This window comes from Nocardioides candidus, from assembly GCF_041321175.1.
Classification (GTDB): Bacteria; Actinomycetota; Actinomycetes; order Propionibacteriales; family Nocardioidaceae; genus Nocardioides.
The window spans coordinates 1-904330 of sequence record NZ_JBGGWC010000001.1; the positions used below are offsets into that span (position 1 = coordinate 1).

Genomic DNA, 904330 nt, shown 5'->3' on the forward strand with positions numbered 1-904330 from the left:
CGATCGCCTGCTGGGCGCAGGAGGTGATCGGGTGCGGCTGCTGGACGAGCTCTGCGACCACCGATCCGACCTTCCCCCGAGTTGATACCCCAATCGTACACGTGTTCGATCCCAAATGCAACAACCGATCACGATTCCACCCTCGTCAACCACCGCGAGACGTCAGGCGTGAAAGGGGTGTCCCGACGAAGGAGGACCCGATGAACCTCACCACCAACCCCCGACGCCTCGCCGGCGCGGCCGCCCTCGCGCTCGCACTCGCCGCCACCCCGGCGGCCGCCCTCGCGTGCGGCGGCGGCGAAGGAGATGGCGGAGCCGGAGGCGGCATGGTCGACAAGCAGGCCTGCTCGACCCCGTGGGGATCGCTCGTCAAGGAGGGCGTCCGCCACCACATCAGCAAGCAGGTCGTCGACGTACGCTCCGGCCAGCATGCCTGCTTCGACCGCCTCGTCATCGACCTCGGCGGGGACGGCTCCGGCACCACCGGCTACCGCGTGGAGTACGTCGACCACGTCGTCGCCGACGGCTCCGGCCTCCGCGTCCCGCTCCGTGGCCGCGCCCAGCTCCAGCTCGTCGTCGACGCGCCGGCGTACGACGCCCAGGGCGACCCGACCTTCACGCCCGCGCACCCGCGCGAGCTCGTCGCGGTCGACGGCTATCGGACGTTCCGCCAGGTCCGGTGGGTCGGCACGTTCGAGGGGCAGACGGCGATCGGGATCGGCGTGCGCGCCCGGCTGCCCGTGCGCGCCTTCGTGCTCGACGACGCGAGCGGCCGGCGGTTGGTCATCGACGTCGCCCACAAGTGGAGCTGACTCGACCCGACCCGATCGATCCAGCGACTGATCCCGTGACGGCGCCGCCGCACCTCTAGTCGAACGGGTGCGGCGCCCCTGCGGCGGTACGAGTCACGGTGAACGCCACGGTGGCCGTGAAGGACGGGACAGGCTGGGCGCTGTACTCGTCGGTCGCGTCGTCGTACGTGTAGCAGATGACGACCACCGCCAACCGTGACGGCTTGTCGGCCCGGAGCTGCACGTCGTCCACGGAGATCCGGCGCGCCGCTTCCTCGCCCTTCAACCCATCGACCTGCCCGACCGTGTCGAAGTAGCCCCAGGGCTTGTTGAAGGACCCCGCGGGCCTGAAGACCCCCACCATGAGGCTCGGATACGTGCAGCCACTGAAGTCGCCCGTCACCGACACGTCGACGCCCTGGACATGGGCGCGGGCGGGCAGCGTCCGGTCCGACACGTACAGCGGCACGTAGCCCCGACCGTCGTCGATCAGCCCCAAGGTTCCGTCCGCGGTGAACGACGACGTCCACTCGTAGGCCGTCGGCACCGGCGCCAGGCCGCCCCGGACGTCCACGCTCTTCAACGAGTGGTTGTGGACGTCGATCGACCGGATGCTGTCGTTCGCGATCTCCTTCGAGCCGATCAGCTGGCTGGCGACAGCAGCGCCGCCTCCCGCACTCACCCCGAGCATCGCGACGAGCGCCACGAGGAGGAGCCACCGACCGCGAAGAACCTCTGCCATCTTCATGCGGCAAGGCTTTCATCGCCGCCTCGCGACGTCCCGCGAACGCCTCAGGACGCCCCCGCCCTAGGGGTACTGCAGCCCCACCGTCTCCTCGCTGATCTCCCACAACCGCCGCGCGGCCTCCTCGTCGCGCGCCAGCTTGGAGCGACCGACGATGCGCGGCGTGCCGGTCATCTGCCGGAAGCCGTCGGGGCCGACGTAGGTGTTGCCGGGGAGGTCGTCGGTGGCGGCCATCAGCGACGGCCAGGCTCCGGCGTACGCCGGCTGGGAGACGCCCTTCACCGCGGCGTCGAGGATCGAGGCGATGCCCCCGGACGAGCGGCCCGTCTGGCCGTTGGCGACCAGGTGGGTGCCGGCGAAGCCGGGGTGGGCGGCGACCGCGGTCACCGGCTTGCCGGCCTCGCGGAGGCGTCGGTCGAGCTCGGCGGTGAAGAGCAGGTTGGCCAGCTTGCTCTGGGCGTAGACCGGCCAGCGCGCGTAGCGTCCCTTCTTCCTCGTCGGGTCGCCGAGCGGCGCCTTGCGCGCGACCGAGTGCATCAGCGACGACACCGTGACCACTCGGCCGTCGCCGCTCTCCGCGAGCTGTGGCAGCAGCAGGCCGGTGAGCAGGAACGGTCCGAAGTGGTTGGTCGCCATCTGCAGCTCGAGGCCGTCCTCCGTCCGGGAGTACGGCGTGCCCATCACCCCTGCGTTGTTGACGAGCACGTCGATCGGTCCGAACACAGCGGCCGCGGCGGCGGCCTTGCGCACCGACCCGAGGCTGGCCAGGTCGAGCTCGAGCGTCTCGAGCTGGGCGCGGGGCACCTCGGCGCGGATCGCGGAGACCGTCTCGTCGACCTTCGTCAGCGTGCGGCCGGCCAGGACGACGTACGCACCCTTGCGGGCGAGCTCCAACGCCGTGTGGTGGCCGAGGCCGCCGACCGTCGGACCGGTCACCAGCACCGTGCGCCCGCTCTGGTCGGGGACGTCGTCGACCCGCCAGGTCGCGCTCACGGCGTGGTGCCGAGGTTCGCCACGATCGCGCGACCCAGCTCGGCGTCGCCCTCGATCGTCACCGCCCCCGGCTCGGCGGCGCGACGGCCGCCGGCGAGCACGATGAACGCCTCGCGGCCCATCGTCAGCCGCACCGTCGGCGACGCGGGCGCCTCGGTCAGCCGCCGGCCGCGGCCGTTGTCGTCGACCTCGACGGCGACGACGGGACTGCCCTCGACCTCGAGCACCGCCGTGGTGCCCACGGGAGGCTTGACCTTCTTGCCCACGACGAAGCCGAAGCCCTCCGACAGGTAGTCGGCGGTGTGCTTCGCCGGCGCGGTGTCCATGCCGCCGGGCAGTCCGACGGCCCGCCGTACGTCCTGCTCGTGCATCCACACGTCCAGCGGCCGGTTGCGCAGCAGCGTCTGCGTGCTCCAGCCGATCAGGCCGAAGAGGCCGGGCGCCGGTGCTGTGGGATCCGTCGGCGGCGCCGCGAGCAGCGCCTCGTGGCGGATCGCCGTCGCCTTGCGGATCTCCTCGACGATCGACGCGGCGTCGCGGTCGCGCCGGGTGACGACGCCGATCTCCGTGAACTGGCTCATGGGCGACGTCACGTGCGGCGCCTCGCCGATGTCGGCCTGCTCGTCCGGACCGCCGGCCAGCAGGCTCTCGAGGTGCGCCGTGTGGGCCGCCACGGCCTTGACGTCCCAGCCCGGCAGGTCGGTCGGCAGCGTCCACGCGTCCGCCGGAAGGCTGTCGAGCAGGGCGGTGAGGTCACCGATCGCCTGCCACCAGGTCTCGACGTAGGTCGCGAGTCGCTCGGCATCGCTCATGGCCGCGATCGTAGCGACGGCGGCGCGGCCCGATCGGCCCGTGTCAGTGCGTGAGGTAGCCCGTGACCCGGGGCACGTCGTCGACGAAGCGCAGCCGCGCGCCGTAGAGCACCCGGTGCGCGGGACGTCCCGGCGGACCGGCGACGAACGGCGGGTCAGGCGGCCGCAGGCCGCGGTCGAGGACCCAGCCGTGGAAGTACATCAGCGGTCGCGCCGGGCGCGCCGGATCGACGAGCACGTCGGCGCCACCCGGGCCGCAGAGCCCGTTGGTCGTGGCTCGCGACAACAGCACGCGCCGCGGCCGGAGCGGCCAGGTCAGCAGGTCCGTCGACCGCCGCCAGACCGTGCGATAGCTGCACTTCGACCAGATGTCCTCGGAGGTGAAGAGGTGGTAGTAGTCGCCGCGGTGCACCACCACCGGGTTCTCCATCACCCACCCGGCACGCACCAGCTCGGTGCTGATCGCACCGTCCGCGGGGCGCAGCCCGTCGGCCGCGAGCGGCAGCAGCCGGATCGAGGAGGGCCGCCCGTCGGTCTTGTAGAGGAGGTACGGCGTCGCGTCGTCGTCCACGAACACCGACGGGTCGATCAGCCCGTGCCGGGGCAGGCCGCCTTTGGCGGGCACGGTGTCGTACGCCGTCGGCGTCGCCGCCCGCGGGAAGCAGACGAGCGGGCGCGCGTCGACCGGCTGGAACCGGTCGTACGCCGTCGGCGCCGTCGCCATCCCGATGCACCGCCCCGTGGGGCCGAGCCCCCGCACCGGCGCGGAGTAGTAGAGCACCCACTGGTCGCCGAACCGCGCGAGGTCGGCCGCCCATACGTCGCCCCGCGCGGCCGCCCAGTGCGGCAGCCGGCTCAGCGGCGCGCTGATCCAGCGCCACCCCTCACCCGGGTCCCACCGCGCGCGGCGCAGCAGCGGCCCCGTCGCCACCATGACCCGACCGTTGAGCGTCGGCACCACGCTCGGGTCGCCGGTCCGCTCGCTGGTGAGGATCGGGTCCGGGTACGGCGCCCGTGCCGTTGCCGGAGCGGCGCCGGCCACCGGACCGAGCAGTCCCACGAGCCCGAGCAGGATCGGTCCGAGCACGAGGCGGAAGAGGCGCGGCACGCGCCGGACTCTAGATCAGGACAGCGCCAGGGACAGGGCGATCGCCAACATCGTGATGCCGATGAGCACGTCGAGCAGCTGCCAGGAACGCGGCGTCGCGAGGAGGCGCTGGCCGGCCCCGGCGCCGTACCCGAGACCGGAGAACCACAGCACGCTCGCCAGCGCCGCGCCCACGGCGAACCACCACCGCCCGCCGTCACCGTGCTGGTTGGCGATCGAGCCGAGGAGGAGCACGGTGTCGAGGTAGACGTGGGGGTTGAGGTAGGTGAGCGCGAACGCCCGGCCCACGGCCGCGCGGCGTGACGGCACACCGGCCCGGGCGGCCTCCAGCGTCTCGGGCCTGCGCGCGCGGAGCAGGGACAGGACGCCGTACGACACCAGGAACGCGACGCCCAGCCACCGCACCACCTCGAGCACCCAGGCCGCGTGCTCGACGATCGCGCCGATGCCGCTGACGCCGGCCGCGATGAGCACGGCGTCCGAGAGCGCGCAGACGAGGACCACCGGGCCGACGTGCTGCCGGGCCAGGCCCTGCCGCAGCACGAACGCGTTCTGCGCCCCGATCGCGACGATCAGGGACAGTCCGGTGAGGAGGCCGGCGCCGGCAGCGGTGAGCACGCGACGACCGTAGGTGCTGGACGGGCCCAAGCCCAGCGAATGTTTCTGCGTATCCCTTAGCGTTGCTTCATGACGCCGCAACCCGCCCAGCTCGAGGCGCTCGTCGCGATCGCCGACCACGGCTCGTTCGAGGCGGCTGCCCGGGTCCTTCACGTGACGGCCAGCGCCGTGAGCCAGCGGATCCGCGCACTGGAGTCGACCGCCGGGCAGGTGCTGGTCAGCCGGCAGGCACCGTGTCGGCCGACGACCGCCGGCGAGGCCTACGTCCGGCTGGGTCGCCAGACCCGGCTCCTCTACGCGGAGGCGCGGCTCGCCGCCGACGACGGCGACCATGTCGTCAGCCTCCCCGTGGCCGTCAACGCCGACTCACTGGCGACCTGGTTCCGCGACGTGCTGTCCGCCGCCGCGGGCTGGGAGGACGTCGCCCTGCGGCTACGGGTCGAGGACCAGGCCTACTCGGCCGGGCTGCTGCGCAGCGGGGAGACGCTGGCCGCCGTGACGAGCGACCCCGTGCCCGTGCAGGGATGTGGCGTCGAGCCCCTCGGCACGCTCCGGTACGGCGCCGCCGCCTCTCCCGCGTTCGTCGAGCGCTGGCGGCGCGGCCGCTCGATGGACTGGGCCCGGATGCCGGTGCTCGTCTTCAACGACAAGGACGAGCTCCAGCACTCGTTGCTCGCCGCCCGCGGCGTCACGGCGCGGGTCGCGCACCAGGTGCCGACCTCGACCGACTTCCACGAGGCCGCGCGCCGCGGCCTGGGCTGGTGCCTCGTGCCGGAGCCGCAGCTCCTTCCCGACCTGGCGTCCGGGCGGCTGGTCCGTCTCCCGGGGCGTGAGCACGTCGACGTACCCCTCTTCTGGCAACGCTGGCGGCTCGCCTCCCCCGCGCTCTCCCGGATCACCGACGCCGTCCACGCCGCCGCCCGGACCCACCTTCGTCAGCCCGCAAAAATGCGTCGTACCTGACCTCCGGGTCGAGAATTCAGAGAATTCCGACGCGTAGGTCAGGTACGACGATGGATCAGATCAGAAAGCGGCCTCGTCGAGGTCCATGATCGCCAGGTCGCTCGCCTGGGCGATCGCGACCTCGGCGCTGATCTTCGGCAGCACCTCGGCGGCGAAGAACTGCGCCGCGGCGACCTTGCCCTGGTAGAAGGCCTTGTCGGAGCCCGGGTCGCCGCCGAGGGCGGTGAGGGCCACCTCGGCACCCCGGAGCAGCAGCCACGCGACGACCACGTCACCGAGCGTCATGAGCAGACGCGAGGTGTTGAGGCCGACCTTGTAGATGTTGCGCAGGTCGCCGCCGGAGTTGACGTCGGCGCTCATCAGGTCGTTGACCAGCTGGCCGACGAGGGTGTTGGCGTCCTCGAGGGCCTTGGCGAGCAGCGCGCGCTCGTTCTTGAGCTCCGGGTTGGCCGCCTCGTCCTCGACGAACGACTTGATCTCGGCCGCGATGCCGCCGAGGGCGACGCCGCCGTCCTTGACGATCTTGCGGAAGAAGAAGTCCATGCCCTGGATCGCCGTGGTGCCCTCGTAGAGGGTGTCGATCTTGGCGTCACGGACGTACTGCTCGATCGGGTACTCCTGCAGGAAGCCCGACCCGCCGAGCGTCTGCAGCGACTCGGTGCCCAGCAGGGTCCACGAGCGCTCCGAGCCGTAGCCCTTCACGATCGGGAGCAGCAGGTCGTTGAGCGCGAGCGCGGACTTGTACTCCTCGCTGCCCTTCTCGGCCAGCTGCACGCGGTCCTGCACGGTCGCGGTGTAGAGGACGAGCGAGCGCATGCCCTCGGCGTACGCCTTCTGCGTCATCAGCGAGCGGCGTACGTCGGGGTGGTGGGTGATCGTCACCTTGGGCGCCGTCTTGTCGGCGGCCTGGGTGAGGTCGGGGCCCTGGACGCGCTCCTTGGCGTACTCGAGCGCGTTGAGGTAGCCGCTCGACAGCGTCGAGATGGCCTTGGTGCCGACCATCATGCGGGCGTTCTCGATGACGTCGAACATCTGGGCGATGCCGTCGTGCACCTCGCCGAGCAGCCAGCCCTTGGCCGGCTCGCCGCCGCCGATCTGCGGGTCGCCGAAGGTGACCTCGCACGTGTTGGACACCTTGATGCCCATCTTGTGCTCGACGTTGGTGACGTAGGCGCCGTTGCGCTCGCCGGTCAGCTCACCGGTCTCGTGGTCGAAGTGGTACTTCGGCACGAGGAAGAGCGAGAGGCCCTTCGTGCCCGGGCCGCCGATGCCCTCGACGCCCTTCGGGCGCGCGAGGACCAGGTGCATGATGTTCTCCTGCAGGTCCGACTCGGCGCTGGTGATGAAGCGCTTGACGCCGACGATGTTCCACGAGCCGTCGTCGTTGGGCGTCGCGTACGACGTCCCGGCACCCACGTCCGAACCCGCGTCGGGCTCGGTGAGCACCATGGTGGCGCCCCAGAGCCGCTCGACCATGATCTCGGCGATCCGCTTGTCGCGCTCGGTGCCGTTCTCGAAGACGACCTTCGCGAAGAACGGGCCGGCGCCGTACATCCACACCGGGGTGTTGGCGCCGAGGATCAGCTCGGCCGTGGCCCACACGAGCGAGGACGGGGCCGGCTGACCGCCGATCTCCTCGGGGGTCTGCAGGCTCCAGAAGCCCGACTCCATCCAGGTGTCGTAGCTCTTCTTGAAGCCCGGGGGCACCGGAGCCGTGTTGGTCGCCGGGTCGAACACCGGCGGGTTGCGGTCACCCTCCTCGAAGGAGGCGGCGAGGTCCTCGCGGCAGATCCGGTCGACCTCGGCCAGGATCTCCTTCGCGGTGTCGACGTCCATCTCCTCGAACGGCCCGGCGCCCAGGATCTCCTGGCGCCCGAGGAGCTCGAACAGGTTGAAGTGGATGTCCCGCAGGTTGCTCTTGTAGTGGCTCATGTCCCACCAATCCTCGCTGATAACAGGGAACGGGCTTTCGAACCTACTGATCAGTTCTACTCGCCAGTAACTTAATGATACGAGGGGTGCTTGCTCTGGGCAAGCACGGACCCATGTGAAGTAAGGCGACCGAGAAATCTGAGACACTGGTGCTATGCGAGTTTCCGCCAAGTCCGACTACGCGCTCCGCGCCCTGATCGAGATGGCGGGACGCGCGGACGGACGCGCCGTCAGCGCCGAGGAGCTCGGCCGGCTGCAGGACATCCCGCACGGCTTCCTCCAGGCGATCCTCGCCGACCTGCGCCGAGCGGGCGTCGTCATGTCGCAGCGCGGCCAGTCAGGCGGCTGGCGGATGGGGCGTCCCGCGACCGACGTCTCCGTCGCCGACGTGATCCGCGCCGTCGACGGCCCCCTCGTCTCGGTCTACGGCCTGCGCCCCGAGGCGGTCAGCTACAACGACTCCGCCGACGTGCTCCAGCACGTCTGGATCGCCGCCCGCAGCTCGCTGCGGGAGGTGTTCGAGGAGGTCTCGATCCAGCAGCTCGCCGACGCCGACCTGCCCCCCGCTGTGACCAAGCGCACGGCCGACGAGGACGCCTGGAAGGCGCACTAGTCCCACCGGCCTCAGGAATCCCCGGTTGACCGGGGATTCCTGCACTTCGAGGGGTTTGCAAACCCCGGCAAGTGCCAGTTTCCCCGGTCGACCGGGGATTCCTCGCGGGTCAGGCCGCGTCGCCCCGCATCCGCCTGGTGAGCTTCGGGCGCTTGTTCTCGCTCTCGGCGCGCCAGCGCTCGAGGCTGCGGTTGCGGCGGGCCAGGCGCTCGATCTCCCGGCGGGCCTCGTCGAGCGAGGCGGGTGGCCGCGCCCCCAGGGGCTCCGGCACGGCGGCGAGGCCGAGCGACGCCGTACCGAAGCCGACGACCTTGCCGAACGCCTGCCACACCGCCGCGGGCGTGGGATCGTCGAGCCGGATGACGTGCAGCCGTTCCGGCTTGCGTACGGCGGCGCCCCACCGCGCGACGACGTCGACGACGTCGTCCGCGGGACCCGCGGTGACGACCGCGTGGACCTGCAGACCCGCGAGGCCGTCGAGGAGCAGGTCGATCTCGGGACGGCTCGCGGTGGCGAGCAGCGGGAGGCTGAGCGCGACCGTCTGCCGTGACTTCCAGGCCCGCCGGCAGAGCGTGGCCCACTGGCCCTCGACCTCCTTGCGGGCGAACCCCCAGGCCTTGTGCTCGCGCAGGATCTCGACCGCGGACAGGAACGTGTCCTCCGCCGCGTGTGCGGGCACGTCGACGCCGAGCTCGACGAGGGCGTCCCGGTGGTGGACCAGCGCCACCTCGACGACCTCTCCGACGCCGGGCATCCCGACGTGCAGGTAGGCCTTCCGCTTCTTCGCCATGTCCCTACGGTCGGCGGTCGACCTGACCGCGAGGTGAACATCCACCCAACCCCGGGCGAGCGCTACCGGTCGCGGCCATCACTAGAACCTGTTCCAGTTTTCGTCGTACGATCGCGGCGTGATCACCTCCGACGCCATCGCATGGAACGCGCCCAACGACCCGCACCCCGCGCGCGCCGCCTCCCAGCGCTCCTACTCGGCCGTCGCGAAGGGCGACCTGGCCGAGTGGCTCACCGTCTACGCCGAGGACGCCGTGCTCGAGGACCCCGTCGGCCCGTCGATGTTCGACCCTGAGGGCAAGGGCCACCACGGCCACGCCGGCATCTCCGCGTTCTGGGAGAAGGCGATCGCGCCCATCGCCAAGTTCGAGTTCGACATCTACGACTCCTTCGCCAACCCGGGCAGCAACACCTGCGCCAACATCGGCCGGATCAAGACGTCCTTCCCCGACGGCAGCTACACCGTGACCGAGCTGATCATGGTCTACATCGTCGACGACGAGGGACGCGTGAAGTCGATGAAGGCGTTCTGGGAGCCCGACCGCACGATGGCGAGCTTCACCAAGCCCTGATCGGGTGTGACCTCGGCGGCGCGCACGGCGTCGTACCTGGTGTCATCCGACCCCAGGAGAGAGATGATCGAGACCGTGCCGCACGACGCGTTCGAGGAGTTCGCCCGCGCTCGCGCCCCGCACCTCTACCGCGCCGCGTGGCTGCTCAGCGGCCAGCGCGCCGAGGCCGAGGACCTCGTCCAGGAGACGCTCGCGAAGGTCTACGTGCGCATGCACCGTCGCCTCGCGCCGCCGCTGGACAACCCGGCCGCCTACGCGCAGGTGACGCTGACCCGCACCTACATCAGTGCGCGGCGGCGGCGGAGCAGCGCCGAGGTGCCGTACGGCGACCTGCCCGACGTCGTCACGAGCGACACCGCTGACCAGGCGATCGCGCGGGTCGACCTCGAGGAGGCGCTCGCGGCGCTGTCGCCGACCGACCGCGCGGTCGTGGTGCTGCGCTACCTCGACGACGTGGCGGTCGACGAGGTCGCACGGACCCTCCGGCTCTCCCCTGGGGCCGTCAAGAACCGGAGCATGCGTGCGCTCGCCCGTATGCGGGAGAGGACCACGCGATGAACGACACCGACCTGCGGGCCATGCTCGACGGCGGGACCAGCACCCTGCAGCCCGACGTCGACCTGCTGGTCGCCGGTGGCGCGGCCCGGGGCCGGAAGCGGCTGCGCCGCCGGCGTACGACGACCGCGGCCGTCTCCGTCGCGGCGACCGTGGCGGCCGTCGCGGCGACGAGCGTGGGCACCGGCCTGCTGTCCGACGACGCCCACCTCGGCCGCGATCGGGGACCCGGCTTCGCCGAGCACAGCTCGACCTCCCCGACCACCGCCGCGGAGCGCCTGCAACGGCAGCCCGCGCACCCCGACCGGCCGATCACGGTGGCCGCCATCGACGTGCCGGCTGCCTTCGCGGCGGTGCTCCCGCACGCGGTCGGCGCGCCGATCCACGACGAGATGTACCGCACGAGGCAGTCCGCCCACGAGCTCGTGGTCAGCTTCCACTACGACGGCACGCTGACCTCCTTCCACATCGGGCCGGCCGCCGGCAACTTCCCCTGCGACCAGCTCGAGGGACGCGACGACCCGGTGACGACCTGCTCCGTCGTCGACGGCCTCGCGGTGGCGACGATGCACGGCGCGCGCGACGGCGTCCGCAACACCGAGGTGTCGGTGTGGAACCACGGCTACATCGTGTCGGCGATCTCCTACGACGCCCGCGAGACCGGCTACGGCGACGGCTCCTTCGAGGAGCCGGTCACCGACGCACCACCGATCGACGTGGACACGCTGCTGGAGCTGACCTCGAGCGAGGCGTGGTTCGCGCAGTAGTCAGTCGAGCTGGTTGGCCATCCAGCTGACCAGCGGTCGCAGCTTGCGCCAGTCGTCGCGGATCCGGTCGAGGAGCTCGGGGGTGTGCACGAACGGCTCGAAGCCGTACTTCTTCATGCCCATCAGCGACTTGTGCCGCAGCAGGTCGATGCGCGGGTGGTCCTTGTCGTAGCCGCGCGGCGCCGTCCTGAGCCGGTCGCCGCCGATCTCGAAGCCCCCTCGCTCGAGGTCGCGCAGGATCCGCTGCAGCAGCTTGCCGGTCTTGTCGGCGGCCATGCCCTCACGGATCAGCGCCAGGTGCGCGCTCTCCGCGCGGTACATCCCGCCACCCACCCGTACGCCGGCAGCCGACACCTCGACGTACCAACCCGTCGCCGGCGCGACGCCCACGAACGCGCCCTGGTGGGTCTTGTACGGCGTCTTGTCCTTCGCGAACCGCACGTCGCGGTAGGGCCGGAACACCTTCGCCTCGCCGAACTCCTGCCCCAGCGCGTGCGTGAGCGCGAGCATCGGCGCCTTCACCTGGTCGTCGTACACGCTCTTGTGCGCGTCCCAGAACGACTTGGTGTTGTCGACCTCGAGGTCGTCGTAGAAGTCGAGCGCAGCGACGGGGAAACCGGAGAACTCCACCCGCGAGAGGGTACGCGCGCGGCCGGACGGGTCGCGCGACGCCAGGACGGCTCTTCCGCGATGCCGGGTGACCGGGCGATAGTGGTCGCCATGACCGACGGATCCACTGAGGCCCTCGGGGTCGATTTCTGGGCGACGATGTTCGACGGCCTCGCCGACTCCTACGACCAGTCCGGCGTCGCCTACTTCGAGACCATCGCGCGAGGCCTGGTCGACCGGCTCGCGCCGCAGCCCGGCGAGCGGGTCCTCGACCTCGGCTCCGGGCGCGGAGCGGCCACGGTCCGGCTGGCCGAGGCGGTCGGTCCGGCCGGATCGGTGACCGCGGTCGACGCCTCGGCCCGGATGGTCGAGCTGCTCGGCGAGACGGTCCGCGCGCAGGGGCTCGCCCAGGTGACGACCCTCCAGGGCGATGCGACGGCACCGCCCGAAGGTCCCTACGACGCGGTGTCGGCCTCGCTCGTGGTCTTCTTCCTCCCCGATCCCGTCGCCGCGCTCAGCGCCTGGCGCTCGCAGCTCGCACCGGGCGGTCGCCTCGGCATCTCCACCTTCGGCCCGTGGCCCGACGACATCCGGGCGATCATGGAGGTGGTGAGCGCCTACCGGCCGGACGACGGGATGGACCCGACCCAGATGCCCGAGGCGTTCCGGTCCGACGAGAGCGTCGAGGGGCTCTTCCGCGCGGCCGGGCTCGACCGGGTCCGGACGGAGCGGGCGACGTACCCCGTCGACTTCCGCGACGTCGACCAGTGGCTCGAGTGGGCGCTCGGGACTGCCGTGCAGGGCCTGTGGATGCAGGTGCCGGACGAGAAGAAGCCCGAAGCGCTCGACCGGATCGCCTCCGAGCTCGCCGCCCGCGACAACCGGCTGCACGTCGAGGCCCGCTACACGCTCGCGTCGTTGCCAGAGTGACCCATAGGTCACTCTCACAACGACGCGGCCGAGCGGACGACGAGGTTCGAACTCGCGACATTCAGCTTGGGAAGCTGACGCTCTACCAACTGAGCTACGTCCGCATGCGCCCGGGAGCGCGTCGCGAATGCTACCTGATCGCTACCGGCCGACCCACCTGCTGGTCGCGCGGGTGCGCACCACCATGACCAGGTCGTCCGGGTCGTCGGCGGCCCACCGGCTGCTGGTGGCGAGCCCGCGGCGGTCGACGCACGCGAGGGCCGCGCCGGGCGGCGTGCCGTTGGTGAGGCACGTCGCCAGCCAGGAGTACGACGTCCCGCCCGTCGGCAGCCGCCCGATGTCCATCGTGGCCGGCGTCTGTGCCGCGAGCAGCGACCCGTCGTAGCGCAGCTCGATCACGGCCGGCGCCGTGGCCGAGGCGGTGAGCTGGGTGGCGTGGAGCGTCACCGGGTTGCCGACGGCGCCCGCGGGGAGGAAGGGGTCGCTGCCCGTGTACTCGCTGACGGTCACCGAGGCGCCGTCGGTGTCCGCGGCGGGCACCCGCAGCGTCGCCGCCTGGACGTCGACCCCGGGATCGGTGACGGTCGCGCACGAGTAGGTGCCGTCGTACACGCAGGTGGCGGTGCCGTAGCGCTTCCCGGCACCGACCGTGGCCGGTCGCACGGCGCCGTCGGGGAGGACGACGGTCCCCGCGGCGACGCGCGTGCTCGAGGAGGCGGTCGCGCTGTAGTCGGCCGAGATGACCGACGTCCCGGCACCGGCGGACTTCAGGACCAGACCGTCGTTGACGAACCTCGACAGGCCATCGCCGGCAGGTGGGGTCGCGCCCTCGTAGTAGCCGCCGTCGTTGGCCAGCTGCAGCGTGCCGACACCGCTGCCGCCGTCCGTGGCCGGCGCGAGCTCGAAGCGGGTGCCGTGGTCGGCGGCGATGTAGCCCTGGTTGCTCAGCCGCACGAGGCCGTGCACCTCGACCCGGTAGTAGTCGAGGATGTTCATCCCGAGCACGTCGACGAGGAGCTTGCCGGAGTTCGCGACCACCAGGAGGCCGCGCGCCGTCGCGGCGGTCTGGCACGCGGTGGCCTCGGTGTTGCAGCGGCGGGTGAGGAAGCCGGGAGCGAAGCTCTCGTTGCTCCGCGCCTGGATCGTCCCGCGCAGCTCGATGCGCCCCGGCCCGCCGAGGCCGCCGTTGAGCAGCGTCGTCACGTTCTGCCGGAGCACGGACGGTCGCGACGACTGCGCGCCGAAGACTCGCAGGTTCGCGCCGAAGTCCACGTGGACCGACGTCGGCTGGCTCGGGGTGCCGACCACGTCGAAGGCCTGGATGCGGACGTTCCACTCGTCGTCGCCGCCGAGGTGGACCGTGGAGCCCGGCGGGACGCAGACGTAGTCTCGGTTGCGGCTGGTGTTGACGACCGGGTAGCCGGACAGGTCGTTGGGCTGCTCCCTGCCGTCGCCGCCAGGAGCCGGCTGGCCCACGGTCAGGGCGACGCCGTTCTTCGTCCAGTTGAGCGGGTTGCCCCACTCGTCGTCGACGGCGCCCGTCCACCGGAAGGTGTCGATGCCGGCCTGACCCGCGTAGCCGCAGTAGCCGCCCGGGACGAGCGAGGCCGGCGCCGCCGATCGCGCCGCACCGCACGGCAGCACCAGGACAGCGAGCGCGAGCGCCGCCGCTGTGCGCAGGATCCGGTGCACGGGGCGCTCCTGGAGGTGACAGTGCCGAGACGGTCGGGACCGACCGACACTAACCCGGCCGACCACCGCCCGACGGACGAATGGGACGACCTACCGGATCGGCGTGAGGCCCGGCCGCTTCGGCAGCACGCCGTCGCCGGAGGACCGACCGGTGATGCGGCGCTGCACCCACGGCACGAGGTGGGCACGCGCCCACGCGAGGTCGGCCTGGCGCTGCGCGCGCCGGGCGAGCACCGGCGCGGCCGGGACCGCGAGCGGGGCCAGGTCGTGCGGCACGCCGAGCGTGTCGAGGACGGCCATCGCGATGGCGTTGTGGCCGACCGGGTTGAGGTGCAGACGGTCGTCGTCCATCACCTCGCTGACCTTCCAGTCGCGCATCCGCCACATGTCGACCACGGTGGCGCCCCGGTTCTCGGCGATCTCGCGCACCCACTCGTTGAAGATGGCGGTGCGCCCGCGGATCACCTTGATGACCGGGTTGAGGCCCGGGTCGGCGATCGTGAACATCACGACGTGCGCGCCGGAGGCGGCGAGCCGGCCGACCGCTTCGTCGTACGACGCCGCGAGCCCGTCGAGGTCGACCTTGGGCCGGAGCACGTCGTTGCCGCCGCCGTGGATGGTGACGAGGTCGGGCTCGAGGGCGACGGCCGCATCGACCTGCTCGTCGATGATCGCGGGCAGCTTGCGGCCGCGGATCGCGAGGTTGGCGTAGCCGAAGTCGGGCGACCTGGTCGCCAGCACCTCCGCGACGCGGTCGGCCCAGCCACGCCAGCCGTTGGGCCGGGTCGGGTCGGCGTCGCCGACCCCTTCGGTGAAGGAGTCGCCGAGCGCGACGTACCGGTGGAAGCTCACCCCACCATTGTGCGCGCGGGCACTCGCGGACCGGCGACCGCCCACGACCCGAACTGGGTAGGGTGCCTGCGTGCTGCTGAGCGACCGCGACATCGTTGCCGAGATCGACGCCGGACGGATCGCGATGGATCCCTACGACCCGGCGATGCTGCAACCCTCGTCGATCGACGTGCGGCTCGACCGCTACTTCCGGGTCTTCGAGAACCACAAGTACCCCCACATCGACCCCGCCGCGGACCAGTCCGACCTGACCCGCGTCGTGGAGCCCGAGGGCGACGACCCGTTCATCCTGCACCCGGGCGAGTTCGTGCTCGGCTCGACGTACGAGGTCGTCTCGCTGCCCGACGACGTCGCGGCCCGCGTCGAGGGCAAGTCGTCGCTGGGCCGGCTCGGGCTGCTCACCCACGCCACGGCCGGCTTCGTCGACCCGGGTTTCTCCGGGCACGTGACGCTCGAGCTGGCCAACGTGGCGACGCTCCCGATCAAGCTCTATCCCGGCATGAAGATCGGCCAGTTCTGCTTCTTCCGGCTGACCTCGCCCTCGGAGCACCCCTACGGCTCGGCGAAGTACGGCTCGCGCTACCAGGGACAGCGCGGCCCGACGCCGTCGCGGTCCTACCTCAACTTCCACCGCACGCAGATCTGACGGCGGGCGGCGTGAGCCGCCTCACTCCGCTTGCATAGGTAAGCCTTACCTTAGTACGGTCCCCGGGTTCGCACTCCAGCTCCCGAAGGACCCTCGTGACCCACCGCACCGCCCACCGCCGTACGGCGCTCGCCCTCGCCTGCCTCCCGTTCCTGGCCGCCTGCAGCACGGGCTCGGCGTCGTCCGACGTGGCCGCGCCGACCGCAACGACCAGCGCGGAGGCCGACGCCTTCCCCGTGACCGTCGAGTCGGCCCTCGGTGACGCGGTCATCGAGGACGCACCCGAGCGCGTCGTCACCGTCGGCTACGCCGACTCCGACGTGGCCCTCTCCCTCGGGGTCGTCCCGATCGCCTCGGAGAAGATCACCTGGGGCGGCACGGCCGGGGGGTCGACCGTCTGGTTCGACGACGCGCTCGCCGAGATCGACGGCGCCCGGGCTCCCGAGCGGCTCGACACCACCGACGGCATCCCGGTCGACGAGATCATCGCGCTCGAGCCCGACCTGGTGCTCGGCACCAACTCGGGCCTCACCCAGCAGGACTTCGACAAGCTCACGAAGGCCGGCATCCCCGTGGTCGCCTACCCGGGCGACATGTGGTTCACCACGTGGCAGCAGTCGCTGGAGCTGGCGGGCCGGGCGCTCGGCCGCACGGCGGTGGCCGACCGGGTGGTCGCCGACACCGAGCAGGTCATCGCCGACACCGCGGCGAAGTACCCGCAGCTCGACGGCGCCACGATCGCCTACACCTACCTCAACCCCGCCGACACCTCGCAGATCGGCATCTACAGTGCCGAGGAGAACCGCCCGGTCCTCCTCGCGCAGCTCGGTGCGGTGACGCCCGCCATCGTCGACGAGGTGTCCGAGCCCGGCGTCTTCTACACCACGATCTCCGCCGAGCGGGCCAAGGACGTCGAGGCCGACGTGCTGCTGACCGACGCCGAGTCGGAGGCCGACATCGAGACGATCGAGACCGACCCGCTGCTCTCGCAGGTCCCCGCGATCGCGTCGGGCCACTGGTACGCCTCGACCGACCACGTCGCCTCGCTCCCGATGTCGGCCCCGTCCGCGCTCTCCCTCCCCTACGCGATGGAGAACTACATCCCCCACGTGGCTGCAGCGGTCGACGGTGACGGTTCCTGAGCTCACCCGGCCCGCGGTGGTGCCGGCGGGCGTCGCGCTCATGCTCGCGTCGCTCGCCGCCGTCATCGCCGTCTCGGTCCTCGTGGGGTCGACGTGGGTCTCGCCGGCCGCTCTGCTCGACCCGGGCCACGTCGACCACGCGGTGCTCGTCAAGCGCTGGGAGCGCACGCTCCTCGGGCTCGCGGTCGGCGCCGCCTTCGCCCTGGCCGGCGCGTGCATGCAGGGCCTCACCCGCAACCCGCTGGCCGACCCGGGGCTGCTCGGTGTCAACGCCGGGGCTGCCTTCGCGATGGCGACGGCCATCGCCTACCTCGGCGCGCACAGCCTCGGGCAGTACCTCTGGTACGGCTTCCTCGGCGCCGCCCTCGCGGCGGTCGTGGTGCACGCGGTCGCCAGCGTCGGCCGCGAGGGCGCGACCCCGGCGAAGCTGACGATCGCCGGTGCGGCACTCACCGCCGGCCTCTCGAGCTGGACGACCGGCGTCCTCCTGCTGGACCGCGAGGCCGTCGAGCAGATCCGGCGCTGGCAGGTCGGCACCGTCGCCGGCCGCGACACCGGCGTGCTGCTGACGGTCGCGGCACCGCTCGTCGTCGGCGCCGTCCTCGCGCTGGCGATGGCCGGCGCGCTCAACACGCTGGCGCTCGGCGACGACCTGGCGCGGGGGCTCGGCCGTCGTACCGCCGTCGACCGCGCCCTCGTCGGTCTCGCGGTCGTGCTGCTCGCGGGCACCGGCACGGCCGTCGCCGGCCCCATCGCCTTCATCGGCCTCGTCGTCCCCCACGCCGTCCGCCGCCTGGTCGGGGGTGACCACCGACGCGTCCTCCCCCTCAGTGCGGCGTACGGCGGCGCGCTGGTCGTGCTCGCCGACACCCTCGGCCGCGTGGTCCTGCCCCCGGCGGAGGTCCAGGTCGGCGTGATGGCCACGGTGATCGGCGTGCCCGTCCTCGTCTGGGTCGTCGCGCGCGGACGGGGGGTCGCGCTGTGAGCGCCCCACCCGTCGAGGCCGCCCCGCCGCCGGTCACGGCCGTCGAGACCGTCCGCCGCGCGCGTCGCGGCCCTCGCCGCCGCCACCTCGGTGTGGTCGTTGGCCTGACCGCGCTGGCCGTCGCCGCGTTCGCCGTCAACGTGCTGCTCGGCGACTACACCTACACGGTCCCCGACTTCTTCCGGATCCTCCTGGGCGAGCAGCTGCCGGTGGCGACGTACCTCCTGATGGAGTCCAAGCTGCCGCGCGCGGTTCTCGGCGTGCTGGTCGGTGTGTCCTTCGGCGCGGGCGGCGCGGTCTTCCAGACCACGCTGCGCAACCCGCTCGCGAGCCCCGACGTCGTCGGCGTCACCTGGGGCGCGAGCACGGCGGCCGTCGTCGCGGTCGTCACCCTCGGGTTGCGGGGCACACCCGTGTCGGTCGCGGCGATCGCCGGCGCCGTGGCGGTCGCCGTGCTGATCCGGGCGGCCGGCGGCTCCGTCGGCTCGCACCGGATCGTCCTGGTCGGCGTCGCGGTGACGGCCGCGCTGGCGTCGTTCATCCAGTACCTGCTCAGCCGGGCGGCGATCTGGGACGTGCAGGTCGCCCTGCAGTGGCTCGCCGGCAGCCTGCACGCCTCGGACTGGTCGACCGTCCGCGCCGTCGCGATCGCCACCGCGGTCCTCCTCCCGCTGCTCGCCCTGCTGGCGCGAGGCCTGCGGATCACCCAGCTCGGCAACGACCTCGCGACCGGGCTCGGGGCCCGCCGTCACACGCCCGACCTGCTGCTCCTCGTGGCGGTGCTGCTCGTCGCCGTGGCGGTCGCGGCCAGCGGGCCGATCGCGTTCGTCGCCTTCATGGCAGGCCCGACCGCACGTGCCCTCAACGGGGGCCGGCCCACCATCACCGGCGCCGCGCTCGTCGGCGTCGTCCTCGTCCTCTCCGCCGACTTCGTCGGCCACTACCTGATCGGCGACGTCACGGTGCCGGTCGGCGTGCTGACCGGCGCGTGCGGCGCGCCGTTCATGCTGTGGCTGCTGACGCGCGGCACGTCCTCCAGGAGCGCCTCGTGACCACCGTCCGACCGGCGCGGCTCGTCGCCGCCGACGTCACCATCGGCTACGGCGAGCGCGTCGTCGTCGAGGGTCTCGACCTGGCGGTCCCCGACGGCCGGGTCACCGTGATCGTGGGTGCGAACGCGTGCGGCAAGTCGACGCTCCTGCGCGGCATGGCGCGCCTGCTGCGACCGCACTCCGGCGCGGTGCTCCTCGACGGCGAGGCCGTCCACCACCGCTCCACCCGGGAGCTGGCGAAGGTGCTCGGACTGCTCCCCCAGCAGCCGGTCACCCCCGACGGCATCACCGTCGTGGACCTCGTGGGCCGCGGCCGGCACCCCCACCAGGGTCTGCTCGGACGCTGGACCAGCGACGACGAGCGCGCGGTGACCGAGGCGCTGGTCGCGACGGGCACCCTCGACCTCGCGGACCGGCCGGTGGACGAGCTGTCCGGCGGCCAGCGGCAGCGGGTGTGGGTGGCGATGGCCCTCGCGCAGGAGACCGACGTCCTGCTCCTCGACGAGCCGACGACGTACCTCGACCTGGCGCACCAGGTCGACATGCTCGACCTCCTGACCGACCTCAACCGCAGCCGTGGCACCACCATCGTGATGGTGCTCCACGAGCTCAACCTGGCCGCGCGCTATGCCGACCACCTGGTCGCGATGAAGGCCGGGCGGGTCGTCGCGGAGGGCGCCCCCCGCGACGTCGTCACCGAGGAGGTCGTGCGCGACGTCTTCGGGCTCACCAACCGGGTCGTCACCGACCCCGTCTCCCTCACCCCGCTGGTGCTCCCCGCGGGCCGCCACCACCCTCCCGTCCCCGAGCCCGAAGGAGCACTGCGCCCATGACCACGACGACCGACGAGCACGCCGCGAGCCTGCCCATGGTCCTCGACGAGGTCGAGGTGCACAGCGCCTCGCGGGTGTCGCCGTCGTACGTCCGCGTCGAGCTGGCCGGCCCGGCCCTCGCCGACTGCGGCACCGACGGGCCGCTGCTCGACCAGCGGATGAAGATCGTCTTCCCCAGCAGCACCGGCGCGCTGCCCGACCTCTCCGGAGCCGACGCGTCGTGGTGGGACACCTGGCTGGCGATCCCCGAGGACCAGCGCGGCTCCATCAGGACCTACACGATCCGGGACCTGGTCCGCTCGGGGGCCGGGACCCGGATCGTGGTGGACATCGTCGTGCACGACCCCCGCGAGCACACCGGGCCCGGCAACGAGTGGGCCCTGCGCGCCGCACCCGGCGACCGCATCGTGGTGGCCGCCCCCCGCCGCGGCCACGCGTTCGGCGGCATCGAGTGGTCACCCGGCGACGCCAGCCGGCTGCTGCTCGCCGGCGACGAGACGGCCCTGCCCGCGGTCCGCGGCATCCTTCGTGACCTGCCGGCGGACGCCGTGGGCGCCGCGTTCGTGGAGGTGCCGGCCGCGGGCGACATCCAGCGCGACGTCCTCGCCCCCACCGGCGTCGAGGTCACCTGGCTGCCCCGCGGTGACGCACCCCGCGGCGCGTCCCTCCACGCGGCGGTCGTCGCCTGGCTCACGGGCAGCGCCGAGCAGGCGCCGGCGGTCGACGACGCGGAGATCGACCCCGACCTCTGGGAGACCCCGGTCCACTCCTCCTCCGGCGAGCAGGTCGCGCCCTACACCCAGGTCCCCACGGGCGACAGCCCGTACGCCGGCCTCTACGCCTGGATCGCCGGCGAGTCCAAGGTCGTGACCGGCCTCCGACGCCGGCTCGTCAGCGACCTCGGCGTCGACCGGGCCCAGGTCGCCTTCATGGGCTACTGGCGCGAGGGCGTCGCCATGCGGTCCTAGCGGACGGGGAGGGTCAAGACCGAGGGGTGGTCGGGACCGGTGTAGACCTTGATCGGCAGGGCTTGCCCCGGGAGGTCGGGGACCGGCGCGAGCAGGTGCGGGACGTCGTAGCCCTGCACGGTGACCCGGAGCCGGTGGCCGCGCGCGATCATCGCGCCGGTCGGGAAGACCTCGACGTCGACGGGCGCGATGGTGCCCGGCGCCAGTGGCGTGCGGGCCGCCTTGGTGAACGGGTGCCAGGGCTGAATCAGCCGGCCGTCGAGGTACCGCGACTGCGCGGGCACCAGCTTGCGCTGGGAGATCACCTGCCAGCCGCCGGTGATCCGGTGCACCGAGCCGTCGGGCGCGACGTCCTCGACGACGACCGAGAGCATCCCGTCGCCGGCGGTCGTCGACACGAAGAGGTGCGCGTTGATCGGCCCCTGCATCCGGACCGGCCGGGTCACCGGCGTGGTCTCGAAGGTCAGCCCGGAGTAGTCGTTGAGCGCGTTGTTCGTGAAGCACGGGTTGTCCGGCCAGATCGCGTTCATGACGCCGGCGGTCCACTGGTTGGCCGACCGGGTGCACAGGCCCGAGACGGGCAGCGGCAGCAGCGTCGACGTGCCCGCGGCCGGGGTGCCGGTCGTGAGCCCACCGGCCCGCCCGCCCATCGCGGACGAGCCGGACAGCGCATAGCTGCGCGCGTGCAGGTCGTCGGCGATCCAGCGGGGCCGCTTCACCCAGCGGTCGGCGCCCTGCTCGTAGTAGGTCACGGGCGGGATCTCCCCGAGCCTGGTGTCCATGCCCTTGATCCAGTGGTCGAACCAGCGCAGCTGCAGCTCCTCGGTGGTGCCGTACCCGGCGTCGGCCACGAGCGCGCCCGACGAGCCCTGCAGGTGGTCCCACGGGCCGATGATCATCTTCACCGGAGCGCCGTTCTGCTGGAGCTTCTCGAAGACGAGTGGCGTGCCGCGCTGGAACAGGTCGTACTCGCCGCCGATCAGGAAGGTCGGCACCGTGACGTCGTCGAGGTAGGAGATCGCCGACCGCTCGCGGTAGAAGGGCCCGTCGTACATCGGGTCCTGGCCCAGCAGGGCCTGCAACGCGAGGGTGAGGGTGAAGGAGCCGCCGCCCACGAGGTGGTCGAGGAGCACGCCGAGCGCGGCGGTCGGGTCACTGCCGACGTAGGCCGGCGGGACCAGCGCCGCGCCGTTGACCAGGTCGAGCCACAGGGGCATGAAGCCGACGTCGAGCTGGCCTCCCGAGGCGACGATGTCGCGGTAGACGTCGGCGCCCGGGACCTGCGGGAAGATCGCCTTCAGGCCGGGCGGGTGGTGGCCGGCGGCCATCAGCTGGCTGATCCCCATGTAGGACGCGCCCGCCATACCGACCTTGCCGTTGCTCCACGCCTGGTCGTGCGCCCAGGCGACGACCTCGCCGGAGTCCTTGTTCTCCCGCGCGCTGAAGGCACCCCAGCTGCCCCCGGAGCTGCCGGTGCCCCGCGCGTCGACGACCAGGTAGTTGTAGCCGCGCTGGACCAGGTACGACGGCCCGGGACCCGCCAGCCCGCCGCCACCGCCGGCGATCACCGACTTGTTGTAGGCCGTGATCATCACGATGACCGGCAGCCGCCGGTCGACAGCCGCCCCGCTCGCGTCGGCCGGCTGGATCAGGTCGCCGCGCAGCACGACCCCGTCGTCCATCGGGATCTTCAGGTCGGTGGTCTTGACCGTGCCCGGGTAGTCCTCCGGCCGTGGGATCCACCCGCTCGTCGGTGCACTCGCGGGTGCCACGGTCGGCGCCGCCGACGGGGCGGCGCTCGAGGTCGGTGCGGTGAGGCCGGTCGCGACGACCGCGGAAGCGGCGGTGGCGACGACGGCGAGCAGGGTGCGACTGCGCAGGCGCTGGTTCATGGGGCTCCCTCGAGGCGGTTCCCCCTGGTCAACGACAAGTCAGGTGCCTGGTTATCGGACGCGTCACAGACCCTGTGCTCGACGACATTTGGGGTATCTCACCTGTTCGGGCGCCGCCGCGGCGCCGGTACGGACCTGAGGGAGGACCAACGCGTGGTGGAGACCTGGCCGGGAGCGGCCTACCCGCTCGGAGCGACGTTCGACGGCAGTGGCACGAACTTCGCACTCTTCAGCGAGGTCGCCGAGCGCGTCGAGCTGTGCCTGATCGACGTCGACGACGACGGCGGCACCCGCAAGGAGACCCGCGTCGAGCTCACCGAGGTCGACGGCTTCGTCTGGCACGCCTACCTCCCCGAGGTCCAGCCCGGACAGGCCTACGGCTACCGCGTCCACGGCCCGTGGGACCCGGCACAGGGGCTGCGCTGCAACCCCAACAAGCTGCTGCTCGACCCCTACGCCAAGGCGACGCGCGGCGAGATCGACTGGCAGCAGTCGCTCTTCGGCTACGACTTCGGCGACGAGGGCTCGCGCAACGACGAGGACTCCCTCGACGCGACGCTCCTGGGCGTCGTGATCAACCCCTACTTCGACTGGGAGGGCGACCGGCCGCCGGGGACGCCGTACGCCGAGTCGGTCATCTACGAGGCGCACGTCAAGGGTCTCACCGCGACCCACCCCGACGTGCCCGAGGCGCTGCGGGGCACCTACGCCGGGCTCGCCCACGAGTCGGTCATCGAGCACCTCCAGAAGCTCGGCGTGACCGCCGTCGAGCTGATGCCGGTGCACCAGTTCGTGCACGACGACGTGCTGCTGCAGCGCGGGCTGCGCAACTACTGGGGCTACAACACCATCGGCTTCTTCGCGCCGCACGACGGCTACACGAGCTCGGCCCTGGCCGGTCACCAGGTCCAGGAGTTCAAGTCGATGGTCCGGACCCTCCACGCCGCCGGCATGGAGGTCATCCTCGACGTGGTCTACAACCACACCGCCGAGGGCAACCACCTCGGGCCGACGCTCAGCTTCAAGGGCATCGACAACCCGGCGTACTACCAGCTCGTCGACGACGACCGGCAGTACTACATGGACTACACCGGCACCGGCAACTCGCTCAACGTCGGCCACCCGCACTCCTTGCAGCTGATCATGGACTCGCTGCGCTACTGGGTGACCGAGATGCACGTCGACGGGTTCCGCTTCGACCTCGCCTCGACACTGGCCCGCGAGTTCTACGAGGTCGACCGGCTCGCGGCGTTCTTCGAGCTGGTGCAGCAGGACCCGATCGTCAGCCAGGTGAAGCTGATCGCCGAGCCGTGGGACGTCGGCCCGGGCGGCTACCAGGTCGGCAACTTCCCGCCGCAGTGGACCGAGTGGAACGGCGCCTACCGCGACACCGTCCGCGACTTCTGGCGCGGCGCCGCCAACCTCGGAGAGTTCGCCAGCCGGATCGCCGGCTCCTCCGACCTCTACGAGCACTCCGGGCGCCGCCCGGTGGCGAGCATCAACTTCGTCACCGCCCACGACGGCTTCACCCTGCGCGACCTGGTCTCCTACGAGAGCAAGCACAACGAGGCCAACGGCGAGGACGGCCGCGACGGTGCCGACGACAACCGGTCGTGGAACCACGGCGTCGAGGGCGCGACCGACGACCCCGGCATCAACCAGGCGCGCGCGCAGGACCAGCGCAACCTGCTGGCCACGTTGCTGCTGAGCCAGGGCGTCCCGATGGTGCTGCACGGGGACGAGCTCGGCCGCACCCAGGACGGCAACAACAACACCTACGCCCAGGACTCCGCGCTCAGCTGGATCGACTGGGAGCGGGTCGACCGGCCGCTCACCGAGTTCGTCGCCGAGCTCGCGCGGCTGCGCCGCGAGCACCCGTCGCTGCGGCGCCAGCGCTTCTTCACCGGCACGTCGGTGCGCAAGGCCGAGGGCGGGCTCAACGACATCGTCTGGCTGCACCCCGAGGGCCGTCCGATGGAGGACGGCGACTGGGAGAGCGGGCTGCGCACCCTGGGCATGTACCTCAACGGCGGCGGCATCGCCGGCCGCGACCGCCGCGGCCAGCGGATCCGCGACGACCACTTCCTGCTGCTCTTCAACAGCGGCGACGCGGCGACGGTGACCCTCCCCGAGCAGGAGTACGGCGAGCGCTGGCTCGTCGCTGTCGACACCACCGGCAGCTGCGACACCGAGAAGCCGGTCGACGCCGGCAGCACGTTCGAGCTGCCGCACCGCAGCGTCGTCGTGCTGCAGCAGTGGCACGGGGAGGACCCGGAGGTGGACGTGAGCCCGGCCGCCTCGGTGGCCTCGATGGCGGAGTCGGGCGACGCCGGCAGCTCGGGCGACGCATGACCGCCGAGCGCATCCCCGCGCGGGTGCCGACGAGCACCTACCGCCTGCAGATCAACGCCGACTTCGACCTCGACGCGGCGCTGGAGGTGCTGCCCTACCTCGACGACCTCGGCGTCGGCTGGCTCTACCTCTCCCCGCTGCTGGAGGCGCACCCCGGCAGCGACCACGGGTACGACGTCGTCGACCCGAGCCGCGTCGACCCGGCCCGCGGTGGCCGGGACGCCCTGGCCCGGCTGGCCAACGAGGCGCACCGGCGCGGGATGGGCGTGGTCGTCGACGTGGTGCCCAACCACGTCGGCATCGAGGCCCCGTCCGCCAACCGGTGGTGGTGGGACGTGCTCGCGCACGGGCGCGCGTCGCGCTACGCGCACTACTTCGACATCGACTGGGACGCGGCCGACGGGAAGGTCGTCGTACCCCTGGTCGGCGACGACGACCTCACCACCGAGGGCGGACCGATCCGCAACCTGCACCTCGTCGACGGGATGCTCGGCTACCACGAGCACCGGTTCCCGCTGGCACCCGGCAGCGCCGAGGGCACCGACGACCCCCAGCTGGTGCACGAGCGGCAGCACTACCGGCTCGTCGGCTGGCGGGCCGCGGACCAGCACCTCAACTACCGGCGGTTCTTCGCGGTGAACACCCTCGCTGGTGTGCGGATCGAGGACCGCGACGTCTTCGAGGACACCCACGACGAGATCGCCCGGTGGCTGCGCGAGGGCTGGGTCGACGGCCTACGCGTCGACCACCCGGACGGGCTGCGCCACCCCGCTGCGTACCTCGACGACCTCGCCGCACTGACCGGCTCGGGCTGGGTGGTCGTCGAGAAGATCCTCGAGCCGGGCGAGGAGCTGCCCGCCCGCTGGCGCACCGCCGGCACCACCGGCTACGACGTGCTCGGCCTCGTCGACCGCGTGCTCGTCGATCCCGCCGGGGCGGGTCCGCTCGGCGAGCTCGACGCCCGGCTCCGCGGCGGGGTGCCGCCGTGGAGCGACCTGGTGCACACCAACAAGCGCGAGGTGGCCCGGACCATCCTCAACGCGGAGGTACGACGGATCGCCCGTGAGCTGGCGCGCGAGCTCGACGTCGCGCCCGACGAGGCGTGGCGGGCGGGCGTGGAGGCCGCGCTGGTGGAGCTGCTGGCCGCGTTCCCGGTCTACCGCAGCTACCTCCCCGACGGCGTCGCCCACCTCGAGCAGGCGGCGGAGACCGCGCGCCGCGAGCGGCCCGACCTCGCGGAGTCGCTGGACCTCGTCGTACCGCTGCTGTCGGACCGGCTGCGCGCCCCGGCCCTCCGGTTCCAGCAGACCAGCGGGATGGTGATGGCCAAGGGCGTCGAGGACCGGGCGTTCTACCGCTGGAGCCGGCTGTCGTCGCTCAACGAGGTCGGCGCCGACCCCGACCACTTCTCGCTCCACCCCGACGACTTCCACGCGGCGATGGCCCGGCGCCAACTCCTCGCCCCGGCGGCGATGACGACGCTCACCACCCACGACACCAAGCGGTCCGAGGACGTCCGGGCGCGCCTCGCCGTGCTCGCGGAGGACCCCGCCGGCTGGGCGGAGGCGATGGACGCGCTCCTCGAGGCCGCCCCCGCTCCCGACCCCGGCTTCGCCAACCTGCTGTGGCAGGCCGCCGTCGGCGCCTGGCCGCTCTCGCGCGAGCGCCTGCACGCCTACGCCGAGAAGGCGATGCGCGAGGCCGGCGACCGGACCTCCTGGACCGACCCCGACCCGACGTACGAGAAGGGCGTGCACGCACTCGTCGACGCGGCGTACGACGACCCGGCGGTCACCGCGGTCCTCGACCGGGTCGCGGCGCGACTGGCGGCCCCGGGCTGGAGCAACGCCCTCACGGCGAAGCTGCTCAGCCTGACCGTGCCGGGCGTGCCCGACGTCTACCAGGGCAGCGAGCTGTGGGAGCTCAGCCTGGTCGACCCCGACAACCGCCGGCCCGTCGACTACGGCCGGCGCGAGGCGCTGGTCGAGGCGGGCGGGACCCCGGCCCGGCCGACGTCGATCGACGACGTGGGTGCCGCGAAGCTGCACCTCGTGCGGACCGCCCTGCGCCTGCGCCGCTACCGGCCCGAGCTGTTCGTGCGCTACGAGCCGGTGCCCGCCTCCGGCTCGGCCGCCGGTCACGTGCTCGCCCTCGACCGCGGCGGCGTGGTCGCCGTCGGCACCCGGCTGCCGCTCGGCCTGGTCGAGGGCGGTGGGTGGCGGGACACCCGCCTGGACCTGCCCTCGGGCACCTGGCGCGACCTGCTGACCGACCGCCCGGCGGCGGGCGACGTCGGCTCGCTCCTCGACACGCTGCCCGTCGCGCTGCTCCTGAAGGAGGACGCGTGAGGTTCGAGGTGTGGGCGCCGCGTCCGGACCGGGTCCGGCTCAGCCTCGGCGCCGAGGTCGTCACGATGGTGCCTACCGGCCGCGGCTGGTGGGCGACCGAGGACGACCTCGGCACGGTGGCCGCCGGGACGTCGTACGGCTATCTCCTCGACGACGACCCGACGCCCCTCCCCGACCCGCGCTCGCTCCGCCAGCCCGACGGGGTCCACGAGCGCTCGGCGACCTACGACCCCGCCGCTCATGCCTGGCAGGACCAGGAATGGACCGGACGCGCGCTCGCCGGCACGACGATCTACGAGCTCCACGTCGGGACCTTCACGCCGGAGGGCACCCTCGACGCCGTGGCCGAGCGGCTCGACCACCTGGCCGCGCTCGGCGTCGGGTTCGTCGAGCTGATGCCCGTCAACGCCTTCAACGGCACCCACGGTTGGGGCTACGACGGCGTGCTGTGGTCGGCGGTGCACGAGCCGTACGGCGGGCCGGCCGCCTACCAGCGGCTCGTCGACGCCTGCCACCGCGCGGGCATCGGAGTGATCCAGGACGTCGTCTACAACCACTTCGGACCGTCCGGCAACTACCTGCCGCGGTTCGGTCCCTACCTCAAGGACGGCCGCAACACCTGGGGCGACCTCGTCAACCTCGACGGGGAGGGCTCGCCGGAGGTACGGCGGCTCATCCTCGACAACGCGCTGATGTGGCTGCGCGACTTCCACGTCGACGGGCTGCGGCTCGACGCAGTGCACGCGCTCGTCGACGAGTCCGAGACCCACCTCCTCGAGGAGCTCGCCGTCGAGGTCGAGGCGCTCTCCACGGAGCTCGACCGGCCGCTGACCCTGATCGCGGAGTCGGACCTCAACGACGCCCGCATGGTGACCCCGCGCGAGGACGGGGGCCTCGGTCTCGACGCGCAGTGGAGCGACGACTTCCACCACGCCGTGCACGTGGCACTCACCGGCGAGACGAGCGGCTACTACGCCGACTTCGCCCCCCTGGCCGCACTCGGCAAGGTCCTCGACCGCGGGTTCTTCCACGACGGCACCTGGTCGTCCTTCCGCGGGCGCGACCACGGCCGGCCGATCGACACCGACCGGGTGCCGGCCTGGCGGCTCGTCGTCTGCGCCCAGAACCACGACCAGGTCGGCAACCGCGCGCGAGGCGACCGGACCGCCGAGCTCCTCGACACCAGCCGGCTGCTCTGCGGGGCACTGCTCACCCTCGCGTCGCCCTTCACCCCGATGCTCTTCCAGGGCGAGGAGTGGGCCGCGAGCAGTCCGTTCGCGTTCTTCACCTCCCATCCGGAGCCCGAGCTCGCGAAGGCGACGGCCGAGGGCCGGCTCGCGGAGTTCGAGCAGATGGGGTGGGACCCCGAGCAGGTCCTCGACCCGCAGGACCCGGCGACCTTCGAGAGCAGCAGGTTGCGCTGGGACGAGGCGACGACCGGCCGCCACGCGGAGGTGCTGGCGGGCTATCGCCGGCTAGGAGCGCTGCGCCAGGAGCACGCCGAGCTCACCGAGCCCACCTTCGGGCGGGCGGACATCGACGAGGAGGCCCGTCGGGTGACCCTCGACCGGGGCCGGCTCGCGATCCACGTGAACCTCGGGGACAGTGCCTGGGCGGTGCCGGCGACCGAACTGCTGTTCAGCACGACAGCCCCGGTCTCCGTGGAGGCCGAGGCTGTCGAGGTCCCGCCGGGGGCGGGAGTGCTGGTGGTCAGAGGAACTCCAGGCCCGCACGGCGAGCCCGGCGCCCGGACTTGATCCGGGATGCGGCCCGGTGCCGGTCGGCGCGGACGAGGCGCTCGGCGATCTCCTGACGGACGCGGAGCGTGGACGTCGGTTCGATCATGGTCGGTACCTCCTCTCGGGGGGCTCGGAGCTTCTTCGACTGCTGCTACTCAACCATCGGCCACCGACAGTGACCCTGGCCTGATCGTGCTTGCGGTGGCCGCCGGCGGACGGCCCCGGACCTGCTCTCAGGCAGGAACCAGGTGGATGTCGCCGGAGACCGTGGTGGCCCGGATCTCGACGTAGTCGGCACCCGGCTCGGGCTCACCGACACCCTCCACACCGGAGCGCACGGCGCCGCTCAAGGTGGTGAGGTCGGTCCAGACCGGGGTGCCGGCCGGCACGCCGATCCGCACGTCGCCCGAGGCGCCCTTGCTGGTGATCCGACCGCGCGCCGCATGGCGCACGACGACGTCGCCGGAGCCGGTCGTCATCGTCACGTCGGTCTCGGCACGCTCGACGTCGAGGTCGCCCGAGCCGGTCTTCACCAGGACCGGGCCCCCGGAGCGGGCGATCCGGATGTCGCCGGAGCCGGTCGAGATCGTCGTGGTCCCGGCGAGGTGCTCCGCGTTGACGTCGCCGGATCCGCTGCGGATCCGCAGGTCGCCCTCGACCCCGCGCAACGACACGTCGCCGGACCCGGTGTCGATCGACCCCGCACCCGCGATCTGCTCGACGCTGACGTCACCCGAGCCGGACTTCACCGACGCCTCGCCGACCGACCCGGTGACCCGGATGTCGGCGCTGCCGCCGCGGAGCACGACCGAGCTGCCGGCCGGCACGACGATGTCCATCGCGAGCTTCTGGTCGCCGAAGAGCCCGCGCGACTTCGGGGCGATGACGCTGACCCGGTCGCGGTCGTGGTGCACCTCGACCTGGTCGGCGTTACGGCCCTCGACCCGCACCTCGGTGGTGCGCACGTCGGCCGCGCTGACGGCGATGTGGCCGCTGCCGTTCTCGACGTGCAGCTGGATCGGTTCGGGCGTCTGGAAGGTCTGCTCGGGCATGGCGGTGCTCCTCGAGAGGGTGGGAGTGGGAAGGGACGGGTGTCAGAGCCAGCCGGTGACCCGCTTGTTGGAGCGCTTCCCGAAGGGGAAGTCACCCCCGAACGGGAGGCTGGACAGGTCGACGTCGACGTGGATGGCGCGGTCGTTGGTCGCGCCGCGGACCAGGTTGACCAACCAGGTGTTGAGCGACTGGCCGGCCGCGGCGGCGGCCTCCTCGGCCTTGACCTTGACCGACTCGGGCATCCGCACGGTGATCCGGGCGAGGCCCTCCTCGCCGAGCTCGCCCGGGGCGGGCGGGGGCGGCGGAGCGGGCGGGGCCGGAGGTGCGGGAGGCGTGGGTGCCTGGACGACGAACTCGAGGTCACGACCGTCGAGCCGTACGTCGACGCCCCCCGCCGGCATCGCCGCCGTGATCTCCGCGGCGGCCTGGCTGATCGCCTCCATCAGGGCGAGGCGGGCGGCCGGGTCGAGCGCGTAGCCGAGCCGCTCGGCGGTCTGCCGGGCGGCCTCGCCGGCGCTCTCGGCCGCGGCCAGCAGGTCGCGGCGGAGGTTGTCGACGAAGGGGGTGATGTCCATGTGCACCACTATGACGTCAGTATGACGTCATGTCAACCCCTGAATGATGTCATCTGGCGTCACGCGGTGTCATCCGCTGATCGGAGCGGCCGTGTCCACCGCGTAGATCGCGCCCGCGTCGTCGATCCAGAGCTCGACCGACCACGCGTCGGCACATCCCCTCGGCTCAGGCTGGTCGAGGCGCACCACGTCCTGCTCTGCCGCGAGCCGGAGCTCCTTCGGAAGCGCGCCCGGGTGGGCCGAGCAGCCGCTGGCCAGCGTCGGCGACTGCACCACCGGGCCGTCGTACGCGTCGAGCACGTCGAGGGCCGAGCGCGGGCACGGCGCCGACATCGTCGGCGGGCACGCGAGGCGCCATGCGTCGCGATCGGCCGGGTCGGTCATCGGGTCGCGCGCCTCGTAGCCCCCGAGCATGACCCGCACCTCGTCGGCGAACCGCGGAGCCGGTCCGCCGCCGCGCGCCCACGCGACGAAGGCGGTGGCGGTCGCCTCGGCCGCCGCGTCGTGCGCACCGGCCTCCTGGTCCGCCTCGTCGTCCGCCGCGGTCCGCGTGGCGAGGATCGACACCTCGGCCACCGCCCCGCGCACCAACCGGATCCCGAGCACCGGCGGCGTGACCCCGTCGCAGTCGGCAGCGTCGGCCGGACGGAGGTAGACGGCGTAGTCCCACGTGCGCGTCGCGTCCGCTCCGTCCTGGTCAAAGCAGGTCCACGGCATCGACGCTCCCGGCCACCGGAGGTCCTGCACGGTCAGGTAGGGCGAGCCGTAGACGAAGCCCGACGGCACGCCGCCGTACGACGGCCGCGTGAGCATCTCGGTGATGGCGGCGAGGGCCGAGTGGCACGCCTCGTCGTCGCAGACCGTCCACCTCGACGGGTCGGCCGCGTCCGCGGCGCTGAGGGTGCTCGTCGCGGCGCCGCGGAGGGACAGCTCCACCTCGGGTGCGAGAGCGGGCGGGCCGGCGAGTCCCTGGGCGAACCGGACCAGGTCCCACACCACGGCACCCGACGCCCGGCAGGCGGCCATGATGGGGCCGCCCTGCCGCGCACTCTCGTCGGTGACGCTCAGCCGGACGGTCCGGCCGGGAGCGACCGGCCGTCCGACGGCGGGCTCCGTCAGCACCACCGTGCCGTCGGGCGCGCAGGTGCTGTTGTCCCGGCGCGCGTCGACCCGGAGGCCACGCGCCTCGAGGACGTGGCGCGCCTCGGCCACGGTCATGCCGATCACCGCCGGCATCTCTCCGCCGGAGATGGGGTGGGGCCGCTCCACCACCGACCGGTCGGCCGGACCCGGCTCGACGTCGCCGGTCCGCTGCGCGACGAACCACCCTCCCCCGGCCGCCACCAGCACGGCCGCTGCCGCGGCGAGCACCGGCCAGCGCCGGGCGCGCGGCTCGGGCAGGCCGGTGAGGGTGAGCGGGGCGGCCGGCGCCACATCGATCGTCTCGGCCGCACGCGCCAGCAGCACGCGCGCCCGGGTCTCCTTCGGGTCTTCAGCGGGCATCGGGGGCCTCCACCAGAGGGGCGAGCGCCGCCAGGGCGCGGGCGGTGCGGGACTTGACGGTGCCGGCCGCGACGCCGAGGGCGACGGCGGTGTCGCGCTCGGAGAGGTCGGCGTAGTAGCGGAGCACCAGCACCTCACGGTGCTCCGGGGAGAGCGCGGCCAGCGCACGCCGTACGGCGATCCCGCCTGTCGGGTCGTGGTCCTCGACGTCCTCCGGCAGCACCTCGGTCGGGATCTCGCCGTGCCAACGACGGGCACGGACGTCGCTCAGGGTGGTGACCAGCACGCGGTGCACGTAGGCGTCGGGGCGGTCGGCGCGCGCGACGCGGCGCCAGGAGCGGTAGCACTTCAGCAGCGCCGCCTGCACGACGTCCTCCGCGTCGACGGCCGGGCAGCCGAGCAGCACGGCGGTCCGCACGAGGCGGGCTCGGCGGTCGGCGACGTACGTCGTGAAGTCCATCGGGCTCCTTGTCGGTCACCCTAGAGACCGGCGAGGGCCCCCGACCGGTTCCGTTGGGGTGTGCAACGATGGCAGGGCCGGGACTCCAGTACAGCGGTCCTTCGAGGTCACGAGATCCGGGAGCCCCACGTTGACCATTGCGCAACTGTCGATGCAGGACACGATCGACAACGTCCGCACGACGATGAGGTCCGACACGGCGACCCTGCTGCTCCTCGACGAGTCGGGCACGGTGCTCGAGCCCGCCGCGTCGGCCGGTCTCGGCGGTCGCTGGCGCGGCGCGCCGCACATCCGCGTCGGCACGGGCTTCGCGGGCAGCGTCGCAGCGCGCGACGAGCCCGTCGTCATCCAGGACGTCAACGAGGCGTCGGTGATCAACCCCATCCTGCGCGGTTTCGGCGTGCACCGGTTGCTCGGCGTGCCCGTCCACGGCACCGAGGGCCTGCTCGGCGTGCTCCACGTCGGCACCTTCGCCTACCGCGACTTCTCCGAGACGGAGGTCGAGCGGCTCCAGCGGATCGCCGACGACATCGGCGTGCGCCTGTCCGACCGCCGCCAGGACGACGCCCACCTCGCCGCGCTCATGCTGCAGCGGAGCCTGCTCCCCGCCGCTCCCCCGGAGATCCCCGGCCTCGACGTCGCCGTGCGCTACCTGCCCGCAGAGGGCGACCTGGGCGGCGACTGGTACGACGTCTTTCCCCTCCCCGACGGCAAGGTCGGCTTCGTCATGGGCGACGTCGAGGGCCACGGCCTCTGGTCGGCGATCGTGATGGGCCGGCTGCGCAGCGCGCTCCGCGCCTACGCCCTCGACCACGACGATCCCGCCGAGGTGCTGCACCGGCTCGATCGCAAGCTGTGCTACTTCGAGACCGACATCTCCGCCACCGTCCTCTACGCGGTCACCGCGCCGCCGTACGACACCATCACGATCTGCAACGCCGGCCACCCCGCTCCGCTCGTCGCCCGCGCGGGCGAAGAGATCGCCCAGACGGCCGAGCTCTCCGCGGGCCTGATGCTCGGCGTCTCGCCCGACGCCGTGCGCACCAGCGACGTCGTGCGCCTGACACCCGGCAGCTCGGTGGCGATCTTCACCGACGGGCTCGTCGAACGGCGCGGCGGCGACGCGTCCCAGGACCCCTACGGCGAGCGTCTCGAGGTCGTACGGCGGGCGTTCCGCCCCGAGCACGACGCCGAGGCCGCGTGCAGCCACATCGTCGCTGCCGGCCTGGGCGACGACGCCGCGGAGGACGACGTCGCCCTGGTCGTCATCCGCCGGGTGCCCGGCTGAACCCGACTGCCCTGCTCAGTCCTCGCGTGCGATGTGCTCGAGGCCCTCGAGCCGCGCGAGCTCTGCAGCGGTCTCGTCCCGCACGGCCCGAAGCTGCCGGAGGTCGCGCCGCGGCGCCGGGGTGGTGGTCGTGCGCCAGCTGTCGACGACGTCGACCATGGCGTCGACGGCCCTGATCTCGCCCTTCAGCTGCTCCCAGAGCATCGCCGCGGTGGCGCTGACGATGTGCAGACGGCCGGGGAACGGACCGTCACCGCGCAGGTAGCCGTCCATGAGCTCCAGCCCCGTCCGCAGCTGGTCCACGAGCTGGCCGCGGCGCACCAGCAGCTGGCGGCGCAGGACCTCGCGGTCTCCGTGGTCGGCGAAGATGACGCGCAGGCCGATCTCCGAGGCCAGCTCCGTCGGCGCCACGTCGCGCTCGAGCCAGCGCCGCAGCACCGCCCGGCCCTCGGGCGTGGCACTCCACCGTCGTTTGGCGCGACTGCCGGGCTCGGGGGGGACCTCCTCGACGAGGCCACGCGCCGCGAGCCGCTGCGGCTCCCCGAGCAGCAGCCGGCGGCTGATGGTCCAGTAGTAGCCGAGCGCGCGCTCGAGCTGTTCGGCGAGCCCGTACGCGGTCATCGGGGCGGTGGCCAGCAGCGCCAGCACCGCGAGGGCGTTGGTCGAGGGGAGATCGGAGAAGTCATCCTCGCGGGGGTTGACGTCGGCGCTCACGACAGTGCAATCTACACCTCACCGATAACAGTGCAGATTGCACCTTGCGAGGATCCCATGACGTACATCACGACCGATCGCGACGAGCTCCTCCACCGCCTGGCCGAAGCTGGCCAGAGGTTCACCCGGCTCGCGGGCAGCGTGCCGCCGGACACGCGGGCGCGCGCGTCGGACTGGACCGCCCGGGACGTCGTGGCCCACGTCCTCACCGTCGTGCGGCGCTACACGACCCGCGACCTCGACAGCTGGGACGGTCTCTCGTCCACGCCGGCAGAGGTGAACGAGCAGAACGCGGCAGAGCTCGCCGCCCTGGTCGACGTCGGCATGGACGACCTGGTCGCCGAGCTGCGCAAGGAGCTCGAGACGCTGACGGCGATCTACCGCGAGGTGGATCTCGACGCGTCGTACCGCTTCCACTTCCGGACGGAGATCGACGGCTACGGCGGCCTCGGGAACATGATCGGCGAGCTGCTCGTCCACGGCTACGACATCGCACGGGGCGCAGGACGCCCGTGGCCCATCGACGACCGCGACGCCCAGCTCGTGCTCAACGGCATCCTCCAGGTGGCGGACGGTGTGCTCGACCCGCTGGCGACCGCGGGTCTCGACCTCAGCGTGCTGTGGCGGATCGGCGAGGCCAGGGCGATGCTGCACCTCGAGCACGGCCGCGGCGGCTTCATCGACCCGGCGGACGGTCCGGCGCGCCCCGATGTCGTCATCGGCGGGCCACCGGCGGCGACGCTGCTCAGCCTCTACGGCCGCATCGGGACCTTCGAGGCCGCCCGCCGCGGCGTGCTGGTCCGTGGCGGGCGGCGTCCGTGGCGAGCGCTGGGGATCGACCGCCTGTTCCTGAGGTAGGCCGCTTCAGGCGAGCCTGCGGGCGACGTGGTCGGCGAGCACCGACAGCGGCAGCGCTCCCGAGTCGAGGACCGCGTCGTGGAACGCCTTGATGTCGAACCGGTCGCCCTGCCGCTGCTGCGCCGCCTCGCGGATCCGGAGGATCTCCAGGCGGCCGATCATGTAGGACAGCGCCTGCCCGGGCGTGACCGCGTAGCGATCGATCTCGGCGGTCGCGTGGCCGACCGACTTCTCGGAGTTGGCGAGCAGGTAGTCGATCGCCTGCTGGCGTGACCATCCGAGCGCATGCATGCCGGTGTCGACCACGAGGCGGCAGGCGCGCATCGAGTCGGCCGCCAGCATGCCCATCCGGTCGAGCGGGGACGCGTAGAGCCCCATCTCGTCGGCGAGCCGCTCCGTGTAGAGCCCCCAGCCCTCGCTGTAGGCGGTGACGAACGCCGTCTTGCGGAAGTCCGGCAGACCCTCGAGCTCCTGGGCGATCGCGATCTGGAGGTGATGGCCGGGGATGCCCTCGTGGTAGGACGTCGACTCGATCTCGTAGCGGCCCCAGCCCTCGGGGTCGGAGACGTTCATGAAGAAGACGCCGCCACGGCTGCCGTCCATCGCCGGTCGGAAGTAGTAGGCGATCGCACCGCTCGTCGTCGGCTCGACCTCGCAGTCCGACTGCGGCAACCGGCCGAACCAGTCGCCCATCACCCCGCGGGCCTTCTCCATCGCGGCCACCGAGGCGGCGACGATCTCGTCGCCGTCGGTGTGGTGCAGGGAAGGGTCGTCGCGCAGTGCGGCGAGGATCGCCGGCACGTCGTCGGTGCCGACGACCTCGGGCCCGAGCTCGGCGTACTGCCGCTCCAGCTCGGCCACCTGCTCCAGCCCGATCTGGTGGATCTCCTCCGGGGTGAGGTCGGTCGTCGTGTAGTAGCGGGCGAGCGTCGCGTAGGCCTCGTCCCCACCCTCGAGGTGCATCAGCCCCACCTCGTCGTCGTCGCGCGCCACCGGCATCACGTCGTCGTGCAGCACCGCGCGATAGGTCGCCACCGCAGGCCGTACGACGTCCTCGACGACCCGCTGCAGGCGGGCCAGCAGCTGCTCGCGGTCGACCCCGGCCGGGGTGGGAGCGATGTCGAGCAGCCGGTCGTCCGCGATCGGGGTGGTCAGCCACTCGTCGAGCTGCGCGATCGTGTCGGCCGCGGCGAAGGCGGCCGGGGCGCGACCTGCCGCAACCCCGTCGCGGTGCCGGTCGGCCAGGTCGCTGAAGTAGGTGCCGATGCCGCGGAGCTTGTCGACCATCGCCTCGGCGACCTCGGCCGTCGGCAGCGACAGCTTCGGGAGGTACATCCCCAGGGAGGCCTGTGCGCCGAAGATGGGGTTGGCGCCGTACTCCATCGAGCGGAGCTCGCCCAGCTCCGCCGTCGACCGCGCGTCCCAGACCAGCATCGACCGCGACAGCCGCTCCTGCTCGTCCAGCCCGTCCTCCGGGATCGCCTCCGCGCGCTCGGCGAACCCGCGCGCCTCCTCGACCGCGGCCGCCTCCCCCGCGGCACTCACGTCGGTGTAGGACCCGGCGAAGCCGTACTCCCCCGACATGTGCGCCCACAGCGGGCTCTGGCGGTAGCGGAACTGCTGGTAGTCGTCGGCGAGCTTCGCGATGTCTGCGTTGTCGGCTGTCACCCCCCATTCCTACGAGATCGGCGGTGATCCGATCAAGCGGGTTGATCGGACCCGCGCCGATGAGGCTCAGGCCAGGCCCAGCGCCTCGGCGGTCTCCTCGCGCATCTGCACCTTGCGGATCTTGCCGGTGACGGTCATCGGGAACTCGTCGACGACCATGACGTAGCGCGGGATCTTGTAGTGCGCGAGCCTCCCGGTCGCGTACGCGCGCACCGCGTCCGCGTCGAGCGGGTCCGCGCCGGCGCGCATCCTCACCCAGGCGCAGAGCTCCTCGCCGTACTTCTCGTCGGGGACACCGATGACCTGGACGTCCTCGATGTCGGGGTGGCCGTAGAGGAACTCCTCGATCTCGCGCGGATAGATGTTCTCCCCGCCGCGGATGACCATGTCCTTGATCCGGCCGACGATGTTGCAGTAGCCGTCGTCGCGCATGACCGCGAGGTCGCCGGTGTGCATCCAGCCGTCGAGATCGATGGCTTCCGCGGTCTTCTCGTCGTCCTCCCAGTAGCCGAGCATCACCGAGTAACCGCGCGTGCAGAACTCGCCCGGCTCGCCGCGCTCGACCGTCTCGCCCGAGACGGGGTCGACGATCTTGATCTCGACGTGCGGGGCAGCCCGGCCGATCGTCGCCGTACGCCGCTCGAGGTCGTCGTCGCTGCGCGTCTGGCACGACACCGGGCTGGTCTCGGTCATGCCGTAGGCGATCGACACCTCCGCCATGTGCATGTCGTTGACGCAGCGCTTCATCACCTCGACCGGGCAGACCGCACCGGCCATGATGCCGGTGCGGAGCGAGGAGAGGTCGTACGACGCGAAGTCGGCGCTGCTCTGCATCGCGATGAACATCGTCGGCACGCCGTAGACGCCCGTGCAGCGCTCGTCCTGGATCGTCCTCAGAGTGATCGCCGGGTCGAAGCCGGGCGCCGGGATCACCATCGTCGCGCCGTGGGTGATGCACCCGAGGTTGCCCATCACCATGCCGAAGCAGTGGTAGAAGGGCACCGGGATGCAGAGCCGGTCCTCCTCGGTGAAGTCGATCAGCTCGGTGGTGAAGTAGCCGTTGTTGAGGATGTTGCGGTGGCTCAGCGTCGCGCCCTTGGGCCGGCCGGTGGTGCCGGAGGTGTACTGGATGTTGATCGGGTCGTCGAGCGTGAGGCCGTGGGCCCGCCGGTCGACGACGTCGGCGGCCTGGCTCTCGCCGGCGGCCACCAGCGCAGCCCAGTCGTCGGTGTCGACGTAGATCGCTCGCTCCAGCCCGGGGCACTCGCCGGCGGTCTCCTCGACCATCGCGCGGTAGTCGCTGGTCTTGAAGCTCGTGGTCGCGAGCAGGAGGCGCATGCCGGACTGGTTGACCGCGTAGGCCAGCTCGTGGGTGCGGTAGGCCGGGTTGACGTTGACCAGCACGGCGCCGATCTTCGCGGTCGCGAACTGCACGATCGTCCACTCGGCACAGTTCGGCGCCCACATGCCGACCCGGTCGCCCTTCTCGATGCCGGAGGCGATCAGGCCGCGGGCGACCCCGTCGATCGCGTGGTTGAGCTCGCGCCAGGTCCAGCGCCGTCCGGTCGCGACCTCGACCAGGGCCTCCCGGTCGGGCCAGGTGCCGACCGTCCGCTCGAGTCGGGCGCCGATCGTCTCGTCGAGAAGGGGCGTGGTGGTCTCACCGGCCGCGTAGGACTCCATGCCTCAGTCCTACCCCGACCGCACGTCCGGAGCCACCCCGAAATGCCACGCACCTGACGTGCGGGTCGCATATCCGAGGATTTCCGACCCGTACGTCAGGTGCGTGCGGTGCTCAGAGGTCGAAGAGCGACCCGGAGTCGTTGATGTTGACGTCGGTGCGGGGCTCGTTGGTCTCACCCGACGACTTCGGCGCCTCGGCGGCCGGCTTCGGCTTCTCCTCGGCGGCGGGCTCCTCCTCCGCGGGCTCCTCCTCCGCGGACTCCTCCTCGGCGGCGGGCTCCTCCTCCGCGGACTCCTCGGCGGCAGGCTCCTGCTCGACGGCGGGCTCCTCCTCCGCAGCAGGCTCCTCCTCGGCCGGGGTGGACGCAGCGGGCGCCGGCTCCGACGCGGCCGGGATGTCGAAGAGCGACCCGCTCAGGTCGACGGCCTCCGCGGGCTTCGCCTCCGCCTTCGGCTTCTCCTCAGCGGACTTCTCCTCCGCCTCGGCGGGCTTCTCCTCCGCCTGGGCGGGCTCCTCCGCCTTCGGCTCCTCCTTGGCCGGCGCGGCCGGCTCGGACGCGGCCGGGATGTCGAAGAGCGACCCGCTCAGGTCGGCCGACTCCGCGGGCTGTGCCTCCTCCTTGGCGGGCTCCTCCTTGGCAGGCTCCTCCTTGGCGGGCTCCTCCTTGGCGGGCTCCTCCTTGGCGGGCTCCGCGGGAGCGGCGTCGAAGAGCGATCCGGAGTCCGCGGTCTTCTCGGCCTTCGGCTCCTCCTTGGGCTCCGGCTCCTTCTCCGGCTCGGCCTTCGCCTCGTCGGCGGCAGGTGCGTCGTCGAAGAGCGAACCGCCGGACGACTCGGCCTTGGCGGCCGGCGCGTCCTTCTCGGCAGGAGCCTCGTCGGCATCGCCGAACAACGAGCCCGACCCACCCGAGGGCGCGTCGCTCGAGGCACCAGCCCCGGCCCCGACGGCGGCGGGCTCGTCGAGCTCCTCCTCGGCGGCCTTCTTGGCCTTCGCGGCCTCGGGCTTGGCGCCCTCGCCCGGCTTCAGCTTCGTGGCGACCTCGCCCTTGACCGACGCGAGCAGCATCTGCGCGACGTCGAGGACCTCGACCTCCGCGCGGGCGCTGCCGTTGTCCTGGGCCTCGGTGAGGCCGTCCGCGAGCATGACCCGGCAGAACGGGCAGCCGACCGCGATCTGGTCGGCGCCGGTGGCGACGGCCTCGTTGGTGCGGTTGACGTTGATGCGCTCGCCGATGGTCTCTTCCATCCACATGCGCGCACCGCCGGCGCCGCAGCAGAACGAGCGCTCGCCGCTGCGCTCCATCTCCGCCAGCTCGGCACCCGGCATGATCTGCAGCAGGTCGCGCGGCGGCGTGTAGACCTGGTTGTGACGACCGAGGAAGCACGGGTCGTGGTAGGTGATCTTGCGCTGGTGGGCGCCGTCGCCGGTCGCGACCGGGGTGAGCTTGCCCTCCCGCACGAGGCGGTTGAGCAGCTGCGTGTGGTGGATGACCTCGAGCTCGATGCCGAGGTCGCGGTACTCGTTCTTGAGCGTGTTCATGCAGTGCGGGCAGGTCGAGACGACCTTCTTGGCCTTCGCCTCGGTCAGCGTCTCGATGTTCTGCTGGGCCAGGCCCTGGAAGACGAACTCGTTGCCGGCCCGGCGCGCGGAGTCACCGGTGCAGGTCTCGCCGTTGCCGAGCACGCCGAAGGAGACGCCGGCCTTGTCGAGCAGCTCGGCGACGGCCCGGGTGGTCTTCTTCGCCCGGTCCTCGTAGGCGCCGGCGCAGCCGACCCAGAACAGCCAGTCGACCTCGTCGAGCGACTCGATGGTCTCGCCGACGACCTTGACCTCGAAGTCGAGGCCCTTGGCCCAGTCCATGCGCCCGCGGGACGACATGTTCCAGGGGTTGCCGTTCTGCTCCAGCCCCTTGAAGAGGCCGTTGAGCTCGGACGGGAAGTTGGACTCGACGAGCACCTGGTAGCGGCGCATGTCGGTGATGTGGTCGACGTGCTCGATGTCGACCGGGCACTGGTTGACGCACGCGCCGCAGTTGGTGCACGACCACAGCACGTCGGTGTCGATGATCGCGCCGCCCTCGGGCTCCCAGGCGAGACCCTCGGTCTCACCGACGAGCGGACGCTGGGCCTCGGCCACGACCGCCGGGTCGACGCCGTCACGCTTGTCCTCGGGCAGCAGGTTGTACGGCGCCGACGCGAACGCGTGGTCGCGCAGGTTCATGATCAGCATCTTGGGCGAGAGCGGCTTCTCGGTGTTCCAGGCCGGGCACTGCGACTGGCAGCGACCGCACTCGGTGCACGACGCGAAGTCGAGGACGCCCTTCCACGAGAAGTCGTTGATGTTCCCGATGCCGAGCGTGGCGTCCTCGTCGAGGTCGTCGACGTCGTCGAGGGTGATCGGCTTGCCGTCGTTCATCATCGGCTTGACCCTGCCGAGCGCGACCGTCTTGCCGTCCTCGCGCTCGATCGCGTCGGGCCGCTTGAACATGACGTTCAACGGCGCCACGAAGATGTGCAGGTGCTTGGAGTGGAGCACGTCGATGAGGAACACCAGCATGATGCCGATGTGCAGCAGCAGGCCGATGCCGATGAGCGCGTTGCTGTTGGGCAGCACGTGGCCCAGCGCGTGGGACACGAACGCCCAGCCGCCGTACCCCTCGTGGGAGTCCTCGTCGAGGGCCTTCGCCGCGACCGCGCCTCGGAAGAGGAACATCGTCCAGATGACGTTGAAGATCATGAAGAGGACGAGGTAGGCGCCGCCGAGGTGCGAGCCGGAGAAACGCGACGTGCGGCCGATCTTCTTCGGCTCGTTGCGCATCCGGATGAAGTAGAAGATCACCAGGCCGATGAGGCAGAGGACCGCGATCAGGTCCTGGGCGAAGCCCAGCGGGCCCCAGGAGCCGATGAAGAGGAAGTGCCACTCGGGGTTGGTGGACAGCAGCGCGCCGTAGGCCTCGACGTAGACCGTCGCGAGGATCAGGAAGGCGTACATCACGAAGGAGTGCGCGACGCCGGGGATCGTCCACTTCAGCAACCGGCGCTGTCCGAGCACCTCACGGAGCTGGCTGCCGATGGCGCCGGCGGTGCGCTTGGTGACGTTCTCGATGCGGTCCGGTGCCGGCTGACCGTGGGAGATCAGGCGGTAGAGGAACCACACGCGCTTCGCGGCCAGCGGCAGGATGATCGCGTTGAGCAGCAGGCCAACGATGAGCGTGACGGTCATGGCGTCCAACGTCATTACTCCAAGGTTCCGGGGAAATCGGGCTCAGACTACGGAACTTCTCGTCCGAGGGTCAGCACCGGGGCTGGTGGCCCAGGTGCTGGATCTTACCCGTAGGTAACTTCGGTCTCTGCGTGACGATCGCCTCACCGGCGACCGGGCCCGCTACGACACGACCCGGACCACGTGCCCCGACCTGTCGAAGACGATCCGCACCATCACCCGCGGCGAGGCGTCGGTCTTCGCACAGATCCCGTAGGCACTGCCCAGGCGCAGGTAGGGCTGGCCGACCTTCCTCATCACCTGGACGGTGCCCATCCCGGGGCTGACCAGGCTCCGCACCTGGTCGACCGTCCTGCGAAGCCCGGGGTTGCGGCAGGAGTCGGCCTTGATGCCCTCCGCCCGCTCCCACATCTGCAGGTAGGCCTCGGCGCCGCGAGCCATGTCGTCCTGGATGAGGGCACCGTCACCGGCGTGCTCGGCGTCCGCGACCTTGCCGAGGTCCTGGATCCAGTCGGGGTAGAGGCCGTACTGCGCGACGCCGTCGACGTTGATGTCGTAGACCCGCTCGCCGGCCTGCTGCCGGTCGATCTGCACGCCGTTGAGCCCCGTGAACGGATAGGTCACCGGGTTGGGCACGTCGGGTCCGCGCGGGTTGCCCTGCGCACCGAGCCCGTTCATGTCCGCGCCGTAGCCGATGCCCCAGTAGTAGCGCGGGTCCGCCCACTCCATGTGGCGGCGCCACTTGGAGACGAAGCCCGTCGAGTCACCGGCGTACGGCGTGATGAAGCCACCCGCACGATAGATCCGCGGGTAGGCGTCCGGCGTCGACCACGAGTGGCTGGAGATCACACCGGGGTAGTCGATGTCCTCGATCAGGTCCATCGACGACTGCCGGGCCTTCACGCTCATGTGGTCGGGGTCGAAGATCATGTGCCGCTGGGCCATCGAGCGGATCAGGTGGTCGCCGAGGCCGGTCAGGCCGCGCTTGTTGCAGTGCGCGGGCGGCGGGTAGAGCGGCAGCGCCGGCAGCGAGATCGCCCCGCCGAACAGCTGGAAGATCGCGCCGAAGATCGCGTCCTGCGCCGGCAGTGTCGGCAGCGTGGTCTGGTTGTTGTCGTGGCTCTCGCCGTCGGGCGGGTCGCAGTGCTGCATCTGCCAGAACGACCCGGTCTCCAGGAAGTTGGCCGAGTTGACGAGCAGCCCGACCTCGCCGGAGTCGCCCGCGACACCCGAGAGGGCGTTGTCGAACTTGTTGACCAGCTCCATCTGGCGCACGCCGAGCGCGTGCATCTCGTCGAGGCCCGCGTCGATCTCGGCGGGGTCGCACGCCGGCTGGTCGTGACCCAGCACGTTCTTGTACGTGCAGCCGAACGGGATGCTGGTCTCGATGCCCATCACCACGGCCATCTTCCCGCTGTTGATGACCCGTCTGGCCTCGAAGGGCGTCTTGACGATGCGGTAGAAGCCCTTGCCCGGACCGCCGAACTGGGCGTCGATGTAGTCCTGCATCTCGTACATGTCGTGCGCCTGCAGGCGGATCGAGTCCATGTCGTCACAGGAGTTGCGCTTGATCGGGTAGATCTGGCACAGCTTGTTGTTCTCGACGAGCAGGTTGACGAACAGCCGCTGCCCGCCGCGCCACGAGCGCTCGAGCCACCGGTAGTAGGTGCCCTCGTGGGTGAGCGACTCCGGCGCCGGCCAGTCCTTGAAGGTCGGCCAGCCGACCGGGTCGTGGTGCGTGGTGCCGGACAGGAAGTCCTCCATCACGGCGCCGTACCCGTTGGTCAGCGAGTGGTCGGGACAGTCGACCAGGGCGTACGGCGCGCCGTACTCGTGCCAGGGCCGCCCGCAGTGCACGTCGCCGCCGAGGAACTCGAAGGCCATGCCGTGGGTGTGCGCGTCGACGTAGCCGCGCACCTCCTGGTAGGAGGTGACGCCCGCGTGGGGGTCGCCCTCGACGTCGATCTGCGACTCGGGGTAGGCGGTGCACTCCGCCGACCCCAGCCGGAGGCGGTACGGCGTCGCGACCGTCCCGCCGACCAGGTCGGCGCCGCTCGCGGTCAGCGCCTGGTCGTGGCCGAGGGTGCGGAAGTGGAAGAGGCCGTCGGCGTCGCGGGTGACGGTCCAGTCGGCGTCGGGGCTGGGCTTCACGGCGACGGCGACGTTGCCGCGCACGCTCGCGAGCTCGCCGTCAGGGGTGTGCACCAGGTAGCCGCCGAGGCGGGTCGCCTTGAAGTAGAACTCGGCGGCCTGCGACGCCGGCACGGCGGCGAGGCTGACGTCGGCGCCCTCGCGCACCACGTAGGCGCCCGACGGCGCCTGGATCGTGTAGCAGGCCCCGGCCATCGCGTAGCGGGTCTGGGGCACCGTCGTGCGGGCCGGGTAGGGCGGCACGGTGGTCAGCTTCGGGTCGGGCAGCTGGCGCTCGCGCTGCACGTAGGCGACGGAGGCCTGACGCTCCACCGCGGTGGTGGGGTCCTGCGTGCCCTCCTCGAAGCCGGCGCGCGAGACCAGGTTCTTGGTGCGGGGGTCGTTGTGGTTGTGCGGCGGCGTGCCCGGAGGATCGACGTGCGGCAGCCCGCGCGCTCCCTTGTCGAGCTCGGAGGCGCCGGCCAGGGTCAGCGCGCCGCCGCCCCCGGCGGCGGGCACCGAGATCGCCGTCGCCACGACGGCGGCGGCAGCCACCACCGTCAACCCGATCCGGATCGATTGCTTGCGCTCCACAGCGACCCCGTTCGTCCAGCCCGACGGCCCGCGTGACCGTCGCCACATCCTCAACGACGCAACGGTCGCGGGGGAACGCCCATCAGGTCAAGTGTCCTGATTTTGCGGGGACGAACGCGCCCGGCCGGAGAAATGCAACGGCGGCCGCTCCCCTGCCGGGGAACGGCCGCCGTCGGAGGTGCTCAGGCGATCAGCGGATAGCCTTCTTGACCTGGGCCCGGGCGACGCCGAGGTCGATGACCGCGCCGGTGCCGTCGAGGAGGGTCACCTGCAGGGCGATCACCTCGATGCCGCCGCGCACCATCGTGGTGACGCCCTCCTGGATCTTCACGACACCCGGGATCTCGATCGTGCCGAGGGGCGGCAGCGACTGCGGCTCCCCGTTGACCGTGATCGTCAGTGTCTTCGTGCCTCGCGTGTTGCGGACCAGCTTGCCCGGGACCCGCTTGACGTTGGCCCGCGCCTGGATGCCGTCGATCTCGATGGCGCCGTCGGCGATCGAGACGTGCGCGATGGAGGCCTGGCTCCACGCCTTGGCGCGGCGGCGGCCCCACTGCACGCCGTAGACGGCGGCGTTGGCGGCTCCCACGTTGAGGGCGGCCGGGATGTTGAGGCCCACGGTGTGGGTCTGCTTCACGACGCCCCCGGTGCCCTCGCAGGGGAGGTCCTTCGACGGGGTGCGGCCGATCGTCAGCAGCGAGGAGTCGCCGGTGTTGAGGACCTTGCCCTTGAGGCCGGCGGCGTAGCCGCTCATGATCGAGTTGACGACACCGTCGGTCATCCGCGCCCGGGAGAGCGCGATCTTGACCCGGGTGTTGGTCGGGAGGATCTCGATCAGCAGGGCCTGGGCCCGGGCGAAGATCGAGTGCTCCTTCTTGACCTCCTTGGTCTCACCGAGGGTGATCCGGAGCAGGCCCGGGATCTCGATCGGCTTGCCGAGGGTCGGGATCGCGATGACCTGCGGGTCCTGGCCCGGCAGCGTCAGCACGATGCCGGCGATCTGCGTGTCCACCTGGGAGTGGAAGCCGCTGGCGTCGTGCCAGACCTTGGCGCTCGAGCTCACCGCGCCGAGGGAGAGGCTGCCGAGCGCGGTCTGGAGCAGCGTGATGCCGGCCAGCTTGTGCTCGGAGGTCGCCGTGACGACCTTCCCCTTCTTGATGGTCGCGACCTTGGTGGTCAGCGCGTCGATGGTGCCGAGGCCCGGCAGGTCGACGTTCGCGACGCCGTTGGACCGGTTGAGGCCGGCCAGCGTCGTGCAGGTGATGTGGGCGAAGCCGGTGGCTCCGGACGCGAGCGGGATCTGGCCGCCCTTGATGGCCGTGCCGTAACCCATCGCGTGGAGACCGAAGTCGGTCGGACGCGGGGCGGAGGCAGCGGCCTTGGTGGGCACCACGGGCGCGGCATGGGCCGGGCCGCCCGGGAGCAGGATCACGCTGCTGGCCATGGCAAGCAGCGCACCCCTCAGGGCAAGACGTCGCATAGGGGAAAGCTCCTTAAAGAAAATGAAATCCCGACGGGCATCCCTCGTGACCGCCAGGTGGTGCACTGGATCGTATCGGCTGGTCTAGTCGCGTGGTGCTCAAATGGATAACGGTGGACTACGTGTTTGGAAACGCCTTGAGTGCATGATGTGGCAGTGCCACGTCGATATCGGACAGCACGCGCCGCTGCCGCCGTGCTCGCCCTGACCCTCTCGGGCTGCGGCATCTTCTCCGTCGACGGGTCCGACGACCGGCCGAAACCGGCTCCCGAGGGCACCGCGACGCCCGCGGACCCCACCCCGGCGACCGACGACCTCGACGCGGCCGAGAGCACGCCGCGCGAGGACTCGGTCTACCCCGAGGTCGGCGACCCGCTCGTCGACGCGCTCCACTACGGCCTCTCGCTGGCCTGGACGCCGGAGACCGACACCCTCGACGCGACCGAGGAGCTGACCTTCCGCGCGACCGCCGTCGCCGCGGACGTGCGGCTCGACTTCGACGACGTGCTCGACATCTCCTCGTTGACGGTCGACGGCGACGACGTCCCCTACGACCGCGCCGACCACGACCTGATCGTCCACTACGCCGTGCGCGAGGACGAGGAGCACACCCTCGCGATCACCTACTCGGGCACGCCCCGGCCCGCCCCGGCGCCGACCGAGCGCTCCGACTTCCGCGAGGGCGAGGGCTGGCACGTCACCCCGGAGCACCAGACCTGGACGATCCAGGAGCCCTACGGCGCCTTCACCTGGTACGCCGTCAACGACCAGCCGGCCGACAAGGCGTTCTACGACTTCACGCTCACGGTCCCGGAGCCGTGGACCGGGATCGCCAACGGCGCGCTGACCGACACCTCGGAGGACGGCGGGCTGCGCACGACGACGTGGCACCTCGACGAGCCGGCGTCGTCGTACCTCGTCACGGTGGCGTTCGGCGACTACACGCCGACGCACCTGGAGTCCGAGAGCGGGGTGCCGGTGACGATCTGGGGCCCGACCGACGACCCGTCGGCCCTCGGCGAGACGGAGTACGCCGGCGAGGCGATCGACTGGCTCGAGGGCATCCTCGGGCCCTACCCGTTCGACACCGCCGGGATCTTGATCTACGACGGCTCGAGCGGCATGGAGACCCAGACCATGATCACGCTCGGCTCGACGCCCTACGCGACGTCGCGGGCCGTCGTCGTGCACGAGCTGGCCCACCACTGGTACGGCGACACCGTCACGCCCTCGGACTGGCGCGACGTCTGGATGAACGAGGGCATGGCGATGTACCTCCAAGGCATGTGGGAGGCCCAGCAGGAGCGCATCTCCGTGGACGAGAAGATGGACGCGTGGGCGTCCTACGAGCGCGAGTCGCGCGACTACTCGGGGCCGCCCGCCGACTACGACCCGAGCAAGTTCGGCGACGGCAACATCTACTACGGCCCCGCCCTGATGTGGAACGAGCTGCGTCACAAGATCGGCGACGAGCCGTTCTACGCGCTGCTGGAGGCCTGGCCCGCCGAGCACGCCTACGGCAACGCGGACCGGGAGGACTACCTGTCGTGGATCGAGCAGCAGACCGGGCTGGAGCTGACGTCCTTCTTCGACGACTGGCTGCTCGGAAGGACAACTCCGCCGCGAACAGGTGACGGATAACTAGAACAAGTTCTATGCTTCGAGACGCTCGTTCGTTCCTCGCGAGCTCCTCAGCAACCGTTTCGAGACGCTCGTTCGTGCTCCGCGAGCTCCTCAGCAACCGAAAGAATCCCATGCGCGTGCTCCCCGTCGCGCGACTGGCCGCTGCCGCGGCCGTGCTCGCGCTCGTCACCTCCGCGACGACCTCCGCGCGGGCCGACGACCCGGCGGTGCCCGCCGGACCCAGCCTGCCGCCGATCCCGGCCCTTCCCGGCCTGCCGATCCCTTCGCTGCCGACCGACCTGCTGGTCCCGCACTTCGAAGGCACCCCGGCGTTCAAGAAGCCGCTCGCCGCGCCGCCGGTGCCCCAGAACCCCTACCTGGCGACCAACGGCACGAGCAGCATGCACGACGACCCCTACAGCACCGACGCGTACGACGTCAGCGGACCTCTCGGCCGCAAGCTGGTGCTGAAGTCGCGCAGCTACGGCGTGCGGGAGTGCGCGACGATCGCCTTCGACTCCCGGCACCGCATCGTCGGACTGTGCGGCGGCCTCGAGGGCTTCACGATGATGGTCATCGACCCGGTGACGCTCGGCGTGGTCGACGAGCTGCGCATCTCCGAGCGCGACCTCGCGAGCGGCGCCAACCCACTGACCGACATCTGCGGTGGCACCTACTTCTTCCTCGACGCGCACGACCACGCGTTCGCGACGACGACCGACTCCGGGATCGCCGAGGTCGCCGTGGCCGGCGACGGCACCCTCACCCGCGTCCACGACTGGCCGATGGCCTCCTACCTGCCCGAGGGCGACTGCCTCGTCGCGACCGGCGTCGACTGGGCGGGGCGGCTGTGGTGGTTCAGCCAGCAGGGCGTCGTCGGCACCCTGGACCGCGCGACCGGAGACGTGCACGCGACCCGACTGCCCGAGGGCGAGGGCATCTTCAACTCGATCTCCGGTGACGAGACCGGCGGCATGTACCTCGTCACCACGCACGCGACCTACCGCATGGACGCCGACGCCTCCGGGGCGCCCGCGGTGACCTGGCGGATCCCCTACGACCGCGGCACCGTGACGAAGCCCGGCCAGCTCTCGCAGGGCTCGGGGACCTCGCCCACCCTCATCGGCAAGCGGTGGATCGCGATCGCCGACAACGCCGAGCCCCGCGCCAACGTGGTCGTCTACGACCGCCGCAAGGGCGTCAGCGACCGGCTGCACTGCTCCGTGCCCGTGCTCGCCGACGGTGCGAGCGCGACGGAGAACAGCCTGGTGGCAGCGGGCAATTCCTTGATCATCGAGAACAACTACGGGTACGCCGGCGTGCAGTCCACGCTGCTCGGGAAGTCGACCACCCCGGGCATGGCCCGGGTGCTCGTCCAGGCGAGCGGCTGCCGGGTCGCCTGGACCAACTCCACCGTGATCGCGCCGACCTCCGTCGCGAAGGCCTCGCTCGGCAACGGGCTCGTCTACGCCTACACGAAGCCGGTGCGCAAGGACCTCATCGACGCCTGGTACATCAGCGCGATCGACATCCGCACGGGCAAGGTCCGGTGGAGCCGGCTCACCGGCACCGGCATCCAGTGGAACAACCACTACGCGGCCATCTACCTCGGCCCCGACGGGACGCTCTACGTCGCGACGGTGGCCGGGCTGATCCGGCTGGCTGACGGCTAGGACCGGAAGAGGCAGGACGCACTCGCCTCGACCACCTCGCCGAGGAGCCGGGGACCGGCCGCGGTGCGAGCGAGCACCGCGAGGTCGTCGTCGAGCACGCCGGCGGCCCGGAGCCGGTCGACGCCTTCGGACCGCACGAGGGCGCCGGCCGCGCACGCGGCCTGGTCGGCGGTGAACCCGGCGCCGGCGACGAGCGCAGCCGCGAGGTGCGCCGCCGCCACCTGCTCGTCGGCCCCCGCGTCCGCCGTGCCGGACGTCGTCGCCGGTCCGCGGACCACGGCGACGGCGCCCACCGCCAGCGCGGCCGCGACCAGAGGGGTCAGGACGCCGTACCGACGGACGGTGGGGGCGCGCTCGGCGCGTGCCGCGGCCCGGCGCAGGTCGTCCCGCAGCGCCGCGGCCGTGGGGGGCCGCGCGGCGGGATCGTCGGCGAGCGCGGTGCGCAGGAGGCGTCGTACCCGTCGGTCCGGCCGTCCTCCGACGGCGGCGAGGAGCAGCCGGGCGAGGGCCTCGACGTCCGCCGCGGCGCTCTCCTGGCGTGCCTCGGGCGATGCCCGCGCGGCGACGCCGAAGTCGGCCAGGTAGGCGGCGAGCCGCCCGCCGCGCTCGCGCAGCAGCACGTTGGAGGGCTTGATGTCGCGGTGCACGAGACCGGCCGCGTGGGCGTCGGCGAGGCCGTGCGCGACGTCAGCCACCACGGCGAGAGCGGTGCGGGTCGGGAGCGGACCGCGCGTCCGCAGCCGCCCACGGAGGTCGCCGTCCGGGAGGTACGGCGACACGAGGTAGAGCACGCCGTCGACCTCACCGTGGGCGAAGACCGGCAGCACGTACGGCGAGTCGAGCGAGGCCTGCACGCGCGCCTCCGTGGTGAGGTGCGCGCGGAAGACCGGGTCGCCGGCGAGGGCGGGCGAGACCACCTTCAGCGCCACCCGCCGGTCGAGCGAGGTCTCGACGGCCTCGTGGACCACGCCCATGCCGCCGCGCCCGAGCTCGCGGACGATCGTGTAGGGACCGATCCGCGTGCCCGGCCGCAGCAGCGCCTCGGGCGGGGACATGCCCCGTTCCTACCGGCGCTCGCCCCTGCCGCCAACCCGCCCTCCACAGGCGGGACGGCGTCGGGACGACCGCGTCAGAAGAGCAGCGCCGTCGCCGGGTCGGCGATGATCCCCGCCACGTCGGCCAGGAACTGCGAGCCCGTCGCTCCGTCGATGTGACGGTGGTCGAAGGACAGCGCGAGCGTGGTCACCTGGCGCGGCACCACCTGGTCGTCGACGACCCACGGCATCGGCTTGATCGCGCCCATGCAGAGGATCGCGGACTCGCCCGGGTTGATGATCGGCGTGCCGACGTCGACGCCGAACACGCCGACGTTGGTGATCGTGAAGCTGCCGCCCGCCATGTCGGCCGGCTGGGTGCGGCCCTCGCGGGCCGTCGCGGTCAGTCCCTCGATGGCCTGGGCGAGCTCGACCAGACTGAGGTCCTGCGCGTCCTTCACGTTCGGCACGACGAGCCCCCGCGGGGTGGCGGCCGCGATGCCGAGGTTGACGTAGTGCTTGACCACGACCTCCCCGGCGGCCTCGTCCCAGTAGGAGTTGATCATCGGCGTGCGCCGCATCGCCAGGATCACGGCCCGTGCGTAGACGAGCAGGGGCGAGACCTTGACGCCGCGGAACTCCCGGCGCTCCTTGAGCCGCGCGACGAGCTCGACGGTCGCGGTCGCGTCGATGGTGACCCACTCGGTCACGTGCGGCGCGGTGAAGGCCGACTGCGTCATCGCCGTCGCCATCATCTTCCGCACGCCCTTGATGGGCTCCCGGGTCTCCCGCTCCCCTGCTGCGACCTGGGCGGGCCGGACCGACCCCCCGGTCGAGGAGGGTGCGGCCTCGGCGGAGGAGCGTGCGCCCTCGACGTCGGCCCGGGTGACGGTGCCGCCCGGACCGGTCGGCGTGAGCTGGCGGAGGTCGACCCCGAGGTCCTTGGCCAGCTTGCGCACGGGCGGCTTGGCGAGGACCCGGACGTCACCGGTCCCGACGTCCGCGGCGTCCGCGGCGTCCGCGGAGGGGTCGGCGGGCGCCGGCGCCTCGACCCCGCCCGGCTCACCGGCTGCCCGGGCCTGGTCCTCGGCGGTGTCGAGCACCGTCGAGACCAGCTGGGCCACCTTGCTGTGCTGGTCGGTGGCGTTCTGGTTGAAGACGTCGTGCACGTCGGCGAGCGCGGTGCGCTGCCCGGCCGCCTCCGTCAGGGGGCGGCGCGCGCGCCGGGTGGCGCCGCGGTCGGCCTTGATGCGGCCGACGAGCGACTCCCCCTCCCCGCTGCCGCTGGCGGCGGGGTTGGACAGGTCGATCTCCATCGGCGCGTCCGGGGCTCCCCCGGCGGTCGCCTCCGCCGGCTCGCCGATCGCGATGATCGGGGTGCCGACCGGCACCGTCTCCCCCTCGGGCACGAGGATCGCGGTCACCGCGCCGGCGTACGGCGTCGGCAGCTCGACCAGCGACTTCGCGGTCTCGATCTCGACGACGACATCGTTGATGGCGACGACGTCGCCGACCTTGACCTTCCAGGTCACGATCTCGGCCTCGGTGAGGCCCTCACCGACGTCGGGAAGCAGGTACTCGGGCACGGTTCAGACCTCCAGGCTGCGGTCGACGGCATCGAGGACCCGGTCCAGGTCGGGGAGCCAGTCCTCCTCCAGGCGCGAGGCCGGGTAGGGCGTGTCGAACCCGCCCACCCGCAGCACCGGGGCCTCCAGGGAGTAGAAGCACTCCTCGGTGATCCGGGCGGCCAGCTCGGCGCCGAGGCCGAGGTTGACGTGGGCCTCGTGGACGACGACCGCGCGGCCGGTGCGGCGCACGGAGTCGTAGACCGGGCCCATGTCGAGGGGCGAGAGGGTGCGCAGGTCGATGACCTCGAGCGACTTGCCCTCGCCTGCTGCCGCCTCGGCGGCCTTCATCGCGGTCTTCACCGTCGGCCCGTAGGCGAGCACGGTCGCGTCGCTGCCCTGCCGGACCACGCGCGAGCTGAAGAGCGGCTGCGGCGTGGCGTCCTCGTCGAGCTCGGCCCTCTCCGCGTGGTACTGCCGCTTGGGCTCCAGGAAGATCACCGGGTCGTCGTGGGCGATCGCCTGCTGGATCATCCAGTAGCCGTCGACCGGGTTGGAGCAGCTGACGACCTTCAGCCCGGGCGTGTGCGCGAACTGCGCCTCGGGCGACTCCGAGTGGTGCTCGACCGCGCCGATGCCGCCGCCGAACGGGATCCGGATCACCATCGGCATCTTGATGCGGCCCTGGCTGCGGAAGTGCAGCTTGGCCACCTGGCACACGATCTGGTCGTAGGCGGGGTAGACGAAGCCGTCGAACTGGATCTCGACGACCGGGCGGTAGCCCCGCATCGCCATGCCGACCGCGGTGCCGACGATCCCCGACTCCGCGAGCGGGGAGTCGATGACGCGGTCCTCGCCGAAGTCCTTCTGCAGGCCGTCGGTGATGCGGAAGACGCCGCCGAGCGTGCCGACGTCCTCACCCATGAGCAGGACCTTGTCGTCGGCCTCCATCGCCTTGCGCAGGCCCATGTTGAGGCCCTTGGCCAGGGTCACCTTCTGCGTGGCCATCAGTGCACCGACCCTTCGAACGAGGCGAGGTAGTCGGCGAAGCCGTCCCGCTGCGCCGCCAGCTCCGGCGGGATCTCGCTGTAGACCCGGTCGAAGATGTCGAGCGGCCGGGGGTCGGGCATCGCCTTGCAGCCCTCGCGCAGCGTGTGCCCGATCGCGTCGGCCTCGGCCGCGACGTCGGCGAAGAACGCGTCGTCGGCGGATCCGCTGCGCTTGAGGAAGACCTCCAGGCGCGCGATGGGGTCGCGGAGCTTCCAGCTCTCGACGTCGGCGCTCAACCGGTAGCGCGTCGGGTCGTCGGTCGTGGTGTGGGCACCCATCCGGTAGGTGTAGGCCTCGATGAAGGTCGGGCCCTGGCCGTCGCGGGCGCGCTGCAGCGCCGCCTGGGTCACCGCGTAGGTCGCGAGCACGTCGTTGCCGTCGACCCGCAGGCCGGGGAAGCCGAAGCCGAGGGCGCGCTGGTAGAGCGGGATCCGGCTCTGCCGCTCGATCGGCTCGGAGATGGCCCACTGGTTGTTCTGGCAGAAGAACACCACCGGCGCGTTGTACGACGCCGCGAAGATGAAGGACTCGTTGACGTCGCCCTGGCTGCTGGCGCCGTCGCCGAAGTGGGCGAGCACGGCGGCGTCGCGCTCTGGGTCACCGGTGCCGACGACACCGTCGCGCTGCATGCCCATCGCGTAGCCGACCGCGTGGAGGGTCTGGGCCCCGATGACGATCGTGTAGAGGTTTAAGCCGAACTCCTTCGGGTCCCAGTCGCCGTGGTCGACGCCACGGAAGAGGCCGAGGAGCTTCAGCGGGTCGAGCCCACGGCACCACGCGACGCCGTGCTCGCGGTAGGTGGGAAAGACGAAGTCGTGCGGGCGCAGGGCGCGGCCGGCGCCGATCTGCGCGGCCTCCTGGCCGAGGAGCTGGGCCCAGATGCCGAGCTCGCCGTGACGCTGGAGGGCGGTCGCCTCGACGTCGATGCGGCGCACGAGCACCATGTCGCGGTAGAACCCGCGGAGCTGCTCGGCGGAGAACTCCATGTCGAACTCGGGATGGTGGACCCGCTCTCCCTCAGGAGTGAGGAGCTGGATCAGCTCCGGTCCGCCGTCCTCGTGCTTGGGCCCGAACACCTCGACGAGGTCCGGTCCGAATCCAGTGTCTTGAGGGGTCACAGCACATCCTTCGTCTCGCCGGACGGCGGGGTCTCCGCTGTCCGGTGGCCGGTGTTGTCCGCTCACGGGCCACGGGGGTGGTGCGGCCATGTGATCGGGGCCACAAGCGTAGCGGCGCACACGCTAGCGGGGCGTATCGACGCTGGCGAATCAACTAGGAAGACCGATATTCGGGCCTCCGACAGTCGGAACTCCTACCACTTCTCCGCTGGTCGTCCGGCGAGAAATGCGCGGGTGGCGGGCCCGGTGTCCGGACCCGCCACCCGTGCGGTGCTGGTGTCGCTCAGGCGAGCAGGAAGAAGCCCACCAGCCAGTCGGAGCCGTCGTCGTTGGGCACCAGGCTCCACGTCGCGGTGAACCCGTCGGTCCCGGGCGCGGTGACCTTGGCGACCAGCGTGATCGAGCCGTCGCCGTTGTCGGCAGCGGGCTGGAACTCGTACTCCGCGGCCGACATGTCGGCGTTCGGTGAGGCCTTCTTGCAGCCCTTCTGGTTGCCGTACTCGCTGGAGAACCACTCGGGGGTCGACAGCCCCTCGACCGCGAGGCAGTCGCCCGTGACGAGGGAGTCCAGGTAGGCCCGCGCCGTGATCTGCGGGTCGGCGGCCGGCACGCCGCCGGCGGTCGACGACGTCACCTCGGTCGGCGTCGTGACCTCGGTCGGTGCCGAGGTCGCGGTGCTCGCGCTGAGGTCGGTCGACGGCGCCGTCGGGGCGGTGCTCGTGATGGTGACCGTCTTCTTCGGCGAGTCGTCGCTGTCGTCGCCGCCGAAGGCCGCCACCGCGGCCCAGGCGCCCCCACCGATCAGCAGCACCAACAGCACGACCAGGCCGATGATCAGGCCCACCTTCTTGCCGCCGCCACCTCCGGTCGGGGGCGCGCCGTAGCCGCCGCCCGGAGGCGGGGGCGGCGGGGCGCCGTACGGCTGCTGCGGCGCACCGTACGGCGACTGCTGCGGCGGGGCGCCGTAGGGCTGCTGCGGGGCGGGGGGTTGCTGGGGCGGCACGCCTCCGGGCGCGACCTGGGTCGGAGGGAGTTCGCCGGGTTGGCCGGGTCCGGGGTACTGGTTGCTCACGGTGAGGAGGGTAAACGCCGTTCACCGCGCCTGAGGGGCATTTACCGGGAGTCGGCCCTCAGGCGTACGACGTCCGCGACCGCCGTGGCAGCAGCGAGACGGCCATCAGCAGCACCGCGACGAGCAGCCCGACCACCACCAGCGTCAGGGCCTCGTTGCGCAGCGTGTCGAGCACGACGTCGATTACGAGCCGTGCGAGGTCGCGCTTCTCCGGCTCGACGTGGTCCACCACGAGGCTCTTGAGCGGCCCGATCGCGGCGATGACGAGGGCACCGCCGATCACCAGCCCGACCATCGCGGCGGCGAGGGTGCGCAGCCGGCCGCGCCACCCGGGCACCGCGACCACCGCGAGGAGCACCAGCACCGCCCACAGCAACGGCACCCAGAACGACAGGCCGTCGAGCAGCTGGTAGAGGGTGCGTCCCTTCTCGAGGTCCGGCTCGCGGATCACCGGCAGCGGCAGCGGCGTCGAGGGCAGCGTGATCCGGTCGCCGCCCGGGATGCTCGCCAGCACGTCCTCCAGCACCTGGTCGAGGAGCGGGCGCAGGTCGACGACCACCCAGCCGCTCGTGTCGACGTGGCCCTTCTCGTCGTGCACGACCGCGAGGAACTCGCGGTGGGTGTCGGCGTTGGCCTTGCGCCAGAACTCCGGGAAGCCGTCGCTCTCGACGATGGTCTCCGTCGAGGTCCGCACCGTGGCCTCCAGCGAGGCGGGCAGGCCGACCGGCACCTTGCTCTGCAGGGTCGCGACCGCGGCACCGGCCACCTCGTCGGCGAGCCGCGCGCGCAGGTCGGCGTTGTCGGCCAGTGGCGCGACGGTGTCGACGTAGGCCTGGGTGTCGTCGACGCGGAGCGCCAGCCAGGTCGAGCCGATGCCGAGCGGCACCAACAGCGTGGCGAGCAGCACCGCGAAGACGGCGAAGGCGTGCCTCATGCCGGGTCCTCCCCCGAGATCAGCGCGTCAGGAGAAGATGCCGGCGCCGTCGAACTTCTCCGCGTTGACCTTCCAGTCGCCGTCCTCCTTGACGAGGTAGATCGTGCCCTTGCTCTCCTCGTTGTCGTCGTAGTAGCTGGCGATGTCCTCGTCGTCGCCGGTGTACTCGGTCTTCGAGGTGAACTTCACCTCCGCGGTCTTGTCCTTCTCGTCGACGTCGCCGATCTCGAAGTCGGTCTTGAAGTCGTTCTGGTAGTCCTCGAGGTCGCTCTGGTCGAAGTCGGGGTCGTCCTTGATCGCGTCGTCGACGTCGTCACAGCTGTCGATGTCGAGCTCGTCGAAGAACGTCTTCTGGTCCTCCTCGCGGACGAGCTCGCAGATCCTCTCGAAGTCACCGTCGACGCTCGCGTTGAGGTAGTCCTCGGCGACGTCGTCCGGGTCGCCTCCCGTGACCTTGCTGATGACGAACCAGCCCCCGGCGACGAGCACCAGCAGGAGGACGAGACCGCCGCCGATGATCGCGATCAGCTTGCCGTTGGCGCCACCGCCGCCGACCGGGGCGCCGCCGAAGGACTGACCGTAGGCGCCGGGCTGGCCGTAGCCGGGCTGGCCGTAGCCCGGCTGACCGGCCGGGGCGCCGTACACGCCCTGCGGCGCCGCGGGCTGGCCGGGCTGGCCGGCGCCGGGCTGGCCCGGCTGCTGACCCGGCTGCTGGGGCGGGTAGTCGGCCGCGCGGTTCGGCGCGACCATCGTCGGCATGTCACCCGGCGGCGCGGACGGTGGGGGCGTGGCGGGTGCGGCCGGAGCTGCCGGCGCCGCAGGAGCGGCCGGCGCACCGCCCGCGGGGGGCTGGGTGTGCTCGGTCCACTGGGTGCCGTCCCACCAGCGCTGACCGCCCTGGCCGTCGGGATACCACCCGGGAGGGACGGAGGGCTGGTTCGGGTCTGACATCGCGTCTCCTGACGACTGGGACGACCCGCGGTGCGCGGGTGACAACGGCGGGCATCATTCCACGACTTCTCGTCCGCGAACCCTGCGGACGAGGAGATCGTCAGTCGAGCTTGCTGATGAGGAGCACCAGGAGGACGAACCCGAGCAGCGCGAAGGTCGTCAGGAAGCCCATCAGCAGCCCGACCGTGCGCTTCTTGTTGGGCGGCGGCGGGGGGAGGCCCGGACCGGCTGCGTACGCCGGCGGGTAGCCCTGCGGCGGCGCAGGCGGGTAGCCCTGCGGGGGCGCGGGCGGGTAGCCCGGCTGCGGGACCGGCTGGCCTTGCTGCGGCGGAACACCGTACGGCGGCTGGCTCATGGCAACACCCTAGGTTCGGCTCACGGTGTGTCGGTGAAGAACTCCGAGAAGTCCGAGAAGTAGTCGGAGAAGTAGGACTCCAGCTCCGAGGGGTCGGTCGGGAAGTCCGAGAACAGGTCGGTCGGCAGGTCCGAGAACAGGTCGGTCGGGATGTCCGTGAACAGGTCCGTCGGTGCGTCCGTCGACGTGTCCGACGGGACCGACGGCGCGGTCGGGGTCGCCTCGGTGGAGGCGGACCCGTCCGAGGACGAGGAGTCACTCGGTGCCTCGCTGGACGTCGCGTCGTCGCTGCTGCTCCCGCCGCTGTCGTCGTCGCGCAGGAAGATCGCCCATGCCAGGACCGCGAGGATGGCGACCAGCACGACGGCGCCCACGATCGCCAGCAGGACCAGCAGGCCGCGGTTGCCGTCGCCCGAGGGCGGCGGGTAGCCGGGCCCCCCGGGGCCGCCCGGCTCACCGGCGCCCGGGCCGCCCGGGAAGGACGGCTGCGGGACGGCGCCGTAGGGCGTCGGCGGCGGGCCCGACGGCGGCGGGCTCGTCGGTCCCTGCCCGGGCCACCCCTGCTGCTCGAGCGGACGGGTCGGCTCGGGGGTGCCGGGCTGCACGAAGGTCGCCTCGGAGCCGGTCGCGCCGGAGCCGGGCTGGACGTGGTCGGTCCAGGCTGCGCCGTCGTACCAGCGCATCTGACCGTTGTGGTCGGGGTACCAGCCGGGCTGGCTGGGGGTCTCTCCGGGCACCGGGACTCCTGGGACGTCGTGCGGGACAGGACAACCGTAGTCACCCCGGAGTCCTGGGTCGATCAGTCAGGCGGGTGGTTCGAGCGTCTGCAGCAGGTCGACGAGCCGATCGGTCGCCTCCGGCTCCCCGACGCTGACCCGCACGCCCTCGCCGGCGAAGGGCCGCACGGCCAGGCCGGCCTCCCCCGCGGCGGCGGCGAACGCGGCGCTGCGCTCCCCCAGGGCGAACCAGACGAAGTTGCCCTGCGGGTCGGGCACCGACCATCCCGCGGCGACGATGCCCTCGACCATCCGCGCGCGCTCGTCGACGAGGGAGTCGACCCGGGCCTGCAGAGCGTCCTCGCTCGCCAGGGACGCGACCGCTGCCGCCTGGGCGACCGATGAGACACCGAAGGGCAGCGCCACCGCGCGGAGCGCGCCGGCGACGTCCGGGTGGGCGACGGCGTACCCGACCCGGAGACCGGCCAGGCCGTAGGCCTTCGAGAAGGTCCGCATCAGGACCACGTTGGGGTGGGCGCGGAGCAGGGCCGGCCCGTCGACCGGGTCGGCCATCCGCACGAACTCGAGGTATGCCTCGTCGACGACGACGAGGACCCGGTCGGGCACCGACGCGACGAAAGCGGCGACCTCGCTGTGCGTCAGCGCGGGGCCGGTCGGGTTGTTCGGCGTGCAGACCAGCACCACCTTGGTGCGGTCGGTGATCGCCGCCGCCATGGCGTCGAGGTCGTGACGGCCGTCGGCGGTGACGGGCACCTTCACGCCGGTCGCGCCGGAGGCCGTGATCGCGATCGGGTAGGCCTCGAAGGACCGCCAGGCGTGCACGACCTCGTCGCCGGGTCCGCAGTAGGCGGTGAGGAGGTGGTAGATCGAGGCCACCGAGCCGGTCGCTGCCGCGAGCTGGTCCGTGCCGACCCCGAGCCGGGTCGCGAGCGCGTCGTAGAGCGCGACGCAGCCCATGTCGGGGTAGCGGTTCATCGCCGACGCCGCCTGCTCCGCGGCGCCGAGGACGCCCGGCAGGGGCGGGTAGGGGTTCTCGTTGGACGACAGCTTGTAGGCGGTCAGCCCGGGACGGGCCGGCGGTGGCTTGCCCGGGACGTACGGCGGGATCTCGCGTACGTGCGGCAGGGGCTCGAGCATGGGATCGACCCTACGCGGCGGGGAGGTCCTCCGAGGGCGGCAGGAGGACCCGTCCACCGGCCACGGGCTCGAGCTCGCGGCCGATCGTGATGTCGAGCGGGTTGGTCATGCACCGGATCGAGCCACCGCCGAGGTGGAACTCCGTCACGTCGACCAGCACGACCTCGAAGCCCCAGGCCTCGAGCTGCTCGCGCACGTGCGGCGGGCATGCGGGCATGACGACGGTGCGGCCGATCACGACGGAGTTGGCGCACAGCGTGCCGATCGCCTCCTCCTCGGAGATCACGATCGGCTCGGGCACCAACGCCAGCAGCGCCTCGGCAGAGGCCGGGTCGAGGGCGTCGGGGCACACGATCGCGCGCCGCTCGTCGAGCGGGCAGAAGGCGAGGTCGAGGTGGTACATCCCCGGGTGCGTGATCCGCAGACCGCGGACCCCGATCCCGAGGTCGGTCGCCAGGTGCTTGAGCGCCAGCTCGTCGGTGCGCGGCCCGACGCCCACGAGCAGCTCGCCCCCGAACGGGAAGGCGTCGCCGGCCTCGAAGTGCGCGCCGACGCCGTCGCGTCCGACGTACGACGTCGTGAAGCCCTGGCCCGCGAACCACTCCCGGGCGCTGGGCGTCTCGTTGCGGCGCTGCGGGAAGCGCATGTGGGACATGACCACCTGGCGGCACACGCCCTCGGCCTCGGGGCGCACCAGCGCCAGACCGAGGTTCATCGCGTAGACCATGTCGGGGCTGTCGGCCCGACCGGGGATCACGTCGACCGTCGCGCCGGCCGCGCGCAGCGCCTCCACCAGGGTCTCCCACTGGAGCGTGGCGCGGGCGAGGTCGGGCTGCACGGCCGGATCCATGAAGGGGTTGATGGCGTAGTCGATGCGGAACTGCGACGGCTCGACCATCGCGTAGTGACGACCCCAGCTCAGCACTGTGTGGCTCCCCTCTGGATCAGGTCTCGGCGGCGAGAAATAATTGTCTGACAATCTGACAATGGTCAGAGCATACAGGCATCCGCCGGATGCGCGAGAATGGGCGCATGCCTGCGCCCCCAGCACGCTTCGACTCGCTCAGCGTCGAGCACGCCTCGACCGTCGAGCGGGTGACCGCCGAGCTGCGGCGGGCCGTCTTCGAGGGCGAGGTCGAGAGCGGCACGCCGCTGCGCGAGATCGCGCTCGCGGAGTCCCTCGGGGTCTCCCGCCCGACCGTCCGGGAGGCCCTGCGCGCTCTGGTCGCCGAGGGTCTCGCCACCCGTGAGCCCAACCGCGGCGTCACCGTCGCCACGCCCCGCGCGGAGTCGGTCCGCGACGTCTGCGCGGCGCGCTGGGTGCTGGAAGGCGCCGGCATCGAGGCGTGGGCGGCGGCCGACGACGACGCGCGCAAGCGGGTCCGGCAGACGCTCGAGGCCTACACGACCGCTGTTCGCAGCGGCCGGGCCTCCTACGAGGAGCTCAACGAGCGCCACCTCGCCTTCCACGTCTCGCTCGTCGAGCTCACCGGCAGCCCACGCCTGGTGCAGATGGCCGAGAGCCTGATGGACGAGCTGAAGCTCGCACTGGCGCAGGTCGACCGCGTGCGACGCAACGCCCACGACCAGGCGGAGTCGCACGAGGCGCTGGTCCGGCTGCTGGAAGTCGACGACGTCGCGGCCGCCCACGAGTTCCTGCGCCACCACATCGACGACGCCGCCGACGAGATCGTCGAGGCGCTCGCGCTGACCTGACAGACTCCGCGTCATGGTCGAGTTCCTCGCCCGCTGGGCGATCACCAGCATCGCCCTCGCGGCGGCCGCACAGGTCATGGACGGCATCGGGTTCAACGGACCCGACCACGGCCAGGCCGAGCTCGAGCACAAGCTGGTCCCGCTCCTCGGGGTCGCCCTCGTGCTCGCCGTCGTCACGGCCCTCGTGAAGCCGGTGCTGGTCGTGCTGTCCTTCCCGCTGATCCTGCTCACGCTCGGGCTGTTCCTCATCGTGGTCAACGCCCTGCTGCTGCTGATCACCGACTGGCTCGCCGACCTCCTCGACGTCGGCTTCCACGTCACCGGCTTCTGGCCGGCGGTCGGCGGCGCCATCATCATCAGCATCACCACCTGGGTCCTCGACGCGATCGTCGGCGTCGAGGAGAAGGAGTGACCCCGGCCCTCCCCGCACCGCGGACGCCGGGTCGCTACCGCATCGCGCTCGTCTGCCTCGGCAACATCTGCCGCTCCCCCATGGCCGACGTCGTGCTCTCCGAGCGGGTCGCCGCCGCCGGCCTCGGCGCGTCGGTCGAGGTCGTCAGCGCCGGCACGGGCGACTGGCACGTCGGGGAGCCGATGGACGAGCGCGCCGCCGTACTCCTGACGAAGGAGGGGTACGACGCCTCGGCCCACCGCGCCCGTCAGGTGGACCCCGCGTGGCTGACCGACAACGACCTGCTGCTCGCGATGGACAGGCAGAACCTGCGCGACCTCCGAGCGCTCGGCGGCGCCGGCGCCGGCGCCGACCCCGAGCGGGTGCGGCTCTTCGGCGACTTCGACCCGCGGGAGCCGGGCGCCGAGGTCCCCGACCCCTACTACGGCGGGGACGACGGGTTCGCCGAGGTCCTCGCGATGGTCGAGCGGACCGCCGACGCGCTCGTCGCCGCGCTGCGCGACCGGACGTGACGGGGATAACACCGGCTCGATTGGCTATTTAGTTGGATGTCCTACTATTTTGCTAGGACGTCCTACTAAATCGCCGACTGAACGAGGTGACCATGGTCCGCGAGCCCCTCCACTCGCCCACCAACCCCATCCGGCTGGTGACGGCCTCGAGCCTGTTCGACGGGCACGACGCCGCCATCAACATCATGCGGCGCATCTTCCAGGCGCAGGGCTGCGAGGTGATCCACCTCGGCCACAACCGCTCGGTGGCGGAGGTCGTCGAGGCGGCGCTGGAGGAGGACGTCCAGGGCGTCGCGGTGTCGTCCTACCAGGGCGGCCACGTGGAGTACTTCGAGTACCTGGTGCAGCAGCTGCGCGACCGCGGCGCCGGGCACGTCAAGGTCGTCGGGGGCGGCGGGGGCGTCATCGTGCAGGACGAGATCAACCGCCTGCGCGACTCCGGCGTGACCATCTTCTCCCCCGAGGACGGCCAGCGGATGGGCCTGCCCGGGATGATCAACTCCGTGGTCCGCGACTGCGACCACGACCTCTGGGTCGCCGGCGCCGCGAGCGCCGACGACGTGCTGGCCGGCGGACGGACCGCGCTCTCCCGGATGATCACCGGCATCGAGACCGGCCAGGTCGACGAGGCGGAGCTCGCGCGGCTGCGCGAGGCGGCCGCCTCCCGCGAGGTCCCCGTGCTCGGCATCACCGGCACCGGCGGCAGCGGCAAGAGCTCGCTCACCGACGAGCTGGTGCGCCGGATCAGGATGGACCAGGGCGACCGGCTCCGCGTCGCGGTGCTGGCCGTCGACCCGACCCGCCGCAAGGGCGGTGGCGCCCTGCTGGGCGACCGGATCCGGATGAACAGCCTCGACCTCGACGGTCCGGGGCTCAGCCGCGACCAGGTCTTCTTCCGCAGCCTCGCCACCCGCGGTGCGCACGAGCTGCCCGAGCACCTCAGCGACGTCATCACCGCGACCAAGGCCGCGGGCTTCGACCTCGTCATCGTCGAGACCCCGGGCATCGGCCAGGGCGACGCCGCGATCCTGCCCTACCTCGAGGGCCGGGGCACGAGCCTCTACGTCATGACGCCGGAGTACGGCGCCGCCTCGCAGCTCGAGAAGATCGACATGCTCGACTTCGCCGACGCGGTGGCGATCAACAAGTTCGAGCGACGCGGCGCGCAGGACGCGCTGCGCGAGGTGGCCCGCCAGCTGGTCCGCAACCGCGAGGCCTTCGGCCAGCGACCCGAGGACATGCCGGTCTTCGGCACGTCGGCGGCGACCTTCGACGACGACGGCGTCACCGCGCTCTACCAGTTCCTCCGTGACGAGCTTGCCGGTCACGGCCTCCGCGTCGGCGGGAGCAGCCTCGCGCCCGTCGACCACAAGCTGTCGACGCGCATCCAGCAGGTGCTGCCGCCCGAGCGGGTCCGCTACCTCTCCGAGATCGCGGGCACCGTCCGCGACTACCACGCGACCACCGACGAGCTGGTCGACCAGGCCCGTCGCGCGCAGCGGTTCGCCGTCGTCGCCGCCGAGGTGCCCGAGGCCAAGGAGCTCGCCCAGCAGGCCGTGCACGCGCTGCCCGACGCGGTCCGCGACCAGCTGGAGTCCTGGCCCGAGGTGAGCGCGCGGTACGCCGAGGACGCCGGCCGCGAGTCCCTCTCCGGCAGCCGCATCCCGCGGGTCGCCGTACCCCACTTCGACGACCACGGCGAGCTCGTGCGCTTCTGGCGGCGCGAGAACCTGCCGGGCTTCTTCCCCTACACGGCCGGCGTGTTCCCCTACAAGCGCGAGAACGAGGACCCGGCGCGGATGTTCGCCGGCGAGGGCGACCCGTTCCGCACCAACCGGCGCTTCAAGCTGCTCGCCGAGGACCAGCCGGCGACGCGCCTGTCGACGGCCTTCGACTCCGTCACGCTCTACGGACGCGACCCGGCCGAACGGCCCGACATCTACGGCAAGATCGGCACGTCCGGTGTCAGCGTCGCGACGCTCGAGGACATGAAGGCCCTCTACGACGGCTTCGACCTGACCTCTCCGACGACGTCGGTGTCGATGACGATCAACGGCCCGGCGCCCACGGTGCTCGCGTTCTTCCTGAACACCGTGATCGACCAGGCGCGCGAGAAGGGCATGGACCCCGAGGAGGCGCTGCGCACGGTGCGCGGCACCGTGCAGGCCGACATCCTCAAGGAGGACCAGGGCCAGAACACCTGCCTGTTCTCCACCGAGTTCTCGCTGCGGTGCATGGCCGACATCCAGGAGTGGTTCATCGAGAAGGGGGTCCGCAACTTCTACTCGGTCTCCATCTCCGGCTACCACATCGCCGAGGCCGGGGCGAACCCCATCAGCCAGCTCGCGTTCACCCTCGCCAACGGCTTCACCTACGTGGAGTCCTACCTGGCGCGGGGCATGGACATCGACGAGTTCGCCCCCAACCTCTCCTTCTTCTTCAGCAACGGAATGGACCCCGAGTACACGGTGCTCGGCCGCGTCGCCCGTCGCATCTGGGCGGTCGCGATGAGGGAGCGGTACGGCGCCAACGACCGCTCGCAGAAGCTGAAGTACCACGTGCAGACCTCTGGTCGGTCCCTGCACGCGCAGGAGATGGCGTTCAACGACATCCGCACCACCCTGCAGGCGCTGTGCGCGATCTACGACAACGCCAACTCGCTGCACACCAACGCCTACGACGAGGCCGTCACCACGCCCACCGACGAGTCGGTGCGCCGGGCGCTCGCCATCCAGATGATCATCAACCGCGAGTGGGGCCTCGCCATGAACGAGAACCCGCTGCAGGGCTCGTTCGTCGTCGACCAGCTCACCGACCTCGTCGAGGAGGCCGTGCTCGCCGAGTTCGACCGGATCTCCGAGCGCGGCGGCGTGCTCGGCGCGATGGAGACCGGCTACCAGCGCGGCCGCATCCAGGACGAGTCGATGCTCTACGAGCACCGCAAGCACGATGGCTCGCTGCCGATCATCGGGGTCAACACGTTCCGCAGCCGGGAGGCCGAGGACGGCACGCCCGAGCACGTCGAGCTCGCCCGCGCGACCGAGGACGAGAAGCGCTCGCAGCTCGACCGGGTCGAGACGTTCCGCGCGACCAACGCCGACGCCGCCGACGCCGCCATCGCGCGCCTCAAGGAGGCGGCCACCAACGGCGACAACGTGTTCGCCGTGCTCATGGACGCTGCGCGGGTCTGCTCCCTCGGCCAGGTCACCGAGGCCTTCTTCGAGGTCGGGGGCCAGTACCGACGCAACGTCTAGGCGGACTCCTGGCTGAGCAGGTAGATGAAGCCGGCGCAGATCCCACCGAGCACGATCATCGTGAGCGCCGCTCCGATCAGGATCCCCACCCCCCAGGGTCGGGTGGCGGGCCTGAACAGGAGCGGGACCGGGATCAGCAGCGGCAGCAGCAGGCCAGCGATGATGCCGATCGCGATCGGGGTGTCGCTGTAGTCGTTGCTCTGGGTCGACGCCGACCCACCGACGACCACGCCGAGGAACGGGCACCCGACGGCCAGGATCGGGCCGATGACGAGCCCGCCCAGCAGGTATCCGAGGACCTTGTTGGTCTTGTCAGGCTGGTTCACCGCAGCCACCACACCCCTCCGACGACGAGTCCCACCAGCAGCAGGGCCAGCAGCAGAACTGCGGTGATCCGGGTGCGGCACCAGTAGCGGTGGGCACACGCATCGGCTCCGTCCGCCGACGGCACCACCCGCTGCGGCTCGACCAGGCGCGGATCGCTCATCGACCCACCGCCGTCGACAACCGCGTCCGCGACAGCGGGGCCCACGCCTGCAGTGCGCAGAAGGGCGCGCACTGGTGGCCGCCGTCCTCCTGGTTGACCGTCGCGACGTGCACGCAGCACTGGGTGAGCCGCTCCTCGATCATCGTGTTCATGTCCATGAAGGGCTTCACGGTGACCCGGAGCACCCGTTCGCCCAGCAGCCGTCGCAGGCGCTGGTGCTGACCGGGTAGCCGCGCCGACGCCAGGGTGGCCAGGGTGCCGATGCCGAGGTCGCAGTGGGTGCAGATGTCGCGCCAGATCGTGGCCATCGACGGGTGGCTGAGGCTGGACTGCTCCGACAGCAGGTCGAGCAGCGAGTCCTTCACGATCGTGCGCATCGCCGCGGGGATGGTGTCGTCGGCGATCCGGTTGGCGAGGAGGTCCGGTTCGAGGTCGAGCCACTGCCTGAGCCGGTCGTGGCCGATGAGGGACACCAGGGAGCGCCAGCTGCCGGAGTCGTCCTTGAGGAGGTAGCCGACCGAGCAGCAGTGCGGGTGGCTGCACGGCAGCGCCGTCAGGTCGCGCCACGTCACGAGACCTGCGGTCTGCTCACCGAGGCGGGCGAGGACGCCGGTGTGGGTGAGCCGGTCCAGGGGGTCGATCCCGGCGCTGCGCCCACTGCCGAACACCGGCTGGACCGTGACCCCACCGACGTACGGCGTGTCCAGCGCGCGCTTGAGGACGAACCCGATCTCGTCGTCGTTGACGCCGAGCGCGGCGGTCATGGTGAGGGTGGTGAAGATGCCGCGCGAGGACAGCCGGTCGATCGCGACCTCCTTGAAGCGGCGGATGTCCGCACCACGGTGGTGGGTCGATGCCTCGGCGGAGTGGCCGTCGTACTGCAGGTAGACCTCGACGCGCTCCCGGTGCCGGGTGAGGAGGTCGAGCAGCGCGTCGTCGCGGGCGACGAGCAGCCCATTGGTGTTCACCAGGATGCGGACGACCGGCCTCCGGGCGACCTCGTCGAGGAGCTCGGCCAGCCACGGGTAGAGGGTCGGTTCGCCGCCGGACAGCATGAGGACGTCGATCCGGCCGTTCTCGCGGGACAGCCTGGCGTCGATCGAGGCGAGGACCCGGTCCAGCGGCGCCACGCCCGCACGGGCCGGTGCGGACTCGGCGAAGCAGGTGGGGCACTTGAGGTTGCAGTGGTCGAGCAGGTCCTCGAGCAGGATGCAGGTGTGCTGGGACTGCATCTCCGGCAGCCCGTCCTCGTAGGCCGCGGGCACGGGCTTGAAGTTGCCCGTGCGGTCCGGCGTGTGCACCTTGGTCGGCGCGGTCCACTGCTCGAGGTAGGCGAGGATCTCGGGGGACTCGTCGTAGAGCGTGCGGACCAGCCCGTGGACCTCGCAGCCACGCTCCAGCCAGACCCGGTCGTCCTGGATCGACAGCCAACCGGACAGTCGCCGGACCTCGGCGAGCGCCCGGTCCGGCTGCTCCTCGTGGCACAGCGGGCAGAACGCGTTGACGTAGCGGTGGACCCGGCCGTCCCGGAGGGGCATCCCCGGACCGCGACGCGTGCTCAAGCGGGCACCTCCGCCCCGACGGCCGGGCGCAGGCCACGGTAGGCGCCACGGTGCACCTGCACGCCGATCCGCAGCAGCACCAGCGGGATCGTGCAGAGCAGGAACAGCTGCGGACGCGTCAGGCCCATCCACGCGACCTCGTTGCCGCGGACGAACTCGACGAGGAAGCGGAACACGCCGTACGCAGCGACGTACCAGACGAACGTGGTGCCCGCCGGCAGGTCGGCGTGGCGCAACCACAGCCACAGGACCAGGAACGCCGCGAGGTGGAAGGCGATCTCGTAGAGGAACGACGGGTGCCGCCCGTGGACCGCCCACGGCAGGTCGGTCGGCGTGCCCGGCAGCTCGGTGAGGAAGCACCCCACCCGGCCGACCGCCATGCCGAGAGCCACGGCCGGCGCGAACAGGTCGCCGGTGCGGAACGGGTAGCGACAGATGCGCTTCGCGACGTGGACGCCGAGCCACGCTCCCACCAGGCCGCCGAGGATGGACCGGTTGCCGTAGAGCCACTGCTCGGCGAGCGTGGCGTTGTCACGCAGGTCGACGTGCTGGGCCCAGGTGCCGAGCCGCATCAGCAGCGCGCCGCCGACCAGGGCACCCGCGACGACGTAGATCAACCGCTCGTCGGTCTGTCCCCGGCGACGCGCCTCGGCCACGAACACCACCACCGCGACCGCGACCCCGAGCCCCACGAAGAGATCGTGGCTCGGCACCGGTCCGATCCGCTGCAGCAGCATGCGCCACATCCTCACACGACGACGTGTCGCACCGGAGGGGTCCGAGCTACTCCTCCACCAGCACGCGGACGGTGGGCAGGAGCGCCAGGGCGTTCACGACGACGGAGAAGACGAGGAACATCCATGCCCAGGTCTCGTGGCCGGAGTCCCACAGCGCCAGCGTGGCCAGCGTGAAGACGCCGGCCTTGGCGACGGGACGGGTGACCGGACCGCCGTAGCGGGCCTGCGGCGAGGCCATGAAGAACCAGCCGGCCATCGCGATCGCGGGGAGCGCCCACACGAGCAGCCACCGGGGATCGTGGTCCCACCCCCACACCCCGAAGGCGGCCATCGCGAGCAGCTCGTCGACGAACACCAGACCCAAGACCGTCCAACCGAAAATCGCCACGTGCAGATGATGCACCCCCGGCATCGGCCATGCTGGCAGGGTGCGGATCGGCGTGGTGGGTGCGGGGCTGGCGGGCATGGCGTGCGCGTGGACGCTCGCGCGCCAGGGGTACGACGTCGTGGTGCTCGAGGCGCGGGACCGGGTCGGTGGACGGACCTGGTCGACGGTGTTGCCGAACGGCGTCGTCGTCGAGCGGGGCGGGGAGTGGATCGACGCCGACCAGCACGTGATCCGGCGCGTCTGCGCCGAGCTGGGCCTGCCGCTCGCGCCGCACGGGGTGCGCTTCCACCGGCGACGCGTCGACGGCGCGGTGCAGAGCCTCGCTGAGCTCGAGGAGACCCTGACCGCGGTGGCCGCCCGGGTCCCCGAGGATGACTGCTCGGTGGCTGCGGCGTTCGCGGCGGCGATCGGCACCGCGTCGGGCGATCCTGCGTTCCTGAGGATCTGCACCTCGACGGCCGGCGACCCGAGCCGGGCGAGCGCGCGCTTCCACGTCGCCCGGGCCGAGGGTGCCCGGATCGATGCCGCGGCCCGGGTCGTGGGCGGCAACCAGAGCATCACCTTGGCGATGGCCGACGAGCTCGGCGGCCGGGTGCGGCTGTCGACGCCGGTCACCGCCATCGGGGTCGAGGGCGAGCGCGCCGTGGTGACCACCCCGGAGGACGTGCTGGTGCTCGACCGGCTCGTGGTCGCCGTACCCCTGGCCCTGCTGGACCGGCTCTCGTGGGATCCGGGCTTCCCGGACACCTGGCAGCGGGGCCTGGAGGGCCTGTCGACCGGGGTCGCGGTGAAGCTGTCGGTGCCGACCACGATCGGCGCGCCGCCCGACGGCGTGCAGCACCCGGGCCTGCCCTGGTGGTCCTGGAACTCGCTCGACCCCGGGGGCGATCTCGGGGTGGCTGCCGTCTCGTGCTTCGCGGGAGGACCGCTCGCGCGGGAGGCGCTGGCCGTGGACGACGGACCCGCCACCTGGCTGGCGGCGTTGGCGGGGCTGCGGCCCGACCTCGACCTGCTGGCCGACCAGGCGCTGCTGACCGACTGGGAGACGGACCCGTGGTCGTGCGGCGGCTACTCCTTCGTGCTCGCCGGGCGCGCGACGGACGCCTCCGCGCTCCTGCAGCAACCTCAGGGGCCCCTGGTCCTCGCAGGCGAGCACACCGCGGGCGCCGGCTCGGGGACGATGGAGGGCGCCCTGCGCAGTGGCCTCCGCGCCGCGGAGACCGTGAGCGCTACCTGACGGACCGCAGCGCCGGTCCGGCGGCCTGCTGGACGATCTCGTCGACGAGCGCGAGGAAGGCCGGCCTCCAGCGCTCGAGGTCCAGGATCAACGACACGTGCCCACCGGGCGACTCGCGCACCACCGCGTCGGGGATCCGCGCCGCCAGCTGCCGTTGGCGCTCCGTCGGGATCGCGTGGTCACGGGCGGTCACGAGCACTCCTGTCGGCACGTCGACGTCTCCGATCCAGGCGTTGGAGTCGAAGCGCCCGAGCTCGGCCATCACGACCGGGAAGGCCCACAGGCTGGTCGTGCGCAGCTCGGCGAGCGCCCAGTCGCGCAGCGCCATGAGGGAGGCCTCGTCGACGGGGAGCAGTGCCTCGCCGTGCCGGCGCACCTTGTCGGCGGCGATCGTCAGCAGACCGGTGTTGATCACGCGCAGCATCTGGAAGAAGACCCGCTCGCCGAGGTGTCCTTCCCAGTGGGACGAGGTCGAGCAGAGGACGAGACCGGCGACGCGCTCGGGATGGCGCTGCCACATCACCTGCGCGCTCGCGCCACCCATCGAGTAGCCCACGACGACCGCGCGGTCGATCCCCAGCGCGTCGAGCACGGCGGCACCGTCGTCGGCGCAGTCGTCGAGCAGGAACCGCGGCGAGCGGATGCCGCGACCGTGCCAGCGCTGGTCGAAGGTGACCACGCGGTAGTGCCTGCTGAGCTCGTCCAGCACGGTGAACCAGGTCAGCGGCCCCGTCGTGGCGATGCCGTGCATCAGGAGCAGGACGGGCGCGTCGGCGGTCGGCCCGGGGATGTCGAGCACGTGGGTGGTCCCGCGGCCGGGGAGGTCGAGCGGCCGGGCGGGCGGCGGGATCGGGACGTCGGGGGTCGCCTCGTCGGTCGCGGCCCGCAGCGTGCGCAGGGCGACCCGGCCGCCGAAGCGCGCCGCCCTGCCCCCGGCGCGAGCGGTGTGCCGGCCGATGGTCTTGAAGGTCATGCGCTCTCCTGGTCGTCGGCGGCGCTCTCGGCGCGCGCCTCTGCGCTGTCGTCGGGGTGGTCGAGCAGCTCCGCGAGCGCCGCGGGGAAGTGGGCGGCCAGCCGCTCGACGTCCGGGAGCAGGTCGGGGCAGGCGAGGAGGGAGAAGTTCATCCGGTCCATGTAGGACCACACCGTCATGTTGAGGCCGATGCCCTCGGTCAGCGGACCGACGCTGAAGACGTCGGCCAGCTGCGCGCCGGCGATCTTCACGCGCTCCCGCGGTCCGGGCACGTTGGAGACGATCGCGTTGAACGCGGCCGGATGGAACCGGGCACCGCGCAGCCGCGAGTAGGCGCGCACGGCTGCGGCGAACGGCGCCGGCGGCGCGAACTGCGACCAGTCCATCAGCGACGAGCCGAGCCGCTCGTTGATCGCCTTGGCGTGGCGGGTGGTGGTCGAGATGGCACGCAGCCGGGCGCCGGTGTCGTCGACGTCCGTGGCCAGCGTGGTGAAGAGGTTGGAGACGTTGTTGCCCATCAGCCGCGGCTCGATGTCGTTGGCGTCGAGCCCGACGGGCACGCCGGCGAGCAGCGAGCCGCGCGGGTGCTCGTCGTGCTCCTCCAGCCACCGGCGCAGCGCGCCGGAGGTCACCCCGAGCACGATGTCGTTGAGCGTGAGGCCGGCGATGTCGGCATGCGCGGCTCGCGCCCGCTTGAGGTCGGCGAGCGGCAGGGTGACGGTCGCGAAGGTCCGGCGCGGGGTGAGCGGTCCGTTGAACGACGTCCGCGGCGCGTCCCTGACCGGCATCGGCACCCGGGCGTCCATGCCGCGGCGGTAGCGGAGCACGGCGCGCAGCCTGCGCGCGGTGGTGGCGAGGAGGCCGGGGAGGTCGAGGAGCTGCCGGGCACCGTCACGCAGGGCGTGGCGGACGAGCAGGCTGTCGCTCGGGTCGTCGACCCCGTCGTGGTCCTCGCCGCGCACGCTCGCGCGCAGGTCGGTGGAGCTGACGTCCATGACGTTCGCCAGCATCGCGTTGGCGGCGAGCCCGTCGGCGAGCGCGTGGTGGATCTTGCCGACGATGGCGACCTTGCCGTCGGCGAGGCCCTCGCAGAGGTGCAGCTCCCAGAGGGGCACCGACCGGTCCAGCGGCGTGCTGCAGATGCGGCCGATCAGCTGCTCGAGGTCGCGCATGGTGCCCGCGCCGCCGACGTCGTGGCGGAAGAAGTGCCGCTCGGGGTCGATCCTGCGCTGCGTGACGAGGACCGGGTGGTGCAGCGCGAACGGCACCGGCACGACGCGGCGGCGCATCGGGGGCAGCAGCCGCAGCCGCTCGGTCATCTTCTCGACGAGGGTGTCGAAGGTGTTGTCGGTCGACGGCTCCAGCACCGCGATCTTCAGCGTGTGCATGTGCATCGACGGGGTCTCCATGTAGAGGAACCCCGCGTCGAAGCCCGACATCCGCGTGATGGAGGCCATCAGCCGGCCCCCGGCAGGTCGCGCACGACGACCTTGCCCGACGCGTTGCGCGGCAGCTCGTCGAGCAGCACGACGTCGCGCGGCACCTTGTAGCCCGCCAGCCGCGACTTCACGTGGCTCCGCACGGCGTCCGCGTCGACCGCACCGGCACTCTCCGGTACGACGTACGCCGCGAGCCGCTGCCCGAAGGACTCGTCGTCCACCCCGACCACCACGACCTCGCGGACCGCGGGCAGCTCGCCGATGGCTCGCTCGACCTCGACCGGGTAGACGTTCTCGCCGCCCGACACGATCATGTCGTCGTCGCGGCCCACGACGTAGAGCCGGCCGTCGGCGTCCATCCGCCCGACGTCCCCGGAGACCATGTAGCCGTCGAGCGACGCCTTCGTGTCGCCTGCGGTGTAGCCGTCGAACTCCGACGCGCCCCGCACGACGATCCGGCCGACCTCACCGACGGCGACGTCGACGCCGTCGTCGTCGACCAGCCGCACGCTCGTACCGGTCACCGGGCGGCCCGCCGTGTCGGGCGCGTGGCGGAGGTCCGCCGGCCCGGCGACGCTGATCTGCCCGGCCTCGGTGGCGTTGTAGCTGTTGTAGACCTTGTCCCCGAAGCGGTCCATGAAGGCCACCACGGCCTCCGGTCGCATCCGCGAGCCGCTGGCGGTGACGAACCGGACGCTGTCGAGCGAGTAGCGGTCGAGGACCGCCGTCGGGAGCTGCATGATCCGTTCGAGCATCACCGGGACGACGGCGATCCCGGTGGCCCGGTGCTCGTCGGCCATCGCCAGGGTGGCCTCGGGGTCGAACCTCCGGCGCAGCACCACGGTGCAGGCCATCGTCGCGCCGATCACGAGCTGGCCGAAGCCCCACGCGTGGAAGGTCGGGGCGGCCACGACGACCGTCTCCTCACCGTGCCACGGGATCCGCTCGAGCATCGCGGCGAGCTCGTCGGAGCCGCCGCCCCCGCGGTTGGCGCCCTTCGGGGTGCCGGTCGTCCCCGAGGTCAGCAGGACCACCCGGCCGGGGCGGCGCACCGGGGGCCGCCGGCCGCGGTGCCGGTCGATGAGCTGGTCGGTGGTGCGCAGCGCGCGCGGCGCGGTGGTCTCGTCGACCCACGCCAGCACCTCGGTCACGCCGGGCAGCCTTGCGCGGGCGTCGGCGACGAGACCGGCGAACTCCTCGTCGTACACGATCAGGGAGGCCTGCTCGCGCTCGAGCACCTCGGCGAGCTGCGGTCCGGAGAAGCCGGTGTTGAGCAGCAGAGCCGGCACCCCCAGCCGGCCGGCGGCGAGGAGTGCGTCGACGAAGCCGCGGTGGTTGCGGCACAGGATCGCGACCGACGTCGGCTCGCCCTCTGCGGCCGCGGCCAGCCCGACCGCGAGCGCGTCGGCCCGGTCCTGGATCTCGCGCCACGTGAGCGAGCCGCGCTCGTCGACCAGACCGATGCCCTCCGGCCGCCGGTTGGCGGCGAGCGCGAAGCCGGTCGTCGCGTGCGCGCCGTAGCGCCGCAGGATCCGCGCCATGCCGACGTAGCGGTCGGGGCGCATCGGCCCGATCATGCGGCTGCGGAGCAGGTGCCGGGTGGCCCACAGCTGCGTGCGCAGCGGGCCCCGGTCTGCCGTGGCGCGCGTCATCCCAGCACCGGGAACCTGCGCTGCCGGGCCAGCTCGTCGAGCGCGTCCTGCATCCGGGCGCGGACCAGCGCGTCGACCTCCGCGACGGTCTCGGCCTCGTCCTCGAGCCCCAGCTCCTCCGCGACCTGCGCCGGGTCGATCGGGTCGAGCACCTGGGTGACGATCTTGGTCGGCAGCGGGATGTTGCCGACGCCGGCCGCCGTCAGGCCGAAGGGGAAGCCGAAGGTGATCGGCAGCAGGTCGGTGCGCATCACCTTGCGCAGCGGCGACAGCCGGCCGAGCCACTGCCCGCGGGTCAGGTGGAACTGCGCCTCCTGGCCGCCGATCGAGACGACCGGGACGATCGGCACGCCCGCCCGGATGGCCGTCCGGACGTAGCCCTTGCGTCCCTCGAAGTCGATGACGTTGGCCTTGAGCGTCGGGCGGAAGACGTCGTAGTCGCCGCCGGGGAAGACCATCGTCACCGCGCCGGACGCGAGCACCTCGTGCGCGCTCGCGCGATCGGCGGGCACGAAGCCGAACTTGCGGAAGAGCGGACCGGCGGCACCGGTGAAGAGCATGTCGTGGGCGAGGCAGAAGAGCGGTCGCTCGGCACCGAAGGTGTCGGCGAACGCCACGGCGACGATCGGCACGTCCATGGCCATCAGCCCGCCGGAGTGGTTGCCGACCATCAGCGCACCGCCGTCGGGCACGCGATCGATGTCGCGCACCTCGGAGCGGAAGTAGCCGCGCATCGCCAGCTTCAGGAAGGGCAGCGCCTTGGCGATGTACGCCGGGTCGCGCTCGTCCAGGGGACCGGTCATGCCGCACCCCACTTGGCCAGCAGCGCCGCACGCCACGAGAACCCGCGCCACTCCGCGGGGTCCTGGCAGAGCCGGTCCACGACGACGTCGAGCACGAGCGGGTTGGCGACCATCCCGACGTGACTGCTCGGTACGACGACGTTCTCCGCCACCGGCTGCACCGACTCGTCCACGGCGCAGCCACGCCAGGGCACGATGCCGTCGGTCTTGGAGTAGACCGCCGTGCACGGCACCGGCACCGGCCCGCGCAGCAGCTCCATCATCGGCCGCGCCCGGTCGGACATGCCGTGCTTGCGCCGGGACCGCTCGAACATCGCGGTGGCGTGGGTCCGCTCCCCCTCGGCGCGCCACGGCGAGCCGAGGCACACGATCTGGCGGACGTCGTCGGGATAGGTGTGCGCGAGCCAGCGGGCGAGCACGCCCCCGAAGCTCCAGCCCACGATGCTCACCGGCTCGTCGTGCTCGGCGCGAAGCTGCTCGAACCGGGTGACCAGGCCGTCGATCCGCTCGTCGGTCAGGCCGATGTTGGCGCCCTGCGCCCAGCCGTGGGCGCGGAAGTCGTGGCGGGCGAGGTGGCCGCGCAGCCGGCCGGTCATCATGTCGGTGGCCTGGAAGCCGGGGACGACCAGCACGGGCCGTCCCTCGCCGCCGGGGCGGCGCGGCGCGACGAGGTCGACGGCGAAGGAGCTCGCGAGCTCGCCGACCAGCCGCGGCGCCTCGAGCAGCATCAGCGCGCGGTGCGGCGCCCCGCCGGGTCCACGGCTCGGACCGCGGTCCGTGCCGCCCTCGACGCTGTTCTCGCCCTCGAAGTCGTACACCCTGGTCTCCAAATCTAGAACACGTTCTACTTGTCGAGTATGGAGCAGACGGGCGCGCGCGCCAACCTTTCACGGATGTAAGCACGATCACGCACCCCGACACCGGTTCGTCACCTTCTCGTCACGGAAACCGCCCGAGCGGCCTGCACGCTGGACGACATGGACGAATCCACCTCCGCCGACACCGACCCGCGCCTCGAGCGACGGGCCCTTCTCCGCACCCGCCACGCGCGAGGCCTCACCCGACTGATGACCGAACGGGACGACCTGCGCGGCGTGCACGCGCTCGCCGACTTCGTCGACGACGCCGTCCGCTGGACAGCCTGACGGGAACGGGGCGGCAGGGTCCTCGGCGGAGGATTCCCGACCAGGGGCTCCTAGACTCCGACTCGTGATCTTCAAGCGCGTCGGGAGCGACCGGCCCTACCCCGACCACGGGCTGGGCTCGCGGGAGTGGGCCTCCGTGCCGCCGCGGCAGGTGCGCCTCGACGAGCTGATCACGACCAAGGACACGCTCCAGCTCGCGAACCTGCTCGACGAGGACTCGACGTTCTTCGGCGACCTCTTCGCCCACGTGGTGCTGTGGCACGACGAGCTCTACCTGGAGGACGGCCTGCACCGCGCCGTACGCGCCGCTCTCCAGCAGCGGAACGTGCTGCACGCCCGCGTCATCCGGATGGAAGACTGACGCGGTGGACACCAAGGCGCGCACCCGCTCGGCCGTGACCCTGGCCCTGCTCGCCCTCGTGTTCGTGGTCGGCGTCGCGTGGGCCTGGTCGTCGGTCACCGACCCCTTCCCGGAGAAGGCGGACGCGCCGGCCTGCACCGACGCGCCGGTGAACCGGGGCGACCGGATCACGCCCGGCGACGTGCTGGTCAACGTCCTCAACGGCAGCACCACCGAGGGTCTCGCGGGCGAGACGATGGACGCCTTGGTGCGCAAGGGCTTCAGCGAGGGAGCCAAGGGCAACACCAGCGCGAAGACCGGCGCGAGCGGCGCCATGATCTGGGCCGACGACCCGGACAGCACGGCGGCGAAGCTGCTCAAGGGCTACCTCGGCAAGGGCACCAAGATCGTGCAGCAGTCGACGGCCAACCCCGGGATCACCGTCGTGGTGGGCGAGGGGTTCCCCGGCGTCCGCGGCGGCAGGACGAGCATCAAGGCCACGAGCGACGGCTACGTGTGCAGCCCGCCCGCCCAGGCACCCTGAGACAGCGCGCGCGCTGACCGGCCGAAGCGCAGCATCATCGCCGCCGACGGCGTGACCAACCCGTTGGCATAGGTGGACATCCGCGAGGCCGACGTGCCGACGTGATGAGCGAAGTCCCGCTGGCTGCACCCGCTCAGCTCGATCAACCGGCAGATCTCGCGCGCCACCTCGCGTCGCTCGGCCTCCTCGAACCGGGCCCGGAACACCTGCGTGCACCACTCGACCGCCGCGACCGCCACCGTCAGGTCGGCGGCGCGCGCCAGCGAGCCGAGCAGCCCCACCTCGGGACCCCAAGGGTTCAGGGCGACCGGGGCCAGCGCTCGGCGCCACTCTGGGAGACCGCGGTCGTCGACCAGGGCGCGCAACCCTGCGACGTCACGGGGCAGGTCTGCGACGCGGCCGGGACGGAGGTCGTCGACCACGATCCGGAGCGCCGTGCGGCCGCACCCCGCGGCGGTCGCGCGGGCGACGCGGGCGCTGTCGCCGGCCTCCACCAGCCGACGCTCGATGCGCCCCGTGCGTGCGAGCTCGCGGCACAGCGCCGTCGCCAGCGGCAGGCCCGGGTCGGGGCCCGCCACCTCGTCGATCCGGCCACAGATCCGCGCCAAGCGCTGGCTGCCGAACCGACGTGCCAGCCGGGTGAGCAGCCGGAAGTCGTCGGCCTCACCGGCACCGCCGGCCACCCGCAGCCCCGCGGTCGTCGCGGCGACCCGGTAGGTGTCGCGCAGCGGCACCCGTTCCTTCGTCTCGATGGCGCTGACCCCCCAGTCAGCCGCGCGACGTCAGGTGCGCGGTCGGCCCCAGTCTCACCCCGCAGCGCGACCGGGCACAACGGCCCGGCCACGGACCGGGATCACCGCGAGCCGCCCGCCGCGGGGTCCGAGCCCAGCCACTGCGCGAGACGGCCTCCCAGGCTGACCTGGCGCAGCCGGCGCTCGGTCGACTCCCGGAGCTTGCGGGGTGTCACGACGAGCAGGTCGTCGCCATGGCGCAGCACGGTGCGTCGCTCCGGCACCAGCGTCTGGCCGTCCCGCACGATGAGGGCCACCGACGCGCCAGGTGGCAGCCGCAGCTCGCCGATCTCCACCCCGTGCAGCCGCGAGCTCGGGCTGATCGCCACCTGGAGCATGTCGGCCGCGACCCGGTCGAGCGGTGCGGCCTCGAGCTCGATGTCGCGTGGCTGCGAGCGGCGGGCCACCCGGAGCACCTTCGCGACCCAGGGCAGGGTCGGGCCGGTGATCAGGGTGTCGAAGACGACGAGCACGAACACGATGTCGAAGAGCAGGTCGGCCTTGTCCACCTGCTCCGCCAGCGGGATGGTGCTGAGCACGATCGGCACGGCGCCCCGCAGCCCCGCCCACGACAGGAACGCCAGCTCGCGCCACGCCATGCGTTGCGCGAGCGAGCTGACGAGCACCGAGAGCGGCCGCGCCAGCACGGTGAGGAGGAGGCCGGCACCGATCGCCATGACGACGGTGTGCCAGGTGATCCTGCCGGGCGACAGCAGCAGGCCCAGCATCACGAACAGGCCGATCTGCGCGAGCCAGGCAAGACCCTCCGAGAACGACCGGGTGACCGCGCGGTGGGGCAGCTCGCTGTTGCCGAGCACGAGCGCTGCGACGTACACCGCGGCGAAGCCGCTTGCGTGCACGGTCGCCGCGGCGCCGTACCCGATCATCGTCAGGCAGAGCACGGCGATCGGGTAGAGGCCCGAGGACGGCAGCGCCGCACGGCGCATCACCCAGGCCCCGCCGAAGCCGGCGGCGAGCCCCACGAGCACGCCGACCACCAGCTCGAACACCACGATCCCGACCAGCACGGCCGGATGGTGCTCGCTCGCCGCGCCGCTGGAGATGAGGGTGACGACCACGACGGTCGGGGCGTCGTTGAAGCCCGACTCCGCCTCGAGCGCGCCGGTGATGCGCCGCGGCAGCGGCACGACCCGGATGACCGAGAACACCGCTGCCGCGTCGGTCGGGGAGGTCACCGCACCGAGGAGGATGGCGAGCTCCCACGACATCCCCAACAGGAAGTGGGCGCCGACGGCGACGACGAGGATCGACACCGTGACGCCGACCGTGGCGAGCGAGAGACCGAGACGGACCGATGTCCGCGTCTCGCGCCAGTTGGTCGTGAGACCACCCTCGGCCAGGATCACCGCGAGCGCCCCGAAGCCGATCGCGTGGGCGAGCTCGGCGTCGTCGAAGCCGATCCCGATCACCGACTCGCCCAGCAGCACGCCCATGAGGAGGTAGACGAGCAGGCTCGGGAGCCCGGCCCGGGAGGAGACGCGCACCGCCAGCACCGCCAACAAGGTGACGGCCGACCCCACCAGCAGGAAGGAGTCGAGCTGGTGGACGTCGAAGGTCATCCGGGTGTCACCTCGGCGAGCGGTCGGGGCGCGGGTCAGCAGTCTATCGGCGTCGTGGTGTGCGGTCGCGGCGGACGGCCTCGCCCAGAACTGGAACGTGTTCTACATTTGCTCCATGACCGAGCCCGCCGGACTGGCGATCCCCGCTGCCGTCCCCGCCACCGACCTGCCCGCCGACACCGAGACGTACGACGTCGTCGTCGTCGGCTTCGGGATCGCCGGTGGCTGCGCCGCGCTCGAGGCGGCCCGTGCCGGCGCCCGGGTGCTGCTGCTGGAGCGCGCGGCCGTGCACGGCGGCACGTCGAGCATGTCCGGCGGCCACTTCTACCTCGGCGCGGGCACCGACGTGCAGCAGGCCACCGGGCACGAGGACTCGGTCGACGCGATGGTGCGCTACCTCATGGCCAGCACCAAGGACCCCGACGAGGAGAAGATCCGCGCCTACTGCGAGAGCTCCGTGGAGCACTTCGACTGGCTCGAGGCACTGGGGTTCCGGTTCGAGCGGTCCTACTTCCCCGGCAAGGCGGTGATCCAGCCCGGCACCGAGGGCCTGATGTTCACCGGCAACGAGAAGGTCTGGCCCTTCCGCGAGGACATCCCTCCGGCCCCGCGTGGCCACAAGGTGCCCGTGCCCGGCGACACCGAGGGCACCCGGATCGTGATGGACCTGCTGCGCGAACGGATCGACGAGGCCGGTGTCGAGGTGCGCTACGAGACCGGCGCGGCCCAGCTCGTCGTGACCGACGAGGGCGGGGTCGCCGGGCTCGCCTGGAAGAGCTTCGACGCCACGGGGTTCGTCCGCTCCGACGCGGTCGTCATCGCCGCAGGCGGGTTCGTGATGAACGCCGACATGGTCGCCCGCTACACGCCCGCCCTCGGCTCGAAGCTCTTCACCCTGGGCTCGACCTACGACGACGGCCTGGGCATCCGGCTCGGCCAATCGGTGGGCGCGGCGCTGGAGAACATGGAGGAGCCCTTCATCACCGCGCCGTTCTACCCGCCGTCCTCGCGGTGCAAGGGCCTCATCGTCAACCGCGACGGGCAGCGCTTCGTCGCGGAGGACAGCTACCACGCGCGGACGTCGTACCACGTCCTGCAGCAACCGGACGCCGTCGCCTACCTCATCGTCGACAGCGAGCACCTCGGCGAGGACCACATGCCGTTGGTGCCGCTCAAGGACGGCTACGAGACGGTCGAGGAGATGGAGGCCGGCCTGGGCATGCCCGCCGGTTCGCTGGTCGCCACCGTCGAGCGCTACAACGAGCACGCCGCGGCCGGCGAGGACCCCGACTTCCACAAGCACCCCGACTGGCTGGCGCCCCAGACCGCCGGCCCCTGGGCGGTGCTCGACCTCTCCCTCGGCGTCGCCCTCTACGCCGGCTTCACCATCGGCGGCATGGCCACCACCGTCGACGGCGAGGTGAGGCGTTCCGACGGCTCCGTCGTCCCCGGCCTCTACGCCGCCGGGGCCTGCGCCTCCAACATCGCCCAGGACGGTGCGGGCTACTGCTCGGGCACCCAGCTCGGCGAGGGGTCGTTCTTCGGGCGCAGGGCTGGGGTTGCGGCGGCGGCGCGGGCCGCGCGCCGCGCGACAGTTTCACCGTCCGGACGGTGAAACTGTTGCTGGGACGACGCAATTGCATCGTCCCAGCGACAGTTTTGTCGTCCCAGCCCGGCATGATCGGCGGATGAGGTCTCGACGATGAATCGGTTCGCCGCAGCCCAGCGGGCCGACGTGCCGCCGTTCCACGTGATGGACCTGCTCGCGCTGTCGGCCGAACGGCAGCGGGAGTACGGCGACCTGGTCAACCTGCTCGCGGGCCAGCCCAGCAGCGGTGCACCGCGCGCGGTCACCGAGGCGGCGGTCCGCCTGCTCGGCTCGGGCGACCCGCTCGGCTACACGCCGGCGACGGGCATCGTCGAGCTGCGGGCCGCGATCGCCGACCACCACCGCCGGCGCTACGGGATCGACGTGTCGGCCGACGACGTCGTCGTGACCACGGGGTCGAGCGGGGGCTTCCTGCTGGCGTTCCTCGCGGCCTTCGAGGCCGGCGACCGGGTCGCGATCGCGCGGCCCGGATACCCCTGCTACCGCAACGTGCTCGCGGCACTGGGGTGCCAGGTGGTCGAGATCCCCACCGGTCCGGACACCCGCTTCCAGCCGACGGTCGCGCAGCTGGCCGAGCTGCACGCGAGCGCGCCGTTCGCCGGCCTCGTCGTCGCGAGCCCGGCCAACCCGACCGGCACCATGCTGCTGCCCGACGAGCTCGCCGCGATCGCCCGCTGGTGCGAGGAGACGGGCATCCAGCTCGTGAGCGACGAGATCTACCACGGCATCGAGTACGCCGAGCCCGGCGAGACCCTGGCGCGCTGCGCCTGGGAGACCAGCCGCGAGGCGGTCGTGTTCGGGTCGTTCTCCAAGTACTTCTCCATGACCGGCTGGCGGCTGGGTTGGATGCTCGCTCCGCGGCACCTGGTGCGCGCGGTCGACGTGCTCACCGGCAACTTCAGCATCTGCCCGCCCGTGCTCGCCCAGCGCGCCGCGCTGGCGGCGTTCACGACCGAGTCCTACGACGAGCTCGACGGCCACGTGCGCCGCTACGCGCACAACCGCGAGCTGTTGATCGCCGGGCTCCAGCGCCTCGGTGTCGAGCGGCTCGCTCCCGCCGACGGTGCGTTCTACGCCTATGCCGACGTCGGCCACCTCACCGACGACTCGATGTCCTTCGCACGCGGGCTGCTGGCGCGCACCGGCGTCGCGGTCGCCACCGGCGTCGACTTCGACACCGTCGACGGCGGCCGCTACCTGCGCTTCAGCTTCGCCGGCACCGCTGACGACATCGAGGAGGCCCTGCGCCGCCTCGGTCCTGCTCTCACCTGAAGGGGCACGCAGTCCCGGACCCGACTACCGGCCGGGCTGCTGGCGCTGCTCCTGCAGCAGCGCCGACACCCGGCGGATCCGCAGCATCAGCGTCGCGGAGGGCGTGACCAGCCCGTTGACGTACGTCGACAGCCGCGACGCGGACGTGCCGAGCATGGCGGCGAACTCCCGCTGGCTGAGCCCGCTCAGCGCGACGAGCTCGCGGATCTCCCGCGCGACCAGGTCGCGCTCCGTCCGCTCGTTGCGCGACCGGTAGACCCGGACGCACTCCTCCAGCGCCTCGGCGAGCACTGCCCGTCCGGCGGTCTGCGCCAGGTCGCGCAGCTCCGTGCCGTACGGCGCCCACGGGTTGGCCGCGACGACGGCCAGCTGCGCGCGCCAGGCCGGCAGCCCGCCGCGGTCCCACGCGGCGAGGACGTCCTCCGCGGCGGTCAGCACGGGACCCGGCCGCGCCGGGTCGACGTCGACCATGACCAGCCGGAGGGCGGCGCGGCGACAGCGGTCGGCGACGACGACGGCGTCCTCCAGGGCACCTCCGGATGCCAGGACGAGCTCCTCGACGGAGACGTCGAACGTCAGCCTCGTGACCGCGCGCGTGGCCAGCGGCATCGTCTCGCCCGTGCCGAGCAGCCCGTCCACCGTGTTCTGCACCGTGGCGATCGTCGCGCGGCCGTAGTGCTCGGTCAGCCGGTCGAGCGCGACGAAGTCCTGCGGCTCGCCGAGCACCGCGAGCCCGATCAGGTTCGCCATCACGCCCGCCCGCCGCTCCCAGCCCGGCCGCCCGACGTCCTCGACCGCGGCGGCAGCGAACAGGGCCCACACGTCGCGGAACTCACCGGCGTCGGCGCGGTGGGCGCGATCGAGCACGCCGAGGGTCGCCGCGTGCGCGGCATCGTGCGCGGTGTCCTGCTCAGCTGCAGCGACGACCGCTCGGTGCAGACGAGCGAAGGTCCCGGCGCACGGCTCGGTGACAGGTGACAGCATCCCCCCGGATACCTCCTCCGCCGACCCGGGAGCAGGTGGGTCGGCAACAGCGCGGCACGCTCCGTCGGGGGGTATGTCCGGCCGCACCGGACACAACGGCTGCGAGCAGCGTAGCGGCAGAGAGCGCGCCGGAGCCCCGCGTCCGCCCTCAGAGCAGGTCGTGCACGAACTCCTGCAGCTGGGTCAGGTTGCGGCACTCGACCATCGGCACGATCTCGCGGTAGGTCTTGGCGGCCGAGTCGCCCGCACCCCAGCTCGTCACCGGCTCGGGGTTGAGCCAGTGCGCCCTCCGGACCGACCCGACGAGGCGGTCGAGGGTCTTGTCCTCCAGGTCGGTGTAGTTGCTCCGGGCATCACCGAGGATGAGCAGCGTCGTCTTCGGGTTGAGTGCGTCGGCGTACTGCTCCTCGAACTTCGCGAACGCCCGCCCGTAGTTGGTGCGGCCCCAGAGCGCCGCGTAGCTGCTGGAGGCGGCGAGCTTCTCCAGCACGTCGACCGGGTCGGCGCCCGGCTGCAGGTGCTCGGTGACCTCGTGCACGTGGTCGATGAACGTGAAGGCGCGCATGCTCTGGAACGACTCCCGCAGCGCGAAGACGAATAGCAGCGTGAACTGGGCGAAATTGGCGACCGAGCCGCTCACGTCGCACAGCACCACGAGGTCCGTGCGGTGCGGCCGCTTGGGTCGGTGGTGCGTGGTCAGCGGTACGCCGCCCGTGGCGATCGACGCCCGGACCGTCCGCCGGAAGTCGAGGGCCCCGCGACGGTGGGCGCGGTGCTCCTTGGTCAGGCGCGTCGCCAGCTGCCGTGCGAGGGGGAAGATCTGGCGGCGCATCTCCTCGAGGTCGGTGCGCCGCGCCGCGGTGAAGGCGAGCTTGTCGATGCTCGGCCGGATCGCCACGTCGGCGACGTGGTCGGGCCCCTTCTCCTCGGCGATCCGCCGCCGGGCGTCGTCCTCGACCAGCCGTGTGAAGCCGCCGACGCGGCGGTTCGCCAGCCGTCGTGCGTCCTGGAGCCGGCCCTCGTCGTCCATGTCCCCGGTCAGCCCCTGGGCGATCCGGTCGACCAGCTCCTGGGGGGCGACCCGCTGCAGCGCGGTGTAGGACGACCACGACGACAGCCCCGGGCCCCGGCCCGGCATCGCGCCGAACCGGCCGACCATCTCCGCCGCCAGCTGTCGCAGCAGCTGCTGGTCGCCGCTCTCGAGGGCCTCCGCCAGCCGGTCGCGGAACTCCTGCAGGGCCTCCCCGTTGTCGCGCACCCGGTCCGCCTCCGCGTCCCGGGGGATCTCGTCGCCGTCCGGGTCCGTGAGGGACGAGATCCCCCGTTGCGTGACACCGTCGCCGACGAGGGCCGGGAAGTAGACGTCGAAGAGCGCGTCGAAGGTCGTGCGGTGCTGCTGCCTCTTCATGAGGGTCGCGGCGAGCACGTCGCGCACGTGCTCGCGATCACCCCAGCCGACCGCGCCGAGAGCGGCGACGGAGTCGATGTCCTCGGCCAGGGACACGGACAGGCCGGCTCCCCGGAGCGCCTCGATGAAGGAGAGGTGCCGGTCGAGAAGCCCGCTGGTCGGTGTGGTCATCGGTTGAGCCGCAGCTCCTTGACGGCCCGCGCCTGGTCGGAGGCGTGCTTCAGCACGGCGCCCAGGGTGTCGGTGATCGCCTTGTCGTCCAGGTCGCGGATCTCCAGCGCGATCAGCGTGCGCGCCCAGTCGACCGACTCCGCGATCGACGGCGCCTTCTTCAGCTCCAGGTCGCGCAGCTTCCCGACCGTGGCGACGAGCTGCTCGGCGATCCTGTCGTCGAGGTCGGGCACCTGGGCCTGCAGGATCTCCCGCTCGCGCTCGGCGTCGGGATAGTCCAGGTGCAGGTAGAGGCAGCGCCGCTTGACCGCCTCGGACAGCTCCCGGCTCGCGTTGGAGGTGAGTACGACGAACGGCCGGCGGGTCGCCGCCACGGTCCCGAGCTCGGGGATCGTCACCTGGAAGTCCGACAGCACCTCCAGGAGCAGCCCCTCGACCTCGATGTCGGTCTTGTCGACCTCGTCGATGAGCAGCACCGTCGGCTCCTCGCGCCGGATCGCGGTGAGCAGCGGCCGGGTGAGCAGGAACTCCTCGGAGAAGATGTCGTCGTGGGTCTGGTCCCAGTCCACGCCCTCGGCGGCGCCGGTCTGCGCCTGGATGCGGAGCAGCTGCTTCTTGTAGTTCCACTCGTAGAGGGCCCGTGCCTCGTCGAGGCCCTCGTAGCACTGCAGCCGGACGAGGTCCGCGCCGGTGGCGCGCGACACCGCCTTCGCCAGCTCGGTCTTGCCCACCCCGGCGGGGCCCTCGAGCAGCAGCGGCTTCTCCAGCGCGCCCGCCAGGTAGGTGGTCGTGGCGGTCGCGTGGTCGGCGAGGTAGCCGGCTTCGGTGAGCAGGGCCGCGGCCTGCGTCGGGGACTCGAACCAGGTCATGGCGCCCATCCTGCCCGGGAACCGGCTGGCCAGATCACACTGTCTGGCTCGTGACCCGCGGGGCGGATGCTCGTTGAGGTGGCAGTGACCGATCACGAGGCGCGGGAGGACCCCCGCCTGTCGGTCGAGCCGATCATCCGAGGCTGCCTTCACGCGAGAGGAATCGACGTTGCCTGCCCTCAGCACGACGCTGCGCACCGCGGCTCTGTCGATCCGCACCGCCATGACCGCCGGCGCCCTCACGCTGCTCGTCGGCCTCGGGGCGCTCAGCGTGATCGACGGCCCGCACCCGACGCCTGACCATCTCGGCCTCTCGGTGCAGGACAAGGCGACGAGCCGGATCCTCGAGCGCAACAACTGCTCCCTGCACGGCTTCGACCCCGACGTCATCCCCTCGACGGCGGTGATCCGCGACTCGTCGGGACGCACCCGCGTGGTCTCCTTCGACCACGGCTGGGCGGTCTTCAAGAAGGAGCGTCCGGGCGAGCTGGTCGCGGTCTGCCTCGGGCGCGAGCAGCGCCGTCAGCGCTGAGTCCCGGCGTCCGGCCTAGGACCGCGTCGCGAGCTCGTCCACCGGCACCGTCGGGTCGAGCTCGACGCCGATCTCCCGCGCCTGACCGTCGATCTGGAACCAGATCCACCGGCTGAGCATGTGCGACAACGCCCGGTGGCTGAGGGTCTGCTCGGGCCGTCGTACCCACTGGTTGACGCTGCCGCGGACCTGGCCGATGAGACCGACGACCAGCACGTCGAGGGTCGTGGTCTGCTCCTCGTCGAGCTCCTGGCCGAGCATGGCCGCACCGGCCTGGAAGAGCGAGGCGATGTCCTTGCCGAGGTTGTCGACCGCCAGGTCGAGCTCGCCGGGCTGGCCGTCGCCCAGCGCGCGCTGCGCCATCTCGTGCAGCTGCGGGTGGTCGGCCACCCAGCTGACGTAGCCGCCGACCACGCCGTTGACGATCTGCTCGATGCTCCCCGAGAGCACGAGGGTCGAGTCGAGCTGGGTGCGGATCATGCCGACGATGTGCTGCTGGACCGCTCGGTTGAGGTCCATCCGGTTGCTGAACAGCCGGTAGACGACCGTGCGCACCAGCCCGGCACGCTCGGCGATCTGCTGGACCCGCAGCTGGCTGCCGAGCGGCTGCTCCTCGAGGAGCTCGACAGCGGCGTTGAGCACGTGCTGGCGACGCTCCTCGTTATGGCCTTCCCAGCGCAGCTGACGCCCGTCGAGCCCGGGGACGCGAGGGACGTGCGGCATGGCCCGCACTGTATCCGGGCGCGACCGGCGCGGCGGCCTCGCTCAGGGCGCGGCGGTCGGTGAGCTTGACCCGCGGCCGGCGGGCGGCGTCGCCGAGCGCGCGCTCGGCACGGTCGATGGCCAGCCAACCCTCGTGGTCGATCTCGTGGTCGAGGCGCTCCACCGCGGTCGTGGGAGCGACCAGCAGGCCGGCATCGAGGTCGTCGAGGAGGGCGGCGACGCTCTCCTGCGAGCACGTCTTGTTGGTGCCCAGGAAACCGGTCGCGCCGCGTTTGATCCAGCCGACGACGTAGAGCCCGGGCTCGACGCGGCCGCGGTCGTTGGGCACCCGCGCGCGCTCGTCGTCGAACGGCAGACCGACCACGGGGCGGGCGCGGTAGCCCACCGCGCGCAGCACCAGGCCGGTGGCGATCAGCTCGGACTCGTCGGTCGCGACGGCACGGCCGTCGACGACCTCCGTGCGGGCCACCTCGATCGCCTCGACGCGGTCGCCGCCGACGATCCGCACCGGCGCGGTCCGGAAGCGCAGCACGATCCTGCGGCGGCCCGGGGTCGGCGTGCGGCGCGCCAGCTCGGCGAGCAGCTCGGTCTTCTGCGAGGTGACGGCCACCTCGCCCTCGACCAGCACGTCGACGTCGTCGAGGGCGGCCAGCCCGATCAGCTCGGGCAACGTGAACGCGGCCTCGTCCGGTCCGCGCCGACCGAGCACCACCACCTCGCGCACCGCGCTGTCGCGGAGCGCCAGCAGCGCGCGGTCGGAGATGTCGGTCGCGGCGAGCCGGTCGGGGTCGGCGGTGAGGATCCGGGCGACGTCGAGGGCGACGTTGCCGTTGCCGATGACGACCGCGCGCTCGGTGTCGAGCGGCTGGTGCACCTCGTCGGCGTCGGGGTGCCCGTTGTACCAGGCGACGAGGTCGGTGGCCGAGATGCTGCCCGCGAGGTCCTCACCGTCGACCCCGAGCCGCCGGTCCGTCGCAGCGCCGATCGCGTAGACGACGGCGTGGTACGACGCCCGCAGCTCCTCCAGCGTCACGTCGGTCCCGGCCTCGACGTTGAGCCGGTAGCGGAAGCCGGGCTCGCGCTCGATCTTCGCGAAGAGCTCGAGGACGTGCTTGGTCCTGGGGTGGTCGGGCGCCACTCCGTAGCGGGCGAGTCCGTGCGGGGTGGGCAGGCGGTCGAACACGTCGACCTCCACCCCCGGCAGCTTGAGCAGCTCGTCGGCGGCGTAGAGCCCGGCGGGACCGGCTCCGACGACGGCGACGCGCAGCCCGGCGGTCGCAGAGTCGCGGTGGCGCGGCACCAGCGCCAGCGGCGTGCGGTCGGCGTGCGGGTGGTCGCGGTAGTACGTCGCATTGAGCTCCACGAACGGCAGCTGGTGGTCGGCGAGCTTGGTGTGCGGCACCACGGCGTCGACCGGGCAGGCCGTCGCGCAGGCGCCGCAGTCGACACAGCTCACCGGGTCGACGTACAGCATCTCCGCCGTGACGAAGCCGGGCTCGCCCGGCGCGGGGTGGATGGCGTTGACGGGGCAGGCGAGGACGCAGGCTCCGTCGCTGCAGCACGACTGCGTGACGACGTACGGCATCGGACCTCCTCGGTCAGGCGGCCTTCGGCGCCGGCTCGCTGCGGTAGCGCGCCGGGCGGCCGTCGATGCGGAGCCGCTTCCACAGCACGCGCGAGACGGGGTTCATCAGGCCGGCCTCCTCGGCGAGCACGCGGACGTCGGCGAACAGGTCGCGCAGCAGCTTCTCGGACTCGGGGTTGTCCCAGTAGAGGTCCTTGATGACGTCGTGGGGGATGTCGTACTGCTTGATGAACGCGCGGGTCGGCGTGGCGATCACGTCGCACAGCAGCCGCATGATCACCGGGTAGAGCACCGAGAGGAGGACCTTGCGCGGAAGGGGCAGCCGGGGCGCCTTGCGGGCGAGGTACTCGTGCGCGAAGGAGATGTGGCGCGCCTCCTCCGCGACGTGGATCTGCATGATCCGCTCCATCAGGGGGTGGATCGTCTCGCCGGACCGCAGGATCTGCTTCTGCAGGTGGTCGATCGGCTCCTCCCCCGCGAGGATGCCGGTGAAGAAGATCTCGGGGAGCAGCCGGCCGGCCAGCGGCAGCGCCGACTGGACCACGCGGAACCACCGCGCCGCACCCGGCACGTCGGCGCCCGTGCGGTTGACGAACTCCTGGAACATCTGGATGTGGTGGGTCTCCTCCGTCACCTCGTGCATGAGGTAGCGGAACTCCGGGTCGTTGTTCGGCAGGTCCATCAGGTACTCGAGGACGCCCTTGATCAGGACGTTCTCGAACTGCCAGCCGACCTTGGTGATGTTGGCCATCCGCGCCATGCCGATCTCGATCTGCCGCTCCCGCGACAGGCCCTGGTACCACTCGTGCCCGCCGAGCGGGTCGACGCTCGGGAGGATCCAGCGCTCGTCGTCGGGCACGACGGCGTAGGCCGGGTCGTCCCACGGGACGTCCTTGAACGCGTTGAAGGACAGACGCACGGAGCCCTCGCTCAGCGTCTGCAGCTTCTCCTCGTAGGTCTGCTCCACGGTCATCTCCCGATACCTCCTCGGCAACGCTGCCCACAAGTTAGCTGTACACGTTGTACAGGTATACGAGATGTGTACACGCCGTACCCGGCGGCCGCGAGGCTTTGTGACCCAGCCCACGCCTGGCCGCGCGGAGCTGAGCGTGGGGCGCATTCAAAGCCCTAAGCGGCGGGCGGGAATTGCGGCGGTTCCTCCCGCACCCGTCCGGCGATGAGCGTTCACTTCCCTCACAGCCGCCGGTGCATGGGGCACGCGGACAACGCAGGACCTCTCGGATCTCGGACCCTCTCGGGTCGATCCAGCACTTTCCCTCCTAAGGAGCACCGCCATGCAGAACATCCTCGCCACCCGTGCCCGCGACGTCCGCCGTCAGGACCAGGGCTTCACCCTCATCGAGCTGCTCATCGTCGTCGTGATCCTCGGCGTCCTCGCCGGCATCGTCGTGTTCTCGGTGAAGGGCATCAACGACGACAGCAAGGTCTCGGCGTGCAAGGCCAACGTCTCGACCGCCCAGACCGCCGTCGAGGCCTACTACGCCCAGAAGAGCGCCTACCCCGCGACCCTCGGCGCCCTGGTGCCCGACTACCTCAAGACCGACCCGAGCGACTCGGGCGTCGACGCCGCGATCCGGGTCGGCTACGCCGCCGGGACCGGCACGGTCTCGCCCGGCACCTCCTGCGACTGACCCCACCCGTCCGAGGGAGGGCCGCTCCGGGGGCGGCCCTCCCTGACAGCACCTCTCCGAAGGGGGCGCGGCCATGCTGCACTCAGCTCACCGCATCGGGTCCGGGATCGACGCACTGCTCGCCGAGCTGTGGGACGCTCGCGGCACGGACCTGCTGCTCACCGTCGGCCTGCCGCCGATGCTGCGCGTCGACGGCGACCTGCGACCGGTCCCGGGTCGCGCCGCGATGTCCGCTCAGGACACCGAGGCCCTGCTCATCGAGGCGCTCGCGCCCGAGCAGGTCGCCGCGTGGGGCACCCGGCACGAGTACGACTTCTCGTTCACCTGGCGCGAGCACGCCCGGATCCGCGGCAACGCCTTCACCCAGCGCGGGCTGACGGCGGCGGCCTTCCGGCTCATCCCGCGTCGCATCCCCTCACCCGACGAGCTCGGCCTGCCGCCGTCGGTGCGCGACATCGCGATGCGGCACCAGGGCCTGGTGCTGATGACCGGGCCCACCGGCTCGGGCAAGTCGACGACGCTCGCGTCGCTCGTCGACCTGATCAACACCCACCGCGGCTGCCACATCATCACCGTCGAGGACCCGATCGAGTACGTCCACGAGCACAAGCGCGCCGCGGTCAACCAGCGCGAGGTCGGCACCGACACGGCATCCTTCAGCGACGCCCTGCGCTCGGTGCTGCGCGAGGACCCCGACGTGCTGCTGGTCGGCGAGATGCGCGACCTCGAGTCGATCGCCTTCGCGCTCACCATGGCCGAGACCGGGCACCTGGTCTTCGCCACCCTGCACACCAACGACAGCGCCCAGTCACTGGGCCGGATGATCGACGTCTTCCCGGCCGAGCAGCAGGCCCAGGTCCGCGTCCAGCTCGCCGCGGCGCTGAGCTGCGTCGTCTACCAACGGCTGCTCCCGCGCACCGGCGGCGGCATGGTGGCCGCGCACGAGGTGCTCGTGGCCACGCCAGCCGTCCGCAACCTCATCAAGGAGGGCAAGACCCACCAGCTGCGCAACAGCCTCGTGACGGGGCAGCAGGACGGCATGGTCACCCTCGAGCAGTCGCTGTCGGCGCTGGTGCAGCACGGCGTCGTCAGCGAGGTCGACGCGGTGGCGCGCAGCCTCTACCCGAAGGACATCGACCTCCGGCCGCGGTACGCCGTCGGCGCCGGCCTGTGAGTCAGGGGAGCTCATGAGGATCGCCCGTCGCAACCGCGACACCGAGCACGGCACCGTCGAGCTGCCCGCCGAGGCCGACGACCGCCTGGCCCGCCTGCTCGTCGGGCTCGGCCTCGTCCAGCCCTACCAGGTGGACGCGGCCCGCGAGCTGTCGAGCGGCGGGTCGCTGGCGGAGCGCCTGGTCGCGGCGGGCGTGGTCGCCGACGACCTCATCGCCTCGACCCTCGCCGAGCACCACGCCGTCCCGCGCGTCGACCTCCGCACCCAGGCCGCGGACCAGACCGCGGCAGGCCTCCTGGCCCCAGACGCGGCCGTCCGCCTGCGCGCGCTCCCCTTCGCCGCCGCCGACGGCATCGTCGAGGTCGCCGTGGTCGACCCGTCCCCGGAGCACGTCGACGCGATCGCGTCGGCGCTCGGCCAGCCGGTCAACGCGCACGTCACCACCCACCGTGAGATCGACCGCGCCCTGGCCACCACCTACCGCGCGACCCGCGACGTCGGGAGCCACGTCGAGGCCTTCGAGGCACGCGACGTGCTGCGCAAGGAGGCGGCCGACCTCGCGTCGGCCGGACCGAGCGAGGACGCGCCGGTGGTCCGGGTCGTCCAGAAGATCATCACGCAGGCGCTGCGCGACCGGGCCTCCGACATCCACGTCGAACCGAGCGGTGACCGGGTGCGCGTGCGCTACCGCATCGACGGCGCGCTGTCGGAGGTGCTCGACCTGCCCGGCTCGATCGGACCGGGCCTGGTCAGTCGCGTGAAGATCCTCGCCGGCATGAACATCGTCGAGCGGCGGCGCCCCCAGGACGGCCAGATCAGCATGACGGTCGAGGGACGCGACGTGGACATCCGGGTCTCGACCACGGCCGTCGTCGGTGGCGAGAAGGTGGTGCTCCGGCTGCTCGACAAGAGCCGCCCGCTCTTCCGGCTGGAGCAGCTCGGCATGCCCGCCGACCTCGCCGCCCGCTACGGCGCCCTGATCCGCTCGCCGTTCGGCATGGTCATCTGCGCCGGGCCCACCGGGGGCGGCAAGACCACCACCCTCTACGCCTCGCTCGGCGAGCTGGACAGCCCCGAGCGCAACATCATGACGATCGAGGACCCGGTCGAGTACACCGTCGACTCGATCAACCAGATCCAGATCAGCGAGCAGGCCGGCATCACCTTCGCCGGCGGGCTGAAGTCGATCCTGCGCCAGGACCCCGACATCATCCTGGTCGGCGAGGTCCGCGACATCGACACGGCGCGGATCGCCGTGCAGTCGGCGCTGACGGGGCACTTCGTGCTCTCCTCGCTCCACGCGACCGAGGCCGTCTCCGCGCTCTACCGCCTGCTCGACATGGGCATCGAGGCTTTCCTCATCGCCTCGTCCGTGACCGCGGTCGTCGCCCAGCGGCTGGTGCGCAGGTCCTGCACGTCCTGCCTCGAGCCCTACCAGCCCACGCCCGACGAGCTCGCCTTCCTGAGGGAGTACGGCGGCAGCCCGCCCCTCGGCGGCTTCCGGCACGGTGCCGGCTGCAACTTCTGCTCCCAGACGGGCTACCTGGAGCGGGTCGGGGTCTACGAGATGCTCGTGGTGACCGACGAGGTCCGCGAGCTGATCGTCGAGCGCGCGCCGCACGACGACCTGCGCAAGCTCGCCCGCAGCCAGGGGATGCGCACGTTGCAGGAGCAGGCCGTCCAGCTCGTGCAGACCGGCGTGACGACCGCCGCCGAGGCGATGCGCTCGATCTACGTCGCGGGGGCCTGACATGCCGAGGTTCGCGTACGCCGGGATCGACCTCGAGGGCAAGGCCGTCAAGGGCACGCACCGCGCGCCCAGCCGCGGCGACGCCGAGGTCGCCCTCTTCGAGCGCGACCTGCGCAACCTGCGGGTCACCGAGAAGAAGAGCGTGCTGCAGTACGAGATCGCCGGGCCGCGCATCAAGCGCGTCGAGGTCATGCACCTCACCCGCCAGATCGCCGCCTTCCTCCGCGCCGGCCTGCCGGTGCTCGACGCGGTGCACTCGATCGGCGCGGAGAGCGAGAACTCGTCGGTGCGCCGGATGATGCACAGCATCGAGGACGGGCTGCGCACCGGCGAGCGCTTCTCCGACTGCCTCGACCGCTACCCGAAGGTCTTCCCGGAGTACTACCGCGGCATCGTCCGCTCCGCGGAGCTCACCGGTGAGCTCGACACCGTGCTCGGCAGGCTCTCGCGCTACATCGAGCGCGACCTCGAGGCCCGCCGGAAGATCAAGTCCGCCCTGATGTATCCCTCGGTCGTCGCCGCGATGTCGGTCGTGACCGTGGTCATCCTGGCGGTCTTCGTGCTGCCGCGCTTCAAGGACTTCTTCGAGAGCCTCGACGCCGAGCTGCCGCTGCCGACCCGGATGCTGCTCGCCGTCACCGACTTCGTCGGGGCCTGGTGGTGGGCCATGGTCGGCGGTCTCGTCATCGCGCTCGCGCTGGGCTGGCTGGTGACACGCTTCCAGCCCGGCAAGTACGCCCGCGACGCGTTCCTGCTGAAGGTCCCCGTCGTCGGCGAGACGATCCAGTACGCCCTCGTCGAGCGGTTCTGCCGCGTCTTCGCCTCGATGGTGTCGGCCGGGGTCACCCTGACGGACGCGCTGCAGGTCAGCACGAACGCGCTGCGCAACCGGGTCTTCATCAAGCGTCTGAGCGAGGTCGGCGACGCCATGCTCGAGGGGCAGGGCATCTCCGGGCCGCTCACCCGCACCCGTCTGTTCCCGAGCGCGGCCACCCAGATGCTCCGGGTCGGCGAGGAGACCGGCACCCTCGACAACCAGCTGGAGACGACGGCCGAGTACTACGAGGTCGAGCTCGACTACAAGATCAACAAGCTCACGGCGCTCTTCGAGCCGGTCGTGATCGTCGTGATGGGCCTCATCGTCGGCTTCGTCGCCGTCGCGCTGATCTCCGCGATGTACGGCATCTTCAACCAGGTCGACGTCTGATGGACCTGCCTCGGGGGCTGGGCGACGACACGGGCGAGACGCTCGTGGAGGCGCTGGTCGCGATCGTGATCCTCGGCCTGGCCGCGGTCGCGATCCTCGCGGGTGTGCAGCTGAGCAGCACCGCCTCCGACATCCAGCGCAAGCAGACGACCGGCGGCGCCTACGTGCGCAGCTACGCCGAGGCCATCGAGAAGTACGTCGACGCGGCGAGCGCCAACTACAAGCCCTGCGCCGGCGTCGACGCCTACAACGTCGCCGCGGTCACGAGCCAGCTCGCCCTGCCGGCCGGCTTCACCGCCACCCACGCGGCCGCCGTGCCCCTCGACCCCACGGGCGGGGAGGTCGGCTGCGCGAACGACAAGGGCGTGCAGAAGGTCGTCCTCACCGTCCGGAGCTCCGACAGCCGGGGCAGCGAGACGCTCACGCTCATCCTGCGCAGCACCTGCTCCACCGGGGCGACGTGCTGACGCGGCCGCGCTCCGACGACGGCTTCACGCTCATCGAGCTGGTCGTCACCGTGGCGATCGTCGGCATCATCGTCGCGGGGTTGGGCGGCGTGATCATCCGGTTCCTCCAGGACACGGTCGACACCCAGGCGCGGCTCACCGAGTCCCACGACGTGCAGTTCACGGCCGCCTACTGGCAGCACGACGTCGCCAGCATCGGGCTCAGGTCGTCGACGTACGACGCAACGACCCACTCCTTCGCCCTGACGCAGTCGGTCGCGGAGTCAGGCTCGCTCGCGACGTGCAGCCTGCCGACCGGGACGAAGGTCGTGACGTTGGCGTGGAGCGAGTACAGCTCGCTCGACTCGCAGGGATCTCCCGACAAGGTCACCGTCACCTACGTCGCCCAGCCCGACGGCGCGGTCTACCAGCTCCTCCGGGTCCGATGCGAGGGCGGGACGGTCGACTCCACCATCGAGGTCGCTCACAACCTGCGCGTCGTGCCGACGGTCGCCTGCGTGACCGCGTCGGGAGGCACCGGCTGCGCCGGAGCGGGCAGCGACGTCCCCGCCGTCGTGAAGCTGTCCCTGGACGCGCGGACGGCCGACGCGCACGGCAGCGCCTCCTACACCGCGACGCTCGTCGGCCAGCGGAGGCAGACATGATCCGGCGACTTGGCCAGCGGGTCCGGCTGCCCGTGCGTCTGCGCCGGCGCGACGACGGGGCGATCCTCATCATCGCCCTCCTCGCCGTGACCGTCGTGAGCCTCGTGGTCGGCGTCGTCCTGACGCGCGGCGACGGGTCGCTGCGCGCCACGGTCCAGCTGCGTCAGGTGGCGGGTTCGTCGTACGCCGCCGACGGCGCGGCCAAGCTCGCGCTCAACGCGCTGCGCACCGGCTACTCCCCCGGCGACCCCAACGGCGCCGCGGCCGACTCGGACTGGGCCTTCAACAACTCCTTCGACGGCACGGGCTGCTTCGGCAAGGACGGCAGCGGCACCGCGGTGAGCACCCTGGTGCTGCCGGGCTTCTACCCGCAGACCGGCGGCCAGTCGTCCGCGACGTCGGCAGCCGTCACCTGCACCGCCGAGGACGCCACCGGCGCCCAGGGGTCCCCCGTGCCGATCACCGACGGCAACAAGCCCGGCAGCGCGATCCTGACCCTCGGCACGAGCGGCGAGACCGGCTTCTACTCCAAGGCGCTCGGCGGCAACAGCTTCCGGGTGCACGGCGGGATCTGGTCCAACTCGACGATCGTCGCCGACACCGGCGCACTGGTGTCGAGCCAGAGCATCCGCGCCCACAGCGGGTGCACCGGCACCATGACGGCCCCCACCGTCGAGTGCAGTGCCGCGACCGTGGCCGATCCCGGCTACGCCAGCGACCTCGACATCGCCGGCACCGGGATCCCCGCCCTGCAGACGGTGCCGTCGTGCTCGGGCAACCTGGCGACCTTCGAGCCCGGCTACTACGACGACGTCGCCGCGCTCAACGCGCTGACCACCCCGAACGCGAACAAGAACTGCGTCTACTGGCTCAAGCCCGGCACCTACTACTTCGACTTCCACAACAACAGCGTCGACCCGCTCCATGACGACGACATCGCCGCTGCTGCCAGCGACGAGTGGACCATCTCGTCCGGCACGTTGATCGCAGGGACCCGCACCGGCACCTCCACTGTCCCGGGCGCCTGCGACAACCCGATCGACAAGACCACCGCCAACGGCGTCCAGCTCGTCTTCGGCGGCGACAGCCGGATGCTCATCGACAAGGACGGGCAGGCGGAGATCTGCGGGAGCTACCACGCCGACCGCCCCCCGATCGCCATCTACGGACAGAAGACCGGCACCACGCCGAGCGCGACGACGCTCAGCGGCACGACCGCACTGACGAGCAGCGGCAACGCGACGACGGACATGAAGGTCGGCACCGTCGCCCCGGCGACCGTCACCGCCGCGATCCTCAAGGACGTCGGCAACGGCCAGATGACGTGGACCCGCGACAACACCGGCGCGAACAGCGTGCAGACCGGCACCGTCACCATGACCGGTTTCGCACCGACGACCGCCATCCCCAAGGGCGCGGTCCTCACCGGGCTGAAGGCCTTCGTGCGCCACCAGGAAGGCACCAGCACGGCGGGCAACGCCTCGGAGATCTCCGTGACGCCGACGGGTTCCGGCACCACCCTGAAGAGCAGCAGCGCCCTCACGGTGAGGACGACGCTCGGCAACGACACCCAGGACCTCTCGGCGGCGACCGGGTTCGGAACCGTCCAGAAGTACGTCCACGACAGCGGGTTCAGCGGCGCGACCGTCGTCTTCACGGCCAAGCTGCCCAGGAGCGGCTCGTCGACGACCACGATCCAGTCGATCCTCGACGCGGTCCAGCTCGAGCTCACCTACTACGTGCCGGGCATCCGCGGCGAGACCACCACGGCGATCCCCAACAACTGCGTGGCCGTCGTCGCGAGCTGCTCGGTCGTCACCACCTCGGGCAACAAGAGCATCCTCTACGTGCAGGGCACGCACTACACGCCGCTCGCCAAGGTCGACGTGACGCTCAACAACGTGAGCCAGCAGATCTTCCGGTTCGGCGTGATCGCCAGGGCGATCGAGGTCAAGGAGACCGGCTCCTTCGCCTGGACGGGCCCCGTCATCGAGCTGCCCGACAACTCGCCCGGCTGGGGCTTCAGCGGGACCCTCGTGCAGCTGAAGGTCTACCTGTGCCCGTCCGCAGCGACGTGCAGCCCGTCGACGGGCGAGCTCTCGCTCAAGGTGCGCGCCCAGCTGTGGGACACCACCGGCACACCCCGGCCGCCCAGCCGCCAGGTGACGGTGCTGAGCTGGAGCGAGCAACGGTGAGCGCCGCGCTCACGGCCGGCCTGGCGGGCCTGCTCGGCCTGCTGATCGGCTCCTTCCTCAACGTCGTGGTGCACCGGGTGCCGCGCGGCGAGTCCGTGGTCTCCCCGCCGTCGGCCTGCCCGCGCTGCGGCACCCCGATCCGCAACCGTCACAACGTCCCGGTCCTCGGCTGGCTGCTGCTGCGTGGTCGCTGCTACGACTGCGCGGCCCCGATCAGCGCGCGCTACCCGGTGGTCGAGCTGGCGACCGCCGCGCTCTTCGTCATCATGGCGCTGCGCTTCGCGGACGACCGGTGGGCACTGCCCGCCTACCTGGTGTTCGCGGCCGCGGCACTCGCGCTGGCGCTCATCGACCTGGACGTCCACCGGCTTCCCGACGCGATCGTGCTGCCGGCGTACCCCCTGGTGGTGGTGCTGCTCGCCGCCGACCACGACGGGCCCGACCTGCTGCGTGCCGCGATCGGCTGCACGGTCCTCTTCACGTTCTACCTGGCCCTCGCCGTGGCCGCGCCGGGCGCGATGGGCGGCGGCGACGTCAAGCTCGCCGGGCTGGTCGGCCTGATGACGGCCTACGTCTCGTGGGGGACGTTCCTCACCGGCGCATTCCTCGCGTTCATCCTCGGCGCGGTCGCCGGCGTGGCGCTGATGGCGGCGGGCAGGGCGGGCCGTCGTACGGCGGTGCCGTTCGGACCGTTCATGCTGCTCGGCGCCCTGTCCTCGGTGCTCGGCGCCGGCTACCTCGGGGACTACTACCTGACGCTGATCGGGGCCTGAGCCGCGGCGCGCTTCGTGCTGCGGAACTGCAGGGCGGGGTCGGCGATCTGGCCCCGGCGCAGCATCGGCGCGTCGCGGAGGTAGTCGTTGCGGATCCGCCACGGCAGCCGCTTGCCCTGGCGCGGCATCACCGCGTCACCGCGCTGGATGTAGCCCGAGCGCATCGAGTCGCCCATCACCGAGACGTCGTCGCGGTCGTCGGGGTCGGCGACGGCGACGACCTGGTCGTGACCGGCGGCCGCCATGTGCTTCACGAGGCGGCAGAAGTACTCGCTGACCAGGTCCGCCTTGAGGGTCCACGACGCGTTGGTGTAGCCGATGACGAACACGGCGTTGGGCACGCCCTCCATGAGGACGCCCTTGTAGAGCATGCGCTCCCGGGTCTCGACGGGCTGCCCGTCCACCTCGATCCGCGCACCGCCGGCGAGCTGGATCTGCAGCCCGGTGGCCGAGACGACGATGTCGGCCTCGAGCTCCTCCCCCGACGCCAGCCGGATCCCGGTCTCCGTGAACGTGTCGATGTGGTCGGTCACGATCGAGGCGTCCCCGCGCCGCAGCACCCGGAACAGGTCGCCGTTGGGCACGACGCAGAGTCGCTCGTCCCACGGGTCGTAGGACGGCGTGAAGTGCTTCATGTCCACGCCGGGGCCGATCTGGCGTCGTACGGCCGCGAGCAGCACCTTGCGCGCCAGCGCCGGACGGCTGCGCGACAACTTGTAGACGGCGGCCTGCAGGGCGATGTTCCGCACCCGACCGGTGCGGTAGATGAGCCCCTGGGGCACGCCGAGACGCGCGAGCGGGGAGGCCACCGGGTCGTCGGCCGGCACGGTCATGACGTACGACGGCGAGCGCTGCAGCATCGTGACGTGCTCCGCCTCGGGCGCCATCGCGGGCACCAGCGTGATCGCCGTGGCACCGCTGCCGATGACGACGACCTTCTTGCCCGCGTGGTCGAGGTCCTCGGGCCAGAACTGCGGGTGGACCAGCTGCCCCTGGAAGCGCTCCTCGCCGGGGAAGGACGGACGGTACGCCTGGTCGTAGCTGTAGTAGCCGGTCGCGCCGACGAGGAACCGGCTCGTGTAGGTCTCGCGCTTGCGACCGACCCGCACCTCGACGGTCCAGCGGCCCTCCTCCGTCGACCAGCTCGCCTTCGTGACCTGGCGTCCGAAGCGGATGTGCTCGGTGACGCCGTGCTCCTCGGCCGTGTCGGCGACGTACTGCCGGATGCTCGGGCCGTCGGCCAGGACCTTCGTGCCGACCCACGGCCGGAAGTTGAACCCGAAGGTGAGCATGTCGGAGTCGGACCGGATGCCGGGGTAGCGGAAGAGGTCCCAGGTGCCGCCGACGGCGTCGCGACGCTCCAGGATCGCGTAGGACAGCCCGGTCCCCTCCCGGACCAGGTGGCAGGCGGCGCCGATGCCCGAGATGCCCGCGCCGACGATGAGGACGTCGAGGTCCGTGGCGCTCTCCGTCGTCGTGTTATCGCTGCTCATGGTCGCTCCCGGTTCAGGCGACGCCGACGTCGGCGATGGTCGAGCGCAGGCCGTGCGACGAGCCGCGCAGCAGCACGTCGACGACACCAGCGACGTCGTCGGACATCGGGACGTGGCCGCTGCCCTCGAGCCAGACGTGCTCGGCCGACGGGAGCTGCCGGCGCGCACGCTCGGCCTGGTAGGGCAGGAGCAGCCGGTCCTTGCTCCCCCACGCGACCGTCACGGGGATGCCCTCGCCGATCGGGCTCTCGAAGGGGAACGCGCCCTCCATGATCGTCTTGAGCGCGGGGCGGGCGCGCACCATGCAGGTGAGGTCGCCGACGACGCGGTCGCGGTCGAGCCGCTCGCCGTGGGTCATCAGCGAACCGAGCATCAGCTTGCGGGCGAGGCCGGAGCCGGCTAGCCGGGGAGCGACGGGCCGGGTCGCCCGCGCCGCGGTCATCAGGACCGCGAAGTGCGCGCGGATGTAGGCGAAGTCGCGGTCGCCCTTCCAGAAGCCCGCGGGCGAGAGCCCGGTCGCGCTGCTGACGAGGCCGTCGGCCGCCGCCTCGAGGGCGATCCGGCCGCCGAGGGAGTTGCCGGCGATGTGCGGGCGCTCCAGGCCGAGCTCGAAGAACAGCTCCAGCAGGTGGTCCTGGAGGATCTCCTTGACCGGGCGTCCGTCGCCCACCAGGTCGGGGGACTCGCCGTGGCCGGGGAGGTCGAAGAGGATGACCTCGCGGTGCTCGGCGAGCTGCTCGGCCACCGGGTACCACGCCTGTCGGCGGTGGCTGATGCCGTGCACCAGCACCAGGGGCTCACCGGATCCGAATCGCTCGTAGGCCAGCATTCCAACCACCTCACCCGGGCGTCGCTGCCCTTTGTTAGCTGTACAGCATGTACAGGGATGACTGAATGTCTACACGTCGCGCGGGCGGCGCCGCGAGGCTTTGTGACCCAGGCCACCCCCTGGGCACAAGGTCCCGGGTGCTTAGCGGGACAAACGCCGTGGCGCTCCGTTCGGCCCACCAGGTCATCCGACCCGCACTTCAATCGACCTACCCGCGCAATCGTGTGGGGAGGGACAAGCAGGAGCGGGTTCGGGTCGCTCTGACAAGTGGGAGCGATCATGAAGAAACTGCGCTGGGCTGCCGTCATCGCGGCTCCGGCCCTGGCCATCGGGGTCACCGCCCCGGCCTGGGCCGACAACATCTACAACAACGTCGACGGATCCATCGACGCGACCGTCGAGACCATGAGCCTGACAGCCGGTGGCGCTAACGGCACCACGACGCTGGCCATCCAGACCGCCAACGGCGACGGCAAGAACGGCTGCAACCTCAACCAGAACAACAACCAGACGCTCGACGTCTCGGTGAGCTCGTCGAACACGGGCGTCGCCACGGTGACCCCGTCGACCATCCACTTCACCTCCTGCGGCCAGACCCAGGTCCTCACGGTGCACCCCGTCGGCGCGGGCAGCTCGAGCATCACGCTCGCGGAGACCGCGAACGCCACCGGCGCGTCGTTCAGCTACTCGCAGGCCGCGTTCAACGTGAACGTCAGCGCCGCGAACACCGCCCCGACCGTCACGGTCAGCGGCGTCACGAACGGCTCCAGCTACGACAAGGGCAGCGTGCCGACCGCGATGTGCGACGTCACCGACGCCGAGGACGGCCCGTCCTCCTTCGCAGCCACACTGAGCTCCGTGACCGGCACCGACGCGGCCGACGGCATCGGCTCGCAGACGGCCGACTGCTCCTACACCGACGCGGGCGGCCTGACCGACACCGACGCGGCGACCTACGACATCGTCGACCCGAGCAAGCCGTCGATCTCCTACACGCTCGCCCCGGCCGCGCCCGACGGCGCCAACGGCTGGTGGACCGGCCAGGTCGACGTCGACTGGACCGCGGCCGACGCCGAGTCGCCGTCGTCGCTGTCGACCACCGACTGCGCCGACTTCAGCCTGACCGTCGACCAGACGGCGACCAGCTACACCTGCTCGGCGGACAGCGCCGGCGGCCACGAGTCGGTCACCACCTCCGACGTCAAGATCGACGGCACCAAGCCCTCGATCGACAGCGTCGACGGCGGCCCGGCGGACGGCGCGACGTACTACTTCGGCCTCGACACCGTGCCGGCCGCACCGACCTGCACCGCCAGCGACGCCACGTCCGGCGTCGACAGCAACGGCTGTGTCGTCACCGACTGGTCCGACCAGCTCGGCTCGCACACGGTCACCACGACCGCGACCGACGAGGCCGGCAACGTCCGGTCCCAGTCGGCGATGAGCTACGACGTGGTCGAGTGCAACGGCGACACCAGCGCGATCGGCACCTCCTGCGCCCCCAAGTGCAACGGCGTCCTGGCCACCATCAAGGGCGACAGCAGCGGCCCGATCCTGGGCACCCTGGGCGACGACGTCATCGTCGGCACCCTCGGCAACGACCAGATCAACGGCATGGGTGGCAACGACACCATCTGCGGCCTCGACGGGGACGACACCATCCACGGCGACGCCGGCAACGACGTGATCCTCGGCGGCACCGGCGTCGACACCATCAACGGTGACGACGACAACGACATCGTCCGCGCGGGCACCGGCGACGACGTCGTCTACGGCGACGCCGGCACCGACACCCTCAAGGGCGAGGCCGGCAACGACACCCTCAACGGTGGCGACGACGCCGACAACCTGCAGGGCCTGGTCGGCAACGACACCCTCAACGGCGACGGCGGAGCCGACCTGCTCTCCGGCGCCTCCGGTGCCGACACCCTCAACGGTGGCGCCGGCGAGGACAACGTCATCGGTGGCGTCGGCAACGACACCCTCAACGGTGGCGACGACGCCGACAGCCTCAAGGGCCAGGAGGGCCTCGACACCATCAACGGCGACGCCGGTGACGACACCGTCTTCGGTGGCGCGCACGCCGACACCGTCCACGGTGGCGAGGGCGCCGACATGCTCAACGGTGGTGACGGCGGCGACACGATGTACGGCGACGCCGGCAACGACACCCTCAACGGCAACGCCGACGACGACTCGCTCTTCGGCGGCGACGACGACGACCGCCTGATCGGCGGCGCCGGGACCGACGCCCTCGACGGCGGTGCCGGGACCAACTACCTGTTCCAGTGAGGTAGCCCCACGAGGGAGAAGGAAGACCCACCCCATCGGCACCCTGCGTTCCCTGCGCAGGGTGCCGATCGGGCTTCCGGGACACACGGGCAGGGCCCGCGGGACCGGGCGGTACGTTGGCCGCAACCACCAGACAGGAGACGTGGATGGATCGTCACGTCGAGGGCCGGATCTGCTCGTTCTGCGGCGAGCCGGGCAGCGCGAAGAGACGTCTCGCCGGTGGCCTCGGCGCGATGATCTGCTTCGAGTGCCTGGAGTCCTACTACGAGGACACCCGCTCTCCCGAGCGGGTCGAGGCCGGCACCCGCTCGGTGTGGGACGAGATGACCGACACCGAGCTGCTCGCCCAGCTGCCGCTCATCGTGCGGTCGGCCGAGCAGAACGCGGCGTTCGTGCGCGACTGGGTGGCGCTGATCCGCGAGCGCAAGGTCTCCTGGGCGCAGATCGGCAAGGTGCTCGGCGTCTCGCGCCAGGCGGCGTGGGAGCGGTTCGCGTCCCACGCGAGGTCGCGCACCTCCGCCTCCGGCGGCTGACGCCGCCGCGCCTGCCGACGCACCTTCCGGCGGGGCCTACCGCGCGGTCGCCCAGGCCTTCGCCTCGGCCTTGCTCAGGTCGGCCCTGCCCAGCTCGGACGACGGGTGGTCGCCGTGCGGCAGGTCGATGCCGCGCACCGAACCGACGCCGACGGTGACCGTCTGCGCGAGGACCGCGACCCAGTCGATCCGGTGACGGTGGACGCGCACGACCAGGGAACCGTTCGCGGGGACCCGCGCGTGGCCGTCGGGACGCGGCTCGCTGAAGCTGCCGTAGAGGAACGACACCGGGCGGTTGTTGTCGTTGGTGACCCGCAGTCGACCGGGGCGGTCGGCCTTGACCACCTGCACCTCGTGGACCTCGCGGAAGGAGATGGTGAGCGTCGCCGGCACGAGGGTCTCGTAGTCGCAGGCGTAGTAGGTGATGACGATGTCCTCGCTCGCGTCGCCGGTGAAGACGACGAGCTTGCCGCCGCTGATGTCGACGAAGTAGTTCGCGTCGTCGGGCGCGGGGGTGACCCGGCAGACGGCGAGGTCGTCGCCGTCGGGGTCGGAGTCGTTGGCCAGCACGTCGATCTGCCGGAACTGTCCGGGATACATCCACTTGTGGTCGTCATGGGTGACCGGCGCAGCAGCCGATGCCGGGCCGGCGAGGGCGAGGCCGGCGGCGGCGAGAGCGAGTGCCAGGGCGGCGCGGACGCCGGCGGGGCCGAGGGAGATCGACATGTCCGCCAACCTAGGGCGCGCCGGCGTCCTCCGCCCGCGATTCGCCGAAGGCGCGCGGGCGGCCCTCGCGCGCGATCCATAGAACGTGTTCTACTTTGATCGTGACCGTCACCCACGACATCCTCGGCGAGACCGTGTCCATGCCCGTCGACGTACGCGACGGGCAGAGCGCGACCGTCATCTTCGACGTCGACGTCGACGCCGCGCGCGCCCTGTGCCCCGCGGGCTTCGAGGTCGTGGAGACCGCGCCGGGTCGCGCGCAGTTCGCGCTCGCGCTCATCGACTACAAGGACAACGACCTCGGCGCCTACCTCGAGGTCGGCACCATCCTCTTCGTCCGGCCCCAGGGCGGCGGCGAGGACGGCACGTTCATCACCCACCTCCCGGTGACCGAGCGGTTCACCTGCGTGGCGGGCAACCAGATCTGGGGCTTCCCCAAGTCGGTCGAGTCGATCGAGCTCACCAACACCGACGACACCAGCCGCTGGGTGCTCACCATGGACGGCGAGCTCGTCGTCGACGTGACGGTGCCCCGCGGCGGCACCGACGAGATGCCGCCGATGCCGATGGCGGCGTACACGCTCATCGACGGCCGGCCGCACGTCACCCGCTTCACCCAGGGCGGCAGCGGCAGTGGCGTCCACGTCGGCGCCGACGTCACGCTGACGCTGGGCGACCACCCGATCGCCAAGGAGCTGGTGTCGTTGGGCCTCTCCGCGGAGTCCGTCGTGCTGACCACCTGGACCGAGCGGATGCAAGCACGTTTCGAAGAGCCCAGCGCGTTGTAGCGGCTGCTGCTACGTTCCGTGGCGACCGCACCCGGCAGCTCTCGCCGAGTGCGCCCCCTTGTCTGAGGAGCTGCCGTGAGCGACTGGATCCCCCTGCTCGTACGACGTGAGGACTACCCCGAGCTCGCCGCGGTCGTCGCCGAGCGGGAGGCCGGGCGCCCCGACGCCCAGCCGATCTCCGTGGTGGCCGCACCCGAGGCGACCGCCGCTGTCGCCACCCCCGTGCCCCAGGGCGAGGCGGCCGAGCTGGCGCGTCACGTGCCGTGGTCGGCCACCGACCTCGAACGGCTGGCGGCCTCCCCCGCGCTCACCGCTCACCGGTGGAAGGCCGCGATCGACGCGTGCGCGGCCGCGCCGGGCGTCTTCATCCCGACCGACCGGCTGGCGCTGCTGATCGGCGTCCGGACCGAGGACTGGGCCGACGCCGAGATCGGGATGCGGCGCCACCTGCGCGCGCAGTATCCCGACGTCCCGGGCCTGCCGCTCGCGACCGCGACCGGCACCACCCTGCTCCGCGACGACGACCAGCTCTGGTGGGCCGTCACCGAGACCCAAGCCCGCCGCTGGACGGAGATCCGCGGCTCCATGCCCCGCTCGCGACGCCCGCGCGCGCCGCTGCCGGTCGCGTCGGCGCTGGACTGACGCTCGCAGGGAAGCAAGAAGCTCCGCCCGGAGAACGGGCGGAGCTTCTGTGGCGGTGGCGGTGGGATTTGAACCCACGGTGGGTTTGACCCCACACATCATTTCGAGTGATGCACCTTCGGCCGCTCGGACACGCCACCGCCGGAGAGGGTACCGGAGCGCGGCGGCGTGGTTGAAATCGAGCGTGGCAGCGCCGGAGACCGATCCGCTCAGGCCCGACGACCCATCAGTCCGAGCAGGCGGACGAGCGGCGTGGCGTCGTCCGGGACCGGTACGACAGGGCCGAACCCCGGTGCGCGCATCTCCTGGGCCTCGGGCGTCGAGAACGGCTCGGCGAAGGTGAGGCAGGCCGCCACGTCCTCGTCACGTACGGCGTACGGCAGGCCGAGCGCGGTGGCCAGGTCCCACCCGTGGACGACCACCTCGTTGAGCGCGACGGCCGCCGCCTCCGGTGCCGGCATGTCGAAGGGGCCGGCCTTGGTCGTCCCGTCGAACGCGCCGTCCTCCTGCCAGGCGACCGCGAGGTCGGCCAGGTCCCCCTGGATCCGCTCGCGCCAGCCCTCCTCGAGCCGGGAGGCGTCACCGTGGCCGCCCTGCTCCGCGCCGGGCAGGGGTGCCTTGCGCGCCGCTCCGGCGAAGGCCTGCGACAGGCCGCCGATGTGCTCCACGAGGTCACCGACCGTGTACTCGGCGCAGGGCGTGGGGAGAGCGAGCTGCTCGTCGGTCACCGAGGCGAGGAGCTCCCGGACGGTCGCGGTGGCAGGGCCGAGGTCGAAGGCATCCATGCAGGGACCGACCGGTGGCGGCCGTCGTACTCATCGGCGGTCGGCGAAGAACTTCTCCAGCAGGCCGGCGGCCTCGGCCTCGAGCACGCCGGCGACGACCTCCGGCCGGTGGTTGAGCCGCCGGTCGCGGACCACGTCCCACAGCGACCCGACCGCCCCCGCCTTGGCGTCCCAGGCCCCGAACACGATCCGGTCGACGCGGGAGAGCACCGCGGCACCGGCGCACATGGTGCACGGCTCGAGGGTGACGACGAGGGTGCAGCCGTCCAGGCGCCACTCCCCCCTGTCCCGCGCGGCCGCGCGGAGCGCCACGACCTCTGCATGCCCCGTGGGGTCGGCTTCGGCCTCGCGGACGTTGCGTCCGGTGCCGAGCACCGTGCCGGCCGGGTCGACCACGACCGCACCGATCGGCACGTCTCCGGTCGCCAGCGCGTCCCGGGCGGCGTCGAGCGCCGCGAGCATCGGCTCGCGCCACCGGTCCGAGACGCTCACGCCGAGGTGAGGCCCACGGCGTCGTCGAAGAGCTCGCCGAACCCCAGCCGGCGCGCGACGTCGGACAGCATCTCGTCGGGATAGAGGTCGATGTCGTCGAGCAGCGCGGCGAGGTCCATCGCGTGCAGGCCGAGGTCGCCGAGCAGGTCGAGGTCGCCCGCCGCCTCCGGCTCGTCCTCGTCCTCGGGCATCGGCAGCTGGAGGAACTCCACCGCCGAGGCGGCCAGCTCCCACTCGCCGGCAGCGGTCACGTCGGAGAGGAGCACCCGGGTGTGCTGGCCCGCCACGCGGACGACGACGAAGAAGTCCTCGTCGATCGCGACCAGACCGACGGCGCCGTGGTCGCCCGGGAAGCGGCGCAGTGCCGAGGCCAGGGTCTCCACGTCGTCGACGTGGTCGTGGGTCAGCTCGGCGACCTGCCACACGCCTTCCTCGCGGTAGGCGGCCAGGGCGAAGTCGACAGCATCGGCTGCGGTCACACGACCAGAGTGACACCAACCGCCGGAACAGGCCAGGGGGTTAGGGTTCGGGCCATGCGCACCCTCGTCGTCGACCACCCCCTGGTGGCCCACAAGCTGACCGTGCTCCGCGACGAGACCACGGACTCCCCGACGTTCCGCAACCTCACCGACGAGCTCGTCACGCTCCTCGCCTACGAGGCCACCCGCGACGTCCGCGTCGACGCGCACGACATCGTCACCCCTGTGGCTCCGACGACCGGCGTGAAGCTCGCGTCGCCGCGCCCCCTCGTCGTACCCATCCTCCGCGCCGGCCTCGGCATGCTCGACGGGATGATGCGCCTGCTGCCCACCGCGGAGGTCGGCTTCCTCGGCATGGTGCGCAACGAGGAGACCCTCCAGGCGGCGACCTACGCCGAGCGGTTGCCCGACGACCTGAGCGGCCGGCAGTGCTACGTGCTCGACCCGATGCTCGCCACCGGCGGCACCCTCGCGGCTGCGATCCGGTTCCTCACCGACCGTGGCGCCGACGACATCACGGCCGTGTGCCTGCTGGCCGCGCCCGAGGGTTGCGCGCGGCTCGAGGAGCAGCTCACCGGCCTCGAGGTCCCGGTCACCGTGGTCGTCGCGGCGATGGACGAGCGGCTCAACGAGAAGGGCTACATCGTCCCGGGCCTCGGCGACGCGGGCGATCGCCTCTACGGCATCGTGGGCTGAGAGGCTCGTCACACGCTCGTCCGGGGAGCCGCCCGGGCGCGCTCCCGACGCCGGAACAGAGCGCGGACATCGTGCGGCAGGCCGTCCCGGTCTGTGTAGGTTGACGTGCGCTGGAACCCCGGACACCAGCCGGAAGCGAGGCAGTGATGCTCATCGGGATCCCCCGCGAGTCGAAGGCCGGCGAGACGCTCGTCGCCGCGACCGCGAAGACGGCAGGGCAGCTCAGCTCCCTCGGGTACGACGTCGTGGTCGAGTCGGGCGCGGGCGCGCTCGCCGACCAGGCCGACGAGGCGTTCGCCGACGCTGACGTGCGGGTCGGTACGGCCGACGAGGTCTGGAGCGCCGACATCGTCGTGAAGGTGAACGCCCCGACGGCCGAGGAGATCGGCCGGCTGCGGGCCGGTGCCACGGTCGTGTCGATGATGGCTCCCGCCCGCTCCCCCGAGCTGGTCGAGCAGCTGGCCGCCCAGGGCGTCACCGCGCTGGCGATGGACGCGGTCCCCCGCATCTCGCGCGCGCAGTCGATGGACGTGCTGTCCTCGATGGCCAACGTCGCCGGATACCGCGCGGTCGTCGAGGCGGCCCACGAGTTCGGCCGGATGTTCACCGGCCAGGTCACCGCCGCCGGCAAGATGCCGCCCGCGCGCGTGTTCGTCGTCGGCGGGGGCGTCGCGGGCCTCGCGGCGATCGGCGCGGCCGCGGCGATGGGCGCGGTCGTGCGGGCCTTCGACGTGCGGCCCGAGGTGGCCGAGCAGGTCGAGTCGCTGGGCGGCACGTTCGTCGAGGTCGACTTCGAGAGCGAGGTCTCGACCGACGGCTACGCCAAGGAGATGACGGCGGAGCAGGAGGCGGCCACGGCCGCGATGTACGACGAGGAGGCGCGCAACGCCGACATCGTCATCACCACCGCGCTGATCCCCGGACGCCCGGCGCCCAAGCTGATCCACGACGACACCGTCGCGGGCATGCGCCCGGGCAGCGTGGTCGTCGACATGGCGGCCGCCAACGGCGGCAACGTGGCCGGCACCCGGGTCGACGAGCGGGTCGTCACCGACCACGGCGTCACCATCCTCGGCTACACCGACCTCGCCGGCCGCCTGGCGGCCCAGACCTCCCAGCTCTACGGCACCAACATCGTCAACCTCTTCAAGCTGCTGACGCCTGAGAAGGACGGCACGCTGACCCTCGACATGGACGACGTCGTCCAGCGCGGCATCACCGTGACCCGGCACCAGGACGGAGGGGCCGCCGAGGTCATGTGGCCGCCCCCGGCGGTCACCGTCTCCGCCACGCCCAAGACCGTCGCGCCCGCCGCCCCCACCGCCAAGGAGGAGGGCCCGAAGCTCACCCCGCGCGGCAAGATCGCCGTGGTGCTCGGTGCCATCGCGGCCTTCTGGCTGGTCAACGCGACCGCACCCGCCCCGATCCCCCAGCACTTCACGACGCTGATGCTGGCGATCGTCATCGGCTACTACGTGATCGGCAAGGTCGCCCACGCGCTGCACACGCCGCTCATGTCGGTGACCAACGCGATCTCCGGCGTGGTCGTGGTCGGCGCGCTGCTGCAGGTCGCCAGCGACGACCACACGATCCAGGCGCTCGCCACGGTCGCGATCCTGCTCGCGTCCATCAACATCTTCGGTGGCTTCGCGGTCACCCGCCGCATGCTCGGCATGTTCAGCAAGGGAGCCTGACGAAAGCCATGGACATCCTCTCCATCACCGGCGCGGCCTACATCGTCGCCTCGCTCCTCTTCATCCTCTCCCTGGCCGGGCTCTCCCGCCACGAGTCGGCCAAGAGCGGTCTCACCTACGGCATGGTCGGCATGGGCGTCGCGCTGGCCAGCACCGTGGCGCTGGTCATCGACAACGCCAACGACACCGACAACTCCCTCGCGATCCTGCTGATGCTGGTCGCCGTCGCGATCGGTGCCGCGATCGGCCTCTGGCGCGCGCGCATCGTCGAGATGACCGGCATGCCCGAGCTCATCGCGGCGCTGCACTCGTTCGTCGGCCTCGCTGCCGTGCTCATCGGCTGGAACGGCCACCTCGAGGGCGCGCACTACTCCCTGGACAGCCTCAACAACATCCACGAGGCCGAGGTCGCGATCGGCATCTTCATCGGTGCGGTCACCTTCACCGGCTCGATCGTGGCCAACCTGAAGCTGTCGGCGAAGATGAAGTCCGCGCCGCTGATGCTGCCGGGCAAGAACTTCATCAACCTCGGCTCGCTGGCCGTCTTCGCCGTGCTGACGGCCTTGTACGTCGGCACCGACTCCAACGACAGCAGCACCGCAGACGTGCTGCTGCTCGTGCTGACCGCGCTCGCGCTGGGCCTCGGCTGGCACCTGGTCGCCTCCATCGGCGGCGGCGACATGCCGGTCGTGGTGTCGATGCTCAACAGCTACTCCGGTTGGGCCGCGGCCGCCTCGGGCTTCCTGCTCAACAACGACCTGCTCATCGTCACCGGCGCGCTCGTGGGCTCCTCGGGTGCCTACCTGAGCTACATCATGTGCAAGGCGATGAACCGCTCCTTCATCTCCGTGATCGCGGGCGGCTTCGGCATCGAGGCCCCGGCCTCGGGCGACACCGACTACGGCGAGCACCGCGAGGTCCAGGCCGCCGAGGCCGCCGAGCTGCTCGCCGGCGCGTCCTCGGTCGTCATCACCCCCGGCTACGGCATGGCGGTCGCCCAGGCGCAGTACCCCGTCGCCGAGCTGACCTCGAAGCTGCGGGCCAAGGGCGTCGAGGTCCGGTTCGGCATCCACCCGGTCGCCGGGCGCCTCCCGGGCCACATGAACGTGCTCCTGGCCGAGGCCAAGGTGCCCTACGACATCGTGCTCGAGATGGACGAGATCAACGACGACTTCCCCGACACCGACGTCGTCCTCGTCATCGGCGCCAACGACACGGTGAACCCCGCCGCCGCGGAGGACCCGACGTCGCCGATCGCCGGCATGCCGGTCCTCGAGGTCTGGAACGCGCGCAACGTCATCGTGTTCAAGCGGTCGATGGCCACCGGCTACGCCGGCGTGCAGAACCCGCTGTTCTTCCGCGACAACTCGCAGATGCTCTTCGGAGACGCCAAGGACAAGGTCGAGGAGATCATCCAGAACCTGCCCTGACCCTCCGGGAACGAGGGCCGGTCAGGAACGGGGGACGGGAGCCGTCCAGCCGCGCCGGATCGCGAGCAGCCGCCAGCCGGCGGTGAGCGCGGCCGCGGGCAGGGCGACGGTCGCCGGCTCCAGGCCGAGCTCGAAGCCGGTCGCGGCGACCGCGGACCCGGCGACGGCAGGGATGGCGTAGAGCTCGCCGAGGGTGAAGATCACCGGCACCCGGCCGGCCAGCACGTCGCGGATCACGCCGCCGCCGATCCCGGTCACCATGCCGAGGATCGCGGCGGGCAGTGGGTCGAGCCCGTGCTCGGCGGCCTTGAGCGCGCCGGCCACGCAGAACAGGCCGAGCCCGAAAGCGTCGAAGACGTTGACCACCCGCTCGATGCGGCCGAGCGCCGGGTGGAACCAGAAGGTGACCAGCCCGCCGCCGATCGCGGCCACGAGGTAGCGCCAGTCCTCCAGCGCCGCCGGCGGGGTGACGCCGATCAGCACGTCGCGCAGCCAACCGCCACCGAGGCCGGTCACCGTCGCCAGCACCAGCACCCCCACGATGTCGAGCTGTCGTCGTACGGCGACGAGCCCGCCGGAGATCGCGAACACCGACACCCCGCAGAGGTCGAGGATCAGCAGCAGCACGGCGTCACTGACCCAGCGCGATCTCGGCGAGGGTCTCGTAGCGCGGCCGGTTGCCGGGCCCCTCGCCGAGGTGCGACGCGATCACGGCCACCTCGAGGACCGGCCAGTCCGGTCCGGTGTAGGTCTCGAGCAGGCGCACCCAGCTCGTGGTGTCGGCCGGGCGCCGCAGGCGGGCGATCGTGAGGTGGGGGCGGAACCGCTGGCCGTCCACCTCGGTGCCCACGGTGACGGCGGCGTTGCGCGCGCGGCCCGCCATCCGCTCGAGCACGACGTCGGCCCCCTCGCTCTCGGGCAGCACCGCGACCGCGAGGGCACGGGTGCCGGCCGCGTCGGGGAACGCCACCGGACCGCCGAGGCGCAGCACCGGGACCGGCGTGCGCGCGAGGCCGTCGGCCAGCCGGTCGACGTACTCCTCGACGAGGTGCTCGGCGACGTCGGGGAGGAAGGCCAGCGTGACGTGGAACTGCTGCGCGAGCGTCCACCGGAACTCGCCCGCCTCGCGCCGTGGCTCGAGGAAGTCGTCGAGGTGCTCGACCGCGTCGGCGGGAGGCACGACCGCGGCGAAGAGTCGGGTGCCCACTCAGCCGATCCGGGTGCCTAGGAGGGAGCCGACGAGGAGCGTGACGCCCATCGCGAAGACGCCACCGACCACGTTGCGCGCGACCGCCGGGAGCGGCCGGGCGTAGCCCAGGCGGGCGGAGGCCCAACCGGTGAGGGCGAGGGCGAGCGCGACCGCGACCGCCGTGACGTAGAACCGCTCGGGCGACGGCAGCAGGATGGTGAGCAACGGCAGCAGCGCGCCGATCGAGAAGGACACCATGGACGACAGCGCCGCTCCCCACGGGTTCGTCACGTCGTCGATGTCGATGCCGAACTCGAGCTCGGCGTGCGTGCGGAGGACGTCCTTCGCCGTCATCTGGATCGCCGCCTGCCGGGCGACGTCGGGTGACAGCCCCCGGTCCTCGAGCATCTCGGTGAGGTGGTCGAGCTCCTCCTCGGGCATCCGCTCCAGGTCGTGACGCTCGGCCTCGATGAGCGCCAGCTCGGCGTCGCGCTGCGTCGAGACCGAGACGTACTCGCCCGCCGCCATCGACAGCGCACCCGCGACGAGCGCGGCGACCCCGGCGATGAGGATGGCGGGACGGTCGCCGGTCGCGCCGGCCACGCCCATCACGATGCCCGCGGTGGACACGATGCCGTCGTTGGCGCCGAGCACGCCGGCGCGCAGCCAGTTCAGCCGGTTGCCGAGGCCCTCGGTGTCGCCGTGCTCGTGCACCACTTCGGCAGCTGAGGTCATGTCTCTATCGTCCCTTCGCCCATGACGCGCCGCAAGCCAGGTGAGCCTGGGCTCAGGACCGCACCGACTCCCCCACCTGCTCGCCCGCGACGACCGTGCGGTCGGGCCACCGGGAGCCGTGCTCGACGCGGACGGCCACCTCCGGCAGCAACGGCTGTCAGGTCAGGTAGCCGCTGGGGTTCACGAGCGTGACGTCGACGTCGCGCCGCGCGCTCACGTCCACGCCACGCTGTAGTACTGGGTCTCCTGGAACTCGCGGATCCCCTCGCGGGCGCCCTCGCGGCCCAGGCCGCTCTGCTTGAACCCGCCGAAGGGGGCGGCCGGGTCGGAGACGATGCCGCGGTTGATGCCGACCATGCCGGCGTCGATCCGCTCGGCGATCTTCAGCGCGTCCTGCAGCCGTCCGGCATAGACGTACGCCGCCAGGCCGAACTCGGTGTCGTTGACCTGGTCGAGCATCTGCTGCTCGTCGTCCCAGACGACGACGGGCGCGACCGGGCCGAAGATCTCCTCGCCCAGGATGGGCGAGTCGGGGGCGACCCCGGTCAGCACGGTCGGCGGGTAGAACCAGCCGCGGGCGGGAGACTCGGCACGGTGCGCGACGGTCGCGCCGGCGGCGACCGCCGCGTCGACGAGCGCGCCGACGTCGGCGACCGCGCGGGCGCTGATCAGCGGGCCTATCTCGGAGGCGGGGTCGGCGCCCGGCCCGACGCGGAGCGCGTCGACGGCGGCGCCGAACGCGGCGACGAACTCGTCGGCCACGTCGGCGTGCACGTAGAACCGGTTGGCCGCCGTGCACGCCTGGCCGCCGCCGCGGAACTTCGCGACCATCGCGCCCTCCACGGCGGCGCTGATGTCGGCATCGGCGGTCACGACGAACGCGGCGTTGCCGCCGAGCTCCATGCTCGCGTTGAGCACCCGGTCGGCCGCCTGGTGGAGCAGCGTGCGGCCCACGCCGGTCGAGCCGGTGAACGAGATCTTGCGGACCCGTTCGTCCTCGAGCCACGCGGTGACGACGCCCGGAGCGTCGGTCGTCGGCACCAGGTTGACCACGCCGTCGGGCACGCCGGCCTCGCCGAGGATGCGCACGATCGCGAGCGCGGTGAGCGGGGTCTCGGCGGCCGGCTTGAGCACCACGGTGCAGCCGGCGGCCAGGGCGGGGGCGATCTTGCGGGTCGCCATCGCGGCCGGGAAGTTCCACGGCGTCACGAGCGCGGCGATGCCGACGGGCCGGTGGGTCACGAGGGTGCGGGTGCCGCTCGCGGGCGCGACGGAGTAGTCGCCCTCGCTGCGCACGGCCTCCTCGGAGTACCACCGGAAGAACTCCGCCGCGTAGGCCACCTCGGCGCGCGCGTCCGCCTGCGACTTGCCGTTCTCGGCGACGACCAGCGCCGCCAGCTCGTCGGTCGCAGCGATCAGCGCGTCGAAGGACCGGCGCAGGACCTCGGCGCGCTCGCGCGGGGTCCGCTCGGACCAGTCCGCCAAGGCCTTGGCCGCGGCGTCGACGGCCGCCGTCGCCTCGGCGGGACCGCCGTCGGGGACCTCGGCGATCACCTCGAGGGTGGCGGGGTCCTGGACGACGAAGGTGCGGTCGGCGTGGGTCATCGGGTGGCCTCGAGGATGCCGGCGAGGACGTCGAGCGCCTCGGTGAGCAGGTGGTCGGGGATCGACAACGGCGGCAGGAGGCGCAGCACGTTGCCGAAGGTGCCGCAGGTGAGGACGACGAGGCCCTGCGCGTGCGCGGCCGCGGCGACCTGCGCGGTGAGGGCCGCGTCGGGCTCGATCGTCCCGGGCCTCACCAGCTCGACCGCGATCATCGCGCCGCGGCCGCGGACGTCGCCGATCCGCGCGTCCTGCTCCTGCAGGGCGGTGAGCCGCGCGGTCACCAGCTCGCCGATCGCTCGCGCCCGCTCGACCAGGCCGTCGGCCTCGATCGTCTCGAGCACCGCGAGGGCCGCGGCGCACGCGATCGGATTGCCGCCGTACGTCCCACCCAGGCCGCCCGCGTGCGGGGCGTCCATGATCTCGGCGCGGCCGGTGACGGCGGCGAGCGGCAGGCCGCCGGCGATGCCCTTGGCGGTGACGATCAGGTCGGGCACGACGCCCTCGTGCTCGCAGGCGAAGAGGTCGCCGGTGCGGGCGAAGCCGGTCTGCACCTCGTCGGCGACGAACACCACGCCGTGGGCGCGGCACCAGTCGGCGAGGGCCGGGAGGAAGCCGGGAGCCGGCACGACGAAGCCGCCCTCCCCCTGGATCGGCTCGATCACGACCGCGGCGAGGTTGGGGGCGCCGACCTGCTTCTCGATGACCTCGATCGCCCGCCGGGCGGCGGTGGGGCCGTCGACGCCCTGCCCGCCGCCGGCACCGTCGCGGAACGGGTAGGACATCGGGGCGCGGTAGACCTCGGGCGCGAACGGACCGAAGCCGTGCTTGTACGGCATGTTCTTCGCGGTCAGCGCCATCGTCAGGTTGGTGCGGCCGTGGTAGCCGTGGTCGAACGCGACGACGGCCTGGCGGCCGGTGTGCGAGCGCGCGATCTTCACTGCGTTCTCGACGGCCTCGGCGCCGGAGTTGAAGAGGGCCGTGCGCTTCTCGTGGTCGCCCGGCGTCAGGCGGTTGAGCGCCTCGGCGACCTCCACGTAACCGTCGTAGGGCGTGATCATGAAGCAGGTGTGGGTGAAGGCCGCGGCCTGGGCCGCGACGGCCGCCGCCACCCGCGGGTTGCTGTTGCCGACCGTCGTCACGGCGATGCCGGAGCCGAGGTCGATCAGCGAGTTGCCGTCGACGTCGACGATCACGCCGCCGCCCGCCGCGACGGTGTAGACGGGCAGCATCGTGCCGACCGCACGGGTGACCGCGGCCTCCTTCCGGGCGGCGAGCTCGCGAGAGCGCGGCCCGGGGACCTCGGTGACCAGGCGTCGCTCCTGCGGCAGGTCCGGTCCACCCACGGCGGTCGGGGTGGTGGCGAGGTCAGCGGTCATGGTCGGCTCCTGTCGGACGGGCGGTCCTCCCGACGGTAGGAGCGACGCCTCGAGGTCTGCCATGGCAGATGTGCACAATCTGTTGTTCGACACTGTGCGAGACTGCTCCGATGGTGACGACGCCATGGTGACGATGGGGGACCTGCTGGACGAGCGCGACCTCGCGCTGCTGCCGGTCCACCTCGTCGCCCGGTCCGCCTCCGTGCGCTGGGTGGCCACCAGCGAGCTGGTCGACCCGACGCCGTACCTCGAGGGCGGCGAGGTGCTGCTCACGACCGGGTTGGAGACCAAGGGCTGGCGCAGCGAGTGGCGGGCCTACGCCGACCGGCTCGCCGCCGCCGGTGTCGCCGCGCTGGGCCTGGCGGTGGGCCTCACCCACGACCGGCCCCCGAAGGCCCTCGTGGCCGCGTGCGAGCGGGCCGGGCTCAACCTGTTCGAGGTGCCGCGACCCACCACCTTCGTCGCGATCTCCCGGACGGTCGCGCGGCTGCTGGAGGGCGAGCGCGAGCAGGCCGCCCGCCAGTCCATGGACGCCCAGCGCGCGCTCACCCAGGCCGCCCTCGAGGTCGACGACGCCGCCTCCGTCGTACGACGGCTGGCGACCCTCGTCGACGGCGCGGCCGTGACGGTGACCCGTGACGGCACCGCGGTGACCGGGCCCTACGGACCGCGCGCGGCCGCACTCGACCTCGCGGTCGTGCGCGTTGAGGTCGACCGGATCCGTCCGCAGGGCCTGCGCGCCGCGGCGAGCGCGTCGATCGGCGCGGGCACGACCGTCGTGCGCCCGCTCGGGGTCCGGTCGCGGCCCGAGGAGTGGCTCGCCGTGCTCGTCCCGGGCCGGAGCGGCGACGTCGACCGGGTGGCCATCACCACCGCCGTGTCGCTGCTGGGTCTCGGCCTCGAGCGCGCCCGGGAGCGGCGGGCGACCGCGCGCCAGCTGCGGGCGCGCGCGATCGAGCTGCTGCTCGCCGACGACCTCCGCACCGCGCGCATCGTGCTGGGCGCGGCCACCGCGACCGGCGGACCCGCACCGCGGCTGCCGCGGGAGGTGCGGCTGCTCCGTGCCCGCGGCACCGCCGACCTGCTGGACGACGCGCTCGGCATCCTCGAGGGCGAGCGGCTGCTCGCCGCCGCGGTCGAGGCCGAGCTCGTCGTGGTGGCCGGGGCCCGGCGCGCGCCGGCCATCGCCCAGGTCCTGGCCGAGCGCGGGCTCCAGGTCGGGGTCGGTCGCGCCGTACCGCTCGAGCAGAGCGCCGCCAGCCACGACACCGCCGGCCACGCGCTCGCCGCGGCCACCCGCACGGTGCCCCTGCGCACGTGGGACGACCTCGCGGGCACCGGCGTGCTCGGCCTGCTCGGCGAGGACCGCGCCGCGGCCTTCGCGGAGTCGTTCCTCGCGCCGCTCGCCGACGAGCCGGCGCTGGTCGAGACCCTCGCCGCGTTCCTGCGCCAGCACGGCTCCCGCGGCGAGACCGCCGCCGAGCTCGGCGTGCACCGCAACACCGTGCGCAACCGGATCGAGCAGGTCGAGGCGCTCCTCGGCGCCTCCCTCGACGACCCCCAGGTCCGGGTGGACGCGTGGGTGGCGCTGGCGGCTACCGGAAGGCGGGGATCCCCGTGAGCGCCTGGCCGAGCACCAGCGTGTGCATCTCCACCGTGCCCTCGTAGGTGAGCACCGACTCGAGGTTGTTGGCGTGGCGGATCACCGGGAACTCCAGGGAGATCCCGTTGGCGCCGAGCACCGTACGGGCGGTGCGGCAGATCTCCAGCGCGGCGCGCACGTTGTTGAGCTTGCCGATGCTGACCTGCTCGGGGGTCAGCGTGCCGGCGTCCTTGCGGCGGCCGAGGTGCAGGGCGAGGAGCAGGCCCTTGGTGTACTCCAGGTGCATCTCCACGAGCTTGTGCTGCGTGAGCTGGAAGCCGGCGATCGGCTTGTCGAACTGGGTGCGTTGGCCGGCGTACGTCACGGCGGCCTCGAGCGAGGAGCGGGCCGCGCCGAGCGATCCCCAGACGATGCCGAAGCGGGCCTCGGTGAGGCAGCTCAGCGGACCACGGAGACCGCGGACCTCGGGAAGCACCGCGGACGCGGGCAGCCGCACTCCGTCCAGCACCAGCTCGCTGGTGACCGAGGCGCGCAGCGACATCTTGTGCTTGATCAGCGGCGCGGAGAAGCCGGGGGAGTCCGTGGGCACGACGAAGCCGCGGATGCCGTCGTCGGTCTGCGCCCAGACGACGGCGACGTCGGCGATCGTGCCGTTGGTGATCCACATCTTCCGCCCGTCGAGCACCCAGTCGCCCGCGGCGTCCTGGCGCGCGCGGGTGCGCATGCTCGCAGGGTCGGAGCCGGCGTCGGGCTCGGTCAGGCCGAAGCAGCCGATCGCCTCGCCCGTCGCCATCCGCGGCAGCCACTCCTGCTTCTGCTCCTCCGAGCCGTGGCGCCAGATCGCATACATCGCCAGGGACCCCTGGACCGACACGAGGGAGCGGATCCCGGAGTCCGTGGCCTCGAGCTCGAGGCAGGCCAGGCCGTAGTCGACGGCCGACATGCCGGCGCAGCCGTAGCCCTCCAAGTGCATGCCGAGCACGCCGAGGGAGCCGAGCTCCTTGACGAGGCCGCGCACGTCGTCGATCTCGCCGCGCTCGAACCAGTCCGCGACGTGCGGGGCGATCCGCTCGGCGCAGACCTGCCGCACGGAGGCGCGCACCGCCTTCTCCTCCGGCGTGAGCAGGTCGTCGATCCCCGCGAGGTCGAGGTCCGGCGGGGGGTGCATGGTCATGGTCGGGTCTCCTCCTCCAGCCAGCCCGGATCTCGGCGCCGTGCTGGTCCAGCCGCGGTGGCGCAGCGTAGTCGGTGACGGGCGTGCGCCCGTAGCGGACATCAACGTCGAGGACGTCCCGCAGCCCCACCGCCTCGCCGAGCGCGGCTGGTAGCCCGGCCTGACCACGTCGGCCCGATCCGCCGTGACCTCCCCGGGTGGTCCGAACATGTCATTTCGGCCACACCGGTGGAAAACGCGAGACTTTGCGGCCCGTGGGGTCTCTAATGGTCGAACAGGTCGGCGATGGGGCGTGACCACAGGATCGGGCCCCGGCCGACAGACACGGGGGAACCGATGCCTTCAGATCCGCACCGCACCGCGACAGGCGTCGCGGCCTGCACCGTGGAAGCCGCCCACCGGCGCGACCACGAGCACGGCCTCGACAGCGACTCCTGCCATCCGCACGTCGTCGAGGTCATCCACCTCGGCACGCAGGCCATCTGCGTGTGCCACGACTGCCGCGCCGACTCGGGGTTCCTGCCCCGGCGCGAGGCCGAGGCGCTCGCCGCTGATCACCGGGTGGTCACGCTCGACGTGAGTGTCGAGCTCCGGAGCGCCTGACCCCACCTGTCGCGTCTCCGCGAGGCATCAGGAGGACCGGTTGCCGTCCTCGACCAGGATCAGGATGCCGGAGATGATGTTGCAGAAGAGGAGTGTGCAGACGCCGAGCGAGGTGTGCTTGCGGCGGTCGCGGGCTCCCTTGTGGATGTTGATCGTCATCGGGATGAACCAGGCGAGCGCGATGAGCCCGATGCCGCAGGTGGCCAGGATGATGACGCCGAGGTAGACCCAGTTGATGACCGCAGCCGCGACGTACATGCCGCTCGCCGACTGCTGCTGCAGCGCCTGCGGTGGGTATCCGTAGAAGACGGGCACGGCGGGATAGGTCGGGACGGCCGGCACTCCCGGTGGCGACGGCACGACCGGCTGCCCAGGCAGCTCGCCCCATGAACCCGGCACCGGAGGTTGCTGCGGGTAGGGCTCGTAGGGGCCTTGACTCATACGCGGAACGGTAGAGAGCCTCGATGGCGACCGCTGGGGAACAAGGAATCCCGCGTGGCTCGGCTCGTATGCGGAGATACCACCAGCCTCGCGGCACGACCGGCCAACAGAACGTGTTCGGACGACCGAGGTCAGGTCCGAGCCCACGCCCGCGGCGAAGTCACTCGGCGGCGTTGCTCGCCCTGAGCTGGTGCAGCTCGTCGGTCGTGACTCGGTGGGGGTCGGTGACCTTCCAGCCCGCTACCGCCGCGAGGGCGACCGGGATGACGAGGATGACGATGCCGGAGACGGGTGTCGGCACGGCCGCGATCGCGTCGCCCGCCTTGTCCGCCGACGAGTCGGCGTCCCAGAACACGACGCCGAGGACCCAGGTCAGCAGCGTCGTCAGAGCCGCCCCGAGGCCGGCCCCGGCCGTGGACGCGATCGCCTTGGGGCTGACGGGATTCTGCACGCTCATCGCTGGCCGACCTCTCGACCGCGGAGGTTGTCTCTCACGAAGGCATCCTGGCAGCAATCAGGTGCGGAGGTGGAGGTTGATGCGGGGTCCGTCGGTGTAGACCTCTCCGACGGGTCGGGTCTGGTCGGGGGTGTGGAGGAGCCGGATGCGGTGGGTGCCGGTGGGGGTGACCAGGCGTGCGAGGCCGTGGGGGCTGGACCAGCGGTAGACCGCGAGGTCGAGCTGGTCGCAGCGGTAGGCCAGGTGGGTCTTGGCCCGGTGGTGGCGTCGGGTCAGGGGTGCGTCGTTGTGGTCACCGGTCTGCCCGGCCGGCCCGTCGGGGTCGTAGGGGTGAGGGTGGTCGTGGTCCAGGCGTTTCAACCCTCGGCTGGTGGAGTGGGGGAACACGTCACCGCCGGTCCTGAGCAGGGTGCGTTGCTTCACGAGGGTGGGGTGCTCATAGCCGCTGACCCGGGTGGTCTTGTTGAGGTCGACCACCGGGAGGACCTCGACGTCGCGGTCTCGGAGGAGGTCGCCGAGCTGGTCGATGAGGATCGGGCCGAAGTCCTCCACCCGCGCGACCCCGGCCAGGATCCCGCACAGGACCAGGTCGGTGACGTGGACGATCACCTGCGCCGGACGACGATCACGTCGCCGCTTGACCGGCCGAACCTCGTCAGGACCAGGCTGCGACGGGTCGGGGTGGGTGGGGTCGGTGTCCTGGGTGGCCAGGAACGCTGCGGCCTTCTCCGGTGCGGTCAGCAACATCTCGAACGCCGCGGTGCGGCACTCCTGGATCGAGGGCCGGTCACCGGCGGCGTCGGCCTCGGAGTGCTCGTAGAGCGCTTCGGCGAGGTCCTCGACGTTCTCATGACCACGCACCGCGGCCCCGGTGGGCAGCTTCGCGCTGATCCGCCGCGTCGCCGGCTCCCCGGTCTCCTCCACCACCTCACCGGGACGCACCCGCGACAGCCACACCCCGGTGCGGCGGGCGTCCTCCTCCAACCGCGCCCGGTGCGCGGCGGGGTCGGCCTCGATGATCTTGGCCTCCGCGATCCGCAACAGCTCCCCCGGCGGCTGCAACCGCGCCCGCCAGATCGCCGCGTCCACCACCCCGACCCGGTCAGCGGGGAGCCTGCGGGTCATCCGGGCGATCTTGCGACCCACCCACGCATCGACCTCCAACCCCACCACCGCCGAGAGCAGCCGGGGAAGCCGGTGCCGCAGGTCCAACGCATCGGCCGCATCGTGCTCGGTCGCGACCACCCCCGCCTGCCGCGCCCACGCCAGCTCAGCGAAACACAGATCCGCCACCCCCGGCGTCCCCTCACCACCGATCCGCCGCAGGTGATCACCACCCCGCCGCTTCGACACCGCCCCCGGCGCCTCCTGCGGATCACCCGAGTGCAGGTCACACCACGCCAACAACACCCCCAGGTCCCCCACCTCCGCCCGACGCCGCTCCCGCACACACTCCTCCGATGCAGCGAGCACACCCGCAGCATCGAGATCGGAGAGATCAACGAACGCCATGTCCTGATTCTAATAGAACAATTGTTCGAAAGCAAGCAATGCGAAACGGCCGACGCGAGCGATCTCGGGTGAGAGATTGGACGGCATGCGGCGTACTCCTGCACTCCCGGTCCTCCTCGCCGGCACCCTCGCGCTCAGCCTCGGCCCCGCCCTCGCGCTCTCCGCCGCCAGCGAGGCCCGGGCCGGCACCCCCACCTGCCACGACCGGGCCGCGACCGTCGTCGGGACGCCCGGCGGGACGGTCCGCGGCACCGACGGACCCGATGTCGTCGTGACGAACGGTGCCGCGCGCACCGCGACCGGTGCCGGCGACGACCTCGTCTGCGTCACCGGCGGCTCGCGCAAGGAGGACGCGGACGTGCAGACCGACGACGGCGACGACGTCATCGACGGCAGCGCGGCGGGGACCGGTACGACGCGCGCCTACCTCGGCGAGGGCGACGACTCCTACACCGGCTTCCCCGGCCCCGACGTCGTCTTCGCCGGTGACCCGGGCGAGGGCCACGCGGGCGAGGGCAGTGACGTCGTGACCACCGGCGCCGGTGCCGACGTCGTGGTGACCGGAGGCACCTCGGCAGCCCCTGACCACGACAGCATCGACGTCGGCGCCGGTCGTGACGGCGTCCGGGTGGAAGGACCCGTCGACCCGGCCCTCTCGATGACGGGCGGCGCCGGCCGCGACGAGCTGACGCTGGATCGTGGCAGCCTGCGCCAGGCGCTCACGATCGACAACGCCGAAGGACGGGCGACCGCCGACGACGTGGCGGTGATGACCTGGTCGAGCATGGAGGACTTCCGCCTCACACCGTTCCCGCGGTGGGAGGCGCCCTCCTTCATCGGTGGTGACGGTCCCGAACGCGTCTGGACGTCGGTGCCCCTGGCCGAGGCCCGCATGGGCGGTGGCGACGACCGGGTCGACCAGGACGTCTGGGAGGGCCCGCTGCTCGCCGACGCGTTCTTCGACGGCGGCCGAGGAGAGGACACCTTCGTCCTGATGGCCGGCTCCGGCGACCAGGCCGAACGCGTCGTCTACGACCGGCGCAACGGGTCGATGCTCTTCGAGCGCGACCGGCAGCACCACAGCGACCTGCAGGTCGACGGCTTCGACCGGTTCCGGTGGTCGGCCGTCACCCTCGAGGTCCACGGCACCGCCCGCCCCGACCACTTCGAGTGGCTCGGCTGCCACGGCGTCGTCGCCGGGCGGGGTGGCGACGACGTGCTGCGACTGCGGAGCGACGAGGACGCCGGCTGCGGGACGTACGGCGCGGACGCCGACCTCGTCACCCGCGGCGGACCGGGTGACGACCGGTTGCTCGGCAACTTCCTGCCCGACATCCTCATCGGTGGCCCCGGCCATGACGTCACGCGCGGCGCCGGGGGCCAGGACCGGTGCGTCGCCGAGACCGAGGTCGACTGCGAGCGCTGACCTCCGCGACGCGACCTAACCTGGACACACCGACGTCCCAGGAGGCCCCCTTGATCTTCATCACCGCCAAGTTCCGCATCCAGCCCGAGCACGCCGACGACTGGCCGGAGATCTCGCGGTCCTTCACCGAGGCCACGCGCGCCGAGGACGGCTGCCTGTGGTTCGACTGGTCGCGCAGCCTGGACGACCCGACGGAGTACGTGCTCGTCGAGGCCTTCCGCGACGGCGCCGCCGGTGGCGCCCACGTCAGCAGCGAGCACTTCAGGGCGGCACAGGAGTCGCTGCCGCCGTACCTCGCCGAGACGCCGCGCATCGTCAACTTCGAGGTGCCCGGCACCGCGTGGTCCGAGCTCGGCGAGATGGCCGTCGACTGATCCGTACCCGGTGCGGAACGCGACGGTCGTCGCTACCGTCGTAAGACCGTGAAGCCGCGCACCATCCTGGCCGTCGTCGTCGCCCTCACCGCGGCGACGCTGGCCGCCTGCGGCGACGACACCTCGCGCGTGGCCCCGCGCGAGGTGGCCGCCACCTCGACCGACGGCCCGCTGCCGGCACCAGCACCCGGGTCCCGGTGGCTCTCGTGGCACGACGTCGCCGTGCAGGTCCCGGCCGCGTGGGACGCGGGCTACGAGCCGCAGACGGACTGGTGCGTGGGCCAGCCGAAGCCCGAGGAGCCCGCCCCCGCGCCCTACTTCGCGCTCGGCCCGTCGTCGGGAGCGGTCCTCGACATCTGGTGCGCGGACAGCGGTGAGAGCGGCCCCGAGGAGTTCGGACCGGCCCCCATGTTCCTGTGGGCACCGCACATCGTGCTCGAGCCGAGCGACGGTCGACCCGACAAGACCCTGGAGTACGACGGCTGGACGATGACGTCGCGGACCGTCGGCGACGTCCGCGTGCGGATGCTCACCCGCGACGCGGACGACGACGTCGATGCCGCCGCGATCCTCGCCAGCGCGCGTCAGTTCAGGCTCGACGACCACGGCTGCGCGCCCACCTCGCCGGTCCAGTCGCCCGACTTCGTCCGGCCACGTCCGTTCGACGTCACCGCCGTCACCGCGGCCGACTCGATCTCCCTCTGCCAGTACTCCCGGACGCACGAAGCCGAGGCGCCGGCGCTGGTCGGGTCGCGACGCATCGAAGGCGACGCGGCCCAGCGGCTGCTCCACGGTCTCCAGGAGGCCCCGGCCGGCACCGGTCCGGACAAGCCTCGGAACTGCGTCGACGACTACTACGGCGACACCGCCATCGCGATCCGGATCCACCACGACGGCCGCACCGACGACGTCCACGCCTACTACGACTGGTGCTTCGGCAACGGCACGGACGACGGCACGCAGCACCGCGAGCTCACCTCCCGGACCTGTGCTCCCCTCTTCGCCGGGACGGTGCGCCTGTTCAGCTACAGCTCGTTCCTCGCGCCGATCTGCCACCCGGACTGAGCACTAGGGGCTGCCGTCGGGCTCCGGCACCTCGGCCGACCACCGCGTACGGCGCTCCTCGTCGGTCTGCTCCCACCACGGCGGTGTGCCGCGCTCCCCGAGCGCGAGCTTCGCGGCCTGCACGCCGTCGCGCGCCGCACGTTCGCCGTCGGTGCCCTTCGTGCGGCGGACCTCCCGCCGCCACGCCATCAGGACCCGGACGAGCTGCTCCCGCCGTACCTCGGGGATCAGCGGGTCGGTCGCCCGCCAGCGCCGCCCGTCGATCACGCGGTAGCGCCCGTCGGGCGTCAGCGGAGGCCTCTCGCTCACCGGCCCAGCCTAGGCACGACCCGGCCCCTCGTTACGCGCGGACGTTGCGGGTACCTCCACCCCATGCCGACCGATGCCATCGTCCTGCTCAAGCAGGACCACAAGGAGATCCGCAAGCTCTTCCGCTCGTTCGAGGCCGCCGGTGAAGGCGCGAGGAAGGAGAAGGAGCGGCTCGTCAAGAAGATGATCGAGCTGCTCACGATCCACACCTACATCGAGAACGAGGTCATGTACCCGCGCGTGCGCGAGCTGCTCCCCGACCTCGAGGACGACGTCCTGGAGTCCTACGAGGAGCACCACGTCGCAGACGTGCTCGTCAGCGAGCTCTACGCGATGAAGCCGAGCCACGAGCGGTACGACGCCAAGACGACCGTCCTGATCGAGAGCGTGACGCACCACATGGACGAGGAGGAGCAGGACTGGTTCCCCAAGGTCCGTGAGGGTCTCGGGCGCAAGGCGCTGCAGGAGATCGGGGCGGACATGGAGAAGGCGCGCAAGAAGGCGCCCAAGAAGCCCACCCAACCGAGCGCGCTGAAGAAGACCGTCGACGCCGTCATCTCCTGACGGGCCTCGCGCCTGACCGATGACCAGCGACCTCGTCTACGTCGTCATCGGGGGCGGTCTGCTGCTCGCGATCGTGCTGCCGGCCCTGCTGGACCGGTGGGCGGTGTCGGCGCCGATGGTCCTGGTGGCGGTCGGCTTCCTCGTCGGGCTGACCCCCCTCCCCGACGGCCTGCCGCTCGACCCCGGGCACAACAGCGAGGTGATCGAGCACGTCACCGAGCTCGTCGTGATCGTCGCACTCATGGGCGTCGGCCTCGCCCTCGACCGACCGCTCGACCTGCGCAGCAGGAGCTCGTGGGCGTCGTGGGGATCGACCTGGCGGATGCTCGCCGTCGCGATGCCGCTCACGATCGGTGCGGTCGCGCTGCTCGGCGTCACCGTCGGACTGGGCGCTGGGACCGCCCTCCTGCTGGGGGCGGCCCTCGCGCCGACCGATCCCGTGCTCGCCTCCGACGTGCAGGTCGCGGGTCCGCAGACCGGCGACCACGAGGTCGACGAGCCCGACGAGCTCCGCTTCACCCTCACCAGCGAGGCCGGTCTCAACGACGCCCTCGCCTTCCCCTTCGTGTTCCTCGCCCTGCTCGTCGCGGCCGGCGGCATGTCCGGCCAGGACTGGGCGCAGTGGATCGGCTGGTACGTCGTCGGCAAGGTGCTGCTGGGCATCCTCGTCGGCGTCGTGGTCGGTCACGTGCTCGCGAGGTTCGCCTTCCGCTCACGCAGCGAGTCGCTGCGCGTGGCCGAGCGGGGCGAGGCGCTGATGTCGCTGGCGGCTCTCGTGACGGCGTACGGACTGACCGAGGTCGCCCACGGCTACGGCTTCCTGGGCGTCTTCGCGTGCGCCATGACCTTCCGCTCCGCGGAGCGCTCGCACGACTACCACGCAGCGATGCACGAGGTGACCGAGCGGCTCGAGCGATTGCTCACCCTCCTGGTCCTGCTCGTCCTGGGGATCGCGGTGAGCCGAGGCCTGCTCGCCGAGCTCGACTGGCGCGGCGTGCTGATCGGGCTCGCGCTCATCTTCGTCGTACGACCCCTCTCCGGCATCGTGGCGCTCCACCGCTCGCAGTCGCACATGAGCCGCGGCCAGAAGCTGGCGGTCGCGTTCTTCGGCGTGCGCGGCATCGGCTCGATCTACTACGTGGCCTACGCCTCCGGCCAGCAGCCGGGCCTGGGCACGGACGAGGTGTGGGCGACGATCGCCTTCACCGTCGTCGCGTCCGTGATCATCCACGGGACCCTGGCCTCGCCGGCGCTGCGCCGGGTCGACGCAGCGTCGGCGTAGCGGTCACGCGGCCGCGGTCGCCCCGGCCACAGCCGGCTCCAGCGCCGTCGCGAGGATCTCGCGCACGTCGGACACGACGTGCACCGTCACCGCGTCGAGCACCTCGGCGGGCACGTCGTCGAGGTCGGGCTCGTTGCGCTGCGGCAGGTAGACCTCGGTCAGCCCGGCCCGCTGCGCGGCGAGCAGCTTCTGCTTCACCCCGCCGATCGGCAGCACCCGTCCGGTCAGCGACACCTCGCCGGTCATGCCCACCTCGGCCCGCACGTTGCGGCCGGTGAGCAGCGAGACCAGCGCGGTCGTCATGGTCACGCCGGCCGACGGACCGTCCTTCGGCACCGCGCCCGCGGGCACGTGCAGGTGGATCGGCCGGTCCAGGAGCGCCGCGTCGAGGCCGAGCTCCGCCGCGTGCGATCGCACGTAGGAGAGGGCGATCTGCGCGGACTCCTTCATCACGTCGCCCAGCTGGCCGGTGATCGTCAGCCCGCCCTCACCGGGCAATGACGATGCCTCGATGAAGAGCACGTCGCCGCCCATGCCGGTGACCGCGAGCCCCGACGCGACGCCCGGCACGGCGGTGCGCTCGCGCGACTCGGGCGTGAAGCGCGGCCGCCCGACGAGGTCCTTCAACCCGTCGACGTCGACCACCGCCGGCAGGTCGCCGAGCGCGAGCTTGCGGAACGCCTTCGCGAGCAACCGCTCGAGCACGCGTACGCCGGCCTCGCGGGTGTAGTTGGCGGCCAGCTCCCGCAGCGCGTCGTCGCTGACGGCGACCTCGTCGGCCGTCACCGCGGCGCGCTCCAGCTGTCGCGGCACCAGGAAGTCGCGCGCGATGGCGACCTTCTCCTCCTCCGTGTAGCCGTCGATCGTGACGAGCTCCATGCGGTCGAGCAGCGCCGGTGGGATGGTCTCGAGCACGTTGGCCGTGGCGATGAACAGCACGTCGGACAGGTCGAGGTCGAGCTCGAGGTAGTGGTCGCGGAACGTGTGGTTCTGCGCCGGGTCGAGCACCTCGAGCAGCGCAGCCGCGGGGTCGCCGCGGAAGTCCGAGCCCACCTTGTCGATCTCGTCGAGCAGCACGACCGGGTTCATCGTGCCGGCCTCCTTCACGGCGCGGACGATGCGCCCGGGGAGCGCGCCGACGTAGGTCCTGCGGTGGCCGCGGATCTCCGCCTCGTCGCGCACCCCGCCGAGGGCGACCCGCACGAACTTCCGGCCCAGCGCACGCGCCACGGACTCTCCGAGCGACGTCTTGCCGACGCCCGGAGGCCCGGCCAGCAGGATGACCGCGCCGGAGCCGCGGCCGCCGACGACCGACAGCCCGCGCTCCTCGCGGCGGGAGCGCACGCCGAGGTACTCCACGATCCGCTTCTTCACCTCGTCGAGGCCGTGGTGGTCGGCGTCGAGCACCTCGCGCGCACCGACCAGGTCGGTGTTGTCGGCGGTCCGCTCGCTCCACGGGAGCTCGAGGACCGTGTCGAGCCAGGTGCGGATCCAGCCGCCCTCCGGGCTCTGGTCGCTGGACCGCTCGAGCTTGTCGACCTCGCGCAGCGCTGCCTCGCGCACCGCGTCGGGGAGGTCGGCGCCCTCGACCCGCGCCCGGTAGTCGTCGGAGCCCTCGCCGTCGGTCTCGCCGAGCTCCTTGCGGATGGCGCGGAGCTGCTCGCGCAGCAGGTACTCCCGGTTGCGCTTCTCGACCGACTCCCGCACGTCCTCGCTGATCTTGTCGCTGACCTCGGCCTCGGCGAGGTAGTCGCCGGTCCACTCGACGAGCAGCTCGAGGCGCCGCTCCACGTCGGGGGTCTCGAGCAGCTCGCGCTTGCGGTCGTTGGAGAGGTACGGCGCCCAGCCCGCCGTGTCCGCCAGCGTGGACGGGTCGTCGATCGCGTTGACGGTGTCGACGATCTGCCACGCCTCGCGCTTCTGGAGCACGGCCACGACGAGCTTCTTGTACTCCGCCGCCAGCTCCAGCACGCGCTCGCTCGGAGCGGCCTCCTCGACCGGCTCCACCTCTACCCAGAGCGCAGCGCCCGGACCGGTCACGCCGTTGCCGATGCGGGCACGCTCGCCGGTGCGCAGCAGCGCCGCCGGGACGCCGCCGCGGAACTTGCCGACCTTCTCGAGCGCCGCCACGACGCCGTACGACGCGTAGCGGTCGTCGAGACGGGGCGCGACCAGGATCTCGTCGAGATCCGCCGCGCGAGCGGCGTCGACCGCCGCCTGGGCCGGCTCGTCGAGCTCGATGGGGACGACCATGCCCGGGAGCAGGACGACGTCATCGAGGAGGAGGACCGGCAGCTGCTTGCGAACTTGAGTCATGTCGGCTCAACTCGCGTCGCGTCCACCACGTTCCCGCCGCTCGTTCGCCCTGGGCGAACGAGCCCACCACGGCTACTGCAGGCCGAGCTGGAGCATCGCCTGCCGCGCCATCTGTGCCTCGCCGAAGGCGTTGGGGTGCACGACGTTGTTGCCGCCCAGGAACGGCTCGACCCAGCGCACGCCGACCCGCTTGCACGCGTCGTGCCCGTCGGAGGCCACGCTCAGGTCGACGAAGCTGGCCCCCGTCGCGGCTGCCGCGCGCTCGATCGCGTCGTTGAGGGCTCCCTCGATGTGCCGCAGGTAGGGCACGTCGCCCGACGCGACGGGCATCTTGAGCAGGCAGCTGCCCGTGGCGGGCACCAGCCACGGGTAGCCGAGGATCGCGACCCGCGCGTCCGGCGCCTTCGCCCGCACGGCGGCGAGCGCCCGCACCAGGCTCGGGTAGGTCGTCGAGTCGATCGTGTCCTCGAAGGTGCTGCCGTAGCGGTCCTGGCACGGGTGCCCGCGACCGAAGCTCCCGATCGCGGCCGCGCCGCACTTCAGGACCGCTCCGATGAAGAGGTTGGAGTCGTTGCCACCGATCGTCATCGTCACCAGGTCGGTGTCGGCGGTGACCGCGTCGAGCTGCGGCGCGACGCCCTGGTACTGGCTGCTGAAGAAGTGGCTGGTCTGCGCGCCCCCACAGGTGACGTCGGTGAGCTGCGCACCGGTCGCGGCCGCGATGTCGTGGGAGAAGTTCCGGGTCGACTGCAGGCACTGCGGCGCGGTCCCCCTGGCGAGCGGGAAGACACCCGAGCCGGCGGCGTAGGAGTCGCCGAGCGCGACGTACTGCAGCGGGTCGGGCTCGGCCGCCCGCGACGTCGGCGCGAGGAGGGCAGTAGCCAGGACGGCGGTGGTCAGCATCGGGAGCAGGCGCTTCACGGCGTCCACTCTGGCGGCTGACCGGGCCCGCTGGCTACACCCCCGTGTCGCTGACCACGACCACGTGCAGCACGCGCGGCCCGTGCACACCCTCGACCCGGTCGAGCTCGATGTCGCTGGTGGCACTCGGCCCGCTGATCCACGTGAGGGGACGGACCGGGTCGAGGACGGCGATCGCGTCGGGCACGTCGGCGACGACCTGGTCGGCCCGGACGATGCACACGTGGCGGTCGGGCACGAGCGTGATCGCCCGGCGCCCCTGTTCGCTCGCGTGGTCGAGCACGATGGTGCCGGTCTCGGCGATGGCCACCCGGCAGGCGGTGACGACGGCGTCGACCCGGTCGAGGTCGGCGGCCGACAGGTCGTCGTCGGCGTGCACGGCCAGCCCGGCGACGTACTCCTCCGGAAGACCAGCGGGTACGACGACCCGCCCGCCGGCCGGCAGCGCGGCTGCGACCGCGACGCCCACCCCGTCGGGCGCGCAGTGCACGACGGTCGCGCGGTAGTCGGCGACCCGCTCCGCGAAGAGGTCGACCAGGTCGTCGGCCGCGGCGGCGCGCGGCGCGACCACGGGCACGGGGTCCGGCTCGACGGCGGCGAGGGCCGAGCGCACCCGGCCCAGGATCTCCTCACGGGCGCTCATCCCTGGCCTCCCGTCCGTCGCCACCAGTCGCGGAACGACTCCCGCGGCGCATCGGGGAGGTCGCGGGCGGAGGTCCACCCGGACGCACCGAACCGGCGGCCCAGCCCGAGGCCCGCACGCGTCATCCGCTCGGCCAGCCGCAGCCGGCCGCCCTTGGTGAAGGTCCACGCGGCCGATCGCATCGCGACCGCCTCGGGCTTCGGCACCCGGTCGTGGCGGTGCGCGTCGACCACCTTCATGCGCAGGTGCACCAGCACCTCGGGGATGTCGATGCGCACGGGACAGGCCTCGAAGCACGCCCCGCACAACGACGAGGCATAGGGCAGCGAGTCGGTCTGCGGGTCGCCGGTGCCCTTGAGGAGCGGGTTGAGGATCGCGCCGATCGGGCCGGGGTAGACCGACCCGTAGGCGTGGCCACCGACCCGCTCGTAGACCGGGCAGACGTTGAGGCAGGCCGAGCAGCGGATGCAGCGCAGCGCCTGCCGGCCGACGTCGTCGGCGAGCGCGCGCGTGCGGCCGTTGTCGAGGAGCACGACGTGCACCTCCTGCGGCCCGTCGCCGGGCGTCACGCCCGTCCAGGTGGACGTGTACGGGTTCATCCGCTCACCCGTCGACGAGCGCGGCAGCAGCCGCAGCAGCGGGTCGAGCTCGGCCCACGTCGGCACCACCTTCTCGATGCCGACCACGCTGACCAGCACCTCCGGGAGCGTCAGGCACATCCGGCCGTTGCCCTCCGACTCGACGACGACCAGGGTGCCGGTCTCGGCGATCGCGAAGTTCGCGCCGGACACCGCCATCCGGGCGCGCAGGAACTTCTCCCGCAGGTGCTCGCGAGCGGCACCCGCCAGCACGGCCGGCTCGTCGGTGAGATCGGCAGGCGCGGGCTTCCCGACCTCGGCCATCCGACGCCGGAAGATGTCGCGGATCTCCGCGCGGTTGCGGTGGATCGCGGGCACCAGGATGTGGCTCGGCAGGTCGCCGCCCAGCTGCACGATGAGCTCGGCCAGGTCGGTCTCCCAGGCCGCGATGCCGGCGGCCTGGAGGGCCTCGTTGAGCCCGATCTCCTGGGTGACCATCGACTTGACCTTGACGACCTCGTCGACGGCGTGCGCGCGGGCGACGTCGACGACGACCTGGTTGGCCTCGGCCGCGTCGCGCGCCCAGTGCACGGTCGCGCCGCGCGCGGTCAGCGCCTCCTCTAGCCGGACCAGCTGCACGTCGAGGTCGCGCAGGGCGCGGTCCTTGACCGCCGCCCCCGCCAGGCGGAGGTCCTCCCAATCGGCCACCTCGGCGACGACGCGGGCCCGCTTGTCGCGGATGGTCGCGGTGGCGTGGGCAAGGTTGTGGCGCAGCTGGGTGTCGGCGAGCGCGGCGCGCGCGGCCGTCGGGAAGGGCGGCATGCCCACGAAGGTGCCGGTCACCGGTCGCCCTCCGTCGCCGCCAGGACCTCTGCGAGGTGCATCACCCGCACGCCCGAACGGCTGCGCGACAGCAGGCCGCCGACGTGCATCAGGCAGGAGCTGTCCCCCGCCACCAGCACCTCGGCACCGGTCTCCCTGACGTGGCGGGCCTTGTCGGCCCCCATCGCCACCGACGTGTCGGCGTTCTTCATCGCGAAGGTGCCGCCGAAGCCGCAGCACTCCTCGGCGTGGGGCAGGTCGACCAGACGCAGCCCGCGCACCGCCTCCAGCAGCCGACGCGGTCGGTCGGCGACACCGAGCATCCGCAGCGAGTGGCAGGTCGGGTGGTAGGTCACCGTGTGCGGGAAGGACGCGCCGACGTCGGTGACGCCCAGCACGTCGACGAGGAACTCGGTCAGCTCGTAGGTGCGCGGCGAGGTCTCCGCCACCGCCGCCACCAGTCCCGGGTCACCGGACCGCTCCGCCACCAGCCGGTGCTGGTGGCGCACCGACCCCGCGCACGAACCGGACGGGGTGACGACCGCGTCGTAGCCCCGGAAGGCGTCGACGAAGTTGCCGACGAGCGGGACCGCCTCGTCGAGGTAGCCGGTGTTCACCATCGGCTGGCCGCAGCAGGTCTGCGCCTCCGGGAAGTCGACGTCGACGCCCAGCCGACGCAGCAGGCGTACGACGGCCGCCCCCGTGCCCGGGAACAGCGCGTCGTTGACGCACGTCACCATCAGCGCGACCCGCATGGGTCTCATCCTGCCCGGCGGGTGGCGCGGACCTCTGCAGCGGCCCAGTCGAGACCGTCGCGCGGCTCGTGGCGACGGACCTCGTAGGAGCGGCGCACGACCGCGCGCATCGCCGCCAGGTCGGGCAGGTCCGCTCCGAGCGCGCGGCCCTGCACGACCACGTTGCCGAGCGCCGCGGCCTCGACCGGGCCCGCGAGCACGGGCAGCCCGCAGGCGTCCGCGGTGAGCTGGCAGAGCAGCTCGTTCTGTGAGCCGCCACCGACCACGTGGACGACGTCCACCTCGTGGCCGGCGAGCTCGGCCGCCGTACGCACGTGGCGCCGGTAGGCGACCGCGAGGCTGTCGACGACGCAGCGGGAGATCGCGACCGGGGAGGCCGGCACGGGTTCGCCCGCCTCCGCCGCGATCATCGCGACGCGTTCGGGCATCGGGTCGGCGGCCGTGCTCGGGGCGAGCAGCCGCGGGTCGTTGATGTCGATGACGCTGCGCAGCGGGGCGAACTCGGCCGCGGCCTCGATCAGCGGGCGCAGCTGCACGTCCTGGTAGCGGCGCTCGCTCCAGGAGCGCAGGCACTCCGAGAGCACCCAGAGCCCGGTGACGTTCTTGAGGAAGCGCACCGTGCCGTCGAGGCCGAGCTCGTTGGTGAAGTCGGCCTGTCGCGCCTCCTCGGTCAGCACCGGGCGGTCGAGCTCGAGGCCGACCAGCGACCAGGTGCCGGAGGAGATGTAGGCGAACCGGTCGGTCGCGGCGGGCACGCCGACCACGGCCGAGGCGGTGTCGTGCGATCCGACGGCGACGACGGGCACGTCGGCACCGACGCCGAGCTCGCGCGCGACGTCCGGCAGCAGCGGGCCGAGCACGGACCCGGGGTCGCGCAGCGGCGGCAGGATCGACCACGGCAGCCCGAGCCGGCGGCACAGGTCGGTCGCCCACCCACCGGTGGTGATGTCGTAGAGCTGCGTGGTGGAGGCGTTGGTGCGCTCCGCACCCGCGACGCCGGTCAGCCAGTAGCCCAGCAGGTCGGGCAGCAGGAGCAGCGCGTCGGCCGCCTCGAGCGCGGCGGTGCCGCGGGCCGCGACCAGCTGGTAGAGCGTGTTGAACGGGAGCTGCTGGAGGCCGGTGGTCCGGTAGAGCTCGGCCGCGCCGATCTCCGCGACCACCTTCTCCGCGACCCCCTCGGTCCGCGCGTCGCGGTGGGAGTACGGCGAGCCGAGGAGCACGCCGTCGCGGTCGAGCAGGCCGTAGTCGATCGCCCAGGAGTCGATGCCGATCCCGTGCAGGGGGCCGGTCTCCGCGACCTTGCGCACGCCGGCCACCGTCTCGCGGTGGATGCCGAGCACGTCCCAGAAGAGCGAGCCGCCGGCGCGCACCGCCCCGTTGGGGAAGCGGTGCAGCTCGTTGATCTCGACCCTGGGCTCGGCGCCGCCGCTGATCCGGCCGGACATGACCCGGCCGGAGGTCGCACCGAGGTCGACCGCCGCGACGCGCACGCTCATCGAAGGAAGGCCGCGGCGACCCCGGCGTCGACCGGGACGTGCAGGCCGGTCGTGTGGGTCAGGTCCGGGCCGCACAGCACGAAGACCGCGTTGGCGATGTGGTCGGGCAGCACCTCACGCTTGAGGATGGTGCGCTGGGCGTAGAACTTGCCGAGGTCCTTCTCCTCCACTCCGTAGACCGCAGCCCGGTTGGCGCCCCAGCCGCTCGCGAAGATGCCCGAGCCCTGCACGACGCCGTCGGGGTTCACCCCGTTGACCTTGATGCCGTGCTCGCCGAGCTCGGCGGCCAGGAGCCTGACCTGGTGCGCCTGGTCGGCCTTCGCGGCGCCGTACGCGACGTTGTTGGGGCCGGCGAAGATCGAGTTCTTGCTGGAGATGTAGACGATGTCGCCGCCCATCTCCTGCGCGATCATCACCTTCGCCGTCGCCTGCGCGACCAGGAACGATCCCTTCGCCATCACGTCGTGCTGGAGGTCCCAGTCCTTCTCGGTGGTCTCCAGCAGCGAGCGCGAGAGCGAGAGCCCCGCGTTGTTGACGACCAGGTCGATGCCGCCGAAGGCCAGCACCGCCGCGTCGACGGCTGCCTGCACGGCGGCCGCGTCGCTGACGTCGACCTGGACGCCGACGGCCACGTCGGCACCACCCAGCTCCGACGCGGCTTCCCGGGCCTTCTCGAGCGAGAGGTCCGCGATGACCACGCACGCGCCCTCGGCCGCGAGCTTCGCCGCCGTGGCGCGGCCGATGCCGGATGCGGCGCCGGTGACGAACGCGACGCGGGTCGCGAGCGGCTTGGGCTTCGGCATCCGCTGGAGCTTGGCCTCCTCGAGCGCCCAGTACTCGATGCGGAACTTCTCCGCCTCGTCGATGGGTGCGTACGACGACAAGCCCTCTGCGCCGCGCATCACGTTGATCGCGTTGACGTAGAACTCCCCGGCCACGCGGGCGGTCTGCTTGTCCTTGCCGAAGCTGAACATGCCGACGCCCGGCACGAGCACCACGAGCGGGTCCTTGCCGCGGATCGCCGGGCTGTCCGGGGTCGCGTTGCGGTCGTAGTAGCCCTGGTAGTCCTCGCGGTAGGCCACGGCGAGCTCCTGGAGCCGCGCGATGCTGTCCTCGACCGAGGCGCTCGGCGGGAGGTCGAGCACGAGGGGCTTGACCTTGGTGCGCAGGAAGTGGTCGGGGCACGACGTGCCGAGCGCCGCGAGCCGCGGGTGCTCGGCGTGGGCGAGGAAGTCGAGCACCTCGTCGGTGTCGGTGAAGTGGCCGACCATCGGCCGGTCGGCACTCGCGATGCCACGGATGGTGGGGGCCAGCGCCGCGGCACGTGCGCGGCGCTCGTCGGCCGGCAGGGCGCCGTACCCCTCGAGGGCGGGTCCGAACGGCTCCGCCTTGCTGTTCTCCTCGATGTAGGACGCCGCCGTGTCGATGATCATCAGCGAGTGGGCCTCGGCCTCCTCACTGGTCTCGCCCCACGCGGTGATGCCATGGCCGCCGAGGATGCAGCCGATGGCCTGCGGGTTCTGCGCCTTGATCTCGGCGATGTCGAGGCCCAGCTGGAAGCCCGGCCGGCGCCAGGGCACCCACACGACCTTGTCGCCGAAGATCTCCTTCGTGAGCGCCTCCCCGTCGGCGGCGGTGGCGATCGCGATGCCCGAGTCGGGGTGGAGGTGGTCGACGTGGGCGGCGTCGACGAGGCCGTGCATGGCCGTGTCGATCGACGGCGCCGCACCGCCCTTGCCGTGCAGGCAGTAGTCGAAGGCCGCGACCATCTCGTCCTCGCGGTCGATGCCCGGGTAGACGTCGACCAGGCTGCGCATCCGGTCGAGGCGGAGCACGGCCAGGCCGCCCTCCGTCAACGTGCCGAGGTCGCCGCCGGAGCCCTTGACCCAGAGCAGGTCGACGGGCTCCCCGGTGACCGGGTCGGTCTCCGTGCCCTTGGCCGAGGTGTTGCCGCCCGCGTAGTTGGTGTTCTTCGGGTCGGCGCCCAGGCGGTTGGAACGCGCGATCAGCGCGGCCGCTGCGGGGTTGGTCATGGTGCCCTTCGTTTCGGGTGGTGGGGTCAGTTCCAGGAGAGCTGCGTGCCGCCGGTGCGGTCCGCCTCGATCGCGGCCTGGTAGCCGGACTCGGCGTAGGCGCGCATCGGGTCGGCCGGCAGGCCACGCTCCTCGCGCCACGCCGCCAGGTCGGCGCGGACGTCGGTGTAGAACGCGTCCATCAGCACTCCGTGGGCGCCGAGCACGTCGCCGGACTCCTGCAGCGCGGTCAGCGCGTCACGGTCGACGAGCAGCGCGCGGGCGGTCATCTCCTGGACGTTGAGGACCGACCGGATCTGGCCGGGGATCTTGTCCTCGATGTTGTGGCACTGGTCGAGCATGAACGCGACGTCGCTGTGCCCGTCGGGGTTGGCCGGGCCGTAGCCGCCGCCGCGGATCACCTCGAACAGGATCCGGAACAGCTGGAACGGGTCGGCCGCTCCGACGATCAGGTCGTCGTCGGCGTAGAAGCGCGAGTTGAAGTCGAAGGAGCCCAGCTTCCCCAGCCGGAGCAGCTGCATCACGATGAACTCGATGTTGGTGCCGGGCGCGTGGTGGCCGGTGTCGAGGCACACCACGGCGCGCTCGCCGAGGGCCGCGACCTGGGCGTACGACGTGCCCCAGTCGGGCACGTCGGTGTGGTAGAACGCCGGCTCGAAGAACTTGTACTCGAGCACCAGCCGCTGGTCGTCGCCGATCCGCTCGTAGATCGTCGCGAGCGACTCGGCGAGCCGGTCCTGCCGGCCGCGCAGATCGGCCTGGCCCGGGTAGTTGCTGCCGTCCGCGAGCCAGATCTTCAGGTCGCGCGAGCCGGTCGCGTCCATGACGTCCACGCACGCGAGGTGGTGGTCGATCGCCTTCCGGCGGACCTTCGCGTCGTGGTGCGCCAGGGAGCCGAGCTTGTAGTCGTCGTCCTGGAACGTGTTGGAGTTGATCGTCCCGAGCGCGACGCCGAGGTCCTCGGCGTGCTTGCGGAGGGCGGCGTAGTCGTCGACCCGGTCCCACGGGATGTGCAGCGCCACCGTCGGCGCGAGACCGGTGAACCGGTGCACGGTCGCGGCGTCGGCGATCTTCTCCTCGACACTGCGCGGGGTCCCCGCGGAGCCGAAGACCTTGAAGCGGGTGCCGGAGTTGCCGAACGCCCACGAGGGCAGCTCGATGGCCTGGCCGTCGAGCTGGTCCGCGATGGCGGCGAAGCTGGTCATGAGGCAGTGCTTTCTGCGCGAGTCGTGGTCAGCTGGTCAGCGAGGTGGAACACCTCGCGGAGGAGGACGAAGCCCTCGTCGGGGGCGCCCTCCAGGTCGACGAAGTACGGCGCCATCTCGGCCTGCCACCGGGCGTTGACCTCGGTGGCGGCCATGGCCTCCTGGGCGGCGGCGAGGTCGTCGGCCTCGACGTAGCCGATCAGCAGGCCGTCCTCCCGCAGGAACAGGGAGTAGTTGCGCCAGCCGGTGCGGTGCAGCGCCTCGAGCATGTCCGGCCAGACGGCGCGGTGCCGGTCGGCGTACTCCTCGAGCCGGTCCGGTCGGACCTGCAGCTGGAAGCAGTAGCGGGGCATGGGTGTTCCCTCCTCTCCCTGTTCCTGCGGTCGGGTGGGACCGATCAGAAGTTGAAGTCGTCGATGTTGTCGGCGTTGAAGCGGAACGGGTCGCCGAGCAGGACGGTGCTGTCGGCGCCGACCGTGAACTCACCGAGGTCGCCGGCCTTGAAGGTGTCGCCCTCGTCGCCCTTGATGTCCCCGTCGACGAGCGCCTTCGCGGCGTAGGCCGCCAGGTAGCCGAGGTCCTCGGGGTTCCACAGCGCGAACTCGGTGACGGTGCCGTCCTTGACGTAGTCGCGCATCTGGTTGGGGGTGCCGAGACCGGTCAGCGCGACCTTGCCCTTGAACTCCGAGGTCTGCAGGTAGCGCGCAGCGGCCGCGATGCCGACCGTGGTGGGCGAGATGATGCCCTTGAGGTCGGGGTGGTCGGCGAGCAGCGCCGCCGTCTTGTCGAACGACGTCTGGTCGTCGTCGTCGCCGTAGACGGTGTCGACCAGCTCGATGTTCGGGTGGTCGGCCGCCAGGTCGTCCTTCATGAGCTTGATCCAGGCGTTCTGGTTGGTCGCGTTGGCCGCGGCCGAGAGGATCGCGATCTGGCCCTCGTCGCCGATCTGCTCGGCGATCATGTCGACCTCGACCTTGGCGATGCCCTCGGCGGTCGCCTGGTTGATGAAGAGGTCGCGGCACTCCGGGTCGGTGTCGGAGTCGAAGGTGACCACCTTGGTGCCGGCGTCGCGCGCGGCGTCGAGGGAGTCGCAGAGGGCGGTCGGGTCGTTGGCCGAGACGACGAGCGCGTTGACGCCCTGCGCCGCCGCGGTGTCGATGAAGCTGACCTGGGCGTCCGGGCCGGCGGTGTCGGGGCCGACCTCGTCGTACTTGCCACCGAACTCCTTGACGGCCTTCTCACCACCGGAGTCGCTGGTGTCGAAGTAGGGGTTGCCGAGGTTCTTCGGCAGGAAGGTGACGGTGGTGTCGCCGCCGCCGCTGCTCGAGCCGCCGTCGTCGCTGCCGCACGCGGCGAGACCGAGGGACGCGATCAGCGCCACTGCGGCACCTGCGGCGAGCCGCTTGGAGTGGTTCCTCATTGAGCTACCTTTCGGGTGGGGTCGCCGGTGGTCGGCGTCTGTGGGGTGGCCGGATGCTGGGGATCGGCCACAGCCCGCCGCGGAAGCAGGGCCCGGATGCGCGGCAGGAAGTTCGAAGCGATCACCGAGCCGACGAGCAGCAGGCCGATGATGATCTGGATGACCTCGGAGCCCTTGCCGTCGAGCTGCAGGGCCGAGTTGAGGACGGCGATGAGGAGCACGCCGGCGACGACGCCGTGCAGTGCACCGCGACCGCCGAAGATGGACACGCCGCCCAGGAGCACGCCGGCGATGACCTTCAGCTCGAAGCCGTTGCCGGTGTCGGTGGCGACCGAGTTGGCCTTGAGGGCGACGTACACGCCGGCGAGGCCGGCGACCGCACCGCTCAGGGTGAAGAGGATCAGCTTGGTGCGCGCCACGTTGACGCCGGAGAAGTGCGCGGCCTCGTCGCTGCGGCCGATCTCGAAGACCCCCCGCCCGAAGCTGGTGAAGTGGAGCACCAGCCCGAACACCACGACCAGCACGAGCACCGGGATGACGATGTGGGGGTACTGCGACGTCCCGATCCGCTCGGTCGGCCAGTTCTGCCACTTCTCTGGGAAGCCGGCGATGCGGTTGTCCTGCACCAGGCCCTCCGCCAGCCCGCGGTAGAGCGCGAGACTGCCGATCGTCACCGCGAGGGAGGGCAGGCCGACGTACGCGACGAAGAAGCCGTTGAGCGATCCCAGCAGCGCACCGACCGCGACCGCCATCAGCGCCGCCGTGGGCACCGACATGCCGTGCTCGACCACCATCACGCCGGTGACGGCAGCGCTGGTGCCGAGCGTGCTCGCCACCGACAGGTCGATCTCGCCGGTGACGATGATGAGGGTCATCGGGAGCGCCATCAGCAGGATCGGCGCGTACTCCTTGGAGAGGTTGTAGATCGTCAGCGGCCCGTCGAAGAACGGCACGTTGTAGGTGGAGTAGACGAACACGACGACCAGGGCGACGATGACCGCCGCCTCCCGGGTGAGGAGCAGCCGGGCGAGCGGGTTGCGGGAGTACGACGGGTAGGCGCGTCCCGCCGGGGTGGACTCGACAGTGGTGCTCATGCGTGGTCCCTCGCTTCGACGAGCTGGTGGGCGCGGCGCAGGCTGAGCAGCCGGTCGAGCACGATCGAGCCGATGATCAGCGCGCCGACCACGGCGCCCTGCCAGAACTCGCTGATGCCGAGGATGGGCAGCGCGCGGTTGATGGTGACGAGGAGGAACGCCCCGATGGCGGCGCCCCACACGGTGCCGCTGCCGCCGAAGATGGCGACCCCGCCGATCACGACGGCGGCGACCGCCTGCAGCTCGATGCCCGAGCCGGTGCCGGAGAACGCCGTGGCGTAGCGGGCGGCGGAGAACACCCCGGCCAGGCCGGCGAGCGCGCCGCAGAGGACGAACGCGCCGAAGACCCGTCGGGCCGTCGGCAGGCCGTAGAGGTCGGCCGCGTCGGGGTCGGAGCCGATCGCGTAGAGCTCGCGCCCGCCGCGGGCGGTGTGCAGGTAGTAGCCGACGGCCGCGACCACGAGGACGGCGATGATCGTGAGCACCGGGATGGTCAGCACCTGCTGGGTGCCGAGCTTCTCGAAGTGCGCCGGGTAGTCGCCCGCGGTCATCCGGTCGCTGCCGACCTCGTGGGTCAGCACGCCCCGCAGGATGTACATCGTTCCGAGGGTGATCACCAGCGCCGGCACCCGGAAGAACGTGACCAGGACGCCGTTGAGGACACCGATCACGGCACCGATCGCGATGCCGGCGAGGAAGACCACGACCACCGAGGTGTCGGGGTTGTGGACGAAGATCTTGCCCGTCGCGTAGGCGGTGATGCCGAGGGTCGAGCCCACCGAGAGGTCGACGTTGCGGGTGACGACGACGACCATCTGGCCCACCGCGAGGAGCAGCAGGATCGACGGCGCCAGCAGGGTGTCGCGCCACCCGTCGTGGCTGAGGAGGAACGAGCTGCGCCGGGTGGTCGCGAAGAGGATCAGCAGCGTCAGCACGATGACGATGGCCAGCTCGCGGGAGCGGACCAGCGTCCGCACGCCGCGGGTGACGGCGCCCTCGCGCGACGGGTTCACGATGGCCGTGCTCATGCGACCGACTCCTTCTGGCTCGACCGCGTCGCGGCGGCCATCACGTTCTCGGGCGTGGCCTCCTCGCGGGCGATGTCGGCGGTGAGCCGGCCCTCGCAGACGACGAGCACCCGGTCGGCCATCCCGAGCACCTCGGGCAGCTCGGAGGAGATCATCAGGATCGCCAGGCCCTGGCCGGCGAGGTCCGACAGCAGTCGGTGCACCTCGGCCTTGGTGCCGACGTCGATGCCGCGCGTCGGCTCGTCGATGATGAGCAGCGACGGGGCGGTCGCGAGCCACTTGGCGATGACGACCTTCTGCTGGTTGCCGCCGCTCATCGTGCTGGCCCGCATGTCGAGGGCGCTGGTCTTCACCTGCAGCTTGCCGGCCCAGGGCCCGGCGGCCCTGTTCTCGGCGCCGGCGGTGAGCAGACCGCCGCGGGTGAGGCGGCCGCGGATGACCGAGGCGACGTTCTTCGCGACGGAGCCCTCGAGCACCAGTCCCTGGTGGCGCCGGTCCTCGGGGACGAACGCCATGCCCGCCCGGATCGCCTTCCGCGGGCTCTTCGGCGCGACCCGGTGGCCGTTGAGCGTGACCGAGCCGGCGTCGTACCCGTCGACCCCGAAGATCGCACGGGCGATCTCGCTCCGCCCGGCTCCGACGAGACCCGCCAGGCCGACGATCTCGCCGGCGCGGACCTGGAAGGAGATGTCGTGGAACTCCCCGGCGCTGCTGAGGCCGGCGACGTCGAGGACGACGTCGCCGATCGGCGCGACCGCCTTGGGGAAGAGCTCGGCGACCTCGCGGCCGACCATCCGCGCGACGATCTCGGCCTCGGTGGTCTCGGCGACCGCCGAGGTGGAGACGTAGGCGCCGTCGCGCATCACGGTGACGGTGTCGCAGAGGTCGAAGACCTCGTCGAACCGGTGCGAGATGAAGACGAGGGCGCGGCCCTCGTCGCGCAGGCTGCGGGCGACCGCGAAGAGCCGCTCCACCTCGACGCCGCTGAGCGCGGCGGTCGGCTCGTCCATGACGAGGAGCGCCGCGTCGAGGGAGATCGCCTTGGCGATCTCGATGATCTGCTGGTCGGCGATCGACAGGCCGCGCGCCGGGCGGCGCGGGTCGATCGTCACGCCGAGGCGGTCGAAGAGGGCGGTCGACTCGGCGTACATCCGCGGGCGGTCGACGCGGCGTGCGGACCGGAGCGGGTGGCGGCCCATGAAGATGTTCTCGGCGACCGAGAGGTCGGGGAAGAGCGTCGGCTCCTGGTAGATGACGGCGACCCCGGCGGCCTTCGACTCGGCGGTCGAGCCGAAGTCGACGTCCTCACCCTGCAGGCGCAAGGTGCCGCCGTCGCGGCGGTGCACGCCGGCGACGATCTTGACCAGGGTCGACTTGCCGGCGCCGTTCTCCCCCACCAGCGCGTGGATCGAGCCGGGACGGACCTCGAGCGTGCCGGAGCGGAGGGCGACGACGGCGCCGAACGACTTCGCGACGTCGCGCAGCTCGAGCGTCAGCGGGCTGCTGCCGGCTTCGGTTCTGGCTTGCATGAAAGTCCTCGACTTGCGGGTTGAAAGGTTTCAACCACGTTAAGTGACCGTCCTCACAGCCGTCAAGCCATTGGCCGAAACTGTTTTGAAACGCATCAAGAGTGCCGTCGCGGTCGACGCCGGACCCGTAGGCTGCTCGCACAGCGAACGGAAAGATTGGTCGACGACGTGGACAACACCGGTCAGCGCGAGTCGCCGGGTCGGAGCGTCTCGGTCAAGGACGTGGCGGCGGCGGCGGGCGTGTCCCTCGGCACGGTCTCCAACGTGATGAACCGTCCCGACATCGTCTCCGCGACCACCAGGGACCACGTGCTCGCGGTGATCGAGGAGCTCGGGTTCGTGCGCAACAACGCCGCCCGCCAGCTCCGCGCCGGCACCAACGCCTCTGTCGGCATGATCGTGCTCGACGTGCGCAACCCGTTCTTCACCGACGTGGCGCAGGGCGTCGAGACCCGGCTCGGGGAGCACCGCCGTCCCCTCATCCTCGGCAACTCCGGGCAGCAGCCGGAGCGGGAGTCGATGTATCTCGACCTCTTCGAGGAGCAGCGGGTGAGCGGGCTGCTGATCACGCCCGTGGGCCGGGTGCTCCCGCGGCTGCGTCGCCTGCGCGAGCGCGGCACCGCGGTCGTCGTCGTGGACCGGCGGATCGGCTCGCGCGAGTTCACCTCGATCGCCGTCGACGACAAGCGGGGTGGGCGGTTGGCCGCCGAGCACCTCGTCGGGTCGGGGCGCCGGCGGATCGCCTTCATCGGGGGCCCGCACGGCCTCAACCAGGTCAAGCACCGGCTCCAGGGCGCCCAGGAGGTCGTCGACGCGACTCCCGGCGTGCAGCTGAGCTCCGTCGAGACGGCGACCATGGACGCCGCCGCCGGGAGCAGAGCCGTCGCGGACCTCCTCGCCCTGAGCCGGAACGCGCGCCCCGACGCGCTCTTCGCCGCCAACGACCTGGTCGCGCTCGGCGCCCTGCAGGCACTGACCCTCGCCAGCGTGCGCGTGCCCGACGACGTCGCGATCCTCGGCTACGACGACATCGACTTCGCCGCCTCCGCCGCGATCCCGCTGAGCTCGGTCCGCCAACCGCGCGACGAGCTCGGGACCCTCGCCGCCGACATGCTGCTGGAGCTGATCGACAACCCGGGCACGAAGGTGCGCGACCGGGTGCTCGAGCCGGAGCTGGTCGTGAGGCGGTCGACCGGCGGCTGACCCGGCGGGCTCGTCCGGGACACACGGGGCACGGAGGATTGAACCGATTCACCCCTTCCGCGGATGAATCGATTCAACTACGGTGTGACCGCCTTCACTCCCCGCAGAGAGAACTCCCATGCTTCGTCGCTTCGCAACCGCCGTCCTCGCCGCGAGCGCCACCCTGGTGGTCCCGCTCGTCCCTGCCGCCGCCGCCGACGCGGCCCCCCGCGCGACCACGGCCGCGGTCGCAACCGCTACCGACGGCGCGCCCACGGGCCTGTCCGTCAACGGCATCGCCGCCCCGGTCGACGTCGAGGGCGCCCCGTCCTTCGGGTGGCACGACGCCGTGACCCGCCAGTCGGCGTACCAGCTGGTCGTCGCCTCCTCCCGCCAGCAGGCCGCCTCCGGCACGGGCGACGTGTGGGACAGCGGCAAGGTCCCCGGCGCGGACCAGCGCGGCATCACGTACGCCGGCGACGCGCTCGACACCCAGGAGCGCTACTACTGGGCAGTGCGCGTGTGGGACGCGAGCGACACGGCCTCGGCCTGGTCGGAGGTCGGGCAGTTCGGCACCGGCACCGACTGGTCGGGGTCCTCGCCGATCTGGGCGCCCAGTGCCGCGAACTGGACCGACTACACGTTCGACACCGACTTCACCGTCGTGGCCAATGCCGCCAGCGTGCTCTTCCACGCGACCAGCGCCACGTCGTTCTACCTCTGGCAGATCCGCAGCACGGGCGCCGCCACCGAGGCCAACACCCTGAAGACCCATACCGGCACGACCGCGATCGACACCACCGACCTGAGCCAGTTCGGCCTGACCATCGCCAACGGCACCACGCACCACCTCGAGGTCGAGATCGAGGGCGCGACCGTGCGCACCTACATCGACGACGTCCTCGTCCGCACGACGACGAACCTCACGACCTACACCAGCGGCGGCATCGGCTTCCGCACGGGCAGCACCGAGCAGGCGACCTTCGACAACGTGGTGGTGAAGGACCCGACCGGCACCGTGCTCTACAGCAACGACTTCAGCAGCGACGTGGCCGAGATGCCCACGCTCAGCGCCTCGGGGGGCAAGCTCGTCGTCGGCACGTCCAAGCTCGACTACATCGCCGGGTCCTGGGCCGACTACACCCTCCGCGCGGACGTGACGGTGTCCGCGGCAGCGGTCGGCCTCCGCTTCCGCTCCGACGAGTCGGGCAACGGCTACATGTGGCAGTTCCGCGGCGCCGACAACAGGATCGTCCCGCACAAGCAGACCTCCGGCACCTACGCCACCCTCGGCAGCGCGGTGACCCTGCCGGCCGGCACGCTGGCCATCGGCAAGACCGTGACCGTGCAGATCAGCGTGGTCGGCACGACCATCAGGACCACGATCGACGGGGTGCTGGTCAGCACCGTCACCGACGCCTCCTACCGCCGCGGCTACGTCGGCGTCCGCACCGGCAACTCGGAGTCAGGCACCGTGGACAACCTCACGGTCACCGACTACCGGACGGGGAGCTCGCTGCTCGCCTCTGACTTCTCCTCCGGCAGCAACGTCTTCGCCTGCGGCACGTCGTCGGGCGGGGTGCTCGACGTGCCCAACGCCGCGAACTGCCTGATCAGGGCGGCGACGGTCAACTGGGCGTTCCTGCGCAGCGACGTCGACCTCGCCGACAAGGAGATCGCCTGGGCGACGCTCTACGCGACCGGCGCCAACGCCAAGACCGCGCGGCAGTACGTCCACAAGGTCTACGTCAACGGCGACTTCGTCGGCCTCGGCCCGACGCAGCCCATCGCCTCGGAGACCCGCTACGACGGCTACGACGTGACGGGCCTGCTGCACTCCAGCCGGACCAACACCGTCGGCGCGCTCGCCTACACGACCAACACGCAAAAATTCCAGGCCCAGCTGGTGGTCGAGTACGCCGACGGCACGCGCGACGTCTTCGGCTCCGGCGCGAGCTGGACCAGCCTCGACGGAGGCGCGGTCTTCCCGAGCGCCGGCAGCATCGGCACCAGCTACTACGTCGCGCCCAAGGAGAACCTGGACGCCCGGGCCTACCCGTGGGGCTGGAGCGAGCCCGGCTTCGACGACTCCGCGTGGACGGCGGCCTCGGTGAAGTCCTCCCTCGGCACGCTGACGGCGACCCCGACCGACAAGGTGCGCGAGGAGCTCGAGGCCCCCTCGTCGGTGACCCAGCTCGGCGACGGCAGCTACGTCGTCGACTTCGGACGGACGTGGATCGGCGGCGTGCACTACACCGTCACCGGCGCCTCGGGTGCCCAGGTGACGCTGCGCTTCGGCGAGGTGAGGAACAGCGACGGCTCGGTGAGGTACGCCACCGCCGCGGGCAACAACTACTCCGACACCGTCACCCTGAAGGACGGCGAGCAGACCATCGACACGTGGGGCGCGCGGGTCTTCCGCTACGTGCAGGTGATCGGCGCACCGCAGGCCGTCACGGCCGACTCCCTCAAGGCGCTCGCCCTCGTCTACCCCTTCGACGAGGAAGCCTCCACCTTTACCGCCTCCGACCCCGACATCGTCTCGGTCTACGACCTCGCGAAGAACACCATCGAGGCGCTCAACCTCAACTTCTACACCGACTCCTGGACCCGGGAGCGGACGGACTACGAGGCCGACGGCTACCTCCAGCAGATGTCCACGCTCTACCTGATGGACGACCTGTCGCTGGCCCGCTACTCGATGGACTACTTCAAGAACAACCGGACGTGGCCCACCGAGTGGCCGATCTACATCGTGCTCGCGGTCCGCGACGCGTGGCGGCAGACCGGTGACCTCAGCCAGGTGGCCGACTACTACGAGACCCTGAAGACGAAGCTGCCGACGTCCTGGCTCGACCCCTCGACCGGGCTGATCGGCAAGACGAGCGGCGCCAACGGCTGCAGCAGCACGACCGACTGCGACATCGTCGACTGGCCGACGTCCGAGCGCGACGGTTACGTCTTCCGCAAGTACAACACCGTGGTGAACGCGCTGTCCTACCGCGCCTACCGCGACATGGCGGAGATGGCGACCGCCCTGGGGAAGGACACCGAGGCGGCGACGTACACCACGTATGCCGACGGCATCCGCGCGGCGCTCAACAACCGCCTCTACGACGCCACGTCCGGCAGCTACGACGACGGACTCGACGCCAGTCTCACGAAGACGGGGCACGCGTCGGTCCACGCCAGTGCGTTCGCACTCGCCTTCGGCGTGCCGACCGACGAGCAGCGTGCTGCGGTGGCCGACTTCGTCGCCGCCAAGGGCATGGTCTGCAGCGTCTACTGCGCCGCGTTCCTCGTCCAGGGCCTGTACGCCGGCGACAGCGGTCAGGCCGCGGAGGACATGCTGACCACCGGGACCGGCGTCCGCAGCTGGCTGCACATGATCGAGCAGGGCGCCGGCGCCACCATGGAGGCGTGGGACCCGTCGCTGAAGTCGAACCTGACCTACTCCCACCCGTGGGCGGCGTCGCCGGCCTTCAACGTGCCGTCCGGCCTGTTCGGCATCCAGCCCACGGCGGCGGGCTACTCGACCTTCCAGATCAAGCCGCAGCCTGGCGACCTGGACTGGGCGGCCATCACCACGCCGACCGTGCGCGGCAGCGTGGGCGCGGCGTTCGACCACGGCGACGGCGGTGACCTGCGGGTCGTCGCGTCGGTGCCGGGCAACACCAGGGCGTCGGTCAGCATCCCGACCGGAGACACCGGGGCGACCACGGTGTACGTCGACGGAGCCGCGCGCACGGTCACGCCCGCGGACGGCTACCTGACCGTCAAGCGCCTCGCCACGGGCTGCCACCTGGTGACCACCGAGGCGGGTGTCGTGGCGACCAGCCGGCTCACCGACGTCTGTCAGGCCGAGCTCGCCACCGGCGCCTCGGTGACGTCTTCCGTGGCACCCATAGGCGGTGACGGCTGGGCCGGCGCAGGAGCGGAGCTGACGCTCACCCCTGCGTACCTGCCCGAGGGCGCCGTCGTCGAGCTGCGCGTCGACGACGCGGACTGGAGCGCCTACACCGGCCCCGTCGCCCTCACCGAGGGTGAGCACGACATCTCCTACCGCGCGGTCGACGAGGGCGACGTCGTCGCCAGCGGGCGGACGACCGCCAAGGTCGACGCGACGGCGCCGACCACGACTGCCACGGTGACCGACGACCAACCGGCGATCGGTCGCACGACGGTGGAGCTCACGGCGTCCGACGCTCGCAGCGGTGTCGGCTCGACGAGCTATCGCATCGACGGTGGCGACTGGACCCTGCCCGACGGGGCGTCGTTCGTCGTCGACGGCCGCCACCTCGTCGAGTACCGCTCGGTCGACGTCGCGGGCAACGTGGAGCCGACGCAGCAGGTCACCGTCGGCAAGGCGGCCGCGACCGTCTCCGTCAACGAGGCCGACATGGCCTACGGCCTCGCCGGCACGCTGCCGGTGAGCGTCTCCGCCGACGGGTTCGTGCCCACCGGCTGGGTCGTCCTCACCTCCGGCGGCACCACGGTCGGCTCCGGCCAGCTCGTCGACGGCTCGACGGCCGCCCGCCTCTTCGCCAAGCGCCTCGCGCCCGGCACGCACGACGTGACGGTTTCCTACCTCGGCGACGGCTCCGTGGCGCCGGCATCGGCCACGGTCCAGGTGACCGTCACCAAGGCAGCGCCGAGGATCGTGCGGACCCGCACCGTCGGGGAGTACGGCGACGCCACCTCGATCCCCGTGCGCGTGACTGCGAGCGGGGTGACCCCGACGGGCACCGTCGAGCTCACCGTCGGCGACCAGGTCCTCGGGAGCGGCGCGCTCGTCGACGGGCAGGCCTCCGTCGACGTCGACCTCTCGGCGCTCCCACCCGCGAGCACCGCCTACACCGTGGTGGTCCACTACTCCGGTGACGACCTCGTCGAGGCGGGTACCCGCGACTCGGTGCTCGTCGTCCGCAAGGCCACCTCGACGGTGACGGGCACCGACGTCACGATGCGCGCCGGCAAGGTCGCCTCGATGCACGTCGAGGTCGATGCCGGCGACGTCGTACCGACCGGGCGGGTGGTCCTCTACTCGGGCACCACCGTGCTCGGCGCCGGCACCCTCACCGACGGCGCGGCCACGGCCACGATCGGCCGCGACAAGGTGCCGGCGGCGGCCACGCCGTACACCGTGACGGTGCGCTACGTCGGCGACGCCTTCACCGCCCCGGCCACGACGACGGCGCAGCTGACCGTCGACCCGTAGCCCGGGCGCGCCGCCCCCGTCGCACCAGACCTACCGGCTCTGAATTCGCGAAATCAGGACAGGTAGGTCAGGTGCGACGCGGGATCCAGCGTCAGAAGCCGAGCTCGCGCCCGATGAGCTCCTTCATGATCTCGTTGGACCCGGCCCAGATCTTGGTGACCCGGGCGTCGCGCCAGGCGCGGGCCACGCGGTACTCGTTCATGAAGCCGTAGCCGCCGTGGATCTGGACGCAGTGGTCGATGACCTCGTTCTGCATCTGCGACGACCACCACTTGGCCTTGGCGGCCTCGACCGCCGAGAGCTGACCCTCGGCGTGCGCGGCGACGCACTTGTCCATGTAGGCCTCGCACACCTCGACCTGGGTGACCAGCTCGGCCAGCAGGAACTTGATGTGCTGGAAGCGGCCGATGGACTGACCGAACGCCTGGCGGTCCTTCGCGTACTGGATCGTCTCCGCGAGGATCTGCTTGGCGTGGTGGGTGTTGGCGATCGCGCACGCGATGCGCTCCTGCGGGAGCTTCTGCATCATGTGGATGAAGCCCATGTTGAGCTCACCGATGATCTCGGCGTCGGTCACCCGGACGTTCTCGAAGAACAGCTCGGAGGTGTCGGACTCCTCCATGCCGACCTTGTCGAGCTTTCGCCCGCGGCTGAAGCCCTCCTGGGTCGCCTCGAGGGCGAAGAGGGTGATGCCCTTCGGGCCCTTCTCCGGGTCGGTGCGCGCGGCGGTGATGATGAGGTCGCCCGAGTAGCCGTTGGTGATGAAGGTCTTGGAGCCGTTGATGACCCACTCGTCCCCATCCCGCACGGCGGTTGTCTTCAACGCAGCGAGATCGGACCCTCCAGAGGGCTCTGTCATACCAATTCCGAGAAGGATCTCGCCGGAGGCGACGCCCGGGAGCCAGCGCTGCTTCTGCTCCTCGGTACCGAGCTCCACGATGTAGGGCGCGGTGATGTCGGCGTGGATGCCCACGCAGGTCGGCATCCAGGCGCCGACCTTGGCCATCTCCTCGGTGAGGACCGCGTTGAAGCGGAAGTCGTCGGCCCCCGCGCCGCCGTACTCCTCCGGGATCGCGAGGCCGAGCATGCCCTGCGCGCCGGCGTCGGTCCAGAACTCCCGCGGAAGCGACTTCTCCTGGATGTACTTCTCGGCGTTGGGGGTGACCGAGCGGTCGATCCAGGTCCGGGCGGACTCGCGGAACGACTCGTGGTCCTCGTTGTAGATGTCGCGCTTCATGGCGGCGACTCTACTCGCTGGTAGCCGGCTCCTGACCGGGTGCATTTGCACCACGAGACGGCATCAGCAGTGCAGCCAGCACCAGGAGCAGGGCGGCGCCCGCGACGGCGAGGAAGACCGTCTGCAGCGCAGGGTCGAGTACGCCGACGGGCAGGTCCTCGAGGTTCGCCGAGCCCGCTGCGGCGGCTCCCCCGAGCCGGTCGGCGACCACGGCGTTGGCGATGGCGCCGAACATCGCGACGCCGACGGCGCTGCCGACCGAGCGCGAGAACATGTTCGCGCCCGTGGCCACCCCGCGCTGGCGGAACTCGACGGCCGACTGCATCGCGACGATGCTCGGGCTGGCGACGTAGCCGAGCCCGAGACCGAGCACTCCGCACGCGAGCGCGAGCAGCCAGATCGAGCTGTCCGGGCCGACCAGGGTGAGGATGCCGGCGCCGATCGCGCCGAAGAGCGCGCCCAGCATCAGGCAGGTGCGGAAGCCGAAGCGCAGGTAGATCCGGCCCGAGGTGCTCGCGGCGATCGGCCAGCCGATGGCCAGCGCCGCGACCGCGAAGCCCGCGATGGTCGCGCCGAACCCGAGCACCTGCTGCGCATAGACGGGCACGTAGGAGGTGACACCGAGCATCACCATGCCGGCGACGAAGCTGCCCACCGCGGCGGCGTTGAGCACGCGGTGGCGGAAGAGCCACCCGGGCAGGACCGGGTCGGCGACCCGGCCCTCGACGCGGACGAAGAGCAGGGTGAGGACCGCGGACCCGCCGAGGATCACGGCCGTCTGCCACGACGCCCAGGGCCAGCGGATGCCTCCCTCGAGGAGCCCGAGCAGCAGCAGCGCGGAGGCCGCCGCGACGAGCAGGGCTCCCGTCCAGTCGATGGGCCGTCGCTCGTGCGCCTCGGCGAGCGAGGCCTTCTCGTCGAAGCGGAACCACAGCACAGCGGCGGCGAGCAGGCCGAGCGGCAGGTTGATCCAGAAGATCCACCGCCACGACAGGTGGTCGGAGAAGAAGCCGCCGAGCGTGGGACCGATGACCGCCGACATCGCCCACACGCTGGCGATGTAGCCCTGCGCGACGGCCCGCTCGGCGACGGAGTAGATGTCGCCCATGATCGTCATGCCGGCGGGCTGGATCGCGCCCGCCCCGAGGCCCTGCAGGGCCCGGAACGCGATGAGCGCTCCCATGCTCCACGAGACCGCACACAGCACCGAGCCGACGATGAAGGTCGCGATGCCGAAGAGCATGAGCGGCTTCCGGCCGAACGTGTCGGCGAGCTTGCCGTAGATCGGCGTGCTGATCGCCTGTGTCAGCAGGTACGCCGAGAACATCCAGGGGAACTGGGTGAAGCCCCCGAGGTCCCGGACGATCGCAGGCACCGCCGTCGCCAGGATGGTCGCGTCGATCGCGATGAGCGCGATCGCGATCATGACCGAGCCGAGGATGGGGCCGCGCTCGCTGCGCAGCCCCACCGTCGCACGGGTCGGAGGCGCAGTGGTCGTCACGACGAGCCGCAACCGGTCCGGGCCCCTCCGCATTCCCTCAGACGCCGGCGGCCATCCGCTCCTGCTCCGGGGCCGGGTCGGACCGGCCCTCCTCGCGGAACCCGTGCCGCTCCCACCAGCGGGCGAGCGGCGCGGGCGCCCACCAGTTCCACCGGCCGAGCAGCTTCATCGTCGCCGGCACCAGCAGGGCCCGGACGATCGTGGCGTCGACGAGCAGCGAGATCAGCATCCCGATGCCCATCATCTTCATGAACAGCACGCCACTGAGGCTGAAGGCGCCGATGACGACGGCGAGCAGGAGCGCCGCGCTGGTGATGATCCGCCCGGTCTTCTGCAGGCCGGTCGCCACGGCGACGTCGTTGTCGTGCGTCGCGTCCCACTGCTCGCGCACCCGGCTGAGGAGGAAGACCTCGTAGTCCATGGAGAGCCCGAAGAGCACCGCGAGCATCACGATCGGGTTGGTCAGGTCGAGGAAGCCCGCACTCGTGAAGCCCAGGAGCCCCGCGAGGTGGCCGTCGCTGAAGATCCACGTCACGACGCCGAAGGAGGCGGTGATCGAGAAGAAGTTCATCACCACCGCCTTGATCGGCAGCACCACCGACCCGAAGGCGATGAAGAGCAGCAGGAGCATGACGCTCACGACGATCAGCCCCATCCACGGCAGGTGCGACCTCACCGACGCGGCGAGGTCGACGGTGTCGGCGCTCAGGCCGCCGACGAGTGCCGTCGCGCCATCAGGACGCGGCACGTCGCGCAGGTCCCGCACCAGGTCCTGGCTGTGCCCGGTCTGGCTGTTGCCGTCCCACGAGGCGCGCAGGAGCGTGGTGTCCCCGTCCGAGGCCACCTCGCGCACGTCGACCACGCCGTCCACCGCGGCCAGTGCCCGGCGGTAGGTGGTGACGGCCGACGGGTCGGCGTCCTCGACGAGGATGTTCGCCGTGGAGCGCTCCGGGCCGAACTCGGTGTTGAGCCGTTCGGCCGCCTGGTGTGCGGTCGCGTCGGCGGGCAGCACCCGGTAGTCGACGCTCCCCCACTTCACGCCGAGGAACGGCGCTGCTACGGCGAGGAGCACGACGACCACGCCGGCGGCGACCAGCACCGGGCGTCGCATGACGCCCTGCGCCAGGCGGTACCAGGCGCCGTGCTCGCGGTCGACGGTGCTGCCGCGCTGCAGGAACGGGATCCGCAGCGAGTCGACCCGCTTGCCGAGCAGCGCCATCGTCGCGGGCAGGACGGTCAGCGCCGCGACCATCGCGACGAGGACGGCCGCGATGCCGCCGTACCCGATCGACTTGAGGAAGGTCTGGGGGAAGACGAGCAGCGAGCTCATGGCGGCCGCCACCGTCAGCGCGGAGAACATGACCGTGCGGCCCGCGGTCGACATCGTGCGCACCAGCGCGTGCCGGGTGTCGTCGGGCGTCTTCGCGATCTCCTCCCTGAAGCGGGAGACCATGAACAGCGCGTAGTCGATCGAGAGGCCCAGCCCGATCAGCGTGATGATGTTGGGCGCGAAGATGGAGACCTCGGTCAGGCCGTTGAGCCCGGCGATCGCGGCGCGGGCGCCGAGCACGGTGACGAGCCCGACGAGGAGCGGCAGGAACGACGCCGTCACGCTGCGGAAGATGAGGAGCGAGAGCAGCAGGACGATCGGCGCGGAGACCAGCTCGGCCATGGCGAGGTCGTCCTTGGTGTGGTCGTTGACGTCGGAGTAGACCGCGAACGGCCCGGCGAGGTCCACGTCGAGGTCGGAGCCGGCGAGGGTCGGCCGGATCGCGCGGTAGCTGTCCATGAACTCGTTCTGGCTGTCGCCGGCGAGCGAGATGTAGACAGCCGTGGCGTGCTGGTCGTGGCTCACCAGCGCGGGGTCGTCGGTCTTGTAGTACGTCTCGACGTTGGTGACGTCGCCGGCCGGCACCGCTGCGAGCGTGCGCTCGACCTCGGCGCGGAAAGCCGGGTCGGAGACCTGCGCCTCGGGGTCGGTGAAGATCGCGATCACGTCGATGGAGTTGTTGCCGAAGGTGGCCCGCTCCTGCGTGAGCTCCTGGGCCGACTGCGACGACGGGTCGTCGAAGCCGCCGGACGAGAGCTTGTCCTCGAGGCCGACTCCCGCGAACATCGCCGCAGCCGTGATCCCGAGGCCCACCAGCAGCACGACGACGGCCCGGCGGACGACCACGCCTCCCCATCGTTCGATCATTGTCTGCACCCTTCGTGATACGCCTTCATCTTGGTTAACGCCGTTAACGGTAAACGGTGTAAACTCGCCACGTCAACCGGCGGCGCGGCCTTACTCCTGTGGCCTGCGTCGCACCCGTGAGGTCGAGGAGTCGCGTGCCCGCACTGCAGCAGCCCACCCGCCGAGAGCGGCAGCGCGAGGCGACGTACGACGAGATCGTGCGGGCGGCGAGCGAGCTCCTGACCGAGGGCGCGGACCTCTCGCTGCGCGCGGTCGCTGCCCGGATGGGCATGACGGCACCGGCGCTCTACCGCTACGTCGCCAGCTACCAGGAGCTCGTCGACCTGGTCGCGTTCGAGCTCGACAAGGCGGCCACCCAGGGTTTCGTCGAGGCCGCCTCGCGGTACCGCGAGGACGACCCGGCCGCGCGCCTGTGCGCCGCTTGCGTCGCCTTCCGCCGGTGGGCGCTGAACCGCCCACGGGAGTTCAGCCTGGTCTTCGCCAACCCCATCGGCAGCGAGGGCTCCGACCGCCGCGAGCTGCTGACGCTCTCGACCTCGGGGCACTACTTCACCGACCTGCTCTACCAGATCTGGGAGCTCTACCAGTTCCCCTACCCCGCGCTCGACGAGCTCGACCCGATCGTGCGCGACGCCGTGCTCAACCCGCTGATCCCCGCGAAGGCCGAGCACATCGAGCCCGCCGACCGCGGCCTGCTGTGGATCTACATGCGCTCGTGGTCCGCGCTCTACGGCGTCGTCACCCTCGAGTCCACCGGCCACTGCGACCCGCGCGTCATCGAGAGCGGCGCCCTCTTCCGCGCCACGATCCTCGACTGGCTCGCCCCCCTCGGCCTGGCCGCCGAGGCACCCCGCCTGACGAAGCTCCTCGACGAGGAGCTCGCCCGGACCTAGACCGGTCCTAGCCCAGCCGGCTAGGCGAGGACGTAGCGCGGCGCCGCGAGCCGGACCTCGGCCGGGTCCCCGAGAGCTGCCAGCAGCGCGAGCAGCAGCATCCGGCCCTGGCCCGCTCGGAGGGTGCCGAGCGGCACCGCCCCGGCGGCGATCAGGTCGGCCCCACCGCCCCCGCCGCCGTACACGCCGGCGACCGGTCCGCTGTCGACGCGCGTCGTGAGCGCGACGACGAGCCCGCGCCGGGTCAGGTCGGCGACGGCGGCGACGATCGAGGAGTTGGCGTTGCCCGACCCCGTGGCGACGAGCACCACGCCACGCGCACCGGCCGCGGCGAAGGCCTCGAGAGCCGTGGCGTCCACCCCCGGGTAGATCGCGGCGATGTCGACGCGCACCGTCGCGATGTCCTCGCGCAGGTCGAGGTGCTCGCGGTGGGCCGGCGCCCTGTCGATCACCAGACCGCCGTCGACGACGCGACCGAGCGGTCCGCCGTCGGGCTGCGCGAACGCCGCGGTCTCGTGGGTGTGCACCTTGCGGGTCCCGCGCGCCGCCAGGACGAGGCCGTCGAAGACCACGAGCACGCCGAGCCCGCGGGCCGCGGGGTCCGCAGCGACCTGGAGAGCGTCGCGGAGGTTGGCGGGCCCGTCGGCGTCGGGCGCGTCGGCCGGGCGCTGCGCGCCGGTGAGTACGACGGGACGGTGGTCGGTGTGCACGAGGTCGAGGAGGTAGGCGGTCTCCTCTGCCGTGTCGGTCCCGTGCGTGACCACGACCCCGCTGACGGTCGGGTCGGCGAGCGCGTCGCGGACCCCCGCGAGGATCACCGCGTGGTCGGCGGTGGTCAGCGCGGAGCTGTCCTTGACGAAGAGGTCCCTGCCGACGACCTCGACGCCCCCTGCGTCGAGCCGGCCGACGAGGCCGTCGACGCGGTCGACGGGCTGCGCGGCGCCGTGCTCGTCCGTCCTGCTGGCGATCGTGCCCCCGGTGCCGAGCACCACCACCCTCACGCGTGCACCAGCTCGTCGACCCAGGCGGGGACCAGCTCCCCGGCGCGGCCGTGCCGTGCCTCGTGGAAGAAGTGGGTGCCGTCGCTCGGCTCGAGGTTGAGCTCGAGGGTGCGCGCACCGAACGCCCGCGCCTGCTGCACGAAGCCGGCCGCGGGGTAGACCGCACCCGACGTCCCGATGGAGACGAAGAGGTCGCAGGTCGTGAGCGCCTCGAAGATCTCGTCCATGAAGTAGGGCATCTCGCCGAACCAGACCACGTCGGGCCGCAGCACGCCGTAGCCGCAGTGCGGGCACTCGGCGGTGCCGAGCAACGGGCCCACCCAGGGGCTGCGCCGGTGGCAGTCGACGCAGAGCGCCGAGAGCAGCTGGCCGTGCATGTGCAGCACGCGGCGCGAACCGCCGCGCTCGTGGAGGTCGTCGATGTTCTGCGTGACGAGCAGCAGGTCCTCGCCCAACACCTTCTCGAGGTCGGCGAGCGCGACGTGCGCCGGGTTGGGCGCCACCGTCGCGAGCGCCGCGCGGCGGGCGTCGTAGAACCGCTGCACCAGCTCGGGATCAGCGGCGAATCCCTCGGGGGTGGCGACGTCGTCGATGCGGTGGTTCTCCCACAGCCCGTCGGCGTCGCGGAAGGTCGCCACTCCGCTCTCCGCCGAGATGCCGGCGCCGGTGAGCACGACGATCTTCACGGGGCGACTCTACGAACCCGGTGAGGTCGGCGTCACATCGCGTCGGAGGCCGCGACGGCGGCATGCACCACGTGCCAGCCCAGGCACGCCAGCGCACCGAGCGCGGCGAGGGCGATGAGGCTGTGCACGACGCCGTCGAAGGCCATGTCGATGAAGCCGTAGGCGCGGTGCCGGTAGGCGGCGACGAGGCCGACGACGAGCGCGGCGCCGACGACCGCCGGCAGTACGACGACAGGCAGCAGCCGCCGCGGACGCGGCTCGGGCAACGGCGCCAGCGACCGGAGGTGGAGCGCGGCGACCCAGGTCACGACGAGGAGACCGACGCCGCCCGAGACGTACTGCGCCCACTTCAGCCCGAGCAACGGCCCGTGCTCGTCGGCCAGCCACGCGATGTGGCGCGGGCCCCACTTCCCCACGTGGGTGAAGGAGTCCCAGACGAGGTGCGTGATCGAGCCGAGCGCGGCTGCCGGAAGCGTGAGCCACCACATCTCGGAGGTCGGCCGGATCCGGGGCTGCAGGCGCACACGGACCGCTGAGGGCGCCATGTCGACCACCGCCTCCCGCACCGCGAGGAACCAGAGCGCGGTGACGGCCACCGCCATCACCAGGTCGATCGTGAAGATCCCAGGCACGCTGTGGCTGAGCCGGTAGCCCTCGTGCCAGTTCACGAACACCGGGATGTCCGGCACCATCGAGCCGATCACCATCGCCGTCGTCGGCAACCCGAGCGCCCGCAACGGCAGGACAGCCGTCGGGTGGGCGAGAGTCATCGGCACCGCGAAAGCCTAGCCAGCGTCCACCTGACGGTGCCGCGTCGGACGCGCGGGCCCGGGCTCGTGCAGCACAATCCACGCATGAGGCACAGGAACTGGTCGCGGCTCGCGGCGTTCGTGGTGTTCGCGGCGACCGTCGGGCAGCTGCTCGTGGCCACGTTGTTGCCCGATCTCGACCAGTTCGAGGGCAAGGCGTTCGGGTGGCGGCTCCTGGCCTACCCGCTGATGATGCTGGCCGTGCCGGCACTGTGGTTGCTCGCCCAGCGGCGCTCGGGCGGGCGGGAGCCTGCGCCGTGGGGTGCGTTCACGCTCGTCATGGCGCCGTTCCTGATCGACGTCACCGGCAACAGCCTGGACCTCTACGACAGCCTCGCGTGGTGGGACGACGCCAACCACTTCGTGAACTGGATGCTGCTGTGCAGCGGCATCGGGCTCATCGCCTGCCGCCGCGTCGAGCCCGCGTGGGCCGTCCTGGTGGTGGTCACCGGCATCGGCGCGGTGCTCGCGATCGGGTGGGAGCTCGGGGAGTGGTTCGCCTTCATCCGGCACGGGACCGAGATCGACACCGCCTACGAGGACACCCTCGGCGACGAGGCGCTGGGCACGCTCGGCGCGTTCGTCGCCGCCCTCGGCGTGGTCCGCTGGCGTCCCCGCGCCGTCAGCGGTCGTGCACCGTGACGACGTAGCCGTCGCCGTCGTCGAACGGCGCCCCGTCCCACGTCGACCAGCGCTCACGGATCGTCAGGCCCGCTCGCTCCATGGCGACGTCGTAGTCGGCGAGCGGGGTCACCGGACAGCCGGCCGGGAGGTGGGCGGCGTCCAGGCCGAAACCGCAGACCACGAGTCCGCGCGCGTGGGCGGCGAGCCGGCGGGCGACGGCATCGAGGGTCCCCGCCTCGAGCAGCGGGATGATGTTGCCCGCCAGGAGCACCAGGTCGAACCGCTCGCCGAGGTCGAACGTGGCGAGGTCGTCGAGCCGCCAGTCGAGGTCGGGTGCCTCGGCCCGCGCCATCGCGAGCATGGACGCATCGACGTCCACGCCGGTGACGTCGTAGCCCATCGCGGTGAGCGCGATCGTGCTGCGGCCGGTGCCGCAGCCGGCGTCGAGCAGGCGAGCCGGTGCCGGCACCATCGCGGCGACGGCCAATGCCTCGCCGTTGATCTCCTTGCCCGCCTCGGCGAGCTCTCGGAACCGGCGGGCGTAGCTGACCGCGTAGGTCTCACCCGCCTGCGTCCGTGCGACGTCGGTCCACCTGGTCACGGCTCTCCCTCCTCCACTGCAAGGTGCGGCTCAAGTAGAAGTACGGCGTCAGGTCGTCGTGATATCAACGAGCCATGCACATCTTCTCTCGGGTCCGTGGTGTCCGCTGCCTCGCCGTCCTGGCGGTCGCGACGATGACCGTGCTCGTCTCTGCCGGCCCGAGCTCGGCGGGCTCCCACCGGGACCCGCGGTCCGACGTGTCCTGGCGCGTGGAGGGCGTTGCTCAGCCGACCAGCGCGGAGAAGGCGCGGGGCGACATCGTGAGGTTCACCTACACGATGGGCAGGCGGAACATCTTCCTCACCTACAAGTTCCGCAACTGGGCCCCGTGCCCGGCGACCGGCGAGTGCGCCAACCACGAGCTCCGCGCGATGTTCACCAACCGCGCGGAGAGCAAGGCGATCACGGTCTGGGTCACCGCCTACGGCCGCAACCCCGACCTCAGCACCCATCTCTGGTTCGACGACGACACCACCGGCGCCTCGGGCGCGCTGTGCGACGCGGGTCAGATCACCCGGCAGGCCTCCAACAGCGACGACACGTTGTCGGTGAAGGTCCCCCGCTCCTGCTTCAAGCGCGGGTGGCGGTTCGCCACGATCGATGCCTTGGCAGCCCAGTCGTGGCACTCCGGCGACGCGTACCGCGACGGCTACGACTTCGTCGACCAGGTCGCCATCGACTGGACGCCGAGGCACTGACGACGGGGCCGGACCCGGCTCAGTAGTACCAGGGGTACGGCGACCAGTCCGGCTCGCGCTTCTCGAGGAACTGGTCGCGACCCTCCTGCGCCTCGTCGGTCATGTAGGCCAGGCGCGTGGTCTCGCCGGCGAACAGCTGCTGGCCGACCAGACCGTCGTCGGGCAGGTTGAAGGCGTACTTCAGCATCCGCATCGCCGTGGGGCTCTTGCCGTTGATGATCCGGCCCCACTCCAGCGCGACGGCCTCGAGCTCGGCGTGCGGCACGGCGCGGTTGACGGTGCCCATGCGCATGCCGTCGGCGGCGTCGTACTCCTCGGCGAGGAAGAAGATCTCGCGGGCGTACTTCTGGCCGACCTGGCGGGCGAGGTACGCCGAGCCGTAGCCGCCGTCGAAGGACCCCACGTCCGCGTCGGTCTGCTTGAAGCGCGCGTGCTCGGCACTGGCGAGGGTGAGGTCGGAGACGACGTGGAGGGAGTGGCCACCGCCGGCCGCCCACCCCGGCACGACGCAGATGACGACCTTCGGCATGAAGCGGATCAGGCGCTGGCACTCGAGGATGTGCAGGCGCGCGAGCTTGGCCTTGTCGATCGCGCTCGGCTCCTCGGCACCGGTGTCGTCCGCACCGATCGTCCCGTCCTCGTACTGGTAGCCGGCCTTGCCGCGGATCCGCTGGTCGCCGCCGGTGCAGAAGCTGCGCTTGCCGTTCTTGGCGCTCGGGCCGTTGCCGGTGAGGATCACGCACCCGACATCGGCGGAGGTGCGGGCATGCTCGAGCGTGCGCAGCAGCTCGTCGACGGTGTGCGGGCGGAACGCGTTGAGCACGTCGGGCCGGTCGAACGCGATCCGCACCGTGCCGTGCGCCTTCGCGCGGTGGTAGGTCAGGTCCGTCAGGTCGTCGAAGCCGGGGACCTCGTCCCAGGCCTGCGGGTCGAACGTCTCGGACACGCCCTCGATCGCACTCATGCGTGGAGGCTATCGACCCCCGGAGACCGGCTGACCCCGAGCCTCGAGGAGGAGTCGCCCTAAGAGGTTGACCTTGCCCCTGGGGTCAAGGTCTACGGTCGTCCTCGTGCAGATCAAGGAGCTGGCCGACCGGGCCGGGGTCACCGTCAAGGCGGTGCGCTACTACGAGTCGCGCGGGTTGATCACACCCGACCGGGCGAGCAACGGCTACCGGGAGTACGACGCCGCCGACGTGCAGGTCGTGCGGGAGATCCGGGCGCTGCTCAGCCTCGGCCTCACCGCCGACGAGACCGTGCCGTTCGTCGACTGCCTCCGCGCCGGCAACGACCGGGCCGACGTGTGCCCCGCGTCGCTGCAGGCCTACCGCTCGCGGATCGCGGAGATCGACCGCCGCATCAGCGAGCTGTCCTCGCTGCGCGACGAGCTCACCGAGCTGCTGCACGACGCCGAGTCCTACCGAACCGAGGAGACCGCATGACCAGCCCCACGCCCGCCACCCACGCAGGCCGCGTCACGACCGACACGACGGACGCCGACTTCCAGACCGACGTGCTCGACGCGGCGACGCCGGTGCTCGTCGACTTCTGGGCCCAGTGGTGCGGCCCGTGCCACCAGATCGCCCCGGTGCTGGAGCAGATCGCCGCCGAGCGGCAGGGCGAGCTGAAGGTGGTCAAGCTCAACAGCGACGACCACCCCGTCACCGGTGCGCGCTACCGCGTGCTCGGCCTGCCCACGCTGCTGGTCTTCGACCGCGGCGAGCTGGTGCTCGAGCTGCGCGGGGCCCGGCCCAAGGCGGCGCTCGACCGCGAGCTCGACAAGGTGCTCAGGCGCTGAGTGGTTCCAGGACGAAGACCGGGATCTCCCGGTCGGTCTTCTTCTGGTACTCCGCGTAGGTGTCCCACGTGTCCACGGCGAGGTCCCACCACTGCTGGCGCTCCTCGCCCTCGACGAGACGGGCCTCGTAGAGGGCGGGCTCGGGCCCGTCCTGCAGCTGGACCACCGGGTGCGCGACGAAGTTGGCGTACCAGCTCGGGTTGTCGGGGGCGCCGCCCTTCGAGGCGATCGCGACGTACTTCCCGTCGCGCTCGACGCGCATCACCGGGTTCTTGCGGAGCTTGCCCGACTTCGCGCCCTTCGAGGTGATCACCACGATCGGCCAGTCGGGGTGGCCGCGCAGCACGTTGGCCTCGCGCCCGCCGGTCGCCTCGTAGGTCTCCACCTGCTCGCGGACCCAGTCCGCCGGGCTCGGCTCGTACTCACCCTCGAGAAGTTCAGTCATACCTGTGGCAATGCCCGACCGGCCGCCGCGCATTCCCGGCGAACGGACGGCTCAGGTGCGGGCGATCGTGACGGCCAGACCCGTGAGATGACCCAGGCGGGCGATCTCGGAGTCGACGAACTCGGGACCACCGCGACGGCCGATCACCACGACCTCGTTGCCGTCGAGCCGCGCCGCCGCGTAGAGGGTGACGTCGTCCTCCGTCGGCGGCTCCAGCCGGCTCGCGGACTCGATCTCGACGAACTCCAGGTCCTCCGGCGCGGCGCTCGTGCCGCTGACGACGCCCTTCGCACGGTGCACCCGCGCGGCCCAGTCGGCACGGAACGTCACCGGGAGCAGCTCGATCAGCTTGTCGAGCACCTCGGGTGCAGCGGTCAGCTCCTCGACCGCCTCCAGGTCCAGCACCAGGTTGCCGCCCGCGGGGTAGCGGCTGATCCAGACCACCTTCACGCCGTCGAGCGCGTTGCACGCCGACACGATCGAGTCGGGCATCGTGCCCTCCGCCGTCTCCAGGAGCACGTCGTCGAGGGCGGTGCCGTCGGAGCGCTTCTCGACGATCTCGATCGCCTCGATGTCGCCGCCCGACATACCGATGGCGGTCGCGACACGACCCAACGACCCAGGGACGTCGGGCAGCTCGACACGCAGCAGGAACGGCATGCCTCGAGGCTACTTGCCCCTCAGTCGACGGCGAGCCGACGGGTCAGTCCGCTGGCGCGTTGTGCCCGCCGCTCCACGGCGGCGACCACCGACTCCGCCGTGCCGACGACGCGGACCCGCTCCTTGGCGCGCGTGACCGCGGTGTAGAAGAGCTCGCGGGTCAGCAGGGGCGAGTCGGCGGGCGGCAGGAGCAGCGTCACCTCCGCGACCTGGCTGCCCTGGCTCTTGTGGATCGTCATCGCGTGCAGCGTCTCGACCGCGCCGAGCCGGGCGGTGGCCAGCCACAGGTGGGAGCGCACCCCTGCGATGACACCGCGCAGCCGGTCGCCCTCCCGCACCACGACGCCGGTGTCGCCGTTGAACAGCCCGAGTCCGTAGTCGTTGGCGGTCACCAGGATCGGCCGGCCGGCGTACCACTCCTGGTAGACCGACGGGTCGTGCTCGGCGACCAGGCGCTCGGTGAGCCGGTTCCAGTGGGCGACGCCGTAGGGACCGTCGCGGTGGGCGCAGAGCAGGCGGTGGGCGTCCATCGCGGCGAGCGCGGCCTCGGCGTCTCCCGCCAGCGCGGCAGAGCGTACGGCGAGCGCGTGGTCGCGCAGGCGGGCGCGGAGCGCCTCGGCGCCGGTGACGGCGTCGACGAGACCGACCCGGTCGTCGCCGGTCGTCAGGCACTCGAGGACGCCGTCGGGATCGCCGCGACGCAGCGCCTCGGCGAGCGCGCCGATGCTCTCGCCGTAGCGGTGGGTCGTGCGGAGGCCCGTGACCGCGCCGGGCGCACGGTCGGCCAGGCCCTGCACCAGGTCGGCCAGCACCGCCCCCGCCTCGACACTCGCGAGCTGGTCGGCGTCGCCCACCAGGACCAGCCGGGCGTCGGGCCTGACCGCCTCGAGGAGCCGGGCCATCATCGTCAGCGACACCATCGAGGTCTCGTCGACGACGACCACGTCGTGCGGCAGCTTGTTGCGCCGGTGGTGGCGGAACCGGTTGCGGGAGCCCGGGGTCCAGCCGAGCAGCCGGTGCAGCGTGGACGAGCTCGTGCCGCTCAACCGCGCACGGTCCTCCGGGGCGAAGCGTGCCTCTGCCTGCGCCTCCTCGACCGCCTGCTGGAGCCGGGCGGAGGCCTTCCCGGTCGGGGCGGTGAGCGCGATCCGCAGGGGCCGGTCGGACTGGGCCGCCAGCAATGCGAGGAGGCCGGCGACCGTCGTGGTCTTGCCGGTGCCCGGTCCGCCGGTGAGCACGGTCGTCCACTGGTGGGCGGCGGCGAGCGCGGCGGCCCGTTGCTCCTCGTAGCCCTCGGGGAAGAGCCGGAGGGCCTCGGTGTCGAGCCCGTCGTCGACGACCGGCGGCGGGGCGGTCACCCGCGTCAGCAGGTCGTCGCGGACCTGGCCCTCCTCGCGCCAGAACCGGTCGAGGTAGAGCAGCTCGCCCTCCTGGCGCAGCACGCCCGACGTCGCCAGCGTGCTCGAGGCGATGCTCTGCTGCCAGCCGGAGGGGTCGGGCCACGTCAGCTCCTCGGCGCCCTCGCCGGCGGCCAGCGCCGCCAGGTCGACGCAGACCGATCCGTGCCTCGCGGCGCGCACGGTCAGCGCGACGGCGAGGGCGACCTCCGGGTCACCCTCGCCCGCGAGCGCGCAGACACGCCGGGCGGCGTGCACGTCGGCGCTGGTCAGCAGTCCCGCCTGGTTGAAGGTCGCGAGCAGGCCCTCGGCCCCCGTGGCGATGCGGTGGTCGGCGCGCTCCTCGACCTCGAACAGCTCGGTCACGACGTCCCCTCCTCGAGCAGGTCGGACAGCGCGGCCACCAGCGCGACGGGCGGCTGCCAGCTGAAGACGCCGCACGGGACACCCTCGACCTCCGGGGTCTCCGGGCCGCACATCCCCCGGACGTAGAGGTAGAGCACGCCGCCGAGGTGGGTCGCGGGGTCGTAGCCGGCGAGCCTCCACCGGAGGTAGCGGTGCACGACCACCGCGTAGAGCAACGCCTGCAGGGGGTAGTGGGAGTGCAGCATCGCGTCGGCCAGCAACGGCGGCGCGTAGTCGGCGGCCGTGACCGGCCGGCCGATCTCGCCCAGCCGGTTGGTCTTGTAGTCGACGACGACGAACCGCCCGCTCGGCAGTCGCAGCACCGCGTCGATGCTGCCGGAGAGATAGCCGCGCAGGGTCTGGTCGGCCAGCGGCGGCACCTCGAGCCGGTCGGCGTAGGCGACCAGCGGGTCGTCGGCCGGCAGGTGGGCGCGCAGCACCGGCGCCAGGTCGCGCAGCCGCGCCTCCCCCGTGCGCCCCCGCACCAGGTCGCCCCCGGCCAGGGGGATCTCGAAGTCGAGCTCGCGCAGCCGGTCGCGCAGCGGGATCTCGCCCAGGGTGAGGCCGCCGGCGAGCGGCCCCAACGAGGTGCGGTGCAGGGGCACCAGCGCCTCGGCGAGCGCCTCGGGGGTCGCCTCGGACGGCCACCACCGCTGCTGCTCGGCGGCGCGCCGACGAAGCTCCGCCACGAGGTCGGGCGCCTCGGGGTCGGCGTGCTCCAGCACGGCGTGCACCAGCGAGCCGAAGCCGGCGCCGGCCGGCAGGTCCGCCATCGGCGAGGGCAGGTCGAGCGCCGGGTCGATGGCGCTCGCTGCGACCGACAGCTCCTCGCCGTCGTCGTCGCCGGGCTCGTCGTCCTTCCCCGGCACCTCGGGCTCGCTCGTCGCGATCGCCTGCTCCTCGACCCGGATCAGCCCGGAGTAGGAGGTCCGCCGCCACTCGGTGTCGATCGAGCGCGCGAAGACCCGTGCCGCCATCGGCTCGTCGCCCGCGGTGGCCACGGACAGCCGATCGCGGGTGGAGACGTCGGCGACCTCGGCGGCCGGGCCGTCGTACTCCTGCTCGATGAGACGCAGGATCTCCCGCGCGCGCTCGTCGTCGCCGATCGGTGCGACGCGCTGGACGTCGCGGGTCCCGGGCCGCCGGCCGAAGAGCATGCGGTGCAGGGCGCCGGTCGCGGTGCCGTCGTCGGGCGCCCACCACGCGACGACCTGCGACTGGGCGCGGGTCAGCGCGACGTAGAGCTTGCGCAGCTCCTCGCCCGCCTCCTCGGCGCGGTGCGCCTCGACGCTCGACGCCCACTGCCGGCCGCTGCCCGCGACGTCGATGAGCCGCCGCAGCCGGGCGGGGTCGGAGCGGTCGTGGAAGAGCGCCGTGGCCAGCTCACGCTCGTAGCAGGCGTAGGCGTAGGGCAGGTAGACGACGGGATACTCGAGGCCCTTGCTGCCGTGGATGGTGACGATCTGCACCGCGCGGGCATCGGAGTCGAGCCGCCGCGGCCGCTCACCGGCGGCGGTGCGGAGCCGCTCGTCGCGGTACCACTCCAGCAGCGCGGTCAGCCCCAGCCGCTGGCCCACCGCCTCCTGGTGCAGCAGCTGGCCGAGGTGGCGCAGGTCGGTGAGCAGCCGCTCGCCACCGACCCGGGCGAGGATGCGGCTGCTGAGGCCGCGCTCCTCGAGGATCTCGACGAGCGCGGCCACGCCGCGGGTGCGCACCAGGAGCGCACCGTCGCGCAGCGCGTCAGCCACCTCGCCGGTCAGCGTGTCGCCGCCGGCGACGAGGTCGGCGACGTCGTAGCCGAAGAAGCAGGTGAGCGCGGCGGACCGCACCAGCTGGGACCGGTGGGGCGCCTCGAGCGCCTTGAGGAGGGCGAGCCAGTCGTCGGCCGCCGGCGTCAGGAAGACGTCGCCCCCGCCGTTGAGCACGACGGGCACCCCGCGCTTCTGCAGTGCCGCCTCGACCATCCCGCCCTGGTAGCGGTCGGAGACGAGCACCGCGACGTGGTGGGCCTCGACCGGGTCGCCGGCCCACGTCGCACCGGAGTCGAGCAGCGCGACCACGTCGGCGGCGAGGTCGGCGGCGATGCGCTGCCGCGCGGGCCACCACGGGATCAGGCCGTCCTTGAGCTTGAAGTCGTCGCGTGGCAGCTGGCGCACCCGGAAGGGTGCCGGGTGCGGGGCGCCGACCAGCCGCGTCTCCTGGTGCGCGGCGTCCACCGGACGCACCACGATCTCGGCCGAGCCCAGCCCGGCATTGCCGAGCGCCGCGTTGAACCTCGCCACGAGCGCCGCGTCGGAGCGACGGTTGGTGCCGAGCGTGGCCCGGGTGCCGGCCTCGCGGGAGGCCGCCAGGTAGGTGTCGACGTCGCCCCCGCGGAACCCGTAGATGGCCTGCTTCGGGTCGCCGATCAGGATCAGGGTCGACTGCCCGTGGAAGGCGCGCTCGAGCACCTGCCACTGGACGGGGTCGGTGTCCTGGAACTCGTCGACCAGGACGATGCGCCACCGCTGTCGCATCCGCGCGCGGGCCGGGGCGTCGTCGTGCTCCAGGGCCGCCGCGAGGCGGGCCAGCAGGTCGTCGTAGGACTGGACGCCGAGCCGCTGCTTGCGCCGCTCGACCTCGTCGCGCACCCGCTGGGCGAAGTCGGCGCGGGCGGCCGCCACGGGGTGGGAGGAGTCGGGTGGTGCGAGCTCGACGTTCTGGTGGAGCACGGCTTCGCGGCCGATCGCCAGAGCGACCTCGCGGGTGATCACCGGCGGCGTCTCCCGATGACCGTGGTCGGCGAGGTAGAGATCGTCGACGACCTCGAGGACCAGCTCGTCGAGGGACTCCACCAGGGTCGCGGACGTGTCGCTCTCGCCGGCGACCCCGAGCGAGCGGAGCACCACGTGGCAGAACTGGTGGGTGGTCGCGATCGTGGCGCTGTCGAAGGCGGCGAGCGCGTTGCGCAGCCGCTCCTGGCGGGCGACCAGCTCGGCGGGACCGACCGAGAGCAGGTGGGCCACCACCTCGTTGTCGGCGTGGACGTCACCGGTCGCCAGCTGGCGGGAGACCGCCCGCTCGGCCGCGGTGAGCTGCTCGCGCACCCGGGACCGCAGCTCCTGCGTCGCCGCACGGCTGAACGTGATGACGAGCATCTCGTCGAGGGTCGCCACGCCCTCCGCGACGTAGCGGGTCACCAGCGCCCCGACGGTGAAGGTCTTGCCGGTGCCGGCACTCGCCTCGAGCAGAGTCGTGCCGGTCGGCAGCGGCCCGACGAGGTCGAAGGCCGGCAGGTCGGCGGGGTCGGGGGCATCGGTGGTGCTCACCAGCTCCCCACCTCGCTCTCCAGCAAGGGGCTCCACACGCGCATCGCCAGCGCGCCGAAGCGGTGGGGCTCCTCGCCCTCCCCCGGCTCCCCGACGCCCGGCAGCGCAGCCTTGTCCCCCCACACCAGCACGTGCTCGGGCTCCAGGCGCTCTCCGTCGAAGCGGCCGTCGTACCTCCAGGACTGGAAGTCGGCCCGGTCGAGAGCGGCACTCGCATCGGTGTGGGTGCGCCGGGCCCGGGCGTACTTCAGCGACGTCTTCAGCGGCAGCGGGAGGGGCTCGACCAGGCCCTGGTCGCGGATCGCGACCAGCTCGCGCAGCCAGTCGGTCGCCCGGTGGTCGAGCGGCGCGAGCCGCGAGACGTCGAGGTCGGCGCGCGCCTGCTCGGCGCGGCCGATCGTCAGCGACCGCCACGGCCGGTCCGCGTCGCTCGCGGTGAGGGCCAGCAGCTTGATCCAGGAGTGCAGCCGGTGCTTCGGGCCCAGGCGGGAGTAGCTCACCCGCACGAGCAGGTCGCCGTGGACCTCCGGCACCGTGCCACGCAGCCGGCGACCCCCACCGAGGTCCACGTCGACGTCGACCGTGCGCGGCGCGGACCCGGTGTGGGCCAGGGCCTCCCGGGCGAGCGGCTTGGCCCGACCGGCGACCTTCTGGAGGAGACGGTCGCCCAGGGCTCCGGGCGGTACGACGCCGCGCCGCCTCTCCCTGGCCACGGCGGCGTCGGGGTGGTGACCCCGCATGAGGTCGCCGAGCACCCGGTCGCCGACGGCCCACTCCTCGAGCGGCTCGAGCGCGATCGGGATGCGGTCGTCGGCCGGCTCGTCCTCGCGGGGCAGCGCGATGCCGAGCCGTTGCTTGAGGAAGCCCTTGACCGGCGCACCGAAGAAGTCGACGAGGTCGTCGAGCGCCACGTCGGCGGCGGGTGGCGGCGGCAGCGGGCCGGTGAGGAACGGGGGCGCCGGCACCCGCTCCCGCTCCACCGCGCGTGCTCCGGCCAGCGCGAACCGGTCGAACGCGAACGCCGCACCTGGCACGAGGGTGCCCTCCGTCAGGTTGCGACGGTCGAAGGGCTGCAGCGGGTGGTCGATGCGGACCTGCTCGGAGACCGCGCCCCCGCTCGGGGTCGTCGCGGTGAGGTCGAGCGCGTCGAGCAGCTCGCCGACCGGCACGGCCGGCGGGCGGGTCTGCCCGGTGTACTCGTTGGCCCCGGTGTAGGTGATGACGAGGGTGTCGGTGGCGGCGAGCACGGCGTCGAGCAGCAGCTGCCGGTCCTCGCTGCGCGGATCGCGCTCGCCGGTCAGCGGGGCGCGGGCCAGCACGTCGTCGCCGTCGGTCACGCCGACCCGGGGGAAGACCCCGTCGTCGAGACCGAGCAGGCACACGACGCGGTGCGGCACCGACCGCATCGGGACCAGCGTGGAGACCGTGAGGACGCCGGTGCGGAAGTTGGCGCGGGTCGGCCGTCCGGAGAGACGGTCGCCGAACATCGCCCGCACGTCGGGCAGGCGGAGCTCGACGTCGCCCCCGGCGGAGGTGCGCAGCCCGTCGAGCTCGCGCTGCACCTGGCCGAGCTGCCACGCGTCGCCGGAGCGCACCGACGTCAGCGCGGCGACCCCTCGCTCGATCGTGTCGAGCCAGTGGTCGAGGGGATGGGTGCCGACCAGCTGGTCGGTCACCGCCTCCAGGCGGGCGACCAGCTCGGCGAGCCGCCCGATGAGGTCGATGTCGCCGCTCCCGACGTCGTCGAGCGGCAGCACGTCGCCCAGCAGCACGTCGCTGTCGTCGGAGAGGGCCACGCCGGCGAGCAACCGGTCGAGCCCGGCGCGCCACGTGTTGTCGCCGTAGTCGGCCAGGCCGAACTCGGTGCGGTGCTCGGCGTCGAAGCCCCACTTCACCCCGGTCTGCTGCACCCAGGTCGCGAGGAGGTCGAGGTCGTCGTCGCGCAGGCCGAAGCGGCGTCGCACCGGATCGGCGTGCGCCAGGTCGAGGACCGCCCCGACGCCGGCCCGGCCACCGGCGAGGTCGAGCACGCGGGCGACCACCGCCAGCACGGGGTTGGTCCGGTCGAGCGCCCGGTCGGCGAGGCTCACGCGCAACCCGTGGGCGGGATGCCCGCCGGGACCGACCACGTCGGCCAGGCCGAACGCCGCCGACAGCAGCGGCGCGTAGCCCTCGATGTCGGGGCACATGACGAGAACGTCGCGCGGCTCGAGGGTCTCGTCGTCGGCCAGCAGCCCGAGCAGCACCTCGCGCAGCACCTCCACCTGCCGCGCCGGACCGTGGCACGCGTGCAGCTGCACCGACCGGTCGGTGACAGGCACCGTGCGGGTGTCCGGGTGGCCCGGGGCGTTGGCGCGGAGGTCCTCCTGCAGCCAGGAGAGCAGCGTGCCGCCGCGCGCCGGGGGCGCGGCCACCGCGTCGTCGGTGCGGGCCAGGCCGCCCAGTGCTCGCTGCAGCTCGCGGGTGTCCCGGCCGAGGGTCGCGAGCAGCGGGTGACCGACCTGCAGGTGGGATCGGTCGTCGGTGCGGCGGACCGCCCCCGAGAGGTCGTCGAGGCGCGACCACAGCGCGGGCGAGGGGTGGGGCAGCCAGAGATGGACCTCGCGCCCGGCGCCGAGGGCGTCGAGCAGCGCGAGGTCACCCGCCGCGAGACGGGTGTGCCCGAAGAGGCTGACCCGCTCCGGGAGATCGACCGCGGCCGGGTCGGCACGCAGCCGCTCGAGCGCCTCCGCCTGCCGCCGCACGGGGTCGGGGCCGGGGACGACCTCGGCCAGGCGGCGCCACAGCCGGGGCTGCCAGGCCAGGTCGGCGGGGACGGGCGCGCCCGCTCCGTCGGTGTCGCTGCCCGCGGCCCAGTCGGCGACCAGCGACGGCCGTTGGGCGGCGTACGACGCGAAGAGGGCCGCGAGCCGGCGCGCGGTCGCGAACCGACGACCGCGCCGCAGCTCGCCGTCGTCGCCCGCGACACCATGGCCGAGGTGGCGCGCCAGGGTCGCCGCCCACGGCTCGTCGACCACCGCGTCGATCACCTGGAGCAGCGGCCACGTCAGGGCGTCGGCCGTCCACGGGTCGTCGTCGCCGCGCGCCGCGACCACGGAGAAGAGCGAGCGCGGGCTCCGGAAGTCGACCCCGGCGCACACCCCGTCACCGCGGCCCGGCGCGGTGCCCAGCCGGTGGGACAACCGCTGCGAGAGCCAGCGCTCCACGCCCTTGGCGGGCACCACCACGACCTCCGCGGCGAACGGGTCGGCCAACGGCGCGGCCAGCAGCTCGCCGAGGCGGTCGGCGAGCTGGTCGGTGCGCGTGGCGCGGTGGAGGTGGAGAGTCATCGCGGGCCGAGGCTAGCCGGAAGGTCGGACGGAACGTCCGCGGAGGGCGGCATTCACCCGTGGTCGCGGTGAAGGCTCTCCTTGAGGTCCTCGTCGGCCTCGTCCAGCTGCTTCGAGAGCGCCTCCACAGCGTCCGGCTTGCCGTAGAAGCGCCGGAACGAGTAGACCAGCAGCGCGAGTGCCAGCACGCAGGACACCAGCATCGTGACTCCGGTCCACGTGCCGCCGGCTAGCCACCACCGGTCGTCCATCGGCCACCACGAGGGGGCTCCCGGGCCGACGATCCACAGCACTCCGAAGGCCCCGATGGCGAGCGCGAAGACGGTCGAGGCCGCGACGCGCGCCGGCGTCTGGACGGCCTGGGCCGCGCCACGGAGCGCCCGCAGCTCGACGGGATCGAGGAAACGCTCGGCCCACTCGTACTGCGTCGACAAGACCTTGACGCCGGCGTAGAGCAGCATCCACCCCGGACCCGGCAGCGGGATCGCCGCGATGCCCACGACGACGATGAGGAAGCCGGCGGCTCCGATGAGGTGTCGTTTGGCAGCGCCGGTCATGCCAGCATCCTGCCCGAGGGATCAACCACCGAACCGCTGCAGGTAGCCGACCACGTCCTCGTCGGCCCGACCGTGCGCCACCGCGATCCGGGCCCAGCGCATCGACATCTCGTGGAAGCGCAGCGGGTTGTAGACGTCCTCCTCGCGGGAGAAGAGCCCGTCGCCGGCGTACGTCATGATCGTGATGTTGGGCTCCTCCAGCACCGTCCCGTCGCCGGGATCGGGCATCGGGTTGCGCACCTCGCAGACCAGCCGCGCGGCATCGGCGTCGACGACCTGCCAGCTCAGCGGGAAGCCCGTCATCAGCCGTCCGGGATAGGACGTCATCGTGCGCACCGACCAGGCGCGGATCTCCTCCCTGCCGCGGAAGGTGCCCATCGCGTGCTCGACGTACTCGGCGTCGGGCGTGAAGAGGTCGGCGTAGCCCGTCCAGTCCCCGGTCTCGACGAAGCCCGAGACCTCGGCATGGAAGGCCGCGTAGGCCTCGGTGATCTCGTCGGCGGTGAAGCTCACGGCACGAATCAAACCACTCCGAGCCACTAGGCTCGCCGCATGTCGCGCTCGACGACCGCCCACCAGCGGAGTCCCTTCGGCGCGCGCATCCTCGGGCCGCGCGAGCAGGACCCCCGCAGGCTGCGGATCCGGATCCAGGTGCTGCTGACCGCCGTGGCCCTCAGCACCAACGTCTTCGGCGCCGGCCTGGTGTTCGTCGTCAACAACTTCGCCGTGCCCGCCCCGGCGCCCGACCACGACATGTACGTCGCGCTGGCGATCGCCGTCCCGACGTACGTCGTCGTGGCGGCCGTCGTCGGCGTCATCTGGGGTACGGCGGCCAGCCTCCGTGCGCTCCGGTGGGCGACCCAGGGCCCGGAGGTGGTGCCCACGGACAAGCAGCGGCGCGAGGCGCTCAACGTGCCGCTCCACCTCACCGTGATGCAGCTGACCCTGTGGCTCGCGGGCAGCTGCCTGTTCACGGTGCTCACCCTCGTCGTGCAGCCCGAGCGCGCGGTGTCGACCGGCCTCACGGTGGGCATCGGCGCGCTCGTCGTCGCGGGCGTCTCCTACCTGCTGACCGAGTTCACCCTGCGGCCGGTCGCGGCGCGCGCGCTCGAGGGCACCGAGGTCACCGACCGGGTGCGCTTCGTGGGCGTCGGCCCGCGGATGGTGCTCTTCTGGGCGATCGGGACCGCTGTGCCGCTGGGTGGGCTGCTCGTCGCCGCGATCCTCGCGCTGACCTCCCCGAAGGACACCAGCCTCGACCAGATGGCCGTCGTCACGATCGCCACGTCGACGGCCGTCCTGGTCTTCGGCCTCCTCCTGACCGACCTCAACGCCCGCTCCGTCGTCGCGCCGATCACGTCGGTGCGGGAGGCGCTCCGCGCCGTCGAGGAGGGCGACCTCGACACCGACGTCGTCGTCTACGACGGCACCGAGCTCGGCGCGCTGCAGAGCGGCTTCAACCGCATGGCCGCCGGCCTGCGCGAGCGCGAGAAGCTGCGCGACCTCTTCGGCCGGCACGTCGGCCACGACGTCGCCGCGGCCGCCTTCGACGTGGAGACCGGCGAGGTCAAGCTCGGTGGCGAGACCCGGACGGCGTCGGTGCTCTTCGTCGACCTGACCGGCTCGACGGGCTTCGCAGCGGGTCACTCGCCGGCCGAGGTGGTCGGGGTGCTGAACCGGTTCTTCGGCGTCGTGGTCGACGAGGTCGACCGTCGCGGAGGCCTTGTCAACAAGTTCATGGGCGACGCCGTGCTCGCCATCTTCGGGGTGCCCTCGGCCGACCCCGACCACGCCGCGGCGGCCCTCGGCGCGGCCCGGGCGATGGCGGAGCGGCTGGCCGAGGAGCTGCCGGAGATCGGGGCCGGCATCGGGGTCGCCACCGGCACGGTCGTGGCCGGCAACGTCGGGCACGAGCTGCGCTACGAGTACACCGTGATCGGGGACGCGGTGAACTCCGCCTCGCGACTCACCGACCTCGCCAAGGAGACCGGCTTCGGGGTGGTCGCGACCTGGGACACCGTCGTCGCCGCGGCCGAGCGCGGCCACGCGGAGGAGACGATCCACTGGGAGAAGCACGGCTCCGTCCTGCTCCGGGGACGCACGGAGAAGACCGCGCTGGCGGTGCCGGTCTGATACCTCGCGCCGCGGCGGTCAGACGGTCGCGGCGCTCGCCGGGTCGACGAGGATCTTCGCGTGCCGCTCGGGGTCGCGGAGCGCGTCGAAGGCCCCCGCGACACCGTCGAGCCCGACGGTGCCGGTGACGAGCGGCGACACGTCGACCTTCTCCGAGCCGATCCACTGCAGGGTCTGGTGGAACTCGCTCGGGTCGTAGGCGAACGCGAAGCGCAGCTCGATCTCCTTGTTGATCGCCATCGACGGCCGGAAGGAGTCGGTCGCCATGCACACGCCCACGACGACGACGCGGGTGAGGAGCGGCGCGGAGGAGACGACGTGCTCGATCATCCCCGGCACCCCGACGCACTCGAAGACGACCGGCCCGCGCGGCGTGGCTCCCGCCTTCTCCGCCGCGCGCATGACGTGCGCCCACGGCAGCAGCGGCACGGCGCGCAGCTTGTCCATCGCGTCCAGGCCGAGCTCGGCCAGCGCGATCGGGTTGGTGAGGTAGCGCTTGGAGTCCTCGAACGAGCTCCAGGGCGACTCGGTCGCGGGGTCGACCACCACGTCGGCGCCGCACAGCCGGGCCAGCTCCCGCCGGCCGGGAGAGTAGTCGCTCGCGATGACGTGGCGCACCCCGGTCGCCTTCAGCATGAGCACGACGGCCAGCCCGATCGGGCCGCAGCCGACGACCACGGCGGTGTCCTTCGCACCGACCCGTCCCTTGCGCACGGCGTGCAGCGCGACCGCCATCGGCTCGGTGAGCGCCGCGTGGTCGGCCGCGAGGCCGTCGGGTACCTTCATGGTCATCGACGCGGTGGCGAGCACCTGCTCGGCGTACCCGCCCGGGGCCTGCTCGCTCAGGCCCGTCAGGTGGACGGCGTCGCCGGCGCGCAGCACCGGGAGCGAGACCACCCGGGTGCCGACCGGCCAGGTGCGCTTCGTGCGCGGGCCGTAGTCGGCGACGGTGCCGACGAACTCGTGGCCCATCACCACGCGCTGGTCGGAGCGCATGAACCCGTCGTAGCCCAGCGCCGCGACGTCGTCCGCCGTCTCGTCGCAGCTGGTGCGCGCGTGCAGGTCGGACCCGCAGATCCCGCACCGCTCCACGTCGATCAGCACCTGCCCCCGCTCCGGGACCGGGTCGGCGACGTCCTCGACCTCCAGCTCCGCCCGGTGACAGGTGACAGCGCGCATGGGTCGGACCCTAGCCAAAAATCACGAGCGCCCGATCCACTGGTCGGCCGGTGGATCGGGCGCTCGCTCGCGATCAGGCGTCGTCGAGTGCCTTGGCGACCCGGCGGTGGGCCTCCCAGATCTCCTCGGGAAGGCCGTCGAACTGGGCGAGGTGCTTCTCGCGGTGGCCCATCTCCTGCTGCCAGCGCTCGGTGTCGATCGTGAGGATCGTGTCGAGGTCGGCCAGGCCCTGCTCGTCGAGACCGTCGAGGTTGAGCTCGTCGCGGGCCGGGATCACGCCGACCGGCGTCTGCACGCCCTTGACCTCGCCGTTCTTGTACTGCATCAGCCAGAGCAGCGGGCGGAGGTTCTCGCGGTAGCCGGGCCACAGGAAGCGACCGTCGTCGCCGCGCTGGAACCAGTTGACGTGCGCGAAGACGGGCTTCTCCGTCGCGGCGCCGATCACCTTCAGCCAGTGCGCGGCGTAGTCGGCCTCGGGGTAGGACATGAACGGGCGCATCGACATCGGGTCGTAGCGGAGCACGCCCTCGAGGCCGTCGGCCGCGGCGGTCGCCTCGGCGCCGAGCGTGAGGCCGTCGTAGACGCCCTCGGCGACGTCGTCGATCGCGCGGATCAGCGGCTCACGGTCGCGGGTGCGGCCACCGAAGATGATGCCGTGGATCTCGACGCCTGCAGGGTCCTCGAAGTCCTTCGCCACGTTGGGCACGTTCTCCAGCGTGGTGGTGAACCGGCTGTTGGGGTGCGCCCACGGGTCGTCGGCGTTCTCCTCGGCGCGGTCGGCGATGCGCTCGCCCTTCCAGTCCAGCCAGCCGTCGAGGTCGGTCGGCTTCTCGCCGCGACCCTCCCACCAGACCTGCTGCGTCTTCTCGTTGTAGGCGACGTTGGTGAAGATCGCACCGGTGCCCGGGACGATCGAGTCGATCGCGGTCGGGTTGGTCTTCTCGTTGGTGTCCTTCGCGACGCCGAAGACGCCGTTCTCCGGGTTCATCCCGTAGAGCTTGCCGTCGTCGCCGACCCACAGCCACGCGATGTCGTCGCCGTAGAACTCGACGTAGTAGCGGTCGCCGAGGGCGTCGGGAGCCAGCGTCATCGCGAGGTTGGTCTTGCCCGAGGCGCTCGGGAACCCGCCGCAGATGTTGTACTTCGCGCCGGTCTCCTTGTCGGTGATGCCGAGCAGCATGAACTGCTCCACCAGGAAGCCGTTCTTCCAGCCGTCGTAGGAGCCCTGGCGCAGGCCGTGGGCGATCTTGCCCAGGAGCGCGTTGCCGCCGTACGACGAACCGAAGTGCAGGATCGTCCGCTCGTCGGCCACGGTCACGAAGTAGCGCTTGTCGTCAGGCGTGCCCTGGCCGAGGTTCTCCAGGTCGCCGGTCACGTGGACGGCCTTGACGAAGGAGTCGCCGAGGTCGTTGATGTACTCCACGCCGACGCGCGCCATGCGGATCATCTGCAGCACGACGTTGCGGTTGTCGGTGAGCTCGACGCCCGCGGCGAAGTTCTCGAGCGGGGAGCCCTTCGGCGCCATCAGGTAGGGGATGACGTACATCGTCTTGCCGGCCGACGCGCCGGTCATCAGGTCGACGAGCAGCGGCTTCATCTCCGCCGCCGGCCGCCAGTTGTTGTAGGTGCCCTTGTCGGACTCGTTGCTCGTGGCGACGATCGTCCGCTCCTCGGCGCGCGCGGTGTCCTTGAAGTAGGAGCGCGAGTAGTAGAGGCCCTCGCCGGCCGGCAGCAGCTCGCCGGCGTCGAGCGCCTCCTGGACCAGGCGTGCGTCGTCGGACGCGGAGACGACCTCGATCCGGTCGGCGCCGGTCACCCCGGCCCAGTGGGCGACGTACTCACGAACATAGGTGTTGGAGAGCCCCGCTTCGTCGAGAACCCGCTCCACATCGACCATCGTCTAAAGCCTTTCGCGTCCGATTGGTGGGGGCACGCTACCTCACGCTCAGGTGCCCGAAATCCCAGGTGGGTGAATGCCTGAACCGTGGACACCGTCGTCCGCGACGAGAGCCACCATGACACTCGACGAGGCTCGTTCGCACATCGGGGGCGATTGGAACGATCGAAGCAGCTACTCGCCGATGTAGCTCATGACGTGCTTGATCCGGGTGTAGTCCTCGAGGCCGTACATCGACAGGTCCTTGCCGTAACCGGAGTGCTTGAAGCCGCCGTGCGGCATCTCGGAGACGAACGGGATGTGGGTGTTGATCCACACCACGCCGAAGTCGAGCTTGCGGCTCATCCGCATCGCGCGGCCGTGGTCGGAGGTCCACACCGAGGACGACAGGCCGTACTGCACGCCGTTGGCCCAGCGCAGCGCCTCGCCCTCGTCGCTGAACCGCTGCACCGTGATGACCGGCCCGAAGATCTCGGTCTGCACCTGCTCGTCGTCCTGGCGCAGGCCGGACAGCACGGTCGGGGTGTAGAAGTAGCCCGCGTCCCCCTGCCGGCTGCCGCCGGCGTCCACCGACGCGTGGTCCGGGAGCCGGTCGACCATCCCGGCGACGCGCGACAGCTGGTCGGCGTTGTTGAGGGGCCCGTAGAGGACGTCCTCGTCGGGCATGCCTGTGCGGGTGTTGCCCGCCTGCTCGGCGAGGGCGGCGACGAAGTCGTCGTGGATCCCGGGGCCCGCGAGCACGCGCGTCGCCGCGGTGCAGTCCTGGCCGGCGTTGTAGTAGCCCGCGCCCGCGATCGCCTCGGCGGCCTTCGCCACGTCGGCGTCGTCGAAGACGATCACCGGCGCCTTGCCGCCGAGCTCGAGGTGCACCTTCTTGAGGTCGGCCGCCGCGCTGCCCGCGACCTCCATCCCGGCGCGCACCGAGCCGGTGATCGCGACCATCTGCGGCGTCGGGTGGGCGACGATCGCGCGACCGGTGTCGCGGTCGCCCGTCACCACGTTGAGCACCCCCGGCGGCAGGAACTCCTGGCAGATCTCCGCCAGCAGGGTCGAGCTCGCCGGCGTGGTGTCGCTCGGCTTCAGCACGACGGTGTTGCCCGCCGCCAGCGCCGGTGCGATCTTCCAGATCATCATCATCAGCGGGTAGTTCCACGGGGTCACCTGGCCGACCACCCCGATCGGCTCCCGGCGGATCCAGCTCGTGTGGTCCTCGAGGTACTCCCCCGCGCTGCGTCCCTCCAGCACCCGGCTCGCGCCGGCGAAGAACCGGAAGTGGTCCGAGCTCGGCGGCATCTCGTCGTCGAGCATCGCCTGCATCGGCTTGCCCGTGTCCTTAACCTCGACGGCCGCGATCTCCTCCTTCCGGGCGTCGATCGCGTCCGCGATCCGCAGCAGCGCCGTCGCCCGGTCCTTGGGCGTCCTCTCCGACCAGCCCTCGAACGCGGCGTCCGCGGCGGCGTACGCGCGGTCGACGTCCTCGGCCGCGGACATCTGCGCCCGCGCGTACACCTCGCCGGTGGTCGGGTCGATGACGTCGTACGTCGCGCCACTGGCGGAGTCGACGAGCTGTCCGTCGACGACGTTGCGGAAGGTGAGGTCGGCCATGGAGCCGACTGTAGCGCCGTCGCCACGAAATCAGGCCCCACGAGCGCGAGAAGCGTGACGGAATCCGTCGTCGGAAGGCAGGTTGGCGACGGATTCACTTGCGACAGGCGGTCCGATCCCTCACCATGGAGGCATGGACCACGACGATCTCCAGCGCGCTGCCAAGGACCACCTCTGGCTGCACTTCTCCCAGCACGGGCGCTATGCCGGCGAGGGGCCGGAGCACGAGGTGCCGGTGATGGCGCGCGGCGAGGGCGTCTACCTCTACGACAGCAAGGGGAAGCGCTACCTCGACGGTCTCGCCGGCCTCTTCGTGTCGCAGCTGGGGCACGGCCGGCGCGAGCTCGCCGACGCCGCGGCGAAGCAGGCCGAGACGCTGGCCTTCATGCCGCTGTGGTCCTACGCGCACGAGCCGGCGATCGAGCTGGCCGCCAAGATCGCGTCGTACGCACCGGGCGATCTCAACCGGGTGTTCTTCACCTCGGGCGGCGGCGAGGCGGTCGAGTCCGCGTGGAAGCTGGCCAAGGACTACTTCAAGCGCGTCGGCAAGCCGATGAAGCACAAGGTGATCAGCCGGGCGATCGCCTACCACGGCACCACCCACGGCGCCCTGTCGATCACCGGCCTGCCGGGCCTCAAGCAGCAGTTCGAGCCGCTGGTGCCCTCGACCTTCCGGGTGCCCAACACCAACCACTACCGCGCGCCGATCCACGCCGACGACCCGGTGGCGTTCGGCCGGTGGGCCGCCGACCAGATCGAGGTCGCGATCCTCAACGAGGGACCCGACTCCGTCGCCGCCGTCTTCCTCGAGCCGGTGCAGAACGCCGGCGGCTGCTTCCCGCCTCCGCCCGGATACTTCGAGCGGGTCCGCGAGATCTGCGACGAGTACGACGTCCTGCTGGTCTCCGACGAGGTGATCTGCGCCTACGGACGGCTCGGCTCGATGTTCGGCGCCTCGGCGATCGGCTACCAGCCCGACATCATCACCTCGGCCAAGGGACTGACCTCCGGCTACGCACCGCTCGGCGCGATGATCGCGACGGACCGGCTGTTCGAGCCCTTCGCCAAGGACAAGGCGATGTTCGCGCACGGCTACACGTTCGGCGGCCACCCGGTGTCGACCGCCGTCGGCCTGCGGAACATGCAGATCTTCGAGGACGAGAAGATCATCGAAGGGGTCCAGGAGCGCTCGCCCGCCCTGCGCGCCACCCTCGAGCGGCTGCTCGACCTGCCGATCGTCGGCGACGTCCGAGGCGAGGGCTTCTTCTACGGCATCGAGCTCGTCAAGGACAAGGCCACCAAGGAGTCGTTCACCGCCGAGGAGTCCGAGCGGATCCTCTACGGCTTCGTCTCCAAGGGGCTCTTCGAGGAGGGTCTCTACTGCCGTGCGGACGACCGCGGCGACCCGGTCATCCAGCTGTCGCCGCCGCTGGTCTGCACCCAGGAGCACTTCGACGAGATGGAGCAGATCCTCCGCTCCGTCCTCGACAAGGCCTACACCCTGATCTGAGCACTACCTCGGAGCTGCGTGCCGGGCGAGCGCCGGGCCGTTCCGCGTGTGCGGTGCCGCGGGTCAGGTGAGCGCCCGCGCGCGGCGGCGGGCGTTGATCTCGCCGCTCAGCACGATGACGAGGGAGACGACGAGCATCAGGGTGCCGACGACGTTGACCTGCATGGGGAGGCCGACGCGGGCGACACCCCAGACGTACATGGGGAAGGTGACCTCGCTGCCGGAGTTGAGGTTGGTGATGATGAAGTCGTCGAAGGACAGCGAGAAGCTGAGCAGCGCCGCGCCGAAGATGCCCGGCAGGACCAGCGGGAAGGTCACCCGCCAGAACGTCTGCGCCGGGGTGGCGTAGAGGTCGGAGGCGGCCTGCTCGAGGGTGTCGTCCATGCCGGCCAGGCGCGAGCGCACGGTGACGATGACGAACGACAGGCAGAACATCACGTGCGCGATGAAGATCGTCATGAAGCCGAGCTGTCCGGCGAAGCCGCCCTGCACGAAGAGGGTGAGCAGCGAGGAGCCCATCACGATCTCCGGCGCCGCCATCGGCAGGAAGATCAGCAGGTTGGACTGCGAGCGGCCCGCGAAGTCCCACCGCACGAGGGCGAACGCCGCGAGGGTGCCGATGACGGTGGCGACGAGCGTCGCGAGGAGGCCGATCTCGACGCTCAGCGCGAGCGAGTCGCACATCGCGGGGTCGGCGCACGGGTGCAGCCAGTTGTCGAAGGTGAACCCGTCGAACTTGTACACGTTGCGTGTCGCCGGGTCGTTGAAGCTCATCAGCACGACCAGGAAGATCGGCACGAAGAGGTAGACGAGCACGACACCGCCGACGAGGGCGACCAGGTGTTCCCGCAGCCAGCGCATCAGAGCAGCTCCTCGGTCCCGACGCGACGGACGTAGACCAGCACCATCGCCACGATGAGGAACATCAGCATCATCGAGAGCGCCGCCGCGATGTGCGGGTGGTTGGCGGTGGTGGCCTGGAGCTGGATCACCTTGCCGATGACGGTGGTGTCGGCGTTGCCCAGCAGCTCGGCGTTGATGTAGTCGCCCGCCGCGGGGATGAACGTCAGCAGCGTCCCGGAGACGACGCCGGGCAGAGAGAGCGGCCAGGTCACCTTGAAGAACCCGACGAACGGGTTGGAGTAGAGGTCGCTGGACGCCTCGATGAGTCGCGGGTCGATCTTGTCGATGCTCGCGAAGAGCGGCAGCACCATGAAGGGCAGGAAGTTGTAGGACAGTCCCATCACGACCGCGAAGTCGGTGGCGAGCAGCTTGTCGTCGCTGCCGAGGACGTGCAGGAACTGCAGCGTGTCGACCACCCAGCCGTCGTCGGCGAGGATCAGCTGCCACGACAGGGTGCGCACGAGGAAGCTGGTGAAGAACGGCACGATCACCAGCACCAGCATCAGGCTCTTCCACCGCCCGGCCTTGAAGGCGATGGTGTAGGCGAGGACGTAGCCGAGGACCAGGCAGATGAGGGTGGCGGCCAACCCGTAGAGCAGGGAGCGCACCAGCGGCTGCCAGTAGTTCTCGATCGCCGTCCAGTAGTTGGCCAGGTGGTAGGTCATGTCCCACCCGTTCTTGTCCGACCCACCGGGGTCGTACAGGCTCGCCGCGACGAGCGAGTAGAACGGGATGACGAAGAACAGCCCGAGCCAGACGACGGCCGGCGCCATCAGGAGGTACGCCGTCAGGCCCCTCCGGCGTCCGGCGTCGGCCATCAGCTCGCCTCCTCTGCCCCGGCCCGGACGTCCTGGGCGTGGTCGAGGAGGAAGGCGTACTGCGGGCGCCAGGAGAGCTCGACGGAGTCGCCCGAGCGGAAGATCTGGTCGCGGCCGGTGTTCTGCGCGAAGACCTGGATCTCCTGTCCCCACGGCATCTTCACGAGGTACTGCGTGCTGACGCCGATGAAGCTCACGTCGGTCACGATGCCGCCGGGGATCGTCTCGCCGGGCGCGTCGAGCTGGGCGCCGGCCTCCCCGATGAGCACCTTCTCGGGCCGGATGCCGATCCACCCCTTGCCCTCGCGGGTGTGGGCGCGGTGCGCCGGGATCGACACCCCGATGCCGTGCATGTCGACCGAGACGACGTCGCCCGAGGTCCCCGTCACCGTGCCCTCGACGAGGTTGGACTGGCCGAGGAAGTTCGCGACGAACGTGCTCTCCGGGTTCTCGTAGAGCTCCGCGGGCGTGCCCATCTGCTCAATAACGCCCGCGTTCATGACCGCGACCGTGTCGGCCATCGTCATGGCCTCCTCCTGGTCGTGGGTGACGTGGATGAAGGTCAGGCCGACCTCGGTCTGGATGCGCTTGATCTCGATCTGCATGGACCGGCGCAGCTTGAGGTCGAGGGCGCCGAGCGGCTCGTCGAGGAGCAGCACCTCGGGCTCGTTGATCAGGGCCCGGGCGAGCGCGACGCGCTGCTGCTGGCCGCCGGAGAGCTGAGCGGGCCGCTTGCGCGCCTGCGCCTCGAGCTCGACGAGCTCGAGCATGTCCTTGACCTTGGCCTCGACGTTGCCGGTCTTGCGACGTCGCAGCCCGAAGGCGACGTTCTCGAAGATGTCGAGGTGCGGGAAGAGCGCGTAGCTCTGGAAGACCGTGTTGACCGGACGCCGGTAGGGCTTGGCGTGGGTGATGTCCTGGCCGGCCAGGGTGATGGTCCCCGACGTCGGCGTCTCCAGACCGGCCACCATCCGCAGCGTGGTGGTCTTGCCACAGCCCGACGGGCCGAGCAGGGCGAAGAACGAGCCCCGTGGGACGTCGAGGTCGAGGTCCGTCACCGCGTGGAAGCTGCCGAACGACTTGTGGAGGTTGCGGATCCGCAGGCCGTCGTACGACGTCGTGGTCGGCGCGGCGCGCGCCGGATCCTCCGGCTGCACCGTCTCAGCTGGAGATGACATCGGCCCACTCCCCTTCGTACTTCTGCTGCTGGTCCTCGCTGAGCGTCATGAACGACCAGGTGTTCGACAACATCTCGGAGTCCGGGAAGATCAGCGGCTGGTCGACCAGGGTCGGATCGATCTTCTCCATCTCCTCCTGGGCGCCGGCGACGGGACAGATGTAGTTGACCCACGAGGCGAGCTTCGCGGCGACCTCGGGACGGTAGTAGTAGTCCATCCAGGCCTCGGCGTTGGCCTCGTGCGTGGCGAAGTTGGGCACCATCATGTTGTCGCTCCAGATGGCCAGGCCCTCGTCCGGCGTCACGAACTTGAGGTTCGGGTTGTCGTACTGCGCCTGGATCACGTCGCCCGACCACGCCTCGCAGGCCACCAGCACCCCCTGCGAGAGCTGCTGCAGGTAGTTGTTGCCGGCGAACTGCCGCAGCTGCCCGTCGCTCTTGACCTGCTTGAGCCGGTCGATCGCGTTGGCCCAGTCGTCGTCGCTGAAGTCGGCGGGGTCGGCGCCGACCACCTTGAGGAAGAACCCCATCGTGTCGTTCATCTCGTCGAGCAGGGTGATCTTGCCCTTGAGGTCGTCGCGGGAGATCAGGTCCTCGAAGCTGCCGACCTCGTCGACCAGGTCGGCGTTGTAGGCGATGCCGGTCAGACCCGACTGCCACGGCGCGTGGTAGGTCAGGTCCGGGTCCCACGGCCGGTTCTGCAGCGAGGGGATGAGGTTCTTGTGGACGTTGGGGATCTTCGCCGGGTCGAGCGGCTGGATCCAGCCGAGCCCGATCATCTTGGCGGCCATCCAGTCGGTGAGCACGATCATGTCGCGGTCGATCGGCTGGCACGCCCGGGCCTGGTCGCGGATCTTGGCGTAGAACTCGGCGTTCGCGTTGATGTCGACCTGGTAGGTGACCTCGATGCCGGTCTCGTCCTGGAACTTCGCGAAGGTGCCGTTGGGGTTCTTGCGCGGATCGATGTAGCCGGTCCAGTTCGACACGATCAGCTTGTGGTCGGAGGCCGAGACGTCGGTCGCTGCCCCGCCGTTGCCGCACGCCTGGATCCCGTCGATGCCGAACATGGGCAGCTTGAGCGCCGCGACACTGAGGCCGCCGAAGGCGACCGCGCCGCCGCCCTTCAGCAGGCCACGGCGCGACAGCGTGGAGCGACGCGCGGGCTGGGCGGACTGGCTCACGAAAACCTCTCGGAGAATCGACGAGTGGCCTCGGATCCTGCCACCGGCCCGCGCCGGTGACAAGGGAAACAGTGGGCCCGTAACACATCGGCAACGGAATCAGTGTTCCCGGACATCGTTGAGCATCGAACCCGTGACGTGCGAACATCGCCCGCATGGCTGGCTCTCACTCGTCGCGCCCCATGCTGGACGACGTATCGAAGGCGATCATCGAGCAGCTGCAGGAGGACGGGCGCCGCTCCTACGCCGCGATCGGCAAGGTCGTCGGCCTCTCCGAGGCCGCCGTCCGGCAGCGGGTGCAGCGGCTGTCGGAGTCCGGCGTGATGCAGATCGTCGCCGTCACCAACCCCCTGGAGCTCGGCTTCGCGCGCGCGGCCATGATCGGCGTCCGCGTGAGCGGCCCGACCTCGCCGGTGGCCGACGCGCTCGCCGAGCTCGACGAGGTCATCTACGTCGTCGTGACGGCCGGCAGCATCGACATCGTGATCGAGATCGTGGCCCAGTCCGAGGACGACCTGCTGGCGATCTCCGACAAGATCCGGCGCATCGAGGGCGTCCGTGCGACGGAGACGTTCGTCTACCTCGACATCCGCAAGGAGACCTACAACTGGGGCGTGCGCTAGCCGGTCAGCCCGTGGCGAGGTGGTCGTCGAGCCACGCCGGGAACTGACCGAGGTGGTCGAGCACGACGTGGGTGCCGGCGTCGTACAGCTCCTGGGCGGTGCACCCGCCCGTCAGCACCGACACGCTGAGCGCCCCGGCCGCGAGCGCGCCCTCCACGTCGTGGAAGTGGTCGCCGACGTAGATGCTCGCGCCCTCGCGGCGCAGCACGTCGGCCTTCCCGACGCCCCAGACCTTGCCCTCGAGGTGGTCGACGTCGAGGCCGACGTGGTCGATGTGCAGCTGGGCGTTGGGCGTGAACTTCCCGGTGACCACGACGACCCTGCCGCCGTGACGGCGGACGGCGGCGAGGGCCTCGTGCGCGCCCGCCATCGCCGCGACGCTCTCGATCGCGTGATCGGGGTAGAGGGCGCGGAACCGGTCGACCGCGGGGGCGATGGCGTCCTCGGCGAGGTGCGGCCGGAGCATCAGGTCGAGCGGCGGGCCGAGGTTGGCCGTGAGGTCGTCGACGGGGAAGTCGACGCCGAGCTCGTCGCCCAGTGCCACCAGGACGTCGCGGAAGCCCGGCACCGTGTCGATGAGCGTCATGTCGAGGTCGAACCCCACGACCAGCCGGCCGCCGCCGGCGTCCTCAGCTGTCATAGCCGAGGCCCAGCCGGTCGAGGGTGCGGAGCCACGGGCCGCGCCGCCCGGTCTCGTCCTCGCGTGCCAGCGCCCGGCGGGTGAGCTCGATGCCCGCCCACGCGACCGGCTCGGGCGGGAAGGGTACGGCGGGCCGGCGCACCATCTCCAGCCGCGTCCGCTCGGTCTCCTCCCCTGCCAGCAGGTCGAGCATCACGTCGGCGGCGAAGCGCGTCGCGCCGACCCCGAGCCCGGTGAAGCCCAGGGCGTAGGCCGACCGACCGCCGTGGGCGGTGCCGAAGCTCGCGCTGAAACGGGTGGACGTGTCGATCACACCGGCCCAACGATGGGTGAAGCGGATCCCTTCCAGCTGGGGGAAGGTCTCGTGGAAGTGCTGCGCGAGCACCTCGTAGGTGGCCGGCCGGTCCTCGTGCGCGGCGTCGATCGAGCGGCCGAAGTGGTAGATCGCGTCGTAGCCGCCCCACAGGATGCGGCGGTCCGGCGTGATCCGGTAGTAGTGGAACTGGTTGCCGGTGTCGGAGACGCCGAGCGCCGGGTCCCACCGCAGCGCCTCCAGCTGGGCGGGGGTGAGCGGCTCGGTCGCGAGCACGTAGTCGTAGACGGGCACGGTCGTGAGCCGCAGCCGCCGGAGCAGCGGCCGGAACACGTTGGTGGCGAGCACGACCTGGCGCGCCCGCACGGTGCCGTGCGGGGTGGCGACCTCCATCCGGTCGCCGGCGCGGCGGACCCGGCCGACCGGCGACCGCTCGGCGATGCGCACGCCCTGCTGCTCGGCGACGTCGGCCAGACCCCACGCGAGCCGGGCCGGGTCGAGCACCGCGCACTCCTCGGCACCGGACAGTCGGCCCGCGAGGTAGGTCGGCGAGTCGATCACCTGCCGCACGGCGGTCTCGTCGAGGAACCCTGCGACCTCGGGCTCGAGGAGCGCCACCTCGTGGGGGCGGGTGGCGACGGCGAGGGTGCCGCCGCGCAGGAAGCCGCAGTCGATGTCGTGCGCACGGACGGTCGCCTCGATCGCGTCGAGGTTCTCGATGCCGAGACGGACCAGGCCGTCGTACTCCTCGGGCCAGCGGGCCGTGCCGTTCGCCTCGCCGTGCGTCAGCGACGCCTCGCAGAAGCCGCCGTTGCGGCCCGTCGCGTGCTCGGCGAGGCGGTCGCCCTCGAGCAGGAGCACCGACCGTCCCGGCTCACGCTCGACCGCGCGCAGCGCCGTCCACAGCCCGCAGAAGCCGCCGCCGACGACCACCAGGTCGGCGTCCGTGGCCCCGTCCACCGCCGGTCGCGGCTCCGGGCGGAGCGGGGTGTCCAGCCACAACGGGCGGAGCACCGAGCCGGCGAGCGATCGCATGGGCAGAGGCTAGAGGAGGGCCGGCGTGTAACGCTCGGGGGAGGATCGGCGAAGGACGGACGTGAACCAGATCAGAGACGACGAGGTGCGTGCCATCGGGCGCGACCCCGACCTCCTCGAGGCGTTCTACGGCGAGCACCACGCGTCGGTGAAGGCGTTCTTCGTGCGCCGCGTCGACGACCCGCACCTGGTCGCGGACCTGGTGGCCGACACGTTCCTCGCGGCGATGACGGCGGCACCGCGCTACCGCGCCGACAGGGGGACGCCGGGCGCGTGGGTCACGGGCATCGCCCGCAACACCCTCGCCGATGCCGTACGGCGACGGGCCCGCCGGCTCCGGGCGGAGAGCCGCATCCGGGGCCGTCGCCTGCTCGACGACGACGCGATCGCCGCGATCGAGGACCGGATCGCCGCCGAGCGCGCCACCCGCGCCCTCTACGCGGCGCTGGCGGCGCTGCCGGGCAGGGACCGGGCACTGATGGAGCTGGTGGCCGTCGACGGGATGCCCGTCGTGGAGGCCGCCGCGCAGCTGGGGATGAAGCCGGGGACCGCGCGGGTCCGGCTCCACCGCAGCCGCGCCCGGCTCCAGCAGCACCTCGACGCCCACCAACCCACGAGAGACGACGCCGAGGGCGTGGCTGGAGCCGCCCTGGCGCAGGAGGTCACACCATGAACGAGAACAGGAGCATCGAGCTCGACGGTTTCGACCGCGCCCTGCTCACCGAGCTGCGCCTCGTCGCGGCCGAAGGAGCGCCGGCCCCCCGTCGTACCCGCCGCATCGCGCTCGCCGGCACCGGCGCGGCCGCTGTGGCGGCGACGGTCGTCGGCGTCACCACGCTCGGTTCGCCGGCCGCGGCCTACGCCGTCGCGGAGACCGGCGACGGCGACGTCGTCGTCACCATCCGCGAGCTCGAGGACGCGTCCGGCCTCGAGGACGCCCTCGCCGACCACGGCATCGACGCCGACGTCGACTACGACAGCAGCGACGGCGGCCTGACGATCGAGGGGCCGGACGGCGAGGCCGGGCAGCTGCCGGAGGGGACCGACCTGCCCGACGGGGCCGACGAGGGCCACGTCATGAAGGGCCGGGCGCACGTCGAGGCCGAGAGCGGCTCCGGCCCCAGCCTCGACGCGTCGGGAGGTCCGCTCGGCAAGGACGACCCCTGCGGCGGACCCGACCGGATGCCCTTCACCACGGACCTCTCCGCCGACGCCTACACGATCACGATCCCTGCCGACTCGGTGCTCCTCGACCAGGACGCCGCCCTGCAGATCACGACGAGCGGCGACATCGACGACCAGCTCGCGGGCCTCGAGGTCGCGTTCTCCGTCGGCGACGTGTCCTGCGGCTTCGGCACGATGACCGCGACGGCACCCGGCGTCGGCTGACCAGCAGCTACGGGACCAGCACGACCTTCCCGACGTTGCGGCGCTCGGCGATCATCCGGTGCGCGTCGCCGGCGCGGTCGAACGGGAACGCCTCGGCGACGACCGGCCGCACGGTGCCGTCCGCGATCAGGGCCCGCAGCGGCGTGATCCACGGCTCGAGCGTGCCGGCGTCGTCCCAGAGGGACAGCATGTTGAGGCCGATCACGGCCTTGGACGCCGACATCTGCTTCACCAGGTTGAAGCGCGGCATCCGCACCATCGTCCTGGCGGCCTGGAGGAAGTTGCGGCCGGCGCCGTCCATCACCGACGAGGCGCCGAAGGCGACCAGGCGGCCTCCCGGTCGCAGCAGGTCGTAGCTGGTGCGGAAGCTCGGGCCGCCGATGGCATCCATCACCAGGTCGAAGGGCGGCAGGCCACGGTGCCAGTCCTTGCGGGTGTAGTCGTGCGCGACGTCGACGCCGAAGCCACGGATCGCGTCGTGCTTCCCGGGCGAGGCGGTGCCGTGGACCTCCGCCCCCGACGCCTTCGCGATCTGGGTCGCGGCGATCCCGACGCCGCCGGCCGCCGCGTGGATGAGCACGCGCTCACCGGGCTGCACGTTGCCGTACCTGAGCAGGCCCGCCCACGCCGTCGCGTAGTTGACCGGGATGGCGGCGCCCTGCTCGAAGGACAGCGCGTCGTCCAGGGGTACGACGTCCCGCTCGCCCACCACGACGCGCTCCGCGTAGCCGCCGAAGTGCGTGCCCGCCATGACGCGCTGACCGACGGTGGGTCCCTGGACGCCGTCGCCGACCGCGGTGACGACGCCGGCGACCTCGTAGCCCACCACCATCGGCGGCTTCGGGGCGTCGGGGTAGAACCCCACCCGCGCCATGGTGTCGGCGAAGTTCACGCCGGCGGCACGGACGTCGATCGCGACCTCGCCGGGCCCGGGCGGCCCGGGGTCGGGCCGGTCCTGGACCTTCAGGACGTCGAGACCGCCGTGACGGGTGATGACGACAGCACGCATGGGTCGCAGGCTAGTGATGCAGGGCCGACCGCGGCATCCGCCCAGGGTCGGAGGTCAGTGCGCGAGGCTGGGGTCCCACCGGTTGGCGATGAGCTTGAAGCTCGGGGTGTCCTCGAGCGAGGTGACGGCCTCGTAGATCCGCTCGTAGCCGGTCGAGGCGATCCGCCACTTCCCGTCGGGGTCCTTGCGGTAGGTGTCGTTGTAGTAGCCGCCGCCGCGCACCTGGACCTTGAAGTCCGGCACGATCACGGTGTCCTCGAAGCCCCACGAGCCGGTCGCGGTGTCCCCGCTGTCACCGTCGACCTGGATCTCCGGGTGGCTGGCGATGTGGATGGTGACGATCGACGTGCCGAGGTTCTCGGCCATGTAGGCCACCACGGCGGCGCGGTTGTCGAAGTGCAGCGGCTCACCCATCGCCTGGGTGCCGTAGCGCGCCACGACGTCCTCGGCGAGGCAGTCGCCGAACTCGTCCCACAGCTTGAGGTCGAGGGTGCGGAAGTAGCGGTACTTCAGCTGGCGGATCTCTTCGATCGCGGTCAGGTCCATGCGCTGATAGTAGAACGTGTTCTCATTCTGCGGGGAGGGCGAGCGCACGGTCCTTGATCTGCGCCCACGGGTGGCGCTGTCGCAGCGTCGCACCGCTGGGCACGTCGGCCTGGTCCCTGGCCCACGCCGAGTAGTCCGCGAACGACCCGGTGCTGCCCGGCGAGCGCAGGTAGCGGGCGACGATCCGGGCGACGTCGTCGTCGCTCCACCGGCGGCTCGTCGAGCGGGTGGCGTTCGTGGCGACGCCCGCAGCCGCGCAGGCCTGCTTCCACGACCCGAAGCGCCGGACGAGCAGCGCGGGCGAGGCGGCGTCGTCGCGACCGCGCTGCCAGGCGTCGTACGCACCGACCGTCAGCGGCTCACCGAGCTCGGCGGACGCGGCGGCGACGGCCGCGGCCAGCTGGCGGTCGGTGAACTCCTGGGGACGCGCCACCCTCACTCCTCGCCGCGGATCGCGGCGGCGACGGCGCCGGGCACGTCGGGGTGGAAGACGCTGGGGATGATGAAGCTCGCGTGCAGCTCCTCGTCGGAGACCACCGCGGCGATCGCCTGCGCGGCGCGCAGCAGCATGTCGATCGTCACCTGCGAGGCGCGGGCGTCGAGCAGCCCGCGGAAGACCCCGGGGAACGCCAGCACGTTGTTGATCTGGTTGGGGTAGTCCGAGCGCCCGGAGGCGACGACCGCGGCGTACTTCGCCGCCTCCACCGGGTCCACCTCCGGGTCGGGGTTGGCGAGCGCGAAGACGACCGCGCCCTCGGCCATGTCCTGGATCCACTCGGCGTCGAGGACCCCGGGGCCGCTGACGCCGATGAAGACGTCGGCGGCCCTCAGCCCGTCGCGAAGTCCGCCGCGCACGCGGCGTGGGTTGGTGATCGAGGCCAGCTGGCGCTTGGCGGGCGGCAGCGACTCGTCGTCGTCCGAGAGGAGGCCCTCGCGGTCCCACACCACCACGTCCTCGGCGCCGCCGGCGATCAGGAGCGCGACGATGGCCGAGCCGGCCGCGCCACCACCGGCGACGACGATGCGCGCGGCCGAGAGCGACTTCCGCACCACGCGCAACGCGTTGGTGAGCGCAGCCAGCACCACGATCGCGGTGCCGTGCTGGTCGTCGTGGAAGACGGGGATGTCGAGCCGCTCCCGCAGCCGGGCCTCGACCTCGAAGCACCGGGGCGCGGCGATGTCCTCGAGGTTGATGCCCCCGAACCCGGGCGCGATCATCTCCACCGCCTGGACGATCTCGTCGACGTCCTGGGTGGCCAGGCAGATCGGCCACGCGTCGATGTTCGCGAACCGCTTGAAGAGCGCGGCCTTGCCCTCCATGACCGGCAGCGCCGCGCCCGGCCCGATGTTGCCGAGCCCGAGCACGGCCGACCCGTCGGTCACGACCGCGACCGCGTTGCCCTTCACCGTCAGCTTGGCAACGTCCTCCGGGTGCTCGGCGAGCGCCATGCAGACCCGGCCGACGCCCGGCGTGTAGGCCATGGAGAGGTCGTCGCGGTTCTTCAGCGGCACCTTGCTGGTCACCTCGATCTTCCCGCCGAGGTGCAGCAGGAAGGTGCGGTCCGACACCTTGTGCACGGTGATGCCCGCGATGGCGGCCACCGCCGCGACGACCCGCTCGCTGTGCCCGGAGTCGGTCGCGCTGCAGGTCACGTCGAGCACCAGCCGGTCGTGCCGCGACTCCGCGACGTCGATGGCCGTGGTGATGCCGCCTGCCTCCGCGATGGTCGTCGCGACCGTGCCGACCACGGCGTAGTCGGGCGCGGCGTAGAGCCGCATGGTGATGGAGTACGACGACGGGGTGACGCTCATGCCACCCACCCAAGACCTCTCCGTCGGGTACTCGCAAGTAGCGGTCGTTGTGGTCTCGACCGGTGTCGCCGACGTTTCGGACCGGCCCCGGGGTGGCAGGCTGGTGCGGGGCAGGCGGGGGGTCTGCCCAGAGGGGCGCAACCGCGATGACACAGCTGGCGGCCGCACTGCGGCGTCTGGGGCTCAGCGAGCAGGCGACGACGGTCTACGAGGTGCTGCTGCGCAGGGCACCCGTCACCACGACCGAGGTCGCGCGGACACTGGCGATCGACCGCGCCAGCGTGCTGTCGGCGCACGCGGAGCTGGCGAGCCGCGGCCTGGTGCACGCGCTGGTGTCCGACGACGACCTGCTCTCGCCCATCCCGCCGACCGCCGGGCTCGACCTGATGGCGCAGCACCTGGCTACCGGCATCGACGAGTCCCGGCTCGCGGTCACCACGGCCTACGAGGCGTTCCGGCGCACCAACCTCGCCAGCAGCCGCGAGGAGGTGATCGAGGTGGTCACGGGCGAGGACATCGCCGCCCGGCTGCGGACCAGCTGGCTCACGGCCCGCCGGGAGATCCGGCAGTTCGTGTCGCCGCCGTACGTCATCGTGCCCAACGCCCTCGCCGACGCCTTCTCGACGCTGGAGCGCGGCGTCCGGCAGCGGGTCGTCTACTCGCGCGCGTCGCTGATGCGACCGGGCTACCTGGAGGAGGTCGTCCACCCCTGCATCGAACGTGGCGAGCTGGTGCGGGTGGTGGAGTCGGTGCCGGTGAAGCTCATCGTGATCGACGAGGACTTCGCCATGGTCTCCCCGTCCATCCGTGAGTCCGACGTGCACAACACGATGTTCGTGGTGCACCCGTCCGGGCTGCTGACCGCCATCATCGGCCTCTTCGACCAGACCTGGGAGCACGCGCTGCCGTTCGCGGGCACCGAGCCCGGCACGTTCCGGCTGCCCCGGGCCGACCGGGACCTGCTCATCCTGCTGTCCAGCGGCATGACCGACGAGGAGGTCGCCGGGCGGCTCTCGATCAGCCGGCGCACGCTCTCGCGCCGGATGGAGATGCTGATGGCGCGCAGCGGCGCCGCGACCCGCTTCCAGCTGGCGCTGCACGCACGGCAGCGAGGGTGGCTCTGACCCGCCGCCCCCCGACGGCAGGTCAGAGCCGGCTTGTCGGCGGGCCTGCTCCGCTGAGCTCCCGCGCGCGCCCCGAGCACGACAAGAGCGCATCTTGTTCGACCGGGACGGCCGGCGGCGCGCGATCCGGCCACTGGCACGATCTGGCCTTTTCGCGACCGCGTGCAACCGATCGGCCCCTCGCGGCGTCTGTAGTGGCGTGAGGAGGCTCGGGGTGGCTGGCATGGTCGCGCTCGCTGTGGCCGCCGTGCTCATCAGCCCGGCGCTCGGGCGCGCGGTGCCGTCCGGGAGCTACCGTCCCGATCTTCCGCCCGACCCGCTCCGGCTCGGCTGCTACCCGCTGCCCTCCGGCCTGGTGCTCGACTTCCCCTACCAGGTACGCACCGACGGGAACGTCGACGGCCACCGGTTGCTCACGCTGCAGTGGGACGAGCTCGACCCCGCCGAGGTGCGCGCACGGCTCGACGCGGCACTCGCGCGGGCCGGGCTGCCCCGGCGCGCGGCGCTGGTGACGCCGTACGCCGACGACGCGATCGTCCGCGGCACCGTGGTCCTCCACCTGCCCGTCGCCCGGCTCGCGAGCAGCGACCCCGCCTGCCGCGACCCCCGCACGACGAAGCGCTTCCCGCCGGACTGGGCGCCGTCGACGGCGTACGGATGAGGGGACGCCTGGCCCGCGCCGACCCGCTCCTCACGGTCGCCGTCGCGGTGGCGCTCGCCGTCAAGGCCGTGCTGTTCGCCCGGATCGCCGACCTGCCCTTCCGCGGCGACGAGGTCGCCTACCACGACGCCGGCTGCGCCCTCGCCAACCTGGTGCGCGACCTGGTCGCGCTGCGCGGGCCCGACACGTCCGAGCTGGCGCGCAACGTCGTGGGCAACGGGTGGTTCATGCCCGGGATGGGCGTGGTGCTCGCCCCCTTCTACCTCCTCGCGCCGCACGCGGGCGACGGCTGGGCCCGGGCCTGGCTCGGCGTCGTCTCGGCCGTCGTCTTCGTGCTCGCGGTGCGGTCGACGCAGCGCACGCTCGGCCGCGGGTACGCCCTCGCCCTCTGCCTCTTCCCCGCCCTGGTGCCGGTCTGGGTGCTCCTCTCGCTGACGGCGTACGGCGACCTGCTGGCCGGCCTCGTCCTGGTGATCCTGCTCGGGCGCCTGGTCGAGACCGTGCGGTCGGCGCGGGCGGGCGACGCCCCGTCGCCGCGCGACGGCGCCGTCCTCGGCGTCCTCGGCATCACCGTCGTCTACCTGCGCTCCAGCGCGTCCCTCGCCGTCGCCGCGGTGGCCGTGCTCGCGGCGGTGCTCCTCGTGGCGCAGCTGCGCCGGGCGGCCGCCCTACCGGTGCTCGTCGCGGGCGCCGCCTTCGTCGCCCTCCTCCTGCCCTGGTCGATCAGCGCGTCGGTCGCCCTCGACGACCGCGTGGTGACGACCACGTCGGTGCCCACGTCGCTCGCCAACACCTTCGGCGACCGGTCCGAGGTCTGCTTCGGGCCGTGCGACCCGGGCAGCACCGTCTGGTTCGCACCGGTGCGCTACGCCCGCGAGGTCGCCCGGGCGACCGGCCAGGGCGAGGTCGGGGTCCTCGACGAGATGTCCGACCACGCACGCGAGGACGTCACCGCCCACAGCTACGCACGCGACGTGGTGCGCAACTTCGACCGCTACCGCCGCATCGACGGCTTCGGGTCCCTGCTCAAGCCACCGGACGCCCCCTACGACCAGGGGTTCTGGCAGTGGCTGGCCCGCGACGTGAGCCTGCGGATCTTCACACCGGTCTCGTGGCTGGTCGCCGCGGCCCTGCTGGTGGTGAGCCGCCGCCGGTTCGGCGACCAGGTGCTCGCGGTGCTCCTGAAGGTCGGCCTGCTCGCCCTGCTGACCCAGCCGTTCGCGCACCTGGCCGGCTCGCGCTACTGGACCACCGCGGGCGCGCTCGGTGGTCTTGCGGTGGTGCTGCTGGGTCGCACGGTCGTCGACGCCGTACGACGCGCTCCGCCGGAGCCGGGGGACGAGCCGTCGCGACTGCTGACCGTCGCGCAGTGGGTGCTCTCGGTCGCCACCGTCACCGTCGTCGCCGGGATCGCCGTCCTCGCCGCGTGACCCACGAGGTTGCGGGGATGCCCGGCCTCTCCCTGTCCTCCTTCTCCTTCGAGGACGTCCCGACGAGCGAGGTGGATGCCGCCGAGGAGCTCTACGGCGGCCTCGCCCAGGACGTGCGCGACCTCAACGACGTCTCGATCCGCACGCGCGTCGACGCGGGGGCGGTCGAGCGAGCCCGCGACCTGGTGCGCCAGGCGGCCGAGATCCTCGCGGCGGATGCCGCCGAGGGACCGGCCGGCATCCACTTCAACGCCGAGGGCCGCTCGTGGAACTGGGGCAACGCCGTCGTCGGCGTCCGCAACGCTGTCGCCCCTCCGGTCCGCCTGGAGTGGCACGACGACGGCACGGTGAGCTCGAGGCTCGAGCTCGGGACGCCGTACGAAGGGCCGCCCGGCAGCGTGCACGGCGGCGTCTCGGCGATGGTGCTCGACCACCTGATGGGCGAGACGGCGAGCGAGCGGCACACCCGGGTCACCGTGACCGGCACGCTCACCCTGCGCTACGTGCAACCGCTGCCCCTCGGGCCGGTACGGATGGCGGCGCGGGTCTCCGAGGTGTCCGGCCGCAAGGTCACCGTCACCGCGTGGATCGCGGCCGACGAGGACGACGCGACCCCGGCGGTGGAGGCGACCGGGTTGTTCATCACCCCGCGCTGGGCGCAGGAGCCCGAGACCCCGAGCGGCATCGGCTCGCTGGACTGACCGAATCGCCCACGCGCGCGGCGCGGCCGACCTAGGCTGCCGACCATGTTCGTGGGCGTCCTGGGCCCGACGGTCGTCACCGATCCGTCGGAGGGTGGCCGCACCGTCACCCTGGCGGCCGCCAAGCACCGAGCGCTGATCTCGGCGCTCGCGCTCCACGCGGGACGTCCGGTGTCGGCCGAGGTGCTGGTCGACGCCATCTGGGGACCGGAGGCGCCGCCCAGCGCGCTGGGCACGCTGCAGACCTACGTCTCGGTCGTACGACGGGCGCTCGAGCCCGACCTCCCCGCGCGCACGCCGAGCAGCTACCTCACGAGCAGCAACCTCGGCTACGAGCTGCGGGCCGAGCTCGACACCGCTCGCTTCACCTCCGCGGTGCGGTCGGTGCACGCGGCGATCGGCCCGCTCACGACGAGCGCCGTGCCGGTGGCCGGCGACCCCGCCCACGCCGCCGAGCAGCTGCGCCTGATCGACGCGGCGCTGGCGCAGTGGCGCGGCACGCCGTACGCCGACCTGCCGGACTCCGACGTCGTGCTGCCCGAGCGCGGGCGGCTCACCGAGCTGCGGCTGCTGGCGCTCGAGGACCGCGCCACGCTCCTGGTCGCCACCGGCCGGGACGCCGAGGCGGTCTCCGACCTCGAGGCGCTGACGACCGAGCACCCGCTGCGCGAGCGGCTCAGCGCCCTGCTCGCCGTCGCACTGGCCCGCACCGACCGGCAGGCCGACGCACTCGCGGTGCTCGAGCGACTGCGCACGACCCTCGACGAGGAGCTCGGGCTCGAGCCGGGGCCGGCCAGCCGCGAGCTGCAGACCGCGATCCTGCGCCACGAGGTGGCGAGCGGGCCGGTGGCGGCACCGGTGGTCGTCACGAGGCCTGTCGAGGAAGCGCCGCTGCCCGAGCCCGAGCTGAAGGTGCCGGACTGGCCGATGGTCGGGCGCGACGCCCACCTCGAGGTCCTCACCTCGCTCCTCGCCCGCGCCGACGCCGGCCGACCCCAGTTCGTCTCCATCGTCGGCGAGCCGGGAGCGGGCAAGACCCGGCTCGCGGCGGAGTTCGCCCTGCGCGCCCGGGCGGCGGGCGCGGTGGTGCTCGTCGGGCGGTGCTCCCAGGAGGAGGACGCCCCGCCGCTCTGGCCGTGGACCACGGCTCTCGGCGCGCGGATGCCTGCCGAGCCGACCGCCGACGAGGACGACCACGACGCCGCGCGCTTCGCGATCGCGGAGAGCGTGCGGCAGACGCTGACCGACATCGGCCGCGACCGCACGGTCGTCATCGGCCTGGAGGACCTGCACTGGGCCGACGCGTCCTCGCTGCGGGTGCTGCGCCACCTCGCGGCGCACGCCGACACCGGCCGGCTGCTCGTCGTGTGCACCTGGCGTCGCGGGACCTACGAGGGCCCGCTGGCCGAGGCGGCCGAGACGATGGCGCGCCGGCACGCCACCACGCTCGACGTCGACGGCCTGTCCGCCGACGAGACCGCCCACCTCCTGACGGCCCTCACGGGCGACAACGACCCGGGGCTCGCCACCACGGTGCACCGCCGCACCGAGGGCAATCCCTTCTTCCTCATCGAGTACGGCCGGCTCGCCCGCGACGAGCACCGCGACCTCCGCGAGGTCGTCGCGGCGCTGCCACCGACGGTCGCGGCGGTCGTCGAGCGGCGCATCTCCCAGCTCCCGGAGGCCTCTGCCAAGGCACTGACGGCGGGCGCGGCGATCGGGCGCGAGTTCGACCTGGCGCTGCTGGCCCGCGCGATCAACGAGGACGAGCTCGGCACCCTCGACCTCATCGAGGCCGCCGTCGACGTCGACCTCGTGCAGGACCTCGGCGGCGACCAGTTCCGGTTCGTGCACGCGGTGGTGCGGGACACGGCCTACGGCGTGCTCTCCCCCTCGCGCCGCGAGCGGCTGCACGCCCGGCTCGCGGTGCTCGTGCACGGCTGTCCCGACGCGGAGCGGCGGGCGCCCGAGATCGCCCGCCACTGGACCGCCGCGGGCAGCCGCTTCGTGCGGGAGGCGCGCGAGGCGGCGGCGCGGGCCGGCGAGCTGGCGATGGCAGCCCACGCGCCCGACGAGGCCCGGGTGCTGCTCGACCAGGCCCTCGGCCTGCTCCGCGAGGACCCCTCCGGCACCCAGCGGGAGCGCTACGAGCTGCTCGTGCGCTACGCCGAGGCGTGCCGTTGGAGCACGCGCCGGCTGGAGATGCACGCCGCCGTCGACGAGGCGATCGTGATCGCCGGCGGCCTCGGCGAGCCCGAGCTGGTCGTCCGGGCCGCGGCGACCGCCACGACCGACGCGCTGTGGCCCGCCCGCGCGTACGGCGAGGCCAACCACGCCGTCATCGACGTGATGCGCAGCGCGCTGACCGTGCTGCCCCGTGACAGCGAGGTGAGGTGCCGGCTGCTGCTCGCCCTCGCGGCGGAGGCCTACTACGCGACCACCCCGGACGAGATCGACGCGTTCTGCGAGGAGGCGATCGCGATCGCCCGCACCTCGGGCGACGAGCGGCTGCTGATGACCGCGCTCATGGCGAGCGCCGTCGCCACCTTCCGCCGCGACTGCGCCGAGCGACGCCGGCTCTGGATCGAGGAGGCACTGGTGCTCGCGCACCGCTCCGGCGACGTGGCCGCGCGGACGAACCTCCGGGCCCTGCTCGCGCCGACGCGCTGCGAGCTCGGAGACCTCGCCGGCATCGAGGAGGAGCTCGCCGACATCGTGCGCGAGGCGCACGAGGCCAAGCAGTACTTCGTGGAGATGGTCAGCCTCAACCTTGCCCACTGCTTCGCGTGCATGCGGGGCGACGAGGCCGCGATCGCCGACAACTTCGCCCGGCTCCACGTCGCCTTCGAGCGGGTGTCGACCGCGCACAAGGTCGACACCGTGCGCGGCGCGCAGCTCTACGAGCCGCTGTGGAACCCCGAGGCGGAGCTGCCGAAGGAGGACGAGGTCGCCGCGTTCATGACCGAGTCGTCGATCCCGGCCGGTCCCGCGGCAGCCGTGCTCGCGCTGCGCCACGGCCAGCGCGACGTCGCGCGCCTGGTGTACGACGTCTACGGCATCGACCTCGAGACCAACAACTGGTTCTCGCCGTTCGCCTGGGCGCTCGGCGCCGAGCTCGGGCTGGAGCTCGCCGAGCCGGAGCTGGCGGCGGCGTCGTACGCCAAGCTGGCGCCGTACCGCGGGACCTGCGTCGCGGCCGGGACCTCGCCGGCCCACGGACCCGTCGACGCCTACCTGGCGCTGGCCGCGGCCGCGGCCGGCGAGCGGGCGCTCGCCGCCGAGCACGCCGAGCACGCACTGGAGCTCGCCGCGGCCTGGGAGCTCCCGCGGGTCGAGAAGTGGTTCCTCGACCTGCGGGACCGCTACGGGTTCTAGGTCCCGGCGGGGAGGTGCGCGAACGCCGCCCGGTCCAGCCTGCGGAACGCCAGCCGTGCGCCCAGCCAGTTGACCACCCGCATCGGCAGGCCCTCGTCCTTCAGGACCGCGGCGATCACGGGCGCCGGCAGCTCGTCGGCGATCCAGGGCACGACGTAGAGCAGCTCGCCCAGCGCGGGCTTCGCCTGGAAGTGCTCCTTCTCGATCCGCTCCCAGTCCTCCGGCGTCATGTGGCGTTGAAGGATGACCATCGCCTCGGTCTCCTCGTGCTTGAGGTGCTCGGCGAGCAGCTGCCGCGCCTCCGCCAGTCGTACGGCGAGAGCGGCCCGCAGCTCGGGTGTGCCTGCCGCGGCGAGGGCCGCGAAGCCCTCGCCGCAGGACTGCAGCAGCGGGTCGATCTTCTCGTGCTCGGCATCCATCGCGAGCAGCGTCTGCCGCTCCGAGGGGTGGGCGCGCTCGAGGAGGAACGGCCAGATGCCGGCGTCCTCGCCGCTGTGGTGCTTGTGCAGCACCTCGGCGAAGCGCTCCCACCTCGCGGCCAGCGCCACCCAGGTGGCGCGGTCGTCGACCGGCGTCCGGGGCACCGCTGCGCCGAACTTGCGCAGGTCGCGACGGAAGGCGTGGTGCATCAGGTACATGTTCCGCATGTCGATCGGGCCGCCCGGTGCAGCGGTCTGACCGGGGAGCATCAGCTGCTCGGGGTGGGCGGCGCTTCCGGCGTTGGTCGTGCTCATGGGTGGACTCCTCAGACGTGGGTGGGTTCGGGCTCGAGGTCGTCGACCTCGGCGGTGGTGGGGCGCGGTCGCGAGGCCCCCGGCAGCCACCAGTTCCACCTGCCGAGCAGGGTCATGGTGGCGGGCACGAGGACCATCCGGACGACGGTGGCGTCGAGCGCGACGGCGGCCGCCAGGCCGACGCCGAGCATCTTCACGACGACGGCGGGCTCGGTGGCGAAGCCGAGGAAGACGGCGACCATGATGGCCGCGGCCACCGAGATCACCCGGCCGGTCGAGGCGAGGCCCCGCACGACCGAGCCCTTGGCGTCGCCGGTGTCGAGCCAGTCGTCGCGGACGGCCGAGAGCAGGAACACCTCGTAGTCCATCGACAGCCCGAACAGGACCGCGAACATCAGGATCGGCACCCAGCTCGAGACCGGGATCGCGTGGTCGACGCCGAGCAGTCCCGAGCCCCAGCCGTGCTGGAAGACGAGGGTGACGACGCCGTACGCGGCACCGATGGAGAGCAGGTTCATCGCGGCGGCCTTGACCGGCACCACGACCGACCTGAAGAGGAAGGTCAGCAGCACGACGGAGACCAGCACCACGAAGCCGACGACCAGCCACAGCCGCTCCTGGAGCAGGTCGGAGATGTCGCCGAGGATCGGCGTGTAGCCGGTGGCCTCGACGCCTTCGGGCAGCACGTCGGTGCGCAGCTCGTCGAGCAGCACGGTGGTCTGCTCGTCGACCGGCGCGGTGGTCGGCTCGATGTCCCACACCGCGAGGCGGCCGTCGGGCGAGACCGCGACCGGCGTCGACGACGCCACGCCGTCGAGCCGTTCGACCCGCAGGTGCAGGTCGGCCACGTCCTCCCGGCCCACCTCGTCGAGGTCGGCGACGAGGGTGATGGGGCCGTTGGCACCGGGGCCGAACCCGTCGCTGATCAGGTCGTACGCCGCCCGGGTGGTGCTGCTCCTGGGGTCGGAGCCGCCGTCCTGCGGCCAGGTGCGCATCCCCAGCGCCGGGGCGGCGAGCGCGACCATCACGGTGAGCGCGAGCAGCGCCCACGCGACCGGCCGCCTCGCCACCGTGGCCGCCCAGCGCCCCGTGAGGGTCTCCGCCCCGGCCCTGCCGGTCGAGGACGTCGCCCTGGCGGCCGTCACGAGACCTCGCTCCTTGCGCGGCACCAGGCGCCTCCCGGCGAGCGCGCAGAGCGCGGGCACCAGCGTGACTGCGGCAGCCATCACGCAGACGACCGTGATGCCGGTGGCGAAGCCGAAGGCGTCGTACGTCGGCAGACCGGCCAGGCGCAGCCCCATCAGGGAGACCAGCACCGTCAGCCCCGCGCCCAGGACCGAGCGGCCGGCGGTGCCGGTGGCCCGGGCCGCGGCCTCGACCGGGCTGTCGCCGGCGCGCAGCCGCTCGACGTGACGGGTGACGATCAGGAGGGCGTAGTCGATGCCCACACCGAGCCCGACCATCGTGGCGATCGTCGGTGCGGAGGTGGAGACGTCCGCGGTCGCGGCCAGCAGGGCGACGCCGGACGACCCGGCGACGAGGCCGCCGACAGCGGTCGCGATCGGAAGGCCCGCCGCGACGACCGACCCGAAGGCGAGCACCAGCAGGGCCAGCGCGACCAGGATGCCGATCAGCTCGCCGCGACCCTCGATGGTGGTCGCAGTGCCGGGGAGCTCCCCGCCCAGCTCGACCTGGTAGTCCGCGGCGTCGGCAGGAGCGACGGCCTTCTCGAGCGGTGCGACGGACTCGTAGATGTCGGGGTCGGTGGTCGGGACGTCGTAGCGCACGGTGAGCAGCGCGGTGTCGCCGTCGTCGGACAGGCGGGGCGTCACGCCGGCGACGTGGTCGGTCGCCTCGAGGCGCGCCACGACGTCGTCGACGACCTTCGCGTCGAGCCGGCCGTCGTCGTGGATGACGACCTGCGCACTGCTGCCGCCGGCGTCGGGGAAGTGCTCCCGGAGCTGGTCGACGCCGTGCTGGGCCCGCGTGTCCGGGACGTTCCAGTTGTCGCGCAGCTCGCCGCCGAGGGTGCCGGCCATCGCGCCGAGCGCGGCGAGGACGAGGAGCCAGGCCGCGATCGTGCGCCAGGGGTGCCGGGCGGTCGCGAGCCCGACGCGCTGCAGGGGGTTCATCGGTGGGTCTCCTTGATCGGTGGATCGTGGGACCCACGTTCGGGGAGAGCCCTTGGGGCGTGCTTGAGGCCGACTTGAGCGGCTACTCCAGCGGTCGGTCCAGCGCGGCGGCGACCAGGTCGGGCCTGGCCTCGGCGAGCACGGCGGCACGGTCCTCGACCAGCAGGAAGCCCGCCGCGATCGCGGCATCGGTCGCGGCGGCGTACTCCTTCAGGTAGGCCTCCACCGACGCGTACCGCTCTCGCAGGACCTTCCCCGGCAGGTCGTGCGTCGTGCCGAACAGGCTGCAGAGGATCGGGGCGTCCGGGCTCGGCAGCCCGCTCAGCGCCTGGGCCGGCACCTCCACGCACGGCGTCCGTACGCCGCCGAGGACGTTGCCGACCTCGTCCAGCTCGAACGCGCCCTCGGCCGACGTGGCGAGGACCGGCGCCCGAGGGGGCGCGCCCTCGCCCGACCAGGTCTCGAGCCACCGCAGGGCGGCGCGGAGGACGTAGGCCTGCTGACCGCGGTTGACCGGGTCCGGACAGCCGAGGAGGTCCTCGAGGTCGCCGATCTGCCAGCGGTCGGCGTGGGCGGTGCCGGCGACCTCCCAGGTCCGGAGCAGCGGCCCGTCGGCCTGGCGCGCGTCGACGTAGCGGAACCGGGGGGACAGCACGTCGGTCTCGGTCTCCACCACGATCACCGGCACAGCGAGGTCGTCGCGGATCGGGACCGCCTCGCCGAAGCGGACGGTCTGGAGGTCAACGGGCCCACCCGCGCGTCCGAGGCCGAGCGCGAAGCGGCCACGGCTGTGCACCAGGTAGGCGTCGAAGACGCCGGCGGTGGGAGCGACCTCGTTGAGGTACGTCGTCAGCGCGAACGCCGACTGCGACTCCCCCACCGCGATCCGGCGGTCGACCCGGCGGTCCGCCAGGGGGCCGCCCGGTGCGGACAGCGCCGCGCCCACCTGGCTGAAGATGTCGTAGGCGTAGCCGTCGCCAGGGTGCCGGAGGTCGCCGTAGCGGCCGGGGTCGGTGCCGCGCAGGCCGACCGAGGGATCGCCCCCGATGGACGGCGGCCCCCCGACGACGCCGACGAGCTGGGCGGACACCCCGACCCAGGCATGTCCGCGCCGCACGACCTCCTCGCCGAGGTAGGTGTAGTCGGGCGCGGCATCGGCGCCGCTGCTGACGTTGAGCCACTCGAGCACGGCGACGCCGCTGAAGTGCGCGGGGTCGACGGGCGCGCGGACCACCACGCGGGTGCGGTACGGCGCCGGGTCGGTCGGCACCGCGGCGCCCGCGCCGCTCGCACCCCCTGCAGCCGGCTCGTAGCGGAGCGCGGTGCCGGCGACGGCGTACTCCCGCTCGGCGAAGCCGGCGGCGGCCAGGTCGGGGCCCGGCGAGACGGCAGCCAGCACGGGCGTGCCCGGGGCCAGCGGCGTGAAGGTCGGCGGCATCCCGCCATCATGCCCAGCGACCACCCCGCGCGGGTGGACCGGGCGTCAGGAGGCCTGGTGGCCGGGGCACCACTCGTCCGCGGGCACGACTGCCGCGACCTCGTCGACGTGGTCGCCGCAGCCGGCCCAGGTCGTCTTGCCGCAGGTCCGGCACGGTACGGGGTAGCACACGCCGTGGATGCTAGTCGGCCGCCGACGTATCACCAATGTCGCGCGACGGTCCGGAGGTGGTGACGTGCGCGACTCCTCAGCAGAACCGCGGGTGCGCCCGCCCCGCGATGAGGGGCAGGTCGAGGTAGCTCAGGTGGCCCGGCCGGGCCTCGCAGACGTAGGGCACCGAGCTGACGAGGTGGTTGGCCGTCGCGACGATGCCGGGATTGCGGACCCACCCGTCCTCCGGCGTCGGCGGCTGGAAGCCCCGGATGGTGGTGAACGTGCTCGGGTCGCCGGTGATCTCGACCTCGTAGCGCTCGCCCTCCGGCCCGAACTCCCACGGCGGGTCGAGGTGCTCCTCACCCATCAGCCAGTTGACGGCCAGGCGCGCCACCACCTCGTCGCCGACCACGGCCTCCCACGCGAACCGCTGCGCGGCGACCTGCCCCGGCTCGATGACGCCGATGGGCGTGTCGAGCGGCCGGGTGGCCACGGCGACGGCCTGGTCGGTGCGCACCTCGGCCTCCGCCGGGAAGCCCAGGCCGTCCAGCAGCATCCGGATCGACTGGGTGAAGCCGCCGGTCAGCAGCCCGATCATCGGCCCGCTCATCGCCGCCTCCGGCGTGCCGCCGAAGAGCATGATGTGCCGCACCACGTCCGGGGCGTCGTAGGTCCGGATGTCGGAGAACTCCTCGACCCGCACGTGCGTCACCCGAGCCGTCATCGACGAGAGTACGAGCGGCACGAGCTCGGTGATCCCACCGGGGTCGATCCCGGTGCCGTGGAGGGTGACGCCCGCCTCCTCCGCCGCGCGCGTCATCCGGTCCTCGCCGGGCATCGGGTAGAACCAGCCGACCGGGGTGACCACGTTCTTGCCCGACCGCAGCAGCGCCTCGACGTCGGCCGGGTCGGGCAGCAGCGGCGCGTAGAGCACGCAGTCGGCCTCGAGCGCGAGGATCGCGTCCTTGTCGTCCGTCGCGGTCACGCCGATCGGGTCACGGCCCACCAGCTCGCCGACGTCCCGGCCGGCCTTCTCGGCCGAGTGGACCCAGCACCCCGCCAGCTCGAGCTCGGGGCGCGCGAGCACGCCCTCGATCGCTGCCCGGCCGACGCCGCCGGTGGCCCACTGCACGACGCGGTACGGCGTCCGCTGCCTCTCGCTCACCCGGCGAGACTAGAACAGGTTCTAGCGCGCGGCTACCGGTCGGACAGCACCGACCTGATGCCCGAGGTGTCGAAGCTGGCGGCGAGATCGGCGATCGTCGTGGCGTCCAGGGACGCCCGCCACGCCTGCTCCGCCCGGGCCATCACCACCGAGATCCCGCAGGGACGACGGCACTGCTCGGGCGGGGCGGCGAGGTCGCCCTGCTGGCGGATCTCGGTGCAGCGGAAGGCCGGCTCCGGGCCGTCGACCGCGCGGACGACGTCGAGGACGGTGATCCGCTCGGGCGCCCGCATCAGCACGTAGCCGCCGTCGCGGCCCTCGCTGGGCTGGATGATGCCGGCCTTGGCCAGGGACCCGAGGTGCTTGGCGAGATAGGTGCGCGAGACGCCGTGGAGGTCGGCGAGGCGGGCGCTCGGCACCGGCTGCGCGGCCTGGCTCAGCACGACGCAGCAGTGCAGCGCCCACTCGACGCCGGCGGAGAGCTTCACGCGGTCATTCTCGCAGCCAGTCCTCGAGGGAGGTCGGGGCGATCCACGTGCCCGCGCCGGGCGTGGCGACGAGCGCGGTGTCGTCGAGCTGCGCGCCGAAGTAGCCCGCAGCAGGGTCGGTCACGACCGGGCGGTCGTCGTCGCGCGCGGCGAGCAGTCGCCGTACGGCGTCGTCGATCCCCATCGCCTCCGGTCCCGCGACCTCGACGATCCCGCCGGCCGGGGACCCGGTGACCACCTCGGCGAGGTGGGCGACGACGTCGTGCGACGCGATCGGCTGGATCCGGCCGGGCGTCGCGCGCACCTCGCCATCGACGGTCGCGGCGTCGGCGATGCCGGGCAGGAACTCGAAGAACTGCGTGGAGCGGACGATCGTGAACGGCACCGAGCCGGCCCGCACGCCCTCCTCCTGCGCGAGCTTCGCCCGCATGTAGCCGGAGTCCGTGAGCCGGTCGGCGCCCACGATCGACAAGATCACGTGGTGCCCGACGCCGGCCTCGGCCCCCGCGGCCACGAGATGACGCGTGGAGTCCCGGAAGAAGGCCAGCACGTCGTCGTCCGCCCAGGACGGCGAGTTGGTCAGGTCGACGACGACCTCGGCCCCGGCGACGGCCTCGGCCACGCCCCGACCGGTGGTGGTGTCGATGCCGGCCTCCCGGCCGAGCGCGACGGCGTCGTGGCCGTCCTTCACGAGCCGGTCCCGCAGCTGGGCGCCGATCAGGCCGGCACCGAAGATCACGATACGCATGGGAGTCTCCTTACTTGGACAATGTAAGGAGCAGTTTACTTCGATATCTTATGTCTGAGTCAAGCGTGCGCGAGCCCGCAGCCGGACCGGCACCCGACGATCAGCCTCGCGCGATCCGCCGGAGCCGCCCCCGCGCCGAGGAGTCGGACCCGATCGGCACGACCCTGCTCGCCTTGGCGAGCCCGTGGGGCGGCATGTTGCCGTAGACCGCCTCGTACTCGCCGGCGCGCACCAGGAAGGTCTCGTGCCAGATGCCCGACCTCGCATCCCTGCCCACTCGCTTCCAGTAGTTGCGCCACGCCCGGAGGTGCGGGTCGGAGTCGTCACGGGCGAACCGCTCGAGGTCCTCGAAGGAGCGCCAGTACTGCACGTTCATCGTGAGCCCGTAGGTCTCGTAGCCCAGCAGCCCCTTCTCCGGGTGCTCGGTCAGGTACTTGAGCATGGAGGGCATGCCGCGCATCCCTCCCAGGTCGCGCAGCGACCGGATCGGATGCCGTTTCTCGGGCCGGGCTCCGATGAGGAACACGACGAAGTCGCCCTCGATGTCCGCGCCTCGTCGACCCTGGTTCACCTCCACCATGGGCTCAGTGTGCACCTCGCCGCACGGCGCGTCCCGACGTTGGGAGATCGGGCCGGAGCTCACCAGTCCCGCGCGAGCTCCTTCTCCGACTCCAGCGTCGTGTCGTCGCCATGACCGGTGTGGACCACGGTGTCGCCGGGGAGGTCGAACAGCCGCGCGCGGATCGAGTCCTCGAGCGTCGGGCGGTCGCTGAAGGAGCGCCCGGTCGCGCCGGGACCGCCGTTGAAGAGCGTGTCGCCCGTGAAGACGCAGCCCAGGTCGGGGGCGTAGAGGCAGACCGCACCGGGGGCGTGGCCCGGCGTGTGGAGGACCCGCAGCGTGGTGCCGGCGACGGCGATCTCCTGCCCGTCGGCCAGGTCGACGTCCCAGAGGTACGCCGACACGTCGTCCGGCCCGCCGTGGGTCAGCTCCCACAACGGGCGGTCGTCGGGGTGCAGCAGGATCGGCGCGTGCGTCGCCTCCCGCAGGGCGGGCGCGACCCGGCAGTGATCGTCGTGCGCGTGGGTGAGCACGATCGCGCGCACCCGGCGCCCGCCCACCACGGCGAGGATGTCGTCGACCGAGTGGGGTGCGTCGATCACGACGCACTCCCGGTCGTCGCCGACGACCCAGATGTTGTTGTCGACGTCGAAGGTCTCCCCGTCGAGGCTGAACGTGCCGCTGCTGACCGCGTGGTCGACGCGTGCCGTCACGGGAGCACCACGACCGATCGCAGCACGTCGCCGTGGTGCATCCGCTCGAACGCCGCCTCGACGTCGCCGATGCCGATCTCCTCGGAGACGAACGCGTCGAGGTCGAGCCGGCCCTGCTGGTAGAGGTCGACGAGCATCGGGAAGTCGCGCGTGGGCAGGCAGTCGCCGTACCAGCTGGACTTCAGGGCCCCGCCTCGGCCGAACACGTCGATCAGCGGCAGGTCGGGGACCTTCATGTCCGGTGTCGGCACGCCGACCAGCACCAGCACGCCGGCCAGGTCGCGGGCGTAGAAGCCCTGCCTCCACGTGTCGGGGCGGCCGACCGCCTCGATCACGACATCGGCGCCGTCGGCCCCCTCGTAGGTCTCCGCGCAGATCCGCTTGATCTCCTCGACCGGGTCGGTGGCCGAGGAGTCGACGGTGTGCGTCGCACCCATCCGCTTCGCGGCGTCGAGCTTCTTCGCGTCGATGTCGACGGCGATGATCGGGCTGGCACCGGCCAGCGCCGCGCCCGCGATCGCGGCGACACCGACGCCGCCGCAGCCGATCACCGCTGCACTCCTCCCGCGCGTGAGGGCGCCGGTGTTGATGGCGGCACCGAGCCCGGCCATCACGCCGCAGCCCAGGAGACCGACGGCGGCCGGGCGGGCCGCGGGATCGACCTTCGTGCACTGTCCGGCGGCGACGAGCGTCTTCTCGGCGAACGCACCGATCCCCAGCGCCGGGGACAGCTCGGTGCCGTCGTCGAGCGTCATCCTCTGGGTGGCGTTGTGGGTGTTGAAGCAGTAGTGCAGGTCGCCGCGCCTGCAGGCCCGGCACTCACCGCAGACGGCGCGCCAGTTGAGCACGACGAAGTCGCCCGGCTCGATGCCGGTCACGTCGGGTCCGACCGCCTCGACGATCCCGGAGGCCTCGTGGCCGAGCAGGAAGGGGAAGTCGTCGTTGATCCCGCCCTGGCGGTAGTGGAGGTCGGTGTGGCACACGCCGCAGGCCTGGATCTTGACCACGGCCTCACCGGGTCCGGGGTCCGGCACGTTGATCGTGACCACCTCGACCGGCGCATCCTTCGAACGGGCGATCACGGCTTGCACCTGCTGCACGGGGACTCCTCCGGTGAAGGGACTGTGCTCCCGATTCTGAGGTAGGACGCAAGCCGCGGTCACGCATCGGCCCGCGGCGGTCGGGTACTGGGACCCGCATGGAAGACGACCTCCTCCACTACGCCCGGCGTCTCCTCAGAGACCTCCAGCCGGGAGACCTCGAACAGACGCTGTCGCGCATGACCGCCGCCGCGGTCGAGGTGCTGCCCGACGTGACGATGGCCAGCATCACGATCCGCCACTCCGACGATCGCCTGGAGACCTTCGCGCCGACCGACGACGTGCTCCTGCCCGTCGACGCCGCGCAGTACCAGTTCCGCGAGGGGCCCTGCTACGAGGCGGCGACCGACGAGGCGTACGTCGTGTCCTCCAACCTCGCTGCCGACGACCGCTGGCCGAACTACTCGAAGGTGGCGCTCGCGTCCCACATCCGCGCCCAGGCGGGGATCTCGCTGTTCGACTCCCCGCGCTTCCAGGGCGCCCTCAACCTCTACTCGAGCAAGGTCGGCGCGTTCGCCGACCTCGAGCCGCTCAGCGAGCTGTTCTCCCACCAGGCCGCGGTGGTCATCGGCTACGCGCGCGAGATCTCCGACCTGCGCCAGGCCATGCTCACCCGCCAGCAGATCGGCCAGGCCATCGGGATCGTGATGGAGCGGTACGGCCTCGGCGAGGAGCGGGCGTTCGCCTTCCTCGCGCGGCTCTCGCAGAACCGCAACGAGAAGCTGTACGTCGTCGCGCAGGAGTTCAGGGAGAGCGCGGGCGAGACCGGGAGCGCGGATGTCGAGGGATGACCCACCCGAGCCTGGCCACCTGGGCGTCGACCCCGCCGGCGCTGAAGGACTCGCCATGGAGCCGCTCGGCCCCACGCGCGAGGCGATGGACAGCCTCGACCCGGGCGGCGACCTAGCCCTGCTCGACCGCCTGCAGACGAAGGCCGGCGGCGTGCGCCGGCTCGTGCCGGACTGCGTCGGCCTCAGCGTCACCCTGGTGTCGGAGGACCTGACCTTCACCTTCGTCGCCACCGGGTACGACGTCGCCACCCTCGACGCCGTCCAGTACGTCGACGGCGGCCCGTGCGCCAACGTCGCGAACGACCCCCAGGTGCGGGAGTTCACCAGCCGCGAGCTCTCGGAGCGGGACTGGCAGCTGTTCGCCGACGCGACCTCCGCGGCCGGGGTGGCCAGCACCCTCACGATCCCGCTGCGCGACGGCACGGGACGGGTCACCGGCAGCCTCAACTTCTACGGCGCGAGCGCTCATTGCTTCGACGGCCACCACGACGCCCTCGCCGGCCTCTTCGCCGGCTGGGCCCCTGGGGCGGTCACCAACGCGGACATGTCGTTCGGCACCAGCGAGCGCGCTGTCGGGGCACCCGACAGGATCCGCGCCCAGATGCAGATCGACATCGCGGTCGGCATCATCGCCGCGCGCAGCGCCATGACCACCGACGAGGCGTCGGAGGCGCTGCACAGTGCCGCCGTGCGCGCCGGCGTCGACGCGGCGGACCTGGCCGAGACCGTCGTCCGCACCCGCCGCGGCAAGCGCACCTGACGCACGGCCGGCCACAGCGGCCCCTGTCAGCGCCTCCTGCTCGTCAGCGGGTGTCCTGGTCGCGGTGCGGGTCGGCGTTGGGGCCGGCCTCCGGCTCGGGCTCCTGCGCGTCGCCGCTCTCGCTGTCGGGGTAGCCGGCCGTGGCGTCACCGTCGACGACCGGCGTGTCCGCGTCGTCCGGCTCGAGACGGCCGACCTCCGAGACCTCTCCGGCGTCCTGCTCGGGCTGCTTGTTCGACTCAGTCATCGCACGGCGGTACCCGCAACGACCGCCCCGAGCCAGGGGCAGCCGGCGTAGTCGGACGGGATCGCTGGAGCCGCTGGGACCGGTGTGACTCAGGAGGCGGGTCATCGAGGACTCGCGGGCATCTGCTCCCGTCCGGCTACGAACGGCCCGAGGCACGAAGAAGCCCCCGGCCGACGGCCGGAGGCTTCGATCTGCGCGCCCGTAGGGATTCGAACCCCAAACCTTCTGATCCGTAGGCACATGCGTTCGTGACGCCGGGTCCGCGCTCGTGTTGCGATCTGCCGCTCTACGCGGGCGATCCGGCGCGTTCGTGTTGGTTGCTGCTTCTCACTGCCGGGCCGTCTGTGAGAGGCGTGTGAGGTCTCGCGCGCGCACGCGTGGGAGGCGGCCACCCGCGGACATCTGCGGACGGCTGTATCAGTAGAGAGCACTCTCGTCTCCGCCGATTTCGGCTTGCCCAGGGGGGAGATCCCCGGTCATGTATCGGTAGAGGAACGTTGCGGCCCGGCGCTCGGCGTACTTCTCGTTCGTCGGCTCGCCAGCGTCGTCCAGCTCTAGGTTGTTCACGAAGATCGCGAACAACGTCTCCATCGCGCTCGGCTCATCTCCGAGGATCCTCAAGTAGTGCTCGACATCGGGACGACCTTCCGGCCGACCTCCGTCGAAGAGCGGGTACCCGACGGAACCCCGGCCGACCCATCCGGCGAATCGCCTGATCGCTCCGGACGCTCCGTGGCTGATGCGCGTCGTCATGACCGCAATCTAGATCGCACATCCCCAAGCGCGCGATCCGGTCACGGGGTCGTCTGCTCGGCCCGGTCGCGCAGCTCGGCGGCTAGCGCAGCGGTGCGGGCGCGGTCTGCCGGCGGGCGTCGGCGCACGATGCCGTTGAGGCCGTCGAGCAGGTCGGCGCACTCGTGGAGCACGGCGTGGCTGATCCGATCGCGGGTGGTGGCGGGCACGGTCTCGTCGTTGGTGATCCGCACGAGGTCACCGAGCACGGTGTCCAGGTCGACCAGCGCGTCAGCGACCGCAGCGCGGCCCGCGGCGGTCGGTGGCTTCCGACCAGCTCGACGGGCGATCGCGTCGACCTGCCGGCGGCTGATGCTCATGCCGTGTCCCTGCTCGCGTGGCTGTGGAGCAGGTCGAGCACGTCGCGGAGCCGTTCGCTGGTCACGGTGGTCTCGCGGTGCTGGCGGGCCTCGGCGAGCACGGCGCGGCAGGCGCCCACAGCATCACGGTCGGTGCCCTGGTCGATGATCCGGGCCAGACGCTCGACGGCCTGCGCAGCCTGCGCCACGAGCAGGTCAGCGACCATGCACGCGTTCTCGTCTCGCTGGTCCTGCACGGCGTCGCGAAGCGCGGGGTCGGCAGTGAGTCGTCGTCGTACAGTCCGGCCGCTGATGCCGACCAGCGCGCCGGCCGCGTCGTGGGACAGTCCGGAGGCGAGCGCGACCACGAGGGCGCGTTGCTGCGGGTCGAGCGTGGTCGTGGTGCTCATCGGGCCTCCGACCGCTCGATCACGGCCGACGTGCGCGACGATGCGCCAGCGGCCGCGATACGGGCAGCAGCGGCACGGACGCGGGCCTCACGCTCGCGGACAGCAGCGGGTCGGGTCTGTGGGGCGAGCTGGTGCAGCCGGGCTCGGTCCTCGTCGCCGATGTAGCCGTACCGCTCGGGGTGGCCGGGTGCGTCGGTCGGTGCGCCGTCGGTCAGCTCGCCGTAGAACCGCACGACCGCGGGCAGCGCGAGCGTGACCGGGACGCCGAACAGGTCGGCCAGCACGCGGCGCCGGTGGCGGTCGCTGCCCACGATCCCGCCAGAGGATGCGAGCACGGCCGCGCAGTCCGAGCACAGCGGCCAGCGCACCGCGGGGCCGGTGGTCATCGTGGTCGGCCGGATCTGCCGCGGGCGGTGCCACTGGCACGAGACGTTCACAGAGCAGATTCCGCACACTCCGCGGCGCGAGCGACGCGGCCGGGGAACGCGGTTCGCGTTGCGCTGCACGGTCTCGACTGCCTCGCGGGCCTCGGTCGGGCTGACGTGCTCCCATGGGGTCGCGGCGGGCGCACCGATGCCGACCTGCGCCCAATGCCGGGCGATCGCGGTCGGGGAAGCCTGCTCGATCGGATCGGGCGCGTTGATGCGCTCGTGCGCGACCTGCGCGCGCCAGCGCAGCCGCCGGGCGATCGCACCGAGCAGCAGCGGGTCGTCGGGGTGCTCGACGCCGGCGGCGGTCAGCGCACGGCTGACGAGCTGCACGGCCGTCGCGTTGCGGCAGTCGTCGCAGCGGCGCCAGCGGGCATCGCCGATCAGGGTGCCCGCGCCCACCGACACGCGGAGCACGCCGGTTCCGCAGTCGGGGCAGCGGTCGCCTCCGTCGGTCACGGTGCCTCCGGCACGGTCGGCGCTCGGCGTCGGCGTGGTCGCCGGGCGCTCGGTCGCGGGGTCGCGTCGTCGCAGTCTCATCGGTTCTCCCTTGTGGGTTGGGCCGGTGGGCGTCGTGCCCACGTCGGCAAGCGGTCAGCGCAGCGCGGGCACACTCGGCCCGCTCGGGTGTCGCGGAGCCGTCGGGTCGGAACGTGCCGACTGCACCGGTCGCAGCGCGGTTGATCGGCGGCGCTCACCGGTCGGCACCTTGCTCGGCGCTCTGGTCGAGGAACGCGGCCAGGGCCTCGCGGCCACGGCGTCCGCGGCGGTCAGCGCCGGTCGCGCCGGGGATGCGGGGCAGCCGGGAGCGCGGCGGGTGGCAGCACGTCGAGCAGCAGCGGCAGCGGTTCGGGTCGGTGCCGTTCACGATGCCCTCGGCCTTGCCCGCGTCGCACGCAGCCTTGGTCGTGCCGCAGGTCCAGCACCGTTGCGGCGGCGGGGTCGGGAGCGGCGCCGTGCTCATCGGGTCCGCGCCCGCATCGAGTCGAGGCGCCGGCGCGCAGCTTGCACGCGTGCCCCGCACAGCCCGGCCGGCCACGACCAGCACGGGGCGCCGGCCGCTGCCTCGTGCCGCGTGCACGGCGTCTCGATTACGACCGACCAAGCGACGTGCGGCGGGGTCGTGGTCGGGTGGCTCATCGGTCGGTCTCCTGTCGTTGGTTGAGGGCGTACCCCTGGCAGATGCACGGCGCTCGGCGGCACTCGCCCGACGCGCCGTCACGGGCGTAGTGGTCGCGGCGCGCGTGGCCGCAGATGCATCGGTCTTCGGCGTGCTCGGCGCGGAACGCGGCGAGGTCGAGGTCGGCCACGTCAGATCACCCGCCACGAGCTGGGCCAGCGGAATCCGTCGTCGTCGTCCTCGCGCGCGCGGTCTGTGGTTGCGGTCGCGCCGATGGGCGGTGTCGGTGGTGACGGGTCGGAGCGGACCGGCGGCAGCGTCGTGCTCGACGTGGTGAGCTGCCGACGGGGCGAGGAAGTCGGGTCGTCAATGTCGTCTCCCGACGTACGGTCGGCCGCGCTGATCGCGGCCACGATCGACGCGTAGGTGTCCCGCTGCGGCGCGGGTGCGCCAGGGGTACTTACAGGGGGTGCATCCCGGTCGTTGGAAAGGGAGTAGTGCGTGCACCCGATCTGCGCGCCGATCTGCACCCCTTTCGCATGCTCGACCTGCACCCCTTCTGCGGCGGTCGGTCCGCACTCGGAGCACGGCCACGGGTCGTCCGGGGTCGTGTAGTGGAACACGGTTTGGTGCCCGCGTCCCTGCGCGCGCTGCTGACCCCGATCACCCTTCTCGTGCATCACGAGATAGCCGGCTGCCTCGGCCGTCCGGTACGCGCGGCGGATCGTAGCCTCGTGCTTCCCGGTCACGGCCGCGAGCCGGCGCCGAGAGAACGCGTGCTCGTTGGTGCCCTCGTCGTGGTGGTGACCAGCACCGCGCTCGCTGTGCGTCAGCAGCACGAGCTTGACGCCGGCGGGTAGCCGCGGGTCTCGTCTAACGGCTCGGCGCCAGGTCATGCGCTCGGTCACGCGGTCGACTCCGATCGACGGTCGCGCGCACCGTTGGCGGCCGGGCGCTGTGAGAGCTGGGAGCGTGAGGCTGTGAGAGGTCGGCCCGATTCACGCTCAGAACGTGGGCGTGCATCTGATCGACCGTCAGACCGCGCCGTCGATAAGGGCACGGAGCCTCGCGACGCTGACCACCTTCCGCTTGCCGAGCCGGAGCACGGGCAGGCGCCCGTCGGCGGCCATGGCGTAGATCAGGGATCGGCCGACGCCGAGCACGTCCGCGGCGTTGGCCTTCGTCTCGTGGTGGACCGGGACGACAGCGACGCCGGCTGCCTCCAGCTCGGCGAGGGTCGATCCTCGCGGCAGCTCAGTCCTCGGCTGCGGATCGGTCCGCGTGGTCTCGGGAGGTGTTGCGGTCTGCGTTTCCATGCGTCGATCTAACGACATGTGCCATGGAGTGGCGTATCGTTACTGCTATGAGTCAGCGACACACCGATGCACGGCACTTCGTCGGCCGCGAGGTCACGGCGTGGGAGGCGTGGGGGGTCAGCTGGCAGGTCGAGATCGACTGGATCACCGACGAGAGCGGCAAGGCGGTGCCGGTCCGTCTGGCGCTCAACGGCGCGCCGTACGCGGCGTACGACGATGAGTCGATCCTTGATCTGCCGTGCACAACGGAGCCGATCGGGGTGATCCGCCGCGAGGTGCTAGAGCGGTTGCCCCTGCGCGAGCTGCTCGATCACTCGCGCGAGGTGATGATCACGAGCGGCAAGATCGAGCTGCCGTGCGTCGACCCTGACGCGTTCGTGGACACCAGCACGCACGTCGGTCGCCTGCGTCGCGCGGCGCTACTCCATGCGCAGTACGTCGAGAGCGGGTCGCGCAATCCGTCTCAGGACACCCGCGACGCACTCGACCGCGAGGGCGTGCGGCCGGGCCGGATCGGCAGCAGCGATCCGGCCGACGTAGTGCTGACGGTCGGCCGCGTCCGTACGTGGATCACCGAAGCCAGGAAGCGGGGGCTCTACCCCGGAGAGGAAGGAAGCAAGTGAGGATCACACAACCGAGAGAGGGCGAGCCGATCAGGCTCGTGCCGACCAGCACCGGGCACCGCTATCGGGTGGTCGTGGACACGGCGCCAAAGGGCGCTCCGCGGAAGCAAGTCACGCGCACGTTTGACACGTTGCGCGAGGCGCGCGAGTTCGTGACCGAGACCCGCGAGCGGGTCGCGAAGGGCACCTATTTGGCGCCGTCGAGGGTCACGCTGGGCCAACTGACCGACGACTGGCTGCGCACGCGCAGAGACGTGCGTGAGGTGTCCCTGCGGGGCTATCGCGGCGTGCTCGACCCGATCGTTGGGCACATCGGCGAGCGCACCGTGCAGAGCATCACCCGGCGCGACGTGGAGGCGCTGGTGGAGTGGATGAGCACCGGCGGCGGCGCACGAGGTCGGGGCTGGTCGCAGCGGTCGACGGTGTACGCGCTCGGCGCTCTGCGGCAGGTGCTCGCCTACGGCGTGGCCGACGGTGTGATCGTCGCGAACCCCGCTGAGGGCGTGAAGGCACCGCGGCGGCGCAAGGGTGATCGGCGGTCGGTGTCGGTTTGGGAGCCGGCCGATCTGGTCGCGTTCCGCGAGGTGGCCGACCGCGACGAGTGGGCCGCAGCGTGGAGGCTGACGCTGTGCGGGCTGCGTCGCTCTGAGGTGCTGGGGCTGTCGTGGTCGTGCGTCGATCGCGACTTCGGGACGGTCACGGTCGAGGCGTCACGCGTGGTCGTCGGCAAGGGACGCACGGCGCTGGACGACGCGAAGTCGGAGGCGTCGCACCGGACGGTGCCGGTCGAGCAGATGCACCCCGGCACCATGGCCGTGCTGCGGTCGCTGTCGGCCGCGCAGGCGGCGCACCGGGTCGCAGCTGGGTCGGCGTACGACGCGAGCGGTCTCGTGGTCGTGGACGCGCTGGGGCACGGCGTCTCGCCGGACGCGTACTCGGATCGGTTCCGCGCGCTGTGCGTCGAGGCGGGCGTGCCCACGATCCGGCTGCACGAGGTGCGGCACACGCTCGCGCTGATGCTGCACCGAGCGGGCGAGGCGCCGGCCGACGTGGCTGCGCTGCTCGGTCACACGGTCGCGACGCACCTCGCTCACTACGTCCCTCGGACCGAGCGCGGTGCGGCGTCCGCAGCGAGTCGGTTCGGTGAGGTGCTAGCAGCGGTCCGGTAAGCCGCTGCAAGCACACGCCCGCTGACTGGGAATCTCGGACGTCGCGCATTGCCCGCGCCTACACTCGGGCAATGCGCGACAAGGACGTACGGGACGCGCTCCACGTCCAGCTGCTCGGGGAGCATGCGTCCGAACTCGCTGACACACTGTTCGTGGATGAGCTGGGCCTGTGCGGCGAGGTGCGAGTCGACGTCGCGGTCGTCAACGGATCGCTCTCGGGCTACGAGTTGAAGTCGGCCCGCGACACGCTCAGGCGGCTGCCGACACAGGTTGAGGTCTACTCGCGCGTCTTGGACTACGCGACACTCGTTGTCGCCGAGAACCACGTAGACCACGCGAAGGGCATTCTGCCCGCATGGTGGGGACTCATTGAGGCGAAGGGCGACGTCGGGTCCGTCAGCCTCGTCGGTCGTCGCCACGCAGCCCAGAACCCCGCGGTGGATCCAGAGTCGCTAGCGCAGTTGCTGTGGAGAAGCGAGGCGCTGCGCGAGCTTGAGACCAGGGGACTCGCCGCCGGCGTGCGCAGCAAGCCTCGCGTCGAAATCTGGCGACGACTCGCAACCGAACTTGCGATCGAAGACCTCCGCGCAGTCGTTAGGGCATGCCTCAAGGCGCGCCAAGACTGGCGATCTGCGGCACCGTCTTCGTGATGTGATGGTGAGTCGCGTAACGGCGCCACGCCTCCGGATTCGACCCTGATTGTCCAGCCGCCACCGGTGCCAGCCAGTCTTCGAACGCGCAGTGACCGGCCTCGTACGACGGGTGGGACACAAGCAGGCTCGCCGCAGGCGGCACAGCCATGCCTCCCTGGCTCTTTCCGCCGTGGGCCTTGAAGAGACCGCCCTTTGCGACCAGCCATTCGTTGTCCGTCGTGTATCTCAGGGTTGCTGAGATCTGCATGACGGCCGGATTGATGTCGACACCCAGGCTCGCTCCGTTGACCGCGTAGTCGCCGAACGTCGGCTGCCGCGGCAGCGGAGGCGCTACCGCTCCCGATCGCAGTGCGGCGTAGATGCGCCAGTCGTGTCGGGGGAGAACATGAAGACCCGACCCCGGCGGCATGCTCTCGGGGATCGCTGTCGACGCGACAGTCAGGGAGCGCCAGTCGTTCAGGTATGGGAGCGTCCTCAGCTCGGCCAGCGCGAGTCGGGCGGCCGCCGCACCCACGTCATCACGCATGTCGAGCACCAGATGACACTCAGCGGGGGAAGTGCCGAGATGCGCGAGAAGTTCGTCGATGTCGGCTGGACCCGCGCCGGCAGGCCACTCATCGACCGCCAGGCGAACACACACGTCCGAACCGTCTGCAACAAGACCCTGCGCTGCGTCGAGGTAGGGGTCGGTGCTGATGGTCGAGACAACCGGCGTCAACTCCAACCCCTGCGACGCGGCTTCACCGTGGAACCAGGACAGCGGATGCACGCCACTGGCAAGAGGGCCGTCTCCCAAGTCATTCATGTCGATGAACGCCGGCCGCTTCCAGGAGCCGGCAAGGTCGCTCGGCAGCGCGCTCAGGTGCTCATCGAGCGACTTCTTCGGTTGACCTAGGTCGTAGTCCCAATCAGCCTCGTGGACGACGAGCAGCGGCCGCACCTCGTCACCGATCACCGGGTCCAAGCTCTCAAGCGCCCGACGCTCGCCGCGCTTCGTCAGCAAGATCGGCACGTACTTGTCCGCCCCGAAACCCAACATGCCGGACTGCTCCTATCGCTCACCAACAAGGGGGACCACGATAGGAGCGGTTCCTAGCGGGCCGTCGGCTTTTCGCGAGAACGACGACCGCCGTCAGGAAAGAGGTAACGCGTGATCACAAGCAGGACCGCGATGACCTGGATCACGGTCGCACCAAGCCATGCCGCGATCGCCTCGGTCGGCACCGACCACGACACCCCCCACCACGCGTACATCACGAACACTGCATCGGCGATCCCGATCTGCACGGCGGTCGCTACGTACGTGTACTTGGCAACCCTTTTGCGGAGGTCATGCTCGTCGATCTGTCGCTGGAGCTTGTGTTCGCGCTTGCGGTCGCGGTACGGCTCCTTGGGGACGGGCTTCGCCCCTGCGAGGAGCGCCTCCACCTCGGCTGCCGAAGGCCTCCCAGGCGCCGGGTCGGTGGGCGTCGCAGGCTGAAGCGCCGCCGACTTAGGGACCGGCGCGGCTCCCGCCAGCAACTCGTCGGCAGACGCACCCGCGGGCACTCCGGGTTGCCCGTCGTCGGTCGGGTGCCCCAGCTCAGTCACGGGCGATCCGGAGGGTCGCGAGACGGTTGTTCATTGCTTCGAGGGAGACACCAAATGTGTAGGCCAGGGCCGCGGCGTCGAACTTCTTCGCTTGACTCCTGACCTCGTGCTCCGGCATCAGCAACTGTGCCGCGAAGCCGTTCGCGTAGCGTTCCTCCGGGTCCGTTCCGGCTGAGGACAACTGATCACGACGGTCGACGTACTCCCATCCCTCATCGTCGTTGCCAGACCTGCGGATGTAGTGACCAAGCTCGTGCGCGCAGGTGAATCGCTGGCGATTCTCACTGTCGTTGGCGTTCAGGTAGATGGCCGGATCCTGGCCGGCACGCTTCACGAGCAGGCCGGCAACGCCCATATCCAGGTTCGCCGTGAACACGTCGACGCCCAAAGAACGTGCGATCGACACGGGATCGACGGGTACGTCGACTCCGAACGGACCCGCCCATGCGCGATCGAGAAGTTGGGACGCGTCGCGCGTCGCGTCGGCCGCGATGTTCTGCACGTCGTCTCCTTCCTGTGAAGCTTGCGCCCATCATGGCCCCAGGGGCCGACGGAACGTGCGCAGATGACCCGTTCGCGAACGCAGTCCGTGAGACATCCGTGAGAGCAGGAAGGCCCCCGAGCCGGTAAGTCTCGGGGGCCTTCGCCTGTTTCCGCAGGTCAGACCGCGGATGCCTGTGCGCGCCCGTAGGGATTCGAACCCCAAACCTTCTGATCCGTAGTCAGATGCTCTATCCGTTGAGCTACGGGCGCATGCCGCCCTCGCGAGCGACCGGTCGAGAATAGCCGAGGCCGACTCCCAATGCCGAATCGCCCCGTTGTGCGACCATGATGCCGTGGTGTCCGGGTACGAACCGGAGGATCGCGAGCTGTTCGAACGGGCAGCACTCGACCTCTACGAAACGCTGGTCCAGGAGGGGGGTCTCGCCCCGGACGACGCGCGCCTCGAGGACGGCACCGACACCAAGGCCGCGCTGGAGCTGCTGAACGAGCTCAACCTGGTCCAGCTCGACCAGCGCGCCAACCAGTGGCGTCCGCTCGAGCCCGCCACCGTGCAGTCGCGGGTGGTGACGCCGCTGAGCACCGAGGGCGCGCGCCTGCTGGACGAGTCCGCCCGGTGGGCCAAGGCGTTCCAGTCGCTGAGCCACACGTGGCGACGGTCCCCGGTCGCGCAGAGCTCGGGCCCGTTCACCTACCTCCACAACGAGGCGATCAACCCCTACCTGACCGCGCTCGTCGGCGATGCCGAGGAGGAGCTGCTCACTGCGCAGCCGCAGACCGGACGCGACGCGCAGTCGATCGCGACGGCGGCCCTGCGCGACACCGAGGCACTCGACCGCGGGATCTCGATGCGCACGCTCTACCAGCACAGCGCGCGTCGCAGCGCGATCACCCAGAAGTACGTCGCCGCCGTGACCGCTCGTGGCGCGGAGGTGCGCACGCTCGACGAGTTCTTCAACCGGATGATCGTGGTGGACCGCCGCGTGGCCGTGATCCCGGCAGCCGACACGCTGGCCACCGCGGTCGTCGTGCGCGAGCCCGCCGTCGTCGCCTACCTGATCGACGTCTTCGAGCGGGCGTGGGCACGGGCGCGGCCCTTCGCGGTCGCGGAGGAGACAGCCGTCAAGGAGATCGCCGTCGAGCAGCGGTCGATGACGATCCGGATGCTGATCGCCGGGCATGCTGATGCGGTGAGTGCGAAGCGGCTCGGGGTGAGCCCGCGGACCTACGCGGGATACGTCGCCGACCTGAAGGCGGAGTACGACGCGGACACCCGGTTCCAGCTGGGCTACATGATGGGCAACGCCGGGATCTCCGGCAACGAGACAGCCGACGACCCGGCTGGTCCGCCAGCCGGGAAGTAGCGACCGCCAGGTCTGTGGGTCAGCGTGGTGCGTGGTGGTGCGGCGCGACGCGGCAAGCGCCCCCGCAGCCCCAGCCGGTGTCAGCACCGGCGTGCGCCGACGGTGCGGTGACCGCAGTGAGCCCCACTGTCGCCACCGTCGCCGCGAACAGCAGCGCCGCCCTTCGTCCGAACTCCCTCATCACTCCGCCTCCGATTGGGTGTCGGGGTCGCACGAGCCCCCATACGACAACGAGTCGTGTGCTGCCTAGCCAAACATCCCGACCCCTCAACGCGCAACGCCAAGGAAATTTTCTTTCCCGTACGCCGATCGCCCGGACGATCGCCCGCGAAATGCAAGGACCCCCGGCGAGGTGCTCGCCGGGGGTCGACGCGGAGGCGGAGGGATTTGAACCCTCGATGGGGTTGTAGCCCCAAACCCGCTTAGCAGGCGGGCGCCATAGACCGGACTAGGCGACGCCTCCCCACCGACCGGTGGCCGGTCGGCAGGGACAGGCTACAAGGCGCCGACCGGCGCCACCGAATCGGCCCGTCAGCGCGCCGAGCGCTCGAGGTGGGCGCGTACGTCGCGCGCGAAATCGTCCTTGTCGCCGGCCAGGATCTCGACCGGGATCGTCGTGGACCGGCCGTCCTTCAGGCGGAGGACGACGCAGGGCACGTCCTGCGGCTGGGTGGCCACGGCGTCCTCGACCTCGCTCCACCGCGCCTCACCGACCCCCGCGCCGCGCACCAGTCGGACGCGGTAGCCCTGGGCGGTCAGCCGCACCACGCTGACCCGGGTGCGCAGCCACCACGCGAGGACGACGAGCCCCAGGAGGCCGGCGGCGAGGAGCACGACGAGCAGGTCGGGCCCCAGGCCCGCGGCCGCGACACCGACGGTGCTGACGAGGATGACCACCGCGAAGAGGATGAGGTAGGCGCCGACGAACCGGGCCACGACCAGAGGAGCCATCCGGTAGTCGACGGGAGTGGACGGTTCGGTGCTGCTCACACGCGAACTCTAGACTCGGCCTCCGGAGACCCGGCCCTCGGTGGGGTCTGCCGAGGAGGGGTGCCGGAGTGGCCGATCGGAACCGCCTTGAAAGCGGTCGTAGGGAGACCTACCGCGGGTTCGAATCCCGCCCCCTCTGCTGCAGGCGGCCGGCTTCGTCCTCGTCGAGGCAGGCGAGCCGGTCGCAGAGGACGTCGGGATCGACGGCCAGCTCGGCGGCGGCCTCCTCGACCGAGCTGGCCCAGGTGAGCACCTCGGCCACCCGCGCGATGGAGGGCAGCAGGAGGCGGGCGGTCTCGCGTCGTACGCGGAGCTCCTCGCGCGCCGCCAGCACGCCGACCAACGTCGGACCGCGCTCCGCATGGAGGCACTCGTGCAGGACGGTGCAGCGGCGCTCCTCGAAGGTGAGGTCGCTGCGCAGGCTGATCACCTTCTCGTCGAAGAGGGTGAAGCCGCGGTCGGGGTCGTCCTCCGGGTCGTGCCAGCGCAGGGTCCAGTCACCGAGAGCGCGCAGGCGGTGCCAGGGATTGATCACGCCCGCACGGTAGGCGCGACGCCCGTCACTTCTCCTTGGCCGATGACTTCCCGGACCGACCGCGCGCGGCGCGCTTCTGGACCATGGGGGTCGCCTTCTTGCGGGCCCGGCGGTCCTCGAGGTCACCGACCTTGCGCTTGCGCTCGAACGCCTGCAGGTCGCCCGCCCAGTCGCGCGCGTCGAGGTCGAGCGCGATCGCGATCCGCACCAGCTGACTGACGTGCACCAGTCGTGGCTCGGCGTAGGGCGACAGGATGTTCGCGAGGGTGCTCCGGGGGATGCCGGACGCCTGCGACAGCTTCTCCTGGGTCAGGCCCGAGTCGAGGAACGCTCGACGGACCATCTTGGTGGCTTCGACATTGATCGGATCTGAGGCCTGTTCTCTCTGTCCCACGGGCGCATCCTATTCCAATTTGAACAGATCGGCCAGCCGGTCTTGCATTTTGTCTTATACCGAACTAGTGTCGCGTCCTGTGTCCTACCTTGAACAGCGCGGAGAGCGCGTCCACCAGGCTGCAGTCGGCGCGGTCAACGCGGAGATCGCCCGCCAGGGCGTGACCGTCTCGGAGGTGGCGAAGGCCGCCGCCATGCCGAGGACGACGCTGCACAACAGGTTGCGCGGCAAGGGCGACATGACCGTCTCCGAGCTGGTCCGCGTCGCGATCGCGCTCGACGTGCCGGCGGCCGCCCTCCTCACCTCGGCGATGGAGGCGGCACAGGTCGAGGAGGAGCGCGACTAGGGTCGGGGCGTGAGCAGCGCCTCCGCCGATCCCCCACGGACCCGCCGTAGCCAGGCCGAGCGCCGGCAGTCCACGCAGGCCCAGCTGATCGCCGCGACGATCGAGAGCCTGGTGGAGGACGGCTGGAGCGGCACGACGACCCGGTCGGTGGCCCAGCGCGCGGGCGTGAGCCAGGGGGCGCAGCAGCACTACTTCCCCACGAAGCGCGCGCTCGTCGAGGCCGCCCTCGGCGCGATCCTCGAGGAGCAGGCGACCATCGCCGCGACCTGGGACGTGCCCACGACCCAGTCCGAGCGCCTGGAGTTCCTCCTCGACCGCCTCTGGGACATCCACTGCCTCCCGGTCAACCTGGCGATCCAAGAGCTGCTCACCGTCGCCCGCACCGACCCGGAGACGGCCGCGGGGATCGCAGGGCTGCACGTGGCTGCCGAGACGGCGGCGATCGACGCGGCGCGGGCGCTGGTGCCCGAGCTCGCCGACCACCCCGAGCTCGCCCTCTGGGTGCGTGCCTCGGTCGCGACGATGCGCGGCCTCGTCGGCGTCGCCGCCGTTGCCGACCCGGCCGACAGCGACGTCTGGCCGCACGCGCGCGCCGTGCTGCTGCGCGGACGCCCCCGCTAGCCGGGAGTCAGCCCAGCTCGACCAGGAGGTCGCCCTCCTGCACCACGTCGCCGGTCGAGACCTTGATCTCCCGCACGACGCCACCGACCTCGGCGATCACCGGGATCTCCATCTTCATCGACTCCAGCAGCAGCACGGTCTCGCCCGCGGCGACGGTGTCCCCCACGGACACCTCGACCTGCAGCACGTTCGCGACCATCTCGGCTCTGATCTCCGACGCCTGACTGCGCATGACGGTGACGCTACGGGTTACCCGTCGGTACCGCGCCATCGGCTCACGGGCGTCACAGCAGCGCGGAGGTGCGCCGCGGCTCCGGTCGTACGGCGGCAGCCTGCTCCGCCGTACGACGTCGTCGTCCTGCGTTGCCGGTCATCGCGAGGTCGAGGCGGATCACCACGAACGCGAGCACCAGCCCGACCACGAGCCCGTAGACCGCCGAGAGCACGACCTCGCCGAGGTCCACCGCGGGGTTGCCCAGCGAGGTCGCGACGGGCGAGGTCGCGGCGACCCCGAACGCGCAGACCCACCAGCCCTGCCGGCGCCGGGCCCGCATGTGCGACCCGTAGGCCAGCGCCGGCACGCCGAGCACCGCGACGATCGGGCGGGGGAAGGCGCCGAGGTGCTCCCGGCTCCAGTCGACGCGCTCCAGCAGCCAGTCGACGAGACCGGTCGAGCCGTAGCGGCGGAGCAGCTCGGCATAGAGCAGCGTCGCGAGGAGCAGGGCCGCCCCGACCGCGACCACGATGACGCCGCGGCGACCGAGGCCGTGCAGGCCCGCACCGAGCCGGAAGACGAGGACCACAGCGCCGACGAGCGCGAGACCGAGGCCGAGGTACTCGAACCGGGTCACGTCGATCGCCGGCTCGAACCCGACGGCGGCCATCGCGCCGACGCCGGCCAGCACCATGCCGACGAGGCACTCCCGCACGGCCGCGGGGAAGGTCTGGGCAGGCACGGTCGCCATCACCCCGAGGACGGCTGCCACGACCGTGGTGAGGACCGCGGCGCCGGTGGAGACGACGTCCTGGTCGACCCAGGTGGCGAGCAGGCCGATCGCCAGCGCGAGCATCCCGAAGATCACCGGCCGCCCGCCCGTGCGCGCCGCCAGTGCCCAGGAGTAGGACGCCGCGATCGCGACAGACCCGGTCGCGCCGAACCAGTCCGGACCCACCGGCACCATCGCGCAGACCAACGCGGCCGTGCTGGCGAGCACGAGGACCGCCCACACGACCAGCGGCAACCGCGACGTCGCGATGCCGGAGACGCGTCGCTGCACCCCGCCCAGAGCGGGCCGAGCGGCGACGCGGGTGGCGTGACGGGACACGACCGGCAACCCTACAAGCGGCGGTTGGCCAGCGACGGGTTGGTACGACGCGCGGCGTCGAGCACGGCACGATCGATCTCGGCCGTCACCACGACGGGCTCCGCCGCATCGCCGGCGTCGGCCTCGGCGACGACGTCGCCGAGCGGGTCCACGACCATCGAGTGGCCCGTGTAGCGGGGAGCGGGCTGGCCGACCGCGGCGACGTACACCGTGTTCTCGATGGCGCGGGCGGTGACCAGTGTGCGCCAGTGGTGCACCTTGCGGGGGCCGGCCACCCAGGCCGCCGGCACCACCACGAGCTCGGCGCCCTCGTCGACGAGCCGCCGGGTGAGCTCGGGGAAGCGGAGGTCGTAGCAGGTCATCAGACCGACCCGCCAGCCGGCGACGTCGACCACCGTCGGCGCCACCGGACCGGCCGTGAGGCGGTCGGACTCGCGGTGGCCGAAGGAGTCGTAGAGGTGGACCTTGCGGTACGAGGCCTCGGCGCTGCCCCTCATCACGAGGGTGTTGTAGGGACGCGCCGGGTCGTCGCTGCGCTCGAACATGCCGGCGACGACGGCGCCTCCGCGGGCGGCGGCGACCCGCGCCACCTCCGTGGCGAACGGCCCGCCGAGGTCCTCGGCATCGTCGCTGACGTCGGAGCCCACCTCGCCGAAGTCGCGGGCGAACGCCTCGGGGAAGACGACCAGGTCCTGACCCTCCGGCGCGAGCCGGTCGAGAGCGGACCTGTTGGCCGCGGGGTCGAGGCCGGACGCGGCCTGCACCAGCGCCAGGCGCAGGCTGTCGCTGGGCTCATCGGCGTGGCTCACCCCACCAGTGTCCCCGACCGGCCCCCGTGCCGCCGTACGCCGTCGTTTGCGAGACTCCTCGGGTGATCGAGCCCGGCCTCACCAGCTTCGCCGCCATCATCCTGGCCGGCGGCCAGGCGACCCGCCTCGGCGGCGCCGACAAGGCGTCCATCGAGGTGCACGGGCGCACCCTGCTCGAGCACGCGCTCGACGCCGTCATCGACGCGAGTGAGGTCGTCGTGGTCGGGCACAGCGTGCCGACCGAGCGGCCGGTGACGTTCGTCGTCGAGGACCCCCAGTACGGCGGCCCCGTCGCCGGTTTGCTGACGGGCCGTGACGCGCTCCTGCGCTCCTTCCCCACGCTCGCGGTGCTCGCGGTCGACATGCCGTTCCTGACCGCGGCGACGCTGCGACGGCTGCAGGACGCCGCTGTCGACCACGACGGTGCCGTGCTCGCCGATCCCGACGGCCGGCGACAGCTGGCCTTCGTCGTCGCGTCCGCGGCGCTCGACCGGGTCCGTCCCGACCACGAGGCCCAGCACGGCCACGCGCTGTGGCCGATGCTGGACCAGCTCGACGTGGTCGTCGTGCCGGCGCACGCCCGGGAGCACCGCGACGTCGACACGTGGACCGACCTGCGCGACCTGGCCGACGACTGAGACACGCCGGCCGCAGGCTGATCGGCAAATCGGGTCTTGTCAGGGGCCCGCGCCGAAGTTCACTCTTGAGGAGTGAACCTCCACGACTGGATCGATGAGCTCTGCGACCTCCTCGACGTCGAGAGCGAGGCCGACGAGGCCCTGCTGGGAGACCTCGCCGAGGTGGCGCACGACAACGTGCACCCGACCGCGGGACCGGTGACGGCCTTCCTGCTCGGCGTCGCGGCCGGTGCCCGCGACGCGGGCCCCGACGCCGTCGAGCGGATGGCGGCGAAGGTGCAGGCGCTCGCCGAGGCCTGGGACCGGCCCGCCGGCGCGGCGGACGAGACCGAGGAGGACAGCGAGGCGGACCGCGAGGTCGACGACGACCTCAGCCACCTCGACGAGATCGACGAGGACGACGACGACGTCGACGAGGAGGAGGAGCAGGAGCAGGACCTCCTGGTCTGACCGGGCAGGATGGGCACATGCGTGCCGTGACGACGACCGAGCCCGGCGGTCCCGAGGTACTGACCCTCAGCGAGCTTCCCGACCCGGAGCCCGGCAGCGGCGAGGTGGTCATCGACGTCGCCGCGACGGCGATCAACAGGGCGGACCTGCTGCAGCGGAGGGGCTTCTACCCGCCCCCGCCGGGTGCCTCGGACATCATCGGGCTGGAGTGCAGCGGCACGATCACCGCCGTCGGCGACGGCGTGACCGGCTGGGAGGTGGGCGCGCAGGTGTGCGCCCTGCTCGCGGGCGGCGGCTACGCCAGCAAGGTCGCCGTACCTGCCGGTCAGGTGATGCCGCTGCCGGAGGGCGTCGACCTGGTGACCGCGGCCGCGCTCCCCGAGGTCGCCTGCACCGTGTGGTCCAACGTGTTCATGGTCGCCCGGTTGCAGCAGGACGAGGTCTTCCTCGTCCACGGCGGCGGTGGCGGCATCGGCACCTTCGCGATCCAGCTGGCCGCGGCCGCCGGCGCGCGCGTCTTCGCGACGGCCGGCAGCGAGGAGAAGCTCGAGCTGTGCCGCTCGCTCGGCGCCGAGGTCGCGATCAACTACCACGACGAGGACTTCGTCGAGGTGGTGCGCTCGCACACCGACGGCCGCGGCGCCGACGTGGTCCTCGACAACATGGGTGCCCAGTACCTCCAGCGCAACGTCGACGTGCTCGCCGACGAGGGCCGGCTGGTCATCATCGGGATGCAGGGCGGGGTGAAGGCCGAGCTCGACATCAGCGCGCTGCTCGGCAAGCGCGGCGCCGTCATCGCGACCGCCCTCCGCTCGCGACCGGTCGACGGCAAGTCCGCGATCTGCGCGTCGGTCGTCGAGCACGTGTGGCCGCTCGTCGCCGGCGGCGAGGTCCGGCCCATCGTGCACACGGTGCTGCCGCTCGCCGAGGTCGCCGAGGCGCACCGCATCGTGGAGGCGAGCAGCCACAGCGGCAAGGTGCTGCTGACCCCTTGATTAAGGTGGGGGCCATGAGCGAGTCACCCGACGCCCCCGAGCAGCAGATCGTCGTCATCGGCCCCGACGGCCAGCCGGTCGCCTCGATGCCGGCGAGCGCCGCGGCCGGTGAGGCGGACGACGGCGGCGAGGAGGGCGAGCGCGCCCTGACCGACCTGGTCGAGCAGCCCGCGAAGGTGATGCGGATCGGCAGCATGATCCGCCAGCTGCTCGAGGAGGTGAAGGCCGCGCCGCTCGACGACGCGAGCCGGCAGCGTCTCCGCGACGTCCACCAGGCCTCCATCAAGGAGCTGGAGGCCGGGCTGGCTCCGGAGCTGGTCGAGGAGCTCGACCGGCTCTCGCTCCCGTTCACCGACGACGCGACGCCCTCGGACGCCGAGCTCCGCATCGCCCAGGCCCAGCTGGTGGGGTGGCTCGAAGGTCTCTTCCACGGCATCCAGACGGCGATCTACGCCCAGCAGATGGCAGCGCGTGCCCAGTTCGAGCAGATCCGGAAGGCGCTGCCCCCGGGGGTGCAGCCGGGTGCGGCACCGGGCATGCCGCCCGAGCAGGCCGGCGCGGGCGAGGAGAGCCGCAGCGGCGGCGGGATGTATCTCTGAGCGCTACGCGCGCCGCTTGCCGACCCGCGAGAGCAGGAGCAGGCCCAGCACGCCGACGAGCGCGACCGCAGCGCCGGGCGCGGCCAGCCGGCCCAGGTCGGGGACCACACGGGTGCCGTCGGACGGGGCCGACAGGTCGACCTCGGGCGTCTCGGCGACAGGCTCGCTCGCCAGCGCGGCCTTGAGCGCGCTCTGCTGCTGAGCACTGAGCCCGCCCCGCAGCAGCTGGGTGCCGGAGCACGCGGGGGTCGCGAAGTGGTCCATGCCCTGCTCGGTCGTCACGAAGAAGAGGTAGGTGCGCCCGATCACGAGCTTGGCGAGCCCGCCCTCGGCCGTCGGCGTCGTGGTGACCTGCACGCGGTCGCCGGGACGCAGGTCGGTGCGGAAGGTCGCGGTCACCTGCACGGTGTGCGTCCAGTCGCTCGGCTTGCGGGGCTTGTCCTCCCGGCCCGCCCGCCCGGTGCCGCCGTCGACGGACTGGAGCGCCTTGGCGGAGCGCACCTTGCCCGCGAACACGTCGGTGGCGTCGTCGGCCTTGGCCCGGACCGCCGTCGTGCTGGCGAGGTCGAGCGGCTCGCACACGGCCGCGCGGTTGCCCGACGCGATCGCGCCGGCAGAGGCCTGGAGGCCCGGCAGGACCGAGGAGGCGAGGACCGCGAGCAGCAGGGCCAGGGTCGTCCGGGTCGCCGCGATCATCCGTCCAGGGTAGGGCGTCGTCGCGCTCATCCGAACCAGCGGTCCAGCTCGTCGGCGGCCCCGTCGTCGTCCACCGTGCCGGTGACCGCGTCCGCGGCGTCCTGCACCTCCGGGACCGACTGGCCCATCGCGACGCCGCGGCCGGCCCAGGTCAGCATCTCGATGTCGTTGCGGCCGTCACCGATCGCGAGCACGTCCGCGGCGTCGATCCCGAGCCGCTCGGCGACGTACTCCAGGCCGGAGGCCTTCGACACCCCCACCGGCGCCAGGTCCAGCCAGGCGGTCCACCCGACGACGTAGTCGGTGCCCTGCAGCCCGAGGTCGGCGGCCATCGCGACGAAGTCCTCCGCGGTGGCCTGGGGGTCGCGGATGATGACGCGACTGACCGGCGCGGACACCAGGTCGTCCAGCCGCGTCACGATCAGCTCGCCGCCGAGCTCCCCGTCCGGGAACGGGGCGGACACCCGGTAGCCGACGCCGCGCTCCTCGATGGCGACCAGGGCGTCCGGATGACGTTGGAGTACGGCGTGCACGGCCGGCGCGGCGTCGAAGGTCACCTCGTGCACGATCTCCGTCGGCGGGTGGCGCACGATGACCGAGCCGTTGGAGGCGACGATCCACAGGCGACCGTCGGCGTCGACCGGGTCACGGAGCCCGAGCTGGTCGGCGATCACCGTCATGCTGTGCGGCGCCCTGCCGGAGGCCAGCACGACGTGCGCCCCCGCCGCGAGGGCACGCTGCACGCTGTCGCGCACGCGCGCGGGCACCTCCTCGTGCGTGGTGCCCCGACCGCCGACGACCCACTTCAGCAGGGTGCCGTCGATGTCGAGCCCGACCAGCCTCGGCTGCCACCCCGGCATCGGATCAGACCGGCTTGATCAGCTCGAGGCCGCCGAGGTAGGGCTGGAGCGCCTGTGGCACCCGTACCGAACCGTCGGCCTGCTGATGGGTCTCGAGGATCGCCACGATCGCCCGCGTGATCGCGGTGAGGGTGCCGTTGAGCGTCGCCACCGGGCGGACCCGGCTGTCCGGCCCGTCGGCGCGGCTGCGGATGTCGAGGCGGCGCGCCTGGAACTCGGTGCAGTTGGAGGTCGAGGTGAGCTCGCGGTACTTGCCCTGGGTCGGGATCCACGCCTCGCAGTCGAACTTCCGGATCGCCGAGAGCCCCAGGTCACCCGCGGCAACGTCGATGACCCGGTAGGCGAGCTCGAGCTTGTCGAGGAACTCCCGCTCCCAGGCGAGCAGCCGCTCGTGCTCCGCGGGGGCCTCCTCGATCGTGGTGTAGACGAACATCTCCACCTTGTCGAACCAGTGCACGCGGATGATGCCCTTGGTGTCCTTGCCGTGCGAACCGGCCTCCTTGCGGAAGCACGGGCTGAAGGCGGCGTAGCGGAGCGGCAGCGCACCCTCGTCGAGGATCTCGTCGGAGTGGTAGGCCGCCATCGGCACCTCCGAGGTGCCGACCAGGTAGAGGTCCTCGCCCTCGATCCGGTAGACGTCGTCCGCGGCCTGCCCGAGGAAGCCGGTGCCCTCCATCGCCCTCGGCCGCACCAGCGACGGCGCGATCACCTGGGTGAAGCCGGCCGCCCGGGCCTGGTCCATCGCCATGTTGACCAGCGCGAGCTCGAGCTGCGCGCCGATGCCGGTCAGGAAGTAGAAGCGGCTGCCGCTCACCTTGGCGCCGCGGTCGAGGTCGATCGCACCGAGCAGCTGGCCGAGCTCGACGTGGTCGCGCGGCTCGAAGCCCTCCGCCGCGAAGTCGCGCGGCGTGCCGACGTGCTCGAGGACGACGAAGTCGTCCTCACCGCCGGCCGGCGCCTCGTCGGCGGCCAGGTTGGGGATCGCCTTGAGGGTCTCGGTCCACTCCTCCTCGGCGGCCGCGCGCGCGGCCTCGGCGGCCTTCACCTCGACGGCGAGCGACTTGGTGCGCGCGAGCAGGTCCTGCCTCTCCTCCGGAGAGGCCTTCGGGATGAGCGCACCGAGCGACTTCTGCTCGGCCCGCTTCGCCTCGAAGTCCGCGATCGCAGCGCGTCGCGCGGCGTCGGCGGCCAGCCCCCGGTCGACCACGTCGTCGGACAGCCCGCGCTTCGCCTGGGCGGCGCGGACGCGGTCGGGCTCGTCGCGGAGGGTGCGCGGGTCGATCATGCCCGCGAATCTATCGGGCGGGTGCAGCGCGCACCCAACTGAAAGGAGCTCAGAAGGCCGCGATCGGCTCGGGGGTCGGGAAGATCTCGTCGAGCTCGGCCAGGTCCTCCGCGCCCGGCACCCAGGCCGCGGTGGCGGCGTTGGCCCGCACCTGCTCCGGGCTGGTCGCGCCGGCGATGACGCTGCTGACCGGTTCCTGGGCGAGCAACCAGCCGATCGCGACGGTGACCTCGCTGACCCCACGGGCCGCCGCGAACTCCGCGTAGCGCTTCAGCTGGGGCGACGCGGCCACCTCGAGCAGGTGCTGGCGACTGCGGGTGAGCCGGCTGCCCGCCGGGGCGGTGCCGCCGGCGTACTTGCCGGTCAGGAGGCCGTTGGCGAGCGGGAAGTACGGCAGCAGTCCGATGCCGTAGGCGCGGCACGCGGGCACGACCTCGAGCTCGGCTCGACGGTCGATGAGGTTGTACTGGCTCTGGCTGCTGACGAACCGCTCGGCGCCGAGCTCCCGGGCGACGAGCTCGGCCTCGGCGATCCGCCACCCGGCCCGGTTGGAGTGGCCGACGTAGCGGACCTTGCCGGAGCGGACCAGGTCGTCGAGGGCCCGCAGCGTCTCCTCGATCGGGGTGGCGGCGTCGGGGGTGTGGAACTGGTAGAGGTCGATCCGGTCGGTGCCCAGCCGCCGCAACGAGGCCTCGACCGAGGCGACGATGTAGCGCCGGCCGCCGCGGGCGCCGAAGTCCGGCCCGTTGGCACCGCCTGCGTCCATGCCGAACTTCGTGGCGACCACGACCTCGTCCCGCCGTGCCCCGAGCGCGGCGCCCAGCCGCTCCTCGGCCAGACCGGGCCGGGAGCCGTAGGTGTCGGCGACGTCGAAGAGGGTGATCCCGGCGTCGATCGCCGCGCCGACCACGCGGTCGGAGCCCTCCTGCGACTCCGTCGCCGCGCCGGGCCGGCCGAGGTTGTTGCAGCCCAGGCCGACGGCGGAGACGGCCAGGCCGGAGCGGCCGAGGCGGCGCAGGGGCGGGTGCGGATCGGTGGTCACGGCTACGACGTTAACGGTCGGAGGAAGTAGCCTCACCCGCGTGCTGGACCGCCCTCGTCAGACTCCCCTGATCTTCGCGGTCGCCTGCCTCGTCGTGTTCGGCGTGCTCGCGGCCGGGGTCCAGGCCGACTGGGCGTGGATCAAGGACGTCGACGACACCGGCCGGTCGCTGCACCGGTGGGCGGACGACCACGGCGGCCTGGTCGACGTGCTGCGCGGGATCGAGATCGCGTTCGACACCATCGCCACGCTGGTCTGGACGGCGGTGCTGACGATCGCGATGTACGCCAAGGGGCACCGGCGGGCGGCCGTGCTCGTGCTCGCGGTGATGGCGGCGACCCTCCTCGCCACCTACCTGACCAAGGCGGCCTTCGGACGGCACCGGCCGCTCTGGCAGGAGCGGCGGTGGTCGCTGGACAACGGCTCCTTCCCGTCCGGCCACGCGACCTACATCACCGCGCTGGCCGGTCTGTGCCTGGTGCTGGCCGTGATGCTGGTGCGCCGCTCCAACATCCGCCGCCTGATCGGCGTCGGTCTCGTGGTCGTGGTCGTGGTCGTGTGCCTCGACCGGGTGCTCCTGGGCCGCCACTACTGGTCCGACGTGACGGGCGGTGTGCTGATGAGCGCCGGCCTGGTGCTGCTCGGCGTGACGCTCTACAACCCGCTGCCGCGCAGCCACGCCCTCAACGCGCTGCCGCTCCCGCAGGCGCTGCCCTCCTCCAACGACCTCGCCGTCGTGCTCAACCCGATCAAGGTCGAGGACGTCGCGCAGTTCCAGGCGATCGTCCACCAGATGGCGTCGGAGTCGGGGTGGAAGGAGCCGCGGTGGTACTTCACGACGGCTGACGACTCCGGCACCGGCCAGGCCGAGCAGGCCTCCGTCGACGGCGCCGACCTGGTCGTCGTCTGCGGCGGCGACGGCACCGTGCGCGAGGTCTGCGCCGAGCTCGCCGGGACGGGCATCCCGGTCGGCATCATCCCCGCGGGCACCGGGAACCTGCTGGCCCGCAACCTCGACATCCCGCTCTTCCTCCGCGCGGCCGTCGACGTCGCCCTCAACGGCCAGGACCGCGCCATCGACATGGTCCGCGTCACCGGCGACGGCGTGGGCGACGACACCCACTTCATGGTCATGGCCGGCATGGGCTTCGACGCCGCGATCATGGAGGGCGTCAACGAGGACATCAAGAAGAAGGTCGGCTGGCTGGCCTACGTCCTGTCGGCGCTCAAGGCGCTGATGTTCCCGACGATGCGCCTCGAGGTCTCGATCGACGCCGGGGAGTTCACCAAGCACCGCGCCCGCACCTGTGTGGTCGGCAACGTCGGCAGCCTGCAGGGCGGCATGAACCTCATCCCCGACGCCGCGATCGACGACGGGCAGCTCGACGTGGTGCTGCTCTACCCGCGGCGGTTCCTCAGCTGGATCCCGCTCGTCGTCCGGGTCCTCAGCCGCCGCGAGGAGCGCGCCGGGGAGTCCGTGGCCCGCTTCAAGGGCCGCTCGGTCGTCGTACGCGCGTCGCAGGAGGTGCCGCGCCAGCTCGACGGCGACTCCATCGGCATGGGCCAGGAGCTGCACATGGAGTGCATCCACGGCCGCCTGCTGGTCCGCGTGCCGCGCTAGGAGCTACGGCCGGGCGTGGCTGATCGCCTCGGTCTCCTCGGGCGAGAGGTCCTGGTCGCTGCGCCACGCGGTGACGCTCTTGGTGTAGGTGCGTGCCTCGTTGCGGCCGCGGATCGAGGTCAGCACGACCCCGTTGCCGTCGTCGTCCAGGAGGGCGAGCGACCACGACAGCCGGCCGCCCATCTCCTCGAAGGCGTCGTAGCGCACCACCGCGAGGTGCCGCAGCGCCCCGGCCGCCTCCTTGCGGAGGGCGGCGACCTCCTTGCGCAGCCCGAGTACGTCGACCGGCAGGTCGGCATCGGCCGTCGGCCTGATCCTCAGCCAGGTCAGCAACGCGAGGAGGAGGGCGGCAGCGGCGACGACGAGGGCGAGGGCCGCGAGCAGGGTGGGCACCTTGGCAAAGGTAGGTCGTCCCGCCGGTGAGAATGCGGCGGCAGGCCGCAGGGCGGCGCCATTACCCTGAGGACATGCCCCGCATCGCCTACCAGGGGGAACCCGGCGCCAACTCCCACAACGTCTGCAACCAGCACTACCCGGACTGGGAGTCGGTGCCGTGCGCGTCGTTCGAGGACGCGTTCGCGGCGGTGACGAGCGGCGACGCCGACCTCGCCATGATCCCGATCGACAACTCGATCGCCGGCCGGGTCTCCGACATCCACCACTTCCTGCCGGAGTCCGACCTCCACATCGTGGCGGAGCACTTCCAGCGCATCGAGTTCTCCCTGATGGCCGTGCCGGGTGCCGGGCTCGACACCATCCGCACCGTGCACAGCCACGTCCACGCGCTGGGCCAGTGCCGCCGGGTGATCCGCGAGCTCGGTCTGACCCCCTTGATCTCCGGCGACACCGCAGGGGCGGCCCGGGAGGTGGCCGAGGCCGCTGATCCGACCCAGGCGGCCATCGCTCCCCCGCTCGCGGCCGAGATCTACGGCCTCGAGGTCCTGCGCGCCGACGTGGAGGACGAGGACCACAACACGACCCGCTTCGTGGTGCTCTCCCGCGACTTCGTGGCCGCGCCGGCCGGCAACGGTCCGGTCGTCACCAGCTTCGTCTTCAACGTGCGCAACCTGCCGGCCGCGCTCTACAAGGCACTCGGCGGCTTCGCGACCAACGGGATCAACATGACCAAGCTGGAGAGCTACATGGTCGGGGGCCACTTCGCCGCGACGCAGTTCCTCGCCGAGGTCGACGGACACCCCGACGACCCGGGCCTCAAGCGGGCGCTGGAGGAGCTGGCCTTCTTCACCACCGACATCAAGATCCTCGGCGTCTACCCCGCCGACCCGTTCCGGGGATAGCGCGGACGTCATACGGTGGGAGCCGCCGGCGGCTCGGAGCGTACGACGTCCGCGACCGCCGATCGCCAAGATTGTCTGACAATCCGTTAGGGTGCCCGCCATGACCGACCAGCAGAGCAACCCCGGTGTCGACAGCGAGGTGGGGCGCCTCCGCACGGTGATGCTGCACCGTCCCGGCGGCGAGCTCCAGCGGCTGACCCCGCGCAACAACGACCGCCTGCTCTTCGACGGCGTGCCGTGGGTCGCGCGGGCCCAGGACGAGCACGACGCCTTCGCCGACGCGCTGCGCGGCCGCGGGGTCGAGGTGCTCTACCTCACCGAGCTGCTCACCGAGACCCTGGCCGATCCCGAGGCCCGGCAGATCGCCATCGAGACGGCGCTGACCGACCTCGACCTCGGCGAGACCCTGCGCGTCTACCTGCGTGGCTTCCTCGGTGACGCCACGCCCGAGGAGCTCACCGACTACCTGACGGCGGGCATCCGCAACGACGAGGTGCGCGGTGGGTTCGGGCTGGTCACCAGCCTGCTCGCCTTCGACGACTTCCTCGTCGACCCGCTGCCCAACCTGCTCTTCACGCGCGACTCGTCGGTCTGGGTCCGCGACCGCGTCGCGATCACCTCGCTCGCGATGCCTGCTCGCAAGCGCGAGACGCAGCTGACCGAGCTCATCTACGGGCGTCACCCGCGCTTCGCCGCCAGCCCTCGGATCCTCGGTCACCACTTCGAGCACGTCGAGGGCGGCGACGTATTGCTGCTGGCGCCGGGGGTCATCGCCGTCGGCGTGGGCGAGCGCACCACCCCGGCGGGCGCGGAGCGGTTCGCCCGGCAGGTCTTCGAGACCGGCCTCGCCGAGACCGTCCTCGCGGTGCCGATCGCGCAGGAGCGCGCGACGATGCACCTCGACACCGTCTGCACGATGGTCGACGTCGACAAGGTCGTGATGTACCCCAACGTCGCGCACACCCTGACGGCGTACGCCGTCACCCGGCGTCCCGACACCGACCCCACCGCGCTCGACCTCGACGTGGCCCCGCCCGAGCCGTTCCTGGTCGCGGCCGCGAAGGCGATGCAGCTCGACACGCTGCACCAGATCGACACCGGCCTCGACCCGGTGACCGCCGAGCGCGAGCAGTGGGACGACGGCAACAACACGCTGGCCCTCGCGCCCCGGCTCGCCGTGGCCTACGAGCGCAACGACGGCACCAACAGCCGCCTGGAGGCGGCGGGCATCGAGGTGATCCGGATCGCCGGCTCCGAGCTGGGCTCCGGGCGGGGCGGGCCCCGTTGCATGAGCTGTCCGATCGCGCGTGACCCGATGCCATGACGGCGCGTTGCCGATAAGGTCGAACCAGCGCGAATTGCCGCGCACATGGGGAGACCTCACCGAAAGGGTCAGCATGGCAACGTTCTTCGAGCACTTCACCCCGAAAGAGGTCGCAAAGATCAGCGGCCTCGGACGCCGCGTGCACCTTCCTGAGGGCTGGTCCCCGATCTGGAAGGACACCCCTGCGGACAAGGCCTACATCATCCTCGACGGCACCGTCTCCGTACGCCGTGACGGCGAGGAGGTCGCCCAGCTCGGCCCGGGCGACATCGTCGGCGAGGCCGCGATCATGGGCCACTCGCTCCGCACCGCGACCATCGTCGCGCTCACGGAGCTCGACTGCATCCACCTCACCGACGAGACGCTGATCCAGCTCGACAAGGAGATGCCGAGCTTCCACGACGCGCTGGTCGAGGTCGCCCAGTCCCGCGTCAACCCCTGAGCCCTGCGTGACCGCACCCGAGTCGCCGGCCGACTCCTCCGACGGAGCGGCCGGCCAGGGTGAGCTCGAGGACCTCGAGGAGCACCTGCTCCGCGAGCGTCCGTCGCTCACCCAGGCCGAGGTCGCCGAGCAGGCCGGCCTGCCGCTGGAGGTCGCGCAGAAGATCCGGCGGCTGCTCGGCTTCGCCCAGGCCGACCCCGACGACCGCGCCTTCACCCAGGCCGACGTCCGCGCCTACACGCTGACCCGCGACCTCATCGAGCTCGGCATCCTCTCCGAGGAGCGCCAGGAGGGCCTGGTCCGCACCTGGGGCCGCAGCTTCGCGCGCCTCGCCGAGTGGCAGATCGCGCTCGTCGCCGACATCGCGCTCGAGGCCGGCATCGAGGAGCCCTCGGGCCTGCTGGAGCTCGCCGACGAGATCATGCCCAAGGTCGAGGAGCTCCAGAGCTTCGTGTGGCGCCGCCACCTCGTGACGGCCGCGACGCGGCTCCTGACGACCACCGGCGACGACCCGGGCTCGATGCAGCAGGCCGTCTGCTTCGTCGACATCGTCGGCTACACCTCCCGCTCACGCACGCTCTCCGACCGCGAGCTGGTCGGCTGGCTGGAGGACTTCGAGACCGCCGCCCTCGACATCGTCGTCGAGCACGAGGGCCGCATCATCAAGAACATCGGCGACGAGCTCCTCATCGTCGCCGACTCCGCGACCGCCGCCGCCGACATCGCCCTGGAGCTGACCCGCCGCGGCGCCGACGAGGACGACGACTTCCCCGCGGTCCGCGCCGGCGTGGCGTACGGCGACGTGGTCATCCGGCTCGGCGACGTCTTCGGGCCCGTGGTCAACATCGCCTCCCGGCTGACCAGCGTCGCCCGGCCGGGGACGGTGCTGGTCGACCTGGGGATGTACTCCGCGATCACCGGCCGGTCCGGTGACGACGACGACCACCACGACCCGCGATCGGGCGACTCGCCCTACCGCCTCCGGCGGCTGCGCCGGGTGTCGGTGAAGGGATACTCGCGGCTCAAGGCCTGGGCGCTGCAGCCGGCCTGAGGCCGACCTGGCACCGACCTCGCGCCAGGGTCAGCGGATGGTGACCTGGCGGTTGGCCAGGCCCGAGCGCGCGGAGCGCTGCTCGGTGGTGAGCTCGCTCTCGTCGGCGAGTGCCGCGTCGAGGCGCGTGCGGAGCTCGGCCGCGCCGTCCTCCACGCCCTCGACGCCCGTGCCGTCGGGCAGCTCCCACACCGGGGCCACCACGCCGTGCGCGCGGAACATGCCGATGAGCCGGGCGCCGTCGATCACCCTGTCGGCACCGTCGACGTGCAGCCGGGCGAAGGCGTCGAGCAGGGCGTCCTCCGGCTCCGGCATGACCCAGCGGAGGAACTCCCGCTCGCCCAGCTGCGTCCAGTAGGCCGCCTCCACCGAGGCGAGCCGCGCCGTCGGGGCTGCCGCGCCGTCCGCCTGCTCCAGCGCCGCCGCCACCTCCGGGGATTCCTCCACGTCGGCGACCCAGAAGTCGAAGCCCTCGTGCACCTCGACCCGCAACGCCTCGTCGGCGACGAGGTCCTGGAGCCGCGGGCCCTCGCCGGGTGCCTCGGTGAGGCCGACCATGGGGGTGCCGGGCTCGGCCTCGAACGCGGCCAGCAGCACCGCGGCCAGGTCGCGCGACGGGTCGCCGAAGGCGTGCTGCACCTGCAGCCCGAGCCAGACCTCGCCGCTCTCCCGCACCATGGCAGGGGCCGCCATCGGCAGCAGCGTGCAGACCCGGACGGTCCGGCCGGCGTACTCACCGGTGAGGGGGAGCAACGCGGTCGCTGCCGGCACCAGCTCGCGCATCGCGACCAGGTCGCACTCCGACGCTAGGCCCTCGAAGGGCCGCTTCACGAAGACGGTGCTGCCGCCGGGCGCGCCGTGGCAGGCCTTGTAGCGCTTGCCCGACCCGCAGGGGCAGGGCTGGCGGGGGCCGACCTCACCGGACGTCGTGGTCTCCGCGGGGCGCCCCTTGGCGCGGTTCTTCTTGGCCATGGCCCCAGAACCTATCCGGCGACCTCACCCTTGGCGTCGAGCAGGTCGAGGAGGTGGGCCGGCCGGTCGGTGATCACGGCCTTCACGCCCAGCTTCAGGCACAGGTCGAGGTCGGCCTCGTCGTTGACCGTCCAGACGTGCATCCGCCGGTCGTGGCGGGCCATGCTGTCGACCACCCTCGGGTGCTCGCGCAGCAACGCGATGCCCGGGCCCATGATCGTGTCGCGTCCGACCACGCGCTTCAGCATCGGCCAGGCCGCCGGCTTGTCGATCAGCTGCACCAGCTGCACCTCCGGCGCCAGCCGCTCCACCCGCTGGAGGGCCGTGAACGAGAAGCTCATCACGCGCACCTGCGCGCCGGCGGAGTGCCAGCCGAACTCCTTGAGCATCTCCACGAGCCGCTTCTCGACGAGGCCGCCGAACCGGGTCGGGTGCTTGGTCTCGATCGCGACCTCCACCCGGCGCTCGTAGTCGGCCACGGTCTCCAGCAGCTTGCGCAGGGTGAGCACGCGGTCCAGGGCGTCGTCGCGTTCGGGCGCCTCGTCGTCGAGGTCGGCCCACGGGTTCTTCCATGCCGCGAAGTCGAGCTCGTTGAGCTCGGCGAGGTCCATCGTCGAGACGAGCCCGCGGTTGCTCGCCGTACGCCGCAGGTCGCGGTCGTGCACGCAGACGAGGTGGCCGTCGGCGGTGAGCCGCACGTCGCACTCGAGCGCGCCGGCGCCGGCGTCGAGGGCCTCGAGGTAGGCGCCGAGCGTGTGCTCCGCCTTCTCATGACTCGCGCCCCGATGGGCGACGACCTGCGGTCGCATGGAGAAGATGATGCCAGCCGTACGCCGGCAGCGAACGCGTCTTTCCCTCGCGCCGTGCTCGGCCTAGCGTCGCGCCATGGGTGAGGTGCTGCGATTCCCCGTTCCGTCCGCTGCGGTCCCGCCCGCTCCCGAGGCGGCCCCGGTCGAGCCGCTGTGGCGCGAGGCGGCCGGCGCCGAGCTGCGCCGCGAGCGGCACCGCGTCGAGCGCACGATCGCCGACGTGGCCGAGCACGCCGGCATCTCCGAGCAGTACCTCTCCGAGGTCGAGCGCGGCCGCAAGGAGCCCAGCTCGGAGGTCCTCGCCGCCGTGGCCGGCGCGCTCGGGCTGCGGGTCGCCGACCTCGCCCTGCGGGCCGCGCGCCGGTTGCACGGCCCCGTCTGCCTGGCAGCCTGAGCGCACGTCACGGCGTCCCGGTACGGCCTAGGGGACCGGCTTCCGCGACGTGAGGACGGCGTCGGCCAGGCCGTAGGCGACCGCGGCCTCGGCGTCGAGGATCAGGTCGCGGTCGGTGTCGTCGCGGAGCTTCGCGACGCTCTGGCCGGTGTGCTGCGCGAGCACCCGCTCCATCGTGCCGCGCAGCCGCACGATCTCCTTCGCCTGGACCGCGAGGTCCGGCAGCGTGCCCTGCCCGCCGCCGGAGGGCTGGTGCAGGATCACCCGGGAGCTCGGCAGCACCGACCGCCGACCCGGTGCCCCCGCGGCCAGCAGCACGGCCGCCGACGACGCGGCCTGCCCGATGCACGTCGTGGAGATCGGCGCCCGGATGAACTGCATCGTGTCGTAGATGCCGAGCATCGCGGTCACCGAGCCGCCGGGCGAGTTGAGGTAGAGGCTGATGGGGAGGTCGGGCTCGTCGGCCTCGAGGTGGAGCAGCTGGGCGATGACGACGTTGGCCACGCCGTCGTCGATCTCGGTGCCGATCGTGATGATGCGGTCGGTCAGCAGCCGGCTGTAGATGTCGACGGCCCGCTCGCCGCGCACGGTCCGCTCGACGACGCTCGGGATCGTGTACTGGCTCATCGCAGGCCTCCGAAGGCGGCGGAGGGCCGCGAGGGAGCGACGGCCCGCACGTCGGTGAGGATCTCGTCGACGAAGCCGTAGTCCTTGGCCTCCTGGGCGGTGAACCACCGATCGCGCAGGGCGTCCTTCTCCACCCGCTCCACGGGTTGCCCGGTGTGCTCCGCGATGAGGCCCATCAGCACGCCCTTGGTGTGCTCGAGGTTCTCCGCCTGGATCTCGATGTCGATGGCCGAGCCCCCGATGCCGGCCGACCCCTGGTGCAGCAGGACGCGCGCGTGCGGGAGGACGTAGCGCTTGCCGGGCGTGCCGGCCGACAGCAGGAACTGGCCCATGCTCGCCGCCAGCCCCATCGCCAGGGTGCTGACGTCGTTGGGGATCATCCGCATCGTGTCGTAGATCGCCAGCCCGGCGGTCACCGAGCCACCGGGACTGTTGATGTAGAGGCTGATGTCGCGGTGCGGGTCCTCGGCGGAGAGCAGGAGGAGCGCCGCGCACAGGCGGTTGGCGACGCGGTCGTCGACCTCCTGGCCCAGCACGACGATGCGCTGCTGGAGGAGCCGGGAGGTGAGCTGGTCGTCGACCATCATGAGGGGCGGTTCGGGTGCGTGGGTGGTCATGGCTCCACGGTGCGGGGCGGGCGGCCCGGGGCAAAGGGTTCGCTGCCCACAGCAGATCCGCTCACGGCGGTAGGGTCCCGTCGTGGCGTACGACGAGCTGGTCCGTCGGCTCCGTGCCGCCGGGTGCGTCTTCGCGGAGGACGAGGCGCGGTTGCTGCTCGGGGCCGCCGAGGGCGACGTGCTCGAGGGCCTGGTCGCCCGCCGGGTGGCCGGTGAGCCGTTGGAGTACCTCCTCGGCTGGGTCGACTTCGCCGGCGTGCGGGTCACGGTGACGAGCGGGGTCTTCATCCCCCGCCAGCGCACCGCCCATCTCGTCGAGCTCGCCGCAGCGGCGCTGCCGGCCGCCGGCGTGGCGGTCGACCTGTGCTGCGGGTCCGGCGCGATCGCGCTGGCCGTCCTCGCCCAGCGACCGGACGCCGAGGTGCACGCCGCCGACGTCGACCCGCTGTCGGTCGCGTGCGCCCGCGAGAACCTCACGCCGGTCGGCGGCACCGTCCACCTCGGTGATCTCGACACTCCGCTGCCGGCCAGCTTGCGCGGCCGGGTCGACGTGCTCGTCGCCAACGTGCCCTACGTGCCGACCGCGGCCATCGCCCTGATGCCGGCCGAGTCGCGCGACCACGAGCCCCGCGGACTGGTCGACGGCGGGACCGACGGCCTCGAGGTCGTACGGCGACTGGCGGCCCGGGCTCCGCGCTGGCTCGCGCCCGCGGGTCGGGTGCTCGTGGAGACGGGCGCGGCCCAGGCCGCGGTGGCGGCGGACGCCTTCGCGCGCGCCGGACTGGCGGCCGGGGTGCACCACGACGACGAGCGCGGCGCGACGGTGGTGTCGGGCACGATGCCCTCATGAGAGAGGCACTGGTCCGACAGGTCTGGACGGGGCTCGGCGCCCCGCACGCGCTCGACGGTCTCGAGCTCACCGGCCCGGAGGTCGTCTGGCCGTCGGCCTTCGACGTGACCGGCCTGGCCGTGGCATCGGTGTCCGCTGCGTCGCTGGCGGTGGCCGACCTCGCCGGCGCTTCCCGCGTCGCGGTCGACAGCCGCGAGGCCTGCGCCGCCTTCCACTCCGAGCGGCTGTTCTCCCCGATCGGGTGGGAGCTGCCCCCTCCGTGGGACCCGATCGCCGGTGATTACCCCACAGCGGACGGCTGGATCCGGCTGCACACCAACTACGCCCACCACCGCACGGCTGCCACGGCCGCCCTCGGGCTCGGCGACGATGCGTCCCGGGAGAGCGTGGCCGCGGCCGTGCGCGAGCGCGCTGCCGACGAGCTCGAGCAGGCGGTCGTGGACGCGGGCGGCTGCGCAGCCGCGTTGCGCGACCGCGCGGCCTGGCTCCAGCACCCCGCGGGTGCGACCGCTGCGGCGCTGCCGCTCGTGGACCTGCGGGCGACGGGTGCGCGCACCCGTTTCGAGCCGGTCCCCGACCGGCCGCTCGACGGGCTGAGCGTCCTCGACCTCACCCGCGTCATCGCCGGTCCGGTCTGCACCCGTCTGCTCGCGGCCCACGGAGCCGACGTCCTCCGCATCGACCCGCCGGGCTTCGCCGAGGTGCCCGCGCTGCTCCCGGTGACGACGGAGGGCAAGCGGTGCGCGGCGCTCGACCTGAGCACCCCGACCGGCCGGGAGACCTTCCTCGCCCTCCTCCACGACGCCGACGTGCTCGTGCACGGCCTCCGCCCCGGCGCGCTGGACCGGCTCGGGCTCGGCGCCGACGTGCTGGCCGACCGCTTCCCGCACCTCGTGACGGGGCAGCTCAGCGCCTACGGCACCGTCGGGCCCTGGGGCGGCCGGCGCGGGTTCGACAGCCTGGTGCAGATGAGCGCCGGCATCGTCGCCGCCGAGTCGGCACGCGCCGGAGGCCCCGGCCTGTCGGCACTGCCCGCCCAGGCACTCGACCACGCCACCGGCTACCTCCTGGCTGCCGGGATCTGCCGGCTGCTGGCCGACGCGACGTCCGGCACCGCGACCGCGGCCCTCGCTGCGACCGCCGAGCTGCTCGCCACGGCGCCGGCGCCGGACGCCGAGCCTGCGGGGCTCGGCGAGCCGCGGCGTCCGGAGCGCTCCACGGCCTGGGGCCCGGCCGGCGTCGTACCGGTCGCGGGGCGGGTGGGCGACCTGGTCACCGACCTGCCGCGGCCTGCAGGCCCGCTCGGCCGGCACGAGCCGGTCTGGAGCTGACCGGCCGGTCGACCGCGGCTAGCGGTTGACGAACGCCAGCCACGACCCGATGACGACGCCGCCGACCGCGACCTCGACGCGGCGCGCCCAGCGTGCCGGGTAGATCCGGTCCTCGAAGTAGTGCGCGATGAATCCGCGCTCGTGCAGCGCCGGCCGGCCCGCACCCGAGCGGCCCCAGTCCTCCAGGCGCGAGAGCGGACACTCCGCGTCGGTGGCCGCCATCCGGCCGCCCCACAAGGCTGCGCCGAGATGCGGCAGGAACACCCAGGGGACCATGCAGGCGAGGAAGCCGCCGAGCACGGTGAACGCCACGAACACCAGGTGGGTGACCAGCGCCCCCAGCGCCACGACGCGATGCACCCGGCCGAGTGTAGGCGGCGCCGTTCAGGCCTGCGTGCGCAGGTAGCGCCCGAAGTGGGGCACGGTGAACGCGATGCGGCCCCGCTCCCCCGAGTAGATGAGCCCCTTCTTCAGCAGGCTGTCGCGCGCGGGCGAGAGCGACTGCGGCTTCTTGCCGAGCACCAGCGCCACGTCGGCGGTGGACACGGCGTCCACGAGCGGCGGTCCTGAGGAGCCGGGCGACGAGGCGTCTCGGAGCGCGGCGTCGGCCATCGCCCGCAGGTAGTCGCGCTCGCCCGGCGTGGCCCGGTCGTAGCGGGAGCCGAAGAACCCGACCGCGAGCTCGCGCTCGGCCTCGGGAGCGGCGACCGCGACGTCGTCGGCCGTGATCGGCGAGCGGGTCGCCAGGTCCCACACGGCCTTCCCGTAGGCCTGGATGAAGTAGGGGTAGCCGCCGGTGGCGTCGTACATCGCGGCGAGGGCCGCGTCGTCGTACTCGGCGTCCTCCTCGGCGGCCGGCGCGGCCAGTGCGCGGTCGGCGGCCTCACGCCCGAGCCGGTCGATGCGCTGGTAGGAGAACAGCCGCTCGGAGTAGGACTTCGACGCCGACAGCACCGCCGGCAGGTGCGGCAGACCGGCACCGACGACGATGACCGGGAGCCCGCTCTGGCTCAGCTCGTGACAGGCCGCGCAGAGCGCGGAGACGTCGGCCGGGCCGAGGTCCTGCATCTCGTCGACGAAGACCGCGACGCCCAGGCCCTTGTCGGCGGCGAGGCCGCCGACGTCGGAGAGCAGCTCGACCAGGTCGATCTCGACGTCGCCGGAGTCGGCCCGCCCCCGGACGGCGGGCGCGGCGATGCCCGGGCTCCACTTGTCCTTGAGCTTCGCATCGGTGCCGGCCTCGCGCTCGGCGAAGGAGCGGATCACGCCGAGCACGTGGTCGACCTCGTCCTCGTTGGGGTGACCGAGCTCGCGCACGGCCTGGTGCAGCGCGCTCGACAACGGGCGGCGCAGCGACTGGTCGGGCCTCGCCTCGAGCTTGCCGGTGCCCCAGCCCTTCCGCACCGCCGCCGAGCGCAGGGCGTTGAGCAGCACCGTCTTGCCCACGCCCCGCAGGCCGGTCAGCACCAGCGACCGCTCCGGGCGTCCGCGCGCCACCCGCTCGAGCACGACGTCGAAGGCGGCCAGCTGCTCGTCGCGGCCCGCGAGCTCGGGCGGACGCTGCCCGGCGCCGGGGGCGTAGGGATTCCGGATCGGGTCCACGATCGGACCGTATCGAGGTGTCTAGCCCGATCCCTAGACCCGGCTAGCGTGTCGCATCGTCAGCCGTCCTGAGCGGTGTCGACGACCGGCTTCCTCGGCTCCTCAGCCGACATCGTCGAGGACCGGGCGCACCGGCCCTCCGACCCGGCGCTGCCGCAGCGAGTCGACGAGGGTGTCCACGAGGTCGGGCACCTCGTCGGCGGCGAGCCGGAACGTCGCCGTACACACGTTCTCGCGCCACAGCGAGACCACGACCAGGTCGGCGTCGTCGTGCCAGCTCACCCGCAGCGCGCGCTCGTCGCCGCGGGCGTCGAAGAAGACGGAGCCCGTGCGCGGCAGGGGGCGGACGGCGGTCATCGACTCATCATGCGCCCGCGGGAGCGCCCTGTCACTAGCTGTGCGTGGGTACGCTGAGCCGCGTGCCCGAGCTGCCCGAGGTCGAGGCGCTGGCCCAGGACCTGCGCGGCCGGCTGGCCGGCCGTGCCATCACGAAGGTGCACATCGCCGCCTTCAGCGCGCTGAAGACCTACGACCCGCCGCTGGCGGCGATCGAGGGGGCGCTCGTCGACGACGTACGGCGGCACGGCAAGTTCCTCGACGTCGAGGCGAGCGGTCTCCACCTGGTGTTCCACCTCGCCCGGGCGGGATGGGTGCGGTGGAAGGACGACGTGCCCGCCGTCCCGCCACGCCCCAGCAACAAGTCGCCGCTCGCCGTGCGCGTGGTGCTCGACGAGGCCGACGGCCTCACCCCGGGCCTCGACGTGACCGAGGCCGGCACCAAGAAGTCCCTGGCGCTCTACCTCGTCCGCTCCCCCGGCGAGGTGGAGGGCATCGCGCGTCTGGGGCCCGACCCGCTCGCCGAGAGCTTCACCCGGGACGTGCTCGCGGGGATCCTCGAGACGGAGGGGCGCAAGCAGATCAAGGGCGTGCTGCGCCACCAGGGCACGATCGCGGGCATCGGCAACGCCTACTCCGACGAGATCCTGCACGCCGCGCGGATGAGCCCCTTCAAGCCGGCCTCCTCGCTCACCGACGACGAGCTCACCACGCTCTTCCGGGCGGTCAAGGACACGCTGGGAGACGCGGTCGAGCGCTCCCGCGGCCTGGCCGCGAGCGAGCTCAAGGCCGAGAAGAAGTCCCACCTCGCCGTCCACGGCCGCACCGGGCTGGCGTGCCCGGTCTGCGGCGACACGGTGCGCGAGGTCTCCTTCGCCGACTCCAGCCTGCAGTACTGCCCCACCTGCCAGACGGGCGGCAAGCCGCTCGCGGACCGCCGGATGAGCCGGCTGCTGAAGTGAGGCCTGCGCGCTAGAGGCCGCAGCTCGAGCGGAACCAGTCGGCCGCATCCTCGGCGGCGGCGCGCTGGTCGGAGGTCAGCCCTTCCTGCACCGCCTTGATGTCGTCACTGGTGGGATGCGGCGGGAGCGCGCGGATCCGGTCGGCGAGGGCGGCCACGCCGGCCCACGTCGCCGCGCTCATGCTCGACGGCTTGCCGAGCGCGGCCACCTGGGCCGCGAACCGGCGCATCACCGGCGCGATCGCCGCCGCGATCTCCTCCGGGTCGCTGGTCCGCTGTGCTGCGTGCTCGACGGCACGGACCATGACGGCGTACGGCGCGCACACCTCTGCCACCTCCGAGGTCGGCGTGGCGCGGTCCGCCCCGCCGGTGGGGGTGGTCGCGGCCTGCTTCGGCGCCGAGGAGCCGTGCGGCCCGGTCGCGACCACCGCCGGACCGGCGTCGTCGGCGTCGCTGCCGCCCGAGCAACCGGTGAGCAGCGAGCCCGTCGCGGCGGCGACGACTGCCAGAAGCAGCAGCTGCAGCAGGGGCGGTCGGGCAGGGGGAAGCATCAGCCTCCATGGTCCCACCCCGCTCAACCGGGCGGCTCAACCGCGGGCCGCGGCGCGTGCGCTCCGCGTCAGCCGGAACCGCACTTCTCGGACCTGTAGTCGGTGAGCGCGTCCACCTTGGCCTGGTCGTCCTCGGACAGGTCGCCGGTGACGCCGCGGAGGTCGTCGGGGCTGTCGAAGTCGTCGGGGTCCAGGTCGTGGAGGGTGTCGATGGTGATCTCGAATCCCTCGCGCGCGTCGTCGGGGATGCCGTCGGGCGTGCCGGTCTCCTCGAGCTCGTCGGCCCACTTGCCCAGCGCGTCGACGATCTCGTCGCCCGAGGAGTCCGGGTCGAGGCCGTCGACCCACGACCGGTCGGTGACCGCGGAGCAGAAGTCGGGCACCGAGGCGTCCCGGGGCGGGCCGCCGCAGGCCGTCAGGCCGGCGGTGAGGAGCGTGGTCGTGGCCACTGCGGCTGCGAGGCGGGTCGACGGCATGCGGGTCATCATCTCGGTCGGTCCTCGACCGACGAACGGCCGGCCCCGTCGGACGGGGCCGGCCGTCGCCGGTGTCAGGACGTCAGTGCGTCAGGACGTCGGGATCTCGGTGAGGTCCGAGAAGTCCGACGGCAGGTCGGTGAGGTCCGAGAGGTCCGTCGGCAGGTCGCTGAGGTCCGTCGGCAGGTCGCTCAGGTCCGTCGGGAGGTCGCTGGGCAGCTCGAGGTCGTCGGCACCACCGCAGGTCTTGCTCTCGTACTCGGTGTAGGCCGCGATCTTGTCCTTGTCGTCGCTCGAGAAGTCCTTCTCGAACGAGTCCGGGTCGTTGATGTCGATCTCGTCGGGGTCCAGGTCGTCGATCGCGTCCAGCTGGATCTCGAAGCCCTTGCGGGCGTCGTCCGAGATGTCGTCGGGCGTGCCGACGTCCTTGAGCTTGTCGGCGTACTTCTTGAGCGCGTCGACGAAGTCCTCGTTGCTCGGGTCGTCACCGAGGTCCTCGAAGAACGACTGGTCGTTGACGACGTCGCAGTAGTCGTCGGTCGAGGCGTTGTCAGGAGCGTCGGAACCACCGCCACCGCAGGCGGTGAGGGAGAACGCGAGGAGCGCTGCCGCACCCACAGCGGCGGCAGGGCGCTTGATCCGGGTCATTCAGGTAGTCCTTTCGCGGGTGACCCGGCGCCGCGTGCGCTGGGTCGGGGAGCTGGCGGGCCGAGGCCCGCCAGAAGCAGACTATTGAGGGCCGTCCGGTGCCGGAAGTGGTCCTCCCCCGCTGGCGCGTCGCGCAAACACGTCCGGTAGTGGGGTCGCGAGCAGAGCGGGCAGTCGTTCGACGTACGCCCGGCGGGGGATCTCCTCGACACCGAGGGTCGCCAGGTGCGGCGTCGACCACTGCACGTCGACCAGGCGGTCGGCCGCGTGCGCGTCGCTGAGCAACCGCACGAGAGCGACCAGCGCGACCTTCGAGGCGTCGCGGACGTGGTGGTACATCGACTCCCCGGCGAAGAGCCCGCCGATGGCGACGCCGTAGAGGCCGCCGACGAGCCGGCCGTCCTGCCAGGTCTCGACCGAGTGCGCCCAGCCGAGCCGGTGGAGGTCGCCGTACGCCCGGCGGACGCCCGCGTCGATCCACGCACCGGGGCGCCGCGGGTCGCCGCAGGCCATCACGACCTCGTCGAAGACGGTGTCGACCCGGATCTCGAAGTCGCGCAGCGAGCGGCGCAGCGACCGTGACACCCGCAGGCCGTCGAGGCGGAGCACGCCGCGCTGCGCCGGGCTCCACCAGCCGATCCGCCGTCCTTCCGGCATCGGGAAGAGCCCGCGGCGATAGGCGGCGAGGAGGGTGCCTGGCGCGAGGTCGGCGCCGACGGCGAGCAGGTCGTCGTCGGCCGTGAGCGCGGCGACCTGCTCGCGCGCAGGCAGCTCCCACGGCGTCGGAGGCGGCTCGATCGGGCCCTGTTCGTCCATCCCTCTAAGGTTTTCCCATGCGCACTGGCTTGAAGCGAGGGCTCGCCGTCGAGGCGGCACGCGTCGTCGTGCCCAAGCTGACCGAGCTCGCGCCCGGGCTCACGTCGAGCTTCGTGCGCGAGGCGCTGCACCGGGCGATCGTCGGCTTCGGTCCGCTGCCGCCCGCGGCGCGCGCCGCGGAGGCGCAGCTGCGGGAGCAGAAGGGCGACGTCGACCGCGCCATCCACGAGATCATCGAGAACCACGTCCGCTACGCAGGCGTCGGCGGTCTCGTGACCAACCTCGGTGGCCTCGTCACCGCGACGCTCGTCGCCCCCGCCAACATCACCGAGCTCGCGCTCGTCCAGTGCCGGATGGTGGCCGGGATCGCCCACCTGCGTGGTTACGACCTCGAGGACCCCCGGGTGCGCAACGCGATCCTGGTCTCGGTCCTCGGCGAGGACGCGGTGCGCAAGATGGTCAAGCGGATGGCGCTTCCCGCACCCCCGATGGCCATCGCGACCGCGCCCACGCACGACCCCGCCCTCGACGCCACCATCACCACCGCCGTCGCCGGCGACCTCGTCAGCCGGGTGATCGGCAAGCGCCTCGCCACCACCGTCGGCAAGCGTGTCCCGGTCGTGGGCGGTCTCGTCGGCATGGGCGCCGACGGCTACGGCACGTGGAAGGTCGGGCGCTACGCCGACCGGGAGTTCCTGCCGAGGGCGCGCTGACCGTCCGAGGGACCAGGACGACCTACGGCTCGAGGCGGCGCTTGAGCTCGCGGGTGGCTCGGACGGCCAGGCCGTGGGGGTCGGGGCGCCGGGCGGCCTCGGCGGTCATGCTGCTGAGAGCGCTGACCGCGGCGCGGGTGATCGCCTGCTTCTTGACCCGGTCGGGGTTGTGCCAGCGCGCGTCGGGGTCGGGCCGTCGGGGCCGGAGCTCGTCGAGGTCCCCGACGACGTCGATGCCGCTGGCGCGGATCCATTCCAGCGACCGCTCGGTGCGCTCCTCGACCCAGTCGTAGTTGTCGGGCCGCAGCGTGACCGGCGCCGAGCGGTGGTGGAAGAGCGAGCCGTCGGCGACCATGCGGCGCAGGAGGTCGTCGTACTCACCCTCGCGGGCGACCTTGCGGCCCAGCTCCTGGTTGAGGTGGCGCAGCACCTGGGTCTCGGCGACCCCGAGCGAGGCGTTGGTCGCATCGCTGTCGAGCGGCGCCCAGGCCGGGTCGATGTCCAGCGCCCGGCACATCCGGACCCACAGGTCGTCGGCGGAGGATCCGCCGGCCTGGGCCGGTACGACGACCAGGTGGATGCGCTCCGGCGGGACCGCCACCCCCCACGACGACAGCACGTCGGGGATGTCGAAGGCCTGCATCATGAACGGCTTGCCCATCCGGGAGCGCCGCAGGAACTTGCGGAAGGTCCACGCCCGGCCCTGCTTGACGCTCTCCTGCCACGCGGCGGCGAGCTGACGCGCGAGGTCGCGGGCGGAGTAGACGATGTGCACCTCGCTGCCGGCGAGGTCGTGCATCGCGCGCTCGATCATCCGGGCCCGGGCGGGGGCGAGGATCTCGTGGCTGATGATCACGTTGCCGTCGAGCCGGCGGACGCGGCGCATCAGGGCGTCCCACGCGCCGTCGGCGTGACCGGGCGCACCGCCCCAGTCCTGCTCGGTCAGGTCGAGAGCCGCCCGGAACTGCGAGAGCTCCGGCCGCGCCAGCCGACCGGTCGACGGGAAGTGCACGCCGTGCTCCGCCAAGGTCTTGGTGTTGCGTCCCAGGCGGGTCTGGATGTAGGTCGTCCCCGTCTTCGGCGCACCGATGTGGAGATGAACGACCCTGGTCACAGGGGTGATTGTGCCAGCGCGCGCACCACGGCAGACGGGCTGGGCCGTCCGAGCTCGGCCGCCATCCACACACTGGCGTCGACGACCGCGCGCAGGTCGACCCCGTGCTCGATCCCGAGGCCGGTGAGGAACCAGACCAGGTCCTCGGTCGCGAGGTTGCCCGTCGCGCTCTTGGCGTAGGGACAGCCGCCGAGCCCGCCGGCCGAGGCGTCGTACGTCGTCACGCCTGCCTGCAGTCCCGCGTGCACGTTGGTGAGCGCCTGTCCGTAGGTGTCGTGGAAGTGCAGCGCCAAGCGATCGGTGCCCACCCCCGCCGCCTCGAACGCACCCACGAGCGCGCGCACGTGGCCGGCGGTCGCGACGCCGATCGTGTCGCCCAGGCTGAGCTGGGCGCAGCCGAGGGCGAGCAGCCGTCGGCCCACCTCGACCACCTGCTCGACCGGCACCGGGCCCTCCCACGGGTCGCCGAAGCACATCGAGACGTAGCCGCGGACGTCGACGCCGCCGGCGAGGGCGCGCGCGATCGTCGGCTCGAACATCTCGAACTGCGTGGTGAGCGTGCGGTTGAGGTTCTTGGCCGCGAACGTCTCGGTAGCCGACGCGAAGACGGCGACGTGGCGCAGCCCGAGCGCGAGCGCGCGATCGAGGCCACGCTCGTTGGGCACGAGGACGGGGAGAGCCCGCGCCCGGTCGCCGAGGTCGGCCACCAGGCCGGTCATCAGCTCCGCGGCATCGGCGAGCTGCGGCACCCACTTCGGGTGGACGAAGCTGGTCGCCTCGACGATCGGCAGCCCGGCGTCGAGCAGCCGGCGCACGAAGGCGGCCTTCACCTCGGTGGGCACGAGCGCCTGCTCGTTCTGGAGCCCGTCGCGCGGCCCGACCTCGTAGATCGTCACCTGCGACGGGAGCCCGGGCTCGGGCACGACCACCGGCAGCGTCTCGGGACCGCCTTCGCGACCGACGGTCATGATTCCTCCACGGTGAACAGGGGGGCGCCGAGGGCGACCTGCGCGCCGGCCGTCGCCGAGACGCTGGTCACCACGCCGTCGTACGGCGCCTTCAGCGCGAGCTCCATCTTCATCGCCTCCACCACGCCCAGCACGTCGCCGGCCGCGACGGTCGCGCCCTCGGCGACCCGGACGTCGAGCACCGTGCCCGGCATCGGTGCGACCACGGTGCCGTCACTCGCCTCCGCCGCGTGGTCGGCGGCCGCGTCGGGTCGTTCGAAGACGTAGCGCTGGCCGCGGTGGGCGAGCTCGACGCCGTGCTCGGTCACGATCGCTGCGTCCCGTCGTTGTGAGGGTGACCCAGGGGTCACTCTCACAACGACGCCACCGATCTCGACGAGCGTCGGGGCGGCCGGACCGCCCAACCGGAAGCCGTCGGACGCGAAGGGACCGGACGTCGTGGCGCGCTGCTGCTGCCAGAGGTGGGCGGCGAGCTCGCGGGCCGGCGCCGGGTCGGGCGCCACCGGCGGGTTGCGGTCGAGCCAGGCCGTGTCGATCTCCCCCGTGGCGAACGGCTCGCTCGCGGCCAGCTCGCGCAGGAAGCCGGTGTTGGTGGTGAGGCCGAGGATCACCGTCTCGTCGAGCGCGGCGACGAGCTCGCGGCGGGCATCCTCGCGGTCGGACCCGTAGCCGATCACCTTGCCGAGCATGGGATCGAAGGCGGTGCTGACGACCTGGCCGGACTCGAGGGCGTGGTCGATGCGGACGCCCGGCCGTCCGTGGGGCCAGCGCACCAGCGTCGCGCGACCCGCTTGCGGCAGGAAGCCGTTGTAGGCGTCCTCGGCGTAGACCCGCGCCTCGATGGCGTGCGTCGCGGCCACCACCTCGTGCTGCTCGAACGGCAGCGGGTGACCCGCCGCCACGAGCAGCTGGAGCTGGACCAGGTCGAGCCCGGTGGCCTCCTCGGTGACCGGGTGCTCCACCTGCAGGCGGGTGTTCATCTCCAGGAAGTAGAAGTCGCCGGTCGCGGCGTCGAGCAGGAACTCGACCGTGCCGGCGTTGGTGTAGCCGACGCTCTCGGCCAGCGTCACCGCGGCACCGTGGATGCGCTCGCGGACGTCGTCGGCGAGGTACGGCGCCGGCGCCTCCTCGATCACCTTCTGGTGGCGGCGCTGCGCGGAGCACTCGCGGGTGAGCAGGTGGACGACGTTGCCGTGGCTGTCCCCCATCACCTGCACCTCGATGTGGCGGCCCCGCTCGACGTACTTCTCGATCAGCATCGTGTCGTCGCCGAAGGCCGCGAGGGACTCGCGCTTCGCCGCGGCGATGGCCTCGTCGAGCTCGGCGGCGGAGCGCACGATGCGCATGCCCTTGCCGCCGCCGCCGGCGGCGGCCTTGACGAGCACCGGGAAGGCCGCGTCCGTGCCCTGCGGCACGACGGGAACCCCTGCCGCCACCGCGATCTCACGGGCGGCGTCCTTGCGGCCCATGCGCTCGATCACCTCGGGGGTGGGGCCGATCCAGGTCAGGCCCGCGTCGGCCACGGCGCGCGCGAAGCCGGCGTTCTCGGACAGGAAGCCGTAGCCGGGGTGGACCGCCTCGGCGCCAGCGGCGAGTGCCGCGGCGACCTGGGCGTCGGCGTCGAGGAAGGCGTCCGTGCCGGCGACCGCCCGGATGCCGAGCCCGGAGCACGTGCGGGCGACGCGGGCGGCGATCTCGCCGCGGTTGGCGATGTAGACGGTGCTGAACAACGGCTTCATGCCCATCACATCCGGAAGATGCCGTAGGAGGGGTCCGCGACCGGCGCGTCGGCCGTCACCGCGAGCGCCATGCCGAGGACCCGGCGGGTGTCGGCCGGGTCGATCACGCCGTCGTCCCACAGCCGCGCAGTGGCGTAGTAGGGCGAGCCCTGGGTCTCGTACTGCTCCCGGATCGGCTCCTTGAAGGCCTCGTCGTCCTCGCGGCCCGCCACCGTGGCGAGCACGTTGGCCGCTTGGTCGCCGCCCATCACCGAGATGCGGGCGTTGGGCCACATCCAGAGGAAGCGGGGGTCGTACGCGCGGCCGCACATGCCGTAGTTGCCCGCACCGAAGCTCCCGCCGATCACCACCGTGAGCTTAGGGACGACGGAGCAGGCGACGGCGGTGACCAGCTTGGCGCCGTCGCGGGCGATGCCACGGTTCTCGTAGTCCTTGCCGACCATGAAACCGGTGATGTTCTGCAGGAAGAGCAGCGGGATCCCGCGCTGGTTGCACAGCTCGACGAAGTGCGCGCCCTTGAGCGCCGACTCGCTGAAGAGGATGCCGTTGTTGGCCACGATGCCGACGGGATGGCCGTGGATCCTGGCGAACCCGCAGACGAGCGTGTCGCCGTAGAGCTGCTTGAACTCCTGCAGCCGCGAGCCGTCGACCAGGCGGCGGATGACCTCCCGGACGTCGTACGGCGTCCGGGTGCTCGCCGGGACCACGGAGTAGAGGGACTCGGGGGGCTCGTGGGGCTCCTCGACCTCGGCCGGGGCCGTCGCCTGCGGGCTCGGCAGCGTGCCGACGATCCCTCGAAGGATCTGGAGCGCGTGCGCGTCGTCCTCGGCCAGGTGGTCGACCACCCCGGAGGTGCGGGCGTGCACGTCGCCGCCGCCGAGCTCCTCCGCCGTCACGACCTCGCCGGTCGCGGCCTTCACCAGGGGCGGGCCGCCGAGGAAGATCGTGCCCTGGTTGCGGACGATGACGGTCTCGTCGGACATCGCCGGCACGTAGGCGCCGCCCGCCGTGCACGACCCCATGACCGCCGAGAGCTGGGGAATGCGTCGGGCGCTCATGTTCGCCTGGTTGAAGAAGATCCGGCCGAAGTGCTCCCTGTCGGGGAAGACGTCGTCCTGCATGGGGAGGAAGGCGCCGCCGGAGTCGACGAGGTAGACGCAGGGGAGGTGGTTCTCGGCAGCGATCGTCTGCGCACGGAGGTGCTTCTTGACGGTGATCGGGTAGTAGGTGCCGCCCTTCACGGTCGCGTCGTTGGCCACGACCATGCACGTGCGGCCCTCGATGCGGCCGATGCCGGCGACGACGCCCGCTGCGGGGACGGCGTAGTCGTCGCCGTCCTTGCCGTACATGCCGAAGGCGGCGAGCGGCGCGACCTCCAGGAACGGGCTGCCCGGGTCGAGCAGCCTGTCGATCCGGTCGCGCGGGAGCAGCTTGCCGCGGTCGGTGTGCTTCTTGCGGGCGGCCTCGCTGCCGCCCTCACGCACCCGGGCCAACCGCTCGCGCAGCTGTGCGGTGAGCTCCTCGAGACTCGTCATGCCCCCAGGTTAACGATCATTAACCTGACCGGTCAACGGGTGGGCACGCGCCGCCCGGGTACTGCGCTCCCGAAGAAACCCCACGAACAGAGGAGCGAACCACCATGTCGACCGTCGGCACTCTCAGCAAGCTCGCCACCGGAGTCATCGGGAAGACGGCGCACGCGGTGACCCACCCCGTCGCCACCGTGACGTCCGCGGCCGGCCAGGTGCACAGGGTCGCGAGCAGCCTCACCGGTTCCGGCGCTGCGCCGGCGGCCGAGGAGGAGCGGGTCGACGACCGCCCGGAAGACGCCCGTTCGGGCGAGGCGCCCCCTGAAATCATCACGCCCGACCCCCACGCCGCCGCCGAGGCGGCGGTGGCGGCCGAGCTCGCGCGCGACGTCGAGCCCGAGCCGGGCCTGCCCGAGGCCACCGAGCCGAAGGCGGCGTCCCGCGAGGCCGCCCACGGTGGACGCGCCGACGAGCCGACCGACGACTGGCACGACGAGCTCGACGACGGCAAGGAGGTCGAGACCGCGGCCGGCACGACAGGGGTCTCGCCGGAGATCAACCCCGCGACCGGCCTTCCGCACCACGCGCCGGGTGAATGAGCATTAACCTGGGCGGGTGACGACGACAGCGGAACCCACCCGGCGTGAGCAGATCCTCGCGGCCGCGGCCGAGCTGTTCGCCGCACGAGGCTTCCACGGCGTCTCGGTGTCCGAGCTCGGCGCGGCCTGCGGGATCTCCGGACCCGCGCTCTACAAGCACTTCTCGAGCAAGCAGGCGATGCTCGCCGAGATGCTGGTGTCGATCAGCGAGGAGCTGCTCGCCGTCGGTCGCGAGCGGGTCACGTCGGCGCCGGACCCTGCTGCCGCCGTACGCGCGCTCGTGGACTGGCACGTCGACTTCGCGCTCGGCCACCGGCCGCTCATCATCGTGCAGGACCGCGACTGGGAGTCGCTGCCCGAGGAGGCGCGCGCACAGGTCCGCCGGCTCCAGCGGCAGTACGTCGACCTGCTCGCCACCCAGCTCAGGCTGCTGCGCCCCGGGCTCGGCCATGGTGCTGCCCACGCCTCCGCCCAGGCCGCCTTCGGCCTCCTCAACTCCACCCCACGCGCCGGCCACGCCATCTCCGACGACGACCTCCGCACGCTGCTCGCCGAGATGGCTGTCGCCGCGCTGGGGGCCTGAGGCTGCGACAGTTTCACCGTCCGGCCGGTGAATCTGTTGCTGGGACGCTGCAATTGCGTCGTCCCAGCGACAGATTCACCGCCCGGACGGTGAAACTGTCGCTGGGACGGTGAAACTGTCGCTGGGACGGTGAAACTGTCGCTAGGACGGTGAATCTGTCGGGGGCTGGAAGGCACCACCCCGACCGGCACCGTCGCGGAAACGGGCGGCACCGGCCATGGCCTCGAGCAGGGAGCGGCCGCCGTGGACCCACTCGACGTCGAGCGCGCGGTCGAGGGGCAGGCCGTGCTGCTCGTACGACGACAGGCGGTCCTGCTGCAGGCAGAGCTGCGGGAACGCGGCGATCTGCTCGGCCAGGGCGACCGCCTCGTCGAGGGCGGCGCCGGGTGCGCTGACCCTGTTGGCGAGCCCCATCCGCAGTGCCTCGTCGGCGCCGACCGCGCGGCCGGTGAGGATCAGGTCGAGCGCGTGGGAGTGGCCGATCAGGCGCGGTAGGCGGATGGTGCCGCCGTCGATCAGCGGCACGCCCCAGCGCCGGCAGAACACGCCGAACACGGCGTCGGGATCGGCGACCCGCAGGTCGCACCACAGAGCCAGCTCGAGCCCGCCGGCGACGGCATGACCGGACACCGCGGCGATGACCGGCTTCGAGAGCAGCAGCCGTGACGGGCCCATCGGGCCCGGACCGTCCGTCCCCGGCGGGTCCGCCCTCATGGTCCCGGACGAGACCGCCTTCAGGTCCGCGCCGGCGCAGAAGGTCCCACCCGCACCGGTGAGCACCGCGACCGACGACGACGGATCCGCGTCGAAGGCGAGGAAGGCGTCGTAGAGGGCCTGCGCGTGCTCGGTGTCCACCGCGTTGCGGACCTCGGGCCGCGCGATGGTGACGACCGTGACCGGCCCGTGGCGCGAGACCTCGATGCTCATCCGGGGAAGCCCGTGCGGGTGCGCTCGAGGATCGGCGCCAGGTCGAGCCCCGTCGGCAGCGTGCCGAACGCACCGCCCCAGTCCCGCCCGAGCCGAGAGGCGCAGAAGGCGTCGGCGACCGCGGCAGGCGCGTGCCGGAGCAGCTGGGAGCCCTGGAACACCAGCGCCATCAGCTCCACGATCCGGCGCGCCCGCAGCTGGATGTCGTCGAAGGAGGTGAGCTCCTTCTTGAGCCGGTCGACCGCGTCGTCGTAGTGCGCGTCGGCGCCCAGCGCCAGCTCGGCCTCGCCGAAGAACGCGTCGAGGGACTGCGGCTCCCGCGCGATCGCGCGCAGCGCGTCGAGCGCGGCGACGTTGCCCGAGCCCTCCCAGATCGACAGGAGCGGCAGCTCGCGGTAGATCCGCGCGAGGTCGAAGTCCTCGATGTAGCCGTTCCCACCGAGGCACTCGAGCGCCTCACCGGCAGCGATCGGCGCACGCTTGCAGACGTAGTACTTCGTCACGGCGAGCGCGATCCGGCGCAGCGCGGCCTCGCCCTCGTCGCCACGGATGGCGCGGTCGTTGGCCCCGGCCAGCCGCAGCATCGCGGTCGTCGCGGCCTCGGACTCCACCTGCAGGTCGGCCAGCACGTTGCGCATGGCGGGCTGGTCGATGAGCAGCTCGCCGAAGGCCGACCGGTGCCGCGCGTGGTGCGCGGCCATCGCGAGCGCGGTCCGCATCCCGGCCGACGAGCCGATCACGCAGTCGAGCCGGGTCATGTTGACCATCTCGACGATGGTCCGCACGCCGCGGCCCTCCTCGCCGACGAGCCAGCCGACGGCGGCGTCGTACTCGATCTCCGACGACGCGTTGGACCGGTTGCCGAGCTTGTCCTTCAACCGCACGAAGCGCATCGCGTTGGCCGCACCGCCGGGCAGCACCCGCGGCACGAGGAAGCACGTCACGCCGGCGTCGGTCTGGGCGAGCGTCAGGAACATGTCCGACATCGGCGCGGAGGTGAACCACTTGTGGCCGCGCAGCACGTAGCTGCCGTCGTCCTGACGCACCGCGGCCGTCGTGTTGGCCCGTACGTCGGAGCCGCCCTGCTTCTCCGTCATCGACATGCCGGCGATGAGGCCCCGCTTGGTCGCGGGGTCGCGCAGGCCGGGGTCGTACTCGCGGTTGGTCAGCAGCGGCTCGAACCGCGCCGCCAGCTCGGGGTTCGCTCGCAGCGCCGGTACGACGGCGTAGGTCATCGAGATCGGGCAGCCGTGCCCTGCGTCCACCGACCAGACCATGAACTTCGCGGCCCGCGCGACGTGCGCGCCCGGCCGGTCGTCGGCCCACGGGGCGCCGTGCAGGCCGTGCGAGACGGCGGTCGTCATCAGCTGGTGGTACGCCGGCACGTAGTCGACCTCGTCGACGCGGTGCCCGTAGCGGTCATGGGTGAGCAGCCGCGGCGGCACCCGCTCGGCCAGCCGGCCCCACGACTGCGCCTCCTCGGTGCCGGCGAGCGTGCCGAGCTCGTCGATCTCCGGCAGCGCCCAGCCGGCGCCCTCGCGCTCGACCCCCTCGCGCAGCGCCGGGTCGGCGGCGGTGCTGTGCCCCACCAGCGGCGGGACCTGGTTGAAGACCTCGTGCGTGCTCGTCATCTGCTCATCCCTTGTTGGTGGAGGGTCCGAAGTCGTCGTACGGCGCCCCGTCGCGCTCCTGCACGGCCTGCTTGAAGCCGGCCTCCATGGCACGCGCGGCGAAGGAGTAGCCCTCGCGGGTGTGGCGGGAGATCCCGTCGAAGACGGTCGACACCATCTGGCTGTTCTGCACGCCCTGGGCGAAGAGCGCGGAGTTGAGGGCGAGCTTGACCATCATCAGCTGGTTGATCGGCATCGCCGCGATCCGCTGGACGAGGTTCTCGGTGCGCTCGTCGAGGTCCTCGGGCTCGGGCGCCTCGATGGCGAGCCCCCACTCGAGCGCCTCGCGACCCGACAGGCAGTCGCCGGTCAGCAGCAGCCGTTTCGCACGCTGGTCGCCGAGGCGGTGCGCCCACATGCCGGCGCTCGGCACGCCCCACACCCGGGTGGGCGGGTAGCCGATCTTGGCGTCGGCGGCGATGAGGATCTGGTCGCAGTGCAGCGCGATGTCGGTGCCACCGGCGACGCAGAAACCGTGGATCTTGGCCACGGTCGGCTTGTTCGCGTGCAGCAGCGACGCGTAGCCCTTCGTGAAGCGGCTCATCATCGCGTAGTCGACCATCGGGTCCCACGTCTTCGAGGGGTCGTGGTTGGGGATGGCCTGCTCGGCGAAGGCGCCGAGGTCGTAGCCACCGCAGAACCCCTTGCCCCGGCCGCTCACGACGATCACGTGCACCCGCGGGTCGAGGTCGGCGCGCTCGACGGCGTGCGCGAGGTCGAGCGGGGTGTCCGGGGTGATGGCGTTGCCGTGCTCGGCCCGGTCGAAGGTGATCCGCGCGACCCGGCCGTCCACCTCGTAGGTCAGCGTGCGGTAGTCACGGGTCTCGTCGGCCTGCGGCAGCCCGGCGTACGGCGAGTCGGGGCCCTCGTGCGCGTCGCGCCGCCACGGCGCTGCGTCGGTCATGTCCACGACGTTACAGTTTCGGCTACAGTTGTGTCCATGCCTGTAGCGCAACTCAAACCGCTGCCGGCCCGGTCCGTGGTGCTGTCACTCCTGCTCGGCTCCCATCCCGACCGGATGTCGCCGGCCCAGGTGACCCGCGCCGGGGAGCACTTCGGCATCCCCGCCTCAACGTTGCGCGTCGCGCTCACCCGGGCGGTCGCGGCCGGCGACCTCGTCCGCGAGCACGGCGACTACGTGCTCGGCGAGCGGCTCGTCGCCCGTCAGCGCCGGCAGGACGAGGCGGTCGAGGACGCCGGTACCGCCTGGGACGGCGACTGGGAGATGGCCGTGGTGGTGGTCACCGGCCGTTCGGGCGCCGAGCGCGCCACCCTCCGCGAGAAGCTGACGACCGCGCGGCTCGCCGAGCTCCGCGAGGGAGTGTGGACCCGGCCCGCGAACCTGGGCCGCGGCCCGGCGTACGCCGGCGACCCCGTCCTCGCCACCTTCCGCGCCCGCCCCGACGACGACCCCGGGCGGCTGGCCCGGGAGCTGTGGGACCTCCGCGGCTGGGCGAAGGACGGCCGCGACCTCCTCGACCAGCTCGCACGCACCTCCAAGCCGGCGCCGCGCCTCGCGGTGGCCGCCCACGTCGTGCGCCACCTCACCGACGACCCGCTCCTCCCCCCGGAGCTGCTCCCCCGGGACTGGCCCGGAGCCGCCCTGCGCGAGGCGTACGCCGCCTACCAGGCCGAGCTGCGCGCGCTGACGATCACCGGCCCCGCCTCAGCTCGTTGATCCACGCGCGCGCGGCGGGCGTGACCGACCTCGGCCTGAGCCGGTCGAGCCGCCCTACTGCTCGATCTCGGTCCTCCAGAGCTCGATGCCGTACTGGCTCGAGGTCGCGGCGTAGTACAGCGACAGCTGGAAGTCGGTCAGCTCCGTCGGACTGGTGACCAGGTTGGGGTTGACCGGGAGGGTCCCGGGACCGGTCCCGTCGGACTTCCACAGCTGGTCGCCTGCGGGCGTCGTCGCCCGGAAGAACATCAGCCCGCCGGACGCCGTCAGGTCGACGGGGCTGCTGCTGCCCGAGGCGTTGATGTTCTTCACCCGCACCGTCCCGGCAGCGGTGCCGTCGGTCCTCCACAGCTCGGTGTCCCCGCCCTGGGTAGCGCCGAAGTACACGGTGCCGCCCAGGGCGGCGAACCCGGTCGGGGAGCTGCTGGCGGCCGGATCGATGTCGCGCACCCGGTGCGTGCCGGCGGCGGTGCCGTCGGAGACGTAGAGCTCCCGGTCGCCGCCGGTGTCCCGCGCGCTGAAGTAGAGCTTGCTGCCCACGGCGGTCAGCTCGGTCGGCGCGCTGGCGACGGAGGCGCCGAGGGCGATGTCGCGGACCATGTGGGTCCCGGCAGCGGTGCCGTCGGAGACCCAGAGCTCCTCGCCGTGCGTGGGGTCCTGGGCGGCGAAGTAGAGCTTGCCGCCGACCGCCGTGAGGTGCTGGGGGAAGCGCGCGACGTTCTGGACCCGCACGGTCCCCGCCGTGGTCCCGTCGGTCTTCCACAACCGGGAGCCGGTCGTGTCGAAGGCGCGGAAGTAGGCGGTGCTGCCGATCACCGTCAGCTCGCTGGGCGAGCTGTTGACGTTGGGGTTGATGTCCTTGACCCGCACGGTGCCGGGTCCGGTGCCGTCGGAACGCCACAGCTCCTGGTCGGCGCCGACGACCGCGGAGAACAGCAGCGTCCCACCGAGGTCCACCAGATCGGTGGGCGCGGAGTCCCCCGCCGGGTTGATGTTCCGCACCCGGCGGGTGCCGGCCGGCGTCCCGTCGCTCCTCCACAGCTCGCGGTCCTGACCTGCCGCGAAGAAGATCGACGACCCCACGGGAGTGATGGAGCGCGGACTGCTGCTGTCGCTGCCCGGCTCGATGTTCCGCACCAGGCTGGTGACGCCGGCGGCGGTCGTCTTCCAGAGCTCGGTGCCGAGGACCGGCGTGTTCGCCTGGAAGTACAGCGTCGAACCCGCGACGGTCAGCTCGGCCGGGAAGCTGTTGGCCGCAGCCGGCCTGATGTCCCGCACCAGGCTGGTGTGCGTGTCGCCGGGCGCGGCGTGGGCGACGGGGGCGAGCACGCCGAGGGCCACCGCCACGGCGACGGGCGCGACGAGGCGCAGACGGCGCAGGTCCGTGCTCACGGCTCGACCGTGACCTTGTAGAGCTCGGTCCCGTAGGGGTTGTCGGCCGCGTCGAAGCTGTCGCGGAGGTAGAGATCGCCGTTGAACGCGGTCAGGTCGCCCGGCGAGAGCTCGCTCGACTCGCTGACCTGGCCGACGGCGTGGGTGCCGCCGGTCGTTCCGTCGGTGACCCAGAGCTGGTCCTGGCTCGCGTTGATCTTGGCGCGGTAGAACAGCAGGTCGCCCAACGCGGTGAGCTCCTTCGGGTCGGTGCTGCCGGCGGGGTACGCCGGCGTGACCCGCTTCGTGCCCGCGAAGGTGCCGTCGGTCCGGTACAGCTCGACCCGGAAGTCGTCGCCCTGCGCGGAGAAGTACAGGACGCCGTTCACGTCGGTCAGCTCGGAGGCGAAGCTGTTGCCGGCGGACCGGATGTTGCGCACCCGCCGGGTGCCGGCCGTCGTACCGTCGGACCGGTACACCTCGCGGTCGAAGCTGCTGTCGCCGGCGACGAAGTACAGCATGTTGCCGCCCACCGGAGTGAGGTACTTGGGGTCACTGCCCTGACCCGGTGTCGTGTTGATGTTCCGCACCAGGTGGGTGCCGGCCGCGGTCCCGTCCGAGGTCCACAGCTCGGAGTCGCTGGGGTTGCCGGCCACCAGGGCCGAGAAGTACAGCTTGCCGCCCATCGACGTCATCTCCTGGGTGACCAGGTTCTGGCGCTTGATCGGCACGGTGCCGGCCGCGGTGCCGTCGGACCTCCAGAGGTACCTCCCGGCAGCGGGGCCGGGCGGGTCGAGGAACGCGGTGAAGTAGAGGAGGCCGCCCATCTCGGTCAGGTCCTGGGGACGGGGGTCCTGCAGTCCGTGGAAGGGGTGGACCACGTGGGTGCCGCCTGGGGTGCCGTCGGACTTCCACAGCGAGTGCACGCCGATGGAGTCGGTGAGGACGAAGTACAAGGTGTCGCCGACGGCGGTCATCTCGGAGATGTCGGCGTCGTCGAAGGGGTTGAGCTCCTCGACCATCCGGGTGCCTGCCGCGGTGCCGTCGCTGACGTAGAGCTCGGAGTCCTGGGTCGCGTCGTTGCCCATGAAGAACACCCGCGAGCCGACGGCGATCAGGCGCTTCGGGCTGGCTCCCGCGAAGCCGTCGGTGTCCGGCACCAGGTTGCGCACCATCTTGGTGGTGCCACCGGCGGTCGTCATCCACAGCTCGTTGCCGTACGCCGGGTGAGAAGCGCTGTAGAAGAGCTTGTCGCCGGCCACCGTCAGACCGAACGGGAAGCTTCCGAGGATGCCCGGATAGATGTCCCTCACCACTCCGTAGTGGGTGTCGCCTGGCGCGGCGTTCGCGCTCTGCCCTGGCACGAACGTGGCGGTGAGCGCGAGCGCGCTCAGTGCTGCCAGCAGGGAGAACCATCGATGCCGTGCCGTCATGGCCGACTCCGTCCGGGTCGAGCATCCGACGCTGCGGGAGCTGCGTGCCGGACGCCCGTCGAACCTAGGGCGTCAGGAGCCGCCTGTCCGGCGAACGGTGAAACCCGTTCCAGTCGTAGCCCGGGGCGTGCGATCTCGCCGATCAGGCAGGGGTCTCGAGCGCGTAGAGGTTCTCGAGGTCGACGGGCCTGGTCCACAGGTAGCCCTGGCCGGAGTCACAGCCCAGGTCCCGCATGATCTCGAGCTGGCGATGCTTCTCGATGCCTTCCGCGACCGTGCGGAGGCCGAGCCGGTGGGCGATCTCGATGACGCCGCGGACGATCGAGCGGTCCTCGTGGCTGTCGATCACGTTGCGCACGAAGGACCGGTCGATCTTCAGGATGTCGACGGGGAAGCTGCGCAGGTGGGTGAGCGGCGAGTAGCCGGTGCCGAAGTCGTCGAGCGCGATCTGCACGCCGAGCTCCTTGAGCTCCTCGAGCCGGGCCACGGCGCCCGTCAGGTCGCTGACGGTCGCCGTCTCGGTGATCTCCAGGACGAGGCGGTCCGCCGGGAGACCGGACGACTCCAGCGCGTCGGCCACCACCTCGGCGAGGTGCGGCAGTCGCAGCTGACGGGCGGAGATGTTCACGCTGGTGTAGACGTGCTCGGGCAGCCGCGCCGTCGCCGTGCAGGCGGTGCGCAGGGCCCACTCGCCGATCGGGCCGATCTGGCCGCTCATCTCGGCCTGGTCGATGAAGTCCGCCGGCTTCAGCAGGCCGCGGCCGGGGCGCTTCCACCGGATGAGCGCCTCGACCCCGAGCCGCTCGTTGCTCCGCAGGTCGACGATCGGCTGGTAGTGCAACCAGAACTCGTCCTGCCCGAGCGCGAGGTCGAGGTCCATCCGCACCCGGGAGCGCTGCTCGGCCGCGACGCGCATCTCCGGCCGGAACGACTCGTAGCAGTTGCTGCCGCGTGCCTTGGCGGCGTACATCGCCGCATCCGCCTCGGCCAGGAGCACGTCGGTGTCGTCGTGCCGCGCCTCCGAGACGGCGATGCCGACGCTCGCGTGGATGACCACCTCGACGTCGCCGAGGTCGACGGGCACGCTGATCGCCTCGAGCAGCCGCTCGACGACCACGGTGGCGGTCCGCAGGTCCGTGCGCTCCAGCAGCAGCGCGAACTCGTCGCCCCCGAAGCGGGCGACGGTGTCGCCGGGCCTGACGCTGGCCGTGAGCCGCTCCCCGATGCTGCGCAGCAGCGTGTCGCCCGCACCGTGCCCGTGGGCGTCGTTGACCGCCTTGAAGTCGTCGAGGTCGAGGAAGCAGACGACGAGCTCCTCGCGGTCGCGCCGGCCCAGCGCGCGGTTGGTCCGCTCGAGGAACAGCACCCGGTTCGGGAGCCCGGTCAGCTCGTCGGAGTGTGCCCGGGCGCGGAGCTCGTCCTCGAGGCGGCGGCGATCGGTGACGTCATGAGTGTTGAGCACGAGCGCCTCCACGGCGGGATCGTCCGAGAGATCGGTGACCAGGGTCTCCGCGTAGCGGAAGGACCCGTCGGCCTGCATGAGCCGGCACTCCACGCGGCACTGGTCCTCACGGACCGCCCGTTCGAGAGCGTCGTCGAAGAGGGCGCGGTCGCCGGGGTGGACCCACTCCCGGATCGGCCGTCCCACGAGCCCGACGGCCGGCAGCGCGAAGACGCGCGAGGCGGCCGAGCTCTGGTAGGTCACCACGCCTGCGCGATCGACCAGGGTGAGCACGTCGCTGCTGTTCTGACCGATGGCGCGGAACCTCGCCTCGGTGCCGGCCAGGTGCTCGAAGGCGGCGCCCGCGAGGGTCGCGACGAAGCTCGCGAGCTGGACCTCCTCCTCGCCGAACAGCTCACCGAGCTGGCTGTGCGTGACGTAGAAGCACCACAGCGCCTTGCCGTCGACCGTGATCGGCGCGACCAGGACCGAGCGGATCTCCGAGAGGAGCAGGCTCTCCGAGCCGTCCGCCGAGACGTCTCCGGCGACCACGGGCACGCCGGCCTCGATCGCTCGGGTGAGCAGGGTGTGGCTGATCGCGTCCGCCCGCTCGCCCGAGACCGTGACGAGGTTCTGGTTGCGCACGTCCTCGACGCTGATGATGTGGCAGCGCTCGCCTCGCAGCAGGGTGAGGGCGGCGTCGCGGATCACCGCCTCGAGCGCGGTGGTCGTCGGCGCGGCGGCGATCTCGCGACCCACGCTGAGCAGCGTGGTGAAGCGATCGAAGAGCGACATCGTCGGATCGCGCTCGGGATCGGCGACCGCTCCCTCCAACGACCGCTCGAGCTCGAGCACGACGTCGGTGGCGTCGGTGAGCAGGTCGGCCGAGCCGCCGCGCGCCACCAGCACCCGCGCACGGGCCTGGCGGCTCAGGGCCGCCTCGTAGCGCGCGCCCTGCTCGTCCGCGATCGCGGCACTGCGCTCCAGCAGGCGGACCGCCTTGTCGGGCCGGCCGCGCAGGCCGGCGAGGAGTCCGGCCTCCCGCAGCGCGTGCGGCAGGTTGTTGCGATAGCTCGCCGCCCAGAACCGCGCGCGGCGCACCTGGACCCGCAGGTCGCGCAGCTGCCGGGCCCGGCCGGCGGCGTCGTAGGCCGACACCTCCTCCAGGGCGAGCCTCGCGATGGTCGCCCGCCACGGCGCGATCGGGGCGGCGTACTCCTGGCGCAGGCCGCCCTCGCGCACCAGCTCGGCCGCCCTGTCCGCCTGCTCGGTCGCGCCTGCCAGGTCGCCTGCGCGCAACGCGCACAGCGCGGCCGCGAACCGCAGCTCGGCAGCCGTGCTCACGTCGGAGCCGTTGCGCGCCAGCTCGGCGTCGATCAGGGTCGGGTCGACACGACCGCCGCTCGCGCGGGTCCAGACCGACAGCGCCACGCCGGCCGAGGTCTCGTCGCCGATCGCCATCGCCGAGGCGTACGTCGCCCGCGCGACCTCGACCGCCTCGGCGAGGTCGCCCTTGCGGTGCAGGCACATCGCGAGGTTCCAGCTCGCGGTGTTGACCTCCCACTGGTCACCGGTCGACTCCAGCAGCCGGATGGCCTCGCGGCACGCGTCGACACCCTCGTCGTAACGCGACGCGGCGTAGAGCGTCACGCCGGCGAACCCGAGGCTCTGGCCCTGGCCCCACGGGTCGTTGCGGGCCCGCCGGATCTCCAGCGAGCGCTGGGCGTAGCGCAGCGACCGCTCGTACCACGGCAGCATCGTCATCACGGGCGCGTGCTCGGAGCAGGCCTGGCCGAGCTCGGCGCTCGGCGGGTAGCGCTCGGCCAGGTTCAGCCCGCGGAAGTGCGCCCAGGCGCACTGGAACTTCCCGCTCGAGAACCAGTGCACGTAGGCGAGCCGGCTGAAGAGCCGCATCGCGAGGAAGTCCCGGTCCCGGCCGTCGGGGGAGCGACGGCCGGTGGTCCACCGCGGCAGCAGGCTGTGCAGCGCCTGCACGAGCACCTCACACAGCAGGCACGCGACGACCACCGGCGTACGACGGGGCACCCGCCGGCCGAGCAGCGCCATCGCTCCCTCGAGGTGTTCGCGTGCGGTGCCGAGGTCGCCCTGCTTGAACGCGAGGCCACCGAGCTTCTCGTCCAAGGACGCCTTCTCCAGCGGATCGGAGACCAGCGACTTCGCGGTCACGAGCGCCGACTTCGCGTCGGCGTACGCCCCGCGCAGGGTGAGCACGTCGCCCATCCCGGTCGCGATCCGCGCGCGCGTCGCGCGGTCATCGTCGGTGACGCCGCGCTCGGCCATGCGGTAGTGGGCGAGCGCGGAGTCGAGGCCGTACTGCGCGCGGGCCAGCTCGGCCGCGCGGAGGGCGTGGGGCAGCGCGTCGGCGTGACGGCGGGCGGCATCGAGGTGGTAGGCGACGTCGAAGACGGCCGTGTCGTCGACGGACGCGGCGCCACCCTCGAGCAGCGCGTCGGCGATCCGGCTGTGCAGCGACTCCCTCGTCCCCACGTCGAGCCGGTCGAGCAGCGCCTCCCGGATCCGGTCGTGGAAGAACGTGCACCTGCCCGAGCGGTTGTCGACCCACAACAGCCGCCGGCGCAGCGACTGCTCGAGGATCGAGGCCGCCGACTCGGCCTGACCGGCGAGCCCGACGGCCTGCACGATGTCGAACTCCTTGCCGAGGACCGCGCCGACCGACAGGGCGCGGACCACACCCTCCGGGAGGAGGTCGAGGCGGCGCACGAGCACGGCGGCCGACCGGCGCTCGGTCTGCACCTCGGCGAGGGCGGCGTCGTCGACGACCCACCCGTCCGGGCCGGCGGTCAGCGCGCCGCCCTCCACCAGGCCACGAAGGACCGCCGCCCCCATGAAGGGGCTGCCGTCGGCCAGGCGCGCCACGGTCGCCACGGCCTTCTCGGGCAGCGGACCCGCCATCGACTCCGTCAGCAAGGTCATGGCCTGGTCGCTGAGCCGGCCGAGGTGGAGCGACTTGGCCACCGCGATGGTCCGCAGCGGCGCGTCGTCGGCGACCTCCTCGGAGCGGAACGCCGCGACGACACCGAGGTACGGCGGCAGCTCCCCCTCCGTGGCGAAGGTCGCCGCGAGCAGCCGGATCGTCAGCGCGTCGGCCCACTGGCAGTCGTCGAGCACCAGCAGCACCGGGCTCTCCGGGGTCGCCAGCACCATCAACAGCTGACGGAGCGCGGCGAGGCTGCGCTCCTCACCGAACGCGTCCGGCCCGAAGGCCTCCAGCCCCGCGACGTCGTCGGGCAGGCCCAGCAGCGGGCGGAGCGCCGGCAGCACCTGGCCGGTGACCTGGGCGCTGTCGCCCAGCCGCTCACCCAGCTCCGCGCGGACCGCCTGGGCGTCCTCGCTGTCCGCGATCTCCCGCGCCACGCCCTGGATGAGCGCGAACGGCAGCTGGACACCGTCGCGGACGCCCTGGCCGTGGAGCACGGTGATCCCGTGCCCGACGGCGTGGGACCCGAGCTCGGCGAGCAGCCGGCTCTTGCCGCCCCCCGACTCGGCGTCGAGCAGCACCAGGCCGCTGCCGCCGCCGTCGATCTCGGTCAGCAGGCTGCGCAGGCTCGCGAGCTCGGCGTCGCGGCCCACGAACGCGGGGTCGGTGAGGTGTTGCCGGTGGTCGACCCGGCCGATGGTCAGGCGCGGGTCCGGGTCGCCGTCGTCCATCGCGGTCCGCAGGGCCTCGAGGTCGTAGGCGAGAGCGGCCGCCGACTGGTAGCGGTCGACGGGGTCCTTGCGGAGCAGTCGCTGCAGCACCGCGTCGAGCGCCCGCGGCACGTCGGACCGCAGGTCGCACACGGACGGGGCCTGCACCGAGAGGTGCTGACGGAGCAGGTCGCTGACCCCGGGGCCGGGGAAGGGGGGCGCCCCGGCCAGGCACTCGAAGAGGACGATGCCGACCGCGTACAGGTCGGAGCGCTCGTCGGGCGTCGCCGACAGCAGGCCCGCAGCCTCGGGCGCGAGGTAGCGGATGGTGCCGACCAGGTCGTCGCGCACCGACTCGTCGAGGTGCGCACTGCGCGCGAAGCCGAAGTCGATCAGGGTGACGGCACCGGCAGGATCGTCACCCTCGGCGATCACGTTGGCCGGCTTCACGTCGCGGTGCACGATCCCGGCCTCGTGGGCGACGCTGAGGGCGCGGGCGATCTCGATGCCCACGCGCAGGGCGTTGCCGACCGACAGCGGACCTGCCTGCAGCAGCACCTCGAGGGTCTGCCCCGGCACGAGCGGCTGCACGAGGAAGAGGCGACCGTCGTACTCCCCCGAGGCGTAGAGCTCGACCAGCCCCCGGCCGCTCAGGCGACGCAGCACGGCGGTCTCGTGCTCGAAGCGCAGCCGCGCGGCGGCGTGCACCGCTCGCGCGTCGATCGCCTTGACGACGACCTCCGCTCCCGTCTCGCGGTCCTCGGCGACGTAGGTGTCCACACCGTTCCCGCGCTTCAGCACGCGGCCGAGGGCGAAGCGTCCCGCGAACAGCTCGCGGGTGCTCCGCGCACTCACGGCCCCCGAGGACACGGCTCCCCCCGCATCCATTCCTCCAGGCTAGGTCGCCACGGCGCTCCCCGCCCGGGGTGCTTAGGGGTTCAAACGAGTCCTTCGGGCAGCTCGGCCCCCGCCTCCATCAGCTCGACGAGCCGGCGCGCGCGCAGCATCGCGTCGGCGGCGACCTCGACGTCGTCGGCGAGGTCGACGACACCGGACGTCGAGAGGGCTCCCGATGCCCGTTCGTGCAGGGCGTGGAGCAGGCTGTCGCGGTCGAGACCGCGCAGCGCGAAGAGCACGAGCGGGTCGGCGTCCACCAGCCAGCCGGTCTGCACGAGCACCGCGAGCGCGTGGCGGCACGGGTCGAGGTAGGCGTCGCAGGTGCAGCCGGCCGACAGCTCGCCGCCGAAGGGCAGCAGCTCGATGCCGGCCTCCTCGGCGTGCTCGACGAAGTCGTAGGGGAGCTCGCCGGCCAGCAGCGCCGCGATCCGGCCGGTCTCCGCGGCCACCACGTCGACCAAGGCGCGGCGCTCCTCCTCCGGCAGAGCGGGCAGCCCGATCTCGACGGTCCACGTGTCGTCGCCCTCCCGCACCGCGGCGAGGAGCGAGCCGGCGTCGACGCTGATGCCGCCCACGTCTCCCCGCCGGGCGGCGGTGCGTCCGGCGCGGAGGTCCTGGTCGACGTACGCCGCCTCCTCGACCGCGCGCTGCCACGCCTTGCCCCACCACGACCGGATGCCGGAGCGCGGCGCCGAGAGCCGGCCGTGGGTCACCCTCACGGCGTCTCCCGCAGGTAGGCCTCGCGGCGCGCCTCTGCGCGGAGCGTGACGAGGTCGCGGAGGTCCTCGTTGCTGAGCTCGGTGAGGGCGGCCTCGCCGCGCGCGAGCACGGCGTCGGCGAGCGCCCGCTTCCGCTCGAGGAGCGCTGCCACGCGCTCCTCGATGGTGCCGCGGGTGACCATGCGGTGCACCTGGACGGGTCGGGTCTGCCCGATCCGGTAGGCGCGGTCGGTGGCCTGCTCCTCGACAGCGGGGTTCCACCAGCGGTCGACGTGCACCACGTGGTCGGCCCGGGTCAGGTTGAGGCCGGTGCCGCCGGCTTTGAGGCTGAGCAGGAAGACCGGGACCTCCCCGTCCTGGAAGCGACGCACCATCGCCTCGCGCTGGGCGACCGGTGTGCCGCCGTGGAGGAACTGGTGCGCGACCCCCGCCCCCACCAGGTGCTGCTCGACCAGCCGGGCCATCGCGACGTACTGCGTGAAGACCAGCACCGCTCCGTCCTCGGCGACCACGGTCGCGAGCAGCTCGTCGAGGAGGTCGAGCTTCTCGCTGCGACCGGCGAGGCGCACCGCCCCCGACTGCTTGAGGAACTGGGCGGGGTGGTTGCAGATCTGCTTGAGTCCGGTCAACAGGGCGAGCACCAGGCCGCGCCGCGCGGGGTCGTCGCCGCCGAGCCGCTCGATGCGCTCCATCGTGTCGCGCACGAACGCCTCGTAGAGGACGGCCTGCTCGCGGGTGAGCCCGAGCAGGTGGTCGGTCTCCGTCTTCGGCGGCAGCTCCGGCGCGATGCCCGGGTCGGACTTGCGCCGCCGCAGCAGGAACGGTCCGATCAGGTCGGCGAACTGCCGGGCCTTGGTCGGCTCGAGGCCCGACTCGATCGGCGCTCCCCACACCCGGCGGAAGGCCTGCCGACTGCCCAGCAGGCCGGGGATCGCCCAGTCGAGGATCGACCACAGCTCGGTCAGGTCGTTCTCGACCGGGGTGCCGGTCAGCGCCACCCGCGCCCGGCTCGGGATCTGTCGCAGCACGCGTGCCGTCGAGGAGCGGGAGTTCTTGACGTGCTGCGCCTCGTCGGCGACGACGAGGTCCCACGTCACCTGGGCGAGGGCCGCGTGGTCGCGCCGCATGGTGCCGTAGGTGGTGAGCACGAAGCCCGTGCTGCCGCTCAGCTCGCGGGCCGCGCCGTGGAACCGGCGCACGGGCACGTCGGGTGCGAACCGCTCGATCTCCGCCTCCCAGTTGCCGAGCAGGCTGGCCGGGCAGACCACGAGCGTCGGCGCCCCCTCGGACAGGCCGTGCTCGAGCCGGTGCAGGTGGAGCGCGATCAGGGTGATCGTCTTGCCGAGGCCCATGTCGTCGGCCAGGCAGGCGCCCAGCCCCAGCCCGGTGAGGTCGGCGAGCCAGGTGAGCCCGTGGCGCTGGTAGTCGCGCAGCTCGGCCCGAAGGCCAGCCGGCGCCGGGAGCGGCTCGCGGGTCGGCGCCGCGAGGAGCTGCTCGCGCACCTTCAGCAGGCTCGCGCCGACGATCACCTCCGCCCCTCCGGCGTCGCCGGCACCCTCGTCGGCCTCGGGCAGGTCGGCGACCCCGCTCAACGCCGCGGCGAGTGCCTGGGGCCCGGTCGCCCGCCGGATCAGCCGCTTGCGCGCCCGCTCGGCGGTCGTGGGGTCGACGACCGTCCAGGCGCCGCGGAGCTTGAGGATCGGCCCCACGGCGCCCGCGAGCTGCGCCATCTCCGCGTCGGTGAGCGGGTCACCGTGGAGGGCCACCTGCCACGAGAAGGCGAAGAGGCCGTCGGCGGAGAGCGGGCTGTCCTGGAGCGGCAGCTCGGGGTTGCGCGGGTCGGGGCGGCGATCGAGGACGGCACGCGTGGTCAGGTCGCGGCCCAGCGAGCGGGGCCAGTGCACGTCGACCCGCGCCGCGCGCAGGTCGCCGACGTGCTGCAGCAGGCTGCCGACCTCGTCCCCGTCGAGGTCGAGCTGGTCGGGCACGGAGAGGGCCAGCAGCCGGTCGAGCACCGGCCACACCTCGGCCGCCGAGCGCAGCGCGATGCTGGCATGCACGCGCGCCCGTGCGCCGAAGCCGTGCGACTCCTCGTCGTCGGTCCACAGCACGGCCGCGTCGCAGACGTGCAGCGGGTCGCGCTCGTCGTGCACCTGGAGCACCAGGCGCACCGAGCCGGCGGCGAGCTCCTCCTCGTCGGCCTCCACCCGCAGCGAGATCCGGACCAGCTCGGGCAGGGCGGCGACCGACCGCTCCGCCCGCGCGCGCTCCTCCGCCCGGCGGCGGACGCGGTCGGCGAAGCTGACCGGCGCCGGTGCGGCCGGCGCGGCTGCCGCGGTGGTCGGCGCGGCCGGCGCCGCCGGCGCCGCCGGCGCCGATCGCCCCGCCTGGGTCGCTCCCGCGACAGGTGCCGCCCGCGGGAGCGCGTCGGCGACCGCGTCGAGCACCCGGTTGACGAGCTCCGTCGCCGCGTCGGGGTCGACGTCGTCGTACGCCCGCGCCTGCGCGAGCCGGTCGACCGCCTCGCGATCGCGCTCGTCGAGCCCGTCGATGCGCCAGCTCGCGCGTCCGCCGGCCTCGGCCGGGGCGAGCTTGCCGGCGGCGACGAACCGGCCCGCGAGCAGCGCCGCGCCGCCGAGCAGCGCCACACTCGGGTGGGCGTCGGGCTCCGTGCGTGCGCGGCTGAGCACCGGGAGCGCCGCCCGGATCGGCAGCACCACCGAGCGCTGACCGGCGGTGAACTCGATCGTCCCGTCGCGTGGGGGCTCGGCCGGCCGGAAGGTCGCCGGTCCGGTCACGGGCACGTAGCTCACATGGCGACGCTAACGGGCAGGGCCGACGAAGAGTTCCCCGTCAGGCGCGCCTGCGTGCGGCGAGCTGCTTCAGCCCGACCGCTGCCAGGACGATCGCGCCCGCTGCCGCGAGGCCCACGCCCCACCAGGTCGGGTGCTCGACGGCCAGGACGAAGGTCGCGATCGGTACGGCGATCGCCGGCATCAGGATCGCCAGGACCGTGAAGCCGGGGTTGCCCTCGAGCGAGGCCGCGAGGGCCCAGAGCAGGGTGAGCACGGCCGCGATCGCGAGCACGACGTAGACGTCGTTGTCGTAGTCGGGCCGTGCCGCGGGCGTGGGTCCGTAGGTCGAGAAGTCGCCTTCGGTGCTCATGCCGAAGTCGCCGAAGAAGCTCGCGATGAACTGTGAGACCGCCATCGCGATCAGCAGGGCGTTGATGCCGATCACGCCGACGACTCCCGCGACCACGCCGCTGAGCGCGCGCGTCGGGAGCAGCCAGCCGACCGCGGTGATGACGAGGACGAAGGCCGCGATGGTCGCCGCGCCGATGATCGCCCAGTCGTCGTCACTGCCGATGTCGAGGATCACGTCGTCGGAGAGCTGGATGTAGACGAGCCCGAGCCCGGCGATCGCCGTGACGACGAACGCCCCCCGCCGGACTGCGATGTAGCCGACCACGGCGAGCGCCACGACGACGCCGCCGACGAGGTAGGGCAGCCAGTCCTCGCTGTGCTTGATGCCGTCGAGGCCGATCCCGATCATCACGCCGACCCCGAGGATGCCGACCACGCCCGGCCAGGTGACCAGGTCCTCGCGACTGCGGCCGGCGCCGAGCACCATCGCGGCGAGCGCGATGACCAGCAGCACCGCCGTCGCCCCGAGCCCGACGGAGTAGTTGGACCAGTCGAGGTCACCGTCGGCGCGGGCGCGCGTCGACGCGACGGCGATCGCGGCGGCGAGGAGGCCGACGCCGATCGCGATCGGCAGCAGTCCCATGCCGGGACGCCGCGGCCTCTCCTTGGCCGGCACCGGCGGCGGAGGCGGCGGCGGGTCGGCGACCGCCGTGGTCGTGCCGGGCGGCGGCGGAGGCGGAGCGGTGGCGGTCACCGGGGTCGACCCGGTCGCAGCAACGGGGCCCGTGGCGGGAGCGTCCTCGGTCATGGATCGAAGGTACGACCAACAACGCCCGAACCCGGGGACCTACGGGCTCAGGCCGACACGCCCAGGGTCAGCGGCAGCACCGCCTCCGCACCTGCGGCGGCCAGGGCGTCCGACGCCAGCGTGAGCGACCAGCCGGTGACGACCAGGTCGTCGACGAGCAGGACCCGCAGGCCGGCCACGGCGTCGGGCGCGTCGAGCACCAGCCCGTGCCGGCGGCTCACGGCTGCGACCCGTTGCGCCGAGTTGGTCGCGCCCGCCCCGGGCGGGACGGAGGGGTCGGTCACGGCCCACCGGCCGACGACGGGGCGCTGGAGGTAGCGCGCGAGGCCCGCGGCCAGGTCGGCGACCAGCGCGGATCGGGTCATCGACTCGGCGACCACGATGACGTCGGGCGCCGGTCGCCAGTCGACGAGGGTGGCCACGACGGCCCGGACGAGCCCGACGGGTACGGCGTCCGGTGCGTCCGGTCCCGGCCGGAACAGGTCGCGCAGCGCCTGCCCGTGGCCGAGGTCGGTGAGCCGGGCGATCGCCCGGCCCTCCGCGGCCGGCTGCTTGATCCGCCCGGCCCGGTCGACCCCGAGCGACGCGAGCCCGGTCGGCCACAGCTTGCGCGGTTCGATCGGCACGCCCGGGCGCGCGAGGCGGTCGGCCGCGTCGGCGACCGCCTTCGACGAGACGTCGTCGGGGAGGTCGAGGCCGCCGCAGTTGTCGCAGCGGCCGCACGCACCGTCCGCCGCCGCATCGGGGTCGTCGAGCTGGTCGCGCAGGAACCACATCCGGCAGCGGTCCGTCGCGAGGTAGTCGAGCATCGCCTGCTGCTCGCGCTCCCGCGCCTCGGCGACCCGGCGGTAGCGCTCGGCGTCGTAGGCCCACTCCTGGCCGGTGCTCTCCCACCCGCCCTTCACCCGGCGCACGGCACCGTCGACGTCGAGCACCTTGAGCATCGTCTCCAACCGGTTGCGGCTGAGGTCGACCCGTGCCTCGAGGGCCGGCGTGCTCAGCGTCCCGCCCTCCTCCAGGGCGGCGAGCGTCTCGCGCACCAGCTGCTCGCGCGGGAACGCGAGCGAGGCGAAGTAGGCCCAGATGTCGCGGTCCTCCGTCGCCGGCAGCAGCACGACGGAGGCCGGCCCGGTCGTGCCGCGACCCGCGCGGCCGACCTGCTGGTAGTAGGCGACCGGCGAGCTCGGCGCACCGAGGTTGACGACGAAGCCGAGCGAGGCGTCGAAGCCCATGCCGAGTGCGCTGGTCGCGACCAGTGCCTTCACCTCGCCGTCGAGCAGCGCCTGCTCGAGGGCGAGCCGCTCGGTCTGCTCCGTCTGCCCCGAGTAGGCCCGCACCTGGTGCCCCTGGGAGCGCAGGTAGTCGGCGACCTGCTGGGTCGCGGCGACGGTGAGGCAGTAGACGATGCCGCTGCCCGGCTGCTCGGCGAGGTGGTCGGCGAGCCAGGCCAGCCGCTGCTCGGCGGTCTTCAGGCGCACGACGCCCAGACGGAGCGTCTCGCGGTCGAGGCTGCCGCGCAGGACGAGCGGCGCGCCCAGCTGCTCGGCGACGTCGTCGGTGACGCGCTGGTTGGCCGTCGCCGTCGTCGCCAGCACGGGGATGCCGGAGGGCAGCTCGTCGAGCAGCGTGCGGATGCGCCGGTAGTCGGGGCGGAAGTCGTGGCCCCAGTCGGAGATGCAGTGGGCCTCGTCGATCACCAGCAGCCCGCACGTGGCGGCCAACCGGGGCAGCACCTCGTCGCGGAAGCCCGGGTTGTTGAGCCGCTCCGGGCTCACCAGCAGCACGTCGACCTCGCCCCGTTGGATCGCCTCGTGGGTCTCGGCCCACTGCTCGCTGTTGGTGGAGTTGATGGTGACCGCACGGATGCCGGCCCGCTCGGCCGCCGCGATCTGGTTGCGCATCAGGGCCAGCAGCGGCGAGATGATCACGGTGGGGCCGCTGCCCGCCTCCCTCAGGAGCAGCGTGGCGACGAAGTAGACCGCGGACTTGCCCCAGCCGGTGCGCTGCACCACGAGCGCCCGCCGCCGCGCCACGACCAGTGCCTCGATCGCGGCCCACTGGTCGTCGTAGAGCTCCGCGCCGTCGTGGCCGACGAGTGCGCGCAGGTGCTGCTCGGCGCGACTGCGGACGGTGGCGTCGGTGGCTGCGGTCATGTCTCGTGTCTACCAGCGCCGCCCGACGCATTCCCGCAGCGGTCGTCGCTACGCTGACGACCATGCTCGGCTCGGACGGCTCCCGCGACCAGGGCGGGTGGTGACGGCGTGGGCGAGGTCTTCGCGCGCCGCTACGAGCTCCTCGAGCCGGTCGCCGACGGTGCCATGGGGTCGGTCTGGCTGGTGCGCGACCACACCGACGGCGACGTCAAGGCGGCGAAGCTGCTGCGCCAGAGCGACGCGGGCTCGCTGCTGCGGTTCATGCGCGAGCAGTCCACGCGCATCCACCACCCCCACGTGGTGACGCCGTTGTCGTGGGTCGGCGAGGACGACGCGGTGCTCTTCACGATGCCCCTGGTGCGCGGCGGCTCGGTGGCCACGCTCATCGGCGACTGGGGTCCGCTGCCCGAGGCCTGGGTGATCGCGGTGCTCGACCAGACGCTCGCGGGGCTCGAGGCGGTCCACGCGGCGCGCGTGGTCCACCGCGACGTCAAGCCCGCCAACCTGCTGCTCGAGCCGACCGGCCGCGCCGCTCCCCACGTGCGCCTCACCGACTTCGGGATCGCCGCCCCCATGGACGAGCCGAGGATGACCCACGCCGCCGTCAGCCTCGGCACCCCGGGCTACATGGCCCCCGAGCAGCGAGCGGGCGCCGACCCCGACCCCCGCCAGGACCTCTTCGCCGTCGGCACGGTCGGGCTCGAGATGCTGACCGGCCACCGGCCGCCGTTCGAGGCCGACGAGATCCCCCGCACCCCGCTCGGCGACCTCCTCGTCGCTGCCCGCTCCCCCGACCCGGCCGGCCGGCCGCCCTCGGCGGCCGCCCTGCGCGCCCGGCTGTCCGCGATCGCACCGTCCACCTGGCAGCCCGGCGAGGTCGAGGTGCTCGACCAGTTCGCAGGAGAGCCGCCGCCGTACGTCGGGACGGCGACGCTGGTCCTCCCGCCCACGCCCGAGCCGACCTCCGGCCCGGCCCGGCCCCTGCCCGTCCGCGGCGGTCCTGCTGGGCCGGCCGTCGTGCTGCTCGCGCTCGTCGGCGTGCTCCTCCTCGTCCTGTCGGCCGTGCTCGTCCTCCGCGGCTGACCCGTCCGCGAGGGCCCGCCCGATCGGGCCACCGACTGGGACCGCGGGCCCACGGCGAAGGCGCGCACCCGGCCTAGCGTCGCCGACGTGAACCCTCCTCGCGCCCCCCGCCTCGCCCTCGCGGCGCTCGCCGCGGCCGCGGCGCTCACCGCCTGCGGCTCGCCGGGCGACCTGATGAAGGACAGCGGGGACGACGACGGCGGGCTGCGGACCTCCGACCTGCTCATCACGAAGGCCGCCCTGCCGCAAGGCTGGCGCGACAGCAACAGCCAGGGGCTCGACTACCGCACGACCGTCTGCGGGGTCGACATCGAGCCGCAGGAGCCGGTCCGCGCGACGAGCATCCGGTTCGCGAAGGGTCCGCTCGGCCCGTTCCTCGAGCAGCACGTGCGGATCTACGACACCGACGCCGCCGCCACCGACGTCATCGCCGCGCTGCGCGACGCCCTCCCCGGCTGCCACGGCTACACCACCACCGGCACGGCGAGCGGCAGCCCCACCGCGACCTTCCGGGTCGAGCCGCTGACCGTGGCGGGCGCACCGCCCGACAGCGTGGCGTGGCGCCAGACCAGCCAGGGCGACCTGCCGATCACCGCCGACGTGCTGCTCGTGCGGCGCGGCACCGCCGCGGTCCTGCTGATGTCCTACGTCCTGCGCGGCCGGCCCGAGGCCGACGTCCTCACGAGCGCGGCCGCGGCCGTCCCCGAGGTCGACTGAGATGCCCGCCCAGCGCAGGTCCGAGCGCGGTGCCGGCACCTTGGAGTACGTCGGCGTCACCGTCGTCGCCGCGATCCTGGCCGGCGGCCTGCTCATCACCCCCGTCCACGAGCGGGTGGCCGGCGCGTTCACCCAAGCCGTCTGCGCGGTCATCCAGCGCGACGGGTGCACGGTCCCGTCCGGCGGCGGCGACACCCGCACGCCGCTCGAGCAGGCGACCAGTGGCGAGTACGTCGCGCTCGGCGACAGCTACTCCTCCGGCGAGGGCGCGTGGGACTACGAGGAGGGCACCGACTTCGACGACCGCGACGACCTCTGGCCCTTCAACGACGACGAGGAGGACCACAACCGCTGCCACCGCTCCTCCCACGCCTACTCGCAGATCCTCAGCCAGGACAACGACTTCGCGGGCGGCACCACGTTCGTCGCCTGCTCGGGCGCGGAGATCCCCGACCTCGGCAGCGCCAACGACGGCAACACCGGCGAGGACCCGCAGTACGACGCACTGAACGACGGCGTCTCCCTGGTCACGATCTCGATCGGCGGCAACGACCTCGGGTTCGCCGACGTCGTCAAGGACTGCATCATCAACGGCGCCGGCGGCGTGGGCTTCATCGACTCCTGCCAGGAGAAGCACGACCAGCGCATCGAGGACAAGCTGCCGGAGCTGGCGCAGCAGCTGCTCGACCAGTACGAGGAGATCCGGCGCCGGGCACCCAACGCCCGCATCGTCATCGTCGGCTACCCGCAGCTCTTCGTCGACAACCCCTCGGACAGCTACGGCAACCTCCTCTTCGCGGAGGACCAGGTCTGGATGAACCAGAAGGCCGCCGAGCTCAACGCGATGCTGCGCGACGTCGCCCACCAGGCCGGCGTGGAGTTCGTCGACCCGACCGAGGCCTTCCACGGCCACGAGATCGGCAGCGACGACCCGTGGATCAACGACCTCGACCTCGGCGGTCCCGGCTTCTCCATCGCCGATCCCAGCAGCTTCCACCCCAACGCCGCCGGTCACCAGGCGCTCGCCGACCTCGTGCAGCAGCAGCTGGAGAATCCGCGCTACCCCTGATCGAATGGCGACCATGACGCGCTCGGGTGCCCTGCGACCGGCGGCCCTGCTCTGCCTGGGCGCGTGCCTGGTCCTCGCGCTCTACGGCCTGGTCTACCTCGGCTTCGCGATCGAGCCGACGAGCAGCGCCGACGCGAGCGCGCAGCACGGGCAGGAGGTCGCCTTCCCGGCCGTCGTCGGCGCGATCGCCGCCGCGGTGGCGCTCGCGGCGGGCGACCGGCCGTGGGCGCGCCTCGGCGTGGGGGTCTCCGCCGTCGCGATCGCGGCGTCAGTCGCCCTCGCGCTGCTCGGTTGAGCCGATCGCGAGCCGCGAGCCCACCCGCACCCCCCATGCCGCCATCGACCCCTCGGCGGCCTCGATCGTGGCGCTCGCGCGCAGCCGGAAGCGGGTCATCCCGGTCCAGGCGCGCAGCGTGGCGACATGGATCACCACCCCCGCCCTGTCCACCACCGCGACGTCGATCGGGTAGCGCATGCCGACCATGTGGACCGAGGGCGCGCGGGTGATCCAGAGGGCGCCCTCGACGCCGGAGGTGCCGAGCAGACCCTTGCGGCGACTCCGCGCGGTGTCGGCCACCGCGAGCGGGGCCACCGGTCGGTCGTCGCAGAGCAGCACCCGGTCACCCGGGCCGAAGACGGGCCGTCTCGCCATCAGCGGGGCCGGCGTGCTGTGGCAGGATCTGCGCACCAGCTTCTTCTTCTCGGGGGGACCATGGACGTCCGCTTGGCCGCGCGGCTCACGCCGAGCCTCACGGGGTGCGCCCTCGTCGCGTGGGTCGTCGCCGTCGTACTCCTGCTGCCGGCAGGCAACGTCACGGCGATCGTGATCGTGCGGACCCTGTTGTGCATGGGATTCCTCGTGTTCCTCACCCGAGTGATGGTCCGCCGAGCCTACGCCGGAGCGGGCCTGCTCCCGGCGGTGCTGGTCTCCGCGGTGGTGTCCTACGCGCTCTTCCCGCCCGCCTGGGTCGGGCGCGGCCTCCTGGCACAGGCTGTCGTCGACCCGGGGTGGGTGACCGCCCTCCTCGACGCGATCCTCTGGGTGGCCGTGGTGGTGGTCGCCGCGCGGACCACCGAGCCGCAGGACGCGCCCCTGCCCTACCAGCCCTACCAGCAGGCGTGATCCGGCGTGACCGACAGTGGGCCCGCACCGGGGCCTGTGGGCCCAGGCGACCGGCGGCGCGCCGCGAGATCCTTCTCGGGCAACGTGGTGTTGCGCCGTCCGGACGTCCGGACGCACCGACAGGGGGAGCCCAGGATGCTCGGGTCCAGGACACGCGACGAAGGCGGCGCGGCCAGCCTCGAGACGGTCGCCATGACGATCGTCGCGGCGCTGCTCGCGGTCGCCGTGATCGTCGCCGCGACACCGCAGGGCAAGATCCTCGGTGAGACGTTCTCCTACGCGGTCTGCCAGGTCGTCACCGCCGGACAGGGTCCGTGCGAGGCGCCGTCGACCAGCCCGGAGGCCCACAAGCCCGAGGACCCCTGCGTGGTGACGCAGGACGGCATCGAGGCCAACGCCGAGGTCGCCGTGCTGTTCTTCACGACCTCCGACGGACGCCGGGTCGAGGTGCAGAAGCTGAGCAACGGCGAGTACCGCGTCACGGTCAGCCAGTCGGCCAGCGGCGGCGTGGAGGCCGGGGTCGGCGGCGGCATCACTGTCTCCGTCGGCGACGACGAGTACGGCGGCAGCGCGACCGCCGAGGCCAGCGCCTCGCTCGACATCAAGGACGGCGACGTCTACTACACCGACCAGGACGGCATCCAGGGCCTGCTCGACGCCATCACCGCCGACCAGGTCAAGGACGTCGCCGTGGGCGACGGCGGCCCGATCCGCTGGGGCATCGACCAGCTCAGCGACCTGACCGGCGTCGGCGAGAGCGACCTGCCCGACCCCGACGAGACGTTCGCCGAGGGCGGGGTCTCGCTCAACGCCAGCGCTGAGGCCACCGGGCTGACGACGTCGGCCAGCGCCGGCATCGGCGAGGCGGTCGCGCTCGGTGTCCGCAAGAACCGCGACGGCACCACGACCGTCTACCTCAAGGCCAGTGTCGAGGGCGAGGCCGGCTACGAGTCGCTCTCCGTCGGCACCGACGGCGGCATCGGCCGCAACGGGGCCGGCCTGGAGGGCAAGGTCGAGGTGCTGGAGGCGATCACCTTCGACAGCGAGGGCAACATGGTGCGCTACCAGTCGACGGCCGTCGCGCAGGGCGAGGCCAGCGGCCTGGCCGCCGCGATCTTCAACGGCCAGCTCGACGGGAGCGGCGACAACCAGGCCAGCGGCTACCGGATCTACCAGTCCACGCTCGACATCGAGAGCGACGCCGACGAGCAGGTCGTCGCCGACCACCTCCTCGCGCTCGGCATCGCCGGCGTCAACGGCTGGGTCCCGCCGGGCCTGCCCGGCGCGCCCGGGACCGCCGGGAACTTCTACGAGGTCGCCCGCGACCGCGGCACCGTCACCCAGACCGACTACGACGCCGACTCCAGCACCTACGGCGTCAAGGCCGAGGGCGAGCTGGGCGTCGAGCTCGGCGCCGGTGTCGACGTGCAGACCGACTCGCTCTCCGTGACCGGGGCGCAATACTGGGACGGCACCCAATGGGTCGACTGGGAGGAATGCGCCGCATGAACCGCGGTCTGGCGACGCTCGTCACCACCCTGCTCGTCGCGCTCCCCCTGTCGGGATGCGGCGCCGATGCGTCCAGCAGCGACGGGGGCGCGCAGCAGCGCGACCCCTACGCCGTCACCGAGGAGCCGACGATCGACGTCGACCAGCTCGACCCGCCGTCCGACTACTCCACGATCGAGGGGAGCGGCTTCACCATCGCCGCTCCCGGGGAGTTCCAGCAGCAGACGTCGACCAGCCCCAACGGGGAGCCGCGCCTGGTGCTCGAGAAGCCGTCGAGCGTCCAGCAGGTGCCGCAGCGCGTGGTCGTGATCCGCGACGTCGAGCCGGCCAAGGACGCCGAGGAGCAGTCCTTCGCGCTCGAGACGTGGAAGGCCGCCGGCGACAAGGACGAGGAGAGCACCGTCCACCGCTACCGGCTCGACGCACCCGACGGCCAGCAGGCCTTCCTCGTGACGTGGGACGAGGCCCAGGCCGGCCGGCGCACCAGCGACGTCCAGGTGACCTACTGGCAGCTGATGTGGCAGGTCGACGACGACCTGATCATCAACGTCGTCGCCTTCGCGCCCGCCGCGGAGTTCGAGACGTCCGAGGTGAGCCGGATCCTGCGCACCTTCCAGCCGAGCTCCGGAGCATGAGGCTCTCCTCGGCCCAGGTCACGATGCTGCGCCTCGGCGCGGCGCTGTGCCTGGTCGCGGTGGTGCCGCTGGTGCTGGCCGCGCTGCTCATCGACTCCGGTGACCCGTCCTCGGCCGACGTGACGGTGGTCGACGACCCGACGTCGTACTCGCTGCCCGACGCGGGTCCCCTCGGCGGCTCCGTCGTCGTGTACGGCGTCGCCGACTCGCCGAGCACACCGCCCTCCGACCTCGGCTGCGCCCTCCTCAGCGAGGACGGCGACGAGCTGAGCACGGCGAAGCTGTCCGACCTCGCGGTGCTGCGGGCCGGCACGCCCGGGGTCACGGTCGACGGCCGGCGGCTGCAGCCGCTCTTCGAGGTCAAGAGCTACCCGGATGGTGCCCGGCTCGCCTGCTCCGACGCCACGTCGGCGGAACCGCTGGCCGTGTCGCGGCCCGCGACGTTCGGGAGTGCAGCGCTCGCCGTGCGGGTCGTCGCCGGCGCCGGCGCGCTGCTCTTCCTGGTCGTCGGCGTGGTCGGCCTCCTCGCCTTCCGCCGACGCGCCTGACGACGCGCTCCGCTACTCGACCAGGCTGGGCTCGAGGCCGTCGAGGTCGACGTGCGACACGTGCAGCGCGCCGGTCTCGCCGTCGATGACGAAGTCCACCTGGAGCGGACCGCAGTCGAAGGAGGTCGTCGTGTCCGGCGGCGGCGGAGGCGGCGGGGGCGGACCGTCGGTCGGCTCGTCGGTCGGCTCCGGGTCGTCGGTCTCGTCGGGAGGCTGGGGGTCGGAGAAGCCGCAGCCGGAGAGGTCGAGGCCGGTCGAGGCGACGGCCGAGGCCTCGGCCGGACCGACGTCGTCGCTGACCGGCGCGTTCATCCGCACCGACGCGGAGACCCGGCCCGAGGCGAGGTCGAAGCAGTAGTCGGTCAGGGTCGCGCCGTTCTTGGCGGCGTACTCCTCCGCCGACTCACGCCCCAGGTCGCACCCGACGTGCGCGGCCAGGTTGTCGTTGAGCGAGTTGAGCAGCCCGACGAGGTTGGGCAGGGCGTCGCTCAGCACGCCGGCGCCCGCCAGGGCGGCGGCGTCGGCGGCCGTCTGCGCCTTGGTCTTGTCGTCGACGGCCCGGCCGATGAGCACGATGCCGAGCAGTCCCACCGCGAGGAGCGTGGCGCTGACGACGATGACGAGCATCGTGGTGACCTGGCCGCGTTGGTCCCGCGGCCGCGCGTCCCGAGATCTGTTCATGGTGCCCTTCCGTCCTCCGGAGCGACCTGCCGTGACATGCCGATAGCGGGCCCCGGGGAGTCCCGGGGCCCGCTGGGGGTCAGTGCGGCTGGTCAGCCACCGATGACCGAGTTGACGGCGTCGGTGAAGACGCTGCCGAGGTCGACGCCGCGGGCGGCGGCGATCACGGCGGCGGCGAGCAGCGCGGCGACGACGATCATGCCGACGTACTCCAGCGTGCCCTGCCCCTTCTCGTCGCGCTCGGCGACACGGGTCTGCAGGGCCAGCATCAGGGTGAGGAACTTCTCCATGGTGATCAGCTTCTTTCTTCTCCGAGAGCGGCCCGACCCCCGAGATGGTGGGCCGCAAGCCTGTGTGTGGTGGTGGTGCCTGTCGCCCCCCTGGCGACAACATGAAAGTTATCCGCGAACGGCTCCCCGGCCGGGGGCCCCGGGGCCCAACGTGGGGCCCAACCCCAGGCCCACCGGCAGGCCCACTCCGAGGCCCTCCCCCGGGCGGGTCAGGTGGGGTCGTTGGTGCCCATCCACAGTGCGATCGCCTCCGCCCGGTTGGTCACGACGAGCTTGCCGAAGATCGCGTTGACGTGGTTCTTCACCGTCTTCTCGGCCAGGAACAGCTCGCCGGCGATCTGGCCGTTGGACTTGCCCTGCACGATGAGCTCCATCAGCTCACCCTGCCGGTCGCTGAGGCCGAACCTCTCCTGCCGCTTCCGGCGCTCGGCCTCCGGGTCGCTGGCGCTCAGGCCCGTCGCGCGGATCGCCTCGAGCGCCTGGCGCGAGAAGGCGCCGGCACCGAGGGCGGCGCCCAGGATGGTGTGCACCAGCGAGTCGGCGTCGAACGAGCCGTGCACCAGGTAGCCGCTCGCTCCGGCCGCCAGCGCGGCCCGGATGTGCTCGGGCTCGTCGGTGAAGGTCATCATGATCACCGTCGTCAGACCGGCGATCGCCTGCGCGGTCTGCACGCCGTCACGGCGCGGCATCCGCACGTCGAGCAGCACGATCTCGGGGCGCAGGGTGTGCACCATCGACTCGGCCAGGATCCCGTCGCTGGCCTCGCCGACCACCTCGATGCGCTCGGAGGTCTCCAACAGGCTGCGCAGCCCCTTGCGGACCACCGGGTTGTCGTCCACGATCAGCACCCGCGTCGGCGCGTCCGAGCGCTCCGGCAGGGGGATCGTCAGGTCCTCAACCACGTGCTTCCTCCCTCAGTCCCATCAACGGCGCGACGAGCTTGACCCGCGTGCCCTTCCCCGGCCGGCTGGTCACCTCGGCCGCGCCGCCGATCAGCGCCAGTCGCTCGGAGTAGCCCCGCACGCCGAAGTGCCCGTCGAGCTCGCGCCCGGGCAGGATGTCCAACGAGAAGCCCCGCCCCTGGTCGACGACCTCGATGCACAGCTCCTCCTCCTCGCTGGACAGCGCGACGGTCACCTGGTCGGCGCCCGAGTGGGTCACCGCGTTGGCGATGGCCTCACGCGCTGCAGCGAGCAGCTCGTAGCGCACGCCCGGCGCCGAGACGGTCACCGGGTCGAGGTCGAGCTTCAGCCGGACGCCGGTGCCCTGCGTGCCGTCGCGCGCCAACGTCGCGAGCGACTCGTGGAAGGCCTGCTCGTTGTCGTCCTGACGCAGCGTCGACAACAGCGATCGCAGGCGTACGACGGCCTCGTCCGCCGACTCCGCGAGCTCCTTGGCCTCGGTGGCCGCGCGCGTGGGGTCGTGCTCGATCCAGTGGTCGAGGGAGCGCGCGGTCAGCACCATCCCCTGGAGAGTCTTCGCCGTGCTGTCGTGCAGCTCGCGGGCCAACCGGGCCCGCTCAGCGGCCGCCGCCGCGCCGGTGACCAGGTCGGCCATCGCCCGCTCGGACTGACGCTTGCGCTGCGCGAGGACCCGGAACACCTGACCGATCGCGACGACCGAGATGAACGTGATCGGGTAGCCGAAGTCGCTCATGAACATGCGCTCCTGGCTGTGGTCGGACAGCGACGCGGTCAGGTAGCCCGCGACCATCACGAAGGTCGACAGCACGGCGGGCACCAGCGGCAGCACCACGCCGAGGACCACGCAGCTGCTCAGGGCGCCGAGGACCAGGGGGTTGTCCGTGCCGAGGGCGACCATCAGGGCCGTCATCAGCAAGCCGTCGAGCACGACGAGGATCGGGTGCTTGTCGAGCACCTCCGGCGCGCTGGGGATCGAGATGCCCGCCATGCTCGTCAGGGTCAGGAAGATGATCGCCACCACGGCCTCGGGAGCGAGGGCCTGGTCGACGAAGCCGAGCATGCAGACGAGCAGCGTCAACATGCGCAGGAGGTAGGAGACCCGCACCAGTGCGTGGATCTCGGAGGTGACCACGAGCTCCGTCATCCCTTGAACCCCCCGAAGATGCTGCCGAAGTCGATCCCGGAACCCAGGATCAGCCCGACGAGCAGCACGATCAGGGTCCCGGGGACGAGCACCAGGCTGGTGACGAGCGTGACGCGCGGCGCGACCCGGGCGGCCTTGCGCCGCAGTCGCTGCGCGGCCTCGCGACGCTGGTCGAGCGCGATCTGGTTGAGCGCCTCGACGAGCGGCGCACCGAGCTCGTCGGACTGGAGGAACGCGGTGACGAACTCCGCCAGCGCCTCGCTGTCGCTGCGGTCGCGCAGCTGCTCGAAGGCGCCGCGGAGGGACGCACCGTGCTGGACCTGGCTCAGGGCGAGCTGCATCTCGGTCGCCAGCACGCCCTCGAACCGCTCGGAGACCCGCATGAGCGCAGCCCGGAAGCCGACGCCGGCGGTCACGGTGACCGCGAGGATGTCGAGGAAGTCGGGCAGGTCGCGGTCGAGGGCCTCCCGCCGCAGGCGGCGCTGCCGGTCCAGGCGGGCGAGGGGCAGGATCGGCGCCGCGATGATGCAGAAGATGAAGCCGACGAGGTTGCCGGTGGAGAGGAAGATCAGCGCGGCCGGCGAGAGCAGCAGCGCCCACACCAGGATGCCGCGGATCACGCCGTCGACGGTCAGGCCGTCGGGTCGCCCGGCCAGGTCCACCTGGGTCTGCAGCCAGGTCAGCACCCGCTGGGGGATCCGGCGGCGCACCGTCGGGGCGAGCCTCGTCGCGAGCCGCCCGAGCGGGCCCTCGCCCCGGGCCTCCCGGCGCTGCTCGCGGCGCAGGACCATGAGCTCCTCGAGCCCCAACCCCTCCGCGGGGTCGGCCCGCAGCAGCCGGTAGCCGTGCGCGGCCAGCAGCGCGGCGACGGCGAGCGCCAGGCCGGGGAGCATGATCGTGGGCGTCACAGCTCGAACCTCGTCATCCGGCGGATGAGGTAGAACCCGAGCGTGAAGAGCGACCCGGAGATCACCAGCGCGAGCTGGCCCACGACGTGGGAGGTCATCGCCTCCACGGAGCCCGGCTGGATCACGTTGAGCATGAAGAGCATGCCGAAGCCCATGACGATCACGAGGTATCCGGTCGCGACCGACTGGGCGAGCGTCGTCTTGATCTCGCGCCGCGTCTCCTTGCGGGCCTCCAGGGTGTCGGCGATGTCGCGCAGGGAGGTGACCAGCGAGCCGCCGCTGCGGGCGCTCACGACGAGGGTGGAGATGAGGACGGCGACCTCCCGCGAGGGCAGCCGCCGCTCCATGTCGTCGAGCGCCGACTCCAGGTCGGCGCCGAACTTGATGGCGTTGGAGACCTTCTGCAGCTCCGAGCGGGCGGGGTCGGCGAGCTCGTCGCCGGCGATGCCGATCGCCGTCGAGATCGACAGGCCGGCGTTGGTGGCGTTGGCGAGCACCCGCGCCAGCTCGGGCATCTGCACGATGAACGCCTCGAGCCGACGGTCCTTGGCCCGGCGGATGTAGGCGCGCAACGCGAAGCCGCCGCTCGCGAGCCCGATCAGGCCGAAGACCGGCGCCAGCGCCGTCCACAGCACGTAGGCGACCGTGACGCCGAAGGCCGCCGCCACGAGGAAGACCACGATGGGACGCTGGCGAATGCCGGCGAGCACCAGCTCGCGCTCGACCCAGCCGCCGAGCCGGGTGGACCGGAACGTCCGGTTGAGCCGGTCGAGGAACGGCTCCTCCTCGTCGGCGAAGCCGGCCGCGGCCGCGACGATCCGGCGCCGTTCGCCGGCCAGGCTGGCGAACTGGCTGATCCCGACCAGCGCGAGCATCACCGCGCCGATCGACCCGAGAGCGATCAGGACCATGCCACCCCTCCCCCGGCGTCCACGCCGCTGTGCTCGTCGGCGACGACGAACCCGTCCGGGAGCTCCTCGCCGCGTTCGACGAGCCGCGCCGCGAGCTGGTGGTGGAGGGGGTGCCGCACGAACGCGCGCAGCGGGTTGTCCCAGTGGACGATGCGGCTGAGGGCGAACTCCTCACGGCGCCGCGAGGACAGGTAGGCCACCTCGACGACGCGCCGGGTGCCGTCGGGACCGCGCACGAGCTGCACGATGAGGTCGATCGAGGAGTTCACCTGGTCGCGCAGGGCGTGGAAGGGGATCTCCACCTCCGACAGGGAGGCCAGCGTCTCCATCCGCGACAGCGCGTCGTCGGTGGTGTTGGCGTGCACCGTCGTCAGGGAGCCCTCGTGACCGGTGTTCATCGCCTGGAGCATGTCGAGCGCCTCGCCGCCGCGGACCTCGCCGACGACGATGCGGTCGGGCCGCATGCGCAGCGAGTTGCGCACCAGGTCGCGGATCGTGATCGCCCCGCGGCCCTCGACGTTGGCCGGGCGGGTCTCGAGCTGGACGACGTGCTCCTGCGCGAGCGAGAGCTCCGCCGCGTCCTCGATCGTGACGATGCGCTCGTGCTCCGGGATGTAGGCCGACAGCGCGTTGAGCATCGTCGTCTTGCCCGAGGCCGTGCCGCCGGACACGACGATGTTGAGACGCGCCCGGACCGCCGCGGCCAGCAGCTCGGCGGTCGCCTTGTCGACGGCGCCGCGGGCCATCAGCTCGTCCATGCCGTAGCGGCGCGGGAACAGCCGGATCGTCACCGTCGGCCCACGCAGCGCCAGCGGCGGGAGCACGACGTTGACGCGGGCACCGCGCGGGAGCCGGGCGTCGGGTGGGAGCCGGGCGTCGACCATCGGGCTGGACTCGTCGACGCGCCGGTTGACCGTCGACACGATGCGGTCGATGGTCTGCAGCAGCTGCTCGTTGCTGGTGAAACCCGACGGGATCCGCTCCAGCACGCCGAACTTCTCGACGTAGACGGTGTCGTGGCCGTTGATCATGATCTCGCTGACCGACGGGTCGGCCAGGATCGGCTCGAGCACGCCGAGACCGACCGCCTCGTCGACCACGCGCCGCACGAGGCTGGTGCGCTCGCGGGTGCTGAGGATGATGCCCTCGCGCGAGACCAGGTGGTTGAGGACCCGCTCCAGACGCGTGCGGCGGGTGGCCTCGTCGAGCCGCCCGAGCTCGTGGAGGTCGACCTCCTCCAGCAGGAGGCGCTTGAGGCGTCGTACGAGGGCCTCGTCGGAGCTCTCGCCGGCCGACGGCCCCGCCGTGCCGGGGCCGACCCCCGCGAACCCGAGGTAGCCGTCGGTCACGGGGTGCTCCGGATGGTCGCACTGCGGGTGACGTCGTCGAGCGGCAGGATGCCGAAGATCATCGGGATGCCGGTCCGCACCGTCACCCGGCCCGCCGCCGCGTCCGCGTCGACGTCGACCAGGTCGATGCCCCCGGGGAGCGCCCCGCGCGCCGCCTCCTCCGGGTCCTGCCCCAGGCTCTGGGCCCGCGCCGCCTGCCGGGCGGCCTCCTGCGTCTGGGCGACGGTCCACGCCGCGGCGCCGAGCTGCAGCGTGAGCAGGGCGATGAGCACCAGGAGCGGCACCAGGATCACGACCTCGATCGAGACCGTGCCGCGCTCGCTGCGCCGGCGGCTCACGGCTCCTCCACGACGTGGGAGGACTGGCTGATCTCGCCGAGCCCGCCGCACCCGGTGCACAGCACGGGCACCTGGGTCACGACCCGCACGGAGTCGCCGTCGACGGCGACCCTGACCGCATCGCGCATCCCGGAGGGGAGCGCGTCGCGCGCCGCCTCGTTGGCCTTGCCGAGGTCGCCGCTGACGGCGTACTCGCGGGCCGCGGCGTTGGCGGCGTTGCCGGCCCACGACAGGCTGAGGGCGGTGAGGCCCAGCTGCCAGACGAGCAGGCAGACGAAGATGACCAGCGGGACGAGCGCGACGGTCTCCACCGCGACCTGGCCGGCCTCGCTGCGCACCTTGGCGCGGGTGCCGCGGCGTCGCTTGGGCTTGTCCTTCGAGGAGGTCGGCGACGGGCCGGTGCGCGTCGGGGCGCCGTGGACGCCGATCTCACCGCCGATGCGCTCGAGGCCCTTCCACCACGACGCCTCGTTGACCTCGTCGGGGTTGCGGGCGTTGATGCCGCGCTCGAGGCGGCGGAACATCGCGGGGAGCGGCGTGCCGACCAGCCGCGCCGAGGTGAGCCGCCCGAGAGCGTCCATGTTGAGCACGTCGTCGCGGGAGACGCGGTTGACCAGGACGTGCAGCTCCTGCTCCGCCCGCACGCCGAGGCTCTCCCACGCCTCGACGGTGCGGCGGTAGGAGCGCATGGCGAGCACGTCGGGGGTGACGACGACGACGACCTCGTCGGCGACCTCCACCGCCGCGGCCTGTGCGGGCGTCGCGTGCGACCCGCCGTCGACGAGGATCACGTCGAACTCCTGGCGCAGCAGGCTGAGGATCGCGCGCACCGCGCTGGCGGTGACGTGCTCGGTCTCGGCGACCTGCACCGGCGTGAGCAGCAGGGAGATGCCGGACTCGTGCTCGACCAGCGCGTCGAGGATGGTGGAGGCCGACAGGTCCTGGGACACCTTGGCGACGTCGGCGATCGACACCCGGCGCCGCGCGTCGAGGATCGCCGAGACGTCGCCGGCCTGGAGGTCGAGGTCGACCAGGCAGACCTTGATCCCGGCCACCTTGCGCTGGAGGTCGATCGCCATGTGGGTCGCCACCGTGGTGGCACCGACGCCGCCCTTCGCTCCTGCGACGACGGTCAGCCGGCCGTGACGGCCCAGCTCGCGCGCGGAGTCGGCGACCGCACCGGTCAGCAGGCCCGACATCCGCTCGGACCAGCCCCGCGCCGCCTCGAACTTCGACAGCAGGTCGTCGAAGGCGAGCGGGTAGGAGAGGACGCCCTTGGCACCGGCCTCCATCGCACCGATCGCCCCGCCGAGATCACCCTTGGTGTTGACGACCAGGACGCTCGTCGCCGGCGATCGGAAGGTGACCTCGCGTACGACGTCGGCGGTGGCCTGCGGGCCGAGCCGGTCGTGCAGCAGCACCACGTCGGGGCGCACCCGGGCGACGTAGGCCGACAGCTCGGTCGTGGACTCGAGGTAGGAGATGATCTCCGCGCCCTCGATCTCGGTCGCCATCCCGCGCAGCTCGCTGATGATCGCCTGGTCGGCCGCGCCGACCACCACCTTGGTCACTGGGCCTCCTCGGGGATCGCCTTGCCGCCGAGGTCGCCGGCGTCGTACTCGTCGACCTCCTGGGACCGGTTGGTGCCGACGTCGCCGGGCAGCGCCACGAGCCGGACCTCCTCGGCGAACGCCCCTGCGTAGGTCACGGCGAGGGAGTCCTTGGGCTTGAGGGCCAGCGTCACCGGGACGATGTCCTGGGTCTCGCCCGCCGTGTCGGCCGTGTCGTCGGGCACGGTCTGACGACCGCCGATGGACACGATGCGGACGTTGCGCACGAGCACCCGCACCTGCTTCGGCAGACCCGGGACCTCGGAGAAGACCGCGACGATGTCGACCCGGTCACCGGGCCGGACGCGGCCCGCGACGCCGGTCACGCTGTCGACGTTGATCGCGATCTCGCGCTCGGTCGGGTCGAGGTCGGTCGACGGGATCAGCATGTCGGAGGTGACGATCGTGCCGGTGGCGAGCTGGAACCCGACCCGGCGGCCCTCGAGCTCGCGCAGGCTGGTGATCGCGGTCGGCGCGGCCCAGCGTCGCGGCACCTCGATCGCCTCGACGTTGGAGGCGCCGAGCGGGCTGTAGGGGTCGACCGGCTGGGTGACCTGGTAGACGGTGATCTTCGGTCCGACCTGGCTCTCCACCTGCGAGACGTAGCTGCTCACCGCGACGAAGACGGCGACGGCGAGGGCCGCCGCGGCGAGCAGGAAGAGGACGCCTCGACGCTGGCGGGGGTTCAACGGACGGCTCCTTGGGGCTCGAGCGCGACGCGTCGGCTGACGGTGGGCGCCACGCGGCAGAACGGGCAGTGGGCGCCGATGACCGGCTCCGAGCACGCGGGGCACAGCCCGCTGGGTGCCGGCAGCCCGATCGGCATGACGGGGTTGATCACGAACTCGACGGCCTTGGCCGTGCCCCAGGCGGGCTTCACGTCGGCGACGGGCTCACGGCGCACCGGACGGGTGGTGAGCCCCATCGAGAACAACGCCGCGATCGCGTGCTCGGGCAGCTCGCCGAAGGCGTGGCACTCGAAGCCCTGGTCGAGGTGTCCGCCGTGCGGCCGCTGGAGACGGCGCGAGGGGTCGACCTGGGACATCGGCAGCTTGCCCACCCACCCGGGCGATCCGTGGACGCCCAGGAACCCGGCGCCGCGGGTGAACCACGAGGAGACGTGCTGGCCCAGGCTCGGCGAGGGGGTGTCGAGGCGCGCGACCGAGGCGAGCCAGGCGCCCCACGTGATGGTGGTCAACGCGGCACCGATCGAGGCGTGCACGGCGGTCGCCTTGGTCAGCACCGACGGCACCCGCTCGACAGCGCGCACCAGCGCGGCGGGCGAGGCGGGGACCGGCTCGACGCGGACCGCGAGGTCGGGACGGACCGCACCGATCGTCGCCGCGGCGATCCGGGCGCGATCGACCTCGCTGGTCGGGGTGAGCAGGAGGACGTGGCGGATGTCGGGCTGGTGGACACCGGGGTGCTCCGCGAGCACGGTCGGATCACCGAGGGGGAGCACCTGCCAGGCGCCCCACTGCGCGACTCCACCGATGGTGGCCCGAGGTCGGAGACCCAGCACCGAGACGAACAAGGTCATGCAGCCACCCCTACCCGAGTTGAGGCCAAGTCAACCAAGGAGGGTCCCCGAGCGCCCGACCGCACGCCCCCGAGCGCGCGCCGGTATCGTAGACGATGGCCGTGGATCAGCCAACGGGCAGGTGGCACCGGGCACGGTCCTCAAGGGCCACTCAGGGGTGAGGATGTCGCTCGCGCGCCGCGCACGGGAGCTGTTCGGTGGTTCGGGGTCGAACCGGCGGCAGCGCCTCCAGGACTCCACGGCGATCCGCCGTCGCCGGAGCATCGCCGGCGTCGTGCTGCTCGTGGCCGGCGGCGCCACCATCGGGTACGGCGTCACGACCGCCCGCACGGATCCGCCGGTGCCGATCGAGATCGACTCCGACGGCACGACCGCGGTCCCGGGCACCCACTTCTACCAGCAGCCGTGGGTGCTCTACGCGAAGGTCGCCGACCCGCGCCGGGTGCCGGCGCTGACCGAGGTCGGCTGCCACACCGAGGGCGACCTCGCCGTGCCCCCGCAGCCCGACGACCTCACGACGTACGGCTCGCGGGTCGTCGACGACCAGTCCATCGCGGCCGTCGCGGTGCTCGGCAGGTCCGGCGACGAGGCGGCAATCACCTGCTCCGGCGCGGGGGCCTACGCGCCGATCTGGCTGCGGCCCGCTTCCGACGCGCCCCCCTTCACGCCCATCGCGATCGCGCTCCTCGGCGTGCTCGTGTTCATCGCAGGCGCGCTGGTGCACCCGTCGATCGTCGAGCTGCCCGGTCGGCTGCGCCGCGGCCGCCGCTCCGACTAGGGATCAGGTCGCGGCGCCGCCGGTGCCGCGGCGACGCCAGAGCAGGAAGGCCGCGACGAGGGCGGCGATCCCGCCGACGCCCGCCACCGCGGCGACCGCGACGGTCGTCCCCGACCCGCCGGAGTCGTCGGAGTCGTCGGAGCCGGACGGCCCGCCCGAGCCGTCGTCGGGCGACGCGCTCGCGCTCGGGTCGTCGGTCTCGTCGGTGGTGTCGCCCCCGGCGACACCGTCCTCGACGCTCCAGGTCGCGCCGTCGGCGTACGTCGGTCCGGCGACGGGCTCGCCCACGATCTCGACGCTGATCGTGAAGGGGACCTCGAGGTCGTAGTCGGCGGCCTGCATGCTGACGCCGAGGTAGTACTCGCCGGCCATGGAGGTGTCCTCCACGCCGTTGACGCTGCCGACGTAGGGCGAGACGTCGAGAGCGCCGCGGCTGACCGTCGAGGTGCCCGTCAGGAGCGTGCGCTGCTGGGTGACGACCGAGCCGATCGGCACCTGGCCGAGCTTCGGGTAGGCCACGGCGGCCTGCATCGGGTTGAAGAGGCCGAGGCGGGCGTCGGGCGGCGAGGTGCCGACGACGTCCTTCATCGCGGCCGTGCCGTCGGGGAAGTCGACACTGATCCGCGCCGACTGGCCGAAGTCGAGCCGGAACCCGTAGAGCAGCGACTCGCCCGGGACCAGCGTGCTCGACCACTTGCCGGTGCCGATCTCGTCGGCGTTGGCGAAGGACGCGCCGCCGGAGACGTCGCTCGCCGGGCCCGACACGTGGGGCGGGACGAGTCCGGGGTCCTTCGTCGGAGCGGGGCCGGGGTCGTCGACCGGCGGCTCCTCGCTCACCCGGAGCCCGAAGGGCACCTGGGTCTGGTCCCCGGTCATCCGGCTCACCGTGATCCGGTAGGCGCCCGGCGCGCCGCAGCCGTCGATGTCGGGGGTCGCGACCGCCTCGGCGGCGAGGATGTCGCGGGTGTCGAACTGGCGCGTCACCTGGCCGGCGTTGCACGTCTCGCCGTCGGGGCCGGCGATCTCGACCTTGATCCCGTCGTCGCCCTTCTCGCCCTGGGTCAGCGCCGCGACGCGGAGGGTCGAGCCGTCGGTGGTGCGGTCGAAGACGAAGCTGCGCGACTCCTCCGGGCTCCCCGTCGGGCCGAGCTCGTCGGTCCAGTCGCCCACGGTGATCGAGGTGGGCGTCGCCTCCGGTCCACCTTGGATCGGCGTGCCGGTCAGGGTGAAGGGCCGCAGCGCGCGCTCGGCGACCCGGGTCACGTGGCCCTCGATGTCGTCGGCGCTGTCGGCGTCGTAGTAGGAGCCGTGGCCGGCGTCGGCGATGCACTTGAGCTGGCCGCGGGCCTTGCCGGACACCGAGAGGCCCACCACGTCGATCTGCAGGTCGATGCCCTTGCCGGCGAGCTTGCGCGCGACGTCGCAGGGATCGGGCGAGCAGGTCGACTCACCGTCGGAGACCAGCACGATCGAGCGCGAGCCCTCGTCGCCGAGGTCGGCGGCCGCCTGCTCGAGCGCGTAAGGGATGGGCGTCTCGCCGTAGGGCTTGTAGTCGGCGACGGCGCCGCGGAGCTCGTCGCGGTTGTCGGTGCCGGGCGGCACCGCCAGCTGGCTGTCGGTGCACGCGCCGGCGTCACCGCGGGAGAAGACCGTCGCCCCGAAGACCCGAAGGCCCACCTGGGCGTCGTCGGGCAGCTGGTCGATGACCGTGCCGAGGGCCTGCTTCGCGGCCTGGATCTTGGTCTGTCCCCCGCCGGCCGGCTCGGCCATCGAGCCCGAGGAGTCGAGCAGCAGCATCAGCCGGCTGTAGTCGGGAGCGGCCTGCTGCGGGGCGGCGTGCTGCGGCAGGGGCGCCGCGGTGGCCGGCGCCGCGCCGCCGGCGGCGAAGCCTGCGGCGAGCAGCAGCGCGGCCGTGCCCGAGATCGTGCGGTGCATCCGTTGCATGTCGTCCTCCTCCGAGAAAGGGCGGTCGGCCCAGGCTAGAGGTTCGCAATTGCAAACGTCAACCTTGCGGGTGCGAACTTCCTCGGCGTAGCGTTCGCTCCCGTGAACGAAGCCGAGCCGGAGAAGGTGGCCGAGCAACGTCGGTTGTACGGCGAGCCCGTCGGCGACCTCGTCCGCCGGGTCACCACCGGCCTCGGGCTGACCCAGGCCCGCGTCGCAGGCGTCCTCGGGCTCAGCCCGGCGATGCTCTCGCAGCTGATGAGCGGGCACCGGGTGAAGATCGGCAACCCCCAGGCGCTCTCCCGGCTGCAGTCCCTCCTCGCGCTCACCGAGGAGGCTCCGTCGATGACCCGGGAGGCGATCACCAGGCGGCTGTCCGAGATCCGCGACACCCGGAGCTCGCTCACCACCAGCCAGCAGGCGACCACCCCGCCGGCCGACGCGGCCGACGTCGTACGACGGCTGCTGCACGCCGTGGCCTCCGGCCGTGAGCTCGACGCCGCCGCCCGCGCGCTCGCGGACGTGGCGCCCGGCCTGGCCGACCTGGTGCGGATCTACGGCACCGGGTCCCGCGACGACGCGGCCCGGCACCTGGCGGGCGTGGCCCACCTCCTGTGAGGTGGCGGTGCCGAGGGGCCCGAAAAAGCTGAATGCCGCCGCAGGCGTCTCGGGTCACCTGCGGCGGCACGACAGAATTTAGTAGCCGGCGCGCCCCGTGTCGACGGTTTCCGCGATGCGCTTAGGGAATTAAGCGCCCGGCCGGCCCGGCTACCAGATCCGCACGCGGTCGCCGGGGTCGAGCCAGAGGCCGTCGCCCTCGGTCGTCTCGAACACCTCGTGGAACTCGTCGAGGTTGCGCACGATGTTGGCGCGGAACTCCGGCGGGCTGTGGGGGTCGATCGTGAGGTACTGCCGCTCCTGCTCGGAGCGGCGCTTGGTGCGCCACACGTAGGCCCAGTTCATGAACAGCTTGCGCCGGTCCTCGGCCGAGGCCTCGCCGCCCGCCGCCTCCTCGGCGATGACGAACGCCCGGTGGCCGATCGTCAGGCCGCCCAGGTCGCCGATGTTCTCGCCGACGGTCAGGGCGCCGTTGACCTTCTCGTCGGGCAGGTTGCGGGGCGAGAAGCCGTCGTACTGCTCGATGAGCGTCTTCGACTTCACCTCGAACGCGGCCTTGTCGTCGGGGGTCCACCAGTCGTTGAGGTTGCCGGCGCCGTCGTACTGCGCGCCCTGGTCGTCGAACCCGTGGCCGATCTCGTGCCCGATCACGGCCCCGATGCCGCCGTAGTTCTCCGCGGCGAGCGCGTCGGGGCTGAAGAACGGCTTCTGCAGGATGCCGGCGGGGAAGCAGATCTCGTTGGTGCCGGGGTTGTAGTAGGCGTTGACGGTCTGCGGCAGCATGAACCACTCGTCGCGGTCGACCGGCGAGCCGATCTTCGTCAGGTGCCGGTCGGTCTCGAACGCCGAGGACGCCTGGGCGTTGCCGATCAGGTCGGTCGCACTAACCGAGAGCCCCGAGTAGTCGCGGAAACGGTCGGGGTAGGCGATCTTCGGGCGGAAGGTCGCGAGCTTCTCGTAGGCCCGCTCCTTGGTCGACTCCGTCATCCAGTCGAGCTGGCTGATCGACTGGCGGTAGGCGGCGAGCAGGTTGGCGACCAGGTCGTCCATCAGGGCCTTCGACTCCGGCGGGAAGTGCCGGGCGACGTACTCCTTGCCGACGGCCTCTCCGACGGCGCCCTCGACGAAGGACACCGCGCGCTTCCAGCGGGCGCGCAGCTCCGGCGTGCCGGACAGCGTGCGGCCGTAGAAGTCGAAGTTGGTCTCGACGAACTCGTCGGGGAGGTACGGCGCCGCGGACCGCAGCACGCGGCTGTACATCCAGTCGCGCCAGGTCTCCATCGGGGTGTCGGTGAGGACCGTCGAGAGGTGCTCGAGGTACGACGGCTGGCGCACGCAGACCTCGGCGATCGTCGCGTGCTCACCGGTGAGGTGCCCACCGAGGTTCGTGACGTAGGCGTCCCAGTCGAACGCCGGGCACAGCGCCTTCAGCTCCTCGGCGGTGTGCAGGTTGTAGGTCTTCTGCACGTCGCGCGTCTCCGCCCGCTCCCAGTGGCCCTTGGCCAGCTCGGTGTCGAGCGCCAGGATCCGCTGGGCCGCACCCTCGGGGTCGGGGTGCTCGCCGAGGGTGAGCAGCCGGCCGAGGTAGGCGACGTAGGCGTCGCGGATCTCGGCGAACTTGTCGTCGCGGTAGTAGCTCTCGTCGGGGAGGCCGAGGCCGCCCTGCAGGATGTGGAAGAGGTAGCGCTCGGAGTTACGGTCGTCGGTGTCGACGTAGGAGCCGAACACGCCGTAGCCGCCGATCCGCTCGAACTCGCCGAGGTAGGCGGCCAGGTCACGGACGTCGCGCAGGCCGGAGGCCGCGTCGAGCTGCGCCCGGATCGGACCGATGCCGAGCGTCGCGATGCGCTCGGTGTCCATGAACGAGTTGTAGAGGTCGGCGATCTTGCGCGACTCCTCGTCGCCGCTGTCGCTCGCCGCGACGTCGGTGATGATGTCGCGCACCTGCTGCTCGCAGACGTCGGCCAGCTGCACGAAGGGGCCCCAGCTGGAGCGGTCGGACGGGATCTCCGTCTCCACCAGCCAGCGACCGTTCACGTGGCCGAAGAGGTCGTCCTGCGGCCGGATGTCGGTGTCCATGCCCTCGCGGGCGTCGTCGAGGATGCTCACCCCGCCGAGCGTAGACGACCCCCGGTGCGACCAGGTGCGGGCGCCGCCCCCGGAGGTTTGGCCCGGACCGGCGCCGGAAGGATCATCGACATGCCGGTCACGACTCCTGCCGCCGACCCGCTCGCTCGACAGCTCCTCGGCGCGCTGCTCACCTCCCTCCTCCTGCTGCTGCCCCTCCGGGCTGCGATCGCCACGACGACGTACGCCGGGCTCTGGCTCTGCGTGTTCCTCGGGGTCGCGGTCACGGTCGGCTTCGGCCTGCTCCTCCGGTGGGCCGGGGTGCCCGCCGGCCTGCCGCTCTCGGTGGCCACCGCGGGCTGCTTCGCGCTGGGCTCCCTCGTGGCCCTCGAGGTCGTCGCGCTCCTGGGCGACCCGGGCGACGACACCGCGGTCGCGCTGGTCGCGGGCCTCACCGCCGCCGCGGTGGTCACGCCGCTCGCGGCACTCGGCATCAACAGCGCGGGCACCGCCACCACGGGCGCCGCGGCAGTGCTGTGCTCCGGCGGCATGGTCCTCGCGATCGCCATCGGCCCGACGGTCTGGCAGCAGGTCGACGACGCCCGCGACGACGCCGAGGCGATCGCGGCCTTCGAGGACGCGGGCCTGGTGCCGCTGCTCCCGGACCTCGGCGACCTCGAGGGCGAGTACGAGGGGCGCAGTCTCGCCGACGGCCGGCCGACCGGCTACAACCTGCTGTTCCACCCCGACGGGAACGCCTCGTTCGACGCCGCGCACCTCGAGGTGTGGGTCTCGGTCGAGCCGACGCAGCCGTGCATCGAGGTGCCCGGGTCGGTCACCTGCCGCGAGGCTGACGGCTACGTCGTGACCGAGCGCGACGGCGAGCCGGAGCAGGTGACGGCTACGGCCGGCTCGATCACGTTGACGGCCACCTACCGCGACGGGGAGGGCGACCTGCCGGACCCCGACGACGTCGGCGCGGCACTGCTCGCGAGCGACGACGTGGAGTGGGACGACGTGCTCGGCCTGGGTGGCTGAGGCCGAGCGCCGGCTTCATCCTGACGAACGAGTGACAGCCTCCGCACGTGGATCCACACTGAGGAGATGCGTACGACCCTCGCAGCCCTCGTCGTCAGCGCGGCGGCCCTCCTGGCGGTGCCGCTGCCGTCCGCCCACAGCGTGCCGGCGGGTGGTGCGGACCACGCCTCGACCCACCGCACCTCGGCCGCGCGGGTGGTCACGGTGCGCCAGCGGGTCATCGACATCACCAACAACAAGCGCCGAGCCCACGGTTGCCGCAACCTCAACGGCAACGCCGCGCTCGGGCGTGCGGCCCAGCGCCACTCCGTGCGGATGGCCGACTACTTCGGGTCCCACGCGTGGGACTCCGCTCTCGCGCACCGCCTCCCAGGCGAGGCGTACTTCACCGATCGCTTCGTGGCGGCCGGCTATCGCAACTGGACCCGGGCGGCCGAGAACGTCGCCTACGGCTACACGACGCCGTCCCAAGTGGTGAACGGATGGATGCACAGCACGATCCATCGCCGGAACATCCTCGACTGTCGCTTCAAGGACATCGGGGTCGGCTTCGCGCGCGCGGCGGACGGGACGCCGTACTGGACCCAGGACTTCGGCCGCCGCTAGCCCCGACGGGCCTCAGCCGGCGACGAACCCGTCGTCGCCGAGCACCGGCACGACGTCGTCGACGTCGAGGTGCGCGGCCACGGTGACGTCGGCGGCGTAGCCGATCGCGGCGAGCTCGCGTCCGCTCGCGAGGTCCACCAGCTCCGTGGAGTACGACGACGACGCATGCCGCGCCTCCGGGCTGACGTCCCTGCCGGCGAGGTCGAGCGCGGCCAGGACCGCGCCGGCGCCCCACAGGTCCTCGAGCGCGGGCCGCAGCGATCCGTCGGGCCACCGCTCGCCCGCCGGCACGAACGCGACGACCGCGCCCTCGTCGATGCGCGGCTGCAGCCACCGCGCGACCGCACCGCGGTTGCGGAGCGACGCCCCCACGACCACGACCCCCTCGAGCGCCGCGCAGATCGTCGACCCGTTGGGCGACGGCAGCACCAGCCGCTCGACGGGCGCCGCGCCGAGCAGCTGAGCCGGCGAGAGGCTCGGCGGCGGGTCGACGAGGCCGCGCGCCACGAGCCGCCCGACGGCCAGCACCGCGTGCTTCTCGGCAGCGAAGTCCGCGGCCCGCGCGTCCTTCCAGGGGAACGGGTGGACCCGCGTCCCCTGCGCCACCGCGATCGAGAGGGTCGTCGTGAAGGACAGCACGTCCACCACTACCGCGACGTCGGCGCCGGTCGCGACCGCGGCGCCGCCGGTCGGGCCCCAGTCGAGCCGGACCTGGAAGCCCGCCTGCCCGTGCGCAGGATCGATCACTGGGGCAGCACCCGCCGCAGGAACTCGCGCGTGCGGGGCTCCTTCGGCGCGACGAGCACCTCGTCGGGCGGGCCCGACTCGATGATCCGGCCGCCGTCGAGGAAGCACACCCGCGTCGCGATCTCGCGGGCGAAGCCCATCTCGTGGGTCGCGAGCACCATCGTCGTGCCGCCCGCCGCGAGGTCGCGCACGATGTCGAGCACCTCGCCGACCAGCTCGGGGTCGAGCGCGGCGGTGATCTCGTCGAGCAGGAGCAGCCGGGGCGAGGTGCACAGCGCGCGCACCAGCGCCGCGCGCTGCTGCTGGCCGCCCGAGAGCCGGTCGGGGTGCTTGTCGACGTGGTCGCCGAGCCCGAACCGCACGAGGAGCTCGCGGGCCCGTGCCTCCGCCTCCGCCTTCGCGACGCCGTGCACGCGGCGCGGCGCGAGCGTGCAGTTGGCGAGCACCGTCAGGTGCGGGAAGAGGTTGTAGGCCTGGAAGACCATGCCGATCGAGCGGCGCACCTCCCGCGGGTCGACCATCGGGTCGGAGACCTCGCGCCCGTCGAGCTCGATCACGCCGTCGTCGATGTCCTCCAGCAGCTCCAGGCAGCGCAGCAGCGTCGACTTGCCGGAGCCCGACGCCCCGATCAGGCACACGACGTCACCGGCCCCGATCGACAGCGAGACGTCGTCGAGGACGACGCGGTCGCCGTACGCCTTGCGCAGGCCGCGCACCTCCATCACCGGAGCCGAGGTGGCGCTCACAGGGCACCTGCCCGTTCGCGCCGGGCGAGCCGGACGGCGAGCCAGTCGCACAGACGGGCCAACGGGATCGTCATCGCGACGAAGAAGACCGCCGCGACGACGAGCGGCGCGTAGTTGTAGTTGTAGTTCGCGTAGTCGCGAGCGGTGAAGAGCACGTCGAAGATCGAGAGCGACGCCACGAGCGCGGTGTCCTTCTGGAGCGAGACGAAGTCGTTGAGGAGCGGCGGCACCACCCGGCGCACGGCCTGGGGCACGACGACGTGGCGCATCGTCTGGACCCGCGACAGCGCGAGCGCCTCGGCGCTCAGCACCTGCGAGGGGTGCACCGACTCGATGCCGGCACGGAACACCTCCGCGACGTAGGCCGAGTAGGAGATGACCAACGCGGCCGTCGCCCACACGAACGGGTCCTTGGGCAGCCCGGCGAGCTTGAGGGCCGGCACGCCGAGGCCGAAGAGGAAGACGAGCAGCAGGGTCGGGACGCCGCGGACGACGTCGGTGTAGACGACGGCGAGGCCGCGCAGCGGCACGAGGTACGGCGACCGAGCCTGCCGCACGAGCGCGATCGCCAGGCCCAGCACGAGGATCAGCGGCTCGGCGACCAGGAACATCTTGACGTTGATCCAGAAGCCCTTGACCAGGTCGGGCAGCGCGTCGCGCGCGTCGTCCCAGGAGAAGAACAGCGCGTGCACGCGCGGCCACCCCGGCGACAGGAGCACGACGGCCGCCAGTCCGCCGATCACGACGACGGTCGCGACCGTGGCCACCAGCACGCGGCGGCGCGCGAGCAGTGCGCGGGTCCGGCGCCGCTGGAGCTCCCGAGGGCTCGGCGACCAGCCGCGGTCCTCGCGGACCGTCACTTCAGCACGGGCACGTCGACCGTGTCGGACAGCCACTGCTGCTCGAGGTCGTCGAGCGTGCCGTCGCTCTTGAGGGTCTCGAGGGCGCGGTTGACGCACGGCAGCAGCTTGTTGCCCTGCTCGAAGAGCATCCCGAACTCCTCGGTCTGACCGCCCTCGACCTGGAACTGGCCCACGAGCTGGCCGTCGGGGATCTCGACCGCAGTGATGTAGAAGGCGGTCGGGAGGTCGGCGACGATCGCGTCGAGCTGGCCGTTCTCCAGCTCCTGCTTGGCGATGTTGGTGTCCTCGAGGACGGCGGGGTCGTCGTCGGGCTGGATGACGTCGCGGATCGCGGTGAGCGAGGTGGTGCCGGTCTGGGCGCCGAGCTTGAGTCCCTTGAGGTCGTCGAGGCTGGTCGCGTCGGCGGCCGGGCTGCCCTTGAGCGCGATCACGGCCTGCGAGGCGGCGTAGTAGCCCTCGGAGAAGTCCACGACCTCGTCGCGCTTCGGGGTGATCGAGATCTGGTTGATGTCGAAGTCGAAGTCGGTGCCGGCCGGCTTGAAGAGCCCGTTGAAGCCGACCTTGATCCACTTCACCTGGTCCTTCGAGAACCCGAGCTCGTCGGCCACCGCGTAGGCGACGGCCGACTCGAACCCCTTGCCGTTGCTGGGGTCGTTGCCGGAGAACCACGGCTCGTAGGCGGGCGAGTCGGTGCCGACCGTCAGCACTCCCGACTGCTTGAGGGGAAGGTCGGCGGTCGCGCAGTCGGCGGCGTCGGCGACCTCGCCGGTGCGGTCCTTGGCCTCCTCCTCGGGAGCGCAGGCGGCGACGGCGAGGGCGAGCGCGGCGGCGGTGAGGGCGGCGGCGGTGCGGGGATGGCGGTGCGGGCGCATGGCGCGATCGTAGGGCGCTCGGGCGGCCCGTGGCAGCGGTGCCGGCAGTTCGTCCGATCGGCGCTGCGCACCGCCGCGGCCGGGCGCGCCGAGCCGGCCGTCGCGAGCTGGTCGGGGTGACGTGCGACACGAGGTCTTGCAACTCGTTGCATAGGCAGGACACACTCCTCGCATGGCCCTCGAGCACGCGCTCCTCGTCGCCCTGCGCGAGCAACCGGCGTCCGGGCTCGAGCTGGCCAAGCGGTTCGGCCGGTCGATCGGGTTCTTCTGGAGCGCGACCCACCAGCAGATCTACCGCGTGCTCGGCCGGATGGAGACCGACGGCTGGGTGCGTGTGGAGACCGTTGCCCAGCAGGGCCGACCCGACAAGAAGGTCTACGACGTCACTCCCCTGGGCGCGGTCGCCCTCGCGGACTGGCTCGCGGAGCCGACGCCCGACACGCCGCTGCGCAGCGACCTCGCCGTGAAGCTCCGCGGGGCCTCGTTCGGCGACCGCGCGGCGGTGCTCGACGTCGTACGCGGCCGGGTCGTCGACCACCACGCCCGGCTGGACCACTACCGACAGCTGATGAAGCGCGACTATCCCGACGGCACGAGCGGCCTGGCCGGCCTCGAGCTCGACCAGTACCTCGTGCTGCGCGGCGGGATCCTCATGGAGGAGACCTGGATCGCGTGGCTCACCGAATACCTGGAGGCACACGCATGACCACCACGACGACGCCGTACCCGCACCTGCTCGAGCCGATCTCGCTCGGCTCGCTCACCCTGCGCAACCGCGTGGTCATGGGCTCGATGCACACCGGTCTCGACGACCACCGCTGGGACCTGCCGAAGCTGGCGGCGTTCTACGCCGAGCGCGCCCGCGGCGGTGTGGGCCTCATCATCACCGGCGGCTTCTCGCCCAACGTGCGTGGCTGGCTCAAGCCGTTCGGCTCGCAGATGTCCACCCGGATGCAGGCCGCCCGGCACCTCCAGGTCACCGACGCGGTGCACGCCGAGGGGGGCGCGATCGCGCTGCAGGTGCTGCACGCCGGCCGCTACGGCTACTCCCCGCTCAACGTCTCCGCGTCGAGCCGGAAGTCGCCCATCACCCCGTTCCGCCCGACCCGGCTCTCCACCAAGGACGTCGACCGCACCGTCGACGACTTCGCCCGCTCCGTCGTGCTCGCGCAGAAGGCCGGCTACGACGCCGTCGAGGTGATGGGCTCGGAGGGCTACCTGATCAACCAGTTCCTGGCGGCGCGCACCAACGACCGCACCGACGCCTGGGGCGGTACGGCGGAGAAGCGGATGCGCTTCCCGGTCGAGATCGTGCGCCGGGCCCGTCAGCTCGTCGGCGGCGACTTCCCGATCGTCTACCGGCTCTCGCTGATCGACCTCGTCGAGGACGGTCAGACCTGGGAGGAGACCGTCGAGCTCGCCCACCGGCTGGAGGACGTCGGCGTCACCGTGCTCAACACGGGCATCGGGTGGCACGAGGCGCGGGTGCCCACGATCATCACCCAGGTCCCGCGCGGCGCGTGGATCGACCTGACCGCCCGGCTCAAGGCCGAGGTGTCCGTGCCGGTGTGCGCCTCCAACCGGATCAACACCCCCGAGATCGCCGAGGGCATCCTGGCCGAGGGCAAGGCCGACCTGGTCTCGATGGCCCGCCCGCTGCTCGCCGACCCGGAGTTCGTCACCAAGGCCGCCGAGGCGCGCGCCGACGAGATCAACACCTGCATCGCCTGCAACCAGGCCTGCCTCGACCACGTGTTCAAGAACCAGAAGGCCTCCTGCCTGGTCAACCCGCGCGCCGGCCGCGAGACGACGCTCGTGCTCGCCCCGACCCGGGTGAAGCGCTCCGTCGCGGTCGTGGGTGCCGGACCTGCCGGGCTGTCGGCCGCCGTCTCCGCCGCCGAGCGCGGCCTCGCGGTGACGCTCTTCGAGAAGTCCCCGGACCTCGGCGGCCAGTTCCGGCTCGCCATGGAGGTCCCCGGCAAGGAGGACTTCCGCGACACGCTCCGCTACTACCGGCGCCGCCTCGAGGTGCTGGGGGTCGACGTGCGGCTCGGCACCGAGGCCACGGCGGCCGACCTGGCGTCGTACGACGACGTGGTGCTCGCCTCCGGCGTGAGGCCCCGCATCCCCGCCATCCCCGGCGTCGACCACGAGCGCGTGCTGCGCTACGACCAGGTGCTCTCCGGCGAGGTCGTGCCCGGCCGCCAGGTGGCCGTCATCGGCGCGGGCGGCATCGGGGTCGACGTCGCGGTCTGGCTGACCCACGACCCGGGCGAGACGCCGGAGGAGTGGATGGCGCACTGGGGGGTCGGCGACCCGAGCCTGCACCGCGGCGGTCTCGCCGAGCCCAAGCCGCGGGCCCCGCAGCGCGAGGTCACCCTCATCCAGCGCAAGACCACGCCCATCGGGGTCGGGCTCGGCAAGACCTCGGGCTGGGCGCACCGCGCCGTGCTCAAGCAGTCCGAGGTGCGCCAGATCAGCGGGGCGTCGTACGACCGCATCGAGCCCACCGCCTCCGGCGACCGGTTGCGGCTGCACCTCACCGTCGACGGGCTGGCCGAGGTGGTCGAGGTCGACCACGTCGTGCTGTGCGCCGGCCAGGAGTCGGTGCGCGACCTCGCCGGCCCCGGCCGCACGATCATCGGCGGCGCCGACGTCGCCGCCGAGCTCGACGCCAAGCGCGCGATCCGTCAGGGCACCGAGGTCGCGGCCGCTCTGTAGCCCTGTCGCCCTTCGGGCGCTCGCCTAGGGTGGATCGCGTGATCGTGGACCGCACCGACGAGGAGCTCCGCTACGCCCTGCCCTGCAAGTGGGGACTGGTCGACGAGGACGTGCTGCCCGCCTGGGTCGCCGAGAGCGACTACGCGTGGGCGCCGCCGATCGCGGCCGCGCTCGCCGACGCGGTCGCGCGGGGGCTCACGGGCTACCCGCCGTTCGACGAGGGCGGCGAGCTGGGCGAGGCGTACGCCGGCTTCGCCGCGCGGCAGTACGGCCACCGCCTCGAGCCGGCCCACGTGATCCCGACGTCGGACGTGACCGCCGGTGTGCGGCTCGCGCTCGACGTGCTGTCGGAGCCGGGGCCGGTCGTGATGCCGATCCCCGGCTACCCGCCCCAGCTGTCGATCGCGTCGATCACCGGCCGGGAGCGCGTCGACCTGGTCGTCGACCCCGACGCCGAGCGCGCCGAGATCGACCTCGACCGGCTCGACCGGCTCTTCGCCGACGGCGCCCGCACCCTGCTCCTCACCCAGCCGCACAACCCGTGGGGCCGGGTGTTCACGACCGCAGAGCTCGAGGGCATCCGTGACGTCGTGCTCCGCCACGGCGCACGCGTCGTCTCCGACGAGATCCATGCGCCGCTGGTGCTCGAGGGCGCGCCGCCGCACGTGCCCTACCTGTCGCTCGACGGCACCGCCGACCACGCCGTCGCGGTGGTCGCGGCGTCGAAGGCGTTCAACGTGCAGGGCCTGAAGTGCGCGCAGCTCGTCGCCACCGACCCCGCTGCCAACCGGGCGCTGCGCGACGTGCCGATGGCGCGCAACGACTCGTGGTCACCGCTCGGCGTCGTCGCCGGCGTCGCCGCCTACACCGAGTGCGACGAGTGGCTCGGCGCCCTGCGCGTGCGCCTGTCCGAGCAGCGCGACCTGCTCGTCGGCCTGCTCGCCGAGCACCTCCCCGACGCGCGGATGCGGCCGCTCGAGGCGACCTACCTCGCCTGGCTCGACCTGCGCGCCTACGGCCACGACGACCCGGCCGAGGTGGTGCTCGAGCGGGGCCGGGTGCGGCTCTCGGCCGGTCACGACTACCAGGAGGGCCTGCCCGGCCACGCGCGCCTCAACATCGCGACCAGTCCCGACCGCCTCACCGAGATCGTGCGGCGGATGGCGAAGGTCCTGGTCGCGTGACGGTCGCCCGGGCGACGTCCTCGACCAACGGTCGGTCGGTCAGTCGTTGCCGGCGCGGGTGGCGGCGATGAGGTCGGCGTACCACTCGAACGACCGCTTCCTCGTGCGCGCCTGGGTCGTCCGGTCGACGTGCACGAGGCCGAACCGCTGCTGCCCGAGCGTCCACGCGAAGTCGTCCAGCAGCGACCACGCGTAGTAGCCGCGCACGTCGACGCCCATCCGGATCGCCTCCTCGACGGCCTTGAGGTGGGCGGCGTGGTAGTCGATCCGCGCCTGGTCGTCGACCCGGCCGCCGGCGTCGGGCGCGACGTCGTAGGCGCAGCCCGAGGCCGTCACGAAGATCGGCGGTACGGCGGCGCGCAGCCGCGCGCGGAACATGATCAGCCACTCGCGCAGCGCGTCGGGCACGACCGACCACCCCACGTCGGTGACCGCGTGGCCGACGACCTCGCGGAACTCGAACGGGATCGGCGCGGTCTCGTCGGTCACGCCGATCCGGATCGGTGTGTAGTAGTTGACGCCGTAGAAGTCGAGGGGCTGGCGGATCGTCGCGAGGTCGCCGTCGTGGACGAAGCCGTCGAGCAGCAGCTGCAGGTCGGCCGGGTAGCGACCGAGCAGCATCGGCTCGAGGTACATCCCGTTCCAGAACGCGTCGAAGAGCTTGGAGGCGCCGACGTCGGCGTCGTCCTCCGAGGCCGGCCACACCGGCGCGTGGTTGTTGGCGCACCCGACGCTCGTCGCCCCCGCCGCGCGCAGCGCCATCGCCGCGCGACCGTGCGCCAGCAGCAGGTGGTGCGCCGCGGGGGTCGCGTCGAGGAGCAGCCGGCGGCCCGGGGCGTGCTCCCCCGTCGCATAGCCGAACGTGGTCACCACGCTCGGCTCGTTGACCGGCACCCAGTGCTCGACCCGGTCGGCCAGGCGCTCCGCGACCACGGTGGCGTAGTCGGCGAACCGGTCGACCGTGCCACGGTTGAGCCAGCCGCCGTCGTGCTCGAGGGCCTGCGGGAGGTCCCAGTGGTAGAGCGTCGCCATCGGCTGCACGCCCGCCGCGAGCAGCCGGTCGACGAGACGGTCGTAGTGGTCGAGGCCCTCCGGGTTGGGCGTGCCGCTCCCCGTGGGGAAGATGCGCGGCCACGCGATCGAGAACCGGTAGCCGCCGACGCCGAGGTCGCGCAGGAGGGCGACGTCCTCGTCGACGCGGTGGTAGTGGTCGGCCGTGGTGGTCGCGTCGCTGCCGTCGGCGATGCGGCCCGGCTCGGCCGCGAAGGTGTCCCAGATGCTCGGCCCGCGACCGCCCTCTCCGACGGCTCCCTCGACCTGGTAGGCGGAGGTGCCCACGCCGAAGCGGAAGCTTGCGGGCAGCCTGGGCCCGTGATCCCCCGCGGTCACGTGCACAATCCTGCAGTGTGAGCGTGGAGATCCGCAGGAGTTCGAGCCGGTTCGTCGAGCAGGAGCAGGGGCGGCGCACCCAGCACGCCTTCTCCTTCGGCCCGCACTACGACCCGGCGTGGTCGTCGTTCGGCCCGATGGTGTGCCACGACGACCACCTTCTCGGGTCGGGCCGCGGTTTCGACACCCATCCGCACGCCGACCTGGAGATCGTCACGACCGTCGTGTCCGGCTCGCTGGAGCACGCGGACTCGCTCGGCACCTCGGGCGCGCTGGCCCCCGGCGAGGTGGCGGTGCTGACGGCCGGTGCAGGCGTGGAGCACAGCGAGATGGCCTCTCCCGAGAGTGCCGCGCGGTTCGTGCAGGTGTGGCTGCGGCCGGACGTGGTGGGTGCTCCACCAGCCTATGCCCGCGGCTCCTCGGCGGCCGCGACCCCCGGCGCCGGGCTGGTGCCCGTCGCGGGCGAGGACACCGACCTGCCCCTCGGCGTCGCGGGCGCGGGGTACGCCGTCGCGCGGCTCGCGCCCGGGGAGTCGCTCGTGCTCCCGGCCCGTCCCCGGCTGCACGCCTACGTCGCCTCGGGCGCGCTGCTCCGCTCCTCGCTCGCCGAGCCGCTCCAGGCCGGCGACGCCTACTGCCTCACCGAGGAGCCGGACCGCGAGGTCACCGCGGCCGTGGACACCGAGCTGCTCGTGTGGACCTTCGCCTAGTCGCGGTCAGCGCAGGATCTTGATCGCACCAGGGCGCAGCTCGACCACCAGCGGGTCCGAGCCGGCGGCGGGCAGGTCGCCCAGCGCCTCGCCGTCCGCACCCACGGGGACCGGCGCGCCGGTGCCGCTGTAGCTGCCGGTGACCGTCACCCGGGTCCCCCGCCGCACACTGACCTCGTCGAGCGCGACGTGCCGGCCGTCGTACACCTTGGGCAGCGAGCGGATCAGGTCGAGCCGCCCAGCGGCCTCGATGACGACCACGTCGAGCTCGCCGTCGGTGACCGAGGCGTCCGGTGCGATCGCCATGCCCTTGCCGTAGAAGCGGGAGTTGGCGATGACGACGTTGGCGGCACGGTGCTCGGACCGGACGACGCCGTCGGCCCCCTCGACGGCGACGGTGATGTCGAGCGGACGGTAGGTGGCCAGGCCGCGGACCGACGCGAGCGGATACTGCAGCGCCTTGGGCAGCCAGTGGGAGCGGTCGACGATCTGGGCGACGCGGGCGTCCACGCCGGCGTACACCGAACCGGCCACCATCAACGGGGAGCGCCCCGACTGGGTCACCGAGAGCAGGTCCACCGGGGTCGGCACGCCGTCGAGGAGGAGTGCGGCCTGGGCCGCCTCGTCGGCCGGCACCTCGAGCATCCGGGCGAAGTCGTTGCCGCGGCCCGCGGGGACCACCGCGAGCTCACCGCCCGCGTCGACCACCGCGCCGGCGACCGACGAGAGCATCCCGTCGCCACCGACGGAGACGACGACCCGGTCTGCCGCGACGGCCACCCGCACCAGGTCGGGTACGACGGCCGGCGAGCTCGTGTAGCTGACCTCGACGTCGGCTCCGGCCTCCCGCAGGCGCCGGGCGAGCGGCACGACGACCTTCGGCGCCGCACCCCCGCCCGAGTTGGGGTTGACCAGGAACGTGAACGCGCGGTGCTGCCCGCGGCCTCGCGCTTCGGCCGCGGTCACGGGATCAGCACACCCGGGTTGAGGATCCCCGCAGGGTCGAGCTCGCGCTTGACGGCGCGGAGGATGTCCACGCCGACGTCGCCGATCTCCGGCGTCAGCCAGCCCTTGTGGTCGGTGCCGACCGCGTGGTGGTGGGTGATCGAGGCACCGCTCGCGACGATCGCGTCGTTGGCCGCGCGCTTCGCCTCCAGCCACCGCTCGAGCGGCTGGTCGCCGCCCGCGGCCGCGATGGTGAAGTAGAGCGAGCAGCCGGTCGCGTAGACGTGCGAGATGTGGCAGAGCACCATCGTGCCCTCGCCGAGCGCGCCCTCGAGCGCCGCCTTCACCGCGCCGTAGAGCCGATCGCGGTTCGACCAGAAGGTCACCGTCTCGAGCGTCTCGACGAGCACGCCGACGTCGAGCAGCGCGTCGCGGAGGTAGGGAGCGTCGAACCGTCCCGCCGCCCAGGCCTCGCCCGGCTCCGTGCCCAGCGGGGTGCCGCCGAGCGCGGCGAGCGCCTCCGTCACCGCCGCCTTCTTGGCGGCTGTCGCGGACGGCGTGCCCTCGTAGCCGGTGATCATGAGGCAGCCGCCCGCGCCTTCGCCGCCGATCGCGTCCGGACGCGCCAGGTTGATGGCGGTCTCGTTCTCGTCGGAGAGGCGGAGCACCGTCGGCAGCAGGTCGCCCTGTGCGAGCGCGCGCATCGCCGCGGCACCGGCCTCGAACGACGGCCACTGCCAGCCCTCGTACTCCTTCACCTCGGGCAGCGGCCGCACCCGCACGGTGACCTCCGTGATGACGCCGAAGGCACCCTCGGAGCCGAGGAACAGCTCGCGCAGGTCGGGGCCGGACGCGTTGGACGGCGAGGTGCCGCCGAGCCGGACCTCGCCCTTCGGGGTGGCGGCGCGCAGGCCGACCACCATCGCGTCGAACCGGCCGTAGCCGGCGCTGGACTGCCCGCTCGACCGGGTGGCAGCGAATCCGCCGATCGTCGCGAACTCGAAGCTCTGCGGGAAGTGGCCGAGCATCAGGCCGTGCTCGGCGAGGAGCGCCTCGGCCTCGGGGCCGCGCAGGCCGGGGCCGAGGGTCGCGGTCGACGACACCGGGTCGAGCGCGAGCAGGCTGCGCATCCGGCCGAGGTCGAGCGAGACGATCCCCGCGAAGCCGTCGCGCTGGGCGACCAGGCCGCCGGTGACCGCCGTGCCGCCCCCGAAGGGGACGACGGCGATCCGGTGCTCCTGGGCGATGTCGAGGATCGCCTGCACGTCGTCGTGGCTGCCGGGGCGCACGACCACGTCGGGGGCGTCGGCCAGGTCGCCGCTGCGCTGCCGGAGCAGGTCGGGGGTCGACTTGCCGCGGGTGCGGAGTCGCCGGGTCGCGTCGTCGAGGACGACGTGGTCGTCGCCGATCGCCGCGCGGAGCAGGTCGACCAGCTCGGGAGCGAGGTGCGAGGCGGGGACCTGGACGTCCTCCCGGGCGGGGGTGTCGCCGAGCGAGAACACCAGCCCGACGAGGTCGCGGACCCCCTCGGGAAGCGGGGCCGCGTGGGCCGGGTCGCCCCACCGCGTCGGCGGCATCTCGGGCTGGAGCTGGGTGGGGGTGCTCTCGTTCATGTGTTACATTGTGACACATCACGTCACAGTGTCACAAGCAGGAGCCTCCAATGAGCGAACGCGTCGCCGCAACCACCGAACGGAACCGGGTCCAGCACGACGACTACCTGGACGCCGCCCGGGCATGCATCCTCGACGTCGGCTGGCGGCGGACCACCCTCACCGAGGTCGCCCGTCGCGCGGGGGTCTCCCGGATGACGATCTACCGCACCTGGTCGGACATGCAGCAGCTGCTCGGCGACCTGATGACGCGCGAGTGGGGCGAGCTGGTCACGACGGCCCAGCCGACCGGTGGGTACGACGACCCGGCCGGCCCCGCGCCTGCCGACATCGCCGACGGCGTGCTCCGCGCGGTCGCGGTGCTGCGCGACAACGAGCTCTTCGTGCGGATCGTGGAGCTCGACCCCGAGCTGATCCTCCCCTACCTCCTGGCCCGTCGCGGCCGCTCCCAGGAGCTGATCCTCGGCCTCCTCGTGGCGGTCGTCGAGGCCGGCCAGGCGGCCGGCACCGTGCGCGACGGGGACCCGAGGGCGATCGCGCGGGCCGTCGTACTCGCTGCTCATGGGTTCGTGCTGTCCGCCCACACGATGGCCGACGACGACCTTCCCGTCGACGCCCTCGACGCGGAGCTGAAGCTCCTGATCGAAAGGACCCTGGCGCCATGACCTCGCGCATCACCCCCGGACTGGCCGGCGCCCCGGACGCCGTCGACGTCGTCGTCGTCGGGCTCGGCGTGACCGGCGCGGGCGTCGCCCTCGACGCGGCCAGCCGCGGTCTCAGCGTGCTGGCGGTCGACGCGTTCGACCTCGCGTGGGGGACCTCCCGGTTCTCCTCCAAGCTCGTGCACGGCGGTCTCCGCTACCTGGCGAGCGGCCAGGTCGGCATCGCCCACGAGAGCGCCGTCGAGCGCGGTCTCCTGATGGAGACCACTGCGCCGCACCTGACCCGCCCGCTGCCGACGATCGTGCCACTGGCCGCGGGCGTGACCCGCCCGATGGGCGCGCTGACCCGCGCCGGCCTGTTCGGGGGCGACCTGCTGCGCCGCGCCGCCGGCACCAGCGCCGACACCCTGCCCAAGCCGCGCCGCCTGACTGCCGCGGAGACCCGGCGCCTCGCCCCGACCCTGCGCGCCGACGGCCTGCGCGGCGCGATCCTCGGCTGGGACGGCCAGCTCGAGGACGACGCCCGGCTGGTCACCACCATCGCCCGCACCGCCGCGCAGCGCGGGGCGGCCGTGCACACGCACGCGCGGGTGCTCTCCGCGACCGGCACCTCGGTCACCCTCCGCGACGAGCTCACCGGGGCGACCCGCGCCGTGCGGACCCGCACGGTGATCAATGCCGCCGGCGTCTGGGCGGGCGACGTGGCGGCGGACGTGCGGCTGCGGCCCTCGCGCGGCACCCACCTGGTGCTCCGCGGCGACACCCTGCCCGGACTCGACGTCGCCGTGTTCGCGCCGATCCCGGGCGAGCGCAACCGCTACGTGCTCGTGCTCCCGCAGCCGGACGGCCAGCTCTACGTCGGCCTCACCGACGAGCCCGCCGACGGCCCCGTGCCCGACGTGGCCGAGCCGACCGAGGTCGAGATCGGCTTCCTGCTCGACGTCGTCGCCGCCTCCTTCTCGCGACCGCTGCGGCACAGCGACGTGGTGGGCGCCTACGCGGGGCTGCGTCCGCTCCTCGACACCGGGGGCCCCGAGGACGGGACGTCCAGCACCGCGGACCTCTCCCGCAAGCACGCCGTGCTCACCGGCCCCGAGGGCGTGGTCACGATCGTCGGCGGCAAGCTGACGACGTACCGCCGGATGGCGCAGGACGCCGTCGACGCCGCGGTCGCCCACGCCGGCCTGAGCGCAGGTCCCTGCGTCACCGCGACCCTGCCCCTGGCCGGCGCCGCGCCGCGGGTCGAGCTGGCCGAGCTGGCCCAGCGCGCGCCCTCCCCGGGCCACGCCCGGTTGGTACGACGCTTCGGCACCGACGCCACCATCGTCCTCGACTCCGCGCGCGAGACCACCGGACTCCCCGACGACGAGCTCCTCGCCCCGATCCACCCCACCGTCCCGGTCACGCTCGCCGAGCTCGTCTTCGGCGTCACCCACGAAGGTGCCGCCGACGTCGACGACCTGCTCGACCGCCGTACGCGCGTCGGGCTGGTCCCCGCCGACCGCCCCCTCGCCGTACCCGCCGCGGAGCGGGCGCTGGCGCTGGTTCAGGAATCCCCGGTCGACCGGGGAAACTGACACTTGTCGGGGTTTGCAAACCCCGATAAGTGAGGGAATCCCCGGTCGACCGGGGATTCCTGACGACGCCGCCGATGAGTTTTCCCGTCGACCCGAGTCCAACCATCAGGCAGACTCACAACATCTTCGGGGGCAGGCGATGGGAACGACGGTGACCGAGCAACTGACGGGCGAGCAGGCGATCGGCGACGAGCTCGCGGACTTCGACACCCTGACGGGCCGCTACCAGCGCGAGCTGATGGCGCACTGCTACCGGATGAGCGGGTCGGTGCACGAGGCCGAGGACCTGGTGCAGGAGACGTTCCTGCGCGCGTGGAAGGCGTCGGCGAGCTTCCAGGGCCGCAGCTCGGTGCGCACCTGGCTCTACAAGATCGCGACCAACGTCTGCCTGACCAACCTCGAGGGCCGCCCGCGACGGCCGCTTCCCGCCGGCCTCGGCACCGCCGACTCCGTGGCCGGCGACGCGCTCGAGTCCGACGCCGACATCCCGTGGCTGGAGCCGATCCCCGACGCCGCCGTCGAGGTCGCCGAGCGCGACACGATCCGGTTGGCGTTCGTCGCCGCGCTCCAGCACCTGCCGGCGCGGCAGCGGGCCGTGCTCATCCTCCGCGACGTGCTGCGGTGGTCGGCCGCCGAGACCGCGACGGCGCTCGACACCACGACGGCCGCGGTCAACTCCGCACTCCAGCGCGCGCACGCCCAGCTCGACGAGCGGGCGTTGACGCCGGACACCGTCCAGGCCGACCTCGACGAGTCGCAGCGACGGCTGCTCGACGCCTACCTCGCGGCGTTCTGGGCCAAGGACGTCGACCGGATCGTCCAGCTCCTGCAGTACGACGCCACGTGGGACATGCCGCCCTTCCTCAACCACTACAAGGGCGCGAAGAACATCGGCGACCTCATCGCGAGCCAGTGCCCCGGCGGCACCCACGACATGCCGATGCTGCCCACGGTGGCCAACGGCCAGCCGGCGTTCGGCCTCTACATGCGCCAGCCCGAGGGCCACTTCGAGCCGTTCCACATGCAGGTCCTCGACCTCAGCGGCGAACGGGTCCGCCATGTCACGGCGTTCTTCGGTGTCGAGCACTTCCGCCGCTTCGGCCTTCCCGAACGACTGCCCGCCGACTGGCAGCCCGCCGCGATCGGCTGACCCGATGTCCGCCCTCCCCGGTCCGGCAGCCGCCGCGGACCCGGGGGTCGCGCTGCTCGAGCGCGCGCTCGCCTACACCCGGAGCACGCTCGCCACCGTCACCCCTGCCCACCTCTGCCTCCCGACGCCGTGCGATCGGTGGCGCCTCGGCGACCTCCTCGCCCACATGGAGGACTCCCTCGACGCCTTCGCCGAGGGCGCGCTCGGCACGATCGGCCTTCACAGCGCCGCCCCCGCACCCCTCGACGAGCGCATCACCGCGTTGCAGACCAAGGCGTGCGGCCTGCTGGGGGCGTGGTCCGCGGCCACCACCGACGTCGTGGAGGTCGGGGGGCAGCCGATGGCGGTCGGCACGATCACCCGCCTGGCCGCACTGGAGATCGCGGTGCACGGCTGGGACGTCGGGCGTACGACGGACGCCGGACTGCCGCTACCCGAGGCCTTCGCCCGCGACCTGCTGCCGACCGCGCTCGCGCTGGCGATCGAGCACGACGGGGAGTTCGGTCCCGCCGTACCGGTGCCGGCCGACGCCGGTCCCGAACGCCGGCTGCTCGCCCTCCTCGGCCGCCGCTCACTCCCGCGGCGCTGAGCCCCGGGGCGGCTCAGGCCTGGTGCTCGACGACGTACTGCTCGAGGCGCCGGTCGGGGACCAGCCAGATGATCGCCACGGCGACGAAGAAGACGATGCCGACAGCCGGGTGCAGGAAGGCCGCGGCCACGATGCCGAGCACGTAGAGCACCGGCGAGAGCTTGCCCTTGAGGTCGGAGCCGAGTGCCTCGCGCAGCTGCGAGTCACCGCCCTCGGCGCGGAAGACGGCGAGCTGGAGCACGTAGTAGGCGAGGGCGGCGAAGAGCAGGTTGACGCCGTAGACGACGACCGGGGTGTGCTCGTCCCAGCCGTACTCGTTGATGGCGTCGTCCATCCACGCCGTGGTGAAGGGGTAGAGCGAGAGGGAGAGCAGCAACGTCAGGTTGGCCCAGAGGACCGCGCCGTCGACGCGCCTGACGATCTGGAACATGTGGTGGTGGTTGTTCCAGTAGATGCCGATGTAGACGAAGCTCAGCAGGTAGGTGAGCAGCCCCGTGCCCGTCTCGTCCCAGAGGGCGCGGAGGGTGGGCTCCTCCGGCACCTTCAGCTCCAGCACCATGATCGTGATGATGATGGCGAGCACGCCATCGCTGAAAGCCTCGAGCCGGCTCGTCGTCATGCCCGGCATTCTGTCGGAACGGTCGGGTCGGTGCGCCAGACCGCCGGGCGGTTCTGCCCGCCCTCGGCCGGGATACGATCCGTCTTCCACCGTCCGACGGAGAAAAATGACGCTCTTCCTGGTGCTGGGCTTCGCAGGCCTCGCACTGATCGCCCTGTCGGTCGTCGTCGGCGACCTCCTCGAGGGCGCGTTCGGCGGCGCGTTCAACATCCTCGAGTCCGACGTGTTCTCGACGGCCGTCCTCGGCGGCTTCGTGTCCGCGTTCGGGTTCGGCGCCGCCGCTGCCGACGGTGCCGGGCTGCCGACGCTGCCGGCGGTGCTCGTCGGCGGCGCGAGCGGCGTCGCGGTGGGCTGGTTCGCCTGGTGGCTGACGCGACTCATCAAGGACGGGCCGAGCGACGGCACCGTCTCCATCGGACACACCGTCGGTCGCGTCGGCCGGGTGCTGACCGACATCCCCGGCGGCGACGGCTACGGCGTCGTCCGGATCAGCGTCGGCGGCCACGTGCTGCAGTGCAACGCCATCGCCGTGCTGGCGATCCCCTCGGGCACCGAGGTCAGCATCACCGGAGTCCTGTCCCCCACCGCGGTCACCGTGGCCCCGGTCTGGACACCGTCCTAACACCTCCAGGAAAAGGGAACAGGTCAATGTCATTCGCTGTCGCGGGGCCGGTCATCGGCGTCGTCGTCCTCATCGTGCTGCTCGTCCTGCTCGTCACCAGCCGCTACAAGGTGGCCGGACCGAACCAGGCGTTCCTCGTCACCGGCCGCAAGGGCAAGGCGGTCATCAACCCCGAGACCGGCGAGCTCACCACCGACCTGTCCGGCCAGAAGGTCGTGCTCGGCGGCGGCGTCTTCGTGGTGCCGTTCATCCAGAAGCTGGCGACGATGGACCTGTCGAGCCGGCGGATCTCGGTGCACATCAGCGGCGCCGTGTCGGGACAGGGCATCAAGCTCAACCTCGACGGCGTGGCGATCGTCAAGGTGGGCGGCAACGCCGACCAGATCCGTCTTGCGGGCCAGCGCTTCCTCACCCAGCAGGCCGACATCGAGCCCTTCACCCAAGAGGTGCTCGCCGGTGCGCTCCGCTCGATCGTCGGCGGCCTCACCGTCGAGCAGATCATCCGCGACCGGGCGGCCTTCGCGCAGCGCGTGGCCGACGAGTCCGAGGCGTCGCTCACCGGCCAGGGCCTGATCCTCGACACCTTCCAGATCCAGGACGTCACCGACGACGGCACCTACCTCTCCGACCTCGGTCGCCCGGAGGCCGCGCGCATCAGCCAGGCCGCGTCGATCGCCGAGGCCAACGCACGGCAGGCCGCCGAGCAGGCCCGCATCGCGGCCGAGCAGGAGATCGCGATCGCACAGCGGACGCTCGCGCTGAAGCAGGCCGAGATCAAGGCCGAGACCGACGCTGCCGCAGCGCAGGCTGCGGCCTCCGGCCCCCTGGCCCAGGCCGAGCGCGACCAGGCGATCTTCACCGAGCAGGAGAAGGTCGCCGTACGCCAGGCCGCGCTCACCGAGCGGCAGCTCGAGACGCAGGTCCGCAAGCCGGCCGACGCCGAGCGCTACCGCGTCGAGCAGGAGGCCAACGCCCGCCGCTCGGCCGAGATCGCGGCGGCCGAGGCCAAGAAGGCCGCCACCATCGCCGCCGCCGAGGCCGACGCCGAACGGGCCCGGCTCTCCGGTGAGGCCGAGAAGTCCCGCCGTACGGCGCTCGCGGAGGCCGAGGCGATCGAGGGCGCCAAGCGCGGTGAGGCCGAGAAGGCCCGCCGTGTCGCGGAGGCCGAGGCGACCCAGGCCGAGGGTGACGCACAGGCCTCGGCGACCCTCGCGGTCGGCCAGGCCGAGGCGGCGGCGATGGACAAGCGCGCCGCGGCGTTCGCGCACTACAACGAGGCCGCGGTGCTGCAGATGCTCATCGAGGTGCTGCCCCAGATCGCCAAGGAGGTCGCCGCCCCGATCGCCTCGATCGACCAGCTCACCGTGCTCTCCACCGACGGTGCCGGCGCGATGCCCAAGCAGGTCGTGCAGAACGTCGCGCAGACCCTGGAGATGTTGAAGTCCACCACCGGCCTCGACCTCGAGGCGCTCCTGCACAAGGCGATCGACAAGGCCGACCCGGCCGCCTCGCCGAACCCCACGGTCGTCCCCGGCACCGCCGAGGACTCCGAGGGCTCCTGACCGTCGGGAGGGTCAGCGGGTGGGCGACCGCGTGGCGCCCCACCGGTGCACGCGGCGGTCAGCCGGCAGGAAGGGCAACGTACGTCGTGTCGAGGTACTCCTCGATGCCCTCGAACCCGCCCTCGCGACCGAAGCCGCTCGCCTTGACGCCGCCGAACGGCGCGGCGGGGTTGGACACCAGGCCGGTGTTGATGCCGAGCATGCCGAAGTCCAGCGACTCGGCCAGTCGGATCGTGCGGGCCAGGTCGCGGGTGTAGGCGTACGCCGTCAGGCCGTACTCCGTCGCGTTGGCGCGCTCGACCGCCTCGTCCTCGGAGGCGAAGGTGGTGATCGGGGCGACCGGGCCGAAGATCTCCTCGGCGTTGACGTCGGCGTCGGGCGGTACGTCGACGAGGACGGTCGGGCGGTAGAAGTACCCCGGGCCGTCGGGGGCGCTGCCACCGGTCACCACGCGAGCACCGGCGTCGACGGCCTGGTCCACCAGCGCGGTCACGCTCTCGACGGCCTTCTCGTCGATGAGCGGGCCGACGTCGACGCCGTCGTCCTGGCCGCGGCCGAGCGTGAGGGCACCCATCCGGTCGGCGAGCTTCCTGGCGAACTCCTCGGCCACCGACTCCTCGACGAGGAAGCGGTTGGCCGACGTGCAGGCCTCCCCCATGTTGCGCATCTTGGCGATCATCGCGCCCTCGACGGCCGCGTCGACGTCGGCGTCGGCGAACACCAGGAACGGCGCGTTGCCGCCGAGCTCCATGCTCACCCGCTGCAGCTGGTCGGCCGCGAGGCGCACCAGGCCCCGCCCTACCTCGGTCGACCCGGTGAAGCTGATCTTGCGCAGGCGCGGGTCGGCCAGCAGCGCCTCGCCGACCTTGCTCGAGCTCTTGGTCGTGATCACGTTGAGCACCCCGTCGGGGAGGCCGGCCTCCGCGAGGAGGTCGGCGAGCATCAGCATGGTGAGCGGCGTCTGTCCGGCCGGCTTCACGACCATCGTGCAGCCGGCCGCGATCGCCGGGCCGATCTTGCGGGTGCCCATCGCGAGCGGGAAGTTCCACGGCGTGATGAACAGGCACGGACCGACGGGCTTCTTGACGGTCAGCAGCCGCGAGCCGCCGGCCGGGTTGTGCATCCATCGCCCGTGGATGCGCACGGCCTCCTCGGAGAACCACCGCAGGAACTCGTTGCCGTAGGTGACCTCGCCCTTGGCCTCCTTGATGGTCTTGCCCATCTCCAGGCTCATGACCCGGGCGATGTCGTCGGCACGGTCGTTGACGAGCCCGAACGCGCGACGCAGGATCTCGCCGCGGTCCCGGGGCGCCGTCGCGGCCCAGTCGGCCTGGGCGGCGGCCGCGGCGTCGAGCGCGGCCATCGCATCGTCGACGGTGCCGTCGGCGACGTCGGTCAGCACCGACCCGTCGGCCGGGTCGATCACGTCGAAGCGGCCTCCCCCGGAAGCGCCACGCCACTCCCCTCCGATGAAGAGCTGGCGACGGTCGGCGGGCAACGGCTCGGTGCTCATGCGGCCACTCTGACACGCGGGGCCAGCGCACGGCCTCCCTCGGTCGTGATGACCTCGGTTCGACAAATGTTGTGCCGAACCTTGCGCGACGTCACCAGCCGCGGGTTATCGTGGGCACGTCGTTTCGGAGGGAGCACCGTCGAACCGACCGAGCCCCTTGACGTTGACCCCATGCAACGCGAGGGGCTCGTTTAGTTTTCGCGCAGGAACGCCTCGAGGATCGGCCCGGCGGTGTGCGAGCCGGACTCTCCGACACCCACGAACACCGCGACGGCCAGGTCGCCCTGGGCAGCGACCATCCAGGCGTGCGTCTGGACGCCGTCGTCGCCCTCGAACTCCGCGGTGCCCGTCTTCGCGATGACCGGATCACCCGGCACGTCGAGCAGCAGGCTGCCACTGCCGTCGGTCACCACCCCGCGCAGCATCTCCCGCAGCTGGTCGGCCTCCTTGCCCGTCAACGGGGTGCTGTCGTGGTCGGCGACGTCGACCTGCGTCACCAGCCGAGGTACGACGAGCGCCCCCTCCTGGACGGACGCGATGACCGCTGCCATCGTCATCGGCGAGGCCAGGACGGTGCCCTGGCCGATGAGGTCGGCGGCCTTCTCGGTCTCGCTGGCCGGCGGGTCCACCTGGCCGAAGTAGGCCGGGAAGCCGAGGTCGTGGTCGACCCCCAGCCCGAGGCTCGCCGCCGCGTCGGCGAGGTCGTCGTCGTCCAGCTGGTCGCGCTCGCCGATGAAGGCGGTGTTGCACGACTGCGCGAGCGCGGTGCGCAGGGGGATGTCGCCCAGGGCGCTGCTGGGGTAGTCGCTGTAGTTCTTGAACTGCTTGCCGTCGACGTCGAGGGTGGCGGGGCAGCTCACGGTCGTGTCGGGGGTCAGGCCGGCGCGCAGCAGCGCCAGGCTGCTGACGATCTTCATCGTGGACCCGGGCGGGAACTGGCCGTAGGTCGCGAAGTTCTGGCCCCCGTTGCCCGGGCCGTTGGCCGCGGCGAGGACCGCGCCGTCACTCGGACGGATGGCGACGAGCGCGCTCGACGGGCCGATGGCGGCGAGCAGGTCCTCCGCCTCCGTCTGCAGGTGGGGGTCGAGGGTCAGCTCGAGCGGCTCGCCGTCGACAGCATCGACCCGGAACAGGTCGCGGCCGCGCGCCCGGGTCGGCGAGACCGCCTCGACGACGCGGCCGGGAGTGCCGCCGAGCTGCTCGTCGTAACGCGCCTCGAGCCCGCTGATCCCCGCGGTGTCGCCCACGTGGTAGCGCTCCGGGTCGTCCTTCACCATCTCCGCGGTCACCGGACCGACCCGGCCGAGGATCGGCGCGGCGAACTCCTTCGTCGGGGCGAGCGCGAGGTCGTCGGCCAGTGCCAGCGCTCCGTCGATGTCGCGAAGACCTGCCTCGACGTCGGCGGGCACCTCGCCCTTGCGGTAGGTGATCGCCTCCACGAACGCCCGGTCGCCGGACGCCTTCACGGTCTTGACGTACGACGCCGCGTCGATGCCGACCAGCTCCGCCATCGCGCGTGCGGCCTGTGCGGGGTCGGCCTTCCCGAGCCCGACCCGGTCGATGCCGATCCGCACCACCGGCCGCTCGGTGACCAGCACGGATCCCTCCGCGCCGAGGATCTCGCCCCGCTTCGCGGGGACGGTCGTCGCGTCGAGGACCTCGTCCTTGCCGAGCCCCTCGACGACGATGCCGGGCCGCCAGACCACCTTCCAGTCACCGTGGTCCGGGGTCAGCTCGACCACGGTGTCGTAGGTCCACGGGTCCGCGCCGTCGACGACGGGCCAGGACCACGTCAGGCCCACGGTGTCGAAGTCCTTGCTGTCGTCGAAGTCACCGACCTCGATCGTGGGCGCTATCCCGTCCATGCCGTCGACGATCTCCGCGTAGCGCTTCGCCACTGCGGCGGCGTCCTCGTCGGAGAAGGCGATGCCGGCAAGGTCATCCGCGCGTGCATCGGCATCGGGCTCCGCCAGCGCTGTCGCGAGCGCTCCTGCGACCGCCTTCGCCTCGTCGCTGTCGTCGCCGGCCACGTCGTCGCTGCACCCGGACAGCACGAGCAGGCAGATCGGGAGCGCCACCGAGATCCGTCGCATGCGACGGTTCTACCAGCGACCCCCGACCCGCCTGCTCGCACCGTCGCTACGGCGCGCCGACCAGCAGCGGCGCCACCAGCGGGGTGTAGCCGGAGGAGTGGCCGAGCTTGTTGGGGTGGTAGCTCTCGCTGATCGGGTTGGACAGCCCGTTGAGCCACTCGGTGCTGTCGCAGACCGCGTGCCCGACGAACCTGCTCGTCGGGTTGGCGAACTTGAAGCCCTTGGCCGACGCGGCCGCCGACAGCTTGGCGTTGAGCAGGTCGGCGGTCTGGTTCAACCGGGTCTCCTCCGACGGCGAGAACCACGTCGCCGCGTTGCAGTCCTCGCCCATGAACAGGCGCGGGTAGCCGGTGACGACCACGACGGCGCTCGGCGCACGCGACTTGATCGACGCGTAGAGCGTGTTGAGCCGGCCGGGGAGCGTGTTGTTGATGAACGACTGGGCGGTGTTGATCGCGCCGTCGCAGTTCGACATCCAGCCCGGCTGGGCGCACTCGGTGATCACGTCGGTGAAGCCGGCGTCGTTGCCGCCGACCGAGATCGTGACGTACTTCGTCGTCGAGGTGACCGCGCTCAGCTGGCTGTTGGTGACCGTCGAGGTGGTCGCGCCCGAGCACGCCTTGAAGTTGAGGCTGTAGCCCTTCTGCTGGGCGACGAGGTAGGGGTAGGCGTAGACGGACCGCTGGCAGCTGGTGCCGTCGGAGATGTAGGTGCGGGTGCCGACCCCGGAGGCGTAGGAGTCGCCGAGGGCGACGTACGACGGTCCGGCGGCCTGGGCCGGGGCCTGGACCGCGAGCGGGACCAGGGCCGAGAGGACCGCGATGGTCCCGGCGAGCGCGAGACGAAGACGATGGCCGAGCGGCTGGGAGCGAGCGAGCTGGGGCATGGATGGTGACCTTCCCGGAGGAGCGCGGCTCTGGGTACGAGCCGTACCAATGTGACGCCGGTCACTCAACCACGGCCCCCGGCGTCCTGACCAGAGCCGTGGATGCTGGTCGTGGACGGGTCTCGCGGCGGCGTACGCCGGTGCGGGCTTAGCACCTGTCCCACTATCGTGCGGCCATGGCCTCCCTCCTCGATCCGTTCGGCCTGGTGCCCCGCACCGTCGCGGCCGCGAAGGTGGGCCTGAAGGTGGCGGGCTGGACCGAGCAGCAGGCCCTTCGTGTGCTCAGCGCGCGCCTCGCCGCTCCCGGCGTGGCACCGCGCGCGCTCGAGGGACCGAAGCCGACGGCCACGATCGACGAGAAGATGCGCAGCCTGCTCGACCGGGCGATCGACCAGAGCACGGGCGGCGGGCAGAGCGAGCTGTTCCACCGGCTCATCGACCAGCTGGTGCCCGACGAGGCGCGCATCATCAGCGCCCTGTCCGACGGCTCGACGGCGCCGCTGGTCAGCGTGCGGATGCGTACGGCCACCGGTGGCCCCGGCAGGCTCGTGCTCGCAAACGCCTCGCTGGTCGGCCGTACGGCGAACCTCGCGCTGCCCCACCTCACACCCAACTACGTCACCCACCTGCTCACCCTCGGGCTGGTCGAGCGCGGCCCGGAGGACGGGGCGATGAAGCAGGACTACGAGATCCTGATGGCGGAGTCCTACGTGCTCAAGGCGATCAAGGCCGCCACGCGCGGCCCGCTCGCGGCGCGGGTCGACAAGCGGACCCTGCGGCTGACCGCCCTGGGACGCGAGCTGTGGGAGGCCGCCGCGGGGATGCGGCGGTGACGGCCGGGCTGATCCCCTGGATCCAGACCTGGTCGGAGATCCGGCACGACTTCGGCGTCAACTGGCTGGTCTACCTGTCGATGCCGTTCGTCGCGGCCTTCGTCGGGTGGAGCACCAAGATCGTCGCGCTGGAGATGCTCTATCGGCCGATCGAGTACAGGGGCATCGGACCGTTCGGCTGGCAGGGCATCGTGCCCCGTCGCGCGGGAAAGGTCGCCGCGACCACGATCGAGCTGCTCACCTCCAACCTCCTCAAGCCCGAGGAGCTGCTCGACAAGGTCGATCCCAACGAGGCCGTCGAGGTGCTGCGCGAGCCGTTGGTCAAGGCCATCGCCGAGATCACCCCGGAGCTGGCCGAGCAGATCCGCCCGGGCTTGTGGGAGTCGCTGCCCGAGGCCGGCCGCCGGGCGATCCAGGGGCGGGTGCTCCGCCAGGCGCCCAAGGTCGGCGAGCGGATCCTGACCGAGATGCGCGGCGACCTGAGCCGCTACGTCGACATCCAGTTCCTCGCCGTGGTCACCCTGATCCGCAACAAGGACAAGCTCAACGACCTGATGCGCTCGCTGAGCACCGACGCGATGGCGTTCGTCCGGCGCAGCGGCATCTACTTCGGGCTCGGCATCGGCCTGGTGCAGATGGCCGCCTGGGCGGTCTTCCAGAACCCCTGGATCATGCCCGCGTTCGGCTTCGGGGTCGGCTTCATCAGCGACTACATCGCCCTCAACATGCTCTTCCGGCCGCTCCAGCCCACGCGCTACCTCGGCCTCTTCACGTTCCAGGGCCTGCTCCATGCCCAGCGCGAGAAGATCACCCGCGACTACGCCAAGATCCTCGCCGAGGACCTCTTCTCCCCCGAGAACCTCTTCGAGGGCATCTTCGACGGCCCCGGCGCCGACAAGCTCTACGCCCTGGTCGCCAAGGAGGTGCATGCCGCGATCGACGCCCAGACCGGCGTGGTCACCCCGCTGGTCTCGCTCGCGGTCGGCAGCCAGCGCTACCGCGACATGAAGCACGCCGCCGCCCAGCTGATCATCGACCGCCTGCCCGCGACCCTCGCCGACGCGCAGGACTACACGATGAGCGTCATCGACCTCGAGGGCACGATCGTGGAGAAGATGAGCCAGCTCGACAACGACGAGTACGAGTCGATCCTGCGCCCGGTGTTCAAGGACGACGAGCCCCTGATGATCGCCGTCGGCGCGATCCTCGGTGGGATCGTCGGGGAGATCCAGGTCCAGGTGATCGAGCACTTCGGGCACTGAGGCCGCGCGGCGTGGTGGTCGCGCGGCGTGGCGGCGCTGTAACTCAGTGTTAGGTCCGCTCGGTCGACGGAGCGTGCGCTCCCACGGTGCTGCGACTCGTCGTACCACCGAGGTAGTGCTCCGAACTCCCAGGTAGTGCGCCCGGTGCCGTGAAGCGCGCCGAGGCACTCGAAGCAGGTCCGCGCCCGCCCTGTGGAGAAGCACGGCGCCCCCTGTCCGTCGCCGACCGGGCCAGGCAGGGTCCCGAGCATGGATCCTCGGGTGATCGCGGCCTTCGGCACGCACGGCGGCGTGCTCTCGCGCAACCAGCTGCTCGACCTCGGCGTCGCCCCGTCGGAGATCCGCCGGATGGTCCGCCAAGGACACTGGGTCCGCGTGCGCCGCGGGGTGTACACGACGACCGCGATCTGGGAGGCGGAGGACGAGTACGTCGGCCGCCCCCGCCTCCGGTCTCGAGCGGCCATCCTCATGATGCGCCGCGGGTGGGTGCTGAGCCACGACTCGGCCGCGCACGAGCACGGGATGCCGATCCTGTACCGCCCGCTGCACCACGTCCACGTGACCCGTCCCGGGTTCACGAACGCCTGGACCGAGAACGGCGTCAAGCACCACCTCGCTCGGTTCTCCGAGCAGCAGCGCATCGTCGTCGACGGCCGGCCGGCGCTCGACCCGGCGCGCACCGCGGTGGACATCGCGCGCGAACGTGGGCTCAAGGACGGCCTGGTCGCCTGCGATGCGGCGATGCGCATGGGTGTCGCGCGCTCGGCGCTGCAGGTGGCTGTCGAGCCGATGGAGAACTGGCCCGGCAGCAGAGCGGCGCGCGCCTCTGTCAGCCTCGCCGACCCGGGTGCGGCCAACGTCCTGGAGTCCCTGGGGCGCGAGCTGGTCCTCGAGGCGGGCATCGGCGATCCGGAGACGCAGTTCCCGGTGCGCACCTCCGAGGGCGTCAAGTGGTGCGACATCCGGGTCGGCAACCACATCATCGAGACCGACGGCAGGGTCAAGGTCCTGCCCGCGGGCGGAGGCGGTGTCGCGACGAAGCCGGCCGCCGATGTGCTGTGGGACGAGCGCAAGCGCGAACGTCTCGTCCGCGACCGTCGGCTGCTCGTCACCCGCCTCTACTGGGAGGACCACTGGGGCGATCGGCGGCTCGCTGCCCTCCGCCGTCTCCGGGCCGACCACGCGGAGAGCGTCGCTCTCTACGGCGCGGCCCTCGACCCGCGGCTGGCGCGGGAGGCGGTGGGATCCGCGCGGCACGGGGCGGACGTCGTACGCCGTAGTCGCGCACCGCGACTACCACGGCGCTGGGTCTGCTCCCTCGGCGCTGTGACCGGTCACTACGCCGACCGAGCGGACCGAGCACCGAGGGAGCGAACACAACACTGAGTTACAGCAGCCGCACCGCGGTGGGAGCACCGCGGCGGGAGCAGCGCCGACCCGACGACCCGCCCGGGTCAGTACCAGCCGGTCTTCTGGCTGTGGGCCCACGCGCCCTCAGGAGTGCCGTAGCGGGCGGCGATGTAGGCCAGGCCCCAGCGGATCTGGGTCTCGGGGTTGGTGCGCCAGTCGTCGCCGACGACGGCCATCTTGGTGCCGGGGAGCGACTGGGGGATGCCGTAGGCGCCGGAGCTGGGGTTCTCGGCGAGGTGGTTCCAGCCCGACTCGCGGTGCCACAGGGCGTCGAGGTAGGGCCACTGCTTCTCGTCGAAGCCGAAGTCGAGCAGCAGGTGGTAGCCCAGCGCGCGGTTGGTGCCGGGGTCGACGTCGACGGGCGTCGGGGTCGGCGGCGCGGTGTAGTTCTGCGCGATCCGCTCGGCCGCGCGACGCAGCTGCTCGAGGATCACCGCGTCGGGCACGTCGTAGCGCGCCCCGCCACCCCGGGAGACCTCGTTCTTGCGCTTCGGGTCGGCCTTGTCCGAGCTGTCCGCGGACGGCTTCGCCGCGCTCGTGGACGGCGCGGGACGCGCCTCACCGGGGTCGTCGGTGGCGGCACAGCCGGTCAGCGCGACCGCCGCGGTCACGCCGATGAGTGCCGGCCTGATGCCCCCCACGCCCACGATCATCCCTCAGTCGCGCGGCTTGCGCTGCCCCTTGTTGGGCGGACCGTAGTCGCGCTGCAGCTCGATGAGCTTGCCGCTGATGCGGGTCTCCTTGAGCTTCTCCCAGACCGGTCCCGGCAGCTTGGCCGGGAGCTCGACGAGCGAGTAGTCGGGACGGATCGTGATCCGGCCGAAGTCGTTGCGGCCCAGGCCACCCTCGTTGGCCAGTGCGCCGACGATCTGGCGGGGCTCGACGCGGTGCCGCTTGCCGACAGCGATCTTGTACGACGCCATGGGCTTGTCGCTGCGCTGGCGCGGCCCGCGGTCGGGGCGCTCGCCCCGGTCGCGGTCGCCCTTGCCGGGGCGGTCGCGGTCGTCGTACTCCCTGCGCTGCGGCGCGGGGGCCTCCTCGAGCACCAACGGGGTGTCGCCCTGCAGGACGATCGCGAGCGCCGCGGCGACGTCGGCCTCGGGGACGTCGTGGTTCTTGACGTAGTGGCCGACGACATCGCGGAAGAAGCCGATCTGCGGCGACTCGAGCGCGGCGGTGATGCGGTCGTCGAAGCGCGCGAGCCGGGTGGCGTTGACGTCGTCGACGCTGGGCAGCTGCATCTGGGTCAGCGGCTGCCGGGTGGCCTTCTCGATGTGCTTGAGGAGGTAGCGCTCGCGCGGGGTGACGAAGGAGATCGCGTCGCCGCTGCGGCCGGCCCGGCCGGTGCGGCCGATGCGGTGCACGTAGGACTCGGTGTCGGTGGGGATGTCGTAGTTGACGACGTGGGTGATCCGCTCGACGTCGAGGCCACGGGCCGCGACGTCGGTGGCGACGAGGATGTCGAGCTTGCCGGCCTTGAGCTGGTTGACGGTGCGCTCGCGCACCGCCTGGGCGACGTCGCCGTTGATCGCGGCAGCGGCGAATCCGCGCGCCCGCAGCTTCTCGGCGAGGGTCTCGGTCTCGTTCTTCGTGCGGACGAAGACGATCATCCCCTCGAAGTTCTCGACCTCGAGGATGCGCGTCAGGGCGTCGACCTTCTGCGGGTAGCTGCAGATGAGGTAGCGCTGGGAGATGTTCTCGGCGGTGCGGGTCTTGCGCTCGATCGAGATCTCGACCGGGTCGTTGAGGTACTTCTGCGACAGGTTGCGGATCTGCTTGGGCATGGTCGCCGAGAAGAGCGCGACCTGCTTGGTGTCCGGGGTGTCGGCGAGGATCGTCTCGACGTCCTCCGCGAACCCCATGTTGAGCATCTCGTCGGCCTCGTCGAGCACGAGGTAGCGCAGCTCGGTGAGGTCGAGCGTGCCCTTCTCGAGGTGGTCCATGATCCGGCCCGGGGTGCCGACCACGATGTGCACGCCGCGGCGGAGCGCGGACAGCTGGACGCCGTACCCCTGGCCGCCGTAGACCGGCAGCACGTGGACGCCCTTGGTGGTGGAGGCGTACTTCTCGAAGGCCTCGCAGACCTGCAGGGCGAGCTCGCGGGTGGGCGCGAGCACGAGTGCCTGCGGGGACTTCTGCGAGAGGTCGAGGCGGTCGAGGATCGGCAGCGCGAACGCTGCGGTCTTGCCGGTGCCGGTCTGCGCGAGGCCCATCACGTCGCGACCCTGGAGGAGGTGCGGGATGGTCTGCGCCTGGATCGCGGACGGCGACTCGTAGCCCACGTCGGACAGCGCCTTGAGCACCTTCGAACCCAGTCCGAGGTCGGCGAAACCGGGGGCGTCGTCGTCGGTCTTCGGGTCAGGTGCTACATCACTCACCCGACAACGGTAGTGGCCGACGCCACTGATTGCGCATTTGTGAGCGCGGTGGGGTGGGTCACTCGCCCTCAGAGGTAGAGCGCGCGCAGCTCACGGTCGAGGCCGCCGGGCGCCTGGTCGGCCATGTCGGCGAGGACGGCGCGCATCGCGTCGATCGTGGCGGCCCCGTGCTTGCGGCGCATCCGCGTCTCGAACGACTTGTGGAAGGCGCGTGCGGCGGCGATCGCGGCCCGGCCACGGTCGCTGAGCTCCACCACGCGCGCCCGGGCGTCCGAAGGGTCCGGACGTCGTACGACGTAGCCGCGCCGCTCCATGTCCTCGATGATCTGCGCCGTGCCCTGCGGGCTGATCTCGAGCAGGCCGGACAGCTCGCTCACCTTGCGCCCGCGGGCGTGGACGACCCGCATCACGACGCCGTCGGAGCGACCGAGGTCGTCGAACCCCTGCTCCGCCATCGCGGCGTGGAGCTGGCGGACGAAGCCCTGGTAGGCCGTCAGCACCAGGATCCCGAGATCGGCAGCGGGTTGCGTCGAGGTTGCCATTCCTGCATGATAGCCAACTGCACTTGCACAAGTGCGCTTGTCTATCTAGGAGTTCACCATGCACGTCACCCGCGCCGCGGAGGCACCGACCTTCGAGCTGCCCGGCATCACCTTCACCGCCCTGGCCTCTCCCGGCCTCGGCGCCTCCGAGACCTGCGTCTGGAGGCTGACCGTCGCCACGGGCGTGGTCTCGGACCCGCACACGCTCGACAGCGACGAGGTCTTCACCGTCCTGGAGGGCCGTGTCCGGCTCACGCCCGACGGACCCGAGCTCCGGGAGGGCGACGCCGCCGTCGTCCCGGCCGGCGAGCCCATCGCCCTGACCAATGCCGGCGACGGCCCGGCACGCCTGCAGGTCGCGATCCGTGCCGGCTTCGCCGCGACCATGGCCGACGGCACCCTGGTCGGCACCCCGCCCTGGGCGGCGTGAGACCTACTCGACGGTGACGGACTTGGCCAGGTTGCGGGGCTTGTCGATGTCGTGACCCAGGTGGCGGGCCGCGTGGTAGGCCAGCACCTGCAGCGGGATCGTCAGCAGGATCGGGTCGAGCTCGACCTCCGAGCGGGGCACCACGATCCGCTCGGCGCCCTCGAGCCCGCCGAGGGCCACGTCGCCGTGGGTCACGACGACGAGCGGCCCGCGACGCGCCGCGATCTCGTGCAGGGCTCCGACGTTGCGCTCGACGAGCTCGTCGTCGGGCACGATCGCGACCGTCGGCACCTCGGGGCTGATGAGCGCCAGCGGGCCGTGCTTGAGCTCGGAGGTCTGGTAGGCCTCCGCATGGCGGTAGCTGATCTCCTTGAACTTCTGCGCCCCCTCGCGCGCGATCGGGAAGCCGCGCACCCGGCCCACGAAGAACAGGCTCTCGGCCTCGGCGAGCCGCTTCGCCACCGATGCGAGGTGGTCCTCGGTCGCGAGGATCTCCTCGATCTTGCCGGGCAGCGCCTCGAGCGCGCCGATGAGGCGGCGGCCGTCGGCGATCGACAGGTCGCGCACCCGGCCCAGCTGGAGCGCGAGCATCGCGAAGCCGAGGAACATGTTGGTCAGCGCCTTCGTCGACGCCACCGCGACCTCCGGCCCGGCGTGCAGGTAGATGCCGCCGTCCACCTCGCGGGCGATCGCGGACCCGACCACGTTGACCAGCCCGATGGTCCTGCCGCCCTTGCGACGGATCTCCTGGACGGCCAGGAGGGTGTCGAGGGTCTCCCCCGACTGGCTGACCGCGACGTAGAGAGTGTCGTGCTCGATGATCGGGTTGCGGTAGCGGAACTCCGAGGCCGCCTCCGCGTCGGCGGGGATCCGGGCGAGCTCCTCGATCAGCGTCGCGCCCATCTGGCCGACGTAGTACGCCGACCCGCAGCCCAGGATCTTGACACGCTTGATCGCGCGCAGCTCGCGGGCGTCGAGGTTGAGCCCGCCGAGGTGACCGGTCGCGAACCGCCCGTCGAGCCGACCGCGCAGCACCCGCTCGGCAGCGGCGGGCTGCTCGAGGATCTCCTTGCGCATGAACGACTCGTGCTCGCCGGCGTCGTAGGCGGCGGGGTCGATGTCGACCTGTGACGCGCGCCGGTTGGTCGCGGAGAGCCCGCTCGCCTCGAGGCGGTACGTCGTGAAGCCGGTCGCCGTCACGGTCGCCATCTCGCCGTCGTCGAGGTGCGCGACGGTCGTGGTGTAGCGGACCAGCGCCGCGAGGTCGGAGGCGACGTGCATCTCCTTGTCGCCGACGCCGATGATCAGGGGACTGCCGTTGCGGGCCACCACGATGCGGTCGGGGAAGTCGACGTGGACCACGGCGACGCCGTACGTCCCCTCGATCCGGCCCAGCGCCTCGGCGACCCTGGCCTCCAGGGTGTCGGCCTCCGACAGCCCGACCAGGTGCGCGAGCACCTCGGTGTCGGTGTCGGAGACCAGGTCGATCCCGGCCTCGGCCAGCTCCTCGCGCAGCGACGCGGCGTTGTCGATGATCCCGTTGTGGACCACCGCCACCCGGCCCTTGCCGTCGACGTGCGGGTGCGCGTTGACGTCGTTGGCCGGGCCGTGGGTGGCCCACCGGGTGTGGCCGATGCCGACCTTGCCGGCGAACCGCTTCGGCAGGTCGTCGCCGAGGTCGCGGACCCGGCCGGCGCGCTTGGCGACCTTGATGCCGGTCGCGCCGAGGACGGCGACGCCCGCGGAGTCGTAGCCGCGGTGCTCCAGGCGTCCGAGCCCCTCGAGGAGGAGCGGGGCGGCCTGGTGGGAGCCGAGGTAGCCGACGATGCCGCACATGGCCTAGTCCTTTCGGTTGGTCTATCCGTAGATGATCCGGCGCAGCTGGCGCTCGGAGAGGTCGGGCGCGGCGACCGGCCGGGCGGCCAGCTCCTCGCGCAGGGTGGTGAAGATGGCGGCGTTCCTGGCGCCGCGCTGCTGGAGCTCGGCGTGCCGCCGCCGTACGAAGTCCTCGACCGTCTCCTGGTGGAAGGCAAGGACGTCGCCGATGACCCGGGCCGCCTCCGCCGGACCGAGCCCGGTGGTCGCCACGACGTGGCGGACGAGGCGCGGATCGGCAGGCACGGCCCGATCATGCGCGCGCGACGGGGTGAAATCCAATTTCCTGCCCGAAATCGGGCAAAGGCGCGTGATCGACGCGGCTTCACGTGTCTTCGAGCAGCGCCGGGGCCTGTGCTGAGCCAGGCCGCCCAGCCGCCGTGGCGACCCAGGTGGAGCACAGGCGTCGCTTTCGGGACGTAGGACGTACCCGGGTGGGGCGACAGCGGGCGCCATGCGCGGAATTGTCGCCGCAGAGTGAGGGCCGTGATAGGTTGGTGAACAACAGATGAACAGGAGGTGTCCGATGACCAACGCACCGACCGCCGGCCGACCGCAGCTCGAGATGCGGTGGCTGCCCGTGACCGACGAGCGCGGCCGCACGCACATGGAGGCCACCTGGGTCGACGCCTCCACGCTGCACGCCGCTCCTCACCACGCCGCGTAGCTCGCTCGCTCCCGATCCACCCGAGGGTCGCGTCCGCAAGGACGCGGCCCTTCGGCTTTTCGCTGTGTGACCCGGATCACACGGTCGAGGGAATAGGACCATGGTCCGCTTTTGCTTACATAGTTGAGTCTTCAACCAATCGGGTCCAATCGCCCGTCAACCCAGGAGCAAGAGATGACCGAGACCTTCACGACCGCCCTGACCGACATCAGCGGCGACTACACCATCGACACCTCGCACAGCCGCCTCGGCTTCGTGGCCCGGCACGCGATGGTCACCAAGGTCCGCGGCTCGTTCGCCGCGTGGGAGGGCACCGCGCACATCGACGTCGCGAACCCCGCCGCCTCCTCCGTCAACCTGACGATCGACGCCGCCAGCGTCTCGACGGGTGTCGCGGACCGGGACGGCCACCTCAAGTCCGCCGACTTCTTCGACGTCGAGAACTACCCGCAGTGGACCTTCTCCTCCACCTCGGTCAGCCGCGACGGCGACGAGTGGACCATCGTCGGCGACCTGACCATCAAGGACGTCACCCGTCCGGTCACGATCGAGTTCGAGGAGGGCGGCTCGGCGAAGGACCCGTTCGGCAACCTGCGCGTCGGCTTCGAGGGCGAGACCACCGTCAACCGCAAGGACTGGGGCCTGGGGTGGAACGCCGCGCTCGAGACCGGCGGCATCCTCGTGTCGGAGAAGATCAAGCTCGAGTTCGACATCTCGGCGATCCGCAACAGCTGACGATCGTCGACGGAGCTGCGTCGATTTTCACTTAATCGTTCGCGGCGGACACCCGCGGGAGGCAAACTCCCGCGGGTGTCCGCCATTTCCGATGCCCCCGCGCTGCCCCCCGACCTGGCCACCCGCCCCCTGCGGGCCTCCGACTCCGCCGAGGTGTTCGAGGTGATCGCCGCGCAGGAGCGCCACGACATCGGCACCGTCGAGATCGAGGAGGAGGACCTGATCGCGGAGTGGCAGCGGCCGTCGTATGACATCGAGGCCAGCACCGTCGCGGTCCTCGAGCAGGCCGACGGCCGCGAGCGGATCGTGGCGTACGCCGAGCTGATGGGCCACGACCGCTACGACGCCGCCGTCCACCCCGATGTGCGGGGTCGCGGCATCGGCACCTGGCTCGCGGCCTGGGCCCGCGACCTCGCCCGCTCGCGCGGGGCGTCGGTCGTCGGCATGCCGGTGCCGGAGGGCTCCCCGGGCGACCGGCTGCTCGAGGGGCTCGGCTACCGCGTGCGGTGGACGAGCTGGGTGCTGCGGCTCCCGGCCGGCCAGACGATCGAGGAGCGGCCGCTGCCCGAGGGCTACGCGCTGCGGGTCGCCACCGAGGACGACCGCGAGCAGGTCTGGCACGTCCTCGAGGACGCTTTCCTGGAGTGGTCGGAGCGCGAGAAGCAGAGCCTCGACGACTTCGCCGCCGAGGTCTGGCTGCGGCCGGGCTTCGAGCCGTGGCAGCTCCAGGTGGCCGCCGGCCCCAACGGCGCGATCGCGGGGGCGGTGTTCAGCACCATGGCCGAGGGCAACGGGGCCAAGGAGACCTATGTCGCGCGGATCGCCGTGCACAAGGACCACCGCAACCGCGGTCTGGCCCAGTCGCTGCTCGTCGCAGCGTTCGAGTCCGGACGCGAGCACGGCGCCGTGAGCTCCTGCCTGTCGACCGACTCGCGCACCGGAGCGCTCACGCTCTACGAGAAGGTCGGGATGGTGACCGACTCGGTGTGGGTGAACCGGGCGGTCGATCTCTAGGCTCATCCCTGTGGGTGAGGTCTTCGCGGGGCGCTACGAGCTGATCGACCCGATCGCGTCGGGCGGCATGGGCACGGTGTGGCGCGTGCTCGACCGCGCCGACGGCCAGGTCAAGGCCGCCAAGATGCTGCGGCAGAGCGACGCGGCGATGCTGCTCCGCTTCGTGCGCGAGCAGTCGCTGCGCATCGACCACACCCACATCGTCGCGCCGCAGTCGTGGGCCGGCGTCGACGACCGCGTGCTGTTCACCATGCCGCTGGTCGCCGGCGGGTCGGTGACCCAGCTGATCCAGCAGTACGGCGCCCTCCCCCCGCGCTGGGTCGGGCGACTCGTCGACCAGACACTCCAGGCGCTCGAGGCGGTGCATGCGGCCGGGATCGTCCACCGCGACGTCAAGCCGGGCAACCTGCTGCTCGAGCCGACCGGCCGCGGTGTCCCCCACCTGCGGCTGACCGACTTCGGCATCGCGGTGCCGGTCAACGAGGCGCGGCTGACCCATGTGGCGATGGTGATCGGCACGCCCGGCTACATGGCGCCCGAGCAGGCGCTGGGCGCCGACCCCGCCCCCAGCGCGGACGTCTACGCGCTCGGCATGGTCATGGTCGAGATGCTCACCGCGACCAAGGTCCCGCGCGAGCCCGGCGAGCTCGACATCGACGCCCTCCGCACCGGCGTCCCCGCGCACGACGCGGTGCTCGACCTCGCGGCGGCCGCGTCCGCGCACGACCCGGCCGCCCGGCCGACGGCGGCGCAGCTGCGCACCCACCCGGCCCTGCAGCGGCTGCTCGCCCTGCCGGTCGACCCCGCCGACCCGATCGACGTGCGCGACGTCTTCCCACCGATCCCGAGCGGGATGCTCGCGGCGGAGCAGCCGACGACGTCGTACGCCCCGCCGGCGACGCCGACGCCGCACCTCCCGCCACCGCCGCCTCCGCCGCCACTCTCCTCGGGCGCGCCGACCTCCCTGCACACCCCGGCGCCGGTCGATCGCCGGGCGCGCGTGCTCGCACCTGCACTGCTGATCGTGGCGGGCCTGGTCGGCCTCGTCGTCAGCGGCTGGCTGCTCGTCGGCTGAGCCTCACGCCCGGCGACGACGGGTCAGCCAGCCGGCGCCCGCGGCGCAGCAGCCGAGGCTGATCACACCGAGGCCCAACCCGGAGAGGTGTCGCCCCGTCCACCACCCGGGCTCGTCGTCGGCGACCGGCGGCAGCGGGTTGCCCGACGCGACCGCGGAGAACTCCCCGTCGCCCACGAGGTAGGGCTTGTCGGCCGAGTAGCCCGCCGGCCCCGCGCCGCCGCCCTGCGCCAGGACGGCCGCCTGGTAGGTCGGCGGCTCGGCGTCGGTGGGGGTGACGGCGATGGTGAGCTCGACGGGCACGTCGACCGCGCTCCGGTCGGCGGGCGCCGCCGCCACGGCGATCGAGACCCACTCGTCGCCGGGCAGGACCGGGGCCTCGTCGGAGGAGTAGCGGTTGAGGTAGCGCAACGGGTAGCCCGCCACGACCAGGCGGCTGCGCTCGGTGCTGCCGTAGTAGCCGTAGGAGCCGTCGTCGCCCGTCTGGGCGTAGAGGTCGCGGGTCGGCTGGACGATCGCGAGCCGGGTGTAGCTGCTCGGGGAGCCCAGCTCGGTGGCCTCGTCGCTGTCGAGTGCGGGCAGGTCGACGCGCGCGACGAGCTGGTCGGACCAGGAGACCGGTACCCGCCAGAGCAGCTCGGTGCCCTCGGTGACGGTGGTGTCGATCGTGACCGCACCGTCGCGCGGGTCGACGAGGGGCGCGTCGGCGAAGGACGCCGCGCCCGCCGTCGTGACCGAGGAGTCGGCCGGCCTCGGCACCTCGAAGTCCAGGGCGTCGTCGTCGGGCGGCGGCTCCCCCTGGTCGGAGGTCGGGGCCTCCTCGACGATCTTCAGGGCGACCGGGAGGTCCTCGTCGTTGGAGCTGGAGTAGCGGCCGAGCGTGATGGCGATCGTGCCGGCCGACGTGCAGGTGGAGTCGGGTTGGTCGACCTCCTCGCCGACGACGACCTGCACGCCGACGACGGCCGTCGACGCCGAGGAGTCGGTGGTCGCGGAGTCGCTGCCGCAGTCGTCACCTTCGGGATCGTCGGGGTTCGCGGCATCGGTCGCCGCGAGCTGGAGCCCGTCGCCGGCCGAGCCGGCCGGGGCGCCGATCGCACCGATGTGGACCGTGCTCCCCTGGATCCGGCGGTCGTAGGTCAGCCGGAGCGGCTGGCCCTCCGCCCCGAGGTCGAGGCGCCAGAGGCCGGCGTCGAGCGACGTGGGGTCGCCCGGGTCGGTACTGGCACCGGGCACCGGCGTGCCGCCGATGTCCACCTGGCCGGAGCCGGCGGCCGGGGCGGCGGCGCGGGCGTCGTACGTCCATGCGCCGACGGCGAGCGCCAGGACCGCCGCAGCGGCGGCACCACGGACGACGGACCTCACCCGCGGCAGCCTAGCGAGGCGGCCGCGGGTGGGTCGTCGGCCGGTCAGGCCTCGCCGGTGCCGTCGGCCTCGTCGGTCTCGGCGGTCTCGTCGGTCTCGTCGCCGGCCGGGCCGTCGGCGAGGATGCCGTAGAGCCGGCGCCGGGCATCGACCAGCACCTCGACGGCCGCACGGCGCTGGGTCGCGTCACCGGAGGTGACGATCTGCCAGACGGCACCCATGACCTGCGGGATCTCCGCCTTGATGTCGGCGTGGTCGCCCGGCTCGGCCTCGGCCCGCTCGAACGGGCGCCAGACCGCCGCCAGCTGGTCGGCGTTGTGGGCGCAGTAGTCCGCGCCGGCCCGGGTGATCCGGAGGGTACGACGACTGCGCTCCCCGTCGGTCTCGACGAAGCCCTCGTCCTCGAGCTGCTGGATGGTCGGGTAGACCGATCCCGGGCTCGGGCGCCAGGCGCCGCCGCTGCGGTCGGTGATCTGCTGGATCACCTGGTAGCCGTTGAGCGACTCCTCGCGCTCCTGGGCGGCCCGAAGGACGTCGAGGATCGCGAAGCGGACGTCGCCGCGTCGTACTCGCGCTCCGCGCTGCCCCTCGGGACGACCCATGCCGAACAGGCCGGCCAGCCACGGCGGCGGACCGCCCGGCCCGCCCCCGCGGTGGTGCGAGCCGCGGTGCTCCCAGGGGTTGCCCCATGGGCCGGGGCCCGGGCGGTGCTGCGCGTGCTGGTGGTCGTGGTCGTGACCGCAGTCGGCCATGGCGGCCCAGAAGGGGCCGAAGTTCTTGTGTGGGTGATGCATGTGGGTTCCTCCCCCTGTTGTGCGACCTTCGGAATCATGTCGCGATATATCGCTAGTGTAGTGGCGATAGTCGCCCCGGGCAAGTGGGGGTAACTCAGTGTTCGGAACGCTCGGAGTGCGTTGCGTGCGCTCCCACGGTGCAGTGACCGGTCACAGCACCGTGGGAGCGGACGTACGGCGGCGGGAGCGAACCGAACACTGAGTTACCCCCGACGCGCCGCGCCGCGCCCCGCCCCGACGCCCCGCGCCGCGACCACCCCCAACAAGCGCGGGCGAAGGCCTAGCGAGCGAGCCAGGCGGCGTAGGAGTCGAAGGAGTACGGGCGGCCGAGGAAGTCGGCGACCAGGTCGGCGGCGTCCTTCAGGCCACCGGGGGCGAGGACCCGGTCGCGGTAGCGGGTGGCGACGTCGGGGGCGAACATGTCGCCCGCCCCGCCCGCGCCCGAGCCACTGTCGAATGCGCTGAACATGTCCTTCGCGATCACCAGCGACCACATGTAGGTGTAGTAGGCCGAGCTGTAGCCGCCGAGGTGGCCGAAGGAGGCGAACATGTGGGTGCCCTCGAGGTAGGGGAGGGCGCCGTACTCCTTCTGCAGGGCGATCATCCGGTCGGTGAGCGACCCGACCTGCTCGCCGGCCGCACGACGCGCCTCGTCGGCGTGGAAGTAGTAGGACATGGCGGCGTAGAACATCTGGGTGCGGGCGTAGATGCCCTTGCCGTAGTCGTCGGAGCGGCGCATCGCCTCGACCAGCTCGGTGGGAATGGGCTCACCCGCCTCGTCGGTCGCGAAGGTGCGGAGCACGGAGGGGTCCCAGGCCCACTCCTCGAGCATCTGGCTCGGGGCCTCCACGAAGTCCCACTCGGTGGCGACACCGGCGAAGCGGTACCACTCGCCGTGACCCGCGAGCACGTGGTGCAGCAGGTGTCCGAACTCGTGGAAGAGCGTCGTGACGTGGTCGTGCTCCATCAGGCCACGGGAGAAGTTGCAGACCAGCACGCCCTCGGGGAGCTGCTCCCCGGCGACGCCCTCGACGAGGGTGAACTGCGCGGCGTGCTTGTACTTCCCCTCGCGCGGGTGGAGGTCCAGGTGGATGCGACCGAGCGCGTCACCGGAGTCGGCACGGAACACGTCGTACGACGTCACGTCGTCGTGCCACGTCGGCACGTCGACCTCCTCGTAGCGCAGCCCGAAGAGTCGGCCGGTGACCTCGAGCAGGCCCTGGCGCACCTTCGGGAAGGCGAGGTAGGTGCGCACCCGCTGGGCGTCGACGTCGTACTGCTCCTCCTGCACCAGCCGCTGGTAGAAGAACGAGTCGTACAGCGGGATCTCGGTCGCCTCGGGGTAGTCGCGGCGGTAGCGCTCGAGGAGGACGGCCATGTCGGACTCCATCGGCCCCTGGGCCGCGGCGGCGATCTTGTCGATGAACTCCGGGATCGCCGAGCCCGTGCCGATCATCTTCACGTCGGCGTCGTAGGACGCCCAGTCGGCGTAGCCGACGAGGGTCGCCAGCTCCTGCCGCAGCGCGAACATCTCCTCCAGCAGCGGCTCGGCCTCCGGCCAGCCGCGCTGCAGGAAGGCGGTCTGGATGTCACGCCGGACGTCCTGGTCGAGGGCGAACATCCGGGCCGGGATGGCGTCGGGGTAGTCGGTGGTGACCTCGACCAGACCGTCGTCGCCGGCCGGGTGTGCGGCCAGCCAGTCGTCGGGCATGCCGGCGAGGCGCTCGGGGGCGACGCGGATCGTGCGTACGTCGTCGCGGGTGATCTTGCTGAACTCCTGGTCGAGGCCGGTCAGCCGGTCGCGGATCTTCGAGATCCGCTCGCGGGTCTCCTCGTCCTTGTCGACGCCCGAGCGCCGGAAGCCCTTGCGCACCTTCTCCAGCAGGCGCGTCGCCGCCGCGTCGTCGGCGACGACGGTGCCGTCGAGCGCGGCGAAGACGTCGTAGAGACCGCGGTCCAGGCTCCACTCGGTGAGCAGGCGCTGCGCGTCCTGCTCCATCGCGTCGGCGAGGTCGCGCACCGACTCGTCGGGGTGGACGTTGCCGATCAGGGAGCCGAGCGCCGCGAGGCCACCGACCTTCCCCGTCGCGCGGTCCCACGCGTGCAACGCCGACCGCGGGTCGTCGGGCGGCGACGTGCGGACCGCACGCACCAGCTCGCGCGCCGCGTCCAGCTCGGCCGCGGAGCGGGCGTCGAGCCACTGCGTCCAGGTCGCGGCGTCGGCAGAGGCAGGCAGGGAGATCGGGTCGAGAGTCACGCCGTCACCCTACGACGCAGGTTGTCGGACAACCTCGCTTCCGCCAGGAGCCCGTCTCAGACCAGCTCGCCCCGCCGCCGTTCCAGGTAGGCGCGCTCGGCGGTGTTGTCGCAGACGGCGAGCGCGGCGTCGTACGCCTCCCGCGCTTCGGCGCTCCTGCCGAGCCGGCGCAGGAGGTCGGCGCGGGTCGCGTGGAAGGCGTGGTACGACGCCAGCACCTCCGCCGACTCCCCCAGCCGGTCGACCTCGGCGAGCCCCACGGCAGGGCCGTCGAGCTCGGCGATCGCGACCGCGCGGTTGAGCGCGACGATCGGCGAGGGGTCGACGCGGAGCAGCTGGTCGTAGAGCGCGGCGACCTGCGACCAGTCGGTGTCCTCGGCCGAGGGCGAGTCGGTGTGGACGGCGTTGATCGCGGCGAGGATCTGGTAGCGCCCGGGGCGGTTGAGCTGCAGGCACTCCCGCACGAGGGCGTGGCCCTCCTCGATCAGGGCACGGTCCCAGCCCCCGCGGTCCTGGTCGTCGAGGCGGACCAGCTCGCCGCCGCGCACCCGCGCCTCGCGGCGCGCCTCCGTGAGCAGCAGCAACGCGAGGAGGCCGGTCACCTCGGGCTCGCCGGGCATCAGCGCGCGCAGGATCCGGGTCAGCCGGATCGCCTCCGCGGTGAGCTCGGCACGGATCGGCGCTCCGTCGCCGCTGGCCAGGTAGCCCTCGTTGAACACGAGGAACAGCACGGCCAGAACGGTCGCCACGCGGCCGGGCAGCTCCTCGGCGTCGGGGACCCGGTAGGGGATCTTGGCGGCGGCGATCTTCTTCTTCGCACGGGTGATCCGCTGCCCCATCGTGGTCTCCGGCACCAGGAACGCCTGCGCGATCTCCGGCACCGTGAGCCCCCCGAGCAGTCGCAGGGTCAGGGCGATCCTCGCCTCTGGGGCGAGCGCCGGGTGGCAGCAGGTGAACATCAGCCGGAGCCGGTCGTCCTCGGCGGGATCGAAGGGTCCCGTCGACTGGTGGGGCGTGTCGTCGTACATCTCAGCAGCCTGTCGGTGCTTGGTGTCGCGCAGCTTCTCGCGGCGCAGCCGGTCGATCGCCCGGTTGCCGGCGGTGGTGGTGAGCCACCCTCCGGGGTTGGGCGGCACGCCTTCGGCCGGCCACTTCTCGAGCGCGGTCAGCAGTGCCTCGCCGGCCGCCTCCTCGGCGATGTCGATGTCCCCGAAACGGCGGACGAGCGAGGCGATCAGACGGCCGTACTCCTCGCGGAAGACCCGCTCGATCGCCGCCGAGCCTGGTGACGGTCGCTGGGCGACCTCGTCGACCAACGGTTTAGGCGAGACCCTCGAAGGGACGGACCTCGACCTTGCCGCCGCAGGCCTTGGAGCCGGCCGCGGCGAGCTTGAGGGCGACGTCGAGGTCGGGGGCGTCGATGACCCAGAAGCCGCCGATGACCTCCTTGGTCTCCAGGTAGGGCCCGTCGGTCATGACGGGCGCGTCGCCGGTGCCGTCGACGACGGTCGCCGTGGTCGCGGATTGGAGGCCGCCCGCGAAGACCCAGTAGCCGTCGGCCTTCAGCTGGTCGTTGAAGCGGCCCGTGTCGGCGAACGCCTGCTCCATCTCCTCCTGGGAGCCGTAGTTGCCGAACTCCTCCATCTCGGCGGGGCCGTGGACGGAGAGCAGGTAGTGCGTCATGTCGATCTCCTCATGATGGGTGGCGGTCCCGACGACCGCCTCTCACCCTCACCACGAACGCGCGTGGTCCGGTACGACAACCTGCCACAGAATTCTTCGCCGGGTCCGTCACTACAGTGGCCGGCATGAGCGACTCGCCCGTCTACGTCGTCCTCGGCGCCGGTCCCGGCCTCGGGCTCGGGGTCGCCCGCCGCTTCGCGGAGGAGGGGTACGACGTCGTGCTGGCCGCACGGACAGCCGACGACGCCGCGCCGCTGGCCGCCACGCTCGCGACGGAGGGCCACCGCGCGGAGGGTGTGGGGATCGACCTCCACGACGCCGCCGACATCGAGGACGTGGTGCGCGGCGTCGGCGAGCGGCACGGCCGGATCGACGTGCTGCACTTCAACCCCAGTGCCTGGCGTGAGAAGAGCCCGCTCGAGCTGAGCGTCGCCGAGCTGCTCGAGGACGTCGCGTTCGGCGCCGGCGGCCTGCTCCCCGCGGTCCAGGCCGCGCACCCCTTCATGGAGCCGGGGGCGCGCGTCCTGGTGACCGGCAGTGCCGCCGCCGACACGCCGTCGCCGGGAGCGGCCACGCTCGGCGTGCAGAAGGCCGCGGTGCGCAACCTGGTGACCAGCCTCGACAAGACGCTGGCGCCCGAGGGCGTGCGGGCGGTCGCCGTACAGATCAACGGCGTGCTCGCCAAAGACGGCCCCTTCACACCGCAGCCCATCGCGGACGCGATGTGGGCGGCGGTCCGGCGGTCCGACGACGACTGGACGCCGCACGTGCCCTACAACGGGTAGCCTCCGGCCGTGACGTCACCGACCCCCGAGGGCGCCGGTGCCCCCGAGGCCACCGACGAGATCACCGAGCGCATCCTCGCGGGCGCCAGCGAGCAGTTCCGCCGGTTCGGCGTGCAGCGCTCGACGATGGAGGACGTCGCGAAGCGGTCCGGCGTCTCCCGGATCACGGTCTACCGGCGGTTCGCGACGAAGGAGCTGCTGGTCGAGCGGACGGTGCAGCACGAGTTCCGCAACTACTTCGCCGAGTTCGTGCGCGACATCGCCTCGGCGCACACCGTGGCGGAGCGGGTCGAGCTCGGGTTCCTGACCTCGCTGCGGGTGGTCCGGTCCAACCCCCTGATCAACGCGCTCTTCGTGACCGACGACGACATGCTCCTGTCGTCGGTGGTGGGCGACGAGGGCAGCACGCTCGACAACGTCGCGACCTTCGTGGCCGGCCAGATCCGGCGCGAGCAGGAGGCCGGCAACGTGGACGCGTCCGTCGATGCCGAGCTCGTCGCGGAGGTGATCGTGCGCATCTGCACGTCGTTCCTGCTCATCCCGAGCCACCGGGTCGACCTCGACGACGAGGACGCGTTGAGCGCCCTGGCGCGGACGATCCTCGTGCCCATGCTGCCCCCGCCTGCGGATCAGGACGCCGTCGCTCCGTAGCATCGCCGCGTGAGTGGACGGTCGTTGCGCAGCCTGACGGCTGACACCCGGCCGCTCGCCGACCCGCACTTCCGGCGGCTCTGGACGGCCAACATCGTCACCGTCGTCGGCGCCCAGCTGACGGTCGTCGCGGTGCCGGCCCAGATCTACGCCGAGACCGGCTCGTCGGCGTACGTCGGCCTCACCGGCATCTTCGGCCTGGTCCCGCTGGTCGTCTTCGGGCTGTGGGGCGGTGCGCTCGCCGACCACTTCGACCGGCGCAGCCTCCTGCTGGTGACGACGACCGGGCTCATCGGCACGAGTGCGCTGTTCTGGCTGCAGGCCGCGCTCGGCGCGAGCGACGTGTGGTTGCTGCTGGGGCTCTTCTCCGTGCAGCAGGCGTTCTTCGCCATCAACCAGCCGACCCGCAGCGCGGTGCTGCCGAAGCTGCTGCCCGACGAGCTGCTGCCCGCGGCCAACTCGCTCAACATGACGATCTTCCAGGCCGGCGCGATCGCGGGCCCGCTCGTCGCCGGCGCGCTGATCCCGGTGCTCGGCTTCTCCTGGCTCTACCTGATCGACAGCGTCTGCCTCCTCGCGACCCTGTGGGCGGTCGTGCGGCTGCCGCCGCTCCCCGTGGAGGGGGCGAGCGGCCGGCCGCCCGGGCTGCGGTCGGTCGTCGAGGGCATCGGCTACCTGCGCGGCCACCCGGTGCTGCTGATGAGCTTCCTCGTGGACATCATCGCGATGGTCTTCGGCATGCCCCGCGCTCTCTTCCCCGAGATCGCGCACGAGAGCTTCGCCGGCCCGTCCGAGGGGGGCATCGCCTTCGCGCTGCTCTTCGCCGGGATCCCGCTCGGCGCCGTGCTCGGTGGGGTGTTCTCCGGCTGGGTCTCGCGGATCGACGCCCAGGGGAAGGCCGTCGTGTGGTGCATCCTCGTGTGGGGCCTGGCGATGGTGGGCTTCGGCACGTCGGTCTTCGTGGCCGACCAGGCACCCGGCGCGGTGCACGTGATGCTGGTGCTCGCCGTGGTGATGCTGACGATCGGTGGCGCGGCCGACATGGCGTCCGCCGCCTTCCGGATGAGCATCCTGCAGGCCTCGGCGAACGACGCGGTGCGCGGCCGGCTGCAGGGCATCTTCATCGTGGTCGTGGCGGGCGGGCCCCGGATCGCCGACGTCGCGCACGGCGCCACCGCCGCGATGGTCGGGACGGCCGTCGCGGCCGCGGGCGGCGGGGTGCTGGTCGTCGTACTCACGACCGCGGCAGCGGTCGCGATCCCGGTGTTCTGGCGCTACCGGCTCACCCGTGAGGCCGACCGGCCGGTCTAGGAGACGCGCTCGGTCAGGTGGACGACGACCTCGTCACCGGCGCTCTTGCCGGTCTCGACGCGGAGGGCGTTGCCCACGGGGAGCTTGTGGTTGCCGTCCCCGAGCGCCATGAACGACGTCTCGAACGGCGCACCGTCGACGGTGCCGCGCACCTTCACGCGGCCGCGGGTGCCGAAGTACGCCGCCGACTCCGGCCACACGACATAGGTCCAGCCGCCCCGGGCCGGGCTCAGCCGCAGCGTCTCGGTGAACGTGACGTCGAGGGGTCCGACGCCGTGCTTCTGGGTGGTCATGCAAGGTCAGACCGGGCGTGGCGGGCGGACTCATCGCGGGCATCGCTTCGGGAGACGGTCACACGTCGCCACGGACCGCCCGGGCGCCCAGCACCCCTCAGCCGACCTCGATCGGCACGCTCACGGGGCGCCGGACATAGGCGCCCGGCGCCCAGACGATCGCGTAGGGATCGACGGAGAACTGCGGGATCCGGACCATCAGCTCCTCGAGCGCGACGCGGGCCTGGAGCCGCGCGGCCGCGGCGCCGAGGCAGTGGTGGTGGCCCTGGCTGAAGGTGAGGATCTGGGACGGCCGGCGGCGGATGTCGAGGTGCTCGGCGTCGGCGCCGTACTTGCGCCAGTCGCGGTTGGCCGCGCCGTAGAGCAGCAGCACCCGCCGCCCGGCGGGGATCACGGTGTCGTGCAGCTCGACGTCGCGCGTCGTCGTGCGGGCGAGACCCTGCACCGGGGAGGTCAGCCGCAACAGCTCCTCGACCGCGTCCGGCACGAGGTGCGGTGCCTCGGCGAGCTCCTCGTGCTGGTCGGGGTAGGCGGCCAGCAGCTCCATCGTGCCGCCGAGGAGCCCGGTGGTGGTGTCGTTGCCGCCGGTGACCATCGTGAAGACGAACCCCAGGATCGCGAGCACGTCCGTCGGCGCCACGGAACCGTCGCCCTCGTCGGCCGCCGCGACCAGGTGCGAGACGGTGTCCTCGCCGAAGCGCCCCGCGGCCTGCTCGGCCCGCCGTTGCTCGACGAGGGCCGAGAAGTACGCCATCAGCTCGGCGGTCGCGCCCGCTGCTCCGCCGACCGCGCCACCCACGCCCTCCGCGGCGTTGGCCGCCACGATCGCGTTGGTCCACTCGTCGAAGCGTGGCCGGTCCGCCTCGGGCACGCCGAGGTAGTGCGCCACGACCATGCTCGGCATCGGCTTGAAGAGCTCGGCGACGATGTCACCGCCTCCGGCCGCGCGCAGTCGGTCCAGGCGATCCACGACGAACGCGCGCACGGCCGGTTCGAGCTCGGCCACCTGGCGCGGGGTGAACCCCCGCGCGACCAGTCGCCGGAAGGCGGTGTGCACCGGTGGGTCGGTCATCACGAAGGGCGGGTTGTCGGCGAGCCCGATCTGCTCGAGCTCGCCGTACGACACCGTCAGGCCCTGCGCGCTGCTGAACGTCTCGGTGTCCACCGCCGCCGCCAGCACGTCGCGGTGCCGGGAGAGCACGTAGAAGTCGGCGTCCGGGTGACGGGGCGGCACGACGTGGTGGACCGGCTCGTCCTCGCGCAGGGCGGAGTACGACGGCCAGGGGTCACGCCACGCCGCGCCCCCACCGGGCACGTAGCGAGCGGCGGCCGACTCGATCCCCATCCGAGAAGAATGGAACACGTTCTCGCTTCCCGTCGAGCGGTCTCACCCCAGGCTCGACCCCCGCGGAGCGTTTAGAAGGACAAGCGGGACGAAAGGGCACGCTCCGTCCGCGGGACGACACGCGTGCCAACCTGAGGAGAAGTAGGACGAACGGGCTCTGGGAGGGGCAGCCTCGCGATCGCTGCGAGGCCAGGGGAAGGGACGTGGCAATGGTCGAGCTCGCCTGTGCCGGCGACGTCGAGACGTCATGAGTCGCGCACCCCTGACCGCGGTCCTCGCGGCATCCGCGCTGGTCGCGTCGACGACCTACGTCGCCGCCTCCACCCTCGGCTCGCCCGGCGCCCCGACGGCGCCTCCCCCGGCCGCGGCCTCCGCCGCGGCGCGGGCCCCGCACCGCGCACCTGCTCCGGTGGACCTGCCGGACCCGGCCAGGGTCCCGGACCCGCACCTGGCCAGTGGCATCGTCGTCCGGACGACCGCACGACCGACCCGTCTCGACGCCATCCCGCTCCGCGCCGTCCAGGCCTACCAACGGGCCGAGTCCGTCATGGCGGACGCGGCACCGCACTGCGGCCTGCGCTGGACCGTGGTCGCGGCGGTCGGCCAGGTCGTGTCCGCTCACGGCACGGCCGCCGGCAGCGACCTCGACCGACGCGGCGTCATGCTGCCCAGGTACGCCGGCAGGCCCCTGCGCCGCCGCGACGGTTCCCGCCTGCCCGACACCGACGCGGGCGAGCACGACCGCGACGAGAAGCACGACCGCCCCGTGGGTCCGATGCAGCTCTCGCCCGCGACCTGGGCACTGATCGGCGTCGATGCCGACGGCAACGGACGCCGCAATCCCTACGACATCGACGACGCCGCACTGGGCGTGGCGGTCCTGCTGTGCAGCGGGCGCGGGCACCTCGGCACCACCGCGGGGTTGCGCGCGGCCGTCCGTCACGTCAACCACAGCCCTGCCTTCGTCGCCGCGGTGCTCGCGGCGACCCGCACCTACGACCGCGCGCTGGCGACGGCCCGACCGGTGTTCACCGCGCTGACGCTGCCGCCCCCGACCGTCCTCGCCGCGGGTCCGGTCGTGGCGGTCGCACCCGCCGCGCGTCAGACCCGGTCCGCCCTCGACGCCTACCCGGGACCGAGCGCGCTCGCGACCGACCCCGTGACCTGGGACCCGGCGACGCCCACCTGGACGGAGCCGACCACCACCACGCCCAGCACCACACCGACCACGCCCACCGCCACGGATCCCTCGACGGCAGTCCCGACGCCGACCGAACCCGCGTCCACGACCGCGACGACCCCGACCGCTGCGCCGAGCAGCAGCTGGTCCGCCAGTCCGACCGAGGCTTCCACCTCGGCCGCGCCGTAGGAGGAGCTCAGGCGGTCTCGACGAGCTCGCCGTAGAGCCGGACCGGGAGCGCCTCGACGCCGTAGACCGCCGACAGCTTGCGGAAGTCGAGGTCGCCGATGTCGCCCGCGAGCGACAGGTCGGGGAAGCGCTCGGCGAGCATGCGGAGCGCGGTGCGCAGCTCCATCCGTGCGAGCTCGGCACCGACGCAGCGGTGCATCCCCCAGCCGAACGACAGGTGCCGTACCGGGTCGCGGGTCGGGTCGAACGTGCCGAGGTCCGGCCCGAGGCGCGGGTCGCGGTTGGCGGCGAGCAGCGAGACGCCGACCGCGTCGCCCTCCTTGATGAGCGCCTTGCCGACCCGGACGTCCTGCTTGGCGAACCGCAGGAAGGCCAGCTGTACGACGCAGAGGTGCCGCAGCAGCTCCTCGACCACCTTGTCCACCGACGCCGGGTCGGAGCGGAGCATCCGGCCGGCCTCCGGGTTGGAGGCGATCAGGTAGGTGCCGAGGGCGAGCATGCTCGCGCTCGTCTCGTAACCACCGAGGAACACCCCGTCGGCGATGCCACCCAGCGTGACGTCGTCCAGCTCGTCGCCGTACTCCTGGAGCAGCGCGCCGATCAGGCCGTCGCCCGGAGCGTCGCGCTGCTCGCGCACCGCGTTGATGAGGAAGTCGCGGGTGTGCGCCGCGGCACCGAAGACCCCGACCCCGCCCTCGCTGAGGTCGAACCGGGCGACGCCGAGCTCGAGGAAACGGCCACGGTCCTCGACCGGGAGGCCCAGCAGGTCGCAGATGACGTCGAACGGCACCGCGAAGGCGAACTCCTCGACGAGGTTGACGTCGGCACCGCCCACGCCGGCGGCCTCCATCGCGTCCAGGCGCTTCTGGACGATCGCCTCGATCCCCGGCTGCAGGCGGGCGAGCCGGCGCATCGTGAACTCGGGGGTGAGGTACTTGCGCAGCTGGGTGTGCAGCGGCGGGTCGGTCATGCCGAGCCCCCCGATCTGCTCCTCCTCCGAGCGGCCCTCCTGGGAGACGAACTGCCCCAGGTCGTTGGACCAGACCGACGCGTCGCCGGCGAGCACCGTCTTGGCCTCGTCGTAGCCGCTGACCAGCCAGACGTTGCGGCCGAACAGGGTGGCCAGCTTCTTCACCGGCTGGTCCGCCTGCACCTTCATCAGCGCCGGCAGCGGGTCGAGGCCGTCGCGCTTCAGCGGGAGCGTGAAGGAGTCGGGCAGGAAACGCAGCTTCCGGAGGTCGATGCCGTCCTTCATCGTGCGCTCCAGGAGGAGCTTGACGACCCGACGCTTGACCACGCCAGGAAGAGGGACGGAGAACGGCATGCCGCACATTTCATCAGACGGCCCCTCGGTGCCGCGTGAGTATCCGTACCCAACCGACCCCGAGCCATCCCTGGGAAGCCCCTGAGAGGGCGCCGATCGGTCCGGGGCGACCGTCATCGGCTCCGGTCCCTCGAGGGGCGCCGACGGTCGAGCCCGTCTCAACCCGGCCGTGGCTGGTTACTGTGGAAACCGTGGCCGACGTGAACTGGGACCAGTACGACGCTGCGCTCTTCGACCTCGACGGCGTCGTGACGCCGACCGCGGAGGTGCACATGCGCGCGTGGTCGGCGATGTTCAACGACTACCTCGAGGGCAAGCCAGGCCAGAAGCCCTACACCGACGAGGACTACTACGCGTACGTCGACGGCAAGCCACGCTACGACGGGGTCCGCACGTTCCTGCACGCCCGCGGCATCGACCTGCCCGAGGGGACCCCGGACGACCCCGCGGACGCGGACACCGTGATGGGGCTGGGCAACCGCAAGAACGACTACTTCTCGAAGGTGCTCGCCGACGAGGGGGTCGAGGCCTACCCCGGATCGGTCCGCCTCCTCGACGCGCTGAAAGCACGCGGCCTGCCGATGGCGATCGTGTCCTCGAGCCGCAACGCACCCGCGGTCCTCGAGACCGCCGGGGTGGCGGACTACTTCGACTTCGTCATGCACGGCGGGATCGCGGCCGAGCGGCACCTCGCGGGCAAGCCCGCCCCCGACACGTTCCTGGCGGCGGCGGAGGAGGTCGGTGCGACGGCGGAGCGATCCGTCGTCTTCGAGGACGCGATCAGCGGCGTCGAGGCCGGCGCGGCCGGGCACTTCGGCCTCGTCGTCGGGGTGGACAGGGGCGCGGGCGAGAAGGCGCTGACCGACGGAGGGGCCGACGTCGTCGTACAGGACCTCGCCGAGCTCGTGCCCGAGGACTCCCGATGACGTCACCGGCCGACGGGCCGTCCCACATCGCGCCGCCGATCGCCGACCCTCTCGACCGGAGTCGCTTCCCGATCGACGAGTGGCGCTTGGTCGAGACCCGCTTCGAGGCCGACGACGCGGGCACCACCGAGTCGATCTTCTCGGTCGGCAACGGCTACCTCGGCATGCGGGGCAACTACTCCGAGAGCCGCGACGCCTACGTCGAGGGCACCTACATCAACGGCTTCCACGAGACCTGGCCGATCATGCACGCCGAGGAGGCCTACGGGTTCGCGCGCGAGGGTCAGACCATCATCAACGCGCCCGACGCGAAGGTGATCCGGCTCTACGTCGACGACGAACCACTGCAGATGTCGGTGGCCGACCTCCTGGAGTACGAGCGCTCGCTCGACTTCCGCAGCGGCGTGCTGCGCCGCGAGCTCGTGTGGCGCACCCCGGGCGGCAAGGAGGTCCGGCTGCGCAGCAGGCGGATGGTGCCGCTCGCCCAGCGTCACCTCGCGGTGCTGGACTTCGAGGTCACCCTCCTCGACGAGAAGGCCTCGGTCGTCCTCTCCTCCCAGCTCATCAACCGCCAGGACGTCGACGACGGCCTCATCGTCTCCGACGTGCCGAAGACGACCGACCCGCGCAAGGCCGACCGCTTCGACCGGCGGGTCCTCGAACCCGTCCTCCACGGCGCCGACGAGGAGACCGGGCGGCTGCGGCTGGGCTACCGCGCGGCGCGGAGCCGGATGACGATCGGCGTCGTCGCGGACCACGAGCTGGAGACGGCCTCGCCGTACTCCGTCAGGGTCGAGGCCGACGAGGACCTCGCCAAGGTGATCTACCAGGTCGCGGCCGAGCCCGGCGTGCCGATCCGGTTGACCAAGCTGGTCAGCTATCACACGTCGCGGTCGGTGCCGCCGAGCGAGCTCATCGACCGCTGCGAGCGCACGCTCGCACGCACGCACGAGCAGGGCGTCGAGCACCAGTACGACGAGCAGCGTCGCTGGCTCGAGGACTTCTGGGCGCGCAGCGACGTGGAGATCTCCGGACGCCCCGAGCTGCAGCAGGCCGTGCGCTGGAACCTCTTCTCCGTGCTCCAGGCCTCCGCTCGTGCGGAGGCACAGGGCATCGCCGCCAAGGGGGTGACCGGCTCCGGCTACGGCGGTCACTACTTCTGGGACACCGAGATCTACGTGATGCCGTTCCTCACCTACACGATGCCGTGGGCCGCGCGGAACGCCCTGCGGTTCCGCTACTCGCTCCTCGACAACGCCCGGAGCCGTGCGCGCGAGCTCTCGCAGCGCGGCGCGCTCTTCCCCTGGCGCACGATCAACGGCAACGAGGCGTCGGCGTACTACGCGGCCGGCACGGCGCAGTACCACATCGACGCCGACATCGCCTACGCCCTCAGCCAGTACGTCGGCGCCACCGGCGACGACGACTTCCTCAACCGCGAGGCGATCGACATCCTCGTCGAGACCGCGCGACTGTGGGCCGACATCGGCTTCTGGCGCGAGGAGGAGCAGCGCACCTTCCACATCCACGGTGTCACCGGGCCGGACGAGTACACGACTGTCGTCAACGACAACCTCTACACGAACGTGCTCGCGCGCTTCAACCTGCGCCGAGCGGCCCACGAGGTGTGGCGGATCGAGCGCGACGACCCCGAGGCGCACGCCGACCTCGTACGGCGGACGGGGCTCCGGCCCGACGAGGCGGACGAGTGGGCCGCGTGCGCACAGGGGATGTCGATCCCCTTCGACCAGCAGGTCGGCATCCACCCCCAGGACGCGCACTTCCTCGAGCGCGAGATGTGGGACCTGGAGAACACGCCCACCGACAAACGGCCTCTCCTCCTGCACTACCACCCGCTGGTCATCTACCGCTTCCAGGTGCTCAAGCAGGCCGACGTGGTGCTGGCGCTCTTCCTGCAGGGTGAGGAGTTCACCGCCGAGCAGAAGCGCGCCGACTTCGACTACTACGACCCCATCACGACGGGGGACTCGACGTTGTCCGCCGTGGTGCAGTCGATCATCGCCGCCGAGGTGGGGTACGCCGACCTGGCCCTGCGCTACTTCCACGCCGCCCTCTTCGTCGACCTCGACGACCGCCACCACAACACCTCCGACGGCGTGCACGTCGCCTCGGCCGGCGGGGTGTGGAGCGCGCTCGTCCACGGCTTCGGCGGCTTCCGCGACCACGGCAACGACCGCGGCGAGGAGCAGTGGGCGATCGACCCCCGGCTGCCGCGCGGGTGGTCCTCGCTCGCCTACCGGGTGACCCTGCGCGGCACCCGGGTGCTGGTGACGGTGCGCAAGGACGAGGTCGAGCTCTGCGTCGAGCACGGCCCCGGCCCGGTGAGCCTCAACGTCCGCGGCGAGACCGTCACGGTGAAGCCCGACGCGCCCGTCGTCGTACCCCTGGAGCACCAGGGCCCCATGCTCGACGGCGAGCCGCCCAACCCCGACGGCATGCAGCGCGCGGACGGCACGGTCATCCACGCCATCGTCCCGTCCGGCGACGACGGCTGACCCCGCTCGTCGAGCCGGTCGCCGAGCCGGTCGTCGAGCCGGTCGTCGAGTAGGAGCGAGCGCAGCGAGCGACGTATCGAGACGCGGCGCGGTGCCCGCCGACGGTGGGGACGGTGGGTGGGTACGTCACGGGGTCTCGAGACGGTCGCTGCGCGACCTCCTCGACCAGCGGGGTGCGCGACCTCCTAGACCAGCCGAACCGGTCGTCGAGTAGGAGCGAGCGCAGCGAGCGACGTATCGAGACGCGGTGCGGTGCCCGCCGACGGTGGGGACGGTGGGTGGGTACGTCACCGGGTCTCGAGACGGTCGCTGCGCGACCTCCTCGACCAGCGGGGGCGCGCGACCTCCTCGACCAACGGGGGCTGCGCGACCTCCTCGACCAACGGGGGCTGCGCGACCTCCTCGACCAACGGGGGGTGGGCGACCTTCTCGACCAGCGGGGGCTGCGTTTCCTAGCGGCCCGCGAGCCCCTCGGTGGCGCCCGCGAGCTTCTGCGAGACCCAGATCGGGATGATCGAGAGCAGGATCAGCACCACGGCGACCACGTTGACCACCGGCGCCTGGTTGGGCCGGAAGAGGTTGTTGAAGATCCAGATCGGGAGCGTCTGCTCGCGGGCACCGGCGGTGAAGGTGGTCACGATGATCTCGTCGAAGGAGAGCGCGAAGGCCAGCAGGCCACCGGCCAGCAGGGCCGAGCGCATCATCGGGAAGGTCACCAGCCGGAAGGTGGTGAACGTCGACGCTCCGAGGTCGGCGGACGCCTCCTCGAGGTTGAGGCCCATCCGTCGCAGCCGTGCGATCACGTTGTTGAAGACGGTCACGATGCAGAACGTCGCGTGCGCGATGACGATCGTGAGGAAGCCCAGCTCCAACCCGAAGATGGTGCGGAACGCGTTGTTGAGCGCGATGCCCGTGACGATGCCGGGCAGCGCGATCGGCAGGATGATCAGCAAGGAGACGGCGTCGCGCCCGAAGAAGCGGTAGCGCTGGAGCGCCATCGCGGCCATGGTGCCGAGCACCAGCGCGAAGATCGTCGCGAGCGCCGCGACCTCGACCGACACCTTGACCGCCTCGCGCGCACCCGCGCTGTCGGCGGCCTTGCGCCACCAGTCGAGGGTCAGGTCGGTGGGCGGCCACGCGAAGGTCTGGCTGGCGTTGAAGGAGTTCACGACCACCAGCAGCAGCGGCGCGTAGATGACCACCAGCGCGAGGCCGGTGACGACGCGCAGGACGATGCGGAAGCCGGGCGACCAGGTCGCGCTCGGGGACAAGGGGCTGCTCATCAGACGTTCTCCAGGGCGCCGGTACGGCGCGCGGCGCCCAGGTAGACCAACATGATCACGACCGGGATCGTCGCCACGGCGGCCGCGAACGGCAGGTTGTTGGCGGCGCCGACGTTGTCGTAGACGACGTTGCCGAGCATCTGGTTGGCACCCCCGACGATGCGCACCGTGATGTAGTCGCCGAGCGACAGCGAGAAGGTGAAGATCGAGCCCGCGATCACGGCCGGGAAGACCTGCGGCACCACGACGCGGCGCACCGTGTGGCCCGTCTTCGCACCGAGGTCCATCGACGCCTCGAGAATCGAGTCGGGGAGTCGCTCCAGCCCGGCGTAGATGGGCAGGATCATGAACGGGAGCCACAGGTAGGCCAGCGTGATCACGACCGCGACGAGCCCGTACCCGGGGGTGTCGATGCCGAGCAGCCCGCCGAGGTCGCTGACCACGCCGTCCTCGCTCAGCATGATCCGCCACGCGTAGGCCTTGACCAGGTAGCTCGCCCACAGCGGCGTGAGCACCGCGATGACGAGCACCTGCCGCATCCGCGGCGAGGCGATCTTGGCCATGTAGAGCGCGACCGGGAAGGCGATCAGCACGTCGATCGCCGTCACCAGCGCCGCGATGCCGACCGTGCGGAAGGCGATCTTGCGGTAGACCTCGGACTCCCACAGGATCCGGAAGTTGTCGAGGTTCCACTCGCGGACGACGGTGCCGGTGAAGGAGTCCTGCCCCCACAGCGAGGTGATGAACAGCGCCCCGAGGGCACCCAGGTAGGCCACGCCGAGCCACAGCATCGGCGGGCCGATCAGGAGGCTCAGCCGCAGCCGCGGATGGCGGTGCAGTACGGCGGACAGCCCGTGCCGGGTGCCCTCGGAGGCGGTGCTCATCGGTCCTTGGTCAGCCCTTGATCTCGGTCCAGGCCTGGGTCCAGTCGCCGTAGTCGGTGCACTTCACGTCGGTGCGGCCGTCCAGGCACTGCTCGATCGGCGTGGTCCAGTACCAGATCTGCGCGGCGAAGTCGGCGTCCGCGGCCTTGTACTCGTCGCAGAAGCCCTCCGTCGCGATGTCGCAGGCCTTCGCGTTCGCCGGCGCCTCGCCGAAGTACTCCGCCACGGCGTCGTTGGCCTCGGGGCTGATGATGTGGTCCAGCCAGAGGTAGGCGCAGGTCTTGTGGTCGGACTTGCTCGAGACCATCCAGGTGTCCGACCAGCCCGTCGAGCCCTCCTCGGGCAGGATCGCCTCGACCGGCACGTCCTCGCCCTTCGCGACGCTGGCGATCACCTGCCAGGTGGTGCCGATGACGGAGTCGCCCGTGGTGAAGGCCTGGACCTCCTTGAGGTAGTCCGACCAGTACTCCGAGATCAGCCCGCGCTGGTCCTTGAGCAGGTCGACGGCGGCGTCGAGCTGGTCCTGGTCGAGCGAGTACGGGTTCTCGATCCCGAGGTCGGGCTCGTGCTTCATCAGGTAGAGCGCGGCGTCGGCGATGTAGATGGGCGAGTCGTACGCCGTCACCTTGCCCTTGTACGGCGAGTCGGTGTCGAAGACCGCGCCCCAGCTGGTCGGCGCGGGCGTCACCTCGTCGGTGCGGTACATGAGCAGGTTGGCGCCCCAGCCGTGCGGGATGCCGTACATCTGGCCGTCGACGGAGTTCCAGTCGCGGTCCTTGAGGAAGTCGAAGACGTCGGCGTAGTTGGGCACCAGGTCGGTGTTGACCGGCTCCACGTCACCGCCGGCGATGAGCCGCAGCGAGGCGTCGCCCGAGGCCGACACGACGTCGTACTCCCCGGTCTTCATCAGGCTGACGGCCTCGTCGGAGGTCCCGAAGTACTTCACGTTGACCTGGCAGCCGGACTCCTTCTCGAAGTCGGTGACCCAGTCGACCTTCGGGTCGGTCGAGCCGTCCTCGGCGTAGCCCGGCCAGGCCAGGATGTTCACCTCGCCCTCGGGGTCGCCGAGCTTCTGCAGCATCGGCAGGTCGGGGGCCTTGAACCCTCCGTCGGAGGCCTTGTCGTCGCTGGAGGTCGTGCCACAGGCAGCGGTCAGGGTCAGGGCCGCGCACGCCGCGACGATGCGGGGCCACCTGAGGTGTCGAGGGGTCATGACGGTTCCTTGCTGTTGAGGGAGGACGGGTCAGTCGGCGGTGGTGGGGACCGGCTCCGGAGCCACGGAGACGGTGTGCTCGCGCGACCAGCTGAGGTGGACGCGCGCGCCACGACCTGCGACGTCGCCCTCGTCGGGCGACAGCTGGTTCTGGCGGAGCACGATCAGCGAGCCGCCGAGGTCGAGGTCGACGATGCTCTGGGTCGCAGAGCCGAGGTAGACGACCTCGCGGACGACCCCGGCGGCGGTGACCGCGTGCGGGGACGCCGAGCCCGAGGCGTGCGGGTCGTCGAGGTGGAGCTGGATCTTCTCCGGCCGGACGCTGAAGATGCCGGGCTCGCCCAGCAGCGCGGTCGCGGCCTCTCCGTCGAGCACGTTGGAGGTGCCGACGAAACCGGCCACGAACGGCGTGGCCGGCAGCTCGTAGAGGTCGCGAGGGGTGGCGACCTGCTCGATGCGCCCGTTGTTGAAGACCGCGATGCGGTCGCTCATCGTGAGCGCCTCCTCCTGGTCGTGGGTCACGAACAGGAAGGTGATGCCGAGGTCGCGCTGGAGCTGCTTGAGCTCCACCTGCATCTCCCGGCGCAGCTTGAGGTCGAGGGCGCCGAGGGGCTCGTCGAGCAGCAGCACCCGCGGGCGGTTGACGAGCGCGCGGGCGAGGGCGACGCGCTGCCGTTGGCCTCCCGAGAGCTGGCCGGGTCGCCGTCCGCCGTACTGGCCCAGCTGGACGCGGTCCAACGCCTCCGCCGCGCGCTTGCGGCGCTCCGCACGGGGCACCCGCTTGACCCGCAGGCCGTACTCGACGTTCTGGGCGACCGTCATGTGGGGGAAGAGGGCGTAGTCCTGGAAGACCGTGTTGACGTCGCGGGCGAAGGGCGGCTGCCGCGTCACGTCGGTGCCCCCGAGCGCGACCGTGCCGGCCGTGGGCGTCTCGAAGCCGGCCACCATCCGCAGCACCGTCGTCTTGCCCGACCCGGACGGTCCCAGCATCGAGAAGAACTCGCCGTTGGCGATGTCGAGGTCGACCCCGTCGACCGCCACCACGCTGCCGAACTCCTTGCGCAGCCCGCGGATCGTGATGGCCGGGGCCTGCTCCGCCTGGTCGGGCTCGACCGCGTCCACTTCGGCGGCCGTCTGCTCGCTGATCGGGTGGCTCACCGGCCCACCGCCGACATCACGTGCTTGACCCGGGTGTACTCCTCGACGGAGTACGCCGACAGGTCCTTGCCGTAGCCCGACATCTTGAAGCCGCCGTGGGGCATCTCCGCGACGAGCGGGATGTGCGCGTTGACCCACACGCACCCGAAGTCGAGGTCGGCCGAGAGCCGCAGGGCGCGCTGGTGGTCGGCGGTCCACACCGAGGACGCCAGGCCGAAGGGCACGCCGTTGGCGAGCGCCACCGCCTCCTCCTCGGTCGCGAAGCTCTGGACGGTGATCACCGGCCCGAACACCTCCTCCTGGATGATCCGGTCGTCCTGCCGTACGCCGGTCACGACCGTGGCCTCGTGGTAGAAGCCCCCCTCGGGCAGGTCGGCGGGACGGCCGCCGCCGAGCGCGACGCTCGCGTGGCTCGGCAGGTCGGCGAGGAAGCCCTGCACCCGGGCCAGCTGGTGGGCGTTGTTGAGCGGTCCGAACAGGGCGTCGTCGTCCTCGGGGAGCCCCGGCCGGGCGTTGTCGCGGATCCACCCGGTCAGCGCTGCGACGAGGTCGTCGTGGACGTCCTCGTGGACGAGCACCCGGCACGCGGCCGTGCAGTCCTGACCGGCGTTGAAGAGCCCGCCGACCCCGACGCCCTCGGCCACCTCGGCCAGGTCGGCGTCGGCGAAGACGACCGCGGGCGCCTTGCCGCCGAGCTCGAGGTGGGCCCGGGTCACGCTGGCCGCGGCCGAGCGCGCGACCTCGATGCCGGCCCGGGTCGAGCCGGTGATGCTGACCAGGCCGGGGACCCGGTGCTCCACCACGGCCCGACCGGTGTCGCGGTCGCCGCACACGACGTTGAGCACCCCCGGCGGCAGCGCCTCCTGGGCGATCTCGCCGAGGAGCGCGGTGCTGGCGGGCGTGGTGTCGCTCGGCTTGAGGACGATCGTGTTGCCGGCGGCGAGCGCGGGTCCGATCTTCCAGACGGCCATCATCAGCGGGTAGTTCCACGGCGTCACCTGGCCGACGACGCCGATGGGCTCCCGTCGTACGAACGAGGTGAAGCCGTCCAGGTACTCCCCCGCCGCCCGCCCCTCGAGCATCCGCGCGGCGCCCGCGAAGAAGCGCAGCTGGTCGGCCGCGACGTCGAGCTCCTCGCTCCGGGTGAGCGAGCGGATCTTGCCGGTGTTGGCGACCTCGGCCTCGACCAGGTCGTCGGCGTGCTCGACGACGAGCTCCGCGAGCTTGAGCATCGCCTGCTGGCGCTGGGAAGGGGTGGCGCGACCCCACTCGGCACGCGCCTCGTCGGCCGCGGCGTAGGCGTCGTCCACATCGGCGGCCGAGGAGGCCGGGGCGGTCGCGAAGACGGTGCCGCGCACCGGCTCCACGAGCTTGGTGCGGGCTCCGCCGGCGGCCTCGCACGGCTTGCCCCCGATGACGTTGCGCACGACCAGGTCCGGAGTCATGGCACGAAAACCTATGAGATCAGTTTTCAAAGCACAAGGGGTGGTGCACAATTCGTGTGCCCCGCCGGAGCGGCGAGGTCGGACGGACGGGCGAGGGAGGCGGAGGGCAGTGGCGATCCAGTTCTACGGACGCGCGACCGCTGCCGTGTTCGCGCCGCTGGAGAGCACCAGCCGATCCGCTCGTGTCGCCCGGCGGCTCACCGACGCGATCGCCCTCGGCCTGCTGCCCGACGGCGAGCAGCTGCCGGGCGAGGCCGACCTCGCGCAGCAGTTCGGCGTCTCGACCGTGACCATCCGGGAGGCGCTGTCGGTGCTGCGCGGCGAGGGCCTCATCGAGACCCGCCGCGGGCGCGGCGGAGGCAGCTTCGTGCGGGAGCCCGCCGACGGACCCGCGGTCCTCGCCAAGCGGCGCCTGGCGGCCGTGAGCGTGCTCGAGCTGCGCGACCTCGGCGACCTCTATGCCGCCATCGCCGGCTCGGCAGCAGCGCTCGCCGCGCGCCGCAACGACGTCGAGGACGTGCGCCAGCTGAGGCGGGCCGCGGCACAGCTCGCCGACGCCCAGAAGCCCGATGCGCGACGCCGGGCCGAGGCGCAGTTCCACATCCAGGTGGCGGTCGCCGCCCAGTCCGCGCGGCTCTACCACGAGGAGGTCGCGATGCAGGCCGAGTTCGGCACCCTCCTGTGGCTGGCCTTCGGCGACGACGACAGCCACGAGCAGATGGTGACCAGCTGCGACGCCGTCGTCGACGCCATCGAGGCGCGCGACGAGGGGGCCGCCCGCCGTACCGCCGAGCAGCGGGTCGCCGACGCCACCGCACGTCTCATCGACTACCACCTCGCCCAGGAGCCGTGATGACCGCAACCAGGACCCCCGCCCTCGCTCCCGAGGTGGAGAAGGTCGTCGACGCCGTGGCGGCGATGGCCGGCGCCGCGTTCGAGGTCGTCGACGCCATCTCCGCGCTGGTGCAGGCGAGGTTCGCCTCCGGCGGCGCGCCGAGCCGCGGCACCCTCGGCGGCGTCGACGAGCTCTGCGCCGGCTACGTCGGCGACCCCGATCACCCCGTCCGCGGCGCCGGCTACGTCGCCGCGGTCGGCTACCTCGCCGACGAGCCGTGGTGGCTGGAGTGGTTCACCCAGGGCGAGGACGGACGCTCCCACCGGATGGTGTGCCAGACCGACCCCGACGGTGTCGGCTTCTTCGACTACGAGTTCCTCACCTGGTACGTCGTCCCGCGCGACACCGGCCGGCGCCACGTCACCGGCCCCTACATCGACTACCTCTGCACCGACGACTACAACATGACCTACACCGCGCCCGTGCTCGTCGACGGCCGGTTCGCCGGGGTCGCCGGGGCGGACATCGGGGTCCAGACGGCCGAGAAGCTGCTGCTCCCGACGCTCCGTGTCGCCGGCAGGCCTCTCGCCGTCGTCAACGAGCAGGGCCGCATCGTCGCCAGCAACAGCGGTCGCCACCTCTGCGGCGACCTCGTCACCGAGCTCGACGTGCCGGGCGCATGGCCCGCCTCGGCGCGGGCCGCGAGCGGGCTCCACGTCGTAGGCGAACTGCCGCTCGCCGTGCTCGAGCTCTGAGCGCACCCCGCCGCCCGCCGGGAAGCGGGTCAGGGGCGGACGGGGTGGTGGCTGGTGATCGAGATGCGGTTGAACGCGTTCATCGAGATCGCGGCCCAGGCGATCACGGCGTAGGCGTCGTCGCCGAGGACCTGGCGCGCGACCTCCTCGGTCGCACCGCGCTCGGCCGGCACGGGGATGCGCGTGATGCTCTCGGCGAGCTCGAGCGCGGCGCTCTCGACGTCGGAGAAGATGTCGGTCTCCTGCCACTCCTGCAGCACGGCGAGCCGGCGCGGGTCCTCGCCGAGACGCAGCGCCTTCTTGTGGTGCACGTCGAGGCAGTAGGCGCAGCCGTTGACCTGCGAGACGCGCAGGTTGACCAGCTCGAGCAGCAGCTCGCTGACCCCGGCCTCCATCGCGGCGGCCCCGATCGCCCGGGCGACGCCGCTCATCGCGGCGAACACGTCCGGCCGCGCCTTGTCGAGGTAGAGCGGATCGCCGGGTTCGGGTGCGGTCGGGCTCACCCGGGCAGCCTAGGCCAGCCGCGCGGCGCCCTCGCTGAGGAGCAGCTGTGCGGCGGTGTAGGTCGCCATCACGGCCCCCTCCAGGCGAGGGTCGGGATCGGGCAGCACGAACTTCCGCAGCCCCAGGATCGAGTCGGAGGCGAGGAAGGTCAGCGCGCCCGCCGCGACCAGCCGCCGCCCCGCCGGCCGCTCGGAGGCGTCGAGCCGGGTGGCGGCGACCACCATCGCGGTCAGGGAGGCGGAGTACGCCGCGACGACCGGCCCCACGCCCTCCCGTCGGGCGCGCCACGCCATCATCGGTGCGCTCGCCGCCCACACGCCCGCGAGGGCACGCGCACGCGGGTCGCTCGTCAGCCCGGGTGTGCGGCGCCGTCGCGGCACGAAGGCCGCCAGGTAGGCGGCGTGACCGAGGGCGAAGCCGGTCGTGCCGACCACGAAGGGCCGGCGCTCCTCGCTCAGCAGACCGACGTCACCCACCCAGCCCGCAGCCTGGGCCGCCAGCACCGGGAGCCGTGCCGACGACGCACCCGGCGCCATCGCCAGCGAGGCCGACAACGTGGGCATCAGCAACGGCTTCGTGAGGTAGCGGGCCTTGTGGGCAGCGGGGCGCGACGACATCGACAGCGCGGTGTCGGCGGCGGCCAGGGCGACGTACGCCGCCTTCAGCCTCGTGGCGGGAGCCATGCCCGGAGGCTAGCGCCCGGGGGGTACGGCGCGCGCGGGTGCTGTAACTCAGTGTTCGATTCGCTCCCTCGGAGCTCGGTCCACTTGGTCGGTGTTCTGACCGGTCAGACCGCCGTGGGAGCGAACGCACCACCGACCGAGCGGACCGAACTCTGAGTTACAGCCGAGCCGCGCGGCGCCCCCCGCCCCGGCTCCGCCCGCCGCTCCGACTGCACGGCAGCCAGCTACTTCACGACGGCCGCGTGGACCTGCTCGAGCATCGCCTTGAGCTCGGGCAGCTGCTTGACGAGCGCGATCTCCTCGGCGAGCTCGGCGAGGAGGCCCTGCACCTGGCCGAGGACCTCCTTGGTCTCCGTCAGCGTCTGGTCGACCGCGAGCATGCGCTCGTCGACGCTGGCGAGGGTGCCCTCGACGGTGGTGAGCGTGCCCTCGACCGTCGTCAGCGTGCCGCCGACCGTCTCGAGCGTCGCGTTGGCACCCGTCAGCGTCTTGTCCGCGCGCTTCAGGATCTCTCCGACCGGGTTGAGCCCCATGTCAGCCCCCTCGATTGTTGACTGGGGTGTAGTAAACACCAGCCCGCGGTCTCGCGGCTCGCTCCGCTCGCGCCCCTCAGCCGGCGACGGTCGGCTCGACCGCGGCGATGTGCACGAGGGCGTCTCCGGCGTTGACGATCGGCGCGCGGGTAAGCCCGATGACGATGCCGCTCCGGTCGGCCCGGACCAGGCGCACCCGCCGGCCGAAGGTGTCGGACAGCCCGCCGATGCGCTCACCCGCCTCGACCGTCGCGCCCAACCGGGTCTCCAGGTTGAGGATGCCGGTGCCGCGCGCCCGCACCCACCCGCTGCTGCGCGACTCCACGCTGACGGGCGTCTCGCCGGTCGGCTCGGGGTCGACCATGTCGAGGTGCTCGAGGATGCGCCGGATGCCGGCGACCCCGACGCGGATCGGCTCGTCGTCGAAGCGCAGTGCCTCGCCGCCCTCGTAGAGCAGCACCTTCGCCCCCACCTCGACCGCGGCCTGGCGCAGCGAGCCGTCGCGCAGCCGCGCGTGCAGCATCACCGGCGCCCCGAAGACCTCGGCGAGCTCGCGGGTGCGGGGGTCGTCGAGGTCGGCGCGGATCTGCGGCAGGTTCGCCCTCTTGTCGGCCGCGGTGTGCAGGTCGATGCCGACCTCGCACTTCGAGACGACCTCGGTCATGAACAGGTGCGCGATACGGCTCGCGAGCGACCCGCGCGGCGACCCGGGGAACGAGCGGTTGAGGTCGCGCCGGTCGGGCAGGTAGCGGTCACCGGCCATGAAGCCGAGCACGTTGACGACGGGTACGGCGACGAGGGTCCCGCGGAACTGCTTGGCCGAGAGCGTGGCGATCAGCTCGCGGATCACCTCGACGCCGATCACCTCGTCGCCGTGGATGGCCCCGCTGACCCACACGACCGGACCGGGGTCGCGGCCGTGCACCACGCGCACGGGCAGGCTCGCGTCGCCGCCCGTGACCAGCCGGGTGATCGGCAGCTCGACGTCGCGCTCCGAACCGGCGCGCACCCGGACGTTGCCGATGGCGAAGGACTCGCGGGGCATCCGCTCACACGCCCCTGTTGCGACGTCGTACGACGCGCTTCGGGCGACCGCCCAGGTAGCTGCGCGCGGGGTCCACGACGAAGCCCTGGCGCAGGGCCTCACGGCCGACGAGGAGCCGGAAGCCCATCTCGTCGCGGCGCGACAGGGTCACCTCGGTCCTGATGCGGCGGGTGCCGATGCGGATCGCCATGAGCACGACGTAGCGCTCCTGCACGTGTCCCGACGAGCTCCTCACGTGCCGCACGTCGTGCACCGGCAGCTCGGCCGTCACCGAGTCGGCCGCGCTGCGCTGCCACGGGTGGATCCCGAACCGGACCCACCGCGCACCGTCGCGCTCGAGCTCCTCGATGTCGAACGCGTGCAGCGACGACGTGCGGGCGCCGGTGTCGAGCTTGGCCTTCACCCAGTCGACGCCGAGCTCGGGGAGGCTCACCCACTCGCGCCATCCTGCGACGCTGGTTAGATGGGAGGTGGGCACCACCCCATCCAAGCAGGCCGGCCCGTGCACGTGTCCGTAGTCCGCTGGGCAGCCCACCAGAAACCCAGTCCAACACGACCGATCGGGCCCAGACGTGAAGCTGGCTATCCTCTCCCGCGCCCCCCGCAGCTACAGCACCCAGCGACTCCGCACCGCGGCCGTCGACCGCGGCCACACGGTGAAGGTGCTCAACACCCTGCGCTTCGGCATCGACCTCTCGGGGGACGAGCCCGACCTCCAGTTCCGGGGCCGACAGCTGTCGTCGTACGACGCCGTACTGCCCCGGATCGGCAATTCGATCACCTACTACGGCACCGCGGTGGTGCGGCAGTTCGAGCAGATGGACGTCTACACGCCCAACACGGCGGGCGGGATCTCGAACTCGCGCGACAAGCTGCGTGCCACGCAGATCCTGTCGCGGCACGGGATCGCGATGCCCGCGACGACGTTCGTGCGCGACCGCGCCGACGTGATCCCGGCCATCGAGCGGGTCGGCGGTGCGCCCGTCGTGATCAAGCTGCTCGAGGGGACCCAGGGCATCGGCGTGATCCTGGCGCCGACGATCAAGGTGGCCGAGGCGATCATCGAGACGCTGCAGAGCACCCGGCAGAACGTGCTGATCCAGCGCTTCGTCAAGGAGAGCAAGGGCCGCGACATCCGCGCCCTCGTCGTCGGCGACCGGGTCGTCGCGGCCATGCGCCGCTCCGCGCAGGGTGACGAGTTCCGGTCCAACGTGCACCGGGGCGGCAGCGTGGAGCGGGTCGAGCTCGACGAGGAGTACGAGCAGACGGCTGTCCGCGCTGCCCAGATCATGGGGCTCAAGGTCGCCGGCGTGGACATGCTGGAGGGCAAGAAGGGCCCGCTGGTCATGGAGGTGAACTCCTCCCCCGGCCTGGAGGGCATCGAGACCGCGACCCGGCTCGACGTCGCCGGCGCGATCATCGACTACATCGACAACCAGGTCGCCTTCCCCCACATCGACGTGCGCGAGAGGCTCAGCGTCTCGACCGGGTACGGCGTCGCCGAGATCGTCGTCCACGGCGAAGCCGACCTCGTGGGCAAGTCGCTCGCCGACTCCGGCCTCAGCGAGCGCGACATCACCGTCCTGACGCTCCACCGCGGCATCCGGCTGATCCCCAACCCGCGTCCCCGGCACGTGCTGGAGGACGGCGACCGGCTGCTGTGCTGGGGCAAGCTCGAGGAGATGCGCTCGATGATCCCCGCTCGGCCGAAGCGCCGCTCGCGGGTGAAGCGGCTGCCGAAGAACCCGATCCACGAGGACTGATCCCTGCCGCTGGCCGTGCCGTGGAGACCGATCTCACCCGCCACAGGGCGAGATCCGGTCCGCGCAGGCCTCACCGGCAGCGTTGACTGTGCCGGTGCCCTCTCCCACCCTGGGCGCCGACCACCCGTCCGCGCCACCTCGCACCGTGTCCGTACGGCGGCGCTGGGCCATGCTCGCCGTCAGCACCGCCGCGCAGGCGTCGTCGGCGACGATGGTGCACGGGCCCGCCTTCCTGATCCCTGTCCTGCACGACCGGGGCGGGATGTCGCTGGCCGAGGCCGGCCTCGTCGCGGCGGCACCGATGGCGGGCCTGATGTGCACCCTGGTGCTGTGGGGCGTCGTCGTCGATCGGCGCGGTGAGCGCCTCGCGCTGCTGAGCGGCATCAGCGGCGTCGTCGCGGCCGGCCTGGCCGCCGTGCTCGTGGACGGGCCGTGGCTCGTCGCCGCGGCCCTGTTCGTCGCGGGCGCCTCCTCCGCCGCGACCAACGCCGCGTCGGGCCGGATCGTCGTCGGCTGGTTCCCGCCCGAGCGGCGCGGCCTCGCGATGGGTATCCGCCAGTGCGCCCAGCCGCTGGGCGTCGGTCTCGGCGCGCTCACGATGGCGGTCCTCGCGGAGCACGTCAGCATCTCCGCGGCGCTCGCCGTCCCCCTGGTCGCTGCGGCGGTCGCCCTGGTGCTGGTCGCCCTGCTGGTCATCGACCCTCCCCGGCCGCCGGCCACCGAACGCTCGGGCGCACCCAACCCCTACCGGTCCGACCGCTACCTGGCCCGGGTCCACGGCACCTCGATGCTGCTGGTCGTGCCGCAGTTCGTCGTGTGGACCTTCGGCCTCACGTGGCTGGTCGACGAGCTCGGCTGGGCCGCGGGCTTCGCCGGGGTGGTGGTGGCGGGCACCCAGCTGATCGGCGCGCTGGGCCGCATCGGCGCCGGCCACCTCTCCGACCTCGTCGGCAGCCGCACCCGCCCGACGCAGTGGATCGCGTGGGCCGCCGCGGGCACCATGCTGGCCCTGGGGATCGCCGCCTCCGGGTCGGGTCCCGTGGTGGTCGCGGTCGCCGTACTCCTCCTCGTCGTGGCCTCCGCCGTCACCGTCGCCGACAACGGCCTCGCCTACGCAGCGGTCGCGGAGCGCGCCGGCGCCTTCTGGTCCGGACGCGCGCTCGGGATCCAGAACACGGGGCAGTACCTCGTCGCCTCCGCCGTGCCGCCGGTCGCCGGCGTGGTCATCACCGCCTGGGGGTATGGCGCCGCGTTCTCCCTCGCCGCCGCGTTCGGCCTCGTGGCCGCCGCCCTGGTGCCGGTGGCACAGGAACGCGCGCTCACGTGACCTCGGCCCGCGCGCTTCCGGAATAGCGCTCGGCGTGCGACCGTTCTCCCACCATGTCCACCATCGACCTGACTGCCGAGACCTTCGAGCAGACCGTGCTCGACAACGAGATCGTCCTCGTCGACTTCTGGGCGTCGTGGTGCGGCCCGTGCCGGATGTTCGCGCCGGTCTACGAGAAGGCGTCGGAGACCCACGCCGACGTGGTGTTCGCGTCGATCAACACCGAGGAGGAGCAGGCGCTCTCCTCGGCCGCGCAGGTGACCTCGATCCCGACGCTGATGGCCTTCAAGAAGGGTCAGCTGGTCTTCCGCCAGGCGGGCGCCCTGCCGGCGCCAGCGCTGGAGGAGCTGATCGGCGCCGTGCGCGCGATCGACGTCGAGTCGACCGCCCAAGGGCAGGCCGAGTAGGTCTCGTGAGGTCGCCGGCGCGACCTCCGCGACCACCCTCGCGGTCGCGCTGTCGGTGACGCACTGCACGATGAGGACGTGACCGGCATCCGCGGGTTCTGGGCCGCCCTTCCGCGAGAGGGTCGTTGGCTGCTGTCGACGGTGGCCATCCAGACGTTGGGGCGCGGCCTCACGCTGCCGTTCACGGTGATCTACCTGCACGAGGTCCGCGGCTTCGACCTCGGCCTGGCGGGCACCTTGATGAGCCTGATCGCCGTAGCGGGCCTCGTCGTCACCGGTCCCGGCGGGTCGCTGACCGACCGGCTCGGCGCGCGGTCGATCCTGCTCGCGGGCTGCGCGACGATGGTCGCCGGCAACGCGATCCTGGCCTTCGCCACGACCCCGGCCGTCGCTGCTGTCGCCCTGGTGCTGATCGGGATGAACTTCGGGGTGTCCTGGCCCGCGTTCAACGCACTCATCGCCGCCGTGGTCGAGGGCGACCTGCGGCAGCGCTACTTCGGGGTCAACTTCGCCCTGGTCAACCTCGGCATCGGGGTCGGCGGCATCGTCGGCGGGCTCTACGTCGACGTGTCCGAGCCTCGCACCTTCACCACGATCTTCCTCGTCGACGCCGTGACCGCGGCGATCCCTGCCGTGCTCCTCCTGGGTCCGCTGCGCCACGTGCACGGCCGCGCCGAGCACCCCGCCGACACCGAGACCGCCGGCGCGACGAGCTACCGCGCGATCCTGCGCCAGCCGGCGGTGCTGTGGCTGACAGGCCTGACGTTCGTCGCGGTGTTCGTCGGCTACGGCCAGTTCGAGGCCGGCCTCCCGGGCTACGGACGCAAGGTGGCCGAGCTGTCGACCCAGGTGATCGGGATCTCCTTCGCGGTCAACACGGTCGTGATCATCCTGATGCAGTTCCTCGTCCTCAACCGGCTGACCGGTCGGCGCCGCACCCGGGCGATGATCGTGATGTCGACCGTGTGGGGGCTCGCCTGGCTGCTCCTCGTCGGGGCCGGCCTGGTGCCCGGGTCGGCGCTCGCGGCCGCCGGCATGCTCGGGTTCATGGCGGTCTTCGCCTTCGGCGAGACGCTGATGCAGCCCACGATCCCGGCGATCGGCAACGACCTCGCCTCCGACCACAACCGCGGTCGCTACAACGCACTGAGCGCTGCGTCCTTCCAGGGCGGCGCGATCCTCGGCCCCGTCGCCGCGGGCTTCCTGCTCGAGCACGACCTCGGCGCGGTCTACGTCGCGCTCATGGTCGCCGGTTGCGTCGCCATCGGCTTCATGGCGCTCGCGCTCGAGCGGCGGATCCCCGCCGCTGTCAACGGCGTGACCGAGGAGTCCGCCGGCGTCCCGGCATGAGCGCGGCCGCCGTACGCAGATCGGCGTAGGGCGGAGCCGCTCGCCGTCAGATGTGTGCCGGCCGCCGGCCGACGAGGGTGGGGTCATCACCCACCGATCCGAGGAGACACCATGTCGACCACGCTCATCGCCGCAGCCGCCACCGCCGACCACTGGCACGACGGGCCGCCGCCGTTCTGGCCGGTCTTCCCCCTGCTGTGGCTGGCGTTCTTCGCCACGGCGGTGACGGTCGCCATCACCGTCCGGCGCCGCAGCTGCGGCTACGGGCCGCAGCGCGCAGGAGAGGCCCGGCTCGCGGAGCGGTACGCCGCCGGTGAGCTCACCGACGAGGAGTACCGCGCGCGCCGGGCCGTCCTGCGCGAGAAGGCCTGACCTCAGGCGGCGCGGACGGTCCGCATCGCGCCGGCCCAGCTCTCCAACTGGTCGAAGAGCGTCTCGAGCGCGTCATCGTGCAGCGCGCGCGGCTGGAAGTCGGAGTAGTCCTTGAAGTCGTCGAGGAGCGAGAGCGACACCTGCTGACGCACGTGGGCGAGCTGGACCTCGCTGGCGATGGCACGGAGGTGCTCGATCGCGCGCGACCCGCCGAGCGAGCCGTAGCCGACGAACGCGCAGGCCTTGTTGTTCCACTCGGCGTAGAGGTAGTCGATGGCGTTCTTCAGCGCGGCCGACGTCGAGTGGTTGTACTCCGGCGTCACGAAGACGAAGCCGTCGTAGTCCGCGATCTGCTGCGCCCACTTCTTGGTGTGGTCGTGCTCGTAGCGCCCCTGCGACGGCGGGATGGCCTCGTCGAGGAACGGCAGGTCGACGTCGCGCAGGTCGATCAGGTCGTACGACGCGTCGCGCGATGCCGCGGACTTGTGGACCCAGTCCGCGACCGCAGCGCCGTTCCGGTTGGGTCGGGTGCTTCCGAGGATGATGGCGATCTTGGTCATGTCAGAGGGGTACCCGACCATCCCCACGGGATTCGGGGGTCAGTTCAGCGCGAGGATGCCGGCGTTGAGCGCGCCCGCGTAGAGCACCCACGTGAGGTAGGGCAGGAGGAGCCACGCGGCCGGTCGGGACCGGGGAGCGAACAGGCCGATCGTGACGGCGACCCCGATCGCGAGCAGCACGATGTCGACCAGCGCGAGCGCCGACTTGTCCGCGCCGAAGAACAGCGGCGTCCAGACGGCGTTGAGCACCAGCTGCACCGCGTAGGCGACGAGCCCGGCGTCCACGTCCCGCACCCGGCGCCAGTAGAGCCAGCCGGCCACCGCGATCATCACGTAGAGCACGCTCCAGACGGGGCCGAACAGCCACGAGGGGGGCGCGTACGGCGGCAGGTCGAGGCTGGCGTACGTCGACCCGGCACCGCTGGTCGCGAGTCCACCCAGGAGTGCCGCGACCGCGACCGCGACGAGGAACGCAGCCAGCGCCCAGCCGTCCGTCCTCCTGCGCCCGGCGTCACGGGTGGTCGGAGCTGACGTCGTCATGTCGCAGCGGTGCCCGGTGAGCGGAGACGCATACCCGGCAGAGGCCTCAGGCCCCCGTCTCGGTGCCGCCTGGCGCATCGGTCGGTGCACTCGCGTCGACGGCCGAGGACGTGTCGGACGACGGGGCGTCGTCGTCGTTGGGGTCGAGCGCGCCTGCGGTCATCGCCGCGATCACGGCCGCCGAGGCGGCCCACCGCGAGGTCACCAGCACCGTGCGACGCCGGCGCCTCCGGGGCTGGGAACCGGCGCGCGGCGGTCCGGCGGGCGGCGTCGGGGCCGAGTCCGCGGCCGGTCCGGGGGGCGGTTCGTGGGGAGCGTCCGTCATGTCGTCCGAGAGTGACAGATGGTTCTGAACGACTCCTGAGAGCGGGGTAGAACACGTTATCGTTCGCGCTTGTGCAGCGATTCGCGGAGAAGGTGGTCCTGGTCACGGGTGCGTCGTCCGGCCTCGGTGCGGCGTGCGTGCAGCTGTTCGCGGCGCAGGGCGCGCGCGTCCTGGCCGTCGGACGGGACACCGGCCGCCTCGAGGCGGTCGCGCGAGAGGCGGGGAGCACCACCCCCCACGTCGCCGACCTCGCCGACCCCGACGCGTGCAGGGGCGCGGTGGCGGCCGCGGTCGAGACGCACGGGCGGCTCGACGTACTCGTCAACAACGCGGGGCGGCACGACTTCCGCATCACCACCGACGTGACCCGCGACCAGTGGTCGCACGACCTCGCCGTCAACCTCGACAGCGTCTTCTACATGAGCCAGGCAGCGATCCCGCACCTCCTCGAGACCGGCGGCAACATCGTCAACGTGGCGTCCGTCGCCGGCGTGATGGGCGAGTCCTACTCGGCCGCCTACTCGGCCGCGAAGCACGGCGTGGTCGGCATGACGAAGGCCCTCGCCGTGGAGTACGTGCGGACCAGCCTGCGGGTCAACTGCGTGTGCCCCGGCGGCATGGACACGCCCCAGGCCTCGACGATCGAGGTGCCCGACGGCGCCGACTGGGACCTGATCCTCCGGGTGGCCTCGCTGCGCGGCCTGATGTCGGCCGACAAGGTGGCCCAGGTCGTCGCGTTCGTCGCGTCCGAGGACGCCTCGGCGGTCAACGGCAGCATCCTCACCGTCGACCAGGGCCACACCGCCGGCTGACCGGTCAGGAGCCCTCGGGCGATCCCGCCCGGATCCCGAGCTCCCGCGCGGTCGCCGAGATCTGCCGCGCCAGCGCGACGTCGCGCTCGCTCAACCCGCTGATCTCGTGCGTGGACAGGCGGACCGTCACGCTGGGGTAGCGCAGGTCGACGTCGGGATGGTGGTTCGCGGCGTCGGCGAGCGCACCGATCCGGGCGATCAGGTCGACGCCCCGGGCGAACGACCCGGTCTCGAACGCGGCGCCGACCGTCGGGACGGCAGCATCGAGGACGGCCCAGTCCTCGACGCCCTCAGCAGCGGTGAACTCGTCGGGGGTGATCGCGGTGACCATGCCTCCGACGGTAGCCCCGGCCGAGCCACGGGCCTCAGGTGAGGCGGTCCTCGGGGCCGCGCGGCAGGATGACGGCCGCGATGCCGGGCCAGGCCTCGTCGATGAGCTCTGCCATGTCGAAGTCGGTGGCCCGTCGTACGTAGGGCTTCGACAGCTCGGTGCGCACCACCTTGACCAGGAAGCGCCGCAGCTCGGGCTCGAGCCGCGCGAGCTTCTGCAGCACGGCGCCGCGACGGGTGTCGCTCTGGAGCGTCAGCGCGACCTCGTCGTCGCCCGGGACCGTGATGTCGATGCGGATCCGCAGTGGCGCCACGGTGTGGACCGTCAGGACGATCGGCACGACCACGTCGGCGGTGAACCGGTGCTTGTCGACGCGCATGTCGATGTCGAACACGACGCTGATCGGGAGGTAGACCCGGTAGGACAGCAGCTCGCCGGGGATCTCCTCGCCCTTGCACGGGCGGAAGGTGCCGAGCGCGCTGACGGTGGCGGCCTTGCGGCCGGGGCCGGCGCCGATCGGGCCGAGCTGGATCTGCGGGCCGAGCAGCTCGTCGATCATCGTGAGGATGCGGTCCTTGTGGAGGACGCGGCGGATGTACTCCTTGCCGAACTCCTCGTAGGAGACCTCGCGCTCGCGCTCGCGGTCCTCGGCGGTGCCGCCCAGCGAGACCGGCGCTGTCGCCGCGTCGTCGTCGATGGCGGCGAAACCACTGAGCTCGTCGGCGCTGATGACGACGATGTCGAGCAGCTCGTCGACGTCGTCCTGCTGGGCTGCCTCGGTCACGTGCCCCCCGGTCTCGCTGTCCATGACCACCTCCCTCGTCGCGGGCCGAGCTGGCCAGGACGGACCAGTCACTCTAGCCACCGGGAGGAGAGAACCCGTACCAGGACTGGGGATTCTCGTGTGGCCGGAGCCAGGACGGTCGATGCGTCAGCGCACCGCGGGACCGGGCCGCACCGTGCCGCGCACCTCGCCCAGCTCGAGCGTGCCACCCCCCGGAGCCGGCGCTGTCGCGGTGATCACCACCTCGTCGCCGTCCTCGAGGAAGGTGCGCGTGGTGCCGTCGGGCAGCTCGATCGGCTCCTGGCCGGCCCACGAGAGCTCCATGAAGGAGCCGCGTTCACCCTTCTCCGGTCCGCTCACCGTCCCGGAGGCGTAGAGGTCGCCGGTGCGCACCGATGCTCCGTTGACCGTGAGGTGGGCGAGCTGCTGCGCGCCGGTCCAGTACATCGAGGAGTACGGCGGCGCGGCGACCCGGTGCCCGTTGAGGAGCACCTCGAGCCGCAGGTCGAGCCCGGCCGGCGCGGTCGTCGCATCGTCGAGGTAGGGCAGCAGCGGCTCGTCGCGTGGCGGTGGGGCGACCCAGGCCGCGTCGAGGGCCGCCAGCGGCGTCACCCAGGCCCCGATCGAGGTGGCGAAGGACTTGCCGAGGAAGGGCCCGAGCGGCTGGTACTCCCACGCCTGGACGTCGCGGGCGGACCAGTCGTTGACCAGGCAGACGCCGAAGACGTGGTCGCGGAAGTCGTCGAGCGGCACGGCGGTGCCGAGCGCCGACGGCGTGCCGACGACGTAGCCCACCTCCGCCTCGATGTCGAGACGCGTGGTCGGTCCGAAGACCACGTCCCCGTCGGGCGTGCGCCGCTGCCCGCTGGGTCGCACGACGTCGGTGCCGGAGACGACCACCGTGCCGGAGCGGCCGTGGTAGCCGACCGGCAGGTGCTTCCAGTTCGGCGGCAGCTCGGGCTGGCCGGGTCGCAGGATCCGGCCGAGGTTCCGGGCGTGGTGCTCGCTGGAGTAGAAGTCGACGTAGTCGGCCACGGTGAACGGCAGCAACCCCCGCCCCCCGGCGAGCGGGTGCAGGTGCTCGGGCCGGGGCTCGAGGTCCGCCACCGCGGCGTGAACCTGCTCCCACAACGTGCGGCCGCCGGCCAGGAGCCGGTCCAGGTTCGGGCCCGCCACCGCTGCGGCCAGGCCGGGCTCGAGGGCCGCGGCGAGGTCGAGCACCTGGTCGCCGTACCGCACGCCGACGCGGGCCTCGCCGTCGACGGCGAAGGCCCCGTAGAGGTGGGTCACCGACGCCCTCCGGCCCAGGACCAGGCGTAGGCGCCGTCGTCGCTCGCGCGTCCGGCCTCGCCGAGCTCCAGCGGACGGAAGGTGTCGACCATGACGGCGAGTTCGTCGAAGCTCTCCGCGCCGAGGCTGGCCTCGATCGCGCTCGGCTGCGGACCGTGCGGGTGGCCGCCGGGGTGCAGGGTGATCGACCCGATCCCGATGCCCGAGCCCTTGCGCGCCTCGTAGTCGCCGGCGACGTAGAACATCACCTCGTCGCTGTCGACGTTGGAGTGGTAGTAGGGCACCGGCACGGCGAGCGGGTGGTAGTCGACCTTGCGGGGCACGAAGTTGCAGACCACGAAGTTGTGACCCTCGAAGACCTGGTGGACCGGCGGCGGCTGGTGCACCCGGCCGGTGATCGGCTCGAAGTCGGCGACGTTGAGGACGTAGGGGTAGAGGCAGCCGTCCCAGCCGACCACGTCGAAGGGGTGCTGCGGCACGACGTGCACCGACCCGGTGATGCCGCCCGGGCCCGCACCACGGTGCTTGAGGAAGACCTCGACGTCGGTCTCCTCGACCGGATCGGCGTACGTCGGCAGGCGCAGGTCGCGCTCGCAGTAGGGCGCGTGCTCGAGGAGCTGCCCGTAGCGCGACAGGTAGCGCTTCGGCGGGGCGATGTGGCTGTTGGCCTCGATGGCGTAGAGGCGCACGGGCTGGTCGCCGTCGATGACCCAGCGGTGCGTGGTCGCGCGCGGGATCACCACGTAGTCGCCCGTGTCGACGTCGAGATGGCCGAAGACCGTCTCGACCCGTGCCTGCCCGCTCTCGACGAAGACCACCTCGTCGCCGATCGCGTTGCGGTAGAGCGGCGAGGTCACGCCGACCACGGCGTAGCTGATCCGCACGTCGCCGTTGCCGAGCACCAGCCGCCGGCCCGTGACCGCGTCGACGCCCTTCCACTCCTCGTCGGGGAAGAGCCCGTGCAGCGCCAGGTGCCGCGGCATCAGGGGCGCGTTGGGGACCGTCGTCTGGTCGGGGAGGTCCCAGGTGCGCGCATCGACCATCGCCGACGGCACGTGCCGGTGGTAGAGCAGCGAGGAGTCCGAGGAGAACCCCTCCTCCCCCATGAGCTCCTCGTAGTAGAGGTTGCCCCGGGGGTCGCGGTGCTGGGTGTGCCGCTTCGGCGGTACGTCGCCGGACCGCTGGTAGTGCGCCATGGGTCTACCTTCCTCGGAACTGGGGGTGGTGGTCGAGGGCGTCGGGGTCAGGAATCCCCGGTCGACCGGGGATTCCTGCACTTGTCGGCCTTTGCAAGCCCCGACAAGTGCCAGCAAACCCCCCGCAGTCCGGGTGATCTACAGGTTGCCGCGCTTGTCCTGCTCGCGCTCGATCGCCTCGAAGAGGGCCTTGAAGTTGCCCTTGCCGAAGCCGAGCGAGCCGTGGCGCTCGATGAGCTCGAAGAAGACCGTCGGACGGTCGCCGATGGGCTGGGTGAAGATCTGCAGCAGGTAGCCGTCCTCGTCGCGGTCGACGAGGATGCCGCGCTTCTGCAGCTCCTCGATCGGGACGCGGACGTTGCCGATGCGCTCCCGCAGCTCGGGGTCCTCGTAGTAGGAGTCGGGCGTGTTGAGGAACTCGATGCCGGCCGCGCGGAGGTGGTCGACCGAGGTGAGGATGTCGTTGGTCGCCAGCGCGAGGTGCTGGGCGCCGGGGCCGCGGTAGAACTCGAGGTACTCGTCGATCTGGCTGCGCTTCTTCGCGATCGCCGGCTCGTTGAGCGGGAACTTCACGCGGTGGTTGCCGCTCGCCACGACCTTGCTCATCAGCGCGGAGTAGTCGGTGGCGATGTCGTCGCCGATGAACTCCGCCATGTTCGCAAAGCCCATGACCCGGCGGTAGAAGTCGACCCAGTCGTCCATCCGGCCGAGCTCGACGTTGCCGACGACGTGGTCGAGCGCCTGGAAGAGGCGCTTCGGCGCACCCGCGGGCCGGACGAGCGTGGAGCGGCGCTCGACGTAGCCGGGCAGGTAGGGGCCGTGGTAGCGGCTGCGGTCGATCAGCGTGTGCCGGGTCTCGCCGTAGGTCGCGATCGCGGCGCGCCGGACCGTGCCGTGCTCGTCGGTCACGTCGTGCGGCTCCTCGAGCACGGTCGCCGCCTGGGATGCCGCGTGCGCGACGCACCGGTCCACGTCGGGCACCTCGAGCGCGATGTCGACGATGCCGTCGCCGTGGCGGGCGTGGTGGGCGATGACCTCGCTGTCGGGATGCACGCCGCCCTCGACGACGAACCGCACCGCACCGCTCTCCAGCACGTAGGACCTGCGGTCGCGGTTGCCCGTCTCGGGGCCCGAGTAGGCGACCAGGTCCATGCCGAAGGCCGACATGAAGAAGTGCGCCGACTGGGTGGCGTTGCCGACCGCCCAGACCACCGCGTCCCAGCCGGTCACGGGGAACGGGTCGTGGCTGTCGTCGTACTCGACCAGACCCACGAGCTGGTGCAGCTGCTCGAGGCTGAGCTGGGCGAGTCGTTCGGCGTCGGTGAGCTGGTCCAGGGTCATGCGCACAGCCAACCGCCTGACGGTTCTGCTGTTCAAACGAGCCAGTCAGTGCTGGCCTCCGTGGCCATCAGTGCGCAGCAGATGCCCGGTGAACTAGGCTCTGTGCCTAGCATGCACCTCGACCGCCTCGACCTGGCCCTCCTCACCGCCCTGCGCACCCACCCCCGCGCCGGCGCGCTCGAGCTGTCGCGCATCACGAAGGTCGCCCGGGCGACGGTGCAGTCGCGGCTCCAACGGCTCGAGTCGACGGGGGTGGTGACCGGCTACGGGCCCGACATCGACCTCGAGGCCGCGGGCCAGCACGTCTCCGCGTTCGTGACGCTGGAGATCGCCCAGGGCGCCCTCGACCAGCTGGCGCCCGAGCTCGAGGCGATGCCGACGATCCTGGAGGCCTACGTCACCACCGGCACGGCCGACGTGCTCTGCAAGGTCGCGGCGACCTCCCACGCCGACCTGCAGGAGACGCTGATCGAGCTCAACCGCACGCCGTCGGTCGTGCGTACGACGAGCGTCGTGGTGCTGGGCACCGTCGTCGCCCCCCGCGTGCTGCCGCTCCTCGAGCGCTCGGCCGAGGAGCGCGACGCCCGCGCGCCGGCGTACCGCTCCCGCTGAGACGGCGTGACCTCGTCCGAGTAGAACGCGTTATCGTCCCGACGGACCCCGGGAGGTCACCATGCGTCGTCGCACCGTCCGCTCAGCCCTCGCCGCCGGAGCAGCGCTCCTCGGCCTGACCGCGAGCCTCGCCGCCGCGCCGGCCGGTCACGCCGACAGCGCGGGCGGGGGCGACCTGCCGGTCAGCTACAACTTCCTCGTCGGCGCGATCGTCGCCGGCGCGAAGCTCGACGCCGACCCTCCGGGCGCCAACGACTGGGCCTGCAAGCCGACCGCGGCGCACCCGCGGCCCGTCGTGCTGGTGCACGGCACTCTCGGCAACAAGAACACCAACTGGCAGGCCTACGCGCCGTTGCTGAAGAACCACGGCTACTGCGTGTTCTCCCTGACGTACGGCGTCGTGCCCGGCGCGCCCGTGCCCGTCAACCAGTTCGGCGGGATGGCACCCATCCAGGACAGCGCCCAGGAGCTCAAGGTCTTCGTCGCGCGGGTGCTCCAGGCGACCGGTGCGCGCCAGGTCGACATCGTCGGCCACTCCCAGGGCACCTACATGCCGGAGTACTACGCGAAGTTCCTCGGCGGCGCCCGGTTCATCAAGCGCTACGTCTCGCTCGCACCGCTGTGGCACGGCACCGGGTCGACGCTGCCGATGAGCATGTTCGCCAAGGCCTTCGGCCTCGACGAGGACAGCTTCCCGATCTGCAACGCCTGCCCGCAGATGGGCTCGGACTCGCAGTTCCTCGCGCACCTGCGCGAGGGCGGGTTGCTCGCCGGCCGGATCGACTACACGAACATCATGACCAAGTACGACGAGCTCGTGCGGCCCTACACCAGCGGCAGCGAGCCCGGCATGCGCAACCTGGTCGTCCAGGACTACTGCAAGACCGACTACACCGAGCACTTCGAGATCGCGGCCGACCCGGTGGCGGCCCAGATCGTGCTCAACACCCTCGACCCGGCGCACCCGCAGCCGGTGCCGTGCAGGGTCGTGCTGCCGTTCGTCGGTCCCGTCGGAGGCTGACCCCGGGCGCGGCCGGCGGCTACCGTCGGCGGCATGCCGCTGTCCTTCCGCCAGGTCGACGTCTTCAGCAGCGAGCCGCTCCGGGGCAACCCGGTCGCGGTCGTGCACGACGCCGACGGGCTGACCGACGAGCAGATGGCGGCGTTCGCACGCTGGACCAACCTCTCGGAGACGACGTTCCTGCTCTCCCCGGCCACCGACGAGGCCGACTACCGACTGCGGATCTTCACCCCGGGTGGCGAGCTCCCGTTCGCCGGCCACCCGACGCTGGGGTCCGCCCACGCGTGGCTCGAGGCCGGCGGCCGACCGCGCGGCGAGGAGCTGGTGCAGGAGTGCGGGGTCGGCCCGGTCCGGGTGCAGCGCGGCGAGCGGCTGGCCTTCGCGGCTCCGCCACTGCTGCGGTCCGGGCCGGTCGTCGACGCCGACCTCGAGCGCATCGCCCGCGCGCTCCGCATCGACCGCTCCGACGTGGTCGACAGCCAGTGGGCCGACAACGGGGCGGGCTGGGTCGCCGTCCTCCTACGGGACGCGGACACCGTGCTCGCACTCTCCCCTGACTTCGGCGCGTTCGACGGCCTCGACATCGGAGTGGTCGGCCTGCACCCGGACGGCGGCGAGGTGCGGGCGGAGGTCCGCGGCTTCGCGCCGGACGCCGGCATCCCGGAGGACCCGGTCACCGGCTCGCTCAACGCCGCGCTCGCGCAGTGGCTGATCGGCAACGGCACCCTCCCGCCCACGTTCGTCACCGCACAGGGCACCGCGCTCGGCCGGGCCGGACGCGTCCACGTCGACACCGATGGCGACGGCACGATCTGGATCGGCGGCGCGACGGTCACCACCATCGCCGGCAGCGTCAGCCTCTGACGACACGGACCCGGGTGCCGATCGACCCGAAGTCCCACACCCGCGCCGCGAACGGCCCCGGCAGCCGGATACAGCCGTGGGAGACCCGGAGGTCGGTGCCGACCAGCCAGTCCGGGTGGATCTGGTGGCCGGTCGACATCCGGCGCGGGATCCGGTGGAAGCCGATGCCGCAGGCGGCGAACCGGGTGAAGTCGTCGAGCCACAGGTCGCCCGACGTGTTGTGCCGGATCTTCGCGGTGCGGCCGCAGTAGGAGCCGACCCGCTTCCAGCCGGGGTGCAGCACGTGCGGGTTGTCGACCATGCCGCTCTGCCCGACGACCTTCCCGCCGGCGCCGACCAACCACACCCAGTCCTGGCGCTGGCTGATCACGATGCGTCGACCGGTCCCCGTGCGCGGCGGCACCGGGCGCTGGTCACACCGGTGGGCGCGGTCGTCGTCGAGCCGCCGCACGGTGGCCGCCGTGAGTCGACCGGACCGCGGCAGCCGGTGGCGGGACTGGAACCGGAGGATCGCCGCCCGGGTGTGCCCGTCCATCGAGCCGTCGACCCGGCCGGGGTCGCAGCCGAGCTGGTGGAGCCGGCGCTGCGCGTCCTCGACCGCGGGTGACGTCGCGTCGGCAGGCGCCGGTGCCACCGCCGCCAGCGTGCCGGTGACGAGGAGCGCGACGAGGAGCGCGACGACCGTCCGCAGCATCAGGCCTCCGCCGCCGCCTCCGCCGCGATCCGCTCGAACTGCGCACCCATCGCGGCGGCGAGCACCGTGGCGCCCGAGAGCGGGCGCACCATCACCTTGAAGTCGTCGATCAGGCCGTCGGCGTCGACGTGGAGGAAGTCGGCGCCGTTGACCGCCTTGCCGTCGACCGTCGTCTCGAACTCCAGCACGTGGTCGGTGCCGTCGCTGACCGCCCGCACGTAGCGGAAGTCCTCGAAGACCCGCATCACGCCGCGCAGGATCGCAGCCGTGATCGCCTTGCCCTCGTAGGGCTTGAAGGCGACCGGGCTGGTGAAGGTCACGTCGTCGGCCAGGCAGGCCGCCATGGCGTCGGTGTCACCGGCCTCGACCGCGGCACGGAACTCCTGCGTGGGTCCTCCTGCTCACCGGGGAAAGGACGTCCAGTCTGTCGTGCCGGCCCGCCGCGTCAACCGCCCTGCGCGCTCTCGGTCGATCCGGTGGCGCAGGGAGGGCGTCCGGCGTACCTTGAGGCATCGCTCGACCTGAAGGCGGAACCATGCTCCGAGCCGCACTCGCAGGCGTCGCCGCCGCGGCGTCCCTGACGATCGTGCCCGCCCCTGCGGTGGCCGACGAGGTGGCCTGCAGCGCCCTCACCCCCACCATCGTGGGCACACCCGGCCCGGACCGGATCGTCGGCACGGAGTCGAGGGACGTCATCTTCGCCGGGGACGGCGACGACGTCGTGCTGGGCCACGGCGGCGACGACTACATCTGCCTCGGCGAGGGCGACGACCTCGCTCGCGGCGGCGCCGGCGTCGACGAGATCGACGGCATGGGCGGCGACGACACCCTCCAGGGTGAGAGCGGCACCGACTGGCTGCGGGGCCAGGAGGGCGACGACCGGCTCGTCGCCGGGCCGTCCGACTTCACCCCGCTCGCCAGCTACCTCAGCGGCGGGCCCGGCAACGACGTGCTCCTCGGAGGAGCATGGCCCGACCACCTCGACGGCGGCGACGGCGACGACCTGGTCCGCGGGGGCTGGGGATCCGACCAGATCTACGGCAAGGGCGGCGACGACGAGCTCCACGGCGGCTACGGGAACGACTGGATCGACGGCTACGAGGGCGTCGACCGCCTCTACGGCGAGAACGGCAACGACCGGCTGACGGCAGACATCCCGTTCGAACCTCCGACCGGCGAGACCGGCCAGACGGTGGTGGGCGGCAACGGCAACGACCGTTGCGACGGCGGCGCGTCCCCCGCCGAGCTGTCCTGCGAGGGCACGACCGCGCCCTGACGGCGGATCAGTCGGGGACGACGGCGCGGGCGAGCCGGGCCGCCCGCTCGGTGGCGGACCAGTCCGGCCCGACGGCGTAGGCCAGCTGGTCCTGCACGTTGCCGGCGTTGAGGTAGGCGTCGATCCGGAAGGCGTCGTCCGCCGGAGCGGGCGAGCCGGCGGTGGACAGCTCGGCCTCGAGGAGGTCGAGCCACTCCTGCTTGAGACGGCGTACGGCGTCGGCGACCGGGCCTCCGCGGTGGCCGTACTCCACCGAGGTGGCGGCGATGAAGCAGCCGCCCGGGAAGACGCCCGCGCGGACGTAGGCGACCCACGCGTCGAGGAGCGCGCGGAGCCGCGGGCCGCCCGGGGCCTCGCCCCAGGCCGGGGCGATGACGACCTCCCGGTAGATCCTCCGCGCCTCGGCCACGGCGGCGACCTGGATCGCCTCGCGGCTGGCGAAGACGGTGAGGATGCCGCTCTTGCTGACCCCGGTGGCCTCCGCGAGCCTGCCGACCGTGATCGAGTCGAGGCCGCCGACCGTGGCGATCATCGCCGCCTCGCGGGCCACCCGCTTGCGGGTCGCGTCGCCGCGCACCCGCCGGCCGTCGGTCGCGGGCTCCGGGGTCACCCGGCAACCTTACGTCCGACCGGACGCATAGCCCGCCTGGTCAGCGCGACGAGCGCAGGGTGAGGGCGAGCAGCCCGAGGGCGAGGGCCTGGAGCGCGCCCACGAGCACCGCCAGGCTGTCGACGTGGTCGGAGACCAGCGCCCCCGCGACGGCCCCACCCACGAGGGCGCCGACACCCTGCACAGCGGCGAAGACGCCGTACGCCGTCGCGCGGCGTCGCGCGGGGACCAGGTCGGCGACGTACGCCTTCACCGTCGAGTCCTGGATGCCGTACGCCGCGCCCCACACCACCACCCCGACGAGCACGAGCCAGAGCCGGTCCGCGAAGACGCACAGGGGCACCGCGGCGACGAGGACGGGTACGCCGAACAGGACCCGCGCGCCCCAGCGGTCGAACGGGCCGCCGGTCCCGAGCGCGGCGAGCGCCTCCACGGCCATCGCGAGGGCATAGACGAGGGGTACGGCGGCGAGCGCGACCAGGCCGTGGTCGACGAACCGGTACGAGATGACGCCGAAGGTCATCAGGCCCGCGGTCGTCAGCGCCGCCGAGAGCGAGAAGAGGTGGAACGTGGCGGGGAGGTCGACACCGAGCGTCGCGCGCAGGCGACCGGTCGCACGCGGCAGAGCCGGGACGGGTGTGTCGCCGGGCCCGTCGACAGGCACGTCGTCAGGCCCCTCCTCGGGGTCGGGCTCCGCGACCGACGGCACGTTGCGGCGCAGCTGCGCGAGCAGCAGCATCGCTGCCGCACCGGGGATCGCGAGCAGGGCGTAGCCCGGCCACAGCACGCCCGTCACCGCGGCGGCACCGGCCAGCAGCAGCGGACCGCCGAAGGCGCCGACCTGGTCCATGGCCTTGTGCACTGCGAAGCCCTTGCCGCGCCCGGTCTCCGTCGCCATCCGCGCGAGGAGCGCCGACTTCGACGGCGACCGGACCGCCTTGCCGGTGCGCTCGACCAGGATCAGCGCGGAGGCCACCACCAACCCCGCCGCTCCGAGGAAGGGTGTCACCGCCAGCAGGGGTACGGCGACCGCGGTCATCCCGTAGCCCACGACGGTCAGCCGCCAGTGCCTTCCGCTGTGGTCGGCCCAGGCACCCGTCGCCAGGCGCAGCACCAGGGCGACCGCCTCGCCCGCGCCGGTGACGAGACCGACGGTGAAGGCCGAGGCGCCCAGCGTGCCGAGGAACGGTCCCGCCGTCGCACGCATGCCTTCGTAGACCATGTCGGCGGCCATGCTGACCAGGCCGAACGCCACGACCGTGCGCCACGGCGTCCACCGCGTCGCCTCGCTGGTCGTCACGACCGTGGATCCTCGCACAGCGGTGGGGATGCCGGGGCGGACGAAGCGGGTCCGGCAACATAGCGTGATGGACCCGCACCCGAGCGGGACGAGAGAGGCGCGCTCATGACCGACCGACCCGGCAGCACCGCGGTCCACAGCACCGAGCTCGGCAACCCGTGGACGTTCGCCCAGCGCGGGCTGCTCGCGATCTGCGTGCTGCACGTGGTGCAGGCGATCGCCGGGTTCATCGTGGAGCCGAGCTTCGCGATCGGCCCGGACGCACCGACCGAGCCGCTGCTGGGCATGGACTACAACGGCTGGCACGCGGTCGCCGGGCTCGCGCTCTTCGCGCCCGGGCTCTACTTCGCGACCCGGAACTCGTGGGCGGTCGCCTACCTGCTGCTCGCGGCGGTGGCCGGGATGGCGCCGGGCGTGTGGGCGTTCTTCTCCCACAACGTCGCGTGGATCTTCCACTTCCCCAACAATCGCACCGACGGCGTCGTGCACCTCGTGACGGGCGCGGTGATGATCGCGGTCGCGGCCGTGCAGGTGCGCCGCGACGGCGGGCTGAAGGAGTCGCTCGCCGACCTCCGCGGCCGGCCCGCGGGCCGGACCGGCTAGATCTGGTCCAGGATGCGGGCCCGCGCGGCGTCGTACTCCTCACGACCGATGAGGTCGCGCTGCAGCAGGCCGTCGAGCTCGGCCAGCCGTTCTTCCACGGGACGCTGGTCGGGCGCGGCGGCCGGTGCGCCCGCGGCCTGCTGGGCGGCGAGGAAGGCAGCGCCCGGGGCGTACGCCGCCGGGCGGGCGGCGTCCCAGTCGAACTCCCACTCCTGGGTCTCGGGGTCGACGAGCACGGGCGTCGGCCCGGCGTAGAGCAGCGGCAGCCGGAAGTCCGGGATCACGCTCTTGGAGTGCGCCTCGAACGGCGCGATGTCGTCGCCGTGGATCCGGACGTGCAGGTCGAGCAGCGGCTGGTCGTTGATCCGCACGCCGGTCTGCTCGACCGAGACGATCTCGGCGACGCCGCGGCGGCCCACGCTGTGGAGCCGGTAGGACTTCTGGGCCGAGCTGGTCCGCGCCATCGCGACGAGGACCGCGATGCCGACGTCGAGCAGGGTCACGGCCAGGCCGGTCCACAACGCCCACGCGACGACCGGGTCGCGGCCGCTGGCGAAGTAGACCACCAGGAAGATCGGACCGACGATGCCGCACAGGAGCATGAAGGCCATCGTCTTGGCGAAGATGACCACGAAGGACGGAGGCGCGACGGCTGCCCGCTGGGGGGTGCTCACGGCCGGGATCGTAGTGCGCGTCCGCACCAGGTGGTCAGGAATCGAGAAGCCTTTGCCCGGCGCGCGGACCTAGCGTCGGTGCCATGAACAGCATCGACACCCTCACCCTCGACGTGGCCGACGCGGCCGCCGCCCGCACCTTCTACGACGCCGCCTTCGGCGCCTCCTTCGACACCTCCGTCCTCGACCTCCGCGAGAGCGCCCCGGCCCCGGGGTTCCGCGGCTTCACCCTCTCCCTGGTGATGGCCCAGCCCGGCGACGTCACCGCGGTCTACGACGCCGCGCTGGCCGCCGGTGGGCGCGCGATCAAGCCGGTCACCAAGTCGCTCTGGGGGTACGGCGGCACGCTCGCCGCGCCCGACGGCACGATCTGGAAGATCGCCTGCTCCGCGAAGAAGGACAGCGCGCCCGTCACCCACGCGTGCCAGGACCTCGTGCTCCTGCTCGGCTGCGACGACGTGGCGGCCACCAAGCAGCACTACGTGGCGCAGGGGATGGCGATCGCGCGCAGCTTCGGCAAGAAGTACGTCGAGTTCGAGTCCGGCGGCGGGGCGGTCAAGCTCGCCCTCTACGGCCGCAAGGCGCTGGCGAAGGACGCCGGCGTCCCCGACGACGGGCAGGGACAGCAGGGCATCGCGATCGGCGTCGCGTCCGGCGCGGCGTGACGGGCCCGGACCGGTGTGTGGTGCAGCGCGGGGATCACATCCCCTTCGCGCCCTCCCGGATCGCCTCGCGCAGCCGCGGGTAGGTGCCGCACCGGCAGATGTTGCGCAACCCGTCGAGGTCCGCGTCGGTGATCGCGCGTCCCTCGGCGCGCACCTTCTTGACCAGGTCCACGGCGGCCATGATCTGCCCGGGCTGGCAGTAGCCGCACTGGGCGACGTCGAGGTCGAGCCAGGCCTCCTGCATCGGGTGGAGCTCGCGGCCGACCGTGTCGGGCAACCCCTCGATCGTGGTGATCTCGTCGTCGGGCCCGATCTTCGAGACCGGCACCGAGCACGGGTTGAAGGCGCGTCCGTTGATGTGGCTGGTGCACGCCTTGCAGACGTTGATGCCGCAGCCGTACTTCGGCCCGGTGACGCCGAGCAGGTCGCGCAGGACCCACAGCATCCGGACGTTGCCGGCGACGTCGACGGTGACGCGCTCGCCGTTGAGGAGGAAGGTGTGCCGGGAGGTGGCGACTGCCATCGTCTCGCTCCGATCAGTACTGGGTCAGGCCGTTGACGGGCGACTGCGGGATGGGCGGCACGGTCGGCTTCACCGTGAAGTGCAGCGGGGAGTCGTGGTTGACCGGGAAGGACGTCGGCATGGTGCCGGTGGCCCGGGCGAGCGCGGTGGCGGTGGCCGCGGCCGACGGCGCGACCGCGAGCTCGCCCGCCCCGCCGGGGTCGCCCGTCGTCGGCGGCATCACGATCACGTCGACCTCGAAGGGCACGTTCCACTCGCGCGTGTAGGCGTAGTTGTCCCAGCTGCCCTCGAGGAAGTAGCCGTCGCGCAGGTGCAGGCTGGAGGTGAGCACCAGCGCGATGCCGTCGATGATGCCGCCCATCATCTGCGCCTCGAGCCCCTTCGGGTTGACGGCCAGCCCGGCGTCGACGGCGAGCACCACCTTCGTCACCCGGGGACCGGTGACCGCGTCACGGACCTTGCGCCCGACGGTGGTCGGGCGGCAGTCGATCTCGACGAGCGCCGCGGTGCAGCTGTGGTACTCGCTGTGCACCGCCAGGCCCTGGGCCCGGTAGCTGCCCATCCTCCGGCCCCAGCTGCCGCGCTCCGCGACCGCCTCGAGCACGCCACGCAGCCGCGCGTTGCGGGCGAACCGGTGCCGCAGCTCGTAGGGGTCCTTGCCCATGGCCTCCGCGATCTTGTCGACCGTGAGCTCGCGGGCGACCGCGGTGTTGGGCGAGTAGATGTGCCGCATGCTGCTCGTGTTGAAGCTGTGGTCGATCTCGTTGAGCAGCTGGGTCGTGACGCCGAAGTTGTAGTGCGTCGACTGACTCAGCTCGAAGACCGTCTGCGAGAAGCCGATGTCACCCACCGGCAGGGCCGCGCTGTAGGCGGTGATGATCTCGCCGAGTCCGTGCGAGAAGTCGGTCGTCAGGCTGGTGTGGCGCTGCTCGTAGGTGAGCACCTGCCCGGCGCCGATCGTGGCGCGGACCCGCGCGGTCGACATCGGGTGCACCCGGCCCTGGCGGAAGTCGTCGGTGCGGTGCCACATCAGCTTCACCGGCACGCCCATCGCCTGCGAGATCTCCGCGGCCTCGAGCGCGGCGTCGAAGAACAGCTTGCGCCCGAAGGAGCCACCGCCCTGGACGACGTGGAGCTTGACCTTGCTCGCGGCCATGCCGAGCAGGGCCGCGATCTCCTGCTGGGCGGTGATCGGCGACTTCATGCCGCCCCAGATCTCCGCACCGTCCGCGCGGACGTCGGCGATGGCGCAGTTGGTCTCGAGCGCGCTGTTGGTGGCGAACCAGAACGTGAACGCGGTGTCGATGGTCTTGGTGATGCCGGGCAGCTTCGGCACGACGAGCGGGATCTGGGCGCGCTTCAGCCTCTTCTCCACGTCGGCGTCGGACTGCCCCTCCGCGGTGCCGCCCTCCCAGTCGACCTGCAACGCCCGGACCGCGTCGATGCACTGGCCGAACGTGGCCGCGCGGACGGCGACGCCGGTGCTCACGACCGCGACGTGGGTGACGCCGGGCATCGCCTCGACGTCCGCCTGGTTGTGGACGCTGCCGACCGTGCCGTTGATGGTCGGCGGCCGGCAGATCATCGTCGGCAGCGCGCCCGGCACCTGCAGGTCCATCGTGTACTGCTTGCGTCCGGTGACCGCCTCGAGTGCGTCGGTACGGCGGTGCGGCCGGCCGACCACGGTGAAGTCGCTCGGGTCCTTCAGCTCCGCGGAGAACGCGCGGTCGGAGGACACCGCGGCGGCCTCGGCGAGCGAGGCGTAGCTGATCCGCCGACCGGCCGCGGTGACGACCGCGCCGTCCTCGGTCCTCAGGTCGCCCACGGAGGCGCCGGTCTGCTCGGCGGCCGCCTCGAGCAGCCGCCCGCGCGCCACCGCGGCCAACGTGCGGATCGGCTTCCAGGTCGACACGGTCGTGTTCGACCCGCCGGTCAGCTGGTTGAACAGCAGCTCGGGGCGTGCGTCCGACAGGGTGACCTCGACCTTGCCGACCGGGAGGTCGAGCTCCTCGGCGATGATCATGGCGGTGGACGTGACGATGCCCTGACCGTTCTCCGAGCGCGGCAGCTCGAAGTGGGCGGTGCCGTCCGGGCGCACCTCGAGCCGCATCAGCTGTGCAGTCGGCTTCGCGGCGAGCGTGAGCAGGTCGTTGAGGTCGAAGATGTCGGCCGGTCCCGGCGGGGTGGGGACTGCGCCGGCGATCTCGGGCAGCGCGCCGTCGAGGCCGACCCGCACGGCGACCGCGAGGGTCGGCGCGGCGAGCAGGTATCCGACGACTCGCCGACGACCGATCTCCAGGGGGGCTCTGGTTTCCGTCATCGAGGTCCTTCCGAGGGGGACGCGCGCCATGCGCAGACGTCTGCACGCTGCCACCCGCGCCGCGATGCCCGCCATGTGCCGATGTCCAAGGCCGGTTGGATCGCGCTACAAGCCGCCGGGCGGCGGGTGGCGGGTCTACGGGGTGTCGACGTCGGCGCCCGTCGCGAGGTCGCCGCACTCGACGAGCACCGGCGCGTGCGCCCGGAGGTAGCGGCTCGCCCCCTCGTCGGGGCGCAGGTCGGCGAGGACGGCCGCGAAGTGCGCGCCGCCGATGACGACCGGGTGGCCCGGCTTCCCGTCGTACGACGCCCGGGCCAGTGCGTCGGCAGCATCCCCCGCCGCGGCGAGCACCCGCCGGACGACCTCGGCGCCGACGTCGGGGAGGTCCACCAGCAGTACCACCGCGGCCTGGGCCCCGCGATCCGCCGCGGCGGCGAGTCCCGCCCGCAGCGAGGCGTGCTGCCCGTCGGCCCAGTCGGGCACGGGGACGGCGACGTCCGCCGGCAGGGTCGCGGCGACCTCGTCGCCGCGCGCGCCGACGGTCACGACCACCTCGTCGCAGCCGCCGGCCAGCAGCACCCGCCCCGCCCGCGCGGCCCAGCTCTCCCCGTCGTCGGTGCGCACCAGCCCCTTGGGCAGGCCGTAGCGACGGCCCTCACCCGCGGCCAGCACCACGCCCACGCACGGCCCGCTCACGGACCCAGTGTGCTCAGTCGCCGGTGACGATGACCAGCTCCTGGGTCGCGCGGGTCATCGCCACGTAGCGATCGACCGCACCCTCGACGCCGGTGCCGAACGCCTCGGGGTCGACGAGCACGACCAGGTCGAACTCCAGTCCCTTCACGTGCTCCGGGCTCGACGACCGCACCCGAGGGCGCGCCTCGAAGGCGGGGTCGCCGACCACGCACGCGGTGCCCTCGGCGTGCTCCGCGAGCCAGGCCGCGAGGATCGCGTCGAGCTCGGCGCGACGCGCGTGCCTGACCGGGCGCCCGCCCGCACGGATGGAGGTCGGCACGTTGGCGTCCGGCAGGACCGCACGGATCACCGGCTCGGCGGCGGCCATCACCTCCTCCGGGGTCCGGTAGTTCACGGTGAGCTGCATCCGGGTCACCCGGTCGATGCCGACGCGGGCGAGGCGGTCGTCCCACGACTCGGTGAAGCCGTGCCGCGCCTGCGCCCGGTCGCCGACGATCGTCAGGCTCCGCGACGGGCACCGCGCCAGCAGCATCTGCCACTCGGCGTCGGACAGCTCCTGCGCCTCGTCGACCACGATGTGCGCGAAGGGACCGGCCAGGAGGTCGGGGTCGACCGTCCGCGGCGCGTCGTCGACCAGCGCCTGCTGCAGGTCCGCGCCCCGGAGCATCGACATCAGCATCATCTCCGAGTCGTCGGTCGCGATGAGGTGGTCGACGACGCGGTCCATCTCCTCCCGCTCGGCGGCGCGCTCCGCGTCCTCGCGCCGGCGCCGGCGGGCCGCGTCCGGGTCGCCGAGCCGGCGGCGCGCGGCGTCGAGGAGCGGGAGGTCGGAGACCGTCCACGCCTGCGGGTGGGTCCGCTGGAGGAGCTGCACCTCCTCCGGCGCCAACCACGGCGCGCACCGGCGCAGGTAGGCCGGCACCTCCCAGAGGTCGCCGACGAGGTCGGCCGGGTCGAGGAGCGGCCACGACCCGCCCAACGCCTCGTGCAGCACGCCGTGGCGCAGGAGCGCGGCTCGGAGCACGTCGGGCGCGACCTCCTCGTCGTCGTACTTGTCGACCAGGATGTCGGCCAGTGCCTCGTGCACCTGGGCGCGCGCCTCGTTGTGCGGCGTGCCGGGGTCGGGCGCACCGAACGCCTCCGCCCAGTCGTCGGCGCTCAGCCACAGGTCCCCCCACGTCGTCTCGACGAGCATGCCGGCCGTGGGCGGTTCCTCGTAGAGCCGGACGGCGGGCTCGATCGCGTCGACCATCCGCGCCGTCGCCTTCAGCGCAGCGACCCGGGGGTCGGGCTCGGGCCGCGCCGCGGCGCCCTCGGGCACCAGCTCGGCGACGGTGCAGGTCTGGACGCCCTCCTCGCCGAGGCTGGGGAGCACGTCGGCGACGTAGGCGAGGTAGGGCTGGTGCGGGCCGACGACCAGGACCCCGCCGCGGCGGTGTCCCCGGTGGCCGAGGCGAGGGTCGGCGTAGAGGAGGTACGCCGCCCGGTGCAGCGCCACGACCGTCTTGCCCGTGCCCGGCCCGCCGTCCACCACGAGCGCGCCGCGCGAGCCGGCGCGGATGATCGCGTCCTGGTCGGACTGGATCGTGCCGAGCACGTCGCGCATCCGGGCCGACCGGCTGCTGCCGAGGCTGGCGATGAACGCGCTCTGGTCGTCGAGGGCCGCGTGGGCGGCCATGGTGGCGAGCCCCTCGGGAAGGTAGACCTCGTCCCAGTAGTCGCTGACCCGGCCGTTGGTCCAGCGGTAGCGACGCCGGCTCGCGAGGCCCGCCGGGTGGGCGTGGGTGGCAGCGAAGAACGGCTCCGCCGCGGGCGAGCGCCAGTCGACGAGGAGCCGCCGGCCGTCGGGGTCGGTGAGGCCGAGACGCCCGACGTAGACGGGCTCGCCGCCGTCGGCCGGGACCATCCGGCCCAGGCACAGGTCGAGGGTGAAGCGGCGCAGCGTGCGCAGCCGCGCGGTCAGCCGGTGCACCTCGAGGTCGCGGTCCATCGCCTCCTGCCCGTCGCCTCCCGGCGCCCGGCGGGCGTGGTCGAGACGGTCGGTCAGGTCGGCGATGGTGTGCTCGAGGCTGCGGGCGATGTCGGCGAAGTGCTGCTCGTCGGCGGCCAGGAGGGCGGAGTCGTCCTTGGCAGGGTGCTCGGTGAGGGCGAAGGCGGAGAGGGACGCGGGCAAGCTCAGATCAGCTCCAGGGATCGCGGGATCGTTGCGGTGGAGCGGTGATTCTGAGGCCTCACGGGGGCCTTGCCGCAAGCCCCCCTCTGCGCTATACCTTGGAAGTGGAGGGGCGCACGCGCCCCTCCTTCTCCATGTCCGGCCGCGCCGCGCTCAGCGGGCGCCGCTGATGACGAGGGCGATGCCGAAGATCGCGAAGAGTGCCGCGGCGCCGTACTTGATGACCTTCTCCGGGAGCTGGCGTCCGAGCACCGCGCCGAGGCCGATCGCCAGCGCGTCGGCCGCGACCATGCCGACCGTCGAGCCGAGCCAGGTGCCGAACCAGCCCTCCTGCGTGGCGAGGGTGATCGTGGCGAGCATCGTCTTGTCGCCGAGCTCGGCGAGGAAGAAGAACACCGCGACGACGAGGACCGCCCGGCCCGTCGCGGCATTGGCCTTGGCCGTGTCCTCGTCGGTGAGCTCGTCGCCACGCAGCGTCCACAGCGCGAAGACGAGGAAGGCCAGGCCGGCCCCGATCTCGATCGCACCCTGGTAGTCGGCGAACGCGTCGCCGATCAGGTAGCCGATGCCGACCGACACCAGGTGCACGACCGCCGTCGCGGCGGTCAGGCCGATCAGCACGTCCCGGGCGCGGTAGCGGGTCGCGAAGGTCATCGCCATCAGCTGGCTCTTGTCGCCGAGCTCGGCGACGAAGATGACGGCGGTGCTGAGCAGGAAGGCGTACATCGTCTGGTCCTCTCCTGTGCCGGCCGGAGGGCCCCGCCCTGCGATGGACGCGCCTTCGACCAGGCACGTCCGGATCTCACGGGTCGTGGTGCTGGTCGAAGGTCTCGTCCGCCACCTCGCGGTGGCCTGCTGCGCCGGGCCGGAACGGCCAGCATGTCGACACAGCTGTTGAGGACTACTCCCCTTCGACGCCCAGGCTACCGGCCGCGCCGGCGTACCCCCGCATCGCGGAAGCGGCCACCGGGTCGACCGCCCCCTGGCAGGATCGGGGTGTGAGCGCGATGCCCTCGGTCGTCGATGTCCTGAAGGCGCGCCGCGAGAGCGGCAGCCTCCCCGGTGCCCGCGCGGACGGCTACCGCGTGGCGCTCTCGATCGAGGGCGGCGGCAACCGGGCGGCGTACTCCGCCGGCATGGCACTCGGCATCGACGAGGCGGGCCTGACCGACTGCTTCGACGCGATCTACGGCACCTCGGGCGGCGCGCTCAACGCGGCGTGGCTGCTCACCGGGGAGGCCCAGCGGTGGCTGCCCACGTGGGCGTCGCCGGAGGTGATGTCGGCAGGAGTCACCGACCCGCGCCGGGTCCTGCGCGGCGGCGTGATGGTCGACCTGCGGCTGCTCGTCGAGCACGTCTACGAGCAGGTGACGCCGATGGACTTCGACGCGATCCTGGGCAACCCGATCTCCTTCCACCCCCTCGCGACCGACGCCCGCACCGGGCAGCCCGGCGACCTGGCGCCGCTGATCAAGGACCGGGCGACCCTGCAGACCGCACTGCGCGCCAGCGCGTGCCTGCCCCTGCTCAGCGGGCGGCCGGTACGGCTCGGGGGGCGCACCTGGGTCGACGGCGGGCTGTCGGAGGCGGTGCCGCTGCGGACGCCGCTGAGCGCCGGCGCGACGCACGTGCTCGTGCTGCGCACGCGGCGCGAGGACCAGCGGCTGATCCCGACGCGCGGCGAAGGGGTCATCCTGGCGCCGTACTTCCTGGCGTTCGCGCGGGGCGCGCGCCGCAGCTACGTCGTGCGGCACCACACCTACGCCGACGACGACCGCACGCTGTCGGAGACCGTGCCGCACATGGCGCAGGTCCGGCCCCCGCTCGGGTCGCCCGACGTCGGCCGCCTCTCGACCGACCTCGACTCGATCGCCGCGGCGATCGAGATCGGCCGCACGACGCTGCGGGGGCTTTTCTAGAACACGTTCTTGTTTCACCGGTCGCGGCGTGCTTCCATCAGCCGGTGAAGCTGCGAGTCATCCAGTGGACGACGGGCAACGTCGGCCAGCGCTCCCTCCAGGCCATCCTGCGTCGCCCCGACATGGAGCTCGTCGGGGTCTTCGCCCACGGCGCGGACAAGATCGGGCTCGACGCCGCGGAGCTCGCGGGGCGGGCGGACGAGCCCACCGGCGTACGCGCGACCGACGACGTCGACGCCCTCGTCGCGCTGGCGCCGGACGCGTGCGTCTACAACCCGCTGTGGTCCTCGACCGACGACCTGGTGCGGCTGCTCGAGGCCGGCATCAACGTGTGTACGACGGCCGGCTGGATCAACGGCACCAAGCTCGACCCCGCGGAGCGCGCGCGGGTCGAGGAGGCCTGCCGGCGCGGCGGCTCGTCGATCTACGGCAGCGGGGCGCACCCCGGCATGACGAACGTGATCGCGATGGCCCTCACCGCGAGCTGCGCCTACGTCGACCAAGTGCGGATCACCGAGTCCGTCGACTGCTCGACCTACGCCTCCGCCGAGACCCAGCGGGCGATGGGGTTCGGCTGCGACCCGGCGACGCCGGGACTCGCGGACAGCGTGCGGCGCGAGAGCGAGGTCTTCGCCGAGTCCGTCGCGGTGATGGCCGACGCGATGCGGGTCGAGCTCGACCGGATCGACTTCGACGTCACCTTCACCGCCGCGACCGGCCACTCCGACCTCGGCTTCATGGAGATCCCCGAGGGCACGGTCGGCAGCGTCCACGGCTACCACCGCGGCTGGGTCGGCGACCGCAACCTGATCAGCGTCGGCTTCAACTGGACGATGGGCGAGCACGTCGTGCCGCCGAAGCCGCTGAAGCACGGACACGACATCCAGGTCTTCGGCGCGCCGAACATGCGGACGACCATCCACTGCCTCCCGCACGAGGAGTGGGACGAGGAGGGGTTCATGGGACTCGGCATGATCTACACCGCCATGCCGGTCACCAACGCGGTGCCGTCCGTCGTCGCGGCCCCACCCGGCATCGTCACCCTCGCCGACCTCCCCGTGGTGACGGGCCGGCCCCGCTGAGGCCGCGCGCGTCGTCCTCGACCGCCCTTCCTAGACTGCGCGGGTGATGCGGGAGCGCTGGCAGGCACTCGGGATCCCCGGGGCGATCGACGTCCACACGCACTTCATGCCGGCCAACGTGATGGCCAAGGTGTGGGCCTACTTCGACCGCATCGGTCCGGTGCTCGGCCGGCCGTGGCCGATCGCCTACCGCTTCGACGAGGAGCGCTGCGCGGCGATCCTGGAGGACCTCGGCCTGGTGGCGCACACCGCGCTCAGCTACCCCCACCGTCCCGGCATGGCGGCCTGGCTCAACGACTGGGGCGCGGACTTCGCGGCGGCCCACCCGCTGTGCCTGAGGTCGGCGACGTTCTTCCCGGAGGAGTCGGCGTCGTCGTACGTCCCGGCGGTGATCGCCGCAGGCGTGAGGATCTTCAAGGCGCACGTGCAGGTCGGCGGCTACGACCCGAACGACCCGCTCCTCGACCCGGTGTGGGGAGCGATCGCCGACGCAGGCGTGCCGGTGGTGATCCACTGCGGGTCGGGCCCGCAGCCCGGCACGCACACCGGCCCAGCGCCGATCGAGGACCTGCTGCGGCGCTTCCCCGGCCTGCGGCTGGTCGTGGCGCACATGGGGTCGCCGGAGTACGCCGACTTCCTCGCGCTCGCCGCCGCGCACGAGGGCGTGCACCTCGACACCACCATGTCCTTCACCGACTTCACCGAGGCGAACGCGCCCTACCCCCGCGACCTGCTGCCGCGGCTGCGCGACCTCGGCGACCGGGTGCTCTTCGGCTCCGACTTCCCCAACATCCCCTACACCTACGACGTCGCGGTCGACGCACTCGAGCGGCTCGACCTCGGCGACGACTGGCTGCGCGCCGTGCTGCACGGCAACGCGGCGCGGCTGCTCGCCCTGGACTAGGACGCCCGCTCGTCGCCCGCCACCGGGTGTGCAGGCGCCCGGGGATTGACCTGGAGCGCACTCCAGGAGTGAGACTGGCCGGGTGACCGGACTGACGATCTCCGACGCCGCCGCACGGCTCGGCCTCACCGCCGACACGTTGCGCTACTACGAGAAGGACGACCTGCTCCTGCGCGCGGTGCCGCGCTCCAGCAGCGGGCACCGCCGCTACGAGCAGGCCGACCTCTCCTGGATCGAGCTCATCACCCGCCTCCGCGCCACGGGGATGCCGATCCGCGACGTCCGGCGCTACGCGGCGCTGGTGCGGGCCGGCGACGGCAACGAGACCGAGCGGCTCGCGCTGTTGCAGGCGCACCGGGCCGAGGTGCTCCGGCAGCTCGCCGAGGTGCAGTCGCACCTGGCCGCCGTCGACTACAAGATCGGCTTCTACGAGGAGATCCTGCGGTCCGCGCCGGTCCCCGCTTGACCTGGAGCGCGCTCCAAGGAGTTACCTGGTGGGCATGACCTCCATCAACACGACCACCACCCTCGGCACCACCGCTCCGCTCACCGTGTCGGCCCTCGGACTCGGCTGCATGGGCATGTCCGAGTTCTACGGCACGCCCGACGAGGCCGGCGGCATCGCGACGATCCACCGCGCGCTGGACCTCGGCGTCACCTTCCTCGACACCGCCGACATGTACGGCCCGTTCACCAACGAGCGCCTGGTCGGCAAGGCGATCGCCGACCGGCGCGACGCCGTGCAGCTGGCGACGAAGTTCGGCAACGAGCGTCGGGAGGACGGCACGCGGGTGGGCGTCAACGGGCGCCCGGACTACGTGCACAAGGCGTGCGACGCCTCCCTGGAGCGGCTCGGCGTGGACCACATCGACCTCTACTACCAGCACCGCGTCGACAAGACGGTCCCGATCGAGGAGACCGTCGGTGCGATGAAGGAGCTCGTCGAGGCGGGCAAGGTGCGCTACCTCGGACTGTCCGAGGCCTCGGCCGAGACGATCCGGCGGGCGCACGCGGTGCACCCGATCACCGCCCTCCAGTCGGAGTACTCGCTCTTCACCCGTGACATCGAGGACGCCGTCGTCCCGACGCTGCGCGAGCTCGGCATCGGCCTGGTGCCCTACTCCCCGCTCGGCCGCGGCATCCTCACCGGCGCTGTGCCGGCCGAGGGGTTCGGGGAGGGCGACAGCCGTTCGCTGTCCTACTTCCCGCGCTTCCAGGGCGACAACCTCGCCGCGAACCTCCGCCTCGTCGACGCGGTGAGGGCGATCGCGGAGGAGAAGGGCTGCACGCCCGGGCAGCTCGCGCTCGCCTGGGTCGTGGCGCAGGGCGACGACGGCCTCGGCGTCGCGCCGATCCCCGGCACCAAGCGGGTGCGCTACCTCGAGGAGAACGTCGGCGCGCTCGACGTGACCCTGACCTCGGCCGACCTCGCCGCCCTCGAGCAGGCCGTGCCGCGTGACGCCGTCGCCGGTGACCGGTACGGCGACATGAGCACCATCGACGCCTAGGCCGACGTCGGGGCCGACGTCGTCCGGGGGCCTGGGGCCATGGCCCAGCGGATCGTGCCGACGGCGCCCGCCCCCAGCGCGCGGACGACCGTGCGCTCGGCGACGGGCAGCCACGGCAGCCGCAGGTGGCGTCGGGTCCAGACGGGCAGCAGGGAGACCGCGGCCGCGACGAGGACGGCGTACGGCGCCCGCGCGGGCAGCGGGAGCGGGGGCCGGAGCAGCAGGTAGCGCGCCGCCTCCCGGGCCTCCGCGGTGGACCTGAGCTCGGGGCGGAACGCGGCGAGCGTCTCCCGCAGCCCGGCCTCGGTCGTCGGCGGGTCGACCACTCCGAGCCGGCGGGCAACCTCTGCGGTCTGCGCGACGTACTCGTCGCGCCCGGCGGCGTCGAGGGGCGCGGCGCCGTACGCCTGGTGCGCGGCGAGGAAGCTGTCGACCTCGGCCACGTGGACCCAGAGCAGCAGGTGCGGGTCCGTCGCGGAGTAGACCGTCCCGTCGGGCATCGTGCCGGCGACGCGCTCGTGGATCGAGCGGACCGCGGCCACCGCCTGCTCGGCGTCGCTGGCGCGGCCGAACGTCGTCACGGCGAGGAACCGGCTCGTGCGCGCGAGCCGCCCCCACATGTCGACGCGGTAGTCGGAGTGCTCCGCGACGCCCCGCATGGCGGCCGGGTGGAGCGTCTGCAGCAGCAGGGCACGGATGCCGCCGACGAACATCGACGCGTCGCCGTGCACCCGGGTGATCGGGCTGCCCGCCTCGAACCACCGCGGACCCTCCGCGTTGTGGATGCGGTCGGCGTGCCGCGCGCCGTCCTGACCGGCCACGCGCAGGAAGATCGCCTCGCCGAGCCGGTCGCGCACCACGCCCGCGGCGGCTGCGAGCCGCGCGTCACGAGGACCGATCACGGGCAGGCGCATGGCTCCAGTCTGCGGTCCCCGGGCAAGCCCGTGCACCGCTTCGGGGCCGGCCTCGGCGATCAGCGCGGTTCGAGGCGGAGCCGGTCGCCGTCCCACCGGCGGCGCAGCCAGCGGTCGTGCGACGCGACGACGATCGTGCCGGCGCTGTGGCCGATCGCCTCCTCGAGCTCGCCGACGAGCGTCAGCGACAGGTGGTTGGTCGGCTCGTCGAGGAGCAGCAGGTCGGGCTCGGCGGCCACCGCGATCGCCAGCGCCAGGCGGCGGCGCTGGCCGACCGACAGGAGCGCGACCGGCTTCGCGTGCTCGCGCGGGTGGAGCAGGCCGAGCGTGCGGAGCGGCCTGCGCTCGGCGAGGGCGGCTCCGACGGCGGCCTCGTAGGTGGCGGCCGCGCCGGCCACCGGGTCGGGGAAGTCGGGGTCCTGGGTCAGCTCGACGACGCGGTGCGCGCCGATGTCGACGGTCCCGCCGGTGGCGGGGACGCGGCCGGAGAGGACACCGAGCAGCGTCGACTTGCCGGTGCCGTTCGCGCCGGTCACCAGCAGGTGCTGGCCCGCGGGGACGTCGAACGTCGTCGGCGCCAGGCGACCGGCGACCTCGGCCCGTCGGACGGTGACGGCGCGGCCGCTGCTGCCGGCACCGGTGAGGGCGGTCCGGAGCCGCAACGGCGCCGGCGGCTTGCGCACCTGGTCGCGTTCGGCCTCCTCCAAGCGGGCCGCGGCGTCACGCTTGCGCCGGGCGAGGGCACGGTCGACCTTCTGGCCCTTGCCGTAGTAGATGAACTTGTCGTTGTCCGTCGGCCCGCGGTCGTGCGCGATCGCGCTGGTGTCGATGCGCGTCGCCGACCGCAGCTGCGCGAGCTCCTCCTGCTGCTGGGCGTAGGTCGCCTCCCACCGACGCCGGGCCGCGTCCCGGGCGGCTGCGTAGTCGGTCCATCCGCCGCCGTACCGTCTCCCGCCGCGGCCGTCGGTGCCGAGCCCCACCGGGTCGAGGTCGACGAGGTCGGTGCAGACCTCGTCGAGGAGGACCCGGTCGTGACTCGTGAGGAGCACGACGCCGGGCAGGTCGCGCAGGAAGGCGACCAGCAGCTCCACGGCCGCGTCGTCGAGGTGGTTGGTCGGCTCGTCGAGGAGCACGCAGGTGGGCCGGCGGGTCATCAGCGTCGCGAGCGCGAGCCGGGTCCGCTGGCCGCCCGACAGGGTGGCAACGGTGCGCTGCGGGTCGAGGCGGTCCACGCCGAGCTGCTCGGCGGCGAGCAGCGCGCGGCGGTCGGCGTCCCAGGCGTCGTGCGCGAGCGCGTGCTCGAGCGCCGCGGCGTAGGCGTCGGCGACGCCGGGCTCGTCGAGCCTGTGCGCCAGCTCCTCGACCGCCGCGACGGACTCCCGGAGCGGGCGCAGCGTCGTGGCGAGCACCCCGGCGACGGTGTCGGTGTCGGCGAAGGGCGGCTCCTGCGTGAGGAACGCCCGGTCGGCGGGCGCGTCGATGCTGCCCCCCACCTGGGCGGTCGCCGGGAGGGTGCCGGCGATCGCCCGCAGGAGGGTGGACTTGCCGGAGCCGTTCTCGCCGATGACCCCGATCCGGCGGCCCGGCTGGGCGAGCAGGTCGATCCCGTCGAGGGCGGTGCGCCGGCCGAACGTCACGGTCAGGTCGGCGACGATCACCGGGCGGTACGGCGTGCTGCTGGGGACTGCTGACATGGCGGCGCCTTCTGCTGGAGAAGAGGACTCGCCGGGCGGGGCCGCGGGCGCGAGTCGGGTCAGGCGTCGATCAGCATGATGTGCCCAGGCTACGCAGGCCCGCGCGCACGACGCCAATGATTTTCGAGGGGATTCTTCATCGCGGGTGTCGGAATCGGGCCGGCCCGTTCGTGGAGAGGACATGAGCGGGTCACAGGGGCCCGCCGCCGTACCGAGGAGAAGGCGATGTCCACCACCACCCAGGTCCCCGTCCCCACCACGACCAAGCCCGCCGCTGCGACCCGACCCGTCATCTGGAGGCACGGCGTCGTCGTCGCGGTCGCCGCCGCTGCCACGACGACGGCCCTCGCCGCTGTCGCCTCCGCCGCCGGTGTCTCCTTCGCGGACAGCACCGGTGCGAGCATCCCGGTCGGCGGGTTCGCGACCACGACGATCGCCCTGGTGCTCATCGGGGTCGCCATCGCCGCCGTGATGGCGCGGGTCGCCCGGCGGCCGCGATCGACGTTCACCCGCACCGCGGTCGTGCTGACCGCCCTGTCGCTCGTGCCCGACGCGACCTTCGGCTTCGACGCGGCCTCGGCGATCACCCTGATGACGCTCCACGTGATCGCTGCCGCGATCGTCGTCCCGGTGCTGGCCGGCCGACTGGTCAGCGAGCGCGCAGCGCGTTGACCACCGCCACCATGTCCGAGGCGCCCAGACCGAGCGCCTCGGACTCGGCGAGCAGTGCCTCGCAGGCCGCCACGAGCGGCACGGCGGCGCCCACCTCGCCGGCGGCGTCGAGGATCAACCGGCTGTTGTAGCGCACGTCGCTGACGGCCGCCTGCGCAGCCAGGTCACCGTCGACCAGCTTGGCCAGCTTGCCGCGCGAGACGGTGCTCGCCATCGGACCGGCGTCGAGGATCCGGCGCACCAGGTCACCGTCGACGCCCCGCCGCTCGGCGAACGCGAACGCCTCCGCCAACCCGGTCACCATGGCGATCAGGTAGGTGTTCACCGCGAGCTTGGTCTCCAGCGCCAGCGGCTGGGCACCGCACCGCACGACGGAGGCGCTGAAGGCCGCGAAGAGCCCCTCGACGCGGTCGATCGCGGCCGACTCGCCGGCCAGCATGGTGACCAGCTGCCCGGCCAGGGCCGGCCCCTTCGACCCCGACACGGGTGCCTCCACGAACTGCCCGCCGCGCCCGACGACCCAGGCCCCGAGGCCGAGGGAGTACGACGGCGCCACCGTCCCCATGTTCACCACGACGCGGCCCCGCACCGGCACCGCGGAGCCGTCGTCGTGCCGGCCGAGCACCGCATCGGTCACAGGGCCGTTCGCCAGCATCAGGAGCACGGCGTCGCAGGTCTCGAACACCTCCGCCGGTGAGGCGGCCACGCGGGCGCCGATCGCGGCGACCCGCTCGCTGGCGGGTGCACTGCGGTTCCACACGGTGAGGTCGACGCCGTGCCCGACCAGGCGCGTCGCCATCGGCTCGCCCATGTGCCCGAGGCCGAGGAACCCGACCCTCACGGCGACTCCCCGTCCGCCGGGACGTCCACCGGCTGCCAGAGCATGGCCGTCGTGCCGTCGTCGGTCAGCAGGAGCACGCCGTGCGCCGATGCCGCGAGTGCCATGGAGGTGTCGCCGGACGGCGCGACCTCGACGGGCAGTGCGACCCGCTGCCACGCGGCTCCGTCGGACGACCAGAGCTCGTCGTCGGTCCCGTCGGTGACCACGGCGTAGAGCGCGTCCCCGCTCGCGTCGAGGTCGAGCACGTCCGGCAGCCCGGACCCGTCGGTGCCGGTGTCCGTCGCGAAGGTCTCCTGCCGCGACCAGGACGTGCCGTCGGAGCGCCAGACGCCGAACCCGTCCGCCACGCGTCCCACCGCGACCAGGCCGTCGTCGGTCGCCACCACCCGGACCAGGTCGTCGAGCGGGCTGTCCGACGGCACGTCGTCGCGCTGCCACGTGCGGCCGTCGCGCGACGTCCAGGCCCGCGGCACCCGGTTCGCGCCGACGGACTCACCGCCGACGACGTGCCAGGCGCCGCGGTACCACGCCGCCTGCGAGGCGATCGCGATGTCGTCCGGACCGTTCGAGAGCCGCGCCGCGGCCTCCACGATCGTGAAGCGCCGCGGCGAACGAGCCACCCAGACCGCAGGGCCGCTCAGCCGGTTGCCCGCGATCAGCCAGCCATCGGCCCCGGACGCGACCGGTCCGACGTTGAGGGCGTCGGGGCCGCCGTACTGCTCGAAGGGCGCGCGCACGTCGGTCCACGTGCCGCCGGCCGAGCGGAAGGTGCTGACGCGCGCGTTGCCGTGCGCTCCGCCCGACATCGCCCCGACCGCCACCGGCACCTGCCCGACGCAGGCCACGCTGTGCAGGATCGCGCGCCGGCCGTAGTAGCTGCGCGGGTGGATCGGCACGGACCGCCAGGCCCGCCCGTCCGGCGACCTCCACGCGGCAGGGCGGGTCGTCCCGTCCGCTGCCCGCTCGGCGCCGACGACGAGCCAGTGGTCGCCGCACCAGGTGCCGTCCCGCAGCACGGCGCTCTCGCCTGCGCCCGTGGGAAGCCGGGTGCTGGTCCACTGCTGGGCGATCGGCGCCGCGGTCGGGGTCGGCCGCGTCATCGGGGTGTCGGTGCTGCCGGGGTCGTCGTCGCAGGCGGTGAGGAGGGCGAGCACCAGGACACCCGCTGCGGCGATCCAGTGCATGCCGGCCTCCCTCGTGCGTCGTGCTCGAGGACATTGCACCTCCGGCACCGGCCGCGGGTCGCGGGCCAATCGCGGAAAAGTGGTCTTCGCGGATGCCGGCCCCAGCGGAGTCGTGTGCCTCAGGACGCGCTGTCGGTCGGTCTCGGGCACACGACTCGTGTCGAGATGCAGGACTCAGTGCGCCATGTCGACGAAGCGCGAGTAGTGACCCTGGAAGGCCACGACGATGTCGCGGGTGGCGCCGTTGCGGTGCTTGGCCACGATCAGGTCGGCCTCACCCGGACGGGTGGACTCCTTCTCGAACACGTCGTCGCGGTGCAGCAGGATCACCATGTCGGCGTCCTGCTCGATCGAGCCCGACTCGCGAAGGTCGCTCATCATCGGGCGCTTGTCGGCGCGCTGCTCCGGACCACGGTTGAGCTGGGAGAGCGCGATGATCGGGACCTCGAGCTCCTTGGCGAGGAGCTTGATCTGGCGCGAGAACTCCGAGACCTCGAGCTGACGGGACTCGACCTTCTTGCCGGACGTCATCAGCTGGAGGTAGTCGATGACGATCAGCTTGAGGTCGTGGCGCTGCTTGAGGCGCCGCGCCTTCGCCCGGATCTCCATCATCGTCATGTTGGGGCTGTCGTCGATGAACATCGGCGCGCCCGAGACCTTGGCGACGTGGCGCGCCAGCCGGTCCCACTCCTCCGTCGACATCTTGCCGTTGCGGATGTGGTTGAGCGGGATGCGCCCCTCGGCCGAGAGCAGGCGCATCGTGATCTCCGACCGCGTCATCTCCAGGCTGAAGAACGCGCTGGTCAGGTTGTTGTGGACCGACGCCGAACGGCAGAAGTCGAGAGCCAGCGTCGACTTCCCCATGGCCGGCCGGGCCGCGACCACGATCATCTGGCCGGAGTGCAGACCGTTGGTCAGGTCGTCGAGGTCGGCGAAGCCGGTGGGCACGCCGTAGATCCCGGCCTCGCGGTTCTCGATCGCCTCGATCTCGTCGAGGACCGAGTCCATGATGTCGCTCAGCGGGGCGTAGTCCTCCGCCTTGCGGCGGTCGGTGACGCCGTAGACCTCGGCCTGGGCGGCGTCGACGATGTGGTCGACCTCGCCCTCGCCGGCGTAGCCGATCTGGACGATCTTGGTGCCGGCGTCGACCAGTCGGCGCAGGATCGCCTTCTCCCGGACGATCGCGGCGTAGTAGCCCGCGTTGGCCGCGATCGGGACGTTGGCCGCCAGCGTGTGGAGGTACGGCGCCCCGCCGATCTTCTGCAGCTCGCCCCGCCGCTGCAGCTCGCCCGCGACGGTGACCATGTCGGCCGGCTCGCCGCGGCCGTAGAGGTCGATGATCGTGTCGTGGATCGACTCGTGGGCGGGCCGGTAGTAGTCGACCCCGCGGACCGCCTCGAGGACGTCGGCGATCGCGTCCTTGGAGATGAGCATCGCGCCGAGCACCGACTGCTCCGCCGCCATGTCCTGCGGAGGTGTGCGACCCCCCGAAGGTGCGGCACCCGGTGCGTAGGAGACGGGGCCGTCGCCCCACTCGTCGTCCGGCGGCGGTACCTCGGCGAGGCTCACCCGGCTCCCCTCCTGTCGAAGATTGCGGTCGCGATCCGTGCGTTGCAGGGCAGGCTCGCGCCAGGGTCCGACACAACCCCTGACCGCGTCCCCGCTCGAGCCGTAGGAAAGACTCGACGTCCGAACCTACGCGGGCAACGGCACGACCCGGAACTCTTCGGGGGGTTTTGGCAGGGTGCTTGCCCACAGGTACGGAGCGGCGCTGGGGATAACCCGGGAGAGGGGGTGGACGACACGCGTGGACAGTGTGCACGGGCTGGGGACAAGTCTGTGGAACGACGGTGTCGAGACCAGGACACCCCCCTTGTGACCTGCGCAAACGCAACTCCGTCCCTGTGGAGTGAAAAAACCTCGGCCGCGATCTCGTTCACCCGGGCGTCATCTGCCCGTTGCCGGGTGGCCAGCGGCCGTCCGCTCCCCGCGCGCGGATATCCACAGTCAGGAGACCGTCCGTGCGCCGGCCGCGGCTGACGGCCGACGACCGGGAGATCGGCCGGCTCGCCGTGCCGGCCTTCCTGGCCCTGGTCGCCGAACCGCTCTTCCTCCTCGGCGACGCGGCGGTGGTCGGTCACCTCGGCACCGACGAGCTCGCGGGGCTCGGCATCGCCGCCACCGTGCTCCAGACACTGGTCGGGATCTGCATCTTCCTCGCCTACGGCACGACCGCGGGCGTCGCGCGCCAGCTCGGGGCCGGCCGACGGTCCGCGGCCCTCGCGCAAGGGGTCGACGGGCTGTGGCTCGCCGCCGTCATCGGGATCCCGGTCACCGCCCTCGCGATCGTGCTGACCGGCCCGCTGGTCGGCCTCTTCGGTGCCGGCGACGCGGTGACCGACCAGGCGGCGACCTACCTCCGGCTCGCGCTCCTCGGTGTGACCCCGCTGCTGCTCATGCTCGCCGCGACCGGCGTGCTCCGCGGGCTCCAGGACACCCGCACCCCCCTCGTGGTCGCCGTCGCCGGCAACGCGGTCAACCTGCTGCTCAACGCCCTCCTCGTGTACGGCGTCGGCCCCCTGCCCCGCCTCGACATCGCCGGCTCGGCGCTGGGCTCGGTGGTGGCGCAGGTGCTCAGCGCCGGGGCCCTGGTCGGCGTCGTCGTGCTCGCGGCACGCCGCGAGGGCGCGGCGCTGCGCCCCGACCTCCCCGGCATCCGCACGGCTGCGCGGGCCGGCGTGCCCCTCCTCGTCCGCACCCTGACCCTGCGCGCCTCGTTGCTGGTGACCACCTACGCCGTCGTGCTCACCGCAGGGACCGCCGGCGACGACGCGGTGCCGATCGCCACCCACCAGCTCGCCATGACGATCTGGGGCTTCCTCGCCTTCGTGCTCGACGCGATCGCCATCGCGGCTCAGGCGATCACGGGCCGCCACCTCGGTGCCGGTGACGTCGGCGCCGCACGCGCGGTGACGCGCCGGATGGTCGGGTGGGGTGTGGTCGGTGGGATCGTGACCGGCGTCGGCCTCGCAGCGCTCAGCCCGGTGCTCGGCGTCGTCTTCTCCGCCGACACCGCGGTCCGGGACGCGCTGGTGCCCGTGCTCCTGGTGGCGGCGCTCGCCCAACCCGTCGCCGGGGTGGTCTTCGTCCTCGACGGCGTGCTGATCGGCGCCGGCGACGGCCGCTACCTGGCCTGGGCCGGTCTGCTCGTGCTCGGCGGCTACGCTCCGCTCGTGCTGGGTGCCGCCGTGATCGCCGACGACTGGGTCGGCGGCGGCCTGCCGTGGCTCTGGGCGGTCTTCTCCCTCGTGTTCATGGGCGGTCGTTTCGTGACGCTGACCCGGCGGGCCGCGAGCGACCGCTGGCTGGTCACCGGAGCCGCCCGGTGAAGCCTCTCTACGCGACGGCGTTCGGGGTGGTCCTGCTCCTCCTGGGTCCGCGCGACGACCAGCCAGGCGTGTTCGATCCCGCTCCCGACCCGTTGGGGTGGCTCTTCATCCTGATCGGCGTCTACGGGCTGACCCGCGCGGTGGTCGTGCCGCGTCGAGGGGCCATCCTCGGCTTCGGGTCCGCTGCCTTCGTCTCGTCGTGCTGCCTGGTGGTACCGAGCGTGGACCGCTGGATCTCGACCGACCCGTCGCTCGGCTGGGCGGCCGGCCTGCCGTGGCTGGTGTGCCTGGCGCTTCTCTGCCACGGACTCGTCCCCCGGGCCCGCGAGGCCGGCAAGATCGGTGCCTTCGCCTGGCTCCAGTGGACCGCGATCGGCTTCACCGCGTCAGCTCTCGTGCCGGTGCTGGTCTTCGGGGCCGATACCGACAACCTCGAGTTCCTCGTCGGCACGCTTCCCGCGCTCGCGCAGCTCTCGCTGGTCGCGCTCTGCATCACCTACGGCAACAAGGAGTGGGCGGGCGCTCCGGTAGCGGTCGACGGCAAGGCCGACGACGTCCCGACCGGGTCCGACCGCGCGAGCGAGGACGACCCGGAAGGCTAGGCGAGCGCCGCGAGCACGACGCCCGCGAGCGCGATCGTCTGGGTCTCGGGGTCGCCCACGTAGTCGACGCCGTCCTCGTAGTCGAGCGTGATGTCGAAGTCGTAGTCCGGGGTGCACACCCGCAGCGACGCGCTCAGCGGCGTCCCGTCCTGCTTCTTCCACCACGCCCGGTCCCCCAGGCCGTCGACGCTCTCGACGCTCGCGGCGATCTCCGAGGGCGGCGGGCAGGCGAACTCACCGGAGAAGTCGTCAGGACCGACCAGCTCGAGCTGCACCTCGAGCAGCGCCTCGGCGGTGAACGAGCAGTCGTCGCTCTGCCACTCGTAGGTGCCCTCCGAGTGGCCGCCGCCACCCTGCTCGGCGGGGCCGAAGGCGACGCCGTACGCCGCCTGCAGGTCGCCGGGGTCCAGCACGTCGCACGCCGGGGGGATCCTGGGGACGCCCGGGGTCGAGCCCGTCGGGGTCGTGGAGGCGTGGGAGGGCGACGAGGTGGCGGACGCCGCGTCGGTCGTCGGCGTGGAGCTCTCGCCGTCGTCGTCGCCGCACGCCGCGAGGCCGGGTGCGAGTGCGAGCAGGAGGACCGGGAGCAGACGGAGGGGACCCATGGGCTGATCCTGCCGCGAACACGGCTCTCGAGCGAGCGTTCGCTCGGGCACGGTCCGGCAGGCGCACGCAGCGGCGGGGCCGGGCTCGCGCTCCGACCCCGCCGCTGGTCCTGCTCAGTAGTCGATGCCGTGGCTGTTGATGATCCGCTCGGCTTCGCCGGTGACCGAGTAGCCGTGCGCCGGTCGGTCGGTGACGTAGTACTCGCGGAAGTCGTCGCTGCCGTCCCGGCTGATCATGTCGAGGTCGCCGCTCCAGTCGCCGCCGGTCCCGCCGTCGAGCTTGAAGAGGTCGATCAGCGCCGCGGCGACGTTGCCCTCGGTCGCGTCGCCGCCGGGCCACGGTGAGCCGTCGGCCTGCTGGTAGGGGACCACGCTGCCGTCGGGCCGGACGTACCGCTTGTCGCCGAGGACGTAGCCGGCCACCGCGTTGGCGAAGCCCTCGGTCCAGGCGCAGGACACCGTGCTCTCCCGGTCGACGTAGTGCGGGTTGCAGCCGGTCACCTTCGGGAACCAGCCGTTGTAGAGCGCCCACTGGAACCAGTGGCCCGCCTCGTGGAGGATCAGGTGCTGCGACGCCGGGTCGTCCTTGGCGAGGTAGACGTAGGTCGTCGAGGGGCTCCAGTAGCCCCCGTCGGTCGTGGTGCTGTTCCACACCACGGTCAGCTCCTTGCAGGTGCTCGTGGTCGTCTGGTGCCACGTCCAGCACGGCGAGGTGGTGCCGCGCTTCCAGTAGAGCTTGTTGAGCGTGTCGACGATCTTGAAGGCCCCGGCGGTGCTGGCGGTGGGGCTGACGGTGCCGAGGTCCACGTTGCCGGTCACGTTCGTCTTGGTGGCCGTGTCGAACGAGTGCACCGCCCCGCGGTCGCTGGCGATGACCCGCCACATCTGGTTGCTCTGCGAGGTGAAGCGCACGGATGCGCTGGACAGCGCGGCGTAGGCCGCACACGCCTGGAAGGTGCCGTCGGAGGCGGAGGTCGTGCCCGTGGCGAGCGTCTTCGTGCTGCTCGATCCCGACGGGACCCCCCGCAGCTCCCAGCTGGCGTTGCGGACGGGCTGGACGCCTGCGGCGATCCCCTCCGCGTCGGCGAAGGTGTAGGTGAGACGACCGGTGAGACAGGTCTGGCTCGCTGCGTGGGCAGCGCCGCCGGTCCCGGCGACGACGACCGTCAGCGGGATCGTGCAGGCGAGGAGCGACCCGAGCAGCGCGACGCTGCGTCGGGCCGTGCCGGTGCGGGCGGGACGGGGGCGGGTGGATCCGGGGCGGATCGATCTGGACAGGTTCATGTTTCCTCCGGGTCGCCGCCGGTCCCAATGAACGGCGGATGCTGCAAATTACAATGTGACATGGCACACTTCAAGGGTTGTGCCATGCGACATGTCTCGGCGCACCGCGTGTAGCGTGACCCGCACTCCAGGGAAAGGTGGCCGTCGTGGTGGGACCCGGAGCGCCGCTGGGTGCGATCCGGCGCTCGAGCCTCCGCGAGGACGTGGCCGAGGCGCTGCGCGCCGCCCTGATCTCGGGCGAGCTGCAGCCCGGGGAGGTCTATTCCGCGCCCGCGCTGGCGGAGAGCTTCGGCGTCTCGGCGACGCCGGTGCGCGAGGCGATGCTGGAGATGGTGCGCGAGGGCATGGTCGAGACGGTGCGCAACAAGGGCTTCCGTGTGCGCCGGCCCAACGACGCCGAGCTCGACGAGCTGGTGGAGGTGCGGCTCCTGCTCGAGGTGCCGGTGATGGGACGGGTCGCGGCGTCGTACGACGACGCGATGGCGCCGGTGCTCGCGGAGCTCCGCGAGATCGCTGCCCGCATCGAGCAGGCGGCGAAGGACGGCCGGCTCGTCGACTACATCCAGCTCGACACCGAGTTCCACGCCCGGTTCCTGGGGCTGCACGGCAACGACACCCTCGTGCGCACGGTCCGCGACCTCCGGGCGCGCAGCCGCCTCTACGGGCTCAAGCACCTGGCCGAGAGCGGCCAGCTCGCCGACACGGTGCGCGAGCACTCCGAGATGGTCGACCTCGCCGAGCGCGGCGACGCCGCCGCGATCGAGCAGGTCACGACCCGGCACATCGGCCGGGTTCGTGGCGAGTGGGCGTCGGGCTGACCGTGCCTCAGTAGCGTCCCGCGAGGCTGCCCCACCCGGCCGACAGACCTGCCGGACTGCGTCGCTGCGGCACCGCCCAGGGATTGTCGTCCCTTAGCGCCGGGGGCAGTAGCGCCTCGGGAGTGCTCTGGAAGGCGACGCCGCGCACGAACCGGCCGATCGCCGCGGTGCCCACCGAGGTGGCGTCGGTCGTCGTCGAGGGCGAGGGCCCGCCATGCTGCATCGCCGCGGTCACGGCGACCCCGGTCGGCCAGCCGTCGACGACCACGCGGCCGGCGACACGGCTGAACGTCGCCAGCAGGGGTGCGAGCGTGGACCCGTCGTCGTCCGGCCCGGTCTGCACCGCCGCCGTGAGGTTGCCCGGGAAGAGGCGGTCGAGGAGGCCGGGGACCGTGTCGAGGTCGTCGTAGCGGACGAGCACGGAGAGGGGGCCGAAGGTCTCCTCCACGTCGGTAGGACGCAGGTCGTCGAGCGCGACCGCGAGCACCGTCGGGCTCGCGCTCACCAGCCCGCGGTCGTCGGTCTCCACCGTGCCCTCGGCCACCACCGCGAAGCGCTCGTCGGCCAGCAGGGCCGCCCGACGCTCGCGGTAGGCCCTCGAGATGCCGGGTGTGAGCAGGCGGTGCGGAGGCACTGCGGCCGCGGCTGCGGCCACGGCCTCGGCGAGCGGCTCCACGGCCGGGACCAAGCAGAAGCCCGGCTTCGTGCAGAGCTGTCCCGCGGAGCCCGACGCCGAGGCGACGTACTCCTGCGCCAGCTGGTCGGGCCGTGCTGCCAGCGCCGAGGGCGTCACGACGACCGGGTTGAGGCTGCCGAGCTCGCCGTAGAACGGGATGGGCACGGGTCGCCGCGCGGCGACCTCGGCCAGCGTCTGGCCGACCCGCGTCGAGCCGGTGAACGCCGCGGCGCGGATGCGTGGGTCGCGCAGCGCCTGCGCGCCGTCCTCGAGCCGCTCGACGACCGCGAAGGTGCCCTCCGGCATGCCGTGCTGCGCCAGCGTCGACCGCACCACGTCGGCCACGAGGGCGCTGAGCCGCGGGTGCCCCTCGTGCGCCTTGACGACGACCGGGCAGCCGGCGGCGAGGGCGGCAGCGGTGTCGCCGCCCGCGACCGAGAAGGCGAGGGGGAAGTTGGAGGCCGCGAAGACGAGCACGGGGCCGAGCGGCACGTTGAGCCGACGTACGTCGGGCCGCGGGCCGGTTGCGAAGTCGGGGTCGGCCGCGTCGATCCGGACGTCGAGGTAGCTGCCCTCGACGACGACCTCGGCGAACAGCCGCAGCTGGGCGGTCGTGCGGGCCAGCTCGCCGCGGAGCCTGGCCTCGGCGAGCCCGGTCTCCTCCTCGCCGAGGGCGACCAGGTCGTCCGCGCACGCATCGAGCCGTTCGGCGACGGCGACGAGCGCGCCGGCGCGTGCCCGGGGATCGGTGGCGGCGTACGGCGCGGCCGCACGCGCGGCTCGCGCCAGGACCTGGTCGAGGTCGGGGTCGAGGTGAATTTTCGGCTGGGTGCTCACGGGGTGCCTCTCAGAACTCGAAGCCTGCGGGGAACGGATCGGTCGGGTCGAGGAGGTACTGCGCCGTCCCGGTGATCCACGCGCGGCCGGTGATGAGCGGCAGCACCGCTTCGTGCGGTCCGACGATGGTCGTGCCGATGAGTCGGCCGGTGAACCGCGAGCCGATGAACGACTCGTTGACGAAGTCGGTGTCGAGCGCGAGCTCGCCGCGTGCGTGCAGCTCGGCCATCCGGGCGCTGGTGCCGGTGCCGCAGGGAGAGCGGTCGAACCAGCCGGGGTGGATCGCCATCGCGTGACGCGACAGCCGCGCGGTCGAGCCGGGCGCGATGAACTCCACGTGGTGCACGTGGTCGACCCCGTCGATCGCGGGATGCCGCGGAGGAGCCGTCTCGTTGACGGCGGCCATGATCGCCAGTCCGGCGTGGAGGATGTCGTCGCTGCGGCTCCGGTCGAAGGGGAGGTCGACGGCGTCGAGGTCGACGAGGGCGTAGAAGTTCCCGCCGAACGCCACCGAGTACGGCACCTCGCCGATGCCGGGGACGGAGACCACCTCGTCCAGCCGCTCCACGAAGCTCGGCACGCTGGCCAGGGTCACGGACCGCGCCCGGCCGTCGGTCACCGCGACCTCGGCCACCACGAGGCCGGCCGGGGTGTCGAGCCGGATCGTCGTGACCGGCTCGGTCACCGCGACCATGCCCGTCTCGACCAGCACCGTCGCCACGCCCATGGTGCCGTGGCCGCACATGGGGAGGCAGCCGCTCGCCTCGATGAAGACGACGCCCCAGTCGCAGTCGGGGCGGGTGGGCGGCTGCAGGATCGCGCCCGACATCGACGCGTGGCCGCGTGGCTCGTTCATCAGCAGCCGCCGGATGTCGTCGAGGTGCGCGATGAAGTGCAGCCTCTTCTCGTTCATCGTGGCGCCCGGGATGACGCCGACCCCACCCACGACGACGCGTGTCGGCATGCCCTCGGTGTGGGAGTCGACGGCATGGAACGTGCGGATCGATCGCATGGTCCCGTCCTGGTTCGTGGGTGGGGCGGCGGGCTAGCGGCGCTCGAGCGCGGCCAGCGCGCGCTCGGTGTCGGCCTTGACCTGGTCTGCCTTCTCGGGCGTCAGCGGCCCGCGCGGCGGGCGGGTCGGGCCGCCGTACGAACGTCCGCAGATGTCCATGGAGAGCTTGATCGCCTGGACGAACTCGGTGCGGGAGTCCCAGCGGAACACCGCCACGAGCTGTGAGTAGAGATCACGGGCGCGGGCGATGTCGCCCGACCGGCACAGCTCGTAGAGCTCGACCGCCTCGCGCGGGAACGCGTTGGGGTAGCCGGCGAACCAGCCCACCGCTCCGTCGACCAGCAGCTCGAACAGCACGTCGTCGGCGCCCGCGATGACGTCGATGTCGCACAGCTCCTTGATCTCGAAGACCCGGCGCACGTCGCCGGAGAACTCCTTGATCGCGACGACCTCGGGGATCTCGGCCAGGCGCGCGACCAGCCCGGGGACGAGGTCGACCTTCGTGTCGAAGGGGTTGTTGTAGGCCATGATCGGCAGGCCCACCTCGGCGACCCGCGCGAAGTGCTCGACGACCTCGTCGTCGGAGGCGCGGTAGAGGGTCGGCGGCAGCAGCAGCACCGCGTCCGCGCCCGCCTCCTGGGCCTGCTCGGTCCAGGCACGGGCCTGGTGCCAGCCGACCCCGTGCGCGCCCGCGACCACGAGACCGCGGCCGGCGACCGCGTCGACCGCGACCTCGACCACCTTGCGCCGCTCGTCGTCGGTGAGCGAGGAGTACTCGCCGAGCGAGCCGTTGGGCCCGACGCCGTGGCACCCGTTGCTCATTAGCATGTCGACGTGCTCGCCGAAGCGGTCGTAGTCGACGGCGAGCCCTCCGGGCGCGGAGTCGTCGGGACGGAAGGCCAGCGTGGTGGCGACGACGACGCCGCCGAGATCGATGCCGGTCATGGGTTGGTTTCCTCTCGTGGGTGGGTGCGGGGGGAGGCGAGCTCGCCGAGTCGGACGGGGAGCGCGATCGGCCGGCGGTCGGTGCCGGGTCCGTCGATGACGAGCTGGTGGCCGAGGAGGTCCTCGACCGTGCGCCCGCAGGTGCGGGCCTGGCAGGCGCCGAGCCCGGCACGGCTGGTGAGCTTGAGGGACCGGAGCCCAGTGGCGCCGGTCGTGTCGGCGACGGTGCGCAGGGCGCCGACGGTGACGTCCTCGCACCGGCACACTATCGTCGACGGCTCGAGCCACGCGGACCAGCCGGCGCCGATCCGGTGGGCGGCCGTGAGCCGGCCCGCGAAGCCGCGGAGCGTACGACGACGACGCCGTGCCGACGCGATCGCCGGCGCGTCGGGCGACCCGCCGGCCGCCATCCAGCCGGCGATCGTGCCCTCGGCGCGGGCGAGGTCGGCGCCACCGACGCCCGTGAGCTCTCCGGCGGCGTAGACGCGCGCGACGCTGGTGCGCTGGGAGTCGTCCACGTCGACGTACCGCTCCTCGGTGAGGTGGCACCCGGCCGCGATCGCGAGCTCCAACCGGGGCACGAAGCCGTGGCCCAGGCACACCGCGTCGCAGGCGATCCGCTCCTCGGTGCCCGGGACGGGCCGCCAGGCGTCGTCGACGCGCATGACGGTGACGGCCTCGACCGCGGCGGTGCCGTGGACGGCGACGACCGCGCGGCCGGTGCGGTAGGGCACCCACTCGCGGAGGTGGTGACCGACGTAGCCGGCGAGCTCGCGCGCCTTGGCGCCGACCCCGACCAGCTCGTGCGGCCGGCGCAGCCACTCCCGCGCGAGCCGCCGGTTGCCTGCCGCCTCGACGACGGCGACGACGCGGGCGCCGCTGCGGGCGAGCGTGGTGCTGACCGGCAGCAGGAACGGTCCGGCTCCCGCGACGACGACGCGCTCGCCGACGGCGACCCGCTCGCTCTTGGCGAGCGCCTGGGCGGCGCCGGCGGTGAAGACGCCGGGCAGGGTCCACCCCGGCACGGGCAGCACCCGCTCCTGGGCCCCGGTCGCGAGGACGACGCGGTCGGGGGTGAGCTGCTCGACGGGGCGGTCGGTGCCGTCGGGCACGCCGTGCGCCACCTGGAGGCGCAGGCCGTCGTCGCGCGCCTCGACCGCCCACACGTGGGCGCCGAGGTCGATCCGGACACCGCGGTCCTCGACCAGCTCGTGACGGAGGGCGACGTAGTCGTCCCACGCGTGGTGCAGCACCCGCTCGGCGCGGGCCGGTCGGCTACCGGGGAGGTGACGCCAGAACTGCCCACCGGTCTGGTCGGCCGCGTCGAGGATGCGGACGCGCGCGCCGGCGGCCCGGGCGGCGCGGGCTGCGGAGAGCCCGGCCGGGCCGGCGCCGATGATCAGCACCTCCACCTCAGTCCTCCTGCCTCTCGACGTGCTCGCCGCCCTCGACGCGGCGCAGGCAGGCGCGCACGTCGCGCTCCCCGTCGACCGTCACGACGCACTCGAAGCAGACCCCGATCCCGCAGAAGGCGCCCCGCGGCTCGCGGGCGACGGCCGACGTGCGCCAGGACCGCGTGCCGTGGGCCAGGAGCACGACGGCGACGGTCTGCCCGCGGACGCCCTCGAGCGACCGCCCCTCGAAGGTCAGCGTCACCGGGGACGACGGGCCGGGGAGGACGGGGTCGCCCGCTGGGTCGACGGAGCGCGAGCTCACGCGACCACCTCCAGGTGGGGCGCCAGGCTCGGCCGGTCGGCGGCGAACGGAGTGGGGTCGAGGACCGGATCGGCGCCCGTCACCAGGGCGGCGACCAGGTCGGCGGTGACGACCGACAGGCCGATGCCGGCGCCCTCGTGCCCCGTGGCGTGGAGGAGGCCTGGCACCCGTGGGTCGGGCCCGATCACCGGGAGGTGGTCGGGGAGGTAGGGGCGGAAGCCGACGTACGCCCGGAGGAGCTGTGCCTCGCGCAGGAACGGGAAGAGGGCGACGGCCTTCGCCGCCAGCGCCGCCGCCACGTCGACGTCGATGCGGTCGTCGAAGCCGACCCGCTCGCGGGAGGAGCCGATCAGGATCGTGCCGGCGGCCGTCGACTCCACGACCGTGGAGGTCTGCAGGTCCGCGTCGCCGGACTGGGTGGCGCCGACGTAGTCGGCGTCGTAGACCTTGTGCCGCACGACCTGCGGCATCCGCGTGGTCACCAGCACCATGCCGCGCCTCGGCAGCACGGGGAGGGGCGCACCGAGCGCCGCGGCGAGCTCGCCGGCCCACGGGCCGGCCGCGTTGAGGACCACGTCGGCCTCGTGGTGGCCGCGCTCCGTGCGGACCGCCCGCGCCGATCCGTCGGCACGGCGCAGGAGACCGGTCACGCGCTCGTGGGTGTGCACGACCGCCCCGGCCCGCCGCGCCGAGGCGAGGAGGGCCTCGGCGGCCGCGGTCGGTTGCAGCTGCGCGTCCTGCGGGTAGTGCGCCGCACCCGTGACGTCGGGCGCGAGGGCGGGCTCCAGGGAGTGCGCGTCGGCAGGGGTCAGGTCGTCGACGCGTACGCCGGAGGCGCGCTGCCCCGCGGTGAAGGATCGCAGCGCGACGGCGCCGCTGTCGGTGCGGCTCACGACCAGCCCGCCCTTGTGGAGGAGCTCGAGGTCGGGCGCGGCCGGACCGAGCTCGTCGAGCAGCTCGGCGGCGGTCTCGGTCCAGCGCCGGACCGCGGCTAGGGCGAGGTCGAGCTCGGGGCCCGGCGTCTTGTCGGAAACGAGCAGGTTGCCCTCGCACGCCGCGGAGGTGCCGCAGGCGGCCGAGCCTCGGTCGATGACGACGGTCTGCAGGCCGGCGCGGCTGAGGGCGCGCGCGCAGGCGGCGCCCACGATCCCCGCTCCGACGACCACGACCTTCATGATCAGTACAATATCACATTGTAGTAGATGGGCACCTCCACGCTGAGCCGGGCCGATCGGAGCGTCAAGCCCCCAGGTAAGCCTCGACGACCCGGTGGTCGTCGGCAAGGTCGCGGGCCGCGCCCTCCAGCGTCACCTTCCCGCTGTCGAGCACGTAGGCGCGGTCGGTGATGCGCAGCGCCGCCCGGGCGTTCTGCTCGACGAGCAGCACCGTCGTGCCCTCTTGGTTGATGTCGCGCACGAGGTCGAGGACGGTCGTCACCATCAGCGGGGCGAGCCCCATCGAGGGCTCGTCGAGCATCAGCAGCCGCGGACCCGCGACGAGGGCGCGCCCGATCGCGAGCAGCTGCTGCTCGCCGCCGCTCAGCGTCCCGCCCTGCTGCGACGATCGCTGCGCGAGCACGGGCAGCAGGTCGAGCACGCGGTCGATCCGTGACGCGACGAGGGCGGGGTCCCGCACCGAGTAGCCACCGAGCTGGAGGTTCTCCCGCACGGTGAGGGTGCTGAAGACGCGCCGCCCCTCGGGCACGTGCACCACGCCGTCGCCGACGACCTCCCACGGTCGCCCGGCGCGGACGGGTGCGCCGTCGACGCGGATCGAGCCGCGAGCGGGCGGCACCACTCCTGACACGGCGTTGAGGGTGGTCGACTTGCCGGCGCCGTTGTTGCCCAGCAGCGCGACCACCTCACCCTCCTCGACGCGCAGGGTGATGCCGTCGAGGGCGCGCACGGCGCCGTACGACACCTCGACGGCATCCAGCTCCAACAGGCTCATCGGACCTCCTTGTCGGGTTCGCTGCCGAGGTAGGCCTCGATGACCGCGGGGTGCTGCTGCACCTCTGTGGGCGGGCCGTCGGCGATGAGGCGCCCGAAGTTGAGCACGAGCACGCGCTCCGAGACCTCCATGACCAGCCCCATGTCGTGCTCGATCAGCACCACGGTGCGCCCGGCGTCGCGGATCTTGCGGATCAGCTCGAGCAGGACCGCCTTCTCGCCGTGGTTGAGCCCGGCTGCGGGCTCGTCGAGCAGCACGAGAGGGGTACAACGCGCCATCGCCCGCGCGATCTCGACGAGGCGCTGCTGCCCGTAGGCGAGCTGCCGCACCGGCACGCCGCGCGGTCCGTCGTAGCCGACGAAGTCGAGCCACTCGTGGGCCTGCTCGGTGAGCCGCCGCTCGTAGCGGCGGTAGCGCGGCGTGTGGAGCAGCGCGTCGAGAGCGGTCTCGCCGCGGTAGAGGTGCATCCCCGCGCGGACGTTGTCGAGCACGGTCAGCTCCGGGAAGACGCGGAGGTTCTGGAACGTGCGCGCGATCCCCGCCCGGGCGATCGAGAACGTACGACGGCCCGTGATGTCGCGGCCCGACAGCCGGATCCGGCCGGACGTCGGGCGGTAGAAGCCGGTGATGCAGTTGAATGCCGAGGTCTTGCCGGCACCGTTGGGGCCGATCACGGACAGGATCTCGCCTTCCCGGACCTCGAAGCTCAGGCCGTCGATCGCCCGGACGCCGCCGAAGGCGAGGTGCAGGTCGTGCACCTCCAGGAGCGCGTTCACGCCGGCACCTCCGCCTCGTGGTGGCGAGCCGGCCACAGCCCACGGGGCCGGACGAGCATCACCGCGATCAGCAGGACGCCGAAGAGGACGTAGCGCCAGGTGGCGAAGTCGCGCAGCGCCTCGGGCAGCAGGCTCAACGCCACCGCTCCGAGGACGATGCCGCGAGTGCTGCCCATGCCGCCGAGGACGACGGCCATCAGGACCAGCGCCGACTGCAGGAAGAGGAAGCTCTGCGGGGCGATGGCGGAGAGGTGCGCGGCGAACAGGACGCCGGCCACCGAACCCCAGATCGCGCCGAGCACGTACGCGAGCAGCTTGGCGACGTACGAGTTGACGCCCATCGCCTCGGCCGCGTCCTCGTCCTCGCGGATGAACTGCCAGGCGCGGCCGAGCCTCGACCGCGCGAGCCGAGCCGATCCGAGCACCGCGAGCGCAGCGACCGCCACGCAGAGGAAGTAGAAGGCAGCGGGTGTCGAGAGGTCGACCGACCCGAACGTCACCGACGGGATGCCGTAGATGCCGGTGGGTCCACCGGTGACCTCGAGGTTGTTGGCGGTGAGCCGGATGATCTCCCCGAAGCCGAGGGTGACGATCGCGAGGTAGTCGCTGCGCAGCCTCAGTGTCGGCGCGCCGATGACGAGCCCCGCCAGCACGGTCACCGCCAGCACGGCGGGCAGGGTGGCCAGGAGCGGCAGGTCCCACCGGGTGGTCATGATGCCCGAGGTGTAGGCGCCGACCGCCATGAAGGCGACGTAGCCGAGGTCGAGGAGGCCGCAGTAGCCCACCACGATGTTGAGACCGGCGGCGAGCACGACGAAGATCGCCGCGCTGGTCAGGATGAACAGCACGTAGGGCGAGGCGTTGACGAAGGGCGTGGCGACGGCGATCGTCAGGCCGATCGGCCCGACCCAGCGGCTCTCCAGGAGCTCACGGACCCGTGTGGTCATGCGGTCACACCCTCTCCGTCACGCGCTCGCCGAGGAGGCCGGTCGGCCGCACCGACAGGAAGGCGATCAGCAGGACGAAGGTGCACACGTCCCGCCACTGGCCGCCGAGGTAGTGGGCGCCCAGCGACTCGGCCAGGCCGAGGAGCAGCCCTCCGAGCATGGCGCCCCTCAGGTTGCCGATGCCCCCGATCACCGCTGCCGTGAAGGCCTTCAGGCCGATCACGAAGCCCATGAGGAAGTCGATCTTCCCGTAGTAGGCGCCGGCCATCACCCCTGCCGCACCGGCCAGGGACGCGCCGACGAAGAAGGTGCGGGAGATGATCGCGTCCACGTTGATCCCCATGAGATGGGCCGCGCGTGGGTCGAGGGCGATGGCCCGCATCGCACGACCGGTCGAGGTGCGCCCGACCCACGCGTCGAGACCGAGCATGAGCCCGACTGCGAAGAGCATCAGCAGCACCTGCGCGACCGTCAGGCGCACTCCCAGCACCTCGAGGGACTGGCTCTCCAGGCGCACCGGGAACACGCGGGGTCGGGTGCCGGCCGTGGCCGCGATGCCGTACTCCAGGGTGAAGGAGGCACCGACGGCCGTGATCAGGACGGCGAGGCGCGGCGAGCCCCGCAGCGGGCGGTAGGCCACCCGCTCGATGAGAAGGCCCGCCGTACCGGTCGCGGTCATCGCCACCACGAGCGCGAGCGCCAGCGCCCCCAACGACGTCACTGCCGTCAGCCCGCCGACGGCGGACAGCGCCACGAACCCGACGAAGGCGCCGAGCATGTAGAGGTCGCCGTGGGCGAAGTTCAGCAGGCGCACGATGCCGTAGACCATCGAGTAGCCCAGTGCCACCAGGGCGTAGAACGAGCCGACGAAGAGCCCGTCCCAGAGGAGCTGGGTCACCGCAGCGGGTCCTCGAGCACGAACTTGCCGTGCTTCACCACGAGCACCTGGAAGCCGCCCTCGCTCAGGGTGTGCTCCTCGGTGAAGTGGAGCGGTCCGGAGAAGATCTCGAAGCCGTCGAGGTCCTCCAAGGCCGCGATCACGTCGTCGCCGTCGGTGGAGCCCGCGTCCTTGATCGCTGCGACGGCCACCCGTACGGCGTCGTAGGACTGCGTCGAGTAGGGGCCCGGCTCGCTGTCGAACTCGTCGCGGTAGGAGGCGATCCAGTCCTCCGCGCCCTCGATGGTGTCGGGGGTCTGGGTCATCGTGGCGAAGACGCCCTCGGCGTTGTCGTCACCGGCGATCTTCACGAACGACGGATCGACGCTGCCGTCCGCGATCATCACGTCGCCGTCGTAGCCGGCGCGGCGGAGCTGGTTGACCAGCAGGCCGCCCTCCTGGAAGTAGCCCGTCCAGTACACGAGGTCGGGGTCCTCGGACAGCACGTCCGACACGGCGGAGCTGTAGTCGCTCTCGCCGGCGGTGACCGACGTGCTCGACGTGCTCACCCCGTCGGCCTCGACCAGGTCGCGGGTGCGCTCGGCGATGTCGACCGAGTACGAGGTGTTGTCGTCGACGATCGCCACCTGGTGCGCGCCCCGCTCGCCGATCCAAGGTGCGCGCCGCGTCGGCCTGCTGGCTGCCGGTCGGGTTGATGAGGAAGAAGTTGTCGAGACCCTGCTCGACGAGCTCCTCCGAGTTGGCGGCCGGGTCGACGACCGGGATCCCCGCCTTCGCGAAGACCGGCAGCATCGGGAGGGTCGAGCTGGAGCAGTAGCCGCCGACGACGGCCACCGCGCCGTTGCTGACGACCTTGTTGGCGGCCGCGACGGAGGTGGCCGGGTCGCAGGCCTCGTCCTCGACGTCGAGCTCCACCTTCCGCCCCAGCACGCCGCCCGCGTCGTTGATCTCGTCCACCGCGAGCTGGGCGCCGTTGCGCATCGAGGGGCCGATCGGCGCGCTCGAGCCCGAGAGGGGGACGACCAGCCCGATCTTCACCGGCCCGTCCTTGTCCTCATCGTCACCCAGCAGGCCGCTGCTGCACCCGCTGGCCGCGGCCATCGTCATCAGGGCGGCGCCGGCCGCGATCGTCCTTCTCATTGCCTGCTCCTCGGGGTTGCACGACGGGGGTTCGCACAACATGTCACATTGCAATGGTACTGACAAGAGTCAGCCGGGACCCGATCCCTCGCCACCTCGAGCGAGGGAGCAGTGCAGTGTGGGCTAGGCGGTCCGGTCGTCGTCCCAGACCGCGGCGCTGATCCGCCAGCCCGCGTCGGTGCGGACGAGGTGGATCGACTTCCTCCCGGTGCCGCCGTACGTCGTGCCGTGCATCAGGCCGCTCTTGGTGTAGCGGCCGTACCACTGCGCGATGTCGCCGAAGACGTCGATGCGGCCGCTGAGCGGCTCCTCCCGGAACTCGGTGAGGGTCCCGTCGGTCAGCAGGGTGCGGCGCGGCGCCAGGAACGCGTCGACGTCGTCGCTGCGCGGCGGCCTGCCGCACGTGCTGACGATCCGGGCGTCGGGCAGCGCCACCCGGCGCAGGGCGTCCATGCGCTCGTCGAGACCCGGCCCCGAGGTGAAGGCGTCGAAGAAGGTGTCGACGACCGCCTCGATCTCCCTCTGATCGGACGTGGGACCTGCGCGCCACCCGTCCTCCCTGAGGGCGAGGACCAGCTGGGTGACCCACCCGCCCTTGAACCACACGGCGTCGACGAGGCGGGCCTCCTGCTCGAACCCGAGGCGGCGCAGGAGCCGGGCGGAGGCGACGTTGCCCTCGACGCACACGGCGGTGATGCGGTGGAGGTCGAGGTCCTCGAAGCCGAGCCGGAGCACGGCCTCAGCGGCCTCGGCGGCGTAACCCTGGCCGTGGTGGGCACGACCGAACGCGAAGCCGAGCTCACCGCTGCGGTGCTCGGCGCTCGCCCACTTGAGCAGCACCTCCCCGATGACCACGCCGGTCTCGCGCACCTCGACGGCCAGCACCAGCCACTGGTCGGGACCGTCGAGGACGCCCTGCCCGAGCTTCACGTCGAGGGCGGCCCGGGTCGCCTCCCGGTCGCGCACGGGCCAAGGGATGTAGCGCACCACCTCCGGGTCGGAGTGGAACGCGAGCAGGTCCTCGAGGTCGTCGGGCCGGTGCGGCCGCAGCGCCAGCCGCGGGGTGAGGATCGGGTAGTCCGGGCGCAGCCCGCGCGCCCCGTCGTGCAGCTCCTCGGCGTCACCCATGTCCGGGAACCTACGTCACGGTCGAGGTGGGCCGGCTAGGAGCCGGCGCGGTCCTCCGCGCCGGGAGGGGGCGCGCCGTCCGGGGTCCGGTCCGTGCGGGAAGAATGCAGGACGTGACCGCCACGACCCGCGACAAGCTCCTCGACGCCACCATCCGCGTGCTGGCCGAGCAGGGCATCGCCAAGGCCTCCGCCCGCACGGTCGCGACCGCCGCCGGGGTGAACCAGGCGCTGGTCTTCTACCACTTCGGCTCGGTCGACGAGCTCCTCGCGGCGGCCTGCGAGCACGGAGCCCGCACCCGGGTCGAGGCCAACCGCGCCGCGCTGGACGCCGTGACCACGCTCCCCCAGCTGGTGGAGGCCGCACGGCACATCCACGCCTCCGAGCGCGACGCGGGACACGTCGCCCTGCTGGGCCAGCTGCTCGCCGGTGCGCCGTCGCACCCGTCGCTCTCGGCCGCGACGGCCGCGGGGCTCTCCTTGTGGATCGCCGAGGTCGAGCGGGTGCTCCAGCGGGTGCTCGCGCCGACCGTGCTGGCCGAGCTCGTCGACGTGCCCGGCCTGGCCCGCGCGATCAGCTCGTCGTTCGTCGGCCTGGAGCTCTACGAGGGCGTCGACCCCGACGGCGCCGACCAGGCCTTCGCCTCGCTCGACGCACTGGCCGCCCTCATCACCGTCCTCACCGAGCTGGGCCCGATCGAGGAGCGGGCGCTGCGCCGCAAGCTGCGCCGTCGCCCCTGACGTGCGGGTCGCGAATTGGCGAATTCCCGACCCGCTGGTCAGTGACGACGCGAACGGCCGGCCCCGAGACGACACGAACGGCCGGCCCCCGAGGGGACCGGCCGTTCGTCGATGCTCGTTGGTCGCGAGACCGTCAGGCAGGGATCACGTTGAGCGCGACCGCAGCCGACACGTCGTCGTGCAGCTTGACCGAGACCTGGTGCGAGCCGAGGCTCTTGATCGCGGTGCCGAGGACGATCGTGCGCTTGTCGATCGACTCGCCGGTGACCTCACCGAGCGCGGCGGCGACGTCACCGACGGTGACCGCACCGAAGAGGCGGCCGCCCTGGCCCGCCTTCACCTTGACGTCGACCGGGCCCTGCTCGAGCTTGGTCTTGATCTCGGAGGCGTGCGCCTCGTCGCGGACGGCGCGGGCGGACCGGGCCGACTTGATGGCGTCGGCCTGGCTCTGCGCGCCACGGCTCCACCGGATCGCGAAACCCTGCGGCAGCAGGAAGTTGCGACCGTAGCCGTCCTTGACCTCGACCACGTCGCCGGCGGCACCGAGGCCGTCGACCTCCTGGGTCAGGATGATCTTCATTGTTGCTCTCCTCCTCGTGCCCGGATCAGCGGCCGGCGGCCGTGTAGGGCAGCAGGGCGACCTCGCGGGCGTTCTTGACGGCGATCGCCACGTCGCGCTGGTGCTGGACGCAGTTGCCGGTCACACGCCGCGCGCGGATCTTGCCGCGGTCGGAGATGAACTTGCGGAGCAGCGTGGCGTCCTTGTAGTCGACGCCGGTCGCCTTCTCCTTGCAGAACTGGCAAACCTTCTTCTTCGGCTTGCGGATGACTGCCTTGGCCATTGTGGTGCTCCTCCTAAAGAAGCCCGTCCCGGTCAGTCGAACCGGAGCGGAATGGGTGGATGGATGGTGGTACTGCTTGTCAGAAGGGCGGTTCGTCGCTGCCGACGCCCGGAGCGCCCCACGGGTCTCCCGCGGGTGCGCCGCCGCCCTGGTTGCCCTGGGCACCGCCGCCGGCCGGACCGCCGGAGGCCCACGGGTCGGCAGCAGGTGCGCCGCCGCCGTAGCCGCCGCTCCCCTGGTTGCCGCCCTGGCTGCCGTAGCCGCCGCCACCGCCGGAGCGCTGAGCCCGGGTGACCTTGGCCGTCGCGTACTTCAGCGACGGACCGACCTCCTCGACCTCGATCTCGAAGACGGTGCGCTTCTCACCCTCGCGGGTCTCGTACTGCCGTGACTTCAACCGGCCCTGGACCACGACGCGCATCCCCTTCTGCAGGGACTCCGCGACGTTCTCCGCAGCCTGGCGCCACACCGAGCAGGAGAGGAACAGCGCGTCGCCGTCCTTCCAGTCGTTGCTCTGGCGGTCGAAGGTGCGCGGCGTCGACGCGATCCGGAAGTTCGCCACGGCCGCACCCGAGGGGGTGAAGCGCAGCTCCGGGTCGTCGACGAGGTTTCCGACGACGGTGATGACGGTCTCGCCTGCCATGTCAGGTCTCCCTAGCGTTCGTGATCGGTGATCGTGTGGCGCTCATCGTGTCGTGGCCGACCGACATTCGGTAGGCCTATCCACAGCGCCGCGCGGTCAGACCGTCGGACGCAGGACCTTCGTGCGCAGGATCGCCTCGTTCAGACCGAGCTGGCGGTCGAACTCCGCGACGGTCGCCGGGGTGGCCGTCAGGTTGATGACGGCGTAGATGCCCTCGGCGTTCTTGTTGATCTCGTACGCCAGGCGGCGACGGCCCCAGATGTCGACGTTGTCGACGGAGCCGCCGTCCTTGCGGACGACGTTGAGGTACTTGTCGAGCGAAGGCTCGACAGTGCGCTCGTCAAGGCTGGGGTCGAGGATGACCATGACTTCGTAAGCACGCAAAGCGGTCTCCACCTCCTCTGGACTAGGCGGCCACGGACTCTCCGTGGCAGGAGGGCTCTGCATCCGCACCTCCCCCTGTGGGAGGGCGACGGGACAGGCTAGCAACGGAGTACGGCGGCAGCCGAATCCGCGACCCGCCCGATGTTCGGCGGCGACCCCGCCGGCTACTGCAGGGTGACCTGGTTGTGCACCTCGAGCTCGCCGTCGGCGCCACCGGTCAGGACCGCGTCGATGCCCTCGAGCCCGGCGCCGCCCACGATCACCTGGTAGGAGAAGCAGCCGTCGGTGCCCCCCGCGACGACGGTGTCGCTGTAGAGCGAGGAGCCGTCGACACCGAGCAGGGTGAGCGACAACGTCGTGCCCTCGGGCACGCCGGTGAAGTCCCACTCGGCGTAGATCGCGTCCTGGCCGGCCGGGTAGGGCACCGTGGCGCTGTCGGCCGTGCAGCCCTGGCTGCCCTCCGCCGCCCAACCGAGCGCGGTGATCGTGGCCTGGTCCGGGACCTGCTCGTCCGGCATCTGGTCGAGGTAGGGCGACACGTAGTCGGTGCCCTGCTCGGCGGCGTCGAGCAGGCCGACGGCGAAGTTGGCCGGCCGCAGCCGCGCGGACCCGCCGGTGAAGCTGCCGCCCGCTCCCGAGTCGCCGACCGTCATGTCGGTGACCACGTTGTCGTTGATGCCGACGATCTCGCCGTCGTCGTTGATGGACGGGCCACCGGAGTTGCCGGAGCCGATCCGCACGTCGCTGTCGATCCACGCCCGCTCGGGGTCGATCGGGTCGTCACCGAGGAACGTCGAGACCACGCCCCGGGTGACGGTGAGGGCGTTCTGGGTGAAGTCCTCGGTGGTGGCGACGTGCGCGACGCCCGGGAAGCCGAGGGCCGTGATGTTGTCGCCGGTGTGGACGTCGTCGATGTTCCCGATCTTCAGGGGCTCGGGCAGGTCGAGCGCGCCCGGGTCGATCGGGTTGCCGTCGACGTCGCCGGTGATCTGCATGATCGTCAGGTCGAGCGGACCGTCGGAGACGACCGGCTCCGCGGTGTACTCCGGCGCGGCCGGCTTGTCGTCCTCGGCCGAGACGAGCGCGATCTGGTACGACGCCGGCGCCTCGCCCTCCTCCGGGAACAGGGCTCCGGGCGTCGTCGGGTCGCCGACGTGCGAGGCGGTGAGGATCTTGCCGTCGGCGCTGACGATCGAGCCCGAGCCCTTGCTGGTGACCTCCCCGCTGGAGTCGAGCGCGATGATCAGCACCGTCGCGAGCTTGGCCTTGGCCAGCTCCTCCGCCGTGAGCCCGGACGCCGGCGCCTGGCTGCTGCCCCCGCCGCCGTTGTCGTCATCGCCTCCGGCGAGCACGAGGGCCGCGGTCACGCCACCGCCGACGACCACCAGCGCCGCGACGATGCCGCCGACGAGGAGGGCGGTGCGCTTGCGCTTCTTGCCGGCGAGCTCCTTCTGCGCCTGGCGCGCCTCGACGATCGGGACGACCTCGACCTCGACGCCGGCCGTGGGGTGGCCGAGCATCAGACGGAGCGGTCCGGTCACCTTCCGCGTGGTCACCCGGTCCTCGTCCTCGAACGTGCCGGCGGTCGACCGGTCGACGTACCACCACCCGTCGGGGCGGCTCTCGACCACGGCGTGCAGCCGCGAGACGGACGCGTCGTCGGTGACGACCTCGTTGGCCGGGTCGCGACCGATGCGCACGGTCGTGCCCGGGACGAACCGGCGGCTCTGGCCTCCGGTGCGCACCAGCAGGGCCGGGCCCGGCACGAACGCGCCCGGCACCGCGCCGCCGGGGAGGACCGTCTGCTGCAGGCCGGCCGCGGGCAGGGCGGCGGGGTCGACCACAGGTGCCGGACGCGCACCTGCGAGCGCGTAGCGCAGCTCCTCGCCCTCGGCGCCACCGATCCGCACGGTGCCCTGCCCGGCCAGCCGCAGCTCGGTCACCCGGTTGCCCTGGTGGAAGGAGCCGCTGGAGCTGCCGACGTCGACGAAGGTCCAGCCGGTCTCGTCAGGACGGATCTCCGCGTGGCGGCGCGACACCGTGCCGCCCATGAGGGTGATGTCGCATGCGGGGTCGCGGCCGATGGTCACGGGCGCCGTACCGTCGAAGGTGAAGGTCTGGCCGGCGCTCTCGATCTGCAGGGGAGTCACGCAGGGAGGTTAAGGGTGGAGCCGCTCGTGCGGGCGGAAATCGGCCACGTCGGGACGGCGGACGAGCGGGATCACGGCTGCGCGTCCGGTCATCGTGGTGCACGCGGTGAGGACCCCGACCCCCAGCCCGACCACCGCTGACCCCGTCAGGACGGCCAACGTCGAGCCGACGACGATCACCGTCACCGCGCCGGTGGCGACGACCTGCCCGGCCTGCGTCTCGCACCGCTTCGAGAGCAGGTGGACCACCGGGATGGCGACCAGGGCGAACGGCGCCGAGCACACCGTGGTGTAGACCGCCATCACCACGAGGATCCCGAACAGCTCCTCCACGTGCACCGGTCCCGTGAGGACGGCCAGCGCGACCGGGAGGAGCGCGAAGCACGCCACGCTGACCACGTACGCCAGCAGGTAGCCGTCGATCCCAGGGGTCCTCGCTCGCGCCATCTCGCACCTCTCCGCCGTTTGAGCGGTCGCTCAAGAGCCAGTGTGCCAGATGTTTGAGCGATTGCTCAACTCCGGGGCGCGTCCGGCCGGCGGGAACGTCGGCGCGTGCTCCTAGGCTGGCCACATGAGCGAGCTGCGCATCGGTGCCCACGTCGAGCAGACCGACCCGATCGCGGAGGCCCAGGCCCGCGACGCGCCGCTGGTGCAGTTCTTCCTCGGCAACCCGCAGTCCTACAAGGGCCCCGTCCTCGCCTACGAGGGCGGGCCGGAGAAGCTGCGCGCCGACGCCGAGGCCGCCGGCGTCGACCTCTACGTCCACGCGCCGTACCTCATCAACGTCGCGACGACCAACAACCGCCAGCGGATCCCCAGCCGCAAGCTGCTCCAGCAGCACATGGACGCGGCCGCCGAGATCGGCGCCAGGGGGCTGATCGTCCACGGCGGTCACGTCACCGACGACGACGACCCGGCCAAGGGCTTCGACAACTGGCGCAAGGCGATCGCGGCGACCGACATCAAGATCCCGCTGCTCATCGAGAACACCGCCGGCGGCACCAACGCGATGACGCGCTACCTCGAGCGGATCGCCGGCGTCTGGGCCGCGATCGACGGCACCGAGGGGGCCGATCAGGTGGGCTTCTGCCTCGACACCTGCCACGCCCACGCGGGCGGCAACCCGCTCGACACGATCGTCGACGACGTCCTCAGGATCACCGGACGCATCGACCTGGTCCACTGCAACGACAGCCGCGACGACTTCGACTCCGGCGCCGACCGCCACGCCAACTTCGGCGCCGGCCGCATCGATCCCGACCTGCTCGCGGCCGTCGTGCGCGACGCCGGCGCCCCTGTGGTGTGCGAGACCCCCGGAGGCGCCGCCGAGCATCTCGCCGACTTCGCCTGGCTCAGGGAACGCCTCTAGGCGGGGCGCCAGCCGAGGTTGGTCGCGACCTTCTCGAGGGTGGCCAGCACACGTTCGCGGTCGTCGTCGGCCACGTCGGCGAAGGCCCGTCCCTGCAGGTCGCCGAGTGTCTGCTCCTCGACCTGGGCCACCCGGTCGAACCCCTTGTCGGTGAGGCGCCACTCGTTCGCCTGGTGCTGGACGAGGCCGGCCTTCTCCGCGGCCCGTACGACGTCGTCGACGGTGGCGTCCGCCGGCACGAACTGCGCGAGGCCCTCGTGCAGCACGTCGTCGGCGACGGCGCCGGTGCGCAGCCGCGTGAGCACCTGCCACTGCCCCTCGTCGATGCCGGCACCGTTCGCGGCGCGCGCGAACTCGTCCTGCATCAGCATGTCCAGCGTTCTCACCCAGAAGCTCAGCGGTTGCGGTGCGGTCATGGAAGGTCGGTACCCACATCGGGCGCGCCAACCGCCACCGCTCCCGCGCGCGGTCCCGGCCGCCGGTCCATCTCCCGCCAGCGCGGGTTGAGGGCCGGCAGCATGGTCACCAGGAAGTACGCCGCCCCGACCGCGAGCATCGCGAAGGTCAGCCCCTGCCACGACACCAGCGCACCGCCGAGGAGGCCGCCGAACGGCATCAACGCGAAGCACATCGCCGTCGTCAGCGACGACACCCTCCCGAGCAGGGCCGGGGGGATGCGCTCGAAGATCACCACACCGAGCACGGGGTTGAGGAAGCCCGACGCGAATCCGCTGGCCACGACGACCAGGCCCAGCAGCCACAGCGGCGAGTCGTAGGCGAGCACACCGAAGCGCGGTGCGCCGGTGACGAGGTAGGCGGCGAGGTAGACCGCGTAGCGCGGCAGTCGCACGGCCCACGTCGCCGCACACACCGAGCCCACCGCCGAGGCTCCCGCGAAGACGGCGAGCAGGACTCCGAGACCGGCCGCCCCGGCGCCGTACTCCTTGGCCCAGACGGGCAGCAGCACCGTGGCCCACGCCGTGTCGAGCACGTTGGTGAGCGCGACCATCACCGCGATCCCGAGGAGCAGCGGGTCGCGGCGGAGGAAGTCCCAGCCCTGCCGGAGCTGGTCGAGGTACGGCGACGGGTCCGCCTCCTCCTCGCTGGCAGCCGGACGCAGGGCGACCGTCGCCCAGGCCATGACGACGGCGGACAGGCCGAAGCTCGCGGCGTCGACGGTGATGGCGTTCGCCGGGCCCAGGGCGGCGACCAGCGCGCCCGCGGCGGCCGCGCCGACGAGGCTCGCGGACCGTTCGACGGTGCTCGCCAGGCCGGTGACGCGCTCCATCGGCACGCCCGCGGTCTCGGCGAGCCGCGGCACCAGCGCGTGCTTGGCGGCGTCTCCGGGTCCGCGCAGGGCGCCTGCGCCGGCGACGAGCGCGAGGAGGACCGGGAGGGTGAGGAGGTCGGCGGCATGCAACAGGGGGATCGCCCCGACCACCACCACGCTCGCGACATCGCAGGTGATCGCCACCCGCCGTGAGCCGAGCCGGTCGATCAGCGGGCCGCCGAGCACCTTGAGCACGACCATCGGGAGCATCTCCGCCAGCGCTACCAGCCCGGTCCGGGTGGCGCTCCCGGTCGTCGTCAGCACGAACCACGGGATCGCGATCATCGACACCCGGGTGCCGATCAGGGAGATCGCGTCGGCACAGAGCCAGCCGTAGAGCGGTCGCCTCACCCGTCGACCTCCTCCGCGGCGCCGGGCTCGGCTCCCAGCCGCCCGGGCTGGGGGAACGCGGCGATCTGGACGGCGTAGTCGACCGCGTCGTCGCCGTCCTCCTCGGCGGTCTCCTGGACCAGCTCGAAGATCGCGTCGAGCAGCGTGCGGGCACCGGCCGGCGAGAGCCGCACGACCCAGTCGCTGAGGGTCTCCGCGCGCCGCCACTCCGGCGGGAGCGCCGGACGCTCCTCGATCGCCCGCTGCAGCCGCTCGGTGTAGAAGGTCGCCACCGCCTGCACGTAGGCGTCGAGCGTCTCCTCGCCCTCGAGGTCCCCCGGCTCGGGAGCCGCGGTCTGGGTCGAGCGGTGCGCCGCCCGCCACCACCGGTCGCGTGCGTTGCCCCGCTCGGTGTCCTCGACGACGAACCCGTGCTGCGCCAGCTGGCGCAGGTGGTAGGACGTCGCCCCGCTGTTGAGCCCCATCCGGGCGGCGAGCGAGGTGGCGGTGGCCGGCCCGTCGATGCGCAGCAGTCCCAGCATCCGCAGCCGCACCGGGTGGGCCAGGGCCCGCAGCTCCGACGTCGACGGGGTGATCGAGGTGATCGGTTCGGGCTTCACGACACCCACCCTAGAACGCAAACGACTGTTTGCAAATAGTTCTTTGCGGTCAGTTCGATCGGTGTGAGGAATCCCCGGTCGACCGGGGAAACTGTCACTTGTCGGGGTTTGCAAACCCCGACAAGTGAGGGAATCCCCGGTCGACCGGGGATTCCTGACCGCCCGATAGCCTCGACCCATGCCGACCATCCGGGTGATCTCAGCCGACGAGCACCGCGACTACCTCGCGACCCTCCCGTCGGCGAGCTTCTTGCAGACGCCGGGCTGGGCGAAGGTCAAGAGCGAGTGGCGTTCGGAGCACCTGGCCTGGGTGGACGGCGACGGCACCACCGTCGGGGCGGCGCTGGTCCTCTACCGACAGCTCCCGCGGCTGAAGCGCTACCTGGCCTACCTCCCGGAGGGGCCGGTGATCGACTGGTCGACCGACGCCCTCGGCGACTGGCTCGACCCGTTGGTGCGGCACCTGAAGCGCGAGGGGGCGTTCGCCGTACGCATCGGGCCGCCGGTCGTCACCCGCCGCTGGTCGGCCGCACAGATCAAGGACGGCATCGCCGACCCGGCCGTCGACCGGCTCGGCCAGGTCGCACCGCTCGAGCGGTCGGCGGCCGGCGCGCGTGTCGTCGCCCAGCTGCACGAGCTGGGCTGGCGTCACCAGGGGGCCGAGGGCGGCTTCGCGGCCGGGCAGCCCCAGTTCGTCTACCAGGTCCCGTTGGTGACGCCCGAGGGCGAGCCACACACCGAGGAGTCGCTCCTCAAGGGCATGAACCAGCTCTGGCGCCGCAACATCAAGAAGGCCGCGAAGGAGGGGGTCGAGGTCGCCACCGCCACGCGCGCCGACCTCAAGGCGTTCCACGACCTCTACGTCCACACCGCCGAGCGCGACCACTTCACCCCGCGTCCGCTGCGCTACTTCGAGGTCATGTACGACGCCCTCAACGCCGATGCCCCCGACCGGCTCAAGCTCTGGCTGGCGCGCCACGAGGGCGACCTGGTCGCCGCCACGCTCGCGGTCCGCGTCGGTCAGCACTCCTGGTACTCCTACGGCGCCTCCTCCACCGAGAAGCGCGAGGTCCGCGGCTCCAACGCCGTCCAGTGGGCGATGATGCGCGACGCGCTCGCCGAGGGCGCGACCGTCTACGACCTGCGCGGCATCACCGAGACGCTCGACGCCGACGACTCCCACGTCGGGCTGATCCAGTTCAAGGTCGGCACGGGTGGCGAGGCGGTCGAGTACGCCGGCGAGTGGGACCTCCCGGTCAACCGGGCGCTCTACAAGGCGTTCCAGCTCTACCTGAGCCGGCGGTAGGGATGAGCCTCACCCTCACCGTCGACGGCGCGCGCTGGCGGGCCCACCTGGAGTCCGTCGCCGACGCCAACCCCGGCATCGTGCCGGTCGCCAAGGGCAACGGCTACGGCTTCACGACCGGCCGCCTGGCCCGCAAGGCGCAGTGGCTCAAGGACCGCGGCCACGACGTGACGGCTCTCGCCGTCGGGACGTACGGCGAGATCACCGATGTCGCCTCCCGGTGGGACGGCGACATCGTGGTGCTCACCCCCTGGCGCCCGTTCGTCGCGGCCCTCGATGCCGCACTGACCCGGCGGGTCGTCCACACGGTCAGCCGCCTGGAGGACCTCGAGCAGCTACTGACGCTCTCCCCGACCGCCCGCATCGTGCTCGAGCGCACCACGAGCATGCGCCGCCACGGCATGTCGGGTCGCGAGATGTGGGAGGCCGGCGAGGTGCTGCGCCGCCATCCCGACGCACGCCTCGAGGGCGTCGCGCTGCACCTCCCTCTCCAGCAGGGCAACCACCTCGGCGAGGTCGGTCGACTGCTCACCGACGCGATCGCGGCCGACTGCGGCATCGAGACCGTCTGGGTCAGCCACCTCACCGACGGCGAGCTCGCCACGCTCCGCGAGCAGTACGCCGACTTCCGGATCCGCCCGCGCATCGGCACCCAGCTCTGGCTCGGTGACCGGGGTGCGCTGCGCGTGACCGCCACGGTCCTCGACGTGCACCCGGTCGAGAAGGGGGACAGCTTCGGCTACCGGGCGCGCACCGCGCCGAAGTCCGGCCACCTGCTCGTCGTCAGCGGCGGCACCGCCCACGGGATCGGCCTCGAGGCGCCGACGGGCGAGTCGTCCATCAAGGCCCGTGCCGCGACCCTCGCGCGCGGCGGGCTCGACGCGGTCGGGTTCGTGCGGTCGCCGTACTCCATCGACGGCAAGCAGCGGCTCTTCGCAGAACCGCCGCACATGCAGGCCTCGATGCTCTTCCTACCGAACGGCGCGCGCGTGCCGTCCGTGGGCGACGTGATCGACGTGCGGGTCCGCTACACCGCGACCTCGTTCGACGAGATCGTCATCGCCTGACCCGGGCACCACCTCGGGCCGGTCCCGGGCCGGGTCGTGGTGGGGCAGCAGCATGTCGCGCACCACCATCACCACCAGGTAGAGCTCGCACGCCATCCGCACCACGATGCCGACCCAGTAGAACCCCGGGTCGCCACCACCGGCGGGCTGGAGGTAGCCGCCGAGGTACCACCAGACCGTGCAGAAGTAGAAGATCTCGCCGGCCTGCCAGATGATCTGGTCGCGCCAGCGCGGACGGGCGAGCACGGCCAGCGGCAGCAGCCAGAGGACGTATTGCGGCGAGTACACCTTGTTGACGAGGAGGAAGCCCGCCACGATCAGGAAGCCGAGCTGGGCCAGCCTCGGGGTCTCGGCAGGATCGCCGGGCGAGCTCCTCGACCACCGGTTGCGCATCGGACGGCCGGCGAGCAGCCCGAGCACGAGCACGCCGACGCACCAGGCGCCGAAGAACAACCACGACCAGGTGTTGATGGTGTGCACCTGGACGCCGTCGGCGCGCACCTGGTCGATGATCAGCCACACCGAGCCGAGGTCGGGGCCCCGGTCGGCGTTGAACGACCAGAAGACCTTCCACTCGGCTGCACCGCTGAGGTAGGCGGGCAGGTTCACCACGCCCCACGTCACCGCGGCCCACACGGCTGCCAGGCCGAAGGCGGCGTAGCGCCGTTGCCGGATGCAGATGACCAGCAGCGCGCCGAGGAGGAAGAGCGGGTAGAGCTTGACCGCGGCGCCGAGCCCGATGAGCGCCCCGGTCAGCACTGATCGTTCGCGTGACCAGGCGAGCAGTGCCAGCGCCACGAGCGCGACGGAGATGAGGTCCCAGTTGATGAGGCCGGTCAGCAGGAGGGTCGGGGAGAGGGCGAAGGCGGCGGCGTCCCAGGGCCGTCCGCGATCGACGCGCGAGAGCGCCCACCCCGCGGCCAGGGCCATCAGCGCGAACCCAGCGGCGTTGACCAGGACGAAGATCGTCAGCTCGCGGTCGACGTCCTTGTCACCGGACAGCTCGGTCACCGGTCGGTCGGCGCGCGCGTCGACATCGGGACTGCCGTCGATCTTCTGGGTCAACCACGCCGTTCCGTAGGCCCAGTAGGCGATGCCGACCGGGTACTCCATCACCTGGTAGCGGTTCCGGGTCTCGGTGTCGTCGCTGTAGGGCCACGACAGCTCGGCCAGCCCGCGCCCGACGTAGAGCGGGCGCAGGTCGGAGTAGCACATGTGGGAGTAGACCCAGTTCTGGTCCTTGCCCTCCGCCAGCGAGCAGGGAGCCTTCTGCACGATGCCGAGGGCGAAGACCACCGCGGTCATCAACAGCAGGACGCGGGTGGGGGTCCACCACCGGTGGCGGCCGGCGTGGTCGCCGACGGGTCCACCGACCACCTCGCTGACGGCGGCCACCACCCGGTCGTCCCGGGTGGGGTGGACGTGGGTCATCCCCGGGAGGCCCGGCGTCGCCGTTGCGTACGACGGCCGCGGTGACCGGTCGCCGTCGAGCGCGGCCCCCCGCTGGGCGCCCCGCTGGTGGTGCCCGTGTCCGTCGGCTGGGTGGGCGTGGTGTCCGTCGGGGTCGTCGGCTCGGTCGGCGTCGTCGGCGGCGCGGACGTCGGCTCCGAGCTCGGCGGCTGGGTCGTCGGCTCCGAGGTCTCCGGGGCCTGCGTCGTCTTCGTCTTCGTCGGCTTCGGCGGCGGCGGCGTGTAGGGCTCGTGGCCGGTGACCGGGGCCTCCCCGTCGACGTACGCCGGCGGCGGGAACGGGATCGGGTCGAGACCCTCCATGTCGCGTTCCATCACCGCGCGCCAGGTCTGGGCCGGGTAGGCGCCACCGAAGTACGACGGCAGCCAGCCCTTGAGCTCCTGGTTGCCCCGCCCACGGACGTACATGACCGAGGTCGAGAGCTGCGCGGTGAAGCCGGTGAACCAGGCCGAGGAGACCTCGCCGAGACCGTTGGTCGCCGTGCCGGTCTTGCCGGCGGCCGGCCAGGCGAAGCCGCTCAGCGACGAGGCGGCGGTGCCGGCCTTGACGACCTCCTGCATGGCGTACGAGACGTCGGCGTCGATGTCCTCGGGCAGGGCCCGATGCGTCTGCACCTTGTGGTCGTAGCGGGTGTCGCCGTTGGCGTCGACGACCTTCTCGATGATGAACGGCTCCGCGGCGACGCCGCCGTTGGCGATGGTGGCGTAGGCGTTGGCCATGTTGATCGGGCTGACCGTCTGGGACCCGAGCGCGACCTGCTCGTTGGCCTGGAGGCCCTCGGTCTCGTCGGGGAAGCCGAACTTGTCCTTGCCGGCCTCGGCCGGCGGGATCCCCATGTCCTCGGCGGTGTCGACGATCTTCTGGGGGCCGTCCTCCATCGACGTGGTCAGGTCGACGTACGCCGTGTTGATGGAGTCCTCGGTCGCCTTGATGAGGTTGACGCGGCCGTAGTCGTAGTCCTGCTCGTTCTCCACGGTGTAGCCGTTGTCGGTGGTGAACGGCGAGTCGCCGGTGAAGGTGTCCTTGAGGGAGAAGCCGTCCTTGATGCCTGCCGCGAGCGCGAACGGCTTGAAGCTCGAGCCGGCCTGACCGCCCTCGACCGCCCAGTTGAGCTGGGAGAGCAGGTAGTCCTGGCCCGCGTAGATGCCGCGCACCGCGCCGGTGCCCGGCTCGACCGACGCCACCGCGACGTGCAGGTTCTTGTAGCCGAAGCCGTCCGGGCGCGCCTCGCGCATGCCCTCCAGGGCGGCGTCCATCGCCTTCTTGGTGAAGGTGGTGGTGACCTTGAGCCCGCCGCCGTTGATCTCCTGCTCGCTGAACCCGAGCCGGAGCAGCTCCTTCTTGACCATCGCCAGGACGTGGCCCTTCTGCTGGCCGTAGGAGTCCTCGGCCGCGGGCGGGTCGAAGTGCGGCAGCTTCGGGTAGGCGCGCTGCTCCTGCTGGTCGGTGATCGTGCCCATCTTGGCCATGGCACCGATGACGTACTGGTAGCGGCCCTTGAGGGCGGCCTTCGCGTCCTTGCCGTTGGCGGGGTCGAGGTCGTTGGGGTCGTTGAGCACGGCGGCGAGCACCGCGCTCTGCTGGAGGTCCAGGTCCTTCGCGTCGACCTGGAAGTACGCCTGCGCGGCCGCCTGGACGCCGTAGGCACCCCGGCCGAAGTAGATCGTGTTGAGGTAGCCCTCGAGCACGTCCTGCTTCGAGAGCTGGTTCTTGATCTTGAGGGAGAGGATCGCCTCCTTGACCTTGCGCTTCCAGGTGCGCTCCTGGCTCAGGTAGAGGATCTTCACGTACTGCTGGGTGATCGTGGACCCGCCCTGGGTCACGTTGCCGGTGGCGTTGCTGAAGGCGGCGCGCAGGATGCCCTGCGGGTCGATGCCCGAGTTGGTCCAGAAGGTCTGGTCCTCCGCGGCGACGACCGCGTCCTTGATGGTGTCGGGCATCTCCTCGTAGTCGATCGTGTCGCGCTTCTGGATCGCGAAGTCCCCGAGGTCGGTCTTGCCGTCGGAGTAGTAGACGTGGGTCGTCTGCGTCAGGTACTCGGAGTTGGGGCTCGGGATGTCGATCGAGCGGTAGGCGACGTAGAAGAGGCCGGCCATGATCAGCACCAGCACCAGGCCGGAGATCGCGCCCCACTTGGCCACCCACAGCAGGCGCTGCTGCCAGGTCTTCGGCTGCTTGTCCTTGGCGGCGCCGCTCTTCGCGCCCTTCGCCCCACCCTTGGCGGAGGCGGTGGAGCCGCTCTTCGACGTCGACGAGGTCTTCGCCGAGTCCGCCTTGCGCTTGCCGTCCGCCAACGTCCTGCCTCACTCGATGCTTCGGGGGGTCGGCCGGTGCGCACGAACGGCACCGGCAATGCCGCAGATCAGGGTACGGGCCAGGCGAGAAGGTCCCCCATTCGCCACTCTTGATCCATCGAAAGTTCAGATTCCGCGGATATATCGCTACGATAGATCGCATGGCACGGCGTGGCGACACCATCGAGCTCGCAGTCCTCGGACTGCTGCACGAGGGACCCATGCACGGCTACGAGCTCCGCAAGCGCCTCAACCTGATGCTCGGGTGGGGCCGGTTGCTCTCCTACGGCTCGCTCTACCCGGCGTTGAAGAAGATGCTCCGCGGCAACCTCATCTCCGAGGTCACCGCACCCGTGAGCGCGACCTCACGCCGGCCCCGGATCACCTACCAGGTGACCGAGAAGGGCACCGCCGAGTTCCACCGGCTGATGTCGGAGGTCGGTCCCACCGCGTGGGAGGACGACAACTTCGACATCCGCTTCCGGTTCTTCTCCTCGACCGACATGGAGATCCGGTTGCGCGTGCTGGAGGGGCGTCGCTCGCGTCTGCAGGAGCGGCTCGACCGCGTCCAGCGCGAGCTGCAGATGACCCAGAAGGAAGTCGACCGCTACGCCACCGAGCTTCAGCGGCACGGGGTCGAGTCCGTGGAGCGCGAGGTCCGCTGGCTGTCCGACCTGATCAACGCCGAGCGCGGCGCCACCGGCGCGCAACCGGCCACCGCAGCAGAGAACGATTGATGGAAAACGACCAAGGAAGGAATCCCATGGGTTCGGTTCGAGTAGCGATTGCCGGCGTCGGCAATTGCGCCACGTCTCTCATCCAGGGCGTGCACTACTACCGGGACGCCGACCCCAGCGGCACCGTCCCCGGTCTGATGCACGTCACGTTCGGCGACTACCACGTGAGCGACGTCGAGTTCGTCGCCGCGTTCGACGTCGACGACAAGAAGGTCGGCAAGGACCTGTCCGAGGCCATCAACGCCTCGGAGAACAACACCATCCAGATCTGCGACGTGCCGACCATCGGCGTCGAGGTCCAGCGTGGCCCGACCCTCGACGGTCTCGGCAAGTACTACCGGATGACCATCGAGGAGTCCGGCGCGGAGCCGGTCGACGTCGTGCAGGCGCTCAAGGACTCCGGTGCCGACGTCCTCGTGTCCTACCTCCCGGTGGGCTCGGAGGAGGCCGACAAGTTCTACGCCCAGTGCGCGATCGACGCCGGTGTGGCCTTCGTCAACGCCCTGCCCGTCTTCATCGCCTCCGACCCCGAGTGGGCCAAGAAGTTCGAGGACGCGGGCGTCCCGATCGTCGGCGACGACATCAAGTCGCAGGTCGGTGCCACCATCACCCACCGGGTGATGGCGAAGCTGTTCGAGGACCGCGGCGTGGTGCTGGACCGCACCTACCAGCTCAACGTCGGCGGCAACATGGACTTCAAGAACATGCTCGAGCGCGAGCGCCTGGAGTCCAAGAAGATCTCCAAGACGCAGGCCGTGACCTCCAACCTCAACGGCCCGCTGGCCGGGGTCGGCGCGGACGACCGCAACGTGCACATCGGCCCGTCCGACTACGTCGCCTGGCTCGACGACCGCAAGTGGGCCTACGTCCGGCTCGAGGGCCGCGCGTTCGGTGACGTCCCGCTCAACCTGGAGTACAAGCTCGAGGTCTGGGACTCCCCCAACTCCGCCGGCATCATCATCGACGCCGTCCGTGCCGCGAAGATCGCCAAGGACCGCGGCATCGGCGGCCCGATCATCCCCGCGTCGGCGTACCTCATGAAGAGCCCGCCGGTGCAGATCGAGGACACCGAGGGCCGCCTCCTGCTGGAGAAGTTCATCTCCGGCGAGTGACGCCTCGTACCACCTGAGAGCCGCGGATCCCCCGGGATCCGCGGTTCTCGCTTTTTCATGGTCGTGGGCCCGTCACCGCGTCTCGATACGTCGCGCAGCCCCCGCTGGTCGAGGAGGTCGCGCAGCCCCCGCTGGTCGAGGAGGTCGCGCAGCCCCCGCTGGTCGAGGAGGTCGCGCAGCTTCCGCTGGTCGAGGAGGTCGCGCAGCGACCGTCTCGAGACCCGGTGACGTACCCACCCACCGTCCCCACACCCGAGGGAGCCGGGGCCTCACCCGAGTGCGTACGCCCGGGGCGTCCCGAGGCCTTTGAGCTCCAGGCCCTCGACCGGCGCACAGGCGACGGTGCGGTCCAGCTCGGCGTACGTCGCGTGGTCGACGAGCACCTGCCCGGAGGCCGCTCCGCCGCACAGCCGGGCGGCGAGGTTCACGACGCCGCCGAGCGGGGTGTAGTCGTAGCGGCCGTCGAAGCCGACGACGCCCAAGGTGGCGTAGCCGTAGGCCAGTCCGATGCCGTAGCTCAGGTCGTGACCACGGCGCTGCCACTCCGCCACCAGTGCGTCGAGCGGTGCGCGGAGGTCGGCGACCATCGCCACGGCGGCGCGGGCCGGTTCCGCGTGCGGCACCGGGTCGCCGAGGTAGGCCATGATCCCGTCGCCGGCGTAGCCCCCGATGGTCGCACCGTGCCGCTGCAGCACCTCGCCGACGGTCCGGTAGTACTGGTCGAGGTCGGCGACGACCTCCTCCGGCTCCGACTCCTTCGTGAAGGCCGTGAACCCGCGCAGGTCGCAGAAGAAGACCGCGATCTGCTGCCGGTGCGGGCGGATGAGCTCCTCGCCGTCCGCGGAGAGTACGGCGTCGGCGACCTGCGGCGTCAGGAACCGGCGCAGACCGCCGAGCCGCTCGATCTCCTCGACCTGGGTGGCGACCCGCTCCTCCAGCGTGCGGTTGAGCTCGGCGACCTCCAACCGTGCCGCGTGCTCGGACGTCGCGAGCCGGTCGGCGCGCTGAGCGATGACGCCGAGGATCCACGAGACCGCCACCACGGTGCTGGCGACGGTCGCCCACTGGACCACGGGACCGGCCCAGCCGTCCTGCGCGAACATGACCACCCCGCATCCGGCGATCGCGTTCGCGGCTGCGAGGAGGGCCCACCTCAGCTCGAACAGGTAGAAGGCGAAGGGCAGAGCCTCGAGGTAGAACACGGTCACGATGCCGAAGTGGGGGCCGACGGCCCACATCGCGGCCGACGACACGAAGCCCATCGAGAGCACGGCGACCAGCCCGGCGAGCGGCGAGTAGCGCCGGAGGACGCGCGGCGACGGCAGCAGGAGTCCGAGGAGCACCAGGACGCTGACCGCGAGCACGACGCACCCGATGACCCGCATCGCTGCCGGGTGCACCACTCCGGGCAGGCTGCCCGCGACGACGAAGGCGGCGCCGGACGCCTGGACGGACAGGACGACGGAGATCACCCACTGCTGCACGAGGACGCGCATCGGCACCGTGCGCATCACGCGCGCCATCGGGCCGTCCCACGGCTCGGCGTCGGCCGCGGCGACCTCGGGGGAGCTCAGGTCCCAGAACCGCATGCTCGAGGCTAGCGCCGCGCGGGCCTCCGCGACGTCAGGGTGATCCCCACATTCCGGGGGCAGGTCAGCGCTCGGCGTCGGCCTTGATCGTCCGCAGCGTGGCGTTCATGCCGGAGAGCAGCTCCTCGTCGAACCGCTCTAGGCCGCCCATCATCAGGTCCTGCAGCCGGGCGGAGACCGGCGCCAGCCCGTCGGGAGCCGCGCGCCGGTGCGTGACCCGGGTGCCGCCGTCGGGCAGCGCCTCCAGGGAGTAGGACCAGATCGTCTTGTTGTCCTTCACCCGGAAGGCGAACTCCCGGGGCGCGTCCGCGCGGATCACCTTCGACCGCGTCGGCCAGACCTTCCAGCCGCTGCGGTTGATGTTGAGGGTCGTCGTACCGACGTCGCCGTCGCCGCGCTGGAAGGAGCGCACCACCTGCGGGCTGCGGCTCGCCATGCCGGGGAGGTCGGCCACCAGCGGCCACACCTGCTCGGGTGCCGCCGCGATGTCGATGGTGGCCTCGAGCGTCTTCGCCTCGATCGTCATGGTCCGCGACCCTAGGCCCACGTCGGGCGGCCGGGCATCCGACCCAGGTAGGAGGTGCTACATGGCGCGCGTCACGGTGATCGTGGAGTTGGTGCAGCCCGCAGCAAGGTTCTGCATCGCGGTCTTCTCGGCGCTGTTGACCGACAGCCGCCAGCGGATCTTCACGGCGACGTACTCCCTCAGGTAGCGGCACTTGTCGTAGGTGGGCTGCCACTCCGCGATGTCCTGGTCGCCCTTGGCCTGGTTGACCGTGTCGGTCACGCCCACCAGCGTGCGGTAGTCGCCGAGGTCGTTGGCGTAGGCCTGCCGCTGCGCCGTGGTCCAGCTGCGCGCGCCGGAGTCCCAGGCCTCGGCGAGCGGCACGAGGTGGTCGATGTCGATCCGCCCGGGATCGGTCCACGACACCCGGTCGTAGTAGGAGAACCAGCGGCCGCCCGTGAGGTTGGCACACGTCACCGACGTCTCCGACTCCAGGTCCAGCACCTCGTTGCGGGTGCTGCAGCCGTCGCCGTCGGCGTCGACCCAGTGCGGGAAGAGGCTGCGCGAGTAGCCGGTGCGCACCTCCGCCTTCACGGTCAGCGAGGAGATGGCCGTGGTGAGCGGGGCGGAGTAGGTGCCACCCGCGGCCTGCGCGGCCGGCGCCGGGCCGAGCGGCACGAGGAGGGCGGCGAGCACCGCCGTGACGAGCGAGAGGGCGAGCTTCTGCATGGGGGCCTCCGAGTCAGCGCGTGAGCCGATCGTGCCACCACGGAGGCGTCAGCGGGAGCCCCACCACGCCAGAAGTGCCGCGCGGGCGTCGTCCTCGGTCATCGGCCCGTTGTCGAGCCGCAGCTCCAGGAGCATCTTGTAGGCCTCGCCGACGTCGCGACCCGGCGGGATCTGCAGGATTTCCATGATCTGGTTGCCGTCGAGGTCCGGCCTGATCGACGCCAGCTCCTCCTCCTGCGAGAGCCGGTCGATGCGCTCCTCCAGGTCGTCATACGTACGACGGAGCTTCTCGGCCTTGCGCCGGTTGCGGGTCGTGCAGTCGGCGCGTGTCAGCACGTGGAGGCGGTCCAGCTGGTCGCCGGCGTCGCGGACGTAGCGGCGCACCGCGGAGTCGGTCCACTCCCCCGAGCCGTAGCCGTGGAAGCGCAGGTGCAGCTCGACCAGGTGGCAGACCGCGTCGGTCTCGTCGCCGGAGAAGCGCAGGGCCTGCATCCGCTTGCGGGTGATCTTCGCGCCGACCACGTCGTGGTGGTGGAAGGTCACGGTGCCGTCGTCGAGGAAGCGCCGGGTCTTCGGCTTGCCGACGTCGTGCATCAGCGCGGCGAAACGGGAGACGAAGTCGGGCCGGCCCCCCAGCCGCTCCTCCAGGTCGATGGCCTGCTCGAGGACGGTCAGGGTGTGCTCGTACACGTCCTTGTGCCGGTGGTGCTCGTCGCGCTCGAGCTTGAGCCGCGGCAGCTCGGGGAGCACGTGGTCGGCGAGGCCGGTGTCGACCAGCAGGGTCAGGCCGAGCCGCGGGTAGGGGGCACAGACCAGCTTCACCAGCTCGTCGCGCACCCGCTCGGCGGACACGATCGTGATCCGGTCGGCCATGTCGCGCATCGCGGCGACCACCGACTCGTCCACCGTGAACCCGAGCTGGGCGGCGAACCGGGCCGCCCGCATCATCCGCAACGGGTCGTCGGAGAAGGAGTCCTCCGGCCGGCCCGGGGTGCGGAGCACCTTGCCGGCCAGGTCGACCACGCCGCCGTACGGGTCCTCGACCTGGTGGCCCGGCAGCCGCACCGCCATGGCGTTGACGGTGAAGTCGCGCCGGCCGAGGTCACCGGCGAGGGTGTCGCCGTACTGCACCTCCGGCTTGCGGGAGCCGGGGTCGTAGGACTCCGAGCGGTAGGTCGTCACCTCGACCACCCAGTCGCCCTTCCGGCAGCCGATGGTGCCGAAGTCGCGGCCCATGTCCCACCAGGCGTCGCCCCACGCGCGCAGGATCTTCTCCGTCTGCTCCGGCCGGGCGGAGGTGGTGAGGTCGAGGTCGTTCGACGCCCGCCCGAGCATCGCGTCGCGCACCGGCCCGCCGACCAGGGCCAGCTCGTGGCCCGCCGCCGCGAAGAGCTGGCCGAGCTCGTCGATCACCGGCGCGATGCGCGCCAGCTCCGCGGCCACCGCCTGCTGGACGTCGACGAGACGCAGCGGCTCGGAGGAGGGCTCATGGGGCGCGGACACGCCCGGGAGTCTACGGAGAGCCGGCGCGGGCAACGCCCTCCCCTCTCCTCACAGCAACCCCCACTACCCTCGGGGCGTGGTCTTCCGCCGACTGTCGCTGCGCGCTGCCCTGGCAGCGGCGTCGGCCGGCGTCCTCCTCGCGGGGACGGCCGCAGCGGTCCCGGCCCCCGCGCACGCCGACATGGCGGTGCGGAAGAAGGCCCCGCTGCTGGTCACCATCGACCGCCTGACGCCGGGCGAGGTGCCCGACAAGGGGCCCGTCGTCGTCTCCGGCACGGTGGCCAACGTCGACGTCGTTCCCTGGTCGGGGATCAGCGTCTACCCCTTCATCAACGCCGGCCCCGACTGCACCGGCTGCCCACCGCCGATGACCACCTCCAAGGAGCTGGTCGCGGCGGCGGCCTCCGACCCGGAGACGGTCGTGGGCAGCCGGATCGTCGACGTCAGCGACGCCATCGACGAGCTCCAGCCCGGCGAGGTCGCCCACTACCGGATCAAGGTGCCGCGCGACCTCCTGCCCGTCAGCACCCCCGGCGTCTACTGGTTCGGCGTCCACGCGCTCGGAGCGAGCGAGGCCACGCCCGACGACCTCGTCGCCGACGGCCGCGCCCGGACCTTCCTGCCCTACGTCCCGCGCGGGCGGGGCGGGGTGAAGGGCACGGTCGACACCGCGGTCGTCGTGCCGTTGCGCTACCAGATCCGCTACCGGCCCAACGGCTCGATCGCGCACCCCGAGGACTGGACCGAGGCCTTCGGGGCCACCGGCGACCTCGGCGCGCCGCTCGCCTTCGGCTCGTCCGCGATCGGGAAGCCCGTCAACTGGCTGGTCGACCCGGCCGTGCTCGACGCGGCTCGCCGGCTCCGTCGCGGCAACCCGCCCCGCGACCTCGGCCCGTCGTCCGACGACGGCACCGGACCGAGCGCGAGCCCGAGCGGCAGCCCCGGGCCCGACACAGACGCCGACACGGCCGCCGACGACCCGCTCGCCCAGGCGGCGGGCGAGTGGCTCGACTCGGTCGAGCTCCAGGTGCGCGGCGAGGAGGTGCTCGCCCTCCCCTACGGCGACCTGGACATGTCGGCGACGCCGCAGTGGCTGCCCGACCTCTACACCCTGGCCCGCGAGCGCGGCGGCGACGTGCTCTCCTCCTGGGACACCTCGAGCACCCCGGTCGTCGCGTCCCCGGGTGGCTACCTCGACCCCTCGGCCATGCCCCTGATCGACGACGACAGCACGCTGCTCGTCACCGACCGGATGTTCAAGGGACCCGACCACCGCAGCGGACCTCCGGTCGTCGGTGAGTACGACGGCCACACCGTCGCCGCGACGTCCTACGGTGCCGCGACGGGCGGTCCCGGTCCCGAGCCGCGGCTGGGCGCCGTCTCGTTCCGCCAGCGCGTGCTCGCGGAGGCGGCGGTCCGGCTGCTCGGCCGCGGGAAGCGGCACCCGCTGGTCGTGGTGGTCCCGCGCAGCGTCGACACCCGCCGGGCGGAGGCGTTCTGGGACGGCCTGGAGGCCGACTGGCTCCACCTGACCACGGTGTCCGACGCCACCGACCGGACCCCCACCACGGTCGACCCGGCCACCCTCGACTACCCGGTCGACCAGGAGACCGCCGAGCTCGACGCCGCGGTCTTCCAGGAGGTCGACCGCCTGGTCGGCGACGGCACCACCTTGCAGAACGTCCTCACGGAGGCCACCTCGGTCGCCGGCGAGGTGCGCGACGAGGCGCTGGCCGCGTCGTCGTACCACTTCCGCACCCGCCCGACCGCCGACACCAACCGACTCGCTGCCTCGCGGCGCTGGATCGAGCGCCGCCTGCAGTCCATCGACATCTCCGGACCGCCGGGCGTCACCCTGTCGAGCGCCGACGGGACGTTCGCGGTGACCCTCAGCAACAAGCTCGACCGCACGGTCACCGTCCGGATCACGGCCGCGAGCGAGGACGGCGAGCTCGACATCGACGTCGGCCAGAAGGTCGTCGTCGCGGCCCACAGCCGCACGACGATCCCGCTGAAGGCCCACGCCCGCAGCACCGGGGTGCACAACGTGACGCTCACCGTGACCGACGTGGACGGCACCGCCCTCGGCTCGTCGGTCGAGGTGCCGATCCGCTCCGGCCAGGTCAGCGAGATCATCTGGCTGATCCTCGGCTCCGGCCTCGGCATCCTGTTCCTGGCCATCGCCCTGCGGCTGGTCCGCCGCATCCGCGGACGCAGGAAGGCCCAGGCATGACGGACCCCACCGGACCGAGCGGAGACATCGACCCGACCGGAGAGATCGCCGCACCCGACGAGGTCGCGGTTCCGGAGCAGGTCGCCGATCCCGGCGAGCAGCGCGGGATCCTCGCCAGCTCGGCGGTGATGGCGGCCGGCACGGTCGTGTCGCGGTTCAGCGGGTTCATCCGCTCCACGCTGCTGCTCGCGGCGCTGGGCGGTGGTCTGCACGCCGACCTCTTCACGATCGCCAACACCGTCCCCAACATGCTCTACATCCTGCTGGCCGGCGGCGTCTTCAACGCCGTCCTCGTCCCGCAGCTGGTGCGCGCCATGAAGAGCGACGCCGACGGCGGCATGGCGTACGTCGACCGGGTGGTCACGCTGGCCACCCTCTTCCTCGGCGCGGTCACGGTGCTGCTGGTGCTCGCGGCGCCGTGGGTCATGCGCCTGCTGCTCGACAGCCAGTTCAACGACGCCGGGCTCGCCGAGCAGCGGCAGTCGGCGGTCGACTTCGCGCGCTACTGCCTGCCCCAGGTCTTCTTCTACGGCATGTTCGTGCTCGTCGGGCAGGTGCTCAACGCCCGAGGCCGCTTCGGGCCGATGATGTGGGCCCCCATCGCCAACAACGTGATCGCCGTCGGCGTCCTCGTCGTCTACCTCTTCGCGTTCGGCCCCGCGTCGCCGGGCGAGCAGCACGGGGCCTTCTCCGGGTCCGAGGAGCTCCTGCTCGGCATCGGCTCCACGCTCGGCATCGCCGCGCAATTCTTCATCCTGGTGCCCTACCTGCGCTCGGCAGGCATCAGCATCCGGCCCCGCTTCGACTTCCGCGGCACGGGCCTGGGCCACACCCTGCGGCTCGGTGTGTGGACGGTGCTCTTCGTGGTCGTCAACCAGGCGGCGTACGTCGTCGTGGTCCGGCTCGCGTCCGGCGGCACCGCCGCCTCGTCCGAGGGCACCGGCATCACGATCTACTCCAGCGCCCAGCTGGCGGTGATGGTGCCGCACTCGATCATCACCGTGTCGCTGGCCACCGCGATCCTGCCGCGCCTCTCGGCGCACGCCGCTGCGGGTGACGCCGCGGCGCTGTCCCGCACCCTCGTCAGCACCGTCCGCACCGCGCTGGCGGTCGTGGTGCCGTTCGCGGTGCTGCTGCCGCTGATCGCACTGGACACCTCGCAGGTCCTGTGGGGCCACGGTGCGACGGCCGCGACCTACCCACGCTTCGAGACGACCGTGTCGCTCTTCGGGATCGGGGTCGTCTTCTTCACGCTGCACTACCTGACCCTGCGCGGCTTCTACGCCCTCGAGCAGAACCGCACGGTGTTCCTCATCCAGTGCGTGATCGCCGCCGTCAACATCGTCGCGGCCCTGGTCCTGGTCGGGCGCACCGACCCCGACCACACGTCGCCGATGCTGGTGATCGCCTACACGATCGCGTACGGCGTCGGGTCGCTGATCTCCTTCACCGTCCTCTCGCGCCAGCTGAGCGAGCTGCCCCTGCGCCCGATGCTCGGCTTCGTCGCCCGGCTCCTCGTCGCGGCCGCGGCCGGTCTCGGCGCCGCCTGGGTCGTCGACCTCGGCCTCGACGAGCTCCTGTCCCGCGCGCCCGGCGCCGGCGGCTGGTGGTGGGCGGCGGTCGAGGTGATGGTGCTCGGACTCGTCGACGTCGTCGTCCTGCTCCTGCTCGCCCGGCCCCTTCACCTGCGCGAGATCACCTCGGTCGTCGACACCGTCGCCGGGCGGCTGCGTCGCCGCTGACCGACGATCCGAGCGCATCTGCCGATGTCCCCGATCGGTGCGGCCCGCCGCCCTACGATGGAGATCGCAGGCGCCTCGCAGCGACCATGAGAAATGACTGCCGGACGAAGAGGACTGGGGTGGCAACGTCGACTCGACCAGGCGACGTGCTGGCCGGCCGCTATCGGCTGATCGACCTGTTGACCGAGAGCGGTGGTGGGCGGTTCTGGCGAGCCCACGACAACGTGCTGGAGCGCTTCGTCGCCCTGCACGTCATCCCTGACGACGACCCTCGCGCGCCGCTGCTCCTCGCGGCCGCGCGGGAGTCCGCGACGGTCCTGGACTCCCGGATCCTCCGCGTGCTCGACGCGGAGATGCGCGACGGCAGGTGCTTCGTGGTCAACGAGTGGGGCACCGGCACCTCCCTCGACATCCTCGTCACCCACGGTGGACCCCTCGGCCCCCGCCGCTCGGCCTGGCTGGCCGCGGAGGTGGCCGGGGCGATGGCCACCGCGCACTCGCGCGGGGTGGCCCACGGCCGGCTCAACCCTGAGAACGTGCTCATCGACCGGTTGGGGGCCGTGCGCCTGATCGGGCTGTGCGTCGACGCCGCGCTCCACGGACTGCCGGCCGGCCGCATCGACCAGGACCGGCACGACGTCGGCGGCCTGCTCTACTGCTCGCTCACCGCCACCTGGCCGGGCCCCTCCGACTCGATCGTGCCCGCCGCTCCGCACGACCACCACGACGCCGTGCTGGCGCCGCGCCGCGTCCGGGCGGGAGTGCCCCGACCGCTCGACGTGCTGTGGACGGAGATCTCCGAGGACCAGCCGCAGCGACGCCGCTGGCCCGGGCCGCAGCACCACGACCTCGAGGTCTCCACGGCCGCCGCCGTGCGCGAGCGGCTGATGGACTACCTCGGCGGCGACCCCTCCGGGTTGCCCGAGGCGCTCGCCGCGTCGATCCCGCCGATCAACGAGATCCGCCCGGTCGTCCTGCCGCAGGTGCCGGAGATGACCGTGCGCGACTTCGAGCGCACGACCCAGCGCGAGAGCGAGCCGGCCGACCGCGAGCCGGTCCGCACGCCGGGCGCAGCGGAGGCGCGGCGCTCGGCCGACCCACCCATCCCCTCGGCCGCCGAGGTGGCCGGCCTGGTCGACGTGCCCACCGAGGCCGGGATGCCGGTCTTCGACGACGACGACGACGAGGTGGCGTGGTTGCGCGCCCGCGCCACCCCGCCCCCGCCACCGCCGCCCTTCGAGGAGCCCCCCGAGCGACCTCTCTTCGCGCCGGAGCCGCCCGAGGGATCCCCCGCGCGACGGCTGCGGACCGACGTACCGAAGCCCACGGGTGACGCCTCCCTCGCGGCTGCGGGGTTCTGGCCCTGGGACACCGGCGCCGGCCCGGGTGACACCACCGACACCGCAGAGTCCGACGCGGTGCCCGGCCGCAGCTGGCTGCGGCTGGCGATGGTGATCGCGGCCGTGCTGGCGCTCCTCGTGGGCGTCGTCGTCGCGTTCAACCTCGGCCGCGGCCGCACGCCCCTCGGCGCCGAGCGCGACGAGCCGACCCGCACCCTCACCACGCCCGCGCAGCCGACCGCCTCCCCGCTGCCCGGCATCACGGCGCGTGCCTTCGACCCGCTCGGCGGCGACGGCACCGAGAACGACGGCGACGCCGCGCGGGCCGTCGACGGCGACACGGGCACGGCGTGGTCCACGTCGACGTACGACGACCAGCTCGGCCCGTCGGTCCCCGCGCTGAAGTCCGGGGTCGGCCTCTACCTCGACCTCGGCGTCGTGCGCGAGATCGACTCCGTCGACCTGACGCTGGTCGGCGCACCGACCGACGTCCAGCTCTACGCCGCCGACGAACGGCCCACGGCCGCGCCCACGGGCCGCCCGATCGCGTCCGCGACCGCACAGGCCGACGACGTGACGCTCGACCCGGTGTCCTCGGGCGGCGCCAGCACCGCGGTGACCGGGCGCTACCTGCTCGTGTGGTTCACTTCGCTCCCGCAGGTCTCGGGCGGGTTCCGGGGCGGGGTGGCGGAGGTGGTCGTGCATGGACGCTGAGGTGGTCCGCAGCGACGCCGACCTCCTCGCGGACCACGTCGCCGGCGACGCCGATGCGTTCGGAGTGCTGTTCGCCCGTCACCGCGACCGCCTGTGGGCGGTGGCGCTGCGCACCACCGGCGATCCGGAGACGGCGGCCGACGGCCTCCAGGACGGCCTGGTCGCCGCCTTCCGCCGGGCCGGGAGCTTCCGCGGTGAGGCCGCGGTCACCACCTGGCTGCACCGCGTCGTGGTCAACGCCTGCCTCGACCGGCTGCGCGCCGAGAAGGTACGGCGGGCCGACCCCCTGCCCGACGACCTCGACCGCGCCGGACGGGGCTCGCCGACCTCCGTCGTCGGCGACGACCAGCTCGACCCGGCCGAGCACGGCGTCCGCAGCGAGCGTCGCGCGCAGGTGCTGGCGGCGCTGGCGCAGCTGCCGGCCGAGCAGCGGGCCGCCCTGGTGCTGGTCGACATGGAGGGCTACCCGGTCGCCGAGGCCGCCCAGATCCTCGACTGCCCGGAGGGCACCGTGAAGAGCCGGTGCTCCCGCGGTCGCGCCCGGCTGGCCGGACTGCTGCGCCCCCTCCTCGACGAGACCGACCCCGACCCGGCGCCGGACGGTCCTGCCGGGAACCCGTCAGCCGCGGCGGACGTCGGATCCCTGTCCCCCAGGGGTCCGCCGGGAGATCCCGCACCCGGCCCCGCCTGACCCTGCCCGACCCTGCCCGACCCTGCTCGACCCCGCAGCGAGGATCCCCATGACCGACGAGCACGACGAGGCGTCCGAGCCCGTCTCCCCCGAGGACGAGACGCGCCTGCGCGCGCTGCTGTCCGACGCGCGGGAGTCCGGAGCCACGCCCGACGACGTCGTCGCGCGTCTGGACGACACGCTGGCGGGTCTCGTCGCCGAACGGCTCGCCGAGGAGCCCGAACCGACGCCCGCGACCGGCTCGGAGGCCAGCATCCACCCACTGGTCCGCACCCGGCGGCACCGGGTGGTGGCCGTCCTCGGCGCCGCGGCCGCGGTCGCGGTGCTCGGTCTGGGCATCGGCGCGCTCCTCGACCAGGGCTCCGACGACGCCGGCGACTCGGCCGCGACCGACGCCGGTGTGGAGCGCGGCGTCCACGCCGACGCCGACAGCGGGGCCGCGAAGGCCCAGCCGTCCGAGTCGCTCGAGACGGCGGACGAGCTGGCTGCCTACGAGAAGATCGTCCTGGCCCCGCGCGCGTCGACCGTGCGCTCGCCCCACCTCACCCGCGACCTGGCGCGGATCCAGGCCGCCTACCTGTCCTCGCCCGGGTCGGCCCGCTACGGGAAGACCCTCATCCACGAGCCCAAGGGCTTCACCTGCGCGGACGCCGTGTGGGGCCGCGGGGTCCTCGTCGCGGCGAGGTACGACGGCGCCCCCGCCTACGTCGCCTTCCGCCAGCCGATGGGCGACTCGCAGGTGGTCGAGGTGCTGCAGTGCGGCACCGCGGAGGTGCTGCGGTCGACCACGCTGCCGACCGACGGCTGAGCCGGGGGAATGCTCCCCTTACGATCGGGGTTGCACTCGTGATGCGATAAGCATCCCGCCGTCAACAGCGATGAGGTCCGCACCATGTCCGTCACTCCGTCGACCGAGCCGCGCAACGTGATCGTGATCGGCTCCGGCCCCTCCGGTTACACCGCCGCGGTCTACGCCGCGCGGGCGCAGCTCGCCCCGCTGGTCTTCGAGGGCTCGGTGACCGCGGGTGGTGCCCTGATGAACACCACCGAGGTCGAGAACTTCCCCGGCTTCCGCGACGGCATCATGGGCCCCGCCCTCATGGACGAGATGCGCGCCCAGGCGGAGCGTTTCGGTGCCGAGCTGATCACCGACGACGTCGTCGAGGTCGACCTCACCGGCGACGTGAAGGTCGTGCGGACCGCGACCGAGACCTACACCGCACGCGCGGTGATCCTCGCGACCGGCTCGGGCTACCGCAAGCTCGACCTCCCCAACGAGGAGAAGCTCTCCGGCCGCGGCGTCTCCTACTGCGCGACGTGCGACGGGTTCTTCTTCCGCGAGCAGCACATCGCGGTGATCGGCGGCGGCGACTCCGCTGTCGAGGAGGCCACCTTCTTGACGCGCTTCGGCAGCAAGGTCTCGCTCATCCACCGTCGCGACTCGCTGCGGGCCTCGAAGATCATGCAGGAGCGGGCGTTCGCCGACCCGAAGCTCGACGTCGTGTGGAACTCCGAGGTCGCCTCGATCAACGGCGAGGAGTCGCTGGAGTCGATCACGCTGCGCGACACCGTCACCGGGGAGACCCGCGACCTCGCCGCGACGGGTCTCTTCATCGCGATCGGGCACGAGCCCCGCTCGGAGCTCCTCAAGGGCCAGGTCGACCTCGACGACAACGGCTACGTGCTCGTCCAGCACCCCAGCACGGCGACCAACCTGCCCGGTGTCTTCGCCGCCGGCGACCTCGTCGACCACCACTACCGGCAGGCGATCACCGCCGCCGGCACCGGTTGTGCCGCGGCGCTCGACGCCGAGCGCTACATCGCCATGCTCGACCACGCCTCGTCCTCGGCGGGCTCCGCCGAGGACACCGTCGCCGAGCTCGGCGAGTCCGCCGCCCAACCTGTCTGACACGTCACCGCGCGACGGGGAACATCACCCTCCCGCCCCGCGTTGACCCAGCACTCCTCAACAGATCCATCGAAGGGAACAGATCCGTGGGCAACATCCCCGCCGTCACCGACGCCGAGTTCGACACGCAGGTCCTCAAGTCCGACAAGCCCGTGCTGGTGGACTTCTGGGCCGAGTGGTGCGGGCCGTGCCGCCAGGTCGCCCCGATCCTCGACGAGATCAACGCCGCGCACGGCGACAAGATCACGTTCCTGAAGATGAACGTCGACGAGAACCCGGTCACCCCGGCGTCCTACCGGGTCACCGGCATCCCGACGATCAACGTCTACCAGAACGGCGAGGTCGTGAAGACGATCGTGGGCGCCCGCCCGAAGGCCGCGATCCTCAACGAGCTCTCCGACTTCATCGCCTGACGTCCCTCGCGGGGCAGTCCCCCTCCACGAGCTCAGGATCTCCGTCGATCCGGTGCCCTTGGAGGGGGACTGTCCCGTTTTCCGGCCCGCAGCGGCGGCGCTAGTTCTGGTCCCGGTGGGCGGGGGTGGGGGCCTTCTTGGGTCGTACGGCGCCCACCAGCCGCTCGATCGCGGCCTCGACCTCGTCGCGCCAGCTCACCAGCGAGCGCAGCTCCATCCGCATCCGAGGGGTCCGCGGGTGCGCGCGGTGGGTCTTGAAGCCGACCCGGGCGAGGAACTCCGCCGGGAGCAGGCAGCCGGTCTCCGCGGTGAGGCGGTTGCCGCCGTACGCGAACGCCTCGACGGCGCGGATCCCGCCCCGGCCCACCAGGTCGCGCGCCATGCCCTGCACCAGGAGCCGGCCGATGCCGACGCCGTCGTGACCGTCGGCGACGTGTGCCGTCGTCAGCAGCACCGCGTCGGGCGACGCCGGCGCGGTGGGGAACTGCGCGGCGCCCGGCACGTACGACGGCGGCGCATAGGTCAGGTAGCCGACCGGGTTGCCGTCGATGATCGCGACCCGGCCGCACGAGCCCCACTCGCGCAGGACCTCCGACATCCACGACTCCTTGACCGCGCAGCGGGTCTCCCGGTCCCCCAGACGCTCGCGGCGGACCGGGTCGAGCTCCCAGAACAGGCACGAGCGGCACGGGACGCCCAGGGCGTCCAACGCGTCGAGGTGGTCCAGGGTGAAGGGGACCGTCGTGCGGGCCACGGCTCCAGGGTAGGCCGCCACGGGCCGATATCCGCGTGAAGTCACAGACCGGGGGCTGCGAGAATGACGCGGTGCGCAAGATCCGCCAGAGCAAGAAGCTCCGCAACGTCCGCTACGACGTGCGGGGACCGATCCTCGTCGAGGCACAGCGCCTCGAGGCCGAGGGTCACCGGATCCTCAAGCTGAACATCGGCAACCCGGCACCGTTCGGCTTCGAGGCTCCCGAGGCGATCCTGGCCGACGTGATGCACCACCTGCCGGAGTCGCAGGGCTACAGCGACTCCCAGGGCATCTACTCCGCGCGCACCGCAGTGGCGCAGTACTACCAGTCGCGCGGTCTGCGCGAGACCGAGGTCGAGGACGTCTTCATCGGCAACGGGGTCTCCGAGCTGATCTCGATGGTGCTCCAGGCCTTCGTCGACGACGGCAACGAGATCCTGGTGCCCGCGCCCGACTACCCGCTGTGGACCGGCGCGGTCACGCTCTCGGGCGGCACCCCGGTGCACTACCGGTGCGACGAGGACAACGGCTGGATGCCCGACCTCGAGGACATCGAGGCGAAGATCACCGAGAACACCCACGCCATCGTCATCATCAACCCCAACAACCCCACCGGCGCGGTCTACAGCAAGCAGATGGTCGAGGCGCTGGTCGACATCGCGCGGCGCCACCAGCTCGTGGTCTTCGCCGACGAAATCTACGAGAAGATCCTCTTCGACGACGCCGTCCACCACCACGCGGCCGCCGCGGGAGGCTCCGACGTCCTCTGCCTGACGTTCAGCGGGCTGTCGAAGGCCTACCGGGTCTGCGGCTACCGCGCGGGCTGGGTGATGATCTCCGGACCGAAGGAGCTCGCCGAGGAGTTCCTCGAGGGCCTCACGCTCATCGCCAACATGCGGATGTGCGCCAACGTCCCCGCCCAGCACGCGATCCAGACCGCCCTGGGCGGCTACCAGTCCATCAACGAGCTCATCGTGCCCGGTGGGCGCTTCTACGAGCAGAGCATGCTGGCCCACCGGCTCCTCAACGACATCCCCGGCGTCTCGTCCGTGCAGCCGCGCGGCGCGCTCTACTGCTTCCCGCGGCTCGACCCGGAGGTCTACCGGATCGAGGACGACGAGCAGTTCGTGATCGACCTGCTGCGCGCCAAGAAGATCCTCGTCACCCACGGCACCGGGTTCAACTGGCCGACGCCCGACCACTTCCGGCTCGTCACGCTCCCCGACGTCGAGGTGCTCGAGGAGGCGATCGGGCGCATCGCCGAGTTCCTCGCCACGAGGCGCTAGCTCCCCGCCGCTCCGCAGCGCTGTTTTTTGTTCGCTCCGGATAGTTCCGGTGGTCCATTCTGCATGGTGGGCACTCGCTCGTGGCTGGGTCGGGCTGTCAGACTCACCCGGTGCGCGACATCACCTATCCCTTCGTCATCGTGACCGCCAAGACAGCCTTCAAGGCGCTCGGCCAGCGGTTCCAGATGTCCGGCACCGAGCACGTCCCCCGCAAGGGCGGGGTGCTCCTGGCCTGCAACCACATCTCCTACGTCGACTACATCTACGCCGGCCTGGCCGCGAACCCGTCGAAGCGCTACGTGCGGTTCATGGCGAAGCGCGAGATCTTCGACCACCCCGTAGGTGGCCCGGTGATGCGCTCGTTCCACCACATCGAGGTCGACCGGGCCGACGGGGTGGCGTCGATGCACAACGCCGTGGAGTACCTCCGGGCGGGCGAGGCGGTGGGGATCTTCCCCGAGGCAACGATCTCCCGCGCGCTGGAGCCCAAGGGCATCAAGACCGGCGCCGTGCGGATCGCTGCCGAGGCGGGGGTGCCACTGCTCCCAGTCATCGTGTGGGGCACCCACCGGATGATGACCAAGGACCACCCGCGGGACTTCTCCCGCGGCAAGACCATCGCGATCAAGGTCGGTGAGCCGATGCACCCGACCGGGGACGACCCGGTCGCCGAGACCGCCGAGCTGCACCGTCGCATGGTGGCGCTCTTCGACGAGGTCATCTCCGACTACCCGGCCGACGAGCAGCCTCCCGGTTCGTGGTGGCTTCCCGCCCGCTTCGGCGGCAGTGCGCCGACCCTCGAGGAGGCCGAGCGCCTCGACGCGGAGGAGAAGCGTGAGCGGGCCGCGAAGAAGGCCGCGAAGCGCGCAGCGATGAGGGACAAGTAGCCGAATCGACCTAGCGACTTGTCGTCAGGTCGCTTTGTCGACAAACACGTTTCCGCAGGTCAGGGGCGGTTTCGACCCGCCGGCGAGGATCAGATCGGGCGATCGGACCGGTTGCGGGGGTCCATGATGTCGACGATCCGGCGCAGGTCGTCGAGGGTCGCGAACTCGACGGTGATCTTCCCCTTGGCCTTGCCGATGTCGATCTTGACCCGGGTCTCGAAGCGGTCGGCAAGCCGGTCGGAGATCTCCGCAAGTCCGGGAGCGTGCGGCTTCGCATGGATCGCGCGGTTCTTCGACGAGCCGACGTCACCCACGGCGACGATCTCCTCCAGCCCGCGCACGCTGATGCCCTCCGCGATGACGCGGGCGGCGAGCCGGTCCTGGATGTCGGCGTCGTCGACGGCGAGCAGGGCGCGGGCGTGCCCCGCGGAGAGCACGCCGGCGGCGACCCGTCGCTGCACCGCCGGGCTGAGCTTCAGCAGCCGCAGGGTGTTGCTGATCTGGGGACGTGACCGGCCGATGCGCTGCGCCAGCTCGTCGTGGGTGCAGCCGAAGTCCTCGAGCAGCTGCGAGTAGGCCGCCGCCTCCTCGAGCGGGTTCAGCTGGGAGCGGTGGAGGTTCTCCAGCAGCGCGTCGCGCAACATGTCGGAGTCGTCGGTGGCCCGGACGATCGCAGGGATCTTCTGGAGGCCGGCCTGCTGGGCCGCGCGCCACCTCCGCTCGCCCATGATCAGCTCGAACGAGCCGGGCTCGACCTCGCGCACGACGATCGGCTGGAGCAGGCCGATCTCGCGGACGCTGTGGACCAGCTCCGCCATCGCCTCCTCGTCGAAGACCTGCCGGGGCTGGACGTGGTTGGGCCGGATCGACGTCGGCTCGAGCTCGGTGAAGTAGGCACCGTCGACCGGGACCAGGTCCGGAGCACCGGCCACGGGAGTGCCGGCAGCCGCGGGCGGTCCGGCGGGGTCGGCGGGGGAGACCGCGACGTCCGGCTCGCCGGTCGGTGCGTCGGGCGCAGCAGGCTCGGGCGGCGCCGTGGGGATCAGCGACCCGAGCCCGCGGCCCAGCCCTCGACGCGGTGCGTTGTTGCTCAACTCAGGCTCCCTCGGGTCGCGATCTCCCGAGCCGCCTCCAGATAGCTGAGCGCGCCCGGCGAACCCGGATCGTAGGTCATCACCGTCTGGCCGTAGGAGGGGGCCTCCGACACCCGCACGGACCGCGGGATCGCCGTCTTCAGGACCTGGTCACCGAAGTGCTCACGCACCTCCTGGGCGACGCCGGCCGCGAGGCGGGTGCGGGCGTCGTACATCGTCAGCACGATCGTCGACACCGCGAGGTCGGGGTTCAGGTGTGCGCGGACCATGTCGACGGTCGACAGCAGCTGGCCGAGACCCTCGAGCGCGTAGTACTCCGCCTGGATCGGGATCATCATCTCCGCGCCGGCGACCAGGGCGTTCAGGGTGAGCAGCCCGAGGGACGGCGGGCAGTCGATGAGGACGTAGTCGTAACGACCCTCGCCGGCGGTCGTCGCGGTGCCGACCTGCGGGTGCGCCAGGATCGCCTTCTTGAGACGCCCCTCCCGCGCCACCACGCTGACCAGCTCGATCTCGGCGCCGGCCAGGTCGATCGTCGCAGGTACGACGTCGAGCCCCTCGCAGTCGGGGCAGGACTTGATCACGTCGGCGATGGCCATGCCGTCGACCAGGACCTCATAGGTGCCGGGAGTGCCCTGCCGATGGTCCACGTTCAGCGCGGTGGAGGCGTTGCCCTGCGGATCCAGGTCCACGACCAGCACCCGTTGGCCGAGCTCGGTCAACGCGGCTGCGATGTTCACCGTCGACGTCGTCTTGCCGACACCACCCTTCTGGTTCGCCACGACGAACACGCGAGTCGCGGCCGGGCGAGCAACCGGCTGGCGCTGGATGCCCTGGCGGTAGAACACCGTCTGGTGGGCCGCCGCCGCGAGCGGGGTCTGGTCGTCGTCGAACCCAGGGCCGAGGTCGGCCAGCTCGCCGGCCGTCCGCACGGAGAAGCCGGTTTCACGTGAAACGTCGGGGGCGCTGGTTTCACGTGAAACGTCGTTCATCGACACGTCCTCTGACTGCTCGGCGGGATCACCCGACACCGGGGCCTCCTGTGGAAAACTTTGGTCTACCTGTGGAACATCAGGCTCAGCGACCCACTCTGGGCCGGTGGAAAACTCTTGTTCGCTCTGTGCCGGGGGGTCGCCCTGGCCGGGTCCGACGACGGTCACGACGGCCATTCCCGACGTCGAGACGGGCCGCTCGCCCGCCGCCGCGGCGACCCGCGCCGACCCGAAGTCCGCAACGATACTCGCGCCGGGTCCGCCCAGGTAACCCGAACGAGAGTGACCTGGGGAGGGTCGCCAGCGCCGTCGCCGCCGAGCTCCCCGCCCTCCGCCGACGCCGGCGGCGCCACGGTCTCCACCACCGGCGGGGCGCAACCGAGCCGGGTGAGCGCAGCCTCCGCGTCGGCGATCTCCTGCTGCACCGAGGAGCCCTTCATCGCCACCAGAGCACCGGCCGGCGCCACCAGCGGCATCGACCAGCCCAGCAGCCGCTCCAGGGGGGCAACGGCCCGCGAGGTCACCACGTCGAACGTCCGCTCACCGTGGAGGGCGTCGGCGCGGTCACGGCGTACGAGGACGTTGTTCAGGCCCAACGCCGCCACCGCCTCCTCGAGGAACGTGGTCCGCCGCAGGAGAGGCTCGACGAGAGTGATCTGGAGGTCCGGGCGCGCGATCGCGAGCACCAGGCCCGGAAGCCCCGCACCCGAACCGATGTCGGCGACGGACGCACCGTGGGGGAGTGCACCGGCGAGGAGTGCACAGTTCACCAGGTGACGGTCCCAGAGCCGCGGGACCTCCCGAGGCCCGATCAGGCCCCGGGTCACCCCGTCCGAGGCGAGCAGGTCGGCGTACCGACGGGCGAGAGCGAGTCGCTCCTCAGGGAACAGGGCCCGCGCCACTGCTGGCACGGGCCCTGCGTCGCCGGCATCACCAGCGGGATGTTTCACGTGAAACGCTCGCGCTCAATCCGCCGGGAGCACGACGACGTACCGTCGCGGCTCCACGCCCTCGGACTCCGACTGCAAGCCGGCGGCGGCGACCGCGTCGTGCACGATCTTGCGCTCGAACGGCGACATCGGGTCGAGGGAGACCGGCTCACCGGACTCCTTGACCTGGGCCGCGGTCTCCTCACCGAGCTTCGTCAGGCGCGAGCGCTTGTCGGCGCGGAAGCCGGAGATGTCGAGCATCAGGCGCGACCGCTCACCGGTCTCGCGGTACACCGCAAGGCGGGTCAGCTCCTGGAGAGCCTCCAGCACCTTGCCGTCCGGCCCGACGAGCTGGGCCAGGTCGGCGCCGACGATGGAGACCGCGGCGCGGTCCGCCTCGACGTCCATGTCCAGGTCGCCGTCGAGGTCGGCGATGTCCAGCAGCTCCTCGAGGTAGTCGGCGGCGATGTCGCCCTCGCGCTCGAGGCGCGACACCAGGGCGTTGTCACCGTCCTCCGGCGCCGCGGACTCGGTGGTGTTCTCTTCGATGTCGGTCTCGGTGCTCACTTCGTGCCTCCCTGGTTGGGCTTGGATCCTGTGCCCGGCTTTCCGGACTTCCGCTGCGCACGCGACTGCCTCGATGGCTGCTGGCGCTTGGCGGGACGACGTTCGGCCTCCTCGATCACGGCGGTGTCGGCGACCGGCTCGTAGGAGGCGTACTTCTCGGGGTGCTTGGCCGCCTTCGCCTTGTCGCGGTCCTGCTTGGCCTTGAAGGCCGGCGTGCCGGGGGCGGGGTTGTTGCGGATGACGTAGAACTGCTGGCCCATGGTCCACAGGTTCGACGTGGTCCAGTAGAGGAGCACACCGATCGGGAACGCGACGCCACCGAGGCCGAAGGCCACGGGAAGGATGTAGAGCAGCATCTTCTGCTGCTGGGCGTAGGGCCCGCTCAGCGCGTCGGCCGGCATGTTCTTGGCCATCAGCTGGCGCTGCGTGGTGAACGTGGTCGCCGTCATCGCGAGCACGAGGACCGCAGCGACGATCATGACGAGCGCGTCGCCCCCGCCCGGGGCCCACACGCGGTCCATCCAGAAGGTGCCCTTGATCGGGAGGCGGTCGAAGATCAGCGAGTCGCCGAACTCGTGGGCCTTGGCGACGGTGAGGAATCCGTGCGAGGTGTCGGTCTTCGTCGCCTGGCTGATCATCCGGAACAGCGCGAAGAAGATCGGCATCTGCAGCAGGATCGGCAGGCAGGACGCGAACGGGTTGGTGCCCGCGTCCTTGTAGAGCTTCATCGTCTCCTCGGCCAGCTTCTGCCGGTCGTGGCCGTACTTCTTCTGCAGCTCCCGCACCTTGGGCTGGATCAGCTGCATGTTGCGGCTGGACTTGATCTGCTTCACGAACAGCGGGATCAGGGCCGCGCGGATGACGAGGGTCAGCCCGATGATCGACAGCGCCCAGGACAGCCCGCCCTCGGGGTCGAGGAACAGGCCGAAGAACCAGTGCCAGGCCAGCAGTACCGCCGAGATGACGTAGTACAGCGGCACCATGATGAAGTGGCCGATGTCGCCGAGGATGCCCACTCAGACTCCTTGTTCGATGTGCTCACAGCGAGCCGCACGGTTGCGGCCCCGTGAAGAAGGGGTTGCGGGAGGTACGTGGTCCACGCCGCCGGCCGCCCAGGGATGGCAGCGCACCAGTCGCCGTGCGGCGAGCCAGCTGCCCTTGACGCTCCCGTGGGTGCGCACCGCCTCGAGCGCGTAGGCCGAGCAGGAGGGGTAGTAGCGGCAGACCTCGCCGTAGAGGGGGCTGATCACCGCGCGGTAGGCCCGCAGCAGCGCGATCAGGACCCACTTCATCGCTCCGCCCGCCCGGAGCCGGCGTCGGCGCCGAGGCTCCTCTCCAGGCAACGGTCGAGGTCGGCCCCGAGTTCCTCCGAGGAGGCGGCGGCCGCCGGCGGCTGGGCCCGTACGACGAGCAACGACCCGCCGGGCAGGAGGGCCGTCCGGGCGCGCGCCAGGTGACGCAGCCGCCGCTTGACCCGGTTGCGGACCACGGCATTGCCGACGGCCTTGCTGACCACCAGCCCCACCTGCGGCGGCGCCGTGGAGGTGCCGGTGCTCGCGAGATGGGTCACCAGGGTGCGCGAACCCGACCGACCGCCCGCCTTGACGGCGCGTCGGAAGGAGTCGGGACGGGTCAGCCTCTGGTCGGCAGGCAGCACGGGTGCCCTCCGGAGGGCGTGAGCCGCGGCCTCAGACGGCCAGGCTCTTGCGGCCCTTCCGGCGGCGGCTCGACAGGATCGAACGACCGGCGCGGGTGCGCATCCGCAGTCGGAAGCCGTGCGTCTTGTGGCGACGACGGTTGTTCGGCTGGTAGGTCCGCTTGCTCACGATGGGCCTCTCATAGGGAACGTCTCGGGAAGGGCCATCCGGCGCGGCCCGGTGACGGCGCGCAGCGAGGCGCTCCGCCCGATGTGATGACAGCTTCGGCTGGCACCGCGCGTCCGCGGATGATGTCCGCCAGGCGGGCGGGTCGGCCGCGGACATGCGGCACCGGTCGACACCGGATGACCGCCCAACGGTACGCGGGACGCGACAGCAGGGTCAAACCGACGAACCGGTGACCCTAGCCCGTCCTGCGGCACCGGCGTGCGCACCCCGCCGGACCAATATCGACATCATCGTGAGAACCTGTGGAGAACCGGTTGATCCACAGGGCAACCGCGACTAGGTTCGGGCTCTCCGGGATTCCCCGCCGGTTCGGGTAGCACCCAGGCCCACGTGTCGACACAGCGGTCGTCCGCAGCACCAAGAACTAGCGGCTGACCTGCGCAAACACGTGATCTCTCGGCTCCCGGTCCGGCCTCGGCAGGGCATCGCAGACCGCGGTGACACACAGTTCACAGCCTGTGGACAAAGTTGTGGAGGTAGCACCCGCACCCGGGTGCGAGATTCGGGAGAGGAAGCCGTGACCGGCAACGAGGACCAGCAGGAGCCCCGCATCGAGACCACTGAGGCCGATCCGGCCCTGTCCCGTCTCGAGGAGGCGTGGCACGCGGTGCTCGACGACCTCCAGGCACCGCAACGGGCCTGGCTGCAGTCGAGCCGTCCGGTCACCCTGCACGGCACGACCGCGATCGTCGCCGTGCCCGACGACTTCACCCGCAAGCGGCTCGAGGGCCGGATCCGCGGTCATCTCGAGGATGCGCTCACCGACCGCTTCGGCCACGACGTCCAGCTCGCGGTCACCGTGGACAGCTCCCTGCACACCGATCCCGCCGACCACGTCGACGCACCGGTCGCCGACGAGCCCGCCGTCCGCCCGGAGCCGAGTGGATTCGGCGACATGTCGACAAACCGACAGATCGACTCGTCGACGTACGACGGCGAACCCAAGCCCTTCGAGGGCACGCGCGGCACGTTCCCTCCCGCGACCCCGACGCCGTCCGGAGGCCCGATGCCGCACCCGCCGGAGTCGCGCCTGAACCCGAAGTACACGTTCGAGACCTTCGTCATCGGCTCGTCGAACCGCTTCCCCCACGCGGCGGCCGTCGCGGTCTCGGAGGCACCGGGCAAGTCCTACAACCCACTGCTCGTCTACGGCGACTCCGGCCTGGGCAAGACCCACCTCCTCCATGCGATCGGCCACTACGTCCGCAGCCTGTACGCCGGCGCCAAGGTCCGGTACGTCAGCTCCGAGGAGTTCACCAACGAGTTCATCAACTCGATCCGCGACGACCGGCAGGACCGCTTCAAGAAGCGCTACCGCGAGGTCGACGTGCTCCTCATCGACGACATCCAGTTCCTGCAGGGCAAGACCCAGACGCAGGAGGAGTTCTTCCACACGTTCAATTACCTGCACAACGCGCAGAAGCAGATCGTGCTGACCTCCGACCAGGCACCGAAGAAGCTGGAGGCCCTGGAGGACCGGCTGCGCAACCGGTTCGAATGGGGACTGATCACCGACGTGCAGCCCCCGGACCTCGAGACCCGCATCGCGATCCTGCGCAAGAAGGCGGCGATGGACCGGTTGACGGCGCCGCCGGACGTGCTGGAGTTCATCGCCAGCAAGATCCAGACCAACATCCGCGAGCTCGAGGGTGCGTTGATCCGGGTCACGGCCTTCGCGAACCTCAACCGGCAGGACGTCGACCTCACCTTGGCCGAGATCGTCCTCAAGGACCTGATCCCCGAGGGTGGCGAGCCCGAGATCACCGCTCCGCTCATCATCGCGCAGACGGCCGCCTACTTCGGCCTGTCGATCGAGGAGCTCACCGGACCGAGCCGCGGCCGTCACCTCGTCATGGCGCGCCAGATCGCGATGTACCTCTGCCGCGAGCTGACCGGCCTGTCGCTGCCGAAGATCGGCGCCCAGTTCGGCAACCGCGACCACACGACCGTGATGTACGCCGAGCGGAAGATCAACCAGCTGCTCGGTGAGCGCCGCGCCGTGTTCAACCAGGTCAGCGAGCTCACCAACCGCGTGAAGATGACAGCACGCCAGGGCTGACCGGCGGGCGGGCCGACGCCCACCGCGCCTGTGGACGAACACCGTGAATTGGTGCGAACTACACGGGGAGGATTCTGTGGCCGCACCGGTCGGGTGGTTCCACAGGCCACCCTCCGTCCACATCCACCCCTAGTCCGTGCCGCGCCAGTGCACACGGTCGTCCACACCCGGAAACCGTCGCTCACCTGCACAGGAACCGGTTCTCCACAGATTCCACCGACGCTATGACCACTCCTAGAATTCCTACGCTCCGAATCGACCGGAACAATCTCCGCGCCACCCCTCTGTGGAGAACCACCGCCGTGGCAGGATGCACCCAGCGCACACTCGTGTCATTCCCCACGCGACGCCTCGCAGTGCTCACTGCCCGCACCACCCCGCTTACGTGTAAGGACGCATCGTGAAGTTCCGTGTCGACCGTGATGTCTTCGCCGACGCCGTGGCCTGGGCGGCCCGCAGCCTTCCCGTCCGTCCGAGCGCGCCCGTGCTCGCCGGCCTGCTCATCGAGGCCGGTGACGAGGGTCTGGTGCTGTCGACCTTCGACTACGAGACGTCGGCCCGCGCGACCCTCACGGCCGAGGTGAGCGACGAGGGCTCCGCCCTGGTCAGTGGGCGGCTCCTCGCCGACATCTGCCGCAGCCTCCCGGCCAAGCCGGTCGACGTGAGCATCGACGGCGCGCGGGTCTCGCTCACCTGTGGCTCGGCCCGGTTCTCCCTGCAGACCATGCCGGTCGAGGACTACCCCTCGATCCCCTCCATGCCCGCCGCGACCGGCACGGTGCCCAGCGAGGCGTTCGCGCACGCCGTGGCCCAGGCCGTCACCGCTGCGGGCCGCGACGACATGCTCCCCGTGCTGACCGGCGTGCGGCTCGAGATCGAGGGCGACACGATCGCCCTCCTCGCCACCGACCGGTTCCGGCTCGCGCAGCGCGAGCTCGCGTGGAACCCGGGCCAGCCGGACGCCAGCCTCGCGGCCCTGGTGCCGGCGAAGGTCCTCGGCGACACCGCCAAGTCCCTCACGGCGGGCGCCGAGGTGACCATCGCGCTCTCGGCGAGCGGCTCCGGCGACGGCCTGATCGGTTTCGAAGGCAGCGGACCCGGAGGTGTGCGCCGTACGACGACCCGCCTCCTCGACGGCGAGTTCCCCAAGGTCCGCAGCCTCTTCCCCAGCGAGCGGCTGACCGTCGCCAAGCTCGACAAGGCCGTCCTGATCGAGTCGCTGAAGCGCGTCTCCCTCGTCGCCGAGCGCAACACCGCGGTCCAGCTGGCGTTCAAGGACGGCGTGCTCACCCTCGATGCCGGGTCGGGTGACGAGGCGCAGGCGTCGGAGTCCGTGGAGGCGCAGATCGACGGCGACGACCTCGTCACGGGCTTCAACCCGCAGTTCCTCCTCGACGGCCTGGGCGCCATCGACGAGCCGGTGGTCGAGCTGGCCTTCACGCAGGCCTCGAAGCCGGTCGTCATCACCGGCACGGCCGACGAGTCCGCATCGGCGGATGCCGGCTCGTTCCGCTACCTGCTGATGCCGCGCCGCCTCCTGGGCTAGCCCCGCCGCGCTAGCGTCGACCTGGAACCTGTCGGCACGACCACCCTGGGGAGCACTCATGGACATCGGACTCATCGGCCTCGGGAAGATGGGCGGCAACATGCGCACTCGGATGCGCGACGCCGGCCTCACCGTCGTGGGCTACGACCGCAACCCCGAGGTCTCCGACGTCGACAGCCTCGAGGCACTCGTCGACGCTCTCCCCAGCCCCAAGGTGGTCTGGGTCATGGTGCCCTCGGGCGAGCCGACGCGATCGACGATCGCGGCGCTCAAGGACCTGCTCGGCGAGGGCGACCTCGTCGTCGACGGCGGCAACTCCAAGTACACCGACGACGCCGAGAACGCCGCGTCCCTGGCGGAGAAGGGCATCGGCTTCGTCGACTGCGGTGTTTCGGGCGGCGTGTGGGGCCTCAAGAACGGCTACGCCCTGATGTACGGCGGCTCCGAGTCCGACGCCGCCAAGGTGATGCCGGCGTTCGAGGCCCTCAAGCCCGGCGACACCACGGACGGCCTGGTGCACTGCGGCTCGCAGCCCGGGGCCGGCCACTTCGCGAAGATGGTCCACAACGGGATCGAGTACGCCATGATGCAGGCCTACGCCGAGGGCTGGGAGCTGCTCGACAAGGTCGACATGGTCGAGAACGTGCCCGAGATCTTCGCCTCCTGGCGCACCGGCACCGTCGTACGGTCCTGGCTCCTCGACCTCCTCGTCGACCAGCTGCGCGCCGACGAGCACCTCGACCAGCTCAAGGGCTATGCCGAGGACTCCGGCGAGGGTCGCTGGACCGTCGAGGCCGCCATCGAGAACGCCGTGCCGATGCCAGCCATCTCGGCCAGCCTGTTCGCGCGGTTCGTGTCACGCCAGGAGGACGACGTCGCCATGAAGGCGATCGCCGCGATGCGCAACGGGTTCGGCGGTCACGCCGTGACCAAGAGGTCCTGAGCGCGCTAGATCGCGAGGACCAGGCGCACCGCGCCGAAGGTGAGCCAGATGGCGCCGATCGCGAGGACGACCGGGTGCTTGAGCAGCCTGTCGAGCTCGGGCGGTGCCTCGTGGCGGGCGCGGCGTCGCGCGACGGTCACCGCCAGCGCGAGGATCCCGGCGACGAGGACCAGGCCGAAGGGGTGCGACGCGAACGACTCGCGCCACCAGCCGTGGGCGGCGTAGACCCATGACCGGGTCAGCCCGCATCCGGGGCACGGCAGCCCGGTGAGGGCCCGGAACGGGCAGATGACCGGTCCGTCCTCGATGTGGTCGGGCGAGAGCAGGAAGGCCACGCCGATGCCGGCGACCCCACCCACGGCGGCGACGTCCGACGCCGAGAGGCGCGGCTGTCGACGGAGCAGCGCGAAGCGCTCCTCGGTGAGGGGGGTCGTCGGCATCGATCGGGTCATCGTCGGATCAGCGGAACGGTCGGCCGTCGACGTCGTGCTGCTTGCGCAGGGTGAACATGATCGCGTCGTAGAGCCACCAGATGTAGCACCCGCCGCAGGTGACCAGCTTGAGGATGCCGAGGCCGGTCTGCCCGAGGTAGAACCGGTCGACGCCGAGGCTGCCGACCAACCACGAGAGCAGCACGACGGTCAGCCACTCCTTCTCGGAGAACAGGCCGGGGATGTCCCTGGCGGCGAAGTACTGCTGGCCGTCGGCGGCCCGCACCTGCGAGTCGCCCTTGATCTGGCCCGCCTGCGCCATCTGGCCCAGGGTGTTGAAGTCGTAGGGGCCCTGCTCCTGCCCGAGCACGGAGACGTAGAAGGGACCGGAGGGCTGCATCGACGGGGTCGGCGCGCCGTAGCCGTAGCCACCGGGCGGCGGCGGAACTGGAGGTTGGGTCATGGGAGGCAGCCTAGGTCTCCGGCACCTCCTTCAAACCCGATTCGGGCCACACCTTTGGCAAATCCACAGGATGCCGCGCCGCGCTGTCCGCGCCGCGGGGGATGATGGGGTCGTGCATGTCTCGCACCTGACCCTCCACGACTTCCGGTCGTACGACGACGTGGAGGTGCCCCTCGACGCAGGTGTCACGGCGTTCGTCGGTCGCAACGGCCAGGGCAAGACCAACCTGGTCGAGGCCGTCGACTACCTCTCGCGGCTCGCCTCGCACCGCGTCGCGTCCGACGCACCGCTCATCCGGGCCGGCGCCGAGCAGGCGCTGGTGCGGGCCGCGGTGGTGCGCGACGGGCGCACCGCGGTGCTCGAGGTCGAGCTCAACCCGGGTCGCGCCAACCGGGCCCGGATCAACCGGAGCCCGCTGTCGCGGGCCCGCGACATCATAGGGATCCTGCGCACGGTGGTCTTCAGCCCCGAGGACCTCGCCCTCGTCAAGGGCGACCCGTCGGAGCGGCGTCGCTTCCTCGACGACCTGCTCGTGCTGCGCACCCCGCGCCTCGCCGGGGTCCGCGCCGACCACGAGCGGGTGCTCAGGCAGCGCAACAGCCTGCTTAAGACGATCTACGCCGCGCGGGGGAGCAGTCGCGACGCCGCGCTGGCCACCCTGGCGGTGTGGGACGAGCAGCTCGTGACCACCGGCACCCAGTTGCTCGAGGCCCGCCTCGCGCTCGTGGCCGACCTGGCGCCGTACCTGGGGAAGGCCTACGAGGCGGTGGCGCGCGGCGCGTCGCGCGACGACGCGCGCGTGGCCTACAGCTCCAACCTCCCGTTGCTCGCGCAGACCGGCACGGCGACGGCGCTGCCGTCGGCGGACCTGGTGGCGATCGCGTTCCGCGACGAGCTGGCCCGGCGCCAGGCCGACGAGATCGGCCGTGGCCTGACGCTCGTCGGGCCGCACCGTGACGACCTGGTCCTCACCCTCGGTCCGGGGGAGGAGGAGCGGCTCCCGGTGAAGGGGTACGCCTCCCACGGGGAGTCGTGGTCGTTCGCGCTCGCGATGAAGCTGGCCTCCTACGACCTGCTGCGCGCGGAGGGCGACGACCCGATCCTCATCCTCGACGACGTCTTCGCCGAGCTCGACGCCGACCGGCGCGACCAGCTGGCCGAGCTCGTCGCCGGGGCCGAGCAGGTGCTGGTGACCGCCGCGGTCGAGGCGGACGTGCCGACGGCCCTCTCGGGCGTGACCTATGCCGTCGCCGCCGGGGAGGTGCGACGTGTCGAAGGATGACGTGTCGAAGGATGAGGAGACCCCCGACGAGGCCCACCGGGCCGACGGGCTCGACCTCGCTCGGGCGATGATGCGCGGCGCCGTCGCGCCCGGACTTCCGGGCGCACCGTCGGGCCGACGCAAGCGCAAGCCCGGCTCCCCGACCCGGCGGGCACGGCGGGGCAGCGAGGGTGGGATGAGCGGCGCCTACCCCGACGACCGCGACCCGCAGCTCCTCGGCGGCGAGGTGGGCCGGCTGGTCGACCAACGGGGCTGGGGCCTGGATCTCCAGGTGCGTGGCGTGTTCGCCCGCTGGACCGAGGTGGTCGGCGAGGAGATCGGCGCCCACTCGACGCCGGAGACGCTCGCCGACGGGACCCTGGTGGTGCGCACCGACTCCACGGCGTGGGCGACCCAGCTCAAGCTGCTGGCGCCGACACTGGTGAAGCGTCTCAACACCGAGCTGGGGCACGGCACGGTCACCGTGGTGGAGGTGCTCGGCCCCCTGGCACCGACCTGGAAGCACGGCGGACGTGGGCTGCGCGACGGACGCGGTCCGCGCGACACCTACGGCTGAGCCGGGGCCGGTCGACGGGGCGGCCCGAGAGGCCGGTTCGCCGTACCCGGGTCTGGACGGGCCCCTGTTCGGCGCTCGGAATGGCCTCAAATCGGCGCTCAGGGCCACTTTTCGTCCACAGACCCCCGGTCCGGACGGGTCGTGACGTGGCCTGAGGCGATTTGAGCGGTATCATGGCGATCGGCCGGGCGCACGCCCCTGAAGCGTGAGCGTCGGCCTTCTGTGTGCCCAGCCCCGGGCAGCCGCCCTGATCCCCAAGAGGTGCCGTGACCGACGAGCAGACCCCGCCCCCCAGCAACGGCATCGCCGGGCTCGGTGACTACGACGCTTCCGCGATCCAGGTGCTCGAGGGGCTGGAGGCGGTCCGCAAGCGCCCGGGCATGTACATCGGCTCGACCGGCGAGCGCGGTCTGCACCACCTCGTGTGGGAGATCGTGGACAACGCGGTCGACGAGTCGCTCGCGGGCTACTGCGACACCATCAACGTCACGCTGCTCGCCGACGGCGCGGTGACGGTGTCCGACAACGGTCGCGGCATCCCGACCGACACCGCGCCCGGCCAGGAGCTGCCCGCCGCGACGCTGGCGCTCACGGTGCTCCACGCGGGCGGCAAGTTCGGCGGCGCCGGCTACAAGGTCTCCGGCGGTCTGCACGGCGTGGGCTCCTCGGTCGTCAACGCGCTCTCGTCCCGGCTCCGGCTGGAGGTGAAGAACCGCGGTCACGTCTGGGAGCAGGAGTTCACCCTCGGCGTGCCCGACTACCCGCTGCGCCAGGTCCGCGCGCTGGAGGAGGGCGAGGAGACCGGCACCCGGGTCACCTGGTTCGCCTCGCCGGACATCTTCGAGACCACCACCTACAGCCTCGAGACGATCACCGCCCGGTTCCGCGAGATGGCCTTCCTCAACAAGGGCCTGCGGATCGTGCTGCGCGACGAGCGCCCCGCCGCCGAGGACATCGCCGACGCGATCGAGGACCCGACGATCGTCGGCGACACCGACGCGCCCGACGACCTGCACGCCGCGGAGGTCGACGGCCACCGCGTGCTGGAGCAGGTCTTCCAGTACGACCGCGGCTTGGCCGACTACGTCGACTTCCTCAACCGCCGCAAGAACGTCATCAGCTCGGTCATCTCCTACGAGGCCGAGACGGGCGACAGCGCGCCCAACCCGATGAGCCTCGAGATCGCGATGCAGTGGCAGGCCTCGTCCTACAACGAGTCGGTCCACACCTTCGCCAACACGATCAACACCCCCGAGGGCGGCACCCACGAGGAGGGCTTCCGTGCGGCGCTCACCTCGCTCATGAACCGGTGGGGCGAGGAGTGGGGCCTCATCAAGAAGAAGGAGGACCGGCTGACCGGTGACGACATCCGCGAGGGTCTCACCGCGATCATCAGCCTCAAGATCTCCAACCCCCAGTTCGAGGGCCAGACGAAGGCCAAGCTCGGCAACACCGAGGCGAAGGGCTTCGTGCAGTCGGTCGTCAACGACCACCTCGGCGCGTGGCTGGAGCAGAACCCGAGCGAGGGCAAGGACATCATCCGCAAGGCGCAGGCCGCGGCGACCGCGCGCATCGCCGCGCGGAAGGCGCGCGACCTCGCCCGCAACCGCAAGGGCCTGCTCGGCGGCGGCGGGCTGCCCGGCAAGCTGTCGGACTGCCAGTCGACCAACCCGGAGGAGTGCGAGGTCTTCATCGTCGAGGGCGACTCGGCCGGTGGCTCGGCGCGCCAGGGGCGCAACCCGCGCATCCAGGCGATCCTCCCGATCCGCGGCAAGATCCTCAACGTCGAGAAGGCGCGCATCGACAAGGTCCTGGCCAACCAGGAGGTGCAGGCGATCATCTCCGCCCTCGGCACCGGCATCCAGGAGGAGTACGACGAGGCCAAGCTGCGCTACCACAAGGTGGTGCTGATGGCCGACGCCGACGTCGACGGCCACCACATCAACACGCTGCTCCTGACGCTGCTCTTCCGCTTCATGAAGCCCCTCATCGAGCACGGCTACGTCTACATGGCGCAGCCGCCCCTCTACCGGCTCCGCTGGAACAAGCCGCACGAGCACGAGTTCGTCTACTCCGACGCCGAGCGCGACCTCCTCATGCGCGACGGCCTCGCGCAGGGCAAGAAGCTGCCGAAGGAGAACCCGGTCCAGCGCTACAAGGGTCTCGGCGAGATGAACGCCGAGGAGCTGTGGGAGACCACGATGAACCCCGAGCAGCGGCTGATGCTCCAGGTGACGCTGGAGGACGCCGCCCAGGCCGACGAGATCTTCTCGATCCTGATGGGGGAGGACGTCGAGCAGCGACGCTCCTTCATCCAGCGCAACGCCAAGGACGTTCGATTCCTCGATATCTGAGCATCTAGCGCATTTCTTAGATTTCGATAGAACCTGGCAGAAAGAGCAATCGTGACTGAGACAGCTTCGAACCTCGGCGGCGGCGACGGTCCCGGCCCCGGACCCGGCGGCCGGATCGAGCCCATCGAGCTGCAGACCTCGATGCAGCGCGCCTACATCGACTACGCCATGGCGGTCATCGTCGGTCGCGCGCTCCCCGACGTGCGCGACGGGCTCAAGCCGGTGCACCGGCGGGTGCTCTACGCGATGTACGACGGCGGCTACCGCCCCGACCGCGGCTTCTCGAAGTGCTCGCGCGTCGTCGGCGACGTGATGGGTCAGTACCACCCGCACGGCGACACCGCCATCTACGACACCCTGGTCCGGCTCGCGCAGCCGTGGGTGATGCGCGCGCCGCTCGTCCAGGGCCAGGGCAACTTCGGCTCGCCGGGCAACGACTCCGCGGCCGCCATGCGCTACACCGAGTGCCGGATGGCGCCGCTGGCGCTGGAGATGGTCCGCGACATCGAGCAGGAGACCGTCGACTTCCAGCCCAACTACGACGGGCGCTCCCAGGAGCCGACGGTCCTGCCGGCGCGCTTCCCCAACCTGCTCGTCAACGGCTCGGCCGGCATCGCGGTCGGCATGGCCACCAACATCCCGCCGCACAACCTGCGCGAGGTCGCCGAGGGCGCGCTGTGGGCGCTCGAGCACCCCGACGCGACGCGGGAGGAGCTGCAGGACGCCCTGATCGAGCGGATCAAGGGCCCCGACTTCCCCAACGGCGCGCTGATCGTGGGCCGCGAGGGCATCGAGACCGCCTACCGCACCGGCCGCGGCTCGGTGACGCAGCGCGCGGTGATCGAGGTCGACGAGGACAACCGGGGTCGCACCTGCCTGTCGATCACCGAGCTGCCCTACATGGTCAACCCCGACAACCTGGCGTTGAAGATCGCCGAGCTGGCCGACTCCGGCAAGGTCCAGGGCATCTCCGACGTGCGCGACGACTCCTCGGGCCGCACGGGCCAGCGGCTCGTGGTCGTGCTCAAGCGCGAGGCGGTCGCCCGCGTCGTCCTCAACAACCTGCTCAAGCACACCGAGCTGCAGACCAACTTCAGCGCCAACATGCTCGCGCTCGTCGACGGCGTGCCGCGCACGCTGACGATCGACCAGTTCGTGAGCCACTGGGTCGAGCACCAGATCGACGTCATCCAGCGGCGCACCCGGTTCCGCCTCGCCGAGGCCGAGCGCCAGGCGCACATCTTCCGCGGCCTGGTCAAGGCGCTCGACATGCTCGACGAGGTCATCGCCCTCATCCGGCGCTCGCCCGAGGTCGACGACGCGCGCCAGGGCCTGATCGAGCTGCTCGACATCGACGAGATCCAGGCCAACGCGATCCTCGACATGCAGCTGCGCCGGCTCGCGGCCCTCGAGCGGCAGAAGATCATGGACCGGTTGGCCGAGCTCGAGGAGCTCATCGCCGACCTCGAGGACATCCTCGCCAACGAGAGCCGTCAGCGCTCGATCGTGTCGGAGGAGCTCGCCGAGATCGTCGAGAAGTACGGCGACGAGCGGCGCACCCAGATCATCGCGGCCGACGGCGACCTCTCGATGGAGGACCTGATCCCCGACGAGGAGCTCGTCGTCTCGATCACCCGCGGCGGCTACGCGAAGCGCACCCTCGCCTCGCAGTACCGCACCCAGAAGCGCGGCGGGAAGGGCGTGCGCGGTGCGACCCTGCGCGGCGACGACGTCGTCGAGCACTTCATCGCCACGACCAACCACCACTGGCTGCTGTTCTTCACGACGGCCGGCCGGGTCTACCGCACCAAGGCCTACAACCTGCCGGAGGCCTCGCGCGACGCCAAGGGCGGTCACGTCGCCGGGCTGCTCAGCTTCCAGCCCGACGAGGGGATCGCGCAGGTGCTGGCGATCCGCGACTACGAGCAGGCGCCCTACCTCGTGCTCGCCACCCGCAACGGCCTGGTGAAGAAGACCAGGCTGGGCGACTACAACAGCCCGCGCCAGGCCGGTGTCATCGCGATCAACTTCCGCGAGGACGACGACGAGCTGATCGGTGCCGAGCTCGCCTCGGCCGACGACGACATCCTGCTGGTCTCCCGCAAGGGGCAGGCCATCCGCTTCCGTGCCGCCGACGACCAGCTGCGGCCCATGGGCCGGGCCACCTCCGGCGTGACCGGCATGCGGTTCAAGTCCGCGGCCGACTCGGTGCTGTCGATGTCGGTGATCCGCGCCAGCCAGATCGCGGCGGAGGAGGCGGCGGGCATCGCTGCGCCGACGGAGGAGTCGCCGGGCGTCGAGGCCTCGCCCGACGAGGTCAGCGAGGTGAAGGCGCAGTACGTCTTCACGATGACCGACGCGGGTTTCGCGAAGCGCACCCGGATCAGCGAGTACCGGCTCACCGGTCGTGGCGGCCTCGGTGTCACCACGATGAAGCTGGCCAACGAGGAGCGCGGCGGCCTGGTCGGCGCCTTCATCGTCGAGGACGGCGACGAGGTCATGTCGATCACCCAGGCCGGACAGGTCGTCCGCAGCCCGATCGACGAGAACTTCAAGCCGTCGGTCGGTCGCGCCACGCAGGGTGTGAAGTTCGTGTCGCCGAAGTCCGGTGACGCGGTCGCCGTCGTCGCGCGATCGGTCGAGTCGAAGGTCGACGAGGAGGAGAGCGCCGGCACCGCCGTGACCGGGGACGCCGCCGACGGCGAGACGGACGAATCGCCGGTTTCCACCCCGGATGCAACAATCGAGGCGGAAGGGCCCGGCGACTCGGGCGACAGCGGGGACGTGGAGAGCCCTGGCGAGAGTGAGGCTTGATGTCGGACCGCACCAAGGAGCCGACCACCGTGCCCGTCCCCACGGGCTCCCCGGTGAGCAAGGCTGACGACGCGCCCCGGCCCCGCTTCGGCAAGAAGTCGCCCGCCCAGCCGCTGCCCGACCTCCCGCCCAAGCCCGCCGGCGCCCCGACGCCGTCGCTGCCGCCCGGCGCGAGCACGGCGGCCGACCAGCGCCCGGCCGCGGCCCGCGGACCGCGGCGTGCCCGGCTCAGGCTGACCCGGGTCGACCCCTGGTCGGTGATGAAGACGTCGTTCCTGCTGTCCATCGCGTTCGCGGTGGTCACGGTCGTGTCGGTCGCGATGGTCTGGCAGGTGCTCGGCGCCGCCGGCGTCTGGGACTCCATCAACAGCACGATCCAGGAGGGCATCGGCGGCGAGGACGTCTCGACCTTCCAGATCCAGGACTACGTCGGCACCAGCCGCGTGCTCGGCTTCACGATGCTCGTCGCCGCGATCGACGTCATCCTGATCACCGCCAGCGCGACCCTCACCGCCTTCCTCTACAACATGGCCGCCGCGCTGCTCGGCGGCATCGAGGTCACCCTCGCCGAGGACGCCTGATCCCGTTTTGTTGACCCCGACCCCGGTCGGGTAACGTTCCCCCTCGGTCCGCGGAGGGGGCTTCCACCCCGACGCGGGCCACCCGGGCCTATAGCTCAGACGGTTAGAGCGCTTCCCTGATAAGGAAGAGGTCACAGGTTCAAGTCCTGTTAGGCCCACTCGACGCAGCACAACCCAACGGAGGAACGCATGCTCAAGAAGCTCGTTCTCACGGCACTCGCCGCGGCTGGCGTCGCGTTCGCAGTGAAGAAGCTCCAGGAGAGCAAGGCGGAGCAGGCCCTCTGGGCCGAGGCCACCGATCAGCCCTCCTGATCCCCACCGGGGGCCTTGGCGCAATTGGTAGCGCACCTGCTTTGCAAGCAGGGGGTTAGGGGTTCGAGTCCCCTAGGCTCCACCCTGTCCGGACCGTAGGTCCCCGTGTCTATGCCGCGCTCCCACCTCGTCGGAGCGCACCGCAGGAAACGACGCGGCGACAAGTCCTGCATGACACAATCCACCGCGTGACGACGACCGCCCCGGACCTCGAGCCGGCGGAGGTCGCGCCGACCCGGCGCGAGTCGCAGTGGCTGCGACGGGTGGTCGCCGTGCTCCTGGGGATCGGCGTCGGGCTGGTCCTCGCGGCGGGGATCGCGATGCTCACCGCGCCGAGCAGCACCGTGCAGGGGGAGGTCGGCGCTTTCGGCGGAGGGGGCAGAGGTTGCTACCCGACCGTGTCCTACTCCGTGCACGGGGAGACGTACCAGTTCACCGAGCCGCGCGACGACCGCTGGTGCGGGCTCCGGAGCGGCGACACCGTCACCGTCTACTACGACGCCGACCATCCGCGTAGTGGCCGGCTCTCCCACTACGGCGACCTGCCGTGGCGGCTCGCGGCCGCGGCCGCGGTGGCGCTGGCCCTCGCAGGCATCGCGATCGCGGGCGGCCGCACCAGCAACCTGGGAGGTCAACGGGCGGTCGCCTGGGCCCTGCTCGCGGCGTGGCTGGCCGCCCTCGTGGGAGCAGCGCTGACCGGTGAGCACCGGTCCACCGCGGACGACCTCCTGTCCGCGATCTCGCAGGGGGAGGTGCACGAGGTCCGGGCCTCGGGCGGGTTGCCCGGTCACTCGCGAGGTACGGCGACCGTCGAGCTGCGGTGGGAGCGGCACGGGCTGCACTACGTCACCGAGGTGCTCCAGACCCGCGGCCATCACCGGGGCGTCGGCGGAGGGGGCGACGTCACCGGTCACTTCACCGGCGACCTGCGCGACTACCTCACCACCGGCGGGGGGTCGGTCGAGTTCGAGCGCGTCGGCGGCGGGACGGGCAGTGGCCTGACCGCTCGGTTCTTCGGGTGGGAGCTCGACGACCGCGCGGCGCTCGTGGCGTTGTGCCTGTTCGTGCTCACCCTCCTCCACGTCGGCATCGCCCCGGAGCCTTGGCGGGCGACACCGTGGGCGTGGGTGTGGCTGATGCTCGGCTTCGCGCCGATCGCCTGCCCGGCGTACCTCCTGCTCGGTGGTCCCACCGGGCTCTTCCGCCCGGCCGACCCGCGGCGTCGGCTCACCGGAGGGTGGGCCTTCCTCCTGGCCGTGGTCGTCGGCGGAGCGGTCAGCGGATCGTAGGGGCGACCAATTCTGGCTCGTCGTGGCCGGTCGAGAGCACGTCCAAATGGGCGTTCGGCGGCTCTTGCGCGCGGCAGGGAGCAGGCGCACTCTGAGAAAGCAAAAATCCCCCCCTCTGGTGCAGGAACCGGTCAAGGAGCCAGCCCCATGCACATCCGCAACCTCAGAATTCTCGCTCTTGCTCTCGCTCTCGCCGTGGCCGGCGTCCCGGCCGCCTCGGGACAGAACCACCATGGCGACAAGCCGTCCGCCCAGTCCTTCCTCCACAAGGGCCTCCGCGCCACCCGGACCAACCAGCAGCGCATCGAGGAGGACGAGGGCGACGAGGCCGAGCTGATCAAGCTGCGCGCGGAATTCGCGCAGTCGATCCAAGCGGCGCCCGCCACGACCTTCCCCATCGCCGGCACCCTCGCGGCCCAACGCGCGGCGGGCCGGCTCCCGGTCGTCGGCGGCAGCTGGACGTCCCCGACCGACAAGCCGTTCCTCAACGACCCCATCAACCGCGGGTTCAACTACGGAGTCGGGCACGGCATCGTCACCGGACGGATGACGGCGCTCACCGCCAGCGGGTCGACGGTCTACGCCGGCTCCGCAAGCGGCGGCGTCTGGCGCTCCTCGGACAAGGGAGCGCACTGGCAGGAGCTCAACCGGGGCCTGCCCCGGCTAGCGGTCGGCGCCATCGCGACGGACCCCAGCGACGGCTCGATCTGGGTCGGCACCGGCGAGGCCAACAACGCCGGTGAGAACCAGTACGGCACCGGTGTCTACCGGCTCGCCCCGGGGGCGGACCGTTGGCAGCGCATCGGCGGCCGCGAGCTCTTCGGCTCCGGCTCCTACACGATCCTGTGGGCGCAGCACCACGTCTACATCGCCACGAACCACGGGCTCTACCGCCGCTCGGTCGACGCCTCCCGCTCGACGGCGTGGCGCCCGGTGCTCCAGCCCCGCGGCCCGAAGGACTACCCGCCGAGCTCGTCGGTGACCGACGTGGTCGCGGTACCTGGCACGCACGGCCACCAGCTGCTCGCGGTCGTCGGCTGGGCGGGCTACACCAACCCGGCCAACACCGGCGCGAACGGCTTCTACGTCGGCAACGGCAAGGCCGGCAGCTTCGAGCGGATCACGCCGACCGGCGACATCGACCCGGACTCCATCGGTCGCACCACGTTCAGCTCCTCGCACGGCTGGCTCTACGCGCTGGTGACCAGCGACTCGCCCGCCAACGAGGGGACGCTCATCGGGGAAGGTGTCTTCGTCTCCAAGAGCGGACCGATCGGTCCCTGGCAGCGGATCGCGACGACCGACGAGCTGGCCGAGTCCGACTCGGCGATGGAGGGCTCGGACACCACGTTCTTCCCCGGTGTCCAGGGTGACTACAACCAGCAGATCACCGTCGACCCGCGCGACCGCAAGCACGTCTACCTGCAGCTCGAGGAGGTCTACGAGTCCACCGACGCCGGTGCGCACTGGAAGACCGTGGGCCCGTACTGGAACTACGACATCGAGTGCGAGGAGCAGAACGGCGACCCGTACGACTGCCCGCGCACGACCCACCCCGACCAGCACGCCGGCATGATCTTCGACGGCGACTTCTGGGCCGGGAGCGACGGCGGCCTGTGGCGGCGGCCGCTGACCTGGCACGACAAGGGCCACTGGTCCGACCTCAACGCGACGCTCCACACGACGCAGAACTACTCGATCGACGTCGGCCAGATGGCCAGCGGGTACGCCTACTGGGGCGGCCTGCAGGACAACGGCGAGAGCTACACGCGCTCGGACATGGACCAGGTCGAGCAGGCGTTCACCGGCGACGGCGGCGACACCATCGTCTCGCCGTACTTCGGTGACCGCGCCGTGGAGGAGTACGTCTACCTCGACATGTACATGAGCCACGACGGCTTCGTCGCGGACGCCACGGAGATCTCACCGTCGTGCATCACCGCGAGCGACCCGCCCGACCCGTGCGACCCGAACCCGCGGTTCATCGCACCGATGGAGAAGGACGTGAAGGACCCGACCCACTGGGTGGCCGGCGGGCAGTACGTCTGGAAGGACAACGCGGGCTGGAACACCGTCTGCAACGGCTCGGAGGGCTGCGACTGGAAGCCGGTCTACAACACCGGCAACGGTCACTCGGTGACCGCCCTGGCGCGGCGCGGCGGCACCATGTACGCCGGCTGGTGCGGGCCGTGCAACCCGTCGCCGGGCACCGGCGGCGCGTCGTTCCAGCGCGGGCTGGCGACCAACTACGGCGGCACGTGGCACGAGCTGGCCCTCGACGGCGTGCCGAACCGCTACATCACGTCCATCGCGGTCGACCCGTCCGACGGGGCGCACGCCTACCTCAGCGTCGGCTCCTACAGCCAGCGCTGGATCCCGAGGGCGGGTCACGGACACGTCTTCGAGACCAAGGACGGCGGCGCGTCCTGGACCGACGTCAGCGGCGACCTGCCCGACGCACCGGTCTACCACGTGGCGTTCCTCGACCACCGTCTGGTGGCCGGCACCGAGGTCGGCGCGTTCATCACCCGCAGGGGGTCGCAGGCCGACGGACTGTCGTGGGCCCGGCTCGGTCACGGGCTCCCGAAGGTCACCGTGTGGGACGTCGTGACCCGTCCGGAGGGCCTCGTCGTGGTCGGCACCCACGGCCGCGGGGACTGGAGGATCAACCTGAACTGAGACCGCTCAGGCGGCCTCGCGCCGCGGCCTCCCTCGAGCAGGGAGGAACGAACGGAGCCCGGGTCCCTCGAGGAGACCCGGGCTCCGCCCGTGAAGCAGTACGACGATCAGCCGTGCGAGATGCGGTCTCCGCCGCCGCCGCCGGAGATGTGGTCGGCACCCGGGCCGCCGCGCAGCCAGTCGTGGCCGCCGCCGCCGTAGATCCGGTCGTTGCCCTTGGCGCCGTTGACGAAGTCGGCTCCGGCGCCGCCGTACACGACGTCGTTGCCGGCGTCGGTCAGCACCCAGAGACGGAACCGCGAGGGCAGCGTCTTGCCGCTGGTGTAGTCGTTGCCGAGCCGCGGCCACACCTGGATGAACATCCGGTGCTTGTTGAAGCGCGGCGGGACCTTGCAGACGGCGGACAGGCCGACCTTGACCTTCTCGCGGGTGCAGCGGTCCGGCAGGCTCTTGAAGTGGCCGGTGCGCGTGTCGCGGAAGCGGATCGAGTGCTTCGACTCGACCCACTTGATGGTCAGGTGCTGGCTGTGCTTGCCGGAGATGTAGACCGGGCCGAACTTGGAGTAGCGGATGATGGCGCTACCGCCCATGTCGTGCACGCCGGCGTCGCCCGGGCCGAGCATCAGGGGCGGGTGGTCGGCCGCCGCGGGGCTGACAGCCACCGCGAGGCCCGCCACGAGGGCGACGAAGAAGGTGGTGATGGTGCGGATCAAGGGGGTCCCCTCCTATCGGGATCCCCACGACCCTAAGGGGAATTCCTGCGAGCGCGAATTTCGGGGATGAGACACCGGCCACATCCGGACGCGCGCGAGGGGGCCCGGGAGGCTGGGGGGACGGCGAATGCGATAGGTCATGGCAGACTCTCCCGCGTGACTTGTGGGCTGCGTTGGCTGCTGCCGATCGCGGCTCTGGTGCTGGCGGGCTGCAGCGATCCGCCGAAGCCCGTCATCCCCGACGCGCCGGTGACCGAGACCAGTGTGACGGAGTACGACCCCGGCCTCGAGCCGTCCGCGGCGGTCCTGGCCCTCGTGCCGGACTCGGCGAGCACGTTGGAGGTCACGGACTTCGACGAGCTGCGGCTGACCCTCGGCTTCGGCGCCCTCAACAGGGAGTCCCCGGAGGCCGACCGAGCCGCCTTCTGGCGCGCGGTCGCCACCTCCGACGCGCTGTCCGACGGCATGCTCCGCCCCTTCGCCGACCAGCTCGCGCCCTACGGGTTCGGCGAGGACGACGTGGCCTGGGAGGCGACGTACGGCGACGGCGCCGACGGCTGGGTCATCGCGCTGCACGACGACGTACCCCTCGCCAAGGTGCAGCAGGCGATCACCGCCGGTGTCGGGCCGCTGGCCCGGTCGGTGCTCGACACCGACCGTCGCCTCATCACCTCGACCGCCCCACCCGAGGGCGACCAGAGCTGGGGGGCGATCCCGGAGGTCGTCGCCCTCACCGGCCAGTCGGCCAACGCGACGTACGTCGACCGGGCCTGCCTCGACTTCGACACGGTGTTCGGCGACGGCATGGAGGCCCAGCTCGCCGCGGGCCCGCGCGCCGACCTCGACGCACTCGACCCCCTCGAGGGCTTCTCGGTCGCGCTCGGCGCGGACCTGGCGACCGTCCGGCTGGGGGAGGCCCGCTCCGACGCCTTCGACCGGCTGCGGCTGGCCGACGTCATGCCCGCGATGCGGCCGGACTTCGGCGAGGGGTTCGCCCGGGGCGTCGCCGACCCGTCGACCGGGCGGATCGGCTACGACCTGCAGCGGCCGAGCGCCGCGGTCGCGCTGGTCGAGCACCAGCACCTGCCGTTCGCGCTCTGCGGCGACTGACGGTCAGGCGCGGGCGGCGAGGGCGTCGTACTGCGCCTTGTCGTGCGCGCAGAAGATCGTGACCTCCTCGGAGTGCGCGCCGGCGAGCTCCTGGAGGCGGGCCAGGTTGTCCTTGCGCAGCTTGTTGGAGACCGCCATGAGCACCTGGAACGCCGCGAGGTTGCGGTTGCACCGCGGCGGGGCGGCCACCTGGTTGCCGTCGAAGAACGCGTCGCCGGCGTGGAGCAGCCAGTGACCGTCGGCATCGCGGACCGCGACCCCGGCATGGCCACGCGTGTGTCCGAGCAACGGGATCAGCACGACGTCGTCGCCGAGCGCGGTCACCGACGGGAAGCCGAACCACCCGTCGCCCGGCTCGCGGTGCTGCACCCACTGCGGATCGTGCGCCCACTGGGCGGAGACGTAGCGCGTCTTCTCGCGCATCGTGGGGTGGGTCGCGGCGTCGTACTCGGGCTGGTGCACGTGCACCCGCGCGTGCGGGAAGTCACCGAGACCGCCGGCGTGGTCGAGGTCGAGGTGGGTCAGCGCGATGTCGGTGACGTCGTCGGGGGAGTATCCGAGCGACTTCACCTGCGCGAGCGCCGTCTCGCCGGGGTCGAGGCGGGGGCGGACCATCAGCTGGAAGGGCTTGCCCAGGCGACCCGGGTCGGCGATGTCACCCGTCCCGAAGCCGGTGTCGACCAGCAGGAGGCCCTCGGGGCGCTCGACGAGCAGCACGTGGGCGACCATGGACGGCGTGAGCGGCGGCCGCATGGTCGCGCAGTTGAGGTGGTGTACGCGCACGGGCGCATCCTGTCAGGTCAGGGCGTCGGGGTCACTCGGTCAAGCCGTGCAGGTTGCGCGCGGTCGGCGAGGTCGGGACCGTGGCCGGGTCGGGGTAGGTGCCGAACAGCCGGTCGGCGGTGGCGGCCGAGGTCACGGTGAACCAGTAGTGCTCGCTCTTGTAGTGGTGCAGCCGGTGGTTGCGCCAGACCGAGCGGTACCACGCGGACCTCGGGCGGTAGTCGCTGTGCAGCAGGTAGTGGGTCCACTCGTAGGCCGAGAGCAGGACGAGGTCGGCGACGGCGAGGGTGAGCGCCGCGGACCACGTCGGCATCACGGCCCAGCCGATCAGCACCGCGGCCGGCCCCAGGGTGAGCTCGACCTGCCACGGGATGAAGACCAACGGGATCGCGCGCGGGTCGCGGTGGTGCGCCCGGTGCTTGCGGGAGAGCAGCGGGTCGATCCGCAGGCCCGCGATGCGGCGCGGCTTCCAGTGCAGGACGCAGACGTGGATGACCCACTCGACGAACGGCATGAGCAGCACCAGACCGACCGGGATCAGCAGCTCCCACCAGGCGCCCGGACCTGCGAGCACCCGCGCGACGACCGCGGCGGTCAGGTAGGTGCCGAGGATGTATGGCGACGGGTGCCGCCAGAACTCGGTGAACACCTCGCGCATCGACTGGCTGGACCGGCGTCCGCCCGTGATGCGCTGCCCCTCCAGCGAGGCCTCGTCACGCGCGACCTGCTGCCGCGCGAGGGCCTCGACGTCGGTGTCGGTCATCGGGCTCCTCCTCCGTCGGTGCCGAGCGCGGTGAAGGCGCTGACCAGCGAGCTGTTGAGCGGAGCGAGCACCCGCTCGGCGGCCGCCCGGGCGGTGGCGGGATCCCCGGCTCCGATCGCCGCGGCGAGCAGGCGGTAGGCCTCGACCTGGCCGACCTCGGTCGCGAGGGCGGGCGCGAGGGCGGGCAGGGCCGGCTCGTAGGCGGCGCGCAGGCCGTTGAACATCAGCCGGTAGACGATCGAGTCGGCACCGTCGACGACGACGTCCCAGTACTCCAGGGCGAGCTCCTGCCACGCGAGCGAGTCGGTCGTCTGCTCGAGCCGGTCGATGACGCGCTCGAGCGCGCCGGTGAGGGCCGGGCCGCCACGGTCGGCGGCCAGGGCCGCGATGATCGGGCCGACCGCGGTGCGCGCCTCCACCACGCTCAGCGCGACCGCGGGGTCGACGCCCCCGTCGCGCACCAGCAGGCGAGGCAGCAGGTCCAGGCCGCCGTACTTCCTGAAGTCGCGGACCGTCGCCCCGCCACCGTGGCGCACCTCGACCAGCCGGGTCTGCGCCATCCGCTGCAGGGCCTCGCGCACGGCGGGGCGGGACACGCCGAGCACCTCGGCCAGCTGCCGCTCGCTCGGGAGCTGCTCGCCCACGGCGAGGCCGCCGTCGACGACCTCGTCGAGCACCTGGTCGAAGACCTGGTCGGACACGGACTTCCGCTTCACCGGTTGGAGGGCCATGCGATCGACCCTAGGCGGCCATTGGCCAGTTGGTCAAGTGGTCAGACCAATCGGTGACGGAGGACAGGCGTCGGCGTCGGGGGCCGGCTCAGGGGTCCGTACCCTGAGGAGGTGGTGATCGCCTGGTGGAGCCCCCGCCTCTGGGGGGTGCACCTGCTCGCCCTGGTCTGCACGGCGGCGGCGGTCGCGCTCGGGCTCTGGCAGTGGAGCGCCTGGCAGGCGCACCGCGAGGCCGAGCGGCACGACATCACCCACGCCCACCCCGAGGCGCTGACCGACGTGCTCGGCCCGGACGAGCCGTTCCCGTCGCAGCAGATCGGCCGTCCGGTCACCATCGAGGGGACCTGGCTGCCGGAGGGCACCGTGCTGGTGACCGGGCGCGAGACCGACGGCGAGGACGGCAGCTGGGTGGTCACCCCGCTCACCGTCGGCGGTCCGGACGATCCGGCGATCCCGGTCGTGCGCGGCTGGATCCCCGGTGACGACCCGGCGGACGCCCCGCCGCCGCCGACCGGCACCGCGTCGCTCGTCGGCTGGCTCCAGCCCGGGGAGGGCACCGGCGCGCCCGACAGCGACCAGACCGACGCGGTGCTCCCCGAGGTCCGCATCGCCGACCTCGTCCAGCGCGTCGACGTCGACCTGTACGGCGGCTTCGTGATCGTCGACGCCGAGGACACCGCCGAGCAGGGCGGCCGCAACGCCGGCACCGACGACCTGGCGCCCGCCACGCTCGACCAGCTGCCGCCGGCCAGCACCCTCACCGGCTGGCGCAACTTCGCCTACGCGCTCGAGTGGTGGCTCTTCGCCGCCTTCGCGGTCTTCCTGTGGTGGCGGCACGTGCGCGACGTCACCACCGCCCGGCCTGAGACCGCGGCGTCCGCTGCGGAGCGCCCGGTAGGTTCGGGCTCGTGAGCGGGCTGTTCAAGACCTACCGGGTGCTGGCTTTGATTGTCGGCGTACTTCTCGTCGTCGGCTCGATAGCGTCGGTGCTCAAGTGGGCGTACCGACTTCAGGACCACATTCTCCTGGAGGGCAGCACGCTCCAGCGCCTGGGCGCCGACCTGGTGCCCGTCTGGAGCTTCCACGGCTTCATCTACATCATCTACGTGATTGTCGCGTTCGTCCTGACCCAGAAAGCGGGTTGGACGTTCCCCCGCTTCCTGCTGATGATGATCGCCGGGCTCATCCCCGGCCTGATCTTCTGGGTCGAGCACCGCGTCGCCGTCCAGCTCCGGGCCGAGCACCCGGAGCTGGCGGCGAAGAAGGCCTAGGCCTTCGGGTCGGCCTCGGTCGGCAGCGGGTCGGTGAGCGGGTCCGGCACCGGGGTCGCCGCCGTGTCCGGAGCGGCCGTGTCGGCCGCGGGGGCAGCGGGGTCGGGCACCGGCGCGCTGGTGCGCGGCGGCGGAGCGGGGTCGTAGGACGACTGCCAGCCCCCGCCGGCGTTGCCGCTGCCGCCGCCCTGCATCTTCTTGACGACGAATGCGGCCGCGCCACCGATCGCACCGAGGAACAGCAGCTTCTTGAGCTTGGAGCCCTTCTTCTTCTGCTTGCGCCCGGTCACCTCGGCCGTCTTGGCGTCGGCGTAGTCACGGGCCTCGGCGGCCTTGGCCGCGACGGTGGCGGCACCGGCGGCGACCAGCGGAGCCGCCTTGTCGCGGGCGTCGCTGATCATCGGCCCGGCCTTGTCGCGGGCGTCGCTGATCATCGGCCCGGCCTTGTCCCGGGCGTCGTTGATCGCAGGCAGGGCGGTGCCCTGCACGAACTCGCGGGCCTGGTCGATCGCCGCGTCGACGTACTCCTCCGCCTGCTCGAGGATCGTCTTCTTCTTGCGGAGTCCCATAGCCGTTGCCCTTTCGCGTCCGAGATCAGTGCGCAGATGAACTGTCTGCCCTGGTTGTTACCCCATCCCACCACGAGCAGACCGGCGCGGCTACCCGCCTCGTGCGCCCCCGTAGGATCGTCGGCGAGCGCGCGGGCGTCGGTGCCCGCGCTTGACGAGCAGTGCGAAAGGCAGTCATGGCGGACCTGCAGGCCACCCTGAAGACCAACAAGGGCGACATCGCGATCAACCTGTTCCCCGATCACGCGCCGGAGACGGTCGCGAACTTCACGGGGCTGGCGACCGGCGAGAAGTCCTACGACGCGGGCAACGGCCGATCGGGCCCGTTCTACGACGGTCTCGGGTTCCACCGCGTCATCGCGGGCTTCATGATCCAGGGCGGCTGCCCGCTCGGCACCGGCACCGGTGGGCCGGGCTACACCTTCAAGGACGAGCCGCACCCCGAGCTCGTCTTCGACAAGCCCTACCTGCTCGCCATGGCCAACGCCGGACCGGGCACCAACGGCTCGCAGTTCTTCATCACCGTCGGCGCGACGCCGTGGTTGAACTTCAAGCACACGATCTTCGGTGAGGTCGCCGACCAGGCCGGGCGCGACGTCGTCGATGCGATCGCCGCGGTCGCCACCGGCCCGATGGACCGGCCGACCGAGCCGGTCGTCATCGAGTCGGTCGAGATCACCGGTGCCTAAGGCCGCGCATGACTGAGCCTTCGGGCTCGCCGGCGGGGGGGCCGACCTGCTACCGGCACCCCGGCCGCGAGACCTACATCCGCTGCCAGCGGTGCGACAAGCCGATCTGCCCCGACTGCATGCGTGACGCGGCCGTCGGCTTCCAGTGCCCCGACTGCCTGAAGGAGGGTGCGAGGAGCACCCGGCAGGCACGGACGGCGTACGGCGGCAAGCGCTCGGGCGATCCTCGCCTGACCACGTTCGCGCTGATCGGCCTCAACGTCGCCGTGTGGGTCGCGATCCTGCTGACCGGGGCGAGCAGGAGCAAGCTGGTCGACGCCCTGGCGCTGTCGCCCCGCGGCAGCTGCGACTCCGTCGACCAGCCCGCGAAGCACTACATCGGCGTGCACTCCCAGCAGGTGTGCGCGCAGGTGCCGCACGGCGACGGCCGGTGGTTCCCGGGCGTCTCCGACGGCGGCTACTGGCAGCTCCTCACCAGTGCGTTCACGCACGTGGAGGCCCTCCACATCGCGTTCAACATGATCTTGTTGTTCGTCCTCGGGCCGCAGCTCGAGCTCGCGTTGGGTCGGTTGCGCTACCTCGCGCTCTACCTGGTCTCGGGCCTCGCGGGGTCGGTCGCCGTCTACTGGCTCTCCGACACCGACTCCTCGACGCTGGGTGCATCGGGCGCGATCTTCGGGCTGATCGCCGCCTTGGCGGTGGTGTCGTTCAAGGTGAACGGCAACATCCAGAACGTCGCAGGGCTGCTGGTGGTCAACATCGCGGCGACGTTCTTCATCTCCGGCGTGTCCTGGCAGGGTCACCTCGGCGGGTTCCTCGGCGGCCTCGTGGCGGGCGCGATCCTCGTCTACGCGCCGAAGCCCCGGCGCACCCAGCTGCAGGCCATGGGGCTCGCGGTCCTGGTCGGGGTGCTCGTCGTCGCGACGGTCGCGCGCACCGTGATGCTCGCCTAGCACTTCGTCCCCAGGCTTTCCCACAGTTGTGGGTAACTACAAGCGTGTAGTTATCCCAGGGTGTGGGGAAACCTGTGGAAAAGCGCCGCGCCGGCTCATGAGGGACATGAGCCGGCGCGGCGGAGCCGGTGCGCGGGGTGCGCCGACGGGCGCTACTCCCACTTGGTCGCGAAGGTGAAGCCCACCGCCATGAAGGCGATGCCGACGAAGAGGTTCTTCTGCTCCAGGTCGTTGAAGATCGCGATGTCCTGGGCGTTGTCGCCGGTGCCGACGACGTAGTAGGTGCAGATCCACAGCAGGCCGATGAGGAAGCAGCCGAGCATGCCGACCACGACGCCACGGCCGCGGCCGAGCGGGGTCGAGGGGTGCGCGGCGAGGACCAGGCCGATCATGATCGCGCCGAAGCCGATGAGGTAGTTCCAGCCCTGCAGGTCGCCCATCCAGTGCCAGCCGGTGATCTTGCCCGGCTCGAACGACTTCGGGTCGAGCGCCGGCTTGCCGTCGTTGAAGCCGGCGACCGGCCGCACGCCGATGTAGTAGTAGGCGATCCAGGCGATGCCGCCGAGGACCAGCACGAGGGAGATCAGGAACCGCACGCTGAACAGCGGCCCGCTCGAAGGGTCGGCGAACGGAGACTTCTCCGACCGCTTGAGGCTCGGCATCTTCACTTGGCTTGGGCTCCTCAGCTGACCGCCGCGGCTTGTCTGGCATGCACCACGGTACGACGTACCTGTCGCCGCCTACCCTAATGACCATGACGGGTGCGCACGCGGCTGGGCCGAAGCCGGGCCCTGAGAAGCCGTCCGGCGCGACCGCACCCGAGCGCCCGCGCCGGCCAATGGCCTGGCGCGTGGGCACGCCGGTGGTCGCGCTCCTCAGCGGGGCGCTCTTCGTCGTCTCGGCCGCCGACAGCCGCGGCACCGACCTGCGGCCCGGCCGCTACACCGACCTGGCCGGACTCGTGCGGGCGGAGTCCGACGACTACGACGACGTGCGCCAGCGCCTCCACGACCTCCAGGACCAGGTCGACGGGCTCACCGACGACGTGCGGTCCCTGCCCGTCTCGCGCGCCCGCGGTCGCATCGCGCAGCTCAAGGACCCGGCGGGCCTCGAGCCCAGGAACGGCCCCGGCGTCTCGATCACGCTCAGCGACGCCCCCGACGACAACCTCGACGAGGCGGTGGCCCACGACCTCAAGGCCGACCGCCTGGTCGTGCACCAGCAGGACATCCAGGCGGTGGTCAACGCCCTGTGGGTGGGCGGCGCGAGCGCGGTGACCATCGCCGGGCAGCGGGTGATCTCCACGACCGGCATCAAGTGCGAGGGCAACGCCGTCCAGCTGCAGGGCGTGCCCTACCCGCAGCCCTACGTCATCCAGGCGGTCGGCGACCCCGCCGCCCTCACCGCCGCGATCGACTCCGACCCGCTCGTCACGGGCTACCGCGCCGACGCCGACAACCCCTACATCGAGATCGGCTGGGACATGGAGGCGGAGGACGACGTCGTCGCGCCGGCGTACGACGGCCTGCTGGACCTGCGCTACGCCCAGCCGTTGACCCGCAACAACTGACCGCTACCGGCGCCGGCCGTTGCCCTGGCCGCCGTTGCCCTGGCCCGGCGGCGGGAAGCTGAGCGGGTCGGTCGGGTCGGTGCCGGCCGCGACCTCGTCGCCGTCGCTGAACGTGTCGCCGTCGGTGTCGGGGTTGGCGGGGTCGGTGCCGAGCGTGGCCTCGTCGGTGTCGGAGAGACCGTCGCCGTCGGTGTCGACGGCTGCCGGCGGCGACGAGGTCTCCGGCTCCTCGTAGACCGACACGAAGATCGTGACCGTCTTGCCCTGGTCGAGCTCCTCGCCCTCACCGGGGATGACGTTGGTGACCTCGCCCTTCGGCTTGGTCGAGGAGTTGTCGTCGAGCACGTCGACCTGGAAGCCGGCCTGGATGATCCGCCGCTCCGCCTGGCCCTGCCGCAGCCCGATCACGTCGGGCACCACCTCGGGCCCGTCGGAGACGCAGAGCGACACGGTGTCGTCGCGCCCGACCGACGCCTCCGGCTCGGGGCTCTGCTCGACCACCGTGCCGGCGGGGTCGTCGGTGTCGCACTTCTCCGGCTCGACGGCGATGTTCTTCTTCTTGATGCCGGCGTCGACGAGGTCGGCGATCGCGATCCGCTGGAGGCTGCCGATCACGCGCGGCATGGCGAAGTCACAGCCGCCGCTGCTCAGCACCAGGGTCACGGTGGTCTCCGGGTCGACGTACTTGTCGCCCAGCGGGTCCTGCGACACGACCTGGCCGGCGTCGTACTGGTCGCTGCACTCGCGCTGCCGGTCGTCGATCTCCAGGCCCTTGTCGGCGATGAGGTCGCGCGCCTTGTCGCGCTGCATGCCGACCACGCCGGGGACCTGCACCTGGGTGGGCTCGTCGGGGAACAGGGCGTCCTTGCCCTTGATGAAGGCCGTCACGAGGATCGCGAGCACGAGCAGGCCGAGGACCAGCCACAGCCACACGCGGCTGCCGCGCTGCTCGTCCTCCTCCGGCGGCAGCCGCCGGATCATCGTGTCGGTGGTGCCGGGCGTCGGGACCACCGCCGTGGCGGAGGTCGGCGGGTCGTCGGCCGGCAGCGGGGGCGGCGCGACCACGGAGACGGGGCGGCCGGCGAGGTAGCGCTCGATGTCGGCGCGCATCTGCGCCGCGGACTGGTAGCGGTCCTCGACCCGCTTCGCGAGCGCCTTCATGACGATGGCGTCGATCTGCGGGGTCAGGTCGGCGTCGTGGTGCGACGGCGGGGAGGCGGGTTCGCGGACGTGCTGGTAGGCGACCGCGACCGGGCTGTCGCCGACGAACGGCGGACGGCCGGTGAGCAGCTCGTAGAGCAGGCAGCCGGCCGAGTAGACGTCGGAGCGGGAGTCAACGGACTCACCGCGCGCCTGCTCGGGGGAGAGGTACTGGGCGGTGCCGACGACCGCGGCCGTCTGCGTCATCGACGACGCCGCGTCGCTGATCGCCCGGGCGATGCCGAAGTCCATCACCTTCACGTCGCCGGAAGGGGTCAGCATGACGTTGCCGGGCTTGATGTCGCGGTGGATGATGCCGGCGCGGTGGCTGTAGTCGAGGGCCGAGAGCACACCGCTCGTGATCTCCAGGGCCCGTTCGGGAAGGATCTTGCGACCCTCGCGGAGGATGTCGCGCAGGGTCCGCCCGGCGACGAACTCCATCACGATGTAGGGCTGGGCGACCTGCGTGCCGCCGTCGTCCTTCATCTCCTCGCCGGTGTCGTAGACGGCGACGATCGCCGGGTGGTTGAGCGAGGCCGACGACTGGGCCTCGCGGCGGAAGCGGGCCTGGAACGTGGCGTCGCTCGCCAGGTCGGTGCGCAGCCGCTTGACCGCGACGACGCGGCCGAGCCGCGTGTCGATGCCCTTGCGCACCTCGGCCATCCCGCCTCTGCCGAGCAGCTCGCCCAGCTGGTAGCGGCCGCCGACCATCGCGGATCCCGACCCGCCCCCCGGCGGGTCCGTGGGTCCGGCGTTGCTCATCCAGTTCCCCCTTGCGTCGAGTCGCTGCTGCCAGTGTCGGTGCTGGCGGTGTCCGTCGGCGTCGTCGTCTCGGTCGTCGGTGCCGAGGTCGCGGGCGCGGGACCCCAGAAGTGCACGTCGATCGTGTCGCCCACGTGGACGGTGCCGGTCGGGTTGAGGCTGCTGACGATGTCCTCGGTCTGGTCGCCGGGGTTGGTCTCCTCGATGAAGCGCACGTCGAGGCCCGCCCGCTCGAGCTCGGTCTCGACCTCGAAGCGGTCGCGACCGACGTAGTCGTCGGGGTCGAGCTGCACGGCCTCGGGGGCCGTCGACGTCGGCGTGGTCGGCTCCGAGGAGGAGCTCTCCTCGGTCGCCGACGACTTCTCCGTCGGCGTCGACCGGGTCGTGTCGGTGCTCGAGGGCGCGGGGTCGTCGCCGTTGCTCAGCACCAGCGCGATGATCGCGACGGCGGCGGCGACGAGGAGCAGCACCAGCAGGACCACCGGCCACACCGAGCGGCGCCGCGGCTCGGGGGGCGCGCCCTCGTAGGCCGCCGGACGGTCCAGGCGGGGCGTCGGAGCGGGCACCGGGCGCGCCACCGGCGCGCCCGTCTGCGGCAGCACCGCGGTGGCATCGGGGACCGGCACCACGGGCGGCGTGGCCACCGGCGGACGCACGTCGGCACCGCGCAGCGCGGCGGCGAGCTCGGCGCCGTCGGCGTAGCGCTCGCCCGGGTCCTTCGCGAGCGCGCGGCGCACGATGCGCCGCAGGTCGTCGGGCAGGTCCGCCGGAAGGTCGGGCACCGGCTGCTGGAGGTGGGCGAGCGCGGTCGCGACCGGCGTCTCCGCCTCGAAGGGCCGGCGGCCCGCGAGCGCCTCGAACGCGACCACCCCGAGCGAGTAGACGTCGGAGGAGGGGGTCGACGGGTTGCCGCGCGCCTGCTCGGGCGAGAGGTACTGCGGCGTGCCCATCACCGCGCCGGTGCGGGTGATCTGCGCGTCGTCGGCGGCGCGGGCGATCCCGAAGTCGGTCACCTTCACCCGTCGGTCGGGGGTGATCATCAGGTTCGCCGGCTTCACGTCGCGGTGCACGATCCCGGCCTGGTGGGCGACCGCCAGCGCATCGGCGGTCTGCGTCACCAGGTCGCGGACCACGGCCGGGTCGAGCGCGCGACCGCTGTCCTTGGCCTGCGCGAGGAGCGTGGACAGCGGCTGTCCCTCGACCAGCTCCATCACCAGGAAGGGCGAGAGCGTGCTGTCCGGCCCGCCCGGGTGGGAGTCGTAGTCGAAGACGCCGGCGATCCCGGGGTGGTGCAGCGCCCCGGCGTTGCGGGCCTCGGTGTCGAAGCGGGCGCGGAACTGCGGGTCGTCGGCGAGCTCGTGCTTGAGCACCTTGACCGCGACCTCGCGGTTGAGCCGGAGGTCGGTGGCCCGCCAGACCACGCCCATGCCGCCGGTCGCGATGCGGGAGTCGAGCCGGTAGCGGTGCGCCTCGTCGGCGTACTGCTCGGAGCCGTTGGCCTCACTCATCGCTGGCCCTTCGCTCGCAGCGCACCCGCAGGCTCACGGCCGGTGGGCAGGTCGCCGCCCCAGCGGCTGCGCGCTTCACTCATCGAGAATCGCCTCCATCACTGCCTTCGCGATCGGCCCACCCAGCTGACCGCCGGCGATCTCCTTGCCCGGTGCTTCCTGGATCATCACGGCCACCGCGACCTGGGCGTCCTCGGCCGGGGCGAACGACGCGAACCAGCCGTACGGCGGCTTGCCCGGCACGCCGCGCTGCGCGGTGCCGGTCTTGCCCGCCACGGTGACGCCGGGGATCGCGGCGGGGTAGGCGGTGCCGTCCTCGACGGTGTCGACCATCAGCTCGGTGACCTGGTCGGCGGTCGACGGCGACACGGCCGTGCGCAGCTCCTCCGGGTCGGTGGTGTCGAGCGTCTCGTACTCCGGCGACTGGATCTCCTGCACGAGGTAGGGCCGCATCAGCGTGCCGCGGTTGCCGAGCGCCGCGACGACCATCGCCATCTGCAGCGGCGTGGCCTGCACGTCGAACTGACCGAAGCCGGTCTGCGCGGTCTGGGCGTCGTTGAGCTCGACCTCGTTGCCGTCGGAGTCCTCGGTGCCGGTCGGGTAGACCGACTGCGCCTGGGGCGAGAGGTCCTGCAGGTAGTCGCTGTTGAAGCCGAACTTCTCGGCGGTCTCGCGCAGCTTCTCCGGACCGAGCTCGACGGCCATCTTGGCGAAGGCGGTGTTGCACGACTGCGCCATCGCCGTGGCGAACGGGATCTCCTCGGGGTTGCAGCCCACCCGGCCCTCGTTGTCGATCACGTTGTTCGAGCCGGTGGTGCCCGGCGTCTGCCAGGTCGCGCCTGCCGGCACCATGTCGTCGGCGTTGTAGAGGCCGTTCTCGATCGCGGCCGCGGCCGTGACGATCTTGAAGGTCGAGCCCGGGAAGAGCCGGGTCTGGATCGCGCGGTTGACCAGCGGCTCGCTGTCGTCGTCGTCGAGCCGCTTGAACTCCTTCTGGGCCTCGGGGATGTCGTGGGAGGCCAGCAGGTTGGGGTCGTACGACGGTAGCGAGACCATCGCGAGGATCCGGCCGGTCTTCGGCTCGATCGCGACGACCGAGCCCTCACCGTCGGGACCGACGGTGGAGAGCAGCGCGTCGTAGGCGGCCTCCTGCGCCTTCGGATCGATGGTGAGCAGGACGTTGCCGCCCTTGCTGCTCTGGTTCTGCGCGAGGTCGACGAGGCGGGTCACGAACAGGGAGTCGTCCTCGCCGGAGAGCACGGAGTTCTCCGACCGCTCGATGCCGGTCTGGCTGCCGAGGGTGAGGAAGCCGGTGACGTTGGCGTACATCTTCGGCTTCGGGTAGACGCGGAGGTACTTGTAGTGGTCGTCGGAGTCGCGACTGCGCGCGAGCGTGACCTGGTCGCGGCCCTCGCCCGCGATGATCGCGCCGCGCTCGCGGCTGAAGGCAGCCTCGGCCACCCGCGCGTTGTGCGGGTCCTCGTTGAGGTCCTTGGCGTGCCAGAACTGCAGGTAGGTGACGTTCACCATCAGCGCGAGGAAGAGCAGCATGCAGAAGATGGAGACGGCCCGGATCGGGCGGTTCATCGCGCCACCGCCTTGACGACCTGGGTCTGCAGCAGGTCGGGGTCGTCGGCCTCGTCACTGACCTCGGGGAGCGGGCGCCGGGCCTGGTCGGAGATGCGGAGCAGGAGGGCGATGATGACCCAGTTGGCGACCAGCGAGGAGCCTCCGTAGGAGAGGAACGGTGTCGTCAGCCCGGTGAGCGGGATCAGCCGGGTGACCCCGCCGATGACGACGAAGACCTGGATGGCGAAGACGCCACCGAGGCCGGTCGCGACGAGCTTGCCGAAGCCGTCGCGGGAGATGAGGGCCGCGCGCAGCGCCCGCTCGACGATGAGGCCGTAGAGCAGCAGGATCGCGATGACCGCGGTCAGCCCGAGCTCCTCGCCGATCGCGGCCATGATGAAGTCGGACTCCGCCTCCGGCACCCGCGCGGGCATGCCCTCGCCGAGGCCGCGGCCGATGAGGCCGCCCCACGCGAAGCCGTAGAGGCCCTGCACCAGCTGGTAGCCGTCACCGTTGCGGTCGGCGAAGGGGTGCAGCCAGATGTCCACGCGCTGCTGGACGTGGTGGAAGATCTTGAACGCGACCGTGGCGCCGCTGAAGAACAGCAGCGCGCCGACGACCAGCCAACCCGGCCGTTCGGTCGCCACGTAGAGCATGATCAGGAACAGCCCGAAGAAGAGCAGGCTCGAGCCGAGGTCCTTCTGCAGCACCAGGATGCTGAGGCTGACGCCCCACATCACCAGGATCGGTCCGAGGTCGCGACCGCGGGGGAAGTCGACGAACACCACGCGGCGACCGGCCAGCGCGAGCGCGTCGCGGTGCACGACGAGGTAGCCGGCGAAGGTGATGACGAGGAGCAGCTTCGCGATCTCGCCCGGCTGGAAGTTGAACGGACCGAGCTGGATCCAGATCCGCGCCCCGTTCACCTCGTTGCCGATGACGGGGAGCATCGGCAGGATCAGCAGGCCGATCGCCGCGAGCCCGGAGGTGTAGGTGAACCGGGCGAGCAGCCGGTGGTCGCGCAGCAGGACGAGGGTCCCCACGAACCCGGCGACGCCCACCGTCATCCAGATCAGCTGCTGGTCGGCGTTGCCGGTGTCCTCGGCGAGGTCGAGGCGGTGGATGACGGCGAGGCCCAGCCCGTTGAGCGCGGCGACGACCGGCAGCAGCACCGGATCGGCGTAGGGGGCGACCATGCGCACCACGACGTGCGCCGCGATCACGAGCGCGGCCAGCCAGCCGCCGTACGCGACGATGTTGGTGGGCACCTCGCCATCGACGCCGAGGCCGACCGAGGCGTAGGCGCCGATCCCCACCACGAGGGCGAGGACGAGCAGGAACAGCTCGGCCCCCCGGCGACGGCGGTGCACGAACTGCAGCAGGCTGGCGTTGGCCACTACCGGTCGGCCCCTTCCGGCGGCATCAGCTTGTCGGCGAGGTTCTGCACGATCGAGACCGCGTCCTCGTAGTCGTCGGCGGTGATGCCCTCGTCGAGGTCGCTCTGGGCGTTGTCGGGCAGGTCGCCGACCTGGACGTCGGAGGTCCGGTAGACGCTGGAGAGGCCGGGGATGCCGTCGATGCCGCGGTAGACCGCGACGTGACCGTCGTCCTCGCCGACGTAGTACTGCTGCTGGGTCCACCAGTACGCCGACGCGAGGGCCACCCATGCGAGCCCGAGCACCACCGCCAGGGCCATGGCGCGACGCACCCAGGTGAAGCGGCGCGGGGCCTGCGGGGCGTAGCGGTAGGCCTCGGGGTCGACCGGCGGGTCGTCGACGATCGCGTAGTCGATGCCCTCGGGGATCTCGGCGTCGACGGGCTCCAGCTCACCCGTGTCGCCGGAGCGATGTCCGCGGAAGAGGCCGCGGGGCGTGCGCTTGCGCAGGTCGGCGGCGGCGCCGACGATCATCGGCTCCAGGTCGGTGAGGGACGGGTCGGCGGCGGCCTGCTCCTCGGTCAGCACGTCGGCGACAACGCAGGTCACGTTGTCGGAGCTGCCGGCGTCGAGGCTGGCGCGGACCATCTCGATCGCCGCGAACTCCGGCGAGCCGCTCGCGAGGATGTCGGCCAGGCGGGCGTCCTCGAGGACGCCGCACGCGCCGTCGCTGCAGAGGAAGACCCGGTCGCCGGGGGCCAGCGCGATGGCGAAGAGGTCCGGCTCGACCTCGTGGAGGCCGTCGAGGGCCTTGAGGATGAGGTTGCGGTGGGGGTGGACCCGCGCCTCCTCCTCGGTGATCCGGCCCTCGTCGATGAGGCTCTGCACGAACGTGTGGTCGGTCGTGATCTGGGAGAGCTCGCCGGCGCGGTAGAGGTAGGCGCGGGAGTCGCCGATGTGGCCGATCGCGATCCGCTGGCCGTCGAAGAGGGCGACCGTCGCGGTCGTGCTCGTGCCGCTCAGGGCGGGGTCCTGGTAGACCTCCTGGGCGATCGACTCGTGCGCCTCGTGGAGGCCGTCGCTGACCCGGGTGAGCAGGTCGCCGGCGTCGGGGGCGGCGTCGAGGTTGCGCAGCTCGCCGACGGCGGTGCCGGAGGCGATGTCGCCGCGCGCCGCGCCGCCGACCCCGTCGCACACGGCGAGCAGCCACGGGCCGGCGTAGCCGGAGTCCTGGTTGTCCTTGCGCACCCGGCCGACGTCGGAGACGGCGTAGTAGGCCAGCTTGAGCGGCTCGCGGTCGGGGGCGCCGTCGTTGCCCTCCGGCACCGGTACGTCGGCCTGCTCGGGCGCGTCCACGGTCGGGCCGTCGTGCGGCAGGGTCTGCTCCGAGGCCTTGGGGAGCGGACGGGGGAGGAGGGTGTCGTCGTCGGACACGTCGCGCTCGCCGGCATCGCCCTCCGGGACGCCACCGATGAGGGTGATGTCGTCGGGGGGCGGGGGCTGCTCGGCCGGCGGCGGGTCGCTCGGGGGCGCCGGCTGGTCGGGGAGCGTGTTGTCGTCAGACGTCACGGTCTACTTCCTCAGCTCGAGGATGGTCTTGCCGATGCGCACCTGCGCGCCGAGCCCGATCGTGGTCGGTTGCGTGATCCGCTGGCTACCGAGGTAGGTGCCGTTGGTGGAGCCGAGGTCCTCGACGTACCACTGGTCGCCGGACGCCGCGATGCGGGCGTGGCGAGTGGAGACGTAGTCGTCGTCGAGCCGGATGGCGGCGTCGGTGCCGCGACCGATGAGGATCGGCGCGTCGCCCAGGGTGGCGGTGATCCCGGTGTTGGACCCCTGGATGACCGCGACGTGGGTCGGTGAGCCGCGGCGCTTCGGCGGCGCCTTCTGCTTCACCGGCTTGGGCGCCGGTGCGGTGCCGGTCGAGGGGAGCCGCGCGCCGAACATGTCGGAGCGGATCACCGAGATCGCCGACAGCACGAAGATCCAGAGGATCGCCAGGTAGGCGATCCGCACCAGGAAGAGGGTGAGCTCAGACATCGACGACCTCTTCCTCGAGGAGACGGACCACCAGGGAGGTGTGACCGACCTGGACGCGGCTGCCGTCGGTGAGCGTGGCGCGCTTGACGCGCTGGCCGTCGACGGTGATGCCGTTCGTGGACCCCATGTCGTGGACCTCGATCTGCAGCGGGCCGTCGCCGGGCGCCGCCGCCGGGTCGGACCCGGCGGTGACGAGGAACTCGACGTGCCGCCGGCTGACCCCGGGGTCGTTGATCCGCAGGTCAGCCTCGGAGCCGCGACCCACGACCAGGCCCGGTGGCTGGAGCGGGTGCCGGGTGCCGTTGACCTCGAGCACCGCGCGGGTGCGGCTGCGTGCCGAGTAGCGCGCGTGCCCGCTCACCGAGGCCTCGGCGTTGCTCAGCACGCGGAACCGGCCGGTGCCGAGGTCGGGCGCCGCCTCGAACCCGATGCGGATCGGGCCGGGGAACACGTAGGACTGCAGGTCGGCGTGCTCCTGGAGCTGCTGCGTGAGCTCCTTGGCCAGCGCCGAGTCGTAGGGGCCGAGCCGATCGAGGTCGGACTGGGCCAGCTCGACGGAGAACGCGTTGGGCACCATCCGCCGGTCGCGCGAGAGGATCTGCGCCTTGTTGTCGAGCTCGCGCTGGAGAGCCGCCGCGATCTCGACAGGTTGGACCGCGCTGCGGAACGTGCGCGCGAAGACTCCGGAGATCGCCTGTTCGAGCCGCTGCTCGAAACGCTGCAGTCCACCCACTCCGGGAGCCTCCTCTCGATCCACTCGGTCGTCACTCGCCCACCGGTCACCTGCCCGGCCGCACGGCTGGTACCCCGACGTGCCGGGTTCGCTCGATCGTATCGACACCGCACGTGCGGACCAGGAGCCGCGCGCGGGTTCTCCCGGTTTGGGACGCGAGGCGGCCCTGGGATAGCCTTGCCCGGCTGTCGGTGCAGACCGCTCAGCAGCGCGCGAGTGGCGGAATAGGCAGACGCGCACGGTTCAGGTCCGTGTGTCCGAAAGGACGTGGGGGTTCAACTCCCCCCTCGCGCACGTACGACGAAGCCCCGGGTCCTCGGACTCGGGGCTTCGTCCGTTCTCGGCGTCCCTCCGCGGCCTTGCGCATCGCGGACAACGGCCGGAAGGGGCACCTGCGCGCGCCGTCTGCTGGTTGTCTCCTGCCACCACTGACTCAGGAGGGCAGGACGACATGTCTCGGAAGCTACGCAGGATCGTCTCGTTGACGGCGGCGGCCACCGGCCTCGCGCTCGGCGTGCCGCTGTGGGCCCAGGCGCCGGCACACGCGGCGGGCGGAGCCTGCATCACCGGTGGCTTCGAGTTCACCGACAGCGCCGGCGCCCGTCAGCCGGGGCAGGAGTTCACCGTCGAGGTCCGCCGGGCCGGCCGGACGACGGTCCTCGCCTCGACGACGACGGGCGCCGACGGCCGGTTCCGCGTGTGCGTGAGCGAGGCGCAGGCCGCCTACGACGTCGACGTGCACGTGGTCTACTCCAACCCCTACTGGAAGGTGGTCTCCGGCCGCAAGGGTGTCTATCTGACCGCTCTCGCGTCCGAGCGCGACGTCGTGCCGGGCTCGGACCTCGACCTCGGGACGATGCTGCCGGGCAGCGACCAGTCGATGACCGCCGCAGGCATCTTCGACTCGGTCAGGAAGGCTTGGGACTGGGTGCCCGACGACTGCTGGGACGCCGATGACGCCGTCTGCCGCCAGAAGGTCGTGAGCTGGCCGAACAAGAGCCTGACGGAGGAGGCCGCCTCTTACAACACCCGCACCGACACGGTGGAGCTCGACGGCCCGGTGCAGGAGAGCACGGTGATCCACGAGCTCGGGCACGCGATCATGGACGACGTCTACGAGGACGACTTCCCGGTGCCGGAGGACGGCTGCTACAGCCACCAGATGAACAAGGCGTACGGGCCGATCTGTGCCTGGACCGAGGGGTGGCCGACGTACTTCGCCCTGACCGTCCTCGACACGCCGATCTGGACCCAGGCGGACTGGGACGACGACGCCGAGTACGGCCCCGGCGACCGCGGCTGGACCTGGGCCGAGGGGGAGGACGCGGAGATCCGGGTGGTCGCCGCGATGTGGGACCTCGCCGACGCCAACAACGAGGCGGGCGAGAGCTGCACCGAGGACGCGCGGGGTCCGCTCTGGCGGACCTTCCAGGCCCACCGCGCAGAGACGTTCCGGCAGTACTGGGCGCAGCGTGCCGCCGACGGCTACGCCGTCGGTAGCCGCGAGCTCGCGTGTCTGCAGCACAACACGATCGACTTCAGCGACGTGACGGCGGCGACCGCCGACGCCGGCACGACCCCGAAGGGACACGGGCGGCCAGCGCTGCCGCCCCGTCGGCCCCGCGGGTGAGCGGTCGGCCCGCTCGACCGGAGTGACCAGATTTGGACGCTGTCTCATCGGTGCCGTGCTGACCGCCGAACGCGGGTAGAAAGACCCTCCTGCAGTGTCGTCTGCGTCACACCGAGGGGGTTTTCCGTGCATCCATCAGAGACGCTCGCGGTCGCCCTCGCTGAGATGGGCCTCGGCGAGTCCGCCGCCCGTGTCTACGGCCATCTGGTCGAGCTGGCGCCGCTGACCCGCGACGAGCTCATCGCTGAGGTCGGGGGCGGCGCGGCCACGTCCGCGGGCGTCGACGAGCTGGTCGAGGCGGGCCTGGTCGGGGTCGTGGGAGTCGGCGGGACACAGCTGGCCCCCGTCGCCCCGGTGCTCGGCCTCGACCTGCTGACCCGCCGACGGGCCAGCGTCATCGACACCGCCCGGATGGACGTCCTCGCGGCCTACGACAGCTTCCGGCGCCGGCGCCCGGCCGGTGACGAGTCGGGCGTCGAGGCCGTCACCGGCGACGCGATCGGGCTCCGGCTCCAACAGGCGTGGCGCGCCGCCGAGTCCACGATCGAGCAGTTCGACTCGCCTCCGTACGTCGACATCACCGGATCGCTCGAGGACGCGTTCGACACGCTCGACCGAGGAGTCACCCAACGGGTCGTCTATGCCCAGGCGTCCTTCGCCGACGAGGGGTACTTCCGCGAGAGCGTCGAGCCCGCCGTGCGCCGCGGCGAGGAAGCCCGGGTCATCGACGAGGTGCCGCTCAAGATGATCCTGGTCGACCGACGGATGGCCATGGTGTCGGCGACGGTGGACGGCGCCGAGCGCCACCACACCACGTACGTCGTCACGAACGGCGTCGTCCTCAGGGGCCTCATCGCCCTGTTCGAGGCGACCTGGGACGCTGCGCTGCCGCTCGGTGCGCAGTTCCGCAGCGGGAGTCGCCGCCTGGAGGGGGTCGACCGGAACCTCCTCACCATGCTGGCCAGCGGCCTGCACGACGGTGAGATCGCGCGTCAGGTCGGCATCAGCCGACGGACCCTCTCGCGGCGCCTGGAGATCTTGATGGCCCGGGCCGGTGCGACGTCGCGGTTCCAGCTCGCGCTCCAGGCCCACCGTCGGGGCTGGGTGTAGCCGCAGGCCGGAGACCTCGGCCACAGGAAGTGTCGGCGGCAGCGCATGCCGCCGATCAGTGCAATGTCAAATAGGACTGGATGGTAGACATGAGTAGTAGAAGGTTCGGGTTGGTCGTCGCGGTCGTGGGCGTGAGCCTGGTGCTGGCCGGGTGCAAGGGCGGGGACGACGGGGACGGCGGCGCGGGAGCAGGCGCCGGGGCGGAGCAGGGCGGGACCGTGCACGTCCTCCTCGCCGAGGACTTCTCCCACCTCGACCCCGCGCAAGGATGGGACTCCGGGGTGAGCAACCTGTACCGCCTGCTGTACCGCACGCTCACGGCGACCGGTCCGGGCGGCACCGACACGGCCGATGACATCGTCCCCGACCTCGCCACCGACCTCGGCACCCCGAGCGACGGCGGCAAGACGTGGACCTTCACGCTCAAGGACGACGTCGCCTTCGAGGACGGCACGCCGATCACCTCGGCCGACATCAAGTTCGGGGTCGAGCGCTCGCTCGACCCGCGCATCGCCATCGGGTCGCCGTACGCGAAGACGACGCTGGAGCTGCCCGAGGACTACGCCGGCTACTACGAGTCCGGCCCGCTGGACTCCATCGAGACCCCGGACGAGAAGACGATCGTCTTCCACCTCGACCACCCGGAGCCGGAGTTCGCCTCGGTGGTGAGCCAGGCGCCGTTCACGCCCTTCCCCCACGAGCAGGCGGACACGATCACGCGTTCCAGCGTCGACACCGCGCCGGTCGCATCGGGCCCCTACCGCGTCGAGAGCTACGACCGCGGCTCGAGCCTGGTCCTCACCCGCAACGAGCACTGGAGCGACGCCTCCGACGACATCCGCACGGCGCAGCCCGACGAGTTCGACTTCACGATCGGACTCGACCCGGCGACGATCGACGAGCGCCTCCTGGCCGGACAGGGCGACGACGCGAACGCGATCGGCGACCAGATCCAGCCCGCGACCCTCGGCCGACTGAACGCGCCGGACATCAAGAGCCGGGTCGTGTCGGGGATGACCGGCTGCACCGGGTTCGTGCAGCTCGACACGTCGAAGGACGGCATGGACGACGTGCGCGTGCGTCAGGCGATCAACTACGCCGTCGACCGCACGAGCATGCAGACGGCGGCCGGCGGTCCGCAGATGGCCGAGACCACGACGACCATCCTCCCGCCGTCGCTGCCGGGCTACCAGGAGTTCGACCTCTACCCGGGGCCTGACGTCGCCAAGGCCAAGGAGCTGCTCGCCGAGGCGGGCTACGCCGACGGTTTCGAGTTCACCCTCGACGTGGCCGCGGCCCCGTCGTCGTCGGCCCAGGCCGAGGCGTTCCAGGAGTCGCTGAAGAAGGCGGGCATCACCGTGCACCTCAACTCCATCGACGCGGCGACGTACTACGAGGTCGTGGGTGCGCCGGCCAAGCAGGACGACGCGGTCCTCGCGAGCTGGTGCCCGGACTGGCTGTCGGGGTCGACCTTCATCCCGCCGCTCTTCGAGGGCTCGCAGATCTTCGACCAGGGCAACTCGAACCGCTCGATGCTCGACGACCCGGAGATCAACAGTGAGATCCAGAGGATCAAGTCGATGACCGACGTGGACGCGGCGCTGGCCGCGTGGGGCGACCTCGACCGACTCGTCATGGAGAAGGCGCCGATCGTCCCGACCCTCAACGGCAACAGCGTGCACGTCGCCGGAGCCAACGTGGCCCAGGCGTTCTCCAACCCCTCGCTGAACGGCAACATCGACTACGCCGTCGTCGGTCTGCACGACCCGGACCGAGGCTGACGGTGGCCATTCCTGCACCCGACACCGTCGGTGTGCCGTCAGGGGCGGGGGCGCCGGCAAGTGGCGCCCCCGCCTCGGGGCGGGCGGTCGTGCGCGACCTCCTGCGGCGGCCCGGAGCGGCGATCGCAGTGGGGGTCCTCGGGTTGATCGGAGCCATGGCGCTCGCGGCCCCGCTGCTGGCAGGTCTGACCGGCTGGGACCAGTACTCGTTCGACCCCTCCGCCATCGACAGCTACAGCGGGGGTCTTCCCCGCGGTGGTTGGGGCGGGATTTCGGGGGACCACTGGTTCGGGGTGGAGCCGGGCAACGGTCGCGACATGTTCATGCGCATCGCGTACGGCGCGCGCGTGTCCCTCGCCATCGCGATCTCGGCCACGGTGCTGACCACGACCGTCGGCGTCGTGCTCGGCACGCTCGCCGGCTACTTCGGAGGGTGGGTCGACACCGGCCTGTCGCGGGCGATGGACTTCTTGATGGCGTTCCCCGCGCTCATCTTCATGATCGCGCTGCTCTCGGCGCTTCCGGGTGGCAACCGACCCGTCCTGCTCGTCCTCGTGCTGAGCGTGTTCGGCTGGCCCTACACCGCGCGCGTCGTCCGCGGACAGGCCCTGTCCCTGAGGAACCAGGAGTTCGTCGAGGCGGCCCGGGCGAGCGGCGCCAGCCGCTGGGCGATCGTGTTCCGCGAGGTGCTGCCCAACCTGCGGGGCACGATCGTCGTGCTGGCCACACTGGCCGTGCCGTCGTACGTCGCCACCGAGGCCGGCCTGTCCTTCCTCGGCGTCGGCGTCACCCCGCCGACCCCCAGCTGGGGGCAGATGATCGCGTCGGCGGCCACCTGGTACGCCGTCGACCCCCTCTTCCTGGTCATCCCCGGTGCGTTCCTGTTCGCGACCGTGGTCGCCTTCACCGTGATCGGCGACCACCTCAAGTCGATCCTCGACGAAGGAGCCGTGCACTGATGGTCGGCTACCTCGTCCGGCGCCTGGCCGCCTGCGTGATCGTGCTCGCGGTCGTGTGCGTCTTCACCTTCATGATCTTCTTCTGGTTCTCCCCGGATCCTGCGGCGCAGATCTGCGGGAAGACCTGCACTCCTGATCGCATCGCGCAGATCCGGGCCAACCTCGGTCTCGACCAACCGTTCCTCGAGCAGCTGCGGGTGTTCGTGAGCGGGCTGTTCGCGGGCCGGGACTGGGGCACCGGCGCCGACGCCATGCACTGCGCGGCGCCCTGCCTGGGCTACAGCTTCCAGACCAACGAGTCGGTCACCGACCTGTTGATCGACCGGTTGCCGGTCTCCGTCACGCTCGCCACCGGAGCGGCGGTCCTGTGGTTGCTCGTCGGGGTCCTCGGAGGGCTGGTGTCGGCGGTCCGGAGAGACTCACTCTGGGACAAGGGGGTCCTGGCCTTCGGGCTGGTCGGCATCAGCCTGCCGATCTACTTCCTGGCGCTGGTGCTGCAGTACCTGCTCGTCGTCAAGCTCGGCTGGCTGCCGTTCCCCCGCGCGGTCCCGTTCACCGAGGACCCGGTGCTCTGGTTCGAGAGCTACCTCATGCCGTGGGTCGTGCTCGCGATCGTGTACGCCGCGATGTACTCGCGGATCGTCAGGAGCCAGGTCATCGACACCCTCGAGCAGGGGTTCGTCCGTACGGCCCGGGCGAAGGGTCTCCAACGTCACCTCGTCCTGCGCCGACATGCGCTGCGCCCCTCGCTCACGCCCGTCGTCACCTTGTTCGGCATGGACTTCGCCGCGCTCCTCGGAGGGGCCCTGATCACCGAGACCGTCTTCGGGCTCGACGGCGTGGGGAAGCTCGCGTCGGACTCCATGGCCACCAACGACCAGCCCGTGATCATGGGGGTCACCCTCCTCGCGGCCCTGCTGGTCGTCGTCGCCAACCTCGTCGTGGACATCTCCTACCGGTTCCTCGACCCGCGCGTCCGCAGGGGGACCCCATGACCGGCCAGCACAGCCCACTCCTCCGGGTGCAGGACCTGACGGTGACGGTGGGCGACGGCGCGACGAGTGTCGTGGAGGGACTGTCGTTCGACGTCGGTCCCGGAGAGACGCTCGGCATCGTCGGGGAGTCCGGGTCCGGGAAGTCCATGACGGCGCTGGCGATCATGGGTCTGCTGCCGAGAGGAGCCGCCGCGAGCGGAAGCGTGACCTTCCGTGGAGCCGAGCTCCTCGGCCGGAAGGAGTCGCAGCTGCGGAAGCTCCGCGGCGCGGAGATCGCGATGGTGTTCCAGGACCCGCTCAACTCCCTCAACCCCTACTACACGGTCGGCGCCCAGCTGGTCGAGGCCTACCGGGCCCACCGCTCTGCGACGCGGCGGCAGGCCCGCGAGGTGGCGGTCGCGGCGCTCGACCGCGTCGGGATCCGCGATCCTCGCCGCCGGGCGGACCACTACCCCGACCAGTTCTCGGGCGGCATGCGGCAGCGGATCATGATCGCGATGGCGCTGTGCCTGGAGCCGTCGGTCCTGCTCTGCGACGAGCCGACCACCGCCCTCGACGTGACCGTGCAGGCCCAGATCCTCGACCTGCTGCGACAGCTGCAGAGGGAGAACTCGATGGCGATGGTGTTCATCACCCACGACCTGGCGGTGGTCTCCCAGCTCGCCGAGCGGGTGCTGGTCATGCGTGGAGGGGAGGAGGTCGAGCAGGGGACGACCGAGCGCGTCTTCACCGAGTCACGGCACCCCTACACCTGCCAGCTGCTGGACAGCCTACCGCGTCTGGAACCGGTGGACGATCGACAGGAGGGGCTGGGATGAGCGGGCCGATCATGGTGGTGGAGGACTTGTGCAAGGACTTCGCGGTCCGGGGGCAGGGGAGGTTCCTCGCCCGTTCGAGCACGTTCCGGGCGGTCGACGGGGTCTCGTTCGCCGTCCCGCGCGGCGGCACCGTCGCCGTGGTGGGCGAGTCCGGGTCCGGCAAGTCCACGACCGCTCGCATGCTCGCCCGCCTGCTCGAGCCGACGGCGGGGCGCATCGAGCTCGACGGGGAGGACGTGACCCACGCGCGGGGAGCCCGCCTCCAGAACTTCCGCCGACACGTGCAGGTGGTCTTCCAGGACCCGTTCTCCTCGCTGAACCCGCGACACAGCGTGGAGCGGATCATCTCGGCACCGCTGCGCTACCAGGGGATCGAACCGCCTGAGGGCATCGGTGCCCGCGTCGCCGAGCTGCTCGAGAGGGTCGGGCTCGCACCGGAGCACGCCCGCAGGTTCCCCCACCAGTTCTCGGGCGGCCAGGCACAGCGGATCGGGATCGCCCGAGCGCTCGTCCTCCAGCCGCAGGTGATCGTGTGCGACGAAGCGGTGTCGGCTCTCGACGTCTCGGTGCAGGCCCGGGTGCTGGAGCTGCTGCAGGAGCTGCAGGCCGACCTCGGGCTGAGCTACGTCTTCATCGCCCACGACCTGGCCGTCGTCCGCCAGATCGCCGACGAGGTCGTCGTCATGCAGGGGGGCCAGGTGCGCGAGGCGGGGCCGTGCGAGTCGCTCTTCGCCGCTCCGCAGATGGCCTACACCCAGGAGCTGCTCGCTGCGGTCCCGCGCATCCCGGTCGACTGGGAGCGCCGCCGTCGGGAGAACCTCCGCTCGCTGAAGCGCGTGCGGTGAGCATCGAGTACTCCCTCCCGGGGATCCGGGTCCGCGAGCACACCGTCGCGGTGCCGCTCGACTGGTCCGACGCCGACAGCGAGCCGCTCGTGCTCTTCGCCCGCGAGCTGGTCGCCGCGGACCGGCGCCACGACGACCTGCCGCTCTTGCTCTACCTGCAGGGCGGGCCCGGCTTCGGGTCGCCGAGACCGCTGGCGCGCACCGGCTGGATCGGGGAGGCGCTCAAGACCCACCGGGTCGTGCTGCTCGACCAGCGCGGCACCGGCCGCAGCTCGAGGATCGAGGGGCGGACCCTCGCCGCGCGGGGTGACGCCGTACGCCAGGCGGACTACCTCGCCTGCTTCCGAGCAGACTCCATCGTCGCGGACGCCGAGCACCTCCGGTCCACGGTGTTCGACGGCCGGCGGTGGAGCACGCTCGGGCAGAGCTACGGCGGCTTCGTCACCCTGACCTACCTCTCGCGTGCCCCGGAGGCCCTGGAGGCCTGCTACGTGACGGGAGGCCTCCCGGCCCTGCAGCCGGACGCCGCGGAGGTGTACCGGCGCACCTATCCCCGGACCGTGGCGAAGAACGCCGCGTTCTATGCCCGGTTCCCCCATCACCGCGAGACCCTCGCGCGCGTCGCCGACCGCTTGGCGCAGGGCGATGTGCGGTTGCCCGACGGCGACCTCCTGACGGTGCGCCGGTTCCAGTCGCTGGGGATCGACTTCGGCATGAAGCCGGGCTTCGAGCGGCTGCACTACCTGCTCGATGACGCCTTCGGGATCGACGGGGACCTCACCGACGCCTTCCTGGGTGCGGTCGGCGACCGGACCTCGTTCGTCGCAGCGCCCCTGTTCGCGGCGTTGCAGGAGTCGATCTACGGAGCCGGCGAGCAGGCCACGCCCTGGGCGGCCTGGGCGGAGCACCAGCGGCACCCGGAGGCCGCCGAGCACGCACGGCCGCTCCTGATGACGGGCGAGATGATCTATCCCTGGATGTTCGAGGAGATCCGGGCCCTCCGGCCGTTCCGTGCCGCGGTGGACGTGCTGGCGCACCGCGCCGAGTGGCCGGCGCTCTACGACCTCGACCGGCTCGCCGCCAACGACGTCCCGGTCGCGGCAGCGGTCTACCACGACGACATGTTCGTCGACGCCGGACTCCAGCTGGCCACCGCCGCACACCTCGGCGCGACCCGGACCTGGATCACCAACGAGTTCGAGCACGACGGCCTCGAGACGCCGCGCGTCCTCGCGACGTTGCGGGAGCTCATCGAGAGCGACCGCACCACCTGCTAGCCGGCGCGCCCGCCCGGATGGAAGAGCAGTCCCCGAACAAGGAGGAGAACATGAGCGAGACGTCCGTCAAGGCACGGTCGATGCCCAGGCCGGAAGGCGATCCCAGGACGCCGAGCCTCACGGGCGCCCACGGCTTCAACGAGTTCATCGCGCGCGACTGGGGAAGCCCGGACCGCACGCCGGTCGTCGTCGACGGGGCACCTGCCGCCGCCGCGGACCACCGCGCACGTCTCGGCGAGCAGTACGCCGGGCAGGCCCTCGTCGTCGCCGGAGGGCGGGCGCAGGTCCGCGCCAACGACTGCGACCACGACTTCCGGGCCGACAGCAGCTTCATGTGGCTGACCGGTTGCGGGGCGGAGGACGCGGTCCTGGTGATGACCCCGGTGCAGGGCGGCCACGACGCCGTGTTGTACCTGCCGGCGCCGTTCTACCCCGGGCACCCCTCCTTCTACGACGACGCCGGGCGGGGCGAGCTCTGGGTGGGCGCGGCGCCGGGGCTGGCGGAGTGGTCCGCCGCCCTCGACCTCGAGGTCCGGGACCTGGAGGAGCTCCGGCGTGCTGTCGCCCGTCTCGACGGACCGCTCCTCGCCGGCCATCCCGATCGCCCCGAGGGCGTCTCGGGACTGCCCCGGTCGGCGGAGCTCGAGCGCACCCTGGCGGAGCTGCGCATGGTGAAGGACCCGTTCGAGATCGACCAGCTCCGGAGCGCCGTCGACGCGACGATCCAGGGATTCGTCGAGACGGTGGGCCAGATCCCGACCGCGACGCAGCGCGGTGGCGAGCGGTGGCTGCAGGGGACGTTCGACAGGGCGGCCCGCACCTACGGGAACCGCCCGGGCTACAGCACGATCGTCGGCGCCGGCTCGCACGCGGCGACCCTCCACTGGGAGCGGGCGGACGGGCCCCTCGTCCCCGGCGAGCTCGTGCTGATGGACATGGGCGTGGAGGTGGACTCCTACTACACCGCCGACGTGACGCGGACGTTCCCGGTCGCGGGGACGTTCTCGCCCGTCCAGCGCGAGGTCCACGACCTGGTCGAGAAGGCGCATCGCGCGAGCCTTGCGGCAGTGGGTCCCGGCCGGTCGTTCTCGGACTTCTTCACCGCGAGCATGGAGGTGATCGCCCAGGGACTCGCTGACTGGGGGATCCTGCCGGTCTCGGTCGACGAGGCGCTCGCCCCCGACGGCCAGCAGCACCGCCGCTGGCTGGTGTGCGGCATCGGCCACCACCTCGGGCTCGACGTCCACGACTGTGCCCGGGCCAGCTACGACGCCTACCAGGGAGCCACCCTCGTCCCGGGGATGGTGATGACCGTCGAGCCCGGCCTCTACTTCCACGCCCACGACCTCGCGGTGCCGCCGGAGCTGAGGGGGATCGGCGTGCGGATCGAGGACGACGTGCTCGTCACGGACGAGGGCATCGACGTCCTCAGCGACGCACTGCCGCTCAGCGCCTCCGGCCTCGAGGCCTGGATGGCCCGGCAGGGCGGGCTCTCGCGGGAGGACGGGGCGGGCTAGCCCCCGAGGGCGGCCCGGTAGGCGGCGAGCGCACTCTGGCGCGCGGCGAGCGTGCCGACACGGGTGTCCCTGGCCGAGGCGTAGTCGAGACGCGCCTGGGAGTAGGCCATCTTGGCGTCACCGAGCTGGTAGTTCGCGACGTAGCGGGCGTCCCGCGTCGACGGGGTCGGGTCGGCGAGGTAGGAGGCCGTCGCGCTGCGCAGCGTGCCGAGCGCGGAGGCCACGTTGTCGCGCGCGGCATCGCGGCCGGTGGTCGCGGTCGCCAGGGCCGCCACGGCAGCGTCGTCGTCGGCGACGGCGGCGAGGTAGGTGTTCCTGGCCTGGGCGACGCCGGGGTCGGTGGCGGCCTGCGCTGACGGAGCCGCAACAAGGCCGAGGACGAGGAGGAGCAGGGCCGTGGACCCGAGGACGAGCCTGCGCAGGTAGGCGCTGGTCACCGTAGAAGTATGCGTGTGCGGCGCCGTCCTGGGAAGGTCTGCACCCCGGACGGCCGCTTCACCAGGTGACGGTCCCGCTCGCCCGGATGTTGTTGACCGCCGACCCCATCGGCAGGTCGAAAGTGATCGAGGTGGGCGTGACGTCGATGACCGGCCGCTCGCCGTACACGTCGACGTACCAGGTCCGGTCGTCGGCCTCGCCCGTCGGGTTGAGGTACATCTCGAGGGCGTCCCAGGTCTGGATGTCGCCGTTGTCGCCACGCTCGGCGAGGACGGCGAGGTCGTAGTGACCCGGGCCTCGGAAGTCCGGTACGGCGAGCGAGAGCTCGGCCAGCGAGGTCGATCCCACCGGCAGCGGGTCGGGCGCCTCCAGGCGGACGCGGTACCAACCCAGCGGCGGCGGCCCCTCCTCGCCCTCCTCCTGCTCGGGGTGCTCCTCGGAGCGCTCGCACGGCAGGGTCACGCTCAAGGTGCCGGACTCCCCGCCGCTGAGCGTCAGCACCAGCTGGGCGGTCGCGCCGCCCGCGGTCATCTCGGCGAGGCGCTGCCGACGCTCGGACTCCTCCTGCGCGTCGCGCTCGGCCTTCCGGGCGGCGACGTTCTCCGGCCGGTTCTCGGTGACCTTCTCGGCCAGGTCGGGCGGCAGCACCTTCTCGAGGAACGAGGTGACCGCCTCGTTGCTCCCTGCCTCGATCTTGTCATCGGCCCACTTCGATGCGCGTCGCGCGACGTCCTTCCAACCCATCGCGCCACCGTAGGTCGTCTCCCGTCGCGGTGCACCGGAAAACGCAGAGTCGTCATCGCCGGCCCGGGCCCTGGCCCACGCCGACGATGACAACCGGTCGGTGACGCCTACTTCTCGGTGGCGGTCCCGAGCTCGACGGCGACGATGCTCGGGTGCTCGACCTTGCCGGAGTACGGCGACTGCTGGCCCTCGCACGTCAGGGTGAGCACGATCGGCTCGTCGGTGTCCACGGCCAAGCCGTCGAGGCTGATCGTGCCGAGGTCGCCACCGGTCGCCACTCGTACCTCCGAGGTCGAGACGGTGCGGCTCAGCTCGCTCCCGATCGGCTGCGTGATCGAGCAGGTGAAGTCGTTGGTGTCGCCGCCGGTGTTGGTGACGTCGGCGGACGCGGAGACGAGGTAGTTGCCCGCCGGGACGGTCAGCTCGAAGATCGTGTGGTCCGGGTCGCCGGAGCTGATGTTGTGGAACGCCAGGTCGTCGAAGTAGGCGTCGGCCGTGAGCGCCTTGCGGGCCGGGGCGTTGAGGTCGCTGAGGGTGAGACCGCCGGTCTTGACCTTGTTGGAGGTGACCGCGTCCTTGCCGAGGTCGGCCGTCTTGACCTGGCCGTCCTTGATCTGCGGCGAGCCGACGGAGTTGACGGCCAGGCCGGCCGCGTAGGCCGCGCCGCCCACGCCGCTGAGGGCGAGGACGAGGGCCACGGAGGAGGTGAGGTTGGAGTAGGTGAGGCTCTTCTTGACGTTCATCGCTGTGTCCTTCGGTGGTGGGGGGTTCGTGACCACCAACCTGTCCGAGCGACGCGCTCGCTACATCCGCGATCACTACGCACCCAACGCCTCGGCACCACCGATTCGAGGTTCGAGATCGCTCGCAGGAGGTACCGCTCCTCCGTGGCACGCCCTAGGTTGTCGCCATGGGATCCCTCCTCAACCCCTACATCAGCTTCAAGGACACCTGCCGCTCCGCGATGGAGTTCTACCGCGAGGTCTTCGGCGGTGAGCTGACGATCAGCGCCTTCGGGGACTACGGCGGCGAGGAGTACGCCGAGGGCGCCGACCTGGTGATGCACAGCCAGCTCACCACGCCCGCCGGGTTCACGCTGATGGCGTCCGACACCCCCGACGGCATGGAGTTCACGCCCGGCTCGCAGATCACGATCAGCCTGTCCGGCGACGGGCAGGACGCCGAGGCCGTGCGCGGCTACTGGGACAAGCTCGCGGAGGACGGCACGGTGACGATGCCGCTGGAGGAGCAGGTCTGGGGCGACGAGTTCGGGATGGTGACCGACAAGTTCGGCATCGCCTGGCTGGTCAACATCGGCGGCAGCGCCGCCTGACTCCGCGGCGGGCGGCATAACCGGGCCGCCACGCGGGGCGTTGCCCCTGCATGAGGATCGCAGCGACCCTGACCGCTCTCGTCGCGTTGGCGGTCGCCGCGCCCGCGGTCGGGGCGCCCGCGGGCTCGGCGCGGCCCGCCGTACCGATCCCGGACGACCCGCGGGGAGCGCTGCTCCAACCGTTCCAGGGCGCTGCGTCCACCGAGCCCGCCCAGCACCGGCCGGCGGTGCCCCAGCACCCCTTCATGGCGGCAGGCAGCGACTCGATCATCCACAACGACGCCTACCAGACCGACACCTACGACCGGGCCGGCCCGACCGGGCCCGACCTCGTCGTCAGCTCGACGAGCTCCCTGGTCCGCGACTGCTCCTCGCTCTCCTTCCTGCCCGACGGCACCGCGCTCACCGTCTGCATCGGCGTGGGCGACCCACAGGTCAGGGCGCTCGACCCCGACACGCTCGCGGAGATCGCGACCTACCGGCTCCCGAGGCGCGACCGGGGCCTGCTGCCCGACACGTCGAACTTCTCGGGCGGGTACTTCTACCTCGACGACCGCGGCCGGCTCGTGGTCTCCACGGCCGAGAACCACGTGCTGTGGCTGCGCCTGGTCGGCGATCGCTTCGTGGTCGATCGGGAGGTCGACCTGAGCGGGACGATCGGCACCCAGCGGATCCAGAGCGTGCTGCCGGACTGGTCGGACCGGATCTGGTTCGTCACCCAGGAGGGGACGGTCGGCTACGTCGGCCTGCGCGGCGAGATCCGCACCCGCCGCCTGCTCGGGGAGGTGATCGCCAACAGCTTCGCGATCGACGAGTCGGGCGGGGTGTTCGTGGTCTCCGACCGGGCGCTCTACCGCTTCGACGTGGTCGGCGACCAGCCCCGCGCCACCTGGCGCAAGACCTACGACCGCGGCACCCGCGTGAAGCCGAGCCAGGTCTCCCAGGGCAGCGGCACGACGCCGACGCTGATCGGCCGCGCGAGCCTGCCCTCGGGCGGGTGGATCGCGATCACCGACAACGCCGACCCGCAGATGAACGTGCTCGTGTTCAAGCGCGGGAAGGCCGGGCCCGGGGCGGACCCGGTCTGCGAGCAGCCGGTCTTCCCTGCGGGCGAGGGCGCCGACGAGAACAGCCTGATCTCGGTGCCGGGCGGCCTCATCGCCGAGAACAACTACGGCTACGAGCTGGAGAAGCTCGCGCTGCGGCAGCCGACGACGACGCCCGGGATCGTCAAGGTCGCGGTCGACTACAACGGCGGTGGCTGCCACGTCGCGTGGAGCAACACCACGGCGCGGGTGCCCTCCTCGGTCTCGAAGGCGTCGATGGGCTCCGGGCTGGTCTACGCCTACACCCACCCGGCCGCGGGCGAGCTGGCCTACCGGCTGCCGCTCCCGCTGAGCGCACTGGCCCCGGACGCGTGGTACCTCACCGCCTTCTCGCTGCGGTCGGGCCGTCAGGTCTGGAGCCGGTACGTCGGCTCAGGACTGCTCTACGACAACCACTACGCCGCGGTCAGCCTAGGTCCCGACGGAGCGGCCTACGTCGGCACGGTGGGTGGCGTCGTCCGCGTCGCCGACCGGTAGCGCCGACGCCCCTGCCAGGCGCCGCTGCCGCTCCACGGTGGCGAGGTAGAACGCCCAGCCGAAGGCGAAGCTGGTGAAGAGGGTGGCCACGAAGAACAGCCACGGGCGGGCGAGCCCGCGCCGGCGGCCGTCGATGATCGTCATCAGGGGGAGCAGCACGACGTTGCCGATCGTGTAGTCCTGCCCGGCGGACGCGGCGGCGGGATTCGCGAACATCAGGTCGATGTACTGCGCCCAGCTGCCGTCGCCCCAGATCGGGTTGAAGACGGCCTGGTCCGGTCCGTAGTCGAGGACGAACCGGATGTTGAAGTACCACCCGAGGGCGACCGACCCGACGCCGATCGCGAGGTAGAGCAGCTCCAGGCCCGAGAACGCCGGGCCGGACGCGGGGCGGTGGAAGATCGCTGGGTTGGCCCGGACGATCCAGACCACCACGGCCACTCCCAGGACGGCGTGGACCACCAGGGACACCATGGGCGCGACTCTCGCCTCCGTGATGCAGTTATGTCAATAGTGACGAAAGATCGGAGCCAGTACCTCCAGCGCTTCGCGGCTGAGCCGGGCCAGCTCGGGAAGCGACCGGTCGGGGGAGCGCAGCCAGACCTCCATCGCGGCGAAGACGGCCGCGGTGATCGATCGCGCGGCGACCGTGGTCCCCAGCTCGTCGGCGGCCGGGTGCCGGCGGTGGAGGTGGTCGAGCAGGGCGTGCGCGAAGTCGGACTGCACCTGCCGCATGTGCTGGACGATCCGGCTCGGATCGAGGGCGTCGACGCGCAGGTTCGCGATCTGGGTGACCGCCTCGACGTCGTACGGGAAGGCAAAGATCGCCGCCTGCACCGAGGCGACCACCTCCTCTCCGTCGGGCCGCTCGGCCAGCGCCTTGCGGAACCACTGGAGCCCGGAGTCGTAGTCGGCGAAGAGCAGGTCGTGCTTGGAGTTGAAGTGGCGGTAGAACGTGCGGAGCGTGACGCCCGCGTCGGCGGCGATCTCCTCCGCCGACGTCGCCTCGACCCCTTGGGCCAGGAACCGCACCGTCGCCGCCCTCCGCAACGCGGCGCGGGTGCGCTCGCTGCGGACGGTCTGCGGGGGCGTGGCCATGGCGGAAGGTTAGCGCCGAGACGTTTCGTCACTATTGACGAAACGTCGGTGAGCCTGCCAGCCTCGCCGGATGGCGTACGACGTGATCGTGGTCGGTGCCGGCCACAACGGGCTGACCGCAGCGACCCTCCTCCAGCAGGCCGGCCTGCGCACCCTGGTGCTCGAGGCCAAGCGGTACACGGGTGGCATGGCCTCCACCGTCGAGCTCTTCGACGGCTACCGGTTCGAGATCGCCGGGTCGGTGCAGCTGCCGACCTCGGCCGTCGTCAGCAAGGAGCTCGGTCTCGACACCCTGCCGCAGGTGGACCTCGAGGTCATGTCGGTCTCCCTCGTCGACGAGACGACCACCCCGCTCGTCTACTACACCGACCTCGTCGCGGCCGCCGTCCACATGGAGCAGGTGCACGGCCTCGAGGTGGTGCTCGGCATGGCCGAGCTGCTCGGCTGGAGTGCCGCACCGACCCGGGCGCTCGGCCGTTTCGAGCAGGGCACCCGGCCGAAGACGCTCGACGAGATGTACGCCTGCGCGACCACCGACGCCGAGCGCAGCAGCATCACCGAGATGCTCTTCGGATCGTGCACCGACGTGCTCGACCGCTACCTCCCCGACAAGGAGAAGCACGCGGCGCTGCGCGGGATGCTCGCCTTCCTCGCGGTGAACTCCACCTATCGCGGCCCGTCGTCGCCGGGAAGTGCGGCGGGGCTCGCGTTCGGGATGGCGGTTCCCGACGAGAACACCGTGCTCACCAAGAAGCTCAAGGGCGGCATCGGCGTGCTCACCCAGCACCTCGAGGAGCAGCTGGTCGCCGCGGGCGGCGAGGTGCGCCTCGACGCGGCGGTGGGCGAGATCGCGGTGGTCGACGGGCGGGTGACCGGGGTGGTGCTCGCCGACGGCGAGCGCATCGAGGCGTCGACCGTCGTGTCGGCGGTCGCGCCCGACCTGACGCTCAGCTCTCTCGTCACCGCCGGCTCGATCAGCCCCGAGCTCAGCGCCCGTCTCGCCCGGATCGACCACCGCGGCAGCTACGTGCAGATGCACTTCGCTCTCGACGGGGTGCCGGAGTTCGCTGCGCCGTACGAGTTCCTCAACGACCCCACGATGCAGAGCGCCATCGGGTTCTTCCAGCCGCCGGAGGTGCTCCAGCGGCAGTTCGAGGACAGCAGGCGGGGGATCGTGCCGGCCGAGCCGGCGGTGGCGTTCCAGATCCCGTCGGCCGCCGATCCCGACCTGTGCCCGCCGGGGAAGGCAGCCGCCTCGGCCTTCGCACTGTGGTTCCCGGTGGAGGAGGACCCGGGCGAGTACGCCCGGCTCAAGGCCGAGATGGGTCAGCGGGTCATCGACCGGATCAGCCGGTTCGCCCCCGGCTTCGAGAGCCTGATCCTCAAGCACACGACGTTCACGCCGAAGCACATGGGGACGATGTTCGGCGCGCCTGGCGGGGACTACTGCCACGGGCTGATCCACCCCGACCTGCTGGGCCAGTACCGACCCGGCCCGGACGGCTACCTCGACCAACCGCACGGCATCGCCGGCCTCCACCTCGGCAGCGCCGGCTGCTATGGCGGACCCGGGATCACCTTCATCCCCGGCTACAACGCCGCCCAGGCCGTCCTGGCCGAGCGGTGACAGCCCTTGCCGGTCGAGGAGGTCGCGCCGGTCGAGCGCCTCGCCGGGCCCCTCCGTTCGCTGGTCGAGGAGGTCGCGCTAGCGACCGTCACGAGACCCGGTGAGGTGCCCGGGGCCCTCCGTTCGCTGGTCGAGGAGGTCGCGCTAGCGACCGTCACGAGACCCGGTGAGGTGCCCGGGGCCTTGGGGTCGGTGGGCGGGTGCGGGCGTCTCGATACGTCCTCGCCCAGGGGCTCGGACTACTCGACGAGCGGGAACTGGCCGAGTGCCTCCGGTCGCTGGTCGAGGAGGTCGCGCTAGCGACCGTCACGAGACCCGGTGACGTACCTGGGGCCCTGGGGTCGGTCGGTGCGGGCGATGTGCTCGCCCGCACCGACCCTCAGGCGGCACCGCCGAGGGTGAGCTCCACGTCACCGAGGTCGACGTCGCCGGTGATGTCGAGGTCGACCTGGTCCGCCTCGAGCCAGTACGGCGTCGCGACCTGGGTCGGGAAGAAGTACCAGAGGGAGGGGCCGTAGGCCTCGTCGTAGCCGGTCGTGGCGAGCGCACCGGTGGCCGGTCCATCAGGGATCCGGGTGACGGTGAACCGGCCCGTCGCGCCCCGTGTGTGGGCGACGGTCGGGTGCTCGCTGGTCGGGTTGGTGACCTGGCCGCCGGGATAGGTCACGTCGTAGCCGACGTTGGTGATGACCGGGCGGTCGGTGCCGGCGTACACGAAGCGACCGGTGAGCGTGTTGCCCGGCGCGAGCGGCACGTCGTAGCGCTGCGACTTCGCGATGACCACGTCGTCGTGGCAGATCGCCGCGAAGTTGCCGGGGAACCCGTCGGAGCCGATCATCCAGTGCTCGCCGGGGACGAGGCCGTGGATGACGTAGCGTCCCGAGGCGTCGGCCTGCTCGATCTCGTGGAAGCCGCCCTGCTCGAACGCGGAGTCGGCCGGGCAGAGGTCGCTGGTCGTCGCCTCGACCACCGCGCGCGGGGCGGTGCGACCGCGCAGCGTGAGCAGCGGCTGGTCGAGCCGCAGCCGGCCCAGGGCATAGGTCTTCACGGCCCGGACCCGGAAGGCGCGCACGCCGTAGCCGGAGCCGTCCTTGACGACGAGCCGGTAGCGACCGGGCGCGAGGCCGGGGTAGGTGGCGACGCCGTCCTCGCGCAGCAGGTTGGGGTAGAGGACGTTGCCGCGCCTGTCGCGCAGCTCGCTGTCGACCCGGCCGTCCGTGCCGCGCAGCCGCACCGTGGCGGACGCGCCCCGGACGAGCGGTACGTCGGCGTGGACCTCCGCCTCCTCGCCGATGGTGACGTCCTCGACGTGCGGCACGAAGGCGCCGCCCTGGAGCAGGTGGCCGACCTGGTAGTCGCCCGGCACCAGTCCGGTGAACCGGAACGTGCCGCTGCGGCCGGTGACCAGGCTCGCGATCGGCTCGCCCTCGCCGTTGGCGAGGAAGATCTCGGTACGGCGGGCGGGCGCGCCGGTCGCGTCGTCGTACGCCTTCCCGACCAGTGCGGTGCCGCCCTCGAGCGTGCCGGTCACCTTGCCGGGGTGGGTGGCGTCGATCGTGACCGGCTCGGACTGCCACGGCAGGGTGCCGTAGCCGCCGGCCCGCACGTAGTAGCGGCCGGGCGCGAGGCCCTTGAACGTGAAGCGGCCGTCGCCGTCGGTCTGGCTGTTGAGCGCGACGGTGTCGTTGAGCCGCATCACCTGCACCTGCTCGTGCTCGGCGCCCTCGAGGACGCCCTTGATCCGAGCGGGGGGCTGGACCTCGACCTGGCCCAGGGAGAGGTCGCTCGTCGAGCCGTCGTAGAGGTCGGTGTGCTGGACCCAGCTGTCGAAGGCCCCGTCCGGGCCGACGTAGCGGACCAGGTAGTCGGCCTCGGTCGGGAACGTGCAGGTCGCGCCCGCGTCGGGCTCGGCGTCGCAGACCTGGACCAGGAAGCCCTGCTGGTCCTGACGGACGCGGAACTTCCCGTCGGCGCCGGTGACGGCCCAGCGGTCGTTGTGGTCGTCGATCAGCCCGAGCTCGGGGATCTCCCGCGGCGGCAGCACGTCGACGAGTGCGCCCTCCACGGGGTCGCCGTGGGCGTCGACGACGGTGCCGGTCACCCAGCCGAGGTCGGCGGGTGCGGCGGGTGCGCCGGCCGAGGCGATCGGCAGGGAGAGCAGCGGGGCGACCGCGGTGGCGAGGCCTGCTGCGAGGAGGGTGGAGCGTCGGGGGGTCACGGTGGTTTCCTTCCATAGTCGTGCGGCGGAAGGACGCGACCCGGCACCGAAAGGTTGCAATGGACCGCGCCGGGATACTGGGGACATGGCCGAAGAGACGCTTCACGCGCCGATGCCGGGGGCCGCGCGCCTCGCCGAGCCCCTCCGGTCGCGCTGGAGCCCGAGCGTCTTCGACGCCGCGCACCGGCTGCCGGCCGACGACATCACCACGCTGCTCCACGCGGCGCAGTGGGCGCCGAGCCAGGGCAACCTGCAGCCGTGGCGCTACGTCGTGTGCGAGCGCGGCGGCGTCGCGCACGCGGTGCTGGTGCCGCACCTCAGTCGCGGCAACTCCGGCTGGGTGCCGCGCGCCTCGCTGGTCCTGCTCGCACTCACCCAGGTCGCGGACGACCCCCACCGCGCGCCCGACGCGAAGCCGGTCGACCCCGCGGTCAACCTCTACTGCACCGGTCAGGCCACCGCGCACCTGACGCTCCAGGCGCACGCGATGGGGCTGTACGCCCACCAGTTCCAGGGTTTCGACAAGGAGGCGGTGGCCGACGGGCTCGGCTGCCCGGCGCACTGGCAGCTCGTCGCCGGCATCGCGGTCGGCGTCCGCGGCGATCCTGCGGAGGTCTCCGAGCGCGACCAGGAGCGCGACCGCCGCGTCCGCTCGCGCAAGGACCTGGCCGAGATCGCGTACGGCGACGCCTGGGGCGCGCCTTGGTCACCTGGGAGGATGGCGCCATGACCTCCCTCCACGACTTCAAGGCCACCGGCATCGACGGCACGGAGATCGACCTGGCGTCGTACGACGGCAAGGTCGTGCTCGTCGTCAACACGGCCTCCCAGTGCGGTTTCACCCCGCAGTACGCCGGCCTGCAGAAGCTCCACGAGCGCTACGCCGACCAGGGCTTCGCGGTGCTGGGCTTCCCGTGTGACCAGTTCGGCCACCAGGAGCCGGGCTCGGAGGAGCAGATCGCCGAGTTCTGCGACAGCAGCTACGGCGTGACCTTCCCGATGTTCAGCAAGATCGACGTCAACGGCGACCAGGCCCACCCCCTCTACCGCTGGCTCAAGGACGAGCAGTCCGGGCTGCTCGGCGGCAAGATCAAGTGGAACTTCACGAAGTTCCTGGTGGGCCGCGACGGGCAGGTCCTCGACCGCTACGCGCCGACGAAGACCCCCGAGAAGATCGGGCCGGACATCGAGCAGGCCCTGGGGTCTGCGCCGGGCCGGTAATGCCCGACTCCCCGGCAGACGCCTGGTTCCGCGACCAGTTCCAGAAGCACTGGCGCGACGCCGCCGAGAAGGTCGGCCGGTTCAACCTGGCGATCTTCGGCAAGACCGGGGTCGGCAAGAGCACGCTGATCAACACCGTCTTCGGCGCGGAGATCGCCGAGACCGGGATCGGCGAGCCCGTCACGCGCGAGGAGCACCTCTACCTCCACGACAGCGGCTTCCTCGGGCTCCTCGACACCCGCGGCCTCGAGATCGGGATCGACACCGACCAGATCATCACCGAGCTGGGGGAGTACGTCGCGCGCATGCGGCGCCAGCCGGTCAAGGAGCAGGTGCACCTGGCCTGGTACTGCGTGCGCGCCAACGACCGCCGCTTCGAGGAGACCGAGGCCAGCTTCATCCGCAAGCTCCACGACCTCGGGCTGCCGGTGATCGTCGTGATGACGCAGGTCGTCAAGGTCGGCGACAACTACCACCCCGACGCGCTCGCCCTGAAGTGGGAGATCGAGGCGCTCGACCTGCCGATCTTCGAGGGTCGGGTGCACCTGACGATGGCGAAGCCGGACGACTTCGCCGGCTACCCGAGCCACGGCCTGCAGGAGCTGCTCGATGCCAGCTTTCGAGGTGCTCCGGACGCGGTGGGGAGCGCGCTGACCGCGGCCCAGAAGATCGACATGAAGCGCAAGCGGGAGCACGCGACCGCGATCATCTCGGGCGCGGCGACGGCCGCCGGCGCCGCGGGCGCGACGCCGATCCCGTTCTCCGACGCCGTGCTGCTGGTGCCGATCCAGGTCGGGATGATGGCCGGCATCTCCGTGGTCTACGGCATCGAGATGGACAAGGCCGCGATCGCCTCGGTCGCGGCGACCGCCAGTGCGACCACGCTCGGCCGCTCGGCCGCCACCAACCTCCTCAAGTTCATCCCGGGCATCGGGTCGGTGGTCGGCGGCACTATCAACGCTGCCGTCGCGTCGACCTTCACCCTCGCGATGGGCACGGCCTGGTCGGTCGTCTGCGCCCAGATCTCCCAGGGCCGGCTGACGGTGGTCGACACCGCAGCCGGCAGCCAGGAGATCCGCGAGCTCTTCCTCGCCGAGCTCAAGCGCCAGATCGCGCGGCTCGACATTCGCGCCCGCTGACGGCGGACCCGGCGACCGCCCGACGGGTCAGGCGCCGGCCGGCGAGAGCTCCTTGTCGAGGTCGTCGTCGAGGTCGCCGACGGTCCCGGGGACCGAGTCGCGCTCGAGCGAGGTGCCCTCGACGTCGACGTTCGGCAGGATCCGGTCGAGCCACTTCGGCAGCCACCAGGCCTTCTCCCCCAGGAGGTAGAGCACGGCCGGGATCAGCGCCATCCGCACGATGAACGCGTCGAAGATGATCGAGGCGGCGAGGGCGAAGCCCATCGACTTCACCACGGCGTCGTCCTCGAGCATGAAGCCCGCGAACACCGCCGTCATGATGGTCGCCGCGGCGACGACGACCCGCGCGCTGTTGCGGAAGCCGTCGACGACGGCCTCCCGGGTCGAGAGCCCGTGGACGTGGGCCTCACGCATGCGGGTCACCAGGAACACCTGGTAGTCCATGGCCAGCCCGAACACCATGCCGATCAGGAAGATCGGCATGAAGCTGACGATCGGCTGGCCCTCGAAGATCCCGAAGGCGCCCTCCTGGAAGACCGCCACGGTGGCGCCGAGCGTCGCGAGCACCGACAGCAGGAAGCCGAGCGTCGCGGTGAGCGGCACCAGGATCGAGCGGAAGACGAGCATCAGCAGGATGAAGGCGAGTCCGATGACGACCGCCAGGTAGATCGGCAGGGCGCCGGTCAGCCGGTCGGAGACGTCGGTGGTGATGGCCGTGAGCCCGGTGACCCCGATGGTGGTGTCGGTGGTGTCCTCGATGCCGCCCTGGCCGTCACGCAGCGCGTCGAGCAGGTCGAGCGTCGCCGGGTCGTCGGGCCCGGAGACAGGGGTCACCTGGATCATCGCGCCGGTGCCGACGCCGTCGGGTGCGCCCTTGGCGTCGAGCGGGGCGTTGGTGGCGACGAGCATCGCGCTCTTGACGTCGTCCTGCCCGGCCGCCCACGAGGCGACCCGGTCGAAGGCGTCCTGCCGGGTCCGGTCGTCGGCGATGCCCCGCCCGTCGACCACGATCAGCAGGGGCCCCTCGCGTCCCGGACCGAAGGCCTCGGTGACCAGGTCGGAGGCCTGGCGCCGCGTGGTGTCGGTGGGAGCGGTGCTGTCGGTCGGGAAGGCGAGGTACATCTCCTTCATCGGGACGGCCAGGATGCCCAGGCCGATGACGATGAGTACGACGACCGCCAGCGGCGCCCGTCCGACCAGCCGGCCCCAGCGGACGCCGTTGTTGAGCACCATGCCCTGCTCGTCGCGCCGGACGCGGTCCTTGCGCACCCGGCCGCGGAACGTCCACGACTTCAGCATGCCGAGGATCGCGGGGAGCAGGGTGAGGGCGACCAGCACGGCGATGAGCACCGTGGCGGCGGCCGCGAGACCCATGGCGGTGAGGAAGGGGATCCGGACGATCGCCAGCGCCGACAGGGCGATGAGCACGGTGAGGCCGGCGAACACGACCGCCGAGCCCGCCGTACCGACGGCGATGCCGACCGCGTGCTGGCGGTCGTCGGTGTGGTGCAGCTCGTTGCGGTAGCGGGCCAGGATGAAGAGCGTGTAGTCGATGCCGACCGCGAGGCCGATCATCGAGGCGAGCATCGGCGTGCTGCTGCCGATGTCGGTGACGGCGGTCATCGCAGTGACACCGAGACCGCCGAGGGCCACGCCGAAGACCGCGGTGACGATCGGCATGCCCGCGGCGATGGCGGAGCCGAAGGTCAGCAGGAGCACGACCAGCGCGACGCCGATGCCGATGAGCTCGGCCGAGCCGCCCGGACCCGACATCGCCTGCATGCCGGGGCCGTTGGCCTCGACGACGAACCCGTCGCCGTCCTGGTCGGAGTGCTCGGCGAAGAGCTTCTCGGCGGCCTCGACCGTGGTCGGCTTCAGGTCGGAGACGGTGTCGACGTCCCAGGTGAAGGACAGGGTGCCGATCCGGCCGTCCTTCGAGAGGGGGCTGAAGGCCGGGGGCGCGTTGGCCCCGGCGACGGTCGGGTCGACCAGGCCGGGGTTGGCGTCGGGCGCGTCGCTCATCTGCGGGAGGGACGGGATCGCCGCGACGAGGTCGGCGATGTCGTCGGCGTACGGCTTCTCGGCGAGCGTGTGCCCCTCGGGCGCCGCGACGACGACGTTGACGCTCGCGTCGTCGAACGCGTCGCCGGCGTCGGGGAACAGCTGCTGCTGGAGGTCGGCCGCCTTCTCCGACGGGATGCCGGGGATGCTGAAGGAGTCGACCATCGGCTTGGAGAAGCCGGCGGCGACGCTGCCGAGGGCGACGGCGAGCAGCAGCCAGCCGCCGATGAAGAGCGGCCAGCGCCGGAAGGCGGTCGTGCCGATGCGGTAGAGCAGGCGGGCCATGGGGTCTCCTCGGTCCAGGGTGGTGGGGTTGCCGGGTTGCGGCAGTCAGTCGGCGAAGACGTCGCGCGCGTCGCGCACGGCGTCGTCGATCAGGTCGGGCAGGGGGCGGGTCAGGTCGGGCGCCGAACGATCGAGCATCGAGTCGAAGACCGTCACGAGGAGGCGCATCACCAGGCGCGCGCGGTGCGCGCCGAAGCCCTCGCCCTCGCGCTCGAGGATGAGTGCCACGGCGTCCTCGACGTGCTCCTCGAACCGGGCCCGGAAGATCGCCATCACTTTGGGGTCGGTGCTCTCCACCCTGCGGCGGAGCAGCTCGAGCTCGATGTCGACCGACGTCTCGTGCAGCACCTCGCGGGCCAGCTGCACGAGGTCGTCGAAGAGGCGACCGGTCGGTCCGCCCGAGACGAAGGCCGCGACGGTCTCCTCGGGGAGGTCGTGGTGCGGCCCGAGCACGACGTCCGCCTTGGCGTCGAAGTAGTTGAAGACGGTGCGCCGCGACACGTCGGCCGCGGCGGCGAGGTCGTCCATGGTCCAGCCGTCGAAGCCGCGCTCGAGGGTCAGCTCCAGGGCGCAGTGCTGCAGGCGCTGGGTCGTCTCGACCCGTCGCTGCTCCCACTTGCTCCCACCCACAGTCGGCAATCCTTGCACTGAAATCGCAAAGAGTGCAAATCTGTGACAGGCGTCACGTGGTCAGCGCACCTGTAACTCAGTGTCCGGTTCACTCCCTCGGCGCTGTGACCACGAATTCGTGGTCACAGCACCCACCGAGCGTCGCGAACACTGAGTTACAGCACCCGCTCGTGACGGGGCGTCACGCGCCCGCGGCGGGGCTGACCAGTCCGTGGTCGTAGGCGTAGACGATCGCGGCGGGCCGGTCGCGGAGGTGGAGCTTGGTGAAGATCCGCCCGATGTGGCTCTTCACGGTGAGCTCGGAGATGACGAGGTCGGCGGCGATCTCGCCGTTGCTGCGGCCGATCGCCATCGCGCGCAGCACCTCCACCTCGCGCGGGGTGAGCACCTCGCTCGGGCCCGACGCGGGCGGGGCGGGCGGCGCGCTGCCGCGGTAGGTGTCGAGCACCCGGCCCGTCACGGCCGGGTCGAGCCACGAGTCGCCGGCCGCGACGGCGCGCACCCCGCGGATCAGGTCGTCGGCCGAGGAGTCCTTCAGGAGGAAGCCCGCCGCTCCCGCGCGCAGTGCGCCCGAGAGCATCTCGTCGTCGTCGAAGGTGGTGAGCACCAGGACCGGGGGCGCCGCGGGGTCGGCGGCCAGGAGTCGGGTGGCGGTGATGCCGTCGACCTCGCGCATCCGGAGGTCCATCAGCACCACGTCGACACCGGGCCCGGCGGTCGGGTCGGCGGTGAGGTCGGCGAGCGCAGCCGGCACCTCGGCGCCGTCGGCGCACTCGGCGACGATCTCGAAGCCGTCGCGCCGCCGCAGGATCCGCCGCAGCCCGGAGCGGACCAGCTCCTGGTCGTCGACGAGCACGACCCGGATCGGGGTCGTCTCGCTCACGTGGCGGCTCCGGTCGCGGCGGCGCCCGGCAGCCGGCCCAGGCCGGGGATGGAGTGACCGCAGGGCAGCTCGAGGCTGCGCTGTCCGAGGCGTACGTCGACGAGCCAGTCGTCCCCGACCTCGCCGGCGCGGATCGTGGCACCCAGCTGGGCGGCGCGGGCATGCATGCCGGCGAGGCCCGAGCCGAGCCCGTCCGCACGGCGGCCGTGCGGCCCGCCGGCCGGGCCGCCGAGCGGGTTGCGCACCAGCAGCCGAGCGCTGCCGCGGCCGACGCTGAGCGAGACCTGCGCGATGCTGCCGGGTGCGTGCTTGGCGACGTTGGCCAGGGACTCCTGGGCGATCCGGTAGAGGCCGAGGCCGGTGGCGTCGGCGAGCTGGGAGAGGTCGCCGCGCTCGTCGTACTCCACCCGGAGGCCGGCCTGGTCGAGCTCGCGCACCAGCGCGGCGATGTCGCCCGCACCGGGCAGGGACTGGCGGGTCGCGGCACCGTCGGCCATCGCGCTGACCGTGCGGCGGATGTCGGCCATCGCCCGCCGGCCCACCTGCTCGGCATCGGCCAGCGCTGCGTCGGCCTCGCCGACCGCGTCGTCTGCGGAGGCCTCCCCGCTGGCCACGTCGCTCAGGGCGTGGCGGGCGCCGGTGATGTGCAGCAGGGTGACGCTGAGGGAGTGGGCGACCAGGTCGTGGATCTCGCGGGCGATGCGCTCGCGCTCGGCGGTGGTCGCCCGCTGCCACGTGGCCTCGCGAGCCTCCCGCTCGGCCAGCAGGGCGCGCATCTGCCAGAGCAGCATGGCGCCCACGACGAAGCCGACCTCCAGCTCGATCGCGTAGACCGGGAAGCCGACGATGCCCGGGCCCAGCCAGGTCAGGCCGAGCATGGCGTAGGAGATGGTGGCGACGACGAGCCCCGGCCGCACCCCGTCGCGCGCCGTCGCCTCGGCGACGACGAAGGCGAGGATCGCGGGCGCGGCGTCGACCGGACCGAAGGTGTCGTAGGTGGGCACGACCGAGAGCAGCCAGGCCGTGGCGACGAGGGCGCCGAGCGCGTCGAGCCACCACGGCAGGACCACGCGGTAGCCCATCTGCGCGACGGGCGCCGCGAGCACCAGGGGGACCGTGAGGACCAGCGGGTCGAGCGGCCACAGGGCGTCGCGCTGACCGAGGGCGAGCACGAGGCACGCCACCTGGGCCAGGTGACCGATGACGGGGACCCACCAGGGATAGAGGATCCCGCGCGCGAGGCAGCTGTCCTCGATGCGCTGGCGCGCGGCGCGCAGGATCGCGACGGTCATGGCAGCAAGCGTAGGGACCACCGGGGGTGGCGTCATCCGACCGCGGACGTCAGCCCGCCTCCTACCAGGGTCGCAACCGGGACCGTCACAAGTGCCTGCCAGCGCCCGATGCCCACCCCGATCGCCGCCGCCTAGCGTTCGGAGCACCGACAACGACCCGAGGACGGTGAGCACCATGACCTGGAGCGAGACCAAGCGACGGTGGCGCGTGATGCGCGAGATCGAGGACCTGTTCCTCGCCGACCCGGCAGCCACGCTGCCCTGGCGTGAGGAGTACGCCGAGCTGTTCGGCGACCGCGCCGGCCTGGCCACCGCGCTGCGCTACCGGTGGCAGCTCGCCCGCGACGCCCAGCTCGACACCCACGCCTCGGAGGCGGCCTGGGACGAGCAGCTGCACCGCCTCGACCTCCGCACCCGGATGCTGATCCGGCGGCTGGACGACGGCGCCGGCCGGGAGCAGGGTAGGGACCGTGTCGTCGCCTAGCTCCTTGATCGCCACCCCCCGGGCCTTCGTCGCGTGGTCGCTGGCGCACGGGATCCAGCGTCGTTTCCTCGGCCGCGCCGCCGCCAAGGGCGACACGATGGCGCGGCTCGCGACCGATCGTGCGCTCTACGACGACCCCTATCCGTCGTACGAGAAGATCCGCGCCGGCGGGCGCATCGTGCGCAACGGCTTCGTCTGCGGCACGGTCGACCACGCCGTGGCCAACGCCATCCTGCGCAGCGACGACTTCGGCACCGGCTCGGGCGCCGGCGAGCTGCCGGCTCCGCTGCGTCGGCTGCACACGCTCACCCGCGACCCCGACACGCTCAGCCCGGTCGACCCGCCGTCGATGCTGGTGGTCGACCCGCCCCAGCACACCCACTACCGGCGGCTGGTGTCGCGTGCCTTCACGGCGCGCAAGGTCGGACGGATGGCCGACCGCGTGGAGGCGGTCGCCGCCTCTCTGCTCGACGACCTCGACCGCGAGCCCACCTTCGACCTGGTCTCCCGCTACGCGGCGCTGCTGCCGGTGGCCGTCATCGCCGACATCCTCGGCGTGCCCGACGACGAGCGCGAGCAGGTGCTCGGCTGGGGCAACCACGCCGCGACCACCCTCGACCCGGGGCTGAGCTGGCGCCAGTACAAGGAGGCGTCCTCGGCCCTGCGCGAGATGAACGCCTGGTTCAGCATGCACATCGACCGGCTGCGGAGTGATCCCGGCGACGACCTCCTCAGCCAGGTGCTGCAGGACCCGGAGGCCGCCGACCTCACCGAGGTCGAGCTGCACGCGATCGGGCTGCTGGTGCTCGGCGCGGGCTTCGAGACGACCGTGAACCTGATCGGCAACGCGGTCGCGCTCCTCGACGCCCACCCCGACCAGCTCGCCTGGCTGCGCGACCACCCCGAGGGCTGGGGCAACGCCGTCGAGGAGGTGCTGCGCTTCGACGCGCCGGTCCAGCTGACCATGCGGGCCGCGACGCGCGACACGGTGGTGGCGGGCGAGCCGGTCGCACGCGACGAGGCGGTGCTCGTCTACCTCGGCGGCGCCAACCGCGACCCCGCTGTGTTCGACGAACCCGACCGGTTCGACGTACGACGACCCAACGCCGCCGACCACATCGGTTTCTCCGCCGGGGTGCACTTCTGCCTGGGCGCGAGCCTGGCGCGGCTCGAGGCCGCGGTCGCGCTGCGCGCGCTCTACGAGCGCTGTCCCGACCTCCATGTGGTGGGTCGCCCGGAGCGCCGCGGCACCCGGGTGCTGCGCGGCTACGAGCACCTGCCGGTCTCGACCCTCGCGCGCGTGTCGGCCGGCTGACCCGTCCGCAATACATTTCGGGGCGTGCCCGAACCCGACCTCGCCCCGGCCGACCCGACCGGGGTCACCGTCGCCGTGCTAGTCGGCTTCGGGCTCCCGATGACCGCGGTGGCGGCGTCGTTCGCGTTCGGCAGCCTCGAGGACGTCGCCAAGGGGGTCGGGGTCGCGATCGCGGTCTGGATCTGCGGGGTGGCCGTCGCCCTGGTCCACCCGCTCGACACCAGCCCGACCGGCCAGGAGGACGTCCGGCTCTGGTGGCGGTGGGGCGTGCCCGGGGTGGCGATCGCCGCGATGATCGTCGTGGTCTACACCGGCAAGCCGTTCGTGCCGTGGATGCTCGTGCTCGTCGTCGGCACCTTCTTCGCGTGGATCACCGGCTCGCTCTGGGTGCTCGCCCGACGCAGGGCGGCACCGCCGGAGGCGTAGGAACCGGTCCGGCCCGCGCCGCGTCGAAGGCGCATGACCCCTCGGCTCCCGGCGGCGACGATCGCCGCGCTCCTGTCCGCAACCCTCCTGGCCGGCTGCTCCGGCACGGACGACCGCGAGGACCGCGACGGTGGCGGGCGGGGCATCGACGCGCGTTCCTACTACGACGACTACCCCGAGGTCGCGATGGACGGCGATCTCGCCCTCGCCTCCCCGATGCAGTCGTCGTCCGAGCGCCGTGGCGACCCGGCGCTCCCGCCGGCCCCCGACGAGGACGACGTGTTCGTGGACCACGACACGAGCGGCTACGTGTCGGCGGCCGACGACCCGCTGTCGACCTTCGCGCTCGACGTCGACACCGGGTCGTACGGCGTCGCGCGCTCCCTGCTCCGCGACGGCTACCGCGTGCCGCCGGCGTCGGTCCGCGTGGAGGAGTGGGTCAACGCCTTCGCCTATGCCGACGCGCCGCCCACCGGCGGCGACCTCGGCATCACGACCGAGACCGGCCTGGCGCCGAGCCTCGAGGACGGCACCCAGCTGGTGCGGGTGGGCGTCGCGGCCCGTGAGGTGCCCGCGGCCGAGCGGCCCCGGGTCAACGTCACGCTCGTCGTCGACCGCTCCGGGAGCATGGACATCCGCAACCGGCTCGGCCTGGTGCAGTCCTCGCTCGCACTGCTGGCCGACCGGCTGCGCTCCGACGACACCGTGTCGGTCGTGTCCTTCGAGGACCGGGCCCGCCCGATCCTCGAGCCGACGCCGATCAGCGACACCGACGCGATCCTCGCCGCGATCGACGAGCTCGAGCCCGGCGGCAGCACCAACCTCGCGGCCGGGCTGCGGCTCGGCTACCAGCAGGCGCGCGAGGCCTTCGACCCCGACGCGGTCAACATCGTCGTGCTCGCGTCCGACGGCGTGGCCAACGTCGGGAGCACCGGCCCGCACTCGATCGTCGACCTCATCCAGGAGGAGGGCGCCGACGGCATCCACCTGGTCACCGTCGGCTACGGCATGGGCAACTACAACGACCACCTGATGGAGCAGCTCGCGGACCTCGGCGACGGCTTCTATGCCTACGTCGACGACTTCGACGAGGCCTCCCGGCTCTTCGGCGCCGACCTCGTCACCACGCTCACGCCCGTCGCTGCGGACGCCCGCACGCAGGTCGCGTTCGACCCCGGGCTCGTGCGCTCCTACCGGCTGGTCGGCTACGACGACCGCTCGATCGCGGACGGCGACTTCACCGACCCCGGCACCGATGCGGGCGAGCTGGGCGCGGGCCACCACGCGACCGCCCTCTACGAGGTGCGGCTCGCGCCCGGGGTGGCGCCCGGCACGGTCATCGGCTCGGCCGCCGTCCGGTGGACCTCCGTCGGCCTGGGTCGGGACCGCGGCGACCACCAGGAGGAGGCGCGCACCGAGGTGGTCGCGGCGGACCCGGAGGCGCCGCCGTCGTACGACCTGGGCCTGGCGGCGACCGTCGCCGACCTCGCGGAGGTGCTGAAGCACGCCCGCCCGTACGACGACCGCGGGCTCACCCTCGACGACCTCCTCGTGCGGGCGCAGGTGCTCGCCGCCGCCGACGTGCCGGGCGCCGAGGAGCTGGTCGAGGTGGTGCGGGAGGCGATCGCCGCGGGCTGACGGGCTTTACAACAGCGGGGGTCTTGTCAAACAGGTTTACAAATACTACCGTTGTGTCAACCGGCCCACGGCAGTCTGGAGACCTGATGAACGCGGAGCTGATCGGCAAGACCGTCCCTGACGGCACGACCGAGATCTGGAAGGACAAGAAGCGCTACCTCTGGCTGTGGGGCCTGATGGTGCCCGGCCTCGGCATCGCCTTCGCGCTCGCGTTCATCGCGACCGGCTGGTGGGGATGGGCGCTCGTCGGCCCGCTCCTCATCAACCTGATCATCCCGGTGTTCGACCTGGTCCTCGGCAACGACAGCTCCAACCCGCCCGACGAGATCGTCGAGGCGCTGGAGAACGACAAGTACTACCGCTGGATCGTCTTCATGTACGTCCCGCTGATGTACGTCGTGCTCTTCGCCGGCTTCGACCTGCTCATGGGACACAACCCCGTGCACCGGGTGCTCGACTGGGTCGGCGCGGGCGGCTGGGCCGACACCCACCTCGGCGCGCTCTACGACAACCCCGTCGAGATGGTGTGGTGGGTCAGCGCGCTGTGGGCGCTCTCGCTCGCGGCCATGGTCGGCATCGGCATCAACACCGCCCACGAGCTCGGCCACAAGAAGGAGAGCCACGAGCGCTGGCTCGCGAAGATCACGCTGGCGCCGACCTTCTACGGCCACTTCTACATCGAGCACAACCGGGGCCACCACGTCCGCGTGGCCACCCCGGAGGACCCGGCCTCCTCCAAGCTCGGCGAGAGCCTCTACCGGTTCTGGCCCCGCACCGTGCTGGGCTCGCTCAAGAGCGCATGGAGCGTCGAGGCGAAGCGCTATCGCCGCAAGGGCACCCACCCGTTCCACCTCGGCAACGACGTCCTCAACGCGTGGGCGATGTCGGTGGTCCTCTGGGGCTCGATCGTCGCGTTCTACGGCTGGACCGTCATCCCCTACGCCCTGATCACGATCGTCTTCGGCTTCTCGCTGCTGGAGGTCGTCAACTACCTCGAGCACTACGGGATGATGCGCCAGAAGGTCGGCGAGAAGCAGCGCTACGAGCGGGTGCTGCCGATGCACAGCTGGAACAGCAACAACATCGTCACGAACATCTTCCTCTACCACCTGCAGCGTCACAGCGACCACCACGCCAACCCGACGCGTCGCTACCAGGCGCTGCGCGACTTCAAGGAGTCGCCGGCCCTGCCGACCGGTTACGCCGGCATGATCAACCTCGCTCTCGTGCCGCCCCTGTGGCGCAAGGTGATGGACCACCGCGTGGTCGAGCACCTCGACGGCGACGTGACGCTGGCCAACATCTTGCCGAGCAAGCGCGAGAAGTACCTGGCCAAGTTCCCGCCGCCCTCCGAGCACCACCTGCACGCCGACGACCTGTTCGCGCAGAAGTACGACGGCGAGGTGCTCGCCGCGCGGTGCCCCGGCTGCGGCTACGTGTACGAGGTCGCCGCGGGCGACGAGCACGAGGGCTTCGCCGCCGGTACGGCGTGGGCCGACATCCCCGACGACTGGTGCTGCCCCGACTGCGGAGTCCGCGACAAGATCGACTTCGTCCCCTTCGACCCCGAGAGCCTCGAGACCGTCGCGAGCGCGACGTCCTCGACGACCGAGAGCGAGACCTCGTGAAGATCACCGCTGACCTGGACAAGTGCGAGGGCCTCGGCATGTGCGAGGCCATGGCCAACGACTACTTCGAGGTGGACGAGGACGAGGACCAGGTCGTCGTGCTCGACGACTCGCCCCCGGAGTCCGACCGGGCGCACGTCTACGCCGCCGTGCAGGCCTGCCCGGTGCTGGCGCTCACGCTCACCGACTGATCGCGCGGGACCGGTGTCTATCCTCGCCCGTGTGAGCCTGCCGCCCCCGGAGACGACCGTCGCGCGCGGGCTGCGCGAGCGGTTGTGCGACGCCGCGGCCTCGGTCATCACCAGCGAGGGCTGGGCCAAGGTCACGATGGCGCGGCTCGCCGACGAGGTCGGCGTCAGCCGGCAGACGGTCTACAACGAGATCGGCACGAAGAACGACCTCGCCGAGGCGATCGTCCTCCGCGAGCTCGACCGGTTCCTCGCCGGCGTGGTGCGCTCCTTCGACGAGAACCCGACCGACCTGGTGCAGGCGATCCGCGACTCGGCGCGACGCGTGCTGAAGTACGCCACCGACAACGCCCTGCTCCACGCGGTGGTCTCGGCCACCCACGGCGCCGACACCGAGCTGCTGCCCCTCCTGACCACGCACGCCGAGTCGCTGCTGGTCGCCGCGAAGATGGTCGTCGGCGAGCGCCTCGCCGGCTACCGGATCGACCTGCCCACGGACCGGCTGGAGGCGAGCATCGACATGGTCGTCCGACTGGTGCTGAGCCACGTCATGCAGCCCTCGAGCGACCCGACGACCACCGCCGACGACATCGCCTGGGTGGCGGCGCGGGTCCTGGCCTGAAGTTCCACGGACCGGACCAGACTGGGGGCGTGGTCTTGGTTTCCGAACTACCCTCGGAGGGGGAGGGAAGTTCCATGGGGGTTGCGCAGCGTACTCGCGCGCGACTCGCGCTGGTCGGCGCGGTCGCGCTGCTGAGCGCTGCCTGCACCGGCCCCTCCGAGGAGCCCGGCACCGACACGAGCAACGCCGCCTCGTCCACGAGCACCGGCGCGCCCGGCTCCGACGGGCCGTCGGATCCCGCCGACCCGCAGGCGACCTATGCCGTGCACACGGTGGACGACCCCGGGCCGCGCAAGGGCGCCCTCTACGGCGACGACATGCTGCTCGTCAGCGCGAAGACGATCCCCGACGACGTCCTGAAGCAGATCATGGCGATCCGGATCGCCGGGGAGAAGGCGGTCTACGCCGCCGTACCGATGTCGATCGGGCAGTTCTCGGTCGAGAACAAGAGCTACCGGATCGCGTCGGCCGACATCGCCGGCTACCGCAGCTTCCTCGAGTCGCGGGGAGCCGACTACCAGCCGCAGTGGGACCGCATCGCCGCCGGCGAGATGGGGGTCTCCGAGGACCTCAAGAAGCGGCTCCCGCTCGACAAGGACGGCTACCTCGCGGTCGGCTCGGGCGAGAAGACCTTCCCGATCCATGTCGGGGCCTACAGCCCCGAGGTCGGCACCATCGACTTCTTCGTCAACCAGGCCTGGGGCGACGCGCTCGACCTGCCGGAGGACAACGCGCTCGTCCTCAACACCGGCACCATCTCCCCGCAGGCGCTGAAGAAGAAGCTGAAGCCGATCGTCGGCGACATCTCGATGACCGACCTCGACATCGTCGCCGAGCGCGGCCTCGACCCGGGCACCATCCAGTCGGTGCAGGTGATCGGCACCTACGCGGAGGCGGTCGGGGTCTTCCGCTACACCCCGATCGGCGGGGGCCGGGTGCAGCCGGAGGCCTCGTGGGTGAAGGCCCACATCGTCACCGACACCGTGCCCCTGCTCGGCACGGTCACCTGCAACAAGTTCATGATGCCGCAGCTCAAGGCGGCGCTGGCCGAGGTGGTCCACGAGGGTCTGAGCAAGGAGGTCTACCAGACCGCCGGCTGCTACTACCCGCGCTACATCGCGGGCACGACGACGCTCTCCAACCACTCCTTCGGGCTCGCGATCGACATCAACTCGACCGAGAACCAGCGCGGAACCGTCGGGCAGATGAGCCGCGCCGTCGTCGCGATCTTCCAGAGGTGCGGGTTCACCTGGGGCGGCGACTGGCACTACACCGACCCCATGCACTTCGAGCTCGACCGGATCGTCAACTGCGGCTGAGCGGCTGCTCCGGTCGGCGAACGGGTCTCGACGCGGTCGACCGTGACAGCGCAACTGTCACGGTTGTGCCATGATCGGCCGCATGACGCAGGAGAGCATCGCACTGGGCCAGGGCAGAGGTCCCCTCAAGGGGATCAAGGTCGTCGAGATCGCCGGCATCGGGCCGGGACCGCACGCCTGCACGATCCTCGCCGACCTCGGCGCCGACGTGATCCGGGTCGAGCGTCCGGGCGGTCAGCTGCTCAGCGGCGGCAGCCACGACGTGCTCACCCGCGGTCGGCCCAGCGTCGCGCTCAACCTGAAGGACCCCGCCGCCGCGGAGGTCGTGCTCGACCTCGTCGCGCAGGCCGACGTGCTCGTCGAGGGCATGCGCCCGGGGGTCACCGAGCGCCTCGGCATCGGGCCCGACGAGTGCCTCGCCCGCAATCCGCGCCTGGTCTACGGCCGGATGACCGGCTGGGGCCAGGAGGGCCCGTGGAGCCAGGCCGCCGGCCACGACATGAACTACATCGCGATCACCGGCACCCTGCACGGGCTGGGCCAGGTCAAGGAGACGCCGCAGTTCCCGGCGAACCTGGTGGGCGACTTCGGCGGCGGGTCGACGTACCTCGTCATCGGGGTGCTCGCGGCCCTGCTCGAGGCGAAGGTGTCCGGCAAGGGCCAGGTCGTCGACGCGGCGATCGTCGACGGCACCGCCCATCTCAACCTGATGCTCGCGGGCTTCCTCGCCGGGGGCACCTTCAAGGAGGAGCGGGTCAGCAACCTGCTCGACGGCGGCACGCCGTTCTACTCGATCTACGAGACCGCCGACGGCGAGCACATGTCGGTCGGTGCGCTGGAGCCCCAGTTCTACGCGGCGTTCGTCGACCTGCTCGGCGTGAAGGACGAGGCGCCGGGCCAGTTCGACTTCGACCGCTTCGACGAGATGCGCGCGCTCTTCGCGGCCCGCTTCAAGGAGCGGACCCGCGACGAGTGGTGCGCGGTCTTCGACGGCACCGACGCGTGTGTGGCGCCGATCCTGAAGTTCAGCGAGGCCGTCGACCACCCGCACATGAAGGCGCGCGAGATCCTGGTCGAGAAGGACGGGATCGTCCAGCCCGCACCGGCGCCGCGCTTCTCCCGCACGGAGGCCACCCTCGGCCGGCCGCCCGCACCGAAGGCCGGCGCCGACACCCGTGCCGCGCTCGAGGCCTGGGGCGTCGCCGACGTCGACGGCCTGATCGAGCGGGGCGTCGCGGTGCAGGTCGACGCCTAGCGACTGCCGGAGGATCCGACCCTGGTCGGAGGACGGCGGCGTCCCCGACGTGGAGACTGGGCGCATGGAGCACGTCGACGTCCTCATCATCGGCGCCGGACTCTCGGGCGTCGGCGCTGCCGCGCAGGTCCGCGAGCGGCTGCCCCGCAAGTCCGTCATCGTGCTCGAGGGGCGCGACGCGAAGGGCGGCACCTGGGACCTGTTCCGCTACCCGGGCGTGCGCTCGGACAGCGACATGTTCACGTTCGGCTACACCTGGCGGCCCTGGGACAGCGACATCGCGCTCGCCGACGGGCCGCTGATCCGCGACTACATCGACACCGTCGCGAAGGAGTACGACGTCGACGGGCTGATCCGCTACCAGCACCGCGTGCGGAGCGCGGCCTGGGACAGCGCGGCGCAGCGGTGGACGGTCGTGGCGGTCGTCGGCGACCCCGCGGCCGGGGAGACGGTCACCCTGACCGCCGGGTTCCTGTGGTCCTGCGCGGGCTACTACAAGTACGAGCAGGGCTTCCAGCCCACCTGGCCGGGCATGGCCGACTTCGGCGGCGAGGTGGTGCACCCCCAGCACTGGCCCCAGGACCTCGACCACGCGGGGAAGCGGGTCGTGGTCATCGGCAGCGGCGCGACAGCGGTGACGCTGGTGCCCGCCATGACCGGGGGCGACCGCCCGGCGGAGCACGTCACGATGCTGCAGCGCACGCCGACGTACGTCCTCAACAGGGCGCGGCGCGACCCGGTGGCCAAGCTGCTCCGGAGGCTGCACGCACCGGAGCGCGTCGTCTACCGCGCGGCGCGGTGGGCCAACATCCTGCAGGCGATCGGGTTCTACAAGTTCAGCATGCGCTGGCCCGAGCGGGCGAAGGCGTTCATCCGCAAGGAGGTCGTGCGGCAGCTGCCGGACGACGTGGACGTCGACGAGCACTTCACGCCGCCGTACGACCCGTGGGAGCAGCGGCTGTGCTTCGTGCCCGGCGGCGACCTCTTCAAGGCGCTGCGCAGCGGCCGGGCGTCGGTCGTCACCGACACCATCGCGGAGTTCACGCCGACCGGCCTGCGGCTGACTTCCGGCGCCGAGCTCGAGGCGGACATCGTCGTGACGGCGACGGGCTTCCAGCTGCAGCTGCCGTTCGGCGGCATCGACTTCACCGTCGACGGTGAGCCGATGGACCTGCCGTCGCGGCTCGCCTACAAGGCCCTGATGCTCAGCGGCGTGCCGAACTTCGCCTTCACGCTCGGCTACACCAACGCGTCGTGGACGCTGAAGGCCGACCTCGTCATCGACTACGTCTGCCGGCTGCTGAAGCACCTCGACGACCACGGACTGCGCAGCGCGGTGCCGGTGCCGGAGGGGGAGGTGGAGCGGCGGCCGCTGATGCTGCTCAACTCCGGCTACATCAAGCGGTCCCTGCACCTGTTGCCGAGCGAGGGCGACCGGGCTCCGTGGCGGCTCGAGCAGAACTACCTCGTCGACCGCCGCGTCATCCAGCGCGGGAGGATCGACGACGGAGTGTTGCGGTTCACGTAGGCCGGAATGCGGTCCCCGGGGCCGCGGACCCCTACGATGGTCACATCGGTCCGGCCAGTCTTGCCCCGGGCCCTGCGCCGCGAGTGCACCTCGCTCGTCGCGCACCTCGATCCGAGGCCCGCTTCCTCACCCGTCGCCGACGGGTCAGCACGGCGAGACGCCAGACCGAGAGACACTCCGTGACCTCCACCTTCGCCGACCTCGGCGTGCCCACCGACCTGCTCGCCGTCCTCGAGGCCGACCAGATCACCGTCCCCACCCCGATCCAGGCGGCGACGCTGCCCGACTCGCTCGCCGGCCGCGACGTGCTCGGCCGCGGTCGCACCGGCTCCGGGAAGACCTACGCCTTCGGCCTCCCGCTCGTCGCCCGGCTGGAGCAGACCGGCCGGCGCGCCGCGCCGAAGCGCCCCCGCGCCCTGGTGCTGGCACCCACGCGCGAGCTCGCCAGCCAGATCGACGCCACCATCAAGCCGCTCGCCCAGGCAGCCGGCCTCTCCACGACCACCATCTTCGGCGGCGTCGGCCAGGGCCCGCAGGTCAGCGCGCTCAAGCGCGGCGTCGACATCGTCATCGCCTGCCCCGGCCGGCTCGAGGACCTCATCCAGCAGGGTCACTGCAACCTGGGCGACGTCCAGGTCACCGTGCTCGACGAGGCCGACCACATGGCCGACCTGGGCTTCCTGCCCGCTGTGCGTCGGCTGCTCGACCAGACCCCCAAGGGCGGCCAGCGGATGCTCTTCTCCGCGACGCTCGACAACGCGATCAACGTCCTGGTGAAGCGGTTCCTCCAGAACCCCGCGGTCCACGAGGCCGACTCGGCGCAGTCGCCGGTCGCCAAGATGGACCACCACGTGCTGCACGTGAACCGCGAGCACCGCCTGCCCGTGCTCATCGACCTGGTGAGCGCGCCGGGCCGGACCGTGGTCTTCACCCGCACCAAGCACGGCGCCAAGGCGCTGGCCCGCCAGCTCAACAGCAACGGCGTCCCGGCGGTCGACCTCCACGGCAACCTGAGCCAGGGCGCCCGGACCCGCAACATGGACGCGTTCCACAGCGGTCGCGCGACCACCCTCGTCGCGACCGACATCGCCGCGCGCGGCATCCACGTCGACGACGTGTCCCTGGTGATCCACGCGGACCCGCCGGCCGAGCACAAGGCCTACCTGCACCGCTCCGGCCGCACCGCGCGTGCCGGCGCCGCGGGCACGGTCATCACGCTGATGACCCAGGACCAGATCGGCGACGTCCGAGCGCTCACCCGCGCCGCGGGCATCAAGGCCACCACGACCCGCGTCCACGACGCGGCGCACCCGCTGCTGAAGGACCTCGCCCCCGGCGAGCGGTCCCTCCCGGGCGGACTGGTGGCCGAGGTCGCCACGACCGCCTCCGGTGGCGGCCGGTCGCGCTCGAAGCCGAGCGGCGGCCGGTCCGGTGCCCGGTCTCGGCCGAAGGCCGGCGCGCGTGGTGGGTCGGGCGGCTCGGGCAACGGCTCCGGCGGCTCTGCGAAGAGCTCCGGCAACGGCGGCTCCGGCAACGGCGGCTCCGGCGGTCGCCGGCGCAACCCGCGCCGCTCCGGAGGCTCCGGCAACGGTGGCTCGGGCGGCGGGCACAGCGCCGCGTCGTTCAGCGGTCGCCGCTGACGCCTAGCGAGGGCTGCGTGCAGCTCTCGTCACGGCCGACTCGTAGGCCGTCACCAGGCCGCCGACCGAGAGCGGCTTGAGCCGCTCCATGACCTCGCGGAAGTGGTCGGACCGCTCGTCGTCGTACAACGGCGCGAGCTTGTCGCTGATGACCTCGTAGAGCTCCTTGGCCATCTGCTCGCCGTGCTCCTGGTAGACGGCCGCCGCGGCGACCGCGACCTCGCGCGGGAAGCCGAGCTCGAGCAGCCGGACGCCGATGGAGAGCTGGTTGCGGGCGACGAGGTACGCCGACCCGCGCACCCGCAGCACGCCGAGCGCCTGCAGCGTGGCGATGTCCTCCTCCGACAGCGGGCGGCCGGCCTTGCGCTCGAGCCGCTCGTGGTCCATCTCGACCGGCAGGTCGGACTGCCACGGGGCGAGCATGGTGCGGGCGAGGGCGATGTCCTCGGGGGTGGCCTCGGTCGGGATGCCCGCGACGTAGCGCTCGATCGCGCCGAGGGTGAAGCCGTGGCTCTGCAGCTCCTGCACCAGCTCGAGCCGCGCGACGTGCTCGGGTGTGTAGTAGCCCGACCGGCCGCGGCGCACCGGCGGCGGCACCAGGCCCTTGGTCGTGTAGAACCGCACGGTCCGCACGCTCAGGCCGACGCGTCGGGTCAGCTCGTCGAGCGTCAACAGTGCCGCTCCGGCGTCGTCGCCGGAGCCCGGTGTGATGTCCGTCGCACGAGCCTCGCCCTTGACCATGACAGTAATAGTGTCACAATCGGTTCAGCCACTCGTTGCGCGCACCCTGCGCGTGTTCCCCGAATCCAACAAGGACGGTCATGGCAGAAGCATTCGTGTACGACCACCTCCGCACTCCGCGCGGCAGGGGCAAGGCCAACGGCTCCCTCCACGAGGTGAAGCCCGTCGACCTGGCCGTGGGTCTGTTGAACGAGCTCGAGGTGCGCAACCCGGGCCTCGACACCAACCGTGTCGACGACGTCATCCTCGGTGTCGTGAGCCCGGTCGCCGACCAGGGCGGCGACATCGCCAAGACCGCCGCACTGAAGGCGGGCTACCCCGAGACCGTCGCCGGCGTGCAGCTCAACCGCTTCTGCGCCTCCGGCCTCGAGGCCGTCAACCAGGCCGCCAGCCGCGTGCGGGGTGGCTTCGAGGACCTGATCGTCGCCGGTGGCGTCGAGTCGATGAGCCGCGTGCCGATGGGCTCCGACGGCGGTGCCTGGGCCATGGACCCGGCCACCGCGCTGCAGACCAGCTTCGTGCCGCAGGGCATCGGTGCCGACCTGATCGCCACGATCGAGGGCTGGAGCCGCGAGGACGTCGACGCCTACGCCGCCGAGTCGCACCACCGCGCCGCCAAGGCGCAGGCCAACGGCTACTTCGACGGCGCGCTCGTGCCCGTCAAGGACCTCAACGGCGTGACCGTGCTCGACCGTGACGAGACCGTCCGGCCCGACACCTCGGTCGAGGGCCTCGCCGGCCTCAAGCCGAGCTTCGCCCAGATCGGCGCCGACGCGGGCTTCGACAACGTGGCGCTCGAGAAGTACCACTGGCTCGAGAAGATCAACCACGTCCACCACGCCGGCAACTCCTCCGGCATCGTCGACGGCTCCGCGCTGACCCTGATCGGCAGCGAGGAGGTCGGCCAGGAGCTGGGCCTGACCCCGCGCGCCCGCATCATCGCCACGGCCGTGTCCGGTGCCGACCCGGTCATCATGCTGACCGGCCCCGCGCCGGCCGCTCGCAAGGCGCTGGCCAAGGCCGGCCTGGAGGTCGGCGACATCGACCTGTTCGAGATCAACGAGGCGTTCGCCGCCGTCGCGATGCGGTTCATGCGCGACATGGGCATCAGCCACGACATCACCAACGTCAACGGCGGCGCGATCGCCATGGGCCATCCGCTCGGTGCGACCGGCGCGATGATCCTCGGCACCTTGATCGACGAGCTCGAGCGGCGCGACCTGCGCCGCGGCCTCGCCACGCTCTGCGTCGGTGGCGGCATGGGCATCGCGACGATCGTGGAGCGCGTGTAGCGCTCCGCGCTACCGCGCTCACCGATCGTCATTGGTGGTCGAGTAGCACGGCGCGACTGAGGGACGAAGTCGCGCAGGGCGTATCGAGACCCGGTGACGTGCTCGCCGACCGCCACCACACGACGTACCGAGAACTTCGAACAGGATTGAACAACGACATGAGCACCGACACCCAGACCGCTGTGCGCTACGAGCGGGACGCGGACGGCATCGTCACGCTGACGCTGGACGACCCCAACCAGAGCGCCAACACGATGAACGAGCTCTACCGCTCGTCCATGGAGGCCGCCGTCGAGCGCCTCTACGCCGAGCAGGACGACGTGACCGGCGTCGTCATCGCCAGCGCGAAGAAGACCTTCTTCGCCGGCGGTGACCTCAAGCTGATGACGCAGGCCACGAAGGACAACGCGGGCGACGTCTTCGCCCAGTGCGAGAGCATCAAGGCGTCGCTGCGCCGCCTCGAGCTCTTCCCCAAGCCGGTCGTCGCCGCCATCAACGGCGCGGCGCTCGGCGGCGGCCTCGAGATCTGCCTCGCGGCCAACCACCGCATCGCGGTCGACGACCGCAGCGTCAAGATCGGCCTCCCCGAGGCCAGCCTCGGCCTGCTGCCGGGCGGCGGCGGCGTGACCCGCACCGTCCGGATGTTCGGCATCCAGTCGGCGCTGATGGACGTGCTCCTCCAGGGCCCGCAGTTCGACCCGCAGAAGGCGCAGTCGAAGGGCCTCGTCAACGAGCTCGTCGCCACCCGCGAGGAGCTCGTCCCCGCCGCGAAGGCGTGGATCAAGGCCAACCCGGAGGCCTCGGCGCAGCCGTGGGACGCTCCCGGCTACAAGATGCCGGGCGGTACGCCGAAGAGCCCCGCGCTGGCGGCCTTCCTGCCCGCCTTCCCCGCCCTGCTCCGCACCCAGCTCAAGGGCGCCGACTACCCGGCCCAGAAGGCGATCATGTCGGCGGCCATCGAGGGCGCCAACGTCGACTTCGACACCGCCTCGCGCATCGAGTCGCGCTACCTGGCCAACCTGGTCGTCAACCAGGGCTCGAAGAACATGATCCAGGCGTTCTTCTTCGACCTGCAGGCGATCAACTCCGGTTCGCTCCGCCCGCAGGGCATCGAGCCGTTCAAGGCCACCAAGGTGGGCGTGCTCGGCGCCGGCATGATGGGCGCGGGCATCGCCTACGTCTGCGCCAAGGCCGGCATGGAGGTCGTCCTCAAGGACGTCGCGCAGGAGTCCGCCGACAAGGGCAAGGCCTACTCCGAGGGCCTGCTCGACAAGGCGATCAGCCGCGGCCGCTCGACGGAGGAGAAGAAGGCCGAGCTGCTCGGCCGGATCACCGCGACGACCGACCCGGCCGACCTGACCGGTTGCGACCTGGTCATCGAGGCGGTCTTCGAGGACCCGGCCCTGAAGAACAAGGTGTTCGCCGAGATCGCGCCGTTCGTCAACAAGGACGCCCTGCTCTGCTCCAACACCTCGACGCTGCCGATCACCGAGCTCGCCACCGGCATCGACCGGCCGGCCGACTTCATCGGCCTGCACTTCTTCTCCCCCGTGGACAAGATGCCGCTCGTCGAGATCATCACGGGCAAGGAGACCTCCGACGAGGCGCTCGCCAAGGCCTACGACGTCGTCCTGCAGATCAGGAAGACGCCGATCGTCGTCAACGACAGCCGCGGCTTCTACACCTCGCGCGTCATCGGCTACATGGTCAACGAGGGCATGGCGATGCTCGCGGAGGGCGTGGCGCCGTACTCCATCGAGCGGGCGACCACCTCGGCCGGCTACCCGGCCCCGGTGCTGCAGCTCTCCGACGAGCTCAACCTCGAGCTGATGGCCAAGATCGGCAAGGCGACCCGCGAGGGCATCGAGGCCACCGGCGAGACCTACGTCGGCCACCCCGGCGAGGCCGTCGTGCTCAAGATGCTCGAGGCCGGTCGTGCCGGACGCCTCCGCGGCGCGGGCTTCTACGACTACGAGGACGGCAAGCGCGGCTCCATCTGGGCCGGTCTCGCCGAGCTGTTCCCCGTGGCCGCCGAGCAGCCCGACATCCAGGACATCCGCGACCGGATGCTCTTCGCCGAGGCCCTCGAGACCGCGAAGTGCTTCGAGGAGGGCGTCATCACCTCGGCGGCCGCCGCGAACATCGGCTCGATCATGGGCATCGGCTTCCCGCCGAACACCGGTGGCGCCGCCCAGTTCATGTCCGGCTACGAGGACAAGGAGACCGGCGAGATCGGTCTGAACGCCTTCCTCAAGCGGGCCGACGAGCTGGCCGCGAAGTACGGCGAGCGCTTCCAGGCCACCGCCTGGCTGCGCGAGCTCGCCGCCTCGGGCGGCTCGTTCCCCGCCTGATCCGCTCCACCTGCTGCACCTTCGAGGGGCCCGTCGCACTGCGGCGGGCCCTTCGTCATCCCCGGAAAGCGCACCTCCCCTCGGCTTTCGCGGGATCATGGCTGGATGACGGGGAGGGAGGCCCCGGCGATCGAGGTTGCCGGGCTGCGCGTGCGATTCGGGTCGGTGGAGGCCGTCGCCGGCGTCGACCTGCGGGTCGGCCCGGGGCATGCCGTCGGACTGCTCGGTCGCAACGGCGCCGGCAAGTCGACCACGATGCGGGTGCTCGCCGGGGTGGTGCCGCCGACGGCGGGCACCGCGCTCGTGTGCGGGTACGACGTCGGCACGGAGCCGCTCCGGGTGAAGCGCTGCGTCGGCTACTGCCCGGACGTCGGCGGGCTGGTGCCGCGCGCGACGCCGTGGGAGCACCTCCAGCTCTCCGCGCGACTGCGTCGCCTCGACGCCTGGGAGGCGCGCGCCCGCGACCTGCTGGAGAGGTTCGGGCTCGGCGACGCCGCCCACCGGGTGACCGCCGGCTTCAGCCACGGCATGGCGCGCCGGCTCTCGGTGGTGCTGGCCGCGCTCCACGAGCCCCCGGTGCTGCTGCTCGACGAGCCGTTCGACGGGGTCGACCCGCTGGGTGTCGAGGCCACGATGGAGGTGGTCGACGACGCGCGCAGCCGTGGCGCGGCCGTCCTCGTCTCCACGCACCTGCGCGACCTCGCCGTGCAGGCCTGCGGAGAGGTCACCGTGCTGCGCGGTGGGGCCCGTGTCGCCACGGTGGACGCGGCGACCATGGCGGGCGAGGAGGGCGCTCGTGCCTATCGCGCTCTCCTCGGCTGACGCCCGCACCGCCGTCACCGACCTGCGGCACCTGCTGTGGTTCCGCACGCGGTCCGTACGACGGCGCACCGCCGTGCTGGGCCTCGCGGTCATCGGCCTGCTGACCGCGACCGCGGTCGTCCTCCCCGCCTGGTGGCCCGGTCGCGACGCCGCGGGAGTCACGCAGGTCGAGGACCTGCTGCCGTCGTACCTCCTGGCGATGGTGGTGCTCTGCGTCGGTTCGGCGGTCGCCTCGGGCGGCGGGCGCGAGGTGCTGGCGCGCGATGCGGCCGCGATCCACCCGGTCGGGCCGTTCGCCGACCACCTCGGCGCACTGGTGCTCGCTCCGCTCAGTGCCGCGTGGTTGCTCCAGACCTGGGCCCTCCTCGCCGGCGCGGCCTGGCTCGCCGGCCCGCGGCCCGTGCCGCTCGTGGCCGCCGAGACGCTCGCTCTCGCGTGGGTCGCGGCCTCGACGGCGGCCGGACAGCTGGTCGGCTGGCTCGTCGAGTGGCTGCGCCGCGGGCCCCGGGGCAGCCTCCACGTGCGCCTGCTCGTCGCCGGGGCGGTCGTGACGGCGGTCGGCGTCACCCGGACCTGGCAACGCCCGCCCGGCGGCGCGGCCCTGGCGCACGCCCCACCGTTCGCCCTCGTGGGCATGCTCGCCGGGCTGCTCACCGCGCTGCTCGTGCTGGTGGCCCTGGGCGCACTGGCCGCACGGCTGGCCGCGCGCCGGCCGCCCCGGGACGAGGTGCGGCTGGAGTCGCGGTCCTACTCCGCCCGGGCCGAGGCACGGTCGGACCTGATGGCGATGGTGCGCACCGACCGCGGCTCGGTCTGGCGCAGCGTGCCGGTGCGCCGCGGGATCGTGTTCCTCACCCTGGCGCCGGGCCTGGCAGCGCTGGTGCACCCCCTGTCCTGGACGACCCTGGTGGTGCTGCCCGGGCTCGTGGTGTCGGGCTGCGTGCTCCTCTTCGGGGTCAACATCTGGGCGCTCGACGGCCGCGGTCTCCTGTGGCGCGAGTCCCTCCCGGTCGCCCCGTCCGTCCAGCTGCTCGCGCGCGGACGCGTCCTGGGGGAGCTCCTCCTGGGAGCAGGGGCGCTGACCCTCCTCCTCGGAGCGGTCCGCGCCGACCGGCCCCACACCGCCGAGCTCGTCGCCGCGGTGACCGCGCTCGTCGCCGTCACCGGTCAGGCCCTCAGCGCGGGACTGCGGTGGTCCGTGCGCGCTCCGCACGCGGTCGACTACCGCTCGGCGCGCGCGACACCGGCGCCGCCGTCGACGATGGTCGGCTACTCGGTGCGCCTCTCGCTCGCCACGACGCTGACCGCGATGGTGCTCGGCTCGCTGGCCTCGGTGGGGCGCACCGACCTGGTGGTCGCCTTCGGCGCGCTGCTGCTCGCGGTGTCGGTGACGCGCGTGCTGCGCGTCGCCCGGCGCTGGTCCGACCCGGTCACCCGGGCGCGCGTGGTCGCCGCGGTCGCTGCCTGACGCGGCGGCGTCAGGCCTCGGCGGACGTCGGACCCGGAGCGGCGCCACCCTCGCGACGACGGAACCGTCGCAGGGCGAGCCACAGCGGCCCGCCGATGACCAGCAGCACGGCGGCGAACGGGAGCACCCGGCCGGAGAGCGTCGCCAGGCCGGTGGCGAAGTCGGTGAAGGCGTGCCAGCCGTCGGAGAGGCCCGCGAGGAAGCCGGCCTCCTCGGGCTCCTTCTTCTTGTCCTTCTTCGGGCCCGGCTCGGCCGGCGGGAGGGAGATGCTCACGGTGATCGTCGACATCGAGGTCTGGTTGCTCAGGTAGTGCAGCCGACGCTCCAGCGACTCGAGCTCGGCCTGGCGCCGGGAGACCTGCGACTCGATCCGGATGATGTCGCTGATCGACTGCGCGCGGTCGAAGAGGGCCTCGACCCGCGCGAGGCTGAGCCGCTGCGCACGGATGCGCACCTTGGTGTCGATCACCTTCGTGGTGACGTCCTCCTTGCCCGTGTTGGAGGACTTGAGGTCGGCCACGCCCTGCAGCGCCACGAACGCCTCGTCGAAGTCGTCGACCGGGATCCGCACCAGGAGCCGGGCGTCGGAGACGTCGCCGTCGTCGTCGGTGGAGGTCTCGCGCTCCGTGATCTCGCCGAGGAAGTGACGGACGACGTCCTCCACGTCGCCGACCGCCGCCTCCACGTCGTCGCTCTCCAGCGCGACGTCGCCCTTGGCGATGACCTTGCGCGCCTGGGCGTCGACCTCCCCAGGCCGGTCGGCGACCTCGAGGCTGTCCGCGTCCGCGTAGGAGAGGGTGCCGTTCAGCTCGTCGGTCGTCGAGCGGTGCGGCGCGCCCTTCGGCGCATCCTTCGTGGTCTCCGCGAAGCCCGCGCTCGAGCCCTTGTCGTCGCTGTCACCTCCCGAGGAGGCGCAGCCCGACGCGGCGAGGAACACGGCGACGAGCGGGAGCAGGAGACGGGACGGGCGAGCAGCGAGCCTCATGGTCGTACGACGGCAACGGCCGCCGATCGGTTCCCTGCTGCTACTCGGCGATCGCCGCGGCCGCGAGGGCGGCGGCCACCTGGGCCGCGTCGCCCGGGGGGACCAGCCCGCTGGTCACCCGCACGAACCCGGCCTCACCGGAGGCGACGAAGGGCGCACCGCCCGCCACCCGGATGCCCGACGCCGAGAGCGAGACCAGCGCGGCGGCCTCGTCGCGCACGGGGAGCCACAGGTTGATGCCGTCGGGCACCGCCAGCCCCAGGCCGTGCTCGGCGAGCGCGCCGACGAGGGTGCGTTGGCGCGCGAGGTACTGCCGACGCGCGTCGCCCACCTCGTCGAGCGAGTGGGACGAGGTCAGCAGGTCGTGCAGGATCGTCTGCAGCATCCGGGACGTCCAGGCGGGCCCGAGCATGCGCCGCGCCACGATGCGGTCGACGAGCGCCGCCGGACCACCGAGGGCGGCGATGCGGAGGTCGGGACCGTGCGACTTGGAGTAGGACCGCAGGTGCACGACGCGGTCGGGAAGCCACGTGCCGAGGCTGACGTCGGGGGCTCCGGAGATGCCGGAGGAGTGGTCGTCCTCGATGAGCCAGGGCACGGCGGCCGCGTGGCGGGCGAGCACCCGCGCCAGCTGGCCGGCCCGCTCGACGGTCATCGCGACCCCGGTCGGGTTGTGCGCCCGCGGCTGCAGCACCACGGCGACGGGCGCCGCGTCGAGCGCGCCGCGCAGGGAGCCCGGCGTGATGCCCGCGCCGTCGAGGGCGACGGGCACCACCTCCGCGCCGAGCGACTCGACCAGGTCGAAGAACGGCGGGAACCCCGGCGACTCGAGGACCACGCGGTCGCCGTACGACACGACCTGCTCCAGCGTGCGCATGATGCCGTCGGTCGCCCCGTCGACGACCGTGATGGCCTCGACGTCGTAGGGCCAGGACGCCACCAGCACGTCGTGCAGCGCCGGCAGCACCGGTTCCTCCTGGTAGGCGAGCGTGCCCGCGCGTTGCGAGACCCGGTGCAGCGCCGGTCCGAGGTCGGGCAGCAGTGCGGGGTCGGGCGTGCCGCGCGACAGGTCGAGCGGCAGCCCGCCGGGTCCGGCCCCGACGAGGTCGCGCTGTCGCGGGGAGAGCCAGGTGGCGGGGGTGTCGCACACGAAGGTGCCGGCTCGTCCGCGCGCGACGACCAGGCCCGTACGACGCAACGCCTGCCACGCGGCGGACACGGTGGCGGGTGAGACGCCCAGCTCGGCGGCCACGTCGCGGACGGTCGGGAGGCGGTCACCGGGAGCGAGCTCGCCGGCGCGGATCGCACGGCTCAGCGCCCCGGCGATCCCGCGGGGGCTGACGTCCTCCAAGTCCACCAGAACCGTGAGCTGCATGAGGCAAAACCTTGACAATGCCGTTTTCAGGGCGAAATGTTCAGCCCGGACGATAACAGAAGTCCCCGACCCCGATCCGACCCCAGCGGAGGTGGACCTTGACCGTCGTACGCGCTGCCATCAGCCAGACGACCTGGACCGGCGACAAGGAGTCGATGCTCGACAAGCACGAGCAGTTCGCCCGCGACGCCGCCGCCCAGGGCGCCCAGGTGATGAGCTTCCAGGAGCTCTTCTACGGCCCCTACTTCGGCATCACCCAGGACCAGAAGTACTACCGCTTCGCCGAGCCGGCCGACGGTCCGATCGTGCAGCGGTTCGCGGCGCTCGCGAAGGAGCTCGGCATCGTGCTGGTCCTCCCGATCTACGAGGAGGAGCAGACCGGCGTCTACTACAACACCACGGTGACGGTCGACGCCGACGGCACGATCCTCGGCAAGTACCGCAAGCACCACATCCCGCACCTCGACCGGTTCTGGGAGAAGTTCTACTTCCGCCCGGGCAACCTCGGCTACCCGGTGTTCGACACCGCGGTCGGCAAGGTCGGCACCTACATCTGCTACGACCGTCACTTCCCAGAGGGCTGGCGCGAGCTGGGCCTCAACGGCGCCCACATCGTGTTCAACCCCAACGCCACCAAGCCGGGCCTGAGCAACCGCCTCTGGGAGGTCGAGGGGCCGTGCGCCGCCGTCGCCAACGGCTACTTCGTGCTCCAGCCCAACCGGGTCGGCCGCGAGGACAACGAGTACGGCGACCTGGCGGTCGACTTCTACGGCACCAGCCAGGTCATCGACCCGCGCGGCAACTTCGTGGGCGAGCGGGGCTCGGGCGACAAGGAGGAGGTGCTGGTCCGCGACCTCGACATGGACATGGTCCAGCAGATGCGCGACGACTGGCAGTTCTACCGGGACCGCCGGCCCGACTCCTACTCGATGATCGCGCGACCCTGAGGAGGCTGCAGTGACCATCCTGATCAAGGGCGGCACCGTCGTGAGCTCGACCGGTCGCAGCGAGGCCGACGTGCTCGTCGACGGCGAGACCATCGTCGCCGTGCTCGCGCCCGGCTCGACCCTGCTCGGGCACGACCTGGCCGGGTCGGTCGACCAGGTGATCGACGCGACCGGGAAGTACGTCATCCCCGGCGGCATCGACGCCCACACGCACATGCAGCTGCCCTTCGGCGGCACCGAGGCGTGCGACACCTTCGAGACCGGCACGATCGCGGCCGCCTGGGGCGGCACGACGTCGATCATCGACTTCGCCGTGCAGAAGACGGGGGAGCGCGTCGAGGACGGGTTGTCGGCCTGGCACGAGAAGGCGCGGGGCAACTGCGCGGTCGACTACGGCTTCCACCAGATCGTGGGCGGCGTCGACGAGCACTCGCTCAAGGCGATGGAGACCCTGGTCGACGAGGGCATCACGTCCTACAAGATGTTCATGGCCTACCCCGGCGTCTTCTACGCGACCGACGACCAGATCCTCCGTGCGATGCAGAAGGCCCGTGAATTGGGGCTGTTGACGATGATGCACGCCGAGAACGGCCCCGCCATCGACGTGCTCGCCGAGCAGCTCTACAACCAGGGCAAGACGACGCCGTACTTCCACGGCATCGCGCGCGCCTGGCAGATGGAGGAGGAGGCCACCCACCGCGCGATCATGCTGGCCAACCTCACCGAGGCGCCGCTCTACGTCGTGCACGTGAGCGCGAAGCAGGCCGTCGAGCAGCTGGCCACCGCGCGTGACCGCGGGCAGAACGTCTTCGGCGAGACCTGCCCGCAGTACCTCTACCTCTCCCTCGAGGAGCAGCTCGGCGCGGCCGGGGACCCGACGTGGGGCGACTTCGAGGGCGCCAAGTGGGTCTGCTCGACGCCGCTGCGCTCCCGGGCCGAGGGCCACCAGGACGCGATGTGGCAGGCGCTGCGCACCAACGACCTGCAGATGGTCTCGACCGACCACTGCCCCTTCTGCATGAAGGACCAGAAGGAGCTCGGCCGCGGCGACTTCCGCGCGATCCCCAACGGCATCGGGTCGATCGAGCACCGGATGGACCTTCTCTACCAAGGCGTCGTCACCGGCGAGATCACCCTGGAGCGCTGGGTCGAGCTCACCTCGACCACGCCGGCGAGGATGTTCGGCCTCTACGGCAGGAAGGGCGTGATCCAGCCGGGCGCGGACGCCGACCTGGTGGTCTACGACCCCGAGGGCCACACGTCGATCGGGGTCGGCAAGACCCACCACATGGCGATGGACCACTCGGCCTGGGAGGGCTACGAGATCGACGGGCACGTCGACGTCGTCGTCAGCCGCGGCACGGTGCTCGTCGCCGACGGGGAGTTCCACGGACGTGCCGGGCACGGGCAGTACCTCAAGCGCGGCCTGACGCAGTACCTGACGTAGGAGGGATCCGATGGATTTCGGAGTTGTCATCCAGACCAACCCACCGGCCTGGCGGACGGTGGGGCTCGCGAAGCAGGCGGAGGAGCACGGGTTCGACTACGTGTGGACCTTCGACTCGCACCTGCTGTGGCAGGAGCCCTACGTCATCTACAGCCAGATCCTGGCCGAGACGCGTCGGGTGGTCGTCGGCCCGATGGTCACCAACCCGGCCACGCGCGACTGGACCGTGACGGCGTCGGTCTTCGCCACGCTCAACGAGATGTACGGCAACCGCACCGTGGTGGGCATCGGCCGCGGTGACTCCGCCGTGCGCACGCTGAACGGCAAGCCGACGACCCTGAAGGAGGTCCGCGAGGCGACCCACGTCATCCGCGAGCTCGGCAACTGCCGCCCCGTGGAGCACATGGGCTCGACGATCCGGTTCCCGTGGGCACGCTCCTCCGCCCTCGAGGTGTGGATCGCCGCCTACGGCCCGCTGGCCCTGAAGACGGCGGGCGAGGCCGGCGACGGCTTCATCCTCCAGCTCGCCGACGTCGACGTGGCGAAGTGGATGATCGCCCAGGTGCGTGACGCCGCCGAGAAGGCCGGCCGCGACCCCGATGCGCTGACGTTCTGCGTGGCCGCGCCGGCGTACGTCGGGAGCGAGGACCAGGTCGACCACATGCGCTCGCAGACCCGCTGGTTCGGCGGCATGGTCGGCAACCACATCGCCGACATCGTGGAGAAGTACGGGACCGACGCGGACTTCCCGAAGGTGCTGGTCGACTACATCGCGGGCCGCACGGGCTACGACTACAACACCCACGGCAAGGCCGACAACGACCACGTCGACTTCGTGCCCGACGAGATCGTCGACCGGTTCTGCATCCTCGGCACCCCGGAGCAGCACGTGGAGAAGCTGAGGGCTCTGCAAGAGATCGGCGTCGACCAGTTCGCCGTCTACCTCCAGCACGACAACAAGGAGGAGACGATGCGGGTCTACGGGGAGTCGATCATCCCGCACCTGCGCGACCACATCACGGCGAAGGCCTGACCCCTTGGCCCAGCTCTGGGACCGCCTCCGCGCGGTCGTGCTCGGCGTCCTCGGCGTGGCCGCCGTGGTCGCCGTCTGGGACCTCTACAAGTCGTTCGGGCCCGCCGAGGGCGTGCTGGTGGGCGACACCCGCGTGCTGCCCCGCACGACGGAGCTGGCGATGCCGCACTCGTGGCAGATGCTGCAGCGGCTAGGCGAGCCGGTCACCTCGCTCCCCGACGCCCCCGACGCGGTGCGCGCGGTGTGGGACGCGAGCATGTTCTCGCTCGGGCTGGCGGCGAAGGGCTGGGTGATCGGCGTCGTCGTCGGGCTGCTGCTCGCGCTCGCGATGAGCGCCTTCCGCATCGTCGAGTCCGCACTGCTGCCCTGGGTGATCCTCAGCCAGACCGTGCCGCTCATCGCGATAGCGCCGCTCGTCCGTCGGTGGGGCTCGGAGCTGCACATCGGCAGCCACATCTGGAGCAGCGAGGACTCGGTCGCGGTGATCGCGGCCTATCTCGCGTTCTTCCCCGTCGCCGTGGGGGCCCTGCGCGGGCTGAAGTCGCCGGACAAGACCCACGTGGAGCTGATGCGGGCGTACGGCGTCGGCTGGTGGCGGACGCTCCTCACCCTGCGGGTGCCGTCGTCGGTGCCCTACCTCCTGCCGGCGCTGCGGCTCGCCGCCGCGAGCGCGGTCATCGGCGCGGTCGTGGCCGAGGTGTCGATCGGCCTCAAGGGCGGGCTGGGCCGGATGGTCATCGACTACGCCGTCGCCGCGTCCGGTGACCCGGCGAAGCCGTGGGCGCCGATCTTCGGCGCCGTGGCGATCGGGCTGGTCGCCGCCGGCGCGATCGGCCTGCTCGGCCTCGTCCTCCGTCCGTTCCGTCTCACAGGAGTCTCCCGATGAACCAGGTCGTCACCGAACCGGCGATCTCCGTGACCGGCGTCCGCCGCGTCTTCGGCAAGGGCCGCAAGCAGGTCGTCGCCCTCGACGACGTCGACCTGTCCGTGGCCGACGGGGAGTTCGTGTCCCTGATCGGGCCGAGCGGGTGCGGCAAGAGCACGCTGCTGCGGCTCGTGGCCGACCTCGACAGCCCGACCGCCGGCACGCTCGAGGTCTTCGGCAAGCCGGCACGGCGGGCCCGGCTCGACCAGGACTACGGCATCGCCTTCCAGCAGGCCGGGCTGCTGCCGTGGCGCACGGTGGCCGGCAACGTCGAGCTCCCGCTGAAGCTGCACGGCGTCGAGAGCGCGACGCGGAAGGGGCGGGTGGCCGAGCTGCTCGAGCTTGTGGGCCTCGCCGACTTCGCGAAGAACCACCCCGACCAGCTGTCCGGCGGCATGCAGCAGCGCGTCGCCATCGCCCGCGCGCTCGCGGAGAGCCCGCGCCTGCTGCTGATGGACGAGCCGTTCGGTGCCCTCGACGAGATCACCCGCGAGCGGATGCAGAACGAGCTGGTGCGGATCTGCGCGGAGACCGGCGCCGCGGTGCTGTTCGTCACGCACTCGATCCCGGAGGCGGTGTTCCTCTCCGACCGGGTCGTGGTGATGTCGCCGCGGCCGGGGCGGATCACCGGGGTCGTCGACGTCCGGGCCGACGGCCTCGCCGGTGCGCACGACCGCACCGAGCGGGCCCGTGACCAGGAGGGCTTCTTCCGTGCGGTCGCCGACGTCAGGAGCCTGCTCCACGGCACGCCGGTGCCGACGGTCGCCGTCGACGGGTTGGAGAAGTAGTGGTCACCGTCGACCCGGTCGCGCCGCGCGAGACCCGGCCCCGCCTCCCGGTCGCCGACGTCCGGTGGAGCACCGTCCTCGCGCCGGTCGCCGTCGGCGTGCTGTTCGTCCTGGGCTGGGAGGCGCTGGTCGACCGCGCCGACATCAAGCCCTTCATCCTTCCGGCGCCCAGCGCGATCTGGGACCAGGTCACGGCCAACCGCGACAGCATCGTCTCGGGTGCGCGGGTCACGGGCAGCAACGCACTGTGGGGCATGCTCGGCGGCACGCTGCTGGGCGTGGTCGGCGCTGCTGTCGCCGGGACCTTCCGGTTCGTCGACCAGATGGCCGCCCCCGTGGTCGCCGCCCTCGCGGTGATCCCGATCGTCGCGCTGGCGCCGGTGCTCTACTCGATGTTCGGCGCCGCGGTGAACAGCGGCCGGATCATCGTGGCCGGCATCTCGGTGGCCGTCCCGGTCTACCTCAACACCCTCCGCGGCATCCGCCAGGTGCGGGCCGTGCACCGCGACCTGATGGCGGCCTACGCCGCCAAGCCCCTGCAGGTGATCCGCACGGTCACGCTGCCGACCGCGACGCCGTACGTCTTCACCGGGCTGCGGATCGCGTCGTCCCTGGCGGTCATCAGCGCGTTGATCGCCGAGTACTTCGGCGGCCCGATCGGCGGCCTCGGCAAGTCGATCACGTCCTCGGCCGCCAGCAGCAATTATCCGCTGGCGTGGGCCTACGTCACCGGGGCCATCGTGCTCGGGCTGCTGTTCTACGTCGTCACCCTCCTGGCCGAGCTCTGGTTCTCGCGCCACCAACCCGCCCCCTAGAAGGAGAACCACATGAGGAGAACGCTGAAGCTCGGGGCCGCCGCCGCAGTCCTTGCCGTCGTCGCGACCGGGTGCGGGTCGGGAGACGACGGGGGATCGAAGTCCCAGGTCGACGTCAAGACCACTCAGGACTGTGCGACCAAGACGAAGGACGCGCGGGACAAGGGCGACCTCAAGGAGGTCAAGCTGCAGCTGCAGTGGGTGTCGCAGGCGCAGTTCGCGGGCTACTACGCCGCCGTCGCCAACTGCTACTACATCGACGAGGGCCTCGACGTGAAGATCGTCGAGGGCGGCGTCGACATCGTGCCGCAGGACGTGCTCGCGTCCGGCGACGTCGACTACGCGATCTCGTGGGTGCCCAAGGTGCTGGGCTCGATCGAGCAGGGGGCCGGGATCACCGACGTCGCGCAGATCTTCGAGCGCAGCGCCACGACGCAGATCTCCTTCAAGAACAAGGACATCACCTCTCCGGCCGACCTCAAGGGCCACAACGTCGGCAGCTGGGGCTTCGGCAACGAGTGGGAGCTCTTCGCCGGCATGCAGTCCGCCGACGTGAAGCTCGAGGACATCAACCTGGTGCAGCAGGCGTTCGACATGAACGCCTTCCTGGCCGGCGACATCGACGCCGCCCAGGCGATGACCTACAACGAGTACGCCCAGGTGCTGGAGACCAAGAACCCCGACACCGGCAAGCTCTACACGCCCGACGACCTCAACGTCATCAACTGGAACGACGTCGGCACCGCGATGCTCCAGGACGCGATCTGGGCGACCACCGACAAGCTGTCCGACCCGGACTACCAGGACCAGACGGTCGCCTTCATCAAGGGCTCGATCAAGGGTTGGGCGTTCGTGCGCGACAACCCGGAGGAAGCCGCGGACATCGTCGCCGCCTCGGGCTCCGAGCTCGGCAAGAGCCACCAGCTGTGGATGACCAACGAGGTCAACAAGCTGATCTGGCCCTCGACCAACGGCATCGGCATCATCGACCAGGACGCCTGGGACCAGACGGTCGACATCGCGCTGCACACCAAGAACGAGACCGGCGCGACGATCATCAGCAAGCCGCCGCCGGACACGGCCTTCACCAACGACTACGTCCAGCAGGCGATCGACGAGCTGAACGACGAGGGCGTCGACACCATGGGCGCCGACTTCGAGCCCATCGACGTCACGCTCGAGGAGGGTGGCAAGTAGCGATGACCGACCTCGACGCTCGCACCGGCGAGCTCGACCGCGCGCACGTCTTCCACTCCTGGTCGGCACAGGGATCGCTGTCCCTGATGCCGGTCGCGGGTGGGGAGGGTTGCACGGTGTGGGACCACAGCGGCCGGAGGTACCTCGACTTCTCCAGCCAGCTGGTCAACGTCAACATCGGCCACCAGCACCCGGCCGTGGTGAAGGCGATCCAGGAGCAGGCCGCGACGCTCGCGACGATCGGCCCGGCGACCGCCAACCTGACCCGGGGCGAGGCGGCGAGCCGGATCGCGGCCCGCGCCCCGGCCGGCTTCGAGAAGGTGTTCTTCACCAACGGCGGTGCCGACGCCAACGAGAACGCCGTACGGATGGCCCGGCTGCACACGGGTCGCGACAAGGTGGTCTCGACCTACCGCAGCTACCACGGCAACACCGGCGGTGCGATCGTCGCGACCGGTGACTGGCGACGGGTGCCCAACGAGTACGCCCGCGGCCACGTCCACGTCTTCGGCCCCTACCTCTACCGCTCGGAGTTCTGGGCGACGACGCAGGAGGAGGAGTGCGCCCGCGCGCTGCACCACCTGCGACGGGTGATCCAGGCGGAGGGCCCGGAGTCGGTCGCGGCGATCCTGCTGGAGACGATCCCCGGCACGGCCGGGATCATGCTGCCGCCGCCGGGCTACCTGCCCGGGGTCCGCGAGATCGCCGACGAGTACGGCATCGTCCTGATCCTCGACGAGGTGATGGCCGGCTTCGGCCGCACCGGGGAGTGGTTCGCGTTCGATGCCTACGACGTGACGCCGGACCTGATCACCTTCGCCAAGGGGGTCAACTCGGGCTACGTCCCCGTGGGCGGGGTGGTCATCAGCGACCCGATCGCTCGCACCTTCGACGCCCGGGTCTTCCCGGGCGGCCTGACCTACAGCGGTCACCCGCTGGCCGCGGCGTCGATCGTCGCCTCCATCGACGCGATGGAGAGCGAGGGGATCGTGGCGCACGCCAAGAAGATCGGCACCGACGCGATCGCGCCGGGGCTCGCCGCGCTCGCCGAGAAGCACCCGGTGATCGGCGAGGTCCGCGGCACCGGCGTGTTCTGGGCGCTCGAGCTCGTCGCCGACCCGGCGACGCGCGAGCCGCTGTCCGCCGCGCTGATCGGCAAGGCCAAGGGCGAGCTGGTCGCGCGCGGCCTGCTGCCCTTCACCGCCGACAACCGCATCCATGTCGTGCCGCCGTGCGTGGTCACCGCCGACGAGGTGGAGACCGCTCTGACGGCGTACGACGAAGTCCTCACCCTGCTCGACAAGGAAGTGTCATGACTGGTCTCGATGTCCTCGACCACTGGATCGCCGGCGCGCCGGACGCCGGCGAAGGGGCCCGCACCGGGCCCGTCTACGACCCCGCCCTCGGCGTGGTCTCCAAGGAGGTCCGCTACGGCTCGGCCGCCGACGTCGACCGCGCCGTCGGCGTGGCCGCGGCGGCGTTCCAGGAGTGGGGCAGCACCTCCGTCGCCAAGCGGTCGACCGTGATGTTCGCCTTCCGCGAGCTGCTCAACGCCCGCAAGGACGAGCTCGCCGCGATCCTCACGTCCGAGCACGGCAAGGTGCTCTCCGACGCCGCCGGCGAGGTGGCGCGCGGCCTGGAGGTCGTGGAGTTCGCCTGCGGCATGCCGCACCTCAGCAAGGGAGCCTTCTCCCAGAACGTCTCGACCGACGTCGACGTCTACTCCGTCAAGGAGCCGCTCGGCGTCGTCGGGATCATCAGCCCGTTCAACTTCCCGGCGATGGTGCCGATGTGGTTCTTCCCGATCGCGATCGCGATGGGCAACACCGTCGTGCTGAAGCCGAGCGAGAAGGACCCGAGCGTCGCCAACTGGCTCGCCGCGCTGCTGAAGGAGGCCGGTCTGCCCGACGGCGTCTTCAACGTCGTGCACGGCGACAAGGAGGCGGTCGACGCCCTGCTGGTGCACCCCGACGTCGCCTCGATCTCGTTCGTCGGCTCGACGCCGATCGCGCAGTACATCTACGAGACCGCGTCGGCGCACGGCAAGCGCGTGCAGGCGCTGGGCGGTGCGAAGAACCACATGCTGGTGCTGCCCGACGCCGACCTCGACCTGGTCGCCGACTCGGCGGTCAACGCGGGCTTCGGCTCGGCGGGCGAGCGCTGCATGGCGATCTCGGTGCTGCTCGCGGTCGAGCCGGTCGCCGACGAGCTGATCGAGAAGATCCGCGACCGGATGGGCAAGCTGGTCACCGGCGACGGGCGCAAGGGCTGCGACATGGGGCCCCTCATCACCCGGGAGCACCGCGACAAGGTGGCCGGCTACGTCGACGTCGCCACCGCCGACGGCGCCACGGTCGTCGTCGACGGCCGGGAGGCCGAGTTCGACGGCCCGGACGAGGGCTTCTGGCTCGGCCCGACGCTCATCGACCGCGTGCCGACCTCCTCGGCCGTCTACACCGAGGAGATCTTCGGGCCGGTGCTGTCCGTGGTGCGGGTGGCGTCGTACGCCGACGGGGTCGAGCTCATCAACTCCGGCCCGTTCGGCAACGGCACGGCGATCTTCACCAACGACGGCGGCGCCGCCCGGCGCTTCCAGCGCGAGGTGGAGGTCGGCATGGTCGGCATCAACGTGCCGATCCCGGTGCCGGTCGCCTACCACTCCTTCGGCGGCTACAAGTCGTCGATCTTCGGCGACGCCAAGGCCTACGGCCCCCAGGGCGTCGACTTCTTCACCCGCGAGAAGGCCATCACCAGCCGGTGGCTCGACCCGTCGCACGGCGGGATCAACCTGGGCTTCCCGCAGAACTCCTGAGGACGCGCGCTGCAGCGTCATCAAGGGAGGTCGGTGGACCGGCACCTCCCAGGGCGAGCACGCCCTGGGAGGTGCGGGTTCGAAACATCCTCGATGAACCTGCGCGGTTCGCGAGCGGGCCCGTCCCGATCGCACTACCTTGCGGAGCGTGAACCCCCCACGCACCCGTCGTACACCGGCCCTGCTCGCCGGCACCGCCCTGACCGTCTCGGCCCTGGTGGTCGCAGGCGCGGCGCCCGCGTCGGCCGCGCCCGTGCACGGCAACATCGCGGCCACGGCGGAGGCGAACACCAACGGGACCTGCGCGCTCGCGCCCGACGAGGCGTCCTCGAGCGGCGAGGCGGCCACGTTCACGAGCGGCGCGGGAGGCGCCACCGCCCACGTCCAGGAGGGCTACCACGCGTCGGCGGCCAGCACCGTCGGCGCGTCCGGCAGCATCGACGTCGAGACCACGGCCTCCGGCAGCACGCGCGACCGCGCGTTCAAGCGGCTGGACCTGGAGTCCACCGGCCTGGTGATGCTCAGGAACGACGCCGCGCTCGACTGCGGGCTGGAGCTCCTGGCTGCCTCCGAGGCCACCGCGGTCCTCAAGGTGGCGAAGCGCGGCAAGGTCAGGATCGCGTGGAACAGCTCCGCCGGCGACCTGGAGCGGTTCACGCTCAAGGGTGCGGCGGGCGTCGTCCTCGACCGGGTGCCGACCCGACCGGAGGGTGAGGTCACGGTGCGGGTGAAGCCGGGCCGCTACACGCTCACGAGCAAGGCGTCGATCACCGCCGACGAGGCCGACGTCGCCGTCGGCGCGACCGCCACGACGCTCGGCTTCTACACGCTGCGGGCGACCTACCTGAGCTGACCGGCGCACGGCCTACTCTCGGGGCCATGTCCGACCAGGCCGCCAACGCGCTGATCGCGACCGCCCTCGGGACCGTCGTGGCCGTCGTGCTGCTCATCCCGGTCGCTGCCCACGAGTACCGACGGGACGGCCGGCTCGGTCCTGGCGACCTCGCGATCCTGCTCTCGGGCGCGGTCTACGGGCTCGCGCTGTGGACCTACACGTTGCTGCCGATGCCGGCGAGCGACAGCTACCGGTGCGTGGGCCGGCAGACGGATCCTCTCGCGACGATCCGCACGATCGGGTTCCGGGACGGTGACGGTCTCGTCGGGCTGGTCCGCGACCCGGCGTTCCTCCAGGTCGCGCTCAACGTGCTGCTCTTCGTGCCGCTGGGCTTCTACGTGCGCAAGCTCCTCGGCCGCGGTGTCGTCGTCGCGACCGTGCTCGGGCTCGCGATCTCGTTGCTGATCGAGACCACCCAGACCACGGGCGTGTGGCACCTCTTCGACTGCGCCTACCGGATGTTCGACGTCGACGACCTCATCGTGAACACCCTGGGCGCGACGATCGGCTCGCTCCTCGCGATGCTCGTCGTCCGGCGCAGGCGGGGCGAGATCGTCCTCCCGACGTCGATCAGCTACGGCCGGCGCCTGGTCGGCATGGTGTGCGACGTCCTCTTCGTGGTGCTGCTCGGCGCCGCCGTGGTGGTCGGCTACAAGGCCGCCTTCCACTACGGCTTGCGGACGTCGTACGCCGACATCGGGCCGGACCTCCGCACCTGGCTGCAGTGGGGCGTGCCCGCAGTGGTGGAGGCGGCCCTCGTGCTGCTCGCCAGCCGCACGGTCGGCGAGCTCGTCGTCGACGTCCGCGCGGTCGCGCGGCGCCCGCGCCTGGCGCCGGTCTCCCGGCTGGTGAAGCTCGTCGTCGGCGTGGGCCCGCTGCTCGCGCTCGGGGCGCTGACGCCCGCGTGGAGCACCTGGGCGCTGATCGGCTACGCGGTCGTCACGGTCGCCGCCGCACTGCCCACCAAGGAGCACCGGGGGCTCTCCCACGTCCTCGCGGGGATGGAGCTGCAGGTCGACTCGGAGGAGGTCAGACGCCAGTGACCACGTGCGCGTAGGAGGTGACGGTGCCGTCGGCTGCTGATCCGGTGAAGCCGACGTAGGCGGCGGTGCACGTGGTGGCATGGAGCAGCTTGATGGACGCCTTGAGCTCGACCTTCGCTCCGGGAGCGAGGACGCCGGTGCTGTACGTGGCGCCCCGGACCGCAGCCGTGACGTCCTTGGTGCCCTGCTTGATCACGATCGACCAGTCGGCGGGACAGTCGAAGGACGTGCCCCCGCTGACGCCGATGGCGGTCGGCGACCCGCCGTCGTTCCTCAACCGCACCGTGAAGCTCGCAGTGTTGCCGGGCTTGAGCGCCGTCGCTGTCTCGAACTGCCCGACAGAACCGCCCACGAGGGGCTGCGACCCCGTCTTCACGAAGAGGTCGTGGCGCGTGTTCCCCGTCTGGTAGGTCGCGTTGGCGTCGGCGCTCCCACTGTCGAGGAAGGTGTTGGTCTCCGGATCGCGGAGGCCGATGCTGCCGACGTACTCTGCGGCAGGTGCCCCCGCGGCGACCAGCATCTTGAGACTGAGGCTGACGCTCCGGCCGGGCGCGATCGGAGCGGTGTAGTAGGGCGCCTGGACGGCCGCCGAGCCCGCCAGCAGCGTCGTGGTGAGCAACGGGCTGTTGGAGGTGATCGTGATCTTGAACTGCTGAGCGGTGCTCCCGGTGTTGACGACCTTCAGCCCCCAGGTCTTCGACGACCCCGGGGTCACGCCGAGGTTCACGATCCCGTTGGAGGTGTAGACCGAGCCGGTGCCCTTCAGGAGCAGGTAACCGGTCGGTGCGGCGTGGGCCGGTGCCGCCCCGGCGACGAGAGCGCCGACCGCGGCGACGGCGGCGGTGACGAGGGCGGCGAGCAGACGGCGTGACGCGATTCCGGACATGTGGCTCTCCCCATGAGAACGCGGGACGCCAGGAGCAGGCGTCGCTTCCTCACCAGGGTGCTCCCGTCGTGACGACGCCGGTACCGCCGATCGGACTATTTGCTGCGCGGGAGCGATCGCGATCTCATCCACATACAGTCAGGCTTGACTGTTTGTTTGTGGCGGGCCATGCTGACCAGGTGACCTCACCTCCCACGGCCCGCGTCCCGCAGGAGGAGCGCACCCGCGCGATGCGGGCACGGCTGCTGGAGGCGACGGTCGAGCTGCTGGTCGAGAAGGGCTTCAGCGGTACGACGACCACGCTGGTCTCCGAGCGCGCGGGCGTCAGCCGCGGGGCGCAGCTGCACCACTTCCCCACGAAGAACGACCTGGTGGTCGCGGCCGTCGCCCACCTGACCGAGCGGCGCGGCGAGGAGCTCGCCGCCAGCGCGGCCGCGCTGCCGACCGGTCCCCAGCGCACCCGCGCCGTGATCCAGATGCTCGGCGACCACTTCGCCGGCCCGGTGTTCACCGCCGCGCTCGAGCTCTGGGTCGCGGCACGCACCGACGAGACGCTGCTGGAGGCCGTCGCCCCGCTCGAGCGGGTCCTCGGCCGCGAGACGCACGTGATGACGGTGCAGCTGCTCGGCGCGGACGAGTCGCGGGCCGGCGTACGCGAGCTGGTCCAGGCCACCCTCGACCTCGTGCGGGGCCTGGGGCTCGCCAGCACGCTCGGTGACGACACGCGTCGCCGCCGCAGGATCCTCGACCAGTGGGCCCTGACCCTCGACGCCGCGCTGGGTGTCGAGGCCCGCTCCGCTCGCACCTCCACCACCGGGGAGAACCCATGAGCCTGTTCGACGACGTGCTTGCCGACCTCACCGCCGAGGGTGACCAGCTGCGGGCGGCGGTGGCCCCTCTCGACGAGGCCGCCTGGACCACCCCGGTGCCCGCCGAGGGCTGGAGGATCGCCACCACGATCGCCCACCTGCTGTGGACCGACGAGGTGGCCGCCCTGGCCGCGTCCGCCCACACCCCCGAGGGCAAGGAGGCCTGGGACGAGGTGGTGCTCCTCGCGATCGCGGACCCGGCGGGCTTCGTGGACCAGGAGGCGTTCCGCGTCGCCGAGCTGCCGCCGGCCGAGCTGCTCGCCCGGTGGGACGCGGCCCGGGCGGCCCTCGCGGGCGCGCTGCGCACGGTGCCCGACGGGCAGAAGATGCCGTGGTTCGGACCCCCCATGTCGCCGACCTCGATGGTGACCGCGCGCTTCATGGAGACCTGGGCGCACGCGCTCGACGTCTTCGACGCGCTCGGCGAGCGACCTGCCGTCACCGACCGGATCAAGCAGGTCGCCCACCTCGGCGTGCGCACGCGCAACTTCGCCTTCGCCAACAACGGGCTCGAGCCGCCGGCCGAGGAGTTCCGCGTCGAGCTGACCGCGCCCGGCGGCGAGGTGTGGGCCTGGGGGCCGGACGACGCGGCGCAGTCGGTGCGGGGGACGGCGTCCGACTTCTGCGAGCTGGTCACCCAGCGCGTCCACCGCGACGACACCGACCTGGTGGCGGTCGGTGAGGACGCGCAGACGTGGCTGACGATCGCGCAGGCCTTCGCAGGTCCCGCCGGCGGCGGCCGCGAGGTCCGCGCATGACCGACACGATCCGGATCGGCAACTGCTCCGGCTTCTACGGCGACCGCTTCTCCGCCTTCCGCGAGATGCTCGAGGGTGGTCCGCTGGACTACCTCACCGGCGACTACCTGGCCGAGCTCACCATGCTCATCCTGGGCAAGGACACCTTCAAGGACCCGAACCTCGGCTACGCCCGCACCTTCGTGAAGCAGGCCGAGGACGCCCTCGGCGTCGCGCTGGAGAAGGGCGTCAAGGTCGTCGTCAACGCGGGCGGGGTCAACCCGCGCGGGCTGGCCGACAAGCTGCGCGAGGTCGCGGCCGGGCTCGGTCTCGACCCGGCGATCGCCCACGTCGAGGGCGACGACCTCCGCAGCCAGGTCGCCGACCTCGGCCTGCTCGACGAGACCTACGGCAACCCGCTGACCGCCAACGCCTACCTCGGCGGGTTCGGCATCGCCGCCGCGCTGACCCACGGCGCCGACCTGGTCGTGACCGGACGGGTCACCGACGCCTCCGTCGTGGTCGGCCCGGCGATCGCGCACTTCGGCTGGACGCCGGAGTCCTACGACGAGCTCGCCGGGGCTGTCGTCGCGGGTCACGTGATCGAGTGCGGCACCCAGGCGACCGGCGGCAACTTCAGCGGCTTCCTCGACCTGCCGCGGCGTGACCAGCCGCTCGGCTTCCCGGTCGCCGAGCTCTCCAGCGACGGGTCGATGGTGATCACCAAGCACGAGGGCACCGGCGGTGCGGTCACCGTCGACACCGTCACGGCCCAGCTGGTCTACGAGATCCAGTCGACGAGGTACCTCAACCCCGACGTCACCGTCGACCTGACCTCGATGCGCCTCGAGCAGCTCGGCGACGACCGGGTGGCCGTCCGCGGCGTGACCGGCTCCGCGCCCCCGGAGCAGCTCAAGGTCTGCCTCAACTACTTCGCCGGCTTCCGCAACGCCGCGGAGTTCGTGGTGACCGGGCTCGAGGCCGACGCGAAGGTCGCCTGGATCAAGGACCAGGTCGAGAGCGCGCTCGGTCCCGAGGGCAGTGCCGGCCGTCCGGCGAAGGTCGAGTGGTCCGGAGTCCGCACGGTGCAGCCGGACGCCGACACCGAGGAGGGTGCCTCGATGTTGCTGCGGGTCACCGCCTTCGACCCGAGCGCCGACAAGGTCGGGAAGGGCCTCACCGCGCCGATCATCGAGCTCGCCCTGGCCTCCTATCCCGGCTTCAGCGTCACCCGCGTGCCCGGGCCCGGGACGGCGTACGGCGTCTACCGGCCCGCCTACGTCGCCCGCAGCGCGGTGCAGCACACCGTCGTCCACCACGACGGCACGACCGAGGTCGTCCCCGACCCGGTGACCGCCGCGGAGCCCGCCGACCCGACCGAGGGGCAGCGGCCGTCGCCGTACCCCGCCCCGACCGACACCCTCACCCGGCGCCTGCCGCTGGGGACCTTCGTCCACGGGCGGTCGGGCGACAAGGGCGGCGACGCCAACATCGGTCTCTGGGTGCGCAACGACGGCCACCCGAAGTACGCCGAGCGGGTCACCTGGCTCACCAAGTTCATGTCCCGCCGCCGGGTCCGCGAGCTGATCCCCGAGGCGGCCGACCTCGAGATCGAGGTCTACGTGCTGCCCAACCTCGGCGGGGTCAACGTGCTCATCCACGGCCTCCTCGACGAGGGCGTGGCGGCCACCGCCCGGTTCGACCCGCAGGCCAAGGGCCTCGCGGAGTGGATCCGCTCCCGTCTCGTCAACATCGAAGGAAATGTCCTGTGACCACGTTCAACCACGGCTTCACCGAGGAGCAGATCGCGCTCAAGTCCTCGGCGCTGGAGTTCACCAGGCGTGAGGTGACGCCCTTCCTCGACCAGTGGGAGAAGGACGGCGAGATCCCTCGCGAGTTCCAGAAGAAGCTCGCGCACGGCGGGTTCCTCGGCGTCGGCGTGCCCGAGGAGGTCGGCGGCGACGGCGGCACCCTCATCGACGCCTGCGCGATGCAGGAGGGCTTCATGGAGGGCGGCTGGTCCGGTGGCCTGATGGCCTCGGCCTTCACCCACGGCATCGCGATCCCGCACATCGTGCAGAACGGGTCGCCCCACCTGATCGACACCTACGTGCGGCCCGTGCTCAGCGGCGACCTGATCGGCTCCCTCGGCATCACCGAACCGGGCACCGGGTCCGACGTCGCCGGACTCACGACCCGCGCCGTCCGCGACGGCGACCACTACGTCATCAACGGCGCGAAGACCTTCATCACGTCCTCGGTGCGCGGCGACTTCGTCGTGACCGCTGTGCGCACCGCCGACACCGGCGCCCACGGCCTGTCGATGATCGTGGTGCCGAAGGGAACGCCGGGCTTCACCGTCTCCCGCAAGCTCGACAAGATGGGCTGGCTGGCCAGCGACACCGGCGAGCTGTCCTACGTCGACGTGCGCGTCCCCGTCGAGAACCTGGTCGGCCAGGAGAACCACGGCTTCTACTACATCGCGCAGAACTTCGTCTCCGAGCGGATCTGGCTCGCCCTGCTCGGCTACGGCCACGCGCTGCGCTGCCTCAACCTCAGCGCGCAGTACTGCCGCGAGCGCGAGACCTTCGGCAAGCCGTTGCTGGCCAACCAGGTCGTGCGCGCCAAGCTGACCGAGATGCACCGGCAGGTCGCGGTCGCGCGCAGCTACACCCTGGAGATCGCGCGGCGGTACGACGCCGGCGAGGACGTCATCGCCGAGGCCTGCCTCGCGAAGCAGACCGCGGTGGACACGGCGGTGTGGGTCGCCGACCAGGCGGTGCAGCTGCACGGCGGGATGGGTTACATGCGCGAGTCCGAGGTCGAGCGGCACTACCGCGACGTCCGGCTGTTGCCGATCGGCGGTGGCGCCACCGAGGTGCTGACCGACCTGGCCGCCCGACTGCTGGGCTATGCGCCCGGAGGGGCCCAGTGAGCGGGCTCGAGCGGGAGGTCACCCTGACCATCGCCGCCCCGCCGGAGAAGGTCTGGGACCTGGTCAGCGACGTGACCCGGATCGGGGAGTTCTCTCCCGAGACGTTCGAGGCCGCCTGGACGCACGGCGCCACCGGTCCTGCCGAGGGTGCGCGCTTCAAGGGTCACGTGAAGCGCAACGGTGTCGGGCCGACGTACTGGTCCCCGTGCACGGTGACCAGGTGCGTCCAGCCCGAGGTGTTCGAGTTCGCCGTCGGCCTCGACGGCAGCGCGTGGACCCACTGGGGCTACCGCCTCGAGCCCGACGGTGACGGCACCCGGGTGACGGAGTACTTCCGGCTCGAGCCGAAGTGGTTCCTGCGCGGCTACTGGATGGTGCTCGGCACGCTGCGCGGCCGCACCAACGAACGCGGCATGCGCACCACGCTGACCCGGATGAAGGAGGTGCTGGAGGCATGAGCACCGAGACCACGGAGGCCCCCGTCGAGGCGACCCGGCGCGAGGCGATGCTCGCCAAGCTCGAGGCGCTGCGGGCGGAGCAGGCGAAGGCCGTCGAGGCCGGGGGGAAGTACATCGCCCGCCACAAGGAGCGCGGCAAGCTGACCGCCCGCGAGCGCATCGAGCTGCTCGTCGACGAGGGGTCCGCCTTCCTCGAGCTGATGCCGCTGGCCGGCTGGGGCAGTGACTTCACCGTCGGTGCCAGCCTGGTGACCGGCATCGGCGTGGTCGAGGGCGTCGAGTGCATGATCGTGGCCAACGACCCGACCGTGAAGGGCGGCGCCCTCAACCCGTGGTCGCTGAAGAAGTCCTTCCGTGCGGCCGAGATCGCCGAGCGCAACTTCATGCCGACGGTCAACCTGACCGAGTCCGGCGGCGCGGACCTGCCCACGCAGAAGGAGATCTTCATCCCGGGCGGACGCGGGTTCCGCGACCTGACCCGGGCGTCGGCGCGCAAGCAGCCGACGATCTCGGTGGTCTTCGGCAACTCGACCGCGGGCGGCGCCTACGTGCCGGGCATGAGCGACTACGTGATCATGGTCAAGGAGCGCGCGAAGGTGTTCCTGGCCGGTCCGCCCCTGGTGAAGATGGCCACCGGCGAGGAGACCGACGACGAGTCGCTCGGCGGCGCGGAGATGCACTCGCGGATCTCCGGGTCCTCCGACTTCCTGGCGCTCGACGAGCACGACGCGATCCGCCAGGCCCGGCGTGTGGTCGCGCGGCTCAACTGGCGCAAGCGCGGAGCGACCCCGGCCCCGACCTTCGCGGAGCCGGACCTCGACCCCGAGGACCTGCTCGACCTGATCCCGACCGACCTCAAGGAGCCGTTCGACCCGCGCGAGGCGATCCTGCGCATCGTCGACGGCACCGGTCCTGGCAACGGGGTCGCGTTCGACGAGTTCAAGCCGCTCTACGGCACGGCGCTCTGCGTCGGGTGGGCGCGGCTGCACGGTCACGAGATCGGCATCCTGGCCAACGCCCGCGGCGTGCTGATGAGCGAGGAGGCGCAGAAGGCGGCGCAGTTCATCCAGCTCGCCAACCAGAAGGACACCCCGCTGCTCTTCCTGCACAACACCACCGGCTACATGGTCGGCAAGGACTACGAGCAGGGCGGCATCATCAAGCACGGCGCGATGATGATTAACGCGGTCTCCAACTCGAAGGTCCCGCACCTGACGGTGATCATGGGCGCGTCCTACGGCGCGGGCAACTACGGCATGAACGGCCGGGCCTACGACCCGCGCTTCCTCTTCACCTGGCCCTCGGCGAAGTCGTCGGTCATGGGCCCCGCCCAGCTGGCCGGCGTGCTGGAGATCGTGGCGCGGGAGTCGGCCGAGAAGAAGGGCGAGGTCTTCGACGCCGACGGCTTCAAGGGCATCAAGGAGATGGTCGAGGCCCAGATCGAGGAGCAGTCGCTGCCCTACGTGCTGTCCGGGATGGTCTACGACGACGGCGTCATCGACCCGCGCGACACCCGCACCGTCCTGGGCATCTGCCTCTCCGTCATCGACAACCAGCCCGTCGAGGGCGCCATGAACTTCGGGGTGTTCCGACTATGAGCCAGCGTGTCCTCGTCGCCAACCGCGCGGAGATCGCCTCCCGCGTGTTCCGCACCTGCCGCCGGCTCGGCATCGACACCGTCGCGGTGTTCTCCGACGCCGACGCCGCCCTGCCCTACGTCGCCGAGGCCGACGTCGCGGTGCACCTGCCGGGCACGGCTCCGGCCGACACCTACCTCCGCGCCGACCTGGTGCTCGAGGCGGCCCGGCGCACCGGTGCGACCGCGATCCACCCCGGCTACGGCTTCCTGTCGGAGAACGCCGGGTTCGCCCAGCAGGTCATCGACGCCGGCCTGACCTGGATCGGGGCCGACCCGTCCTCGATCGAGCGGATGGGCTCGAAGATCGAGTCGAAGAAGCTCATGGAGGCGGCCGGGGTACCAGTGCTGCCCTCCTACACGGGCGCCGAGATCGAGGACGGTGGTCGAGGAGGTCGCTCTGGCGACCGTCTCGAGACCCCGCTGCTGGTGAAGGCGTCCGCCGGTGGCGGCGGCCGCGGCATGCGGGTCGTGCGCTCACTGGACGCGCTCGCCGGTGAGATCGCGAAGGCCGAGGCCGAGGCGGCCTCCGCCTTCGGCGACGGCACCGTCTTCGTCGAGCCCTACGTCGAGGAGGGCCGCCACGTCGAGGTGCAGGTCGTCGGTCACCCGGTGGGCGTGCTCGTCTACGGCGAGCGCGACTGCTCGGTGCAGCGGCGCCACCAGAAGGTGGTCGAGGAGGCGCCCGCGCCCGCCCTGCCCGAGGCGACCCGCAAGGCCCTGCACGACGCTGCGCGGGCGGCGGCCGAGGCGATCGACTACCGCGGTGCCGGGACCGTCGAGTTCCTCTACGACCCGGCGCGCGACAGCTTCTGGTTCCTCGAGATGAACACCCGCCTGCAGGTCGAGCACCCGGTCACCGAGGAGGTGTACGGCGTCGACCTGGTCCAGCTCCAGCTGGAGTCCGCAGGCGTCGTCCCGGCAGCGCCGGTGGTCGAGGTGGCGGACCCGGAGGGCCACGCGATCGAGGTGCGGCTCTACGCCGAGGACCCGGCCGCCGACTACGCCCCGCAGGTCGGCACGCTGACCCGCTTCGAGTTCCCTGACGTCGAGGGGCTCCGGGTCGAGGCGGGCTTCGCCAGTGGCTCGACCGTGTCCCCGCACTACGACGCCATGCTGGCCAAGCTGGTCGTCGCGGCACCGACCCGCGACGACGCCGCGCGCCGCCTCGTCTCCGTGCTGAGGCGGGCCCGCCTGCACGGGTTGCGGACCAACCGCGACCAGCTGGTCGCCGTACTCACCGACGAGCGGTTCCTCGGTGGCGACGTCTCCACCGCGATGCTGTCCGACGGCTCGCTGGTCGAGGAGGTCGCACAGCGAGCGTCACGAGACGAAGGGCCCTCCCGCACCGCGGCAGCACTCGCCTGGGTGGAGAAGCAGCGGGCCGCCGCAGGGGTGCAGCAGCGCATCGCGGCCGGCTTCCGCAACGTGGTCAGCCAGCCGCAGCGGGTCGACTTCGAGGACGGCACCGCCGCCGAGTGGTGGGGCGAGCGCACCGGCTACCGCGTCGAGGGTGCCACGGTCGTGTCGGCGTCGCCGACCGAGGTGGTGCTCGACGTCGACGGGGTCCGCCGCCGCTACGACGTCGCGATCGTCGGTCACCGCATCGACGTCGACGGGCCCGACGGGCACGTCGCCCTGGAGCGCACCCCTCGGTTCGTCGACCCGTCGAGCCAGGTCGCCGAGGGATCGCTGCTCGCGCCCATGCCCGGCAGCGTCGTGGCGGTCCACGCCCACGTCGGTGACGTCGTCGCCGAGGGCCGGCCCATCCTCGTGATGGAGGCCATGAAGATGCAGCACACCATCGCCGCGCCGTACTCCGGCACGGTCACCGAGCTTGCGGCCGCCATCGGTCAGCAGGTCGAGGCGGGCACCGTGCTCGCCGTCGTCACCCCCGTCGAGCCGGCCGAGACAGAAGGAACCGACTGATGACCATCAACTTCACCGAGCCCGAGGAGCGCGTCGCGCTGCGCGAGGCGGTCAAGAAGCTCGCGAGCAAGTACGGCCGGGAGTACGTCGAGAAGCAGGCCCGCGACGGCGGCAAGATGACCGAGATGTGGCTCGAGATGGGCCAGTCCGGCTTCCTCGGCGTCAACCTCCCCGAGGAGCACGGCGGCGGTGGCGGTGGCATGGCCGACCTGGCCGCCGTCCTCGAGGAGGCGTCGGCCGCGGGTGCGCCGCTGCTGATGATGGTGGTCTCGCCCGCGATCTGCGGCTCGATCATCAACCGGTGCGGCACCGAGGAGCAGAAGAAGCGCTGGCTGCCCGGCATCGCCGACGGCACCCTGTTGATGGCCTTCGGCATCACCGAGGCCGACGCCGGCTCCAACGCGCACAACATCACCACCACGGCGACCCGCGACGGCGACGAGTGGGTGCTCAACGGCAACAAGACCTTCATCTCCGGCGTCGACGAGGCGCAGGCGGTGCTCATCGTCGCCCGCACCGAGGACGCGAAGACGGGCAAGCTCAAGCCTGCGCTGTTCGTGGTGCCGACGGATGCCGCCGGTTTCACCAAGCAGCCGATCGAGATGGCCTGGCGCGCGCCGGAGAAGCAGTTCACCCTGTTCCTCGACGACGTGCGGCTCCCCGTCGACGCGCTCGTCGGCGACGAGGACGGCGGTCTCTGGCAGCTCTTCGCCGGCCTCAACCCCGAGCGGATCATGGGCGCCGCGCTCTCCTGCGGGGCCGCGCGCTACGCGATCGACAAGACGGTCGACTACGCCAAGACCCGCAGCGTCTGGAAGGACGTGCCGATCGGCGCCCACCAGGGCATCCAGCACCCGATCGCGAAGGTCAAGATCGAGCTCGAGCAGGCCCGCCTGCTCTGGCAGAAGGCGGCCGCGCTCTACGACGCGGGCGACGACTTCACCGCGGGCGAGTACGCCAACATGGCCAAGTACGCCGGCGGCGAGGTCTCCTGCAACGCGGCCGACGTCGCCGTCCACACCCACGGCGGCAACGGCCTGACCGTCGAGTACGGCCTGGCGAACATGCTCGTCGCCTCCCGACTCGGCCGGATCGCCCCCGTCAGCCGCGAGATGATCCTGAACTTCGTCGCCATGCACACCCTGGGGCTACCGAAGTCGTACTGAGCCTGCGTGGCGCGGGAAACGGACCCGGCCGGGAACGGACCCGGCCGGGGACGGATCAGACCGGAGCCGGGAGCGACCGGGCGATGATCTCCTTCATGATCTCCGAGGTGCCGGCGTAGATCTGGCTGACGCGGAGGTCGGCCCAGGCGCGGGCGATCGGGTACTCGTTCATGTAGCCGTAGCCGCCGTGCAGCTGCAGGCAGATGTCCGCGACCTTCTGCGCGCGCTCGGAGCACCACAGCTTGGCCATCGCCACGGTCGGGATGTCGAGCTGGCCGTCGAGGTGCAGCTCGATGCACTCGTCGACGAAGGAGCGGGCGACACGTGCCTCGGTGGCGACCTCGGCCATCTTGAACTTGGTGTTCTGGAAGCCCCAGATCGGCCGGTTGAACGCGTGGCGGTCGTGCACGTAGCGCAGCGTCTCGTCGAAGATCAGCTCCATCGCCGCGACGTTGGAGACCGCGACGATGAGCCGCTCCTGGGGCAGCTGCTGCATCAGCTGGATGAAGCCCTGACCCTCCTCGGAGCCGAGCAGGTTGGTGACCGGCACCCGCACGTCGGAGAAGTTCAGCTCGGAGGTGTCCTGGCCCTTCATGCCGATCTTGTCGAGCACCCGGCCCCGCGAGAAGCCCGGCGCGTCGCAGGGGACGATGATCAGCGAGATGCCGGAGGCGGCCTCCTCGGGGTTGGTCTTCGCGACCGTGACCACCATGTCGGCCTGGGCGCCGTTGGTGATGAAGGTCTTCGAGCCGTTGACGACGTACTCGTCGCCCTCGCGGATGGCCTTGGTCTTGACGTTCTGCAGGTCCGAGCCGGTCCCGGGCTCGGTCATGGCGATGGCGCCGACGACCTCGCCGCTGGCCATCTTCGGCAGCCACTCGAGCTTCTGCTCCTCGGTGCCGTAGGCGAGCAGGTAGTGGGCCACGATGCCGTTGTGGAGCGAGGCGCCCCACGAGCTGTCGCCGACCCGGGCCTGCTCCTCGATGAGGATCGCCTCGTGCGCGAACGTGCCGCCCCCGCCGCCGTACTCCTCCGGGATCGAGAGGCACAGCAGCCCGAGCTCGCCCGCGCGCCGCCACAGGTCGCGGTCGACCTGCTTGTTGGCGATGTAGCTCTCGACGTTCGGCTTGATCTCCTTCTCGCAGAAGGTGCGCGCGAGGTCGCGGAAGTCGTCGAGATCCTGGTTCATCCACGGCGAACGGCGTGCGGGCATCGGTGGTGCTCCTTCAGGCAGAAGATGAGTGGTACAGCGTGTACCGAGATCAAGGGTACAACGTGTACCCGATTAGGGTGAACCCCATGGTGGACGTCGCGAAGTGGGTCGACTCGACCGTCGCGCGCCGGTTGCGCAAGGCGGGCGACGACCAGGGACGCCGCGCGCTCCTGGTCGAGGCGGCGACGCGGGCGATCGACGAGGGCGGCCCGCGGGTCGGCGTCGGGCAGATCGCCGAACGCGCCGGCATCCCGCGACCGCACGTGTACCGCTACGTGGAGAGCAAGTCGCAGCTCGACCTGGAGGTGGCGCGCAAGGCGTCGGCCGACCTGCTCGAGGAGGTGCGCCCGCACCTGAGCCGGGCCGGCACGTCGTACGACGTCGTGCACGGCATCGCCGAGGCCATCGTGCGATGGGCGGCCGAGCACCCCAACCTGTACCGGTTCGTCGCGGCGCAGAAGCAGACCCGCAGCCTGCACCAGGCCCGGATGGGACGCAGTCTCTTCCTCGACGCGCTGATGGTGGCGATGGCCGACTACCTGCGCCCGACGCAGATCGTGCCGAAGGCGCCCGACGGCGTGCTGGCGGGCCTGATCGGCATGGTGGACGCCGGGATCATCTGGTGGCTGGACCACCAGGACGAGACCCAGGACGAGGTCGTCGACCGGCTCAGCCGCCAGGTCACGCTCGTGCTGCAGGACATGATGACCCAGCTCGGCTACGACGTCCCCGACGACATGGTGTTCGATCCGGAGGCCTGAAGCCGGGGAGCGGACGAGCGCACCGGTAGCGTGGGTGCGTGGGATTCGCGTCCGACCTCGACCACGCCCAGCGCAAGTTCCCCGCGCTGGGCGTGCCGCTCGCGGTCGTCTACAAGTACTTCGACGACCAGGGCAACTACCTGGCCGCGGTGCTGACCTACTACGCGTTCCTCGCGATCTTCCCGTTGATGCTGCTCGCGACGTCGATCCTCGGCTTCATCCTCAACGGCTACCCCCAGCTGGAGAAGGCAGCGCTCGACTCCGCGCTGGCGCAGTTCCCGATCATCGGCACCGAGCTCGGCCGGCCGGGTGGGCTGCAGGGCTCGGTCAGCGCCATCGTCTTCGGTGCGCTCGGTGCGCTCTACGGTGCGCTCGGGCTCGGCCTCGGTCTGCAGAACGTCCAGGCGACGGCATGGGCGGTGCCGCGCAACAGCCGCCCGCACCCGGTGCTGACCCGGCTCACCAGCGTGGTGCTGCTCGGCACGGCGGGCTCGATCGTCCTCGGTGTCTCGGTGCTGTCGGCCGTGGCGACCGAGACCAAGCTGGTCGGGGACGTCTCGTCGAGCACCTGGTTCCACTGGCTCGTCCGGCTGCTCACGATCGGCATCCTCGGGTTCTTGATGACGGTGCTGCTGCGGATGGCCGCGTCCAAGGCGATCAGCCACGACATCGCCAGCGCCGCCCCTGGCGGCTTCACCATCGCGATCCTGTGGCAGGTCCTGCAGGTGCTCGGCACGTCCTACGTCACGCACGTCCTCAACGTCACGAAGACCGGCTCGATGGTCTCGGTCTTCGGCCTCGTCCTCGGACTGATGCTCTTCCTCTACCTCGCCGCGATGATCGGCGTGCTCGGCATCGAGGTCAACGTCGTGCTCGCGGAGAAGCTGTGGCCGCGCGCCCTGCTCACGCCGTTCACCGACCGGGTCGACCTCACCGACGCCGACCGCAAGGCCTACGCGATGTATGCGCAGAGCATGCGGCACAAGGGCTTCCAGACCGTCGCCGTCCGCTTCGACGGTCGCGACGGTGACAGCCACGAGATCCTCCTCGACCCCCGCACCGAGGAGATCATCACCCAGCACATCCCGGGCACGCCTCCTCCGCCGGAGCCCGATGACACCGAGCCGATCCGCCAGGTCCCGCAGAACCTGCCTCCGTCGATCTAGCAGCCGCCCGGCCACCGGGCCGCGGGGTGGTCACGCCGCCCTACACCGGGTATAACGTGTTCCAGTTTTCAGCCACGGACGGGAGCCCGAGCATGCTGGTCATCGACCTGCCCGACGACAAGGACCCGCTCACCCATGTCTGGGGGGAGATGGTGCCCGGGATCGGCCCGGCGGCCTCGCGGCTGTCGCTGGCCGTGTACGCCGACACCACGCTCGGCCTGCGCGAGTTCGAGGCCGCGCGGCTGCGGATCGCGCAGGTGAACGGCTGCCTGTTCTGCCTCGACTGGCGCACGGACCGCGACGGCGAGCAGGTCGAGGAGGGCTTCCTGGAGGCCGTCGAGGAGTGGCGCACCACGCGGGCCTTCGACGAGCGCACCCGACTGGCGGCGGAGTACGCCGAGCGCTACGCGCTCGACCACCACGGCATCGACGAGTCGTTCTGGGTGCGCATGCGGGCGGCCTACACCGACCGCGAGATCGTCGAGCTGAGCATGTGCATCGGGTCGTGGCTGGCCTTCGGCCGGCTCAACCACGTGCTCGGGCTCGACGCGGCCTGCGTCCTGCCGAGCTCGTTCTAGCCCTCCGAGCCGGTGCTCCGTCAGCCCTCGTCGCGCAGCATGCTGCGCAGTGCCGCCACCGTGGCGTCGTCGAGCCCGAGCCCCTCGCGCAGGTAGGTGGCGCGGTCGCCGTACGCCGTCGTGACGGCGGCGTAGGCGGACCGGAGGTACTCCGGGTCGACCACGAGCGTGGGCTCGAAGGCGGCGACGTGCTCCGCACCGAGCGCGGCGGCGATCTCCGCCTCGACCCGTGCGCGACTCTCGACGGTCAGGTCGTTCGTGAGCAGGTAGTCGTCCTCGATGGTCGCGTCGTCGACGCCCGCCAGGTGGAGCAGGAGTGCGGCGGCCCATCCGGTCCGGTCCTTGCCGGCGCTGCAGTGGAAGAGCTGCGGTCCGCCGCGGGCGAGCTGCCGGAAGAGGGCGCCGAGCGCGGCGCGGGAGCTCTCGACCTCGACGAATCCGCGGTAGACGCGGCCCATCAGGTCGGTGGCGCTGCAGCGGTCGCGCAGGCCGGCGACCTCGTCCATCGGGATGCCGGAGACGTCGAAGTGCAGCCAGGCGGCGCCGGCGATCTCGGCGTCCGGGTGGCGGTCGATCTCGGGTCGCGTGCGCAGGTCGCAGATCGCGACCAGCCCGAGTCCGGCGACCGCGCCGTGGTCGGCCTCCGTCAGCTGGAGCTCGTTGGAGCGGTAGAGGACACCGCGCCGCACCTTCGCTCCGTCGGTCGTCCGGTAGCCGGGCCCGGCGACGTCGCGGAAGTTGTCGGCCGAGGCCAGCCGGAGGATCTCGTCGTTCGCCGTCACCCCGGCAGCGTAGGGGGACGGGCCGACGCCGGGGGAACGGCGGCTATCCCCGGGGCGGCAGCGGGACGAACATCGAGGTGCGCGAGGCATAGGCGCGGTACGCCGGCCGCTGCATCATCGTCCGCTCCAGCGGCTTGGCGCCGGTCGCCCACACGAGGAAGTAGCTCATCGCGGCGGGGGCGACGACCGTGGCCAGGCCCTCGACCCAACCGCTCGCCATGGCCGAGGCCAGCCAGATGCCCCACCACACGCAGGCGTCGCCGAAGTAGTTGGGGTGGCGGGTGTAGCGCCACAACCCGGTGTCGAGCACAGGCGGCCGCTGGTCGCGCGGCTGGGCGCGGTAGGCGGCGAGCTGCGCGTCGCCGACCGACTCGAAGAACAGCCCGATCGCCCACAGCGCGAGGCCGACCCAGACGAGCGGCCACCAGGCGACGTCGCTGACCGCGCCGACCACGACCGGGAGCGCGACCAGGCACACGGCCGGGCCCTGGATCGCGAACACCTTGCGGACCGCGACCCCCATGCCGACCTCGTCGAGCGGTCCGCCCATCAGCTGCTCGTAGCGGGGATCCTCACCGCCGTGCGAGCGCCGCACGATGTGCCGCGACAGCCGGAGACCCCACGCCCCGACTGCCGCGGAGACCACCCAAGTGCGCCCGAGGTGGCCCTGATGGCACGCGGTACCCACGATCGCCGCGGCCAATCCTGACAGCGCGAGCGCGACTCCCCACGCGACGTCGACGACGACGACGCGCCCCTGACGCCGGGCGACGAGGGCGGTGACGGTCATGACCACCCCGGCGACGACGGCCACGGCCGCCAGCGCGACGAGCAGCGCGGTCACCACGACCGCTCCAGCGGCAGGCCGTGCTCACCGCCCGGGCGCACGAGGAGCAGCTGGTCCACGCCCATCCGGCCGTCGCGGAAGGCCATCGAGCCGCCGACGAGGTAGAGCTCCCAGACCCGCACCATCTCCTCGCCGACCAGGGCGGTGATCTCGGCGCGGTTCTTCTCGAACCGCTCGATCCACCCGGCGACCGTCAGCACGTAGTGCTCGCGCAGGGCGTGCACGTCGCGCAGCTCCAGGCCGGCGCCCTCGAGCAGCGCCGCGGTCGCGCCGACGGGCCGCATGTGCATGTCGGGGGCGATGAACGACTCGATGAAGGGACCGCCGCCGGGCCACGGGCCGGTGCGCGACATCTGCTGCACCAGCACCCGCCCGCCGGGCCGGACGGCGTCGTGCAGCACGCCGGCGTAGGTCGGGTAGTTGTCCTCGCCGACGTGCTCGCCCATCTCGAGGGAGGCCACGGCGTCGTACTCCTCGCCCTGCGCCGGTACGGCGTCGCGGTAGTCGCACAGCCGGAAGTCGACGAGGCTCTCGACCCCTCGCCGGCGCGCGGCGGCCTCGGCGAAGCGCTGCTGCTCGGTGGAGATCGTGACGCCGACGACGTGCACGCCGAAGAGCTCGGCGAGGGCGATCGAGAGCGAGCCCCAGCCGCAGCCGACGTCGAGCACCCGCATGCCGGGCTCGAGGCCGAGCTTGCGCCCGACCAGGGCGTACTTCGCCTGCTGCGCCTGCTCGAGCGAGACCGTCGGATCGGCGTGGTAGCCGCACGAGTAGGCCATCGTCGGGTCGAGGACGAGCGAGTAGAAGTCGGTCGAGAGGTCGTAGTGGTGGCTGATCGCGCGGCGGTCGCGCTCGCGCGTGTGCAGCCGGCCCTTGACCTGCGCCTGGGTGCCGGGCGGGGCGGGCGGCCGGCCGAAGGCCCCCAGTCCCACGGCCGCCCGCACGGCCCCGGCCAGGGCGCGGACCGGCGGCCGCCCGTTGGGGAGGTCGCGCTCCTTGGCCACGGCGAAGGCGTGGGTCAGGGCCGCGTCGAGGTCGCCGGGCACGTCGATCTCGCCGGTGACGTAGGCCTGCGCGGCGCCGAGCTCGCCGGGCTGCCAGAGCAGCCGCCGCAACGCGTCGGGCGAGCGGAGCTCGACGGTCGGCGCGTCCTCCGGGCCGGCGGTGGAGCCGTCCCAGGCGACCAGGCGGACCGGGAGGTCGCCTCCGATGAAGGGCTCGAGCGCGTCGGCGAGCCGGGTGGCGACGGCGCTCATCGCTCCACCTCCTTCGCGAGGGTGATCTGGTGGTCGTCGATGTAGCCCGAGGCGAAGCCCGCGCGGCTGTACTCCAGGTAGAAGTGCCACATCCGGCGGAACGTCGCGTCGAACCCGAGCGCGGTCACGTCGTCGGCCGCCGCGGTGAAGGCGGCGTCCCAGCACTCGAGGGTGCGGGCGTAGTGCGCGCCGAAGGCCAGCCGGTCCACCACCCGCAGGCCGGTGGTGCGGGCAGCCGTCTCCTCGATCGCGCGGACCGAGGGGAGCGCGCCGCCGGGGAAGATGTACTTGGTGATGAAGGTGTGGGTGTCGCGGGTGGCGAGCATCCGGTCGTGGGGCATCGTGATCGCCTGGATCGCGACGCGACCACCGGGCGCGAGCACGTGGTCCAGCGTCCGGAAGTACGTCGGCCAGTACTGCCACCCGACGGCCTCGATCATCTCCACCGACACCACGGCGTCGTAGCCGCCGGCCGGTGCGTCGAGCAGCGCGCGGTAGTCGCAGAGCTCGACCTCCACCCGGTCGGCGTGGCCGGCCGCCGCGATGCGCTCCCGGGCGAGCTCGAGCTGCTCGCTGGACAGGGTGATCGTGTGCACCACGGCACCACGGGCCGCCGCCCGGATCGCGAGCTCTCCCCACCCGGTGCCGATCTCCAGCAGCCGCGTGCCCGCGGTGACGCCGGCCTGGTCGAGCAGCCGGTCGATCTTGCGGTGCTGCGCGGCCACGAGGTCCCGCGCGGTCGCGGTCGCCGGGTCGTCGAAGAGCGCCGAGGAGTAGCTCAGGGTCGGGTCGAGGAAGAGCCGGAAGAGGTCGTTGGACAGGTCGTAGTGGTGCGCGATGTTGGACCGGGTGTTGGCGCGGCTGCCGTGCTGGGAGCGCGGCACCCTGGTCACGATGAACGAGCGCAGCGCCTGCAGCGGGCGCGGCACGAGATCGGTGATCTCGGCGGCGAGCACCGTGAGGAAGTCACCGAGGGCGGTGGGTGCGGCGTCGAGACCCTCGTCCCAGGCGCCGGTCAGGTAGGACTCGCCGAAGCCGATCAGCTGGTCCTTGGCGAGGCGGGCGAAGAGCTCGTCGGGGCGGTGCACGTGGATCGCCGGCCCGCCACGGCCGATCGTCTCCGCCGGGTGCTTGTCCGTCGCGGCCAGGTGGACGGTGACGTCGAGGCGGTTGATCGCCGTGCGGAAGAGCCGGCGCGCGATCCGGGCGCCGGTCCCGGAGGGCGGCACCTCGGCGAGGTGCTGCCAGTTGTCGACGGACGGACGCTGCTCGGTGACGGTCATCGGACCTCCTCCAGCTCGGGGGTGCGGGGTGTCGGCACGGAGGCCGGACGGGTCTGCGGGGTCGGTCGGGGTTGGACGGGCAGGCCGCGGAGCCAGAGGACGATGCCGTGGGCGCGGATGAGCAGGGCTCCTCGGAGTGCCGACAGCGCCACGCGCGGGCGGTCGCGCGCCGGCTCGCCGACCAGCGACGCGGTGAACCGGGCGCCGTCGTCGGTGTGCAGCTCGACCAGCACGGAGAACCGGCCGGTGTCGAGGTCGGGCGGCGGGGCCACGACGCGGTAGTGGCCGTCGGTTCCGTGGAACGGCGAGACGTAGAGCGCCTTGTCGACCTCTCCCGCTCCGCGTTCGTCGGTGGCGACCAGGTAGGCGTGGCGCCCGCCGTAGGTGTTGTGCACCTCGACGACGGTCGCGGTGGGCGGGCCCGCCGCAGCCTGGTCGGACCAGCACCAGAAGACCGTGATCGGGTTGAAGCAGTGCCCCAGTGCGCGGGGATGGGCGGCCATCAGGACGCGCCCGCGTCCGGGGCCACCGAGGTCGATCCCCCGGTCGGCCAGGAAGCCGTCGACCGCGGCGCGGATCGAGACCGCATCTCCGGAGAGGTGGTCGCGAGCCTCGAACGTGCCGCGCCACCAGCCTGTGCGCCCGGGCTCGGGCAGGTGGTCGAGGTCGACCAGCCAGGTGTGCGAGTGGTGGCGGAAGCTGCGCTTCATCGGCGTCCGCCGGGTGTGCACGATCGTGGTGGAGTACGGCGTCGCCGCCCGCGAGCGCTCGGCGGCGGGCTCCGTCGCGCGGACCGCCGCGGGTGGCCACCGCAGCCCCAGCCGCTCGACAGCCGCCAGCCCGGAGCGCGCACCGTCCTCGTGGAACCCCCACCCGTGGTAGGCCCCGGCGAAGACGATCCGCTCGGTGTCGATCTCGGGCAGCCGGTCGCGCGCAGCGACCGAGGCCGGCGTGTAGAGCGGGTGGGCGTAGTCGCGTCTGGCGATCACGGTCGCGGGGTCGACGAGGTGCTCGCCCCCGAGCGTGACGAGGTAGTGCGTCGGGGTGGGCAGCCGCTGGAGCCGGGTCAGGTCGTAGGTGACCTGCACCTGGCCGCGCGCCCGCTCCTCGGGGAGGGGCCGGCGGAAGTTCCACGACGCCCAGGCCTTCCGTGCATTCGGGAGGCGGCGGGTGTCGGTGTGCAGCACGGCGGTGTTGGGCGAGTAGGGCAGTGCGCCGAGCACCTCGCGCTGCACCGGCGAGGGGTCGGCGAGCATGTGCAGCGCCTGGTCGGGGTGCGCCGCGATCACCACGGCGTCGTACTCCTCCTCGCCGGAGGCGGTGCGCACCCGCACGCGGTCGCCGGCCTCGGTGACGGCCAGCACGGGGGTGCCGAAGCGGATGTCGCCGCCGGCGTCGCGGAGGGCCCGGGCCACGCCGTCGACGTAGGACCGCGAGCCGCCGGACACGGTGCGCCACGTCGGCGACCCGAAGATGCCGAGCATGCCGTGGTGGCGCAGGAACGTGAACAGGTAGGCGGCCGGGTAGTCGGTGGCCACCGCCGGGTCGCAGGACCAGACCGCGGCCACGAGCGGCTCGGCGAAGTGCCGGCGGAAGTACGGCGAGAAGCCCCCGTCCTCGAGGAACTCCGCCAGCGTGATGCGGGAGCCGGGGTCGATGTCGAGCAGGCGCCGCGCGCGGCGGTGGAAGCGGGGGATCTCGGCCAGCATCCGCAGGTAGCGGCGGTTGCGCACGTGGGCGCCGGTGGGGAAGAGCCCGCGGCGACCGAGCGCTCCGGCCCACTCCAGGCCGCTTCCCTCGTCACTGGTCGACATCGACATCTCCGACTCCTGCGTCGCGACGCCGAGCTCGGCGAAGAGCCGCAGCAGCACCGGGTAGGTCTGTCGGTTGTGCACGATGAAGCCGGTGTCGATCGCCAGGGTGGCGCCGGTCGCCGGGTCGTCGACCAGGTGCGTGTCGGCGTGCCCGCCCAGGCGGTCGTCGGCCTCGTAGAGGGTCACCTCGGCGGTGCGCGAGGCGACGTAGGCGGCGGTCAGTCCGGCGACGCCGGAGCCGACGACCGCTAGTCGTCGTGGGGTCATGGCGGGGTTCTAGGTCGTGAGGTCGAAGAGGAGGACGGGCTCGGTCGTCGGCTGGTCGGAGCCACCGTCGGGCTCGACCGTGATGCCGACCGCGGTCGAGTCGCTGGCGTCGCCGTGGAGCAGCACGGTCGCGTCGGGGTCGTCCGGCATCAGGCCGGCCGGCTCCATGTCGCCCTCGGGTGTCTGGAGCCAGAGCTCGTAGGTCTTGCCGGCGGGCGCGAGCGCCATGTCGTGGGTCCGGACGACCGCCGCGCCCTTCGAGCGGGACACGTAGACCGTCGCTGCCGAGCCGTCGGGGAGCTGCTGGCCGACGGACTGCACGTCGGCGGCCTGCAGCACCTGGTCGGCGGTGAGCGGGGCCGGCGCGTCGTCGTGCCAGGGCCGCAGGACCGCCGTCGTGGCGAGCGCCACGAGCACCAGCGCGGCCGCGACCTGCAACGGCAGCGAGCGCCACACGGGCCGGCGGCGACGCAGCGTCGTGACGGGCACCGTCTGGTGGGTCAGCGGCGGCAGCGGACGGATCTCCTCGATCCCGGCGAGCACGCTGGCGCGCAGCGCGGCCGGCGGCTCGACGTCGTCGACCGACAGCACCGCCGCGGCCTCGCGGAGGCTGTCCACCTCGGCGCGGCACTCCGCGCACCTGCTGAGGTGGTCCTCGAAGCGGGCGCGCTCGAGGTCGTCGAGCGCGTCGACGGCGTACGCCCCGGAGAGCGCGTGGACCTCGGTCCACTCCCCGTAGTTCTCGGGATCGGTCATCGTCCTACTCCGATCGTGTCGCGAAGCCTGATGAGGCCGTCGCGGATCCTGGTCTTCGCTGTGCCGACCGGCAGGTCGAGGAGGGCGGCCACCTCCGTGTGCGTGTAGCCGCCGAAGTACGCCAGCTGGATGGCCTCCCGCTGGACGTCGGTGAGCTGCGCGACGGCGGCGCGGACCCGGCGGGCCTCGAGGGAGGCCTGCGCGGCGTCCGCCGTCGCGTCGTGGTCGATCGTCTGGTTCTGCTGCTGGTAGGTGGTGTCGCGGCGGCTCGAGGCCTCCGCGCTCCGCACCCGGTCGACCGCCTTGCGGTGCGCGATCGTCATCATCCAGGAGAGCGCGCCGCCCCGAGCGGGGTCGAAGCGGCTCGCCGTCCGCCAGATCTCCAGGAAGGCCTCCTGGGTGACCTCCTCGGCCTGGGCCGGGTCGCGCACCACGCGGAGGACCAGCCCGTGCACACGGGAGGCCGTGCCGTCGTAGAGGGCGGCGAAGGCCGCCCGGTCGCCCCGGGCCGACTGCTGCAGGAGCGTGGCCGGGTCGGGGTCGCCGCCGGCCGGCACCCCCGCGAGGGGGGCGCCGGCTTCGGCGGGTACGCCGCGGTCCATGTAGGTGATCCTTCCGCGTCCGGGGCGATCAGGCGAGGGTCACTTGACCCCGGTCAGGACCTTGTCGATGACGTAGACGGTCGCGTTGGCGGTCGGGATGTTGCCGCAGAGGACGTTGGCGGTCACGGTGCCGTCGGAGACGGTCATGCCGTCCTCCGGGGTGCCCTCGATCGTCAGCGAGTCGCCGGCGAGCGTGTCGTGGTCACCGGTGACGGCGCTCTCGTCGTCGTTCTCGCCCAGCACGTGGTGCGCGAGGATCTTGTAGAGCGTGCTCTTCTGGCCGTCCTTCATGCCGCCCTCGACGAGCGCGTTGAGGTCGTCGCTCGGGATCTCGGCGAACGCACCGTCGTACGGCGCGAAGACGGTGAGCGCCTCGGCGCCGTTGAGGGTGTCGCCCAGCCCGTCGACCGCACCGACGGCCGAGACCAGCGTCTTCAGCAGCGGATTGTTGCTCGCGGCGGTGGCGACCGGGTCCTTGACCATGCCGTCGAACGAGCCGGCACCGGAGGTCGGGACCTGCGCGCAACCGTCGCCGAAGGTCTGGGCACCCGCGTCAGCGCCGGTGTCGGACATCGAGTCGGACTTGCCGCTCGAGCTGGAGCCCTTGTCGTCGCCGTCGTCGCCGCAGGCGGCGAGGGAGACCGAGAGGGCCAGCACGCTGATGGTGGCGACGCCGGCGCGGCGGAGGTGGTTGAGCTTCATGGTGGTGCCTTCCGTGTGGAGATGGTGTTGACAGTTGTTCGGAGTCGTGGGCGATCCGGATGGGTGGATCTCAGGAGACGTTGACGATGAGCTCGTGGAGGCCGCTCGCGCCGTCGGGGAACGGCTCGGCGCGGGCCGCGGTCTGGGCCTCGCCGTTGCCGGCGACCGCGCGGGCGGAGATGCGGTGCGAGCCGGAGGGTGCGGACCACTTGAAGAACCACTGGCGCCAGTAGTCGTCGCCCCCGTCGGGCCCCAGGTTGGCGTCCTGCCAGCCGCCGCCGTCGATCTGCACCTGGACGCCCTTGATCCCGCCGCGCTCCTGGGCCCAGGCGACGCCACCGATGACGACGTCGCCCTGCTTCTGGTCGGAGAGCGCCTTCGGGGTGTCGATGCGCGCGGAGATCTTGATGGGCGCGTCGGTGGCCCAGCCGCGGTCGGTCCAGTAGGCCTTCTGGTCGTCGTAGGTGGTCAGCGTCAGCCGGGTCACCCACTTGGTGGCACTGATGAACCCGTAGAGGCCGGGGACGATCATGCGCACGGGGAAGCCGTGCTCGCGCGGCAGCTGGTCGCCGTTCATGCCGAAGGCGAGCATCGCGTCGCGGCCGTCGGTCGCCAGGTCCAGCGGCGTGCTGATGGTCATCCCGTCGACATCGGTCGACAGGATCTGGTCCGCCTTGCTGCCGACACCGGCGAGGGCCAGGACGTCGGTGAGGCGTACGCCGAGCCAGCGTGCCGCGCCGACGTACGGGCCACCGACGCTGTTGGACACGCAGGTGAGGGTGATGTCGCGCTCGATGACGTCCATCGCGAGCAGGTCGTCGAAGCTGAGCGTGACCTCCTTGTCGACGTCGCCGTCGATGGTCAGCGTCCAGTCCTCGGAGCTGACGATCGGCACGTCGAGCCGGGTGTCGACGCGGTAGAAGTCGTCGGTCGGGGTGCGGAAGGGCGTGATGCCCGGGACCTGGTCGTCGAGGCCCTTCGGGAGCGCGGGCGCGGGGTCCTGGGCGGCGGGAAGGTCGATGTCCTCCGGACGGAGCCGGAGCTTGTTGACCAGTCGTCCGCCGACGCCGCCCACCACGGCGAGGCCGCCGAGCACGCCGACCGCGATGAGCACGCCGCGGCGGCCGTTGGCGCCCTCCGGCTCGGAGGCACCGGTCTGCTCGCGTGCCAGCCACACCAGCGCAGCGACCGCGACGGCCGCAGCGACCACGCTCGGGCCCAGGTCGAGGACCGAGGCCTGAGGGCGGGTCAGGACACCACCGGCCGCGATCGCGACGAGCAGGACGAGCAGACCGGCGCCGTACAGGAGGCGCCGCCGGGCCAGCAGGCCCGCGACGCCGGCGAGGAGCAGCACTGCCGCCATGACCGAGCCGACGAGCACCGTCTTGTCCTTGGTGCCGAAGTGCTCGATCGCCCAGTCCTTCATGGGGGTCGGCGTCAGGTCGATGACCGTCGAGCCGACGGCCAGCACCGGGGAGGTGTCGGCCACCGTCAGCGCCGCCACCAGGTGTGCGACGCCGATGCCGGCGAGCGTGGCGAGAACGCCGTACGCCGCCCAGGTCAACCGTGTCCTCATGATGGGTGTTCGGCGCGGAGCCCGCGGCGGATGGGTCGCACTAAGAAACAGTCAGGCCTGATTGTATTTCTGTGGGTCGTCCGCGAGGATGGCCCCATGGCTGACACCCCCGCCGAGCTGGTCCACTACGCCGTCGCCGACCGGGTCGCGACCATCACCCTCGACTCGCCCCACAACCGCAACGCGCTCTCGCGCCAGCTGGTCGGCGAGCTCGTCGAGCGGCTCGAGCGTGCCGAGGCCGACCCCGACGTGCTGGTGGTGCTGCTCGCGTCGTCGGGCCGGGTCTTCTGCTCCGGCGCGGACCTGTCGGAGGCGTCGACCACGCCGATGGAGGAGGGCGCGCGGGCGATCGTCGCGCTGCAGCGCCTGATCGTGACGATGGGCAAGCCTGTCGTCACCGTCGTGGTCGGCGCGGTGCGTGCGGGCGGCATCGGCATCGTGGCGGCGTCCGACATCGCGCTCGTCGCCGACGACGCCACCTTCGCGCTCACCGAGGTGAAGCTCGGCCTCGCGGCCGCGATCATCAGCCTCACGGTCCACCACCGGATGAACCCGCGGGCCGCGGCCCTCACCACGCTCGGCGGCGAGGTCTTCAGCGGGAGCGAGGCGGCGTCGTACGGACTGGTCACCAGGGCGGTGCCCGCCGACGCCCTCGACGACCTCGTGGCAGCCACCGCCGCGAGCCTGGCCACCGGTGCCGCTCAGGGTCTGCGCGAGTCCAAGCGGGTGCTCAACCGCGACCTCGTCGCGCGCATCGACGCCGGTGCCGAGGAGATGGTCGCGCTCAGCTCGCGGCTCTTCGGCTCCGAGGAGGCCCGCGAGGCGATGACCGCGTTCCTCTCGCGCAAGAAGTAGCGGTCGTCGTCGCCGGCGTCGTCCAGGGGACCCGCCGGCACGGGCGGTCGGGGCGCCCACTCGCTCGGCCGCGGCACCGAGCGGACGTGGCGCGACAGCGTGGGGATGAGGGCGACCAGGCCGCTGAGGCCACCGAGCACGGCGACCGCCGGGCCGCCACCGAGCAGCGCCAGCAGTGCGCCGGCCGCCAGGGGCGACAGCGGCAGCGCGGCCATGGCGAGGAACTGGCTCGCCGCCTGCACCCGGCCGACGAGCTCGGGCGGGGTGACGAGCAGGCGGTAGGAGCTCATGCCGGTGTTGCCCGCCGGGTTGAGGAGCATGCCGAGGCCGAGCGCCGCGGCGACCACGGCCGGGTGGTTCCACAACGCCATCGGCGCGACCAGCGGCAGGAAGACCCAGGCGACCGCGATGGTGAGCCGGCCCGTGGGCACCCGCTCGACGATCCAGGGAGCGAGGACGGCACCGACGATCCCCGCCGCGCCGGCGGTGGCCTCGACCAGGCCGATGTGCACGGCGTCGGTCCCTCCGCTGATGAGGCGCAGGATCGCCGCGAAGAAGAGCGCGTTGATGGTCAGGTTCGAGAGCGGCCCCCAGAGGGACAGGGTGCGGAAGAGCGGGCGCGACCAGATGAAGCGCAGTCCCTCGCCGAGGTCCTGCACCGCGCTCCTGCGCGGCCGTGTCGGCTCCGGGGCGGAGAGGTCGGTCCGCAGCCGGCCGAGCAGCAGCCATGAGAGGGCGAAGGTCGCGGCGTCGGCGACGAACGGCACCCACCGGGCGACGGCGTACATCAGACCGCCGGCCGGCGCGCTGAGGAGCGTGGCGAGGTGGAGCCGGGCCTGGTTCTGGCTCATCGCGGTCGGCAGGTCCTCGGCGGGCACGACCGCACGGACCGCGGTGGCCTCCGCGGGCCCGAAGAAGCCGGACCCGGCGCCGGTGAGCAGGGCGACGACCAGCAGGTGCGGCACGGTGAGTGCATCGGCGAGCATCGCTGCGGCGAGCGACGCGTAGAGCAGGGCCCCCACCGCGCTGACGGACCGCATGATCCGGCGGCGGTCGGCGCGGTCGGCGAGAGGGCCCGCGGGGAGGAGCGCGCCCGCCAGGCCGAGGAGGTAGACGGCGTCGACGACCGCTGCCAGGCCGGTCGATCCGGTCAGCGCGAAGGTGAGCAGCGGGAAGACGAAGAGCGACGCCCGGCTCCCGACCTCGCTGATGGTCTGGGCGATCCAGAGCACGGTGAAGTCGTGGTTGCGGCTCAGGGCACGGTACGACGGCATATCCGCACGTTATAGTGCGCAATAAACATTGCGCAATAGTGCGTGCGCAATTTGGTAGGCTGGTGGCGTGCCGTCGAACCGTTTGGTCCGTGACCCGAAGATCCTGCGCGCGATCGCGCACCCCGCGCGCAACCGGATCCTCACCGAGCTCACCGCCAGCGGACCGATGCGCGCCGCCGACCTGGCCCGCGAGCTCGGCCTGCCCGCCAACCAGATGAGCTTCCACCTGCGCCAGCTGGCGAAGTACGGGCTGGTCGAGGAGGCGCCCGAGGCGGCGCGCGACCGGCGCGACCGGGCGTGGCGCGCCGTCTCCGACGACGGGGTGCGGATCGACCTGGGCGAGATCGAGAAGGCGCCCGGTGGGCGCTCCGCCGCCGCTGTGTTCCGCCGGCACCGCGTGGCCTGGGGCCACGCGGTGGTGGAGGCGGCGTACGCCGAACCGCGCGGCGACCGCGACATCCTCCGCACGGTGACGGAGACGGCCGTCCGCCTGACGAAGGACGAGGCGAGCGAGCTCGCCGCCGAGCTCGACGCGGTGGTGGATCGGTGGGCCGAGCGCACCCGCGGCACCGACGACGACCGCCGCACCTACCTGTGGTTCTCGGTCCTCCAGCCGCACCCCGAGGATCCGGACCCCGATCTCTGAGTCCCGGCGAGGGGCGCGTCAGGCGGCGGCCGGCTGCCGCGCGTCCTCCGCCGCCTCGGCGACCTTGGCTGCGTGGAACCGTCGGCCGGGCAGGGCGACCAGACCGACAACGGCGGCGGCGAAGCACAGCGCAGCGAGCACGGCGCAGCCGGTGGTGAGGCCCGACAGGAACGCGTCCTGCACGGCGCTCACCAGGGCGGGGTCGGCGCCGGCGATCCCGAAGGCGACCGGCACCGAGTCGCCCGCTGCCTGCGCCTGCCCGGTCGAGGCCATCGCGCTGTCGACCAGCCGGGCGCCGAAGACCGACGAGAAGACCGACCCGATCACGGCGACTCCGAGAGTGGCACCGAGCTCGCGGGTCGCGTCGTTGACGGCCGAGCCCACGCCGGCGCGGGCCGGTGGGAGGACGAGCATGATCGACTCCGTCGCCGGCGTGGAGATCAGTCCCATGCCCAGCCCCATCAGCACCATCTGCGGCACGATCGTCGCCGCGTAGGAGGTGTCGACCTCGACGGAGGAGGCGATCCAGGCCATCGCGGTGCCGAACGAGACCAGGCCGGTCACGACGACGGCCCGGGTGCCGACCCGCGGCGCGAGGATGCCGCCGGCCACCGAGGCGACGGCGATCGAGATCGCGACCGGGAGGATGCGTGCGCCCGTCGCGAGTGGGCCGAAGTCGCGCACGACCTGGAAGTACTGGGTGATCAGGAAGATGAAGCCCGAGAGCGCGAAGAACGTGACGGTCACGGCACCGCTCGCGGCGCTGAACCTCCGGTCGGCGAAGAGGCGTACGTCGAGCATCGGGTGCTCCGCCGCGCGCTCCACGGCCACGAAGACCGCCACCAGTGCGGCCGCCGCGGCGAAGCCTAGGACGGTGAACGCGCTGCCCCAGCCGTGCTCCGGCGCCTCGATGACCGTGTAGGTCAGGGTGCCGAGCATCGCCACCGACACCAGCAGTCCGCGCTTGTCGAGCGCGGGGACGGAGGCATCGCGCGACTCGGGGACCAGCGCGTAGGCGAGGCCGGCGGCGACGAGCGCGAGCGGCACCAGGGCCAGGAAGATGCTGCCCCAGTAGAAGTGCTCGAGGAGCAGGCCGCCCGTCACCGGCCCCGACGCGACGCCGACGCCGACGACCGCCCCCCACCCGCCGAGCGCGGCCGCGCGCTGGCGCCGATCGGTGAAGGTGTTGGAGATGATCGACAGCGTCGTCGGGAAGATCAGGGCGGCGAACGCCCCCATCACGAAGCGAGCGGTGATGAGAGCACCCGCGCTCGTGACGAGCGCGCCGGCGACGCTGGCGAGGGCGAAGCCGAGCAGGCCGACGAGCAGGGCAGGGCGGCGACCGTAGCGGTCGGACATGCTGCCCGCCGCGAGCACGAGGGCGGTGAACGCGAGGTTGTAGCCGTCGACGATCCACTGCAGGTCGCGGGTGCCGGCGTCGAGCTCGGTCGCGATGCTCGGGAGCGCGACGTTCACGATCGTGATGTCGAGGTTGATGGCGAGGGCCGCGACGTAGACGGCGACGAGGATGCCGGCCTTGCGGGATGTGGACGGTGTCAACATGCAGACCATGGTGCGCCGAGATGTTGGCAATGTCAACATGGGTGGGCGGGTCGTCGTACGATGCCGCCGTGACCGGCTACCACCACGGCAACCTCCGCGAGGCTCTCGTGCTCGCGGCCGTCGAGCTGGGACGGGAGAAGGGGCCGGACGGCGTGGTCATCCGAGAGGTCGCCCGGCGTACGGGTGTCTCCCACAACGCCGCCTACCGCCACTTCGCCGACCGGGACGAGCTGCTGCGCGAGGTGGCGCGGGTCGGGCACGAGGAGCTCGCCCGGACGATGGTCGACCGCAAGAGGCGGGTCCGGGTGAAGGACCCCGTCGACCGTGCCCGGCGCCGCCTGCGCGAGGTCGGGAAGGGGTACGTCGACTACGCCCTCGCCGAGCCGGGGCTCTTCGCCGTCGCCTTCAGCTCGGTCGACATCGCGGACCTGACCGTCGCCTACCAGCAGCTCACCGACGCCCTCGACGAGTGCCTCGAGGTGGGGTTCCTCCCGCCCGGGAAGAGGGACGGTGCCGAGCTCTCGTGCTGGGCCGGCGTGCACGGGTTCGCGATGCTCTACAGCACCGGACCGATGCGGGAGGCGTCGAAGAAGGACCGCGACGCCGACCTCAACCGGCTGCTCGACCGCATCGACGACTCCCTGAAGGCGTGACTCCGCGAGAAATTCTGTAAAGTTGAGAACTTGCCGCTCTCGGGGAGCAGGCACCAGCACAGGAACACACAACTCATCAGGGGCGTCGGTGGCAGATCAGCTCGTCGACCGCGAGGTTGCGGCCGAGCAGGCATTCGTCGATCGGGTCTACGAGCAGCTGGAGCGGGCCGGCCAGGCTGCCCAGCAGCTCGCCAAGGAGGGCCACTCGCGAGGGCGGCTCGGTCACGAGGGCGGCCTCGTCGAGCGCGACGCCATGGTCTTCCAGGCCGCGAAGCGCATCGCGCAGCTCGACGCCGCGCACGAGGGGCTGGTCTTCGGACGCCTCGACCTGACGGACGCGGTCGACCCCGAGCCGAGGTACGTCGGCCGCATCGGCCTGCGCGACGACGACCGCGACTCCCTCCTCATCGACTGGCGCGCTCCGGCCGCCGCGGTCTTCTACCAGGCGACGGCGGCGGAGCCGCACGACGTGATCCGGCGCCGGGTGCTGCGCGCCACCGGCGCCAGGGTGATCGGCGTCGAGGACGAGCTGCTCGACGCGGAGGCGCTCGCGGCCGCCGAGGCCGACGGACGCGAGCTGCCCATCGTCGGCGAGGGCGCGCTGATGGCCCAGCTGTCCCGGGCCAGGGACCGGTCGATGCACTCGATCGTCGCCACGATCCAGGCCGAGCAGGACAAGGCGATCCGCGCCCCGGGGAAGGGCGTGGTGTCCATCTCCGGTGGGCCGGGCACCGGCAAGACCGTGGTCGCCCTGCACCGCGCGGCCTTCCTGCTCTACAACGACCGTCGCCGCTACGAGTCGGGCGGCGTGCTCATCGTCGGTCCGTCCGGCGTCTTCATGCGCTACATCGAGCGCGTGCTGCCGTCGCTGGGCGAGACCGCCGTCGCGCTGCGCTCGCTCGGCGAGGTCGTCGACGGGCACCGCTCGACGCGCCACGACGAGCCGGCCGTCGCCGACGTCAAGGGCTCCGAGCGGATGGCCGAGGTGATGCGCCGGGCAGCGCGCCAGCAGGCGCCGGGCAGCCCGCGGGAGTACCGGGTCTTCTGGCGCGACGACCGCATCGTGCTCGACCGCGGTGCGCTCGGTCGGGTGCGTCGCAACCTCATGTCGCAGGGGCGCCGCAACAAGCAGCTGCCGCGCGTCTCCGCCGCGCTGCTCGACGCGATGTGGCGCCAGGTGCGCGGCGAGCGCGGTCGCGAGCAGGGCCGGGAGAAGTTCGACGACGAGATGCTGTCGCGCGACGACTTCCTCGAGTTCGCCCTGAACTGGTGGCCGCCGCTCGACGCGCCGACCGTGCTCGGCTGGCTGCGCGACCCCGAGCTCCTCGGGCGCATCGCCGAGGGCGTGCTCTCGACCGAGGAGCAGCGGCTGCTGCTCAAGTCGTGGAGCGGGCGCGCTGACCGCGACCTCTCCATCGAGGACGTCCCGCTCCTCGACGAGCTGCGCTACGCCCTGGGTGACGTGCCGCAGAAGGCCGACGACGACCGCGACGACCCGCTCGCGCTCATCGAGGGCGCGGTCGACATCCAGGAGCTGATGACCGCCTCCGACCGGGAGTACGCCCCCTCCGGCCGCGCCTGGTCCGCCCCCACCCACAGCATCGACGACGACGGCTTCGCCCACGTGCTCATCGACGAGGCCCAGGACCTCACCCCGATGCAGTGGCGGATGGTCGGCCGTCGCGGCCGCACGGCGTCCTGGACCATCGTGGGCGACCTCGCCCAGTCGTCCTGGCCGGCGCCCGAGGAGGCGGCCGCCGCCCGGGCCGCGGCGCTCGAGGGCAAGCAGCAGCACGAGTTCCACCTGTCGACCAACTACCGCAACAGCGCGGAGATCTACGACTTCGCCGCGGCCTACGCGGAACGGGTCGGCCTGCGCGCCGACCTGCCGGACGCCGTACGCCGCACCGGTGTCGCGCCGACCGAGGTGGTCGCCGACGGCGGCGACCTCGAGGCCGCGACCCGTGAGGCCGTGGTCGCGATCGCCGGCCAGGTGGGTGGCACCGTCGGCATCGTGGTGCCCGTCGCCCGCCGCTCCGAGGTCAACGCCTGGCTCGCGTCGTGGCCGGAGCTGGCCGACGACGCCGCCGGCGCCCGCGCCGCGGTTGATTCCTCGGTGCCGCCCTCGGGCGACGACCGCGTCGTCGTGCTGACCGGCCTCGACACGAAGGGCCTGGAGTTCGACGGGATCGTCGTCGTACGCCCCGAGGAGATCGAGGCGGAGTCCGCGACCGGTCGCGCCACGCTCTACGTCGTGCTCACCCGCGCCACGCAGCTGCTCACGACGATCAGCTGAACCTGCAGCGCCAGAGGCGCGGCCCGGCGGTCCACGACGGTCAGTCGAGAGCCCCGTCGCCGCGCAGCAGGGTGAGTACGGCGAGCACGCGGCGGTTGACGTCGTCGGAGACGTGCAGGTCGAGCTTGCGGAAGATGTGGGAGCAGACCGTCTCGACGGTCTTGCCGGCCAGGTAGAGCTCGCTGGCGATGGCCGCGTTGGAGCGCCCCTCCGCCATCAGGCGCAGCACCTCCAGCTCGCGACGCGACAACCGGTCCAGCCGCCCCCCGGAAGGCGGCCGGACCGACGTGTCCGAGTGGACGAGGGTGAGCGTCACCGGAAGACCGGCCCGCCGCGGTAACGACGCACGCGACCCTTGACCGGCTCGGCCACGCGCGAGGCGCCGGTGAGCGCGAGCACCCGGGCGCCCGCCTCGACCGGGCTCTCGCTCGCCTTCTTCAGGATGGCAAGCACGCCGGCCTGGGTGCGTCGCAGCTGCTGGTAGGTGTCGTGCAGGACGTCCTCGCCGGAGCGGATGTCCAGCTGGGCCTCGCACATGTGGTTCCAGCGGGCGCGGAGGGCCTTGAGGAGGTTCTCGGGGCAGCCGAAGTACTGCGCCCACTCCTCGCGCCAGGGGAGTGCGCCGGACATGTCGGCGGCGGCGGTCGCCTCGACCTCGCGGAAGATGGCGGTGCGGGCGTGGGTCTCGTTCCAGGTCATTGCTGTGTCCTTCCGGGTGAGCGGTGGGGAGTCACCGCTGCGTTACGGGAGGAGGAGGGGCGGACCGGCCGGCCTGATACCGGAAAAATTCAAGTATCAAGTGGGCTGCGTCACGCCTCCTCTTTGCGGGACGATGCACCTGATGGACACGACGGAACCGCTCGCGAACCTCGTCCCCGCGGCGCGGGAGGGGGACCAACATGCCTGGGACACGATCGTCGAACGCTTCCTGCCGCTGGTGGGGGCGATCATCCGTCAGCACCGGCTCTCCGATGCCGACGGCGACGACGTCAGCCAGACCGTGTGGCTGCGGCTCGTGGAGCACCTCGGTGCCCTGCGCGAGCCGGACGCACTCCCCGGTTGGATCCGTACGACGACCCGCAACGAGTGCCTGCGCGTCATCAACGCGCGGGGCCGGATGCGCCCGGTCGACCCGCAGGCCGACCATGGCCTCGATGCCGTCGTCGACGACATGGCGGACGCCGAGCTCGTCGCGGCAGAGCGCCGCCAGGTGCTGCGTGCCGCTCTCAGCGAGCTGCCGGCCGGTCGTCGTGACCTCCTGCTCCTCCTGCTCGAGGACCCACCCGTCCCCTACGAGGAGATCAGTGCCCGCCTCGGCATCCCCATCGGCAGCATCGGCCCGACCCGCGCCCGTGCACTCGACCAGCTGCGCAGCACCCCGTCGTTGCGCGGTCTCGGCCCCGACCCCGTGGGAGGTCCGTCATGACCAGGTGGGATGAGCTCGGCGACGACGAGCTGATGGCCGAGCTCGCCTCGGCGGTGGCCGAGGAGACCGACGGTGGCGAGGTGACCGCGCGCCGGCGCGAGGCCGCGCGAGCCGCCTTCACCTGGCGCACCGTCGACGCCGAGCTGGCCGAGCTGCTCCACGACTCCGCGCTGGACGCCGGCGCCGCTGTGCGCTCGTCGGGCTCGTCGGGCTCGGCGCCGCGCTCGTTGTCCTTCATCCGGGGCGCGGTGACCATCGAGATCGAGGTCACCGGCCAAGCCCTGCTGGGCGAGGTCGTCGACGACGACCGCTCGGACGGCCCGACCACCGTCTCCCTGCAGCGCCCCGACGCCGAGGACCGGGTCGCCGAGACCGACGCCTCGGGCTTCTTCCGCTTCGACGACGTCGCCCCCGGCCCGGTGCGGTTCGTGGTCGCCCGCTCCGGTTGGTCCCTCACCACCCCCTGGGCGACGCTGTAGCAGCGCGCGTAGTTGTGAAAGTGACCCATAGGTCACTCTCACAACTACGGAGGGGTCAGAGCGGGCCGATGATCGGGCTACCGTCGGGACCGGCCGGCGCAGCGGCGCACAGCTCATCGAATGCCTTCCACGGGTCGGTGAGGTTCGCGGTGGCGCTCATGTGGGCGGCAATTGCTCCCGTCACTGTTGGCGTTGCGAAGGAGGTACCGCTCCACACGGCGAGTCCTTCGAAGGTACGAACGTCGGGAACCCCAGCGTGGACGTTCTCGGCGTAGTGGCAGGTGTAGGTCCCCACGGGGAACGCGTTGACGAGGTCACGTCCGCGTGCATAGGCCTTCACCCACCTGCCGTAGTTGGAGAAGTCGGACCGCTTCTGGTCGGGATCGACCGAGCCGACGCCGATCGCCCACGGGTAGGCGGCGGGATAGAACTCGTCGTCGCACGCGTCGTTGCCAGCGGCTGCCACCACGATGGTCCTGACTCCGTCGTCGAAGCCCTTCGAGGCAGCCAGGATCTCGAAGCCGAGCAGCCCCATGTTCCTTCGCGTGTGTGTGCCGGCGGAGATGCTGATCAGTTGAGGTAGGTCGTCCTCATGGATCGCTTCGTCGAGCTGTGCGCAGATCTCCGACTCGTAGATCGCGCCTCCATGGGTGAGTGCTCCCTCGACCTCGATGCGTGCACCAGGCGCTAGGCACTTGATGACGCCCGCAACGAAGGTGCCGTGGCCGGCGTACTCGCGGATGGTCGATCCACTGAGGACCTCGAGATCCTGGGGGTCAGCCGTCACGTCGGAGACCCACGGCGTCGCGGGGTTCTTGGCCGCGTCAGCCCACCACCCGGTGTCGACCACGGAAACGCGGACTCCGCGTCCAGCTGCCGAGTCGGTCGCGAGTGCGGGGACCGGCTGGGCCGATCGAGGCACCTCCGGCTCGGTCTCAGGACAGAACTTGCCGATCGCCGTCACGTACATGATGTGGTCCGGGGCAGCGAGAGGTTCACGACGTTCCGCCCGGTCGGGGTATTCCCGATCGATGTCGTCGAGTGTCGCCAGGACGGAGTCCTGCTGATCGCGGCGCCGGGGAACCTCGACCACGACCAGCTTCTCCCGAACGGGCTCGGTGACTCGCCGCAGCTCCCCCTCGAAGAGCTCCTGGCGGACGGGGTCAGCGAAGAACCTGGCGAGGAGCTCGAAGTCATCTCCGTCACGCACCAGCATGCGGCGGGGGTGGTAGAGGAATTTCCCTTCTGCATCGTCCTTTGCCCGTGCCGGTCCGTCGCCCGATGCCACGGCAACGGAGTCGTCGCCGAACTCTTGGGCGAACGCGGACCGGATCACCCCCACCTGGGCGCGAGCGCGGTCGGCGTCGACCCGGTTGTGATCGGGTCGATCGATGGGCGGCTTCGTCTGCCACCAAGGGAGTCGGCGACAGACTTTGGAAAGGAAATCGCGCAGGGAGATGACAGGACGGGGGGTCTCGCTCATGACGCTCCTCAAGGAGAGCAGGGAGGGAATGCGCAACGACCGAAGCCGTGAGCGGCGCTAACGTAGTCCCGCGCCGAGATGGCCGTAAACAGGGCAAACCCCCGAAATATCCGAGGCGACGATGCAGGATCTGGTGGAGCTCGCGCTCGAAGACCCTGGGGAGGCGCGTCGACGAGCTGAGCTGGTGCTGGCTGAAGAGACCGATCCGCTGCTGCGCTCCTACGCGCACCACTGCCTCGGCGTCGTCTTTCGCGACGCCGGTCGAATCAGCGACGCGCTCGACCAGCTCCAGCTCGGTCTGCTCGCAGCTCGTGACGCGCACCACGGCGACCGCGAGCGGGACGTGCGTGCGACCTACGGTGTAGCGCTGGCCCTCGGGGGACAGACCGATGCCGGGCTCTCCGAGCTCCGATCCGCGCTCGAAGGTGCGACGGGTGAGTCCGGGGCGAAGGTGCGGATGCGGTACGCCGGCGTGCTTGCGGTCCTCGGCCGCTACGACGACGCGGCGACCAGCATGCGTGTTGCCCTCGCCGAGATGGTCGGGTCGAAAGACGTCGACTGGGTCGCTCGGACCCGGGTCTGGCTCGGTCACCTCGAGCTTCGTCTGGGGCGCATCGACGTCGCAGAGCGGGAGATCCTCGAGGCGGAAGAGATGCTTCGGCACTCGGGAGCAACCCTGCAGTGGCTCGCTGCAGTCGAGAACCTCGCCGAGATAGCGGTAGCGCGCGGGGACCTCGCCACCGGCCTGCGGTCCTACGCCGACGCCATTGCTGCATACGAGGCAGCCGGACATCCGCCGCGCCACGAGCTGGTTGTCCTCTATGCGGATACGGCCATGGCGGCTGGCCTTTCTGCCGACGCGTCGACCTTGCTGGAAAGCCACCACGCCGTCGCCTCCCTCACACCTGTCGAGGAGGCTGAGCTCGATCTCCGCAGGTCTGCGGCATTCCTGGCGATAGGTGATACGCACCGAGCGACGGCATCCGCCCGAGCGGCCCGTACGAAGTTTCGCGATCAGCGCCGCGCCTGGTTCGAGCTCAGGGCAAGCCTCGCCGAGGTGCGCGCGCGCGCGTCAAGCGGCGAGGCGGCTGGGCTCTCTCGGAAGGCCAGGGAGGTTGCCGCAGCCCTTCACGCCGAAGGTGGGGTCGAGGCGGCGAGCGCCCTGATCTTGGCGGGCAAGTTGTCCGCCGCCGACGCCCGCCGTGCCCTCTGGCATGAGGCATCGGCGTACCGGTCAAGTCCCAACGGGCTGGTGCGGGCGGCAGCCTGGTTGGCAGCGGCCTATGAGCGGGAGTCTCAGGAAGACGCGCGCGGCGTCTTGAGCGCCTCGGCCGCCGGACTGCGGGCGATCGACGAGCACCGGCGGTTGATGGGGTCCTCCGAGCTCCGCGCCCTCGCGACCACCCACGGCCGTGAGCTCACCGAGATCGTCCTCCGCCACGCGGCGCACGACCCCCGGACCCTCCTCCGCTGGAGCGAACGGACCAGGGCGACGGCGCTCGCGCAGCCGCCCGCCACCTCCGACGCGGCCGTCATCCCAGCGTCCCTCGCCGCGCTCCGTGACAACGGCCGCCGGCTGGCCGAGGCGCGCCAGGCGGGGGAGCCGACGGAGGACCTCGAGAGGGAGCGGCTCCGTCTGGAGCGCGCGGTCCGCACGGAGAGCCACACGATCTCGGCCGACAGCGACCCGCAGCGGCCGGCCAGCGCCGAGGAGGTTGTCGCCGGGGTCGGAGACGGGTGCCTCGTCGAGCTGGTCGACGTGGACGGGGTGCTCCACGTGCTCGTCGTGCACAAGGGGCGGGTACGGCGGAAGGTCGCCGGCACGACCAAGGAGGTCGCCGACCTCCTCGGCCCGGCATCGATGCTGCTGCGAAGGACGGCCCGCGGCCGGCCGGCCAGCACCGCCGACGTCGGTCAGCGGCTGCAGCAGGCGATCCTCGGTGACGCGGCACGGATCATCCCCGACGGCCCGGTCGTCCTGGCCCCGACCGCGCGCCTCCACGGCCTCGCGTGGTCGCTGCTGCCGACGCTGCGCGACCGGCCGTACGGCGTCGTGCCGTCGGCCGGCCAGTGGCTGCGCGCCACCGCTAGGCGCCGGCCGGAGGAGCGCCGGACGTTGCTGGTGGCGGGTCCCGACCTGGAGTCCGGCGGGGCGGAGGTCCCGCTGCTGGCCGAGCGGCACCCGGACGCCGTGCTGCTGGACGGACGGGACGCGACCCTTGCGGCAGTGCTCGAGCAGCTCGACGGGGCCGACCTCGCGCACCTGGCGACCCACGGGCACTTCCGGGCGGACAGCCCGTTGTTCTCCTCGCTCGACCTGGCGGACGGACCGCTGACGGTGCACGACCTCGAGCGGGTCAGGACCGCGCCCTACCGCGTCGTGCTCTCGGCGTGCGAGTCCGGCGTACTCGCTCCGGTCGGGGCGGAGGAGCTGCTCGGCCTGGCCGCCGCGCTCTTCTCCCTCGGTACGGCCGGTCTGGTCAGCAGCGTCGCCGAGGTCAACGACGCCGCGACCGCGGAGCTGATGGTCGGCCTCCATGACGCCCTCGCGCGCGACGAGGCCCCGGCGCAGGCGCTGCTCGAGGTCCGGAGAGCCGCGGCCGACGACCCGGTCGCCTCCGGGACGGCGGCCGCGTTCGTCGCGCTCGGCGTCTGACTCAGTCGGTGTCCGAGGGCTTCGCCTCGTGCCCCGCGCGCCCGTCGTGCGATCGACGGTCCTCCTTCATCTCCGCCTCGTAGAGGTGGCGCCGCCCACCCACCAGCGCGTCGCGGGCCTCGCGCTCGAGGGTGCGGAAGAGGGAGTAGTAGCCGTCGTCGTACTCCTCCATGATCTGGAAGGTCCACCGTCCCTCGAGCACGTTGCGACCGACGAGCTCGCGCTCGAACCGGTCGGCGAGCTCGGAGTGGCCGGCCTCGCGGAGCTGGTCGACCCCCTTGCCGAGGGTGAGGTCCGCGGTGCCGGACAGGCGGTGGAAGGTGTAGAGGTGGCCACGGGCGATCTCGACGGCCTCGAGGGCCTCGGAGATGTTGCCGAGCGCCTCGACCGTGAGGTCGTCGACGCCGTCGGGGCGGGTGTGCTCGTCGTCGGGTCCCATGCCCGCATATTTCCCGGTTTGGCCGATTCCACAACGGGCACCGGCGATCTTGGCCGCGGCGGCCGAGAGACGACCGCCGCGCGTCGCCCACGCTGGTGGGCAACGACCACCCGGGAGGAGGGCTCCGTGCGGATCCAGGCTGACCTCGGCAAGTGCGAGGGCCTCGGCATGTGCGAGGCGATGGCGAACGACTACTTCGAGGTCGACGAGGACGAGGAGCTGGTCAACGTCCTCGACGACGCACCGCCGGAGTCCGACCGGGCGCACGTGTACGCCGCCGTGCAGGCGTGCCCGGTCCAGGCGCTCTCGCTCCAGGGTTGACCGCAGCCCTCCGGCGGGGCGGGATCACCCGCGCCAGCAGGCGTTGGTGCGGGTGACCAGGTCGTCGACGACGGCACAGAAGTCGCCGCCGCTGCGCTCGTGGGCGGCGTGCTGACGCGCGGCCCCGCCACCGGCGAGGACCCGTTCGACGCCTTCGGCGGTGAGGTCGACATCGCCGCACGCCTCGAGGGCGGCGCGCGTCCGCGCGACGAGCGACGCCAGCACCTCCCGCGCGGGACGCAGGTCGCCGGTCGTCGGGCAGAGCAGACGGTCGGAGACGCCGAAACGAGCGGCGCGCCACTTCGCTGCCTGCAGCATCTCCGCACGCCAGACGGGCTCGTGGTCGCCCGGTCCGTCGGCCAGCGACATCACGAGGGCCCGCACCAGCGCGGCGATCAGCAGCGCATCCTCGGGATCGGTGCACACGTCGGCGATGCGCACCTCGACGGTCGGGTTGCCGGGGGAGAGCCGGGCGTCGAAGTAGAGCATCTTCTCGTCGCGTGCCGCGCCGGAGGCGATCATCCGACGGCAGGCGTCGCGGTAGCCCTCGACCGACCCGAACCGTTCCGCCGGCCCGACGCTCGGCCAGCGCGCCCACAGCTGCGAGCGCCACGAGTGGTAGCCGGTGTCGTGGCCCTCGGCGAAGGGCGAGTTCGCGCTGATCGCGAGCAGGAGCGGCAGCCACGGCGCGAGCCCGTCGATCACGGCGACCCCCTCCTCGTCGGAGTCGATCCCGACGTGCACGTGCATGCCGCAGATCCCCGCGAGACGGGCCACGTCGCCGTACTCCTCCAGCATCGCGAGGTAGCGGTCGTCCCGCGAGATCTCGGGCTCGCCGCTCGCGACGGGGCTGGTGCCGGCGGCGGCGACCTGCACGCCGGCCCGCTCGGCCGACTCGGCGGCGGAGCGCCGCTGGAGCACCAGGTGCCGGCGGACCTCGTCCATCCCGACGAGCGGCGTGGTGCGGATCTCCAGCTGGTGGAGGAAGAGCTCCTTGTCCAGCTGCTCGTCGTCGGCCGCGCCGGGCAGCGTCGTCGCGTGCTGCAGGACGGCCTGCGACCGGGGCGCGAGCCGGCGGGTGTCGGGGTCGACGAGGAGCAGCTCCTCCTCGATGCCGAGAGTGCGGGGTTCCACGGCCCGGAGGTACCCGGCACCCGACGGCTCCAGCCGCATAGGCTTCCGCCATGACTCAGCCGTCGGGCGGGCCCGCTCTCACGCCCAGGGAAGCCATCACGGCCATCCAGGGGCACGAGGCCTGGGCCATCATCCGGCGCTCGACGCGGGCGGGTGATCGCGACACGGTCGGCGTGCTCGGCGGTCGCCGCTGGGTCGCCGACTCGATCATGGACATCCCCCTGGAGGAGGGTCCGCCGGCCGAGGGCAGGCAGTGCGACCGGCTCGTCGCCGTACCCTTCCGCCAGGTCACCGAGCGCGGCTTCCAGGCGCACGACGACGGCACCCCGCTGGTGGTCGTCGACGTCGAGGAGGAGCGGGAGTACGCCGTCGCGGAGGTCATCGACGCGATCGACCCCGTCGACGTCGACTTCACCGACCGGGGCGGGTTCGAGACCGCCGACGGCGACTACGCCAAGGTCGTCGAGGCGATCATCAAGGACGAGATCGGCCAGGGCGAGGGCGCGAACCTCGTCATCGGGCGGCACTACCGCGCGGTCGTCGCCGACTGGGACGCGGCCAAGGCGCTGACCGTCTTCCGCCGCCTCCTCGAGCGCGAGCGCGGCGCGTACTGGACGTTCCTCTTCTTCACCGGCGACCGCTATCTCGTCGGCGCGAGCCCCGAGCGGCACGTGAGCGTGCACGGCGGCGACGTGCGGATGAACCCCATCTCCGGCACCTTCCGCGTGCGCCCGCCCGCCGGGGACGACCGCCGCATCGAGGCCCGACTCCTCGACTTCCTCAAGGACGAGAAGGAGATCTACGAGCTCTTCATGGTCGTCGACGAGGAGCTCAAGATGATGTGCGACATCTGCCACGAGGGCGGCCAGGTGCTCGGCCCGTTCCTCAAGCCGATGACGCACCTGATCCACACCGAGTACCTCCTGGCGGGCCGGAGCAAGCGCGACGTGCGCGAGATCCTGCGCGACACCATGTACGCCGCCACCGTCACCGGGTCGCCCGTCGAGAACGCGTGCCGGCTGATCAAGGAGTACGAGTCGGAGGGACGCGGCTACTACGGGGCCGCGCTCGCGGTGATCGGCCGCGACGAGGACGGCCTGCCGGTCATCGACAGCCCGATCGTCATCCGCACCGCCGACGTCGACCTCGACGGCCGGCTCAAGGTCACCGCGGGAGCCACGTTGGTGCGCGACTCCGACCCGGCGTACGAGGTGGCGGAGACCCACGCCAAGGCCGGGGGGATCCTCTCGGCCTTCGGCCTGGTGCCGTCGGCGCCGCAGCACGGCGTCGACCTCGCGCAGCTGGCCGCCGACGAGGACGTGCTGATCGCGCTCAACGCCCGCAACCGCCGGCTGTCGGGGTTCTGGCTCACCGACCAGGCCGGCACCCCGCCGGACCCGCGGCTGGCGGGCATGAGCGTCGTGATCCTCGACGGCGAGGACGACTTCGTGAACATGCTGCGACACCTGCTCGCGGTGATGGGCATGTCGTCGGCCGTGGTGCGTCACGAGGACTACACGCCCGGGTGCCTCGACGGCTACGACCTCGTCATCGTCGGTCCCGGGCCGGGCGACCCGCGCGACGACGCCGACCAGAAGATGGTCAACCTGCGTCACGCGGTGTCGTCGCTGCTCGCGGCCGAACGGCCGTTCCTCGCGGTGTGCCTGGGCCACCAGGCGCTGTGCCACGAGCTCGGCATCCCGCTCGGCTACAAGGACATCGTGTTCCAGGGCACCCAGGCGCAGGTCACCGTGCACGGCCGCCGCGAACGGGTCGGCTTCTACAACACGTTCGTCGGCCGGGTCGGGCCCGACGACGAGCTGCCGGCCGGGGTGTCCGTCGAGACCGATGCCGGCACCGGCGACGTCAACGCGCTGGCGGGGCCGCACTACCGCGGCGTGCAGTTCCACGCCGAGTCGGTGCTGACCGAGCGGGGCTGGGACATCGTCCACGACCTCGTCTCCGCCGTACTGCTGCCTGCTGCTGACGATGGGCCGCGCGCCTGACGTCGTGGTGGTCGACCACCACGACTCCTACACCTACAACCTGGTCCACCTGGTCGCTGGTGTGACCGGCGAGCTGCCCGTGCTCGTGCAGCACGACACGTGCACGCTCGATCAGCTCGGTGCCTTCGACGCGATCGTGCTGTCGCCCGGGCCCGGGCACCCCGACGAGCACGACTGGTCGCTGCTCGGCCTCGGTCTGCCTGTGCTGGGGGTGTGCCTCGGGATGCAGGGCATCGTGACGGCGTACGGCGGCGTCGTCGACCGGGTGCGACCCGCGCACGGCCGCGTGGCAGAGATCGAGCACGTCGGTCGCGGCATCTTCGAAGGCATCCACGAGACCTTCGACGCCGTGCGCTACCACTCGCTCGCGGCAGACGGCCATGCGCTTCCGGGTGTCCTCGAGGAGACAGCTTGGTGCGAAGGGGAGGACGGCTCGATCCCGGTGATGGCCGTCGCCCACCGGTCGCTGCCGATCGTCGGCGTGCAGTTCCACCCCGAGTCGATCCTCACCGAGCACGGCGCGCGGCTGGTCGCGAACTTCCTGGAGCTCGCGTGACGACCCGCGGTGACGCGGCCGAGGCGTTCGCCGCGGTGGCCGGCACCCATCCGCGGTGCGTGTGGCTCGACGGGGGTGGCGCGCGCGAGTGGTCGCGCCGGCGCTCGATCATCGCCTGGCTCGACGACGACGACGTCTCCCTCACCTACGACGCCGCCGCGCGGGAGGTGACCCGCCATGCGGGCGGGGTCAGCGTCGTGGTCGGCGACGACCCGTTCGTCGTACTGGAGGCGGAGCTGGCAGCGGGCGCCCCGAGCGACCAGTGGTTCGGGTACTTCGGCTACGCCGCGCGCCCCGACCTTCCCGCGACCCCCGATCCCGACCTGCCGGACGCGATCTGGATGCGGCCGTCGCTCATCCGGATGTTCGAGCACCGCGCCGACGAACTGGCGGAGGGTTTCGGTCACTTGTCGGGGTTTGCAAACGCCGACAAGTGCAGGAATCCCCGGTCGACCGGGGATTTCCCGCCGCCCGGGTACGCCCAGGCGTTCGCCACGGTGCAGGAGCACCTCCACGCGGGCAACTCCTACGAGGTCAACCTGACCCACCGGCTCCGGGTGCCGAGCGAGGTAGACCCGGCGACGGCGTACCTCCGTCTCCGCAGCCTCAACCCCGCGCCCTACGCAGGCTTCCTGCAGCACTCCGTGCCCGGCCGGCCCGACGCGTCGGGGTGGCTGCTCAGCTCCTCACCGGAGCGCTACGCACTCGTGACCGACGACCGGGTGCTCGAGGCGAAGCCGATCAAAGGCACCACCCCGCGCGGTCGAACGCCTGCCGAGGACGATGCGGCGAGGGAACGGCTCGCGACGGACGCGAAGTACCGCGCCGAGAACCTGATGATCGTCGACCTGCTCCGCAACGACCTGTCGCAGGTCTGCGAGGTCGGCACGGTGAAGGTGCCGACGCTGATGGAGGTCGAGTCCTACGCGTCGGTCCACCAGCTCGTGTCCACGGTCCGCGGCCGGCTCCGCCACGACGTCACCACGGTCGGCGCACTGCGCGCCCTCTTCCCCGCCGGCTCGATGACCGGTGCCCCGAAGCTGCGCACGATGGAGATCATCGAGGAGGTCGAGGCGACGCCGCGCGGTGCGTACGCCGGCGCGTTCGGCTGGGTCTCCGGCGACGGCCGCGCCGACCTCGGCGTCATCATCCGCACGCTGCTCACCGCCGGTGACGACTACCTGATCGGCACCGGCGGTGGCATCACTGTCGACTCCGACGTGGTGGAGGAGTACGCCGAGACCCGCTGGAAGACCGACCACCTCCTCCGCGCCTTGGAGTCGTCCGAGCAGGAGTGACCTGGAGGTCGCGGGCGCCCCAGGCGCAGCCTTGCCCTGAGCAAGAAGTTTCGCTTCGAACTATTGACGGGCGCGTGCAAGCAGCGTTCACTCTGCCGTGGATGTTCGAAGTCGAATTATCCACATTCTCGGGGGGGTAGAAATGACGGCTCGACGCGCGCGGTCGATGCTCGTCATGGCGCTGGCGATGGCGTTCGTCGTGGTCAGTGGGAGGTTCGGCGCCGTCGTGGCGAGCGAGCCGGCGGATGCGGCGATCGCGACCGGCTGCGCCAATAGCGAGGTCACCGCGCCCGTGCTGGCGAAATCGTGCATCGCGGAATCGTGACCCGACATGCAGAGCCCGGCCGTGGGAGAGCCTCGTTGAGGAATGGTCGAGTGCGTGGGCGAACGGACGGAAGGAGGAAGGAGCCGGGGTGACGGTCGTAGTCGATGACGCGTCGCTGAGGAGAGCGTGGAAGCGCGTCGAAGGCGACTTCTTGTGGGAGTTCGTCCCCGACTCCGAGCGCAGTGACCTCAGCGCAGTGAGCGAGGCGATCGAGGCCGTCAACGCGTTGATTCCCTACGGCACCGGGGCCTGGTGCGCGCCGCCGTTGGTGACCGAGCGCGGCACCGCGGTCGCCGAGCTGTACGCCGATCCGGACTGGGCGGAGGATCGGCGGTGGTTCGACCTGGTCGCGGCCGCGCTTGCCGAGCGGGGTCTCAGCGGCCGCATCGTCGCCGCACGGTCGGCCCGTCTGCCGCTCTGGATCGAGGACCGACGCCGGCGCTTCATCAGCGCGATGGTCGGTCTGCCTGTGGATCCCGCGCATCTTGCCTCACCCGAGCAAGGCTGGGGCCAGCTCGGAGTCAGCCAAGACCTCGTTCAGCGAGTGGCAGGGCTGGCAGCAGCGTGGGCTGGCAGCGGTATCTCGAGGCACTACCTGATTCGGGATCTCTACATCGCGCAGCTCGGGCCTGAGGATCTGGAGGGGCCCGTCGTCCATGCCGCGGTCCGCGAGGGAGCCGCGACCGCAGTATGGATGCCGGCGCGAGGAAAGCGGTTTCATTCCCTGGGGTTCTCGACGCAGGGCAAGGTCGTTCTGCAACTCGGCGCCGATGACGGAGCCTGGGTTGATCAGCTGCAGAGCCTGACCGATCTCCTTCGTGCAGTCGGTGCCCTCGCTGAAGTCGCGTGGTGCGGTCTCGCACCGCCACTGGCGGACTGGGCCTTCGACGCGAGAGACCTGAACGCGCACTTCGCCCAGACCCCTCGGCTGCGAGCCAGGTTCGTGCCCGACGCCCACGGCATCTTCGTGCTGACCCCCGAACACCTGGCCAAGGCGCGGGACCTGTCGGACTGGCGGTTGGAGGAGCTCGGCAACGACCGCACCCTGGTCGTGCACAAGAATCTCGGGGCTTGGTTCGCTCAGAAGGAGCCCGACGTGGAGGTCCTGGAGAAGGCGCGCGCCGACCTCGGGCCGATGATCCTGACGAAGCAGGACGTGCGGGAGCACCGCATCAGTCTCGGTCTCCCGGTGGGGGACCTCCCGAGTGCCGGGGCATCGTGACCCGACATGCAGAGCCCGGCCGTGGGAGAGCCTCGTTGAGGAATGGTCGAGTGCGTGGGCGAACGGACGGAAGGAGGAAGGAGCCGGGGTGACGGTCGTAGTCGATGACGCGTCGCTGAGGAGAGCGTGGAAGCGCGTCGAGGGCGACTTCTTGTGGGAGTTCGTCCCGGACCCGGAGCGCAGCGACCTGAGCGCAGTGGGCGAGGCGATCATGGCCGCCAACGCGTTGATTCCCTACGGCACCGGTGCCTGGTGTGCGCCGCCGTTGGTGACCGAGCGCGGCACCGCGGTCGCCGAGATGTACGCCGAGCCGGACTGGGCGGAGGATCGGCGCTGGTTCGACATGGCTGCGGCCGCGCTTGCTGAGCGGGGTCTCAGCGGCCGCATCGTTGCCGCACGGTCGGCGCGTCTGCCGCTCTGGATCGAGGACCGACGCCGGCGCTTCATCAGCGCGATGGTTGGTCTGCCTGTGGATCCCGCGCATCTTGTCTCACCCGATCAAGGCCGGGGTCAGCTCGGAGTCAGCAAGGAGCTCGTTGAGCGAGTGGCAGGGCTGGCAGCAGCGTGGGCTGGCAGCGGCATCTCGAGGCACTACCTGATTCGGGATCTCTACATCGCGCGGCTCGGGCCTGAGGATCTGGTGGAGCCAGTCGTTCATGCCGCGGTCCGCGAGGGAGCCGCGACCACCGTGTGGATGCCGGAGAGAGGAAAGCGGTTTCATTCCCTGGGGTTCTCCACGCAAGGGACTGTGGTCGCCCAGGTTGGCGCGGATGACCTGGGTTGGTGCGATCAGTTGCAGGACCTACAAGGTCTGGTCCGGGCACTCGGCCCGGTCGCGGACGTTGCGTGGCTCCGCCCGGCGCCGCCCCTGTCGGATTGGCGGATCTCTCCTCAAGGGCTGTCTGGCAATTTCACCCAGTTCCCCCAGCTCCGGACGAGCTTCGTACCCGACGCCCACGGCATCTTCGTGCTGACCCCCGAACACCTGGCCAAGGCGCGGGACCTGTCGGACTGGCAGTTGGAGGAGCTCGGCAACGACCGCACCCTGGTCGTGCACAAGGACCCCGGGGCCTGGTTCGCTCAGAAGGAGCCCGACGTGGAGGTCCTGGCGAAGGCGCGCGCCGATCTCGGGCCGATGATCCTGACGAAGCAGGACGTGCGGGAGCACCGCATCAGTCTCGGTCTCCCGGTGGGGAACCGCCCGAGCTCCGGGGCTTAGCCAGCCTGGCCGCTCTGGCCACGGTGCTCCGTAGGCCTCTCTCGCCAACCCGACGGCCCTTGACGCGAAGGACCGTGCCGACCTAGGGCCGATGATGCTGGCCAAGGAGGGCGTGCGGGAGCACCGGATCAGTCTTCGCCTTCCTGGGTGACGCCGTTCTCGTTCGCGTGCTTCGACAGTGCCGCCAGCACGACGTCGACGCCGGAGAGGATCTTGGCCTCGTCGTAGGGCGCCGGGTCGATCACGTTGACGTTCTGGATCAGGTCGCCGTTCTCGACGAAGCCGGTGACGTAGAGCTGCTTCTTGACGACGTCGACCACGACCCGCGCGGAGTCGGCGCCTTTGATCGTGGGTTCGGTGACCGATGCGTCGTCGGGCTGGCCCATCGTCTTCCAGGCCTCGGCGAGCGTGCCCTGGAAGAGCGAGTAGCTGGAGGTCACCACCGCGTCCCCCGACTTCTCCGCCGGCTTGAACCGGCACTCGGGTGCGGTGTCGGTGCCGTGCTGCTCGGTCGTGCGGGAGCCGAACGCCTGCTGGATGAGCGACGCGTCGAGCGCGTCGCACGGGTTCCACAGTGCCGGTGACTCGGTGGGAAGGTCCGGCTTCGCGCCGAGCTCGTCGTCCCCGCCGCACCCGGCGAGGAGCAGCGCGAGCGCGGCTCCTCCGGCCAGACCCGTGGTCAGTCCCGCGATCGACCTATGCATCCATCTTCTCCGTCCCGGGCAGCTTGAGCACCAGGCGTGCCCCACCGCCCACGTTCTCCGTCGCCTGGACCGTCCCGGCGTGCCGTTCGGCGACCCGGCGCACGATCGCCAGCCCGAGCCCCGACCCCGGCAGCGTCCGCGACGTCGCGGACCGCCAGAACCGGTCGAAGATGCGCGCCCGCTCGTCCTCCGGGATGCCGGGCCCCTGGTCGTCGACGGTGAGTACGCCGTCCGACAGCCGCACGGTCACCAACCCGCCGTCGGGGCTCCACTTCGCGGCGTTGTCGAGCAGGTTCGTCACGGCCCTTTCGAGAGCGGGCGCCTCGCCGACCACCCACCAGGGGCGGGTGAACACCTCGAATGTCACGGAGGGGGCGCGCCGCCGTACGCGCTGGACCGCGTGGTCGACGACGTCGGCCAGGTCGACCGCCTCCACCGTGGGCGCGACCGGCTCGTCGCGCGCCAGCTCGGTGAGGTCGCCGATCAGGGTGGTGAGCTCCTCGATCTGCGCGCGGATGTCCTCCATCAGCTCCTCGCGCGCCTTCGGCGGGATGGAGGAGAGGTCGCCGGACATCGTGAGCAGGTCGATGTTGGTGCGCAGCGAGGTCAACGGCGTGCGCAGCTCGTGGCTCGCGTCCGCGACGAGCTGGCGTTGACGGACCCGCGACGCGTCGAGCGCGATGAGCATCTGGTTGAAGGCGGTCGCCAGTCGCGCGACCTCGTCGTCACCCTCCACCGGGAGGACCGTGAGGTCCTCGGTGCGTGCGATGCGTTCGACCGACGACGTCAACCGCCGCACGGGCCGCAGGCCGTTGCTCGCGACGAGCCACCCGGCCATGCCCGCGGCGAGCACGCCGATCCCGCCGAAGGCGATCGTGACCCAGCCCAGGCGCCGCAGGATCCGGTCCTGGTCGTCGAGGGACTGTGCGATGACGAGGGCGTAGCCGTCGGACTGGGTCGGCACGGCGGCCACCCGGTAGCGGTCGCCGTCGATCTCGATGGTGCGGATGCTGGAGTCGCTCTCACCGCGGGCGACGGCGAGCTCGGGGGGACCGAGCTCGATGTCGGGCCCGGTGTCGAGGACGCGTCCGTTGCCCTCCGCCGAGAGGAAGGCGATCCGCACGTCGGCGGCACCCAGCGCCCACGGCGGGATGTTGGACTCGAAGACGACCTCGGTCTTGGCGGCGTAGTGCGCGCGCTCGAGCAGCGAGTTGTCGAGGCTGTGCTGCATCTGGATGCGGGTGGTGACGTAGGCCGTGATCGCGACGAGCGCCACCGCCAGGCCGACGGTCAGCATGGTCAGCAGGATCACCCGGCTGGCCAACGAGCGCCGGTAGTGCCACTTGCCGTCGGGGCCGGGGCCGACCGCGAGGCCCTGACCGGCCCAGAACGTGCTCATTCCTTGAGCACGTAGCCCACGCCACGCACCGTGTGGATCAGCCGGGCCTCCTCGGCCAGCTCGGTCTTGCGGCGCAGGTAGCCGACGTAGACCTCGAGGGAGTTGGCGGTCGTCGGGAAGTCGTAGCCCCAGACCTCCTCGAGGATGAAGCTGCGCTCGAGCACCCGGCGCGGCCGCCGCAGGAACATCTCCAACAGCGTGAACTCCGTGCGCGTCAGCTCGATCGAGCGGCCGGCGCGGGTCACCTCGCGGGTGGCGACGTTCATGGTGAGGTCGGAGAAGGAGAGCACCTCCTCCTCGTCGCCGTCCTCGTGGGTGGTGACCCGGCGCAGCAGCGCGCGCAGCCGCGCGAGCAGCTCCTGCAGGGCGAACGGCTTGGTCAGGTAGTCGTCGGCGCCGGCGTCGAGACCCTCGACCCGGTCGCCCACGGCGTCGCGTGCGGTGAGCACGAGGATCGGCACGTCGTTGCCGGCAGCCCGCAGCGCACGGGTGGCATCGAGCCCGTCGAGCCGCGGCATCATCACGTCCATCACGACGACGTCGGGCAGCACCGAGCCGATCCCGGCGAGCGCCTCGGCCCCGTCGCCGGCCAGGTGCACGTCGTAGCCGTTGAACTCCAGGGACCTCCTCAACGACTCCCGCACCGCGCGGTCGTCGTCGACGACGAGGACACGCGGCGGGTGCGGGGGACGCTGGGACACGCCCCCATGATGCCCAACCCGGCTGAGCGCCGCCTGAGAAGGGGCCCGCCGGGCCGCGCGATGCGGGCCGTGCGCCTACACGAACCGCGAGGCGATCTTGGCCGCCCGGGCGCCGTACCCGCCACCGAAGAGGCAGGCGTGCACGACGAGGGGGAAGAGCTGGTGGATCCCGAGACGGTCCTGCCAGTCGTCGGCGAGCGGCGCGACCTCCTCGTAGGCGGCGATTACGTGCTGGAGCTGGGGAAGGCCGAAGAGGGTGAGCATCGCGAGGTCGACCTCGCGGTGGCCGCCGTAGGCCGCCGGGTCGATCACCACGACCCGCTCGTCCTGGGCCCAGAGCACGTTGCCGTTCCAGAGGTCGCCGTGCAGCCGCGCGGGCGGCTCGTCGGGCACCAGCTCGCCGACCCGAGCGGCGGCGCGCTCGATGAGGTCGGCATCGGCCGCCTCGACGAGGCCCTTGTCGCGCGCGACCCGCAGGTAGGGCGCGATCCGCCGCTCGGCGTAGAACTCGGCCCACGTCGGCAGCGGTTGGTTGTTGAGGGGCAGCCGTCCGATGTAGCCGTCCGTCTCGCCGCCGTACGACGGCGCACCGGCACGGTGCGTGCGCGCGAGCGCCCGCCCGAAGCCCGCGGCCGCGTCCTGGCCGGGGCGGCTGGTCTCGACCCACGACAGGATCAGGCAGTCGGAGTCGACGGCCAGCACCTCGGGGGTGGCGACGCCGTCGTCGACGCCGGCCAGCCAGGCGAGCCCGGCCGCCTCGTGCTCGAAGAACGCGGGGGGCGCCTGGGGGAGGGTCTTGAGGAAGGCGGTGCGCCCGCTGGAGAGGCGCAGCTTGACCGCGTTGCAGACGTCGCCGCCCGCCACCGGCGCGGTCGAGATCACCGAGGAGCCGAGCAGCTGCTCCGCCCGTCCTGCGACCGCCGGTTGCCGCGCCACGTCACATGCTCCTGACCGACTCGCTAGGCCTGGCCCTTGAGGGCGCGCGGGATCTCGCGGCCCTGCTCGATCGCGCGCTCGGGCGCCTTGACCTGCTTGAGCTTCTTGATGCCGAGGAGGATCAGCAGCACCGAGATGAGCAGCCAGAAGCCGGCCACGATCAGGAAGGCCCAGTGCAGGCTGAGACCGTCGCCGTTCCAGTTGATGAAGTAGGCGGCGGCGACCGACAGGATGATCACGAACAGCACGAGGAAGAACGCCGCGGCGAGCAGGAACACCGTGCCCATGCCACCGGCGGTAACGCTCACCTTCAGCTCGGACTTCGCGAGCTGGATCTCCTTGCGCATCAGCGTGGAGAAGTCGGTCTGGGCGTCCTTGATCAGGCGCCCGATCGTGGGCTCTTCGTTGCGGGGTGTCTCGATGGCCATCTTGACGTGGAGTTCCTCTGGACGAGAGTCGGTCACGGGTCGAGGTCGTCCGCGGCAGTGGGACGGCCTCTCCGGGCGACCTTACAGAACTGCGACCCACCGCGCCGCTCCGCTCTCGTCCCCGGGCTCACCCCGCCTCGGCCTCGAACCGCTCCGAGAGGGCGTAGCGCAGCAGCACGACGTCACCGATGGGCCGGGTCTCGACCAGTCGCGCCCGGTGGTCGGGGCACCACGGGAAGCGCCCGTCGTCCACGAACCGTCGGGCCCTGGAGTCACCGACGAAGAACGGCGCGACGACCAGCTGCAGCTCGTCGGCGAGCCCGTGGGTGAGGTACTGCGTGTGCATGGTGCCGCCGCCCTCGACCATCAACCGCCGCACGCCGCGGCGGTGGAGGTCCGCGCCGATCAGGCCGAGCCGGCGCGGCGCACGGCCGGCATCGACCACGGTGGCCACCCCTGCCAGCCTGGCGGACGTCGCGGCGGCGACGTCGGAGCCGGCGTACACGATCTTCTCGGTGGCGCCGGTCGTGAAGAAGCTGCACCGAGGGTCGAGGTCTCCGCGCGCGGTGACCGTCACCTTGGCCGGGGAGTCGGGCAGGCCGGCGGCCGCGCGGGCGGCGCGCCGCTGCGCAGCGCGCACGAGCAGCCGGGGGTTGTCCTTCCGGACGGTCGCGGCGCCCACCAGGATCGCGTCGCAGCCGGCGCGCACCTCATCGACCCGGTCGAAGTCGGCCTCGTTGGAGAGCAGCAGGCGCTCGTCGGTCGCGCCGCCCAGGTAGCCGTCGAGCGACATGCTGCAGCTGAGCAGGGTGTAGGGACGCTCAGGCATGCGCAGCCACCTCCGTCCGCCGGGGCTCCCGGTCCGACGCGCCCATCAGCGTCACGAGCCCCGGCAGGGTCGCCAGCAACGAGACGACGCCGAAGACCACCGCCACGCTCACGCCGGTCGCGGCGCCGAGCCCGGCCTGCGCGAAGAGCCACGCGGCCACGCCCTCCCGCGGCCCCCACCCGGCGAGGGAGAGCGGCACCGCGGAGGCCAGCAGCACCGCGAGCGCGAGGGCGACCAGGGCGGCCGCGCCGAGGTCGACGCCCACCGCCCGCGCGGCCACCACGAACACGGCCACGTGCCCGGTCGCGACCAGCACGGACGCGAGCACCACGCGCCGGCCCAGCCACACCAGCAGCACGGCGGCCGACACCGCTGCCGCCGGCAGCGCCCAGAGCGCCCGGCTCCCGGGGCTCGACCCGAGGCCGAGGCCGACCGGCAGCCAGGGCAGTGCGGCGAGCGCCATGGCTGCCTGGACCGCCTGCCCGGCGGCGCGGTCCCACACGACCGACCCGAGTCCGCGGACCGCGGACCCGGTCGTGCGGCCGTGGTCGACCGCGCGGTGGACGTCGCCGAGCACGCCGCCCGGCAGGGTCGCGTTGAGCAGCTGCGAGCGGTAGTAGCGGTGGTAGGCGACGTCGACGGGGATCGGCACCCCGAGCCGGGTCGAGAGCAGGCTCCAGCGCCATGCGCAGCACGCGGTCGTCAGCGCCGTGACGACCAGCGCGACGAGGACGGCCGTCCACGACGTGCGCCGCAGTCCTTCCACGAACGGCCCCGCGCCGACGGCCACCAGCAGCAGCGCCAGGACCAGCACGCCCCCGAGCAGCCGCAGCCTCGCCCACGTGCGCTCGCTCATCGCAGCACCACCTCGAGGTCGCGCGCGGTGTCGGCCCACGACCGCAAGGAGGTACGGCGACCCGCCGCTGCCGCGCGGAGCTCCTCGCGGGCGGAGGCGTCGGTGAGCCAGCGACGCAGCTCGGCGGCCAGGGCGTCGGGGTCGTCGGACGGCACCAGCACCCCGCCGGCACCGACTGCCTCGACCGTCCCGCCGACGGCCGTGGCGAGCACCGGCACGCCGTGGGCGAGCGCCTCGGTGGCCGCCATGCCGTAGGCCTCGTGGCGGGCGCCCGAGACGAGGAGGTCGGCCTCCTCGTAGGGCGGGGCGGGCAGCGGACCGGCGAAGGTCACCCGCTCTGCGGCGGGGCTGCGGCGAAGCGCCTCGACGAAGGAGGGCTCGAGGTCCAGCGCGCCCGCCACCACGCAGGTCCACGCGAGGTCGGCGACCCGCTCGAGCGCGGCCAGCACGACGTCGTACCCCTTGAGGCGGGTGACGGCACCGACGCAGAGCAGGCGCTCGCCGGCCGACGACGCCGTGGTCGACGGCGACGGGTCCACCCCGGGCCGGGCCACCATGACGTGCGAGGGGTCGAGGCCGTAGTGCGTGACCACCCACTCCCGCGTCCAGTAGCTCGTCGTGACGATCTCGGCGGCCGCGTGCAGGAGGGCGCGCTCGGCGGTGCGCCAGCCGGGCTGGGACTGCGCGAAGGGCATGTGCAGCAGCACCACCGCGCCGCGGTAGCGGTCCGGCTCCCTCAGCCCGACGAGGGCGTCCACGACGACCACCCCTCCGTCCGCGACGTCTCGCGGGTGCTCGTGCTGCTCGGTCACCGTCCACCCGCGCTCGCGCAGCGCGCCGATCACCTTGCGGTCGTAGCGGTTGCCGCCGCTCGGCCGCGCCGGGTCGTCGACGTCGGGTGGCAGCACGAAGCGGAGTGTCGTCACAGGCGCCTCTCGTAGCTGGCCCACGCGACGTGCGACTCGCGCAGCGTCACCTCGATGCCGTCGAGCCCCTCCGCCGGACGCCCGAGCCGCCCGGCGTGTGCGCGCTCGGCGAGCCGGTCGGCGACGAGTCGCGCGAGCACCTCGGTCGTGGTGACCACGCCCGCGAGCTCGTCGTGGTCGTCGAGGTTGCGGTAGGTCAGGTCCGCGAGCACGGCCTTCAGCTCCTCGGTCGCCCGCCCGATGTCCACCACGATCCCGTCGGCGTCGACGTCGGTGGCGCGGAAGGTCGCGTCGACGACGTACGTCGCCCCGTGCAGCCGTTGCGCCGGTCCGAACACCTCTCCCGGCAGGCTGTGGGCGACCATCATGTGGTCGCGCACGGTCACGCGGTAGGTCACAGCGGGCCTCCCTGGTAGTCGATCGCGTGGCAGAGCGCGTAGGCCCCGTCGGCCAGCGACGCCATCACCTCGGGCAGCGCGGTGAACGGTGAGGTGCCCGTCAGCAGGGCGTCGAAGGCGTCGTCGGCCAACAGGTCCAGCGCCAGCGCCAGCCGCTCGGAGTGCGTACGGCGGCCACGCATCGCCGGCGCGACCATGCCCACCTGGCTGGCGCGGATCGTCAGCCGCCGGGAGTGGAAGGCGCCGCCGAGGTCGAGCGTGACCGGCCGGTCGCCGTACCAGCTGACCTCGAGGACCGTGCCCTCCGTCGCGAGCAGGTCGAGCGAGGTCTGCAGGCCGGTCGAGGTGGCCGATGCGTGCACCACGAGGTCGAGCTCGCCGGACGCCTCGTCGGGCGCGACGAGGTCGACCCCGAGCTCCTTGGCGACGACCGTCCGCGCGGGGTCGACGTCGACCAGGACCACCTGCACGCCAGGGGTGCGGACGAGCAGCCGCGCGATCGCGCAGCCGACCATCCCCGCGCCGACCACGGCGATCCGCTGACCGGTCAGGGGACCGGCGTCCCACAGCGCGTTGACGGCGGTCTCGACCGTCCCCGCGAGCACCGCGCGTCCGGTCGGCACCGCATCGGGCACCGGCACCACGGCATCGGCGGGGACGACGTACGCCGTCTGGTGCGGGAAGAGGCAGAACACCCGCCGGCCCTCGAGGTCGGGTGGGCCCTGCTCGACGATGCCGACGTTGAGGTAGCCGTACTTCACCGGCTCGGGGAGGTCGCCCTCCTGGAAGGGCGCGCGCATGGCGCGGCGCTGGTCGGCCGGCACACCGCCGCGGAAGACCAGCGTCTCGGTGCCACGGCTGATGCCGGTGCGCAGCGTGCGCACGAGGACCTCGCCGGGCCCGGGGGCGGGCAGGGCCACCGGGCGGATCTCGCCGTGGCCGGGCCCGGTCACCCAGAAAGCCTGTGCCTCGAGCACGAGCGCCTCCTCTCCGGTGAACCGCAGCGGCCCGTGTGACGTAGGACCGATATTCCTACACACGGAGGTGCGGTGGCACGGGTTCACCCGGTCGCGAAGGTCCCGGCGGCACCGGCGGCGCGCCTGGCCCCGGGACCGCTGGTCGCCCTCGCCCTGGTGGCCGCCGTGCTGGCCGCGCTCGACGCCTCGGTCGGGCTCGGACCGGTCGGCTGGGGGGTCGGCCTCCTCTGCGGAGCGGTGGGCTCCAGCCTGGTCGCCGGCGCCCTCGCGCGCCACCGGGCGCGCGGCATCGGCCCGGCCGGCTGGATCACCAGCGCCCGCGCCGCGCTGGCCTGTGGTGTCGCGGGGCTGACGGCGGAGGGCTACCTCGGGGACGCCGCCACCGCGGCGGTCGTCGTGCTCGCATCCGTCGGCCTGGCGCTCGACGGGGTCGACGGCCAGGTCGCCCGCCGCACCGGTACGGCCTCGGCGCTCGGCGCCCGCTTCGACATGGAGGTCGACGCCTTCCTCATCGCCGTGCTCAGCGTCGCGGCCGCGCCGGTCGTCGGCGCGTGGGTGCTCGCGATCGGTGCCATGCGCTACGTGTACGTCGTCGCCACCCGGGCCCTCCCGTGGCTGCGCCGGCCGCTGCCGCCGCGCTACTCGGCGAAGGTCGTCGCCGTCCTGCAGGCCGTGGTCCTCATCGTCGTGGTGAGCGAGACGCTGCCGCTCGCCGCGGCCCGCACCGGTGCGGCGATCGCCCTCGCGCTCCTCGTCCACTCCTTCGGCCGCGACGTGGTGGTCCTGTGGCGCCGCCGAAGGGAGCCGCTAGCTGTGGAGGTGCCGTTGACCGGGCCGCTGGTCCCCGTCGGCTACGTCACGGCTGCCGCGCTGGTCTCGCTGTGGCTCGCGCTGGCGCTGCCCGACCCGGCCGAGGACCTGTCGATCGGCGACCTCGTGCGGATCCCGGCAGAGGGACTGCTGCTGGTCGCCGCCGCGCTCGTGCTGCCGCCCGTCGTCCGGCGCTGGGGAGCCGCACTGTTCGGCGTCGTCGCAGGCGTCCTCGTGGTGCTCCGGGTGCTCGACACCGGCTTCGACCTCGTGCTCGACCGGCGGTTCGACCCGCTGGCGGACTGGACCTACCTCGACTCCGGTGTCGGCGTCCTCGGCGACTCCATCGGCGCCGGGGCTGCGCACCTGGTCGTGGTCGGGGTGGTCGTTGCGGTGGTCGCGGTCGTCGTCGGCCTCGGCCTCGCCGCCGCGCGAGTGGCGCGGGCCGCCGCCGACCACCGGCGCGCCTCGCTGCGCAGCCTCGGGGTGCTGGGCACGGTCTGGGTGCTCGCCGCCGTCGCGGGCCTGCACGTCGCGGGCGGCGCGCCGCTCGCCGCGGTCAGCGCGGCCGGCCTCGCGGTGGACACCGTCGACCAGGTCCGGGCGGGCATCGCCGACGAGGGGGAGTTCGCCGACGAGATCGGCACCGACGCGTTCGCCGACGTGCCCGCCGACCGCCTCCTCACCCGGCTCCGCGGCAAGGACGTGCTGGTGGTCTTCGTCGAGAGCTACGGCCGTACGGCGACCCGCGGGTCGTCGTACGCCCCTGGTGTGGACGCCGTCCTCCGCGAGGGGACCCGGCAGCTCGACGCGGCGGGCTACCGCTCGCAGTCGGCCTACCTGACCTCGCCGACCTTCGGCGCGGGCAGCTGGCTGGCGCACGCCACCACGCAGTCGGGCCTGTGGGTCGACAGCGAACGGCGCTACCAACAGCTCCAGGACAGCGACCGGCTCACCCTCACCCGCGCCTTCGGCCGCGCCGGCTGGCGCACCGTCTTCGACGTCCCGGCCAACACCCGCGACTGGCCGGAGGGCGCGGACTTCTACGGCTACGACCAGCTCTACGACTCCCGCAACGTCGGCTACGCGGGGCCCGCGTTCGGCTACGCGCCGGTGCCGGACCAGTACACGCTCGACTTCTTCCGCCGCACCGAGCTCGCCGCCGCCGACCGCAAGCCGGTCTTCGCGGAGATCGACCTGATCTCCAGCCACCACCCCTGGACGCCCTCCCCGCCGCTGGTGCCGTGGGACCGGGTCGGCGACGGCTCGGTCTTCGACGGCACGACCGAGGACGTTTCGGCAGTCGACGAGGCGACCGACCCCGACCTGGTGAAGGAGCTCTACGGCCGCTCGATCCAGTACTCGTGGCAGACGCTGGTCTCCTGGCTCACCACCTATCCCGACCCGGACCGGGTGCTGGTCGTGCTCGGCGACCACGAGCCGCACTCCTACGTCAGCGGCGACGGCGACGGGGAGATCGACCACGACGTGCCGGTCAGCGTGATCACGCAGGACCCCGAGGTCGGTCGGCTCTTCGCCACCTGGCACTGGGACGACGGTCTGCTGCCCACGGCCGACGCGCCGCTCCTGCCGATGTCGGACCTGCGCGACGCCATCCTCACCACGTTCGGGCCGCGCGCCCGCTGAGGCGGCGGCGCCTCAGCGGGTCACCGGTCGAGGCGCAGGACCGGCTCCCCGTCGGCGCCGACGACCTCGACGGTCGCGATGTCGTCGGGGACCGCCGAGCTGGCGCCGGTGACGTGCAACGAGCGGCCCGGGATGGCCTTCCACACCGCGACCTGTTGCGTGTCGCCGTCGGTGGTCGTCACGACCAGCGTGTAGGCGTAGGCGGCATGACCGCCGTACGGGCTGTCGTACTCGCAGTCGAGGTCGAGCCGGGTGCCCCAGTCGACCTCGGTGAGCGAGACCCAACCGGTCGACGAGCCGTGCCCGACGGGCATCAGGCGCAGCCGTTCGGCGGTCGGTGCGGGCGCCGCGGTGGAGGTGCGGTCGCCGTCGCCGTTGCCGTCGGTCAGGACGCTCGCGGCGGCCGCGGACCCCGCGCCGACCACGACGACCGCCGCAGCGGCCGCGAGGAGGGTCCGCCGGGTCCGTCGGCGCTGGTCGTGCCGGGTGGCCGCGACCAGCGACGGCAGCAACGTGGGCGGCACCGCGGAGGTCTTCGGCGGCGACTCGAGCACGTCGACCGGCACCCGCGAGAGCAGACCGGGCAGGCCGGCCAGCTCGCGTACGGCGCGCGCGCAGTCCTTGCACGTCGTCAGGTGCCGCTCGAAGTCGGTGCGCTCGGCCGGGGAGAGCGAGCCCAGGACGTAGGCGGCGTCCCACTCGTGGCGGTCGCAGCTCATCGGGTCACCCCCAGCTCCTCGAGCGCCAGTCGCAACGAGCGGAGCGCGTAGTGGGTGCGGGACTTCACCGTGCCCTCGGGCACGCCGAGCCGTCGGGACGCCTCGGCGACCGAGCGCCCGCGGTAGTAGCACTCGAGCAGCACCGCGCGGTGCTCCTCCGAGAGCCGGGTCAGCGCCTCGGCGACGACCCACGACTGCAGGAGCTCGTCGGTGCGGTCCGAGGTCGGGCTGGTGTCGGGGACCTCGTCGGTCGGGAACTCACGGCGGGACCGCTTCGAGCGCCACTCGTCGATCACGATGTTGCGGGCGACGGTGAACAGCCAGGACCGCACCGAGCCGCGCGACTCCTCCAGCACGGACGCGTTGCGCCACGCGCGCAGCAGGGTCTCCTGCGCGACGTCCTCGGCGTGCGCGTGGTCGCTGCCGGTGAGGTGCAGGCAGAACGACCAGAGCGCAGCGGCGTGCTCGTCGTGCAGCTCGCGCATGACGGCGGCCGCGCTGGCCGGGTTGTCGGACATGGCACCTCCCACCACACACACGGACGAGAACGGTCCTCGGTTCAGTCTGCCTCTCCCCGGCACCGATAGGATCGCTCGCAGGTGAGCCGGGAAGTCTGGTCGGCACGTCGTCAGCGACCCCCGACCCGAGCGCAGCGAGGAAGCCCGCCGTGACCGAGACACCTCCCGACCAGCCCCACCAGCCCGACCAGTCCGACGTGGACGGCCGGCAGGGCGACACCGACCGCGCGTCGCTGTGGCGCGCGGGCCCCGTCCTCTCGGCGAGCGGCCGGCCCCTGGCCCGCTACCTCGCCCGTCCGCTGCGCGAGTTCCTGCGGATCGAGTCCGCCAGCTCGTTCCTGCTGCTGGGGGCCGCCGTCACGGCGCTGGTCTGGGCGAACTCGGGGTGGTCGTCGTCGTACGAGGATCTCTGGCACCTCCGCCTCGACCTCCGACTCGGATCGTTCGAGCTCGGCGGCACGCTCCACCACTGGGTCAACGACGCGCTGATGGTGGTCTTCTTCTTCGTCGTCGGGCTGGAGATCAAGTACGAGCTGGCGAGTGGCGAGCTGCGGGACCCGCGGGCCGCGGCACTGCCGATCGTCGCGGCCGCCGGCGGGATGGTGGTGCCGGCCGGCATCTACGCGCTCGTGGCCGCGGGGGGCGACGGGGCCGCGGGGTGGGGGATCCCGATGGCCACCGACATCGCCTTCGCGGTCGGGGTGCTCGGGGTGCTCGGGCGCCGCATCCCGTCGGCGGCCCGGCTCTTCCTGCTGACGCTCGCGATCGTCGACGACATCGGGGCGATCATCGTGATCGCCGTCTTCTACACCGACGACCTCGACCTGGTCTGGCTCGCGGTCGCGGCGGGGCTCGTCGCTGTCGTGGTCGGGATGCGGCTGCTGCGGGTGTGGGCGATACCGGCCTACCTCGTCGTCGGTGTCGGGATCTGGTACGCCGTCCTCGAGTCCGGGGTGCACGCCACGATCGCAGGCGTGGTGCTCGGGCTGCTGACGCCGGCGGGTGCCCTGCTCGACGAGGAGGTGGCGCGCCGCCATGCGCAGGAGGCGCTCGCGGACAACCTGCTCGACCCGGACGAGGTCCACCGGCTGCGGTTCCTCGTGGCGGAGTCGGTGCCCGTGGTGGAGCGACTGCAGCACCACCTGCACCCGCTGTCGGCCTACGTCGTGCTCCCGGTCTTCGCCCTCGCCAACGCGGGGGTGCACCTCGGGACCGACGCCTTCGACGCCGGCGCGTCGACCGCTGTCGCCCTCGGCGTCGCCGCCGGCCTGGTCATCGGCAAGCCGCTCGGGATCTTCCTCGCCTGCCAGGTCGCCGTGCGCACCAGGCTCGCCCGGCTGCCCGACGGGGTCGGCTGGTCCCAGCTCGCCGGGATCGGCGCGGTCGCCGGGATCGGCTTCACCGTCTCGCTCTTCATCGCCGGCCTGTCGTTCGACGACCCCGCGCTCACCGAGGCGGCCAAGCTCGGCACGCTCGGCGGGTCGCTGGTCGCCGCCGTGGTCGGGATCGGTCTCCTGGTCAGCCTGCAGGGCGGCGCGCGGGGCGACCGTTTCCCACGGGATGTGGCCGAGTGAGACCGACCCGCCCCCTCAGTCCTCGCCCTTGCCGGCGTCGATCCCGGACGAGATCAGCTCCATCACGGAGCTGTCGGCGAGGGTCGTGACATCCCCGACCTCGCGGTGCTCGGCGACGTCGCGGAGGAGGCGGCGCATGATCTTGCCCGAGCGGGTCTTGGGCAGCTCGGGGACGATCATGATCTGGCGCGGGGTGGCGATCGGGCCGATCTCCTTGCGCACGTGCTGGCGCAGCTCCTGGACGATGTCGGCACCGCCGTCGCCGGCGGTCTCGCGCAGGATCACGAACGCGCAGACGGCCTGGCCGGTGTCGTCGTCCTTGGCGCCGACGACCGCGGCCTCGGCGACCTTCGGGTGGGACACCAGCGCCGACTCGATCTCGGTGGTGGAGAGCCGGTGGCCGGAGACGTTCATGACGTCGTCGACGCGGCCGAGCACCCAGATGTCGCCGTCGGTGTCCTTCTTGGCGCCGTCGCCCGCGAAGTAGAAGCCCTGCGACCTGAAGCGCGACCAGTACGTGTCGACGTAGCGGTCGTCGTCGCCCCACAGCGTGCGCAGCATCGAGGGCCACGGCTGGGTGACGACGAGGTAGCCGCCCGACCCGTCGGGCACCGACTTGCCGTCGTCGTCGACCACGTCGGCGGCGATGCCGGGGATCGCGGTCATCGCCGAGCCCGGCTTGCCCGCGGTCACGCCCGGCAGGGGGCTGATCATGATCGCGCCGGTCTCGGTCTGCCACCAGGTGTCCACCACGGGGGTGCGGTCGCCACCGATGACGTGGCGGTACCAGACGTAGGCCTCCGGGTTGATCGGCTCCCCGACCGAGCCCAGGATCCGCAGCGACGACATGTCGGAGCGGTCGGGCACCTCGTTGCCCTGCTTCATGAAGGACCGGATCGCGGTGGGGGCGGTGTAGAAGATCGTGACGCCGTACTGCTCGACGATCTGCCACCACCGGCCGCGCTCGGGGCTGTCGGGGGTGCCCTCGTAGACGACCTGCGTCACGCCGTTGGCCAGCGGCCCGTAGACGATGTAGGAGTGACCGGTCACCCAGCCGATGTCGGCGGTGCACCAGTAGACGTCGGTCTCGGGCTTGAGGTCGAAGACCGCGTGGTGGGTGTAGGCGGCGCCGGTCAGGTAGCCGCCCGTGGTGTGCAGGATGCCCTTGGGCTTGCCGGTCGAGCCGGACGTGTACATGACGTAGAGGGGGTGCTCGGCGTCGAAGGCCTCGGGGGTGTGCTCGGTCGAGGCGTTGCCGACGACGTCGTGCCACCACACGTCGACGTCGTCGTCCCACCCGTCGTCGCCGAGGTCCTGGCCGGTACGGCGGACGACGAGCACCTTCTCGACGAGGTCGGTCTTGGTGCGGGCCTCGTCGACCGCGGGCTTGAGCGCCGAGGGCGCGCCGCGACGGTAGCCGCCGTCGGAGGTGATGACGACCTTGGCCTGGCAGTCGTCGATGCGGGAGGCCAGCGCGTCGGCGGAGAACCCGCCGAACACCACCGTGTGCGGGGCGCCGATGCGCGCGCAGGCCAGCATCGCCACGATCGCCTCGGGGATCATCGGCATGTAGATCGCGACCCGGTCGCCGGCGGCCACACCGAGCTCGGTCAGGGCGTTGGCGGCCTGCGAGACCTCGTCCTTCAGCTCCGCGTAGGTGATGTCGCGCGTGTCGCCGACGGGCTCGCCCACCCAGTGGATCGCCACCTTGTCGCCGCGGCCGGCCTCGACGTGGCGGTCGACGCAGTTGTACGACGCGTTGAGCGTGCCGCCCGTGAACCACTTGTAGAACGGGGGGTTGCTGTCGTCGAGGACGGTGTCCCACTTCTGCGCCCAGCTGAGCCGCTCGGCCTGCTCGGCCCAGAACGCCGGCCCGTCGGCAGCCGCCTTCTCGTAGGCGTCGGCCTTGACGTTGGCCTCGGCCGCGAGGTCGGCCGGCGGCTCGAACCGCCGGTCCTCCTTGAGCAGGTTGGCAAGGGTCTCTGCGGACGACGAGCTGTCGGTCACGGTCATCTCCTGGGTCCTCGGGATGTCTCAGATCACACTAGGCCGGTCGCGGGAGCGTGACCACGGGTGGGTTGCGGCCGCGCCGCCCGGCATCCCGACGGGTGTATCACGCGGTCCCCGCGGCCCCTCCTCCGTGTGTCACATTCCGACAAGTCACGAGGAGTCCCCATGGACGTCAACCGCTACCTGCTCAGCACGCTGCTCCGGCTGCACCCGGAGGCCTGGGACGCGGTCATCCCGCACAGCATCTTCGTCGCGAAGGGCGTGCGCTTCGGCAAGTCCCTCGTCGAGCTCGCCGCGATCGCGGACCGGATCGGCCAGCCCGTGCGGCCGATGGCCGAGTGGTCCGACACCGGCGACCTTCTCGACGACCTCGGCGACGACTCGGCGATCGCAGCGCTGATCGCCAAGCTCCTGGCCCACCCCGGTCCGGTCGTCGACGACGAGATCAAGCCGCACTGGCGCAACGAGGTGCTCGCCGGCGTCGCCCTCGGCCTGGCCTCCGGCGGCGCCGCGGTCGACAGCAACGCGTTCCTCAGCGAGGTCTTCGCCGCCGCGGTCAGCGGGGTGTCCGCGGTCGACGTGCGTCGTACGGCGGCCTGACCTGCCCTCAGGCCCAGGGGTCCTCACGCGCCCAGACGGTGGGGAAGTGCAGGCGGACGCCGTCCGCCTGCGCGAGCGGTGCGAGCACCCGCATCGTGTGGTCGAGGTCGTCGCCGAGGTAGGGCAGGGCGCGCAGCGGCCGGTCGAGCGGGCGGAAGAAGTCGTCCCAGTGGATGAGGACGACGCGGCGCGCGCCGACGGCCCGGACCGTGTGCTCCCAGTAGGAGCGCAGGTAGCTCTCGTCCTGCTTCCCGAGCTGACCGATGCCGAGGTAGGCGACCTCGGCCCGGTGGCCGTCGAGCGCGCCGGGGACGTAGCCGGCGCTGCCCTGCACGAGCATCCGGTGGCCGCTCGCGTGGGCGACGAGGATGCTCCAGGCCTCGCCGCACCTGTAGGCGGAGGTCCGCGCCGGCGGCCTCACCGGAGCGGTGATCGCGCCGGGGTAGCGGTCGGGCGGGCAGTGCGACGAGACCACGAACGTCAGGGAGTAGGCGCCCGTGACCACCTCGTCGCCGCCCGCCACGACCTGGATCCGGTCGTCGGGAAGTCCGGCGCCGCGGCCGATGTTCGCGGTCGACCCGCCGCCGACGAGGAGCGCCCCGGTGCGGTCCGCGACCACCGCGGAGTCGAGCGCGTGGTCGTAGTGGCTGTGCACGGGGACGACGACGCCGAGGCGGGTGGCACCCGCTCGCTCGAGACAGGCGTCGATCCGGGCGGGGTCGGGGGCGATCCTGCCCAGCCCCACCGAGAGCAGGCCGGGCCGCGAGAAGAACCCGTCGGTCAGCACCTGCGTGCGACCGTCGTCGACGAGAAGCGTCGCGACCCCCAGGAACGTCACCGACAGCGCGCCCTCGGCTCGCGGCACGTCGAAGCGGGACCGGTAGGGCTCGAGGTCGGGTCGAGCGGTGGGCAGGCGCACGCCGCGACGCTAGGCGATGCCCTCAGAGGAGCGCCACCACCGCGGCGGGGTCCTCGACGTGCGGGTTGTGCCCGAGACCGGCCCACGTGACCACCTCCGCGCCGAGACCGGCGTAGTTGGCGGCGCGCACCATCACGTCCTCGGATCCCCGCCCCAGCGTGACCGGACAGGAGACGCCGGCGAGCAGGGCCGGCATGTCCGGCACGCCGAAGTCGAAGGTCCCCATGTCCTGGGCGATCCGCCAGCCGTCCGTCGTCGCGCGCACGCCGGCGGAGTGGGCCGGGTCGGCGGGATCGGCGAGGCCGCGGAGCCCGGAGGCCATCAGGTAGCGCTCCACCGCCTCCTCGCGGGTCGCGAAGACCCGGGCCGGCTTGAGCGACTGGCCGCGCATGCCCTCGACGTGCTCGGCGGGCCAGTAGGTCTTGATCGAGAAGCCGATCACCCGCTGCACGCCCGGCCGCCTGCCGGCCAGCGCGAGCGCGACCATCCCGCCCATGGAGTGACCGACCAGCACGAGCTCGCGGTCGTCGGGCAGCACCGAGCCGACGAGCCCGGCCTGCGCCTCGAAGGAGTACGACGGCGCCGGGTCCGAGCGCCCGTGGCCCGGCAGGTCCACGGCGACCCACTGCCCCGGCCAGGCCGCGGGGAGCAACGCCTCCACCCCGCGCCACAGCTCGGCCGTGCCCCCGAGCCCGTGGAGCAGCACGAGCAGCGGCCCCTGCTCGGAGGGGTCGTCGCCGCCGTACCGGTGCCAGATCACGGGCGTCAGGCTAACCAGCCCCTGTGAGGACGTGAGCACAAGTTGACCGAGGGGACCTCGCTCGGAGCCGCGTGGCGAAACGCCCGCCTCCCAGGATCGAGCCATGACGCTGACGCAACCTGCCCGCGAGCGCCGAGCCCGGCGCGGCTGGATCGACGAGTGGCACCCCGAGGACGAGCGGTTCTGGGCCGAGACCGGCGCGAAGGTGGCCCGGCGCAACCTGGTGTGGTCGATCTTCGCCGAGCACCTCGGTTTCTCGGTGTGGCTGATCTGGAGCGTCAGCTCCGCGTTCCTGCTGGCGCAGGGCTTCTCCTTCAGCCCGCAGCAGCTGTTCTTCCTCGTCGCGATCCCCAACCTGGTGGGCTCGCTGATCCGGGTGCCCTACACGTTGGCGGTGCCGCGGTTCGGGGGCCGCAGCTGGACGATGGTCAGCGCGAGCCTGTTGCTGATCCCCACGCTCTCGTTCGCGTGGTTCGTGACGCGGCCGGAGACGCCGTACTGGGTCTTCTGCGTGATCGCCGCGACGGCGGGCTTCGGTGGCGGGAACTTCGCGTCCTCGATGGCGAACATCAACTTCTTCTACCCGGCGCGCCTCAAGGGCGCGGCGCTCGGCCTCAACGCCGCAGGCGGCAACCTCGGCGTCGCGATCATCCAGCTCCTCCTGCCCGTCGTGGTCGGGGGTGCGGGCATCTTCGGTCTGGTGACGGCCTCCGAGGGCGGCATCCACCTCGAGCGCGCCGCGCTCGTCTACGCGGTCCTCGCGGTGGTGGCGGTGGTGGCCGCCGCGCGCTTCATGGACAACCTGAGCACCGCCCGGTCCAGCGTCCGCGAGCAGCTCGGCGTCGTCCGCAACCGACAGACCTGGGTGATGGCCTTCCTCTACATCGGGACCTTCGGCTCCTTCATCGGCTACTCCGCGGCGATGCCGCTGCTGATCCGGCTGAACTTCTGGCACCAGCCGGCGCCGGGTGTGCCGGGGACGGGCATCAACTTCGCCTACTACGCCTTCCTCGGCGCACTCATCGGCTCAGTGACCCGGCCGCTGGGCGGCCACCTCGCCGATCGGTTCGGCGGTGCGCGGGTGACGCTCGCGGCGTTCGGCGGCCTGCTCGCCGGGAGCCTCGGTGTGGTCTGGACGCTGACCCTGCTCGAGCCGCTGCCCCCGGCCGCGGCGCCGACGACCCCCACCGTGGAAGCGGTGGTGGACAGCAACGCGGACATCTTCCCCCTGTTCCTGGGGATGTTCCTGCTGATCTTCCTGTGCACCGGCATCGGCAACGGCTCGACGTACAAGATGATCCCGGCGATCTTCCGCACCGACGCCGAGCGCGCGACCGAGCCGGGCACTCCGGAGCGCGAGGCCGCACTGCTGGCCGGCACGAAGGGGTCGTCGGCCGCGGTCGGCATCATCGGCGCCGTCGGCGCGATCGGCGGCTTCCTCATCCCGATCACGTTCGGCTCGCCGTGGGTCACCGACCCGCTCGCCGCGACCCGCACCGCGTTCGTCGTGTTCGCCGCCTTCTACGTGGTCTGCGCGACGGTCACCTACGTCGTCTACCTCCGCAAGCCGCACCCCGCGAAGGCCGCGATGTCGTACGCCGGCATGGGGATCTGAGCCATGACCCGGACCCACTGCCCCTACTGCAGCCTCCAGTGCGGCATGACGCTGCAGACGAAGGGGCGTCCCGGTCCGAGGCAGGGCCTGGAGGTGCAGCCGTGGGCGGACTTCCCGGTCAACGAGGGCGCACTGTGCCGCAAGGGCTGGGCGGCCGCCGAGCTGCGCGGGCACCGCGAGCGGCTCACCACGCCGATGGTCCGCGACCGCGCCACCGGCGAGCTCCGCGCGGCGGGGTGGGACGAGGCGCTCGACCTCGTCGCCGCGCGGCTCCGCGAGCTGCAGGAGGCGTACGGCAAGGACAGCGTCGCCGTCTTCGGCGGCGGTGGGCTGACCAACGAGAAGGCCTACCAGCTCGGCAAGCTCGCGCGGGTCGCGCTCGGCACCAGCCAGATCGACTACAACGGCCGCTGGTGCATGTCGTCGGCGGCAAGCGCAGGCAACCAGGCGTTCGGGGTCGACCGCGGACTGCCCTTCCCCCTGGTCGACATCGAGGGTGCCGACGTCGTCGTCCTCGTCGGCTCCAACCTGGCCGAGACCATGCCGCCGGCCGCTCGCCACCTCGACCGGCTCCGCGAGCGCGGAGGCAAGGTCGTGGTGATCGACCCACGCCGTACCCCGACCGCCGAGCGCGCCGACCTCTTCCTGCAACCGGTGCCCGGCACCGACCTCGCGCTCGCGCAGGGCGTGCTGCACCTGCTCGACGCGACCGGCGCGGTCGACGAGGGGTACGTCGCGTCCCGCACGACCGGGTTCGACGAGGTCCGCCGCTCGGTGGCCTCCTGGTGGCCCGAGCGGGTCGAGCGGGTCACCGGTGTGTCGACGGGCGAGCTGCGCGCGCTCGCCGGCCTGGTCGCCGAGCACGACAAGGTCGTCATCCTCACCGCGCGCGGCGCCGAGCAGCACGCGCAGGGCACCGCGACCGTCCTCGGCTGGATCAACGTCGCGCTCGCCCGCGGCCTCCCCGGGCGAGCGCACGCCGGCTACGGCTGCCTGACCGGGCAGGGCCACGGCCCGGGCGGCCGGGAGCACGGCCAGAAGGCCGACCAGCTGCCCGGCTACCGGATGATCGACGACCCGGAGGCACGTCGGCACGTCGCCGGGGTCTGGGGCGTGGACCCGGACAGCCTGCCCGGCAAGGGCCGGTCGGCCTACGAGCTGCTCGAGTCGCTGGGCGACGGCGGCGGCGCCAGGGCGCTCCTGGTCCTCGGCTCCAACATCGTCGTGTCGGCACCCCGCGCCACCCACATCGCCCAGCGCCTGGAGTCCCTCGACCTGCTGGTGGTCTGCGACCTGGTGATGTCGGAGACGGCGGCCATCGCCGACGTCGTGCTCCCGGTGACCCAGTGGGCCGAGGAGACAGGGACGATGACCAACCTCGAGGGGCGGGTGGTCCTGCGCGAGCAGGCCGTCGCGCCGCCGAGCGGCGTGCGCAGCGATCTCGAGGTGATCGCCGCGCTGGCCGAACGGCTGGGCTCGCCGGTGCCGTTCAGCACCGACGCGGAGGAGGTCTTCGCCGAGCTCGGGCGGGCCTCGGAGGGTGGGACGGCCGACTACTCGGCGATCACCTACGACCGGATCCGAGCGGAGCACGGTGTCTTCTGGGGATCGCCCCGCATGTTCGCCGACACCTTCCCGACCCCCGACGGACGGGCGCGCTGCATCGACGTCGAGCACGCGGGCCCGGCCGAGCAGCCCGACGCCACCTACCCGGTGCACCTGACGACCGGGCGGGTGCTCGCGCAGTACCAGTCGGGTGCTCAGACCCGCCGCGTGCGCTCGCTCCCCGACGACGGACCCTTCGTCGAGCTGCACCCGATGCTCGCGGACCGGATCGGTGCCCGCGACGGCGCGCCGGTCGTCGTCCGCACGCGGCGAGGTGCGCTGGAGGCCCCCGCCCGCATCGTCACCACCATCCGCCCGGACACGGTCTTCGTGCCCTTCCACTGGGTGGGCGCCAACCGGCTCACCAACGACGCGCTCGACCCCTCGAGCCGGATGCCGGAGTTCAAGGTCTGCGCCGCCGAGGTCACCGCGTAGTTGTGAGAGTGACCTATAGGTCACTCTGGCAACGACGCGAGCCGCCTGTGGAGGGCGCCTGACGCCGTGCCGGGAAATCTGGGACGGTCCCGGCATGTCTCGGGGCGGCTGGGAGGGGCTCGCGCAGGTCCAGTGCGGGCTGATCACGCGCGCTCAGCTGGTGGGGTGTGGCGTCAACCGCTGGGCGGTCCGGCACCGCATCGACTCCGGCCGATGGCTGGAGCTGACGCCGACGGTCGTGGCGACCACGACCGGCCCCTTGTCCCGGGAGCAGCTGAAGTGGCTCGGGGTCCTCCATGCGGGCGGCGACGCCCTGCTCGGCGACCTCACCGCCGCCGAGCACCTGGGGCTCCGCAGCTGGACGCGCGACCACGTCACCGTGCTGGTCACCAAGGACGCGACGCCGGGAGTCGTCGAGCCCGTGGTGTTCGTGGGCACGCGGCACCCCCTCAAGGCGCTGGCCCGACGAGGGAGCGAGCTGCCCTGTGCGGCGATCGAGCCGGCCGTGCTCATGTTCGCCGCCCGCCAGCGCTCCGCGAGGACGGCCGACGGTGTGCTGGCGGCGGCGGTGCAGCAGAGGCTGACCACCCCCGCCGACCTCCTCGACTGGATCGACCGGCTGCGCCCCCTGCGGGGAGCGCCGAGGATGCGCTCGGTCCTGGCCGAGATCGGCGGCGGCGCGCACTCCGTCGCCGAGCTCGACCTCGGCCGGATGTGCCGGGCGCACCGGATCAGGCGTCCCGATCGGCAGGTCAGGCGACGCGATGCCACGGGGAGGATGCGCTACACCGACGGCGAGTGGCGCCTCGCCGACGGACGGACCCTGGTGCTGGAGGTCGACGGTGCCTTCCACATGGACGTCGAGCACTGGGAGGACGACCTCGCCCGCGCCCGGGCGCTCACCCGTCCGGACCGGTTGGTGGTCCGGTGCACGTCGCGGGAGGTGCGGGACGAGCCCGAGACGGTCGCCCGGGACCTCATCGCGCTCGGCGTTCCCCGCGCGTAGTTGTGAGAGTGACCCATAGGTCACTCTCACAACGACGAGGCGGCCGGTGCGGGCGTGAGGAACTGTTGACAACGGGGGTGAGCCCGGGGACCGCGACGCGAAACGTCGGCGCCGTTTCGTAGACACATGACCTCCAGCCCCGATCGCCCGCCTCGGCGCGTGGTGGTCGTCGGCAACGGCATGGCGGCGACCCGGCTCGTCGAGGAGCTCGTCGCGCGCCGGGCGACGGACTCGATGCGGATCACGGTCCTGGGCGACGAGCCGCGGCCGCCGTACAACCGGATCCTGCTGTCGGCCGTCCTCGAGGGCACGCACCGCCCGGAGGCGCTGACGCTGCGCGACCCGGAGTGGTACGCCGAGCACGGCATCGACCTGCGACCCGGCGCGCGCGTGCTGGAGATCGAGCGCGAGCTGAAGGACGTGATGCTCGTCGACGGCACGATCATCGAGTACGACGCCCTGGTGCTCGCCACGGGCAGCATCCCCACGCTCCCGCCGATCCGCGGCCTGGTGCGGATGGACGGCTCGCTGCACGAGGCCGTGCACGCGTTCCGCTCGCTGGCCGACTGCGAACGGCTGCTCCGGGCCGTCGAGCCGGCGGCCGCCGGTCGACGCGCGGTCGTGGTCGGCGGCGGCCTGCTCGGCCTGCAGGTGGCGCGGGCGCTGGGCGCCCGCGGCGTCGCCACCGAGATCGTCGAGGGCGGCGACCACCTGCTCCACCAGCAGCTCGGCCCGGCTGCCGGGCAGATCCTCCGGCGCGATCTGGTGCGCCTGGGCGTCGAGGTCTACACCGGCGCCCGCGCGGTGCGGATGTCCGATGTCGACGGCCGCGTCGCGCTCCGCCTCGACACCGGGCCCGTCCTCGAGACCGACCTCGTCGTGCTCACGGCCGGTGGGCGGCCCTCGACGGCGCTCGCCCGCAGGGCCGGGCTCGCGGTGCGCCGCGGGGTCGTCGTCGACGACCGGCTCGCGAGCGTGACCGATCCCGACGTGCACGCGATCGGCGACTGCGCCGAGCACGCCGGCAGGGTGACCGGGTTCGTGCCCCCTGCCTGGGAGCAGGCAGGCGTGCTGGCGGGCATCCTCTGCGACGAGCCGGTGAAGTACGACGGCAGCCGCGTCGTCGCCCGGCTGCGCGCCACCGGCCTCGACGTCGCAGTGCTCGGGGACCCCGAGAGGGAGGCGGCTGCCGGCGGCCAGGTGGTGGAGATGTCCAATCCGGTCCGCGGCTCGCACCGCCGTCTCGTCGTGAGGGACGGCCGGATCGTGGCGGGCGCGCTGGTGGGCGACCTCCACCGCGTCGGCCTCATCACGCAGCACTACGACCGCCAGACCGTGCTCGGGCCGAGCGAGCCCGGCGACCTGCTGCTCGCGGAGCGGGCGGCCGCGCCGGTCCGCCTCCCCGACGAGGCCGAGATCTGCACCTGCGCCGGGGTCACCGCCGGCGCGATCCGCGCGTGCTCGTCCGTCGACGATGCCCGCGAGACGACCCGCGCCACCACGGGATGTGGTGGCTGCGCCCCGACCGTCCGCCAGCTCGTGGCGGAGCGGTCCCGCCTCACCCCAGAAGGAGTCGGGTAGTCATGGCACAGCACCTGCGCAAGCAGCTCGTCGTCGTCGGTCACGGGATGGTCGGCCACCGGTTCGTGGAGTCCGCGATCTCGCGCGGTCTCACCGAGACCTACGACATCACCGTGGTCGGGGAGGAGCGGCGGCCGGCGTACGACCGGGTTGCGCTGACGTCGTACTTCGAGGTCGGCGCCGACGCGCTCAGCCTCCTGCCCGGAGGGCGGTACGACGACCCGCGCGTCACTCTTCGGCTCGGCTCCGAGGTCGTGGCGGTCTCGCCGCGGCAGCGGATCGTGACCCTCGCCAGCGGCGAGGACCTGCACTACGACGAGCTGGTCCTCGCGACCGGTGCTGCGCCGTTCGTGCCGCCGGTGCCCGGCGCCGACCTCGCCAACGTCTTCGTCTACCGGACCATCGAGGACCTCGACGCGATCCGCGACGCGTCGCGGAAGGGGCGCGTCGGCGCGGTCATCGGCGGGGGGCTGCTCGGGCTGGAGGCGGCGAACGCCCTGCACCAGCTGGGGGTCGAGACCCACGTCGTCGAGCTCGCGCCGCGCCTGATGGCCGTGCAGATCGACGACCTCGGCGGCAAGACGCTGAGCCAGCACATCAACCGGCTCGGCCTGACCATCCACACCGGAGCGATGACCGAGGCGATCCTCGGCGACCGGAAGGGCCGGGTCGACCGGCTCGCGCTGAAGGACCGCAACCCGCTCGAGGTCGACCTCGTCGTCTTCTCGGCCGGCATCCGTCCGCGCGACGCGCTGGCGCGGGCGGCCGGCCTCGACGTCGCCGACCGCGGTGGCGTGCTCGTCGACGGGTCGCTGCAGACGTCCGAGGAGCACATCTGGGCGATCGGCGAGTGCGCGGCGGTCGACGGACGGATGTACGGCCTGGTCGCACCGGGCTACGACATGGCCGAGATCGTGGTGGACCGGCTGCTCGGCGGCGGCGCGTCGTTCACCGGAGCCGACATGTCCACCAAGCTCAAGCTGCTCGGGGTCGACGTGGCGTCCTTCGGCGACGCGCACGGAGAGACCGAGGGCGCGCTCGAGCTGACCTACCAGGACGCGGTCTCGGGCATCTACAAGAAGCTCGTCATCAGCGAGGACGGCAAGCGCCTGCTCGGCGGCGTGCTCGTCGGCGACGCCGCGGCCTACGGGTTGCTCCGGCCGATGGTGTCGTCCGGGATGGAGCTCCCGGACAACCCGGAGGAGCTCATCCTCCCGTCGGCGCGCGGCGGTGCCGACATGGAGCTGCCCGACGACATGCAGGTCTGCTCCTGCAACGACGTCACGAAGGCCGACATCAAGCAGGCCGCGGCCGACGGCACGACGACCCGGGCCGGCTCTACCTGCGGCTCCTGCAGGACGGTCGTGAAGAAGATCGTCGAGGACTACTTCGCCAGCCAGGGCGTCGTCGTCGACAGGTCGCTGTGCGAGCACTTCCGGATGACCCGGCAGGAGCTCTTCGACGTCGTCGCCGTCCACGGCTACTCACGCTTCGACGACATCGTCGAGGCCCACGGCAGCGGCCGCGGCTGCGACATCTGCAAGCCCGCGGTGGCCTCCATCCTGGCGAGCCTGCTCAACCAGCACGTGCTCGCGCCGGGCAACCGCCAGCTGCAGGACACCAACGACGCCTACCTCGGCAACCTGCAGAAGAACGGCACCTACTCCGTCGTGCCCCGCATCCCCGGCGGTGAGATCACGCCCGACAAGCTGATCGTGATCGGGCAGGTGGCGCAGGACTTCGGGCTCTACACGAAGATCACCGGCGGCCAGCGCATCGACCTCTTCGGAGCCCGCATGGAGGACCTGCCGGCGATCTGGAAGCGGCTCGTCGACGCCGGGATGGAGTCCGGGCACGCCTACGGCAAGTCGCTGCGGACGGTGAAGTCGTGCGTCGGGTCCACCTGGTGCAGGTACGGCGTGCAGGACTCCGTCGGCCTCGCGATCGAGCTCGAGCTCCGCTACCGCGGGCTGCGCTCGCCGCACAAGCTCAAGGGCGGCGTCTCCGGGTGTGCGCGCGAGTGCGCCGAGGCGCGGTCGAAGGACTTCGGGATCATCGCCACCGAGAAGGGCTGGAACCTCTACGTCTGCGGCAACGGCGGCGCGATCCCGGCCCACGCGCAGCTGCTCGCCGGCGACCTCTCGAAGGACGACCTGGTGCGCTACCTCGACCGGTTCCTCATGTACTACATCCGCACGGCCGACCGGCTGCAGCGCACGTCGTACTGGCTCGACGCGGTCGACGGCGGGCTCGACCGGGTGCGGGAGATCGTCATCGACGACGCGCTCGGGCTCGGCGCGGAGCTGGAGGCGGCGATGGAGCGGCACGTCGCGTCGTACTTCGACGAGTGGCGCGCCACCATCGAGGACCCGGAGAAGCTCGCCCGGTTCGTCTCGTTCGTGAACGCGCCGGGCACGCCCGACCCCAACATCACCTTCCGCGAGGAGCGCGGCCAGATCCAGGCCGGCACCCTCGACGGACCGGTCGCCCTCGGCAGCACCATCGCCGTCGGAGCTCCCCGATGAGCACGACCGTGTGCCGGCTCGACCAGATCGAGCGGGAGGGAGGGGTCACCGCGCTCGTCGACGGCGAGGCGGTGGCCGTGTTCCGGACGTACGACGACCAGGTGTTCGCACTCTCCAACTACGACCCTTTCGGGCGGGCCTCGGTCCTGGCGCGCGGCATCGTCGGCACCCGGACCGTCGAGGACGAGGCGGTGCCGTTCGTCGCGAGCCCCCTCCTCAAGCAGGCCTTCGACCTCCGCACGGGCGCCTGCCTCGACGACCCGACCGTCGCCGTACCGACCTACGAGGTCTCGGTGGAGGACGGCGTGGTGTCGGTCGGCGCGCGGCGCGAGACAATCGGACCGTGACCGACCTGCCGCTCGCCGGCTTCACCGTGGGCGTGACCGCCGCCCGTCGCGCCGAGGAGCAGGTCGCGCTGCTCGAGCGCCGCGGCGCCAAGGTGGTGCACGCGCCCGCCCTGTCGGTCGACCCGAACCGGATCGACGAGGACGTCCTGCGGGCGGCGACCGAGGCGATGCTGACCCAGCCGGTCGACATCTTCCTGGTCACCACCGGCATCGGGCTGAAGTCGTGGTTCACCGCTGCCGAGCGCTGGGGGCTGTTGGACGACGTGGTCGCCCACCTCGCCGGGGCCGACATCCTGGCCCGTGGCCCGAAGAGCGTCGGCGCGCTGCGCCGCTTCGGCCTGCGCGAGCTCTGGTCGCCGGAGTCGGAGGAGTTCGAGGACGTGCTCGCCCACCTGCGCGGCCGTGACCTGGCCGGCGTGCGGATCGTGGTGCAGGAGCACGGCCAGTCCTTGTCCATGGCGGCCCACGCCCTGCGCCGGCTGGGCGCCGAGGTCACGACCGTGACGGTCTACCGCGTCGACGCCGCGGAGGACCTGGAGCCGATGTTCGGTCTCGTGGAGGCCGTCGTCGAGGGGGAGGTCGACGCCGTCACCTTCACCGCCGCGCCTGCGGTCGCGGCCATGATGGAGGCCGCCGCGACGGCCGGCCACCGCGACGACCTGATCAGCGCTTTCCAGGCCGACGTCGTCGCCGCCTGCGTCGGCCCGGTCACCGCCGCCGCCTTCGAGATGTGGGGCGTCCCGTCGGTCTACCCCGACCGGTCCCGCCTGGCCGCGATGGTCAAGCTGCTCGAGACCGAGCTGCCCTCCCGCGCGGGCGGCACCTCGCTCGAGGTCGCCGGCCACACCCTCCTGCTCCACGGCGAGGACGTGCTGCTCGACGGCGCACTGGTGAGGCTCTCCCCTGCGCCGGGAGCCGTCCTCCAGGCCCTGCTCGTCAACCCCGGCACCGTCGTCTCGCGCCGCGACCTGCTCGCGGCGCTGCCGTCCGGCACCGCCGGCTCCGAGCACGCCGTCGAGATGGCCGTCGCGCGGCTCCGCGCCGCCATCGGCACCCGCTGTGTCCAGACGGTCGTCAAGCGCGGCTACCGCCTCGCCACCGACTCCTGACCCCCTGGGTCAGCGGAAGTCGATGAGGAGCATCCCGGAGTCGTCGTCGGTGGGCGGCTCGACCGGCTCGGCGAGGTCGGGCACCTGCCCGAGGTCGGACAGCGCGACCGGCACGGTGTCCTCGCCGACGTACGGCGGCGCTCCTGCCGACTCCGCGGCCGCGGTCGGCCTCGGTGCGCTCTGCGGCTTGATGCCGACGACGGCGCGGTAGCACTGGGTGAGGTAGGGCAGCTGCATGCCGTCCATGCCGCGGCCGAAGTCGTCGTAGAACTCGACGACCTCGCGCAGCTTGGCCTCGCGCGCCTCCTGGGGGAGCGTCGCGACGTTGGAGCGGGACAGCACGAGGTCGCGCACCGACGCGCGGTCGATCACCTGCCAGTGCTTGAAGTCCTCGTGCTCGACGGGACCGAAGTACGGCGAGGACTCCAGCTCCTCGCCCGGACCGACGCCCTGCTCCTGGTGGCCGATGACGCGACCGAGCCGCTTGACCCACGGGATCCGCTCGTCGCGGGTGTTCCACACGATGCTGAGCGAGCCGCCGCGCTTGAGCACCCGTGCGATCTCGGGCAGCGCCCGCTCGTGGTCGAACCAGTGGTAGCTCTGCGCCGCGATCACGATGTCGAACGTGCTGTCCGGCACCGGGATCTCCTCGGCGGTGGACTGCGAGATCCGGGTGACGACGTAGTTGCGGGCCAGGACGTCGAGCATCGCCGGGTCGGGGTCGGTCGCGTGCACGTCGTGGCCGAGGGCCACCAGCTCCCGGGTCAGCTTGCCGGTGCCGGCACCGAGCTCGAGCACCGAGAGCGGCTCGTCGCCGGTCAGCCACCGCACGGCGTCGATCGGGTAGCCCGGCCGGCCGCGCTCGTAGGCGTCGACGACGCTGCCGAAGCAGCGGGCGGGATCGGGGCCGGTGCCCGTGCTCGGGGCTGCGGGGAGGTCGTCGGGTGCCATCGGGGCAACGTTAACCGTTCGGTAGCGTTCTTCCGGTGAGCGCGGACCCCTTGGCCTGGTTGGTGTCGCTCGAAGGCGTCCCGTCCGCCTTCGCAGGGGCCCGTGACGGCATCGACGCGGTGCTGCGCGACCGGGGCCTCCGTCGTACCTCTCCCGAGATGACCGGGGAGTCCCTCCTCCGCGGCGCCCACGCGAGCGCCGTCCTCGAGGGGTCCACGGCGACGCTGGCCCAGGTGCGGGCGGGCGAGGCCGACGAGATCGCCGCCGATGCGGTGCGGGTGTCGACGGAGCTGCTGGCCCTGGTCCCGGTCGTACGGCGCACGCCCCTCCAGGCGTTCGCCCGGCTGCACGCCCTGGCCGGTCACGGCGCGTTGCCGGCCGACCGCCTCGGTCGACCGCGGGACCCGGAGTCTGCGGGGGTCCTGCGCACGATCGCCGACCTCGTCACCGCCACGACGGAGGCGCCGGCCCTCGCCGTCGCTGCCGTCGTCCACGCCGACCTCTTCGTCAACGCCCCCTTCCCCTCCCACAACGGGATCGTCGCGCGTGCCGCCGAGCGCCTGCTGATCGCGGCCAAGGGCGTCGACGAGAAGTCGCTCGTCGTCCCCGAGGCCGCCCACCTCGCGCTGCGCGCCGAGTACGAGTCCAACCTGCGCGGCTACGCCAGTGGCAAGTCCTCCGGCATCCACTCCTGGCTCCTCTACACCGCCGAGGCCTACGCCGCCGCCGCCGAGGCCAGCCCGCTCGTGCGCGACGCCGAGTAGCCAGGTCCGAGCCGTTCGCTCGTCGAGTAGTCCGAGCTCGTTCCTCGCTCGCGGGCGCTACTCGACCTCCTCGGCCGACGCCGGCCGCGAGCAGGCTCGCGTCCGGCTGGCCTCGGAAAAATGCTGGTGGCACCCGAGTCACATAGGTCTCTCGGGTGCCACCGCTGACACATGACCGCTTGGCTACCAGGCGTGCTTCTCTGTATGCCGCCCCGAGAGTCTCCCGGTGACGTGCGCCCTGTTAGGAAGGGTGGATCGCCGCGTGGGTACCGGGGCCATGTGTTGCTTGGAGTTGTGACTCCTTTGTACGCCGCTTCACCTGCACCTTCAAGGGTTGTCTTTTGGTGCTGAGGGGAGTTCTCTGGGGAGACGTGAGCGCTCTTGCAGAACGGCGCGTACGACGGGCGAGAAGGCCTCAGGCGCTGAGGTTGCGGCGCTTCACGCCGACCCAGACGCCGACTCCGACGGCGACCACTCCGCCGACCGCGATGGCCGCGAGCGTGGGCTTCGACTGCGGCAGCGGCATCCGCGCGCGCAGGGCGACGGGCTTGCTGAAGATGAGCACGGGCCAGCCGTTGGCGGCCGCGGCCTTGCGCAGCTCGCGGTCGGGGTTGACGGCGTGCGGGTGGCCGACGATCTCGAGCATCGGGATGTCGGTGGAGGAGTCGCTGTAGGCGTAGCAGGAGGCGAGGTCGTAGCCGCGCTGGTCGGCGAGCTCGAGTATCGCGTTGGCCTTCTCCTGGGCGTAGGCGTAGTAGTCGATCTCGCCCGTGTAGTGCCCGTCGACGATCTCGAGCCTGGTCGCGACCACCCGGTCGGCACCGAGCATCGCGCCGATCGGCTCGACGACGTCGGTGCCCGACGACGACACGATGACGACGTCGCGCCCGGCCGCGTGGTGGTGCTCGATGAGCTGCACGGCCTCGTCGTAGACGATGGGGTCGACGATGTTGTGGAGCGTCTCGGCGACGATCTCCTTGACGGTGGCGACGTCCCAGCCGGCGACGAGCTGCGACATGAACTGCCGCATCTTCTCCATCTGGTCGTGGTCGGCACCGCCGACGAGGAAGACGAACTGGGCGTACGCCGACCGCAGCACCGCTCGGCGGGAGATCAGCCCGCCGGCCTGGAAGGGCTTGCTGAACGCCAGTGCGCTCGACTTCGCGATGATCGTCTTGTCGAGGTCGAAGAACGCCGCCTCGGGGCCCATGCGCTCATCGTAGGGGCCGGGAACCGTCCACAGCGTCACCGCGGCGCCGCGTCGCCCACAGGTGCGGAGCGCACCCGGGCGCAGGTACGGCGGTCCGGCACATCGTGACGCATGACCACCACGACCATCACCCCCGACGCGGGTGCCACGGCGAGCTCCCCGCTCATCCTCACCGCCGACGACGGACTGCTGTCCGAGCTCCTCCCGCTCGCTGCGGCCGCGGACGTCGTACCGACGACGGCGCGCGACCTGGTCGCCGCTCTCACGGCCTGGAGCCGTGCGCCCGTCGTGCTGGTCGGCGCCGACCTCGCCGCCGACCTTGCTGCGGCCGCGCCCGACCGGCGGCCCCACGTCTACGTGCTCGCGGCCGGGCGCGCCCCTGACGAGCTCTTCCGCACGGCGCTCCAGATAGGCGCGGAGCAGGTCGTCGAGCTGGCCTCGGCGTCGGCGTGGCTGGTCGAGCTGCTCGCCGACCTGACCGAGCGGCGCGCGGCGCGAGGACGCGTGATCGGCGTCGTCGGCGGTTCGGGAGGCGCGGGGGCGACGACCTTCGCGTGTGCACTCGGCCAAGCCGCGGCCCGCGCGGGGGAGGCGGTCGTGATCGACTGCGACCCGCAGGGCCCGGGACTCGACCGCATGCTCGGCCTCGAGCGCACCGACGGGTTCCGGTGGGACGCGTTGTGCCGGACGACCGGCCGGCTGAGCGCGCGCGCCCTCCGTGACGCCCTGCCGCGCAGCGGCAAGCTGGGCGTCCTGTCCTGGTACGCCGGCCCCGGCACGCCGACGCTCCAGGCGTTCGCCGTCCGGGAGGCACTGTCCGCGGCGCGCCGCGGACACGACACGGTCGTGGTCGACCTGCCGCGCACACCCGACCGGCTCGTCGACGAGGTGGCCGCGCGCTGTGACGAGCTGGTCGTGGTGACCGTGGGCAGCGTGCTCGGCGTCAGCGCCGCGACCCGGACGACCGAGCGGTTCGCGCGGCACCCCGGCGTCGGGCTCGTCCTGCGCGGGGAGGGCGTCGCCGCCGCCGACGTGGCGGCCGTGCTCAAGCTGCCGGTGCGGGTGCAGATGCGCGACCAGCCCCGGCTGGAGGAGGCGCTCGACCTGGGCTTCGGGCCGCTGCGATCCCGGCGCGGCCCCTTGGCGCGCGCCGTCGGCGCGGTGCTGCGCGAGCGGGTCGGAGGTGCGGCGTGAGCGCCCTCGACGTGATGGGTGACGTCACCGCGCTCGTCGAGGAGGTGCGCAGCCGGCTCGCCCGGTCACCGGGTGACCTGACACCGCACCGCGTCGCCGAGGCGTTGCGGGCCGCCGGTCGGCCGGTCGGTGACGCGACGGTCCTCGCGGTCTACGAGTCCTTGCGCCGCGACGTCGTCGGGGCGGGGCCGCTCGAGCCGCTGCTCCGCCAGCCCGGGGTCACCGACGTCCTCGTCAACGGCCCGGGCGAGGTGCGGGTCGACCGCGGCGCCGGTCTCGAGCCGTCGGGAGTGCGGATCGACTCGGAGGACTCCGTCCGGCGGCTCGCGCAGCGGTTGGTCGCGACGGGTGGGAGGCGGCTCGACGATGCGGCGCCGTACGCCGACGTCCGGCTGCCCGACGGCACCCGCTGCCATGCCGTGCTGGCGCCGATCGCCCGGCCCGGCACCTCGATCTCGTTGCGCGTGCCGCGACGGAGCGGCTTCACCCTCGATCAGCTGCGTGAGGCGGGCACGCTGACCAGGGAGTCGCTCGAGCTGGTGCGACTCGTGGTCGGGTCCCGGCTGGCGTTCCTGGTGACGGGCGGCACCGGCAGCGGCAAGACGACGCTGCTGGCCTCGTTGCTCGGCGCGGTCGACGAGGCCGAGCGGATCGTCGTGGTCGAGGACGCGTCCGAGCTGCGGCCGGACCATCCGCACGTGGTGGGCCTCGAGGCGCGCCCGCCCAACCTCGAGGGCGCCGGCGCCGTCGTGCTGCGCGACCTGGTCCGGCAGGCGTTGCGGATGCGGCCGGACCGGCTCGTCGTCGGCGAGGTGCGCGACGGCGCGGTGGTCGACCTGCTCGCCGCGATGAACACCGGGCACGAGGGCGGCTGCGGCACGCTGCACGCCAACTCCGCCGCCGACCTGCCCGCGCGCATCGAGGCGCTCGCGCTCGCCGCGGGGCTGGGTCGCGAGGCGGCGCACAGCCAGCTCGTCTCGGCGGTCGACGTGGTGCTCCACATGGTCCGCGGCCGCGACGGCCGGCGCCGGCTCGGCGAGGTGGCGCTGCTCGACCGGGCGTCGGACGGGCTGGCGCGCACCGTCACCGCCGCGGCCGTCTCCATCGACGGCGAGCTGTCCGCGGGCCCGGCCGCCGGGCGCCTGCTCGACCTGATCGAGTCGCGGCGGCACCGGTGAGCGGGTGGGCTCCGCTCGCTTGCCTCCTCGCCGCGACCGCGGCCGCTCTGCTCGCACCGGCCACGAGGACGGTGGGGGTGCGCGGTCCGCGCGGTCGGTCGTCGTACGTCGTCGTGGCCGGTGGAGCCGGCGGCGGCTGCTGGTTGCTGGCCGACGACCCGCGCATCCTCGCGCTCGGTCTCGTCGCGACGGCCACGGCAGTCGGGACTGCGCGGATGGCCGCGCGACGGCGGGCCGACCGGCGGGCGGTGGAGGTGCGCGGCCGGGTGGTCGAGGTGTGCGATGCGCTCCAGGCGGAGCTGGCGGCCGGTCAGACGTCCTCGACAGCGCTGGCCCGCGCTGCCGCCGAGTGGCCGGTGCTGCTGCCGGTCAGCCGGATCCGCGAGTCCGGTGGCGACGTCCCGCGGGCCCTGCGGCAGCTCGCCGACCTCCCCGGAGCCGGCGACCTGCGGGTGGTCGCGGCCGCCTGGCAGGTCGCCCACCGCACCGGCCACGGCCTGGCCGACGCGCTCGCCCGGGTGGCGGCCGAGCTGCGGGAGGCCGAGCAGACCCGGCGGGTGGTGGCCGGCGAGCTGGCGTCCGCCCGGGCGACCGCACGGCTGGTGGCCGGGCTTCCCCTGGTCGCCCTGCTGATGGGCAGCGGCGCCGGGGCCGATCCGTGGGCCTTCCTGCTCCGTGAGCCGCTCGGGCTCGGCTGCCTGGCCGCAGGGCTCGCCTGCGGCATGGCCGGGGTCGCCTGGATCGAGGCGCTCGCCCGCAGCGTCGAGACGGGGCGGTGAGGTGGTCCTCGTGGCGGCCGCGCTGGCCGGGCTCGCCGTGGCGCTCGGCCGCCCTGCCCCGTGGTCGGTGCCGCGGTCCGTGCGAGCAGGTCCGGCGCGGCCGATCGCGTCGGCCGGTCCCCGTGAGCAGCTGTTGCGTCGCGGGAGGCTGCTCTGGGCCTTGCTGGCGGGCGCCGGCGCCGCGGCGGTCCTGGGTGGGGCTGCGGCCCTGCCTGCCGGGGGCGTCCTGGCGGTGGTGGTGTGGACCGCCGCCGGCAGGATCGAGCCGCGCTCGGAGCGGCTGCGCCGCGAGGAGGTACGACGCGACCTCCCGCACGTGGTGACCCTGCTCGCCGCCGCGCTCCGGGCCGGGAGCGCACCCGGACCGGCGATCGAGCTGGTCTGCCGCTCCCTGCCCGGCGCGGCGTCAGACCTGCTCGGGCCCGTGGGGACGCGGCTCGCGCTGGGCGCCGACCCGCACGAGGTGTGGTCAGCGCTCGCCGACGACCTCGTCGTCGGCCCCCTCGGTCGCACGATGGCGCGGGCGCACCGCTCGGGGGCTCCGGTGGTGGGCGCCGTGGAGAGGCTCTCCGAGGAGCTCGCCCGCCGCGCCCGCGGCGAGGTCGAGGACCGGGCCCGGGCGATCGGCGTGCGGGCCGCGGTCCCGCTCGGCGTCTGCCTCCTGCCGGCCTTCCTTCTCCTCGGGATCGTCCCGCTCGTCGCCGGGCTGGCCCGCTCGATCGCGTGGTGACCGGACTGACAGGACCGGCAACCGTCCACAGGCAACGCCTCGGCGCCCGCTCCTCCACACCGCCGCACCTGCCGGGGCGGGATCGTCGGCCCGTGCCCGCAGGCTCTCGCGCACCGGCTGGCCGCACCAGGTGGCCGGCCACCATCCAGGAGGCGACATGACTCGACCCATCACCCTGCTGCACGGCGACGAGCACGGCATCACCACGGCGGAGTACGCCGTCGGCACGGCTGCCGGCGCCGGCCTCGCGGGCCTGCTCTACAAGCTCCTCACCGGTGGCTTCGGCGAGCGGATGCTCCACACGCTCTTCGACCACGTCTTCAGCCTGCTCGGCATCGGATGATCGCCCGGACGGTGCGGGACGAGCGCGGCATCGTCACCGCGGAGCTCGCCATGGGCCTGCCGCTGCTCCTCGCGGTCACCACCGGACTGGTCTGGCTGCTGTCCGTCGGTGCGGCCCAGGTCCGCACGGTGGACGCCGCGCGCGAGTGCGCCCGCGCCGTCGCCCGCGGCGACGACCAGGCCGCGGCGGTCGCGGTGGGGGAGCGGGTCGCACCCGAGGGCGTCCGGGTGGCGGTCGCCACCAGCGGCGACCGCGTGACGGCGACGGCGAGCGGTCACGTGCCGGGCCCGGGCGGTCTGTTCGCCTTCCTGCCCGGGGTGGACGTCGGCGCCGAGGCGGTCGCGGTGGCCGAGGAGGATCCGTGAGGCGCGGCCCCGACGAGCGGGGGTCGGCGACGCTGCTGGTGGTGGCGTGTGCGGGGGTGCTGCTGATGCTCGGCGCCGCACTGGCGGTGGTCGCGGCGATGGTGGCCGCTCACCGCACGGCGCAGGCCGCGGCGGACCTCGCGGCCCTCGCCGGCGCGGCCGCCGCCGGGGACGGAGCGGACCCGTGCACCGCGGCGGCGTCCGTCGCCGCGGCCAACGGCGCGAGCCTGACGGACTGTCGGGCGGACGGCACCCAGGTGAGCGTCGTGGTCCTTGCCGCCGGGCCGCACTGGCTCGGTCAGCCGGATGACCTCACGGCACGGGCGCGTGCCGGACCCGAGGAGGTGGTGCTCAGCCGTTGAGGTCGTCCTCGTCGTCGTGCCGGCGGTCGGCCTCGGCCCGGTCGAGCTTCTCCGAGAGCGCGGCCATCTTCTTCTGCTCCTTGCGACGCCGCCACCCCTGCTTCGCGCCGAGCTTGAGCGCCCAGAGCCCGGCGAGGATCAGCAGGGTCGCGACGACCCCGGCGAGGAAGACACCCTCCGGTGACAGGTTGACGTTGGCGATCTCGATGGTGGCCTTGCCGTTGTCCGAGGAGGCGTCGGCGGTGAAGAGGCCGAGCAGCACGATCACCGCGCCGGCGAGGAGCAGGACCAGAGCGAGGATCACCATGGAGCGACCCTAGTGCGACGGACCCGCCTCGGCGAGCAGCGCGTCGAGCAGGAGCACGGCGCCGGCCTTGTCGAGCGGGTCGTTGCCGTTCCCGCACTTCGGTGACTGGATGCACGACGGGCAGCCGGTGGCGCACTCGCACGCGGCGATCGCTTCGCGGGTCGCGGTCAGCCAGGCGCGGGCGGTGGTGTAGCCACGCTCGGCGAAGCCCGCCCCACCCGGGTGGCCGTCGTGGACGAAGACGGTGAGCACGCCGGTGTCGGGGTGGCGGGCGGTCGAGACGCCGCCGATGTCCCACCGGTCGCAGGTGGCGAAGAGCGGGAGGAGGCCGATCGAGCAGTGCTCCGCGGCGTGGGCCGCGCCGGGGAGGTCCGCGGTCGCGAGCCCGGTGTCGGCCACCACGTCGTCGGGGACCGTCCACCACACCGCACTGGTGCGAAGGGTGCGCACGGGCAGGTCGAGCGGCGTCTCGTCGATGACCTCGCCGGTGCGGACCCGGCGGCGGAGGTAGGACGTCACCTGGTTGCTCACGTCGACCGAGCCGAACGAGATCCGGGACCGGCCCCAGGCCTGGTGCCGACGCTCCTCGACGATGACGATGTCGGCGACGTCGCGAGCGGTGGTGGTGTAGTCGGCGTCGCTGGGACGGATCTCGGCGACGTGGTGCTCGAGGTCGAGGCACTCGACCTCCCAGGTCTGGCCGCGGTGCACGTAGATCGCCCCGGTGTGCGCGGTCGTGTGGGCGCGGCCGCCGTCGACGGTGCCGACCACCCGGCCGGTGCCGGCCTCCACGAGCTGCACCTGGGCTCCGCCCGTGGAGCGGATGTCGGCCAGGTCGGCGGCGCGGCGCTGGTCGGTCCAGTACCACCCCGACGCACGCCGCCGCAGCAGTCCGGCCCGCACGAGGTCGTCGAGCAGGCCCCGTGCGGTCGGCCCGAAGAGGTCGAGGTCGGCCATCGTCAGGGGGTGCTCCTGCGCGGCCGCGCAGAGGTGCGGTCCGAGCACGTACGGGTTGTCGGGGTCGAAGACGGTGCCTTCGACGGGCTGTCCGAGCAGCGCCTCCGGGTGGTGGACGAGGTAGGTGTCGAGCGGGTCGTCGCGGGCGATGAGCATGCCGAGCGCGCCGCCGCCGGACCGGCCCGCACGGCCGACCTGCTGCCAGAAGGCCGCGCGGGTGCCGGGGAACCCGGTGACCAGGACCGCGTCGAGCCCGCTGACGTCGATGCCGAGCTCGAGCGCGTTGGTGGCCGCCATCCCGAGGAGCCGGCCGCTGCGGAGGTCGTCCTCGAGCGCCCGCCGCTCCTCGGGCAGGTAGCCGCCCCGGTAGGAGTCGACCGCGCGACCCAACGACGGGTCGACCTCGGCGAGCAGGTCGGACGCCCGCTGGGCCACCTGCTCCACGCCGCGTCGCGACCGGACGAAGGCCAACGACCGCACCCCCTCGACGACGAGGTCGGCGAGGAGGTCGGCGGTCTCGGCGGTGGCCGGCCGTCGTACGGGTGCGCCCTGCTCGCCGGCGTAGGACGTCAGGGGCGGCTCCCACAGCCCGACCGCGACCTCGCCGCGGGGGGAGTCGTCGTCGGTGACCGCGGCGACCTCGAGGCCGGTGAGCCGGCGTGCGGCGACCTCGGGGTCGGCCACCGTGGCCGAGGCGAGGACGAAGATCGGGGTCGAGCCGTGGCGTGCGCAGACCCGGCGCAGCCGGCGCAGCACCTGGGCCACGTGCGCGCCGAAGACCCCGCGGTAGTGGTGGCACTCGTCGACGACGACGTAGTCGACAGTGGCGAAGAACCGGGCCCACCGGTCGTGCGCGGGCAGCAGCGACCGGTGCAGCATGTCGGGGTTGGTGAGGACGTACTCCGCGTGGTCGCGGGTCCACTCCCGCTGCTCCTGGGGGCTGTCGCCGTCGTGGGTCGACACCCGCACGTCGAGCCCGAGCCCGTCGATCGCGGCCCGTTGGTCCTGGGCCAGCGCCTTGGTCGGCGCCAGGTAGAGGGTGCTCGAACCTCGCTGGCCGCGCGGACCCCGCCCGGCCCGGATCGCCGTCAGTGCGGGCAGGAGGTAGCCCAGCGACTTGCCCGACGCCGTGCCGGTGGCCAGCACGACGTGCTGCCCCGCGTGGGCGTGCTCGGCGGCGAGCACCTGGTGACGCCACGGCCGCAGCACGCCGCGGGAGGCGTAGGCCGAGACGACCTCCGGGTCGGCCCACGTCGGCCAGTCGGCGCCGACCGACGGCCGCGCCGGGATCCGCTCGAGGTGGGTCAGCCGGTCGGCCCGCGAGGCCCCCGACGCGAGCCGCTCGAGGAGCGCCACGGCGTCCACGCCGGCGCCGGGCGCGGTGCGTACGGCGGCGGGCGAGGCGGTCATGACGCTCATTCTGCTCGCGGGGGCCGACAGAAGGCCGCTCCCGGTTCCGCTGAGCGTGGTAGGAAGGGCATGGTTTGATATCCGCCGACGTACTGCGACTTTCTCTGGGATGGACAACGTGGACCTGACACTTTCGACGCGCGAGGTCGGAGGGCGCACCGTTGTCGCCGTCGGGGGCGAGATCGACGTCTACACCGCGCCGAAGCTCCGCGACACCATCACCGAGCTCGTCGCCGCCGGCAGCTACGACCTGATCATCGACATGGAGCAGGTCGAGTTCCTCGACTCCACGGGCCTCGGCGTGCTCGTGGGCGGCCTGAAGAAGGTGCGCGCCCACGAGGGCTCGCTCCAGCTGATCTGCAACCAGGACCGGCTCCTGAAGATCTTCCGGATCACCGGCCTGGCCAAGGTGTTCACGATCCACCCCTCCGCCGAGGAAGCGCTGGCCTGACGGTCGCCGGGCTGCTCCGCAGCCCTTCCGCTCGGTGACTGCGCCGCGCACGTCACCGTGTCTCGACACGTGCGCACCCGACCCCTCGACCATCCCGGTCGTTGAGTAGTCCGAGCCCCTGGGCGAGGACGTATCGAGACGCCTGCTCCCGACCGCCGGCCCCCAGGTCGGCGGGCCACGTCGCGGGGTCTCGTGACGGTCGCCGGCGCGGCCTCCCCGACCATCGGCTGCCTCCTGGTCGGGACGGATCGGGACCCGGTCCCCGCGGGGCGGCCCGAAGCTGCAGGTGATCCCGGTCACACCCTCGGTGTGTTGTGCGCCACACCGTGCGTAGACTCCGGCCACGTTCAAGACCCGGGTCGAGAAAACGACCCGAACCCCTGACCACTCCCCCAGGAGGAAACGCATGCCCGGGACTCTTCCCGCTGTCGTGGAGGTCGAAGGCGGTGACTTCGTGCTGGTCGCCCTGGTGGGCCTCATCGCGCTCGGCTCGCTCGCGATGGCCGTCCTGTTCCGCCAGCAGGTCCTCGCCGCCGGCGAGGGCACCGAGAACATGCGCCGTATCGCGCAGGCCGTCCAGGAAGGCGCCAGCGCCTACCTGACGCGCCAGTTCCGGACCCTCGCGATCTTCGCCGCGATCGCCTTCTTCGCCCTCATGGCCCTGCCGGCCGACGACGCCACCGTGCGGATCTTCCGCTCGGTGTTCTTCCTCGTCGGCGCCGGCTTCTCGGCCGCCATCGGCTACCTCGGCATGTCGCTGGCGGTGCGGGCCAACCTCCGCGTCGCCGCGGCGGCCGAGACCGAGGGCCGTGATCCGGCGATGAACATCGGCTTCCGCACCGGCGCGTTCGTCGGCATGGCGACGGTGGGCCTCGGCCTCCTCGGCGCCAGCGTCGTCGTCCTCTGCTTCCAGGACGAGGCGCCCAAGGTGCTCGAGGGCTTCGGCTTCGGCGCCGCGCTGCTCGCGATGTTCATGCGTGTCGGTGGCGGCATCTTCACCAAGGCCGCCGACGTGGGCGCCGACCTGGTCGGCAAGGTCGAGCAGAACATCCCCGAGGACGACCCGCGCAACGCCGCGACCATCGCCGACAACGTCGGCGACAACGTGGGCGACTGCGCCGGCATGGCGGCCGACCTGTTCGAGTCGTACGCCGTCACGCTGGTCGCCGCGCTGATCCTCGGTTCGCAGGCCTTCGGCGACAAGGGCCTGGTCTTCCCGCTGATCGTGCCGGCCATCGGCGCGCTCTCCGCGATCGCCGGTGTCTTCCTCACCCGCCCCCGGGCCGGCGAGAGCGGTCTCACCACGATCAACCGGGCGTTCTACATGTCGGCAGCCGTGGGCGCGGTCGCCAGTGCGATCGCCGCCTTCATCTACCTGCCGAAGGACTGGGCGGACCTCAACGGCACCGGTGGCGTGCTCGACGTGGGCGCCGACGTACCCGACCTCAACCCGGCGGTCTTCGCGGCCGGCGCGGTCGTCATCGGCATCGTGCTCGCGGCAGCGATCCTGGCCCTCACCGGCTACTTCACCGGCACCGACCACCGTCCGGTCAAGGACGTCGCCCGGACCTCGCTGACCGGTCACGCCACCGTGATCCTGTCCGGCCTCTCGGTCGGCCTGGAGTCCGCCGTCTACACCGCGATCGTCATCGGCGCGGCGGTCTTCGGCGCGGCGTTGCTCGCCGGCGGGTCGCTGACCCTGGCGCTGTTCGCCGTGTCCCTGGCGGGTTGCGGCCTGCTGACGACCGTCGGCGTCATCGTCGCGATGGACACCTTCGGGCCCGTCTCCGACAACGCCCAGGGCATCGCAGAGATGTCCGGCGACGTCAGCCCCGCGGGCGCGCAGATCCTGACGGAGCTCGACGCGGTGGGCAACACCACCAAGGCGATCACCAAGGGCATCGCCATCGCGACCGCCGTGCTCGCGGCGAGCGCGCTGTTCGCGTCGTACACCCAGAGCGCCTTCGACGAGGCCGGCCGCTACGCCGACGACGTCCTCAGCGGCTTCGTGGTCTTCGACGCCAAGCTCATCGTGGGTGCGCTGCTCGGCGCCGGCGTGGTGTTCCTCTTCTCCGGCCTCGCGATCAACGCGGTCGGACGCGCGGCAGGTGCCGTCGTCTTCGAGGTGCGCCGCCAGTTCCGCGAGATCCCCGGGATCATGGAGGGCACGGGTCGTCCGGAGTACGGTCGCGTGGTCGACATCGTGACCCGCGACTCGCTCCGCGAGCTGGCCACGCCGGGCATCCTCGCGATCCTGGCCCCGATCGCCGTGGGCTTCGGGCTCGGCGTCGGTCCGCTCGCCGGCTTCCTGGTCGGTGCGATCGCGACCGGCACGCTGATGGCGGTCTTCCTCGCCAACGCGGGCGGCGCCTGGGACAACGCCAAGAAGCTGGTCGAGGACGGTCACCACGGCGGCAAGGGGTCGGAGGCCCACGCCGCGACGGTGACCGGTGACACCGTCGGTGACCCGTTCAAGGACACCGCCGGTCCGGCCATCAACCCGTTGCTCAAGGTGATGAACCTGGTGTCGCTGCTCATCGTCGGCGCCATCGTGAACCTGAGCTACGGCAAGGACGAGAACGACGCCGTGCGGATCATCATCGCGATCGTCGCGGCGGCCGGGATCGCGATCGCGGTCTACATCTCCAAGCAGCGCCAGTCGCAGCTCGGTGACGTCGAGGCACCCGCGGTGACCGACGCCGTCTAGCGGCACCGCACGTCCAGCGTCCCGGCCCGGTCTCCGCAAGGAGGCCGGGCCGAGGCGTTTCCCGGGATACGATCCCCGGGAGGGGCGCTGTGCGATCGCACGCGCGGTACCGACCGGGAGACGGTGGAGTGATGAAGGCACGCATGGGGGCGGTGCGGGGCTTGTGCCTCGGCGCCACGGCAGCGATGGTGACTGCTGGTCTGGGAGTGGTGGCCGCGCCGGCCGCCCACGCCGTGGATCCGGCGTTCCCGGCGCCGGGGAGCACCGCCTGGTCGGCCATCACGCAGACCCCCAGCGGGGGTGCTGCGGCGCCGATGACCGACGCGGCGGGAGACGTCGGGACGACATACCTCGACCTGACGCCGGTCGACGGCACCACCAACCCGCGGACGGCGTTCGTCTTCGCCGACCTTCAGTACATCTACTTCCGCCTCCACACCAGCGTGCAGCCGGCCGCCGACGCGGCCGGCGGCTACGTCGTCCAGATGGACACCAACGCCAACACGACCGGCTGGGACCGGGCGATCCGCTACGACGACGCGGCGAGCACGATCACGATCCACAGCGGGGCCGACACCGGGGTCAAGAACACCGGCAGCGTCCTGGCGACGATCCCGGCGACCGCGGCCAACTCCACGTCCTACTCCGGTGGCACCAACGGCGGCGGCTACGTCGCCTTCGCCGTGGCGCGCACCGACCTCACCGCCGCGGGCATCAACCTCAGCGGGCCGGTGCAGATGGTGCTCGGCACGACGATCGAGGCCGGGGTCGGGCTCAATGCCGGCTCGCTGCTGGGTGGCGCGAAGGCCGACGTGCTCGGCACCGGCAAGTTCGGTGGTCTGGGTGGCGCCCCGAAGTGGGCCACGCTCGCCAGCGACCCCGTCGACCTCGGTGCGGCCGACCGCGACCACGACACCGTCGTGGACGGCGTCGACAACTGCCCCGACGTCGCGAACACCGACCAGGCCGACGACGACGCCGCGATCGACAACACCGTGCCCCCCGGTGTGCAGCCGGAGGACGTCCCCGACGGCACCGAGGGACAGGGCAACGCCTGCGACCGCACGCCGCAGGGCTACGACCCCGACGGCGACCACGTCGGCATCCTCGTCCCGGACAACTGCCCGGAGCAGTACGGCCTCGACGCCAACGGCTGCGTCGCGCAGTCGATCACGACGGCGCTGCTGCGCTACAAGGCGTCGAAGAAGCGGTTCAGCGGCATCGTGACCAGCGACTACGACCAGTGCAACCCGCGGCGCAACGTGACGATCTACCGCCTCGTCAAGGGCCCGGACGCGGTCATCGGCAAGGTCAGGTCCGACCCGGCGGGCAAGTTCGCGCTCACGGTGAAGCGGAAGCCGAAGGCCGGCAGCTACTACGCCTACGTCGACCCGAAGTGGACGCTCGGTGCCCGCTGCTTCGGCGTGAAGGCCGCGAAGATCAAGATCGGCTGACCGGGTGAGTCCGTCGCCGGAAGGCCTCGCGGACCCGCTCCGGGAGGCCCTGCTGGCAGCCGGCTTCACCTACGACGCGGTCGCCGACCTGCTCGGGACCGACGCGCACGCGGCGCTGTCGCGCAACGAGACCACCCCCGCCCTTCGTCGTACGACGGACGGCGGGCCGCTCTCCACGCTGGTCCGGCTCTTCCTCCTGCAGGCGACGGTGCCGTTGGCGGAGGCCGAGCGGGCCCTGCCCGGGCTGGTGGACCGGCTCGCGGCCGAGGGGATGCTCGCGCAGTCGGTGGGCGAGGTCGCCGCACGCCTCGACTGCCGGCCCTACGGCAGCGACGACGGGACGGACCTGTGGGTCGTCAGCGACCTCACGCCCGGACTCGACGGCGCCCCGCAGCGGGTCACCTCCGACTACGTGCTCGGCATCAGCCCGGCCTCGACGTCCCTGGCCCAGCTGACCCTGCGCCACGACGTGGGGAGCGCGCTCGACCTCGGCACCGGTTGCGGCGTCCAGGCGCTGCACCTCGCCGTCCACGCCGACCGTGTGGTCGCCACCGACGTCAACCGGCGCGCGTCGGCCCTCACCCGGTTCAACGCAGCGCTCAACGAGGTGGCCGACCGGGTCGAGGTCCGCGACGGCTCGTTCTTCGAGCCGGTCGCGGGTGAGCGGTTCGACCTGATCGCCACCAACCCGCCGTTCGTGATCTCGCCGGCGACGGGGGAGCGCCTGGTCTACCGCGACTCGGGCCTGCCCGGCGACCGTGTCGTCGAGCACGTCGTCCGCACGGCGCCGGACCACCTCGCCGACGGTGGTTGGTGCCAGGTGCTCGCCAACTGGGCGATCCTTGCCGACCGTCCTTGGGACGAGCGGCTGGCCGCGTGGCTCCCCGGCGACTGCGACGCCCTGGTGGTGCAGCGCGAGGTGCTCGACCCTGCGGCCTACGTCGAGCTGTGGCTCAAGGACTCGGGCCACCACCCGGCGACCGGCACCGGGTCGCCGGCCGACTACGCGCGCCGCTACGACACCTGGCTGTCGTGGCTGGAGGAGCAGGGCGTCGCGGGCATCGGCTTCGGGTGGATCAACCTGCACCGCACCGGCAACGCCGCGCGCGAGCTCCTCGAGTGGCCCTACGACGTCGAGCAGCCGATCGCTCCGGCGATCGGGGAGTGGGGCAGCGCCATCGGCGAGACGGTCGCGCCGGACGCCACGCTCGTCGTCCGCGCCGACGTGCGTCAGGAGACCGTCGGGGCCGTGGGCGCGGAGGATCCCGCGACGATCCTGCTGCGCCAGCAGCGCGGCCTGCGCCGCGCCCGTCAGGTCGACACCGTGCTCGCGGCGGTCGTCGGGGCGTGCGACGGCGACCTCCCGGTCGGGTCGATCCTCGACGCGGTCGCCCAGCTGCTCGACCTCGACGCGGGGGCGACCCGGGAGCAGTACCTGCCCGAGCTGTCCGGCCTGGTCCACGAGGGATATCTCCAGGCTTCCCCGACTTCCTAGACTGGCGCGGTGACCCAAGCCGGCTGGTACCCCGATCCCGCTGGACAGCCCCAGACCTACCGCTACTGGGACGGTGCGTCCTGGACCCAGGAGACGACGGGCGATCCCTACGCGCCCGCACCGGTCCCGCACCCCGCACCTCCGCCGCCCGTCGCACCGCAGTCGCCGCCCCCGGCCCAGCCGCCCCCGGCGCCCGATGCGACCGTCCTCGCACCCGGTGGTCCCGCGCCCGGTGGAGGGGCGTACGGCGCCGTACCCCCACCGCCGCAGGCGCCGCCCCCGGGCGGGGCCTACGGCCAGCCTCCGTACGGCGGCGGCTACCCGCCGTCCTCGCCTCCCCCGGGCAGCGGCGGATCCGGCAAGGTCGCGGCCCTGGTGGCGGCGGCCGTGGTCGGGCTGGTCGTGCTCGGGGTGCTCGCGTTCGTGGGCATCCGGGCGCTCTCCGACGACGACTCCACCACGGCCTCCGACGACGGCACCGGCGAGCCGACGACCTCCGCCCCGACGAACCCGACGACCCCGACGTCGCCGACCGGCCCGGAGACCAGCCCGACGGCACCCGACAGCACGACGCCGACCGACCAGCAGTGCAAGGCCGGCCTGCCCACGCCGACGACGACCCCGCCGAAGGGGGCGACCAAGGTGAGCGGCGGCCGGCTGACGATCCCGGTGCCGGACGGCTACGAGGCGGACACGCAGTACTCCTCCGCGTTCACGTTCGCCGACGACTTCACGCCCGTCCAGAAGGTCATCGAGCAGAACAAGAAGACCGGCTGGGTCTCGATCTACGGCGTGGGCGCGCTGCGCAAGGCCAACGGCTACGACGACCCGGCGCAGGCCGCCGAGACCGTGATGGCGTGCATGGCGGCCTCGCAGGACCTCTACGCCGACTTCGTCGGGCGCGACCCGGTCAGCTCCGGCGCGATCACGATCGACGGCAAGGACGCCTACCAGGTGACCTCCGACCTGCGGATCGACGACCCCGACCTCGACGTGACCGGCGACGTGGCGCAGGTGATCGTGGTCGACACCGGCGACGCCGACACCTACGGCGTGTTCGTCACGGTGGTGCCGATCGGCGACGACGCGCTGATCGCCCAGCAGGCCTCGTTCGCCCCCCAGATCAGGGTCCGCTGACCTCTTCCAGGGCGTCCCACCGGGCCCTCGGGGAATGGAAGGCTGGACATGACGCGCTACCGTCATGGGCCGTGAGACCCCACGAGGCGCTCACAGACGTCCGTCATCACAGGTCAGCGCAGCGAGAAGTAGGTCTTCAGTGGCACACAAGTTGGTGATCGTCGAGTCACCGGCCAAGGCCCGCACCATCGGCGGGTACCTCGGCGACGGCTACGTCGTCGAGTCGTCGATCGGCCACATCCGCGACCTCCCCAACAACGCCGCGGACACCCCGGCGAAGATCAAGGACAAGCCCTGGGGCAGGCTCGCGATCGACGTGGAGAACGGCTTCGAGCCCTACTACGTCGTGCCGCGCGACAAGAAGTCCCACATCTCCAAGCTGAAGAGCCTGCTCAAGGACGCCGACGAGCTCTACCTCGCCACCGACGAGGACCGCGAGGGGGAGGCGATCGCCTGGCACCTCCTCGACGAGCTCAAGCCGAAGAACATCCCCGTGAAGCGGATGGTCTTCCACGAGATCACCAAGGCCGCCATCCAGGAGGCCGCCGCCAACCCGCGCGAGCTCGACATGGACCTCGTCGAGGCGCAGGAGACCCGCCGTCTCCTCGACCGGCTCTACGGCTACGAGGTCTCGCCGGTCCTGTGGCGCAAGGTGATGTCCGGTCTGTCCGCCGGCCGGGTGCAGTCCGTCGCGACCCGTCTCGTGGTGGACCGCGAGAAGGAGCGGATGGCCTTCCGCATCGCGTCCTACTGGGACCTCGAGGGCACCTTCGACGCCGGCAGCAAGCACGACCAGCGGATGTTCCCGGCCAAGCTGCACTCGATCGACGGCACCCGCGTCGCCAGCGGCTCGAACTTCGGCCCGGACGGCCAGCTGAAGGCGAAGGCCGACGTCGTCCACCTCGACCAGCGGCGCGCGGAGGCGCTCGTGTCGGCGCTGGCCGACTCGTCGTACGACGTCCGGTCGGTCGAGGCCAAGCCCTACCGCCGCTCGCCCTACGCGCCGTTCCGCACGACCACGCTGCAGCAGGAGGCCAGCCGCAAGCTCGGCATGAGCGCCTCGGTCACGATGAGCGTGGCCCAGCGCCTCTACGAGAACGGCTACATCACCTACATGCGCACCGACAGCACCACGCTGTCGGGCAGCGCCATCGGTGCGGCCCGGTCCCAGGTCGCCGAGCTGTACGGCGGCGAGTACCTGCCGGACGCGCCGCGGACCTACACGAGCAAGGTCAAGAACGCCCAGGAGGCGCACGAGGCGATCCGCCCCGCGGGCGACTCGTTCCGCACACCGGCGCAGACCGGGCTGACCGGCGACCAGTTCCGTCTCTACGAGCTGATCTGGATGCGCACCGTCGCCTCGCAGATGAAGGACGCGGTCGGCCAGTCGGTCACGATCCGCCTCGGCGGCGCGGCCGCCACCGGCGAGGACGTCGTCTTCTCCGCCTCCGGACGGGTGATCACCTTCCACGGGTTCCTCAAGGCCTACGTCGAGGGCACCGACGACAACGCCGCGAAGGACGACCAGGAGACCCGCCTGCCCAACCTGCAGGAGGGCGACGCCGTCTCGGCGGCCTCGCTGAGCGCCAACGGGCACGAGACCAAGCCGCCGGCGCGCTACACCGAGGCCACGCTGATCAAGGAGCTCGAGGACCGGCAGATCGGCCGTCCGTCGACGTACGCCTCGATCATCGGCACGATCCTCAACCGCGGCTACGTCTACAAGAAGGGCACCGCGCTGGTGCCCGCGTGGATCGCGTTCTCGGTGGTGCGGCTGCTGACCGAGCACTTCAGCCGGCTGATCGACTACCAGTTCACCGCGAGCATGGAGGACGTCCTCGACGACATCGCCCGCGGCGACAAGAGTCGAGTGGCGGAGCTGACGGAGTTCTACTACGGCTCCGACAAGCTCGCCGGCGTGAAGGCGCTGGTCGACGGGCTCGGCGACATCGACGCCAAGGAGCTCGCGACCTTCCCGGTGGGCGACACCCCCGAGGCCCTCGCGGAGGGCATCGCGCTGCGGGTCGGCAAGTACGGCCCCTACCTCGAGGGTCCCGGTGACGACGGCGCGCCGGCCGCCAAGCGCGCCAACGTGCCCGACGACCTGCCGCCCGACGAGCTCACGCTCGCGAAGGCCAAGGAGCTGCTCGCCAACCCGGCCGGCGAGGAGATCGAGCTCGGCAACCACCCGGAGACGGGGCTGCGCGTGGTGGCGAAGAACGGCCGCTTCGGGCCCTACGTCACCGAGGACCTGCCGGAGGACGCGCCGAAGTCGGCCAAGGCGCGCACCGGCTCGCTCTTCAAGTCGATGTCGCTCGACACCGTCACGCTCGCCGACGCGGTGAAGCTGCTGTCGCTGCCTCGCGTCGTGGGCGAGGACCCGGAGTCCAAGGAGGAGATCACCGCGCAGAACGGGCGCTACGGTCCCTACCTGAAGAAGGGCGCCGACTCCCGCTCGCTGCAGACCGAGGACCAGATCTTCACGATCGGCCTCGACGAGGCGCTCGCCATCTACGCCCAGCCCAAGCAGCGCGGCCGGGCCGCCGCCGCACCGCCCCTGAAGGAGCTCGGACCCGACCCGGTCTCCGGGCAGCCGGTGGTGGTGAAGGCCGGCCGGTTCGGCGAGTACGTCACCGATGGCGAGTACAACGCGACCCTGCGCAAGGACGACTCCGTCGAGGCGATCACGATCGAGCGGGCGGCCGAGCTGCTCGCCGAGCGGCGCGCGAGGGGCCCGGCGAAGAAGACCGCCAAGAAGGGCGCGAAGAAGGCACCCGCCAAGAAGGCGGCGAAGAAGACCGCCAAGAAGACCACGGCCAAGAAGACCGCCAAGAAGAGCTGACGGTGCAGCTCACCCGGGTCGACGACCGTGTCCAGGTGGTGACGGGCACCAACGTCAACTGGATCCTGGTGACGGACGGCGAGGCCGTCACGCTCGTCGACGCGGGCTACCCCAACGACGCCAAGGCGCTGCTCGCCTCCCTCGACGCGATCGGCCGCCGTCCGGGGGACGTGCAGGCGGTCCTGCTCACCCACGCGCACCTCGACCACATGGGCGGCATCCCCGCGCTCCGTGCGCGCCACGACGTGCCCGTCCTCACGGGCGAGGAGGAGGCCCGGCACGCCAGGCGGGAGTACGTCGAGCAGATCACCCCGCTGGAGATGCTCGCGCAGTGCGGCACCCGTGCCGGGCGGCGCTGGGTGCGCCAGACGCTCGCTGCGGTGCTGCCGAAGGCGTCGATGTCGATCGCCGACGTGACGGGAGTCCCTGCCGGCGTACCCCTCGACCTGCCGGGTGGTCCGGTGCCCGTCGCCACCCCCGGTCACACGCGGGGCCACACCGCCTGGCTGCTGCCGTCGAGCGGGGTGCTGCTCACCGGCGACGCGCTGGTCACCGCCCACCCGCTCTCGCGCCTCGGCACCCGGCCCCAGCTGCTCCCCGACGTGTTCAACGAGGACCGCGCGGAGATGGTGGCGAGCCTCGAGGCGGTGGCGCACCTGCCGGCCGACACGGTCGTGCCCGGGCACGGCCCTCACCACCGGGGGTCGCTGGCCTCGATCGTCGCCGAGGCCGTCGCCGGACCGGCGGGCGACTAGTCGGACCGGCACCGTAGGTTCTCCTCATGGCTTGGACCGGTCGCTACACCGACACCGGGGTCTTCGTCTGCTTCGAGGGCGGCGAGGGCTCGGGGAAGTCGACGCAGTCGCGGCTGCTGAGCGAGGCCCTGACGGCCGAGGGCTACGACGTCCGCCTGACCTTCGAGCCGGGCGACACGGTCGTCGGGCAGGAGATGCGACGGATCGTGCTGAGCCCGGAGACCGGCGAGCTCGACGACCGCACGGAGGCGCTGCTCTACGCCGCCGACAAGGCCGAGCACGTCGCGACCGTGGTGCTGCCGGCCCTCGAGCGCGGCGGCATCGTCATCACCGACCGCTACGTCGACTCGACGCTGGCCTACCAGGGGGCCGGCCGCTCGCTCGACCCCGACGAGCTCGAGGGCGTGGCGCGCTGGGCCACCGGCGACCTGCGCCCGCACCTGACGGTCGTGCTCGACCTCGCGCCGGAGCACGGCCTGGGCAGGTTCGACGAGCGAGACCGGATCGAGGGGGAGTCGCTCGACTTCCACCAGCGGGTCCGGCAGGCCTTCCTCGACCTCGCCGCCGGCAACCCCCACCACTACCTCGTCCTCGACGCGCGCGACGGCGTCGACGACATCGCGGCCGCGATCCGCGGGCGACTCGCCCCGCTGCTCTCCCAGGCGGTGCGCGCATGACCATCTGGGACAGCCTGGTCGGGCAGCGGGCCTGCATCGAGCAGCTGCAGATCGCCGCGGGCGGGCAGGGGATGAACCACGCCTGGCTCTTCACCGGCCCGCCCGGATCGGGCCGGTCCAACACGGCGGTCGCGTTCGCGGCGGCGTTGCAGTGCGAGCAGGGCGGGCTCGGCCCCGACTGCCCCGACGGCTGCCACGACTGCCACACGGTGCTCGCGGGCAGTCACGCCGACGTCGCCGTGATCCGCACGGAGAAGCTGACCATCGGTGTGAAGGAGGTCCGCGACCTGGTGCGCCGCGCCTCGCTCACGCCGATGGGCAAGCGCTGGCAGATCCTCGTCGTCGAGGACGCCGACCGGCTCACCGAGCAGGCGTGCAACGCGCTGCTGAAGGCGATCGAGGAGCCCAACCCGCGCACCGTGTGGATGCTCTGCACCCCGACGGTCGAGGACGTGCTGCCCACCATCCGGTCCCGCTGCCGGCTGGTGGCGCTGAGCACGCCCACCGCGGAGGAGGTCGCGACCTTCCTGCAGACACTCGGCTGCGAGGAGCAACGGGCACGCTACGCCGCGCGGGCGAGCCAGGGCCACATCGGGCGCGCGAAGGCCCTGGCCTTCGACGACGCGGTGCGCTCGCGTCGCCAGGACGTCGTCGCCATCCCGGCCCGCCTCACCACGCTCGGCCAGTGCCTGGCATCGGCCACCCGGCTGGGGGAGGTGGCCAAGGAGGAGGCCGACGCGATCACCGCGGAGCTCGACGCGAGGGAGAAGGTCGACCTCGACGCGGCGTACGGCGTCGTCGAGCGCGGCCGCCGGCCCCGCGAGTACGCACCCGCGCTGCGCGACCTCGAGACCGCGCAGAAGACCCGGGCGAAGCGCCGCCAGCTCGACGTCGTCGACCGCGGGCTGATCGACCTCGTCTCGGTCTACCGCGACGCGATCGCGCTGGCCAGCGGTGCTCCGGGAGACCTGGTCAACGAGGACATCCGCCACGACGTCGAGCGGATCGCAGCGCTGTCCACCCCCGAGCTCAACCTGCAGCGGATCGGGTGGATCTTCGCGGCGCGCGAGCAGATGCTGGAGTTCAACGTGCCGGTGCCGCTTGCGCTGGAGTCGATGATGGTGGCGCTGAGAGTGCCCGAGCGGCACTGACCGCGCGCCGGAGCTGAGGAGACCGTAGTGAAGAAGTGGATCGTCGCGATCGTCGTCATCTGGGCGCTCGTGATCGCGTCGGGGATCGCGGTCGCGATCGTGCTCGTGACCGGTGACGACGACGGTGGCAGCAGCGCCGACAGCTCGTCGACCCCGTCCGACTCCGCCGTCCCGCCGAGCACGTCGGCTCCGACGGCTGACGGCGACGTGCCGGACGGGCTGGAGTCCTTCTACTCCCAGCAGATCGACTGGCAGTCGTGCGGGTCCGACCAGTGCGGCACGCTGCAGGTGCCGCTCGACTACTCCGACCCGTCGGGCAAGACGATCGGCATCGCGGTCGAGATGTCGCCCGCGACCGGTCAGCGGATCGGATCGATGGTGGTCAACCCCGGTGGTCCGGGCGCCCCGGGCACCGACACGGCCACCGACGCCGACTTCTACTTCGCCCCCGAGCTGCGGGAGAGCTACGACATCGTCGGCTTCGATCCTCGCGGCACCGGTGACTCCAGCCCGGTCGACTGCCTGTCCGACGCCGAGCTCGACGACTACGTCGCCGGCGACCCCGACCCCGACACCCCGGCCGAGGTGCGCGACTTCTCCGACGAGCAGGCCAGCTTCTGGGAGGAGTGCAAGGCCAAGTCCGGCGACCTGGGTGCCCACGTCAGCACGATCGAGGCCGCGCGCGACATGGACGTGCTCCGCGCCGCCCTCGGCGAGGACCAGCTGCCCTACTTCGGTTTCTCCTACGGCACCCGCCTGGGCGCCACCTACGCGACGCTCTTCCCGCAGAACGTCGGCCGCTTCGTCCTCGACGGTGCCGTCGACCCCAGCCTGTCGACCCTCGACGGTGCGGTGAGCCAGGCCAAGGGGTTCGAGACCGCGCTCCGCTCCTACCTGAAGGACTGCGTCGACCAGGGCGACTGCTTTCTCGGCGACTCTGTCGATGCCGGGCTGAAGACGATCAAGGACCTGCTGGCCTCCATCGACGCCAAGCCGCTGCCGACCGACTCCGACCGTGAGCTCACCGTCGGCAACGCCTTCTACGGCCTGGTCACCCCGCTCTACGCCAAGGACAACTGGACCTACCTCGACCAGGGCCTCCAGGAGGCCCTCGACGGCGACGGCAGCACCCTGCTGTTCCTCTCGGACTTCTACGGCTCGCGCAACGACGACGGCACCTACGCCGACAACAGCCTCGAGGCGATCAGCGTGATCAACTGCCTCGACGACCCGTGGTCGATCGCGCCGAAGCAGGTCCCGAAGTACTACCCGCGCTTCGAGAAGGCCTCGCCCACCTTCGGCGACGTCTTCGCGTGGGGCCTGGTCGCGTGCAACGGCGACCCGTTCCGGTCGACCGAGCCCGACCTCACGATCGACGGCGCCGGCGCCGCCCCCATCGTCGTCATCGGCACGACGCGCGACCCCGCGACGCCCTACGAGGAGGCCCAGGCCATGGCCGACCAGCTCGAGTCGGGGGTCCTGCTCAGCCGCGACGGCGACGGCCACACGGCCTACAACAAGGGCAACGCGTGCATCGACGACGCCGTCCACGCCTACTTCATCGACGGGACGGTGCCGACCGACGGCACCCAGTGCTGAACGGGTCCGTCGCCGGTTTCGTCGTCGCCGGAGCCCGCCGGTATGCTTCCGCAGGCATCATGCCGCCTTAGCTCAGTCGGTAGAGCGGCTCACTCGTAATGAGCAGGTCGTCGGTTCGATTCCGACAGGCGGCTCCGCCCGGAACCCGGTCCCCTTGGGGGCCGGGTTCCGTCGTCCCGGGACCTTCGGTCACGTGTCCGAGGGGAGAAGGACCTGACCTCGAGGGTCTTCGGACATCGGGAGCGTCAGGGGACTCCCGCGACGGTGACGATCGGCGTACCTTCGAAGTGCGGAGACGACGAAAGGAGTCCGACGTGAGCGACAACCAGTACATCGTGTGGTTCATCGGCATGGCGTTCCTGATCGCGATGATCCTCGGTCTCGGCACGCTGACCATGGCCGGCGTGCTGCGACGCCATCCTGCGAAGGGTGCGGAGGCCGAGGTCGAGGCGCACCCGCGCCATGCGCGGGAAGAGGAGCACCACCACTGGTACGACCGCTTCCACCACGCTGCCTGAGCGACGGTCAGCCCCTCAGCTGCTCGGTCGCGCCCGGAGGGCGGCGGGAGCGCCGGCGTACGACGTGAGGTCCTGCCGTACGTCGCCGTCGATCGCCCACGCGCGACCGGCGGCGCCGTCCCAGAGCACCATCGTGGTCTCGGCGACCAGCGCCGGGTCGTGGCCGACCTCGACCCGCAGCTCGGAGGCCACGCTGAACGAGGAGCGCCCGACGTGGCTGACCCACAGCCGCACCAGGAACGGCTGGAAGGGCACGAAGCGCATCTCCGCGTGGTAGTCGACCCGCTGGGCGCCGACCAGCTCGCTGACGCCGGCGGGGACCGCGCGCAGCAGCCCGGGCTGCTCGCCGCCCAGGCCGGGCACCGGCGCGAAGCGCAGGAACAGCAGCCGTGCCTCGTCCAGGACGCGGATCGCCTCCACGTTGTCGACGTGGCCGCCGAGGTTCACGTCGCGCAGTCGCGCCTGGATCTCGCACTCGAACACCTCGGCCATGCCGTGATCCTTCCAGCACCTCAGCGCACGCCGGCTGCAGGTGCGACGAAGGTGGACGCGTCAACCATCGAGGTAGACTGGCAGGGTGGGACAGACCCGATGGCTCGACGAGGAGCAGCAGCAGGCGTGGCGGGCGTGGCTCGACGTCAACACGCAGATGTTCGCGCGGATGAGTCGCGAGCTCCAGGCATCGAGCGGGTTGTCGATCCAGGACTACGACGTGCTGGTGGCGCTGACCGACGTGACGGGTGGCAGCGTGCGGATGCGCGACCTCGGGGTCGCCCTGCAGTGGGAGAAGAGCCGCCTCTCCAAGCACCTGGCGCGGATGATCGCGCGCGGGCTGGTCGCCCGGCGAGACTGCGCCGATGATCGCCGCGGTGCCTTCGTCGAGATCACCGAGGAGGGGGTCGCCGCCATCCAGGGCGCGGCCCCCGACCACGCCGAGCTGGTCCGGGAGGTCTTCTTCGACGGGCTCAACGGCGAGCAGGTGCGAGAGCTGACAACGATCTGCCGAGTGGTCCTCGACCGGCTCGACGCGACCGATCGCTAGCTCGGGTCAGTCGGCGAGCAGGTCGCGCACGGCCAGCGACGCGAAGACCATCGCCGCGCCCAGGGGAGCGCCCGGTCCGGGATAGGCGGACCCGAAGACCGACGCCACGGAGTTGCTCGTCGCGTAGAGGCCGGGGATCGGGGAGCGGGTCGCCGCGTCGAGCACCCGGCCCGCCGCGTCGGTGACGAGCCCGCCCTTCGTGCCGAGGTCGGACAGCACGAAGCGCGCTGCGAAGAACGGCGCCCGGTCGACCGGCGTCAGCGCCTTGTTGGGCCCGGTGCCGCCCGCGAAGAACGTGTCGTACTCGTCCTCGCCGCGTCCGAAGTCCTCGTCGACGCCACTCGCGGCGAACCCGTTGAACCGCTCGACCGTCGCGGTCAGCACCGCCGGGTCGACGTCGATGGAGACGGCCAGGTCGGCCACGGTGTCGGCGGTGAGCCAGGTGCCGGCCGCGAGGTGGTCGGCGGGGTCGCCCTCGGGCATCGCGATCGCCGGCAGGCGCCCGCCCTCGCGCGAGTCGAAGACGAACCACGACGGGATCCGCTGCGGCGCCTCGGCCATCACCCGGCCGAAGCGGTCGTAGGGCAGGCACTCGTTGGCGTAGCGACGCCCGCTCTGGTCGACCATCAGCCCGCTGCGGAAGCCGAGCGTGAAGGTGCCGCTGCCGTCGGGATGGGCCAGTCCCGGGCAGAACCAGCCCTCACCCGAGTAGTCGGTCAGCGCGCCAGCCTCCGCGCACGCCTCGACCACGTCGCCGGTGTTGGTGCCACGGGGTGCCATCGTCCAGGCCGCATCGCCCGGCGTGCCATGGAGCGCGCGCAGCTCGGGGCTTCCCTCGTAGCCGCCGGCGGCGACCACGACCCCGCGCGTCGCGCCGACCTCGGCCGACCCGTCGGCGGTCTCGACGACCACCGCGACGACCCGTCCCGACCCGTCGCGGCGGACGTCGACGACGTGGTGCCCGGTCGCGATCGTGCCGCCGTCGCGGACGAGCATCGCGGCGAGCCGCCCGATGAGGGCCTGGCCGCCCGACAGCGTGGACCGGCCCGGGATCCCGGCCCGGTCGCGCTCCACCGGCGGCCGGAGCAGCTCCGTGATCGCCGGGTCGAGCTGGTCGCGCCGGATGGAGACGGGCTGGATGGAGCGTCCCATCGGCACCCGTCCGGGGGCGTCGTAGTACTCCGAGAACGGGATCCACTCGAAGTCCATCAGGTCGTCGGCCTCGAGCGCCGCGACCAGCTCGGGTGCGTGCGCGAGGAAGGCCTCGACCCGCTCCTGGTCGGGATCGTCGAGCACCGCGTCGAGGTACGCGCGCGCACCCTCGGTCGAGTCGCTCAGCCCCGCGCGCCGCTGGACGTCGCTGCCCGGCAGCCAGCACGCACCCCCGGAGTACGCCGACGTCCCTCCGATCATCGGCGTGCGCTCGAGGACGGCCACCGACAGGCCGGCGCCGGCGGCGAGGGCGGCAGCGGTCAGGGCACCGCCACCGGACCCCACGACGACGACGTCGTAGGAGGACTTCAGGGGACCGGGCACCGTGGAGCTCACGGCTGAAATGTAACGTGTTCTAGTTCTTTCGGTCAGGGCTCGTGCGCGGGCGCGGACCAGGCCACCTGGAGCACCTGGGTGCGGTCGCGGGTGACCAGCCGCGCTCGCCCGGGTGCGGCCGGCTCGGGCCGGACGCCGCCCAGGAGGGGTCCTTCCTCGCGGCTCCCGCTCAGCAGCACACCGGGACCGCCGAGCTCCCGCAACGACTGGAGCACCGGCTCGAAGAGCGCACGCCCGGCACCGCCGGTGCGCCGCGCCACCACGAGGTGCAGCCCGACGTCCTGCGCCTGCGCCAGCAGCGGTTGCAGCGGGAGCAGGGGAGAGCCGCTCTGCGTCGCGACCAGGTCGTAGTCGTCGACCACGACGAAGACCTCAGCGCCCTGCCACCACGACCGCCGTCGCAGCGCCTCGGCGCTGACGCCCGGGCCCGGCATCCGGCCGCGGAGGTAGCGGGCGAGGTCCTCGATCGCCGGCCGTGCCTGGTCGGCAGAGGCCAGGTGGTGGAGGAGGTGGGGCTCCGGCACCTCGCCCAGCAGCGACCGCCGGAAGTCGACGACGACGAGCTGGGCCGCCGCCGGGCTGCGGGTGCGGACCACCTCGTGGACGTAGGTGCGCAGCAGTGCGCTCTTCCCGGCCCGGCTGTCACCGAGGACCAGCAGGTGGCGTCCGGCGTCGGGGTCGAGGACGACGGGGGCGAGCGCGGCCTCGTCGATCCCGAGCACGAGGCCGCGGCACTCGGGACCGACCTGTCGCCGTACGTCCGTCAGCGCGACGCGCGCGGGAAGCAGCCGCAGGCGCGGCGGCTCGGGGCCGTCCCACCGGACCACCGAGGGATCCGGTGGGCGAGCGGCGAGGAAGTGGAGGGGGCCGGCCACCAACCCACGCCCGGGTCGGTCGATCGGCACTGCGGTTGCTGCCTTCCTGTCGATCTCGGAGTCGGCGGGGTCGCCCAAGCGCAGCTCGAGCCGGGTGCCCAGCTGGTCGCGCAGCGCCGGACGGAGGTCGGACCACCGAGAGGTGGCCAGGGCCAGGTGGATTCCGAGGCCGAGGCCACGACGGGCCAGCTGCTGCACCGCGAGCGCGAGGTCGTCGTGGTCGTGGCGCAGGACCTCCCACCCGTCGATGCAGAGGTGCACGGTGCCGTAGCGATCCTCGCCGCCGCCGGACTCCCGCCGGTCCGCGAGGTCGGTCAGCTCGGCGATGGTGCGCCGGATCACGGCCACCTCGCCGCGTCCGGCGTAGCCGGCGATGTGCGGGAGGTCCCGCAGCAGCGCCAGGGCACCGCCGAGGTCGAGCACGAACCACTGCGTCTCCAGCGGCGTCGAGGTGAGGGCCGAGGCGGTGACCAGCGTGCGGAGCAGCGTGCTCCGCCCGCTCCGTGGTCCGCCTACGACCGCCACGTGTCCGCTCGCCCCCGACAGGTCGAGCACGAGCGGGTCGCGACGTTGTTCTCGCGGCCGGTCGACGACGCCGACGGGGAGCCGGAGCGGGCCGCCCAGCGGCACCAGGCGCTCGAGCGGCTCTGCGACGTCCAGCGGAGGCAGCCAGATCCGGTGCGCGCGCGGCGGGCGGTCCTGCATCCGCTCGACGGCTGCGTCCAGCACGCTGTCCGCCCCGGCGGCACCGGCACCGTGGATGTGCAGCACGCGGCCGCGCGACTCGTGCACCTCCCGCGTCGCGAACGGCAGCACCGTCGGCCGGGCCCGCGACGCCGGACGGTCCTGCGGACCGGAGACGTACGCCGACCTGAACCGCACCAGGGCCGACGGTCCCGCCTTCAGCAACCCCATCCCCGGCACGGCGGGCAGCGTGAAGGCATCGGGCACACCGAGCACGGTGCGGGACTCCTGGGCCGAGAAGGTGCGCAGGGCGATCCGGTAGGAGAGGTGCGCGTCGAGGCCGCGGAGCCGCCCTTCCTCCAGCCGCTGCGAGGCCAGGAGCAGGTGCATGCCGAGGGAGCGTCCGAGCCGGCCGATCGTCACGAAGAGCTCGGTGAGGTCGGGTCGGGCGAGCAGTAGCTCGGAGAACTCGTCGACCACCACCAGCAGCGAAGGGAGCGGATCGAGCCGGGCGCCCTGCTCCCGGGCGCGACGGTGCTCGCGGACCGAGGCCAGGTTGCCGGCCGCACGCAGGACCTCCTGGCGCCGCACCATCTCACCGGCGAGCGCGTCCTCCATGCGGTCGACCAGCGTGAGCTCCTCGGCGAGGTTGGTGATCATCGCCGAGACGTGGGGCAGTGGTGCCATGCCGGCGAAGGTCGCCCCGCCCTTGAAGTCGGCCAGCACGAGGTTGAGCTCGTCGGGCGCGTGGGTGACCGTCAGGCCGAGCACCAACGTGCGGAGGAGCTCCGACTTCCCGCTGCCGGTGGCACCGACGACGAGCCCGTGGGGGCCGGCCCCGCCGAGAGCCGACTCCTTGAGGTCGAGGTGGACCGGCCCGTCGGGACCGGCACCGATCGGCACCCGCAGCTGGTCGGTCGACCCCCGGGGCGCCCAGGTGTGCGCCGGGTCCCATCGGGCGACCGACCCCAGCCCCAGCATGGCGGTCAGGTCAGGTGGGGCACCCTCCTCGGGCGCGCTGCCAGGGTCCGCGGCGGAGGGTGCCAGGGCGAGGAGCCGCCGCGCCACGGCCTCCGCCGTCGCCGGATCGCAGCGATCGGGGCGCACGCCGGCCCGCGCCGACGTGTCGATGGTGATGCCGTCCGCCGCGGGCGGTGGAGAGGTGCCGACGGCGAGCACCGTCACCCGTCGAGGGAGGTCGTCGGGCACCTCGGGTCCGTCCACGATGAGGAGGACGTGCCCCTCGGCCGGGAGCAGGGCGGAGATCGTGAACCACGAGCCGTCGACCAACCGAACGCCGCCGACGTCATCGGCGCGCTCGGGGGAATGGGTGTGCGGCAACCACTTCGCCCACTCCCAGGCGGAGCGGCCCTCGTCCGTGCAGCAGACCGCGATCGCGAGGTCGGCGGCGGAGTGCGCGACCGCGGCGGCACACACCACCGACCGGGCCACCTCGCGAGCCGCCGCTCCGGTGATCGTGACGAGCCGGGTGGTGGGCAGGTCCACGACGACCGGCAGGTCCTGTTGCTCGCGGTGCCGGGCGACCAGCCGTCGTGCTGCCTCGACCGCAGCCGGATCGGCGTCATCGGCGTCGAGGTCGTCCGGCGCCTGGAGGGTGACCGCTGACGGGCCGGCCCCGACGCCGTACCGCACCTTCAGGAAGGCGGGGTGGTCGCGGGCGCGTGTGCCGCCTCCGTCCACCAGCCCGGGCAGCGCGACCGGAGGCGGGTGCAGCGAGAGCTGCGCCGCACGATGGGCTGCCGCGGCGTCGCGCGCCCGCGTGCGGATCCCCGCGAGGTGGCGGAGGTAGGCCTGGCGAGCGCGGTGGACCTGGCGACGGCGCTGGACGCGCTGCCTGTCGATCTGCAGCCCGAGGTACGTCACGGTGGTCGCGAGGAAGAGCCCGGCGGCCAGGAGCCGGATCGTGGCGCTGCCGCCCCCGAGCGAGGCGACGAGAGCGACCGACCCGAGGCTTCCCAGCATCGGGATCGCGCTCATCGCCACGGCGGTGGCGCCCTCGCCCGTGGGCAGCCGCGGCGGTGGGTCGATCGCGATGGTGCCGGAAGGCGCTTCCCGAGTGCTCGTCATGGCGGGAGTCAACCTCCGCCGGCCGACGCATCGCAGCCCTCGCTGCTCCCCCTGTGGAGAACCCGCGACGCCGGTTTCGGCGCCACGCCGGCCCGGGCACCTCCCGGTTCCGTCGGCACCACCGTGGCGCCGACCGAGCGAAGGAGCAGACATGGCCCATCCTGACGAGTTCGGCCAGGGCGCCGGCACGCTGAGCCGCGCGTCCGGCCTCGTGAGCGACGCCCGCGACGACTTCACCTCCTACAGCGCCCGCCTGGACGGTCAGATCGCGAGCGTGCAGGGCCGCTGGGGCGGCCGCGGTGCGCAGGCGTTCTTCGTCCTCCACCAGGCCTGGACGGAGAAGCAGCGCACGATCGTCGACGCGCTGGACGAGTTCGCCTCGTCGCTGACCTCGACCGAGCACGACAACACCGCCACCGACGACCAGGTCGGCGCGAGCTACGGACAGCTCAGCGCCCGGCTCGGCTGACCAGGAAAGGACCGACCATGACCACCAACCTCGACGGCCTCCGCGTCCAGCACAGCGCGCTGGACCAGGCGGCCTCCGACATGTACCAGACGGTGAAGCACATCGACGACCGGATGAACCGGCTCGAGTCCGAGCTCGCGCCGCTCCGCAACGACTGGGCCGGTAGCGCCCAGGAGGCCTACGTGCACGCGAAGGCCACCTGGGACCGGGCCATCCAGGAGATGCGCGACCTCCTCGACGAGAGCCACCGCACCGTCTACCAGTCCAACGCCGACTACGCCGACGCCGACCGGCGCGGTGCAGCACGGTTCGAGATCTGACCCGTGCCCGACCGGCTGCTCCGGGTGACGGTGGTCGCCGGCCGGCGGCGCAGCGACCTCGCCGTGCCGGGAGGCGTCGCGCTCGCCGAGCTGGTGCCGGACCTCGCCCGGGCAGTCGGTCTGCTCGACCCGGCGGCCGCCTACACCGGCCACCGGGTGCACGCGCACGGTCAGCGGCTCCGGCCTGACCGTGCCCTCGGCGAGCAGGGCGTGGGGGATGGCGCCCTCCTCGTCGTCACGGTCGGCGCGGACGACGAGCCGCCGCCGGCGTACGACGACCTCGCGGAGGCGACGGCCGACGTCGTCGACCTCCAGCCGCGGTGGAGCGCGCAGGACACCCGGCGCGCCCTGCGCTGGAGTGGGGTCGCGATGATCGCGGTGGCGCTCGCCATCGGCCTGGTCGGCGCCGCGGGGCGCGTCGCGGCCCTGCTCGCCGAGCACCTGGTCGACCCGGCAGCCCTCGCCGCGCTCGGCATGGTGCTGGCGGTGCTCGCCGGCAACGCCCTGCCCTCTCTCGCCGTCGCCGCCGGGGTCGGACGCGTCGACCGCGACCGGGTCGACCCCGCGCTGGCGCAGCGGCTCGTGCTGCGCTCCCAGCGCCTGCTGCTGATCGGGACCGCGGTCGTGGGTCCGAGCGTCCTCGCCGCCGTGACGGCAGTGGCACGGAGCGCCGCCGGCGCCGCGCTCGGCGCCGACTGCGGACTCCTCCTGGTCCTGCGTGCCCGGCGCCAACGCGCGAGGGCACCGGTCGTCGTGGATGCCGCAGCCGGCGTCGCCACGATGCTCGCCGCGGCGTCGACCTACGCCGTGGGCCACGGCGACGCACGCCCGGCCCTCGCGCTCACCGCCGGTCTGATGGGGCTGGGCGCGACCCTCCTGTCCCGGGTCCCGGCGCCCTCGGCGCCGCTCCGGGCGCGGTGCGGCGACCTCGTGGAGACGGCCGCTCTGGTCGCCCTCGTGCCGCTGCTCGCGCTCGCGACCGACCTCGCCTCACGGATCGGCGCGGCCTGAGGTGGCGACGAGCAGGGAGCTGCTGGAGGCAGCCGCCTTCCACCGGCGCCGGGTCGTCGCCGCGTTCCTCACCGGCAGCGCGTACGACGCCCCGCCCGCCGTCCTGCGACGCGTGGTCGCGGGCGCGCTCGTCACGCTGGTCGCGGTCGCCGTCACGGCGATCGCCGGCCGGCTGTGACGGCTCCGGCCGCCGCGGCCGGTCACCTCCGCAGGCTCAGTTGTCGTCGACGCAGGAGATCGGCGGGTAGGGCTGGTCGTGGGTCCAGGTCAGGCTGCTGTGGGCCTTCACGGTCTTCCAGCGGGCGACGTACTGCTTGTAGAGGGGCGCACTCCGCACGTTGAGCGTGACCTCGTCACCGCGGGTCAGCGATCCGGTGGCCCAGTTGGCCGTGCCGGTCCACACGCCGGCGTACTTGTGGTTGGCGCCGTAGGTGCCGCGGATCGCGATGTTCTTCATGTGAGTGCGGGTGTTGACGCAGCCGTCGACGTCGCTGCTGTCCCACCGGCTGTCCCAGATCTCGAAGTTGGCGGACCGGGCCGCCTTCATCCGCCGGAGCAGGCTGCTGTCGACGGCGCCGAAGATGACGTGCACCTTGCAGCCGTTGCGCGCGAGGCTGTGGATCTTGTCCCAGATGTACTCGCCGCGGTGGCCGTTCCACCAGAACTGCTGGATGTAGATCTGGGTGGGGCCGAAGGCGCTGGTGCACCGGACCTTGCGCAGGTCGACCATCAGCGGGTCGCGCTGCTGCCCGACGCCGACCATCGGGAAGAACCGCGTCGTGTAGGGCCCGTCCTTGAGCTCGACGAGCTTGGACCCGGCGTGCTTCTGCGCCGTCATCAGCTTGTGCATCTTCTCGACGAACTGGAACGTCTTCGGCCGGTTCTTCATGACGATGAGGTCGTTCCAGCCGGAGTTGATGCCGCCGGCGTTGAGGTTCGTGGACGCGAACATCACGACGTTGTTGTCGTTGCCGAGGCTGGAGAACGCGTAGATCTTGGCGTGCATGTTGGCCTCGTCGCCCCCGCGGCAGCTGCCCGAGCACTGCAGCACGTAGCTGCCGTCGCGGCCCCAGGTGACGTTGTTGCCGGAAGGCTCGTGGATGCTCGCGCGCATCTCCCGGCCGGTCATCAGCGGGATGCCGCGGTGGTGGCCGGGCTTGGTGCGCAGGCCGCCCTGCTCGGCGGGGAGGGCGCGGTTGCACCGGCCGGCCCGGGGGTCGTTGTCGGCGACCCCGTCGTGGTTCGCGTCGCGGACGTTGTCGGCGTTGAGCGCGGTGACGATGCGGCGCAACGGGTGGGACACCACGGCGCGGTCGATGATCACCCGCACCGACACGCCGCGGCGGCACGCGCCGATGATCGCGTCGGCGCTCTTCTGCCGGTCGAACAGGTAGGCGGCGATGACCAGCTGCGGGTGGGGGTCGCGCTTGGTCGGCCGGATGTGGCGGATGGCGTCCTCCACCTTGGCGACGATGTGCACGCGCTCACCGGCGGTGCCCCACGGGACCGGGGTGTTGAAGGTGGCACCACCGGGCGCCTCGTAGGCGCCGGCGCCGAGGGCCGGTAGGAAGGCCAGTGGCAACAGCATCGCCAGGAGCACGACGACTCGACGCATGAACAAACTCCCCACTCGGTACGTGGGAGCAGACGCCACCCCACGGGCACAGTGATCGTAACTGCCGATCCTGATCATGGTGTCACGGACATCGAGATTCGGCGGGACGTTCGTTTTTACCTTGACGCCGAGCGGGGGCACCGAGGGGCACGGGCGGTTCCCGGAGGACGTAACGGTCTGGTAACGATCACCCCCTCGCCCCTGTCGAGAAGGCGGGTCCGAGAGGTCAACTGCGCCTGGCAGTCTCGGGTCCTCGCCGAAATCCGGTGCCGAGGCGGCTCAGGGCGCAGACCGCGTCCCCAATCCCCTGGAGGCATAGTGCGAGGCAAGACATGGGCGGCTCTCTCGGCCGCCTCTTTGTTCGGTGCGTTGCTCGCGCAGCCGCTGACGGCGACGGAGGTCGGCGCCCAGCCGTCCCACCACGCCGTCGACCGGCAGCGCGGCGCTGACACGACACCGTCGGACAACCTGGTCCCGAAGTGGCGCAGCAAGTACGACGTGCTCCGCGAGGCTGCGCTGGAGCAGCAGATCCGCGGCACCGACCAGGTCATCGGCAAGAGCAAGAGCGTCGTCAAGCTCGGCAAGGGCCGGTTCACGAAGGTCGCCCAGACCGGCACGGACCGCATCTTCGTCGTGCTCGCCGAGTTCGGGAACAAGCGCCACTCCGCGTTCTGCGACAGCACCGACGCCGACGCGTGCGCCTTCCCGTCGGACGGCACGCCGACCCGCTACGACGGACCGCGCCACAACCAGATCCCGGAGCCGGACCGCAAGGTCGACAACAGCACCAACTGGCGCCCGAACTACAACCGGTCCTACTACGAGGACCTGTACTTCAACCGGATGGCGAAGTTCTACGAGGACCAGTCCTCGGGTGCCTACTCCGTCGACGGCGACGTGACCGAGTGGGTCAAGGTCCCCTTCAACGAGGCCCGTTACGGCCGTGACTACTGCGGCAGCATCGTCTGCCAGAGCTCGGAGTTCCTGATCCGCGACGCGCTCTCCCTCTGGGTGCAGCAGCAGCTCGACAGCGGTCAGACGATGGCGCAGATCCAGGCCTACCTGAAGACGTTCGACCAGCAGGACCGCTACGACTACGACGAGGACGGCAACTTCAACGAGCCGGACGGCTACATCGACCACTTCCAGATCGTCCACGCTGGTGGCGACGAGGCGGACGGTGACCCGATCCAGGCCTCGGACGCGATCTGGAGCCACCGGGGCAACGTCTCGATCCACAAGCTCGGCACCGGCCCGACCAACGGTCCGAAGAAGGGCGGCGTGGAGATCGGTGAGGGTGGCGTCTCCGACCCCAACGGCGCGAACATCACGCTCCCGAACAACCCGACCGGCCTGTGGGTGACCGACTACACCATGCAGCCGGAGAACGGCGGCCTCAGCGTCTTCGCCCACGAGTTCGGCCACGACCTCGGCCTGCCCGACCTCTACGACACGTCGGGCAACACCGGCGGCGCGAGCAACAGCATCGGCTTCTGGTCCCTGATGAGCCAGTCGCGAGGCACCGCCAAGGGTGACCCCGGGATCGGCGACCGCCCGATGCCCTTCGGCGCGTGGGAGAAGTTCCAGCTCGGCTGGCTCGACTACAAGACGATCCACGCCGGCCGCTCCGGCACCGTCGAGCTGCGGCCCGGCCAGGCGCTCAGCGACCGCAAGTACAACGGCGCGATCGTCGTGCTGCCGGACAAGAAGGTCCAGCTGAACCTCGGCGACCCGTGCGACACCTGCGGCGACCGCTTCTTCTGGAGCAACCGCGGCAACGACCTCGACACCCGGATGAGCCGGGAGGTCGCGGACGGCGGCGAGCTCACCGCGAAGGTGAAGTACTCCGCGGAGGACGGCTGGGACTACGCGTTCCTCGAGGCGTCCAGCGACGGCGGTGCCACGTGGGCGCCGGTGGAGACCAACCAGTCCTACGACGGTCCTGACGACAGCGGGTTCAACCCGTCCGGGTTCGGTATCTCCGGGACGTCCGACGGCTGGGTGGACCTGACCGCGACCGTGCCGACCGGCACCGACGCGATCCGGTTCCGCTACCTGACCGACGGCGCCTTCGCCCTCGACGGGTTCCAGGTCGACAACATCACCCTGGACGGCGAGACGATCGGCGACGCCGAGACGGCCGACGAGGGCTGGACGTTCAAGGGCTTCCGTCGTACGACGGGCAGCGACGACGTGTCGTACCTCAACGCCTACTTCGTGGACAACCGGCAGTACGTCGGCCGCGACCGGCTGCTGCGGCACCTCTACAGCTTCATCGGCTACTCGGGGAAGCGCTCGAACAAGGTGGAGTTCTACGCCAACGAGCCGGGTGCGCTGGTGAGCTACTGGGACACGTCGTACTCCGACAACAACGTGGGCGACCACCCGGGCCAGGGCGAGCTGCTGCTCGTCGACGCCCACCCGGAGTTCGACCACTACCCGAGCACGCAGCCGCTGCTCGTCAGCCCGGCCAAGCTGGGCTACGACTCGCCGTTCTCGCTGAAGCCGAGCCACGACCTGAACGTGCGCTACCTGACCCAGCCCTACACGATCGAGGGTCAGGGCCGGTCGTCGGTGTTCAACGACCTGAAGGACTGGTGGTTCATGAACGACGAGCACACCGTCGAGGGTGTGCACCCGGGGCACAACCAGCCCGGGTGGTCGAGCGTGAACGTGCCCGACTTCGGGGTGAAGATCAAGGTCGTCAAGGTCGCCGACAACGGCGACATGACGATCCAGGTGGGTTCGTCGAGCTGACGGGTCCGCTCATCGCGGCATGACGCGGCCGTGCCCCCCCACCACCGGGGGGCGGGGCACGCCCCATTTCGCGCCGCGGGTCAGCAGCAGGCTGCCTCGGTCGGCCGGAGGTCCGCAGTGCTCTCCTGGCCGCAGCACCGGCCGGCCTCGTCCTCGGGCCGGCCCCTGAACGTCTCGGAGTGCTCGAGGACGGTGTAGACCTCCCAGCGCTCCTGGTCGGGGGTGTTCTCGACCCAGAACTTGTCCTGCTTCGCGTAGCAGCAGGTGGTGTCGCGCTCCTCGGTCGACGCGAAGCCCGCGGCCGTGAGGCGCGCGAGCTCAGCATCGACGCGGTCGACGTCGTCCACCTCGACGCCGAGGTGGTTCAGGGAGCCGCCGTGACCGGGGTTCTCGATGAGCACCAGCTTGAGCGGCGGCTCCGTGACGGCGAAGTTCGCGTAGCCCGGCTTGGTCTTGGCCGGGGTGGTGTCGAAGAGCGTCGAGTAGAACGCGACGGCGGCGTCGAGGTCGTCGACGTTGAGGGCGAGCTGGATCCGGGACATGAGGTACTCCTAGAGATAGATGTTCATCGATATGTGGGTCCCAGGATGCACCGGACATCGAGATGTGTCAATATTGATACATGTCGAAGTCTCTGCCGCTCCTCACGCCTGTCGAGACGGTCGCCTGCTGCTCCCCGGTGACCCGCGAGCCGCTCTCCGCCGACGCTGCCGTGCGGATCTCGCCGCTGCTCAAGGCGCTCGCCGACCCGGTGCGGCTGCGCCTGCTCTCCCTGGTCGCCTCGCACGCGGACGGCGAAGCCTGTGTCTGCGACCTGCAGGAGGCGTTCGACCTGTCGCAGCCGACGATCAGCCACCACCTCAAGGTGCTGCACGAGGTGGGCCTGCTCGAGCGGTCGAAGCGCGGGGTCTGGGTCTACTACCGGGTGCAGCCGGCCGCGCTCGGTGACCTCGCCGCCCTCCTCGGCGGCGTCGGCGCGTGACACTCGTCCGTCGTGGTGCCGCCGAGCTCCTCGGTACCGCCTTCCTGGTCGCCGCCGTCGTCGGCTCCGGCATCGCCGCGACGCGCCTGTCGCCCGGCGAACCGGGGCTGCAGCTCCTGGAGAACAGCCTGGTCACGGGTGCCGTCCTCGTCGCCCTGATCCTCGCGCTCCAGCCCGTGTCCGCCGCCTTCAACCCGGTCGTCACGCTGGCGGAGGCCGCCTTCGGGCTGCTCGGGGCGAAGGATGCCGCGGTCCTGGTGGCGGCCCAGGTCGCCGGAGGGTCGCTGGGAGCGGTCCTGGCGAACCTGATGTTCGACCTCGATGCCGTGAGCATCTCGGGTCACGAACGCACCGGTGGCCACCTCTGGCTGGCCGAGGTCGTCGCGACCTTCGGGCTCGTCGTCGTCATCTTCGGCAGCGTCCGGGCCGGGCGCACCGAGACCGTCGCGTTCGCCGTCGGCGGCTACATCACGGCGGCGTACTGGTTCACCAGCTCCACGAGCTTCGCCAACCCGGCGGTGACCGTCGCGCGGACGCTCTCCGACACCTTCGCGGGGATCAGCCCCGCCTCTGTGCCCGGCTTCGTCGTCGCCCAGGTGGTCGGCGGGGCGTTGGCGTACGTCGCCGTCCGAGTGCTCCACCCCCACCCGGCCCTTCCGACGGAGTCGTCATGAAGCCGTCGGTCCTCTTCGTCTGCATCCACAACGCCGGACGCTCCCAGATGGCGGCGGGCTTCCTCCGACACCTGGCGGGCGGGCGCATCGAGGTCCTCTCCGCCGGGTCGGCGCCTGCGCGCGAGATCAACCCGGTCGCCGTGGCCGCGATGGCCGAGGAGGGGATCGACATCGTGGGAGAGCAACCGAAGCTGCTCACGGAGAGCGCCGTCCAGGGCGCCGACGTGGTGGTCACCATGGGATGCGGCGACGAGTGCCCGTACTTCCCCGGGAAGCGCTACGAGGACTGGGTCCTCGACGACCCCGCAGGAAAGGGCATCGACGCCGTACGACCGATCCGCGACGAGATCCGCCTGCGGGTCGAGGCCCTGATCGCCTCCCTCGTCTGATTCCAGGGCGCCACCCAGAGGGACATCGGCGTAGTCGGACGGGAGCGGTGAAAGCCCTGAGACGGGTGTGACTCACGAGGCGGGTCGCCTCGGGCTCCGGCGCACCTGATCCTGTCCGGCTACGAGACCGGCGCACGTCGAGGGCGACGCGCAGAGGGCCCCCGGCCGCTGGCCGGGGACCCTCTGACGCCCGATGTGGCGGAGGTAGGGGGATTCGAACCCCCGAGGGCGTTAACCCAACCCGCTTTCCAAGCGAGCGCCATAGGCCACTAGGCGATACCTCCGCGGAGGAGGCTACCGGGCGGGTGACCGGCCGATGAAATCGCCTTGGCCGCGATCCCGTACAGTGACGCCAACCCCCCGTGCGGCGGCATCTCGCCCAACTCCCCCAGGGCCGGAAGGCAGCAAGGGTAAGTGAGCTCTGTCGGGTGCGCGGGGGGCCTCTGCCTTTTTGGGGTACGACGGCGGCGGCATCCGCGACAATCCGGGCGTGACGTTGACCCAGCTGGCCGTCGTCGGCGCGGTCGCACTGCTCGGACCGCTGCTGGCCGCGCCCCGCCGCTGGCACCTGCCGGTCGTGCTCGGGGAGCTCGTCGCGGGCGTGCTGCTGGGCCGGACCCTGCTCGGCTACCTCGACGCCTCCGACCCGACGTTCACCTTCTTGGCCGACCTCGGGTTCGCGCTCGTGATGTTCGTGGCGGGCACCCACGTCCCGGTGCGGGACCCGCAGATCCGCCGGGCGTTCGGCGCGGGCGTCGCCCGAGCGCTCGTCGTCGGGATCGCTGCGGTCGTCGTCGGCGTCGCGTTGGCCCGGGTCACCGGGACCGGTCACGGAGCCCTGTACGCGGTGCTGCTGGCGTCGTCGAGCGCGGCGCTGGTCCTGCCCGTCGTGGACTCGCTCGGCCTCGGCGGAGCCCAGGTGATCGCGCTGCTGCCCCAGGTGGCGATCGCCGACACTGTCTGCATCGTCGCCCTCCCGCTCGCCGTCGATCCGGACCACGCGCTGCGTGCTGCGGGCGGGGCCGCCCTCGTGGTGCTCGCCGCGGCGGTGGTCTTCGTGCTCTTCCGGGCCGGCGAGAGGCGGGGATGGCGGCAGCGGGTGCACGACGTGTCGGAGGAGCGGCTCTTCGCGGTCGAGCTGCGGGTCCAGCTCGCCGTGCTCTTCGCCCTCGCGGCGCTGGCCGCCCGCAGCCACGTGTCGATCATGCTGGCCGGCTTCACGTTCGGGCTCGCGGTCGCGGGGGTCGGCGAGCCGCGCCGGCTCGCCAAGCAGCTCTTCGCGGTGACTGACGGCTTCCTGGCCCCCGTCTTCTTCGTGTGGCTCGGTGCCGACCTCGACCTCCGGGAGCTCGGCGAGCACCCGCGGATGACCGCACTCGGCCTGGCCCTCGGGGCCGGTGCGGTGCTCACGCACCTGGTCGCGACAGCGCTGCGCCAACCCGCCTCGCTGGGCCTGTTGGCCGCGGCTCAGCTCGGTGTGCCCGTCGCGGCCGCGACCATCGGCAGCCGGCTCGGAGTCCTCGAGCCCGGGGAGGCGGCGGCGCTGGTGCTGGGCGCGGTCGTCACGATCGTCGCGGCGGTCGTGGGCGGAGGAGTCGCCGCGCGCTCAGGTGTCGCACCCGGCGACTAGGGTGAGGTCCGTGGAATCCCCGCTCGCGCTCTACCGCCGCTACCGGCCCGAGACCTTCGCCGAGGTCATTGGGCAGGAGCACGTGACCGAGCCCCTGCGCGCGGCGCTCGCCGGCAACCGGGTCAACCACGCCTACCTCTTCTCCGGCCCGCGCGGCTGTGGCAAGACGACCAGCGCGCGCATCCTCGCGCGCTCGCTCAACTGCGAGCAGGCACCCGTCGCCGACCCGTGTGGCGAGTGCGAGAGCTGCCGCGACCTCGCCCGGGGCGGTCCGGGGTCGATCGACGTGATCGAGATCGACGCGGCGTCCCACGGCGGCGTCGACGACGCCCGCGACCTGCGCGAGAAGGCGTTCTTCGCGCCCGTGAAGAGCCGCTACAAGGTCTACATCATCGACGAGGCCCACATGGTGACGACGCAGGGCTTCAACGCCCTGCTCAAGCTCGTCGAGGAGCCGCCGCCGCACCTGCGCTTCATCTTCGCCACCACCGAGCCCGACAAGGTCATCCCGACCATCCGGTCGCGCACCCACCACTACCCCTTCCGGCTGATCCCGCCGCGCCTCCTCTCGAGCTACCTCTCCGAGCTGTGCGAGCAGGAGGGCGTCGCCATCGAGCCCACGGCGCTGCCACTGGTCGTCCGGGCGGGCGCAGGCTCGGCCCGCGACACCCTCTCGGTGCTCGACCAGCTGCTCGGTGGCGCCGGCAGCGACGGGGTGACCTACCAGCTGGCGAGCGGGCTGCTGGGCTACACCCCGGACACCCTGCTCGACGACGTGGTCGATGCGTTCGCCGCGGGCGACGGAGCGGCCGTCTTCGGCGTGGTCGACAAGGTGATCGAGACCGGGCAGGACCCGCGGCGCTTCACCGAAGACCTGTTGAGGCGACTGCGTGACCTGGTCATCGTGTCCGCGGTGCCCGACGCGCCCGCGACCGGGCTGATCGACGTCTCGCACGACCAGGGCGAGCGGCTCGTCGCCCAGTCCGCGCGGTTCGGCCGCGCCGAGCTCACCCGCGCTGCCGACCTCGTCGCCGCCGGACTCACCGAGATGCGCGGCGCGACCGCGCCGCGCCTGCTGCTCGAGCTGATCTGCGCGCGGGTGCTGCTGCCGGCCGCCGACCACGGCACCGACGGCGTCCTCGCGCGGCTCGACCGCCTCGAGCGGCGGATGGCGATCGCGGGCCCGGCGAGCAGCGAGTCGGCGCCGGCTCCCGTCAGTGCGGCCGCACCGCCTCCCACGCCCGCGCCCGTGGCGCCTGCGGAGCGCGACCCCGCGCAGGAGCCGTCCGCGCCCGAGCCGGTGCTGAGCTCCGAGCCGCCGGCCGTCGTACCACCGGAGCCGGAGGAGCCCGCTGCGGCGGCCCCCGCCCCGACGCCCGCCGCTGCACCGACGCCCGCGGCTGCGCCGGCGCCGACGGGGAGCCTGAGCCTGGTCGACGTCCGCCGCCTGTGGCCCGACGTGATCGCCGCGACCCAGCGGAAGCGCCGCGTGACCTGGATCCACCTCACGCAGAACTCCCAGGTGGTGGGCTTCGACGGCACGACCCTGACGCTCGGCTTCAACAACGCCGGAGCGCGCGGGAGCTTCGAGAGCGGGAGCGCCGAGGTGCTGCAGGAGGCGATCCGCGAGGTGGTCGGCGCCGAGTGGCGCGTCGAAGCCATCCTGGACCCCGGCGCATCGGCCGGCACGTCGCCGCCCCCCGACCCCGCGGCGAGCCCGCCGCCCGCTCCGGAGCACGACAGCGTCCCGCCCGAGCCGGAGCCCGAGCCCGAGCCGCCGACGCCTCGCCGGCCGCGGATGGCCGACATCCAGGCCGACGCCGAGGCCGAGCCTCCCCACGACCCCGACGAGGCGGTCGACCTCGACGACGCGGACGTCGATGCCGAGTCCGGCGCCGAGCTCCTCGCCCGAGAGCTCGGGGCCCAGGTGATCGAGGAGATCCCGCACCGATGAGCACCCGAGAGACAGGACCAGCCCGATGACCCAGAACCCCTTCGACGCGCTCGGTGGCGGCGGCTTCGACATCGGGGCGCTCCTGCAGCAGGCCCAGCAGATGCAGGACGACCTCCAGTCGGCACAGGCGGGACTCGCCGAGGCCCGGGTCGACGGCACCGTGGCCGGTGGGGCTGTCACGGTCACCGTGAGCGGCACCGGCGAGCTGACCGGCGTCACCATCAGCCCGACCGCGATCGAGGAGGACGGCGCGCTCGAGGACAGCCTCGAAGAGGTCGGCGACCTCGTGGTGGCGGCCTACCGCGACGCGAAGGCGAAGGCCGACGCCCTCGCCGAGCAGACCCTCGGCCCGCTCACCAGTGGGCTGCCCGGCATGGGCGGACCCGGCGGCGCGCCGGGCCAGCTCGGCTTCTGAGCCGGCGACACCTCGATGTACGAAGGCGTCGTCCAGGACCTGATCGACGAGCTCGGCCGGTTGCCGGGCGTGGGCCCGAAGAGCGCACAGCGGATCGCGTTCCACCTCCTCCAGGCCGACCCGGTCGACGTCAAGCGGCTGGCCGACGTGCTGATCGAGGTCAAGGCCAAGGTGAAGTTCTGCTCGATCTGCTTCAACGTCTCCGAGGACGAGCGCTGCCGCATCTGCCGGGATCCCCGCCGCGACGAGAGCGTGATCTGCGTGGTCGAGGAGTACAAGGACGTCGTCGCCATCGAGCGCACCCGCGAGTTCCGCGGCCGCTACCACGTGCTGGGCGGCGCCATCTCGCCGATCGACGGCATCGGTCCCGAGCAGCTCCACATCAAGGAGCTGCTCACCCGCCTCGGCGACGGAGCGGTCACCGAGGTGATCCTCGCCACCGACCCGAACCTCGAAGGGGAGGCCACCGCCACCTACCTCACCCGCATGCTGGGACCCTTGGGCTTGCGTGTGACGCGGTTGGCGAGTGGACTTCCGGTAGGCGGAGACCTCGAGTACGCCGACGAGGTCACCCTCGGACGAGCATTTGCAGGAAGGCAGGCGGCAACGTGACCGATCAACTCCCGGCGCAGGCGGCACTCGAGGCGATGCTCGCCGTCGAGACGGAGACCGTCCGGTTCGCCGACGACATCGCTGCGTCGGTCGGGGCCTTCCTCGACTCCGTGCGCGTGATCGCGTCCCAGGCGACACCGGGGCAGGCCGTGTCGCTGTTGCTCCTGCAGATCAGCGAGATCTCCCTCGCAGGCGCGCGGCTCGGGGCGCAGCGCGACTTCGCGCCGCGCGTCGAGTACCAGCCCGACGTGGGGCCCGAGGCGGACCTCGACGACCTGCGCATGCGGCTGGCCGCCCTCCTCGGCAACGTCGACACCATGAGCTACGTCTTCGACCCCTACCAGCCGGAGATCGTCGAGAGCCAGCTCTCCGACGACATCGCGGCGATCGCCAGCGACCTCGAGAACGGGATGCGCCACCACCGCGCCGGCGACGTCGACGAAGCGCTGTGGTGGTGGCAGTTCTCCTACGTCTCCAACTGGGGTGCCCTGGCCGGAGCCGCGATGAAGGCACTGCTGTCGGTCGTCGCCCACGACCGTCTCGACGTGGACAACGAGTCCGAGCTCGACCTGATCGAGGCGGCGGAGGCCACCTTGGACGGCGGGCTGGCCGGCGCCTGACCCTCGGTAGGATCGGGGGGCACCGTCCCCGTCGATCCAGGAGTGAGCCCCCGTGGGCATTGTCGTGCAGAAGTACGGCGGTTCGTCACTGTCCGACGCCGACGCGATCAAGCGCGTGGCCCGTCGCATCACCGAGGCCAAGAAGGCCGGCAACGAGGTCGTCGTGGCGGTCTCGGCCATGGGCGACAGCACCGACGAGCTGCTCGACCTCGCCGCCCAGGTGAGCCCGCTGCCGCCGGCGCGCGAGCTCGACATGCTGCTCACCGCGGGCGAGCGGATCTCGATGGCGCTCGTCGCGATGGCGATCTCCGACCTCGGCTTCACGGCCCGGTCCTTCACCGGGTCGCAGGCCGGCGTCATCACCGACGACGTGCACGGCAAGGCCAAGATCCTCGACGTCACCCCCGGCCGCATCCAGGGCGCGATCGACGAGGGACACATCGTGATCGTCGCGGGCTTCCAGGGTGTCAGCCAGCAGACCAAGGAGATCACCACGCTCGGCCGCGGTGGCACCGACACCACCGCCGTGGCCCTCGCCGCCGCGCTGGACGCCGACGTCTGCGAGATCTACACCGACGTCGACGGTGTCTTCACCGCCGACCCGCGGATCGTGCCGAGCGCCCGCAAGCTCGACACGGTCACTTACGAGGAGATGCTCGAGCTCGCGGCCTCGGGCGCGAAGGTCCTACACCTGCGCTCGGTCGAGTACGCCCGACGCCACAACATCCCGATCCACGTCCGGTCGTCGTTCAGCACCCTCGAGGGCACGACGGTCACCGGCAGCATCAACGACCCGTCTCCGGAGGGCAGCATGGAAGCACCGATCATCGCCGGCGTCGCCCACGACCGCAGCGAGGCCAAGATCACCGTCGTCGGGGTCCCCGACAAGGTCGGCGAGGCCGCAGCGATCTTCAACGCCCTGGCCGAGGCGCAGATCAACATCGACATGATCGTGCAGAACGTCTCTGCCGCCGCGACCAACCTGACCGACATCTCCTTCACCCTGCCGACGACGGACGGCCAGACGGCGATGGCCACGCTCGACGAGCTCAAGAGCCAGGTGGGCTTCGACTCCCTCCTCTACGACGAGTCGATCGGCAAGGTCTCGCTCATCGGTGCCGGCATGCGGTCCCACCCGGGCATCTCGGCGAAGTTCTTCACGGCGCTGGCCGAGGCCGGCGTCAACATCGGCATGATCTCCACCTCCGAGATCCGCATCTCCGTCGTCGTCGACCAGGACGACGTCGACCGGGCCGTCCAGGCGACGCACACCGCGTTCGACCTCGACGCCGACGAGGTCGAGGCCGTCGTCTACGGCGGCAGCGGTCGCTGACCCCACCCCGGACGAACGGCGCGAATCCGCCGCAACCCGGCACAAACTCGCTCGCGCGATCCGCGAGCGGTCGGAAGGATTGACCACATGAAGATCGGAATCGTCGGCGCGACCGGCCAGGTCGGCGTCGCCATGCGCCAGATCCTCCTCGAGCGCGGGTTCCCCGCCGACGAGGTGCGCTTCTTCGCCTCGGCACGCTCCGCCGGCACGGTGCTGCCCTTCGGTGACCGGGAGGTCGTCGTCGAGGATGCCTCGACGGCCGACCCGAGCGGCCTCGACGTCGCCCTCTTCTCCGCGGGCGCCACCACCTCGCGAGCGGTCGCCCCGACGTTCGTCGATGCCGGCGTGATCGTGGTCGACAACTCCTCGGCGTTCCGCAAGGACCCCGACATCCCGCTGGTGGTCTCCGAGGTCAACCCGGACGCAGCGCAGGCCGTGATCGCCGCCGGGCGCGGCATCATCGCCAACCCCAACTGCACGACGATGGCCGCGATGCCGGTGCTCAAGCCGCTGCACGACGAGGCCGGTCTGGTCCGCCTGATCGCGTCGACCTACCAGGCCGTCTCCGGGTCCGGCGTCGCCGGCGTCGAGGAGCTCGCCACCGGGGTGGCCGCGGCGGGCGACAAGGCGCGGGAGCTGGCGTACGACGGCGAGGCGGTCGCCTTCCCCGAGCCCGGCGTCTACCGCCGGACGATCGCCTACAACGTGCTTCCCTTCGCCGGCAACCTGGTCGACGACGGCCTCAACGAGACCGACGAGGAGCAGAAGCTGCGCAACGAGTCGCGCAAGATCCTCGGCATCCCGGACCTCCGGGTCTCCGGGATCTGCGTCCGGGTGCCGGTCTTCACCGGTCACTCCTTGGCGATCAACGCCGAGTTCGAGAGGGCGCTGCCGGCCGAGCGTGCCCGCGAGCTGCTGAGCGGTGCCGCCGGTGTCGAGCTCGCCGACATCCCGAACCCGCTTGCGGCGGCGGGCAAGGACCCGTCGTACGTCGGACGGATCCGTCAGGACCCGGGCGTCGACGGTGACCGTGGGCTGGCGCTCTTCGTCTCCAACGACAACCTCCGCAAGGGCGCTGCTCTCAACACCGTGCAGATCGCCGAGCTGGTGCTCGCCTCGCGCTGAACGCCGCCGACATGCGAGAGGGGCCGGCCCCTCGGGCCGGCCCCGCTCGTCGTCGTGGGCCCCGGTGGGGCTAGGTACTGGTGCTGTCGGTCTCGACGAACGTCTTGGTGACCCAGACCGATGCCAGATAGGCCCCCACGCTGAGCACGGGGATCACGATGATCATCGACCAGTGGTCGAGGGCGTCGATCAGGAAGAGCAGCGCCACGACGGCCACCAGGCCGACGGCGAGGAAGCTGCTGCTGCCGGGATCGGGGATCTGGAAGACCTTCAGCAACGTGCTGCCGAGCAGGATGCTCAGCACGAACGTCGCGACCAGGAGCAGGAGGCCGGGACCGCCTGTGCACGTCGCCGTGCCGCGGACGGCCTCGCACCCGCGGAGTGAGAGCCAGGTGAGCAGCACGAGCGCGGCGCCGACGACGACTCCGGTGACCGCGGCTGCGGGGTACATGTCCAGCAGCGGCGGCTCGTCCGCCGAGGTGATCGACGCGTCCTCGATCTCGGTGGGCCGCACCGGCTCCGGCTCGATGGGTGGGGCGAGCTTGGCGCGTGGCCTGGATGACTTCTTGGCGGCCGGAGCCGCGGCCGACTTCGCGGCCGGGACCTTCTCCTCGACGGGCGCGGTCTTCTTGGCTGCCTTCTTGGGCGCCGGCTTCGCGACCGGAGCCGGCGCCGCCGCCGACGCCGGCGCCGCGGCCGGCGACTGCATCGCGGCGGGCACGGTCTTGGTGACGGGGGCCGTCTTCCTCGGAGCGACGGTCGGCTCGTCCTCCGCAACGGGGATCACCGCCGTGTCGTCGGAGGTCTCCTCCGCCGGTGGGTCGACCGTGCCTGGTTCCTCGACTGCGGTCTCCTCGACAGCCGGGGCCTCGGCGGCGGGCTCGTCGACAGGTTCCTCGGCCGGCGCCTCGGCGACCGGCTCCTCGACAGGCTCTTCAGCGACCGGGGCCACCTGCGGAGTCGTCTCCTCGACCTCCTCGACCGTTGTCGCCTCGTCGACCTCGTCCTCGGGCGCAGGCTCGGGCGCGGGCGCGGGCGCGCGGCGCGTGGAGCTCGCGGCCGGTTTCTTCTTGCGCCCGAACAGCTTGGGCGGCTCCAAGCTGACCTTCAGCTTGTCCTGCTCGTCCGACATGGAGTGCAGTGTGTCATGAAGGCCTCCCCGCCGGGACCACCCGTTCATTCGGCTCCGATGAATTCGGTCGACGGAAGCGGACCGCCCCGCCGGACGGCGCGAAGTGCCTGCCGCGGTGCAGCCGCCGGGGCTCGTTCGCCCGATCGGCATGCTCGTTGCGGCGCTCCTCGCGGGGAGGGTGGCCGATGGCCGCGATCTTCCGACGGGAGCTGGATGCGGCCCTCGCTGATGCGGATGTTCGAGCACCGCGCAGACGAACTGGCGGTGGGTTCCGGTCACTTGTCGGGGTTTGCAAAGGCCGACAAGTGCAGGAATCCCCGGTCGACCGGGGATTCCCCGCCGCTCCCGCCTCGCCCCCCATCGACATCGGTATCGGGCACCAGCAGGCCGGCGGCAGGGGCGGCACGGGCGCAAAAACGGCGACGGACCCACGATCTCTCGTGGGTCCGTCACTGCAATTCCAGGCGGTCGGGCTGACAGGATTTGAACCTGCGGCCTCCTCGTCCCGAACGAGGCGCGCTACCAAGCTGCGCCACAGCCCGCCATGATCGGGCGTGCCCGCTCACAAGCCTGGGAGCATACCGGAGCCCTTCCCCGCCGACCGAATCGGACCGGGCCCGTGGACCGTGCGCGACGTCAGCCGCGTGGCACCAGGGTGAGCAGGGTCGCCTCGGGGCGGCACGCGACCCGGATCCGGGCGTAGGGGCTGGTGCCGAGCCCCGCGGACACGTGCAGCCAGGCCGAGCCCGGGTCGCCGGGGCGGGACGCGGCGGGGTGGCGGTGCAGTCCGCGGGCGCGGGCCGGCTCGAGGTCGCAGTTGGTCGCCAGGGCCCGGCTCCCGGCCAGCCCGGGCAGCCCGGGCAGCCGCACCTGCCCGCCGTGCGTGTGACCGGCGATGACGGCGTCGTACCCGTCACGGGCGTACTGGTCCAGCACCCGCAGGTACGGCGCGTGCGCGATCCCGAGCCGGACGTCCGCCGCCTCGTCGGCAGGGCCCGCGACGGCGGCGAGGTCGTCGTACTCCAGGTGCGGGTCGTCGACCCCGGCGAAGGAGAACCGGGTCTCGCCGACGGCGAGCGCGGCCCTGCGGTTGGTGAGGTTCAGCCACCCCGCCCCTGCCAGGCCGGCCGAGAGCGCACCCCACGGCAGCTCCGGCACGTGCGTGAAGCGCTTCCCGTTGTCGGGCAGGAGGTAGCCGAACGGGTTGCGGAAGCTGGGCTCGAAGTAGTCGTTGGAGCCGTGGACGAAGACACCGGGTCGGTCGAGCAGCCCGCCGAGGCTGTCGAGGACCACCGGCACCGAGTCGCGGTGCGCGAGGTTGTCGCCGGTGTCGACCACGAGGTCCGGCTCGAGCCGGGCCAGGCCGCGCAGCCACTCCTGCTTGCGCCGCTGTCCGGGCGTCATGTGGATGTCGCTGAGGTGTAGCACCGTGAGCGGGCGCATCCCGGAGGGCAGCACGGGGAGGTCCACCCGGCGCAGCGTGTACTGACGTGCTTCCCACGCGGCGTACGCGGTCGCCGCGCCTCCTGCGGCGACGCCGGCACCGAGGAAGCCGAGAAGTCGTGAGGGGCGCACGTGGCCAGCCTGCCAGAATCATCACCATGAACTCGCTGAAGGACCGCCTGCGCACCGACCTCACTGCCGCGATGAAGGCACGCGACGAGGTGCGCTCCTCGACGATCCGGATGATCCTCACCGCCGTGACCAACGCCGAGGTGGCGGGTTCGGTGGCCAAGGAGCTGAGCGACGACGAGATGCTCACGGTGCTCGCCACCGAGGCGAAGAAGCGGCGGGAGGCGGCGGTCGCCTTCGAGGAGGGCAACCGTCCGGAGAGCGCGGCGAAGGAGCGGGCCGAGGCGGCCGTCATCGCCGACTACCTCCCTGCGCAGCTCAGCCCCGAGGAGATCTCCGACATCGTCGCCGAGGCGGTCGGGCAGCTCGGGGTGGCCGGCGAGGGCCCCAAGGCGATGGGCAGGGTCATGGGCGTCGTGACGCCCCAGGTCAAGGGGCGTGCCGACGGCGCCGCCGTCGCCGCAGAGGTACGACGCCAGCTCGGCTCCGCCTGAGGGCTCCCTCAGCCGTGACCGTGGCCGTGGCCGCCGCCGTTGCCACCGCCGCGGCCGCCGCCCCCGTTGTTGTGGTGCGGGGGACGCTTGGGCGGCTTGGGCGTGCCGTTGGACACGTAGATCGTGATCGAGTCGCCGGAGCCGGCCTGGGCGTAGGCCCCGGGGTAGCTGTAGGCCACCACGCCGCGCGCGTAGCCGGAGTGGACCAGCCCGCCGTTGGAGACCGTGAAGCCGTGTGCCTCGAGCTCCGACGTCGCGTCGTCGACCGAGAGGCCGGCCACGTCGGGCACGGGCACCAACACGCCGGCGATGTCGTCGCCCGAGGGCGGCACGAAGTCCTCGTCGGGGAGGGAGGGCGCGATCGCCTTGAACGCGTCGCCCCAGATCGGACCCGCTGTGCCTGAGCCGGAGGTCGACGGCGCGTAGACGCCGCCGATCGTCTTGCCGTCGAGGGACTCCGGGTCGCCCACGGAGTTGATGCCGGCCACGGCCACCGCTCCCGCCAGGTTGGGCGTGTAGCCGGCGAACCACACCGACTTGTTGGACGTCGACGTGCCCGTCTTGCCGGCCGCCGGCTGACCGGGGTAGAGGTACTGGCCGAAGCCGCCGGGAGCCAGCACGCCCTTCAGCACGTCGTTGACGGCGTCGGCCACCGGGCTCGGGAGCTCCTGGGTGCACTTCGGGTCGTACTTCTTCAGCACGTTGTTCTGGTTGTCCGCGATCTTGAGCACCGGGAGCGAGTCGCAGTGCTTGCCGCGCGCCGCGAAGGTGGCGTAGGCCTCGGCCATCTCCAGCGGGCTGGCATCGGCGATGCCGAGGGTGAACGACGGCACCATCTCGGTCTTCGGCGACGTCAGGTGGACGCCGAGGCGCTTCGCGAGGTTGTAGGGCTCGCACAGGCCGGTGCGCTTCTCGAGCTCGAGGAAGAAGGTGTTCACCGACCCCTGGGTGCCGGTGTAGAGGTTGACGTTGTGGTTCTCGAAGTCGAAGTTGGAGAACTCGTGGACCTCGCTGCTCTGGTAGTAGCCGTCGCAGGTCTTGTAGTCACCGAGGTTGAAGCTCTTGTAGGCGGGCGCCTCGATCGTGGTGTTGAGCGGGATGCCCTGGTTGATCGCCGAGGCCAGCACGAAGGTCTTGAAGGTCGAGCCCGGCTGGAAGCCGTTGGCCTTGCCGTACTCCTTCGGCACCGTGTAGTTGAGGAAGGTCTCGCCCGGCCCGTTGCCGAGCCCGCGCGACTGCGCGAGTGCCATCACCTCGCCGGTGCCGGGCTGCTCCAGCGCCATCGCGCCGATCACGCCCTCCTTGGGGAAGACGTGGTTGCTCACCGAGGTCTGCGCGGCCTGCTGCATCTGCAGGTCGAGCGAGGTGGTGATCGTGAGCCCGCCGTTCTCGATCAGCCGCCAGCGCTCGCGACGGGTGCTGCCGAGAGCCGGGTCCTGCTTGAGCCACTCCAGGACGTACTCGCAGAAGAACTGGGCAGGTGAGTTCACGCACCCACGCGGCTTCCTCTGCACGTCGAGGCCCAGGCCCAGCGACTCTGCCCGGTCGGCGGTCTTCTGGCTGATGACGCTGAGCTCGGCCATCCGCTCCAGCACCACGTTGCGGCGCTCGCGCGAGCGGTCGGGGTTCTCCGTCGGGTCGAAGGCGCCCGGGCTCTGCACGATGCCGGCCAGCATCGCGGACTGCTTCAGGTTGAGGTCGTTGGCGTTGACGTTGAAGTAGTGCTGGGCGGCGGCCTGGATCCCGTAGGCGCCGTCGCCGAAGTAGGCGGTGTTGAGGTAGCGCTCGAGGATCCAGTCCTTCGAGTGCTTCTTCTCCAGGGCGATCGCGTAGCGCAGCTCGCGCAGCTTGCGGGCGTAGGAGTCCTCGGTGGCAGCCGCACGCTCGGCCTTCGTGTTGGCCTGGTTGAGCAGGGTCAGCTTCACCAGCTGCTGGGTGATCGACGAACCCCCCTGGGTCACGCCGCCGGCGGCCTGGTTGGTGAAGAGAGCGCGCAGTGTGCCCTTCACGTCGAGCGCACCGTGCTGGTAGAAGCGGTAGTCCTCGATGGAGACGATGGCCTTGACCATGATCCGCGAGATCTGGCTCAGCGAGACCACGACCCGGTTCTGGTCGTAGATGGTCGCGATCTGGTCGCCGTTCCGGTCGAGGATCTCGGTGCGCTGCGGCAGCAGGTCGGTCTCCAGCTCCTGCGGGAGCTCGTCGATGGAGTCGGACACGTTGCGGGCGGCGAAGCCGAGCACGCCCGCGAACGGGATCGCCAGGCCGGACACGACGACGCCCAGCACCGCGGAGACGAGCAGCATCACGCCGAGGTGCGAGATCACCTTGTGCGCAGGAAGACCATCGGTCCTGGAGCGGGCCATGGCGTCAGGGTACGTGAGCCCTCCCCAGCGCCCGTCTTTCCCGTTCAGGGGTGGTCACGAGCCTGAAACGGACGGTCCAGGAGCCTGCCCTAGTGAAATGTGACTAGACAGGTTGCCCACAACGAGTGATGCGCCGGACCAGACCAGTACTTTACCTTTACGTCAGCGAGGAGGAACTCGCGACGCTGTGGGGGCGTCGCCCTCCTCATGATGATGGGGACAACATCATGTGGGTAGACGATTGGGCGCTTCGGGCGGCATGCCGCGCCGAGCAGCCGGACCAACTCTTCGTCCGGGGCGCCGAGCAGAACAAGGCCAAGCAGGTCTGCGCCGGTTGCCCGGTGCGCACCGAGTGCCTTGCCGAGGCTCTGGACAACCAGATCGAGTGGGGCGTCTGGGGAGGGATGACCGAGCGGGAGCGTCGTGCTCTGCTCCGTCGCCGTCCCGACGCGTCGTGGCGCAAGGTCCTCGAGTCCGCGCGTGACCGGGAGATGGCCCGCACCTCGGCCTAGCCCTCGGTCAACCGGTGGTCCTGCTCGCCTCGGCGAGCAGGTCACCGATCCGCCGTAGGCCCTCGAGGTCGTGCACGTCGCCGGCGAGAGCCGGTACGACGGCGGTCGGCACCTGGGGGTGCGCGGCCGCGAAGCGTTCGCGCAGCCCGCGCTCTCGCTCGACCAGGCGCACCTGGTCGGCGTGCAGCCGCAGCAGCCCGGAGGCGAGCGCGCCCTCCCCGTCGCTGTCGAGGCGTCCGGCGCCGGCCAGCGCCTCCTCGGCGGCGAGTGCGCTCTCGGGTGCCGGGCTGGCGCGGTTGACGATCAGTCCCGCCAGCGGCATGCCGTCCTCGCTGAGCCGCTCGACGAAGTACGCCGCCTCGCGCAGCGCGTCCGGCTCGGGCGCCGCGACGACCAGGAACGCGGTCCCGCGCGCCTGCAGCAGCGAGTAGGTCTGCTGCGCCCGCTGCCGGAAGCCGCCGAAGACGGTGTCGAGCGCCGAGACGAACATCTGCAGGTCCTTGAGGAACTGCGCACCGAGGATCTTGGTCAGGGCGTTGGTGATCAGGCTGAAGCCGGCCGACATCAGCTTGGCCGGACCCCGCGCGGGCGCGAGCATCAGCCGCACGAACCGGCCGTCGAGGAAGCTCGACAGCCGCTCGGGGGCATCGAGGAAGTCCAGCGCCGACCGGGACGGCGGGGTGTCCACGACGATGAGGTCGTAGGTGGCGGCGTCCTTCGAGCCCCGAGGCCGGCCACCGGCCGCGCCGACGACATGCTCCCGGTGCAGCTGACCGAGCTTCTCCATCGCCATGTACTCCTGGGTGCCGGCGAACGAGCTCGACAGGGCGATGTAGAACGGGTTGGCGAGGATCTGCTTGGCCTTCTCCGGGCTGGCCTGTGACTCGACCACCTCGTCGAAGGTGCGCTTCATGTCGAGCATCATCGCGTCGAGGCTCCCGGGGCCCGCGACCCCGGAGACCGGCCGCGGGGTGTTGTCCAGGGCCTCGATCCCCATCGACTGGGCCAGCCGGCGCGCCGGGTCGATCGTCAGCACGACGACCTTCCGGCCCTGCTCGGCGGCGCGGAGCGCGAGGGCGGCAGCCGAGGTCGTCTTCCCGACCCCGCCCGAACCGCAGCACACGATGATGTTGGTCCTCCGGTCGGCCAGCAGGGCGTCGACGTCGAGCGGGTCGGCCCGCCGCGCGCTCGGGGAGGTCGGCCCCACCCGGGTCTGGTGCTCCGTCGTGCGCCGTGCCATCGCTATGCCATCCCTTGTCCGCGCAGCAGGGCGGCGAGCTCGTAGAGCGCGCCGAGGTCGACCCCTCCGGACATCCGGGGGAGCTCGTAGGTCGGGACGCCGAGAGTGCCGACGACCTCGCTCAGCCGGTCCTCCAGGGCGCGCCGCTCGGCGTGCTCACGGGCCTCGTGCACGAGCCCGTCGACGAGAGCGGGCGTCACGTCGATGCCCGCGGCACGGATCCCGGCCTCGATCCGGCCGCGGTCGAGGGTGCCGGCGCGGGCGGCCGCGAGGTCGTCCGCGGACAGGTCACGGGACCGGACCATGTTGACCACGACCCCGCCGACACGGAGCTTCGCGGCGCGCAGCTCGGCGATGCCGTCGATGGTCTCCTGGACCGGCATCTCCTCCAGCAGCGTCACGAGGTGGACCGCTGTCTGCGGCGACTGGAAGAGCTTCATCATCGTGTCGGACTGGGTCTTCACCGGCCCGACCTTGGCAAGACCGCCGACCTCGCCGCCCACGTTGAGGAACTGCGTGATCCGACCCGTCGGAGGCGCGTCGAGCACCACGGCGTCGTACTCGATGGCGCCCTTGTTGCGGCTGTTGCGCTGGACGGCCTCGTAGACCTTGCCGCTCAGCAGCACGTCTCGGACGCCCGGTGCGATCGTCGTCGCGAACTCGATCACGCCGAAGCGGTCGAGCGCCCGACCGGCGCGGCCGAGGCGGTAGTACATCGAGAGGTACTCCAGCAGCGCGGACTCGGCGTCGATGTGGAGCGCGTGCACGACCCCCTTCCCGCCGTCGGCGTCGGGCAGGCCGGTGGTGAGACGGCGCTCCTGGTAGGGGAGCGGGTCCACGTCGAACATCCGCGCGATCCCCTGGCGCCCCTCCACCTCGCAGAGCAGCACGTTGCGCCCGCGGTGGGCGAGCGCCAGTGCCAGCGCGGAGGCGACGGTCGACTTGCCGGTGCCCCCCTTGCCGGTGACCACGTGCAGCTGCACCCGCGCCCAGTCGCTCACCCGCGCAGCCTAGCCAGCGCTACAGGTCAGCCGGCCAGCTTGTCCGCGATGACGATCCAGGTGAAGAAACCCACGCCGAGCAGCAGGCCGATGTGGCCGAGGATCGAGAGGGCCGGTCCCTCGGCCCAGCTGTCGCCGGTCGTGTCCGCGGCGTGCTTGCTGGGGCGCGACATCCAGCGGGCCAGGATCAGCAGGCCCAGGCCGACCTCGATCCACCACAGGCCGAGGCCGGCCAGGCCCCACATGCCGTCGGGGGAGGTCAGGTAGTAGATCCACACGGCCAGCGCGGCCACCCCGACGAGGGTGTGCGCGTTGACGACCGAGAGGGGCACGACCGCGTGCCCCGACTGGGACTGCTCCGAGGACAGCCGCATCCTGGTGAGGAGTACGACGACCGCGGCCAGCCCGGTCAGCAACCAGACGGCGTTGTCGAGGCTCACCGGGGCATCGTGGCACAACTCACGGCCGGTTAGTCTGCGAGGCATGACCAAGTGGGAGTACCAGGTGGCGCCCGTCCTCAACCATGTCGCGGCGCAGATCCTCAACAACTTCGGCCAGGACGGCTGGGAGCTCGTCACCCTCGTCCCCGGCTCGGGCGGCAACGACATCGCCTACTTCAAGCGCCCGGCGGAGGGCTGAGATGAGCACACCCGAGGAGCGGCTCGCCGAGCTCGGACTCAGCGTCCCCGACGTCGTGCCCCCGGTCGCGGCCTACCTGCCCGCGGTCCGGTCGGGCTCCTACGTCTACACCGCCGGCCAGCTGCCGATGCGCGACGGCGCGCTGATGGCGGCCGGCAAGGTCGGCCACGGCATCACCGCGGAGGTCGCGACGGCGTGCGCCCAGCAGTGCGCGCTCAACGCGATCGCCGCGATCCGCTCGCAGGTCGACGACCTCGCGTCGGTGCGGATCGTCAAGGTCGTCGTGTTCGTGGCCTCGGACCCGAACTTCACCGGCCAGCCGGGGGTCGCCAACGGCGCCTCGGAGCTCTTCGGCCAGGTGTTCGGCGACAACGGCGTGCACGCGCGCTCGGCCGTCGGCGTCCCGGTGCTGCCGCTCGACGCACCTGTCGAGGTCGAGGTCGTCGCGGAGATCCTCTCTTGAAGATCCCGCTCCCACCCGTCCACCTGCCCGACGAGTTCGTCGCCCTCAGCCAGGAGTACGACGACGGCACCCGTCAGCCCGCCGAGCCGCGCAACGCCGCGACCGTCGTCCTGATGCGGCCGGGCAGCGACGGCGCTCCGGAGATCTACCTCCTGCGGCGCCACGTGACGATGGACTTCGCGGGCGGCATGTGCGTCTTCCCCGGCGGCGGCGTCGACCCGCGCGACGACGACGCGAGTGTGGCGTGGGCCGGCCCGAGCCCGGCCACCTGGGCCGCGCGGCTGGGCGTCGAGGAGGACGTCGCGCGCGCGCTCGTGTGCGCGGCGGTGCGGGAGACCTTCGAGGAGTCGGGAGTCCTGCTCGCCGGCGAGTCCGCCGACACCGTCGTCGCCGACACGACCGGCGAGGAGTGGGAGGCCGACCGCGAGGCACTCGTCTCGAGGGAGCTCTCCATGACGGAGCTCCTCAACCGGCGCGGGCTGGTGCTGCGCACCGACCTGCTCGGCACCTGGTCGGGATGGCTGACCCCCGTCTTCGAGCCCAAGCGCTACCGCACCTGGTTCTTCGTCGCGCTGCTGCCCGAGGGGCAGCGCACCCGCGACGTCTCCACCGAGTCGTCGGAGGTCGTCTGGCTCCCGGCGCTGACGGCGGCCGACGAGGCCGATGCCGGTCGGCTGGCGATGCTGCCCCCGACGTACCTCACCTGCTTGGAGGTCGGTCGCCACGGCTCGGTCGAGGCGGTGGTGGAAGCGTCCCGCGACCGCACCGTGGAGATGTTCACACCGACCGTCGAGCCCCTCGGCGAGGGGTGGACGCTGTCGATGCCCGACCCGCTGCGGCCGCTGGTCGCCGAGCGCCGCGGCTGAGGGGACGGCGGTGGCCGGCGACTGGCAGGGCGGTGCGTACGGCGCCCGCGGCCGTTGCCTGCTCGCGCCCAACCCCGGGATCATGACGCTCGACGGCACCAACACGTGGGTGCTGCGCGAGCCCACGGCGGAGCGCTCGGTCGTCGTCGACCCCGGTCCGATCGACGACGCCCATCTCGACGCCGTCGCGGAGGCCGCCGGACAGGTGGAGTTCGTGCTCGTCACCCACCACCACGTCGACCACACCGAGGCGGCGCGCTCCTTCGCCGAGCGGATGGGATGCGGCGTGCGCGGCCTCGACCCTGCCCAGTGCTGGCGGTCCGAGCCGGTGAGCGACGGGGAGGTCGTCGACGTCGGCGGCCTCCGCCTGGAGGTGATCACGACCCCCGGCCACACCGCGGACTCCGTGTCCCTGGTCAACGACGCCGACCGGGCGCTGCTGACGGGCGACATGGTGCTGGGACGCGGAACGACCGTGATCGTGCACCCCGACGGCGACCTCGGCGGCTACTTCGACTCGATCGCCAAGATGCGCGCGCTGGTCACCGAGGGGCGCGTGGAGACCCTGTGGCCCGCGCACGGTCCCGTGCTCGCCGACGCCGCGGGGGTGCTGGACCACTACGTCGTGCACCGTCGGGACCGGCTCGCGCAGGTCGAGGCGGCGCTCACCCGGCTGGGACTGAGCCCGACGGACCTGCCGCCCGACGTGGCCGAGCACCCCGACCTGCCGCGCCAGGTGGTCGAGCTGGTCTACGCCGACGTCGACGAGTCGCTCTGGGGCGCCGCCGAGTGGTCGGTGCGCGCCCAGCTGGCCTACCTCGCCACCCGGTAGGGGTCGCTGGGAATCATCCTGGGAGCGGATGTGCTCGCGGCGCGACGGCCGCAGACTGAGGGCCGGACCTCGGCATGGCTGAGAGGAGCTCCGGCGTGTCCACCTCCCAGGAGCAGGGCGTCATCAGGGCGGACATCTGCATCATCGGCGCCGGCATCGCCGGCCTCAACGCGTTGTACGTCGCCAGCCGGTACCTGCGACCCGGCCAGTCGATCGTGCTCGTCGACCGGCACGAGCGTCCCGGCGGGATGTGGGTCGAGACCTACGACTACGTCCACCTCCACCAGCCGCACCAGTTCTTCACGGCGGGCGACCTGCCCTGGACGTCCGGCCTGCCCCCCGAGCACCTCGCGTCCAAAGGGGAGGTGCTCGAACACCTCAGCCAGTGCGTGGCCGAGGTGGGTCGTCGGGTCCGGCTCACCCAGCTCCTCGGCCACGACTTCGAGGGCGCCGACGAGGACGACGAGCAGGTGACCGCCACCTGCCGCGCTCCCGACGGGAGCACGGTCCGGGTGGTTGCCGACCGGTTGATCAACGCCGTCGGACTTCGCGTCGAGCCGAATCCGCCGCTTCCGCTCTCGAGCGACCGGGTCCGCTCGGTCTCCCCGGAGACCTGCGACATGCGCGACGGTCCGATCGCGGCGGACGACGCCCCGGTCTGGGTGGTCGGCAGCGGCAAGACGGGCATGGACGCCGTGCACGCCCTGGTCACCCACCACCCGGGACGCGAGGTCAACCTGCTGGGAGGCACCGGCACGTTCTTCATCAACCGGGACCTCTTCTACCCGACGGGTGCCCGCCGGTGGTGGGGCGGGCTGCGGCCCAACGGGCTGATGGTCGCGTTGGCCGACCGCTTCGACGGCACGAACGAGGCCGAGACGTGGGCGTGGTGCCGTGAGCAGTACGGCGTCTGGGCGCCGCCCACGGCCGAGCACTGCTTCATCGGCCTGATCTCCCCGGCGGAGATCGAGACGATCCGGGCGGGCCTCCACCAGGTCGTCCTCGACCACCTCGTCGACGCGGTCGACTCCGTCGACGGCGTCCGCCTCACGCTCCGGAGCGGCCACCACCTCGACGTCGCGCCGGGGAGCTGGGTCGTGAACTGCACGAGTCACCTGGACTTCCACGGACGGTCGAGCGAGCCGCCGTACCTGTCGCCGGGCGGGCGCGTCGTCCATGTCGGCGCCAGTGGGATGTTCGGCTTCAGCTCCTTCGCCGGCTACTTCCTGACCCACCTGCTCATGCTCGGGAAGATCGGCGAGGTGCCCCTCTACACCGCCGACGGGATCTCGCTCTTCCAGGCGTCGACCTCCGCAGGCGTGGCCGCGGCGCTCACGCTCGCGCAGTACAACCTCGGCCTGGTCCTCGACGCCGTGCCCGCGAAGGTGTTCGCCGAGTGCGGCCTCGACTTCGACCGGTGGTACCCACTCCCGCGCCGCCTCGTCGGGCAGGTCAAGTTCCTCGCCGGGCACAAGCGCAAGCGACAGCACTACCGCCGCGCCCTGGAGACGGTGGGGGAGCGGTTCGGCATCGAGGTCGGTCCGCTGGTCGGCGCTGCGTCCACCGGTCGTCATCGCTCACTGGCCTGACCTGCCGCTGTTGCGGGCCGGCCCGCGGGCCTCGGCTAGCTCCCGGCGAGCGCGGCGTCCCAGCGGCCGTCGGCCTTGGCGGCGTCGACGACCGCGCGGCCGGCGTCGGTCATCAGGCCCTCTGCCTCGAGCGTCGCCACGCGGCGCACGTTGGAGATGGACCACTTGCTGCGGGGTCCCCTCGGTGTGAACCGGATGTACGTCGTCTCCGCATCCCGACCCCGACCCTGGCCGTCGATCCAGCCGAAGCAGAGCGCCTCGAGGACGGCGTCCTCGTAGCCGAGGGCGGTGACGGTGCCGCCCTTCTTGGTGAGGATCACCCAGGCCGCCGGCTGGTCGTCGTGGTGCTCCTCGAGCCACGCGCGCCAACCGGCGCGATCGGGGACGAGGACCTCGACGCCGCTCAGCACCATGCCGACCCGGTGGGCTGCCTCAGCGAGCGCGGCGGGACATGCGGTCCATGTCCATGATCACGACCGAGCGCGGCTCGAGCCGGAGCCAGCCGCGGGACGCGAAGTCGGCCAGGGCCTTGTTGACCGTCTCGCGGGAGGCGCCGACCAGCTGGGCGAGCTCCTCCTGGGTGAGGTCGTGGTGCACGTGGACGCCGTCGTCGGCGGTGCGGCCGAAGCGCTCGGCGAGGTCGAGGAGGGCCTTCGCGACGCGGCCGGGCACGTCGGAGAAGACGAGGTCGGCGACGACGTCGTTGGCCTTGCGCAGCCGGGCCGCGAGCTGGGACAGCAGGCCGCGGGCCACCGCCGGGCGACCGTCGAGCCAGCGCAGCAGGTCCTCGTGGGACAGCGAGGCGAACTCCGCGTCCGTCACGGCCGTGACCGTCGCGGACCGCGGGCCGGGGTCGAAGAGCGACAGCTCGCCGAACATCGAGCCGGGGCCGAGGATCGCGAGCAGGTTCTCGCGCCCGTCGGAGGACGTGCGGCCGAGCTTCACCTTGCCGTCGAGCACGATGTAGAGCTTGTCCCCGCTGTCGCCCTCGTGGAAGAGCACCTCGCCGCGCCGCAGCCGGCTGTCGGACATCGAGGAGCGCAGGGCCGACGCGGCCTCGTCGTCCAGGGCGCTGAAGAGCGGGGCCTGACGGAGCACGTCGTTGTCCACGGTTCCTCCAAGGAGTCGGGGGTGGCGAGCCGGGTCCCCCCAGTGAGGCCAGCCCGGACGCGAGCGCGTGCGCCACGTCCAGCCGCATCCTAGCCAGTGGTCCACCTCACACCTAGTCGGTCTGACCCCCTGGGCGGTCGGCGGCTACCCGTAGGCTGACCGCGTGCGGGCGATCACCACGGAGGCCGAGACCTCGACCGGTCTGGTCCGGCGGGCCCGCAAGATCGATCGGGTCCTGGGCGAGACCTATCCCGACGCCCGGTGCGAGCTCGACTTCGACAACCCCTTCGAGCTGCTCGTCGTCACCGTGCTGAGTGCGCAGACCACCGACAAGCGGGTCAACATCGTGCGGCCGAAGCTCTTCGCCGCCTACCCCGACGCGCGCGCCATGGCGGCCGCCGACCGGGCCCACCTGGAGCAGATCATCGGTCCGCTCGGCTTCTTCCGCGCGAAGACGGAGTCGCTGCTCAAGCTGAGCGCCGCTCTCGTGGAGAGGTACGACGGCCAGGTGCCGCCGCGGCTCGACGACCTCGTGACCCTGCCCGGGGTGGGGCGCAAGACCGCCAACGTCGTGCTCGGCAACGCGTTCGGGATCCCCGGCATCACCGTCGACACCCACTTCGGTCGGCTCGCCCGCCGGTTCGGCTGGACCGAGGAGACCGACGCGGTCAAGGCCGAGCACGCGGTCGGGGCGCTCTTCCCGAAGCGGGACTGGACGATGCTCAGCCACCACCTGATCTGGCACGGCCGGCGGGTGTGCCACGCCAAGAAGCCCGCATGCGGCGCCTGTCCCGTGGCCCGCTGGTGCCCGTCCTACGGCACCGGCCCGACGGACGTCGTCGAGGCCGAGAAGCTGGTGCGCACCGAAGGCCCCAACTGATGGGTCTCGTGACGGTCCCTGCTCGACCACCGGTCCTCGCGGTGCTGCTGGTCATCTGCGTCCTGCTCACCGGCTGCGACCAGGACAAGGCAGCCGGGGGGTGCGGCGTCGACGTCGACACCCACGACCTCCAGGCACAGAAGGCCGCTGTCGGGATGGCGGACTGCCCGGCGGGCAAGGGCGACGCCGATCTCCCCGACGTGGAGCTGTCGTGCCTGGGGGGCGGTAGGGCCGGCTCCCTCAGCGACATCGAGGGTCCGGCGATCGTGAACTTCTGGGGCTCCAACTGCACGCCCTGCGTGAAGGAGATGCCGGCCCTGCAGGCCTTCACCGAGCAGTACGGCGGCCAGGTGCCCGTGATCGGCGTCGACTTCCTCGACACCTACCCGGGGGCCGCGCTCGACCTGGCGGAGCGCACCGACGCCACCTACCCGTCCTACGCCGACCCGTGCGGCGACCTGCAGGCCGACGGTCTCAACATCCCGGGGCTGCCGACCTTCGCGTTCGTGAAGGAGGACGGCTCGGTCCAGCTGTCCAGCCCGGGCGGCCTGGACTCGGTCGGCGCGGTCGTCGACCTCGCCGAGAAGGAGCTCGGGATCGAGCTGCAGGGGTCCGGTTCGTGACCGACCCGTCGTCGTACGCCGTCCCGGACGACCTGCCCGACTGGCTGCTGCCGGTGGCGGCGGCCGCCCGGCGGATCAGCGGCAGCGACCTGACGGCGTTCCTGCCGCCAGCCGGATCGGATCCGCGGCGTGGTGCCGTGCTCATGCTCTTCGGCGAGGAGGGCGGCCGGGGTGACCTCCTGCTGACCGAGCGGGCCCACGACATGCGTTCGCACCCCGGCCAGGTGTCGTTCCCCGGCGGGTCGATCGATCCGGGCGAGACAGCGGTCGAGGCGGCGCTGCGCGAGGCCCAGGAGGAGATCGGGGTCGACCCGGCCGGCGTGGTCGTCTTCGGCGAGCTGCCCGAGCTCTGGCTGCCGCCGTCGAACTTCGCGGTCACCCCCGTGCTGGCCTGGTGGCGCGAGCCACACCCGGTCGAGGTCACCTCGCCCCAGGAGGTGCACGAGATCCACCGCGTCGTGCTCGACGAGCTCTTCCAGCCCGATCGCCGGATCGGGGTGCGCCACCCGAGCGGGTGGACCGGCCCGGGGTTCCTCATCGGCGACGACCGCGACGTGATCCTGTGGGGCTTCACCGGCGGCATCATCGCGCGGTTCTTCGACTTCCTCGGCTGGCTCCCGGCGGTCACCGACCCGCCGGTCCACGAGCTGCCCGACTACATGCTCGCGGAGCACCGCCGTCGTGTCGACGAGGCCCCCGATGGTGACGAGCCGGACAGCCTCGACATCCTGGAGCCCGACGATCCGTCGACCGGCGGACGAGGAGGGCGGGACTGATGGGCCTCAACCTCCTCGACTGGCTGCTCGTCGTGCTCGTGCTGGTCTACGCGCTGTCGGGCTACTGGCAGGGCTTCGTGACCGGCGCCTTCGCGACCATCGGCCTCCTCCTCGGCGGCTTCCTCGGCATCTGGGTCGCCCCGCTCGTCCTCGGCAGTGCCGACCCCTCGCTCGGTGTCTCGCTGGGCGCGCTGTTCATCGTGATCCTCACCGCGTCGCTCGGCCAGGCGCTCTTCCAGTACGCCGGCTCGCGGGTCCGCGAGCGGATCACCTGGCAGCCGGTCCGCGCCGTCGACGCGGTCGGCGGTGCGGCGCTGTCCGCCGCGGCGGTGCTGCTCGTCGCCTGGGCCCTCGGCTACGCGATCTCGGGCACCCGGATCGGCGGGGTCACCGAGGAGGTCCGTGGCTCCTGGGTGCTCAACAAGGTCAACGCGGTGCTGCCGGCGACGGCGCCCAACGTGCTGCAGGCCTTCAACCAGGTCGTCGGCACCGGCTTCTTCCCGCGCTACCTCGAGCCGTTCTCGCCCGAGAACATCCGCAACGTCGCCCCCGGCCCGAGCCGCCTGCAGCACGACCCGCAGGTGCTGGCCACCGAGGACAGCATCCTCAAGATCCGCGGCGCCAACGACTGCGGCCGCGGCGTGGAGGGCAGCGGCTTCGTCTTCGACCGCGACCGGGTGATGACGAATGCGCACGTCGTGGCGGGCGTCGACGACCCCGAGGTCGAGATCGGCGGCCACACCGAGCTCGCGCGGGTGGTCCTCTACGATCCCGAGCTCGACATCGCCGTGCTGAGCGTCGACACCGGCGACGCCCCGGTGCTGCGGTTCGACGACTCGCTCGAGGCCGACGACCCGGTCGCGATCGTGGGCTATCCGCAGGACGGTCCCTTCGACGTGCAACCGGGCCGGATCCGGTCCAACCCGACGCTGCGCTCTCCGGACATCTACGGCAGCGGCACGGTGCTCCGCGACGTCTTCTCGCTGCGCGGACTCGTCCGACCGGGCAATTCCGGGGGCCCGATCATCACTCCCGACGGCAAGGTCGCCGGCGTCGTCTTCGCCGCCTCGGTCGAGGACTCCGACACCGGCTACGCGCTCACCGCGAAGCAGGTCGAGGGGAGCGCGGGCGACGGCCGCGACAGCGATTCCGAGGTCGGCACCGGCGACTGCGCGGCCTAGGCCCACTCCCAGGAAGAGGACACCCCATGACCGAGCAGTACGTCGACTACGCCTTCGCCGACGGCGCAGCCCGCATCACCCTGGCCGCCGCCGACCGGGGCAACCCGATCGAGCCGGTGGCGACCGCGCAGCTGCACGACGCCGTACTCCGGGCGAAGGCCGACGGTGCGCGGGTGATCGTGCTCGCGGCCGACGGCCGGTTCTTCTCGGTCGGCGGCGACCTCGGCGCCTTCGCCGGTGCGGCCGACCCGAGTGCGCTGCTGCTCGACCTCGCGGAGTCGGTGCACCGGGTGATCACCGAGCTGGTGCGCGGCGACGCGGTCGTCGTGACGGTGGTGCAGGGCACGGCCGCGGGCGGCGGCTTCCCGCTCGCCGCGGCCGGGGACATCGTGCTGGCGGCCGAGACGGCGAAGTTCAGCCTCGCCTATGCGCGGGTCGGGCTCAGCCCCGACTGCGGCGGCAGCCAGCTGGTCCACACCCTGGGCCTGCACCGCTCGCTGCGCCTCGCGCTGCTGGGCGACCTGCTCACCGCGCAGGAGGCGGCCGACGCCGGCCTGGTGGCCCGCGTGGTGCCGGCCGACCAGCTCGCCGCCGCCACCGACGAGGTGGTGGCGACGTTGCTGGCGGGCTCGCCGCAGGCGTTCGCCGCGGCGAAGCACCTCCTCCGCGACGCCGCCGAGCCCGCGACGGAGACCGCGCTGCGCAAGGAGGCGCAGTCGATCAGCGCGCTGGCCGGCACTCCCAACGGCCAGGAGGGCATCGCCGCCTTCCTGGAGAAGCGCGCGCCGCGCTTCAGCTGACCGGGCTGACCAGCGGCCGACCAGCGCCGGCCGGGGCTGATCAGTCGGTCGGCGCCGGCGCCGTCGTGGCCGCCGGCTCCTCTCCGTTGGCCACCGCGACGAACCGGTCGACACCGATCTGGGCCCACACGTCGTGCTCGGTCGTGCGCGGCTTGATGTCGAAGGTGCTGATCGAGGCGACGTTGGGCCCGATCCGGACGGCGGTCTGCTCGAGGTAGATGTCGACCTCGGTGCCGTCGGAGGTGGTCAGCGTGCCGCTGCCCGAGGTGCTGTACTGGTCGTCCACGCCCTCGTAGCCGGCGTCGTCGGTGGAGGTCAGGGTGAGGTCCCAGTCGTTGCCGCTGCCGTCGGGGCCCGTGACGGACGTGCAGGCGGCGACGGCGGTCTGCACCTGGTCGAAGACCGCGCCGAGTGCCGTGGCGTCGGGGTAGGCCGACACCGTGCTCTCGACGGTGAGGATGTCGCCGTAGCTGAACTCCGTGCCGGCCTTGTCGCTCTCCTCGAGCCCGTCGGTCAACGTCTCGACGTCGGCGAGGCAGCCCGGCGCGGTCGTGTCGTCCTCGGTCGACGGAGCCGACGTCCAGCCCTGGCCCATGTTGGCGTCCTGGAGCACGGCCTGGCTGATCTGGTCGGCGGTCAGCGGGGCGACGGTGCTCGGGTCGCCGCCGATGGTCTCGCCGTCCTGGTTGACGATCACGGTCTCCGGCGCGTCGGCGTCCTTGTCGCTGTCGCCGTTGCAAGCGGTGGCGGAGAACGCCACGACGGCCAGCACGGCGACGGGTGCGAGGGAGCGGAATCGGGTGGTACGGCGCACGGGAACCTCCGTGGGAGCGGCGAATGTCGACTGAATGAAACCACGCGCCCGGTCGCGCGACCGCGTCGCCAGGTGGACGCCTGACCGCGCAGAGTAGAACACGTTACAGTTTCGGGATGAGCACGTCGGTCTTCGACCCTGTCAGCCTCGGCCCGGTGCGGCTGCGCAACCGGACGGTGAAGGCTGCGACCTTCGAGGGGCGCGCGCCCGAGGGCCAGGTCACCGACGCCCTCATCGACTACCACCTCGCGCCGGCGCGCGGCGGGATCGGGCTGACCACCGTCGCCTACCTCGCGGTCGCCCCGGAGGGACGCACGCACGCCGAGCAGATCGTGGTCGGGCCCGGGACGCTCGCCGGGCTGCAGCGGCTGACCGACGCCGTGCACCAGGAGGGCGCCGGGATCGCCGCCCAGGTCGGGCACGCTGGTCCCGTCGCCAACGGCCGGTCCAACGGCGTGCACGCGATCGCGGCCAGCCGGATGCCGAGCCCGCTCTCGATGCAGATGATCAGGGCTGCGACCGAGCAGGACCTGTCGCGCGTCACGAGGGCGTACGTCGATGCCGCGCGCGTCCTCGTGCAGGCAGGCTTCGACGTCCTCGAGCTGCACATGGCGCACAGCTACCTCCTCTCCTCCTTCCTCGCGCCGGGCCTCAACCGCCGCAAGGACCGCTGGGGCGGGCCCCTCGAGCGACGGGCCCGGCTCGCGCGGCAGGTGGCGCGCGCCGTACGCGACGAGGTCGGCGACGCTGTCGCCGTGACCGCCAAGGTCTCCGTCTCCGACGGCTTCCGCGGCGGCGTCACGACCGACGAGGGCGTGGCGTTCGCGCAGCTGCTGGAGGCCGACGGGCACCTCGACGCGCTGCAGCTGTCGGGCGGCTCGTCGCTGATGAACCCGATGTACCTCTTCCGCGGCGAGACGCCGGTCGCCGAGTTCGCCGCCGCGATGCCGGCGATCGTGCGCTTCGGCATGAGGACGCCGATGGGCAGGAGCTTCCTGAAGCGCTACGAGTTCGAGGAGGCCTACTTCAAGGAGAAGGCGCTCCGCTTCCGGCAGGAGCTGTCGATGCCGCTGATGCTGCTCGGCGGCATCAACCGGCTCGACACGATGGAGCAGGCGATGGCCGACGGCTTCGACTTCGTCGCCATGGGCCGTGCGGTGCTCCGCGAGCCCGACCTGGTCGACCGGCTGCAGGCGGGCACCGCCCGCGAAGGCATCTGCATCCACTGCAACCGGTGCATGCCGACCATCTACTCCGGCACCCGTTGCGTCGAGTGGGCGCCGGCCGAGGTCATCCCGACCGCCTGAGAGCCCGCGCGCCCCGCCCATCCCGCGCACCCCGTGCCCCCGCGCTCACGGCGGCCCGCGCCGGGAGCGGCCCGCGTGAGGAGCGGCCCGCGCCGGGGGTAACTCAGTGTTGCGTTCGCTCCCTCGGAGGTGCGTCCGCTCCCTCGGTGCTGCGACCGGTCACAGCACCGAGGGAGCGGTTCGAACGCGCCGGGAGCGGACCGAACACTGAGTTACCCCCACCCCCCGGGTCCGCCCGAACCTTCCCCAGAAACTAGAACATGTTCTAGTGTGAGCGCATGTCGCAAGCCATCCCGCAGAAGCCGCTCCGCGTCGTCGTCTGGTCCACCGGCACCATCGGCCGCCACGCGATCGCCGGTGTCGACGCCCATCCCGACCTCGAGCTCGTCGGTGTGTGGACGTCGACGGAGGCCAAGAGCGGGGTGGACGCCGGCGAGCTGGCCGAGCTCGGGCGGGAGCTGGGCGTCGCCGCGACGACCGACCGCGACGAGCTCGTCGCGCTCCGCCCGGACTGCGTCATCCACGCGGCGATGACCGACGACCGGGTCTTCGAGTCGATCGACGACCTGACCGGCCTCATCCGCGACGGCGTCAACGTCGTGTCGAGCGGGCCGGTCATCCTCCTGGCCCGCGACGGGACCCTGCCGCCGGAGATGATCGACGGCATCGACGAGGCCGGCCGTCAGGGCGACGCCAGCCTGCACGTCAACGGGATCGACCCGGGCTTCGCCAACGACGTGATGCCGCTGGTGCTGTCCAGCCTCAGCCAGCGCATCGACCACGTGAAGGTCAGCGAGATCGCCGACTACTCCACCTACTACCAGCCGGTCGTGATGCGTGACATCTTCGGCTTCGGACAGCCGATGGACACCCGGCCGATGCTCTGGGAGCCCGGCATCCTCAGCACCGCCTGGGGCCCGGTCGTCCGGCTGATCGCGGCCGGGCTCGACGTCACGCTCGACGAGCCGCTCGTCGAGGAGGTCGAGCGCCGGCCTGCGCCGCGCACGGTCAAGACCTACTCGGTCGACGTCGAGGAGGGCACGATGGGCTCGGTGCGCTTCCGAGTGATCGGCACGGTCGACGGCGTCCCGCGCATCACGCTGGAGCACGTCACGCGCACCGACGCGTCCGCCGAGCCCGACTGGCCGACCCCGTTGGAGGGCGACGGCTGCTACCGCGTCGAGATCACGGGCGAGCCCCAGATGAAGCTGGAGTTCAGCCACCACGGTGAGCACGGCGACCACAACGTCTCCGGGATGATCGTCACCGCCCAGCGACTGGTCAACGCGGTGCCGGCCGTCGTCGCCGCGAAGCCGGGGCTGATCACCGCGCTGGACCTCCCGCTCGTCACCGGCCGGGGCCTGGTGGCTCGATGAGCATCCTCGACCGCTTCACCCTCACCGACCACGTGGCCGTCGTGACCGGCGCCGGTCGCGGCATCGGCGCCGCGACCGCCATCGCCCTCGCCGAGGCGGGCGCCGACGTCGTCATCTCCTCACGCACCGCCGACCAGCTGGAGCAGGTCGCCGAGCGGATCCGCGCGGCCGGGCGGCGGGCCGTCGTCGTACCGGCGAACCTCGCGCACACCGAGGCGGTGGCCGGCCTGGCGCAGGCGGCGTACGACGAGCTCGGCCGGCTCGACGTCGTCGTCAACAACGTCGGCGGGACCATCCCCAACGCCTTCCTCGACACCGACGTCGCCTACCTGGAGGAGGCGTTCCACTTCAACGTCGCCACGGCGCACGCCCTCACCCGCGCCGCCGTCCCGCTGATGCTGGCCTCCGCCGGCGAGCCCGAGGAGCAGCGCCAGAAGTCGGTCGTGAGCATCAGCTCCGCGATGGGCCGGCTGACCGGCCGCGGCTACCTCGCCTACGGCACCGCCAAGGCCGCGCTCGCGCACTGGTCGAAGCTGGCCGCCTCCGACCTCGCCCCGCGGATCCGCGTCAACGGCATCTACGTCGGCTCGGTCATGACGAGCGCCCTGGAGTTCGTCGCCGGGGTGCCGGAGATCAAGCAGCAGATGGAGGAGACCACACCGCTCGGCAGCATCGGCGAGGCCGAGGACATCGCGGCCGCGGTCGTCTACCTGTCCTCGCGCGCCGGCAAGTACGTCACCGGCAAGATGCTCGAGGTCGACGGCGGCATCCAGGCACCCAACCTCGACCTCAACCTGCCCGACCTCGCCCCGAGCGCCGCTGACGCACCTCAGTAGGGTGCCCAGATGACCTCAGGAGTCAGCACCGGCGCGGCCATCTCGCCCGACTCGGGCGAGCACTGGGCCCAGGAGGGCGCGTGGGAGGTGGCGCCGGGGATCCACCGGATCCCGCTGCCCCTGCCGATGGACGGCCTCAAGGCGATCAACGTGTACGTCGTCGCGTCCGACGACGGCCTCACCCTGATCGACGGCGGGTGGGCCATCCCGGTGGCGCGCGAGCTGCTCGACAAGTGCCTGCGGTCGATCGGGTCCGGCTTCGGTGACATCCGACGGTTCCTGGTGACCCACATCCACCGCGACCACTACACGCTGGCGACCGTCCTCGGCCACGAGTACGGCGCCGACGTCGCCCTCGGACTCCCCGAGAAGCCCGGTCTCGACCTCCTGCACGCGGCCGGGCGGGGCGACCTCGAGGGCGGCAACCCGTTCTCCGCCGTGCTGCGGTCGGCCGGCGCCGGGTCGGTGGCGGACGCCTGGGACCTCGGCCGGCGCACCGAGGACCTGCCCGACCCCGTCGACTGGGCCTACCCGGACATCTGGATCGAGGGCGACACGACGTTCGACATCGGCACGCGGTCGCTCGATGCCGTGCACACCCCGGGTCACACGCCGGGCCACTACGTCTACGCCGACCGGGCCGACGGGCTGCTCTTCGCGGGTGACCACGTGCTGCCGACGATCACTCCGTCGATCGGCTTCACGATCCCGCCGGAGCCAGACCCGCTCGGGCACTTCATGGCGTCGCTGGCGCGGGTCCGCGCCCTGCCCGACCTGCGGATCCTCCCCGCCCACGGACCGGTGGCACCGTCGTCGCACACCCGCGTCGACGAGCTGCTCGCCCACCACGAGCACCGGCTCGTGCAGTGCGCCGACTCGTTGCGCTCGCGCGGCGCCTCGACCGCGACCGTCGTCGCCGGCGACCTCGGCTGGACCCGCCACGAGCGCTCCTACGACGAGCTCGACCTCTTCAACAAGGGGATGGCCGCGATGGAGACGAAGGCGCACCTCGACCTGCTGGTCGTCCGCGGCGAGGCGACCGAGACGACCACCGACGACGGGATCGTCTACACGCTGGTCTAGCCTGGGTGCGAAAGACAGGGGAGCACCAGGTGGTGCTGAGAGTGCGGGTGACCCGCAGACCCTCCGAACCTGATCCGGTTAGCACCGGCGAAGGGAGTCCGCACCGATGCGCACCCGTCCTGCCGTCCTGCCCGCAGCGCTGGCGGCCCTGGCCCTCCTGGGCAGCAGCTGCTCGCTCTCGACCGAGGGCGACGACTCCGGCGACCACGCCTCCGGGGCGTGCGGAGAGGTCGTGCTCGTCACGCACGACTCCTTCGACCTGCCGAAGCGGCTGGTCTCCGCCTTCGAGAAGGAGTCGGGCTGCCGGCTCACCCACAGCGCGGCCGGCGACGGCGGCGAGCTGACCAGCAAGCTGACCGTGACCCAGGGCGACCCGATCGGCGACGTCGCCTTCGGGGTGGACAACACGTTCGCCGGGGCCGCCCTGTCCGAGGGCGTCTTCGCGCCGTACGACGCACCCCTGCCGGCCGGCGCCGAGCAGTACCGCCTCCCCGGCGACGACGACGGCGTGCTGACGCCGATCGACAACGCCAGCGTGTGCGTCAACATCGACGACGTCTGGTTCGACGACCACGGCATCGCGCCGCCGACCGGGCTGGACGACCTCACCGACCCGACCTACGCCGACCTCACGGTCACCGAGGGCGCGACGACCAGCTCCACCGGGCTGGCCTTCCTGCTCGCCACGATCGGTGAGTACGGCGACGGGTGGACCCGCTACTGGCAGGACCTGCTCGACAACGGCCTGAAGATCGACAAGGGCTGGGAGGACGCCTACTACGTCGACTTCAGCCAGTCCGGCGGCGACCGGCCGATCGTCGTCTCCTACGACACCTCCCCGGCCTACACCGTGAAGGACGGCAGGTCCTCGACGTCCGCGCTGCTCGACACCTGCTTCCGCCAGGTGGAGTACGCCGGCGTGCTCGACGGTGCCGCCAACCCCACCGGTGCCGAGAAGGTCGTCGACTGGCTGCTGAGCCCGGACGTGCAGGCGGCGCTGCCGACGAGCATGTACGTCTTCCCGGTCGCGGAGGGCACGCCCCTCCCCAAGGACTGGGCGTCGTTCGCGACCTCGCCGACCACGCCCATCGAGGTCTCGCCCGCCGACATCGCCGACCACCGCCGCGAGTGGCTGACGCAGTGGACGGACCTGACCTCGGGATGACCGGTCGCCCGGCGATGAGGCGCGTCCTCGGGCTCCTCGCGCTGGCCGCGGTGCCGACCGCGGTGCTGGCGGTGTTCTTCCTGCTGCCCGTCTCCGGGATGCTGCAGCGCGGGCTGTGGCCGGAGGGCTCGCTCGACCTCGGCGTGCTGGACGTGCTGGGCGAGGAGCGCACGCGCAAGGTCATCTGGTTCACGCTGTGGACGAGCGCGGTGTCGACGGTCGTCTCGGTCGTGATGGGCCTGCCTGCCGCCTACGTCCTGCACCGTCTGAGGATCCCGTTGCGCGGCGTGGTGCGGGCGGCGCTCCTCGTGCCCTTCGTGCTCCCGACGGTGGTCGTCGGCATCGCGATCCGCCAGCTGGTCGGTGAGTCCGGACCGCTCGGCTCCCTCGGGCTCGACGGCACGCCGGTCGCGATCCTGATGGGCCTGGTGTTCTTCAACGTCGCCGTCGTGATCCGCACGGTCGGCGCTGCGTGGGAGGCCCTGGACCGCCGCCCGGCCGAGGCTGCTGCCGCCCTCGGAGCCTCTCCGGGCCAGGTGCTGCGCACGGTGACCCTCCCGGCTCTGCGTCCGGCCATCGTGTCGTCCGCAGTGGTCGTCTTCCTCTTCTGCGCGACCGGCTTCGGCGTGGTCCTCATGCTCGGCGGCACCCGCTACTCCTCTGTCGAGACGGAGATCTACCTCCTGACGACCGGCGCGATCACGGGTTCGGTGGAGTACCAGGCCGCCGCGGCCCTCTCGCTTCTCCAGATCGCGGCCGTCGTCGCGCTCCTCGCGGTCGCGGCACGGCTGCGGGCCGTGCCCGACCCGACCGTACGACGCACCCGTGCGACGGCTGCGCGGCCGACGAGGCGCGACCTGCCCGCCCTGCTGGCGACCGGGCTGGTCCTGCTCGCGATCGCCACTCCGATCGCGACCCTCGTCACCGGCTCGCTGCGGCGCGACGGGCGGTGGACGCTGGAGTTCTACCGTGCGCTGCAGGGCACGGGGGAGGACGCGGGCGGCGGGGGCATCGGCGGCGGGCTGCTGCGGGTCCCCATCACCGACGCGCTCGGCAACTCGCTGCGGATCGCGGTCGACGCCACGTGGATGTCGCTGCTGCTCGGCGTGCTCGTGTCCGTCGTCGTGACGCGGCGCGCCCACAGCCGGGCGGAGGCCTCCGTGCGCGGGGTCTTCGACGGTCTCTTCATGCTGCCGCTCGGGGTGTCCGCCGTGACCCTCGGCTTCGGCTTCCTCATCACCCTCGACGACCCTCCGCTCGACCTCCGCTCCAGCCCGCTGCTCGTGCCCATCGCCCAGGCTCTGGTTGCTCTCCCGCTCGTCGTGCGGGTGCTGGTGCCCGTCCTGCACGGGATCGACGACCGGCAGCGGCAGGCCGCCGCGTCGCTCGGCGCGGGGCCGGTGCGCTCGCTGCTGACGGTCGAGGTGCCGGTGCTGTGGCGCCCTCTGCTCGCCGCGGCGGGCTTCGCCTTCGCGGTCTCCCTCGGGGAGTTCGGCGCGACGTCGTTCGTCGTACGCGCGCAGGCGCCGACCCTGCCGGTCGTGATCTACCGGCTCATCGGCAGCCCAGGTGAGCTCAATTACGGCACCGCGATGGCCGCGTCGGTCGTGCTCGCGACGACGACTGCACTGGTGATCCTGGTCGTCGAGCGGCTCCGGGTGCCGGGAGTGGGGGTGCTCTGATGCTGTCGCTGGAGGGCGTCACGGTGGCGTTCGGCCGCCAGGTGGCCGTCGACGGGGTCGACCTCGACCTCGACGACGGGCACGTGCTCGCTGTGCTCGGTCCGTCGGGCAGCGGCAAGTCCTCGCTCCTCAGGGCGGTGGCCGGCCTGGAGCCCCTGCGGTCCGGCACGGTCCGGTGGGACGGCGCGGACCTCGCCGGCACGCCGACGCACAAGCGCGGCTTCGCCCTGATGTTCCAGGACGGTCAGCTCTTCGACCACCTCACCGTCGCGCGCAACGTGGGCTACCCGCTGCGGCTGCGCGGCGCAGGACGCACGGCCGTACGGCGGCGGGTGGCCGATCTGCTCGACCTCGTCGGCCTCGGGGGCTATGGCGACCGGCTGCCGCGCACCCTGTCGGGCGGCGAGCGCCAGCGGGTCGCCCTCGCCCGCTCGCTCGCCGCCGAGCCGCGGCTGCTGCTGCTCGACGAGCCGCTCTCCGCCCTCGACGCCGAGCTCCGGGTCCGGCTCGCGGCCGACCTGCGCCGGATCCTGCGCGAGTCGGCCACCACCGCGCTCCTGGTGACCCACGACCAGGAGGAGGCGTTCGCCGTGGCCGACCGGCTGGCGGTGATGCGCGAGGGCGCCGTGGTCCAGCAGGGCACGACCGCGGAGGTCTGGGCGCACCCCGCCGATCCGGCGACCGCGCTGTTCCTCGGCTACGCGCGGGTGCTCACGGGTGACGCCGCCGCCGCGGTGCTCGCCGCCGCCGGGCGTCCGGCCGCACCCGCCGTTGCCGTACGACGCTCCGCACTGGCCGCGCGCCGGGCCTCGACGTCGCCGGGGACCGCTGAGGGAGAGCCGGGCGGGCTCGCGGCGAGCGTGGTCGCCGTACGCGCGACGCCGGACGAGGTCCGCCTGGTCGTCGACGTCGAAGGCGTGGGCGAGGTGGATGCCGTGGGAGCACCCGGGTGGCTGCCTGCGCCCGGTGACGCGGTGACGTTGCGGGTCGACGCGGCCCGCCTCGCTGTGCTGCCGTGACAGGCGTGCCTTTAAACTCACCCGGGTGTATCGCCGTGCCTACTCCCTGTTGCTCGGCACGGCGGCCGTCATGGGCGCGTGTGCGGTGTACGTCTCGATCAAGTACGACCGGCCGCTGGCCGACCCTGAGGGCAGCTTCCTCGGGCCGTCGTACGTCCGGCTCCCGCTGCTGCTGATCTTCGCCCTCGGCATCGACCTGATCCCCCGCACGATGTGGATGTCGCGCGGCCGGCCGGGCTCGATCTGGCCCGAGGCCCGCGAGCGGCTGCGCACCCACTGGGGCAAGGAACGCCTGGTCCTGGTCGTGCTCGGCGTCGCGTCGTTCTACGTGACCTACGTCAGCTACCGCAACCTCAAGTCCAACCTGCCGTTCGTGCGGGACGCCGACCCCGACCCGATGAAGACCGAGGCGGTCTCCTTCGACCACGAGCTGCACATCATGGACAAGGTGCTCTTCTTCGGGCACGACCCGTCGTCGGTGCTGCAGGGGCTCCTCGGGCACTCGTTCACCGCGCACCTGCTCTCGCCGATCTACCTGTTCTTCCTGCCGATGGTGCCGATCGGCATCACGGCGTGGATCGTGTGGTCGCGCAACATCTCCTACGGCTACTGGTTCGTGACGTCGCAGTGCATGGCCTGGTCGCTCGGCACCTTGTCCTACTACCTGCTCCCCACCGTCGGCCCCGGCCTGCAGTACAGCTCGCTCTACCACGACCTCCCGCACACCCCGACCACGAGCCTGCAGCAGTCGATCCAGATCGCACGACAACGCCTGCTGTCCGACCCCGACGCGTCCGACCTCGTGAACTCGGTCGCCGGGTTCGCCAGCCTGCACTGCGCGATCACCCTGCTCGTCGCGCTGATGGTGCAGTACACGATCCGCCAGAAGGTCGTGAAGGTCGTCGTGTGGATCAACTTCGCGCTCACGGTCGTCGCCACCCTCTACTTCGGCTGGCACTACATCGCCGACGACATCGCCGGCATGGCGATCGCCATCGTGTCCTTCTACGTCGGCGGCCTCGCGAGCGGACAGAAGTTCGACCGCGGCATGACGTCGCACCCCACGACCACCACGTCGAAGGTCCCCCGCGACAAGGACTGAGCCCCGCGCTCGCGGTGGGCGCGAGCCCGCATCGCTCTGCTTCAGGTTCACCGAGGGATGTCGGCGCGCCTGCACCTCCCCGTGCGTGCACGCCCCGGGAGCTGTCGGTTCGACAGGCCCTTCGACGACCCTGCACGCCACGGATCGAGAGTTACAACGATGTAGTTCGCAAGCCGACACGCCGGTGCTTGGTGAGAAAGATGAGATTTTTGTGGCGTTTGTGACGAAAGCGCACTAGCGTGCTCCGAGTTGCAGCCGGGGAAGAGGAAGTCCCCGGGTGCGACGACAGCCGTCTGCCGTCGACCGGAGGAGTACGTCGTGCGCCGCCCCGTGATCGGGATCGTCCTGTTGGCCGTGGTGGCCGTGACCGCTCCCGCGAGCGCCGACGACAACGACCGACCGCCGTCGCGCAGCGACGTGCGCCACGCCCAGCACCGCGCCGAGCGCGCCGCCGACGACGTCGACGGGATCCAGGCCCAGATCGACCGGGCGAACGCCGATCTCGAGGCCGCCTCGATCGCCGCCCAGCAGGCCGCCGAGGCCTACAACGGCGCCGTGTGGCGGCTGCAGCAGGCGCGCCGGGCCGAGCGGGTGGCGACCCGGAGGTCCCGCCGTGCCGACCGGGCGCTGGCCGTGGTGAAGCACGACTACCGCGACGCCGTGCTCGACACGTTCGTCGCGGGCAGCCCCGACCTCAACGAGTTCAGCGCGATGCTCGACGCCGACGGGCTCCCCAACCTCCTCGACCGCCAGGCCACCTCCGAGATCGTCCAGCGCGAGTTCGTGGAGAAGCGGACGGCGTACGAGAAGGCCGCCGGCCGTGCCGACGACGCCGAGCGGGCCGCGGAGGACGCCACCACCGAGGCCAGTGACGCCGCCGCCGACGCACGCGACCTCAAGGACAGCGCGGAGGGCGCCGTCGCGGCCGCCCAGTCCGCGGCCGACAGCGTCGCCGCCGAGAAGACCCGGCTGCTGAAGCGCATGGCGCACCTGGAGCACATCAGCGTCGACCTCGCCCAGCAGCGGCAGGCCGCCCTGGAGGAGCAGCGCCGCGAGGCCCAGCAGGCCGCCGCCGAGCAGGCGGCCGCCGACCAGGCTGCCGCGGACCAGGCTGCCGCCGACCAGGCTGCCGCCGACCAGGCCGCCCAGGAGCAGCAGGACGACCAGGCGGACCACCCCGCCGACGCGAATCCCGACGCGCCCGCCGACACCAGCACCGATGAGCCGGCCGACACCAGCACCGACGCGCCCGACCCCACCCCGCCGGCGTCCGACGCCGGTGGCGCCTCGGCCGCGATCGCGTTCGCCCGCGCGCAGATCGGCGAGCCCTACGTCTGGGCCGCTGCCGGACCGGACTCCTGGGACTGCTCGGGCCTGACCATGGGCGCCTGGGCCGCCGGCGGAAAGTCGCTGCCGCACTACTCGGTCGCGCAGTACGAGCAGTCGACGCCGATCTCCTCCAGCCAGCTGCAGCCCGGCGACCTGGTGTTCTGGGGCTCCTCCAGCAGCCCGGGATCGATCTACCACGTGGCGCTCTACGCCGGCAACGGCATGATCATCCAGGCGCCGCGCACCGGTCGGGACGTCGAAGAGGTCTCGATGTACTACTGGATCGCGCCGAACTTCTTCGCCCGCCCCTGACGGGGGTGGCCGCGCGTGGGTACCGTGCGGCTATGGCCAGCGACCTCCAGCAGCCCGAGGTCGAGCAGGAGGTGTCGCCCTACGGCGACCTGACGGTCGACGTGCCGGCCCTCACCGCCCTGCTCGACGGCAAGTACGCCGACATCCGCGCCACCGTGCGCGAAGGGCTCGTCGAGTACCGGTCGGTGCTCGACGACGCCGAGACGATGAGCCGCGAGGACTTCTGCGAGCGCGTCAAGCAGGTCGTCGTCGACCTCGCGGCGACCGGGCAGACCGGCATGGGCTTCCCGGAGGAGTACGGCGGCGGGGGCGACATCGGCGCCTCGATCGCCGCCTTCGAGACGCTCGGCTTCGGCGACCTGTCCGTGCTGGTCAAGGTCGGGGTGCAGTTCGGCCTCTTCGGCGGAGCGATCCTGCAGCTGGGCACGAAGCGGCACCACGACGCCTACCTGGCCGGCCTGGTCAAGGGCGAGATCATGGGCTGCTTCGCCATGACGGAGACCGGGCACGGCAGCAACGTGCAGGCCCTCGGCACCACGGCGACGTACGACCCCGACACCGACGAGTTCGTGGTCCACACCCCGACGCCGGCGGCGACCAAGGACTACATCGGCAACGCCGCGTGTCACGCCGAGGTGGCCGTCGTCTTCGCCCAGCTCGTCGTCGGCGGCGAGAGCCGTGGCGTGCACGCGCTCGTCGTACCGATCCGTGCCGACGGCGCCGTGCTGCCCGGCGTCACCATCACCGACGACGGCCTGAAGATGGGCCTCAACGGCGTCGACAACGGGAGGATCAGCTTCGACGACGTGCGGGTGCCGCGCGACGCCCTGCTCGACCGGTTCGCCAAGGTGACCGAGGACGGCGACTACTACAGCGACATCGAGAACGCGAACCGCCGGTTCTTCACGATGCTCGGCACCCTGGTGCAGGGACGGGTGTGCGTCGGGGCGGCCGGCATCAGCGCGTCGAAGGTGGCCCTGGCGATCGCCGTCGAGTACGCCCTGCGCCGGCGGCAGTTCGAGGCCACCGCGCCCGACGAGGAGCAGCTGCTCCTCGACTACGGCCAGCACCAGCGGCGGCTCTTCATCCCGCTCGCGCGCACCTACGGCCTGCACTTCGCCCAGGAGGTGCTCGCCGCCGAGCTGCACGGCGTGTTCTCCGGCGACACCGACGACGAGACCACCCGCCGGCTCCTGGAGTCGCGCGCTGCCGGCACCAAGGCGCTGGCGACGTGGCACGCGACCCGGACGATCCAGGAGTGCCGCGAGGCCTGCGGCGGCGCGGGCTACCTCAGCGTCAACCGGTTCGCCGCGCTGAAGGCCGACACCGACGTCTTCACGACGTTCGAGGGCGACAACCACGTCCTGCTCCAGCTGGTCGCGAAGGGGCTCCTCACCGACTACGCGAGCGACTTCTCCGACCTCGACCAGCTCGGCATGGTGCGGTTCGTCGCCGGCCTCGCGGTCGAGACCGTGCTCGAGCGCACCTACGCCCACAAGCTCATGGAGCGGATCAAGGACGTCTTCGGCAGCGACACATGGGACGCCGACGCCGGGCTGCTCGACCCCGACTACCACCTGGCGATGTTCCGCTTCCGGGAGGAGCACCGGATCGCCGGCGTCGCCCGGCGCCTCAAGCGGGGCGTCGACTCGGGGATGAACCCCGGCGAGGTCTTCTCGCGGGTCCAGGACCACGTGATCGCCGCGGCCCGCGCCCACGTCGAGCGCCTGGTCCTCGAGGCGTTCGTCGACAAGGTGCGGGCCCAGCCCGACGGGCCGGCCAAGGACGTGCTCAACCTGCTCTGCGACCTGCACGCCCTGTCGTCCATCGAGGCCGACCGCGGCTGGTTCATGGAGCACGGTCGGCTCACGAGCGCCCGGTCCAAGGCGATCAGCCGCGAGGTCAACGCCCTGTGCCGCCAGGTGCGACCCGTCGCGGGGGACCTGGTGCGCGCCTTCGGCGTGCCGCGCGAGATGCTTCGGGCCGAGGAGCTGTTGACCTGGGAGTAGGGGGGCGTCGGTGGTCGAGGTGCGGTTGAGCCGGATACCAGGACTCGGTGGGTGGGACGACGACCCGCTCTGGGCGCACGTCTACGACTGGACGGTCGAGCACCGCCGGGTCGGTGGCGCGCTCTGGCGGCTCGGCATCCAGAGCGACCTGCAGCGCCTCTACGACGCGGCCGCCGAGATCGGGCGCCAGCCGGCCGGGGCGCGGATCCTCGACATCCCGTGCGGCGGTGGCGTGGCGCTGCGCGGGTTGAAGCCCGCCCAGGGAGTGGAGTACGTCGCCGCCGACATCGCGCAGTCGATGCTCGACCGCACGCTGCGTGCTGCCGGCCGGCGCGGGGTCGCCGACCAGGTCGTCCCGCAGCTCGCCGACGTGGGCGACCTGCCCTTCGACGACGACTCCTTCGACCTCGTCGTCTCCTTCACCGGCCTGCACTGCTTCCCCGACCCCGCCCGGGCGGTCGTGGAGATGGCCCGCGTGCTCAAGCCGGGCGGCGTCATCACCGGCAGCGCGCTGCTCAACGACAGCGGGCTGCACCACGCACCGATGCGGCAGGTCGGCCGGGTCGCCGGCCTGCTCGGCCCGGGATGCACAGGGGCGCAGCTCGTCGAGTGGCTCGAGGCGCAACGGATGGCCGACGTCGTACTCGACCGGAGCGGAGCGATCGGCTACTTCCGGGCGGTCAAGCGCGCCTGACCCGAAATCGCGTTTCCCCTGACGTGCGGGTCGTGAATTCGCGAATTCACGACCCGGAGGTCAGGGGAAACGAGGCTCGGAGGCCGTGGTGGATCAGTGGGCGTCGGCCCCGGAGGCCAGTCGCTCCTGCTCGCGCTTGAAGGAGTCGTTGATCTCGACCTCGGCCTCGGTGCGGCCCACCCAGTCGGCGCCCTCGACGGACTTGCCGGGCTCGAGGTCCTTGTAGACCTCGAAGAAGTGCTGGATCTCGAGCCGGTCGAACTTCGGCACGTGGTTGATGTCGCGGATGTGCTCCATGCGCGGGTCGCTGGTGGGGACGCAGAGGACCTTGTCGTCGCCACCCTTCTCGTCGGTCATGCGGAACATGCCGATGGCGCGGCAGCGGATGAGGCAGCCGGGGAAGGTGGGCTCCTGGAGCAGGACGAGCGCGTCGAGCGGGTCGCCGTCCTGGCCGAGCGTGTCCTCGATGTAGCCGTAGTCGGCGGGATACATCGTCGAGGTGAAGAGGAAGCGGTCGAGGCGCATCCGACCGGTCTCGTGGTCGACCTCGTACTTGTTGCGGCTCCCCTTGGGGATCTCCACGAGGACGTCGAACTCCAGCACTGCTTCCTCACTTTCCGGTGACCATCGCACCGGCCCGGTTCTTCTGGTGGCCACATCCTCCCGCACAATGAGCCCGAACGCGCAGTCGAGGAGGGAGGGACCGTGGCCCGACGTGACGTGGAACACGTCCGCGGCGCGGTGGTGGGCTGGGTCTCGGCCGCACTGGCGCTCCTCCTCGTGCTCGCCGTCGCCGGCTGGCAGCTCGGCTGGCTCGACCGCTTCGGTGGGGACGACGCCCCGCCGAGCGACGACCCGGCGGCGGTCGCGCCGCCGCCCGAGGTCGACGTACCGCCGGTCCGGCGTCCCCACGCCGTCGCACCCGTCGCCGACCTCAGCCCGCAGCTCGACATCTCCGCCGTCGAGGCGGCCCTGCGGCCCTTCCTGCGCGACCGCGACCTGGGTCGTCACGTGGTCGCGGCGGTCGCGCCGCTGCGCGGAGGCGGTCGTGGCTACGACCTCACCTCCGGTGGGGCCGCCCTGTCGACACCGGCGTCGACGACCAAGATCATCACCTCCTCCGTGGCGCTCTTCCTCCTCGGCGCCGACCACCGCTTCGAGACCCGCACCGCGCTCGAGAAGGGCGGCGGCACGCCGCGTCTGGTCCTCGTGGGTGGCGGCGACCCGTTCCTGCTGAGCAGCCCGCAGGCGAAGTGGGGCACCAACACCGCCGCCACGTTCGCGCCCCAGAAGGCCGACGTCGTCACGCTGGCGAGGGAGACGGCGAAGGCGCTCCGCGCCGATGGCGTACGACGGGTGCGGCTCGGCTACGACGACTCGCTCTTCAGCGGTCCCTCCGCCAACCCGCACTGGCGGGCCGACTACATCCCCGACGACGTGGTCTCGCCGATCAGTGCGCTGTGGGTGGACGAGGGCCGCGACCCCACCGGCTACGGCTTCTCCTCCGACCCGTCGTCGAGCGCTGCGGCGGTCTTCGGCACCGCACTGGGCAAGGCCGGGATCACGGTCGTCGGCGCGCCCGCCGCGACGGTCGCCTCCGACGCGGCGAGCGACGTGGCGTCGGTCAGCTCGGCGCCGCTCGCGCAGATCGTCCAGCGGCTCCTCGAGGTCAGCGACAACCAGGCCGCCGAGGTCCTGCTCCGCCAGGCCGGCCTCGCCCACGGGGGCGAGGGCTCCTTCACGGGCGGCCAGAACGCGGTCAAGCGGGTGCTGGCGGCCAACGGCGTCGACATGCGCGGCAGCGTCCTCTACGACGGCAGCGGGCTCTCCCGCGAGGACCTGATGTCGCCGCACCTGCTCATCGACGTGCTGCGGTGGGCCGCCTCCGACGACGAACCGGACCTGCGCGCCGTGGTCGCAGGCCTGCCGGTCGCGGGATTCACGGGGTCGCTCGCCAACCGCTTCGACAACGCCGCGCCGGAGGGACCGGGGCGGGTACGCGCGAAGACCGGCACGCTGACCGGCGTCACCTCCCTCGCGGGGATCGCGGTCGACCTCGACGGCTCGGTGCTCGTCTTCGCGCTGCTCGCCGACCGGGTGAACCCGGCCCGGAGCGGGCTGGCGGAGATCGCGCTGGACGACGCGGCGGGGGCGCTCGGCGCCTGCCACTGCACGCGATGACCGACCGGCCCTCCGCGGGCCCCGTACGCTTCACCGCATGACGAGCCCCCCGACCTCCGGCCCGAGCATGGTCGACTGGTCGCTCGCGGTCTCGATCGGCTCGGCCCTGGCCGGCGACGGTCCCACGGTCACGCGCGGCGAGGCTGACGAGGTCGTGGCCGAGCTCCGCGCCGACGCTGCGAAGAGCACCGGGCTGGTGCGCGACTTCACCGGGCTCGACGCCCCCGACGGCACCGCGCCGGTGCTGGTCGTGGACCGGGCCGGCTGGGTGCGGGCCAACGCCGACGCGTTCGAGGTCGCCACCGGCGCGATGATGAGCAAGCTCGTCGAGAAGCGCCAGCCAGGCCGGGTCGCGCGGGCCATCGGCTCGAAGGTGACCGGCGCCGAGGTCGGCGGCCTGCTCGGCTTCCTCGCGGGCAAGGTCCTCGGCCAGTTCGACCCCTTCCACGAGCCGTCGGGCCGGTTGTTGCTGGTCGCTCCCAACATCGTGCACGTGGAGCGCGAGCTCGGCGTCGACCCGACGGACTTCCGGCTCTGGGTCTGCCTGCACGAGGAGACCCATCGGGTGCAGTTCACGGCCGTGCCGTGGATGCGCGGCCACCTGTTCGCCGAGATCGAGGCGATCAGCGAGACGCTCGAGCCGTCGTCGCTGGTCGAGGGCGGGCTGGAGCGGATCAGCGAGGCGATCAGGAGCAGCCGCGGCGGCGGCAGCATCGTCGACATCTTCAGCACCCCCGAGCAGCGCGAGATCCTCGACCGGGTCACCGGCATGATGTCGCTGCTCGAGGGCCACGCCGACGTGGTCATGGACGACGTCGGCCCGCAGGTGATCCCGTCGGTGCACGACATCCGCGCCCGGTTCACCAAGCGCCGTCAGGGCATCGGCCCGCTCGACCGCGTGCTGCGCCGGCTGCTGGGCCTGGAGGCCAAGATGGCCCAGTACCGCGACGGGGCCCGCTTCGTGCGGGCCGTCGTCGACAAGGTCGGCATGGACGAGTTCAACGCGGTGTGGGCCGAGCCCGCGCACCTGCCGTCGAAGGCCGAGCTGGCCGACCACGACGGCTGGATCTCCCGCGTCCTCGGATAGCCGTCGCCCGCTCGTGAGCCTCCATCCTTCCGTCGCCGCCTGCCGGCGGGGCGTGCGCGGTGTGCTGTCCGCGCTCGAGCCCGGCGACGTCGTGCTGGTGGCCTGCTCGGGCGGTGCGGACTCCCTGGCGCTCGCCTCGGCGGCGGCGTTCGAGGGGCACAAGCGAGGTCTCCGGGTGATCGGGGTGACGGTGGACCACGGCCTCCAGGAGGGGTCGGCGGCGCAGGCCGAGCGCGTGGTCGGACAGCTCGCGGCGATGGGCGTCGACGAGACGGCGACCGTGCGGGTCGAGGTGCGTGCGCAGGGGATGGGGCCGGAGGCCGCTGCGCGGCAGGCCAGGTACGACGTCCTGGAGCAGTTCCGCGAGCACGTGGGAGCGGCGCTCGTGCTGCTGGGCCACACCCGCGACGACCAGGCCGAGACCGTGCTCCTCGGGTTGACCCGCGGGTCGGGCGCACGGTCGTTGGCGGGCATGCGCCGCGCGTTCGACCACTACGCCCGGCCGCTGCTCGACGTCTCCCGCGACGACACGCTGACCGCCTGCCAGGTCGAGGGGATCGAGCCCTGGCACGACCCGCACAACGACGACCCCGGCTTCGCGCGGGTGCGGGTACGGCGCACGGTGCTGCCGGTCCTCGAGGAGCACCTCGGTCCCGGTGTCGCCGCCGCGCTCGCCCGCACCGCCGACCAGGTCCGCGACGACGTCGAGGCGCTCGACGCGATCGCGCTGACGACGTACGACGGCCTGCGCACCGCCGACGGCCTGCCGGTCGGCGCCCTGGCCGACCACGCGCGCGCGGTCGTCTCCCGGGTGCTCCGGTTGGCAGCCCTCGACGCCGGCGCGATCGACAGCGAGCTGTTCCACGTGCACGTGCGCGCCCTCGTCGACCTGGCCGAGGGGGCGCTCAGCGGGGAGGTCCGGCTCCCGGGCCACGCGACGGCGTACTGCCGGGACGGTCTGCTCCGCTTCCGCCCGACCCCTGTGACATCCTGACGCCATGGAGTCTGGGGAAGTCGAGGCCGACCTCGTCGAGGTGCTCTTCACCGAGAAGCAGATCCTCGACCGGCTCGGTGAGCTGGCCGGCGAGATCGAGCGCGACTACGAGGGCAAGGACCTGGTCATCGTCGGCGTGCTCCGGGGCGCGGTCATGGTGATGGCCGACCTGGCGCGCGCGCTGAGCCGGCACGTCGAGATGGACTGGATGGCGGTGTCGTCCTACGGCTCGGGCACCAAGTCCTCGGGCGTGGTGCGGATCCTCAAGGACCTCGACGCCGACATCTCCGGGCGCCACGTCGTGATCGTCGACGAGATCATCGACACCGGCCTGACCCTGTCCTGGCTGACCTCCAACCTGAGCTCGCGTGGGCCCGCCAGCGTCGAGATCTGCACCCTGCTCCGCAAGCCGGAGGCGCAGCGGATGCCGGTCGACGTGAAGTACGTCGGCTGGGACATCCCCAACGAGTTCGTCGTGGGCTACGGCCTGGACTACCGCGAGCGCTACCGCAACCTGCGCGACATCGGCACCCTCGCGCCGCACGTGTATTCCTGACTCGGGCCGCCCCGCGGGTCCTAGCCTGATCGGGCTATCCCGGGCCCCTCCCGTACGGGCCTTGGGGCGTTAGGACTTCCGTCCTACCACCGGGCTGCGATGATGAAGCCGAGCGGCGACAGGTAACGTCGCCGGATCAATTGTGCTGGTAGGAGCGGATGAGTCTGTGAAGCGTGTTTTCAGGGGTCCCTGGCTGTGGATCGTGGTGGCGGTCCTCGCGGTCCTCCTTGCCCTGGAGTTCCTCGCGCCCGGGGGCGGGTACGACGAGGTCTCCACCTCGACGATGAGCAAGTACATCGACGAGGGCAAGGTCAAGGAGATCACCTTCATCGACGGCGACCAGACGATCGAGGCGACCCTCGACGACGGATCGCGCGACGAGGGCGACCGGGTGATGACCCACTACATCCAGGGCCAGCAGGAGGGCATCATCGATGCCGTCGACGCCCAGGTGGACGACGGCACCATCGACAAGTCCAACTCCGAGAACCCGCAGCCGAGCCTGCTCGGCTCGCTGCTCGCGACGCTGCTGCCCTTCGCGCTGATCGTGCTGCTCTTCATCTTCTTGATGAACAACGTCCAGGGCGGTGGCCGGGGCGTCATGCAGTTCGGCAAGTCCAAGGCGAAGATGATCAGCAAGGACATGCCGAAGACGACCTTCGCCGACGTCGCCGGGTGCGACGAGGCGATCGAGGAGCTCGGCGAGATCAAGGAGTTCCTCCAGGAGCCGGCGAAGTTCCAGGCCGTCGGCGCCAAGATCCCCAAGGGCGTGCTGCTCTACGGTCCTCCGGGCACCGGCAAGACCCTGCTCGCGCGGGCGGTCGCCGGCGAGGCCGGCGTGCCGTTCTACTCCATCTCCGGCTCCGACTTCGTCGAGATGTTCGTCGGCGTGGGCGCCTCCCGCGTCCGCGACCTCTTCGAGCAGGCCAAGGAGAACGCCCCCGCGATCGTCTTCATCGACGAGATCGACGCCGTCGGCCGCCACCGCGGCGCCGGCATGGGCGGCGGTCACGACGAGCGCGAGCAGACGCTCAACCAGCTGCTCGTCGAGATGGACGGCTTCGATGTGCGCGGCGGGGTCATCCTCATCGCCGCCACCAACCGTCCCGACGTGCTCGACCCCGCCCTGCTGCGGCCGGGCCGTTTCGACCGCCAGATCGGCGTGGACGCGCCCGACCTGGCCGGTCGCAAGCAGATCCTCGAGGTCCACTCGCGGGGCAAGCCGCTCTCGCCCGAGGTCGACCTGATGGCCGTCGCTCGGCGCACGCCCGGCTTCAGCGGTGCCGACCTGGCCAACGTGCTCAACGAGGCGGCGCTGCTCACCGCGCGCAACAACCAGAAGCAGATCATCCCGACGGCGCTCGACGAGGCCATCGACCGCGTGATCGCGGGTCCGCAGCGCCATTCCCGGCTGATGACCGAGAAGGAGAAGCTGATCACGGCCTACCACGAGGGCGGACACGCCCTCGTCGCCGCGGCACTCCCCGGCACCGACCCGGTGCACAAGATCACGATCCTGCCGCGCGGTCGTGCCCTCGGCTACACGATGGTGCTGCCGGACGAGGACAAGTACAGCCAGACCCGGAGCGAGATGCTCGACAAGCTCGCCTACATGCTGGGAGGACGCGCGGCGGAGGAGATGGTCTTCCACGACCCGACCACCGGCGCGGGCAACGACATCGAAAAGGCCACCAGCCTCGCTCGAGCGATGGTCACCCAGTACGGCATGACCGAGCGACTGGGCGCGATCAAGCTGGGCGAGGCCAACGGCGAGCCCTTCCTCGGCCGCGACATCGGGCACACGCGCAACTACTCCGAGGACGTCGCGGCGATCATCGACGAGGAGACGAAGAACTTCCTCGCCGTCGCGCACCAGGAGGCCTTCGACATCCTCGAGGAGAACCGCGACGTGCTCGACGCGCTGGTGCTGGCGCTGCTCGACAAGGAGACCCTCGACAAGGCTGAGGTCGCCGCGGTCTTCGAGCCGCTCAGGCTCCGTCCCGAGCGGCCCGCCTGGACCGGCTCGCCGACCCGGGTGCCCTCGACCCTCCCGCCTGTGGAGATCCCCGAGGAGATCCGCAGGCGCGCCGCCGTCAACGGCAACGGGGTCGGTCCGGCCGAGGAGGAGGCCGGCGCCGTGCTCACGCCGCCGGGTCCCGGCGGCGACGTCTACGGCGGTCCGCAGGTCGGTGCGCCGACGGACGGCCCGACGCCGCCGACCCCGCCGACCACGACCTAGACTTCACCCGTGGCAGACCCGATCACCACGCTGGACCGCGATCCCGCCGACGTGCCCGCCTTCGACCATGCGCGCGCCGAGGCGGCGGTGCGCGAGCTGCTCTACGCGATCGGGGAGGACCCCGATCGCGAGGGCCTGCTGGAGACGCCGGCGCGCGTCGCCCGGGCGTACGCCGAGGTGACCGCAGGGCTGCACAAGCGGCCCGAGGACGTGCTCACCACGACGTTCGACCTCGGCCACGACGAGATGGTGCTCGTGCGCGACATCGAGCTGTGGTCGATGTGCGAGCACCACCTGGTGCCGTTCACCGGCGTCGCCCACGTGGGCTACATCCCGGCGGAGTCCGGCAAGATCACGGGTCTGTCCAAGCTCGCGCGCCTCGTCGACGTCTTCGCCAAGCGCCCGCAGGTGCAGGAGCGGTTGACCACGCAGGTCGCCGATGCGCTCATGGGAATCCTCGAGGCGCGCGGCGTCATCGTGGTGATCGAGGCCGAGCACCTCTGCATGACGATGCGCGGCGTCCGCAAGGCCGGTGCCCGCACCATCACCTCCGCGATCCGCGGCACCATGCACAACGCCGCAACCCGCAACGAGGCGATGAGCCTCATCATGCACGGCACCCGCTGAGCCAGGGGCCGAGCCTCGCGTCGACCGCAGGGGCCATGCGTCGTACGGCCGGGATAGCCTGCCGCGCATGACGGGGAAGCACGGGCTGCCGCTGGTGATGGGGGTCGTCAACGTCACGCCCGACTCCTTCTCCGACGGCGGGCGCTACCTCGACGCCGAGAGCGCGATCGCGCACGGGCGCGCCCTGCTGGCCGACGGTGCGGACATCCTCGACGTCGGCGGCGAGTCGACCAGGCCGGGGGCCACCAGGCCGCTGGTGCGGGAGGAGCTCGACCGCGTCGTACCGGTCATCGAGGCGCTCGCCGGCGACGGCGCACGGGTCTCGGTCGACACCATGCGGGCCGAGGTCGCGCGGGCAGCGGTCGCCGCCGGGGCGACGATCGTCAACGACGTCTCGGGCGGGCTCGCCGACCCGGCGATCCTCGACGTGGTCGCAGCGAGCGGCGCGACGTACGTCGCCATGCACTGGCGCGCCCACAGCGACCGGATGCAGACCTTCACGACCTACGACGGCCCGGTCGCCCGGGTCGTCGCGGCGGAGCTGCGGGAGCGGGTGGCTGCCCTCCGGGCGGCGGGGGTGCCCGACGGGCACGTCGTGCTCGACCCGGGCATCGGCTTCGCGAAGACCGGCGACCAGAACTGGGAGCTGCTCGCCCACCTCGACGTCATCCAGGAGCTGGGGTTCCCGGTGCTGGTCGGGGCGAGCCGCAAGCGCTTCCTCGGCACCCTGCTCGCCGACCCGCGCGGCGAGCCGCGACCGGTCGACGAGCGCGAGGTCGCGCACGCCGCGATCATCGCCCGACTCGCGCTCGACGGAGTCTGGGGTGTCCGGGTGCACGACGTGCGGGCCACGCGCGACGTCCTGACCACGATCGACCGATGGGAGACCGCCCGATGAGCGATGAGCTGAGCGTCCTGGGCATCGAGTGCTGGGGCCACCACGGGGTGTTCGAGCACGAGCGACGGGAGGGCCAGACGTTCGTCATCGACCTCACCCTCGGCATCGACACCGCGCCCGCCGCGGCGTCGGACGACTTGCGCGACACCGTCGACTACGGAAGTCTCGTGGGCGAGGTGACGGCGACGGTCGGTAGGGATCCGGTCGACCTGATCGAGACTCTCGCGAGCCGGATCGCCGATGTCTGCCTCTTGGACGCTCGTGTTGAATGGGCCCGGGTGACCGTGCACAAGCCCGACGCTCCGATCGACGCGAAGTTCGGCGACGTGACCTTGGTGGTCACCCGCCACCGACCACCGACATCCCCTGGAAAGGGAGAGGCCGATGACTGAGACCCCCAACCCCCACATCATCGATGCCGACACCCTCACCGGTGAGATGCGTCCGATCCGTCGGGTGGTCGTCGCTCTCGGTTCCAACCTCGGCGAGAGCCTGTCCAACCTCCAGGGCGCGGTCGACGCGCTGGCCGACACCCCCGACGTGTGGGTCACGGGTGTCTCGCCGGTCTACGAGACCGAGCCGGTCGACTGCCCGCCCGACTCGCCGAAGTTCCTCAACGCGATCGTCCTCATGGACACCACGCTCTCCGCCAACCGGCTGCTCGACCGTGCGCTGGCCATCGAGGACGCCTACGACCGTGACCGCAGCCCCGGGCCCAACGCCCCGCGCACCCTCGACGTCGACCTGATCGTCGTCGGCGACCGGCGCAGCGACACCGAGGCGCTCAAGCTCCCGCACCCCCTCGCCCACGAGCGTGCCTTCGTGCTGCAGCCCTGGCTCGACCTCGAGCCGGACGCGCAGATCCCCGACGTGGGAGCCGTGTCGGTCCTGCTCGAGAAGGTCGGCACCGAGGGCCTCACCCGCCGCGACGACCTGGTGCTCGAGTACGACGAGTGAGGGACCAGCAGGAGCCCGACCCGTCCGGCGACGAGTCCGACGACCAGAAGTCCCCCGCCGGCTCGCTGCGCCCGACGTCGCCACCGGTCGTGATCGGCTGGGCCCTGGCCGGCCTGGTGCTCGGCTGGGCGCTCCACCCGGTGAGCGACCGGCTCGGCAAGGTGCCGCCCCTCGTGACGTGGGCGCAACCGCTCGCTCTCCTGCTGCTGGCGGCGATCCTGGCCTACGTCGCTTGGGCGACCTGGCGCACGGTGCACGTGCGCGGCGAGCGCCTGCAGGCGCACCAGGCCGTCAACCGTCTCGTCCTCGCCCGCGCCAGCGTGCTCGTGGCGGCGCTGGCCGGTGGTGGCTACCTCGGCTACGCCCTGAGCTGGCTGCGCGACGACGCGGAGATGGCCGACGACCGGCTGTGGCACTCCCTGGCCGCCTCGGGGGCGAGCGTGCTCGGTGTGATCGCCGCCCTGCTCCTCGAGCGTGCGTGTCGCATCAGAAACACTGGTGACACGCCGTAACGTCAGTCACATGACTACCACTGCGGGCAGCTCCCGCCGTCGTCAGCGGTCGACCCGTCTCGTGGTTGCCGTGCTCCTGCTGCTGGTGGCCGCACTCGCGGTCGCCGGGACCGCGGTCTCCGGCTCCTGGGCCGCTGTGGTCGCGGCCGGTGCGGTCGCCGTGCTCCTCGGCTGCGCCGCCACCAAGATCACCCACACCGAGCTGATGACGGCACGCGTCGACGGCGCGCGCGAGCGAGCCGCGCAGGCCCAGGCCTTCCGCGAGCTCGACGGCCGCCGGTCCGCCGAGGGCGTGGAGTTCGCCGCCGACATGCAGGGTCGTCTCGCCCGCCGTGACGCCACGGTCTCGCGGCTCGAGAAGCGGCTGAGCGAGGCCGCGCAGGAGCTCGCCGAGGCTCGCCGCACGCTCGGTCGGGTCGAGGAGAGCCTCGCCGGCTCCGAGCGGGAGCGGGCGCGGATCGGCGAGCGCCTGACCGACGCGGAGGAGCGGGCCACCCAGGCCGTCGTACGCGTCGCCGAGCTCGAGGCCGAGGTCGACACGCTCACCGCTCAGTGGGAGGCGGCCGAGGCCGCCCTCGCCGCGCGCCAGGTCCGTAAGGGCGCCTGACTTGGGATAGTCCCCCACGTTCGGCACCTCGGATCCGCGAATTCAGGTGCCGAACGTGGGGGACTATGCCGAATTCACTCGCGCAGCGCGGCCCGCAGCGACCGGTGTACGCCGGCAGGTGTCAGGACGCCGAGGAGCTCCTGGCCGTCGGTGACCGCCACCGCCGGGCGGTCGTGGCGGAGCATGAGGGAGAGTGCCTCCTCGAGCGTGGCCCCGACCGGCACCGTGGTGTCGAGGTCGGCCTCGGCGAGATCGCCGGCCGGCTCGAGCTGGGAGCGGTCGATGCGGGTGACGGACAGGCGCCGGAGCCCCTGCTCGGCGCCGACGAAGGTCGCGACCTCCTCGTCGACCGGGTGCGCGAGCAGGCGGGCCGGGGTGTCGTACTGCAGGAGCCGGCCGCCGTCGGCGAACACCGCGACCCGGTCGCCCAGCAGCACCGCCTCGTCGATGTCGTGGGTGACGAGGACGACGGTCTTGCCGAGCTCCTGTTGCAGCCGCCGGAACTCCTCCTGCAGCCGGCCGCGGATCACCGGGTCCACCGCACCGAAGGGCTCGTCCATGAGCAGCACCGGCGGGTCGGCCGCGAGCGCACGGGCCACGCCGACCCGCTGCCGTTGACCGCCGGAGAGCTGGTGGGGGTAGCGGTCGCCGTACTGCTCGGGGTCGAGCCCGACGAGTGAGAGCAGCTCGTGCGCGCGCTCGCGGGCGTGCGCCTTCGACTCGCCGTAGAGCAGCGGCACCGTCATCACGTTGGCGGTGATCCGCTGGTGCGGGAACAGGCCGACCTGCTGGATCACGTAGCCGATGCCGCGGCGCAGCTTGACCGGGTCGCCGTGGGTCACGTCCTCGCCGTCGATCTCGATGACCCCGGTGCTCGGCTCGACGAGCCGGTTGATCATCTTCAGCGTCGTCGACTTGCCGCAGCCCGACGGACCGACCAGGCAGACCAGCTCGCCGCGGCCGACGTCGAGGTCGAGCTGTCGTACGGCGACCGTGCCGTCGCCGTACGTCTTGCTGACGCCGGACAGCCGGATCATCGGGTGCGGGTGGTGGGGCGCGGTAGCGTCCATGCGGTGACCCTACTGGCGGCGGCGATCGACGACGGCGGTTCCGGCGGCGATCCGCTCTTCACCTCGAAGTGCTACGACGCCTTCCGCAACGACTGGTTCTGCTGGCAGTACGTCGCGGACCGGCGTCAGGAGCTCGTCGACGCGACGGCGCAGCACGTGCAGATCACGCTGCTCTCCGTCGCGCTGGGCCTGCTCATCGCGTTCCCGGTCGCGCTGCTCGCACGCCGCAGCGCGCGCATGGAGTCGGCCGCCCTGGGTGTCGCCACCGGCATCTACACGATCCCCTCGCTCGCCCTGTTCCCGCTCCTCGTGCCGTTCACCGGGCTCAGCCTCAGCACGGTCGTCATCGGCCTGGCGCTCTACGCGCTGACGGTCCTCGTGCGCGCCATCGTGGACGGCCTGCGCGCCGTGCCCGACGACGTCCGCGAGTCGGCGGTGGGGCTGGGCTACGGACCGATGCGGTTGCTCCTGCGCGTCGAGCTGCCGCTCGCCCTCCCCACGATCGTCGCGGGCGTCCGGGTGGCCACCGTGTCGACCGTCGCGCTGACGACGGTCGGCTCGCTGGTCGCCTACGGCGGGCTGGGCAACCTCATCCGCGACGGCGTGCGCACCAACTTCCGGGCCGAGCTGGTGTCGGCGGCGGTGCTCTGCGTCGTGATCGCCGTGCTGTTCGACATCGTGCTCGTCCTCGTCCAGCGATGGCTCACGCCGTGGGCGCGGAAGGGGGCGGCGACGTGATCGTCCTCCGCGACGCCTGGCGCTACCTGACGACCTCCTCGAGCTGGACGGGTGACAACGCGCTGCTCGACCGGATGGCCGAACAGCTGCTGCTGACGGTGACCGCCCTCCTCGTCGCCGTGGTCGTCGCGCTGCCGCTCGCGCTGTGGCTCGGGCACGTCGGCCGCGGCGGCTTCCTCGCCGTCAACATCTCGAACGTCGGCCGGGCCGTGCCGACCTTCGCGCTCCTCGCGGTGCTGGTGAAGCTCGACTGGCCCGGCACCGGCACCTTCGGCCCCTACGGGCGGGCGGGCCTGGCGACGCTGATGGCGCTCGTCGCGTTCGCACTGCCGCCGCTGGTCACCAACGCCTATGTGGCGATGCGCGAGGTCCCCGCGGAGATGCGCGAGGTGGCTGACGGCATGGGCATGACGGCGTGGCAGAAGTTCGTCCGGGTCGAGCTGCCGCTGGCGATGCCGCTGGTGGTCTCCGGGGTGCGGCTCGCGCTGGTCCAGGTGTGGGCGACTGCCACGATCGCGGCCCTCGTCGCGGGCCCCGGCCTGGGTCGGATCATCACCGACTCCTTCGTGCGCACGCAGTACGGTCGCGGCATCGGGGCCGCCCTCGTGGTCGCCGCCGTCGCCCTCGTGCTCGAGGTGCTGATGGCCGGTCTGGCCCGCCTGGTGGTGCCTACCCCCGTCTCACGCGGATCCACGAACCGTGGAAGAGCGTCGGTGGAGGAGTCTAAGGTTCCGGGATGATCTCCCTCCACCGCACGCGAGCACTCGCGGCCGGCCTCGCCGCCGCGACCCTCTTCCTCGCGACCTCCTGCGCAGGCGACGACCTCGGCAACGACGGCGACAAGAGCGACAGCTCGACCGACAGGGGGGCTGTCTCGATCTCGGGGCAGGACTTCCCCGAGGCCGCGCTCGTCGCCGCGATGTACGACCAGCTCCTGACCGACGCCGGCTACGACACCGACGTCAAGCTGGTCTCGGCCCGCGACGGCTACATGCCGACCTTCCCGAAGACGATCGACATCGTCCCCGAGTACGTCGGCGGCATCGTCAACTTCCTCAACAGCCGCGAGAACGGCGACTCGGCCAAGCCCTTCGAGGCCGGCGACGGCGAGCAGCTCGCCGAGGACGGCGCCGACCTCCTCGACGGGGCCGGCATCACCCTGCTCGACGTGTCGCCCGCGACCGACACCAACGCGTTCTTCGTGACGAAGCAGTACAGCGAGGACAACGGCGTGACCACCCTGTCCGACCTCGAGGGCAAGTCCGTGACCCTCGCTGCCGCCGAGGACTGCGAGGGCCGGCTCGACTGCGAGGGCGGCCTCTCCGACCAGTACGGCATCGACATCACCGAGGTGCTGCCGCTGGGCTACGCCTCCGACGCGACCTACGACGCGGTCATCAAGGGCGAGGCCGAGCTCGGCGAGACCAGCACGACCGACGGCACCCTCGAGTCGCGCGACCTCGTCGTGCTCGACGACGACCAGCAGATCCAGCCCGCCCAGAACCTCGTGCCGGCGGTCTCCTCCGACTTCCTCGACGAGCACCCCGACGTGGCCGACGTGCTCAACCCGCTGATGGCGGCGCTCACCACCGACAAGCTGACCGAGCTCAACGCCCGGGTCGCCGTCGGTCGCGAGAAGGTCGAGGACGTGGCGGCCGACTTCTTGTCCAGCGAGGGCCTGACGGACTGATCCGACCCCGGTCAGCGCTCGTGGTCCCGGAGGCGCAACGCCTCCGGGGCCACGGTCGCCGGGTCCAGTCCCGGCACGTCGACCCGCAGCCCGCCGCCCTCGGCGGGCACCCGCGGCAGGGGGGCGCCCAGGCTGCGCGCGTAGGTGATCACGGCCGACGCGTCGGCGCGCCGGTCCTGCTCGACCAGCCACCCGACCAGCCGGTGCATCGGCGGCAGGGTGGCACCGGTCAGTGAGCGCTCCTCGCCCCAGAGCTCGCGCACCCCGTCCACCAGGAGCGCCCACCACTCGTCGGTGCAGTCCGGGACGTGCGCGAAGTACTGCCACATGTCGCCCGGCAGCACCCGCGTGCGGAACGCGGCCGTGACCGCTTCGTCGCCGTGGGCCGCCACCGACGCGAGCGCCATCCGCTTGGTCGTCCACCGGTCCGTGAGGTCGGCGACGGTGCCGCGCTGCTGGGTGATCGAGGTGCCGTCGTCGCGCACCCTCCAGCGGTAGACGACCTCCGGCACGATGCCGATCCGGCCGGCGCGCAGGTAGGCCTCGGTCGTCGCCGGCTGGTCCTCGTAGCGCAGGCGCTCGGGCCACGACAGCCCGGCGCTGTCCCAGAAGTCGCGCCGGAAGAGCTTGTTCCAGGCGAAGACGTCACCCAGCAGCTCGGGGCGGTCGGCGATCGCGATCGCCTCCCGGTCCCGGTGCAACCGGTCCATCCAGCCCATCCGGACCGGCTTGTCGGCCTGCCAGCGCACGACGTTGCCGGTCACGAGCGGGGCGTCGAGGTCGCGTGCGCAGCCGGCCATCAGCTCCAGCGCCCGGGGGGTCATCAGGTCGTCGGCGTCGCAGAAGCCCAGGAGCTCGCCACGGGCCTGCCGGACGCCCTCGTTGCGCGCCGCTCCCAGCCCGCCGTTGGCGACGTGCAGCACCCGCACGCGGGAGTCGCGGCCGGCGTACTCCTCGGCGATCGCGCCGGAGTCGTCGGGCGAGCCGTCGTCGACGACGATCACCTCCACCTCCTGCAGGCTCTGCACGAGCAGGCTGTCGAGGCAGGCGGGCAGGTAGGCCGCGACGTCGTACGCCGGGACGACCACGCTCACCAGGGGGTCCCTCCTGCGTCCGAACACACCACCAACCTACTCAGGTCGCACGCGTCACAGGCGTCGCCCCGGGGAGCCGGTGTAGCCCACGTCACTCGACCGTGACCTGTCGCCCGGGCATCGGTTGGACCTACGCTTGGTTGCATCGAATGAGCAACGTCCGGTACCCACACCGGCCTGCCGCGGCAGGTGGTCGGAGGGATTGGAACGGAAAGGTTCGAACCGACTCATGTCCCATGAGCTGACCAACGGCGCGACCACGCGCCTGTCCATCGGTGTGGTGGGCGCCGGCAAGGTGGGCGCCGTGCTCGCCGCCCGCCTCCGCGCGGCCGGCCACGAGGTCACCGCCGCCGCCGGCGAGTCCGACGCCTCCCGCGACCGGGCAGCCGCGCTGTTGCCCGGGGTCGCGCTGATGAAGCCGAGCGCCGTCGCCCGCTCCTGCGACCTGCTCCTGCTCACGGTCCCCGACGACATGCTTCCCAACGTGGTGCGGGTGCTTGCCGACTCCGGCTCGCTCCGCGAGGGCCAGTACGTCGTGCACACCTCCGGCCGGCACGGTCTGGCCGTCCTCGCGCCTGCCGCGGCGGTCGGCGCGCGGGTGGTCGCCCTGCACCCCGCGATGACGTTCAGCGGCACGGCCGTCGACCTCGAACGGCTCGACGGCTGCGTCTTCGGCCTGACGGCCGGGCCCGCCGAGCGGACCCTCGCCGAGCAGCTCGTCCGCGAGCTCGGCGGCAGGGTCACGTGGGTGCCCGAGGAGATGCGGGGGCTCTACCACGCGGGCCTGGCCCACGGCGCCAACCACCTGGTCACCCTCGTCAGCGAGGCGATGGACCTCCTCGCCGCCGCCGGCTCGGACGACCCGGCCGGCACCCTCCGCCCGTTGCTGGAAGCGGCGCTCGACAACGCCCTCGACCGCGGCGACGCCGCGCTGACGGGCCCGATCGTGCGCGGTGACGTGCAGACGGTCGCGGCCCACCTGGAGGACATCCGGGCCAACCGGCCCGACACGCTGGCCTCCTACGTCGCGATGGCGCGCGCCACCCTCGACCGCGCGGTCACCGACGGTCGCGTGCTGCCGATCCGCGCGCTGAGCATCCTCCGGCTCCTCGACGCGGCGACCGTCCCGACCACGCGCCACCAGGACCACTGATTGTGTCCACCGCTGTGACGACCCCGGTCGTCGCGCGCACCCGCGCGGACCTCTTCGCCCAGCTCGCCCCGAAGCGCGCTGCCGGCGAGGTGGTGCTGGTGCCGACCATGGGCGCGCTCCACGAGGGCCACGCGAGCCTGGTCCGGCTGGCGCGCGACCGGGCCGGCGCGGACGGGGCGGTGGTCGTCTCGGTCTTCGTCAACCCGCTCCAGTTCGGGCCGGACGAGGACCTCGACCGCTATCCCCGCACGTTCGACGCCGACCTCGAGCTCTGCGGCCGCGAGGGCGCGGACGTCGTCTTCGCGCCGACGGTCGAGGAGATGTACCCCGGCGGTGTGCCGCGCGACGGCGACACCGCGGCCGTCACCGTCGAGCCCGGTCCGCTCGCCGACGAGCTCGAAGGACGCACCCGCCCCGGCCACTTCCGCGGCGTGCTCACCGTCGTCGCGAAGCTCTTCGGCCTGGTGCGCCCCGACGTCGCCGTCTTCGGCGAGAAGGACTACCAGCAGCTGGTGCTGATCCGGCAGATGGTCGCCGACCTCTGCATCAGCGGCAGTCACGGGGCGCTCGAGATCGTCGGCGGCCCGACCCACCGTGAGGACGACGGCCTCGCCCGGTCCAGCCGCAACCGCTACCTCGACGGCGACCAGCGCCGGCAGGCCGCGACGCTCAGCCGGGTCCTGCACGCGGCGCTCCACGAGGCGCCGTACGGGCTCGACGCGGCGCTCGACGCCGCCCGGGGCGAGCTGCGCGCAGCCGACGGCGTCGACCTCGACTACCTCGAGATCCGCAGCCCCGACCTCGCCCCGCTGCCCGACCCGGTCCCGCCCGGCACGCCTGCCCGCGCGCTCATCGCCGCGCGCGTCGGCACCACCCGTCTGATCGACAACCTGGCCCTGACCATCGGGTCCGACGAAACGAGGCACTGATGCTGCGCACCATGATGAAGTCGAAGATCCACCGCGCCACCGTGACGCAGGCCGACCTGCACTACGTCGGCTCGGTCACCGTCGACGAGGACCTGCTCGACGCGGCCGACCTGCTCGCCGGCGAGCTCGTGCACATCGTCGACATCACCAACGGCGCCCGGCTGGAGACCTACACGATCGCCGGCGAGCGGGGCTCGGGCGTGATCGGCATCAACGGCGCCGCCGCGCGCCTCGTGCAGCCCGGCGACCTGGTCATCCTCATCGGGTACGGGCAGATGACCACCGAGGAGGCCAAGGCCTACGAGCCGCACGTCGTCTTCGTCGATGCCGACAACGCGATCATGGGCACCAGCGCCGACCCCGCCGACACCTTCGACGACCCCACCCTGCGTCGCGGCGACCTGACCGCGGCCGGTGTGTGACCCGACCCCCGGATAGCCTGCTCGAATGCCAGACCCGATGGGGCCCGCCGCCTCGCGTCGCCTGCCCGGCCGGCTGAGCGCGCCGGCACCCGGTTGGACCACGAGCGCCGACGTCGTCATCATCGGTTCGGGTGTCGCCGGGCTGACCGCGGCGCTGCGGCTGCGCGAGCACGTCGACAAGGTGCTGGTGGTCACCAAGACCGTGCTCAACGCGGGCTCCACCCAGTGGGCGCAAGGCGGCATCGCCGCTGCCCTCGGGCCGGAGGACACGCCCGCCGAGCACGAGGTCGACACCCTCGTCGCCGGGGCCGGCGCGTGCGACGACGACGCGGTGCGGGTGCTCGTCACCGAGGGCCCCGAAGCGGTCCGCGAGCTGATCGCGCTCGGCACCAACTTCGACCACGACGAGCACGGCGCGCTCTCGCTCACCCGCGAGGGCGGCCACCACCGCGACCGGATCGCGCACGCCGGCGGCGACGCGACGGGTGCGGAGATCCAGCGCGCGCTGATCGCCGCCGTGGAGGCCGCGCCCGACATCGAGGTCATCCAGCACGCGCTCGCGGTCGACCTGCTGCTCGGCGCCGACGGTGGGGTGTCCGGAGTGACCCTGCACGTGATCGGCGAGGGGGTGCGCGACGGCGTCGGCGCGGTCCACTGCCGAGCGGTCGTGCTCGCGAGCGGCGGGCTCGGCCAGGTCTTCTCCCAGACCACCAACCCGGTGGTCTCGACGGGCGACGGCATGGCGATCGCGCTGCGGGCGGGCGCGACGCTGCGTGACCTGGAGTTCGTGCAGTTCCACCCGACCGTGATGTACCTCGGACCCGAGTCCCGCGGTCAGCAGCCGCTGATCTCCGAGGCCGTGCGCGGGGAGGGCGCGTTCCTCGTCGACTTCGAGGGCAACCGGTTCATGCAGGGCGTGCACCCGCTCGCCGACCTGGCGCCACGCGACGTGGTCGCGAAGGCCATCATGAAGCGGATGCTCGAGACCGGGCAGCCGCACATGTGGCTCGACGCGCGACACCTCGGCGTCACGGGATTCTGGGAGCGGCGCTTCCCGACGATCCTCGCGACCACCCGATCGCACGGCGTCGACCCGGTGACCGACCTGATCCCGGTAGCTCCCGCCTGTCACTACGCCTCGGGAGGGGTGCGCACCGACCTCGACGGTCGCACCGACCTGCCCGGGCTCTACGCGACCGGCGAGGTCGCCTGCTCCGGCGTGCACGGCGCCAACCGGCTGGCGTCCAACTCGCTGCTCGAGGGCCTGGTGTTCTCCCGCCGGATCGCAGCCGTGCTGCCCGACGAGCTGCGGCCGTGGGCCGACCCGGTGACCGACACGCGCAACGCGGGCCTGGTGTCCGGATCGGTGCGGCGCGACCTGCAGGAGACGATGACCTCGAAGGTCGGCGTGCTCCGCTCGGCGGCCGGGCTCGGCGAGGCGAGGGCCGTGCTGGACGAGCTGTCCGAGGCGCCGGCCGAGGTCGTCGGCCAGGACGCCTGGGAGACCACCAACCTGCTCACGATCTCGGCCGCTCTCGCCGACGCGGCGGCCCTGCGCGAGGAGACGCGCGGGTCGCACTGGCGCGACGACTTCCCCGACCGCGACGACGAGCACTGGGCCGGCCACTTCGACGTGGTGATGACCGATGGCGCCACCGCGGTGACCTTCGGGCCCGCGCCGGCCACCGACACCGGCCTCGAGGAGCAGGAGGTGCACGCGTGAGCATCGTGAGGACGCCGTACGACGGCCTGCCGCGCGCCCTGGTCGCGGAGATCGCCGCCGCGGGGTTGGACGCGGAGGCGGTCTACGCCCACGTCGCGCTCGCGTTCGAGGAGGACCTCCCCGGCGGCGCCGACGACGTGACGAGCGCGGCGATGCCGGAGATGGGCCGCGCGGTCGCCGACGTCGCCGCCCGCGAGCCCGGGGTGGTCGCCGGACTGGCGATCGCGGAGCTCGCGTTCCGCTACGCGCTCGGCGACGACGTGACGATCAGCGGCCGGATCGCCGACGGGTCACGGGTGCGGCCCGGTGACGTGGTGCTGACCGTGGAGGGCCCCGTCAAGGGGGTGCTCACCGCCGAGCGCACGGCGCTCAACTTCGCCTCCCACCTCTCGGGCGTGGCGACCGCCACGGCCGCGTGGGTCGCCGCGATCGACGGCACCGGTGCCCGGGTGCTCGACACCCGGAAGACGTTGCCGGGGTGGCGCGCCCTGCAGAAGTACGCCGTGCGGTGCGGCGGCGGGGTCAACCACCGCTTCAGCCTCGTGGACCGGGCGATGGTCAAGGACAACCACGCCGTCGCGGCCGGAGGGGCGGTCGCGGCCTATCAGGCGGTGGTCGCCGCCAACCCCGGGCTGCGGGTCGAGGTCGAGGTGATGGACCTCGACGAGCTGCGTGCGGTGCTCGCCGCCGGCTGCACCGAGGTGCTCCTCGACAACATGAGCGCCGACGACATGAGCGAGGCCGTCCGCATCAACGAGGCGGCCGGTCGACCGGCCACCCTCGAGGCGTCGGGTGGGCTGACGCTCGACCGCGCCAAGGAGGTGGCCGCCACCGGGGTCGACTTCATCTCGGTCGGCGCGCTGACCCACTCGGTGGACGTCTTCGACCTCGGGCTCGACTTCCGGGAGGGCTGAGCCCGTGACCCTCCTCGCCGCCGACATCGGCAACGCCCACACCGTGCTCGGGATGATCGCCGACGGCGAGGTGGGCTCGCACTGGCGGGTCGCGACGACCGAGCACCGCACCGCCGACGAGTGGGCGGTGCTGCTGCGCGGGCTCCTCGGCGGAGAGGTCGAGGACATCACCGGCATTTCCGTCTGCGCGACCGTGCCGTCGGTGCTCAATTCCTGGCGCGAGATGCTGACACGCCATTTCGGCGATATTCCGCACGTGGTCGTGGAGCCGGGCGTGCGCACCGGAGTGCCCATTCTCGTCGACAATCCCCGCGAGGTCGGCACCGACCGCATCATCAATGCCCTCGCCGCCGCGACCGAATACGGCGGGCCCGCGGTCGTCGTCGATTTCGGGGGCACCGCGACGACTTTCGACGTCGTCGACGACCAGGGTCGCTACGTCGGCGGGGCCATCGCGCCCGGCATCGAGATCTCCCTCGAGGCACTCGGGCGGCGCGGTGCGCAGCTGCGGATGGTCGAGCTCGCGCGACCGCGCGGTGTGATCGGCAAGAACACCGTCGAGGCGCTCCAGTCAGGAATGGTGTTCGGCGTAGCGAGCCAGGTCGAGGGCCTGGTCGAGCGCATCATCGGCGCGCTCGGAGTCGCGCCGGGCGACGTGCGGGTGATCGCGACCGGATATCTCGCCCCGCTCGTGTTCGACGAGTGCCGATGTTTCACCGACCACTCTCCGTGGCTGACGTTGCGTGGCTTGGAGAAGGTCTTCCTCCGCAACTCCCGTTAAAGCTCGCGGTATTTCGGGTCGCGCGATATCGCGCCTTTTGTGAAATGTCGACGAGGGTGCATTATTGCTCCACAGCTGGGCGCCGGGGGATGGGGCCCAGATGGATATAACGCCTCAGAAAGGCTTCAGCAATGGCACAGCGCGTCAACATCGTCCTCGTCGATGACATCGACGGCTCCGAGGCGACGGAAACGGTCTCCTTCGGTCTCGACGGCACGTCCTACGAGATCGACCTCAACGACAAGAACGCCGGCAAGCTCCGCGACGCCCTCGCGAACTACGTGGGTCACGGCCGCAAGGTGGGCGGCGCCCGCCGAACGCGCGGCAAGGCGGCCGCCACCGGCGGCGCGTCGGCCAAGGACGTGCGCGAGTGGGCCCGGGCCAACGGCCACAAGGTCCCCGACCGCGGCCGGATCCCGGCCGAGGTCCGCGACGCCTACGACGCCGCGCACTGATCGCGCCGGTTCGTCACGCTGCTGCCCGGGTGGTCACCACCCGGGCAGCAGCGATTTCAGCCGGTACGTCGCCGAATTCCGCTGATAGCGGACGAGATTTTCCGCTCGCACGGAACGCGTAGGCTGTCGGCGGGAGTTGTACCCGTCGTACGCCCCCTGACGTGTGATTGATGCGTGCCTGATGTGTGGAGGAGCAACAGATGTTCGAGCGGTTCACTGACCGAGCCCGCCGGGTGGTCGTGCTGGCCCAGGAAGAGGCCCGCATGCTCTCCCACAACTACATCGGCACCGAGCACATCCTCCTCGGTCTGATCCACGAGGGGGAGGGCGTCGCCGCCAAGGCGCTGGAGTCCCTCGACATCTCGCTCGAGGCCGTGCGCGCGCAGGTGGAGGAGATCATCGGCCAGGGCCAGCAGGCCCCGAGCGGGCACATCCCGTTCACCCCCCGCGCCAAGAAGGTCCTCGAGCTCTCGCTGCGCGAGGCGCTGCAGCTCGGCCACTCCTACATCGGCACCGAGCACATCCTGCTCGGGCTGATCCGCGAGGGCGAGGGCGTCGCCGCCCAGGTGCTGCAGAAGCTCGGCGCCGACCTCAACCGGGTCCGCCAGCAGGTGATCCAGCTGCTCTCGGGCTTCCAGGGCAAGGAGTCCGGCTCGACGGCGGCCTCGACGGGCAGCGGCAGCGCCGACGCGCCGTCGTCCTCGCTCGTGCTCGACCAGTTCGGCCGCAACCTGACGCAGGACGCCCGTGAGGGCAAGCTCGACCCGGTCATCGGCCGCGAGCAGGAGATCGAGCGGGTCATGCAGATCCTCTCGCGCCGCACGAAGAACAACCCGGTCCTGATCGGCGAGCCCGGGGTCGGCAAGACGACGATCGTGGAGGGCCTGGCGCAGGACATCGTCAAGGGCAACGTGCCCGAGACGCTCAAGGACAAGCAGATCTACACCCTCGACCTCGGTGCGCTCGTCGCCGGCAGCCGTTACCGCGGTGACTTCGAGGAGCGCCTGAAGAAGGTGCTGAAGGAGATCCGCACCCGCGGCGACATCGTGCTGTTCATCGACGAGATCCACACCCTCGTCGGCGCCGGTGCGGCCGAGGGCGCCATCGACGCGGCGTCCATCCTCAAGCCGATGCTGGCGCGCGGCGAGCTGCAGACCATCGGCGCGACCACGCTCGACGAGTACCGCAAGTACCTCGAGAAGGACGCCGCGCTCGAGCGCCGCTTCCAGCCGATCCAGGTCGCCGAGCCGTCGATCGCGCACACCATCGAGATGCTCAAGGGCCTGCGCGACCGCTACGAGGCGCACCACCGGGTGACGATCACCGACGAGGCGCTGGTCTCGGCCGCGACGCTGGCCGACCGCTACATCTCCGACCGGTTCCTGCCCGACAAGGCCATCGACCTGATCGACGAGGCCGGCTCGCGGCTCCGGATCCGCCGGATGACCGCACCCGCCGACCTGCGGGAGTACGACGACAAGATCTCCGACGTGCGGCAGCGCAAGGAGGCCGCGATCGACGGCCAGGACTTCGAGGCCGCCGCGCGCCTGCGCGACGAGGAGAAGCAGCTCATCCTGAAGAAGGCCGAGCGCGAGAAGCAGTGGCGCGCGGGCGACATGGACGAGGTCGCCGAGGTCGACGAGGAGCTGATCGCCGAGGTGCTCGCCGTGGCGACCGGCATCCCGATCGTGAAGCTGTCCGAGGAGGAGTCGACGCGACTGCTCCACATGGAGGACGAGCTGCACAAGCGCGTCATCGGCCAGGAGGAAGCCGTCAAGGCGATCTCCCGGGCGATCCGTCGCACGCGCGCCGGCATGAAGGACCCCAAGCGTCCCGGTGGGTCGTTCATCTTCGCCGGTCCGTCCGGTGTCGGTAAGACCTGGCTGTCCAAGACGCTCGCCGAGTTCCTCTTCGGCGACGAGGACGCCCTGATCCAGCTCGACATGAGCGAGTTCGGCGAGAAGCACACGGTCTCGCGGCTCTTCGGCTCGCCTCCGGGCTACGTCGGCTACGAGGAGGGCGGCCAGCTCACCGAGAAGGTGCGGCGCAAGCCGTTCTCCGTGGTCCTCTTCGACGAGGTCGAGAAGGCCCACCCCGACATCTTCAACAGCCTGCTGCAGATCCTGGAGGAGGGTCGTCTGACCGACTCCCAGGGTCGGGTGGTCGACTTCAAGAACACGGTCATCATCATGACCACCAACCTGGGCACCCGCGACATCTCGAAGAGCGTCAACCTCGGGTTCCAGCAGGGTGGCAGCGAAGGCTCCTACGAGCGGATGAAGAGCAAGGTCCGCGAGGAGCTCAAGCAGCACTTCCGGCCCGAGTTCCTCAACCGTGTCGACGAGATCATCGTGTTCCCGCCGCTCACGCAGGAGCAGATCGTGCACATGGTCGACAACATGATCGCGGGGGTCGAGCTGCGCCTCAAGGACCGCGACATGTCGCTCGAGCTGACCCAGGCGGCCAAGAACCTCCTGGCCGACCGAGGCTTCGACCCGGTGCTCGGCGCGCGTCCGCTGCGGCGCACGATCCAGCGCGAGATCGAGGACGTGCTGTCGGAGAAGATGCTCTTCGGAGAGGTCGGGCCCGGTCAGATCGTGCTGGTCGACGTCGACGGAGAGGGTCCGACGGCGACGTTCACGTTCGAGGGCCAGAAGGTCAGCGAGCTGCCCGACATGCCGCCGCTCGAGACCACCTCGATCGAGGGAGGCCTCGACGGACCGGCCACCCCGATGGGTGGCGACGGCCCGACCGACGTGCCCCGCACCGCGACGGAGTGATCAGCGGTCGATCGGCCCGGCGCACCTCACGGTGGGCCGGGCCGATCGCCATTTGCGGCGCAGGGGAAGTGGTGCCGGACGACGGACGTCGGGTGCGTGCCGCGGAACCACGAGAACGGCGTCAGGGGAGGGCGTAGCGGTCGTCGGCCGTGCGGGCGACCAGGCCGTCGGTCACCAGGGAGGCCAGGCAGCGCTCGCGCTGGTCCGGAAGGTCCCACGCGGCGTCGAGCTGGGCCTTCGTCACCGAGCCCGGCGCATCGCGGAGGACGGCGAGCAGGCGACCCCGGCACTGGCGGTCGGTGCCGGCGTAGGTCTGCACGGGGCGGGGCGGGCCGTCGTACGCCGGCTTGCCGGCCGCCTGCCAGGCACAGCCCGCGACCACGGGACAGGCGTCGCAGCGGGGGCGGTCGGCGGTGCACACGAGGGCGCCGAGCTCCATGACGGCCACCGACCAGGTGGCCGCGGTCGGCGGGTCGTGGGGGAGGAGGGCCGCGGCGACCTCGCGTTCGGCGCGGGTGACCGACCGCGGCGGGAGCTCCACGCCCGTGACGGCGCGGGCGAGCACGCGCCGTACGTTCGTGTCGAGCACGACCTGGCGCTTCCGGTAGGCGAACGCCGCGACCGCCGCGGCGGTGTAGTCCCCGACGCCGGGCAGGTCGAGGAGCGCGTCGTAGTCGTCGGGTACGACGCCGTGGTGGTCGGCGACGATGGCCGACGCCGCGGCGTGCAGCCGGAGTGCTCGCCGGGGGTAGCCGAGTCGACCCCACGCCCGCACCGCCTCGCCGCTGCTCTCGGCGGCGAGGGCAGCCGGGGTCGGCCAGCGGGAGAGCCAGGCCTCGTGCACGGGGAGCACCCGCGCCACCGGCGTCTGCTGCAGCATGAACTCCGAGACCAGCACCGACCAGGCGGTGGCCTCGGGGCGCCGCCACGGCAGGTCGCGGGCGTGCGCGTCGTACCAGCCCAGGATCGGGGCGACCAGGGTGGCGGCGGGCGTCGTCATCGCCACGATTGTCCCTCGTGCCGTCGTGCCTCCGCCGATCGGGGACGTCGGTTCCTTAACCTCAGACCATGCCGCCGATGACCCGTGGCCGGCTGCCGGCCAGTGTCTACTGGCGGCGGCGGGCCTTCGTGCTCGCGCTTGCCGCCTCGCTGGTCTTCGTCATCGCCAACGTGCTCTCCGGTGGCAGTGACGCCAAGGACGACGACCCCGTCGCCCAGCAGGTCTCCGGCGACACGACCGCATCGCAGACGATCACCGTGGCCGAGCGGTCGAAGGGCCAGCACAAGGGTCGCAAGGGCAGGGGCGCCCGGCTCGGTGCGGTGCAGGGGCCGAGCTTCGATCCTTCGATCCTGGTGGAGCCCGACGGCAACTGCGAGCCTGCCGACGTGCGGATCACCCCGCACATCGAGGGTGCGGTCGCGGGAAAGCCGGTCACCATCGGGCTGAGCCTCCAGACGGTGCAGGCCGACGCCTGCTACTTCCGCATCGGCGCCGACAAGATCAGTCTCAAGATCACCCACGCCGGCCGCGAGGTCTGGACGTCGAGGGAGTGTCCCGGCGCGATCCCGTCCGACTCGGTCGTCGTCCGTCGCGTGGTCGCGACCGAGGTGCAGATGACCTGGTCGCCCTTCCCGGTCGGGAAGTTCATGGGCAAGCAGTGCCCCGGCACCCGCGACTGGCTCGAGCCCGGCACCTTCACCGCCTCGACCGCCGCTCTCGGCGGCGAGCCCGCTCAGGCCGACTTCATCCTCGCCTCGCCGGTCTCGGAGACGATCACCAAGGGCCCGCGCCGCGGCAGGCACCACCAGGGCGACGGTTCCGACCAGACCAGCGACACCGGTACGACCACCGGGCCGACCGGCTCGACCCAGAACCCTTCCGACACCTCGACCGACGAACCCCGTAGGTAGGCCAGCGGATCGGGTGCGGGCGTCTCGACCCTCCCTCGCCCCGTGGCTCGGGCCACTCGACGAGCGGTGGCTGGGCTCAGACGTAGCGCTCGAGGATGGTGGACTCGGCGAGGCGGGAGAGTCCCTCGCGCACGCTGCGGGCGCGGAGCTCGCCGACGCCTTCGACCGCCTGGAGGTCGTCGATGCCGGCGGAGAGCAGCTTCTGCAGGGTGCCGAAGTGGTCGACCAGACCCTCCACGACCCCGCCCGGGAGGCGAGGGACCTTCGTGAGGAGCCGGTAGCCACGAGGCGCGACCGCGCCGTCGAGGTGCTCGCCCGCGCCGATGCCGAGGACGCGCGCCACCGAGGCGGGGTCGACGAGGTCCGTCGCCGAGAGTCCTTCGAGCTTGAGCAGGAGCTCGTCGGGCTCGCGGCTGCGCTTGCGTGAGGGCACGTAGTCGCGGATGACCAGCTCACGCTCGAGATCCACTCCCGTGATGAGCTCCTCGAGCTGCAGGGCGAGCAACCGGCCGTCGGTGCCGAGCTCGAGGACGTAGTCCTCGATCTCGCGGGCGATCCGGGTCACCATCTCGAGGCGCTGGGCGACCACGGCCACGTCGCGCACCGTGACGAGATCCTCGATCTCCAGCGCCGAGAGCGTCGCGGAGACCTCGTCGAGGCGCAGCTTGTAGCGCTCGAGCGTGGCCAACGCCTGGTTGGCGCGGGACAGGATCTGGCCCGAGTCCTCGAGCACGTGGCGGGTCTCGCCGACGTAGGCCGCGATGATCTGCATCGACTGCGACACGGAGATGACGGGGAAGCCGGTCTGCCGCGCCACGCGGTCCGCGGTGCGGTGCCGGGTGCCGGTCTCCTCCGAGGGGATCGTGTGGTCGGGCATCAGGTGCACGGCCGCGCGGATGATCCGGGTGATGTCGCGATCGATGATGATCGCGCCGTCCATCTTGGCGAGCTCGCGGAGTCCGGTCGCGGTGAACGGCACGTCGAGCTCGAAGCCGCCCGTGGAGATGCCGTCGACGACACGGTCGCGGCCCAGCACGATGAGCGCGCCGGTGCGGCCGCGCAGAATGCGCTCCAGGCCGTCGCGCAGACCGGTGCCGGGCGCGATCGATGCCAGCGTCTCGCGGAGGCGCAGGTCACCCGGGCGCTCAGCCACAACCAACTCCCATCAGGCGGCCGGGCGCACGCCCGGTCGAGGCAACCTTAAAGGCAACAGGTGCGACCCGCGCTCGGGTTATCCGCCCTCGACCACCCGGAGGGAGCGGTTGAGGTCGAGACGACGCAGCGCGGTCAGGACGTCGGGGACCTCGAGCACCCGCATCCCCTCCACGGTGCGCTGCCGCCCGGAGCTGCCGACCTCGGCCGGCACGACCGCCAGCTCGAACCCCAGCCGGGCCGCCTCGGAGAGGCGCAGCCGCACGTCGCGGACCCGGCGGAGCTCGCCGGACAGGCCGATCTCACCCATGGCCACGACGCCCGCAGGGGTCGCGTTGAGGAAGTGGGAGGAAGCCAGCGCGACCGCCAGCGCGAGGTCGGCGGCGGGCTCGGTGACCTTGGCGCCACCGACGGTCGAGGCGAAGACATCGCGCTGGCTGAGCGCGATGCCGCAGTGCTGCTGGAGGACCGCGAGCACCATCGCGAGGCGGGATCCGTCGACGCCGGACGTCGTGCGCCGGGGGCGCTCCCCGGCCGTCTGAGCCACGAGTGACTGCACCTCCGCCAGCAGCGGGCGCCGGCCCTCCATCGTGACGGCCACGCACGTGCCGGCGACCCGGCCGTGGTGGCGCTCGACGAAGATGCCGGTCGGGTCGGCCACGGCGCGGATGCCGTCGGGACCGAGGTCGAAGCAGCCCACCTCGTCGACCGGCCCGAAGCGGTTCTTGATCGCGCGCACCATCCGGAAGCGGCTGCCGGACTCGCCCTCGAAGTGCAGCACCACGTCGACGAGGTGCTCCAGCACGCGGGGACCCGCGATCGAGCCGTCCTTGGTGACGTGGCCGACGAGCACGACCGTGATGCCGCGGGTCTTGGCGACCCGGATCAGGGCGGCGGCCACCTCCTTGACCTGGGTGACGCCGCCCGGCACCCCGTCGATCCCGGAGGCCCCGATCGTCTGGACGGAGTCGACGACCACGAGCCGCGGCCGGGTCTCCTCGATGTGGGTGAGCACTGCGCCGAGGTCGGTCTCGGCCGCGAGGTAGAGCTCGTCGTGCACCGCGTCGGTGCGGTCGGCACGCAGTCGCACCTGTGCCGCCGACTCCTCGCCGGTGACGTAGAGGACGCGCTGCCGCCGCGCCGCGGTGCGAGCGGCCACCTCGAGCAGCAGCGTCGACTTGCCGACGCCGGGCTCGCCGGCGAGCAGCACCGCAGCGCCGGGCACGAGCCCGCCCCCGAGCACGCGGTCGAGCTCCGGCACGCCGGACGGGTAGTGGAGCGCCTCCTCGGCGGGCACCTTGCCGATCGGCACGGCCGGCGTGCTGACGGGTGCCGCCGCCGTACGTCCGACGGGTTCGGCCCCGAGCTCGGCCACCGACCCCCAGGCCTGGCACTCACCGCACCGGCCGACCCACTTGCCGGTCGTCCAGCCGCACTCCGAGCAGCGGTAGGAGGCGCGGGGGGTCGAGGAGCGGGCGGAACGGGTCGAGGCCATGGGACGACGCTAGGCGAAGGGTCCGACCAATCGAACGAATGAGCGATCGTGTCGCGTCACGCGTCCGTGCTCCTTCGGCCACGCCGACCACCGCATCCTCGTATCCTCGGGGTGCCGACACGTCACCACGGAGGAGGAGCGTTGCGCGACGACACGCCCGCTCCACCACCGACCCTTGCCGACGTCGCGGAGCGCGCCGGGGTCTCCCGCCAGACCGTCTCCAACGCCATCAACAACCCCGACCTGCTGCGACCGGAGACGCTCGTCCGGGTGCAGGCCGCGATCCTCGAGCTGGGGTACCGGCCCAACCGCGCCGCCCGCCACCTCCGCACCCGCGCCTCCCACCTGATCGGGCTGCGCCTCTCGCCGGCGCAGGAGTTCACCGCAAACGCGGCGATGGACCGCTTCGTGCACGCGCTGGTCGAGGCGTCGCGCGAGGCCGGCTACCACCTGCTGCTCTTCTCCGGTGGTCCCGGAAAGCCCGACACCACGGCGGCCGACCTGGTCCGCGGCTACGACGACCTCCTGCGCTCGACCGCGGTCGACGCCTTCATCGTCACCGACACCTACCTCGGCAATCCCCAGACGCGGTGGCTCACCGACCGCCACGCGCCGTTCGTGGCGTTCGGCCGCCCGTGGGCCGAGCCCGACGCCACGCACCGTTGGGTCGACGTCGACGGCGCCGCCGGCGTCGCCCTCGGTGTGGAGCACCTCGTCGAGCGCGGCCACGAACGGATCGCCTGGATCGGCTGGGACCACCAGTCCTTCATCAGCGACGACCGTCGGACCGGGTGGGCGCGCGCGACGGCCGCCGCCGGCCGGCCCGTCGACGGCCTCGAGGTGGCGGTGCCGGACACGGTCGACGCAGGTCGCTCGGCGAGCGCGGCGCTGCTCGACCGGGCCGGTGCGACCGCGCTCGTGTGCGCGTCCGACACGCTCGCGATCGGTGCCCTCCACACGCTCGCCGACCGCGGTCTGCGCCCCGGTCGTGACGTCGCGGTCGTCGGCTTCGACGACTCCCAGGTCGCGCAGGTGGTGCCCGGCGGCCTCACCTCGGTCCGCCAGCCGCTCGAGCAGGTCGCGGTCGCGCTGGTGCGGGCGCTGGAGGCCCTCCTCGCGCGTGAGGAGTACGACGGCCAGGGAGTCCTCCTCACGCCGACCCTCGCCGTGCGGGGCTCCACCGGCGGCTGACGCAAACTGACCATTTCGCTAGAACGTGTTCTCGCCTAGCATGCGCAAATGATCCGTGCTCCCCGGATGCTTCCGTTGTCGCTCGTCGCCCTCCTGATCGCGGGACTCGCGGCCGTCGTGCTGCCGACCGCCCTCGCGCCCTCCGCCTCGGCCCACGTCGAGCGGCCGTCGTACTGGCCCGACCCGCAGGCCGACTGCTCGATCGCGCCGTGCGCCGGCGGCGTGGTGCCCGACGCCCGCAGCCTCGCGTCGGCCCTCGACCCGTCGCTCCCGGGCCGCACCCGCGTCGTGTGCAAGGACAACTCGCTGGACCTGCTCGAGGCCTCCATCGCCGCCGCCCGCGCGCACGGCTACTCGGTGCGACCGACGGAGCACCACGCGTTCAGCCAGGCCGAGGCCGACGAGCTGCTGAGCATCAACCAGCAGCTGTTCGCCCTGTGCCGCTACCACCAGATCCAGCCTGCGGTCACCAACTCCGGCAACAACGACCGCGTGGTGGTGATGCCCGGTCTCTACACCGAGCCGCACTCGCGCAAGCAGCCGACGCACGACCCGGCCTGCGTCGGCAAGTACACGATCCCCGCCGACAGCGGCGACCCCGGCGCGCTGAGCCACGACTACCAGATCCACTGCCCCAACGACGCGAACCTCGTCGCGGTCATCGGCCGCGGTCCCGACACCGCACCGCCGCCGACGCCGCCGTTGGAGAACCGCCACGGCATCCCCAACGTGGGCGCGTGCATCCGCTGCAACCTCCAGCTCGAGGGCTCCGGGGTGAGCGCCGACGACGTGATCGTCGAGGCCGGCGACGCGTCGGCCGGCAACCAGGGTCCCTCGGCCGTCGGCAACAAGAAGGACGTCGGCATCTTCATCGACCGCGCCGACGGCTTCGTGCTCCGCAACCTGACCGTGCGGCACGCCCGTGAGCACGACATCTACATCCTGGAGACCGACGGCTACCGGTTCGACCACTTCAAGACGTTCTACGCGGGCGGCTACGGCGTGCTGACCTTCGTCGAGGACCACGGGATCATCGAGCACTGCCAGGCCACCGGCAACGGCGACTCGGGCGTCTACCCCGGCTCCGGTGCGGACTCGACCGACCACCGCTACAAGCCGTTCTACCCGACCTACCGGTTCAGCCAGACCATCCAGTACTGCGACATGAACCACAACACGGGCGGGCTCTCCGGCACCGACAGCCACGGCACGCTCATCGCCCACAACAACTTCTTCGGCAACGCGCTCGGCTTCACGACCGACGTCTTCACGGCGCCCGGACACCCGGGCTTCCCGCAGCACGGCAACGTGTTCCGCTACAACAACTTCTACAGCAACAACTTCAACCCGTTCCAGGCCGGCAGCGACGTCGAGCCGTTCATCGCGGCCCCTGTCGGCACCGGCGGCTGGTGGGCCGGCGGCAACTACAACGAGATGCACCACAACCGCTTCTGGGACAACTGGCGGCGCGGTCTGATGCTCTTCGCCGTGCCGGACGCCACCGTGTGCGGCCCGCCGCCCGTCGGCTCCTCGACGCCGGTCCCGGGCTGCAACGTGCTCGGCTTCTCGACCTCGTTCGGCAACAGCATCCACGACAACGTGATGGGCGTGGACCGTCAGGGCAACGCCGACCCCAACGGCAAGGACTTCTGGTGGGACTCGTTCCTCGGCAACACCGGCAACTGCTGGTGGGACAACACCGCGGCGCCGGGCAAGACCGTGACCTCCGCGCCACCGAGACTGCCGAACTGTGACGGTGGCACCAACCCCAGCAAGAGCATCGGGCTGACCAACCTCGTCAACGAGACCGAGCTCGTGGCCTGCCTGGCCGGCTTCACCGTGGTCGGCTACCCCGACGGCGAGCCGCACACCTGCACCTGGACGAAGACGCCCAAGGAGCCGGGCACGACGTCGCGCACCACGGACCGCCGGGAGCGTGCGCGGTTCCGGGCCCAGGAGCAGCAGTTCGCCGCCATCTGCGCCAAGGGCCTCGCGCCCCGGCTGTGCAGTGCCTACGACGACCTGCTGCCCACAGTGAGCGACCCTCGGCTGATCGACCTGCCGTCCCGGGTCAGCCCGGTGGTCAAGGCCAAGCCGGCGAAGACCCACGGGCGGCTCAGCGCGAAGACCTGCAGCTGGTGGCGGCGGGCGGACAACGCCCACCGGCACGGCCTGGTGCGGCGCCTGACCCACTTCGCGTCGGGTCCGGTCAACGGGAGTCCCGGCGACGCGACCTACGGCTACGGCGCCTACCTGCGCGACAACGACGCCGCCCTGCTCCTGGAGGGCCGGTGCAGCACGTTCCAGGCCGGTCCGTTCGCGCTCTACAAGATCTACGGGGCTGCGGCGGCGTTCGCGACGCCGGGGTGAGCGTCGGTCAGTACGACCGGGACCAGAGGTTGACGGCGTAGTCGACCTCGAGCCCGGTGTGCGTCGCGAGGACCTCGTCGGCGACCTCCCGGGTGAGCTCGATGCGCACCACGGCCTCGAGGTCGGCGCGGCTCTCGAAACGCCAGCCCATGTCGACCGGCGTGCGCGTCCACCCGTGACGGGACCAGAAGCGCTCCACCTCTGCGGGTGGCGGCAGGTGGGGGTAGCCCCGGCGGAACCACGCGCCGAACGTGGAGCGGGCGCCGTCGTTGTCGATGACCAGGGCGGTGCCACCCCGTCGTACGACCCGGTCGAGCTCACGCAGCCCGGGCTCGCATCCCGGACCGAAGAAGTAGGCCCACCGGACGTGGACCACGTCGACGCTGGCGTCGGGCAGGGGGATCTCCTGCGCGGTGCCGACGACGACGTCGACGTTCGCGCACGAGCGGGTACGACGGCCCGCCAGCCGTGCCAGGCCCGGATGGGGCTCCACGCCGACGACCCGGGCGGCCGTGGCGGCGAAGGCGGGGAGGTGGAAGCCGGTGCCGCAGCCGAGGTCGAGCACCGTGCGGTCGCGCCAGGTGGCGCGCTCCTCGAGCGCGGCCCACAGGCGGCCGTCGGGGTCGGCGGCGCGGTTCTCGATCTCGTAGGTGGCGGTGTGCTGCCAGATGTTCGGGCTCGGCACCGCGCCCTTCGCCGGCCGGTCGGCCATCGCGCTCAGAGGCGGATGATGCCTGCCGGGGTCTGGACCTGTGCGGCCAGGATGCCCGGGGTGCCGTGCGGGGCGACCCACTCGACCTTGACGTCCTCCAGCGGTGCCTCGACGCTCTCGCCGAGCCACTCGCTGACCCGCTGCGGGTCGCCCGCGATCTCGATGCCCGCGAGCGAGACCGAGCCGTCGGCGCCGGCCGACGGGTGCAGGTCTGCGGGGACCTCCCACTGGATGAAGAACGGGAGCTGCGGGTCGGCGATCAGGCCGTTGATGCCGATCTGCTTCCAGCGCAGCTCGGTGCCGTCGGGCCGGTGCCGGCTGCCGACCGCGGCCGCACGGCCGAGCCGCTCCTCGACCGGGGCGATGTCGGGGACCGAGACCACCCAGCCGAGCCAGCCTCCGCCGAGCGCCGAGCGTGCCTTGACGGCCTGGCCGAACGGCGCCTTGTCCGAGGCCGGGTGGTCGAGCGCCTCGACGACCTCGAGGTAGGTGGCGTCGGCGAGCGGGAGGATCATGTTGCGGGTGCCGAAGCGCGGGTGCACCCCGCCGTCCAGGAACTCGCACCCGAGGGCAGCGCCCAGGCGGGCGGAGGTGGCTGCGAGTCCGTCGGGTCCGGCGGCGTACGACAGGTGGTCCAGGCGCATGTCAGACATTCTGAGCGTGGCCTGAGAATCCGTGTGAATCGGGGTCGGGTTGTCTTGATGTCGAGAGAGGCCGTGGGGCGCGCCGGGCCGGCTGTAACTCAGTGTTCGGTTCGCTCGGCTGGCGAAGGGTGCGCTCCCTCGGTGCTGTGACCGGTCACAGCGCCGAGGAAGCGCACCCATCGCCGAGGGAGCGGACGTAACGCTGAGTTACAGCGCGCCCGCGCTTCGAGACCGCGCCCGTCCGGCTCAGCGGTCAGCCGGATGGATCGCGAGCGCCGACCGGGACCGCAGGTGCGCCTCGCAGTGGCGGACCAGCTCGTCGTACGCCGCCCGTCCCATCAGCTCGACCAGCTCGGGCTCGCTGGTGACGTAGACCGGCTCGACGGCGACGTGCGCCTCGGTGTTGCCCGAGCAGTACCAGTCGAGGTCGTGGCCGCCCGCGCCCCAGCCGCGGCGGTCGTACTCGGTGATGGTGACCTCGGTGTACGACGACCCGTCCTGCCGCTGGACCTCGCGGTAGAGCCGCCGGATCGGCAGCTGCCAGCAGACGTCGGGCTTGGTCTCGAGCGGGTTGCGTCCCTGCTGCAGGGCGAGGCCGTGGAGCGCGCAGCCCGCGCCGGTCGGGAAGTCCGCGCGGTTGTGGAACACGCAGCCCCGCTGGCCACCGACCTCGTGGGCGCGGGTCTTCCGCTCGCCGTCCTCGTCCTTCTCGACCCAGTCCCTGCGCCGCACCTTCCGGCCGGGGTGGAACTGCCACTGCTCGGGGGTGAGCTGGTCGACGTACGCCGCCACCCGCTCCTCGTCGTCCTTGTCGCTGAAGTGCGCGCCGAGGGTGCAGCAGCCGGTGTCGGGGGAGTCGGCGTAGATGCCCTGGCAGCCCTGACCGAAGATGCAGGTGTAGGACGACGTCAGCCACGTGAGGTCGCAGCGCATCCGCTCGGTCTCGTCGGCGGGATTGACGAACTCCACGAACGCACGGGGGAAGTCCAGGTCGACCTCGGGCACCGGGCAAACCTACTCGCCCGTCGATGGTGCTTCCCGCCGGGGCGATACCGTGGTCGCATGCGGCTGGGCGTGCTCGACATCGGCTCGAACACCGGGCACCTCCTGGTGGTCGACGCCCACGACGGCGCCGCGCCGCTGCCGGCGTTCTCGCTCAAGCAGCCCCTGCGGCTGGCCGAGCACCTCGACGGCGAGGGAGCGGTCTCGCAGACCGGCATCGACGCGCTGACCACCTTCACGGCCGAGGCGCTGGTCGTCGCGGAGGAGAAGGGCTGCGAGGAGATGTTGTCGTTCGCCACGTCCGCGGTGCGCGACTCCGCCAACTCCGAGGCCGTGCTCGACCACGTGCGCGAGCGCACCGGCGTCGCCATCGAGGTGCTCTCCGGCGAGGACGAGGCACGGCTGACCTTCCTCGCCGTACGCCGCTGGTTCGGCTGGTCGGCGGGCAAGCTGACCGTCTTCGACATCGGCGGCGGCTCGCTGGAGATCGCGACCGGCGCCGACGAGCGGCCCGACGTGGCCCAGTCGTTGCCGCTCGGTGCGGCCCGGCTCGCGGCGACGTACTTCTCCGAGCCCGTCGACGCCGCCGGGCTGAAGGACATCCGCAAGAGCATCCGGGCCGACATCGCGAAGAACGCGGGACGCGTGCTGCGCACCGGTACGACGCACCGCGCTGCCGCGACCTCCAAGACCTTCCGCTCGCTCGCGCGCATCTGCGGGGCGGCGCCGTCGATGGAGGGGCCGCTGGTGCCGCGTTCGCTCGCGCTGGCCGACCTGCGGGCCTGGATCCCCAAGCTGGTCGGCATGACGCCGGACGAGCTCGCCGACCTGCCGGGCGTCTCGCCGAGCCGCACCCACCAGATCGTGCCGGGCGCGCTGGTCGCCGAGGCCTGCATGGACATCTTCGACCTGGCCGCGCTCGAGATCTGCCCGTGGGCGCTGCGCGAGGGCGTCATCCTCGAGCGCATCGACCGGCTCGGCAGCGCAGTCGGCGCCGACGAGGGCTGACGGGCATGGCCGGACCGGACCGTCCTCGGATCGGGCTGTCGACCTCCTCGGTCTACCCGGAGTCGACCGCCCACGGCTTCGCCTGGGCCGCCGAGGTCGGCTACGAGGCGGTCGAGGTGATGGTCGGGATCGACGCGCTCTCGCAGCAGTCGAGCGCGATCCTGCAGCTCATCGACCACCACCAGCTCCCGGTCAGTGCGGTCCACGCGCCGTGCCTGCTCTTCACCCAGGCGGTCTGGGGCCTCGAGCCGTGGGGCAAGCTCGAGCGGTCGGCCGAGATGGCCAGTGCTGTCGGCGCCGAGGTGGTCGTCGTGCACCCGCCGTTCCGCTGGCAGCGCGACTACGCCCGCGACTTCGTCAACGGCATCGCCGCTCTCGAGGAGTCGACGGGCATCGCCTTCGCGGTCGAGAACATGTATCCGTGGCGCGCCTCGGCCAAGCGCCAGCTGGAGATGTACCTGCCGGGCTGGGACCCCTCCGACGAGGACTACGCCAACACCACGATCGACCTCTCGCACGCCGCGATCGCCCACGACGACCCGATCGCGATGGCGAAGCGCCTCGGGCCGCGACTGCGGCACATCCACCTGACCGACGGCTCGGGCTCGGCCAAGGACGAGCACCTGGTGCCGGGGCGCGGCGCGATGGGGGCCGGTGCGTTCCTGCGGCACCTGGTGGCCACCGGGTTCGCCGGCGAGGTCGTGCTCGAGATCAACACCCGTCGGTGCACCACGCGCGAGGAGCGCGAGGCCGACCTGCGCGCGTCCTTGGAGTTCGCGCGCGAGCACCTGGCGCCGGCGGCCTCGGCTGCCGACGTCCGGGAGTCGGGCGCGGGTTCGTGAGCACCGCTCCGCGCGGTCGGCGTCCGGGGCGGCCCGACACCAAGACCGCGATCCTGGTCGCGGCGCGCGAACGGTTCGCCGCCGCCGGGTTCGGAGGTACGACGATCCGCGCCATCGCCACGGCCGCCGGCGTCGACGCCGCGCTCGTGCACCACTACTTCGGCTCCAAGGACGACCTGTTCGTCGCCGCGCTCGAGCTGCCCATCGACCCGCGAGTGGTGATCGGCGCGGCCGTGGCGGGCCCGGCCGACGAGGCCGCGGCGAAGCTGCTGCGCACCTTCGTGACGGTCTGGGACGACCCGGCCTTCCAGCCGGCCCTCCTCGCCCTCGTGCGCAGGGTGCTCGAACCGGGAGGGGACACCCTGATCCGCGACGGGTTCCTGCCCGTCGTACTCCTGCCGATCGGGGAGCAGCTCGGGATCGACGACCCCGACCTGCGCATGCCGCTCGTCGCCAGCCAGGTGATCGGCCTGATCGTCGCCCGCTACGTCGTGCGCGTCGAGCCGCTCGCCTCGCTGTCGGTCGACGAGCTCGTCGCGATCTACGCGCCCACGATCCAGCGCTACCTGACCGGCTCGCTCGCCTGACTCGGGCGCGGTGCCGCGCGGCGGGCCGTGCCGCGCCGCGACCCGTATCCCTTGGGAGACGAACTCTTGCGCGCAGGATTCCTCTGTCGCATAATTCAACGCATGATGAAAAACGCCGCCGAAGCCCGGTCGCTCTCGGTCCGTCGGGGCGGACGCGAGGTGCTGCGCGGGCTCGACCTCACGATCCCGGCCGGCGAGGTGACCGGCCTGCTCGGCCCGTCGGGATGCGGCAAGTCGACGCTGATGCGCACCCTGGTCGGCGTCCAGGCGGGCGTCACGGGCGAGGTCACGGTGTTCGGCGAGCCGGCCGGCGCGAAGGCGCTGCGACCGCGGATCGGCTACGTCACCCAGGCGCCGAGCGTGTACGACGACCTCAGCGTCACCGAGAACCTGACGTTCTTCGCCCGCGTGCTGGGTGTCGGCAGGGACGAGGTCGCGCGGTGCGTCGAGGCGGTCGACCTGGTCGACCACGCCGATGCCGTCGTGGCGCACCTCAGTGGCGGGCAGCGCTCCCGCGCCAGCCTCGCCGTGGCGCTGCTGGGCAGCCCGGGCCTGCTGGTCCTCGACGAGCCGACCGTCGGCCTCGACCCGGTGCTGAGGGAGGACCTGTGGCGCACCTTCCACGAGCTCGCCGACCGCGGGGTCGCCGTCCTCGTCTCCAGCCACGTCATGGACGAGGCCGAGCGGTGCGACCGGCTGCTGCTCATGCGCGACGGCGTCTTCATCGCCGACGGGACCCCGGCGCAGGTCAAGCAGCAGGCGGGCCTGGAGGCCTCCGACGACATCGAGCAGGCGTTCCTCGCGATCGTCAGGAGGACGGCATGAGTCCCCGGATCACCGGCGCCATCGCCGCCCGCGTGCTGACCCAGCTGCGCCGTGACCACCGCACGCTGGCGATCATGCTGGCGCTGCCGTGCCTGCTGATCACCCTGCTGTGGTGGATGTTCGACGACCTGCCGGGCGACAGCTTCGACCGGCTGGGCCCGGCCCTCCTGGCGATGTTCCCGTTCATCGTGATGTTCCTGGTGACCAGCGTGACCACGCTGCGCGAGCGCTCGGGCGGGACGCTCGAGCGCCTCCTCGCGATGCCGATGGGCAAGCTGGACTTCCTCTTCGGCTACGCGATCGCGTTCGGGCTGGTCGCCGCGGTCCAGTCCGCTCTCGCGGTCGGGATCAGCGTCGGGCTCCTCGACCTGTCGATCGCCGGCCCGGTCTGGCTGCTCACGGTCGTGGCGGTCGCCGACGCCGTCCTCGGCAGCGCCCTCGGGCTCTTCGTGAGCGCCTTCGCGCGCACCGAGTTCCAGGCGGTGCAGTTCATGCCGGCGCTGGTGATCCCGCAGATCCTCCTCTGCGGGCTGTTCGTGCCGCGTGCCGCGCTGCCCGACGTCCTCGGCGCCGTGAGCGACGTGCTGCCGCTCTCCTACGCGGTCGACGCGATGGAGCACCTGACCCGCTCGACCACGACCGGTGACGTGTGGCAGGACCTCGCGGTCGTCGCGGCGTACGCCGTCGCGGGCCTCGCGCTCGGAGCGGCGACCCTGCGCCGGCGTACCGCCTGAGGCCGGCGCCGCCGACCCGCGCCGTAACCACTGAACAGCATGTTCACTGGTTACCCGCGGGTCACCGCACCGATGCGGACCGCGGCTGGGCGGCGTCGTACCGTTGGAGTCATGCGTCCTCTGCGTGACTCGCTGCTCCTCCTGTCCCGGAGCCACACCGTGAAGCGGCTCATCACCACGCTGCCGGTGTCGGCCGCGGTCGTGAAGTCCTACGTGCCGGGTGAGCATCCCGACGAGGCGGTCGCGGCAGCGGCCCAGCTGGCGGCCGACGGCATCGACGTCACGCTGGACTACCTCGGGGAGGACACGACCGACGTCGAGCAGGCCGAGGCGACGGTCGCCGCCTACCTCGACCTGCTCAAGCGGCTCTCGGCCAAGGGCCTCGCCCGGCGGGCCGAGGTCAGCGTCAAGCTCACCGCCATCGGCCTCTCCCTCGACGAGGACGTCGCGCCGGGCGGCGGTCGCAAGATCGCCCTCGAGAACGCCCGCGCCATCTGCCGGGCCGCGCGCAACGCGGGCACCACGGTGACCCTCGACATGGAGGACCACACCACCACCGACCAGACGCTCGCGATCCTGCGCGAGCTGCGCAAGGACTTCCCCGAGACCGGCGCCGTGCTCCAGGCCTACCTCCACCGCACCGAGGCCGACTGCCGCGCCCTGGCGTACGCCGGCAGCCGCGTCCGGCTCTGCAAGGGCGCCTACGACGAGCCCTCCGAGGTCGCCTACACCGATCCCGTCGAGGTCGACCGGTCCTACGTGCGCTGCCTGAAGATCCTGCTCGGGCACACCAGCCCCGACGGCGACTGCTACCCGATGATCGCCAGCCACGACCCTCGGCTCATCGAGATCGCCTCCTCGCTGGCGAGCCGCTACGGGCGGGCGCAGGGGAGCTACGAGTTCCAGATGCTCTACGGGATCCGTCCCCTCGAGCAGCGCCGCCTGGCCGACGCCGGCGAGACGGTGCGCGTCTACATCCCCTACGGCACGGAGTGGTACGGGTACCTCATGCGCCGCCTCGCCGAGCGCCCGCGCAACCTCAGCTTCTTCCTCACCTCGCTCATCAAGAAGGGCTGAAACCGGCGCGTCGACCCGCGCACGGTGCGACGCTGCCCGGTATGAAGCGCTTCCTCCTCTGGGCCCGGCGCCCGCGCGCGGGCGCCGTCGGCAACATCCTCACGCTGCTCGTCGCCGTCTGCCTGACCGCGGGTGGCACGGCGTACGCCGCCAACACCATCGGCTCCTCCGACATCATCGACAACTCGGTGCAGGGCGTCGACATCAAGGACCGGACGATCCGGCCGCCCGACCTGGTCGGCGCACCCTGGATCTCGGTCCTGCCCGCCTCGGGAGCGATCAGCTGCGGTGCCTCGCCGGGGAGGTTCTGCAGCAGTCCCGACGAGTCCACCATCTGGGCGAACTACCAGAACGGCTACCAGGGCGTGCGGTTCCGCCGCGACGCCACCAACACCGTCACGCTGCAGGGCCGCGCGGCCTACGTGCAGCACGGCCCGCTGATCACCACGGCGTTCGTCCTCCCGGTGAACTACCGCCCGAGCGGCAACCTGGTGTTCTCCGTCAACTGTGGCGACCTCAACAGCTACGACATCTCGGGCGCGATCCAGATCTCGACCTCGGGGGCGGTGGACTGGTACCACAACGACAAGTGCGTCGGCCGATGGTTCGACCTGACCGGCATCTCGTTCCCGATCAACTGAGGCGGCCGCGACGGTCCGCTCCCTCTACCCTGGTCCCATGAAGCAGACGGCCGTCATCGGTGCCGGTGTCATGGGCGAGACCCTGCTGTCCGGCCTGGTCCGGGCCGGGCGGCGGGTCGACCAGCTCCTCGTCGGCGAGAAGCGCGAGGCGCGGGCGGCCGAGCTGGAGGAGCGGTACGGCGTCGCCGTGGTCTCCAACGTCGACGCGGCCGCGAAGGCCGACACCGTGGCTCTCGTCGTGAAGCCGCAGGACATGGTCGACGTGCTGCGCGAGATCGCCCCGGTCCTGCGCCCCGGTCAGCTGCTCGTCTCGCTCGCCGCCGGCATCACCACCGAGCTCATCGAGTCGCACGTGCCCGAGGGCGTCGCCGTCGTACGCGTCATGCCGAACACGCCCGCGCTCGTCGACCAGGGCATGTCGGCGATCTCGGCCGGATCGCACTGCGACGAGGCCCACCTGGCCGAGGCCGAGGCGTTGATGGCGTCGGTCGGCAAGGTCGTGCTGGTGCCCGAGAAGCAGCAGGACGCGGTCACCGCGATCAGCGGCTCCGGTCCGGCCTACATCTTCTTCGTCGTCGAGTCGATGATCGAGGCGGGCGTCCACCTCGGTCTCCCGCGCACGACGGCCACCGACCTCGCCGTCCAGACCCTGGTCGGCTCCGCGGCGATGCTGCGCGAGACCGGCGAGCACCCGACCGTCCTGCGCGAGCAGGTCACCTCTCCCGCCGGCACCACGGCCGCGGCGCTCCGGGAGCTGGAGAACCACCGCGTCCGCGCGGCCTTCCTCGCCGCCCTGCAAGCAGCGCGGGACCGCTCGCGCGAGCTGGCCTCGGGCTCCTAGCGGGCCCAGCTCAGCTCGGCGAGCGAGGTGATCCGGGTGACCCCGGCGACGTCGGTCGGCCGGTAGCGGCCGACCCGGTCGACGAGGACGCCGGTCAGCCCCGCGCCGCGCGCACCTGCCACGTCGTGGCGGAGCGAGTCGCCCACCATCACGCACTCCTGCGGAGCGACGCCGAGCCGTCCGCACGCCTCGTGGAACGCCCGCGGGTCGGGCTTCGCAGCGCTCAGCGAGGACGAGGCGAAGACCGGCACGCCCGCGGACGCCAGGCCGGTGCGACGCACCTTCGTCTCCTGGATCGTCTGGTCGCCGTTGGTGAGGATGCCGACCGCGAGGCCGGCCCCCAGCGCCCGCTCGAGCGCGGCGGCCGCGTCGGCGAAGGCGGCCCACGCCGCGCGGTAGCACGCGAGGTAGCCCGCGAACGTGTCGTCGGCGGTCGCGTCGTCGGCGAGGTCCCAGCCCGGGAGGAACGCCCGGATGCGGGCCCGGCGCTGCTCGACGTGGGAGATCTCGCGCCGCTGGAAGCGCTCGTGGTGGTAGGTCTCGAGCGCGAACCACCGCTCCACGTGGTCGTCGAGCATGCCGTCGAGCCCGAGCCCGCCCAGCCACGACCGGAGACCGCGGTCGGCCGCGCCGCGGTGGTCGAACAGCGTGTCGTCGAGGTCGAAGAGCACTCCTCTGGCGACCGGGGCGACGGGCATGCGCCCATCCTCGCAAGGACCGCCGACACGCTTGCGACCGCCACCGCGCGCGGCCGCCTCACCCCAGCCCGATCGCGTTGCGGGCCGCTGCCAGCACCGGCGCGGTCGTCGCCCGGCACCGCTCCGCCCCGGCGGCGTAGACGGCGGTCACGGCTGCCGGGTCGCGGGCCAGGTCGTCGTACCTCTTCTGCAGGGGCTCCAGCTCGGCGACGACCGCGTCGGCGACGGCGGCCTTGAGCGCGCCGTACGTCGACAGGCCCTCGGCCGTGCCGCCGCACGCCTCCAGGATGTCGATCAGGTTGGTCACGCCCGCCTTCGCCTCGCGGTCGCGCCGTAGCGCGGCGGGACCGGTGTCGGAGTCCGTGACGGCCCGCGCGACCTTGCGCCGTACGACGTCGGGCCGGTCGAGCAGGTAGACGATCCCGGCTCCGGACGCGTGCGACTTGCCCATCTTGGTGGTCGGGTCCTGGAGGTCCATCACCCGCGCTCCCGCGGGTGGGGTCGCGATCTCCGGCACGGTGAACACCGGTCCGTAGGTGTGGTTGAAGCGCAGGGCGAGGTCGCGGGCGAGCTCGACGTGCTGACGCTGGTCCTCTCCGACCGGCACCTTCTCCGCGCGGTAGAGCAGGATGTCGGCGGCCATCAGCGCCGGGTAGGTGAAGAGCGAGGCGCGGGTGGTCGGCACCCCGCGTCCCTTCTCCTTGAACTGGATCATCCGGTTGAGCTCGCCGGTCGAGGCGACGCACTCGAGCAGGTAGGACAGCTCGGAGTGCGCCGGGACGTGGCTCTGCACGAAGAGGGTGGCCGGCTCGAGGCCGACCGCAAGGAGCAGGGTGGCCATCTCGGGCACGAGCTCGCGCAGTGCGGCCGGGTCGTGCGGGACGGTCAGCGCGTGCAGGTCGGCGATGCCGTAGTAGGAGTCGGCCCCGTGGCGCTGGGCCGTCTCCCGCATCGGGCGCAGTGCGCCGAGGTAGTTGCCGAGGGTGAGGTGGCCGGTCGGCTTGAGGAGGGAGAAGTTGGTCATGGCTGGTCCTTCGTGGGTGGAGAGCCCGCGGACGACCGGCGCCGGACATGCGAACGGCCGCCCGCAGGCGGCCGATGGAGGGGTGTGCTGAGGAGTGGGCCGCCGTTCAGGCGGGCCACCAGAGGTTGCGAGAGGTCAGCACCGGACCATGGTCGCACACCCCTCGCCTCCGCCTCTTGTGCCCGCGCTGCAATTGAGTAATCATAATTACATGAGTACGGAAGAGATCCGAGGCTGGTTCGCCGGCCGCCTGCCCGCCGACCTGTTCGAGGAGCTGGTCGAGGTGGTGGTCGATCGCGAGGAGATCACCGTGGTCGGGCGGATCCCGGCGCCTGCGCTCGCCGAAGGCGTGTCCGAAGGCGAGCGCGCCGCGACCGTCGAGGGCCGCATCGCGGAGTTCCGGGAGCGGACCCGTGGCGCCCGCATGAGCGTGGCCGGGGAGGCCGAGCGCCGGTTCGAGCGCAAGGTGTCCTGGGGCGTGGAGTGCGACGGGACCCGTGCGCTCTTCACCCACGTCGCGGCACCGGTGATGACCCGGCTGCGCCAGCCCGAGCGACAGGTGCTCGACCTGCTCGTCGCCGGCGGCGTCGCCCGCAGCCGCAGCGACGCCCTCGGCTGGTGCGTGCGCCTCGTGCAGCAGCACAGCGACGAGTGGCTCGCCGACCTGCGGGAGTCGCTCGTGCAGGTCGAGGAGGTACGGCGGCGGGGACCCGGGGCCCCCGCCTGAGCCCTACTGCAGCCCGATCACCACGGCGACGACGGCGAGGAGCGGGACCAGGCCCTGCTTGGTCGCAGCGGACGCGCGCGACGGGTTGGCCGCGACCAGCACGATCGCCGCGGCGAGCATCGAGCCGACGCCGGCCAGCACGAGCGCCGGGCCGACCTCGTCCTTGTCGGCCGTCGTCAGGACGATGCCGATGCCGGTGACCACGGCGAGGAAGAGGTTGTAGAAGCCCTGGTTGAAGGCCAGCTCCTTGGTGGCCTCGGCCTCCTCCGCGGAGGTGCCGAACACCGCCCGGGTGCTCGGCCGGGTCCAGGCGATCGACTCCATGAAGAAGATGTAGACGTGGAGCAGCGCCGCGAGGCCGGCGAGCACGAGTCCGACGGTGAGCATGGCCGTAGCGTCCCACAACCACCCGGCCGTCGTACTCCTTCAACTCGCTCCCGGGAGGCGGGCCGGCTGCTACGGTCGAGACCTCTTCGGCCGACCTTCTCGGGGTCATTTCTTGGGAGGAGTCGACGTGCGCCCCCTCGCTCATCGTCGCCCGGTTCTCGCCATCGTCGCCGGCCTCGCGGTGCTCGCCGCCACGGCCCCGCTCACCCCGGGCGGAGCCACGGCGCCCGCCCGCGCCAGCGCGACGGGAGCCGCCGCGCCCCCGTCGGCCCTGGTGGCCTCCGGCCCGACCACGAAGATCAAGCACGTGGTCGTGCTCTTCGGGGAGAACATCTCCTACGACCACTACTTCGGCACCTACCCCCAGGCGACCAACCGCAACGGCGTGAAGTTCCACCCGCGCAAGGGCACCCCGAGGAACGAGAACCTGCGCACGGCCGGGCTCCTCCACGACAACCCGAACCTCGACGACCCGAAGCGGCTGAAGCCGTCGCAGGCGATCACGTGCGACCAGGACCACCACTACCTCGCCGAGCAGAGGGCCTACCACGGCGGTCTCATGGACAGGTTCGTCGAGGAGACCTCGCAGGACACCTGCGGCGGCGGTGCCTACCAGACGCGTGGCCTGACGATGGACTACTACGACGGCAACACCGTGACGGCGCTGTGGAACTACGCCCAGCACTTCTCGATGTCCGACCACGCGTTCGGCGACACCTTCGGCCCGTCGACGCCCGGTGCGCTCAACCTGGTCGCGGGCCAGACCCACGGGATCTACTCGGTCGACCCCGCCACCGGCGCCCCGACCGACACCCCGGCCGACTTCGTCACCTCGCCCGACGGCGACGGCATCGGCACGGTGATCGAGGATCCCGACCCGGCCTGGGACGACTGCTCGAAGGCGGTCGCGGGCTACGACTCCTCGCTCGGCGCGATGGACGGCACCAACGTCGGCGAGCTGCTCAGCGCCAACAACGTGTCGTGGGGCTGGTTCCAGGGCGGCTTCAAGGCCACGACGCCGTACGCCGGCGGCACGACCAAGGCGAAGTGCGAGGCCAGCCACAAGAACATCGGCGGGGTGGTGCAGGGCGACTACAGCCCGCACCACGACCCGTTCCAGTACTACGAGTCGACCTCGAACCCGCACCACCTCGAGCCACGTCGTCTCGGCGAGGTCGGCCACGACGGCCGGGCCAATCACAACTACGACCTGTCCTGGTTCACCAAGGCCCTCAAGGGCGGCAAGCTGCCGTCGGTCAGCTACCTCAAGGCCGCGAAGTACCAGGACGGCCACGCGGGCTACTCCGACCCGATCGACGAGCAGCACTTCTACGTCCAGTACATCAACGCGATCATGCGCTCGCAGTACTGGAAGGACACCGCGATCGTGATCGCCTACGACGACTCCGACGGGTGGTACGACCACTTCCCGGCGCCGGTCACCAACGGCTCCAACGACCCGGCGGAGGACGCCGCCTGGTGCGCGAGCTCCGGAGCTCCGGTCCTGCTCGGCTACCAGGACCGCTGCGGGCCGGGCATGCGTCAGCCGATGCTGGTGATCTCGCCCTACGCCAAGCGGAACTACGTGTCGCACCGGGTGGTCACGCAGAGCTCGATCACGAGCTTCATCGAGCAGAACTGGAGCCTCGGGCACCTCGGCGGCGGCTCGTTCGACGCCGACGCGGCCTCGTTGACCAACATGTTCGACTTCCGGGCGAGCGCGCCGCGGGCCAAGCCGCTGATCCTGCGGCCCAACGGCACCGTCGTCCGCTGACCTCCGCCGACCGTCCGTTGTCCCCCTGCGGCGCGACGAGCGTCGTCTTCGACCCCTCGCTGACGGCCTACGACTTCGGGCCCGACCACCCGATGTCGCCGCTGCGCGTCGACCTGACGATGCGGCTGGCCGAGGCGTGCGGCGTGCTCGACGGGCTCGAGGTGGTCCCGGCGCCCACGGCCTCCGACGACCTGATCGCGACCGTGCACGAGGCCGGCCTGATCGAGGCCGTGCAGCGGATGAGCGCGCGACCGGGGCCGGGGGAGGAGCTGCGCGGGCTGGGCACCGAGGACAACCCGGTGTTCCGCGGGATGCACGAGGCCGCCGCCCACATCGTCGGCGCCAGCCACGAGGCGTTCCGCCGGGTGTGGACCGGCGAGAGCACCCACGCCGCCAACATCACCGGCGGGCTGCACCACGCGATGCCCGATCGAGCCAGCGGCTTCTGCATCTACAACGACGCGGCGATCGGCATCCGCTGGCTGCTGGACAACGGGGCCGAGCGGGTGGCCTACGTCGACGTCGACGTCCACCACGGCGACGGCGTGGAGGCGATCTTCTACGACGACCCGCGCGTGCTCACGATCTCGCTGCACGAGTCCGGCCAGTTCCTCTTCCCGGGCACCGGCTTCCCCGCCGACACCGGGGGGCCCGACGCCGAGGGCAGCGCGGTCAACGTCGCGCTGCCACCGGGCACGGACGACGCCGGCTGGCTCCGGGCGTTCCACGCCGTCGTACCCGCGCTGCTGCGGGAGTTCGCCCCGGACGTGCTGGTCACCCAGCAGGGCTGCGACTCCCACGCCGACGACCCCCTGGCCCACCTGATGCTCAGCGTGGACGGGCAGCGGGCGGCGTACCTGGCCCTCCACGACCTCGCCCACGAGGTCGCCAGCGGTCGTTGGGTCGCGCTCGGCGGTGGCGGCTACTCCGTGGTCGGGGTCGTGCCGCGCGCCTGGACCCACCTGCTCGCCGCGGTCGCGGGTCGCCCGCTCGCCCCCGGCGTCGCCGTCCCGGGCGAGTGGCGCGACCACGTCCGGGAGCGGTACGGCGTCGGCGCCCCCCGGAGGATGACCGACGCCGGCAGCACGCGCTTCCGCCCGTGGGAGGAGGGCTACGACCCCGAGGCCTGGCTGGACCGGGCGGTCCACGCGACCCGGATGGCGGCCTTTCCGCTGCACGGGATGGACCCCCTGCCCTGAGCTCTGCCGCGCTCCGTGGGGCGACTTGTGCGGGGCGATCTGCGAGGTAACGTCAAGTCGACACGCCGAGTCACAAAAGTTCCAGAGGTGAATCTCTTCCCCACGAGTCACATCTGGCTCTATTCTCACGCCTAGGCGTCCGCAGTTCACAGCTGGGGAAGGCGGTGACGGGCGCGCAGAAAGTGTGGTTGGCCATGGCCCTGCCCAACGATCGGCCTCAGGATCGGTCCGACTCCCGACCCGACCCCAAGTTCCTCACCATCGCCGAAGTGGCGACCATGATGCGCGTCTCCAAGATGACCGTCTACCGCCTCGTGCACAACGGAGAGCTCCCCGCCGTGCGCGTGGGCCGCTCCTTCCGCGTCCCCGAGGCGGACGTGGACGAGTACCTGAGGAAGTCCTTCTACAACGCCGGCTGACCGCACGAGGTCAGCAGGTCGAGTGCGCCCGCGAGCGGCGCAGACGCTAGGGGCCCCGGGGGGCCACGCCACGCACACCCCCACCCCTCACCGCGGTGTCGCTCCGTTCTCACCGTGGTGCGAGGTTCCTCTCACGTGATGCTCCGATTCACCGTGCGCTCAGGTCGGCCGATAGGCTGTGCGGGTCGTCCGACACCGCCGTCGGCTCGGCAGTAGTCGTTGCCGGGTGCTCAGCCCGGCGTGTGGAGAGGTACTTCGTGGGTTCTGTCATCAAGAAGCGGCGCAAGCGCATGGCCAAGAAGAAGCACCGCAAGCTTCTGAAGAAGACGCGGGTGCAGCGCCGCAAGCTCGGCAAGTGACCCACGGCGCCCTCGTGGCGCTGTGCTGATCTGACCTGGGGTCGTCCTTCGGCTGGAGGAGGAGTTCGTCGGTATGAGCGGTCGCACCGTCCTGGTCACGGGGGTCTCCCGTGACCTCGGCCGCACCTGCGCCCGATCCCTCGCGAGCGACCCGTCGGTCGAGCGCGTGATCGGTGTCGACGTGATGCCGCCGCGCGGCGACATCGGCGACGTCCAGTTCATCCGCGCCGACATCCGCAACCCGGTGATCGCCAAGGTGATCGCCCGGGAAGACGTCGACACCGTCGTGCACATGAGCGTCATCGCCACCCCCGGCTCCGCCGGCGCGCGCGGCACGATGAAGGAGCTCAACGTCATCGGCACGATGCAGCTCCTCGCCGCCTGCCAGAAGGCGGATTCGGTGCGGCAGCTCGTCGTGAAGTCGACGACCACGGTGTACGGCGCCAGCAGCGGCGACCCCGCGATGTTCACCGAGGACATGGAGCCACGCCGCCCCGGCCGCAGCGGCTACGCCAAGGACGTCGCCGAGGTGGAGGGCTACGTCCGCGGCTTCGCCCGCCGCCGGCCCGACGTCGCCGTCACCACGCTGCGCTGCGCCAACGTCATCGGACCTCGCGTGGTCAGCCCGGTGACGGGCTACTTCCGTCTCCCGGTCATCCCGACCGTCCTCGGCTTCGACCCGCGCCTGCAGTTCCTCCACGAGCACGACCTCAACCGGGTGCTGCGTCACGCGGTCGCCTCGGAGGTGCACGGCACCTTCAACATCGCCGGTGACGGCGTGCTGATGCTGTCGCAGGCGCTGCGGCGCCTCCAGCGTCCGGGCGTCCCGCTGCCGGGCATCGCGTTCGGCGGCCTCGGGTCCGCCCTCCGCTCGACCCACCTGGCCGACCTCTCTCCCGAGCTGGTGGCCTTCCTGACCTACGGTCGCGGCGTCGACACGACCCGGATGCGCGACGAGCTCGGGTTCGAGCCGCGCTACTCGACCGCCGAGGCGTTCGGCGAGTTCGCCTCCACCCTGCCGCCGACCGGCGGCCGCACCGAACGCGTGCTCGCCGCTGTCGCCGAGCGCCTGCCCGAGGTCCCGGACCCCGCCGGCGACCGCACTCCCGCACTGACGCTTGCCGGAGGTACCGATGGGTGACGCCGAGATCATCCCGATCGGCACGCGCGGCCGCCCGGGCCGTGCCACGGGCACGCGCCCGTCCGCCGCTGCCCGCAACCTCGCCTCGGGTGCCCGCACCCCGAAGCAGGGTGAGCCCGCCCGGCCCGAGACCCACGAGCCCGAGAGCACCAAGGCCGCGGCCCGCCAGCCCGAGGCCGGCAAGGGCGCTCCCTCCCGCGACGCCGCGACGCCGGAGGTCGACCGTACGACGGAGCCGGTCATCCCGCTGGCCGGCGAGTCCGTCGTACCCCTCGAGGGCGCCGACGCCGACCTCGTCCTCCCGCAGCGCCTGGAGATCAGCGAGCGCGAGGCCCCCGGCGGCATCCCGTTCGGCGACCTGCTCGCCGCGTTCCAGGCCGCCGCCCGCGAGGTCTTCGGCGAGCAGTGGGAGAGCCAGCTCGCGCACTTCCTCGCCTTCCTGCGCCGCCGGCTCACCGGCGACTACGTCGTCGACGAGTTCGGCTTCGACCCTGAGATCACCGAGCGGTTCTTCATGGCCGCCGTGCGTCCGATCGCGGAGAAGTGGTTCCGCATCGAGGTCCGCGGCGCGGAGAACATCCCCGCCAAGGGCGGCGCGCTGATCGTGTCCAACCACTCCGGCACGATCCCGGTCGACGCCCTGATGACGATGGTGACCGTCCGCGACCACTCCGACCGCTACCTGCGCGCGCTGGGGGCCGACCTGGTCTTCAAGCTGCCCTTCGTGAGCACGGTCGCCCGCAAGGGCGGAGCCACGCTCGCGTGCGCCGAGGACGCCGAGCGCATGCTGGCCGGCGGCGAGCTCGTCGGTGTGTGGCCCGAGGGCTTCAAGGGCATCGGCAAGCCCTACTCGCAGCGCTACAAGCTGCAGCGCTTCGGTCGCGGCGGGTTCGTCTCGGCGGCGCTGCGCACCCAGGTGCCGATCATCCCCTTGTCGGTCGTCGGCGCCGAGGAGATCTACCCCCTCGTCGGCAACGTCCCCGCGCTCGCGCGACTGCTCGGGGTGCCCTACATCCCGATCACGCCGTTCTTCCCGCTGCTCGGGCCCCTCGGCCTGGTGCCGTTGCCGTCGAAGTGGCTGCTGGAGTTCGGCGAGCCGATCCGCACCGACGAGTACGACGAGCACGCCGCCGAGGACCCGATGCTGGTCTTCAACGTGACCGACCAGGTCCGCGAGACGATCCAGCAGACGCTCTACAGCCTCCTCATGGAGCGCCAGAGCGTGTTCAAGTAGTCGGTGCCGTCACCGCTCGGGACCGGGAGACCTGCAGTCGCCAGGTGACTGCAGCCTTCCCGGCTGTGTCGGGCCGCTGGTCGAAGAGGCCGGGCGGCTACTGGCCGAGGAGGCCGTCGACCAGCTGACCGACACCGCTGACGACGTCGCCGAGGGTGTCGGTGACGATCTCGGTGTCGTCGTTGCCGGGCGTGAGGCCGTGCTTGATCTTGTCGCCGAGGTCGCTGAGCGAGTCGGGGACGTCGTCGGAGGTGTCCGGCAGGTCGTCGCTGACGTCGGGGACCTGGTCGGTCGGGTCGACGGCGGGGGGCTGCTGGTCGACGTGCTTGCCGGGCTTGCCCTTGACCGGGGTCTGGTCGGCCTGCTGCTGCACGTGGTTGAGGAAGTGCGGGTCGATCCCGGTGACGGACTGGGGGGTCCGGCCGTAGGTGAGCAGGGGGCTGACCAGTGCCGAGGAGGTCGCCGCGAAGTTCGGCAGCTCGGTCACCGCGTCGTCGCCGCAGGTCGGGCAGACCTGGAGGGCGGCGCTGTCGGCCTGCATCACGGACTGGGCGGCCGTGATCAGCGCGGAGCGGGCGTCGCTCGGCACCACGTCGCCGAGCTGGTCGAGCTCGCCCATCGACTCCGACGCGAAGGAGCGCAGGTCGCCGATGCCGCTCTCGTCGCCGGTCGCGGCGTAGTCGTCGAGCACCAGCTCGGTCGCCTGGCTGGACTGGTCGGTGAAGTCCTGGAGCGTGGAGGCCACGGTCGAGGCGTCGGCGCCCTCGGCGGTGAGCTGCTTGGCCTCGTCGAGCCGGGTCTGCGCGTGGGACAGCAGGGTCTCGGCCTTGGCGGCGTCGTCGGACTGCAGGTTGGTGTGGGCGTTCTCGATGGCCCGCTTCACGGGGTAGAGGACGTCGCCGGGCAGGGCGGCCTGCGAGGCCATCGCCATCGAGCCGGTGGCCGCGACGATCGCGAAGCCGCCGAGCAGGGTCGCGGCACGGCGCTCGCGGGCACCGGAGCGCTGCTTGGGCGTCAACCGCAACCGCAGTGCGTCGTCGACGGGACGCGCCTGGCGGGCGGCCTCGACGACGAGCCGGCTGCGCAGGTCGGAGACGAACTCCGCGCGCGCCTCGACCGGAGCGGCGGAGCGCAGCGCACCGACCACCTCGAGCAGCTCGGCGACGGCAGGGTCGAGCGAGGAATGCTTCGGGGCAGACGACAGCAGCGCGTCGAACTCCTCCGCGCGGCGCCTGCTCACGTAGGCCCTCGTCATGCCTGCCATCCTCGGTCGATCCTGTGCTTCCACCCGGCCAACGAGCCCGGAGGAGCGTTGGTTACGCCGCGAGCGGTGTGAGGTGCATCCTCCGCCGGGACTAGATACTCGTAGCCCGGAATGACCATGCAGGCCGGGACCCTCATCGCAGACCCTCCGGCATCAGCTTCGCGAGGTTGCGCACGCCCCTCAGCTGCAGCTGCTTGATGGCGCCCTCGCTGCGCCCGAGCACCTGGGCGGTCTCGGCGATGCTCATCCCCTGGAGGAAGCGCATCACGAGGCAGTCCTTCTGCTCGTTGGGCAGCTCGGTCAGCGCGGACAGCAGGATCTCGTTGGTCAGGCTCGCCAGGACGGCGTTCTCCGGACCCTCGGTCGTGTCGTCGTGCGCGCCCATGTCCTCGGTGGTCATCTCGAGGCGGGTGCGGCCGGCCTTGAAGTGGTCGGTGGCCAGGTTGCGCGCGATGGTCATCAACCATGCGCCGAAGTCCTTGCCCTGCCACCGGAAGGACGCCATGTTGCGCAGCGCCCGGAAGAACGTCTCCGAGGTCAGGTCCTCGGCCACCACGATGGAGCGCGTGCGGTAGTAGAGGAACCGGTAGATCGAGGGCTGGTAGTGGTCGTAGAGCATCCCGAACGCGTCGGCGTCGCCGCCGCGGGCGAGCTCCACCAGCCCGATCAGGCGCTCCCGCTCCTCGGGGGAGTCCTCGGAGGAGGCTGCGAGCCGGGCGTCGCCGTAGCTCCCGCCGTCGGAGCCGTACGACGGCTCCGCCTCGCTCATCAGCCAGAGGTCGAGCGCCGGGCGGGCGCCCGCAGCGCTGCCGCCGGCGACGGCCAGGGCAGGGGATCCGGGCGGGAGGAGAGCGCATGCGACAGCCTCGCGCAGGGCTTGAAGCCCGCGCGCGATGCCCATGTCAAGGCTCACCGGTTTCCCTCCCGTTGGACGCCCCTACTGAATGGTAGGGCTGAACCGCCCCGAGCGAAACCGGAACGGTCAATGCATCCTGGCCCACGAGGGGACGGGTTGTACCCGGTTCAGTGCAGGTGACGCCGGACCTGACGCCGTACGAGCACGCTGGCCACCGCCGCACCGGTCGCCGCGGAGCCGACCACGAGCCCGGCCCGGGCGGCCTTCCGGCCGGTCCGGTAGTCGCGGATGCGCCAGCCCTGCTGGCGGGCGTGCGCCCGCAGCTTGGGGTCGGGGTTGATCGCGCAGGGGTCGCCGACCAGGCTCAGCATGGGCAGGTCGTTGACGGAGTCGGAGTAGGCCGAGCAGCGGCTCAGGTCGAGGCCCTCGCGCTCGGCGAGGGCGAGGATCGCCTCCGCCTTCGCGGGCCCGTGCAGCATGTCGCCGACCAGGCGCCCGGTGTAGACGCCGTCGACGTGCTCGGCCACCGTGCCGAGGGCGCCCGTGAGCCCGAGCCGCCGGGCGATCAGCCGCGCGATCTCGATCGGGGCGGCGGTCACCAGCCACACCCGCTGGCCCTCGTCGAGGTGGAGCTGGGCCAGCGCGCGGGTGCCCGGCCAGATCCGGTGCGCCATCGCCTCGTCGAAGATCTCCTCGCCGATCTCCTCCAGCTCCGCGACCGTGTGGCCGGCGATGAAGGCGAGCGCGGAGTTGCGGGCGTCGGCGACGTGCTCGGGGTCCTCCACGCCCGCGAGGCGGAAGTAGGCCTGCTTGTAGGCCGCGCCGATCAGGTCCCGGGTCGTGAAGAACTTGCGGCGGTAGAGACCGCGCGCGAGGTGGAAGATGCTCGCGCCCTGCATGACGGTGTTGTCGACGTCGAAGAAGGCCGCGGCCTGCGGATCGGCGGGCAGCGCGAGCGCCGTCTCGACCTCGGTCGCGGCAGCGGCCGCCTCGCCCGCGAGCTTGGAGCGCTGCTTGAGGTTGAGCCGCTTGGTGCGATCTGTTGGCGCAGCCATGTCGTGCAGCGTAGTGGCGCACGGCACCGGGCAGGCCCGCGAGCCGGATCCGCGGAGGGCTGAGGCAGGACGCGTGACCTGCGTACTATCGGGCGCATGTCTGTTCCCGACGTGGCAGCCCTCGTGGCGACCGCTGCGGCCGAGGCGGGCGAGCGTTGGGCGGTCGTCGAGGCGGGTGGCCGGGGCATGACCTGGAACGACCTGGACACGGAGGTGTCCCGGGTGGCGACGGGACTGGGCGATGCGGGCGTCGTCGCCGGCCACCGGGTGCTGATCGCGGTCGGCAACCGCCTGGAGTTCGTGACGACCTATCTCGGCGTGCTGCGCGCCCAGGCCGTCGCCGTACCCGTCAACCCGGGGTCGACGACCTCGGAGCTGACCCGGATGCTGGCCGACTCGGGGGCGCGCCTGGCGGTCGCCGACGGCGACACGGTCGAGGCCGTGCGTGCCGCGGTCGCGGGGGCCCACGACGACGGGCGCACGGTGGGCACCGTCCTCATCGGCGGGTCGCCGCTCGCCGGTGAGCAGTCGTACGACGACCTGCGGGCCGCCGAGCCGCGCGACCTGCCGCAGCTGCAGGACCCGGAGAAGCTGGCGGTGCTGCTCTACACGAGCGGCACGTCGGGGCTGCCCCGGGCCGCGATGCTGACCCACCGCGCCCTGCTCGCCAACGTCGAGCAGGTGGCGCGCGTCGAGCCGCCGATGATCCACAGCGACGACGTCGTCCTCGGCGTGGTGCCGCTCTTCCACGTCTACGGCCTCAACGCGGTGCTGGGCGGGGTGCTGCGCCACCGCGCCAAGCTGGTCCTCGCCGAGCGCTTCGACCCCGAGGGGACGCTGGACCTGATCGAGGACGAGGCCTGCAGCGTGGTCCCGGTGGCTCCGCCCGTCTTCGCCCACTGGCGTTCGGTGGAGGCGCTGGAGGAGCGTCTCGGGCCGGTCAGGCTGGTGCTGTCCGGCTCCGCGCCGCTGGCCGCAGAGGTGATCGAGGAGTTCAGCGGGCGCACCGGCATCCCGGTCCACCAGGGCTACGGGCTCACCGAGGCCGCCCCCGTGGTGACGACGACGCTGACCTCGGCGGCGCCGGAGCCCGGGTCGGTCGGCGCCCCGCTCGACGGCATCGACCTCCGCCTCGTCGACGACGACCGGGTGCCGCTCGGCGGCGCCGACCTCGGCGACCCGGGCGAGATCGAGATCCGCGGCGCCAACCTCTTCAGCGGCTACTGGCCCGACGGTGCCGACGGCCCCGACGAGGAGGGCTGGTGGTCCACCGGCGACGTCGGCGTCCTCGACAGGGCCGGCGACCTGCACCTGGTCGACCGGGTCAAGGAGCTGATCATCGTCTCCGGCTTCAACGTCTACCCGACCGAGGTCGAGGCCGTGCTCGGGGAGGCGCCGGGCGTCCGCGAGGCGGCCGTCATCGGTGCCGAGGACGAGCTGACCGGCGAGGCGGTGGTCGCCTACGTCGTACCGTCCGACCCCGACGCCGACCCGGCCGCCGTGGCCGCCGCGGTCGAGGCGCACTGCGAGGACCGGCTGGCGCGCTTCAAGCGGCCCACCCGGCTCGAGGTCGTCCCGCAGCTCCCCCACACCGTGACCGGCAAGGTGCAGAAGGGACGGCTCCGCGGGCAGGACCGCCGGCGCGGGCTGGGCATCCTCGAATGAGCGGCGCGACGGACGCGCGGGTCACCCTCTACTCCCGGCCCGGCTGCCACCTGTGCGACGACGCCCGCGCGATCATCGAGCAGGTCTGCGCCGAGCTCGGCGAGAGCTACGCCGAAATGTCCATCGACGACGAGCCGACGCTGCAGGAGCGGTTCGGCCACGAGATCCCGGTGACCTTCGTCGACGGGCGGCAGCACGACTTCTGGCGGGTGGATCCCGTCCGCCTCCGGAGGGCCCTCGCCGGATGAGCGCTCCCACCCTCTAAGGTCGGCGCCGTGACGGGCATGGGGCGGCGCACGGTCGCGCTCGCGGGGACCGCAGTGGTCCTCGTCGTGCTGCTGCTCAGCCACCGCTTCGGCCGGGCGGAGCCGACCGGCGACTACCGCCCGCGCCTGCCCGACGACGCGCTGGCGACGGGCTGCTTCCCGCTGCCCGGTGGTGCCCACCTGACCTTCGCGGACCAGGTCCGCCGCGACGGCGACGTCGAGGTCGACGGGGAGCGGCGCCGCCGGCTGGTCGGGCAGTACGACGAGATCGACGCCCCTGCCGCGCTGGACGCCATCGTCGGCGACTTCGAGGACGCCGGGTTCATCGCGTCCGGCCGCCCGGCGCCGTACGACGCCGTGCTCCGCCGGCGTGGGGCCGTCCACGACCGTGCCCAGGTGGTGCGGGTGAGCGTCCAGCAGCTTCCGGGGATCGCGGCCGACTCCCTCGTGCGGGGGACCTTCGAGCTCGACCTGCCCGTGGTGCGGGCGGCCAAGGACGATCCTGTGTGCAGCGACCCGAAGGCGACCAAGCGGTGGCCGCCCGACTACGACGTCGAGAGTGATGCCCATGACCGGGCTCGTTGACCGGGTCACGGCCCGGCTGCCGCGTCCGGAGGTGGCCCTGGTCTGGCTGATCGCCGCGCACGTCGTCCTCAAGGTCCTCATCTTCCCGTTGGCCATGCACGCGCCGGCCTACAACGACGAGCAGCAGTACTACGACGGCGCCCGGGCGCTGTCCAACCTGGTCCGCGACGTCTTCGCCTTCCACAGCCCCGACGGTGCCGAGCTTCGGCACAACGTGGTCGCCTCGGGGTGGTTCATGCCGGGCATGGCGATCCTGATGGCCCCGCTGTTCGTGGTCTGCCCCGACGCCGCCGACTGGGCCTGCCGCGGCTACCTCGGCCTCGCCAACCTGCTGCTCCTGCTGTGGGCGGTGCGCTCGGTGCGCAAGCGGCTCGGCCCCGGCTACGCCGCCCTGCTCGTCGCCTTCCCGGCCCTCCTGCCGAGCTGGATCTTCATGTCCTTCACGGCGTACGGCGACCCGCCCAGCGGCATCGTGCTGATCGTGCTCGTCGCCCACGTGGTCGACATGCTGCGGCGCTTCCGGGCGGGGGAGCCGCCGGCACTCAAGGAGGCGCTGCAGCTCGGGTTGCTGGCGACCGCGGTGCTCTACCTGCGCTCGAGCACCTCGATCGTGCTGGCGGTCCTGGGTGGGATCACGCTGCTGGCCGCGCTGGTGCTCCTGAAGGGCGTGCAGCGCTGGCGGGCGCTGGGCGCGGCAGGCCTGGCCGGTGTCGTCTTCCTCGTCCTGCTCGCGCCGTGGTCGATCGCGGCGTCCGACACCCTCGGCACGCGGGTCGTCACGACGACGACCGTGCCCATCTCGCTCGCCAACACCTTCGGCGACCGGGAGCAGGTCTGCTTCGGTCGCTGCGACCCCGACAGCTTCCTGTGGTTCCGGCCGTTGCGCTACGCCCGCGAGGTCGGCCGGGCGACCGGCGAGTCCGAGGTCGACGTCGAGAAGCAGATGTCCGACTACGCCCTGCGCGACGTCACCACGGAGCACTACGCGCGGCAGACCTGGTGGAACATCGGCTCCTACTTCTTCGTGCCCGCGAACTTCGTCCGCTACCTCACCCCTCCCGAGGGCCGGAGCACGCTCGGCAAGGTCTCCGAGGGCGTGGTGTTCGGGGCGACGTACGTCTACTACGTGCCGTGGTTCCTGCTGATGCTGGTCTCGATGCTCTTCGTGCAGCGCAGGTCGCTGGAGGCGCAGATCCTCGACACGCTCACGAAGCTGAGCCTGCTCACCCTCTTCGTCCAGCCGTTCGTGCACGTCGCCGGATCGCGCTACTGGACCACGGCCGGACCGCTCTTCATGGTCGCCGCCGCGGGATTCGTCCGGGAGCACCAGGTGCGTCGCCGTGACCGGGAGAAGGAGCGCGAGCACCTCAGCGGCACCGACGCGACGCTCGGGCGGTGGCTCCGGCCGATCCAGGTCGCGCTCGCCGGTTTCTTCGGCCTGGTGCTGGTCGTCCTCGGCGTGCTCGCGGTCTGAGGGCCGCACTAGGGTGGCCCGCATGCCCGATCCGACTGACCAGGACCGCTCGGCGCGGGGCCGGATCTCCTACGTGCTGCCGGTGTTCAACGAGCAGGACAACATCGCGGCCTTCCACGAGGCGCTCACGGGGGCGACGGCTCGGCGCGGCGACCTCGACTTCGAGTTCGTCTACGTCGACGACGGCAGCCGCGACGCCTCGCTCGAGAGGCTGCTCGACCTGCGCGCCTCCGACCCGCGGGTCACCGTGCTCTCGCTCTCCCGCAACTTCGGGCACCAGCTCGCCGTGACCGCCGGCCTCGACCTCGTCGCCGAGGACGGCGGGTCAGACGCGGTCATCGTGATGGACACCGACCTCCAGGACCCGCCGTCGGTCAGCGTCGACATGATCACGATGTGGGAGGACGGCGTCGACGTCGTCTACGGCGAGCGACGCAGCCGCAAGGACACCTTGTTCAAGCGCAGCACGGCCTTCGCGTTCTACTGGGCGCTCGACCGGCTCGCCTCGATCGAGATCCCGCGCAACGTCGGCGACTTCCGGCTGATGGACGCCAAGGTGGTCACCGAGGTGGCCCGCTACCGCGAGCACGGCCGCTTCCTGCGCGGCATCGTGGCCAACGTGGGCTTCCGGCAGGAGGCGCTGCTCTTCGACCGCGACGAGCGCCACGCCGGCGAGACCGGCTACCCCCTGCGCAAGATGCTCAGCTTCGCGGCCCACGGCATCCTGGGATTCTCGACCGCGCCGCTGCGGATGATCAGCCGCCTCGGCATCTTCATCTCGCTGCTGAGCGTGCTGCTCGCGATCTACGTGCTCGGCGTCCGGATCTTCGAGCCCGACCGCTCGGTGCCTGGGTGGGCGTTCCTCGGCGTCGGCATGTTCCTGCTCGGCGGCATCCAGCTGATCATGATGGGCGTGATGGGGATGTACGTCGGCCGCGTCTACGTCGAGGCGCAGGACCGCCCGCTCTACTCCCTGGCGCTCGTGGCCCGCGACGGCGCCCCGCCGACCCCGCGCCGGCACCGCGACATGGGCCAGGACGACCCCGGGGGGCTCTCCTGAAGCGCGTCCCCTGGACCGCGGTGCGGTTCGCCGGGGTTGGGGTGTGCAACACCGCCATCGACTGGGCGCTCTTCCTGGCCCTGCACGACCGGCTCGGCATCACGCTGGCCAACTTCTGCTCCTCCAGCGCCGGCATGGTCTTCAGCTTCGTGGTCAACGGGCTGTTCACCTTCCGTGCCGAGCGGCTGACCCTGCGCCAGGCCGGCCTGTTCGTCGCGACCACCGGGGCGGTCATGTGGGTGGCGCAACCGCTGCTGATCCACGGCTGGCTCTGGGTGCTCGGCCACGGGCTCGACGACGGCGACCTCGAGCTGGCGATCGCCAAGCTCGCCTCGATCGCCTGCAGCCTGGTCCTGAACTTCGCCGCCTACCGGCTCGTCGTGTGGCCTGTCACACATCAGGAGGTCGACCCGCTCACAGCGCTCGACTGAACGGCGCTCGGTGATTTGTTCGCGGATTCACAAACTCCTAAAGTTGGTCCCGCTGCGCCCGCCGTGAGTGCAGCTGGAAAGAAGAGCTGTGACCGCACGGACTTCGAGCGAGTCGGCCCGGGTCATCCCCGAGGCCACCGTCGCGCGTCTGCCCGTCTACCTGCGGGCGCTCACCGCGCTGGCCGAGGGCGGCATCCGCACCTGCTCCAGCGAGGACCTCGCCTCGGCGGCCGGCGTCAACAGCGCCAAGCTCCGCAAGGACCTGTCCTACCTCGGGAGCTACGGCACCCGCGGCGTCGGGTACGACGTCGACTACCTGCGCTACCAGATCGCCCGCGAGATCGGGGTGACCCAGGACTGGCCCGTCGTCATCGTCGGCATCGGCAACCTCGGTCACGCGCTCGCCAACTACTCCGGGTTCCGTAGCCGCGGCTTCCGGGTCGTCGCGCTGCTCGACGCCGACCCCGAGCGCCACGAGGAGCTCGTCGCCGGCGTGCAGGTGCGCCCGTTCGACGACCTCGAGGCCATCGCGAGCGAGCACGCCGTCGCGATCGGCGTGATCGCCACGCCCGCGGCCGCCGCCCAGGACGTCGCCGACCGGATGGTCGCGGCCGGGGTCACCAGCATCCTGAACTTCGCTCCCGCCGTGATCTCGGTGCCCGACGGCGTCGACGTGCGCAAGGTCGACCTGTCGATCGAGCTGCAGATCCTGGCCTACCACGAGCAGCGCAAGGCCCACGAGCACGCCCGGGACGACCTGCCCGACATGCCGGCGGCCGTCGGAGGTGACCAGTGAGCGTCCTGGTGGTGGGCATCTCCCACAACTCCGCACCCGTCTCCCTCCTCGAGCGGGTCGCCCTCGACGACGACGGCGTCCAGAAGCTGATCGCCGACGCCTCGTCGTGCGAGCACGTCACCGAGGCGACGGTGATCTCCACGTGCAACCGCGTGGAGATCTACACCGAGGTCGACCGGTTCCACGGCAGCGTCGAGTCCCTGTCGCGGCTGCTCGTCGAGCGCGCGGGGGAGACCACCGAGGCCCTGCTGCCGCACCTCTACGTGCACTACGACGACGGTGCCATCTCCCACCTCTTCCAGGTCGCGGCCGGCCTCGACTCGATGGCCGTCGGCGAGGGCCAGATCCTCGGCCAGACCCGCGAGGCCCTGCGGCGCGGCCAGGAGCTCGGCACGATCGGGCCCGCCCTCAACACGCTCTTCCAGCAGGCGCTGCGCGTCGGCAAGCGCACCCGCGCCGAGACGGCGATCGACCAGGTCGCGCCGACGCTCGTGACCGCGGCCCTCGGCCAGGTCGACGGCCCGACCGGCTCGGTCCGCGACAAGGACGTGGTCATCGTCGGTGCCGGCGCGATGGCCGGCCTCGCCACCGCGACCGTCACCCGGATGGGCGCACGCAGGGTCTCCGTGGTCAACCGCTCCCTCGGGCGCGCCCAGCGCCTCGCCGCGCAGTACGACGCGCATGCGGTGCCCATGGCCGGGCTCAGCGAGCAGGTCGGTTCGGCCGACGTACTCATCACGTGCACGGGGTCGGCCGGCACCCTGATCGGGCGCGACCTGCTGGCGCGGGCGCGCGCCGAGGTGGGCGACCGGCCGCTGGCGATCATCGACCTGGCGCTCCCGCACGACGTCGACCCCGCGGCCGGCGAGCTGCCGGGAGTGACGCTGGTGGGGCTCGCGCAGCTCGCCGAGGCCCTGCACGACGGCGAAAGCGGCGTCGAGGTGCTGGAGGTGCGCCGGATCCTCGGCGAGGAGGTGACCGCGTTCCTCGCGGCCCGCCGCCAGGCCAGCGTCACGCCGACCGTGGTCGCGCTGCGCTCGATGGCCACCTCCGTCGTCGACGCCGAGATGACCCGCCTCGAGAGCAGGCTTCCCGACCTGCCCGACGACGTCCGCGAGGAGGTCCGGCAGGCCGTACGACGGGTCGCTGACAAGCTGCTCCACGAGCCCACCGTGCGGGTCAAGGAGCTGGCCAACGAGCAGGGGGCGGTGTCGTACGCCGCCGCGCTGGCCGAGCTCTTCGCGCTCGACCCCGAGGCCGTCGACGCCGTCACCCGGCCGATCGGCGTGCCCGAGGAGGGCCAGCCATGACCGTCACGGAGCGCCGCACGCTGCGCATCGGCACCCGCCGGAGCCTCCTGGCCACCACGCAGAGCGAGCACGTCGCCGCGCTGGTGCGCGACCGGCTCGGCGTGGAGACCGAGCTCGTCGAGATCACGACCGACGGCGACCGCACCCAGGCCGCCGGCACCCCGCTGCAGGGCAGCTCGACGGGCGTCTTCGTCGGGGCCCTCCGCGAGGCGCTGCTGCGCGGCGACGTCGACCTGGCCGTGCACTCGCTCAAGGACCTGCCCACCTACCCCGAGCCCGGCATCGCGCTGGCCGCCGTACCCGAGCGCGAGGACCCGCGCGACGTCGTCGTCGCTCGCGACGGCCTCACCCTGGGGGAGCTGCCCGCGGGCAGCAGGGTCGGCACCGGTTCGCCCCGGCGCGCCGCCCAGCTGCACGCACTCGGCCTCGGTTTGGACGTCGTGGGCATCCGTGGCAACGTCGACACCCGGATCGGCAAGGTGCGGGCAGGAGAGGTTGACGCTGTGGTGCTGGCACGTGCCGGACTCGCGAGGATCGGGCGCCTCGACGAGGTGACCGAGGTGCTCGACCCGTTGCAGGTGCTCCCCGCCCCCGGGCAGGGTGCGCTCGCGATCGAGTGCCGCGCCGACGACGCGCTGGTCGAGCTGCTCGCCGCGCTCGACGACCCCACGACCCACGCTGCCGTGCTCGCCGAGCGCACGACGCTGGCCACCCTCGAGGGCGGTTGCTCCGCCCCGATCGGAGCGCTGGCCGACGTCGCCGAGGGCGACGACGGCCCGGAGCTGTGGCTGCGCGCGGTCGTCCTCTCCGACGACGGCACGCTGGCCATCCGACGCTCCGCGTCCGCCCCGCTGACCGACCGCGCCGCTGCCGCCCGCCTGGGGGCGCAGCTGGCCCAGGACCTGCTCGACGAGGGTGCCGACGAGCTCCGCTCCGCCCCTCCCACTCCCACTGACAACGCCGCCCCCACCGCAGGATCGACAGAGGTGCATGACGCATGACGCGAGCCAAGACAGCCCAGTCAGCCACCAAGGCTGCCTCCGCTGCCAAGTCAGCAGCCCCCACCAGCCGCGCCGCCGGCGTGGCTTTCGTCGGCACCGGCCCCGGTGACCCCGAGCTGCTCACCGTCCGCGCGCTGCGGCTGATCGAGGACGCCGACGTGCTGATCACCGAGGCGCCCGAGCACCTCGACCTGGTCGCCCGGCTCCGCGGGTGGTCGGAGGGCGACGAGGGCGGTCCCGAGGTCGTCGACGGCGGCTTCGGCGAGGACGGCCAGCCGCTCACCCACGCGGCGCGTGCCAAGGTCGTGGTGAAGCAGGCCAAGCGCGGGCTGCGCGTCGTACGCCTGCTCAGCGGTGACCCGTTCCTCTACGCCTCCGGTCCCGAGGAGGCGCAGGCGGTCGCCAAGGCCGGCCTCTGCTTCGAGGTCGTCCCCGGCGTCTCGTCGGTGTCCGCGGTCCCGGCGTACGCCGGCATCCCGCTCACCACCAAGGACCACCGTGAGGTCGCCGTGGTCACCTGCGGCGACCGGGTCGACTGGACCCGCTACAGCGGCACGCCCACGCTGGTGCTGCTCTCGGCCGTCGGCCAGATCGGCGACATCGCCAAGAGCCTGATCGCCGCGGGCCGCTCGCCCGAGACGCCGGTCGCGATGACCCGCGTCGGCACGACCACCGAGCAGCAGACCGTCACCTCCACGCTGGAGAGGATCGCCGCCGACGCTCGCGCCGCGCGGGTCGCCCCGCCGGCCATCACCGTCGTGGGCCCGGTCGTCGACCTGCGTTCGGCGCTGTCGTGGTTCGAGACCAAGCCGCTCTTCGGCTGGCGGGTGCTGGTGCCCCGCACCAAGGAGCAGAGCGCCTCGCTGTCCGACCGGCTGCGCCACTTCGGCGCCGTGCCCGACGAGGTGCCGACGATCTCCGTCGAGCCGCCGCGCAACCCGCAGCAGATGGACAAGGCCGTGCGCGGCCTGGTCGAGGGCCGCTACGAGTGGATCGCCTTCACCTCGGTCAACGCCGTCAAGGCGGTGCGCGAGAAGTTCGAGGAGTACGGCCTCGACGCCCGTGCCTTCTCCGGCCTCAAGATCGCCGCCGTGGGTGAGAAGACCGGCGCCGCGATCGCCGCCTGGGGCCTGCGCGCCGACCTGGTGCCGTCGGGCGAGCAGTCGGCCGCCGGCCTGCTCGAGGACTGGCCCGAGTACGACGAGCAGCTCGACCCGATCAACCGGGTCTTCCTGCCGCGCGCCGACATCGCCACCGAGAACCTCGTGGCCGGCCTGATCGACCTGGGCTGGGAGTGCGACGACGTGACGGCGTACCGGACGGTCCGGGCGGCTCCGCCGCCGGCTCCGACCCGCGACGCGATCAAGACCGGCAAGTTCGACGCCGTCGTCTTCACCTCGTCCTCGACCGTGCGCAACCTGGTCGGCATCGCCGGCAAGCCGCACCCGTCGACGGTCATCGCCGTCATCGGCCCCGCGACCGCCAAGACTGCCGAGGAGCACGGCCTGCGCGTCGACGTGATGGCCTCCAAGCCCGACGTCGACGTCCTGGTCGACGCCCTCGCCGACTTCGGTGCCGCCCGCCGCCAGGCCCTGGTCGAGGCCGGCGAGCCGGTCACCAAGCCCAGCGACCGCAAGGCCTCGGGGCGGCGCCGCCGGGCTGAGTAGTCACACCCGTCACAGGAATCCCCGGTCCGCCGGGGATTCCTGCACTTGCGGGGGTTTGCAAAGGCCGACAAGTGGCAGTTTCCCCGGTCGACCGGGGATTCCTGATGGTGCGCGACAATGGGACCCATGAGCGAGATCCAACCGCCCGTCGTACGTCCGCGCAGGCTGCGGACGACTGCGGCGATGCGGGAGCTGGTGGCGGAGACGACGTTGCGGCCGCGACAGCTGGTGCTGCCGCTGTTCGTGCGGGAGGGGCTCACGGAGCCCCAGCCGATCACGTCGATGCCGGGCGTGGTCCAGCACTCCCGTGAGTCGCTCCTCAAGGCTGTCACCGAGGCGGCCGAAGCGGGCATCAAGGGCGTGATGCTCTTCGGGGTCCCGGAGACCAAGGACGCGGTCGGCTCGGGGGCGCTCGACCCGGGAGGCATCCTCAACGTGGCCATCCGCGAGGTGGCCGCCGAGGTCGGCGACGCGGTGGTCGTGATGGGCGACCTGTGCCTCGACGAGTTCACCGACCACGGGCACTGCGGGGTCCTCGCCGCTGACGGCCGGGTGGACAACGACGCCACGCTGGCGGCGTACGCCGACATGGCGATCGCGCAGGCCGAGGCCGGTGTCGACCTGGTCGGCCCCAGCGGCATGATGGACGGGCAGGTCGCGGTGATCAGGGCCGCGCTCGACGCGGTCGGGCACACCGACACCGGCATCCTCGCCTACGGCGCGAAGTACGCCTCGGCCTTCTTCGGCCCCTTCCGCGAGGCCGTGGACTCCTCGCTCGAGGGCGACCGGCGCACCTACCAGCAGGACCCCCGCAACGCTCTCGAAGGCGTGCGGGAAGCGGTCATGGACGTCGAGCAGGGCGCCGACATGGTGATGGTGAAGCCCGCGCTGGCCTACCTCGACGTGCTGCGGCAGGTGCGCGACGCGGTGGACGTCCCCGTGGCGGCCTACAACGTCAGCGGCGAGTACGCCATGGTCGAGGCCGCGGCCGCCCACGGATGGATCGACCGTGACGCCGCCATCCTGGAGACGCTCACGGCCATCCGTCGCGCGGGGGCCGACGTGATCCTCACCTACTGGGCGACCGAGGCCGCCGGCCTGCTGCGCTGAGTCGTCCGGAGGACGACGAAGGCCCCGGATCGATGATCCGGGGCCTTCGTGCTGGTCGGGCTAGGACGTCACGGGGTGAGTCCGTAGGACGTCACGCAGTTGTTGTACTGCGTGACCTGCGTCGGCAGCGGGTACTTCAGCCGGCACTGCAGCTTGACCACGGTCTGGTTGAGCGGACCCAGGAGACCGTCGATGAGCTGCTCGAGCGGCTCGTCGAGCTGGGTGCCGGTGTCGGGCACGTTGTTGCCGCCCGGGTCGAGGAGACCACCGTTGCCGCCCAGGCCGCCACCACCGTTGTTGCCGCCGGGGTCCGTGCCCGGGTCGGTGCCGGGGTCCGTGCCCGGGTCGGTGGAGCCGTCGGTGGGCGGGGTGTAGCCGCCGTCGTCGTCGGAACCGGCGGGCTGGAGGTGCTGGGGGGTGTCCGCGCCGTTGTGGGTGCCCGGGTTGTAGCTGGGCGCCTCCGGCACGATGTAGCCGGCCGACAGCGTGTTGTTGGGGATCGTGGTGAAGTCGCCCTCGAGGTAGGCGTCCATGATGTCCAGGACCAGGTCGACGTAGGACTGGTTGTGGTTGTAGCGGTAGACCGCCGAGCGCTGGCCCATCGTGGTCGACAGGTCGTCCTTGCCGGAGCAGAGGTAGACCGCCGTGGCGAGGGCCGCGTCGTCGATGTCCTGCGGGTTGCGCTTCGCGTCACCGTCGGCGTCGACGCCCACGATCGACCAGGTCGACGGGATGAACTGCATGGGGCCGATCGCGCGGTCCCACTTCGCGTCGCGGTCGAACTGGCCGGCGTCGGTGTCGCTGATCGCCTTCGTGCCGTTGCGGCCGTTGAGCGCCTTGCCGTAGATGCCGGGGCGGGCGACGCCGTCGTTATCGAGGACGCTGCCGTGCGCGCGGCCGTGGTTGGACTCCACGCGACCGATCGCGGCGACGAGCTGCCAGGTGAGGTGGCAGCTCTTGTCGGCCTTGTTGATGACGGCCTCGGCGCGCTGGTAGGCGGCGAGGGCGGCCGACGGGATCTGGTTGGTCGACGCGGTGGCGACGATCTGCTGGGTGTTGCCGTCGGAGCTGAGGTCGCTCGGGTCGGAGACGCTCGCGGGCGCCTCGATGGCCTCGGACGGCACGCTGGTGCCGTCGTCGAGCGAGGTGTCGGGGCCCTGCTCGGCGGACACGGGGGGAGTGATCCCGCCGATGCCGGCCACGCTCGCGGTCCAGGCCGCCGACAGAAGTGCCAGGGGAATGATGGTGGCGGCGCGTTGCAGCCGTCCCAAACGTTTCCTCGACATTTGTACTCTCTCCCCGGCCCCTACGGGCCCCGTAACTCGGTCACGCGGGCCTCTCCCCAGTACCTGGACCCGCCGTGGCGTCGCGCCTGCTCCCACGGGTGCGACAACAACTGAACGAATGGTGTCATACCCGCGTTACGGGTGTCACACCCTGAAAATCTCTCCCGAACGCGCCGTGCACCGGCGTGGCGCGTGCCACAGAGCGGCCCCGGGGCGTAATGGGCTTCGCCGATCAGGGAGAATGGCCCGGTGACTCCCGCTCCGACCCCCGGCTCCGCCGCGCAGCAGATCGGGTCGGCGACCGGGTCCGAGGCGCTCTTCGAGCGGGCTCGCGCGGTCACGCCGGGCGGGGTGAACTCCCCGGTCCGGGCCTTCAACGCGGTCGGCGGCACGCCGCGCTTCATCCGGTCGGCGCAGGGTGCCTGGCTGACCGACGTCGACGGCAACGAGTACGTCGACCTGATCTGCTCCTGGGGCCCGATGCTGCTGGGGCACGCCCACCCGGACGTCGTGGCCGCCGTGCAGTCGGCGGTGGCCCGCGGGACGTCGTACGGCACACCCACCGAGGGCGAGGTGGCGCTGGTCGAGGAGATCATCGCCCGGACGCCGGTGGACAAGGTGCGGCTGGTCTCCTCCGGCACCGAGGCGACGATGTCCGCCATCCGGCTCGCCCGCGGTTTCACCGGCCGCGACGTGGTCGTGAAGTTCGCCGGTTGCTACCACGGTCACCTCGACGCGCTGCTGGCCTCGGCCGGCTCGGGCCTGACCACCTTCTCGATCCCCGGGACCCCGGGCGTGCCGGAGTCGTCCACCGCGCTCACCCTGGTGCTGCCCTACAACGACCGCGCGGCGGTCGAGGCCGTCTTCGCCGAGCACGGCGACCGGATCGCGTGCCTGATCACCGAGGCGGCGCCCGGCAACATGGGCGTCGTACCTCCCGAGCCCGGCTTCAACGCCTTCCTCGCCGAGACCTGCCGCGCCCACGGCGCGCTGTTCATCAGCGACGAGGTGATGACCGGGTTCAGGGTCTCGCGCAGCGGTCAGTGGGGCACCGACGGCGCCGTCGAGGGCTGGCGGCCCGACCTGGTCACCTTCGGCAAGGTCATGGGTGGCGGCCTGCCCGCCGCCGCGTTCGGCGGTCGCGCCGACGTGATGGCCGCCCTCGCCCCCGACGGGCCGGTCTACCAGGCCGGCACCCTGTCCGGTAACCCGATCGCCACGGCAGCCGGCCTCACCACACTGCGGCTCGCGACCCCCGAGGTCTACGCCCACCTCGACGCGGTCGCCGACACCCTCCGCGCCGCCGTCGCCGAGACGTTCACGGCGGCAGGTCTCCCGCACGTGATCCAGTCGACCGGCTCGATGTTCTCGGTCTTCCTCACCGACGAGCCGGCGCGCGACTTCGCGGGGGCGTCGCGCACCGACGTGGCGGCGTACGCCGCGTTCTTCCACGCGATGCTCGACCAGGGCGTGCACCTGCCCCCGTCGGCCTACGAGGCCTGGTTCGTCTCGGCCGCCCACGACGAGCGCGCCGTCCAGGCCGTGCTCGACGCCCTCCCGACCGCCGCCCAGGCAGCAGCCGCTGCCGCGACCTCCGGAGACAACTGAGATGGCCACCCCCGACACGATCGTCCACCTCGTCCGCCACGGGGAGGTGCACAACCCCGAGGGCGTGCTCTACGGGCGCCGTGACGGCTTTCACCTCTCCGACCTCGGGCGGGCGATGGCCGCGCGCACGGCAGAGACCCTGGCCGAGCGCGACGTCACCGTCCTCCGGTCCTCCCCGCTCGAGCGCGCCCAGGAGACCGCCGCGCCGCTCGCCGAGAAGCTCGGCCTCGAGGTCGGGCTCGACGAGCGGGTGATCGAGTCCACCAACCGCTTCGAGGGCCACACCTTCGGGCGCGGCAACAACGCCTTGCGCAACCCGCTGCTGTGGCGCTACCTCTACAACCCGTTCCGGCCGTCGTGGGGCGAGCCCTACAAGCAGATCGTCACCCGGATGATGGCCGCCATCCACGACGTACGACGGGACGCGGCCGGGCACGAGGGCGTCCTCGTCTCCCACCAGCTGCCCATCTGGACGACCCGGCTGCACGCCGAGGGCCGCTCGTTCCTCCACGACCCGCGGAAGCGCAAGTGCACGCTCTGCTCGGTGACCTCCTTCCACTTCGTGGACGACCGGATCGCGCAGGTCAGCTACTCCGAGCCCGCGATCGAGCTGATCCCGAAGGGCGACCGCAGCGCTCCGTTCTCCGCGGGCGACGCCCCGGTCGAGGAACGGCCCGAGGGGGATCCGTCCTGACCGCGACGTCCCGCGCTGCCCGCCTCCTCGCTCCGCTGGCGCTCGGAGCCCTGCTCACCGGCTGCACCGACGTGCTCGGCACCGGGGACAAGGACTACGTGCCCGGCACCGGCAACGTCACCGAGGTGCAGGCGCAGGACCGCGGGGACGCGGTCGACGCCAGAGGGGTGACCGTCGACGGCGGCAAGCTCGACCTCACCGACCTGCAGGGCAAGGTCGTCGTGGTCAACGTCTGGTGGTCGGGCTGCGGTCCGTGCCGCGCGGAGATGCCGATGCTGGTCGACGCGCAGGACCAGCTCCCGGCCAAGGACGTCGCGTTCGTGGGCATCAACATCCGCGACAACTCCCCCGAGACGGCCGCTGCCTACGAGCGCGAGCTCGGGGTCGACTACCCCTCGCTCTACGACCCCGGCAGCGAGACCCTTGACGAGTTCGGCCGCTACCGGCCGGCGTCCACGCCGTCGACCGCGATCCTCGACGACCAGGGGCGGGTCGCGGTCCTCATCAGCGGCGACATCCCCTCGGAGACCACGCTGCTCACGCTGGTGAAGGGCCTCATCGCCGAGGGCACCGATGGGTGAGTGGTTCCAGACCCAGGCGGCTGCGGGCTCGCTCGCGCTGGCCGTGCCGGTGGCGATGGTGGCCGGCCTCGTGTCGTTCTTCTCGCCGTGCGTGATCCCGCTGCTGCCGGGCTACCTGTCCTACGCGACCGGTCTCTCCGGCGCCGACCTCGCCGCCGGTGAGGCCTCGCGTCACCGGGGCCGGATGCTGCTCGGCTCCACGCTCTTCGTGCTGGGCTTCGCCGTCGTCTTCGTGCTCGTGGGGGCCGCGTTCGGGAGCGTCGGCGCCTCCCTGCGCAGCTGGCAGGACGAGATCACGATCGTCCTCGGCGTGCTGCTCGTCGTCCTCGGCCTGGTCTTCTCGGGTCTGCTCCCGTGGCTGCAGCGCGACTGGCGGATCCACAAGATCCCGTCCGTCGGCCTCGGCGCGGCGCCGGTGATCGGCGCGCTCTTCGCCATCGGGTGGACGCCGTGCATCGGGCCGACGTACGGCGTGATCGTCAACCTCACCTACACCGACGCCACCGTGGCCCGCGGCGCCGTGCTCTCGCTCTGCTACGCCCTCGGTCTCGGCATCCCGTTCATCGTCGCCGGGCTCGCCTACCGCCGCACCCTCGGCGCGCTCGCCTGGGTGCGCCGCCACCAGGTGTGGGTGATGCGGATCGGCGGCGGCTTCCTCGTCGCGCTCGGGCTGGCGATGATCTTCGGCTGGTGGGACCACCTGGTCCAGTGGGTGCAGCTGCAGCTGGTGGACTATGGGGAGACGCCTGTATGAGCGAGCCCGAGCAGCGCCCCGTCAGCCGGGGCGAGCTGACCGCGCGCGAGCTGGTGCGCTGGACCTGGCGCCAGGTGACGTCGATGCGCACGGCGCTCGTCCTGCTCCTGCTCCTCGCCCTGGCGGCCATCCCGGGGTCGGTCATCCCGCAGTCCGGTGTCGACGCCCTCGCGGTGACGCGCTGGAAGCAGGAGCACACCCAGCTCGCGCCGATCTACGAGAAGCTCGACCTCTTCTCGGTCTACGACTCGATCTGGTTCTCGGCGATCTACCTCCTGCTGGTGCTGTCGCTGGTCGGCTGCATCGTGCCGCGCCTCGTGGTCTACGGGAAGGCACTGCGCGCGCAGCCGCCCGCCGCACCGAAGAACCTGTCGCGGCTGCCCGACCACCGGTCCTACGAGACCGACGCCTCGCCCGAGGAGGTCCTGGCCCGGGCGCGCGAGGTGCTCGGCAAGCGCTACCGGCTGCGCAAGGAGGCCGAGCCCGACGCGGTCAGCGGCGAGCGTGGCCGCCTGCGCGAGGCCGGCAACCTGCTCTTCCACCTCTCGGTGCTGGTGGTGCTCGCGGGCTTCGCGGTCGGTGGGCTGTTCGGCTACCAGGGCGGCGTGATCCTGGTGAAGGACTCGACCTTCAGCAACAGCCTCACGCAGTACGACGACTTCGATCCGGGCGGTCTCTTCACCCCCGAGCAGCTCAACGACTTCGACTTCACCGTCGACGACTTCAAGGTGGACTGGCTCAAGAGGGGGGCCGGCGCCGGCACGGCGCGCGGGTTCCAGGCCGCGCTGAGCTACCACGACGGTGACAGCGCCGAGAAGAGCTACGACCTCAAGGTCAACCACCCGCTCTCGATCGGCAAGACCGACGTCTTCCTGATCGGCCATGGCTACGCGCCGGTCGTCACGATCCGCGACGGCCAGGGCAACATCGCCTACACCGGGCCGACCGTCTTCCTCCCCCAGGACGAGAGCTTCGTGTCCTACGGCGTCATCAAGGCGCCGAGCGCCGAGCCCGGGCAGATCGGGCTCGAGGGGTTGCTCTACCCGACGTTCCGGCTCTACAAGGGCGACCCGGTGTCGGTCTTCCCCGAGGACATCGACCCCCTCGTGTCCCTGCTCGTCTACACCGGCGACCTCGGCCTCGACTCGGGCACGCCGCAGTCGGTCTACGTCCTCGACAAGGACCACACGAAGCAGGTGCTGAAGAAGGACGGCAAGCCGTTCCGCCTCGACCTGCGCGTCGGCGACAAGGTGAAGCTGCCCGACGGCCTCGGCACGGTGACCTTCGACGGCGTCGAGCCCTGGATCCGGGTGCAGATCAGCCAGACGCCGGGCAAGAGGATCGCTCTTCTCGGCGTGGTCCTCGCGCTCATCGGCCTGTGCTGCTCGCTCTACGTGCGGCCCCGGCGGGTCTGGGTGCGCGCCCGCAGGGTGACCGCGACTGGGACCGACGCGGACCCCGGGGACACAATGGCAAGGACGGTCGTCGAGGTCGCCGGTCTCGACCGGTCCGGCAACGGTGACCTCGACCCCGTGCTGACCGGCATCGTCGCAGCACTACGCAACGAGAAGGAGCCCCCCACGTGACCGACGGTGCATGGGAGACCTTGAGCAACCAGGCGATCGCAGCGGCCGGGCTCGCCTACTTCGTCGCGCTGCTCGTCCACCTGGCCGAGTGGGCCGCGCTGCGTCAGGTGGCGCCGCGCGAGGCCGCGCTGGTCGGCGCCGGCGACGCCGCCGGGGCCGACCCCGAGGCCGCTCCGGCGCCCGCGCCGGACCAGCCGGGCCGTCGTACGACGGCGGAGCGGGTCGCCTTCCTGGGCCGGCTCGGCTTCCTCGTCACCTGCATCGCGGCCGCCGCGCACCTCGTCGCGCTCGTCGGCCGCGGCATGGCCGCGGACCCCAACCGGGTGCCGTGGGGCAACATGTACGAGTTCACGACGACCGGCACGTTCATCGTCGCCGCGATGTACCTCGGCCTCTACCGCCGCTTCAAGCTCAACTGGATGGCCCCGCTCGTCGTCGGCTTCGTGCTGACGATCCTGATGGTCGCCGTGATCTGGCTCCACGAGCCGGTGCAGCCGTTGCGCGAGGCCCTCAACTCCTACTGGCTGGTGATCCACGTGGTCGCCGCCGCGATCGCCACCGGCGCGTTCACGGTCGGCGGCATCACCTCGATCGTCTATCTCGTCAAGTCGCGCGCCGGCGACAGCGAGAAGGCCACGCGCGGCTGGCTCGGGCGGGTGCCCGACCTCGTCACCCTCGACAAGATCGCCTACCGCGTGCATGCCTTCGCCTTCCCGGTCTGGACGTTCGCCGTGCTGATCACCGGCCCGATCTGGGCGCACGAGGCGTGGTCGCGCTACTGGAACTGGGACCCGAAGGAGGTCTGGGCGTTCATCACCTGGGTGGTCTACGCCGGTTACCTCCACGCGCGGGCGACCGCCGGGTGGAAGGGCCGCAACGCCGCGATCCTGGCCCTGGTCGGGCTCGGCACGCTGTGGTTCAACTTCATCGGCATCAACTACTTCTCGACCACGAGCCAGCACTCGTACGCGCTCGAGCAGGTGCCGGCGAGGCACGAGGTCGTCGCGCGGACATCCGTCTCCCCAGGGATGTAGCCGGACGCCCGGTTCCCAGGTCGAATCCGCACGGGGAAGCAGTCTTCGGCTGCATCCCTCGGGAAACGATCGGGCGGCCGACCAGCCCGACGCTCAGCCGTCCTCGGGCGGGTTGAGCCGCTTCCGGTCGAGGTCGCGGAGGAACTCCTCGTCGTCGTCCGGTGCCACGGGCCGCGCCGGCGGGCTCGGGCGCTTGGGGACGTGCGGCCGGGGGATGCTCGGGCGTGCGCCCACGCCGCGCTCCTGCAGAGCCCGGGTGACGAAGTACGTCACGGCCGCGAAGACCACGACGACCACCAAGAGCTTCAGCACCCCTCCAGCGTAGATCGTCGGTGGTGGGGTGGGGTCACGGATTGAGAACAGTCCGCACGGTCCACCTACCCTGGAGGGGTGAAGGAGTTCTGGGTCTACACCCTGATGCGGATCGGTCTGTTCGCCGGTTCGTTCGCGATCGTGCTGGGCATCTGGCTGCTGGCGATCAGTGGTGGTGACGTCTCCACGCTGGTCAGCGGCGACGTCGACAAGGCCATCTTCTGGTCGGTCATCATCGCCTTCGTGCTGAGCGGCATCGCGTCGTACTTCCTGCTGGGCCGCCAGCGCGAGCGCTTCGCCGCCAAGGTCGAGACGCGCGCGGCCAAGGTCACCCAGAAGATGGAGGCCCAGCGCACCCGCGAGGACGTGGACTGACCGCTCTCACCCGAGCGCAGCAGGCACGTCCGTCTGGCCGGACTGGTTGCGTCCCCAGCACACGACGACGCCGTCGGTCCGCAGGGCGCACGTGTGGTCGTTGCCGGCGCTGACCGACAGGTAGGTCCCGGTCGGAGCGGTCGTCCTGCCGAACGTCGAGTCGCCCCAGCAGGCGATCGTGCCGTTGATCCTGATCCCGCAGGTGTGGTCGTCGCCGGCACTGATGTCGGTGAAGACGCCCGCCGGCGCGTCGGTCTGGCCCAGGGCGTCGGTGCCCCAGCAGTCGACGGTGCCCGTGAGCAGGAGACCGCAGGTGTGCTGGTCCCCGGCCGACACCTGCGCGAACGTGCCCACCGGCGGCGTGGCCTGGCCGCTCGTGTCCGACCCCCAGCACTCGGCGGTGCCGTTCAGGCGCAGCCCGCAGGTGTGCGAGGTGCCGGCGGAGACCTGGGCGAGCACGCCCGTGGGGGGCGTTGCCTGACCGTCGGCATCGCGGCCCCAGCAGACCGGGGCGCCGGTCGTCTTCAGCGCGCAGGTGTGGTCGCCGCCCGCAGACACCTGCGTGGCGTTGAGCACGGGAGCCGTGCTCTCGCCGTACGTGTTGCTGCCCCAGCAGCGCACCCGGCCGTCGTCGCGCACCGCGCACGCGTGACCGCCGCCGTCGGAGAGCGACGAGAAGGCGCCGGTCGGCTCCTCGGTGACCACCGGATCGGTCCCCGCGCCCCAGCACTCGAGGGTGCCGTCGACGTCGATGCCGCACGAGCTGTCCTGGCCCGCGCTCACCGCGGCGGTGGTGTAGGTGCCCGCCGGGGGGAAGGTCACGTCGCTCTGGTCGGTGCCCCAGCACGCGAGACCGCCGTCCACCCGGACCGCGCAGGTGTGCTGACCGCCGGCGACGATCGTCTCGAACTTCCCTCCCGGAGCCCGGTGCACCTGCCCGAGCTGGTCGCTGCCCCAGCACTTGAGGGTGCGGTCGATCCGGATGGCGCACGTGTGCTGGGCACCGCTGGCGATGGCGGCGTAGGTCCCGGCGGGCACGGTCGCCTGTCCGCTGAAGTTGCTGCCCCAGCACACGCCGGCGCCGTTCGGGCGGAGCCCGCAGATGGTGGCAAAGTTGGACGTCAGGCCGGTGAAGGCCCCCGACGGCTCGTTGGTCTGGCCCTGGTTGTTGTCGCCCCAGCACACCGCGACGCCGCTCGGCCGCAGACCGCAGGTGTCGAGGGCGCTGGCGCTGAGCGTGGTGAAACGACCGGACGGCGGCGTGGACTGGCCGTACTCGTTGTCACCCCAGCACACCGCCTTGCCGGACACGCGCAGGCCGCAGGTCTGGCGGAAGCCGGCCGTGAGCTGGGTGAAGACGCCCGCCGGCGGGCTGGACTGTCCGTACAGGTTGTCGCCCCAGCAGGCCGCGGTGTGGTTCGGTCGCAGGCCGCAGACGTGCTGGAAGCCGCCGACGATCGAGATGAAGATGCCGCTGGGCGGGCTGATCGTGACCTGGTCGGTCCAGCACCTCGCGGTGCCGTCCGCGCGGAGGGCGCAGGCGCCGTTGCCGGTGAGGGCCAGGCGGGGGAGCGGGCTGTCCGCGGGGTCGCCCACGGTGGCCGTGCCCGGCGAGCCGCCGACGACGGCGGCCCCCGCCGGCGGGCTCGCTGCAGGTGCGGCGCCGAGCAGCAGCACGGCCAGGGCGAGGGAGGACAGGACGGCGAGGACGCGTGACGGCATGGGGGGAGGACCTCTGGGAGCGCGGGGTCGGACCCTGGGCACGCTAGGCGAGGAGCGCAGGCCGGGGGCCGGAACAGTAAAAGATGCTCGATTCAGGCCACGGCCAGGCCGACGGCGCAGCCCAGCGCCCACACCAGCTCGGCCAGACCGGTCTGCTGGAGCACCGGGATCAGGCCGGGGCCGAGCGCCCCACCGAGGACCGCGCGGGTCGCCGGCAGCGCGAGGGCGAGGAACACCAGCCCGAGGAGCGCCCACGGCGTGGTGAGGACCGCGACGCCCACGAGGGCGGCGAGGGCGAGGGCGACGAGGACGGCGTAGAAGGCGCGCGTACGACGGTCGCCGAGCCGGACGGCGAGGGTGATCTTGCCCGAGACGGTGTCGGTCGGGATGTCGCGCAGGTTGTTGGCGACGAGGATCGCGCAGGCCAGGGCGCCCACGCCGGCGCCTGCCACGAGGGCCGGCCAGCCGCTGTCTCCCCACTCCTTCGTCTGCACGAAGGTGGTGCCCACGACCGCGACGAGCCCGAAGAAGACGAAGACCATGACCTCGCCGAGGCCGAGGTAGCCGTAGGGCTTGGAGCCGCCGGTGTAGTACCAGGCGGCCAGCACGCACAGGGCCCCGACCGCGACCAGCCACCAGGCGCTGGTGGCCGCGAGCACCAGGCCCGCAGCGCCCGCCACCCCGAACGCGAGGAACGCGGCCCGCTTCACCGCGGACGGCGTCGCGAGGCCGGACCCCACGAGCCGGAGCGGGCCGACCCGCTGGTCGTCCGTGCCGCGGATGCCGTCGGAGTAGTCGTTGGCGTAGTTGACGCCCACCTGCAGCGCGAGGCTCACCACGAGGGCGAGCAGCGCCTTCCACGCGACCAGCTGGTCGTCGTACGCCGCGACGCCGGTGCCGGCGAGGACCGGCGCTACCGCCGCGGGGAGCGTGCGCGGACGGGCTCCGGCGAGCCAATGAGCGGGGGTGGCCACCTCAGGATCTAAGCAGGCTGGGCGATGCCCTGTGACGCCAGGTGGCGCTCGGCAGCACGCGCCGCCGGATGGATGAGCACGGCGGCCACCAGGACGATCGCCGCGATCACGATCCAGCCCGGGGTGCCCCACGACATCGCGAGGAACGTGTAGAGGGCCGGCGCCCACACCGAGCCCAGGGTGTAGCCGAGCTGGGAGACGCCTTGGTACTCGCCGCGCCGCTCGGGGTCGGACAGCTCGGCCTGCAGACCCCACTCCCCGGCGGAGTTGAAGAGCTCCGCACCGGTGACCGTGACGTGGCCGAGCCAGACCAGCGCGATGGTGATCCAGCCGACCGTGTCGTGGGTGACGAGGACGATGCCGCACGACAGCACGAAGAAGAACGCGCCCCGGCGCTGGGCGCGCAGCGAGTCGTCGACGGTCGTGATGCCGCGCGCGGCGGCGACCTGGAGCAGTACCGCCATGACCGTGTTGGTGCCGAACAGCCAGGCGAGGAGCACCCGCGGGGCGTCGGTCTCCTCGACCAGCCACAGCGGGATGACGACGTTGAGCAGCACCTGGTGGGTGGCGAGCACACCGCCGAAGATCGACATCGCGACGTAGCCGCGGTTGCGCAGGGCGCTGCGGCGGTCGGGCCCGTCGGTCACTCCGTCGATGACCGCGTCGAGAGCGGTCTCGAGCACCGGCTCGACCTCGACGTGGTGGGTCGCGCGCGGCAGGCGCGCGACCAGGACGGAGTTGAGCAGCAGCAGGACCGCGGTGACGACGGGGACCATCCGCACCACGTCGTCGTTGTTGGTGGCCAGCGCGATGCCCGCGAGCAGCGCGCCCAGGGTGTAGCCGACGTTGCGCGCGGCCCGGAAGTAGGCGTTGGAGCTGACCCGCTCCTCGCGCGGGAACACGTCGAACCGGTAGGCGTTGCGGGCCGCGCGGCTCGCGGTCGAGATCAGCTCGAGCCCGATCGTCATCAGGACGAAGCTGGCCATCCCGCCGATCTCGAGCCAGACGAGGTAGAGCAGCGCCTCGACCAGGGAGCTGATCGCCCAGACGCGCTTGGCGCCGTAGCGGTCGCTCAGCTTGCCCAGTGGCACCGCAAGGACGAAGGTCGCGACACCCGCGATCGTCAGGCCCAGGCCGACCTGGGCGGCCGACAGGCCGACGATCTGGGTGAAGAAGACCGCGCTGCCGGTGAGGAAGACCCCGTCGCCGAAGGCCGAGAGCACCGACTGCGACGACAGTCTCCGGACGAGCGGGTTGGGCCCGGCGAGTCGGACGAGGCGTTCCGGAAGATATCTTGACATCAAGAGAAGCCTACGCGCGTCCGGGCCTCACGTCGACATCTCCCGGCCCGGTCTCGGCGACCAGGTCTACCCCTTCCTCGATCGCGTCGGCGACGGCGCCGTCGACAGCCTCGGGCGGGAAGTGGGTGTCGCGGAAGCGCTCGGCCATCCGCACCGACGGCCCGAGGCCGACGGTGGCCACGACGATGATGCCCGCGATCACCAGCCAGCCCTCGCCGCCGCCGATCCACGACATCGCGAGGCCGGTGTAGAGCCACGGCGCCCACTGACCGCCGAGGGCGCGGGCGACCTCGCCGACGCCGGAGTACTCGCCACGCCGCAGCGGGTCCATCAGCTCGGCCTCGAAGGCCCAGCCAGCACCCGAGATCGCGAGCTCGGCACCCGTCACGGTCACGTGGCCGAGCCAGACGAGGAAGATCGTGATCAGGCCGACGGTCGAGTGCGTGACCATCGTGATCATGCAGGAGACCACGAAGAAGCCCGTCGACCACCAGACGTAGCGCCGGGCGTCGTCGAGGTTGCGCACCCCCTTCGCCGTGTAGGCCGGCAGGAAGATGCACAGCACGGTGTTGGTGCCGAACAGCCAGGCGAGCAGCACGTGCGGGGCGTCGGTCGCCTCGACCAGCCACAGCGGGATCACCACGTTGAGCAGCACCTGGTTGGTCCAGAGCGTGCCGGTGAAGAAGCTGGTCAGCAGCCAGCCGACGTTGCGCATCGGTCCGGGGCCCGTGGGCTTGACGCGACGCTCGCCGCTGGCGACCCGGAGGTCGTGGGGCGCGGCCGGCAGCCGGCTCACCCAGAACGCGTTGGCCATCATGAGCGCCGCGGCGAAGAACGGCGTGTAGCGCACGACGGTGAGGCTGCCCGTCGCCAGCGCGACGCCGCCGATCGCTGCGCCGAGGGTGAAGCCGACGTTGAGCGAAGAGTACATGTAGGCGCGGGTCTCGACCCGCTCGTCGGGCGGGAGCACGTCGAGCACGTAGGAGTTGTGGCTCGAGCCGCCCACCGAACCGAAGGCGGCGAAGAAGATGCCGACCAGGAGGTATTCCTGGAAGCCGTCGACGAACGGCAGCGCGACGAAGCAGGCCGCGCGACCGACCGTGCTGCTGGCCCACATCCGCTTGGGCCCGAGCCGGTCGACGATGCGGCCCGCGGGGTAGGCGAAGAGGAACTCGGCGACGCCGACGAGCGTCAGCGCGAGACCGACCTGCGCGGCCGTCATGCCGACGACCTGGGTGAGGAAGACCGCGCTCCCGGTGTTGAACGCGCCCTCGCCGGTCGAGAACAGCATCGACTGCGTCGCGAGCCTGCGCGACAGCGGAGTCGGTGGGATCAGCCTTCGGAAGAAACCACGCTGGTCGCCCGGGAGAGTGGTCGTCACTCCACGCATTCCACCGCACCGCACCGACATCGGGCCACCCAATAACCTCGTGGACATGTCCGACCTGACGCCCTCCGGACCGCCCGCCGAGGTGGTCGCGCAGTTGGCCGGGTGGTTGGAGGGTCCCGACGACGTGCGGCTGGTCGTCGCGACCTCCGGATCGACGGGCGCACCCAAGCGCGTCGCGCTCGCGAAGCGGGCCCTGCTGACCTCGGTCGAGGCGTCCGCGCGGCGGCTCGGCGCGAGCGGCCCGTGGGTCCTCGCACTGCCCGCGACCTACGTCGCCGGGGTGCAGGTCGTGCTGCGCTCGCTCGTCGCCGGCCACCCGCCGGTGCTGCTCGAGGAGCAGGGCTGGCCCGAGGGGCATGGCTGGTTCGTCTCGCTGGTGCCCACCCAGCTCGGCCGGCTGCTCGACGACGCGGAGGCCGTCGCTGCTCTCAGGCGGGCGCACACCGTGCTCCTGGGAGGCGGCCCGATCGACGCGGCCCTGCGCGCCCGGGCGGGTGCGGCCGGCGTACACGTGGTGGGGACGTACGGCGCCGCCGAGACCGCCGGGGGATGCGTCTACGACGGCCTCCCGCTCGACGGGGTGGCGGTGGCGATCGGCGAGGGTGGACGGATCCGCATCGGGGGCCCCACCCTCTTCGAGGAGTACGTCGGCGACCCCGATCGCACACGGGAGGCGCTCGTCGACGGGTGGTACCTCACCTCCGACGCCGGGCGTCTCGACGAGGACGGCCGCCTCGCGGTCCTCGGCCGCGTCGACGACGTCGTCGTGAGCGGCGGGTTGAACGTGCCCGCCGTCGCCGTCGCCGCCCGTCTGCGCGAGCACCCCGCGGTCGCCGCCGCCGAGGTCGTCGGCGTGCCGGACGAGGAGTGGGGCAACCGGGTGGTGGCGGTGGTGGTGGGAGAGGTGGCCCTCCCCGAGCTCCGCGACTGGGTCGCCGCGGCGCACCCCCGGTCCTGGGCCCCGCGCGCGGTCGTCGTGGTCGACGAGATCCCGATGCTGCCCAACGGCAAGCCCGACCGGCGGGCGCTCCTCGGCATCGCGGAGGAGCGGTCGTGAGGGTCGTCTCGATCCCGATGCGCACCCGCTTCCGCGGGGTGACCGTCCGCGAGGCGGTGCTGGTGGAGGGGCCGGCGGGGCGGGGGGAGTGGAGCCCGTTCCTCGAGTACGACCCTGCCGTCGCCGAGCCGTGGCTGAGGTGCGCCGACGAGGCGGCCGCCGGCGACTGGCCGGAGCCGGTGCGCCACGTCGTGCCGGTCAACGTGACCGTGCCCGCGGTCGGTCCCGAGCAGGCGCACGCGATCGTGCTGCGCGGCGGCTGCCGCACGGCGAAGGTGAAGGTCGCCGAGCCGGGGCAGTCGCTGGCCGACGACGAGGCGCGGCTCGAGGCGGTCCGCGACGCGCTCGGGCCCGACGGACGGATCCGCGTCGACGCCAACGGCGCCTGGTCCGTCGACGACGCGGTCGCCGCGATCGTGGCGCTGGACCGGGCCGCCGGCGGCCTGGAGTACGCCGAGCAGCCGACGGCCTCCGTCGAGGACCTCGCCGCGGTGCGCCGCCGGGTGCAGGTCCCCATCGCGGCCGACGAGTCCATCCGCCGGGCCGAGGACCCCTACCGGGTCCGCGACCTCGCCGCGGCGGACATCGCCGTGCTGAAGGTGCAACCGCTCGGGGGCGTGCGCGCCTGCCTGCGGATCGCAGAGGAGATCGGGCTGCCGGTCGTCGTCTCCTCGGCGCTGGAGACCTCCGTCGGGATCGCCGCGGGCGTGGCGCTCGCCGCCGCCCTGCCGGAGCTGCCCTACGCGTGCGGCCTCGCGACAGTGCAGCTGCTGACCGACGACGTCGGCACGTCACTGCTGCCCGTCGACGGCGTGCTCCCCGTCGGCACGCCCGCGGTGGACGAGGCGGCGCTCGACCGGCTCGCGGCCGCGCCCGAGCGGGTCGCGTGGTGGGAGGCCCGGCTGGCCGCCTGCCGCGCCCTGCAGCAGGATGGTCGCCCGTGAGCGGGATCGGCGGTGTGGAGCTGGGCGAGGACGTCGTCCGCCGGCTCGTCGACGCCGGCATCGGCGAGGTCGTGGTGTCGCCCGGCTCGCGCAACGCCCCGCTCTCGATGGCCGCGTGGGCGGCCGCGCAGGCCGGCGCGGTGCGCCTGCACACGCGCATCGACGAGCGCTCCGCCGGCTTCCTCGCGCTCGGCCTGACCAAGGTCCACGCGCGGGCCGCCGTGGTCTGCACCTCCGGCACCGCCGTGGCCAACCTGCACCCAGCGGTGCTCGAGGCGGCGCACAGCGGCGTGCCGGTCGTGGTCGTGACCGCCGACCGGCCCGCCCGGATGCGCGCCACCGGCGCCAACCAGACGACCGACCAGGTGGGGATCTTCGGGCCGCTCGTGCCGACGTACGACGTCACCGACGTCGTCGACCTCGAGGCCGTCCCCTGGGGAGACTCCGGCCCGCTGCACCTCAACATCCGCCTCGACGAGCCGCTCGTGGCCGTTGCTCCCACGTCCTCGAGCCTTCGGGCCCACGACGGCGCACGTCGGGAGCGGAAGCTCAGGGACGACGGGGCGGCGGTGCCCCTCGTGCCCGGCCCGAGGTCCGTGGTCGTGGCCGGGGACGACGCGGGCCCACCGTCGCGGGTGCTCGCCGAGCGCGCCGGCTGGCCGCTGCTCGCCGAGCCGTCGGCCGGGGCGCGCACGGGGACCCATGCGCTGCGGACCTACCGCCTGCTGCTCGGCACCGAGCTCGGTCGCGAGATCGAGCGGGTCGTCGTCTTCGGGCGGCCCACCCTCTCGCGCCCGGTGACCCGACTGCTGGCCCGCGACGACGTGGAGGTCCTGGTCGTGCCGGGCCCCGGCGTCTGGCCGGTCCGCCCTCCGGGCGCGCGCGTCCTCGACGGGGTGCCGACGGCGGAGCCCGACACCAGCGACTGGCTGACGCGCTGGCAGGCGGCCGACCTCGTGCTCGGCCGCCGGATCGACCAGCTGCTCGCGGGCGAACCGGCGATGACGCCGTACGACGTCGCGGGGGCGGTCTTCCGTGCCCTCCCCGCGCAGGGACTCCTGGTGGTGGGGGCATCGAGCCCGGTCCGTGACCTCGACCTCATGGCGTCGCCCGCGACCGTTGGCGAACGCCGCAAGGTCATCGCCAACCGTGGGCTGGCCGGCATCGACGGCACCATCAGCACGGCGATCGGGGCCGCCCTCGGGCGGCCCGGCAGCACCCGGGCGCTCGCCCTGATGGGTGACGTGACGTTCCTGCACGACCAGTCGTCGCTGGTGCTCGGGCCCGAGGAGGAGCGCCCCGACCTGACGATCGTGGTGGTCAACGACGACGGCGGTTCGATCTTCTCGATGCTGGAGCAGGGCGCGCCCGAGCACGCCGGACCGTTCGAGCGGGTCTTCGGGACCCCGCACGGCGTCGACCTCGCGAGCCTCTGCGCGGCCACCCGGACACCGCACCTCAGGGTGACCGCGCGCCCCGAGCTCGAGCAGGCACTGGCCACCCCCAACGGCGGGATCGAGGTGGTCGAGGCGGTCGTCGACCGCGCCGGCCGGCGCGACCTGGACGCGCGGATCCGCGCCCTGGCGGTCGAGGTCTAGATCCGACCGAGGACCTGCTGCGACTCGATGAGCCCGGTGTCGTCGGGCTCCTCCTTGCGGCCGAAGACCTTCTCGTGCTGCTTGGCGCGCCACTCCAGGTGTGCCTCGGCCGGCTTGTCGTAGCCGTAGCGCTCCCGCGCCTGGGCCGGCGTCACGACCTCCGGGATGGTGGGCTCGACGCCGAGCAGCACGGGCGCGACAACGGGCGCCGTGCCGGGCGAGATCAGGCCGACGGCGAAGAGCTTGCCGCGCTTGCTGAGGTTGAGGGCGAAGAAGGTCGTCCTGAGGACGGGTGTGACGAGCGCGTCGACGACCCGGGACTGGCGGATGCCGCTCATCTCCCGCATCCACCGCGGCAGCGTGGCCACGACGCCGGCGCGCAGCACGAGGTTGAAGCCCCACGTCACCGGCGCCATCCACCGCGGCAGCGGCGAGACGAGGGAGCCGCCGTCGAGCAGGTGGTCCATCGCCTGGCGGGCGATCGGGCTCCCGGACAGCTGCGGCCGCATCTGGTCGAAGTAGGCCTGGACGCCCTCGCGGGTGCGGGGGACGTCGGCGGGGTCGCACGTCTGCAGCTCGGCGGCGACGGCGCACTCCTCCCAGTACTGCGCCTCCTCCGCCGCACCGAGCTTGCCGGGGCCGAACCTCTCGTAGGAGTAGAGGATCGAGTGCCACGCCGTGAGGTGGATCCACAGCTGCGAGTGGGGGGCGTTGGCGTCGTAGGCCTTGCCACCGTAGGGCTCGGTGCCGATCGCCTTGGAGTGGATCTTGACCAGGACGTCGGCCGCCTTGGAGGTCTCGCGCGAGCCGCCGAACGCCACCATCGCGAAGTAGCGAAGAGTGCGGTCGTAGCGGGTGCGCGGGCGCTTGTAGATGTCGTGGGTCTTGTCGACCGCCGCGACGAGGTCGGGGTCGAGCTCCTCGACGACGACCGCTCGGATGAAGCCGACCGTCAACGAGGTCGGGTAGGACCACACCTTCCACGTCACGGAGTCGGGGCCGAAGAAGCCGTAGTCCTCGTGGGGCTGCACGTCTGCGCGTTTCATGGGGCAATTACTACATACGTGTAGTAAATAGGGAAGAGATGAACGCCACTAGAGTGCGCGATGTGCCCGCCCCCCAGCGCCAGCGACGGCCCTACGCTGCGCGCGTCCCGATGGAGGTGCGCCGGGAGCAGCTGATGGACGCCGCGCTCGCCGTGATCGTCCGGGACGGGTACGGCGGCGTGTCGGTCGACTCCATCGCGAGGGAGGCGGGAGTGACCCGGCCCGTGGTCTACGGCGCGTTCGAACGGCTCGGTGACCTGCTCACCGCGCTCCTCGACCGTCAGCAGGTGCGGGCCTTCGGGCGGCTGCTCGCCGCGCTCCCGGACGATCCCGGCGAGAAGGACTCGGTCGCCCTGGTCGAGCTCGCGATCGAGCGGCTCGTGACCATGCTGCGCGACGACCCGGACACCTGGCGCCCGATCCTGCAGCTGCCCGACGGCCTGCCCGCGGAGGTCACCGAGCGCATCGAGGCCGACCGCGAGCGGGTGCGGGTCATCTTCGCCGGGCTCATCTCCCAGGTGAGCGAGCAGCAGGAGGGGCCGGCCTTCGACGCCGACCTCTACGCCCACGCGATGCTCGCTGTCGTGGAGCACTTCGGCCGGCTGCTGCTCGACGACCCCGACCGGTTCACCACCGACCGGATGGTCGAGGGAGCCACGCGGCTGCTCCGGCTGCTCCCGCGCTGACCCCGCAGCCGACCCCGACCACCGCAGACCAGGGAGAATGGCCCCGTGGAGATCGCGTTCCTGCTCGTCGCCATCGCCGTCACGGTGCTCACGGTCACCGCGATCGCGGGACGAGGTGGGTTCGCCGCGCCGATCCCGCTGATCCTCGTGGGCCTGGCGGCGTCGTACGTGCCCGGCGTGCCGACGGTCCACCTCGAGCCCGAGGTGGTGCTCCTCGGCCTGCTGCCGCCGCTGCTCTACGCCGCGGCGATCAGCACCTCGCTCGTCGACTTCAACGCCAACCGCCGCCCGATCCTGCTGCTCTCCGTCGGCCTCGTGGCCTTCACCACGGTCGGGACCGCCGTCGTCGTGCACGCGATCATCCCGGAGGTCGGCTGGCCGGCCGCCTTCGCGATCGGTGCGGTCGTCGCACCTCCCGACGCCGTCGCGGCCACGGCGATCGGCCGCCGGATCGGGCTGCCACGGCGCGTCGTCACGATCCTCGAGGGCGAGTCGCTGCTCAACGACGCGACAGCCCTGGTCGCGCTGCGCACCGCGATCGCGGCCATCGGCAGCGCCGGCGCGATGTCCCCGGCCTGGGAGATCGGGCTCGACTTCCTGGTCGCGGCCGGCGGCGGTGTCCTCGTCGGGATCGCGGCGTTCGTGCTGGTGGGCAAGATCCGCAAGCACGTGACCGACCCGCTGCTCGATACGGGCATCTCCCTCGTCGTGCCCTATGCGACCTACATCGCGGCCGAGGAGATCCACGCCTCCGGCGTGGTCGCCGTCGTCGTCGCCGGCCTCTTCCTCGGCCACAAGGCGCCGGTCCTGCAGACCGCGCAGTCGCGCATCGCCGAGCGGATGAACTGGCGCACCTTGGCCTTCATGCTCGAGAACACCGTCTTCCTGCTCATCGGGCTGCAGGCCCGGTGGCTCGTCGACGAGGTGCGCGACAGCGCGCTGCCCGGCGGCACGATCGTGGCCGCCTGCCTCGCGACGTTCGCGACGGTGGTCGTGCTGCGCTTCCTGTGGGTGTTCCCCGCGCGTTACCTGCTGATCCGGCCCGGGCCCGACCCGCTCACCGGGAGCAGGCCGCCGGCGTCGTACACGTTCCTCATCGGGTGGGCCGGCATGCGCGGGGTCGTCACCCTCGCGGCGGCCTTCGTGATCCCCGAGGACGACGTGCCGCACCGCGAGGTGCTGCTCATGATCGCGTTCACGGTGGTGGCCGGCACCCTCCTGTTGCAGGGGCTGTCGCTCGGCTGGCTCGCACGCCGCCTCCGGGTGCCCTCGCCCGACCCCATGGACGACGCGCTGGCGCGGGCGACCCTGCTGCAGCAGGCGTCCAAAGCGGGCTTCAAGCGGCTCGCCGAGCTCGACGAGGACGACCCGTACGGCGTCGCCGACCTGATCCGCCAGCGGATCGAGCAGCGCAACTTCGCAGCCTGGGAGCGGCTGGGCACGACGGCGGGGGAGGAGAGCCCGGCTGCCCTCTACTCCCGGGTGCGCCAGGAGATGATCGATGCCGAGCGCGGCCGCGTGCTCGAGATCAGGTCGACGGGTGCGGTGCCCTCGGAGGTCGTGAGCGACGTGCTCGCGATGCTCGACATCGAGGAGTCGATGCTGGACGCGGCCGACGAGGAACGAGCCGATGTGGAGGCGGTGCGAGTGACACGACCTGCTGGCATGGAGTGCGACCACCTGAGGTCCTCGCCGTTGCAGGACCCCGAGGGTGAGCTGGTCTGCGCCGCGTGCGTCGCGATCGGCAGCCGCTGGGTAGCCCTGCGGATGTGCCTCACCTGCGGCAACATCGGGTGCTGCGACTCCTCACCGAACCGCCACGCCACGGCGCACTTCCACGAGACCGCGCACCCCGTCATGCGGTCGGTGGAGCCGGGCGAGGACTGGCGGTGGTGCTTCGTGCACCACCTCACCGCCTGACGATCAGCCCCCGAGCGTCTCCTCGAGGGTGCGCGCCTTCCGGCCCGTCACCTTCTGGACGTCCTCGGTGACGTGAGCCATCGACCCGTCGGCGACGGAGGTGTAGGTGCTCACCCACGCGTCGAGCTGCCAGTCCGGCGTGCCCGGGTAGGCGGCCCGGCGCGACGCGTAGGCCTCCTCGAGGGTCTCCGGCTGGTAGGTCAGGGTGCGGCCGAGCACGGCACCCGCCCGCGTCGCGACCTCGTGCAGGTCCAGCGCCTCGGGACCGGTGAGCTCGTAGACGGCACCGGCGTGCGCCTCCGGCGCCCGGAGTACGACGGCCGCCACGTCGGCCACGTCGGCGCGGGCGACCGCCGCCAGCCGCCCGTCCCCAGCGGGGCCGCGGATCACCCCGGAGGCATCGGCGAAGAGCGGCAGCACGTCGAGGTAGAAGTTGTCGCGGAGCAGGGTGAAGGTCAGGCCGGTCGCCGCTGCGGCCGTCCGGATGGCGTCCTCGGTGTGCCAGTGGTCGCGACCCAGCGTGAAGCTCGCGTCGGGCGCGGCCGCGACGAAGGAGGTGTAGACCAGGTGGCGCACGCCGGCCGCGGCCGCGGCCTCCACCATGGTGCGGTGCTCGTCGCGCCGGGTGGCGGACTCGGCAGCGGAGACCAGGAGGAGCGTCTCGACGCCGGCGAGGGCGGCCTCGGCCGCGGCGCGGTCGTCGTAGGACGCCCGGTGCACATCGCCGCTCGTCGCTGGAGCCCTCGCCGGGTCGCGCACGACGAGACGGGGTGAGAGGTCGGCGAGGAGCTGGGCCACGCGGCCCCCGATGGACCCGGTCGCCCCGGTGATCGCGATCATGCCCGTCCCAACCACGGGCGGGCGCCGTGGATTCCGCGGCTACCGTGGCGCTCATGCGTCTGACGAAGCTCGGCCACTCCTGCGTCCGCATCGAGCACGACGGCTCGGTCGTCGTCCTCGACCCGGGGATCTTCACCGGGCCCGGTGCCACCGAGGGTGCCGACGCCGTGCTGGTCACCCACGAGCACGCCGACCACTACACGCCCGACCAGCTCCGGGCCACGGACGCGCCGATCTTCACGATCGCCGCGGTGGCCGCGCACATCGGCGAGAGCGCCCCCGACCTCGTCGAGCGGATCACCGTGGTCGCGCCGGGCGAGGACTTCACCGCGGCCGGGGTGCCGGTCACGGCGATCGGTGAGCTGCACGCGGTCATCCACCCCGAGATGGAGCGGTTCCACAACAGCGGCTACCTGCTCACCCTCGGCGACACCACCGTCTTCCACCCCGGAGATGCGCTGACGGGGCCCGGCCGGCCGGTCGACGTACTCCTGGCGCCGGTGTGCGCGCCGTGGATGAAGATCTCCGAGGGCATCGACTTCGCGCGGTCGGTCGGGGCACCGCGCAACGTGGCCATCCACGACCGGGTCTACTCCGACGCAGGGCTGGGCATCGCCGACAACCACTTCCAGCGGTTCCTGGGCGCGGCCGGCTGCGACTACGTGCGGCTGGCCGACGGCGCCGAGCTCTAGCGTCCGGCTCCTGACCCGCGTGCCCCGCAGCCGGCGCGGACCGGCATGATGGACGGATGCCTCTGCGTTCCACGCTCGCCGGTGCCGCCACCGGAGTCCTGCTCCTCGGAGGGGTCTTCGGCTTCGCCGTCGGGCTCCCGGAGTGGACCGGTGACGAGGCGTCGGCCGACACCAGCCAGGACGAGGCCGACACCACGCCGGTCGCCGACCTGCTGCCCGACCAGCTGCTCAACGGCGGCCTGGTCCCGATCGCCTCGATCGACCCTCAGTTCAAGGACCTGGCCGCGCAGGTCGCCAAGTACGGCAGCGACAAGCTGACCGACGCGTTCGGCACCGACGTCGCGGTCGGGATCTACGCGACCCCCAACATGCAGGCCCAGGTCGCGGTGACCGTCTACGACGGCGAGTCCGGGCTGTTCCTCCAGGACGGTCCGCCCGTCCCGCCGGAGATGTCGGCCAACTCCCAGACCGAGAGCGACGTCCAGAAGGTCGGCGACTCCGTCTGCATCGGCCAGTGGCAGACGCAGGCGAAGGCCAAGGACCAGCCGCCGTTCCAGGCCCAGTGCCAGCGCGTCGTCGACGGCCGCACGATCAACGTCTACGCCGCGCCCGGCATCTCGCTCGAGCAGGCCGCGCAGATCATCGACGACGTCGCCAAGCAGGGCGGCCTCGGCTAGCGCTGCAGCAGCGTCTCCTCGCCGAGCCGCTGCAGCTTCTCCGGGTTGCGCATCGCGTAGATCCGCGAGATCCGGCCGTCCTCGACGACGAAGCTCAGCGCGGTCGTCGAGCCGTCGAACGGGATGTCGAGACGCGCGCCCGGCAGGCCGTTGATCGAGATCGGCATGCCGGTGAACTCGATGTTGATCCGGTGGGCCGTGTGGAGGAAGGCCGCGACCTTCGTCGAGCCCTCGATCGGCTTGCGGGCCGCCTGCGCGATGCCGCCGCCGTCGGCCACCATGACCACGTCGGGTGCCAGCACGTCGAGCAGCGCCTGGAGGTCACCGCCCTGCACCGCGGCGAGGAACCGGTCGACCGCGGCCTGCTGCTCGCTGCGCTCCACCTGCATCCGCGGCCGTCGGGCGGCCACGTGCTCCTTCGCGCGGTGCGCGATCTGGCGTACGGCGGCGGGCGACTTGTCGATGGCCTCCGCGATCTCCTCGTACGGCGTGTCGAAGACCTCGCGCAGCACGAACACCGCACGCTCGGCCGGCCCCAGCGTCTCCAGGACGGTGAGCATCGCGATCGAGACGCTCTCGGCGAGCTCGACGTCCTCGGCCACGTCGGGCGAGGTCAGCAGCGGCTCCGGAAGCCACTCGCCGACGTACTCCTCCTTGCGCCGGCTCAGCGAGCGCAGCCGGTTGAGCGACTGGCGGGTGACGACGCGCACCAGGTAGGCGCGGGCGTCGCGCACCGTCTCGTGGTCGACCGCGGACCACCGCAGCCAGCTCTCCTGCACCACGTCCTCGGCGTCGGCGGCCGAGCCGAGCATCTCGTAGGCGACGGTGAAGAGCAGGCTGCGGTGCTCGACGAACGGGTCGGCCGCGCCGTGAGGCGTGGAGGTCACGGTCACGACCGTACGGCCTCCCTCGCCACACCCTCCGGACGCTCGGCCAGGGGCTTCAGGCCGCAGGCGGCGGCGAACCCGTCGGACTCGATGCCCAGTGCCACGTTGGGACGGGTGGTGAAGTTGGCGAAGGCGATGATCGCCGTCAGCTCCACCATCGCGGCGTTGCCGAGCTGCCCCCGCAGGCTCTCGACCATCTCGTCGGTCACCGTGACCGGGGTGTCGCTCATCGCCTCGGCGTAGGCCATCACCTCGCGCTCGAGCGGGGTGAAGACGTCGGACACGCGCCACCGCGGGACCTCGCGCGCCTTGTCGGTGTCGAGGTCCTTGTTGCGCGCCTCGAAGTAGTTGAAGTCCAGGCACCAGGTGCAGCCGATGAACGACGCGACGGCCATGTGGGCGAAGGTCTTCAGCTGCTCGTCGCAGGCGTCCCACTTCTGGATCTTGCCGCCCATGCCGCCCATGGCCATCAGCACCTTCTGGTTGTGCCAGTAGACGCCGAGCGACGTCGGCACCTGGCCGAGCGTCCTCTTGATGATGCGCTTGAACATCGCGCCCTTGAGGCCGGTGATCTCGGCTGCGGGGATGCGGGTGTCGCTCATGCTCTTCCTCCTCGGTCGGGGTGTCGGACATGAAGACACCGCGACCGAGGAGGTTGTGACACGTGGTGCCGCGGAAAGCGCTACCGCGACCTCGCAGGCTGCTCAGCTCCAGTAGACGACGACCTCGTCGCCGACCTGCACCTGCGAGAAGAGCCACGCGACGCCGTCGTAGTCACGGATGTTGACGCAGCCGTGGGAGGCGCCGGCGTAGCCGACGGTCGCGAAGTCCGAGGAGTAGTGCACGGCCTGGCCGCCGGAGAAGAACATCGCGTACGGCATCGAGGAGCCGTACAGGTGCGACACGTGGTCGGCGTCCTTGAGGTAGACGTGGAAGACGCCCTCACGGGTCGGCGTGTTGTTGATCGTCGACCCGAAGCGCGCGTCCAGCGTCTTGATCACCTTGCCGTCGATCACCCAGCGCAGCGTGCTGCTGGTCTTGTCGATGCAGAGCACGCGGCCCTCGAGGCAGCGGGGGTCCAGCGCACCGGGGGTGTTGGTCGTGGTGTTGGTCAGCTCGGCCTCGGTCGGCGCGGTGGTCATCGCGTCGAGCCGGTCCTTCGTGCGCTGGTCGACCTCCCCGGTCACCGGGATCTCGCGCTTGGCCTGGAAGCCGCGCACGGCCTCCTCGGTCACGTCGCCGTAGTAGCCGGTCACGTCGGCGTCGAACCAGTCGATCTGCGCCAGGCGCGCCTGGAGGTCGCGCACGTCGTCGCCCTGGTCGCCGGGGGAGAGGAGGGCCGGGCCGGGCTGGAGCTCGGGCTCGTCGGGCTTGTCGGGCTTGTCCGCCGGCTCCTGCTGGCCGTCCTCCTCGCCGGGCTGGTCGCCGGGCTCGTCGGCCGGGTCGACCGCCGGCCGGTCGGCCGGGTCGGCGACCGGCGCGTCGGGCGCGGGGCGGGCAGCGGTGCGCTGCCACGGCAGGTCGCCGCCCTGGGCGGCGTAGCCGACGCCGTACGCGAGACCGCAGAGGACGGCCGCGACGACGGCGACGATGCTGAGGCGACGGACGAGAGACATGGCGGGATCCTTGTGAGGTCGTGGTGCTGCGAGGTGCTTCGGTGAAGAGAGGACGCAGCAGCGGCCCGTTTGGTTGCGAGGAGATCCGCACCCCTACAGTTCGGGGGTGGCCCGCGCAGCACTCGACAAGCAGCCCGCCGACGTCCGTCGCATGTTCGACGCCGTGGCGAAGCGCTACGACATCACCAACGACGTGCTGTCGTTCGGGCAGGACCGCCGGTGGCGCCGTGAGGTGCTCGAGGCCGTGGACCCGTCGTACGGCGACCGGGTGCTCGACCTCGCCGCCGGCACCGGGACGTCGAGCCAGCCCTTCGCCGACGCGGGAGCGACCGTCGTGCCGTGCGACTTCTCCATCGGAATGCTGCAGGTCGGCAAGCAGCAGCTCCCGCACCTGCCGTTCACGGCGGGCGACGGCACCCGGCTGCCGTTCCGCGACGACACCTTCGACGCGGTGACGATCTCCTTCGGCCTGCGCAACATCGTCGACCCGGTCAAGGGGCTCGCCGAGATGCGGCGGGTGACCCGCCCCGGCGGCCGCCTCGTGGTCTGCGAGTTCAGCCACCCGACGTGGAGCCCGTGGCGCACCGTCTACCTGGAGTACCTCATGAAGGCGCTCCCCGCCGTCTCCAAGGCGGTCTCGTCCTCCCCGGACGCCTACGTCTACCTCGCCGAGTCGATCCGTGCCTGGCCCGACCAGGCCGGCCTGGCCGCGATGATCACCGAGGCCGGCTGGACCGCCCCCGAGTGGCGCAACCTGTCGGGCGGCATCGTCGCCCTCCACCGCGCCACCGCCTGACCGGACCGCGCCCCCTCGCCCACGCCGCAGCAGCGGGATTTAGAGCACGTCCCCGTGAGGTAAATCCGCAGGTCAGGGGAGCTTTCCGTCGCTTCCTGTGACCCGGACCACCCCCGTGTGCGACCGGCGCGAGGGAGTGGCAGTATGTGTCGCGCGCCACTCGTGATTCTGTTCACAATCTCACGAGTCGGGGCGTCCCAGCAGGGACCCGCACACGGGAAGGGGAGGCAGTTGGATCTCTACACGCCGGTCCTGGTCCTCGCGGCCCTCGCCGCGCTGTTCGCGGTCGGTTCGGTCGCGATGTCCGCGCTCACCGGGCCGAAGCGCTACAACCGCGCGAAGCTCGACTCCTACGAGTGCGGCATCGAGCCGACGCCCCAGGCCGTCGGCGGACGCTTCCCGGTGAAGTACTACATCACCGCGATGCTCTTCATCGTCTTCGACATCGAGATCATCTTCCTCTACCCGTGGGCCGTGTACTTCGACCAGATGTCGTGGTTCGGGCTGCTCGAGATGGTCGTCTTCATCGCCACCGTGTTCGTCGCGTACGCCTATGTCTGGCGCCGCGGCGGACTCGAATGGGACTGAGAGGTATCTGCACATGGGTCTCGAGGAGAAGCTCCCGAGCGGCGTCCTGCTGACGACCGTCGAGGGGGTCGCCGGCTACTTCCGCAAGGCCAGCTTCTGGCCCGCCACCTTCGGTCTCGCCTGCTGCGCGATCGAGATGATGACCAGCGGCGGCCCGAAGTACGACCTGGCCCGCTTCGGCATGGAGGTCTTCCGCGCCAGCCCCCGCCAGGCCGACCTGATGATCGTGGCCGGTCGCGTGAGCCAGAAGATGGCTCCCGTCCTGCGCCAGATCTACGACCAGATGGCCGAGCCCAAGTGGGTGCTCGCCATGGGCGTCTGCGCGAGCTCCGGCGGCATGTTCAACAACTACGCCGTCGTCCAGGGCGTCGACCACGTGGTCCCCGTCGACATGTACCTCCCCGGCTGCCCGCCGCGCCCGGAGATGCTGATCGACGCGATCCTCAAGCTCCACGACAAGGTCCAGAACACCCCGCTCGGTGCCAACCGCCAGGCGCAGATCCGCGAGCTGGAGGCCGAGGGCCTCGTCGCACTGCCGACCAGCGACATGAAGGGCCTCCTGCGGTGAGCGACGAGAAGCAGGTCGAGGGTCCGAAGGAGGCCGTCGAGCAGCCGGCCGTCGACCAGTCGCCCGAGAACGTCCCCGCCCCCACCGGCGAGGTCCGCCCGATCGGCGAGCGGCACGGCATGTTCGGCGTCCAGGGCACCGGCGACACCAGCGGGTACGGCGGCCTGGTGGCCCCCGTGGTCTACCCGGCGGCCGCGCAGCGGCCCTACGGCGGTTGGTTCGACGTCGTCGCCGACGGGCTGGACCCGCTGATCGAGGCGGTCGTCATCCACCGCGGCGAGATCACCTTCCACATCGCGGCGACCAACCTGGTGGCCGCGACGAGGCTGCTGCGCGACGACCCGGCGCTGCGCTTCGAGCTGTGCGCCGGCGTGAGCGGCGTGCACTACCCCGGCGACACCGGCCGGGAGCTCCACGCGGTCTACAGCTTCCTCTCGATGACCTTCAACCGGCGGATCCGGGTGGAGGTCAGCGTCCCCGACGCCGACCCGCACCTGCCCTCGATCACGCCGGTCTACCCCGCCGCCGACTGGCACGAGCGGGAGGCCTTCGACATGTTCGGGCTGATCTTCGACGGCCACCCGGCGCTGACCCGGATCCTGATGCCCGACGACTGGCCGGGCCACCCCCAGCGCAAGGACTACCCGCTCGGCGGCATCCCGGTCGAGTACAAGGGCGGCACCATCCCGCCCCCGGACCAGCGGAGGAGCTACTCATGAGCACCACCGAGGACGTCTACGCCGGCTCCAACGAGACGACCGACGGCAAGGTCTTCACCGTCTCCGGCCAGGACTGGGACGAGATCGCCGCCGGGCTCAAGGACGGAATCGGCGGCGACACTGCGGATCCAGCGGAGCGCGTCGTCGTCAACATGGGCCCGCAGCACCCCTCGACCCACGGGGTGCTCCGGCTGATCCTCGAGCTCGAGGGTGAGACGGTGACCGAGGCCCGCTGCGGCATCGGCTACCTCCACACCGGCATCGAGAAGAACATGGAGTACCGCTCCTGGGTGCAGGGCACCACGTTCTGCACGCGGATGGACTACCTGAGCCCGTTCTTCAACGAGATGACCTACGTGCTCGGCGTGGAGCGGCTGCTCGACATCGAGGACGAGATCCCCGAGAAGGCCCAGGTCATGCGGGTCCTGCTCATGGAGCTCAACCGGATCTCCTCCCACCTGGTCTGCATCGCGACCGGCGGCATGGAGATCGGCGCCCTCACCGTGATGACGATCGGGTTCCGCGAGCGCGAGCTGGTCCTCGACCTGTTCGAGCTCATCACCGGGCTGCGCATGAACCATGCGTTCATCCGTCCGGGCGGGGTCGCCCAGGACCTGCCGCCGGGTGCGCTGGAGGAGATCCGCGGGTTCGTCGCGCTGATGAAGAAGCGGCTCCCCGAGTACGCCGCCCTCTGCAACGCCAACCCGATCTTCAAGGCACGGCTCGTCGACGTCGGCCACCTCGACCTGGAGGGCTGCCTGGCCCTCGGCCTCACCGGCCCGATCCTGCGGAGCACGGGCTACCCGTGGGACCTGCGCAAGACGTCGCCGTACTCCGGCTACGAGACCTACGACTTCGACGTGCAGACCTGGGACACGTCCGACTCCTACGGCCGGTTCCGGGTGCGCCTCAACGAGATGCACGAGTCCCTCCGCATCATCGAGCAGGCGGCCGACCGCCTCGCGAAGATGGAGGGCGAGCCGGTCATGGTGGGCGACAAGAAGATCGCCTGGCCCAGCCAGCTCGCGATCGGCAGCGACGGGATGGGCAACAGCCTCGACCACATCCGCCACATCATGGGCGAGTCGATGGAGGCGCTGATCCACCACTTCAAGCTGGTGACCGAGGGCTTCCGCGTGCCGGCCGGCCAGGCCTACGTGCCGATCGAGTCGCCCCGCGGCGAGCTCGGCGCCCACGTCGTCTCCGACGGCGGCACCCGCCCGTTCCGGGCGCACTTCCGCGACCCGTCCTTCAACAACCTGCAGGCCATGGGCGTGATGAGCGAGGGCAGCATGATCGCCGACGTGATCGTCGCGGTCGCCAGCATCGACCCGGTGATGGGAGGCGTCGACAGGTGAGCGTTGCCGACAACCGGGGGCCGCGGGCCCTCGACGACAAGACGGTCGCGGAGCTCCGCGAGATCGCGGACCGCTACCCGGAGAAGCGCTCCGGCCTGCTGCCGATGCTGCACCTCGCGCAGTCGGTCGAGGGCAAGGTGACGCCGCAGGCGATCGAGACCTGCGCGGAGATCCTCGAGATCTCCCCCGCCGAGGTCAGCGGGGTCGCCACCTTCTACACGATGTACAAGCGCCACGCGGTCGGCGACTTCCACGTCGGTGTCTGCACCAACACCCTCTGCGCGGTGATGGGCGGCGACGAGATCTTCGCCCGGCTCAAGGACCACCTCGACGTCGGCAACGACGAGGTCGCCGAGAAGCGGCAGGGCGACCAGCACTCCGTGAGCCTCGAGCACGTCGAGTGCAACGCGGCCTGCGACTACGCGCCGGTGGTGATGGTCAACTGGGAGTTCATGGACAACCAGACGCCCGACAGCGCGGTGCAGATGGTCGAGGCGCTCCGCACCGGCAAGGACGTCTCGTCCACGCGCGGTCCGAGGCTCTGCACCTGGCGCGAGGCCGAGCGGGTGCTCGCCGGCTTCCCCGACGGGCGGGTGGACGAGGGGCCCACGGCCGGGCCGGCCAGCCTGGTGGGCCTGGAGATCGCCCGCGACCGTGGCTGGACCGCGCCGGACGCGCCGTCCGCGCCGGCGGTCGGGGCATCCGACTCGAAGGACGCGGCGGTCGCCGACGCCGACACCGCGCGAGCGGAGTCCGAGAGCGTCGACGAGTCCTCCGACGCCGACGAGTCGGGGGCCGAGAAGGAGGAGGCCAAGTGATGTCTCGAGACGCTCGCTCCTCGACGACCGGGAAGGGGTCACTTCGTGACTGACACCTTGACTCCCGTCCTCACCGACATGTGGGACGTCGAGCGCGGCTGGACCCTCGACGCCTACGCGGCCAAGGGCGGCTACGAGGCCGTCGACAAGGCGTTCGCGATGAGCCCGGACGACGTCATCACCGCCGTGAAGGACTCCGGCCTGCGCGGTCGCGGCGGCGCGGGGTTCCCGACCGGCATGAAGTGGTCGTTCATCCCGCAGGACAACCCGAAGCCGAAGTACCTCGTCGTCAACGCCGACGAGTCCGAGCCGGGCACCTGCAAGGACATCCCGCTGATGATGGGCAACCCGCACGTGCTCGTCGAGGGCGTGATCATCAGCTCCTACGCGATCCGCGCCAACAAGGCCTTCATCTACATCCGCGGCGAGGTGCTCCACGTCGTCCGCCGGGTGCAGGCCGCGGTCGCCGAGGCGTACGCCGCCGGGCACCTCGGCAAGGACATCCACGGATCGGGCTTCGACCTCGACGTCGTGGTCCACGCGGGTGCCGGCGCCTACATCTGCGGCGAGGAGACCGCGCTGCTCGAGGGTCTCGAGGGGCGTCGCGGCCAGCCGCGGCTCCGTCCGCCGTTCCCCGCCGTCGCGGGCCTCTACGCCAGCCCGACGGTGATCAACAACGTCGAGTCGATCGCCTCGGTGCCGAGCATCGTCGGCAACGGCGCCGCCTGGTTCGCGTCGATGGGCACCGAGAAGTCCAAGGGCTACGGGATCTTCTCGCTCTCCGGCCACGTGCAGAAGCCGGGCCAGTACGAAGCACCGCTCGGCATCACGCTGCGCGAGCTGCTCGACCTGGCCGGTGGTGTCCGGGAGGGCCACGACCTGAAGTTCTGGACGCCCGGCGGCTCGAGCACCCCGCTGCTGACCGCAGAGCACCTCGACATCCCGCTCGACTTCGAGGGCGTGGGTGCGGCCGGGTCGATGCTCGGCACGCGCGCGCTGCAGATCTTCGACGACTCGGTGTGCGTGGTGCGGGCGGTGCTGCGGTGGACCGAGTTCTACAAGCACGAGTCGTGCGGCAAGTGCACGCCCTGTCGCGAGGGCACCTGGTGGCTCGTGCAGACCCTGGCCCGCCTGGAGCGGGGGCAGGGCAGCGAGGAGGACCTCGACCTGCTGCTCGACCAGTGCGACAACATCCTCGGCCGCTCGTTCTGCGCCCTCGGCGACGGCGCGACCAGCCCGATCTCGAGCTCGATCAACTACTTCCGCGACGAGTACCTCGCGCACCTCACCCACGGTGGGTGCCCCTTCGACCCGGCCCGCTCGACGGCCTGGGCCGGCCAGGAGGTGACCGCATGACCTCCACCCCCGACAAGGTCACGGACCTGGTCAACGTCACGATCGACGGCATCCAGGTCGCCGTACCGAAGGACACGCTGGTCATCCGCGCGGCCGAGCAGGTCGGTGTCCAGATCCCGCGCTTCTGCGACCACCCCCTGCTCGCCCCCGTCGGTGCCTGCCGCCAGTGCCTGGTCGACGTCCCGGACGCGGGCAACGGCCGCGGCTTCCCCAAGCCGCAGGCCTCGTGCACGCTGCCCGTCGCCGAGGGCATGGTCGTCAACACCCAGGTCACCAGCGACGTGGCCGACAAGGCGCAGCAGGGCGTGATGGAGTTCCTGCTGATCAACCACCCGCTCGACTGCCCGGTCTGCGACAAGGGCGGCGAGTGCCCGCTGCAGAACCAGGCGATGTCCAACGGCCGCGGTGAGTCGCGCTTCGTCGGCATGCCCGGCGCCGAGGGCATCAAGCGCACCTTCCCCAAGCCGATCAACCTCTCGCCCAACGTGCTGCTCGACCGGGAGCGTTGCATCGTCTGCCAGCGCTGCACCCGGTTCGCCGAGGAGATCGCGGGCGACCCGTTCATCGAGCTCCTCGAGCGCGGCGCCGAGCAGCAGATCGGCATCGCCGAGGACGCGCCCTTCCTGTCCTACTTCTCCGGCAACGTCATCCAGATCTGCCCCGTCGGCGCGCTCACCTCGGAGCAGTACCGCTTCCGCTCGCGGCCCTTCGACCTGGTCTCGAGCCCCGGCGTGGCCGAGCACGACGCCTGCGGCTCGGCGATCCGCGTCGACCACCGCCGCGGCAAGGTCATGCGCCGCCTGGCCGGCAACGACCCCGAGGTCAACGAGGAGTGGCTGACCGACAAGGACCGGTTCGGCTTCGCCTACGCCCACGGCGACGACCGGCTCACCTACCCGCAGGTGCGGGGTGAGGACGGCGCGCTGCGCCCGGCCTCGTGGCCGGAGGCCTTCTCGGTCGCCGCCCGCGGTCTCGCTGCCGCGAAGGCGGCGGGTGGGGTCGGCGTGCTCACCGGCGGCCGGCTGACTGCCGAGGACGCCTACGCGTACAGCAAGTTCGCCCGCATCGCCCTCGGCACCAACGACATCGACTTCCGCGCCCGTCCGCTGAGCGCCGAGGAGGCCGCCTTCCTGGCCGCGCACGTTGCTCTGACGGCGCCCGGCAACGGGGGTGTGACCTACGCCGACCTCGAGTCCGCGTCGAAGATCGTCCTGGTGGGGCTCGAGCCCGAGGACGAGGCCGGCGCGATCTGGCTGCGGCTCCGCAAGAGCGTCCGCGCCGGGGGCACGCAGGTCGTCGCCCTCGCGCCCTTCACGAGCCGCGGCCTGCGCAAGCTCTCGGCGCGTGTGGTGCTGACGGCGCCCGGCGGCGAGGCCGACGGGCTCCGCTCGCTGCTCGAGAAGTCCGAGTACGGCGTCGACAGCTCCGCCGTGATCCTGGTCGGCGAGCGGCTCGCCACGGTGCCCGGCGCCCTGAGCGCCGCCGCCGAGGTCGCCGCCAAGTCCGGTGCCCGGCTGGCCTGGGTGCCGCGTCGCGCCGGCGACCGTGGTGCGATCGAGGCCGGCTGCCTGCCCACGCTGCTGCCCGGTGGCCGTCCGGTCGCCGATGCGGCAGCCCGCGTCGACGTCGCCGCTGCGTGGGGCGTCGACCAGCTGCCCGAGGCAGAGGGCCGCGACGCCGACGCGATCGTGGCGGCGCTGGTCGCCGGTGAGCTCGGCGGCCTGCTCGTCGCCGGCGTCGACCCGGCCGACACCGCCGACCCTGCCGCCACCCGCGCGGCGATCGGTGCCGCCGGCTTCGTGGTCGCGCTCGACCTGCGCGCCACCGCGGTGACCGACGTCGCCGACGTGGTCTTCCCGGTCGCCCCGGTCAGCGACAAGGCCGGCACCTTCGTCACCTGGGAGGGGCGGGTGCGACCCTTCGAGGCCGCGCTCCGTAACCCTGCCTCGCTCCCCGACCTCCGCGTCCTCGCGGGGATCGCCGAGGAGATGGGCGTCCCGCTCGGCTTCCGCACGGTCCCCGAGGCCCGCGCGGAGATGGCCCAGCTGGGGCCCTGGGACGGGGAGCGGCCGGCGCTCGGCTCACGGGGTCTCGAGACGGTCGCTAGCGCGACCTCCTCGACCAGCGGGGGCGCGAGCTCCTCGACCAGCGGGGGCGCGACCTCCTCGACCAGCGGCGAGCTGGTCCTCGCGACCTGGAAGCAGTCGATCGACAACGGCCGTATGCAGGACGGCGACAAGTACCTCCGGGCCACCGCGCGCACCCCGGTGGCGCTGGTGACCCAGGACGTCTACGACACCTACGGGCCGACGGTCACGCTGACCGGTGACCGTGGGTCGGTGACGTTGCCGGCGGAGGTCGCCCCCGACCTGGTCGACGGCGTGGTGTGGGTGCCGGCCGACTCGTTCGGCGCCGGGGTGCTCGACGACCTGGCCTCGCCGGGCAGTCGCGTGCGAGTCGAGGGAGGACAGTTATGACCGCCAACCTGATCGCGCTCGCGGCGGACAACACCCAGGAGCTGCCCGCGTTCGGCCACGACGTGTGGTGGATCGTCGTCGTCAAGACGCTGATGATCTTCGTGGTGCTCGTGCTGCTCACGCTGTTCAACATCTGGTGGGAGCGCCGGGTCGTGGCCCGGATGCAGCACCGGATCGGTCCCAACGTGCACGGCCCGTTCGGCCTGCTGCAGTCCCTGGCCGACGGCGTGAAGCTCGCGCTGAAGGAGGACCTGACGCCGAAGGCGGCCGACAAGGTCGTCTTCATCCTCGCGCCGGTCATCGCGGTCATCCCCGCGTTCGTGACGTTCAGCGTGATCCCGTTCGGGCCGGTGGTCGACCTCTTCGGCCAGCACACGCCCCTCCAGCTCACCGACATGCCGGTGGCGGTGCTGTTCGTGATGGCGATCGCCTCGATCGGCATCTACGGCATCGTGCTCGGCGGCTGGTCGAGCGGGTCGACGTACTCCCTCCTCGGTGGCCTGCGCTCGAGCGCCCAGATGATCTCCTACGAGGTCGCGATGGGTCTCGCGCTCGTCTCGGTGTTCATGTACGCGGGGTCGATGTCGACCAGCGAGATCGTGGCCGCGCAGGACGACTTCTGGTTCGGCCTGATCCTGCTGCCGTCCTTCCTCATCTACACGATCGCCATGGTCGGCGAGACCAACCGCGCACCGTTCGACCTCCCGGAGGCCGAGGGCGAGCTGGTCGGCGGGTTCCACACTGAGTACTCCTCGCTGAAGTTCGCGCTGTTCTTCCTGGCCGAGTACATCAACATGGCGACGGTGTCGGCGCTCGCGACGACGCTCTTCCTCGGCGGCTGGCACGCGCCGTTCTGGCTCGACCACGCCTGGGCGGGCGCCAACGAGGGCTACTGGCCGGTGCTGTGGTTCTTCGGCAAGGTGCTGTTCTTCATCTTCATCTTCATCTGGCTGCGGGGGTCGCTCCCGCGGCTGCGCTACGACCAGTTCATGGCGTTCGGCTGGAAGCGGCTCATCCCGATCTCGCTCGTCTGGATCCTGGCCGTCGCGACCATGCGCGTGGCCCGCGACGACCTCGAGTTCGACCGGCAGACCGCGATGATCGCCGCCGGCGTGCTGCTCGCGCTCTTCCTCCTCCTCTTCCTCGTCCCCGAGCGCAAGGTGGAGGACGATGCGACGGCCCCCGCCGCGCCGGCCCCGGGGGGATTCCCGGTGCCGCCGATGCCGGCGGGCGGCGCGGTGCGCGGCGCCGCGCGACCGTTGGTCTTCGCGTCCACCGACCCGATCACGACCCAGACCACGACGGAGGCCAACGATGGCTGACAAGCCCGAGGGGTCACCCTCCCTGAAGGAGCAGTTCTGGGACCCGGTCGCCGGCTTCGGCGTCACGTTCCGGACCATGTTCCGCAAGGTCGTGACCGAGCAGTACCCCAAGGAGAAGTTCCCGACCGCGCCGCGCTTCCACGGGCGGCACCAGCTCAACCGCTGGCCCGACGGCCTGGAGAAGTGCATCGGTTGCGAGCTCTGCGCATGGGCCTGCCCGGCCGACGCCATCTACGTCGAGGGGGCGTCGAACTCCGACCAGCCCGACCCCGACGGCAACAGCCAGCGCTACTCGCCCGGTGAGCGCTACGGCCGCGTCTACCAGATCAACTACCTGCGCTGCATCCTCTGCGGGCTCTGCATCGAGGCCTGCCCGACGCGCGCGCTGACGATGACGAACGAGTACGAGCTGGCCGACGACAACCGCCGCGACCTCATCTACGAGAAGTCCGACCTGCTCGCGCCGCTGCTGCCCGGGATGGAGCAGCCGCCGCACGCCATGCAGCTGGGCGACGACGAGAAGGACTACTACCGCGGGGAGTTCAAGGATCACGGGGCGACCGCCGGGGCGGCCTCCTCGGCCGCAGACCAGGGGGAGGGGTCGTGACCGCGTTCTGGATCCTCGCGCCGATCATGGTGCTCGCGGCGCTCGGCATCCTCTTCGTGCGCAAGGCCGTGCACGCGGCGCTCCTGCTCGCGGTCGTGATGATCAGCCTCGCGGTGCTCTACGCCGTGCTCGACGCGCCGTTCCTCTTCTCGGTGCAGATCATCGTCTACACCGGCGCGATCCTGATGCTCTTCCTCTTCGTGCTGATGCTGGTCGGCGTCGACGCGTCGGACTCGCTGGTCGAGACGATCAAGGGTCAGCGTTGGCTGGCCTGGGGCACCGGCCTGGTCTTCGCGGTCGTGATGATCGTCGGCCTGACCCAGATCAGCTTCGGCCACGCAGCGGGTCTCGACGAGGCCAACAAGGGCGGCAACGTCCCCGCGCTGGCCAACCTGCTCTTCTCCCGCTACGTCTTCGCGTTCGAGGTCACCAGCGCGCTGCTCATCACCGCCGCCGTCGGTGCGATGGTGCTCGCGCACCGCGAGCGCCTCACGCCCAAGGAGAGCCAGGCCGACATCGCTGCCCGGCGGGTGCGCGACTTCAGCGAGAAGGGTCTGCACCTGGGCCCGCTCCCGCCACCGGGCGTCTACGCCCGCCACAACGCGGTCGACACCCCCGCCCTGCTGCCCGACGGCAGCCCGGCGCCCGCGTCGGTCTCCCGCGTCCTCGCCGCCCGCGGCACGGTCCGGGTCGCCAGCACGCTCGCCGACGACATCGACGTGGTCACCGCGCAGCTCGAGCAGGACCCGGCGACCAAGCCCGAGACCGGTGGCAAGGACGCCGCCACCGCTTCCAGCGAGGAGGACCCCTCATGAGCGAGTACGTCGTGCTCTCGATGATCCTCTTCACGATCGGCTCGATCGGCGTGCTCACCCGGCGCAACGCGATCGTGGTGTTCATGTGCGTGGAGCTGATGCTCAACGCCAGCAACCTCGCGTTCGTCGCGTTCGCCCGCCAGCACGGCAACCTCGACGGCCAGATCGCCGCCTTCTTCGTGATGGTGGTGGCTGCGGCCGAGGTCGTGGTCGGGCTCGCGATCATCATGACCATCTTCCGGACCCGTCGCTCGGCCTCGGTCGACGACGCCAGCCTGCTGAAGTTCTGAGGGCCGATGTCTGCACTCTCGATCCCCGTGGTCGCGCCCGGCGACGCCGACGGCGTCTTCTCGCTGCTGTGGCTGATCATCGCGCTGCCGCTGGCCGGCGCCGCGATCCTGCTGCTGGGCGGCAGGCGCACCGACAAGTGGGGCCACTACCTCGGCACCCTGATGCCGATCGGCTCGTTCGTCATCAGCCTGGTGTGCTTCTTCACCACGCTGGGCCGCGACGAGGGTGACCGTCAGGTCGCCCAGCACCTCTACGACTGGATCGACGTGGGCGGTCTCCATGTCGGCATGGACCTGCTCTACGACCCGCTCTCCGCGCTCTTCCTGCTGCTGATCACCGGCGTCGGCTCCCTGATCCACATCTACTCGATCGGCTACATGGCGCACGACCCGCGCCGTCGCCGGTTCTTCGGCTACCTCAACCTGTTCGTCGCGGCGATGCTCATGCTGGTCCTCGCCGAGAACTACGTCGGCCTGTTCCTCGGCTGGGAGGGCGTCGGCCTGGCGTCGTACCTGCTGATCGGGTTCTGGCAGCACAAGCACTCCGCCGCCGCTGCGGCCAAGAAGGCGTTCGTCATCAACCGCGTGGGCGACATGGGCATGAGCCTGGCGATCTTCCTGTCGTTCGTGACCTTCGGCTCGACCAGCTTCACCGTGATCAGCGCCGACGCCCACGGCGCCTCGGCCACCACGCTCAACTGGCTCGGCGTGCTGCTCCTGATCGGCGCGTGCGGCAAGTCCGCCCAGGTGCCGCTCCAGGCCTGGCTCCTCGACGCCATGGAGGGTCCGACCCCGGTCTCGGCCCTGATCCACGCGGCCACCATGGTGACGGCAGGGGTCTACCTCGTGACCCGGTCGAACTTCATCTTCGAGATCGCGCCGCACGCCCAGACCGCCGTCGTCGTCGTCGCCACGGTCACGCTACTGTGGGGAGCGATCCTCGGTTGCGCCAAGGACGACATCAAGAAGGCGCTGGCCGGCTCGACCATGAGCCAGATCGGCTACATGATGCTCGGCGCCGGCCTCGGCGTCGCCGGCTATGCGTTCGCGATCTTCCACCTGCTGACCCACGGCTTCTTCAAGGCCAACATGTTCCTCGGCGCCGGGTCGGTCATGCACGCGATGGACGACGACGTCGACATGCGCCACTACGGCGCACTGCAGAAGATGGTCCCGGTGACCTTCCTGACCTTCGCGATGGGCTACCTCGCGATCATCGGGTTCCCCGGCTTCTCGGGCTTCTTCTCCAAGGACAAGATCATCGAGGTCGCGCTCACCGAGAACATCTGGGTCGGCCTGTGCGCGATGCTCGGAGCCGGCATCACCGGCTTCTACATGACGCGGCTGATGTTCCTCACCTTCTTCACCAAGAAGCGCTGGGCCGACGGGGTGCACCCCCACGAGTCGCCCTGGGTGATGACCGGTCCGCTCGTCGTGCTCGCCGCGCTGTCGGTGCTCGGCGGCGTGCTGCTGGCCGGTGACTGGATCGTCGACTTCCTCAGCCCGGTCGTCGGTCACGCGGACCACGAGGAGCCGCCGCTGCCGGCGCTCGTCATCAGCCTGCTCGTCGTCGTCGTGGTCGCGGTGGGCGTCTCGCTCGCCTGGTTCTTCGTGCAGAAGCGCGACGTCCCGCGTGAGGCGCCGACCGACGTCTCCTTCGTCACCCGCGCCGCGCGCGCCGACCTCTACGGCGACGCCATCAACGACACCCTGGTCGTGCGTCCCGGAAGCCGCCTGGTGACCGGTCTGGTCGCCACGGACAAGGGCCTCGTCGACGGCGCGTTCACGGGGGGAGGCCTGACGCTGGGCGGTGTCGCGCACGGCCTGCGCCGGCTGCAGACCGGCTACGTCCGCTCCTACGCCCTGTCCGTCCTCGGGGGCGCCCTGGTCCTCGTCCTGACCCTGGTGGCGGTGAACCTCTGATGCTCAGCCTGCTGATCTGGCTGCCCCTCGCCGGCGCGATCGCCGTCGCGGCGGCGCCCAAGAACCTGAGCCGCGTCCTCGGCCTCGGGGTCGCGGGCGCGACGCTGGTCGTCGCCGTCGTCGCCGCCTTCCAGTACGACGTCGACGGGGGCATGCAGCTCACCGAGACCCACACCTGGATCGAGGCGTTCGGCGTCCACTACGCGCTGGGCCTCGACGGCCTGGGCCTGCTGATGGTGCTGCTGACCGTCGCGATCGTGCCGCTCGTGCTCGTCGCGGAGTGGCACCAGGCCGACGACCCGAGCGGCGGCGGCGCGCGGTCGTACGTCGCCTGGGCACTGGCGCTCGAGGCGCTCTCGCTCGCGGTCTTCTGCGCCACCGACGTGTTCCTTTTCTACGTCGTCTTCGAGGCGACGCTGATCCCGGCGTACTTCCTCGTGGGCAGCTTCGGCCGCGAGGGCCGGGGCAACGCCGCGTTGAAGTTCCTCATGTTCCAGCTCGCGGGCGGCCTGATCCTGCTGGCCTCGGTCATCGGGCTCTACGTCGTCTCGGCGGAGCAGGGAAAGCCCTCCTACCTGCTGTCCGACCTCGCCTCGCTCGACATCGGCACCGACGCGGGCCGCTGGCTCTTCCTCGGCTTCTTCACCGCCTTCGCGATCAAGGCGCCGCTCTTCCCGGTGCACACCTGGCTGGCGGACACCACCGAGAAGGCGACGCCCGGCACCTCGGTGCTGCTCGTCTGCGTGCTCGACAAGATCGGCACGTTCGGGATGCTGCGCTTCTGCCTCGGGATCTTCCCGGAGGCGTCGCAGTGGGCGACCCCCGTCGTGGTCACCCTCGCGCTGATCTCGATCGTCTACGGCGCCCTGATCGCCATCGGGCAGGACGACCTGCTGCGCCTGATCGGCCTGACGTCACTGAGCCACTTCGGGTTCATCACGCTCGGGATCTTCGCCATGAGCAGCCAGGGCAGCTCCGGCGCGATCCTCTACATGGTCAACCACGGCGTCGGCACCGCCGCGCTGTTCCTGATCGCCGGCTACATCCACCAGCGCCGGGGCACGTGGTCGATCCGGGAGCTCGGTGGCCTCGAGAAGGCCACGCCGGTCCTGGCCGGTCTGTTCCTCGTCGCCGGTCTCGCGACCCTCGGTCTCCCGGGGCTGAGCTCCTTCGTGTCGGAGTTCCTGGTGCTGATCTCGGCGTTCGACTACGCCTGGTACGTCGGCGCGATCGCCGTCACCGGCATCGTCCTCGCCGCGATCTACGTGCTCTGGATGTACCAGCGCACCATGACCGGACCGACGCCGCCCGAGGTCGAGGGCACCGCGGACCTGGGCGTCCGGGAGATCGGTGCCGTCGCGCCGCTCATGGTCGCCCTGCTGCTCTTCGGCTTCTTCCCGGGCCCGCTGCTCGACGCGGCCAACCCCTTCACCAGCGACCTGCTGGCCCACGTGGGCGTCGTCGACGACGCCCCCGACGTGCCTCCTGCGACCGAGGTCCACGCCGAGACGGAGGACGCGAACTGATGCCCGACTTCAGCAAGCCGCACCTCGAGTACTTCGAGCTGCTCCCGATGCTCATCGTCTTCGGGACCGCCTGCATCGGCGTGCTCGTCGAGGCGTTCCTGCCGCGGGAGTCGCGCCGGGTGCCCCAGATCGCGGTGTCCCTGCTCGGCCTGGTCGCCGCCCTGGGCGCGACCATCTGGGTCGCGACCGACGTCGACAAGGTCGGCGACGGCGCGCGCGGTCTGGTGGGCGCCGAGGGCAGCGTGATCATCGACGGACCGACCCTCTACCTGTGGGGGCTGCTGCTCATCTTCGGCATCCTCGGCGTCGCGCTCTTCGCCGAGCGCCGGCTCGAGGGCGGCTTGTCCGCATTCGCCGGGCAGGCCGCAGCGCTGCCGGGCACCGAGGCCGAGCGGGTCGCCGCCACCAAGGGCCTCGACCACACCGAGGTCTACCCGCTGGTGCTCTTCGCGATCGGCGGCATGCTGCTCTTCCCGGCGTCGGGCGACCTGCTCACCATGTTCGTCGCGCTCGAGGTGCTCTCGCTGCCGCTCTACCTCCTCTGCGGGCTGGCGCGTCGGCGCCGGTTGCTGAGCCAGGAGGCGGCGCTGAAGTACTTCCTGCTCGGCGCGTTCTCCTCGGCCTTCTTCCTGTACGGCGCCGCGCTGGTCTACGGCTACGCGGGCTCGGTCTCGTTCGCTGCCATCGACCAGGCGGTGCGCGGCGACAGCGAGCAGCACGGGTTGCTGCTCGCCGGCATCGCGCTCCTCGCGGTGGGCCTGCTCTTCAAGGTCGGCGCCGCGCCGTTCCAGGCCTGGACGCCCGACGTCTACCAGGGCGCCCCCACGGCGGTGACCGCCTTCATGTCGGCCGGCACGAAGGCCGCCGCGTTCGGCGCGCTGCTGCGCCTCTTCTACGTCGCCTTCGGCGGCGAACGCTGGAGCTGGCAGCCGATGCTCTCGGTCGTCGCGGTGGCGACCATGCTGCTCGGCGCGGTGCTGGCGATGGTGCAGAGCGACGTCAAGCGCATGCTCGCCTACTCGGCGGTCGCCCACACCGGCTTCCTGCTGACCGGCGTGATCGGCGCGCAGGGCGCCGGACAGCTGGCCGACGGCCAGTACTCCTCGCTGGAGGGCGTGCTCTTCTACCTCACCACCTACGGTTTCGCCTCGGTCGGCGCCTTCGCGCTGGTGACGGTCGTCCGCGATGCAGGTGGCGAGGCCACCAGCACGGCGGCCTGGGCGGGCCTCGGGAAGCGCTCGCCGGTGGTTGCGGGTGCGTTCGCCTTCTTCCTGCTGTCGATGGCCGGGATCCCCTTGACGGCGGGCTTCATCGGCAAGTGGGCGGTCTTCACCTCGGCGATGTCCGCGGGCTTCTGGTGGGTCGTCCTGGTCGCGATCGTGTCGAGCATCATCGCGATCTTCTTCTACGTCCGACACATCCGGCTGATGTTCTTCACCGACCCCGAGCCGGGGACGACCGCCGCCGTCAGCGAGGCCTCGGTGCTCACCTTGGGCACCGTCGCGATCTGCCTGGCGGCCACCCTGGTGCTCGGTGTTGTGCCGGGCCCGGTGCTCGACCTGGTGGTGCATGCGGGAGACTTCATCAGGTGAACTCCGACTCGCCGGCCCGGAAGGCGCCGCCCAGCCCTGCCGAGCTGGCGCTGCCGATCACCGACGACGCCCTGGCCGCGCGCCTGCGCGACCGGATGACAGCGGTCGAGGCAGCGCTCTTCGAGCACGCAAGCAGCCGGGCGCCGTACGTCACCGAGGCGGCGCGCCACCTGCTCGCTGCCGGTGGCAAGCGGTTCCGACCGCTCCTGGTGCTGCTGGCCGCGGAGGCGGGTGACCGTCCCGACGCCGAGGAGGTCCGCACCGCCGCGTGCGTCGTGGAGATCACCCACGTCGGGTCGCTCTACCACGACGACGTGATGGACGAGGCGGCCCTGCGCCGCGGCGCCGACTCCGCCAACTCGCGCTACGACAACCTGGTCGCGATCCTCACCGGCGACTGGCTCTTCGCGAAGTCCTCCGAGCTGACCGCCCAGCTGGGCCCCGAGGCCGTCCGCATCCAGGCCGAGACCTTCACCCGCCTGGTCGAGGGCCAGATCCTCGAGACGGTCGAGCCCGGCCCCGGGGAGGACGCCCTGCAGCACTACCTCGAGGTCGTCGCGGGCAAGACCGGCTCGCTCATCGCGACGTCGGCCCGCTACGGCGCCATGTTCAGCGGCGCGGCGCCGGAGGTGGTCGAGGCGCTCACGCAGTACGGCGAGCTCGTCGGCACCGCGTTCCAGCTCTCCGACGACATCCTCGACATCGCCTCGGAGACCGAGGAGTCGGGCAAGACGCCGGGCACCGACCTGCGCGAAGGTGTCCCGACGCTGCCCGTGCTGATGGCCCAGGCCTCCACCGACCCGGCGGACGCCCGGCTGCTGGAGCTCCTGGGCGCCGACCTCGACGACGACGCCCTGCACGCCGAGGCCCTCGACCTCCTTCGCAAGCACCCGGCGATGGACGAGGCCCGTGCCTATGTCATCGCGCGCGCCGAGGAGGCCAAGCAGCTGCTGACCGCACTGCCGGAGGGTTCGGTGCGCGACGCTCTCGAGGCGTTCGCCGACGTGGTCGCTACGCGGACGGCGTAGCCGGCCCCGCGACGCCCTCGTCGTCCGTCGCGAGGATCGCCCGCAGCGCCGCCCGGTGCGCCTGGTAGGCGCGCCGCCCCGCGCGGGTGATCCGGTAGGTCGTCGACGCGCCCGGACCGCGGCCCTGCTTGCGGATGTCGACGTAGCCGGCCCTGGCGAGCTCGGCCATCTGCTTGGACAGGTCGGACGCGCTGACGTCGAGGTGGTCGCGGACGAAGGCGAAGTCCGCGTCGACGGCGTTGCACAGCAGCGCCATGGCGGCGAGCCGCTTCGGCGCGTGGATCACCGGGTCGAGCCCGAACTGGCTCATGCCAGTCGCGCTCGCGCCCGGGCGGCGGCCGAGGAGTAGGCACGCTCGTAGAGTGCGATCGCCGCGGTGACCACGACGAGGGCGACGACCGCGGAGAGCCAGGGCGTGGTGCGCCACAGCAGGGCGCCGACCAGCGCGACCACGGCGACCGCGCCGACGACGAAGGCCCGCATCACGCTGCGGACCTCCTGAGGAGCCCGGCCACGGGGCCAGGTGCCGCGGTAGCGGCGGTACCACGCCACGAAGCCGAGCTCGAGCACCACCAGGAGGCCGAGCGCGGCGGCCCGCGTCGGGTCGTCGGACGGGATGGCCGTCGCGAGGCAGAACGCCGCGGCCCAGAGCCCGGTCGCCGGCGGGTACCACGCCGGCGTCGGCGGGTAGTCGATGTAGGGCGCCGCGGCCGCTCGCTCGGCCTGGCGCAGAGCATCGGCGGCGTCAGCATTACTTTCCATGACGGCAAGTATTGCGAGTGCTTTCCAAGTCGTCAAGTACTTGGCCGGTCGCGTGCGTCAGTGACGCGGTCTGCCGTCGTCGCTCCCGGACCGCGTCCCAGGTGAAGATCGTCAGCGCGAGCCAGACCAGGACGAAGCCGATCCACCGGCCGGGCGGCATGTGCTCGCCGAGCACGGTGATGCCGAGGCCGAACTGGATCACCGGGGCCAGGTACTGCAGCAGACCCAGTGACGTCATCGACAGCCGGGTGGCGGCGCCGCCGAAGAGCAGGAGGGGGATGGCGGTCACGACTCCGCTCGACATCAGGAGCAGCGCGTGACCGGGGCCCTCGGAGGAGAAGTGCGCGTCGCCGGTCGTGGCCAGCCATGCCAGGTAGGCCAGGGCGAAGGGTGCGATCAGCGACGTCTCGAGGGCGAGGCTCTCGATCGCCCCGACCGACGCCTGCTTCTTCGCGAGGCCGTAGGTGCCGAACGAGAAGGCGAGCACCAGCGCCACCCACGGCGGCCGCCCGTAGTCGAGGGTCAGCACGAGCACGGCGGCGAAGCCGATGCCGAGAGCGGTCCACTGCACCGACCGCAGTCGCTCGCCGAGGACCAGCACGCCCATCAGCACCGTGACGAGTGGGTTGATGAAGTAGCCGAGAGAGGTCTCGACCACCCGGGAGGAGTTCACGCCGTAGATGTAGGTGCCCCAGTTGGAGGTGATCGTCGCTGCGGCGAGCATGAGGAGCAACGTCGTACGACGGCTGCGGAGCAGCTCGCGCAGCGCCGCCCGTCGGCGCAGCGCCACGACGAGCACCGCCATGACCACGGCCGACCACACGATGCGGTGGGCGAGGATCTCGACGGGCCCGCTCGGCTCGAGGAGCGGGAAGTAGAGCGGGAAGGCGCCCCAGAGGCCGTAGGCCGCGAGCCCGAACAGCAGCCCGCGCCGCGACTCCACCATGTCACAAGCGTACGGCCTCGACGATCATGACACCATGCGGGGCCCGTCGAGTTGTTTCGCGGGCGGTCGGCCGGGTAGGAAGGGGGCTGATCATCACCTTCTCGGCTCTAGGGGGCTTCATGCCACGCATTCTCGGAATGTTCATCGCTGCCATCACCGCTGTGCTGCTGGTCGCACCGACCGTCGCGCCGGCGCACGCGGAGGCCGGCAGCCGCGACCGCACGTCGGTCTCCGACCGCGCGCTGCCGCAGCGTCCGGTCACCATCTGGATCAAGCAGACCAAGGCGACCACGCGCGGTGTCTACGTCAAGATCGGCGGCAAGGCGACCGCGTGGAAGCACAAGCCGGTCATGCTGCAGAAGAAGCGCAACGGCGTGTTCCGCACGATCGACCGCAACCGCACCAACGACCGCGGTCAGTACTCCTTCCGCAAGTTCCTCAGGACCGGCACCCACCGCTTCCGCGTGAAGGTGCCCAAGGGCAACGGCTACGCGGCCAGCTACAGCCCGGTCGCGGGTGGCACGGTCACGAGCTGACGCTCCGACGTACGACGAAGGGCCCCGCCGACTCGGCGGGGCCCTTATTCGTCGTTGCCCGTGGCGTCAGGGGGCGTCGGTCAGCCGACGGCCCAGGTGTCGCCGGCGTTGAGCAGCCGGGTCAGCCGGTCGTGGTCGGTGCCCTCGACGGCGGCCTGGGCGTCCGCGACCTGGGCGCGCGCCTGGTCGTCGTAGGTCGGCCGCTCCACCTGGCGGAAGATGCCGATCGGCGAGCGGTTGAGGTATCCGGCGTCGGTGAGGCGCGAGATCGCGAACGCGGTGGACGGGTCCGGGTGGTGCGCGTCGTGGACCAGCAGCTGGTCGTCGGTGACCGAGGCCGTGTCGACGACCTCGACACCGCCGGCCGCGCGCACGAGCGCCTTGTCGCCGCGACCGGTGGCCGCGTCGCGGCTGCCGAACGTGATCGGCTCGCCGTGGACCAGCGGGATGATCGCGTGCTCCTTGGTCTCGTTGTCCTTGATCGCGTCGAAGGCGCCGTCGTTGAAGATCGGGCAGTTCTGGTAGATCTCCACGAACGAGGTGCCGCGGTGGGCGGCTGCGGCTGCGAGGACGGCCGTGAGGTGCTTGCGGTCGGAGTCGATGGTGCGCGCGACGAAGCTGGCCTCCGCGCCCAGGGCCAGGGAGACCGGGTTGAACGGGTGGTCCAGCGACCCGACGGGGGTGGACTTGGTGACCTTGCCGACCTCGCTGGTGGGGGAGTACTGACCCTTGGTGAGGCCGTAGATCCGGTTGTTGAACAACAGGATCGTCATGTTGACGTTGCGGCGCAGCGCGTGGATCAGGTGGTTGCCGCCGATGGAGAGGGCGTCGCCGTCACCGGTGACGACCCAGACCGAGAGGTCCTCACGGGCGGTGGCGATGCCGGTCGCGATCGACGGCGCTCGGCCGTGGATGGAGTGCATGCCGTAGGTGTCGAGGTAGTAGGGGAACCTCGACGAGCAGCCGATGCCGGAGACGAAGACGATGTTCTCGCGGCGCAGGCCGAGGTCGGGCAGGAAGGACTGCACGGCCTTCAGCACGGCGTAGTCGCCGCAGCCGGGGCACCAGCGGACCTCTTGGTCGCTGGTGAAGCTCTTGCCGGTCTGGGGTGGGTCCCCGGCGTCGTGGCGGGGGACGAGCTCGGTGCCCGAGCGGAGGGCCGGAGTGCCCAGGTCGGTGGTGGTGCTCATCGCTGTGTCCTCATGACAGGGGTGCCTCCTCGTGGTCGGCAGGGGGGTTGAGTCCGTGCTGGCCCAGCTCGACGTCGATGCCCTCGGCCTGCCCGACCAGCTGACCGATGGCCTCGGCGAGCTCGGCGGCCTTGAGCGGCAGCCCGTAGACGTGGTTGTAGCCGACGGCGTCGACGAGGTACTCGGCGCGCAGCAGCTTGGAGAGCTGGCCGAGGTTCATCTCGGGGACGAGGACCTTGTCGTAACGGCGCAGGATCTCGCCGAGGTCGCGGGGGAAGGGGTTGAGGTGGCGCAGGTGCGTCTGGGCCACGTGGTAGCCGGCGCGGCGCACGCGCCGGCAGGCCGCGCCGATCGGACCGTACGTCGATCCCCAGCCGATGACCAGGACCTTCGCCTCGCCGGAGGGATCCTCGACCTCGAGTGGGGGCAGCGACTTGGCGATCGCCTCGACCTTGGCCTGGCGGGTGCGGACCATGAAGTCGTGGTTGGCGGGGTCGTAGGAGATGTTGCCGTGACCGTCGCCCTTCTCCAGGCCGCCGATGCGGTGCTCCAGTCCGGCGGTCCCGGGGATCGCCCACGGGCGGGCGAGGGTCTCGGCGTCGCGCTGGTAGGGCCAGAACTCGTCCGGTTCCCCGCCCTCGGACTTCGCCGAGGCGTGGTTGGGGCCCGTGGCGAAGTCGGGGTCGATGGCGGGCAGGTCGTCGACGTCGGGGATGCGCCAGGGCTCGGAGCCGTTGGCGAGGTAGCCGTCGGAGAGCAGCATGACCGGGGTGCGGTAGGTGATCGCGATGCGGGCGGCCTCGACGGCGGCGGCGAAGCAGTCGCCGGGCGACTGCGGAGCGACGATCGGGACGGGTGCCTCGCCGTTGCGGCCGTACATGGCCTGCATCAGGTCGGCCTGCTCGGTCTTGGTCGGCAGACCCGTGGAGGGACCGCCGCGCTGGACGTCGATCACGAGCAGCGGCAGCTCGGTCATCACGGCGAGGCCGATCGCCTCGGACTTCAGCGCGATGCCCGGTCCTGACGTGGTCGTCACGCCGAGCGAGCCGGCGAAGGAGGCGCCGATGGCGGCGCCGATGCCGGCGATCTCGTCCTCGGCCTGAAGCGTGGTGATGCCGAACGCCTTGTGCTTGGACAGCTCGTGGAGGATGTCGGAGGCCGGGGTGATCGGGTAGGACCCCAGGAACACCGGCAGTCCGGAGCGCACTCCGGCCGCGATCAGGCCGTAGGAGAGGGCGAGGTTGCCGGTGATGTTGCGGTAGGCGCCGGCCGGCAGCGTTGCGGGCTTGATCTCGTAGCGGACGACGAACGTCTCGGTGGTCTCGCCGAAGTTCCAGCCCGCCTTGAAGGCCGCCAGGTTGGCGCCGAGGATGTCGGGGCTCTTCTTGAACTTCGACTCCAGGAACTTCGTGGTCGGCTCGGTCGGGCGGCCGTACATCCACGACAGCAGGCCGAGGGCGAACATGTTCTTCGCCCGCGCCGCGTCCTTGCGGGACAGGCCGAACTCCTTGACCGCCTCGACCGTCATGCCGGTCAGGTCGACGGCGTGCACCTGGAACTCGCCGAGGGGGTCGTTGGCATCGCCGAGCAGGTCGAGCGGGTTGACGTCGTACCCGGCCTTGTCGAGGTTGCGCTTGGTGAAGTCGTGGGTGTCCACGATGATCGCCGCGCCCTTGGGGAGGTCGCCGAGGTTGGCCTTCAGCGCGGCCGGGTTCATCGCCACCAGCACGTCGGGCCGGTCGCCGGCGGTGAGGATGTCGTGGTCCGCGAAGTGCACCTGGAAGGACGACACGCCCGGCAGCGTGCCCTGGGGGGCGCGGATCTCGGCGGGGAAGTTGGGCAGGGTGACCAGGTCGTTGCCGAAGACGGCCGACTCCTGGGTGAACCGGTCACCGGTCAGCTGCATGCCGTCGCCGGAGTCGCCGGCGAACCGGATGATCACCCGGTCGAGCTGCTTGACCTGCTTGGTCTGACTCACGTTCGATCCACTTTCCCTACAGCCCCGGTGTCAGGGCGTCGTGCGCTGAGGTTCGTAGGTGTCGCGGCGCCGCGGCGCACCTCGTCCCGATTCTAGAACGTGTTCCAGTTTTCTGCTGGACACGTGTCCGAAGTCTCGCCCGCGCACTCCCGGCACGCCCCCCAACGATAGTCCGCGATCGGAGCGCGACCGATTCTTCGCCAGCCCCTGGGCGCGGGCGCCGGGTGACCTCGCTCACACACCCGGGCTCGCCGAGCGCGCACGAGATCCCGGTCCGACACGCGGGACTTGCGTATTGACTCACTAAAGTCTAGTAATCTACCTGTCATTCACGATGAAGGCCGTGCCTACCGGGGCATCGGTCGGGACAAGGAAGTGAAGTCATGAAGAAGACGCTCAAGGCAGCGGTGGTGGGGTTGACCGGGGCACTGGCCTTGACCGCCTGCACGTCCGCCGGCGGCACCAGCTCCAAGGACACGCTCTCGCTCGTCGGGTTCTCCGTCCTCGAGACGGCCAACAACGCGGAGTTCTCCGCCTTCCAGGACACCGACGCCGGCAAGGACGTCGAGTTCGCGCCGTCCTACGGTCCGTCCGGCGACCAGAGCCGTGCGGTCGAGGCCGGGGCCGACGCCGACGTCGTGCACTTCTCGCTCGAGACCGACATGACCCGCCTGGTCGACGCCGGTCTGGTCTCCGACGACTGGAAGTCGGGCCCGACCAAGGGCATCGCCACCAGCTCCGTCGTCGTGATCGCCGTCCGCAAGGGCAACCCCGAGGGCATCACCGGCTGGGACGACCTGGTCGAGGACGGCACCACCGTGGTCGCCGCCAACCCGGGCTCCTCGGGCGCGGCGCGCTGGTCGATGCTCGCCGCCTGGGAGCACATCGTGGGCAACGGCGGGACCGACGCCGAGGCCAAGGCGTACGTCGCCAAGCTGCTCGCGAACACCCCGGTGCTCCCTGCCAGCGGCCGCGACGCGACCTCGGCGTTCCTCGAGGGCGACCAGGACGCGCTCATCACCTACGAGAACGAGGCGATCCTCGCCAAGCAGAACGACTCCGACATCGACTACGTCATCCCGGACGACACCCTGCTGATCGAGAACCCCGCGGCCGTCACGGTCGACGCCAAGGACGGCGCGCAGGACTTCCTCGACTTCCTCGAGAGCGCCGACGGCCAGGAGATCTACGCGAAGTACGGCTTCCGCCCGGTCGCAGGTGTCGACGGCGTGGAGGTGCCCGAGGTCGAGGGCGCCAACGACCCGTCCGACCCGTTCCCCGCCCCGGCGAAGCTGTTCACGATCGACGGTGACCTCGGTGGCTGGAGCGAGGCTGCCGACAAGTTCTTCGCCGACGGCGAGGACGGTGAGCCGCTCGGCATCATCATCGACCTGATCCAGAAGTCGGGCACCGACGCCCAGGACGACTGACAGCCCGCATGACTGCTGCATCGCTCGATGCTCCGGCCCGCCCGACGCCTCGGCGTCGGGCGGGTCGCAGCACGACCCTGACCCCGGGTTCGTCGCTCGCGCTGGGGATCTCGATCGTCTGGTTCAGCCTGCTGGTCCTGATCCCCCTCACGGCCGTCGTCGTGTCCGCCAGTGACCGTGGCTGGTCCGGCTACTGGCAGACCATCACCAACCCGCAGACCATGGCGGCCGTCCGGCTCACCGTCGGACAGTCCGTCCTCGTGACGCTCGTCAACATCGTCGTCGGCACGGTCATCGCCTGGGTGCTGGTGCGCGACCGGTTCTTCGGCAAGCGGCTGCTCGACGTCATCATCGACATCCCGTTCGCGCTGCCGACGATCGTCGCCGGTCTGGTCCTGCTCGGCCTCTACGGGCCGAACAGCCCGCTGGACCTGCACTGGGCCTACACCCGCAACGCGGTGACCCTCGCGCTCGCCTTCGTCACCCTGCCGTTCGTCGTACGCACGGTGCAACCGGTGCTGGAGGAGCTCGACCACGACGTCGAGGAGGCGGCCGCGTCGCTCGGCGCGAGCCGCGGCACGATCTTCCGTCGCGTCATCCTTCCCAGTCTGGTGCCGGCGATCACCGCCGGTGCGGCGCTCTCGTTCGCCCGGGCGATCGCGGAGTACGGCTCGCTGGTGCTGCTGAGCGGCAACAAGCCCTTCCACACCGAGGTGGTGTCGGTCCGTGTGCTCACCCACATCGAGAACGGCAGCGGTGCGTCCGCCGCGGCGGTCGCGAGCCTGATGCTCCTCGTCGCCTTCGTCGTGATCGTGCTGCTCGACATCATCCAGAGGCGGGTGAGCTCCCGTGCTTGAGGTCTCCACCCCTGTGAAGTGGCTGCTCCGCGTGATCGCGGTCGGCTACGTCTTCTTCCTGGTCGCCTGGCCGGTCGAGACGATCATCAAGACGGCCTTCTCCGACGGCGTCGGGCCCCTGCTCGACGTCTTCTCCGAGCCGGCCACCGTGCACGCGCTGCTGCTGACCCTCGAGATCGCCGTCCAGGCGGTGCTGATCAACCTGGTCTTCGGCGTGACCATCTCGATCCTGCTGGTGCGCTACGAGTTCCCGGGGAAGCGGCTGCTGTCCGCACTGATCGACCTGCCGATGTCGGTCTCGCCGATCGTCGTCGGACTCGCCCTGCTCCTGGTCTACAACGGCCGTGACGGCTGGTTCGGTCCGACCGTCGAGGAGTGGGGCCTGCGGATCATCTTCAGCGGCACCGGCATGATCATGGCGACCTGCTTCGTCGCGCTGCCGCTGGTCATCCGCGAGGTCGTGCCCGTCCTGCAGGAGATCGGCGACGACCAGGAGCAGGCGGCACGCAGCCTGGGTGCCAACTTCCGCCAGACCTTCTGGCGGATCACCCTGCCGTCCATCCGCTGGGCCGTCGTCTACGGCGTGGTCCTGAGCCTCGCGCGCAGCCTCGGCGAGTTCGGCGCGGTGAAGGTCGTGTCCGGCAACGTCATCAACCAGACCCAGACCGCCACGCTGCTCGTGGAGTCGAAGTACCAGAGCTTCGACCAGCCCGGCGCCTACTCGATCGCGTTCGTGCTGGCGTTCATCAGCGTGCTCTGCATCGTCGTGGTCTCCCTGCTCCGACCCAAGGAAGGTCACCTCAAATGAGCATCGAAGTAACCAACGTGACCAAGAAGTACGGCGACTTCTACGCCCTCGACGACGTCAGCGTCTCGCTTCCCACCGGTCAGCTCACCGCCCTGCTGGGGCCGTCGGGCGGCGGGAAGTCGACGCTGCTGCGGATCATCGCCGGGCTCGACACCGCCGACACCGGCAGCGTCGCGATCGAGGGGGTCAACGCCACGAAGCTCCCGCCGCAGAAGCGGAACGTCGGCTTCGTCTTCCAGCACTACGCGGTCTTCAAGCACATGACGGTGGCGAAGAACGTCGCGTTCGGGCTGGAGATCCGTCGCACGCCGAAGGCGGAGGTCAAGCGCAGGGTCGGCGAGCTGCTCGAGCTCGTCCACCTGTCGCAGTTCGCGGACCGGATGCCGTCCCAGCTCTCCGGTGGTCAGCGGCAGCGCATGGCGCTGGCCAGGGCGCTCGCCGTCGAGCCCTCGGTCCTGCTGCTCGACGAGCCGTTCGGCGCGCTCGACGCGAAGGTCCGCAAGGAGCTGCGCGAGTGGCTGCGCCGCCTCCACGACGAGGTCCACGTGACGACCGTGTTCGTCACCCACGACCAGGAGGAGGCGATGGAGGTCGCCGACGAGATCGTCGTGATCAACCAGGGCCGCGTGGAGCAGATCGGCACGCCCGACCAGCTCTACGACGAGCCCGCGAGCGACTTCGTCATGGGCTTCCTCGGCGAGGTGACCCGGCTGGGTCCGGTGCGACTGCGGCCGCACGACGTCGAGGTCGCCGTCACGCCGGGCCGGGCCGGGGCCTTCCCGGGCACCGTGACGCGGGTGCTGCGGGTGGGCTTCGAGGTCCGCCTCCAGGTGCAGCTCGACGATGAGTTCGGTGCGGGGGCGGAGCCGGTCTCAGTGGTGCTCTCGCGCAGCCACGCGCGCTCGCTCGACGTCGAGCTCGGCTCCAAGGTGTGGCTGACGGCCGCCGTCGGCGCCGTGACGGTGCCGGCGATGGTCGCCGTCTAGGAGGGTCCGACCAGGGCCTCGACGCGTCGCTTGAGGGCTTCCGCATGGCGCCGGAAGCCCTCGGCGACGCGGTCGGGCCCCGCCAGGCGGACGGCCGGTCCGCTGAACTCCTCGACCGTGTCGTACGTCGTCGGGCCGCCCGGTCTCCGGACGAGCCGCTGGTGCCGGGTGCCCCGGATGAGCCGCAGCCGGGTGGGCAGGCCGGCGTAGACGTAGGAGAGGCGAGCCGTCGTGACGCCGTCGGCATCGGTCGTCGGCGGGTCGATGGCCGTGATCACCTCGGGCGAGCGCGTCGTCCGGCCGCCCGCCCACCGCACGTGCAGCACGATCGGGTTGCCGACGGCCGCAGGTTGCGGAGTCTCGGCGCGGAAGACGAAGGGGTTCCAGTCGCCGTACGCCTCGGTGTCGAGCATGACGGCCCAGACCTGCTCCAGCGGCGCCTCGATGTCGACGATCGCGCGGGGCTCAGCACGCATCGAGCTGGTTGGCCAGGGTCTGCGCTGCGCCCAGCCGCTTGTCCGGCTGGCCGCCGAGGAGCACGACGATCCCGGTGGCCTCCGCCTTCTGGATGCACGACTGCTTCACGGCGTCGTCGTGGGCGTGCTCGGCATCCTCGTGGGCCTGCTGGCCGGCGTGCCAGACCAGGACCGCGTTGACCGCGACCAGCGCGACGAGGACGGAGAGCAGGATCGTGATCACCCGGTTCATGATCCGAACCATAAGGCGTTGGGAAGCCCAACAATTAGCCCGTTGGGCTGATTCGTCAGGCGCCGCGCCCGTCTAGCGTCGGGAGCCGGTCCGGTCACCGCCGGGCCGCTCTCGGGCACACCATCCCCCCGGCTCAAGGACGGCAACGCATGAGGCTTCCCACACCCACCTTCGGCAAGGTGCTCGCTGGCACCGCGGTGCTGTTGGTCGCGACGACCGGCACGGCGTACGCGGCGAACACGGTCGGCAGCGGCGACATCATCAACAACAGCGTCCAGAGCGTCGACATCAAGGACGGCACGATCGCGTCGATCGACATCCTCGACGGGTCGATCAAGAGCGGCGACATCGCGGACGCGAGCGTGTCGACGGCCGACATCCTCAACGAGTCGCTCAAGTCGGTGGACATCCTCAACGACTCGATCCTGTCCGCCGACATCAAGAACGGGACGTTGGTCGGCAACGACCTCGCCAACGAGACCATCACGTCGGCGAAGATCCTCGACGGCACCATCACCGGCGGTGACGTGGCCGACGGCTCCCTCGACGGCGCCGACGTCGCCGACGAGTCGCTGACCAGCTCCGACCTCGCCACCGACTCGGTCCAGGCGACCGAGGTCGCGGACAACTCGATCGACGCCGGCGAGATCGTCGACTTCGGGCTGACGAACGAGGACATCGGTGTCCTGTACGCCCAGGTCAACAGTGACGGGAGCATCTTCAGCAGCAGCGGTGGGGTGACCGGCACCTCGCTCGGCACCGGCACCTACCAGGTCGACTTCGGGCGGAACATCTCCAACTGCGGCTACTTCTCCACCCAGGGTGAGGGCGGCATCGGCGGTGCCGGTGGTGCGATCACCGGTGTGACCGACCGTTCGGGCAACCCCAACGCGGTGTTCGCCACGACCCGTGACGCCACGGGCACGCTGGTCAACGCGGCGTTCCAGTTGCTGGTGGTCTGCTGATGCAGCTCCACCTGAAGCACGGCATCGCCGCCGGGGCGACGGTGCTGGCCGTGGTGATCGCGGCCCCCGCGATCGGAGCCGCCTCCGGCTCCGACAAATCGGGCCAACCGCCCCCGGGCGCCAAGGGCGCGGTGGCGACCAGCCACTTCGCCCCCGTGCCGAAGCAGCCCCCCGCCGGCACCAGGGGCACGGTGGCCAAGGGTCACTTCGCCCCGGTGCCGAAGCAGCCGCTGAACAGGTACCCGCAGAAGTCGACCGGCATCAAGCTCGGCAAGCAGCTGCGGCACAGCAAGCACGACAACGGCGTGAAGGGACTGCGCCCGACCAAGGACCACGGCAAGAAGAACCTGCCGGTCCAGAAGGGCTGAGAACCGCGCACCGGGGCCCGGCTCCTTGGGGGAGTCGGGCCCCGGTCATGCGCCGGGTCGTATTAGCCCGTAAGGCTGATTACAGAGGGGCGGGGCGGGTCTAGCGTCGAAATCAGGCTCGTTCGGCGAGCCGGTCTCGGGCCCCCACCCTCTCCAGGAAACGGCAAGCGCATGAGGCTCCCGCAACCCACCTTCGGCAAGGTCCTGGCCGGCACCGCGATCGTGCTGGTCGCGACCACCGGCACCGCCTACGCGGCGAACACGGTCGGCAGCGCCGACATCATCAACAACAGCGTGCAGAGCGTCGACATCAAGGACGGCACCGTCGCCAGTGTCGACATCCTCAACGGCACCGTCACCGGCGGTGACATCGCCGACGCGTCGATCACCACCGCCGACGTCCTCAACGAGTCGATCAAGTCCGTCGACATCCTCAACGACTCGGTGCTCTCGGCCGACATCAAGAACGGCACGATCGTCACCAACGACATCTCCGACGGCGGTGTCACCACGGCGGACATCCTCGACGGGACGATCGGCTCGGCCGACGTGGGGGACGGCTCGCTCACCGGCACCGACGTCACCGACAATTCACTGACCGGCGACGACGTCCAGGACAACACGCTCGGGACGCTGGACATCGCCACCGACGCGATCGACTCCGACGAGATCCTCGACTTCGGGCTCAGCAACGAGGACGTCGCCGTGCTCGGCGCAGCTGTCAACGCCGACGGGACCCTCCACCACAGCCAAGGGTTCTCGGTCACTACAAGTCACCTCGGCACCGGCCTCTACCAGGTCGACCTCGGTCGCGACGTCCAGTCCTGCGTCTACAACGCGACGATCGGCACCACCACGGCGGGCAACGCCGCGAGCGGGTTCATCGACGTGTCTCCGCGGTCCGGGGTCCCGAACGCGGTCTTCGTCGACATCCACAACGCGGCCAACACCGCCGGCCAGGACTCGCCGTTCCACCTCACGGTGGTGTGCTGACCATGCAGCGACGGAGGCACTCGCAACCGGTGCGCTGGCGCACGGGCATCGCCACACTCGCGATGGTCGGCGGAGCCGCGGTCGCGGTCCCGGCGCTCGCCCAGGCGCTGCCGGACTCGGCGGGCGGCAGCCACGGACAGCCGCCGCCCGGCGCCTCGACGGCCAAGGTCCATGCCGCTCCGCAGGGCACCCAACCGCCCGCCGGGGCGCAGGCCAAGACCTACAAGGCGCCGCCCCTCGGCGTCCAGCCCGCCGGGCCTAAGGTCCGGCCCGGTCCGCCGACCCAGGTCCAGGGCCCGAAGGAGAAGAGGTCGCCGCGCAACGGGCACGTCGCCCGCCGCCTCGACAAGGGTGGCGTGAACGGCGCTGCCGGCCGCCGCACGGACGGCTGACCTGACTCCTGCGCTGGGCCGTGCTCGCCACGGCCCAGCGCGAGGTGGACTCAGCGGTAGTTGGTGAACTGCACCGCGAAGTCGTAGTCCTGCGCCTTCACCAGCGCCTGGACGGCCTGGAGGTCGTCGCGCTTCTTCGAGGACACCCGGAGCTCGTCGCCCTGGACCTGGGCCTTGACGCCCTTGGGGCCCTCGTCGCGGATCAGCTTGCTGATCTTCTTGGCGTCCTCGGAGGTGATGCCCTCCTTGAGGGTGATCGCGATCTTCGACTGCTGGCCGGACGGGCGGGGCTCGGACGCGTCGAGGATCTTCAGCGACTGGTTGCGCTTGATCAGCTTGTCCTGGAAGACGCTGAGCACGGCACTCGCCCGGTCGTCCGCCGAGGCTGTGATCTCGATCGCCTGCTCGCCCTTCCACTCGATGGTGGCGCCGGTGCCCTTGAAGTCGAAGCGGGTCGCGACCTCCCGCGCCGTCTGGCCGAGCGCGTTGTCGACCTCCTGGCGGTCGATCTTGCTGACGATGTCGAAGGAGGAATCGGCCATGTCTAGTTCAGTCCCCTGGTTTTCTTGGACGGGCACGTGCTGCGCTATTGTTTCGCGTCGTTGTCGACCCGCCAACCTCGGGCCTCCCGTGCCTCGGAAATCAGGTCGTCGACACACCCTGGCAGGTTGCCCGAGCGGCCAAAGGGAGCTGACTGTAAATCAGCCGGCATTGCCTACAGTGGTTCGAATCCACTACCTGCCACAGGGACAGCACCGCCCCCGGCCCGTGAACCTGCGGCCGGGGGCGGTTGCGTCTGCCATGCGGTTTCGCGAGCTTTTCGAGGACTGGGAAGCGGTCGGGTGCGGATGATCTATACGATGCTCCGCGACGCCGGTCGAGCCGCAGGCTGGCGCCCGACTCGTGTGGTTCAGAAGGGCCGACGTTGAGCCTTGATCCAGCAACGCCCGGCGGGACGTCCCGTCCGACGGGACAGTTCGCCTACAACGTCCAGGACGAGACCTGGGACTGGGACGACGACGTCTACCGCATCCACGGCCTCGAGCCGGGCAGCGTGCGCCCGACCACCGAATTCATCATGGCGAGCAAGCACCCCGATGACGTGGATCGCGTCCGCGACGAGCTCGAGAGGGCATCGAACCAGGGCGGCTCGTTCGCCGTCTCCTACCGGCTGATGCGCGCCGACGACCAGGAGCGGCAGGTCGTGCTCACCGGCTGCGGGTACGGCGGCGGCGGGGAGATCAAGGTCGTCGAGGGCTACTACATCGACCTGACGGCCGACTTCGAGGAGCAGGCCCGCGCCGAGGCGACCCGTGCCGTCCAGGCGTCGAACGAGTCGCGCAGCACGATCGAGCAGGCCAAGGGCGTGCTCATGTTCGTCTACGGTCTCGGGCCCGACGCCGCGTTCACGATGCTGCAGTGGTGGTCGAAGAACCACAACGTCAAGATCCGCGACCTGGCGAGCCGACTCATGGAGGCCGCGCAGTCGCGCCGGATCGCCGTCGACCTCGAGCAGCCGCTCGACCGGCTCCTCTTCGACCTCACCAGCAAGTGGTCAGGCCACCTCGGCGCGGACTGACGAGGAGTGCCGTCAGCACTCGATGACGTTGACGGCGAGCCCGCCCCGCGCGGTCTCCTTGTACTTGGTGTGCATGTCGCGCCCGGTCTCCCGCATGGTCTTCAGGGCCTTGTCGAGGCTGACGTGGTGGGAGCCGGTGCCGTTCATCGCCAGGCGGGCGGCGTTGATGGCCTTCACGCTGGCGATCGCGTTGCGCTCGATGCACGGGATCTGGACCAGACCCCCCACGGGGTCGCAGGTGAGGCCGAGGTTGTGCTCGATGCCGATCTCGGCGGCGTTCTCGACCTGGGCGGGCGAGCCGCCGAGCAGCTCGCAGAGCGCGCCGGCCGCCATCGCGCAGGCGGAGCCGACCTCGCCCTGGCAACCGACCTCCGCACCGGAGATCGATGCGTTGGTCTTGCAGAGGATCCCGATCGCCGCGGCGGTCAGCAGGAAGCGCACGATGCCGTCGTCGACCGCCTCCTCGTCCAGCCCCGCGGCCGGCGCGACGAACCGCACCCAGTAGTGCAGGACCGCGGGGACGATCCCGGCCGCACCGTTGGTCGGGGCGGTGACGACCCGGCCGCCGGACGCGTTCTCCTCGTTGACGGCGAGGGCGAAGAGGTTGACCCAGTCCATGACCCGTAGGGGGTCCGATGAACCGACGTCGGCGAGCAGCTCCCGGTGGAGCGCCGGCGCCCGGCGCGGCACGCGGAGCCCGCCCGGGAGCAGGGGCTCGGTGACCGGGTCGCGATCGCACCCCGACTGCACGCACTCCGCCATGACGCGCCAGATCTCCAGGAGGCCCGCGCGCGTCTCGGCCTCGCCGCGCCAGCTCGCCTCGTTGGCCAGCATCAGGTCGGAGACCCGGCCATCGGCCGACGCGCACGCCGCGAGCAGCTCCGCTCCGGTCGTGAACGGGTGCGGCACGGGAGTGCTGTCGAGCACGACCCGGGCGGCACCCTCCGCGCCCTCGTCGACCACGAACCCACCGCCGACGGAGTAGTAGCGGCGCTGCCGGAGGACGGAGCCGTCGGCGTCGTACGCCGTGAACTCCATGCCGTTGGGGTGGGCCGGGAGTGACGCGCGGCGGTGCATCACCAGGTCGACGTCGGCGTCGAAGGCGACCTCCCGCTCCCCGCCGAGGGTCAGGCTGCCGCGCTCGCGCACGACCGCGACCCGCCCGCTGGCACGGCTGGTGTCGACCGTCGCCGGGTCCTCGCCCTCCAGGCCGAGGAGCACCGCCGACTCCGAGCCGTGACCGTGCCCGGTGGCGCCCAGCGAGCCGAAGAGCTCGGCGTGGACGCGGCCGACGCGGGACAGCTCACCGTCGGTGACGAGACCGTCGACGAAGGTCTTCGCCGCCCGCATCGGGCCGACCGTGTGCGAGGACGACGGTCCGATGCCGACCGAGTAGAGGTCGAACACGCTCAGTGCCACGTCACAGCTCCGGGTAGAGGGGGTGGGCGGCGGCGAGGGTCGCGACCCGGATGCGCAGGGAAGCGGCCGCACCGTCGTCGTACGACGGCTGCAGGGCGGTCGCGATGATGTCGGCCACCTCCGCGAAGTCTGCCTCCTCGAACCCCCGCGTCGCGAGGGCTGGCGTGCCGATGCGGAGGCCCGACGTCACCATCGGCGGCCGCGGGTCGAAGGGCACCGCGTTGCGGTTGACCGTGATGCCGATGTCGTGCAGCCGGTCCTCGGCCTGCTGGCCGTCGAGCAGCGAGTGCCGCAGGTCGACGAGGACCAGGTGCACGTCGGTGCCACCGGTGACCACCGAGACGCCGGCGCGCGCGAGGCCCGGGGTGCCCAGTCGCTCGGCGATGACCCGCGCGCCGACCAGGGTGCGCTCCTGGCGCTCGCGGAACTCCGGCGACGCGGCCATCCTGAAGCCGACGGCCTTGGCCGCGACCACGTGCTCGAGCGGACCGCCCTGCTGGCCGGGGAACACCGCCGAGTTGAAGCGCTTGGCGAGGTCCGGCCGGTCGGTCAGGATCACGCCGCCGCGCGGCCCGCCGAGCGTCTTGTGGGTCGTGGTCGTGACCACGTCGGCGTGCGGCACCGGGTTGGGGTGCAGCCCCGCCGCGACCAGTCCGGCGAAGTGCGCCATGTCGACCATCAGGTAGGCGCCGACCCGGTCGGCGATGCGGCGGAACTCCGGGAAGTCGAGGTGGCGCGGGTACGCCGACCAGCCGGCTACGATCAGCTTCGGCCGGTGCTCCAGGGCGAGGCGCTCCACCTCCCGCATGTCGATGCGGAAGTCGCGCGGGTCGACGCCGTACGCCGCGACCTCGTAGAGCCTGCCGGAGAAGTTGATCCGCATGCCGTGGGTGAGGTGGCCGCCGTGGGCGAGGTCGAGACCGAGGATCGTGTCGCCCGGGTCGAGCAGCGCGAACATCGTGGCCGCGTTGGCCTGCGCGCCCGAGTGCGGCTGCACGTTGGCGTACGCCGCCCCGAAGAGGCCCTTCACGCGGTCGATCGCGAGCCGTTCGATCACGTCGACGTGCTCGCAGCCGCCGTAGTAGCGCCGGCCGGGGTAGCCCTCGGCGTACTTGTTGGTCAGGACCGAGCCCTGCGCCTCCATCACCGCGACGGGGGCGAAGTTCTCCGACGCGATCAGCTCCAGGGTGGACTGCTGACGCCCGAGCTCGGCGCGGATCGCGGCGTGCACCTCGGGGTCGTACGACGCCAGCGGCTCGTCGTGGCTCCCGGTCGTGGTCGGCACGGTGCTCATCGGGCGATCCCGTCGTAAGCGGCGGCGTCGAGCAGCTCGGGTGAACGGGTCACCCGGACGACGAAGAGCCAGCCGGCTCCGAACGGGTCGGAGTTGAGGAGGCTGGGGTCGGCGACGACGGCCTGGTTGACCTCGACGACCTCTCCGTCGACGGGGGCGAAGAGGTCGCTGACGGACTTGGTGGACTCGAGCTCGCCGCACGGCGTGCCGGCGACGACGGTGCTCCGCACGGCGGGGAGGTCGACGAAGACGATGTCGCCGAGCGCGTCCGCGGCGAAGGCGGTGATGCCGATGCGGGCGGTGTCGCCGGTGGTCTCGAGCCACTCGTGCTCGATGGTGTAGCTCAGGTGGGTGGGGTTGGTCATGGTCGTGCTCCTGGAGGTGTCGGTGGGCGGGTGGGCGACGCGGTCGCCTAGGTGGTCCGCTGGTAGAAGGGCAGGTCGACGACCTCGGCGTCCTCCCGGCTGCCGCGCACGTCGACCTGCACGGTGAGGCCGACGGTCGCGAGGTGCGGGGCGACGTACGCCATCGCCACGGGGTGGCCCAGCGTCGGCGAGGGCGACCCGCTGGTGATCGTGCCGGCCGCCTCGCCGGTGGCCGGGTCGAGGACGGTGTAGCCGGCGCGCGGGGACCGTCGTCCGGCCGGCCGCAGGCCGACGAGGGTGGCGCGCGGCTCGGCGGCGGCCCGTGCCCGCAGGGCGGCGTCGCCGACGAAGCCCTCCGGCTTGTCGTGCACGACGACCCTTCCGAGCCCGGCGTCGTAGGGCGTCGTCCTCCTCGTCAGCTCGTGCCCGTAGAGCGCCATGCCGGCTTCGAGCCGCAACGTGTCGCGGCAGGCCAGGCCGGCGGGCACCAGGCCGTGCTCCGCGCCGGCGGAGCCGAGCGCGAGCCAGGTCGCGGCGGCTTCCGAGGAGGCGCAGTAGACCTCGAACCCGTCCTCCCCGGTGTAGCCCGTACGCGCGAGCAGGACGTCGGCGCCGGCGAGCCGGGTCTCGGCGATCGCGTAGTACTTCAGCGTGGTGAGGTCGAGATCGGTGAGGCCGGCCACGACGGCCGCGGCCGTCGGCCCTTGGACCGCGATCAGTGCCCAGTCGTCGGTGGCGTCGCGCACGGTGGCGTCGAAGCCCCCGGCACGCTCGGTGAGCGCGGCCGCGACGACAGCGGTGTTCGCCGCGTTGGCCACCACGAGGTAGCGGTCGTCACCGAGGCGGTAGACGACGAGGTCGTCGATGATGCCGCCGTCCTCGTCGCAGATCATCGTGTAGCGGGCGCGACCGACCGGGATGGCCGAGGGCCGGCCGACCAGGGCACGGTCGAGGGCGCGGCCGGCCTCGGTGCCGGTGACCTCGATCTCGCCCATGTGGCACAGGTCGAAGAGCCCGGCCGTGGTGCGGACCGCGTGGTGCTCGGCGGTCTCCGAGCCGTAGCGGACCGGCATCTGCCAGCCGGCGTAGTCGGTGAACGAGGCGCCGAGCGCCTCGTGGAGGGCGTGCAGGGGTGTCTGAAGAGACGCCGATGATGGCATGTGCGGGAGGCTCCCTGGTGGTGGTGCCGCGCGACGCGGCACCCGCGGATGGGTGACCTCCCCGCTCTGTCATCGGTACCTGAGAGCTTCACCGTCGCGGTATGGGCGGCTTGCACCGTGGGTGCAGGGCACGGGGGTGACCTGTCTTTCCAGAGTTCGCCTCGCCTCAGCGGTAACGGGGCCTGAGAGATTCTCGGGGAGACTTGCTCCTTCGGCGCCTCGCTCCTGGTGAGGACGAGGACTCTCCCGCTGCGGTTCGAACGGCGCGGTGTGAAGTTGTAGGACGGACCGTAGGCAACGCCGTGCCAGGAGGTCAACCCGGCGCCCGGTCGCTGCTCCGACGGCGCCCCGGTGGGCGCCCGGTCAGACCGTGAAGGCGACGACGTCGCCGACGACGCCGACCCACACCCGGTCGCCGGGTGTGGGCACCGACGTGGCGGGCGTGCGCGCGGCGAGCTCCTCGCCGGAGTCCAGTCGGACGCGGACCGTCGCGTCGTGGCCGTAGAAGCTGATGTCGACGACCTCCGCCGGGGCACCGTCGCCGCCTCCAGCCGTGCTGGCGTTGCGGATCTGGATCTGCTCCGCGCGGACGGCGAGCCGCACCAGCCCGGCCTCGCGCGCCGTGCGCAGCGGCAGCACGCCGAGCGCGCAGCGTGCCTCGGTGTGGTTGACGACCTCGCCCTCCACGAGCGAGGCGTGCCCGAGGAACGAGGCCACCCGGGGCTCTGCGGGCGTCAGGTAGACCGCCGTGGGCGAGGCCACCTGCAGGAACGCGCCGTCCATCATCACCGCGACCTGGTCGGCGAGCGACAGCGCCTCGCCCTGGTCGTGGGTGACCAGGAGGGCCGCGGCACCGGCCGTGCGCAGCGCGCGTACGACGGCGCGGCCGGTGTCCTCGCGCAGGGACGCGTCGAGGGAGGAGAACGGCTCGTCGAGCAGCACCAGCCCGGGCCGCGGCGCGAGCGCGCGAGCCAGGGCGACCCGTTGCTGCTGCCCGCCGGACAGCTCGTGGGGGTAGCGGCCGGCCATGCTGCGGGGCAGCTCGACCAGGTCGAGCATCTCCGCGACCCGCGCGGAGCTGTCGCCGCGCTCGGCGCGCGGCAGCCCGAAGGCGACGTTGCGCGCGACGGAGAGGTGGGGGAAGAGCGCGCCGTCCTGGGGCACGTAGCCGATCGCCCGCAGTCGGGCGGGCATCGCGCGCCGCCCGCTGACGACCTCGGTGCCGGCGAGCCGCACCGTGCCTGCGGTCGGCGAGACGAACCCGGCGACCGATCGCAGCAGGGTGGTCTTGCCGCAGCCGGAGGGGCCGAGGATGGCGGTCACGCCGTCGCCGACCGCGAGGTCGAGTCCCCGCAGCACGGCGGTGCGGCCGTAGCCGGCCTCGAGTCCTTCGATCTCGAGCGCCGCGGGCGGGTGCGAGCCGCTGGTCATGACCCGTTCCTCACGCTCAGGCTTCCCAGGATCCACGTCGAGGGGATCGACAGCACGATCAGCGCAAGAGCATAGGGGGCGGCGGCGCCGTACTCGATCGCGGCGGCGTCGGACCAGAACCGGGTGGCGAGGGTGTCGGTGCCGAGCGGAGCGAGGAGGAGGGTCGCGGTGAGCTCGGTGGCCACCGCCAGCGCGACGAGGGCGGTGGCCGAGGCGAGCCCGGGCAGCACGAGCGGCAGCGTCACCCGGCGCGCGACCCCCACGCCGCTGCAGCCGAGGTTGCGGGCGACGTCCTCGAGACCAGGAGGGACCAGCTCGAAGGTCGACCGGACACTCACCACGGCTCGCGGCAGGAAGAGGATCGTGTAGCCGACGAGCAGCACGACGACCGTCTGGTAGAGACCCGGCAGCACGCGGATGCTGACCGTGACCAGCGCCAGCGCGATCACGATGCCGGGCATGGCGCTGGCGGTGTAGACGCTGCGTTCGATCGCGGTCGTGAGCAGCCCCCGGTGGCGCACGGCCAGCCACACGACGGGCACCGCGACGACCGTCGCGGTCAGCCCCCCGATCAGCGCGAGCAGCATCGTCGTCCCGGCGGCGGAGAGGAGCTCGCCGAGGTCGACGGTGGTCGAGGTGCCGCGCACCAGCCAGCGGACCAGTGCGCCGAGCGGTACGAGCAGCGACCATCCCGCCAGGGCGGTCAGGGCCAGGAGCACCGGGACCTTGACCCGGCCGAGGCGGACGCGCACCGGGTCGCCGCTGCTGCCCGAGCCGACGCGGGCGCGACGACGGTGCCCGCGCAGCAGCGCCTCGATCCCCAGCAGGAGCAGGCAGAACGTGACCAGCACGAGCGCGAGCAGCGTCGCCTCGGGACCGTTGAAGACGGTCGCGTACTGCTGGAGGATCGCCGTCGTCAGGGTCGGGTAGTTGAGCAGCTGCAGGGCGCCGTACTCGGCCAGGAGGTGGAGGCCCACCAGCAGCGCGCCGCCGAGGACCGCCGGACTCACGGCGGGCAGCGTCACCCGCACGAAGACGCTCCACCCGCTGCGGCCCAGCGAGGTGGCGACCTCCTCGACCGCCGGGTCGAGCCGGCGCAGCGCCGCGACCGTGGGCAGGTAGACCAGCGGGTAGTAGGAGAGCGTCACGACCATGACCGCGCCCGGGAAGGACTGCACCGCGTGGGTGGTCGACACCCAGCCGTAGCCGTTGACGAAGGCGGGCACGGCCAGCGGCGCGCACAGCACGCCGTGCCACCACCCGCGCAGCGGTACGTCGGTGCGCTCCACCACCCAGGCGCCGGCGACGCCGAGCACGGTGCTCGCGGCGACCCCGGCGACCAGCAGCCGCACGGTGTTCCACAGCAGCTCACCGATGCGGGGACGCCACAGGAAGTCGACCGCCTCCTGGCGGCCCAGGTCGGCGGTGGTCGCGATGACGTAGCCGAGCGGCACCAGAGCCAGGGTCGCGACCGCGAGGCCGACGAGCAGCAGCGCGGGCGAGGCACCCCCGGCCAGCGGCCGAGGATGCCTCGTCGTGCGTTGCTCCGGTGGCGCCAGGGTGCTCAGAGGAATCCGACCTCGGTCAGCAGGTCGACGACCGCCTTGGCGTCGAGGTCGGACACGTTGACCGGCGGCGGCTGCAGCTGCTTGAAGGGCTTGACGTTGTCATCGTCGAGGGAGACCGCGGGATTGAGCGGGTACTCCAGCGCGTAGCTGTCCGCGATGATCTGCTGGCCCTTCTCGCTGACGAGGAAGTCGACGAACTGCTGGGCCTCCTTCTTCATGTCGCTGGAGTCGAGCACACCCGCACCGGAGACGCTCACGAAGGCGCCCGGGTCCTGGTCGCCGAAGTAGTACTGAGCGCTGTGGTCGCTGACGTCGCCGCTCTCGGCGCGGTCCCGCGCCCAGTAGTAGTGGTAGACGATGCCGACCTCGCACTCGCCGGAGTTCACCGACTCGAGGACGACGTTGTTGCCGTCGTACGTCGTGCCGTTGGCCTTGATGCCCTCGAGCCACTGCTTCGTGGCGTCCTCGCCCTCGATCTCCAGCACAGCGGCCACGATCGCCTGGAAGTCCGCGCCGGTCGGGGAGAAGCAGATCTTGCCGTCCCACGCGGGGTCGGCCAGGTCGAGGATCGAGGCCGGGAGGTCGGACTCCTCGACGTCGTCGGTGTTGTAGACGAGCACCGTGGAGCGGGCGACGAACCCGGTCCAGTCGCCGCTGGGCGGTCGGTAGTCGGCCGGGATCTTGTCGAGGGTGGCGCTCGGCAGCGCGGCGAGCAGGCCGGCGGCCTCGACCTGCGACATGGCCGGTGAGTTCTCGGTGAGGAAGACGTCGGCCTTGGTCGCGTCGCCCTCCTGCACGAGCTGGTTGGACAGCTCGAGGTCGCTGCCGTTGCGGAGCTCGACGTTGATGCCCGTCTCCTTCTCGAACGCCGGGGCGATCTCGTCGAGCAGCTGCTCGTGCTGCGCGTTGTAGATCACCAGCGTCGGGCCGTCGTCGCCGCACGCGGTGAGCGCCGGGACGACGAGGGACAGCGCGGCGAGGCCGAGGGCCGTGCGGAGGGTCTTCATCGTTGTTCCTTGATCATCTCGTCGTGCGGAGGTTACAGAGCGCGCGGTACCCCGCGGAGCGGTGACCGAGGCGGGGAACGGAGCGGGTCACCAGGTCCATGGCCCTCCAGGCGAGGATGCCGACCGCGACGGAGGCGAGCAGTCCGCCGAGCGGCCACCGGTCCTCCAGGTGCGGGTAGACCTGCCAGTGGGTCAGGTAGATGGAGAAGGAGGCGCCGGCGAGCTGGCCGAGGGCGCCGACGGCGAGGCGGGGGACCGGCACGGTCGGCAGCCAGACGAGCACGAGCAGGCCGAGCACGACCGTCGCCTCCCGGGTCGGGTCGTCGAAGAGGCCGTGGACGCCGAGCACGAGCAGCAGGGAGAGCAGCAGCCGGTGGCCGGCGTGCTCGGCCCGGACCGCCGCCCAGCCGCCGGCGAAGAGCCAGGCGACGAAGAGCGAGGAGTGGATGACGTCGCCGCCGTAGCCGGTCGAGGTCGCCCAGAACCGCGGCACCAGGGTCGTGACGACGAGCCCGACGGCGAACCAGTACGGCGAGCGGCGCTCCCACGCGGCGACGAGCGGGACCGCGGTCACCAGGCCGGCCGCCACGGTCACGTAGACGAGCACCTCGATGAACCAGAAGTGCCACTCCGGCTCCTGCCAGCGACGGCTGCCGAGCGCGTCGTTGAGCAGCAGCACGTTGCGCCAGCCGTACTCGCCGCTGACCAGGCAGACCGCGCTCACCCAGACCGCGGTCGGCACCGCGATGCGCGCCAGCGAGCGGGTGATGTTGCGACCTCGGGCGCCCGCCTCGGATCCGAGGTGGAACCGCGCGAAGTTCGCGCCGGCGACGCCGAGCAGCACGTGCGCACCGCCGAGCAGGACGAAGAGGTTGGTGTGGCTGCCGACGATCATCACGATCGCCGCCGCCCGCAGCACGATGCTGGTGTCGAGCGCGACCCACCGTGAACGGCGCACGGGAGAGGCGGGCGCGAGCCCGGCGAGGTCGCCGATCGGGCGCTCGGGCCAGTCGGCGGGAAGCCGGCCGAGGCGGCGCTCGAGCCGCAGGGCCAGCTCGACGTACGACAGCGAGTCGCCGCCGAGGCCTGCGAACGTGTCGTGCGGGCGCACCTGCTGGCGCCGCAGGACCGCGCCGTAGAGGGCGGTGAGCGACTCGGTCGCCGAGCGCTCGGGCGCGCTCTCGGTCCGGAGCCGGAGCCGCGAGACGGCCGCCTGGTCGACCTTCCCGTTGGGCAGGCGGGGCACCGCCGGCACCGGCACCACCGTGATCGCGTGCGGCGGCAGCCCGGTGGTCGCGGCCGCCATCGTCGCGATCTCCTCGACCGCGAGCGGGTCGGGGTCGCCGGCCAGTGCGACGACCAGCCGGGTGGCGTCGGCGGACTCCGCGCACGCGATCTCGTGGTCGCCGAGGGTCAGCAGCGTCTCGAGCCGGTCGAGGTCGAGCCGCTGTCCGAAGAGCTTCGCGAAGCGCGAGGACCGGCCGACGATCTCGAAGAGACCGTCCGTCGTGATGCGGGCGAGGTCGCCGGTGCGGAGCTCGTCGGGGCCGGGGCCGTCGGCGAGGTCGGTGACGCCGTGGGCGTAGCCCATCATCACGTTGGGGCCGGTGTAGACCAGCTCGCCGACGCCGGCCGGCTGTCCGGCCACAGGGGCGAGCCGGAGGTCGCCCCCGGGGATCGCGATCCCGATCGCGGTGGGGTTGTCCCGCGCCAGGTCGGGCGGGAGGTAGGCCATCCGTGCGGTGGCCTCCGTCTGGCCGTACATCACCACCAGGTCCCAGCCCTCACGGTGCCCGCGCTCGGCCACCGCCCGCACCCGCTCCGGCGCGAGCCGCCCGCCCGCCTGGGTCACCGTGCGCAGGGTCGGGACCTCGGGCCAGCCGGCGGTGTCGAGCAGGTCGAAGGTGTAGGGCACCCCCGCGTACGACGTCACGCCCGCCGCGCGGGCGAGGTCCCACAGCGCGCGGTCGCTCACCGAGAGGTCGCTCAGCACGACGGACGCACCGACGGCGAGGTGGCTGTGCAGCACCGACAGCCCGTAGCAGTAGTCGAGGGGCAGCGTGGTCAGCGCGCGGTCGGCCGGCGTCAGGCCGAGGTAGTCGGCGATCGCCCCGGCGTTGCTGTCGAGGTTGGCCTGCGAGAGGCGCACCAGCTTGGGGGAGCCGGTCGAGCCGGAGGTGCTGAGGAGGAGCCGGAGGTCGGGATGGAGGGCCGGTGCCGTGCGACCGGTCGGCACGAAGCCGCCTTCGGCCCACCCGCGGCTCGCGCCGTAGGCGCGGGGGAGGACCTCGTCGCGGGACAGCAGGACCGTGTGGCCACCCGCCAGCGCGGCCAGGTAGGCGACGACGAACTCCAGCGTCGGCGACGGGCGCAGCCCCACCAGCTCGTGGCCGTCCCCGAGGTCGGACCGCGCCTGCGCGACGAGGGCCGCCAGGCCGTCGTACGAAAGGACGGCGGAGCCGGTGACGAGAGCCGGCCGTCGGCCGTGGACGGCCAGAGAGGTGGCGAAGCCGACCCCGGTGCGGGGCGGGGCGGTGCGCTCGGGCGCACGCGTCGACTGCGGCCTCACCCGGTCAATATAAGGGGAGCCAAACCAAAGTTAGGCATCGCTCATCTACCGGGACCCGCACGGGAGTGAGCCGGGTTACACGGCGGTGAGGCGGAAGACCGGGATCAGCCGGTCGGTGCGCTCGGCGTACTTGTCGAAGTTGGGCCAGGTCGCGCGCATCGTCTGCCAGGCCGCGTCGCGGTCCGCACCCGACAGCTCGCGCCAGGAGACCCGCTGGTCCTTCCTGCGGTAGGTGATCTCCGCCGTCTCGGTCGCGCGGAGGTTCGCGACCCACAGCGGGGTCTTGGGCGCGCCGAAGTAGGAGCCCGCGATGAGCCAGTCGTCCCCGTCGGGGACGGTCAGCAGGTTCGTCGAGCGGGGGATGCCGCTCTTGCGGCCCGGCACGGTCAGCACCAGGTTGGGCAGGCCCGCGATGTCGAGGATCCCGTAGCGGTCGCGGGTCACCCTGTGGACCACGTTGTCCGCCCACACGATCTGTGGCAACAGCTTCGGCATCCAGGAGATCGAGCCGATCTTGACAGCGACGGGAGTGAGCAGGCCCATGACCGAAAGGTAGACGAAAGGGGCGGCACCCCGATCGGGTGGCGCCCCTTCCGGGTGCTGCTGGGGTCAGCCGACCTGCATGACGCGGGTGCCGCCGGCGAACTTGTCGTGCCAGCCCTGGTGCTCGGGGACGTCGCTGTTGAGCGTCACCGCGATGTAGATCATCAGCGCGAGCTGGGCGAGCCCGCCGACGATCGGGCCGAGGATCGGGATGATCCAGAGCACGTAGGCGGCGGCGTAGCAGCTGCGCCTCGCGGCCTGCTCCATCGTCGGGTTGCTCACGCCGTCGGGCCCGTAGGTCCGCAGCTTCAACAGCATCTTGCCGACGGTCTGGCCGCGGCTGGACTCCATGTAGGCGAAGTAGCCGACGTAGATGACCGCGATGAGCACGCCGATGATCGCGTTGGACACGAAGCTGGCGGCGAAGCCGTCGAGAGCGACCCCGATGACGATCGAGATCACGATCCAGATGGGCACGAAGACGATGCCGAGGATCACGTGGTCGATCAGCCGCGCGAGGAAGCGGTTGAGGAGCTCGCCCGGACGCGGCACGCCCGCGGGCTGCGCTCCGGGGAAGCCGCCACCGGGCATGCCGCCAGGAGGCGGGGTGGGCCCTCCGGGAGGCGGCGGGCTCGGGGGTCCGGGGGGTTGCGGGGGCATGGACATGCGCGATGTGCTCCTTGGTCAAGGGCGGGGATGCCGACGTACCGAGTCACGCCGTGCAGCTGCGGCCAACACTAGGATGGACGACCGCAGCCCGTCAGGGGGTCAACCCGCTGTTTTTACTGCTTTCGGCGCGTTCTTGCCCCGCGGTGCGGCGGTTCAATCCTGTGGCGCGCAGAATCTCCGGTTCTCCGACACCCGCCCGCTAGCGTGGGACGCGATGAGTCCCCGTCGTACCGCCGTCCCGTCCGCCCTGCTCCTGCTCCTGCTCGCCGGCTGCTCGACGCCTGACGACGAGCCGACCGCGGACGGACCGAGCTCGTCGGCGACCTCCGACGCGGCGGACGAGGCGGACTACCCCGACGAAGGCGTCGACCTGGTCGGCACCCCCGAGCTCGAGGGCGTCTACGCGAGAGCTCTGCGGACCTATGTCGACTTCGAGCGCGGCCGGCGGCTGACCGCCCGCGAGGGTCGGGTCTCCCGTCTCCTCTCGTTCAACGCGACCGCGCGCGTCGTCGACCCCTACCGCGAGGCGCTCCGTGCGTACGACGGCAGGGGCACCTACGCGGGCGACGTGACCGTGGAATTCGTGCGGGCCGAGCCCCACGGCGACCGCCTGCTCATCGACGTCTGCATCGACGCGACGCAGCTGCAGGTGCCCGACGGCGCACCGACCCAGCTGGGCGAGGCGACGCGCGCGCCCGAGCACGTGGAGGTGACCAACATCGTGGGGTCGTGGCGGGTCACCGGGGTCGATCCGGTCGACGGCTCCTGCTGACCGTGTTTCAACCGGTGCGCGGCGGGGTACCCGGCCGGTGTGACGACGCGGACGAGTGCACGGCCGGATCGATCGTCCGAGACGCCCGAGGCGCCCTCGGCCACCGACCTGGCCGGTCAGGCGCGCTCGCTCAGCCAGGACTCCCAGCCCGCCGACCTGATCGCCTGGGGCGCGCTCCTCGGGGCCCGCAAGGACGACCAGGCGCTGGCCGCCGAGCTGTTCGAGGAGCTGGGGCCGCGCGAGACCGCACGCCTGCTCCGCCTCGCCGGGTTCGCCGCTGACCGCTCCCAGACCTTCCCGCTCGAGATGGTCGAGACCCTCGAGGCCATGAAGGCCACGATCGCGGGGGGCTCCCAGCGGTTCGCCGATGCCCGTGGCTTCGCCGACGAGCTCGCCCGCTGGCTCCTGCCGACCGAGCTCACCGACGACGAGCACGGCCAGCTCCTCGGCAACGGTGGGCTCCCGCTCGCCGGTCCCTCGGCACTCGCCCAGCTGCTCCTCGGCACCCGGCTCCACCCGGAGTTCCTCGCCGGGCTGAGGGAGCGCGTCGATCACTTCGAGCGGTCGGGCAAGGTCGACCCGCTCGACTACTACCGCCGGACGACGCCGGCCAGGTTCGACGACTACCGGCCGCGCGACATCTCCAGCCTCCTTGACGACCAGCAGCGGCGCGCGCAGGACTCGTAGTCGATCCGCGGGATAGTCCCCCACGTACGGCACCCGATTTCCCCGGATCGAGGTGCCGAACGTGGGGGACTATCCCGATTTCGGCCCTGCAGGGTTGGATGGAGGGGTGAGCAACGAGGAGGCCCGGCCCGACGAGCTGGTGTGCGCAGGGGCCGAGGCGACCGCGGTGGAGATCATGACGCCGCGCGAGGTGCCGCTGGGCGGGCTGCGCGCGATGCCCGTACGACGGACGTTGCCCCAGCGGCAGCGCAGCCTCATCGGCGCGTGGTGCTTCCTCGACCACTACGGGCCCGACCCGGTGGCCGAGACCGGCGGGATGTCGGTCGCACCGCACCCGCACACGGGGTTGCAGACCGTGAGCTGGCTCTTCGAGGGCGAGATCGAGCACCGCGACAGCGCCGGTCACCACGCGATGGTCCGACCCGGCGAGGTGAACCTGATGACCGCCGGGCGCGGGATCAGCCACTCCGAGGTCTCGACAGCGACGACGACCACGCTCCACGGCGCCCAGCTGTGGGTCGCGCTGCCCGACGCCGCCCGGGACACCGACCCGGGCTTCGAGCACTACGCACCGTCGGAGCTGGCCGGCGAGGGCTGGCGAGGACGGGTGTTCCTCGGGTCCCTGCTCGGCGACACCTCACCGGTGGCGACCTTCACCCCGTTGCTGGGCGCCGAGGTCGTCCTCGAGCCGGGCGTGATCCTGCCCCTGGAGGTCGACCCGTCGTTCGAGCACGGCGTCCTCGTCGACCGCGGCTCGGTGACGGTGGACGGCGTGACGGCGAAGCCGGCCGAGCTCGCCTACGTGCCCCCCGGCGACGGCACCCTCGCCGTGGTGGCCGGGGACGAGGGGGCCCGCGTGCTGGTGCTCGGCGGCCCGCCCTTCGGCGAGTCGATCGTCATGTGGTGGAACTTCGTCGGCCGCACGCACGAGGAGGTCGTCGGCTTCCGCGAGGAGTGGCAGGCCCAGATCGTCCGCGAGGGCGCGGTGGTGCCCGACGCCTCCCAGGTCGACGACGGACGGTTCGGGATCGTCGCGGGCGACCGGTTGCGCCCGATCCCGGCCCCGGAGCTCCCCAACGCGCGGCTCAGGGAACGCCGCTAGGTCGCCAGGCGCGCCGCGACCGCGTCGACGCCGCGACGATCGTGCCCGCCGTCCTCCTGCCCGTCCCGGTCCCGAAGGGAGCCCACTGATGGCCGTCGAGCTCAACCACACGATCGTGCACGCCTCTGACAGGGACGCGACGGCGACGTTCCTCACCGACGTCCTCGGCCTGCCCGAGGCGGAGACCTACGGACCGTTCCGGGAGGTCAGGATGGCCAACGGGGTCAGCCTCGACGTCCTGCACGACCCCGAGCCGTTCCAGCCGCAGCACTACGCGTTCCTGGTCTCCGACGACGACTTCGACGCCATCCTCGCGCGGATCGAGGAGCGCGGCCTGACCTACTGGGCCGACCCGTTCGGGCGCGAACCCGGCCGGATCAACCACAACGACGGCGGTCGCGGGGTCTACTGGGACGCGCCCGACGGCCATCGCCTCGAGATCATCACGGTGCCGTACGGCGGCTGACCTCCGAGCGCTGTCGGACCCGCGCGGCATAGTGACGCCCATGGGACCGGTGGTCGGCGAGGACGGGGTAGGACGCTGCGCGTGGGCCGGCGGCCCGGGCCCGATGCGCGACTACCACGACGAGGAGTGGGGTCGGACCGTCAGCGGTGAGTCGGCGTACTTCGAGCGGATGACGCTCGAGGCCTTCCAGTCGGGCCTGTCGTGGGCGACGATCCTGGCCAAGCGGCCCGCCTTCCGCGAGGTCTTCGTGGGCTTCGACGCCGACGCGGTCAGCGGCTTCGGCGAGGCCGATGTCGAGCGGCTGATGGGTGACGCGCGCATCGTGCGCAACCGCGCGAAGATCCTGGCGACCGTGCAGAACGCGCGGGCGACCGTCGGCCTGCGCGACGCCGAGGGACTGGAGCGGCTGCTGCTGGGCTTCGCCCCCGACGCGGTGCCCGCCCCGGACGCCACCACCTCGCCGGAGTCGGTGGCGATGGCCAAGGAGCTGAAGCGGCGCGGCTTCGCCTTCGTCGGGCCCACGACCGCCTTCGCGCTGATGCAGGCGCTGGGGCTCTTCGACCCGCACGTGCCGGGTTGCCACCGCCAGGGCGCTCGCTGACCTAACGTGCCCGCATGACCCGCGTGCACGCGTACGGCGACGACGCCCTCGGCGACCTCGACGCCGTCGGCCTCGTCGAGCGGCTCCGGGCGGGCGAGGTCTCGATCCCCGAGGTGGTCGAGGCCGCGATCGCCCGCACCGAGCAGGTGGCCGGCGACCTCGGCGCCGTCGCCCACGCCGACTTCGCGCGGGCCCGCCGCACGGCCCGCGACCCGCACGGCGGCTACTTCGCCGGCGTACCGACGTATCTCAAGGACAACGTCGACGTCGCCGGCTGGCCGACCATGTCGGGCACCGACGCGTGGGCACCACGCGCTGCGAAGAAGGACGGTGACCTCGCCCGGATGTACCTCGCGACCGGGCTGATCCCCCTCGGGAAGACCCGGCTGTCGGAGTACGGCTTCAGCCCCAGCTGCGAGCACCCGCGTCTGGGTCCGGTGCGCTCGCCCTGGGACACCGCGCGCACCGCGGGTGCGTCCAGCGCCGGCTCCGCAGCCCTGGTCGCCGCCGGCGCGGTGCCGATCGCGCACGGCAACGACGGTGGCGGCTCGATCCGCATCCCGGCCTCGATCAACGGCCTGGTCGGCCTCAAGCCGACGCGCGGCCGGCTGGCGCAGGACGCGGTGATCCGGCAGCAGCCGATCGCGATCGTGGCCGACGGCGTGCTCACGCGCAGCGTGCGCGACACCGCCGCGTTCCTCCGCGAGGCCGAGCAGGTCTTCCGGCCGCTGCAGATGCCGCCCATCGGCGACCTCACCCGCCCGGGGCGCAAGCGCCTGCGGATCGCGCTCAACACCACGGGGGTGGAGCGGGGCGCGGATGCCGAGGTCACCGCACTGACCGAGGAGGTCGCACGGCTCCTGGAGGACCTCGGGCACACCGTGGTCGAGGCCGAGGCGCCCGTCCCGGCGACCTTCCGCGAAGACTTCCTCCTCTACTGGGCCTCCCTCGCGCTCGCCCTGCTCAGCGGCGGCCGCCGGCTGCACGGTCGCAGCTGGGTGCGCGCCCACCACGACAACCTCACCGAGGGCCTGGCCAGCCACGCGAAGCGCCACCTCCACCGGCTGCCCGGGGCGATGATTCGGCTGCGGCGCAGCACCCGCGAGGCGGCCCTCTTCTTCGAGAGGTACGACGTCGCGCTGACCCCGACCCTGGCCCACCCGACGCCGGCCATCGGCTACCTCGACCCCACCCAGGACTACGCCGCGATCGTCGAGAAGCTCTACGACTGGGTGGCCTTCACCCCGCTGTACAACGTGACCGGCACACCGGCCGTCTCGCTGCCGCTCGCGACCGCCTCCAACGGCCTTCCGCAGGGCATGATGTTCGGCGCCGGCTGGGGTCGCGAAGCGGTGCTCCTGGAGCTCGGGTACGAGCTCGAACAGGCCCGTCCCTGGGCCCGGATCCAGGACTGAGGCACCGATTTCGTCCTTCGCCCACGCGGCCTGTATCGTTCTGCGGCGTTGCCCCTTTAGCTCAGTCGGCAGAGCGTCTCCATGGTAAGGAGAAGGTCTACGGTTCGATTCCGTAAAGGGGCTCTGGGATGGAAACCCCTGGCGGGGTAGCTCAGGTGGTTAGAGCACACGGCTCATAATCGTGGTGTCGCGGGTTCGAGTCCCGCCCCCGCTACGCCAGCAGTACAGACAGCAGCAACCGAGCAGCACCTCAGACGACAGCAGCAAGGACTTCCCGTGGCCAGCAAGAGCAGCGACGTTCGCCCCAAGATCACTCTCGCGTGCGTGGAGTGCAAGGAGCGCAACTACATCACGAAGAAGAACCGGCGCAACGACCCCGACCGCCTCGAGCTGTCGAAGTTCTGCCCGCGCTGCCGCAAGCACACCGAGCACCGCGAGACGCGCTGACCGCTCGGCCTTCCGGCCTGACCGACCCGGCTCCCGTGGGGACGCCGGGTCGTGGTCATTTTCCGCGTCAGGACCCGCACTCCGACGGCCGCCAGCGATCGAACCGCCTGACGTCGTACGCCGCGAGTGCGGGCACGACCGGCCGTCCGCCCTGCAGGAAGTACGGCGCCGCCGTGGTCTCGCTCACCACCCACAGCCGGCCGGCGGCGAGCGCCACGCCCTCGGCCCCGGGGTGGAAGGCGACCCGGCGCCGCGGCGAGGCCCACAGCTCGCCGCAGTAGGTGTTGGACCGGGTGAACCAGACCCGCGCGGAGCCCGGCCCGAGGTCCGCCCACACGGCGCCCTGGACCGACCGAGGGGCGACCTGGACCTCGACGGCGTCCTCGGGGTGGATGTCGATCCGGCCCGGCGCGAGCAGGTCGGCCGGCTCGAACCAGTGCAGCTGCTTGTGGTGGTGGCCGCTGAAGCCGGCGACACCGAGCCGCCCGTCGCCGTCGATCACCAGCACCGACCCCCAGACCTCGTCGACCAGGTGCCACACCCGGCGCACCGCCAGGGACGCCGGGTCGAGCAGCCAGATCTTGGTGCGCTGGGAGACCCACAGGCCGTGCTCGTCGAGCGCGAGGCCGCCGCCGTGGCGGCAGACGTCGTGGTCACGCGGCGCATGAGCGGACTCGATCGGGGCCTGCTGCGCCAGCTCGCGGCCGGTCCGGGTGTCGATCCGGAGGAGCCGGCAGGTGTCCCGGCCGAACGGACCGTCGTCGCCGTCGTCGTAGCCGCTCACCCAGGCCTGGTGACCGCGCACGACCAGGCCCTGAGGGACGAAGTCGGTGCCGGTGCTCGGCAGCCACGACCCGGCGCAGAGGGCGTGGTCGTTGGGGAGGGCAGCCAGCGGCCCGTGGACGTACGACGGCGGGCGGCCGGCCACGTCGTCGTACTCCAGGGGGCCGCAGCCCCGGAGGGTGGCGGTCGGCTCCGGGCTGCGGGTGCCGGGCTCGTCGGAGCATCCCGCGAGGCCCAGCGCCACCGCCGCCGCGAGGACGGCGGCGAGGGTCGTGAACCGCGCCCGAGCCGACATGGCGGCAAGCATGCAGCACCCCGGCCCTAGGGTGGGGGACATGCCGATCGACCCCACGCTCGTCGGGCGCGAGTTCCCGCCGACCCGGCCCGTCGTCGTGACCGAGGAGGAGGTCGCCGCGTTCGTGGGCGCCACCGGATCGGGCTCGCGACGGATCCCCGCCACCTTCCCGATCGTGGTGACCTTCCGGGCGCTGCTGGAGTTCCTCGAGGCCGAGGAGGTCGAGCTCTCGCGGATCGTGCACGGCGACCAGAAGTTCGCCTACGAGCGGCCGGTCGAGGTCGGCGACGAGCTCACCGCCCGGCTGACGGTGACCGGCGTCCGCCAGATCGAGGGCACCGACATCCTCCGCACGACGAGCACGATCACCGACGCCGACGGGGCGCTCGTGTGCACGGCCGGCGCCACGATCGTCCACCGGAGCGGGTCATGAGCGCCCTGGAGCCGGGCGCCGAGCTCGAGCCGCAGGACTACCTCGTCACCCGCGCCGACCTCGTCGCCTACGCCGGCGCGTCGGGCGACCACAACCCGATCCACCAGGACGAGGCGGTCGCACGGATGGTCGGGCTGCCGGGCGTCATCGCGCACGGGATGTACACGATGGCCCTCGCGGCCCGGGCGGTCGCGACGTGGAGCGACGAGGCCGAGGTGGTCGAGCTCGGCTGCAAGTTCACCGCACCGGTGGTGGTGCCGGCCGAGGGTGGCGCCACGGTGCGGGTCGCCGGCACGGTCAAGTCCGTCGCCGACGGCCGCGCGACGATCGCGCTCGAGGTCACCTGTGGCGGTGAGAAGGTCCTCGGCGCACCGAAGGCGGTCGTCCGTGTCTGATCGGCTGGCCGACCACACCACGCTGCGGCTCGGCGGTCCCGCCCGCACATGGGTGCGGGCGACCTCCGAGGAGGAGCTGGTCGCCGCCGTCAGCGAGGCCGACGCCGCGGGCGAGCCGGTGCTCGTGGTCGGCGGGGGCAGCAACCTGGTCGTCGCCGACGAGGGGTTCGCGGGCACCGTCGTGGAGGTCGCCACCCGCGGGGTGAGCGCCGACGTGGGCGACTCCGACGACCCGACCTGCGGGGGAGCACTCGTGACCGTCGCGGCGGGGGAGACCTGGGACGACCTCGTCGCCCGGGCCGTCGAGCGCGGCTGGGTGGGAGTCGAGGCGCTGTCGGGCATCCCCGGCTCCGTCGGCGCGACGCCGGTCCAGAACGTCGGCGCCTACGGACAGGAGGTCGCCCAGACCATCGCCTCGGTGCGGGTGTGGGACCGCAAGCTCCGCGGCATCCGCACTTTCGCGGCCGCCGACTGCGGTTTCGGCTACCGCACCTCGCGCTTCAAGGTCGACCGCTACGACGCCAACGGCGGCCGGCACCTGGTGCTGTCGGTGACGTTCCAGCTGCGGCAGGGGTCGCTGTCGGCACCGGTCGCGTACGGCGAGCTCGCCGCTGCCCTGGGGGTCGAGACCGGGCAGCGCGCGCCCCTGGCAGAGGTGCGGTCCGCCGTGCTCGCGCTGCGTGCGGGGAAGGGGATGGTGCTCGACCCCGCCGACCACGACACGTGGAGCGCCGGCTCGTTCTTCACCAACCCCGTGGTGCCCGCCGACGTCGTGCCGGAGGGCGCGCCGGCGTGGCCGGCCGAGGGGGGCCTGGTGAAGACGAGCGCCGCGTGGCTCATCGAGCACGCGGGCTTCGGGAAGGGGCACGGCCTCGACAGGGACCCGGCGCCGGTCGCGCTCTCGACCAAGCACACCCTCGCCCTCACCAACCGAGGCACCGCGACCGCGGCCGACCTCCTCGCGCTCGCGCGGGAGGTCCGCGACGGGGTCGAGGCCACCTACGGCATCGCCCTCGTCAACGAGCCGGTCCTCGTCGGCTGCTCGCTCTAGTCGGGATCGACGATCGCCATCAGGCGGACCAGGCTCTCGACGTAGGCCCGGGTGTCCTCGCGCGCGAGCGCGGCGGTCGGCGTGGTGACCAGCGAGATGACGATCCGGTAGCCCCACTCGGCGGCCGAGCGGGGGTCGAGCGGCGAGGCCGACCGGCTCAGCGCACGGGCGAGCTGGTCCTCGAACAACCCGACCACGCGCTCGACGAGAGGTCCGGACGCGGTCGTCAGCGCCGGCAGGATGATCTCGGGGTGCTCCCGGAGCGCCTTCTGCAGCAGCGCGTGGTCGCGCGCGTAGTCGACGACGAAGACGATGGCGCCGACCAGGTGGGCCTGGAGGTCGTCGCTGCGCTGCAGCACGGGCATCGCGGCGCCGAAGAAGCGGTCGAGCTCGCGGTCGAGGATCGCGGCCACGATCGCGGCCTGGTCGCCGACGTACTTGTAGACCGTCGGGCGCGAGATGCCGGCGCGTTCGGCGATGGCGGCGTGCAGCCGTGCGTCGAGGCCCTCGGCGAGCAGGCACTCCGTCGCGGCGTCGAGGATCCGGTCGCGGATCTGCTCGGCCGCGTCCGGGCGGGCAGGCCCGGGACGGAGGGGGGTGGCGCTCGCCATGGCGGCATCGTACGACCCCTTGACCGGTCGTTGACGAAATGCGAGGCTATGTAAACAACTTGGCCGAGATCCTCCGGGAAGGACCCGCATGACCACCACTCCCGAGCGCACCATGGACAAGGTCGCCGGACGCCTCATCAACGGGTCCGTGCGCCGTTCCTACGAGCCCGCCGTCGCCATCGACTGGGATGCGCCGCTCGTCGACGGGAAGTACTTCCTGCCCAAGGAGGTCGTCTCCCTCTACGGCACCCCCTACTGGGAGGAGCTGACCGAGGAGCAGCGCATCGAGCTCTCGCGCCAGGAGATGGCCAACATCCTCTCGGTCGGGCTCTGGTTCGAGAACATCCTCAACCGCGGGCTGCTGCTCCAGCTGCTGCGCGAGGACCCCACCACGCCGTTCGCCCACTACGTGCTCACCGAGATGGGCGACGAGTGCCGCCACATGACCATGTTCGGCAAGGTGATCGACCGCATGGGCGCCCGGCCGTTCCGGATGGGCCTGGCCGACCGCGTGGCCGCGGCGCTGCTCCCGCACTTTCTCCACGGGTCGTTGCTCTGGGTCGGCGCGCTCATCGGCGAGGAGATCTTCGACGCCCAGCAGCGGCGCATCATGACCGACCCCGAGCTGCAGCCCGTCGTGGCGCAGCTGATGCGGATCCACGTGACGGAGGAGGCGCGCCACATCAAGTTCGCCCGCGAGGGCGTGGTGCACCGCCTGCAGCACGCGTCACGGCTCGAGCGCTTCCTGGTGGCCAACCTCCAGGGCCTCGGCGGGCCGACGATGCGGCGCTGCCTGGTGCACCGCGGCATCTACCACCGCGCCGGGCTCGACGTGGAGCGCGCCTACCGCGAGGCGATGGCCAACCCCCACCACCAGGAGATGGCGCGGGTCGGCTTCGCCTCCCTCGCGGCCTTCCTCGAGGACAACGGGCTGATGACCCGCTTCAGCCGCCGGCTGTGGCGGCGCTCCGGGTTCCTGGCATGAAGCGGCGCAGGCCCCGGCGCCACCCCGCGGGCATGGCGTTCGTCCCGCCCGACGACGGCGAGGGGTACGACGGCCCCGCGACCGTGCTGGTCGGCGACGACGTGCTGGCGGTGACGGTCCACCTCGCCGGCCACCTCGAGCCGCTCGACGGGTTCTTCCACTGGTACGGCCGCATCGACCGCTGCGCCGGCCTCGTCACCGCGAAGGACGCGGGCGCCACGACCGGCGAGCTCGTCGTCGGTGACGGGCCGCCGGCCACGGTGCGCCTCGCCGAGTACGACGCCTGGGGACACGTGCAGGTCAACGGCACCGGCGCGCCGCCGTACTCCCTGGAGAGGGTGGAGGTCGACCTGCCGGCCTAGCCGGCGGCCAGCCCCATGGCGCGTCGTGTGCCTGAGGACGGCGGATGGGGTGTTGTCAGGCACACGACTGCTCCGTCGTGATCGCCCCGCCTGGGGTCGTGTGCCTGACGACGCCTCCCAGTGAGTCCTCAGGCACACGACTGCTTCGTCGTGGTCGTCTCGGCGGCCTAGCCGGCGGCCAGCCAGGCGTCGATGTCGGCCTCCGCCGCCTTGCGTACGTCGTCGGGTGCCCTGCTGGCACGCAGGGACATCCGCGCGAGCTCGGCGAGCTGCTCGTCGGTGAGCCCGTGCGCTGCGCGCATGGTGGCGTACTGGCCCGCGAGCCGCGACCCGAAGAGGAGCGGGTCGTCGGCGCCGAGGGCGATGGTCGCGCCGGCCGCGAGCAGCGCCGGCAACGGCACCGACGTGGGGTCGGAGTAGACCCCGAGAGCCACGTTGGAGACCGGGCAGACCTCGAGGGCGACCCCGGCGTCGACGATGCGCGCGAGCAGCTCGGGGTCCTCGGCGGCGCGGACGCCGTGGCCGAGCCGGTCGGCGTGCAGGGTGTCGAGACAGGTCCGGATGTGCTCGGGTCCGCGCAGCTCGCCGCCGTGCGGGGCCAGCAGGAGCCCGGCACGCTCGGCGATCGCGAACGCTCCGGCGAAGTCGGCGGTGGAGCCGCGCCGCTCGTCGTTCGAGAGCCCGAAGCCGACCACGCCGCGGTCGGCGTACTGCGCGGCGAGCCGGGCCAGGGTGCGGGCGTCGAGCGGGTGGCGGGTGCGGTTGGCGGCGATCACGACCGCCATGCCGAGCCCGGTGGTCGCGCTGGCGTCGCGCACCGCGTCGAGCACCAGGTCGGTGAACGCCGTGATCCCGCCGAAGCGCGCTGCGTAGCCGCTGGGGTCGACCTGGATCTCCAGCCACCGCCCGCCGTCCGCGACGTCGTCCTCGGCGGCCTCGCGGACCAGCCTGCGCACGTCGTCCTCCGTGCGCAGGACCGAACGGGCCACGTCGTAGAGCCGCTGGAAGCGGAACCAGCCCTTCTCGTCGGCCGCCGTCAGCTGCGGGGGCCACTCGGTGACCAGCGCGTCGGGGAGGTGGATCCCGTCGCGCGCGGCCAGCTCGAGCAGGGTCGCGTGGCGCATGGACCCGGTGAAGTGCAGGTGGAGGTGCGCCTTCGGGAGGGTGTGGGGGTCGCGCACGGTGGCCATGCTAGGTGTGGTGCGCGGACGGAGCGCTTTTGGCCCGCTTGGTCCGGGATGCGTAGACTCCACCCTGGTGGATTTCCCCCATGGTGTGTCGCGCCCTCGTGACGGTGGTCACGGAGTGCGAGGAGGCCGGGCTCGGATGGGCTGGGGAGCCGTCGGAGGGCACTAGCTCAACTGGCAGAGCATCGGTCTCCAAAACCGAAGGTTGGGGGTTCAAGTCCCTCGTGCCCTGCAGGACCAGGTGAACGACCAGACGATGAAGAGGTGAGCAGCGTGTCGGACTCCCATGCGACCCCGAAGGGCCGCACGTCCGACGCCGGCAGGTCCGGCGACCGGCGCACGGGGCCGGTGACGTTCTACCGTCAGGTGGTCGCCGAGCTGCGCAAGGTCGTCTGGCCGACGCGCGAGCAGCTGTCGACGTACTTCTTCGTCGTCCTGGTCTTCGTGCTCGTGATGATCACGATGGTCTCCTTGCTCGACCTCGGTCTGGGCAAGCTGGTCTTCGCGGTCTTCACCGGCGCGGACAACGTGTGACGCCTGCCGGTTCGGCAGCGATCACCCCCGAGCAACAGCAACTGATGGAGCAGCACGTGTCGGAGCAGTACGACGCCGCCCCGGAGACGGGCGAGGACGTCACCGCCCCCGAGGAGATCGAGGACGCCGAGAGCGCACTCGAGACCGATGAGGGCGCACCCAGCGACGACGAAGGCGACCTCGACGCCGACGAGAGCGCACTCGATGCCGATGAGAGCGTCCTCGACGCCGAGGTCGAGGGCGACGGCGACGAGGTAGCCGCCGAGGCCGACGAGAGCGCCGACGCCGGCGAGGAGCTCGACCCGCTGGAGGCCTTCCGGCGCGAGCTCATGATGAAGCCCGGCGAGTGGTTCGTGGTGCACACCTACTCCGGCATGGAGAACCGGGTGAAGCACAACCTGGAGAACCGCATCCACTCCCTCAACATGGAGGACTTCATCCACGAGATCGTGGTCCCCACCGAGGAAGTCGCCGAGATCAAGAACGGCCAGCGCAAGATGGTCCGCCGCACCGTGCTGCCCGGCTACGTCCTGGTCCGGATGGACCTCACCGACGAGTCGTGGGCCGCCGTGCGCCACACCCCGTCCGTCACCGGCTTCGTCGGCCACAGCCACCAGCCGGTGCCGCTGAGCATGGACGAGGTCGAGAAGATGCTCGCCCCGACGATCGTGATGCCGGCCGCGGCCGACTCCGAGGGCTCCGGCGCCAGCGGTGCCGCGGGCTCCTCCACCGCCAAGAAGCCGATCGAGGTCGCCGACTTCGGCGAGGGCGACTCGGTGATGGTGGTCGACGGTCCGTTCGCCACGCTGCACGCGACGATCACCGAGATCAACGCCGAGGCGCAGCGCCTCAAGGCGCTGGTCGAGATCTTCGGTCGCGAGACCCCGGTCGAGCTGAGCTTCTCGCAGGTTCAAAAGGTCTGATCACGCCGCCGCGACCGAGCTTGCGAGGTCGCGGACCACGGCGGGAGGTCGAGTAGCGCCACGGCTGAGGAACGAAGCCGTGAGGCGCGTATCGAGACCCGGTGAGCCGAGAGGCGACCGCAATTTCGCAGGTCCCGCTCATCAGCGGCAGAATGACCAGGTTGCTCGAGCAACAGGTGGCAGAGGCGTACGACGTACTCCTCGTCATGACCACGAGAAGAAAGAGATAGAGGAATGCCTCCCAAGAAGAAGATCGCCGCACTGGTCAAGGTGCAGCTGCAGGCCGGTGCGGCCACCCCGGCTCCGCCGGTCGGTACCGCCCTCGGTCCGCACGGCGTCAACATCATGGACTTCTGCAAGGCGTACAACGCCCAGACGGAGTCCATGCGCGGCAACGTCATCCCGGTCGAGATCACGATCTACGAGGACCGGTCGTTCGACTTCATCACCAAGACCCCGCCGGCCGCCGAGCTGATCAAGAAGGCTGCCGGTCTCAAGAAGGGCTCGGGCGTCCCGCACAAGGAGAAGGTCGGCAAGCTGACCAAGGACCAGGTGCGCGAGATCGCCAACACGAAGCTCCCTGACCTCAACGCCAACGACATCGACGCCGCGATGAAGATCGTGGAGGGCACCGCCCGCTCCATGGGCGTCACCGTCGAGGGCAGCTGAACCACCGTGGGAGGGCCGCTGCGGCCCGCTGACCACTACTCCTAGACAACTAAGGAATCACCATGCAGCGCAGCAAGACCTACCGCGCCGCGACGGAGACGTTCGACAAGGACGAGCTCTACGCGCCGCTGGCCGCGATCAAGATCGCCAAGGCCACCAGCAAGAAGAAGTTCGACGAGACCGTCGACGTCGTCATGCGCCTGGGTGTCGACCCGCGCAAGGCCGACCAGATGGTGCGCGGCACCGTCAACCTGCCCCACGGCACCGGCAAGACGGCTCGCGTCCTCGTGTTCGCGAACGGCGACAAGGCCGAGGCCGCTCGTGAGGCCGGCGCCGACGTCGTCGGTGGCGACGAGCTCATCGACAAGGTCGCCGGCGGCTGGCTCGACTTCGACGCCGTCGTCGCGACGCCCGACATGATGGGCAAGGTCGGCCGCCTCGGTCGCGTGCTCGGCCCCCGTGGCCTCATGCCCAACCCGAAGACCGGCACGGTCACCCCCGACCCGGCCAAGGCCGTGACGGACATCAAGGGCGGCAAGATCGAGTTCCGCGTCGACCGCCACGCCAACCTGCACTTCATCATCGGCAAGGCGTCCTTCACCGAGAGCGCTCTCGTGGAGAACTACGCCGCCGCCCTCGAGGAGGTGCTGCGGCTCAAGCCGTCGAGCTCCAAGGGCCGCTACCTGAAGAAGGTCACCGTCTCTACGACGATGGGCCCCGGCGTCCAGGTCGACCCCAACCGGGTCAAGAACGTCACGGTCGAGGACGAGGCCTCCGCAGGCTGAGCCTGCCGAGCCCACGGCACCCGGGCCGGACGTCGCTGTCTCGAGACCCGGAGAGACGAAAGGGCGCCGCAACCCCTGAGGGTTGCGGCGCCTTCTCGATTTCGTACGACGACCGGCTGGTCAGCTCTTCCTGCGCAGCCAGCCGTCCGGCACGGCGGAGATGAGCAGCTTCTGGTTGATGTCCTGGTCGATCTCGAAGTCGGGGTTCTCCTTGAGGAACTCCCACACGGCCGTCTTGGGGTTGTCGCCCTGCGACCAGGGGCGGTCGGGGAACACGCTGTCGTCCATGTCCTCGACGATCGTGTCGAAGACCAGGCAGTAGCTGCCGGGCGTGACGAGCGGTGCGTAGTAGGCGAGCTCCTTGGCGACGTGCTCGTGGGTGTGCATCGAGTCGAGTGAGACCAGCACGGTCTTGTAGCCCTTGGCGTGCTCGGCGACCTGGGCGGCCATCTCGTCGGTGACCGAGGAGCCCTGGAGCATGTCGATGCGCGAGCTCATCGGGTGCTCCTCGATGAGCTTGCGGTTGTGGTCGCGGATGTCGATGTCGACGCCGAGCACCTTGCGCTTGGGGTTGGCCGGGTCGAGCGTGGTGCCCTCGGCGACCGCGTCGGCGTAGTCGAGCATGGCGAGCAGCGAGGCGCTGAGCACCAGCGAGCCGCCGTGGGCGATCCCGGTCTCGATGATGAGGTCGGGCTTCACCGCCCAGACGACCTCCTGGTAGGCGACCATGTCGGCCGGGAACTGGATGACCGGGCGGCCGAGCCAGTCGAAGTTGTACATGTACTTCTGGCTGAAGGCGCGGGTCACCCAGTCGATCGACTGCTTCTGCCACTCCGCGTCGCCGGGGTAGCCGTTGACGAAGTCACGGCGCTCTCCCTCGAACTGGGCGATCGGGTCACTGGTTGCGTCTGCCACTTGCTGGCCTTTCTCGGAGCGGTCGGTCGGTGCGGGTCTAGGAGTGGGACGGGGTCGGCTGCGCGGCGGCCTCGGCGAGCATGTCAGGAAGCCGTTCGGTCAGCCGGGCCGGGCGCAGCCCGGTCTCCGCGCGGACGCGGGAGACGTCGATGGTCGGGAACGTCCGGGTGGGGCCGTCCGGCGCGAACGTCACGCCGACGCCGGTGCGGTCGGCGATGACATCGGCGATCTCGGCATGGGTGACGGGCTGGCCGCTCGCGAGGTTGTAGAGCCGGTGCTTGCCCGCCGTGGCGACGTGGGTGAGCATCCGGCAGAGGTCGTCGACCGCGACGTAGTCCTTCGACGACTGCGGTCCCTCACCGACCGTGATGTCGCGACCGGCCGCGACGTCGGCGAGGAGCATGCCGAGGAAGGTGTCGCTGTGCGCGCCGGCGCCGTAGACGTTGGACACGCGCGCGACGCGGACGGTCGGCTCGGGACGCGACGCGCAGATCGCCTCGCCGAGGAGCTTGCTGAGGTCGTAGATGCCGTCGGCCGTGGGCCGCGCGAGGGGCACCGACTCCTCCGACACCGTCGTGGCGTCGATGCCGCTGTAGACGCGCGTGCTCGAGAGGTAGAGCCAGGAGTCGAACCGGGCGCCTCGGATCCGGTCGGCCAGGACGGTCACGTGGGCGTCGACGGTGTCGAGCGGGCGTGAGCGGAAGTCCCCGGTGAGGCCGATCGCGTAGACGACGTGGCCGAGGTCGCCGTCGGGGACCTCGTGCCGTGACGGTGTGAGCACCTCGTGCCCGGCGGCGCGCAGGTGGGCGGTGAGCGTGCCGCCGATGAACCCGGTCGCGCCGAAGACGGTGAACCTCATCGACGCGAGCCCACGATCTTCATGGGGTTCCCCGCAGCGATGGAGTACGGCGGCACGACCCCCCGCACGAGGGTCATGGCCCCGATCACCGAGCCCTTGCCGATGTGGGCGCCGTCGAGGATCACGCAGCCGGCGCCGAACCAGACGTCGTCCTCGATGACGATGCCGCCCTTGCTGGGGCGGAAGCCCTGGGACTGGATGAAGGTGTCCGGGTCGTCGTACTGGTGGTTGGTGGGCGCGAAGACGCAGTTGGCCGCGACCGAGACGGCGTCGCCGACGGTGATGCCGTTGCCGGAGTAGAGGACGCAGCCGGAGTTGAAGACGCAGCTCTCGCCGATGACGATGTCGCCGGAACCGCCGGCCGGCTTGAACTTCACGAAGCTGTCGATGACCGAGCGGGCGCCGATGACGTAGCGCGAGCCCCGCACGCTGCGCTCGATGTCGGCCAGCGGGGAGATGGAGGCGGTCGGGTGGTACTCGAGGGTCATCGCGCCCGCCGTCGGGCTCGGCCGGTCACGTGAGCCACTCCGGGTCCAGCTCGGAGAAGCGGGGGTTGCTGCGGTCGCGGTCGACCATCACCTGGGGCTCGATCGGCCACGGGATGGCGAGGTCGGGGTCGTCCCAGGCCAGGCCGCGGTCGGCCTCGGGCGTGTAGCGCGTGCCGACGAAGTAGAGGACCTTCGTGTCCGGCTCGAGGGTCAGGTAGCCGTGGGCGCAGCCGGGCGGGATGTAGAACGCGCGGTCACCGTCGGCGCTCAACGTGACGCTGGCCGTCTTGCCGAAGGTGGGGGAGTCGCGGCGCACGTCGACGATCGCGTCGAAGATCGACCCCTCGATGCAGTGGACCAGCTTCGCCTCCTGGTGCGGGGCGACCTGGAAGTGGAGGCCGCGCAGCGTGCCGGCCTGCTTGCTGCTGCCGAGGTTGGTCTGCACGGGCACCAGGTCGATGCCCGCCCCGGCGAGCTCGTCCACGCAGTAGAGGCGGGCGAAGCTGCCGCGCTCGTCGCGTCGAGGGTCGAGGTGGACGATGTACGCCCCGTCGATCCCGACGCCCTCGAACTGCATCAGCTCGCCTGCAGCGTGGCGGCCGGGTGCTGCTCGTAGCGCTCGATCTGGCCGAGGGTGATCGCGCGCGGGTCGGACCCGGAGTTGAAGTCGTGGTACCACTCCGCGGTCCACTCCAGCGTGGTCGGCGAGTCGAGCCGCGGCGACCAGCCGAGGGACTTCATCGCCAGCGAGGCGTCGAGGGCCAGCAGCTTGTTCTCCTTCGGGTGCTCGCCGGCCGCCTGCACCCAGCCGTGCTCGTGGCCCAGGCCCTGCGCGATCGCGTCGGCGACCTCCCCGGTGGTCACCTCGACCGCGCCCGGGAGCGGGCCGAAGTTCAGCGCCTTCGGCTCGGCGACGCCGCGCTCGACGAGCGCCTCGAGGAACAGCAGGTAGCCCGAGATCGGCTCCAGCACGTGCTGCCAGGGGCGGGTCGAGTCCGGGTTGCGCAGCTCGGGGAGCCTGCCGTCGCGGACCGCACGCCACACGTCAGGGACGAGGCGGTCGACGGACCAGTCGCCGCCGCCGATGACGTTGCCGGCGCGCGAGGTCGCGAGCGGGATGCCGCGCGGCTCGAAGTAGCTGTCGCGGTAGCTCGAGGTCGCGATCTCGATGCACGCCTTCGACGCGCTGTAGGGGTCGTGGCCGCCGAGCAGGTCGTCCTCGGCGAAGGGCACGCCCGCGTCGGAGTTGGCGTAGACCTTGTCGGAGGTGACCACCAGCACCGCGTCGAGCCCGTCGAGGTCCTTGGCGGCGTCGAGGACGTTCACCGAGCCCATCAGGTTGGACGCGTAGGTCTCGCGCGGGTCGGCGTAGGCGACGCGCACCAGCGGCTGCGCCGCCATGTGCAGGATCACCGACGGCCGGAAGTCGTGCACGATGCCGCGCAACCGCTCGAAGTCGGTGAGGTTGGCGTAGGTCGACTCGGCGTTGCCGAAGGGGGCGAGCAGGTCGAACAGGGCCGGCTCGTGGTTGGGCGCGAGCGAGTAGCCCGACACCGTGGCCCCGAGCTTCTCCAGCCAGAGGCTCGTCCAGCTGCCCTTGAAACCGGTGTGACCGGTCAGGAAGACGCGACGGCCCTTCCAGAATTCAGGCGAAGGCATCATTGCGTGCGTCAGTCCCACTTCTTCCAGGGGGCAGTGCCCCGCTCCCAGCGCTCCTCGAGCATCAGCTTCTCGCGGAGGGTATCCATCGGCTGCCACCACCCGTCGTGGTGGTAGGCCATCAGCTCGCCGGCGTTGGCCAGGTGCTCGAGGGGCTCGCGCTCCCACACGGTCTCGTCCCCGGAGATCAGGTCGATGACGGACTTCTGCAGGATGAAGTAGCCGCCGTTGATGTGCGTGCCTCCCTGGGGCTTCTCCATGAAGCCCTTGACCGCGTCGCCCTCCATCTCCAGGGCGCCGTAGCGGCCCGGAGGCTCCACGGCCAGCACGGTGGCCTTCTTGCCGTGCTTGGTGTGGAAGGCGATCTCGTCGGTCAGGTCGGCGTCGGTCAGCCCGTCGCCGTACGTGAAGGCGAACGGCTCGTCGTCGTCGAGGTGCTCGGCCACCCTGCGCAGCCGGCCGCCGGTCATCGTCTCCTCGCCGGTGTCGACCAGCGTGACGGTCCAGGGCTCGGTGCGCTTCTCGTGCACCACCATCTCGCCGGTGCCCATGTTGAACGTCACGTTCGACATGTGCAGCGAGTAGTTCGCGAAGTACTCCTTGATCACGTAGCCCTTGTAGCCGCAGCAGATGATGAAGTCGTTGATCCCGTGGTGGGAGTAGAGCTTCATGATGTGCCAGATGATCGGCCGGCCGCCGATCTGGACCATCGGCTTGGGCTTGGTGTTGGTCTCCTCGGAGATCCTCGTGCCGAGACCTCCGGCCAGGATCACGGCTTTCACGGGTTCTCCTCGCTGGGCGGTGTGCAAACGGGGACAGTACTACAGCCGGATTGCGGTGTCGGACCGTTGGGAAAACCCTTGCACTGCGGGCGGACGCCGTGGGTTTCGGGCCCGTTTCGCGCACCCGTGGACCCGGTTGACGCCCGTCGTCCCCGTCGGCAAGGATCGTGAGCAATATGGCGACCGAGGGGTTTGATCTCGAGCGGAGGCAGGAGCTCCAGGCGGCTGTGACGAGCCTGGGCGCGGCGGTGTGGACGGAGCCCGGCGCCGATCCGGCGGGAGCCCTGGGCAAGTCCATCCGGCGGTTCCTGATGGCGGCCGGCTATCCGGCCGACGTCACGCGCCTGGTGCTCGCCGTCCTGGAGAAGTACGGCGACCCCGACGCTCCCGCCGAGGGCTTCGGCGTCCGCGACGTGGCGAGCCTGGTGGAGGGGCTGGACCCCGAGGACGCGATCAAGCGGGTGCTCAAGGCCGCCGGCGTCCCCCCGCCGACCGTCCGGGCGGTCACCGCGGCGCTCGAGCCGCGGGAGGAGCCCGCCGAGGTCGACGTCCCGGCGGCGATCACCGACGTGCTCCGGAAGGCGGGCTACTCCGCCATCGACCGGCGCCGCGTGCTGGCGGCGCTGGAGCCGCCGAAGGAGGTCGAGGCGGAGGCCGTCCCCGGCATCGCCAACCTGCTCAGCAAGGCCGGCTACCCCGTCGACGTACGCCGCCGCGTGCTCGCCGCGCTCAACGCACCGGCCGAGAAGGAGGTCGACGTCCCCGAGTCGATCCGCCTGCTGCTGCGCCAGGGCGGCTACAAGGCCGATCTCGGGCAGCTGGTCGCCTCGCTCCTGGAGCGCTACGGCGACCCCGAGCTCGCCGAGAGCGGGCTGCGGGTCGCCGACCTGCAGCCCCTCGTCGAGGTCACCCACCACGACTTCGACGCCCGCGAGCCGGTCCGCCGCATCCTGCGGACCGCCGGCTACCGGGTCGACCTGGTCAACTTCGTGATCCTCCTCCTGGAGCGCTACACGGGCAGCGACGTGCCGGTGTCGGGGGTCCGGATCCGCGACCTCGCCGACCTCGTCGAGGACACCGACGAGAAGCTGCTCTCCCTGCTGCGGCACTGGCGCACGGCGGCGCCCGACGACCACCTCCTCGGCAACGAGCTGGCCACCGTGCTGGGGCGGCGCGGGGTCGAGCCCGAGGTCGCCCGCGACCTGGCCGCCGCGATCGAGAACGACAGCGGCGAGGGGCAGCTGGTCGAGCTGGCGCGGGTCGCGCGGTTCGCCCTCAGCGCCGAGGACGCGTGCGTGTCGATGGCCGAGCCGGCGTGGCTCGACGACCCCGCGTTCACGAAGGCCTACGCGGAGGCCAAGAGCATCTCGGCGTGGGGCCGCGACATCCGCTGGCGGGTGCAGACCCTGGTGAAGGCCGCGGCCGCAGCCCGCCACGTGGCGGGCGACTTCGTGGAGTGCGGCGTCGACACCGGCGGCACCGCCCGTGCGGTGATGGCCTACCTCGGCGACGACGCCTTCGAGGACCGCACGTTCTACCTCTTCGACACCTTCCACGGGATCGTGCCGGAGCAGCTGCTGCCCGACGAGCCCGCGCCCATCCAGGACCGCTACCCCGACGTGGCCGACGTCGCCCGCGCCAACTTCGCCGACAAGCCCTACGTCCGGATCGTCGAGGGCACCGTGCCCGAGACGCTCTCCCAGTACGTCGGCACCCGCGTCGCCTACCTCCACATCGACATGAACGCCGCCTACCCCGAGGTCGAGGCCTTCCGGTTCTTCTGGGAGCTCCTCGCGCCGGGTGCGCCGGTGGTGTTCGACGACTACGGTTTCCCGCGACACCGGGCGCAGCGCCGCGCCCTCGATGAGGTCGCCGCCTCCCTGGGGGTCGAGATCATGATGCTCCCGACCTGCCAGGGGATCGTCCACAAACCCGTCGAGGGAGCTTGAGATGCACATCCTGGCCATCGGCCAGTCCAACCTCGCCAACCACTGCGGCACGGCGCAGGCCTCGCAGTTCGGCGAGGCGCTCGCCGGCGGCGAGCTCTTCCCGCTGAGCGACCCCGTCCGGGGCGGCACCGGCACCGACGGGAGCGTCTGGCCGCGCGTGGCCGACCGGCTCGCGGGGCTGCCGTGGCCCGGGTCGCTGCGGCTGACGCTCGCCGCGGTCGGCGCGACCTCGCTGGCGGAGTGGCTCCCCGGGGAGAAGTGCTTCACCGCACTGGAGGAGCGCTTCGCCGCGGGTGACGGCGAGGGAGTGACCCACGTGGTCTGGCAGCAGGGCGAGAAGGACACGCTGCTGCAGACCTCGACGGCCGACTACACCGACATGTTCGTCCGGCTCCACGAGGCGGTCACCCGCACCGTGGGCGTGGTGCCGTGGATCATCTGCCGGTCGTCGTACCGCATGGGGGTGGTCAACCCCGACGTGGTGGAGGCCCAGGCCAAGCTGGCCGCCAGCCTGCCGCTCGCCGTGGAGGGCCCCTACCTCGACGGCTTCGGCTCCGAGATGCGCCGCGACGACACCCACTTCAACGACGCCGGCCTCGACGCCTTCGCTGCACTGCTCGTCGACGCCCTGCTGCAGACCGCTCCGGAGGTCGCCTCGTGAACGCCCCCCAGCCCCCGCAGACCAAGGCGGTCCTGATCGCCTGCATGCCCAAGAGCGGCTCGACCTTCCTCTCCTCGCTGGTGGCCGGCCTGCCCGGCCTGCGCCGTGAGCACCTGGTGCCGTCGTACTTCCGGCGCGAGCAGGAGCTCGACGAGGCCCAGATCCGTCGGGCGTTCGCGGCGACCGACACCCTGCGTGACGCCTTCGTGCGCGGCACGATCACGGCCCCGTCGCGCCCGCGGGGCTTCGTGGCCCAGCACCACGTGAAGCACAACCACGAGACCCAGCGGCTCATCGACGACTACGACCTGGTGCCGGTCTTCCTGGTCCGCAACATCTACGACATCGTGGTCTCGCTGCGCGACCACGTCGTGAAGAGCGCGCCCTACACCCCCGCGGCCTACGTCGACGAGGACATGCTCGGCTGGCCCGAGGACCGGATGCACGGCTTCCTGGTCGACATGGCGCTGCCCTGGTACATCCACTTCTACGTCAGCTGGTGGAAGGCCGAGCACCGCCTGCTGATGACCTACGAGGACCTCATCGCCGACCCCACCCGCGAGGTGCGCCGGATCGCGAAGCTCGGCAGGCTCGGCTGGGACGAGGAGGTGTTCGCCGCGGTGCTCGACCAGGTGCAGGGCGGCGACCGGACCCGCAAGAACGTCGGTGGCGCCGGACGCGGCGACATGCTGAGCGACGAGATGCACGAGCGGGTGCGCACCTTCTGCTCCTACTACCCCGATGTCGACTTCACGCCCATCGGCGTGAAGGGCTAGGGCGCTGTGCGGATCCTGATCCCCACCCGCAACCGGCCGACGTCGCTGCGGGGCCTCCTCGAGTACCTCGCTCGCTTCTACCCGGAGGCCGACATCTACGTCGCCGACGGCAGCGCGCCGGAGTTCCAGCAGCAGAACGAGGCGTACGTCGCCACGCTCTCCACCCGCGTCGACTACCACGCCTTCGACGAGGAGATCGGGCTCTTCGAGCGGCTCTCGATGGTGCTCGACTCCATCGACGACGAGTTCATCACCATGAACGCCGACGACGACTACCCGATCCTGGAGACGCTCGAGGTCGCGGAGCGCCGCCTGGCCGAGACGCCGGGTGCCTCCTTCGCCGGTGGCCACCTGATCCACATCAACATCAACTCGGTGAAGTCGTCGATCGCCCGGCTCGACGCCGTTCACGACATCACCACCGACGACGTCGCCGACCGGCTGCTGCAGTTCGGCGCCTTCCCGTTCACCACGTCCTACGGCGTCGCGCGGCGCGAGCTCCTGGTGGAGCGCTACCAGTTCCTGCAGACCTGGACCTCGACGAGCTTCTTCGACCTCGCCGTCGGGCTGATGGACCTGGTCCACGGGAAGTTCGTCGCCGTCGAGGACTTCGCGTTCCTCTGCACCCGTAACGAGGTGCACAGCTACTACCGCCCCGAGGACGGCCTGGCCTACCTGCGCAACGCCGGCAAGGTCCTCGACCTCAACGACCGGCTGGTGCAGCGGCTGGTCGCCGCCGGGCACGAGGAGGACGACGCCGTCCAGGTGGTCGGGAGCGTGATCGCCCGTCGGCTCGCCGGCGTGGTCGGCCACCCGCCCTTCCGGCTCGAGGGGTTCGCCGAGAGCTACCCCTACGACATCCCCGAGATGGGCCGGGCGCGCGACAAGATCGCGGAGCTCTTCACCGAGGGCACTGCGGAGCGCGCCCGCTACGCCGACAAGCTCGCCTTCATCGCCGCCAACGTGCAGGCCACGCTCACCTCGACGGACAACGCCGGCGAGGAGGCCGTCTATGGCACGCTCTGAGCTCCCCAACGGCCGCCCGCTGCCGTGGACGCCCGGCGGGGCAGAGCTGATGGCCGAGCTCGGCCTGCAGGTCGAGCTGACCTTCCCCGACCTGCTGCCGGTCGAGCCCGAGGCCGACTAGCGCCTCAGCCGCCGGCAAGCTGCTCGACCGCGGCCAGCTCGACGCACACGGCCACGCCGGCCATCGCGGCCTCGACCTCCGCGAGCACCGGGAAGGTCGGCGCCAGCCGGATGTTGCGGTCGTCGGGGTCGTTGCCGTGCGGGAACGCCGAGCCCGCCGGGGTCAGCGCGATGCCGGCGTCCTTCGCGAGCTGGACCACCCGGGCCGCCGTACCGTCGAGGACGTCGAGGTCGACGAAGTAGCCGCCCACCGGCTTGCTCCAGGTGGCGATGCCCAGCCCGTCGAGGCGGGCCGTGAGCGCATCCTGGACGGCTGCGAACTTCGGCGCGATCAGGTCGCGGTGCTTGCGCATGTGGGCGCGTACGCCGTCGGCGTCGCCGAAGAACTCGACGTGCCGCAGCTGGTTGACCTTGTCCGGGCCGATCGAGGCGAAGGAGAGGCGCTTGAGGTACCACTCGCGGTTCTCGGGCGAGGCCGCGAGCGCGGCCACGCCCGCGCCGGCGAAGGTGATCTTCGAGGTGGAGGCGAACATGATCGGGCGGTTGGGGTGGCCCGACGCCGAGGCGAGGCCGAGCGCGTCGGCGCTCTTGGTCTCCTCGTCGGTCAGGTGGTGCACGGCGTAGGCGTTGTCCCAGAGGATCCGGAAGTCGGGCGCGGCGGTTTCCATCGCCATCAGCTCGGCGGCCACCTCGGTCGAGCAGACCGCACCGGTCGGGTTGGCGTAGGTCGGCACCAGCCACAGCCCCTTGACCGACGGGTCGCCCACGAGCGCGCGCACCGCGGGCACGTCCGGGCCGTCGTGGTGCATCGGCACCGTCACCATCTCGATGCCGAGCTCGGCCAGCATCGTGAAGTGGCGGTCGTAGCCCGGGACGGGGCAGATGAAGGTGACCTTCTCCTCCTGCGCCCACGGGCGTGGGGAGTCGGGACCGCCGTGGGAGAGCAGCCAGCTGACGACCTGGTACATCATCGTCAGGCTGGAGTTGCCGCCCGCGACGACCTGCGCGGCGTCGACGGAGAGCAGGTCGGCGAAGATCTCCCGCACCTCGGCCAGGCCGTCGAGCCCGCCGTAGTTGCGCACGTCGGTGCCGGAGCGGTCCTTGAAGCCCGTCGGCAGGCCGAGCAGGCCGTTGGAGAGGTCGAGCTGGTCCGCTCCCGGCTTGCCCCGCGTCAGGTCGAGCTTCAGCCCCTTGGCCTGCAGCGCCTCGTAGTCGGCCCGCAGTGCGGTCAGGCGCTCGGCGAGCTGGTCGGCGGAGAGGGCGGACAGGGGCGTCGAGGTGGTCACGGGTCCATCGTGCCAGTGACCGGGGGTGCGCTCGCACCGGGTTTCGCCCCGGCCGGTCGGGGGAGCCCCGCCGCCCGCCGCCCCGATTTGGACCCACCGACCTGCCCGCCGTACGCTCAGCGTCGAAACCTTAAGACCGCCGGTTGTCGGGGCTGCCTCAGTGCCGACCGAAGGTTCCGTGAGAGCGGGACGGCCTGCGTAGGGGATCAGAGCATGACCAGTGGTTGCGCAGGGGTGCAGCCGGTGTCCACGCCCTGAGCGCCTGCGCTCAGGGCGTCCGTCATCTCAGGGGAGCTTCGACCGGAGGTCAGATCCGGAAGGAGACCCATGGCGCGGGCAGACAAGCAGGCCGCCGTCGCGGAGATCACTGGCTCGTTCAGTGATGCCGCCGGTGCTGTGCTGACCGAGTACCGCGGGCTCACCGTGAAGCAGCTGCAGGACCTGCGGCGCTCCCTCGGCGAGAACGCCAGCTACGCCGTGGTCAAGAACACGCTTGCCAAGATCGCCGCCAAGGAGGCGGGGATCGAGAGCTTCGATGAGCTCCTCTCCGGCCCGACCGCGATCGCCTTCATCACGGGCGACGTCGTCGAGGCCGCGAAGGGTCTGCGTGACTTTGCCAAGGCCAACCCCGCCCTTGTCATCAAGGGTGGCGTCCTGGACGGCAAGGCCCTCGACCCGGCCGAGATCGCCAAGCTGGCCGATCTCGAGTCGCGCGAGGTCCTGATGGGCAAGCTGGCGGGCGCGATGCTCGCTTCGCTCAGCCAGGCCGTCTACCTCCTCAACGCGCCGCTGGCCCAGGCCGCCCGTCTCGCGGGTGCGCTCCAGGCCAAGGCCGCTGAGGACCCCTCGATCCTCGCAGGTGGTGCGGGCACGCCCGTCGCCGCCGAGGAGGCCCCGGTCGAGACCGAGGCCCCCACCGACGAGGCACCCGCCGAGGAGGCGGCTCCTGAGGAGCCGGCCGCCGAGGTCGCCTCTGACGAGGGCGAAACCGCCGAGGCCTGACCGGCCCGGCACCACCACCTGCAGTACCCAATATTCGGCCGGTCGAGCCGCACACCGCGGCCGGCCAACCAACGGAAGGAAACGCCACCATGGCGAAGCTCAGCACTGACGAGCTCCTCGACGCGTTCAAGGAGATGACCCTCATCGAGCTCTCGGAGTTCGTGAAGCAGTTCGAGGAGACCTTCGGCGTCACCGCTGCCGCTCCGGTCGCCGTTGCCGCCGCCCCCGCCGCCGGCGGTGCCGCTGCCGGTGGCGACGACGCTGCCGCGCAGGACGAGTTCGACGTCATCCTCGAGGCCGCTGGTGACAAGAAGATCAACGTCATCAAGGAGGTCCGCGCGCTGACCTCCCTCGGTCTGAAGGAGGCCAAGGACCTCGTCGAGGGCGCCCCGAAGCCGATCCTCGAGAAGGTCGCCAAGGACGCTGCCGAGAAGGCCAAGGAGGCCCTCGAGGCCGCCGGCGCCACCGTCACCCTCAAGTGACCTCGTAGCGGCGTCCGCGTCGCTGCATCGAGAGGCGGGTCCCCGTGAGGGGGCCCGCCTCTCCGCATTTCGGTACGGCGACGGCACCGTCTCGGAATCGCGGCCCTGCGTGACGTGGACCACGGTTACCGCGTAACGTGCGCCACGCGGTCGCGTTGTTCCCAAAGCGACCAGTCGGTGGGTTGCACGTCATGAGGAAGAGGTCAGCATGGGCGTCGATGTCGCAGTGACGAACTTGACCAAGCAGTTCGGAAAGCAGCTCATCTGGAAGGGCGTCACCCTGACGCTGCCTGCCGGTGAGATCTCCGTGATGCTCGGCCCGTCCGGCACGGGCAAGTCCGTCTTCCTGAAGGCGCTCATCGGCCTGATCAAGCCCGACGAGGGCTCGATCCTCATCGAGGGCACCGACATCGCCTCCTGCTCCGAGAAGGAGCTCTACGAGGTGCGCAAGCTCTTCGGCGTGCTGTTCCAGGACGGCGCGATGTTCGGCTCGATGAACCTCTACGACAACGTCGCCTTCCCGCTGCGCGAGCACACCCGCAAGTCGGAGTCGGAGATCCGTGACATCGTCATGGAGAAGATGGACCTGGTGGGTCTGCTCGGCGCGGAGTTCAAGCTCCCCGGCGAGATCTCCGGCGGCATGCGCAAGCGGGCCGGCCTGGCCCGTGCCCTCGTCCTCGACCCGGAGATCCTGCTCATCGACGAGCCCGACTCCGGCCTCGACCCGGTGCGCACGTCGTTCATCAACCAGCTGTTCGTCGACCTCAACGCCCAGATCGACGCGACGTTCCTCATCGTGACCCACGACGTCCACAGCGTCCGGGTCGTGCCCGACCAGATCGGGCTGCTCTACCACAAGCACCTGGCCATGTACGGCCCCCGCGAGATGCTCCTCTCCTCCGACGAGCCGGTGGTGCGTCAGTTCCTCAACGCCCAGACGGTCGGCCCGATCGGCATGTCGGAGGAGAAGGACGCCGACCAGCTCGCGGCGGAGAAGGACATGGACCTGCCGCCCCTGCCCCCCATCCCGCTTCAGCTCGAGCCGTCCAACGGCATCCCGCGCAGGGCGCAGCGCCCCCCGGGCGAGTGGTGCCGGCTCAACGGCATCACCCCGCCGCCGGGGTCGTTCACTGCCGATGCTGAGCACCAGACGAACCACTGAGGTCGGCGTTGTCCTCCACGGCGGCACGTTTCCTCGCGCCCGTCGGGACCGCAGGCAAGCTCTTCGCCTTCGGGCTCGACGTCGGGCGCGGGCTGTTCCGACGGCCCTTCCAGCTGCGTGAGTTCCTCCAGCAGGCCTGGTTCATCGCGTCGGTCACGATCATCCCCACGGCTCTGGTGGCGATCCCCTTCGGCGCGGTCATCGCGCTGCAGGTCGGTGGCCTCATCAAGCAGTTCGGCGCCCAGTCGTTCACCGGCTCCGCGTCGGTGCTCGCCGTCATCCAGCAAGCGGGTCCCATCGCGACCGCGCTCCTCATCGCCGGCGCCGGTGGCTCGGCGATCGCGGCCGACCTCGGCGCGCGGAAGATCCGCGAGGAGCTCGACGCGATGATGGTGCTGGGCATCGACCCGATCCAGCGCCTGGTCGCCCCGCGCGTGCTCGCCTGCATGCTCGTCGCCGTGTTCCTCAACGGCATGGTGAGCGTGGTCGGCGTGGCCGGTGGCTACGTCTTCAACGTGATCCTCCAGGACGGCACCCCGGGCGCCTACCTGGCCAGCTTCACCGCCCTGGCACAGTTGCCCGATGTGTGGATCGGGATGATCAAGGCGCTCGTCTTCGGACTCATCGCCGCGATCGTCGCCGCCTACAAGGGCATGAACGCCGCCGGTGGCCCGAAGGGCGTCGGTGACGCCGTGAACGAGTCGGTCGTCATCACCTTCCTCCTGCTGTTCGTCGTCAACTTCATCCTCAGCACGGTCTACCTGCAGGTAGTGCCGCCGAAGACGGGTTAGCGGGGGACGACATGGCGAACGCAAAGGCGATCTACGAGCGGCCGCTCAAGGGCCTCGACACCCTCGGGCACGAGCTGGCCTTCTACCTCCGCGTCATCGCGGCGGTCCCGCGGACGATCTCGCACTACCCGCGCGAGATCCTCCGCCTCCTGGCCGAGGTCACCCTCGGCTCCGGCGCCCTGGCCGTCATCGGCGGCACCATCGGCGTCATCCTCGGCATGACGTTCTTCACCGGTGCCCAGGTGGGCCTCTCGGGCTACGCGGCGCTCAACCAGCTCGGCACCGCCGCCTTCGCCGGCTTCGTGTCGGCCTACTTCAACACCCGCGAGATCGCCCCGCTGGTCGCCGGCATCGCGCTCGCCGCCACGGTCGGCTGCGGCTTCACCGCCCAGCTCGGCGCCATGCGCATCTCCGAGGAGGTCGACGCCCTCGAGGTGATGGCCATCCCCTCGATGCGGTTCCTCGTCGCGACCCGCGTCGTCGCCGGTCTCGTCGCGATCGTCCCGCTCTACGTCGTCGGCCTGCTGTCGTCGTACGTCGCGAGCCGGCTCGTCGTGACGGTCTACTACGGCCAGTCGTCGGGGACCTACGACCACTACTTCAACCAGTTCCTGCCACCCGGGGACGTCCTGTGGTCCTTCGGGAAGGTGCTGGTCTTCTCCGTCGTCGTCATCCTGATCCACTGCTACCACGGCTACACCGCCTCCGGCGGTCCCGCGGGCGTGGGTGTCGCGGTGGGTCGTGCGGTCCGCACGAGCATCGTGGCCATCAACGTGATCGACCTCTTCCTGTCCATGGCGATCTGGGGCGCGTCCACGACCGTCCGACTGGCCGGGTGACGCGGCGATGTTCGACAAGGCCCTCAATTTCCACAAGACGCTCGGCGTGATCTTCGTCGTGCTGCTCTTCCTCGGCGTCTGGTTGACCTACGCGATCTTCACGAAGAAGTTCGCCGACTACGACGAGGTCAAGCTGGAGACGACCTCGACGGGGCTGCAGCTGCCCAACCGCGCCGACGTGAAGATCCGCGGCGTCATCGTGGGCGAGGTCCTCAACGCGAAGGCCGACGACGAGGGCGCGACGCTGACGCTCGGGCTCTACCCCGACAAGGTCGACGACATCCCGGCGAACGTGACCGGCGCGATCGTCCCCAAGACGCTCTTCGGTGAGAAGTACGTCTCGCTGGTGATCCCGCAGTCCGGGCCCGAGGGCACGATCCAGGCCGGCGCCACGATCACCAAGACCCGCCTCGGCACCGAGGTCGAGGAGGTCCTCAACGACCTCTACCCGCTCCTGGAGGCGGTGCGGCCCGCCGACATCAACACCACGCTGTCCGCGCTCTCGACCGCGCTCGAGGGACGCGGCGACGAGCTCGGCCACAACCTCGAGGTCGTCGACTCCTACCTCAAGCGGATCAACCCGCAGATCCCGGCGCTGGTCGACGACCTCCGGCTGACCGCGAAGACCGCCGACATCTACGCCGACATCCTTCCCCAGGTGGCCGACATCCTCGACGACACGATCGTCACGACCGGCACTCTCGAGGAGAAGGAGGCCACGCTCAACGCCGCGCTCCGCGACATCACGGCGTTCGCCGACACCGCGCGCGGCTTCCTCGACCGCAACGGTGACCTGATCCGCGAGGCCAACGAGCTGACGACCCAGCAGCTCGAGGTGCTGGCCCGCTACTCGAAAGAGTTCCCCTGCGTGTTCGGCGCCCTCACGAACATCCAGCCGCGCATCGCGCAGTCGTTCCGCGGCTTCGAGCTGCACATCGTGCTCGAGACGATCCCCAACCAGCCGCGGCGCTACAACGTCAACGACAAGCCCCACTTCGGCGACACCCGCGGGCCCAACTGCTACAACCTGCCGAGCCCGCCCTGGGACCAGGAGCACCCCTACCAGAACCCGCCGAACTTCGACGACGGCGTCGACGAGCCCACTGGAAAGGGGACGGACCGCGTTGCACCCGGCTTCGACAGGGACCCGCTCGGCTACCGCGGCACCCCCGGTGACGTGTCCGTGCTCCGCTCGATGCTGAAGCAGGCGTACGGCGACCCGGCGAGCTCCGACCTCGGCGTCCTCCTGGCCGGTCCGATCGTGGCCGAGGCGGGTGATCGCTGATGGGGCTGACCCTCGACAAGCGGACCACCGGTGACCTCGTCCGCCTCCTCATCTTCATGCTGACCACGGGTCTCGCGACCGGCGTGCTCGTCGCGACGATCGGCAACCTGTCCTTCGGGTCGACGACGTCCTACAAGGCCGTCTTCGCCGACGCCACGGGCGTCAACAAGGGCGATGACATCCGGGTCGCGGGTGTGAAGGTCGGCACGGTGCAGGACGTGGCGGTCGAGGGCGACCACCAGGCCTTGGTGACCTTCAGCGTCGACTCCGACACCCGGCTCGACGACGCGACCCACGCCACGATCCGCTTCCGCAACCTGATCGGGCAGCGCTACATCGCGCTCTCCCAGGAGGGCAAGGGCGACAAGGTGATGGAGGAGGACGATGAGATCCCGGTGACGCGCACCAAGCCGGCCCTCGACCTCACGGTCCTCTTCAACGGCTTCAAGCCGCTCTTCGAGGCGCTTTCGCCCGACGACATCAACAAGCTGTCCTACGAGATCGTCCAGGTCTTCCAGGGCGAGGGGGGCACCCTCGAGGGCCTGCTCGGGAGCACCGCGTCGATCACCTCGACGCTGGCCGACCGCGACAAGGTGATCGGTGAGCTGCTCGACAACCTCACCTATGTCCTCGACCACATCGCCGACCGCGACGACCAGCTCACCTCGCTGATCCGCAGCTTCCAGACCCTGGTGGGGGGCCTGAAGAACGACCGGCAGGCGATCCTCTCCTCGCTCGACGGCATCTCCGACCTGGCCGTCCAGACCGCCGGCCTGGTCGACGACATCCACGAGCCGTTCGTGCGCGACATCAAGCAGGCGCGCTCGTTCGTCGAGCTGCTCGACCGCAACCGTGGGGAGATCGACCGGGTGCTGCAGGTCGCGCCGATCAAGATCCGCAAGTACGGCCGCACCGGCAGCTACGGATCGTGGTTCAACTTCTACCTGTGCCACTTCCAGGCCACGGTTCGGCTGGGCAACAACGTGCTGGCGCAGCCGAAGTACTCCGTCGGCGCAGACAGGTGCACGCTGCCATGAGCATGAAGCCGTTCCGGGAGCGCAATCCCGTCGTCATCGGCCTCGCCAGCATCGCCGTGCTCCTGCTGGGGTTCCTGGCCGCGTTCCGCGCGTCCGACCTCCCGCTCATTGGTGGCGGTGACACCTACTACGCCGAGTTCGACGAGGCTGGTGGACTGAAGGTCAACGACGAGGTCCGCCTCGCCGGGGTCCGGGTCGGCAAGGTCGAGTCGATCGAGCTCGACGACGGCCACGTCAAGGTGGGCTTCCAGATCAAGACCGACGCCAAGCTCGGCGACGAGACCAAGGCCGCGATCAAGGTGAAGACGATCCTCGGCTCGATGTTCCTCTCGATCGAGCCGTCCGGCGGCGGTGAGCTCAAGGAGGGCGACACCATCCCGCCCGAGCGCACCATGTCGCCGTTCAACGTCGTCGACGCCTTCAGCGGGCTCGCCAAGACCTCGGCCGACATCAACACCGACCAGCTGGCGAAGTCGCTGTCCACCCTTGCCGACCTCACGCGCAACACGCCGGAGGAGTTCCGCGCGGCGCTCAAGGGCGTCTCCGCGTTGTCCGAGGTGGTCGCCTCGCGCGACGAGCAGATCAACTCGTTGCTCAAGAGCCTGGAGCGGGTCTCGACGGTCCTCGACGCGCGCGACTCCGACATCGTCCACCTGATGGATGACGCCGACGTCCTGTTCCGTGCGCTCGTGCAGCGTCGCGATGCGATCCACAACCTCCTCGTGGCCACCTCGGACCTCAGCGAGGAGCTGACCGGCCTGGTGCGCGACTCGCGCGCCGACCTCAAGCCGGCGCTCAGCCACCTCGAGTCGGTGCTCGCGGTGATCACCAAGAACCAGGACAACCTCGACCAGTCGCTGAAGATGCTCGCGCCGTTCTACGTCGAGTTCGCCAACGTCTTCGCCAACGGGCCCTGGTGGGACACCTACATCTCGAACCTGCCGCCCATCCCCGGCCTGGGTGGAGGGATCGGCTGATGTACGACAAGATCCAGCGCTTCGTGCCGCTCATCATCATCGGCGCGCTCGTGGCCGCCGGCGCCTTCTGGGCCTTCGGCGGCGACCACGGCGACCGCTCGGTGACGGCGTACTTCCCGCGCACCGTCTCGGTCTACGAGGGCAGTGACGTGCGGGTCCTCGGCGTGCCGGTCGGCAAGGTCGACTCCGTGACGCCCGAGGGCACCCAGGTCAAGGTCGTCATGCACTACGACAAGGACGTGAAGATCCCGGCCGACGCCAAGGCCGTCATCGTCTCCCCGTCGGTGGTCGGCGACCGCTACATCCAGCTCACGCCGGCCTACACCGGCGGCGACGTCCTCGCCGACGGCACCGAGCTGCCGACCGACCGCACCGCGATCCCGCTCGAGCTCGACGAGATCTACGGCAGTCTCGACAAGCTGACCGTCGCGCTCGGTCCCAACGGCGCCAACAGCGACGGCGCGCTCACCGACCTGCTCGAGCAGACGGCGCGCAACTTCGGCGGCCAGGGCGCGAACTTCAAGCGGACGATCGAGAACTTCGGCGACCTCAGCAGCACCCTCGACGACAACAAGGAGGAGCTCTTCTCCTCCGCCCAGCGTCTCGAGTCGTTCATCAAGACCCTTGCCGACAACGACAGCACCGTGCGCGACTTCAACAAGTCGCTGGGCAACGTGTCCGAGCTGCTGGCCGGGGAGAGCAACGACCTGACGTCGGCGCTCAAGAACCTCGGCACCGCGCTCGACGTGGTCGGCAACTTCGTCGAGGAGAACAGGGCGTCGTTGAGCCGCAACATCCGCGGCATCAACCAGGTCGCGAAGGTCCTGGTGCGGCGTCGCGACGACCTCAACACCATCCTGCGGGCCGGCCCGCTCGCGCTCAACAACCTGGGCCTGGGCTACAACCCGCAGTCCGGCACGCTCGACGCCAACGCCAACCTCGGCAACCTGGTCCACGAGCTGACCAGCAACCCGGGCCAGCTGCTCTGCGCGCTGGTGTCGGCCGACGACCCCAACGGTCACATCTGCGACATCATCACCGGGGTCCTGCCGCGCAACGCGCCGCTCGGCGCCGGCTCGGGCTCCCGTGCCGACGACCAACCGTTCGACCCCACGCTCAACGGACTCGTGGAGGTGTCGCGATGAACCGGCGGTTGCGCGCACTCGTCGCCCTCCTCGCGAGCGCCCTCCTGCTCACCGGGTGCGACTTCGACGTCTACAAGCTGCCGCTGCCCGGTGGTGCCGACGTGGGCGACGACCCGATCTCGGTCAAGGTGGAGTTCGCCGACGTCCTCGACCTGGTGCCGAAGTCCTCGGTGAAGGTGGCCGACGTGACGGTCGGCCAGGTCACCGACGTCAAGCTCGACGGCTACACCGCCGTCGTGACGATCCAGCTCCGCAACGACACCGGACTGCCGGACAACGCAACGGCCTCGATCCGCCAGACGAGCCTCCTGGGCGAGAAGTTCGTGTCGCTGCAGGCGCCGACGACCGGGGCGTCCGACAACCTCCTCGGCGACAACGACGTGATCCCGCTCGACCACACCGGGCGCAACCCGGAGGTCGAGGAGGTCCTGGGTGCGTTGAGCCTGCTCCTGAACGGCGGTGGCGTCGCCCAGCTGAAGACGATCACCAAGGAGCTCAACAACGCGCTCGAGGGCCGCGAGGACTCCGCGCGCTCGGTCCTCACCCAGGTCCAGTCGCTGGTGAGCCAGCTCGACGACCGCAAGGCCGACATCGTCAACGCGATCGACTCCCTCAACCGCCTCGCCCTCGAGGCCCGGCAGCACCAACGCAGCATCGACGACGCGCTCGAGATGCTGCCGAGCGCCCTCGACTCGATCAGCCGCCAGCGCCAGGACCTGGTGCGGATGCTGCAGGGGCTCAACCGGCTCAGCGACGTCGGGGTCCGCGTGATCAAGACGACCAAGGACTCCACGATCAGCACGTTGCAGGAGCTCGACCCGGTCCTCACCCAGCTCAACAACGCCGGCCAGGACTTCATCGACGCTCTCAACATCGTCTACCTGTTCCCGTTCGGCGACGACGTGATCGGTCGCGACCCCGCCGTGGCGCACAACCTCCACTTCGGCGACTACGTCAACCTCTCGATCAACCTCGATCTCGACCTCAACAACCTCTCGCTGCCCGACGTGCTGTGCATCCCGTTCAACGAGCTGCCCGACAACACCCCGCTCGACCAGCTGCTCGACCTGAACAACCTGTGCCACGGCGTGCAGTCGGCGATCCAGAAGTGCCTCAAGACGCCACCTGACCCGCAGGCCTGTGCGCGGCTGCCCGACTATCTGCTCGACGAGGTCTGCGACGCGGTCAACCTCCCGGTCCTGTGCGGCCTGCTGCCGCGCGATGGTCAGGCGAGTGACCAGGGCACCGTCATCGGCGACCTCCTCGACGGTGTGATCGGCAACCTCGGCAACGGCCTGCTGCCGCGGCCGGTGCCCACGCTGACCGGCGCCGACAAGGATGCCTGGGACGAGCGGTTCGGCGACGACGCCGACCTGGCGCTGTTCCTCGCGACCCCGGTCACCGGACCGAAGGTGGCGCCGTGATCACCCGTCGCACGAAGGTCCAGCTCGTCATCTTCGCGATCATCACGTTGCTGGGTGTCTCGTTCGTGGGTGCGCGCTACGCGAAGCTCGACCGGCTGCTGTGGGACCAGAGCTACACCGTGACCGCGCACTACCCCGAGTCCGGGGGCATCTTCGCCGGCGGCGAGGTCACCTACCGCGGCGTGCGGATCGGCGAGGTCAAGAGCCTGACGCTCACCAAGGACGGCGTCGACGTCCGGCTCGAGATCGACAACGAGTGGGACAAGATCCCGTCCGACACCCGTGCCCTGGTGGGCAACCGGTCGGCGGTGGGCGAGCAGTACGTCGAGCTGCAGCCCAACACCGACGACGGGCCCTACCTGAAGGACGGATCGGAGATCTCCGACGTCGCCACGCCGATCCAGACGGAGAAGCTGCTCGGCGACATCGCCACCACCGTCGGCAGCGTCGACCAGGACGCCCTGCGCACCACGGTCCACGAGCTCGGCGTCGCCTTCGACGGCACGGGCGACGACCTGCAGAAGATCATCGACACCGGCAACGACTTCATCGAGGCGGCCGACGAGAACTTCGACGTCACGACCGCGCTGATCCGCGACTCCAACACGGTGCTCAAGACCCAGGTCGGGTCGGAGGGCTCGCTGCGCACCTTCGCCAGCCAGCTGCGCGTCTTCACCGGCGCGGTGGCGGGCGCCGACAAGGACCTGCGCAAGGTCATCGACTCCGGCTCCTTCACGGCCAACCAGCTGCGCACCTTCCTGGAGCAGAACGAGGCCGAGCTCTCCGACCTCCTCAACAACGTGGTCACGGTCGGTCGCGTGGTCGTGAAGAACCTCGCCGGCCTCCGCACCCTGCTCATCGCCTACCCGATCCTGCTCGAGGGTTCCTTCGGCGTGACCGCCAAGAGCCCCCAGACCGGCCTCTACGACGCCCACATCGGTCTGATCATCACCACGACACCGCTGTGCTACCAGGGGTACGAGGGCACGAAGCACCGCAGCCCGAGCCAGCGCGGCGACACCCCGATGAACCTCGACGTGAAGTGCACCGAGCCGCCGACCAAGAGCAACCCGCGCGGCTACCAGAACCTGTCGCGGGTGGCACCGGGGATCGACCCGAGGCAGAAGGTGCTGGGCACCTACGACCCCGAGAGCAAGCAGTTCGCCTGGGGCGGCCGCGCGGCGGCCTTGGCACCGAGCGGTAACGTGGCGCCGCCGTCGCTCGGAGAGGACTCGTGGAAGTGGCTTTACCTCGAACCACTGCTGGACGCTCAGGAGTGACGCTGCCGCCTGCCCGCCGGCTGGCCCTCCTGGTCGTGCTGGTCCTGGTGATCGTCGTGTGCCTCGCCGTGTCCGTCGGTGTGGTCCTCACGCGCGGCGCCGGCGACAGCATCGGCGACAAGGTCCAGTCGCTCAAGGACGACGCCGTGCCGGCCTCCGGGGCGGAGAAGGACCGCGAGCAGCTGTTGAGCGTCTCCAGGGAGTTCGCGACGCGCTTCAACACCTACGGCCCGGACATGCTCGACGACCAGGGCCACCTGCCGCAGTACGCGGAGATCACCGACCTGATGAGCCCCAAGTTCGCCGACGTCTTCAAGGACGCCGTGAAGATCCCCGAGCAGACCGTCGCCCAGCTCAAGGCCTCGAGCACCGGCACGGTGTACGCCGTGGGCGTGGCCTCGCAGGACGCCGACTCGGCCAAGGTGCTGGTCGCCGGCACGATCGAGCTGGCCTATCCCTACAAGGGCAAGGGCGGCAAGGGGGACAAGGGCGGTGACGGGTCGACCGACGGCGAGAAGACGATCTCGACCGGTCCCCAGCGGTTCCGCTACGAGGTCGACCTGGTGAAGATCGACGGGCACTGGCTGGTCGACGACTTCGACGACATCGACGACGGTCGCCCCTCCTTCACCCAGCCCGCGATCCCCGAGACGACGCCGGGCAGCACCCCGTCGACCAGCCCGGGCACCGAGTCGCCGTCGCAGGACGCCACCTCCGGCTCGGCGGGCACGACGGAGGGCGAGCAGTGAGCATCAGCCTCTACGACCTGCTCGACGTCGACGAGACCGCGAGCGCCGACGAGGTCAAGGCCGCGTGGAAGGCCGCGATCGCCGACCTCGACCCGACCGACCGCCGCTTCCGCGCCTACAACGACGCCGCGGCGGTGCTGCTCGACGAGGACAAGCGGACGGCGTACGACGCCGAGCTCGCCTCTGCGCGCGACGCCGAGGCGGAGGCCGACGAGGCCGAGGAGGCGCCGATCGCCGAGCGCGCCGACGTGCGCGAGCCGGTCGAGGTCCGGGCGCCGGACGAGGTCCGCGAGCCCGCCGACGTCCACGAGCCCGTCGCCGTGACCGAGCCCGTCCCGGCCGAGCCGACGGTGGCTCCGCCTCCGGTGGCTCCGCCTCCGGTGGCGGACGCCGAGCCCGCGCCCGTGGTGGACGCCCAGCAGGGCGGCGTGCCGACCTGGTCGCTCCTCGTGGCCGCGGGGGTCGCCGTGCTCGCGCTCGCGCTGATGGTCGTGGTGCTCGCCTGGCCGGGCAGCCTGGGCGACGACTCGCCCAAGAAGCAGGAGACCGGGGAGTCGAGCTCGGAGGAGGCCGGCCGTGAGGCGGTCGCGGCAGCATCTGCCGCCGTACCCGCCGTGCTCGGCTACGACTACCGCACCCTCGACGCCGACTTCGCCGAGGCGGAGAAGTACCTCACCGACGACTTCGCCGCCCAGCGCACGGACCTCTTCGACCAGAAGACCGACGCCGGCACGACGCTGCGCGACCAGGTGGTGTCGGAGAAGGTCGTCGTCACCGCGGTCGTGCGGGGCACCGGCCTCACCCGGGTCTCCCCGGAGGGTGATCGGGCCACCGTCGTGGTCTACGTCGACCAGGAGAGCCAGAAGGGCCGCTCGGAGCCGCGCCCGTTGCAGATGTGGGCCACCCTGAGCATGGTCGAGGACCACGGGGACTGGCTGATCGACGACATCTGCACCGAGTCCGACTGCTCCTGATCGGCTCTCCGACCCCTCGCCGCGCCGGGCAGGCGCTTGACTGAGGGGGGTCCGGGCAGCATGATCCCGTGAAGGCTCGTTCCAGGCTGACGAAGTACTCGGCCTGAGGGTGGCGCTGGTATTGGTTTGCGCCCTGAGTTCGTGTATCGTGGCGCTTTGCGCCTGCCCTCAGATGCGCTTCGGCCTGCCCGGTGGCCGATTCGTGGTGGGTCGGTGCCCCTCAGAGAGCGAACCCGTCGAAGGACAACCCTCTTGGCCGCGCGCACCACTCCCGGTAAGTCCCGCATTTCTTTCGCAAAGATCAGTGAACCACTCGAGCTCCCGCAGCTCCTCTCGCTCCAGACCGACAGCTTCGACTGGCTCGTCGGCAACGAGGCCCACCAGGGCCGGGTGGCCGCACGCCGCGCCGCCGGCGAGGACGTCTCCGACAAGTCCGGCCTGACCGAGATCTTCGAGGAGATCTCGCCGATCGAGGACTTCTCCGAGACGATGTCGCTCTCGTTCGAGAACCCGGTCTTCTACGACCCCAAGTACACCGTCGACGAGTGCAAGGAGAAGGACCTCACCTACTCCGCGCCGCTCTACGTCTCGGCGGAGTTCACCAACAACGAGACCGGTGAGATCAAGGGCCAGACGGTCTTCATGGGCGACTTCCCGCTCATGACGCCCAAGGGCACCTTCGTCATCAACGGCACCGAGCGTGTCGTGGTCTCCCAGCTCGTCCGGTCGCCCGGCGTCTACTTCGAGCGCAGCGCCGACAAGACCTCCGACAAGGACATCTTCACCGCGAAGATGATCCCCAGCCGCGGTGCCTGGCTGGAGTTCGAGATCGATAAGCGCGACCTGGTCGGCGTCCGTCTCGACCGCAAGCGCAAGCAGAACGTCACCGTGCTGCTCAAGGCGCTCCAGGCGATCGCCGAGGACACCGGCGAGGCCTACGACTACGAGGCCGTCATGGCCGACCTGCGTCAGTTCGAGTCGATCCAGCTGACCGAGGAGAAGGACAACACGCAGGGTCCGGACGACGCCCTGCTCGACATCTACCGCAAGCTGCGCCCGGGCGAGCCGCCGACGCGTGAGGCCGCGCTGACGCTGCTGAAGAACTACTACTTCAACCCCAAGCGCTACGACCTCGCCAAGGTCGGTCGCTACAAGATCAACAAGAAGCTCGGCGAGGACCAGGCCTTCGACCAGCAGACGATGACGATCGCCGACATGGTGTCGACGATCCGTTACATCGTCGCGCTGCACGACGGCCGGACCGAGCTGGAGACCCCGCAGGGCGTCCAGGAGATCTCGCCCGACGACATCGACCACTTCGGCAACCGCCGCATGCGGACCGTCGGCGAGCTGATCCAGAACCAGCTCCGCACGGGCCTGGCCCGCATGGAGCGCGTGGTCCGCGAGCGGATGACGACCCAGGACGTCGAGGCCATCACGCCGCAGTCGCTGATCAACATCCGGCCGGTCGTCGCGGCGCTGAAGGAGTTCTTCGGCACCTCGCAGCTCTCGCAGTTCATGGACCAGACCAACCCGATCGCCGGCCTGACGCACAAGCGTCGCCTCTCGGCGCTCGGCCCCGGCGGTCTCTCGCGCGACCGCGCCGGCATGGAGGTCCGTGACGTCCACCCGTCGCACTACGGCCGCATGTGCCCCATCGAGACCCCTGAAGGTCCCAACATCGGTCTGATCGGGTCGCTGGCGTCGTACGGCCGGATCAACCCGTTCGGGTTCGTGGAGACGCCCTACCGCAAGGTCGTCAAGGGTGTCGTCACCGACCAGATCGACTACCTCACCGCCGACGACGAGGACCGCTACGTCATCGCGCAGGCCAACGCCGTGCTCGATGCCAAGGGCAAGTTCGCCGAGGAGCGGGTGCTCGTGCGCCTTCGCCAGGGCGAGGTCTCCGAGATCCCGGGCGACGACGTCGACTACATGGACGTCTCGCCGCGCCAGATGGTGTCGGTCGCGACGGCCCTCATCCCGTTCCTCGAGCACGACGACGCCAACCGTGCGCTCATGGGCGCCAACATGCAGCGTCAGGCCGTCCCGCTCATCCGGAGCGACAGCCCGATCGTCGGCACCGGCATCGAGTACCGCGCCGCGGTCGACGCCGGTGACGTGCTGGTGGCCGAGAAGGCCGGCGTGGTCCAGAACGTGTCGGCCGACCTCGTCGAGGTCATGAACGACGACGGCAGCTACCAGACCTACAAGCTGGCGAAGTTCCGTCGCTCCAACCAGGGCACGTGCATCAACCAGCGCCCGCTCGTCGCCTCCGGTGACCGGCTCGAGGTCGGCTCGCCGATCGCCGACGGCCCGTGCACCGACCAGGCCGAGATGGCGCTGGGCACCAACCTGCTCGTGGCGTTCATGCCGTGGGAGGGCCACAACTACGAGGACGCGATCATCCTCAGCCAGCGTCTGGTGCAGGAGGACGTCCTCACCTCGATCCACATCGAGGAGCACGAGGTCGACGCTCGCGACACCAAGCTGGGCCCGGAGGAGATCACGCGGGACATCCCGAACGTCTCCGAGGAGATGCTGGCCGACCTCGACGAGCGGGGCATCATCCGCATCGGCGCCGAGGTCACCACCGGCGACATCCTGGTCGGCAAGGTCACCCCGAAGGGCGAGACCGAGCTGACCCCCGAGGAGCGGCTGCTCCGCGCGATCTTCGGTGAGAAGGCGCGCGAGGTCCGCGACACCTCGATGAAGGTGCCGCACGGTGAGTCCGGCACGGTCATCGGCGTGCGCGTCTTCGACCGCGAGGACGGCGACGAGCTGCCGCCGGGCGTCAACCAGCTGGTGCGGGTCTACGTCGCCCAGAAGCGGAAGATCTCGGTGGGCGACAAGCTCGCCGGCCGCCACGGCAACAAGGGCGTCATCGCGAAGATCCTGCCGATCGAGGACATGCCGTTCATGGAGGACGGCACCCCGGTCGACGTGATCCTCAACCCGCTCGGTGTCCCGCGACGGATGAACATCGGTCAGATCCTCGAGCTGCACCTGGGCTGGCTCGGCAAGCAGGGATGGCACATCGACGCCGACCTGGCCGACGAGGAGTGGGCCAAGCGCCTCACCTCGATCGGCGCCGACAAGGCCGAGCCCAACACGAAGGTCGCCACGCCGGTCTTCGACGGTGCTCGTGAGGACGAGATCATCGGCCTGCTCGGTGCGACGCTGCCGACGCGCGACGGGGTGCGCCTCATCGGCTCCGACGGCAAGGCGAACCTGTTCGACGGTCGCTCGGGTGAGCCCTACGTCGACCCGGTCTCGGTCGGCTACATGTACATCCTGAAGCTCCACCACCTCGTCGACGACAAGATCCACGCGCGCTCCACGGGTCCCTACTCGATGATCACCCAGCAGCCGCTCGGCGGTAAGGCCCAGTTCGGTGGCCAGCGCTTCGGTGAGATGGAGGTCTGGGCGATGGAGGCGTACGGCGCCGCCTACGCCCTGCAGGAGCTGCTCACCATCAAGTCCGACGACGTGCCCGGTCGCGTCAAGGTCTACGAGGCCATCGTGAAGGGCGAGAACATCCCCGACTCGGGCATCCCCGAGTCGTTCAAGGTGCTCGTCAAGGAGATGCAGTCGCTCTGCCTCAACGTGGAGGTGCTGTCCCAGGACGGCACGGCCATCGAGATGCGCGACGCGGAGGAGGACGTCTTCCGTGCCGCTGAGGAGCTCGGCATCGACCTGTCGCGTCGCGAGCCCTCGAGCGTCGAAGAAGTCTGAGTGTGACGGCGGCGCGCCCGTGCGGCGCGCCGCCTCCCTCAGTCCCCAGCCTCACCTTTCTCAGAACTAACGAAGGACAGCAGCCATCGTGCTCGACGTGAACTTCTTCGACCAGCTTCAGATCGGCCTGGCCACTGCGGAGGACATCCGCACGTGGAGCCACGGCGAGGTCAAGAAGCCGGAGACCATCAACTACCGCACGCTCAAGCCCGAGCGTGACGGCCTCTTCTGCGAGAAGATCTTCGGTCCCACCCGGGACTGGGAGTGCTACTGCGGCAAGTACAAGCGCGTGCGCTTCAAGGGCATCATCTGCGAGCGCTGCGGCGTCGAGGTGACCCGCTCCAAGGTGCGCCGCGAGCGCATGGGCCACATCGAGCTCGCCGCTCCCGTGACCCACATCTGGTACTTCAAGGGTGTTCCGAGCCGCCTCGGCTACCTGCTCGACCTGGCGCCGAAGGACCTCGAGAAGGTCATCTACTTCGCCGCCTACATGATCACCGCCGTCGACGAGGACGCCCGCCACCGCGACCTGTCCTCGCTCGAGGCCAAGGTCGGTCAGCAGCGCAAGATGCTCACCGACCGCCTCGACGGCGCGATCAACGACCGTGCGAAGAAGCTCGAGGAGGACCTCGCGGCTCTGGAGGCCGAGGGTGCCAAGGCCGACCAGAAGCGCAAGGTCAAGGACGGCGCGGAGCGCGAGATGGCGCAGGCGCGCAAGCGCTCCGAGGCCGAGATCGCCCGCCTCGACGAGGTCTGGGACACGTTCAAGAGCCTCAAGGTGCAGGACCTCATGGGTGACGAGGTCCTCTACCGCGAGATGAAGAACTGGTTCGGCAAGTACTTCGAGGGCCACATGGGCGCCACGGCGATCCAGAAGCGCCTCGAGAGCTTCGACATCGAGGCCGAGGTCGAGTCCCTGCGCGAGACCATCGCCACGGGCAAGGGCCAGCGCAAGGTCCGCGCCCTCAAGCGCCTCAAGGTGGTCGACGCGTTCCGGAAGACGGGCAACAAGCCGCAGGGCATGGTGCTCGACGCCGTACCGGTCATCCCGCCGGACCTGCGCCCGATGGTGCAGCTCGACGGTGGCCGCTTCGCGACCTCCGACCTCAACGACCTCTACCGCCGCGTGATCAACCGCAACAACCGGCTCAAGCGCCTGCTCGACCTCGGTGCGCCGGAGATCATCGTCAACAACGAGAAGCGGATGCTCCAGGAGGCCGTCGACTCGCTGTTCGACAACGGTCGCCGCGGGCGTCCGGTCACCGGCCCGGGCAACCGGCCGCTGAAGTCGCTGTCCGACATGCTCAAGGGCAAGCAGGGGCGTTTCCGCCAGAACCTGCTCGGCAAGCGCGTGGACTACTCCGGCCGTTCGGTCATCGTCTCCGGTCCGCAGCTGAAGCTGCACCAGTGCGGTCTGCCCAAGCAGATGGCGCTCGAGCTCTTCAAGCCGTTCGTGATGAAGCGCCTCGTCGACCTGTCGCACGCGCAGAACATCAAGTCGGCCAAGCGCATGGTCGAGCGCGCGCGCCCGGTCGTGTGGGACGTCCTCGAAGAGGTCATCACCGAGCACCCCGTGCTGCTCAACCGTGCGCCCACGCTGCACCGCCTCGGCATCCAGGCCTTCGAGCCCCAGCTGATCGAGGGCAAGGCCATCCAGATCCACCCGCTCGTCTGCACCGCCTTCAACGCGGACTTCGACGGCGACCAGATGGCGGTGCACCTGCCGCTGTCGGCCGAGGCGCAGGCCGAGGCGCGGATCCTGATGCTCTCGACCAACAACATCCTCAAGCCGTCCGACGGCCGGCCGGTCACCATGCCGACCCAGGACATGATCATCGGTCTCTACTTCCTGACGACCGACCGTGAGGGTGCCATCGGCGAGGGCCGCATGTTCGCCTCGCCCGCCGAGGCGATCATGGCGTTCGACCGTCGCGAGATCACCCTCCAGAGCAAGGTCAAGATCCGGTTCACCGACGCCGTCGTCGAGGGCGTCGAGCCGGGCGAGCCGACCACGCTCGAGACCACGCTGGGCCGGGCGCTCTTCAACGACACCCTCCCGGCCGACTACCCCTTCGTGAACTACGAGGTGGGCAAGAAGCAGCTCGGCGCGATCGTCAACGACCTCGCCGAGCGTTACGGCAAGGTCGAGGTCGCGGCGTCGCTGGACGCGCTCAAGGACACCGGTTTCCACTGGGCGACCCGCTCCGGTGTGACCGTGTCGATCGCCGACGTCACCACGCCGCCCAACAAGGCCGAGCTGCTGAAGGGCTTCGAGGACAAGGCCGCGAAGATCCAGACCCAGTTCGAGCGTGGTCTGATCACCGACGACGAGCGCCGCCAGGAGCTCATCGAGATCTGGACCGAGGCCGGCAAGCAGGTCGGTGACGCGATGGAGAAGGCCTTCGACAAGAAGAACCCGATCTTCATGCAGGTCACCTCCGGCGCCTCCGGTAACTTCAACCAGATCCGCCAGGTCGGTGCCATGCGTGGTCTGGTGGCCAACCCGAAGGGCGAGATCATCCCGCGGCCGATCAAGGCCAACTTCCGCGAGGGTCTCTCCGTGCTCGAGTACTTCATCTCGACCCACGGTGCCCGCAAGGGTCTGGCCGACACCGCGCTGCGGACCGCCGACTCCGGCTACCTGACGCGTCGTCTCGTCGACGTGTCGCAGGACGTCATCATCCGTGAGGACGACTGCGGCACCGAGCGTGGCCTCCCGAAGGTCATCGGCGTGCGCGGCGAGGACGGCGTGGTCGTCAAGGACGAGAACGCCGAGACCGCGGCCTACGCCCGCACCTCGGCCGTCGACGTGGTCCACCCGACGTCGGGCGAGGTCCTCGCCTCCGCCGGCGACGACCTCGGCGACGTCAAGATCGCCGAGCTCATCGAGGCGGGCATCGAGTCGGTCGTCGTACGGTCCGTGCTGACCTGCGACGCTCGCACCGGCACCTGCGCGAAGTGCTACGGCCGCTCGCTGGCCACCGGCAAGCTCGTCGACATCGGTGAGGCGGTCGGCATCATCGCCGCCCAGTCGATCGGTGAGCCCGGCACGCAGCTGACGATGCGTACCTTCCACACCGGTGGTGTGGCGTCGGCCGACGACATCACGCAGGGTCTGCCCCGTGTGGTCGAGCTCTTCGAGGCCCGCACGCCCAAGGGTGTCTCGCCGATCTCCGAGGCCGCCGGCCGTGCGCAGATCGAGGAGACCGACAAGGCCCGCAAGGTCCTCGTCACCCCCGACGACGGCAGCGACGTCATCGAGTACGTCGTCTCGCGACGCTCGCGTCTGCTGGTGGCCGACGGCGACCACATCGAGGTCGGCCAGATGCTCACGCAGGGCACCCCGGACCCGAAGGAGGTGCTGCGCATCCTCGGCGTCCGCCGGACCCAGCAGCACCTCGTCGACGAGGTCCAGGAGGTCTACCGGAGCCAGGGCGTGTCGATCCACGACAAGCACATCGAGATCATCGTGCGGCAGATGCTGCGCCGGATCACGGTGCTCGAGTCGGGTGAGACCAACCTGCTGCCCTCCGACCTCGTCGACCGCGTGAAGTTCGAGGAGGAGAACCGTCGCGTCGTCTCCGAGGGCGGCAAGCCGGCCTCGGGTCGTCCCGAGCTCATGGGCATCACGAAGGCCTCGCTGGCCACGGAGTCGTGGCTCTCGGCGGCCTCCTTCCAGGAGACCACCCGGGTGCTCACCGACGCCGCGATCAACGCTCGATCGGACTCACTGCGTGGTCTGAAGGAGAACGTGATCATCGGCAAGCTGATCCCCGCCGGCACCGGTCTGGAGCGCTACCGCGCGATCCGGGTCGAGCCGACCGAGGAGGCCCGCCAGGCGGCCTACGCCGTCACCGGCTACGAGTCCTACGACTACGAGTTCGGTGCGGGTGGCCAGGCCGTCGCCCTGGACGACTTCGACTTTGGTTCGTACCAGAACTGAGCGATAGCGAAGTTCTGGTGTAACGAACCAGGTCGAGGAGACGAAGGGCCTTCCGAGCTTGCTCGGGAGGCCCTTCGGCGTCTCGAGACCCGGTGACGTACCCACCAGCGGTGGGGACGGTAGGTGACGACGGTTACGGGGTCTCGTGACGGTCGCTGCGCGACCTCCTCGACCAGCGGGGGCTGCGGGACCTCCTCGACCGGCGGGGATGCGGGACCTCCTCGACCAGCGGGGGCTGCGCACCGGCGGTGGGGCGGTGGGTGAGGACAGTTGCGGGGTCTCGCGACGGTCGCTAGCGCGACCTCCTCGACCAGCGGGGGATGCGGGACCTCCCGACCAGCGGGGGTGCGCGATCTCCTCGACCAGTGGGGGGTGCGCACCGGCGGTGGGGGCGGTGGGTGAGGACGGTTGCGGGGTCTCGTGACGGTCGCTGCGCGACCTCCTCGACCAGCGGGGGGATGCGGGACCTCCTCGACCAGCGGGGGCTGTGGTCTTCGGGTTTTCTCAGGTCCGCGGAGCAACCGCTGCCCGGTGCCGGACGTCCCTCAAGCATGAAGAAGATCGCATCCACCCTTGCTGGGATCACCCTGCTCGGCGGGCTCGTCGGGATCTCCGTCGGGCCGGCCGACGCCGTACGGACGGCTGCTGAGTGCACCAGTCACGATGTCGCGGTGCGGTACCGGCACACCGATGACGGGGCCGGGCATCGCTACGGCCGGATCGTGATGACGAACGTGTCGGACCACGCCTGTCGCAGCGGCGGGTTCGGGGGCCTGTCGTACGTCGGCTTCGGTGACGGCACCCAGGTCGGTGCGGCCGCGGACCGACGCGGCGGGGCGAGCTCGTTCACCCTGCTGCCGGGCGAGCACGCCGCCAGCCGGGTCGACGAGACCCGCGCCGCGAACTACCCGCGACACCGCTGCTCACCGCACGCGGTCGACGGGTTCCGCGTCTACGTCCCGAACGAGACCGCGTCGCTCTACGTGCCCCACCGCACCACCGGCTGCCTCGACAGCGACATCCACCTCCTCACCCACCGGGCCTTCAGGAAGCGGTGATCTGCGGCGGAGGGGGTACTGCCTCGGCGTCCACTGCCCCAAGAAAGAGGAGAGTGACCATGTCCACCGACCGCAGCGACGAGGAGTCGCAGGAGAGAGTCAAGGTCGAGGGAGACGAGGTGCACGCCCCGGAGGGCAAGTTCCCGGCGGACGCCAAGGGCTTCGACGGCACACCTGTCGAGCAGATCCTGAAGGAGCGCGACGAGCGGCTCGACCCGGACAACCGGCCGGAGAACACCGAGGTCAGCAACGCCGGCCGCGAGTTCAACGTCGCGAAGGGCATGTTCACCGACGAGCCCGGCTTCGACGAGGCCGAGGAGCAGTTCACCGCCGAGGACCCGTGATCCGCAGGGACTTCAGGGTCCGACCCTGATGCGGTGACACGTCGGGGTGGTCATGCTTTCGACATGACCACCGCGACCCCGGAGCTCCTCCAGGCCCTCATCCGCAATGCTTGCGTCAACGACGGCACACCCGACTCGGGTGGAGAGTCCCGCAACGTCGACGCGATCGCCGCCGTGGTCGACGGGCCGGGGATCGACGTCGAGCGCTACGAGCCGGTGCCCGGACGATCGAGCCTGGTGGCGCGCATCGAGGGCACCGACCCTGACGCGCCCTCCCTCCTCCTCATGGGCCACACCGACGTCGTGCCGGCGAACGCCGACGGCTGGCGGCACGACCCCTTCGGCGGCGAGCTGATCGACGGCGAGGTCTGGGGCCGGGGAGCGATCGACATGCTCAACCACACCTCGTCGATGGCCGTGGCGGTCCGTGACCTCGCGGACAGCGGCTTCCGGCCACGCGGGTCGTTGATCTACCTGGCCGTGGCGGACGAGGAGGGTGGCGGGACGTACGGTGCCGAGTGGCTCCTCGAGCACCAGCGCGAGTCGGTCGCCGCCGACTACGTGATCACCGAGACCGGTGGCATGGCGTTGCCCGTGCCGGGAGCCACGGAGACGTTGCTGCCGGTCATGGTCGGTGAGAAGGGGTTCGGCTGGGTGACCCTGGTGGTCACCGGGACGCCGGGACACGGGTCCATGCCACTGCGCACGGACAACGCGCTGGTCAAGGCGGCAGAGGTCGTCCAGCGGCTGGCCGCCATCCAGAGCAGACCCAGGATCGAGGGGGAGTGGCGCGACTTCATCGAGGCGTGCCGCCTGCCGGACGAGGTGGCAACGCTCTTCCTCGACGCCGACGCACTGACGGCGTACTGCGCGAGCGACGACGCCGATCTCGGCCTGGCCCGGCTGATCCACGCAGCCACCACCACGACGATCGCGCCCACGATGGTGAGCGGCGGGGTCAAGAGCAACGTGATCGCCGATCGCGTCGAGGTGCAGCTGGACATCCGGACGCTGCCTGGCGTGACGACCGACGACGTGGTTGCGATCATCGCCGCCGCCGTCGGCGAGGAGCTGATGGCTTCGGTGGAGGTCAGGTTCGGGCTCCTGCACGAGGCCTCGGTGTCCCCGGCCGCCACGCCGTTGTGGGACACGCTGGCGTCGGTGAGCTCGGCGCTCCTGCCCGGCGCACGGCCAGTGCCCTTCCTGCTCGTGGGGATCACCGATGCACGCTTCTTCCGCGACGCCGGCTCGATGGCCTACGGCTACGGCCTCTTCAGTGACCGCATCTCCTTCCGGGACTTCGCGGCGATGTTCCATGGCAACGACGAGCGGATCGATGTCGAGTCGCTCGACCTCAGCACCCGGCTCTGGTCGAACGTCGCCCGCGACTTCCTCGGTTGAGCGGGCCGACCGGGCCCGACCTGCATAGGCTCCGACCGTGGACGAGGCGCTCGAGCGGCGGGCCGAGCTGGCCGCCGTCGTCGAGGCGTACGGCGACGCGCGGCGCGGGCTCGGCAGCCTGCTCCTCGTCCGGGGGCCCGCGGGCATCGGGAAGTCGACCTTGCTGGACCTTGCCGCGGGCCGAGCCGACGGGCTGCGGGTGCTGCGCGCGCGGGCCGACGAGCTGGAGCGGGAGCTTCCGTTCGGGGTGGCGCGGCAGCTGTTCGAGCGGCTCCTCGCGGCCGAGCCGGAGCTGCGCGCACGAGTCCTCGTGGATGCGGCGCAGCTGGCCGGCGACGTCCTGGCGCCGGGCTCGGGCAGCGCGGCGATGTCCCCTGCCGAGGCGACGCACGCCCTGACCTGGCTCACGGCCAACCTCGCGGCCCAACGGCCGTTGGCCCTGGTCGTCGACGACGTGCACTGGGTGGACGACGCGTCCGCACGCTGGCTGCACCATCTCGCCGGCCGGCTCGACGAGCAGCCCGTCGTGCTGGTGCTGGCGGTGCGCGACGGGGTCGCGGGCGCTGCGGACGTGGGTGCGCTCGCCGACGGTGCGCGGGCCGTCGAGCTCGGCCTCGCGCCGCTCACCGCGGACGGGGTGGCGGCCGTCGTACGCTCCGCTCGCGGGGCGGACGTCGACGACCGGGTCTGCGTGGCGTGCGCGGAGCTGACCGAGGGCAACCCGTTCCTCGTGCACGAGCTGTTGCGGAGCCTGCGCGACCTCGCCGCGATCACCGTCGAGGACGTCCGGGGTGCCCGCCCGGCCGCAGTCGCTCGGAGCGTCGGCAGGCGGCTCGGCCGCCTGACGCCGGCCGCGCAGCGGGTCGCCGAGACCTGCGCGGTGCTGGGTGACGGGGCGGAGCTTCGTCACGCCGCCGCACTCGCAGAGCTCGACGTCGCTACAGCGGCGAGCGCGGTCGACGAGCTGGTCGAGACCGGCATCCTCCGCGCGGGTGCGCCCCTCGGGTTCGTCCACCCGCTCGTGCGGTCCGCGACCTACCAGCGGCTCGGCGCCCAGACCGCCGCCCGGGCGCACGCCGTGGCGGCCCAGCTGCTTGCCGACGAGTCGGTCGACCCGCAGCAGGTCGCGAAGCACCTGCTCCTCGCGCCCCCGCTGAACGAGCCCTGGGTGGCCCGCCAGCTGCTCTCCGCCGGGAGCGCCGCGCTCACCGGCGGCGCCGCCACCGAAGCGCGGAGCCTGCTCGCCCGCGCCTTGGCCGAGCCGCCCCCGCCGGACCTGCGGTCGGCAGCCGAGCTCGCGCTCGGACTCGCGGAGTTCCGGCTCCTCGACGCCGCCGCGGCGCCCCGTCTGCAGCACGTCGTCGACTCCAGCGACGACCCGCGGCAGCAGGCGCAGGCGGCGAGCACCCTGGCCGTGCTCCGCACGATGCAGGGCGACCTGCCGGATGTCGAGGCGATCGAGCGGGTGGCCGACCGGCTCGGCCCCGGCGACCGCGAGCTCGCCCTCGACGTACGCGCCAATGCGGTCTCGGCCGGGCTCCTGCAGTACGCCGCGATGCCCGAGGCCGGCCGTCGCGTGGAGGAGCTGGCGGCGGGGCTGACGGGGGCCACGCCCGCGGAGAGGCGCCTGCTCGGTGCGCTCTCCTACCACCTGATCGTCGAGGGCGACACCAGCGCAGACCGCTGCGCCGACCTCGCTGTCAAGGCGTTGGGCGACGGCCGGCTCGTCGAGGAGTCAGGGGAGACGTCCGCGGCCTGGCAGACCGCGTTGGGGCTGCTCATCACGGGTCGGCACCGCCACGCGGACCTTGCGATCGAGGCGGGGCTGCGGCGCGCGACGGCGCACAGCTCGGAGACGACCTTCGCTGTCTGGTCGGTCGTCGGTTGCTACGGCGGATGGCTCGCCGGTCGGTTGGAGCAGGCGGAGGCACACGGGCGGGCGGCGCGACGGGTGGCCGAGGCCTCCGGCATGTGGCTCCCACGGCTGGCGACGGCGGCCTACCTGGGCCGCGTGCTGATCGATCGCGACGAGCTCGTCGACGCAGAGCGCCTTCTGACGGAGGTCGAGGACGAGAAGCACGCTGGCACGACGGTCTACGACACCGTCGCCTTCACGATGATGCTGCTCCGGGCGGAGCAGCGGCGCTGGGGCGACGTCGTCGACCTGGGCGAGGGGGTCGCCTCCCGTGTGGGAGGCGCCAGGAACCCTGGCATCCTCTGGCGGCTGCCGGCCGCGGTCGCGATGGCCCGACTCGGCGACAGGACCGGCGCCCGGGCGCTCCTCGAGGAGCAGCGGCGAGCCACGGAAAGGTGGGCCCTCCCGCGAGCTCGCGCACTGCTGTTCCACAGCGAGGGCCTGGTGCTGGGCGGTCGCGACGGGATCGCCCGCACCGAGGACGCCGTGCGCCTGTTGGAGGCGGCAGGGGAGCGGCTCGAGCTGGCACGAGCGCTGGTCACCCTCGGCGGGCTGCTGCGGTCCGACCGGCAGCGGACCGCCGCCCGAGAGGTCTTCGGACGGGCGCTCGACGTCGCGGACCGGTGCGGTGCCCTGCGGCTGGTCAGCATCGCGGAGGAGGAGATCCGCGCGTGTGGGGGCAGCGTCCGGCGTCGCCGCCTCACCGGAGTCGAGGCGCTCACGCCGAGCGAGCTCCGCGTGGCGCGGATGGCGGCCGACGGGATGACCAACACCCAGATCGCCCAAGCGCTCTTCGTGACGCGCAAGACCGTCGAGTCGCAGCTGTCCGCCACCTACCGCAAGCTCGGCGTGCCGTCTCGCGACGCCCTGACCGGCCTGCTTGCCGAGCGCGCACCCTGACCACTTGCATGCACAACTGCCGATAAGTACGCTCGCGGCGTGACAGGACGCGTGGCACCCCTGGCCGAGCCGTGGAGTGCCGAGGACGAGGCGGGGATCAGGCGCTGGGGGCACCCGGAGGCGACGTACGACCCGTTGCTGCTCACCCGCTGCCTGCAGCGGATCCCTGCCCTCGCTGACCGCACCCGTGCCCTCGGCGAGAGCCTGTACGTCGACGGGCGGCTCCCGGCGCGGCTGCGCACGATGGCGATCCTCCGCACCTGTGCGCAGGTCGGTTGTGCCTACGAGTGGGGCGGCCAGGCGGCGTTCTGGGGACCGCTGACCGGACTGAGCGGGGGCGAGTGCGACGCGCTCGTGCTGAGCGGTCCGGAGGACCCGCGCTGGACCACCGAGGAGGCGGCGCTGCTGCGGGCGGTCGACGAGCTCGAGGAGACCGGCTCGTTCGCGGAGGTCACGTGGGCGGAGCTCGGCGGGCTCCTCGACGACGAGCGGCGCATGGAGCTGCTGCTGGTGTGCGGGTGGTACCGCACGATCTGCACGCTCTGCAACGCGATGGCGCTGCCCGTCGAGGACTGGATGAGGGAGTGGCCCGCATGAGCGACCTGTTCTCGCTGGAGGGGCGGACCGCCGTCGTCACCGGCGGCTCGCGCGGCATCGGGCTGGCGATCGCGACGGCGTTCCTGGACGCCGGCGCTCGGGTCCTCGTGTGCGCGCGGCGCGAGGGCGAGCTCGCCGCGACCGTGGCAGAGCTCGGTGCGCACGGCGAGGTCGACGGCGTCCGCGCCGACCTGTCGACCGTGGCGGGCGTGGAGGACTTCGTCGGCGAGGTGACCGCGCGCGTCGACGCGCTCGACGTGCTCGTCAACAACGCCGGCGCGACCTGGGGGGCCGCGATCGAGTCCTTCCCGGAGGACGGGTGGGACAAGGTGATGGACCTGAACGTGAAGGCCCTCCACTACGTCACCGCCGGCCTGCTGCCGCTCCTGCGCGCCGCCGCGTCCGCCGAGCGCGCGGCCCGGGTCATCAACATCGGCTCGATCGACGGCCTGACGGCGCCGATGATGGACAACTACGCCTACTCCGCGAGCAAGGCGGCGCTGGCCCAGCTGACCCGGCACTACGCCCGGCGGCTGGCGCCCGAGCACATCCTGGTCAACACCATCGCGCCGGGCCTCTTCGCCAGCAAGATGTCGTCCTTCATCATCGACACCCCGGAGGTCGCGGCGCTCGCCATGGAGACGATCCCGGTGCGCCGGATCGGTCGCCCCGAGGAGATCGGCGGCACCGCCGTGTGGCTCGCCTCCCGCGCCGGTGGCTACACCACGGGTGCGACCATCGTGGTCGACGGTGGGAGCCTGGGCGCCGGGCGCGCCTGAGCGCGAGCCTGAGACAATGGGGCCGTGAGCCAGTCCGTCCCGATGCAGACCGACGTCCTGGTCGTCGGCGCCGGCCCCGCGGGTTCGGCCGCGGCGGCCTGGGCAGCACGCCTCGGCGCCGACGTCGTGCTCACCGACGCGGCGGTCTTCCCCCGCGACAAGACGTGCGGAGACGGCCTGACCCCCCGGGCGATCCACGAGCTCGAGCGGCTCGGCCTCACCGACTGGGTGCGCGCCCACACGGTCAACCAGGGCCTGCGAGCCCACGGCTTCGGGCAGACGCTGGAGCTGAAGTGGCCGGGAGGGCACCTGCCCGAGTGGGGGAGCGCGATCGCGCGCACCGAGCTCGACGACCACCTCCGCACCACCGCCATCAAGGCCGGTGCGACCTGCATCGACGGCGCGCGGGCGGTCGACGTACGTGTCGAGGGTGGCCGGGTGGCCGCCGTCGTCTTCGCTCGCGGTGGACGTGACGGCGAGCGGTTGGAGATCCGCTGCCAGCGCCTGGTGGTCGCCGACGGCGTACGGTCGCCGCTCGGCAAGCTGCTGGGCCGGGAGTGGCACCGCGACACCGTCTACGGCGTCGCCGGCCGGTCGTACGTCGCCTCGGGGATGACCGACGACCCGTGGATCAGCTCGCACCTGGAGCTGCGCGACGAGGCGGGCAAGGTGCTGTCCGGGTACGGCTGGATCTTCCCGCTCGGCACGGGCGAGGTGAACCTCGGCGCGGGCACCCTCGCGACCGCGAAGCGACCTGCCGACGTCGCGATCAAGCCCCTGATGCGGCTCTACGCCGACCAGCTCCGCGAGAGCTTCCAGCTCGAGGGCGACCTGCGGGCCGAGACCTCGGCGCTGCTGCCGATGGGCGGCGCGGTCTCCCACGTGGCCGGGCCCAACTGGGCGCTCATCGGCGACGCCGCCGCCTGCGTCAACCCGCTCAACGGCGAGGGCATCGACTACGGCCTCGAGACCGGCCGGCTGGTGGCCGAGCTGATGACCGAGCAGCCGCGCAGCGACCTCGGCGTGATCTGGCCGGCGGTGCTGCGGGGGCACTACGGGGAGTCGTTCTCGATCGCGCGGCGGCTCGCCGGACTGGTCACGGTGCCGCGGCTGCTGCCCGCGCTCGGGCCGGTGGGCATGCGCTCGGACCTGCTGATGACCCTCGCGCTGCGGTGGATGGGCAACCTGGTCACCGACGAGGACCGCGACCGCGCGGCCCGGGTGTGGCGGTGGGCCGGACGCCGGTCGCTGGCCCGCGACGCGCGCCCGCCCTTCGCCTGATGCTCCGGCGACGGCCCGGCCTCGGAGGCCCGTAGGGTGGGTGGACGAGGAGGAGACATGGGGCAGCGGGTGCAGCGGCTGGCGGCGTACGCCGTCATCGTCCGCGACGACCAGATCCTGCTGAGCCGTCTCTCCGAGCGGGTCACCAAGCACGAGCTGTGGACCCTGCCCGGCGGCGGCGTCGACCACGGCGAGGACCCGCGTGCGGCCGTGGTGCGCGAGATCCACGAGGAGACCGGGCTGCACGCCGAGGTCGGCGAGACCGCCCACGTCTTCTCCATGCACCTCGAGGACACCTGGCGCCGTGGTCGCCGGGTCGACGCGCACTCCGTGCGCATCGTGTACGACGGCTGGGTGCCGCCGGACTCCCCGGAGCCGCACGTCGTGGAGGTCGACGGCTCGACGGTCGAGGCTGCCTGGAAGCCGCTCGGCGCGGTCGTCGACGGGAAGGTGCCCACGGTCGGGCTGGTCGGCGAGGCGCTCGCCGTGCTGCTGCCGCACCGGCGCCAGCGGGTCGCGGCCTACGCCTACGTCGAGCGCGACGGGGCGCTGCTGCTGACCCGCAACTCCGCGCTCGGCCCGCACCCCGGCGTGTGGACGCTCCCCGGCGGCGGGGTCGACCACGGCGAGGCGCCGGCGGCGACCGTCCTGCGGGAGCTCCACGAGGAGTGCGGGCTCGACGGCACGCTGGGAGACCTGCTGACCGTCGACGACCACCACTTCACCGGCGTCGCACCCAACGGCCGGCGCGAGGACTTCCACGCCATCCGCATCGTCTACCGGGCGACGGTGCCCGTCGGTGTCGAGCCCCGGGTGGTCGAGGTCGACGGCACGACCGACGCCGTGGCGTGGGTGCCGCTCGCCGAGCTCGAGGAGGGCAGCGGGCGGGAGACCAGCAGCCTGGTCCAGGCTGCGATCGCGGTCGTCCACCCCTGACCCCGGCGCTAGGTTGGGCGACGTGACTGAGACCGTCTTCACCTATGCCGCGCCGGCCCTGAAGTTCGGCCGGGGCGCCTCGCGCGAGCTCGGCTACGACCTGACGACCTGGGGCGCACGACGGGTGCTCCTGGTGACCGATCCCGGCGTCGCCGCGGCCGGGCACCCGGCCGCCGTCGCGGAGGGCCTCGTGCAGCGCGGGCTCGACGTGACGACGTACGACCGGACGCACGTGGAGCCCACCGACGAGTCGCTGACGCACGCCGTGGAATTCGCCCGGGCGGAGGGACCCTTCGACGCGGTCGTCGCCGTGGGCGGCGGCTCGTCCATCGACACCGCGAAGGCGGTCGCCCTCCTGGTGACCAACCCGGGTGAGCTGATGGACTACATCAACGCGCCCGTCGGCAGGGCCCGGGCGCCGCAGCACCCGCTGCTGCCGCTCGTCGCCGTGCCGACGACGACCGGCACGGGCAGCGAGAGCACCACGATCTGCGTGATGGACGTGCTGTCGCTGAAGGTGAAGACCGGCATCAGCCACCCGGCACTGCGTCCGCGGCTCGCGGTGGTCGACCCCGACCTCACCGCGACCCAGCCCGCCGGTGTCACGGCAGCGGCCGGCATGGACATCCTCTGCCACGCCCTGGAGAGCTACACCGCGCGGTGGTACGGCGACTTCGACGCCAAGACGCCCGAGCAGCGGGTGCCCTACTGCGGCTCGAACCCGATCGCCGACCTGTGGTCCGAACGAGCGCTCGGGCTGCTCGCCGGAGCGTTCCGCTCCGCGGTCCGTGAGGGCGGCATGCCCCCCGACGTGGCGGAGCAGATGGCGATGGCGGCGACCTTCGCCGGGCTCGGCTTCGGCAACGCCGGCGTGCACATCCCGCACGCCAACGCCTACCCGATCGCCGGACGGGTGCGGGACTTCCGGCCGGCGGGCTACCCGGACGACGAGGCGATCGTTCCGCACGGGATGGCGGTGGCACTGACGGCGCCCGAAGCCTTCCGCTTCCTCTTCGACGCCGCTCCCGAACGCCACCTGCGCGCGGCGCGGCTGCTCGACCCGGCCGCCGAGGGCGACGGGGCCGACGTGCTGCCGCGCGTCCTCGCGGCTCTGATGCGGGACGTCGGCATCCCCAACGGTCTCGGGGAGGTCGGCTACGGCGAGGCCGACGTCGACGACCTCGTCGAGGGCGCCGTGAAGCAGCAGCGGCTGCTGGCGACCGCGCCGAAGCCGGTGACCGAGGACGACCTGGCCGGCATCATCCGGGGTTCGCTGGAGCACTGGTAGCCGGTCCGGCCCGATCAGGATCCGCCAGCGCTCCGGAGGCAACCTCGGCCCGGCTCGGGCGTCTACTAGGTGACAGGGACGCAGGCGGAGAAGGGCGGTGGGTCATGGCGCGACTGGCGCTCGTCGACCGTCACGTCGACCAGCAACAGCTGGTCGCCGACCTCTACGCGGCGCACCGGTTGAGCCTGGTGCGGCTGGCGGTGCTGCTCGTCGACGACGTCGGCGCCGCCGAGGACGTCGTCCACGACGTCTTCGCGGGGCTCCTGAAGACCCGCTCGCTCCGCGACCCCGACGCGGCGCTGGGCTACGTGCGTCGCGCCGTGGTCAACCGCTCGCGCTCGGCACTGCGCCGCCGACGTACGGCGCGCGCCTACGCGCCGCCGCACGACACCGGGCCCGAACGGCCCGACGACCTCGCTGTGCTGAGCGAGGAGCACCGGACCGTGCTGAAGGCGCTGGAGACGCTGCCCGAGCGGCAGCGGGAGGTGCTGGTCCTCCGCTACTGGAGCGACCTCTCGGAGGCAGAGATCGCCGACGCGATGGGCATCTCGCGCGGCACCGTGAAGTCGACCGCGAGCCGAGCGCTCGCGGCCCTGGAGCAGAGGATGGAGGGCTCGCGATGAACGACATCGAGACCCGCCTGCGCGACGCACTAGCGGCCCGCGCCGAGCTGGTGCGACCCGAGGAGCTGCGCCCTACGACCCCGGTCGTCGACCCGCCGCCGGCGTGGCGGCGACCGGGACCCCTCCTGCTCGTGGCCGCGGCAGCCGCACTGGTCGTGGCCGTGCCCGTCACCCTGATGACCGTCAGGGGCGGGGACGACGAGGTCCCTGACGCCACCGACACGACGACGTCGGCGCCGCTGCCCACGCACTGGTGGGAGCGCCACCCCGACGGGCTGCCCGACGCCTGGGCCCAGGACCAGGGCGTCGAGGCGGGCACCTGGCTCGACGGCGACCTCGACGGGGACGGCACGAGCGACCAGGTCCGGCTCAGCGGGAGCGAGGGCAGCGTCTCCCTCCAGCTGGAAGCGGGCGGCCGGTCGCTGACCACCCCGGTCGTCGGCCCGGTCTCGAAGGTCGGCCCCCTGACGACGATCGAGGGCAGTGACACGGTCGTCATCCCCGTTGCCGAGAGTGAGGGGGCGGCCGGGACGACGTACACGACCTGGCACCTCTACCTGGTGCGTGACGGGCAGGTCGTGGAGGCGGCCGCGCCGGGCTCGCCGATGTTCGGCAGCCAGACCAGCAACCTCACGGAGGCCGAGGGCGGCACCGACACCTGGCGCACCTGGGTGGATCAGTCGGGGGGCATCGTCACGATGAGCTATGACGACGACGGCACGCGCATCACGGACAACGCCTACCCGGGCTCCGCCCGCAAGGTCTACCGCAACACCTTCTACCGCTGGTCGCTCGACGGCACCGACCTGGTGGCCACCCGGATCGGGCAGGGGTGCACGGTGCGCGACGACACCACGATCACCGCCTGCCCCTGATCGATGGTGCGCGCGGCGAGGTCACTAGATTGACCGGGTGAGTGACGCCCGGGACCTGGTGGCCGAGCTGGTCCGTCGTGGTGTCGACGCGGACGCCTCGAGCCTGACCCGCGCCCTCTACTCGACCGACGCCTCCCTCTACCGCGTGCTGCCGGCCGCCGTTGCCCGGCCGCGCCACCGCGACGAGCTGGAGGCGGTCCTGGAGGTCGCTGCCACGGCCGGCTCCTCGGTGACGATGCGCGGTGCGGGGACCTCGATCGCCGGCAACGCCGTCGGCGAGGGGGTCGTCGTGGACACCCGCCGCCTCGACCGCGTGCTCGCGATCGACCCCGAAGCCCGCACCGCCCGGGTCGAGCCGGGCGTGGTGCACGCCTCGCTCCAGGCCGCCGCGGCGCCCCACGGCCTGCGCTACGGGCCCGACCCTTCGACCCACACCCGCTGCACGATCGGCGGGATGGTGGGCAACAACGCGTGCGGGTCGCGCGCGCTCGGCTACGGCCGTACGTCGGACACGATCGTCGCGGCCGACGTCCTCTGGGCCGACCGGTCGGCCGGCGCGGGCGAGGTCGAGGCCCGGCTCGCGGCCGTGGTGGCGCAGCAGCTCGCCCACGTGCGGACGTCGTTCGGCCGCTTCTCGCGGCAGGTCTCCGGCTACTCGCTCGAGCACCTGCTCCCCGAGCGGCTCTCCGTGCCGCGCTTCTTCGCCGGCTCCGAGGGGACGCTCGGGCTGCTGCGCGAGGTGACGGTGTCGCTGGTGCCCGAGGAGCCGCGCGACCTGCTCGTGCTCGGCTACCCCTCGATGATCGAGGCGGCCGACGCGGTGCCGGCGGTGCTCGGCGCCGGGGCGAGGCTGATCGCGTGCGAGGGACTGGACTCGCGGATCGTGGAGCTGGTGCGGGCGCGGGGCGGCGCCGTGCCGGACCTCCCGCGCGGTGAGGGCTGGCTCTTCGTCGAGGTCGCCGGTGCCGACCGGGCGGCTGCGCTCGCCGGCATCGCAGCCGTCGCCGGCGCCCTCGACTCCCGGGCCGTGACGAGCGCCGCCGAGGCCGCCGCGCTGTGGCGGATCCGCGAGGACGGCGCCGGGCTCGCGGCCCGCAGCCTCGGCCGACCGGCCTACTCGGGCTGGGAGGACGCCGCGGTCCCGCCCGAGCGGCTCGGCGCATGGCTGCGCGACTTCGACGCCCTGCTCCGCGAGCACCGGCTCGACGGCGTGCCCTACGGGCACTTCGGCGACGGGTGCGTGCACGTGCGGGTCGACTTCGACTTCTCCGGCGGCGCGGCCGCGTTCCGCGAGTTCCTCGTCGCCTGTGCCGAACGGCTCGCGGAGCACGGCGGCTCGCTCTCGGGGGAGCACGGCGACGGACGGGCGCGCTCCGAGCTGCTGCCCCTGATGTACGACGACCGGTCGCTCGCCCTCTTCGCCGCGATCAAGCACGCCGCCGACCCCGACGGGCTGCTCAACCCGGGTGTCCTCGTCGACCCCCGCCCCTTCGACGCCGACCTCCGGCCGGTGCTGCCGCTGCTCGTCGACGGGCCGATCGCGACCGAGGTCCACCGCTGCACCGGGGTGGGCAAGTGCGTCGCCCCGTCGCCCGCCGGGGTGATGTGTCCGTCCTACGTCGCGACCCGCGACGAGAAGGACTCCACCCGGGGCCGCGCCCGGGTGCTGCAGGAGGCGGTCACCGGTGGGCTCGCCGGCGGGCTGACCGACCCGGCCGTGCTCGAGGCGCTCGACCTCTGCGTGTCCTGCAAGGGCTGCGCGTCGGACTGCCCGACGGGCGTGGACATGGCGGAGTACAAGTCCGAGGTGCTCCACCGGACGTACGACGGCCGGCGGCGTCCGCGCTCGCACTATGCCCTCGGCCGGCTGCCCCGCTGGGCCCGGCTGGGTGCACCGATGGCGCGGGTGGGCAACGTGGCGCTGCGCGGCGGACCGTTCGCCGCGCTGGCCAAGGCCATGGCGGGGGTCGACCAGCGGCGCTCGCTGCCCGCGCTGGCGTCGCCGAGGTTCTCGAAGGCGGTGCGGCGCACCGACACGGAGTCGCCGGACGTGTGGATCTGGGCCGACTCGTTCACCGAGTACTTCCGCACCGGTCCGGGCCTCGCGACGATCGCCTACCTCGAGGGAGCCGGGCTGACGGCGCGGGTGATCGACGAGAAGGCCTGCTGCGCCCTGACGTGGACGTCCACGGGACAGCGGGACACCGCGCGGAAGGTCCTCGAGCGCACCACGGCCGTGCTGACGCCGTACCTCGACAGCGGCGTGCCGGTGCTCGGCGTCGAGCCCTCCTGCACCGCCGCCCTGCGCTCCGACGCGGGGCTCGGTGTGGTGACGCTGGCCGAGCTCGTCACCCGGCTGGACCTGCGGCTGCCCGACCTGTCCGGCGTGCACGTCGTCGCCCAGCCGCACTGCCACCACTCCTCGGTCCTCGGGTGGGGGAGCGACCGCGCCCTGCTCGAGCGTGCCGGCGCCCACGTGACGGTCGTGTCGGGCTGCTGCGGGCTGGCCGGCAACTGGGGCGTGGAGAAGGGGCACTACGAGACGTCGGTCGCGATCGCGGAATCGTACCTGCTGCCGGCGGTCCGCGCGGCGATCGAGGCCGATCCCGGCACGGTCGTGCTGGCCGACGGCCTGTCCTGCGCGCTGCAGCTCGACGACCTCGCCGGCGTCCGGGCGCTGCACCTGGCGGAGCTGCTGACCGGCGCCCGGTAGATTTGACGGGTGAACCCGCGCCATCGTCGACTCGTCATCCCGGTCGCGCTGGCAGCCCTCCTGATCGTCGTCGTCGTCGCCGCCGTCCTCCGATGAGCAGCCGGACCGAGAGCCTGGCCGCCGGCCTGGCCCAGGTGCGCGGTCGCGTCCTCGACCCGGACGCGCTGGTCCGGGCGGTCGCCAGCGGCCGTCAGAAGGGCCGCACCCCGAAGTGGCGGCGTGCCGAGCTGCGCTGGGTCGACCTGAAGACCGGACGTCACCTGCAGGTCACGACGTACGACGCCACGCAGGCCCACACGGCCAACCACCTCGCCGGCGACGCGGCCGGCGCGGCACTCGAGGTCCTGCTCGACGACGCGTTCGGCAACTGGCACGTCGAGACGACGACCCACGTCCACCAGACGCGCATCACCAAGAAGCTCGACGCGATCACCCACTCGACCGAGCGGCCCGAGGCCGTCGTCGTCGAGCGCGGCCACGACCGGGAGAAGGAGCGGCTGCTCCCCGAGGACGACCCGGTGCTGGTCGCGCTCGGCATCGCGGACGCGCAGGGGCGCATCAAGCCCAGCAGGCAGGCGAAGTACCGCCAGGTCGAGGAGTTCGTGCGGCTCCTCGACGCCTCGATCACCGAGGCGCTCGGCAAGCAGCTGCGCCGGCCCACCGTCGACGACCCGCTACGGATCGTCGACCTCGGCTGCGGCAACGGCTACCTGACCTTCGCGGCCCACCGCTACCTGACCGAGCAGCGCGGTCTGCCCGTGCGACTCGTCGGCGTCGACGTCAAGCAGCAGTCGGCCGAGCACAACGCCGCGGTCGCCGCATCCCTCCACATCGATGCGGACTTCGTCGTCGGCACGATCGAGGGCGCCGACCTGCCGGTCCGGGACGAACGCCCCGACGTGGTGCTCGCGCTGCATGCCTGCGACACCGCGACCGACGAGGCCCTCGCCCGGGCGGTCGCCTGGGAGGCGCCGCTCGTCCTCGCCGCCCCGTGCTGCCACCACGACCTGGCGGCGCAGCTGCGTGCGGCGCCGACCCCGGCGCCGTACTCCTCGCTCACCCGGCACGGCATCCTGCGCGAGCGGTTCGCCGACACCCTGACCGACGCGGTGCGCGAGATGCTGCTGCGGCTCGAGGGCTACCGGGTGGACGTCGTGCAGTTCGTCGAGAGCCAGCACACGCCGCGCAACACGATGCTGCGCGCGGTGCGGACCGTCGGCAGGGGCCGGGCGGCGGGCGACGCCGCGCTGCGCCGGGAGTACGACGACCTCGTGGGCACCTGGCAGGTCGCGCCGCGCCTGGCGACGCTGCTGGCGCGCGACGCGGACGCGGGGTGACCGGGTTGGAGAAGCTGCTCTCGGTCCTCGCGGTGCTGCCCTTCGGGCTCGGGCTGACCGTGGGCGGTGACGCGCTGCCGAAGGAGCACGTCGCGTTCTCCTTCGCCGACCCGGAGATCATCGAGTCGAGCGGGCTCGTCGCGCACGACGGGCTGTTCGCCACGATCAACGACTCCGGCGACTCCGGCCGGGTCTTCACGGTCGACCCCGCCGACGGCTCGACGACGGCCGTCACGACCTGGAGCGGGGAGCCCACCGACGTCGAGTCGATCGCCCCGATGCCCGACGGCGACGTCCTGGTCGGCGACACCGGCGACAACGACGAGGTGCGCGACTCCGTGGAGCTCTTGAAGGTGCCGTTCGGTCACGACGGCGAGGTCGAGCCGACGACGTACGACCTCACCTACCCGGACGGGCCGCACGACGCGGAGACCCTGCTCGTGCACCCGGTCACCGGCCAGGTGCTCATCGTCGACAAGGACATCATCGGCCGCATGTACGCGGCTCCGGCGCACCTCGATCCCGACGGCACCAACGAGCTGGAGCTGCGGGGCGACGACCTGATCGGCGTGGCGACCGACGGTGCGTTCTTCCCCGACGGCAAGCACCTGATCATCCGCGGCTACTTCTCCGCCGCCGTCTACAGCTGGCCGTCGCTGAAGGAGGTCGCGAAGTTCGACCTGCCCTCGCAGCCGCAGGGGGAGGGCATCGCGGTCGACGACTCCGGGCGGGTCTTCCTCAGCTCCGAGGGGCAGTACAGCGACGTGCTCTCCTTCGCGCTGCCCCCGAAGGTGCAGGCCGCGGTGGACGGCACGAGCTCGTCCGGCAGCGGCACGGGCGGCCCGGCCGGCCAGGGCGGCCCGGGCGACGCAGATTCGACGCCGGGGACCGTGACCGACCGGGACAGCCCCGCCCAGGACGCCACCCGTCCCTACTGGCCGTGGGCGATCGGCGGGGTCGCGGGCGCCGTGCTCCTGCTGGTGCTCCGCCGGGCCCTCCGGCCGCGCTGACAGGGGGTCTCGACGAGGGTGGCGAGGCGACGGTGCACCTGTCGCTCGTCTGAGTCGTCCGCGGGCGGTTACCTTCAGGCCGTGCGCCTGCGGAAGACGTCCCCCGACCAACGGGGCTGGACCCGACGTCGCGCGGGCAGAGGATTCGTGTACCTCGACGAGCACGGAGAGCGGCTGGGGGCCGAGGACGCCGAGCGCTGCAAGAGGCTCGTGATCCCACCGGCGTGGCGGGACGTGTGGATCTCGCCCTTCCCCAACGGCCACCTGCAGGCGGTCGGCACCGACGACGCCGGACGCCGGCAGTACCTCTACCACCCCGGCTGGGTGCAGCAGCGTTCCGCGGAGAAGTACGACCGGGTGCTGCGGTTCGGCCGGCGGCTGCCGCGGATCCGCGAGCGGGTGCTGGCCGACCTCGCGCTGGGCGACAACTGCCTGGAGGTCGGCTGTGCGCTCGCCGTACGGCTGCTCGACCTCGGCTACTTCCGCATCGGCAACGACGTCTACACCGAGGAGCACGGCTCGTTCGGGCTCACCACGCTCCAGCGACAGCACGTGCGGCGCGAGCGTGACGTGCTGGTCTTCGAGTTCACCGGGAAGTCCGGCATCGAGCACCGGATCGAGGTCGACGACCCGCAGGTGACCGAGCTGCTGGACCGACTGCGGCGACGCCGGTCGACCACCGACCTGAGCCTGCTGTGCTACCAGGTCGACCGCAAGTGGCGCTCGCTCACGCCCGACCTGGTCAACGAGTACCTCCGCGAGGCGAGCGGCCTCGACGCCTCGGCCAAGGACTTCCGCACCTGGCACGCCACCGTGATCGCAGCGGCCGCCCTGGCCGAGGCGCCGGGCCCGGAGGCCAGCAAGACCGCCCGCAAGCGCGCGGTGGCGGCGACCATGCGGGAGGTCGCGGAGTACCTCGGCAACACTCCGGCACTGGCGAGGTCGTCGTACGTCGATCCTCGCGTCGTCGACGCGTACGACGAGGGGCGCACCATCAGCGCGACCACGCGTCGCAGCTACGACTCGCCCGACGAGCGCCAGGCGGCTCTCGAGCGCGCCGTCCTGCGGCTGCTGAAGTAGCGCCTCCCGCCCACGGTCCGTGGCAGGCTCGCGCGCATGGACGTCGAGGCGGTCGAGGGCGACATCACCGAGCAGCACGTGGACGCGGTGGTCAACGCCGCCAACCGGGCCATGCGGGGCGGCGCCGGTGTCGACGGCGCCATCCACCGGGCCGGTGGTCCGGCGGTGCTCGAGGACTGCCGCCGCCGCTTCCCCCGCGGCCTCGCGACCGGTGACGCCGGCTGGACCACGGCCGGAGACCTGGCGGCCACCTGGGT

869 protein-coding genes, 15 tRNA genes, 1 other RNA gene, 3 pseudogenes and 3 riboswitches (1 of these 891 cut by a window edge) are annotated in these 904330 nt (G+C 71.9%); of the genes and pseudogenes, 473 read left to right on the forward strand and 415 right to left on the reverse strand.

The features are described 5' to 3' along the window. Nucleotides 1-200: 200 nt before the first annotated feature. Nucleotides 201-812 carry an AMIN-like domain-containing (lipo)protein gene (locus ACAX67_RS00005; protein WP_370701757.1) on the forward strand — a complete coding sequence of 204 codons (612 nt, stop codon included), beginning with the start codon at nucleotides 201-203 and terminating at the stop codon, nucleotides 810-812. A gap of 55 nt (nucleotides 813-867) precedes the next feature. Here ACAX67_RS00005 and ACAX67_RS00010 read toward each other — a convergent pair whose 3' ends face one another. The 5 genes from ACAX67_RS00010 to ACAX67_RS00030 are packed head-to-tail and all read right to left on the reverse strand — an operon-like array spanning nucleotide 868 to nucleotide 5067. Next, nucleotides 868-1539, reverse strand: a complete 672-nt coding sequence (locus ACAX67_RS00010) for a hypothetical protein (RefSeq protein WP_370701758.1) — start codon at nucleotides 1537-1539, stop codon at nucleotides 868-870. 60 nt (nucleotides 1540-1599) lie between these two features. Beyond that, a complete protein-coding gene (locus tag ACAX67_RS00015; protein WP_370701759.1) occupies nucleotides 1600-2529 on the reverse strand; it encodes an oxidoreductase in 930 nt (309 codons plus the stop codon). Continuing rightward, nucleotides 2526-3341, reverse strand: coding sequence for a maleylpyruvate isomerase family mycothiol-dependent enzyme (locus ACAX67_RS00020; protein WP_370701760.1), 816 nt, complete (start codon nucleotides 3339-3341; stop codon nucleotides 2526-2528). Before ACAX67_RS00020 ends, ACAX67_RS00015 begins: the two co-directional genes overlap by 4 nt. A 43-nt stretch (nucleotides 3342-3384) precedes the next feature. Further along, the gene (locus tag ACAX67_RS00025; protein ID WP_370701761.1) at nucleotides 3385-4449 is read right to left on the reverse strand and encodes a family 43 glycosylhydrolase; all 1065 of its coding nucleotides are present in this window, start codon (nucleotides 4447-4449) and stop codon (nucleotides 3385-3387) included. Nucleotides 4450-4464: 15 nt separating this feature from the next. Then, nucleotides 4465-5067: a LysE/ArgO family amino acid transporter gene (locus ACAX67_RS00030; RefSeq protein WP_370701762.1), complete on the reverse strand. Its 603-nt coding sequence runs from the start codon at nucleotides 5065-5067 to the stop codon at nucleotides 4465-4467. Nucleotides 5068-5136: 69 nt separating this feature from the next. On the opposite strand from ACAX67_RS00030, the gene ACAX67_RS00035 reads away from it, so the two are divergent. Further along, nucleotides 5137-6030, forward strand: coding sequence for a LysR family transcriptional regulator ArgP (locus ACAX67_RS00035; protein WP_370701763.1), 894 nt, complete (start codon nucleotides 5137-5139; stop codon nucleotides 6028-6030). Nucleotides 6031-6090: 60 nt separating this feature from the next. Here the strand turns inward: ACAX67_RS00035 and ACAX67_RS00040 are convergent, their stop codons facing one another. Next, nucleotides 6091-7962, reverse strand: a complete 1872-nt coding sequence (locus tag ACAX67_RS00040; RefSeq protein WP_370701764.1) for an acyl-CoA dehydrogenase — start codon at nucleotides 7960-7962, stop codon at nucleotides 6091-6093. Between the two features lie 154 nt (nucleotides 7963-8116). On the opposite strand from ACAX67_RS00040, the gene ACAX67_RS00045 reads away from it, so the two are divergent. Beyond that, nucleotides 8117-8575, forward strand: coding sequence for an RrF2 family transcriptional regulator (locus ACAX67_RS00045; protein WP_370701765.1), 459 nt, complete (start codon nucleotides 8117-8119; stop codon nucleotides 8573-8575). 109 nt (nucleotides 8576-8684) lie between these two features. Here ACAX67_RS00045 and ACAX67_RS00050 read toward each other — a convergent pair whose 3' ends face one another. After that, on the reverse strand, nucleotides 8685-9365 hold the full coding sequence (locus ACAX67_RS00050) for a hypothetical protein (RefSeq protein WP_370701766.1): 681 nt from the start codon (nucleotides 9363-9365) through the stop codon (nucleotides 8685-8687). A gap of 118 nt (nucleotides 9366-9483) precedes the next feature. Here ACAX67_RS00050 and ACAX67_RS00055 point away from each other — a divergent pair, with 118 nt between their 5' ends. The 3 genes from ACAX67_RS00055 to ACAX67_RS00065 all read left to right on the forward strand — a co-directional run bounded on the left by ACAX67_RS00055 (nucleotide 9484) and on the right by ACAX67_RS00065 (nucleotide 11258). Continuing rightward, nucleotides 9484-9936, forward strand: coding sequence for a nuclear transport factor 2 family protein (locus ACAX67_RS00055; RefSeq protein WP_370701767.1), 453 nt, complete (start codon nucleotides 9484-9486; stop codon nucleotides 9934-9936). A gap of 63 nt (nucleotides 9937-9999) precedes the next feature. After that, nucleotides 10000-10494: a SigE family RNA polymerase sigma factor gene (locus ACAX67_RS00060; protein ID WP_370701768.1), complete on the forward strand. Its 495-nt coding sequence runs from the start codon at nucleotides 10000-10002 to the stop codon at nucleotides 10492-10494. Beyond that, complete coding sequence (locus tag ACAX67_RS00065) at nucleotides 10491-11258, forward strand: hypothetical protein (protein WP_370701769.1); 768 nt, start codon at nucleotides 10491-10493, stop codon at nucleotides 11256-11258. Before ACAX67_RS00060 ends, ACAX67_RS00065 begins: the two co-directional genes overlap by 4 nt. Here ACAX67_RS00065 and ACAX67_RS00070 read toward each other — a convergent pair whose 3' ends face one another. After that, complete coding sequence (locus ACAX67_RS00070) at nucleotides 11259-11888, reverse strand: DUF2461 domain-containing protein (protein WP_370701770.1); 630 nt, start codon at nucleotides 11886-11888, stop codon at nucleotides 11259-11261. A gap of 90 nt (nucleotides 11889-11978) precedes the next feature. Between ACAX67_RS00070 and ACAX67_RS00075 the strand changes: the two genes are divergently transcribed. After that, complete coding sequence (locus ACAX67_RS00075) at nucleotides 11979-12797, forward strand: class I SAM-dependent methyltransferase (protein WP_370701771.1); 819 nt, start codon at nucleotides 11979-11981, stop codon at nucleotides 12795-12797. A gap of 31 nt (nucleotides 12798-12828) precedes the next feature. On the opposite strand, the gene ACAX67_RS00080 is transcribed toward ACAX67_RS00075, so the two are convergent. From ACAX67_RS00080 to ACAX67_RS00090, 3 genes are all read right to left on the reverse strand, one after another. Then, nucleotides 12829-12901, reverse strand: a tRNA-Gly gene (locus ACAX67_RS00080). A 37-nt stretch (nucleotides 12902-12938) separates the two neighbouring features. Further along, the gene (locus ACAX67_RS00085; RefSeq protein WP_370701772.1) at nucleotides 12939-14489 is read right to left on the reverse strand and encodes a hypothetical protein; all 1551 of its coding nucleotides are present in this window, start codon (nucleotides 14487-14489) and stop codon (nucleotides 12939-12941) included. A gap of 90 nt (nucleotides 14490-14579) precedes the next feature. Next, nucleotides 14580-15341, reverse strand: a complete 762-nt coding sequence (locus ACAX67_RS00090) for an SGNH/GDSL hydrolase family protein (protein WP_370701773.1) — start codon at nucleotides 15339-15341, stop codon at nucleotides 14580-14582. Between the two features lie 70 nt (nucleotides 15342-15411). On the opposite strand from ACAX67_RS00090, the gene dcd reads away from it, so the two are divergent. The 6 genes from dcd to ACAX67_RS00120 all read left to right on the forward strand — a co-directional run bounded on the left by dcd (nucleotide 15412) and on the right by ACAX67_RS00120 (nucleotide 20967). Then, entirely contained in the window at nucleotides 15412-15987 is a 576-nt protein-coding gene (gene dcd / locus ACAX67_RS00095) for a dCTP deaminase (RefSeq protein ID WP_370701774.1), read from the forward strand. A gap of 95 nt (nucleotides 15988-16082) precedes the next feature. After that, nucleotides 16083-17129, forward strand: a complete 1047-nt coding sequence (locus ACAX67_RS00100; RefSeq protein WP_370701775.1) for an ABC transporter substrate-binding protein — start codon at nucleotides 16083-16085, stop codon at nucleotides 17127-17129. Beyond that, the gene (locus tag ACAX67_RS00105) at nucleotides 17116-18114 is read left to right on the forward strand and encodes a FecCD family ABC transporter permease (protein ID WP_370701776.1); all 999 of its coding nucleotides are present in this window, start codon (nucleotides 17116-17118) and stop codon (nucleotides 18112-18114) included. Before ACAX67_RS00100 ends, ACAX67_RS00105 begins: the two co-directional genes overlap by 14 nt. Beyond that, on the forward strand, nucleotides 18111-19166 hold the full coding sequence (locus ACAX67_RS00110) for a FecCD family ABC transporter permease (RefSeq protein ID WP_370701777.1): 1056 nt from the start codon (nucleotides 18111-18113) through the stop codon (nucleotides 19164-19166). Before ACAX67_RS00105 ends, ACAX67_RS00110 begins: the two co-directional genes overlap by 4 nt. Continuing rightward, complete coding sequence (locus tag ACAX67_RS00115; RefSeq protein WP_370701778.1) at nucleotides 19163-19999, forward strand: ABC transporter ATP-binding protein; 837 nt, start codon at nucleotides 19163-19165, stop codon at nucleotides 19997-19999. The genes ACAX67_RS00110 and ACAX67_RS00115 overlap by 4 nt, the downstream gene beginning before the upstream one ends. After that, nucleotides 19996-20967 (forward strand): siderophore-interacting protein, encoded by a 972-nt coding sequence (locus tag ACAX67_RS00120; protein ID WP_370701779.1) that lies wholly within the window; start codon nucleotides 19996-19998, stop codon nucleotides 20965-20967. The genes ACAX67_RS00115 and ACAX67_RS00120 overlap by 4 nt, the downstream gene beginning before the upstream one ends. Here the strand turns inward: ACAX67_RS00120 and ACAX67_RS00125 are convergent. Then, nucleotides 20964-22859: a CocE/NonD family hydrolase gene (locus tag ACAX67_RS00125; protein ID WP_370701780.1), complete on the reverse strand. Its 1896-nt coding sequence runs from the start codon at nucleotides 22857-22859 to the stop codon at nucleotides 20964-20966. The two genes, ACAX67_RS00120 and ACAX67_RS00125, sit on opposite strands and share 4 nt — an antisense overlap. A 156-nt stretch (nucleotides 22860-23015) precedes the next feature. On the opposite strand from ACAX67_RS00125, the gene glgX reads away from it, so the two are divergent. From glgX to treZ, 3 genes are read left to right on the forward strand one after another with little or no spacing between them, the layout of a single operon-like run. Further along, nucleotides 23016-25211: a glycogen debranching protein GlgX gene (gene glgX / locus ACAX67_RS00130; protein WP_370703621.1), complete on the forward strand. Its 2196-nt coding sequence runs from the start codon at nucleotides 23016-23018 to the stop codon at nucleotides 25209-25211. Beyond that, on the forward strand, nucleotides 25208-27559 hold the full coding sequence (gene treY / locus ACAX67_RS00135) for a malto-oligosyltrehalose synthase (protein ID WP_370701781.1): 2352 nt from the start codon (nucleotides 25208-25210) through the stop codon (nucleotides 27557-27559). The genes glgX and treY overlap by 4 nt, the downstream gene beginning before the upstream one ends. Then, nucleotides 27556-29316 (forward strand): malto-oligosyltrehalose trehalohydrolase, encoded by a 1761-nt coding sequence (treZ, locus tag ACAX67_RS00140; RefSeq protein WP_370701782.1) that lies wholly within the window; start codon nucleotides 27556-27558, stop codon nucleotides 29314-29316. Before treY ends, treZ begins: the two co-directional genes overlap by 4 nt. On the opposite strand, the gene ACAX67_RS00145 is transcribed toward treZ, so the two are convergent. The 5 genes from ACAX67_RS00145 to ACAX67_RS00165 all read right to left on the reverse strand — a co-directional run bounded on the left by ACAX67_RS00145 (nucleotide 29270) and on the right by ACAX67_RS00165 (nucleotide 32889). Then, nucleotides 29270-29404, reverse strand: coding sequence for a hypothetical protein (locus tag ACAX67_RS00145; RefSeq protein ID WP_370701783.1), 135 nt, complete (start codon nucleotides 29402-29404; stop codon nucleotides 29270-29272). The two genes, treZ and ACAX67_RS00145, sit on opposite strands and share 47 nt — an antisense overlap. 127 nt (nucleotides 29405-29531) lie before the next feature. Then, nucleotides 29532-30350, reverse strand: a complete 819-nt coding sequence (locus ACAX67_RS00150) for a DUF4097 family beta strand repeat-containing protein (RefSeq protein ID WP_370701784.1) — start codon at nucleotides 30348-30350, stop codon at nucleotides 29532-29534. A gap of 42 nt (nucleotides 30351-30392) precedes the next feature. Continuing rightward, complete coding sequence (locus tag ACAX67_RS00155; RefSeq protein WP_370701785.1) at nucleotides 30393-30926, reverse strand: pilus assembly protein HicB; 534 nt, start codon at nucleotides 30924-30926, stop codon at nucleotides 30393-30395. Between the two features lie 69 nt (nucleotides 30927-30995). Further along, nucleotides 30996-32429, reverse strand: a complete 1434-nt coding sequence (locus tag ACAX67_RS00160) for a PASTA domain-containing protein (protein WP_370701786.1) — start codon at nucleotides 32427-32429, stop codon at nucleotides 30996-30998. Continuing rightward, a complete protein-coding gene (locus ACAX67_RS00165; RefSeq protein ID WP_370701787.1) occupies nucleotides 32419-32889 on the reverse strand; it encodes a SigE family RNA polymerase sigma factor in 471 nt (156 codons plus the stop codon). The genes ACAX67_RS00160 and ACAX67_RS00165 overlap by 11 nt, the downstream gene beginning before the upstream one ends. Before the next feature lie 151 nt (nucleotides 32890-33040). Between ACAX67_RS00165 and ACAX67_RS00170 the strand changes: the two genes are divergently transcribed. Then, entirely contained in the window at nucleotides 33041-34177 is a 1137-nt protein-coding gene (locus ACAX67_RS00170) for a PP2C family protein-serine/threonine phosphatase (protein WP_370701788.1), read from the forward strand. A 15-nt stretch (nucleotides 34178-34192) separates the two neighbouring features. Here the strand turns inward: ACAX67_RS00170 and ACAX67_RS00175 are convergent, their stop codons facing one another. Continuing rightward, a complete protein-coding gene (locus tag ACAX67_RS00175) occupies nucleotides 34193-34891 on the reverse strand; it encodes a PadR family transcriptional regulator (protein ID WP_370701789.1) in 699 nt (232 codons plus the stop codon). A 57-nt stretch (nucleotides 34892-34948) separates the two neighbouring features. Between ACAX67_RS00175 and ACAX67_RS00180 the strand changes: the two genes are divergently transcribed. Further along, complete coding sequence (locus ACAX67_RS00180) at nucleotides 34949-35749, forward strand: maleylpyruvate isomerase family mycothiol-dependent enzyme (protein ID WP_370701790.1); 801 nt, start codon at nucleotides 34949-34951, stop codon at nucleotides 35747-35749. Nucleotides 35750-35755: 6 nt separating this feature from the next. Here ACAX67_RS00180 and ACAX67_RS00185 read toward each other — a convergent pair whose 3' ends face one another. From ACAX67_RS00185 to ACAX67_RS00205, 5 genes are all read right to left on the reverse strand, one after another. Then, nucleotides 35756-37417 carry a DUF885 domain-containing protein gene (locus ACAX67_RS00185; protein WP_370701791.1) on the reverse strand — a complete coding sequence of 554 codons (1662 nt, stop codon included), beginning with the start codon at nucleotides 37415-37417 and terminating at the stop codon, nucleotides 35756-35758. Nucleotides 37418-37483: 66 nt separating this feature from the next. After that, on the reverse strand, nucleotides 37484-39100 hold the full coding sequence (locus ACAX67_RS00190) for an AMP-binding protein (protein WP_370701792.1): 1617 nt from the start codon (nucleotides 39098-39100) through the stop codon (nucleotides 37484-37486). 112 nt (nucleotides 39101-39212) lie between these two features. Next, the gene (locus ACAX67_RS00195; protein ID WP_370701793.1) at nucleotides 39213-42323 is read right to left on the reverse strand and encodes a heterodisulfide reductase-related iron-sulfur binding cluster; all 3111 of its coding nucleotides are present in this window, start codon (nucleotides 42321-42323) and stop codon (nucleotides 39213-39215) included. A gap of 162 nt (nucleotides 42324-42485) precedes the next feature. After that, on the reverse strand, nucleotides 42486-45047 hold the full coding sequence (locus ACAX67_RS00200) for an amidohydrolase family protein (RefSeq protein ID WP_370701794.1): 2562 nt from the start codon (nucleotides 45045-45047) through the stop codon (nucleotides 42486-42488). Between the two features lie 190 nt (nucleotides 45048-45237). Next, nucleotides 45238-46491 (reverse strand): choice-of-anchor P domain-containing protein, encoded by a 1254-nt coding sequence (locus tag ACAX67_RS00205; protein WP_370701795.1) that lies wholly within the window; start codon nucleotides 46489-46491, stop codon nucleotides 45238-45240. A gap of 231 nt (nucleotides 46492-46722) precedes the next feature. On the opposite strand from ACAX67_RS00205, the gene ACAX67_RS00210 reads away from it, so the two are divergent. Together ACAX67_RS00210 and ACAX67_RS00215 are read left to right on the forward strand one after the other, a co-directional pair. Then, a complete protein-coding gene (locus ACAX67_RS00210) occupies nucleotides 46723-48168 on the forward strand; it encodes a M1 family metallopeptidase (protein ID WP_370701796.1) in 1446 nt (481 codons plus the stop codon). A gap of 113 nt (nucleotides 48169-48281) precedes the next feature. Next, entirely contained in the window at nucleotides 48282-49823 is a 1542-nt protein-coding gene (locus ACAX67_RS00215; RefSeq protein ID WP_370701797.1) for a hypothetical protein, read from the forward strand. On the opposite strand, the gene ACAX67_RS00220 is transcribed toward ACAX67_RS00215, so the two are convergent. The 11 genes from ACAX67_RS00220 to ACAX67_RS00270 all read right to left on the reverse strand — a co-directional run bounded on the left by ACAX67_RS00220 (nucleotide 49820) and on the right by ACAX67_RS00270 (nucleotide 60701). Continuing rightward, the gene (locus ACAX67_RS00220) at nucleotides 49820-50878 is read right to left on the reverse strand and encodes a serine/threonine-protein kinase (RefSeq protein WP_370701798.1); all 1059 of its coding nucleotides are present in this window, start codon (nucleotides 50876-50878) and stop codon (nucleotides 49820-49822) included. The two genes, ACAX67_RS00215 and ACAX67_RS00220, sit on opposite strands and share 4 nt — an antisense overlap. A 74-nt stretch (nucleotides 50879-50952) precedes the next feature. Beyond that, nucleotides 50953-52443, reverse strand: a complete 1491-nt coding sequence (locus ACAX67_RS00225; protein ID WP_370701799.1) for a dihydrolipoamide acetyltransferase family protein — start codon at nucleotides 52441-52443, stop codon at nucleotides 50953-50955. Between the two features lie 3 nt (nucleotides 52444-52446). Next, on the reverse strand, nucleotides 52447-53430 hold the full coding sequence (locus ACAX67_RS00230; protein ID WP_370701800.1) for an alpha-ketoacid dehydrogenase subunit beta: 984 nt from the start codon (nucleotides 53428-53430) through the stop codon (nucleotides 52447-52449). After that, nucleotides 53430-54590 carry a pyruvate dehydrogenase (acetyl-transferring) E1 component subunit alpha gene (gene pdhA / locus ACAX67_RS00235; RefSeq protein ID WP_527890979.1) on the reverse strand — a complete coding sequence of 387 codons (1161 nt, stop codon included), beginning with the start codon at nucleotides 54588-54590 and terminating at the stop codon, nucleotides 53430-53432. Before pdhA ends, ACAX67_RS00230 begins: the two co-directional genes overlap by 1 nt. Before the next feature lie 283 nt (nucleotides 54591-54873). Further along, complete coding sequence (locus tag ACAX67_RS00240) at nucleotides 54874-55662, reverse strand: hypothetical protein (RefSeq protein WP_370701801.1); 789 nt, start codon at nucleotides 55660-55662, stop codon at nucleotides 54874-54876. 58 nt (nucleotides 55663-55720) lie between these two features. After that, entirely contained in the window at nucleotides 55721-56596 is an 876-nt protein-coding gene (locus tag ACAX67_RS00245) for a hypothetical protein (RefSeq protein ID WP_370701802.1), read from the reverse strand. Nucleotides 56597-56623: 27 nt separating this feature from the next. Then, on the reverse strand, nucleotides 56624-57547 hold the full coding sequence (locus ACAX67_RS00250; RefSeq protein WP_370701803.1) for a DUF2510 domain-containing protein: 924 nt from the start codon (nucleotides 57545-57547) through the stop codon (nucleotides 56624-56626). A 100-nt stretch (nucleotides 57548-57647) separates the two neighbouring features. Then, nucleotides 57648-57902, reverse strand: coding sequence for a hypothetical protein (locus ACAX67_RS00255; RefSeq protein WP_370701804.1), 255 nt, complete (start codon nucleotides 57900-57902; stop codon nucleotides 57648-57650). A 20-nt stretch (nucleotides 57903-57922) separates the two neighbouring features. Further along, nucleotides 57923-58639, reverse strand: a complete 717-nt coding sequence (locus ACAX67_RS00260) for a DUF2510 domain-containing protein (RefSeq protein WP_370701805.1) — start codon at nucleotides 58637-58639, stop codon at nucleotides 57923-57925. Nucleotides 58640-58705: 66 nt separating this feature from the next. Next, complete coding sequence (gene hisC, locus ACAX67_RS00265) at nucleotides 58706-59776, reverse strand: histidinol-phosphate transaminase (protein WP_370701806.1); 1071 nt, start codon at nucleotides 59774-59776, stop codon at nucleotides 58706-58708. A gap of 10 nt (nucleotides 59777-59786) precedes the next feature. Next, nucleotides 59787-60701, reverse strand: coding sequence for a dimethylarginine dimethylaminohydrolase family protein (locus ACAX67_RS00270; RefSeq protein WP_370701807.1), 915 nt, complete (start codon nucleotides 60699-60701; stop codon nucleotides 59787-59789). Between the two features lie 107 nt (nucleotides 60702-60808). Here ACAX67_RS00270 and ACAX67_RS00275 point away from each other — a divergent pair, with 107 nt between their 5' ends. From ACAX67_RS00275 to icmF, 4 genes are all read left to right on the forward strand, one after another. Then, nucleotides 60809-61492, forward strand: a complete 684-nt coding sequence (locus tag ACAX67_RS00275; protein ID WP_370701808.1) for a GntR family transcriptional regulator — start codon at nucleotides 60809-60811, stop codon at nucleotides 61490-61492. Between the two features lie 13 nt (nucleotides 61493-61505). Next, a complete protein-coding gene (locus tag ACAX67_RS00280) occupies nucleotides 61506-61904 on the forward strand; it encodes a phage holin family protein (RefSeq protein WP_370701809.1) in 399 nt (132 codons plus the stop codon). Then, nucleotides 61901-62416, forward strand: a complete 516-nt coding sequence (locus ACAX67_RS00285; RefSeq protein WP_370701810.1) for a low molecular weight protein-tyrosine-phosphatase — start codon at nucleotides 61901-61903, stop codon at nucleotides 62414-62416. The genes ACAX67_RS00280 and ACAX67_RS00285 overlap by 4 nt, the downstream gene beginning before the upstream one ends. Before the next feature lie 92 nt (nucleotides 62417-62508). Next, a complete protein-coding gene (gene icmF / locus ACAX67_RS00290; protein ID WP_370701811.1) occupies nucleotides 62509-65670 on the forward strand; it encodes a fused isobutyryl-CoA mutase/GTPase IcmF in 3162 nt (1053 codons plus the stop codon). Here icmF and ACAX67_RS00295 read toward each other — a convergent pair. From ACAX67_RS00295 to ACAX67_RS00315, 5 genes are read right to left on the reverse strand one after another with little or no spacing between them, the layout of a single operon-like run. Then, entirely contained in the window at nucleotides 65667-65996 is a 330-nt protein-coding gene (locus ACAX67_RS00295) for a hypothetical protein (protein WP_370701812.1), read from the reverse strand. The genes icmF and ACAX67_RS00295 overlap by 4 nt on opposite strands. After that, complete coding sequence (locus ACAX67_RS00300) at nucleotides 65993-66157, reverse strand: hypothetical protein (protein WP_370701813.1); 165 nt, start codon at nucleotides 66155-66157, stop codon at nucleotides 65993-65995. The genes ACAX67_RS00295 and ACAX67_RS00300 overlap by 4 nt, the downstream gene beginning before the upstream one ends. Further along, complete coding sequence (locus ACAX67_RS00305) at nucleotides 66154-67719, reverse strand: radical SAM protein (RefSeq protein WP_370701814.1); 1566 nt, start codon at nucleotides 67717-67719, stop codon at nucleotides 66154-66156. The genes ACAX67_RS00300 and ACAX67_RS00305 overlap by 4 nt, the downstream gene beginning before the upstream one ends. After that, nucleotides 67716-68456, reverse strand: coding sequence for a prolipoprotein diacylglyceryl transferase (locus ACAX67_RS00310; RefSeq protein ID WP_370701815.1), 741 nt, complete (start codon nucleotides 68454-68456; stop codon nucleotides 67716-67718). The genes ACAX67_RS00305 and ACAX67_RS00310 overlap by 4 nt, the downstream gene beginning before the upstream one ends. A 46-nt stretch (nucleotides 68457-68502) precedes the next feature. Next, entirely contained in the window at nucleotides 68503-68844 is a 342-nt protein-coding gene (locus ACAX67_RS00315; RefSeq protein WP_370701816.1) for a YrdB family protein, read from the reverse strand. A gap of 40 nt (nucleotides 68845-68884) precedes the next feature. Here ACAX67_RS00315 and ACAX67_RS00320 point away from each other — a divergent pair, with 40 nt between their 5' ends. After that, nucleotides 68885-70081 (forward strand): flavin monoamine oxidase family protein, encoded by a 1197-nt coding sequence (locus ACAX67_RS00320; protein WP_370701817.1) that lies wholly within the window; start codon nucleotides 68885-68887, stop codon nucleotides 70079-70081. Here the strand turns inward: ACAX67_RS00320 and ACAX67_RS00325 are convergent. From ACAX67_RS00325 to ACAX67_RS00345, 5 genes are read right to left on the reverse strand one after another with little or no spacing between them, the layout of a single operon-like run. Beyond that, on the reverse strand, nucleotides 70074-71054 hold the full coding sequence (locus ACAX67_RS00325; RefSeq protein WP_370701818.1) for an alpha/beta fold hydrolase: 981 nt from the start codon (nucleotides 71052-71054) through the stop codon (nucleotides 70074-70076). The two genes, ACAX67_RS00320 and ACAX67_RS00325, sit on opposite strands and share 8 nt — an antisense overlap. Continuing rightward, nucleotides 71051-72511 carry a wax ester/triacylglycerol synthase family O-acyltransferase gene (locus tag ACAX67_RS00330; protein ID WP_370701819.1) on the reverse strand — a complete coding sequence of 487 codons (1461 nt, stop codon included), beginning with the start codon at nucleotides 72509-72511 and terminating at the stop codon, nucleotides 71051-71053. The genes ACAX67_RS00325 and ACAX67_RS00330 overlap by 4 nt, the downstream gene beginning before the upstream one ends. Next, on the reverse strand, nucleotides 72511-74145 hold the full coding sequence (locus ACAX67_RS00335) for an AMP-binding protein (RefSeq protein ID WP_370701820.1): 1635 nt from the start codon (nucleotides 74143-74145) through the stop codon (nucleotides 72511-72513). Before ACAX67_RS00335 ends, ACAX67_RS00330 begins: the two co-directional genes overlap by 1 nt. Continuing rightward, on the reverse strand, nucleotides 74142-74948 hold the full coding sequence (locus ACAX67_RS00340; RefSeq protein ID WP_370701821.1) for a lysophospholipid acyltransferase family protein: 807 nt from the start codon (nucleotides 74946-74948) through the stop codon (nucleotides 74142-74144). Before ACAX67_RS00340 ends, ACAX67_RS00335 begins: the two co-directional genes overlap by 4 nt. Continuing rightward, on the reverse strand, nucleotides 74945-75766 hold the full coding sequence (locus tag ACAX67_RS00345) for an alpha/beta hydrolase (protein WP_370701822.1): 822 nt from the start codon (nucleotides 75764-75766) through the stop codon (nucleotides 74945-74947). Before ACAX67_RS00345 ends, ACAX67_RS00340 begins: the two co-directional genes overlap by 4 nt. Before the next feature lie 159 nt (nucleotides 75767-75925). Here ACAX67_RS00345 and ACAX67_RS00350 point away from each other — a divergent pair, with 159 nt between their 5' ends. From ACAX67_RS00350 to ACAX67_RS00360, 3 genes are all read left to right on the forward strand, one after another. Further along, a complete protein-coding gene (locus tag ACAX67_RS00350; RefSeq protein ID WP_370701823.1) occupies nucleotides 75926-76093 on the forward strand; it encodes a hypothetical protein in 168 nt (55 codons plus the stop codon). A 64-nt stretch (nucleotides 76094-76157) separates the two neighbouring features. Then, a complete protein-coding gene (locus ACAX67_RS00355) occupies nucleotides 76158-76454 on the forward strand; it encodes a type II toxin-antitoxin system VapB family antitoxin (RefSeq protein ID WP_370701824.1) in 297 nt (98 codons plus the stop codon). 4 nt (nucleotides 76455-76458) lie between these two features. Next, nucleotides 76459-76977: a LytR C-terminal domain-containing protein gene (locus tag ACAX67_RS00360; RefSeq protein WP_370701825.1), complete on the forward strand. Its 519-nt coding sequence runs from the start codon at nucleotides 76459-76461 to the stop codon at nucleotides 76975-76977. Here ACAX67_RS00360 and ACAX67_RS00365 read toward each other — a convergent pair. Both ACAX67_RS00365 and ACAX67_RS00370 read right to left on the reverse strand, forming a co-directional pair. Then, nucleotides 76944-77711, reverse strand: a complete 768-nt coding sequence (locus ACAX67_RS00365) for a hypothetical protein (protein WP_370701826.1) — start codon at nucleotides 77709-77711, stop codon at nucleotides 76944-76946. The two genes, ACAX67_RS00360 and ACAX67_RS00365, sit on opposite strands and share 34 nt — an antisense overlap. Nucleotides 77712-77830: 119 nt before the next feature. Next, nucleotides 77831-79348, reverse strand: a complete 1518-nt coding sequence (locus ACAX67_RS00370; protein ID WP_370701827.1) for a potassium/proton antiporter — start codon at nucleotides 79346-79348, stop codon at nucleotides 77831-77833. Nucleotides 79349-79463: 115 nt separating this feature from the next. Here ACAX67_RS00370 and ACAX67_RS00375 point away from each other — a divergent pair, with 115 nt between their 5' ends. Together ACAX67_RS00375 and ACAX67_RS00380 are read left to right on the forward strand one after the other, a co-directional pair. Then, nucleotides 79464-80963, forward strand: coding sequence for an FAD-binding protein (locus tag ACAX67_RS00375; protein ID WP_370701828.1), 1500 nt, complete (start codon nucleotides 79464-79466; stop codon nucleotides 80961-80963). Nucleotides 80964-81050: 87 nt separating this feature from the next. Then, nucleotides 81051-82229: a pyridoxal phosphate-dependent aminotransferase gene (locus ACAX67_RS00380; protein WP_370701829.1), complete on the forward strand. Its 1179-nt coding sequence runs from the start codon at nucleotides 81051-81053 to the stop codon at nucleotides 82227-82229. 24 nt (nucleotides 82230-82253) lie between these two features. On the opposite strand, the gene ACAX67_RS00385 is transcribed toward ACAX67_RS00380, so the two are convergent. The 3 genes from ACAX67_RS00385 to ACAX67_RS00395 all read right to left on the reverse strand — a co-directional run bounded on the left by ACAX67_RS00385 (nucleotide 82254) and on the right by ACAX67_RS00395 (nucleotide 85661). Then, nucleotides 82254-83213 carry a helix-turn-helix domain-containing protein gene (locus ACAX67_RS00385; RefSeq protein ID WP_370701830.1) on the reverse strand — a complete coding sequence of 320 codons (960 nt, stop codon included), beginning with the start codon at nucleotides 83211-83213 and terminating at the stop codon, nucleotides 82254-82256. Between the two features lie 148 nt (nucleotides 83214-83361). Then, nucleotides 83362-84792 carry a vWA domain-containing protein gene (locus tag ACAX67_RS00390; RefSeq protein ID WP_370701831.1) on the reverse strand — a complete coding sequence of 477 codons (1431 nt, stop codon included), beginning with the start codon at nucleotides 84790-84792 and terminating at the stop codon, nucleotides 83362-83364. Further along, nucleotides 84789-85661 (reverse strand): AAA family ATPase, encoded by an 873-nt coding sequence (locus ACAX67_RS00395; protein WP_527890980.1) that lies wholly within the window; start codon nucleotides 85659-85661, stop codon nucleotides 84789-84791. Before ACAX67_RS00395 ends, ACAX67_RS00390 begins: the two co-directional genes overlap by 4 nt. Before the next feature lie 169 nt (nucleotides 85662-85830). Between ACAX67_RS00395 and ACAX67_RS00400 the strand changes: the two genes are divergently transcribed. Beyond that, nucleotides 85831-86193, forward strand: a complete 363-nt coding sequence (locus tag ACAX67_RS00400) for a hypothetical protein (protein ID WP_370701833.1) — start codon at nucleotides 85831-85833, stop codon at nucleotides 86191-86193. Nucleotides 86194-86208: 15 nt separating this feature from the next. Here the strand turns inward: ACAX67_RS00400 and ACAX67_RS00405 are convergent, their stop codons facing one another. From ACAX67_RS00405 to ACAX67_RS00415, 3 genes are read right to left on the reverse strand one after another with little or no spacing between them, the layout of a single operon-like run. Next, nucleotides 86209-86916 (reverse strand): TetR/AcrR family transcriptional regulator, encoded by a 708-nt coding sequence (locus tag ACAX67_RS00405; protein ID WP_370701834.1) that lies wholly within the window; start codon nucleotides 86914-86916, stop codon nucleotides 86209-86211. Continuing rightward, nucleotides 86855-88501 (reverse strand): FAD-dependent oxidoreductase, encoded by a 1647-nt coding sequence (locus tag ACAX67_RS00410; protein WP_370701835.1) that lies wholly within the window; start codon nucleotides 88499-88501, stop codon nucleotides 86855-86857. The genes ACAX67_RS00405 and ACAX67_RS00410 overlap by 62 nt, the downstream gene beginning before the upstream one ends. 13 nt (nucleotides 88502-88514) lie before the next feature. Continuing rightward, on the reverse strand, nucleotides 88515-89474 hold the full coding sequence (locus tag ACAX67_RS00415; protein WP_370701836.1) for an AurF N-oxygenase family protein: 960 nt from the start codon (nucleotides 89472-89474) through the stop codon (nucleotides 88515-88517). A 322-nt stretch (nucleotides 89475-89796) separates the two neighbouring features. Here ACAX67_RS00415 and ACAX67_RS00420 point away from each other — a divergent pair, with 322 nt between their 5' ends. The 8 genes from ACAX67_RS00420 (at nucleotide 89797) to ACAX67_RS00455 (ending at nucleotide 98363) form a co-directional block, all read left to right on the forward strand. Further along, a complete protein-coding gene (locus ACAX67_RS00420; protein WP_370701837.1) occupies nucleotides 89797-90153 on the forward strand; it encodes a type II secretion system protein in 357 nt (118 codons plus the stop codon). Nucleotides 90154-90226: 73 nt separating this feature from the next. Next, nucleotides 90227-91327 carry a type IV pilus twitching motility protein PilT gene (locus ACAX67_RS00425; RefSeq protein ID WP_370701838.1) on the forward strand — a complete coding sequence of 367 codons (1101 nt, stop codon included), beginning with the start codon at nucleotides 90227-90229 and terminating at the stop codon, nucleotides 91325-91327. A 13-nt stretch (nucleotides 91328-91340) separates the two neighbouring features. Beyond that, nucleotides 91341-93077: a GspE/PulE family protein gene (locus ACAX67_RS00430; protein ID WP_370701839.1), complete on the forward strand. Its 1737-nt coding sequence runs from the start codon at nucleotides 91341-91343 to the stop codon at nucleotides 93075-93077. Nucleotide 93078: 1 nt separating this feature from the next. Beyond that, on the forward strand, nucleotides 93079-94284 hold the full coding sequence (locus ACAX67_RS00435; protein WP_370701840.1) for a type II secretion system F family protein: 1206 nt from the start codon (nucleotides 93079-93081) through the stop codon (nucleotides 94282-94284). Next, the gene (locus ACAX67_RS00440) at nucleotides 94284-94751 is read left to right on the forward strand and encodes a type IV pilus modification PilV family protein (RefSeq protein ID WP_370701841.1); all 468 of its coding nucleotides are present in this window, start codon (nucleotides 94284-94286) and stop codon (nucleotides 94749-94751) included. Before ACAX67_RS00435 ends, ACAX67_RS00440 begins: the two co-directional genes overlap by 1 nt. After that, the gene (locus ACAX67_RS00445) at nucleotides 94745-95395 is read left to right on the forward strand and encodes a PulJ/GspJ family protein (RefSeq protein ID WP_370701842.1); all 651 of its coding nucleotides are present in this window, start codon (nucleotides 94745-94747) and stop codon (nucleotides 95393-95395) included. Before ACAX67_RS00440 ends, ACAX67_RS00445 begins: the two co-directional genes overlap by 7 nt. Continuing rightward, a complete protein-coding gene (locus ACAX67_RS00450; protein WP_370701843.1) occupies nucleotides 95392-97590 on the forward strand; it encodes a hypothetical protein in 2199 nt (732 codons plus the stop codon). Before ACAX67_RS00445 ends, ACAX67_RS00450 begins: the two co-directional genes overlap by 4 nt. Further along, a complete protein-coding gene (locus ACAX67_RS00455) occupies nucleotides 97587-98363 on the forward strand; it encodes a prepilin peptidase (protein ID WP_370701844.1) in 777 nt (258 codons plus the stop codon). The genes ACAX67_RS00450 and ACAX67_RS00455 overlap by 4 nt, the downstream gene beginning before the upstream one ends. Here the strand turns inward: ACAX67_RS00455 and ACAX67_RS00460 are convergent. Both ACAX67_RS00460 and ACAX67_RS00465 read right to left on the reverse strand, forming a co-directional pair. Continuing rightward, nucleotides 98339-99856, reverse strand: a complete 1518-nt coding sequence (locus ACAX67_RS00460; RefSeq protein ID WP_370701845.1) for a flavin-containing monooxygenase — start codon at nucleotides 99854-99856, stop codon at nucleotides 98339-98341. The two genes, ACAX67_RS00455 and ACAX67_RS00460, sit on opposite strands and share 25 nt — an antisense overlap. 13 nt (nucleotides 99857-99869) lie before the next feature. Further along, nucleotides 99870-100685 carry an alpha/beta fold hydrolase gene (locus tag ACAX67_RS00465; RefSeq protein ID WP_370701846.1) on the reverse strand — a complete coding sequence of 272 codons (816 nt, stop codon included), beginning with the start codon at nucleotides 100683-100685 and terminating at the stop codon, nucleotides 99870-99872. Nucleotides 100686-100964: 279 nt separating this feature from the next. Between ACAX67_RS00465 and ACAX67_RS00470 the strand changes: the two genes are divergently transcribed. Together ACAX67_RS00470 and ACAX67_RS00475 are read left to right on the forward strand one after the other, a co-directional pair. Further along, complete coding sequence (locus ACAX67_RS00470; protein ID WP_370701847.1) at nucleotides 100965-102977, forward strand: calcium-binding protein; 2013 nt, start codon at nucleotides 100965-100967, stop codon at nucleotides 102975-102977. 146 nt (nucleotides 102978-103123) lie between these two features. Next, the gene (locus tag ACAX67_RS00475) at nucleotides 103124-103510 is read left to right on the forward strand and encodes a ClpX C4-type zinc finger protein (protein WP_370701848.1); all 387 of its coding nucleotides are present in this window, start codon (nucleotides 103124-103126) and stop codon (nucleotides 103508-103510) included. Nucleotides 103511-103546: 36 nt separating this feature from the next. Here ACAX67_RS00475 and ACAX67_RS00480 read toward each other — a convergent pair whose 3' ends face one another. Then, complete coding sequence (locus tag ACAX67_RS00480) at nucleotides 103547-104236, reverse strand: Ig-like domain-containing protein (protein WP_370701849.1); 690 nt, start codon at nucleotides 104234-104236, stop codon at nucleotides 103547-103549. Between the two features lie 101 nt (nucleotides 104237-104337). Here ACAX67_RS00480 and ACAX67_RS00485 point away from each other — a divergent pair, with 101 nt between their 5' ends. Both ACAX67_RS00485 and ACAX67_RS00490 read left to right on the forward strand, forming a co-directional pair. After that, nucleotides 104338-105024: an acetoacetate decarboxylase family protein gene (locus ACAX67_RS00485; protein ID WP_370701850.1), complete on the forward strand. Its 687-nt coding sequence runs from the start codon at nucleotides 104338-104340 to the stop codon at nucleotides 105022-105024. A gap of 75 nt (nucleotides 105025-105099) precedes the next feature. Beyond that, the gene (locus tag ACAX67_RS00490; RefSeq protein ID WP_370701851.1) at nucleotides 105100-105666 is read left to right on the forward strand and encodes a hypothetical protein; all 567 of its coding nucleotides are present in this window, start codon (nucleotides 105100-105102) and stop codon (nucleotides 105664-105666) included. Nucleotides 105667-105716: 50 nt separating this feature from the next. Here the strand turns inward: ACAX67_RS00490 and ACAX67_RS00495 are convergent. The 4 genes from ACAX67_RS00495 to ACAX67_RS00510 all read right to left on the reverse strand — a co-directional run bounded on the left by ACAX67_RS00495 (nucleotide 105717) and on the right by ACAX67_RS00510 (nucleotide 107422). Further along, nucleotides 105717-105806 (reverse strand) — tRNA-Ser (locus ACAX67_RS00495). Between the two features lie 69 nt (nucleotides 105807-105875). Then, nucleotides 105876-106451, reverse strand: coding sequence for a TIGR03086 family metal-binding protein (locus tag ACAX67_RS00500; RefSeq protein ID WP_370701852.1), 576 nt, complete (start codon nucleotides 106449-106451; stop codon nucleotides 105876-105878). Nucleotides 106452-106481: 30 nt separating this feature from the next. Continuing rightward, entirely contained in the window at nucleotides 106482-106913 is a 432-nt protein-coding gene (locus tag ACAX67_RS00505) for a nucleoside deaminase (protein ID WP_370703623.1), read from the reverse strand. A gap of 26 nt (nucleotides 106914-106939) precedes the next feature. Beyond that, a complete protein-coding gene (locus ACAX67_RS00510; protein ID WP_370701853.1) occupies nucleotides 106940-107422 on the reverse strand; it encodes a tRNA adenosine deaminase-associated protein in 483 nt (160 codons plus the stop codon). Between the two features lie 54 nt (nucleotides 107423-107476). Between ACAX67_RS00510 and upp the strand changes: the two genes are divergently transcribed. From upp to pntB, 3 genes are all read left to right on the forward strand, one after another. Further along, complete coding sequence (gene upp, locus ACAX67_RS00515) at nucleotides 107477-108118, forward strand: uracil phosphoribosyltransferase (protein WP_370701854.1); 642 nt, start codon at nucleotides 107477-107479, stop codon at nucleotides 108116-108118. Nucleotides 108119-108264: 146 nt separating this feature from the next. Continuing rightward, nucleotides 108265-109812, forward strand: a complete 1548-nt coding sequence (locus tag ACAX67_RS00520) for a Re/Si-specific NAD(P)(+) transhydrogenase subunit alpha (protein WP_370701855.1) — start codon at nucleotides 108265-108267, stop codon at nucleotides 109810-109812. Between the two features lie 8 nt (nucleotides 109813-109820). Beyond that, complete coding sequence (pntB, locus tag ACAX67_RS00525) at nucleotides 109821-111242, forward strand: Re/Si-specific NAD(P)(+) transhydrogenase subunit beta (protein ID WP_370701856.1); 1422 nt, start codon at nucleotides 109821-109823, stop codon at nucleotides 111240-111242. A 21-nt stretch (nucleotides 111243-111263) separates the two neighbouring features. Here the strand turns inward: pntB and ACAX67_RS00530 are convergent, their stop codons facing one another. The 5 genes from ACAX67_RS00530 to gabT all read right to left on the reverse strand — a co-directional run bounded on the left by ACAX67_RS00530 (nucleotide 111264) and on the right by gabT (nucleotide 116147). After that, nucleotides 111264-111869: a trimeric intracellular cation channel family protein gene (locus tag ACAX67_RS00530; protein WP_370701857.1), complete on the reverse strand. Its 606-nt coding sequence runs from the start codon at nucleotides 111867-111869 to the stop codon at nucleotides 111264-111266. Nucleotides 111870-111873: 4 nt separating this feature from the next. Then, nucleotides 111874-112449 carry an RNA 2',3'-cyclic phosphodiesterase gene (thpR, locus tag ACAX67_RS00535; RefSeq protein WP_370701858.1) on the reverse strand — a complete coding sequence of 192 codons (576 nt, stop codon included), beginning with the start codon at nucleotides 112447-112449 and terminating at the stop codon, nucleotides 111874-111876. After that, nucleotides 112450-113166: a VIT1/CCC1 transporter family protein gene (locus ACAX67_RS00540; protein WP_370701859.1), complete on the reverse strand. Its 717-nt coding sequence runs from the start codon at nucleotides 113164-113166 to the stop codon at nucleotides 112450-112452. 213 nt (nucleotides 113167-113379) lie between these two features. Continuing rightward, nucleotides 113380-114771 (reverse strand): NAD-dependent succinate-semialdehyde dehydrogenase, encoded by a 1392-nt coding sequence (locus ACAX67_RS00545; RefSeq protein ID WP_370701860.1) that lies wholly within the window; start codon nucleotides 114769-114771, stop codon nucleotides 113380-113382. Continuing rightward, the gene (gabT, locus tag ACAX67_RS00550; RefSeq protein ID WP_370701861.1) at nucleotides 114768-116147 is read right to left on the reverse strand and encodes a 4-aminobutyrate--2-oxoglutarate transaminase; all 1380 of its coding nucleotides are present in this window, start codon (nucleotides 116145-116147) and stop codon (nucleotides 114768-114770) included. The genes ACAX67_RS00545 and gabT overlap by 4 nt, the downstream gene beginning before the upstream one ends. Before the next feature lie 124 nt (nucleotides 116148-116271). Between gabT and ACAX67_RS00555 the strand changes: the two genes are divergently transcribed. Next, on the forward strand, nucleotides 116272-117768 hold the full coding sequence (locus ACAX67_RS00555) for a helix-turn-helix domain-containing protein (protein WP_370701862.1): 1497 nt from the start codon (nucleotides 116272-116274) through the stop codon (nucleotides 117766-117768). Here ACAX67_RS00555 and ACAX67_RS00560 read toward each other — a convergent pair. Beyond that, nucleotides 117743-118924 carry an acyl-CoA dehydrogenase family protein gene (locus ACAX67_RS00560; protein WP_370701863.1) on the reverse strand — a complete coding sequence of 394 codons (1182 nt, stop codon included), beginning with the start codon at nucleotides 118922-118924 and terminating at the stop codon, nucleotides 117743-117745. The genes ACAX67_RS00555 and ACAX67_RS00560 overlap by 26 nt on opposite strands. Before the next feature lie 336 nt (nucleotides 118925-119260). Here ACAX67_RS00560 and ACAX67_RS00565 point away from each other — a divergent pair, with 336 nt between their 5' ends. Continuing rightward, nucleotides 119261-119527, forward strand: coding sequence for a hypothetical protein (locus tag ACAX67_RS00565; RefSeq protein ID WP_370701864.1), 267 nt, complete (start codon nucleotides 119261-119263; stop codon nucleotides 119525-119527). Between the two features lie 27 nt (nucleotides 119528-119554). On the opposite strand, the gene ACAX67_RS00570 is transcribed toward ACAX67_RS00565, so the two are convergent. The 3 genes from ACAX67_RS00570 to ACAX67_RS00580 all read right to left on the reverse strand — a co-directional run bounded on the left by ACAX67_RS00570 (nucleotide 119555) and on the right by ACAX67_RS00580 (nucleotide 121718). Continuing rightward, nucleotides 119555-119968, reverse strand: a complete 414-nt coding sequence (locus ACAX67_RS00570) for a hypothetical protein (protein ID WP_370701865.1) — start codon at nucleotides 119966-119968, stop codon at nucleotides 119555-119557. A 160-nt stretch (nucleotides 119969-120128) separates the two neighbouring features. Then, nucleotides 120129-120425: a hypothetical protein gene (locus tag ACAX67_RS00575; protein ID WP_370701866.1), complete on the reverse strand. Its 297-nt coding sequence runs from the start codon at nucleotides 120423-120425 to the stop codon at nucleotides 120129-120131. Between the two features lie 57 nt (nucleotides 120426-120482). Continuing rightward, a complete protein-coding gene (locus tag ACAX67_RS00580; protein WP_370701867.1) occupies nucleotides 120483-121718 on the reverse strand; it encodes a hypothetical protein in 1236 nt (411 codons plus the stop codon). A 304-nt stretch (nucleotides 121719-122022) separates the two neighbouring features. Here ACAX67_RS00580 and ACAX67_RS00585 point away from each other — a divergent pair, with 304 nt between their 5' ends. Genes ACAX67_RS00585 through ACAX67_RS00595 form a run of 3 tightly spaced genes read left to right on the forward strand, consistent with a single transcriptional unit; the run spans nucleotide 122023 to nucleotide 124802 of the window. Continuing rightward, nucleotides 122023-123363 carry a hypothetical protein gene (locus tag ACAX67_RS00585; protein ID WP_370701868.1) on the forward strand — a complete coding sequence of 447 codons (1341 nt, stop codon included), beginning with the start codon at nucleotides 122023-122025 and terminating at the stop codon, nucleotides 123361-123363. Between the two features lie 50 nt (nucleotides 123364-123413). Beyond that, on the forward strand, nucleotides 123414-123737 hold the full coding sequence (locus ACAX67_RS00590) for a putative quinol monooxygenase (protein WP_370701869.1): 324 nt from the start codon (nucleotides 123414-123416) through the stop codon (nucleotides 123735-123737). Nucleotides 123738-123785: 48 nt separating this feature from the next. Next, entirely contained in the window at nucleotides 123786-124802 is a 1017-nt protein-coding gene (locus ACAX67_RS00595) for a hypothetical protein (protein ID WP_370701870.1), read from the forward strand. 3 nt (nucleotides 124803-124805) lie between these two features. On the opposite strand, the gene ACAX67_RS00600 is transcribed toward ACAX67_RS00595, so the two are convergent. Then, nucleotides 124806-125111, reverse strand: a complete 306-nt coding sequence (locus ACAX67_RS00600; protein WP_370701871.1) for a hypothetical protein — start codon at nucleotides 125109-125111, stop codon at nucleotides 124806-124808. A gap of 63 nt (nucleotides 125112-125174) precedes the next feature. Here ACAX67_RS00600 and ACAX67_RS00605 point away from each other — a divergent pair, with 63 nt between their 5' ends. Together ACAX67_RS00605 and ACAX67_RS00610 are read left to right on the forward strand one after the other, a co-directional pair. Continuing rightward, entirely contained in the window at nucleotides 125175-125675 is a 501-nt protein-coding gene (locus ACAX67_RS00605) for a hemerythrin domain-containing protein (RefSeq protein ID WP_370701872.1), read from the forward strand. Nucleotides 125676-125694: 19 nt separating this feature from the next. After that, a complete protein-coding gene (locus ACAX67_RS00610) occupies nucleotides 125695-126957 on the forward strand; it encodes a cation:proton antiporter (RefSeq protein ID WP_370701873.1) in 1263 nt (420 codons plus the stop codon). Nucleotides 126958-126960: 3 nt separating this feature from the next. On the opposite strand, the gene lon is transcribed toward ACAX67_RS00610, so the two are convergent. From lon to ACAX67_RS00675, 13 genes are all read right to left on the reverse strand, one after another. Continuing rightward, nucleotides 126961-129273 (reverse strand): endopeptidase La, encoded by a 2313-nt coding sequence (gene lon, locus ACAX67_RS00615; RefSeq protein ID WP_370701874.1) that lies wholly within the window; start codon nucleotides 129271-129273, stop codon nucleotides 126961-126963. A 72-nt stretch (nucleotides 129274-129345) separates the two neighbouring features. Continuing rightward, the gene (locus ACAX67_RS00620) at nucleotides 129346-130194 is read right to left on the reverse strand and encodes an SGNH/GDSL hydrolase family protein (protein ID WP_370701875.1); all 849 of its coding nucleotides are present in this window, start codon (nucleotides 130192-130194) and stop codon (nucleotides 129346-129348) included. Nucleotides 130195-130228: 34 nt separating this feature from the next. Continuing rightward, the gene (locus tag ACAX67_RS00625) at nucleotides 130229-130837 is read right to left on the reverse strand and encodes a LutC/YkgG family protein (RefSeq protein WP_370701876.1); all 609 of its coding nucleotides are present in this window, start codon (nucleotides 130835-130837) and stop codon (nucleotides 130229-130231) included. Then, the gene (locus ACAX67_RS00630) at nucleotides 130834-132237 is read right to left on the reverse strand and encodes a lactate utilization protein B (protein WP_527891002.1); all 1404 of its coding nucleotides are present in this window, start codon (nucleotides 132235-132237) and stop codon (nucleotides 130834-130836) included. Before ACAX67_RS00630 ends, ACAX67_RS00625 begins: the two co-directional genes overlap by 4 nt. Before the next feature lie 17 nt (nucleotides 132238-132254). Then, nucleotides 132255-132992 (reverse strand): (Fe-S)-binding protein, encoded by a 738-nt coding sequence (locus ACAX67_RS00635; RefSeq protein WP_370701878.1) that lies wholly within the window; start codon nucleotides 132990-132992, stop codon nucleotides 132255-132257. A 5-nt stretch (nucleotides 132993-132997) separates the two neighbouring features. Continuing rightward, a complete protein-coding gene (locus tag ACAX67_RS00640; protein WP_370701879.1) occupies nucleotides 132998-134488 on the reverse strand; it encodes a rhamnulokinase in 1491 nt (496 codons plus the stop codon). After that, nucleotides 134485-136521 carry a bifunctional aldolase/short-chain dehydrogenase gene (locus tag ACAX67_RS00645; protein ID WP_370701880.1) on the reverse strand — a complete coding sequence of 679 codons (2037 nt, stop codon included), beginning with the start codon at nucleotides 136519-136521 and terminating at the stop codon, nucleotides 134485-134487. The genes ACAX67_RS00640 and ACAX67_RS00645 overlap by 4 nt, the downstream gene beginning before the upstream one ends. Before the next feature lie 26 nt (nucleotides 136522-136547). Beyond that, entirely contained in the window at nucleotides 136548-137726 is a 1179-nt protein-coding gene (gene rhaI, locus ACAX67_RS00650; protein ID WP_370701881.1) for an L-rhamnose isomerase, read from the reverse strand. Continuing rightward, entirely contained in the window at nucleotides 137723-138079 is a 357-nt protein-coding gene (locus ACAX67_RS00655) for an L-rhamnose mutarotase (protein ID WP_370701882.1), read from the reverse strand. Before ACAX67_RS00655 ends, rhaI begins: the two co-directional genes overlap by 4 nt. Before the next feature lie 44 nt (nucleotides 138080-138123). Next, nucleotides 138124-139146, reverse strand: coding sequence for a rhamnose ABC transporter substrate-binding protein (rhaS, locus tag ACAX67_RS00660; protein WP_370701883.1), 1023 nt, complete (start codon nucleotides 139144-139146; stop codon nucleotides 138124-138126). After that, the gene (locus ACAX67_RS00665) at nucleotides 139143-140240 is read right to left on the reverse strand and encodes an ABC transporter permease (RefSeq protein ID WP_370701884.1); all 1098 of its coding nucleotides are present in this window, start codon (nucleotides 140238-140240) and stop codon (nucleotides 139143-139145) included. The genes rhaS and ACAX67_RS00665 overlap by 4 nt, the downstream gene beginning before the upstream one ends. Continuing rightward, entirely contained in the window at nucleotides 140237-141268 is a 1032-nt protein-coding gene (locus tag ACAX67_RS00670; protein WP_370701885.1) for an ABC transporter permease, read from the reverse strand. Before ACAX67_RS00670 ends, ACAX67_RS00665 begins: the two co-directional genes overlap by 4 nt. Further along, nucleotides 141265-142797, reverse strand: coding sequence for a sugar ABC transporter ATP-binding protein (locus ACAX67_RS00675; RefSeq protein WP_370701886.1), 1533 nt, complete (start codon nucleotides 142795-142797; stop codon nucleotides 141265-141267). Before ACAX67_RS00675 ends, ACAX67_RS00670 begins: the two co-directional genes overlap by 4 nt. Before the next feature lie 168 nt (nucleotides 142798-142965). Here ACAX67_RS00675 and ACAX67_RS00680 point away from each other — a divergent pair, with 168 nt between their 5' ends. Continuing rightward, nucleotides 142966-144000: a LacI family DNA-binding transcriptional regulator gene (locus ACAX67_RS00680; RefSeq protein WP_370701887.1), complete on the forward strand. Its 1035-nt coding sequence runs from the start codon at nucleotides 142966-142968 to the stop codon at nucleotides 143998-144000. A gap of 118 nt (nucleotides 144001-144118) precedes the next feature. Next, complete coding sequence (locus ACAX67_RS00685; protein ID WP_370701888.1) at nucleotides 144119-149197, forward strand: family 78 glycoside hydrolase catalytic domain; 5079 nt, start codon at nucleotides 144119-144121, stop codon at nucleotides 149195-149197. A gap of 91 nt (nucleotides 149198-149288) precedes the next feature. Here the strand turns inward: ACAX67_RS00685 and ACAX67_RS00690 are convergent, their stop codons facing one another. Genes ACAX67_RS00690 through ACAX67_RS00700 form a run of 3 tightly spaced genes read right to left on the reverse strand, consistent with a single transcriptional unit; the run spans nucleotide 149289 to nucleotide 154132 of the window. Continuing rightward, nucleotides 149289-150434 carry an acyl-CoA dehydrogenase family protein gene (locus tag ACAX67_RS00690; RefSeq protein ID WP_370701889.1) on the reverse strand — a complete coding sequence of 382 codons (1146 nt, stop codon included), beginning with the start codon at nucleotides 150432-150434 and terminating at the stop codon, nucleotides 149289-149291. Between the two features lie 10 nt (nucleotides 150435-150444). Beyond that, complete coding sequence (locus ACAX67_RS00695) at nucleotides 150445-151935, reverse strand: MDR family MFS transporter (RefSeq protein ID WP_370701890.1); 1491 nt, start codon at nucleotides 151933-151935, stop codon at nucleotides 150445-150447. A gap of 37 nt (nucleotides 151936-151972) precedes the next feature. Next, nucleotides 151973-154132 (reverse strand): MMPL family transporter, encoded by a 2160-nt coding sequence (locus ACAX67_RS00700; RefSeq protein ID WP_370701891.1) that lies wholly within the window; start codon nucleotides 154130-154132, stop codon nucleotides 151973-151975. 134 nt (nucleotides 154133-154266) lie between these two features. On the opposite strand from ACAX67_RS00700, the gene ACAX67_RS00705 reads away from it, so the two are divergent. Further along, complete coding sequence (locus tag ACAX67_RS00705; RefSeq protein ID WP_370701892.1) at nucleotides 154267-155025, forward strand: TetR/AcrR family transcriptional regulator; 759 nt, start codon at nucleotides 154267-154269, stop codon at nucleotides 155023-155025. A 20-nt stretch (nucleotides 155026-155045) separates the two neighbouring features. On the opposite strand, the gene ACAX67_RS00710 is transcribed toward ACAX67_RS00705, so the two are convergent. The 3 genes from ACAX67_RS00710 to ACAX67_RS00720 are packed head-to-tail and all read right to left on the reverse strand — an operon-like array spanning nucleotide 155046 to nucleotide 157482. Further along, on the reverse strand, nucleotides 155046-156026 hold the full coding sequence (locus ACAX67_RS00710; protein WP_370701893.1) for an asparaginase: 981 nt from the start codon (nucleotides 156024-156026) through the stop codon (nucleotides 155046-155048). Continuing rightward, complete coding sequence (locus ACAX67_RS00715) at nucleotides 156023-156712, reverse strand: NAD-dependent deacylase (protein ID WP_370701894.1); 690 nt, start codon at nucleotides 156710-156712, stop codon at nucleotides 156023-156025. Before ACAX67_RS00715 ends, ACAX67_RS00710 begins: the two co-directional genes overlap by 4 nt. 32 nt (nucleotides 156713-156744) lie before the next feature. Further along, entirely contained in the window at nucleotides 156745-157482 is a 738-nt protein-coding gene (locus ACAX67_RS00720) for a DUF4184 family protein (protein WP_370703624.1), read from the reverse strand. 84 nt (nucleotides 157483-157566) lie between these two features. Here ACAX67_RS00720 and ACAX67_RS00725 point away from each other — a divergent pair, with 84 nt between their 5' ends. Further along, entirely contained in the window at nucleotides 157567-158163 is a 597-nt protein-coding gene (locus ACAX67_RS00725; RefSeq protein WP_370701895.1) for a DUF2238 domain-containing protein, read from the forward strand. Here the strand turns inward: ACAX67_RS00725 and ACAX67_RS00730 are convergent. Then, the gene (locus ACAX67_RS00730; protein ID WP_370701896.1) at nucleotides 158144-158746 is read right to left on the reverse strand and encodes a class I SAM-dependent methyltransferase; all 603 of its coding nucleotides are present in this window, start codon (nucleotides 158744-158746) and stop codon (nucleotides 158144-158146) included. The two genes, ACAX67_RS00725 and ACAX67_RS00730, sit on opposite strands and share 20 nt — an antisense overlap. Nucleotides 158747-158820: 74 nt before the next feature. Between ACAX67_RS00730 and ACAX67_RS00735 the strand changes: the two genes are divergently transcribed. After that, on the forward strand, nucleotides 158821-159444 hold the full coding sequence (locus ACAX67_RS00735) for a hypothetical protein (RefSeq protein WP_370701897.1): 624 nt from the start codon (nucleotides 158821-158823) through the stop codon (nucleotides 159442-159444). 19 nt (nucleotides 159445-159463) lie between these two features. On the opposite strand, the gene ACAX67_RS00740 is transcribed toward ACAX67_RS00735, so the two are convergent. Continuing rightward, a complete protein-coding gene (locus tag ACAX67_RS00740; RefSeq protein WP_370701898.1) occupies nucleotides 159464-160408 on the reverse strand; it encodes a 1,4-dihydroxy-2-naphthoyl-CoA synthase in 945 nt (314 codons plus the stop codon). Nucleotides 160409-160514: 106 nt separating this feature from the next. On the opposite strand from ACAX67_RS00740, the gene ACAX67_RS00745 reads away from it, so the two are divergent. After that, the gene (locus tag ACAX67_RS00745; protein ID WP_370701899.1) at nucleotides 160515-160886 is read left to right on the forward strand and encodes a MerR family transcriptional regulator; all 372 of its coding nucleotides are present in this window, start codon (nucleotides 160515-160517) and stop codon (nucleotides 160884-160886) included. Next, on the forward strand, nucleotides 160883-161242 hold the full coding sequence (gene trxA, locus ACAX67_RS00750) for a thioredoxin (RefSeq protein WP_370701900.1): 360 nt from the start codon (nucleotides 160883-160885) through the stop codon (nucleotides 161240-161242). Before ACAX67_RS00745 ends, trxA (ACAX67_RS00750) begins: the two co-directional genes overlap by 4 nt. Here trxA (ACAX67_RS00750) and ACAX67_RS00755 read toward each other — a convergent pair. Genes ACAX67_RS00755 through ACAX67_RS00785 form a run of 7 tightly spaced genes read right to left on the reverse strand, consistent with a single transcriptional unit; the run spans nucleotide 161232 to nucleotide 171856 of the window. Further along, nucleotides 161232-161687, reverse strand: coding sequence for a nitroreductase family deazaflavin-dependent oxidoreductase (locus ACAX67_RS00755; RefSeq protein ID WP_370701901.1), 456 nt, complete (start codon nucleotides 161685-161687; stop codon nucleotides 161232-161234). The genes trxA (ACAX67_RS00750) and ACAX67_RS00755 overlap by 11 nt on opposite strands. A 51-nt stretch (nucleotides 161688-161738) precedes the next feature. Further along, nucleotides 161739-162347, reverse strand: a complete 609-nt coding sequence (locus tag ACAX67_RS00760) for an ACT domain-containing protein (protein WP_370701902.1) — start codon at nucleotides 162345-162347, stop codon at nucleotides 161739-161741. A gap of 20 nt (nucleotides 162348-162367) precedes the next feature. Then, nucleotides 162368-164110, reverse strand: coding sequence for an exodeoxyribonuclease V subunit alpha (gene recD / locus ACAX67_RS00765; protein WP_370701903.1), 1743 nt, complete (start codon nucleotides 164108-164110; stop codon nucleotides 162368-162370). Beyond that, entirely contained in the window at nucleotides 164107-167457 is a 3351-nt protein-coding gene (locus ACAX67_RS00770) for a UvrD-helicase domain-containing protein (protein ID WP_370701904.1), read from the reverse strand. Before ACAX67_RS00770 ends, recD begins: the two co-directional genes overlap by 4 nt. Then, complete coding sequence (gene recC / locus ACAX67_RS00775) at nucleotides 167454-170786, reverse strand: exodeoxyribonuclease V subunit gamma (RefSeq protein WP_370701905.1); 3333 nt, start codon at nucleotides 170784-170786, stop codon at nucleotides 167454-167456. The genes ACAX67_RS00770 and recC overlap by 4 nt, the downstream gene beginning before the upstream one ends. 53 nt (nucleotides 170787-170839) lie before the next feature. Continuing rightward, nucleotides 170840-171343: a PGPGW domain-containing protein gene (locus tag ACAX67_RS00780; protein ID WP_370701906.1), complete on the reverse strand. Its 504-nt coding sequence runs from the start codon at nucleotides 171341-171343 to the stop codon at nucleotides 170840-170842. Between the two features lie 21 nt (nucleotides 171344-171364). Continuing rightward, nucleotides 171365-171856, reverse strand: coding sequence for a nuclear transport factor 2 family protein (locus ACAX67_RS00785; protein WP_370701907.1), 492 nt, complete (start codon nucleotides 171854-171856; stop codon nucleotides 171365-171367). Between the two features lie 39 nt (nucleotides 171857-171895). Here ACAX67_RS00785 and ACAX67_RS00790 point away from each other — a divergent pair, with 39 nt between their 5' ends. After that, nucleotides 171896-173476 (forward strand): adenylate/guanylate cyclase domain-containing protein, encoded by a 1581-nt coding sequence (locus ACAX67_RS00790; protein ID WP_370701908.1) that lies wholly within the window; start codon nucleotides 171896-171898, stop codon nucleotides 173474-173476. 18 nt (nucleotides 173477-173494) lie between these two features. Here ACAX67_RS00790 and ACAX67_RS00795 read toward each other — a convergent pair whose 3' ends face one another. From ACAX67_RS00795 to ACAX67_RS00805, 3 genes are all read right to left on the reverse strand, one after another. Then, entirely contained in the window at nucleotides 173495-174655 is a 1161-nt protein-coding gene (locus ACAX67_RS00795) for a zinc-binding dehydrogenase (protein WP_370701909.1), read from the reverse strand. A 73-nt stretch (nucleotides 174656-174728) separates the two neighbouring features. Continuing rightward, nucleotides 174729-176552: a phosphoenolpyruvate carboxykinase (GTP) gene (locus tag ACAX67_RS00800; protein WP_370701910.1), complete on the reverse strand. Its 1824-nt coding sequence runs from the start codon at nucleotides 176550-176552 to the stop codon at nucleotides 174729-174731. A gap of 174 nt (nucleotides 176553-176726) precedes the next feature. Continuing rightward, on the reverse strand, nucleotides 176727-178157 hold the full coding sequence (locus tag ACAX67_RS00805) for a gamma-aminobutyraldehyde dehydrogenase (RefSeq protein ID WP_370701911.1): 1431 nt from the start codon (nucleotides 178155-178157) through the stop codon (nucleotides 176727-176729). Between the two features lie 133 nt (nucleotides 178158-178290). On the opposite strand from ACAX67_RS00805, the gene ACAX67_RS00810 reads away from it, so the two are divergent. Then, nucleotides 178291-179667 (forward strand): aspartate aminotransferase family protein, encoded by a 1377-nt coding sequence (locus tag ACAX67_RS00810; RefSeq protein ID WP_370701912.1) that lies wholly within the window; start codon nucleotides 178291-178293, stop codon nucleotides 179665-179667. 63 nt (nucleotides 179668-179730) lie between these two features. On the opposite strand, the gene ACAX67_RS00815 is transcribed toward ACAX67_RS00810, so the two are convergent. The 4 genes from ACAX67_RS00815 to ACAX67_RS00830 are packed head-to-tail and all read right to left on the reverse strand — an operon-like array spanning nucleotide 179731 to nucleotide 183746. Further along, on the reverse strand, nucleotides 179731-180528 hold the full coding sequence (locus tag ACAX67_RS00815; RefSeq protein ID WP_370701913.1) for an ABC transporter permease: 798 nt from the start codon (nucleotides 180526-180528) through the stop codon (nucleotides 179731-179733). Next, nucleotides 180528-181388: an ABC transporter permease gene (locus ACAX67_RS00820; RefSeq protein WP_370701914.1), complete on the reverse strand. Its 861-nt coding sequence runs from the start codon at nucleotides 181386-181388 to the stop codon at nucleotides 180528-180530. The genes ACAX67_RS00815 and ACAX67_RS00820 overlap by 1 nt, the downstream gene beginning before the upstream one ends. Next, on the reverse strand, nucleotides 181388-182566 hold the full coding sequence (locus tag ACAX67_RS00825) for an ABC transporter ATP-binding protein (RefSeq protein ID WP_370701915.1): 1179 nt from the start codon (nucleotides 182564-182566) through the stop codon (nucleotides 181388-181390). Before ACAX67_RS00825 ends, ACAX67_RS00820 begins: the two co-directional genes overlap by 1 nt. Then, nucleotides 182550-183746, reverse strand: coding sequence for an ABC transporter substrate-binding protein (locus tag ACAX67_RS00830; RefSeq protein ID WP_370701916.1), 1197 nt, complete (start codon nucleotides 183744-183746; stop codon nucleotides 182550-182552). Before ACAX67_RS00830 ends, ACAX67_RS00825 begins: the two co-directional genes overlap by 17 nt. 155 nt (nucleotides 183747-183901) lie before the next feature. On the opposite strand from ACAX67_RS00830, the gene ACAX67_RS00835 reads away from it, so the two are divergent. Then, a complete protein-coding gene (locus ACAX67_RS00835; protein ID WP_370701917.1) occupies nucleotides 183902-184369 on the forward strand; it encodes an Lrp/AsnC family transcriptional regulator in 468 nt (155 codons plus the stop codon). Between the two features lie 4 nt (nucleotides 184370-184373). Here the strand turns inward: ACAX67_RS00835 and ACAX67_RS00840 are convergent, their stop codons facing one another. Next, entirely contained in the window at nucleotides 184374-185009 is a 636-nt protein-coding gene (locus ACAX67_RS00840) for an HAD family hydrolase (RefSeq protein ID WP_370701918.1), read from the reverse strand. After that, complete coding sequence (locus tag ACAX67_RS00845) at nucleotides 184999-186357, reverse strand: NAD(P)/FAD-dependent oxidoreductase (protein ID WP_370701919.1); 1359 nt, start codon at nucleotides 186355-186357, stop codon at nucleotides 184999-185001. The genes ACAX67_RS00840 and ACAX67_RS00845 overlap by 11 nt, the downstream gene beginning before the upstream one ends. 61 nt (nucleotides 186358-186418) lie before the next feature. Here ACAX67_RS00845 and ACAX67_RS00850 point away from each other — a divergent pair, with 61 nt between their 5' ends. Continuing rightward, on the forward strand, nucleotides 186419-187030 hold the full coding sequence (locus tag ACAX67_RS00850) for an RNA polymerase sigma factor (RefSeq protein ID WP_370701920.1): 612 nt from the start codon (nucleotides 186419-186421) through the stop codon (nucleotides 187028-187030). Next, nucleotides 187027-187746: a hypothetical protein gene (locus ACAX67_RS00855; RefSeq protein ID WP_370701921.1), complete on the forward strand. Its 720-nt coding sequence runs from the start codon at nucleotides 187027-187029 to the stop codon at nucleotides 187744-187746. The genes ACAX67_RS00850 and ACAX67_RS00855 overlap by 4 nt, the downstream gene beginning before the upstream one ends. Before the next feature lie 7 nt (nucleotides 187747-187753). On the opposite strand, the gene ACAX67_RS00860 is transcribed toward ACAX67_RS00855, so the two are convergent. From ACAX67_RS00860 to ACAX67_RS00875, 4 genes are read right to left on the reverse strand one after another with little or no spacing between them, the layout of a single operon-like run. Beyond that, entirely contained in the window at nucleotides 187754-188755 is a 1002-nt protein-coding gene (locus ACAX67_RS00860) for a zinc-binding dehydrogenase (RefSeq protein WP_370701922.1), read from the reverse strand. A 54-nt stretch (nucleotides 188756-188809) separates the two neighbouring features. Continuing rightward, nucleotides 188810-189301 (reverse strand): nuclear transport factor 2 family protein, encoded by a 492-nt coding sequence (locus tag ACAX67_RS00865; RefSeq protein ID WP_370701923.1) that lies wholly within the window; start codon nucleotides 189299-189301, stop codon nucleotides 188810-188812. Between the two features lie 22 nt (nucleotides 189302-189323). Beyond that, nucleotides 189324-189734 (reverse strand): homing endonuclease associated repeat-containing protein, encoded by a 411-nt coding sequence (locus tag ACAX67_RS00870; protein ID WP_370701924.1) that lies wholly within the window; start codon nucleotides 189732-189734, stop codon nucleotides 189324-189326. A gap of 2 nt (nucleotides 189735-189736) precedes the next feature. Beyond that, nucleotides 189737-191113, reverse strand: a complete 1377-nt coding sequence (locus ACAX67_RS00875) for an NAD-dependent malic enzyme (protein ID WP_370701925.1) — start codon at nucleotides 191111-191113, stop codon at nucleotides 189737-189739. 146 nt (nucleotides 191114-191259) lie between these two features. Between ACAX67_RS00875 and ACAX67_RS00880 the strand changes: the two genes are divergently transcribed. The 5 genes from ACAX67_RS00880 to ACAX67_RS00900 all read left to right on the forward strand — a co-directional run bounded on the left by ACAX67_RS00880 (nucleotide 191260) and on the right by ACAX67_RS00900 (nucleotide 198404). Then, nucleotides 191260-192237: a helix-turn-helix domain-containing protein gene (locus ACAX67_RS00880; RefSeq protein WP_370701926.1), complete on the forward strand. Its 978-nt coding sequence runs from the start codon at nucleotides 191260-191262 to the stop codon at nucleotides 192235-192237. Between the two features lie 214 nt (nucleotides 192238-192451). Further along, nucleotides 192452-192898, forward strand: coding sequence for a hypothetical protein (locus ACAX67_RS00885; protein WP_370701927.1), 447 nt, complete (start codon nucleotides 192452-192454; stop codon nucleotides 192896-192898). Further along, complete coding sequence (locus ACAX67_RS00890) at nucleotides 192895-194328, forward strand: hypothetical protein (RefSeq protein WP_370701928.1); 1434 nt, start codon at nucleotides 192895-192897, stop codon at nucleotides 194326-194328. The genes ACAX67_RS00885 and ACAX67_RS00890 overlap by 4 nt, the downstream gene beginning before the upstream one ends. Nucleotides 194329-194345: 17 nt before the next feature. Continuing rightward, nucleotides 194346-195029, forward strand: a complete 684-nt coding sequence (locus ACAX67_RS00895) for a PaaI family thioesterase (protein WP_370701929.1) — start codon at nucleotides 194346-194348, stop codon at nucleotides 195027-195029. A 45-nt stretch (nucleotides 195030-195074) separates the two neighbouring features. Continuing rightward, nucleotides 195075-198404 carry an ATP-binding protein gene (locus ACAX67_RS00900; protein WP_370701930.1) on the forward strand — a complete coding sequence of 1110 codons (3330 nt, stop codon included), beginning with the start codon at nucleotides 195075-195077 and terminating at the stop codon, nucleotides 198402-198404. On the opposite strand, the gene ACAX67_RS00905 is transcribed toward ACAX67_RS00900, so the two are convergent. From ACAX67_RS00905 to ACAX67_RS00950, 10 genes are all read right to left on the reverse strand, one after another. Continuing rightward, nucleotides 198401-199138 carry a hemerythrin domain-containing protein gene (locus ACAX67_RS00905; RefSeq protein ID WP_370701931.1) on the reverse strand — a complete coding sequence of 246 codons (738 nt, stop codon included), beginning with the start codon at nucleotides 199136-199138 and terminating at the stop codon, nucleotides 198401-198403. The two genes, ACAX67_RS00900 and ACAX67_RS00905, sit on opposite strands and share 4 nt — an antisense overlap. An 11-nt stretch (nucleotides 199139-199149) precedes the next feature. Beyond that, nucleotides 199150-201270, reverse strand: a complete 2121-nt coding sequence (locus tag ACAX67_RS00910) for an MMPL family transporter (protein WP_370701932.1) — start codon at nucleotides 201268-201270, stop codon at nucleotides 199150-199152. 82 nt (nucleotides 201271-201352) lie between these two features. After that, nucleotides 201353-202708, reverse strand: coding sequence for an alpha/beta hydrolase domain-containing protein (locus ACAX67_RS00915; protein WP_370701933.1), 1356 nt, complete (start codon nucleotides 202706-202708; stop codon nucleotides 201353-201355). Nucleotides 202709-202753: 45 nt separating this feature from the next. Continuing rightward, on the reverse strand, nucleotides 202754-202879 hold the full coding sequence (locus ACAX67_RS00920) for a DUF8730 family Cys-rich protein (RefSeq protein ID WP_370701934.1): 126 nt from the start codon (nucleotides 202877-202879) through the stop codon (nucleotides 202754-202756). A 76-nt stretch (nucleotides 202880-202955) separates the two neighbouring features. Then, on the reverse strand, nucleotides 202956-204026 hold the full coding sequence (locus tag ACAX67_RS00925) for an NAD(P)H-dependent amine dehydrogenase family protein (protein WP_370701935.1): 1071 nt from the start codon (nucleotides 204024-204026) through the stop codon (nucleotides 202956-202958). Between the two features lie 32 nt (nucleotides 204027-204058). Then, on the reverse strand, nucleotides 204059-204514 hold the full coding sequence (locus ACAX67_RS00930; protein ID WP_370701936.1) for an RrF2 family transcriptional regulator: 456 nt from the start codon (nucleotides 204512-204514) through the stop codon (nucleotides 204059-204061). A 4-nt stretch (nucleotides 204515-204518) separates the two neighbouring features. Next, entirely contained in the window at nucleotides 204519-205262 is a 744-nt protein-coding gene (locus ACAX67_RS00935; RefSeq protein ID WP_370701937.1) for an SDR family oxidoreductase, read from the reverse strand. 100 nt (nucleotides 205263-205362) lie between these two features. Then, nucleotides 205363-205842: a DUF4188 domain-containing protein gene (locus ACAX67_RS00940; protein WP_370701938.1), complete on the reverse strand. Its 480-nt coding sequence runs from the start codon at nucleotides 205840-205842 to the stop codon at nucleotides 205363-205365. Nucleotides 205843-205901: 59 nt separating this feature from the next. After that, nucleotides 205902-206534: an MBL fold metallo-hydrolase gene (locus tag ACAX67_RS00945; RefSeq protein ID WP_370701939.1), complete on the reverse strand. Its 633-nt coding sequence runs from the start codon at nucleotides 206532-206534 to the stop codon at nucleotides 205902-205904. Further along, nucleotides 206531-207634: an S-(hydroxymethyl)mycothiol dehydrogenase gene (locus ACAX67_RS00950; RefSeq protein WP_370701940.1), complete on the reverse strand. Its 1104-nt coding sequence runs from the start codon at nucleotides 207632-207634 to the stop codon at nucleotides 206531-206533. Before ACAX67_RS00950 ends, ACAX67_RS00945 begins: the two co-directional genes overlap by 4 nt. Before the next feature lie 98 nt (nucleotides 207635-207732). On the opposite strand from ACAX67_RS00950, the gene ACAX67_RS00955 reads away from it, so the two are divergent. After that, nucleotides 207733-208425 (forward strand): GAF and ANTAR domain-containing protein, encoded by a 693-nt coding sequence (locus tag ACAX67_RS00955; protein ID WP_370701941.1) that lies wholly within the window; start codon nucleotides 207733-207735, stop codon nucleotides 208423-208425. A 55-nt stretch (nucleotides 208426-208480) separates the two neighbouring features. Next, nucleotides 208481-209185: an ANTAR domain-containing protein gene (locus ACAX67_RS00960; protein WP_370701942.1), complete on the forward strand. Its 705-nt coding sequence runs from the start codon at nucleotides 208481-208483 to the stop codon at nucleotides 209183-209185. A 43-nt stretch (nucleotides 209186-209228) separates the two neighbouring features. Here the strand turns inward: ACAX67_RS00960 and ACAX67_RS00965 are convergent, their stop codons facing one another. The 9 genes from ACAX67_RS00965 to ACAX67_RS01005 all read right to left on the reverse strand — a co-directional run bounded on the left by ACAX67_RS00965 (nucleotide 209229) and on the right by ACAX67_RS01005 (nucleotide 213797). Beyond that, a complete protein-coding gene (locus ACAX67_RS00965; protein WP_370701943.1) occupies nucleotides 209229-209432 on the reverse strand; it encodes a hypothetical protein in 204 nt (67 codons plus the stop codon). A gap of 417 nt (nucleotides 209433-209849) precedes the next feature. Next, on the reverse strand, nucleotides 209850-210185 hold the full coding sequence (locus ACAX67_RS00970; protein WP_370701944.1) for a DUF7677 family protein: 336 nt from the start codon (nucleotides 210183-210185) through the stop codon (nucleotides 209850-209852). A 41-nt stretch (nucleotides 210186-210226) separates the two neighbouring features. Further along, the gene (locus ACAX67_RS00975; protein WP_370701945.1) at nucleotides 210227-210544 is read right to left on the reverse strand and encodes a hypothetical protein; all 318 of its coding nucleotides are present in this window, start codon (nucleotides 210542-210544) and stop codon (nucleotides 210227-210229) included. After that, a complete protein-coding gene (locus ACAX67_RS00980; RefSeq protein ID WP_370701946.1) occupies nucleotides 210541-210933 on the reverse strand; it encodes a hypothetical protein in 393 nt (130 codons plus the stop codon). Before ACAX67_RS00980 ends, ACAX67_RS00975 begins: the two co-directional genes overlap by 4 nt. Next, the gene (locus tag ACAX67_RS00985) at nucleotides 210930-211901 is read right to left on the reverse strand and encodes a hypothetical protein (RefSeq protein ID WP_370701947.1); all 972 of its coding nucleotides are present in this window, start codon (nucleotides 211899-211901) and stop codon (nucleotides 210930-210932) included. Before ACAX67_RS00985 ends, ACAX67_RS00980 begins: the two co-directional genes overlap by 4 nt. Nucleotides 211902-212055: 154 nt before the next feature. Next, nucleotides 212056-212325, reverse strand: coding sequence for a hypothetical protein (locus tag ACAX67_RS00990; RefSeq protein WP_370701948.1), 270 nt, complete (start codon nucleotides 212323-212325; stop codon nucleotides 212056-212058). Nucleotides 212326-212497: 172 nt separating this feature from the next. Next, the gene (locus tag ACAX67_RS00995) at nucleotides 212498-212671 is read right to left on the reverse strand and encodes a hypothetical protein (RefSeq protein ID WP_370701949.1); all 174 of its coding nucleotides are present in this window, start codon (nucleotides 212669-212671) and stop codon (nucleotides 212498-212500) included. Between the two features lies 1 nt (nucleotide 212672). After that, a complete protein-coding gene (locus ACAX67_RS01000) occupies nucleotides 212673-213230 on the reverse strand; it encodes a hypothetical protein (protein ID WP_370701950.1) in 558 nt (185 codons plus the stop codon). Between the two features lie 285 nt (nucleotides 213231-213515). Next, nucleotides 213516-213797 (reverse strand): helix-turn-helix domain-containing protein, encoded by a 282-nt coding sequence (locus ACAX67_RS01005; RefSeq protein ID WP_370701951.1) that lies wholly within the window; start codon nucleotides 213795-213797, stop codon nucleotides 213516-213518. Nucleotides 213798-213820: 23 nt separating this feature from the next. Between ACAX67_RS01005 and ACAX67_RS01010 the strand changes: the two genes are divergently transcribed. The 3 genes from ACAX67_RS01010 (at nucleotide 213821) to ACAX67_RS01020 (ending at nucleotide 216239) form a co-directional block, all read left to right on the forward strand. Next, on the forward strand, nucleotides 213821-214420 hold the full coding sequence (locus ACAX67_RS01010) for a hypothetical protein (protein ID WP_370701952.1): 600 nt from the start codon (nucleotides 213821-213823) through the stop codon (nucleotides 214418-214420). Nucleotides 214421-214572: 152 nt separating this feature from the next. Further along, complete coding sequence (locus ACAX67_RS01015) at nucleotides 214573-215589, forward strand: tyrosine-type recombinase/integrase (protein ID WP_370701953.1); 1017 nt, start codon at nucleotides 214573-214575, stop codon at nucleotides 215587-215589. Nucleotides 215590-215660: 71 nt separating this feature from the next. Continuing rightward, nucleotides 215661-216239, forward strand: coding sequence for a sce7726 family protein (locus ACAX67_RS01020; protein WP_370701954.1), 579 nt, complete (start codon nucleotides 215661-215663; stop codon nucleotides 216237-216239). Here the strand turns inward: ACAX67_RS01020 and ACAX67_RS01025 are convergent. From ACAX67_RS01025 to ACAX67_RS01040, 4 genes are all read right to left on the reverse strand, one after another. Beyond that, a complete protein-coding gene (locus ACAX67_RS01025) occupies nucleotides 216196-217281 on the reverse strand; it encodes a beta family protein (RefSeq protein WP_370701955.1) in 1086 nt (361 codons plus the stop codon). The two genes, ACAX67_RS01020 and ACAX67_RS01025, sit on opposite strands and share 44 nt — an antisense overlap. 53 nt (nucleotides 217282-217334) lie before the next feature. Then, nucleotides 217335-217832: a hypothetical protein gene (locus ACAX67_RS01030; RefSeq protein ID WP_370701956.1), complete on the reverse strand. Its 498-nt coding sequence runs from the start codon at nucleotides 217830-217832 to the stop codon at nucleotides 217335-217337. After that, nucleotides 217825-218334, reverse strand: a complete 510-nt coding sequence (locus ACAX67_RS01035; RefSeq protein ID WP_370701957.1) for an ImmA/IrrE family metallo-endopeptidase — start codon at nucleotides 218332-218334, stop codon at nucleotides 217825-217827. Before ACAX67_RS01035 ends, ACAX67_RS01030 begins: the two co-directional genes overlap by 8 nt. Before the next feature lie 178 nt (nucleotides 218335-218512). Beyond that, nucleotides 218513-218585: transfer RNA gene (locus ACAX67_RS01040), tRNA-Arg, on the reverse strand. A gap of 86 nt (nucleotides 218586-218671) precedes the next feature. Here ACAX67_RS01040 and ACAX67_RS01045 point away from each other — a divergent pair. Further along, nucleotides 218672-219697 (forward strand): LuxR family transcriptional regulator, encoded by a 1026-nt coding sequence (locus ACAX67_RS01045; RefSeq protein ID WP_370701958.1) that lies wholly within the window; start codon nucleotides 218672-218674, stop codon nucleotides 219695-219697. A gap of 372 nt (nucleotides 219698-220069) precedes the next feature. Here the strand turns inward: ACAX67_RS01045 and ACAX67_RS01050 are convergent. Together ACAX67_RS01050 and ACAX67_RS01055 are read right to left on the reverse strand one after the other, a co-directional pair. After that, nucleotides 220070-220160 (reverse strand) — tRNA-Ser (locus tag ACAX67_RS01050). A gap of 68 nt (nucleotides 220161-220228) precedes the next feature. After that, nucleotides 220229-220687: a hypothetical protein gene (locus tag ACAX67_RS01055; RefSeq protein WP_370701959.1), complete on the reverse strand. Its 459-nt coding sequence runs from the start codon at nucleotides 220685-220687 to the stop codon at nucleotides 220229-220231. A 54-nt stretch (nucleotides 220688-220741) separates the two neighbouring features. Between ACAX67_RS01055 and ACAX67_RS01060 the strand changes: the two genes are divergently transcribed. Then, nucleotides 220742-220826: transfer RNA gene (locus ACAX67_RS01060), tRNA-Ser, on the forward strand. Here ACAX67_RS01060 and ACAX67_RS01065 read toward each other — a convergent pair. Next, nucleotides 220797-221222: a hypothetical protein gene (locus tag ACAX67_RS01065; RefSeq protein ID WP_370701960.1), complete on the reverse strand. Its 426-nt coding sequence runs from the start codon at nucleotides 221220-221222 to the stop codon at nucleotides 220797-220799. The two genes, ACAX67_RS01060 and ACAX67_RS01065, sit on opposite strands and share 30 nt — an antisense overlap. A gap of 25 nt (nucleotides 221223-221247) precedes the next feature. Further along, entirely contained in the window at nucleotides 221248-221616 is a 369-nt protein-coding gene (locus ACAX67_RS01070) for a helix-turn-helix domain-containing protein (RefSeq protein ID WP_370701961.1), read from the reverse strand. 79 nt (nucleotides 221617-221695) lie between these two features. On the opposite strand from ACAX67_RS01070, the gene ACAX67_RS01075 reads away from it, so the two are divergent. Both ACAX67_RS01075 and ACAX67_RS01080 read left to right on the forward strand, forming a co-directional pair. Further along, the gene (locus ACAX67_RS01075) at nucleotides 221696-221962 is read left to right on the forward strand and encodes a hypothetical protein (RefSeq protein WP_370701962.1); all 267 of its coding nucleotides are present in this window, start codon (nucleotides 221696-221698) and stop codon (nucleotides 221960-221962) included. A gap of 9 nt (nucleotides 221963-221971) precedes the next feature. Then, a complete protein-coding gene (locus ACAX67_RS01080) occupies nucleotides 221972-222583 on the forward strand; it encodes a TetR/AcrR family transcriptional regulator (protein ID WP_370701963.1) in 612 nt (203 codons plus the stop codon). A 7-nt stretch (nucleotides 222584-222590) separates the two neighbouring features. On the opposite strand, the gene ACAX67_RS01085 is transcribed toward ACAX67_RS01080, so the two are convergent. The 3 genes from ACAX67_RS01085 to ACAX67_RS01095 are packed head-to-tail and all read right to left on the reverse strand — an operon-like array spanning nucleotide 222591 to nucleotide 224717. Continuing rightward, nucleotides 222591-222815: a biotin/lipoyl-binding carrier protein gene (locus ACAX67_RS01085; RefSeq protein ID WP_370701964.1), complete on the reverse strand. Its 225-nt coding sequence runs from the start codon at nucleotides 222813-222815 to the stop codon at nucleotides 222591-222593. Between the two features lie 52 nt (nucleotides 222816-222867). Continuing rightward, nucleotides 222868-223908: a hypothetical protein gene (locus ACAX67_RS01090; protein WP_370701965.1), complete on the reverse strand. Its 1041-nt coding sequence runs from the start codon at nucleotides 223906-223908 to the stop codon at nucleotides 222868-222870. A gap of 11 nt (nucleotides 223909-223919) precedes the next feature. Then, nucleotides 223920-224717 carry a carbon-nitrogen hydrolase family protein gene (locus ACAX67_RS01095; protein ID WP_370701966.1) on the reverse strand — a complete coding sequence of 266 codons (798 nt, stop codon included), beginning with the start codon at nucleotides 224715-224717 and terminating at the stop codon, nucleotides 223920-223922. A gap of 62 nt (nucleotides 224718-224779) precedes the next feature. On the opposite strand from ACAX67_RS01095, the gene mobA reads away from it, so the two are divergent. From mobA to ACAX67_RS01115, 4 genes are all read left to right on the forward strand, one after another. Further along, entirely contained in the window at nucleotides 224780-225355 is a 576-nt protein-coding gene (gene mobA, locus ACAX67_RS01100) for a molybdenum cofactor guanylyltransferase (protein ID WP_370701967.1), read from the forward strand. 72 nt (nucleotides 225356-225427) lie between these two features. Beyond that, the gene (locus ACAX67_RS01105) at nucleotides 225428-225805 is read left to right on the forward strand and encodes a DUF6457 domain-containing protein (RefSeq protein ID WP_370701968.1); all 378 of its coding nucleotides are present in this window, start codon (nucleotides 225428-225430) and stop codon (nucleotides 225803-225805) included. Between the two features lie 17 nt (nucleotides 225806-225822). After that, nucleotides 225823-226800 (forward strand): NAD(P)H-quinone oxidoreductase, encoded by a 978-nt coding sequence (locus ACAX67_RS01110; protein WP_370701969.1) that lies wholly within the window; start codon nucleotides 225823-225825, stop codon nucleotides 226798-226800. 14 nt (nucleotides 226801-226814) lie between these two features. Then, nucleotides 226815-227399 (forward strand): bacterial proteasome activator family protein, encoded by a 585-nt coding sequence (locus ACAX67_RS01115; RefSeq protein ID WP_370701970.1) that lies wholly within the window; start codon nucleotides 226815-226817, stop codon nucleotides 227397-227399. Nucleotides 227400-227402: 3 nt separating this feature from the next. Here ACAX67_RS01115 and ACAX67_RS01120 read toward each other — a convergent pair whose 3' ends face one another. The 4 genes from ACAX67_RS01120 to ACAX67_RS01135 are packed head-to-tail and all read right to left on the reverse strand — an operon-like array spanning nucleotide 227403 to nucleotide 231282. Continuing rightward, a complete protein-coding gene (locus tag ACAX67_RS01120) occupies nucleotides 227403-228095 on the reverse strand; it encodes a hypothetical protein (protein ID WP_370701971.1) in 693 nt (230 codons plus the stop codon). Nucleotides 228096-228121: 26 nt separating this feature from the next. Then, entirely contained in the window at nucleotides 228122-228955 is an 834-nt protein-coding gene (locus tag ACAX67_RS01125; protein ID WP_370701972.1) for an HAD family hydrolase, read from the reverse strand. Nucleotides 228956-228959: 4 nt separating this feature from the next. Continuing rightward, nucleotides 228960-230240, reverse strand: coding sequence for a serine--tRNA ligase (gene serS, locus ACAX67_RS01130; RefSeq protein ID WP_370701973.1), 1281 nt, complete (start codon nucleotides 230238-230240; stop codon nucleotides 228960-228962). Between the two features lie 49 nt (nucleotides 230241-230289). Beyond that, the gene (locus ACAX67_RS01135) at nucleotides 230290-231282 is read right to left on the reverse strand and encodes an aldo/keto reductase (protein ID WP_370701974.1); all 993 of its coding nucleotides are present in this window, start codon (nucleotides 231280-231282) and stop codon (nucleotides 230290-230292) included. Between the two features lie 40 nt (nucleotides 231283-231322). On the opposite strand from ACAX67_RS01135, the gene ACAX67_RS01140 reads away from it, so the two are divergent. After that, on the forward strand, nucleotides 231323-232903 hold the full coding sequence (locus ACAX67_RS01140; RefSeq protein ID WP_370701975.1) for a bifunctional phosphatase PAP2/diacylglycerol kinase family protein: 1581 nt from the start codon (nucleotides 231323-231325) through the stop codon (nucleotides 232901-232903). A 3-nt stretch (nucleotides 232904-232906) separates the two neighbouring features. On the opposite strand, the gene ACAX67_RS01145 is transcribed toward ACAX67_RS01140, so the two are convergent. After that, nucleotides 232907-233296, reverse strand: coding sequence for a DUF4446 family protein (locus ACAX67_RS01145; protein WP_370701976.1), 390 nt, complete (start codon nucleotides 233294-233296; stop codon nucleotides 232907-232909). A gap of 74 nt (nucleotides 233297-233370) precedes the next feature. On the opposite strand from ACAX67_RS01145, the gene ACAX67_RS01150 reads away from it, so the two are divergent. From ACAX67_RS01150 to ACAX67_RS01165, 4 genes are all read left to right on the forward strand, one after another. Beyond that, a complete protein-coding gene (locus tag ACAX67_RS01150) occupies nucleotides 233371-234201 on the forward strand; it encodes a prephenate dehydratase (RefSeq protein WP_370701977.1) in 831 nt (276 codons plus the stop codon). A 100-nt stretch (nucleotides 234202-234301) separates the two neighbouring features. After that, nucleotides 234302-235525 (forward strand): arginine deiminase, encoded by a 1224-nt coding sequence (locus ACAX67_RS01155; RefSeq protein WP_370701978.1) that lies wholly within the window; start codon nucleotides 234302-234304, stop codon nucleotides 235523-235525. A 73-nt stretch (nucleotides 235526-235598) separates the two neighbouring features. Next, on the forward strand, nucleotides 235599-235967 hold the full coding sequence (locus ACAX67_RS01160) for a Crp/Fnr family transcriptional regulator (RefSeq protein WP_370701979.1): 369 nt from the start codon (nucleotides 235599-235601) through the stop codon (nucleotides 235965-235967). A gap of 7 nt (nucleotides 235968-235974) precedes the next feature. Next, nucleotides 235975-237018: an adenylate/guanylate cyclase domain-containing protein gene (locus ACAX67_RS01165; RefSeq protein WP_370701980.1), complete on the forward strand. Its 1044-nt coding sequence runs from the start codon at nucleotides 235975-235977 to the stop codon at nucleotides 237016-237018. A 30-nt stretch (nucleotides 237019-237048) separates the two neighbouring features. On the opposite strand, the gene ACAX67_RS01170 is transcribed toward ACAX67_RS01165, so the two are convergent. Then, nucleotides 237049-237990, reverse strand: coding sequence for a DUF5926 family protein (locus tag ACAX67_RS01170; protein ID WP_370701981.1), 942 nt, complete (start codon nucleotides 237988-237990; stop codon nucleotides 237049-237051). A gap of 11 nt (nucleotides 237991-238001) precedes the next feature. Continuing rightward, nucleotides 238002-238799 (reverse strand): glycerophosphodiester phosphodiesterase, encoded by a 798-nt coding sequence (locus ACAX67_RS01175; RefSeq protein WP_370701982.1) that lies wholly within the window; start codon nucleotides 238797-238799, stop codon nucleotides 238002-238004. Between the two features lie 76 nt (nucleotides 238800-238875). On the opposite strand from ACAX67_RS01175, the gene ACAX67_RS01180 reads away from it, so the two are divergent. After that, entirely contained in the window at nucleotides 238876-239193 is a 318-nt protein-coding gene (locus ACAX67_RS01180; RefSeq protein WP_370701983.1) for a helix-turn-helix domain-containing protein, read from the forward strand. 27 nt (nucleotides 239194-239220) lie between these two features. Here the strand turns inward: ACAX67_RS01180 and ACAX67_RS01185 are convergent, their stop codons facing one another. Both ACAX67_RS01185 and ACAX67_RS01190 read right to left on the reverse strand, forming a co-directional pair. Beyond that, nucleotides 239221-239820: a ClpP family protease gene (locus tag ACAX67_RS01185; protein WP_370701984.1), complete on the reverse strand. Its 600-nt coding sequence runs from the start codon at nucleotides 239818-239820 to the stop codon at nucleotides 239221-239223. Next, nucleotides 239817-240437: a ClpP family protease gene (locus ACAX67_RS01190; RefSeq protein WP_370701985.1), complete on the reverse strand. Its 621-nt coding sequence runs from the start codon at nucleotides 240435-240437 to the stop codon at nucleotides 239817-239819. Before ACAX67_RS01190 ends, ACAX67_RS01185 begins: the two co-directional genes overlap by 4 nt. An 82-nt stretch (nucleotides 240438-240519) precedes the next feature. Between ACAX67_RS01190 and ACAX67_RS01195 the strand changes: the two genes are divergently transcribed. Together ACAX67_RS01195 and ACAX67_RS01200 are read left to right on the forward strand one after the other, a co-directional pair. Beyond that, nucleotides 240520-241287: a putative protein N(5)-glutamine methyltransferase gene (locus tag ACAX67_RS01195; protein ID WP_370701986.1), complete on the forward strand. Its 768-nt coding sequence runs from the start codon at nucleotides 240520-240522 to the stop codon at nucleotides 241285-241287. Then, the gene (locus tag ACAX67_RS01200) at nucleotides 241284-242618 is read left to right on the forward strand and encodes a CoA transferase (protein WP_370701987.1); all 1335 of its coding nucleotides are present in this window, start codon (nucleotides 241284-241286) and stop codon (nucleotides 242616-242618) included. Before ACAX67_RS01195 ends, ACAX67_RS01200 begins: the two co-directional genes overlap by 4 nt. Nucleotides 242619-242636: 18 nt before the next feature. On the opposite strand, the gene ACAX67_RS01205 is transcribed toward ACAX67_RS01200, so the two are convergent. From ACAX67_RS01205 to ACAX67_RS01215, 3 genes are all read right to left on the reverse strand, one after another. Then, nucleotides 242637-242978, reverse strand: coding sequence for a DUF2784 domain-containing protein (locus ACAX67_RS01205; protein WP_370701988.1), 342 nt, complete (start codon nucleotides 242976-242978; stop codon nucleotides 242637-242639). A gap of 24 nt (nucleotides 242979-243002) precedes the next feature. Then, entirely contained in the window at nucleotides 243003-244220 is a 1218-nt protein-coding gene (locus tag ACAX67_RS01210) for an ATP-binding protein (protein ID WP_370701989.1), read from the reverse strand. A 102-nt stretch (nucleotides 244221-244322) separates the two neighbouring features. Then, nucleotides 244323-244577 (reverse strand): hypothetical protein, encoded by a 255-nt coding sequence (locus ACAX67_RS01215; RefSeq protein ID WP_370701990.1) that lies wholly within the window; start codon nucleotides 244575-244577, stop codon nucleotides 244323-244325. 62 nt (nucleotides 244578-244639) lie between these two features. Between ACAX67_RS01215 and ACAX67_RS01220 the strand changes: the two genes are divergently transcribed. After that, nucleotides 244640-245518, forward strand: coding sequence for an Fpg/Nei family DNA glycosylase (locus ACAX67_RS01220; protein WP_370701991.1), 879 nt, complete (start codon nucleotides 244640-244642; stop codon nucleotides 245516-245518). Between the two features lie 10 nt (nucleotides 245519-245528). Here ACAX67_RS01220 and ACAX67_RS01225 read toward each other — a convergent pair whose 3' ends face one another. The 4 genes from ACAX67_RS01225 to aat form a co-directional block, all read right to left on the reverse strand. Beyond that, complete coding sequence (locus ACAX67_RS01225) at nucleotides 245529-246068, reverse strand: hypothetical protein (protein WP_370701992.1); 540 nt, start codon at nucleotides 246066-246068, stop codon at nucleotides 245529-245531. A gap of 68 nt (nucleotides 246069-246136) precedes the next feature. Next, entirely contained in the window at nucleotides 246137-246544 is a 408-nt protein-coding gene (locus ACAX67_RS01230) for a hypothetical protein (RefSeq protein ID WP_370701993.1), read from the reverse strand. 90 nt (nucleotides 246545-246634) lie between these two features. Further along, the gene (locus ACAX67_RS01235; RefSeq protein WP_370701994.1) at nucleotides 246635-247192 is read right to left on the reverse strand and encodes a hypothetical protein; all 558 of its coding nucleotides are present in this window, start codon (nucleotides 247190-247192) and stop codon (nucleotides 246635-246637) included. A gap of 81 nt (nucleotides 247193-247273) precedes the next feature. Beyond that, a complete protein-coding gene (aat, locus tag ACAX67_RS01240) occupies nucleotides 247274-248008 on the reverse strand; it encodes a leucyl/phenylalanyl-tRNA--protein transferase (RefSeq protein WP_370701995.1) in 735 nt (244 codons plus the stop codon). Between the two features lie 17 nt (nucleotides 248009-248025). On the opposite strand from aat, the gene ACAX67_RS01245 reads away from it, so the two are divergent. Continuing rightward, nucleotides 248026-248721, forward strand: coding sequence for an EcsC family protein (locus ACAX67_RS01245; RefSeq protein WP_370701996.1), 696 nt, complete (start codon nucleotides 248026-248028; stop codon nucleotides 248719-248721). A 22-nt stretch (nucleotides 248722-248743) separates the two neighbouring features. Here ACAX67_RS01245 and ACAX67_RS01250 read toward each other — a convergent pair whose 3' ends face one another. The 4 genes from ACAX67_RS01250 to ACAX67_RS01265 are packed head-to-tail and all read right to left on the reverse strand — an operon-like array spanning nucleotide 248744 to nucleotide 254077. Next, on the reverse strand, nucleotides 248744-249835 hold the full coding sequence (locus ACAX67_RS01250) for a hypothetical protein (RefSeq protein WP_370701997.1): 1092 nt from the start codon (nucleotides 249833-249835) through the stop codon (nucleotides 248744-248746). Then, a complete protein-coding gene (locus ACAX67_RS01255) occupies nucleotides 249832-250803 on the reverse strand; it encodes a hydroxymethylglutaryl-CoA lyase (protein ID WP_370701998.1) in 972 nt (323 codons plus the stop codon). Before ACAX67_RS01255 ends, ACAX67_RS01250 begins: the two co-directional genes overlap by 4 nt. Further along, nucleotides 250800-252542, reverse strand: a complete 1743-nt coding sequence (locus ACAX67_RS01260; RefSeq protein ID WP_370701999.1) for an ATP-binding protein — start codon at nucleotides 252540-252542, stop codon at nucleotides 250800-250802. Before ACAX67_RS01260 ends, ACAX67_RS01255 begins: the two co-directional genes overlap by 4 nt. 5 nt (nucleotides 252543-252547) lie before the next feature. Continuing rightward, nucleotides 252548-254077 (reverse strand): carboxyl transferase domain-containing protein, encoded by a 1530-nt coding sequence (locus tag ACAX67_RS01265; protein WP_370702000.1) that lies wholly within the window; start codon nucleotides 254075-254077, stop codon nucleotides 252548-252550. A 104-nt stretch (nucleotides 254078-254181) separates the two neighbouring features. Between ACAX67_RS01265 and ACAX67_RS01270 the strand changes: the two genes are divergently transcribed. Together ACAX67_RS01270 and ACAX67_RS01275 are read left to right on the forward strand one after the other, a co-directional pair. Further along, a complete protein-coding gene (locus tag ACAX67_RS01270; protein ID WP_370702001.1) occupies nucleotides 254182-254670 on the forward strand; it encodes a hypothetical protein in 489 nt (162 codons plus the stop codon). 16 nt (nucleotides 254671-254686) lie between these two features. Continuing rightward, the gene (locus ACAX67_RS01275) at nucleotides 254687-255253 is read left to right on the forward strand and encodes a TetR/AcrR family transcriptional regulator (RefSeq protein WP_370702002.1); all 567 of its coding nucleotides are present in this window, start codon (nucleotides 254687-254689) and stop codon (nucleotides 255251-255253) included. A gap of 141 nt (nucleotides 255254-255394) precedes the next feature. Here the strand turns inward: ACAX67_RS01275 and ACAX67_RS01280 are convergent, their stop codons facing one another. From ACAX67_RS01280 to ACAX67_RS01290, 3 genes are read right to left on the reverse strand one after another with little or no spacing between them, the layout of a single operon-like run. After that, nucleotides 255395-256180, reverse strand: coding sequence for a crotonase/enoyl-CoA hydratase family protein (locus ACAX67_RS01280; protein WP_370702003.1), 786 nt, complete (start codon nucleotides 256178-256180; stop codon nucleotides 255395-255397). Continuing rightward, nucleotides 256177-257811, reverse strand: a complete 1635-nt coding sequence (locus ACAX67_RS01285) for an acyl-CoA dehydrogenase family protein (RefSeq protein WP_370702004.1) — start codon at nucleotides 257809-257811, stop codon at nucleotides 256177-256179. The genes ACAX67_RS01280 and ACAX67_RS01285 overlap by 4 nt, the downstream gene beginning before the upstream one ends. A gap of 4 nt (nucleotides 257812-257815) precedes the next feature. Then, nucleotides 257816-258754 (reverse strand): crotonase/enoyl-CoA hydratase family protein, encoded by a 939-nt coding sequence (locus ACAX67_RS01290; RefSeq protein ID WP_370702005.1) that lies wholly within the window; start codon nucleotides 258752-258754, stop codon nucleotides 257816-257818. Between the two features lie 36 nt (nucleotides 258755-258790). Here ACAX67_RS01290 and ACAX67_RS01295 point away from each other — a divergent pair, with 36 nt between their 5' ends. Then, complete coding sequence (locus ACAX67_RS01295) at nucleotides 258791-259528, forward strand: PaaX family transcriptional regulator C-terminal domain-containing protein (RefSeq protein ID WP_370702006.1); 738 nt, start codon at nucleotides 258791-258793, stop codon at nucleotides 259526-259528. Between the two features lie 54 nt (nucleotides 259529-259582). Here the strand turns inward: ACAX67_RS01295 and ACAX67_RS01300 are convergent, their stop codons facing one another. From ACAX67_RS01300 to ACAX67_RS01330, 7 genes are all read right to left on the reverse strand, one after another. Beyond that, nucleotides 259583-260920, reverse strand: coding sequence for an ELWxxDGT repeat protein (locus ACAX67_RS01300; RefSeq protein ID WP_370702007.1), 1338 nt, complete (start codon nucleotides 260918-260920; stop codon nucleotides 259583-259585). Further along, nucleotides 260917-262332, reverse strand: coding sequence for a hypothetical protein (locus ACAX67_RS01305; protein ID WP_370702008.1), 1416 nt, complete (start codon nucleotides 262330-262332; stop codon nucleotides 260917-260919). The genes ACAX67_RS01300 and ACAX67_RS01305 overlap by 4 nt, the downstream gene beginning before the upstream one ends. A gap of 142 nt (nucleotides 262333-262474) precedes the next feature. Continuing rightward, complete coding sequence (locus tag ACAX67_RS01310; protein ID WP_370702009.1) at nucleotides 262475-268330, reverse strand: EAL domain-containing protein; 5856 nt, start codon at nucleotides 268328-268330, stop codon at nucleotides 262475-262477. Nucleotides 268331-268380: 50 nt separating this feature from the next. Then, nucleotides 268381-269058: an SWIM zinc finger family protein gene (locus tag ACAX67_RS01315; RefSeq protein ID WP_370702010.1), complete on the reverse strand. Its 678-nt coding sequence runs from the start codon at nucleotides 269056-269058 to the stop codon at nucleotides 268381-268383. Then, complete coding sequence (locus ACAX67_RS01320) at nucleotides 269055-271871, reverse strand: DEAD/DEAH box helicase (protein WP_370702011.1); 2817 nt, start codon at nucleotides 271869-271871, stop codon at nucleotides 269055-269057. Before ACAX67_RS01320 ends, ACAX67_RS01315 begins: the two co-directional genes overlap by 4 nt. Before the next feature lie 40 nt (nucleotides 271872-271911). Next, nucleotides 271912-273012, reverse strand: coding sequence for a hypothetical protein (locus ACAX67_RS01325; protein ID WP_370702012.1), 1101 nt, complete (start codon nucleotides 273010-273012; stop codon nucleotides 271912-271914). 47 nt (nucleotides 273013-273059) lie between these two features. Next, entirely contained in the window at nucleotides 273060-275165 is a 2106-nt protein-coding gene (locus ACAX67_RS01330; protein ID WP_370702013.1) for a RecQ family ATP-dependent DNA helicase, read from the reverse strand. A gap of 108 nt (nucleotides 275166-275273) precedes the next feature. Between ACAX67_RS01330 and ACAX67_RS01335 the strand changes: the two genes are divergently transcribed. The 4 genes from ACAX67_RS01335 to ACAX67_RS01350 all read left to right on the forward strand — a co-directional run bounded on the left by ACAX67_RS01335 (nucleotide 275274) and on the right by ACAX67_RS01350 (nucleotide 278329). After that, nucleotides 275274-276248 carry a serine/threonine-protein kinase gene (locus ACAX67_RS01335; protein ID WP_370702014.1) on the forward strand — a complete coding sequence of 325 codons (975 nt, stop codon included), beginning with the start codon at nucleotides 275274-275276 and terminating at the stop codon, nucleotides 276246-276248. A gap of 87 nt (nucleotides 276249-276335) precedes the next feature. After that, a complete protein-coding gene (locus ACAX67_RS01340; RefSeq protein WP_370702015.1) occupies nucleotides 276336-276965 on the forward strand; it encodes a sensor domain-containing protein in 630 nt (209 codons plus the stop codon). A gap of 1 nt (nucleotide 276966) precedes the next feature. Then, nucleotides 276967-278034 carry an SGNH/GDSL hydrolase family protein gene (locus tag ACAX67_RS01345; RefSeq protein ID WP_370702016.1) on the forward strand — a complete coding sequence of 356 codons (1068 nt, stop codon included), beginning with the start codon at nucleotides 276967-276969 and terminating at the stop codon, nucleotides 278032-278034. Nucleotides 278035-278038: 4 nt separating this feature from the next. Beyond that, nucleotides 278039-278329, forward strand: a complete 291-nt coding sequence (locus ACAX67_RS01350; protein WP_370702017.1) for a hypothetical protein — start codon at nucleotides 278039-278041, stop codon at nucleotides 278327-278329. Here ACAX67_RS01350 and ACAX67_RS01355 read toward each other — a convergent pair. Further along, nucleotides 278303-278722 (reverse strand): DUF192 domain-containing protein, encoded by a 420-nt coding sequence (locus tag ACAX67_RS01355; RefSeq protein ID WP_370702018.1) that lies wholly within the window; start codon nucleotides 278720-278722, stop codon nucleotides 278303-278305. The two genes, ACAX67_RS01350 and ACAX67_RS01355, sit on opposite strands and share 27 nt — an antisense overlap. A gap of 24 nt (nucleotides 278723-278746) precedes the next feature. Here ACAX67_RS01355 and ACAX67_RS01360 point away from each other — a divergent pair, with 24 nt between their 5' ends. The 4 genes from ACAX67_RS01360 to ACAX67_RS01375 all read left to right on the forward strand — a co-directional run bounded on the left by ACAX67_RS01360 (nucleotide 278747) and on the right by ACAX67_RS01375 (nucleotide 281849). Further along, nucleotides 278747-279157, forward strand: a complete 411-nt coding sequence (locus ACAX67_RS01360) for a hypothetical protein (RefSeq protein ID WP_370702019.1) — start codon at nucleotides 278747-278749, stop codon at nucleotides 279155-279157. A gap of 192 nt (nucleotides 279158-279349) precedes the next feature. Beyond that, nucleotides 279350-280666 (forward strand): hypothetical protein, encoded by a 1317-nt coding sequence (locus ACAX67_RS01365; protein WP_370702020.1) that lies wholly within the window; start codon nucleotides 279350-279352, stop codon nucleotides 280664-280666. Then, a complete protein-coding gene (locus ACAX67_RS01370; protein WP_370702021.1) occupies nucleotides 280663-281301 on the forward strand; it encodes a hypothetical protein in 639 nt (212 codons plus the stop codon). The genes ACAX67_RS01365 and ACAX67_RS01370 overlap by 4 nt, the downstream gene beginning before the upstream one ends. After that, a complete protein-coding gene (locus tag ACAX67_RS01375; RefSeq protein WP_370702022.1) occupies nucleotides 281298-281849 on the forward strand; it encodes a hypothetical protein in 552 nt (183 codons plus the stop codon). Before ACAX67_RS01370 ends, ACAX67_RS01375 begins: the two co-directional genes overlap by 4 nt. Before the next feature lie 12 nt (nucleotides 281850-281861). On the opposite strand, the gene ACAX67_RS01380 is transcribed toward ACAX67_RS01375, so the two are convergent. The 11 genes from ACAX67_RS01380 to ACAX67_RS01430 form a co-directional block, all read right to left on the reverse strand. Beyond that, a complete protein-coding gene (locus tag ACAX67_RS01380) occupies nucleotides 281862-282530 on the reverse strand; it encodes a pilus assembly protein TadG-related protein (protein WP_370702023.1) in 669 nt (222 codons plus the stop codon). A 92-nt stretch (nucleotides 282531-282622) separates the two neighbouring features. Beyond that, a complete protein-coding gene (locus ACAX67_RS01385; RefSeq protein WP_370702024.1) occupies nucleotides 282623-282820 on the reverse strand; it encodes a hypothetical protein in 198 nt (65 codons plus the stop codon). Between the two features lie 209 nt (nucleotides 282821-283029). Beyond that, nucleotides 283030-283722 (reverse strand): response regulator, encoded by a 693-nt coding sequence (locus ACAX67_RS01390; RefSeq protein WP_370702025.1) that lies wholly within the window; start codon nucleotides 283720-283722, stop codon nucleotides 283030-283032. Beyond that, a complete protein-coding gene (locus ACAX67_RS01395) occupies nucleotides 283715-284887 on the reverse strand; it encodes a sensor histidine kinase (RefSeq protein ID WP_370702026.1) in 1173 nt (390 codons plus the stop codon). The genes ACAX67_RS01390 and ACAX67_RS01395 overlap by 8 nt, the downstream gene beginning before the upstream one ends. Then, nucleotides 284884-285795: a type II secretion system F family protein gene (locus tag ACAX67_RS01400; protein ID WP_370702027.1), complete on the reverse strand. Its 912-nt coding sequence runs from the start codon at nucleotides 285793-285795 to the stop codon at nucleotides 284884-284886. Before ACAX67_RS01400 ends, ACAX67_RS01395 begins: the two co-directional genes overlap by 4 nt. After that, nucleotides 285792-286706, reverse strand: a complete 915-nt coding sequence (locus tag ACAX67_RS01405) for a type II secretion system F family protein (RefSeq protein WP_370702028.1) — start codon at nucleotides 286704-286706, stop codon at nucleotides 285792-285794. Before ACAX67_RS01405 ends, ACAX67_RS01400 begins: the two co-directional genes overlap by 4 nt. After that, on the reverse strand, nucleotides 286697-288055 hold the full coding sequence (locus ACAX67_RS01410) for a TadA family conjugal transfer-associated ATPase (RefSeq protein ID WP_370702029.1): 1359 nt from the start codon (nucleotides 288053-288055) through the stop codon (nucleotides 286697-286699). The genes ACAX67_RS01405 and ACAX67_RS01410 overlap by 10 nt, the downstream gene beginning before the upstream one ends. After that, the gene (locus ACAX67_RS01415; protein WP_370702030.1) at nucleotides 288052-288393 is read right to left on the reverse strand and encodes a TadE/TadG family type IV pilus assembly protein; all 342 of its coding nucleotides are present in this window, start codon (nucleotides 288391-288393) and stop codon (nucleotides 288052-288054) included. Before ACAX67_RS01415 ends, ACAX67_RS01410 begins: the two co-directional genes overlap by 4 nt. After that, on the reverse strand, nucleotides 288390-289964 hold the full coding sequence (locus tag ACAX67_RS01420) for a CpaE/TadZ family protein (protein ID WP_370702031.1): 1575 nt from the start codon (nucleotides 289962-289964) through the stop codon (nucleotides 288390-288392). The genes ACAX67_RS01415 and ACAX67_RS01420 overlap by 4 nt, the downstream gene beginning before the upstream one ends. Further along, nucleotides 289961-290692, reverse strand: coding sequence for a Flp pilus assembly protein CpaB (gene cpaB / locus ACAX67_RS01425; protein WP_370702032.1), 732 nt, complete (start codon nucleotides 290690-290692; stop codon nucleotides 289961-289963). The genes ACAX67_RS01420 and cpaB overlap by 4 nt, the downstream gene beginning before the upstream one ends. Further along, a complete protein-coding gene (locus ACAX67_RS01430) occupies nucleotides 290689-291543 on the reverse strand; it encodes a hypothetical protein (protein ID WP_370702033.1) in 855 nt (284 codons plus the stop codon). The genes cpaB and ACAX67_RS01430 overlap by 4 nt, the downstream gene beginning before the upstream one ends. A 163-nt stretch (nucleotides 291544-291706) precedes the next feature. Here ACAX67_RS01430 and ACAX67_RS01435 point away from each other — a divergent pair, with 163 nt between their 5' ends. Continuing rightward, a complete protein-coding gene (locus tag ACAX67_RS01435; protein WP_370702034.1) occupies nucleotides 291707-292321 on the forward strand; it encodes a hypothetical protein in 615 nt (204 codons plus the stop codon). Between the two features lie 3 nt (nucleotides 292322-292324). Here the strand turns inward: ACAX67_RS01435 and ACAX67_RS01440 are convergent, their stop codons facing one another. Beyond that, on the reverse strand, nucleotides 292325-294265 hold the full coding sequence (locus tag ACAX67_RS01440) for a vWA domain-containing protein (protein ID WP_370702035.1): 1941 nt from the start codon (nucleotides 294263-294265) through the stop codon (nucleotides 292325-292327). Between the two features lie 102 nt (nucleotides 294266-294367). Between ACAX67_RS01440 and ACAX67_RS01445 the strand changes: the two genes are divergently transcribed. Beyond that, nucleotides 294368-294883: a DNA-binding protein gene (locus tag ACAX67_RS01445; protein WP_370702036.1), complete on the forward strand. Its 516-nt coding sequence runs from the start codon at nucleotides 294368-294370 to the stop codon at nucleotides 294881-294883. A gap of 150 nt (nucleotides 294884-295033) precedes the next feature. On the opposite strand, the gene ACAX67_RS01450 is transcribed toward ACAX67_RS01445, so the two are convergent. Next, the gene (locus tag ACAX67_RS01450) at nucleotides 295034-296992 is read right to left on the reverse strand and encodes a M13 family metallopeptidase (protein WP_370702037.1); all 1959 of its coding nucleotides are present in this window, start codon (nucleotides 296990-296992) and stop codon (nucleotides 295034-295036) included. A 90-nt stretch (nucleotides 296993-297082) separates the two neighbouring features. Here ACAX67_RS01450 and ACAX67_RS01455 point away from each other — a divergent pair, with 90 nt between their 5' ends. Further along, on the forward strand, nucleotides 297083-297988 hold the full coding sequence (locus ACAX67_RS01455; protein WP_370702038.1) for a hypothetical protein: 906 nt from the start codon (nucleotides 297083-297085) through the stop codon (nucleotides 297986-297988). Between the two features lie 66 nt (nucleotides 297989-298054). Beyond that, entirely contained in the window at nucleotides 298055-298594 is a 540-nt protein-coding gene (locus tag ACAX67_RS01460) for a CAP domain-containing protein (protein ID WP_370702039.1), read from the forward strand. Nucleotides 298595-298606: 12 nt separating this feature from the next. On the opposite strand, the gene ACAX67_RS01465 is transcribed toward ACAX67_RS01460, so the two are convergent. The 4 genes from ACAX67_RS01465 to ACAX67_RS01480 are packed head-to-tail and all read right to left on the reverse strand — an operon-like array spanning nucleotide 298607 to nucleotide 301822. Further along, complete coding sequence (locus ACAX67_RS01465) at nucleotides 298607-299341, reverse strand: 2-phosphosulfolactate phosphatase (protein WP_370702040.1); 735 nt, start codon at nucleotides 299339-299341, stop codon at nucleotides 298607-298609. Further along, a complete protein-coding gene (locus ACAX67_RS01470) occupies nucleotides 299338-300063 on the reverse strand; it encodes an amino acid ABC transporter ATP-binding protein (protein ID WP_370703625.1) in 726 nt (241 codons plus the stop codon). The genes ACAX67_RS01465 and ACAX67_RS01470 overlap by 4 nt, the downstream gene beginning before the upstream one ends. 20 nt (nucleotides 300064-300083) lie before the next feature. Then, nucleotides 300084-300947: an amino acid ABC transporter permease gene (locus tag ACAX67_RS01475; protein WP_370702041.1), complete on the reverse strand. Its 864-nt coding sequence runs from the start codon at nucleotides 300945-300947 to the stop codon at nucleotides 300084-300086. Continuing rightward, the gene (locus tag ACAX67_RS01480) at nucleotides 300944-301822 is read right to left on the reverse strand and encodes an ABC transporter substrate-binding protein (protein WP_370702042.1); all 879 of its coding nucleotides are present in this window, start codon (nucleotides 301820-301822) and stop codon (nucleotides 300944-300946) included. The genes ACAX67_RS01475 and ACAX67_RS01480 overlap by 4 nt, the downstream gene beginning before the upstream one ends. Nucleotides 301823-301994: 172 nt before the next feature. On the opposite strand from ACAX67_RS01480, the gene ACAX67_RS01485 reads away from it, so the two are divergent. The 3 genes from ACAX67_RS01485 to ACAX67_RS01495 are packed head-to-tail and all read left to right on the forward strand — an operon-like array spanning nucleotide 301995 to nucleotide 305727. Next, nucleotides 301995-302528, forward strand: a complete 534-nt coding sequence (locus tag ACAX67_RS01485) for a PadR family transcriptional regulator (protein ID WP_370702043.1) — start codon at nucleotides 301995-301997, stop codon at nucleotides 302526-302528. Continuing rightward, nucleotides 302525-304543, forward strand: a complete 2019-nt coding sequence (locus tag ACAX67_RS01490) for an FAD-dependent oxidoreductase (protein WP_370702044.1) — start codon at nucleotides 302525-302527, stop codon at nucleotides 304541-304543. Before ACAX67_RS01485 ends, ACAX67_RS01490 begins: the two co-directional genes overlap by 4 nt. 38 nt (nucleotides 304544-304581) lie before the next feature. After that, a complete protein-coding gene (locus ACAX67_RS01495) occupies nucleotides 304582-305727 on the forward strand; it encodes a MalY/PatB family protein (RefSeq protein ID WP_370702045.1) in 1146 nt (381 codons plus the stop codon). Nucleotides 305728-305766: 39 nt separating this feature from the next. Here ACAX67_RS01495 and ACAX67_RS01500 read toward each other — a convergent pair whose 3' ends face one another. After that, on the reverse strand, nucleotides 305767-307116 hold the full coding sequence (locus ACAX67_RS01500; RefSeq protein ID WP_370702046.1) for a GH1 family beta-glucosidase: 1350 nt from the start codon (nucleotides 307114-307116) through the stop codon (nucleotides 305767-305769). 17 nt (nucleotides 307117-307133) lie between these two features. Here ACAX67_RS01500 and ACAX67_RS01505 point away from each other — a divergent pair, with 17 nt between their 5' ends. Next, nucleotides 307134-307826 (forward strand): pirin family protein, encoded by a 693-nt coding sequence (locus ACAX67_RS01505; protein ID WP_370702047.1) that lies wholly within the window; start codon nucleotides 307134-307136, stop codon nucleotides 307824-307826. Between the two features lie 6 nt (nucleotides 307827-307832). Here ACAX67_RS01505 and ACAX67_RS01510 read toward each other — a convergent pair whose 3' ends face one another. Beyond that, the gene (locus tag ACAX67_RS01510) at nucleotides 307833-308792 is read right to left on the reverse strand and encodes a diacylglycerol/lipid kinase family protein (RefSeq protein WP_370702048.1); all 960 of its coding nucleotides are present in this window, start codon (nucleotides 308790-308792) and stop codon (nucleotides 307833-307835) included. Continuing rightward, a complete protein-coding gene (locus ACAX67_RS01515) occupies nucleotides 308789-310384 on the reverse strand; it encodes an FAD-binding oxidoreductase (RefSeq protein WP_370702049.1) in 1596 nt (531 codons plus the stop codon). Before ACAX67_RS01515 ends, ACAX67_RS01510 begins: the two co-directional genes overlap by 4 nt. Before the next feature lie 50 nt (nucleotides 310385-310434). Here ACAX67_RS01515 and ACAX67_RS01520 point away from each other — a divergent pair, with 50 nt between their 5' ends. From ACAX67_RS01520 to ACAX67_RS01535, 4 genes are all read left to right on the forward strand, one after another. Then, complete coding sequence (locus tag ACAX67_RS01520) at nucleotides 310435-311049, forward strand: TetR/AcrR family transcriptional regulator (protein WP_370702050.1); 615 nt, start codon at nucleotides 310435-310437, stop codon at nucleotides 311047-311049. Beyond that, nucleotides 311046-312623, forward strand: a complete 1578-nt coding sequence (locus tag ACAX67_RS01525; protein WP_370702051.1) for a glycerol-3-phosphate dehydrogenase/oxidase — start codon at nucleotides 311046-311048, stop codon at nucleotides 312621-312623. Before ACAX67_RS01520 ends, ACAX67_RS01525 begins: the two co-directional genes overlap by 4 nt. Before the next feature lie 151 nt (nucleotides 312624-312774). After that, a complete protein-coding gene (locus ACAX67_RS01530; RefSeq protein WP_370702052.1) occupies nucleotides 312775-313773 on the forward strand; it encodes a sigma-70 family RNA polymerase sigma factor in 999 nt (332 codons plus the stop codon). Nucleotides 313774-313777: 4 nt separating this feature from the next. Continuing rightward, nucleotides 313778-314362, forward strand: coding sequence for a TIGR03086 family metal-binding protein (locus tag ACAX67_RS01535; RefSeq protein ID WP_370702053.1), 585 nt, complete (start codon nucleotides 313778-313780; stop codon nucleotides 314360-314362). A 13-nt stretch (nucleotides 314363-314375) separates the two neighbouring features. Here the strand turns inward: ACAX67_RS01535 and ACAX67_RS01540 are convergent, their stop codons facing one another. Then, nucleotides 314376-314981, reverse strand: a complete 606-nt coding sequence (locus tag ACAX67_RS01540) for a TMEM175 family protein (protein ID WP_370702054.1) — start codon at nucleotides 314979-314981, stop codon at nucleotides 314376-314378. Between the two features lie 106 nt (nucleotides 314982-315087). Here ACAX67_RS01540 and ACAX67_RS01545 point away from each other — a divergent pair, with 106 nt between their 5' ends. Together ACAX67_RS01545 and ACAX67_RS01550 are read left to right on the forward strand one after the other, a co-directional pair. Next, nucleotides 315088-315603 (forward strand): NfeD C-terminal domain-containing protein, encoded by a 516-nt coding sequence (locus tag ACAX67_RS01545; protein WP_370702055.1) that lies wholly within the window; start codon nucleotides 315088-315090, stop codon nucleotides 315601-315603. A gap of 26 nt (nucleotides 315604-315629) precedes the next feature. After that, entirely contained in the window at nucleotides 315630-317165 is a 1536-nt protein-coding gene (locus ACAX67_RS01550) for a flotillin family protein (RefSeq protein ID WP_370702056.1), read from the forward strand. A gap of 58 nt (nucleotides 317166-317223) precedes the next feature. Here ACAX67_RS01550 and ACAX67_RS01555 read toward each other — a convergent pair whose 3' ends face one another. The 3 genes from ACAX67_RS01555 to ACAX67_RS01565 all read right to left on the reverse strand — a co-directional run bounded on the left by ACAX67_RS01555 (nucleotide 317224) and on the right by ACAX67_RS01565 (nucleotide 321657). Beyond that, nucleotides 317224-318678, reverse strand: coding sequence for an NAD-dependent succinate-semialdehyde dehydrogenase (locus ACAX67_RS01555; protein ID WP_370702057.1), 1455 nt, complete (start codon nucleotides 318676-318678; stop codon nucleotides 317224-317226). Between the two features lie 191 nt (nucleotides 318679-318869). Further along, nucleotides 318870-320771 carry a penicillin-binding transpeptidase domain-containing protein gene (locus ACAX67_RS01560; RefSeq protein WP_370702058.1) on the reverse strand — a complete coding sequence of 634 codons (1902 nt, stop codon included), beginning with the start codon at nucleotides 320769-320771 and terminating at the stop codon, nucleotides 318870-318872. 46 nt (nucleotides 320772-320817) lie between these two features. Further along, on the reverse strand, nucleotides 320818-321657 hold the full coding sequence (locus tag ACAX67_RS01565; RefSeq protein WP_370702059.1) for an SGNH/GDSL hydrolase family protein: 840 nt from the start codon (nucleotides 321655-321657) through the stop codon (nucleotides 320818-320820). Nucleotides 321658-321833: 176 nt separating this feature from the next. Between ACAX67_RS01565 and ACAX67_RS01570 the strand changes: the two genes are divergently transcribed. From ACAX67_RS01570 to ACAX67_RS01580, 3 genes are all read left to right on the forward strand, one after another. After that, a complete protein-coding gene (locus ACAX67_RS01570) occupies nucleotides 321834-322490 on the forward strand; it encodes an Abi-alpha family protein (protein WP_370702060.1) in 657 nt (218 codons plus the stop codon). Further along, nucleotides 322487-323752: a DUF445 domain-containing protein gene (locus tag ACAX67_RS01575; protein WP_370702061.1), complete on the forward strand. Its 1266-nt coding sequence runs from the start codon at nucleotides 322487-322489 to the stop codon at nucleotides 323750-323752. The genes ACAX67_RS01570 and ACAX67_RS01575 overlap by 4 nt, the downstream gene beginning before the upstream one ends. 249 nt (nucleotides 323753-324001) lie before the next feature. After that, complete coding sequence (locus ACAX67_RS01580; protein WP_370702062.1) at nucleotides 324002-325138, forward strand: type IV toxin-antitoxin system AbiEi family antitoxin domain-containing protein; 1137 nt, start codon at nucleotides 324002-324004, stop codon at nucleotides 325136-325138. 68 nt (nucleotides 325139-325206) lie between these two features. Here ACAX67_RS01580 and ACAX67_RS01585 read toward each other — a convergent pair whose 3' ends face one another. From ACAX67_RS01585 to ACAX67_RS01595, 3 genes are all read right to left on the reverse strand, one after another. Further along, entirely contained in the window at nucleotides 325207-325803 is a 597-nt protein-coding gene (locus ACAX67_RS01585; protein ID WP_370702063.1) for an aggregation-promoting factor C-terminal-like domain-containing protein, read from the reverse strand. A gap of 15 nt (nucleotides 325804-325818) precedes the next feature. Beyond that, a complete protein-coding gene (locus ACAX67_RS01590) occupies nucleotides 325819-327540 on the reverse strand; it encodes a DEAD/DEAH box helicase (RefSeq protein ID WP_370702064.1) in 1722 nt (573 codons plus the stop codon). 68 nt (nucleotides 327541-327608) lie between these two features. Then, nucleotides 327609-328082, reverse strand: a complete 474-nt coding sequence (locus ACAX67_RS01595) for a MarR family winged helix-turn-helix transcriptional regulator (protein ID WP_370702065.1) — start codon at nucleotides 328080-328082, stop codon at nucleotides 327609-327611. Between the two features lie 58 nt (nucleotides 328083-328140). On the opposite strand from ACAX67_RS01595, the gene ACAX67_RS01600 reads away from it, so the two are divergent. Continuing rightward, nucleotides 328141-328512: a cupin domain-containing protein gene (locus ACAX67_RS01600; protein WP_370702066.1), complete on the forward strand. Its 372-nt coding sequence runs from the start codon at nucleotides 328141-328143 to the stop codon at nucleotides 328510-328512. Nucleotides 328513-328515: 3 nt separating this feature from the next. Here ACAX67_RS01600 and glmS read toward each other — a convergent pair whose 3' ends face one another. Both glmS and ACAX67_RS01610 read right to left on the reverse strand, forming a co-directional pair. Then, complete coding sequence (gene glmS, locus ACAX67_RS01605; RefSeq protein WP_370702067.1) at nucleotides 328516-330348, reverse strand: glutamine--fructose-6-phosphate transaminase (isomerizing); 1833 nt, start codon at nucleotides 330346-330348, stop codon at nucleotides 328516-328518. Between the two features lie 21 nt (nucleotides 330349-330369). After that, on the reverse strand, nucleotides 330370-330633 hold the full coding sequence (locus ACAX67_RS01610; protein WP_370702068.1) for a hypothetical protein: 264 nt from the start codon (nucleotides 330631-330633) through the stop codon (nucleotides 330370-330372). Between the two features lie 280 nt (nucleotides 330634-330913). Here ACAX67_RS01610 and ACAX67_RS01615 point away from each other — a divergent pair, with 280 nt between their 5' ends. From ACAX67_RS01615 to ACAX67_RS01630, 4 genes are all read left to right on the forward strand, one after another. Next, on the forward strand, nucleotides 330914-331054 hold the full coding sequence (locus tag ACAX67_RS01615) for a hypothetical protein (RefSeq protein ID WP_370702069.1): 141 nt from the start codon (nucleotides 330914-330916) through the stop codon (nucleotides 331052-331054). Nucleotides 331055-331228: 174 nt separating this feature from the next. Further along, complete coding sequence (locus ACAX67_RS01620) at nucleotides 331229-331789, forward strand: YceI family protein (RefSeq protein WP_370702070.1); 561 nt, start codon at nucleotides 331229-331231, stop codon at nucleotides 331787-331789. Nucleotides 331790-331864: 75 nt separating this feature from the next. Next, a complete protein-coding gene (locus ACAX67_RS01625) occupies nucleotides 331865-332803 on the forward strand; it encodes a GNAT family N-acetyltransferase (protein ID WP_370702071.1) in 939 nt (312 codons plus the stop codon). A gap of 10 nt (nucleotides 332804-332813) precedes the next feature. Beyond that, entirely contained in the window at nucleotides 332814-333878 is a 1065-nt protein-coding gene (locus ACAX67_RS01630) for a serine/threonine-protein kinase (protein ID WP_370702072.1), read from the forward strand. 3 nt (nucleotides 333879-333881) lie between these two features. Here ACAX67_RS01630 and ACAX67_RS01635 read toward each other — a convergent pair whose 3' ends face one another. From ACAX67_RS01635 to ACAX67_RS01655, 5 genes are all read right to left on the reverse strand, one after another. After that, on the reverse strand, nucleotides 333882-335243 hold the full coding sequence (locus ACAX67_RS01635; protein ID WP_370702073.1) for a hypothetical protein: 1362 nt from the start codon (nucleotides 335241-335243) through the stop codon (nucleotides 333882-333884). A 44-nt stretch (nucleotides 335244-335287) separates the two neighbouring features. Beyond that, a complete protein-coding gene (locus ACAX67_RS01640) occupies nucleotides 335288-336037 on the reverse strand; it encodes a PadR family transcriptional regulator (RefSeq protein ID WP_370702074.1) in 750 nt (249 codons plus the stop codon). A gap of 280 nt (nucleotides 336038-336317) precedes the next feature. Further along, on the reverse strand, nucleotides 336318-338294 hold the full coding sequence (locus ACAX67_RS01645) for a M3 family metallopeptidase (RefSeq protein ID WP_370702075.1): 1977 nt from the start codon (nucleotides 338292-338294) through the stop codon (nucleotides 336318-336320). A gap of 56 nt (nucleotides 338295-338350) precedes the next feature. Then, entirely contained in the window at nucleotides 338351-339610 is a 1260-nt protein-coding gene (locus tag ACAX67_RS01650; RefSeq protein ID WP_370702076.1) for an RNA polymerase sigma factor, read from the reverse strand. Between the two features lie 4 nt (nucleotides 339611-339614). Further along, entirely contained in the window at nucleotides 339615-339977 is a 363-nt protein-coding gene (locus ACAX67_RS01655; RefSeq protein WP_370702077.1) for a YciI family protein, read from the reverse strand. Nucleotides 339978-340102: 125 nt separating this feature from the next. Here ACAX67_RS01655 and ACAX67_RS01660 point away from each other — a divergent pair, with 125 nt between their 5' ends. From ACAX67_RS01660 to ACAX67_RS01670, 3 genes are read left to right on the forward strand one after another with little or no spacing between them, the layout of a single operon-like run. Continuing rightward, on the forward strand, nucleotides 340103-340762 hold the full coding sequence (locus tag ACAX67_RS01660) for an SDR family oxidoreductase (protein WP_370702078.1): 660 nt from the start codon (nucleotides 340103-340105) through the stop codon (nucleotides 340760-340762). A 9-nt stretch (nucleotides 340763-340771) separates the two neighbouring features. Next, nucleotides 340772-341413, forward strand: a complete 642-nt coding sequence (locus ACAX67_RS01665; RefSeq protein ID WP_370702079.1) for a TetR/AcrR family transcriptional regulator — start codon at nucleotides 340772-340774, stop codon at nucleotides 341411-341413. A 9-nt stretch (nucleotides 341414-341422) separates the two neighbouring features. Further along, complete coding sequence (locus ACAX67_RS01670; RefSeq protein ID WP_370702080.1) at nucleotides 341423-342724, forward strand: MFS transporter; 1302 nt, start codon at nucleotides 341423-341425, stop codon at nucleotides 342722-342724. On the opposite strand, the gene ACAX67_RS01675 is transcribed toward ACAX67_RS01670, so the two are convergent. Both ACAX67_RS01675 and ACAX67_RS01680 read right to left on the reverse strand, forming a co-directional pair. Further along, nucleotides 342721-343017 carry a DUF1905 domain-containing protein gene (locus ACAX67_RS01675; RefSeq protein ID WP_370702081.1) on the reverse strand — a complete coding sequence of 99 codons (297 nt, stop codon included), beginning with the start codon at nucleotides 343015-343017 and terminating at the stop codon, nucleotides 342721-342723. The two genes, ACAX67_RS01670 and ACAX67_RS01675, sit on opposite strands and share 4 nt — an antisense overlap. A 97-nt stretch (nucleotides 343018-343114) precedes the next feature. Continuing rightward, nucleotides 343115-344362: a cytochrome P450 gene (locus tag ACAX67_RS01680; protein WP_370702082.1), complete on the reverse strand. Its 1248-nt coding sequence runs from the start codon at nucleotides 344360-344362 to the stop codon at nucleotides 343115-343117. 247 nt (nucleotides 344363-344609) lie between these two features. On the opposite strand from ACAX67_RS01680, the gene ACAX67_RS01685 reads away from it, so the two are divergent. Continuing rightward, nucleotides 344610-345731 carry a lysozyme family protein gene (locus ACAX67_RS01685; protein WP_370702083.1) on the forward strand — a complete coding sequence of 374 codons (1122 nt, stop codon included), beginning with the start codon at nucleotides 344610-344612 and terminating at the stop codon, nucleotides 345729-345731. Nucleotides 345732-345738: 7 nt separating this feature from the next. Here the strand turns inward: ACAX67_RS01685 and ACAX67_RS01690 are convergent, their stop codons facing one another. Next, nucleotides 345739-347055, reverse strand: coding sequence for a cytochrome P450 (locus tag ACAX67_RS01690; protein ID WP_370702084.1), 1317 nt, complete (start codon nucleotides 347053-347055; stop codon nucleotides 345739-345741). Nucleotides 347056-347237: 182 nt separating this feature from the next. On the opposite strand from ACAX67_RS01690, the gene ACAX67_RS01695 reads away from it, so the two are divergent. Together ACAX67_RS01695 and ACAX67_RS01700 are read left to right on the forward strand one after the other, a co-directional pair. Further along, entirely contained in the window at nucleotides 347238-347981 is a 744-nt protein-coding gene (locus ACAX67_RS01695) for an HAD family hydrolase (RefSeq protein ID WP_370702085.1), read from the forward strand. Further along, entirely contained in the window at nucleotides 347978-350497 is a 2520-nt protein-coding gene (locus ACAX67_RS01700; RefSeq protein ID WP_370702086.1) for a glycoside hydrolase family 65 protein, read from the forward strand. The genes ACAX67_RS01695 and ACAX67_RS01700 overlap by 4 nt, the downstream gene beginning before the upstream one ends. Nucleotides 350498-350949: 452 nt before the next feature. Here ACAX67_RS01700 and ACAX67_RS01705 read toward each other — a convergent pair whose 3' ends face one another. The 5 genes from ACAX67_RS01705 to ACAX67_RS01725 are packed head-to-tail and all read right to left on the reverse strand — an operon-like array spanning nucleotide 350950 to nucleotide 356480. Further along, nucleotides 350950-351780 (reverse strand): ABC transporter permease, encoded by an 831-nt coding sequence (locus ACAX67_RS01705; RefSeq protein ID WP_370702087.1) that lies wholly within the window; start codon nucleotides 351778-351780, stop codon nucleotides 350950-350952. Then, entirely contained in the window at nucleotides 351780-352664 is an 885-nt protein-coding gene (locus ACAX67_RS01710) for an ABC transporter permease (RefSeq protein WP_370702088.1), read from the reverse strand. Before ACAX67_RS01710 ends, ACAX67_RS01705 begins: the two co-directional genes overlap by 1 nt. 10 nt (nucleotides 352665-352674) lie before the next feature. After that, complete coding sequence (locus tag ACAX67_RS01715; RefSeq protein ID WP_370702089.1) at nucleotides 352675-353877, reverse strand: ABC transporter substrate-binding protein; 1203 nt, start codon at nucleotides 353875-353877, stop codon at nucleotides 352675-352677. Nucleotides 353878-353907: 30 nt separating this feature from the next. Then, on the reverse strand, nucleotides 353908-355035 hold the full coding sequence (locus ACAX67_RS01720; protein ID WP_370702090.1) for an ABC transporter ATP-binding protein: 1128 nt from the start codon (nucleotides 355033-355035) through the stop codon (nucleotides 353908-353910). Continuing rightward, nucleotides 355032-356480, reverse strand: coding sequence for an aminobutyraldehyde dehydrogenase (locus ACAX67_RS01725; protein WP_370702091.1), 1449 nt, complete (start codon nucleotides 356478-356480; stop codon nucleotides 355032-355034). The genes ACAX67_RS01720 and ACAX67_RS01725 overlap by 4 nt, the downstream gene beginning before the upstream one ends. 109 nt (nucleotides 356481-356589) lie before the next feature. Between ACAX67_RS01725 and ACAX67_RS01730 the strand changes: the two genes are divergently transcribed. Together ACAX67_RS01730 and ACAX67_RS01735 are read left to right on the forward strand one after the other, a co-directional pair. After that, complete coding sequence (locus ACAX67_RS01730) at nucleotides 356590-357333, forward strand: FadR/GntR family transcriptional regulator (protein WP_370702092.1); 744 nt, start codon at nucleotides 356590-356592, stop codon at nucleotides 357331-357333. Further along, complete coding sequence (locus tag ACAX67_RS01735; protein WP_370702093.1) at nucleotides 357333-358070, forward strand: cache domain-containing protein; 738 nt, start codon at nucleotides 357333-357335, stop codon at nucleotides 358068-358070. The genes ACAX67_RS01730 and ACAX67_RS01735 overlap by 1 nt, the downstream gene beginning before the upstream one ends. 29 nt (nucleotides 358071-358099) lie before the next feature. Here the strand turns inward: ACAX67_RS01735 and ACAX67_RS01740 are convergent, their stop codons facing one another. The 5 genes from ACAX67_RS01740 to ACAX67_RS01760 form a co-directional block, all read right to left on the reverse strand. After that, complete coding sequence (locus ACAX67_RS01740; RefSeq protein WP_370702094.1) at nucleotides 358100-358573, reverse strand: carboxymuconolactone decarboxylase family protein; 474 nt, start codon at nucleotides 358571-358573, stop codon at nucleotides 358100-358102. 9 nt (nucleotides 358574-358582) lie between these two features. Further along, a complete protein-coding gene (locus tag ACAX67_RS01745) occupies nucleotides 358583-359257 on the reverse strand; it encodes a lysoplasmalogenase (RefSeq protein WP_370702095.1) in 675 nt (224 codons plus the stop codon). A 224-nt stretch (nucleotides 359258-359481) separates the two neighbouring features. After that, nucleotides 359482-359790 (reverse strand): hypothetical protein, encoded by a 309-nt coding sequence (locus ACAX67_RS01750; protein ID WP_370702096.1) that lies wholly within the window; start codon nucleotides 359788-359790, stop codon nucleotides 359482-359484. Between the two features lie 76 nt (nucleotides 359791-359866). Then, entirely contained in the window at nucleotides 359867-360835 is a 969-nt protein-coding gene (locus ACAX67_RS01755) for a succinylglutamate desuccinylase/aspartoacylase family protein (RefSeq protein ID WP_370702097.1), read from the reverse strand. Nucleotides 360836-360839: 4 nt separating this feature from the next. Then, a complete protein-coding gene (locus tag ACAX67_RS01760; RefSeq protein WP_370703626.1) occupies nucleotides 360840-361343 on the reverse strand; it encodes an ATP-dependent zinc protease family protein in 504 nt (167 codons plus the stop codon). Nucleotides 361344-361407: 64 nt separating this feature from the next. On the opposite strand from ACAX67_RS01760, the gene rimK reads away from it, so the two are divergent. From rimK to ACAX67_RS01790, 5 genes are all read left to right on the forward strand, one after another. Then, complete coding sequence (gene rimK, locus ACAX67_RS01765) at nucleotides 361408-362598, forward strand: 30S ribosomal protein S6--L-glutamate ligase (protein WP_527890981.1); 1191 nt, start codon at nucleotides 361408-361410, stop codon at nucleotides 362596-362598. Between the two features lie 94 nt (nucleotides 362599-362692). After that, a complete protein-coding gene (locus ACAX67_RS01775) occupies nucleotides 362693-363925 on the forward strand; it encodes an MFS transporter (RefSeq protein ID WP_370702098.1) in 1233 nt (410 codons plus the stop codon). A 53-nt stretch (nucleotides 363926-363978) separates the two neighbouring features. After that, on the forward strand, nucleotides 363979-364332 hold the full coding sequence (gene trxA / locus ACAX67_RS01780) for a thioredoxin (RefSeq protein ID WP_370702099.1): 354 nt from the start codon (nucleotides 363979-363981) through the stop codon (nucleotides 364330-364332). 78 nt (nucleotides 364333-364410) lie between these two features. Next, on the forward strand, nucleotides 364411-365682 hold the full coding sequence (locus tag ACAX67_RS01785) for an MFS transporter (RefSeq protein ID WP_370702100.1): 1272 nt from the start codon (nucleotides 364411-364413) through the stop codon (nucleotides 365680-365682). Nucleotides 365683-365793: 111 nt separating this feature from the next. Next, on the forward strand, nucleotides 365794-366054 hold the full coding sequence (locus tag ACAX67_RS01790) for an SHOCT domain-containing protein (protein WP_370702101.1): 261 nt from the start codon (nucleotides 365794-365796) through the stop codon (nucleotides 366052-366054). A gap of 2 nt (nucleotides 366055-366056) precedes the next feature. Here ACAX67_RS01790 and ACAX67_RS01795 read toward each other — a convergent pair whose 3' ends face one another. The 3 genes from ACAX67_RS01795 to ACAX67_RS01805 are packed head-to-tail and all read right to left on the reverse strand — an operon-like array spanning nucleotide 366057 to nucleotide 367479. Next, nucleotides 366057-366614: an NADPH-dependent FMN reductase gene (locus ACAX67_RS01795; protein ID WP_370702102.1), complete on the reverse strand. Its 558-nt coding sequence runs from the start codon at nucleotides 366612-366614 to the stop codon at nucleotides 366057-366059. Between the two features lie 39 nt (nucleotides 366615-366653). Further along, complete coding sequence (locus ACAX67_RS01800) at nucleotides 366654-367154, reverse strand: TspO/MBR family protein (RefSeq protein ID WP_370702103.1); 501 nt, start codon at nucleotides 367152-367154, stop codon at nucleotides 366654-366656. A gap of 46 nt (nucleotides 367155-367200) precedes the next feature. Beyond that, nucleotides 367201-367479 (reverse strand): hypothetical protein, encoded by a 279-nt coding sequence (locus tag ACAX67_RS01805; protein ID WP_370702104.1) that lies wholly within the window; start codon nucleotides 367477-367479, stop codon nucleotides 367201-367203. A 71-nt stretch (nucleotides 367480-367550) separates the two neighbouring features. On the opposite strand from ACAX67_RS01805, the gene ACAX67_RS01810 reads away from it, so the two are divergent. After that, on the forward strand, nucleotides 367551-368291 hold the full coding sequence (locus tag ACAX67_RS01810; RefSeq protein ID WP_370702105.1) for an SDR family NAD(P)-dependent oxidoreductase: 741 nt from the start codon (nucleotides 367551-367553) through the stop codon (nucleotides 368289-368291). 4 nt (nucleotides 368292-368295) lie between these two features. Here the strand turns inward: ACAX67_RS01810 and ACAX67_RS01815 are convergent, their stop codons facing one another. From ACAX67_RS01815 to hppD, 5 genes are all read right to left on the reverse strand, one after another. After that, the gene (locus ACAX67_RS01815; RefSeq protein WP_370702106.1) at nucleotides 368296-368622 is read right to left on the reverse strand and encodes a 4a-hydroxytetrahydrobiopterin dehydratase; all 327 of its coding nucleotides are present in this window, start codon (nucleotides 368620-368622) and stop codon (nucleotides 368296-368298) included. A gap of 34 nt (nucleotides 368623-368656) precedes the next feature. Further along, nucleotides 368657-369430: a hypothetical protein gene (locus ACAX67_RS01820; RefSeq protein WP_370702107.1), complete on the reverse strand. Its 774-nt coding sequence runs from the start codon at nucleotides 369428-369430 to the stop codon at nucleotides 368657-368659. 123 nt (nucleotides 369431-369553) lie between these two features. Beyond that, complete coding sequence (locus tag ACAX67_RS01825) at nucleotides 369554-370696, reverse strand: fumarylacetoacetate hydrolase family protein (RefSeq protein WP_370702108.1); 1143 nt, start codon at nucleotides 370694-370696, stop codon at nucleotides 369554-369556. Beyond that, nucleotides 370693-371892, reverse strand: coding sequence for a homogentisate 1,2-dioxygenase (locus ACAX67_RS01830; RefSeq protein ID WP_370702109.1), 1200 nt, complete (start codon nucleotides 371890-371892; stop codon nucleotides 370693-370695). Before ACAX67_RS01830 ends, ACAX67_RS01825 begins: the two co-directional genes overlap by 4 nt. A gap of 138 nt (nucleotides 371893-372030) precedes the next feature. Continuing rightward, entirely contained in the window at nucleotides 372031-373233 is a 1203-nt protein-coding gene (gene hppD, locus ACAX67_RS01835; protein ID WP_370702110.1) for a 4-hydroxyphenylpyruvate dioxygenase, read from the reverse strand. A gap of 111 nt (nucleotides 373234-373344) precedes the next feature. Between hppD and ACAX67_RS01840 the strand changes: the two genes are divergently transcribed. The 3 genes from ACAX67_RS01840 to ACAX67_RS01850 all read left to right on the forward strand — a co-directional run bounded on the left by ACAX67_RS01840 (nucleotide 373345) and on the right by ACAX67_RS01850 (nucleotide 375730). Next, nucleotides 373345-373845, forward strand: a complete 501-nt coding sequence (locus ACAX67_RS01840) for an Lrp/AsnC family transcriptional regulator (protein ID WP_370702111.1) — start codon at nucleotides 373345-373347, stop codon at nucleotides 373843-373845. A gap of 61 nt (nucleotides 373846-373906) precedes the next feature. Then, on the forward strand, nucleotides 373907-374866 hold the full coding sequence (locus ACAX67_RS01845) for an esterase/lipase family protein (protein WP_370702112.1): 960 nt from the start codon (nucleotides 373907-373909) through the stop codon (nucleotides 374864-374866). A 33-nt stretch (nucleotides 374867-374899) separates the two neighbouring features. Further along, nucleotides 374900-375730, forward strand: a complete 831-nt coding sequence (locus tag ACAX67_RS01850; protein ID WP_370702113.1) for a PhzF family protein — start codon at nucleotides 374900-374902, stop codon at nucleotides 375728-375730. Here ACAX67_RS01850 and ACAX67_RS01855 read toward each other — a convergent pair. Next, nucleotides 375720-376424 carry a L,D-transpeptidase family protein gene (locus ACAX67_RS01855; protein WP_370702114.1) on the reverse strand — a complete coding sequence of 235 codons (705 nt, stop codon included), beginning with the start codon at nucleotides 376422-376424 and terminating at the stop codon, nucleotides 375720-375722. The two genes, ACAX67_RS01850 and ACAX67_RS01855, sit on opposite strands and share 11 nt — an antisense overlap. After that, nucleotides 376424-376798, reverse strand: a pseudogene (locus ACAX67_RS01860) (nuclear transport factor 2 family protein); the annotation flags it as partial. The gene ACAX67_RS01855 and the pseudogene ACAX67_RS01860, both read right to left, overlap by 1 nt. Nucleotides 376799-376959: 161 nt before the next feature. Here ACAX67_RS01860 and ACAX67_RS01865 point away from each other — a divergent pair. Next, complete coding sequence (locus ACAX67_RS01865) at nucleotides 376960-377700, forward strand: calcium-binding protein (RefSeq protein ID WP_370702115.1); 741 nt, start codon at nucleotides 376960-376962, stop codon at nucleotides 377698-377700. Between the two features lie 7 nt (nucleotides 377701-377707). Here ACAX67_RS01865 and ACAX67_RS01870 read toward each other — a convergent pair whose 3' ends face one another. Together ACAX67_RS01870 and ACAX67_RS01875 are read right to left on the reverse strand one after the other, a co-directional pair. Next, nucleotides 377708-378310: a TetR/AcrR family transcriptional regulator gene (locus tag ACAX67_RS01870; RefSeq protein ID WP_370702116.1), complete on the reverse strand. Its 603-nt coding sequence runs from the start codon at nucleotides 378308-378310 to the stop codon at nucleotides 377708-377710. A 40-nt stretch (nucleotides 378311-378350) separates the two neighbouring features. Beyond that, the gene (locus tag ACAX67_RS01875) at nucleotides 378351-379610 is read right to left on the reverse strand and encodes an MFS transporter (RefSeq protein WP_370702117.1); all 1260 of its coding nucleotides are present in this window, start codon (nucleotides 379608-379610) and stop codon (nucleotides 378351-378353) included. A gap of 105 nt (nucleotides 379611-379715) precedes the next feature. On the opposite strand from ACAX67_RS01875, the gene ACAX67_RS01880 reads away from it, so the two are divergent. Further along, entirely contained in the window at nucleotides 379716-380213 is a 498-nt protein-coding gene (locus ACAX67_RS01880) for a DUF4383 domain-containing protein (RefSeq protein WP_370702118.1), read from the forward strand. Here the strand turns inward: ACAX67_RS01880 and ACAX67_RS01885 are convergent. Next, complete coding sequence (locus tag ACAX67_RS01885) at nucleotides 380210-380887, reverse strand: SHOCT domain-containing protein (protein ID WP_370702119.1); 678 nt, start codon at nucleotides 380885-380887, stop codon at nucleotides 380210-380212. The two genes, ACAX67_RS01880 and ACAX67_RS01885, sit on opposite strands and share 4 nt — an antisense overlap. Before the next feature lie 83 nt (nucleotides 380888-380970). Here ACAX67_RS01885 and ACAX67_RS01890 point away from each other — a divergent pair, with 83 nt between their 5' ends. Then, nucleotides 380971-381552 carry a glyoxalase gene (locus ACAX67_RS01890; RefSeq protein WP_370702120.1) on the forward strand — a complete coding sequence of 194 codons (582 nt, stop codon included), beginning with the start codon at nucleotides 380971-380973 and terminating at the stop codon, nucleotides 381550-381552. 34 nt (nucleotides 381553-381586) lie between these two features. On the opposite strand, the gene ACAX67_RS01895 is transcribed toward ACAX67_RS01890, so the two are convergent. The 5 genes from ACAX67_RS01895 to ACAX67_RS01915 all read right to left on the reverse strand — a co-directional run bounded on the left by ACAX67_RS01895 (nucleotide 381587) and on the right by ACAX67_RS01915 (nucleotide 387990). Next, nucleotides 381587-382075 (reverse strand): (2Fe-2S)-binding protein, encoded by a 489-nt coding sequence (locus ACAX67_RS01895; protein WP_370702121.1) that lies wholly within the window; start codon nucleotides 382073-382075, stop codon nucleotides 381587-381589. 13 nt (nucleotides 382076-382088) lie between these two features. Then, on the reverse strand, nucleotides 382089-384395 hold the full coding sequence (locus ACAX67_RS01900; RefSeq protein WP_370702122.1) for a molybdopterin cofactor-binding domain-containing protein: 2307 nt from the start codon (nucleotides 384393-384395) through the stop codon (nucleotides 382089-382091). Between the two features lie 135 nt (nucleotides 384396-384530). Beyond that, nucleotides 384531-385091, reverse strand: a complete 561-nt coding sequence (locus tag ACAX67_RS01905; protein ID WP_370702123.1) for a nucleotidyltransferase family protein — start codon at nucleotides 385089-385091, stop codon at nucleotides 384531-384533. Between the two features lie 13 nt (nucleotides 385092-385104). Beyond that, complete coding sequence (gene helR / locus ACAX67_RS01910) at nucleotides 385105-387264, reverse strand: RNA polymerase recycling motor ATPase HelR (protein ID WP_370702124.1); 2160 nt, start codon at nucleotides 387262-387264, stop codon at nucleotides 385105-385107. A 153-nt stretch (nucleotides 387265-387417) separates the two neighbouring features. Continuing rightward, a complete protein-coding gene (locus ACAX67_RS01915; RefSeq protein WP_370702125.1) occupies nucleotides 387418-387990 on the reverse strand; it encodes a TMEM165/GDT1 family protein in 573 nt (190 codons plus the stop codon). Between the two features lie 281 nt (nucleotides 387991-388271). On the opposite strand from ACAX67_RS01915, the gene ACAX67_RS01920 reads away from it, so the two are divergent. The 5 genes from ACAX67_RS01920 to ACAX67_RS01940 all read left to right on the forward strand — a co-directional run bounded on the left by ACAX67_RS01920 (nucleotide 388272) and on the right by ACAX67_RS01940 (nucleotide 392677). Then, nucleotides 388272-389183 (forward strand): patatin-like phospholipase family protein, encoded by a 912-nt coding sequence (locus ACAX67_RS01920; protein ID WP_370703628.1) that lies wholly within the window; start codon nucleotides 388272-388274, stop codon nucleotides 389181-389183. A 44-nt stretch (nucleotides 389184-389227) separates the two neighbouring features. After that, complete coding sequence (locus tag ACAX67_RS01925; RefSeq protein ID WP_370702126.1) at nucleotides 389228-390265, forward strand: NAD(P)H-dependent amine dehydrogenase family protein; 1038 nt, start codon at nucleotides 389228-389230, stop codon at nucleotides 390263-390265. A gap of 46 nt (nucleotides 390266-390311) precedes the next feature. Next, nucleotides 390312-391169 carry an amidohydrolase family protein gene (locus tag ACAX67_RS01930; RefSeq protein ID WP_370703629.1) on the forward strand — a complete coding sequence of 286 codons (858 nt, stop codon included), beginning with the start codon at nucleotides 390312-390314 and terminating at the stop codon, nucleotides 391167-391169. 82 nt (nucleotides 391170-391251) lie between these two features. Then, a complete protein-coding gene (locus ACAX67_RS01935) occupies nucleotides 391252-391635 on the forward strand; it encodes a MerR family transcriptional regulator (protein ID WP_370702127.1) in 384 nt (127 codons plus the stop codon). A gap of 34 nt (nucleotides 391636-391669) precedes the next feature. Next, entirely contained in the window at nucleotides 391670-392677 is a 1008-nt protein-coding gene (locus ACAX67_RS01940) for an aldo/keto reductase (protein WP_370702128.1), read from the forward strand. Here ACAX67_RS01940 and ACAX67_RS01945 read toward each other — a convergent pair. Both ACAX67_RS01945 and ACAX67_RS01950 read right to left on the reverse strand, forming a co-directional pair. Next, a complete protein-coding gene (locus ACAX67_RS01945; protein WP_370702129.1) occupies nucleotides 392674-393591 on the reverse strand; it encodes an oxygenase MpaB family protein in 918 nt (305 codons plus the stop codon). The two genes, ACAX67_RS01940 and ACAX67_RS01945, sit on opposite strands and share 4 nt — an antisense overlap. A gap of 59 nt (nucleotides 393592-393650) precedes the next feature. Beyond that, the gene (locus tag ACAX67_RS01950; protein WP_370702130.1) at nucleotides 393651-395285 is read right to left on the reverse strand and encodes an ATP-binding cassette domain-containing protein; all 1635 of its coding nucleotides are present in this window, start codon (nucleotides 395283-395285) and stop codon (nucleotides 393651-393653) included. Nucleotides 395286-395510: 225 nt separating this feature from the next. Between ACAX67_RS01950 and ACAX67_RS01955 the strand changes: the two genes are divergently transcribed. Continuing rightward, nucleotides 395511-395957 (forward strand): DUF6069 family protein, encoded by a 447-nt coding sequence (locus ACAX67_RS01955; protein ID WP_370702131.1) that lies wholly within the window; start codon nucleotides 395511-395513, stop codon nucleotides 395955-395957. Here ACAX67_RS01955 and ACAX67_RS01960 read toward each other — a convergent pair. From ACAX67_RS01960 to dnaB, 3 genes are all read right to left on the reverse strand, one after another. Continuing rightward, a complete protein-coding gene (locus tag ACAX67_RS01960) occupies nucleotides 395935-396798 on the reverse strand; it encodes an NAD(P)-dependent oxidoreductase (protein ID WP_370702132.1) in 864 nt (287 codons plus the stop codon). The two genes, ACAX67_RS01955 and ACAX67_RS01960, sit on opposite strands and share 23 nt — an antisense overlap. After that, on the reverse strand, nucleotides 396795-397982 hold the full coding sequence (locus ACAX67_RS01965) for a beta propeller repeat protein (protein ID WP_370702133.1): 1188 nt from the start codon (nucleotides 397980-397982) through the stop codon (nucleotides 396795-396797). Before ACAX67_RS01965 ends, ACAX67_RS01960 begins: the two co-directional genes overlap by 4 nt. Before the next feature lie 174 nt (nucleotides 397983-398156). Beyond that, the gene (gene dnaB, locus ACAX67_RS01970; RefSeq protein ID WP_370702134.1) at nucleotides 398157-399551 is read right to left on the reverse strand and encodes a replicative DNA helicase; all 1395 of its coding nucleotides are present in this window, start codon (nucleotides 399549-399551) and stop codon (nucleotides 398157-398159) included. Between the two features lie 452 nt (nucleotides 399552-400003). Between dnaB and ACAX67_RS01975 the strand changes: the two genes are divergently transcribed. Beyond that, the gene (locus tag ACAX67_RS01975; RefSeq protein ID WP_370702135.1) at nucleotides 400004-401371 is read left to right on the forward strand and encodes an MATE family efflux transporter; all 1368 of its coding nucleotides are present in this window, start codon (nucleotides 400004-400006) and stop codon (nucleotides 401369-401371) included. Continuing rightward, nucleotides 401368-401973, forward strand: a complete 606-nt coding sequence (locus tag ACAX67_RS01980; protein ID WP_370702136.1) for a hypothetical protein — start codon at nucleotides 401368-401370, stop codon at nucleotides 401971-401973. Before ACAX67_RS01975 ends, ACAX67_RS01980 begins: the two co-directional genes overlap by 4 nt. On the opposite strand, the gene ACAX67_RS01985 is transcribed toward ACAX67_RS01980, so the two are convergent. Further along, on the reverse strand, nucleotides 401970-402578 hold the full coding sequence (locus tag ACAX67_RS01985; protein ID WP_370702137.1) for a hypothetical protein: 609 nt from the start codon (nucleotides 402576-402578) through the stop codon (nucleotides 401970-401972). The genes ACAX67_RS01980 and ACAX67_RS01985 overlap by 4 nt on opposite strands. Before the next feature lie 114 nt (nucleotides 402579-402692). Beyond that, nucleotides 402693-403862: a metalloprotease gene (locus tag ACAX67_RS01990; RefSeq protein WP_370702138.1), complete on the reverse strand. Its 1170-nt coding sequence runs from the start codon at nucleotides 403860-403862 to the stop codon at nucleotides 402693-402695. A gap of 146 nt (nucleotides 403863-404008) precedes the next feature. Between ACAX67_RS01990 and ACAX67_RS01995 the strand changes: the two genes are divergently transcribed. Then, complete coding sequence (locus ACAX67_RS01995; protein ID WP_370702139.1) at nucleotides 404009-404680, forward strand: GntR family transcriptional regulator; 672 nt, start codon at nucleotides 404009-404011, stop codon at nucleotides 404678-404680. Between the two features lie 7 nt (nucleotides 404681-404687). Here ACAX67_RS01995 and ACAX67_RS02000 read toward each other — a convergent pair whose 3' ends face one another. The 13 genes and pseudogenes from ACAX67_RS02000 to ACAX67_RS02060 form a co-directional block, all read right to left on the reverse strand. After that, a complete protein-coding gene (locus tag ACAX67_RS02000) occupies nucleotides 404688-406193 on the reverse strand; it encodes an aldehyde dehydrogenase (NADP(+)) (protein ID WP_370702140.1) in 1506 nt (501 codons plus the stop codon). Nucleotides 406194-406203: 10 nt separating this feature from the next. After that, on the reverse strand, nucleotides 406204-407205 hold the full coding sequence (locus ACAX67_RS02005) for a proline racemase family protein (RefSeq protein WP_370702141.1): 1002 nt from the start codon (nucleotides 407203-407205) through the stop codon (nucleotides 406204-406206). Nucleotides 407206-407238: 33 nt separating this feature from the next. Next, the gene (locus tag ACAX67_RS02010; RefSeq protein WP_370702142.1) at nucleotides 407239-408150 is read right to left on the reverse strand and encodes a dihydrodipicolinate synthase family protein; all 912 of its coding nucleotides are present in this window, start codon (nucleotides 408148-408150) and stop codon (nucleotides 407239-407241) included. Continuing rightward, nucleotides 408147-409562: an FAD-dependent oxidoreductase gene (locus tag ACAX67_RS02015; protein ID WP_370702143.1), complete on the reverse strand. Its 1416-nt coding sequence runs from the start codon at nucleotides 409560-409562 to the stop codon at nucleotides 408147-408149. Before ACAX67_RS02015 ends, ACAX67_RS02010 begins: the two co-directional genes overlap by 4 nt. Nucleotide 409563: 1 nt before the next feature. Next, nucleotides 409564-409866 carry a (2Fe-2S)-binding protein gene (locus ACAX67_RS02020; RefSeq protein ID WP_370702144.1) on the reverse strand — a complete coding sequence of 101 codons (303 nt, stop codon included), beginning with the start codon at nucleotides 409864-409866 and terminating at the stop codon, nucleotides 409564-409566. Next, entirely contained in the window at nucleotides 409863-411041 is a 1179-nt protein-coding gene (locus ACAX67_RS02025; RefSeq protein WP_370702145.1) for an NAD(P)/FAD-dependent oxidoreductase, read from the reverse strand. The genes ACAX67_RS02020 and ACAX67_RS02025 overlap by 4 nt, the downstream gene beginning before the upstream one ends. Nucleotides 411042-411105: 64 nt before the next feature. Continuing rightward, complete coding sequence (locus ACAX67_RS02030) at nucleotides 411106-411816, reverse strand: ABC transporter ATP-binding protein (protein ID WP_370702146.1); 711 nt, start codon at nucleotides 411814-411816, stop codon at nucleotides 411106-411108. Then, entirely contained in the window at nucleotides 411813-412592 is a 780-nt protein-coding gene (locus tag ACAX67_RS02035; protein ID WP_370702147.1) for an ABC transporter ATP-binding protein, read from the reverse strand. The genes ACAX67_RS02030 and ACAX67_RS02035 overlap by 4 nt, the downstream gene beginning before the upstream one ends. Continuing rightward, nucleotides 412589-413539, reverse strand: coding sequence for a branched-chain amino acid ABC transporter permease (locus ACAX67_RS02040; protein ID WP_370702148.1), 951 nt, complete (start codon nucleotides 413537-413539; stop codon nucleotides 412589-412591). Before ACAX67_RS02040 ends, ACAX67_RS02035 begins: the two co-directional genes overlap by 4 nt. A gap of 4 nt (nucleotides 413540-413543) precedes the next feature. Beyond that, complete coding sequence (locus ACAX67_RS02045) at nucleotides 413544-414437, reverse strand: branched-chain amino acid ABC transporter permease (protein WP_370702149.1); 894 nt, start codon at nucleotides 414435-414437, stop codon at nucleotides 413544-413546. Further along, the gene (locus ACAX67_RS02050; RefSeq protein WP_370703630.1) at nucleotides 414434-415087 is read right to left on the reverse strand and encodes a branched-chain amino acid ABC transporter substrate-binding protein; all 654 of its coding nucleotides are present in this window, start codon (nucleotides 415085-415087) and stop codon (nucleotides 414434-414436) included. Before ACAX67_RS02050 ends, ACAX67_RS02045 begins: the two co-directional genes overlap by 4 nt. Before the next feature lie 16 nt (nucleotides 415088-415103). After that, nucleotides 415104-415619 (reverse strand): annotated as a pseudogene (locus ACAX67_RS02055) (branched-chain amino acid ABC transporter substrate-binding protein); the annotation flags it as partial. An 81-nt stretch (nucleotides 415620-415700) separates the two neighbouring features. Beyond that, nucleotides 415701-416705, reverse strand: a complete 1005-nt coding sequence (locus ACAX67_RS02060; protein ID WP_370702150.1) for a GNAT family N-acetyltransferase — start codon at nucleotides 416703-416705, stop codon at nucleotides 415701-415703. Between the two features lie 113 nt (nucleotides 416706-416818). On the opposite strand from ACAX67_RS02060, the gene ACAX67_RS02065 reads away from it, so the two are divergent. Further along, nucleotides 416819-417445, forward strand: a complete 627-nt coding sequence (locus ACAX67_RS02065) for a TetR/AcrR family transcriptional regulator (protein ID WP_370702151.1) — start codon at nucleotides 416819-416821, stop codon at nucleotides 417443-417445. Nucleotides 417446-417578: 133 nt separating this feature from the next. Here ACAX67_RS02065 and rplI read toward each other — a convergent pair whose 3' ends face one another. From rplI to ACAX67_RS02095, 6 genes are all read right to left on the reverse strand, one after another. Then, nucleotides 417579-418025, reverse strand: coding sequence for a 50S ribosomal protein L9 (rplI, locus tag ACAX67_RS02070; RefSeq protein ID WP_370702152.1), 447 nt, complete (start codon nucleotides 418023-418025; stop codon nucleotides 417579-417581). 25 nt (nucleotides 418026-418050) lie between these two features. After that, entirely contained in the window at nucleotides 418051-418287 is a 237-nt protein-coding gene (rpsR, locus tag ACAX67_RS02075; RefSeq protein ID WP_149730300.1) for a 30S ribosomal protein S18, read from the reverse strand. Nucleotides 418288-418366: 79 nt separating this feature from the next. Then, nucleotides 418367-418930, reverse strand: a complete 564-nt coding sequence (locus tag ACAX67_RS02080) for a single-stranded DNA-binding protein (RefSeq protein WP_370702153.1) — start codon at nucleotides 418928-418930, stop codon at nucleotides 418367-418369. Nucleotides 418931-419026: 96 nt separating this feature from the next. Next, nucleotides 419027-419314 carry a 30S ribosomal protein S6 gene (rpsF, locus tag ACAX67_RS02085; RefSeq protein ID WP_149750771.1) on the reverse strand — a complete coding sequence of 96 codons (288 nt, stop codon included), beginning with the start codon at nucleotides 419312-419314 and terminating at the stop codon, nucleotides 419027-419029. Between the two features lie 164 nt (nucleotides 419315-419478). Then, on the reverse strand, nucleotides 419479-421464 hold the full coding sequence (locus ACAX67_RS02090) for an FHA domain-containing protein (RefSeq protein ID WP_370702154.1): 1986 nt from the start codon (nucleotides 421462-421464) through the stop codon (nucleotides 419479-419481). A gap of 9 nt (nucleotides 421465-421473) precedes the next feature. Beyond that, nucleotides 421474-421911: a hypothetical protein gene (locus tag ACAX67_RS02095; protein ID WP_370702155.1), complete on the reverse strand. Its 438-nt coding sequence runs from the start codon at nucleotides 421909-421911 to the stop codon at nucleotides 421474-421476. A gap of 124 nt (nucleotides 421912-422035) precedes the next feature. Here ACAX67_RS02095 and ACAX67_RS02100 point away from each other — a divergent pair, with 124 nt between their 5' ends. Next, the gene (locus tag ACAX67_RS02100; protein WP_370702156.1) at nucleotides 422036-422833 is read left to right on the forward strand and encodes a deoxyribonuclease IV; all 798 of its coding nucleotides are present in this window, start codon (nucleotides 422036-422038) and stop codon (nucleotides 422831-422833) included. Here the strand turns inward: ACAX67_RS02100 and ACAX67_RS02105 are convergent. Genes ACAX67_RS02105 through ACAX67_RS02115 form a run of 3 tightly spaced genes read right to left on the reverse strand, consistent with a single transcriptional unit; the run spans nucleotide 422830 to nucleotide 425113 of the window. Continuing rightward, complete coding sequence (locus tag ACAX67_RS02105) at nucleotides 422830-423249, reverse strand: winged helix DNA-binding protein (RefSeq protein WP_370702157.1); 420 nt, start codon at nucleotides 423247-423249, stop codon at nucleotides 422830-422832. The genes ACAX67_RS02100 and ACAX67_RS02105 overlap by 4 nt on opposite strands. Beyond that, on the reverse strand, nucleotides 423246-424514 hold the full coding sequence (locus tag ACAX67_RS02110; RefSeq protein ID WP_370702158.1) for an MFS transporter: 1269 nt from the start codon (nucleotides 424512-424514) through the stop codon (nucleotides 423246-423248). The genes ACAX67_RS02105 and ACAX67_RS02110 overlap by 4 nt, the downstream gene beginning before the upstream one ends. Then, complete coding sequence (locus ACAX67_RS02115) at nucleotides 424511-425113, reverse strand: ArsR/SmtB family transcription factor (RefSeq protein ID WP_370702159.1); 603 nt, start codon at nucleotides 425111-425113, stop codon at nucleotides 424511-424513. The genes ACAX67_RS02110 and ACAX67_RS02115 overlap by 4 nt, the downstream gene beginning before the upstream one ends. 178 nt (nucleotides 425114-425291) lie before the next feature. Between ACAX67_RS02115 and ACAX67_RS02120 the strand changes: the two genes are divergently transcribed. Both ACAX67_RS02120 and ACAX67_RS02125 read left to right on the forward strand, forming a co-directional pair. Next, nucleotides 425292-426419: a lipid II:glycine glycyltransferase FemX gene (locus ACAX67_RS02120; RefSeq protein ID WP_370702160.1), complete on the forward strand. Its 1128-nt coding sequence runs from the start codon at nucleotides 425292-425294 to the stop codon at nucleotides 426417-426419. A 2-nt stretch (nucleotides 426420-426421) separates the two neighbouring features. Further along, the gene (locus ACAX67_RS02125; protein WP_370702161.1) at nucleotides 426422-427486 is read left to right on the forward strand and encodes an alanine racemase; all 1065 of its coding nucleotides are present in this window, start codon (nucleotides 426422-426424) and stop codon (nucleotides 427484-427486) included. Here ACAX67_RS02125 and ACAX67_RS02130 read toward each other — a convergent pair. Both ACAX67_RS02130 and ACAX67_RS02135 read right to left on the reverse strand, forming a co-directional pair. After that, complete coding sequence (locus ACAX67_RS02130) at nucleotides 427391-428917, reverse strand: glycosyltransferase family 87 protein (protein ID WP_370702162.1); 1527 nt, start codon at nucleotides 428915-428917, stop codon at nucleotides 427391-427393. The two genes, ACAX67_RS02125 and ACAX67_RS02130, sit on opposite strands and share 96 nt — an antisense overlap. Next, nucleotides 428914-431250, reverse strand: a complete 2337-nt coding sequence (locus ACAX67_RS02135) for a transglycosylase domain-containing protein (RefSeq protein WP_370702163.1) — start codon at nucleotides 431248-431250, stop codon at nucleotides 428914-428916. Before ACAX67_RS02135 ends, ACAX67_RS02130 begins: the two co-directional genes overlap by 4 nt. 161 nt (nucleotides 431251-431411) lie before the next feature. Between ACAX67_RS02135 and ACAX67_RS02140 the strand changes: the two genes are divergently transcribed. Then, the gene (locus ACAX67_RS02140) at nucleotides 431412-431987 is read left to right on the forward strand and encodes a PadR family transcriptional regulator (protein ID WP_370702164.1); all 576 of its coding nucleotides are present in this window, start codon (nucleotides 431412-431414) and stop codon (nucleotides 431985-431987) included. A 26-nt stretch (nucleotides 431988-432013) separates the two neighbouring features. After that, nucleotides 432014-433099 (forward strand): inositol-3-phosphate synthase, encoded by a 1086-nt coding sequence (locus ACAX67_RS02145; RefSeq protein WP_370702165.1) that lies wholly within the window; start codon nucleotides 432014-432016, stop codon nucleotides 433097-433099. Between the two features lie 269 nt (nucleotides 433100-433368). Here ACAX67_RS02145 and ACAX67_RS02150 read toward each other — a convergent pair whose 3' ends face one another. From ACAX67_RS02150 to ACAX67_RS02165, 4 genes are all read right to left on the reverse strand, one after another. Further along, nucleotides 433369-434688, reverse strand: coding sequence for an adenylate/guanylate cyclase domain-containing protein (locus ACAX67_RS02150; RefSeq protein WP_370702166.1), 1320 nt, complete (start codon nucleotides 434686-434688; stop codon nucleotides 433369-433371). A gap of 64 nt (nucleotides 434689-434752) precedes the next feature. Beyond that, nucleotides 434753-435214 carry an SRPBCC family protein gene (locus ACAX67_RS02155; protein ID WP_370702167.1) on the reverse strand — a complete coding sequence of 154 codons (462 nt, stop codon included), beginning with the start codon at nucleotides 435212-435214 and terminating at the stop codon, nucleotides 434753-434755. Nucleotides 435215-435271: 57 nt separating this feature from the next. Next, nucleotides 435272-435922, reverse strand: a complete 651-nt coding sequence (locus ACAX67_RS02160) for an HNH endonuclease family protein (RefSeq protein ID WP_370702168.1) — start codon at nucleotides 435920-435922, stop codon at nucleotides 435272-435274. A gap of 48 nt (nucleotides 435923-435970) precedes the next feature. Beyond that, nucleotides 435971-437365 carry a CCA tRNA nucleotidyltransferase gene (locus tag ACAX67_RS02165; protein ID WP_370703631.1) on the reverse strand — a complete coding sequence of 465 codons (1395 nt, stop codon included), beginning with the start codon at nucleotides 437363-437365 and terminating at the stop codon, nucleotides 435971-435973. A 136-nt stretch (nucleotides 437366-437501) separates the two neighbouring features. Here ACAX67_RS02165 and ACAX67_RS02170 point away from each other — a divergent pair, with 136 nt between their 5' ends. The 7 genes from ACAX67_RS02170 to trxA (ACAX67_RS02200) all read left to right on the forward strand — a co-directional run bounded on the left by ACAX67_RS02170 (nucleotide 437502) and on the right by trxA (ACAX67_RS02200) (nucleotide 446467). Further along, nucleotides 437502-439658: a DUF6049 family protein gene (locus ACAX67_RS02170; RefSeq protein ID WP_370702169.1), complete on the forward strand. Its 2157-nt coding sequence runs from the start codon at nucleotides 437502-437504 to the stop codon at nucleotides 439656-439658. Beyond that, nucleotides 439655-441400: a murein biosynthesis integral membrane protein MurJ gene (gene murJ / locus ACAX67_RS02175; protein WP_370702170.1), complete on the forward strand. Its 1746-nt coding sequence runs from the start codon at nucleotides 439655-439657 to the stop codon at nucleotides 441398-441400. The genes ACAX67_RS02170 and murJ overlap by 4 nt, the downstream gene beginning before the upstream one ends. 119 nt (nucleotides 441401-441519) lie before the next feature. Next, complete coding sequence (locus ACAX67_RS02180) at nucleotides 441520-443454, forward strand: hypothetical protein (protein ID WP_370702171.1); 1935 nt, start codon at nucleotides 441520-441522, stop codon at nucleotides 443452-443454. Further along, nucleotides 443444-444145, forward strand: a complete 702-nt coding sequence (gene sigM, locus ACAX67_RS02185) for an RNA polymerase sigma factor SigM (RefSeq protein WP_370702172.1) — start codon at nucleotides 443444-443446, stop codon at nucleotides 444143-444145. The genes ACAX67_RS02180 and sigM overlap by 11 nt, the downstream gene beginning before the upstream one ends. Nucleotides 444146-444194: 49 nt before the next feature. Next, entirely contained in the window at nucleotides 444195-444953 is a 759-nt protein-coding gene (locus ACAX67_RS02190; protein ID WP_370702173.1) for a hypothetical protein, read from the forward strand. 84 nt (nucleotides 444954-445037) lie between these two features. Continuing rightward, nucleotides 445038-446054, forward strand: coding sequence for a thioredoxin-disulfide reductase (gene trxB / locus ACAX67_RS02195; RefSeq protein ID WP_370702174.1), 1017 nt, complete (start codon nucleotides 445038-445040; stop codon nucleotides 446052-446054). An 86-nt stretch (nucleotides 446055-446140) separates the two neighbouring features. Beyond that, a complete protein-coding gene (gene trxA / locus ACAX67_RS02200; RefSeq protein WP_370702175.1) occupies nucleotides 446141-446467 on the forward strand; it encodes a thioredoxin in 327 nt (108 codons plus the stop codon). A 100-nt stretch (nucleotides 446468-446567) separates the two neighbouring features. Here the strand turns inward: trxA (ACAX67_RS02200) and ACAX67_RS02205 are convergent, their stop codons facing one another. Further along, nucleotides 446568-447221, reverse strand: coding sequence for a GNAT family N-acetyltransferase (locus ACAX67_RS02205; RefSeq protein WP_370702176.1), 654 nt, complete (start codon nucleotides 447219-447221; stop codon nucleotides 446568-446570). Nucleotides 447222-447292: 71 nt separating this feature from the next. Between ACAX67_RS02205 and ACAX67_RS02210 the strand changes: the two genes are divergently transcribed. Beyond that, nucleotides 447293-448507 carry a pyridoxal phosphate-dependent aminotransferase gene (locus ACAX67_RS02210; RefSeq protein ID WP_370702177.1) on the forward strand — a complete coding sequence of 405 codons (1215 nt, stop codon included), beginning with the start codon at nucleotides 447293-447295 and terminating at the stop codon, nucleotides 448505-448507. 110 nt (nucleotides 448508-448617) lie between these two features. After that, entirely contained in the window at nucleotides 448618-449394 is a 777-nt protein-coding gene (locus ACAX67_RS02215; protein WP_370702178.1) for a lysophospholipid acyltransferase family protein, read from the forward strand. An 89-nt stretch (nucleotides 449395-449483) separates the two neighbouring features. On the opposite strand, the gene ACAX67_RS02220 is transcribed toward ACAX67_RS02215, so the two are convergent. From ACAX67_RS02220 to rpmH, 8 genes are all read right to left on the reverse strand, one after another. Next, complete coding sequence (locus ACAX67_RS02220; protein WP_370702179.1) at nucleotides 449484-450488, reverse strand: ParB/RepB/Spo0J family partition protein; 1005 nt, start codon at nucleotides 450486-450488, stop codon at nucleotides 449484-449486. Next, a complete protein-coding gene (locus tag ACAX67_RS02225; protein WP_370702180.1) occupies nucleotides 450485-451480 on the reverse strand; it encodes a ParA family protein in 996 nt (331 codons plus the stop codon). The genes ACAX67_RS02220 and ACAX67_RS02225 overlap by 4 nt, the downstream gene beginning before the upstream one ends. A gap of 164 nt (nucleotides 451481-451644) precedes the next feature. Beyond that, the gene (gene rsmG, locus ACAX67_RS02230) at nucleotides 451645-452430 is read right to left on the reverse strand and encodes a 16S rRNA (guanine(527)-N(7))-methyltransferase RsmG (protein WP_370702181.1); all 786 of its coding nucleotides are present in this window, start codon (nucleotides 452428-452430) and stop codon (nucleotides 451645-451647) included. A 15-nt stretch (nucleotides 452431-452445) separates the two neighbouring features. After that, entirely contained in the window at nucleotides 452446-453003 is a 558-nt protein-coding gene (locus ACAX67_RS02235; protein WP_527891003.1) for a Jag family protein, read from the reverse strand. Beyond that, nucleotides 452973-453992: a membrane protein insertase YidC gene (gene yidC, locus ACAX67_RS02240; protein WP_370702183.1), complete on the reverse strand. Its 1020-nt coding sequence runs from the start codon at nucleotides 453990-453992 to the stop codon at nucleotides 452973-452975. Before yidC ends, ACAX67_RS02235 begins: the two co-directional genes overlap by 31 nt. Continuing rightward, nucleotides 453993-454268, reverse strand: coding sequence for a membrane protein insertion efficiency factor YidD (gene yidD, locus ACAX67_RS02245; RefSeq protein WP_370702184.1), 276 nt, complete (start codon nucleotides 454266-454268; stop codon nucleotides 453993-453995). Then, the gene (gene rnpA, locus ACAX67_RS02250; protein WP_370702185.1) at nucleotides 454265-454633 is read right to left on the reverse strand and encodes a ribonuclease P protein component; all 369 of its coding nucleotides are present in this window, start codon (nucleotides 454631-454633) and stop codon (nucleotides 454265-454267) included. Before rnpA ends, yidD begins: the two co-directional genes overlap by 4 nt. 31 nt (nucleotides 454634-454664) lie before the next feature. Then, on the reverse strand, nucleotides 454665-454802 hold the full coding sequence (gene rpmH / locus ACAX67_RS02255; RefSeq protein ID WP_148845282.1) for a 50S ribosomal protein L34: 138 nt from the start codon (nucleotides 454800-454802) through the stop codon (nucleotides 454665-454667). A gap of 577 nt (nucleotides 454803-455379) precedes the next feature. On the opposite strand from rpmH, the gene dnaA reads away from it, so the two are divergent. The 3 genes from dnaA to gnd all read left to right on the forward strand — a co-directional run bounded on the left by dnaA (nucleotide 455380) and on the right by gnd (nucleotide 459410). Then, nucleotides 455380-456921: a chromosomal replication initiator protein DnaA gene (gene dnaA / locus ACAX67_RS02260; RefSeq protein WP_370702186.1), complete on the forward strand. Its 1542-nt coding sequence runs from the start codon at nucleotides 455380-455382 to the stop codon at nucleotides 456919-456921. Nucleotides 456922-457321: 400 nt separating this feature from the next. Beyond that, a complete protein-coding gene (dnaN, locus tag ACAX67_RS02265; protein WP_370702187.1) occupies nucleotides 457322-458467 on the forward strand; it encodes a DNA polymerase III subunit beta in 1146 nt (381 codons plus the stop codon). 58 nt (nucleotides 458468-458525) lie between these two features. Beyond that, on the forward strand, nucleotides 458526-459410 hold the full coding sequence (gnd, locus tag ACAX67_RS02270; RefSeq protein ID WP_370702188.1) for a phosphogluconate dehydrogenase (NAD(+)-dependent, decarboxylating): 885 nt from the start codon (nucleotides 458526-458528) through the stop codon (nucleotides 459408-459410). A gap of 5 nt (nucleotides 459411-459415) precedes the next feature. Here gnd and ACAX67_RS02275 read toward each other — a convergent pair whose 3' ends face one another. After that, a complete protein-coding gene (locus ACAX67_RS02275; protein ID WP_370702189.1) occupies nucleotides 459416-459850 on the reverse strand; it encodes a DUF2752 domain-containing protein in 435 nt (144 codons plus the stop codon). A 19-nt stretch (nucleotides 459851-459869) separates the two neighbouring features. Next, nucleotides 459870-460304 carry an NINE protein gene (locus ACAX67_RS02280; protein ID WP_370702190.1) on the reverse strand — a complete coding sequence of 145 codons (435 nt, stop codon included), beginning with the start codon at nucleotides 460302-460304 and terminating at the stop codon, nucleotides 459870-459872. Between the two features lie 112 nt (nucleotides 460305-460416). Between ACAX67_RS02280 and recF the strand changes: the two genes are divergently transcribed. From recF to ACAX67_RS02330, 10 genes are all read left to right on the forward strand, one after another. After that, nucleotides 460417-461586, forward strand: coding sequence for a DNA replication/repair protein RecF (recF, locus tag ACAX67_RS02285; protein WP_370702191.1), 1170 nt, complete (start codon nucleotides 460417-460419; stop codon nucleotides 461584-461586). A gap of 1 nt (nucleotide 461587) precedes the next feature. Then, complete coding sequence (locus tag ACAX67_RS02290) at nucleotides 461588-462142, forward strand: DciA family protein (RefSeq protein WP_370702192.1); 555 nt, start codon at nucleotides 461588-461590, stop codon at nucleotides 462140-462142. 266 nt (nucleotides 462143-462408) lie between these two features. After that, a complete protein-coding gene (gene gyrB, locus ACAX67_RS02295; protein WP_370702193.1) occupies nucleotides 462409-464496 on the forward strand; it encodes a DNA topoisomerase (ATP-hydrolyzing) subunit B in 2088 nt (695 codons plus the stop codon). Nucleotides 464497-464547: 51 nt separating this feature from the next. Next, nucleotides 464548-467310 (forward strand): DNA gyrase subunit A, encoded by a 2763-nt coding sequence (gyrA, locus tag ACAX67_RS02300; protein WP_370702194.1) that lies wholly within the window; start codon nucleotides 464548-464550, stop codon nucleotides 467308-467310. After that, the gene (locus ACAX67_RS02305) at nucleotides 467310-467891 is read left to right on the forward strand and encodes a DUF3566 domain-containing protein (RefSeq protein ID WP_370702195.1); all 582 of its coding nucleotides are present in this window, start codon (nucleotides 467310-467312) and stop codon (nucleotides 467889-467891) included. The genes gyrA and ACAX67_RS02305 overlap by 1 nt, the downstream gene beginning before the upstream one ends. A gap of 84 nt (nucleotides 467892-467975) precedes the next feature. After that, a tRNA-Ile gene (locus tag ACAX67_RS02310) sits at nucleotides 467976-468049 on the forward strand. A gap of 31 nt (nucleotides 468050-468080) precedes the next feature. Further along, nucleotides 468081-468203 (forward strand): DLW-39 family protein, encoded by a 123-nt coding sequence (locus tag ACAX67_RS02315; RefSeq protein ID WP_370702196.1) that lies wholly within the window; start codon nucleotides 468081-468083, stop codon nucleotides 468201-468203. A gap of 9 nt (nucleotides 468204-468212) precedes the next feature. After that, nucleotides 468213-468285, forward strand: a tRNA-Ala gene (locus ACAX67_RS02320). Between the two features lie 106 nt (nucleotides 468286-468391). Beyond that, on the forward strand, nucleotides 468392-469492 hold the full coding sequence (locus tag ACAX67_RS02325; RefSeq protein ID WP_370702197.1) for a DUF3592 domain-containing protein: 1101 nt from the start codon (nucleotides 468392-468394) through the stop codon (nucleotides 469490-469492). Nucleotides 469493-469639: 147 nt separating this feature from the next. Then, nucleotides 469640-472171 carry a WD40/YVTN/BNR-like repeat-containing protein gene (locus ACAX67_RS02330; protein WP_370702198.1) on the forward strand — a complete coding sequence of 844 codons (2532 nt, stop codon included), beginning with the start codon at nucleotides 469640-469642 and terminating at the stop codon, nucleotides 472169-472171. Nucleotides 472172-472278: 107 nt separating this feature from the next. On the opposite strand, the gene ACAX67_RS02335 is transcribed toward ACAX67_RS02330, so the two are convergent. After that, the gene (locus tag ACAX67_RS02335) at nucleotides 472279-472884 is read right to left on the reverse strand and encodes a calcium-binding protein (protein ID WP_370702199.1); all 606 of its coding nucleotides are present in this window, start codon (nucleotides 472882-472884) and stop codon (nucleotides 472279-472281) included. A 156-nt stretch (nucleotides 472885-473040) separates the two neighbouring features. Here ACAX67_RS02335 and ACAX67_RS02340 point away from each other — a divergent pair, with 156 nt between their 5' ends. Continuing rightward, a complete protein-coding gene (locus tag ACAX67_RS02340) occupies nucleotides 473041-473994 on the forward strand; it encodes a hypothetical protein (protein ID WP_370702200.1) in 954 nt (317 codons plus the stop codon). A 3-nt stretch (nucleotides 473995-473997) separates the two neighbouring features. Here the strand turns inward: ACAX67_RS02340 and ACAX67_RS02345 are convergent, their stop codons facing one another. Genes ACAX67_RS02345 through ACAX67_RS02355 form a run of 3 tightly spaced genes read right to left on the reverse strand, consistent with a single transcriptional unit; the run spans nucleotide 473998 to nucleotide 476271 of the window. Then, nucleotides 473998-474777, reverse strand: a complete 780-nt coding sequence (locus ACAX67_RS02345) for an MBL fold metallo-hydrolase (protein ID WP_370702201.1) — start codon at nucleotides 474775-474777, stop codon at nucleotides 473998-474000. Nucleotides 474778-474808: 31 nt separating this feature from the next. Continuing rightward, nucleotides 474809-475540 carry a sterol desaturase family protein gene (locus ACAX67_RS02350; protein ID WP_370702202.1) on the reverse strand — a complete coding sequence of 244 codons (732 nt, stop codon included), beginning with the start codon at nucleotides 475538-475540 and terminating at the stop codon, nucleotides 474809-474811. Next, complete coding sequence (locus ACAX67_RS02355; RefSeq protein WP_370702203.1) at nucleotides 475537-476271, reverse strand: FadR/GntR family transcriptional regulator; 735 nt, start codon at nucleotides 476269-476271, stop codon at nucleotides 475537-475539. The genes ACAX67_RS02350 and ACAX67_RS02355 overlap by 4 nt, the downstream gene beginning before the upstream one ends. Nucleotides 476272-476382: 111 nt before the next feature. Between ACAX67_RS02355 and ACAX67_RS02360 the strand changes: the two genes are divergently transcribed. Both ACAX67_RS02360 and ACAX67_RS02365 read left to right on the forward strand, forming a co-directional pair. Further along, complete coding sequence (locus ACAX67_RS02360) at nucleotides 476383-477183, forward strand: SURF1 family protein (RefSeq protein WP_370702204.1); 801 nt, start codon at nucleotides 476383-476385, stop codon at nucleotides 477181-477183. Continuing rightward, nucleotides 477180-477542: a DUF3817 domain-containing protein gene (locus ACAX67_RS02365; protein ID WP_370702205.1), complete on the forward strand. Its 363-nt coding sequence runs from the start codon at nucleotides 477180-477182 to the stop codon at nucleotides 477540-477542. Before ACAX67_RS02360 ends, ACAX67_RS02365 begins: the two co-directional genes overlap by 4 nt. Here ACAX67_RS02365 and ACAX67_RS02370 read toward each other — a convergent pair. After that, a complete protein-coding gene (locus ACAX67_RS02370; protein ID WP_370702206.1) occupies nucleotides 477539-478111 on the reverse strand; it encodes a hypothetical protein in 573 nt (190 codons plus the stop codon). The genes ACAX67_RS02365 and ACAX67_RS02370 overlap by 4 nt on opposite strands. Before the next feature lie 176 nt (nucleotides 478112-478287). On the opposite strand from ACAX67_RS02370, the gene ACAX67_RS02375 reads away from it, so the two are divergent. Both ACAX67_RS02375 and ACAX67_RS02380 read left to right on the forward strand, forming a co-directional pair. Beyond that, entirely contained in the window at nucleotides 478288-478800 is a 513-nt protein-coding gene (locus ACAX67_RS02375; protein WP_370702207.1) for a peptidylprolyl isomerase, read from the forward strand. An 8-nt stretch (nucleotides 478801-478808) separates the two neighbouring features. Further along, nucleotides 478809-479753 (forward strand): rhomboid family intramembrane serine protease, encoded by a 945-nt coding sequence (locus tag ACAX67_RS02380; protein ID WP_370702208.1) that lies wholly within the window; start codon nucleotides 478809-478811, stop codon nucleotides 479751-479753. 152 nt (nucleotides 479754-479905) lie between these two features. On the opposite strand, the gene ACAX67_RS02385 is transcribed toward ACAX67_RS02380, so the two are convergent. Continuing rightward, a complete protein-coding gene (locus ACAX67_RS02385) occupies nucleotides 479906-480415 on the reverse strand; it encodes a cell division protein CrgA (RefSeq protein WP_370703632.1) in 510 nt (169 codons plus the stop codon). 92 nt (nucleotides 480416-480507) lie between these two features. On the opposite strand from ACAX67_RS02385, the gene ACAX67_RS02390 reads away from it, so the two are divergent. Beyond that, nucleotides 480508-481323 (forward strand): DUF881 domain-containing protein, encoded by an 816-nt coding sequence (locus ACAX67_RS02390; protein WP_370702209.1) that lies wholly within the window; start codon nucleotides 480508-480510, stop codon nucleotides 481321-481323. 3 nt (nucleotides 481324-481326) lie between these two features. Here ACAX67_RS02390 and pknB read toward each other — a convergent pair whose 3' ends face one another. The 7 genes from pknB to ACAX67_RS02425 all read right to left on the reverse strand — a co-directional run bounded on the left by pknB (nucleotide 481327) and on the right by ACAX67_RS02425 (nucleotide 490510). Next, nucleotides 481327-483285 carry a Stk1 family PASTA domain-containing Ser/Thr kinase gene (gene pknB, locus ACAX67_RS02395; RefSeq protein WP_370702210.1) on the reverse strand — a complete coding sequence of 653 codons (1959 nt, stop codon included), beginning with the start codon at nucleotides 483283-483285 and terminating at the stop codon, nucleotides 481327-481329. Further along, on the reverse strand, nucleotides 483282-484793 hold the full coding sequence (locus ACAX67_RS02400; protein ID WP_370702211.1) for a serine/threonine-protein kinase: 1512 nt from the start codon (nucleotides 484791-484793) through the stop codon (nucleotides 483282-483284). The genes pknB and ACAX67_RS02400 overlap by 4 nt, the downstream gene beginning before the upstream one ends. A 75-nt stretch (nucleotides 484794-484868) precedes the next feature. Next, nucleotides 484869-486380, reverse strand: coding sequence for a peptidoglycan D,D-transpeptidase FtsI family protein (locus ACAX67_RS02405; protein ID WP_370702212.1), 1512 nt, complete (start codon nucleotides 486378-486380; stop codon nucleotides 484869-484871). Further along, nucleotides 486377-487759 carry an FtsW/RodA/SpoVE family cell cycle protein gene (locus tag ACAX67_RS02410; protein ID WP_370702213.1) on the reverse strand — a complete coding sequence of 461 codons (1383 nt, stop codon included), beginning with the start codon at nucleotides 487757-487759 and terminating at the stop codon, nucleotides 486377-486379. The genes ACAX67_RS02405 and ACAX67_RS02410 overlap by 4 nt, the downstream gene beginning before the upstream one ends. Then, the gene (locus tag ACAX67_RS02415; RefSeq protein ID WP_370702214.1) at nucleotides 487759-489306 is read right to left on the reverse strand and encodes a PP2C family protein-serine/threonine phosphatase; all 1548 of its coding nucleotides are present in this window, start codon (nucleotides 489304-489306) and stop codon (nucleotides 487759-487761) included. Before ACAX67_RS02415 ends, ACAX67_RS02410 begins: the two co-directional genes overlap by 1 nt. A gap of 3 nt (nucleotides 489307-489309) precedes the next feature. Beyond that, nucleotides 489310-489777, reverse strand: a complete 468-nt coding sequence (locus ACAX67_RS02420) for an FHA domain-containing protein FhaB/FipA (RefSeq protein WP_370702215.1) — start codon at nucleotides 489775-489777, stop codon at nucleotides 489310-489312. Beyond that, a complete protein-coding gene (locus ACAX67_RS02425) occupies nucleotides 489770-490510 on the reverse strand; it encodes an FHA domain-containing protein (protein ID WP_370702216.1) in 741 nt (246 codons plus the stop codon). The genes ACAX67_RS02420 and ACAX67_RS02425 overlap by 8 nt, the downstream gene beginning before the upstream one ends. Nucleotides 490511-490720: 210 nt before the next feature. On the opposite strand from ACAX67_RS02425, the gene ACAX67_RS02430 reads away from it, so the two are divergent. The 10 genes from ACAX67_RS02430 to ACAX67_RS02475 all read left to right on the forward strand — a co-directional run bounded on the left by ACAX67_RS02430 (nucleotide 490721) and on the right by ACAX67_RS02475 (nucleotide 501442). Continuing rightward, nucleotides 490721-490804: transfer RNA gene (locus tag ACAX67_RS02430), tRNA-Leu, on the forward strand. A 157-nt stretch (nucleotides 490805-490961) separates the two neighbouring features. Further along, on the forward strand, nucleotides 490962-492140 hold the full coding sequence (locus ACAX67_RS02435) for a hypothetical protein (RefSeq protein WP_370702217.1): 1179 nt from the start codon (nucleotides 490962-490964) through the stop codon (nucleotides 492138-492140). A 126-nt stretch (nucleotides 492141-492266) separates the two neighbouring features. Then, nucleotides 492267-493250 (forward strand): LuxR family transcriptional regulator, encoded by a 984-nt coding sequence (locus tag ACAX67_RS02440; RefSeq protein ID WP_370702218.1) that lies wholly within the window; start codon nucleotides 492267-492269, stop codon nucleotides 493248-493250. A gap of 89 nt (nucleotides 493251-493339) precedes the next feature. Further along, nucleotides 493340-495031, forward strand: coding sequence for an ABC transporter substrate-binding protein (locus tag ACAX67_RS02445; RefSeq protein ID WP_370702219.1), 1692 nt, complete (start codon nucleotides 493340-493342; stop codon nucleotides 495029-495031). A gap of 2 nt (nucleotides 495032-495033) precedes the next feature. After that, a complete protein-coding gene (locus ACAX67_RS02450) occupies nucleotides 495034-495990 on the forward strand; it encodes an ABC transporter permease (protein WP_370702220.1) in 957 nt (318 codons plus the stop codon). Next, complete coding sequence (locus ACAX67_RS02455) at nucleotides 495990-496985, forward strand: ABC transporter permease (protein ID WP_370702221.1); 996 nt, start codon at nucleotides 495990-495992, stop codon at nucleotides 496983-496985. The genes ACAX67_RS02450 and ACAX67_RS02455 overlap by 1 nt, the downstream gene beginning before the upstream one ends. Next, nucleotides 496982-497803, forward strand: a complete 822-nt coding sequence (locus ACAX67_RS02460) for an ABC transporter ATP-binding protein (protein WP_370702222.1) — start codon at nucleotides 496982-496984, stop codon at nucleotides 497801-497803. Before ACAX67_RS02455 ends, ACAX67_RS02460 begins: the two co-directional genes overlap by 4 nt. Then, nucleotides 497800-498648 carry an ATP-binding cassette domain-containing protein gene (locus ACAX67_RS02465; protein ID WP_370702223.1) on the forward strand — a complete coding sequence of 283 codons (849 nt, stop codon included), beginning with the start codon at nucleotides 497800-497802 and terminating at the stop codon, nucleotides 498646-498648. Before ACAX67_RS02460 ends, ACAX67_RS02465 begins: the two co-directional genes overlap by 4 nt. Continuing rightward, a complete protein-coding gene (locus tag ACAX67_RS02470) occupies nucleotides 498645-499925 on the forward strand; it encodes an alpha/beta fold hydrolase (protein WP_370702224.1) in 1281 nt (426 codons plus the stop codon). The genes ACAX67_RS02465 and ACAX67_RS02470 overlap by 4 nt, the downstream gene beginning before the upstream one ends. 50 nt (nucleotides 499926-499975) lie before the next feature. Continuing rightward, nucleotides 499976-501442 (forward strand): aminopeptidase P family protein, encoded by a 1467-nt coding sequence (locus ACAX67_RS02475; protein WP_370702225.1) that lies wholly within the window; start codon nucleotides 499976-499978, stop codon nucleotides 501440-501442. On the opposite strand, the gene ACAX67_RS02480 is transcribed toward ACAX67_RS02475, so the two are convergent. The 3 genes from ACAX67_RS02480 to ACAX67_RS02490 all read right to left on the reverse strand — a co-directional run bounded on the left by ACAX67_RS02480 (nucleotide 501439) and on the right by ACAX67_RS02490 (nucleotide 503367). Continuing rightward, a complete protein-coding gene (locus ACAX67_RS02480; RefSeq protein WP_370702226.1) occupies nucleotides 501439-501879 on the reverse strand; it encodes a hypothetical protein in 441 nt (146 codons plus the stop codon). The two genes, ACAX67_RS02475 and ACAX67_RS02480, sit on opposite strands and share 4 nt — an antisense overlap. Before the next feature lie 58 nt (nucleotides 501880-501937). Next, nucleotides 501938-502624 (reverse strand): hypothetical protein, encoded by a 687-nt coding sequence (locus ACAX67_RS02485; protein ID WP_370702227.1) that lies wholly within the window; start codon nucleotides 502622-502624, stop codon nucleotides 501938-501940. Nucleotides 502625-502731: 107 nt separating this feature from the next. Next, the gene (locus tag ACAX67_RS02490) at nucleotides 502732-503367 is read right to left on the reverse strand and encodes a hypothetical protein (protein ID WP_370702228.1); all 636 of its coding nucleotides are present in this window, start codon (nucleotides 503365-503367) and stop codon (nucleotides 502732-502734) included. A gap of 167 nt (nucleotides 503368-503534) precedes the next feature. On the opposite strand from ACAX67_RS02490, the gene ACAX67_RS02495 reads away from it, so the two are divergent. Beyond that, a complete protein-coding gene (locus tag ACAX67_RS02495; RefSeq protein ID WP_370702229.1) occupies nucleotides 503535-503957 on the forward strand; it encodes a VOC family protein in 423 nt (140 codons plus the stop codon). Between the two features lie 50 nt (nucleotides 503958-504007). Further along, a complete protein-coding gene (locus tag ACAX67_RS02500) occupies nucleotides 504008-505540 on the forward strand; it encodes a hypothetical protein (protein ID WP_370702230.1) in 1533 nt (510 codons plus the stop codon). Here ACAX67_RS02500 and ACAX67_RS02505 read toward each other — a convergent pair. After that, nucleotides 505475-506014, reverse strand: a complete 540-nt coding sequence (locus ACAX67_RS02505) for a DUF2834 domain-containing protein (RefSeq protein WP_370702231.1) — start codon at nucleotides 506012-506014, stop codon at nucleotides 505475-505477. The genes ACAX67_RS02500 and ACAX67_RS02505 overlap by 66 nt on opposite strands. A gap of 33 nt (nucleotides 506015-506047) precedes the next feature. Next, on the reverse strand, nucleotides 506048-506638 hold the full coding sequence (locus tag ACAX67_RS02510) for a TetR/AcrR family transcriptional regulator (RefSeq protein ID WP_370702232.1): 591 nt from the start codon (nucleotides 506636-506638) through the stop codon (nucleotides 506048-506050). Nucleotides 506639-506708: 70 nt separating this feature from the next. Between ACAX67_RS02510 and ACAX67_RS02515 the strand changes: the two genes are divergently transcribed. Beyond that, nucleotides 506709-508265, forward strand: coding sequence for a phytoene desaturase family protein (locus ACAX67_RS02515; RefSeq protein WP_370702233.1), 1557 nt, complete (start codon nucleotides 506709-506711; stop codon nucleotides 508263-508265). A 379-nt stretch (nucleotides 508266-508644) separates the two neighbouring features. Here ACAX67_RS02515 and ACAX67_RS02520 read toward each other — a convergent pair whose 3' ends face one another. Beyond that, nucleotides 508645-510483, reverse strand: coding sequence for an MSCRAMM family protein (locus ACAX67_RS02520; protein WP_370702234.1), 1839 nt, complete (start codon nucleotides 510481-510483; stop codon nucleotides 508645-508647). A gap of 85 nt (nucleotides 510484-510568) precedes the next feature. Between ACAX67_RS02520 and ACAX67_RS02525 the strand changes: the two genes are divergently transcribed. Genes ACAX67_RS02525 through ACAX67_RS02535 form a run of 3 tightly spaced genes read left to right on the forward strand, consistent with a single transcriptional unit; the run spans nucleotide 510569 to nucleotide 512843 of the window. Next, nucleotides 510569-511213 carry a nitroreductase family protein gene (locus ACAX67_RS02525; protein WP_370702235.1) on the forward strand — a complete coding sequence of 215 codons (645 nt, stop codon included), beginning with the start codon at nucleotides 510569-510571 and terminating at the stop codon, nucleotides 511211-511213. Then, entirely contained in the window at nucleotides 511210-511704 is a 495-nt protein-coding gene (locus ACAX67_RS02530) for a glutathione peroxidase (RefSeq protein ID WP_370702236.1), read from the forward strand. Before ACAX67_RS02525 ends, ACAX67_RS02530 begins: the two co-directional genes overlap by 4 nt. Continuing rightward, nucleotides 511704-512843: a GTPase family protein gene (locus ACAX67_RS02535; RefSeq protein ID WP_370702237.1), complete on the forward strand. Its 1140-nt coding sequence runs from the start codon at nucleotides 511704-511706 to the stop codon at nucleotides 512841-512843. Before ACAX67_RS02530 ends, ACAX67_RS02535 begins: the two co-directional genes overlap by 1 nt. Before the next feature lie 27 nt (nucleotides 512844-512870). On the opposite strand, the gene ACAX67_RS02540 is transcribed toward ACAX67_RS02535, so the two are convergent. From ACAX67_RS02540 to ACAX67_RS02555, 4 genes are all read right to left on the reverse strand, one after another. Continuing rightward, nucleotides 512871-515189: an MMPL family transporter gene (locus ACAX67_RS02540; protein WP_370702238.1), complete on the reverse strand. Its 2319-nt coding sequence runs from the start codon at nucleotides 515187-515189 to the stop codon at nucleotides 512871-512873. A gap of 45 nt (nucleotides 515190-515234) precedes the next feature. After that, nucleotides 515235-515819, reverse strand: a complete 585-nt coding sequence (locus ACAX67_RS02545) for a TetR family transcriptional regulator (protein ID WP_370702239.1) — start codon at nucleotides 515817-515819, stop codon at nucleotides 515235-515237. A 181-nt stretch (nucleotides 515820-516000) separates the two neighbouring features. Further along, nucleotides 516001-516702 (reverse strand): response regulator transcription factor, encoded by a 702-nt coding sequence (locus ACAX67_RS02550; protein ID WP_370702240.1) that lies wholly within the window; start codon nucleotides 516700-516702, stop codon nucleotides 516001-516003. Beyond that, nucleotides 516699-517994 carry a sensor histidine kinase gene (locus ACAX67_RS02555; protein WP_370702241.1) on the reverse strand — a complete coding sequence of 432 codons (1296 nt, stop codon included), beginning with the start codon at nucleotides 517992-517994 and terminating at the stop codon, nucleotides 516699-516701. The genes ACAX67_RS02550 and ACAX67_RS02555 overlap by 4 nt, the downstream gene beginning before the upstream one ends. Nucleotides 517995-518169: 175 nt before the next feature. Here ACAX67_RS02555 and ACAX67_RS02560 point away from each other — a divergent pair, with 175 nt between their 5' ends. From ACAX67_RS02560 to ACAX67_RS02610, 11 genes are all read left to right on the forward strand, one after another. Beyond that, nucleotides 518170-518478, forward strand: a complete 309-nt coding sequence (locus ACAX67_RS02560; RefSeq protein WP_370702242.1) for a hypothetical protein — start codon at nucleotides 518170-518172, stop codon at nucleotides 518476-518478. A gap of 4 nt (nucleotides 518479-518482) precedes the next feature. Beyond that, on the forward strand, nucleotides 518483-519793 hold the full coding sequence (locus ACAX67_RS02565; protein ID WP_370702243.1) for a cytochrome P450: 1311 nt from the start codon (nucleotides 518483-518485) through the stop codon (nucleotides 519791-519793). 24 nt (nucleotides 519794-519817) lie between these two features. Then, nucleotides 519818-520219 carry a hypothetical protein gene (locus ACAX67_RS02570; protein WP_370702244.1) on the forward strand — a complete coding sequence of 134 codons (402 nt, stop codon included), beginning with the start codon at nucleotides 519818-519820 and terminating at the stop codon, nucleotides 520217-520219. A 33-nt stretch (nucleotides 520220-520252) separates the two neighbouring features. Then, complete coding sequence (locus ACAX67_RS02575) at nucleotides 520253-521857, forward strand: vWA domain-containing protein (protein WP_370702245.1); 1605 nt, start codon at nucleotides 520253-520255, stop codon at nucleotides 521855-521857. Nucleotides 521858-521943: 86 nt separating this feature from the next. Next, nucleotides 521944-523485, forward strand: coding sequence for a fatty acid desaturase (locus tag ACAX67_RS02580; protein ID WP_370702246.1), 1542 nt, complete (start codon nucleotides 521944-521946; stop codon nucleotides 523483-523485). Further along, entirely contained in the window at nucleotides 523482-523676 is a 195-nt protein-coding gene (locus ACAX67_RS02585; protein ID WP_370702247.1) for a ferredoxin, read from the forward strand. The genes ACAX67_RS02580 and ACAX67_RS02585 overlap by 4 nt, the downstream gene beginning before the upstream one ends. A 31-nt stretch (nucleotides 523677-523707) precedes the next feature. Continuing rightward, nucleotides 523708-524295 (forward strand): TetR/AcrR family transcriptional regulator, encoded by a 588-nt coding sequence (locus ACAX67_RS02590; protein WP_370702248.1) that lies wholly within the window; start codon nucleotides 523708-523710, stop codon nucleotides 524293-524295. Nucleotides 524296-524369: 74 nt separating this feature from the next. Beyond that, nucleotides 524370-525614 carry a M15 family metallopeptidase gene (locus tag ACAX67_RS02595; protein ID WP_370702249.1) on the forward strand — a complete coding sequence of 415 codons (1245 nt, stop codon included), beginning with the start codon at nucleotides 524370-524372 and terminating at the stop codon, nucleotides 525612-525614. 82 nt (nucleotides 525615-525696) lie between these two features. Continuing rightward, the gene (locus ACAX67_RS02600; protein ID WP_370702250.1) at nucleotides 525697-526869 is read left to right on the forward strand and encodes a CaiB/BaiF CoA transferase family protein; all 1173 of its coding nucleotides are present in this window, start codon (nucleotides 525697-525699) and stop codon (nucleotides 526867-526869) included. A gap of 64 nt (nucleotides 526870-526933) precedes the next feature. After that, complete coding sequence (locus ACAX67_RS02605) at nucleotides 526934-528397, forward strand: flavin-containing monooxygenase (protein ID WP_370702251.1); 1464 nt, start codon at nucleotides 526934-526936, stop codon at nucleotides 528395-528397. A gap of 179 nt (nucleotides 528398-528576) precedes the next feature. Further along, nucleotides 528577-530037, forward strand: coding sequence for a DEAD/DEAH box helicase (locus tag ACAX67_RS02610; protein WP_370702252.1), 1461 nt, complete (start codon nucleotides 528577-528579; stop codon nucleotides 530035-530037). A 3-nt stretch (nucleotides 530038-530040) separates the two neighbouring features. Here ACAX67_RS02610 and ACAX67_RS02615 read toward each other — a convergent pair whose 3' ends face one another. Then, on the reverse strand, nucleotides 530041-530778 hold the full coding sequence (locus ACAX67_RS02615; protein WP_370702253.1) for a MerR family transcriptional regulator: 738 nt from the start codon (nucleotides 530776-530778) through the stop codon (nucleotides 530041-530043). A gap of 80 nt (nucleotides 530779-530858) precedes the next feature. Between ACAX67_RS02615 and ACAX67_RS02620 the strand changes: the two genes are divergently transcribed. The 4 genes from ACAX67_RS02620 to ACAX67_RS02635 all read left to right on the forward strand — a co-directional run bounded on the left by ACAX67_RS02620 (nucleotide 530859) and on the right by ACAX67_RS02635 (nucleotide 536711). Next, nucleotides 530859-532070: an acetyl-CoA C-acetyltransferase gene (locus tag ACAX67_RS02620; protein ID WP_370702254.1), complete on the forward strand. Its 1212-nt coding sequence runs from the start codon at nucleotides 530859-530861 to the stop codon at nucleotides 532068-532070. A gap of 158 nt (nucleotides 532071-532228) precedes the next feature. After that, nucleotides 532229-534421 (forward strand): 3-hydroxyacyl-CoA dehydrogenase NAD-binding domain-containing protein, encoded by a 2193-nt coding sequence (locus ACAX67_RS02625; RefSeq protein WP_370702255.1) that lies wholly within the window; start codon nucleotides 532229-532231, stop codon nucleotides 534419-534421. Nucleotides 534422-534526: 105 nt separating this feature from the next. Further along, nucleotides 534527-535243 carry an ABC transporter ATP-binding protein gene (locus tag ACAX67_RS02630; protein WP_370702256.1) on the forward strand — a complete coding sequence of 239 codons (717 nt, stop codon included), beginning with the start codon at nucleotides 534527-534529 and terminating at the stop codon, nucleotides 535241-535243. Beyond that, on the forward strand, nucleotides 535218-536711 hold the full coding sequence (locus ACAX67_RS02635) for a hypothetical protein (protein WP_370702257.1): 1494 nt from the start codon (nucleotides 535218-535220) through the stop codon (nucleotides 536709-536711). The genes ACAX67_RS02630 and ACAX67_RS02635 overlap by 26 nt, the downstream gene beginning before the upstream one ends. A gap of 10 nt (nucleotides 536712-536721) precedes the next feature. On the opposite strand, the gene ACAX67_RS02640 is transcribed toward ACAX67_RS02635, so the two are convergent. Continuing rightward, a complete protein-coding gene (locus ACAX67_RS02640) occupies nucleotides 536722-537696 on the reverse strand; it encodes a DUF4349 domain-containing protein (protein ID WP_370702258.1) in 975 nt (324 codons plus the stop codon). A 40-nt stretch (nucleotides 537697-537736) separates the two neighbouring features. Further along, on the reverse strand, nucleotides 537737-539071 hold the full coding sequence (locus ACAX67_RS02645) for an aminotransferase-like domain-containing protein (protein ID WP_370702259.1): 1335 nt from the start codon (nucleotides 539069-539071) through the stop codon (nucleotides 537737-537739). Between the two features lie 98 nt (nucleotides 539072-539169). Between ACAX67_RS02645 and ACAX67_RS02650 the strand changes: the two genes are divergently transcribed. The 11 genes from ACAX67_RS02650 (at nucleotide 539170) to ACAX67_RS02700 (ending at nucleotide 550973) form a co-directional block, all read left to right on the forward strand. Next, nucleotides 539170-540018 carry a nitrilase-related carbon-nitrogen hydrolase gene (locus ACAX67_RS02650; RefSeq protein WP_370702260.1) on the forward strand — a complete coding sequence of 283 codons (849 nt, stop codon included), beginning with the start codon at nucleotides 539170-539172 and terminating at the stop codon, nucleotides 540016-540018. Between the two features lie 10 nt (nucleotides 540019-540028). After that, nucleotides 540029-541465: a dihydropyrimidinase gene (hydA, locus tag ACAX67_RS02655; RefSeq protein ID WP_370702261.1), complete on the forward strand. Its 1437-nt coding sequence runs from the start codon at nucleotides 540029-540031 to the stop codon at nucleotides 541463-541465. 10 nt (nucleotides 541466-541475) lie between these two features. Further along, nucleotides 541476-542498, forward strand: coding sequence for a TIGR03842 family LLM class F420-dependent oxidoreductase (locus ACAX67_RS02660; protein ID WP_370702262.1), 1023 nt, complete (start codon nucleotides 541476-541478; stop codon nucleotides 542496-542498). Nucleotides 542499-542502: 4 nt separating this feature from the next. Next, the gene (locus tag ACAX67_RS02665) at nucleotides 542503-543384 is read left to right on the forward strand and encodes an ABC transporter permease (RefSeq protein ID WP_370702263.1); all 882 of its coding nucleotides are present in this window, start codon (nucleotides 542503-542505) and stop codon (nucleotides 543382-543384) included. Further along, nucleotides 543381-544211 (forward strand): ABC transporter ATP-binding protein, encoded by an 831-nt coding sequence (locus ACAX67_RS02670; RefSeq protein WP_370702264.1) that lies wholly within the window; start codon nucleotides 543381-543383, stop codon nucleotides 544209-544211. Before ACAX67_RS02665 ends, ACAX67_RS02670 begins: the two co-directional genes overlap by 4 nt. Beyond that, on the forward strand, nucleotides 544211-545026 hold the full coding sequence (locus ACAX67_RS02675) for an ABC transporter permease (RefSeq protein WP_370702265.1): 816 nt from the start codon (nucleotides 544211-544213) through the stop codon (nucleotides 545024-545026). Before ACAX67_RS02670 ends, ACAX67_RS02675 begins: the two co-directional genes overlap by 1 nt. A 12-nt stretch (nucleotides 545027-545038) precedes the next feature. Further along, nucleotides 545039-546223 (forward strand): ABC transporter substrate-binding protein, encoded by a 1185-nt coding sequence (locus ACAX67_RS02680; protein ID WP_370702266.1) that lies wholly within the window; start codon nucleotides 545039-545041, stop codon nucleotides 546221-546223. A gap of 2 nt (nucleotides 546224-546225) precedes the next feature. Next, the gene (locus ACAX67_RS02685; protein ID WP_370702267.1) at nucleotides 546226-547539 is read left to right on the forward strand and encodes an aspartate aminotransferase family protein; all 1314 of its coding nucleotides are present in this window, start codon (nucleotides 546226-546228) and stop codon (nucleotides 547537-547539) included. After that, nucleotides 547536-549035 carry a CoA-acylating methylmalonate-semialdehyde dehydrogenase gene (locus ACAX67_RS02690; RefSeq protein WP_370702268.1) on the forward strand — a complete coding sequence of 500 codons (1500 nt, stop codon included), beginning with the start codon at nucleotides 547536-547538 and terminating at the stop codon, nucleotides 549033-549035. Before ACAX67_RS02685 ends, ACAX67_RS02690 begins: the two co-directional genes overlap by 4 nt. Before the next feature lie 148 nt (nucleotides 549036-549183). Then, nucleotides 549184-549888 (forward strand): hypothetical protein, encoded by a 705-nt coding sequence (locus tag ACAX67_RS02695; protein WP_370702269.1) that lies wholly within the window; start codon nucleotides 549184-549186, stop codon nucleotides 549886-549888. A 26-nt stretch (nucleotides 549889-549914) separates the two neighbouring features. Then, nucleotides 549915-550973, forward strand: coding sequence for a VanZ family protein (locus ACAX67_RS02700; RefSeq protein ID WP_370702270.1), 1059 nt, complete (start codon nucleotides 549915-549917; stop codon nucleotides 550971-550973). Here ACAX67_RS02700 and ACAX67_RS02705 read toward each other — a convergent pair. Next, on the reverse strand, nucleotides 550960-551859 hold the full coding sequence (locus ACAX67_RS02705) for a COG1361 family protein (protein ID WP_370702271.1): 900 nt from the start codon (nucleotides 551857-551859) through the stop codon (nucleotides 550960-550962). The two genes, ACAX67_RS02700 and ACAX67_RS02705, sit on opposite strands and share 14 nt — an antisense overlap. 179 nt (nucleotides 551860-552038) lie before the next feature. Here ACAX67_RS02705 and ACAX67_RS02710 point away from each other — a divergent pair, with 179 nt between their 5' ends. The 8 genes from ACAX67_RS02710 to ACAX67_RS02745 are packed head-to-tail and all read left to right on the forward strand — an operon-like array spanning nucleotide 552039 to nucleotide 561589. Continuing rightward, a complete protein-coding gene (locus ACAX67_RS02710) occupies nucleotides 552039-552689 on the forward strand; it encodes a TetR/AcrR family transcriptional regulator (RefSeq protein WP_370702272.1) in 651 nt (216 codons plus the stop codon). Further along, entirely contained in the window at nucleotides 552686-553486 is an 801-nt protein-coding gene (locus tag ACAX67_RS02715; protein ID WP_370702273.1) for a TIGR03084 family metal-binding protein, read from the forward strand. The genes ACAX67_RS02710 and ACAX67_RS02715 overlap by 4 nt, the downstream gene beginning before the upstream one ends. Next, nucleotides 553483-555237, forward strand: coding sequence for an acyclic terpene utilization AtuA family protein (locus tag ACAX67_RS02720; protein WP_370702274.1), 1755 nt, complete (start codon nucleotides 553483-553485; stop codon nucleotides 555235-555237). The genes ACAX67_RS02715 and ACAX67_RS02720 overlap by 4 nt, the downstream gene beginning before the upstream one ends. Next, nucleotides 555234-556400, forward strand: coding sequence for an acyl-CoA dehydrogenase family protein (locus ACAX67_RS02725; RefSeq protein WP_370702275.1), 1167 nt, complete (start codon nucleotides 555234-555236; stop codon nucleotides 556398-556400). The genes ACAX67_RS02720 and ACAX67_RS02725 overlap by 4 nt, the downstream gene beginning before the upstream one ends. Beyond that, complete coding sequence (locus ACAX67_RS02730; protein WP_370702276.1) at nucleotides 556397-556858, forward strand: SRPBCC family protein; 462 nt, start codon at nucleotides 556397-556399, stop codon at nucleotides 556856-556858. The genes ACAX67_RS02725 and ACAX67_RS02730 overlap by 4 nt, the downstream gene beginning before the upstream one ends. Continuing rightward, entirely contained in the window at nucleotides 556855-558456 is a 1602-nt protein-coding gene (locus tag ACAX67_RS02735; protein ID WP_370702277.1) for an acyl-CoA carboxylase subunit beta, read from the forward strand. The genes ACAX67_RS02730 and ACAX67_RS02735 overlap by 4 nt, the downstream gene beginning before the upstream one ends. Beyond that, nucleotides 558453-560423, forward strand: a complete 1971-nt coding sequence (locus tag ACAX67_RS02740) for an acetyl/propionyl/methylcrotonyl-CoA carboxylase subunit alpha (protein WP_370702278.1) — start codon at nucleotides 558453-558455, stop codon at nucleotides 560421-560423. Before ACAX67_RS02735 ends, ACAX67_RS02740 begins: the two co-directional genes overlap by 4 nt. Next, complete coding sequence (locus ACAX67_RS02745; protein WP_370702279.1) at nucleotides 560423-561589, forward strand: acyl-CoA dehydrogenase family protein; 1167 nt, start codon at nucleotides 560423-560425, stop codon at nucleotides 561587-561589. The genes ACAX67_RS02740 and ACAX67_RS02745 overlap by 1 nt, the downstream gene beginning before the upstream one ends. 55 nt (nucleotides 561590-561644) lie before the next feature. Here ACAX67_RS02745 and ACAX67_RS02750 read toward each other — a convergent pair whose 3' ends face one another. After that, nucleotides 561645-562802: an acyl-CoA dehydrogenase family protein gene (locus ACAX67_RS02750; protein WP_370702280.1), complete on the reverse strand. Its 1158-nt coding sequence runs from the start codon at nucleotides 562800-562802 to the stop codon at nucleotides 561645-561647. A gap of 86 nt (nucleotides 562803-562888) precedes the next feature. Between ACAX67_RS02750 and ACAX67_RS02755 the strand changes: the two genes are divergently transcribed. From ACAX67_RS02755 to ACAX67_RS02765, 3 genes are all read left to right on the forward strand, one after another. Beyond that, nucleotides 562889-563563: a TetR/AcrR family transcriptional regulator gene (locus tag ACAX67_RS02755; protein WP_370702281.1), complete on the forward strand. Its 675-nt coding sequence runs from the start codon at nucleotides 562889-562891 to the stop codon at nucleotides 563561-563563. Nucleotides 563564-563601: 38 nt separating this feature from the next. Beyond that, the gene (locus ACAX67_RS02760) at nucleotides 563602-564729 is read left to right on the forward strand and encodes a YihY/virulence factor BrkB family protein (protein WP_370702282.1); all 1128 of its coding nucleotides are present in this window, start codon (nucleotides 563602-563604) and stop codon (nucleotides 564727-564729) included. Nucleotides 564730-564821: 92 nt separating this feature from the next. Continuing rightward, nucleotides 564822-565307 (forward strand): carboxymuconolactone decarboxylase family protein, encoded by a 486-nt coding sequence (locus ACAX67_RS02765; RefSeq protein WP_370702283.1) that lies wholly within the window; start codon nucleotides 564822-564824, stop codon nucleotides 565305-565307. Between the two features lie 20 nt (nucleotides 565308-565327). Here ACAX67_RS02765 and ACAX67_RS02770 read toward each other — a convergent pair whose 3' ends face one another. The 9 genes from ACAX67_RS02770 to ACAX67_RS02810 all read right to left on the reverse strand — a co-directional run bounded on the left by ACAX67_RS02770 (nucleotide 565328) and on the right by ACAX67_RS02810 (nucleotide 575192). Then, the gene (locus ACAX67_RS02770) at nucleotides 565328-566089 is read right to left on the reverse strand and encodes a tyrosine-protein phosphatase (RefSeq protein ID WP_370702284.1); all 762 of its coding nucleotides are present in this window, start codon (nucleotides 566087-566089) and stop codon (nucleotides 565328-565330) included. Between the two features lie 43 nt (nucleotides 566090-566132). Further along, entirely contained in the window at nucleotides 566133-566933 is an 801-nt protein-coding gene (locus tag ACAX67_RS02775; protein WP_370702285.1) for a DUF1295 domain-containing protein, read from the reverse strand. Continuing rightward, nucleotides 566930-568192, reverse strand: coding sequence for a class I SAM-dependent methyltransferase (locus tag ACAX67_RS02780; RefSeq protein ID WP_370702286.1), 1263 nt, complete (start codon nucleotides 568190-568192; stop codon nucleotides 566930-566932). The genes ACAX67_RS02775 and ACAX67_RS02780 overlap by 4 nt, the downstream gene beginning before the upstream one ends. Continuing rightward, nucleotides 568189-569475 (reverse strand): class I SAM-dependent methyltransferase, encoded by a 1287-nt coding sequence (locus ACAX67_RS02785; protein ID WP_370702287.1) that lies wholly within the window; start codon nucleotides 569473-569475, stop codon nucleotides 568189-568191. Before ACAX67_RS02785 ends, ACAX67_RS02780 begins: the two co-directional genes overlap by 4 nt. Beyond that, nucleotides 569472-571556, reverse strand: coding sequence for an FAD-dependent oxidoreductase (locus ACAX67_RS02790; protein WP_370702288.1), 2085 nt, complete (start codon nucleotides 571554-571556; stop codon nucleotides 569472-569474). Before ACAX67_RS02790 ends, ACAX67_RS02785 begins: the two co-directional genes overlap by 4 nt. A gap of 9 nt (nucleotides 571557-571565) precedes the next feature. Further along, nucleotides 571566-572312, reverse strand: coding sequence for an anti-sigma factor (locus ACAX67_RS02795; RefSeq protein ID WP_370702289.1), 747 nt, complete (start codon nucleotides 572310-572312; stop codon nucleotides 571566-571568). Further along, a complete protein-coding gene (locus ACAX67_RS02800; RefSeq protein WP_370702290.1) occupies nucleotides 572309-572914 on the reverse strand; it encodes an ECF RNA polymerase sigma factor SigK in 606 nt (201 codons plus the stop codon). The genes ACAX67_RS02795 and ACAX67_RS02800 overlap by 4 nt, the downstream gene beginning before the upstream one ends. A 39-nt stretch (nucleotides 572915-572953) precedes the next feature. Beyond that, nucleotides 572954-573616: a fasciclin domain-containing protein gene (locus ACAX67_RS02805; protein WP_370702291.1), complete on the reverse strand. Its 663-nt coding sequence runs from the start codon at nucleotides 573614-573616 to the stop codon at nucleotides 572954-572956. A 70-nt stretch (nucleotides 573617-573686) separates the two neighbouring features. Continuing rightward, the gene (locus ACAX67_RS02810; RefSeq protein ID WP_370702292.1) at nucleotides 573687-575192 is read right to left on the reverse strand and encodes a molybdopterin-dependent oxidoreductase; all 1506 of its coding nucleotides are present in this window, start codon (nucleotides 575190-575192) and stop codon (nucleotides 573687-573689) included. A 96-nt stretch (nucleotides 575193-575288) separates the two neighbouring features. On the opposite strand from ACAX67_RS02810, the gene ACAX67_RS02815 reads away from it, so the two are divergent. Beyond that, nucleotides 575289-576047, forward strand: coding sequence for an enoyl-CoA hydratase-related protein (locus ACAX67_RS02815; RefSeq protein ID WP_370702293.1), 759 nt, complete (start codon nucleotides 575289-575291; stop codon nucleotides 576045-576047). A gap of 227 nt (nucleotides 576048-576274) precedes the next feature. Here ACAX67_RS02815 and ACAX67_RS02820 read toward each other — a convergent pair. Next, nucleotides 576275-577321, reverse strand: a pseudogene (locus tag ACAX67_RS02820) (MFS transporter); the annotation flags it as partial. Between the two features lie 67 nt (nucleotides 577322-577388). Between ACAX67_RS02820 and ACAX67_RS02825 the strand changes: the two are divergent. Further along, nucleotides 577389-577967 carry a winged helix-turn-helix domain-containing protein gene (locus tag ACAX67_RS02825; protein ID WP_370702294.1) on the forward strand — a complete coding sequence of 193 codons (579 nt, stop codon included), beginning with the start codon at nucleotides 577389-577391 and terminating at the stop codon, nucleotides 577965-577967. An 18-nt stretch (nucleotides 577968-577985) separates the two neighbouring features. Here ACAX67_RS02825 and ACAX67_RS02830 read toward each other — a convergent pair whose 3' ends face one another. Next, nucleotides 577986-579530 carry an MFS transporter gene (locus tag ACAX67_RS02830; RefSeq protein ID WP_370702295.1) on the reverse strand — a complete coding sequence of 515 codons (1545 nt, stop codon included), beginning with the start codon at nucleotides 579528-579530 and terminating at the stop codon, nucleotides 577986-577988. 68 nt (nucleotides 579531-579598) lie between these two features. Here ACAX67_RS02830 and ACAX67_RS02835 point away from each other — a divergent pair, with 68 nt between their 5' ends. Next, a complete protein-coding gene (locus ACAX67_RS02835; protein ID WP_370702296.1) occupies nucleotides 579599-580183 on the forward strand; it encodes a TetR/AcrR family transcriptional regulator in 585 nt (194 codons plus the stop codon). Nucleotides 580184-580271: 88 nt separating this feature from the next. After that, nucleotides 580272-582479 carry a HelD family protein gene (locus ACAX67_RS02840; protein ID WP_370702297.1) on the forward strand — a complete coding sequence of 736 codons (2208 nt, stop codon included), beginning with the start codon at nucleotides 580272-580274 and terminating at the stop codon, nucleotides 582477-582479. Nucleotides 582480-582519: 40 nt separating this feature from the next. Here ACAX67_RS02840 and ACAX67_RS02845 read toward each other — a convergent pair whose 3' ends face one another. Together ACAX67_RS02845 and ACAX67_RS02850 are read right to left on the reverse strand one after the other, a co-directional pair. Next, nucleotides 582520-582795, reverse strand: a complete 276-nt coding sequence (locus ACAX67_RS02845; protein WP_370702298.1) for a response regulator transcription factor — start codon at nucleotides 582793-582795, stop codon at nucleotides 582520-582522. Then, on the reverse strand, nucleotides 582792-583178 hold the full coding sequence (locus ACAX67_RS02850; RefSeq protein ID WP_370702299.1) for a hypothetical protein: 387 nt from the start codon (nucleotides 583176-583178) through the stop codon (nucleotides 582792-582794). The genes ACAX67_RS02845 and ACAX67_RS02850 overlap by 4 nt, the downstream gene beginning before the upstream one ends. A gap of 142 nt (nucleotides 583179-583320) precedes the next feature. Here ACAX67_RS02850 and ACAX67_RS02855 point away from each other — a divergent pair, with 142 nt between their 5' ends. Continuing rightward, nucleotides 583321-583905, forward strand: a complete 585-nt coding sequence (locus ACAX67_RS02855; protein WP_370702300.1) for an RNA polymerase sigma factor — start codon at nucleotides 583321-583323, stop codon at nucleotides 583903-583905. Continuing rightward, nucleotides 583902-584384, forward strand: coding sequence for a hypothetical protein (locus ACAX67_RS02860; RefSeq protein WP_370702301.1), 483 nt, complete (start codon nucleotides 583902-583904; stop codon nucleotides 584382-584384). The genes ACAX67_RS02855 and ACAX67_RS02860 overlap by 4 nt, the downstream gene beginning before the upstream one ends. A 55-nt stretch (nucleotides 584385-584439) precedes the next feature. Here ACAX67_RS02860 and ACAX67_RS02865 read toward each other — a convergent pair whose 3' ends face one another. After that, entirely contained in the window at nucleotides 584440-585867 is a 1428-nt protein-coding gene (locus ACAX67_RS02865) for a S8 family peptidase (protein ID WP_370702302.1), read from the reverse strand. 184 nt (nucleotides 585868-586051) lie between these two features. Here ACAX67_RS02865 and ACAX67_RS02870 point away from each other — a divergent pair, with 184 nt between their 5' ends. Then, complete coding sequence (locus tag ACAX67_RS02870; protein WP_370702303.1) at nucleotides 586052-588523, forward strand: CHAT domain-containing protein; 2472 nt, start codon at nucleotides 586052-586054, stop codon at nucleotides 588521-588523. A gap of 1 nt (nucleotide 588524) precedes the next feature. On the opposite strand, the gene ACAX67_RS02875 is transcribed toward ACAX67_RS02870, so the two are convergent. Continuing rightward, nucleotides 588525-588962: a hypothetical protein gene (locus ACAX67_RS02875; protein WP_370702304.1), complete on the reverse strand. Its 438-nt coding sequence runs from the start codon at nucleotides 588960-588962 to the stop codon at nucleotides 588525-588527. A 126-nt stretch (nucleotides 588963-589088) separates the two neighbouring features. Here ACAX67_RS02875 and ACAX67_RS02880 point away from each other — a divergent pair, with 126 nt between their 5' ends. Further along, nucleotides 589089-589283: a ferredoxin gene (locus tag ACAX67_RS02880; RefSeq protein WP_370702305.1), complete on the forward strand. Its 195-nt coding sequence runs from the start codon at nucleotides 589089-589091 to the stop codon at nucleotides 589281-589283. Between the two features lie 24 nt (nucleotides 589284-589307). Here ACAX67_RS02880 and ACAX67_RS02885 read toward each other — a convergent pair whose 3' ends face one another. Further along, entirely contained in the window at nucleotides 589308-590417 is a 1110-nt protein-coding gene (locus ACAX67_RS02885) for a carboxylate-amine ligase (protein ID WP_370702306.1), read from the reverse strand. 50 nt (nucleotides 590418-590467) lie between these two features. Here ACAX67_RS02885 and ACAX67_RS02890 point away from each other — a divergent pair, with 50 nt between their 5' ends. The 6 genes from ACAX67_RS02890 (at nucleotide 590468) to ACAX67_RS02915 (ending at nucleotide 597043) form a co-directional block, all read left to right on the forward strand. Beyond that, nucleotides 590468-592423: an anthranilate synthase family protein gene (locus ACAX67_RS02890; protein WP_370702307.1), complete on the forward strand. Its 1956-nt coding sequence runs from the start codon at nucleotides 590468-590470 to the stop codon at nucleotides 592421-592423. Next, the gene (locus tag ACAX67_RS02895; RefSeq protein ID WP_370702308.1) at nucleotides 592407-592979 is read left to right on the forward strand and encodes an anthranilate synthase component II; all 573 of its coding nucleotides are present in this window, start codon (nucleotides 592407-592409) and stop codon (nucleotides 592977-592979) included. The genes ACAX67_RS02890 and ACAX67_RS02895 overlap by 17 nt, the downstream gene beginning before the upstream one ends. Continuing rightward, nucleotides 592976-594277 carry an anthranilate synthase component I family protein gene (locus tag ACAX67_RS02900; RefSeq protein ID WP_370702309.1) on the forward strand — a complete coding sequence of 434 codons (1302 nt, stop codon included), beginning with the start codon at nucleotides 592976-592978 and terminating at the stop codon, nucleotides 594275-594277. The genes ACAX67_RS02895 and ACAX67_RS02900 overlap by 4 nt, the downstream gene beginning before the upstream one ends. A 166-nt stretch (nucleotides 594278-594443) precedes the next feature. After that, entirely contained in the window at nucleotides 594444-594602 is a 159-nt protein-coding gene (locus ACAX67_RS02905) for a hypothetical protein (RefSeq protein ID WP_370702310.1), read from the forward strand. A gap of 88 nt (nucleotides 594603-594690) precedes the next feature. After that, on the forward strand, nucleotides 594691-595824 hold the full coding sequence (locus ACAX67_RS02910; RefSeq protein ID WP_370702311.1) for a hypothetical protein: 1134 nt from the start codon (nucleotides 594691-594693) through the stop codon (nucleotides 595822-595824). Between the two features lie 88 nt (nucleotides 595825-595912). Then, the gene (locus tag ACAX67_RS02915; protein WP_370702312.1) at nucleotides 595913-597043 is read left to right on the forward strand and encodes a hypothetical protein; all 1131 of its coding nucleotides are present in this window, start codon (nucleotides 595913-595915) and stop codon (nucleotides 597041-597043) included. 128 nt (nucleotides 597044-597171) lie between these two features. Here the strand turns inward: ACAX67_RS02915 and ACAX67_RS02920 are convergent, their stop codons facing one another. The 10 genes from ACAX67_RS02920 to ACAX67_RS02965 all read right to left on the reverse strand — a co-directional run bounded on the left by ACAX67_RS02920 (nucleotide 597172) and on the right by ACAX67_RS02965 (nucleotide 605197). Beyond that, a complete protein-coding gene (locus ACAX67_RS02920; RefSeq protein ID WP_370702313.1) occupies nucleotides 597172-597747 on the reverse strand; it encodes a hypothetical protein in 576 nt (191 codons plus the stop codon). Then, complete coding sequence (locus tag ACAX67_RS02925; RefSeq protein WP_370702314.1) at nucleotides 597740-599146, reverse strand: HAMP domain-containing sensor histidine kinase; 1407 nt, start codon at nucleotides 599144-599146, stop codon at nucleotides 597740-597742. The genes ACAX67_RS02920 and ACAX67_RS02925 overlap by 8 nt, the downstream gene beginning before the upstream one ends. After that, entirely contained in the window at nucleotides 599143-599847 is a 705-nt protein-coding gene (locus ACAX67_RS02930; protein WP_370702315.1) for a response regulator transcription factor, read from the reverse strand. The genes ACAX67_RS02925 and ACAX67_RS02930 overlap by 4 nt, the downstream gene beginning before the upstream one ends. Before the next feature lie 75 nt (nucleotides 599848-599922). Then, a complete protein-coding gene (locus ACAX67_RS02935) occupies nucleotides 599923-600783 on the reverse strand; it encodes a fructosamine kinase family protein (RefSeq protein ID WP_370702316.1) in 861 nt (286 codons plus the stop codon). 23 nt (nucleotides 600784-600806) lie between these two features. After that, a complete protein-coding gene (locus ACAX67_RS02940; RefSeq protein WP_370702317.1) occupies nucleotides 600807-601211 on the reverse strand; it encodes a phage holin family protein in 405 nt (134 codons plus the stop codon). A 127-nt stretch (nucleotides 601212-601338) separates the two neighbouring features. Beyond that, a complete protein-coding gene (locus tag ACAX67_RS02945; RefSeq protein WP_370702318.1) occupies nucleotides 601339-602040 on the reverse strand; it encodes a RibD family protein in 702 nt (233 codons plus the stop codon). Then, nucleotides 602033-602896, reverse strand: a complete 864-nt coding sequence (locus ACAX67_RS02950; protein WP_370702319.1) for a lysylphosphatidylglycerol synthase domain-containing protein — start codon at nucleotides 602894-602896, stop codon at nucleotides 602033-602035. Before ACAX67_RS02950 ends, ACAX67_RS02945 begins: the two co-directional genes overlap by 8 nt. After that, a complete protein-coding gene (locus ACAX67_RS02955) occupies nucleotides 602893-603822 on the reverse strand; it encodes a glycosyltransferase family 4 protein (RefSeq protein WP_370702320.1) in 930 nt (309 codons plus the stop codon). Before ACAX67_RS02955 ends, ACAX67_RS02950 begins: the two co-directional genes overlap by 4 nt. Continuing rightward, nucleotides 603819-604220, reverse strand: coding sequence for a 6-pyruvoyl trahydropterin synthase family protein (locus tag ACAX67_RS02960; RefSeq protein WP_370702321.1), 402 nt, complete (start codon nucleotides 604218-604220; stop codon nucleotides 603819-603821). Before ACAX67_RS02960 ends, ACAX67_RS02955 begins: the two co-directional genes overlap by 4 nt. Then, nucleotides 604217-605197 (reverse strand): 3-hydroxyacyl-CoA dehydrogenase NAD-binding domain-containing protein, encoded by a 981-nt coding sequence (locus ACAX67_RS02965; RefSeq protein ID WP_370702322.1) that lies wholly within the window; start codon nucleotides 605195-605197, stop codon nucleotides 604217-604219. Before ACAX67_RS02965 ends, ACAX67_RS02960 begins: the two co-directional genes overlap by 4 nt. 72 nt (nucleotides 605198-605269) lie before the next feature. Here ACAX67_RS02965 and ACAX67_RS02970 point away from each other — a divergent pair, with 72 nt between their 5' ends. Further along, nucleotides 605270-607654 carry a CDP-alcohol phosphatidyltransferase family protein gene (locus ACAX67_RS02970; protein ID WP_370702323.1) on the forward strand — a complete coding sequence of 795 codons (2385 nt, stop codon included), beginning with the start codon at nucleotides 605270-605272 and terminating at the stop codon, nucleotides 607652-607654. A gap of 20 nt (nucleotides 607655-607674) precedes the next feature. Here the strand turns inward: ACAX67_RS02970 and ACAX67_RS02975 are convergent, their stop codons facing one another. Together ACAX67_RS02975 and ACAX67_RS02980 are read right to left on the reverse strand one after the other, a co-directional pair. Continuing rightward, nucleotides 607675-608373 (reverse strand): anti-sigma factor family protein, encoded by a 699-nt coding sequence (locus ACAX67_RS02975; protein ID WP_370702324.1) that lies wholly within the window; start codon nucleotides 608371-608373, stop codon nucleotides 607675-607677. Next, nucleotides 608370-608891, reverse strand: a complete 522-nt coding sequence (locus ACAX67_RS02980; protein WP_370702325.1) for a sigma-70 family RNA polymerase sigma factor — start codon at nucleotides 608889-608891, stop codon at nucleotides 608370-608372. The genes ACAX67_RS02975 and ACAX67_RS02980 overlap by 4 nt, the downstream gene beginning before the upstream one ends. 149 nt (nucleotides 608892-609040) lie before the next feature. Here ACAX67_RS02980 and nhaA point away from each other — a divergent pair, with 149 nt between their 5' ends. Next, on the forward strand, nucleotides 609041-610465 hold the full coding sequence (gene nhaA / locus ACAX67_RS02985) for a Na+/H+ antiporter NhaA (RefSeq protein WP_370702326.1): 1425 nt from the start codon (nucleotides 609041-609043) through the stop codon (nucleotides 610463-610465). A gap of 15 nt (nucleotides 610466-610480) precedes the next feature. On the opposite strand, the gene acs is transcribed toward nhaA, so the two are convergent. Beyond that, the gene (gene acs / locus ACAX67_RS02990; protein ID WP_370702327.1) at nucleotides 610481-612478 is read right to left on the reverse strand and encodes an acetate--CoA ligase; all 1998 of its coding nucleotides are present in this window, start codon (nucleotides 612476-612478) and stop codon (nucleotides 610481-610483) included. A gap of 162 nt (nucleotides 612479-612640) precedes the next feature. On the opposite strand from acs, the gene ACAX67_RS02995 reads away from it, so the two are divergent. Beyond that, nucleotides 612641-613075 (forward strand): hypothetical protein, encoded by a 435-nt coding sequence (locus ACAX67_RS02995; RefSeq protein ID WP_370702328.1) that lies wholly within the window; start codon nucleotides 612641-612643, stop codon nucleotides 613073-613075. Nucleotides 613076-613082: 7 nt separating this feature from the next. Here ACAX67_RS02995 and ACAX67_RS03000 read toward each other — a convergent pair whose 3' ends face one another. Together ACAX67_RS03000 and ACAX67_RS03005 are read right to left on the reverse strand one after the other, a co-directional pair. Next, the gene (locus ACAX67_RS03000) at nucleotides 613083-613994 is read right to left on the reverse strand and encodes an MBL fold metallo-hydrolase (RefSeq protein ID WP_370702329.1); all 912 of its coding nucleotides are present in this window, start codon (nucleotides 613992-613994) and stop codon (nucleotides 613083-613085) included. A 22-nt stretch (nucleotides 613995-614016) separates the two neighbouring features. After that, complete coding sequence (locus ACAX67_RS03005; protein ID WP_370702330.1) at nucleotides 614017-614754, reverse strand: alpha/beta fold hydrolase; 738 nt, start codon at nucleotides 614752-614754, stop codon at nucleotides 614017-614019. Nucleotides 614755-614857: 103 nt separating this feature from the next. Between ACAX67_RS03005 and ACAX67_RS03010 the strand changes: the two genes are divergently transcribed. From ACAX67_RS03010 to ACAX67_RS03040, 7 genes are all read left to right on the forward strand, one after another. Next, complete coding sequence (locus tag ACAX67_RS03010) at nucleotides 614858-616369, forward strand: MFS transporter (protein ID WP_370702331.1); 1512 nt, start codon at nucleotides 614858-614860, stop codon at nucleotides 616367-616369. 3 nt (nucleotides 616370-616372) lie between these two features. Continuing rightward, nucleotides 616373-618409: a molybdopterin oxidoreductase family protein gene (locus tag ACAX67_RS03015; RefSeq protein ID WP_370702332.1), complete on the forward strand. Its 2037-nt coding sequence runs from the start codon at nucleotides 616373-616375 to the stop codon at nucleotides 618407-618409. A 94-nt stretch (nucleotides 618410-618503) separates the two neighbouring features. Further along, a complete protein-coding gene (locus ACAX67_RS03020) occupies nucleotides 618504-619415 on the forward strand; it encodes a hypothetical protein (RefSeq protein WP_370702333.1) in 912 nt (303 codons plus the stop codon). A gap of 126 nt (nucleotides 619416-619541) precedes the next feature. Then, nucleotides 619542-620996, forward strand: coding sequence for an FAD-dependent oxidoreductase (locus ACAX67_RS03025; RefSeq protein WP_370702334.1), 1455 nt, complete (start codon nucleotides 619542-619544; stop codon nucleotides 620994-620996). Nucleotides 620997-620998: 2 nt separating this feature from the next. Beyond that, on the forward strand, nucleotides 620999-623521 hold the full coding sequence (gene nirB / locus ACAX67_RS03030) for a nitrite reductase large subunit NirB (RefSeq protein WP_370702335.1): 2523 nt from the start codon (nucleotides 620999-621001) through the stop codon (nucleotides 623519-623521). Next, nucleotides 623518-623868: a nitrite reductase small subunit NirD gene (gene nirD, locus ACAX67_RS03035; protein WP_370702336.1), complete on the forward strand. Its 351-nt coding sequence runs from the start codon at nucleotides 623518-623520 to the stop codon at nucleotides 623866-623868. Before nirB ends, nirD begins: the two co-directional genes overlap by 4 nt. Then, complete coding sequence (locus ACAX67_RS03040; protein ID WP_370702337.1) at nucleotides 623865-624977, forward strand: uroporphyrinogen-III synthase; 1113 nt, start codon at nucleotides 623865-623867, stop codon at nucleotides 624975-624977. Before nirD ends, ACAX67_RS03040 begins: the two co-directional genes overlap by 4 nt. 9 nt (nucleotides 624978-624986) lie before the next feature. Here the strand turns inward: ACAX67_RS03040 and ACAX67_RS03045 are convergent, their stop codons facing one another. After that, nucleotides 624987-625928, reverse strand: coding sequence for a class I SAM-dependent methyltransferase (locus ACAX67_RS03045; protein ID WP_370702338.1), 942 nt, complete (start codon nucleotides 625926-625928; stop codon nucleotides 624987-624989). A 35-nt stretch (nucleotides 625929-625963) separates the two neighbouring features. Between ACAX67_RS03045 and ACAX67_RS03050 the strand changes: the two genes are divergently transcribed. Further along, complete coding sequence (locus ACAX67_RS03050; protein ID WP_370702339.1) at nucleotides 625964-626692, forward strand: Fic family protein; 729 nt, start codon at nucleotides 625964-625966, stop codon at nucleotides 626690-626692. A gap of 415 nt (nucleotides 626693-627107) precedes the next feature. On the opposite strand, the gene ACAX67_RS03055 is transcribed toward ACAX67_RS03050, so the two are convergent. Next, nucleotides 627108-627902, reverse strand: coding sequence for an HAD family hydrolase (locus ACAX67_RS03055; RefSeq protein WP_370702340.1), 795 nt, complete (start codon nucleotides 627900-627902; stop codon nucleotides 627108-627110). A 111-nt stretch (nucleotides 627903-628013) separates the two neighbouring features. Here ACAX67_RS03055 and ssd point away from each other — a divergent pair, with 111 nt between their 5' ends. The 7 genes from ssd (at nucleotide 628014) to ACAX67_RS03090 (ending at nucleotide 632853) form a co-directional block, all read left to right on the forward strand. Beyond that, nucleotides 628014-629096 carry a septum site-determining protein Ssd gene (gene ssd / locus ACAX67_RS03060; protein WP_370702341.1) on the forward strand — a complete coding sequence of 361 codons (1083 nt, stop codon included), beginning with the start codon at nucleotides 628014-628016 and terminating at the stop codon, nucleotides 629094-629096. Between the two features lie 14 nt (nucleotides 629097-629110). Then, complete coding sequence (locus ACAX67_RS03065; RefSeq protein WP_370703633.1) at nucleotides 629111-630274, forward strand: TadA family conjugal transfer-associated ATPase; 1164 nt, start codon at nucleotides 629111-629113, stop codon at nucleotides 630272-630274. A 77-nt stretch (nucleotides 630275-630351) separates the two neighbouring features. Then, the gene (locus ACAX67_RS03070) at nucleotides 630352-631053 is read left to right on the forward strand and encodes a type II secretion system F family protein (RefSeq protein WP_370702342.1); all 702 of its coding nucleotides are present in this window, start codon (nucleotides 630352-630354) and stop codon (nucleotides 631051-631053) included. Between the two features lie 10 nt (nucleotides 631054-631063). Further along, nucleotides 631064-631783 (forward strand): type II secretion system F family protein, encoded by a 720-nt coding sequence (locus tag ACAX67_RS03075; RefSeq protein WP_370702343.1) that lies wholly within the window; start codon nucleotides 631064-631066, stop codon nucleotides 631781-631783. Between the two features lie 157 nt (nucleotides 631784-631940). Then, on the forward strand, nucleotides 631941-632126 hold the full coding sequence (locus ACAX67_RS03080; protein WP_370702344.1) for a DUF4244 domain-containing protein: 186 nt from the start codon (nucleotides 631941-631943) through the stop codon (nucleotides 632124-632126). Continuing rightward, on the forward strand, nucleotides 632123-632491 hold the full coding sequence (locus ACAX67_RS03085) for a TadE family type IV pilus minor pilin (RefSeq protein ID WP_370702345.1): 369 nt from the start codon (nucleotides 632123-632125) through the stop codon (nucleotides 632489-632491). The genes ACAX67_RS03080 and ACAX67_RS03085 overlap by 4 nt, the downstream gene beginning before the upstream one ends. Then, nucleotides 632488-632853 (forward strand): Rv3654c family TadE-like protein, encoded by a 366-nt coding sequence (locus ACAX67_RS03090; RefSeq protein WP_370702346.1) that lies wholly within the window; start codon nucleotides 632488-632490, stop codon nucleotides 632851-632853. The genes ACAX67_RS03085 and ACAX67_RS03090 overlap by 4 nt, the downstream gene beginning before the upstream one ends. Here ACAX67_RS03090 and ACAX67_RS03095 read toward each other — a convergent pair. Then, the gene (locus ACAX67_RS03095; protein ID WP_370702347.1) at nucleotides 632843-633160 is read right to left on the reverse strand and encodes a hypothetical protein; all 318 of its coding nucleotides are present in this window, start codon (nucleotides 633158-633160) and stop codon (nucleotides 632843-632845) included. The two genes, ACAX67_RS03090 and ACAX67_RS03095, sit on opposite strands and share 11 nt — an antisense overlap. Before the next feature lie 9 nt (nucleotides 633161-633169). Further along, the gene (gene sftH, locus ACAX67_RS03100) at nucleotides 633170-635527 is read right to left on the reverse strand and encodes a DNA 3'-5' helicase SftH (protein ID WP_370702348.1); all 2358 of its coding nucleotides are present in this window, start codon (nucleotides 635525-635527) and stop codon (nucleotides 633170-633172) included. Between the two features lie 109 nt (nucleotides 635528-635636). Here sftH and ACAX67_RS03105 point away from each other — a divergent pair, with 109 nt between their 5' ends. The 12 genes from ACAX67_RS03105 (at nucleotide 635637) to ACAX67_RS03160 (ending at nucleotide 650313) form a co-directional block, all read left to right on the forward strand. Next, a complete protein-coding gene (locus tag ACAX67_RS03105) occupies nucleotides 635637-635978 on the forward strand; it encodes an STAS domain-containing protein (protein WP_527890982.1) in 342 nt (113 codons plus the stop codon). A gap of 406 nt (nucleotides 635979-636384) precedes the next feature. Next, entirely contained in the window at nucleotides 636385-638685 is a 2301-nt protein-coding gene (locus ACAX67_RS03110) for a sodium-translocating pyrophosphatase (protein ID WP_370702350.1), read from the forward strand. 131 nt (nucleotides 638686-638816) lie between these two features. Then, on the forward strand, nucleotides 638817-640139 hold the full coding sequence (locus ACAX67_RS03115; protein ID WP_370702351.1) for a hypothetical protein: 1323 nt from the start codon (nucleotides 638817-638819) through the stop codon (nucleotides 640137-640139). Between the two features lie 4 nt (nucleotides 640140-640143). Further along, nucleotides 640144-641634: a DUF7059 domain-containing protein gene (locus tag ACAX67_RS03120; RefSeq protein ID WP_370702352.1), complete on the forward strand. Its 1491-nt coding sequence runs from the start codon at nucleotides 640144-640146 to the stop codon at nucleotides 641632-641634. A 9-nt stretch (nucleotides 641635-641643) separates the two neighbouring features. Continuing rightward, complete coding sequence (locus tag ACAX67_RS03125; protein WP_370702353.1) at nucleotides 641644-642771, forward strand: DUF2510 domain-containing protein; 1128 nt, start codon at nucleotides 641644-641646, stop codon at nucleotides 642769-642771. 139 nt (nucleotides 642772-642910) lie between these two features. After that, nucleotides 642911-645613, forward strand: a complete 2703-nt coding sequence (gene topA / locus ACAX67_RS03130) for a type I DNA topoisomerase (RefSeq protein ID WP_370702354.1) — start codon at nucleotides 642911-642913, stop codon at nucleotides 645611-645613. A 2-nt stretch (nucleotides 645614-645615) separates the two neighbouring features. Beyond that, nucleotides 645616-646368, forward strand: coding sequence for an MBL fold metallo-hydrolase (locus tag ACAX67_RS03135; RefSeq protein ID WP_370702355.1), 753 nt, complete (start codon nucleotides 645616-645618; stop codon nucleotides 646366-646368). A 26-nt stretch (nucleotides 646369-646394) separates the two neighbouring features. Beyond that, complete coding sequence (gene tmk, locus ACAX67_RS03140; protein WP_370702356.1) at nucleotides 646395-647045, forward strand: dTMP kinase; 651 nt, start codon at nucleotides 646395-646397, stop codon at nucleotides 647043-647045. After that, a complete protein-coding gene (locus ACAX67_RS03145) occupies nucleotides 647042-648196 on the forward strand; it encodes a DNA polymerase III subunit delta' (protein ID WP_370702357.1) in 1155 nt (384 codons plus the stop codon). Before tmk ends, ACAX67_RS03145 begins: the two co-directional genes overlap by 4 nt. 27 nt (nucleotides 648197-648223) lie before the next feature. Further along, entirely contained in the window at nucleotides 648224-649795 is a 1572-nt protein-coding gene (locus ACAX67_RS03150; RefSeq protein ID WP_370702358.1) for an alpha/beta hydrolase, read from the forward strand. A gap of 61 nt (nucleotides 649796-649856) precedes the next feature. After that, nucleotides 649857-649929 (forward strand) — tRNA-Thr (locus tag ACAX67_RS03155). A 180-nt stretch (nucleotides 649930-650109) separates the two neighbouring features. Then, complete coding sequence (locus tag ACAX67_RS03160; protein WP_370702359.1) at nucleotides 650110-650313, forward strand: hypothetical protein; 204 nt, start codon at nucleotides 650110-650112, stop codon at nucleotides 650311-650313. A 15-nt stretch (nucleotides 650314-650328) separates the two neighbouring features. On the opposite strand, the gene ACAX67_RS03165 is transcribed toward ACAX67_RS03160, so the two are convergent. After that, nucleotides 650329-650805 (reverse strand): acyl-CoA thioesterase, encoded by a 477-nt coding sequence (locus tag ACAX67_RS03165; RefSeq protein ID WP_370702360.1) that lies wholly within the window; start codon nucleotides 650803-650805, stop codon nucleotides 650329-650331. 85 nt (nucleotides 650806-650890) lie between these two features. Here ACAX67_RS03165 and ACAX67_RS03170 point away from each other — a divergent pair, with 85 nt between their 5' ends. Continuing rightward, entirely contained in the window at nucleotides 650891-651355 is a 465-nt protein-coding gene (locus ACAX67_RS03170; protein ID WP_370702361.1) for a MarR family winged helix-turn-helix transcriptional regulator, read from the forward strand. Between the two features lie 6 nt (nucleotides 651356-651361). Here the strand turns inward: ACAX67_RS03170 and ACAX67_RS03175 are convergent, their stop codons facing one another. Then, nucleotides 651362-652903 carry an FAD-dependent oxidoreductase gene (locus tag ACAX67_RS03175; RefSeq protein ID WP_370702362.1) on the reverse strand — a complete coding sequence of 514 codons (1542 nt, stop codon included), beginning with the start codon at nucleotides 652901-652903 and terminating at the stop codon, nucleotides 651362-651364. A gap of 32 nt (nucleotides 652904-652935) precedes the next feature. Further along, nucleotides 652936-656550, reverse strand: coding sequence for a type VII secretion protein EccCa (eccCa, locus tag ACAX67_RS03180; protein WP_370702363.1), 3615 nt, complete (start codon nucleotides 656548-656550; stop codon nucleotides 652936-652938). Nucleotides 656551-656701: 151 nt separating this feature from the next. Between eccCa and ACAX67_RS03185 the strand changes: the two genes are divergently transcribed. Genes ACAX67_RS03185 through ACAX67_RS03200 form a run of 4 tightly spaced genes read left to right on the forward strand, consistent with a single transcriptional unit; the run spans nucleotide 656702 to nucleotide 658528 of the window. Beyond that, nucleotides 656702-657019: a WXG100 family type VII secretion target gene (locus ACAX67_RS03185; RefSeq protein WP_370702364.1), complete on the forward strand. Its 318-nt coding sequence runs from the start codon at nucleotides 656702-656704 to the stop codon at nucleotides 657017-657019. 17 nt (nucleotides 657020-657036) lie between these two features. Further along, a complete protein-coding gene (locus tag ACAX67_RS03190; RefSeq protein ID WP_370702365.1) occupies nucleotides 657037-657339 on the forward strand; it encodes a WXG100 family type VII secretion target in 303 nt (100 codons plus the stop codon). Nucleotides 657340-657342: 3 nt separating this feature from the next. Continuing rightward, nucleotides 657343-658350, forward strand: a complete 1008-nt coding sequence (locus ACAX67_RS03195; RefSeq protein ID WP_370702366.1) for an EsaB/YukD family protein — start codon at nucleotides 657343-657345, stop codon at nucleotides 658348-658350. A 1-nt stretch (nucleotide 658351) separates the two neighbouring features. After that, nucleotides 658352-658528, forward strand: a complete 177-nt coding sequence (locus tag ACAX67_RS03200; RefSeq protein ID WP_370702367.1) for a hypothetical protein — start codon at nucleotides 658352-658354, stop codon at nucleotides 658526-658528. 36 nt (nucleotides 658529-658564) lie between these two features. Here ACAX67_RS03200 and ACAX67_RS03205 read toward each other — a convergent pair whose 3' ends face one another. Next, nucleotides 658565-659965, reverse strand: a complete 1401-nt coding sequence (locus tag ACAX67_RS03205) for a phospholipase D-like domain-containing protein (protein ID WP_370702368.1) — start codon at nucleotides 659963-659965, stop codon at nucleotides 658565-658567. A gap of 369 nt (nucleotides 659966-660334) precedes the next feature. Between ACAX67_RS03205 and ACAX67_RS03210 the strand changes: the two genes are divergently transcribed. Beyond that, entirely contained in the window at nucleotides 660335-662722 is a 2388-nt protein-coding gene (locus tag ACAX67_RS03210; RefSeq protein ID WP_370702369.1) for an immune inhibitor A domain-containing protein, read from the forward strand. 80 nt (nucleotides 662723-662802) lie between these two features. On the opposite strand, the gene ACAX67_RS03215 is transcribed toward ACAX67_RS03210, so the two are convergent. Beyond that, nucleotides 662803-663264, reverse strand: a complete 462-nt coding sequence (locus tag ACAX67_RS03215) for an ArsI/CadI family heavy metal resistance metalloenzyme (protein ID WP_370702370.1) — start codon at nucleotides 663262-663264, stop codon at nucleotides 662803-662805. 80 nt (nucleotides 663265-663344) lie between these two features. On the opposite strand from ACAX67_RS03215, the gene ACAX67_RS03220 reads away from it, so the two are divergent. From ACAX67_RS03220 to ACAX67_RS03230, 3 genes are read left to right on the forward strand one after another with little or no spacing between them, the layout of a single operon-like run. After that, a complete protein-coding gene (locus ACAX67_RS03220; RefSeq protein ID WP_370702371.1) occupies nucleotides 663345-663704 on the forward strand; it encodes a metalloregulator ArsR/SmtB family transcription factor in 360 nt (119 codons plus the stop codon). Further along, nucleotides 663701-664378, forward strand: a complete 678-nt coding sequence (locus ACAX67_RS03225) for an aquaporin (RefSeq protein WP_370702372.1) — start codon at nucleotides 663701-663703, stop codon at nucleotides 664376-664378. The genes ACAX67_RS03220 and ACAX67_RS03225 overlap by 4 nt, the downstream gene beginning before the upstream one ends. Continuing rightward, nucleotides 664375-664767: an arsenate reductase ArsC gene (locus tag ACAX67_RS03230; protein WP_370702373.1), complete on the forward strand. Its 393-nt coding sequence runs from the start codon at nucleotides 664375-664377 to the stop codon at nucleotides 664765-664767. The genes ACAX67_RS03225 and ACAX67_RS03230 overlap by 4 nt, the downstream gene beginning before the upstream one ends. Nucleotides 664768-664963: 196 nt before the next feature. Here the strand turns inward: ACAX67_RS03230 and ACAX67_RS03235 are convergent. Beyond that, nucleotides 664964-665051: transfer RNA gene (locus tag ACAX67_RS03235), tRNA-Ser, on the reverse strand. Nucleotides 665052-665121: 70 nt separating this feature from the next. Here ACAX67_RS03235 and ffs point away from each other — a divergent pair. From ffs to ACAX67_RS03275, 8 genes are all read left to right on the forward strand, one after another. After that, nucleotides 665122-665212: signal recognition particle sRNA small type (gene ffs, locus ACAX67_RS03240), an RNA gene on the forward strand. A gap of 45 nt (nucleotides 665213-665257) precedes the next feature. Next, entirely contained in the window at nucleotides 665258-666397 is a 1140-nt protein-coding gene (locus tag ACAX67_RS03245) for a cation:proton antiporter (protein ID WP_370702374.1), read from the forward strand. Nucleotides 666398-666407: 10 nt separating this feature from the next. After that, nucleotides 666408-668351: a DNA polymerase III subunit gamma and tau gene (locus ACAX67_RS03250; protein ID WP_370702375.1), complete on the forward strand. Its 1944-nt coding sequence runs from the start codon at nucleotides 666408-666410 to the stop codon at nucleotides 668349-668351. Between the two features lie 25 nt (nucleotides 668352-668376). Continuing rightward, nucleotides 668377-668766: a YbaB/EbfC family nucleoid-associated protein gene (locus tag ACAX67_RS03255; RefSeq protein WP_370702376.1), complete on the forward strand. Its 390-nt coding sequence runs from the start codon at nucleotides 668377-668379 to the stop codon at nucleotides 668764-668766. A gap of 15 nt (nucleotides 668767-668781) precedes the next feature. Continuing rightward, complete coding sequence (gene recR / locus ACAX67_RS03260; protein WP_370702377.1) at nucleotides 668782-669378, forward strand: recombination mediator RecR; 597 nt, start codon at nucleotides 668782-668784, stop codon at nucleotides 669376-669378. After that, nucleotides 669375-669998, forward strand: coding sequence for a DUF5063 domain-containing protein (locus tag ACAX67_RS03265; protein WP_370702378.1), 624 nt, complete (start codon nucleotides 669375-669377; stop codon nucleotides 669996-669998). Before recR ends, ACAX67_RS03265 begins: the two co-directional genes overlap by 4 nt. A gap of 52 nt (nucleotides 669999-670050) precedes the next feature. Continuing rightward, nucleotides 670051-671331 (forward strand): aspartate kinase, encoded by a 1281-nt coding sequence (locus tag ACAX67_RS03270; protein ID WP_370702379.1) that lies wholly within the window; start codon nucleotides 670051-670053, stop codon nucleotides 671329-671331. Nucleotides 671332-671418: 87 nt separating this feature from the next. Next, nucleotides 671419-672456 carry an aspartate-semialdehyde dehydrogenase gene (locus ACAX67_RS03275; RefSeq protein WP_370702380.1) on the forward strand — a complete coding sequence of 346 codons (1038 nt, stop codon included), beginning with the start codon at nucleotides 671419-671421 and terminating at the stop codon, nucleotides 672454-672456. A 70-nt stretch (nucleotides 672457-672526) separates the two neighbouring features. Here ACAX67_RS03275 and ACAX67_RS03280 read toward each other — a convergent pair whose 3' ends face one another. From ACAX67_RS03280 to ACAX67_RS03290, 3 genes are all read right to left on the reverse strand, one after another. Further along, the gene (locus ACAX67_RS03280; protein ID WP_370702381.1) at nucleotides 672527-673588 is read right to left on the reverse strand and encodes a hypothetical protein; all 1062 of its coding nucleotides are present in this window, start codon (nucleotides 673586-673588) and stop codon (nucleotides 672527-672529) included. A 468-nt stretch (nucleotides 673589-674056) separates the two neighbouring features. After that, nucleotides 674057-674130, reverse strand: a tRNA-Pro gene (locus ACAX67_RS03285). 94 nt (nucleotides 674131-674224) lie between these two features. Continuing rightward, on the reverse strand, nucleotides 674225-675163 hold the full coding sequence (locus ACAX67_RS03290; protein ID WP_370702382.1) for a metallophosphoesterase: 939 nt from the start codon (nucleotides 675161-675163) through the stop codon (nucleotides 674225-674227). 26 nt (nucleotides 675164-675189) lie between these two features. Between ACAX67_RS03290 and ACAX67_RS03295 the strand changes: the two genes are divergently transcribed. Then, nucleotides 675190-675654: a GatB/YqeY domain-containing protein gene (locus ACAX67_RS03295; RefSeq protein WP_370702383.1), complete on the forward strand. Its 465-nt coding sequence runs from the start codon at nucleotides 675190-675192 to the stop codon at nucleotides 675652-675654. Between the two features lie 8 nt (nucleotides 675655-675662). On the opposite strand, the gene ACAX67_RS03300 is transcribed toward ACAX67_RS03295, so the two are convergent. Continuing rightward, nucleotides 675663-678020: a penicillin-binding protein gene (locus tag ACAX67_RS03300; RefSeq protein ID WP_370702384.1), complete on the reverse strand. Its 2358-nt coding sequence runs from the start codon at nucleotides 678018-678020 to the stop codon at nucleotides 675663-675665. Between the two features lie 227 nt (nucleotides 678021-678247). On the opposite strand from ACAX67_RS03300, the gene ACAX67_RS03305 reads away from it, so the two are divergent. Continuing rightward, nucleotides 678248-678532, forward strand: a complete 285-nt coding sequence (locus tag ACAX67_RS03305) for a WhiB family transcriptional regulator (protein ID WP_370702385.1) — start codon at nucleotides 678248-678250, stop codon at nucleotides 678530-678532. Nucleotides 678533-678539: 7 nt separating this feature from the next. Here the strand turns inward: ACAX67_RS03305 and bagB are convergent, their stop codons facing one another. The 3 genes from bagB to ACAX67_RS03320 are packed head-to-tail and all read right to left on the reverse strand — an operon-like array spanning nucleotide 678540 to nucleotide 681213. Then, the gene (gene bagB / locus ACAX67_RS03310) at nucleotides 678540-679772 is read right to left on the reverse strand and encodes an ArsA family ATPase (protein WP_370702386.1); all 1233 of its coding nucleotides are present in this window, start codon (nucleotides 679770-679772) and stop codon (nucleotides 678540-678542) included. 2 nt (nucleotides 679773-679774) lie between these two features. Continuing rightward, nucleotides 679775-680773 carry an ATPase BagA gene (gene bagA, locus ACAX67_RS03315; protein ID WP_370702387.1) on the reverse strand — a complete coding sequence of 333 codons (999 nt, stop codon included), beginning with the start codon at nucleotides 680771-680773 and terminating at the stop codon, nucleotides 679775-679777. A gap of 26 nt (nucleotides 680774-680799) precedes the next feature. Beyond that, nucleotides 680800-681213 (reverse strand): hypothetical protein, encoded by a 414-nt coding sequence (locus ACAX67_RS03320; protein ID WP_370702388.1) that lies wholly within the window; start codon nucleotides 681211-681213, stop codon nucleotides 680800-680802. A gap of 43 nt (nucleotides 681214-681256) precedes the next feature. Between ACAX67_RS03320 and sp36 the strand changes: the two genes are divergently transcribed. The 5 genes from sp36 to ACAX67_RS03345 all read left to right on the forward strand — a co-directional run bounded on the left by sp36 (nucleotide 681257) and on the right by ACAX67_RS03345 (nucleotide 685162). Continuing rightward, on the forward strand, nucleotides 681257-681412 hold the full coding sequence (gene sp36 / locus ACAX67_RS03325) for a Sp36 family protein (RefSeq protein WP_370702389.1): 156 nt from the start codon (nucleotides 681257-681259) through the stop codon (nucleotides 681410-681412). A gap of 1 nt (nucleotide 681413) precedes the next feature. After that, the gene (locus ACAX67_RS03330) at nucleotides 681414-681875 is read left to right on the forward strand and encodes a RidA family protein (protein ID WP_370702390.1); all 462 of its coding nucleotides are present in this window, start codon (nucleotides 681414-681416) and stop codon (nucleotides 681873-681875) included. Further along, on the forward strand, nucleotides 681872-682741 hold the full coding sequence (locus ACAX67_RS03335) for an NUDIX hydrolase (protein WP_370702391.1): 870 nt from the start codon (nucleotides 681872-681874) through the stop codon (nucleotides 682739-682741). Before ACAX67_RS03330 ends, ACAX67_RS03335 begins: the two co-directional genes overlap by 4 nt. 10 nt (nucleotides 682742-682751) lie before the next feature. Next, complete coding sequence (locus tag ACAX67_RS03340) at nucleotides 682752-683573, forward strand: MBL fold metallo-hydrolase (protein ID WP_370702392.1); 822 nt, start codon at nucleotides 682752-682754, stop codon at nucleotides 683571-683573. Nucleotides 683574-683668: 95 nt separating this feature from the next. Further along, a complete protein-coding gene (locus ACAX67_RS03345; RefSeq protein WP_370702393.1) occupies nucleotides 683669-685162 on the forward strand; it encodes an FAD-dependent oxidoreductase in 1494 nt (497 codons plus the stop codon). A 35-nt stretch (nucleotides 685163-685197) separates the two neighbouring features. On the opposite strand, the gene ACAX67_RS03350 is transcribed toward ACAX67_RS03345, so the two are convergent. Together ACAX67_RS03350 and ACAX67_RS03355 are read right to left on the reverse strand one after the other, a co-directional pair. Further along, a complete protein-coding gene (locus tag ACAX67_RS03350; RefSeq protein ID WP_370702394.1) occupies nucleotides 685198-685575 on the reverse strand; it encodes a YdeI/OmpD-associated family protein in 378 nt (125 codons plus the stop codon). Between the two features lie 19 nt (nucleotides 685576-685594). Continuing rightward, nucleotides 685595-686272, reverse strand: a complete 678-nt coding sequence (locus ACAX67_RS03355) for a Crp/Fnr family transcriptional regulator (RefSeq protein ID WP_149728938.1) — start codon at nucleotides 686270-686272, stop codon at nucleotides 685595-685597. A gap of 163 nt (nucleotides 686273-686435) precedes the next feature. Here ACAX67_RS03355 and nth point away from each other — a divergent pair, with 163 nt between their 5' ends. From nth to ACAX67_RS03380, 5 genes are read left to right on the forward strand one after another with little or no spacing between them, the layout of a single operon-like run. Further along, complete coding sequence (gene nth, locus ACAX67_RS03360; RefSeq protein WP_370702395.1) at nucleotides 686436-687152, forward strand: endonuclease III; 717 nt, start codon at nucleotides 686436-686438, stop codon at nucleotides 687150-687152. Further along, the gene (locus ACAX67_RS03365; RefSeq protein ID WP_370702396.1) at nucleotides 687152-687775 is read left to right on the forward strand and encodes a TlpA family protein disulfide reductase; all 624 of its coding nucleotides are present in this window, start codon (nucleotides 687152-687154) and stop codon (nucleotides 687773-687775) included. The genes nth and ACAX67_RS03365 overlap by 1 nt, the downstream gene beginning before the upstream one ends. Continuing rightward, the gene (locus ACAX67_RS03370) at nucleotides 687772-688551 is read left to right on the forward strand and encodes an NUDIX hydrolase (RefSeq protein WP_370702397.1); all 780 of its coding nucleotides are present in this window, start codon (nucleotides 687772-687774) and stop codon (nucleotides 688549-688551) included. The genes ACAX67_RS03365 and ACAX67_RS03370 overlap by 4 nt, the downstream gene beginning before the upstream one ends. Continuing rightward, complete coding sequence (locus ACAX67_RS03375; RefSeq protein ID WP_370702398.1) at nucleotides 688551-689732, forward strand: MarP family serine protease; 1182 nt, start codon at nucleotides 688551-688553, stop codon at nucleotides 689730-689732. Before ACAX67_RS03370 ends, ACAX67_RS03375 begins: the two co-directional genes overlap by 1 nt. Nucleotides 689733-689758: 26 nt before the next feature. Then, nucleotides 689759-690532: an enoyl-CoA hydratase/isomerase family protein gene (locus ACAX67_RS03380; RefSeq protein ID WP_370702399.1), complete on the forward strand. Its 774-nt coding sequence runs from the start codon at nucleotides 689759-689761 to the stop codon at nucleotides 690530-690532. Between the two features lie 40 nt (nucleotides 690533-690572). Here ACAX67_RS03380 and ACAX67_RS03385 read toward each other — a convergent pair whose 3' ends face one another. Then, on the reverse strand, nucleotides 690573-691346 hold the full coding sequence (locus ACAX67_RS03385; RefSeq protein WP_370702400.1) for a hypothetical protein: 774 nt from the start codon (nucleotides 691344-691346) through the stop codon (nucleotides 690573-690575). 116 nt (nucleotides 691347-691462) lie between these two features. On the opposite strand from ACAX67_RS03385, the gene ACAX67_RS03390 reads away from it, so the two are divergent. The 11 genes from ACAX67_RS03390 (at nucleotide 691463) to ACAX67_RS03440 (ending at nucleotide 705260) form a co-directional block, all read left to right on the forward strand. Beyond that, nucleotides 691463-692653: an oxidoreductase gene (locus ACAX67_RS03390; RefSeq protein ID WP_370702401.1), complete on the forward strand. Its 1191-nt coding sequence runs from the start codon at nucleotides 691463-691465 to the stop codon at nucleotides 692651-692653. A 278-nt stretch (nucleotides 692654-692931) separates the two neighbouring features. After that, a complete protein-coding gene (locus ACAX67_RS03395; RefSeq protein WP_370702402.1) occupies nucleotides 692932-694029 on the forward strand; it encodes an NAD(P)H-dependent amine dehydrogenase family protein in 1098 nt (365 codons plus the stop codon). Next, the gene (locus tag ACAX67_RS03400) at nucleotides 694026-694865 is read left to right on the forward strand and encodes an SDR family oxidoreductase (RefSeq protein ID WP_370702403.1); all 840 of its coding nucleotides are present in this window, start codon (nucleotides 694026-694028) and stop codon (nucleotides 694863-694865) included. Before ACAX67_RS03395 ends, ACAX67_RS03400 begins: the two co-directional genes overlap by 4 nt. Nucleotides 694866-694874: 9 nt before the next feature. Then, nucleotides 694875-695948, forward strand: a complete 1074-nt coding sequence (locus tag ACAX67_RS03405; RefSeq protein WP_370702404.1) for an MBL fold metallo-hydrolase — start codon at nucleotides 694875-694877, stop codon at nucleotides 695946-695948. A 6-nt stretch (nucleotides 695949-695954) separates the two neighbouring features. After that, nucleotides 695955-696061: riboswitch (TPP riboswitch) on the forward strand. Further along, on the forward strand, nucleotides 696055-697113 hold the full coding sequence (locus ACAX67_RS03410; RefSeq protein WP_370702405.1) for a thiamine ABC transporter substrate-binding protein: 1059 nt from the start codon (nucleotides 696055-696057) through the stop codon (nucleotides 697111-697113). It overlaps the preceding riboswitch by 7 nt. Beyond that, nucleotides 697089-698795 carry an ABC transporter permease gene (locus tag ACAX67_RS03415; RefSeq protein ID WP_370702406.1) on the forward strand — a complete coding sequence of 569 codons (1707 nt, stop codon included), beginning with the start codon at nucleotides 697089-697091 and terminating at the stop codon, nucleotides 698793-698795. The genes ACAX67_RS03410 and ACAX67_RS03415 overlap by 25 nt, the downstream gene beginning before the upstream one ends. After that, nucleotides 698795-699814: an ABC transporter ATP-binding protein gene (locus tag ACAX67_RS03420; RefSeq protein WP_370702407.1), complete on the forward strand. Its 1020-nt coding sequence runs from the start codon at nucleotides 698795-698797 to the stop codon at nucleotides 699812-699814. The genes ACAX67_RS03415 and ACAX67_RS03420 overlap by 1 nt, the downstream gene beginning before the upstream one ends. A gap of 25 nt (nucleotides 699815-699839) precedes the next feature. Further along, nucleotides 699840-700916 carry a phosphatase PAP2 family protein gene (locus ACAX67_RS03425; protein ID WP_370702408.1) on the forward strand — a complete coding sequence of 359 codons (1077 nt, stop codon included), beginning with the start codon at nucleotides 699840-699842 and terminating at the stop codon, nucleotides 700914-700916. A 318-nt stretch (nucleotides 700917-701234) separates the two neighbouring features. Next, entirely contained in the window at nucleotides 701235-702557 is a 1323-nt protein-coding gene (locus ACAX67_RS03430) for a C40 family peptidase (protein ID WP_370702409.1), read from the forward strand. Between the two features lie 32 nt (nucleotides 702558-702589). Beyond that, nucleotides 702590-704566 (forward strand): acyl-CoA dehydrogenase family protein, encoded by a 1977-nt coding sequence (locus tag ACAX67_RS03435; RefSeq protein ID WP_370702410.1) that lies wholly within the window; start codon nucleotides 702590-702592, stop codon nucleotides 704564-704566. A 10-nt stretch (nucleotides 704567-704576) separates the two neighbouring features. Beyond that, nucleotides 704577-705260, forward strand: a complete 684-nt coding sequence (locus tag ACAX67_RS03440; RefSeq protein WP_370702411.1) for a class I SAM-dependent methyltransferase — start codon at nucleotides 704577-704579, stop codon at nucleotides 705258-705260. A gap of 93 nt (nucleotides 705261-705353) precedes the next feature. Here the strand turns inward: ACAX67_RS03440 and ACAX67_RS03445 are convergent, their stop codons facing one another. Beyond that, nucleotides 705354-705860 (reverse strand): inorganic diphosphatase, encoded by a 507-nt coding sequence (locus tag ACAX67_RS03445; RefSeq protein WP_370703634.1) that lies wholly within the window; start codon nucleotides 705858-705860, stop codon nucleotides 705354-705356. A 105-nt stretch (nucleotides 705861-705965) separates the two neighbouring features. Here ACAX67_RS03445 and dacB point away from each other — a divergent pair, with 105 nt between their 5' ends. From dacB to ACAX67_RS03500, 11 genes are all read left to right on the forward strand, one after another. Further along, complete coding sequence (gene dacB / locus ACAX67_RS03450; protein ID WP_370702412.1) at nucleotides 705966-707441, forward strand: D-alanyl-D-alanine carboxypeptidase/D-alanyl-D-alanine endopeptidase; 1476 nt, start codon at nucleotides 705966-705968, stop codon at nucleotides 707439-707441. Nucleotides 707442-707478: 37 nt separating this feature from the next. Then, nucleotides 707479-708528: an Rv3626c family coenzyme F420 biosynthesis-associated protein gene (locus ACAX67_RS03455; RefSeq protein WP_370702413.1), complete on the forward strand. Its 1050-nt coding sequence runs from the start codon at nucleotides 707479-707481 to the stop codon at nucleotides 708526-708528. A 13-nt stretch (nucleotides 708529-708541) separates the two neighbouring features. Next, entirely contained in the window at nucleotides 708542-709522 is a 981-nt protein-coding gene (tilS, locus tag ACAX67_RS03460) for a tRNA lysidine(34) synthetase TilS (protein WP_370702414.1), read from the forward strand. A gap of 4 nt (nucleotides 709523-709526) precedes the next feature. Continuing rightward, a complete protein-coding gene (gene hpt, locus ACAX67_RS03465; protein ID WP_370702415.1) occupies nucleotides 709527-710078 on the forward strand; it encodes a hypoxanthine phosphoribosyltransferase in 552 nt (183 codons plus the stop codon). Between the two features lie 145 nt (nucleotides 710079-710223). Continuing rightward, nucleotides 710224-712317 (forward strand): ATP-dependent zinc metalloprotease FtsH, encoded by a 2094-nt coding sequence (gene ftsH, locus ACAX67_RS03470; protein ID WP_370703635.1) that lies wholly within the window; start codon nucleotides 710224-710226, stop codon nucleotides 712315-712317. Nucleotides 712318-712368: 51 nt separating this feature from the next. Further along, entirely contained in the window at nucleotides 712369-712944 is a 576-nt protein-coding gene (folE, locus tag ACAX67_RS03475) for a GTP cyclohydrolase I FolE (RefSeq protein ID WP_527891004.1), read from the forward strand. Between the two features lie 67 nt (nucleotides 712945-713011). Next, a complete protein-coding gene (folP, locus tag ACAX67_RS03480; protein ID WP_370702416.1) occupies nucleotides 713012-713842 on the forward strand; it encodes a dihydropteroate synthase in 831 nt (276 codons plus the stop codon). Further along, nucleotides 713839-714234 carry a dihydroneopterin aldolase gene (folB, locus tag ACAX67_RS03485; protein WP_370702417.1) on the forward strand — a complete coding sequence of 132 codons (396 nt, stop codon included), beginning with the start codon at nucleotides 713839-713841 and terminating at the stop codon, nucleotides 714232-714234. Before folP ends, folB begins: the two co-directional genes overlap by 4 nt. Then, entirely contained in the window at nucleotides 714227-714799 is a 573-nt protein-coding gene (gene folK / locus ACAX67_RS03490; RefSeq protein ID WP_370702418.1) for a 2-amino-4-hydroxy-6-hydroxymethyldihydropteridine diphosphokinase, read from the forward strand. Before folB ends, folK begins: the two co-directional genes overlap by 8 nt. Beyond that, nucleotides 714796-715311 carry a DUF3180 domain-containing protein gene (locus tag ACAX67_RS03495; RefSeq protein ID WP_370702419.1) on the forward strand — a complete coding sequence of 172 codons (516 nt, stop codon included), beginning with the start codon at nucleotides 714796-714798 and terminating at the stop codon, nucleotides 715309-715311. The genes folK and ACAX67_RS03495 overlap by 4 nt, the downstream gene beginning before the upstream one ends. 10 nt (nucleotides 715312-715321) lie before the next feature. Next, nucleotides 715322-715918 (forward strand): hypothetical protein, encoded by a 597-nt coding sequence (locus tag ACAX67_RS03500; protein ID WP_370702420.1) that lies wholly within the window; start codon nucleotides 715322-715324, stop codon nucleotides 715916-715918. Between the two features lie 74 nt (nucleotides 715919-715992). Here the strand turns inward: ACAX67_RS03500 and ACAX67_RS03505 are convergent, their stop codons facing one another. Continuing rightward, a complete protein-coding gene (locus ACAX67_RS03505; protein WP_370702421.1) occupies nucleotides 715993-716988 on the reverse strand; it encodes an ABC transporter ATP-binding protein in 996 nt (331 codons plus the stop codon). Between the two features lie 3 nt (nucleotides 716989-716991). On the opposite strand from ACAX67_RS03505, the gene ACAX67_RS03510 reads away from it, so the two are divergent. Genes ACAX67_RS03510 through ACAX67_RS03520 form a run of 3 tightly spaced genes read left to right on the forward strand, consistent with a single transcriptional unit; the run spans nucleotide 716992 to nucleotide 719416 of the window. After that, nucleotides 716992-717726, forward strand: a complete 735-nt coding sequence (locus ACAX67_RS03510) for an ABC transporter permease (protein ID WP_370702422.1) — start codon at nucleotides 716992-716994, stop codon at nucleotides 717724-717726. Continuing rightward, entirely contained in the window at nucleotides 717723-718466 is a 744-nt protein-coding gene (locus ACAX67_RS03515) for an ABC transporter permease (protein WP_370702423.1), read from the forward strand. The genes ACAX67_RS03510 and ACAX67_RS03515 overlap by 4 nt, the downstream gene beginning before the upstream one ends. Further along, nucleotides 718463-719416: an ABC transporter substrate-binding protein gene (locus ACAX67_RS03520; protein ID WP_370702424.1), complete on the forward strand. Its 954-nt coding sequence runs from the start codon at nucleotides 718463-718465 to the stop codon at nucleotides 719414-719416. Before ACAX67_RS03515 ends, ACAX67_RS03520 begins: the two co-directional genes overlap by 4 nt. Before the next feature lie 11 nt (nucleotides 719417-719427). Here ACAX67_RS03520 and ACAX67_RS03525 read toward each other — a convergent pair whose 3' ends face one another. Next, nucleotides 719428-720510, reverse strand: a complete 1083-nt coding sequence (locus ACAX67_RS03525; RefSeq protein ID WP_370702425.1) for a glycosyltransferase family 2 protein — start codon at nucleotides 720508-720510, stop codon at nucleotides 719428-719430. 229 nt (nucleotides 720511-720739) lie between these two features. On the opposite strand from ACAX67_RS03525, the gene ACAX67_RS03530 reads away from it, so the two are divergent. The 8 genes from ACAX67_RS03530 (at nucleotide 720740) to ACAX67_RS03565 (ending at nucleotide 729667) form a co-directional block, all read left to right on the forward strand. Then, nucleotides 720740-721663 (forward strand): Rossmann-like and DUF2520 domain-containing protein, encoded by a 924-nt coding sequence (locus ACAX67_RS03530; RefSeq protein ID WP_370702426.1) that lies wholly within the window; start codon nucleotides 720740-720742, stop codon nucleotides 721661-721663. A gap of 2 nt (nucleotides 721664-721665) precedes the next feature. Next, nucleotides 721666-722592 carry a pantoate--beta-alanine ligase gene (gene panC / locus ACAX67_RS03535; protein WP_370702427.1) on the forward strand — a complete coding sequence of 309 codons (927 nt, stop codon included), beginning with the start codon at nucleotides 721666-721668 and terminating at the stop codon, nucleotides 722590-722592. After that, nucleotides 722592-723014 (forward strand): aspartate 1-decarboxylase, encoded by a 423-nt coding sequence (gene panD / locus ACAX67_RS03540; RefSeq protein WP_370702428.1) that lies wholly within the window; start codon nucleotides 722592-722594, stop codon nucleotides 723012-723014. Before panC ends, panD begins: the two co-directional genes overlap by 1 nt. Nucleotides 723015-723039: 25 nt before the next feature. Continuing rightward, a complete protein-coding gene (locus tag ACAX67_RS03545) occupies nucleotides 723040-724737 on the forward strand; it encodes an L-aspartate oxidase (protein ID WP_370702429.1) in 1698 nt (565 codons plus the stop codon). Continuing rightward, the gene (gene nadC / locus ACAX67_RS03550) at nucleotides 724734-725651 is read left to right on the forward strand and encodes a carboxylating nicotinate-nucleotide diphosphorylase (RefSeq protein ID WP_370702430.1); all 918 of its coding nucleotides are present in this window, start codon (nucleotides 724734-724736) and stop codon (nucleotides 725649-725651) included. Before ACAX67_RS03545 ends, nadC begins: the two co-directional genes overlap by 4 nt. Before the next feature lie 4 nt (nucleotides 725652-725655). After that, a complete protein-coding gene (locus tag ACAX67_RS03555; protein ID WP_370702431.1) occupies nucleotides 725656-726432 on the forward strand; it encodes a type III pantothenate kinase in 777 nt (258 codons plus the stop codon). 131 nt (nucleotides 726433-726563) lie between these two features. Next, on the forward strand, nucleotides 726564-726887 hold the full coding sequence (locus ACAX67_RS03560) for a histone-like nucleoid-structuring protein Lsr2 (protein WP_370702432.1): 324 nt from the start codon (nucleotides 726564-726566) through the stop codon (nucleotides 726885-726887). Between the two features lie 200 nt (nucleotides 726888-727087). Then, nucleotides 727088-729667: an ATP-dependent Clp protease ATP-binding subunit gene (locus tag ACAX67_RS03565; RefSeq protein ID WP_370702433.1), complete on the forward strand. Its 2580-nt coding sequence runs from the start codon at nucleotides 727088-727090 to the stop codon at nucleotides 729665-729667. A gap of 121 nt (nucleotides 729668-729788) precedes the next feature. On the opposite strand, the gene ACAX67_RS03570 is transcribed toward ACAX67_RS03565, so the two are convergent. Then, on the reverse strand, nucleotides 729789-730667 hold the full coding sequence (locus ACAX67_RS03570; RefSeq protein WP_370702434.1) for an HhH-GPD family protein: 879 nt from the start codon (nucleotides 730665-730667) through the stop codon (nucleotides 729789-729791). A gap of 68 nt (nucleotides 730668-730735) precedes the next feature. Between ACAX67_RS03570 and ACAX67_RS03575 the strand changes: the two genes are divergently transcribed. Then, a complete protein-coding gene (locus ACAX67_RS03575) occupies nucleotides 730736-731578 on the forward strand; it encodes a hypothetical protein (protein WP_370702435.1) in 843 nt (280 codons plus the stop codon). A 76-nt stretch (nucleotides 731579-731654) separates the two neighbouring features. Here the strand turns inward: ACAX67_RS03575 and disA are convergent, their stop codons facing one another. Together disA and radA are read right to left on the reverse strand one after the other, a co-directional pair. Further along, nucleotides 731655-732731, reverse strand: a complete 1077-nt coding sequence (gene disA / locus ACAX67_RS03580) for a DNA integrity scanning diadenylate cyclase DisA (protein ID WP_370702436.1) — start codon at nucleotides 732729-732731, stop codon at nucleotides 731655-731657. A gap of 78 nt (nucleotides 732732-732809) precedes the next feature. Next, the gene (gene radA / locus ACAX67_RS03585; RefSeq protein ID WP_370702437.1) at nucleotides 732810-734225 is read right to left on the reverse strand and encodes a DNA repair protein RadA; all 1416 of its coding nucleotides are present in this window, start codon (nucleotides 734223-734225) and stop codon (nucleotides 732810-732812) included. 141 nt (nucleotides 734226-734366) lie between these two features. Between radA and ACAX67_RS03590 the strand changes: the two genes are divergently transcribed. Both ACAX67_RS03590 and ACAX67_RS03595 read left to right on the forward strand, forming a co-directional pair. Further along, nucleotides 734367-735416: a LacI family DNA-binding transcriptional regulator gene (locus ACAX67_RS03590; protein WP_370702438.1), complete on the forward strand. Its 1050-nt coding sequence runs from the start codon at nucleotides 734367-734369 to the stop codon at nucleotides 735414-735416. A 48-nt stretch (nucleotides 735417-735464) separates the two neighbouring features. Beyond that, complete coding sequence (locus ACAX67_RS03595) at nucleotides 735465-737786, forward strand: right-handed parallel beta-helix repeat-containing protein (RefSeq protein WP_370702439.1); 2322 nt, start codon at nucleotides 735465-735467, stop codon at nucleotides 737784-737786. A gap of 7 nt (nucleotides 737787-737793) precedes the next feature. Here ACAX67_RS03595 and ACAX67_RS03600 read toward each other — a convergent pair whose 3' ends face one another. The 3 genes from ACAX67_RS03600 to ACAX67_RS03610 all read right to left on the reverse strand — a co-directional run bounded on the left by ACAX67_RS03600 (nucleotide 737794) and on the right by ACAX67_RS03610 (nucleotide 740147). After that, complete coding sequence (locus ACAX67_RS03600) at nucleotides 737794-738498, reverse strand: class I SAM-dependent methyltransferase (protein ID WP_370702440.1); 705 nt, start codon at nucleotides 738496-738498, stop codon at nucleotides 737794-737796. 5 nt (nucleotides 738499-738503) lie between these two features. Beyond that, complete coding sequence (locus ACAX67_RS03605) at nucleotides 738504-739142, reverse strand: VOC family protein (RefSeq protein ID WP_370702441.1); 639 nt, start codon at nucleotides 739140-739142, stop codon at nucleotides 738504-738506. A gap of 246 nt (nucleotides 739143-739388) precedes the next feature. Further along, nucleotides 739389-740147, reverse strand: coding sequence for a DUF3109 family protein (locus tag ACAX67_RS03610; RefSeq protein ID WP_370702442.1), 759 nt, complete (start codon nucleotides 740145-740147; stop codon nucleotides 739389-739391). 57 nt (nucleotides 740148-740204) lie between these two features. Between ACAX67_RS03610 and ACAX67_RS03615 the strand changes: the two genes are divergently transcribed. The 8 genes from ACAX67_RS03615 (at nucleotide 740205) to proC (ending at nucleotide 746699) form a co-directional block, all read left to right on the forward strand. Continuing rightward, nucleotides 740205-741152 carry a Ppx/GppA family phosphatase gene (locus ACAX67_RS03615; protein WP_370702443.1) on the forward strand — a complete coding sequence of 316 codons (948 nt, stop codon included), beginning with the start codon at nucleotides 740205-740207 and terminating at the stop codon, nucleotides 741150-741152. Between the two features lie 5 nt (nucleotides 741153-741157). Then, nucleotides 741158-741994 (forward strand): sugar phosphate isomerase/epimerase family protein, encoded by an 837-nt coding sequence (locus tag ACAX67_RS03620; RefSeq protein ID WP_370702444.1) that lies wholly within the window; start codon nucleotides 741158-741160, stop codon nucleotides 741992-741994. Beyond that, nucleotides 741991-742581: a TetR/AcrR family transcriptional regulator gene (locus ACAX67_RS03625; protein ID WP_370702445.1), complete on the forward strand. Its 591-nt coding sequence runs from the start codon at nucleotides 741991-741993 to the stop codon at nucleotides 742579-742581. Before ACAX67_RS03620 ends, ACAX67_RS03625 begins: the two co-directional genes overlap by 4 nt. 102 nt (nucleotides 742582-742683) lie before the next feature. Beyond that, nucleotides 742684-743406, forward strand: a complete 723-nt coding sequence (locus tag ACAX67_RS03630; protein ID WP_370702446.1) for an ABC transporter ATP-binding protein — start codon at nucleotides 742684-742686, stop codon at nucleotides 743404-743406. After that, a complete protein-coding gene (locus tag ACAX67_RS03635) occupies nucleotides 743403-744140 on the forward strand; it encodes an ABC transporter permease (RefSeq protein WP_370702447.1) in 738 nt (245 codons plus the stop codon). Before ACAX67_RS03630 ends, ACAX67_RS03635 begins: the two co-directional genes overlap by 4 nt. A 111-nt stretch (nucleotides 744141-744251) precedes the next feature. Next, nucleotides 744252-745217, forward strand: coding sequence for a proline dehydrogenase family protein (locus ACAX67_RS03640; protein WP_370702448.1), 966 nt, complete (start codon nucleotides 744252-744254; stop codon nucleotides 745215-745217). Nucleotides 745218-745258: 41 nt separating this feature from the next. Next, nucleotides 745259-745858, forward strand: a complete 600-nt coding sequence (locus ACAX67_RS03645) for a hypothetical protein (RefSeq protein ID WP_370702449.1) — start codon at nucleotides 745259-745261, stop codon at nucleotides 745856-745858. A 37-nt stretch (nucleotides 745859-745895) separates the two neighbouring features. Continuing rightward, a complete protein-coding gene (proC, locus tag ACAX67_RS03650) occupies nucleotides 745896-746699 on the forward strand; it encodes a pyrroline-5-carboxylate reductase (protein ID WP_370702450.1) in 804 nt (267 codons plus the stop codon). Here the strand turns inward: proC and ACAX67_RS03655 are convergent. Continuing rightward, a complete protein-coding gene (locus tag ACAX67_RS03655) occupies nucleotides 746696-747397 on the reverse strand; it encodes an HAD family hydrolase (RefSeq protein ID WP_370702451.1) in 702 nt (233 codons plus the stop codon). The genes proC and ACAX67_RS03655 overlap by 4 nt on opposite strands. Before the next feature lie 58 nt (nucleotides 747398-747455). Next, complete coding sequence (gene trpS, locus ACAX67_RS03660; protein ID WP_370702452.1) at nucleotides 747456-748421, reverse strand: tryptophan--tRNA ligase; 966 nt, start codon at nucleotides 748419-748421, stop codon at nucleotides 747456-747458. Nucleotides 748422-748632: 211 nt separating this feature from the next. Here trpS and abmR point away from each other — a divergent pair, with 211 nt between their 5' ends. Continuing rightward, a complete protein-coding gene (abmR, locus tag ACAX67_RS03665; protein ID WP_370702453.1) occupies nucleotides 748633-749148 on the forward strand; it encodes an ATP-binding transcription factor AbmR in 516 nt (171 codons plus the stop codon). Between the two features lie 3 nt (nucleotides 749149-749151). On the opposite strand, the gene ACAX67_RS03670 is transcribed toward abmR, so the two are convergent. Next, nucleotides 749152-749535 carry a DUF1304 domain-containing protein gene (locus ACAX67_RS03670; RefSeq protein WP_370702454.1) on the reverse strand — a complete coding sequence of 128 codons (384 nt, stop codon included), beginning with the start codon at nucleotides 749533-749535 and terminating at the stop codon, nucleotides 749152-749154. A 127-nt stretch (nucleotides 749536-749662) separates the two neighbouring features. Here ACAX67_RS03670 and ACAX67_RS03675 point away from each other — a divergent pair, with 127 nt between their 5' ends. The 6 genes from ACAX67_RS03675 (at nucleotide 749663) to ACAX67_RS03700 (ending at nucleotide 755661) form a co-directional block, all read left to right on the forward strand. After that, on the forward strand, nucleotides 749663-751309 hold the full coding sequence (locus ACAX67_RS03675; RefSeq protein WP_370702455.1) for a phospholipase C: 1647 nt from the start codon (nucleotides 749663-749665) through the stop codon (nucleotides 751307-751309). Between the two features lie 17 nt (nucleotides 751310-751326). Then, nucleotides 751327-752508, forward strand: coding sequence for an acetoin utilization protein AcuC (locus ACAX67_RS03680; RefSeq protein ID WP_370702456.1), 1182 nt, complete (start codon nucleotides 751327-751329; stop codon nucleotides 752506-752508). A 194-nt stretch (nucleotides 752509-752702) separates the two neighbouring features. Further along, nucleotides 752703-752927: a helix-turn-helix domain-containing protein gene (locus ACAX67_RS03685; RefSeq protein ID WP_370702457.1), complete on the forward strand. Its 225-nt coding sequence runs from the start codon at nucleotides 752703-752705 to the stop codon at nucleotides 752925-752927. Between the two features lie 257 nt (nucleotides 752928-753184). After that, nucleotides 753185-753286 (forward strand): 30S ribosomal protein bS22, encoded by a 102-nt coding sequence (locus ACAX67_RS03690; RefSeq protein WP_008356322.1) that lies wholly within the window; start codon nucleotides 753185-753187, stop codon nucleotides 753284-753286. Between the two features lie 73 nt (nucleotides 753287-753359). After that, entirely contained in the window at nucleotides 753360-754427 is a 1068-nt protein-coding gene (locus ACAX67_RS03695; protein WP_370702458.1) for an NAD-dependent epimerase/dehydratase family protein, read from the forward strand. After that, nucleotides 754420-755661 carry a lysophospholipid acyltransferase family protein gene (locus ACAX67_RS03700; protein ID WP_370702459.1) on the forward strand — a complete coding sequence of 414 codons (1242 nt, stop codon included), beginning with the start codon at nucleotides 754420-754422 and terminating at the stop codon, nucleotides 755659-755661. The genes ACAX67_RS03695 and ACAX67_RS03700 overlap by 8 nt, the downstream gene beginning before the upstream one ends. 97 nt (nucleotides 755662-755758) lie before the next feature. Here ACAX67_RS03700 and ACAX67_RS03705 read toward each other — a convergent pair whose 3' ends face one another. The 3 genes from ACAX67_RS03705 to ACAX67_RS03715 all read right to left on the reverse strand — a co-directional run bounded on the left by ACAX67_RS03705 (nucleotide 755759) and on the right by ACAX67_RS03715 (nucleotide 758836). Continuing rightward, complete coding sequence (locus ACAX67_RS03705; protein WP_370702460.1) at nucleotides 755759-756916, reverse strand: DUF5667 domain-containing protein; 1158 nt, start codon at nucleotides 756914-756916, stop codon at nucleotides 755759-755761. A 142-nt stretch (nucleotides 756917-757058) separates the two neighbouring features. Further along, entirely contained in the window at nucleotides 757059-757838 is a 780-nt protein-coding gene (locus tag ACAX67_RS03710; protein ID WP_370702461.1) for a sigma-70 family RNA polymerase sigma factor, read from the reverse strand. Between the two features lie 110 nt (nucleotides 757839-757948). After that, nucleotides 757949-758836, reverse strand: coding sequence for an HAD family hydrolase (locus ACAX67_RS03715; RefSeq protein ID WP_370702462.1), 888 nt, complete (start codon nucleotides 758834-758836; stop codon nucleotides 757949-757951). Between the two features lie 96 nt (nucleotides 758837-758932). On the opposite strand from ACAX67_RS03715, the gene ACAX67_RS03720 reads away from it, so the two are divergent. The 11 genes from ACAX67_RS03720 (at nucleotide 758933) to hemB (ending at nucleotide 770201) form a co-directional block, all read left to right on the forward strand. Next, nucleotides 758933-760501, forward strand: coding sequence for a class I adenylate-forming enzyme family protein (locus tag ACAX67_RS03720; protein WP_370702463.1), 1569 nt, complete (start codon nucleotides 758933-758935; stop codon nucleotides 760499-760501). Next, nucleotides 760498-760749 (forward strand): glutaredoxin family protein, encoded by a 252-nt coding sequence (locus ACAX67_RS03725; RefSeq protein ID WP_370702464.1) that lies wholly within the window; start codon nucleotides 760498-760500, stop codon nucleotides 760747-760749. Before ACAX67_RS03720 ends, ACAX67_RS03725 begins: the two co-directional genes overlap by 4 nt. Before the next feature lie 27 nt (nucleotides 760750-760776). Further along, on the forward strand, nucleotides 760777-761352 hold the full coding sequence (locus ACAX67_RS03730) for a hypothetical protein (RefSeq protein ID WP_370702465.1): 576 nt from the start codon (nucleotides 760777-760779) through the stop codon (nucleotides 761350-761352). Further along, complete coding sequence (locus ACAX67_RS03735) at nucleotides 761336-762826, forward strand: hypothetical protein (protein WP_370702466.1); 1491 nt, start codon at nucleotides 761336-761338, stop codon at nucleotides 762824-762826. The genes ACAX67_RS03730 and ACAX67_RS03735 overlap by 17 nt, the downstream gene beginning before the upstream one ends. A gap of 22 nt (nucleotides 762827-762848) precedes the next feature. Next, nucleotides 762849-763886 carry a glycosyltransferase family 2 protein gene (locus ACAX67_RS03740; protein ID WP_370702467.1) on the forward strand — a complete coding sequence of 346 codons (1038 nt, stop codon included), beginning with the start codon at nucleotides 762849-762851 and terminating at the stop codon, nucleotides 763884-763886. Nucleotides 763887-763906: 20 nt separating this feature from the next. Continuing rightward, nucleotides 763907-764317: a GtrA family protein gene (locus ACAX67_RS03745; protein WP_370702468.1), complete on the forward strand. Its 411-nt coding sequence runs from the start codon at nucleotides 763907-763909 to the stop codon at nucleotides 764315-764317. An 88-nt stretch (nucleotides 764318-764405) separates the two neighbouring features. Continuing rightward, the gene (locus tag ACAX67_RS03750; protein ID WP_370702469.1) at nucleotides 764406-765113 is read left to right on the forward strand and encodes a redox-sensing transcriptional repressor Rex; all 708 of its coding nucleotides are present in this window, start codon (nucleotides 764406-764408) and stop codon (nucleotides 765111-765113) included. Further along, on the forward strand, nucleotides 765110-766423 hold the full coding sequence (locus tag ACAX67_RS03755) for a glutamyl-tRNA reductase (RefSeq protein WP_370702470.1): 1314 nt from the start codon (nucleotides 765110-765112) through the stop codon (nucleotides 766421-766423). The genes ACAX67_RS03750 and ACAX67_RS03755 overlap by 4 nt, the downstream gene beginning before the upstream one ends. Next, nucleotides 766420-767424 (forward strand): hydroxymethylbilane synthase, encoded by a 1005-nt coding sequence (hemC, locus tag ACAX67_RS03760; protein WP_370702471.1) that lies wholly within the window; start codon nucleotides 766420-766422, stop codon nucleotides 767422-767424. Before ACAX67_RS03755 ends, hemC begins: the two co-directional genes overlap by 4 nt. Continuing rightward, nucleotides 767421-769091 carry a bifunctional uroporphyrinogen-III C-methyltransferase/uroporphyrinogen-III synthase gene (locus ACAX67_RS03765; RefSeq protein WP_370702472.1) on the forward strand — a complete coding sequence of 557 codons (1671 nt, stop codon included), beginning with the start codon at nucleotides 767421-767423 and terminating at the stop codon, nucleotides 769089-769091. The genes hemC and ACAX67_RS03765 overlap by 4 nt, the downstream gene beginning before the upstream one ends. Before the next feature lie 126 nt (nucleotides 769092-769217). Next, a complete protein-coding gene (hemB, locus tag ACAX67_RS03770; protein ID WP_370702473.1) occupies nucleotides 769218-770201 on the forward strand; it encodes a porphobilinogen synthase in 984 nt (327 codons plus the stop codon). A 68-nt stretch (nucleotides 770202-770269) separates the two neighbouring features. Here the strand turns inward: hemB and ACAX67_RS03775 are convergent, their stop codons facing one another. Next, a complete protein-coding gene (locus ACAX67_RS03775) occupies nucleotides 770270-771472 on the reverse strand; it encodes a lytic transglycosylase domain-containing protein (RefSeq protein ID WP_370702474.1) in 1203 nt (400 codons plus the stop codon). A 264-nt stretch (nucleotides 771473-771736) separates the two neighbouring features. On the opposite strand from ACAX67_RS03775, the gene hemL reads away from it, so the two are divergent. The 6 genes from hemL to ccsB all read left to right on the forward strand — a co-directional run bounded on the left by hemL (nucleotide 771737) and on the right by ccsB (nucleotide 777744). Next, nucleotides 771737-773095, forward strand: coding sequence for a glutamate-1-semialdehyde 2,1-aminomutase (gene hemL, locus ACAX67_RS03780; RefSeq protein ID WP_370702475.1), 1359 nt, complete (start codon nucleotides 771737-771739; stop codon nucleotides 773093-773095). A 1-nt stretch (nucleotide 773096) separates the two neighbouring features. After that, nucleotides 773097-773789 carry a histidine phosphatase family protein gene (locus ACAX67_RS03785; protein WP_370702476.1) on the forward strand — a complete coding sequence of 231 codons (693 nt, stop codon included), beginning with the start codon at nucleotides 773097-773099 and terminating at the stop codon, nucleotides 773787-773789. A gap of 71 nt (nucleotides 773790-773860) precedes the next feature. Further along, nucleotides 773861-774370 (forward strand): TlpA disulfide reductase family protein, encoded by a 510-nt coding sequence (locus tag ACAX67_RS03790; RefSeq protein WP_370702477.1) that lies wholly within the window; start codon nucleotides 773861-773863, stop codon nucleotides 774368-774370. Continuing rightward, the gene (locus ACAX67_RS03795; RefSeq protein WP_370702478.1) at nucleotides 774363-775124 is read left to right on the forward strand and encodes a cytochrome c biogenesis CcdA family protein; all 762 of its coding nucleotides are present in this window, start codon (nucleotides 774363-774365) and stop codon (nucleotides 775122-775124) included. The genes ACAX67_RS03790 and ACAX67_RS03795 overlap by 8 nt, the downstream gene beginning before the upstream one ends. Then, nucleotides 775121-776710: a cytochrome c biogenesis protein ResB gene (resB, locus tag ACAX67_RS03800; RefSeq protein ID WP_370702479.1), complete on the forward strand. Its 1590-nt coding sequence runs from the start codon at nucleotides 775121-775123 to the stop codon at nucleotides 776708-776710. The genes ACAX67_RS03795 and resB overlap by 4 nt, the downstream gene beginning before the upstream one ends. After that, nucleotides 776707-777744 carry a c-type cytochrome biogenesis protein CcsB gene (gene ccsB / locus ACAX67_RS03805; protein WP_370702480.1) on the forward strand — a complete coding sequence of 346 codons (1038 nt, stop codon included), beginning with the start codon at nucleotides 776707-776709 and terminating at the stop codon, nucleotides 777742-777744. Before resB ends, ccsB begins: the two co-directional genes overlap by 4 nt. A 93-nt stretch (nucleotides 777745-777837) precedes the next feature. Here the strand turns inward: ccsB and ACAX67_RS03810 are convergent, their stop codons facing one another. Next, nucleotides 777838-778056, reverse strand: coding sequence for a hypothetical protein (locus tag ACAX67_RS03810; RefSeq protein ID WP_370702481.1), 219 nt, complete (start codon nucleotides 778054-778056; stop codon nucleotides 777838-777840). Nucleotides 778057-778134: 78 nt separating this feature from the next. Here ACAX67_RS03810 and ACAX67_RS03815 point away from each other — a divergent pair, with 78 nt between their 5' ends. Continuing rightward, nucleotides 778135-778431 (forward strand): DUF4229 domain-containing protein, encoded by a 297-nt coding sequence (locus ACAX67_RS03815; protein WP_370702482.1) that lies wholly within the window; start codon nucleotides 778135-778137, stop codon nucleotides 778429-778431. A gap of 6 nt (nucleotides 778432-778437) precedes the next feature. Here ACAX67_RS03815 and ACAX67_RS03820 read toward each other — a convergent pair whose 3' ends face one another. From ACAX67_RS03820 to ACAX67_RS03835, 4 genes are all read right to left on the reverse strand, one after another. Then, nucleotides 778438-780153, reverse strand: a complete 1716-nt coding sequence (locus ACAX67_RS03820; protein WP_370702483.1) for an RCC1 domain-containing protein — start codon at nucleotides 780151-780153, stop codon at nucleotides 778438-778440. A gap of 92 nt (nucleotides 780154-780245) precedes the next feature. Next, on the reverse strand, nucleotides 780246-781127 hold the full coding sequence (locus ACAX67_RS03825; protein WP_370702484.1) for a 1,4-dihydroxy-2-naphthoate polyprenyltransferase: 882 nt from the start codon (nucleotides 781125-781127) through the stop codon (nucleotides 780246-780248). 8 nt (nucleotides 781128-781135) lie between these two features. Then, nucleotides 781136-782428, reverse strand: coding sequence for an MFS transporter (locus tag ACAX67_RS03830; protein WP_370702485.1), 1293 nt, complete (start codon nucleotides 782426-782428; stop codon nucleotides 781136-781138). A gap of 10 nt (nucleotides 782429-782438) precedes the next feature. Next, nucleotides 782439-783719: an MFS transporter gene (locus tag ACAX67_RS03835; RefSeq protein WP_370702486.1), complete on the reverse strand. Its 1281-nt coding sequence runs from the start codon at nucleotides 783717-783719 to the stop codon at nucleotides 782439-782441. A gap of 145 nt (nucleotides 783720-783864) precedes the next feature. Between ACAX67_RS03835 and ACAX67_RS03840 the strand changes: the two genes are divergently transcribed. From ACAX67_RS03840 to menD, 3 genes are read left to right on the forward strand one after another with little or no spacing between them, the layout of a single operon-like run. Beyond that, on the forward strand, nucleotides 783865-784875 hold the full coding sequence (locus ACAX67_RS03840) for an AMP-binding protein (RefSeq protein WP_370702487.1): 1011 nt from the start codon (nucleotides 783865-783867) through the stop codon (nucleotides 784873-784875). Beyond that, nucleotides 784872-785819 carry an o-succinylbenzoate synthase gene (locus tag ACAX67_RS03845; protein ID WP_370702488.1) on the forward strand — a complete coding sequence of 316 codons (948 nt, stop codon included), beginning with the start codon at nucleotides 784872-784874 and terminating at the stop codon, nucleotides 785817-785819. Before ACAX67_RS03840 ends, ACAX67_RS03845 begins: the two co-directional genes overlap by 4 nt. Beyond that, nucleotides 785816-787417 (forward strand): 2-succinyl-5-enolpyruvyl-6-hydroxy-3-cyclohexene-1-carboxylic-acid synthase, encoded by a 1602-nt coding sequence (gene menD / locus ACAX67_RS03850; protein ID WP_370702489.1) that lies wholly within the window; start codon nucleotides 785816-785818, stop codon nucleotides 787415-787417. Before ACAX67_RS03845 ends, menD begins: the two co-directional genes overlap by 4 nt. Here the strand turns inward: menD and ACAX67_RS03855 are convergent. After that, the gene (locus ACAX67_RS03855; RefSeq protein WP_370702490.1) at nucleotides 787414-788463 is read right to left on the reverse strand and encodes an oxygenase MpaB family protein; all 1050 of its coding nucleotides are present in this window, start codon (nucleotides 788461-788463) and stop codon (nucleotides 787414-787416) included. The genes menD and ACAX67_RS03855 overlap by 4 nt on opposite strands. Before the next feature lie 62 nt (nucleotides 788464-788525). Between ACAX67_RS03855 and ACAX67_RS03860 the strand changes: the two genes are divergently transcribed. Beyond that, nucleotides 788526-789149 (forward strand): TetR/AcrR family transcriptional regulator, encoded by a 624-nt coding sequence (locus tag ACAX67_RS03860; RefSeq protein WP_370702491.1) that lies wholly within the window; start codon nucleotides 788526-788528, stop codon nucleotides 789147-789149. A gap of 45 nt (nucleotides 789150-789194) precedes the next feature. Further along, complete coding sequence (locus ACAX67_RS03865; RefSeq protein ID WP_370702492.1) at nucleotides 789195-791069, forward strand: cation:proton antiporter domain-containing protein; 1875 nt, start codon at nucleotides 789195-789197, stop codon at nucleotides 791067-791069. 3 nt (nucleotides 791070-791072) lie between these two features. Here ACAX67_RS03865 and ACAX67_RS03870 read toward each other — a convergent pair whose 3' ends face one another. After that, the gene (locus ACAX67_RS03870) at nucleotides 791073-791909 is read right to left on the reverse strand and encodes an NmrA family NAD(P)-binding protein (protein ID WP_370702493.1); all 837 of its coding nucleotides are present in this window, start codon (nucleotides 791907-791909) and stop codon (nucleotides 791073-791075) included. 53 nt (nucleotides 791910-791962) lie between these two features. Between ACAX67_RS03870 and ACAX67_RS03875 the strand changes: the two genes are divergently transcribed. After that, nucleotides 791963-792601, forward strand: coding sequence for an MBL fold metallo-hydrolase (locus ACAX67_RS03875; RefSeq protein WP_370702494.1), 639 nt, complete (start codon nucleotides 791963-791965; stop codon nucleotides 792599-792601). 56 nt (nucleotides 792602-792657) lie between these two features. Next, nucleotides 792658-793278, forward strand: coding sequence for a hypothetical protein (locus ACAX67_RS03880; RefSeq protein ID WP_370702495.1), 621 nt, complete (start codon nucleotides 792658-792660; stop codon nucleotides 793276-793278). Here the strand turns inward: ACAX67_RS03880 and ACAX67_RS03885 are convergent. The 3 genes from ACAX67_RS03885 to ACAX67_RS03895 form a co-directional block, all read right to left on the reverse strand. Then, entirely contained in the window at nucleotides 793275-794171 is an 897-nt protein-coding gene (locus tag ACAX67_RS03885; protein ID WP_370702496.1) for an RNA polymerase sigma-70 factor, read from the reverse strand. The two genes, ACAX67_RS03880 and ACAX67_RS03885, sit on opposite strands and share 4 nt — an antisense overlap. Beyond that, nucleotides 794168-794767 carry a carboxymuconolactone decarboxylase family protein gene (locus tag ACAX67_RS03890; RefSeq protein WP_370702497.1) on the reverse strand — a complete coding sequence of 200 codons (600 nt, stop codon included), beginning with the start codon at nucleotides 794765-794767 and terminating at the stop codon, nucleotides 794168-794170. Before ACAX67_RS03890 ends, ACAX67_RS03885 begins: the two co-directional genes overlap by 4 nt. Before the next feature lie 102 nt (nucleotides 794768-794869). Next, nucleotides 794870-795781, reverse strand: a complete 912-nt coding sequence (locus ACAX67_RS03895; protein ID WP_370702498.1) for a L,D-transpeptidase family protein — start codon at nucleotides 795779-795781, stop codon at nucleotides 794870-794872. Nucleotides 795782-795887: 106 nt separating this feature from the next. On the opposite strand from ACAX67_RS03895, the gene ACAX67_RS03900 reads away from it, so the two are divergent. The 16 genes from ACAX67_RS03900 to ACAX67_RS03975 all read left to right on the forward strand — a co-directional run bounded on the left by ACAX67_RS03900 (nucleotide 795888) and on the right by ACAX67_RS03975 (nucleotide 813564). Next, nucleotides 795888-796577 (forward strand): demethylmenaquinone methyltransferase, encoded by a 690-nt coding sequence (locus ACAX67_RS03900; protein WP_370702499.1) that lies wholly within the window; start codon nucleotides 795888-795890, stop codon nucleotides 796575-796577. Nucleotides 796578-796808: 231 nt separating this feature from the next. Further along, entirely contained in the window at nucleotides 796809-797165 is a 357-nt protein-coding gene (locus ACAX67_RS03905; RefSeq protein ID WP_370702500.1) for an NADH-quinone oxidoreductase subunit A, read from the forward strand. A 13-nt stretch (nucleotides 797166-797178) separates the two neighbouring features. After that, nucleotides 797179-797733 (forward strand): NuoB/complex I 20 kDa subunit family protein, encoded by a 555-nt coding sequence (locus ACAX67_RS03910; RefSeq protein WP_370702501.1) that lies wholly within the window; start codon nucleotides 797179-797181, stop codon nucleotides 797731-797733. A 119-nt stretch (nucleotides 797734-797852) separates the two neighbouring features. Further along, the gene (locus tag ACAX67_RS03915; RefSeq protein ID WP_527891005.1) at nucleotides 797853-798452 is read left to right on the forward strand and encodes an NADH-quinone oxidoreductase subunit C; all 600 of its coding nucleotides are present in this window, start codon (nucleotides 797853-797855) and stop codon (nucleotides 798450-798452) included. Continuing rightward, a complete protein-coding gene (locus ACAX67_RS03920; protein WP_370702503.1) occupies nucleotides 798449-799810 on the forward strand; it encodes an NADH-quinone oxidoreductase subunit D in 1362 nt (453 codons plus the stop codon). The genes ACAX67_RS03915 and ACAX67_RS03920 overlap by 4 nt, the downstream gene beginning before the upstream one ends. Continuing rightward, nucleotides 799807-800628 (forward strand): NADH-quinone oxidoreductase subunit NuoE, encoded by an 822-nt coding sequence (nuoE, locus tag ACAX67_RS03925; protein ID WP_370702504.1) that lies wholly within the window; start codon nucleotides 799807-799809, stop codon nucleotides 800626-800628. Before ACAX67_RS03920 ends, nuoE begins: the two co-directional genes overlap by 4 nt. Nucleotides 800629-800673: 45 nt before the next feature. Then, the gene (gene nuoF, locus ACAX67_RS03930) at nucleotides 800674-801984 is read left to right on the forward strand and encodes an NADH-quinone oxidoreductase subunit NuoF (protein WP_370702505.1); all 1311 of its coding nucleotides are present in this window, start codon (nucleotides 800674-800676) and stop codon (nucleotides 801982-801984) included. Next, nucleotides 801981-804461 carry an NADH-quinone oxidoreductase subunit G gene (locus ACAX67_RS03935; RefSeq protein WP_370702506.1) on the forward strand — a complete coding sequence of 827 codons (2481 nt, stop codon included), beginning with the start codon at nucleotides 801981-801983 and terminating at the stop codon, nucleotides 804459-804461. The genes nuoF and ACAX67_RS03935 overlap by 4 nt, the downstream gene beginning before the upstream one ends. 92 nt (nucleotides 804462-804553) lie before the next feature. Continuing rightward, a complete protein-coding gene (gene nuoH, locus ACAX67_RS03940) occupies nucleotides 804554-805783 on the forward strand; it encodes an NADH-quinone oxidoreductase subunit NuoH (RefSeq protein WP_370703637.1) in 1230 nt (409 codons plus the stop codon). Continuing rightward, the gene (nuoI, locus tag ACAX67_RS03945; protein ID WP_370702507.1) at nucleotides 805776-806390 is read left to right on the forward strand and encodes an NADH-quinone oxidoreductase subunit NuoI; all 615 of its coding nucleotides are present in this window, start codon (nucleotides 805776-805778) and stop codon (nucleotides 806388-806390) included. The genes nuoH and nuoI overlap by 8 nt, the downstream gene beginning before the upstream one ends. A 26-nt stretch (nucleotides 806391-806416) precedes the next feature. Beyond that, nucleotides 806417-807205, forward strand: a complete 789-nt coding sequence (locus tag ACAX67_RS03950; protein WP_370703638.1) for an NADH-quinone oxidoreductase subunit J — start codon at nucleotides 806417-806419, stop codon at nucleotides 807203-807205. Continuing rightward, nucleotides 807202-807495: an NADH-quinone oxidoreductase subunit NuoK gene (gene nuoK / locus ACAX67_RS03955; RefSeq protein WP_370702508.1), complete on the forward strand. Its 294-nt coding sequence runs from the start codon at nucleotides 807202-807204 to the stop codon at nucleotides 807493-807495. Before ACAX67_RS03950 ends, nuoK begins: the two co-directional genes overlap by 4 nt. Nucleotides 807496-807501: 6 nt before the next feature. Further along, a complete protein-coding gene (gene nuoL / locus ACAX67_RS03960) occupies nucleotides 807502-809418 on the forward strand; it encodes an NADH-quinone oxidoreductase subunit L (protein WP_370702509.1) in 1917 nt (638 codons plus the stop codon). Then, entirely contained in the window at nucleotides 809418-810944 is a 1527-nt protein-coding gene (locus ACAX67_RS03965; protein ID WP_370702510.1) for an NADH-quinone oxidoreductase subunit M, read from the forward strand. Before nuoL ends, ACAX67_RS03965 begins: the two co-directional genes overlap by 1 nt. After that, nucleotides 810944-812536 carry an NADH-quinone oxidoreductase subunit NuoN gene (gene nuoN, locus ACAX67_RS03970; protein ID WP_370702511.1) on the forward strand — a complete coding sequence of 531 codons (1593 nt, stop codon included), beginning with the start codon at nucleotides 810944-810946 and terminating at the stop codon, nucleotides 812534-812536. The genes ACAX67_RS03965 and nuoN overlap by 1 nt, the downstream gene beginning before the upstream one ends. Continuing rightward, nucleotides 812533-813564 (forward strand): polyprenyl synthetase family protein, encoded by a 1032-nt coding sequence (locus ACAX67_RS03975; RefSeq protein ID WP_370702512.1) that lies wholly within the window; start codon nucleotides 812533-812535, stop codon nucleotides 813562-813564. Before nuoN ends, ACAX67_RS03975 begins: the two co-directional genes overlap by 4 nt. Here the strand turns inward: ACAX67_RS03975 and ACAX67_RS03980 are convergent. Genes ACAX67_RS03980 through rarD form a run of 3 tightly spaced genes read right to left on the reverse strand, consistent with a single transcriptional unit; the run spans nucleotide 813548 to nucleotide 815272 of the window. Then, a complete protein-coding gene (locus ACAX67_RS03980; RefSeq protein WP_370702513.1) occupies nucleotides 813548-813874 on the reverse strand; it encodes a transcriptional regulator in 327 nt (108 codons plus the stop codon). The genes ACAX67_RS03975 and ACAX67_RS03980 overlap by 17 nt on opposite strands. Next, complete coding sequence (locus ACAX67_RS03985) at nucleotides 813871-814326, reverse strand: hypothetical protein (RefSeq protein ID WP_370702514.1); 456 nt, start codon at nucleotides 814324-814326, stop codon at nucleotides 813871-813873. The genes ACAX67_RS03980 and ACAX67_RS03985 overlap by 4 nt, the downstream gene beginning before the upstream one ends. Continuing rightward, nucleotides 814316-815272, reverse strand: coding sequence for an EamA family transporter RarD (rarD, locus tag ACAX67_RS03990; protein ID WP_370702515.1), 957 nt, complete (start codon nucleotides 815270-815272; stop codon nucleotides 814316-814318). The genes ACAX67_RS03985 and rarD overlap by 11 nt, the downstream gene beginning before the upstream one ends. Before the next feature lie 119 nt (nucleotides 815273-815391). Here rarD and ACAX67_RS03995 point away from each other — a divergent pair, with 119 nt between their 5' ends. After that, a complete protein-coding gene (locus tag ACAX67_RS03995; protein ID WP_370702516.1) occupies nucleotides 815392-815808 on the forward strand; it encodes a hypothetical protein in 417 nt (138 codons plus the stop codon). Between the two features lie 80 nt (nucleotides 815809-815888). Here ACAX67_RS03995 and ACAX67_RS04000 read toward each other — a convergent pair whose 3' ends face one another. Both ACAX67_RS04000 and ACAX67_RS04005 read right to left on the reverse strand, forming a co-directional pair. Further along, entirely contained in the window at nucleotides 815889-816998 is a 1110-nt protein-coding gene (locus ACAX67_RS04000; protein WP_370702517.1) for a 2-oxoacid:ferredoxin oxidoreductase subunit beta, read from the reverse strand. A 10-nt stretch (nucleotides 816999-817008) separates the two neighbouring features. Continuing rightward, a complete protein-coding gene (locus ACAX67_RS04005; protein ID WP_370702518.1) occupies nucleotides 817009-818976 on the reverse strand; it encodes a 2-oxoacid:acceptor oxidoreductase subunit alpha in 1968 nt (655 codons plus the stop codon). Nucleotides 818977-819359: 383 nt separating this feature from the next. On the opposite strand from ACAX67_RS04005, the gene ACAX67_RS04010 reads away from it, so the two are divergent. From ACAX67_RS04010 to ACAX67_RS04025, 4 genes are read left to right on the forward strand one after another with little or no spacing between them, the layout of a single operon-like run. Beyond that, nucleotides 819360-820406 (forward strand): sulfate ABC transporter substrate-binding protein, encoded by a 1047-nt coding sequence (locus tag ACAX67_RS04010; protein ID WP_370702519.1) that lies wholly within the window; start codon nucleotides 819360-819362, stop codon nucleotides 820404-820406. 8 nt (nucleotides 820407-820414) lie between these two features. Then, entirely contained in the window at nucleotides 820415-821263 is an 849-nt protein-coding gene (gene cysT, locus ACAX67_RS04015) for a sulfate ABC transporter permease subunit CysT (RefSeq protein WP_370702520.1), read from the forward strand. Beyond that, nucleotides 821256-822071: a sulfate ABC transporter permease gene (locus ACAX67_RS04020; RefSeq protein WP_370702521.1), complete on the forward strand. Its 816-nt coding sequence runs from the start codon at nucleotides 821256-821258 to the stop codon at nucleotides 822069-822071. Before cysT ends, ACAX67_RS04020 begins: the two co-directional genes overlap by 8 nt. Next, complete coding sequence (locus ACAX67_RS04025; protein WP_370702522.1) at nucleotides 822068-823057, forward strand: sulfate/molybdate ABC transporter ATP-binding protein; 990 nt, start codon at nucleotides 822068-822070, stop codon at nucleotides 823055-823057. The genes ACAX67_RS04020 and ACAX67_RS04025 overlap by 4 nt, the downstream gene beginning before the upstream one ends. On the opposite strand, the gene ACAX67_RS04030 is transcribed toward ACAX67_RS04025, so the two are convergent. Further along, nucleotides 823054-823533 (reverse strand): SRPBCC domain-containing protein, encoded by a 480-nt coding sequence (locus ACAX67_RS04030; RefSeq protein WP_370702523.1) that lies wholly within the window; start codon nucleotides 823531-823533, stop codon nucleotides 823054-823056. The genes ACAX67_RS04025 and ACAX67_RS04030 overlap by 4 nt on opposite strands. Then, on the reverse strand, nucleotides 823523-823765 hold the full coding sequence (locus tag ACAX67_RS04035) for a hypothetical protein (RefSeq protein WP_370702524.1): 243 nt from the start codon (nucleotides 823763-823765) through the stop codon (nucleotides 823523-823525). Before ACAX67_RS04035 ends, ACAX67_RS04030 begins: the two co-directional genes overlap by 11 nt. A 149-nt stretch (nucleotides 823766-823914) precedes the next feature. On the opposite strand from ACAX67_RS04035, the gene ACAX67_RS04040 reads away from it, so the two are divergent. The 4 genes from ACAX67_RS04040 to ACAX67_RS04055 all read left to right on the forward strand — a co-directional run bounded on the left by ACAX67_RS04040 (nucleotide 823915) and on the right by ACAX67_RS04055 (nucleotide 826483). Then, complete coding sequence (locus tag ACAX67_RS04040) at nucleotides 823915-824730, forward strand: hypothetical protein (protein WP_370702525.1); 816 nt, start codon at nucleotides 823915-823917, stop codon at nucleotides 824728-824730. Next, entirely contained in the window at nucleotides 824730-825098 is a 369-nt protein-coding gene (locus tag ACAX67_RS04045) for a hypothetical protein (protein ID WP_370702526.1), read from the forward strand. Before ACAX67_RS04040 ends, ACAX67_RS04045 begins: the two co-directional genes overlap by 1 nt. Before the next feature lie 171 nt (nucleotides 825099-825269). Next, nucleotides 825270-826091 (forward strand): hypothetical protein, encoded by an 822-nt coding sequence (locus ACAX67_RS04050; protein ID WP_370702527.1) that lies wholly within the window; start codon nucleotides 825270-825272, stop codon nucleotides 826089-826091. A gap of 2 nt (nucleotides 826092-826093) precedes the next feature. Then, nucleotides 826094-826483, forward strand: a complete 390-nt coding sequence (locus ACAX67_RS04055) for a hypothetical protein (RefSeq protein ID WP_370702528.1) — start codon at nucleotides 826094-826096, stop codon at nucleotides 826481-826483. Nucleotides 826484-826533: 50 nt separating this feature from the next. Here ACAX67_RS04055 and ACAX67_RS04060 read toward each other — a convergent pair whose 3' ends face one another. Continuing rightward, the gene (locus ACAX67_RS04060) at nucleotides 826534-827025 is read right to left on the reverse strand and encodes a YajQ family cyclic di-GMP-binding protein (RefSeq protein ID WP_370702529.1); all 492 of its coding nucleotides are present in this window, start codon (nucleotides 827023-827025) and stop codon (nucleotides 826534-826536) included. A gap of 120 nt (nucleotides 827026-827145) precedes the next feature. Here ACAX67_RS04060 and ACAX67_RS04065 point away from each other — a divergent pair. Both ACAX67_RS04065 and ACAX67_RS04070 read left to right on the forward strand, forming a co-directional pair. After that, nucleotides 827146-827227: transfer RNA gene (locus ACAX67_RS04065), tRNA-Tyr, on the forward strand. A gap of 181 nt (nucleotides 827228-827408) precedes the next feature. Beyond that, nucleotides 827409-828062, forward strand: a complete 654-nt coding sequence (locus ACAX67_RS04070; RefSeq protein WP_370702530.1) for a PAS and ANTAR domain-containing protein — start codon at nucleotides 827409-827411, stop codon at nucleotides 828060-828062. 12 nt (nucleotides 828063-828074) lie between these two features. Here ACAX67_RS04070 and ACAX67_RS04075 read toward each other — a convergent pair whose 3' ends face one another. The 10 genes from ACAX67_RS04075 to ACAX67_RS04120 all read right to left on the reverse strand — a co-directional run bounded on the left by ACAX67_RS04075 (nucleotide 828075) and on the right by ACAX67_RS04120 (nucleotide 840009). Further along, entirely contained in the window at nucleotides 828075-829481 is a 1407-nt protein-coding gene (locus tag ACAX67_RS04075) for an L-serine ammonia-lyase (protein ID WP_370702531.1), read from the reverse strand. Between the two features lies 1 nt (nucleotide 829482). Then, nucleotides 829483-830775, reverse strand: coding sequence for a serine hydroxymethyltransferase (gene glyA, locus ACAX67_RS04080; protein WP_370702532.1), 1293 nt, complete (start codon nucleotides 830773-830775; stop codon nucleotides 829483-829485). Beyond that, nucleotides 830772-831140 carry a glycine cleavage system protein GcvH gene (gene gcvH / locus ACAX67_RS04085; protein WP_370702533.1) on the reverse strand — a complete coding sequence of 123 codons (369 nt, stop codon included), beginning with the start codon at nucleotides 831138-831140 and terminating at the stop codon, nucleotides 830772-830774. The genes glyA and gcvH overlap by 4 nt, the downstream gene beginning before the upstream one ends. 47 nt (nucleotides 831141-831187) lie before the next feature. Then, nucleotides 831188-832300, reverse strand: coding sequence for a glycine cleavage system aminomethyltransferase GcvT (gene gcvT, locus ACAX67_RS04090; RefSeq protein ID WP_370702534.1), 1113 nt, complete (start codon nucleotides 832298-832300; stop codon nucleotides 831188-831190). 56 nt (nucleotides 832301-832356) lie between these two features. Continuing rightward, nucleotides 832357-832459: riboswitch (glycine riboswitch) on the reverse strand. Between the two features lies 1 nt (nucleotide 832460). Further along, a riboswitch (glycine riboswitch) is annotated at nucleotides 832461-832559 on the reverse strand. A 104-nt stretch (nucleotides 832560-832663) separates the two neighbouring features. After that, entirely contained in the window at nucleotides 832664-833731 is a 1068-nt protein-coding gene (locus ACAX67_RS04095; RefSeq protein WP_370702535.1) for an ABC transporter ATP-binding protein, read from the reverse strand. Beyond that, nucleotides 833728-835185, reverse strand: a complete 1458-nt coding sequence (locus ACAX67_RS04100; protein WP_370702536.1) for an ABC transporter permease — start codon at nucleotides 835183-835185, stop codon at nucleotides 833728-833730. The genes ACAX67_RS04095 and ACAX67_RS04100 overlap by 4 nt, the downstream gene beginning before the upstream one ends. A gap of 110 nt (nucleotides 835186-835295) precedes the next feature. Beyond that, nucleotides 835296-836306, reverse strand: coding sequence for an iron ABC transporter substrate-binding protein (locus tag ACAX67_RS04105; protein WP_370702537.1), 1011 nt, complete (start codon nucleotides 836304-836306; stop codon nucleotides 835296-835298). Between the two features lie 13 nt (nucleotides 836307-836319). Further along, complete coding sequence (locus ACAX67_RS04110; RefSeq protein WP_370702538.1) at nucleotides 836320-838875, reverse strand: AMP-binding protein; 2556 nt, start codon at nucleotides 838873-838875, stop codon at nucleotides 836320-836322. 75 nt (nucleotides 838876-838950) lie between these two features. After that, on the reverse strand, nucleotides 838951-839418 hold the full coding sequence (locus tag ACAX67_RS04115; RefSeq protein WP_370702539.1) for a nitroreductase family deazaflavin-dependent oxidoreductase: 468 nt from the start codon (nucleotides 839416-839418) through the stop codon (nucleotides 838951-838953). A 66-nt stretch (nucleotides 839419-839484) separates the two neighbouring features. Next, nucleotides 839485-840009: an RDD family protein gene (locus tag ACAX67_RS04120; protein ID WP_370702540.1), complete on the reverse strand. Its 525-nt coding sequence runs from the start codon at nucleotides 840007-840009 to the stop codon at nucleotides 839485-839487. Nucleotides 840010-840301: 292 nt separating this feature from the next. On the opposite strand from ACAX67_RS04120, the gene ACAX67_RS04125 reads away from it, so the two are divergent. From ACAX67_RS04125 to rpmG, 9 genes are all read left to right on the forward strand, one after another. Then, nucleotides 840302-840859 carry a hypothetical protein gene (locus tag ACAX67_RS04125; RefSeq protein WP_370702541.1) on the forward strand — a complete coding sequence of 186 codons (558 nt, stop codon included), beginning with the start codon at nucleotides 840302-840304 and terminating at the stop codon, nucleotides 840857-840859. A 39-nt stretch (nucleotides 840860-840898) separates the two neighbouring features. Further along, on the forward strand, nucleotides 840899-841546 hold the full coding sequence (locus tag ACAX67_RS04130) for a hypothetical protein (protein WP_370702542.1): 648 nt from the start codon (nucleotides 840899-840901) through the stop codon (nucleotides 841544-841546). A 106-nt stretch (nucleotides 841547-841652) separates the two neighbouring features. Further along, nucleotides 841653-842648: a pirin family protein gene (locus tag ACAX67_RS04135; protein WP_370702543.1), complete on the forward strand. Its 996-nt coding sequence runs from the start codon at nucleotides 841653-841655 to the stop codon at nucleotides 842646-842648. 88 nt (nucleotides 842649-842736) lie between these two features. Further along, nucleotides 842737-843114 (forward strand): VOC family protein, encoded by a 378-nt coding sequence (locus ACAX67_RS04140; RefSeq protein WP_370702544.1) that lies wholly within the window; start codon nucleotides 842737-842739, stop codon nucleotides 843112-843114. A 40-nt stretch (nucleotides 843115-843154) separates the two neighbouring features. Beyond that, nucleotides 843155-843715, forward strand: coding sequence for a DNA-3-methyladenine glycosylase I (locus ACAX67_RS04145; RefSeq protein ID WP_370702545.1), 561 nt, complete (start codon nucleotides 843155-843157; stop codon nucleotides 843713-843715). A gap of 14 nt (nucleotides 843716-843729) precedes the next feature. After that, on the forward strand, nucleotides 843730-845130 hold the full coding sequence (locus tag ACAX67_RS04150; RefSeq protein WP_370702546.1) for an amidase: 1401 nt from the start codon (nucleotides 843730-843732) through the stop codon (nucleotides 845128-845130). A 50-nt stretch (nucleotides 845131-845180) separates the two neighbouring features. After that, nucleotides 845181-845253: transfer RNA gene (locus ACAX67_RS04155), tRNA-Thr, on the forward strand. A 17-nt stretch (nucleotides 845254-845270) separates the two neighbouring features. After that, a tRNA-Met gene (locus tag ACAX67_RS04160) sits at nucleotides 845271-845344 on the forward strand. 62 nt (nucleotides 845345-845406) lie between these two features. Continuing rightward, nucleotides 845407-845577, forward strand: a complete 171-nt coding sequence (rpmG, locus tag ACAX67_RS04165) for a 50S ribosomal protein L33 (protein WP_370702547.1) — start codon at nucleotides 845407-845409, stop codon at nucleotides 845575-845577. 67 nt (nucleotides 845578-845644) lie between these two features. Here the strand turns inward: rpmG and ACAX67_RS04170 are convergent, their stop codons facing one another. Continuing rightward, the gene (locus ACAX67_RS04170; protein WP_370702548.1) at nucleotides 845645-846655 is read right to left on the reverse strand and encodes a hypothetical protein; all 1011 of its coding nucleotides are present in this window, start codon (nucleotides 846653-846655) and stop codon (nucleotides 845645-845647) included. Between the two features lie 40 nt (nucleotides 846656-846695). Between ACAX67_RS04170 and ACAX67_RS04175 the strand changes: the two genes are divergently transcribed. From ACAX67_RS04175 to ACAX67_RS04185, 3 genes are read left to right on the forward strand one after another with little or no spacing between them, the layout of a single operon-like run. Continuing rightward, nucleotides 846696-847088: an FAS1-like dehydratase domain-containing protein gene (locus ACAX67_RS04175; protein WP_370702549.1), complete on the forward strand. Its 393-nt coding sequence runs from the start codon at nucleotides 846696-846698 to the stop codon at nucleotides 847086-847088. After that, entirely contained in the window at nucleotides 847085-847483 is a 399-nt protein-coding gene (locus ACAX67_RS04180) for a MaoC/PaaZ C-terminal domain-containing protein (RefSeq protein WP_370702550.1), read from the forward strand. Before ACAX67_RS04175 ends, ACAX67_RS04180 begins: the two co-directional genes overlap by 4 nt. Beyond that, nucleotides 847476-848534 (forward strand): UDP-N-acetylmuramate dehydrogenase, encoded by a 1059-nt coding sequence (locus ACAX67_RS04185; protein WP_370702551.1) that lies wholly within the window; start codon nucleotides 847476-847478, stop codon nucleotides 848532-848534. Before ACAX67_RS04180 ends, ACAX67_RS04185 begins: the two co-directional genes overlap by 8 nt. On the opposite strand, the gene ACAX67_RS04190 is transcribed toward ACAX67_RS04185, so the two are convergent. After that, nucleotides 848531-849145: a TetR/AcrR family transcriptional regulator gene (locus ACAX67_RS04190; RefSeq protein ID WP_370702552.1), complete on the reverse strand. Its 615-nt coding sequence runs from the start codon at nucleotides 849143-849145 to the stop codon at nucleotides 848531-848533. The two genes, ACAX67_RS04185 and ACAX67_RS04190, sit on opposite strands and share 4 nt — an antisense overlap. An 88-nt stretch (nucleotides 849146-849233) precedes the next feature. Here ACAX67_RS04190 and ACAX67_RS04195 point away from each other — a divergent pair, with 88 nt between their 5' ends. Then, the gene (locus tag ACAX67_RS04195; protein ID WP_370702553.1) at nucleotides 849234-850130 is read left to right on the forward strand and encodes an AurF N-oxygenase family protein; all 897 of its coding nucleotides are present in this window, start codon (nucleotides 849234-849236) and stop codon (nucleotides 850128-850130) included. Next, nucleotides 850127-850492: a DUF4873 domain-containing protein gene (locus tag ACAX67_RS04200; RefSeq protein WP_370702554.1), complete on the forward strand. Its 366-nt coding sequence runs from the start codon at nucleotides 850127-850129 to the stop codon at nucleotides 850490-850492. The genes ACAX67_RS04195 and ACAX67_RS04200 overlap by 4 nt, the downstream gene beginning before the upstream one ends. 167 nt (nucleotides 850493-850659) lie before the next feature. Here the strand turns inward: ACAX67_RS04200 and ACAX67_RS04205 are convergent, their stop codons facing one another. Beyond that, nucleotides 850660-851682, reverse strand: a complete 1023-nt coding sequence (locus tag ACAX67_RS04205) for an adenosine deaminase (protein WP_370702555.1) — start codon at nucleotides 851680-851682, stop codon at nucleotides 850660-850662. A gap of 156 nt (nucleotides 851683-851838) precedes the next feature. Between ACAX67_RS04205 and ACAX67_RS04210 the strand changes: the two genes are divergently transcribed. The 5 genes from ACAX67_RS04210 (at nucleotide 851839) to rplA (ending at nucleotide 854590) form a co-directional block, all read left to right on the forward strand. Then, nucleotides 851839-851911: transfer RNA gene (locus tag ACAX67_RS04210), tRNA-Trp, on the forward strand. Between the two features lie 32 nt (nucleotides 851912-851943). Continuing rightward, nucleotides 851944-852213, forward strand: a complete 270-nt coding sequence (secE, locus tag ACAX67_RS04215; protein ID WP_370702556.1) for a preprotein translocase subunit SecE — start codon at nucleotides 851944-851946, stop codon at nucleotides 852211-852213. 44 nt (nucleotides 852214-852257) lie between these two features. After that, a complete protein-coding gene (nusG, locus tag ACAX67_RS04220) occupies nucleotides 852258-853136 on the forward strand; it encodes a transcription termination/antitermination protein NusG (RefSeq protein ID WP_370702557.1) in 879 nt (292 codons plus the stop codon). Between the two features lie 234 nt (nucleotides 853137-853370). Beyond that, entirely contained in the window at nucleotides 853371-853805 is a 435-nt protein-coding gene (gene rplK, locus ACAX67_RS04225; protein WP_370702558.1) for a 50S ribosomal protein L11, read from the forward strand. Nucleotides 853806-853867: 62 nt separating this feature from the next. Then, a complete protein-coding gene (gene rplA, locus ACAX67_RS04230; RefSeq protein ID WP_370702559.1) occupies nucleotides 853868-854590 on the forward strand; it encodes a 50S ribosomal protein L1 in 723 nt (240 codons plus the stop codon). 120 nt (nucleotides 854591-854710) lie between these two features. Here rplA and ACAX67_RS04235 read toward each other — a convergent pair whose 3' ends face one another. From ACAX67_RS04235 to rfbF, 6 genes are read right to left on the reverse strand one after another with little or no spacing between them, the layout of a single operon-like run. Continuing rightward, nucleotides 854711-855505: a cephalosporin hydroxylase family protein gene (locus ACAX67_RS04235; RefSeq protein WP_370702560.1), complete on the reverse strand. Its 795-nt coding sequence runs from the start codon at nucleotides 855503-855505 to the stop codon at nucleotides 854711-854713. Nucleotides 855506-855542: 37 nt separating this feature from the next. Further along, entirely contained in the window at nucleotides 855543-856364 is an 822-nt protein-coding gene (locus tag ACAX67_RS04240; protein WP_370702561.1) for an NAD-dependent epimerase/dehydratase family protein, read from the reverse strand. Further along, nucleotides 856361-856852, reverse strand: coding sequence for an acyltransferase (locus tag ACAX67_RS04245; protein WP_370702562.1), 492 nt, complete (start codon nucleotides 856850-856852; stop codon nucleotides 856361-856363). Before ACAX67_RS04245 ends, ACAX67_RS04240 begins: the two co-directional genes overlap by 4 nt. A gap of 25 nt (nucleotides 856853-856877) precedes the next feature. After that, the gene (locus ACAX67_RS04250; RefSeq protein WP_370702563.1) at nucleotides 856878-857429 is read right to left on the reverse strand and encodes a dTDP-4-dehydrorhamnose 3,5-epimerase family protein; all 552 of its coding nucleotides are present in this window, start codon (nucleotides 857427-857429) and stop codon (nucleotides 856878-856880) included. Then, on the reverse strand, nucleotides 857429-858511 hold the full coding sequence (gene rfbG, locus ACAX67_RS04255) for a CDP-glucose 4,6-dehydratase (RefSeq protein WP_370702564.1): 1083 nt from the start codon (nucleotides 858509-858511) through the stop codon (nucleotides 857429-857431). Before rfbG ends, ACAX67_RS04250 begins: the two co-directional genes overlap by 1 nt. 11 nt (nucleotides 858512-858522) lie before the next feature. Continuing rightward, the gene (gene rfbF / locus ACAX67_RS04260) at nucleotides 858523-859293 is read right to left on the reverse strand and encodes a glucose-1-phosphate cytidylyltransferase (protein WP_370702565.1); all 771 of its coding nucleotides are present in this window, start codon (nucleotides 859291-859293) and stop codon (nucleotides 858523-858525) included. Nucleotides 859294-859520: 227 nt separating this feature from the next. Between rfbF and ACAX67_RS04265 the strand changes: the two genes are divergently transcribed. Genes ACAX67_RS04265 through ACAX67_RS04285 form a run of 5 tightly spaced genes read left to right on the forward strand, consistent with a single transcriptional unit; the run spans nucleotide 859521 to nucleotide 863826 of the window. Continuing rightward, entirely contained in the window at nucleotides 859521-861242 is a 1722-nt protein-coding gene (locus tag ACAX67_RS04265; protein ID WP_370702566.1) for a TylF/MycF/NovP-related O-methyltransferase, read from the forward strand. A gap of 1 nt (nucleotide 861243) precedes the next feature. Next, nucleotides 861244-861903 (forward strand): sialate O-acetylesterase, encoded by a 660-nt coding sequence (locus tag ACAX67_RS04270; RefSeq protein ID WP_370702567.1) that lies wholly within the window; start codon nucleotides 861244-861246, stop codon nucleotides 861901-861903. Beyond that, nucleotides 861900-862679, forward strand: coding sequence for a sulfotransferase domain-containing protein (locus ACAX67_RS04275; protein ID WP_370702568.1), 780 nt, complete (start codon nucleotides 861900-861902; stop codon nucleotides 862677-862679). The genes ACAX67_RS04270 and ACAX67_RS04275 overlap by 4 nt, the downstream gene beginning before the upstream one ends. A gap of 6 nt (nucleotides 862680-862685) precedes the next feature. Then, nucleotides 862686-863705, forward strand: coding sequence for a TIGR00180 family glycosyltransferase (locus tag ACAX67_RS04280; protein WP_370702569.1), 1020 nt, complete (start codon nucleotides 862686-862688; stop codon nucleotides 863703-863705). Beyond that, the gene (locus ACAX67_RS04285; protein WP_370702570.1) at nucleotides 863692-863826 is read left to right on the forward strand and encodes a hypothetical protein; all 135 of its coding nucleotides are present in this window, start codon (nucleotides 863692-863694) and stop codon (nucleotides 863824-863826) included. Before ACAX67_RS04280 ends, ACAX67_RS04285 begins: the two co-directional genes overlap by 14 nt. Nucleotides 863827-863830: 4 nt before the next feature. Here the strand turns inward: ACAX67_RS04285 and ACAX67_RS04290 are convergent, their stop codons facing one another. Next, complete coding sequence (locus tag ACAX67_RS04290; protein WP_370702571.1) at nucleotides 863831-865111, reverse strand: aspartate aminotransferase type Ic; 1281 nt, start codon at nucleotides 865109-865111, stop codon at nucleotides 863831-863833. A gap of 327 nt (nucleotides 865112-865438) precedes the next feature. On the opposite strand from ACAX67_RS04290, the gene rplJ reads away from it, so the two are divergent. The 31 genes from rplJ to ACAX67_RS04445 form a co-directional block, all read left to right on the forward strand. Next, entirely contained in the window at nucleotides 865439-866113 is a 675-nt protein-coding gene (gene rplJ / locus ACAX67_RS04295; protein WP_370702572.1) for a 50S ribosomal protein L10, read from the forward strand. A gap of 89 nt (nucleotides 866114-866202) precedes the next feature. Beyond that, nucleotides 866203-866595: a 50S ribosomal protein L7/L12 gene (gene rplL, locus ACAX67_RS04300; RefSeq protein WP_370702573.1), complete on the forward strand. Its 393-nt coding sequence runs from the start codon at nucleotides 866203-866205 to the stop codon at nucleotides 866593-866595. A gap of 208 nt (nucleotides 866596-866803) precedes the next feature. Further along, nucleotides 866804-867757 carry an ABC transporter ATP-binding protein gene (locus ACAX67_RS04305; RefSeq protein WP_370702574.1) on the forward strand — a complete coding sequence of 318 codons (954 nt, stop codon included), beginning with the start codon at nucleotides 866804-866806 and terminating at the stop codon, nucleotides 867755-867757. 8 nt (nucleotides 867758-867765) lie between these two features. Next, nucleotides 867766-868548 (forward strand): MlaE family ABC transporter permease, encoded by a 783-nt coding sequence (locus tag ACAX67_RS04310; RefSeq protein WP_370702575.1) that lies wholly within the window; start codon nucleotides 867766-867768, stop codon nucleotides 868546-868548. A gap of 11 nt (nucleotides 868549-868559) precedes the next feature. Continuing rightward, complete coding sequence (locus ACAX67_RS04315) at nucleotides 868560-869387, forward strand: MlaE family ABC transporter permease (RefSeq protein WP_370702576.1); 828 nt, start codon at nucleotides 868560-868562, stop codon at nucleotides 869385-869387. Nucleotides 869388-869394: 7 nt separating this feature from the next. Then, complete coding sequence (locus ACAX67_RS04320; RefSeq protein ID WP_370702577.1) at nucleotides 869395-870672, forward strand: MCE family protein; 1278 nt, start codon at nucleotides 869395-869397, stop codon at nucleotides 870670-870672. Further along, nucleotides 870672-871709, forward strand: a complete 1038-nt coding sequence (locus tag ACAX67_RS04325; protein ID WP_370702578.1) for an MCE family protein — start codon at nucleotides 870672-870674, stop codon at nucleotides 871707-871709. The genes ACAX67_RS04320 and ACAX67_RS04325 overlap by 1 nt, the downstream gene beginning before the upstream one ends. Continuing rightward, a complete protein-coding gene (locus ACAX67_RS04330; RefSeq protein WP_370702579.1) occupies nucleotides 871706-872686 on the forward strand; it encodes an MCE family protein in 981 nt (326 codons plus the stop codon). The genes ACAX67_RS04325 and ACAX67_RS04330 overlap by 4 nt, the downstream gene beginning before the upstream one ends. Then, nucleotides 872686-873831, forward strand: a complete 1146-nt coding sequence (locus tag ACAX67_RS04335; protein ID WP_370702580.1) for an MCE family protein — start codon at nucleotides 872686-872688, stop codon at nucleotides 873829-873831. The genes ACAX67_RS04330 and ACAX67_RS04335 overlap by 1 nt, the downstream gene beginning before the upstream one ends. After that, nucleotides 873828-875255: an MCE family protein gene (locus tag ACAX67_RS04340; protein ID WP_370702581.1), complete on the forward strand. Its 1428-nt coding sequence runs from the start codon at nucleotides 873828-873830 to the stop codon at nucleotides 875253-875255. Before ACAX67_RS04335 ends, ACAX67_RS04340 begins: the two co-directional genes overlap by 4 nt. Next, entirely contained in the window at nucleotides 875252-876535 is a 1284-nt protein-coding gene (locus tag ACAX67_RS04345) for an MlaD family protein (protein ID WP_370702582.1), read from the forward strand. Before ACAX67_RS04340 ends, ACAX67_RS04345 begins: the two co-directional genes overlap by 4 nt. Continuing rightward, nucleotides 876532-877284 carry a hypothetical protein gene (locus ACAX67_RS04350; RefSeq protein ID WP_370702583.1) on the forward strand — a complete coding sequence of 251 codons (753 nt, stop codon included), beginning with the start codon at nucleotides 876532-876534 and terminating at the stop codon, nucleotides 877282-877284. The genes ACAX67_RS04345 and ACAX67_RS04350 overlap by 4 nt, the downstream gene beginning before the upstream one ends. Continuing rightward, nucleotides 877281-878258: a J domain-containing protein gene (locus ACAX67_RS04355; protein ID WP_370702584.1), complete on the forward strand. Its 978-nt coding sequence runs from the start codon at nucleotides 877281-877283 to the stop codon at nucleotides 878256-878258. Before ACAX67_RS04350 ends, ACAX67_RS04355 begins: the two co-directional genes overlap by 4 nt. A 252-nt stretch (nucleotides 878259-878510) precedes the next feature. Beyond that, complete coding sequence (gene rpoB / locus ACAX67_RS04360) at nucleotides 878511-881993, forward strand: DNA-directed RNA polymerase subunit beta (RefSeq protein WP_370702585.1); 3483 nt, start codon at nucleotides 878511-878513, stop codon at nucleotides 881991-881993. 88 nt (nucleotides 881994-882081) lie between these two features. Then, nucleotides 882082-885936 (forward strand): DNA-directed RNA polymerase subunit beta', encoded by a 3855-nt coding sequence (locus tag ACAX67_RS04365; RefSeq protein WP_370702586.1) that lies wholly within the window; start codon nucleotides 882082-882084, stop codon nucleotides 885934-885936. Nucleotides 885937-886487: 551 nt separating this feature from the next. Continuing rightward, nucleotides 886488-886994, forward strand: a complete 507-nt coding sequence (locus tag ACAX67_RS04370) for a DUF4232 domain-containing protein (protein WP_370702587.1) — start codon at nucleotides 886488-886490, stop codon at nucleotides 886992-886994. Nucleotides 886995-887053: 59 nt separating this feature from the next. Then, nucleotides 887054-887338 carry a hypothetical protein gene (locus ACAX67_RS04375; protein WP_370702588.1) on the forward strand — a complete coding sequence of 95 codons (285 nt, stop codon included), beginning with the start codon at nucleotides 887054-887056 and terminating at the stop codon, nucleotides 887336-887338. A gap of 63 nt (nucleotides 887339-887401) precedes the next feature. Beyond that, entirely contained in the window at nucleotides 887402-888739 is a 1338-nt protein-coding gene (locus ACAX67_RS04380; protein ID WP_370702589.1) for a M20/M25/M40 family metallo-hydrolase, read from the forward strand. 37 nt (nucleotides 888740-888776) lie between these two features. After that, nucleotides 888777-891554, forward strand: a complete 2778-nt coding sequence (locus tag ACAX67_RS04385; protein WP_370702590.1) for a helix-turn-helix transcriptional regulator — start codon at nucleotides 888777-888779, stop codon at nucleotides 891552-891554. A gap of 39 nt (nucleotides 891555-891593) precedes the next feature. Continuing rightward, nucleotides 891594-892151: a carboxymuconolactone decarboxylase family protein gene (locus ACAX67_RS04390; RefSeq protein ID WP_370702591.1), complete on the forward strand. Its 558-nt coding sequence runs from the start codon at nucleotides 891594-891596 to the stop codon at nucleotides 892149-892151. Then, the gene (locus ACAX67_RS04395) at nucleotides 892148-892930 is read left to right on the forward strand and encodes an SDR family oxidoreductase (protein WP_370702592.1); all 783 of its coding nucleotides are present in this window, start codon (nucleotides 892148-892150) and stop codon (nucleotides 892928-892930) included. Before ACAX67_RS04390 ends, ACAX67_RS04395 begins: the two co-directional genes overlap by 4 nt. Nucleotides 892931-892954: 24 nt before the next feature. Then, a complete protein-coding gene (locus ACAX67_RS04400; protein ID WP_370702593.1) occupies nucleotides 892955-894211 on the forward strand; it encodes a geranylgeranyl reductase family protein in 1257 nt (418 codons plus the stop codon). Nucleotides 894212-894268: 57 nt separating this feature from the next. Beyond that, nucleotides 894269-895147: an NUDIX hydrolase gene (locus ACAX67_RS04405; protein WP_370702594.1), complete on the forward strand. Its 879-nt coding sequence runs from the start codon at nucleotides 894269-894271 to the stop codon at nucleotides 895145-895147. A gap of 22 nt (nucleotides 895148-895169) precedes the next feature. Further along, nucleotides 895170-896435 (forward strand): hydroxyacid-oxoacid transhydrogenase, encoded by a 1266-nt coding sequence (locus ACAX67_RS04410; protein ID WP_370702595.1) that lies wholly within the window; start codon nucleotides 895170-895172, stop codon nucleotides 896433-896435. Between the two features lie 104 nt (nucleotides 896436-896539). After that, complete coding sequence (locus tag ACAX67_RS04415; RefSeq protein ID WP_370702596.1) at nucleotides 896540-897058, forward strand: SigE family RNA polymerase sigma factor; 519 nt, start codon at nucleotides 896540-896542, stop codon at nucleotides 897056-897058. Beyond that, complete coding sequence (locus ACAX67_RS04420) at nucleotides 897055-897933, forward strand: hypothetical protein (protein ID WP_370702597.1); 879 nt, start codon at nucleotides 897055-897057, stop codon at nucleotides 897931-897933. The genes ACAX67_RS04415 and ACAX67_RS04420 overlap by 4 nt, the downstream gene beginning before the upstream one ends. A 37-nt stretch (nucleotides 897934-897970) precedes the next feature. Further along, a complete protein-coding gene (locus ACAX67_RS04425) occupies nucleotides 897971-900646 on the forward strand; it encodes an FAD-binding and (Fe-S)-binding domain-containing protein (RefSeq protein ID WP_370702598.1) in 2676 nt (891 codons plus the stop codon). Between the two features lie 92 nt (nucleotides 900647-900738). Beyond that, nucleotides 900739-901983 (forward strand): class I SAM-dependent methyltransferase, encoded by a 1245-nt coding sequence (locus ACAX67_RS04430; protein WP_370702599.1) that lies wholly within the window; start codon nucleotides 900739-900741, stop codon nucleotides 901981-901983. After that, complete coding sequence (locus ACAX67_RS04435) at nucleotides 901980-902993, forward strand: YjiK family protein (RefSeq protein WP_370702600.1); 1014 nt, start codon at nucleotides 901980-901982, stop codon at nucleotides 902991-902993. Before ACAX67_RS04430 ends, ACAX67_RS04435 begins: the two co-directional genes overlap by 4 nt. Before the next feature lie 81 nt (nucleotides 902994-903074). Next, nucleotides 903075-904073 (forward strand): DNA topoisomerase IB, encoded by a 999-nt coding sequence (locus ACAX67_RS04440; RefSeq protein ID WP_370702601.1) that lies wholly within the window; start codon nucleotides 903075-903077, stop codon nucleotides 904071-904073. A 36-nt stretch (nucleotides 904074-904109) separates the two neighbouring features. Beyond that, nucleotides 904110-904330, forward strand: partial view of a macro domain-containing protein gene (locus tag ACAX67_RS04445; RefSeq protein ID WP_370702602.1) — the 5' end (the start) only. 277 nt of this gene lie beyond the right edge of the window; 221 of the gene's 498 nt are visible here — the first part of the coding sequence; it begins with the start codon at nucleotides 904110-904112; its stop codon lies beyond the right edge, outside the window.

Excerpts from the sequence above, each read along its gene's own strand:
- ACAX67_RS02040 (WP_370702148.1), bottom strand. The coding sequence starts at position 413,539 with ATGACCACACGGGTCCGTGAGCTCCTGGAGAGCCGCTGGGTCGGGCCG.
- ACAX67_RS03820 (WP_370702483.1), bottom strand. The coding sequence starts at position 780,153 with ATGCCGTCACGCGTCCTCGCCGTCCTGTCCTCCCTCGCCCTGGCCGTG.
- ACAX67_RS02580 (WP_370702246.1), top strand. The coding sequence starts at position 521,944 with ATGAACGCGGAGCTGATCGGCAAGACCGTCCCTGACGGCACGACCGAG.
- ACAX67_RS04030 (WP_370702523.1), bottom strand. The coding sequence starts at position 823,533 with ATGCGTGCTGAGCCCCGCGCGATCGTCGACATCGAGGCGCCGCTGGAG.
- ACAX67_RS00865 (WP_370701923.1), bottom strand. The coding sequence starts at position 189,301 with ATGGACCTGACCGCGATCGAAGAGATCCGCCAGCTGAAGTACCGCTAC.
- ACAX67_RS04195 (WP_370702553.1), top strand. The coding sequence starts at position 849,234 with ATGACCACCACTCCCGAGCGCACCATGGACAAGGTCGCCGGACGCCTC.
- proC (WP_370702450.1), top strand. The coding sequence starts at position 745,896 with ATGAAGCAGACGGCCGTCATCGGTGCCGGTGTCATGGGCGAGACCCTG.
- ACAX67_RS00395 (WP_527890980.1), bottom strand. The coding sequence starts at position 85,661 with ATGACCTGGTTCGAGTCCCCGACGCAGGCCGCGGCCCTGCTCACCGAA.
- ACAX67_RS00935 (WP_370701937.1), bottom strand. The coding sequence starts at position 205,262 with ATGCGTATCGTGATCTTCGGTGCCGGCCTGATCGGCGCCCAGCTGCGG.
- ACAX67_RS02810 (WP_370702292.1), bottom strand. The coding sequence starts at position 575,192 with ATGAGGACACGGTTGACCTGGGCGGCGTACGGCGTTCTCGCCACGCTC.
- ACAX67_RS01690 (WP_370702084.1), bottom strand. The coding sequence starts at position 347,055 with ATGCCGTTCTCCGTCCCTCTTCCTGGCGTGGTCAAGCGTCGGGTCGTC.
- ACAX67_RS03640 (WP_370702448.1), top strand. The coding sequence starts at position 744,252 with ATGCGTCCTCTGCGTGACTCGCTGCTCCTCCTGTCCCGGAGCCACACC.
- icmF (WP_370701811.1), top strand. The coding sequence starts at position 62,509 with ATGGTCCGCGAGCCCCTCCACTCGCCCACCAACCCCATCCGGCTGGTG.
- ACAX67_RS00845 (WP_370701919.1), bottom strand. The coding sequence starts at position 186,357 with ATGCGATCGCTCGCCGGCTCGGTGCTCCGCCCGTTGTGGCTGGACACC.
- ACAX67_RS00160 (WP_370701786.1), bottom strand. The coding sequence starts at position 32,429 with ATGCCCGCTGAAGACCCGAAGGAGACCCGGGCGCGCGTGCTGCTGGCG.
- ACAX67_RS00800 (WP_370701910.1), bottom strand. The coding sequence starts at position 176,552 with ATGGTCGATGTGGAGCGGGTTCTCGACGAAGCGGGGCTCTCCAACACC.
- ACAX67_RS02805 (WP_370702291.1), bottom strand. The coding sequence starts at position 573,616 with ATGAAGCTCAACCACCTCCGCCGCGCCGGCGTCGCCACCATCAGCGTG.
- ACAX67_RS00700 (WP_370701891.1), bottom strand. The coding sequence starts at position 154,132 with ATGATCGAACGATGGGGAGGCGTGGTCGTCCGCCGGGCCGTCGTCGTG.
- ACAX67_RS00880 (WP_370701926.1), top strand. The coding sequence starts at position 191,260 with ATGACACAGCTGGCGGCCGCACTGCGGCGTCTGGGGCTCAGCGAGCAG.
- ACAX67_RS02535 (WP_370702237.1), top strand. The coding sequence starts at position 511,704 with ATGCCCGACTCCCCGGCAGACGCCTGGTTCCGCGACCAGTTCCAGAAG.
- murJ (WP_370702170.1), top strand. The coding sequence starts at position 439,655 with ATGACGGACCCCACCGGACCGAGCGGAGACATCGACCCGACCGGAGAG.
- ACAX67_RS00760 (WP_370701902.1), bottom strand. The coding sequence starts at position 162,347 with ATGCCGTTCCTGCTGCGTGTCGAGCTGCCCGACGTCCCTGGGTCGTTG.
- ACAX67_RS04025 (WP_370702522.1), top strand. The coding sequence starts at position 822,068 with ATGAGCATCGAAGTAACCAACGTGACCAAGAAGTACGGCGACTTCTAC.
- ACAX67_RS00970 (WP_370701944.1), bottom strand. The coding sequence starts at position 210,185 with ATGACGACGCGCATCAGCCACGGAGCGTCCGGAGCGATCAGGCGATTC.
- ACAX67_RS00385 (WP_370701830.1), bottom strand. The coding sequence starts at position 83,213 with ATGCTGTCACCTGTCACCGAGCCGTGCGCCGGGACCTTCGCTCGTCTG.
- ACAX67_RS03985 (WP_370702514.1), bottom strand. The coding sequence starts at position 814,326 with ATGGAAAGTAATGCTGACGCCGCCGATGCTCTGCGCCAGGCCGAGCGA.
- ACAX67_RS00325 (WP_370701818.1), bottom strand. The coding sequence starts at position 71,054 with ATGACCTTCAAGACCATCGGCCGGCACACCGCTCGCGCCGGGGGCAGG.
- ACAX67_RS01990 (WP_370702138.1), bottom strand. The coding sequence starts at position 403,862 with ATGAACCTGTCCAGATCGATCCGCCCCGGATCCACCCGCCCCCGTCCC.
- ACAX67_RS00740 (WP_370701898.1), bottom strand. The coding sequence starts at position 160,408 with ATGAGTGCGATCGAGGGCGTGTCCGAGACGTTCGACCCGCAGGCCTGG.
- ACAX67_RS02280 (WP_370702190.1), bottom strand. The coding sequence starts at position 460,304 with ATGACCCAACCTCCAGTTCCGCCGCCGCCCGGTGGCTACGGCTACGGC.
- ACAX67_RS02495 (WP_370702229.1), top strand. The coding sequence starts at position 503,535 with ATGGGATCCCTCCTCAACCCCTACATCAGCTTCAAGGACACCTGCCGC.
- ACAX67_RS02490 (WP_370702228.1), bottom strand. The coding sequence starts at position 503,367 with ATGAACGTCAAGAAGAGCCTCACCTACTCCAACCTCACCTCCTCCGTG.
- ACAX67_RS01985 (WP_370702137.1), bottom strand. The coding sequence starts at position 402,578 with ATGGGTCCCCTCCGTCTGCTCCCGGTCCTCCTGCTCGCACTCGCACCC.
- ACAX67_RS01965 (WP_370702133.1), bottom strand. The coding sequence starts at position 397,982 with ATGCACTGGATCGCCGCAGCGGGTGTCCTGGTGCTCGCCCTCCTCACC.
- ACAX67_RS00860 (WP_370701922.1), bottom strand. The coding sequence starts at position 188,755 with ATGCGTGCTGTCGTCATCACCCGTCACGGCGGTCTCGACGTCCTGAAG.
- ACAX67_RS01580 (WP_370702062.1), top strand. The coding sequence starts at position 324,002 with ATGGATCCTCGGGTGATCGCGGCCTTCGGCACGCACGGCGGCGTGCTC.
- ACAX67_RS03565 (WP_370702433.1), top strand. The coding sequence starts at position 727,088 with ATGTTCGAGCGGTTCACTGACCGAGCCCGCCGGGTGGTCGTGCTGGCC.
- ACAX67_RS00475 (WP_370701848.1), top strand. The coding sequence starts at position 103,124 with ATGGATCGTCACGTCGAGGGCCGGATCTGCTCGTTCTGCGGCGAGCCG.
- ACAX67_RS04245 (WP_370702562.1), bottom strand. The coding sequence starts at position 856,852 with ATGACCCTCGAGTACCACCCGACCGCCTCCATCTCCCCGCTGGCCGAC.
- ACAX67_RS02780 (WP_370702286.1), bottom strand. The coding sequence starts at position 568,192 with ATGAGCGCCGTCGCCACCCGGCTCGCCGACGCGCTCGAGCCCTTCATC.
- ACAX67_RS03280 (WP_370702381.1), bottom strand. The coding sequence starts at position 673,588 with ATGTCGGACGAGCAGGACAAGCTGAAGGTCAGCTTGGAGCCGCCCAAG.
- ACAX67_RS01380 (WP_370702023.1), bottom strand. The coding sequence starts at position 282,530 with ATGAACAGATCTCGGGACGCGCGGCCGCGGGACCAACGCGGCCAGGTC.
- ACAX67_RS02475 (WP_370702225.1), top strand. The coding sequence starts at position 499,976 with ATGAGCGAGACGTCCGTCAAGGCACGGTCGATGCCCAGGCCGGAAGGC.
- sftH (WP_370702348.1), bottom strand. The coding sequence starts at position 635,527 with ATGACCGCCTCGCCCGCCGCCGTACGCACCGCGCCCGGCGCCGGCGTG.
- ACAX67_RS00540 (WP_370701859.1), bottom strand. The coding sequence starts at position 113,166 with ATGACCTCAGCTGCCGAAGTGGTGCACGAGCACGGCGACACCGAGGGC.
- ACAX67_RS01900 (WP_370702122.1), bottom strand. The coding sequence starts at position 384,395 with ATGACGGAAACCAGAGCCCCCCTGGAGATCGGTCGTCGGCGAGTCGTC.
- ACAX67_RS00195 (WP_370701793.1), bottom strand. The coding sequence starts at position 42,323 with ATGACCGTCACGCTCATCGTTGGCCTGCTGCTCAACGCGATCATCCTG.
- ACAX67_RS02980 (WP_370702325.1), bottom strand. The coding sequence starts at position 608,891 with ATGTCCGACAACCCGGCCAGCGCGGCCGCCGTCATGCGCGAGCTGCAC.
- ACAX67_RS03505 (WP_370702421.1), bottom strand. The coding sequence starts at position 716,988 with ATGGACGCTACCGCGCCCCACCACCCGCACCCGATGATCCGGCTGTCC.
- ACAX67_RS02895 (WP_370702308.1), top strand. The coding sequence starts at position 592,407 with ATGGGCCGCGCGCCTGACGTCGTGGTGGTCGACCACCACGACTCCTAC.
- ACAX67_RS00045 (WP_370701765.1), top strand. The coding sequence starts at position 8,117 with ATGCGAGTTTCCGCCAAGTCCGACTACGCGCTCCGCGCCCTGATCGAG.
- ACAX67_RS04240 (WP_370702561.1), bottom strand. The coding sequence starts at position 856,364 with ATGAGGTTCACCGTCTTCGGCGCGACCGGGTTCATCGGCGGCACGCTC.
- ACAX67_RS02875 (WP_370702304.1), bottom strand. The coding sequence starts at position 588,962 with ATGGGACCCGACGACGAGCACACCCGCCCCGACGGCGTCGACGACCTC.
- ACAX67_RS01295 (WP_370702006.1), top strand. The coding sequence starts at position 258,791 with ATGCCTGTAGCGCAACTCAAACCGCTGCCGGCCCGGTCCGTGGTGCTG.
- ACAX67_RS03575 (WP_370702435.1), top strand. The coding sequence starts at position 730,736 with ATGCCGCCGATGACCCGTGGCCGGCTGCCGGCCAGTGTCTACTGGCGG.
- ACAX67_RS02460 (WP_370702222.1), top strand. The coding sequence starts at position 496,982 with ATGACCGGCCAGCACAGCCCACTCCTCCGGGTGCAGGACCTGACGGTG.
- ACAX67_RS02130 (WP_370702162.1), bottom strand. The coding sequence starts at position 428,917 with ATGACCCACGTCCACCCCACCCGGGACGACCGGGTGGTGGCCGCCGTC.
- ACAX67_RS02505 (WP_370702231.1), bottom strand. The coding sequence starts at position 506,014 with ATGGTGTCCCTGGTGGTCCACGCCGTCCTGGGAGTGGCCGTGGTGGTC.
- ACAX67_RS02680 (WP_370702266.1), top strand. The coding sequence starts at position 545,039 with ATGAGGAGAACGCTGAAGCTCGGGGCCGCCGCCGCAGTCCTTGCCGTC.
- aat (WP_370701995.1), bottom strand. The coding sequence starts at position 248,008 with ATGGACGAACAGGGCCCGATCGAGCCGCCTCCGACGCCGTGGGAGCTG.
- ACAX67_RS00685 (WP_370701888.1), top strand. The coding sequence starts at position 144,119 with ATGCTTCGTCGCTTCGCAACCGCCGTCCTCGCCGCGAGCGCCACCCTG.
- ACAX67_RS01160 (WP_370701979.1), top strand. The coding sequence starts at position 235,599 with ATGGCAACGTTCTTCGAGCACTTCACCCCGAAAGAGGTCGCAAAGATC.
- ACAX67_RS03205 (WP_370702368.1), bottom strand. The coding sequence starts at position 659,965 with ATGCGTCGAGTCGTCGTGCTCCTGGCGATGCTGTTGCCACTGGCCTTC.
- ACAX67_RS01955 (WP_370702131.1), top strand. The coding sequence starts at position 395,511 with ATGTCCACCACCACCCAGGTCCCCGTCCCCACCACGACCAAGCCCGCC.
- ACAX67_RS00555 (WP_370701862.1), top strand. The coding sequence starts at position 116,272 with ATGGTGACGATGGGGGACCTGCTGGACGAGCGCGACCTCGCGCTGCTG.
- ACAX67_RS01920 (WP_370703628.1), top strand. The coding sequence starts at position 388,272 with ATGCCCTCGGTCGTCGATGTCCTGAAGGCGCGCCGCGAGAGCGGCAGC.
- trxA (WP_370702099.1), top strand. The coding sequence starts at position 363,979 with ATGTCCACCATCGACCTGACTGCCGAGACCTTCGAGCAGACCGTGCTC.
- ACAX67_RS00505 (WP_370703623.1), bottom strand. The coding sequence starts at position 106,913 with ATGCTCGCGGCGCTCGACGCCGCCCGGGACGCGCTGGCGACCGGAGAC.
- ACAX67_RS01270 (WP_370702001.1), top strand. The coding sequence starts at position 254,182 with ATGTCGACCGTCGGCACTCTCAGCAAGCTCGCCACCGGAGTCATCGGG.
- ACAX67_RS03085 (WP_370702345.1), top strand. The coding sequence starts at position 632,123 with ATGATCGCCCGGACGGTGCGGGACGAGCGCGGCATCGTCACCGCGGAG.
- ACAX67_RS00250 (WP_370701803.1), bottom strand. The coding sequence starts at position 57,547 with ATGTCAGACCCGAACCAGCCCTCCGTCCCTCCCGGGTGGTATCCCGAC.
- ACAX67_RS01005 (WP_370701951.1), bottom strand. The coding sequence starts at position 213,797 with ATGGAAACGCAGACCGCAACACCTCCCGAGACCACGCGGACCGATCCG.
- ACAX67_RS00120 (WP_370701779.1), top strand. The coding sequence starts at position 19,996 with ATGACCACGACGACCGACGAGCACGCCGCGAGCCTGCCCATGGTCCTC.
- ACAX67_RS01370 (WP_370702021.1), top strand. The coding sequence starts at position 280,663 with ATGAACCGCGGTCTGGCGACGCTCGTCACCACCCTGCTCGTCGCGCTC.
- ACAX67_RS04035 (WP_370702524.1), bottom strand. The coding sequence starts at position 823,765 with ATGAACCGGGTGATCACGATCCTGCTCTCCGTCCTCGTCGCGCTGGTC.
- ACAX67_RS00500 (WP_370701852.1), bottom strand. The coding sequence starts at position 106,451 with ATGGATGCCTTCGACCTCGGCCCTGCCACCGCGACCGTCCGGGAGCTC.
- ACAX67_RS03330 (WP_370702390.1), top strand. The coding sequence starts at position 681,414 with ATGAGCACACCCGAGGAGCGGCTCGCCGAGCTCGGACTCAGCGTCCCC.
- gnd (WP_370702188.1), top strand. The coding sequence starts at position 458,526 with ATGGACATCGGACTCATCGGCCTCGGGAAGATGGGCGGCAACATGCGC.
- sigM (WP_370702172.1), top strand. The coding sequence starts at position 443,444 with ATGGACGCTGAGGTGGTCCGCAGCGACGCCGACCTCCTCGCGGACCAC.
- ACAX67_RS02890 (WP_370702307.1), top strand. The coding sequence starts at position 590,468 with ATGACTCAGCCGTCGGGCGGGCCCGCTCTCACGCCCAGGGAAGCCATC.
- ACAX67_RS03835 (WP_370702486.1), bottom strand. The coding sequence starts at position 783,719 with ATGCTGTTCTCGACCGGCGAGGGCGCGTTCAACACCGGGAGCGCGGTC.
- hemC (WP_370702471.1), top strand. The coding sequence starts at position 766,420 with ATGACCGTCACGGAGCGCCGCACGCTGCGCATCGGCACCCGCCGGAGC.
- ACAX67_RS02140 (WP_370702164.1), top strand. The coding sequence starts at position 431,412 with ATGGCACGGCGTGGCGACACCATCGAGCTCGCAGTCCTCGGACTGCTG.
- ACAX67_RS01285 (WP_370702004.1), bottom strand. The coding sequence starts at position 257,811 with ATGACGAGCACGCACGAGGTCTTCAACCAGGTCCCGCCGCTGGTGGGG.
- ACAX67_RS02745 (WP_370702279.1), top strand. The coding sequence starts at position 560,423 with ATGACCATCAACTTCACCGAGCCCGAGGAGCGCGTCGCGCTGCGCGAG.
- ACAX67_RS00815 (WP_370701913.1), bottom strand. The coding sequence starts at position 180,528 with ATGCGCTGGCTGCGGGAACACCTGGTCGCCCTCGTCGGCGGTGTCGTG.
- ACAX67_RS01865 (WP_370702115.1), top strand. The coding sequence starts at position 376,960 with ATGCTCCGAGCCGCACTCGCAGGCGTCGCCGCCGCGGCGTCCCTGACG.
- ACAX67_RS01085 (WP_370701964.1), bottom strand. The coding sequence starts at position 222,815 with ATGCGCAGTCAGGCGTCGGAGATCAGAGCCGAGATGGTCGCGAACGTG.
- ACAX67_RS03165 (WP_370702360.1), bottom strand. The coding sequence starts at position 650,805 with ATGGCCGAGGTGTTCGAGTGCGAGATCCAGGCGCGACTGCGCGACGTG.
- ACAX67_RS00965 (WP_370701943.1), bottom strand. The coding sequence starts at position 209,432 with ATGACTGAGTCGAACAAGCAGCCCGAGCAGGACGCCGGAGAGGTCTCG.
- ACAX67_RS03920 (WP_370702503.1), top strand. The coding sequence starts at position 798,449 with ATGAGCACCACCGAGGACGTCTACGCCGGCTCCAACGAGACGACCGAC.
- gcvH (WP_370702533.1), bottom strand. The coding sequence starts at position 831,140 with ATGACCAACCCCACCCACCTGAGCTACACCATCGAGCACGAGTGGCTC.
- ACAX67_RS03655 (WP_370702451.1), bottom strand. The coding sequence starts at position 747,397 with ATGCCCGTCGCCCCGGTCGCCAGAGGAGTGCTCTTCGACCTCGACGAC.
- ACAX67_RS00570 (WP_370701865.1), bottom strand. The coding sequence starts at position 119,968 with ATGAGTCAAGGCCCCTACGAGCCCTACCCGCAGCAACCTCCGGTGCCG.
- ACAX67_RS01550 (WP_370702056.1), top strand. The coding sequence starts at position 315,630 with ATGTCATTCGCTGTCGCGGGGCCGGTCATCGGCGTCGTCGTCCTCATC.
- ACAX67_RS03645 (WP_370702449.1), top strand. The coding sequence starts at position 745,259 with ATGAAGCGCTTCCTCCTCTGGGCCCGGCGCCCGCGCGCGGGCGCCGTC.
- ACAX67_RS02100 (WP_370702156.1), top strand. The coding sequence starts at position 422,036 with ATGAGCGAGCTGCGCATCGGTGCCCACGTCGAGCAGACCGACCCGATC.
- ACAX67_RS03890 (WP_370702497.1), bottom strand. The coding sequence starts at position 794,767 with ATGAGCGACACCCGCATCCCCGCAGCCGAGATCACCGGCCTCAAGGGC.
- rplJ (WP_370702572.1), top strand. The coding sequence starts at position 865,439 with ATGGCGCGGGCAGACAAGCAGGCCGCCGTCGCGGAGATCACTGGCTCG.
- ACAX67_RS01460 (WP_370702039.1), top strand. The coding sequence starts at position 298,055 with ATGCGTACGACCCTCGCAGCCCTCGTCGTCAGCGCGGCGGCCCTCCTG.
- ACAX67_RS01230 (WP_370701993.1), bottom strand. The coding sequence starts at position 246,544 with ATGCCGTCGACCCGCCTCGCAGCCGCAGTGGCCACGACCACGCTCCTC.
- ACAX67_RS03455 (WP_370702413.1), top strand. The coding sequence starts at position 707,479 with ATGACGAGCCCCCCGACCTCCGGCCCGAGCATGGTCGACTGGTCGCTC.
- ACAX67_RS02800 (WP_370702290.1), bottom strand. The coding sequence starts at position 572,914 with ATGGACCGCGGCGTACCCGCCGAAGCCGGCGCCCCCCTCGCGGGGGTG.
- ACAX67_RS03855 (WP_370702490.1), bottom strand. The coding sequence starts at position 788,463 with ATGAAACGCGCAGACGTGCAGCCCCACGAGGACTACGGCTTCTTCGGC.
- rhaS (WP_370701883.1), bottom strand. The coding sequence starts at position 139,146 with ATGAGGAACCACTCCAAGCGGCTCGCCGCAGGTGCCGCAGTGGCGCTG.
- ACAX67_RS00040 (WP_370701764.1), bottom strand. The coding sequence starts at position 7,962 with ATGAGCCACTACAAGAGCAACCTGCGGGACATCCACTTCAACCTGTTC.
- ACAX67_RS03110 (WP_370702350.1), top strand. The coding sequence starts at position 636,385 with ATGCCCGGGACTCTTCCCGCTGTCGTGGAGGTCGAAGGCGGTGACTTC.
- ACAX67_RS01880 (WP_370702118.1), top strand. The coding sequence starts at position 379,716 with ATGACCGACCGACCCGGCAGCACCGCGGTCCACAGCACCGAGCTCGGC.
- ACAX67_RS02525 (WP_370702235.1), top strand. The coding sequence starts at position 510,569 with ATGGCCGAAGAGACGCTTCACGCGCCGATGCCGGGGGCCGCGCGCCTC.
- ACAX67_RS03935 (WP_370702506.1), top strand. The coding sequence starts at position 801,981 with ATGACCTCCACCCCCGACAAGGTCACGGACCTGGTCAACGTCACGATC.
- ACAX67_RS02350 (WP_370702202.1), bottom strand. The coding sequence starts at position 475,540 with ATGACCGACACCGACGTCGAGGCCCTCGCGCGGCAGCAGGTCGCGCGT.
- ACAX67_RS00420 (WP_370701837.1), top strand. The coding sequence starts at position 89,797 with ATGCAGAACATCCTCGCCACCCGTGCCCGCGACGTCCGCCGTCAGGAC.
- ACAX67_RS01600 (WP_370702066.1), top strand. The coding sequence starts at position 328,141 with ATGCACGTCACCCGCGCCGCGGAGGCACCGACCTTCGAGCTGCCCGGC.
- ACAX67_RS00145 (WP_370701783.1), bottom strand. The coding sequence starts at position 29,404 with ATGATCGAACCGACGTCCACGCTCCGCGTCCGTCAGGAGATCGCCGAG.
- cysT (WP_370702520.1), top strand. The coding sequence starts at position 820,415 with ATGACTGCTGCATCGCTCGATGCTCCGGCCCGCCCGACGCCTCGGCGT.
- ACAX67_RS01470 (WP_370703625.1), bottom strand. The coding sequence starts at position 300,063 with ATGGAGGTGCGCGGCCTGCGCAAGGCGTACGGCGACCGCGTCGTCCTC.
- nirD (WP_370702336.1), top strand. The coding sequence starts at position 623,518 with ATGAGCACGACCGTGTGCCGGCTCGACCAGATCGAGCGGGAGGGAGGG.
- ACAX67_RS01570 (WP_370702060.1), top strand. The coding sequence starts at position 321,834 with ATGGCCTCCCTCCTCGATCCGTTCGGCCTGGTGCCCCGCACCGTCGCG.
- ACAX67_RS01385 (WP_370702024.1), bottom strand. The coding sequence starts at position 282,820 with ATGGAGAAGTTCCTCACCCTGATGCTGGCCCTGCAGACCCGTGTCGCC.
- ACAX67_RS03380 (WP_370702399.1), top strand. The coding sequence starts at position 689,759 with ATGACCGAGCAGTACGTCGACTACGCCTTCGCCGACGGCGCAGCCCGC.
- ACAX67_RS00805 (WP_370701911.1), bottom strand. The coding sequence starts at position 178,157 with ATGGCCGACCTCACCTTCCGCAACGTCGTCGACGGACAGCTCGTCGAC.
- upp (WP_370701854.1), top strand. The coding sequence starts at position 107,477 with ATGCGCACCCTCGTCGTCGACCACCCCCTGGTGGCCCACAAGCTGACC.
- ACAX67_RS00245 (WP_370701802.1), bottom strand. The coding sequence starts at position 56,596 with ATGAGGCACGCCTTCGCCGTCTTCGCGGTGCTGCTCGCCACGCTGTTG.
- ACAX67_RS01440 (WP_370702035.1), bottom strand. The coding sequence starts at position 294,265 with ATGCAACGGATGCACCGCACGATCTCGGGCACGGCCGCGCTGCTGCTC.
- ACAX67_RS04055 (WP_370702528.1), top strand. The coding sequence starts at position 826,094 with ATGCAGCGACGGAGGCACTCGCAACCGGTGCGCTGGCGCACGGGCATC.
- ACAX67_RS03785 (WP_370702476.1), top strand. The coding sequence starts at position 773,097 with ATGGCCACCCCCGACACGATCGTCCACCTCGTCCGCCACGGGGAGGTG.
- folP (WP_370702416.1), top strand. The coding sequence starts at position 713,012 with ATGACGGGGAAGCACGGGCTGCCGCTGGTGATGGGGGTCGTCAACGTC.
- ACAX67_RS00725 (WP_370701895.1), top strand. The coding sequence starts at position 157,567 with ATGAGGCACAGGAACTGGTCGCGGCTCGCGGCGTTCGTGGTGTTCGCG.
- ACAX67_RS00125 (WP_370701780.1), bottom strand. The coding sequence starts at position 22,859 with ATGAACCAGCGCCTGCGCAGTCGCACCCTGCTCGCCGTCGTCGCCACC.
- ACAX67_RS04335 (WP_370702580.1), top strand. The coding sequence starts at position 872,686 with ATGTACGACAAGATCCAGCGCTTCGTGCCGCTCATCATCATCGGCGCG.
- ACAX67_RS03350 (WP_370702394.1), bottom strand. The coding sequence starts at position 685,575 with ATGGTGCTGAGCGGCGTCGAGGTCCTCGTCCCCGATCGCGCCGGTTGG.
- ACAX67_RS01840 (WP_370702111.1), top strand. The coding sequence starts at position 373,345 with ATGCACCTCGACCGCCTCGACCTGGCCCTCCTCACCGCCCTGCGCACC.
- ACAX67_RS00165 (WP_370701787.1), bottom strand. The coding sequence starts at position 32,889 with ATGGACTTCACGACGTACGTCGCCGACCGCCGAGCCCGCCTCGTGCGG.
- ACAX67_RS01025 (WP_370701955.1), bottom strand. The coding sequence starts at position 217,281 with ATGTTGGGTTTCGGGGCGGACAAGTACGTGCCGATCTTGCTGACGAAG.
- ACAX67_RS00955 (WP_370701941.1), top strand. The coding sequence starts at position 207,733 with ATGGAAGACGACCTCCTCCACTACGCCCGGCGTCTCCTCAGAGACCTC.
- ACAX67_RS04305 (WP_370702574.1), top strand. The coding sequence starts at position 866,804 with ATGGGCGTCGATGTCGCAGTGACGAACTTGACCAAGCAGTTCGGAAAG.
- ACAX67_RS03685 (WP_370702457.1), top strand. The coding sequence starts at position 752,703 with ATGGCCCTGCCCAACGATCGGCCTCAGGATCGGTCCGACTCCCGACCC.
- ACAX67_RS01325 (WP_370702012.1), bottom strand. The coding sequence starts at position 273,012 with ATGACCGAGGACGCTCCCGCCACGGGCCCCGTTGCTGCGACCGGGTCG.
- ACAX67_RS02945 (WP_370702318.1), bottom strand. The coding sequence starts at position 602,040 with ATGCCTGAGCGTCCCTACACCCTGCTCAGCTGCAGCATGTCGCTCGAC.
- ACAX67_RS00630 (WP_527891002.1), bottom strand. The coding sequence starts at position 132,237 with ATGCCGCCCTTCCCGACGGCCGCGCGCGCCGCGCTCGCCGACACCCAG.
- ACAX67_RS04040 (WP_370702525.1), top strand. The coding sequence starts at position 823,915 with ATGAGGCTTCCCACACCCACCTTCGGCAAGGTGCTCGCTGGCACCGCG.
- ACAX67_RS03015 (WP_370702332.1), top strand. The coding sequence starts at position 616,373 with ATGACCCGGACCCACTGCCCCTACTGCAGCCTCCAGTGCGGCATGACG.
- ACAX67_RS02540 (WP_370702238.1), bottom strand. The coding sequence starts at position 515,189 with ATGGCCCGCCTGCTCTACCGCATCGGCACGACCGCCTTCCGGCGCTGG.
- ACAX67_RS01850 (WP_370702113.1), top strand. The coding sequence starts at position 374,900 with ATGCCGCTGTCCTTCCGCCAGGTCGACGTCTTCAGCAGCGAGCCGCTC.
- ACAX67_RS01855 (WP_370702114.1), bottom strand. The coding sequence starts at position 376,424 with ATGCTGCGGACGGTCGTCGCGCTCCTCGTCGCGCTCCTCGTCACCGGC.
- ACAX67_RS00875 (WP_370701925.1), bottom strand. The coding sequence starts at position 191,113 with ATGAGCGTCACCCCGTCGTCGTACTCCATCACCATGCGGCTCTACGCC.
- rplI (WP_370702152.1), bottom strand. The coding sequence starts at position 418,025 with ATGAAGATCATCCTGACCCAGGAGGTCGACGGCCTCGGTGCCGCCGGC.
- ACAX67_RS00065 (WP_370701769.1), top strand. The coding sequence starts at position 10,491 with ATGAACGACACCGACCTGCGGGCCATGCTCGACGGCGGGACCAGCACC.
- ACAX67_RS02025 (WP_370702145.1), bottom strand. The coding sequence starts at position 411,041 with ATGAAGGTCGTGGTCGTCGGAGCGGGGATCGTGGGCGCCGCCTGCGCG.
- ACAX67_RS02670 (WP_370702264.1), top strand. The coding sequence starts at position 543,381 with ATGAACCAGGTCGTCACCGAACCGGCGATCTCCGTGACCGGCGTCCGC.
- hemB (WP_370702473.1), top strand. The coding sequence starts at position 769,218 with ATGAGCGAGATCCAACCGCCCGTCGTACGTCCGCGCAGGCTGCGGACG.
- ACAX67_RS02355 (WP_370702203.1), bottom strand. The coding sequence starts at position 476,271 with ATGGCCCTCCAACCGGTGAAGCGGAAGTCCGTGTCCGACCAGGTCTTC.
- ACAX67_RS00310 (WP_370701815.1), bottom strand. The coding sequence starts at position 68,456 with ATGCTGCTGCAGCGGATCGGACCGGTGCCGAGCCACGATCTCTTCGTG.
- ACAX67_RS04045 (WP_370702526.1), top strand. The coding sequence starts at position 824,730 with ATGCAGCTCCACCTGAAGCACGGCATCGCCGCCGGGGCGACGGTGCTG.
- ACAX67_RS00985 (WP_370701947.1), bottom strand. The coding sequence starts at position 211,901 with ATGAGACTGCGACGACGCGACCCCGCGACCGAGCGCCCGGCGACCACG.
- ACAX67_RS01125 (WP_370701972.1), bottom strand. The coding sequence starts at position 228,955 with ATGCCGGGGTGGCAGCCGAGGCTGGTCGGGCTCGACATCGACGGCACC.
- ACAX67_RS04105 (WP_370702537.1), bottom strand. The coding sequence starts at position 836,306 with ATGAAGACCCTCCGCACGGCCCTCGGCCTCGCCGCGCTGTCCCTCGTC.
- ACAX67_RS03105 (WP_527890982.1), top strand. The coding sequence starts at position 635,637 with ATGGACAACGTGGACCTGACACTTTCGACGCGCGAGGTCGGAGGGCGC.
- ACAX67_RS01540 (WP_370702054.1), bottom strand. The coding sequence starts at position 314,981 with ATGACGACGAGCCGGCTCGAGGCTTTCAGCGATGGCGTGCTCGCCATC.
- ACAX67_RS00375 (WP_370701828.1), top strand. The coding sequence starts at position 79,464 with ATGACCGAGCCCGCCGGACTGGCGATCCCCGCTGCCGTCCCCGCCACC.
- ACAX67_RS00340 (WP_370701821.1), bottom strand. The coding sequence starts at position 74,948 with ATGACCGGTCCCCTGGACGAGCGCGACCCGGCGTACATCGCCAAGGCG.
- ACAX67_RS00975 (WP_370701945.1), bottom strand. The coding sequence starts at position 210,544 with ATGAGCATCAGCCGCCGGCAGGTCGACGCGATCGCCCGTCGAGCTGGT.
- ACAX67_RS00350 (WP_370701823.1), top strand. The coding sequence starts at position 75,926 with ATGGACGAATCCACCTCCGCCGACACCGACCCGCGCCTCGAGCGACGG.
- ACAX67_RS04095 (WP_370702535.1), bottom strand. The coding sequence starts at position 833,731 with ATGACCAGCGGCTCGCACCCGCCCGCGGCGCTCGAGATCGAAGGACTC.
- ACAX67_RS02385 (WP_370703632.1), bottom strand. The coding sequence starts at position 480,415 with ATGCCGAGCCTCAAGCGGTCGGAGAAGTCTCCGTTCGCCGACCCTTCG.
- ACAX67_RS01545 (WP_370702055.1), top strand. The coding sequence starts at position 315,088 with ATGACGCTCTTCCTGGTGCTGGGCTTCGCAGGCCTCGCACTGATCGCC.
- ACAX67_RS02435 (WP_370702217.1), top strand. The coding sequence starts at position 490,962 with ATGTCTCGGAAGCTACGCAGGATCGTCTCGTTGACGGCGGCGGCCACC.
- trpS (WP_370702452.1), bottom strand. The coding sequence starts at position 748,421 with ATGACCAACTTCTCCCTCCTCAAGCCGACCGGCCACCTCACCCTCGGC.
- ACAX67_RS01490 (WP_370702044.1), top strand. The coding sequence starts at position 302,525 with ATGACCACCACGACGACGCCGTACCCGCACCTGCTCGAGCCGATCTCG.
- ACAX67_RS01225 (WP_370701992.1), bottom strand. The coding sequence starts at position 246,068 with ATGCTTCCCCCTGCCCGACCGCCCCTGCTGCAGCTGCTGCTTCTGGCA.
- ACAX67_RS02855 (WP_370702300.1), top strand. The coding sequence starts at position 583,321 with ATGGACACGACGGAACCGCTCGCGAACCTCGTCCCCGCGGCGCGGGAG.
- ACAX67_RS04420 (WP_370702597.1), top strand. The coding sequence starts at position 897,055 with ATGAACGACATCGAGACCCGCCTGCGCGACGCACTAGCGGCCCGCGCC.
- ACAX67_RS00330 (WP_370701819.1), bottom strand. The coding sequence starts at position 72,511 with ATGGCCTCCATCACGCGGATGTCGGGCTTCGACGCGGGGTTCCTCTAC.
- ACAX67_RS03980 (WP_370702513.1), bottom strand. The coding sequence starts at position 813,874 with ATGAGCCAGTTCGGGCTCGACCCGGTGATCCACGCGCCGAAGCGGCTC.
- ACAX67_RS00005 (WP_370701757.1), top strand. The coding sequence starts at position 201 with ATGAACCTCACCACCAACCCCCGACGCCTCGCCGGCGCGGCCGCCCTC.
- ACAX67_RS02305 (WP_370702195.1), top strand. The coding sequence starts at position 467,310 with ATGTCGGACCGCACCAAGGAGCCGACCACCGTGCCCGTCCCCACGGGC.
- ACAX67_RS01155 (WP_370701978.1), top strand. The coding sequence starts at position 234,302 with ATGACCGACCAGCAGAGCAACCCCGGTGTCGACAGCGAGGTGGGGCGC.
- ACAX67_RS02155 (WP_370702167.1), bottom strand. The coding sequence starts at position 435,214 with ATGACGATCGAGGCGAAGACGCTCGAGGCCACCATCGACATCGCGGCG.
- ACAX67_RS00335 (WP_370701820.1), bottom strand. The coding sequence starts at position 74,145 with ATGACGCGCGCCACGGCAGACCGGGGCCCGCTGCGCACGCAGCTGTGG.
- ACAX67_RS00410 (WP_370701835.1), bottom strand. The coding sequence starts at position 88,501 with ATGCCGTACGTCGTCACGCAGTCGTGCTGCAGCGACGGAGCCTGCGTC.
- ACAX67_RS01945 (WP_370702129.1), bottom strand. The coding sequence starts at position 393,591 with ATGCGCCTGCCCGTGATCGGTCCTCGTGACGCGCGGCTCGCAGCCGCC.
- ACAX67_RS02625 (WP_370702255.1), top strand. The coding sequence starts at position 532,229 with ATGAGCACCGACACCCAGACCGCTGTGCGCTACGAGCGGGACGCGGAC.
- ACAX67_RS02765 (WP_370702283.1), top strand. The coding sequence starts at position 564,822 with ATGCTGGTCATCGACCTGCCCGACGACAAGGACCCGCTCACCCATGTC.
- ACAX67_RS03115 (WP_370702351.1), top strand. The coding sequence starts at position 638,817 with ATGAAGGCACGCATGGGGGCGGTGCGGGGCTTGTGCCTCGGCGCCACG.
- ACAX67_RS04060 (WP_370702529.1), bottom strand. The coding sequence starts at position 827,025 with ATGGCCGATTCCTCCTTCGACATCGTCAGCAAGATCGACCGCCAGGAG.
- ACAX67_RS00180 (WP_370701790.1), top strand. The coding sequence starts at position 34,949 with ATGACGTACATCACGACCGATCGCGACGAGCTCCTCCACCGCCTGGCC.
- ACAX67_RS00425 (WP_370701838.1), top strand. The coding sequence starts at position 90,227 with ATGCTGCACTCAGCTCACCGCATCGGGTCCGGGATCGACGCACTGCTC.
- ACAX67_RS02720 (WP_370702274.1), top strand. The coding sequence starts at position 553,483 with ATGACCGACACGATCCGGATCGGCAACTGCTCCGGCTTCTACGGCGAC.
- bagB (WP_370702386.1), bottom strand. The coding sequence starts at position 679,772 with ATGGCACGGCGCACGACGGAGCACCAGACCCGGGTGGGGCCGACCTCC.
- ACAX67_RS01480 (WP_370702042.1), bottom strand. The coding sequence starts at position 301,822 with ATGCGCCCGCACCGCCATCCCCGCACCGCCGCCGCCCTCACCGCCGCC.
- ACAX67_RS01185 (WP_370701984.1), bottom strand. The coding sequence starts at position 239,820 with ATGAGCCAGTACACGATCCCGAGCGTCGTCGAGCGGACCGTGCGCGGC.
- ACAX67_RS02595 (WP_370702249.1), top strand. The coding sequence starts at position 524,370 with ATGGGGGTTGCGCAGCGTACTCGCGCGCGACTCGCGCTGGTCGGCGCG.
- recR (WP_370702377.1), top strand. The coding sequence starts at position 668,782 with ATGTACGAAGGCGTCGTCCAGGACCTGATCGACGAGCTCGGCCGGTTG.
- ACAX67_RS03395 (WP_370702402.1), top strand. The coding sequence starts at position 692,932 with ATGTCGCAAGCCATCCCGCAGAAGCCGCTCCGCGTCGTCGTCTGGTCC.
- ACAX67_RS03410 (WP_370702405.1), top strand. The coding sequence starts at position 696,055 with ATGCGCACCCGTCCTGCCGTCCTGCCCGCAGCGCTGGCGGCCCTGGCC.
- ACAX67_RS01305 (WP_370702008.1), bottom strand. The coding sequence starts at position 262,332 with ATGACGGCACGGCATCGATGGTTCTCCCTGCTGGCAGCACTGAGCGCG.
- ACAX67_RS02160 (WP_370702168.1), bottom strand. The coding sequence starts at position 435,922 with ATGCAGAAGCTCGCCCTCTCGCTCGTCACGGCGGTGCTCGCCGCCCTC.
- ACAX67_RS01930 (WP_370703629.1), top strand. The coding sequence starts at position 390,312 with ATGCGGGAGCGCTGGCAGGCACTCGGGATCCCCGGGGCGATCGACGTC.
- ACAX67_RS04315 (WP_370702576.1), top strand. The coding sequence starts at position 868,560 with ATGGCGAACGCAAAGGCGATCTACGAGCGGCCGCTCAAGGGCCTCGAC.
- ACAX67_RS02860 (WP_370702301.1), top strand. The coding sequence starts at position 583,902 with ATGACCAGGTGGGATGAGCTCGGCGACGACGAGCTGATGGCCGAGCTC.
- ACAX67_RS02380 (WP_370702208.1), top strand. The coding sequence starts at position 478,809 with ATGACTGAGCCTTCGGGCTCGCCGGCGGGGGGGCCGACCTGCTACCGG.
- ACAX67_RS00645 (WP_370701880.1), bottom strand. The coding sequence starts at position 136,521 with ATGACCAACCCCGCAGCGGCCGCGCTGATCGCGCGTTCCAACCGCCTG.
- ACAX67_RS03530 (WP_370702426.1), top strand. The coding sequence starts at position 720,740 with ATGTCCCATGAGCTGACCAACGGCGCGACCACGCGCCTGTCCATCGGT.
- ACAX67_RS00605 (WP_370701872.1), top strand. The coding sequence starts at position 125,175 with ATGCCGACCGATGCCATCGTCCTGCTCAAGCAGGACCACAAGGAGATC.
- ACAX67_RS01725 (WP_370702091.1), bottom strand. The coding sequence starts at position 356,480 with ATGACTCCGGACCTGGTCGTGCGCAACGTCATCGGGGGCAAGCCGTGC.
- ACAX67_RS01455 (WP_370702038.1), top strand. The coding sequence starts at position 297,083 with ATGCCGGTCACGACTCCTGCCGCCGACCCGCTCGCTCGACAGCTCCTC.
- ACAX67_RS02645 (WP_370702259.1), bottom strand. The coding sequence starts at position 539,071 with ATGCAGCTCACGGTTCTGGTGGACTTGGAGGACGTCAGCCCCCGCGGG.
- ACAX67_RS02010 (WP_370702142.1), bottom strand. The coding sequence starts at position 408,150 with ATGACCGGCATCGATCTCGGCGGCGTCGTCGTCGCCACCACGCTGGCC.
- ACAX67_RS04395 (WP_370702592.1), top strand. The coding sequence starts at position 892,148 with ATGAGCGACCTGTTCTCGCTGGAGGGGCGGACCGCCGTCGTCACCGGC.
- ACAX67_RS03390 (WP_370702401.1), top strand. The coding sequence starts at position 691,463 with ATGAGCACGTCGGTCTTCGACCCTGTCAGCCTCGGCCCGGTGCGGCTG.
- ACAX67_RS02030 (WP_370702146.1), bottom strand. The coding sequence starts at position 411,816 with ATGAGCCTGTTGGAGCTGGATGCCGTCGAGGTGTCGTACGGCGCCGTG.
- ACAX67_RS02705 (WP_370702271.1), bottom strand. The coding sequence starts at position 551,859 with ATGTCCGGAATCGCGTCACGCCGTCTGCTCGCCGCCCTCGTCACCGCC.
- ACAX67_RS01615 (WP_370702069.1), top strand. The coding sequence starts at position 330,914 with ATGACCAACGCACCGACCGCCGGCCGACCGCAGCTCGAGATGCGGTGG.
- ACAX67_RS00060 (WP_370701768.1), top strand. The coding sequence starts at position 10,000 with ATGATCGAGACCGTGCCGCACGACGCGTTCGAGGAGTTCGCCCGCGCT.
- ACAX67_RS02700 (WP_370702270.1), top strand. The coding sequence starts at position 549,915 with ATGTCCGACCAGGCCGCCAACGCGCTGATCGCGACCGCCCTCGGGACC.
- ACAX67_RS03910 (WP_370702501.1), top strand. The coding sequence starts at position 797,179 with ATGGGTCTCGAGGAGAAGCTCCCGAGCGGCGTCCTGCTGACGACCGTC.
- hisC (WP_370701806.1), bottom strand. The coding sequence starts at position 59,776 with ATGCTCGAGCCCCTGCCGCACGTACGCGAGATCCCGCCGTACGTCCCG.
- ACAX67_RS00910 (WP_370701932.1), bottom strand. The coding sequence starts at position 201,270 with ATGAACCCCCTGCAGCGCGTCGGGCTCGCGACCGCCCGGCACCCCTGG.
- ACAX67_RS00565 (WP_370701864.1), top strand. The coding sequence starts at position 119,261 with ATGCCTTCAGATCCGCACCGCACCGCGACAGGCGTCGCGGCCTGCACC.
- ACAX67_RS04010 (WP_370702519.1), top strand. The coding sequence starts at position 819,360 with ATGAAGAAGACGCTCAAGGCAGCGGTGGTGGGGTTGACCGGGGCACTG.
- ACAX67_RS02950 (WP_370702319.1), bottom strand. The coding sequence starts at position 602,896 with ATGAGCGAGCGCACGTGGGCGAGGCTGCGGCTGCTCGGGGGCGTGCTG.
- ACAX67_RS03735 (WP_370702466.1), top strand. The coding sequence starts at position 761,336 with ATGACCGGGCTCGTTGACCGGGTCACGGCCCGGCTGCCGCGTCCGGAG.
- ACAX67_RS03870 (WP_370702493.1), bottom strand. The coding sequence starts at position 791,909 with ATGATCGCGATCACCGGGGCGACCGGGTCCATCGGGGGCCGCGTGGCC.
- ACAX67_RS04325 (WP_370702578.1), top strand. The coding sequence starts at position 870,672 with ATGGGGCTGACCCTCGACAAGCGGACCACCGGTGACCTCGTCCGCCTC.
- ACAX67_RS03545 (WP_370702429.1), top strand. The coding sequence starts at position 723,040 with ATGCCAGACCCGATGGGGCCCGCCGCCTCGCGTCGCCTGCCCGGCCGG.
- ACAX67_RS00585 (WP_370701868.1), top strand. The coding sequence starts at position 122,023 with ATGCGGCGTACTCCTGCACTCCCGGTCCTCCTCGCCGGCACCCTCGCG.
- ACAX67_RS02095 (WP_370702155.1), bottom strand. The coding sequence starts at position 421,911 with ATGGCGCGAGCGAGGACCCCTGGGATCGACGGCTACCTGCTGGCGTAC.
- ACAX67_RS01535 (WP_370702053.1), top strand. The coding sequence starts at position 313,778 with ATGTCCGCCCTCCCCGGTCCGGCAGCCGCCGCGGACCCGGGGGTCGCG.
- ACAX67_RS00855 (WP_370701921.1), top strand. The coding sequence starts at position 187,027 with ATGAACGAGAACAGGAGCATCGAGCTCGACGGTTTCGACCGCGCCCTG.
- ACAX67_RS02755 (WP_370702281.1), top strand. The coding sequence starts at position 562,889 with ATGGTGGACGTCGCGAAGTGGGTCGACTCGACCGTCGCGCGCCGGTTG.
- ACAX67_RS01170 (WP_370701981.1), bottom strand. The coding sequence starts at position 237,990 with ATGGCCAAGAAGAACCGCGCCAAGGGGCGCCCCGCGGAGACCACGACG.
- tmk (WP_370702356.1), top strand. The coding sequence starts at position 646,395 with ATGGCTTGGACCGGTCGCTACACCGACACCGGGGTCTTCGTCTGCTTC.
- ACAX67_RS04150 (WP_370702546.1), top strand. The coding sequence starts at position 843,730 with ATGACCCGCGTGCACGCGTACGGCGACGACGCCCTCGGCGACCTCGAC.
- ACAX67_RS01685 (WP_370702083.1), top strand. The coding sequence starts at position 344,610 with ATGAGTCGCGCACCCCTGACCGCGGTCCTCGCGGCATCCGCGCTGGTC.
- ACAX67_RS02850 (WP_370702299.1), bottom strand. The coding sequence starts at position 583,178 with ATGACCTGGAACGAGACCCACGCCCGCACCGCCATCTTCCGCGAGGTC.
- ACAX67_RS00890 (WP_370701928.1), top strand. The coding sequence starts at position 192,895 with ATGAGGGGACGCCTGGCCCGCGCCGACCCGCTCCTCACGGTCGCCGTC.
- ACAX67_RS00380 (WP_370701829.1), top strand. The coding sequence starts at position 81,051 with ATGAATCGGTTCGCCGCAGCCCAGCGGGCCGACGTGCCGCCGTTCCAC.
- ACAX67_RS01265 (WP_370702000.1), bottom strand. The coding sequence starts at position 254,077 with ATGACGAGTCTCGAGGAGCTCACCGCACAGCTGCGCGAGCGGTTGGCC.
- ACAX67_RS02510 (WP_370702232.1), bottom strand. The coding sequence starts at position 506,638 with ATGGCCACGCCCCCGCAGACCGTCCGCAGCGAGCGCACCCGCGCCGCG.
- ACAX67_RS00810 (WP_370701912.1), top strand. The coding sequence starts at position 178,291 with ATGGACCACGACGATCTCCAGCGCGCTGCCAAGGACCACCTCTGGCTG.
- panD (WP_370702428.1), top strand. The coding sequence starts at position 722,592 with ATGCTGCGCACCATGATGAAGTCGAAGATCCACCGCGCCACCGTGACG.
- yidD (WP_370702184.1), bottom strand. The coding sequence starts at position 454,268 with ATGAAGTGGGTCCTGATCGCGCTGCTGCGGGCCTACCGCGCGGTGATC.
- ACAX67_RS01595 (WP_370702065.1), bottom strand. The coding sequence starts at position 328,082 with ATGGCAACCTCGACGCAACCCGCTGCCGATCTCGGGATCCTGGTGCTG.
- ACAX67_RS03795 (WP_370702478.1), top strand. The coding sequence starts at position 774,363 with ATGGGTGAGTGGTTCCAGACCCAGGCGGCTGCGGGCTCGCTCGCGCTG.
- ACAX67_RS02405 (WP_370702212.1), bottom strand. The coding sequence starts at position 486,380 with ATGAACCGCCCGATCCGGGCCGTCTCCATCTTCTGCATGCTGCTCTTC.
- ACAX67_RS00155 (WP_370701785.1), bottom strand. The coding sequence starts at position 30,926 with ATGGACATCACCCCCTTCGTCGACAACCTCCGCCGCGACCTGCTGGCC.
- ACAX67_RS02600 (WP_370702250.1), top strand. The coding sequence starts at position 525,697 with ATGACGCAGGAGAGCATCGCACTGGGCCAGGGCAGAGGTCCCCTCAAG.
- rplK (WP_370702558.1), top strand. The coding sequence starts at position 853,371 with ATGCCTCCCAAGAAGAAGATCGCCGCACTGGTCAAGGTGCAGCTGCAG.
- ACAX67_RS03045 (WP_370702338.1), bottom strand. The coding sequence starts at position 625,928 with ATGGCACCCGACGACCTCCCCGCAGCCCCGAGCACGGGCACCGGCCCC.
- hppD (WP_370702110.1), bottom strand. The coding sequence starts at position 373,233 with ATGACCCTGGACCAGCTCACCGACGCCGAACGACTCGCCCAGCTCAGC.
- ACAX67_RS01360 (WP_370702019.1), top strand. The coding sequence starts at position 278,747 with ATGGACGTCCGCTTGGCCGCGCGGCTCACGCCGAGCCTCACGGGGTGC.
- ACAX67_RS03880 (WP_370702495.1), top strand. The coding sequence starts at position 792,658 with ATGCCTCTGCGTTCCACGCTCGCCGGTGCCGCCACCGGAGTCCTGCTC.
- ACAX67_RS01405 (WP_370702028.1), bottom strand. The coding sequence starts at position 286,706 with ATGGTCCTGATCGCTCTCGGGTCGATCGGCGCGGTGATGCTCGCGCTG.
- ACAX67_RS03295 (WP_370702383.1), top strand. The coding sequence starts at position 675,190 with ATGAACTCGCTGAAGGACCGCCTGCGCACCGACCTCACTGCCGCGATG.
- ACAX67_RS04380 (WP_370702589.1), top strand. The coding sequence starts at position 887,402 with ATGACCACCGCGACCCCGGAGCTCCTCCAGGCCCTCATCCGCAATGCT.
- ACAX67_RS00220 (WP_370701798.1), bottom strand. The coding sequence starts at position 50,878 with ATGTCCCCGCCCGAGGCGCTGCTGCGGCCGGGCACGCGGATCGGTCCC.
- ACAX67_RS03055 (WP_370702340.1), bottom strand. The coding sequence starts at position 627,902 with ATGGGCCCCGAGGCGGCGTTCTTCGACCTCGACAAGACGATCATCGCG.
- ACAX67_RS01345 (WP_370702016.1), top strand. The coding sequence starts at position 276,967 with ATGCCCGCCCAGCGCAGGTCCGAGCGCGGTGCCGGCACCTTGGAGTAC.
- ACAX67_RS03500 (WP_370702420.1), top strand. The coding sequence starts at position 715,322 with ATGACTACCACTGCGGGCAGCTCCCGCCGTCGTCAGCGGTCGACCCGT.
- ACAX67_RS02485 (WP_370702227.1), bottom strand. The coding sequence starts at position 502,624 with ATGGGTTGGAAGGACGTCGCGCGACGCGCATCGAAGTGGGCCGATGAC.
- ACAX67_RS01120 (WP_370701971.1), bottom strand. The coding sequence starts at position 228,095 with ATGATCGCGGCGACCCGGACGACCCTGGCCCTGCTGCTCGCGGTCCTC.
- ACAX67_RS01565 (WP_370702059.1), bottom strand. The coding sequence starts at position 321,657 with ATGCCCCAGCTCGCTCGCTCCCAGCCGCTCGGCCATCGTCTTCGTCTC.
- ACAX67_RS02750 (WP_370702280.1), bottom strand. The coding sequence starts at position 562,802 with ATGCCCGCACGCCGTTCGCCGTGGATGAACCAGGATCTCGACGACTTC.
- ACAX67_RS01795 (WP_370702102.1), bottom strand. The coding sequence starts at position 366,614 with ATGACCAAGATCGCCATCATCCTCGGAAGCACCCGACCCAACCGGAAC.
- ACAX67_RS04120 (WP_370702540.1), bottom strand. The coding sequence starts at position 840,009 with ATGCCCGGTGGCGGCTTCCCCGGAGCGCAGCCCGCGGGCGTGCCGCGT.
- folB (WP_370702417.1), top strand. The coding sequence starts at position 713,839 with ATGAGCGATGAGCTGAGCGTCCTGGGCATCGAGTGCTGGGGCCACCAC.
- nuoH (WP_370703637.1), top strand. The coding sequence starts at position 804,554 with ATGATCTTCGTGGTGCTCGTGCTGCTCACGCTGTTCAACATCTGGTGG.
- ACAX67_RS00230 (WP_370701800.1), bottom strand. The coding sequence starts at position 53,430 with ATGGCCACGCAGAAGGTGACCCTGGCCAAGGGCCTCAACATGGGCCTG.
- lon (WP_370701874.1), bottom strand. The coding sequence starts at position 129,273 with ATGACTCAAGTTCGCAAGCAGCTGCCGGTCCTCCTCCTCGATGACGTC.
- ACAX67_RS01435 (WP_370702034.1), top strand. The coding sequence starts at position 291,707 with ATGTCGCTCGCGCGCCGCGCACGGGAGCTGTTCGGTGGTTCGGGGTCG.
- ACAX67_RS03605 (WP_370702441.1), bottom strand. The coding sequence starts at position 739,142 with ATGCGCCTGGACCACCTGTCGTACGCCGCCGGACCCGACGGACTCGCA.
- ACAX67_RS01620 (WP_370702070.1), top strand. The coding sequence starts at position 331,229 with ATGACCGAGACCTTCACGACCGCCCTGACCGACATCAGCGGCGACTAC.
- ACAX67_RS02660 (WP_370702262.1), top strand. The coding sequence starts at position 541,476 with ATGGATTTCGGAGTTGTCATCCAGACCAACCCACCGGCCTGGCGGACG.
- gabT (WP_370701861.1), bottom strand. The coding sequence starts at position 116,147 with ATGACCGCTGACCTCGCCACCACCCCGACCGCCGTGGGTGGACCGGAC.
- ACAX67_RS03700 (WP_370702459.1), top strand. The coding sequence starts at position 754,420 with ATGGGTGACGCCGAGATCATCCCGATCGGCACGCGCGGCCGCCCGGGC.
- ACAX67_RS03095 (WP_370702347.1), bottom strand. The coding sequence starts at position 633,160 with ATGGTGATCCTCGCTCTGGTCCTGCTCCTCGCCGGCGCGGTGATCGTG.
- ACAX67_RS00430 (WP_370701839.1), top strand. The coding sequence starts at position 91,341 with ATGAGGATCGCCCGTCGCAACCGCGACACCGAGCACGGCACCGTCGAG.
- ACAX67_RS03230 (WP_370702373.1), top strand. The coding sequence starts at position 664,375 with ATGAAGCCGTCGGTCCTCTTCGTCTGCATCCACAACGCCGGACGCTCC.
- ACAX67_RS02630 (WP_370702256.1), top strand. The coding sequence starts at position 534,527 with ATGACGGGGAGGGAGGCCCCGGCGATCGAGGTTGCCGGGCTGCGCGTG.
- ACAX67_RS02530 (WP_370702236.1), top strand. The coding sequence starts at position 511,210 with ATGACCTCCCTCCACGACTTCAAGGCCACCGGCATCGACGGCACGGAG.
- ACAX67_RS01660 (WP_370702078.1), top strand. The coding sequence starts at position 340,103 with ATGAGCGACTCGCCCGTCTACGTCGTCCTCGGCGCCGGTCCCGGCCTC.
- ACAX67_RS00895 (WP_370701929.1), top strand. The coding sequence starts at position 194,346 with ATGCCCGGCCTCTCCCTGTCCTCCTTCTCCTTCGAGGACGTCCCGACG.
- ACAX67_RS04180 (WP_370702550.1), top strand. The coding sequence starts at position 847,085 with ATGAGCGCCCTGGAGCCGGGCGCCGAGCTCGAGCCGCAGGACTACCTC.
- ACAX67_RS02225 (WP_370702180.1), bottom strand. The coding sequence starts at position 451,480 with ATGAACGACGTTTCACGTGAAACCAGCGCCCCCGACGTTTCACGTGAA.
- ACAX67_RS04330 (WP_370702579.1), top strand. The coding sequence starts at position 871,706 with ATGAGCATGAAGCCGTTCCGGGAGCGCAATCCCGTCGTCATCGGCCTC.
- ACAX67_RS04115 (WP_370702539.1), bottom strand. The coding sequence starts at position 839,418 with ATGGGCCTGCTCACTCCCGTCGCTGTCAAGATCGGCTCGATCTCCTGG.
- ACAX67_RS00735 (WP_370701897.1), top strand. The coding sequence starts at position 158,821 with ATGCACATCTTCTCTCGGGTCCGTGGTGTCCGCTGCCTCGCCGTCCTG.
- serS (WP_370701973.1), bottom strand. The coding sequence starts at position 230,240 with ATGATCGACCCGCGCACCCTCCGCGACGAGCCCGACCGCGTCCGCGCC.
- ACAX67_RS02400 (WP_370702211.1), bottom strand. The coding sequence starts at position 484,793 with ATGAGTGAGGCCAACGGCTCCGAGCAGTACGCCGACGAGGCGCACCGC.
- ACAX67_RS00440 (WP_370701841.1), top strand. The coding sequence starts at position 94,284 with ATGGACCTGCCTCGGGGGCTGGGCGACGACACGGGCGAGACGCTCGTG.
- ACAX67_RS00665 (WP_370701884.1), bottom strand. The coding sequence starts at position 140,240 with ATGAGCACCACTGTCGAGTCCACCCCGGCGGGACGCGCCTACCCGTCG.
- ACAX67_RS02080 (WP_370702153.1), bottom strand. The coding sequence starts at position 418,930 with ATGGCAGGCGAGACCGTCATCACCGTCGTCGGAAACCTCGTCGACGAC.
- ACAX67_RS02150 (WP_370702166.1), bottom strand. The coding sequence starts at position 434,688 with ATGCGGTTCTGGGACCTGAGCTCCCCCGAGGTCGCCGCGGCCGACGCC.
- ACAX67_RS03560 (WP_370702432.1), top strand. The coding sequence starts at position 726,564 with ATGGCACAGCGCGTCAACATCGTCCTCGTCGATGACATCGACGGCTCC.
- ACAX67_RS01820 (WP_370702107.1), bottom strand. The coding sequence starts at position 369,430 with ATGGACAGCGAGACCGGGGGGCACGTGACCGAGGCAGCCCAGCAGGAC.
- ACAX67_RS01890 (WP_370702120.1), top strand. The coding sequence starts at position 380,971 with ATGAACAGCATCGACACCCTCACCCTCGACGTGGCCGACGCGGCCGCC.
- ACAX67_RS01800 (WP_370702103.1), bottom strand. The coding sequence starts at position 367,154 with ATGACGACGTCAGCTCCGACCACCCGTGACGCCGGGCGCAGGAGGACG.
- ACAX67_RS02275 (WP_370702189.1), bottom strand. The coding sequence starts at position 459,850 with ATGCCGACGACCCCCCTCACCGAGGAGCGCTTCGCGCTGCTCCGTCGA.
- ACAX67_RS00900 (WP_370701930.1), top strand. The coding sequence starts at position 195,075 with ATGTTCGTGGGCGTCCTGGGCCCGACGGTCGTCACCGATCCGTCGGAG.
- nuoN (WP_370702511.1), top strand. The coding sequence starts at position 810,944 with ATGCCCGACTTCAGCAAGCCGCACCTCGAGTACTTCGAGCTGCTCCCG.
- nuoK (WP_370702508.1), top strand. The coding sequence starts at position 807,202 with ATGAGCGAGTACGTCGTGCTCTCGATGATCCTCTTCACGATCGGCTCG.
- ACAX67_RS01845 (WP_370702112.1), top strand. The coding sequence starts at position 373,907 with ATGCGTCGTCGCACCGTCCGCTCAGCCCTCGCCGCCGGAGCAGCGCTC.
- folK (WP_370702418.1), top strand. The coding sequence starts at position 714,227 with ATGACTGAGACCCCCAACCCCCACATCATCGATGCCGACACCCTCACC.
- ACAX67_RS00755 (WP_370701901.1), bottom strand. The coding sequence starts at position 161,687 with ATGACTGAACTTCTCGAGGGTGAGTACGAGCCGAGCCCGGCGGACTGG.
- eccCa (WP_370702363.1), bottom strand. The coding sequence starts at position 656,550 with ATGACGAGCACTCGGGAAGCGCCTTCCGGCACCATCGCGATCGACCCA.
- ACAX67_RS02330 (WP_370702198.1), top strand. The coding sequence starts at position 469,640 with ATGCACATCCGCAACCTCAGAATTCTCGCTCTTGCTCTCGCTCTCGCC.
- ACAX67_RS02815 (WP_370702293.1), top strand. The coding sequence starts at position 575,289 with ATGGCTGACACCCCCGCCGAGCTGGTCCACTACGCCGTCGCCGACCGG.
- ACAX67_RS03720 (WP_370702463.1), top strand. The coding sequence starts at position 758,933 with ATGTCTGTTCCCGACGTGGCAGCCCTCGTGGCGACCGCTGCGGCCGAG.
- gcvT (WP_370702534.1), bottom strand. The coding sequence starts at position 832,300 with ATGCCATCATCGGCGTCTCTTCAGACACCCCTGCACGCCCTCCACGAG.
- ACAX67_RS02785 (WP_370702287.1), bottom strand. The coding sequence starts at position 569,475 with ATGACCGTCACCGAGCAGCGTCCGTCCGTCGACAACTGGCAGCACCTC.
- ACAX67_RS00035 (WP_370701763.1), top strand. The coding sequence starts at position 5,137 with ATGACGCCGCAACCCGCCCAGCTCGAGGCGCTCGTCGCGATCGCCGAC.
- ACAX67_RS03010 (WP_370702331.1), top strand. The coding sequence starts at position 614,858 with ATGACGCTGACGCAACCTGCCCGCGAGCGCCGAGCCCGGCGCGGCTGG.
- ACAX67_RS03695 (WP_370702458.1), top strand. The coding sequence starts at position 753,360 with ATGAGCGGTCGCACCGTCCTGGTCACGGGGGTCTCCCGTGACCTCGGC.
- ACAX67_RS01675 (WP_370702081.1), bottom strand. The coding sequence starts at position 343,017 with ATGACCACCCAGAAGCACGGCGTCGGACCCCTCGACGTCACGTTCACC.
- ACAX67_RS04250 (WP_370702563.1), bottom strand. The coding sequence starts at position 857,429 with ATGCAGTTCGAGGGCGTCGGGATCGACGGGGCGTACATCGTCCACCTC.
- ACAX67_RS02455 (WP_370702221.1), top strand. The coding sequence starts at position 495,990 with ATGGTCGGCTACCTCGTCCGGCGCCTGGCCGCCTGCGTGATCGTGCTC.
- pknB (WP_370702210.1), bottom strand. The coding sequence starts at position 483,285 with ATGAGCAACGCCGGACCCACGGACCCGCCGGGGGGCGGGTCGGGATCC.
- ACAX67_RS00480 (WP_370701849.1), bottom strand. The coding sequence starts at position 104,236 with ATGTCGATCTCCCTCGGCCCCGCCGGCGTCCGCGCCGCCCTGGCACTC.
- ACAX67_RS00460 (WP_370701845.1), bottom strand. The coding sequence starts at position 99,856 with ATGAGCAGCGATAACACGACGACGGAGAGCGCCACGGACCTCGACGTC.
- ACAX67_RS01525 (WP_370702051.1), top strand. The coding sequence starts at position 311,046 with ATGACCTCGCGCATCACCCCCGGACTGGCCGGCGCCCCGGACGCCGTC.
- ACAX67_RS03670 (WP_370702454.1), bottom strand. The coding sequence starts at position 749,535 with ATGCTCACCGTCGGACTCGTGCTCGCCGGCCTCGCGGCGCTGCTCCAC.
- ACAX67_RS02620 (WP_370702254.1), top strand. The coding sequence starts at position 530,859 with ATGGCAGAAGCATTCGTGTACGACCACCTCCGCACTCCGCGCGGCAGG.
- ACAX67_RS00020 (WP_370701760.1), bottom strand. The coding sequence starts at position 3,341 with ATGAGCGATGCCGAGCGACTCGCGACCTACGTCGAGACCTGGTGGCAG.
- ACAX67_RS02500 (WP_370702230.1), top strand. The coding sequence starts at position 504,008 with ATGAGGATCGCAGCGACCCTGACCGCTCTCGTCGCGTTGGCGGTCGCC.
- ACAX67_RS01235 (WP_370701994.1), bottom strand. The coding sequence starts at position 247,192 with ATGACCCGGATCAAGCGCCCTGCCGCCGCTGTGGGTGCGGCAGCGCTC.
- ACAX67_RS03635 (WP_370702447.1), top strand. The coding sequence starts at position 743,403 with ATGAGTCCCCGGATCACCGGCGCCATCGCCGCCCGCGTGCTGACCCAG.
- ACAX67_RS00835 (WP_370701917.1), top strand. The coding sequence starts at position 183,902 with ATGGCTGGCTCTCACTCGTCGCGCCCCATGCTGGACGACGTATCGAAG.
- ACAX67_RS00635 (WP_370701878.1), bottom strand. The coding sequence starts at position 132,992 with ATGCGGGTCGCGCTGATGGTGACGTGCGTCAACGACGCGCTGTTCCCG.
- ACAX67_RS01330 (WP_370702013.1), bottom strand. The coding sequence starts at position 275,165 with ATGACCGCAGCCACCGACGCCACCGTCCGCAGTCGCGCCGAGCAGCAC.
- ACAX67_RS04375 (WP_370702588.1), top strand. The coding sequence starts at position 887,054 with ATGTCCACCGACCGCAGCGACGAGGAGTCGCAGGAGAGAGTCAAGGTC.
- ACAX67_RS00075 (WP_370701771.1), top strand. The coding sequence starts at position 11,979 with ATGACCGACGGATCCACTGAGGCCCTCGGGGTCGATTTCTGGGCGACG.
- ACAX67_RS03875 (WP_370702494.1), top strand. The coding sequence starts at position 791,963 with ATGCGTCTGACGAAGCTCGGCCACTCCTGCGTCCGCATCGAGCACGAC.
- ACAX67_RS02865 (WP_370702302.1), bottom strand. The coding sequence starts at position 585,867 with ATGAGCGAGACCCCCCGTCCTGTCATCTCCCTGCGCGATTTCCTTTCC.
- ACAX67_RS00465 (WP_370701846.1), bottom strand. The coding sequence starts at position 100,685 with ATGCTGGCCTACGAGCGATTCGGATCCGGTGAGCCCCTGGTGCTGGTG.
- ACAX67_RS01705 (WP_370702087.1), bottom strand. The coding sequence starts at position 351,780 with ATGAGCAGCCCCTTGTCCCCGAGCGCGACCTGGTCGCCCGGCTTCCGC.
- ACAX67_RS02390 (WP_370702209.1), top strand. The coding sequence starts at position 480,508 with ATGACGGGTGCGCACGCGGCTGGGCCGAAGCCGGGCCCTGAGAAGCCG.
- ACAX67_RS03300 (WP_370702384.1), bottom strand. The coding sequence starts at position 678,020 with ATGGCCCGCTCCAGGACCGATGGTCTTCCTGCGCACAAGGTGATCTCG.
- ACAX67_RS03375 (WP_370702398.1), top strand. The coding sequence starts at position 688,551 with ATGGGCCTCAACCTCCTCGACTGGCTGCTCGTCGTGCTCGTGCTGGTC.
- ACAX67_RS01310 (WP_370702009.1), bottom strand. The coding sequence starts at position 268,330 with ATGGATGCGGGGGGAGCCGTGTCCTCGGGGGCCGTGAGTGCGCGGAGC.
- ACAX67_RS02640 (WP_370702258.1), bottom strand. The coding sequence starts at position 537,696 with ATGAGGCTCGCTGCTCGCCCGTCCCGTCTCCTGCTCCCGCTCGTCGCC.
- ACAX67_RS03570 (WP_370702434.1), bottom strand. The coding sequence starts at position 730,667 with ATGACGACGCCCGCCGCCACCCTGGTCGCCCCGATCCTGGGCTGGTAC.
- rplL (WP_370702573.1), top strand. The coding sequence starts at position 866,203 with ATGGCGAAGCTCAGCACTGACGAGCTCCTCGACGCGTTCAAGGAGATG.
- ACAX67_RS00625 (WP_370701876.1), bottom strand. The coding sequence starts at position 130,837 with ATGAGCGCCCGTGAGGAGATCCTGGGCCGGGTGCGCTCGGCCCTCGCC.
- ACAX67_RS01115 (WP_370701970.1), top strand. The coding sequence starts at position 226,815 with ATGAGCGAGTCACCCGACGCCCCCGAGCAGCAGATCGTCGTCATCGGC.
- ACAX67_RS04200 (WP_370702554.1), top strand. The coding sequence starts at position 850,127 with ATGAAGCGGCGCAGGCCCCGGCGCCACCCCGCGGGCATGGCGTTCGTC.
- glmS (WP_370702067.1), bottom strand. The coding sequence starts at position 330,348 with ATGTGCGGCATCGTCGGCTACCTCGGCTCCCACCAGGCCGCCCCGCTC.
- ACAX67_RS02605 (WP_370702251.1), top strand. The coding sequence starts at position 526,934 with ATGGAGCACGTCGACGTCCTCATCATCGGCGCCGGACTCTCGGGCGTC.
- ACAX67_RS03740 (WP_370702467.1), top strand. The coding sequence starts at position 762,849 with ATGCCCGATCCGACTGACCAGGACCGCTCGGCGCGGGGCCGGATCTCC.
- radA (WP_370702437.1), bottom strand. The coding sequence starts at position 734,225 with ATGGCCTCGACCCGTTCCGCCCGCTCCTCGACCCCCCGCGCCTCCTAC.
- ACAX67_RS00370 (WP_370701827.1), bottom strand. The coding sequence starts at position 79,348 with ATGACCTTCGACGTCCACCAGCTCGACTCCTTCCTGCTGGTGGGGTCG.
- ACAX67_RS03615 (WP_370702443.1), top strand. The coding sequence starts at position 740,205 with ATGCGGCTGGGCGTGCTCGACATCGGCTCGAACACCGGGCACCTCCTG.
- ACAX67_RS00150 (WP_370701784.1), bottom strand. The coding sequence starts at position 30,350 with ATGCCCGAGCAGACCTTCCAGACGCCCGAACCGATCCAGCTGCACGTC.
- ACAX67_RS03020 (WP_370702333.1), top strand. The coding sequence starts at position 618,504 with ATGTCTCGGGGCGGCTGGGAGGGGCTCGCGCAGGTCCAGTGCGGGCTG.
- ACAX67_RS03620 (WP_370702444.1), top strand. The coding sequence starts at position 741,158 with ATGGCCGGACCGGACCGTCCTCGGATCGGGCTGTCGACCTCCTCGGTC.
- ssd (WP_370702341.1), top strand. The coding sequence starts at position 628,014 with ATGACCACCACGACCATCACCCCCGACGCGGGTGCCACGGCGAGCTCC.
- ACAX67_RS00190 (WP_370701792.1), bottom strand. The coding sequence starts at position 39,100 with ATGGAGTCCTACGCGGCCGGTGAGACCACCACGCCCCTTCTCGACGAG.
- ACAX67_RS03190 (WP_370702365.1), top strand. The coding sequence starts at position 657,037 with ATGACCACCAACCTCGACGGCCTCCGCGTCCAGCACAGCGCGCTGGAC.
- ACAX67_RS04405 (WP_370702594.1), top strand. The coding sequence starts at position 894,269 with ATGGGGCAGCGGGTGCAGCGGCTGGCGGCGTACGCCGTCATCGTCCGC.
- ACAX67_RS02690 (WP_370702268.1), top strand. The coding sequence starts at position 547,536 with ATGACTGGTCTCGATGTCCTCGACCACTGGATCGCCGGCGCGCCGGAC.
- ACAX67_RS00780 (WP_370701906.1), bottom strand. The coding sequence starts at position 171,343 with ATGACCGGCGCTGCCAAACGACACCTCATCGGAGCCGCCGGCTTCCTC.
- hpt (WP_370702415.1), top strand. The coding sequence starts at position 709,527 with ATGGAGTCTGGGGAAGTCGAGGCCGACCTCGTCGAGGTGCTCTTCACC.
- ACAX67_RS00520 (WP_370701855.1), top strand. The coding sequence starts at position 108,265 with ATGCTCATCGGGATCCCCCGCGAGTCGAAGGCCGGCGAGACGCTCGTC.
- abmR (WP_370702453.1), top strand. The coding sequence starts at position 748,633 with ATGAGTACGGAAGAGATCCGAGGCTGGTTCGCCGGCCGCCTGCCCGCC.
- ACAX67_RS03965 (WP_370702510.1), top strand. The coding sequence starts at position 809,418 with ATGCTCAGCCTGCTGATCTGGCTGCCCCTCGCCGGCGCGATCGCCGTC.
- ACAX67_RS01180 (WP_370701983.1), top strand. The coding sequence starts at position 238,876 with ATGGGTGAGGTGCTGCGATTCCCCGTTCCGTCCGCTGCGGTCCCGCCC.
- ACAX67_RS01245 (WP_370701996.1), top strand. The coding sequence starts at position 248,026 with ATGCGCACTGGCTTGAAGCGAGGGCTCGCCGTCGAGGCGGCACGCGTC.
- ACAX67_RS01175 (WP_370701982.1), bottom strand. The coding sequence starts at position 238,799 with ATGCGACCGCAGGTCGTCGCCCATCGGGGCGCGAGTCATGAGAAGGCG.
- ACAX67_RS02145 (WP_370702165.1), top strand. The coding sequence starts at position 432,014 with ATGGGTTCGGTTCGAGTAGCGATTGCCGGCGTCGGCAATTGCGCCACG.
- ACAX67_RS00050 (WP_370701766.1), bottom strand. The coding sequence starts at position 9,365 with ATGGCGAAGAAGCGGAAGGCCTACCTGCACGTCGGGATGCCCGGCGTC.
- ACAX67_RS02420 (WP_370702215.1), bottom strand. The coding sequence starts at position 489,777 with ATGTCTGAGCTCACCCTCTTCCTGGTGCGGATCGCCTACCTGGCGATC.
- ACAX67_RS02940 (WP_370702317.1), bottom strand. The coding sequence starts at position 601,211 with ATGGCCATCGAGACACCCCGCAACGAAGAGCCCACGATCGGGCGCCTG.
- ACAX67_RS01280 (WP_370702003.1), bottom strand. The coding sequence starts at position 256,180 with ATGAGCATCGAGGTCTCGCGCCACGGGCCGGTCACGGTCGTCACCATC.
- ACAX67_RS03995 (WP_370702516.1), top strand. The coding sequence starts at position 815,392 with ATGCCACGCATTCTCGGAATGTTCATCGCTGCCATCACCGCTGTGCTG.
- ACAX67_RS00255 (WP_370701804.1), bottom strand. The coding sequence starts at position 57,902 with ATGAGCCAGCCGCCGTACGGTGTTCCGCCGCAGCAAGGCCAGCCGGTC.
- ACAX67_RS02975 (WP_370702324.1), bottom strand. The coding sequence starts at position 608,373 with ATGAGCTGCGACCGCCACGAGTGGGACGCCGCCTACGTCCTGGGCTCG.
- treY (WP_370701781.1), top strand. The coding sequence starts at position 25,208 with ATGACCGCCGAGCGCATCCCCGCGCGGGTGCCGACGAGCACCTACCGC.
- ACAX67_RS01215 (WP_370701990.1), bottom strand. The coding sequence starts at position 244,577 with ATGACCGCCGTCCGCCCCCTGCCGCGCACGGGCTCCGTCTTCTTCGAC.
- ACAX67_RS02995 (WP_370702328.1), top strand. The coding sequence starts at position 612,641 with ATGGACGTCAACCGCTACCTGCTCAGCACGCTGCTCCGGCTGCACCCG.
- ACAX67_RS01805 (WP_370702104.1), bottom strand. The coding sequence starts at position 367,479 with ATGACGGACGCTCCCCACGAACCGCCCCCCGGACCGGCCGCGGACTCG.
- ACAX67_RS02125 (WP_370702161.1), top strand. The coding sequence starts at position 426,422 with ATGAGCCTCACCCTCACCGTCGACGGCGCGCGCTGGCGGGCCCACCTG.
- ACAX67_RS01485 (WP_370702043.1), top strand. The coding sequence starts at position 301,995 with ATGGCCCTCGAGCACGCGCTCCTCGTCGCCCTGCGCGAGCAACCGGCG.
- ACAX67_RS04145 (WP_370702545.1), top strand. The coding sequence starts at position 843,155 with ATGGGACCGGTGGTCGGCGAGGACGGGGTAGGACGCTGCGCGTGGGCC.
- ACAX67_RS00940 (WP_370701938.1), bottom strand. The coding sequence starts at position 205,842 with ATGGTGGAGGTGAACCAGGGTCGACGAGGCGCGGACATCGAGGGCGAC.
- ACAX67_RS00795 (WP_370701909.1), bottom strand. The coding sequence starts at position 174,655 with ATGCGCGCTGTCACCTGTCACCGGGCGGAGCTGGAGGTCGAGGACGTC.
- ACAX67_RS01710 (WP_370702088.1), bottom strand. The coding sequence starts at position 352,664 with ATGAGCACCGCCTCCGAGGGCACCCGGCACGGGCTGTCCGCCGTACTG.
- ACAX67_RS01940 (WP_370702128.1), top strand. The coding sequence starts at position 391,670 with ATGACCTCCATCAACACGACCACCACCCTCGGCACCACCGCTCCGCTC.
- ACAX67_RS02445 (WP_370702219.1), top strand. The coding sequence starts at position 493,340 with ATGAGTAGTAGAAGGTTCGGGTTGGTCGTCGCGGTCGTGGGCGTGAGC.
- ACAX67_RS02555 (WP_370702241.1), bottom strand. The coding sequence starts at position 517,994 with ATGACCGTCGCGATCCTGCGCGCCGCGCGCCAGCGCATCGAGGACAGC.
- ACAX67_RS02190 (WP_370702173.1), top strand. The coding sequence starts at position 444,195 with ATGACCGACGAGCACGACGAGGCGTCCGAGCCCGTCTCCCCCGAGGAC.
- ACAX67_RS04285 (WP_370702570.1), top strand. The coding sequence starts at position 863,692 with ATGGCACGCTCTGAGCTCCCCAACGGCCGCCCGCTGCCGTGGACGCCC.
- ACAX67_RS01715 (WP_370702089.1), bottom strand. The coding sequence starts at position 353,877 with ATGACCCCTCGACACCTCAGGTGGCCCCGCATCGTCGCGGCGTGCGCG.
- ACAX67_RS02735 (WP_370702277.1), top strand. The coding sequence starts at position 556,855 with ATGAGCACCGAGACCACGGAGGCCCCCGTCGAGGCGACCCGGCGCGAG.
- ACAX67_RS02575 (WP_370702245.1), top strand. The coding sequence starts at position 520,253 with ATGACCCCTCGGCTCCCGGCGGCGACGATCGCCGCGCTCCTGTCCGCA.
- ACAX67_RS01290 (WP_370702005.1), bottom strand. The coding sequence starts at position 258,754 with ATGACCGACGCAGCGCCGTGGCGGCGCGACGCGCACGAGGGCCCCGAC.
- ACAX67_RS04270 (WP_370702567.1), top strand. The coding sequence starts at position 861,244 with ATGCACATCCTGGCCATCGGCCAGTCCAACCTCGCCAACCACTGCGGC.
- ACAX67_RS02005 (WP_370702141.1), bottom strand. The coding sequence starts at position 407,205 with ATGCGATCGATCCGCACGTTCCATGCCGTCGACTCCCACACCGAGGGC.
- ACAX67_RS03435 (WP_370702410.1), top strand. The coding sequence starts at position 702,590 with ATGGCCAGCGACCTCCAGCAGCCCGAGGTCGAGCAGGAGGTGTCGCCC.
- nusG (WP_370702557.1), top strand. The coding sequence starts at position 852,258 with ATGGAGCAGCACGTGTCGGAGCAGTACGACGCCGCCCCGGAGACGGGC.
- ACAX67_RS04190 (WP_370702552.1), bottom strand. The coding sequence starts at position 849,145 with ATGGCGAGCGCCACCCCCCTCCGTCCCGGGCCTGCCCGCCCGGACGCG.
- ACAX67_RS02560 (WP_370702242.1), top strand. The coding sequence starts at position 518,170 with ATGACCTGGAGCGAGACCAAGCGACGGTGGCGCGTGATGCGCGAGATC.
- ACAX67_RS01895 (WP_370702121.1), bottom strand. The coding sequence starts at position 382,075 with ATGGCAGTCGCCACCTCCCGGCACACCTTCCTCCTCAACGGCGAGCGC.
- ACAX67_RS00470 (WP_370701847.1), top strand. The coding sequence starts at position 100,965 with ATGAAGAAACTGCGCTGGGCTGCCGTCATCGCGGCTCCGGCCCTGGCC.
- ACAX67_RS00790 (WP_370701908.1), top strand. The coding sequence starts at position 171,896 with ATGTCGCGCTCGACGACCGCCCACCAGCGGAGTCCCTTCGGCGCGCGC.
- ACAX67_RS02120 (WP_370702160.1), top strand. The coding sequence starts at position 425,292 with ATGCCGACCATCCGGGTGATCTCAGCCGACGAGCACCGCGACTACCTC.
- ACAX67_RS00675 (WP_370701886.1), bottom strand. The coding sequence starts at position 142,797 with ATGCAAGCCAGAACCGAAGCCGGCAGCAGCCCGCTGACGCTCGAGCTG.
- ACAX67_RS01515 (WP_370702049.1), bottom strand. The coding sequence starts at position 310,384 with ATGAACGAGAGCACCCCCACCCAGCTCCAGCCCGAGATGCCGCCGACG.
- ACAX67_RS03185 (WP_370702364.1), top strand. The coding sequence starts at position 656,702 with ATGGCCCATCCTGACGAGTTCGGCCAGGGCGCCGGCACGCTGAGCCGC.
- ACAX67_RS00390 (WP_370701831.1), bottom strand. The coding sequence starts at position 84,792 with ATGACCACACCGACCAGCGGGCTTCTCGACCGGCACCTCTCCTTCATC.
- ACAX67_RS02830 (WP_370702295.1), bottom strand. The coding sequence starts at position 579,530 with ATGTTGACACCGTCCACATCCCGCAAGGCCGGCATCCTCGTCGCCGTC.
- ACAX67_RS03830 (WP_370702485.1), bottom strand. The coding sequence starts at position 782,428 with ATGTCAAGATATCTTCCGGAACGCCTCGTCCGACTCGCCGGGCCCAAC.
- ACAX67_RS04320 (WP_370702577.1), top strand. The coding sequence starts at position 869,395 with ATGTTCGACAAGGCCCTCAATTTCCACAAGACGCTCGGCGTGATCTTC.
- ACAX67_RS02920 (WP_370702313.1), bottom strand. The coding sequence starts at position 597,747 with ATGCATAGGTCGATCGCGGGACTGACCACGGGTCTGGCCGGAGGAGCC.
- ACAX67_RS02060 (WP_370702150.1), bottom strand. The coding sequence starts at position 416,705 with ATGGGTGACGCCGAGGAGCTGCACGACGGGGCGCGCGGGCTGCGCCCG.
- rarD (WP_370702515.1), bottom strand. The coding sequence starts at position 815,272 with ATGGTGGAGTCGCGGCGCGGGCTGCTGTTCGGGCTCGCGGCCTACGGC.
- ACAX67_RS04140 (WP_370702544.1), top strand. The coding sequence starts at position 842,737 with ATGGCCGTCGAGCTCAACCACACGATCGTGCACGCCTCTGACAGGGAC.
- ACAX67_RS00575 (WP_370701866.1), bottom strand. The coding sequence starts at position 120,425 with ATGAGCGTGCAGAATCCCGTCAGCCCCAAGGCGATCGCGTCCACGGCC.
- ACAX67_RS00990 (WP_370701948.1), bottom strand. The coding sequence starts at position 212,325 with ATGAGCACGGCGCCGCTCCCGACCCCGCCGCCGCAACGGTGCTGGACC.
- ACAX67_RS00405 (WP_370701834.1), bottom strand. The coding sequence starts at position 86,916 with ATGCCGCACGTCCCTCGCGTCCCCGGGCTCGACGGGCGTCAGCTGCGC.
- recC (WP_370701905.1), bottom strand. The coding sequence starts at position 170,786 with ATGACTCTCCACCTCCACCGCGCCACGCGCACCGACCAGCTCGCCGAC.
- ACAX67_RS01020 (WP_370701954.1), top strand. The coding sequence starts at position 215,661 with ATGCGCGACAAGGACGTACGGGACGCGCTCCACGTCCAGCTGCTCGGG.
- ACAX67_RS00670 (WP_370701885.1), bottom strand. The coding sequence starts at position 141,268 with ATGAGCACGGCCATCGTGAACCCGTCGCGCGAGGGCGCCGTCACCCGC.
- ACAX67_RS03715 (WP_370702462.1), bottom strand. The coding sequence starts at position 758,836 with ATGGCTGCGCCAACAGATCGCACCAAGCGGCTCAACCTCAAGCAGCGC.
- ACAX67_RS00825 (WP_370701915.1), bottom strand. The coding sequence starts at position 182,566 with ATGTCATCTCCAGCTGAGACGGTGCAGCCGGAGGATCCGGCGCGCGCC.
- ACAX67_RS01365 (WP_370702020.1), top strand. The coding sequence starts at position 279,350 with ATGACGATCGTCGCGGCGCTGCTCGCGGTCGCCGTGATCGTCGCCGCG.
- ACAX67_RS01375 (WP_370702022.1), top strand. The coding sequence starts at position 281,298 with ATGAGGCTCTCCTCGGCCCAGGTCACGATGCTGCGCCTCGGCGCGGCG.
- nuoI (WP_370702507.1), top strand. The coding sequence starts at position 805,776 with ATGGCTGACAAGCCCGAGGGGTCACCCTCCCTGAAGGAGCAGTTCTGG.
- ACAX67_RS01815 (WP_370702106.1), bottom strand. The coding sequence starts at position 368,622 with ATGGTCACCGCGATCACCCCCGACGAGTTCACCGCTGCTGAGGGCGTC.
- rfbG (WP_370702564.1), bottom strand. The coding sequence starts at position 858,511 with ATGCCTTCGCCTGAATTCTGGAAGGGCCGTCGCGTCTTCCTGACCGGT.
- ACAX67_RS03080 (WP_370702344.1), top strand. The coding sequence starts at position 631,941 with ATGACTCGACCCATCACCCTGCTGCACGGCGACGAGCACGGCATCACC.
- ACAX67_RS02315 (WP_370702196.1), top strand. The coding sequence starts at position 468,081 with ATGCTCAAGAAGCTCGTTCTCACGGCACTCGCCGCGGCTGGCGTCGCG.
- ACAX67_RS00960 (WP_370701942.1), top strand. The coding sequence starts at position 208,481 with ATGGAGCCGCTCGGCCCCACGCGCGAGGCGATGGACAGCCTCGACCCG.
- ACAX67_RS02790 (WP_370702288.1), bottom strand. The coding sequence starts at position 571,556 with ATGACCCCACGACGACTAGCGGTCGTCGGCTCCGGCGTCGCCGGACTG.
- ACAX67_RS01520 (WP_370702050.1), top strand. The coding sequence starts at position 310,435 with ATGAGCGAACGCGTCGCCGCAACCACCGAACGGAACCGGGTCCAGCAC.
- ACAX67_RS01190 (WP_370701985.1), bottom strand. The coding sequence starts at position 240,437 with ATGACCACCCACGCACCCGAACCGCCCCTCATGATGGTCGACGACCAG.
- ACAX67_RS03895 (WP_370702498.1), bottom strand. The coding sequence starts at position 795,781 with ATGTCTCTCGTCCGTCGCCTCAGCATCGTCGCCGTCGTCGCGGCCGTC.
- ACAX67_RS03365 (WP_370702396.1), top strand. The coding sequence starts at position 687,152 with ATGGGTCTCGTGACGGTCCCTGCTCGACCACCGGTCCTCGCGGTGCTG.
- ACAX67_RS00720 (WP_370703624.1), bottom strand. The coding sequence starts at position 157,482 with ATGACTCTCGCCCACCCGACGGCTGTCCTGCCGTTGCGGGCGCTCGGG.
- ACAX67_RS02715 (WP_370702273.1), top strand. The coding sequence starts at position 552,686 with ATGAGCCTGTTCGACGACGTGCTTGCCGACCTCACCGCCGAGGGTGAC.
- ACAX67_RS00820 (WP_370701914.1), bottom strand. The coding sequence starts at position 181,388 with ATGGCCGACGCCGGACGCCGGAGGGGCCTGACGGCGTACCTCCTGATG.
- ACAX67_RS01350 (WP_370702017.1), top strand. The coding sequence starts at position 278,039 with ATGGCGACCATGACGCGCTCGGGTGCCCTGCGACCGGCGGCCCTGCTC.
- ACAX67_RS04125 (WP_370702541.1), top strand. The coding sequence starts at position 840,302 with ATGAGTCCCCGTCGTACCGCCGTCCCGTCCGCCCTGCTCCTGCTCCTG.
- ACAX67_RS02375 (WP_370702207.1), top strand. The coding sequence starts at position 478,288 with ATGGCGGACCTGCAGGCCACCCTGAAGACCAACAAGGGCGACATCGCG.
- ACAX67_RS04340 (WP_370702581.1), top strand. The coding sequence starts at position 873,828 with ATGAACCGGCGGTTGCGCGCACTCGTCGCCCTCCTCGCGAGCGCCCTC.
- ACAX67_RS03025 (WP_370702334.1), top strand. The coding sequence starts at position 619,542 with ATGACCTCCAGCCCCGATCGCCCGCCTCGGCGCGTGGTGGTCGTCGGC.
- ACAX67_RS01755 (WP_370702097.1), bottom strand. The coding sequence starts at position 360,835 with ATGCCCCGCGAGTCCTTCGCCATCGGCAACGTCCGGGTGCGCGCCGGT.
- ACAX67_RS02925 (WP_370702314.1), bottom strand. The coding sequence starts at position 599,146 with ATGAGCACGTTCTGGGCCGGTCAGGGCCTCGCGGTCGGCCCCGGCCCC.
- ACAX67_RS00905 (WP_370701931.1), bottom strand. The coding sequence starts at position 199,138 with ATGAGCACGACCAACGCCGGAAGCGCCGCCCACCCCGAGCAGCTGATG.
- ACAX67_RS03145 (WP_370702357.1), top strand. The coding sequence starts at position 647,042 with ATGACCATCTGGGACAGCCTGGTCGGGCAGCGGGCCTGCATCGAGCAG.
- ACAX67_RS04370 (WP_370702587.1), top strand. The coding sequence starts at position 886,488 with ATGAAGAAGATCGCATCCACCCTTGCTGGGATCACCCTGCTCGGCGGG.
- ACAX67_RS01260 (WP_370701999.1), bottom strand. The coding sequence starts at position 252,542 with ATGAAGCCGTTGTTCAGCACCGTCTACATCGCCAACCGCGGCGAGATC.
- ACAX67_RS03630 (WP_370702446.1), top strand. The coding sequence starts at position 742,684 with ATGATGAAAAACGCCGCCGAAGCCCGGTCGCTCTCGGTCCGTCGGGGC.
- ACAX67_RS02515 (WP_370702233.1), top strand. The coding sequence starts at position 506,709 with ATGGCGTACGACGTGATCGTGGTCGGTGCCGGCCACAACGGGCTGACC.
- ACAX67_RS00560 (WP_370701863.1), bottom strand. The coding sequence starts at position 118,924 with ATGACCATGCACCCCCCGCCGGACCTCGACCTCGCGGGGATCGACGAC.
- ACAX67_RS04430 (WP_370702599.1), top strand. The coding sequence starts at position 900,739 with ATGAGCAGCCGGACCGAGAGCCTGGCCGCCGGCCTGGCCCAGGTGCGC.
- trxB (WP_370702174.1), top strand. The coding sequence starts at position 445,038 with ATGTCCGTCACTCCGTCGACCGAGCCGCGCAACGTGATCGTGATCGGC.
- nirB (WP_370702335.1), top strand. The coding sequence starts at position 620,999 with ATGGCACAGCACCTGCGCAAGCAGCTCGTCGTCGTCGGTCACGGGATG.
- ACAX67_RS03520 (WP_370702424.1), top strand. The coding sequence starts at position 718,463 with ATGATCTCCCTCCACCGCACGCGAGCACTCGCGGCCGGCCTCGCCGCC.
- ACAX67_RS03725 (WP_370702464.1), top strand. The coding sequence starts at position 760,498 with ATGAGCGGCGCGACGGACGCGCGGGTCACCCTCTACTCCCGGCCCGGC.
- ACAX67_RS03305 (WP_370702385.1), top strand. The coding sequence starts at position 678,248 with ATGTGGGTAGACGATTGGGCGCTTCGGGCGGCATGCCGCGCCGAGCAG.
- ACAX67_RS00170 (WP_370701788.1), top strand. The coding sequence starts at position 33,041 with ATGCAGGACACGATCGACAACGTCCGCACGACGATGAGGTCCGACACG.
- ACAX67_RS00655 (WP_370701882.1), bottom strand. The coding sequence starts at position 138,079 with ATGCCCCGCTACTGCTTCCAGCTGCAGGTCCGACCGGACCGGCTCGAG.
- ACAX67_RS02370 (WP_370702206.1), bottom strand. The coding sequence starts at position 478,111 with ATGGGACTCCGCAAGAAGAAGACGATCCTCGAGCAGGCGGAGGAGTAC.
- ACAX67_RS01830 (WP_370702109.1), bottom strand. The coding sequence starts at position 371,892 with ATGGCGCACTACCAGCGGTCCGGCGACGTACCGCCGAAGCGGCACACC.
- ACAX67_RS00450 (WP_370701843.1), top strand. The coding sequence starts at position 95,392 with ATGATCCGGCGACTTGGCCAGCGGGTCCGGCTGCCCGTGCGTCTGCGC.
- ACAX67_RS04170 (WP_370702548.1), bottom strand. The coding sequence starts at position 846,655 with ATGTCGGCTCGGGCGCGGTTCACGACCCTCGCCGCCGTCCTCGCGGCG.
- ACAX67_RS04205 (WP_370702555.1), bottom strand. The coding sequence starts at position 851,682 with ATGGCCACCGTGCGCGACCCCCACACCCTCCCGAAGGCGCACCTCCAC.
- ACAX67_RS03255 (WP_370702376.1), top strand. The coding sequence starts at position 668,377 with ATGACCCAGAACCCCTTCGACGCGCTCGGTGGCGGCGGCTTCGACATC.
- ACAX67_RS00010 (WP_370701758.1), bottom strand. The coding sequence starts at position 1,539 with ATGAAGATGGCAGAGGTTCTTCGCGGTCGGTGGCTCCTCCTCGTGGCG.
- ACAX67_RS04175 (WP_370702549.1), top strand. The coding sequence starts at position 846,696 with ATGCCGATCGACCCCACGCTCGTCGGGCGCGAGTTCCCGCCGACCCGG.
- glyA (WP_370702532.1), bottom strand. The coding sequence starts at position 830,775 with ATGAGCACCGTGCCGACCACGACCGGGAGCCACGACGAGCCGCTGGCG.
- ACAX67_RS00280 (WP_370701809.1), top strand. The coding sequence starts at position 61,506 with ATGGTCGAGTTCCTCGCCCGCTGGGCGATCACCAGCATCGCCCTCGCG.
- ACAX67_RS01915 (WP_370702125.1), bottom strand. The coding sequence starts at position 387,990 with ATGTACGCCTTCCTGCTCAGCACCGCCGTCATCTTCGTCGCCGAGCTC.
- ACAX67_RS00915 (WP_370701933.1), bottom strand. The coding sequence starts at position 202,708 with ATGCCGCCGACCTTCACGCCGCTGGCCCCGGGCACGCCCGTGCTGGCT.
- acs (WP_370702327.1), bottom strand. The coding sequence starts at position 612,478 with ATGACCGTGACCGACAGCTCGTCGTCCGCAGAGACCCTTGCCAACCTG.
- ACAX67_RS03705 (WP_370702460.1), bottom strand. The coding sequence starts at position 756,916 with ATGACGAGGGCCTACGTGAGCAGGCGCCGCGCGGAGGAGTTCGACGCG.
- rhaI (WP_370701881.1), bottom strand. The coding sequence starts at position 137,726 with ATGACCAGCTTCGCCGCCATCGCGGACCAGCTCGACGGCCAGGCCATC.
- ACAX67_RS00415 (WP_370701836.1), bottom strand. The coding sequence starts at position 89,474 with ATGACCGTGGAGCAGACCTACGAGGAGAAGCTGCAGACGCTGAGCGAG.
- ACAX67_RS01010 (WP_370701952.1), top strand. The coding sequence starts at position 213,821 with ATGGAGTGGCGTATCGTTACTGCTATGAGTCAGCGACACACCGATGCA.
- ACAX67_RS00840 (WP_370701918.1), bottom strand. The coding sequence starts at position 185,009 with ATGACAGCTGAGGACGCCGGCGGCGGCCGGCTGGTCGTGGGGTTCGAC.
- ACAX67_RS01735 (WP_370702093.1), top strand. The coding sequence starts at position 357,333 with ATGACCGCAACCAGGACCCCCGCCCTCGCTCCCGAGGTGGAGAAGGTC.
- ACAX67_RS00205 (WP_370701795.1), bottom strand. The coding sequence starts at position 46,491 with ATGGCCAGCAGCGTGATCCTGCTCCCGGGCGGCCCGGCCCATGCCGCG.
- ACAX67_RS03595 (WP_370702439.1), top strand. The coding sequence starts at position 735,465 with ATGATCCGTGCTCCCCGGATGCTTCCGTTGTCGCTCGTCGCCCTCCTG.
- ACAX67_RS01555 (WP_370702057.1), bottom strand. The coding sequence starts at position 318,678 with ATGAGCACCGAGCCGTTGCCCGCCGACCGTCGCCAGCTCTTCATCGGA.
- ACAX67_RS00980 (WP_370701946.1), bottom strand. The coding sequence starts at position 210,933 with ATGAGCACCACGACCACGCTCGACCCGCAGCAACGCGCCCTCGTGGTC.
- ACAX67_RS03405 (WP_370702404.1), top strand. The coding sequence starts at position 694,875 with ATGACCTCAGGAGTCAGCACCGGCGCGGCCATCTCGCCCGACTCGGGC.
- ACAX67_RS03215 (WP_370702370.1), bottom strand. The coding sequence starts at position 663,264 with ATGTCCCGGATCCAGCTCGCCCTCAACGTCGACGACCTCGACGCCGCC.
- ACAX67_RS01750 (WP_370702096.1), bottom strand. The coding sequence starts at position 359,790 with ATGGGGCTCAACCCGGTCGGAGAGATCCTGAAGCGCGCGGACAAGACG.
- ACAX67_RS04050 (WP_370702527.1), top strand. The coding sequence starts at position 825,270 with ATGAGGCTCCCGCAACCCACCTTCGGCAAGGTCCTGGCCGGCACCGCG.
- ACAX67_RS01200 (WP_370701987.1), top strand. The coding sequence starts at position 241,284 with ATGAGAGAGGCACTGGTCCGACAGGTCTGGACGGGGCTCGGCGCCCCG.
- ACAX67_RS02685 (WP_370702267.1), top strand. The coding sequence starts at position 546,226 with ATGACCGACCTCGACGCTCGCACCGGCGAGCTCGACCGCGCGCACGTC.
- ACAX67_RS02740 (WP_370702278.1), top strand. The coding sequence starts at position 558,453 with ATGAGCCAGCGTGTCCTCGTCGCCAACCGCGCGGAGATCGCCTCCCGC.
- ACAX67_RS02905 (WP_370702310.1), top strand. The coding sequence starts at position 594,444 with ATGCTCGTCATGGCGCTGGCGATGGCGTTCGTCGTGGTCAGTGGGAGG.
- ACAX67_RS00300 (WP_370701813.1), bottom strand. The coding sequence starts at position 66,157 with ATGAGCGATCCGCGCCTGGTCGAGCCGCAGCGGGTGGTGCCGTCGGCG.
- trxA (WP_370701900.1), top strand. The coding sequence starts at position 160,883 with ATGACCAGCCCCACGCCCGCCACCCACGCAGGCCGCGTCACGACCGAC.
- ACAX67_RS03600 (WP_370702440.1), bottom strand. The coding sequence starts at position 738,498 with ATGGCCGACCGGCCGGCGAAGGGCGCGGTGCCGAGCCCGAACATCTGG.
- ACAX67_RS02465 (WP_370702223.1), top strand. The coding sequence starts at position 497,800 with ATGAGCGGGCCGATCATGGTGGTGGAGGACTTGTGCAAGGACTTCGCG.
- ACAX67_RS01950 (WP_370702130.1), bottom strand. The coding sequence starts at position 395,285 with ATGTCAGCAGTCCCCAGCAGCACGCCGTACCGCCCGGTGATCGTCGCC.
- ACAX67_RS03840 (WP_370702487.1), top strand. The coding sequence starts at position 783,865 with ATGTCCGACCTGACGCCCTCCGGACCGCCCGCCGAGGTGGTCGCGCAG.
- ACAX67_RS01680 (WP_370702082.1), bottom strand. The coding sequence starts at position 344,362 with ATGGGGATCGAGTCGGCCGCCGCTCGCTACGTGCCCGGTGGGGGCGCG.
- ACAX67_RS00435 (WP_370701840.1), top strand. The coding sequence starts at position 93,079 with ATGCCGAGGTTCGCGTACGCCGGGATCGACCTCGAGGGCAAGGCCGTC.
- ACAX67_RS03400 (WP_370702403.1), top strand. The coding sequence starts at position 694,026 with ATGAGCATCCTCGACCGCTTCACCCTCACCGACCACGTGGCCGTCGTG.
- sp36 (WP_370702389.1), top strand. The coding sequence starts at position 681,257 with ATGACCAAGTGGGAGTACCAGGTGGCGCCCGTCCTCAACCATGTCGCG.
- ACAX67_RS03915 (WP_527891005.1), top strand. The coding sequence starts at position 797,853 with ATGTTCGGCGTCCAGGGCACCGGCGACACCAGCGGGTACGGCGGCCTG.
- ACAX67_RS02795 (WP_370702289.1), bottom strand. The coding sequence starts at position 572,312 with ATGACCGATCCCGAGAACTACGGGGAGTGGACCGAGGTCCACGCGCTC.
- ACAX67_RS02105 (WP_370702157.1), bottom strand. The coding sequence starts at position 423,249 with ATGACCGCACCGCAACCGCTGAGCTTCTGGGTGAGAACGCTGGACATG.
- ACAX67_RS01110 (WP_370701969.1), top strand. The coding sequence starts at position 225,823 with ATGCGTGCCGTGACGACGACCGAGCCCGGCGGTCCCGAGGTACTGACC.
- ACAX67_RS04415 (WP_370702596.1), top strand. The coding sequence starts at position 896,540 with ATGGCGCGACTGGCGCTCGTCGACCGTCACGTCGACCAGCAACAGCTG.
- rpsR (WP_149730300.1), bottom strand. The coding sequence starts at position 418,287 with ATGGCCAAGGCAGTCATCCGCAAGCCGAAGAAGAAGGTTTGCCAGTTC.
- ACAX67_RS01640 (WP_370702074.1), bottom strand. The coding sequence starts at position 336,037 with ATGCATCACCCACACAAGAACTTCGGCCCCTTCTGGGCCGCCATGGCC.
- ACAX67_RS03420 (WP_370702407.1), top strand. The coding sequence starts at position 698,795 with ATGCTGTCGCTGGAGGGCGTCACGGTGGCGTTCGGCCGCCAGGTGGCC.
- nuoL (WP_370702509.1), top strand. The coding sequence starts at position 807,502 with ATGTCTGCACTCTCGATCCCCGTGGTCGCGCCCGGCGACGCCGACGGC.
- ACAX67_RS04000 (WP_370702517.1), bottom strand. The coding sequence starts at position 816,998 with ATGAGCACCACCACCGACCTGGGCACTCCGGCCCTCCGCTCGGGCACC.
- ACAX67_RS03765 (WP_370702472.1), top strand. The coding sequence starts at position 767,421 with ATGACGCGAGCCAAGACAGCCCAGTCAGCCACCAAGGCTGCCTCCGCT.
- ACAX67_RS01655 (WP_370702077.1), bottom strand. The coding sequence starts at position 339,977 with ATGACGCACTACCTGCTCTCCGTCCACGGCCCCGCCGAGATGGAGGAG.
- ACAX67_RS01790 (WP_370702101.1), top strand. The coding sequence starts at position 365,794 with ATGTCGACCACGCTCATCGCCGCAGCCGCCACCGCCGACCACTGGCAC.
- ACAX67_RS01150 (WP_370701977.1), top strand. The coding sequence starts at position 233,371 with ATGCCCCGCATCGCCTACCAGGGGGAACCCGGCGCCAACTCCCACAAC.
- ACAX67_RS00215 (WP_370701797.1), top strand. The coding sequence starts at position 48,282 with ATGCGCGTGCTCCCCGTCGCGCGACTGGCCGCTGCCGCGGCCGTGCTC.
- ACAX67_RS03275 (WP_370702380.1), top strand. The coding sequence starts at position 671,419 with ATGAAGATCGGAATCGTCGGCGCGACCGGCCAGGTCGGCGTCGCCATG.
- ACAX67_RS01700 (WP_370702086.1), top strand. The coding sequence starts at position 347,978 with ATGACGTCACCGGCCGACGGGCCGTCCCACATCGCGCCGCCGATCGCC.
- ACAX67_RS01255 (WP_370701998.1), bottom strand. The coding sequence starts at position 250,803 with ATGACCGTCGGTCGCGAAGGCGGTCCCGAGACGCTGCCGGTGGTCGTG.
- ACAX67_RS03950 (WP_370703638.1), top strand. The coding sequence starts at position 806,417 with ATGGTGCTCGCGGCGCTCGGCATCCTCTTCGTGCGCAAGGCCGTGCAC.
- ACAX67_RS00545 (WP_370701860.1), bottom strand. The coding sequence starts at position 114,771 with ATGACCCACGCCGACCGCACCTTCGTCGTCCAGGACCCCGCCACCCTC.
- ACAX67_RS03065 (WP_370703633.1), top strand. The coding sequence starts at position 629,111 with ATGGGTGACGTCACCGCGCTCGTCGAGGAGGTGCGCAGCCGGCTCGCC.
- ACAX67_RS01430 (WP_370702033.1), bottom strand. The coding sequence starts at position 291,543 with ATGACCTTGTTCGTCTCGGTGCTGGGTCTCCGACCTCGGGCCACCATC.
- rplA (WP_370702559.1), top strand. The coding sequence starts at position 853,868 with ATGCAGCGCAGCAAGACCTACCGCGCCGCGACGGAGACGTTCGACAAG.
- ACAX67_RS00690 (WP_370701889.1), bottom strand. The coding sequence starts at position 150,434 with ATGAAGCGCGACATCTACAACGAGGACCACGAGTCGTTCCGCGAGTCC.
- ACAX67_RS01745 (WP_370702095.1), bottom strand. The coding sequence starts at position 359,257 with ATGGCTCCCGCCACGAGGCTGAAGGCGGCGTACGTCGCCCTGGCCGCC.
- ACAX67_RS03220 (WP_370702371.1), top strand. The coding sequence starts at position 663,345 with ATGTCGAAGTCTCTGCCGCTCCTCACGCCTGTCGAGACGGTCGCCTGC.
- pntB (WP_370701856.1), top strand. The coding sequence starts at position 109,821 with ATGGACATCCTCTCCATCACCGGCGCGGCCTACATCGTCGCCTCGCTC.
- resB (WP_370702479.1), top strand. The coding sequence starts at position 775,121 with ATGAGCGAGCCCGAGCAGCGCCCCGTCAGCCGGGGCGAGCTGACCGCG.
- ACAX67_RS00275 (WP_370701808.1), top strand. The coding sequence starts at position 60,809 with ATGCCTGCGCCCCCAGCACGCTTCGACTCGCTCAGCGTCGAGCACGCC.
- ACAX67_RS00610 (WP_370701873.1), top strand. The coding sequence starts at position 125,695 with ATGACCAGCGACCTCGTCTACGTCGTCATCGGGGGCGGTCTGCTGCTC.
- ACAX67_RS02615 (WP_370702253.1), bottom strand. The coding sequence starts at position 530,778 with ATGGTCAAGGGCGAGGCTCGTGCGACGGACATCACACCGGGCTCCGGC.
- ACAX67_RS00640 (WP_370701879.1), bottom strand. The coding sequence starts at position 134,488 with ATGAGCGTGCGCGTCGCGGCGGTCGACCTCGGTGCGACCTCCGGCCGG.
- ACAX67_RS01560 (WP_370702058.1), bottom strand. The coding sequence starts at position 320,771 with ATGCGACGGATCTCGGTGGCGCTCCCGATCTGCCTGCTCGTGCTGTCC.
- ACAX67_RS01395 (WP_370702026.1), bottom strand. The coding sequence starts at position 284,887 with ATGACGGAGCTCGTGGTCACCTCCGAGATCCACGCACTGGTGCGGGTC.